We start from the raw sequence: 922746 nt of genomic DNA, 5'->3' as shown, positions 1-922746 counted from the left end.
CATGAGTACGCTCGCCGCCATCCGCCAGGGCCGCCAGGGGTATCTGCTGTCCGCACCCGCCCTGGCCTTGTACCTCGGTTTACTGCTCATTCCCCTGGCGCTGACGTTGGTCCTGTCGTTCAACGTCTTCGACTACAGCTCGGGGATCGACGGCGAAGCTTTCACGGTCGAGCACTACGGCAGCCTGCTGGGGGATCCCTACTTCTATGAAATCTTCCTGCGCACGTTGTGGATCAGCGCCCTGACCACCTTGCTCTGCGTACTGATCGGCGTGCCCGAGGCGTACATCCTCAGCCGCATGGGCACCCCATGGCGCTCGATTTTCCTGATCCTGATCCTCACCCCGCTGCTGATTTCAGTGGTGGTGCGCGCCTTCGGCTGGAGCCTGTTGCTCGGTGCCGACGGCCTGGTCAACCAGACCCTGCAAGCCTTCGGCGGCTCGCCGGTGAAGCTGCTCTACACGCCGTTCGCGGTGGTGATTGCGCTGGTCCACGTGATGCTGCCGTTCATGATCATTCCGGTCTGGACCTCGCTGCAAAAGCTCGACCCCGCCGCCGAACAGGCCGCGCTGTCCCTGGGCGCCAGCCAATTCACGGTGATTCGAAAAATAGTCCTGCCGCAAGTCATGCCCGGCGTGTTGTCCGGCACCCTGATCGTGTTCGGCCTTGCCGCCAGCTCCTTCGCGATTCCCGGCCTGCTCGGCGGGCGTCGCCTGAAGATGGTCGCCACGCTGATCTACGACCAGTACCTGTCGGAGCTCAACTGGCCCATGGGCGCGGCCATCGCCGTGGCCCTGCTGCTCATCAACCTGCTGATCATGCTGTCGTGGAACCGCATGATCGAAGGCCGCTACAAGAAATCATTGGGATAATTCGCCATGTCCAGGAACGGTCCTTTCGCCCTGCTGTTTCATACCCTGGTGGTGCTGTTCATGCTCGCGCCGCTGGTGGTGGTGTGCCTGGTGGCCTTCACCCCGGAGAACACCCTGAGCCTGCCCACCACCGAGTTTTCCCTGCGTTGGTTCCGCGCGGTGTTCGAGCGTGCCGATTTTGTCGATGCGTTCTACAACAGCCTGATCCTGGCGTTCAGCGCCGCGACCCTGGCGACCCTGGTTGCGGTGCCCGCGGCGTTGGCGATCACCCGCTTCGAATTTCCGGGGCGGGATTTTCTCAACGGCCTGTTCCTGTCGCCGATCATCATTCCGCACCTGGTGCTGGGTGTGGCGCTGTTGCGTCTGTTCGCCTTGCTGGGGGTCAACGGCAGCTTCGCCTGGCTGATCTTCGCCCATGTGCTGGTGATCACGCCGTACGTACTGCGCCTGGTGCTGGCCTCGGCCATCGGCCTGGACCGCAGCGCCGAGCACGCCGCGCAATCCCTCGGTGCCGGGCGCTTCACGCTGTTCCGCCAGATCACCTTGCCGATGATCCTGCCGGGGGTGGCCGGTGGCTGGCTGCTGGCGTTCATCAACAGTTTCGATGAGGTCACGCTGTCGATCTTTGTCACCTCGCCGGCCACGCAAACCCTGCCAGTGCGCATGTACGTGTACGCCACCGAATCGATCGATCCGATGATGGCGGCGGTGTCAGCGCTGGTCATTGCGCTGACCGCGGTCACCATGATTCTGCTTGACCGGGTTTATGGCCTGGATCGGGTTCTAGTGGGCAAACAATGAGGGCGCCATGGCTCTGCTGAAACGACTGGCCGAAGGCGACCGCCCGGCCCTGGACTTCACCCTCGACGGGCAACCGGCCAGCGGCCTGCTCGGCGACACCCTGTTGACAGCGGTGCTGAGCTGCGACGAGCACCTGCGCGGCAGTGACTTCAGCGCCGAACCCCGCGCCGGGTTTTGCCTGATGGGCGCGTGTCAGGATTGCTGGGTGCGCCTGGGCGATGGGCGTCGGGTGCGGGCCTGTTCGACGTTGCTTGAAGCCGGGCAGAACATCAGCCGCGAACCGGGACGATCCCTATGAACACCTATAAAACCTGTAGGAGCGAGCCTGCTCGCGATAGCTATTTTTCAGACACCGGTGATGTGGCCTGTGCCACCGTCATCGCGAGCAGGCTCACTCCTACAGGGGAATGGGTATGAAGCCTGTGGTCATCATCGGTGCCGGCCCCGCCGGTATTCGTGCCGCGCAAACCCTGGTCGCCCACGGTGTGCGTTCGGTCCTGGTGGACGAATCCGCACGGGGTGGCGGGCAGATCTATCGGCGCCAGCCGGCCAACTTCAAGCGTTCGCCGGTCAAGCTGTATGGCTTTGAGGCGCGCAAGGCCAGCGCCCTGCACCAGACCATCGACGAACTGCGCGAGCAGATCGATTACCGCCCCGACACCCTGGTGTGGAACGCCGAGGACGGCGCCCTCGACACCTTGCACGACGGGCGTGCCGCGCGGCTGGAGTTTTCCCGGGTGATCGTCGCCACCGGCGCCACCGACCGGATTCTGCCGGTGCCGGGCTGGACCCTGCCCGGCGTCTACAGCCTTGGCGCGGCGCAGATCGCGCTGAAGTTCCAGGGCTGTGCCATCGGCGAGCGCGTGGTGTTCGCCGGCAGTGGCCCGCTGCTGTACCTGGTCGCCTATCAATATGCCAAGGCTGGCGCCAACGTGGTCGCGGTGCTCGACAGCTCGCCCTTCAGCGCCCAGGCCCGTGCCCTGCCCGGCCTGCTGGCGCAACCGGGCACGTTGGCCAAAGGCATCTATTACCGAGGCTGGCTGACCGCACATGGCATCCCGGTGCATCAGGACGCGACCTTGAACCGCATCGATGGCCAGCGACGTGTGCAGTCGCTGACGTGGTCCAATGCCAAAGGCCAACACCGGTTGGACTGCGACGCCGTCGCCTTCGCCCACGGCCTGCGCAGTGAAACCCAACTCGCCGACCTGCTCGGCTGCGAATTCGCCTGGAACCCGCTCAACCGCGCCTGGCTACCCACCCGTGACCGCGCCGGCCGCAGCAGTGTCGCCGAGGTGTACCTGGCCGGTGACGGTGCCGGCATCATGGGCGCTGACGCCGCGGAAATGGCCGGTGAGCGCGCGGCCCTGGCATTGCTTGAAGACATCGGCTACCTGATCCCCTCGCAACGGCCCACACAGCTTGAGCAATCGATGGAACGCATCGGCGACTTTCGTCAGGGCCTGGAGCGTGCCTTTGCCTTTCCCGAACACTGGGCCGCGAATGTCGCCGATGACGTCATGGTCTGCCGCTGCGAAGAAGTCCGCGCCGGCGATATTCGCCAGGTGGTGCGCGAGGGCCACTGGGAAATCAATCGGGTCAAGGCCCATTGCCGGGTCGGCATGGGCCGCTGCCAGGGCCGGATGTGTGGCGCTGCGGCGGCGGAAATCATTGCCTGTGAAAGCCAGCGCGGTGTGTCCGACATCGGTCGGCTGCGGGCCCAGGCACCCATCAAGCCGCTGCCTTTTGGCCTGGAGATTGAAGCATGATCGAAGTCGATGCAGTGATCATCGGCGGCGGCATCGTCGGGGCTTCGGCGGCGCTGTTTCTCGGCAAGGCCGGGCGCCGGGTGGCGTTGCTGGAACGGGACTTTTGCGGGTCGCACTCCAGCGGTGTCAACTACGGCGGCGTGCGTCGCCAGGGTCGGCCGCTGTCGCAGTTGCCGCTGTCGCAACGTTCCCACGCCATTTGGGCGCAACTGCCACAGTTGATCGGCATCGACGGTGAGTACCAACGCAGCGGCCACCTCAAGCTCGCTCGCAGCCTCGACGATTTACGCGCCCTGCAAAACTATGAAGTCAGCAGCCAGGGCTTCGGCCTCGACTTGCAGGTACTCGACCGCAAGGCATTGCGCGCACGTTTCCCCTGGGTTGGCGATGTCGCGGTGGGCGCTTCTTATTGCCCCGATGACGGCCACGCCAACCCGAGGCTGGTATCTCCGGCGTTCGCCCGGGCCGCACGGCACCACGGCGCGCAGGTGCATGAGCAATGCGCGGTCACCGTCGTGGACCACGACGGTCAGCGCTTTCGTGTACGCACGCAAACCGGTCTGGAGCTGCACGCGCCCTGGCTGTTGAACTGCGCCGGAGCCTGGGCCGGCAGCCTGGCCGCGCAGTTCGGCGAGCCGGTGCCGATGCATTCCGGGCACCCGGCAATGCTGGTCACCGAGCCCTTGCCACTGGTGATGGATGCCAGCACCGGCGTCGAGGGCGGCGGCATCTATGCGCGTCAGGTGGCGCGCGGTAATTGCGTGCTGGGTGGCGGCCAGGGCTTTGCCCTTGACGATGCCCGCGCCCGCCCCGGTCAAGGCGCCGTACTGGAGATCCTGCGCCAGGCCGTCGAACTCTACCCGTTTCTTGAGGGCGCCCAGGCGATTCGCACCTGGAGCGGCACTGAAGGTTACCTGCCCGATCGCCAACCGGTGATCGGGCACAGCCGTACCCAGCCTGGTCTGTTGCATGCGTTCGGCTTTGCCGGCGCCGGTTTCCAGATCGGCCCGGCGGTGGGCCAGGCGCTCACCGAGATCATCTGTAGCGGCGCGTCAAAGACGCCGCTGGATGCGTTTTCCATCACCCGGTTTCACTCCATCTCAGTAGCTTGATAGAGGAAGGTCGCGCCAATGAATAACGTCAAACGCAGTGCACTGTTCTCCTGCCTGGGCGCCCTGCTCACGGTGAGCCAGGCCCACGCCGAGCCGACGCTTTACCTGGGCATGAACGGTGGCACCATGGAGCGGCTCTACGCCGACAAGGTGCTGCCGGCCTTCGAGAAGGCCAACAACGTCAAGGTCGTCATCGTGCCGGGCACCTCCGCCGATATCCTGGCCAAGGTCCAGGCCAGCAAGGGCAACCCGCAGATGCACGTGATGTTCCTCGACGACGGCATCATGTACCGTGCCATCGCCATGGGCCTGTGCGACAAGCTCGAGGACAGCCCAACCCTGGCGCAGATTCCGGCCAAGGGTCGGATCAAGGACCAGGCGGTGGCCGTCAGCCTCGGCGTGACCGGGCTGGCCTACAACACGCGCCTGTTCAAGGACAAGGGCTGGAGTGCGCCGACCTCGTGGATGGACATGGCCGATCCGCGCTTCAAGGACAAACTGGTGTTCCAGTCGATGGCCTCTTCCACCTTCGGCCTGCATGGCTTCCTGATGTTCAACCGGATTCAGGGCGGCAGCGAAACCGATGTCGACCCCGGCTTCAAGGCCTGGCCGAACACCGTCGGGCGTAACGTGCTGGAGTACATTCCGAGTTCGGCGAAGATCTCTGAAATGCTGCAGACCGACGAAGCGGCGCTGTTCCCGCTGACGCCGACCCAGGTCACCGCGCTGAAGCTCAAGGGCATGCCGGTGGAATATGCGCAGCCGAAAGAAGGCGCGGTGGTGCTCAACGTGGCCGAATGCGCCATCGCCGGCAACACCCAACCGGAACTGGCGCAGAAACTTGCCGCGTTCCTGCTGACACCGGACGCTCAGGCTACTGCACTTGAAGACGGCGACCAGATCCCTTCCAATCCGAACACCCCGACCACCGACCGCACCCGTGGCCAGGTAGACGCGATGAAGCAGTACCTGGAGACGGCGATCGCGGTGGACTGGGACCAGGTCAACGAACAGCGTCCGGCATGGAATGCCCGCTGGAACCGGAGCATCGAACGGTAGGCGTCCGAATTATCAAAGCAAAACCCTGTAGGAGCGAGCCTGCTCGCGATGGACTTGAGGACGCCACGGGGGAATCAGGCACCCAGCGTCATCGTTGACGTCCATCGCGAGCAGGCTCGCTCCTACAGAGGTACGCGCCCCTGCAGGAGTTGCCGCGGGGTTCAGAAATCCCGCTTATAAAAGATATCCAACGAACTGGCCACGCCACCAGCAGCTTCAAGGTAGACCTTTTTGCTCAGCTTGTAGCGCAAGGCAATGGTGTTGGCCGGTTCGAACACACCGACGCCATAACGCAGGCTGAGCTTCTCGGAAAGGTTGCCGCTGGCGACCACGCTGGTGGCGTTGCCACTGCCCTCGGTGTCGAGCTGGAAATCATCGATCCCCAGATTCTTCGCCAGGCTGCCGGTCACTCCGGAGCTGCCCATCAGGCCCAGGCCGAGCGCGGCCTGGGCGAGCATGTTGTTGTCTTCACCGTTGGTACTCAGCGGACGCCCCAGCACCAGGTAGGACAACGCCTGTTCCTGGGCCAGGGCCGGTTCCGAGAAAATCTGCGTGGTCGGTTGCTCGGCGCTGCCACTCAAGCGGATGCCGGCGATCACATCGTCGGTCTGGCGGATCGCCTCGATGTCCAGGTACGGCTGGTCGATGGGACCTGCGAACAGCAACCGCGCCCGGCGCACCGTAAGCCGCTGACCGTAGGCGCGGTACCGGCCATCGTTGAGCCATAACTCACCACGGGTGTCCATGTTGTCACCGATGTGCACATGCCCCTGCACTTTGGCGGTCAGGCCAAACCCGGCAAAGCTCAGCTTGTCTTCGCCGACCACCACATCGATGTCCATTTTCATCGCCAGGGGTGGTTTACCCTCCTCGGTCTGCTGCCCGACGATCACCGTGTCATCGGAGACCTTGACCGTCGATGGCGGCAACTCGCGAATGGTGATGTCCCCCTTGGGCACCCGTACTTTGCCAGCGATGGCCAGTTCATCACCCTTCATCGAGATTTTCAGGTCCGGCGCCACTTCGACCTTGGCGTAAGGTTCGACGCTGACCGGCAACTGCGAGCCCTTGAGCGCCAGATCCATCACCAGCGCCTGGCCCCAGGCGATATTGCCGTTAAGGCTGCCCTGCCCGGTCTTGCCGCTTTTCCAGCCGCCGTTGAGCTGCACGGATTCACCGGCGATCAGCGCCTGCAATTGCAACGCTTGAATCTCCATCGGCAACTCGGCGCCGGAAACCTCGCCGTCGCTGAGCAACAGATTGCCATTGACCTGGGGCGCCAGCAGGCCACCGGCAATCGTGCCGCTGCCATTCAAGCGACCGGACAGTTTCTCGACCATGGGTACAAACGGCCGCGCCACTGACAGATCCAGGCCATTCAAGCGAAAGGTACCGGTCAGTGGCTTGTTCTTCGGCAACGGGTTGATCTGCGCCTGCACGTTCAATTCGCCGAGCTTGCCGCCGACGAAATTCAGCTCGCTATCGATGCGCTTGGGCGTCAGCTGGCTGGTGAGTTTGAGGGTCTGGTAGGGGAAGTCCAGCCATTGATCTTTCTCGCGCATACGCAGCGTGCCGCCGCTGGCATCGATGCTGATCACGCCGTTCGGGCCGCTGGCCGGCAGGTCCAGTTGCACGTCGGCGTTGAGCCGGCCTTGCCAGGCGAAATCCTTGGGCAACCACTGGGCGAGGCTGTCGATGGGGAATTGCTTGAGGTGATAACGCAGCTTCGGCTCGGGCATCAGGCGCTGGTCCTCGCCGCACAAACTGGCCGGGCCAGACGCCCAGCAATGGGCGCCGAAATTGATTTTGCCGTCCGCCAGCCGTTCCAATTTCGCCGGCCCCTGCAGCTTCCAGTCCTGGCCACCGGCCTGGATATCGCCGCTGGCCAGGCGCCCGCGCCAGTTGCCTTTGTCCAGCGCACCGTCGAGACCGAGCGCGAGTTTGAGCTTGGGCCCTTGCAGGTCGAGGTTCAGTTTCTGGTTCCTGATGTCGCCCTGACCGCTGGCGGTCAGCGTGCCCAGCGAGGTATCGCCCGCCTGGATGCCGCTGCCCTTGAGGTCGATTTTCGCCCGTTGCGCGCTGTCGAGTGTCGCGTCCAGGTTCAGGCTTTGCAGGCGATTATCCTGGAAAGCCAATTGCGTGCCTTGCAGCCCGAGCTTGCCTTGCGGTGCCTTGAGCGTGCCGGCGACATCGACCCGGCCATTGACCTGGCCGCGCAATTGCGGCCAGAGCTGGGCCAGGCGCAGCAGCTTGATGTCGATCTGCCCGGTGAGTTTCTGTTGCAGGCTGCCCTTGCCGTTGATGCTGTTGTCGCCGAGGCGAATCTGCAGGGCGTTCAGATTCCATTGCTCGCCACTGCCATCGGCCTTGGCTTGCAGGACGGCCGGCTGGCCGCGCAACTTGCCCTTCAGATCCAGGTCGGCGCTCAGGCTGAGTTTCTCGTTCTTCATCTCGCCTTTGCTGCGCAACGGTCCGGCCAGGGTGCCCGGCAGTTCCGCGACCCAGTACGCCGGGTCGATCGCGGAAAGATCCAGCGAGGTGTCCCAGGCGATGCCGTCGGCGAATTGCAGGTTCAGATGCCCTTCGGCCTTGCCCTGCCCGGCGACCAGCTGGATCTGTTGCAGGTAGATTTTCGTCAGGTCGCCGGCGAACGGGCTGGTCAGGCTGAACGCCCCGGCCGGGCCATCCAGCGCGGCGTCGAAGTGCCCCAGGTATTTGCCGTCGGTGTAGGAAACGTCACCGTTGAAGCTGCGCAGGGCCACTTGCGGTTCGTCGATCAGCGGGTAGAGACGGTGCCACGGGAAGTCCAGCCAGGCGACTTTGGCATCAGCGCTCAGGCCCTTGCTCCAGTCCAGTTGCCCCGTGAGCTTGAGGCTTTGCTTGTCGTTGGCGGTCAGGTCCAGTGCGGCGATCTGCGCGCCGTTGGCGTCGACCTTGCCTTGCAGCGCCAGCGCGACCGGGCCTTGCTCGGCCGGCAGCGTGGCCTTGCCGAGTAACTGATAGCCGTTTTTCAGGTCACCGGCGCCAGTCAGTTCAAGCTTGTTGAGTGTCAGGGTGTCGGGCAAATCGACGCTGGGTTTGAAGCCGTCAGCGGTGATGCGCAGCGTGGCCGGCAGGTTTTCCACCAAGGGTTGCAGCTGGCCGGTCAGTTGCCCATTGAGGTAGCCACTGCTGTCGGCTTTCAGGTTCAGGGTCTTGAGCAGGTCGCCGTCGACCTTCAGCGCCAGCGCCCAAGGTTCGGTTCCGGGCGCTGGCAGGGTCAGCTTGCCTTCGGCCTTGAGCGGCCAGTTGCCGGTCGGTTGCAGCAGGCCGGACAGGTGCAGGCTCAGCTCATCGCGCTGCAATTGCACCGAGTCGATCTGCAAGCCGTTGGCGGTCCAATGCGCCGCCAGTTGCAAGCCCTTGAGCTGTTCGCTGCCGTTGAACAGCAGGCTGCCCACCTGGATATCCCCCAGTTCGAGCGCCAGGGGCAGTTTCAAGTCAGGAAGGTTGATTGGCCTACTGCTCTCTTCCTGCTCGCCGGGCGGCAATTGCAGGCTGACCCGATCGGCCTTCAATTGCTCGATGCACAAGGTCATTCGCGTCAGGCACAGCGGCGACCAGGCGAAGATGACTTTATCGAGTTCGACCCGACTGGTGTCTTGCTGCCACAGCACATGGTCGGCGCTCCACTGTCCGCCCAGGCGCCCCTGGAAATTGTCCAGGCTCAAGCCCGGCACGAACCCGAGCGCCCAGCGACTGCCCGTTGCCGTGCCCAGCACCGTGGCCAGGGTAAGGACCACCAACATCAACAGCGCCAGAACGGCAAGCAGCGTTACTTTCAAACCACGCTTCACAGCTCGGGCCCCATGGAAAAGTGCAATCGAATGCCGCCATCATCATCCAGTGCATGGGCCAGGTCGAGGCGGATCGGCCCCACCGGAGAGATCCAGCGCACGCCGATACCGACCCCGGTCTTGAGGTTCGGCAGCTCAAGTGTATTGAAGGAGTTGCCCTGGTCGACGAAGGTCGCCACACGCCATTTTTCCGCAACGGAATACTGGTATTCGGCGCTGGCCGTGACCATGTAGCGCCCACCGATGCGGTCACCCTGATTGTTTTCCGGGGACAGGCTCTGGTAGTCGTAGCCGCGCACACTCTGGTCGCCACCGGCGAAGAAGCGTAACGACGGAGGTATTGACTTGTAGCCGTTGGTGGCACTGCCGCCGACCTGCACCCGACCGAGCAAGCGGTGCTTGTCGAACACTGTGGTCAGGCCTTTGACCAGCGCGGTGCCGTACAGCAAGTTGTTATCGGAACCCAGCCCTTCCTTGGCGACCTTGCTTTCGAACTGCAGGCGATAACCGTTGTGCGGGTCGATGCGGTTGTCGCTTTTGAGGTACGAATAACTCACACCGGGCATCAGTAGCGTACTGAGGCCGGAGTCGTCTCCGAGGCGGTATTCCTCGCGCTGCCACTTCAGCGACACCACCCGCTGCCAGCCGCTGGGCAACTTGCTGTGCCATTCAGGGCCGACGGTCAGCAACTTGCTGAGGCTGTCCTTGTCGGCGATTTCTTCCTTCTGGTAACCACCGGCGAAGCGCAGTTTGTCGGTCAGCGGCGGGTCCAGGGGAATGTCGTAGAACAAGCCAACGTTTTGCCGTGGCGCCGAGATTTCGGTCTCCCAGCCGTAACTGTGACCCTGGGGGTTGACCCAGTGCCGGGTCCAGTTGGCCTTGACCCGCGGCCCGACGTCGGTGGAGTAGCCAAGGCCCAGGCCCATGGTGCGTGGCTTGCGGGTTTCGAGCTTGACGTCCACCGGGATCACATCGTCCTTGGACGCGGTCGGCGCCGCGTCGACCCGCACGCCTTCGAAATAGCCGCTCGATTGCAGCGCCTGGTTGAGCTCGGCGATCAGTTCGGAGTCATACGGCGTACCGGCCTTGAACGGCACCATGCGTTGCAGCAGGTCTTCGTCGAACGGTGTGTCGCCTTCGAAACTGACCTTGCCCAGCGAGTAGCGCGGACCACTGTCGTAGACCAGCTCGATATCGGCCACACCGGCCCGCGGATCGACCGATAACTTCTGTCGGGTAAAGCGGCCACTGAAAAAGCCATAGCGCGAGGCCTGGTTCTGGATCAGGCGCTTGGCGTCCTCGTACTGACCGTGGTTGAGGACCGCACCGGTTTGCAGTGCCTTGCTTTTGGGCACACGAAAGGCTTTGAGGCTGGCCGCCGGGCCGTCGACACGGATTGTGATGTTGCGCAAACGCACCGGCTCGCCGGGCTCGATGGTCAGTATCAGGCGCGGCGTCTTGCCGGCCTTTACCTCGCTGTCGATTTGCGGCTGGTAGTAACCCAAGGCCTGGGCGGCCTTGCGCGCCTGCTCCTCGGCGCCACGACTGAAGCGCAGCAAGGCTTCTTCGTCACGATCGCCGAGACTGCCGATATAGCCCTCTATATTGGCCTTCAGTGCATCGTTGGACGGTTTGATCCGCACATCCAATTCACTTTGCGCCAGTGCCGCGCAGCTGGTAATCAGCATCAGCATGCCACTGGTTATTCTTCCTGGAAAATTCATAGGCGCGGATGCTATCACGAGCGTGGAGCGTGATAGAGCCTGGCTTGCACAGAAAGTTCGACCTCAAGCTGTTGCTGTATGTAATACCTGTGGATTGGCGTGGAAAAACACGTGTTCGCGAATCGGCCCCACGGCCACCTCGCCGATTTCCTCATAGCCCTGGCGCTTATAGAAGTCGAGATAACGAGGGTTGCCGGTGTCGAGAATCACACCCTGGGAATTTTCATCCACCGCGCACCAGTTGTGCACCGCCTGCAACAGCTGCTCACCAAAATGCTTGCCCTGGAACTGTGGGTGAACCCCCAGCAGCGGCAGCACGTGCACCGAGTCGTTCGGCACGCAGGCAGCGACGGCGTCGTGATATTCAAGGTAGCGGCGGGTGCAGCGAAAACCGGTACTGAGCACCATGCGCAGGCGCCAGGCCCAACTTTCAGTCACACCCAGGCGCCGTTGCGGCGGCGCGATCAGGGCAATGCCGATCAGCCGGTCATTGACCAGCAGGCCGATGGCCGGCAACTCCTGGAAAAAGTGCTGCTTGACCAACTCGCGCACGGTCGCGCGCACCCGTTGCTCATAGCCGGGACGCTCGGCTTCGAACAGGTAGCTGAACGTCGGCTCGTGGCGGTAGGCCTGGTACAGCAGCGAGCGGGCTTCACGGGAGTAGCCACTGTCGAGCATGTGGATATCGGCAATGGCGGTGGAGGTTTCGGGCATGACGGTCGTTCTCCCTGGCACAGCTCACGCGGCTGCGCTCTTGTTGTTACGAGCTCATTTGGGCTGACACAGTTCCTTGCTGATCGGGAATCAGTGTAGGCAATGAAACCCTGTTCGTCCCACCGCGCACTGGCCCCCATTGCACATGTCAGCTAGCATCGCCCTTTTGCCAGGACTGCCGACCATGAAGATCGTCTCCTTCAACATCAACGGGCTGCGCGCTCGCCCGCATCAGCTGGCGGCGCTGATCGAAAAGCATCAGCCCGATGTGATCGGGTTGCAGGAAACCAAGGTCCATGACGACCAGTTTCCACTCGATGAAATCAAGGCCCTGGGCTACCACGTGTATTTCCATGGGCAGAAGGGTCACTACGGCGTCGCCCTGCTTTCGCGCCAGGAGCCGCTGGCCCTGTACAAAGGCTTTGCCACCGATGAAGAAGACGCGCAACGCCGCTTCATCTGGGGCACCTTCGCCGACGCCAATGGCGTGCCCGTGACCATCATGAACGGTTACTTCCCACAAGGTGAAAGCCGCGACCACCCGACCAAGTTCCCGGCCAAGCAGCGTTTCTACAGCGACTTGCAGGCGCTGCTGGAAACCCAGTTCAAGAACGACCAGCCGCTGGTGGTGATGGGCGACGTGAACATTTCCCCGGAAGACTGCGACATCGGCATCGGCCCGGACAATATGAAACGCTGGCTGAAGACCGGTAAGTGCAGCTTCCTGCCGGAAGAGCGCGAGTGGATGGGCCGGCTGAAGAACTGGGGCCTGGTGGACAGCTTCCGCCACCTCAACCCGGATGTCGCCGATCGCTTCAGCTGGTTCGACTACCGCAGCCGCGGATTCGAAGACGAGCCCAAGCGCGGTCTGCGGATCGACCTGATCCTGGCCTCCCACGCTCTGCTGCCACGGATCAAGGACGCGGGCGTGGATTACGAACTGCGCGGCATGGAAAAACCGTCGGATCATGCGCCGATCTGGTTGGAGTTGAGTTAAAAGGGTGGGCAACGCGTAGGAGCGAGCTTGCTCGCGAAAAACGTCTGGAAAGCGTAGTCACTCAGACAGCCAGCGTCATCGTTGACGTCCATCGCGAGCAGGCTCGCTCCTACAGTGGAAATGTGTACAACCATCCGACTAGGCCGCCTCGCTCCTGATCGTTCCCACGCAGAGCGTGGGAACGATCGAAAGCATGGGTGGCAGATAGGGCTGTCATCTTTCGGAAATCTTTCTGACTTATTCTCCCGGCACTTCCCTTGGTCTTGATAGGTGCCGGCATGTCGCTGCGCGGGTGGTTTCTGTTGATACTCTGCGCCGGGCTGCCACTGTCGGTAGCGGCCAGCGCCTTGCCGATTCCCGGGCAAGGTCCGGTGCTGCGTATCCAGGGTTCCAATACCATTGGCGCGGCTCTGGGGCCGGCGCTGGTCGAGGGCTTGATGCGCGAGCAGGGTTTGCTCAAGGTGCACCGCGAAGCGACGGAGCAGCCCAACGAATCACGTATCGTCGGTGAAACCGAACAAGGCCGTCGGGTCGAAGTGGAACTGGCGGCCCACGGCTCCAGTACCGGCTTCACCGCGCTGAAAACCGCCAGTGCCGATCTCGCCGCCTCCTCCAGGCCGATCAAGGACAGCGAGCTGGTCAGCCTGCACGCATTGGGCGACCTGAAAAGCGCCGCCGCCGAACAGGTCATCGCTATCGACGGGCTGGCAATCATCCTGCATCCACAAAACCCGTTGAACACACTCGACACCGCGCAACTGGCGCGTATTTTCAGCGGCGAGGTGAAAACCTGGGAGGAGCTCGGTGGCCACGGCGGGGCCATCCATCTTTATGCGCGCGATGATCAGTCCGGCACCTACGACACCTTCAGGGAACTGGTGCTCAGTGGTCATGGCAAAACCCTGAGCGGCAGCGCAAAACGTTTCGAGTCCAGCGAGCAATTGTCCGACGCGGTCAGCCAGGACCCACACGGCATCGGCTTTATCGGCCTGCCCTACGTGCGCTCAGCCAAGGCCGTGGCGATTGCCGACGGCCAGTCCATGGCCATGCTGCCGCTCAACAGCCTGATTGCCACGGAAGACTACCCACTGTCCCGGCGTTTGTTCTTTTACCTGCCACCCAAGCGCAACAACCCTTGGGCCGAAGCGCTGGTGGCCTTCGCGCAAAGTCGCCAGGGCCAGGCGATCGTCGCGGCCAACGGCTTCATCGCCCAGACGATCCAGGCCATGGCTGTTACACCGAATGCGTTGATGCCTGAGGGCTACCAGGCACTGAGCCGCCACGCCATGCGCCTGACGGTGAACTTTCGCTTCGAAGAAGGCAGCGCCAGCCTGGACAACAAGGCCCGCCAGGACCTGTCACGGGTGCTCGACTATATGAAGCAGCACGACAAGACCGATCGCCAGGTGACGCTGGTCGGGTTCGGCGATGCCAAGCTCGATCCGGCGCGCGCCGACCTGCTTTCAAAGCTGCGGGCCATGGCGGTGCGCCGCGAACTGGTGAAAAGTGGCGTGGTGCTGCGTGACATTCGCGGTTTCGGCGCCGAGATGCCGGTGGCGGCCAACAGCGAGGATGAGGGACGGATCCGCAATCGGCGGGTCGAGGTCTGGGTTTACTGAACCTGTCAGGCCAGGTCGTCCAGACCTGGCCCGAAACGACTTCAGCCGAGCAGTTTTTCCAGTTGCGCAACGGTATCGACGGCGCCCATGGTTTTGGCGGCGTCCAGCGCGGTAATGCCGTTGGCATCCTTGGCTTTCGGGTCTGCGCCCTTGCCGATCAGGTAGTCGACGACTTCGACGCGGTTGAACATCGCGGCCATCATCAACGCGGTACGGCCGTCAAATGACGAACCCTCGACCTGCGCGCCCCCTTCGACCAGGGCCTTGATCACGGCCAGGTCACCCTTGAATGCCGCGCCGGCAATCGGGCTCTGGCCGTTGTCGTTGCGGATTTCCGGGTCAGCCTTGTGTTCGAGCAGGACTTTTACCGTGTCCACGTGGCCGTGATAGGCGGCCAGCATCAGCAAGGTATCGCCCTTGTGATTGCGCAGGTTCGGCGGCAGGCCCTTGCTCAGCAGCGCAGCCATCATGGCCGCATCACCCTCGCGCGCCTTGTTGAAGACCTGTTCGGCAAACTCGGCGGCTTCTTCCGGGGTCATCTGGCGGCTTTTGTCTGACATTGAACGCTCCACTTTCAGTTTTTCGCAAAGCCGACAGTTTCCCGAGGGGGCGCGTCACTGTCACTTGTTTTTTCTGATGCGCAGCCATAGCCCTTTTCAATAACGGTACTTGCCACCCTGGATGTCCGCCAGCACCTGCCCGGTAACCTGCACGTAGGTGTCGGTGCCCGGCAACCAGGCGTAGATAGGGTCATCGCCGGTCCGGCCGGGGTCGAAGGCTTCGTCCTTGAGCCGGGTCTTCTGGTATTTGAACGTCCCGGTGATGTCCATTTTCACTTTCACCCGCAGGAACAGCGGCACCGCGTAGGCCGGCAGGTGTTGCCGGGCGAAGGCCAGCAACTCGCCGAAGTCCAGGGTTGCCAGGGATTCCGCGGGGGTGATCGCGGCCATCCCGGCACGGCCGTTGGTGTTGCGCACCTCCACGCCATAGGCCACGGCCTCGGAAATGTTCGGGTGCTGCAGCAGGATGTTCTCGACCTCGGTGGTCGACACGTTTTCCCCCTTCCAGCGGAAGGTATCGCCCAGGCGATCGACAAACTGCGCATGACCGAACCCGATGTTGCGCAACAGGTCACCGGTATTGAGGTAGCGATCGCCCTTGACGAACACGTCGTGAAGCACGACTTTTTCGGTGTTGTGCGGATCGGTGTAACCATCGAGCGGCGCCTTGTCGTCGATCCTGGCCAGCAGCAACCCCTGCTCGCCCTTGCCGACCTTGCGCATGAAACCATTGGTGCCACGCAGCGGCGCACCGCTGTCGTGGTCATACGCCGCCAACTCCCAGGCCATCAGGGAAAAGCCCACGGTGTTGTCGAAATTGAGGATGTTGGTGAAACCGATATTGCCGTCACTGGCGGCATACAGCTCGCAGATATGCCCGACCGCGAAGCGCGTCTTGAATTCGCCCCATGCCCCGGGACGCAAACCGTTGCCGATCATCTTGGTCACGCCGTGCTGGCTGTCGTCGGCACTGGGTGGCTGGTCGACCAGGTAGCGGCACAATTCACCGACGTAGCCGAGGGTGGTCGCCCGGTACTTGCGCACATCGCTCCAGAACTGGCTGGCGCTGAACTTGCGGCGGATGGCGAACCCCGACGCCCCGCTGATGGCCGAGCCCCAACACACGCACAGGCCGGTGGCGTGATACAGCGGCAACGTGCAATAGACGATGTCCTCGGGGCGCATATCCAACGCGATCATGCCGAAGCTTGCGTAACTGCGCATCCAGCGCCCGTGCTTGAACACCCCGGCCTTGGGCAAGCCGGTGGTGCCCGAGGTATAGATGTAGAAACAGGGATCGTCGAAAAAGACCTGCTGACTGCTGGCGGGATTGTCGCTACAGGCGTCGATGCTGGCCGTCATCAGGTTGACGAACCCGTCGGGCGCGATGCCCGGGTGGCTGTAGGTGTCCTGATCGGCGACGAACCAGGTGCGCTCCCTCTCGATCGATACCCGCTCACATACAGCCAGGTAGGCCGGTACCAGCTCCGCGCCGACGACAATGGCTGCGGGGGTCACCAGGTTCAGGCTATGGGCCAGGGCATCGCGGGTTAACGAGGTATTGAGCAAGGCACTGATGGCGCCAACCTTGGCCACCGCCAGAATGGTCACCAGCAATTCCGGGCGGTTCTCGATGAAGACCGCCACCACGTCGCCCTTGCCGATGCCTTGCGAAATCAGGTGATGGGCGATGCGATTGGCCCAACGGTTGACCTGGGCATACGTCAGCTGCACCTCGCCGTAGAGCAAGGCCGGGCCTTCGGGGTTACGCAGGGTCGCCTGTTCGAAACTCCAGCCCAGGCCACACGTTTGGGCCGGATCCTTGACGTTGGCGACCTTCATGCCCTTGACCACACGAGGAATGGCTTTGGCAATGGAAGGCAGCTTGCGGAGCATCATGCCCCAGGTGATCGTGTCGTGCTGCGTGCGGCGCATGGCTGTTCCCGTGGGCTCTTCTTATTGTCGGGCGGCGTTGATCGACCCCGAAAATACGTCAACGGTTCTGCAGCTGTACACGCGGTTTTTGCAATGTTTTGTATCCGCGACACCGACGTTTGAAATCGTGAGCGCGCACACGCGAAATGGTTCCATCGAAACGCCGACGACCACGCAAAATGCAGGATGCACGATAGCCATTCATGCAGATTGCACGAAAGCGAAAATCATCAGAATTTTTATGTCATTGTTTTATATGAAGTTTTTATAGAGAGAAATACTGGCACAATCACTGCAACAGTCTCCCCATGCTTGCCATTCAAGAGCTAACGGAGCTGACAGACATGAGCCTGATCCAAGAAAAATTTTCCTCCTTGTTCTCCAACTTCGACGTGACCACCCAGGATCGACCTGACGGCGGCATCCTGCTCACCTTGCGCTGCGAAGGTAAGGAATTCAAACGCTCGATCTCCTACCAGCAGCTGCACAATGGCGACCAACTGTCGTGGGTCATCAGCGCCATTCGCCGCGATCTGGCGGAACAGGCCAGCGAATTGCCGCAAATCTCCCTGCTGCAAAGCCAGCAGCGCTTTGCCCTGCCGACCTATCATTCGCTGTAAGTGTCGCGCCGCGGTAAACCATCAGGCCGTGCAAGCTTGCGCTTCACGGCCTGAGTGGTGGCTGTTCAGCAGTCATCCATTCCCGGGAATCGAGCAGCGCTGTCGTCGCCGGTGAAATGGGCCACCCAAGGCTGGGTACCACACAGACGAATCGCAACCACGAAAGGCTGCTCGCCGATGTCCAGCCACTGCCGGGTGCCCGCCGGCAGCACCATCAGGTCGCCTTTTTCGCACAACACGGCGTAGACGTAATCGTCGATGTGTACCGACAACAAGGCGCTGCCCGCGGCGAACAGCAAGACTTCGGCTTCGTCCTGGCGGTGCTCGGCGAAGAAGCTCGCGCGTATCGACTCTTTTTGCGGGTGATCGCGGTCGAGGCTGATCACATCCACCGCGCGCAATCCGTGCCCGGTCATCAGCGTGTCGATGGGCGCCTGGCAGGCGCCGATGACGTCTTCGTGGCTGGCACCGGGGCGGATCCTCGCTTCGGCCTGCCAGCGGTCAAAGCGTATGCCCTGCTCGGCGAGGGTCGAGGCAATGTCTTCGAAATGAGTCAGCACCTTGTTAGGTAGGTCGGGACTGGAAACGTGATAAACGGACAGGCTGCTCATCAGGACAACTCCTTAAGGGTTCAAGAGGGAGCGCGTGTCCTCTTGCATTCGTGTGGCAATGATAACGGCTGCCGCCAGCGCTGCGAGGCTGGCAATACTAAAGGTTAAGGGGGCGCCAAGGGCCGTCCAGCTGTAACCGGAATAGAGGGCGCCCATTGCGCCACCGGTGCCGGCCAGTGCGGCGTACAGCGCCTGGCCCTGCCCTTGCTGGCGGGGGCCGAAGCTGCGCTGCACGAACTGGATGGCCGCGGCGTGAAAGCTGCCGAATGTCGCCGCGTGCAACACCTGGGCAAACAACAACACCCAGAGGAATTCGGCCAGCGAACCGAGCAACAGCCAACGCAACGCCGCCAACAGAAAACTCGCCAGCAGCACGCGCCGTACCGAGAACCGCGCAAGGATCCGGCTCATGGCCATGAACATCAGCACTTCAGCAACCACGCCAACGGCCCAGAGCATGCCGATCACGCCCCGGCTGTAGCCCAGTCGCTCGAGGTGCAAGGTGAGAAAGGTGTAATAGGGACCGTGGCTCATCTGCATCAGCGCCACGCAGGCGTAGAACGCCAACACCCCGGGGCTGCGCAGTTGCGCGAGGAAGCCTTCGCCGGTCAATCGCTCGCCCTGCACCGGTTGGGCGTTGGGTACCCACAGGCTGCTGAGCACGATCGCGGCCATGATCAACACCAGCGCCGCGGGGTAAATGTCCAGGCTGAGCCATTCGAACAAGCGCCCGAGCGCGACCACGGTGATGATGAACCCGATCGAGCCCCACAGGCGAATCTGGCTGTAGCGCGAGGCCTGGCCTTGCAGGTGCGCCAGGGTGATGACTTCGAACTGCGGCAGCACCGCGTGCCAGAAGAAGGCGTGCAAGGCCATGACCATCGCCAGCCAGGCATAGGTCTGGCTGACGAAAATCAGCGAAAACGTCAGCAACGTGCACACCGCGCCCAAGCGCACGATGGCCAGCCGCCGGCCGGTGTAGTCGCCGAGCCAGCCCCAGAGGTTCGGCGCCACGCAGCGCATCAGCATCGGGATCGCCACCAGCTCGCCGATGCGCGCCGCGGAGAATCCCAAGTGATCGAAGTACAGCGCCAGGAAAGGCGCTGTCGAACCGAGCAAGGCGAAATAGAACAGGTAAAAGCTGGACAGCCGCCAGTACGGGAGCGCCGTCACCGCTGGGTCAGATCTGGCCCAACACCGGCGTGCTCACCCGCACATCGGCGTTCTGGCCACGGTGACGCAGCAGGTGGTCCATCAGCACGATGGCCATCATCGCTTCGGCGATCGGCGTGGCGCGGATGCCGACGCACGGGTCGTGACGGCCTTTGGTGATGACGTCCACCGGGTTGCCATGGATATCGATGGAACGACCCGGCGTGGTGATGCTCGACGTCGGCTTCAGCGCCAGGTGGGCCACGATCGGCTGACCGGACGAGATGCCGCCAAGAATGCCGCCCGCGTTGTTGCTGAGGAAACCTTCAGGGGTCATTTCATCGCGGTGCTCGGTGCCACGCTGGGCGACGCTGGCGAAACCGGCGCCGATTTCCACCCCCTTGACCGCGTTGATGCTCATCAGCGCATGAGCCAGCTCCGCGTCGAGACGGTCGAAAATCGGCTCGCCCAGGCCCGGCATCACGCCTTCGGCGACCACGGTGATCTTCGCGCCAACCGAATCCTGGTCACGGCGCAACTGGTCCATATAGGCTTCCAGCTCCGGCACTTTGTCCGGATCGGGGCTGAAAAACGCGTTCTGTTCCACCGAATCCCAGGTCTTGAACGGAATTTCGATCGGGCCGAGCTGGCTCATGTAGCCGCGAATGACAATGCCCTGGGTCGCCAGGTATTTCTTGGCAATTGCGCCAGCCGCCACGCGCATCGCGGTTTCCCGGGCCGAGCTGCGGCCGCCGCCGCGATAGTCGCGCTCGCCGTATTTGTGGTGGTAGGTGTAGTCGGCATGGGCCGGACGGAACAAGTCCTTGATCGCCGAGTAGTCCTTGGACTTCTGGTCGGTGTTGCGAATCAGCAGGCCGATGGCGCAGCCGGTGGTGCGACCTTCGAACACGCCCGAGAGGATTTCGACTTCGTCGGCTTCCTGGCGCTGAGTGGTGTGGCGGCTGGTGCCGGGCTTGCGGCGATCCAGGTCGCGCTGCAGATCCTCCAGGGAAATCTCCAGCCCCGGCGGGCAGCCATCGACAATGGCGACCAACGCCGGGCCATGGCTTTCGCCAGCGGTGGTGACAGTGAACAGCTTGCCGTAGGTATTGCCGGACATGCAGGACGCTCCGTGAAATGAACCTTAATACGTAATGCGCGCCAGTATACGCAGGCTATCCAACTAGTTCATCCTCGAACCTTATGGGTGTGTACGAGTCCAACCGGCACCTTGATGATGATGGCGTGACAATGCTGCGAGTTCTAGCCTTGAGCCTTACCCTGATTTCCGGCTTCGCCCAGGCCACTGTCCTGCAGCGGCCGATCACCCTGGACACCGGCAACGGCGAGCTATTCGGCTCGATGCTGCTGCCTAAATCCGCCACACCGGTGCCGGTGGTGCTGATCATTTCCGGCTCCGGCCCGACCGATCGTGACGGCAACAACCCCGAAGGCGGGCGCAATGACAGCCTCAAGCGCCTGGCCTGGGTGCTGGCCAAACACAACATCGCCAGCGTGCGCTACGACAAGCGCGGCGTGGCAGCGAGCCTGGCGGCCACCCCTGACGAACGCAACCTGTCGGTGGAGGCCTATGTGGCCGACACTGAAGCCTGGGGCCGAAAACTCAAGACCGATCCGCGCTTCAGCCAGCTGATCCTGCTGGGTCACAGCGAAGGGGCCTTAATCGCCAGCCTGGCGGCGCCGAGCGTCGATGCGGCGGCGGTGATTTCCATGTCCGGCAGCGCCCGGCCGATCGACCAGGTCCTGCGCCAGCAACTGGGCAATCGCCTGCCTCCCCCACTGATGCAGCGCAGCAATGAGCTGCTCGACAGCCTCAAGGCCGGGAAAACCGACGATAACGTGCCACCGCAATTGCAGGTGATTTTCCGCCCGAGTGTGCAGCCGTACCTGATTTCCCTGTTCCGCCAGGACCCCGCCGCCGCGTTCGCCAAGTTGAAAATGCCGGCGCTGATCATCCAGGGCAGCAATGACATCCAGGTCGGGGTCAATGACGCCCGGTTGCTCAAGGCGGCCAAACCAGACGCGGAACTGGCGCTGATCGAAGGCATGAACCACGTCATGCGCATCGTGCCCAACGACGTCAAGCGCCAGCTGGCCTCCTACAAGGATCCGAATTTGCCGCTGGCGGCGGAACTGGGCACGCGAATCCTCGGATTCATCGACGGACTTCGTTCCAGTTAATTTGCGCTCCAGTCTTGTCGAAAACGGCCGATAAGCCTTTGTCGCCAGCGTACTGGCTGGCGGCACGTTGAGCTTGGACAGGATCTCGCCGTTATGACCGATACCCAGACTTCACCCGACACCACCGCTGAAAAGGACGTACCGCCAGCGGTCGAGCTACCCTGGGCGGACGTTCACGTCGAGCACCACAAAATGCTCCGCCTGGCGCCGTTGCAGACTGATCGCAATACCGGTGGTCGGCCCCTGCGCTTTGTCGAATTCGGTTATGCCGAACGCAACGACAAGCTGCGCAGCCTGATGCGCATGAGCGTCTCCCTGCCCGGCCAGCGCGTGCGCAAGGAACAGAATCTTCTGGACGTGTGGGTCCACCACGCCGAAAAACGCGTGCATTTTGGACCCGACAGCGGCCTGCAGATCGAACCGCTGAACCGCGGCATCGGCCGCTTCATGGCCGCCCACGGCATCAACTGGGCGAAGAAAAGGTGGCCTGGCTACACCGTCGACGGCACCGACCTCAACAACAAGGACGCACTGAACGAAGACACGCGCCTGCGCCGCGATCACTTTTTGCGCGTGCACGGCTTCGATGTGGCCTACGCCGATGCCCAGCATTTGAAGGGTAGCGTCAAGGAAGTGCGGGTCGGCGACCTGCTGAGTGACTGGAACACGGAAAAACTGCAGGTCGTGGAAATTCTTGAAGCCGCACAGATGCTCCAGCAAGCCGAGCAGAACCTGGCCGAGCAGGAAGTCAAACTCAAGAAACACGAAGAGAAGGTCAGCAAATACAAGCGTGAAGACGCCGGTTTACGTTTCACCATTACCTGTTTGGTGGCGTTTGCGGTGTTTCAGGCGGGTTTGTTGATCTGGATTGCGACGCACCGGTAACGATCGTTCCCACGCTCTGCGTGGGAACGATCCACGCTTAAACGCGGGAGGCGAACAGCGCCTGATGGTCCCGGCACTGCTCGGCCGTCAACATGAACACCCCATGCCCGCCACGCTCGAATTCCAGCCAGGCGAAGTCGACTTCCGGGTACAACGCCTCGACGTGCACCTGGCTGTTGCCCACCTCGACAATCAACAAGCCCTTCTCGGTCAGGTGATCCGCCGCCTCGGCAAGCATGCGGCGCACCAGGTTCAGGCCGTCATCGCCGCAGGCCAGGCCCAGTTCCGGTTCGTGCTGGTATTCGTCCGGCATGTCGGCGAAGTCCTCGGCATCCACGTACGGCGGGTTCGACACGATCAGGTCGAAACGCTGCCCCGGCAAACCATCGAAACCATCGCCCTGCACGGTGTAGACGCGTTCGTCGACGCCGTGGCGCTCGATGTTCTGGTTCGCCACCTCCAGCGCTTCGAACGACAGGTCGGCCAGCACCACCTCAGCGTTCTGGAACTCGTAGGCGCAGGCGATACCGATGCAGCCGGAGCCGGTGCACAGGTCGAGAATCCGCGCAGGCTCGGTGCCCAGCCATGGCGTGAAACGGTTTTCGATCAGCTCGCCAATCGGTGAACGCGGGATCAGCACGCGCTCATCGACGATGAACGACATGCCACAGAACCAGGCTTCACCCAGCAGGTAGGCGGTCGGCACACGTTCTTCGATGCGGCGCTTGAGCAGCTGTTGCAGGTGGGCCAGCTCGTCTTCTTCCAGATTGCAGTCCAGGTAACTGTCGGAAATTTCCCACGGCAAGTGCAGTGCACCCAACACCAGTTGACGGGCTTCGTCCCAGGCGTTGTCGGTGCCATGGCCGAAAAACAGATCCTCCCCATGGAAGCGGCTGACGGCCCAACGGATATGGTCACGCAGGGTACGAAGGCGGGAAGTGATCACGACGGTAAACTCCAGAAAAATCGACGGGCGATTCTACCAGTCAAACGACGTCACGACGACGCAGGAAAAACACCGGGGTAAATGTAGGATTCTTCTGGATTTTTCACTGGCTATTGAACAAAACTCAATACTTGACAACGCTGCACGCCAGTAACGACGGTGCCTACGATGGTAGCGATTCACAGAAGCGCTCAGCCAGAGGACAATGTCGCAAAAGCCCCACTCGAAGGAGCCCCAGAATGTCCGTTCCACAAACGATGTTTCAACTCAGCGGCCGCGGTTATGCAGCAGCCAAACTGAGTCATGCGACCCTGATCATCATCGATGCCCAGAAAGAGTACCTCAGCGGTCCCCTGGCCCTGAGCGGCATGGATGCGGCGGTTGCGAACATCAAGAAATTGGTGACTGCAGCCCGCGCGGCCGGCCGGCCGATCGTGCATGTCAGTCATCTCGGCACCGTCGGTGGGCTGTTCGACCCCCGCGGCGAGCGCGGCCAGTTCATTCCCGGGCTGGAGCCGCTGGCCGGCGAAATCAAGATCGAGAAGATCCTGCCAAGCGCGTTCCATGGCACGGACCTGAAAAAACGCCTGGAAGACCTGGGCTCGGTGGACCTGGTGGTGTGTGGCTTCATGAGCCATTCCAGTGTCAGCACCACCGTGCGCGCGGCGAAGAACCTGGGGTTCCGCTGCACCCTGGTGGAAGACGCCTGCGCCACCCGTGATCTGCCGTACAAAGGCGGCGTCCTGAGCGCCGAGCATGTGCAGCAGACCGAAATGGCGATCATGGCGGACAACTTTGCCGCCCTCGCCCTGACCAACGACCTGGTCTGATCGGCGGTTCATGAGCGGTCTAGACCGCCGCTCATCCGCAAAAGCCTCTCATATGCCGTAAATGTCTTAGCCTCAGGAACATCCCGGTCAACTTCCGGTCGAAGGGCCGATACCCATTGAGGAAGGTCGGAATGAAGTTATCCGATGGTTTTGACGCTCGCCGTTTGCGGCCCAAAGGCCAGAGCAACTGGCGTTTTCGAATCGGCGCAGCCTTTGCTGCCTTGCTGGCGACCTGTGGCGTGCTGCTGGCGATGGCCGGTGCCGCCAGCCTGTTCGGCCACGTTCCGGCCCTGGGCGAGCTGAACACCAACCGGGCGGGCGCGGCCGTGATCCTGGTCTTGGGCCTGTTCGTGCTGTACCTGGGCATTTGGCTGTGGCGTCGCTGCCGCCGGCGCTCACGTCAATCGAATGCGCTGGCCATGTCCCCGCACCTGATGAAAAAACACGACTAAGCGCAAGTCGCAGCGCAACGCCGCACGTTTTCTCGCGCCCGATTCGCCTGGAGTTGGGTAAACTGGCCGCCCTTCGCGGAGGCTGACATGCAAGACGACGATTTTTCCCTGTTCAAAAGTGCGATCCAAGGCGTCAAGCCGATCAAGCACGATCGCGCCGAAACCGGCAAACCCAAGGCTGACCGCGCGCAGATCGCCAAGTTGCGCCAGGCCGCCACCGTGCGCACCGATGCCACCACTGTTGACGGGCTGTCCGATCAGTTCGTCATCGACGTCGGCCCGGAGGACGAACTGATGTGGGCGCGCGACGGTGTGCAGGAAAGCCAGATGCGCAAGCTCAAGATCGGGCAGATCCCGTTCGAAGGCAGCCTTGACCTGCACGGCATGAGCGTAGAAAAAGCCCGGGAAACCCTCTGGGCGTTCCTGGCTGAAGCGACCAAATTCGAAATCCGCTGCGTGCGCGTCACCCACGGCAAGGCCGTGCGCCTGGACGGCAAGCGGCCGATGATCAAAAGTCACGTCAACACCTGGCTGCGCCAGCATCCACAGGTACTTGGCTTCACTTCATGCCAAGCCAGGCATGGCGGTGCTGGAGCCGTTTATGTGATGCTCAAACGGACCATGATGGAAGGTCGCGACGAGTAAACCTGATGCGCCGTGCTTGCAGCGCCGTGTCCGCCACCGTACCCTTGCCCTTTGCGTAAAATCCCACAGGTAGTTTCATGTCCCTGGAACAGAATTACACCGCGATCCTAGGCCAACTGGGCGAGGATCCCTCCCGCGAGGGCCTGCTCGACACGCCAAAACGTGCCGCCAAAGCCATGCAGTACCTCTGCCGCGGTTATGAACAGTCACTGGAAGAGGTCACCAACGGTGCCTTGTTCAGCTCCGACAACAGCGAAATGGTGCTGGTAAAGGACATCGAGTTGTACTCGTTGTGCGAACACCACCTGCTGCCGTTCATCGGTAAGGCCCATGTGGCCTACATCCCGAGCGGCAAGGTACTGGGCTTGTCGAAAGTCGCGCGGATCGTCGATATGTACGCCCGCCGCCTGCAGATCCAGGAAAACCTCAGCCGCCAGATTGCCGATGCCGTCCAGCAGGTCACCGGCGCCCTGGGCGTTGCCGTGGTGATCGAGGCCAAGCACATGTGCATGATGATGCGCGGTGTGGAAAAGCAGAACTCGACGATGATCACCTCGGTGATGCTCGGCGAATTCCGTGAGAACGCCGCGACTCGCAGCGAGTTTCTCAGCTTGATCAAGTAATTCGCGGCACGAAGAGAACCGGCATTCATCGCCGGTTTTTTTTCGCCCTGGAAAAATCAGGTAAGCTGCGCCCCTTTCTTCATTCGCACCGTGAGGCTTTCAACGTGTTCGTAAAAGCGCTTCGTGTTGGCCTGGGCCAACTGATCATCTTCATCGACTTCATCACCCGTCCAGGCAAGAAGCAGCGCCCTGCCGCCGCCCAGGCCCAGGTCGAAACCGCCGCCAAGGGCCTGACCCTGTATCAGTTCCATGCCTGCCCGTTCTGCGTGAAAACCCGCCGCACCCTGCGCCGCCTGAACGTACCGGTGGCCCTGCGCGACGCGAAAAACAACGAACAGGATCGCCAGGCCCTGCTCGAGCACGGCGGCAAGATCAAGGTGCCGTGCCTGCGCATCGAAGAGAATGGCCAGACCACATGGATGTATGAGTCCAAGGTGATCATTGATTATCTGGACAAGCGTTTCGCGGCAGCCTGATTTGTTTGTGGTGTGATGGATGGCCCCATCGCCAGCAGGCTGGCTCCCACAGGTTTTGTGAACACCACAAATCCCCTGTGGGAGCCAGCCTGCTGGCGATGAGGCCCGCACAAACGCTAAAAAAAACCGGACCTTGAGCCGGTTTTTTTCTTCAAGCCGCTAGTGCCGCCTGCGCTTGTCGCACCACCGCCGCCAACCGCCTGATCCCCTCCTCCAGCCGCGCCGGGTCGATGTGGCTGAAATTCAGCCGCAAATGCCCGTGATGATTATCCGGCTCAGGGAAGAACGGCTCACCCGGCATGAACGCCACGTCATTGGCCAACGCGGCATTGAGTAGCGTACGGGTGTCCAGCGGCTGCTTGAGCGTCAGCCAGAAAAACAGCCCGCCCTGGGGCACATGCCAATCCGCCAGGTCGGCAAAATGCGTCTGCAGCGCGGCCTGGAAGGCGTCGCGACGCACCCGGTAAAAACCACGCAACTCACTCAGGTGCCGCTGGTAGGGCTCGCTGCCGATCCATTGCAGCGCTTGCCACTGGCCGACCCGATTGGTGTGCAAGTCCGCCGACTGCTTGAGCTTGAGCAGATGCGGGAACAGGTCCGGGCTGGCGATCAGATACCCGACGCGCAAACCCGGCAGCAGCGTTTTCGACACCGTGCCGGTGTAGATCCAGCTGGCTTTTTTCAGGCGTGCGGCAATCGGTTTGGCGCTGCCACCATCAAAAGTCAGTTCACGGTAAGGCTCGTCTTCGATCAAGGTCACGCCGAACTCATCCAGCAACGCCGCGACCGCTTCGCGCTTGGCTTCGCTGTAACGCACCGCCGAAGGATTCTGGAAGGTCGGGATCAGGTAGATGAACGCCGGGCGATGTTTTTCCAGGCGCGAACGCAGTTGCACCAGGTTCGGGCCGTCCGCTTCCAGCGGCACCGTGAGGCAATCGGCGCCGAACAGCTGGAAGATCTGCAGGGCCGCCAGGTAGGTCGGTGCTTCGAGCAAAACCTCGGTGCCTTTGTCGATATAGAGCTTGGCGGCCAGGTCGAGGGTTTGCTGGGACCCACTGACCACCAGCACCTGACTCGCCTCGCAGGCCACCCCCAGCGCTCGCGCCTGTGCGGCCAGGGCTTCACGCAAGGCCGGTTCGCCTTCACTCATGCCGTATTGGCCCATGGACACCGGCATCCGGTCCCACTCGACCTTCGGCAGCATGGCTTCGGCCGGCAAGCCCCCGGCGAACGACATCACTTGCGGACGCTGTGCAGCCGCGAGGATTTCACGGATCAAGGAACTTTTAAGGCGCGAAACACGTTCGGAAAAAGCCATGGGGGTCACCGGTAGCGAGGCCAGAGGAAAATGAGTCAAACTTGTTGACCGAAATTACGACAGCTCGAACGGATACGTCAACATGATTGACCTTAAAAACCCGATTTCCCAGCAGCAGGCCATGGAAGCGTTTTTCTTCGGCTACCAGGCCTTCACCGCCAAGGCCGATGAAATGCTCGAACGGCGTGGCCTGAGTCGGGTGCATCAGCGCATCGTGTTTTTCATCGCCCGCTACCCGAACCTCAGCGTCAAGGAGCTGCTGGCCTTGCTCGGCGTGAGTAAACAGGCGCTGAACATGCCGTTGCGGCAACTGCTGGAGATGCATCTGGTCGACAGCGTGGCGTCCGAGACCGACAAGCGTAAGCGGCTGCTGGAATTGACCGCCGAAGGCACGCGGTTTGAACAGTCCCTGCGCCGTGAGCAGGTGAAATTGCTCGAGCGGGTGTTTGCCGAGGCCGGGGAGACGGCGGTGAATGGGTGGCTGGCGGTGAATCTGGCGCTTGGTGAGAACCAGCAAAAAATCTGAGCACCACAAAAGCTTCGCGAGCAGGCTCGCTCCTACAGGGGAATGCGGTCCCTTGTGGGAGCGAGCCTGCTCGCGAAGGGGCCGAATCTGGCGATATATCCCGATTGCCAAACTTTTCGTCCACAAAACCAAAAACATTATTTGCTTTATTTGTATACAAAAGCATAATCCACTTCGTGCGAGTTCCTGACCTAACGGTCAACAAATTCGCAAGTGCCTCAAAGGGCCGCTGCCACCCTCATGGGTCCGGCCCTGGAAATAAAAATAAAACTCTTGAGGAGTACCTCGCTGTGGAAAGCCGCAAATCCGAAGCATCGACGCTGGATCTCTCGCCGCCTATACGCAATGGCTGGCTGGAGCGCATCTTTAAACTCAGCTTGCATGGCACCACGGTGAAGACCGAGTTGATTGCCGGTCTGACAACCTTCATCACCATGGCCTACATCATCTTCGTCAACCCCAACATCATGGCGGACGCCGGGATCGACCATGGCGCGGCTTTCGTCGCCACCTGCATTGCCGCAGCCTTGGGCTGCCTGTTGATGGGCCTGTACGCCAACTGGCCGGTCGGCCTGGCACCGGGCATGGGCCTGAACGCTTTCTTCACCTACACCGTTGTCGGCACCATGGGCTACAACTGGGAAACCGCGCTGGGTGCGGTGTTCGTGTCCGGCGTGCTGTTCATGATCCTGACCTTCTCGCGCATCCGCGAATGGCTGCTCAACAGCATTCCGGTCAGCCTGCGCTACGCCATGGGCGCTGGCGTAGGCCTGTTCCTCGGGCTGATCGGCTTGAAAACCGCAGGCATCGTCGTCGATAGCCCGGCCACCCTGATCAAGCTCGGCTCCCTGCGCGAGCCTGGCCCGCTGCTCGCCGCCGTGTGTTTCCTGATGATCGCCATCCTTAGCTACCACAAGGTGTTCGGCGCGATCCTCATCAGCATCATCACCGTGACCCTGGCCGGTTGGGGCCTGGGCCTGGTGCACTACGAGGGCATCATGTCCGCCCCACCGAGCCTGGCCCCGACCTGGATGGCCATGAACGTTGCCGGCGTGTTCAACGTCAGCATGATCAGCGTGGTGCTGGCCTTCCTCTTCGTGCACATGTTCGACACCGCCGGCACCTTGATGGGTGTGGCCCAGCGCGCCAACCTGGTGGGCGCTGACGGTCGCATCGAAAACCTCTCGCGTGCCATGAAAGCCGACAGTGCATCCAGTGTTTTCGGTGCAGTTGTCGGCGTTCCACCCGTCACCAGCTACGTGGAAAGTGCCGCGGGCGTGGCGGCAGGTGGTCGGACTGGTCTTACCGCAGTGACCGTAGGTGTGCTATTTATTGCAGCCATGTTCTTCGCGCCGCTGGCCGGGATGATCCCCGCCTATGCAACGGCCGGTGCGCTGATCTATGTGGCCATGCTGATGATGGGCGGCATGGCCCACATCGAATGGGACGAGGCGACCGACAGCATTCCGGCGATCGTCACGGCAATCATGATGCCGCTGACCTTCTCGGTCGCCGACGGTATCGCGCTGGGCTTCATCACCTACGTGGCGTTGAAGGCCGGCACCGGCAAGTACAAGGAAATCTCCGTCAGCCTGTGGGTGCTCTGCGCAATTTTCATTGCCAAGTTCATCTTTCTGTAAGCCTCGGCGGTTACGCGCGTCAAACCAGCCTCACCCCGTCGGGTGAGGCTTTTGTGCAAATGGAGGAAAGTGATGAGTCTGGAAACCTGGCTGCTGTTCAGCGGCGCTGCGCTGGTGGTGATCCTGATCCCGGGGCCACTGTCTTTGCTGATGATCAGCAACAGTTTGAATTACGGCCTGGTGCGTTCCTACCCGGCGTTTCTCGGTGGCGTGATTGCCTCGATCTGTCTGTTGAGTGCTTCGGCGCTGGGCCTGGGCGCCCTGCTGCTGGCATCGGAACAGTTGTTCAGCGCCCTGAAAATCGTCGGCGCGCTGTACCTGTTCTACCTCGCCTGGCAGAGCTGGCAGCAGTCTCGCCAACCGTCCCACGGAGCCGAAGTGCCTCAGGCCGTAGCGGTGCCACGCTTTCGCGCCCTGTTCGGGCGCGCCTTCATGTTGGGCGCGAGCAATCCCAAGGACATTCTGTTCTTCGCCGCGTTTCTGCCGCAATTCTTGAGCGCCGAGCAAGCGTTCCTGCCGCAACTGCTGGTGATGATCGCCACCTGGACCGTACTCGACCTGCTGTGCAAGCTGGCCTACGGCCTCGGCGCCCACGGCGCGGCGCGGTATCTGCGCAGTGGCAAGGGCCAGAGCTGGTTCAACCGGATCAGTGCCGGACTGTTCGGCGGTGCCGGGGCTGCGTCCTTGCTCAGTAGCCATTAAGGCCTGCTGAGGTAAACCGGCACACAAGTTGCTCGGTTCTGGCACCCCCACGCCGGAATCGAGCATGCTCCACTCCCACCTCACCACCCTCAACGCCGTTTCCCTGGTGCTCGACACCTTCAAGGCCCAAGGCCTGCCCAGCGACACCCTGCTCGCCGGCAGTGGCATCTGCGCCGCGGATCTGGCCCGGGCGGACACGCGCATCACCACCAATCAAGAGATGCAGGTCTGCGCCAACGCCGTCGCGCTCAAGCACGATATCGGCCTGGAACTGGGTCGACGCATGCACGTTTCGTCCTACGGCATGCTCGGCTACGCCTTGCTCACCAGTGCCACCTTCGGTGACGCATTGCGCCTGGCGATGCGTTATCCGGCGCTGTTGGGAACACTTTTCGAACTGAGCCTGGAAGAGGACGATGAACGCGTCTGGTTTGTCGCCGCCGATTATCGGGAGAATCCGGCGCTGGCGGCGTTCAACGCCGAATTTTGCCTGGTGTCGCTGAAGGTCACCTGCGACGACCTGCTCGGTCACCCATTGCCGCTGCTGGCTGCACGCTTGGAGCATGCAGCGCCCGACTATGAAGCGTCCTATTACGATCACTTCAACTGCCCCCTGCACTTCGGGGCGCAGGACAACGCCTTCGCGTTCGACAAGCGCTGGCTGGACCAGCCCTTGCCCCTGGCCGATGCCATCACCCACCAGGCCATGGCCGAGCGCTGCCGCAAGCAGAATACCGAGTTTACCGGGCGCCAGGCCTGGCTGGGGCGGATCCGCCAGTTGCTCAGCACACAATTGCATGCGGCACCGGGGCTCGAAGGGTTGGCCGAGCAGATGAATTGTTCAGCTCGTACGTTACGCCGGCATCTCAAGGAGCTGGGTTGCAGCTATCAGGAATTGCTCGATGAACTCAGGTTCGAGCAGGCAAAGCTGTTGCTCTGTGAAGACCAGATGCCGATCTATCGGATCGCCGAAGCATTGGGTTTCAGCGAGACCGCGAGTTTTCGCCATGCGTTTGTGCGGTGGAGTGGTGTGGCGCCGAGTCAGTTCCGGCCCTGAAGAGCAAAAGGCCGCATCATCTGGATTGGGGGCATATCCATTGCTGCGGTAACGGCGGCTTATGGTTTCGCCCTTACGGCGAGTCACTTTCGAAAAGCGCGAAAGTAACCAAAGCGCTCTTGCCCCACCACTCGGTGCCTCGCCTAGGCTCGGCATGCCCTCTCTCCGGCATTGCTCCGTGGGTCGCCGCGATGGACCATCCATGGCCCAGCGCGGCTAAACCGGCGTCCTGCCGGTTTACCCACTGCGCAATGCCTGCGTTCGGCCAGCGTGGTTAACGGGGCACCCAGATCAAAAACCAAAGCGAGGCGGCCTTAAAGCCGACCTGACTTTTGCAGATACCCCCAATCCCCAGCGGTGCGGCGATCCGACTTGCCGGCGAACCAGGCGCTGCGGTGTATCTGTTGTACCGCGTTATCGTTCTTCGCCGGCAAGCCTGGCTCCTACAGGGGAAACGCGTACGGCTCCCAATTAGCTCGGCTGTCAGGCCGCCTCGCTTTTGCGTTTGATCTTGATCTGGCTTTTGATTTTCTTGCCCCCTCGAGAGGCCGAGTGGAGGTTCTGTGCAGTGGGTAAACCGGCATGGATGCCGGTTTAGCCGCGCTGGGCCATGGATGGCCCATCGCGGCGACCCACGGAGCAGGACCGGAGCGAGGGCATGCCGAGCATTAGCGAGGCACCGAACGCCAGGGGCAAGAGCCCTTGGTTACTTGGGGCTTTTCCAAGTGACTCGCTGTAAGAGCGAAACCATAGGTGGCCGTTACCGCAGGAATGGATATGTACACCTGAAAGACAATCATCGAATGTCAGGACGCCTTCGCCGGCAAGTCGGATCGCCGCACCGCTGGCTCCTACAGTAAATGCGAAACCATGGGTGGTACCGCAGCAACGGATATACACCCAATCCAAATACACACCTGCAGGGGCGAATTTCGGTCAATTATTTTGGCCACATTAATCCCCTTTTGGCCTTTCCTGCCGTTCTCCGAAATCGTCCGCGCCCCAAGACTGTGTGCAACCGAACCCGCCTGTGGAGAACAATAAAATGCTGACGATCTACTCGGACGATCACCACCTGCACCATGGCCGATGCGAACTCATCGACGGGCAACTCAAGCCCTGCTTTGAAATGCCTTCGCGTGCCGACCATGTGCTGTCACGTGTGCAAAAGCAGAACCTGGGCCCGGTAGAAGCGCCGAAGGATTTTGGCCTGGGGCCAATCGAGCGCATCCACAGCCGCGACTATCTCGACTTTTTCAAAGGCGCCTGGGCACGCTGGACCGCGTTCAACACCGACGGTGACTTGCTGCCCTACACCTGGCCGGCCCGCACCTTGCGTCGCGTTAAGCCCACCAGCCTGCACGGCGAACTGGGCTACTACAGCTTCGACGGCGGCGCGCCAATCACCGCCGGCACCTGGCAAGCCGCGTACAGCGCGGCGCAAGTCGCCCTCACCGCGCAAGCAGAAATCCAGCGCGGCGCGCGCAGTGCCTTCGCCCTGTGCCGTCCACCAGGACACCACGCCGCCAGCGACTTGATGGGAGGTTATTGCTACCTCAACAACGCTGCCATCGCCGCCCAGGCCTTTCTCGACCAGGGCCACAAGAAAGTCGCGATCCTCGATGTCGACTACCACCACGGCAACGGCACCCAGTCGATTTTCTACGAGCGCAGCGACGTGCTGTTCACTTCGATCCATGGCCACCCGGAAGCCGAGTTCCCGTTCTTCCTCGGCTATGAGGACGAGCGCGGCGAAGGCGCCGGTGAAGGCTTCAACTTCAACTATCCTTTGCCCGCCGGCAGCGGCTGGGATAGCTGGAGCGCGGCGCTGGAGCAGGCCTGCAACGAGATCGAAACCTATGGCGCCGACATCGTCGTCGTGTCCCTGGGCGTGGATACGTTCAAGGACGACCCGATCTCCCAGTTCAAGCTCGACAGCCCCGATTACCTGGCCATGGGCAAACGCATCGCCAGGCTTGGCGTGCCGACGCTGTTCGTGATGGAAGGCGGTTACGCGGTAGAAGAGATCGGCATCAACGCCGTCAACGTTCTTGAAGGCTTTGAAAACGCTTAACAAGGAATCGCAAAATAATGAAAAATCTCAAGCGGTTTATCGTTCCGGCCCTGTGCGCCACGGTGCTCGGTGGCGGCGCTCATGCAGAAGAACGAACGTTGCGCGTCTACAACTGGTTCGACTACATCACCCCCAAGGCCCTGGAAGATTTCAAGACCCAGAATCCACAGACCAAACTGGTCTATGACATCTTCGACACCAACGAAGCGCTGGAAGCCAAGCTGCTGACCGGCAACTCCGGCTACGACGTGGTGGTGCCGTCCAACGTGTTCCTGGCCAAGCAGATTGAAGCCGGGGTGTTCCAGCCACTGGATCGCAGCAAACTACCAAACTGGAACCACCTCGATCCCAAGCTGATGAAGCTGATCGAGGCCAACGACCCGGGCAACAAGTTCGCCGTCCCGTACATGTACGGCACCATCCTGATCGGCTTCAACCCGGACAAGGTCAAGGCCGCACTCGGTGAAAACGCGCCGGTGGACAGCTGGGACCTGATCTTCAAGGAAGAGAACATCAGCAAGCTCAAGCAGTGCGGCGTCGCCCTGCTCGATTCGCCGTCGGAGATCCTGCCCCTGGCCCTGCAACACCTTGGCCTGGATCCCAACAGCAAAAAGCCTGCGGACTACGACAAGGCTGAAGCACTGCTGATGAAGATCCGTCCGCACGTCACCTACTTCCACTCGTCCAAGTACATGGCCGACATCGCCAATGGTGACATCTGCGTCGCCGTCGGCTACTCCGGCAGCTTCTCCCAGGCCGCCAACCGTGCCAAGGAAGCCAAGAACGGAGTGGTTGTCGACATGCGCCTGCCCAAGGAAGGTGCGCCGATCTGGTTCGACATGCTCTCCATCCCGAAAGGCGCGAAGAACCCGCAAGACGCCTACACCTTCATCAACTACCTGCTGCAGCCCCAGGTGATCGCGCCTGTCAGCGACTTCGTGGGTTATCCGAACCCGAACAAGGACGCCACGGAACTGGTCGACCCGGCGATCCGCAACAACCCGAACCTGTACCCGACCGAAGCGGCCATGGGCACCCTCTACACCCTGCAACCGCTGCCGCGCGATGCCGAACGCGCACGCACCCGGGCGTGGACCAAGATCAAGTCGGGGACTTGAAGCGATACACAGGGAACTGAGTAAACGGAGAATCCTGTAGGAGCCCGGCTTGCCGGCGAAAGCGGCCTCGAGTATTGCACTGACCTTTCGACCGCCTTCGCGGGCAAGTCGGATCGCCGCACGCTCCTACAGAATTCTATTTTGCCTGCAATAACTATCTACCACCTCCCGCCCCCACCTGCCCTCTACCGTGCCCGGACCCTGCGCTGTGCCCTCAGCGCTTCACCGGACACAGGAAACGGCCATGCCCGCCACGCCCTCCAGCAACCCCGACGACATTCTCACTCAACTGGTGACCGGCCCTTCGATCAGGGAAGTCGCGTCGACCTCGATCCGCACTGCCCTCGACACCGAATATCCGCAACTGCATATCGATCCAAACCTGACCATGGTGGCCACGCCCGTCTGGACCCTTACCGACAACCAGGTCTTGCCCGGTAACAGCCGCTTCGAATCCCTGACCGACGCCCTGGTACGGCTCATCCTGTCCGGCGCGACAGCCACCTACATCGAAGGGGAGCACTTTTTGACCCGGCAACCGGGCGTCGAGCCGGGTATCAAGCTGCCGGTAAAGATCGATGCCATCGGCTGCCTGCTCAATCGCCTGGCCCGGTTGTTTTTCGTGTCCTATCAGGAACAACAACTGGACTACTGGAATCAAACCATCGCCCCCGATAAACCGCGCTGGCATCAAATCAGCGAAGGCCTGCACAGCCTCTGGAACGACGGCAAACCCGATGACTGGGACGAAGACCAACGGGCGATGGCCCTGACCGTCTACAACTACCCGCAACAGGCCGAGCGCCAGGCCCACGACAAGTACCAGACACGCGCCTGCCTGATCGACATCGACGAGCTCGACCAACAGCGCAGCGAACACCGGCAGCTGATGGACACCGCCGTCATTGTCGGCACGCTGGGGGAACGCACGCTGGTCGTTACGCATTCGATCACCGACGGATTCAGTCAGTACGACTCGTTGGCAGCATTTGGCGAAGCCCTTCGCAAGCGCTTCACTTCATCGATAAATGCTCGACAACTGCAGTGGCGCCTTTACGAACCCACGGGCAATTTTTTCGAGCAGCAGGCCTGTGCGTTGATCGCCCTGGAAATCCAGGCCATCGGCTCGCTCAGTGAGACGGCGATATCGCTGCTGACGCCACGGATCGCAGCAGCGCCCGGTCATTTCGAAAAGCTCGTGCAACAGCACCCCACGCGTTTCAGCCAGGTCGAGCATCAGTTGCAGGACTGGCTGCTCGATGCCTCGACGGTAGACCTCACTCGCTACAGTCGGCACTTGATGGACTTGGCCTTGTTACGCGAGCAGCATGCCGGGAAGTCGTTCAACGATGGCATTGCTGCGTTGCGCGAATTTGCCCTGAAGGCCTTACGAGAGCAGATGACAAAGGATCATCCGCAAGCCACCCTGCCGCGCCTGGAGGACATTCAAATCAGCAGCACTCGCCCGGTGATCCTCGGGACATTCGCGGTGCCCGGCAAGACCGAAACCGTCACGCTGTCTCTCGTCGACCTGGCGTTGCAGAACCTGACGGCCCTGCCCTGGGGTAACAAAACCGTGCAATACCGTGACGGATCAGCGGTGGCGTCATGGTTGACGCCGGCCTATGTGGACAGCCTGGTGAGCGCCGTGAACATCGGCGAAACCTACCCCAAGCTGATCAAGCGCACGCTGCTCGACGACCCGACGGAAAAGTCCCGGCGCCAGCAACTCTACGCCGACGACCTGCGCATTCAGCTACCGCTGCAAACGCTGCAATCGAAGATCCGTGGCGAAGCCGGCATCGATGACCTGGGTTATCGCTATGTCGTCGCGGCCTTGCAGGAAAAGGCGGCGGATCGTTATGTCGAGGGCCTGGAAATCATCATTCGCCCACTGGCTTTCATTCCAGGCGGACGCAACGACGGCAAGGCTGACGAAGTCGCCAACATGTTCGTGATCGGGCCGCGACAAGCCGAAAAAGGCCCCTGCCTGCTGTATCGGCCACTGCTCGATCATCCACTGCTGCAATACCCTGGCGAAGCGGACCTGCTGTACGCCATCAAGCACAGCAAGGCGTTGCGCCAGTCGGTCCTGGCCTGGCTGGCCGACGACGTTCGCTTCAATTACTCGCAGTACGTGTTCCCTGGCGAGCTGCCTTCCGTCTGGACCTTGTCCCAATGGCTGGTCGATCCAGCCTCGCTGCTGGGGATGATGGGCGCCGTGACCCTGGGTTCGTCGCCTATGCCGCAACCTGCCTTGCCGGCCCTGTTCAGCGCCAACGCCAACGCCTTAATCACCCTGGCCGACCGGCAGTCGGTGTCCAATGCGCAAAGCCGTTGGGCCACCCTCAAACAAGCGGCCTGGATGCTGTTCAATGTGACGTTGCCCTTTCTCGGGCGTACGGCTGCGACGGCTGCCTGGATCTGGCAGATCATGGACGATCTGGAACAGGCGCGTGAAGCCCGGGAAGCGGATGATTCCGCGCATGCATGGACCGCGCTGACCGACCTGTTCCTGACCCTGGGCATGGTCCTGGCGCACCACGCCGCCACGCGCAACAAGCCGCGCGCCCCACGCCTTGAGACCGCCACGCCAGCGCTCGAAAAACCGGTCGCGGCCACCACCGTGACGCAGATGCCCGACATCGTCGCTCACCACCTGCCCGACAACCACCCGACACCCCTGCACGCCTTCGGCATTTTGTCGCCAGCGAGCCTGGCGTCCGTGCTGGACCGACTGGCCATCGCCAAGCCCGCCGGGCTCGAAAACCCGTCGAACCAACCCGGCCCCCACCGCTACCTGAGCCCGCTCGCGCAAAAGTGGTATGCCCAGGTCGGCCAGCGCTGGTTCGAGGTCTGGCTCAACGACGATGGCGATGTGCAAATCATCGACACGCGCATGACACCGTCACGCACAGGTCCCCTGCTGATTCATTCCGCGCAGGGACAATGGTTCGTCGATACGCGCTTGCGACTGCGCGGCGGAGGCCGCAGCCGAAAAGCACTCGCACTGCAAAACGAGCAACGCAAGGACAGGCTGAAACTGCAACTGACAGCGTTTGAAAGTCGCAAAACCCGGCTGACGGAGGAGCTCGATGCCGCGCAGAAGGCAGTAACGGCACCCGCCACAGACGTGGTCGACCCCCATCGGCAACGCCTGATCGAAACACTGGATGCGCATTTGGTCGAGTTCGGCACTTTCATCGAACAGCTCAAGGCTTACAACAGCATTGAATCGATCCCCAACTACCGCGCGGTCCTGGTCGACTGCCTGGATCATCAGTTGTTCCTGACGAAGACGTGGTTCACGCAGCAAGACAGGGTGTTTGGCGAACGCATGCGTCGATCCCTCGCGCTGCTGGACAACGAGCCGGGGGACGGCGCACAGACTCCACGCCAGACCCACCAGCTCACCAGTGACCTGACCCAGGGCTTTATCGACAAGATCGAGTTCGCCCAGGCACGCATTGAAGAGCTCAAACGGCTGGGCAAGGAAGCGGCCGAAGTGGCCCGAGAGGGAAAGGAGGCGCTGCCTCGATTCGCACTGAAGGATCTGAAACTGTTCCAGATCAGCCTTGCCCAGGAACTCTGCCTGAGTGACAGCGCCTCGGTGGACACGGCGCCGGCCCGACAAGCCATGACACAACTTGTCGAGGATACAGGCCTGACCATCCAGTCTGCGCTGGACCTCGCCGAACAGGACGATGCACTGCCCCTGCCTGAGCGGATCGACGGTTTCAGCGAGTTGGTAGAACAGTTCGCCATCCTCGACCTGCGGATACTCGACCTGCCTGGCGAATACCCGCGGCAGTTGCTGCAACCACCACTGGACCTGATGCGCCAGCGGATCGAAGCATTTAAGGAACACAGCGTGAAACAGCTCACCGAGCTGTTGCATGAGCGCAAATCTCTCGAACCGACACCCGGCCCTTCTCGCCCGGCCCCGGTCTCAAAACGCATCATCAAGACCCGTTACAAAGGCACCATAGTCGGTAAACCCCGTGTGCGCACGGCGGCAGACAACACCGAATGGGTCGATGTGATATCCCCTCTGACCAATGAGGTCACCGCGACCTTCCATGAGAAAACACCTGGCGTGTGGGTCAAGCATGAGTCTGCGCCAGAGCAGGCACCTGCCCAGGTACGTCCTGATTTGCCAACCAGCCTGCAGAAGGGCCAGATGCTGGTGGATCAATTGCCGTCGTTCATTCGCCGAACCGAGGGTCATTCGAAGGTGGCGGGACGCAATCCGACGGAAATCGAGGAAATGTTTCACCAGCACGCCAGTCGCCTGGAAGCAGCGGCCAATACGATCGAAGACGCCCTCACCGATAACAATGCGACGGACGACGGGCAGCCTTCAGCCGCCCTGCTGGCCAAACAGCTCACCGAGCGCGCGACCGAGCTCTTTGAAAAAGGTCGCCTGGCCCGGATCCGCATGACCAAGGAACAGCCCCCCACTGCGGCTCGTGTCGAATGGCTGATGAGCAAGAAGCTGATCACCATTGCCAAGACACCCGACCGACGTCGACTCAAGGGGCATAAAAACGACTACCTCGAAGAATATGAGATACGCGAACAGGGCACTGCAAAAGTGCTTTGGTACGCCCACTTCCACTATTCGGGCCCGGACACCGCCCCTAAAACCTACACCGCAGCCCACCTGAAAACCGAATCCCAACGTCTGCTCGGCGGTGCACTGGATCAGCGCAAACCTGTCTCCAACAACGAGTTGATCGCTGTTTACCGCAGCGAAATCAGCCCGAAGCTGGCGGATGAGTTGTTCTTGTCAATAAACAACCCACGCGCTTCGGGTTCCTGAAAAACAACCCGTGCCTGCCAGGACTCGCGCTTTCAGCGAGTCCTGCGCCAGGCCTTGCTCAATCGTCCAAGTGCCGCGCTGATCGCCTCCTCCGGCACCGCGGCAAACCCCAATACCAGCCCGGCGCGTTGATCGGGTGTGTTGTGCGAATCCGCCATCCAGTAGTTGCTCAGGCCATTGATCTCGACGTCGACGCTGGCCGCGGCTTCTATCAGTGCTTGTTCGCGGGCCAGCGTGTCGACCGTCACCGTCATGTGCAATCCGGCGGCCACGCCCGGCAGTTGGCCAACACCGGCAATGTCTGCGGGCCAGTTGGCCAATAGTGTGTTGCGGCGGCTCAATGCGGCACGCCGCATGCGCCGCACATGACGCTGAAAATGCCCGGCGGCCATGAATTCGGCCATCACCGCCTGGGTGCTCACCTCGGAATGCCGCACATCCACCGCCCGCCGCTGGGCAAACGCCTCGACCAATGCCGGCGGCAGCACCAGGTAGCCCAGGCGCAGGGCGGGAAAGGCCACTTTGCCGAACGTACCGACATAGAGCACCCGACCGTGACGATCGAGCGCGGCCAAGGGTGCCAGCGGTGCGCCGCTGTATCGGTACTCGCCGTCATAATCGTCCTCGACGATCCAGCCCTGGTTGCGCTCGGCCCAGGCCAGCAATTCCAGGCGTCGCGCCAGACTCATCACTACGCCCAAAGGGTATTGATGCGAGGGCGTCACGTACGCCAGGCGACAATCGTCCAGGCGCGCCAGTTCGCGGCAATCAATGCCCTCGCTGTCCACCGCGATGCCGTGCAATCGCCCACCGGCCACCGCAAACGCATGCCCGGCCGCCCGATACCCGGGGTTTTCAACCGCCACCCCGTCCCCCGGTTCCACCAGCAACTGCGCACACAGGCTGATCCCTTGCTGCGCGCCGCTGGTGACGACAATTTGCTCCGCCGTGCACTGCATGCCGCGAGAACTGCGCAAATACGCTGCGATCATCCCGCGCAATCGCGCATCGCCCTGGGGCGCGCCGTAACACAGCTGCTGCAGATCCGGTTTACGCCAGAACGCCGCATTCAGCTTGGCCCACACCTCGAACGGAAACAGATCGAAGGCCGGCACGCCGACCCGAAAGGCCCGCGGCGGGCCGCTCGGAGGCGTCGGCAGATGGTTGTTTTCCAACCGCGCCAAAGCGCCGCTGCGAGCGACTTTAGTGGCAGCCACCGCAGGCACCTCCAGATCCTTGGCAGAGGCGTCCGGCGAAGCTTTCGTCGCGGCTTTCCTGCCGGGCAACGGCGCCTGGGGCAATTGCGCGACATAGGTCCCGTCACCTACCCGCCCTTCAATAAAACCCTCGGCGTAGAGCTGGTCGTAGGCCCGCACCACGCTGTTGCGGGAAATCGCCAGGGCCGCCGCCAGGTCCCGGCTCGCCGGTAATCGCGTACCGCTGGCCAGGCGCCCGTCGAGCACCCGTACCCGCAAGGCCTGATAGAGCTGGCGACTCAAGCCCTGGCGGCGGTCGAGTTCGATACCCGCCGGGTTGAAGGACAGGGACAGCGGCGCGTCCGTCATGGCAATGGACCTATGAAATTTGTCGTTAATGGCTCTTACAACAGACCAATAGCCTGCCTAGGATGCAGGCATTCGCCAAGGAATATTTCCATGTATACGCCCCGCGCCTTTGCCCTCAACGATTTGCATGAGCTGCAGCAACAGATCCTCGGCACCCGCCTCGCCGTGCTGGTTACCCATGGTGAACACGGCCTGCAAGCCAGTCATCTGCCCTTGCTGCTCAATACCGACGAGGGTCCCAACGGTACCCTGTATGGCCATTTCGCCAAGGCCAACCCACAGTGGAAAGCACTGCAGGACGGCGCCGAATCACTGGTCATTTTTGCCGGCGCCGATGCCTATGTGAGCCCCGGGTTTTACCCGAGCAAAGCCGAGGACGGCAAAGTCGTGCCAACCTGGAACTACGTGGCCGTGCATGCCTATGGCAACGCTGAAGTGTTCAGCGATGCCGAGCGCCTGCACTCACTGGTCAGCGCCTTGACCGATCGCCACGAAGCCGGTCGCGCGCAACCGTGGAAAGTCGCCGATGCCCCCGCCGATTACATCGAGGGCATGCTCAAGGCCATCGTCGGTTTCGCCCTGCCGATCCAGCGCCTGGAAGGCAAACGCAAGCTCAGCCAGAACCGCAACGCCGCCGACATCGCTGGCGTGCGCGCAGGGCTGGCTGCCAGCCCCGACGCACACGACCAGGCCCTCGCCCATTTGATGCCCTAAGGAATGAACATGAGCCAGATCGACATCCGCCCGGTCAGCGCCGATGACCACGCCGCATGGCTGCCGCTGTGGCAGGCCTACCTGCGTTTCTACAACACCGAACTGCCAGAGACCGTCAGCCAAAGCACCTGGCAGCGTATGCTCGACCCGAACGAACCCACCCATGCCGCCCTCGCCTGGCTCGACGGCAAGGCGGTGGGCATGGTGCATTTCATCTACCATCGTTCCAACTGGAGCATTGAAAACGCCTGCTACCTGCAAGATCTGCTGGTGACACCCGAATCCCGTGGCACCGGCGTTGGCCGCCAGTTGATCGAATTTGTCTACGCCACGGCCAAGGCCGACGGCTGCAACAAGGTGCATTGGCTGACCCACGAAACCAACGCCACCGCGATCCAGCTCTACGAGCGCATCGCCGAGCGTCCGGGTTTCATCCAGTTTCGCAAAGCCATCTAAGGTTCAAGGAGAACAGCATGTCGACTTCACTCGCCGACTGGAAAGGCGTCCCGGCCCCGACGGTCCAACTGATCGAAGGGCGTTTCATCCGCCTGGAAAAACTCGACCCGGCGCGCCACGGCGACGACTTGTTCAACGCCCTGCAAGGTCCAGGCGCCGACCCGAAACTGTGGGATTACCTGCCTTACGGCCCTTTCCCGGAACGCAGCGCATTCAACGACTGGCTGGACAACCACGCCGCCAGCAGCGACCCCTACTTTTTCAGTGTGATCGACCGCGCCAGCGGCGAAGTGCAAGGCATCCTCAGCCTGATGTCGATCGTCCCGGCCCAGGGCCGCATCGAAATTGGCCACGTCACCTTCGGCGCACCGATGCAACGCTCACCCAGGAGCACCGAGGCCGTCTACCTGCTGGCCAAGGAATCGTTCGCCCTCGGCTACCGGCGCCTCGAGTGGAAATGCAACAACGGCAACGCCCGCTCCAAATACGCGGCCGAGCGCCTGGGCTTCAGTTTCGAAGGCGTCTTCCGCCAGCACATGGTGGTCAAGGGGCAGAACCGCGATACCGCCTGGTATTCGATCATCGATTCGGAATGGCCGGCGATTGGCGCGGGGTTCGAACGCTGGTTGAGTGATGAAAACCAGACGGATTCGGGGCAGGTGAAAGGGTTGGCGGAGTGTCGTAGTTGAGGATTGTGTAGGAGCGAGCATGCTCGCGATGGTCGTCAACGATAACGCTGGAAACCTGGCACCCCACGGCGCTCTTAGATTCTTCGCGAGCATGCTCGCTCCTACAGTGGCGGTTGGCATTCAACCGGCATCTACAGGCCTGCCGCAACGCCTGACCGGAAATGGGGACGGATCTATATTTTATTGTAATAAATAGATCCGAATCCTGAAAACCCATCACTTGGCAAGTTGCGTGGCTGGAGCCCCCCATATTTCCAGAACTTATTATTTGAGGTTTGGTTTTTCCTGATCATTCCTACAGATCATTCCTAAAATTGACTTCTCACCCAAACTTCTGGCCTCTTGCAACATCTTGCTACTACTTGTCATTTTATTTTCAATCTAAATAGTCAATCATAAACCCAACTACAACAGTCGCACATCGCCTAAAATTCAAATCCAAAAGACCCCAGTCTGTCGGGCCTGTTACTTGAAGTCTCTTTTCACGTGGTCACCGACCTTTGCATTTTGCAATTGGTATCGCGTATCGCAAGAGTGGCCGAGCAGCGCCCACCTAGCGGCGGCGCATGTTGGACAATGCGTTGCTAGTTGTAGTTGACCTGGTGATTGCCCAGAGTGAAAGTACCCAGCCCAATTCCACGGGCGCAAATATGGATCTTTACATGCTGTCCTTGTTCGATCGCCGAAGGCAAGGAGCGCAACGAAGTTGAATTCAGAACCCTCATTGAAAACAGCAGCTTTATCGTCAAACAGGTAAAGCGCCTGCCAAGCAGGAACGGCATTATCTTCGCCTTCCCAAAATAAATGATCACGATCGCCCCACGCCACTTTCCAGAGGGGCTCTTCATTTACGGGTCATTTCCCGGCTGCTTGATTAAAAGGAAAACACATGTCGACGCTGATCTATTACGTAGCCGCCACCCTGGATGGTTTTATTGCCACTCAACAACACAAACTGGATTGGCTGGAGAACTTTGCGCTGGGGGATGACGCAACGGCCTATGATGATTTTTACCAGACGGTCGGAGCGGTGGTCATGGGGTCGCAGACCTATGACTGGATCATGTCGAACGCTCCCGATGACTGGCCCTATCAGGATGTACCCGCCTTTGTCATGAGCAACCGGAATCTGTCAGTCCCCGCCAATCTGGATATCACCTTAGTACAGGGTGATGCCGGTGCTATCGCGGCCAGGGCCAGGCAAGCGGCGAAGGGCAAGAATGTCTGGCTCGTTGGCGGCGGCAAAACGGCTGCCTGTTTTGCCGATGCCGGGGAGTTGCAGCAACTGTTCATCACCACCATTCCGGTTTTTCTCGGCACCGGTGTTCCTGTGCTGCCCGTTGACCGCGCGCTTGAGGTCATCCTCAGAAAACAGCGCACGCTGCACAGCGGCGCTATCGAATGCATCCTGGACGTGAAAGCCGATGATGGAGTGAAAACTCCCTCACTACGGCTTCAAGATCACTTCAATCTCCCGAAAACCGATCCCGGCTGTTCGTCAGGTGCAGCACCATCGCCGCTCGAGCCGCATCGGGATCCTGACGCTTGATCGCGTTAAAAATCGCTTCATGCTCCAGGTTCGCCAGGTGCCCCAATTGCGAAAAGTCGGCGCCTCCGCGCTCGTCGACTTTCACCTGGGTACGGGGAATCATGGCATTGCCCAAGTGCTGCATGATTTCCGTGAAAAATGTATTGCCGGTCGCCTCGGCAATGATCTGGTGGAAGCGCTTGTCTTCCTCGACGCAACTGTCGTTGTTGGCCAGCGAGGCCTGGTAATCACTCAAGGCCTGGCGCAGGCGCGCGAGCTGATCGTCCGTTCGGCGAACGGCTGCCAGCGCAACAGCCTGCACCTCCAGGCCCAGTCTCAATTCCAGCATGCTCCTGACTTTTGCAACCGTATCCACATGCAGGCGCAGCCCTGGCTGGGAGGGTTGCTCCAGCACAAATGTGCCGATGCCGTGGCGTGTTTCCACCAAACCCGAAGCTTGCAGCTTGGAAATAGCCTCCCGGACAACGGTACGACTCACACCATGCTCGAGAACGATGGTCGATTCCGAGGGCAGCTTTTCGCCTGGCTTCAATTGTCCGAGCAAGATGCGCTGGGTCAGTGCTTCCACCACGCCCTGAGCCAGATTATTGGATCGTCTACGGACAGGCGTTCCGCTTTCAATTTGCATAGGTTCGAGTCCACAGGATTTTGCTCCGCAGAGCTTAACACCCACCAGAGATTCTCTGGCGAAATGCGGACGTACTCCGCTGGTTCGAATCATAGAACGGCACCATCTTGTATGACAACACATCTATTACTTTCATTCTGAGCTTTATAGCCACCACTTGTCTGACATGCAAGGCCACCCCAATCCCACCCATCAAAGCGCTACAACCTCAGTAAACACTGGACAAAACACCCAACAAAGCTATTTGAAGCCCTCATCTGAAGACAAAACGACCGCCGGTGCATTGCAGATCAGAAAAACCACTTGTATGATGTCTATCAACACAAGCGCACCAGACATCTCGACAAAAACCAGCGATGCAGGCGAATCACATGAATCCTCAAGAACTCAAGTCCATCCTTTCTGAAGGCCTCCTGTCTTTTCCGTTGACCGACTTCAACGCAGCCGGCGACTTCCGTGCAGACACCTATGCCAAGCGCCTTGAATGGCTGGCTCCCTACGGCGCCAGCGCGCTGTTCGCGGCGGGCGGCACGGGCGAATTCTTTTCGCTCGAAGCGAGCGAGTACTCACAGATCATCAAGGTTGCGGTGGACACCTGCCGTGGCGAGGTGCCGATTCTCGCCGGTACCGGTGGCCCTACCCGCCAAGCTATCGCTTACGCCCAGGAAGCAGAACGTCTCGGCGCGGCGGGTGTGCTGCTGCTGCCGCACTACCTGACCGAAGCCAGCCAGGAAGGTCTGGTCGCTCATGTCGAACAAGTCTGCAAATCAGTGGACTTCGGGGTCGTGGTCTACAACCGCAATGTTTGCCGATTGAATGCCGACAGCCTGGAAAAGCTGGCTGATCGCTGCCCTAACCTGATCGGATTCAAGGACGGCGTGGGCGACATTGAAAGCATGGTTTCGATCCGTCGCCGCCTGGGCGAACGCCTGACCTACCTCGGTGGCCTGCCAACCGCCGAAGTGTATGCCGCGGCTTATAAAGCGCTGGGCGTGCCGGTCTACTCTTCAGCGGTATTCAACTTCATTCCGAAAACGGCCATGGAGTTCTACCGGGCGATCGCTGCCCAAGACCACGAAACCGTGGGCAAGCTCATCGATGATTTCTTCCTCCCTTACCTGGATATCCGCAATCGCTGCGAAGGCTATGGCGTGAGTATCGTCAAGGCCGGTGCCAAACTGGTGGGCCACGATGCCGGCCCCGTGCGAGCACCACTGACCGACTTGCTGCCAAATGAAATGGAAGAACTGGATGCCCTGATCAGGAAGCTTGGCCCCCAGTAGTTCGACCCGCTACAACCGGCGGCCAAGCCGCCGGCGACACGCTCAAACCCGCATAAAAATAATCAGTGGGAGATTTGAATTGTGAACAATTCAAACAATGCATCTGTCGTTGCAGAAGATGATTCGGTACTCACGCGCGCCGTGAGCAAAGTGAAGAGACATGTACTCCCGCTTTTCGTGATCATGTTCATCCTCAACTACATCGACCGGGTCAATATCGGTTTCGTGCGCACGCACATGGAACATGACCTCGGTATCGGTGCTGCCGCCTACGGGCTGGGTGCCGGCCTGTTTTTCATCGGCTACGCGCTCTTCGAAGTACCTTCCAACATGCTGCTGCAAAAAGTCGGAGCCCGTATCTGGCTGACGCGCATCATGTTCACCTGGGGCATCGTCGCCACGATGATGGCGTTCATCCAGAACGAAACCCACTTCTACATTCTGCGGTTCTTGCTCGGCGTGGCCGAAGCAGGCTTCTTCCCTGGCGTGATCTACTACTTCACCCGCTGGCTGCCAGGCGTCGAGCGCGGTAAAGCCATCGCCATCTTCCTCAGTGGTTCAGCCGTTGCGTCGCTGATTTCCGGCCCGCTGTCGGGTGTCCTGTTGCAGATCGAAGGCTTTGGTTTCCACGGCTGGCAGTGGATGTTCGCCATCGAAGGCCTGGCCTCTGTCGTTATCGGCGGTTTTGTCTGGTTCTGGCTGGACTCCAAACCCCACGACGCCAAGTGGCTGACGCGAGAAGAGCAAGATGCACTGGTCGGCGCTATCGATCAGGAGCAACGTGAGCGTGAAGCCCTGACCACCATCAAGCCGACCATCGGCAAGCTCCTGAAAGATCGTCAGATCCTGCTGTTTTGCGCCTTGTACTTCTGCATTCAGCTGACGATCTACGCCGCGACCTTCTGGCTTCCCAGCATCATCAAGAAGATGGGTGACCTGAGCGACGTGCAGGTAGGGTTTTTCAACTCGATTCCCTGGCTGATCTCCATCATCGCCATGTACTCCTTTGCGGCGCTGTCGGGCAAGTTCAAATTCCAGCAAGCCTGGGTCGCCACCGCCCTGTTGATTGCCGCTGCCGGCATGTTCCTGTCCACCACCGGTGGGCCGATCTTCGCCTTCGTCGCCATCTGCTTCGCTGCCATCGGCTTCAAGTCCGCGTCCTCATTGTTCTGGCCCATTCCCCAGGGCTACCTGGATGCCCGTATCGCCGCCGCCGTCATCGCGCTGATCAACTCGATCGGCAACCTGGGTGGTTTCGTGGCACCGACGACCTTCGGCTTCCTGGAACAGACCACCGGCTCGATTCAAGGCGGCCTCTATGGCCTGGCCGGCACCTCGGTACTCGCCGCGATACTGGTGTTTTTTGCCAGGACTTCACCCAAGCCATCCTCCCTGCCGACATCGCCGAACGGCGCTCCAACGGGTGCGACAGTCAAAGCGCACTGACCCCATTGATCGCTGAACGACCTCTATTTATAGGAACTTGCCATGAACGCTGAACATACTGCCAACACCACCAAGTCGCCTGTCGTCACCAGTTTTCAAGTGATACCCGTTGCGGGACACGACAGCATGCTGCTGAACCTGAGCGGCGCCCACGGCCCGTTCTTCACTCGCAACATCGTCATTCTCAAGGACAGCGCCGGCAATACCGGCGTGGGCGAAGTACCGGGTGGTGAACGCATCCGTGAGACCCTCGAAGACGCGCGTAGCCTGGTGATCGGCCAACCCATCGGCCAGTACCAGCGCATCCTCAATCAGATGCGCACCACCTTCGCCTCCCGTGATGCGGCCGGCCGCGGCCTGCAAACCTTCGACCTGCGGATCACCATTCATGCCGTGACCGCCATGGAAGCCGCCCTGCTCGATTTGCTGGGCCAATTCCTCGAGGTTCCGGTGGCTGCATTGCTGGGCGAAGGGCAGCAACGCGATGCGGTGAAAATGCTCGGCTACCTGTTCTACGTCGGCGATCGCAATGCCACGAACCTGGCCTACCGAAACGAGTCCGACGCCGATGATGACTGGTTCCGGTTGCGTCACGAGAAAGCCATGACCGCCGAGTCGGTCGTACGCCTGGCCGAAGCGGCAAAGGCCAGGTACGGCTTCAACGACTTCAAGCTCAAGGGCGGTGTGCTCAGCGGCGATGAAGAAATCGAAGCGGTGACGGCACTGGCCGAGCGCTTTCCCGATGCACGAATCACCCTTGACCCCAATGGCGCCTGGTCGCTCAAGGAGGCCATCCGTTTGTGCCGCGATCAGCATCATGTCCTGGCCTACGCCGAAGACCCGTGCGGCGCGGAAAACGGTTACTCGGGCCGTGAAGTCATGGCCGAATTCCGCCGCGCCACGGGACTGAAGACCGCCACCAACATGATCGCGACCGACTGGCGCGAAATGGGCCACGCCATCCAATTGCAATCGGTCGACATCCCGCTTGCCGACCCGCACTTCTGGACGATGCAGGGCTCCGTCCGCGTGGCCCAGATGTGTCATGAATGGGGCCTGACCTGGGGCTCTCATTCCAACAATCACTTCGATATCTCCCTGGCCATGTTCACTCAAGTCGCAGCCGCCGCGCCGGGAGAGATCACCGCGATCGACACCCATTGGATCTGGCAGGACGGCCAGCGCCTGACCAAAGAGCCGCTGAAAATCGAAGGCGGCTACGTCAAGGTTCCGACCAAACATGGCCTGGGTGTAGACATCGACATGGACGCGGTGGCCAAGGCCCACGAAGTCTACAAGGGCATGGGGCTCGGCGCGCGGGATGACAGCGTCGCGATGCAGTTCCTGATTCCAGGCTGGAAATTCAACAACAAGCAACCTTGCCTGGTGCGCTGATCCACAGGCGGGGCACCCAAAGTGCCACCGACCTACGCCACCTCATCAACCGGCTTCAGACGAGCATCCACTGCTCAGCCTGAAGCCCACGGAGATCGATATGCTCACACTGCTTGGCCAGAATTTTATCGCGGGCGAACGCAGCGCCGACGGCGAACAACGGCTCAAGAGCCTGGACGCAAGCACCGGCCAGCCTCTGCCCTATGATTTTTTTCAAGCCACCGAGGCAGAAGTAGACCGCGCAGCCCTGGCCGCCGAAAACGCGTTCGTTGAGTTTCGGCAACTGAGCCCGGCACGCCGCGCCGAGTTTCTCGATGCCATCGCTGACGAAATTGACCAACTGGGTGAAGACTTCGTCGCCATCGTCTGCCAGGAAACCGCTTTGCCGGCAGGCCGCATTCAAGGCGAACGGGCACGCACCAGTGGCCAGATGCGCCTGTTCGCCAAAGTGCTGCGCCGTGGCGACTATCTCGGCGCGCGCATCGACCTGGCCCTGCCCGATCGCACGCCATTGCCGCGAGTCGACCTGCGTCAATACCGTATCGGTGTCGGCCCGGTCGCGGTGTTTGGCGCCAGCAACTTCCCCTTGGCGTTTTCCACTGCCGGTGGCGATACCGCTGCCGCGCTGGCGGCCGGCTGCCCTGTCGTCTTCAAGGCGCACAGCGGCCACATGGCAACAGCCGACCAGATGGGCTGCGCGATCATTCGCGCGGCTGAGCGCAGCGGTATGCCCAAGGGCGTATTCAACATGATTTTCGGTAGCGGCGTGGGTGAATGGCTGGTCAAGCATCCGGCCATTCAAGCTGTCGGATTTACCGGCTCGCTGGGTGGCGGCAACGCGTTGTGCAAGATGGCGGCAGAGCGCCCACAACCCATCCCGGTGTTTGCCGAGATGTCCAGCATCAACCCGGTGGTATTGCTGCCAGACGCGCTGTCCGCCCGCGGTGAAACAGTGGCCAGGGATCTGGCGGCCTCCGTGGTCATGGGCTGCGGCCAGTTCTGCACCAATCCTGGTTTGGTGATCGGGATCAAATCCCCGCAGTTCGCACAGTTCCTTGAGCATCTGCAAGGCCAAATGGCGGTTCAGGCACCGCAAACCATGCTCAATGCAGGCGGCCTGCGCAGCTACAGCAAAGGGCTGGAGCACTTGCACGCCCACCCCGGCATCACCCATCTGGCGGGTTCTGAGCAGACCGGCAATCAAGCCCGCCCACAACTGTTCAAGGCGGATGTGAGCCTGCTGCTTGAGGGTGACGAGCTGCTGCAGGAAGAAGTCTTTGGCCCGACCACGATCGTGATCGAAGTGGCAGACGACCACGAGCTCAAGCTCGCTCTTCACTCGCTACGGGGTCAGCTGACCGCCACGTTGATTGGCGAGCCGGCAGACCTGCAACAGTACCAATGGCTTGTTCCCGTGCTGGAGCAAAAAGTCGGACGCATTCTGGTTAACGGCTATCCCACCGGCGTCGAGGTGTGTGAAGCCATGGTGCATGGCGGGCCTTACCCGGCAACGTCGGATTCGCGCGGCACCTCCGTGGGTACACTGGCGATCGATCGCTTCCTGCGCCCGGTTTGCTTCCAGAACTATCCCGACGCGCTGTTACCTCCAGCGTTGCAAAACAGCAATCCACTCAGGCTCAAACGCCTGGTCAATAGCGAGTGGAGCGACGCCGCCATTGGCTAATTCGTCTGGCCGGGTACGCGGCGCATAAGGTTGCGCCGCCGTCCTTTGAACATAAATCACGCCAACGGCCATCGACGGGCTCAATACACATTGGGGCTGATAGGGACACCATCATGATCGCGCCTTGCTACGCCCTGCATCGCCGGCCAAAAGGCTTCAACCAATCCAGAAACCTGTCGTCCATACTCGCCCAGGTGCTGAGCGAGCGCATCACCAGCGGCGCACTGCAATCCGGGCAGAAACTGCCTGCAGAAGCGCAAGTCATGGCCGAGCATGGCGTCAGCCGAACCGTCGTGCGCGAAGCCATTTCGCAATTGCAAACCCGTGGGCTGGTCATTACCAGGCACGGTATCGGCTCATTCGTCAGCGACACGCCCGATGGCGACGTGCACCCCAACGCCAATGCCTCCCTTGAAGATGTACTCGCCGTCATCGAGCTGCGTATCAGTATCGAAGTGGAAGCCGCGGGTTTCGCCGCCCAAAGGCGAAATCCGCAGCATCTGGCATGCATGCACAAGGCCCTCGACATACTGAAAGACCCGGGCATCAGTCGTGACGTGGCGGCAGCGGCCGACCATGAATTTCACCGACAGATCGCCCTGGCGACGGATAACCGTTACTTCGTGGACATCACCGACCACCTCGGTATCGATCTCATCCCCCGCAAGCGCCTCAATAGCGCCGCCTTGAATGGCGGGGATCGAATCGAGTACGGCCTGCGCCTGCAACACGAACACCAGGCGATTTACCAGGGCATTGCCGATGGCGACCCTGTGGCTGCCAAGGCGGCCATGAATCTCCATCTGGGCAACATCCGCGAGCGTCTACGCCACGCCACCTTCCGATAAACCCGGTTGGCGCATCAACCGAGTGCGTGGAAGTACTCCTGCGCCATGCGCAGGAACGGCGGCAGTGCCGGGTTGTCGTTGTCGCGCCTGGAAACCATGTACACCTCTGCTCGCGGCTGAGCATCCTCAAGGGGACGGAACTGCAAATGCCCCAGGTAAAGCTCACGAGCGGCAGCTGGCACGATCGCCAGCCCCAGGCCCGCACGGACGAGCCCGAGTATGGAATGGGTCTGCCCCAGGTAGTGCAGGTAACGCGGCGAAACGCCCGCCATGGCGAACAAGCCGACGATGCAGTCGTAGAAATACCGCCCTTCATCCGGCGAATACATCACGAAGGGTTGCTGATCCAGATCGGCCACCGCAATCGTCGTTTGCTGCGCCAAAGGGTGCGCGTTGGGCATCACCACCAGCAACGGCTCGCTGCAAATCAACTGCGAGTCAAACCCCAGGTGTGGCGCCGCTCGCCGTACGAAACCGACGTCGATCATGCTTGCCGCCAAGGCTTCCGTCTGCGCACCCGACACCATTTCATGCAATTCAAAACCTACGTCCGGGAGCCGTTGCGCGGCATGCCCGAGCAGACCGGGAATCAGCTGGTATCCACTGACCGCTGTAAACCCCAGGAGCAATTGCCCCGCTTCCCCTCGCGCCAGGCGCCGGGCCGCCGTTCCCGCCTGCTCGGTGTAGGCCAGGACATGCCGGGCATCACGCAGGAAATGCTGCCCGGCAACCGTCAGTTGCACATTCCGGTTACTGCGCTCAAGCAAGGTGACACCCAGCGAACGTTCCAGCATCTGGATCTGGCGGCTCAGCGGGGGCTGGGTCATGAACAATCGTTTGGCTGCCCGACCGAAATGCAGCTCTTCGGCAACCATGACAAAACAGCGAAGTTGATGGAGCTCCATGATTCAATTCTTGTATTGATCGATACAGTATCAATGTTAGACCAGCATCGATCGTTTTCCTACTCTTGAACCACACGCAGGCAGCTGCTTGTCGCCCGCCACAATAAATCCAATTCAAGGAACGCGACGTGAAGATCAATATCCTCCTCACCCAACCTGTACCGGATCTGATCGATGCCCGGCTCCAGGCGTCATACACCGTTCACCGGCTCTACGAGGCCGCCGACCAGGACACATTTCTCAATCAGGTAGGCCACAGCATTCGCGGTGTGGTCACCGGCGGCGCCAAGGGCCTGCCGAATGCGATCATGAACCGCCTGCCAGCGCTGCAAGTGATCGCCATCAGCGGCATCGGCACGGATGCCGTGGATCTGGCGAACGCTGCGGATCGCGGAGTTCAGGTGACCACCACCCCCGGCGTGCTGACCGATGACGTCGCGGACATGGGCATGGGTTTGCTGATCATGACCCTGCGCGATCTCGCCACCGGCGAGCGCATCGTGCGTGAAGGCCAGTGGGGCACCGTCGCACAACCACTGGCACGCAAAGTGACCGGCATTCAACTCGGGATCGTCGGGCTGGGCCGGGTGGGTCATGCGATCGCCAAGCGCGCCCAGGCATTCGACATGACGGTCAATTACACCGACCTGCGTGAGCAGCCGCAAAGCGGCTACCACTTTGTTCCCGACCTGATCGAACTGGCGCGCCGCAGCGATGTGCTGATGCTGGCAGCCTCCGCCGACAAAGGCGAAGCGATCATCACCCCGGCTGTGCTCCAGGCCCTGGGCGCCAATGGCTATCTGATCAATGTCGCCCGCGGCAAGCTGGTCGACGAGCAAGCACTGATAGCAGCCTTGAGCGACGGCACCATCGCCGGTGCAGGCCTCGATGTGTTCGCCGATGAACCCCGCGTGCCTGAGGCCCTGCGTTCACTGGGCAACGTGGTGCTGCAACCGCACCGCGCCAGCGCAACCGAACAAACCCGACTGGCCATGGGCGAAATCGTGCTGGCCAACCTGCACGCCTGCTTTGCCGGTTCGCCGCTGCCGACCGCCGTCGCTTGCTGAACGACGCGCGCTACTCACTCCAACAATAAAACTTCCCCCGAAGGAAGCCGGAGAGCACCATGACCTCCAAGACCGCACCCCTGGCGACTGCGTTTGAAAAAGCCCATGTCGGACGCCGCCGGTTCGTCATCCTCGCGCTGATTTTCATTGTCACCGTTCTCAACTATGCCGACCGGGCAACCATGTCCATCGCCGGTACGGGCGTGATCAAGGAATTGGGGATAGACCCCATCATGCTCGGAATGATTTTTTCAGCGTTTGCCTGGGCTTATGCCCTGGGACAAATTCCAGGCGGCTGGCTGCTCGACAAATTCGGGGCAAGAAGGGTCTACGGTTGCAGCCTGTTCTTGTGGTCCCTGTTCACCATGATGCAAGGCACCGTGGGCTGGATCGGGCTTGTGGGCTCCACGGCGGCGCTCACCTTGTTCGGCATGCGCTTCATGCTCGGCCTGGTGGAGTCTCCAGCATTCCCGGCCAACAACCGCATCGTGTCCTGCTGGTTCCCAACCAGTGAGCGCGGCACTGCGTCCGCGCTGTTCAACTCCGCGCAATACATGGCCGTTGTAGTCTTCGCCCCGCTCATGGCCTGGCTGACCCATTCCTGGGGCTGGGAACATGTTTTCATCTGGATGGGCGGGCTCGGCCTGGTGGCGACGGTGTTCTGGTTCGCGCTTTATCACGAGCCTCACAGTGATCCGCGACTGACCGAGACCGAACTGCAATACATGCGCGACGGCGGTGCCCTGGTGGATCTGGAAGCCACGCGCAAGGTCACCAAGCCAAAACTGACCATGAAGGAAGTCGCCCAGCTCTTCAACAATCGGACACTGTGGGCGATCTACCTGGGCCAATACTGCATCACCGCCCTCACCTACTTCTTCATCACCTGGTTCCCCATCTACCTCATCCAGGGACGCGGCATGACGATCATGCAGGCAGGATGGGTGGCGGCGATGCCGGCGATATGCGGCTTTTCGGGAGGTGTGCTGGGCGGGGTGGTTTCCGACTACCTGATCCGTCGTGGCGTTCATCCCTCCCGGGCCCGCAAGACCCCTTTCGTGATTGGCATGGCGCTCGCCTCCAGCCTGGTATCGGCAAATTATGTCGACGCCAACTGGATGGTGATTGCCCTGATGGCCCTGGCATTTTTCGGCAAGGGACTGGCGGCGGTGGGCTGGGCAGTATTGTCCGACACAGCGCCCAAAAGCATGGTGGGCTTGAGTGGTGGGGTATTCAACGGCATCGGTAACGTCGCAGGGATCATAACGCCGGTGGTCATTGGCTATTTTGTTGCCAGGACCGGATCATTCGACTCGGCGCTATGGTTTGTGGCGGCCCACGGCCTGCTGGGGATCTTTGGTTATGTGGTACTTGCCGGGCGCTTCGAGCGTGTGGTTATCGAGGATGCCGAGCCTTCTCGCGAAAACGCCTGACGGATCAGGGCCCGGCATCCGGGCCCTGCTGCTCAGCCCTGCCGCAACGCCCCATCAAACGCTGGCGTCAACCCCGACGACGCCAGCTTGCTGACAAAGGCGCCGATGCGCTGTTGCTTATAGGCGTCCACGTCCAGCTCACGGTAATCGTAGAAACCCTGGCCATCGCGTAAGCCGTTGCGACCGTTCTGCATGTTATCGGCGATCACCTGTGGCGACTCGAAACGCGGTGCCAGCGCGCCACTGAGGTAACGCGAGGCGTAGTACAGAATGTCGCCGCCACCCCAGTCGATGAACTCGAGCAGGCCCAGCACCGAGAAGCGCAAACCGAAGCCCACGCGTACCGCGGTGTCGATATCTTCCGCGCTGGCCACGCCCTCTTCCACCATCCGTGCGGCTTCGTTCATCGCCAGTGCCTGGATGCGCGGCACGATATAGCCTGCTACCGGATTGCACACCACCGGCACCTTGCCGATGCGCTTGAGCAGTTGCAGCAGTCGTTCGACCACCTGCGGGCAGGTCGCTGCGCTGCGGCTGACTTCCACCAGCGGCATCAGGTGCGCGGGGTTGAGCCAGTGCGCGTTGACGAAGCGCGCAGGCGTGCTGACCATTTCGCTCAACTCGGTGACCAGGAAGGTCGAGGTGGTCGACGCGATGATCGCCGACGCCGGCACATGCTCGCTGACCCAGGCGAAGGTCTGCTGCTTGATCTCGATGACTTCCGGCACGGCTTCGAACACCAGCTCGCACTGTCTCAATGTCCCGGCGGCCCGGTCTCGGGATTGCAGGGTCAAGCGCGATAGCGCGATGTCTGCCTGTTCCGGCTGGAGCATGCCGAGGCGTACCAGCATCTGCAGTTCGCCGCGGATGTTGTTGCGCACGCGCTCGAAGTAGCCAAGGCGCTCTTCCTCGGCGCGATCCTTGATGTCGATGAGGGTGACCGGCAGGCCCGCATGGATGAACGCCAGGGCAATGCCCTCGCCCATCCGGCCGGCGCCCACCACGCTGACTTGAGGCAATTCGATGCTCATGATTGAACGCCCTTGGTCAGCAGTTCGCTCATCTGCACCCGGTCGAGATCGGCCAGGCCGAGGTTTTCCAGGGTGCGGCCTTCGGCGTAGAGATCACGCCCGGCGACGACCGAGGCGATGCTCAGCAGGCCCTGGGCAACCGGGGTCGGCACACCGGCCCAGCGACCGACGGACACCAGGAAGGACAGGCCCAGGCGGGTGTCTTCGAGCATGTAGCGATGTTTCTGCAGGTCGATGTCTTCACGCCAGTCGCCGCTGTCGGTCAGCTTGCCATGGGCACCGCGACCGTACATCCACTCCTCGCCCTCCGTGGTGTTGTAGTGATCGGCCAGCGGAAAGTGCGGTGCGCCGTAGGTCAGTGCTTCGCGCACGGCCATGCGCTCGGCATCCAGCTGGTTGGTCACGCGACGGATCGACGGCTGGGTGCCTTCGTTGTGAATGTCCCAGGCTTCGAAATGCTCCAAAGGGCCTGCGTTCATCATGATCAGCGGCGGGTGGATGATGGGACCTGCGTTCATCAACGCACCGCTGAGGGCGTCTTCGATCGGCTCGACGCTTGGGTAGGCCTCGCGCAACATCGCAAAAGCATGCTCGGACAGGTTGGCGGGGAATACGCCAGTCGGCAGGCGGGTGGCGTAGCAGCTGATCACCAGGTCGCTGGCGCCATGCTTGCGCACCAGGTATGGCAGCGTGCCGGTTTCGGCGAAGGCGACCTTGCTGTGGTTACCGGCATCGGCCATGGCCTTGGCGAACACGTAGCTGCCGAAGGTGCCCGGTGGCAGGAACATCACCTGACCGTCGCGCAGGTGCGACGCCACGTGCCGGGCCAGGTCTTCATGGGAAGTCGACGGCAGCGGGATGATCACCAGTTGCGCGTCGCCCAGGGCTTCGGCCAGATCGTCGGTCAGCGACAGCTTGTCGCCCGCTTTACCGACCGATAACTGACGAGTGCCCCGATAGTCCCTGATGGTCAGGCTGCCGATGGCCAGCAGCTCCTTGAGCGCTGCCGAATCGCGCCGCCACAGGCGGACCTGATGCCCCTTTTCAGCCATCTCGACAGCAGCGGCGTAGCAGCCATGTCCCCCACCCAGCACGGTAATCTTCATCGAGTTGCTCCTTCTTGTAAGAGACTCGATGCTATCGGGCGGCACCGCCCCGGACTCCTCCGATTGCGCAGCCGACTGACCGATTGCGCATAAGTCTCAATGCTGGCGTCGGCGCAGCGTGTCCGACGGCAGGCAGCCATAGCGTTGCCGATAGGCACTGGAAAAATGCCCGAAGCTGTTGATGCCGTGACGCAACAGGATATCGGTGACGCTATCGCCGGTATTGCCCTGCTGCAGAGAGGCGTGGATCACCGCCAGGCGACGGTCACGGATGTACTCGACCGGTGCTTGCTGGAGAAACTGCTTGAAGCCGTTCTGCAGGGTGCGGGCCGAGACGCCACAAAGCTCGCTGAGGGTCGCCAGGCTGATCGGCTCGCCCAGGTGCTCCTCGATGTAGTCACGGGCCTTCTTCACGTGGTGCGGCAGCGGCGCGTGCGAATCCATCAACAGCTCCGCCGAGTGGTTATGCGGCAGCTGGGTGAGCAGCAGTTGCATCAGGTAGTCGGACAGGCCGCTGGCGAGGCGCGAACCGTCCACGCCGCTGCCGTATAGACGGCAGATGTAGTCCAGGGTGTGATAGAGACTGACAACGCCGGCGCCCAGGGGATCGACGCTGACATCGAAGATCACCGACTGCCGTAGGCTGCGGCCAAGCAGGCGTTGCAGTTGCAACTGCAGGGCATCGCGGTCGACGCGCAGGATCAGGTTGCGGCACTGCCCATCGGTGACGATGCGACTTTGCGCGAACGGCGAGGAAACGCTCAGGCAGCCCGACTGCATCGCCGCGCTACGCCGCCCGTGGGCCACTTCGCAATGCCCCTGCAAGGTAATGCGAAACAGGTACTGGTCGGCTATGTCGCCGATGCTGATCTCCACCGGCGCGCCATAGCGCAGGTCGAGCAGCGCCGACGTGCCGAAGAAGACGCCGTTGAGCCGGGTATGGATCGGCTCGTCACGCAGCACGTTGAAGCTGTGCGGACACAGGTAATGGCTGACCTTGTCCTTGATCTCGCGGTAATCGGCCGAGCTGAGCAGACTATGCCGTTCCAGCAGGTGTACGTCATTCAACATCCGGAATTCTCCTGGCCTGGAAGTGCTTCAGCCCCGCAGCGTACAAACGCAGCGGGGCCGAGGCACCGATCATGGACTATGACCAATCAAGCGCGGCTCGGATACTCCCGCGCATAGCTTTCGCGGAAACGCCGGCAACCACGCCAGAGCAGAAGCACGGTCAACACCGATGCACCCGCGATCACCAACGACATCGACGAGCCCACCGCTGCCGGCGATCCGAAGTAGCGGTCGGTCAACAGCGCCACCAGCGTGGTGCCCAGGCCCAACCCCAGCAGGTTGCTGATCAGCAGGAACACCGCCGAGACCTGTGCGCGCACCTGGTTCGGCGCGAGGATCTGCATCGCCGCCGTGGATGCCGGCATCGGGAACGAGGCGAAGAACATCGCCGGCACCAACAGGGTCACCGACAGCCACAGTTGATCGACTTGCGGGAACAGCACGGCCGGCACCAGCATGCCCAGGGCACCGATCACGCCAGTGCGCATGGCCGCGTCCTGATGGCCTTTCTTGGCCAGGTAGTCGGTGAGCCAGCCACCAAACAGCACCCCGGCAGTGTTGGCCAGCAACAGCACGGTACCGAGCATGTAGCCCGCCTCCATCGGTGACAGGCCGAACTTGCGGATATACAGCGCCGGGCTCCAGCTCATCATGCAGAACAGCACCATGGCGTAGAACGAAAAGCCCAGGTAATGGCAGGTGAAGGTGGCACGGTGGCGACCCAGAAAGCGCAAGCCATCGCTCATCGCGACCTTCTTGGCCCGACCCTGGGCATCGACCTGCAGGCCTTTGCGCGCCGGGTCGCGCACGGTAAGCCAGATCAGCAGGCCGACAACGATACCGGGCAGGCCGACAATGAAAAACGCCAGTTGCCAGGCTTTCATCGCGCCGAGAAAGGCGACCTCGATGGTGTTCATGTCCTTGAGCATGGCGATCACATAACCGCCCACCAGGAAGGCCAGGCCGCCACCGACGAACGAGCCGATCGAGTAGATGCCCACGGCGCGGCCGAGTTTCTCCTTGGGGAACATGTCGCTGAACATCGAGTAGGCCGAGGGCGACAGGGCCGCTTCGCCGACGCCGACGCCAATGCGCGCGAGGAACATGTGCAGGAAGTTCTTGCTCAGGCCGCAGGCTGCCGTCGCCAGGCTCCAGAACACCACGCCGACTGCGATGATCTTCGGCCTGCTGAAGCGGTCGGCCAGGTAGGCGATGGGCATGCCCATGAAGGCGTAGAACAACGAAAAGGCCAGCCCGTGCAGCAGGCTGAACTGGGTATCGCTGATCTGCAGGTCGGCCTTGATCGGCTCGATCATCAGCGCCAGGATCTGCCGGTCCACGAATGAAAAGATGTAGGCGATCATGCACAGGGCCACCACGTACCACTCGTACACGTAGGTTTTCTTGCGCTGCAGGACCGCGTTATCGACCTGTATATTCACTAGTGTTTGCTCCTTTTTGTCTTGTTATGGAGTAAATGCGCTTACCAGAACTTCCAGGTGTAGGTCGTGGCGACACGGAACTCGTTGTAGTCGTAGCCGTACTTCTGTTTCACATCGATGTTGCGCACATCCAGCCCAAGGCCTTGCAGCGCCCCGCTCTGCACCACGTAGTTGAGTCCCAGGTAGCGTTCGCTTTCCTGGTTGTCGCTCAAGTTGCCGCCGCGGTCCCAGTTCGTACCCTTGATGTAGCGGGTAAAGAACTTCAGCCCAGGCACGCCCATCCCGGCGAAGTCATAGCTGTAGCGCGCCCCAGGACTTTTCATCCGGGCGCACGAAACCCAGGGACGACCAGTGCACCAGGTAGGGTTGCGGGATAAACCCGTTCAAAGTCGGGAATACGCTGTCACCGAGCATGCGCTGGTAACTGAGGCCAAACATGTGCGCGCCCTTGAGCAGGCTGAACAAGGCACCGTAGGAGCGGTTGTCGATTGCACCGTTCAAGGCACTGCCGTCTTCATTGTTATTGAAGTAGCGCAAGTCGGTTTTGAGTTTGTAGCCATTGCCCAGGTCAGCCATGTGCATCAGGCCGAAATAGTGTTGCTGATAAATATCGTGCACAACGCCGTAGAAGTAACTGGCTTGCAGCGTCTTGCTGATGTCGTAAGTCACGCCGCCAAAATCCAGGGCGTCGCTGTCGAGACTATCGGTGGAGCCGAATTTGTAGAATTTCTCGTGATTGGAAGATTCCCGTGTCACGGCAGACCAGAAACGCCCGCCAGTCACGGTCAATCCATCAACCTCCTTGGACTCGACCACGGCCCCCTGGTAGATGGTGTCCAGTTGCCGACTGGGGTCATCGAACGCCACCGGCAATTGCGGGCGCAGGTCACCCACCTTCAGCTCGGTCTTGCTGTAGCGCATCTTGAAGGTTGCACCGGCGCGACTGTAGTCGTCGGCCGTCTGTTGATTGCTCACGCTGTATGGCAGCGAACCGTCGTTGCCCGAGGAGTCCAGGCGCACGGCGTATTGCGCATCCACATCGAGGCCGATGGCCAGGGCCGTGTCGGTGTAGCCGGAGGTGAACTGCGCATCGAAACCCTGGGACCAACTGTGCACCTCAGACACCGGCGCATTCGTATTGGTGTAGTTGCGGTGCAAATAGAAGTTACGCGTATCCACTTTGAAGTGACTGTCATCAATCACATCGGCATGTGCTGCCAATGGCGAACAGATAACCCCGATCACACTGGCAATACCGAGCCCACGGCAAGATTGCTTCACCTGACATCTCCATTCTTATTTTTATGGGTAGGCGCAAGGTAAGCCAGTAGACGCCGCGCCGGTATCAAGATGAACAGCAGTCCGAAGGGGGGAAATCTCCAGTGCGGCTAAAGGTTTCCCTTAGGCAGGAACGGGAACCTGGATAAATGCCGGATTCCGACGGCCTCTGCCGGCAGCCGACAACCCCTCTGGTTTTATTTTCTTACTCTCCACTGGCCCGACGTTCATCGCTTCACGTCGGCCCAATCAGTCCTGTCACTGCACATCCCGCCATAGGCACTCGCCAAATGCACAAGGGTGGGGATTAAGGAGAACAACAATAATGAATCCAGGCTCTATTTCATCGTTCAACCAACTGCTCGATACCGTCACCGCTGGGCCGCAACGCGTCCCGGGCGTGGTCGCAGCAATAACCGGGCGCGACGGTTTGCTCTACGAGGGTGCTTCGGGGCAACGAACGCTCGGTGAGCCAGAGGCTATGACCACCGACAGTGTTTTCGCGATGTTTTCCACGACAAAAGCGATAACCGCCACGGCAGTGCTCCAGTTGGTCGAGGAAGGCCGACTTGATCTCGATGCGCCCGCCAGGGACTACCTGCCGATGATCGGTGAACTCAAGGTGCTCGACGGGTTTGATAGCGACGGCACCCCAAGGCTTCGCCCTGCCAAAAAACACATCACCACCCGAATGCTTCTACTTCATACGGCAGGCCTGGGGTACGAGTTCTTCAACGAACACTACAACAGACTGGTCCAGGAACAGCGCCAACCCAGCATCATCAGCGCGTCGTTGGCTGCCCTGCAAACACCGTTGCTGTTCGAGCCGGGTGAACAGTGGGAATACGGTTCCAACCTGGATTGGGCCGGCCTTGTGGTCGAGGCCATTACCGGCAAGCGTCTGGGTGAGGTCATGCAGCAGCGTATTTTCGAGCCTCTGGGCATGACGGACACGGCGTTTACCATGACCCCTTCGATGTTCCAGCGCCGGGCTGGCCTGCATCAGCGTGAGGAGGATGGATCGCTGAGCGCAATCGAAGGCTCCCTCCTCCCGCCTGAACCCGAAGTGCACATGGGAGGCCATGGCCTGTTCTCGACAGTCAAGGACTACTGCCTGTTCATCCGGGCCTGGCTTAACGATGGACAGGGTGATCACGGACGAATCCTGAAGCCTGAGACGATTCGTTTCGCCGAAAAAAACGGGCTCGACAACCTGAAAATAAAAGCCCTTCCCTGCGTCAATCCGAGTATTTCCCACACGGCGGAATTCTTCCCCGGCATGCCAAAGTCGTGGGCGTTGAGTTTCATGATCAACGAACAAGACGCCCCCACCGGTCGCCCTGCAGGTTCGTTGGCGTGGGCGGGATTGGCCAATCTTTTCTACTGGATCGATCGCAAGAATGGCATCGGTGGTTTTTGGGCCACTCAGATCTTGCCATTCGTAGACCCTGTATCAACCAACGCTTATCTGGATTTCGAAACGGCGGCTTACCGCAATTTGACCAGCTGATCCAGCTCCTGATTTCCCCTCTCTAAAACCAACAATAACAAAACAGGTGACTCATGGAGATCTCCACGCGTACCCCTGCGCGCGCTCGCTACACAGTATGCGCATTGGATGCTTCAACGATCGGTGCCGGTTTCCTCCTGGCCACCCTGGCGGGCAACGCCCAAGCCATCGATGTAGACGCTGGCGAATATTCCGCTGCGCTTCCAGCCGGCAGCAATATCGGCTTGCTCTACCTGCAGCATGCCGAACGGCGGTCGCTGTACAGTGACGGCCACAAGGTTGCGATCAAGGCGGGACTCGACTCGGACATCGGCATATTGCGCGTCGCCAACTACCAGCAGCTGGGTGACTACACGATCAATACGCAGTTCCTGTTACCCTTCGGCCGCCTGGAAGGAACACGCGATAACGACGCGTTGGGACAGACCAGTGGCACGGGTGATTTGATTCTGGCGTCGACCCTGTGGCTCGTGAATGATCCGGCGAAAAACCGTTACTGGGGCATTGCGCCCTACCTGTTCGTGCCGACCGGTAGCTACGACCACAACGATATACTCAACCTCGGTGAAAACCGTTGGAAGATGACGTTACAGACCGGCTATGTGACCGGCCTCACTGAAAAGTTGTCCCTGGACCTCACCGCTGATGTCACCGTGTTTGGCAAGAATGACGACTTCACCAGTCAAGGCCTGACATTGCGCCAGAAGCCGCTATGGCAAGCCCAGACCTACCTGAGGTACGCCGTGACACCCAAGCTGTCGGTGCACGTCGGTGCGTCTCAACTCTGGGGCGGCGAGTCGCGCATTGACGGTCAGGACCAGGGCGATGAACCCGGTACCAGCAAGTACCGTGTCGGAGGATCCTACTGGATGACCCCTACGTTCCAGGCCCTGCTCAATTACGGCCAGGACGTATCGGTCGACAATGGTTTCAAGGAAGAACAGCGGGTTAATTTACGGTTCTTGTGGGTGTTCTGACCCGCAACTAATGGCTGGGTTTCTGGGGGCACCGAGGGTGACTTGGACGTCACTCCCGGTGCCCTTTTTTTTTGCATCAACCCGCTAGCGCAGCCGACGCTGCAAGGTTTGCGACGGCAGTTCACTGAAACGCTTGCGATAGGTTCCCGCGAACTCACCCAGGTTCAGATAGCCCCACCGAAAGGCGATGGCGGAAACTGTCGTGCCCGACTCCGGATCCGCCACCAATAAATCACGGTGCACCCCCTGCAGCCGCTGCTCGCGCAAGAAGGCACCGGGCGTCATGCCGCGAAAGCGCGAGAAGGCCCCACTCAATGCCCGCACACTGGTTCCGACCGCACTGGCAACCTCTGCCATCGTCGGCAGGCTCGCTGCGTTGGCACTCATGTATGCTTCGGCGGCCCTGACATGACGGGGCGCAATCCGGTTCATGGGACTGTTGAAATCAAGCCCTGCTTGCGCGGCCCGATCAGCCCACTCTCGCAACAGATGAACGCACAGGGCTTGCTCAAGATGCGCCCCCATACGTCCTTCAGCCATGTGTTCGCCCGCCTCGGCAACACACCGAGCCGTGTACTCCAGCAGGCTTAGCCAACTCGAACCGACCCCGCCGATGACGCACTTGTGTCTCCAGAACCGGTCATCGGGCACGAACCCGAACCACTGCTGCGCCATCCGTTCCAAAAGTGCATGGGGGATGGTGAGGTTCAGCTGCAGGTGATCCGGATCGAGGTCGATCCGATAATCGACACGACTGCAATCGGCAATGAAGGATTCACCCACTGCCGTATCTTCAGTGGCTGACCGCTGCGTCCAGTGTCGGGCATTGCCGCGAATGGTCGTGAGCAGCAGCGCATTTCCCGCTTCGGGCGAGAAGTCATCGACGCTCACCGCCACGCCATAGCCAAAACGAGTCAGCGTCAACTCGCCAATCCTCGATGAATGCATGCTCGCATGAGGCTTGATGGCTTGCCCTTTGGGGGAGACACGATAGGGCATGTAGACGCGATCGGACCAGTTGCTGATTTCATCCCACTCGGTTGAAAAAACTTTATGGGGCTGGCGTATAGGCTTGCCGCTGACATCGGTCAGCAACGCATGGTCGAGATGCATGGAGACACCTGTTTTTATTTTTTTAGGGTCGGGTTAATGCTTTTGCTGGCCGAGATCATCCGGTGCCAGTGAACCTTCGTAAAGGGCTTTTTTACGGCAACTGTCCCGTTCTGAGACAGTTGTACGGGTTCGATACAGCCCGCTTTCGTCGTTGCGGTGCGGGTTGCCTACTGGTGAGGCCGGGCGCCCTGCGCCCACGGTGCTTTTGGGCAAGGCTGGCACAGGCGTTGCTCCGGGGTCCGGGACAAAAATCACAACAACGAGGCCTCGCCCATGGAACACCTGTCGCTGCATCCCAAGACCGTCGAATTCCTCTCCAGGCAACCGCGCATGCTGATCGGCGCGCAATGGATGGACGCCGCCAGCGGCGCGACCCTGCCCGTGCGCAATCCGGCCACCGGCAACGTTCTGCTGGAAGTACCGTCGGCCAACCATTTCGATGTGGACCGCGCCGTGCAGGCCGCGCGATGCGCCTTTGACGACTCGGCCTGGAGCCGCATGCGCCCACGCGAACGGCAGAACCTGCTGTGGCGGCTGGCCGACCTGATCGAGCGCGACGCCCAGGTGATCGCCGAACTGGAATGCCTGAACAACGGCAAGACCGTGCAGATGGCCCGCCTGGTGGACGTCCAACTGTCCATCGACTCCCTGCGCTACATGGCCGGCTGGGCCACCAAGCTCTCGGGCAGCACCGTGGATCCGTCCCTGCCACTGATGCCCGACAGCCAATTCCACGCCTTCATCCGTCGCGAGGCGGTGGGTGTGGTCGGCGCCATCGTGGCCTGGAACTTTCCGTTCATGCTGGCTTGCTGGAAACTCGGCCCGGCCTTGGCCACCGGTTGCAGCCTGGTACTCAAGCCGGCCGACGAGACACCGCTGAGTGCCCTCAAGCTGGCCGAACTCGTGCTGGAAGCCGGCTACCCCACCGGCGTGTTCAACGTGGTCACCGGCACCGGCCTCAACGCCGGCGCAGCGCTGACCAACCACCCGGGTGTAGACAAGCTGACCTTCACCGGCTCCACCGAAGTGGGCAAGCAGATCGGCAAGGCGGCCATGGACAACATGACCCGCGTCACCCTGGAGTTGGGCGGCAAGTCGCCAACCATCGTACTGGCCGACGCCGACCTGCAGGTGGCCGCCGCCGGTGCCGCCAGCGCCATCTTCTTCAACCAGGGCCAGGTGTGCTGCGCCGGCTCGCGCCTGTACGTGCACCGCAAGCACTTCGACCGGGTGGTGGGCGACATCGTCGACATCGCCAATGGCATGAAGCTCGGCAACGGCCTGGATCCCAGCGTGGCCATGGGGCCGCTGATCTCCGCCAAGCAACAGGATCGGGTACACAACTACATCGAGATGGGCCGCGAACTGGGCGCCACCATCGCCTGCGGCGGCGAGAAGTTCGGACCCGGCTACTTCGTCCAGCCCACGGTGATCGTCGACGTCGACCAGAAGCATCGCCTGGTGCAGGAGGAGATCTTCGGCCCGGTGCTGGTGGCCATGCCCTTCGACGACCTCGACCAGGCCGTGCACCTGGCCAACGACAACAGCTACGGCCTGGGCGCCAGCATCTGGTCCAACGACATGAGCGCGGTGCACCGCATGATCCCGCGCATCAAGTCCGGCTCGGTCTGGGTCAACTGCCACAGCGCCCTCGACCCGGTACTGCCCTTCGGCGGCTACAAGCTCTCCGGGGTCGGCCGCGAATTGGGTGCGGCGGCGATCGACCACTACACCGAACTGAAGACGGTGATGATCAAGCTGTAAAGCCCTTTCAGGCTCGGGCCGACCCGCGCGGTCTTTGCCATTTTTATCCCGGGTGATGCGTCATCGCTCACCCCTCATTTGAAGGAAACTGTCATGCCTCAATTTGTCATCGAACGGGAAATCCCGGGTGCTGGAAAACTCTCGGCCGAAGAACTCCGGGCCATCTCGCAGAAGTCTTGTGCCGTGCTCAACACCATGGGGCCACACATCCAATGGCTGCACAGCTATGTGACGGGCGACAAGGTCTACTGCCTGTATATCGCGGCGAACGAACAGCTGATCCGCGAACACGCCGCGCAAGGCGGCTTCCCGGCCAACAGCGTGGCCGAAGTAGTCAATATCATCGGCGCGAACACCGCCGGCTAGTTACCTCATGCGCAAAGCCGCCGCTCCTCACGGAGCGCGGCCTTGCCTGCGGCGTTAATCCTCCTGCATTCCCTTGAGCTTGCGGTACAGGGTCGCTCGTCCGATCCCCAGGCTGCGCGCGGCAGCCGAGAGGTTGCCGCCGCTCGCCTCCACCGCCGCCTTGATCGCGCGCTGCTTCGAGGCCTGCAAGGTATCCCCCGCCTGCGGCTGCAGCTGCGGCCTGGCTGCCGCTGACTCGACCTGGGTGTCACACACTTCCAATACGTCGTCCGGCAGGTGCTGCAGGCCGATTTCCCCTTCATTCTCGGCCAGGGCGGCGGCCAGGCGGATGGTCTGGTAAAGCTGGCGGACATTGCCCGGCCAGTGGTACGCCAACAGCGCCTGCAGCGCCACCTTGCTCAACCTGGGCACATGCTGCGCGGTGGCTTCGGCGCGCAACAGGTGCTGGATCAGCGCGGCGAGGTCGTGGCGTTCGCGCAACGCCGGCAGGACCACGCGCAGGCCGTTGATGCGGTAGTAGAGATCCTCGCGAAAACCCTGGTTGGCGCTGAGCTGCTTGAGGTCGCGATGAGTGGCACAGATCAGCGCGCAGTCCACCTTGATCACCTCGCTGCTGCCAAGGCGGGTCAGGCTGCGCTCCTGCAGCACGCGCAGCAGGCGACCTTGCAGTTCCTGGGGCATGTCGCCGATCTCGTCGAGGAACAGGGTGCCCTTGTGCGCCTGTTCGATCTTGCCGCTGGCGCCGCCCTTGCGACTGCCGGTAAAGGCGCCTTCGGCGTGGCCGAACAATTCCGACTCGATCAGGCTGGCCGGGATGGACGAGCAGTTGATCGCCACGAAGGCTTCGCCGGCGCGGCTGCTGGCGTCGTGCAACAGACGGGCGAAGACCTCCTTGCCCGTGCCGGTTTCACCGTTGATCAACACCGGGATGTCGCGGGCAAAGGCCTTGTGCGCGCGGGCCAGAGCCTCCTGCAGGGTTGGATCCTGCAGGCAGGGACCCGATTGTGACGCTGGCAGCGGCTCGGCGGTTTTCCCACGCAAGGGTACCGGACGCGGCCCCCGCACCGGCTTGTGCCCTGGGCCGAGGGTGATGCAGGCATGCAGCTCGCCGCGGTGGTGACTGCGCAGGCGCAACGGCGCGCTGAGGTCGTGGCGGCAGTAACAGGTGGCATGGACGAAGGGCATGTCGAACAGTTCGGCGAAATCCAGGCCGACCTGGATCTCGTCGAGCTTCAACAACTGAGCGGCGATGCGGTTGGCGCAGCGCAGCTTGCCGGCCGGGTCGAAGGCCAGCAGGCCTTCCAGTGGCGTGCCGAGGATGTCCAGGCGATGGTGCAGGTGCACCAGCAGCACGTCACCGAGCTGGGCGAACATGCGGTTTTCGATGGCACGCGCGGCGAACACCAGGGAGTCGAGGGTGTAGAGCGAGGGCACGCCGTGTTTGCTGCTGGCGTCCAGTACCCCGACGATGCCGCCGTCCAGGCCGAAGATCGGCGTGGCCAGGCAGGAGAACTGGCGAGCCTCCTCCAGGTAATGCTCCTCGCCGACGAAAAACACCGAGTCGCCCTCGGTCAGGACGCAACTCGGGGCGGTGGTGCCCACGTTCTGTTCGGAAATCTGCGCGCCGACGCGGAACACCTGATTCAACTCGCGGTTGTCCGGGCTGACTCGACCCAGGCTGCTGAGCACCACGCCTTCCAGATCGAGGCAGGCCAGCACCCAGTCCTTCGGCGACAGGGCGGCGTGCAGTTGCTCCATCTCCGGGGTGGCGCAGGTCAGCAACAGGCGATTGCTTTCGGCGATCTGCGCGCCACTGGCGACCACCGGCGCGTCAAACAGCAAATTGTCGCGCTGGCACAGGCCGTAATTCTGCGAGCGCTGCCAGGATCTCTCGATCACTTGTGAATCGACAAAACGCTTGCGCGAAGGGGGTGTCGCGGGGCTGTTGAATTTGGGCATGGCATGCGTCTCGCGGCCGAATGTCTCGAAGTGGGCCAGCTCGCCCCCAAGCCACTGTCTCAATTTGAGCCAGCGATACAGCGGGACAATTCCCGCGCTTGCCTCGACACTTCTTATTATTAATCAAGTCATTGATTTAAAAGTATTTTTTACAACAAAGGAAAAGCTGGCACAAGCTCTGCTCAATGACTTCACGTTAGTCCGGATAACCGCTCCGGCACTAAGTTGATCATAAACAAAAACAATAAAGGTAATGACATGAAAATGAGCACAGAGCCGGCTCGTCGTAGCCCGGGCTGGCCGCCACACGAGCGTCGTCTGGTCCATCTGTTGCACGCTTCGCTATTCGGCCTGCTGGCCGGTCTCTCCTGCAGCGCCATGGCGGTGGACGTCGATGCCGGCGATTACACCGCCCTTCCCGAAGGCACCAACCTGGGCCTGGTCTATTACCAGCATGCCGAGCGCAATGCCCTCTACGCCGACGGCCACAAGGTACCGATCGACGCCGGCCTGGATTCCGACATCGGTATCCTGCGCGGCGTGCACTTCACCAAGATCGGCGATTACATCGTCGACCCGCAGTTTCTCCTGCCATTCGGTAACTTGCGAGCCAAGGATGATCTGCAAGACCTGGGCAGCGACAGCGGCACTGGCGACCTGATCCTCGCCGCCACCGTCTGGCTGCTGAATGAACCGCAAAACCGTCGTTACTTCGGTATCACCCCGTTCCTCTATGTGCCCACCGGCAGCTACGACAAGGACCGCCAGATCAACCTCGGCGAGAACCGCTGGAAGTTGGCCCTGCAAGCCGGCTATATCACCGGCCTGACGGAAAAGGTGACCCTCGATCTGGTCGGCGACGTGACTTTCTTCGGCCACAACAATGACTTCGGTAGCGCCGGCGTCACCCAGAAGCAGGATCCGCTCTATCAGGGCCAGGCTTTTCTACGCTACAACTTCACCGAGCGTTTCGATGTACGCGCGGGCATTTCGAAGCTCTGGGGCGGCGAAAGCAACATCAGTGACGTGGATATGGATGACAGGCCGGGCACCAGCAAATTCACGGTCGGCACCTCGTACTTCGTCACCCCGGGCACCCAGTTGATGGTCAATTACGGTCAAGATATCGCGGTGGACAACGGCTTCGAGGAGGACAGGCGCATCAACTTGCGCATCCTGCAGATCTTCTAGCCACCGCCGCTCGCCAGGGTCTCATTCCAATTCAAACAACAGGAGTCCTGCGTCTATGAACACGCAGTCTGCATCCCGAATTCTCGCTGGCCTGGCCTTCGCCTTGCTCGCGCCGCTGGCCGTCGCCACACAGGTCGACCAGGCCGCCATCATTGCCAGCAAGCAAGACGGTAGCCAATGGCTCAGCCATGGCCGCACTTATGACGAACAGCGCTTCAGCCCACTGGACCAGATCACCGCGAAGAACGCCGGCAAGCTGGGCCTGGCCTGGTCCCTCGACCTGGATAACCACCGCGGCCTGGAAGCCACGCCGCTGTTCGCTGACGGCGTGCTCTACACCTCGCTGTCCTGGAGCCGCGCGATGGCGGTGGATGCGCGCACCGGCAAGACGCTCTGGACCTTCGATCCGCAAATCGCCCGCGAAAAAGCCCGCGACGCCTGCTGTGACGCAGTCAACCGCGGTGTCGCGCTGTGGAACGGCAAGGTCTTCATCGGCACCCTCGACGGCCGACTGATTGCCCTTGACGCAAAAACCGGCAAAGAGGTGTGGAGCCAGCAGACCACCGACAACAGCAAGCCCTACACCATCACCGGCGCACCGCGTGTGGTGAAGGGCAAGGTCATCATCGGCAACGGCGGTGCCGAATACGGCGTGCGTGGCTACTTCTCCGCCTATGACGCCGAGACCGGCAAGATGGCTTGGCGCTTCTACACGGTGCCCGGCGACCCGAACCAGCCCTACGAACACCCTGAGCTGGCCGAAGCGGCCAAGACCTGGAAAGGTGACGAGTACTGGAAGCTCGGCGGTGGCGGCACGGTGTGGGACGGCATGGCCTATGACCCTGAACTGGACTTGCTGTACGTCGGCACCGGCAACGGTTCGCCGTGGAACCGCGAGCTGCGCAGCCCCGGTGGCGGCGACAACCTCTACCTGTCCTCAATCCTCGCGCTCAACCCGGACACCGGTCGGCTGGCCTGGCACTATCAGGTGACCCCAGGCGACTCCTGGGACTTCACCGCCACCCAGCAGATTACCCTGGCAACCCTGGAGATCGGCGGCAAGCCGCGCAAGGTGCTGATGCAAGCGCCGAAAAACGGCTTCTTCTACGTCATCGACCGCCAGACCGGCGAGCTGCTCTCTGCCGAAAAATTCGGCAAGGTGACCTGGGCCGAGAAGATCGACCTGACTACCGGCAAGCCGGTGGAGGCGCCCGGTGTGCGCTACGAGAAAGCGCCCATCGTCATGTGGCCGAGCCCCTTCGGCGCGCACGGCTGGCACTCGATGTCGTTCAACCCGCAAACCGGCCTGGTTTATATTCCCTATCAGGAGATTCCAGGGGTCTACCGCAACGAAGGCAAGGACTTCATCAAGCGCAAGGGCTTCAACACCGGCGCAGGCTTCTCCGACGCCACCGAGATTCCCCGCGAGGCTGTTTCCGGCGCACTGCTGGCCTGGGACCCGGTCAAGCAAAAGGAATCCTGGCGCGTACCCTACGACCACTACTGGAACGGCGGCACCCTGAGCACCGCCGGCAACCTGGTGTTCCAGGGCACGGCCAACGGCAACTTCATCGCTTACTCTGCCGACAAGGGAGAAAAGCTCTGGTCGTTCGGCGCACAGACCGGCATCGTCGCCGCCCCCATCACCTACAGCCTGGAAGGTGAGCAGTACATCGCCGTGATGGCCGGCTGGGGCGGGGTCGCCCCGCTGATCGGAGGCGATGCCGCCTTGGCGCCGGGGGCCGGCAACATCAGCCGCCTGCTGGTGTTCAAACTCGATGGCAAGGCTTCCCTGCCGCCACTCCCGGAAAAAGCCGTGGTGGCCGTGAACCGCACGCCAAAACCGGTCGACGCTCCCGCCGCGGATATCGCCGCCGGCCAGCAGCTGTACGGCGCCTACTGCTCCGTCTGCCACGGTGTGGGCGCGCAGAGCGGTGGCTTGATCCCCGATCTGCGCAAGTCCGACGATGCCCGCCGCCACCTGTTCCAGCAGATTGTCCTGGATGGCGTACTGCGGCCCCTGGGCATGCCCTCCTTCAAGGACAGCCTGGAGCCGGCCGATGTCGAGAAGATCAAGCACTACGTCATGAGCCAGGAGTACGCCGCGTACCTCAAGGCACAGCAACCGGTTGCGACCAAGGCCGCGCCCTGAAGCTAATGCAAAGGTGGCGAGCCGGGTTGACCTGACTCGCCACCGAACCAGGCAAGAATGCCCAAGCACTTTTTGCAGTTAACCATCACGAGGAACTCGATCATGTGGACCAAACCTGCCTACACCGACCTGCGCATTGGTTTCGAAGTCACCATGTACTTCGCCAACCGTTAACCCTTTAGCGTGGTGCTGCGTTTGCGTGCGCTCCACCAACGTCGCGCCACGCCAACTTTGCCCCAGCTCGCTGGGGCCTTTTTTAGCGCAGTCGCGCCCTCGCGTGACTGCCTGTGGGAACCGGTCATGCATATCCAGATTCTTGGTTGCGCCGCAGGTGGCGGTTTTCCCCAGTGGAACTGCAACTGCCCCAATTGCCGTGGCGTGCGCGACGGCAGCTTGCGCGCGCGGCCGCGTACCCAGTCCTCCATCGCGATTTCCGGCGATGGCGTGCACTGGATATTGTGCAACGCTTCGCCGGACATACGCGCGCAGCTGGAGTCCTTCGCGCCGCTACAGCCGGGACGCAAACTGCGCGATACCGGGATCAGAGCGATCATCCTGATGGACAGCCAGATCGATCACACCACCGGCCTGCTCATGCTGCGCGAGGGTTGCCCGCATCAGGTGTGGTGCACCGACATGGTCCATGAGGATTTGAGCACCGGGTTCCCGCTGTTCAACATGCTGACCCACTGGAACGGTGGCCTGAACTGGAACCGCATCGAACTCGACCAGAGCTTCAGCATCCCGGCCTGCCCGAACCTGCGGTTTACCCCGCTGCCACTGCGCAGCGCTGCGCCGCCCTACTCGCCGCACCGCTTCGACCCGCATCCGGGCGACAACATTGGCCTGATCGTCGAAGACCTCAGTACCGGCGGCAAGTTGTTCTATGCACCAGGTCTGGGCAAGGTCGATGAGCCGCTGCTGGAGATCATGGCCGCCAGCGATTGCCTGTTGGTCGACGGCACGCTGTGGGACGACGACGAAATGCAGCGCCGTGGCGTTGGCACCCGCACCGGCCGGGAGATGGGCCACCTGGCGCAGAACGGCCCCGGCGGCATGCTCGAAGTGCTGGAACAACTGCCTCGGCAGCGCAAGGTGCTTATCCACATCAACAACACCAACCCGATTCTCGACGAAGATTCGCCGCAGCGGGCGGAGTTGGAGCGGCGCCAGGTTGAAGTGGCGTACGACGGCATGAGTATTGTGCTGTAGCGCAGGGCCCCTTCGCTGGCAAGCCAGCTCCCACAGGTTTTGTGTACACCACAGAACCCTGTGGGAGCTGCGGTGCGACGATTCGACTTGCCAGCGATGACGTCCGACCAGGCACCAAAAAATCCACCGGTTGTACTCCGGAGAACCGCAATGACCGACACCCCCATGTCCCCCGCCGAATTCGAAGCCGCCCTGCGCGCCAAGGGTGCCTACTACCACATCCATCACCCCTATCACGTGGCGATGTATGAAGGCCGGGCAACCCGCGAGCAGATCCAGGGCTGGGTCGCCAACCGCTTCTACTATCAGGTGAACATTCCCCTGAAGGACGCCGCCATCCTGGCCAACTGCCCGGACCGCGAAATCCGCCGCGAATGGATTCAACGCCTGCTCGACCATGACGGCGCCCCCGGCGAAGACGGCGGCATCGAAGCCTGGCTGCGCCTGGGCCAGGCGGTCGGCCTCGACCCGGACCAATTGCGCTCCCAGGAACTGGTGCTGCCCGGCGTGCGCTTCGCCGTCGACGCCTACGTCAACTTCGCCCGCCGCGCCTGTTGGCAGGAAGCCGCCAGCAGCTCGCTGACCGAACTGTTCGCCCCGCAGATCCACCAGTCGCGCCTGGACAGCTGGCCGCAGCACTACCCGTGGATCGACCCCGCCGGCTACGAATATTTCCGCACGCGCCTGGGCCAGGCGCGACGTGATGTCGAGCACGGCCTGGCCATCACCCTCGAGCACTACAAGACGCGGGAAGGCCAGGAGCGCATGCTGGAAATTCTCCAGTTCAAACTGGACATTCTTTGGAGCATGCTCGACGCCATGAGCATGGCCTATGAACTCAATCGCCCGCCGTATCACAGCGTGACCGAACAACGGGTCTGGCATAAAGGAATCACCCTATGAGTTTCGATCGCAGCAAGACCCCGACCTGGCGCCCTGGCTACCGTTTCCAGTACGAACCGGCGCAGAAAGGCCATGTGCTGCTGTATCCCGAAGGCATGATCAAACTCAATGAAAGCGCCGCGCTGATCGGCGGTTTGATCGATGGTCAACGCGATGTCGCCGCGATCATCGCCGAGCTCGACCGGCAGTTCCCCGGCGTGCCCGAGCTCGGTGACGACATCGAGCAATTCATGGAGGTTGCCCGTGCGCAGCACTGGATCGAACTTGCCTGACTCGTCGAGGCAAGTGCCGCCCACACCCGAGATCGGCCTACCGCTGTGGTTGCTGGCCGAGCTGACCTACCGCTGCCCGCTGCAATGCCCGTACTGCTCCAATCCGCTGGATTTTGCCGAGCAAGGCAAGGAATTGAGCACCGAACAGTGGATCAAGGTGTTCCGCGAGGCGCGCGAGATGGGCGCGGCGCAACTGGGCTTTTCCGGCGGTGAGCCGCTGGTGCGCCAGGACCTCGCCGAGCTGATTGCCGAGGCGCGCCAACTGGGTTTCTACACCAACCTGATCACCTCCGGCATCGGCCTGACCGAGCAGAAAATCAGCGACTTCAAGCAAGCCGGCCTCGATCACATCCAGATCAGTTTCCAGGCCAGCGACGAGCAGGTGAACAACCTGCTGGCGGGCTCGAAAAAGGCCTTCGCGCAAAAGCTGGAAATGGCCCGCGCGGTGAAAGCCCACGGCTACCCGATGGTGCTGAACTTCGTGACCCATCGGCACAACATCGACAAGATCGACCGCATCATCGAGCTGTGCATCGCCCTGGAAGCCGACTTCGTCGAGCTCGCCACCTGCCAGTTCTACGGTTGGGCGCAGCTCAATCGGGTGGGGCTGCTGCCGACCCGGGAACAGCTGGTTCGTGCAGAGCGCATCACCAACGAATACCGCGCCAAGCTGGAAGCCGAAGGGCATCCGTGCAAGCTGATTTTCGTCACGCCGGACTATTATGAAGAACGCCCGAAAGCCTGCATGAACGGCTGGGGCAGTATCTTCCTGACCGTGACGCCGGACGGCACCGCGCTGCCCTGCCACGGCGCCCGCCAGCTGCCGGTGCAGTTTCCCAACGTGCGTGACCACAGCATGCAGCACATCTGGTACGACTCGTTCGGCTTCAACCGCTTTCGCGGCTACGCCTGGATGCCCGAGCCGTGCCGCTCCTGCGACGAGAAGGAAAAGGACTTCGGCGGCTGCCGCTGCCAGGCGTTCATGCTCACCGGTGACGCGCGCAACGCCGACCCGGTGTGCAGCAAGTCGCCTCATCACGGCGTGATCCTCAAGGCCCGCGAAGAGGCGGAGCACGCGACCCAGACCATTGAACAACTGGCCTTTCGCAATGAACGAAACTCACGCCTGATCGTCAAGGTCGGTTGAAGCCGGGATTCAGGGCGACGGCAGGTACGCCATCGCCCGGGACTCGCCCATCAGCAGCGGCTGATTGAGTTCTGCGCAGGCGCGCAGGTAATCGGCGACCAGGGTGATGCGCTTGAGCTTGCGCAGATCCTCGCTGTAGTACATCCAGAATTGTCGGGTGACCTCTACCTGATCCGGCAGCACCTCACACAAGCGCGGATCGGGACCGGCGAGGAAGCAGGGCAGAATGGCCAGCGCACGCCCTTCCAAAGCCGCATGGTACTGGGAGACCACGCTGGTGCTGCGCAGACGGCTGTGCGCGCCCGGCAACAGGTCGTTCAGGTAAAGCAGCTTGAAGCTGAAGGCCAGGTCCTCGACATAGGTCACGAACGGGTGGCTCGCCAAGTCCTCGCTACGGGTAATCGGTGGATGGTTGGCCAGGTACTGCGGTGTCGCGTACAGACGCAAGCGGTAGTCGCACAGGCGCGAGCACACATAGGGACCGCGCTCGGGACGTTCCAGGGTGATGGCAATGTCCGCCTCGCGCCGTGACAGGTTGATGAAGTGCGGGACCGGCAGGATGTCCACCGAGATGTGGGGATAGTGAATGATGAAATGGCTCATCTGCGTGGTGATGAAGCAGGAGCCGAAGGCCTCGGTACAGCCGATGCGCAGGTGCCCGGCGAGGCCCCCGGTGGTTCCCGATACCTGCTCGCAGGCTGCCAGCAACGTACTTTCCAGCGCTTCAGCGTGACTGATCAGGCGCTGCCCCTCGACCGTCATGACAAAACCCGACGCTCGGGACTTCTCGAAAAGCAGTGCGCCAAGGCTTTGCTCAAGGGCGCGGATGCGCCTCGACACCGTGGTGTAGTCCACCCCCAGACGGCGTGCAGCGCCACTGGCGGTGCGCGCGCGGGCGACCTCGAGAAAGAAACGCATATCGTCCCAATTCACATGATTTTGCGTTGTGCGATTTTGCATATTCATCAGGCTTTTCTGCCGATTCTTATTGGAAATTAGCCAACATATACTCGCATCCAGCCTGGTTTTACCAGCAACGTTTCGCAACCGGAAAGGCCCTTTTTTCAATCAGGGCTGACGGCCTGAATGCAGGTTGAAAAGCCTGTTTTCAAGGCGAAAAAAGGCAGCTGCGCGACAGCGCAATCTGTCGCATTCGCGCCCGCCGTGGACCCATGCGGCGGGCACCCTGTCGGCACCCGATGAGTGCCACCAACCTCCCCTCGCATCCGGAAGATCGCCAGGGCAGCAAAGACTCCAGCATTCAGGTGACGCTCCGCTTCGGAACGTCGCCCGGGTACCCGTACGCCCCTCAAAAGGCCGACATACAACAACAATTAAAAAAGCGGAGCCTCACCATGACGACTGACCATCCGAACCATGTCCAGATCTGCGCCCTGGTCAGGGCCAATCCCAACTTCCAGCGCCTCACCCGCCAACGTTCGCTGCTGGCCTGGTCACTGAGCGCCGCGGTCCTGGCCGTCTACTACAGCTTCATCATGGTGGTGGCCTTCGCACCTGCCTGGCTGCACCTGCCACTGTACGACGGCAGTCACCTGAGCCTCGGCATCCCGATTGGCGTGGCAATCATCCTGCTGTCCTGGTTGCTGACCGCCTGGTATGTGCACACCGCCAATACCCGCTTCGACGCGCTCAGCGCGCAAATCCTGCAGGAGACCCGCGCATGAAACGCCTAGCCGCCCTGCTCGCCCTCAGCCCCCTGCTGGCCAACGCCGCCCCCCTCACCGCCGAGAAGCAACCGCTCAATGTGCATGCCATTGGCATGTTCTTCGTCTTCGTCCTCGCCACGTTGCTGATCACCTGGTGGGCGTCCCGCCGCACGCGCTCCGCTGCCGACTTCTACAGCGCCGGAGGCGGTATCACGGGCTTCCAGAATGGCCTGGCGATCGCCGGCGACTACATGTCTGCAGCCACGTTGCTGGGCCTCTCGAGCCTGGTGTTCACCAAGGGCTATGACGGTTTCATCTACATCATCGGCTTCTTCGTCGGCTGGCCCATCGTCACCTTCCTGATGGCCGAGCGCCTGCGCAACCTGGGCCGCTACACCTTCGCCGACATCGTCTCCCTGCGCCTGGATCAGACTCGCGTGCGCAGCTTCGCCGCCCTCGGTTCGCTGACGGTGGTGTGTTGCTACCTGGTGGTGCAGATGGTCGGCGCCGGCCAGCTGATCAAGCTGCTGTTCGGCCTCGACTATCGCACGGCGGTGGTAGTGGTCGGCCTGCTGATGCTGGTCTACGTGATCTTTGGCGGCATGCTGGCGACCACCTGGGTACAGATCACCAAGGCGGTCCTGCTGCTGGCGGGCGGCACGACCCTGATGCTGATGGCCCTGAGCCGCTTCGGCTTCAGCTTCGAGACGCTGTCGGCCCAGGCCGTGGCGGTGCATGCCAGCGGCGTGCAGATCATGGGCCCGGGCACCTTGCTGGCCGATCCGGTCAACGCGGTGTCACTGTCCCTGGGCCTCGTCTTCGGTATCGCCGGCCTGCCGCACATCCTGATGCGTTTCTTCACCGTGCCCAATGCCAAGGAGGCGCGCAAATCGGTGCTGTTCGCCACGGTGTTCATCGGCTTCTTCTTCCTCGTGGTCTGCATCCTGGGCTACACCGCCATCGTCATCGTCGGCACAGACCCGCAGTACTACGTCGACGGTAAGCTCGGCGGTGCGATGATCGGCGGCGGCAACATGGTGGCCATGCACCTGGCCAAGGCGGTGGGCGGCAACCTGTTTCTCGGCTTCCTTTCCGCCGTTGCCTTCGCCACCATTCTGGCAGTGGTAGCCGGCCTGGCCCTGGCCGGCGCCTCGGCCATCTCCCACGACCTGTATGCCTCGGTCTTCAAGAAGGGCAAGGCCGACGAGAAGCAGGAAATGCGCGTGTCGCGCATCGCCACCATCGGCCTGGGCATTGTCGCGATCGCCCTGGGCATTCTGTTCGAAGGCCAGAACATCGCCTTCCTGGTCGGCTTGACATTCGGCATAGCCGCCTCGGCAAACTTCCCGGTCTTGATCATGGCCATGTACTGGGGTGGCCTGACCACCCGCGGCGCTCTCTACGGCGGCTTGACCGGCCTGGTCAGCGCCCTGGCGCTGGTCATCGGTTCGCCGTCGGTGTGGGTCGGTGTACTGGGCCATGCCCAGGCGATCTTCCCCTACGACCAGCCGGCACTGTTCTCCATGCCTCTGGCCTTCCTGGTCATCGTAGTGGTGTCCAGGCTCGACCGCAGCGAGCGCGCAGATCGTGAACGCGCGGCCTATGCCGATCAGTTCGTCCGCGCCCAGACCGGCCTGGGCGCGGCCATGGCCAGCAGTCACTAACGCCGCAGCTTTGCGGGGTCGACGGCCCCGAGCGCGAATCCGCTCCTTTGCTTCGCGCTTTTTTACGCCCGTCCTGCGCCACCTGGCGCAGGGCAACTCCAACGAACCTTCCCTCCACCGGCCGCGGCCAGTGCGGGATCGGCTTGCTCATAACAACAAGAGACATGCAATGAAAACCACCCTTTTCAGTCTATTCCTCGCCGGCAGCAGCCTTGCCACCCAGGCCCATGCGGACTTCATCAAGGACAGCAAGGCCAGCCTGGAACTGCGCAACTTTTACTTCAACCGGGATTATCGTCAGGCCAACGCCGCCCAATCCAAACAAGAGGAATGGGCCCAGGGCTTCCTGCTGCGCTATGAATCAGGCTTCACCGAAGGTTTGATCGGTGTCGGTTTCGACACCATCGGGCTGCTCGGCGTCAAGCTCGACTCCAGCCCTGATCGCGCCGGCTCCGGCCTGCTCAAGCGCCACCGCGACACGAGCAAAGGTGCGCAGGACGAGTACGGCGAACTGGGCCTGACCGCCAAGGTGCGCGCCTCCAAAAGCACGCTGAAACTCGGCACGCTGCTGCCGAAAGTGCCGACGGTACTGGCCAACGATTCACGGTTGTTGCCACAAACCTTCAAGGGCGGTCAGTTGACGTCGCTGGAAATCGAAGGCCTGACCGTGGATGCCGGACGCCTGTCGCAGGTCAATCAGCGCGACTCCTCGGACTACGAGGACATGGGCATCACCCGGACCGGCGCCAAGGGCATCACCACGCGTCAGGTCGATAGCGACCGCCTGGATTTCGCCAGCCTGAACTACAAATGGACCAGCAACCTTGCCACCGGCTACAGCTACGGCCACCTCGACAATTTCTACAGCCAGCACCTGGTCAACCTGACCTACCTTTTGCCAGTCACAACTGGCCAGTCGTTGAAGACGGACCTGCGCTTCGCCCGCTCCACGGATGATGGTGGCAGTAATGTCGATAACAACGCCATCGGCGCGATGTTCACCTACAACCTCGGCGGGCATGCGTTGGGCCTGGGTTATCAAGGCATGAGCGGCGACACCGGCTACGCCTACGTCAACGGCACCGACGCCTTCCTGGTGAACTTCGTGCAGATCGGCGACTTCGCCAGCAAGGACGAAAAGTCCTGGCAGGCTCGCTACGACTACAACTTTGCGGCCATTGGCGTACCGGGCCTGACTTTCATGACCCGCTACCTCACCGGCGACAACATCGATCTGGGCGGCAATCGTCCGGAGGGCAAGGAGTGGGAACGGGATACCGACATTGGTTATGTCGTGCAGAGCGGGCCGCTGAAAAATGTCGGGGTGAAGTGGCGCAACGCGACGGTGCGCTCGAGCCATTTCGGCAGTGATCTGGATGAGAACCGACTGATCCTCAGCTATACCTTGGCACTCTGGTAAATCCCCCCTGCTGATCGCTTAGGCATGGGGTTGTATAGAGATTGGGGGGGCATATCCATTGCTGCGGTAATGGCCACCTATGGTTTCGCCCTTACGGCGACTCCCTTTTTCAAACGCCAAAAAGGAAGCAAAAGGCTTTGCCCCACCACTCGGTGCCTCGCTGTGGCTCGGCATGCCCTCACTCCGGCATTGCTCCGTGGGTCGCCGCGATGGGCCGTCCCTGGCCCAGCGCGGCTAAACCGGCGTCCTGCCGGTTTCCCCACTGCGCAATGCCTGCGTTCGGCCAGCGTGGTTAACGGGGCACCCAGATCAAAAGCCAAAGCGAGGCGGCCTTATAGCCGACCTGACTTTTACAGATACCCCAATCCCCTGTAGGAGCCAGGCTTGCCGGCGAAGAACGATAACGCGGTACAACAGAGACACCGCAGCGCCTGGTTCGCCGGCAAGCCTGGCTCCTACAAGGGAAATGCGTACGGCTCCCGATCAGGTCGGCTTAAGGCCGCCTCGCTTTGGCTTTTGCTCTGCTGTGGCTTTTGATTTTCTTGCCCCATCGAGAGGCCGAGTGGAGGTTCTGCGCAGTGGGTAAACCGGCATGGACGCCGGTTTAGCCGCGCTGGGCCATGGATGGCCCATCGCGGCGACCCACGGAGCAGGACCGGAGCGAGGGCATGCCGAGCATTAGCGAGGCACCGAACGCCAGGGGCAAGAGCCCTTGGTTACTTGGGGCTCTTCCAAGTGACTCGCCGTAAGGGCGAAACCATAGGTGGCCGCTACCGCTGCAATGGATATACACCCAATCCAAATATGCACCTGAGAGCCCTCCAACCCAAAGTGAACATCATTATCCGCCATACAGATCGCCCGCATTGCGTGACAGTGCGATTGGCCTCCCATCCAACGCGCCACAGCTATGACTTTTCTGCACAACGCACCGGCTTTTATGAGCATTTTTAATTCATTTTTGCATGCATATACTGAACTCAAGCACCGGTCATGTACCGGGCCAGACCCAACAAAAACAAACAAGGGCATACACCGTGAAGACATCCATGCTTGCCATCGTCTCCCCGCTCTCAGGTACCCGCACGCGTCACGTACGCATTGCCCCCCGCAGCGAAGCGCCCCTCGCCGCCTGACCATCCCGTACCCGTTACCGCGCCGATCGCCCCCGCGATCGATGGAGACTCCAATGAACAGCAACTGCCAACCCTTCATCAAAGCTCGCGATTTCCTGCTGGCCCACCGTACCGACTACGCCACTGCCACGCGGGACTTCCGCTGGCCGCAACTGAACGAATTCAACTGGGCACTGGATTACTTCGATGCCATGGCCGAGGGCAACCAGGCCAACGCCCTGTGGATCGTCGAAGAAGACGGCAGCGAACAGCGCTACAGCTTCCAGCAACTGGCCGCGCGCTCCAACCAGGTGGCCAACCACCTGCGTGCCCTTGGCGTGCGCCGTGGCGAGCGCATCCTGTTGATGCTCGGCAACGATGTCGCCCTGTGGGAAACCATGCTGGCCGCCTTCAAGCTCGGCGCCGTGGTCATCCCCGCCACCGCCCTGCTCACCCCTGAAGACTTGCGTGATCGCATCGAGCGTGGCCATGTGCGCCACCTGGTGGTCGGTGCCGCCCATGTCGACAAGTTCGACGGCCTGGGTGAAGGCTGCACGCGCATCTGCGTCGGCCCGGCCCCCGCCGGCTGGACGCCGCACAGCGCCGCCAGCGAGCATTCGGAACAGTTCGACAGCGAGGGCCAGACGCTGGCCACCGACCCGATGCTGCTGTACTTCACCTCCGGCACCACCTCCAAGCCGAAGATGGTGCTGCACAGCCACCAGAGCTACCCGGTCGGCCACCTCTCGACCATGTACTGGATCGGCCTGCAGCCAGGTGACCTGCACTTGAACATCTCGTCCCCGGGCTGGGCCAAGCACGCCTGGAGTTGCCTCTTCGCCCCCTGGAACGCCGGCGCCTGCATCTTCATCCACAATGTCGCGCGCTTCAGCGCCCCTGCCCTGCTGGGCGCCCTGGAGCGCTATGGCGTCACCAGCCTGTGCGCCCCGCCCACGGTCTGGCGCATGCTGATCCAGGAAGACCTGGCCAGTTACAAGCCGCGCCTGCGCCTGCGCGAACTGGTGGGCGCCGGTGAGCCGCTGAACCCGGAGATCATCGAGCAGATCCTGCATGCCTGGAACTTGCCGCTGCGAGACGGCTTCGGCCAGTCGGAAACCACCGCCCTGGTCGGCAACACACCCGGCCAACTGCTCAAACCCGGCTCCATGGGCCGTCCGTTGCCGGGCTACCGCGTGACCATGCTCGACCCCGACGGCGTACCCGGCAATGAGGGCGAAGTCGCCTTGCCGCTGGACGTGCGTCCACTCGGCCTGATGCTGTGCTACGAGGACAGCCCGGAAAAAACCGCCGAGGTGATGCGCGACGGTTACTACCGCACCGGCGACACCGCGCAGATCGACGATGAAGGCTATATCACCTTTGTCGGTCGCGCCGACGACGTGTTCAAGGCCTCGGACTACCGCATCAGCCCCTTCGAGCTGGAGAGCGCGCTGATCGAGCACCCATCGGTGATGGAATGCGCCGTGGTCCCCAGCCCCGACCCGCTGCGCCTCGCCGTGCCCAAGGCCTTCCTGATCCTGGCCCATGACGAACCCGGCAGCGCCGAACTCGCCGGCAATATCCTCGCCTTCGCCCGCGAGCACCTGGCGCCGTACAAGCGGGTGCGACGCATCGAGTTCGTCACCGAGTTGCCCAAGACCATCTCCGGGAAAATCCGCCGGGTGGAACTGCGCCAGATGGAAGTGCAGCGCCGGCAGAGTGACGCACGCGGCGCACAAGAGTACTTCGAAGAAGACTTCCCACAGCTCAAGGGCTGAACCCGGGCCGGTGCGCCGGCCCTCCTGAATTCACATCCGACCACTCGGCCAACTTGGCCGAGGGGCCTCACTCGACTCAAAGAAAGCAGACAGGACCCGAAAATGACCTCATCCAGCGTTCCAACCGTCAAGCTTCTCATCAACGGCGAATTCGTCGAATCGCGCAGCACCGAGTGGCGCAACGTGGTCAACCCGGCCACCCAGGAAGTCCTCGCTCGCGTGCCCTTCGCCACTGCAGAAGAAATGGATGCCGCCGTAGCCAGCGCCAAGGAAGCGTTCAAGACCTGGCGCAAGACGCCGATCGGCGCCCGCTCGCGAATCTTCTTCAAGTACCAGCAGCTGATCCGCGAGAACATCAAGGAACTGGCCGCCCTGCTCACCGCCGAACAGGGCAAGACCCTGCCGGACGCCGAAGGTGATGTGTTCCGCGGCCTGGAAGTGGTCGAGCACGCCACCTCCATCGGTAACCTGCAGATGGGCGAGTTGGCCAACAACGTCGCCAACGGCGTCGACACCTACACCTTGATGCAGCCGCTGGGCGTATGCGCCGGCATCACCCCGTTCAACTTCCCGGCAATGATCCCGTTGTGGATGTTCCCGATGGCCATCGCCACCGGCAACACCTTCGTCCTCAAGCCGTCCGAGCAAGACCCGCTGGTGACCATGCGCCTGGTCGAACTGGCGCTGGAGGCCGGTGTACCCAAGGGCGTGCTCAACGTCATCCACGGCGGCGTCGATGCGGTGAACCTGATCTGTGACCACCCGGACATCAAGGCCGTGTCCTTCGTGGGGTCGACCAAGGTCGGCACCCATGTCTACAACCGTGCCACCCAGAACGGCAAACGCGCACAGTGCATGATGGGCGCGAAGAACCACGCCATCGTCCTGCCCGATGCCAACAAGCAGCAGACCTTGAACAACCTGCTGGGCGCTTCCTTCGGCGCCGCTGGCCAGCGCTGCATGGCGCTGCCGGTGGTGATACTTGTGGGTGAAGCGCAGACCTGGTTGCCGGACCTGATCGAGCGCACCAAAACCCTCAAGATCAATGGCGGCACCGAACCTGGCACCGACATCGGCCCGGTGATTTCCTGCGCGGCCCTGGATCGCGTCAACAGCCTGATCGCCAGCGGAATCGAAGAAGGCGCCAGGCTCGAACTGGATGGCCGCAACCCGAGCGTGCCTGGCTACCAGGACGGCAATTTCGTCGGCCCGACCATCTTCTCCAACGTCACCGCGCAAATGTCCGTGTACCGCGAAGAAATCTTCGGCCCGGTGCTGTGCGTCATGCAGGCCGCCAGCCTGAGCGAGGCGATCGAGATCATCAACGCCAACCCCAATGGCAACGGTACCGCCCTGTTCACCCGCTCCGGCGCGGCGGCCCGTCACTTCCAGGAAGAAATCGACGTCGGCCAGGTGGGCATCAACGTGCCGATCCCGGTACCGGTCCCGCTGTTCTCCTTCTCCGGTTCGCGTGCCTCCAAGCTTGGTGACCTGGGCCCTTACGGCAAGCAAGTGGTGACCTTCTACACCCAGACCAAGACGATCACCCAGCGCTGGTTCGACGAGGACGAGGTGGTTGGCGCGGTGAACACCACGATCACCCTCAAATGATCTGTGCCGGCCGGCGCCCAGCGTCGGCCGGCCACAAGCACAACGATGCAATGCCCGACATTACCGGTCGCTGCGCAGCAGCGCGTCGCCACTCGCAAAAGGTAGCCATCATGCATATCGGATTTCTCGGCCTCGGCAACATGGGCGGCCCAATGGCCCGCAACCTGCTCAAGGCTGGCCACAGCCTGACCGTCTTCGATCCCTTCCCCCAGGCGGTCGCCGCCCTGGTCGAGGCTGGCGCCAGCGCCGCTGACTCGCCCGCCGGCGTGGCCAGGGCCGGGGTTGAAGTGATCGTCACCATGCTGCCCACCGCAGACCACGTGAAACAGGTCTATCGCGGCAAGGACGGCCTGCTGGCCAATATTGGCCAAGGCGTGCTGTTGATCGACAGCTCGACCATCGACCCGCTGAGTGCCCGCGAGGTGGCCAAGTTCGCTCTTGCCCAAGGCAACCCGATGCTCGACGCGCCGGTCTCCGGCGGCACAGGCGGCGCGACGGCGGGCACCCTTACGTTCATGGTCGGCGGCCCGGTCAGTGTGTACGACCAGGCCCTGCCGATCCTCTCGGCCATGGGCAGGAACATCGTGCACTGCGGCGCGGCCGGTAACGGCCAGGTGGCCAAGATCGCCAACAACATGCTGCTCGGCATCTCCATGGTCGGCGTCGCCGAGTCCATGGCCCTCGGCGTGGCCCTGGGCATGGACGCCAAGGTGCTGGCCGGTGTCATCGGCACCTCCACCGGTCGCTGCTGGAGCTCGGAGATCAACAACCCGTTCCCCGGAGTGCTGGAAAATGCCCCAGCCTCGCGTGGCTACACGGGCGGCTTCGGCACGGACCTGATGCTCAAGGACCTCGGCCTGGCTACCGAAGCCGCCAAACAGGCGCGCCAACCGGTGGTGCTCGGCGCTGCCGCCCAGCAGCTGTACCAGACCTTCAGCCTGCAAGGTCATGGCGGCCTGGACTTCTCCGCCATCATCAAACTGTTCCGTGGAGAAGCCCAGGCATGAGCGGGCAGCAAGCCCCGGTGCTGGCCTGCGTGCGCAACCGCATCGGCCACCTGACGCTGAACCGGCCCAGCGCGCTGAACACCCTGGACCTGCCGACGGTGAAGCTGCTGTGCCAGTACCTGTGGGTCTGGGAACAGGATCCGGACATCCTCGCCGTCACCCTGCGAGGCGCCGGGGAAAAAGCCTTCTGCGCCGGTGGCGACATCCGCATGCTGTACGACAGCCACAAGGCCGGGGACAACCTGCACGAGCTGTTCCTCGAGGAGGAATACGCCCTGGACGAGTACCTGCATGGCTACTCCAAACCGGTGCTGGCGCTGCTCGACGGTTTCGTCCTGGGGGGCGGCATGGGCCTGGCGCAGGCCGCCTCGCTACGGGTGATCACCGAGCGCACGCGAATGGGCATGCCGGAAGTCGGCATCGGCTTTTTCCCCGATGTCGGCGGCAGCTATTTCCTGCCGCGCCTTCCCGGTGAGCTGGGTATCTACCTGGGCGTCACCGGCTGCCAGGTACGGGCCGCCGATGCGCTCTATGCCAACCTGGCCGACTACTACCTGCCCAGCGAGCGACTGGTCGAACTGGACGCCGCCCTCGATCACTTGAACTGGACCCCTGCGCCCGAAGAAGACTTGCAAGAGCTGCTGGCCGGCCTGGCCACCGAGCGTCTTGCCGGATCGGAACTCAAGGCTTACCGCCAGGTGATCGATGAGTATTTTTCCCTGCCCGACGTGGCGGCGATTCGCAATGCGCTGCAGCGCGAGCAACGCCCCGAGCTGCGCGACTGGGCCGAACAGACGGTCGAGCTGCTCGACAGCCGTTCGCCGCTGGCCATGGCGGCGACCCTGGAACTGTTGCGTCGCGGTCGATACCTGAGCCTGGCCGACTGTTTTGCCCTGGAGCTGCACCTGGACTACCAGTGGTTCGACAAGGGCGACCTGATGGAGGGGGTGCGCGCCTTGATCATCGACAAGGACAAGACCCCACGCTGGAACCCGCCAACCCTGGCGGAACTGGTGCCTGCGCGGGTGCAGGCCTTCTTCAACGATTTCCGCCCGGCCTCTGGCAAACCCCTTCGCACCGCCTGAACGGCAGGAGACTCGCAATGCACGATATCGAATTGACCGAAGAACAACGCATGATCCGCGACATGGCACGCGACTTCGCCCGCAGCGAAGTCGGCCCGCAGGCCCAGGCCTGGGAAAAGGCCGGCTGGATCGATGACGCCGTGGTTGCCCAGATGGGGGATCTGGGCCTGCTGGGCATGGTGGTGCCGGACACCTGGGGTGGCAGCTACACCGACTATGTGGCCTACGCCCTGGCCGTGGAGGAAATCTCCGCCGGCGACGGCGCCCTCGGCGCCTTGATGAGCATCCACAATTCGGTGGGCTGCGGCCCTCTGCTGAAATACGGCAGCCCCTCCCAGCAAGACCGCTGGCTACCGCTTTTGGCCAGCGGCCAGGCCATTGGTTGCTTCTGCCTGACCGAGCCACAGGCGGGCACCGAAGCACACAACCTGCGCACTCGCGCCGAACTGCGCGACGGCCAGTGGGTACTCAACGGCGCCAAGCAATTCGTCAGCAACGGCAAGCGCGCGAGTCTGGCCATTGTGTTTGCCGTCACCGATCCGGAACTGGGCAAGAAGGGCCTCTCGGCGTTCCTGGTGCCGACCGACAACCCCGGATTCGTGGTCGACCGCAGCGAACACAAGATGGGCATCAAGGCCTCCGATACCTGCGCGGTGACCCTGGATAACTGCACGATTCCCCAGGACCATTTGCTCGGCGAGCGCGGCAAGGGCCTGGCCATTGCCCTGTCCAACCTTGAAGGCGGCCGCATCGGCATCGCCGCCCAGGCCCTGGGGATTGCTCGTGCCGCCTTCGAGGCCGCGCTGGGCTATGCCCGCGAACGCGTTCAGTTCGCCAAGCCGATCATCGAGCACCAGAGCGTGTCCAATTTGCTCGCCGATATGCACACCCGGCTCAATGCGACCCGCCTGCTGGTGCTGCATGCTGCGCGCCTGAAAAGCGCCGGGCAACCGTGCCTGTCCGAAGCGTCGCAGGCCAAGCTGTTCGCCTCGGAAATGGCCGAGCGCGTGTGTTCCAGCGCCGTGCAGATCCATGGCGGTTATGGCTACCTGGAGGATTACCCGGTGGAGCGCTACTACCGCGATGCGCGCATCACCCAGATCTACGAAGGCACCAGCGAGGTCCAGCGCCTGCTGATCGCCCGCGAGCTGGCCCACTACGCCCTCTGAGCCCTTGGCCGCGCGCGCCCTGCGTGCCGGCCGCCCCCTCGCCTGCCCCATCTGGAGTTGCCCATGCCCGGCCTGCGTAATATTCCCATCAGCCGCCGCCTGTGGCTGATCCTGCTGACGTCCATCCTGATGCTGCTGATTCTCGCGGGCCTGATGCTCAAGCAGAACCATGACGACCTCTATGCGGCCAAGGCCCTGAAAACCCGGCACGTGGTCGAGACCGTCAGCGGCATCCTGCGCCACTTCCAGAACCTGGAAAGCCAGGGTCTGGATCGTGAGCAAGCGCAACAACAGGCCCGCGCGGTCATACGCGACCTGCGCTACGACCGCGAGGACTACTTCTGGATCGAAGACCTCGACACCCGCATGGTCATGCACCCCAATGCCAAGCTCGAGGGCAAGCGCATGGCCGGTACCCGCGACCCTGACGGCAAGGCGCTGTTCGACGAGATGGTGACCGTGGCCAACCGCGACGGCTCCGGCCTTGTGCACTACCGTTGGCCAAAGCCGGGCTCCGATGCGCCGGTGGAGAAGGTGTCCTATGTCGAACTGTTCAAGCCCTGGGGCTGGATCGTCGGCTCGGGCATCTACATCGACGACGTGCAAGTCGAGTTTCGCCGCCAGTTGGTAAAGGCGTTCGTCATTGTGCTGACGATCGCCCTGCTGCTCAGCGCGCTGATCCTGCTGATCGCCCGCAGCATCGCCTCGCCCCTGGCGCAGGTGGTCAATGCCATGGAGAACATCGCCAGCGGCGAAGCCGACCTGACCCACAACCTGGACAGTCGCTGGCGCGATGAGCTGACCGCCCTGAGCAGCCACTTCAACGCGTTCACCCGCAAGCTGCGCACGGTGATCGGCCAGTCCATGCAGACCGCCGGCCACCTGGACCAGGCCTCGCAATCGCTCGGCGAGATTGCCAGCAACAGCCAGCGCCACAGCCAACAGCAATCACAGCAGATGGAACTGGTGGCCGCCGCTATCCACGAGGTCTCCTATGCCGTGCAGGAAGTGGCGAAGAACGCCGAGCACGCCGCCAACGAAGTACGCCAGGCCGATGAGCAGGCACGCCAGGGCCAGCACAACATCGACAGCAGCCTGCGCCAGATCGACCAGTTGTCCGAGACCATCGGCCAGGCTGTCGGAGTGATCCAGAGCCTGGCCCAGGAAAGCACCCAGATCGGCAGCGTGCTGGAAGTGATCCGCGCCATCGCCGAGCAGACCAACCTGCTGGCGCTGAACGCCGCCATCGAGGCCGCGCGCGCTGGCGAACAGGGTCGCGGCTTTGCCGTGGTGGCCGACGAAGTGCGCCTGCTGGCCCAACGCACCCAGCAGTCCACCGCGCAGATCCAGGGCATGATCGAACGCCTGCAGGGCAACTCCGAAGCGGCGGTGGCGGTCATCAATGCCAGCAGCCAGGCCGCACAACAAACCGTGGTGCAGGCCCGGGAAACCGGTGAAAGCCTGCACCTGGTCATCACCGCGCTGCGCAACCTCACTGAACTGAACGCCTCGATTGCCAGTGCCACCCTGGAGCAATCCCACGTGGTCGAGGACATCAACCAGAATGTCACCCACGCCGCCTCGCTGGCCCAGGAGAATGCCCTGGCAGCGGACCAGTCCAACGAGGCCAGCCGGCATCTGGGTGAACTGGCGAGCCAGCTCAATCGGCTGTTGGGGCAGTTCCGCCTATGAACGGGATGAGCCACTCTCTGTTGGCGGGGGCCATCGATCAGGTGCACCCCTCGCGCTACCTGCAAACCCGGCAAAAAGCCCTCGAGCTGTTTGCCCGATGCGGTTTCAGCCGGGTCAGCATGCGCGACCTGGCCGCTTACCTGGGGATCAAGGCCGGCTCCATCTACAACCATATCGATAGCAAGGAGGCCCTGCTGTTCGAATTGATCGAGGAACTCTACGAACAGTTGCTGCACGGCGCCAGCCAGGTGAACCGGCGCAAATCCGCGCCCGCTGTGCGACTGCACGCGCTGCTGGAGGCGCACCTGCTGCTGCATGAGCGCATGGGCGCGCATTTTCGCCTGGCCGAGCATGACCTCCATTGCCTGGACAGCGAACAGCAGGCCGCGATCCTGGCGTTGCGTCGGCGCTACGAGGAACACCTGGTGGTGACGATAGAGCAGCTCACCGGCGTACCGGTGAGCATCGCCCTGCGCTCGACCTTGAGCGGCATCGTGTCCCTGCTCAACCAACTGCCGGCCTGGATCGCAGAGTCGCCGGCCAGCAAGGGAGCACGTCGCAAGCTGCTGCATGACATGGTCATGGGCGCCCTGCAGGGTGCGTTGCAGGCGACGCCTTCTGGCGGTTCCAGGCTCCAGGCTACTGTACCTAGAGCGTCATGATTGGCCGCAGTAATGCCTGGCCTTCATACAAGGTCGACAGATAACGTTCGCGCATTTGCTCCACGGTCATTCGCGATGCGTGGGTGGTCAGCGCCAAGGTGGCCTGCAACTGCCCTTCGCGATCAATCAACGGCACGCTCAGCACCCGCATGCCCACCTCATATTCCTGATCCACCAGCACGTAGCCACGCTGAGCCGCCAAGGCGATTTGCGCGCTGATCTGTTTTTCATCGGTGAGCATGTAGGGCGTGATCGCCTGTGGCGGGTTGCGTTTGAAATACGCGTCGAGTGCCACGACAGGCAGGCTCGCCAGCCCACAATCGGCCAATAGCTGACGTTCGACCTACGACAGCTTCCGTCCCTGGCTGTGTGAAAACGCACTGAGTACGTCGAAAACTGAGAGCTGCGTGAGTTACCTACAAAACCTGGAGGCGAGAGAGCGAATTGCCCTAGTAAGCATAGATTCGATAATTCGGTCTCAAAGGTCACCATTAGATTGTTGATTCGATTCAGTGCGCAGTTCAAGAAAATTGGTGGATTTATAATGATTGGGGTCTAGACTACTAAACGCCAGAATATGAAAAACGCTGACCAAATTAGGTCGAATCATTGAAGTCATAGATCAAGCAATTTTGTATCACCATCATTACACTTAGACGCTAAAAAAGGCTAGGAGAATGAAAATGATTGAGTTATTTGCAGCAATAGCTCAAATACTGGGTTTCGCTCTTCAAGTGTCCGAACATTTAAAGCCAGCACAACGAAATACTCCAGTCGTATTTCAAGGACTCCTTGCTCTTTCCTCAGTTAGCAAGTCATGGAAAGGAATGCACAGTCAATATCATCCTCTCAACAAACAAGCCCAATCAATAGTGTATGAAATTTCGGAGTATCGTAACGGGTTATATATTCCAAAATCTGTTGAAGAGGTGGCGCCAAACGAACTCAGGAAGCGCTTTTTTGACAATATCATTAATGATGCTGTTGCTAACTTTGAACACAACACCCGAAAAGAGATTAAAGATATTAAGCGGTCTCTTTCTGCTGACCAAGAATGGTTTCAAGATGCTATGCAAAAAATTCGAGTGCACGATCCATCCCTAGCAAGCGATTTTGAAGAACTTGCAGAATTAAAGGATGATGCGCTACTAATCCATACAAGGTTTATAAGATTCTTGAGTGGCGTGCGCGGCCTTATGGCTAAACCCCGCTGGGGAGAGCTAGAAGTTAACTATATTCTTGATCACAGATCGGTATTAACAACTGACTTATCACAAATGATTTACGTAACAGATAAAGTTTTGATGGGATTCCTCGACGTTTACATAAAATTAGTCTCAGAGTATGGTCGCTCAGCAGGTATTCCTACTCCTCAACCAAGGGGTGTGGATAATTGAACACACATGACTCGGCACGTAAAATTAGAAACAGAAAAAACCGCCCCGCGCAGAAAAATACACTCCTCGAGAATCAGTTCCGAGCACTTGTTAGTGCTGATGAAGCTGCCCAAGAAAAGTGGATATATATTTCTAGACTGCCTCATGCGGTTTCAAATACAGACGAGCAGTTGACGCAGGTTCCCGCCCCTACTAAATCAACATCGGCCATGCGATTTTTAGAAATTAAAACAGAGGTCGAAGGCATTGTTAGAGAGGCGAAAAATGTTGCCGCCTCTGCTAATTGCATTGATCCACAAATTTTTGATCGTGCCATCGATATTGGTGAAAGATGGTGCGCGTTGGCTGCGTATGCTGGCTCCTATATTTCTTTTGCAAGCATGCCAACTGACAAAAGCCATTTTGGACGCGAGCCGAGCAAAGAGGCAAACATCAAATACATAAAAGGAGTCGTTGTCAAAGTCGCAATGCAGAAAACTGTAACAATATTAGTTGAAAGACATGTAGCACACCCTCTATATGGCAAGCTAATCAAGCGCACAAAAAAATATTTTGTTCATGACGAATATGGCGACTGCAAATTGGGAGATAGAATATTAGCCATTGAGGGGCGACCTCTCAGCAAACATAAAAGACACACCTATTTAGCGAAAATAAAAGACGGAAAAATTAGCGATAGCCTAGTAGATGACGCGGCGGAAAAGCCAGATCTTTAGAAATATAAAATATTGATGGTATTTCCCAAAAGAATAATTGCGCTCACCACCCAGATAGGAAATACTTCCATTCCGCCGCCGCACCCTTGTCGTTTGATTAATGCTTAATTGTTGATGTCGAAAAACCAATGCGCACTTTCTGATACCAAAAATTGGAAGGTGATGATCTTGCAATCTTCACCTTCTGGTAGTTATTGTAATTTGTCGCTCACAGGTGTTTTTCACACGGCCTCAGTTAATTGCAGCCCTTGACGACAGGCAGCTATCGGCCAGAAGCGGTCGCTCACGCGTGCCCGCTTTCGACTGTAGATTCTGCCAGTCGATGCAACAGATTGGCTGAATCATTCAGCCATCTTTGTGGAATCTAGCAGTGTTGCGACAGGTCTCTGGTTGCGTATTTTCTGCTACTAACCATGAAGGGAAAGCGCATCCCTTCCTGGTTCCCGTCTACACTCTGAGTAGTGCGACCAAGAGCGAAATTACGATCCGGAGAGTCAGGTGAACGATCACGATCACTATGCAGATCAAACCCCTTCAGAAAACTCAGCCTCCACTAATGTGGATAATAATCGACTGAAGGATTTAGAGAAATTTGAACTCCTAGAAGAAGTCAAAGCGGAGCTGATCAAGTGGGCAAAGAATCGCATCTGGTTTTTTTCCATTCTCGTTTTTTTTGGGCTCGTAACGTTTGTCGTGCAGCAATTTCAGAACTTCTTCGAACATCAGTATAAAGAGCAAATCGAGAGCACCAAAGATGTGACAACGAGGACAAGAATTGTCGCAGATGAAACGCAAAAAGTTCTAGGAGATGCCAGAAGAAAAACCGAAGAGCTCACATCAGCCCTCACCCTCACAGAGGAAAGAGCGGCCCGACTAGAACAGCTGCTAAAAGATACTCAGTCAAAACAGGTGGAAATTGGGTCATCCGTGGAAAAACTTGCGCGGGACATAAGATTTCAGCGGGCAAAATTTTTCGAGGGGCAAGACAATAACCAGATAAGTGATACTGCTTCGGAAACTGATTGCACAAGCATAGATCTATTGGAGTGGCTGACCTCCACAAAAATTGATCGTAAACAAATATCAGGCTGTGGCATAAAAATCAATGACGAGGACTTCTCCGAAATTGCAAAAAACTACGGATATCCCGTCGCAGTACTCAAAGCAATTGACAGCGTGGAGGGCAATAATAACGGCTTCTTAGAGGACGGTCGTCCAAAAATCTTATTCGAGCGCTCCCTATTTCACAAACTCACTGCAGGGAAATACGACGAGTCTAATCCGAAAATTTCTACAGTCAAATGGGGTGGTTACCTTGGCGGAATTGGCGAATACGACAGGCTCAGTGAAGCACTAGCATTGGACTCCAATGCTGCGCTTCAATCCACAAGCTGGGGTAGATACCAAGTTGTTGGTGCAAGTTATCAACGAATGGGATTCAACTCTGTCGCCGACTTCGTTAGAGCCATGACTACTTCAGAAAGAGAACAACTGGAAGCAATGGCAAAATATCTTGCAAGTCTCCATTTAGACATCTATGCAAAAAATCTAGACTGGAAAAAATTCGCCAGGCAATACAATGGAGCAGGCTACACAGTAAATAATCTCGATACTAGACTAGAAGAAGCTTATCTTGGCCACAAATTAGAAGGCCAAAACTAATCACGTACACGAAACATTCTTCGACTTCAAAATACTGCTCAGAGTGTATTTTATTAGCGTCTTCTTTGGGTTATGAGCTTCAACCGTTCTCGATAGGAAACCACCAGTTTGGACGGTCAGCAACTGTTTGAAAGGTTCTCTTGAACCAGAACTACACCGTGATTATCAAGGGGTAAAGGAAAAGCACTCAGGATCAATGAAATCGGGAACTTCATTACTTTGGGTATTCGGTTTAACCTGCTTCACCGTGGTTCAGCCGAGGTCGCCGACAACGTGCGAGGCTCCCTGGAAGCAATCGACCGGAATAAAAAGCTCATCACGATGACGCTGGCAGTGATGATGCCGCCAGAGTGATTGCTTTCGGCCAATAGCGGCCTGTCGCGCCCGGGAAAAACAATTCAAACTATCTGTCAGATGTGTCTGTGACACCAAGTTTTACCCGGTTATTCAATCCCAGTTCAGGTCATTATTTCGACTTTGTGCTCGGGCCAAAAAACCTCAGGTTAATACATGTTTAGCTATATATAAAAAGAAGAATACCAAGGTAGCTTAGCATATTTAATTCAATGATTCATGGCGCTCCTAAGCAATCGAGAGCCTCGGAGGCCAAATGGAAAAATTGGCCACGACGCTTGTAGTAATGTTACGCTTATCTAAAAAGCCAAGCTGACTTAAAAGGGAACACTAAAAATGAGCTACATTGAGTCGCTACATGTGACTAAAGTTAGAAAATTTGAAAAACTCGATATATTTTTCAATAAGGCTTTTAATTTTATAGCCGGGCCCAATGGCTGCGGTAAAACGTCAGTTCTTGCCTGTATCGCTCACTGCTTTAACGTTCACAGTGGCGATCAGTCTAGTATTGGTGAAGAGTCGTCATTTTGGTCTGACATAACGGTAAATGATCTTCGGCTGAGGGTCGGCGCAGGCAAGAACGTTTATACCGGGTCAGGCTATAGGGCCGCACGATTTCAAGGCGGCGGAATAGAAATCCCTCGAGAGGAAGGGCGTACCAACATACCTTCATGGGACAATGGGTCCAGAAAATATTGCCCGTTATTCATAGGTGCCAGTAGAAGTATTAAGTACAAAGTAGTTGGAGGCATGACAAGAGAAATTGCTCCCGAAAAGGCACTTGAAAAATACAGCGATAGAGCTGTTTCCTCCTTGTATGGGGATTCGGCTGCGGATATTAAACAGTGGCTGGTTAATCGATATTTCGTGATTGAAAAAGATTGGGCAGTACACGAGCGAGAAAATTTTAACAGGCTGGTTTCATCTTTGGGCCAGATTGGGCCAAAAGAGAGTGAGTTCTCGTTTGTTGAAATTGGGCGCGACTTAGAGCCTGTGTTTTCAATATATGGACGCAAATGTTATCTTGAAGAGCTGTCCTCTGGATTTCAAGCTGTATTCTTTATAATTGTTGCAATTTTTGAATGGATTGAATCAACGGGCACTGATAATAGACTTGTAGCTCTTGCCGCGGGTACGGTAGTAATTGATGAGCTTGACCTGCATTTACATCCGGAATGGCAGTTCACATTGAGGGATGGCCTAACATCCTTATTCCCTAACCTCCAATTTATTGTAACTACGCACTCGCCTCATTTACTAGCATCAGCGAAAGATGGCGAGGTCATAATAATGCCATCTGACGGTACAGGAGGCCATATCACGCCTTCGCCTTATCGATTCTCTGGATGGTCTACCGACCAAATACTTACCGATGTTATGGAAGTAAAGAGCATTGAGAATAAGGACTATGAGCGATTGATTTCGGAGGCTCTAACGCAATCGGAAGCGCGGTCTTTGGAGGGTTTGCTTCGTGCAATAACTGCACTAGAACAAATATGCCACCCAAGCGATACTATTGTGACGGTCTTGAAAGCAAAATATGCTTCATTGGTTGCGATGGCATAATGATTAAATTAACGAGGGGATTAGAGCCGGATTTTTTGATTCACAACAAAACTGAACTGTGGAATAGTCTCAAAGAAGCAATAATGATTTATGGCTCCTACAAATTAATACCGCCTGACGCGAAGGAAAAGTTAGTTTGCCATTACAGACACTCCGAAATAAAAGCAGCATTGATTGAAAGCTCATATGGGAAATGTGCATTTTGTGAATGTGTCCCGTCCGAAGGTGGAAACGTCGAGGTTGAGCATTTCAAGCCGAAATCAAAACATCCAAACTCAACATTTGAGTGGGAAAATCTTTTGCCCGCATGCAGACGTTGTAATGGCAGCAAAGATGATCACGACACTGAATCAGAACCGATTGTTAATCCATACATCCAAGACCCGTCTGATTTTTTCTTTTACGAATCACTAAATATAAAACCACTTACCGGGGCGAATTACAAAATTGCAAGCAGAACCATTGAGGTATGCGGATTAAACACGATTCGACTTTGGAAGCCGAGATCGCAAATTTTGGTTAGCTTGCATGACTTTGAACAATCTTTAGAAGCCGCATTAGAGGATTTTCGCGAGGCAGACACGATGCGGAAAAAAGCTAATCGTAAGCGGTCTATCAGAGAAGCCGTATCTAGGATTGAGGAGCTTTCAAAGACTGCTGAAAAGTACTCAGCATTCTGCGGTTTCTTTCTTAGAGACTCAGAAATATACAGGGAGGCTAGACTATTGATTGAGAGCGACGCTCTGAATTGACCCCGATTTTGTCGACAGTAAGTGACCACTTCTGGCTGTTAGTTGCCCTCCTCAAAGGGCAGCTATGGGTCGGCTGCGGTCCTCGCAATAGGCAGCAATCGGCCAAAAGCAGCCGTTGGTCAAGCTAATGGCAAATCAATATTGTCAGCCCGCAGCTACCTAAAACTATCACACCGCTTTAAAGTACGAACTAGTCGTGCAATCTGGTCAATTCAATCGTTAGGTTTCAAAAACGCGCCACTCAAAATGGATCTATTGGCTGCGTAGAAGCATGCAGACATGCCAGCGATTAGCCCTACGCCTACTTGCAAGAGGTAATGACCTCGAAGCCACATTCAATCAATCGCCGCACCTTAACATGGCCCAACAACCTCGCTACAATTACTTTATACGCTTGCGAAACGGTATGCGCACCGCTTTTTTCTCTATAGATTCTATAACGCCAGCGTTTACAGACATCGACCTAAGCTTAACCAACCCTCTTATTATGTCGATCGCTGGTACAAAAACTAAAAAACATAACCCCAAGGCAATTACATGGACATAACTTAACACCCTTTGATCCGTTATAACTGAAAATGTAGAGACCGAAAAAGGCAAGACAACTATAGACACAAATATCATAGCTCTTGGGACGAGTTGCTGAGAGAGTCCAAACCATGAAAAACTTGCAATCTCTCCCCAGGACTCTTCTTTTTTATAGGAAAGCAAGGCATACTTAACCGTTGTCGCCAATACAACCATCAATACAAAAATAAAAACTGGCCCCACTAAGAATAAATAGCCACCATCAATTTTAACCCCTAACAGGTCAAGGGGACGTTTGGCGGACTCCTCTTCACCTTTCAAATATGTCAATGCCTCTTCAGGACTTTTTTTAGAAATTTCGTCCCAGCACTTCACCAAAGCAGGAAACCTGCCTTCGAAATCTGTATCACCGTATGAACCTAAAATCCACTCAGGGGGGAAAGAGTGTGCCAGCCATACGTATGAGTCAATGAGTCGGTTTTTTATCACCTGCAATGGATACATCTTATATGGAGATCCGCCTTTCTCATTGTATTTTCCAACAAACCAAAGATTAAAACTCACGCCGCCATCACTAGAAATATCAACAGGTTCCGCCCCATCTAAAAGATAATTAATTTCCTCGCCTTGACCATTAAGCACTCGAAAATACAACTTCCAGTTATTGTCTGGCGACTCAGGATATTCAACAGGGATAATTCTCTTGCGTTCCTCCCCCTTAGCCACATCTACAACCCCTACACTCATCACATAATCACTTTGAACGTTAAATGGCGCACATTTAATTTCTTTGTACAAAGCGTCGCCCACGCCCGATTCAATGCACGTTCCGGAATCAGCGCCTTCTGGGTACCCTAAAGCGTAATCGAGAAACACATCTTCGCCTTCTACTTTTGCCAACGTAAAATAGTAGACCTGCTGACTACCATCAACATAGTCCCTTATGCCAGACAACGTTTTATAATTCAACTCACTCACAAAAAACACACCTCGATATTTAAGCCGATCATAAAGATGCATTGAATATGGAGCGCCCGATAGATTGCTTCGCAACAAGCCAAGATACCAGCTATTGACCTCTTTAAGCTTCGGCCTGAGATACCTAAAATACCCTCTAACATTAATATTCCGTAACACTTCCAAATCTTGTTGAGCGGCCCTATATTTCTGCGACTCTTGGGGGCTCATACAAAACGCACCAACAGATAGCACCACAACCATTAAAGTGTAATGAATGGTTTTTGTATTTCTTAGATGGTCGCTCATTTCAGTCGCACCTGATGCAAAGCTTAATTTCTGTAACGAAAACACAGATTTTGCTCTGATTAGGCTAGCTGATGATTCGCATCCTGCGCGACTTTGTTGATTTAAGCGCAGCGCGTTGTGGGATCCTACCTCAAAATGGCGTAACACCTCACTTTCTTCAATACAATAAAAAACCCATAAATCACTGATCTAGGTTTTGTAAGAGTGAAGGTCAAGGTCGTAAACGAACCGGCGTAGGTGGATTTAAAACCCACTCAATTGCGCATCCTTGACGCAATCAAGAGCAACAGTTTCTACCCACTTTATGCCAAGGTCGAGCGGCAGATATGGGTCGAAAGCCGTCCTTCGGGATTGACCGCTTATGGCCGATAGCTGCCCTCGGCAACCGTCCACTTAGGGTCGACTGCAACCTTCCCCCCCAGGCAACACCATCACCCTACAACGTCATGATCGGCCGCAACAACGCCTGACCTTCATACAATGCAGACAGATAACGCTCACGCATCTGCTCCACGGTCATTCGCGACGCATGGGTGGTCAGCGTCAAGGTGGCCTGCAACTGCCGTTCGCGATCGATCAACGGCACGCTCAACACCCGCATGCCCACTTCGTATTCCTGATCCACCAGCACGTAACCACGCTGCGCCGCCAAGGCGATTTCGGCGCGGATCAGCTTTTCATCGATAAGCGTGTAAGGCGTGATCGCCTGTGGCGGGTTGCGTTCGAAATACCCGTCGAGTGCCTCGGCATTCAGGCTCGCCAGCCAGAGCCGGCCACTGCCGGTGCAATACATGGGCACCCGTGAGCCAGGCCGAATCGACATCGAGGTGATGTGGCTGTAGCGGCTGCGCACCACATGCACGATGTCATCGCCGTCGCGAATGCCCACCGACACATGCTCCTGGGTGGTTCGCGCCACCTGTTCGACGATCGGCCGCAGCATGCGCGGCAGCACGGCCGAATCGACGTAGGCCTGGCCGATGCGCAACGTCTTGGCGGTCAGCCAGTAGTAGCGCCCATCGGTCTGCGCGAAGTCATCATGCACCAGCGTCAGCAGGAAACGCCGGGCGGCGCTCTGGGTCATGTCGGCCATGCGCGCCACCTCGGGCACGCTCAGGCGCGGATGCTCCTGGGAAAACAACTGCAACAGCGCCAGGCCCTTCTGCAGGCCGACGATCAGATCCCGTTGATGGATGGTGGGCTGCTTCATCGCGATGACTCTAATTCAGGCAAGTAGTGTGATTATCGCATTGGTGACGCGATTATCAACGTAAATGCCCGCCAGCTTGATTGTCTGCCTCCCTCCCCGCTCGCACTATCGGCCCCACAACACAGCCAATAAGCGGGTACATCAAATGATTCAGGGTTCGACTGAACTGGTCGCCATCGCCGGCTCGCCTGTGACGCAGGTCAAATCGCCGGAAAACTTCAACCGCTGGTTCGCTGAGCACCGGCAGAACGTTGCCATGCTGGCCATCGACCTGGCGCCGACCGCCCTGCAGAACTTCGTCGAGACCTTGCGTGGCTGGCAAAACCTGCGCGGCTGCGTGGTCACCGTCCCTTACAAACAGCTACTGGCCGGCCGCCTCGACAGCGTCAGTGCGCGCTCGGCGGCGCTGGGCTCGGTCAACGTGATCCGGCGCGAGGTCGACGGCCGGCTGGTGGGCGATATCGTCGACGGCGAAGGGTTTCTCGCTGCGGCGCGCCAGCAGGGTTTCAATCCGCGGGACAAACAGGCGCTGGTGATCGGCACCGGCGGTGTCGGCAGTGCGATTGCTTATTCACTGTGCCAGGCCGGGGTCAGTCAACTGGTCATCAGCGATTTGAACGCGGAGCGCGTCGAGATGCTCGGCGAACTGTTGCGCGGTGCTTTTCCCGAGATTGTGATCAGCGCCAACCCCACCTCGCTCGAACACTTCGACCTGGTGGTCAACGCCTCACCGGTCGGCATGGGCGCCACCAGCGATGAGGGCCCGCTGCCGTTGCCGCAAGACCTGATGCAAAGCCTGCAGGCGTCGACGCTGGTCGCCGATGTCGTGACGTCGCCGGCCATCACGCCGTTTCTCGCCTTCGCCCGACACCGTGGTTGCACGATCCAGACCGGCCCGCAAATGGCCCTGGCGCAACTGGGCAACCTCGGCCACTTCATGGGCGTGACACCGCTGCAGATTTGATCTGCGGCCGTGTCCTCGAGAGGCGATAGACAATGAACATGACGACTACCCAGCTCCCTGCCGGTGCCGACCTGACCTACGACGTGATTGTCCTGGGCAGCGGCGCCGCCGGTTTCGCTGCGGCGGTGACCGCCAGTTGCCGCGGCCTCAAGGTCTTGCTGGTGGAAAAGACCGAAGCCTTCGGCGGCACCTCGGCGATCTCCGGTGGCGCGGTCTGGCTGCACGACACCGATCAGGCCCGGGCCGCCGGGCATCACCTGAGCGCCGACCAGATGCGCCGCTACCTCAAGGAAGTGATCGGTGCTGGCTACAATCCGGCGCTGATCGACGCCTTCATCGACAATGGTCGTGAAGCCTTGAGCTTTTTGCAGGCCCACAGCGAGCTCAAATACAGCCTGCGGCCACTGTCGCCCGACTACTACCCGGACTTGCCCGGCGGCACGCAAACCGGTCGCGCCCTGGAAATCGACGAGTACGACGGACGCAAGCTCGGCGAGCACTTCAAGGACCTGAAGCGGCCACCGGACGGCATGCTGCTGTTCGGCGGCATGATGGTCAATCGTGTCGACATCCAGCATTTCCTCAGCTTCAAGCGCTCGCCTAAATCGCTCTGGCACTGCCTGAAACTGATGGGCCGATATGCCAAGGATCGCCTCAGCCATCCACGCGGCACGCGCCTGACCGTGGGCAATGCCTTGATCGCCCGGCTGGCGACCACCGCTTTCGTCAATGGCGTCGACTTGTGGCTCGAAGCGTCGCCCGAAACGCTGCTGATCGAACAGGCAAGCGTAAAGGGCGTGCAAATCACCTGGCGCGGACAAACCCGCAAGGTATGGGCCAGGGGCGGCGTGGTATTGGCCATGGGCGGTTTTGCCGCCGGCGCTCAAGCCGCGGGGCAGCGGCCCGCGACGGACTCGGAACACTGGAGCATGTCGCCACCGGCCAACGTGGGTGACGGACAACGACTGGCCGCTTCGGTCAACGCCGCCATTGGCGACAACCTGTCGGCGAATTTCTTCTGGGCGCCGGTCTCGGTGCTGCGCAAGGCCGACGGCAGCCTCGAGCGTTTTCCACACCTGGTGACCGACCGGGCCAAACCCGGTGTGATCGCGGTCAACCGCGCCGGGCGACGTTTCGTCAACGAGTCGGACTCCTACCACTGCTTCGTCGAAGGCATGTTCGCCAATGGCGGCGCCAATGCGCCCTGCTGGCTGATCTGCGACAGCGAAGCCTTGAACCGCTACGGCATGGGCCTGGCCCGTCCGCGACCGGTCGACAACAGCGCGTTGATCGAAGCCGGTTATCTGCTGCGCGCCGACAGCCTCGCCGAACTGGCGCTCATCGCCGGCATCGATGCCACGGCCCTGGAGCAGACCCTGGCGCAGTTCAACGCCGATGCGGCCCTTGGCGTCGACCCTCAGTTCGGCAAAGGCAGCAGCGCCTACAACCGCTACATGGGCGACCCGCTTCACGGCCCCAACCCGTGCCTGAAGCCGCTGCAAAAGGCGCCGTTCTACGCCATTCGCCTGTTCACCGGTGACCTCGGCTCCGCCCGCGGACTGGTCACCAACGGCCAGGCCAACGTGCTCGACCGCAGCGGCGCCCCCATCCCCGGCCTGTACGCCGCCGGCAACGAAATGAATTCGATCATGGACGGCACCTACCCCGGTCCCGGCATCACCCTCGGCCCGGGCATCACCTTCGGCTACCTCGCCGCCAGTGATATCGCAGCCCGTCTTGAACGCAACACAACCCAACAAGCCCACAGTGGAGAACAGCATGTACTACGAACTGCGCACCTACACGATTAAACCGACCCGCCTTGGCGACTGGCTGGCCCTGTACAAAACCGCGGCACTGGCCGTGCAGCAGGAGCACCTGGGCAACCTGGTCGGTTTCTTCACCACCGAAATCGGTGAGGTCAACCAGGTGGTGCACATCTGGGCTTATACCAGCCTCGATGATCGCATGGCCCGCCGCACCACCATGGCGGCCGATCCGCGCTGGCAGGACTTTGCCCGGCTGAACAAGGAACTCGACGCCGTGGTGACACTGGAGTCACGCCTGCTGCGCCCCACCGACTTCTCGCCGTTGCAATAACCGTCCCTGTAGGAGCGAGCCTGCTCGCGATGGACGTCCGGACAACGCGTTCATTCAGGCAGCACGCGTTATCGTTGGCGACCATCGCGAGCAGGCTCGCTCCTACAGGGGAAAGCCCAAAAAAGAGACACAATGGAGGTCGCCATGAGCGCCTTGCCGTCGATGAATGTCGACGACCTTATCTGTGATGTCCTGGTCATCGGTTCCGGCGCGTCGGGCCTGGCGACTGCCGTCACCTGCGCCGAGCTTGGCCTCGACGTCATCGTGGTAGAAAAAGAACCCGTACTCGGCGGCACCAGTGCCTGGTCGGGTGGCTGGCTGTGGATCCCCCGCAACCCGCTGGCAGTCGCCGAAGGCACGCTGGAAGAACTCGAACAAGCACGGACCTACCTGCGCCATGAACTGCACTGCAATGTGCTCGACCCGCGCCTGGAGATGTTCCTCGAGCAGGGGCCGAAGATGGTCGAATTTTTTCAGCGCCACACCGAAGTGCAATTTTTCTCCGGCAGCAAGATGCCGGACTTTCATGCCAGCGAAGGTCATGCCAGCGGCGGGCGCTCACTCTGCGCGTTGCCGTTCGATGGTCGCCGACTGGGTCCCTGGATCAACAAGCTGCGGCGTCCGCTGGACCTCATCAGCCTTGGCGGTATGGGCATTGCCGGTGGCGCCGATCTCAATCATTTCCTCAATGCGACCCGCTCGGCAAGATCAATGCTGTATGCCGGCAAACGCCTGCTGCGCCATGCCCGCGACCTGATGTGCCACGGCCGGGGCATGCACCTGGTGAACGGCAATGCCCTGGTCGCCCGGCTGTTGAAAAGCGCCCTCGACCGCAACGTCCGCCTGCTGACCGATACGCCGGTGCATGAGCTGCTGCGTGAAGATCAGCGCGTGGTCGGCGCCCGTATCGAGCGCAGCGCACGCCTGCTCGACATCCGCGCACGACGGGGTGTGGTGATGGCCTGTGGCGGATTCCCCCACGACCGGCAACGCATTGCCCGGCAGTTCGCCCATGCCCCTGATGGCTGCGCCCACTTGAGCGCTGCCCCCAAGGGCAATACCGGCGACGGCTTGCGCCTGGGTGAAAGCGTCGGCGCGCGCGTCGCCTGCGACCTGGCGCATGCCGCTGCGTGGGCACCGGTCTCTCGCGTACCGCGCGAAGACGGAGGCTTCAGTGGCTTTCCACATTTGATGGAACGGGCCAAACCGGGTTTTCTCGCGGTGCGCCAGGATGGTCGACGCTTCGTCAACGAAGCCGACTCCTACCATGACTTCATGTGCGCCCTGTTCGACGCCTGCAAACCTGGAGAAACCCCGGTGTCCTGGCTGATCTGCGACCACCGTGCCCAGCGGCGCTATGGCCTGGGCTGGTCCAGACCGTTTCCGTTCCCGACAGCGTCGTATGTGCGCAAGGGCTATCTGTTCAAGGACGCGACCCTGGCGGGACTGGCACACCAATGCGGAATCGATGCGCAGCAACTGCAGGCCACGGTCGATACCTTCAACCAGTTTGCCGAGAAAGGCTGCGATCCGCAGTTTCGGCGTGGTGAGTCGCTGTACAACAAAAACCAGGGGGAGATCCTGCAGGGTCCCAACCCGTCCCTGGGCAGCCTGCGCCAAGCCCCCTTCTACGCCGTGAAGCTGGTGCCCGGCAGCCTCGGCACCTTCGCCGGTCTGCACACCGATGCCTGTGCCCGGGTACTGGACAAAAACGAAGAGCCGATCCCAGGGTTGTTCGCCGTGGGCAATGACATGAACAGCGTCATGAACGGCTACTACCCCAGCGGTGGCATCACCCTCGGGCCGGGCATGACGTTCGGTTACGTTGCCGGAAGAACACTTGCAGGCTCGACGGCGTAATGCAGAGCGCAGAATCTGGAAGGTGCCGGACAGCGCGAGGGCTCAACGCAACTTCAGCGGATCGACCATCTGCGCCGCGATGGCCATGCCCACCAGGTCCGGCAACGTGTTGGCCTGCATGCGCTTCATGACGCGTGCGCGATACAGGTCAACGGTTTTTGCACTCACGCCCAGTTGCTCGGCGATTTCGCGGGTGGTGTAGCCCTGCACCAACGGCAACAGGATATCGCGCTCGCGCGGGGTCAAGGTCAGCAAGCGCGCCTGCAAGGCTTCGTGGCCCTGGTTACCCGAACGGTTGGCGGCACAGTTGCTGAGCGCCTGTTGCACGCTGTCCAGCAACAGCTGTTCGTTGTAAGGCTTTTCGATGAAATCATGGGCACCGGCCTTGAACGCGCGCACCACGATCGGCACATCCGCATGCCCGCTGACGAAGATGATCGGCAGGTTCAGTTGGCGCACGCGCATTTCTTCCTGCACGTTCAAGCCGCCCATACCGGGCATGCGAACGTCCAGCAGCACGCAGGCATCGAGGCTTGCGTCGCAAGCATCGAGGAACGCGATGCCACTGGTAAACGGCAAGGCCTTGAGCCCGACCGACTCCAGTAACCAGACCGTCGAATCGAGCATGCCCTGGTCATCATCGACCACATACACAACGTGCTCCGTCACACCTGCCATTACCTGATTCCTATTGTTGTTTTGTTTGGCCGGCAAGCGGCAAGCGGCAACACATCAGCAACCCGGCAGGCTGGCGCCGGGCATTCAATTCGCCACCGAAACCTTCGATGATGCTGCGGCTCATGGACAGACCGAGCCCCAGGCCATCGGCCTTGCTGGTGTAGAAAGGGGTAAAGATCTGCTCCAGTTGCGGTTCGCTGACGCCCGGCCCCTGGTCTCGCACATGGATTTCCACGCAGGCGCCACTACCCTGCTCCACAGCCATCACGATCACGGAAGGCTGCCCGGGATGTTGCTCACGGTTGGCGTCGATGGCATTGCGCAACAAGTTGAGCAGCACCTGTTCCAGCAACACGCGGTCGGCATAAACGGGTGGCAGATTATCCGGCAGTCGATCCTCGATTGTCACTTGGCAATTACTCGCCTCCCAGGCACACAAGCGCACGGCTTCGCGGGCGACGTCAGTCAGGTTCAGCGCCTGCATGCGACGCTGTCCCTTGCGCAAAAAGGAGCGTAGCCGCCGGATCACTTCCGAGGCGTGGGTGGCATGATGGGTAATGCGCTCCAGGCCCTGGGTGACTCTTGCCGCAGCCTGGGGATTGGAGTCCAGCGTCTGCAGGTAACGCTGGCTCGCGTTCGCGTAATTGACCACGGCAGCCAGCGGCTGGTTGATTTCGTGGGCGATCCCCGAAGCCAGTTCACCGAGAGTGACCAACCGTGCGGTGTGGGCCAGTTCATCCTGATGACGGCGCTGTTGCACTTCGCGCAACTCACGCTCGGTCATGTCGCGCGCGACCAATGAGTAATACCGCTCGCCGCTGGCGGAGCGGTGCGCCAACAGTACCAGCGACACCGGCACCGATGTATCGCCGCCCGGGGGTTGCAGCCGCGCATCGGTGCTCCAGACACCGTCGCGCTCGGCGCTCCTCCAGCCGTCGCATTGCAGGCGCGCAAGGTCGCCGCTTGCGAACAACGCGGCCAGGTCCGGCATGGGTTGTCGCTCATCAATCCCCAGAATGCGGCGTGCGGCGGGATTGAGGTAGGTGACCTGGCCCTCGGGAGCGATGAACAACACCGGATCGATGTTGGCCTCGACCACTTCGGCCAGGCGCCGCTTGTTCTCCTCGGCCTGCACTCGGGCCGTGATGTCCCGGGATACGCTGACGATTTCGACCACCGCCCCGGTGTAGGTTTCCCGGATCGCCCGGCTGGCCGTTTCGAACCACAGGTAATGCCCGTCGCGATGGCGGATGCGATAAGTCATGGTGTGATAGCCATCCTGCTCCAGTGCATCGCGCGCGCGCTGCACGAGGCCGGCCAGATCCTGGCCATGAAACAGGCCCTGGGCCATTTGCCCGCGCAACTCTTCGGGCCAGTAACCGAGCAAGGTCCAGGATGCCGGTGACGCATCGATGACGCGCCCTTCGGGGGTGTGGCGGGAAATCAGGTCGGTGGTGTTTTCGATGATCAGTCGGTACAGCCGTCGTGCGGTGGCCGCTTCACGCTCCGCCAGCACTTGCGCCGTAGCGTCGCGGCAACGGGCGAGCACTCGGTTGTCCTGGGGGTCGGGGATAAACGTCCAGATCAGTATCTGCGACTCGAACTGAGCCTCGACGCCCTCGACAGCGCGTTGCTGGTCCAGGCAGGCACGCACCAGCACCCGATGATTGACCGGTAAAAAGCCCAACACATCAGTCAGCGATTTCTCGGCGAGCAGCGCCATCAGTGCCGCATTGAACTCCAGCGGTCGACCTTGCGCATCGAGCAACAGGCTCGGTTGCGGATCGTGGCCCAGCAGGGGCGAACCGCGCAGCATGCCGTTGACGCTGCTCAGCAACGTCGTCAGCAAATCCTGCACCCAGCCCAGCCAATCGAGACTCACGCCCTCGCGCACTTGCACCAGCAACAAGCCCGGCTGTCCAGGCTGCAAGGCCAGGTCAAATGCCTGGCCATGGCTGATCCCGGCCCGGCGCAACCGACCCGACAACCAACAATCGAGTTGACGGACGTGAGCCAGGTCCAGGCGCCCGGCCGCCACCAGGTGCTCATGGAGCAACTGGTCGCTGGCCAGCGCAGGATCGCCAAGTCCCGGCGGAAAATGCTGGGCGGCACCCTCATGGCTGTAGATCCGCGCATTGGGCTGCCAACTCAGGTAAACCGCCCGCTGCACCTCAGGGCAATCCTGCAGCGCGCGACACAACGCATCGGCCCGGGCGGCCAGAGGCACACCCTCGCGCTGCAAGCGCAACCAACTGTGCAATCGAACGGGAGTCAGAGTCATTGCGGGCCCACTTTGTCAGGGAACACAGCATATACCAGCCATGGAGGGTTGGCGGCACTGGTTTGGAGTTAAAAAGAATCTGGTATGGTATATATACTATACGACATAGGTTCTACTTCCATATTCGAAGCAGATTGTTATATAAAGTCATCCGGACTTTGAAGGTGACCTTGGCGACTGCGCTGCCAGGTCAACCATAGAGCTAACAATCAGCCATCGAGTACCCGTACATGTCTATCTATGACCAAGGCCTAGGCCCTTCGGCTGTCAATCACATTGCCCTGTCTCCGCTCAGTTTCATCGAGCGCACCGCCAGTACTTACCCGAACCACCCCGCCGTTATCCACGGTTCGATTCGCCGCACCTGGGCGCAGACCTACACCCGTTGCCGACGCCTGGCCTCGGCGCTGGCCGGTCGCGGTATCGGCAAGGACGACACGGTGGCGGTGATGCTGCCCAACATTCCCGAGATGCTTGAAGTGCATTTCGGTGTGCCGATGATCGGCGCCGTGCTCAACCCGCTCAACGTTCGACTCGATGCCGAGGCGATCGCATTCATGCTGCAGCATGGCGAGGCCAAGGTGCTGATTACCGACCGCGAGTTCCATGACGTGATCAAGGCGGCGCTTGGCATGCTCGATCACCCGCCTCTGGTGATCGACGTCAATGACCCGGAATACGGTGAAGGCCAGGCCGCGAGCGACCTGGACTACGAAGCGCTGTTGGCCGAAGGCGACCCGGCGTTCGACTGGAAATGGCCGGCCGACGAGTGGCAAGCCATTTCGCTGAATTACACGTCAGGCACCACCGGCAATCCCAAGGGCGTGGTCTACCACCATCGCGGTGCTTACCTGAGCGCACTGGGCAACCAGATGACCTGGGCCATTGGCAACCATCCGGTGTACCTCTGGACTTTGCCGATGTTCCATTGCAATGGCTGGTGCTACCCATGGACCATCACCGCCCTGGCGGGTGTGCACGTTTTCCTGCGCCGGGTCGATCCGCAGAAAATCCTCACGCTGATCCGCGAACATCAGGTCACTCACCTGTGCGGGGCGCCGATCGTGCTCAATGCACTGGTGAACATGCCCGAATCGGCAAAAGCGGCCATCGACCACCCGGTCAATGCCTTGGTCGCGGGCGCTGCGCCCCCGGCCAAAGTGATCGGTGCCGTCGAAGAGATGGGCATCAAGGTCACGCACGTGTTTGGCCTGACCGAAACCTATGGCCCAGTGACGGTCTGTGCCTGGCACGCCGAATGGGATGAGTTTTCCCTGGAGCAGCGGGCGCAAATCAAGTCACGACAGGGCGTGCGTTACCCGACGCTGGAAGGCGTGATGGTCGGCGATTGCACAACGCTGGAGCCCACCCCGCGTGACGGCCAGACGATCGGTGAGATCTTCCTGCGCGGTAACACAGTGATGAAGGGCTACCTGAAGAACCCGACCGCCACTGCCGAAGCGTTCGAAGGCGGCTGGTTCCACACAGGTGACCTGGCCGTCTGGCACCCCGACGGTTATGTCGAGATCAAGGACCGGCTCAAGGACATCATCATCTCGGGCGGCGAGAACATTTCCACCATCGAACTCGAAGGTGTGCTCTATCGCCACCCGGCTGTGATGGAAGCCGCCGTGGTCGCCCGTCCCGATGAGAAATGGGGCGAAACACCCTGCGCCTTCGTCACCTTGAAGGCTGACCACCAGGACGTTCGCGAGGCAGACATCATCAGTTTCTGCCGTGAGCACCTGGCCGGATTCAAGGTACCGCGCACAGTGGTTTTCACGCTCTTGCCCAAGACGTCCACAGGCAAGATCCAGAAGTACGTCTTGCGCGACCGAGCCAAGGCGCTCTAACCCCCTCTGACATTGCATCCATCGAGCAGCAGGTGTTTGACCTGCTGCCAGGGGTTCGTGCAGGCCGAATTCGGCGGTGCCCTGCCCACTCACACTGAAAACAAAAACAATGTGGAGCTAGCGATGATCGACATCCATTCAACCGATACCCAACGTTGCGAACGCATTCGGCGCAACCCGAAATTCCTTCAACTGGTGAGCAGTCGTTCACGCCTGGCCTGGTCGTTGAGCGCCATCGTACTGGGCACCTACTACCTGTTCATGCTGGTGGTGGCTTTTGCCCCGCAGTGGCTGCATGCCCCCCTGGGCGAGCAGCGAATGTTGACCTTGGGCATGCCGGTTGGCGCGGCAATCATCGTGTTTTCCTGGTTACTGACCGGTTGGTATGTCTACAGCGCCAATACCCGCTTTGACGCCCTGGGCGCAGCCATTATCGAGGAGAGCAAGTGATGAGCCTGTTGCATAAACTGATCCTTGCCGCTACCAGCCTGCTGCCCACCTCCATTGCGCTCGCCGCGCCAGCGATGGGCGTGGTGGAAAAGCAACCACTGAACCTGAATGCGATCGGCATGTTCTTCGTGTTCGTCCTCGGCACGCTGGCCATCACCTGGTGGGCCGCGCGCCAAACCCGAACCACCTCGGACTTCTACACGGCGGGTGGTGGTATCACCGGGTTTCAGAATGGCCTGGCGATTGCCGGCGACTACATGTCCGCCGCCACCCTGCTGGGGCTTTCCAGCCTGGTGTTCGCCAAGGGTTACGATGGCTTCATCTACACCATCGGCTTCTTCGTCGGCTGGCCCATCATTACCTTCCTGATGGCCGAGCGTCTGCGCAACCTCGGACGCTATACCTTCGCCGACATCGTTTCCTATCGTTTGGACCAGAACAAGGTGAGGATCTTCGCGGCCTTTGGCTCGCTGACGGTGGTGTGCTGCTACCTGATCGTGCAGATGGTTGGTGCCGGCCAACTGATCAAATTGCTGTTCGGCCTCGACTACCCGGTTGCAGTGATGATCGTTGGTGCGTTGATGCTGATCTACGTGATCTTCGGCGGCATGATCGCCACCACCTGGGTCCAGATCATCAAGGCTGTGCTGCTGCTTGCCGGCGGCACCACCCTGGCGGTCATGGCCATGTCGCAGTTCGGTTTCAGCTACGAAACCCTGGCCGACAAAGCCGTCAAGGTGCACGCCAGTGGCTGGAACATCATGGGCCCGGGCTCAATGCTCGCCGACCCGATCAACACTCTGTCGATGTCGCTGGGCCTGGTGTTCGGGATTGCCGGACTGCCGCACATCCTGATGCGTTTCTTCACCGTGCCCAGCGCCAGGGAAGCCCGCAAGTCGGTGTTCTACGCCACCGGTTTCATCGGCTTCTTCTTTCTCGTGGTCTGCACCCTGGGTTTTGTCGCAATGGTGATCATAGGCACCGATGCGCAGTACTACGTCGATGGGCAAGTCGGCGGTGCCTTGATCGGCGGCGGCAACATGGTTGCCATGCACCTGGCCAGGGCGGTCGGCGGCGATCTGTTCTTCGGTTTCCTCGCTGCTGTAGCGTTCGCCACCATCCTGGCGGTGGTGTCCGGCCTGGCGCTGGCCGGTGCTTCGGCGATTTCCCATGACCTCTACGCCACCGTGTACAAGAAAGGAGGCGCGAACGAGAAACAGGAAATGCGCGTGACCCGCATGGCCACTGTCGGCCTGGGCATCATCGCGATTGTGCTGGGCATCGTGTTCGAGAAGATGAACGTCGCCATCCTGGTGGGCCTGACGTTCGGCATCGCCGCTTCGACCAACTTCCCGGTGCTGATCATGGCCATGTACTGGAAAGGCCTGACGACTAAAGGCGCGATCCTGGGCGGTTTTGCCGGCCTGATCTGCGCACTGGCACTGGTCATCCTGTCGCCACCTGTCTGGGTGACCGTACTCGGTCATGCCCAAGCGATCTTCCCGTACGACCATCCAGCGCTGTTCTCCATGCCGCTGGCCTTCCTGGTGATCATCGTGGTGTCCAGGCTCGACCGCAGTGCGCGCGCCGACAAGGAGCGTGACGCCTACGCCGACCAGTTCGTTCGAGCCCAGACCGGCCTCGGCGCCGCCAGCGCCAGCAGCCATTGACTGAAGGGGCACAGCCCGCCTGTGCGGCGCTGTGCCCCAGACACAACCGTCCCAACGAGGTTCACGTTATGCCCCAATTCAAAGCCCCCTTGCGCGACATGCGTTTTGTACTGCACGAAGTGTTCGATGCCCCGGCCATGTGGGCGCGCCTGCCGGCTCTGGCCGGCAGCATCGACGCCGATACGGCAGACGCCATTCTCGAGGAGGCGGCAAAAGTCACAGCGCACCTGATTGCGCCGCTCAATCGCAGCGGTAACGAAGAAGGCGCGCAGTGGCATGAGGGCCGAGTCACTACCCCCATCGGTTTCAAACAGGCTTACGCGACCTACATCGAAGGCGGTTGGGTGGGACTGTCCGGCAATGCCGAGTTCGGAGGCATGGGGATGCCGAAAATGCTGGCGGTGCAATTCGAAGAGATGCTCTACGGCGCCAACTCGAGTTTTGCCCTGTATTCGGCATTGAGTTCCGGTGCCTGCCTGGCACTGGATGCCCACGCCAGCGACGCCCTGAAAAACCTCTATCTGCCACCGATGTATGAAGGCCGCTGGGCCGGCTCCATGTGCCTGACCGAGGCCCATGCCGGCACCGACCTGGGGCTCATCCGCACCCGCGCCGAGCCCCAGGCTGACGGCAGCTACAAGATCACCGGCAGCAAGATTTTCATCACCGGGGGCGATCAGGACCTGACCGAAAACATCGTTCATCTGGTATTGGCCAAACTGCCGGACGCGCCTGCCGGTCCGAAAGGCATTTCGCTGTTTGTCGTGCCCAAGATCCTGGTCAATGCCGACGGTTCCCTCGGCGCTCCCAACGCGGTGAGTTGCGGTTCGATCGAACACAAGATGGGCATCAAGGCGTCCGCCACCTGCGTGATGAACTTCGACGGCGCCGGTGGCTGGCTGGTCGGTGAGGAGAACAAAGGCCTGGCGGCAATGTTCACCATGATGAATTACGAACGCCTGTCCATTGGTATCCAGGGCATCGGCTGCGCCGAGGCGTCCTACCAGAGTGCCGTCGCCTACGCCCGTGAACGCATCCAGAGTCGGGCACCCACCGGCACCGTGGCGCCGGACAAACTCGCCGACCCGATCATCGTTCACCCGGATGTGCGGCGGATGCTGCTCGGTATGAAAGCCATGACCGAAGGTGGCCGCGCGTTCGCCAGTTATGTCGGGCAACAACTGGACCTGGCAAAGTTTTCCCGTGATGCCAGCGAGCGCGATAGCGCGCAGGTGCTGGTTGCGCTGCTGACGCCAGTGGCCAAGGCTTTTTTTACCGACACAGGCCTGGAAAGCTGCATCAACGGCCAGCAGGTTTTCGGCGGTCATGGCTACATCCGCGAATGGGGCCAGGAACAATTGGTCCGTGATGTGCGCATTGCACAGATCTACGAAGGCACCAATGGCATCCAGGCACTGGACCTGCTCGGACGCAAGGTACTCGCCGATAAATGCGCCGCGCTTGGCCAGTTCACCGACCAGATTCGCCGCTTCGCCGCCCAGCCCGATGCCCCCTATGCCACACAGCTGCTCGACGCCGTGCAGCGGCTCGAAGACATCAGCGACTGGCTGCACGACAGGGCCGCAACCAACCGCAACGAAGTCGGTGCTGCCTCGGTGGAGTATTTGCACCTGTTCGGTTACGTCGCCTACGCCTGGCTCTGGTCGCGCATGGCTCAGGTTGCGCGGCAAAAACGCAGCGAAGACGAAACGTTCTACGACGCGAAAATCGCCACCGCCGAGTTTTATTTCCACCGCTTGCTTCCACGCACGTTGAGCCTTGATCAATCCATTCGGGCCGGCAGCGCCTCGTTGTATGGCCTGAGCGCTGAACAGTTCTGACGATAGAGCCGACACCACGTGAAAAAACGCCCGCCTTTGGGCATGGGCGTTTTCTCCGGTAATCCCTGGCGCTCTGGCAGGCGTTACGCAAATTACCGAGGCACCCTAGAACTTTTCCCTGTTTGTCGGTCTATTTGGATAGGCTCATCCGCTCGCAAGCGCGAACCCGCAGGTTTCGCGCAACCGGATGGCCACACGCCCAATTGTCAATCAGAGGTTGTCTTCGCTCATGAAATTCCATGATCCACGGATGGTGCTCTTCGGACTGTTCGCGCTCGCGGCAATGGGCTCGGCATCAGCCACACCGATGAAGACGCCAACCCCAGTTGTCGCAACGCCAGTCACAGCCATTGAGGCGCCTGCCCCGGCCGCCGCCAACCCTTGGCCGACCTTGGCCAGCATGACCGGCAAGCAGACGTTGCTCGCCCATGACGACCGCTACTGGCACGACGGCCGTTGGCACAGTCGCCGGGACGATTGGCGCCGAGACGAATGGCGCAGGGCCCAGTGGCGCAGAGAACAAGCCCGCCGAGAAGCTGAACGCCGTAATTGGGAGCGCCACCGCGACCGGGACCGCGCCATGCACCACCGCTACGACGACGATCGCCGCTACTATCGTCGCTAGTGCCACGCCAAGGGGGCGAAGGACATGAGCATCACGCGAATGGACAACGTCCTGATCGTTGTCGACGATCTCGAAGCGGTGAAGGCATTCTTCATCGCGTTGGGCCTCAAGCTCGAGGGCCAGACCACCGTTGAAGGGACTTCCGTCGGCAGCCTCATTGGGCTTGGAAACGTGCGAGCCACCCTCGCGATGCTGCGCACGCCCGATGGGCAAGGCATCGAACTGGACAAATTCCACACGCCAGACGCCATCAGGTTCGGCCCCGTGGACACGCCAATGAACGCCCTGGGTCTTCGTCGCATCATGTTTGCCGTCGATGACATCGATGGGCTCGTTGCACGGATGCAGGCCCATGGCACCGAACTGATTGGCCAGATGCAGTACGAACAAGCGTACCGGCTCGCCTATATGCGTGGGCCTGAGGGCATTATTGTCGGGTTTGCCGAGCAACTCGGTTAAGGCCGCATGTCAGCACGATGGCTTGCGCCACCGTAGAGCAAGCCCATTTGCAATCAGCTCAAGTGCTGCGGCAATCAGCCTTCGATGATTTCAGCGATGGCCTGGCCAACCGCCTGGGTGGACAACGAGCCTCCCATGTCGCGGGTCACGGTGCCGCTGGCGATCACCTGCTCGATGGCCTTGAGGATCTCGTCGTGGGCGGCGCGATAGCGCTCGTCGCCCTGGCCAAGGAACTCCAGCATCAGTGCGCCGGACCAGATCATGGCAATCGGGTTGGCGATGTTCTGGCCGAAGATATCCGGGGCCGAACCATGCACCGGCTCGAACAGCGACGGGAATTTGCGTTCCGGGTTGAGGTTGGCCGACGGCGCGATGCCGATGGTGCCGGCACATGCGGGGCCGAGGTCGGAGAGGATGTCACCGAACAGGTTGGACGCCACCACCACGTCAAAGCGCTCCGGCTGCAACACGAAGCGCGCGCACAGGATATCGATGTGCTGCTTGTCCCAGGTGATGTCCGGATAATTGGTTGCCATGGCGGCCGTGCGCTCGTCCCAATAAGGCATGCTCACGGCCATGCCATTGGACTTGGTGGCCGACGTCAGGCGCTTGCGCTCACGGGTCTGCGCCAGGTCGAAAGCGTACTTGAGGATGCGGTCGACGCCACGACGGGTGAACACCGATTCCTGCAGCACGAACTCGTTCTCGGTGCCTTCGAACATGCGCCCGCCGAGCGAGGAATACTCGCCTTCGGTGTTCTCGCGGATCACCACGAAGTCGATGTCGCCCGGCTTCTTGCCAGCCAGCGGGCACGGTACGCCGGGGAACAGGCGCACCGGGCGAATATTCACGTACTGGTCAAAATCGCGGCGGAACTTCAGCAGCGAGCCCCACAGCGAAATGTGGTCGGGCACCTTGTCTGGCCAGCCCACGGCACCGAAGTACAGGGCATCGAAGCCCTTGAGCTGGTCGAACCAGTCATCGGGCATCATCTTGCCGTGCTCGAGGTAGTAGTCGCAGCTGGCCCATTCGAAGTGTTCGAACTCCAGCGCCAGGCCAAATTTACGCGCCGCCACCTGGACCACCCGCAGGCCTTCCGGCAGTACTTCCAGGCCAATACCGTCACCGGCGATCGCGGCGATTCTGAATGTCTTTTTCATGCTGGCACCCTTGTTGGATCAGAGGTTGGATGTGATGCCGGCCATGCTATAAGTTGACGAAGCAAGTATAATCATCGCAACTGTTGATACTTATTATCCGAACTGTGAACAATCTACCAAACCTGGAAGACCTCAACGTCTTCGTCCATGTTGCCCGGCGCTCCAGCTTCTCCAGCGCCGCCGCCGAACTGGGCATGTCCACCGCCTTCATCAGCAAACGCATTCGCCTGCTCGAGAAGAACCTCGGCGTGCGCTTGCTGCATCGCACCACCCGCCGGGTGTCGGTGAGTGACGATGGCGAGCGGATCTACCAGTGGGCGTTGCGCATCCTCGACTCCGTGCAGCGCATGGGCGATGACGTCAGTGCGCAGCATCGCGAGCCCAGCGGGCAACTGCGTATCGCCAGCAGCCTCGGACTGGGCCGGCGCTTCGTCGCCCCTGCCCTTTCCGAACTGGCCGCGCGCTACCCTCAGCTGGACATCCGCCTCGATGTACAGGACCGCTTGATCGACCTGATCGACGAGGGCTTTGACCTCGACGTGCGGGTCGGCAACGAAATCGATCCGCACCTCATCGCCAAGCCGCTAGCGCGCAATCGCCGGGTACTCTGCGCCGCGCCGGCGTACCTGGAACGGCACGGTACGCCGCGCACGCTGGCGGAGCTGGCGACACACGATTGCCTGGTGATCAAGGAGCGCGATCACCCCTTCGGGGTCTGGCACCTGCAAGGGCCGGAAGGCGAGGAACAAGTGAAAGTGACGGGCTCGCTGTCGTCCAATCACGGTGAAGTGGTGCACCAGTGGTGCATCGATGGCCGAGGCATCCTGCTGCGCTCATGGTGGGACGTGTACGACAGCCTGGAGGACGGGCGCCTCGTGCAGGTATTGCCCGAGTACAGGCAGGCGGCGGACATTTGGGCCGTGTACACGGCGCCCCTCGCCACCTCGGCCAAGGTGCGGGTGGCGGTTGAATGCCTGCGGCAGTACTTTGCCGAGCGCTACAGCCTGCCGCAAACCTGAATCAGCAGGCTAAGCCCAGAGGCAACATTCAGTCAGTCCCCCGATCGCTGCGCACCCTCAGGCAGACTTCAGCGCAAACCGCGAAACCGGGCGACTCAGGCCGTAATGCTCGCGCAGGGTGGTACCCGCATAGTCCTCGCGAAACAGCCCACGCTTGCGCAGGATCGGCAGCACTTCATCGAGGAATACTTCAAAGCCCTCGGGGAACGCCGGCGGCATCACGTTGAAGCCATCGGCGGCGCCGCTGCGGAACCACTGTTCGATCAGGTCGGCAATTTGCACCGGCGTCCCCACCGGCACCCAATGCCCGCGAGCACCGGCCAGGCGGTTGATCAACTGGCGCAGGGTCGGTTGCTCGCGGTCGACGATGTCGATGATCAGCTTGAAGCGACTGGCTTGGCTCTCGCCGCCTTCAAAGTTGATCAGGTGACGTGGGAATGGTGCATCCAGGTCCTGACCGGACAGATCCACACCCAGCAGGCGGCGCAACTGGCCCAGCGCGACGTGCGGCAGTACCAGGTCGTTGAGTTCGTCGAACTTGCGCTGGGCTTCAGCCTCGGTGCTGCCGATGTAGGGGCTGATACCCGGGAGAATTTTCAGTTGGCGAGGGTCGCGCCCCACTGCCCTCGCCCGCGCGCGGATATCGTTGGCGAATTCGCTCGCGCTTTGCAGGGTCTGGTGGGCGGTGAAGATCGCTTCGGCATGCCTTGATGCGAAATCACGGCCATCCTCGGACGAGCCGGCCTGCACCTGCACCGGCCGTCCTTGCGGGGAGCGTGGTGAGTTGAACGGGCCCTTGACCCGGTAGTGCGTGCCCACGTGGTTGATCGAGTGCACTTTCGCACCGTTGGCGAACACCCCCGCCTCCTTGTCCAGCACCAGTGCATCGTCCTCCCAGCTGTCCCACAGGTCACCCACCACCTTCACGAATTCTTCGGCCTTGGCATAGCGGTCATGGGCAGGCGGATGTTGGTCCAGGCCGAAATTGGCAGCGGCGGCCGCCAGGGACGTGGTGACGATGTTCCAGCCGGCGCGGCCCTTGCTCAGGTGATCCAGCGCGCTGAACGAACGGGCCAGGTTGTAGGGTTCGCTGTAGGTGGTGCTGGCCGTGGCAATCAGGCCGATGCGTTGGGTCACCGCGGCAATCGCCGCCAGCCAGGTCACCGGTTCGAAACGAATGCGCAGGCCTTCGCGGTCGCTTTCGGCCAGGGATGGCGAATCGGCGAAGAAAATCGCATCGAGCTTTTCCCGTTCCGCTCTCAGTGCTAGCTGTTGGTAGTAGCCGATGTCCATGGACGTTTCCGGCACTGACTGCGGGTGACGCCACGCGGCTTCGTGATGACCATTGGGGTAGATGAAGAGGTTGAGGCTGAGCTGGCGTTCGGTCATATCCCTGTTCCTGAAATAGAGAGCTTGAGTCAGTGAATCTGAAAAAGGCAGGACAACACGCGACTCAATGCAACTCGGCAAAGTCGCTCAACACGTCATCGCGCAGGGCGATGAAACGGCTGTCACTGCGATTGCGCGGGCGCGGCAGATCGACGTCGACAATGCGCCGGATACGCCCCGGATTGGGCTGCATCACCACCACCCGGTCGCCGAGGAAGACCGCCTCGTCCACATCGTGAGTGACCAGGATCATGGTGATTTTTTCCTTGGCCCAGATGTTCTGCAGCTCGCCCTGCAGACGTGCGCGGGTCAAGGCGTCGAGGGCGCCCAGTGGCTCATCCAGCAACAACACGCTCGGACGATTGACCAGCCCGCGGGCGATGGCCACGCGTTGCGCCATGCCGCCGGAAATCTGGTGCGGGTAGGACTCGATGAAGTCCTGCAGGCCGACCAGTTCGATGTGCTCGCGCACGGTGTCGCGCTTCTGCCCGGCGCTCAGGGGCGAGTTCTTCAGGCCGACCGCGACGTTCTGCTCGACGTTGAGCCAGGGGAACAACCGGTGATCCTGAAACACGATGCCGCGCTCCAGGCCCGTGCCCTTGATGGGTTTGCCATCGAGCAGGATGCGTCCGTCGAACTCTTCGTCCAGGCCGAGGATCAATCGCAGCAGCGTGGATTTGCCACAGCCGCTGGCGCCGACGATGCTGATGAACTCGCCAGGGGCGATGTCGAGATAGATGTTCTCGAGTACCTGCAATTGCGTCGAACTGCCCGGTTGGGAGGTGAACCGCTTGCTGATGTGTTCCAGGGTCAGACCGTTGCTCATGTTGCGATCCTTTTCAATGTGGCAATCAGGGAATCAAAGTGGCAATCAGCGCGCAGCGATGCCGTACAGGCCCTGCATCCGCCGCTCGAGTGTCCGGGCCAGGGCGTTGAGGCCCCATCCCACCAGGCCGATCACCACCATTCCAAACAGCACCAGGTCCATCATGAAATGTTCGCTGCCATCGATCAGCGTGTTGCCGATCCCCTCCCCCGATACCAGCAGGTATTCGGCGCCGATGGTCGCCAGCCAGCTGTAGACCAGCGCGAGGTAGAGCCCGGTGAAAATCGATGGCAAGGCGGCGGGCAGCATCACCCCGATAATGGTTTGCCAGCGGCTGAAGCCGTACACCCGCGCCACTTCCAGCAGGTTGGGCGGGACGTTGCGCAAACCGTCGCAGGTGTTGACCACCACCGGCACCAGCGCGGCCAGCGACAAAAACACCACCTTGGCCACATCGCCCAGGCCGAACCACACCGAGATCAGCGGGATCCAGGCGAACAGGGAGATTTGCTTGAAGGTGTTGAAGCTCGGGCCGACCAGACGTTCGAAATGCCGCGAGAGACCCAGCAGGCAACCCAGTACCAGACCTAGCGCGGTACCGATAAAAAAGCCGCTGAGGTTGCGCGCAAGGCTCGCCGAAATGGCCCGCCAGAATTTGTCCGAAGTGATTTGATCCCAGGCTGTCGCCGCGACTTTTTCTGGCGAAACGAACAGTCCCGATTCGCTCCACCCCAGGTACGAAGCCAGCCACCACAGGGCAATCGCCGAGAGGGGCAAGACCCAACCGCGATAGCGATGGCTACTGTTAGCTGATGACAAAGCTGCACTCATGACTGGCGTCCCCCAACCGTTGGCCGACCGCGATTGAGGCGCTTCTCCGCGTAATCGAAACCGCGATCGATCAACAGACCCAGCGTCCCTACCACCACCACGGCCGCCATCACCAAATCCAGTTGAAACAGTTGGCGCCCATAGACGATCAGGTAACCCAACCCTTCACTCGAAGCCACCAACTCGACCACCACCAGCGACAGCCAGGCTTTGGTGAAGCCCAGGCGAAACCCGGTAAACAGCGTCGGGATCGCCGCCGGCAAGACAATGGAGGTGACGCTTTGTCGACGGCTGAAGCCGTAGATCCGGCCGACTTCCAGCAAGCCTTTGGGCGCCTGGCGGAACGCCTGCAAGGTACACAGGGTGATCGGCACCAGGGCGGCCTTGGCAATCAGCACGTACTTGAGCGTCTCGCCGATGCCGAACAGCAGCAAGGCAAACGGCAGCCAGCCCAGTACCGGAATTTGCACCAGTGCGTTGAAGGTCGGTAGCAGATAATCCTCCAGCGTCCGCGACAGTCCCATGGCCAGGCCCAGCGCCACGCCGAGCAAGGCGCCGAGACTGAATCCGACGACCACCCGCTGCAGGCTGGCCGACGCGTTCAGCCACAGATCGCCGTTGCCGACCAGGTCCGACAGCGCCTGGTAAACATAGGCTGGCGGTGGCAGCACCTGCTCTGAAAGCCAGCCACGTTCCACCCCCAGGTACCACAAACCCAGTAACAGCAACGGCAACAGCCAGGGCAAGGCCTTGTCACCCAGGCTCAAGGACCAGGGCGAGGTGCGTGGCACCTCGACCTTGCGGACCGGTCGCGCGGGTGCCGGTGGAAGACGTTTGACGTTGTCGCTCGGCAATGCCGGCGCCCCATACTTCTCGAATCTTGCGCTCTGTGCCCTGGCCATTTGCCTAGCTCCCTTGCTTGCTGGTCGTCGTGACCGCTACCGCGTTACCCGCCGGCTGCTTGCCATCCGGGCCGTAGGGCGTCCAGTAGTTTTCCAGTCCCTTGGCCTTGAGGGCTTTATGCAAATAGCTGGTCTCGAACCAGCCATCGATACTGACCGGGCGACGGATGAGTTTTTCTTCCTTGGCCTGGTCCGCCACGGCCTGGTAGCGACTGAGCAGGAAGTTGTCGACCAGAGGCGAGGCCCTGTCCCTGAGGGGGACCCCGGTGAAGTCGGCACGCAATGAATCGGCGGGGTCATTGCTCTTGGCCCATTCGGCGAAGACTTCGTCGCGATGGCTGTCGTCCGATGTCCACTTCGCCGCGTCCACCAGCGTGTCGACGACCTTTTGCACCTTGTCCGGATGCTCTTTCTCATAATCACCGCGAACCACGAGCGCCGTCTGCCGGGTGTAGCGCACGTCCTGTTCGGGGTTGTTGTAGACGATGTCGATCAGGCCTTTATCACGCAGCTTGAACAACTCACGCCCGCCGAATGCGGCGTCCACACCGTTGGAAATCAATGCCGCCTGAGAGCTGCCGGTATCGAGATTGATGGCCTTGATATCGCGCTCGGTCAGCCCGTGCTCCGCCAGCAGATTGATCATCACCAAATGGCCGTTGGTGCCCCGGAAGATCGCGACTTTTTTGCCTTTGAGGTCCTCGATGGTTTTCACAGACGAGCCCTTGGGCACCGCCAGATAAAGATTGGCGCGCACACCCAATGCTGCCAGCAACTTGGTGTCCAGTCCGTTGGAACGCCCGACGACCGCCGGCAGATCGCCCTGGTAGGCGAAGTCCAGTTGCTGGTTGGAAAAGGCTTCGTTGACCGCAGGCCCGGCCCCCTTGAAGAAGTACCACTGCACTTCGGTCCCGGTGCCGGCGAAGGCTTTCTCCAGCAATTGCTGATTGCGCACGATACCCAGCGTCGAACCGCTGAAGGTCACCGGGTCACCGCCGCCAGCTGTTGCTACACCGATGCGCAACACATCGGCTTCAGCTACGGGTATAGCGAGAACCGCAGCCAGTGCTGCCGCGATGCTGCCTTTTTTGAACAGGCGAATGCCATTGAGCTTCATGTCAGCCTTCCTTGTACCAATGAGAGTCGCTCGTCAGGCAGCGAGGTGTTTTTTGTCGGCTTCGGTTTTCGGCGAGCGCGCGTCCGGGCTCGGCTTGAGTGCCTGGCTCAGGCGACCATCCACCCCGACCGGAACATCACCGTCGATGGTGGTGCGGCGCACGATGCGCTGGGCATCCCCGTAATCGTTGATCGCGATGTGCTGGGTGGCGCGGTTGTCCCAGATCACCACATCGCCCTCCTGCCAGCGCCAGCGCACGGTGTTGTCGACATGGGTAATACGGTCGTGAAACAGGCGGATCAGTTGTTTGGAGTCGCTGGCACTTACCCCCTGGATCTGTTTGACAAAGTGCCCCAACAACAAACTTCTTTCACCCGACTCCGGATGTACTCGAACTAAGGGATGTTCGGTTTCGTAGATTTCCGCGGTGAACTGTTCACGATAACGCTTGAGTCCTGATTCATCGGTATTACGCGGCACTGCGTAGTCATACAAGTTGGTGTGCAACGCGCGAAGATTATCCGCCAGTTGTTTTAACGGGTCGGGCAGATCGGCGTAGGCCGCTGCCGTATTGGCCCATACCGTATCGCCGCCAAAGGCAGGAATGACCACACCGCGCAAGATGGAAATCTTCGGGTAATTGGCCACGAAGGTCACATCGGTGTGCCAGGAATTGGCGCGGGTTTCCTTGGCGTCCAGATGCAGGATCGCGGCGCCCTGCTCGGCGGAACGCACGGTCGGGTGCGGAACCTGATCCCCGAAGCGGCGGGAAAAAGCCTCGTGCCCGGCGTCATCCAGATGTTGGTCGCGAAAGAACAGCACTTTATATTTCAGCAGTGCCTGATTAATGAATTCGAAGTCTTCGGCGCTGATATCCCCTCCCAACTTCACGCCTTCCAGTTGTGCTCCAATTCGACCAGCGACCGGTTTGATTTGAATAGTCATCGAGCTACCTCCTGTCTCACGAGTTGTTGTGGGACAGATCATAAAGACATAAAAGCAGTGATGACTAATCACAAATTATTCTAAAGATAGATTAAGTGCTATATAACAAACGCGTTATTCAATTCAGATAAAAGCTATAAACCTCCTGTTATTAGCTAATAACTTTTTAAAAGCAATATGGAATGAAAGTACAAACCACCCCTATTTTGGGTCCCCGCCCTCAAATCAACAGCTCCAGCGTATCGAACAACTCGACATCTTCCGGCCGTGCCGAGCGGGCGCGGCGGCGGATGACCTGGAACAGGCAATCGACGAAGCATTGTGCGGCGACACCCAACTGGGCGTTGCGTGGATTGACGATACCGATGGTGTCGGTAGAGAAGCTTTCCGCCAGTGCCAGCCGCGCTACCCGTTCGCGATAGATCGGCACGGTCAGCATCGGCTCGGGAAAGTAGCTGAGCATGTCGGTCTGCTCGATCAACGATAAGGTCAGCTGCGGCGAATGCGCGCGGTGGATGTGCTGCATGTCGATCTGCGCGCCGTGCTGCCAGAACAACTCGGTCATCAGGCCATCGTGGCTGGCATCCGGATAATTGACCACCCAGTCCTGATCCAGCAAGTCGTGGATGGAACGGCTGTCGTGGCGCGGGTGACCATGGCGGGCGACCACGGCCATCCGGTAGGAACAGATCGGCTCACAGACAAACTCCGGGCGCGGCAGTAACGAAGACACCAGCCCCACCGCAAACTCCATCGTGCCATCGCGCAATCGCGGCAAGGTTACCGCCATCAGCCCTTCGAAGATTTCCAGGCGCACACGGGGCATTCGTTGGCGGAACAGCGTGACGACCTCGGGCAACAGGGTCATGCCCATCCACGGCGAGATACCCAGGCGCAAATGCCCCTCGGCCTGGTCGCTCAGGTGCGCCAACTCCAACTGCGCACGCTCGAGTTGACTGAGCATCTGCCGCGCATGCTGCAACAGCGATTGGCCATAGGGCGTCAGCACCACCCCACTGGCATTGCGCACCAGCAAAGGCAATTGCAGGTGTTCCTCCAGCTCACGCAGGGCCTTGGCCACGGCCGTCTGCGAGACGTCCAGTTGCCGCGCCGCCGCGCGAATACTGCCGCAGTCGGCAATCATCACCAGCGCGCGCAATTGATGCAGCTTCATCCTTTCCTCCTGGCTCCGCAGGTGTAAACCCTGGGTTTTCAGCCCCGCTTTTTTGCGACTGCCGCCGCTTTCGCCAACTCATTAGGATCGCAGGGTATCAGTCGGACATCCAAAAACGACCAATAAAAACGAGGAACCTGTGATGCTCAACCTGCCTGCGCTGCCCGGCATTCGCGCGCTCGAAGACGAGATGATCGCGCTGCGCCAACACATCCACGCCCACCCGGAACTGAGTTTCGAAGAGTTCGCCACCGCCGACCTGGTGGCCAGCAAACTCCAGGCATGGGGCTACCAGGTACACCGTGGCCTGGGCGGCACCGGCGTGGTCGGGCTACTTCGTCACGGCCAGGGCAACAGGATGATCGGCCTGCGCGCCGACATGGACGCCCTGCCGATCATCGAGCAGACAGGCTTGCCCTACGCCAGTCGCCACGAAGGCGTGATGCATGCCTGCGGTCACGACGGTCACACAGCGATGTTACTGGCGGCAGCCAGGTACCTGGCCGAGAGCCGCGAGTTCGATGGCTCGCTGGTGTTGATTTTCCAGCCCGCCGAAGAAGGCGACGGCGGCGCGCAGCGCATGCTCGATGACGGGCTGTTCGAGCGGTTCCCGTGCGATGCGGTGTTCGCGATGCACAACATGCCGGGGCTGCCGGTGGGCAAACTCGGTTTCCTGCCGGGACCATTCATGGCCTCGACCGACACGGTGACCATCCGCATCGATGGCGTCGGCGGTCACGGTGCCATGCCGCACAAGGCGGTTGATCCAGTGCTGGCCGGCTCCGCCATCGTCATGGCGTTGCAGAGCATCGTCGCGCGCAATGTCGATCCGCTCGACACCGCCGTGGTCACCGTCGGCGCGTTCCACGCCGGCATCGCCGCCAATGTTATTCCCGATCACGCTGAGTTGCAGTTGAGCGTGCGCGCCCTCAAGACCGAGGTACGCGATGCACTGATTGCACGCATTACCTGCGTGGCGCAAACCCAGGCGGCGAGCTTCGGCGCCCGCGCCACCATTGATGTCGACGAGGCACAACGTTTCCCGGCGCTGTTCAACCATCCCGAAATCACCGAATTCGCCCGTCAAGTGGCGCTGGACTGGGTCGGTGAAGACGGTCTGGTCCGGGACATGAAACCGCTGACCGGCAGCGAGGATTTCGCCGTGATGTTGCAGCGCCGCCCCGGTTGCTACCTGCTGATTGGCAACGGCGACGGTGAGGGCGGCTGCATGGTGCATAACCCCGGCTACGACTTCAACGACGACTGCCTGGCCACAGGTGCCAGCTATTGGGTTCGTCTGGTTGAAACCTTCCTGGCCTGATTCGCGCTCGACAACCGGGTATCGCCCTCGCCTTCTGGAGTTCGCACATGTCCACGCCCATTTCTACCATTGCGCCGGCTGCCACTACGGTGCGTCGACCGATCGGCGCACGCGCCATCGCCGCCATCACCATCGGCTCCGGCCTTGAGTTCTACGACTTCTCCGTCTACAGCTTTTTCGCCACCCTCATCGGCCGGCAGTTCTTCCCCGTCGAAAGCACGCTGGGGCAACTGCTGCTGTCGCTGGCAACCTTCGGCGTCGGCTTCGGCATGCGCCCCATCGGCGGCCTGGTGCTGGGCGCCTATGCCGACCGGGTCGGGCGCAAACCGGCGATGATGCTGACCCTGTGGCTGATGGCCCTGGGGTCGCTGCTGTTCGCCATCGCGCCCACCTATGCGCAGATTGGTATCGCCGCGCCAGTGATCATCGTGCTGGCGCGCTTGATACAGGGCTTCGCCATCGGGGGTGAGGTTGGCGCGTCGACCGCGATGTTGATGGAGCACGCCGACGACAAAAATCGCGGCTTTTATGGCAGTTGGCAGCTGTTCAGCCAGGGCCTGAGCTTCCTGCTCGGGGCGCTGGTGGCCCTGGCGCTGAGCTCAACCTTGTCTGACGAGGCACTGGAAAGCTGGGGTTGGCGCTTGCCGTTCGTGCTGGGCATCCTGGTGATTCCGGTCGGCGTCTACATTCGCCGCCATCTCAAGGAAACCGCTGCCGACATAGAGCAAGGCGCTGAAAACCGGTCTGGTATCCGGCTGATATTCACCCGCCATCGCCAGACCATCCTGACCGGTGTGCTGCTGGTCATCGGCAGCACGGCATCCAGTTACATCGTGCTCGATTACATGACCAATTACACCGTCACGGTGCTTCACCTGCCGATGAAGATGGGCACCGCCGCTGCCTGTCTGGGTGCGCTGGTGCAGATCAGCCTGTCGATCTGGGCTGGCCGATTGAGTGATCGCATCGGCCGGCGCCGCACCATTGCCCTGGGCGCGATTCCGATGTTGTTGCTGATCTATCCGGCGTTCATGTTGATGAATCACGTTCCCGCGTTGGGCACGCTGTTGCTCGTTTCGCTGGGCACCACCCTGCTGTTGGTGCTGATCACCGTGCCGACCTTGGTGCTGGTGACCGAGCTGTTTCCGCGGGCGATTCGTGCCACTGGGCTGTCGATCGTTTATTGCCTGGGGGTTTCGGTGTTTGGGGGTTTCGCGCAGTTCTTCGCGACCGGGTTGATTGGCCTGACGGGGAATAATAATGCGCCGGCGTTGTACGTGATGGTGTGTTTGGGTCTTACGTTGGTGGGGTTGGTGAGGGTCAGGGAAACGGCTGGCAGAGCGTTGGATTGATCCGGGGCTGGCAAGCCGGCAGCGCCGCCGCCCTGACGTGATATCACCTTCCCGACTGTTCAACTCACCAGGTACCTGTTCAACGCCTCCCCCAGGGCTTCGAACGTCCTGGCGATGCGCCCGACCTTGCGCAGGTCGTTGTGCATGGCGATCCACACGTCGACCTCGAAGCCGAAGTGTTCCGGCAGGACCTGGATCAGGCCATGGGTCGCCGCCACCGTGGCCGGGCACAAGCCGAAACCCAGGCCGGCCTTGAGCGCAGCGAGTTGGGCAAGGTGGTTGTCGGTGGCAATGGTGAATGACTGGTCTGCTGTACACAGCCCCACGTCGACCAGCCGGCGCAGGTCGGCAGAACGTCGGTCGGGCCCGATCAACGGGGCACGTCGTAGCGCTTCGATACTCGCGGGTTCGCCGTAGCGGTCAAGGCACTCGGCACTGGCGTATATGCCGATACGCAAGGCCCCGGTGCGTCGCGCGACGATCCCTGCTTCGCTTGGGCGCAACAGGCGCACGGCAATGTCCGACGCCTGGCGGGAGATGTCCTCCAGCGAGTCGCCGATACTCATCTCAAGCTTCAGACCAGGGTGTTGGTAGTGAAATTCGCGGATCAATCCGGGCAGCACCTCAACGCCCAGAAAGTCGCTGCTGGCCAGCCTGACGGTGCCGCGGGACACCTCCGTTTCGCCGCTCGCCATGCGATTGAACGCCTCGGCCGCGATCGCCATGGACTCGACATGATGGATCAGCCCCTTCGCTGACGCAGTGGGCGTAAGACCCGTGGGAGTGCGGGTGAACAGAGTAACGCCCAGTCCTGATTCGAGACTCTCCAGCCGTCGACGCGCAGTCGCCTGGGCAATGCCCAGCATCCGTGCCGCGCCGGACAGGCTGCCACTGCGTAACACGGCCAGAAACACCCGCTGGCTTTCCCATTCAAGGCCGCTCATACATTCCTTACCAACGGTTGCTCCATTTGTTGTCTTCTGCCGCGCGCGAGGAACAGCGATCATGTGCCTCTCATTTGTCACGCAGCAGTATAAGGAGCAGCACCATGGGTTTCACCGGTCAATGTCGATGCGGGCGCGTCCATCTTCAATTGCGCACCGAAACGCTTGCGCCGCTGTACGCCTGCCACTGCCTGGACTGCCAACGCTGGAGCGGCAGCGCGTTCGCTTTGCACATGCTGTGCAGCGCGCAGGCGGTGGACGTGTCCGGCGACACGCTCACCTACAGCCATGCCCATGACGGACAGATCTCCACCCAGTATGCCTGCGGTACCTGCTTCACCCGGCTGTTCAATGAAACGACGGCCGCCCCCGGCATGCGTGTGGTGCGTGCGGGGGTGCTCGATGGCGCCGAGCGGTTGACGCCCATGGCGCATATCTGGGTCGAGCGCAAACAACCCTGGGTCTCGCTGCCGGTGGGCGTCGCGCAATGGCCACAAAGCCCGACGCCTGAAGCGTTCGCAAGCGCCCTGAACGAACAGGCGTTGACTTCGACTCCGCCGTTACCGGCTTTGGATTAAACCGGGCGATCAAGCGCACAGATGGCATAATCGCAGCCTGTTTATAACAGGGGTGTATCAATGACCGTCGAAAGCTACGACCAACTCGCGATCTTCGCGGCCGTGGCCCAGGAGCGCAGTTTCACCCGCGCCGCCGCGCGGCTAGGCATGTCGCAACCGGCGTTGAGCCGGGCCATGCGTCAGTTGGAAGAGCGTCTGGGGGTCCGGTTGCTTGCCCGTACCACGCGCAGCGTCTCCCCCACCGAAGCCGGTGAGCATTTGCTGCGGGTGATCGCTCCGCGGTTCGAAGAAATCGACAGTGAGCTGGCGTTGCTCAGCGAGTTCCGCGACAAGCCGGCCGGCAAATTGCGCATCACCGCAGGTGAGCACTCGGCGATCACGCTGCTGCATCCGGTACTGGCGAAACTGCTGCCCGACAATCCCGACCTGAACATCGAAATCATCGTCGACTATGGCCTGACCGACATCGTCGCGGAGGGCTTCGACGCTGGCGTCCGGCTGGGCCAGCAAGTGGCCAAGGACATGATCGCGATGCGCATCGGCCCTGACATGCGCATGGCGGTGGTGGGCTCCCCGGCGTATTTCAGCCGATACCCCAGGCCGCTCATCCCGAGTGACCTCACGGTGCACAACTGCATCACCCTGCGCATGCCGACTTACGGCGGACTGTTCCTCTGGGAGTTCGAGAAAGACGGGCAGGAACTGAAGGTACGGGTCGAAGGCCAGCTGGTTTTCAACAATATCGCCATGCGCCTGGAGGCGGCCCTCCAGGGGTTGGGGCTGGCCTATATGCCGGAGGACCTGGTGCTGGAGCATGTCGCGCAGGGTCGGCTGATTCATGTACTCCAGGACTGGTGCGAACCCTTCTCTGGCTACCACCTCTATTATCCGAGCCGGCGCCAGAGTTCACCGGCCTTTACCTTGCTGCGCGAAGCCCTGCGTTATGAGGGCTGATTGGCCAGGACAGTATCGAGCGCTTCACCGGCGCGTGTGGCGGCGGCCGCATCGCCCTGGTCAGCCAGCAGCCGGATCAGCTGACGCAACTGCGCCGCCGTCAGGCCGACCCTGAGGCTGGCCGCCATGTGCGAACGCAGTTGCGGCTCGACCCCGGGCGTGACGGCTAACGCAGCGACGGTGGCCAGTTCTCGACTTTGCCAGTCCAGGTTGTCGCGCTCGAAGATGTCGCCGAACAGATGCGCCTGCAGGTATTGATTGATCACAGGGACAAAGTCGAACAACGGACCCTGCACCGGCGCACCGGCGATGCGCGTCTGGTTGGCTTTGCCCGCCGCCAGCAGTTCATCGCCGACGGGAATGAGCCGACCGGGCTCGCGCCCCGGGTCGTCCTGCACGCCGCGTTGCTTGCGCGCCTCCACCACTTTCATCAGCTCGCCGAGTGCATTGAGACTGCGCGGGAAGCCACTGTAGGCATAGAGTTGCACCAGGACTTCCTTCGCCTCGCTGACCGTCAGTCCCGCATCCAGCCCCTGGTTCAACGCGCGATTGAGCCCGGGCATGTTACTCGTGGCCATGGCGGCGGCGATCAACGGGATGGCCTGTTGCCTGGCGGACAGCGTCTCGGAAACGGCTTGGGTTGCCGGCTCGGTTTTCGATGCCTGCGAACCTTGGGCGTGGTATTGCTCGTCGCTGACCTTCTCCAGCCATTGCACACTCTTGCCATCCACCGAGCCCGTCACGGCCAGGTGGGTCATGGCGCTCGTCGCCGCAGCGCCATGCCAGTGCTTGACACCTGGAGGGCAGATAATCACATCGCCGGGACGAATTTCCTGCACTGGCTTGCCCCACTCCTGGACCCGCCCCACGCCGGAAGTCACCACCAATCGCTGTCCCGCAGGGTGGGTATGCCAGGCCGAGCGTGCGCCCGCCTCGAAGCTGACATAAGCGCCAGACGCATTGATCTCGTCCGTGGCGGGAAACAGGGGATCGACACGTACCCGACCGGTGAAATTTTCCGCAGCGCCCGTTACCGCAGCCTGAGTGCCCGCCCGGCTGATCTGCTGCTCGGGCCGGCGGGACTCGCTGATTTTGTCTGCAGCGGCGTCGGCAAAGGGGGCTGCCGCGCACACCGCAATGCCTATCAAGGTGTTTTTCATGAGCACGTATCCCTTCAAGTCAGAGCGTTCTTTGGTAAAACGCGGTCAGCTGGTCCATCGCAATGTCCACATACGCAGGCACCCAGTAGGTGTCGATATGGGTCGCGCCCTCGATGGTGAACAGTTTTTTGTCCTGGGTACCGGTGGCCTTGGCCAAGGCTTGTTGCGACATGTACAGGCTGTCGGCCTTGCTGCCGGCGATCATCAGCAACGGCTTGTCGATCAGCTCGATCTGGTCCGTGGCATCGAAGCTCATCAGGTCCATCAAACTGCTCTGGGTGTAACGGAACGTCGAGTTGGGGTGGGCGTGGGTCTTGCCGTAATACTCGAAGCCCTGTCGATACAGATCGAACGGCAACTTGGCGATCTGTTCATCGGTCAGCTTGGCATCACCGACGTAAAGCACTTCCCCACCCGCTGCTTCCTGGGCACGGGCCGCCGACGACTGCTGCAGGCGTTGCTGAATCGTCGACAGCTGCGAGTCCTGGTAGCCATTACGGCGGACCAGCCCCGAGTTGAACATGCTCAAGGTCGCAATCGACTGGAAGCGCTTGTCGGTTTGCGCCGCCGCCAATGAATAACCGCCACCGCCGCAGATACCCAGCAAGCCCAGGCGCTTGCTGTCGACGCCGGGATAGCGGGCAATGAAGTCCGCCATGCCATGAATGTCTTCGATGCGATGGGCCGGTTTGTCCACATTGCGTGGCTCGCCACCACTGGCGCCTTGATACGCCGCATCCGCCGTGATGGTGATGTAGCCCTGGTCCGCCAGGCGCTGGGCATACAGGCCCGCGACCTGCTCCTTCACCCCGCCATTGGGGTGCGCCACGACGATGACCGGGTATTTTTTCGCCGTATCATAGTTCGCCGGGGTGTAGACATTGGCGGCAATGTCCAGGCCATCGAGCTTGTAGCTGACCGGATGGATATTGACCTTGCCCGGTTCGTTCCTGGTCAGGGCGCCACCGTAGGTCAAGGTGAATGGATTCTGCTTGTAGTCCGCAGCTTCGGCTTCGACGCCCGACATCCCGATCATGGCCGCCATCAACGAGGCCTTCAACGTGGTTCGCAGCATGGGAGTACTCCTGACATTTCAAGTGAGTGAGAGAGATGGCCGACAGCGCCGCGCGCTGGTTCAGTCCAGATTTTTTTCAGCGAGAAACTGCGAAACCAGGTCAGCGATCTCGAGGTTGTTCATGTCCGAAAAAGGAAAGTGGCTATTGCCCTTGATACCGATCTGCGGCAAGTGGACGAGCCTGACGTCGCCGCCATGGCGATTCACCGCATCGCGCCACAGGCGCGCCATCTCGAGCCGCGCGCGCCAACTGTCCTGGGCCGGCAACCGGACCGGTTGCTCGGGGATGTTGTCGCCGTAGAAAATAACGATGGGAATGCGGGTCAGCGCCTTGAACTGCTGTACCGATACGGCCTGCCCCGCGAGTGTGTCGAACGCGCTGGCAATCGGTGCGGGCACCTCGCCCTCGGGAAACACGAAGCTGCTGCCCGGCTCGAACGCCACGATGGCTCGCACATTCGGGCTTTTGATCGCCGCCAGCCAACCGGGGCCGCCGCCCTGGGGGTGAACAGGATGGCCGGCCCGGTTTTTTCCAGCAGCGCGCTAACGCCATTGGATACGACGTCTATATCGTAAGGCCCGGTATTGGGTGTCATCGACCGAAAGAACTGCTCCAGTGCCGCCTGCCCACTGGGAAACTGACTGCCCGTGAAACTCTCGGGCCACAGGCCGATGCGGAACTGGTTGAACCACAACTGCTCGTCCGGCAGCGGCTTGATCGTCATTTCAACCAGGCTTCGCCCCGCATCGCCGCGCCGCGGCTGGTCGATCAGGTAGGTGGAGAATCCTCGCCGCAGGAAAATGTTCTGGAACCCTTCACGGCCGTCGGCCGTTGTCTCCCAGGACTTCGCGGACTGCCCCGCGCCATGCAGCATGAGAATCGGCAACGGACGCGCGTCGACGGGTACCTGATAGAACGCGTACACATGGTCGCCGTGATAGGTCTGGCCATCGGGCATCAAGGGTTTATAGGGGTCGAAGGTTCCCGGCTGGGTCATCGATCCGCCCCCGGCTACGAGGCTGCCCTGCTCCTTGATGACCAGTGGCCCCTGCCCCTCAGCGCTGACGAAGGCACCGGCGCCGAGGGCAAAACACAGACTGCCGGCCTTTGCCGCGGCGGGCACGCATTGACGGATGAAACGCTGGATCATGGCTTGCTCTCGGTTTGATATCGCCGAGAGCAAATTACCTTTCAGCGATTAATCGATAAACCGCCTTAATCACATAGCACTGATACCAGATTCACATAAGTTCGATCAGTCAAACGACAATCAAATCCCTCTTGGCAAAAGAGCTGATTATTTTCTGGGGAGCGATGCGATCATTTGATCAAAGGCCGTGACCAAATATCTTCCCTCAAGCTTTTCCACGGTGGGCATTTTTGAAGGAAACCCGAATCGCACTCTACCGGGAAGCACTTCATCCATAGTGCAATACCAGCTCAGTAGCGCCTGTTGAAGGCGCACATGCAGCTCGAATTTACTCCGTCGCCGGGTGGTGTCTGCTTTGGCTCGTTCGCGCGCGAGCTGAGGATCTATCCGGCCCGCCAGCGCTGCCCGGCGATTAAGGCGACTCCTGGTTATTAGCACATTATTTTGCATCATGCGCCTGCGTTCACCCTGTCGCCCTCCTCGCCAGGCAACCCTGTTACCGCGCGGTATTCGGCGCGGGCTCATCGCTGACTCGCAGCAGCCCCCAGATGCCGCCCAGATTGCCGAAGGCCGCATAGTCCCGATACAGGTAGTCGCCAGGTACCGCGTTGGCGCCGCCGGCGCTGGGGAACATGAAGCTGAAATGCGCGGCCGGCAGTACGCTTTCCTGGGCGCCGATGTACATGGCCATGGGGTTGTAGCCAAAGCGTACCGAACCAATACCCGCGTCTTTCATTGGGTAGCCCCAGAGGTCCACCCTTTCAGCCTGGAACGGGTTAAACGCCCAGACATGCCCGTCGAGCTGGAAGGTCGCGCCCCGGCTACCGCCCGAAGGCATCAGCACATGGGTGCGGAACGGCTGCCCGGGCTTGACCCGCAGTATCGGCGTTACCGGATCGCCGCCGACCAGGGCATTGCTGTAGGCCATGTGAGCGTTGGGCACAGCGCCCAGGCCATTGCCACCCGCCTGGCCGAATGGTGCGTTCGGTGCACGGGCGAAGCGGTACCACAGGGGCTCGCTCTTGTAGTTGATGGCCATGTCCGAGTTGTCTTTCGGGTCGTTGGGAATGCCCGGTCCTTCAGACGACATGTTCTCCACTGGCAAGCCGTTGGCCCAGCGCATGTTCAGGGACTTCTGCCAGACCATGACGAAGTCGCGATAACTGCTGACGCCCGGCGGCTGCACCGTGGCCGACGCTCTGGAAGCAGCATCCTCCTGCCAGGTGGCCCCAGCCGGCGCCACCGACATGGCCGCCACCAGGCCTTTTTGCGGTTGCTTGATCGGGTCGGCCGACATCAGGTTCAGGCCACCAAACTCGATGGGGGTCGCCTCGATCGTGTCGACGTTGCGCCCCAACTGTGACGCGACCGGCTGACCGGCGCGCTCCAGGTGCCCGGCGTAGTACTGATAGGTCCGGCTTGGCCACGCACCGGTGTTGCTTGCCCGTGGCGCCACCGTCTGCACCGGATTGCTGCCGACGTTGAAGCCGTCCGACTTGCTGACGTCGTAGGTCAGCAACTGGGCGTGCAGGCCAATATGGCTGGAGGGCCGCATCAGGTTGTTGTTGAAGGTGGTTGAGCCTTGCGCACCGGAACGGTCTCGCTTGACCGTGCCTTGCATCACCGCGTAGTTCGGCAGGTCCGGCATCATCAGAGGCAGGCGGTTCTCCAGGGTAATGTTGATGCAATCGCCGGCGGCGGCGCGCAGTACCAACGGCTCGACCGGCACCCCGGGCTTTAGCTTGCCACTGACCGGGTCCAGGTCGGCCTTGCGCACATACAGGATGGCGGTCGGATCGTGCAACGGGCCGGACTGCCCGCCAATGGTGAAGGTCTCGCCATCTTCAGGATCGAAGATCGTCACCAGCGGCACAGTAACCGGCCTTGGGTTGTAGACCAGGGTGCCACCGAGCGGATTGAGCGGGCCGCCAACATGCTGGCCGGTACCTGCCGGGTCGCCAATGGTCAGGCCCAACGGGTTGGCGAGGATATCGTTGGCCAGGGCCGCGACCACCTCGTAGTTACGCTGTACCGTCGGCCGGGTACCGATGCCATTGGGATTGGGGCTGATGCGCGGGCACACGCCATTGAAATTGACCGTGTTGCGCGCGGCCACCGGCCTGGGGTTGTTCGGAAGCGGGAACAGGTCACTGCGGCTCTGCGAATAGTTGCGCATGATGCCCCACAGGCCACTCCAGTAGCCCTCCAGGGAAGCATCCATGGAATACAGGTAATCGCCGGTATCGCTGGCCGCACTGGACATCATCGCCACAGGTGCCATGAAGCCGAACTGCTCGGAAATCGCCACCATTTGCGATGCCTTCCAGCCGGTGTTGGAGCTATTGCCGAAGCCGCTGCCCGAATGCAGCCATTTCACGCCGTGCACCGTGACGTTGTGCTCCTCTTCGTGGCCGCCGGCATTGACCCGCAGGCGCACGTTGTCGCCGGTGTAGGTTCGCAACGTCGGCGTGAACGGATCGCCCGGCAAGTCCCCCCGGTTGATATGTTTGGGCAATAGCGTGACCCCGCCGGTGGGGCCGGTCGCCGCGGTGATCGCACTGGGGGCCAGGTTGAGTGCAGGGATTGCCCGATCGGTACGGTTTTGCAGGGCATGGGCCAAGTCACCGGCCAGGCCATCGGCTTGCATGCCGCGCTTGCCGTCTGGCGCCATTTTGTTCGGGTCGTAGATGCGCAGTCCCAGGGGCTCGTGGCGGTAGTTGACGACGAAGATGCCAGGATCCGAAGCCGAGATCGCTTGCGGGCACGGCCGCGACGGGCACGTCAGCAGTTGGCCACTTGCAACTTCCACGACAGACTCCAGCAGGTTGGCGGCCGTCTTGCGCGCAGGCGGGTTGATGGCGTAGCGGAAGCTGTCCGCCGTGGCCGGGAAGGCGTCCGCATCGGGAATACCATCGGGGCCCGCGCCGACGTAGACACCGGCCTCATAGGCATGCTGGAAGTCGCTGAACTCGAGGAAGAACTCGCGAAAGCTATCGTTCTTGTTGTCGCCGTTGAGATCACCGGTCTCGATCACGGCTTGCCACGACGTCGGGCCGCCGTCCTGGCGGCCTCCACCGTTGTACAGGGTCTCGCCGGTTTCGGCGTGGTACCACCTGGAACCGGCAGGCTCGGCAAGCACGGTGGCATACATGCCAACTTGCTGGTGGGTCGAAGGGCCAAGGTGGTCATGGGTAAAGATATTGCCCAGGCCGCGATCGATGTTGTGCACGTTCAGCACAGGGTCGGCGAACCAGCGTTGCAGCGTGGTGCGCGCACCCAGCCAGTCAGCGCGGTTGAACCGTCCGAAATATGGGTGCTGTTTGGCCACGGGACAGTTCCCGGTGCCTTCACGTGGGTCGCCGTCCCGACAATTGTTGAACCGGCGAATGGCGTGGATACGCTCGACCACGGTGGACGGTGAGAGCACACCATCCTCGTAGTTCCATCCATTGGCCGAGCCGTCGGCGGCAGTCAGGTCCCACTTGGGCAAGTGAATGTGCTGGCCGATGACGTCGGTTGGCGTACGCACCTGGTAATCGTCGAGCTCGTAGACTGACGGCACCAGATTAGTGTGCTGGTACATGGTGCAGTCGAAGGTGTTCATGCGCATCACCAACGGTTCCGGTGGACGCTGCTTGTTGATCACCGGCCACGCATCCTCCCACAGGGTGAGGATGCGGGTTTGCGGGAAGTGATAGCCGATCTTGTTGAACACGGCGTCGAACTGGATATTGGCGCCTTTGTAGACGCGCGGGTGATCGGCACTGAACATCGAGGCGCCGCTGAACGTCTGGGCGTCGAGACGCTCACCACTGTTGAAATAGCCTGCTCCGGCGCTGCGGGTCAGGCGTTTTTGCCGGTCGTCCATACAGGGTTCGAAAAAAGGCGCACCCGCCACCGGAGGGGCCCCGTTGGTCAGGAAGTCGCGCGGCAGCAGTTGGCCATTGGGCAGCACGGCGAAGCTGGCATGTGATGGCTTGGCATGGAAGGCCATGGCCGACTGTTCGACCTCGGTACCCTCCTCCGGGAAATACACCGGTTTGGCGCGCTCCAGGGCCTTGCTCATGTCCAGCAAAGTGGTGGTCACCTGCGCATCGCCGCCAGCCGCCCAGCCATCCAGGCCATGACGAGGCAGGCCGCCATCCCAACCACCGGCCTGAGCCGGATCCAGCGCCGCCCACAATGCCTTGCCGCTGTCCTTCAAGGCCGTGGCGGTTTGCGCATCGAGCATGTCCAGAGGTGGCGTCGGCGGCCGTTGACCGACGGTGCTTTCGACGCCGCCGATCCAGAATGGGTAGCCTGGATTTTTCAGGCTGCCATCGGCGTTGCGGTTGGCTTCACTGCGATCGACCAGGGCCACCGAGCCGACGACTCTCGGTGCAGCCGGCGTTTCGCTGTCATCACCCGGCTCCTGGTCTGAGGTCAGCGTTTCACTACTCAGTTTCGGGATCACTGCCACCTTACCCGGCATCGGCGGCAAAGCCTTGCCCGGCAAGGGCACAATCGCCGGAATGGGTGTGCCGGCGACGATCTCGCCATCGGGCAAGGCCCGGGCACCCGAAGCAGGCAAGCCACTGCGCAGGGCAAACGGCTGCGCATGAAAGTCGTTGTTGCCTTCTTGGGTCACCGCCAGGCGCGTACCTTCCTCGAACACATCATGGATGCGCCACATGGCCCACATGCCTTGGGCGAAATGCGGGTAGAAATGGCAATGATAGATCGCATCGCCGACCACCCGATTGCGGTTGCCGGAGCCTCCATTGGCGATTTCGTAGGTGTAACCCGAGCCCGGGCCGACGCCTTGGGCATCCATGTAGTCGGAGTTGTCATCGTTGGGGTTGAACAACCACTGGTGGCCGTGCAAATGGAAAACGTGTTGCTCGTAACCCACGCTGATATTGCGAAACTTCACCGCATCGCCCAGGTAGCTATGGGCGACGTTGGAAGGCTCGGCCGGATACAGCGCCATGCTTGCCTTGATACCGACACTGTCGGCCGGCGCTACCTGGCCGGGCGCCAGCTGCTCGAGGCCGGCGTTGGCCGGCACGTCCACCTGCATCGCGATATCGCCGGTGGTGTGCGCGCTGAGGAAGAATTCTTCATAGGCGCAGGACAAGCAATCATGCATGGGGCCGACACCCACACGGTTGGCGATGACCTCGGCGCCCATGCCTCCGGAACCGTAGTTGACCATGAAGGCGTCGCGCGTCGGATCGAGCATCTGACCGAACGCCAGATCACCCCAGAACCCTGGAAACGCCTGGATGACAGCGGATTGGTCGTGGAACACCGCAGCGAAATCGCGGAACGGCTCCAGGCGATTGGGCAGGCTGGGGTTGCGCTTGCCTTGGCTTTCAAGTGGATAGGTGGTGGGTGGAAAACTGCCATCGGCATTCGGCCCCATGACCACTGCGTCTGCATTGCTGGCAATGATCTCGCTGCCGTCGACCATGCTCAGGATCGGCTTGCCTGCCTTGCCTTCCGCGATCCAGGGCTCAAGCATCGGGTAGCGAGCCTGGTAGTCGATGATCGGCTGGCCGGCCGGTGTCCGCCCGCGCGTCGCCAGGCGCATGTCTTCTTCGGTGACCGTGTTGTGATAGGCCTGCCCACCTTTGGGCAGCACCACAACCTGGGCGAACAGGCCGTTGCCGACGTTGCCGGAAGAACCCTCGCTGCCGAAGGTGGCGCCGTAGCTGGTCGCCGCGAAAGTGCCTTCGCGTTCTGCGTAGAGGGTGTAGCTACGACTTTGCCCGGGTGCCAGCAAGGTGTTGTCGTTACGCCCGCTGTTGGCGGAAATATCGTTGATCGAGCCAAATGCCTGTAGACCGTTGACCTGGAAACCCACATGGCGGTCGGCGACTTGAGCGTCGACGTGCAACTCGCCGTTGGCGGCGTTCTCGTGGTCGATGCCCTCGCCATTGGGGTTGGCCTGGAAAGCCAACAGGTTTTGCAGGTTGACCGTCAGACAATCTCCGGCAGCAACCCGCAGTACCAATGGCCGCGGCCGCTTGTCCGGGCGCAAGGTGACTTGACCTGGCATGGCGCTACCGCCCTGGGTGATCAATACCCCCTTGGTGTCAACCACATCCGTACGCAGGGCGAACATCATGCCGTTGGGGTTATGCGCACCGAGCCGGTTGAACATCAACGGCTGGTCCATGGCCACGACATTGGCCACCAAGGTGCGCTGGCACTGCACCGCTGCCTCGGCCAGCTCGCCACCGGCGAGCCATACGCCAGCGAGCAAGGCCAAGCCTTGCGGCTTCCTCAACCAGCGCCGGATGCCATCAAGGTCGATTTGAGAGTGCAGTTGCGAACAGATCATTTGGATAGTCCTCCAAGTCAGCACACACTTAGACGAACTTCGGCCTCGCAAATATCGCGCCAAAAACAAATCAAGTTTTAATTCAATTAGTTGGAAATTTACAACCCACAACCGGGGAAATATTTTTCCCCACTTAGTTCCACCACCCACCCCTAACTTATTTCAAATTATGTATGAAAAAACCACATATCTCGCGCGCGCGAATAACTGTCACGGATACTTCCCCAACAACAAAAACTCGGGATTTTATTGCCTGCAGCAAGTAGCAGTATCAATTATGAAACAGCGCACAAGCTGTAACGGCAGAACTTCCACCTCGAACAAAGTTCCCCACCAGTGGGTGCATTTCCCCACCAGCCTACGTTTCGACGAGGGTTAACTTCCCTTGAAACTGAACCCAGCTGAATCCACGAGCACCTGACATACTTTGACACACTTTCACCACAGCAACTACCGAGCCCGCTTTTTCGCTCAGTAAAATCGGAGAATCCAGGTACAAAGTTGCAGCATGAAATGCTATCGATCCTCAATATTTACTGAGTAACGCGCACCGATTTAATACGGCAGCACTCACTACCAAAGCGGACGCCAAACCCACCAACTTCGACTTGAGTATTTCGCTGAAGACATTGCTCATGCGCGTTTTTGATAATTAAACAGGCACGATCATTGCTGACGCCGATTCAGAACCCTTCGACCGGGCTGCCCCCCAGCCAGTGTCATTTCGAGAGGACTGAATCATGCACAACAGATTGGCCCTACTGACAAGTTCGATCCTGCTTGCGTCACTCTGTGGCGGCACGGCGCAGGCAGCACTCTACGCTGTAGACCCGGGTGTCCCTGGAGAGCGCCCCTACCCCCTCGATAGTGGGAACAAGACCGGCTACGCCGCCTGGTATCAGGACACCCATGGCCGGATCCTGGACCTGTGCCTGAGCAAGGCAGTCAGCTCTCGCACAGCACCCACACCCGGGGCGCCTGCGTACATGTGCGTCCTCAACCCGGCACCCGGGGAGTTTGATGACACCCAACCCGTCGTCTTTCCGACCAACTATCCCGATGAAACCTTCTGGTACGCCGCGGACGGCGCCATAACCGACGCTGCCAGTGGCATCGACCTGACCTACGTTGCGGCCATCGAAGCGGCGTTCAACGGCGAGATCGCGGACGGTCACCAACTGAGCTTCGCCCGTATCCGCATTCGCGTGGATGTTCCCGTAGCCGGCGTGTACACGGTGACCCACCCCTACGGCGTCGAAGTGTTCAACGTAACGCCCGAAGAGTTCGCCGACACCGGCGGCACCCGGGCAATCAACATGACCCGCGATATCGGCATCGGTCCATCCGGGGACTATACCGGCGCGCTGAAGGGTGACATCGGCCCCTTCCTGCGCAGTCTCAATGGCCCCTACACCGAGACCAACCCGGAAACCGGCCAGCAGGAGAAATTCATCGGCGACCCGAATCTGCAGGAGCAAGTGACTGGCAGCCCCTTCAATACCAACTACCTGCGTATCCAGGGTCCCAACGGCATCGATACTCGCAGCGACACATTCTCCGTTTCCGGCAAACTCAGCGCCGTGGATCTGCCTGCCCCAGCCTTGGTCAAGCGTGCCAGCTACTCACGGGGCAACTCCTCCGGTGGTGTGGTCGCGCATCAGGATGTCTTCACCATGGCTCCTCCGCCTCCCGGTACGGTCAACTTCCTGGACAGCACAGGCGCTACCGTGAGCATGACGGAAGCCAATTCGACCGGCAGCTGGTATGGCCAGTCGACAATCAATCCGTCGGTACCGGCGACTCTGCAAGTGACCGCCGACAACCACCTGGCGGTCCCTACCCTCCTGGCGCCAACCACCGTCCCCGTGCAACTGACCGATCTGGTCACCATCAGCCGCGCCGAATACAGCCGCAGTACCGGTCGACTGACCATCGAGGCCTCGACCAGCGACCGCATCACGCCGCCAAACCTGACCGCCTACGCCGGCAAGAGCGGTGCGCTGATCGGTGAACTTTCCGGCGGCGCCGACAAGTCGCTGTCGCCTAACGCCGGCACAGTCCCTCCGGCGACCATTCGGGTGACTTCGGCGAACGGCGGCAGCGATACAGAAGAAGTGGTCATCGTCCAGTGACCCATCCGAATTCGGATCAAGAGCCAGGAGGTAACATGAACAAGTGGCCACGTTTCATATTCAACACACTGAGCCTGTCCATCGCCATGGCAGGCGGTGCCAGCGCTGCCCTGCAGAGTTTCGATCCAGGACCCTACACCCTCGCCACCGGCCGGTTCCCGATGTGGTATCAGGACTTCAACAGCGTGAAGCTGGAGCTCTGCCTGTCCAAGACAGTCAGCTCCCGCGCACCGGGCACCCCTGACGCTCCCGGCTACATGTGTACCATTCCCGCCGAAGGCGGCTTCAATCCCGCCGAGCCCATCATCTTCCCCAATAACTGGCCAGGCGAAAGCTTCTGGTTCACCGCTGACGCCAGCGTCGGCGACAGAACCTACGGCATCGAGCAGTACGTCGCCGCACTGGAAGCGGTGGCCGGCGAAGGCGAGATCGTCGATGGGGAACAGCACAACTTCGCCCGCATCCGTATCCGCGCCGCCGTTCCCACCGCGGGTATGTACACCGTGCGCCATCCGTACGGGACCAAGGTGTACGTCGTCTCCACGACCGGGCGGCGGGCGATCAACGACACCAGTGATATCGGCATCGCCACGCTCAATTACTCGGGCGCCTTGCAAGGAGCACTCGGGCCGTTCCTGTACAGCGCGACCGCCCCCAATAGCCTGACCAATGAAGCCGGCACAGAGATCGCCCGCTACTTCACCGAAACCAACCCGGAAACCGGCCTGCAGGAAAAATTCGTCGGCGACCCAAACATCCCTGACCAGGTGCGCGGCAGCCCGATCCTTGATGAACAGGGCAACCCGCAGAACTATGTGGAGATCTCAGGTCCTGCGGGCACACTGCGCACCAATCTGCTCTCGATCTCAGGCAAGATCTACGACGACCGTACCCAGACGCCGGTGGAGGTGGAGCGCGTCACCTACCAGCGTGACAGCAACGGTTCGCAGGTCGAAATATTTGCCGACTCGTTCCGTACCAACAACAGTACCCAGGCAGTGGCGCCGGCTGCATCGACAGTGTGTTACCGCACCACTCTCATCCTCACCGGTACGCCACCGGGACCGTGCCTGCCTGGCGCGAATTTGTTGACGGATAACAACGGCTATTTCTACACCCACTTTACGACACCCGCCGCCCCGCCATCAGTGGTGGTGCTGACAGCAAGCGAATTGGGTGGAGCGAACAAACCCACCTCGGTATCACGCACGCCAGTCGATGTGGTGAAGGTCAGTACGGCTCGATACGACCCGGCCAATCACCGCCTGACCATCACCGCGAGTTCCAGCGACAAGGTCCTCAATCCCGGCCTCGTCGCCCAGGGATACGGTCCTCTGCCAGTAGATGGAACGCTGGTGGTCAATGATCTGACCCAGCCACCGGAAAGCGTTACAGTGAAATCGGCTGCTGGCGGAGCGGACAGTGAACCGGTGACCGTTACCGGCATCGTCGATGTCCCTTCCGACAACGAAAAACCCCTGGCCGTGGCGGATAACATCAGCACCAGTTCGGGCGTACCGATCACCATCAACGTGCTGGCCAATGACAGCGATCCCGACAACAACACTCCGCTGACCATCGGCAGCTTCGTACCGCCGGCGGCAGGCCAGGGTACGGTGACGCTCAATGGCACCACCAGCCTGACCTACACGCCACCGGCGACCAATGTCCCGCTGCAGGCGACCTTCAGCTACATCGCCCTCGACAACAAAGGCCTCGCATCGGAGCCAGCAACGGTCACGGTCAACGTGAGCCCGAACCAGGCACCTGTCGCCAATAACGACACCGCAGCCACCCAAGGTGGAACGCTGACGCTCAACGTATTGCTCAACGACGCCGACCCCGAAGGCAACGCCCCCTTGAGCGTCATCATCCTCACCCAGCCGGCGGCTGGCCAGGGCAGTGTCAGTACCGACGGCACGGTGGTGACCTACACCGCACCGCAGAACATCACGAGTGCCTTTTCCACCACCTTCACCTACCAGGTCCGGGATTCGCTCGGGGCACTCTCGGCACCGGCTACAGTCACCGTGCAGGTCACACCCTCGGTAACGCAGGAGAACTTGGTGCTGACCTCCGCCGTGGCCAGGGCGCGCGCTAACGACCGCTTCACCTGGGACCTGTCCGGGACAACCTCGGCCGTGGTCGGAAACACCATCACCGTTCAGGTCTCCACTGCCAGTGGCCTGGTTACGTTGGGCAGCACTGCAGTGCCGGTCACCGGCCGCTGGCGACTGTCGGCGACCACCACGACCGTAGTGCCGAGCGCCAACCCAACGGTCACGATCCGATCATCGCTTGGAACCGTGCGCACGGCACCGTTGGTGGTCCAGTAGCGACTCGCCCCACCTTCGTCACCGAAGGTGGGGCTTGAATCCACAGCCAGAACCGGACATACCCTCGGTATCTGGCCCCTACCCGCCACACTTAGTTGACCGATTCAAAATCCGCCAACTTGAAGGTCTTGTCGTTCATTTCTTCGGTCGGCCCATAGAACCGCATGGCCGGCAAAGGGCGTTTCCCAGCCGTTGGAATCCAGTTTGATTCCAGCCCTGCCGGAGCCTTGGGCCCCACGTAGATCGACACTCCGCCATCGGCGTTCTTTTTCATCTTGTCCAGGTCGTAGGAGGACAAGGTGGTGCGATTGCTATCGCTGTAGATGAACGACATCGTGGCTCGGTCATACACTGTCAATGCCCAAAACTGCTTGACCGGCATCTGAGCCGGAATATCCAGTTTGTACAGCTTGCCCGCCTCCAGCAGTTTTCCATCCTTGTCGGCCATGGCCATCATGTACTGCGTTGCAGGCGTATCGCTCAGGGTCTTGGGCATGTAGGTGCACCAGAAATACTCGGCGGCGCGGTTGATCAAGTCGACGCGTTTGTCATCGACGAACGAGAACGTCTTGTTGGCATCGGTCATCAGCAATGACGCGTAGTGCCGATCCGGCCAATACAGCCTGTCCTTGGGGAGGTTGTCGAACCACTGTTGCAGGTAGTACCAGGCATCGATGGCGGCCTGGCGCATGGCTCGTTTGGTGGTTGCGTCAGGCGTGAAGGGTTTGCCTTGCTCGATGCCAAGCGACGCCAGCATGCCCATCATGACCTTGTCCTGCGGTTTGACCGGTTCAACGCTGACGATGGCATGCAGGTCATCAAAAAAACGCTCGTCATAGAGCGGCAGGGTCGGATAACGCTGGTTGAGCGGGTCGAAAAAACGTTGCTTCGGCGGGCTTGCAGTCTCGGACAGGTAATACATGCGAAGCTTCTGGGCGTACTGATAGGCATCTGCCACGCTCTTGCCCGGGGCGGGAACAGAACGAAAGGCCAGGGCAATCCGATAGTTGGGCGAAGCGATGTGAATGTAGCCCTCGGGAATTTCACCTTGATAACCCGGTGGCGTGAAGAGCAGCTTGCCGCCTTTGCCCTTGTCCACGCCCGAGGGGCCGACATCGGCAATGGTCAGTTGCCAGGCATCGACGACCTGGCCGTAGACACTGCCCTCTGCCCCGGCAACCGGCACTTCCAGCACCACGGGGCCTTTGCGTAAATCGGTGAAGGCCGAGATATAGGGGGTAGTGCTGTTGGCGGTGATCGCTTCGAGTTTGGGCGTGGCCGTGGACGAATAGGCAATGATGTCATTGTCCTTGAGCCCAAGCTCATCGACAGCGGCGCGCCGAAAGCTGTAGATGGCGCTGGCGGGAATTCCCCATAACACCGCCTCGAAAGCACGCTGGTATTTGATCTGATAGTCGAAGTCGGATACCGATGCCTTGGCGTCCGCAGGCGGTTGCCCACCCTGCGGCAATGTTTCGGCCATTGCACCCGCCATGACCGTCAGCAGGCTTACGCCCGCGACGAACGCAGTACACGTCTTCATGCCCTATCCCCTGGCGTTCAATTGACCTTGTTCAGTTGCGGTAACTGCCACTTGCCCGACAGCACGTCCTCCGAAGGCTGGTACAGGCGCAACAGCACGTAGAACCCGCCTTCAGGTGCCGGCAACCAGTTGGCGGCATTCTCGCCATGCGGTTTTTCATGGGAAATGGGAATGGTGATCGAACCGTCAGCGGCGACTTTCAATCCTGGCGTATCGGTGCCGACCTTGTAGCGACCGATCTCGTTGTCGACCAGCATCTTGTCGCTGGCGTCGTACATGGTCAGCGACCAGAAGGCATTCACCGGCGGCGCTGAAGCCAGTTTGACCTCGTAATGATTGGCACCCGTCAGCGCTTGGTTCTTGCTGTCGGTGAAGCGGATCGGGTACATCGCCTCATGTTCACCCTGGCCGCCGAGATACGGCCCGGCCACCATGGCGCGCAGCGGGTAGTTGTAGCCGAAGCTGTCGAGGCCGGTCACCCAGTTCCAGCCGTTGCGAATCGACGATGTGCTGGCCAGCGACGCAATCGCCACGTACGGCGCATCTTTCAAACCGTCTTCCAGGCCCTTGCGTGTGGCCGGGTTCAGCTTGTCGGGTGAAAAGCCCTTGTCCGTCAGGCCGATTCGGGCGAACTGGGCAAACAGTGCGGCGTCAGCCGGTTTGACCGGATTGTCCTTGAGCGCCGCGGCCAGCTCCGTGAAGAAACCCAACGGATCATCACCTGTCTGCGGCAACGCGGCCAGCGTCTGATCGGTATGCGCCTTGCCACTCAATGGCTCGACGCTGAACTGCTTTTGCAGTGCCAGGATCGGCGCGACATCTTCGCCCTGCTTGACGTGAATTCGCCCCCACAGCCAGATTTTTTGGGTCGAGACGTCAAGGCGCTTGGCGTCCTTGGGCAGTTCACCCTTCCAGCCCGGCGGCACCAGCACGAACTTCCCGGCCTGGGTGCCGGTCGTGCGTCGGCCGACGTAGTGCTCAAGTTCCTGCCACATGTTGAATACATCGACCACGTAATAACGGTCGTGGGTATCGGGCACGGTCAACACGTAGGGCTCGGTGAGATCCAGCACCGCACTCATGTAGTAAGTGTCATTGTTGGCGGTGGGCATGTCCTTGGCGGACGGCGATGCCAACGAAGTCGCCCAGCCGATCCGGTTCAGCCCTGCGCGATAGCTGGTATCGGGCTTGGGTGATGGAACCTTGGTGTACTCACGCGCCACCCGCTCCATGCGAACCAAGGGATAGCCCCAGTTGTAAGCCGAGATCGCGAGGCTGTAGCCATCGGTGTGCATACCCTTCTCAACCACATCGGGTGTTGCGGGTGTGGTCAGCAGTAAATCCGGCGTGCTGGCCTGGGCGTGCATTGCGGTGCCGAGTGCGACACACAGCGGGAGGATACAAAATACGAGTTTGCGTGAGGCATTCATGGCGAGTGTCCTTTCACGAGGGGGTGCGACGGCCTGAAGCACCCGCCTGATGCTAAATGTCTGCAAGAACCCTAGGCACAGGGTTCGCTTCCGTCAAACCGCCTGCCTTGTGCCTTGGCTGCAACAACCACGCCGCCAGCGCCGGCAACAACAGGATCGCCCCGAACATGTTCACCAGGAACATGAACGCCAGCAGGATGCCCATGTCCGCCTGGAACTTCAGCGTCGAGAAAGCCCAGGTGGCCACCGACAAGGTCATGGTCACCGCCGTGAAGACCGACGCGGTGCCGCGCTGCTTGAGGGCCTCGACGAAGGCATCCTCCAGGCTCAGGTTGCGCTCATGCATCTCGTGCTTGATCCGCTCGAACAGGTAGATCCCATAGTCGACGCCGACGCCGACACCCAGCGCCACCACGGGCAAGGTGTTCACCTTGAGACCGATGCCCAGGGTCGCCATCAGCGCATTGCACAACACGGTGACCAGCGCCAGCGGCAGGATGATGCACAGGGTCACGCGCCAGGAACGGAACATCCACAGGCACAACAACGCCACCGAGGCAAACAGTGCGCTGTTGACGACCTTGTCGGCGGCATGCACCACTTCGTTGGTCGCCGCCATCACGCCGACGTTGCCCGAGGCCAGTTCAAAGGTGATGTCGTCGCTGTCGTAGGCGGCCTTGAAGGCCTTGATCCGGGTCATCAGCTCACTGATGGTGCCGGCCTGGTGATCCTTGGTGTAGATCGATACCGGAATGGCGTTGCAGGCGCTGTTCATGTACTCGGTGCCGCTGCGGGTGGCAAAGCCGATGCCCTGGGCGATCTGTGGAACCAGTTCCGGCAGCACATGCCACTTCAGATCAGTTTCGGCATAGGCCTGGGTGATGTTATTGACGAACGCCGTCAGGCTGCGCACCGAAGCGACGCCGTCGTCCTGGCGCAGGTAGAGTTCGAACTCTTCCAGGGGCGCCAGCACCTCGCGCTTCACGCAGGGGGTTTCATCACCCTTGGCCTTGGCGATGACCTGCAGCAGATCGACACCGGTTGCGAAGTGGCGGGTGATCATCGCCACGTCCTGGTTGTAGCGCGAATTTTCCCGAAGTTCCGGCACGCCGGCCCCGAGGTCGCCGACGTGCAGGTCCCGGGCGATGTACAGACCACCCACCATCAACAGCGCGCCCACCGACAAGGCGACCAGACTGCCGCGACGCGTCGCCAGCCGGCCCAGGCGCTCCCACAAGCCGCTGCCCAGGGTTTCCTTGCCGCGCAGTTTGTGCGCGTCCGCTGCTGACAGGCGCATGAAGGACAGCAGGATCGGCAACAGCATCTTGTTGGTGATGATCATTACCGAGACACCGAGCGTGGCCGTGATCGCCAGCTCGCGGACCATCTCGATGTCCACCAGCGCAATCACCATGAAGCCCAGGGCGTTGGCCAACAGCGCCACGGCGCCGGGGATGAACAGCTTCTGAAAGCAGTTGCGCGAGGCGGTGACGCCGTCGGCCCCGGCGAGGGTTTCCAGCTTCCAGGCGTTGGTCATCTGCACCGCATGGGACACGCCGATGGAGAAGATCAGGAACGGCACCAGAATCGACATCGGGTCCAGCCCCAGGCCGATCAGCGGCAAGATGCCCAGCAGCCACACCACCGGCACCACGGCACAAATCAGCGCCCAACCGGTCAGCATCAGCGAACCGCAGTACCAGTAAAGCAGTGCGGCCGTAATCACAAAGGCAACCACGAAAAACAGCAGCACGCCCGAAGCGCCTTCAGCGATATCGCCAATGGATTTGGCAAAGCCGATGATGTGGATGCTGACGTCGCCGCCCTGGTTGTCCTGGCGGATTTTTTCCAGCTGCGCCGCGACGTTTTGCAGGTCCAGCCGCTCACCGGTGACGGGGTCTTTTTCTTGCAACGTGGCGACCACCATGGCCGAGGACAGGTCATTGGACACGATGCGCCCGATCCAGTCCGACTTGAGCGTGCGCTCGCGCACCTGGGCCAACTGTTCGGGCCGCCCGGCATAGTCGGACGCCACCAGGTTGCCGCCGGTGAAGCCCTCCTCCACCACTTCCGTGTAGCGCACGTTGGAGGTGAACAGCGACGTCACCGAACTGCGCTCCACACCGTTGAGGAAGAACACCTCGTCCGAGACCTTGCGCAACACCGACATGGACCCCGGTGAGAAGATTTCACCCTTGTTGTTCTTCACTGCGATCAGGATCTTGTTGGCCCCGCCGAAGTCTTTTTGATACTTGAGGAAGGTGCCCATGTACTCATGGTGCAGCGGGATCATCTTGAAGAATCCGGCTTCCACCTTGAGGTTGGAGGCGCTGTAACCAAGGCCGAGGGTCAGCAGAATGAACAGGGCCAGCAGCGGCTTGCGCTGGTGGAAGATCCAGTACGAGACCTTGCCCACCAGGCCCCGGGAAAAGTCCTGGCGATCGAGCTGGTCGGCGTCGCGGATGAGTTCTTGCTGAGTCATGACTTCGCTCCCTTGGCGATGACGAGCTTGGCCAGTGAGGTGACGCCATGATCGCCCACGGCCAGGACCTGGCCATTGCCCAGTTGCACGCCTTGCGCGAGGCTGGCCTTGCTCGAACCGTTGATGGCGTGGAACGTCGCACCGTCATCGTCACTGGCCAGCACGATGCCGCCGTTACCCAAGGCGAGAATGCGCCCGTTGTCTTGTTGCAGGCTGCCATTGATGGCCAGGGTGGTTGCCGTTTCGATCTTGCTCCAGCTCTGCCCCTGGTCCACCGAGCGCCAGAGATTGCCGCGCATGCCATAGGCCAGCAGCGTGCCGGCGCGCGTTTGCAAGGCGCCGAAGAAACTGCCCTGGTAAGGGCTTTCCATGGCTTCCCAGGTCTGCCCCTGATCCAGCGAACGGGCCAGCGTGCCGCTTTCTCCCACCAGCAGCCACTGCCCTTGGGCCTTGAGGACCTGGGCGATGTGCCGATCGAAATCTTCACCCAATATCATCCGCCGCTGCCAACTCGCGCCGCCATCGTCGGATTCCAGATACACCCCGAATGCGCCCCAGGCCACCATGCGCCGGTCACCCATGGCTGCCACGCCCAGCAGCGACTCACCGCCGGTATCGGCCTCGACTGCCTGCCAGTGCAGCCCGCCATCGCCGGTGTGCAGCAGCGCACCGCCATGCCCCACTGCCGCGCCTTCTTGCGCGGAGGCAAACGCCACCGCCGTCAGGGTTCGCGTCACCGGGGTACGCAGGCTGTGCCAGCCCTGCCCGTGGTCATCGGAATACAACACCACGCCACGCTCGCCGACGGCGACCAGGCGCTCACCGGCCTTTTCCAGGTCGAGCAGCAGCACTTTGTCGGCGGCGATGGGATAGTCGAGTGCCGGCGCCTGGGCGAATGCCGCTGGCAAGGCAGCGAGCGCCCAGAGCGCCAGGGCCAGTGAAGGCAGGCGATGAGAGAACATAAGGGGTATCCACCAAGAGAGAAATCGAATGCCCCCGCGCGCGATTCACGCCACGCGCGGGGTCCTGGACTCAGCGACCGAGACGGCGCAGGGCGTCGGCCTGGAAGTCGACGAAGCGACCCTTCGCACCGAACTTCCAGGGGGATTTTTCCTGGTTGGACAAGCCGGCCATGTAGTAACTGCCATTGCTCAGGTCGTGCCAGATGTTGGCCGCGTACCAAGGCACCTGGGCGTCGTAGTACTGGATCAGCGGATGCACGCCGACACGCCACAACGAACCACGGGTGTCGTAGGCATCAGTGGCCAGTACCGACCAGGAGTCCTCGTCCAGGTAGAAGGAGCGCTTGCCGTAGACGTGCTTGGCGTCCGGGCGCAAGGTGGCCTCCACGACCCAGACGCGGTGCAGTTCATAGCGCATCAGGTCCGGATTGGGCGTGCCGGGGGTCAGGATGTCCTTGTACGGGATCTGTTTGTTGCCCAGCTTGTAGTCGTTGTAGGCAACGTACATTTCCTTCTTGCCCACCAGCTTCCAGTCAAAGCGATCCGGAGCCCCGTTGAAGGCGTCGAAATCGTCGGTCACGCGCAGGCCTTCGGTACCGTCGTTGACGTTGTCGTAGGCCAGGTCCGGGGCACGCCGCACACGGCGCTGGCCGACGTTGTAGATCCAGGCCGAACGCACTTCCGCGACCTGGTCGATGGGTTCCTGGACCAGTTGAATGGTGCCGGCCAGGGTGGCTGGCGACAGGAAGCGCGCGGTGTAGTTGAGCAGCCGGTTGGGCGACGACTTGTCCATGTTGGTGTCGAACACCCGGCTCTCGAGCACCTTCACGTCGTAGAAGTCACCGCTGGGGCGAACCGGGAACGAGCTGTAGGTGCGTTCCAGGCCACCACCGAGGTAGCGCACGGTGTGGTTCCAGATCGCTTCGAGGCCGTTCTTCGGGATCGGGAACGGCGTGGTCGTGCCATTGAGGTTGGCCAGGCCAAAACCATTGAGTTCGGCATTGACCGCTTCAGCCTTGACCTTGGCGGCGATGCCGGCCGGCACGGTCGCGGTGCGATGCGTCGGGTACACGGGCATCTGGAAGTTCGGGTATTTGGCGAACAACGCCTGCATGCCGGGGGTGACCTTGTCCTTGTATTGGCCAAGGTTCTGCGCGGTGATGGTGAACAGCGGTTTTTCCGCGGCGAACGGGTCGGTGTAGCCCTTGTCCGCCGACCAACCGGCCGGCGGTTGTGCAAGGCCACCGGTGTAGGCCGGGATAGTACCGTCGGCGTTGCCTTTCATTTCGCCACCCAGCGGCGTCAGGTCGGAACCCAGTTTCGCGGCTTCGTCGGCGCTGATCTTGGCGCTGGCCGGACCACTGAGGCTGAACATCACTGCACTGGCAAGGGCGGTCAGGAGAACGCCCCGGTTCGATATTTTCATCGTTGAGTACCTCTTATTCTTGTTAGAAGCTGTAGCTGTAACTGGCGGCGAAGAAATCGTGGTCGCGCAGCGGGTCGTATTCAGCGGCGTTGTCGAACGTGACGTAGCTCAGGTCGACCTTGTGCTGCTTGTTGTAGTCGAAGCTCACGCCGACACTTTCGGTGAGGCGGCCTTCGTTGAACTGCCCGTCCATGGACACCCCTTCCACGTCCTGACCGAGGAACACGAACGGCGACGCGGTCACCGAGGTGCCAAGGAAGTTGGAGTAGTCCAGTTGTCCACGCAGGCGATAACCCCACGAGAAATCGGTGATGTAGCCATCGTTCTTCGCGCCATCGGGTTGGGTGTTGCCCAGCGACCCCAGGGCACCGGTGCTCGGCGAGGCACCGAAGCCGAAGATGAAGGCGCGACCGTAACGCTCGTTGTCCTTGAAGTCGGGCACGTTGTTCCACTGGAAGCCCACTTCACCGACCACCGTCAGGTTCTCTGCACCCAGCACGTTGGGGATCAGGTTCACGGCGTTGAATTGCAGCTGGGTTTTCTCGAAGCGGTTCCAGCCTTCGGTGAAGGCCACGCGCTGACCGACCACCGACTGCTGCAGTTGCGCCAGCGGACCCACACCGCCCAGCGCGCCGTTGAGCAGGTCGGCACCGTTGAGTTGCACGGGCTGGTTGGGCGAGTGGCTCAGCTCACCGGCCAGCGACCAGCCTTTGACCGTGGTGGTGAAACTGATGCCGTACAGGCGGATGTCTTCCGGGTACTCCCAGCTCGGACCGATGCCGCGCAATGCACCGCCGGCCGGAGCGTTGGGGAACTCATCAGGCACTTTTGGCGCGCTGTTGCGAATGGCCAGGTACGGCGTGCGCGAGTGGTAGTTCATGTAGTAAATGCCCAGCTCGCCATCCAGCGCGTCCACCGGAATGCGGAAGGCCAGGCCCCATTGGCCGCTGTCCTTGGGGTCCTTGCCTTTGTTCAAGGGCAAGTAGGCGCCGGCGTTGATCGCCTGGGCCGAGGTCAACGTATTGGGATTGCCCAGGGTGATGCCGACATCACAACTGCCCCCATCCCGGGCAATCGCGGTTTCAGTCACCGACCAGTAATGGCCGCACCCTTCCACTGCCGTATTTTCGTACTTGAGCTGATAGAAACCTTCCATGGAAATGCCCGCCGGCAAGCCAAGGTTGAAGTAGCCCATCCACAGTGGAATCAGCGCTTCCTTGAGTTCGGTGCCCGGGCGACGCAAGGCCGGAACGTCCAGCGGGTTGATCTGGTTCAGGCCCTGGATGTAGAGGCTTTCACCCCAGTTCACCACCTGGCGACCCAGGCGCACCTGCAGCGGTGATTCATCGATGTAGAAGGTGTTGTAGACGTAGGCGTCGAGCAGGTAGATGCCCTTGTACTTTTGCAGGTCCTCATAACCGCGATCCGACAGCGGCGAGTCCTTCTTGTAGCCGTTGGAGATGCTGCCCAGGTTGACGTCTTCGTCTTCCAGCGCTTGGTCATACCAACCCTTGACCCGCACCAGCCCACCCATGTCGCCGTTGCGCAGCGAGACATCGGTGACGAACTTGCCAATGCTGGAAAAACGGTCGCCCTTGTCGTAGTTCAGGTTGCCCGGATCAATCCGCCCGGCAAGCCCGCCCTGCTTGCCGACCGAGCGCCCGTTGGCGCCGGAATACAATTTGTTGTCGGCGTCTTCGGCCCGCCATTGCGAACCGACCGACAGCGTGGTGTTCCACTCCCCTTGCCACGCTTCACCGACGTCGAAGGTGACGGCGTGTGCACTGGCGGCGGCAGACACAGACACTGCAATCGCCAACGGTTTCAAACGAGACACAAGCTTATTGTTGTTATGCGGCATCGCTGACCTCTATGGGAATCGCCCTTTTGCCGGCGTGTGTGGCGGTGTCCACGGCACGTCGGCAGAGCTTTATTGTTGAGATGATTATGGGAAGTCAGAGAAGCCATTCTTGACATTTGACGACAGGAATTTGGCTTTACACGCGTGCGGCGAAAAAGACTGCCGAGCGGGCAACGGAACGAAAAAGGCCCGCAGGCCAAAGGAAATGGACTGCGGGCCTGTACTGGATTGGATCAATCTGCAAACCCGGGTCGGCTGTCCGTCAACCTGTGACTACCTCCATCGTCGGGATGCTCGTGCGCGGTGTACATATCCATTGCTGCGATAACGGCCACTATTGGTTCCGCTTTTACAGCGGGTTACTTGGAAAAGCGCCAAGTAACCAAGCGCTCTTGCCCCACCACTCGGTGCCTCGCTAGGGCTCGGCATGCCGTAACGAAGGCATTGCTCCGTGGGTCGCCGCGATGGGCCATCCTTGGCCCAGCGCGGCTAAACCGGCGTCCTGCCGGTTTCCCCACTGCGCAATGCCTGCGTTTGGCCATCGTGGTTTAACGGGGCGCCCAGATCAAAAACAAAAGCGAGGCGGCCTTAAAGCCGACCTGACTTTTACGGGTGTACCTGATCCCCTGTAGGAGCCAGGCTTGCCGGCGAAGAACGATAACGCGGTACAACAGGTACACCGCAGCGCCTGGTTCGCCGGCAAGCCTGGCTCCTACAGGGAATTGCGTACGGCTCCCGATCAGGTCGGCTTTAAGGCCGCCTCGCTTTTGCGTTTGATATTGATCTGGCTTTTGATTTTCTTGCCCCATCGAGAGGCCGAGTGGAGGTTCTGCGCAGTGGGTAAACCGGCATGGATGCCGGTTTAGCCGCGCTGGGCCATGGATGGCCCATCGCGGCGACCCACGGAGCAGGACCGGAGCGAGGGCATGGCGAGCCATAGCGAGCCACCGAACGCCAGGGGCAAGAGCCCTTGGTTACTTGGGGCTCTTCCAAGTGACTCGCCGTAAGGGCGAAACCATAAGTGGCCGTTACCGCAGGAACGGATATGTACACCGTCCAAAAACAGGTCGCCTGACCTTCGCGACAGGCTCGCTCCTACAGGGTTTCGCCTGGTTCATTGCTTGGCGCGATTGAGGAAATCCTGCACCAGATTCGACATGTCGTAGCTTTTTCCGCCTTGCACCGGCGGGTACTCGGCGAGGGTCTTCAAGTGCGCGCCGATGATTTCGCCCACGGGCTGAATCAGCCACGAGACCTTTTGCAGCAGATGCCCGTAGGAATCCTTGTTGTCGTAGCTCTCGAACGGGTCCATGCGCAGGTTGAACACCAGCGGCACGGTGCGCGGCACCAGGTTGGCGTAATAGTCTTCCTTGGTCGACAGGTGGAATTTCCAGGGCCCCAGGCGGACGGCGGTCAACTTGCTTTCGTAATAGTAAAACAGGCTGTTGCGTGCCGAGTCCTTGGCTTCGCCCTTCCAGTAAGGCAGGTTGTTGACCCCGTCGATGTACTGCTTTTTCTCCTGCTTGAGGTCGGCAGCGACATCCTTGACGCCGGCCGCGGCCGCCAGGCTGGTGAACATGTCCATGTGCGCCTGGATACCGTTGAGCACCTGGCCAGGCTTGATCACACCAGGCCAACGCAGCATCGAGATGACCCGCACACCACCCTCGTAGGTGGACATTTTCTCGCTGCGAAACGGCGTCGTCCCACCGTGCGGCCAGGAGGAATGCTCGGGGCCGTTGTCGGTGGAGTACCAGACGATGGTGTTCTCATCCAGGCCGTTGTCCTTGAGGAAATCGAGAATCTGGCCGACGTCATGATCGTGCTGCAGCATGCCTGAGCCATACAGGTCGCCTTCGGAGCTGTACTTCTCCGCGGCATAGCGCCATTTGTCATTGAGGCGCGTGTAGAGGTGCATGCGCGAGGTGTTCATCCAGACGAAGAACGGTTTGTCCGCCGCCTTGGCTTGCTTCATGAAGCCCATGGCCTTGGTCGCGACCTCCTCTTCATCGAACATCTCCATGCGCTTCTGGGTCAGCGGACCGGTGTCCTCGATGGTCTGTTTGCCGACCCGGCCGAAGCGCGGATCTTGCGTGGCGTCATCGGTATTGCTGGCATGGGAATGCAGGACGCCCCGGGTACCGAACTTGCCCTCATAGGCTTCAAGGCTCCCGGAATAGGCCTTGGCGAAATTCTGGAAATCACGCTGCTCGGATTCTTCCTGGGTATTGAGGTGGTACAGGTTGCCGAAGAATTCATCGAAGCCATGGACCGTGGGCAAATGCTCGTTGCGATCGCCCAGGTGGTTCTTGCCAAACTGGCCGGTGGCATACCCGGCCTTCTTCAACACCTCGGCCAGGCTCGGTGAAGCCGCCTGCAAGCCCAGTTTGTCCCCCGGCTGGCCGACCGTGGTCATCCCGGAACGAATCGGATACTGGCCGGTGATGAACGCGGCGCGTCCCGCCGTGCAGGACGGTTGTCCGTAGTGATCGGTGAAACGGATGCCTTCGGCGCCGATGCTGTCGATGCTCGGCGTGGTGTAGCCCATGGTGCCCATGCCGTAGGCACTGACGTTCTGCCAGCCGATGTCGTCGCCCCAGATCACCAGGATGTTGGGTTTCTTGTCGGCCGCCGCCACCGAAGCGCTCGTCACGATGAGTGACACAGCCGCCATCAGGGGCCACAGCAGGCCTTTACAGATCTTGAATTTCATCATGTTTGCTTCCCGCAATTACCTGCAACGAACGACCCTGGCGGGTCATTCGAACGTGATCATCACCTTGGCTTGTTCATCGGGTTTGCTCAGCGCCGCGAACGCCTCGGCCACGCCATCGAGCCCGACGGTCGAGGTGATCAGCGGCGAGGCGTCGAACTTCTGCTCGGCCAGGTCGTACAAGGTCCGCGCGAACTCTTCGCCGTTGTAGCCATAGGCGAAGCTGATGTTCATTTCCTTGGCGATGCCGACCATCGGTTCAATCCGGTCCGACTCCATGCACACACCCACCACCATCAGGCGGCTGCGCGGCGGTGCGCTCTGCAACACTTGCTGGATCAGGCCCGGAATGCCGACGCATTCGAAGATCACGCAGGGCTTGGGCTGCGGCCCCAGGCCGTACATGGCCTGCGGGCCCTTGATGTCATAACCGGCCGGCGCCGCCACCTCGACCCAGGACTGGTACGGGGACTGCTCGGCGGGATTGACCACCAGGTCGGCGCCCATTTTTTCCGCCAGTGCACGACGTTTCGGCGAGAAGTCGGAAGCCACCACCGGCCCTATGCCACGGGACTTGAGCACGGCGATCATGGCCAGGCCAATCGGGCCGCAACCGATCACGATCGGCACTTCATCACCTTCCAGCCGGGCCCGGTTGACCGCGTGAACGGCAACCGACATCGGCTCTGTCAGCGCCGCCAGGTGCGCCGGTAAATCACCCGGCACCGGCACCAGCAAGCCTTCGGCAAGCAGCATCTGCTCGCCATAGCCGCCCGGATAACCATTGGAAAAACCGACATGCTCAAAGCCGTTGCGGTTGAAGATGAACGGCATCGAACACACACGCGTGCCGACCTTGAGCTGTTTGTCGCTGCCCGGTCCATGGTCGAGGATTTCGCCACAGAACTCGTGGCCGAACACCACGTCCTGGCCGGCGTCGAAGTCGACCGGAATACCGCTGCGCTTGAAGTTGCCGAGCACATGCTCGCAATGGTGGAACATGTGCAAGTCCGAGCCACAGATGCCGCAGGCCAGGGTCTTGACCAGCACTTCGCCGGCCGCAGGCGTTGGCGCCTTGAGCGTGTCGACCAGCAGTTGTTTGTCGCGCATCACTACCGCTTTCATGGGGCGTCTCTCTTGTCATTATCGGGGTGGGATTGACCTGGGCCTGGCCGTCAGCTGATCTGGCCGCTTTCACGCAACCAGGCTTCGGAGCGGCGCAAGCCTTCCTCCAGATCGACCTTGGGTTGGTAACCGAGCACCTGTTGAGCCTTGGCGATGGACACGCCACCTTTGCGGGCGAACATGTACATGGTGTCCGGCGCGACTTCGCCCTGCTTCTTGAGCAGGCGATTCACCGTCCAGAGCACATGGGTGATTGCCACTGCCACGCACAGTGGCAAGGTGTGTGGCGTGCCGTTGCGCCCGGCCCAGCGCCAGTGGCTGGAGAAAAACGTCTTGCAGCTGACGGCATGGCTGGCGCTGATATGGAAGATCTGGCCGATGGCTTGAGGCAAACCGGCGGCCAACATGACGCCATCGAGCAGGTCGTCGATGTACACCGGGGTGAAGATGCCCTTGCCGCCATTGGGCAGGATCAGCGCGCCGGCCTTGGCCATCTTCATCGGCTCACTGAGCCAGGCTCGCGAACCTGGGCCATAGACATCGCCCGGACGCACGATGGTGCAATCGATCTCCCCCGCCGCATGCGCCGCCAGCACCACGTGCTCGCTCGCGCCCTTGGCCACGCCATAGCGATAGTGATTGCCGATCACCACGTCGCTGCGCTCATCGGCCTCGCCCTGGTAGTCCCAGCCGAGGGCGGCGATCGAGGAAAACTGCACGAACCGCTTGGCGCCACCGGCAATGGCGACATCCAGGCAGTTGCGTACGCCTTGCACCGAGACGTCGCGGTACAGCTTCCAGGACGCGGCGAGCGACACCACCGCGGCGGTGTTGATGAACAGCTCGCAACCGGCGGCGTGCCCGGCCCAGCCTTTCGGCCGGGTCAGGTCACCGGCCACGATGTCGTTGGCCGGGTCGGCAATCAGGTCCATGCCGCGTACTTGCGCGCCGAGCGCCTTGTAGCGCGCCGCCAGGGCACGGCCGATGAAACCGCTGGCCCCGGTGATGAAAACGGAGCGTGGAACCTCGGGGGTTTGTCCCGCGCTACCGGTGGGCATCGTGACGTCAGTCATAAAATGTCCTTGGGCAATGACCCACGCGCACAGGCGCCAACCGCGCTGAATACCGTGCAGGTGGGAACGACCGGATAAGAAGTGTCACCCGCCCAAGGCAGGTGACCAGGGTGGTTATCGCGCGCGCGTGGTGTAGTCGGCGGCGCGTGGCGTGATGTACTTCGCAGGTTCCAGGCCGCGTTCGCGCACCAGGTGATCGAACAGATGCATGATGTCGCTGGCGTCCATCAGGCCGAGGTAGTTGCCTTCGCTGTCGAAATTCACATTGGCGCCGTGGACCACCATGACGGTATCGGTCGGCTCGGTGTTGGTGGTCGGGACCATGAACTGGTGGATCGAACCACCCGGCTCGAACAGGTAGCTGCCGGCCGTCTGCGGCTGGTCCGGATACTCGACGTAGTTCCATCGGCCGGTGAGGGTGAAAAAGTGCACGGTGCCGGTGTGATAGTGACGCGGCAGGACTACGCCCGGCTGGAACACCACGCGCAGCACCCAGATGCCGGCGCTTGGGTCGAGAAACAGTGGCTGCACGTCAACGCCCGGCACGCCCGGCAAGGCGTCTTTGTACATCGGCAGCTCGTTGGTGTTCAGGGTCAACAGGTCTTTGTGTTCGTGGACTTGATGGGGCATCGCCATTTTCTTGTTCTCCTGATGATTGGCTTCGGATCACGATCGGATCAGTCCACATGCTGCATCAGGCGCTTGGTGAAAATTTGACATTTGACGCCTGCAATCTTTCAATACGCGACAAAGCGAGGGGGAGCCGACAGCTGTTTTTCCAGGCCTTGCATGACCTACAAAAACAATAAATGGGCTCAAAATGATCGACTTCGTTCGCGCTGCGGGGCTGGCAAACTTCTCTGAATTCGCGGCAAAACAAGGGCTAAATCCGGAAAAAATGCTGAAACGCGCCGGCTTGCCGCCGGACCTGGAAGAGCTTCCCGACAGCCTGATTTCCTACAGCAAAATGCTCGACCTGCTGGTGCTGTGCGAAATGGAATCGCAGAACCGCCTGTTCGCCATGCAGTACGGCCTGGCCCAGGGCGTGAGCATTTTCGGCCCCCTGCTCTACCTGTTTCGCAATGCCAGGGATGTGCGCGAAGCACTGACCGGTCTGACCGCCTACTACCACATCCATTCCGGCGCCGCGAAAATCACCCTCGACGAACAGGGCAAGCACGCGATCCTGTCCTACACCATCTCCGACACGTCAATGCCCGGCTACCGCCAGGGATCGGAACTGGCCCTGGGCGTCGGCGTGCAGTTGCTGCGCACGTTGCTGGGCAAACGCTGGCAACCCCAGGCGATGTTGTTCCGGCACACGCCGGTTGCCGAACCCGGGCAATTCCGTCGCCTCATCGGCATGGTCCCCAGCTTCAATACGACCTACAACGGCCTGATGTTCGACGCAAGTTCGCTCGATACGCCGCTGGAGTCGGCAGACCCGGCCTTGCACCGGCTGATTCGCAAGCACCTCGACCACCTGACGCAGATGTCCGCCGAAGAATTGCCGGCGCTGGTCCAGCAACTGATTCGAAACTTCATGCCCGAAGGCCGCGCCAATATCGAGTACATCGCCGCGTTCATGCGCCTGAGCACGCGCAAGCTCCAGCGCCAACTGGAACTCGAAGGATTCACCTTCCAGGACTTGCTGTCCGATGCTCGCCAGGCCATGGCTTGCCACTACCTGCAAGACTCGACCATCAAGATTTCGCAATTGGCCGACCTGCTCGGCTACAGCGACCAAAGCGCTTTCACCCGGGCGTTCCACCGTTGGTACGGACAGAGCCCACGGGATTGGCGCAAGCAATTGGTCGGCAAGCCAGGAAATCCGCAACGGCGTCATCAACTATCAAATACCTGACGTGGATTGTCCGAAAGACTGCGGGGCATCGGTGAATAATCCACCTGCCTGCTGTAGCGCTTATCCCGGAAAACACTACCCAGGTGGCGAAACTCCTTTCAAGGTGCCAGCGTGAGCTGAGCACCTTTTTTTTCACGGCCGGCCTCACCTTCTGCGGTTGCTCAGTCGCCCATCGACCCCAAAAGCCACTGGCAAAAGATCTCGGCAGAAGCAGAGCGCTTGCGATGCTTTAGCGACACAAGGAATTCGCCATTGCCTGTCACGCATTCGAAAGGTGTCACCCGCTGCAATTCTCCCTTGGCCAGCGCCTCATCCGCCATGAACGTCCACGCCAGGCCGATGCCCATGCCTTGCTGAACGGCACGATAGGCCAGTGTCAGCTGGTTGAAGACCGGGGCTTTGTCCCGCGCGACAAAGTCGATGCCAAAGTGGCCGAACCATTGGCGCCAGTCCAGGCATTGCCAGGCGCAGGTGTCGATCTGCACCAGGTTGGCTTGCGACAACTGCTCCAGCGTCTTGATCGCCGAGACATCCAGTGAAGGATGCGCCACGGCATAGACGATTTCCGGCAGCAGGAAATCGCTGTCCAGCGAGGGCCATTCGCCAGAACCGTAGAGAATGCCCACGTCGAAATCATTCAGGCTGGCCTCGTCGAACTCGTTGATCGCATGCACGTGCACGGCGATGTCGGGGTACGCCTTGTTGAATTCGATCAACTTGGGGAACAACCAGAACTGGGCCAGGGCATGGGTCGCCAGCACCGAGACGGCGTTGGATTGATGGACATTGCGAATTCGCGTGACGCTTTGGTACATCGTGGTAAGTAGCATGTTGACCGTCATCAGCAGCTCCTCTGCCGCGCCGGTCAAGGTGACACCCCGTGGTTTGCGCTCGAACAGCGCAACGCCCATGCAATCCTCGAGCTGGCGCATCTGTTTGCTCACGGCGCTCTGGGTCAGGAACAGTTCGCCAGCGGCAGCCGTGAAGCTTTTGTGCCGGCCCACAGCCTCGAACGTGATCAGGGTTTCCAAGGGGGGCAAGGTACGCAGGTAACGGTTGATTAGGATTCTCCTGGCTCGGCGACTTCATCCCGACATTCCGCTGCGGAATGGGTGAGCGAATATTTATCGCAGGTGGCGCTTATATAGCATGGCTAGAATGCCGCTAAACAGCCTGTCAGAGCCGAGAAGATGAACAGTGGGATTGTATTTGCGATATTGGCAGGCGCCATCTGGGGTGGGGTGATTATCGGCCCTTCGTTGCTGCCCGAATTCAATGCCGTGCTGATCAGCAGTGTGCGGTTTGCCCTCTATGGGTTGATCTCGCTCCTCCTGGCTTTGCCCATTGCATCGCGCCTGCTCGCCCGATTGACGCGTAAAGACGTCTTTATCCTGCTGCGTTTGTCATTGACCGGTAATGTCCTGAACTACGCGCTGTTGGGCGCCTCCGTACAACTGAGCGGGGTGACGGCGGCCGCTCTTATCAACGGCATGATGCCGGTCGCCATTACCTTTCTGGGGCGTCGTGATGCAGGGTCCCTGCCCCTGACAAAGCTCAAGCTGCCCCTGTTACTGGTATTCCTGGGCATCGTATCGGTCAGTCTGGAACACTCAGGGGCGCGGGCGGCGGGTACGTCACTTTCGACCCAGTTGCTGGGCCTGGCCTGCGGCTTCAGCGGGGTTGTCTGCTGGTCGTGGTACGCCACCCACAATGCCCGTTATCTCAAGCAAAGCCATTTCAACAGCAGCGAATGGTCGACACTGCTGGGCATCGTGACGGGTATCGTGGCGGTCGTATTCGGCATCGCTGCCTTGATGTTGTTCCCCAACCTGGTACCGGCTCAGGTTGAAAGCAGCCGCTGGATGGCTTTGCTGTGGGTCTGCCTGTTCCTTGCGCTGTGTGGTTCGTGGTTGGCCAATGGGCTGTGGAATGCCTGCTCGCGTCGAATGGCCACGTCGTTGAGCGGGCAGATGATCGTGTTTGAAACGCTGTTTGCCTGTGTCTACGGTTTTCTGTTCAGCCAGCGGGTGCCTGGCTTGATGGAGGTCACCTCGATCGTGTTGCTGGTGGGTGGCGTGGTCTGGGCGGCGAAGCGTCACCGCGTGGTCCCGGTGAAACATGCAGAACCGTAGCCGCTGCAGGCAAATCCTACAGTCTAAATAGCTCCGCCCCCTTTTCAGCCCCTCCAACACCCTGATCCATCTCATCGATCATACCCAACAGGGAATGCGAAGAACCAATTCTCACCCGCCCACCTTGGAAATAGTTGTACAAAAAAATTGACTTGTACAGGCTGCATCCTATTCTTCAAATAGCTATACAAAACTCCTATACCTGTACAAGAAAAAGAGGTGGGGGAACTTCCATTCCTACCAGCAATGGAGACACGACGTGGCTGATTTCTTGCGATGTTTCGCCAGCGAATTTGCAGCGCTGGACGAGAGCAATCTGCACAGGCTCGAGCAACTGTACAGTCACGACGTACGCTTCAGTGATCCGCTCCATGAGATCCAGGGCCTGGCAGCGCTGCAGGAATATTTCACTGAGCTATACGCCAACGTCAGCGAGCTTGGCTTCACGTTCCACGGCCATGACCAGGTGCAGGACGGCGTCGGTTATCTACGCTGGACCCTGCATTACTGCCATCCCCGCTTGCGCCATGGCCAACCCATAGAGGTCGTTGGCTGTTCGTACCTGCTGTGGCACGAGAAGGTGTATCAGCATCGCGACTACTTTGATGCAGGCGCCCTGCTCTATGAGCACTTGCCCCTGATGGGAACGGCGATTGGCTGGCTGAAAGGGAGGCTGGCATGAAACGCATCTGGCTCACCGGAGCCAGCAGCGGCATAGGTGCGGCCCTGGCGGAGATCTTATTGACCCAAGGTCATTTCCTGGCCGTCAGCGCCCGCAATGTAGAGGCCCTGGAAAGACTACACAGGGGTTATCCGCAGCAGGTACTGCTTTTGCCCGGCGACCTGACCGAGCCAGGCGAAGTTCAAGCCATGGGTGAGCGAATCGGGCAAGCCTGGGGCCATCTGGACCAGGTCATCCTCAACGCTGGCACCTGCGAGTATGTGGACGCCGGCGTCTTTGAAGCCAACATGATCGAACGTGTGATGCGGGCCAATCTGTTTTCCGCCGCCTACTGCGTGGAAGCTGCCCTACCGCTGTTGCGCAAGGCTGCGCGGCCGCATCTGGTGGCCGTGTGCAGCTCGGTGACCTACCTGCCGTTACCGCGCGCCGAAGCGTACGGCGCCTCCAAGGCGGCAATGCGTTACCTGTTTCAATCGTTGCGCATCGACCTGGCACACGAGGGTATCGACGTCACGCTCGTCAGCCCGGGCTTCGTCGATACGCCACTCACGCGACAGAACGATTTTCCGATGCCGATGCGTTGGCCGGTCGGCAAAGCTGCCGTCTACATCACCACCCGCCTGGAAAAACGACCCCTGGAAATTGCCTTTCCCGGGCCATTCATTGCCGCCCTGCGCGCACTGGCGTTATTGCCTCAACGCCTGCAACTGACGCTGGGCAGACGCATGGTGCGTCCGGCCGCAGAAGAGCCGTCATGAAAATCGCCATCATCGGCAGCGGCATTTCCGGCCTGACCTGCGCCCACCTGCTCAACCGTCGGCACGATGTCACGGTATTCGAGGCCAGTGACTGGATCGGTGGCCATAGCCATACCGTTGACGTTGAGGTTCAGGGCGAACGCCATGCCATCGATACAGGTTTTATCGTCTTCAACGACTGGACCTATCCCAACTTCATCCGTCTGCTGGATCAACTCGGCGTGGCCTCGCAACCCACCGAGATGAGCTTCTCGGTTCAGGATCCGCAGACCGGCCTCGAATACAATGGCGGCAACCTCAACCAGGTGTTTGCCCAGCGACGCAATCTGCTTTCACCTGGATTCTGGGGCATGTTGTGCGAGATTGTGCGCTTCAACCGCCAGGCCCTGCGTGACCTCGACGAACAGCGCATGACTGCCGACACCACGTTGGGAGACTATCTGCGGCAAAACGGCTACGGCCAGCGTTTTATCGAACATTACATAGTGCCCATGGGGTCGGCTATCTGGTCGATGTCACTGGGCGACATGCAGCGTTTTCCGCTGCAATTCTTCGTGCGCTTTTGCAAAAATCACGGGCTCCTGTCAGTCACCCATCGGCCGCAATGGCGTGTGGTCAGCGGCGGTTCGCGTCGTTACGTAGCCGCGCTGAGCGAAGGCTTTGTCGAGCGTATCCACCTCAATTGCCCGGTGTATCGGGTGGAGCGTGACGTGGGTGGGGTCACCCTGCACTGTGCGACAGGCAGCACGCGTTTTGACAACGTCGTATTCGCCTGTCACAGCGACCAGGCGCTACGGCTGTTGGCCGCTCCCAGCCAGGCCGAGCGGGAGATACTCGGCGCACTGCATTACGCCGAGAACGATGTGGTGCTGCACAGCGATACCCGCCTGTTGCCGAACCGTCGCCGAGCGTGGGCGAGCTGGAATTACCGCCTCGGCGGCTCAGCCCGGCACCTGGCCGCTGTCACCTACAACATGAACATCCTCCAGGGGCTTTCGAGCAACACCACCTTCTGCGTCAGCCTGAACCAGACCGCGGCCATCGACCCGGGTAAAATCCTCGAGCGCTTTCGCTACGCCCATCCGCAATACAGCCAGGCCGGCCTGGTCGCACAGGCACGCTGGCAAGAATTGCAGGGCGCCCGGTTCAGCTACTACTGCGGCGCCTACTGGGCCAACGGGTTCCACGAGGATGGGGTGGTCAGCGCCTTGCGAGTGGCAGCCGCTTTCGGAGAACAGTTGTGAACAGCGCGTTGTACCGCGGCTGGGTCAGCCACCGACGGCTGCTGCCGCGCGCCCATGGGTTTCGCTACCGCATGGGCATGCTCTACCTCGATCTGGCGGAACAACCGCAGGTGCTGGGCTTATCCTGGTTCGCCGGGCATTCGCGCTGGGCCGCCTTCGCCTTCCGCGAAACTGACTACCTGCCGCTTGCAACGCGTCAGGGCATGACCCTGAGCGATGCAGTGCGCCAGCGCGTGGAACAGGCACTTGGTCACGCGCCGCAGGGGCGGATCTGCCTGCTCACCCAGCCGCGCAGCTGGGGGCTGTCCTTCAATCCGATCAGCCTGTTTTATTGCTTCGAGTCCGACGGCAGCCTGGCCGCCATTCTCTGCGAAATCAGCAATACCCCCTGGCGCGAGCGTTACCACTATGTACTGCCGACCCATGCAACCGGTGAGTCATGCCACCGGGTCGCCAAGGGCTTTCACGTCTCGCCCTTCCTGCCTCCTGACCTGGAGTACCGCATGCGCTTTTCCGCTCCCGGGCAAACGCTGCACGTGACCATGCAGGATTGGCACGGTGAGCAAAAAATATTTGAAGCCGGCCTGGGCCTGGAGCGTGTCGAACTGACGCGCCAAAGCCTGCATCGCCACCTTCTGGACTTTCCCTGGATGACCGGCAAGACCCTGCTCGGCATTTACTCGCAGGCCCTGCGACTCCTGCTCAAGCGTCTGCCGCTGTTCTCCCATAAAGCCGCCGCCGGTGAATATCGCACCGCGAACCTGGAGTCTCGCCATGACGAATCCTAGCCTGACCCCGATAACGTGTGGCGCTGCGGCCAACGGGATAAGCGCCCGTATGCTTAAGAAAGGCGTCTTGCGTCAACTCGCGCACCTGCGCCACGGGCATCTGGTCATCATCGTCGACGGGGAGCCACTGAGCTTCGGCCAGCCTGGCGCGGCACCCCATGGCGAAATCGAAGTGCACAATGCAGCGCTCTGGCCCATGGTGGCGGTGAATGGCTCAATTGGCGCTGGCGAGGCCTATATCCATGGGTACTGGAGCAGCCCCGACCTGACGGCCGTGGTCCGGGTATTCGTTGCCAACCTCGAGGTGCTGGATGGAATGGAGCGCGGCCTGGCACGTTTACGCCGTCCACTGGTAAAAGCACTGCACTGGCTCAACCGCAACACCCGCCAAGGCTCGCAACGCAACATTCGCGCGCATTACGACCTGGGCAACACGCTGTTTGAACACCTGCTGGACCCCAGCATGATGTACTCGGCAGCCATGTTCCGCTCTAACAGCGATAGCCTCGAACAAGCCCAGATGTACAAGCTGGAGCGCATCTGCCAAAAGCTCGATCTCAAACCCGGTGACCACCTGCTGGAGATCGGCACGGGCTGGGGCGCCATGGCCATTTATGCGGCCACCCGCTACGGCTGCAAGGTCACGACCACCACGCTGTCGCGTGAGCAGTTCGCCTACACCCGGCGCCTGATCGAAGAGCAGTCCCTGGAAGATCGCATCACCCTGCTGTTGCAGGACTATCGTGACCTGACGGGCAAATACGACAAGCTGGTGTCGATCGAGATGGTCGAGGCCGTCGGCCACCGCTTCCTGCCCACTTACTTCAAACAGTGCGCCCACCTGCTCAAGGACCACGGGCTCATGCTTTTGCAGGTCATCACCATTCGGGACCAACGCTACGAGCAGGCGAAAAAAACCGTCGACTTCATCCAGCGCTACATCTTCCCGGGTGGCGCCTTGCCTTCGGTGAGCGCCCTGCTGCACACCATCAGTCGCGACACCGACCTGAACCTTCATCACATGGAAGATTTCGGCCTGCATTACGCACGCACGCTTCGCCTGTGGCACGACAACCTGAGGCGCAGCCGGCACAACCTGGAAGCGTTAGGCTACGACCAGGCGTTTTTCCGCCTGTGGGAATTTTACCTGTGCTACTGCGAGGGCGGCTTTCTGGAACGAAGCATCGGCACCGCGCACCTTCTACTCGCCAAACCCGGGGCACGGCCGCAGCCGTTCGGCCTGGAGGCGTGAGCGTGCGAGGCCGGTTGTTGCTCAACGCAGGACTGTTCCAGATCGGCTGGTTCGCCTGCGTGCTGGGGGCGCAACGGCCGTGGCTGTTGCTGATTGCAATGACCTGCCTGGCCATACACCTGCTGTGGATTTCCAACACCCCTGAGGAGTGGCGTTGTCTGTTCAAGGTGTCCGCCTGCGGCTGGGTTCTGGACAGTGCGCTATTGCACTTCGGGGTATTGCAGTTTCCCGGTGCCACGCTCGTTCTGCCGCTCTGGTTGGCAATACTCTGGCCACTGTTCGCCAGCACGTTGCGTCACAGCCTGAGCTGGACAAGGCGTCCCTGGTGGCTGGGTAGCCTACTGGGGGCTGCTGGCGGGCCTCTCTCTTACTGGGGCGGGGCCAGTCTGGCAGACGTAGGCCTGCCGCTGGGTGTCTGGCCCAGCGTTCTGATACTCGCATTGATTTGGGCGATGTTGATGCCGGCATTGCACTGGATGGCCAGACAGCCTGCTCGTTGACTCACGGCTGCTTGCGAAAGAACAAGGTGATCTGGCCAACCTCCACGTTGAACTTGGTCATGAACGAGCGATTGATCAGGGTGTTCTTGTCCATCAAGTACATCCAGTCGTCCAGATGAACCTCATACTCCTTGCCATCCACCGGCAACCTCAGCACATAGCGCCAGCGCAATGTATTACCTGCCACCTCACCACGCGCCTCGCCCACCACGTCGCCAGCGGTTCCACGCCATTGGCCAGGTCCGGCCGGGGTTAACGTCCACACCCGTTTTTGCCGAGTACCGTCGCTGTACGTAAATGACTCGTCGAGGATCAGCCGGTTACCTTCGGAGTGGCCAATGACCTCTACGTGGAAGCGTTTGGTGACCTCGCCAGAGCGCTTTTGAAACATACCCCAGGCTTCAACCCGCCCCTCGAAAAATTCGCGCAAATCAAGCTTGGGCGATTCCTGGCTGTAGGTCTGCACATCCACCCGACTGCAACTTGCAAGGCCGATGCACAGCAACAGTAGCCATATCCTCAGCATGGGCATTTCCTCAACGGTTTCAGGGGTTCGGGGCGCCCAGCAATTGGGCGCGTAGCTGCGGGTCGCGGGTTCGGGGGTCAAGCCAGATGGCGAAAAAGGCTTCGGCGAACGCACTGTCCCTCACCACATGCTGCAGAGTCTCTGCGACGTAAAAACGTGCGCCCTCTCCGGGCAAATAGACGCCTGTGATGCGGTCACCGGCGCGCACATCGACAAACGCCTTGTGCATCTCCCGCTCCCAACGGGCCATCAATTGCGAATTCGGCGGGGTGGGCGACAGGCGCCGCATTTCCTTGATGCTGGCCTCGACCAGATCCTCGCGACTGATCGAGCGACGGTAGGTCAGCTCCAGCGCAAAAGGCACATCCGCGCCTGGCGGATTACCGGCAAGCAGGCGCGGGCTCCACAGTTGCGCGCTATAGATGGAGAAACCGAATACGCGCATCTCCCCGCCCCCCATCCGACGCGCATCGGGCAGGGCCTCGCGCCAATCAGCAAAGAGTCCTGGACTCTGGAGCATCAGAACAAGACAGACAACGTGGCGGATAAAGCGGTCTGTCTTCATAAAGGTGCAAAGGCCTCGACAAGACTCAAGGGACGCCTCTAAAAGCTATACCAAATTATTATTTTGTACAGCTAATACCCCAGGTGCGGTCAGTGCTGGAACGCGTCCACTGAAGAGTTCAAGTACTCATGAACATCACTCCCCTGCCACCTCCCTGACAATGTCAAAGAAGGTCGTCAGGATGCGCCGGGAACTCTGTGCCCGAAGGCAAACCAGGGTCTCGGTGAAGCGATGCTGGCAATCGACGATCGGCAATCCGCGAATGCGCGAATCCGAACCGAGCTCGGCCGCCGAGACGACGCCCACACCCATGCCGATGGCCACGGCCTCGCGCGCCGCTTCACGCCCTTCCACCTCGATGGCCTTGCGAATGCGCAAGCCCGCCGCCGCCATCGCCTCTTCCAGGGATAGCCGCGTCACAGAGCCCTGCTCGCGCAACACCAGGGGCGTGTTGTCCAGGTCGGCGAGACAGATGGATGTTCGTTGTGCCCAGGGATGGTCGTGGGCGACGAAGGCGAGCATCGGATCACTGCGCAACGGCAGCTTGAGCAGCCGCTCATCTTCGATATTGCGCCCCAGCAGGGCGATGTCGGCCTGGTGGCCGAACAACCGCTGCAGCACCTCATCGGTATTGGCCGTTTCAACTTTCACATCCACCCCCGGGTATCGCGCACAGAAGCGCGCGACATAGGGCAGTACATGCACCGGCGCGTCCACGGCCAGGTTGAGGGTACCCGTCGACAGGGTGCGGTAGTCCATCAGCATGTCGTGGGCATCGACACTGATATCGAACAGGCGCTGGGTCAGGCCGAACAAGCGCTCGCCCACTTCCGTCAGGCGCACCAGGCGTTTGTCACGGTAGAACACCATCACACCGTAGTAATCCTCGAGCTTGCGCACCTGGTCGGACACCGCCGGCTGCGACAGGCACAGCTGCTCGGCCGCGCGGGTGAAACTGCCATGGGTGGCCACGGCGTGGAAAGCCTTGAGCTGGGTATGGGAGATGGTCATGGGTGGCCTTCCTATAGTTTCAACTTATTCACGCATACGATAAATCGATTTTATTTATGAACAATGAACTGCAAGGATGGATTTCGCAAATGCTTTAGCCGCTGACCCGCAGCGCTGATCAATCAGGAATGCCTAATGGAAATCGAACGTTTCGCCACGGTAAAACGCCGTTCGGACATGGTCCGGCATGACAACGTCCTCTACATCGGGGGCCAGGTTGCCTCGGACCTCAGTGGCGGTATCGAGGCACAGACCCACGAGGTTCTTTGCGCCATCGAGCAGCTGTTGCTCAGTGCCGGCAGCCACCGCAGCCGGGTGCTGTCGGTGCGCATCCTGCTGGCCCATCGCGAGGACTACGAAGGGCTGAACAGGGTCTGGGACGAATTTTTCCCCGAAGGCCATGCCCCCGCACGCGCTTGTACCCTGGCCAACCTGATCGACCCCGGTTGGCGCGTGGAAATGATCGTGGTCGCCGCGTGCGGCTGATCGCTTCCTCAATCCCCCCGCCCTACCCCCGATCCCCTGACGGAGACACCCCATGCGCCCCTACTGGCTCGACCAGGCCCTGAAAAGCCAATCCGACACGCCCTGCCCGCCATTGCGCCAGGACACCCACGCCGACGTCTGCATCGTCGGCGGCGGCTACACCGGTTTGTGGACCGCCATCATGCTCAAGGAACAGAACCCCGAGCTGGACGTTGTCATCGTCGAAGCAGATATCTGCGGCGCCGGTGCCAGTGGGCGCAATGGCGGCTGTGCGCTGTCCTGGTCGGCCAAGTTCTTCACCCTGGAGCGCTTGTTCGGCGTCGAGGAGGCAGTGCGCCTGGTCAAGGAGTCGGAACAGAGCATTTACGCCATCGGCGACTTTTGCAAAAAATACGCGGTGGACGCCGATTACCGTCTCGATGGCACGCTCTACACCGCGACCAACCGCGCCCAGGTCGGCTCGACGGACGGGGTGATCGCGGCGCTGGAGCGCCATGGCATCAACTCCTTCAGCAAACACGCGCTCCCTGAGGTGCAACGGATGTCGGGTTCAACCCGGCACGTTGAAGGCTGGTTCTCCCCAGCGGCGGCCAGTGTGCAACCGGGCAAGCTGGTGCGCGGCCTGCGCCGGGTGGCGCTCGAACTGGGTGTGCGAATCCACGAAGGTTCGCCGATGACCGGCCTCGAACACGGGACGCCGGCTACCGTCAAGACGCCGGGCGGGCGCGTCGTCGCAAAGCGCGTGGTCCTGGCCATCAACGCCTGGATGGCCCGTGCTTTCCCGGAGTTTTCGCGCTCGGTGGCGATTGTCTCCAGCGACATGATCATCACCGAGCCACGTCCCGACCTGCTCGAAAAAATCGGCCTGACCAGCGGGGTCACCGTGCTCGATTCGCGCATCTTCGTGCACTACTACCACAACACCCCGGACGGCCGGATCATGCTCGGCAAAGGCGGCAATACCTTCGCGTATGGCGGGCGCATCCTGCCGGTGTTTGACCAGCCTTCGCCGTACAAAGGGTTGTTGCGCAATACCCTGAGCGAGTTCTTTCCGGACTTTGCCGATGTCGGCATTGCCGCCACCTGGAACGGCCCGTCAGATCGCTCCGTCACCGGGCTGCCGTTCTTCGGCCGCATGGGCGCCAGCGGCAACGTGTTTTATGGCTTCGGCTATTCCGGCAGCGGGGTCGGTCCCTGTCACATGGGCGGGCAAATCCTCTCGTCGTTGGTGCTGGGGGTGGACAACCCCTGGACACGCTCGCCACTGGTACAAGGCCCCCTCGGTCACTTCCCGCCAGAACCGATCCGCTACCTGGGTTCGCTGATGGTGCGCAACGCCATCCGGCGCAAGGAGCATGCCGAGGACCACAACCTGCGCCCCCGTCGACTGGATGTGCGCCTGGCGAAATTCGCCGCGGCGGCTGGCAAGTCGGACAAGGCTTAGCGAAACGCCAAGTCTTCGATACTGGCTTGATGATCAACCCCGCCTGGCGCTTGCCAGGCGGGGCTTCTGAGTTTCAACCGTCCAAATCGCGCCGATATCAATCAACGCGACCCGTTTCAACTTATAAGCTCAGCTTGTTTGTGACATGTGATAAATCGATTTCAGTTATTTTTGCGCAGATGTTTTGATCACTCCATGCATCACTCCCCCACAAAAACAACACCGCCGGAGAAGATCATGACCAAAGCTGAATTTCCGACCCCGCAGGCACTGGCTACCCCCGCCTTGGGTGAACCCTACCTGCTGACCCCAGGGCCATTGACCACTTCCAGGGCCACCAAGGAAGCCATGCTGCGCGACTGGGGGTCATGGGACGTTGCCTTCAATCAAGTCACCGCCGAGGTTCGCCAGAACCTGCTGGGCATGGCCGGCGTAACGGATGACAGCTTCGCCTGCGTGCCGTTGCAAGGCAGCGGCAGCTACTCGGTGGAAGCGGCCCTGGCCACGGCCATCCCGCGTGACGGTAAGGCACTGGTGCTGATGAATGGCGCCTACGGCCAACGCGCCACCAAGACCCTGGAATACCTCGGTCGCGCCTTCATCACCCTGGACAAAGGCGATTACCTGCCACCGCAGCCCGAGGAAGTCGACGCCCTGCTCAGGGACAATCCGGACGTCACCAACGTCTTCATCGTCCATTGCGAAACCAGCTCCGGCATTCTCAACCCGCTGCGCGAAATCGCCGATGTGGTGAAGGCGCATGGCAAGAGCCTGATCATCGATGCCATGAGCTCCTTCGGCGCCGTGCCTTTGACGGTCAATGACATAGCGTTCGACGTGGTGGTGTCCTCTGCCAACAAATGCATCGAGGGTATCCCGGGGTTCGGTTTCGTCATCATCCGCCGCTCCGTGCTGGAGGCCGCCAAAGGCCGCGCCAACTCACTGAGCCTGGACCTTTACGAGCAGTGGGTGTACATGGAGCGCACCGGCCAATGGCGCTTCACCCCGCCGACCCACAGTGTCGTGGCGTTCCATAAAGCCCTGGAGCAACACTCTGCCGAAGGTGGCGTGCATGGTCGTCTGGCGCGCTACACGCGCAATCGCGATGTGCTGGTCGCGGGCATGCGCAAGCTTGGCTTCAAGACGTTGCTCGAGGACCGTTGGCTGTCGCCGATCATCACCACGTTCTTCAGCCCGGAACATCCGAACTTCGAGTTCAAGCGTTTCTACGATGAACTCAAGGCCCGCCAATTCATCATCTACCCCGGCAAACTCACCGTTGCCGACAGTTTCCGTATCGGCTGCATCGGCCAGATCGACGAATACATCGTCCATCAATTGCTGCGCGCCATCGCCGACAGTCTTGTGGCGATGAACGTCGACATGCATCTGCCGGCAGGCTGATCGTCCTTTAAAGGTCTTTGTCATTCGAGCACAGGTGCAATGGGTAGCACCTTTGGACAGGGATCTTTTTTTCAACATGGACTCGCTGACCGAGCGCCAGGCACAGCCGGGCAAGTGTCAGCGACCGCGTCAAGTTAATGCTTAAAGCTGGATGCCACCTCACGGCCGCCTCATCGATGTCGTGTGCGTGGACTGACTTTCTGTACCGAAAACAAAAACAAAACCCATTACTTTGCGCTGTCTGGCACCACATACGGGATCAGAACACCATGAACAAGAACGCTACAAGTCCTCTCGCAACCGGCTGGAAATCGCTCCAGCGTTGGCGCGTGCAAGTTTTCCTGATTACCTGGGTGGCGTATGCCGCCTTCTACTTCACCCGCAAGGCGTTTTCCGTCGCGAAACTGGGCATTGGTGAAGACCCGGACTTCATGCTCGAAAAAGCCATGATGGCCAATCTCGACGCCCTCTACCTGACGGCGTATGCCGTGGGGCAGTTCCTGTGGGGTAACTTCTCCGATCGCTTCGGCCCCAGGGTCGTGGTCTTGAGCGGGCTGGTCATCTCGGCGTTGGCCGCGTTGCTCATGGGTACCTACGCCACCCTGCCGATTTTCGCCTCCTGCATGCTGGTCCAGGGCCTTGCCCAGTCCACCGGCTGGTCGGGGCTGTGCAAGAACGTCGGCAGTTTCTTCAGCACGGGCGAACGTGGCCGTGTACTGGGTTTGTGGAGCACCTCCTACGCCTTCGGTGGCCTGGTCGCCACCCCGTTTGCCGGGTGGTGGGCCTACAACCACTACCACGACTGGCGCCTCGCGTTCATCAGCAGTGCCGTGGTGGTACTGGTGGTGGCGGTGTTGTTCTTCTTCCTGCAACGCAACAAGCCAGAAGACGTCGGCCTGCCGCCTGTCGAGATCGAAATCGAACCCGTCAGCAATGTCGTGGTGCCGCGCGAAAGCATGTGGGCCGGCTTGCGCACGGTGATGAAAAATCGAACCGTACTGGTGCTGGGCCTCGCCTACTTCATGCTCAAGCCGGCGCGCTACGCCATCCTGCTGTGGGGGCCGGTGATCATCTACGAACGCATGCCCGAAATCGGCAAGGTAGCCTCCGCCATCGTCCCCACCTCGTTTGAGCTGGCTGGCCTGATCGGTCCGATCCTCATCGGTATCGCCTCGGACAAGTACTTCGGCGCCCGTCGCATTCCCGTCTGTGTCCTGAGCCTGGTGGTTCTCACCGTTTGCCTTGCGCTGTTCGTTCCGGCCATGCAAAGCGGCAGCCTCTACATCGTGGTCGGCCTGCTGTTCATGATGGGCCTGTCGCTCTACGGGCCGGACTCAATGCTCAGCGGCTCGGCGGCGATCGACTTCGGCAGCAAAGATGGCGCGGCCTCCGCTGCCGGTTTCGTCAATGGCTGCGGCTCGGTAGGTGCGGTGCTCGGCGGCCTGCTGCCGGGTTACTTCGACACCATCACCGTGTTCCTGGTGTTCACCGGCGCCGCACTGCTGGCCAGCCTGATGCTGGTGCCATTCTGGAACAGCCGCCCGAAAACGGTGGAAAACACGGTGTTGGCCTCGACGCCCGTACAGCCGGTCATCCTCGGCACCAATTCCTGAACCCGACCCCCTTAAACACTGATCACTGGAGCAATCATCATGAATTACAAACAACCTTCGCAATTGCAAGCCGTGGTTCTGGACTGGGCGGGCACCGTCGTGGATTTCGGTTCTTTCGCACCGACGCAGATTTTCGTCGAAGCCTTTGCCGAGTTCGGCGTCGCGGTGTCCCTGCAAGAAGCCCGCGGGCCGATGGGCATGGGCAAGTGGGACCACATCCGCACGCTGTGCAACGAGCCGCAGATTGCCGACCGCTACCATGCCGTCTTCGGCCGGTTGCCTACGGACGATGATGTCACCGCCCTCTACGAGCGCTTCATGCCGCTGCAGATCGAGAAGATCGCGCTGCACTCGGCGCTGATTCCCGGCGCGCTGGAGACCATCAACGGCTTGCGCGACAAGGGTCTGAAAATCGGCTCTTGCTCCGGCTACCCGGCCGTGGTCATGGAGAAAGTCGTGGAGCTGGCACGCAAGAACGGCTATGTCACCGACCACGTGGTGGCGACCGACGAAGTGCCTAACGGGCGCCCGCACCCGGCTCAAGCCTTGGCCAACGTCATCGCACTGGGCATCAGCGACGTCGCCGCCTGCGTGAAGGTCGATGACACCTGGCCGGGCATTCTCGAAGGACGCAGCGCGGGCATGTGGACCGTCGCGCTGACCTGCTCCGGCAACGCGCTGGGCCTGACCTATGAAGAGTTCAAGCGTTTATCCCTGGAGCAACTGGCCGAGGAACGTGCGCGCATCGTCAAGATGTTCGAAGGTTCGCGCCCGCACTACCTGATCGACACCATCGTCGATTTGCCGGCGGTCATCGAAGACATCAATGCGCGTCTGGCCCGTGGGGAAACCCCACAGGGCTGCTGAGCCTCTCGGGTTTGTGCAACGAACTGACAGTGGCCGTCCCCAGGACGGTCACCACCCAAAACAACAAGAGAACAGCATCATGATCTACGCCCATCCTGGCACTGAAGGCGCTATCGTTTCGTTCAAAGCCAAATACGGTAACTACATCGGCGGCGAGTTCGTCGCGCCGGTCAAAGGCCAATACTTCACCAATACCTCGCCCGTGAATGGCCAACCGATTGCCGAATTCCCGCGCTCCAGTGCCGAAGACATCGAGAAGGCTTTGGACGCTGCCCACGCCGCTGCCGATGCCTGGGGCGCCACGTCCGTCCAGGCACGCTCCCTGATCCTGCTGAAAATCGCCGACCGCATCGAACAAAACCTGGAACTGCTGGCAATCACCGAATCCTGGGACAACGGCAAAGCCGTGCGCGAAACCCTCAACGCCGACATCCCGCTGGCCGCCGACCACTTCCGCTACTTCGCCGGTTGCCTGCGCGCCCAGGAAGGCAGTGCCGCCGAAATTGACGGTAACACCGTGGCCTATCACATCCATGAACCCCTGGGCGTGGTCGGGCAGATCATCCCGTGGAACTTCCCGATCCTGATGGCCGCGTGGAAACTCGCCCCGGCACTGGCTGCCGGCAACTGCGTGGTGCTCAAGCCCGCCGAGCAAACCCCACTGGGCATCACCGTGCTGGTCGAGCTGATCGGCGACCTGCTGCCGCCCGGCGTGCTGAACATCGTGCAGGGTTTCGGTCGTGAAGCCGGCGAAGCCCTGGCCACCAGCAAGCGCATCGCCAAGATCGCCTTCACCGGCTCGACCCCGGTCGGCTCGCACATCATGAAATGCGCGGCCGAGAACATCATTCCGTCCACCGTAGAGCTGGGCGGCAAGTCGCCGAACATCTTCTTCGAAGACATCATGCAGGCCGAACCGTCCTTCATCGAGAAAGCCGCCGAAGGCCTGGTGCTGGCGTTCTTCAACCAGGGCGAAGTCTGCACCTGCCCTTCCCGCGCTTTGGTGCAGGAGTCGATCTACGACGAATTCATGCAAGTGGTGATGAAGAAGGTCCTGCAGATCAAACGCGGCGACCCGCTGGACACCGACACCATGGTCGGCGCCCAGGCCTCCGAGCAGCAGTTCGACAAGATCCTGTCCTACCTGGAAATCGCCAAGGGCGAAGGCGCCGAACTGCTGACCGGCGGCAAGGTGGAACAACTCGAAGGCAACCTGGCGAGCGGGTATTACATCCAGCCGACGCTGCTCAAGGGCACCAACAAAATGCGCGTGTTCCAGGAAGAAATCTTCGGGCCGGTGGTGAGCATCACCACCTTCAAGGACGAAGCCGAAGCCCTGGCCATCGCCAACGACACCGAGTTCGGCCTGGGCGCCGGTCTCTGGACCCGCGACATCAACCGCGCCTACCGCATGGGCCGGGCGATCAAGGCCGGTCGTGTGTGGACCAACTGCTACCACCTGTACCCGGCGCACGCCGCGTTCGGTGGCTACAAGAAGTCCGGCGTCGGCCGTGAAACCCACAAGATGATGCTTGACCACTATCAGCAGACCAAGAATTTGCTGGTGAGCTACGACATCAATCCGCTGGGCTTCTTTTAACGCTCAGTCACTTCCCAAGTAGCAAACCGGGTCAGGCACCTCAACGGCAAGCCTTGCGTCGAGAGGCCTGGAACCCGGATCGCCACCATCGCTGAATACATACACTTCAAACCAAAACGATCGTTGTCGAGGTAAGCAACATGAGTGCGGCTTCTCTGTATCCCGTTCGTCCCGAGGTTCTGGCCAACACCCTGACCGACGAGGCGACTTACAAGGCCATGTACCAGCAGTCAGTCGTCAACCCGGACGGCTTCTGGCGCGAGCAAGCCAAGCGCCTCGACTGGATCAAGCCTTTCACCACGGTGAAGCAGACCTCCTTCGACGATCACCATGTCGACATCAAGTGGTTCGCCGACGGCACCCTGAACGTTTCCTACAACTGCCTGGACCGGCATCTGGCCGAGCGTGGCGATCAAGTCGCAATCATCTGGGAAGGCGATGACCCTTCCGAAAGCCGCAACATCACCTACCGCGAGCTGCACGAACAAGTCTGCAAGTTCGCCAACGCCCTGCGTGGCCAGGACGTGCACCGCGGCGACGTGGTGACCATCTACATGCCGATGATCCCCGAAGCCGTGGTCGCCATGCTGGCCTGTACCCGTATCGGCGCGATTCACTCGGTGGTGTTCGGTGGGTTCTCGCCGGAAGCCCTGGCTGGTCGCATCATCGACTGCAAGTCCAAGGTGGTGATCACCGCCGACGAAGGCATTCGTGCCGGCAAGAAGATCCCGCTCAAGGCCAACGTCGATGACGCCCTGACCAACCCGGAAACCAGCAGCATCCAGAAAGTCATCGTGTGCCAGCGTACCGGCGGCGACATCAAGTGGAACCAGCATCGCGACATCTGGTTTGAGGACCTGATGAAAGTGGCGGGCACCGTGTGCGCGCCGAAAGAGATGGGCGCCGAGGAAGCGCTGTTCATCCTCTACACCTCCGGTTCCACCGGCAAGCCGAAGGGCGTGCAACACACCACCGGCGGCTATCTGTTGTACGCGGCCATGACCCACGAGCGCGTGTTCGACTACCGCCCGGGTGAAATCTACTGGTGCACCGCCGACGTCGGCTGGGTCACCGGCCACAGTTACATCGTCTACGGCCCGCTGGCCAACGGCGCGACCACGCTGCTGTTTGAAGGCGTGCCGAACTATCCGGACATCACCCGGGTGGCGAAGATCGTCGACAAGCACAAGGTCAACATCCTCTACACCGCGCCGACCGCGATCCGCGCGATGATGGCGGCGGGCACGGCGGCCGTCGAAGGCGCCGATGGCAGCAGCCTGCGCCTGCTGGGTTCGGTGGGTGAGCCGATCAACCCGGAAGCCTGGGACTGGTACTACAAGAACGTCGGCCAATCCCGTTGCCCGATCGTCGACACCTGGTGGCAGACCGAAACCGGCGGCAACATGATGAGCCCGCTGCCGGGTGCTCACGGCTTGAAGCCGGGTTCCGCGGCGCGTCCGTTCTTCGGCGTGGTGCCGGCCCTGGTGGACAACCTGGGCAACATCATCGAAGGCGAGGCCGAGGGCAACCTGGTGATTCTCGATTCGTGGCCGGGTCAGGCACGCACGCTGTATGGCGACCATGACCGCTTCGTCGACACCTACTTCAAGACCTTCCGCGGCATGTATTTCACCGGTGACGGCGCCCGCCGCGATGCCGATGGTTACTACTGGATCACCGGTCGCGTGGATGACGTGCTCAACGTCTCCGGGCACCGCATGGGCACCGCCGAGATCGAAAGCGCGATGGTCGCGCACCCGAAAGTCGCCGAGGCGGCGGTGGTCGGTGTGCCGCACGACATCAAGGGCCAGGGCATTTATGTCTATGTCACCCTGAACGCGGGCGAAGAAACCAGCGAGCAGCTGCGCCTGGAGCTGAAGAACTGGGTGCGCAAGGAGATTGGCCCGATTGCTTCGCCGGATGTGATCCAGTGGGCGCCTGGGCTGCCGAAGACGCGCTCGGGCAAGATCATGCGGCGGATTCTGCGCAAGATTGCGACCGCTGAGTACGATGGCTTGGGGGATATTTCGACCCTGGCTGATCCGGGTGTGGTGCAGCATTTGATTGATACGCATAAGACGATGAATGTTGCTTAAGTAGCGCTCGGCGTCATCGAAGCCCTGCCGGGTGTGAGCCTGGTGGGGCTTTTTGTTGCCTGACGGTTTTGTGTTGGCCATTCGGGCCTCTTCGCGGGCAAGCCTCACTCCTACGGATTTGAGTCGTCCACAAAACTGGCAATCAACCGAAACCCTGTGGGAGCGGGCTTGCTCGCGATTGCGATTTGTCAGGCGCCACTTAAACATCAGAAAAATAACTCCGTCCCCTTTACATCTCTTGTATAGGCATAGGGGGTATACCTATACTGCGTACACAAACGTAAGGGGTATCCCGTGGGCCATATTGCTTCCAACAAAGACGATCTTCTAAAACGCGTTAAACGCATCGCCGGACAAATCCAGGCCGTTGAGCGTGCGCTGGAATCGGAGCTCGACTGCGCGAAAACATTGCACCTTGTCGCTGCCACACGCGGAGCTATCAATGGCTTGATGGAAGAAATCATCGAGGATCATGCCCGGGAGCATGTAGCGAACCCTGCCCTCAGTGAAGCTGAGCGCAACAAGGGTGTTGAAGAGCTGCTTGAAGCCATTCGCCGCTACGCCAAGTGAACTCGACAGGTACCGGCTCATGAGCAGCACCGACACCAAGATCAAGCATGTACACGACCACCTGTTCCTTGGGTCTGCGCACGAACAAAATGCCAAACGCACGCTTTGGGTCGTGGCGCTTACACTGGTGATGATGGTGGGCGAAATCACCGTAGGCTATATCACGGGCTCCATGGCCTTACTTGCCGATGGCTTTCACATGGCGACCCATGTCGGCGCCTTGGGTATCGCGGCGGCGGCTTACGGGTACGCGAAGCGCCACGCCTCGAACAAGCGCTACAGCTTTGGTACCGGAAAGGTCGGGGACCTGGGCGGGTTCGCATCGGCGCTCATTCTCGCCCTGGTATCCCTGGCAATCGGCGTAGAGTCAGTGATGCGGCTGTTGCAACCAACAGCGGTTCAGTTCGGCACCGCCACGCTCATTGCGATTGTCGGCCTGATCGTCAACATCGTGAGTGCACTTCTGCTTGGCCATGGTCACAGTCATGGCCACGATCACGATCATCATGGCCACGGACATCACGGCAACGATAATAACCTGCGCTCAGCCTACGCTCACGTCATCGCGGACGCGCTGACGTCCGTCCTGGCCATTGTGGCGCTACTCGCTGGACGATACCTCGGATGGGTATGGCTGGATCCTGTAATGGGCATCGTGGGCGCCATTGTCATCGCACGTTGGGCGTGGAAATTGATGGGGGTCACCTCGGGTGTACTGCTGGATCAAACGGATGAGCACGTTGCAGAGGAAATTCGCGAGTTGGTCGAGAGGCCCGGCGATGTAACCATCACAGACCTGCATGTCTGGAGGGTTGGGCCGCAAGCGCATGCAGCGATCGTCAGCGTCATTGGCGAAGCCACTGCGAACACCGAAAGCATTCGTGAACGCCTGCAGCCTGTTCACGAAATCAGCCATCTGACTGTCGAGTTTCGATCTGCCTGATTTCCACGACAAGGTTCTGCCATGAACTCTCGTTACTGTCGCCCAATCCACCTGGTGCAGAGCGCCCCCCACTTTTATCTCCAAAGGAACCCGCCATGCCCTTGGGCAAACGTGAACTTGCACGGATCGAGCGCCGCTTGATAGCGACACTGACCGACGCCTGCGAAACGGCAAAATCTGAAATCAAGGGCTTTACCTGGCTCACCCATACGGCTGACTTGAACGCGCTTGCGCAAACACTGAAGGTGACCTGGGTATTCGAAACGCTGGCCGACAAACAGCTCGCCCAGGCTAACGCGAAAGCGCGGATTCTTGAGCTGACGGCCATAGCGCTGAACGAGGCAAACATCGATCTGGAGGCTTCGGATCACACCGTCCGATTCGACTCTGAGGAGGAGTGCCAACGCGCCCATGGCGGCGATTGGCAAAAACGCCTGGCATCAAGCGCGACCCGGGGCCATTGACGATGGCCAAGGAAATCGAAAACCCCTGCATTGCCGTTTGCCAGTTGAGCGGCGACCTGTGCGTGAGCTGCGGGCGCAGCAAGGAAGACATCAAGAAGTGGAAACGCATGAAGCGGCCGGAAAAAATGGCCGCCGTGCAACGGGCGAATATACGTTTGAAAGGCCTGAAGAAGACCCAGTGACCCGTTCACTCGCCCGCCCTGCAACGCGGCGGGCGAGTGAACGCGCTACATCCCATCGAGCTACAAGGTGTAGGAAATACCGACCTGAACCGTCCTCGGCGCACCCGGGTAGGCATAGACATTACCAAAGGCGCCTTCTTCATAATCCCGGTCGAACACGTTCTTCACATCGAGATTCAGCCTGACCTTGTCGTTGACCTGGTAGAAGCCGAGTAGATCGACAACGGTGTAGCTGCCCATCGAAAACGCCGTATTAGCCGTCTGCCCTGCACGCTCATCGACGTACTTGAGCCCGGTGCCAAGCCCCAGCCCCCTGAGCGCGCCATCCTGGAACTCGTAGACGTTGAGCAGGCTGAAGCTGTTCTTCGGAATGTTCATCAACCGGGTGCCCGACTCGATCACGTTGTCCTGGGTGACCTCGGCATCGACATAGGCATAGCCGCCAATCACCCGCCATTCGGGGGTTACATTGCCAGCCACGTTCAGGTCAAAGCCACGGCTGCGTACTTCGCCCGCCGCCACGCTGAAGGTCGAGTCCACGGGGTCGGTGGTCAGGACATTGCGTTTTTCGATCTGGTAGATCGCCGCGTCCACACTCAGCTGGCGATCCAGCGCTTCCCACTTGAGCCCCAGCTCATAGGACTTGCCCTTTTCCGGGTCAAAACCGCCACCCTCGCGGCTGGCCCCGCTATTGGGCTTGAAAGAGCGTGCGGTATTGGCATACACCGCCACGGTATCGGTCAGGTCATACAGCACGCCGAGACGCGGCGTCACCGCGTTGTCGCTCGCCTCCCAACTCCTGCCACCCGGCACGAAGGTTTCGTAGTCATGCTCGAAGCGCTCGAAACGGGCGCCCGCCAGGACTTTCAAGCGCTCGGTCAATGCCACCTGATCCTGGACGAAGGCGGCGTAGGTCTTGAGGTTTTCCTTGTCGTTGGTCGGCGTGCGGGTCAGGGCCGGACGAGGCTGGCCATACACCGGGTTGAAGATATCGATCGGGTAGGCACTCACCGCACCGCTGGAGCGCTGGATGATCGACTTGTAGTCGTAATCCTCGTACTCGATGCCGGTCAACAAGGTGTGATCGAAACCGCCCGCCGTGAAATGCCCGGTGAGATTGAGTTGGGTGTCCTTGTCCGTCCACTCCAGCTTGCGGTAGTTGAAGTTGCGCCCCAGGGTGCGCCCGTCGGCAGCGACACCATTGGCTTCAACGGCGTTGCCCTGCAAGGTGCCATCGAGCCACTGGAAACCACCGCCCAGTGTCCAGTCGTCATTGAGGAAGTGCTCGAAACGCAACTGGGCCATGTTGTTGTCGTTGTGCAACTTGCCCACGTCTTTCTCACCGAAGAACGTGTCGCGCGAGGCGGTGCCAATCTGGTTCGGATAGCGTGTCAGGCCGCGATCCAGCGGGTGATTGTTGCGCATGAAATCGCCTTCGAAGATCACCTTGGTGTCGTCGTTGGCCTGCCACGAAATAACCGGCGTCACGCCATAGCGTTCGGTTTCCACATGATCGCGGAAAGTATCTCCGCCCTCTCCCACCACATTCAGGCGATAGGCCAGGCGACCCTCTTCATCGAGCGGGCCAGAGGCGTCCAGCGTGCCACGCTTCATTCCCTGATCATCGAGCTGGCTGCCCAGTGTCACCGTGCGCTCGGCCAGCGGTTGCTTGGAGACCACGTTGAACGTGCCGCCAGGATCGCCTCGGCCGTAAAGCGTGGTCGCCGGGCCGCGCAACACTTCAAGGCGCTCGATGGTGTTCGCATCCGGCATGTTCGGATAACCACGGTTGATCGGGAATCCGTTGCGATAGAACTCGCCGGTGGTAAAGCCACGCACGGTGAAGGTGGTCAGCCCCTGGCCACCGAAATTATTGGCCCGTCCCACACCGCCGGCGTAATCGAGCGCGTCCTGCAGCCTTGTCGCACTGATGTCCTCGACGACATCCTTGGGCACCACGCTGATGGACTGTGGGGTTTCGTGGATAGCCGTGTCGGTACGCGTTGCACTGGCAGAACGGGTGGCGCGATAGCCGTCCACTGGCCCCGTGGCGGTTTCAAGGTCCGCGGTGCCAACGATGTCGGTCGCCTGCAACTCCAGACCGGTTTTAGCGGTTGTCGCTTGCTCCGCCCAGGAGGAAGTGGAAAACGCCTGAAGCACACAGATAGACAGCAGGGTACGACGCATCTAGGAAGCCTTGAGAGAATAGCCAAATGGGACGGCATACATGCCAATAAATTCGCCGCGCATGGTATACCGTATCACCAGCTTTTGATAGGCGTTCTCATTTGTATTTTCGCGGTCAATGGTCTGAAAAAACCGAGGTCCCAGGGAATCGAACGTCGTTACAGCGGTCGAACCCCTGGCAGGAAATCGGCGCGAGATACTCCTGCCAAATAGCCATTGCCTGCGGGAGCTCCCTTTGTCAGCCGTCTTTCTACGTCAAGTCTTGCGCTTGGCGATTCCACTTTTGTGCGTTGGCACTTCGTCTGCTGCCTTGGCCTGCCCGCAAGGTCAGTACCAGGTGTGTGTGGTCGCCTGTTTTTGTGCACCAGGCTCCAAAGAGGACACCGGGGAGCTCTTCGAAAACATGAACCAGATAGCGGCCGTTGGACTGCAGAACTGGATCGTTCAGTCGCGCAACACCGCGGCAGCCGGCGATGTTCAAACCATCCCGCTGAATATCCGCGCCCAGCTCGAACCCTACTATGACATCCAGGTGCTCGATTCCGCCCGCTACAAGGTCGGCGATGACGAAGAGCTGAACGCCGCGAACACCATGCTGCAGAACCCCGATGTGAATGCCGTCACCCTTGTCGACATCATCGTCTTTCGCAGTCAGGACGATGCGCTGAACAACGTCGCGCTATGGGCCCATGAGTTGAAGCACGTGCAGCAGTACCAGCAATGGGGCGTCGGCGAGTTTGCCACTCGCTACACCCGTGACTACTCCGCCGTCGAGGCGCCCGCCTACGAGATTCAAACCCAGGTCGCCAAGGCGCTGAGAGCCAGCGCGGACCCGCCGGGGCATCCTCGAGAGCAGTGAGTTCAATGGGCACCGGTTGAATCCTCAACCAAAGGCTGGCAGTGGATGGAGCGATGCAAAATGACAGCTAAGCTTCTTCTACTGTCGGGCGGTCTGTTCAGGCTCAGCCCTTCACTACAGCCTCGGAGAGGAGCCAATGAAACGCATCGTCATGCTCATCGCGATCTCTTTGCTTACCACTGCTTGCCAGAGCGATAACGGCGTCACCCGACTCGACAATTGTGTTTGCTATAAAACGGTCGAGGGGCAGAAAACCCAAGCATCACCCATGGACTGGCAAGACCCCGATACGGTGCGGGAACAATTCTCACATTGCGTTTGCCGGGCCTGGGTCGACCTGAAGAAGGCTGATGATCCCAGTCAGTTTTTCGGGCCTGAGACGCAAATAAGAACGGAAATGAAATCGCCGGTGAAATAGGCGTTGCGGCCGGACAGGCCCAGTGTCGGCCAAATTCAATTCCATCAACAATGGATCCTTTACTCAAACACAAAAAACACGGCCGATAATCGAACACTTTATAAACTATATTAACTTATTGATTTTTAACGAATTTATTAACAAACAAGAAATCCATCGATAAAACCCCGATCAAAAGCACTTTTCAATGGATCCATATATTGATTGACTGGCACTGCACGGTGTCAGGTACAGCGCCTGCCCGCTCATAAAAATAACAAGGGTGTCGGGATGAATGACTTCTCAATCGGGCTCAAGCTTCGGCTTGCACCCACCAACGCGTGCCTTTCTCGCTTTGCCTTTTCCCAGCCTCTTCTCGAGGGGCAGCCATGAGTGTCGATCTCAAGAGCGTGGTAGATGAACGCCCCATGGCGCACTTCCAATGGTTGGCCGTGGGCATCTGTATTGTCCTGAACATGATCGATGGCTTCGACGTGCTGGTGATGGCCTTCACGGCCTCCTCGGTGTCCGCCGAATGGGGCTTGAACGGCGCGCAGATCGGGCTGCTGTTGAGTGCCGGGCTGTTTGGCATGGCGGCGGGCTCTTTGTTCATCGCGCCATGGGCGGATCGCTTTGGTCGTCGCCCTCTGATCCTGTTTTGCTTGCTGCTCTCGGGGATCGGCATGCTGTTGTCGGCGCTGAGCCAGACGCCGCTGCAACTGGCGCTACTGCGCGGGCTGACCGGCTTGGGTATCGGCGGGATCCTGGCCAGCAGCAACGTGATTGCCAGTGAATACGCCAACAAGCGCTGGCGCGGGCTGGCGGTAAGCCTGCAATCGACCGGTTATGCCTTGGGTGCGACCTTGGGCGGGCTGTTGTCGGTGTGGTTGCTGACGCACTTTGGCTGGCGCTCGGTGTTCCTGTTCGGTGGCGCCGTGACCCTGGCGGTCATTCCCCTGGTGCTGCTGTATTTGCCGGAATCCCTGGATTTCCTGATCGCCCGCCGCCCGGCGAACGCCCTGGCGCGCATCAATCGACTGGCCGCTCGCCTCGGCCAGCCGGCACTGCGCGAACTGCCCGTCGCCCTCTCTGCGCCGACTTCAGGCCGTGGGCGCCTGGCGCAGTTGCTCTCGCCTGATTCGCGGCGCACCACGCTGCTGATCTGGCTGTTGTTCTTCCTGGTGATGTTCGGTTTTTACTTCGTGATGAGCTGGACGCCCAAGCTGCTGGTCTCGGCAGGGCTGTCGGCACAGCAAGGCATCAGCGGCGGTGTGCTGCTGAGCGTCGGTGGTATCTTCGGCGCCGCGCTGATTGGCGGCCTCGCCTCACGCTGGCGGCTGACCCGGGTGCTGTCGCTGTTCATGCTGATCACCGCGGGGCTGTTGGTACTGTTCGTCGGCTCCGCTTCATCGGTAGCAATGGCACTCGGCCTGGGCCTGTTGATCGGGCTGTTCTCCAACGGTTGCGTGGCGGGTTTGTACGCACTGTCGCCGATTGTCTACGACGCTTCGGTGCGCACGACGGGGGTCGGTTGGGGCATCGGTATCGGGCGCATCGGCGCGATTCTTTCGCCGACCGTCGCCGGTCTGTTGCTGGACAGTGGCTGGCAACCCCTGCACCTGTATGGGGTGTTTGCCGTGGTTTTCGTCATCGCCGCCGCTGTGCTTTTGGCACTGCGGCCTGGTGCCCAACCACAGCCTGGCGCCCAACTCAGCCAGGCCTGACACCTTTGCAAAGAGGTAGCGGGGGCCGCCCCCGCTACTGACTACATCCTCCCAGGAAAATAACAATAATGACCAGCTTCCCCCTCCCTCCCCGGGCCCTGCTCGGCGGTGCAATGGCGCTTGCCCTGTTACCTTCGGCGCAAGCCGAAAGCGGCGGCTTTTTCGAAGACTCCAAGACCAGCCTGCTGCTGCGCAATTACTACTTCAATCGTGACTTCAACGATCCTGGCGCCAGCAAGAGCAAGATCGAAGAATGGGCCCAGGGCGCGATTCTCAAATTCAGTTCCGGTTACACCCCCGGCTTGCTCGGTTTTGGCCTGGACGGCATAGCGATGCTTGGCGTCAAGCTCGACAGCGGCCCGCAACGCAGCGGTTCGGAGCTGCTACCGGTGCACGACGATGGTCACTCCGCCGACAACTACGGGCGCGCCGGGGTGGCGGCAAAAATGCGCTTGTCCGAGACGGAGCTGATGCTGGGTGAGCTGATGCCGGATATTCCGCTGTTGCGCTACGACGACGGGCGCCTGCTGCCACAGACCTTCCAGGGCACCATGCTGGTGTCCCGCGAGCTCCCTGGCCTGAACCTGCAGGCAGGTCGATACACCGACGTGAGCCTGCGCAACTCCTCGAACATGCAAGACCTCTCGGCCTGGGCGGCGCCTACCGTCATGTCGGACGGTTTCAACTATGCGGGCGCCGAGTACCGCTTCAACGAACAACAGACCCTGGTCGGCGCCTGGTATTCGCAGCTCGAAGACATCTATCAGCAAAGCTATCTGAACCTGCTGCATAAACAGAAATTCGGTGACTGGACCCTCGGCGCGAACCTGGGCTATTTCGTCGACAAGGATGACGGCAGCGCCCTTATCGGCAACGTGCAAAGCCATACCGCCTACGGGCTGTTCTCGGCCAACCTGGGGGGCCACACCCTGTACCTGGGGCTGCAAAAGGTCAGCGGCGACACCGGCTGGATGTCCGTGTATGGCAGCAGTGGCCGCACCCTGGGCAATGACATGTTCAACGGCAACTTCAGTAACGCCGATGAGCGTTCGTGGCAGGCTCGCTACGATTACAACTTCGTCGCCGTCGGCATCCCCGGCTTGCTGCTGATGACCCGCTACGGCCACGGCGACGACGCCACCACCAAGGCCGGCAGCAACGGCAAGGAATGGGAACGCGACACCGAGGTCAGCTACACCCTGCAAAGTGGCGCGCTGAAAAACCTCAGCGTGCGAATCAACAACGCCACCAACCGTCGCAGTTTCAACAGCGACTTCGATCAGACCCGCGTGATCGTCAGCTACCCACTGTCACTCTGACCCTCCCCACCAGGGGCGCTTGTCGCCCCTGCATCCGCCCCCTCCTTGCGTTACTATGGCGAACCACTCTCTGGAAGTCGCCTGCATGAGCAAACCGGGTCAAATGGTGCTGGTCGCACTGCGCAAAATGATCGCCTCGGGCGAGCTGGCGGCGGGCGAACGGCTGATGGAAATTCCGACGGCGGAACGTTTCGGCGTCTCGCGCATGCCGGTGCGCATGGCCTTCGTCACCCTGGAACAGGAAGGCTTGCTGGTGCGCCATGGCGGACGGGGCTATCAGGTACGCTCGGTGAGTGCCGACGATATCGCCGGAGCCGTCGAGGTGCGCGGGGTGCTGGAGGGATTGGCGGCGCGGCAGAGCGCCGAACGCGGCTTGAGTGAACAGGCGCAGGCGGCGTTGCGCGAATGCCTGGTGCAAGGCGATGCGCTGTTCGACAAAGGCTACGTGACCGAAGAAGACCTTGAGGCATTCCATGACCTCAACATGCGCTTTCATCAGGTGATCGTCGAAAGCAGCGCCAACCCGGCCATTGCCGAAGCCCTGGCGCGCAACGACCACCGCCCCTTCGCTTCAGTGTCGGCGCTGGCGATCGATCGTGAAGACATGGCGCGCGAATACCGGCGCTTCAACTTTGCCCACATGCAGCACCACTCGGTCTTCGACGCGCTGGTCAGCCGCCAGGGTGCACGCGCTGAAGCCATCATGCGCGAACACGCCAATGCGACACTGCGTTACGCCGAGGTCTTCGGCGCAATCAGCCATGGCGAGCGGGTGAAAGTGATCTCACGCGGCGAATGATCGGCTGGCTTAAAGATCCAGCACCAACAGCGCCGAGCGAGACCTCGAACAGCACGGCGTGAACTGATCATTGGCCGCCTGCTCTTCCTCGGTCAGGAACAGGTCACGGTGATCGGGCACCCCTTCGAGCACACGGGTCAGGCAGGTTCCGCAGATGCCCTGCTCACAGGAAAGCGCAATCTCGACACCGTGACTTTCCAGCACCTGGACCACCGTCTTGTCGGCCGGAATGTCGAACACCTGGCCGCTACTGCCTAGCTTGACCTGGAACGCGCCATCGGCAGCGGTGTCCACCGGTGCCGCGGCGAAGTACTCACGGTGCAACTGCCCCTCGCTCCAGCCCTGGGCCCTGGCGCTGTCGAGCACGTGCTGCATGAACCCTGATGGGCCGCAGACATACAAGTGCAAGTCCGGCTCAGGATTGGCCAGCACCCTGGCGGCGTCCAGGCGCGAATCAGCCTCTTCATCGAAATGCAGGTGCACGCGATCGGCAAAGGATGCGCCTTTGAGTCGCTCGACAAACGCCGCACGCTCACTGGAACGAGCGCAGTAATGCAGTTCGAAATCGGCACCGCTGTGGGCCAGTTGCTCGGCCATGCACAGAATCGGCGTGATGCCGATGCCACCGGCGAACAACAGGCTGCGCCGCCCCTCGGCCACCAGCGGAAAAAGGTTGCGCGGTTCACTGATGAACAGCCGATCGCCACTGCTGATGTGCTCATGCAGGCTCTGGGAACCACCGCGCGAGGCGGCATCCTTGAGCACGCCGATCAGGTAGCGATGGCGCTCTTGCGGGTGATTGCACAGCGAGTACTGGCGAATCAATCCGCCGGGCAGGTGCACGTCGATATGCGCCCCGGCACTGAAGCCGGGCAATGCCCCGCCTTGGGCACAGGTCAACTCGTAGCTGCAAATATCCAAGGCTTCGTTGTTGCGGGATGTCACGACGACTTCAATCATGGCGCACCTTCAAGACCGGCCACCGCAGTGGCCGCGAACAGGATCAATGGGGGTGGACTGGCGTAGCGCTCGAGGGCGCTGCCCTCGCTACTTGACCGCGGCAATCAGCTCGACTGCCGGTGCCCGCTCTCGGGCGATGAGGCGTTCCAGCACGCGCCGGGACTGCACGCCACCGGCATCGATATTGAGCTTGAGCAGGTTACGCTCGGGATTGGCCAGCAGGTTTTTCTGCTGCTGTTCGAGCATGTCGAGGTCTTCGCTGAAAATCTTGCCCTGGCCCTCGCGGATGGTGGCGGTCAGGGCTTCGTCGTGGGGATTGAAATTGCGTGCCATGCCCCAGAAGTACCAGATCGACGTCTCGGTTTCCGGGGTAATGAAGTCGACCACGATGCTCGCGGCCTTGTGTTGCGGCTCGGCGTTGTACCCGCCCTTGCCGGCGTGGGCCACCCCCACCTCGATCAGCACGTGACTGGGTGGACTGAAGCGGCAGATCTGCCAACGGTCCACCGGCACGTCGTCGGCCAGGTTGTTGCCACGCAGGGCCATGCGCCAGAACGGCGGTGCCATGATGTTTTCCATGTGCCGCGCGGTGACCACCTCGTCACCCTCGACGGTGGTGACCGGCGCCGCTTCATCGATCTCTTTCTGGCCGATGCTCGAGGCGTGCACGTAGGTTTCGTGGGTGAGGTCCATCAGGTTATCGATCATCAGTCGATAGTCGCAATTGATGTGGAACAGCCCACCGCCGTAGGCCCACTCATCGCTGACCGCCCATTCCAGATGATGGATCAGCGCAGGATCGGCCTTGTCCTGTTCCCCGGGCCAGACCCAGATGAATCCGTAACGCTCTTCAACGGCGTAAGTCTTGTTGCACGGAAAACCCCGTACGCGCTGACCTGGCATTTCGACGGTCTTGCCGTCACAGCCCATCACCAGGCCGTGGTAGCCACAGACCAGGTTGCCATTCTCCACATACCCCAGCGAAAGGGGGGCACCGCGATGCGGGCAAAAATCCTCGACGGCGGCAACGCGCCCTTCATGGCCGCGATAGAAGACGATTTTCTCACCGCATATTTGCCGCCCCAGGGGCTTGGAAGCAATCTCGTCGGGGGTGCAGGCGACATACCAGGTGTTTTTCGGATACATAGGAATCTCCGGGACAGGCTTGTTTTTATGGATCCATTGAATCGGAATAATCCAATATCAGTCAAGCTTTTTACCGATAAACGGATTTTAATGGATCCATTAAAGCCAAAAACAGTCTTATCCAACCTTTCGAATCCTTGTGCAGGCGAAGCCCTCTGGCTGACCTCGCCGATTGCTGCGCGGCGTCGGTACTGACTACGTGGATGACACTTTTGAAGTGAACCGCTGCAGCGCCTGCCTCGATAATCGATAGCTCACTGACGAACTGTCGAGGTCAAGCATGACGAGCACAACTACGGAACAAGTCAGCCCGAAAACACTGAGAAGAGTGATCGTGGCTGCCGGCATCGGCAATTTCGTCGAATGGTTCGACTTCGCCGTCTATGGCTTCTTGGCCACGACCATCGCCCAGCAGTTTTTCCCCAGCGGCGATGCCAGTGCCGCGCTGCTCAAGACCTTTGCGGTATTCGCCGTGGCCTTTGCGTTCCGGCCCCTTGGCGGGATTTTCTTCGGCATGCTGGGCGACAGGATCGGCCGCAAGCGCACCCTGGCGATGACGATCCTGTTGATGGCCGGTGCGACGACCTTGATCGGCCTGCTCCCAACCTATGCCGCGATCGGCGTCACGGCGCCGATCCTTCTGTCCCTGATCCGCTGCGCCCAGGGTTTTTTCCGCCGGGGGTGAATACGCAGGTGCCTGTGCCTATCTGATGGAGCATGCCCCGAGCGATAAACGCGCCTGGTACGGCAGTTTCATACCGGTATCGACCTTTTCCGCCTTCGCCGCCGCAGCCGTGGTGGCCTACGCACTCGAGGCGTCCTTATCGGCCGAAGCAATGGGCAGCTGGGGCTGGCGCCTGCCGTTCCTGATTGCCGCGCCGCTGGGCCTGGTGGGCCTTTACCTGCGCTGGAAGCTCGATGAGACACCGGCCTTCCAGGCGGTGACCGAGGAACATGCCGTGGCCCATTCCCCCCTCAAGGAAACCTTGCGCAACCATGGCGCGGCCATCTGTTGCCTGGGCGCCTTCGTGTCGCTCACGGCGCTGTCGTTCTACATGTTCACCACCTACTTCGCGACCTACCTGCAAGTCGCCGGTGGCCTGAGCCGCGCCACCGCGTTGCTGGTGTCGCTGATTGCCTTGCTGTTCGCCGCGGCGATCTGCCCGCTGGCCGGGCTGTATTCGGATCGGGTCGGGCGTCGAATGACGGTGATGAGCGCTTGCGCCCTGTTGATCGTGGCCGTGTATCCCTCGTTCCTGATGGCCAGCTCCGGCTCGTTCGCGGCGTCCGTCGCGGGTGTCATGCTCCTGGCGGTTGGCGCGGTGTTGTGTGGCGTGGTCACGGCGGCCTTGCTCTCGGAAACCTTCCCCACCCGCACGCGCTACACCGCCTCGGCGATCACCTACAACATGGCGTATACGATTTTCGGCGGCACGGCACCGCTGGTGGCGACGTGGCTGATCAGCACTACTGGCAGCAATTTGTCGCCGGCGTTCTACCTGATCGCGATTGCATTGCTGGCTCTGGCGGGTGGGCTGGCATTGCCGGAGACGTCGAGGATTTCCCTGCATGATGTGCAGGCGCAGGGGAAAGGTGCAGGTGTGCGGGCTGTGGCCTGATCGCAGATTGTCCCCGATCCCATGTAGGAGCGAGCCTGCTCGCGATGGACGTCAACGATAACGCGTCCTGTCTGGATGAACGCGTTGCCTGGAAGCCCATCGCCAGCAGGCTGGCTCCCACAGGGGAACAGGTACAGCCGTAAAGTTCAGGTCGGCTTTAAGGCCGCCTCGCTTTGGCTTTAGATTTTGGGTGCCCCGTTAACCACGATGGCCGAACGCAGGCATTGCGCAGTGGGGAAACCGGCAGGACGCCGGTTTAGCCGCGCTGGGCCAGGGACGGCCCATCGCGGCGACCCACGGAGCAATGCCGGAGAGAGGGCATGCCGAGCCTTAGCGAGGCACCGAGTGGTGGGGCAAAGCCTTTTGCTTACTTTTTGGCGTTTGAAAAAGTGAGTCGCCGTAAGGGCGAAACCATAAGCCGCCGTTACCCCAGCAATGGATATGTACCCCAAAAAATGGCCGGAGCAACCACACAACCACTGCAAATCCAACAATAATAGAGGCCAAACCCTAAAGGCAGCCCCCGATTGAACATCGATAACCGAATCAAATTCCGTCATCTGCTGTGTTTTCTCGAGGTGGCACGCCAGGGCAGCCTGGCGCGTGCCTGCGACAAATTGGCGATCAGCCAGCCGGCGCTGTCCAAGACCCTGAAGGAACTGGAAACCCTGCTCGATACCAAGCTGTTTGAACGGGGGAAAAAGGGCTCGACGCTGACCGAAGCCGGCGTGGCCTTCTTGCGATACGCAGGGCCGAGCGTGCAATCGCTGCGCGACGGGGTCAACAGTTTGCGCTCGGGTGTGCATGAGCCGATTACCGTGCAGCTCGGCGTGCTGTCCACCGTCGAAAGCCTGTTGGTACCTGAAGTGGTCTGCCGTCTGCACGACCGCCACCCTGCGCTGGTGGTCAGTATCGTGACCGGTCCGAGTGCCTATCTGCTGTCCCGACTGCGTGTGGGCGAGCTGGACCTGGTGGTCGGCCGCATGACCGATAGCCCACTGATCCTCGGGTTGGCGTTCGAACACCTGTACAGCGAATCCATGACCCTGGTGGTCCGCAGCGGCCATCCGGTGCTCGCCGATCCGTCGGGCAATAAAAACCTCGAAGACTATCCGCTGGTATTGCCATCGGCGGGGACCACGATCCGCAAATTCGCCGACAGCCTGTTCGTGCAGCACGGGATAACGCCGTCACGCCAACGCCTGGAAACCCTGTCGGTAGCCCTGAGTCGGCGCTACGTACTGTGCAGCCAGGCCATCTGGGTCGCCCCTTTCGATGCGGTCAGGCAGGACTTGCGCCAGGGTGAATTGGTCGAGCTGGACCTGGGCATGCGTGAGCCGGGTGGCTCCGTGGGGCTGTGCACCAATCCTGCGTTGCCGGTGACACCGGCGGCGCAGTGGTGCGTGGAGGCACTGCGCGAGGTCGGGCAGGAGTATCGCGAAGGCCAGTATCCATAACCATCTGGATATGCATAAGGTCGATTTTTTCAATTTTACGGTGGGACATACAAGAGGACACTGGGCTACCAGTCGCTGCCAACCCCAGTGACTGCCTCCGTCCCACCATAACAATAGGAAAAACGACATGTCTGATGCGCACGACAGCCGCTTCGTCATTCGTGACCGTAATTGGCATCCAAAAGCCCTGACGCCTGACTACAAGACCTCGATCCTGCGCTCTCCCCGCCAGGCACTGGTGAGCATCCCCCAGTCTGCATCCGAGACCAGCGGCCCGGATTTTTCCCATCTGCAGATGGGGCGCCATGACAACGACCTGCTGTTGAACTTCAATCACGGCGGCCTGCCCATCGGCGAACGCATCATCGTCGCGGGCCGGGTTTGCGATCAGTACGGCAAGCCGATTCCCCACACCCTGGTGGAAATGTGGCAAGCCAATGCCGGTGGTCGCTACCGGCACAAGAAGGACAGTTACCTGGCCCCCCTCGACCCGAACTTCGGCGGCGTTGGTCGTGCGTTGACCGACCGCGATGGCAACTACAGCTTCCGCACCGTCAAGCCCGGCCCCTACCCATGGCGCAACGGTCCCAACGATTGGCGCCCTGCGCATATCCACGTCTCCATCAGTGGCCCGTCGATTGCTACGCGCTTGATTACCCAGCTGTATTTCGAAGGTGATCCGCTCATCCCCATGTGCCCGATCGTCAAGTCGATCGCCAACCCGGACGCGGTGCAGAGCTTGATCGCGCGGCTGGACATGGGCATGGCCAATCCCATGGATTGCCTGGCTTATCGTTTTGATATCGTCCTGCGCGGCCAGCGCAAGACCCACTTCGAAAACTGCTGAGGAGGCCTGCGTATGCCCGTTCAACTTCTGCCTGAAACCCCGTCGCAAACCGCCGGCCCTTACGTGCACATCGGCCTGGCGCTGGAAGCTGCCGGCAATGCGCCGCGCGAGCAGGAAATCTGGAATGAGATGGCTAAACCTGGCGCGCCAGGCGAGCACATTCTAGTGTTGGGCCACGTCTATGACGGCAATGGCCACTTGATTCGCGACGCGTTCCTGGAGTGCTGGCAAGCCAATCACGACGGCGTCTACGACAGCGCGTTCGACCTGGAAAAACCCTTCAATTGCTTTGGCCGTACCGCGACCACCGATACCGGTGAATGGACGATCAAGACCGTCAAGCCCGGCCGGCTGAAAAACGCCTCGGGCGTGACCATGGCGGCGCATATCAACGTGGCGCTGTTTGCCCGGGGCATCAACATCCACCTGCACACCCGCCTGTACTTCGACGACGAACCCGAGGCGAATGCCGCAGATCCGGTGCTGAACCTGATCGAGCAGCCCCATCGCCGCGAATCCCTGGTCGCCCGGCGCTGCACGGTGGACGGCAAGCTGGCGTACCGCTTCGACATTCATCTTCAAGGTGAAGCGGAAACCGTGTTCTTCGACTTCTGAGGACGCGGTACGCAAAGCCGTTATTCAGCGGCTGACTGAACGACGCTACGCGCGCGGTGCAAGCCATTGGTCAGGTGCAGGCGCATGGCCGCGCGTGCGGCTTCGACGTCCTGGCGCGCCACCGCGGCGTAGATCTGTTCGCGCTCACGTACCTGCAAGCTGCGCAGTTGCTCCGTCACCGCCGGGGTGGGCTGCTGCGTGGCAGACAGCAGCATGCTGCCCAGGTGGGTCATGGCATCGATGAAGAAACCGTTCGCGGTGCACTGGGCAATCTGCAGGTGGAACTCGAAGTCCATGCGCGTACTTTGCTCATTGGCCGGATCCAGCGCGTGGGCCTCATCCAGTGCGTAACGCATGGCCAACAACTGGCTGGGGGTGGCGCATTGCGCAGCGATGGCGGCGGCCTCCACCTCCAGGCTCAAGCGCAGCTCGATGATCGCCACCGCGTCGTAGGCGCTGCCCTTTTCATGCTGGTTACCCTGGAAGTCGCCGGGCCGAATGGTGTCGACAACGAAGGTGCCGATGCCACGCCGGGTCTCTACCAGCCCCTCTGCCTGCAGTCGCGACAAGGCTTCGCGAACCACGGTCCGGCTGACGCCGCGCTCCTGGGTGATGACTTGTTCGGTAGGGAGCTTGGTCCCCGCTGGCAGCTCGCCGGCGAGAATTTTGCGCGACAGATCAAGCACCAGTTGCTGGGCCAGGTTCAGGCGTCGATCAGGGGCAGCGCTCACCATGTAACAAATCCTTTCATACCAGACGATGGCGTCATTATACCCGCAGCCTTGGCTCAAAACGCACTATAATGCCCGCCGATCAGCCAAGAGCAAGACGATGTCGGATTCCTCCTCTGCAGCCCAAAACAAACCGCGCCGAATGGCCGAATCACTGGTTGAACGCTTTGCCCGGCGCATGCGTGAAGGCGAGCTCAAGCGTGGCGAAAAGCTGCCTGCCGAAGCGCATATCATGGCGGCCGAAGGGGTCAGTCGCTCGGTGGTTCGCGAAGCGCTGTCGCGCATGCAGGCGGCGGGCCTGGTCGAAACCCGTCACGGGGTCGGTACCTTCGTGAAAGACATGCCGGCCCCCGAAGGATTCACCCTGGGCCCGTCGACGATCGTTGAACTGTCGGAAGTGCTCGACCTGTTGCAGTTTCGCCTGAGCCTGGAAGTGCAGGCCGCCGGCATGGCCGCCGAACGTGCCACGCCGCAGGCACTCGAGGAGCTGGAGCAGGCCTTGCACGCGTTGCTGCAAGGGCCGGAAAAATCCGGCAGCACCATCAACGCCGATTTCCAGTTCCATCTGAAAATCGCCAAGGCCAGCGGCAATCCCTACCTGATAGACATCATGAAGCACCTGGGCACCAAGCTGATCCCGCGCACCCGGATGAACTCCGCCTATACCGGCCAAAGCAATCGCAGCACCTACCTGCAAGGCATCAACAGCGAGCACCAGCAGATCTTCGACGCCATCGCCAGTCGCCAGGTGGATGCGGCGCGTGCGGCCATGTACCTGCACTTGAGCAACAGCCGCATGCGCCTGCGTGAAGCGCAACAACGCCAGGCGTTCTACAACGAATGATCGCTATCGGCTATTGAGCGGGCGGCGCGGGCACCACGCCATGGAAGGCCAGCCCCTGGCTACCGCTCACCTGCCATGGATTGGCATCCCCGGCTTCACTGAAGCGAACAGTGTCAAATCGCGAATCCTTCAAGCCATCGATCTTCACGCCGGCCGGACCACTGAAGCGTACCCGCTCGAAGGCCAGGCCTTGATGAAAGGCGCTGTGCTGGCTGTCGCCCTTGACTTCGATCGCCGCCATCCCGGCGTTCTCCACACTCACATCACTGACCCGGACATCGCGGAACTGCCCTGCCACGGTTGATTTCCTGTAGTCGAGCTTGGCATTCGGGTCGTTGTAATCAAGGGTGAAGATGAAGGCCTGCTTGAGCGTATTGCGAATCGCGGAATCACGGAAGGTGACGTTGCGCGCCCCGCCGCCCATGAAGTTGGTGCTCTTCATGCGCAGACCGGCATCGGTGCCGTCGGAAACGTTGTCCTCGGCCAGGATGTCCTGGATCCACGCCCCGGTATGGCTGCCGGCGACGACCATGCCGTGGCCTTTGCGAAAGAAGTTGTTGAAGATCCAGGCGTCTTCCTGAGGCTTTTGCTGCGTCGCTTCGGCGCCAGTGCCGGCTGCAAAGTTGACGCAGTCATCACCGGTGTCGAAGAAGTTGTTGAACACCATCGCGCCGCGGCTGTTGGCGAATTCGACACCGTCACCGTTATTGGCATCAAAGGTCTTGTGCGTGATGTTGGCCAGCACCACGTTGTGGTTTTCCAGGTTCATGATGCCGTGATAAGCGGGATTGAGCACCGTGAAGCCACCGTAGAAGACGTTCGTCACATCGCGCAGGGTGATCAGCGACGAGCGCATCTGTCCGTAGGCGTCCTTGACGTTCATGCCTTCGGCCACCGCACGTTCTACCTGGGCCTTGGCCAGCACACCATCGTGCATGTAGCGCGTGTTGTCGCTCGGCACATAGACCGGCAAAGGCTGGCCACGTTCGTCGATAGCATCGGCCTGGCGTTTCCAGCCATTGCCGTCGAGGGTGCCCTTGCCGACGATGCGGATGTTCTCGAAAGCCTGGTGCTTGCGCGGGTCACGGGGCAAGGCGTTGATCAGCGAGGCCGGGCGCACGGTGGTGGAATACGGGTACTGGACGTAGCCATCACGCGGGTAGTCCTCGGCACGCTCGGAGCCAAGCAAGGTCGCACCCTCGGCGATCTCGAGGGTCATGTTGCTCTTGAGGTACAGCGCGCCGCTCTTGTACGTACCGGCCGGCAAGAGCACCTTGCAGCCCGGGGTGCAGGCATCGATGGCGCGCTGGATCGCGGCGGTGTCCAGCGTGCTGCCATCGCCCTTGGCACCCTGCTCTCTTACATCAAATAGTGCTGGCACGGCGGTGGTGCGCTGGACCACCGCCGGGCTGTCGGCCGACTCCTTGCCGTCGCTTCCCACCGAACGCACCGTGAAACGGTATTCGGTGTCGGGTACAAGGCCAAGCGCGGTGAAACTGTGGATGGCGATGCGGTGATGGAAGTGCCGGGTGTCCTGATCGTAGAACCTGTCGATGTAAGGCCTGGCCGGCGACACCCGGGCATTGTTGGCGTTGGCACCACCCAGCAGCTTGCCATTGGCGTACACATGGTAATCGGCGATAGCGGCGTGCCCTGCCGGCTTTTCCCATACCAGAATAATCTGCTGGTCGTCATACGCCAGGGTCGGCACCTGGACCCTGGTGGGCGCCTCCAGTGCCCAGAGCGGCAGACTGCAGCCCACGGCCAGGACAGCCAGCACCGACTGCGCCAAAAGGTGTCGGGTTGAAGCAACGGCAGGACTCGCATACGGCATGTTCTGGTTTTCCTTGATTGTGCACCTGAACCAAACGACTCAGATCGCCAGCGCAGCCTGTTCGAGGTATTGGCTGCGATTGACGAAGGTTTCCCGCGGCATTTCCCGCACGTCCATGGACAACGCCTCGACCTCTGGCAGCAAGGCGACCAGCGCCGCCATGGTCGCTGACGCGAGGCTGCGCCGTTGTTCAGCGCTGCGCCCGGCAAACAGGTACAGCGCCACGTGGACAAAATCATCCTGGGTGGCACCACAGCGGTAATGCTCGAAGCTGTTCAGTCGCGCCTTGATATCGCCGGGCTTGAACAAGCCGCTGGCGTCGATGGCGTCATGCACGGCGGCCAGCAACTTCTGTTCTCCGACCCGATGAGCGAGGGCAGCCGGGCAATCAATGATGCAATGGGGCATGTTGAATTCCTTGAGTGAAAACGCAGGGTTCAGACCGTCGCGACCCGCGGCGACTCGGCACTGAAATCGCGGCTGGCCTGCACCAGCATGCGGGTGTATTCGTGACGGGCCAGGTCCTGACTCAACGCCTGGCTGTCCAGGCGCTCGACAATCCGTCCCTGCTGCATCACCGCGACCTTGTCGCACAGGTGGCTGACCACGCCGAGGTCGTGGGTCACCATCAGGTAGGTGAGCTTCTCGCGCTGACGCAGATCCGCCAGCAGGTTGAGAATTTCCGCCTGCACCGAAACGTCGAGGGCCGAGGTCGGCTCATCCAGCAGCAACACCCGCGGCTGCAGAATCAGCGCCCGGGCAATCGCCACGCGCTGACGCTGGCCGCCGGACAACTGGTGCGGATAGCGGTAGCGGAAGCTGTCGTTGAGGCCGACCTTGAGCAGGATGTCGTTGATGCGATCGTCACGCTCGTCCATCCCGTGGATGGTCAGCGGCTCGCGCAACGCGGTGTCGATGGTATGGCGCGGATGCAGCGAGCCGTACGGGTCCTGGAAGACCATCTGCACCTTGCGAAAGTGCTCCTTGGGGATCTTGTGCTGCAGCGGTACGCCGGCAATGCTCAGCGCTCCGCTCCAGTGCCGGTACTGGCCGGCCAGGCAGCGCAGCACGGTGGTCTTGCCGGAACCCGACTCGCCCACCAGGCCGAACGACTCGCCGTCCTCGACACTCAGGTTGACGTCGTGCAGCACCTGGTTGAGCGCAGGGCCGATGCCGAAGCTCAGGTTCAGCGATTGTGCCTGGATCATGGACATGTCAATTACCTCAGCAGGTGAGCCAGAGTGGGTCGCGTTGCAACACCGGCAAGCGCGGACGGCGGTTGTCCATGCTCGGCAAGGCTGCCAGCAGGCCACGGGTATAGGGATGTTCGGCGTACTGCAGGTCGCAGGCGGCAAGCGACTCGACCACTCTTCCTGCGTACATCACCAGCACGCGGTCACAGTAGTTGCGCACCAGGTTGAGGTCGTGGCTGACGAAGATCAGCCCCATCTGCTGCTCGACCACCAGCTCTTCGAGCACGTTCAGCACTTGCTGGCGCACCGACACGTCGAGCGCCGAAGTCGGCTCGTCGGCGATGATCACTTCCGGGTTGGTGATCACCATCATGGCGATCATGATGCGCTGGCCCATGCCGCCGCTGACTTCATGGGGATACAGGTTGTAGACCCGCTGCGGGTCGCGGATGTGGACCTTTTCCAGCATCAGCAGCACCCGATCGCGGGCTTCACTGCGACTGGCCTTGTGGTGCGCCAGGTAAGCCTCGGCGATCTGGTCGCCAACCTTGACCACCGGGTTGAGCGAGTACTTGGGGTCTTGCATGATCATCGAGATGCGCTGGCCACGGATCTTCTGCATGGCCTTTTCGCTGGCGCCGAGCAGGTCGACTTCGCCGAACTGCATGGCCTTGACGCTGATCTGCGTGCTCGCCGGGTGCAGCTTGAGCAAGCTGCGCCCGACGGTGGACTTGCCCGAGCCGGACTCACCGACGATGGCGAGCTTTTCGCGGCCCAGGGTGAACGACACATCGCGCACCGCGTGCATTTCTTTCTTGCCGTTGACGAAGCGCACATTGAGCGAATCGACATTGAGTTTGAGCGTCGACATAAAGCCTCCAGTTACTCGCTACGCGGATCGAGAATGTCCCGCAGGCCATCGCCCAACAGGTTGAACGCCAGGCTCACCAGCATGATTGCCGCACCCGGTACCGCGACCAGCCACCAGCACTCGAGCATGTAGCGCCGGCCGGTGGAGATCATCGCGCCCCACTCCGGCAGCGGCGCCTGCGCGCCCAGGCCGAGGAAGCCCAGGGCCGCGGCGGTGAGGATGATGCCGGCCATGTTCATGGTCAGGCGGATGATCACCGACGACAGGCACATGGGCACGATGTGGCGCAGGATGATGCGGCTCGAGGACGCCCCCTGCAGCTCCACCGCGACGACGAAGTCGGCCTTGCGCAGCGACAAAGTCTCGGCCCGGGCCAGGCGTGCGATCGGTGGCCATGAAGTCAGCGCGATGGCGACCACGGCATGCTCCAGGCCAGGGCCAAGGGCTGCGATGAACGCCAGGGCCAGCACCAGGCTCGGGAACGAGATGAAGATGTCGGTGATGCGCATGAACACCGTGTCGACGATGCCGCCGAAATAGCCGGAGACGGTGCCGATGAACAGCCCGATCGGGCCGACGATAATCGTCACCAGGGCAATGATGTACAGGGTGATGCGTGAACCGTAGACCAACCGGCTGAAGATGTCGCGGCCGTATTCGTCGGTGCCGAACCAGTGCGCAGAGCCGGGGGCCTGCAGGGCATTGGCGAGGTTCTGCACCACCGGGTCGTGGGTGGCGATCCAGGGCGCGAAGGCGGCAACCACCATGAGCAACAAGGCCACCAGCACCCCGGCCAGGGTCATCGGGTTGCGCAACAGGTGACGCAGCACCCGCAGGCTGCTTTTGTACAGCGCGTCGAGGCTGGAGGCTGGCGTCTTGTCGGCCGGCCGCCCGGCGGTTGAATCGGTAGAAGACAGGTTGGCAATCATCGGCATGCTCTCGATGTGAAATCATGGCCACCCGGGGCGCCCGCAGACGCTCCCAGGCGGTGTTCAGCGTTGCTTGTAGACACCCAGGTAACGGGTCGCCTCGGCGTCATCGTCGACGAAGCCCTTGACGTCCACCGCGCTCACGGCAGTGTCGGTCATCTGCGAAATCATCATGATCGGGCCGACCTGCTCGTCGTACAGCTTCTGCGCCTGGTGGTACAAACTCAGGCGCTTGCCTGCGTCGCGCTCGACACCGACCTGGTCGATCAGCTCATTGAGCTGGCGATTGAAGAACGACGCCCGCCAGCCCTGGAAGTTGGGCAAGCCGGCGGCGTCGCCGTTGTCCGGGTTGTAGATGAAAGTGCGCAGGCTGAAGTACGGGTGCGGGTAGCGCTCGGCACCGCGCGCCACGATCATCTCGAAGTTACGCGCGCGCATGGCGCCATACACCTGGTTGCCGGTGCCGGTGACGATGCTGGCCTTGATCCCGCCTTCGGCCAGGGTCGATTGCATGCGCGCGGCAATGTCGATGAAGGGCGGCTCGGACAGGGTGCGAATGGTGGTGCTGAAACCTTGGGGGTAGCCGGCCTCGGCCAGCAGCGCCTTGGCCTTGGCCACGTCCATTTTGTAGCCAGGGTCCGGCAGGCGCGCCTCCAGGCCCAGCTGCATCGGCTGCTGGTTGAGCTTGCCGTAATGCGGCATCACCTGTTCGTCCAGGCCCTGGTAGTCGATCAGGTTACGCACCGCTTCGCGGACTTTCTGGTTGGCGAATTCGGGCTGCTTCATGCTCATCGCCACGTAATACATGGTGCCGCGTTGCAGCGACTGCACCTGAAGCTTGTCGGAGTGCTCGATGGCCTTGATGTCGGGCGCGGCCATGCCGTAGACCAGGTCCAGGTCACCGCGTTCGAGCATCAGGCGCAGCGATTGCGACTCGGTCATGTGGCGCACCAGCACCCGCTTCATCTTGGCCGGCCCAGCCCAGTAAGCATCGAAACGGCTCATCACCAGCGAATCGTTGGCGCTCCATTTGCTCAGGGTGAACGGGCCGCTGCCGGCTTCATGGGTGACCAGCCAGGCAGCGCCCAGGTCGCCGTTCTTCTCGTGCTTCAAGGCTTCCTGTCGGTCGACCACCACGGCGCTGGGCGAAATCGCCAGCGAGTCGATCACCAGCAATGGGTCGGTCGGCTGTGGCAGGTCGACTACCAGGGTCTGCGCATCGGTGGCGCGGATCAGCCCCTGGATGTTGTCGACGCTGTAGCCGTAGGCCTTCCAGGTGGTGGCCAGGCCGAAGTTGAGTTTCATCACCCGGTACAGCGACCACGCCACGTCTTCGGCGGTGAGGGCGTTGCCAGAGTGGAACTTCACGTCGTTGCGCAGGTGGAAGGTGATCTGCTTGCCGTCTTCGCTGACCTCCCAGCGTTCAGCCAGCTGCGGCAGGTGTTTTTCCGGGTTGCCGTGGTCGCGCTTGACCAGCGTGTCGTAGAGGTTGGCATTGACCCCGGAGGCATCCAGGCCCGGCGCGTTGGCCGGGTCGATGGAGAACAGGTTGACCATGCTCATGCCGACGATCAACTGGTCGGCGGGGGTCTTGGCCTGCACTGCGGCGATCGGGCTCAGCGCCATGATCGCGCCCAGCAGGCTCATGCGCAGGGTCGGCAATACAGTGTTCATGTGGGCATCCTTCTTTTTATAGTTGTTTACTGTGCTCACGCAGGCCTGGGCGGCTCAGCGGGTCCTTGGGTCGAACACTTTGTACAGGGCGTCGCTGACCAGGTTGAGGGCGACGAAGATCAGGCCGATCACCAGCACGCACCCCATCACCGCATTCATGTCACCGAGCATCAGGCTGCTGGTCAGGTACTGGCCAAAGCCGGGCCAGGCGAACACCGTCTCGATCAGCACCGCACCTTCGAGCAGCGAGCCGTAGGCCAGGGCGACCACCGTGAGCAACTGCACGAGGATGTTGCGAAACGCATGACCCCAGACCACCTGGCGCCGCGACAGGCCCTTGACCCGTGCGGTGATGATGTATTCCTGGGACAGCTGTTCGAGCATGAAGCTGCGGGTCATGCGGCTGATGTAGGCGACGGAGTTCAGGCCGAGGATCAACGCGGGCAGGACGATGTGCCGCAGCGCGCTGGCAAAGGCTTCCCAGTCACGCGCCAGCGCCGTGTCGATCAACAGCAGGCCGGTGACGTCCGGCACCATGCCGTCGTAGGCCAGGTCGATGCGCCCTGCCCCACCCGCCCAGCCCAGCCAGGCGTAGAACACCAGCAGGCCCATCATGCCGACCCAGAAAATCGGCGTGGAGTAACCGAACAGGGTGATCACCCGTGCCACATGATCGCCCAGGCGGCCCTGGTTGCTGGCAGCGACCACACCCAGCGGCAAGCCGATGAGGATGCCGAACAGGATCGCCAGGGTCGCCAGTTCGATGGTCGCCGGGAACACCCGCCGGATGTCTTCGAGCACCGGGTGGCCGGTCAGTAGCGCGTTGCCGAAATCACCGTGCAGCAGGTCATCGAGGTACAGGCCGAACTGGGTCCAGATCGGTTTGTCCAGGCCCATGGCCCGGTACACCTGGTCGTAAGTGGTGCTGTCGGCGTCCGGACCGACCACGGCCAGTACCGGGTCCAGCGGCATCACCCGACCAATGAAAAAGGTCAGCGCCAGCAGACCCAGCAGGGTCACCAGGACGGTGCTGGCCCGGCGGGCCGTGCCGGACACGCGGGCGCCCAGCACAGAGGCAGTCGAAAGAAACATATCAGGCTCCTGAAAAAGCGTTCACCAAGCACCGAAGCGTGAGGGACGCGCACGCCCCTCACCCGCTCAACGCGACTTGTAGACGTCCTTGTAAGGGGTGGTGGCCGCGGTATGGCCCTGGTAATCCCGGACATCGTGGTACAGCACCACGGTGTCGGTCATTTGCGAGACGGGCAGGATCGCCCCCACCTGCGCATCCAGGGTGGTCTGGATCTGCTGGTACTGCGCCAGTTGCCGCGCCTTGTCCGGCTCGACTTCGGCCTGTTCGATCAGCCTGTTCAACTCGGGGCTGTAGAACGACGTGCGCCAGCCCTGGAAGTTGCTCAGCTTGGCTTCGTCGCGGTTGTCCGGGTTGTACACCAGGGTGCGCAGGCTCGAATGCGGATGCCGCTCGGCACCGCCACCCCCACGCCCGACCAGCATGTCGAAACTGCGCTCGCGCATGGCGCCGTAGATCTGGTTGCCGGTGCCGGTCACGATGGTGGCCTGGATGCCGGCCTGGGCCAGGGTCGCTTGCAGGCTGGAGGCAATGTTGATGAACGGCGGTTCGGTAAGCACGCGGATAGTGGTCTTGAAGCCTTCGGGGTAGCCGGCGTCGCTCAGCAGCTGTTTCGCCTCGGCCACGTTCAGGGTGTAGCCCGGATCGTCCAGGCGCGCCGGCAGCCCCAGCGGCAGTGGCCGCTGGTTGAGCTGGCCGTAGTGCGGCATCACGGTCTGGTTGATGCCCTGATAGTCGATCAGCGAACGCACCGCCCGGCGCACGCGGGCGTCGTCAAAGGGCTTTTGCTTGACGTTCAGGGCCACGTAATAAAGGGTGCCGCGCTGCACGGTCTGGGTACGCACCTTGTCGGACTTCTCCAGTGCTTCGATATCCGGCGCGGACATGCCCTTGGCCAGGTCCAGGTCACCGCGCTCGACCATCAGGCGCAGCGACTGCGATTCGGTCATGTTGCGCATGACGATGCGCTTGAGCCTGGCCGGGCCACCCCAGTACCCGTCGAAGCGGGTCATCAGGATCACGTCGTTGGCGCGCCAGTCGTTGAGGATGAACGGACCGCTGCCGGCAGCGTGGGTAACCAGCCAGGCGCCGCCCATGTCATTGCCCTTCTGATGCTGCTGCACCACTTTGCGGTCGAGGATGAATGCGCTGGGCGAGGTCGCCAGGGTATTGAGGATCAGCATCGGATCGGTCGGGCGCGGCAGCTCGACGACGAAGGTGTGCTCGTCGGTGGCGCGCAGGTACTGGTCGACGTTGCCGGCGGTAAACCCGTAGGCCTTCCAGGTCGAGGCCAGGGCCAGGTTGAGCTTGAGAACGCGTTGCAAGGACCAGGCGACGTCTTCGGCGCCGAGTGGATTGCCAGACTGGAACGTCACGCCCTTGCGCAAGTTGAAGGTCAGGGTCTTGCGATCAGCGCTGACCTGCCAGCTTTCGGCCAGGGCCGGTACCAGCCGGTCCGGTTGCCGCACATCCTGCACCAGCAGCATGTCGTACAGGTTGGCGTTGATCTCCGAGACATCCAGCCCGGTGGCAGCCGCCGGGTCGAGGGACAGCAGGTTGATCATGCTCATGCCGACGATCAACTGGTCGGCCGGGGTCTTGGCGAATGCAGCAGAGACCGAGGTCAGCGCCAGCGATGCGGCAAAGACCCCCGCCCAGAGTTTGGGGAGAACGCTCATGTGAGATAGCCTTTTTATAGTTATTGGACTCTCGGGCGGCACGCCATGACGCGTGCCGCCATGCACGAATCAGTAGTGGTGCAGCGTGTTGGTCTCGACGTAGTCGAAGTCGATCTCCTCGCCCAGGCCTGGCAGGTCCGACAGGTGCACGAAGCCGTCTTCATCCATTGGGTCGACCAGGCGCTTGAGGTATGCCGGCACCTCGTCGTAGTTGAGGAACGGGTGCAACAGGCCGCGCTCGTACCAGGTGCAGTTCTTGATCGCGCCGACCACCGCCAGGTTGGCCGCGCCGTTGCCGTGGATCTCGCAATTCATGCCGAACGACTCGGCCATGTGCGCGACTTTCAGGCACGGTGCAATCCCGCCGACCCCGGCGACACCGGCGCGCAAGATGTCACAGACATCATTCTTGACCCAGCTGGCCCGGCTCAGGTGCTTGCCGCCCAGGCTTTCCGGGCCCAGCACCGGGATGTCCAGCTGAGCGGACAACCAGGCATAGGATTCGGCAGAGTCTTCCATCATCGGCTCTTCGAACCAGGCGAAATCCAGCTTCTCCAGGGCGCGGCCGATGGTCAGTGCTTCGGTGCGGCTGTACCAGTGATAACCATCGATCATCAGCGCGATGTCCGGGCCGACCGCCTCGCGCACCGCCGCGCACGCCTTGATATCCATGCTCACGCTGGGTGCGAACGACACCGGCGGCATCCAGGTGTGCAGCTTGATTGCCTTGTAGCCGCGCTTGACCAGGGTCTCGGCGAAACGGCCGTACTCCTCCGGGGTCGACAAACCGCCCGCCAGCTCGTCACCGCACATGGTCGAACCGTACGCAGGCACCTTGTCGCGGTAACCGCCGATCAGCTTGTGCACCGGCACGTTCAGCTTGCGTCCGGCCCAGTCCCACAGGGCCTGCTCGACCAGCGCCAGGGCACGATCGGTCAACTGGCTGGCGCTGCCGCGCTGCCAGTGCGCCAGGTCGTGCCAGATCTTCTCGCGATCAAAGGCATTGGCGCCCACCAGCACTTTGCGCACGAAACCGTCCAGCACATAAGGGCGAATGAGCTCGGGCGCACCCAGTGCGAAGCCTTCGTTACCGCATTCGGTCCTGATGCGCAGCAAGGCCATCTGGGCCTGGGCAACGTCGCCCGGGTGGGCATGGCCGGCGCTGTCGACAGCGCGGCGTGTGGGGTAGGAAAAAACCTGGACGTTTACAGCAGTGATGATCATGGACGTCTGAGCCTTCTTGTTTGATTTGTGGCGGGTGAGTCACGCTTTGGAGGCGATCCTACGTCATCGTACAACATTTGAAAAGACCCTCTTGAAAACTTTAAAAAAGACGCTTTTCCAGGGTACTTATCATCACTTAGACATCATTGCATTGCCTATCAATCCTCTATAAAGCCCATTTTAGAGCGATCGTACCGAGTTGTCCGACAACATTTGAAGAAATCGTAGACGACCTGAAGGTTGTACGATAACTTATGCCGAAATTCACCAGGGAGCTCCTACCCCGCCGCACCGGATTTCACAGCCACGACCCGCCTCATAACGACCTCGACAAAAACAAAAAAGAAGATCGCATGAACAAATCACTCCGCAATCTCATTGCTGTCAGCACCCTCGCCTGGTCTTTTTATGCCTGCGCAGACTCGGCCAGTATCGATTACCGTCACGGTTACACCGAAGACGACAGCATCCACTCCGACCGGGTGAAACTTAATTACCGGATGGACAGCGGCCTGGGTTTTGCAGCCGAGATCAAATACAAGACGGCCGGCGATCGCGAAGACGTCGCCTACGACAACATGGTCAACAACGGCCATGAGCTCACCGTGGACTACAACTTCAAGTTGAGCCCCAAGTCGACGCTGACGCCGTCATTCCAGGTGGACAGTTCCAAGGACGCCACCACGTACAAGTTCGGCCTGAAATACAACTACAAGATCTCCGACACCTGGTACGTCGCCACGCGCCTGCGTCTCGATGCGAAGAGCCTGGACCGCGACCAGATCGACCACAGCTACAGCGACCGCGCCAAGGACAACCAGAACACTACCCGCTTCGAAGGCTGGCTCGGCTACACCCCCCAAGGCCCGTGGGCATACGAGTACCAGTACATCTACTTCGACACCGACTACATCCGCTACGACAACAAGAAGAGCGACTACGAGCAGAACCTGATCATCAAGTACAAGATCAACAAGCAGTGGGCCCCCTTCATGGAAGTGGGCGACATCAAGGTCAACGCCTACACCGACGACCGCCAGGGCCGCTGGCGCCTGGGGATCAAGTACACATTCATGTAATGCCCCACCGCCGGGCAGCCGCCAACGTTGCCTGGCAAGGTCCACGACAAAAATCCCATTAGAGACGCACCCGCCATGACGACATCTCCCTCCTCCACTGCGAACAAGCCCTTCAACCGCCTGCTGCTGACCGGCGCCGCCGGCGGGCTTGGGCAGATTTTGCGCGAAGCGTTGCAGGCGCACGCCAATGTCGTACGCGCCAGCGATATCAGCGAGATGGCGCCACCCGCTGGCGAGCATGAAGAGGTGATCAACTGCAACCTGGCGGACAAGGCCGGGGTCCTGGCGCTCGCCAACGAAGTGGATGCCATCGTGCACCTGGGCGGGATTTCCACCGAGCGTGCTTTCGAGGAGATTCTCGAGGCCAACATCCGCGGTACGTTTCATGTCTATGAGGCCGCGCGCAAACACGGGATCAAGCGCGTGGTTTTCGCCAGTTCCAACCACGTCACCGGCTTCTATCCGCAGGACCAGCAACTGGATGCGCATTCCCCGCGCCGCCCGGACTGCTACTACGGGCTGTCCAAGTCCTATGGCGAAGACCTTGCGACCTTCTATTTCCATCGCTACGGCATCGAGACCGTGAGCTTGCGCATCGGCTCCTCGTTCCCCGAGCCACGCAACCTGCGCATGCTGTCCACCTGGCTGAGCTACGCCGACCTGGCGCACCTGGTGGAACGTGCGCTGCTCGCCGAGAACGTTGGCCACACCGTGGTCTATGGCGTTTCGGCGAACCGCGACCTGTGGTGGAACAACCGTTTCGCGGCGCACCTGGGCTTCAACCCGCAGGACAGCTCCGAGCGTTTCCGCGCGCAGATGGAGCAACAGCCCAAGCCTGCGACGGACGATCCCAACGCCCGGCTGCACGGGGGCGCGTTCACGGCGGCCGGCCCTTTCGGCGACTGAACCCTGTCCCCACAGCCGGCAACGCCGGCCCCTGAATCCGGAACCGACCCATGACCGCAGAACTCATCATCGACGCCCGCAACGCCACCGGCGAAAGCCCGGTATGGCAGCCACAGGAAAACGCACTCTACTGGGTGGACATTCCCGCCGGCCGCCTGCACCGCTGGCAGCTCGACGGCCAGATCCACTCCTGGCAAGCCGAGGAAATGCTCGCGTGCATCGCCCGCAGCCCTCAAGGCCATTGGCTGGGCGCACAAGAAAGCGGGATCTTCCAGCTGACCCCCCAGGCGGATGGGCGCCTGCGCGCGACAAAATGCGCCAGCGTCGAACATGCCCGCGCCAACATGCGCTTCAATGACGGGCGCTGCGACCGCCAGGGCCGCTTCTGGGCCGGCACCATGCACCCCGGCATGGGCGCCGATACGGTTGGCGCACTCTACCGTTACGACCCGCAAGCCGGTGGTTCGATACAACCCTTGCACGCTCGCCTGGAAGGCCTGACCGTCCCCAACGGCATGGCTTTCAGCCCGGACGGCAAGACTATGTACCTCTCGGATTCGCATCCCGGCGTGCAATTGATCTGGGCCTTCGACTACGACATCGACAGCGGCACACCGCACAACCGCAGAGTGTTCGTCGACATGAACCAGCACCTGGGCCGCCCGGATGGTGCCGCCGTGGATGCCGAGGGCTGCTACTGGATCTGTGCGATCGATGCCGGACAGGTGCTGCGCTTCACCCCCGAAGGCAAACTGGATCGCGCACTGCACCTGCCGGTGAAAAAACCGACCATGTGCGCCTTTGGCGGCCCACAGCTGGATACGTTGTTCGTCACCTCGATCCGTCCCCAGGGCATCGACCTGACCGACCAGCCGCTGGCCGGAGGTGTATTCGCCTTGAATCCCGGGGTGAAGGGCCTGCCTGAACCGCTGGCACGGGCCTGAACCAGCCACTGCGCATCAAATCGACCACGAACACCACGACCGCCACCGGCGGGTCGTAAACGTTTTCGTGAGCTGAAAAAACCGAAAACCCAAAGACCCGCCAGCAATGGACCGGGTCTTTTTTTTGCCCCCTTGTTCAAGCCCGGGACTGGACGTTCTGATGATGCCTGCTGATCAACTCGAGCCTGGGTCGATCAGCCTGCGTGCTCTAGACAATTTCAATGAAGTTGCCGTTGCCTCTCCAGTTCCCTCTCCAACCAGGTGCTTGCCGGTTCTACACCTTCCGGACATCGCACCTCATAGGCGCGGCCACTCACACTGCTTTTAGTGGCAGCAAGATCGATAAAGTCTTCTGCGCTGTTCACCAGGTGCTTGCCTTCGAGATAATTCAGCTTCTTTTCCAGGTGCGCCCGAGCGCGCGGACCTGGGTATCCGCTGCCGTTGCGCACAAACTGACACTGACTGTGTTCGACAAAGTCCAGCAAGCCCTTTATCTCTTGAGTGGCTTGAGGTGTGGCTTGAGCCTGCACATGAGTGACAATTGCGATGAGGCTGATACACGCAGCCATCATCAATTGGCTGATAAGCCGCGCGGTGCCACCTGTCCACATCCGCATGATTGATCCTGGCCCTGAAAGTGAAATGAATGGAGATCTGGCCCTACAACATTTTCTCCAGCCCGATCGTGCTGCTGAGCCACGAATTGAAGTGTCGCCACCAACTCCCCGGCTCCTCGGTCAACGTATGCTGTTTGCCGTCATCCTCGGTGACCCAGACCAACTGATTCTTTTCCAGCAGGACATGGTAGCTGAGAGGCGGTGCCATCCCCTCCAGGGCCAGTTCGCGCACCCGTGCGGCGAGTTGCGGATTGTCCACCAGCACCCCGACTTCGGTGTTCCACAATAAGGAGCGCGAGTCGAAATTGAACGAGCCGATAAACGCTTTCTGCTGGTCGAAAATCATCGCCTTGCTGTGCAGGCTGGAGTCGGAACTGTTGGAGGATCCGCTGTGAAACAGACGCGGTCCGCTGTCGCTGTCGTCATTGTCGCCGGACTGGCGGCGTAACTCGTACAACTGCACGCCATGCTCCAGCAGGGTTTTGCGATAAGGGCCGTAACCACCGTGCGCGGCGGGCACATCGGTGGCTTCCAGTGAGTTGGTCAGCAGGCGGATCGACACGCCGGCGTCGGCACGATGGGTCAAGTACACCACCCCCGGTTGGCCGGGCACCATGTAGGCCGACACCATGATCAGCTCTTTGGTAACCCCGTCAAGCTCGGGGGCCAACTGGGTGGTCAACAGCAGGTACGCGGCGGGTTCACCCTTCGACAAGACCTTGCTTGGTGCATCCCACATCGCCGTGTTCCAGGCCCAGATCAGCTCCCGCCGCCAGACATGCAGGCGTGGGTGGGTGGTGTAGGTCATCAACTGTTGGTAGAGGGCATGATTCTGTTTACGCGTTTCCTCCAGGGATTCGTCCAGCCGTGTCCGGGTATTTTCCAGGTCCCTGGTGGTCGGCCTGAACGAGAGAAACTGCTCGATCGGCTTGCTCAGGGCGCTGTTCCAGTACTGGTCAAAACTATGCCCCAACTGCTCTGCAACCGGGCCGACACTGAGCATGTCGATGTCGGTGAAATTCTTGTTCGGCTCGGCATCGAAGTACTCGTCCCCCAGATTGCGCCCTCCGACGATGGCCACGCTGTTGTCCACCAGCCACAGTTTGTTGTGCATGCGCCGGTGTTGCCGCGACAAGTTGAACAGTCGGCCCATGGTTCGCGTCACGACGGTGCTGCGGCCCAGGTGCAGCGGGTTGAACACGCGGATCTGCATCCGCGGGTGCGCCGCCAGCGTCGCGATAATTTTGTCCAGGTCATCGCTGGTGGTGTCATCGAGCAGAATCCGCACGCGGACTCCGCGGTCGGCGGCGTCGAGCAACTCGCTCACCAGGATCCGCGTACTGATGCCGTCATGGACGATGTAATACTGCAAGTCGAGGCTGCTTTGGGCATTGCGAATCAGCTCGGCGCGGGCGGTGAAAGCCTCGGCACTGTCCGATAGCAAGCGAAAGCCTGATTGGCCCTGATGCGGGGCGGCCTGGGCCTGGATGGAACGACCGAACGCCGAATCGCTCGCGGGCAAGGCCTGACTGGGTTCGTGAGGGACATTGAGTGTCGTGCAGCCACCAAACAGCAAGGCGATCAACAGCAAAGCAAGCAGGGGCTGTTTGATTCTCACGGAGCGTGCTCCGGGTGGTGGCGATCAGGGATGCCGGATCCCGAAGAAGGGTCAGCTGGATTCCTTGCGCACTGTTTCTTCGATCTGCGGGGTTGTTTTTGCAGCGTAGTTCATCCGCTTGCAAGCCGGGGTATTTGCCCCAGGCACAAAAGATATTGCCGACAGCCATCGGTAAGAAAAAAACCAACTGCCAAAGCTTATGGAAATGACACCGCGACGCATTTTCGTAGCCACCACCTTTCCCCGCAAGCCACCCGCTCAACTCGTCGGCGCCCGATGCCCCTTGTCATGAAATGAAAAATCGATGTCGTGCAATGCGAGGTGGCCGCCCCCTGCTACCCCCTAGAGTCGGAACAAAATAACAACCGGGCCCAGCACCCGGAAACACGAGAACCGTCATGAGCAGATCCACCCGAACGACCGAGTCCGTAACCCCCACCCAGCGTCCCCCGGCAACCGGCCGCAAACGTCGCACCCGCAAGGATGACGATCTTCCAGGCGACATCCAGCAACAAGAGCTGATCGGCACGGCTGCCAACCAGACCCTGGCAGCCAACCCGCTGGTCAGCGTGCGTGCGGCGGACCTGGCGAGCTCCGCCGGTTACCTGGTCAAGGCCGTGGGCAAGTCGCCGCTCAAGGCTGGCGCTCATCTGGGTGGCTACCTGAAGTCGCTGCGCGGCATCGTCCGCGGCAACTCCAGCATCGCGCCGGACCCGAAGGACAAGCGCTTCGCCGATCCGGCCTGGCAATCCAACGCCTTCCTGCACGCGCTGCTGCAGAGCTACCTGGCCGGCCAGAGTGAGCTGACCCGCTTCATCGAATCCACCGACCTTGCGCCGCTGGAAAAGAGCCGGGCCCGGTTCGTCGCAACGCTGCTGGCCGATGCCGTGGCACCGAGCAACTCGCCGCTGACCAATCCGGCGGCGCTACGCAAGCTGGTGGACACCGGTGGCATGAGCCTGGCCAGGGGCATCCGCCAATTCGGCGAGGATATGCTGCACAACCGTGGGCTGCCGAGACAGGTCGACAGCACGCCGTTCACGGTGGGGGAAAACATCGCCACGGCCAAGGGCCAGGTGGTGTTTCGCAACGAGATGTTCGAGCTGCTGCAGTTCTCGCCCACCACCGAGAATGTCTATGCCCGGCCCCTGGTGATGTCGCCGCCGCAGATCAACAAGTACTACGCCATCGACCTGTCGCCGGAAAAAAGCCTGATCAAGTGGATCCAGGACAGCGGCGTGACCCTGTTCGTCATCAGCTGGCGCAACCCCACCCGAGAGCACCGCGACTGGGGCTTGTCCGATTACGCGCTGTGCCTCGACCAGGCCGTGGACGTGGCGCGCAAGATCACCGGTAGCCCGGATGTGAACATGTGGGGCTCCTGCTCGGGCGGCATCACCATGGCGGCCTACCTCGGCTGGCTGGCGGCCCGTGGCGAAGGCCACAAGGTGGCCAATACCAGTTGGGCCGTGTGCGTGCTCGACATGCCCTCGGCGCTGGACGACACCACCCTGGGGCTGTTCACCACCCCGTCCGCCCTGCGCGCGGCCAAGGCCAGCTCCCGGCGCAAGGGCGTGCTGAGCGGCCAGGGCATGGCCCGCATGTTCGCCTGGATGCGGCCCAACGACCTGATCTGGAACTACTGGGTCAACAACTACCTGCTGGGCAACAAGCCGCCGGCCTTCGACATCCTGGCCTGGAACGACGACACCACGCGGCTGCCCGCCCAGCTGCACGCCGACTACCTCGACCTGGTCCAGCAGAACCCCTACAGCAACCCGGGCACCCTGGAGATTGCCGGCGAGTCGATCGACATGACCCAGGTGAAAGTGGGCGCCTATGTGGTGGGCGGCACCACCGACCACATCACCCCCTGGCAGGGTTGCTACGGCACGGCCCGGCTGTTTGGCGAAGACGCAACCTACGTGCTGTCCAACGCCGGCCACCTGCAGAGCCTGGTGAACCCGCCGGGCAACCCCAAGTCGTTCTACTACGCCGCGCCTGCCTCTGAGGAAACCCCGCAAACCTGGCTGCAAAACGCCGGCGAGCGCCAGCAAGGCAGCTGGTGGCCGCATTGGCGCGAATGGATCGGGCAGCGCTCGGGCGAACAGCTGCCGGCGCCGAAGAAGCAAGGCTCGCGCAAATACCCACCCCTCTGCCCCGCCCCTGGCACCTATGTCATGGAGCGTTGAGAGCTGAGCCCACGGCGTTTTCCTGTAGGAGCGAAGCTTGCTCGCGATGGACGTCAACGATGACGCGGGTCATCTGAATGAACGCACTCCCCCTGTGGGAGCGAGCCTGCTCGCGATGGACGTCAACGATAACGCGGGCCGTCTGGATGAACCCGTTGCCTGGACGTTTTTCGCGAGCAGGCTCGCTCCTACAGGTCCTCGGTACGATCTTTCAACGCGGATCAATCCGATCCAGCACCCGGTTCGCGGTGATCTCCGCCAGCATGATGCTGTTGGAAATACCCAGCAGCGCATGGCGATCGCCACCGTTCAGATGATCAACCAACTGATGAACCATCACATCCACCGAGGCCAAGGTTTCGACGAGGTATACCACCAGCGTTTCGGTAGTGGTTTGCGGGTTCACGGCAAACAACGTACTGGGTGTTCGTGGGGTGGCCTTGATATCGGCCGTCGAGGGGAAGTGGTAGTCGAGGGCACGTTCGGCAGCCTCGTTGAGCTTTTTTGAATCGGGTTCGTAGGGGGATGCCGGATCGCTGTCCGGGGGATTGGGTGTGACCTTGAACATATTCGATTCTCCAACAATTGGAGCCGTCACCGAATCGCTGCTAAACGATGGGTGGCAGCCGTGCGCAGGTTAGCAGACCGGGGAGAACCGAAACCGGCGCGCCCGAGGGCGCCCTGCGCACAGCTACCATAAAGTGCAGGCATAAAATGACCTGACTGACTGGATGCAGATGCGCTTCGATTGACCACAGGCTGCTAAACCCGATCAATGATGGGCAGTGACGCGAATCAAGGTACCGATAGCCCCCAAGGCGCACAAGCCGACGGATTCTGGCGTAACCGTAGGCAACGGCGCAAGGTTTTGTGGCTTTCATCTGGTAACTGCAGGAGCCTTTAAACAAGCACTCTCGGGGGATGTTTAACGGATAAGCGCACACGTCCTACACACAATTTCCAGGCAGTAAAAAGGCCGTAAACCCGCAAGCCCTCATTCGACACCGCACCTGCACCCCGTTTAAATTGCCAGCCCTTCTTATCAGGCTACACACAATGACCGGCACGCTCCAAGGCAGCTGTCTCTGCCGCACCGTCAGATACGAACTCAAATCGCCACCCAAAGCACTCTCACATTGCCATTGCAGCCAATGTCGCAAAGGCCATGGGGCCGCGTTTGCCAGCTACGCAAGCGTGCCCCGCGCTGATTTGCATCTCATCGAAGGTGCAGGGCAGATCGCGGCTTACCGCTCTTCCGAGTCTGTGCTGCGTCAGTTTTGCAGCCAGTGCGGTTCGTCGTTGTTCTGGTCGAAAAGCCAAGGGCAATACGCCGACTGGATTTCCATTGCTCTGGGCACCCTGGACACGCCCTTCACGCCCGGAAAACAGCGGCATATCGAAGTGGCGTCCAAGGCGCCCTGGTATGAAATTCAGGATCGGTGGCCGCAGGCTAAATGACTGAGATAGGTCGTTTGCTGCCCTTCGTGACAGGCAGAAAACGGCCAATAGCGGTCACTCAGCCCCCGGTCCTGAGCGGCCGATCGAGCCGCTTAGCGGCCATCCAACTACAGCAGACGACAGACAGCGCCGCGCGAAAACTGAACCCGAAGTCGACAGCGGCAAGCGCGTCCCGAATCCGACCAGCGGGGTGGGCGGACCGACATCTACCGTTAGTTAAGAACCTGTTACCTTGCATGGCTTGGCTACCGCACGGAAGCCGAAGTAAAGCAATCTCCGCATTGCAGGCGATGCAAAGACCCATTTACGCTTTACACAGATTAGCGATCTGTCTTGAGGTGCAGCGTTGCGCTCGCCGCTTTCCCTCACTTTGAACACGCGTTACGCAGACCTTTGTCGCACAGAGCTTGCAGACGATTCATCGCGTCGGAATTGCCATTCTCGGTAGCCTTGCGCAACCAGAAAATTGCCTGCTCGTCGTCTCTCGCCACGCCCTCGCCTTTCTCGTAAATCTGTCCGACATTGATTTGTGCTGCGGCATGTCCCTTCTCAGCGGCAGTGCGAAACCACCGCAAGGCCAGTACATCGTCCTTCGGCAGTCCCCTTCCCTGGTGATACATCAACCCGAGGTTATTCTGAGCCTCCGCGTGACCGTGCTCCGCCGCCTTTCGAAGCCATTCCACGGCAGCGGCATCGTCCTGAGTGGTGCCACGCCCAACGGCAAGGAAGTACCCAACCAGGTTCTGCGCTTCGGCATTGCCCTTCTCGGCCGCCCGGCGCAACCATTGTAGTGCCAAGGAGTCGTCCCGAGGCACGCCAAGGCCGGAACCGTAAAGAGTTCCGAGTACGTATTCGGCCTCCACATGGCCCTGCTCAGCCGCCATGCGGATCCAGTGAAACGCCACGCTGTCATCTTGGGTAACCCCTTGCCCCAGATGAAACATAAGCGCCAGGTCGTATTGCGCATCGGCATGCCCGAGTTCAGCGGCTTTACGCAACCAAAGCAATGCCTGAGCGAAATCCTGGGAAACCGATTCTCCACGGAAATAGCTACGCCCAAGCATGAATTGAGCGTCGCGATCACCACGTTCGGCAGCCACGCGCAACGAATTTATTTTACCACTTTGTATTTGTGGCTGAAGGGCTTGCAACGTAGCTCCTGCCGCGACAAGAACGCACAAGATAATGATACCCGCGAGCTTTATTCGCGCATGAAACGAATGCCCGATTTGGCGTCCGGACGCCCGCGGTACCACCGTATTTAGAAAGTACCGTCGAGCCTTATTTGCTGTCCAAGCCACCAACAGTGCGGTCGGGAGAGCGACGACTGCACCCAGCCCCATTAGCTGCAAAGAGGCGAATATTTGACTTCCCCATTGGTTTTGAAGCTCGAAACCGAAAAGGATGTGGTTCCCAACGACGATGATGAGACCAGCAACCGATGCGGCAAACAGGCCGCAAATTGCGCTCAGCCGCCTCACGCGTGCTGCGGCGATCGCAGCAGCAAGGGCCTGGAAGATCACAGCCGAGCCTGGAATGAAAATGCCTTTATTGCCGAAGAGGCGCTCGGTCCATGTAAGAACTGCGTCGAATGCCGAGCCGATCCAGTTGCTGATTGGGGGTGGAAAGTAATCGCGAAAAAGCACGAGTTCCCACAGCAGGCAGCAAATCAGTCCGTTGACAATCCCGATCAGCAGGGCTTTCTGTGCACGCAATGGCAACTGCTCCGGGAGTTCCGGTAGTGCATTGTCGAGAAATACCCAACGTGCGATCTCCGTTTTCAAACCCTTTTTTTGCCACCACAGGGCGGCCAATGGAAAAGACCAGGCAGTCAACGATGCGACAAAAGTCCAGGCTCCCACAGTCATGCCATAGTCATAGATCCTGTTTGTTTGCCCCTGCGGCGAAGGTCCAGTCAAGAAAAAATACAAGACGAAGAATGTGGCTACAGTTAGCGTTCCAAGCACCAGGATCGTTGCCGTTGCTACTGTGATCAGAAGAATCGGTTGCGGTGAACGGGAACGCAATACCACTTCGAACCAGGCCGAAGCAGCCGCCGAAATCCATGAGAATATGAGCAGACAGCCCAGAAGCAAAATAACGTAGACGAGAACTTTCAGTTGCAGGCTCGTTAACACGACCGAGAATGGTATGGCCGTCTCCTGGAAAGACTGCAACGCCGCCTCCGCCAATAAGAGGATAATGCCCGGAAAAGAGCCTGCGACGAATGCGCCCCCCAGCCATGCTGTTTCTTTGGACCAGCGGTCTCCCTGCACCAAGGAGGCAAACGCGCTTCGCCACACTCCGACCCCGATCGCGCCGATGGCGAAAACAAAGATGGCAGCTGGCGCCACTATCTGGAGCGACCAATAAAAGAGAAGCGCCATCCTTGGGTCTGCCGGGACGAACGGCAACGCTAAACCACTGACAATTTCGACTACGGACCACGCCGCAATGCCGATTCCGAACGCGTCAGCTATTCCAAACTTAAAGAGTCTGGACGGATCTTCGACAATTTGACGGCGTCTGCCCGGACCTGGATGGAACTGGAGATAACGACGCCAGCCATTTCCGACAGGTTCAGTCAGCGTGGCCAGAACGCGATCGATCCCGGCGTCCGGATCCCAGGCCGAGGCTTGCACATCCGCATAGCATTCACGCGCGCGCAACACAGCCAAGCCCGACAGAACAATAACCGCCGTCCAGAGCATGCTATCCAGAAGTAGGGGAACAGAATCGAGCCAACGAGCGCTTGTCAGACGCCACAAAGACATTGCCAGGGCCGGTAGCAGACTGGTCACTACGAATGCCAGCCACAACGACAAGGTAAAGTACGCTTTGTGGACATCGCCGTTGTGAACATGCGCCAACTCGTGCTGCATAATCGCGCGAAATGCGTCCCTGTCCCCATAAAAGTATTGGGTGATGAACGCACCGCTCAGCGCCACGTAGCATTTACCGTGACGACCGAAAGCAACGGGAAGGCCAGCGCCGAGCGGATTCCAGACAAAGATCGGAGGTTCGGACAGGCGCGCTGATTCAGCGAGGATACGTAGTTCCTGCTGCATCTCCGGCAGCTCGGTTGAGCTAAAGCGCTCAAGGCGGCCGTTTCGGACTTTCCAGGCTGGGTATAAGTGATAAAGAATAACGGCGAGCAAGACGACCAGCGCCATGCCGCCCAACTTCCAGAACGCCCCCGGCCGCAACCGTGCTGCGCAACTGGCATGCAATGGTATCAATTCGTTCCAGACTGTTGTCGCGATTTGATCGGGGTCACCTCGCGATAATGCAGGCAACTCGGACACGCCCGTCGATACAGCCCTCACGCACTCGTCGATAGCAGGATCTGTCGCCTCACTGAGCCCACCCCAAATCCGGGCGCTACCGCAGACGATGAAGACCACCAGCAGAATGAAACGCAGCGTCGTATCAGACGGGAACGGGAAGGGATTAAGACGCTTGCGGTTAGCAGGCGGCGTCGCCGGCTCAAACATTTGATTGCCCGCCATTCGGCAAGACGAGCTGGGTGGTAATGGCATTAGCCAGGGATTTAGCCTTATCGGGCGGGAGACGGAGGTTCTCTGCAGCCAACAGGACATTGGCGTGGATCAGGCCGATTTGTTCCCTGGTGAGAACCGTTGGAACATCTGGTTGCGATCCTTGATACTTCTTGAACATCGCCTTCAAAAGCTGCGGGATTTCCTTGGCAAGTCCGTCTTCCGTGGCCTTTCGTGCGACACCAATCAGGAATGCGAATACTTCCGAGATGATGTGCAGGACCACGGGGGTGACGACGACACCTAGTGCTTCCATGCCGAAGCCAAGGGCGTCGTCCTTGGAACGAATTTCGTGTAGTGCTTTTTTCGGATCGTTGAAATAGGCGCGGCTTGCGGCCATAAAAATCGGCATTTCCTGCGGAGCAATCTCTGACACGACCTCGCGCGCAACGTCCGTGACGAGCGTATTATCGACAAAGTTTTCCATGCTTGGCTCCTTACAATGCGAACAAGTCAGCAGCAGGGGGAGCGGAAAATGCCAGAGGGCACGTTGCCCCTTGGCGAAGAAGAATAGCTGATCGGAACACTCCCATCGGAATGTCCTCCCTTTCGGAAGGTCCGGTAATAAGCCTCGTCGAGCCCGACTCAGGATGATGCGGGTGAATCTGAGGGACAATCAGACCGTCGATAGAAACAGTCCTGACCATCTCATCATTGCGAATCCCAGGCCGAAACAAGCGGTGTCCGTTTTTGGCTGCATTACTGTCGCTCCCTACGGTTGATCCACCGGTCGCAACGGGCCGGTCGCTGCCCTTTACGAGGGGCAGTTATTTGCGATTGCTGCCCTTCATGACGGGCAGCTGTCGATCGACAGTTACGTAGTTGCCCTACGCTTCTAACCAGCAGGTGGGGTTTTGCCAATCCTTTCAGTAACCTCCTTGAATTTCTTGAATCCAGGACCCGCTGCTTGTAGTTTTGGGCCAAAATCTTCCATGCAGACATTGAAGACTGAAACCGCAAGTTGCTCACTACCGTGAGAATGGGAAATGAGGCGCCGGTGTTCTTGATCGTAAGGGGCTTGAGCCGTAGAGCCGCCATATTCACCAATATTCGCGATCAGAATGGCTGATACATGTGATAACGCAGGGCCGCGACCATCCCGTCAAACGTATTCACGGCCTTGTTCATTGCAGATACCACATACATGTGGCTTTCATCCCTGAGGTCTGCCGTGAGGGCTAGGTTGTTCCTGGCGCCTACAGATGCTCACTCAGAAACGGCAGGGGTGCCTTGGCCGCACGAATGGTGGCGATCCGATGATCCGCTTCCGGCAGCAGGTAGGCAAAGAAAAAGCTCGCGGTTTGCAGCTTGCTGACGCGCAGAGGGTCGCTGTCGGTTAACGACAGGGAAACACGCGCCGCTCGGGTCCAGGCAAACGCCAGGAGGGCCACGCCACACAGGCGCAGAAAGTCGCCTGCAGCCCGATAGGGATATTCGCCGTCCTCGACTGCCTTATCACGTATCTCCAGGTGCAAATCCTCGAGTTTATTGCACAGCAACGCCAGCTCCGCGCCAAAACTGGCGCAGCCTGCTGTTTCGCCGGCCTGCCCGGCTTCTTCGCGCATCACTGCCAACAACTGAGCGAAGGCGCGGCCGTCATCGCCCAGCACTTTGCGCAGCAGCAGGTCATTGGCCTGGATTTCGTTACTGCCCTCATAAATCATCGCGATTCGGCTGTCGCGCAGGGTCTGCTCAATGGCGAACTCGGCGACATAACCGTAGCCACCGAAGACCTGCAAGGCATTGCTGGCCAGGCGAAAACCTTGTTCCGTGAAAAAAGCCTTGATCACAGGCGTCAAAAGCTCCGCCAGTTGCGAGGCACTCTGCCGAGTGACCAGGACCGGGGCATGCTCGGCCTGATCGAGCAAATGCGCAGCCCAATAACCGACGGCGCGCATGCCTTCGGTGCAAGCCTGCAGCTCCAGCAAAACCCGGCGCATGGCCGGATGATAATGAATCGGGTCAACCCCTTCGCCGGCAACGCCGACAGGGCGTTTGGGCGCACGCATTTGCCTGCGCTCCAACGCGTACGCATAGGCGTTCTGCCACGCAGCCTCGGCATGCCCGAGCCCTTGGAGGCCGACATGCAGTCGCGCCGAGTTCATCATCACGAACATCGCGGTCAAACCACGATTCGCCTCGCCTATCAGCCAACCCTGGGCGCCATCGAAGACCAGCGAGCACGTGGCACTGCCCTTGATGCCCATCTTGTCTTCGATACCGTCGCAACGCAGCGCATTGGCTCGGCCGTCATCCAGGCGCTTGGGCACCAGAAACAGCGAAATACCACGACTACCGGCGGGTGCCCCGGGCACGCGCGCCAGCACCAGATGGAGGATATTGTCGGTCAGGTCATGCTCGCCTCCGGAAATGAACAGCTTGCTGCCGCTCAGCGAATAACTGCCGTCGCCCAGCGCCTCAGCGCGGCAGCGCAGCAGGCCGACGTCGCTGCCGGCCTGGGGTTCGGTCAGGCACATGGTGGGCAGCGCCTCGCCACTGACGATCGGCGGCAGATAGCGCTCCTTGATCCACTGCGGCGCGTGGGTCTTGAGACACAGGTAGGCGCCATGGGCAATTCCGGTGTACATGGCCCAGGCGTGGTTGCTGGCGTAGAGCATTTCCTGCAAGGCGGCATCGAGCAGTTGCGGCAGTCCCTGGCCACCGAAGGTTTCTTCACAGGCCAATGCCGGCCAACCACCTCCGGCGAATGCCTGGTAAGCCTGGACAAAACCGTCCGGCGTCCTGACCCGGCCATTGTCGAAGCGGCACCCCTGGCGATCGCCACTGCTGTTGAGCGGCGCCAATACATCCGAGCTGAAACGCCCGGCCTCGCCCAGCACCTGGAGTGCCAACGGCAAGTCGAGGGCCTCGAATGCTGGCATTTGGCTCCATGCCTGGGGCGCCTGCAGCCAGTGTTCCAGAATGAAATGCATGTCGCGCAACGGCGCCTGGTAGTGCCACATGGCAAACCTCCAGTGGGCAAAAGGAAGAAAAACCGCTAGGGTTCAGCCGCGAAAATCCGGGTTTTCAATCAGCACGGCCATGCCCTGCCCGCCGCCGACACAGGCAGCGGCGATCCCGTATCGTAGATGCTGCTCGCGCAATTGCCGCGCCAGGGTCATCACCAAACGCAGGCCGGTGGCGGCCAATGGATGCCCCAATGCGATCGAACCACCCCGGCGGTTGAGCCGTTGGCTATCCAGCTCCAGCTCACGGGCCACCGCCAGCACCTGTGCGCCTTGAGCCTCGTTGACTTCAAACAGCGCGATATCGTCCTGGACCAGCCCACTGCGTTCCAGTAACAAGCGGATCGCCGGAACCGGGCCGATCCCCATGAACTCCGGCGCCACACCAACCACCGCTGTGGCCAACAGGTGCGCCAGGACCGGACGCGTACTCATCGAGGCTTGGCCGACCAGTGCGGCCGCTGCTCCGTCAACCACCGCACAGCTGTTGCCGGCGGTTTGTACACCCTCGGAGTGAATCGCCTGCAGCCTGGCCAGCGCGGGTAAGTCGGTTGCCCGAGGATGGCTGTCCTGGGTGACCTCGTTGCATCGACGCGGCAGGGTAATACCCCGGGACTGATAGCCTTGCAGTTCAAACACCTCATTACCCACCGGGACGATTTCATCGCTGAACCAGCCGCAGGTCTGCGCGTGCAGTGCTAGCTGGTGACTGTCGAGGGCATAGCGATCCACCGCCTCGCGGCTCAGGCCGTGACGCCTGGCGAGGTTTTCCGCCGTGGCGATCATGTCCAGGCCCGGCGCCGGGTCGTACAGCGCTTCCCAAAGGAAATCCTTGAAATCCACCGGCGCCCCGAGGCGAAATCCGCCCCGATGGGTGTAGGCGGCAATCGGGTTGCGCGACATGGATTCGGCGCCCACGCACAATGCCAGTTGCGCGCCCCCTTGAAGCTGCTCGCCGGCCTGGCGCAACAGCTCGAAGCCGGTCGCGCAAATACGCTGCACCGCCAAGGCCGGCACCTGTTGCGGCACACCACTGTAGAGACCGATATGGCGTGGCAGCATGTAGGCGTCGAAGCTGGCCTGGGCCATGGAGCCAGCCAGCACCGTATCCACTGCCCGCGGATCTAGCCCGGCACGGGCCACCACTTCGCGACCGACCTTGATGCCCAGGTCGATGGGCGATACCTGGGCCAGCGCGCCGCCGACGTCGACCCAAGGCGTGCGCACCGCTTCAAGAATCGCCACATCGCTGAAGGACGAATATTGCCCCGCGCCACTCACGACCGTGGCCCCGCGCGCAGGATCGACGGATCTTCTCCGCGATACAGCGCCTCGACCTGGGCCGCACGCCATTGCAGGACCGCGCGCTGGTTGATCGAACCTTTGTCGGTGATTTCACCGCGATCGATGGACGCGGGCTCGTCGAGCAACGCGATCCACTCCAGGCGACTGGCGTTGCCGCTGGCGTCGCGATTGAGCCGCTGCAACCAGTCGGCGAACCACTGGCGCACCGACGCGCTGGCCAGCACCTGGGCATCGCTGGCACTGGCATCGAGCCCCGCCAGGCGGCGGCATTCGTACAACCGCGGGAACACCAGCGCGCCCAGGCACTCACGATCCGGCGCGGTCACGACCAGGTCCTGGACGTAGGGCGAGCCCTCCAGGACCGCACGATTGCGCAGCGGGCCGACACTGACGAACACTCCGGAAGACAGCTTGAAGTCCTCGGCGATGCGCCCATCGAACATCAGCCCCAGTTGCGCGTCATCCGGGTCGGCAAGCTTGAGCGCATCACCGGAACAGTAATAGCCCTGCTCGTCGAATACCTCGGCGGTCTGCTGCGGTGAGCGCCAGTAACCGGGCATGATGTGCGGCCCACGAAAGCGCCCCTCCAGCTTGCCGTCCTTAGGTACCAACCTGACCTCGCAACCCGGTGCCGGCAGGCCGATGTAACCGGCCATGGACAAGGGCCCGGTGGTAAAGGTGCAGGATGGCGCAGCCTCGGTCATGCCCAGCCCAGCCATCATGCGGATACGTTCGCCACAGTGTTGTTCGGCGACCCGGTCCAGGCGATCCCAGACGCTTTGCGACAGCCCGGCAGCGGCGAAGAAGAACAGGCTGACGCGCTTGAAAAAGCACTCTCGCAGCTCTGCGTCCTGCTCCAGGGCCGAGACCAGCTCTTCCCAGCCCTTGGGCACGGTCAGGTAGGCGGTGGGAGATATCTCCTTGAGGTTGCGCAGGGTCTGGGCAAACCCCTGGGCGGTTGGTTTGCCGTCGTCCAGGTAAAAACTGCCGCCGTTGTACAGTACGATGCCCAGGTTGTGGCTGCCGCCGAACGTGTGGTTCCACGGCAACCAGTCCACCAGCACCGGAGGTTCCTGGCCGAACACCGGAAACGTCTGCAACAACATCTGCTGGTTGGCGCAGAGCATGCGCTGGGTGGTGATCACTGCCTTGGGCAGCCGGGTCGAGCCGGAGGTGAACAGAAACTTGGCGATGCTATCCGGGCCGGTCGCGGCAAAAGCGGCTTCGGCCTCGGCGCCGCCGGATTGCTCGAGCAGGCTGGTAAAGCTCGCCTGGCGACGACCCGCGACCTGGCCACGGACGCTGATCAATGGCGTATCGGCCGGTAGTACGGCGTCGATGGCGCGCTGGTACGCCGCGGCATCACTGACGAACACCAGGCCCGGTTGCAGCAGGTCGCACACGTGGCGCAGCTTGGAGAAATCCTGGGACAACAGCGAATAGGCCGGCGACACCGGGCAATAGGGAATGCCGGCGTACAGGGCGCCAAAGGCGACCTGCAAATGCTCGATGTCATTGCCCGAGAGCAGCACCAGGGGCTTGTCGGCCGACAGGCCATAACCCAGCAGGTTTTGCGCGATTGCGCGGACGCTGTCGAGCATTTGCGCGTAACTCACCCGACGCCATTGCCCGTCATCCTGGCGGGCGGCGATAAAGGTCTGTTCGGGACGCACCCGGGCCCAATGCACGAGGCGGTCGAGCAAGCGCACGGGCATCTCGGCCAAGGCTTCCAGGGAGCGCATGTGCAGTTCGCCCTGCTGCTCGGTCACCTCGACCGCCGCGTTACCGATGGACACGGGGCGATAGCGCGGTGCGCTGGCCTGGGCCTGGGCGTGGGCTTGTAGACTGAATTCGGAACTCAAGTGCTTGTACTCCGTTGAGGCACGCTGAACCCGAGCCACCCGCAGGTGAATCAGCGATAGCGTGGCAGCCGTTGGCTGCAGCCTTGTTATTGTTATTTGCGCCTTGCCCGCCTGTTCAGATCGGGTAGTGCCGCGGTCCGTTCTGCAAGGTGACCCAACGCAACTGAGTGAAATGTTCGATGGATGCCTTGCCACCGAAACTTCCGTAGCCGCTGGACTTGACCCCGCCAAAGGGCATCTGTGCCTCGTCGTGCACGGTCGGGCCGTTGATGTGGCAGATGCCTGACTCGACCCGTTGGGCCAGGGCCAGGGCACGCCCGGTATCGCGACTGAAAATCGCCGCCGACAAACCGAACTCGGAGTCGTTGGCCAGTTGCAGCAGCGCCTCATCCCCCTCCCCGCGCAGCAACACCGCCACCGGCCCGAAGGACTCCTCGCGGTACAGGCGCATGCTCGCGTCGACGCCGTCGAGCAGGGTCGGCTGCAAGATGCTGCCGTCCAGTTGTCCGCCGACCACCAACCGCGCGCCCTTGGCCAAGGCATCGTCGATCAGGCCCTTGATGCGCGTGCCGGCGCTGGCGTCCACCAGCGAACCGAGCACCGAGCCCTCAGCTGCGGGGTCACCGGCGCGCAGGGTGGCGACCTTGGCCGCCAACTTGTCGACAAAGGCATCGGCCACCTTGACATCGACGATCAGGCGCTCAGTGGACATGCAGATCTGCCCCTGATTGAAATAGGCGCCAAAGGCGGCCGCCTCTACCGCGGCATCCAGGTCGGCATCGTCGAGCACCAGCAAGGGCGCCTTGCCGCCCAGTTCCAGCAAGGCCGGCTTGAGGTGACGCGCCGAGAGCTCGCCGACGATGCGCCCGACATGGGTCGAGCCGGTGAAATTGACCCGGCGCACCGCCGGGTTGGCGATCAGCCGCTCGACAATCGCCGCGGCATCCGCTGGCGCATTGCTGATGACATTGACCACGCCATCGCCCAGGCCTGCATCCTGCAAGACCTGACCGATCAGGCGGTGCACCGCAGGACTGAGCTCGGAGGCCTTGAGCACCACGGTGTTGCCGCAGGCCAATGGCATGGCGATAGCGCGGGTGGCGAGAATCACCGGGGCGTTCCAGGGCGCGATGCCCAACACCACGCCACAGGGTTGGCGCAGGGCCATGGCGAAACTGCCAGGCACATCCGAGGGAATGACTTCGCCATTGATCTGCGTGGTCATCGACGCCGCTTCCCGCAGCATGTTGGAGGCCAGCCGCACGTTAAACCCATACCAGTTATCCATGGCGCCGGTCTCACCGGCCGTCGCGATGAACTCGGCACTGCGCGCCTGCAATTGCTCGGCCGCCTTGAACAACCGGGTGCGGCGTTCATTGGGGGCCAGGGCAGCCCAGGCGGGAAACGCCTTCTGCGCAGCGGCCACCGCGGCGTCGGCATCTTCCAGGGTGGCGGCGGCAACCCGCGACACCAACTCGCCGGTCACCGGGTTACGGCGTTCGAAGGTTCGACTGTCGCGGGCGGGGCACGACTGGCCGCCAATCAGCAAGGGCACGTCCAGCATGGTGATTCCTCTTTATAGTCTTTGTCGGGAATACATTAAGAACGATGTAACCGTAGTACCGGGGCGCAACTGCGCCCGGCTACTGACCGCAGCACCTCAGCGTTTGTACGCTTGCAGGCCCGGCTTGATGCTCTTGTCGTCGAGGAATTGTTTCATGCCCTGCTCACGGCCGCCTTCGGTGTCGAGCAGGCGCGACTGATCGAGCTTGGCGTAGAGGTAATCCTCGTTCTGCTCCCAGGTCAGTTCACGGCAACGTTTGAAACCATGCTTGGCCGCACGCAGCACCACCGGATTTTTCTCCAGCAGGTTACGCGCCAGCCCCACAGTGACTTCACGCAGTTGCGCCAGGGGTACGCTTTCATTTACCAGGCCCATCTCGGCGGCTTTCTGCCCGCCAAAGGTCTTGCCGGTCATGATGTAGTACAGCGACTGGCGATGACCCACGGTGTCGGCCATGGCCTTGCTCACCAGGTTGCCCGGCGGGATGCCCCAGTTGATCTCCGAAAGGCCGAAGGTCGCCTCGTCGGCGCAGATCGCCAGGTCGCAGGCCACCAGGGGGCTGAAGCCGCCGCCGAAGCACCAGCCGTTGACCATGGCAATGGTCGGCTTGGCGTACATGCGCAACAGTTTCCATTGCCATTGCGAGGCTTCGCGGCGGATTTTTTCCTGAAGGATCTCCGGGCCGGCGTCCACTTCGCGGAAATACTCCTTGAGATCCATGCCCGCCGTCCAGGCTTCGCCCGCACCGGTCAGCACCAGGACACCGGCGTCCGGGTCCTGCTCGAGGGTTTCCAGGACATCGATCATCTCGCGGTTCAGGGTCGGGCTCATGGCGTTGCGTTTTTCCGGGCGGTTGAGGATGACCCACGCGATGCCTTCCTCAATTTCCACTTTGACCGTTGTCCAGCGACCTTCGTAATTGCTCATGACGATGCTCTCTTGTTCTTGGTGTGAAGATGACTGGAAATTAAACCGGTAAATTAGTTATGTCAATTAACCATTAATAAAATTAACCATTTTCCCTTTGCGCAGAGCCCCATCGGCCGAACGCCAGCGATATTGGCCGTAGCAATCACCGGTCAACGTCGGCAAAATAGATAGCCTTGTTAACCCAAAATCCCCAGGACTCACCTGCAATGGCCAAGCCCTCCCCCCTCGCCGAGACGATCGAGGCAGCGTCGACCAGCGCCGAGATGCAGGCACCACTCGATTCGGCGTTGAACGACCTGATCGGCTACGCCATGCGCCGTGCACAACTCAAATTGTTCCAGAACCTGATCAGCCGCCTCTCGGCCCACGATCTGCGACCCGCGCAGTTCTCGGCCCTGGCGATCATCAACCAGAACCCCGGCCTGATGCAGGCCGATCTGGCCCGGGCACTGACCATCGAGCCGCCCCAGGTGGTGCCGCTGCTCAATAAACTGGAAAGCCGTGCGCTGGCGGTTCGCGTGCGCTGCAAACCGGACAAGCGCTCTTATGGGATCTTCCTCAGCAAGACCGGCGAGACCCTGCTCAAGGAGCTGAACCAGATCGCCGCGCAAAGCGACCTGGACGCCACCTCGGCACTGGACGATCAGGAACGCGAAGAGCTGCTGCGCCTGCTGAAGAAGATTTATCAGGAGTGACGGCACGCTCCGAATGAGCGTGCCGGTGAATAGCCTGTAGGCGGTTACCAGATCGGCAAGGTGTAGGTCACCAGGAAGCGGGTCTGGTTTTCATCGCGAAATGCCGCGCCGCTCGGGAAATCGTTGCGGTAGATCGCCTTGCGCGCCACCAGTGCGACGTTTTTCAGCGGACCGCTCTGCACCAGGTAACCCAGCTCCATCTGGAACTCGCGCTCCTTGCGGTCCTCGGCGTTGAAGGCTGCCAGTTCGATATTGTCACCACGCAGATAACGCAACCGGCCCCTCAGCCCGGGTACTCCGGACGCCACGAAGTCATAGTCATAGATGGCCTGCCACGTGCGCTCCTTGGCATTGAGGAAGTCCGACGCCATGGTCAGCTCACTCATGCCCATCAACTCTGTCCCGGAGATGTAGGGCGTCGCCGAGTCGCCACTGGAATGCATGTAACCGATACCCAGCTTGTGCCCGCCGTATCGGTAGCTGAACAGTCCCGAGATGTTGCGATTGTCCACTTCACCGCCCTTGGCGCTGCCATCCTCGCGACTGAAAAAACTGCGCAGGTCGCTGGTCAATGTCCCTCCGCCCAGGGGCAGGTCATGCAGCAAGGCAAAGGTGTCCTGTTGGTACAAGTCGGACACTTCTGCGTGGTAGGCCCGCAGGCTCAGCGTCTTGCTGACCTGATAATCGCCTCCCACATAGGCCATGTGCGAGGTCGTGGCAGTGGCGTTGAAACGCCGGTTGGGCGACGCGATGGTCATCGCCTCGTAGTTGGTGGAATTGCGCTTGTCGATACGATCGATATAGCCGGTGTTCAGCGTCAGGCCATCGAAGTCCCTGGAGCTCAGGGTGGTGCCGCGAAAGGTTTGTGGCAGCAGTCGCGAGGGGCTGGCAAAGGCAAACGGCAGGAAGATCGACACGTCCCCGGACTTCACCGTGGTCTGGGCAAACCGCAGCTTGGCGGTCGGGGCCAGGCGCGAGTACTCATCCGCCGCTCGATTGTCGCTGGCCGACACCGGCAACAACTCGGTACCGCTGCGATCCGGCGCGGAGTCGAGCTTGACCCCCATCAGCCCGCGAACGTCCAGCCCGAAACCCAGCGGCCCCGGGGTGAACCCCGACTCCATGTTCATGATGAAACCCTGGGCCCATTCCTGGGCGGCGGACTTGGCGCCATCGTCCTTGTACTGGCGGTCCAGGTAGTAATTACGCAGGGTCAAGGTGCCATGGCTGTCTTCGATGAAGCCCCCGGCGCGAAGCTGGGTGGGTAGAACGCTCAAGCCGAGCAGCGCCAGGACCAACCCTCGGTTGATACCGGGCACACAGGTGGCTGATGCCGTCGCAACGTCGTGCGTGGGGAGATTTGGCATATTCGATTTCCATTTTTTATTGTTGTTTGTGCCGCCGGCAGAGCCCAGTGCAGCCGGCTTCGCGGACAGAGAATGGAAACGGCCGATGACCGCTGTCAATGGCAAATGAGCGATAATCGAACATTAATATTGTTATCTATTTTTCAGATGGTTGCGTGATGTAGATCTTAGTACATGATTTATATGACTTATTTGTTGTTTTTTGCGATTTTCATTGGGCAGTTCATTTTTTAGTTATCTTTGTTATCTTATTCACCAGCAGTCATCTTCAGCGTACCCCGTGCGATGGGATGGCTCGACTCCACAACAAAAACAACAATGAGGTTCCACCCATGGACAGCCCATCGCGTCGTTCGACGCTGACAATCGCTTTGTGCTTTATCGTTGCGCTGATCGAGGGTTTCGATCTGCAGGCCACCGGCACCGCTGCCGCCGGGCTGCGCCAGAGTTTTGCCCTGGACCCGAAGATGATGGGCTGGGTGTTCAGCGCCGGGATCATCGGCTTACTGCCCGGAGCGTTTTTTGGCGGCTGGGTCGCCGATCGCATCGGCCGTAAGAAAATCCTCGTCGGTGCCGTGCTTCTGTTCGGCCTGTTTTCCCTGTGCACGGCCTACGTCGAGAGCTACTCCAGCTTGCTGCTGGTGCGCTTCATGACCGGCCTGGGCCTGGGCGCCGCCCTGCCCAACCTGATCGCCTTATGCGCCGAATCCGTGAGCGAACGCAAACGCGGCACCGCCATCAGTGTCATGTACTGCGGCGTCCCCCTAGGCGGTGCGCTCGCGGCGGTGGTGGCAATGTTTTCCAGTGAACACTGGCAAACCACCTTCATCATCGGCGGCCTGGTGCCCTTGCTGGTCGTACCACTGATGGCCCTGCTGCTGCCTGAATCCAGCGCCTTCCGCCAGCAACATTCAGCCACTGGCAACCAGCGGCCATCTAGCGCCCAGGCGCTGTTCGGCGAAGGCCGCACACGCAACACCCTAGCCTTGTGGCTGAGCTATTTCTTCACCTTGACCGTGATGTACATGCTGCTCAACTGGCTGCCTTCGTTACTGCTGGAACAGGGCTTCAGTAAACCCCAGGCGGGTCTGGTGCAGATGCTGTTCAACATCGGCGGCGCCCTGGGCTCGCTGCTCGGCGGTCTGCTCCTGGACCGTTGCAACGGTTTCAAGGTCGTGCTGTTCGTGTATGCCGGGTTGCTGACGGCGCTGGCTGGGGCCGGTTTGGCGGTGGGTATCCTGCCGATGGCGATCGCCGGGTTTGCCGCCGGGTTATTCGTCATGGCTGCGCAACTAGTGCTTTACGCCTTGGCGCCACCGTCCTACCCGACTGCAGTGCGAGCCACCGGTGTGGGTGCCGCCGTGGCAATCGGCCGACTGGGCTCGGTGGCTGGTCCCTTGGCCGCCGGGCAAATCCTTGCCGCCGGAGCGGGCACCACTGGCGTGCTGCTGGCAACCTCACCCGGGCTGGTGATCGCCGCCTTGTCGATCCTGACCGTAATCGCCCGCTCCGGAACAACCGCCGAAGTGCAACTTAAGACCGCCAACTAAGCGGTTGATCTCCACACTAATGAAATGGTTACCCCCGCTGCCCCTAGCGATAGCTCACGAAGCTTTCGCTAGGGGCCCATCGGAGACCATTGTCATGAGCAAAGTAGCTATCGCCGCCATCGACCTGGGTAAAAAATCCTTTCATCTGCACGCCCAAGATGACCGAGGGCATGAGCTTTACGCGGGGCCATGTGCATCAACAAGGCATCGAGCATGTCGCCGCCGACATTATCGAAGCAGGCATCAACGCCTTCCGGGCAACAGAATTGGCAGGTTGCAGCCCTTGGTAAGACAGCAATCGGCCCAGAAGAGGAGACGGGATTATTTTTTTGGATTGTCCCTGCAGCCCCGAAAAATAGATCCGTCCCCTTTGTTGAAAAATAGATCCGTCCCCTTTGTTGTTGAAAGTCTTGAGCGTGTTGGCGCCGAAGCGGATCAGCAACGGGTGCCAGATCCGATCCATACCCAGTTCCAGCAGAATCTCCTGGCCTCGCAACCGGGCCTCGGATTCACGCATGCCGGGCGTGATGACACGGGCGATCCGGTCGATGGCCTCCCAGGTCATCTGTTGTGCGTGACGCATCGTTTCCAGCTCGTAACGTTCACCTACCGCTTCTTTGCTGCTCAACACCGTACTCATCATTCACTCCCTTGGTAAGAAAGCACAGGCCAATCGCTATATAGTTTTGTATATTGCGATACTCGATATCAAAGATAAAGCCATGACCCAGGCTTCAACCCAACCTTATGACGATCTTTAGCCCCGTTACCTGTGATCACTGCAGCGCGCGGGATCACTCTTCCAAGCCCACGGCGACTCGCATCCGCCAGCGCAATCAGCAGCTGATCCTGATGGCGGCCAGTGAAGCGTTTTCAGCGACTGGCTTCGACGCAACCCAGACGCGTGACATCGCGGCGCGCGCCGGGGTGCCCAAGGCAAACCTCTATTACTACTTTCAAAGCAAAGAGCATCTATACGCTCAAGTCCTGTTGAGCTTTGTTGAGCCTCTGCTAAAAGCTTCAGCCGCGTTGAGAGAAAGCGACGACCCGGTGGTGGGTTTGCAGGCCTACATACACGCCCGGATTCGCATCATTCAAGAAAACCCCCTGAGCTCAAAAGCCTTCAGCCACGAATTGTTGTTTGGTGGAAAACATTTGCCTGAGGAGTGCAAGCACTTGCTGCAAGCCGAGGCCCGGCGCAACGTCGATTGCCTGCGCAGCTGGATTGATCGAGGCCTGCTCGCGCCAGCCGATCCCGAACACTTGATGCTCTTCATCTGGTCGGCAACCCGAACCTATACCAATCTGGGTTGGCAGATGTCGCTGATTACGGGCACAGCAAAACCGGACGACGCCGACTACAGGAGCGCGGCGGCGACCATTACCCGGATGGTGATCAGCGGGGTGAGTTTGGCTTCATCTTCCCGTGACACGTCCACGTCTTCAGCGCCGACCAGATCGACCGCTCCCCCCTGCGCAAGGGCTGATTCAACTCAGACGGAACGCTGAGCGACTGTCAGCAATATCCCGAAGCTCACGAGCAGGCCGCCAAAAATCCGGTCGATCCATTGCCGTGCAGCCACCAATTTCTCGCGCACCCTCCCGGCTGAGAAACACAGCGCGACGAGGCTGAACCACACCACGTGCGCCCCAGCGATGAACAGCCCGTATGCCATTTGCACGGGCAAGGTGGTGTCCGGTCGTACAACACCCATGAACAGACTGACGATGAAGATCGATGTTTTCGGATTCAACGCGTTCGTGAGAAATCCCGTACGCAGAGCGGCCAGATCTGACATGGCGGGAGGCGGTGCGTCCAGCTGTTCAATAGCCGCCCTGGAGCGAAGCATTTTGATGCCCAGGTAGACGAGATACGCAGCGCCAGCCAGCTTCAGCGTATTGAACAACCAGGGCGTTTGTTGAAGCACTAACCCTAGTCCGAGCAGCGTGTAGCACACGTGGACAAGCACCCCCATGCCAATTCCCACAGCGGTGAGGACGCCCGCCCGTCGAGACAGCAGCAATCCGTTGCGAGAAACCATGGCGAAATCCGGCCCGGGACTGATGCATGCGAGTATTGTAATGGTGATTACTGCTATCCATTCGCTCATGGGGCACTCTTCGATTTGTTGGTGGTATAAAGCTATTTTTGCAGATGCCGCTCTCTGGTAATAACGATGATTCCTGATGAACATGGTGACTACAGCTCACCAATCCCTGAAGCGCGCATGCCTTCTCTGCTCGCGTTGCGTTGCTTCGAATCAGCCGGTCGGTTCGAAAACTTCGCCCGCGCAGCGGACGAACTGCATCTGACACCAGGTGCCATAAGCCGAGCCGTGCGCTTGCTTGAAGAGGATCTGGGCGTTGACCTGTTCGAGCGGCGGAGCCGCAGGGTTTTTTTAACGGACGCCGGAAGACGCCTGGCGAAAGCGGTGAGTGAAGGGCTTGGATTGATGCACCAGGCCGTTCGCGAGATACGCACCGATGCCCGTCGTGCTCGTCAGCTTGTCCTGTCCTGCGAGCCAACGCTGTTAATGCGATGGTTGATTCCTCGCTGGAGCGACTTCCAAAAACATCATCGAGGGATGGACATTCATTTAGTGGCCGGCGGCGGCCTCTTTTCATTCGACCATGGAATAGACCTGGCCATTCGGCGGGACGATTTTCCTCGCCCCCCCGGCTATCATGCCGAGACCCTGTTCCCGGAGAAGGTCGGCCCTGTGTGCCGGCCAGAAAAGGCAGATCAGTGGTTCGACAAAAACAGCAAATGCCTGCGCTCTTCGGCCCCGCTGCTTCAGACCAATAGCCGGCCTGCGGCGTGGCAGGAATGGGCCAGTGCAAAAGGGCTGCCCACTCCTGCCGTGGAGATGCAATCTTTTGAGCACTTTTACTTCAGCATCCAGGCGGCTGTCGCTGGCCTCGGCGTGGCCATTGGTCCATGGCACCTGGTGCGCGACGAAATCCAGAGCGGTATGTTGGCCGCGCCATTAGGATTTGTTGAAGACGGCTCACGCTACTGCCTGTTATCTCCCTCCCCCCCTAAGCCAGGCAGCCTGGAAATGGATTTACTTGACTGGTTGCAGGCAGTGGGCTGACGCTTGTCGATCTTAAGTTGCATCCATTCCGGCAGCCCGTACGTCAACGCAAGTTCCAAGGCCGGTTACAAGGGGTATAACTAACAGAACAACAGGCGGGTCACCCGGAACAGGTCCTCCAAAGGCAGCGCCCGGGCCAGGCGCCCCAGCCTGATCGGCGCCTGCGGCGCGGAGCGATGTGATGAATTCCAGAGCATGGCGATGGGCTCGCAAGGGCCTTATTGGCGGCATCGAGCTGGCCTTGCTGGCCACCCCGCTGTGCGCCAGCGCCATGTTCAAGTGCCAAGCCAGGGACGGAGCCATCAGCTACACCAGCCAGGCCATCGCCAGCGCCCGCTGCACTCGCCTCAATGACATGGCGGGCACCGATGCCGGCGCCAAGGCAAAGGCCCTGCCACAGGTTGTGCGGGATGACACCCCGGGTGCGATGCGGATTCGGGTCTACACCTTCATCCACAAGGGTATTCGTCAATATGTGAGCCGGCGCCCGGTCGGGATCTCCGCACGGGTCGATGTCCTTGAGCTCTATTACATCAAGGGCTGCTACCTGTGCATCGTGCCGAAGGATTTCAAGGTCACCTCACTGCGCCTGGACACCCGATCCTATCGGCGGGAGATCGAAGCAGCTTCCGGACATTACGGTGTCGACCGGGCGCTGATCCGCGCGGTGATACACGCCGAATCGGCGTTTCGCCCCAACGCCATTTCCGATGCCGGCGCCCAGGGGCTGATGCAGTTGATGCCCGCCACCGCCGAGCGCTTCGCCGTGGACGATCCGTTCGACGCACGACAGAACATTCGTGGCGGCGTGCGCTACCTGGCCTGGCTGCTCAAGCGCTTCAACGGCAACCAGATGCTGGCGTTGGCAGGTTACAACGCCGGGGAAGCGTCCGTGGACGAATACAACGGGGTGCCGCCCTACGCCGAGACGCAATCCTACGTCACCCTCGTGCAGTCCTTGACCGAACGCTATCGCAAACAGCGCTAGTACCGTAGGGCGCATAACCCGAAACAGGTAATACGCCGTGCGGGGATTGGCTCGACCGCCCGCCCACACTCACCGGTTGAATCCACATGCCTCTATGCTCAAGTTCACTGGCCATGACTTGCAGGCTAAAAAGGGTGGTCCTGACATCATTCCAGAAATTTTTTCGACGAGACAAGGAATACGGACCACTCTTACGGGACCTCCGTCTCCATGGATCGCGTCGCATCGGCGCGAGGAAGACTTGAATGCTCAACTGGATGCTTGTCTTCGTTCCCATAGCCATTGCCTTGGAATATGTCGCAGCGGACCTCCACCTACTGGTTTTCCTGATGGCGGCATTGGCCATCGTACCGCTTGCAGGTTGGTTGGGACGGGCTACGGAGCATCTGGCGGAACGCTCCGGAGAGGGAGTAGGTGGCTTGCTCAATGCCACCTTCGGTAATGCCACCGAGCTGATCATTGCCCTGAGTGCCTTGCGCGCGGGTCTGTACGATGTGGTGAAGGCCTCCATTGTCGGCTCTATCGTCGGCAACATCCTGCTGGTGCTGGGCCTCGCCATGCTGGCGGGCGGGCTGCGTCACACCGAACAACGGTACAACATTTCGGGGGCCCGCTCCCAGGCTACCCTGCTGACCCTGGCCACCATCGCCCTCATTCTGCCGGCTGCCTACAACGCCGTCATCACACCCCGTAATCCCCAAGGCCTGCAGTCGCTGAGCCTGTACATCTCGCTGATTTTGCTCCTGGTATACGGTCTGTTCCTGGTGTATTCGCTGATTACCCACAAAAGCCTGTTTTCCGGTTCTTCCAGCATCGAGCAGGACACTGATCAGACACCGCCCTGGTCAACCGGCAAGGCTTTGTTGGTGCTTGGCGTCTCAACGGTGCTGGTCGCCTGGATCAGCGAGATCCTGGTGGGTGCCATCGAGCCCAGTGCGCGTCAGCTGGGTCTGAGCAACCTCTTTGTCGGTGTGTTTGTCGTGGCAATCCTTGGCAATGCAGCCGAGCATGTCTCGGCGGTCTCGGCCGCCATGAAGAACCGCATGGACCTTGCACTGTCGATCGCCATCGGTTCCAGCGTCCAGGTGGCCCTGCTGGTCGCGCCACTTCTGGTACTGGCCAGTCTTTTCATTGGGCCTGCGCCCATGGGGCTGGCCTTTTCCGGTGGTTTGGTACTGAGCGTCCTGTTAGCGGTGCTGATTACCGGCCAGGTAGCTGGCGACGGTCGCTCGGATTGGCTCAAAGGCGTGCAACTGCTCGCTGTCTACCTGATCCTTGGCCTGGCCTTCTTCTTCACTCCAGATGCGTCCACCCCATACAGTCCATGAGCAAAGCACTTTTTCACCTCAAGTAGCCTTGGAAAACCTGGCGCTGACACGGCGGCATTAACGTCGCGAAAAGGAGGAATCAACCGGTGCAGGCACTCTTCACGTTTCTCCATGCCAACCCCTACATGTTGCTGTTCCTGGTGGTCAGCCTGGCGGTGCTGATCGGCCGTTTCACCCTCAAGGGATATGGCTTGGGTACCGTTGGCGGCGCCATCGTGGTGGGCTGTGGCGTTGCCATTGCCGCATCCCTCCATGGGATCACGCTCAAGCTCGACACCTTCACCATGAACCTCTTCTACTACTTGTTCATGTACGGGGTAGGATTGCGGGTCGGTCCTTCCTTCCTCAATAGCCTGAAGGATGATGGGCTGAAGTTCACCCTCCTGGCGGTCATCTGCAGCTTGCTCAGCCTGGCCGTAGTGGTATTGGGGGCTCGTCTTTTGAACCTGCCGACGGGCGTGGCCGGCGGGACACTCGCCGGGGCCACGACCATGTCCTCTGCCATCGGTTCGGCCGAACAGGCGGTTGCCTCAGGAGCTGTCAAACTCGCAGCGGGTGAAACTGTCGAGGGGGTCTCGGCGATGATTACCCTGTCCTATGGCATTACCTACCTATGGGGCACCATCGGTATCGTGCTGATGTGCAAATACATGCCGCGCTGGTGGGGTGTCGATGCCAAGGCGGCAGCCCGCCGCTATGAAGAACAGCATGGCATGCATGATGTCGATGACGACGGCCTCACCGCAAACAAGGCCTTCGGATTGCGTGCTTATCGCCTGGAAAATCCTGCGACCATCGGCCTCAGCATCCGCGAATTCATCGCTCGATTCCCGGAGTATCGTATCGTCGATGTCCATCGCAGCGATGAGTCGATAGGGGCAGATCCTGAAACCCGGCTGCAGGCGGGAGATGTGATTTCCCTTGGCAGTACGCGTACCGGCCTGACGTCCAACATCGGCCTGATCGGCCCGGAAGTCGATGACGCCAAGGCGCTCGCCGTACCGCTGGACCACGCGGAAATCCTGGTGACCGAAAAAACCGTCATCGGTAAGCAGCTCAAGGAGTTCCGCGGGCTGGACCTGGCCGGGCAGCTTCAGTTGACGCGCCTCCAGCGCGGCGGCGTACCGCTACCCGTGGGGCCAGAGACCCGGTTGCAACGCCGCGACGTGCTTTTCGTCACCGGCCTGTCTGCAGCCGTGCAACGTGCCGGCGAGCTGTTTGGCGTCATCGCCCGGCCAAGCAGCATGACCGATTTATTAACGCTGTTTGTCGGCATGACCCTGGGACTGCTGATCGGTCTGATCCAGTTTCCCGCCTTTGGCGCCTCTGTCGGCCTGGGTAGCGCTGGCGGCCTGATGGTGTCGGGCATCATCATCTCTTCACTGTCTTCGCGCCTGCGCTTTTTCGGCAATACGCCGAATGCAGCGCGAAACATCCTTGAGGACGTGGGCCTGCTGGTGTTCGTTGCGATCGTCGGGATCAATGCCGGTGCCACCCTTCTGGCCCAATTGACGGGCTCGCTCGCCGTGCAGATATTCCTGCTGGGCTTCGTCGCCTGCATGCTGCCGCCTTTCGCCGTCTGGGTGGTTGGTTATCACTTGATGAAGATCAATCCAGCGGTGTTGATGGGCGGCATGGCCGGCGCCCGCAGTCATTCCGGCCCGTGCCAGGAGGCCGCGACAGAGATCGGCAGCAACGTGCCATGGGTCGGTTTTCCCGTAGCCTTTGCCGTCTCGGGAGTCCTGCTGACGGTCTTCGGCTACTTCGCGATGACCCTCGCAGATTGATGCTGACCGGACAAGGTTTACGGATTAATGAGGACCGTTCGCTTCTGGCCGTTTTCTGCCTCTCGCAATGGGCAGAAAACGGCCAAGAGCAGTCATTCGACGCGCCTCCTGAAGTGGAGGTTATTCTGCCTGAACAGCGACACCCGCGACCTCGTCAGTGCCGTGCTGGGCGGGCTTGATCGGATCTACCTGCCGGGCTACTGCGGTCAGAGACCTGCGTCACATTCATGAATCTGGTGGAGCCGGGGCGGATCTAGACCAACCTCTTCGTAATGATGTCACGCAACGGTAGCCAGGAACTGATGGATGGTTCCAACGGACCCCGCTCCTGAAACCTGGGCGCATACACCATACTTGTGATCTTCACTAAGTGTTGGGAGATGGCGAGATGCTGCGCGGAGCTGAGAACAGTGAGCTTTACCGGGAATACTACGAGATCCTTTGCACTCCAGAGGCTAAACACGCGTTCTTGTATATGGTTGGATGGGCATCAACGCTGAAAAGCTATGACTTCTTTCCAAGCTCGCACGGACACATCAAAGATCTTCGTTTCTTGCGTGGTAATGACTGGGATTTTGCATTCATTCCGAACCAGAGATGGATGTTGTTCTATTTCAGGAAGCCATGCCTCAAGCTCCCAAAATATTCGCGCGAGGAAATTCTTGGTCGAATTCCCGGTGCAAAAGAAACTAACGCCGGAGAGTTTACTGCCAGGCTTAAAAATGTGAACGACGTAATGCGTTTAGCTGGCTACATCGAATGCTGACTGACGCAACGGCCCGGAAGCGACACCAGGTTGCCACTTCAATCTCCCGATTCAAGCACTGCCCGCAACGACTGGGTCACGGTATTTCACCACCCAGCGAAACAGGTTGTGCAAGGTGTCCGTCGCTTCGAGCGATCTGCTGGTAGTGTGAGTACCGATGCCACCATCGCCTCAACACGAACCGCTTATAATCCGCAACGTCATACACCGCCTAACCAAAGGCCCCCCGATGACCACTGCACATGTTTTCATCGCCACCAGCCTGGATGGCTTCATCTCACGGCTCGATGGCGACATCGACTGGCTTTTTCAGCGCGATGATCAGACCGAGGATCATGGCTACTCGGCGTTCATTGACGACAAGGATGTGATCGTGATGGGGCGGGGGACCTGTGAGAAGGTGGCGACCTTCGACACCTGGTTCTACGAGTTGCCGGTGGTGGTGCTGTCTGGCTGATTCGCCGGTGCCCGAGGCGTTGAAGGGCAAGGTGCGTTTCTCCAGGCTTGCGCCCGGGGACTTGATGGTTGAATTGGCGAGGCAAGGTATTCATCGGGTCTATGTCGATGGCGGTCAGTTGGTGCAGTCCTTCTAGCGCGATGGATTGGTCGCCGACATGGTGATAAGCACCGTTCCCGTGTTGATCGGCTCGGGTCGGCCATTGTTCGGCAGCCTTGCGCAGGATGTTGACTTGCAACTGATATCCAGCCGCTGCTTTCCTTCGGGGTTGGTGCAGTCCACCTATCGACTGGCAGCATGAACCAATCGTGTTCGGGGGCAGTAATGAAACTGCCCTGACATGCTCATTCCAGCGGATTCAGCACCGCCCGCAACAGCGCCTGCGCCTCCCTGGTCACCCCCTTGCTGATTATCTTCTCCGGCAAGCTGGAGTGATTCAGGAAAAAATCTCGCAGTCGATTCAAAGGCGCCGGCACCCCCGTGATACAGACGGCTAAGCGCTATTACTCGACCTTCGGCATTGAGACGTTTGGCAAACACTATGGGAATCCGCGTAATTTCATAGTGTCGGTGAAGGCGAGTATTTAGTCGTGGGTCCGGGCGCTAACTGCCAGAAGACTCGCAAGGCAATTGGAATCTGGAATCCAGGGGTTGGTCGCGATGAGCAAGTCAGTACGTCGCGTCCGACTTATCCAGTGGCGAGTGATAAGAGGTTTGTCGTTCAGCAGCAAACTCAACCCTATTCATATTTCCCAGTACAGATGGCAGAGTAAATCGGCCAATACACCCAGCTCACGCGATGCTGGCAGTTTGCCAAGCCTGGTGGCATGCTCTCGACGATTTGTCGGTAGACAGTGTTGAGCCAGGGAGAGCGACTGTGGGTTTAGAGAGCAAGGCAAAGGCAGCTCAACTGAGTGTTCTGAGCAAATATGGTGTATTGGCAGACTTTACCGACGTGGAAGAGGTGGTGCTTGACCGTGCCCTGAAGGGCCGCTTGTCTGCGAACGCGTCGAAGGACCTGACCTTCGCTAACTGGTGTGACCAGTTGCTGGGGCCGGGCGAGCGGCTTCCGGTTGCGCGTTTTGATAATCCAGTTCCGGGGCAAATCCGACTGGGCAAGCTCGCTGTGGGGCAGGACCTCGCCGCCAGCCTCAAGTCTCGCGACCGGCAGTTGCAAGCTAGGCTCAAGGCGTCCGAGCAGGAAGTCATACGGTTGCAAGGCGAATTGCATGAACTGAGGCAAACCAAAGCTCCTGTGGCATTGATGGAGCCGGTTGGCGAGGACGCGCGGAGGTTGAAATGCTGGTATCACGAAACAACCGGTTATCTGCATAACATCCTGTGGGAGATCAAGGAAGTTGACGGTCACATCTTCGACCATCAAGGCCAACTCAACCGGGATTACCGTCAGCAACTGGTCGAGATCATTCTGCGGGCACTGAACGACTTGGCCGCACTCGGCTTTTTTATTGAGGCCGAGTTGTGTGACGCGTCATCCAAAGAGCCTGTTTTGCCATCGGTGATGTTGCATCACAACCCGGCAGATCCTGATGAAGCACATCTACTGGAGGGCTTTGCCTTTGTCGTCGAGGACGTACAGCCGGATGTGCTGGTGGCAGCCAGCGAGTGTCTTTTTCTGGGACGGGCTCTACCCGAAATCGACAAACAGCACCGCTTCAATTGTCACGTCAACGTCTCCTGGTGCCACGTGCTTGAGTTGGACGAAGACGAACTGTTTCACCTGTCTTGCTTCCTGCATAAGTTGTTTGAGGCATTGGCCAGATCGAATGACGGTCGGCCGAGGGGGGCATTGCGAGAGGCGGCGATCCTTTGCCTGGTACTTTCCAGCACCGCACCCTGCATGCCCACGCGATTACAGCAAGTGCAAGCGCTGAGCTTGCAGGATACGTTTTACCCGGGGTACAGGCCGTTCACGACCACCTCCTCGAAGCCTGACACAGATGTATCCGCTGGAAAAATTCTCGAGCACCTGTTCCATACCTTGCGTGCACTTGTCATGCGCTGACGTAAGCTTTGATTTGCAATGGAATATGCAGGACCTGTGACCGGTAGCTACGGAGCGAACAGCGGCAACGGCGCACTGAGACTGATCCACCCTTACCCTCCAGCAACATGGAGGACACCACCATGAACACGCACTCTTGGGTGCCTCTTTGTGCTCAGAACTTGGGAGTGACCTTTGGAAAGACTTGAAGCGGCTTTGAAGCAACTGGTAAGTGCTCATTCAAAACTGACTGAACATGCGGAAATTACTGCACTTGCCCAACACTTGCGAGAAACCCAAAAAACGCTTGATCTCGGTGAGGATGATGAGCTTCCTGTCCTGCCTCAAAAGCCTGGGATTTATTACTTCGAAGCGAAATTTAAGTTTTCCACAGCAGCGGAGCTTGGCGAATTTGGTGAGCGATGGGGAGCAATACGGGCCAAAGCGCATGACGGAAAAATCCCTCGTTATTACCCGAGTCGGGTGAAGCATCACTTAGCGGCATTGGCAGCAGGCAAACCGATCCCATTTTATTTAGGGAAGCGGGAGTCGATAGCTGATCGAATCAAAAATCACGTCGAATCGCTCCTGGAGTCCGGAACGTATGCACTTAAGCTTCGGGCAAGACCGCACTTAATTCGTGATGTGGAAATTACATATAGTTATCAGAGTTTCGAGGCGCCGCCGACAACTTACTTCGGGGTTGGGTTAATCGAGTCTGAACTACGAAAAATACTGAATCCGATTCTGGGGAAACAGTGAGCATGGAGAAAGTACAACTGTTGTTGAATCAGGCCGGCAGCCTGGTGAGGGAGACGAACGCCAAACTCGCAGCAAGCGGTGAGCTGTTCAACCTCTTCTCCATCACCCGAATCGAGCGGGCCGAGGTCAACACTCACTCGGCGATGATCGCAGAACTTTTAAGCCCCGAGGGCCGTCACGGTCAAGGTGTGTACTTCCTTGAACTGTTCCTGTCGACAATGGGTTTCGAACACGAATGCAGCCTCAGCGACGCCAGGGTGCAAAAGGAGCAGATTTTCGCGGGCTACGGTCGTGTGGATGTGGTGATTCACCTGAGGGATCACCTCATCCTGATCGAAAACAAGATCGACGCCCTCGACGGCAACCAACAACTCAAGCGTTATGACGATATTGGCAAGGCCTCAGGCAAGCAGTGGCAGTTGTGGTACCTGACAAAGAAAGGCACGGAGGCGCACGCAAGCAGTCATTGCGGCGTGAGCTACCGTCGACTGTCGTACCAGGAGCACATCCTCGACTGGCTTGAGCGGTGCGTCAGCACCTCAAGCGCGACGCCGGCACTTCAGCATGCATTGATCCAGTACAAGAATCTGGTCCAGAAAATCACCGGGCGAGCCATGACCCATACCACACGAAATGCACTGATCGAGCTTCTCATTGCCGACGACAATTTGCAGGCTGCCGAGGCCATCTCCCAGGCACTGCCCCATGCGAAGGGGACAGTATTGTTCGGCTTCTTTGATGCTGTGCGAAACGCATTGTCAGAACGTTGTACGCCCGTGTCATCGCCGATTGACTTTACCGGGCATGAAAGTAGCGAGGCGAATTGCCGCAAATGGTTCTTGCCCAAGGCATTGAGGTTGAAGCACGTGGGGCAGTTTTTCGACATTGGTGTCGAGGGAATGCTGCTACGAATCGAGGTTGCTACTGATGCGCTGCATTATGGCGTGGTGCCGGTAAGTAGCGGGAAACTGGCGAGCGATGGAGGATTGTTGGCGCAAACGCCTCAATTGCCTTTGTACCTGATGTGGCGGAATTGGAATGCGTTCAAATGGTACTCATGCCTTTACCAGGACAACGTTGCCAGCAAAATGGACTGTTTGTCTGATCCCGGGGCATTGGTCACGGAAGTGCTGCGCACTGTCGAGCTGATCAAATCTGAGCTGTCTGACCAGCCTGAGTTGCAGTGTGCAAGTGTCAGTACGACGCAACCACAAGCAATGCCAGTCAGTTGACTAGCCAATTTGTCGGTTGAAAGCTGGCAATGTACCGTGCCGTTTCATGTGGGCCGTCTGTAGATAGACCTCAATGAGGGATACCACCACCGGATCAGAGACCGTAATGACTGCAATCCGTGCTTCACCGTCTTGAACGTGAGGCACTGGATTTTTGTCGTTCGCAAATCCTGTGAACCGATGGTTGGGAAATGTTCGCCAACCGTCTTCTCGGATGCTGGGCGTCTTAACATGGTCCCAGACCCGATGGTGCAGGTTGTTCCGGGTTGCCTTGCCGATATAGAGGATTTGCCCTTCAGGGGTACCAAAAAAATACACGCCGCTCTTGCACCCAACACCATCGCCGGTGACCAGCATTCCCGAGTTGGTTGGGTCCGACCAGTCGCCGATGGCGGGGCTGGCGTCACCAAAGGCGAGTTCTATTGTGACCCTGTCGAATATCGCAGGCATGGCCTGGGCAAGATCATTTACCAAGGTGAATGCTTCTTTAAAGTCCACTTTTCCCCTCCGTTCGCTATCCGTTTAGGCCAGCATTGGCATAATTCTTTTGGGGGCAGACTTCTCCCCCCAGATACGTCCGCATCTGGCCGATATCAGCTCTTCACGAAGGGCTGCTTTGAGTAGTTTCTGCCTGTCACAGTCGACCGAAATCGGCCACTAGCAGTCGGTCGAAGGTGCCCACTAAGTCAAGGACGACTCAATCACTAATGCCCAAAGCTGACCTAAGCAAATCGAGAGTCACTGAGTCTGATTCGACGGATAAAGACCGGCAAGCCGCGCGATCACCACGCCAACGTAAAAAACCCCTGAAAACTCTTCAACCATCACCAGTGAGCGGGCGTGGTTGGTCAACGGGAGAACATCACCGAAACCTGTGGTCGTGAGCGTCGTGAGGCTGAAATAGATCAGTTTGAAAAAAGTGCCGGGCTGTCCGAAGTCGAGGTGGGCAGGGCCGAATGAGCCAGCGCTGGAGATCTCGACCAGGGCATAGACGAAGGACCAGACGAAGGCCAGCATGATGTAGCCCGCAAGCGCGCCATGCAGCTTGTCGGCGGTAATTGGCCCGCGTTTGAGAATATAGCGAAGCACTCCGGTGAACGAGACGGCAAGAGATGCCGCATAAACGATCCCGGCACAGAAAAGCATCGCGATACTTCCAGCCCACAACGCCGACCATTGAAGGCCAACCCCGAGCAACGCCAGGCCCAGTTTGAGGATGAACCCCCGCCGCGTCTGCCTGGTCGCGAAAGCGCCCACGAGCAGCACGATTGAAAACAGAATGCCGAGCAACGTACGAGCAGCTATACCTTCCTCGAGAAAGGGAAACAGGAGGATCAATCCCAGCAAGAGCAGCAATAGATGGGTGCAGGGCCCTCGCCCTATGACCATCTGACCTAGATCCTCGTCGGATTCGGCTTTATCTGGCGGATTTGTCATAGATGTTTCCCGTAGACCGGAACAACGCTCGGAGACCTGTCGCTGCACCGTTGAAATCTGAGTCGGCCCTGGAAGAGCCGGCAGTGAAATTCTAGTCGCGAATGCAGGTGAGAGGATTCAGCCTGATAGCTATGGGTTGTTTTCTCCGGGCAATCTTGTCATTTGCCAAGGCTTAGGGCACGGTCGATACCACGGACATCTCTGCCAAACATCTCTGCCAAACATCTCTGCCAAAGGAGTCACTCCATGTCAAAGTTGTATCCCAGCATCGATCCCGACGGGCTGGTCGAGTACTCGGTGGTCTACACCGACCGCTCGCTCAACCACATGTCGCAGTCGTTTCAAGGCGTGATGAAAAACATTTCCAGCACCCTGAAACAGGTCTACAACGCCCAGGCTGTTGCGGTGGTGCCGGGCAGCGGCACATTCGGCATGGAGGCGGTGGCGCGACAGTTTGCGACCAACCAGCAATGCCTGGTGATACGCAACGGCTGGTTCAGTTATCGCTGGAGCCAGATCCTCGAGATGGGCAACATCCCGGCGGCCACTACGGTGCTGAAAGCCCGACCGGTCGACACGGGTCGCCAGGCGGCCTACGCCCCTCCTCCACTGGACGAAGTGCTGGCAGCCATTGAGACTTCGAGGCCGCAGATTGTCTTCGCCCCCCACGTGGAAACCTCATCAGGGATTATCCTGCCCGACGAGTACCTGCGGGCCGTCGGCGATGCTGTGCATGCGGTGGGTGGCCTGTTCGTGCTGGACTGCATCGCCTCAGGCACGCTTTGGGTGGATATGCACAAATGCGCCGTCGACCTGCTGATCAGCGCTCCGCAGAAAGGCTGGAGCGCCTCCCCTTGCTGCGCCCTGGTGATGTTCAGTGCCCAGGCCCTCGAGCGCATCGATCAGACGCAAAGCAGCAGCTTCGCCTGCGACCTGAAAAAGTGGCTGCAGATCATGCAGGCCTACGAACAGGGTGGACATGCCTACCATGCGACCATGCCCTGCGATTCCCTCGCGCGGTTCAACGAAGTGATGAAAGAGACGCAAGCCTACGGTTTCGACAAGGTCCGCAACGAACAACAGGCGCTGGGCGATCGGGTGCGCGCCATGTTGACCGGCAAAGGCATCAAGAGCGTGGCCGCCGCCGGCTTTCAGGCCCCAGGCGTCGTGGTGAGCTACACCGATGATGCCGACATCAAGAGCGGCAAGAAATTTGTCGCCCACGGCCTGCAGATCGCCGCCGGAGTGCCGTTGCAATGCGACGAACCGGCCGACTTCCAGACCTTCCGCATCGGTCTGTTCGGACTCGAAAAGCTGCACAATATCGAGCGCACGGTCAGCACCCTTGAGCAGGCACTGGACGAGGTGATGGTTAACTAAGCCCTCACGCCGGCCCATGGCACTGATCTTCGACGGGCGCGTCCAACCCACAGACGCGCCCGACTATCTGTCCATTGCCAGGATCAGCCGCGCAATCGGAGTTACTGCTTCGTCCCCGGCAGCAGTTCAAAGTCCGGGGTGAACGGGGTCATGGCAGCCATCAGTTGGGCGAACGGTTTGCGATCGCCTTCAAAGGTCGCCTTGCCGTCCGCGACGAGCTGATCGAGGCTGACTGTCTTCGCCATCACGCCTTCAAGCGCCGAGCGATCGAGGGTGAGGGTCAGGTCGGGGTTTTTTGCCTGCTGGCCCTTGATGCTGGTCAGCGTTGAATTGCTCAGCTCCACCACGAACTGTTCACCATTATCCGGGGTCTTGAGGTTCAGGACGAAATGCAGGTCCGCCACCTTGCTGCCATCCAGGCAGATGCCGAGATATTCGAGCCACAACTCTGTGCTCATGGCGCGGATCATGTCCGGTCCGGTTTTTGGCGCCCGGCCCTTGGGCATGCCGTGGCGCAATTCATAGGCGGCTGCGAGGAAGCTGTTGCGTACGCCGGCACTTTCCTTCTGATAGCCCACCTGCTCATAGACGTCCGCCAGCAGGTCCTTGGCCTGGGTGTTTTGCGGCTCGGCGTACACCAGTTTATTGAGAATCTCATAGGCTTCGCGGTATTTGCCCTGGTCGAACAAGGTTTTGCCCTTGGCCATGATCTTGGCTGCGCCGCCCATCATTTCGACGTACAGCGGTGCCGAGTCTTTCGGTGACAGCGGCATCAGCGTGGCCGGGTTGGCATCCCAGTAACCCAGGTAGCGGTTGATCACCGCGCGGCTGTTGTGTTCTTCCGAGCCGTGATAGCTGTGTGTCGCCCAGTTGTTCTTCAGGCTCTCGGGCAACTTGTAGACATTGTGGATCTCGTTGATGGTGACGCCCTGGTTCGCCGCGTGCAGGACGGCGTTGTTCAAGTTGGCATAGGCATCGCGTTGCGCGCGCATCACTTCCTGGATCCGTTCATTGCCCCAGCGTGGCCAGTTGTGTGCGGCGAGCATCACATCCGCCTGCTGGCCGTAGAGGTACAGGGCGTTGTTGATGTTCTTCGACCACACCAGCGGATCACGTACCAGGGCACCGCGCAGGGTGTAGATGTTGTGGATGGTGCCAGTGATGTTCTCGGCAGCCCAGAACGCCTTGAATTGCGGGAACCAGGTGTTCATTTCCGACGGTGCTTCGGTGCCTGGGGTGTTCTGGAAGTCCATTTGTACGCCGTCGATGGTCAGGCTTTCGAAATCCTTTTCGATGTATCGATTAGGTTCGATCAGGCCCATGTTGCCGGCGGCGGCGTTTTTGCCGATGGCCATGTCGACATGACCGTAGGGACTGCGCGGCAACAGCAGGCCGTATTGAAAGAACGCGCGTCGGTTCATGGCATTGCCGGCGTAGACGTTTTCCGCGACCGCATGCTCCATGAAACCCACGGGGGCGATCAGCTCGACCTTGCCGCTGCGCACGTCCGCTTCCTCGACGATGCCACGCACACCGCCAAAGTGGTCGGCATGGGAGTGGGAAATCACCACGGCCACGACCGGGCGCTTGCCCAGTTTTTCGTTGATGAATGCCAGCGCCGCCCTGGCGGTTTCCTTTGAGGTCAGGGTGTCGAAAACGATCCAGCCGGTGTCGCCCTTGATGAACGTGATATTGGCCAGGTCAAAGCCGCGGATCTGATAGATCCGGTCCGGCACCACCTCGTACAGACCATAGGCCATGTTGAGCACGGCCTGGCGCTGCAGCGAAGGATTGATCGTGTCGAAGTCCTTGCCGTCGAGCAGGAAATCGTAGCTGCCCATGTTCCAGGCGACGTTCCCCGCATCGGCCATGATCTTGTTGTAGGCCGGGGCTGCGATGAAGCCTTTTTTGGCCTCTTCAAAATCGCGCTTGTCTGCAAAAGGCAGCGTCTCGCGCACGCCCTTCTGATATTCGATGGTGTAGGTCGATGGCGACTTGCCCTTGTTATCGAAATGCTCAATCGCGGCCGGCACGGCAGTTGTCTGAGCAGCAAAAATGCTGGGGTTGAAGCCCGTGGACAGTGCGACGGCCAGCGCGCAACTGAGGGTCTTGTTGTTCATGAAATGTTCCTTCGCCAGAGTATCGATGCCTTTGATGGCGCGGGCTTTTGCTTACTCGTCTTGACCCGCCCGGCAAGGAATAGCATATTCATTTGATTACGAAAAATTCCGTTTCGAGCCATATTGATAACACAAAGGTTATGACATGACCCCGCGCCGCCTACGCCAGTTTTTGGCGCTGATTGAACATGCACACTTCGGTCAGGCCGCCAAAGCGTTGGGCGTTTCGCAACCGGCGCTCAGTAAAAGTATCCAGCTGCTGGAGCAGGAGCTCGGCGTTACACTGTTCGATCGACGCACCGAGGGCGTGACCCTGACGGCGTTCGGTCAGGTGCTGCAGGGCAAAAGCCAGCGCTTGTTGATGGCCGAAGAGGACCTTCGGCGGGACATCGCCCTGCTGGCGGTTGGCGACATCGGCACACTCAAGGTGGCCCTGGGGCCGTACCCCAGTGTGATCAGCGGCTACCGCGCCATTGCCCGGTTGCATGCCCGCCATCCGAACCTCAAGGTGACGGCCCATGTCGCCGGTTGGCGAGAGGTTGCGCAGCAGGTCGCCAGCGGTGTGGTGGATCTGGGGATCGCTGAAATCAGCGCCTTGCAAGGCGAAAAGGAATTCAATTGCGAGCTGTTGGGTGAGCATCAGGGGCGCCTGTTTTGCCGGCCCGGCCATCCGTTGCTTGCGCAACGCTCCCTGAAGCGGGCGCAAGCACTCGATTACCCCTGGGTGGCGTCGCGCATTCCGTCCCGCCTGGCCGGCCTTCTGTCGCGCGCGACCTTAGGCTGCGCCGGCGCCTATGACACAGTGACCGGCGACTTCGTGCCGGCGATCGAAATTGACGTGCCCATGCAGATCGTTCAATTCGCGGCGAACAGTAATGCATTGGCCGTCGGCACGTTGACGACCTTCGAGCGGGAGTTGCTGGCGGGTGAAATCGTCCCGCTGCCCATCCACGATCAGGCGTCGCACACCCATTACGGTTTCATCTCGCTCAAGGAGCGCTCGCTGCCCCCCGCCGTGGAGGCCTACATGCGCGAAGTGCGGGCGGTGGAAGAGGAAGTCACCCGGCGCGAACGGGAGCTGGCCGAGTTGATGATGAAGTAGCGCAAAATCAGTAGCTGAAGTCATGCCCCAACTCTTTTTGCATCCACTCCAGAAAACGCCTTACGCGGGGAAAGTTCGAGTGAGCGCGGGGAAACACCAGGTGGTGCGCGGTGATCGGCGCGCTCAACGCAGGTCCCACCTCGACCAATGCACCACGTGCCAGATAGTCCTGCGCCAGCAAGGTACTTTCGAGGGCAAAACCAAGCCCGTGACTGGCGGCTTCCAGGGTCATGTAGGAACGGTCGAAGCTGAGGGTGTAGGGTTTTTCCGGGCGTGAGACGCCGTGCTGGGCGAACAACTGTGGCCACTTGATCAGCGTCGCCTCCGACAGGATCAACTGGCTGTCGAGCAAATCCGCAGCGCTGCGGATCGGGTGTTTTTCCAGCAACTTCGGGGAAGCCATGACCGCAATCCGTTCATTGCGAATCGTGCGTACTTCGTAGCTCGGCCAATTGGGCATGCCATGGCGGATGTCGACGTCGATCTTGTCGCGGCTGAAGTGCAGCGATTCGTATGAACACGAAAGGTTGAGCTGGATATCCGGGTGGCTCTCGCGAAACTGTTCAAGGCGCGGCATCAGCCACAGCAGGCCGAAACTGGGCGATGAGTGCAGCCGCAGGCAATCGAGGCTGACGTCGCTGGTGGCGCGTTCGGTAGCCACGGCGAGGCTGTGCAGGATGCCGGAAACCTCCGTCAGGTATTGCTCGCCGACCGGCGTCAGGGTCACGCCCCTGGCGGTCCGGAAAAACAACTGGCGCCCGATCAACGCCTCCAGCTTGGCCAGCTGGTGACTGACCGCCGAGGGTGTCAGGTCGAGCAATTCAGCGGCGCGAGCGACATTGCCGAAACGGGCTGTCTGCTCGAAGGCCTGAATGGCTTTCAGGGGTGGCAGTATCACAGGTGCATCGTCGGATGAGCGCATGATTGTGGTTATTCCGCTGCAAGTTACATAAACCGGGCGTTTCGTCATTCAATCATCCCGATACTTCGCTGGCGAGTGCTGAATTTTTTTCAGCACCCAGTGAAGTTCGCGTTATTGCTCAAGGTCACCCTGGAGAACAAGCTGAGTCATCGGTTCCTGGTGGATCGACTCATAAAAACAATCATCCGAGGTACTCTTCCATGCTTCTTCAAGGCAAAGTCGCGATCATCACCGGTGCAGCTTCCGCACGTGGCATCGGCCGCGCTACCGCGACCACTTTCGCGCAACAGGGCGCCAGCGTGGTGATTCTCGATCTGGACGAATCCGCCGCACGCGATGCCGCGGCCTCCCTGGGCGAAGGCCATCTGGGCCTGGCCGCCAACGTCGCGGACGAATCCCAGGTGCAGCAGGCGGTCGCGACAATCATCGAGCACTTCGGTCGCATCGACATCCTCATCAACAACGCCGGCATCACCCAACCCCTCAAGACCCTGGACATCCGCCCTGCGGATTACGACAAGGTGCTGGACGTCAGCCTGCGCGGTACGTTGCTGATGTCCCAGGCGGTGATCCCGGTCATGCGCCAGCAGTCGTCCGGCAGCATCGTGTGCATGTCGTCGGTGTCCGCTCAACGGGGCGGCGGCATTTTCGGTGGCCCGCACTACAGCGCCGCCAAAGCCGGTGTGCTGGGCCTGGCCAAAGCCATGGCGCGCGAGCTGGGCCCGGACAAGGTGCGCGTGAACTCCATTGCCCCCGGCCTGATCCATACCGATATCACCGGCGGCCTGATGCAGGACGAACGCCGCCACGCGATCATCGATGGCATCCCCCTCGGACGCCTGGGTGAGGCGCAGGATGTGGCCAACGCGGCGCTGTTCCTCGCCTGCGACCTATCCTCTTACCTGACCGGCATCACCCTGGATGTGAACGGCGGCATGCTGATTCACTGATGACAGCTGACGGGCCTCGCGGCCCGTGCGGTTCTGGATCGACGACGCAGCCGGGCCACAAGCCTGGCGGTCAATAAAAACAAGAGATCAGACCATCATGACTACCCTGTCGCTCGAAGCGGTTTCGACCGTGCGCTCCAACGCCTACCGCAAGACTGCGTGGCGCCTGATGCCGTTCCTGATGCTGTGCTACCTGTGCGCCTACCTGGATCGGGTCAACGTCGGCTTTGCCAAGCTGCAAATGATGAACGACCTGGCGCTCAGCGAAACCGTCTACGGACTCGGCGCCGGCATGTTCTTCATCGGCTACTTCCTCTGTGAAGTGCCCAGCAACATCATCCTGCACAAGGTCGGCGCGCGGGTCTGGATCGCCCGCATCATGATCACCTGGGGCATCGTCTCCGCCCTGTTCGCCTTCGTCGAAACCGCCTGGCAGTTCTACGCCCTGCGCTTCCTGCTCGGCGTTGCCGAAGCCGGCCTGGCACCGGGTCTGCTGCTGTACCTGACCTACTGGTTTCCCTCCTACCGGCGTGCGCGCATGACCGTGCTGTGGTTCATCGCCATCCCGCTGTCGGGCATGGTCGGCGGCCCGCTTTCGGGCTGGATCATGAACCACTTTGCCGGCATGCATGGCTGGGCCGGCTGGCAATGGATGTTCGTGCTGGAAGCGGTGCCGACGGTGCTTATCGGGCTGCTGGTGCTGAGCTATCTCAAGGACGGCGTGCATCAGGCCAGTTGGCTGGATGACGACGAAAAGGCACTGATCAGCCGCGAGCTGGCCGAGGACGACCAGCAGAAAGTCACCCATGCCTCGGTGGGTGAGTTCATCCGCGACCGTCGCCTGTGGTTGCTGGCCGGGATCTACTTCTGCGTGGTCATGGGCCAGTACGCCATCACCTTCTGGCTGCCGACCCTGGTGCGTAACGCGGGGGTTTCCGATCCGCTGCACATCGGTTTCCTGACCAGCCTGCCCTACCTCTGCGCAATCGTGGCCATGCTGTATGCCGGACGCAGCGGCGACAAACACCGTGAGCGTCGCTGGCACCTCATTGTGCCGATGATCGCGGGTGCCATCGGCTTGAGCCTGGCGGCGCTGATGGGCGGGAATGTACTGCTCTCCATTCTCAGTCTGTGCCTGGCCGCTTCCGGAATTCTCTCCGCGACGTCGATGTTCTGGATGCTGCCCACCACGCTGCTCGGTGGGGTCTCCGCCGCTGCTGGCATCGCGGCGGTCAACAGCTTCGCCAACCTCGCCGGCTTCTGCTCGCCCTATCTGATCGGCTGGGTCACCACACAGACCGGCTCCAGCGCCATCGGCATGTACCTGATCACCGGCGTCCTGCTGTTCGGGGCCACGTTGGTACTGCGCATCCCCGCCGCCTCGGTCAATCGTTGATTCGTTGATTCATTGGAGTTTCACCATGACTGCTCATCCTGCATTCACGTCGTCCACGACGCTGGCGCAACGCGCCCACAACATTCGCCGCCATGCCTTGCGCATGGGTCAGGTTCAAGGCCAAGGCTACGTCGGCCAGGCCCTCGGCGCCGCCGACCTGCTGGCCGTGTCCTACTTCCACGCCCTGAGCTACCGGCCCGAAGACCCGGAATGGGAAGCCCGCGACCGCTTCTACCTGTCGATCGGTCACTACGCCATTGCCCTGTATGCGGCCCTGATCGAAGCCGAGATCATCCCGCTGGACGAACTGGAAACCTACGGCGCCGATGACAGCCGCCTGCCGATGTCGGGCATGGCCGCCTACACCCCGGGCATGGAGATCACCGGCGGTTCGCTCGGCCAGGGCCTGGGCATCGCCGTCGGTGCCTGCCTGGGCCTCAAGCGCAAAGGCTCACCCTCCTTCGTCTACAACCTGTTGTCGGACGGCGAGCTGAATGAAGGCTCGACCTGGGAAGCGGTGATGTCGGCGTCGCACTGGAAGCTGGACAACCTGATCGCCATCGTCGACGTCAACAACCAGCAGGCCGATGGTCATTCAAGTGAGATCCTTTCGTTCGAACCCGTCGTCGATCGCTGGCAGGCCTTCGGCTGGTTCACCCAGCGCGTCGATGGCAATGATCTCGAGGCACTGGTCACCGCGTTCGATGCCGCGCGTAACCACCCTGGCGCGCAGCCTCGCGTGATCATCTGCGACACCAGAATGGGCAAGGGCGTGCCCTTCCTCGAGACCCGCGAAAAGACCCACTTCATCCGCGTCGAAGAACACGAATGGGACCTGGCACTGAGCAACCTTGAAGAAGGAAACAACCAATGAGCAACGCAGCCAACACTCCGACTTCCACGGTTACGCCGGCCAAAAAACGCCTGACCACTTCGGCGATGATCGCCTCGATTGCCTCCGAGGGCCAAGCCACCAAATCCGCGCCGTTCGGTCATGCGTTGGCCGCATTGGCAGATCAGCGCCCGGACATCGTCGGCCTGTCCGCCGACCTGTCCAAGTACACCGACCTGCACATCTTCGCCAAGGCCCATCCCGATCGCTTTTATCAAATGGGCATGGCCGAACAGCTGCTGATGAGTGCGGCCGCGGGGATGGCCCGTGAAGGCTTCGTACCCTTTGCCACCACCTACGCCGTGTTCGCCTCCCGCCGCGCCTACGACTTCATCTGCATGGCCATCGCCGAGGAGAACCTCAACGTCAAGATCGTCTGCGGCTTGCCCGGCCTCACCACCGGCTACGGCCCAAGCCACCAGGCCACGGACGACCTGGCGATCTTCCGCGCCATGCCCAACCTGATGATCGTCGACCCGTGCGACGCACTGGAAATCGAGCAGGCCGTGCCCGCCATCGCGGCGCACCAGGGACCGGTCTACATGCGCCTGTTGCGCGGCAATGTGCCGCTGGTGCTGGACGAGTACGGCTACCAATTCGAAATCGGTAAAGCCAAGACCCTGCGCACCGGCAACGATGTGCTGATCATCTCCACCGGCCTGATGACCATGCGCGCACTGGAGGCTGCCAAAGCGCTGCAAGCGGACGGCGTCGATGTCGCCGTGCTGCACGTGCCGACGATCAAGCCGCTGGATGAGCAAACCATTCTGGCCGAAGCCCGCAAACCGGGGCGCCTGGTGGTCACCGCAGAGAACAGCTCGATCATCGGTGGGCTGGGCGAAGCAGTGGCCGGCGTGTTGCTGCGCAATGGCGTCACGCCCACCTTCAGGCAGATCGCCCTGCCCGACGCGTTCCTCGATGCCGGAGCGCTGCCGACACTCCATGATCGTTACGGGGTTTCAACTCAGGCGGTTTGCACGCAAATCAAGGCCTGGCTTTAACTGCAGGGGCGAGGCACCTGGAAACGGGTGCCAGCCCGTTCGATGCGAAGATAAGCCGGATCATTGTTGTCGCTATAGCAGAACCCAGTTATCGCGAGAAATCATAAATAACAACTTGTAGAGATCAACAAACGCTAAACAACTGTCAGATATCACAGTAGTCGTATTTAACGGATCCGCGCAACATCGCAACACAACTTCATGCGCAAAGGAAAAAATTAAATGACTACGTACAGTTATGAGGTTTTTTACACAAACACTCCAGAAGAAAAACAGGGAGGGAGAATCGTAGCCAACACTCCGGAGGAAGCAAAAGAAATGCTTAGAGCCCAATACTATGCTTCTCCCATAGAGGTCAACGTATGGATCCGGGGTGATGACGACGCTGCTGTATTAATCGTCAATAATGCATCCGGATTTTGTAGGCGCGAACATGAAGACCCAGATGTGCCGCATGCAATTATTCCAACTCAAATAAGGTAAGAAAAGGGTTGACGCAACAACTAAGCCGGCATCAACCCCGGCTTGCACCAAACAGGACGGCTTGCTCTTGTGCCATCTCGAGCAAGGCATCGACGACCATTCTCACCTTCGGCTGGAGATAACGCGTGCGCGGCCAGATGACGTGTATGGGCATGGTTGCGCCTGCGTGGTCGTCCAGGACCGTAACCAATGCGCCACTGCGCAAGTGTTCGGAAACCAGCCAGGTGGGCAACTGGCAAAGTCCGCAGCCATCCAGGGTCGCACGTAGCATCATGTCACCATCGCCGAACTCATGGCGCACTCGCACTTCCTGCTCTTGCACCTCGCCTTTGGCATTGCTCAGCAACCACGTCATGCGCAGCCCCCTGCGCCAGGCAATGATGCAATCGCGCTCCAGCAAATCGGACGGGTGCCGGATCGGCGGGAATCGACTCAAATAGTCGGGCGCCGCACAGACCACCAGATGCTGCTCACCGAGCCGGCGCGCCACCAGCTCCGGATCATCCTTGAGATCGCCGATTCGTACCGCCAGATCAATGCCATCGTTGATCATGTCGACCGTCCGCTCACCGAAGGTCAAGGTCAGGTCGAGCTGCACGTATTGCCGCGCCAGGGCAATCAGCATCGGTGCGATATGCCGCCGTCCAAAGGCCGCCGGCAGATCAATCCGTAGACGTCCCTTCGGTTCGGCAACGCCGTTGAGGAAACTGCCTTCAACCCCCCGCAGCTCGTCCATCACCCGCAAGCAACTGGCGAGGTAAATCTCCCCCTCGCTGGTCAAGCTCAGTTTGCGCGTGGTGCGATGCAGCAGCTTGGTGCCGAGGCGTTTTTCCAGCCGGGTCACGCTCTTGCCCACCGCCGAACTGGTCACGCCCAGTTGCAACGCAGCCGCCGTGAAACTCCCGCATTGCGCAGCCAGGATGAACTCGGGGATGCCATCGAATTGAAGGGAATCCATCACTGGCTCCACTGACATGAAAAATTGATTCTATCCCGAGAGGATCAACTGAACGTATTTTTCACGGATTAATGGAATCAGCAGACTGGATTAAGGTAGCCGCACTTTTCAACGACCTTCCCCTGGAGGCCACCCTGAACACCGACTTGAACCGATTGCTCACGCTGGAAGCGATCAGGAACCTGCGACTGCGCTACTGCCATCACCTCGACGCCAACCGGATGGATGCGCTCGCGCAGTTGTTTACCGAAGACGCCATTTGCCAGGTTGATCGCGCCGGCTGGCGCGGGCGTGATGCCATCGCGCAGGGCTTGTCTGAAGCATTCTCGGCATTCGATCAGCAACAGCGTGGGGCGTATCCCTTCCTGCACGCGGTGTCGAATCACTGGATCGAGATCCTCGATGAAGACCGGGCCGAAGGCCGTTGCTACCTGATTGACTTCGCCACCCAGCGGGCGCCGGGCCAGAACCCTTTGCTGCTGCTTGGGCTGTACGCCGATGAGTATCGACGCGTGGACGGTCAATGGCTGATCAGCCGTACCCGCCTGGATGTGGTGTGGCCTGAACCCGATGTCGGCGGCGGCGATCCGGGCAACGGGCTGGTTCTGCCGTCCTGATTCATCCCCCCCTTCTCCCTCACTTGCAGAGTTTCTGATGCACCCATTATTCAAATCCTTTGATCTGGCCGGCACCCGGTTGGCCAACCGCGTGGTCATGGCCCCCATGACCCGGGCACGCGCCCTGAACGACATTCCGGATGAACACACGGTGCTCTACTACGCCCAGCGAGCCTCTGCCGGGTTGATCATCAGTGAAGGCATACCGATTTCCCGCGAGGGCTGTGGCTACCTGTTCAACCCCGGTCTCTATAGCGATGAACAGACCCAAGGCTGGCGCCGGGTCACTGATGCCGTACACGCCAAAGGCGGGCGAATCTTCGCGCAGCTGTGGCATGTGGGGCGCGTGTCCCATGTCTCACTGCAGCCGGAAGGCGCCGCGCCGGTGTCGTCGGTCGCTACCGTTGCCGCCCGCTCGAATGCCTATGCGTGGGTTGAAAAAGGCCAGCCAGGCCCCGTGCAAGCAAGCGTTCCGCGAGCATTGGGCACCTCTGAAGTCCAGCGCATCACTGCTGACTTCGTGAACGCCGCGCGCCGAGCGATAGAGGCAGGTTTTGACGGCATCGAATTGCACGGCGCCAACGGCTATCTCTTCGAACAATTCCTCAACGGTGCATTGAACAATCGCCAGGACAACTACGGCGGTTCCATCGCCAATCGCCAACGCTTGCTGCTCGAAACCCTCGATGCCTTGGCCACAGAAATCGGCAGTGCCCGGGTAGGCGTGCGACTGTCCCCGTTTGGCCGCCTTTTCGACATGCACCCCTACGCCGAAGAAGCCGAGACCTGGCTGAGCCTGGCTTCAGCACTCAACGACCGAGACCTGGCGTATGTGCATTTGAGTGATCAGCTGACGATTGGCGCAGAAGCGATTCCCGAGGGCTTCGCCAACCAGTTTCGCCAAGCGTACCAAGGCACGCTGATCGCTGCGGGAGGCTTCAACCGGGAGCTGGCGGAGGCTGCGCTGGAAACCGGCGACCTGGATTTGATCGCGTTTGGCCGCCCCTTCATTTCCAACCCCGACCTGGTCCAACGGATGCAAAACGGCTGGCCGATCGCTGAAGGGGATCGGAGTACTTTTTATGGCGTCAACGGCAGCCCAACCAAGGGCTATACCGATTACCCCGCCTACGGCGAGACGGTGGCGAATTAAGTAGCGTGAAAGCGCCTGGCACAGGGAGACCAGGCGCTACGCTGATAAGGATGCCTCGTTCCATAAAGCCTGAGAAAGCCCGAAGAAGTGTCGTCTATCTGGACGCAGTATCCATATAAGACCTTACCGCCGCGAGCCCAGGCTGACCTTCAACCGTTTGAACATCAAGCAACGTTCTATCCAGCCATTCGGGATGATCACCCAGCCATTTTTTTACCGCAGAGCGTGGGTCAAGGCCGCCATTGATCACGTAATCCATCATGGTGTTTTCGGCATCGATGGAAAACTCCAGGTTCTTCAGAAGCTGGCCAACGTTAGGGCATTCGTCCAGGTATCCCGTACGCACGTCGGTGCGCACCGACGATGCGCCGTAATTTGCTCCGTAGTACTTGTCGCCGCCGGACAAATATTCCAGTTCGATATTCTTGTTCATGGGGTGAGGTGCCCAACCCAGGAACACGATCCAGTCGTTCTTTCTGATCTGCCTGCCGACCTGGGTCAGCATGCCCTTCTCACTGGACTCAACCAGGCTCCAGCTTCCCAGGTTGTACGCGTTATCCGCGATAAGGTTCTGGATCGGTTTGTTTCCGCCCGGTTCTACGCCATAGATTTTCCCGCCAAATTTTGCCTTGTAAGTGTCCAGGTCTGCATAGCTTTTGACCCCTTGCTCATAGACGTATCGCGGAACCGCCAAGGTGAATTTTGCGCCCGTGAGGTTCACTCGCACGGTCTGGATCGACTTGTTGTCGTAGTAAGGCTGGGCCGCCTCGATCAACGCCGGGTCCCATGTTCCGAGGAACACGTCGATGCTCTTGCCTTCCATCGCCTTGTAGGCAATTCCCGTCGATAGCGTGATGACTTTCGGGGTGTAGCCCAGTCCTTCCAATACGGCGGTGGTCAAGGACGTCGTCAACGTGATGTCGGTCCATCCCACTTCTGCGAATTGAGGCGCGCGACACGCCGCCGGCTCCGCGGCGCCGGCAATCCCCTGGAATGTCATCAACAGCACGGCACAACCGATAGCACTGCTTTTCATACCGGATCCCCTTGCGATCTCTTGCTCTTGTTTTTAGGAGAACCAAGTGATAACTTTTTTTTCATTGAGTGTCCAATGAAAAAAAAGAGAAGCCCATGCCAAAGGTCGGAATGCAGGAAATCAGAAGAAAGCAGCTCGTCGAGGCAACGCTCGCCCTCATTGGCGAGCAAGGCATGGCGGGGACGAGCATGGCCCAGGTGAGCGCCCGCGCGGGGTTGGCCAACGGCATCGTCCACCACTATTTCTCGGACAAGAATGCGTTGCTCGAAGCCACCTTGAGAGAGCTGAACAAACGCATCAACGCCGAGATCTTTGCGCGCCTGCGACTGTCCACGACACCCGCTGAACGTGTTCTCGCGTTCGTGGACGGCAACGTCAGTGCCTTGAACCTGACGCGCGACAACGTCGCGGCCTGGCTCGCCTTCTGGGCCCAGGTACCGCAGTCCCCCAAATTGCAGCGGGTACAGAACATCGTGGCGCGCAGGAGCCACTCCTTACTGTTCCATGCCTTGGCAAAAAGCATGGACAAGGCCACAGCCCATTCCAGGGCGCAGATGATCGCGATCTTCATCGACGGTTTATGGTTGCGGGCTGCGGTCGATTGCAACCCGGACACGATCGATGATTCGCGTCGCCTGGCTTACGAGTTCCTCAACAACGCACTTGGTTATGATCTGGAGGCGTAAAAATGACACCTGAAGAGTTCAAGAGTCTTGATGCCGTGGGCCTCGTTCAACGGTTGAAGTCCGGTGAAGTCACTGCGCTGGAGCTGGTCAACCTGGCCGCCAGGGAAATTGAAATCCAGGACCCGGCCCTGGGCGCGGTCGTTGCAATCGATATCGAAGGCGCGCAGCGCGCGGCGCTGGATCCCAAGGCAGGACCCCTCTCAGGTGTACCGATCCTGATCAAGGACACCAATATCGATGTAAAAGGCTTTGCAACCCGGCACGGTTCGCGACTGTACGAAGATGCCGCACCCGCTCAGGTCGACAGTGAGTTTGTCAGCCGGTTGCGCAAGGCCGGGGCAATCATTCTCGGGAAAACCAAGACGCCCGAGTTCGCCGGAGACTTTGTCACAGAGCCTGAATGGCAAGGCCCTTGCCGAAATCCCAGGAACCCGCGGTACGCGTCTGGTGGATCAAGTGGAGGCTCGGCCTGTGCCGTGGGCGCAGGCATGGTGCCCGTTGCGCATGGCACCGACTGTGGCGGGTCGATCAGGGTTCCGGCTGCCGTTTGTGGTGTGGTCGGACTCAAGCCAAGCAGGGGACGCAACCCTGTGGGTCCGCATGTCGGCGAGTTTGTGGGTGGCCTTGATTGCGAGCATGTACTGACCAGGACCGTGCGCGATAGCGCATTGCTGCTGGATGTCCTGTCTGGCTATGAACCAGGCGCCCCTTATGCCGCTCCCCCCGCCCCGCCCTCCTGGCTCGAATGCCTGAAGACGAAGTCGCCACGCCTGAAAATCGCCTTTGCCTGTGCCCGTCCAGATGGCTCGAGTATCGATGAGGCCATCCACAAAGCGATGCTGAGTGCCGTGGATTTTTTAAGCAAAGACGGCCATGAATTACGCCCGTTCGATTGGCCGGACATGAGCCACGCCGGGGCAGCTGCCGCATTATTCTGGCAGATGGAAATCGAGGCTTTGATGGAGCACAAGGCCCAAACTCGCGGTTATCCGATCTCCGATAAAGATGTCGAATGGATTACCTATGAGTTTTACAAAAGCTCGACTCGAAGATCAGCATTGGATGTGCACCATGCACGTGCCACCCAGAACAAAGTGAGCCACGACATGGCCGATCGCTTCGCCAATATCGATGTCCTCATCACGCCAACAGTGGCGCTGGCTCCACCGTTGATTGGTGGTTTTGTCGCAACCGGGGAAAGGCATCTGGATGAGTGGTATAAAAACGCCTACGCATTTTCGCCCTTCACTGAAGTGTTCAACTTGACCGGCCAGCCCGCCATCAGCATCCCCGTTGGGATCATGGAGGGCGGCCTTCCCATCGGGATGCAGATCGTTGGCAAATTTGGTGATGAGGAAACCATTCTGAGGCTCGCAAGTGAAGTTGAAAGGAGCTTATTAGCGACGACCTCGTTTTAATGGGCAGGCACTTTTGCTTTTCCTCAATGGATGTTGTTGGCGTTAGCGGGACTGGCTGAATCGACCCACAGCTTTAGTGCCGGATTTGGTTGTTTGCCGCCCGTCGTGAAAGGCGGCATTCGGCCAGAGGCGGGCGGTCGTCGATGCTCTCGAACACCGCCACCAGGTTCTCGCCCTCTCGGTACAGCCGCCGCATGCACATTCATTCAGGCGCAGTCTCACCTCTAATGTCCATGGCCTGTTCATGCAGAGCGTCGATGAGGGTGCTGGCAACGGGGGTTCTCAGACCGTTACGCAGCAGGATGATGCCCACCGACGGTAACTCGATCGGCACTTCCAGCGCCAAGGTGTGACCCAGGCCTATGGACTCGAGGTAATGCGCGACCTCACTCGCGACGAAACAGACGCACCCTCTTTTCCTCATGAACGTCATCGTCACCAGAAAGGAAGAGGTTTCGATAATGTCAGCCGGGGGTTGCAGCTTATGTTTGTAGAACATCTGATTGAGCTTGACCCGCGAGGATGCCCACGCTGGGGGAACGACCCAGGGAAGCGCCGCCAGATCACGCCAGGTGGGTCGGGCCACTGTGGCAAGTGGATGATCGGCGGCGACGACAACCCTCATGGGGTCGGCGTATAACGCCTCTGTTTCAAGGTCCGGAGAGCTGTAGCCCGGCTCCAGTCGGCCCACGATGAAATCGAGCTCGCCTGTGCGCAGTCTCGGTAACAGGCGCGTGAGATCACCTTCCTCGATCGATACCGTCGTCTGCGGCGAGCTGACCTTGAGGCGGTCGACGGCGCCTACCAGCAATCCCGGTGTGGCGACCACCATTGCGCCGACGCGGATACGACCGGCTCCGCCACTGGCGACTGAAGCGATGTCGTCACAGGTACGATCAAAATCCACAAGCACCGAGCGCGCAAATCGGACAACCTGCTCGCCGTAGGCGGTCGGCCGAGTCCCTCGCGTAGAGCGGATGAACAGTTCAAGCCCGAACATCTTTTCAATTTCCGCCAGCGACTTGCTGACGGCCGGCTGGGTAAGCGACAGAAATTCCGCTGACCGCCCCAGATGGCGAAACTCATCCAGCGCGACGACGAGTTGCAAATGCTTGAGTTTGAGGTTGGAGCGCAAAACTCGATCGATATCACTCACCTGCTTTGTCTCCGGAAGAAGAAGCGTACATGTCGAAAAGGTTATGAAGTATGTCCACTTATTCATTGTTCAGCAATGTAGCGACGATTCAGTATCGAAGAACAAAAACAATGACCGGAGACAAGCAATGCGCACTCCAAGTACCACAAAACCACTAAGTGACGCCGTGGTGAATCAAGGCAAGAAATCCAACGCTCGTTGGGTTGTGGCAGGTCTGATGTGGTTTGCCATCGCCATCAACTATATCGATCGCACCGTTCTCTCAGTCGCAGCACCTGAGCTCATCAAAGAATTCAGCCTGACGCCCGAGATGATGGGTATCGTCTTATCTGCATTTTTCTGGTCCTACGCTCTGCTACAAATTCCTGCTGGCTGGGTGGCAGACAAATTCGGGCAAAAAATGGGCCTTGGCATCGCCGTAGGCTCATGGTCGCTCGCTACCGCCGCGACAGGGCTGGCGACTGGCTTTGCATCTTTGGTCGGATTACGAGTGGCACTCGGCGTCGGTGAAGCCGGCGCTTATCCGGCCAATGCCGGGATCGCGTCCAAGTGGTTCCCCGACAAGGAACGAGCAACCATTTCTGGGCTTTTTGACAGTGCCTCGAAATTCGGCGGTGCCGTGGCGATGCCGCTGATCGTGACATTGATGATGACTTTCGACTGGCGCATGACGTTTGCAATCGTGGGTCTGACCGGTCTCGTCTGGAGCCTGATCTGGTGGTGGTACTTCTCGGACACACCAGAGAAACACAGAAGCGCCAACGCAGCCGAGGTGGAATACATCCGGGGTGGTCAGACCCAGCAGCACGGCGTTGATACCACGATTGCGATGAAATGGTACGAACTGCTCAAGCACCGCAATATCTGGGCGATGTGCCTGGGCTTCTTCACCATCAACTACATCTCGTACTTCTTTATCACCTGGCTGCCCACGTACCTGGTGAAGGAACAGGGGATGGGCCTGCTTCAGATGGGTATGGTCGCCTCGCTCCCGCTGATCTGCGGCCTCTTCGCCGAGATCGCCGCCGGGTGGCTTTCCGACAGAGTGGTCCACAGTGGACGGCTGTCACTCACCGCGACACGCAAACTGTTTCTCATCGTGGGGCTGTCGATGGCGCTGTGCATTGGACTGGCTCCGTTGACCACGTCGGTTGGGCTCACTGTCCTCTTGCTGTGCATCGCTAAGGCCGGCACCACCGTCGCAGCTTCGCAGGTCTGGGCCCTGCCGGGTGACGTCGCGCCGAAGAACATGACCTCGACCGTGGCCGGACTGCAGAACATGGTTGCGAACTTCGGCGGCGTACTGGGGCCGGTGATCACCGGATTCATCGTGGCCTCGACAGGGTCGTTCAAAATGGCGCTGGTCTTCTCGTCCGTGCTTGGAATGCTGGGCATCCTGAACTACGCATTTCTGCTGAAGAAGGTCGAACCCATCGTCCCGTCCAAGCCGACCGAGCCTCAGCTCGCCACCGCATCCGCGCAGGTATTGAATGAACCCTATAGCCGCTGATGCCTGATGCGCCTACGCAGGGATGACATGACACCAGCGTTTCACCCTCTCCACAGCCGTAATCTGGACGCCAGGATTGTTTCATGACGACTACCACGACACACGCCACTCACAAACTGATACGTCTACACGCCAACGATAATGTCCTCGTCGCTCGCCAATTGATCGGCCTTGGAGACGAGCTGCCAGAACTGGGAGTACGCGTCCGGGCGCAAGTGCCGGGCGGACACAAGATCGCTGCGCAGGACATCATGGCCGGTGAACCCGTGCGTAAGTACGACACGATCATCGGTGTCGCTTCGCGCAATATCATCAAGGGCGAGCACGTTCATTCCCACAACATCGCACTCATCGATTTCGACCGAGACCCGGGCTTCTGTGAGGATGTGCGCCCGGTGGACTATGTAGCGCCCGATAAACGCGCGACCTTCATGGGCATCGTGCGAGCAGACGGCCGTGTTGCCACGCGCAACTTCATCGGAATCCTTTCGTCGGTCAACTGCTCGTCGACCGTGATCAAGAAGATCGCCGAACACTTCACGCCCGAGCGGCTCGCCGCCTACCCGAACGTCGATGGTGTCGTCGCGTTCGCCCAGACAAGCGGATGTGGCATGTCGTCCCCCAGTTATCATTTCGACGTGCTGCAGCGCACCATCGCCGGGTACGCCCGCCATCCCAATCTGGCGGCTGTACTGATCGTCGGACTGGGTTGTGAGCGAAACCAGGTGGCAAGCCTCGTCGACTCTCAGCACCTGGTGCCCGATCGCAATCTGCGCACGTTCGTGATGCAAGATACCGGCGGCACCCGTGCAACCATCGCTCAAGGCATTGCAGCGATCGAAGCGATGCTGCCCGAAGCCAACGCGGTCAAGCGCGTACCGGTCAGTGCAGCCCACCTGAAGATCGGCCTGGAATGCGGTGGCTCCGATGGCTTTTCAGGCATCACCGCCAACCCGGCATTGGGGGCTGCAATGGACATTCTGGTGCGTCATGGCGGCACGGCCATTCTGTCCGAGACACCCGAGATCCACGGTGTGGAGTTCATGCTGACGCGACGTGCGATCAGTCCCGAGGTGGGCCAGAAGCTACTGGACCGCCTGGCCTGGTGGGAAGAATACACGCGAGGCCAGAATGGCCAGTTCAATGGCGTCGTAGGCCCCGGTAACCAGGCAGGTGGCCTGGCCAATATCTTCGAAAAATCGCTGGGCTCTGCCATGAAAGGCGGCACGACACCGTTGCAGGCGGTGTACGAGTACGCCGAGCCCATCGACAAGGCCGGGTTCGTGTTCATGGATTCACCAGGCTATGACCCTGTGGCCGCAACCGGCCAGATCGCCAGCGGTGCCAACCTCATTTGCTTCACCACGGGACGGGGCTCGATGTTCGGGAGCAAGCCGGCGCCCACCCTCAAACTCGCCAGCAACACGCCGATGTTCACCCGCCTGGAAGAGGACATGGACATTAATTGCGGCCTCATTCTTGACGGTGAGCTGTCGGTTGAGCAGATGGGTGAACGCATCTTCGAGCACATCCTTGAGGCCGCTTCAGGCGCCTCGACCAAGAGCGAATTGTTGGGGCTTGGAGATCACGAGTTCGTGCCCTGGCACCTGGGCATCGTCAGCTGATCCAACCCGTTTTCACCTATTCAAGGAACCTCGGCATGAGCCTGAAACTGACCCGCACCGACCTGATTCGAACGCAGAATTTCATTGGTGGCCGTTGGTGCACCAGAGATCCGGAGGCGCTGCTGTCTGTCACCAACCCGGCCGACGACAGCTATATCGCCCAAGTACCCGACAGCAACGCCATTGACGCCCGTGAAGCCGTGGATGCCGCTCATTCGGCCTTCGCAACCTGGCGCGCCACCCCGGCCAAACAGCGCGCGCAACTGATCAAACGCTGGAACGATCTGATTCTTGAGCACCAGGAAGATCTGGGCAGGCTGATCTCACTGGAGCAGGGAAAACCCCTCGCAGAGGGGCGCGGCGAAGTGGTCTACGCCGCCAGCTATGTCGAGTGGTTTGCCGAGGAGGCGACGCGCTCATATGGCGATGTGATCCCGGCGCCGGTCGCAGGTCGCCGCATGACTGCAATCAAGGAACCTGTTGGCGTGGTCGCTGCGATCACGCCCTGGAATTTTCCGGCGGCGATGATTGCCCGCAAGATCGCTCCAGCACTGGCAGCAGGTTGCACCGTCGTCTGCAAGCCGGCCGAAGACACGCCACTCACGTCCCTTGCGCTTGTGCGCCTGGCTGAGGAAGCAGGCTTTCCGGCAGGAACGCTGAACATCGTCACCGCCTCTCGGGAACGTACACCTGAAGTGGTAGACGCCTGGCTGGCTGATTCACGGGTGCGCAAGATCACCTTTACCGGGTCGACGCCTGTGGGCAAGCACCTGGCCCGAATGTCGGCCGACACATTGAAAAAGTGCTCGCTTGAACTGGGTGGTAATGCCCCCTTCATTGTTTTTGACGATGCGGACCTCGACGCTGCGGTGGACGGCCTGATGGTGTCCAAGTTTCGCAATGGCGGTCAGACCTGTGTATGCCCCAACCGGATCTATGTACAGAGCGCTGTGCACGACCAATTCGTTGAAAAGCTGGTGGCGAGGGTCAGCGCGCTGAAAGTCGGGCCAGCCTCCCATGGCGATTCTCAGATCGGTCCGATGATCAATGCGCGAGCCGTCGACAAGATCGCTCGCCATGTGGATGACGCTGTTTCAAAAGGCGCAGAAATCGCCACGGGCGGTCGACGCATCCGCGAGGGTGTCGCAGACGGGCCGAACTACTACGCGCCCACTGTGTTGATCAATGCGACCGCGCAAATGGAGCTCTGCAATGAAGAGACGTTCGGCCCCGTCGCACCGATTTTCCGCTTCACGACTGAGGCACAAGTGATCGAACTGGCCAACGACACGCCATTCGGGTTGGCGGCGTACTTTTACACCCAGGACGTCAAACGCGTCTGGCGCGTGGCCGAGGCCCTGGAGTCGGGCATCGTGGGCATCAACGAAGGCGCCCTCGCCGCAGAGGCTGCACCGTTCGGGGGAGTCAAGGAGTCGGGTTATGGCCGGGAGGGTTCACGCTACGGCCTGGAGGACTACATGCATATCAAATACCTGTGTCAGGGCGGCCTGAACTAGTTCCGACAAACACAACAGAGGAGTACAGGCAATCATGGGAAATCCGTTCAAGACCGCGCTTTCGCGAGGCGACAAGGTCATCGGCCTCTGGCTTTCACTGGCCAATGCCTACAGCGCCGAAATTTGCGCCACCGCAGGCTTCCAGTGGTTGCTGATCGACGGTGAACATGCGCCAAATGACGTGCGCAGCACACTTGCACAGTTGCAGGCCGTTGCGCCTTATCCGGCCCATCCAGTGGCACGCACCGTCGATGGCAATCCGGCAATGATCAAACAGATGCTCGACATCGGCGTTCAAACGTTGCTCGTACCAATGGTCGATACCGCCGAACAGGCCATCGCTCTGGCAGCCGCTACCCGCTACCCGCCGCAAGGCACAAGAGGCGTGGGAGCAGCGGCGGCACGTGCCTCGCGCTGGGGAGGCTACACGGACTACCTGGAGACGGCCAACGACGATGTCTGCTTATTGGTGCAGGCTGAATCCAGGGTTGCACTCGAGAACCTTGAAGCCATCTGCGCCGTCGAAGGCGTGCACGGCATTTTCATTGGGCCGGCTGATCTGGCCGCCTCAATGGGGCATCGTGGGCATCCTGAGCACCCTGAAGTGCAGCAGGCGATCGATAAAGCCATACGCACCATCGTTGCCAGTGGCAAAGCCGCTGGCACTTTGACAGGCGATGCCAAACTCGCAAGGCACTACCTTGAACTGGGGGCCAGCTTCGTCGCAGTAGGGCTCGATCTGACGCTGCTGGCACGGGCGACCCGCGGATTGGCCAACGACTTCGGTCTCGGCGCTTTATCGGCCCCCCCTGCAAGTAGCGCCTCACCCTACTGACTGCTCAGGGAAAGCTGCTCCATCAAGCCGCGGCATGGGTGGGTTGCTACCACGCCGCGCCCTGGAGGCAATGTCACCCAGTCCGCCACAGTACTTCGCCTTTCACCAGAGAGGTGAATCGATCGATGAGCAGTGCTGGTTCACTTGAGTCAATACAGCCTCCCCCGCGAAATGCCTCGCCAGATTATCAAACGTCAGATCCAGCATCGCCTGAACTGTCGCATCAGTAGTACTGGCCATATGCGGTGTCAGCACCACATTGGGCAACTCCAGCAATGCCTGGGAAACGTTCGGTTCATCGCCAAACACATCGAGCCCCGCCGCGAGAATCCTGCGCTCGCGCAAGGCCTCGACAAGGGCCTTTTCGTCGACGATGGTGCCGCGCGCGACATTGATCAATACACCGCTGGGACCAAGCGCTGCCAGCACGGCCGCGTTGATCATGCCGTGAGTGTCGGCGCCTGCGCTCGCGCACACCACCAGATAGTCGACACTCGCTGCCAGTGCCTGCACATCGTTGCACCAGCGATAGGGCACGTCAGACTTTGGCGTGCGTCCCGTATAGGCAATGCTCATACCGAACGCCTGGGCCCGTAACGCCACGGCCCTGCCAATGCGGCCCAAACCGACGATGCCGATTCGCCCGCCGAACACCCGCGCCGTCATCGGATAGCGGCCGGCGGGCCATTCACCTCGTCGTACAAACTGGTCGGCGTTCAGCACCTGGCGGGCGGCACACAGCAACAGCGCGATGGCGAAATCTGCTATGTCGTCGGTGGACAGTCCAGGGGTATGGGTGACACAGACGTTGTGTTCGCGTGCGGCTTCAAGATCGATTCCGTCGTAACCGACACCCAGCACCGAGATGATTTCGAGCGCGGGCAGTCGAGCGATCAATGCACGGGGCACGCTGGATTCGGCCGTTGCCACAATGCCTCGCACAGTGGGCGCCAGTTCCCTGAGCCGCGTTTCGTCGAGAAGCGAACAGGCGTGGCAGTCGAAGTGCTCGCGCAGGCGGATGATGAAACTGTCGGGCAAGCGGGAAAGCAGTAACACAGTGGGCTTCATCGCGTGGTCATGTCTCGGCAAGGTTCGAAGTACCGGCGGCATGGACGTCTGCCATGCCGCCGCGCCTGGTGAGGGAGGCTTACTCGAGAACGCCTGGATCGCGCCGAATTTCCTCGCGAGCCATGGCTTCCCACAGGAAGGGGAATCCATTGGCATCGGTACGCGCTCCGGTGGCGAGCGCGACGCTGGCGGGCAAGGGGGCGCCGCCGCCGAGGGTTTCGACATGCCAGGCCAGGCGGCTGCGCCACTCCAGGGTGATGGCGCGCAAATGTGCCTGACGAATGCCGTTGGCCACCACCAACACGCCGTGGTTGGCGAGCAACGCCCATTTTTGTGCACCGAGAGCGTCCACGACGGCGCGGCCTCGTTCGGTGTCTTCAACGGTGCCCTGATACTCGTCGTAGAGCACCGGGTCCGTGTCGACAAGAGCGGACGTCTGGTCATAGATCGGTGGAACACGGCCGGCCGCCGACCACACCGATCCCCACTGCGGATGGTTGTGGATCACCACGCCAACATCATGCCGGGCAGTGTGAACATCAATGTGCAGGTTGATGGCCGGGGTGATGTTCCACTGCCCCTCGATTACCTTGCCTTGTTGGTCGAGGCGCACGATATCCGAGGCGGTCACTTCACCCCAGGTCAGTTCCCACGGGTTGGCCAGGTAGGTGCCGTCGTCCTGGCGAACGGTGATGTGGCCGGCGATGTGGTCGTTATAGCCTTCGCGATACAACACCCGACACAGCAACGCCACGCTCTGCTGGGGTGACAATGGGGGCAGCAGCGCATGGCGACCTGGCTTGGGCGCGAAGCGGGCCAGCAAATCCTTGTTCAGCGTATCCATCAACATGACTGTTTCCTCTTGAGCGACTGGCAATGAATTACCCGTGGAAAGACCCGCGAGCGAATACCGAGGTGCGCTGCATGCGCCGTTGGTGCGGTTGATAGTCCAGGATGGCGTTGTGGAGCACGCTGCGGTTGTCCCAGAGCACCATGTCGCCGACGCGCCAGCGATGGCGGAAACCGAATTGCACGTGTTGGCAATGCGCATGCAGGTAGGCAAGGATGGCGTCGCCCTCGGGGACCGCCAGGCCGTCGATGTGGGTGGTGTAGGTGGGGCTCAGGTACAGCGCCTTGCGACCTGTCAGCGGGTGTTGAATAACCAGCGGATGCAGGTGCCGTCGGTTCGCCTTGATGACCTCGACATAGCGCTCGTGCGTGACCACGTTTTGCCGCAGCGCGGTCGTCATGGGGCCGTTCATGTCATGCCAGGCGCTGAGGCCTTCGAGGTAGTGCTTCATGCGCTCGGACAGCGCGTCGTAGGCCGTGGTCATGCTGATCCAGCAGGTGTCGCCGCCACAGGGCGGCAGGATCTGCGCGTGAGTCATGGTGACAATCGGCGGGCTGGGCAGGAAGCTCTCGTCGTGGTGCCACATATCCGCTCGATCGCCCAACTTGGAATCGATCACGGTGATCTGCTCAAAGCCCTCACCCAGGTTGGGGTAGAAGGTGTGTACTTCCGGCTCACCGAAATACCGTGCAATCGCCAGATGTTGCTCAGGTCTCAGCCCTGGGACGTGCAGTACCAAGGCTTCATGCTTGATGAGTGCGGCCTCGAGCGCCGCCAGCGTTTCTGGCAAAACGACTGAAGCCGGATCCAGGTCAAGCACTTCGGCACCCAGGCTGGGGCCAAGGGGCCGGACGGTGAAAGATGACGACATGGGCAATCTCCCGGTAGGGTTTGAACAGGGCGCATCACTACGCGTTTGGACGATGTCTGATCGACGAAAACGATCATACTCAGGTCGAGACAGCCGGAATATTCGCATTCCACAAGCGCCGAAAGTCGCTATTAACTAATTGATTTAATTGATAAATATTGAATTTTCAGTGCCATGAGAAATGCCTCACTCGGATTCCCATGAACAAAAAAGGCGTTGAAACCAGCATGGCCCCACCGTCTTCGCCGGAGCAGCTTCCCGCGTTACGCAAGCGGCCGACCCAGTCACGCTCCCGCGCGCTGGTCGATGCCGTGGAGCAGGCGTGCCTGCGGATTCTGGACGAGGCCGGCGAGCAGGCGCTGACCGTCGCCCGCATCGCGGAAGTATCTGGAGTTGCCGTTGGCTCGATCTACCAGTATTTCCCCAACAAGGACGCGATCGTCGCCCTGCTCTACGAGCGTGTTCTCGACGAGGAATCGGAGGAGCTGCTGAGGGTGCGCGAACGGCTGGTGGGCGTGCCCTTGAAATCGGCACTGCGCGAGATCCTGGCCAACATCATTCGTGTCGAAACACGCCTGTTCAAATTGAACAAGGCCTTTCACTTGCGTTACCACTGCGCCCTTCACCTGGGAATGTGGCGCGGCCCGTACCGCACGACAGGTGAGTTCATCGAAGCGACCTGGCTGCCGCTCCTGCATCTGTACGAACATGAGATCACCACGCAGCACCCCGCCTTGGCGGCTTACTTGCTCGGGCAGGGGCTGCGCAGTGTCATCCGTTCGGTATTGGAGGATATGCCGGCACAGCTGGAGGATCCGGCCTTGCTCGACAGCCTGGTTGCCATGGCTATCGGTTGCCTGCGTCCATCCGCACTCGGCTGACGCAACCACGAACCCTACGAAGACCGGTAATCAACCTGATGCCGCGCAATACGTGAGTTCCCCAACTCCCCTTTCACCCGCAGATGCTCGGGATGGGAAGCGTAGGCGTCCAGGGCTTCCCGGGAATCGAATTCACTGTAGAGCACCACATCGCACGCATAGTCGATACGACTGAAATCCACACCCACCTCGATTTTCAGAAGCCCGGGAATCAGCCCGGCAAGTCCTTCGAAACGCTCCTTGAGGAACAGGCAGGCCTGCTTGTGTTCCTCGGCCGTCTTGCCCTCCACTTTCCACATTACGATGTGCTTGATCATCGCGCTCCCCTTGCAGTGTCGGTCATGCCTGCCATTTCAAACCTTGCTCTTCTGATAAACATCCACAAATACCGCCGCCAGCAACACGGCGCCCTTGATCATCTGCTGATAGTCGATACCGATGCCCATGATCGACATGCCGTTGTTGAGTACACCCATGATGAAGGCGCCGATCACCACGCCGACGACCTTGCCAACCCCGCCAGACGCCGAGGCGCCCCCGATGAACACCGCCGCGATCACATCCAGTTCGAAGCCGGAGCCCCCGCGTGGTGTGGCGCTGTTGAGCCGGGCGACGAAAATCAGACCCGCCACTGCTGCAAGCACGCCCATGTTGACGAAGGCAAAGAAGGTCACCCGCGACGTGTTGATCCCCGACAACTTGGCGGCTTTCAAATTGCCACCCACGGCGTAGATCCAGCGACCGATCACGGTACGGTTCATGATGAAGGTGTACACGCCGATCAACACGCTCATGATCACCAGCACCGTGGGGATGCCGCGATACGTCGAGAGCAGGTAGCAGAAGTACACGATGAGTGCCGTGATCACGCCATTCTTCAGCGCGAACAGGGCCATGGGGGCGACGTTGCCGCCGCTCTTGAGCGTACGCCTGCGACTACGGTATTCGACCACCCAGAACGCGGCGGCGACGGCAATGCCCACCAACAGCGAGGTAATACGCAGGTGTTCATTGGCGAAGATGTCCGGGATAAAACCCGAGCTGATCGCCGAGAAAGCCGGCGGGAACGGACCGATCGACTGCCCCTGGGAGATCGCGATGGTCGCGCCACGAAAGATCAGCATGCCGGCCAGGGTGACAATGAAAGACGGCATGCCCCAGACCGCGACCCAATAGCCCTGCGCCGCACCAATCAGCGCGCCGGTGGCCAGGCAGATGATCGTGACGGTGAAGAAGTCCATTCGATACTGGACCATCAGCACGGCGGCAATCGCTCCGATCACGCCGACCACCGAACCGACCGACAGATCGATGTGACCGCAGACGATCACCATTAACATGCCCAGCGCCATGACCACGATGTAGCTGTTCTGCAACAACAGGTTGGTCAGGTTGAGCGGCTGCATCAGCGCCCCGCCGGTGGCCACCTGGAAGAAAACCATGATGACGATCAACGAGGCCAGAAGACCGTATTCCCGAGCGCCACGCTTGATTGACGTGAGCGCCGTTGGTTTGGATGTGAGAGGTACGCTGACTTCGCTCACTGGATCACCTCATTTTTCATGATTGCGTGCATGATTTTTTCCTGCGATGCCTGTGCGATTGGAAACTCGCCGACAAAGCGCCCTTCGTTCATCACATAAATCCGGTCGCAGGTCCCCAGCAACTCGGGCATTTCCGAGGAGATCATCACGACCCCCCTGCCCTCGCTGACGACTTGATTGACCACGCCGTAAATCTCGTACTTGGCCCCCACATCGATGCCGCGGGTGGGCTCGTCGAGAATCAACACCTTGGGATCGGAAAACAGCCACTTGCCCAGCACGACCTTCTGCTGGTTGCCGCCCGACAGCTTGTCCACCGACTGCAATACATCCGGGGTGCGAATGCGCAGGCGCGCTTGGTAGTCGACGGCCACTTTGGTCTCGGCCAGTTCGTTCATCACCCAGCGTTTGGACACGGCAGCCAGATTGGCCATGCTGGTGTTGCGCGTGATGCTCTCGCCCAACACCAGGCCCGCGCCCTTGCGGTCTTCGGTGGCGTACGCCAGGCCTTGATCGATGGCCTTGCGCACCGTGCCGAGGTCGACTTCCCGTCCTTCCAGGCGAGCCTTGCCGCGAATGTTGGTGCCGTAGGTGCGGCCAAACACACTCATGGCGAATTCGGTACGGCCTGAGCCCATCAACCCTGCGATGCCGACCACCTCGCCACGCCGCACATGGAAATTGATATTGCGAATGCGGTCACGACCAGGACGCTCGGGGTCGCCCACCGACCAGCCTTCGACTTCGAACAGCGTGTCGCCGATCTCGCTGACGCGGGACGGGTAGCGATCCGACAACTCGCGACCGACCATGGAGCGGATGACCCGAGCTTCATCGATGGGCTCGGCGCGGCAGTCGATGACGTCGACGGTGCTGCCGTCGCGAATCACCGTGATCTCGTCGGCCACGCGGCCAATTTCGTTGAGCTTGTGCGAGATGATGATCGAGGTGATGCCCCGTGCCTTGAGTTCAAGCATCAGCTTGAGCAAGGTGTCGCTGTCTTTTTCGTTGAGGCTGGCGGTGGGCTCGTCAAGGATCAGCAGGCGCACGTCCTTGGCCAGCGCCTTGGCGATTTCCACCATCTGCTGCTGGCCGATGCCGAGTTTGCCCACCAGTGTCTGGGGGCTTGCATCAAGGCCAACACGAGCGAGCAAATCACGGGCCCGTCGGTGCGCCTGGTTCCAGTCGATTACGCCATGCCGGGCGATCTCATTGCCGAGAAACAGGTTCTCGGTGATCGACAGCATCGGCACCAGAGCCAGCTCCTGGTGAATGATGCAAATGCCCAGCGCCTCACTGTCGCGCAATCCCTGGAAGATTCTTGGCGAACCATCGAAGACAATTTCACCGGCGTAGCTGCCATGGGGATAGACGCCGCTGAGGATCTTCATCAGGGTCGATTTGCCGGCACCGTTTTCACCGCAGATCGCATGGATTTCGCCATCGCCGACCTTGAGGTTGACCCGGCTGAGCGCCTTCACAGGGCCGAAGCTCTTCTGGATATCACGCATATCGAGAATGGTTTTTGTCATTTTCTCTCTCCTGCCAGCACGCACCAAACAGCGGATCGCCTTAGCGCAACTGCTCCGAGGTGTAGAACTTGGTGTCGTCCACCAGGACTTTCTGCCAGTTGTTGCCATCGACCAGTTGTGGCGTGAGCAGTTGGGTCGGCACGATCATCACGCCGTTGTCGTAGGACGTGGAGTCATTGACCACCACCGTCTTGCCGCTCAAGCTGGCGTCCATCATCTGCGCAGCGGCCTCGGCGAGGGCGCGGGTGTCCTTGAAGATGGTCGAGGATTGATCGCCGCGAATGATCGACTTGATGCTGGCCACCTCGGCGTCCTGCCCGGTGACGATCGGCATCGCTGCCTTGCCCGTGCCGTAACCCACACCGCGCAATGAAGACACCACGCCGGTTGCGATCTGGTCGTTCATCGCCAGCACGGCGTCCAGGTGGGCGGTGCCGTAGAAGGCGCTGAGCAGGTTGTCCATGCGCGCCTGGGCCTGGGCGCCATCCCAGTTGGGTGTCGCAACCTTTTCCATGGCCTGCTGGCCGCTGCGAATCACCAGTTTGCCGCTGTCGATGTAGGGCTTGAGCTGCGACATCACCCCCGCGTACACCACATGGGCATTGTTGTCGTCGGTGGAGCCGGCGAAGATTTCCAGGTTGAATGGACCCTTGCCCTGCTGGAGTTGCAACTTGTCGACGATGGACTGGCCTTGCAGCACACCGGTGCGGTAGTTGTCGAAGGTGACGTAGTAGTCGAAGTCCTTGGTGTTGCGAATCAGCCGGTCATAGGATATGACCTTGATGCCTTTTTCCTTGGCCTGCTTGAGCACATCGGCCATGGTCGTGCCGTCGATCGGCGCGACGATCAGCCCCGTGATGCCCTTGACCATCATGTTTTCGATTTGCGACAGCTGGGTCGGTGCTTCGTATTGGGCGTACTGCAGGTCGGTGTCGTAGCCGAGCTTCTTCAACGAGTCGACGATGCTGCTGCCGTCCGACACCCAGCGCGCTTCGGTTTTCGAGGGCATGGCGACGCCAATGGTGCCCTTGGTGCTGGTCGCGCTTTTATCGCAGGCACTGACGGCCAGTCCCAACAGTATTGCGCCGGCAATCTTGATGATCGTGTGCATGGTGACCTCTTTTTCTTGTTGTGGGCATTTCTCGGGATGCAGGTCCCCTTCCGACCCTGAAAACAGAGTCGGCCGAGGTGTTCACTTACAGGACTGCGTGTGACCGTTTACTGGGCCAGGATGACTTCCTGGCCGTTCAATTCAGCGGACTCGAACAGCGCTTCGAGAATCACGTTGATGTTGTGCGCCTGGGTGGCAGGCACGGTCGAAGGGCTGCCGGTACGCAACGACTGGACGAAGGCGGCGGCTTCTCGGTCGAAATACACCGGGTTGCCGATCTCGGCGATCTCCGGGGAATAAACCGTTTTGCGCACCGCCCAGATCTCTGGAAAGCTGTTCTCGTTCCAGTGGGTCCAGCCTTGCTGATGGCCGTTCTTGCCATCGTGATACAGCTTGTACGACGCTGGCATCGGCGTGGAGTGCATCACCCCGTGAGTGCCGTAGGCCGTGATGTCCCAGCTCTCGGTCCAGGGCATCGGATCCCAGGACATGAAGTCGATGGTGATCAACTTGTCATCGTAGTTGAGGACCGCGCCCACTGCGTCTTCGCGCGCCGAATCGCTCATCTGCCCGGCGAATTTGGTGATCCGCGCATTGACCGACTTGGGCATGCCGAAGTGCAGCAGCAAACGGTCGATGGTGTGGCAGCCGATTACGTAGAAAGCACCACCGCGGTCGCCCGGTTGCTTCATGTGGTTGGTGTCGGCCTCATCGTGGGAACAGCCGGCATGGGCGCGCACTTGCAGGACCTTGCCGATCTCACCGCTCTGCAGCACTTGCTGCATCTTTTCCACCGACGGCGCGTAACGCCAGCAGTAGCCCACCTGGAACAACCCGCCGGTGCGCTCGACCGCTTCGACGATACGGGTGGTATCGATGGTGCCGCGACCCGCCGGCTTCTCGCAGAGTACGGCTTTGCCGGCCTCCAGGGCTTCTATGGCCCAGTCGGCCATCAGGTAGCTTTTAGGGTGCACCAGTACGACGTGCACGTTCGGGTCGGCGAGGATTTCTTCTTTGCTGCGCGCCTGCAAACCCAGTGCATCGCAGAAGGGTTCAAGCAACGGACTGTCGTCGTAGGCACCCAGGAACTGCGCGCCCGGTATGCGCTTGAACGCTTTGACGCGGCCCGACGTGTGTGGGTGGGTGATCCCCAGGCAGGCCACACCGATGGTGGCGCCACTCTCAAGCTGATAGGACATGTTGTTCTCCCGATGTTCTTGTCCGAAGTAGCGAGTAACGTTCGGCTCAGAGCCGGACCGCACGCCCGGTCTTGACCGACTCGACGGCGGCATCGGCCAGTTTCAGCGCCTTGAGGCCATCCTGTACGGTGGTCGGCATTGGGCTGCCTTTGACCAGCGCATCGATGTAGGCATCCAGTTCGGCCTTGTAGGCTTGCTGGTAGCGCTCGAGGAAGAAGTTCAGCAGCGGTTCGCGAGCGTCGGTGACGTCCTGGCTCCAGCGACGGATGGTGGTCGGGCGCAGGTTGTCCATTTGCAGCATGCCTTTGGAGCCGAACACCTCGATGCGCTGGTCGTAGCCGTAGACCGCCTGGCGGCAATTGTTGATGTGGCACTGTTTGCCCGATGCAGTCTGCATCTGCACCATCGCGGTGTCGTAGTCGTCGTACTTTTCCATCATCTGCGGGTCGATCAGGCGGCTGCCGATGGCGGTCAGCTCCACCGGTTCCTCGCCCAGCAGCCAACGGCCGATGTCCAGGTCATGGATGGTCATGTCGCGGAAGATGCCACCGGAATGTTCAATATAGTCTTCCGGCGCCAGGCCCGGGTCGCGACTGCTGATGATCACCTGGCGCACTTCACCGATATCGCCGGCTTCAATCGCCGCGCGCATTTCTGCGAAGGTGGTCTCGAAGCGGCGGTTGAACGCCAGCATCACTCGGCCGTTGAGGCGCTCCACTTCTTCGACGGCAGCCAGGCTCTTGGCCATGTCCAGATCGATCGGTTTCTCGCACAACACCGCCTTGCCCTGGCGCACGGCGCGCAGCATCAGGCTGATATGGGTGTGGGTCGGGGTGCCGATGACGATGGCCTGGACGTCGTCGCGATCGATCGCCGCTTCGCAGTCGGTCATGGCGTCTGCGCCGAGTGCAACTGCCAATTGCTCGGCGGCGTTGCCGAACGGGTCAGCTACCACCACCAGTTTTGCGAACGGGCTGGCCGCGACGTTGGCTGCGTGAATCTTGCCGATACGGCCGGCGCCGAGAACTGCGATACCTACCATTGTCTCTCTCCTGAAAACTCTATTGTTCGTTGTTGTGTACGAGCAAAATTTGCGTGTTTATCCGGTGCATCAGTTCGGGAACTTGATCCCTTCGAACTGCGCGATGGTTGTTTCAAAGGCTCGCTTGGCCGCGACTTCCAGCGGCAGCTTGCGCAACTCGGCGGAGATCAGCTCGACGCCCCAGGGCCCGTCGTAGCCGACGTTGACCACTTGCTGGATGAAGTCCGGCACGTCCAGCTGGCCTTCCCCGCACAATTTGCGGTGGTGCGTGGAGTCGTTGAACAGGGTTTCGACGATGGCGTGGTTGGCGTCATCCAGCTCGATGGACTTGATCAACTCCAGCGGGATCTTGGCGATTTCATCGAAGCTCATGCCGCCGCGGGCCACATGCCAGGTGTCGACCAGCAGGCCGCCGTTGGGACGCACGCCTTCGGCCACGGCAATCGCGAGGTCGATGGTGTTCACGCTGGAAAACGGCAGGAACTCGATCACCACGTTGACGCCAAAGGGTTGGGCGCGGTCGCACAACAGGCCAAAGGTGTCACGCATGCGTGGTACATCGGGCAGGCCGTCTTCGAACAGACCACCGGCAACCTTGAGGCTGCGCGCACCGAGTTCGCCAGCGACTTCCAGCAGTTCATCGCGGATCTTGTCCGATGCCGCGCGGCGCTCTCCGTCCAGGTGCCAGTCGGTCAGGAACTCCACTTCCAGGTGCTTGATGCCGTTGTCCTGGAAAATGTTACGCATGGTGGAGATGCCCAGTTTTTCAACGTTGTGCAGGATGTCGGCATGCACCAGGCCCATGCCGCGCCAGCCGGCTTTCGAAGCCGCTTCTGCACGTGCTTGCAGGGAAAACGGACTGATTTCGCTGGGGGCGCCGGGGTATGTGTCGCCAGCGAGGGTCCAGTAGGCGGCAAGCAGTTCAATACTTTTATTTGGCATGACGATCACTTTTGAGTGAGTGGTTTCAGGACGGTCGCTAACAGTTTTTTGTTCAGGCCGGGGTCAGGACAAAGTCCCAATTCACCGCCAGGAACGGCACCTGCAAGTCATAACGCTGCGCGACGTGCGGGTCGGTTTGGGTGGTGAACTCGGCGATCAGTTCTTTCTTCACGCCGAACACCGTGTCCTCGTGCAAGTACGGGCAGTCGGGGGTGAAAATGTGCGTGATGACCTGGTCGTAACCTTCGGCGGTCACGATGAAATGCAAATGCGCGGCGCGGTTCGGGTGCCGCCCCAGATCACCCAGCAACTTGCCCACCGGGCCATCGGCGGGAATCGGGTAATGGCGTGGCTTGACCGTGCGGAACGCGTAGTAGCCGTCGGCATCGGTGGTGAACAGGCCGCGCAGGTTGTAATCCGGTTGTACGCCTTTTTGCTGCACGTCGTAGAAGCCGTCGTCGTTGGTTTGCCAGATGTCCAGGGTTGCACCGGCAATCGGCCGACCGGCGGTGTCGAGCACCCGACCGCCGACCAGCGTCGGCTCACCCTTGCCATCCAGGCAGATGTTCGCGCCGTTCTCGTAGCGCGGCGCATCGGCCACGTAGAAAGGACCGAGGATCGTGTTAGGCGTGGCGCCCTTGGGCCGGCGATGGTTGATCGCATCCACCAGCATGGTTGCACCCAGCACGTCCGACAGCAGGATGTATTCCTGGCGCCAGTCGGTGCACATCTGCCCGGTCTGGGTCAGGAACTCGATGGCCTTGAACCACTCATCGTGCGTCGGCTCGATTTCCTTGATGGCCGCGTGCAGATGCCGGGTGAGTACCGCCATGACTTCAACCAGACGCGGATTGGCGTCGGCCGAGTTGCGGGCATTGACGATCTCGGCGGAGTGTTCCTCTTCGAAAAGGCCGCCGATGGCGATGTCGGTATCCAGATGAGCAGTCATGACTTGAGGTCCTTGTTTCATTGTTCTTGAAGGCCGGCAGGCTGTTGAGGTTTGACTGCCGGCAAGCACGGGGCGTTCTCAATAGGCCTGGGCGTCGGCTGCACGCCATTTACGTCCGTTGAAGCGTTGCTTCATCTGCTGCTCGATCTCTTCCAGGGTCAGCCCTTTGGTCTCCGGCAACCACAGCGTGCAGAAGACGATCGAGCCGATGTTCACTACGGCGAACAGGAAGAAGGTCATACCGCCCATCACGTTCAGCAGCACCGGGAAAACGAAGGCGACGATGGCGTTGAAAATCCAGAATACGCTCACTGAAATGCCATTCATCAAGCCACGGGCGTGGGTCGGGAACAGTTCCGACATCAGCAGCCAGTAGACCGGGCCGATGCACATCTGCATGAAGAACAGGAACACCAGCACACCGGACAGCGCGAGGTAGCTTTGCACCAGCGAGTGCGGCATGAAGTTGAGCACCACACCGAGGAAGATCTGCGCCAGCACCACCACGGTCAGCCCCAACAACAGCATCGAACGCCGGCCCATGCGGTTGATCACCCACATGCCGATCAAGGTGGCGATCACCGAGATCACGCCGTTGCCAATGGTGGCGATCAGCGCGGCATTGATGCCCATCCCCGTCTCCTTGAGGATCATCGGCGTGTAATACATGAACGCATTGACACCGGTGAACTGGATCACGAAGCCTAAGCCGATACCAATGGCGAGCAACTTGAGCAGCCAGGGTTCATTGAGCGTGGCGAACACACTTGAATGGCGCTGTTCGACCTTGCACTGGGAGATGATTTCCTTCAGTTCGCGGTCTGCCTCACGTTGCGTGTCACGAATACCGGCCAGGACTGTCTTGGCCTCGGCAACACGGCCTTTGCTGACCAGCCAGCGTGGTGAAGTGGGGACGAAATGCATGCCAACGTACAGCAGCGCCGCGGGTATCAAGGCGATTGCCAGCATGTAGCGCCAGATGGTCGGGCTATCGAACAGGTGCGCCAGCCCGGCACTGGCGATGTAGGCCAGACACTGACCGGAGACGATCATCAATTCGCTCTGGCACACCAGCCGTCCGCGATGCTTGGGCGCCGCCAGTTCGGCGATCAGCACCGGCACGGTGGACGATGCACCGCCGACGGCGATACCGAGGATGAAGCGCGTGACGACCATGGACCACATGTCCGGTGCCAGCGCGGTGCCCAGGGCACCCAATGCAAACAACAGGGCCAAGGCCTTGAGTACGCCGAGACGACCATAACGGTCGGACAACTGACCAGCGAACAGTGCACCCACTGCGCCGCCGAATATCAGGGAAGACGCCACCAGACCTTCCGAGACCGGGGTCAGGCCGAGGCCGCCCTGGCTGGCATCCAGCGACATGAAGGGCAATGCACCGGAGATGACACCGGTGTCGTAACCGAAACCCAATGACCCCATGGTGGTGATGGCTGCGATACGCCAGAGAATTTTCGACGACGCACTACCGGCAGTTCGACTGTTGGACATGAGGTCAACCTTTATTGAAGTTATGTGTGCACTCAGTGGGAATGAGACTACTGCCATTGAATCGGAAGAAAAACGTTCATATGGCAAATGTGTTTTCCGGCTGGTGGAAAACTGCGGCTAGCGCGTCCAGTAGCGCTCATATTCATGCTCGGCAAAATCGGCGAGCAGGAAGTCGATGAACACCCGCAGCTTGGTCGGCATGTAGCGCCGGCTCTGAAACGCCATGTTGATGGTCAAGCGAGGCAGGTCCCACTCATCCAGCACCGGGATCAAGCGCCCCGCCACCAGGTCGGCGTTGATGATGTACTTGGGCTGCACCAGGATGCCGCCATGCGCCAGCGCCGCGGCCCGAACGATCTGCCCGTCATTGGTTTCCAGGATGGGATCGACCTTGATCGCGACTTCTTCGTCGCCTTTGGTAAAACGCATGACCCGCGGCTGGTTGGCATGGCTGTAGATCAACAGGTCATGGTTGACCAGGTCTTCAATGGTCTTGGGCGTGCCCTTGCGCTGCAAGTAGCCGGGTGATGCGGCCAGGACCCTGCGGGTTTCGGCGAGCCGGCGGATGGTGATGTTGGAGTCTGGCTCATATTCCTTGGTCCGGATCGCCAGGTCGATTTCGCTATCGATGATGTCGTAATAGCGGTTTTCGCCCAGCACCTTGACGGTGATGTGCGGGTACTTCTTGCGAAACGCCGGGATCAGCGGCGCGATATGCAGCATGCAGAATGAGATCGACGAGGTGATGGTCAGGGTGCCAACCGGCTGGACAAGCGATTCGGTCAGCGAAGCCTCGGCTTCCTTGAGCTCGCCGAGCAAGCTTTTGCAACTCGTATAGAACTGATGGCCCGAATGGGTCAGCGCCAGCCGGCGAGTGTTTCGATCGATCAACCTCACGTTCAGGCGTTGCTCCAGCGCAACCAGGTGTCGACTCGCCGCCGCATTGGACAAGCCGAGGAATTCGGCGGCCTTGCTCAAGGTGCCCAACTCGGCCGTCGTTACAAAAAGCTCCAGTTCGGTTAGCCGATCCATCGCGTGCTCCGTCTTTTAGTTTTTCATATATGAAATAAAGAATTTCTTTATCGGACTTTTTTTGCGCTGTTTGGAACTATAACGTGCAGTGCCATAGCCTGAACAGATCGGTTGGCGGTGTAGCCGCGAGTGCCGGCAGGGCGTGAAAAAATCTGAAAAATTCAGGAGTCACGATGCGCAATCTGGACGAAGCCTCCATCACCCAAGCCGTATTGGCGCGTAACAGTGGTGCCACGGACGCGCGCTTGTGTGAAGTCATGACCAGCCTCGTGCAGCACCTGCATGCCTTTGCTCGTGACATCAAACTGACGGAAAAAGAGTGGCAACAGGGAATGGCGTTTCTTGCCCAGGCGGGCAAGGTCAGCTCTGCGGATCGGCAGGAATTCGTGCTGCTTTCCCACACCTTGGGGCTGTCGACCCTGGTGCTGGCGCAGAACGACAGGAAGCCCGCGGGCTGCACCGAAGCCACAACCCTCCCTGTGCTGGAGGCGCCGGCCGCGACGATCCACGATCTGGGCGCCGATATAAACACCGGACACGTCGGGCCCAGGCTGCATGTGCGCGGGGTGATTCGTGACGTCAAGGGCAATCCCGTTCCCGGTGCCACGCTGCGGATCGCTACTGCAGGCGGCGGCACCCGGGACGGTGGCCAGGCCTTGATTCAAGCCGACCAGACCGGGGGCTACCATTTCTGGACCGTCGTGCCCGATGGTCAGCCCATCCTTGACGACGGGCCTGTCGGTCACATGCTGACATCGCTCAATCGCCATGCATGGCGCCCCGCCCACTTGCAGTTCGACATCAGCGCCACAGGTTTCCAGCGTTTGAACACCCAGGTATTTCGCGAGGGCGATCCGTATCTGGATTCGGACGCGGTATTTGGCGTGCGCCCTTCATTGATTGCGCAATGGATCCGGCAAGAACCCGGCCAGGCCCCGGACGGCACATTGATCAGCGAAGCGTTCCATACCTTGGCGTTCGACTTTGTCCTGACCGAAGCTCGAGGAGCCCATGAATAACGACAGCACGGTCATCAAGGAACTTGAGGCGCAACGTTACCTGGCCATGCGCCAAGGTGACTTGCCAGCCTTTGAGAGGCTGTCCCACCCGCAGTTGACCTACGTCCACTCCAACGGCGTCCAGGACAGTTTGAGCAGCTACCTGGGCAAATGCCGAGACGGTCTCTACGTCTATCACCGCATCGACCACCGGGTTCATCACGTTCGGTGCTCAGGCGATACCGCCCTCGTCTTTGGAGAAATGTCAGCCGACATCACGTCCCATGGCGTCGCCAAAACCATTCACAACCGCACGCTGACGGTCTGGGTCAAAAACGGCCTGCAATGGCAATTTTTCGCTTATCAGCCCACGCCCATGGCCAAACCTTCAGCGCTTTAACTGCCCCCGGAGAACCGCCCCATGTCCACCCTACCCTTCATCTATAACGGCCAACCGTCGCGCGTCATTTTCGGCAAGGGCTCGCTGCAACAACTGGAAGCGGAAATCGATCGGTTGGGCGCCAAACGGGCACTGGTGCTGTGCACCCCGGAGCAGCGTTCCCAGGCTGAGCACATCGCGCAATTGCTCGGCAGTCGTGCCGCGGAAATTTTCGACAAGGCCGTCATGCATGTGCCCATCGAAACCGCCCGCGAGGCTCGCGAAGTCGCGCGCAAACTGGGTGCCGATTGTGCGGTAGCCATTGGCGGTGGCTCGACCACCGGTTTGGGCAAGGCCATCGCCATGGACTCGGGCCTGCCGATCCTGGCGATCCCGACCACCTACGCCGGCTCCGAAATGACACCGGTATTCGGCCTGACCGAAAACGGCCTCAAGCGCACCGGCAAAGACCCACGCGTACTGCCCAAAACCGTGATCTATGACCCTGAGCTCAGCGTCAGCCTGCCCCTGGACATGTCCATCACCAGCGGAATGAACGCCATCGCCCACGCCGCTGAAGGCTTGTATGCCCAGGATGGCAACCCGGTCATGTCGCTGATGGCCGAAGAAGGCATCCGCGCACTGGCCGAAGGCATGAAGAAAATCAGCCAAGCCCCGTCTGACCTGGATGCCCGCGGCGATTGCCTGTACGGCGCCTGGCTATGCGGCACGGTACTGGGCAACGTCGGCATGGCACTTCACCACAAACTGTGCCACACCCTGGGCGGCAGCTTCAATTTGCCCCATGCACAAACCCACACCATCGTGCTGCCCCACGCCATCGCCTACAACCAGCCCGCCGCGCCGGCACTGTCGCGCATCAGCCGGGCGCTGAACGTGGATGATTGCAGCCCCGCTGCTGCGCTGTTCGATCTTTCCAGTTCGCTGGGTGCACCGACCCGGCTCAAGGATCTTGGCTTGACCGAGGCGGATCTGGATCGCGCCACTGACATCGCACTGTCCAACCCTTACTGGAATCCGCGGCCTATCGAAGCAACGGCAATCCGTCAGTTGCTGCAAGACGCTTTTGACGGCGTCCGTCCGCAGTGACGCCTCGGCGCGGGCGAGTCCATCCAATTACAGCGAGTCATTTGGAAGCACGGAACGCCGTCCGGCCTGTAGGAGCGAGCCGGCTCCGGGCGGCGTTCCGACGATGGAGGTCAACGATGACGCGGGGATCCTGGCACCCCGCGGTGCTCTCTGGTTTTTCGCGAGCAGGCTCGCTCCTACAGAGAACCTCCACTCGGCCTCTCCAGGGGGCAAGAAAATCAAAAGCCAAAGCAACAGCAAAAGCGAGGCGGCCTGACAGCCGACCTGATCGGGAGCCGTACGCAATTCCCTGTAGGAGCCAGGCTTGCCGGCGAAGAACGATAACGCGGTACAACAGATACACCGCAGCGTCTGGTTCGCCGGCAAGTCGGATCGCCGCACCGCTGGCTCCTACAGGGGATTGGGGGGGTCTGGAAAAGATCAGGTCGGCTGTCAGGCCGCCTCGCTTTGGCTTTGGATTTGGGTGCCCCGTTAACCACGCTGGCCGAACGCAGGCATTGCGCAGTGGGGAAACCGGCAGGACGCCGGTTTAGCCGCGCTGGGCCAGGGACGGCCCATCGCGGCGACCCACGGAGCAATGCCGGAGTGAGGGCATGCCGAGCCCTAGCGAGGCACCGAGTGGTGGGGCAAGACCTTTTGGTTCCTTTTGGGGCGTTTGCCAAAAGGGACTCGCCGTAAGGGCGAAACCCTAAGTGGCCGTTACCGCAGCAATGGATATGCCCCCCCCCCAATCCCTATTACAACCCCATGCTTAAGTGAACAGCATTACGCAGAGGGGCAGGCTTTTCTACCCGCCCCTCCCGTTACCTAACCTCGAATGAAAGCAAGCAAGTCGGCGTTGATGGTATCGGCGTTCGTCGTGGGCATGCCATGGGGGAAGCCCGAGTAGGTTTTCAGCGTGCTGTTTTGCAACAGCTTGGCGGACAGGAGCCCGGAGTTTTCATAGGGCACGATCTGGTCATCATCCCCGTGCATCACCAGCACCGGGATCTTGATGCTTTTCAGGTCTTCGGTGAAGTCGGTCTGGGAAAAGGCCACGATCCCGTCGTAATGGGCCTTTGCACAGCCCATCATGCCCTGGCGCCACCAGTTGCGGATGATGCCCTCGGACGGTTTCGCGCCCGGGCGGTTATACCCGTAGAAAGGCCCGGCCGGGACGTCGTGGTAGAACTGGGCACGGTTAGCCTTGAGTTGTGCCTGCAAGTCATCGAACACCGATTTGGGCAGCCCGCCCGGATTGTTTTCAGTCTTGACCATCAGCGGCGGTACGGAGCTGATGATCGCGGCCTTCGACACGCGATCTTCGCCGTGGCGGGCAATGTAGTGGATGACTTCACCGCCGCCGGTGGAGTGCCCCACATGGACGGCGCCCTGTACGCCAAGGTGGTTGACGACGGCCGCGACGTCGTCGGCATAGTGATCCATGTCGTGCCCGTCCCAGACCTGGCTGGATCGCCCGTGGCCGCGCCGGTCGTGGGCAATGACCCGAAAGCCGTTGGCCAGGAAAAACAGCATCTGCGCGTCCCAGTCGTCTGCGCTGAGTGGCCATCCGTGATGGAAGAAGATCACTTGGGCATCCCGTGGGCCCCAGTCTTTGTAAAAGATCTCGACACCGTCCTGCGTAGTGACATGACTCATGCTCGCATCTCCTGTGTGGTAGGGAGGCCATGACCGAATGCATCAAACCTGCGCCGCTTGGCTGCCAAATGACTTTAGGGTTAAAGTCAACTTTAAGGTCAATGGTTTTTTTGGGTGGACTATGAGAATAGGCGAACTGGCGAAAATCAGCGGATTGGCGCCTTCACGCATCCGTTTCTACGAAGCGAGCGGCCTGATCAAGTCTGTCGCGCGCAAAGCCAACGGCTATCGGGACTATGCCCCTGACACCGAGTGGGTCCTGGAGATCATCACGGGCGCACAGGCGGCGGGGTTTTCACTGGAAGAAATCCGCCAATTGCTGCCGATGAATGCAAGCGGTTGGCGCCATGAGGAGTTGCTCAGCGGGCTCAAGCGCAAGGTTGAGGAAATCGAAATCCTGCAGCAACGGCTGGCGCAGAATAAAGCGCAATTGCTGCTGGTGATCGAGGGCGTCGAGAGCAAGCCCGAGGGCATGGGCTGCGCGGACAATACGCAGTTGTTATTGCATCGCCTGCGCGAAGAGGGTGTGGCTTCTGGCAGCCGTGGTGTTGCGCCTTCCAAGTAAGACGCAACCTGCCAGGCTTCCAAGGCCTGGCAGGCTTTGGCCGGATCGTTGAATCAGTGCGCATTAGCCAGCGCCGCTAACGGCTTCGGCGCATAGAGCGCACTTTGGAACGCTGGCACATATTCGTACTTCATCATTTTCCCCAGCTTCAGGGAGCGGATGTAATTCGACAGGCTGCCCTCGCCTAGCGTGAGCATTGCCGAATCCGCGCTCCGGCTGGCGCCGTGGCTGAGCTGGCGAGAGACAGCGTATCCATAGGCCAGTTGGCCCTGGTGATCGAGATTGGTGAAACTGCTGGTGACGATATCGACGTCACTGGACAGGTCGTCGAGTTTCTTCGCCTTGAAGGACACGTCCACTTTGCCGGTCTGGCTGTCGGTGATGTCGTAGATGACCGATTGGGCATCCTCTTTGCGCTCGATGCCCGTCAGCCATTTCGGCAGGTTGTAACCGACCACACCGCGAACCCTGGCAAGCTCGGTATTGACCGGCAGCTTGAGCACATAACCCCAGAAATCGCCCGACATCGACTGGCCAATCAGCGTGAGCGGACCCAAATTAGATTTGCCCGGTTTGTTGGTGATGATCGATACGGCCACTTCGTTATAGGCGTCGTTATCGCAGTGCTCGTAGGTGTAGGCGGTAAACGCGATCAAGCCTCGGCCTGGCCATATCTGCAGGGGCTGGACGCTTGCCAGTACTTCAGGCGGCATCAATGCCCGCAGCCTGTCCAGGTCTGCCGTATAGACCGCCGTGACGCGACTGTTCTGGTAGTAGAAGTTGGGCGAGTACGACTCAAAGCCAATGTCGACCTTGTTCTTTTCCAACCCTTTGAACCAGCTCAAATCAACGCCCGGGACTTCTGCTGCAATCACCGACAACGGCGGGTTGGAGCGAAAGCGATCGTACAAGCCGCCCTTGACGACTGGCACCTGGTGACCGGCTATGTCGATCAGGGTGGAGTCGTTGTGGCTGGGCATTTCAGGCACCTGCGCCAACGCTGGGTTGGCCAATGGGTTGAACAGCAGTCCTGTTAAAACGGCGCTTGCGAGTTTCAATCTGTCTCTCTCCAGGTGATTGCATCGGCTTGATGGCGTCGGCCAGGGCAGGCTTGCGGGGCCGGCTTGAAATCACCCTAACGTTAAACTGAACTTTAAGGTCAAGCGCCGCCTTGAGCATCGAACGAAGGTTTTCAAACGGCGCTGAAAAAGGAATTGACCTTAAAGCTCACTTCAATCTTAAGGTGGCCCCACGTCAAACGAGGACCACCCCATGAATGTGTTCGACACCCTGCTGCTTCCCAACGGTTCGACCATCAAGAACCGCATCGCCAAAGCCGCCATGGAGGAGAACATGGCGGACGCCGAACAAGCACCTTCCGAAGATCTGATGCGCCTGTACCAGGCGTGGGCCGACGGGGGGGCCGGCCTGATTATCACCGGCAACGTGATGGTCGACGGCCGTGCCATGACCGGCCCCGGCGGCGTGGTGCTGCAGGATGACCAGCAACTGGACAAGTTCAAGCGCTGGGCACGAATCGGTCGATCCGGAGGTGCGCAGGTCTGGCTGCAAATCAATCACCCGGGCCGCCAGATGCAGGCAAACCTTGGGCAAAAGACCTGGGCGCCGTCAGCTGTACCGCTGAACCTGGGCACAATGTCCAGGCATTTCGCCACACCTCACGCAATGACCCCCAGCGTGATTGAAGAGGTCATCCAGCGCTTTGCGCGCACCGCACAGCTTGGCGAACAGGCCGGTTTCACCGGCGTGGAAATCCACGCCGCCCATGGCTATCTGTTGAGTCAGTTCCTGTCCCCGCTGACCAATCAACGCACGGACCAATGGGGCGGCTCCCTGGAAAACCGCGCGCGCCTGTTACTCGAAATCGTCGATGCTGTAAGGGCAGCGGTTTCCCCGGACTTTGCGGTGGCGGTCAAACTGAATTCCGCCGATTTCCAACGGGGAGGATTCACCGCCGATGACGCCAGGCAGGTGGTTGAACTGCTCAACGATCGGGGGGTGGATCTGGTGGAGTTGTCCGGTGGCAGCTACGAGGCACCCGCCATGCAGGGCGAGGCGCGCGACGGTCGCACCCTGGCTCGCGAAGCCTATTTCGTTGAGTTCGCCCGTGACATCCAGACCGTCGCCAGGATGCCCGTGATGGTCACCGGCGGCGTGCGACGACGTCCCGTTGCCGACAGGGTCGTCCAGAGTGGCGTGGACATGGTGGGCATCGGGACGGCGCTGGCCATTGATCCGCAACTGCCTCGTGAATGGCTCTTGGGTAACGACAACGCGCCGCAATTACCGCCGATCACCTGGAAGAACAAAGCCATCGCCTCGTTGGCCAACATGGCGGTCGTCAAGTTTCAGTTGCGCAAACTTAGTCAGAATAAAAAACCCGATCCGAAAGTGTCACCGTTGCGCGCGCTGATCCTGCAACAGCTCGCCAATGCATGGCGCACTCGCCAATATCGGCGATGGATTGAAAAGCGTTCGACGTGGTACTACGTCAACTCAAAGCGCTCCAGCGCATAATCCTTGCCGGCCAGGGTCAGTTCAAAAATGGTGGCGCCGAACGTCCCCCTCGTCACTTTTTGCTTCACAAGACGTTTGGTCTGGAGTTGCTTCAGACCGACTTCGACTTCCAGCGTGCTGAGGGAGACCAACTTGCAAACCGAGTCCAGGTTGGCCACTTTCCTGAAGTTCGCATGATAGGCCAGGGCTTCCATCAACAGCGTCTGGTTTTCCGTCAGTCGTGGAAACTGCGGATTGTTCTTTTTGTAAACTTTTCGCTCTATCTCGTGTAACTCGCCGTCGATGCCATCCGTGATACGGGCGTAGAAAATCGCTACGGACAGCGTACCGATTAGAATCGCGATTATCAGCAGCAGCGACCAATTGGGCATTGGCGTTTCCAGCAAAAGCCAATCCCAGAAAAATAGCAGCCAGCCCGTGGTAGCCGCCAACAACGACAGTTCGAAGTAAGTGTCGAGCAGCTTCATGGCAGCTCCCGCGACAAGGAAAACACCAGCCGGGTAGGCCATGGCCTTGAAGATGAGCGGGGAATGCGTGCCTTGTGCTGCCATGCTACTCGTCTCGAGTATGGAAACAGATGTAATCAGCATAGCAGCGCAAAAGTGATCGTCTGGTTGCAAGATCAGTTATCGATCCAGCAAAGGTGCCAGCAGTGCACACATGCCGCGCCAGTGCGAACCCTCCCAATAAATCCGTTGGCAGCCGTCGCAGCGCAGGAAGTGCGAATAGAGCGTGCCAACCCGTGGCGGCACCTGCAAGCGGGCCAGTTCCGCGCTGATTTCGTGCAGCGGCAGGTTGCAATGCAGGCACAGGCTGAAGGGCCGCGCGCTACGCGCCAGGTCCAGGCGCTCGTATATTTCACGCAGCTGCAACGACGGCTTCAGGGTATGCACGTAACAGCCGTGGCTGATGATCCGCCGCTTGAGCAGTTCGCGATCGCGGGTCAGTACGATGCGCCCTTGGGTTGCGGCGATTTCGGCGATCTCGCCATCCTCGAAGGTATTGTCGTAGAGCGTGTCGAAGCCGCTCATGCGCAACAGGCTGGCCAGCCCGCCCAGGTGCGCATCCGCGACGAAGCGCAGCACCCGTAAAGGTTGCGCCCGCACCTTCAGCAGCGGGCTGATGTCCAGCGCTTCGAACTTGGGATACACCGCCAGCCGGTCACCGTCGAAGATCACCCGGTCCAGGCCCACCGACTCGCCGTTGAGCAGCACCAGCTCGACCTCCGTGTGCGGTATCCCGAGCGCCTCGATCATGTGCTTGACCGTCGCCCCTCGTGCGCACTCGCAAGTGAATGACTGCCGCCGCCGCTCGGCCGGCAGGAAATCGTTGAGCTCCTCGTAGAAGCGGAAGGTTGCGCTGGTCATGTTCAACAGTATGGCAGGCCTGCGGGATGAGTGAGTTCAGGGCGAACATCAGCTGCGGCAGGCCACGGCGCGTTTTCATCAGATCGAATAGGGTTTGTTCAGAGAGGGCTTAGGTGAAAATCAACTAAGTCAGTCGACCAGCTGACGGAACTTTTAGCAGAATGGCCTCATAATCACCAACCGAGTTGAGCGCGCAATAGTGCGCGCACTAAAACAACTCGATTGATTTCACCAAGTTTGGAGGTATCCACCTGCGCGGCGTATTGGCGCGGGCGGATAGGCGCAGGCAGGCATGGCATTGAATGCGGCAGACGTTCACGCGTTTCATTGCCAGCAACGCAATAAACAGGACGTAACGCAGTTCCTTCGGCACCCAGTGTACCGGCCGCGTTACAACTCAATATAGATGCCATGGAAGAACAGCGCCAGTGATGGAGTCAACTTGCGCAGTTGCATGAGCGATCAGCAGTCGTTCCAACAATGAATGCCAGCTCGATTCGAGCGTCAACAATCGGACCGGGCTGGCAGGATTGGATATTAGCTGTCGCGTGCATGAAGTCGGTAAGTGAGCTTCCGGTTGACGGGCGGACAAGGGTTGGCCCAACGCATACAACCCACCCGAAACGGCACAGGCCAAAAAACGCCCCTGCCGCCGCCCCACCTAAAAACTGTACTCACGCACAGGAAGACGCTCATGCACACCATTCGCAACACCTTGGTGGTGGTGGATTCACAGCAGCCCAACGACCTGACCCTTAACAGAGCCAAAATGATTGCCAGCGCCACCCAGTCGCACCTGCACCTGCTGGCCTGCGACAAGGGCAACCAGCATTCCTCCTGCTTGAACGACATGCAAAACACCCTGGTACAGGAGGGTTACAGCGTCAGCACCGAGCAGGCCTGGCATGGCAGTTCATACAAGACCATCATCGCCGCCCAACAAGCGCAAGACTGCGGCCTGGTGATCAAGCAGCACCTGCCCGACAACCCACTGACGAAGGCCCTGCTCACCCCCGAGGACTGGAAGCTGCTGCGCTACTGCCCCAGCCCGGTGCTTATCGTAAAAAGCGCAAGACCCTGGACGGGTGGCGCCATTCTCGCGGCAATCGACGCTGGCAGCAGTGACATGGAGCATCGCGTCCTGCATTCCGGCATCGTCAGCCACGGCTATGACATCGCCACACTGGCCGGCGGCACTTTGCACATGATGAGCGCCCACCCCTACCCCATGCTGTCGGCGGCTGATTCGGTATTCCAGCTCAAGGAAAGCATTCAGGCGCTCTATCGCGAACTGTGCAAGACATTCCAGGCCGAATTCAATGTCAGCGATGATCGCCTGCACATCGAGGAAGGTCCGGCCGATGTGCTGATCCCGTACATCGCGCACAAGCTCGAAGCCGTGCTCACGGTGATCGGCAGCGTGGCCCGCACCGGACTGGCCGGCGCATTGATCGGCAACACCGCCGAGATGATCCTGGACACCCTGGACAGCGATGTACTGGTGCTCAAGCCGGACGACATCATCACCCACCTGGAGGAACTGGCAGCCCCCTCACACGGCACATCGGCAGATGCCGTGGCATTCTCCTGGCCGTATCACCACCATAACCATCGGCCACATACTTAGGAGCCACAACAGGCCACCTAACCCGCCGAGGTCGCCCGCGCAGCCTGCCCCGGCTCACGGGATGTCACCAGGCCGATGAAGGAAATCGCCAGCGCCAGGCCGATGGTCGTGCTCACTTCGGTACGGTGTTCAGGCGTGATCATCATCACCGCCAGCGCCCCGCAGATGAACAGGATCACCAGCCAGGTGAGCCACGGGAACAACCACATGCGAAAGGTCAGCTCGACCTTCTGCCGGCGCAGCATGCCCCGCATGCGCAACTGCGACACGGCAATCGCCAGGTACACCAACAACGCGATGGCGCCGGAACTGGCAAGCAGGAACTCGAACAGGCCGGCGGGCATGAAGTAGCTCCATACGGTGATCGCGGCGCCCAGCACGGTGCTGGCGATGACGGCTGCCCGCGGCACGCCTTCGGAGGAGGTCGCCTTGAGCGCCTTCGGCGCATCGCCACGACGGCCCAGCGAGTACAGCATGCGCGAGGCAATGTAGATCGAGGAGTTCATGCAACTGGCCACGGCGATCAGCACCACCACGTCCACCATGAACTTGGCGTGGGGAATGTTCATGATTTCCAGGGCGCGCTGGTAGGAACCCACGGAAGCCAGCAGCGGATCATTCCAGGGCACCACGGAGATGACCACGAAAATCGACAACACGTAGAACACCCCGATGCGCCAGATCACCGAACGCGTTGCCTTGGCGATGTTCTGTGCCGGGTTGTTGGATTCTGCGGCGGCAATGGTCACAGCTTCAGTGCCGATAAAGCTGAACATGATGGTGATGAAGGCGCCGACTACCGCCGATAGGCCGTTGGGGGCGAAGCCACCGTGTTGCGCCATCAGTTGGCTGAGGCCGCTGGCTTCGCGCTCGGGAATCCAGCCCATCAACACCGCGAAACCCAGGGCGATAAAACCGATGATCGCCACCACCTTGGCCATGGCGAACCAGAATTCGAACTCCCCGTACTTGGACACGCTGAACAGGTTGGTCACCACCAGGGCAATGATCGAACCCAGGGCGAACAGCCAGGCATCGACCTGGGGAAACCACTGGTGCAGCACATGGCCGGCAGCCAGCGCTTCGATCGGAATCACCAGGACCCAGAACCACCAATAAAGCCAACCGATGGTAAAGCCGGCCCAGCGCCCGATGGCCTGGTCGGCATAGGTCGAGAACGATCCGGTATCGGGGTTGGCCACCGCCATTTCCCCGAGCATGCGCATGACCAGCACGACCAGCAGGCCGGAGAACAGATAGGCCAGCATGACGGCCGGGCCAGCGGCCGCGATGGCATGCCCCGACCCGACGAACAATCCGGCGCCGATGATGCCGGCGATGGAAAGCATGGTGACGTGACGAGGCTTGAAGCCCTGCGCCAGTTGGCCGTTCGAATCCTTGAAACTAGGGCTTGTCATTGTTGGCACCGCGACAAAAAGATGCGCCACCTTACCCGGCTTCTCCGCCAAATCAATTACCTGATCGCGCCGCCTCCGTACCTGATCTCGACACTGGCGAGGTGTTCGTTCGCAGCCAGAACTCATCGGTCACCCACCGGTAGTGGGTTAACACCTGGCGCGAATTATTCACAATCCGTGTGCAACGTCATCACTTTAGCGCTCTTGATGCAGAATTTGCGATGAATATGCTGTTCATACGTTGAACCCGTGATCTCGCACAAGACAGAGAAAGAGCCCACCCCATGAACAGCCCCAGAACGCTCTACCAGAAGCACATCGACAGTCACACCGTTTGTTCTCTCGACGACCAGGGCCATGTGCTTTTGTACATTGACCGCCAGGTCGCCAATGAATACACCAGCCCGCAAGCATTCAGCGGCATGCGTGAAGCCGGCCGCAAGGCCTGGCGCCCGAGTGCGACGCTGGCGGTCGTCGACCACGTCAACCCGACAGCGCCTGTGCGCATTGCCACGATGCCGGATGCCGGCGGCGCACGGCAGGTGTCGTACTTCGAAGAAAACTGCCGCGACTTCGGGATCGAACTGTTTGACGTCCTCGACAAACGCCAGGGCATCGAGCACGTCGTGGCTCCCGAGCAAGGATTTATCCTGCCGGGAATGGTCGTCGCCGCCGGCGATAGCCACACCACCACCTATGGCGCATTAGGTGCGTTCGGCTTCGGCATTGGCACTTCTGAAATAGAACACCTGCTGGCGTCGCAGACGCTGGTCTACAAGCGCCTGAAGACCATGCGGGTCACGGTCAACGGCACACTGGGGACAGGCGTGACGTCCAAGGACATCATCATGGCGCTGATCGAAAAAATCGGCGCATCGGGCGCCACCGGCTACGCGATCGAGTTTGCAGGGCCGGCGATCAACGACCTCAGCGTCGAAGCCAGGATGACCATCTGCAACATGGCCGTGGAGGCTGGCGCCAGGGGCGCATTCATGGCGCCGGACGATAAGGTCTTTGCCTATCTGCAACTCAAGCCCCGCGCCCCCCGAGGTGAAATGTGGCAGCAGGCAGTCGCCAAATGGAGAGGCCTGCGGAGTGACGAAGGCGCTGTGTTCGATTGCGAAGTCACGCTCGACGTCGACGCGTTGGAGCCCATGGTCACCTGGGGGACCAGCCCCGACCAGGCCGCGCCGGTGGGCGGGTATGTGCCGGATCCCGCCACGCAACCAGACCTCATCCTGCGCCAGGGCATGCAACGCGCGTTGGACTACATGGGCCTGGAACCCGGAATGCCCCTGAGCGACGTGGTGATCAGCCATGCATTCATCGGCTCCTGCACCAATGCCCGCATTGAAGACTTGCGTGATGTCGCCCGTGTCGTGCGCGGCAAGCATGTTGCTCCCCATGTCCGGGCAATGATCGTTCCCGGCTCAACCCTGGTGCGTAACCAGGCTGAAGAAGAAGGGCTGGCGCGAATTTTCCTGGACGCCGGTTTTGAGTGGCGCCAATCCGGTTGCTCAATGTGCCTGGCCATGAATGACGACGTGCTCGCAGCCGGTGACCGCTGCGCATCCAGCACCAATCGTAACTTCGAAGGACGTCAGGGCGCGGGTGCACGTACCCACTTGATGAGCCCCGCCATGGTTGCCGCTGCCGCGATAACCGGGCATTTGACCGACGTTCGTTCTTTCGCCCTGGAGGCTTGAAGCATGCAACCTTTCGACCTGGTGAGTGGCAGCGCCGCCCCGTTCCTGGCGTCCAACATCGACACCGACGTGATCATGCCCAAGCAGTTTCTCAAAGGCATCGATCGCAAGGGCCTGGACAGGGGACTGTTTTTCGACCTGCGGTTTCTTGAGTCCGGGGAGCCAAACCCGGCATTCATCCTCAACCAGCCAGCGTGGCGCGATGCGGCGTTCCTGGTGGTAGGGCCCAACTTCGGTTGCGGTTCAAGCCGCGAGCACGCCGTTTGGGGCTTGAAGCAGGTGGGTATCCGCGCCCTTATCGGCACAAGTTTCGCGGGCATTTTCTACGACAACTGCCAGCGCAATGGGGTCCTGGCGATTCAAGTGTCCGAGGCGCAGCTGCAACAGATTGCGGGTGTTATCAGCAATGCGGAAACTGCGAAGATCAGCGTGAATCTGCCGGCGCAACAAATCGATCTGGCTGACGGCGCGGTAATCGCTTTCGAGATCGATCAGTTGCGCAAGCAATCGTTACTGCTGGGTCTGGATGCCATCGGCACCACGCTTCAACGTGAAGAGCAAATTCGCAGCTTTGAAGCCCGGCACCTGGCGGAGAATCCCTGGTTGTAATGGCAAGGTGTGCGTTGGTGGTGTCCGATCACCAACGCATTACTCCACCGACAGACCGCGGAAATACGCTTCGAGAAACTCGACACACACCCGCAATTTCGCCGACTCACTGAGCCTGGTGGGGTACACGGCCCACACGTTCGCACTTTGGGTGTACTCGTGCAGTACCTGCACCAGCCGCCCTTGCTCCAGCATGGGCTTGACGTCCCACATCGATCGCAACAGGATCCCGCCGCCGCTCAACGCCCATTCCAGTACGATCTCGCCACTGTTGGAGGACAACGGGCCGCTGACACGCACCGACTCCTGCTGTCCATCCTTGGTCAGGTTCCAGACGCCGAACGCGTTATCGCGCTCCTTGAGCACCAGGCAATCATGGCTTTGCAAATCTTCCAGCGTGCGAGGCGTGCCCCTGCGTTCCAGGTACTGCGGTGTCGCGCACAGCACCCGTCGATTGCTCACCAGCTTGCGCCCCAGGTGCTGACCCGGCAGGTCATCTCCCACACGAATCTCCAGGTCGAACCCCTCGCCGACGATATCGACGACGCGGTCAAACACGTCCAGGCGGACGTCGAGTTTCGGGTAGGTCTGCGACAGTTTGCACAGGGCCGGTGCTACGTGGTTGCGTCCAAAACCGAAGCTGCTGCAGATGTGCAGCGAACCCGTTGGCTGGTGCCGCGCTTCGGAAATTTCGCCAACAAAATCGTCGAGGTCACCCAGCAGTTTCTCCGCCCATATCCGCGCTCGTTCGCCGTCGTCGGTCAACGCGATGCGCCTTGTGGTGCGGTGCAGCAGCTTCGTGGAAAGCGTCGACTCCAGTACGCCAATACGTTTGCTGATGTAGGCCGGTGAATATCCCAGCTCTTCGGCGGCACTCGCGAAGCCATTTTTTCGAATGACGGTCAGGAAGACTTTCAGGTCTTCCGGCAAGGGAAATTGATCACGATTCGTGTTCATACGCCGCATGGTTCCGCTATTTATCTCTCAATTTGCGAAGGATAGCATCGATTTACCGAGTGGTGACCAGACCCTGGTCAACCGTGAGTTCTTGAATCCTCGATAAAAACAACATGAGGAAATAGCGACATGAACAAGCCTTATGAGCAATCCCTGAAAGTTGATGAAGTGCGTGAGGGTGCGTTTCGTCAACGCCTGCGCAGCCTGTGCGCCTATGAAATCGGGGTGATCCCCCTACCGGTGTTTCTCGGCATCGCCGTGATCGTTTACCTGTCGGCGCACTTGGGCTTTTTGCCGAAAAACATGATCGGAGGACTCGCCGTCATCATGACGATGGGCATGTTCTTCGGCCAGCTGGGTTCGCGCCTGCCCGTTTTGAAAGAGATCGGCGGCGGCGCCATCCTGTGCTTGATGCTGCCATCGATCCTGGTGTTCTACGGCTTCTTCGGGCCGGCCACGATTGACGCCACGAAAATGCTGATGAAGGAAGCCAACTTCCTGTACTTCGTGATTGCCAGCCTGGTCGTCGGCAGCATCCTGGGCATGAGTCGCTTTATCCTGGTTCAAGGCATGGTGAGGATGTTCATACCCCTGCTCGTCGGAACCCTGGCGGCCGTGGGCAGTGGACTGATCGTAGGCAAACTCGTCGGCTACAGCTTCCACCACACCTTTTTCTTCATCATTGTGCCGATCATTGGCGGGGGTATCGGTGAAGGGATCCTGCCGCTGTCGCTGGCCTATTCGGCGATCCTCGGTGGCACCCCGGATATCTATGTGGCCCAACTTGCACCCGCCGCTGTGGTGGGCAACATCGCGGCGATTATCTGTGCGGGATATCTGGCGCGCCTGGCACTCAAACGCCCGCATCTCAATGGCGAGGGTTCACTGATTCGTGCCAAGGACGAAAATGACAAGTTCCAGGTCAAGGAAGAGAGCGGCAAGGTCATTGACTTCAGAGTGATGGGCGCAGGCGTGCTGGTCATCTGTGCCTTCTTCGTCCTGGGCGGCCTGCTTGAGAAAGTCGTGGGGATTCCCGGCCCCGTGATGATGATTCTGGCCGCAGTACTCTTCAAGTACGTACGCGTCCTGCCGGAAAAACTGGAAATAGGCGCAAACACTTTCTACAAACTGGTTTCCGCCGCCTTCATCTGGCCGGTCATGATCGGCCTGGGCATGCTGTATGTCCCGCTCGACAGCGTCGTGAAAGTCTTTTCCATCGGCTATGTACTGGTCTGCGTATCCGTCGTTGTCGCCATGACCGTCGCCGGTTTCTTCATCGGCAACTGGATGAAGATGTACCCCATTGAATCGGCCATCGTGACCTGCTGCCACAGCGGACTTGGCGGCACCGGGGATGTCGCGATCCTGTCAGCGTCCAATCGAATGTCGTTGATGCCCTTTGCACAGATCTCCACACGCATAGGCGGCGCTTCGACGGTGATCCTGGCGACTATTCTTTTGCGGATGTTTGTTTAATCGCCAGTTCATAGGCCCCCCTTCAATTAACATAGCGGTGTTCACTTTTCGGTGAACACCTTTTTTTGCCTATGACTCATCATGATCGAAGGGAGCGAAACCTGTGACGGACACCCTCAACCCACGCAGATTGAAGATTCTGGCTGTCTGCGCAGCGATGCTGACTGCAGGCCCGACGCTCGCGCAGGACAGCCTCGAATCGATCGTCAGCGACGCCGTGCGCCCAGTCATGCAATCGCAAGGCATCGCCGGCATGGCCGTGGCTGTCACCCTCAACGGCAAACAGCAGTACTTCAACTATGGCGTGGCCTCAAAAGAGACCGGCAGCCCGGTGACGCAAGACACCCTGTTCGAGATTGGCTCGGTCAGCAAAACCTACACCGCCACCCTCCTCGCCTACGCCCAGGCCACCGGCAAGCTGGCATTGACCGACAACGCCAGCACAGTGCTGCCGACCTTGCGCGGCAGCGCGTTCGACCACATCAGCGTGTTGCAGCTGGCCACCTACAGCGCCGGCGGCTTGCCCCTGCAATTCCCTGCCGAGGCGGATTCGGCCGAGAAAATGCTCGGCTACTTCCAACAGTGGAAACCCGTATACGCCATTGGCAGCCACCGCCTGTATTCGAATCCCAGCATCGGCTTATCCGGCTACCTCGCCGCCCACAGCATGGGCCAGCCCTTCGATGACGCCATGGCCAACACCCTGCTGCCCAAACTCGGCCTGAAACACACCTGGCTCAAGGTGCCGCAGGAGCAGATGACGCGGTATGCCCAGGGCTACGACAAGGCGGGCAAACCTGTGCGGGTTGGGCCGGGGGCGCTGGATGCCGAAGCCTACGGGGTGAAAACCAGCGCTGCGGATTTGATCGGTTTTGTTCAGGCCAACTTGCAACCGGCCAGCCTGGAGACGCCCCTGCGACAGGCGATCGCCTTGACCCATACTGGTTACTACAGCGTGGGCGACATGACTCAGGGGCTTGGTTGGGAGATGTATCGTTACCCGGTTAGCCTTGATCGCCTGCTGGCGGGGAACTCGACGCCGATGGCCATGCAGGCGCACCCAGTCCAGTGGCTGAATCCGCCACAACCACAGCCTGAGAATGTGCTGGTCAACAAGACCGGTTCAACCGGGGGGTTCGGGGCTTATGTTGCGTATGTGCCATCGAAGGATATGGGTGTTGTGATTCTAGCCAATAAGAACTACCCGAATGGGGAGCGGGTCAAAATTGCCCACAAGATTCTGAGCGCTTTGGCCCTGTAGGAGCGAGCATGCTCGCGATGGTCGTCAACGATGACGCGGGAAACCAGACACCCCACTGCGATCTCAGGTTTTTCGCGAGCATGCTCGCTCCTACAGAGGATTAGCGTTATTGCGGTGGGTCGATGTTGTCCAGCGCCCGATTCACCAGCAACTCCCCCACCACTGCCAATTGTTGAATCGACAGCGCCACATTGCGCTTGGAGCTTTCCAGCTCACAGGCCAGATCGGTGACAAGGACGTTCAGGGAGGCGAGGGTTTCGCAGGCGTGGCATAGCAGGGTTGCGGTGTCGACGCCGGGGACGATGGTGAATATATGGCTGACCGGATCGGATTGCCTGGGGTTACGCAGACGAGCGCTGACGACGGGTTCGGTGATGTCGGAGAGTGGGACGGGCTCGAGGGGGGCGGCTGAGGATTCGGGAGGGCCAGGAGTTACTTTTTTCATGGTGAAGCTCCAGTAGCATGTTATGGGGAGCTATCCACCTTCATTTCCACATTAGGGTGGCAGCTATGCGCGGTGTGGAAGACCGGGGCTACTGGAACCCGGCGCACTCGCGAGTGCTCCGCGCACAGCCGCCATAACACGACAATGTTGACATAAAAAACGCCAACAGGTGTTCACGAGCGATTGCGCGCCAGTAGCAAAAGATCAGACTTCCACGTCCGACCGCTGATTTTGCAGCGGCCGAAAAAGGGTATCGACGCCCACCCAAGTGCACCAGTTCACGCATATCGCCACGGTTTGCAGGAAATCTCCGAAGCAGTTGAAGGCTCTTGCCTACGCTCATCTTTACCGCACGCTGTTACAAATTCCTTTTTACTAATGGCCGTTGTTATATAGCTGCAACCATTGTATTTAATGGACCTCCCAAGCCTGCGAACGGCGTCGGATCAATCCGTAGCCGGGAATGACATAATGTGCGTTCAAGTATTCAAACCGACTGACCGCCAAAGGGCGTTGTAATGGAAATCACCAGACTCAAACTCACGGATGTCGGTCGGTTCACCGATCTGGAAGTCCCGTTAGCGCCCACACCAAACCACCCCTCAAACGTAACGGTTCTGGTAGGAAACAACGGTGCCGGAAAAACCACCCTTCTGAAATCACTGGCAATCTCTCTGAGCTGGCTCGTCGCAAGAATTCGTACTGAAAAGGGCAGTGGCAATCACCTTACTGAAGACGACGTTCGAAACGGCGCTGCCGCTGCATTGATTTTGATTGGTGTAGTAGACGAATCGCTAGCACGCTCGAACCAGCCCGATACTGAGTCTGAAAGTGTTTTATTTACGTGGGGTATTGCCCGAGGCAGGCAAGGACGGAAAGCTCATATCCATAGCTCGCTGGGAGGTGTCAGTCGCCTTGCGGATCACTACCGCAACCAGCTAACAGCAGATGATAAAGCCTCGCTCCCACTGATCGCCTACTACCCAGTAGAGCGCTCAGTTCTGGAAATCCCGCTAAAAATCCGCACCAAACACTCCTTCGATCAACTCGACGGCTACGACAACGCGCTAAACCGGGGTGTAGATTTCCGACGTTTCTTCGAATGGTTCCGCGAACGCGAAGACAGCGAAAACGAAACCGGCGTATCCGACTCAGCATTGGCTGAGATTTCCGATAAGTTCGGCAAGAACAGCGACATCTGGAAAACCCTTTCCCAGCTAAAGGCTTCATCCCGAGATCGCCAGTTGACCGCTGTACGTTCCGCTATCGCCACCTTCATGCCCGGTTTCAGCAACCTTAGAGTGCAACGCAAACCACGCCTGCATATGGCGATCGACAAGGACGGCGTAACCCTGAACGTCTCCCAGCTCTCGCAGGGTGAAAAATCCATGATGGCTTTGGTCGGCGACATCGCTCGCCGGTTGGCGATGATGAACCAGTCTCTGGACAACCCGCTGGAAGGTGACGGCATCGTCCTGATCGACGAAGTCGATTTGCACCTGCACCCAAAATGGCAGCGCAGCTTGATTCGGCAATTGAGCGAGACTTTTCCCAATTGCCAATTTGTCCTGACCACCCACTCGCCACTGGTCATCAGCGACGCGAAGGATGTGTTGTGTTACGTGCTCGACGACGGGGAGCTACGGGAACACAACGGCTTGTACGGACTGGATGCCAACCAGGTGCTTCTGGAGGTCATGGACACCGATGTACGCAACAGCGAAGTGCAAAAGCGCCTGAATCAGCTGCTCAAGCATCTGCAGGATGGTGATCTGGAAAACGCCAAAGGTCTATTCGCCGCACTTGCCAATGAGCTGCCAGAGGGGCATCTGGAGCTGGCGAAGGCGGCACTGTTGATCCGTAAGTTGGAGCTACGTCGTGCGTAAGATCGATAAGGGAATGGAACCGGCTTCGCTGACTAGCTTTAAGCGCTCAAACAGGACGTTGGGTTATCGGGATCTACCACCGCAAGAGCGCCAGTCGATTCGATCATCCTGTATCTCGGAGCAGTACGGTTTATGCGCGTATTGCTGTCAGTCAATCACGGTTGATAACGCCCATAACGAGCATCTTGAAGCCCAGGACAGTGCACCGAATCGAACGCTGGAGTTTTCCAACATCGTCGCCAGCTGCCAGCACGCTCAACAATGCGGGCATGGTCGAAAAACACGGCAATTGCCACTCACACCGCTGATGGCCGAATGTGAAACCGAGTTGAAGTTCTACCTGTCGGGTCTTGTCGAGGGAAAAACCGAACGGGCCAGAATTTCCATCGAGACATTGAATCTTGGCCACACCGAGTCAAGCAACAGAACGCTTGTCAGTAGGCGCAAAGCAATGGTCGATGCACTCATTTATAGCCAGAGCGTGCCTCCCGACGATTTACAGTTTGAAGACGAAGAGCTTTTGAATCTGCTGCTGGAAGACCTGAAAGTGCCGAATGCAGCGCAATGTCTTCAGCCTTTTTCACCCGTCCTCGTCAACGTAATCCATCACTTTCTGACACAAGCTTAAAATCGCTTTTGTTTCGTTACCCCAGCACATCGATACAGCGGACACTATCGCCCTCCCCCCAAACCGCTTAGGATCGCGCCTCATTTTTTTCCACCCCCGCCACGCATCAGCCCCCCGCGGCTCCATGTCGCCTGGGGACTATGCTGAAACAGGACATGAGGGCTGATCCATGAAAGTGCTGTTGGTCGATGACCACGCTGTCGTGCGCATGGCGATCGCGATGATTCTGGGCCGCGAAGGTCACGACATCGTCGGCGAGTGCGACAACGGCGTGGACGCGTTGAGCCTGGCGTTCGAGCTCAAGCCCGATGCGATCGTGCTCGACCTGGATATTCCGCAGCTCGACGGCATGGCGGTGCTCGACCGCTTGCGAATTGGTGGCAGCAGCGCCCATGTGCTGGTGCATACCGGGTTGAAAAGCCAGGCGTACGCCGCCCAATGCATGCGGGCCGGGGCGGCCGGTTTCCTGTCGAAAATCGACGATCCGGTGGAAATCGTCACGGCGCTCAAGGCCGTGGCCAGCGGCAAGTCCTGGTATCCGGTGGGCACCCTCAACTCGGTGCGCCACAGCGATTTCGCCCGTGACGACGCGCAATTGCTCAGCGGCATTACCCGGCGCGAGCTCAAGGTGCTGCACGGGCTGGCCCTGGGCCTGAGCAACAAGCAGATCGCCGACGACATGCTGCTGAGCAACAAGACCGTCAGCACCTACAAGACGCGGCTGATGCTGAAGCTCAACGTCAATACCTTGCTCGAGCTGATCGAGTTCGCCAAGCGCAATGACCTGGTCTGAACCATGAACCTCATGGGTCGGTTGCTGCTCGGGCTGTTCGCCTTTTCACTGGGGGTGGCGGCATCGGCCGAACCGCTGACGCTGCTCAGCCGCGCCAGCGAAAACACCGTGCACCTGTCGCTCGGCACGGCGCAGCGTCAGTGGCTCGACGAGATGGCCGTGCTGCGGGCCGGCGTTTACCTGCCTGACCGACCGCCACTGGACATCACCGCCAATCAAAAGGATTACGAAGGGCTTTCCGCGGATTATCTCGATGTGCTGACGCGGGCCTTGGGCGTGCGCGTCAAGGTCGAACGCTACGCCAGCCAGTCCGAAGCCCTGGCCGCCCTGCAACGGGGCGAGGTCGACCTGGTGCCGCGGATCAATCACCTGGAAAGCCAATACACCGATCTGCGCCTGAGTGCGGCCTATGCCTACGACCAGGCGGTCTTGATCAGCCGCTTCGGTACCCATTGGGCCAACAACGAATTGCCGGCGGGCACCACGGTGTTGTTCGATCCGGGCTGGATGCAGCAGGAACGGGTGAACGCGTTGTTCCGTGAGCACAAGGTGCAGGCCGTCGATTCCACGCAAGACGGTTTGGGCCTGGTGGCCTACGGCGAAGGCAAGGTGCTGCTGACCGATGCGATTTCCAACCAGTACCTGCTCGAGCGCAGCTATCAGCAGAGCCTCAGGCAACGCGTCCAGCGCGACTCCGAAGGGCTGGGCTTCAGTTTTGCCGTGCAGCGCCAGAACAGCCAGCTGCTGACCCTGCTCAACAGCGTGCTGGCCGGTATTTCGATTCAGGAACGGGTCGCGATCGCCCACCGCTGGGGCATCGGCGCCAACCCGAAACTGGCTTACAACCGCCTGCAACTGAGCGCTGCCGAGCAGCAATGGATCAAGGACCATCCTCGCATCGACGTGCTGGCCAACGACCTGTACTCACCCTTCAGCTTTTTTGATGGCCAGGACCAGTTTCGCGGCATGGCCGCCGACGTGCTGGAGCTGATCAACGACCGCACCGGGTTGGTGTTCAATCCGAGCAAGATGTCCTCGGTGGAGGCCATGACCCGGCGCACCGAGCGCGACCCGCCCAGCCTGATCGCTGCCCTGACCTACAGTGAGCGCCGCGAGGACCGCCTGGCATTCGCCCGGCCCTTCGCGATCAACGCGTTTGTGCTGGTCACCCGGGTGCAAGCGGAACGCAATGGCCTGGCCGGCATCCATTCCGTGGCGATCATCGACAATTCGCAGGCCGCCAACTGGCTGCAGCGCGAATGGCCGGCCATCAAGGTGATACAGGTCGATACCCCCATCGAAACCTACGAATTGCTGGCCGAAGGTCAGGTCGACGGCGTCATTCAGCCGCAAATGACGGCGTCCTACCTGATTGACCGGTTCTTTCGCGGCCGCCTGCAAATCGATTCGGTGCTCGGTTCGCAACCGGCCCTGATCGGCTTCGCCAGCGGCAAACAGAATGCCGAACTGATTTCGATCCTCGACAAGTCCTTGCTCGACATCTCACCCGACGATCTCAGCGCCCTGGCCAACCGCTGGCAGAACCCGCAGGAAAGCCACGGCGCCTGGAGCGCCTACAAGAACTGGTTCCTGCGCGCCGTGGCGGGGATGATCCTGCTGGTGCTGGTGGGGCTGGCGTGGAACCTCGCGCTGCGTCGGCAAATCGCCGAGCGCCTCAAGGCGCAGAAAGCCTTGAACGACCAACTGGTGTTCATGAAGGTGCTGGTCGATGGCACACCGCATCCGATCTACGTCCGCAACCGCGAAGGCCTGCTGCAGACGTGCAATCGCGCCTACCTGCAAGTGATGGAAGTCGAACTCGAGCAAGTGCTGAACAAGGGATTGATCGAAGCGAACATCCTGCCGCTGGCCGATGCCCACCGCTACAAGCGCATTCACCGCGCCACCCTCGAAAGCGCCGAGCCGTCGTTCGACAACTTCACCATGACGGTCAAGGGCAAGACCTACCACGTCTACCACTGGGCGCTGCCGTACCGCGATTCCGATGGCACCATGACCGGGGTCATTGGCGGCTGGATCGACCTGACCGAACAGCATCACCTGCAACACGCGCTGATCCAGGCGAAAAACCAGGCGCAGGCAGCCAATCGCGGCAAAAGCCATTTCCTGGCGGTGATGAGCCATGAGATTCGCACGCCGATGAGCGCCCTGGTCGGTGTCCTTGAACTGCTGCGCGGCCAGCCATCCGGACAGGGCAAGGACGCTGAGCTGATTGATATCGCGCAGAAGTCCGCCAGCGGCATGATGGAGCTGATCGGCGAGATCCTCGACCTGTCGAAGATCGAATCCGGGCACCTTGAATTACGCAGCGCCCGCGCCCATCCGCAACGCCTGGCGCGCACGGTGCTGCAAAGTTTTGCCAGCCTCGCGCAACAGAAAAACCTCGAACTCGAATTTATCAGCCATGGCCCGGACAGCGCTGTGCAGCTCGACTCCCTGCGCTTTCGGCAGATCCTGTCCAACCTGGTCAGCAACGCCATCAAGTTCACCGCCCAAGGCACGGTCACCGTAGAGCTGACCTTGGCCCCTGACATGCCCATGGCGCACTTGCAACTGGTGGTGCGCGACACCGGCATCGGCATGGACGAACAGCAGCGTCAAAGGCTGTTCCAGCCCTACACGCAGTTTTCCGGTCAGGACAGCGAACTGCAGAGCGGCACCGGTCTGGGGTTGGCCATCTGTCAGCAACTGACCCGGTTGATGGGCGGGCAACTGGACTGTGCCAGCACACCGGGACAGGGCTCGTGCTTCACCCTGAGGCTGGACGTTGCGCCCGTCACCGAAGCCGAAGCCGCGTTGCCGCTGGACAGCGCACCCCTGCCGCCGCTGCCGACGCGCAATGTGCTAATCGTCGAAGATCACGAGTTCAATCGCATGGTCCTGCAACGCCAGCTCGAATCCTTAGGGATGCGCGTCACCTGTGCCGAGAACGGCCTGGAGGGCCTGCGCCTGTGGGGCGAGGATGCCTTCGACTACCTGATCACCGATTGCAACATGCCGTTGCTCAATGGCGACAAGTTGACCCGTCAGCTACGTGCCATCGAGGCCGCCGAAGGGCGCACACCGACCCACGTGCTGGGGCTGACCGCCAACGCCCAGCCCGGGGAAGTCCAGCGCTGCCTCGAAGCCGGCATGAACGACTGCCTGTTCAAGCCGCTCACCCGCGGCGTACTGGAGCGCTACCTGCACGAGGCCGAACACACCCGCCAGGCCACCGCGCCGTGTTTCGACCTGTCCAAGGTCAACGACATCACTGCCGGTGACGCGGCGCTGACCCGGCAACTGTTGGCCACGGTATTGCGCACCAATCAGGAGGACTTCGACGCCCTGCAGGCACTGTTCTGCGCTGGGGATTTCAGCAGCATGGCCCGGTGTTGCCACAAGATCCTCGGCAGTGCCCGAATCATTCACGCCGCGCCTTTGATCAGTGCCTGCGAGCAACTGGAGTCAAGCTGCGGGACCACCGTCACGCAACAGGAACTGCATCGCCTGTTCGACGCCTTTGCCGGCCAGATGAGGCGTCTACAGAAGCACCTGCAAGGCGTGCTTGATCGACAAGCACTGTAGGACCTTTCCTACAAAAACTTCGGAATCACCCCCGATACCCCGTCCTCGCGCCTGCGCAGAATTCGCCGCCTCATCTCTCTGTTGGCGGCGGATCATTATGTTTGCGTTGAGTCTTTCTCGGGTTTCGGTGTCGGGCGCCTTGCTGTTGTTGGGGGCCGCTCCCGGTCTGGCACTTGCGGACAGTTGTGATGCCCTCACCTGCCTGCACTCACCACAGGCCAATGTACTGATCGACGATGGAACCTGGTTCAAAGTCGGCACAGGCGGTGAACTACGTGACAGCAGCGTGAGCAATGGTCGGATCAACCTTCTGGATACCGCGTCGGCCCTGGGCACTCTCGTCGTCGACGCAGGTTGGCTATCGATGCAGGACAACAGCACGGCGGTCGACAGCACGGTGGCGCGCGGTGGGAACATGCTGGTCGTCGGTTCGGCCACTGCGATGGGCACGCGCGTCGACCACGGCACCATTGAGGTGATGCAAAACGCAGTGGCCAGCGGCACGCAGCTCAACGCGAGTACGATGTATGTCGACGGCAGCGCCACGGCCAAAAACACCCGCGTCGGCGACAGCCTGATGACCGTCTACGGGAACGGTCATGCCCAGCAGACCAGCATCGACAACGGCGGGCTGATGTCCGTCGCTGAGTCGGCGTCGGCCCTCGACACCCTGGTCAATCAGGGCGGCGTGATGGAAAGCGTGGCGGGTACCCACGTGCACTTCACCACCGTGAAGCGGGGTGGGCTGATGGTCCTCGGTGACCGCGCCGACGCCAGTGACACCCGGCTCGATGCAGGGGCTGTGCTGCAACTCAAGGGTGATGCCATCCTGGGTGGCGCGAACCATGTCGACGGTCAGGTCAAGTTCGCCGACCCCGCGGTCAACGGCTTCCATACCCTGTTGATCAAGGGGCCGCTGAGCGGCAACGGCCAGTTCCTGATGAACACCGACCTGGCGGCACTGCGCGGCGACCGCCTCCAGTTGCTGGGCACGGTCAGCGGCAGTCACACGCTGGTCGTCGCCGACTCGGGCAACGCCCCCACCGGCGCATTGCAAAAACTGCTGCTGGTGGACGGCGACGGCAGCGGGGACTTCAAGCTGCACGGCCAGACAGTGGATGCGGGCGCTTACCGCTATCAGTTACAGCAACAGGGCGATGACTGGTATCTGGCCAATCTGGCGGCGGTCGATCCGGTCGTCCCGCCTGTGGAGCCGCCGACGGATACTGTTGATCCAGTTGATCCTGTTGATCCGGTCACCCCGGTCACGCCCGTAGATCCCGTTTCCCCCGTTACACCCATTGAACCGGTTTCTCCCGTAGCCCCTGTCGAGCCCGTCAGCCCTGCCCAGCCCCCTCGCCTGCCACAAGCCGAAACCCTGAGCAAAGGCGCCAACGCTGCCGTGGCCAGCCACGCCGCCAGTGCCGCCTTGATCAGCGCCCAGATGAACGCCACCACCGGGCATTTCGGCGAGCTGCGCTCAGGCAAGGACAAGGGTGGCATCTGGACCCGCGGCTATGGTGCCGAACAACATCTGGACAGCGGCACCAGTCGCGCCTTCCAGCAACAGGTCGACGGCATGGAAATCGGTGCCGACAAGGCCCTGCCCTTTGCCGATGGCAGCCTCTACGTGGGTGGCTTGATCGGCCAGGGCCAGGGTCGCCAGGATTTCGGCGAGGCCAGCAAGGGCAAGATCGACAGCCTGACGGTCGGCGGTTATGCCAGCTACCTGGATCGAAGCGGGCTGTACGTCGACGGCGCGCTGCAATACAGCCGACTGGACAACGAGGTCAAGATCACCAGCAACCTTGGCGACAAGATCAAGGCCGACTACCAGACCCACGCCGTGAGTGCGGACGTGCAAGTGGGCAAGCATATCGGGCTGGGCCGGGACTGGTTTGTCGAGCCGCAGGTGGGGCTGCAAATGGCGCGGGTCAGTGGCGGCCACTACACCGCGAGCAACGGCCTGGAGGTTGAGCAGGATGCGATGCTCTCGGTGCAGAGCCGGGTCGGCGGCATCGTTGGCCGTGACCTGAAACTGGACAGCGGCATGTCCGTCAAACCCTATGCCAAGGCCGCCTGGATCACCGAACATGCCGGCGACAGCCATGTGTACGTCAGCGGGGTGAAACTGGACAGCAGTCTGCCGGGCTCACGGGGTGAGCTCGGTGGCGGGGTGATGGTTGCAACGGTTCAGGGACACAATCTGTTCGTCGAGGGTGGCTACACCCAGGGCAACGACATCGAGCAGCCCTGGGCGGTGACGGCGGGTTATCGCTACCAGTGGTAAAGCTGTGCCGGCTCAATCATCCGGCATTTCCGGTGGCTTGGCCGGTTTTGCCGGTTTTGCCGGTTTGCCGTTTTTTGCAGCCTTGGACCCTTGGGGCGGTGGGGTTTCGGCAACCGGCGGTGGCGTGGGGGCTACGGCTTCCTTCTCGGTCGCCGGCAAGGCATCGACGGTGGCGAAGATTTTCTTCAGGTCGACCGACCTTGAATCTTCCCCTGAGCTTTCGAGTTTCTTCTCGCCGTCCTTGCCCACCAGGATCACCTTGGGCAACGCGCCGGCGCCCAGTTTCAGGGCACGGATCAACGCCATGGTGTCCTGTTGGCCGAGGTCCTTGCCATCCAGTTGGCCGGACATGTTCAGCACGCTGTAGACCCGGATGTTGCGCTCGGCGACACCCTGCTTGTTGGCGGGATCTTCCAGGGACTTTTTCAGGTTGACCCAGACGGGGTCGACGGTGCTCGGGGCAATCACGATCAGCGGCCGGGCCCTGCCCTTGTCGATATCCAGAGGTGAATCGCCATCGGAGGCGAACAAGGGGCCGGCAATCGCCAGCAAGGTAGCCAGGGTCAGTGACCTGATGAGCATGCGCATCTCCTTTTGATATCCACGCTCTAATGATTGCGCATCGCGGCGTTCGTTCCGGTGACGCTTGGCAAATGTGTTTCGCCATGCTCCAAGCTTAGGTCAGGGCGGTCATTGCGCAACAGGCTGGACTAATCTGAAAACATATCCTGACCCGTTGTGAGGGCCCGTCATGAGCGCCCGGTTGAACCACACCATTGTCTGGTGCCGCGACAAGCACAGGTCGGCACATTTCCTGGTTGAACTCCTCGGCCTGCCGCCCCCGGAGCCCTTCGGGCCGATGCTGATCGTCAGGCTCGACAACCAGGTGTCGCTGGACTTCTACGACAACGATCCGCCAATCGCCTCGCAGCATTACGCGTTCCTGCTCGGCGACGACGATTTCGACCGGGCCTTCATTCGCCTGCAGGTAAACGGGCAGCCGTGGTGGGCCGATCCGGGCAAGCAGCGGCCCAGGGAAATCAATGAGCATGGTGGAGGACGGCGGGTGTATTTCGATGACCCGGACGGGCATCTGCTGGAGATCTTCACCCGCGAATGACGCCCCTTTTGCCGTTACTGCCGCTCCTTCAGCAATTCGGCAATCAACTGCGTGGGCTGCATCTTGGCTGACTGGGCGACCTGGTTGAGGCTGTCGCTGGGCGATGCCACCGAATACCCGCGTTGGCGCAGTCGCTCAACCAGTTCATCAGGGGTGTTCTTGAACAGCGCTGCGCTGTCGGTCAAAGGCGCCTTGGTCACCAGTTGCACCGCGGCAAAGGCCGGATTACCGCCCTGCTTGCCACCCATGCCTGAAACGACAAAAGGCACTGCAACCAGGATCGACAACAGCAGCGGTATATAAAGTGACTTGCGCTTGATATACCCCATTAACGGCCCCCAGTTTTTCCACAAGTGCAGCGCAAATGGAACCAGAAGCACAATACTCAGCCATTCATGCATGCCATGAAACAACGCCGGCGCCCAATGGAAGAACAGTGCCACGCCAGAAATCACAGAGACGACAAACAAGCCTGTGGTCAGCGGGGTTGCGAAGCGATTGATCAGGTTTTTCAAGTGGCAACTTTCCATGGATCAGTGGTCTTGGTGACGGCGGACAAGCGCGGGCACTGGACTGACGAAGAGGTATTTTCATGCAAGGGTTCAAGCGCATGATGGTACCGCTGATCCGTGTAAGGAGTTTGTAAGCCAGAGTAAAGTTTGAAGTTACATTGAGCCCGACAAGTGCCCACACCCCTGTTTCTTAATGAACCCTTAGTTGACGAACAGTGGAAAAATCCCGCTCAGCAGCGACACCGCCAGCAAGATGAAACAGTTGATCACCGACCACTTCATGGTAAAGCGCTGGTTCTCGGCGTAATCGAGCTTGAGCATGCTGACCACCAGGTAAGTCGACGCGACCAGGGGACTCAGGATATGCACCGGCTGCCCCACCAATGACGCGCGGGCCATTTCCATCGCGCTGATACCGTGATGCTGGGCCGTCTCGGCAAGGATCGGCAAGATACCGAAATAGAACACGTCGTTGGACACCAGCCAAGTCACCGGAATACTCAGCAGTGCGGTGATCACTGCCAGGTAAGGGCCAAAGCTGTCGGGAATCACCTGCAGCAATCCGCTTGCAACGGCATTGGCCATACCGGTACCGGAGAGCACGCCGGTAAAGACGCCGGCCGCGAAGATCAGGCTGGAGACCGCGAGGATCGGCGGTGCATGCAGCGCCAATTGTTCCTGCTGGGCCTTGAGGTCGGGAAAGTTGACGACCACCGCCAGGCAGGCCGCGACCATGAACAGGTAGCTCAGGGGGAACAGCTGCAGGCACAGGCCCAGGATCAACAGCGCGGTCAACGCCCAGTTGAAATAGAAACGCCACCCCTCACCACGATGTTCCTTGTGCACGGCGAAGTCGCCGTTCAAGTCGATGGTGCCACCCAGTCGCGCACGTTCACGGCGCCCAAACAGGTAGGCCAGGACGAAGGTCGAGCCGACACAGGCGAGCATGGCGGGCAGCATGGGCACGAACATGTCGGCGACGTCGACATTCATCGAGGTCGCGGCTCGGGCTGTGGGCCCGCCCCATGGCACCATGTTGCCCAGCCCGGCCACTTGTAGCAAAAGGCAGCAGACCATCGGCAACGACAGGCCGAGGCGTTTGTAGATCGGCAAAAATGCCGAGAGAACGATCATGTAGATGGTCGCGCCATCGCCATCCAGCGCGACGATGAATGCGAGCAGAACGGTACCGATGAAGATCTTCACCGGGTCACCCCGCACAGCCTTGACGATCCGGGTCACCAGCGGGTCGAACATGCCGGCTTCCGTCATGGTCAGGAAATACAACATGGCGAAAATCATCAGCACCCCGTTGGGCGCCACCATTTTCAAGCCATCGATGACGTATTTTCCCAGGTCGGCATGGAAGCCGCCGATCAAGGCGAAGGCCGTGGGAATGAGGATCAACGCCGTCAGTGCGGACAGGCGTTTGCTCATCAGGAAATAGATGAAGCTGGCCAACATCAAGAAGCTGAGAAGCATGAGCATGGCGTTACCCTGTTTTTATAGTTGTACAGGCTGGCGGCGTCCGGCCGATGTCGGCTGGACGCGTTGCATCGTTCAGTCAGACCGGCAATCCCTTGGCCCGTAAAAGGGCATTGAAGCGTTCGGGGTCAGCGGTGCCCTTCTCGTTGGTTTCGCGAATCCCCGCTTCACGCTGCAGATGAGCCAGCGTCCTGGGCAACAGCGCCGCCGCGTCTGCAGCGGCAATGGCGATCACGCCGTCCGCATCGCCAAGCACCAGGTCGCCGGGTAATACGCACAAGCCCGCGCAGGCAATCGGCACGTTGATTTCCCCGGGGCCATCCTTGCTCGGACCGCGATGGGTGTGGCCGGCGGCGAATACCGGAACGATGCCCTCGGCGAGTTCTTCGAGGTCACGCACAGCGCCGTCGATAACGATGCCGCCCAGTTTCACCCGCAGCGCCGTGGTCCTTACCAGGCCACCGATTACCGCCTGGCTGACATCACCGCCGCCATCGATCACCAACACATCGCCGGGCTCGACCATCATCAGCGCCTTGTGCACCATCAGGTTGTCTCCCGGCCGAATGCGGATCGTGAAGGCCGGTCCGCAGAGTTTCAGCGACAGCTCGCCGTGATAAGCCTTCAAGCCCCGGGCGCCCACACTACGGCCCATGCAGTCGCCCGCGACCGCGACCGGGATGGCCCGGAACGCCTCGACCAGATCGGCCGGGAGACTGTCTACACGAGGGTTGATGCGATAGCCCGCAGGCCATTGTTCATTGGAATAACCAGTCATGGATAAACTCCTGATCAGTTGCAGAGCACAGTCGGATTGACGCAGGCAGACGCCGATACCGATGCGCCGTTGAGATAGCCGAGCACATTGCGTGCAGCACCTGCCGCCATGGCGGCCAGCGCAGCCGGGGTCGAGCCGCCGACGTGGGGCGTCAGCACGACGTTGTCCAGGCTGAGCAGCGGGCTGTCGGCGGGCAGCGGCTCGATGGCCATGGTGTCGAGCCCGGCGGCGTAAAGACGGCGCTCACGCAGCGCGTCGATCAGCGCCGACTCGTCGATCACTTCGCCGCGCGCGGTATTGATCAGTAGTGCGTCCCGGGGCAGCAACGCCAGCTGCTCGGCACCGATGAACCCACGGGTTTTTTCCGTGAGCGGTACATGCAGGCTCAACACCTGGCTGCGGGGCAGCAGTTGCTGCAGCGATTCGACGCGTTCGGCACCTTGCAGATCGCTGTCTGCGGGTAGCAGCGGATCAAAGACCAGCACACTCATGCCAATCGCCTGGCAGGCCAGCGATACGCGCCGCGCCACCTGGCCAAAGCCGACCAGCCCTAATGTCCGGCCGCTCAACTCCAGGCCATCTTGTGCACGGGACCAACGCCCGTCGCGCAGCTCCTGGTCCATCCAGCTCACCCGGCGCGCAGCGGCGAACATCAGCGCCAGGGTCAGTTCGGTGACCGATTGCGCATTGGCGCCGGGCGTCACGTACACCGGAATGCCGCGTGCGGTGGCTGCACCTACGTCGATGTTGCTGACACCCACGCCATGCTTGGAAATGACCTTGAGTGTCGGGCAAGCGGCGATCGCCGTGGCGGTCAGGTCCAGGGTGCGTGAAATCACTGCATCGACCGGCTCACGGGCGAGGATCTGTTCGATCTCCGTGGCGCCTTGACCTTGCGCGACAAACAGTACTCGGCAATGTTGCGCGTGCAGCAGATCAAGGCCGGCGGCCGAAAGTTTCGGCGCCGTGACCAGAATGGTATGGGGCATGAGTCAAGCCTTCAGCGAGGGAGGTGGGCAAATAGGTGGGGCGTGCGGATTCAGCGGAACCTGAAGCGCAAGGCACTGCAGAAATGAGGCGGACAACGTCATGGAGTGATCTCCGGCTTTTATTGTTATGCCCCCCACCGGGGAGTACGCCGTCAGTATCACTGTGCAGATTGTTGGAATCTATTATCGAATTTTCAACAAATCATTCCCCTGAAGAATGTATTGATTGGACGTTCAAGCATCGCCCTGCTGCTGGAGGATGTCGATAAAACGCCGCGTGGCGGGAGACAGGTAGGCATCGGTGCGATGGATCACACCGAAACGACGAGGCATGGTGGTTTTTTCGTTGGGGATTTCGATCAGCACATCGCCGGTGCTCGCCAGATTGCGCCGGGAAACGAAACTCAACAGGCCGGTTTCAGCGATCAGGTTGCGCATCGACGCCAGGGAGCTGGACACGATGGCGACGTCCGGTGCCGGCAGGCCGTTGGCGCTGAACGCAGCTTCCAGCCATTGGCGCGTCGCCACCGAGGTGGGCGACAGAATCCAGCGGTATTCGCACAACGCTTGCATCGGTACGTGCCGGCCCGCCAAGGGGTGATTAGCGCTTGCGACCACCACCACTTCGTCATTCAGGATCGCCAGTTCGCTCAGTTCTTCATCACGGGTTCCCAACGGCCCCACCACCAGGTCGAGCGCGCCCTTGCGCAGGGAGTCGTGCAGCACGTCGTTCATGCCGATCTGGATCTCAAGCAACACGGCAGGCGCTTGTTCCTGAAGCAGGCGGCATGCCTTGGGCAAGACGAATTCGGCCGTGGTAGCCGCCGCCCCGACGCGAATGACGCCCGCCAGGCCCTTGCCCATCGAGGCCGTCTGACGCCGGGTTTCGTCCAGCAATCTTTCAACCTTCTGCGAGCGCTCGCACAGCAACTGACCGGCGCTGGTCAACCTGATCCCGCGCCCTACCCGCTCAAACAGCTCGGCGCCGTAGGCGTCTTCCAGCCGATCAATGCATTTGGATAGCGCCGACTGCGAAACATGCAGCACCTCCGCCGCTCGTCCCAGGTGGCCCAACTCGGCGATTTTCATGAAGTACGCCAAATCACGTATCTGAAGATTGATGCTCATCGAGGCACTGTTCCCTCACGCGAACCCAGAGTGGCGGGCAGGGTAACCCATCAAACAGGAACATGGGGCAGCAGGTTCAGCCCTGCATCAGGAAGGCGCCTGCCGGAATCCGCTTTCGCAGCTTCTTGCAGCTGCCTGGAGGAGGCTGATGCCCAGGCGGGCGATCGGGGAACCAGATGCGGCATTGACCCGGCGGCGGCCAATGGCCGCGGGGAATCGCAATCTCATCGTTCGCGGATTCTGCCGCGGTGGAAGCCACCTGAAATTGTCCTTCGGGCTGCGTTCTGGTAGTCGCCGCAGAATCCGCCACGCGAGCGAAGTTGCCAGCGAGGGGCTGCGTCTGCGCAGTGGATTGTTCAGCCGCCGCCCGTTCTGCTTCGCGGAGCCTTTGCGCCTCCGCTTCGCGGGCCTTCTGTGCGGCGACCAGGTCCTCCTGGGCCTTGGGTGGGGTACCCGAAGCCTGGGCCTGCTGCGCCGCCTGGATCAACTGGAAGTTGCGGTTGCGCAATTCGACGTTGCTGCCAACCCGCAGGTTCGAGCGCGCCGCCAGGGTTTCCGCCTGCTGGTACTGCCCCTGCTGCAGGCGCAGTACACCGAGGTAATGCAGGGTCGCGGGATTGTTCGGCTGGATATGCAGGGCACGCTCGAGCGTGGCAGCGGCCTGGTCCAGCTGGCCATTTTCATACTGGCGCGAGGCGGTTTCGATCAGGGTGGTGGATGCGCTGTTGCTTTGCGCGGGCGCTCGTCGCTCGGCAGCCACCGAGGAAAACGACGCGACGGCGCAGCACGCCAGGATGAGGCTAGGCAGAAAACGCAGGGTTGGCATCGGGGGCAGACTCGGCTGATGTCGGACGGCACCGCCATGAAAGCAGGCCACCAGCACTGCTCGGAATCTCCGATGCAGGGCCCATACAGACCTGGCCAACAGCCTGAAGTTCCCGGCCAAAGGCCACTTCAGGCAATGTCCGACCGCTGCCCTTCGATCAGCCAAATCCTGCCTTTTTAAAAAGCATTAAATTTTCAACTTTAAAAAAATTGAACTATACCCAATGGGCAACTGTACCTCGCCCGGTCCCAAGCACCTGTGCAGGTGTTTGTACCCGGTAACTCATCGTCAAAACAGACCAGGAGCCACTGGTTATGAATGTTTTGAAAGTTGCTGCAAGCGATGCCGTTCTGGAGTGTTTCCAGACTTCCCGCCCGATTGTTGCCCTGGATCAAACTGACTTTACCGACGTCGCCGCTGCGGTGCTGACCGTAGACGATGTGATGGGCGGCGCGCTGGATGCCATTCAACGAACTGGCTTCGACATCCCGCTGTTTCTGGTGGTGCCTCGCGGCGGCGCGGGCAATCGTGCACTGGATGTCTACAAGCGTTTGCACGAGGTGATCCTGCTGGTCAACGGTGTGTTTGACCTCTCCAGCTACAACGCCGAGTACTACGGCAACCAGCTCGAAACCGCCGCCAAGGCCTATGAAGAAAATTTGCTGCCGCCCTTCTTCGACGCCCTCAAACACTACACCGAGGCCGCCAATGCGACCTTCGCCTGCCCCGGTCACCAGGGCGGCCAGTTCTTTCGCAAGCACCCCGCCGGCCGCCAGTTCTTCGATTTCTTCGGTGAAACCCTGTTCCGCGCCGACATGTGCAACGCCGATGTCAAGCTCGGCGACCTGCTGATCCACGAAGGCCCGGCCCTGCTGGCGCAGAAGCATGCCGCCACAGTGTTCAACGCGGACAAGACCTACTTCGTGCTCAACGGCACATCGGCGTCGAACAAGGTGGTGACCAACGCGCTGCTGACGCCTGGCGACCTGGTGCTGTTCGATCGCAACAACCATAAATCCAACCATCAGGGGGCGTTGATCCAGGCCGGTGCCACGCCGGTGTACCTGGAAACAGCGCGCAACCCCTACGGTTTCATCGGTGGCATCGACGCCCATTGCTTCGAGGAAAACTACCTGCGCGAACTGGTCAATGAAGTCGCCCCGGACAAGGCCCGGCTGCCACGGCCGTTTCGCCTGGCGATCATCCAGTTGGGCACCTATGACGGCACCATCTACAACGCGCGCCAGGTGGTCGACCGCATCGGCAAGCTGTGCGACTACATCCTGTTCGACTCGGCGTGGGTGGGCTATGAACAGTTCATCCCGATGATGAAGGATTGCTCGCCCATGCTGCTGGATCTGGGTGAAGACGACCCGGGCATTTTCGTCACCCAATCGGTGCACAAACAGCAGGCCGGCTTCTCCCAGGCCTCGCAGATCCACAAGAAGGACCGCCACATCAAGGGCCAGGCGCGCTACTGCAATCACGCGCGCTTGAACAACGCGTTCATGGCCCAGGCCTCCACCAGCCCGTTCTACCCGCTGTTCGCCTCGCTGGATGTGAATGCACGTATCCACGCCGGCCGCAGTGGCTTGCGCCTGTGGGAAGACTGCGTGAAATTTGGCATCAACGCGCGCAAGCTGATCCTCGAGGCCTGCACCCTGGTGCGTCCGTTCGTGCCGGAAACCATCGACGGCCGCCCATGGCAGGACCACCCCACCGACGCCATCGCCAACGACCTGCGCTTCTTCGAGTTCCACCCCAAGGATCGCTGGCACGCCTTCCCCGGATATGCTGACAAGCAGTACTTCATCGACCCCTGCAAGCTGCTGTTCACCACCCCCGGCATCGACCCGATCGACGGCAGTTACACCGATTTCGGCATCCATGCCGGCATCCTGGCCAACTTCCTGCGCCAGAACGGCATCGTCCCGGAGAAGTGCGACCTCAACTCGATCCTGTTCCTGCTCACGCCCGCCGAAGACTGGGCGAAGATGAGCCACCTCGCCGCGCAACTGGCCCGCTTCGAGCAATTTCTTGCCGATGACGCGCCCATGAGCCGGGTGCTGCCGGCCATCTACGCACGCCATGAAGACCGCTACCGCAACTACAGGATCCGCCAGCTCTGCCAGGAAATGCACGACCTCTACCGCAGCCATAACGTGCAGCAACTGCAGAAGGACATGTTCCGCAAGGAGCACTTCCCGAAAAAAGCCATGAACCCGCAACAGGCGCAGATCGAATTCATCCGCGGCAACGTCGAGCTGGTGGCGCTGAGCGATGCCGATGGCCGTGTCGCTGCCGAAGGCGCGCTGCCCTACCCACCGGGTGTCCTGTGCGTGGTGCCGGGGGAAATCTGGGGTGGTGCGGTACTGAAGTACTTCCTGGCGCTGGAAGAAGGCATCAACGCTTTGCCCGGGTTCACGCCGGAACTGCAGGGCGTGTACCTGAAAGAACAAGGCGGCCGTATTCGCGCCTATGGGTATGTGCTCAAGACCTGATCCTCGACACTTGAACAGGGCAAGGAGAGTGCGATGGCTGATTCAAGCAAGAAAATGGGCCTGATGGGGCTCACCACGCTGGTGACGGTCAACATGATGGGGTCAGGCATCATCATGCTGCCCACCAACATGGCCCAACTCGGGGCAGTCTCGCTGTTGTCGTGGATTTTCACGGCGATCGGCTCGATGGCCATCGCGTACTGCTTCGCCCAGTGCGGGGTGTTCTGCAATCGTTCTGGTGGCTTGTCCGCCTACACCGAAGAAGCTCACGCGAAGTCGGGCTTCTTCCTCTGTTCCTATCTATATTTCCTGTCACTGGCGATCGCCAATGTGGCCGTGGCGATCTCGGCGGTGGGCTACATGACCGCGTTCGTACCCTGGCTGGGTACTGGCGCCATCCCGCTGTGCATCGGCACGATCGGCCTGATCTGGTTGACCACCATCGCCAACTTCGGTGGCCCCGGCATTACCGGCAAGATCGGGGCGATCACGGTGTGGGGCGTGATCATACCGGTAGCGGGCCTGAGCATCATCGGCTGGTTCTGGTTCAAGCCAGATGTGCTGGCTGCCGCCTGGAACCCGAACAGCCTGCCAATTTCCGAAGCAATCTCCAAAGCCATACCCCTGACCCTCTGGGCCTTCCTGGGCATGGAGTCGGCGGCCCAAGCTACTGATGCCGTGGAAAACCCCAAGCGCAACGTGCCGCTGGCCTGCCTGTTCGGCACCCTGGGTGCCGCCGCGGTCTACGTGCTGTCGACCACTGTCATCCAGGGCATCGTTCCCAATGCCGAACTGGCCAACTCCTCGGCGCCCTTCGCGCTGGTCTACAGCAAGATATTCAGTCCGATGGTGGGCAACATCGTCATGGCACTGGCAGTCATGGCCTGTGTCGGCTCGCTGCTGGGCTGGCAGTTCACCCTGGCACAAACCGCCAAGATGACGGCCGACCAGAACCTGTTCCTCAAGCTGTTCAGCAAGGTCAACGCCAGCAATGCGCCCGTCGTCGGCATGATCGTGTGCGGCGTGCTGCAGACTCTCATGGCCCTGTCGACCATCTCACCCGATGCCGCTGCGCAATTCAGCAAGCTGGTCAGCCTGGCGGCAGTGACCAACCTGATTCCTTACATCACGGCGCTGACCGGCTTGCTGGTGATCATGCACAAGGCCAATGTCGCGCCCAGTGTGTACACGCGTAACCTGGTGGTGTTGCTGATTGCGGTGGCTTACTCCTTGTATGCCCTGTATGCCTGCGGCAAGGATGCGGTCATGGGCGGCACGCTGGTCCTTGCCGTCGGTTACTTGCTCTATGGCTTCCTCGCCAAGCGTTTCGTCGACGTGCCACCCGCCGCCCAAGCCAGGGCCGGCAATGTTTAGGCATCGCAACCAGGACTGCACAGACCTCCGTACACGGGGAAACCGGACATGAACGCACCCTTTGCTAAAACCACTCGCCTGCTGCTCGCCCTGGTGTTCACCACGTTGCCGCTGGTGGCGGGCGCCAACACCCTGGAGCGCATCCGCACCAGCAATGCCTTCACCCTGGGCTACGTGCCGGACCTGTCGCCCTTCAGCGTTGCACAAGGCGACAAGGCCAGCGGTTATGCCATCGACCTGTGCCTGAAGATCGCCGACAAGCTCAAGACCGAGCTCAACCTGCCCAACCTGCAGGTGCGCTACCAGCCCGTCACGGTTGCCGAAGAGACCAGCGCGGTGAAGCTAGGCAAGGTCGACATCCTCTGCACGCCTACCCCACCGACCCTCGAACGGCGCAAGACCATCAGCTACTCGATACCGGTGTACACCGCCGGCCTCTCGGTACTGGTGCGCAAGGATGCCGCCGAATCGCTGCTCAACGCGCTCAATGGTAAAGAGGCCAACCCCGGCCCGACCTGGCGGGCGACGATCAACCGCGGCCTGGCCAACCAGACCTACGCCACCATCGAGGGCGGTGTGACCGAAGACTGGATTCGCGAACGGATGCGCATGCTCGGCGTGATCGCTTCGCTGGTGACCGTGGCCAATACCGAAGAAGGGGCCGGGCTGGTGGCCGCACGCAAGGCCGATGCGTTCTTCGCCGAGCGCATGTTCCTGAAGAACCAGGTGGAAAAAGGCGGCGCCAACAATGACCTGATGGTCCTGGACCGCATCTTCGAGTACGCGCCGGTGGCGATGATCGTCGAACGCGGTGACGAGGACTTCCGCCTGCTGGTCGATACGGCGCTGAGCGAGGCTTATCGATCCGGTGCCATTGAGCAGGGGTACGACAAGTACCTGGGCGGGATCAACGGGACGATGAAAAAACTGTTCAGGGTGTATGCATTGCCTTGAACAGTTTTTAGAACGCCAACTTGTAGCCGATCAACACCAGCATCGTCGCCAGGCAAGGGCGCAGCCATTCATCGGAGATGCGCCCGGTCAGGTGGCTGCCCAGGTAGATACCCGGCAGCGAACCAACCAGCAAATAGCCGAGCACGTGCCAGTCCATGTTGCCCATGCTCGCATGGCCAAGGCCGGCGACCAGGGTCAGGGGTACGGCGTGGGCGATTTCCGTGCCGACCAGGCGACGGGTCGGCAGCAACGGATAAAGAATGAACAACGCCACGGTGCCCAGGGCGCCAGCGCCGATCGAGGTCAGTGCGACCATGGTGCCCAGGACCAGACCGGTGATCACGGTCAGGACATTCAGCCGCGCACCGCTGGGCTTGTAGTTGCCGCCCGCGCGCTTGTGGGCAAAATCGAGCAGGCGCTTCTTGAACAGGATCGCCAACGCGGTGGCGAACAGGACGAAGCCCAAGGCCTGTTTGATGATCGCGTTCATCGCGTCGGGCGCTTCGTTCAGGCTGCTCAGGAACCACAACGTCAACATTACCGCCGGCACGCTGCCGAGGGTCAACCAACCGGTAATCGACCAGTCGATGTTGTTGTTTTTCCTGTGCACCAGCACGCCACTGGACTTGGTGATGGCCGCGTACAGCAGATCAGTGCCGACCGCGGTGGCCGGGTTGATGCCGAACCACAGCAGAATGGGCGTCATCAACGACCCGCCACCGACGCCGGTCATGCCGACGATAAAGCCAACCACCAGCCCGGCCACGACCAACCCGATATTCAACAGATCCATTGATACGTCCAAAAACCACAGGGAATAACTGGCCCGCAGCATAGCGACATTTCTTATAACCAGTTATATCGATGCGATCTATCTTTATGCCCTGTTTGCATCTTGCCCTGCATCTGTCACACCGCGTCATCGTTCTTCGCCTGCAGGAGCGAGGCTTGCCCGCGAACCAAGCGCCGCCGTGTATCTGTTTCACCGCGTCATCGTTCTTCGCCGGCAAGCCTGGCTCCTACAAATAAAAGCAGGTCACTGCACCGGCAGGAAATTCAGGAACAGCAGGCTCTGCGCATAATTCAAGCCAATCCGCCGGTAGCGCTCGTCGAGCATCTGGGTCAGCAGGTCCAGCCGTGCGACGATCTTGCCGAACTCCACGGCAAAACTCAGGTTGCTGCCCTCCTCCGAGATTTCGTTGGAGAACAGCATGGGCTGGCCGTCCTTGTTCTGCCGCTGGCTGAGGATCCAGGTGGCGATCTCGATGTTGCGCGCAGCATTGCTGACGAATGTCGGGTTGATCGCGTCCGTCATGTAGAACTCCAGGCGATTGCCATGGGCGGTCACCAGCATGCTGCCGATGGCATAGATGAACGCACCGACCCGATCACCGAGAAACTCCGGGCTCATGGCAAACCGCAATGCCGCCAGATCCTTCTTGCCCCCCAGCGTGGGCAACGGCTCTTGCTGCTCAATGGCCATGCGCACCTGTCTGCCCGCGGTGCGGGCATCCAGGAAGCCGGATTTTTTCAACTCCTCGGGGTTGCGCAGGTACAGCTTGCCCATCAGCAGGTAAAGGCTGTCGAGGTTGTCACGCATGGTCAGCGTGGCCATGCGGTCGACGCTGGTCTGCAGGAACTCCTGGGGTTTGCCGTCGCGTATCTGGGTGAACAGGTCGTTGCCTGGCTGATGGCTGCAACCACTGGCCAAGAGCAACGACAGACCGACCAGCAGCAGGCGGATTGAGCGATTGATGTGGGGTGAAACTCGAGCCATGGGTATTGAACTTGGGCATGGGCCGACGGTGGGGATCGCCGTCGGCTGGCAAGGGATAGAGCCGTTGGTGGCGCAAAAGTGCAGTGGGGAGGGTTACGAATCGATCACCGGCAGTTGCAGGGGCTGGCTTGCCGGCGAAGGCGTCCTTGAACATTGCGTTGGTTTTTCGGACGCTTTCGCCGGCAAGCCTGGCTCCTACAGTAGATCGGGTGCAGCCGCGAGCGACTGGTCGGCCATCAGGCCGTCAGGGTGGAACCCGAGGGACTATCCTGATGCCAACCGCAATAATGACCACAAGGAGTAAAACATGCGCACCCAGCAACTGGCCGGCACCCAGGTCCCCGTCATCGGCCAGGGCACCTGGCAAATGGGCGAGGACCCCGCCCGCCATCAAGCGGAAGTTGCCGCGCTACGCCTGGGCATCGAACTGGGCATGACCTTGATCGACACCGCCGAAATGTACGGCGAAGGCGGTGCCGAGCTCGTGGTGGGTGACGCCATCGCCGGCCTGCGCGACCGGGTCTTCCTCGTCAGCAAGGTCTACCCGCACAACGCCAGCCGCCAGGGCATTCCCCAGGCGTGCGAGCGCAGCCTGCGCCGGTTGAAGACCGATACCATCGACCTGTACCTGTTGCACTGGCGTGGCCAGTATCCCCTGGAAGAAACGGTGGAGGCCTTCGAACGCCTGCGTGAAGCCGGCAAGATCGGCCGTTGGGGCGTGTCCAACCTGGATCTCGACGACCTGCACGAACTGAACGCAACGGCCTGCGCCACCAATCAAGTGCTCTACAACCTGGAGGAACGTGGCATAGAATTTGATCTATTACCCTGGTGCAAGGAGCAGCGCATGCCGGTCATGGCCTACTGCCCGATCGGCCAGGCAGGGAAAATGCTGGCCAATGCTACGCTCAAACAAGTAGCTGCCCGCCACGACGCCACGCCGGCCCAGGTTTCACTGGCATGGCTGCTGCGCCAGGACGGCGTGATCGCCATCCCCAAGGCCGTCCGCCCCGAACACGTGCGACTCAATGCGCAAGCGGCGCAACTGAAGTTGGAGGCTGGGGATCTGGAGGCGCTGGACCAAGCGTTTCAGGCGCCCAAACGCAAGCAGCGGTTGGCCATGGTCTAAGCCATCGCGGTGACAGAGGGCTTCCACATGAGAAGCACCGATCAACCGGACGTCTTCAACCTGCAACGCTTCGTCCAGGCGCAGAACCCGGTGTTCGAGCGGGTCCAGGCTGAACTGGACGCCGGCCACAAGCGCAGTCACTGGATGTGGTTCGTTTTTCCGCAGTTTGCCGGGCTGGGTGACAGCGAAATGTCACGACGCTTCGCGATCCGTTCCCGGGAAGAAGCACAGGCCTATCTTGCACATCCGCTGCTGGGTGTGCGGCTGAGGACCTGTACCCAGCAGGTGCTGAACATCCAGCAACGCTCGGTGGCGGCGATTTTCGGCCACCCCGACGACCTGAAATTTCGCTCCTCGATGACCTTGTTCGCCCAGGTCGCGGCTGACGACAGTCTCTTTCATCAAGCCTTGAACCAGTACTTTCACGGCATCGTGGATGACTGGACCTTGTCGCTGATGGACTCAAAACAGGCCCAACTGCCCCCCCACCAGGGTTGAGAAGTCGTCATCGACGAACGGCAGGATGGCATCCGCCACCGGTTGCAGTTGCCGGGTGATGTAGTGGTCGTAATCGATCGGCGCGCTGCGGATTTCCAGCGGCTCGGGGCCGGCAACGGTGATCACGTAGCTGATCCAGCCGCCATTCTGGTACTGCCGCGGGCGGCCCTGGCGATCGTTGTAGTCGTCGGCAATTCGCGCCGCCCGTACATGGGGCGGGACGTTGCGCTGGTAGTCGTCCAGTGTGCGGCGCAGGCGCTTGCGGTAGATCAGGCGGTCGTCGAACTCACCGGCCAGGGTCTTGCGCACATACTCGCGCACGTAGTCCTGGTAGGGCTTGCGGTGGAAGATCAGCGAATACAGCTCCTGCTGGAACTGCCGGGCCAGCAGCGACCAGTCGGTACGCACGGTTTCCAGGCCCTTGTAGACCATTTCGTCACTGCCATCGGCGCGCGTGACCAACCCCGCGTAACGCTTCTTGCTGCCCTCCTCCGCGCCGCGGATGGTCGGCATGAGGAAGCGCTTGTAGTGGGTTTCGAATTGCAGCTCCAGCACGCTCTCCAACCCATATTCTTCACGCACGTGCTCGCGCCACCACTGGTTGACGTGATCGACCAGCGCGCGGCCGATCTGCGCGGCTTCCTGCTGGCCGTGGGCGCGCCGCAGCCAGACGAAGGTCGAGTCGGTGTCGCCGTAGATCACCGTGTGACCCTGGGCTTCGATCAGCTTGCGAGTGCGCAGCATGATCTCGTGGCCACGCAAGGTAATCGATGACGCCAGGCGCGTGTCGAAGAAGCGGCACCCACTGGAACCGAGCACACCGTAGAAGGCGTTCATGATGATCTTCAGCGCCTGGGACAGTGGCGCGTTGTGCTCGCGCTTGGCGGTTTCCCGGCCCTCGGCGACCCGGGCGACGATCGCGGGCAGGCAATGCCGGGTGCGGGAAAACCGCGCCCCGCGAAAACCCGGCACCGAATCCAGGTCATCGGGGTGCTTGAGCCCTTCGATCAGGCCCACCGGGTCAATGAGGAAGGTGCGGATGATCGACGGGTAAAGGCTTTTGTAGTCGAACACCAGCACCGATTCGTACAGCCCCGGTTGCGAGTCCATGACAAAACCGCCGGGGCTGGCTTGCGCCGGCTTGCTGCCCAGGTTGGGCGCGACGAAGCCCTGGCGGTGCATCAGCGGCATGTAGAGGTGGGTGAACGCCGCCACCGAACCGCCCATGCGATCGGCCGGCAACCCGGTGACACTGGCCCGTTCCAGCAGGAACTTGAGCAGTTCGGTCTTGGCGAAGATCCGCGTGACCAGCTCGCAGTCCTTGAGGTTGTATTTGGCCAGCGCCGGCTTGTCCTCGGCGAACATGCGGTTGATTTCATCCATGCGCTGGTACGGGTTATCAATCGACTTGCCCTCGCCCAGCAGGGTTTGCGCGACGTTTTCCAGGCTGAACGAGGGGAAACTCCAGGTCGCCGAGCGCAGGGATTCGATGCCGTCGATGATCAGCCGGCCGGCGGCGGATGCGAAGTAATGGTTACCGCTACCATGTTCGCGCCATTGCATTTCCTCGCCGCCACGCCCCAGCTTCAGCGGCACGGCCAGGCGCCGGGCGTGTTCATGCAATACCCGCAGGTCGAACTGCACGACGTTCCAGCCGATGATGGCGTCGGGGTCGTGGCGGGCGAACCATTCATTGAGCTTTTTCAGCAGCTGGGTTCGCGACTCGCAGTATTCGAGCTGGAAATCCACCCCGCCGTGGTCGCCATTGGGCGGGCCGAGCATATAGACCTGACGCTCGCCGCAACCTTCCAGGGCAATGGAATACAGTTCGGCCTGGGCGGTGGTTTCGATGTCCAGGGACACCAGTTTCAGGCTGGGGCGGTAGTCCGGGTCGGGCTTCATCTGCGCATCGAGCAGTAGGCCCTCGGCCCCCGACGTGCCGCCAAAGCGCACGGGCGCGGTGATGAACCGCTCCATCATGTAGCGCTCCGGCGGGCGCACATCGGCCTCGTACACCTCAACGCCCGCCCTGCGCAGCGCGGTTTCCAGGCGCATCAGTTGCCCGTGCTGCCGGCAATACAGGCCGAGCACCGGACGATGGTCGAAGTCCTGCAGGGCCAAGGGCTTGAGCTCGACGTTTTTTTCGTCGCGCAACAGCGCCTCGGCTTGCTCGCGCTGGTCTGCCGGGATGAACGCCACCGACGGCTGATGAGGCAGGCGGATGCGCCGGGGACCGCTATCGGTCGCCAGCCAGAACTCGACTTCGGTGCCCGCCGGAGTGTCGCGCCAATGCCGGGTCAGGACGAAGCCCTGCGGTAAATCCACCACTGCAAACCTCAACGCTGATTCAGAGGGTGATTCTACCCCGTCATCGACGGCGATAGCGCGCAGGTTTCTGGCCAACATCAACCCTGTGGGAGCGAGCCTGCTCGCGATAGCGGACTGACATTCACCCTTTATGTCGACTGACACGACGAATTCGCGAGCAGGCTCGCTCCCACCGTTTTTTTGCCAACCTGGAATAGGAGGTTTACCAGGGAAAATCCGCCGAATGACGTTTTTTGCGTGCTATCTGCCGCTTTTGCCCTTGCCCTGAACGCCTGGGTCTACGATTCTTCAAGGACAACGACAACACCCGGACAACCGCCATGAAAACCGTCGCGCAACTGCTCAAGATGAAAGATCAGAAGAATCAGGAAGTGCACCAGATCAAACCTGATCACATGGTGCTCGAAGCGCTGATGAAGATGGCCGAAAAGAACGTCGGTGCCTTGCTGGTGGTGGAAAATGACGAGGTGCTGGGCATCATCAGTGAACGCGACTACGCGCGCAAACTGGTGCTGCATGGCCGCTCCTCCGTGGGCACGCCGGTACGCGACATCATGGTATCGCCCGTCATCACCGTGAACACTCATCAAACCGTCGACACCTGCCTGGGCATCATGTCCGACAGGCGCTTGCGCCACCTGCCGGTGGTGGAAGACGGCAAGTTGATCGGCCTGCTGTCGATCGGCGACCTGGTCAAGGAAGCCATCGCCGAGCAAGCCGAACTGATTCGCCAGCTGGAGCAGTACATCCGCGGCGAATGATGCACCCTCTGTACTTGTAGGAGCCAGGCTTGCCGGCGAAGAACGATGACGCGGTTTTACAGACACACCGCGTCATCGTTCTTCGCCGGCAAGCCTGGCTCCTACAAGGTTTTTGACGTACCTACGACGGCCAATGCCGGGCAAACACCGGCGCCAGCGTCGGATGCCGGTCAATCCTTTCCAGCCAGGCGGAAAAGCCCGGCCGGGTGCGGCGTAAATGTTCGCGGCTGCCCGCCCACCGCGTGATCACCGCCGCCAGCACATCCAGCGCGCCCGGTGTCTCGTCCCCCAGATACAACTCGGCGGAAAACTGATCGGCAAACACTTCCCAACTCCAGTGAAGACGCTGCCGGGCACCGGCCATGAGGTTTTGCCGCGACGACTCATCCGCACTGGCCAGCCAGCGCTCCGGGTAATCGATGATGCCGATGGCCGCATAACAATTGCTGACGATGAACGCCAGGCCGCGAATGGCCTGGTCACGGTCGGCAGGGTCAGCCGGCAACAGGTTCGACTGGGGAAACGTCAACCCAAGATGGATCAGGATCGCCGCGCTCTCGGTGAGGATGCCGCCGTTGGGCAGTTGCAGCGTGGGGATCTGCTTGAGCGGATTGAGTTTCTCCAGTGCCTGGGCGGCCTCCGGGGAAGTCTCGACATCGATGAAGCGATAGGCGATCTCACACAGCTCCAGTGCCGCCTCGATCGCGGCCGCGCCCGAGTTCTGATGCCCGTAGAGTTGATACATACACACCTCCTGTTGGCCGCGATCAGCACCAGCTAACCAGTGTAGAAGGCGCCATCGACCACGGCCCGAACGTCCGACGACTGCAACATCACGCCCACGAACGGTATCGCCGCGCCCCTATCAATAACGTCGATGTTCACCATCACGTCAATGAAGTTCTCTTAAAAACTGCACGGCGTAACATCAGCTCCATACCAACCAACAACACCCCGGAGCACACGATCATGAAACGCCAAACCCTCCTCAGCATCGCTTTCTCGGTTTTCGCAGTTAACGCTTTTGCCGCTACCTCTGTTCAGCCTGTCGTGGCTGAAGGTGGCTCGGATCGTCTGATTGAAAGCCGGGTGGCCGAGGGTGGTTCGGATCGCCTGATCGAGAATCGCGTCGCCGCAGATGGTTCGGATCGCTTGCAAGACAACACCGTCGCCGCCGACGGCTCTGACCGCCTGCAAGGCAACACCGTCGCCGCCGATGGCTCCGACCGTCTGCAAGGCAACACTGTCGCTGCCGATGGCTCCGACCGCCTGCAAGGCAACACCGTCGCCGCCGATGGCTCCGACCGCCTGCAAGGCAACACCGTCGCTGCCGATGGCTCGGATCGCCTGCAAGGCAACACCGTCGCTGCCGATGGCTCTGACCGCCTGCAAGGCAACACTGTTGCCGCCGATGGCTCCGACCGCCTGCAAGGCAACACCGTCGCCTGACCCTATCGCTTCACCGCACCCACAAAAAGCCCGGCCTGATCAGCCGGGCTTTTTCATGCATTTATTCCGGGTCTGCTCAACGCGCCATGCAGCGCTGATAACGCTCGTCGACCCGTTTGGCAAACCAGGCGGTGGTGAGCTTGCGGGTGATTTTCGGGCTTTGCAGCACGATCCCCGGCAATACCGCGCGCGGCAGGGAACGACCTTCGGCCTGTTCGGCCAAGGCGAAGACCCGCTGATAGAGTTCGCTGTCCTCGAACGCCAGGGTGTTGCCCTCCTCCAGTTGATCCCTGATCGTCGGATTGCGCATGCCCAGCTGTTTGCCCAGGGTGCGCACCGCACGTTCCGTGGTGCCGGGCATGATCGAACCGTAGCGAACCAGGTCGCCATCCAGCGCCAGCGGGATGCCCGAGGCCCGGCTCACGGCGTTCTGGAAAGCGGCGTTACGACTGGCGTACCAACCGGCGTTGAAATCGGCGAAGCGGTACAGCGGCTGCTTGTAGCTCACCGGATAACCGAGCAGGTGCGCGATGCCGAAGTACATGCCGCCGCGGCGGGTAAAGACTTCACGCCGTATCGAACCGTCCACCGGATACGGATAGCTTTTGGCCTGCTGTTCGGCAAAGTCGATGCTGACCTGCATCGGCCCGCCGGTGTGCACCGGGTTGAAGCCGGCGAACAGGGTCTTGCCCATGGGCACCATGCCGATGAAGTCATCGAAAATCGCGCTCAGCTCCTTTTCGCTGCGCGCCGCATTGAGCCGGTCGCTGTAGGTCTTGCCGTTGGGCGAATTCACCCGCAGTGCACCGCTGACCAACAGTTCCGGGATATGCGCCTTGGCCGCCCGGCGATCGATCTCGTCCCGGGCGATCTTGCCCAGCCCCGGCACGCCGGGGTCCACCTGGAAGGTCGACTCCTGCTCGGTGACCGCCAGCACCGAACAGAGGTTTTGCGTGGTCGGTGCAATGTTCTGCGCGGCGAACGCGGCATAGATGTCCGTGGCCCAGCCCTGGCGGTCGACGGTCTTGGCCGGTAGCAGGCGCACGATCTGCGCCTTGACCTCGGCGGGCTTGCGCGCCGCGGGTTCCTGGGGCCGCTGGCTGCTGCAACCGGCCAGCACCAGTAACGCGGCGATGCTCATGATCAATCGATGGGCTTGCATGTTGCTCCAGGGCGTTCGTTGAACCGGGTTAACCATACGACCAATGACATCGCGCAGGCTATGACCGGGCGCGAACCCGGCTGTTCCTCAGGCGCCCGTGAAAATCGCTGGCCGCTACGGTTTTTTCTCCCGGGGTTATTACCTGCACAGCGTAATACAAACTGATTGCGCAACATGACTGCGAACTCCTATCATTCGCACCTGGAGTCGCATTTGCGCAAGGAGTTCCGCGCCGTCATACCTTTTTATTTGCGGCGGCGCCGCCCAGGAACCCACCATGATGACTCCAGCCCGAACCGGCATACCCTATCGGCCGACGCTACTGGCCTTGCTGTGCTCATTGTCCGTCACGGCCCACGCCGCGACGCCCGCGCCCACCAACTCGACCCCACTGGTGCTGGACAACGTCAACGTCAATGCCCAGGCCCCCTCACCGTCGGACCTGCCCCCGGTGTACGCTGGCGGCCAGGTCGCGCGCGGTGGGCAACTGGGGGTGCTGGGCAACCAGGACATCATGGACGTGCCGTTCAGCGTCACCGCCTACACCGAAGAACTGATCCGCGACCAGCAAGCCGAAACCGTGGGTGATGTGCTGCTCAACGACTCATCGGTGCGCCAGGCCTCGGGGTTTTCCAACCAGGCCCAGACCTTCATGATCCGCGGGCTGCCGCTCAACGGGGACGACATCTCCTTCAATGGCCTGTACGGCATTTTGCCCAGGCAGATCATTTCCACCGATGCCCTGGAGCGGGTCGAAGTGTTCAAGGGCCCGAACGCCTTCATCAATGGCGTGACCCCGAGCGGTTCCGGCATCGGCGGTGGCGTCAATCTGCAACCCAAGCGCGCCGCTGATGCGCCGTTGCGCCGCTTCACCACCGACATCAGTGATGAGGGGCGTATCGGCGAACACCTGGACGTCGGCCAGCGCTTCGGCGAGGACAACCGCTTCGGCGCGCGGATCAACCTGTCCCAGCGCGAAGGCGACACCGCCATAGACGATGAAAACCAGCGTTCCAAGCTGTTCGCCATCGGCCTCGACTACCGCGGCGATGCCCTGCGCGTTTCCGGCGACTTCATCTATTCCAAGGAGCGCATCAACGGTGGGCGCAGTTCGGTAAACCTCGGCACTGCCACGCACATCCCGGACGCCCCATCGGCCGACACCAACTATGCGCAGAAATGGGGCTTCAGCCAGATCGAAGATACCTTCGGCATGCTCCGCGCCGAGTACGACCTCAACGACAGCTGGACCGCCTACGCCGCGGCCGGTGCCAAGCACACCCGTGAAGTCGGCAACTACGACGGCACGACCCTGGTCGGCAACGATGGCAGCTCCGTGACCACCGGCTCGTTCATTCCCCATGACGAGGACAACAGCAGCGCCATGGCCGGCCTCAACGGCAAATTCACCACCGGCCCGGTCAGTCACCAACTCAACTTCGGCCTGGCCGGGATCTGGACCCAGCAACGCAACGCCTTCGATTTCGACCTGACCCGATACCCGAACAACATCTACCACCCGGTCGACGTGCCGGCGCCCCAGGGCGGTTTCTCCGGCGGCGACCTGCACGACCCGGGCATCACCGGTAAAACCTTCGTGCGCAGCGGCGCGGTGTCCGACACCCTGGGCTTTTTCGATGATCGCCTGCTGGTCACCGTCGGCGTGCGTCGCCAGCAACTGGTGGTTCAGGGTTATGCCTATGGCACTGGAACCCGCACCTCCAACTACGACGAATCGATCACCACCCCGGTGTACGGCATCGTGTTCAAGCCGTGGGATCACGTATCGTTCTATGCCAACCGTATCGAAGGCCTGGCCGAAGGCCCGACGGCGCCCAACACCGCCGGCTCGCGCGTGGTGGTCAACGGCGGCGAAGTCTTTGCCCCGGCCCGCTCCAAACAGATCGAGGCCGGTGTGAAAGTCGACATGGGCACCTATGGCGCGACCCTGGGCGTGTATCGCATCGAACAACCGGCCGATGGCTACACCGAAGTCATCGACGCCAGCACCGCGCGCTTCGTGCACAAGGGTGAGCAGGTCAACAAAGGCGTGGAGCTCAACGTCTTCGGCGAACCCCTCGATGGCCTGCGCCTGCTCAGCGGGGTGACGGTGATGGACACCGAACTGAAGAAAACCCAGGGCGGTCTCAACGACGGTAACCGGGCCATCGGCGTGCCGACCTTCCAGTTCAATGCCAGCGTCGATTGGGACGTACCGGGCCTTCCGGGCGTAGCGTTGAACGGTCGGATGCTGCGCACCGGTGGACAATACGCCGATGCGGCGAACAACCTCAGCCTGCCGGCCTGGAACCGCTTCGATGCCGGTGCCCGCTACGCCTTCAAGGTGCAGGAAAAGGACGTGACCTTGCGTTTTGGCGTCGAAAACGTGGCCAACAAGAAGTACTGGGAATCGGCCCAGGGTGGCTTCCTGACCCAGGGCGAGCCACGGGTGGCCAAGCTGTCGGGGACCATCGACTTCTGATTTCGGCCTGCATCCATTCAGCGGCCAGCCAGGCCGCTGCGCAAGGCTGGACCATACTTGCTGCACACGGCAAGAGGACGGGTTCATGCAGCGCAGCGATGTGTTGATCATCGGCGCCGGCCCGACGGGGCTGGTCCTGGCGCTATGGCTGAGCAAACTGGGGGTGCGCGTGCGGATCGTCGACAAGACTTCTGCACCGGGTACCACTTCACGGGCACTGGCGGTGCAGGCGCGCACGCTGGAGCTGTATCGCCAGTTGGACCTGGCCGACGCCATCGTGCGCGACGGTCATCGGGTCGCGGCCGCCAATTTCTGGGTGAAAGGCCAGCCCGTGGCGCGCCTGCCGTTGAGCCGCGTCGGCGAGGGCCTGACGCCCTACGCCTTCCTCGAAATCTACCCGCAGGACGAACACGAACGGCTGCTGATCGACCGCCTGCAAACCTTCGGCATCACGGTGGAGCGCAACACCGAGCTCGAAGCTTTCGAGCAAACCGCTGACGGCATCAGCGCCACGCTGCGCCTGCCCGACGGCCAGCAGGAAAACTGTCAGGCCTGCTACCTGGCCGGTTGCGACGGCGCCCGTTCGATCGTGCGCAAGACCCTGGACACCGGCTTTCCAGGCGGCACGTACCAGCAGATTTTCTACGTCGCCGACGTGCAGGCCAGCGGCCCGGCGTTCAATGGCGAGCTGCATGTGGATCTTGATGAGGCGGATTTCCTCGCGGTTTTCCCGCTGGCCGGCAGCGGTCGCGCGCGGCTGATCGGCACCGTGCGCGACGAACGCGCCGAACAGGCGCAAACCCTGCAATTCGATGACGTGAGCAGTCGGGCCATCGAGCATATGCAGGTCAAGGTCGAACAACTGAACTGGTTCTCGACCTACCGCGTGCATCATCGGGTGGCGGATCACTTTCGCAGCGCCCGCGCCTTCCTGTTGGGCGACGCCGCCCATGTGCACAGCCCTGCCGGGGGCCAGGGCATGAACACCGGGATTGGCGATGCCATCAACCTGGCCTGGAAACTCGCGGCGGTCCTGAGCGGCGCCGCCGAGGCGAAACTGCTCGACACCTATGAAACCGAACGCATCGCCTTCGCCCGCAAACTGGTCGCCACCACCGACCGGGTGTTCACCTTCGTCACCGCCGACGGGCCCATGGCGGATGTGTTGCGCACGCGGCTGGCGCCCTTCCTGATTCCGAAAATGGCCTCGTTTGAGACCACCCGTGAGTTCCTGTTCCGCACGGTGTCGCAAATCACCCTCAACTACCGCTCGATGCCCTTGAGCGCAGGCGTTGCCGGACGCGTGCATGGCGGCGACCGCCTGCCCTGGGCGCACGACGGCGAAGGGGACAATTTCGAATCGCTCAAATGCCCGACCTGGCAGGTGCATGTGTATGGCGACACCAGCGACGAGATGATCGACTGGTGCCACGAACACCATCTGCCGTTGCATGTATTCGGCTGGCGCCCGGCATTCGAAGCGGCCGGTCTTGGGCGTAGCGGGTTCTACCTGCTACGGCCGGATACGTATGTGGCGATTGCCGAAACCTGCTCGGACCCGAAGGTCATCGAACGGTATTTTCGCGATCGCGGGATCCGGCCGTATTTTGGTGCGCCCTGATTTTAGTTTGGGAGGGGCTATTTGGATTGGGTGTATATCCGTTGCTGCGGTAACGGCCACCTAGGGTTTCGCCCTTACTGTAGGAGCGAGCATGCTCGCGATGGAGGTCAACGATGACACGGGGAGCCTGACACCCCGCGGTGCTCTCAGGTTTTTCGCGAGCAGGCTCGCTCCTACAGAGAACCTCCACTCGGCCTCTCGATGGGGCAAGAAAATCAAAAGCCAGATCAAGATCAAACGCAAAAGCGAGGCGGCCTGACAGCCGACCTGATCGGCAGCCGTACGCATTCCTCTTGTAGAAGCCAGGCTTGCCGGCGAACCAGGCGCTGCGGTGTGTCTGTTGTGCCGCGTTATCGTTCTTCGCCGGCAAGCCTGGCTCCTACAGGGGGTTGGGGTACTTGCAAAAGTCAGGTCGGCTGTCAGGCCGCCTCGCTTTTGTTTTTGATCTGGGTGCCCCGTTAACCACGATGGCCGAACGCAGGCATTGCGCAGTGGGGAAACCGGCAGGACGCCGGTTTAGCCGCGCTGGGCCAGGGATGGCCCATCGCGGCGACCCACGGAGCAATGCCGGAGAGAGGGCATGCCGAGCCTAAGCGAGGCACCAAGTGGTGGGGCAAAGCCTTTTGCTTACTTTTTGGCGTTTGAAAAAGTGAGTCGCTGTAAGAGCGAAACCATAAGTGGCCGTTACCGCAGCAATGGATATGTACCCTGTATTAGACCGCGTCATCGTTCTCTGCCGGCAGTTTTTTTCAGATCCCTGCCTGCGCCAGGTCCATCGCAAAATACGTGAAAATCAGGTCGGCCCCCGCCCGCTTGATAGCGCCGAGGCTTTCGCGCACCACGCGATCCTCATCGATGGCCCCGGCCTGGGCGGCGAACTTGATCATCGCGTACTCCCCGCTCACCTGATACGCCGACAAAGGCAGGCGCGACGCTTCGCGAATGTCGCGGATGATGTCCAGGTACGCACCGGCCGGCTTGACCATCAGCGCGTCGGCGCCTTCCTGTTCGTCCAGCAGCGACTCACGCACCGCTTCACGGCGATTCATCGGGTTCATCTGGTAGCTTTTGCGGTCGCCCTTGAGCGCGCTGCCGCCGGCTTCGCGGAACGGACCATAGAGTGCCGAGGCGAACTTGGTCGAATAGGCCATGATCGCCGTCTGGGTGAAGCCGGCGGCATCGAGCGCCCGGCGAATGGCCTGGACCTGCCCGTCCATCGCCGCCGATGGGGCAATCACGTCAGCACCGGCACGGGCAGCAGCCACCGCCTGTTTACCGAGGTTGAGCAGGGTCTGGTCGTTATCGACCTCGTGGTTGTGCATCACGCCGCAATGCCCGTGGTCGGTGTACTCACAAAAACAGGTGTCGGACATGACGATCATTTCCGGCACGGCATCCTTGGCGATGCGCGACATGCGCGAGACCAGGCCGTTGTCGTTCCAGGTGTCGCTGCCGTTGCTGTCCAGGTGATGGGACACGCCAAAGGTCATCACCGACTTGATCCCGGCGCGGGCATAACGCTCGATCTCCCCCGCCAGTTTCGATTCCGGAATGCGCATCACCCCGGGCATGCTCTTGATCGGTACGAAATCGTCGATTTCTTCTTCGACGAAAATCGGCAGTACCAGGTCATTCAAGCTGAATTCGGTTTCCTGGAACAGACTGCGCAGGCTTGCATTGCGGCGCAGACGGCGTGGGCGTGCTTCGGGGAACTGACTGGACATGGAGATGCCTCAAAAAACGGGAAACAAGATAAAAGTCGTAGAGGGAGCGAAGCTTATGCCCTGCAAGGCGCAGGGCACAAATCGCCCGGGAGGAATGACCCTTGCGGCGTCGGCAATAATCGCTGCCAAAAAGGTCTCAAAGGCTCAGCGTACCGTCGATACAGGTCACCACCGCCCCGCCGATCCAGATGTCATCCCCCACCTGTTCCACCTGGATGCGCCCGGCACGACCCATGGTCAGGCCCTGGCTGACCACATAGCGAGAAGGCGCCAGCCCTTCGCCGAGCAGCCATTGGGCAATCCCGGCGTTGAGGCTGCCCGTGGCCGGATCTTCAGGCATGCCGTCACCGGAAATGAAGGCCCGGACTTCGAACTGCGCGTCATCGCCATCGCGTTCCGGATGCCACGGCGCGATGACACCCACGGCGAGGCCGAGCATCTGCGAATGATCCGGTTGCAAATCCAGCACTTGCTGGCGATCCGCGAGCATCACCGCCAACCAGCCCGCACCGTTATCGACCCACTGCGCGCGGACAATCGCCTCAGGTTCCAGCCCCAGGCCCAACCGCACGCGCGCCATCAGACTGGCATCCACCGGCCCGGTCCTGAGCAGTGGCGGAGCGAGAAACGCCAGCTCCGCGCCCTGTCGACGGACCCGCACCAGGCCGACACCGCACTCCTGGATGATCTCTTCGCCCTTGGGCACACCGCCGGCTTCAAGCCAGGCATGGCAAGTGCCCAACGTTGGATGCCCGGCGAACGGCAATTCCTTGAGGGTCGTGAAGATTCGCACCCGATAGTCGGCACGGGGATCCTGCGGCTCGAGAATGAACGTGGTTTCGCTGAGATTGGTCCAGGTCGCGAACGCCGCCATGCGCTCATCGCTCAGCTTGTCGGCGCCAAACACTACCGCCAGCGGATTGCCTTTGAGCGCCGCGCGACTGAAGACATCGACTTGCTTGAAATTGAATGTATGCATGGCCGTCCCTGGTGCTGATCAGATCGAATCGTTTGGCTTGGGAATTTCCAGCCCACGCTTCACCGCCGGCCGCGCCAGGAATTTCTCCAGCACCCGCGTGACGTTGGGGAAATTCTGGATGCCAACCAGGTCGCCGGCTTCATAGAAACCGATCAGGTTGCGCACCCACGGGAAGGTCGCGATATCGGCGATGGTATAGCGCTCGCCCATGATCCATTCGCGCCCTTGCAGGCGTGCATCGAGGACGCTGAGCAGGCGTCGGCTTTCCTCGACGTAGCGGTCACGCGGACGCTTGTCTTCGTAGTCCTTGCCGGCGAATTTATTGAAGAAACCCAACTGGCCGAACATCGGGCCGATGCCACCCATCTGAAACATCAGCCACTGGATAGTCTCGTAGCGCGCTGCCGTTTCCTGGGCGAGCAATTGCCCGCTCTTGTCGGCGAGGTAGATCAGGATCGCCCCGGACTCGAACAGCGCCAGCGGCTGGCCGTCCGGTCCGTGGGGATCGAGAATGGCCGGGATCTTGTTGTTGGGGTTCAGCGACAGGAACTCGGGCGACATCTGGTCGTTGGTGTCGAAGCCGACGCGATGGGGCTCGTAGGGCAGGCCGATCTCTTCAAGCATGATCGAGACCTTGACGCCGTTGGGGGTTGGCAAGGAGTACAGCTGAATCCACTCCGGGTACCGGGCCGGCCATTTGCGGGTGATGGGGAACGCAGACAAATCGGTCATGGGAGCCTCCACGAGAAATTGAGACTGCCGATCATAATGGAGATGAGCCGGGCTGCGGTGTGTGGCGCCATGAATATCGCTGATGGTCATGATCAAGCGAGATCACTGTGCTTGCCTGCCGCCTGGTGTAGGGTGTCCATAATTTCGCAACATCCTGTCGATAACCTTTGCTCCAACCCGCTAAAGGTTACCGGTAAAGTGCGCGCTCTCGGCCGGAATCGAACCAAATGGGCTTCAGAGGACTCTGAGTTACGTCCTTTTGATACGGAACGGCTCCACGACATGGAAAACACCCGACGCAGGAAAGTCGCGGTGCAAAGGTTTGTCAGCCTTAACTTAATGCGCTGAAGAACCTTTTATTCAATGATCAATCCCTTGAAATTCACCCGACACTTCAAACACCGCGCGTATTTGTTCCTGCCCGCCCTGCTGGCGGCCAGCGCGTTGTTTTTGGCCCTGGAGTCCAGCGAAAGCCGCGCCCAGCCGGTGGATGGCACCCAGACCCTGGTGTTCCTGCGCCATGCGGAAAAACCCGAGGGCGGGCTCGGCCAGCTCAATTGCCAGGGCTTGAACCGCGCCATTGACCTCGCCACCCTGCTGCCGGAAAAATTCGGCAAGGCAGACTACGTGTTTGCCGCCAACCCGACGCGCAACGTCGAGGAAGGCGAACTCGACAACTCCTACAGCTACATCCGCCCCTTGATGACCATCAGCCCCAGCGCGATCAAGCTCGGCTTGCCAGTGAACATCAACTTCTCGGCCAACGACACCAGCGACCTGGCCGATGAACTGCTCCACGACAAGTACCATAACTCGGTCATCTACACCGCCTGGTCCCACGGCTATCTGCCGGAACTGATCAACAAGGTCGCCGGTGAAGCCGTCGGCAAGAAACAGAAGATCACCGAGGACTGGGAATCCAGCGACTATGACTCCCTGTACGTGCTGACCCTGACCTGGCACAACGGCAAGGCCAGCCTGCAGAGCCACAGCTACAAGCAGGGGCTGGATAACGGACGGGAGACTTGCCCGACCTGATTTTGGGGTGCCCCTGTAGGAGCCAGGCTTGCCGGCGAAGAACGATGACGCGGTACAAGAGACACACCGCGGCGCCTGGTTCGCTTGTAGGAGCGAGCGATGCGGCGACCCGACTTGCCCGCGAAGAACGATGACGCGGTATGACAGATACACCGCGGCGCCTGGTTCGCCGGCAAGCCTGGCTCCTACAGGCGAAGGCGCCGCTGCAGATACTCCAACACCGCCCCCCGCTCCCCCGCAAACTCGATCCGCGCTCCTTTCTTCTCCCGCTGAAACACATACATCGGATCGTAATACTCAACCAGCAACCCCTCGATCCAGCCCCGGTGCAAATCCACTGCACCACTACGCCCCTGCTCGGCCAACGCATCTTCCATCAGGATCAGCATTCGCCGGTGCCGTTCACCGCCCAGACGCTTTTGCACATTGTCCAGGCTCGCCAGCAAACGCTCGGAGAACAACACAAAACCTTCGTCGCCATGCACGGCGATGAACTCGGCACACAGGTCCACCACGTAATCGCGCAGGATCCGCTCGATCCGCCCTTGCAGGCTGTCTTCAAGCCAGACCATCGGGAACTGCTGCATGCCCTGATACAGGGGCAACGGCAGCGCGCAACTGCCGACCGCGCGGTTTTCGTCTTCCAGCACGAACTGTTCGATGCCGCGGGCGCGCTTTTTCAGCACGTCCACGCCCAGGCGGTTTTCGAAGTCGATGTTGGACGGCTGGCCCGTGACGCGCTTGCCGAAACTGGAACCGCGATGGTTGGCATGTCCCTCAAGGTCGATCCCGTTGGCCAGTTGCGTGAGCAACTCGGTTTTACCGGTGCCGGTCATGCCACCCAATAAAACGAAATCGCACTGGGCCACGGCCTGATCCATGGTTTCCAGCAGGAAGCTGCGCAGCGCCTTGTAACCGCCACCTACCCGCCGATAGTCGATGCCCGCCTCGTCCTTGAGCCATTGCTGGACGATCTGCGAGCGCAGGCCGCCGCGAAAGCAATACAACAGGCCATCAGGGTGGGCCCGGGCAAAATCCCCCCAGGCCTGAATGCGTTCGGCCTTGATGGCGCCGGACACCAACTGATGGCCCAGTTCAAGCGCCGCCTGCTGCCCGTGTTGCTTGTAGCAGGTGCCCACCCGTTGCCGTTCGTGATCATTCATCAGCGGCAGGTTGATCACGCCGGGGAACGCGCCCTTGAGAAACTCGACCGGCGCACGCACGTCCATCATTGGCCGGTCATTGAGAAAAATGTCGCGGTAATCGGTGCAGTCGGCAGGCATCAGGACACCTCGACCGCGTGGCCCTGTCGCTCGACCAGCTCGCCGATGGGCGCCAGGTTCAGCCCCAGTTCAAGGGCGACCGCGAGAAACCCGGCGTTGCCCTCGGGCGTCACGGCGACCAGCAGGCCGCCGCTGGTTTGTGGGTCGCACAGCACGCGCTTGTGCAGTTCCTGCAGACGCCCGAGCTTGCTGGCGTAGCTGTCGAAATTGCGCAAGGTGCCACCCGGCACACAGCCTTTTTCTAGGTAATATTCGACACCCGGCAAGCGCGGTACCCGGGCATAGTCGATGCGTGCGGTGAGGCCGCTGCCATCGGCCATTTCCACCAGGTGCCCGAGCAGGCCGAACCCGGTGACATCGGTCATCGCCGCCACGCCATCCAGCTTGCCGAAACGGCTGCCGGGTTTGTTCAGGGTGCACATCCAGTCGCGGGCAAGGCCCACATCGGCACCGCGCAACTTGCCCTGTTTTTCCGCCGTGGTGAGGATGCCGATGCCCAAGGGCTTGGTCAGGTACAGCAGGCAGCCGGCCGTGGCCGTGTCGTTACGCTTCATGTGGCGCTTTTGCACCAGCCCGGTGACAGCCAGGCCGAAGATCGGCTCCGGTGCGTCGATCGAATGCCCACCGGCCAGGGGAATCCCAGCTTCATCGCACACCGAACGTCCGCCGCGAATCACTTCCCGGGCAATCTCCGGCGCCAGCACATTGACCGGCCAGCCGAGGATCGCGATCGCCATCAATGGATCGCCACCCATGGCGTAGATGTCGCTGATGGCATTGGTGGCGGCAATACGGCCGAAATCGAAAGGATCGTCGACGATCGGCATGAAAAAGTCGGTGGTCGACACCACGCCTCGCTCGTCATCGATGGCGTACACCGCCGCGTCGTCGCGCGAGGCATTGCCGACCCACAGTTTCGGATCAAGATTCTGCGCCCCGCTGCCGGCCAGGATCACTTCCAGCACCTGGGGGGAAATCTTGCAGCCACACCCTGCGCCGTGGCTGTATTGGGTCAGGCGGATCGGCTCGCTCATCGGTGACACCTCACTGGGTCGATGGGGTCGATTCTAGCAGAGCGTTTACTGACCCTGCGGGCGTTCGCGAAACGCTCCTGACAGACACCGTCCGACAATCCGAATGAATTTTCCGAACGCCCAAGGATCCCTCTATGTACAACAGGGAGGAACAAAGGCTCTATGAACAACGCAAAACTGTTCGTCATTGAATACACTCTTCATGGCGTCCCCAAGTCGTTCATCATCCGCCTGGACAAGATGGACAACGCGGAGGCCTGGCATTGGGCGAGCTGCGACGCGGGGGTCGGAAGAATCCCTCGCTTTGGCCGTGAAAAAGTGCAAAAGACCAGCAAACCGATGGCGGAAAAATTCGGCGTGGAAAACGTCAAGTGGCGGCCGGCCGGTTAGCCCGCAAGCGAAGGATTGGGGGGAGTGAAATGACCATCGTCAGCAGCCCTGCACATCTGGACTACGGTCTGGATACGTTGTTCGGCCGCGTTACCAAGAGCACTGAATGCCGGGTCGGCCTGGAACAGGTCGAGAATGATCCGATGCGTTTCGCGGTGCGCGTACCCGCGCCATTGCCGGAAGATCTGGAGCAGGCCACGACCGTGGTGGTGAGGGTCGATGGACGACGCCTGGCGGGCACCGTGCGCCACAGCCAACGGCTCGACGACGACAGCCTGAAACTGGAAGTGGAGCCCGACTAGGCCCCACGTCCCGGTGTGCGGCCTATGTCAGTGGGCACACTTGCAGCCTTCGTGGGCGCACTCTTCGCCGTGCTCGTGGTGCTTGGCGCAGGCTTCACAGCAGTAATGCTTGCCGTGACGCACGATCGGATGTTCGCCGAGCTTGCAGTTGCATTTCGGACAGTCACACTTGCTTTTCTCATCGGTCATGGCGCTGACTCCTTTGGCAGTGGTCGTCGGCGGGCTGGGTGAGCAGCCCGTTGTACCAGTGTAGGAGTTGATGAGGGAGGCAGACCGGCAATTAGCCGTTCGCCCCGTCCGTCGAGACCGTGCTTAGCCGATTAGCATGGTTTGTCTTTTGGTGGATTTTTGTCTTCGGCGTCCTGGATAACCGTGGGGAGCTGAGTCAACAGCTCAGGCAATGCCGTTTTAACCGTCTCCCATACGAGATCAAGGTTGATGTCGAAGTAACCATGAGCAATTCGGTTACGCATCCCACGCATGCTGCGCCACGGCACTTGGGTGTGTGACTGGATGAACTCGGCGTAACCGTCCATTACCTTTGTCGCGGCCTCTCCTATGATGATGAGGCTCATAATGACGGCTTGCTGCGTACGCTTGTCTTCCTGGAACTCGACTTTATCCAGACCCTCTATGAAGCCACAGGCATCCATTGCGGCCTGTTGCATGTGTCCGAGGTAATCAGCCAGGCGATTTTCATTCATACCGGCTTGGCCTCTGCGAGGACCTGGCCTCGGAACTTCGACGGCAAATCGGTGGGGGTCAACAGGTCAACATGGATGCCAAGAAGTGACTCCAGTTCGACTTGCAAACCGCCCAGATCAAACAATGTTGTGCCGGGTAGCGTATCGACCAGCAGGTCGAGGTCACTGCCATCCAGGTCGGTACCGCGCAGCACGGAACCGAAGACACGTGGATTAGTCACGGGAAAGCGGCTCACCGTTTCACGAATGGCATTTCGCTTGAGTTCTAGAGCGAGTGAAGGGCGCATAGGGCTTTTCCTTATCGGAACTCATTGAGAGGCTAGGAGATCGAGAACAGCGTATCAAGCGCTATTTTCGAGAACCACCAGCCTCGATTTCCCGTGAGCCATTTGTGTCGAGTTTCTGAGATTGAATCGCCAGCCAATGCATAATCAGAGCACCATCGCCGCCATCCAGCCAAACACCAGCAACGGCAGGTTGTAGTGCAGGAAAGTCGGGACCACGGTGTCCCAGATGTGGTGATGCTGGCCGTCGATGTTCAGGCCGGAGGTCGGACCCAGGGTCGAATCTGAAGCCGGCGACCCGGCGTCGCCCAATGCACCCGCGGTGCCGACGATGCACACGATGGCGATCGGGCTGAAGCCCAGCTGCACGCACAAGGGTACGAAAATCACCGCCAGGATCGGCACGGTGGAAAACGACGAACCGATGCCCATGGTCACCAACAGCCCAACCAGCAACATCAGCAAAGCGCCGACAGCCTTGCTGTGGCCAATCCACGAGGCCGAGGTTTCGACCAGCGTCTGCACCTGCCCGGTGGCCTTGATCACTTCGCCAAAGCCGGACGCGGCGATCATGATGAAGCCGATCATCGCCATCATCTTCATGCCTTCGGTGAACAGGTCATCGGTATCGCGCCACTTGACGATGCCCGACACCGAGAAGATCAGGAAGCCCACCAACGCGCCGATGATCATCGAATCGAGCAGCAACTGAATGATGAACGCCGCGGCAATGGCCACGCCAGCGACCATCAGGCTCAGCGGGTTGTACTGCACCGCCACCTGCTCGACCTGTTCGATCTTTTCCAGGTCGTAGACGCGCTTCTTGCGGTAACTGACAAACGCGATCAGCAGGCCTACGAACATGCCCAGCGCCGGGATGCCCATGGCATGGGTCACGTTGATGCCGCTGATATCGACGCCGCTGCGGGCGACGTTGGCCAGCAGGATTTCATTGAGGAAGATGTTGCCAAAACCCACCGGCAGGAACATGTACGGGGTGATCAGGCCGAAGGTCATGACGCAGGCGATCAATCGGCGGTCGAGCTGCAGCCGGGTCAACACATACAGCAGCGGCGGCACCAGCAACGGAATGAACGCGATATGAATCGGCAGGATGTTCTGGGAAGCGATGGCCACCACCCATAACAGGCCGATCAGCAACCATTTGACCTGGCCACCGCCATTGGCATGCTGGCGGTCGACCATCGCCAGGGCCTTGTCGGCCAAGGCATGGGCCAGTCCGGACTTGGCAATCGCCACCGCAAACGCGCCGAGCAACGCATAGGACAACGCCACCGTCGCCCCACCGCCCAGGCCGCTGTTGAACGCCTTGAGGGTCGCGTCGATGCCAAGGCCACCGGTCAGGCCACCCACCAGCGCCCCGACGATCAGCGCGATCACCACATGCACGCGGGACAGGCTGAGTATCAGCATGATGCCGACCGCGGCAATTACTGCATTCATTGTCGTTACCTCTGGGCAAGCGAAAAGAGTCCGGCCGGCAGTCTGCGAGAGCCGCCAGCGGATAAGGGAATGGGTTTTATTAGAGGGCGCGCACTGTGAAGGAAGCAGCGGCAAGCTGCAAGCTTCAAGCGACAAGATTTGCCTCAAGAAAGCTGTTTGATGGCCGTTACAGAGCAAAGTCGCAGATATTTATCGAATAAGGACGCGTCCATGTCGCTCAGACAACTTTCCATCCAATGGAAAATCACCCTGTTGGCCGGGTTGTGCCTGGCGGGCATCGTGACCCTGCTGGTGGGTCTTTCGCTGTACCGCATGGAGCACAGCTCCGCGCTGGTGAAAGCCTCGAGCATGGAGATGCTGACCGAAGCCGCCCAGGCCCGGATCGAGTCGCAGGGTGAAAACCAGGCGCTGATGATCCGCCAGCAGTTCATGGACGCTTATCAATATGGCCACGGTTTTTCGCGCCAGGTGCTGTTTCTGCGCGACCAGGCCGAAAAACGCTTCCTCGATGCCTTCGACCTGCGCGAAGACCTGACGCGCCAGGTCAAGTCGGCCCTGCAAGCCAACCCCGAACTGCTCGGCCTGTCCCTGGTGTTCGAACCCAACGCACTGGACGGCAAGGACGATCTGTTCAGCGGCCAGGCAGAACTGGGGAGCAACGACAAGGGCCGCTTCGCCCTGTATTGGTCGCAGCCGACACCGGGCAACGTGACCTCCATGGCGCTACCCGAAAGCGACATGGCCGACACCCGCACCGGCCCCAGCGGCGAACCGGCCAACGCCTGGTTTACCTGCCCACGCACCCGCCTCACACCCTGCGTGATCGAGCCGTACTTCTATGTGATCGACGGCCAGAACGTGCTGATGACCAGCATCGTTTTCCCGTTGATGGTCAACGGCAAGGTCATCGCCTCGCTATCGGTGGACATCAACCTCAACAGCTTGCAAGCGATCAGCCAGAGCGCCAGCCAAAAGCTCTATGACGGCCAGACCAGCGTCAGCATCGTCAGCCCCGCCGGCCTGCTCGCCGGTTACAGCAAGGACGCCAGCAAGCTCAGCCAGCGCCTGGAAGCCGTGGACACCACCACCGGCGCCGAGCTGATGCGCATGCTCGCCACCGGCAGCAAGACCGCCAGCCTGCACAGCGATCAGCAATTGAAAGTGCTGGCGCCGTTCCAGCCGATTCCAGGCGGCAAAGCCTGGGGCGTGTTGCTCGACGTGCCGGAAAAAGTTCTGGTCGGCCCGGCCGAGGCCCTTAAAAAACAACTGGATGACAGCAACACCACCGGTACGCTGACCGAACTCGGCCTGGGCATTCTCGCGGCGCTGATCGGCTTGCTGCTGGTGTGGCTGATGGCGCGCAGCGTGACCCGGCCGATCCTCGGCGTGGCGCACATGCTTGAGGACATCGCCAGTGGCGAAGGCGACCTGACCCGACGCCTGGCGTATGACAAGCAGGATGAGCTGGGCCAACTGGCGGGCTGGTTCAACCGTTTCCTCGACAAGCTGCAACCGATCATTGCCGAGGTAAAACGCTCGGTACAGGACGCCCGCGGCACGGCAGACCAGTCGTCCGCCATCGCCACCCAGACCAGCGCCGGCATGGAGCAGCAATACCGTCAGGTGGACCAGGTCGCGACCGCCTCCCACGAGATGAGCGCCACCGCCCAGGACGTCGCCCGCAGTGCCGCCCAAGCGGCGCAGGCGGCGCGGGATGCCGATCAGGCCACCCGCCAGGGCCTGACCGTGATTGACCGCACCACCACCAGCATCGACAACCTCGCCGCCGACATGAGCGCGGCGATGGTCCAGGTCGAAGGCCTGGCGGCCAACAGCGAGAAAATCGGTTCGGTCCTGGAAGTGATTCGCGCCATTGCCGAACAGACCAACCTGCTGGCTCTCAACGCCGCCATTGAGGCCGCCCGTGCCGGTGAAGCCGGGCGCGGCTTTGCCGTGGTGGCCGACGAAGTGCGCAACCTGGCGCGCCGTACCCAGGAGTCGGTCGAAGAAACCCGCCTGGTGATCGAACAACTGCAAAGCGGCACCCAGGACGTAGTCGGCTCGATGGGCAACAGCCACCGCCAGGCCCAGGACAGTGTCGAACAGGTTGGCCAGGCCGTGACGGCGCTGCAGCAGATCGGCGACGCGGTCACTGTGATCAGCGACATGAACCTGCAAATCGCCAGCGCCGCCGAAGAGCAAAGCGCCGTGGCCGAGGAAATCAACCACAACGTGGCGACCATCCGCGACGTCACCGAATCGCTGTCGGGGCAAGCCAACGAATCGGCGCGGGTGAGCCAGTCGCTCAATCGCCTGGCGAACCAGCAGCAGAGCTTGATGGATCAGTTCCGCGTCTAACCAACGCACCGATCAACTGTGGGAGCGAGCCTGCTCGCGATGGCGTGGTGTCAGTCAATATTGATGTCGACTGACACGACGCCATCGCGAGCAAGCTCGCTCCCACAGGTTTATCTGTCGTACATGAGATTGCAGCACAACCGGTCAGTTGCCCGGAACCTGCGCGGTGTTTCGGCATCGAATCTACCGATACCGCGCCCCGCCATTCAAACAGCCGTTTTGCAGTTGTTGCCACCGGGGCCATCGATACACGTACATGCCCTTGAGTGGCTGTCAGCGCTCGGGTAATGTCATCAGACCCATAGGACAGAGCACGCCCATGACTTCCAAGCTGGAACAACTCAAACAGATGACCACGGTGGTTGCCGACACCGGCGACTTCGAAGCTATCGCTCGCGTCAAACCCGTGGACGCCACCACCAACCCTTCGCTGCTGCTCAAGGCGGCGGCCATTCCCGCTTATGCCGAGTTGCTGAACGCATGCGTCAGCGACTGCAAGGGCGATGTGGGCCTGGCCAGCGACCGTTTTGGCGTCGCGGTCGGGCAGGAAATCCTCAAGGTGATTCCTGGCCGTATTTCCACCGAAGTGGATGCACGCCTGTCGTTCGACACTGACGCCGTACTGAAGCGCGCGCACCGTCTGATCGAACTGTACGAAAACGCCGGCATCGGCCGCGATCGGGTGCTGATCAAGATCGCCTCTACCTGGGAAGGCATCCGCGCTGCCGAGATCCTGGAAAAAGAAGGCATCCAGACCAACCTGACCCTGCTGTTCTCGTTTGCCCAGGCCGCTGCCTGCGCCGACGCCGGGGTATTCCTGATTTCGCCGTTCGTGGGCCGCATCTACGACTGGTACAAGAAAGCCACCGGTAACGACTACGTCGGCGCGGACGATCCGGGCGTGCAGTCGGTGACGCGCATCTACAACTATTACAAGGCCAATGACTACAAGACCGTGGTCATGGGCGCAAGCTTCCGCAACCTCGGCCAGATCGAGCAACTGGCCGGCTGCGACCGCCTGACCATCAGCCCGGACTTGATCGACAAGCTGGCGGCAGACACCGGCAAGCTGGAACGCAAGCTGGCACCGGGCAGTGCCGGTGAAGCGCGCCTGAACCTCAATGAAGCGCAATTCCGCTGGCTGTCCAACGAAGACGCCATGGCGACCGAGAAACTGGCCGAGGGTATTCGCCAGTTCGCCCGTGACCAGGAGAAGCTGGAGGCGTTGCTGCAGGCCAAGCTGTGATCTGAATCGCGTCATGCAAAAAGGGCGAACCTTGGTGGGTTCGCCCTTTTTTTATGAGTTCTGATTTTATGTGGCGATCTCGCGGACGCCTTCGCGGGCAAGCCTCGCTCCTACAGGCGAAGGCGTCAGCCAGGCTCCCCTTAAGAGATCAATGCCGCTCCAGCGCATTCACCAGGTCATGAAACGCTTCACGATTGGAGTCGTTCAGGCCCATGAGGATCTTGTGCGCTTCAAGCACCTTGATCCGCACCACCTCTTCCGACTGATCCTGATCAGGCAGGTCGTCCAGGCATTCCGGGCATGGCACCGGCTGGTCGACGATGTTGAACACCTGCTCGAACCCCATCGACTGCAACAGACGGGTGATGTCTTCGTGGGTGGTGACCACGGTGGGCAGCAGCCCGACCTTCTGCCGCGACAGGATCGACAGTTTGGCCAGCAGGCCCAGGGTCGTGCTGTCGATGCTGCGGGTTTCGGTCAGGTCGATCACGATCGCGTTGAAGTTCAACGCGGTGAAGATCCGATCAATAGTCGCATCCAACGCCGAACACAGGGTCAGGCGAACTTCACCGACGAATTTCAGGACAAAGGTGCCGTCCTGCTCGGCGAACTGGATTCTACCGGTACTCATCAAAGATTCCTGCTCAACACCAACAGGGCGATATCATCCGGCATCTCCCCTAGCGTGGCCAATCCAAAAACCTGCCGCAGACCATCCAGGCTGCCGCCTGCCGCCTTGACCCGTTCGGGCAAGGCAGCCTCTTTTTCTTTGAGTGTGGGTTCCGGCAAAAGGTCCAGAATGCCATCGGACATCAGCGTCAGGCTGAACGTCGGCGGCAATTCCAGCACGTGATCTTCGTAGGTGGCTTCATTGAAGAGGCCTACCGGCAGACCACGCCCTTGCAGATAACTGACACTGTCGGGTGTGTACAACACAGGCAACGGCAAATGACCACCGATGCTATAAGTCAACAAACCTGTCTCCTCGTCGATGACTCCACCGACCATTGTGACGTGTTTGCCCAGCTTACAACTGATCAGGCCCCGGTTGATATGCCCAAGGACCTCAGACGGCTTGAATTCCGGCAAGGTGCCGCTGCGCTTGGACTCGAACAGCAGGCGCGTGGTCATGAATTTCAACAGCACGGTGACGAAGGCTGAAGAGGCACCATGCCCGGAAACATCCGCCAGGTAGAACGCCACCCGGCGCTCGTCGACCCGGAAATAGTCGACAAAATCACCCGACAGGTACAACGACGGGATGATCTGGTGGGCAAACTTGAAGTCGTTGATAGCCCAGGGGCTGACCGGCAGCATGTTCATCTGCACCTGGCGACCGGCGTTCTGGTCTTCCTGGAGCAGGTTCAGGCTGGCGGCGAGCTCGCGGTTGGCCTTTTCCAGCTTCTCGCGGTAACGCTGGTTTTCCACCAGCAGGCGCGCACGATCCAGGGCCCGACGCACCGAGTGCTCGAGCACGGCCAGATCTTCGAGAGGCTTGATCAGGTAATCCGCTGCGCCCAGGCGCAAGGCCTCGACCGCGTCGTTCATTACGCCGGCACCCGACACCACGATCACCGGTGTTTGCGGCGACAGTTCGGTGACCTGGCGGATGAGTTCGAGCCCACCCATCTGTGGCATGCGCAGATCGCAAATGACCAAGTCGGGCTTGTCTTGCTCGAATACCTGAAGACCCTGCTGACCATTGCTGGCCTGCAGGACGCTGAAACCACTGTCTTCCAAATAGGCCGCGAGGCTCGCGCGCACTACCTCGTCATCATCGATTATCAGCAGCGTGGCACTGGTTTTTGGCATGTGGGCAAACGGCGCCAGAATTAGGTTGGCGTAGCGGCTCGGATTTTCGCCCGGCTCTGACTACTGGATTCGCTTTCTAGCCTCTCTGCTGCACTGTTTTCGAGCATTGACCCGATCTACATGTACACCAGAGGTGCCCTTCTAAGGCGCAGACGGTACTCCCATCCGCGAGGCGTTTCAAGCTCACACCGATGGTCGCTTGGCGCCCGCACTTTTGAAATCACCGGGAGTTATAAGAACCACCGAAACCGAAACCCAATGAAAGGTCGATCCGGCAATAAAAATGCAGAAGGCGGCTCGATGGCCGCCTTCTTTTTTACCGGTCGAGATCAGAAATCGTCTTCGACCTGGCCGTCTTTCACCTTGAATTCACGGTTCTGCAGATAGGCGTTGCGGATGAAGGTGTACTTGTCGCCCGTGATCAACTTCTCGGAAGACAGCAGGTCCGCCCGGGTATCTACGATGTTCAGGCCGAAAATCGAGTTACGCACCGGTACGTCGTGGATGTACGGATAAGGGCCGGTGTAGCCATCGACGTATTTGGACGGCGCATCACGCAGGGTGCTTGGCCCCAGGAGCGGCAGCATCACGTAAGGCCCGCTGCCAACGCCCCAGTAACCGAGGGTCTGGCCGAAGTCTTCGTCGTTGCGATGCAGGCCCATCCGGGTGCCGACGTCGAAGAAGCCGAGCACGCCGAAGGTGGTGTTGAAGATAAGGCGCGCGGTGTCGACACCCGCCGCGGCGGGCTTGGCCTGCAGGATATCGTTGGCGAGGTTGGTCACATCGCCGACGTTGCGGAACATGTTGTGGATGCCATCTTCAAGAAACTGTGGCGTCACGAACTGGTAGCCCTGGGCCAGGGGCTTGAGGGCATAAGTGTCGACGACATCGTTGAACTTGAAGATCGGACGGTTGATGCTTTCCCAAGGGTCATCTTCCGAGGCTGCCTGGGCAGCAAACGGAACCAATAGCGCACTGGCGCACACACAAAGCCGGGCGAGATGATTGCTCCAGCGCATAGAAAACTCCTTGGCAATGTACAGTCGCAGGGCGCTTGGCCCGGCGCAAAGACCGCTAGTATAAGACGGATCGGCCATTTTAGGCAGTATTGGGCCCGCACCTGCACATGATCGCCGCTGAATGCCAGCGATTCACAGCAGTGTCACTCAACTGTCACCGTCGCCCTCTAGCCTTGAGGCTATTTCAGGGACGTTGACATGCCGCACGCCGAAATCACCCCGCAAACCGCGCCGAACCTGACTGCCGTGCTGTTCGGCCTGAGTGGCTGCCTGGTGGATTTCGGCGCCCGTACGCGCCTTCAAGGCAGCCCAGACGCCGATCACGCCCAGGCCACCCCCGGCGCTTTGGACAGTCTGCACAGCCTGCAACGCCAGCAGATCCCCTGCGCCTGGCTCGATGAGCTCTCCCCCGCCATCAGCCAGGGCCTGGCGATCGGTCTGCCGCAGTGGGTCAAACCCTCGCAACATGCCGCAACAATCAAACCCTGGCCGGCGCCTGACGCGTGCTGGCAAGCCTTGATGGCGTTGGGCATCGAACGGCTCGATGGCTGCGTGCTGGTCAGCGGCGAGCCGCGGCTGCTGCAATCGGGACTCAATGCCGGGTTGTGGACCATCGGCCTGGCCTCCTGCGGCTCGCTCTGCGGGCTGGCGCCTGCGCAATGGCAGGCATTGTCCGCGCAGGAACGCGACATCAAGCGCAGCAAGGCCACGGTGCAGCTGTTCGGCCTGGGCGTGCATTCGGTGATCGATCACCTGGGTGAACTGGACACCTGCCTGGCCGACATCAGCTTGCGTAGGCTCAAGGGCGAAAAGCCCTGATAGAGATCATGCAGGCTACGCGCGAGTGGATTAATCTAAAGGTAAGCCATAGACCTTTGGCGCGCCGTCGCGGTCTATGCCAGTGCCTATCGATAAAAGGAAGAACGCCATGTCTGCCCGCGAACTGCAAGAAAAGCTCACTGCCCTGCGCGAGCAATTGGACCAGAATCCGCCGCTGACCGAAACCGAGCGCGAAGACCTGCACAAGCTGATGCAGCAGATCGAACTTGAGCTTGAGCTCGAAACCAAGACCCAGGACGTCAACCTCGCCGATAACGTCAACCTGGCGGTCGATCGCTTCGAACTCGAACACCCGACCCTCGCCGCCACCCTGCGCCAGATTGGCACAGCCCTGCATAGCATGGGGATCTGAACCCCAAGATCGCAGCCTGCGGCAGCTCCTACATTGGAATGCGTTCCCCTGTAGGAGCTGCCGCAGGCTGCGATCTTTTGATTTTGATCTTACTGACGGACCAGGCGATAGTTCGGCAACTGCAGTTCTTCAGTACTGCGATACGGATTGATATCCAGCCCGCCCCGCCGCACATAACGCGCATACACCGTCAGCTTCTCCGGCTTCAGCAACCGCTGCAGATCAAGGAAAATCCGCTCCACGCACTGCTCATGGAAGTCCGAGTGCTGGCGGAAGCTGACGATGTATTCCAGCAAGCTAGCGTGATCCAACGCCGCGCCGCGGTACTCCACCGCCACGCTGCCCCAGTCCGGCTGGCTGGTCACCGGGCAGTTGGACTTGAGCAAATGGCTGTGCACGCTTTCTTCGACAATACGTGATTCATCGCAACGCAACAGTTCCGGGCGCGGGTGCTCGTAGTTGCTGACGCTGATGTCCAGATCGTCAATGCACACGCCGGGCAATGCCACCACGCCTTCGGCCTCGACCTCTTTCAGGCTGCGGATGCGCACGCCCACGGGCTTGCCGGCCGCGGCCGACAGGTCATTGGCCAGGGTCGCTTCAAGGCTCGCGGTGTCGGCGAACGGCGTCTGGTTCAAGGAATTGAGGTAGAGCTTGAATGACTTGGATTCGATGATGTTCGGCGAATCCGCCGGGATGCTGAATTCGCCGATCGCCACCACCGGTTTGCCCGACGGCAACAACCACGACAGTTCAAAGCAATTCCAGAAGTCCACGCCCTTGTACGGCAGTGTCTGGGCCGTCAGGCCGAGCTCGGCCCACTTGGCGGTACGCGGGATCGGGAACAGCAGGGACGGTGTGTACGTGGCGATGTATTCGCTGGACTTGCCCAGCGGCGAGTGTTCGGCTGCGGGATGCATGGCGGAAACCTGACTGAAGAATCAGCGGATTCTACCAGCCTTTGCCGCAGCCTTTGAGTGCTTACTGACTGACAGTCAACTTGCCTACCATGCCGGCCTGGTAATGACCGGGGATGTTGCAGGCAAATTCGAGACTGGTGGCCTTGTTGAAGGTCCAGGTCAGCTCGGCGGTCTTGCCCGGTTCTATCAGCACACTGTTGGGGTCGTTGTGCTGCATGGCATGCCCCATGCCGGCCATGGCACCGTGGTCCATTGGCTTCATGCCGGTAGGCGTGAGCATGCCGTTTTGCTGCATCTGCAACATTTCCTGCTGGTGCCGGGCATGCATCGCTGCATCGCCGAGGTTGAATTCGTGCAACAGCTGGCCTTTATTCACCAGCACGAAACGTACCGTCTCCCCCGCCTTGATCTCGATAGCCTTGGGGGTGAACGTCATGTCCGCCATGACCACCTCGACGCTACGGGTCGCTTTGGCAGCCGGTGCCGGTTGACCGAAATCATAGGTAGCCTTTGGAGCCGCCCACACCGGCGAACCCAACGCCAACAGACAGCTGGCCAGCAACACGGATTTACGCAAAAACATCGAAGTACTCCAACAAGATTAAGGTTCAGCCTGTGGAAAACTCTAAACTGACACCGCTGCCCGTTACCTGACAGCCAGATTACAACTTTGTCAGCAAGGCCCGCAGCGTCGTCGCCCACGGTATAACGCTGTCGTTCCATTTAGCCCGAGTCGCCCATGAAACTGCTGATCGTCGAAGACCAACCGAAAACCGGCCATTACCTGCGCCAGGGCCTGACCGAGGCCGGGTTCAATACGGAACTGGTGGCCGACGGTAGCACCGGCCAGCAACTGGCATTGAGTGGCGACTATGCCCTGCTGATTCTCGATGTGATGCTGCCCGGGCGCGATGGCTGGCAGATCCTGCAGGCGGTGCGCGGTGCCGGCCTCGACACGCCAGTGCTGTTCCTGACTGCCCGGGACGCTGTCGAGGACCGGGTACATGGCCTGGAACTGGGCGCCGACGATTACCTGGTCAAGCCGTTCGCCTTCTCCGAATTGCTCGCCCGGGTGCGCAGCCTGTTGCGCCGGGGCAGCAGCGCGCCCCAGGAAACCAGCCTGCAACTGGCCGACCTGCGCCTGGACCTGATCCGCCGCCGGGTCGAGCGCGGCGGCCAGCGCATCGACCTGACCGCCAAGGAGTTCGCCCTGCTGGAAATGCTCCTGCGCCGCCAGGGCGAAGTCCTGCCCAAATCGCTGATCGCCTCCCAGGTCTGGGACATGAACTTCGACAGCGACACCAACGTCATCGAAGTCGCGATCCGCCGCTTGCGCCTGAAAATCGACGACGAATTCCCGAACAAGCTGATCCATACCGTGCGCGGCATGGGCTATGTGCTGGAAGAGCGCCAGTGCTGATGCGCCAGCTATCCTTGAGCGCGCGCCTGGCCCTGCTGTTCGCCGCCTGCACCGCCGTGGTCTCGCTGTTCGCCGGCGTGCTGTTCAGCCGCGCCAGCGAGGCGCACTTCATCGAGCTCGACCAGCAATTGCTGGAGGGCAAGCTGACGGGCTTGCGACGGGCGCTGCCGGATATTCAGTCAAGCGAACGCGACGCCCGGCTGGCCGACGAGTTGAGCCGGCAGGCCGATCTGTCGCTGCGCATCAGTGGTAGCGATGGCCGCCGCTGGTATGACAGCTCCCCGCGCCTGCCGCAGACCTTGCCGCGCCAACCCGGTTTGTCCACGGTGAGCCACGACGGCACCGACTACCGCGTGCTGAACGCGCCGCTGTACCCCGACAACCCCGATTCGCCGCAACTGAGCCTGCTGCTGGACATCACCCATCACCAGCATTTCCTGCAGCGCATGCAACACCTGATCTGGCTGACCGTCGGCCTGTCCGCCCTGGCCACCGCCCTGCTCGGCGCCTGGGCCGCACGCAGCGGGCTACGACCGTTACGCCGCATGAGCGCAGTCGCCAGCGGCGTCTCGGCGCAATCGCTCAACGCCCGCCTGCCGGAAGAAGACATGCCGCCGGAACTGGCGGAAATGGCCCACCATTTCAACGCCATGCTCGGGCGCCTCGACGATTCCTTCCAGCGCCTGTCGGCGTTCTCCGCCGACATCGCCCATGAACTGCGCACCCCGCTGTCGAACCTGCTGACCCACACCCAGGTCACCCTCACCCGCGCTCGCCCCCTCGAGGATTACCGCGAAGCGCTGCACAGCAACCTCGAAGAGCTGCAATGGATGGCGCAACTGGTGAACGACATGCTTTACCTGGCCAAGGCCGACCACGGCCTGTTGATGCCCAAGCGCGAACCGCTCGCGCTGGCAGAGGAAGTCGACATGTTGCTGGAGTTTTTTGCGCCCCTGGCCGAAGACGCGCGGGTGACGCTGAGCCGTGCCGGCGATGCCTGCCTGAAAGGCGACCGCAGCATGCTGCGCCGGGCGCTGTCCAACCTGCTGGACAATGCGTTGCGCTTTACTCCGGCCGGGGGTGAGGTTCGGGTGCGGATTGTCGATCAGCCCAAGGGCTTGAAGCTGATGGTCGAAAACAGCGGTGACGGTATTTCAGAAGAGCTGCTGCCGCGTCTGTTCGATCGTTTCTACCGGGCCGATCCGGCGCGCCATGAAGGCAGTAGCGAGCATGCGGGGTTGGGATTGGCGATTACCCAGTCGATTGTCCGCGCCCATGGTGGGCAAATTCGATGTAAATCGGAAAAGGGATGGACCAGATTTTTGATCGAGTTACCAAGGGAAGAATGAGGCCGGCAGGTCCGGCCTCATCGCTGGCAAGCCAGCTCCCACAGTGCTTTGTGGTGTTCACATAGTTTGTGTACGACGCAGAACCCTGTGGGAGCTGGCTTGCCAGCGATAGCGGTATCAGCGCTTACGAATAGCGCAACGCGGTAGCCGGCTCGATCTTCGCCGCCCGCCACGCCGGGTAAACCGTGGCCAGGAAGCTCAAGACAAATGCCGCCGTGCAGATCAGCGCCACATCCCCACCCTGCAACTCCGATGGCAGGTTGCTGACGAAATACACATCGGAACTGAAGATGTGCTGCCCGCTGACCCGCTCTACCCAACCGACCATGGCGCTGACGTTCAACGCCGCGATCACGCCCAGCACACCGCCGATCAAGGTGCCGACGATACCGATCACCGTACCCTGCACGATGAAGATCGCCATGATCTGTCGCGGCGTGGCGCCGATGGTGCGTAGGATCGCGATGTCCGCGCCCTTGTCGTTCACCACCATGATCAGCGTGGCGATGATGTTGAACGCCGCCACCGCGACAATCATCAGCAGCAACAGGCCAATCATGGTTTTTTCCATCTTCATGGCGCTGAACAGGCTGCCCTGGGTGTGGGTCCAGTCGTCAGCCTTGTAGGCTGCGCCCAGGGCGCTTGCGACCTCGCCCGACACTTGCGGCGCGGCGTACAGGTCCTTCACCGCCAGGCGCACGCTTTGCACCTGGTTGGGTTCCCAGTGCTGCATTTGCGCAGCGTCGGCGACGTGGATCAGCGCCATCGAACCGTCCAGTTCGGCACCGACCTTGAACACCCCGACCACGTTCAGCCGTTGCATGCGCGGGGTAATGCCACCCGGCGCATTGCTGACTTCCGGCACGATCAGGGTGATCTTGTCGCCCACGTTCAAACGAAAGCGCCGTGCCGTGATCTCGCCGATCACCACACCGAACTCACCCGGCTTCAGGGCATCCAGCCGCCCCTGAACGATGTGCTTGGCCACGATCGACACCTGGCCTTCCAGCGCCGGGTCGACGCCACTGACCTGGATCGGCTGCATGGTGCCCTTGTAGGACAGCATGCCTTCCATCTCGGTGAACGGCACGGCGGCAGTGACTTCCGGGTTTTTCATCGCGGCCGCCGCAACGGGCTGCCAATCGTCGATCGGATTGACTCCGACGATGGTTGCATGCGGCACCATGCCGAGGATGCGTGAGCTCATTTCGCGCTGGAAGCCGTTCATCACCGACAGCACCACGATCATCGCCAGCACGCCCAGAGCGAGGCCGATCATCGAGGTCATCGAGATGAAGGAAACGAAGCGATTGCGGCGCTTGGCGCGGGTATAGCGCGTGCCGATAAAGATCGATAACGGTCTGAACATTGGCTGGGGCACCGTATAAAAATAAAAGACCCGACGGACTTTTCAGCGCCGTCGGGTTTCAACCCGTCAGATAGGCGTCAGGCAACCTTCCTGCAAGTGCAGGACGCGGTCCATCTGGCGGGCCAGGTTCATGTCGTGGGTCACCACCAGGAACGCCGTGCGCATCGAAGTGCTGAGTTCCAGCATCAAGTCCTGGATACCCTGGGCGGTGTGGGAATCGAGGTTGCCGGTCGGCTCGTCGAGCATCACCAGGCCGGGATTGTTCACCAGGGCGCGGGCAATGGCCACACGCTGGCGTTCGCCACCGGACAGCTCGGCCGGCTTGTGCTCCAGGCGATGGCCCAGCCCGACCCGCTCCAGCAACGCCGTGGCACGCTTGCGCGCCTCGGGGATCGCGGTCTTGCCGATCAGCAGCGGCATGCAGACGTTTTCCAGGGCGGTGAATTCCGGCAGCAGGTGGTGGAACTGGTAGACGAAGCCCAGGGCGCGGTTACGCAGCAGGCCGCGCTTCTTTTCGCTCAGCGCCGACAGTTCTTCGCCGTCGAGCCAGACGCTGCCCTTGGTCGGCGTATCGAGGCCGCCCAGCAGGTTGAGCAAGGTACTCTTGCCCGAGCCCGACTTGCCGACGATCGCCACACGCTCGCCCGGGTGCAACTCCAGTTGCAGGCCCGCCAACACTTCCACCGACTCCGGGCCTTCCTCGTAGGATTTGCCCAGGCTGCGGCAGCTCAAGATTGCTTTATCACTCATGCCCGACTCACTCATAACGTAACGCCTCCGCCGGCTGGGTGCGCGCGGCACGCCAGGCGGGATACAGGGTGGCGAGGAAACTCAGGACCAACGCCGCACAGCAGACCATGACCACGTCCTGGCTCTGCACCTGCGACGGCAGGTAATCGATGAAATACACGTCGGCGTTGAGGAACTTGTGGCCGATCAGGCCTTCAAGCGCCGAGATCGCGGCGCTGACGTTGAGCGCGGCGAAAATCCCGACCACCGCGCCGATGGCCGTGCCGACCACGCCGATGACCGTGCCCTGGACCATGAAGGTGCGCATGATCGTGCCTGGCGTGGCGCCGAGGGTGCGCAAGATCGCGATGTCGCCCTTCTTGTCGTTGACCACCATCACCAGAGTGGAAATGATGTTGAACGCGGCGACCGCGACGATCAGCAGCAACAACAGGCCGATCATGGCTTTCTCCATGCGGATCGCCTGGTACAGGTTGCCGTGGGTGCGGGTCCAGTCGCGGGCGTAGTAACGGTCTTCGCCCAGCTCGCGGGCGATGCTCCACGCCGTGCGCGGCGCCTGGAACAGGTCGTCGAACTTCAGCCGCAGGCCCTGGACCTGATCCGGTTTCCAGCGATGCAGGCGCGCCAGGTCCTGCAGGTTGGTGATGCCCAGGTAACCATCGAGCTCACCGGCGCCGACATGGAAGATGCCGACCACGGTGAAGCGCTTCATGCGCGGGAACATCCCGGCGGGGGTCACGGTGACCTCCGGCGCCACGAACGTCAGCTTGTCGCCAATGGCCGCACCGAGCTTGGCCGCCGCCTTGTCGCCGATGACGATGCCGAACTCGCCGGGTGCCAGGTCGTCGAGTTTGCCCTGCTGCATGAAGTTGTCGATGATCGACACCTGGCGTTCCTGTGCCGGGTCGATGGCGTTGAGCAGGATCTTGTTGACCTTGCCGTTGTTGGTCAGCAACCCCTGCATTTGCGTGAACGGCGCTACGGCCGACACCTGCGGGTTCTGCTTGACCTTGGCGGCCAGGCCCTGCCAATCGCTGATCGGCTCGCCGGATTCGATGGTCGCGTGGGGCACCATGCCCAGCACGCGGGTGCGCATCTCATGATCGAAGCCGTTCATGACCGACAGCACCACGATCATCACGACCACGCCAAGGGCGAGTCCGATCATCGAGGTCAGGGAAATGAATGACACAAAATGATTGCGACGCTTTGCACGGGTATAACGCGTGCCGATAAATACGAAGAGAGGTCTGAACATGTCGGGGCTTGTTCGGAGGGAAAAGGAACGTCCTTGTGGCGGGGGTCGATAACCAGCTTTACACTCAGACCACCGCCGCTACCATGGGTTCGCCATGTCGACATTAGATGAAGAAGATCGCCGCGAATACTACCGTATCGAGGACATGATCGCACTGGAAATTCGGCCCCTGTCAGCCCTCGAAGCCGCCGGGCAGGAAGTGTTGCAGGATGCTTCCCCGCTGTTCAACCTGCTCAGCGAACTGCACCTGAGCGAATTCGAGTCCCAGCACCTGCTGCGCCAGATCAGCGAGCGCGACCGCACCCTCGCGGCGTTCCTCAAATCCCAGAACAAGCGCATCGACCTGCTGAGCCAGGTGGTTGCCATCACCGTGCTCGGGCAGATCGGCGAACCACAGCCGGTGATCATTTCCGAAGGCGGCATCGACTTCCAGCACCCCTCACCCATCGCCACCAACGCGCGCCTATCGATCAAGCTGGTGCTGATGCCCCAGGCCCTGGGCCTGTTGCTGCGCGCACGCGTCACCCATTGCGACCGCAAGGGCCAGGGCTATGACGTCGGCACCGAGTTCGAACACCTGACCGATGCCCAGCGGCAACTGTTGGCACGCTACATTTTGCAAAGGCAGGCCCAGGAACGACGCCTGGCCCGCGAACTGAACGAATCAGGCATTTAAATTAAGGAACGATCGTGACCCTCATCTACGGCCACCGCGGCGCCAAGGGCGAAGCACCGGAAAACACCCTGACCAGCTTCCAGCAATGTCTCAAGCACGGCGTGCGCCGTTGTGAACTGGACCTGCACCTGTCCATGGACGGCGAGCTGATGGTCATCCACGATCCGACGCTCAAGCGCACCACCGACCGGCGCGGCAAGGTCGCCGAGCACACCGCGGCGGACCTGGTGACCTACGATGCGCGCAAGGGCGGGCCGGGCTGGATCAAGCCGTGCCCGATTCCAACCCTGGAAGAATTGTTCGAGCAATGCGATTTCGAGCACTGGCAGCTGGAGGTCAAGAGCGCTTCACGCACCCGCGCCGCCACGACGGTGCTGGCGATTCGCGAAATGGCCCAACGTCATGGCCTGCTGGACAGGATCACCATCACCTCAAGTTCGCGGGAAGTCTTGAGGGCGGCGCTGGACCTGGTGCCAGACGTGTCCCGCGGCCTGGTGGCCGAATATGCCTGGCTCGACCCGTTGAAGGTCGCGCAAGGTTACGGCTGCGAGATCCTGGCGCTGAACTGGACCCTGTGCACGCCGGAACGCCTGCAGAAGGCGCAGCGCCAGGGGCTGCATGTGTCGGTGTGGACAGTCAACGAACCCGCGCTGATGCGCAGGCTCGCTGATTTCGGCGTTGACAGCCTGATTACAGACTTTCCCGGTTTGGCCACTGCCACGCTCGAGAATTGCTGAAATCGGTCTCCCCGGCCGGCTCAGGCCACCGGCCGGAGCCGCTCAAAAAAGCCGGTTGAGGCCGTCGTACGCGGCGACCCGATAGGCTTCGGCCATGGTCGGGTAGTTGAACGTGGTGTTGACGAAGTACTTCAACGTGTTCAATTCGCCCGGCTGGTTCATGATCGCCTGGCCGATGTGCACGATCTCCGAGGCCTGGTAGCCGAAGCAGTGTACGCCCAGCACTTCCAGGGTTTCACGGTGGAACAGGATCTTGAGCATGCCTTGCGGCTCGCCGGCGATCTGCGCACGGGCCATGCTCTTGAAGAACGCCTTGCCCACTTCGTACGGCACCTTGGCCTGGGTCAGCTCCTGCTCGTTCTTGCCGATCGAGCTGATCTCGGGAATGGTGTAGATCCCGGTCGGCACGTCATTGACGAAGCGCCAGCTGCCGTTGTCGACAATGCTGCCAGCGGCCGAACGGCCCTGGTCGTGGGCGGCACTGGCCAGGCTCGGCCAGCCGATAACGTCGCCCGCGCCGTAGATGTTCTGGATGGCGGTGCGGTACGCCTCGTCGACTTCGATCTGGCCACGGCTGTTGACCTTCACGCCGATGTTTTCCAGGCCCAGCTGATCGGTGTTGCCCGTGCGGCCGTTGCACCAGAGCAAGGCGTCGGCCTTGATCTTCTTGCCGGACTTGAGGTGCAGGATCACGCCGTTGTCCACGCCTTCGACGCGGTCGTACTCTTCGTTGTGGCGAACGGTGATGTTGTTGTTGCTGAAGTGGTAGCTCAGGGCCTGGGAAATTTCCGAGTCGAGGAAGCTCAGCAACTGACCGCGGTTGTCCACCAGCTCAACCAGTACCCCCAGGCCACTGAAGATCGAGGCATATTCGCAACCGATCACGCCGGCGCCGTAAACGATGAGTTTGCGCGGGGTGTGGCCGAGGCTGAGGATGGTGTCGCTATCGTAGATACGCGGGTGATGGAAATCGATGTCCGCCGGGCGATAAGGGCGCGAACCGGTGGCGATGATGATGTGCTTGGCCACCAGTTTTTCCACCACGCCGTTGGCGCAGACCACTTCGATGGTTTGCTCGTCGGCGAAACTGCCGGTGCCGAAGAACACATCGACGCGGTTACGGGCGTAGTAGCCGGTGCGCGAGGCGACTTGCTTGGAGATCACTTTTTCAGCGCTTTTCAACACGTCCGGGAACGAGAACCAACGCGGTTCACCAATGGCCCGGAACATCGGGTTGGTGTTGAACTGCATGATCTGCCGGACCGAGTGACGCAGTGCCTTGGACGGGATGGTGCCCAAGTGAGTGCAGTTGCCGCCGACCTGGCGACGGCTATCGACCATCGCCACCTTGCGCCCTGCCTTGGCGGCATTCATTGCCGCGCCTTCCCCTGCCGGGCCGGAACCCAACACCACCACGTCGTAGTTGTAGACAGCCATGCGTACTCCTCAGAACAGGCCGTGGCGCCAGCGGCACCTGCGGCTAAATCACGCCAATCTGTGGCATGAAGGAACAATTTGGGGCCCATGCAGAACCCGGACACAGTCTATAGAAGCGTCAACGCCGCGCACATTAACCCTTGGTCGCGTCGTAGGCTAGTTTTGCCTGCACTACAACGCCAGGTTTCAATGCCCGGATCGCCGCATTCACTCGGTTTTATTGCCACTCAGACGCTCAAAAGCGTGACTGCTGCGTGTGACGAAACCTGTATCGGCACGCATCACAAAAAATGCGCCGATGTCGTGTTTTTCGGCGTAGTCCCACCCCTGCTCCGGGCCGAGAATCAGCAACAGCGTCGATAAGCCATCGGCCATCAACGCTGAAGGATGAATCACCGTGACGGACGCCAGGTTGTGTGAGACCGGTGCACCGGTGCGGGCATCTAGAGTGTGGGAAAAACGCTGGCCACCCTGCACGAAATAATTACGGTAGTCGCCCGACGTCGACACGCCATAACCGTCGACCGCAATGATGCGCTCGGCCACCTGTTGATCGTCGCGGGGCTCTTCCAGGGCGATGTGCCACGCCGTTCCGTCGGATTTCCTGCCGGCGGCCTTGAGTTCGCCGGTAGCTTCGGCGAGGTAGTCGTGGATGCCCATGGCCTCGAGCCTGGCAGCAATGGTGTCCACCGCATAACCGGCGGCGATGCTGTTGAAGTCGACTTCGACGGCGGCGTCCTTGCACAACCGATCGCCGTCGATGCGCAGATGGTCGTGACCGACACGCTGGCGCACCTCGGCCAGCGCTGGGGCCGTGGGGATTTTTTCTTCACGGGCCTGAGGGCCGAAACCCCAGAGATTGAGCAGCGGTTCGACGGTCAAGTCGAAGGCGCCTGCGCTTTGCACTGACAGCTGCTCACCCACGCGGACCAACTCCAGGACCGACGCGGGCATTGCCTGACAGTGATTGGCGGGCAAAGCGTTGAATCGCTCGATGTCCGAATCACTGCGATAGGTCGACAGTTGCCGGTCGATATCCGACAGGATCTTCTCGACCTCGACCTGCACGTCTGCCGGGGCGGGAAGACCGGCGTGACGTACGTACTTGATCGAATACGTGCTGCCCATGGTGGGGCCGCCGAAGCTTTCCATGGAGTCGCCATTGCCGCAGGCGGACAAGGTGCCGATCAGCACCAAAAGACCATACCGTCGCCAGGTCAACAAATCCCGCATCCTTCTGAATGACCCCTGACACAACGCCAGGGCCAATCATTATGCGATAGAACTGTAGGAGTGAGCCTGCTCGCGATAGCGGTGTGTCAGCCATATCCGCTTCGACTGACACACCGCTATCGCGAGCAGGCTCACTCCTACACTGGATGTGTGATGGCCTGACCAGACACCGCAGACTCAACGATCCGCCATCTTCAACGACTGGCTCCACCCTCCCCCCAGCGCCTTGTACAACGTCACCTGGTTGATCTCCCGCGCCAACTCCAGCTGCGCCCATTTCTGCTGCGCATCAAACAAGGAACGCTGCGCATCCATGGTGGAAAAATAGCTGTCCAGCCCCGACTCGAAACGCAGGCGTGACTGCCGGTAGGCTTCCTGATAATCCCCTACCAGCTTTTTCTGGTACTCGACCTGGGTGAGCATTTCCTGCCGGGCATTCAGGGCATCGGCCGCTTCGCGAAAAGCATTCTGCACCGTGGCTTCATAGGCCGCTGCCTGGCCGGCGAAGCGGGCGTGACTGGCATCCACTTGCGCGCGCCGCGCGCCACCGTCGATCAAGGGCAACGAACCGGCCAGCGCCACCGCCCAGAACTCCGCCGGGCCGGAAAGCAACTGGGAAAATTCCCCGGTCAGGCTGCCCAGTGCCGACGTCAGGGAAAAGGTCGGGAAGTACGCCGTGCGGGCCGCGCCGATATCCGCGTTGGCTGCACGCAGCTGCGCCTCGGCCGACATGATGTCGGGCCGTCGCTCAACCAGCGCCGACGGCAAACCCGCCGGCACGTCCAGCGTCGCCAGCTGCTCACCCAGCGGGCCGGTCGGCAGCAACCCCACCGGCACCGGTTGCCCCACCAGCACCCGCAACGCGTTCATGTCCTGCGCCACTTGCATGCGATAGGTATTGACCTGCACCGCCGCCGTGTTGGTTTGTGCATCCGCCTGGTGGACGTCGATCCGCGCACTGGAACCGAGGTTATAACTCTTGCGCAACAGCTGCCCGTACCGGTCCTGGGATTGCCAGGTGGTCTGCGCCAGGTCGAGCAAATGCTGGTTGGCCTTGAGGCTCAACCAGGTGCTGGCGACTTCGCCGATCAGCGCCAGCCGCGCCGTTTGGTAATCGGCCTCGGACGCTTCGAATCGCGCCCCGGCGGCATTGCGCTGACTGCGGATGCGACCGAACAGGTCCAGCTCATAGGAGGTAAAACCAGCCGTTGCCTGATAGGTGTTGGCGATGCTGCCAGCCGTATCGCCGCCTCCCGGCGTGCGCACCAACGGCGGCAACTTGCTGCGACCGGCGTAAGTGTCGATGCCGATCGTAGGAAACAGCCCTGAACGCGCACTGTCATACCCCGCCCGCGCCTCCTCGACGCTGGCCGCGAACTGTCGCAGGCTGCGATTGTTGGCCAGGGCCATGTCGATCAACTGGCGCAGGCGCTCGTCGACCACAAAACCGCGCCAATCCTTATCGAAGGCCTGTTTGCCGTTGCAACATTCACCGGCGGTGTTCGCCGGCCATTGCTGGTCGATCGGTGCCTCGGGTTTCTCGTAGGTCGGCTCCAGCGAACAACCGCCGAGCAAAAACAAGGTCATGAAACATGAAGTGGGCAAGCAACGGTTCATGGCGCGCACCTAAAGACGTTGGCCGAGCAAAGCTCGCAAGGGGGAAAGAAGCAACGACCACAGGCCCGACCGCTCGGCACTGATGTACGGCACAGCCTGTTTACGCGAACGAACACTGATCGGCCGCCACCGCGGTGGCGAAACGTAGGCCGGCGTCTTGACCGGCTTGGGGGCACGCGGCGCCAGACGTTTTTCACCGAGTAACGAGCGCTGCAGCAAGGTGCCGAAGGCCTGTGCCGGCTCGGCCTTGCTGACGACGTTGATGGTCGCGTCGCTGAACAACCGCGCGATCAGGCGCCGGCGCAGCTCTTCATCAAGGTCGGCGAAGCGCAGGCCCAACTGGTCCTCACCGTGATTGCGCATAACCTCGATATCGAGCCAACCGAGCTTGTCGATCCAGATCTGGCCGCACAGGCCCGGCTTGATCGAGGAGGCGAAGGCGCAATTGAGCGAGGCGCCGCTGAGGGAAATATCCACCAGGCGTCCCGCCAGGACCTTGCCGCCAAAACGAAACCCCGTGGGTTTGTCGAATGGAAAGCGCTCTTCGCCGTGCAAGCGTGGGCGGTCGACACAGGCCACCAGGGTCGCCAGGTTGTAGATCAGCGCCACCACCGTCCAGCAGAGATTGAACAGCATGTTGCCGTCGAACGAGGCCGCGGTGCTGATGGCGATGTAGGCGCCAAACTGTGAAAGCAGGGTCAGGGCCAGAAAGAACCCGAACAGCTTCCAGTGCACCATGGTTTTCGTACGGTCGAGGCCCTTGGCGGTGACTTTGAACGGTCTTCCGAACGGGCGGATCATGGCGCTGGCAATGGTGGCCGTGACCGCCAGCGAAGCAACGATCTGCGTGACCTCGGTAAAGATCGGCAAGGTTCGCCGGTCCGTCACCCACGTCCCGTAGCCCCAGAACGCAATCAGGGCCGGCATGCCGAACGCCAGGAAATCCACCGGATTGGCGTAGAACCCGGCGATGCCGAAGTACCAGTACAGCACCGGCGACACCAGCATCATCAAAATGAAGGGCTTGGAGAACCAGTGCATCAGCCCGTGGATGTAGTGCAACCGGTCATTAAGCGTGTAGCCGCTGCCGCGCAACGGACCCTCCTTGAGCAACGCCACCTGGATCGTGCCCAGGCACCAGCGCCCCCGCTGGTTGATGTACTCGGTCAACCCTTCGGCAGACAATCCAATGGACAGACGCTCATTCAGCCAGCGGGTGACATAGCCTTTTTGCAACAAGCGGTAGGTGGTGTAGATGTCTTCGCACACCGAGCCCGTAGGAAAACCGCCGACTTCGGTAATCAGATCGCGCCGCACCACGAAGGAAGTGCCGACACAAAACGCCGCATCCCAGCCATCCTTCGCCGGCTGGAACACATCGAAGAACACCCGCTGCTCATCCACCCAGCAGGCCGACGTGCCGAGATTGTGCTGGATCGGATCGGGGTTGTAGTAGAACTGCGGCGTCTGCACCAGGCCGACCCTGGGGTCGTCGAACAGCCCCAGGGTGCGCAGGAGGATCGGCTGCTGCGGCGCGAAGTCGGCATCGAGCACTAGAATGTACGGTGCGTTGCTCAGGGCCGCCGATTGGCGCAAACCGTTGTTGAGATTGCCGGCCTTGGCGTGGGAATTATCGGGGCGCCGCGCATATTGCACGCCCATTTCGGCGCAGTAGTCGCGCAACCAGTCGCGGCGGGTGTCGTCGAGCACCCAGATGGTGAAGTTCGGATAGTCGATCGCCTGGGCGGCAATAATGGTTTTTTCGAGGATTTCCAGGCCCTCGTTGTAGGTGGCGATGAAGATGTCCACCGCCGGCACCGCGCTGCCTTGCGCTCGCAAGCGTCGTTCTCCAGCATCGGCCTCCTTGCGGTGATCCGTGCGGCAGAGCATCACCACGATGGAAAACAGCGTGTAACCAATCGCCAGCATCTCGAAAAACAGGAAGGTGTAGGCCCAGACCGTGGCAAATCCGGAATGGCCGTCGGGCAAGGTGTCGCGAATCCGCCAGGCCGCATAGTTGACCAGCAGCAACGCGGTGACCGCGCCGAAACCGACCCGCGCAGCCCACTGATCGCGGTGGGTCAGGCAGGTGAACAGAATCACCGCTGCCAGCGTCCAGAAATTGATTTGCAGCAGTTGCAGCGAGTCCAGTGCCTGCATGTCAGTCAGCCTCTTGCGAACCGGTAAAGGGATTGACGCCGGTGGCGGCAATCGCCGCCCATGCCGTGGCGCCCAGGTGAGGCAGGTGGTAGTAGAAAAAATCGTTGGTGACCGAGTCCGGGCCTATGGCCAGCCCGGTACTGATGCGCGCGGCCGGGGTTGCGAACAGCCAGCCGTTACCGGCCTGCTGGGCCAACAGCACGCTCCACAGCGGTTGCGCCTTGTCACTCAGGCCACTCAAGCGCGCCACGGCGGCAGCCTGGGCGGTGCCCTCGGTCCACAGGCCATCGGGGTCGCGGTTGAAACCGTAACCTTCGCCGGCACGGTGAGCGCGGTCGATGAACGCGAAGACTCGCCGCCAGTCCTTGGGAGGCTCATGCAGGGCGATCAAGGGCCAGATCTGCGCATCCAGCCCCGAGCGCACGCGGTCCGAAGTCTGGCCATCCACGCCAGTGCCGATCAGGAAGCGCCCTTCCCCGGCGTCCCATTGGCTTGCGACAAACTGCCGGGCAATGTGCGCCTGTTTCGCCGAATCCTGATTCGGCGCCACCGCGTCGAGGGCCGACCACGCCGCGGCGAGGTCGACGTTATGCTCGGTGGATTTCCAGTTCTGCTGGACCTGTTGGGCAAAGTACCCGTAGTAGCCACCACTGAAACCGGCGGGCGCTTGCGCGTCGTAGGTGTTGTGCTGCGACCAGTGCAGGACCTTTCGCGCAGCCTCCAGGTACGATGCCTCGCCGCTCTGGCGAAACGCTTCGAGCAGCGCCAATGCCGCCCAGGCCTGATTGCCGGTGGCGCTGCTGACTTGATAGGCGTCCTGGTTCCAGGCATTGCGCTCGACACTCCAATAGCCCGGCAACTTCATCGACGGCGCTGCCACCGGGCCTGCGGCGTAGGCGTTGCGCAGGCGCCCATCCTGATACTCCGGATCATGGCCGGTGGCGAACGCCAACGCATCGGCAATCCGCCGTGCCGACCCGGCCTTGCCGCAGGCAAACAAGGCAATGCTCGCCAGCGCGTTGTCGTAGGTGAACGCCACGCCGCGCAACGCCAGGATCGGCGCAGGCTGGCCAGCGAGCGGCGGATAACTGGCCACCAGCACCGGCCCCACCGGCTGCGACGTCACGGCCTGATCCAGCGCCGCACAGGTCATTGCCGCCAGTTGCGGCCGGGCTTGCTCTGCCATGGCAGGCACTCCACTGGCGATCAGCATCACGCCCGATACTGCGCGAAAAATCCTGTTCATGGCCGTGACACCTCGGCGCTGGCCCACAAGCCCGGGTTGCAGGTCATGGCGCGCTGGCTGTCTGTCAGGTCCGCGGCAAAGGTGCCGACCACGTACACCGAATTTTGCTCGGCATAGGGAAACGGCACGCTGTAGGTATTGGCGCGCATGTCCGAAGCGCTGGACAACAACTGCACCACACTGGCCTTGAGGGGCTGGTCGAGGCCACGGATTTTCACAGTCAGCACGCTGTCGCGGTCGATCTTGCTGGCCATGCGCTCGGGGAACACCGCGATCACATAGCTCTGCGCGCAATCGGTGGCCCGCAGCAATGTCGAACCGGCCTGCACCAGCGTGCCCTGGGGCGCCAGCAGTTCCTGGACGGTACCGGGCGAATACGCCACGACGTCGTAGCCGGCCATCAACTTGATCCGGTTCTGCTCGGTCGCGATCAGTTGGTCGAGGTTGTCGAGCTCCTGTTGATAGGTCGCGCGGTTGCGCGCCTGATTCTCCAGGCTGAGCTTGAGCGTGGTCATTTGCGCGCTGAGATCGAACATGCGCAACTGATCGGGGTCGAGGTAGACCTGTTTGTTGGCGGCACTGACGTCACCATCGGTGATCCGCAATTGCGAACGCACAGACTCGGCCGCGCCTTGCAACGAAGCCAGCTGCGCTTTCGACGAAGCCACCACCGCCCCACTGACCGCCCCCTGGACGAACAACTCGAGATTGCGCTCGACCGTTTCCTGGGCATCGATCAAGCGCGCACTGGCGGCACTGTTCTCGGCTTTCAGGGCTCTTTGCGTGTACAACTGGCGGGTATGAAACGCGGCCTGGTAGCGCTGGCTGGTTTTCTCCAGCTCCTCGTAGTAACGCTGATCGTGCTCGGCCTGGCTGGCAGAAGACGACAGCTGTTGCTCCAGGGTCAAGCGCCGGGTTTGCAGGGTCAGCAAGGTTTCCTGGTTCGCCCGCGGGTTCTCCACCACGGCAATTTTCTGGCCCTGGGCAAACGTCACTCCGGGCTTGACCTCCAGGGAACTCACCACGCCATCGATCGGTGTGGTCAACAGAATCACCGGCGCATTCAGAATCGCCCGGGTAGCCGAGGCCGACACCAGCGGCATGAGCAAGGTCGAGAGCAACAGCCAGACGATAAACCCCAGCACCCCCAATCCCACCAGGCGCGGTAACAGCGATAACAACTTCGAGCGTTCTTGCGCCATGTTCGACTCTCCCGATAGACCAACCGCATATCAGCCAGGCAATAACAGGCCATGACCGCGAATTACTTTTGGCAGGGTGAGCAAACGCAATTGATCGCTGGACGGCAATTAAGCCGACGCTGATTCATATGATTTTTATTGTGATGTGAGCGGGAATGGGATTCCCGTCTTTTTGGAGAGTTGCTGTACAACGCATTAGCAGGACTTACCAAGCCCGTGGCAGAGCGGGCCTGTTAATGGCGACACTAGATTCAGAGAAATGGAGTGTCAAGCATCCGCTTCGAACAATTAAATGACGTCAAATATGTAACAGCTCTATAATTGGATCCATCAAAACCACCCAGACGCAACCGCTCGCCAACTACCTATTTTTATTGGGAGTTTTTATTTTTAATAATTAAATGAACTTTGTATCGAAATCTAAATAACGCTTAGCTGCTTACCAGAAAGATTAAATCGATATAAGTAATAGAAGTTTTGCGACGGGCTCAAGGGCCTCTTCGCGGGCAAGTCGGAACGCCGCCCGCTCGCTCCTACAGGGCTTTGTGTTTCCGCAATATTTGGGCAGGACACAATCTTGTAGGAGCAAGCGGGCGGCGTTCCGACTTGCCCGCTAAGAGGCCGGTTCAGACAACACATTTCACTCCGGCAAATCGCACAAACAAAAACGCCCCGACCTAAGTCGGGGCGTTTTCAAATGCAGCTAAATAAGCTTAGCGCGGGAATGCTGGCGGGTTTACACCGGCCATGTCTTCCATCACGCGAACCACCTGGCAGCTGTAACCGAATTCGTTGTCGTACCAGACGTACAGTACAACGCGGTTATCCTGGGTGATGGTCGCTTCAGCGTCCACGACGCCTGCGTGGCGCGAGCCAACGAAGTCGGTGGAAACCACTTCCTGCGAATTGACGTAGTCGATCTGCTTGTGCAGGTCCGAGTGCATGGCCATCTGGCGCAGGTACTCGTTGATCTCTTCGCGGGTGGTGGCCTTTTCCAGGTTCAGGTTCAGGATGGCCATCGACACGTTCGGCGTAGGTACGCGAATCGCGTTGCCGGTCAGCTTGCCCTTGAGCACTGGCAGTGCCTTGGCGGCTGCAGTGGCGGCACCGGTCTCGGTGATAACCATGTTCAGCGGCGCGGCGCGGCCACGACGGCTGCCCTTGTGGAAGTTGTCAATCAGGTTCTGGTCGTTGGTGAACGAGTGAACGGTTTCGACGTGGCCGTTGACGATGCCGAACTTGTCATTCACAGCTTTCAGCACCGGCACGATGGCGTTGGTGGTGCAGGAAGCCGCGGAGATGATCTTGTCGTCAGGGCTGATGTCGCCGTGGTTGATGCCGTGCACGATGTTCTTCAGCGCGCCCTTGCCAGGTGCGGTGAGGATCACGCGGGCAGCGCCCGGGCAGGCCAGGTGCTGGCCCAGGCCATCAGCGTCACGCCATACACCGGTGTTGTCGACGATCAGCGCGTTCTCGATGCCGTACTGGGTGTAGTCGACTTCGGTCGGGCTCTTGGCGTAGATAACCTGGATCAGGTTGCCGTTGGCGGTGATGGTGTTGTTGGCTTCATCAATGGTGATGGTGCCATCGAACGGGCCATGAACCGAGTCGCGACGCAGCAGGCTGGCACGCTTGACCAGGTCGTTCTCGGCGCCCTTGCGAACCACGATGGCACGCAGGCGCAGGCCGTCGCCGCCACCGGTTTTCTCGATCAGGATGCGCGCCAGCAGACGGCCGATACGACCGAAGCCATACAGGACAACGTCGGTGCCTTTGCGGGCGGAAGCGTTTTGCTGGCCAACCACGTCGGCCATTTCTTCACGGACGAACTGCTCGGCAGTACGGCCATTGCCTTCGGCCTTGAATTTGGCCGCCAGCTTGCCCAGGTCTACCGAAGCGGCGCCGAGCTTGAGCTCGCTCATCGCCTTGAGCAGCGGGAATGTTTCGTGGACGGACAGCTCGCTTTCGTCGGACTGACGGTGACGAGCAAAGCGGTGAGCTTTGAGAATCGCAATGACTGAACGATTGATCAGGCTGCGGCCATAGATCGAGCTCACCACGTTGTTATTGCGGTAGAGCTGACCGATAAGCGGAATCATCGCTTCTGCGAGTGCTTCACGGTCGATCCATTCACCAAGACACTGGTCGGGCTTCTGAGTCACGGGAACCTTCCACATGTAGGGGCAGAAAAAAGGGGCTACATTATGCCGCCGCACGCCTCGTGTAGCAATGCGCGCTTGTCGCACTGTTCGTAACAAATTCTCCTTCAAAAAAATCACGCCCCGCTGAAGCCCAATGAAACCGGGGCCTCCAGCATCGTCAATTTTTTGGGGACAGCGCAACCTTGTCCGTAACCATCCGTAACACTGGTTGGTTTTGCCACTACATAATTGCTAATTTCCAGTAAAAAACACCGCAATTTTGTCTTTACCACTACATTTCTCCTTACCCGCGTAATAGACACATCTGCGACTGACAGCCGGCACCCGAGGCCGCTACAATTACCGACTTTGTCGCAACGCTGGAGCTCAACCTTCCGTGCCCGTTCTGCGTCTACCGCTTCTCCCTGCCGCGGCAGGTAAACAGCACTGGGGCAACCTGCCCGGTGCCGCCCTGAGCCTGGCCATCGCCGAGGCCGCCAGCGCTGCCAAGCGCTTTACCCTGCTGCTCACAGCCGACAGCCAAAGTGCCGAACGACTGGAACAGGAGCTGGGTTTCTTCGCCCCGGATTTGCCCGTGCTGCATTTCCCCGACTGGGAAACCCTGCCCTACGACCTGTTCTCGCCGCACCAGGACATCATTTCCCAGCGCATCTCGGCTCTCTATAGATTGCCGGAGCTGAGTCATGGCGTGCTGGTGGTGCCGATCACCACCGCGTTGCACCGCCTGGCGCCGACCAAATTCCTGCTCGGCAGCAGCCTGGTACTGGATGTCGGCCAGAAGCTCGACGTCGAGCAAATGCGCACCCGCCTGGAAGCCACCGGCTATCGGTACGTCGATACCGTGTACGAGCACGGCGAATTCACCGTGCGCGGCTCCCTGATCGACCTGTTCCCGATGGGCAGCAAGCTGCCTTACCGGATCGACCTGTTCGACGACGAAATCGAAACCCTGCGCACCTTCGACCCGGAAAACCAGCGTTCCATCGACAAGGTCGATTCGGTCAAGCTGCTGCCGGCCAAGGAATTCCCGCTGGAGAAAGAAGCCGTCACTCGCTTCAAGGCACGCTTTCGCGAACGCTTCGATGTCGACTTCCGTCGCTGCCCGATCTTCCAGGACTTGAACAGCGGGATTACCCCCGCCGGCATCGAGTACTACCTGCCGCTGTTCTTCGAAGAAACCTCGACACTGTTCGATTACCTGCCCCAGGACACTCAAGTGTTTTCCCTGCCAGGCATCGAACAGGCCGCGGAAAACTTCTGGAACGACGTGCGCAACCGCTATGAAGAGCGGCGTGTCGATCCATCCCGTCCTTTATTGCCGCCGGCCGAGTTGTTCCTGCCGGTGGAAGACTGCTTCGCGCGCCTGAAAAACTGGCCGCGGGTGGTGGCGAGCCAGCAGGACGTGGAAACCGGTGCCGGCCGCGAACGCTTCCCCGCGCGGGAACTGCCGAACCTGGCCATCGAAGCCAAGGCCAACCAGCCGCTGGCGGCGCTCTCCAGTTTCCTCGACGAATTCCCCGGGCGCGTGCTGTTCACCGCCGAATCCGCGGGCCGTCGGGAAGTACTGCTGGAACTGCTGGAACGCTTGAAGCTGCGACCGAAGACCGTCGACAGCTGGCCTGACTTTGTCGCCGGCAAGGAGCGCCTGGCGATCACCATCGCGCCGCTGGACGAAGGCCTGGTGCTCGACGATCCGGCCCTGGCGCTGGTCGCCGAAAGCCCGCTGTTCGGCCAGCGCGTGATGCAGCGCCGGCGCCGCGAGAAACGCGCCGACGCCAACAACGACGCCGTCATCAAGAACCTCACCGAGCTGCGCGAAGGCGCGCCGGTGGTGCACATCGACCACGGTGTCGGTCGCTACCTCGGCCTCGCGACGCTGGAAATCGACAGCCAGACCGCCGAGTTCCTCGCCCTGGAATACGCCGAGGGCGCCAAGCTGTACGTGCCGGTGGCCAACCTGCACCTGATCGCCCGCTACACCGGCAGCGACGACGCCCTCGCCCCGCTGCATCGCCTGGGCTCCGAGACCTGGCAAAAAGCCAAGCGCAAGGCCGCCGAACAGGTGCGCGATGTCGCCGCTGAATTGCTCGACATCTATGCGCGCCGCGCCGCTCGTGAAGGTTATGCCTTCGCCGACCCGAAAGCCGATTACGCCACCTTCAGCGCCGGTTTCCCGTTCGAAGAAACGCCAGACCAGCAAACCACCATCGAAGCGGTACGCGAAGACATGCTCGCGCCCAAACCGATGGATCGCCTGGTGTGCGGCGACGTCGGCTTCGGCAAGACCGAAGTGGCCATGCGCGCGGCGTTCATTGCGGTGCACGGCGGTCGCCAGGTGGCGATCCTGGTACCGACCACCCTGCTCGCCCAGCAGCACTACAACAGCTTCCGCGACCGCTTCGCCGACTGGCCGGTGAGCGTGGAGGTGATGAGCCGCTTCAAGTCGGCCAAGGAAGTGAATGCCGCGGTCGCGGACCTGGCCGAAGGCAAGATCGACATCGTCATCGGCACGCACAAGTTGCTGTCCGACGACGTCAAAATCAAGAACCTGGGCCTGGTGATCATCGACGAAGAACACCGCTTCGGTGTCCGTCAGAAAGAACAGCTCAAGGCCCTGCGCAGTGAAGTCGACATCCTCACCCTGACCGCCACGCCGATTCCGCGCACGCTGAACATGGCGGTGTCGGGCATGCGCGACCTGTCGATCATCGCCACGCCGCCGGCCCGTCGCCTGTCGGTGCGCACCTTCGTCATGGAGCAGAACAAGAGCACGGTCAAAGAGGCCCTGCTGCGTGAGCTGCTGCGCGGCGGCCAGGTCTATTACCTGCACAACGACGTCAAGACCATCGAGAAATGCGCCGCCGACCTCGCCGAGCTGGTGCCGGAAGCGCGGATCGGCATCGGCCACGGGCAGATGCGCGAGCGCGAGCTCGAACAGGTGATGAGCGACTTCTACCACAAGCGCTTCAACGTGCTGATCGCCTCGACCATCATCGAGACCGGCATCGACGTGCCGAGCGCCAACACCATCATCATCGAACGCGCCGACAAGTTCGGCCTGGCACAATTGCATCAGCTGCGTGGTCGCGTCGGTCGCAGCCACCACCAGGCCTACGCATACCTGCTGACGCCGCCGCGCCAGCAAATTACCGCGGACGCGGAAAAGCGCCTGGAAGCGATCGCCAATACCCAGGACCTCGGCGCGGGCTTCGTGCTCGCCACCAACGACCTGGAAATCCGTGGCGCCGGCGAATTGCTTGGCGACGGCCAGAGCGGGCAGATCCAGGCAGTCGGCTTCACGCTGTACATGGAAATGCTCGAGCGCGCGGTGAAGTCGATCCGCAAGGGTGAACAACCCAACCTCGATCAACCGCTGGGTGGTGGCCCGGAAGTCAACTTGCGCGTACCGGCGCTGATTCCCGAAGACTACCTGCCGGACGTCCATGCCCGCCTGATTCTCTACAAGCGCATCGCCTCGGCCACAGACGAGGAAGGCCTCAAGGATCTGCAGGTAGAGATGATCGACCGTTTCGGCCTGTTGCCCGAGCCGACCAAGAACCTGATGCGCATCACCTCGCTGAAACTGCAGGCCGAGTTGCTGGGCATCAAGAAAGTCGACGGCGGCCCACAGGGTGGCCGAATCGAGTTTGCGACACAGACCCCGGTCGACCCGCTGACCCTGATCAAGCTGATTCAGAGCCAGCCCAAACGCTACAAATTCGAAGGGGCCACGATGTTTAAATTCCAGGTCCCGATGGAGCGCTCGGAAGAACGCTTTAATACTGTAGAGGCGCTGTTTGAGCGTCTCATCCCGAAAACTGCTTGAAGGACGCCGCATGCGCCTGTTTCGCTCACTGACCTTGTTGATAACCCTGGTCGCCCCTTCGGTGTTTGCCGATGATCTGTATCAGATTGAAATGATTCTGGTACGGCAGAATGCCGTGCCGGCGATTGTCAGCCGCGCCGCGCCGGAAGACTGGGCCGCCGGCGCGCAAGCCGTCAGCCCTGACAGCCTGCGCACGCCGAGCCTCAACAGCGAAGTGGAAAAACTCACCGCCAGCAATGAATACAGCGTGCTGTTGCACAAGGCGTGGCAGCAGACGCTCGGCGAGACAGCGGTCAAGGTGGCGGTCAGCGACGGCAAGGAACAGTTCGGCCAATACCCGATTGAAGGCACCCTGAACCTGACGCTGGGACGCTTCACCGATGTAGACGCCGATTTCTATGTCAACCAGTTCAACGACGAAGGCCTGGTCACCGCCAGCGAACGCCTGAAACAGGAAAGCCACACCAAGAACGGCCAGCTGAACTTTCTCGACAACGGCCACCTGGGCCTGCTGATCAAGATCACCTCACTGACGGCGCCCGCTCCCCGGGAAGCCCCTGAAGTCGTCCCGGACTGATCGAGCCCCCCATGTCCGCGACCCTGAGCAAACCCCTGGCACCTTCCTGGGTCAGCCGATTCAAGGAACAGAGCCTGGAGCGCGGTCGCCGGTATGCACTGGAGAACCGCGTCAGGATAGTCGAGGTCGGCGACGCGACGATCACCGCAGCGTGCGAAGGCTCTGGCGGTAACGTTTACCGTCAGACCATTCGCCTGCGCGAGTCGGCCAAAGGCACCTTGCTGATGGTCGATGCCCTCTGCTCCTGCCCGGTGCACAGCAACTGCAAACATTGCGCGGCGGTGCTCCTGCAAATCCAGGAAACCCTCGACTACCCCGCCGCCGCCAAAGACGCCGAACTCCTGGAAAAACTCCAGGCAGTCCTGGAAAATCGCAGCCCCAAGGCGCCACCCCAAGTCCTGGTGGACAACGTGCAACCGGTACCGCGCCTGTGGCTGGCGAGCATCGAGTTCAGCGCCTTCGAACCGCGCAACGGGCGGATGCAGCGTTACATCCAGCATCGCGCAGCACTGTCTTTCAGTTATCTGGATGAGTACGTTTCGGGCCAGAAGAATTCCGACATCCTGATTCGCCAGGAGACCCAGACCCTACGGATAAAACGCCACCCGGACGTCGAACAGTCCTACCGGGAACAGTTGCGAATCCTCGGCTTCAAGATCGCCACCCGGCAAAGCAAGGCCCTGCCGGAAAGCGCTGGCGAACTGTTCGAGATGGTCAACGACAGCGCCTGGCTGACCTTCACCCTCAATGAACTGCCTAAGTTGCGCACCCAGGGTTGGGAGCTGCAGATCAACGAGGACTTCGGCTTTGACCTGACCGCCGTGGACGACTGGTACGCCACGGTCGAACAGGTACCGGAGCGCGACTGGTTCGACCTGGAGTTGGGGATCATCGTCAATGGCGAGCGGCTGAGCCTGCTGCCGATCCTGTTGAACCTGATGCGCTCCCACACCGAACTGCTCAACCCGGAACGCCTCGCCCGCCGCCGCGACGACGAGCTGATCCTGGTCAACATTCCCAACCGGCCGAACGCCGAGCACGGCCCCCTGCAAGTCGCCCTGCCCTTCGGCCGCCTGAAACCGGTACTGGCGACCCTTGGCGAGTTCTATCTGCAAGAACCTGGCGAAACCACGCTACGCCTGAGCAAGGCCGACGCCACGCGCCTCAATTCGCTGGAAGACCTGCCGCTGCTTTGGGAAGGTGGCGAACAGATCCGCACCTTTGCCCAACGCCTGCGCGACATCAAGGACTACACCGCCACGGCACCGGAGGGCTTGAACGCGACACTGCGCCCTTATCAGCTCGAAGGCCTGAGCTGGATGCAGTCGTTGCGCCAACTGGAAGTCGGCGGCATCCTCGCAGACGACATGGGCCTGGGTAAAACCCTGCAGACCCTGGCGCATATCCTCAGCGAGAAAAACGCCGGCCGCCTCGATCGCCCATGCATGGTGGTGATGCCCACCAGCCTGATTCCCAACTGGCTCGACGAAGCGGCGCACTTCACCCCGCAACTCAAGGTGCTGGCTCTGTACGGTGCCAGTCGCAAAAAGCATTTCGACAACCTGGCCGATTACGACCTGATCCTCACCACCTATGCGTTGCTGCCCAAGGATGTCGAGCGCCTGGCGAAGCAGCCATTACATGTGCTGGTGCTGGACGAAGCGCAATACATCAAGAACCCCAACAGCAAGGCCGCCCAGGCCGCCCGCGAGCTCAATGCCCGCCAGCGCCTGTGCCTGAGCGGCACGCCGCTGGAAAACCACCTGGGCGAACTGTGGTCGCTGTTTCACTTCCTGCTGCCGGGCTGGCTCGGCGACGTCAAAAGCTTCAACAGCGATTACCGGGTGCCCATCGAAAAGCGCGCGAGCGAAGTCCGGCTGCAACACCTCAACAGCCGGATCAAACCCTTCCTGCTGCGTCGCACCAAGGAACAGGTGGCGACCGAGTTGCCGCCCAAGACCGAGATCATCCACTGGGTCGAGCTCAACGAAACCCAACGCGACCTGTACGAAACCATGCGCCTGGCCATGGACAAGAAAGTCCGCGACGAAATCACCCGCAAGGGCGTGGCCCGTAGCCAGATCATCATCCTTGAGGCGCTGCTCAAGCTGCGCCAGGTGTGCTGCGATCTGCGCCTGGTCAATGAAGCTCCCCTTCCGACACGGGGCAGCACCTCGGGCAAGCTCGACAGCTTGATGGAAATGCTCGAAGAACTGTTCGAGGAAGGCCGCAAGATCCTGTTGTTCTCGCAGTTCACCTCAATGCTGTCGTTGATCGAAGAGGAGCTGAACAAGCGCGGCGTGGCCTACGCGTTGCTGACCGGACAGACCCGCGACCGTCGCACACCGGTGAAGGAATTTCAGAGCGGCAAGCGTCAGATCTTTCTCATCAGCCTGAAGGCGGGCGGTGTCGGCCTGAACCTGACGGAAGCGGACACCGTGATTCATTACGACCCCTGGTGGAACCCGGCAACGGAAAACCAGGCCACCGACCGCGCCTATCGCATCGGCCAGGAAAAGCCGGTGTTCGTCTACAAGCTGATCGCACGCGGCACGGTGGAAGAGAAGATCCAGCACCTGCAGAAGGAGAAATCCGAGTTGGCGGCAGGCGTGCTGGATGGACGGCAGGCCGGGGACTGGAAGTTGCAGAGCGATGATATCGAGGCGTTGTTTGCGCCGTTGCCGGATAAGCTGGAGAAGCGTTGAGAACTGCGGCGCCTGACAGATCGCTATCGCGGGCAAGCCACGCTCCTACAGGTATTGAGCCGATCGCGACATTTGTGATCGACCTGAATCCTGTAGGAGCGAGGCTTGCCCGCGAACAGCCCAACCCGGTATCGGGTCAGTCTCAGCCCGCAAGCACCCGCGCCAACATCGACCTCACCTTGACCATCCCCTCCCCCAACGCCCGCTCGATCTCGGCCATGCTGACCACCGAGGCCGACTTGCCCGCCGCCGGGTTCACCACCAGCGCCAGACAGGCGTAATCCAGTTGCAGCTCGCGGGCCAGGGCCGCTTCCGGCATTCCGGTCATGCCGACGATGTCGCACCCATCGCGCTCCAGGCGCAGGATCTCGGCAGCGGTTTCCAGCCGCGGGCCCTGGGTGCAGGCATACACGCCCTGATCGCTGAAACCCACACCTTCGGCCACCAGCGCTGCAATCAGGCGCTGACGCAGCGATTCGCTGTAGGGGTAGCTGAAATCGATATGGGTGACCGGTTCCAGGTCATCGGCAAAGTAGCTGTGCTCGCGACCGCTGGTGTAGTCGATCAACTGATGCGGCACGCAGAAATGCCCGGTGCCCATCGCCCCGCTGATCGCGCCCACCGCGTTGACCGCCAGAATCGCCTCGGCACCGGCCTGCTTCAGCGCCCAGAGATTGGCGCGGTAATTCACCCGGTGCGGGGCAAAACGGTGTGGGTGGCCATGTCGCGCGAGAAACAGCACTTCCCTGCCAGCGTACTCGCCGACCTGCACATCGGCAGACGGCGTGCCGTAGGGCGTATCCAGCGCCAATGACTGACGAATCTTGAGGCCGTCCAGCCGGGTCAGGCCGCTGCCGCCGATAATCGCGTAAACCGTCATGGCGCCCATCCTCAATCAATAAGCTGTGCATCCCTCAGCGCGCCCACGGCCGCCAGCCAGCGTGGATCCTGGCGGTACTCGGTGTTCGCATGCGCCTGGCCGCGCATCCGCGCAATGCGCGCCGACGGCTTGACCTGCAAACGCTGGGCGGCGCTCAGGGCCAGCTCGGCGGCTGCACGGTCGTTGCACACCAGTCCCATGTCACAACCGGCGGTCAACGCCGCTTCGATACGGCTGGCGGCATCGCCCACCACGTGGGCACCGGCCATGGACAGGTCGTCGCTGAAAATCACCCCGTCGAATTGCAACTCGCCCCGCAGGATGTCCTGCAGCCAACGCCGGGAGAAGCCCGCTGGCTGGGCATCGACCTGTGGATAAATAACGTGGGCAGGCATGACGGCGGCCAACTGCTTGCTCAACTGGGCGAAGGGCACCAGGTCATGGGCACGGATCTGCTCAAGGCTGCGCTCGTCATTGGGGATCGCGACGTGGGAATCCGCCTCGGCCCAGCCGTGGCCGGGAAAATGCTTGCCGGTGGCGGCCATGCCCGCGCTGTTCATGCCGCGAATGAAAGCCCCGGCCAGCAGCGCGGCACGCTGCGGATCCGCTTCGAACGAACGGGTCCCGACCACCGCGCTACGCTGGTGATCGAGATCCAGCACCGGGGCGAAGCTCAGGTCCAGGCCAACGGCCAGTACCTCGGTGGCCATGATCCAGCCGCACTGCTCGGCCAGGTATTCGGCGTTCGGGTTGTCGGCAATGGCGCGCATCGCCGGCAGGCGCACGAAGCCCTGGCGCAGGCGCTGGACCCGCCCGCCTTCCTGGTCCACCGCCAGCAGCAGGTCGGGACGAATGGCGCGTATCGCCGCGCTCAGTTCGCGAACCTGGCGCGGATGTTCGATGTTGCGGGCGAAAATGATCAAGCCGCCCACTTCGGGCTGGCGCAACAATTGGCGATCTTCAGCCGTCAGCCAGGTACCGGCGACGTCCACCATCAACGAGCCTTGCAGGCCAGCAGTCATAGCAATTCCTTGATAACGATAAACCCGGTGCGCAACGATGCGCCGCCCTGGGCTGTACCCGGGAGGTCGGCGATCATCAGCGGGAACGGGTTCAGAACGAGAGTCGGCATGGGCGGCTAGCTTATCGGATGTCAGCTGCCGCGCCCACCCATGAGCGGTTAAACCTTGGCGGCAACCGGTGTCGATTTGCTACGAGGACGCAGTTGCGCGGTGGCCATGGCCGAGTCGGTGACACCGGATTCAGCACGCATGCCGGCCGCCAGGAACGGCACCATCAGGCGCATGACCTGCTCGATGGAGGTGTTGACCCCGAAGTCGGTTTCGGCGATCGCGCGCAAGGCCTTGATACCGGACATGCTGAACGCCGCCGCACCCAGCATGAAGTGCACGCGCCAGAACAGTTCGATCGGCGGGATGCGTGGGGCAGCCTCGTTGACCAGCATCATGTAGCGGCGAAACACCTTGCCGTACATGTCTTCCAGATAACGGCGCAAATGCCCCTGGCTCTGGCTGAAGGCCAGTCCCAGCAAACGCATGAAAATCGACAGGTCGTTGCCGCTGCGTGGCTGTACCACCAGGGCTTGCTCGACGAGGATTTCCAGCAATTCCTCGAGGGAAGGCTTGTTTTCAGGCCTCGCCTGGCGCCGCTCCAGCTCTTTATCGAGGCTGATGCAGAAAGGCCCCAGGAAACGCGAGAAGACGGCCTGGATCAGCGCCTTCTTGGAACCGAAGTGATAGTTCACCGCCGCCAGGTTCACACCCGCTTTGCTGGTGATCAGGCGCAACGAGGTTTCGGCGAAACCTTTTTCCGCGAACAACTGCTCGGCAGCATCGAGAATGCGTTCAACGGTTTCCGACTGGGCCATGGCTACTCCGCCTGACAAACACTTGTTTGAAACATACGTTTCAGCCCGTGCGTTGTCAAGTCTGGCAGTTCGTTTCGGGAATGGTCGGTCATGCATTTAACCACACAACCGCAAAGCTTCCATCAGGTGGTTGAGCGACCGTCTGGCGGCACACAAAAAAACGGGCATTGCCAAGACCGTTTCACTGTATATAATCCCAGTCACTGTATAAAAAGACAGAGCGATCAATATGCTAAAGCTGACGCCACGCCAAGCCGAGATTCTGGCCTTCATCAAACGTTGCCTCGAAGACAACGGCTACCCGCCGACCCGTGCGGAAATCGCTCAGGAACTGGGTTTCAAATCGCCCAACGCGGCAGAAGAACACCTCAAGGCGCTGGCCCGCAAGGGCGCGATCGAGATGACACCAGGCGCTTCGCGCGGCATTCGCATTCCCGGTTTCGAGGCCAAGGCCGACGACTCCAGCCTGCCGATCATTGGCCGCGTCGCAGCCGGCGCGCCGATCCTCGCCCAGCAACACGTTGAAGAGTCCTGCAACATCAACCCTGCGTTCTTCCACCCGCGCGCCGATTATCTGCTGCGGGTGCACGGCATGAGCATGAAGGATGTGGGCATCTTCGACGGCGACCTGCTGGCCGTCCACACCACCCGCGAAGCCCGCAACGGCCAGATCGTGGTGGCGCGGATCGGCGACGAAGTCACCGTCAAACGCTTCAAGCGCGACGGCAGCAAAGTCTGGCTGCTGGCCGAAAACCCTGAGTTTGCCCCTATCGAAGTGAACCTTAAAGATCAGGAACTGGTGATCGAAGGCTTGAGCGTCGGCGTCATTCGCCGCTAAAAGGAGGCTTTATGCAGTTCCCACACACATCACAGCAAGCCCAACTGCCACTTCAGTTCGAGGCCTTCATGGCACAGCCATTGGCACCGATCCTGAAGGAAGTGGTCGAGTCGCCCTGGAGCGCCGAACCCGAGGTCTTCAGTGAACTGTCTCTGCGTGGTGCTGCCGGGAACTGCCTGAACCTTCTGGCGCCGATCCTCCGGGAACTCAGCCAGGACCAGGATGCACGCTGGCTGACCCTGATCGCCCCGCCAGCCAGCCTGACCCAGACCTGGCTGCGGGACGCCGGCCTGAATCGCGAACGCATCCTGTTGCTGCAACCCCGCGGCACCCAAAGTGCCCAGCAACTGACTTGCGAGGCCCTTCGCCTTGGCCGCAGCCACACGGTGGTCAGCTGGCTCAACCCGATGAGCAAAATCTCACGGCAACAGCTGATCAGCGCCGCCCGGACCGGGGACGCTCAAAGTCTGAATATTCGACTGGGTTAACAGCGCACGCTAAACGCGCAAGGCTTCTGCAAGAATAGAGAAGCCTATTGGAGGCAGTGCCGGTAAAAACCGACAGGCGGGGATCAATGAAGGACCCGCGGCCCCTCTTCCTTCTCGAATTCGCCTTCAACCATGCGCCCGGCCATCTGCACGCCGACGCTCAACATCGCCTTGGCGACTTCTACGTGCTGGCCTTGCAGGAACGCTTTGGCGTCCTCGGAGAAATCCAAAGTAACCAGAGAACCCTCGTCCTCAGCCCTGCGCAGCTCGATTCGGCCGTCTGGTAACTCGACAATTTCTAGAAAGGACGTTGGCATAAAGGTCTGTTCTCCACGAAAGGCCAGCATTATATAGGCATCGGTCAGGCTTCGCTCGGGATCTTGACCAGTTACCCTCGCGAACAACGACTCAGCAGTCGAGCAAACAACCCCAAAGGTTGTTCGCTGCGCTGTTCAGTCCCTCAGCACTCGTTCAAGCCTTCGCGAAAACGGATGGCCAGGCTTTTCAGGTTTTGCCGCCAGCTCTCCAGTTCCTCGCGACCCAGCTCCTGAGGCGCCTCTTCTTCATCGAGGTTTACCGCCAGGATCAACGGCTGCGTCACATCGCCTTTAGGCTTGTGCGGCGCCCGTGGCGGCTGGAACAACGCCGCATGGGCAGCCAGCAACCTGGCCAGCCAGGTTTCCGGGTTGTTGGCCAGCTCGACCATCTCGGCCATTTCCGGGATAGCGATGCTTTCCAGCACTTCGCGAGTCAGCAACGATTCGGCCCGGGAGGCATTGGCCTGGGGCAAGCGATAGAAGCCGGCAATCTCGTGGCACAGGCCCAGCAAGGCGCCGTACAGGTGAAACAACGCCGATTCGCGCCCCGCCTGAATCAGCGCCAGGGAATTCATCGCCCGCCCCTCTTCGGCTTTGGCGAGCGCTTCCAGCGACAGGCCGGCGAAATAGATCTTCTGGTTGGTACGGGTATAGAGTTCGTGGGCCATGACGGCAGCCTCCACAACGAAATAATTGCTTCACGCAGGTCAGACAGTGTCGTGGATCAACTCCTCCTCCCGCAAGCATTGTCTGATCCTGAATTACACTCCCACTCAATAAATCGCCACCACCCTTGTGAGCGAAACCGCTCCCTGGAGAAAAAGCGCACGACTCCCGATCAGGCCGGCCGACCCCGCGTCAAAGCCTGTGGGAGATGGTTGTCTGAGTACATATCCATTGCTGCGGTAACGGCTACTTATGGTTTCGCCCTTACGGCGACTCCCTTTTTCAAACGCCAAAAAGGAAGCAAAAGGCTTTGCCCCACCACTTGGTGCCTCGCTAGGGCTCGGCATGCCCTCTCTCCGGCATTGCTCCGTGGGTCGCCGCGATGGGCCTTCCTTGGCCCAGCGCGGCTAAACCGGCGTCCTGCCGGTTTACCCACTGCGCAATGCCTGCGTTCGGCCAGCGTGGTTAACGGGGCACCCAGATCAAAAACCAAAGCGAGGCGGCCTTAAAGCCGACCTGATCTTTGCAGATACCCCCGATCCCCTGTAGGAGCCAGGCTTGCCGGCGAACCAGACGCTGCGGTGTATCTGTTGTACCGCGTTATCGTTCTTCGCCGGCAAGCCTGGCTCCTACAGGGGGGGAACGCGTACGGCTCGCGATCAGGTCGGCTTTAAGGCCGCCTCGCTCTGCTTTGGCTTTTGATTTTCTTGCCCCATCGAGAGGCCGAGTGGAGGTTCTGCGCAGTGGGTAAACCGGCATGGATGCCGGTTTAGCCGCGCTGGGCCAAGGATGGCCCATCGCGGCGGGCCCACGGAGCAGGACCGGAGCGAGGGCATGCCGAGCATTAGCGAGGCACCGAACGCCAGGGGCAAGAGCCCTTGGTTACTTGGGGCTCTTCCAAGTGACTCGCCGTAAGGGCGAAACCCTAAGTGGCCGTTACCGCAGGAATGGATATGTACGCAGTCAACAAAATACAGGTCGAAGCCAGGAACCCCGCAAACAACGCAAACAAAAAAGCCGCATGAAAACCCAAAGGTTCTCATGCGGCTTTTTCGGTTTGACGACTATTAAGCCTTGGCAGCCGGTCGCTTGTCCTCGACCTTCCACTTGCCACCGTCGTAGAACGCCTTCCAGCCAGTCGGCTTACCGTCGACTTCGGTCTGCACGTACTGCTCCTTGGTCTTGCGGCTGTAACGGATCACTGCCGGCAGGCCATCCGGATCTTTCTTCGGCGCTTCGCAGAGGAAGTGATACTTCGGATCGATCTCATCCTTGTGCGGGATGATCTCCATCACCAGCGGTGCGCGGGTCTCGCGGTTTTTCGGGAACTGGCTGGCGGCCAGGAACAGGCCCGAGGCACCGTCGCGCAGGATGTAGGTGTCGTTGACCTTTTCGCATTTCAGCTCAGGCATCTTCACCGGGTCCATCTTCGGCGGCGCCGCATCACCGCTTTTCAGCAGCTTGCGGGTGTTCTTGCAGGTGGCGTTGGTGCAACCGAAGAACTTGCCGAAACGGCCAGTCTTGAGTTGCATCTCGCTGCCGCACTTGTCGCATTCCAGGCTCGGACCTTCATAGCCCTTGATGCGATAGGTGCCCTCTTCGATTTCATAGCCATCGCAATCCGGGTTGTTACCGCAGATGTGCAGCTTGCGTTTCTCGTCCAGCAGGTAGGCGTCCATCGCCGTGCTGCAGATCGGGCAACGGTGCTTGCCGCGCAGCACCAGCGATTCCGATTCACCCTCGTCGTCCGCGGCGATTTCATCGCCCGGCACCAGGTTGACGGTCGCCTTGCAGCGCTCTTTCGGCGGCAGGCTGTAGCCCGAGCAACCGAGGAATACGCCGGTCGACGCAGTACGAATCTGCATCGGACGGCCACAGGTGGTGCACGGAATGTCCGTCATCACTGGCTGGTTGGCACGCATGCCACTTTCCGGGCTCTCGGCTACCTCGAGCTTCTTCTTGAAGTCGCCGTAGAACTCGTCCAGCACGTTTTTCCAGTCGCGCTCGCCCTGAGCCACGTCATCGAGGTGCTCTTCCATGCCGGCGGTGAAGCCGTAGTCCATCAGGTTGGAGAAACTTTCCGACAAGCGCTCGGTGACGATGTCACCCATCTTTTCCGAATAGAAACGACGGTTGTGCAGCGCCACGTAGCCGCGGTCCTGGATGGTCGAAATGATCGCCGCGTAGGTCGAAGGACGACCGATGCCGCGTTTTTCCATTTCTTTGACCAGGCTGGCTTCCGAGTAACGCGCCGGCGGCTTGGTGAAGTGCTGGGTCGGATCAAGCTTGATCAGCTTCATCGCGTCGCCCTGGGCCATGTCCGGCAGCACGTCGTCATCGCCCGGCTTGGCGATTTGCGGCATGACGCGGGTGTAACCGTCGAACTTGAGGATACGGCCCTTGGCACGCAGCTCGAAGTCACCGGCACCGACGGTGACGGTAGTCGACAGGTATTGCGCCGGCAGCATCTGGCAGGCGAGGAACTGGCGCCAGATCAGCTCGTACAGCCGTTCTGCATCACGCTCCATGCCCGACAGCTTGCTTGGCTCGGTGTTGGCGTCGGACGGACGAATCGCTTCGTGAGCCTCCTGGGCGCCTTCCTTGCTGCTGTAGACGTTCGGGTTTTCCGGCAGGTACTTCTTGCCGAACTCGCCTTCAATATAGGTACGCGCCATCGCCACGGCATCGGCCGAGAGGTTGGTGGAGTCGGTACGCATATAAGTGATGTAGCCGGCTTCATACAGACGCTGGGCCATCATCATGGTTTTCTTCACGCCGAAGCCCAGGCGGTTGCTCGCGGCCTGCTGCAGGGTGGACGTGATGAACGGTGCCGACGGCTTGCTGCTGGTCGGCTTGTCTTCGCGCTTGACGATGCTGTAGCTGGACGCCTTGAGCTTTTCCAGCGCGGCCATGGCCTGGGCTTCGTTCAGCGGCTTGAAGGCTTCGCCTTTCTCGCGAGCGACGTCGAAACGCACGGTCGCGCCCTTGGCGGTGCCGAGGTCGGCGTGGACTTCCCAGTACTCTTCCGGAATGAACGCACGGATTTCGCGCTCACGCTCCACCACCAGCTTCACGGCAACCGACTGTACCCGACCGGCGGACAGGCCACGGGCGATCTTGGCCCACAGCAGCGGCGACACCATGTAACCCACCACGCGGTCGAGGAAACGACGCGCCTGCTGAGCGTTGACACGATCGATGTCCAGCTCGCCTGGCTGGGAGAAGGCTTCCTGGATCGCCTTCTTGGTGATTTCGTTGAACACCACGCGCTTGTAGCGGGTGTCGTCACCCCCGATGGCTTCGCGCAGGTGCCAGGCAATGGCTTCCCCCTCGCGATCCAAGTCGGTTGCGAGATAGATGGTGTCAGCATCCTTGGCGAGCCGGCGCAGCTCTTCGATGACCTTTTCCTTGCCCGGGAGGATCTCGTACTTGGCTTTCCAGCCATGATCGGGATCGACACCCATGCGTGCGACCAGCTGCTTGCGCGCTTTTTCTTTCGGCGACAAGGCCGGCGCTTCGCCCGCAGCAGCCTTGCCGCGCTTGGCGGCTGGCTCTTTGCTGGCGCTAGCCGAACCGCTGGTGGGCAGGTCTCGGATATGGCCGATACTCGACTTCACCACGTATTCGTTGCCCAAATACTTGTTGATGGTCTTGGCCTTAGCCGGGGATTCCACAATGACCAGCGATTTGCCCATGGATCAGAAAATTCCTGAATTCTAGAAGTGAAAGGCGGTTGGCGCCTGACGCGGCACCGCTATATATAGTGGCTACAAGGTGAGGTCAAGCGCAGGGTCCTGCGCGCACTCAGCTTATGGCTTGTTAAAAAGGCTTGGCTCGGCCTGCACCAAAGCAAAGCGTGGCACCTGTTCGCCGTCAACTTCGACCGACTCCAGGAACATGCTCAAGGGGCGTACCCAAAAGCCGTAATCGCCATACAGGGCTTGGTAGAAGACCACTTCTTCCTCGGTTTCCGAATGCCGTGCGACACTGAACACACGGTACTGCGGACCTTTGTAATGTTGGTAGAGCCCAGGTTGTATCGGCATGCTTCGGCCCTCACTCAAATCAGTTTGAAATAAAAAATAAAAAAATCCGCAAAAACAAAAACCGGGGCACTTGGCCCCGGCTTCCGTCAACGCAACGCTTAAACGCGTTCGAAGACGGTGGAGATGCCTTGGCCGAGACCAATGCACATGGTGGCTACCCCAAGGTTGCCGCCATTCTGCTTCATCACGTTCAGCAAAGTGCCGGAAATCCGCGCACCGGAGCAACCGAACGGGTGACCCAGGGCGATCGCGCCGCCGTGCAGGTTAACCTTCTCGTTCATCTTGTCGAGCACTTTCAGATCTTTCAACACCGGCAAGGCCTGTGCAGCGAAAGCTTCGTTGAGCTCGAAGTAGTCGATGTCGGAGATACTCAGACCCGCACGCTTCAATGCTTTATGTGTAGCCGGTACTGGACCATAGCCCATGATCGCCGGGTCCACACCTGCCACCGCCATCGAGCGGATCACCGCCAGGGGCTGGATGCCGAGGTCCTGCGCACGCTGCGCCGACATCACGATCATGCACGAGGCACCATCGGTGATCTGCGACGAAGTGCCAGCTGTCACGGTGCCGCCCTTCGGGTTGAAAGCAGGCTTCAATGCCGCCAGGCTTTCCAGGGTGGTTTCCGGACGAATGGTTTCGTCGTAGTCGAAGGTTTTCAGGAAACCGTTCTCGTCATAGCCCTGCATCGGGATGATTTCGTCCTTGAACTTGCCTTCCACGGTCGCCTTGTGGGCGAGTTGGTGGGAGCGCACGCCAAAGGCGTCCTGCTGCTCACGGGTGATGCCGTGCATCTTGCCCAGCATTTCCGCGGTCAGGCCCATCATGCCCGACGCTTTTGCCGCGTACAGCGACATGTGCGGATTCGGATCGACGCCGTGCATCATGCTCACGTGACCCATATGCTCGACGCCGCCAACCACGAAAACGTCACCGTTGCCGGTCATGATCGCTTGCGCAGCGGTGTGCAGGGCGCTCATCGACGAGCCACACAGGCGGCTGACGGTCTGGCCGGCCGAGGTGTGCGGGATCTGGGTCATCAGCGACGCCATGCGCGCGATGTTCCAGCCCTGCTCCAGGGTCTGGTTCACACAGCCCCAGATCACGTCTTCGACTTCACTCGGGTCGACCTTGACGTTGCGTTCCAGCAGTTTGCTGATCAGGTGCGCCGACATGTCTTCGGCGCGGGTGTTGCGGTGCATGCCGCCCTTGGAGCGGCCCATCGGAGTACGACCGAAGTCGACAATCACGACGTCTCTTGGATTCAAGCTCATAAAATTTCACTCTCGCTCAAAAGTTGGGACGCTTAACCGAAGAACCGTTGGCCAGTCTTGGCCATTTCACGCAGTTTTGCGGTCGGGTGGTACAGCGCGCCCAAATCAGCGTACTGGTCAGCCAGGGCAACGAACTCTGCTACACCAAGCGAATCGATGTAGCGCAGCGCACCGCCACGGAATGGAGGGAAACCGATACCGTAGACCAGGCCCATGTCGGCTTCGGCGGCGGTTTCGACAATGCCGTCTTCCAGGCAACGCACGGTTTCCAGGCACAGCGGGATCATCATCCAGTTGATGATGTCTTCGTCGGTGACTTCGCGCTGTTCGAAGACGATTGGCTTGAGCACTTCCAGCACCGACGGGTCGGCGACTTTCTTCTGCTTGCCCTTCTTGTCGGTCTCGTAGGCGTAGAAGCCCTTGCCGTTCTTCTGGCCCAGGCGCTTGGCTTCGTAGAGCACGTCCACGGCCGAGCGAGTGTCGTCCTTCATGCGGTCCGGGAAGCCTTCAGCCATCACGTCGCGACCGTGGTGGCCGGTGTCGATGCCGACCACGTCCATCAGGTACGCCGGGCCCATTGGCCAGCCGAATTTCTCCATGACCTTGTCGATACGCACGAAGTCCACACCGGCGCTGACTAGCTTGGCGAAACCGCCGAAGTACGGGAACAGCACGCGGTTGACCAAAAAGCCCGGGCAGTCGTTGACCACGATCGGGTTCTTGCCCATTTTCTTGGCGTAGGCAACGGTAGTGGCCACTGCCAGCTCGCTGGATTTCTCACCACGGATCACTTCCACCAGCGGCATCATGTGCACCGGGTTGAAGAAGTGCATGCCGACGAAGTTTTCCGGACGCTTGAGGGCCTTGGCCAGCAGACTGATGGAAATGGTCGAGGTGTTCGAGGCGAGGATGGTGTCCTCTTTGACCTTGTCTTCGACTTCGGCCAGTACCGCTTGCTTGACCTTCGGGTTCTCGACGACCGCTTCGACCACCAGGTCCACGTGACCGAAATCACCGTAGGACAGGGTCGGACGAATGCCGTTGAGCACTTCAGCCATTTTCGCGGCGGTCATGCGGCCTTTGTCAACGCGGCCAACCAGCAGCTTGGCGGCTTCAGCCAGACCCTGCTCGATACCGTGCTCGTTGATGTCCTTCATCAGGATCGGCGTGCCTTTGGACGCCGACTGATAGGCGATACCGCCACCCATGATGCCGGCGCCCAGTACGGCGGCCTGCTTCACGTCCTTGGCGATTTCGTCGTAGGCCTTGGCTTTTTTCTTCAGTTCCTGATCGTTCAGGAACAGACCGATCAGGCTCTGTGCAGCGGCGGTCTTGGCCAGTTTGACGAAACCGGCAGCCTCGATTTCCAGGGCCTTGTCACGACCGAAGTTCGCGGCTTTCTGGATGGTCTTGATCGCTTCGACCGGGGCCGGGTAGTTCGGGCCCGCCTGGCCGGCCACGAAACCTTTGGCGGTTTCGAAAGCCATCATTTGCTCGATAGCGTTCAGCTTGAGTTTTTCAAGCTTCGGCTGGCGCTTGGCCTTGTAGTCGAACTCGCCGGAAATGGCGCGCTTGATCAGTTCCAGCGCAGCTTCCTGCAGTTTTTCAGGAGCAACCACGGCATCGACGGCACCAACTTTCAGCGCGTCTTCAGGACGGTTTTCCTTGCCGGCGGCAATCCACTCGATGGCGTTGTCGGTACCGATCAGGCGCGGCAGGCGCACGGTGCCGCCGAAGCCCGGGTAGATGCCCAGCTTGACTTCCGGCAGGCCGATCTTGGCCTTGGTCGACATGACGCGGTAGTCCGCTGCCAGGCACATTTCCAGACCGCCACCCAACGCGATGCCGTTGATTGCGGCGACAGTCGGGACGTTGAGGTCTTCGAAATCGCTGAAAATCTTGTTGGCTTCGAGGTTGCCAGCCACAAGCTCTGCATCCGGCAGCTTGAAGTTGTCGACGAATTCGGTGATGTCGGCACCGACGATGAACACGTCCTTGCCACTGCTGACGATCACACCCTTGATCGAAGCATCTGCCTTGATGGCGTCCACGGCCTGACGCAGTTCGTTCAGGGTTAGACGGTTGAACTTGTTGACGGACTCACCCTTGAGATCGAACTTCAGTTCGACGATGCCACTTTCAAGAGCCTTAACCGTGATGGCTTTACCTTCGTAAATCATCAACTGATCTCCACGATATGGAAGCTGAACAGTACACGCCGGACGCAGGCGGATGGCTGGCAGGGACGTCTCTCGTCGATGCTACGCCTATCCACCCGGCACACCCGCCAACGCGATAGTCGGGATTCTGTAGGAGCTGTTTGTCATACAAACGCTCATTTCATACGCCCGTTTGATTTGGGTACGCCACCTTCACGGAAATTCCGACAATTGTCAATCGCCCAAAGTATGGGTTGAGCGGCGACCTGGCGGTCATTTCTGTAAGACGAAGGCCTGCAACACGAAGCTGCATTGGCAAACATTCATAGAATCAATGATTAGAAAATTCGCCCTAATTCGCGGCAGCCTGTGTTTAACCGGCTACGCTGGCGGAACCTGGGGAAAAAATTGAACGCTTTTGGCGAATGCCCAGCGTAAGATCAGCCCAAACCGAATTACCGGCCTGCCTGGCCAACCCCGCCCGATGACGCTGTCGGGCTTTTTATTGCCTGCAAAATACTTGTGGTCGACGCTCGATGGCTCGCGAAGAACCTGTAGGAGCGAGCCTGCTCGCGATGAACCTGAGGGCACCGCGGGGTGTCAGGCATCCCCCGCCATCGTTGACGACCATCGCGAGCAGGCTCGCTCCTACAGGGGATCGAGATTAGGCCAGCGCCTTGAGGGTCGAGTCGATGTGCTGCAACACCTCAGCTTCGCCCTTCTCCCCCCAATACAGGGTAATCATCTGCTTGTCGGCCTCGACCTTGTAGACATTGTCTGGCAACTTTTCGAAATGATTGAGCAGCGCCGGATCGTCGCAGGGTTCCTGCCACTGATTGACCCATAGACCCGGTGATTTTTGCCAGTAACTCCAGCACGCCGGTTGATTGCCCCTGCGTGGTCGATGGTACTGCGCACAAGGGTTTGGCGGCTCCTGGCTGAGCCAGTGCGGCCACTCCTGAGGCGCCAGCTGCATAGCCAGGCCAATGCGTCGCGCCTCCATGCGTAGGGCCATGCGGCCGCTCTGATGGCGCGAGGGTCGCAGCCATGCCAGGGGGCTCAACACCACCAGCAGGATTGACACCACTATCCAGACCGTCATATCTGTACTCCCGATTCTTGATGAGCGCATTGAGTCACTTTGGAGCCAATGCGCTTGAAACCAGCCATACTTACCAATATTGCAATCCTCAGGAGGAGCACCTCATGCCCTACAACCATATTCTGGTCGCTGTAGACCTGACCGAAGAGTGCGACCCTGTAATCCACCGCGCTCGCGAGCTGGCGGTGAGCAATGGGGCGAAATTGTCCCTGGTGCATATCGTCGAGCCGATGGCCATGGCCTTTGGTGGCGATGTGCCAATGGACCTGTCACAACTGCAACAACAGCAGTTCGACCAGGCCAAGGAGCGACTCGATCGCCTGATCTTGAAATACCCTGAGCTCTCCAGGGAATACAGCCACCTGACCTACGGCCAGCCCCGCCAGGAAATTCACCACCTGGCCAAGGAGCAAGGGTGCGACATGATCGTGGTCGGCAGTCACGGCCGCCATGGCCTGGCACTGCTGCTGGGCTCCACCGCCAACGACGTCCTGCACGGCGCGCCTTGCGATGTGCTTGCAGTGCGCCTGCAAAGCAAAAGCTGACAACACCGCCCCATTGTAGGAGCGAGCCTGCTCGCGATGAACCTGAGAGCGCCACGGCTCCCCGTGTCATCGTTGACGACCATCGCGAGCAGGCTCGCTCCTACAGGTGGATTGCATTCCATATGAAAAGCCCGGCGTTCACGTGTGTGAAGCCGGGCTTTTTTTATTGCAGGATCATTCAGGCATCCAGCTCGGCCCAGCGCTCGACCATGATGTCGAGTTCAGCCTGCAACTGTGCCAGCTGCGCGATCACGGCGGCGGTTTCCGTTGCCGGACGCAGGTAGAAGCCGGCATCGGCCATCTGCCCCTCAACCGCGACGATCTGCTGTTCCATGGCTTCGATCTGGCCCGGCAACGCTTCCAGCTCACGCTGCAGCTTGTAGCTGAGCTTCTTCTTCGCCACCGGCGCCTCGACGGCGGCCGCAACGGGTGCAGGCTCGGCCTTGACCACGGCGGAGTTCAGGTCGGCCTTGCCGGACTTGCTCTCGGTCACGCCCAGCAGGCGCGGCGAACCGCCCTGGCGCAGCCAGTCCTGATAGCCACCGACGTACTCGCGAACCTTGCCTTCACCTTCGAAGACCAGGGTGCTGGTAACCACGTTGTCGAGGAATGCCCGGTCGTGGCTGACCATCAGCACGGTGCCGTTGAAGGTCAGCAAGACTTCTTCGAGCAGTTCGAGGGTTTCAACGTCGAGGTCGTTGGTCGGTTCGTCGAGCACCAGCAGGTTCGCCGGCTTGCTGAACAGCTTGGCCAGCAACAAACGGGCACGCTCGCCCCCGGACAGCGCCTTGACCGGCGTGCGGGCACGCTGCGGGCTGAACAGGAAGTCGCCGAGGTAGCTCAGCACGTGGCGGCTCTGGCCGTCGATATCGATGAAGTCGCGACCTTCGGCGACGTTGTCGATCACGGTCTTTTCCAGGTCCAGCTGGTGGCGCAACTGGTCGAAGTAGGCAACGTCGATCTTGGTACCCTCTTCCACCTTGCCGCTGGTGGGCTGCAGGCCACTGAGCATCAGCTTGAGCAACGTGGTCTTGCCGGTGCCGTTGGCGCCGAGCAGGCCGATGCGGTCGCCGCGCTGCAGCACCATGGAGAAGTCCTTGATCAGGAACGGGCCGCCCGGGTGAGCGAAACTCACGTTCTCGAGCACCATCACCTGCTTGCCGGACTTGTCGGCGGTTTCCAGCTGGATGTTGGCCTTGCCGGTGCGCTCACGACGCTCGCTGCGCTCGACGCGCAGGGCCTTCAGGGCGCGTACGCGGCCTTCGTTACGGGTACGACGGGCCTTGATGCCCTGGCGAATCCACACTTCTTCCTGGGCCAGGCGCTTGTCGAACAGCGCGTTGGCGGTGGCTTCGGCGGCCAGCTCGGCTTCTTTGTGCACCAGGAAACTGGCGTAGTCGCCGTTCCAGTCGATCAGGCCACCGCGATCCAGTTCCAGGATGCGGGTTGCCAGGTTCTGCAGGAAGGAACGGTCGTGCGTGATGAACAGCACGGCGCCCTGGAAATCCTTCAGGGCTTCTTCCAGCCAGGCGATCGCACCGATGTCCAGGTGGTTGGTCGGTTCGTCGAGCAGCAGCAGGTCCGGCTCGGACACCAGGGCCTGGGCCAGCAGCACGCGACGACGCCAGCCGCCGGACAACTCGGCGAGGGTCTTGTCGGCCGGCAACTGCAAGCGGCTCAAGGTGCTGTCGACCAGGGTCTGCAAACGCCAGCCGTCACGGGCTTCGAGGTCGTGCTGGACGTGCATCAGCTTGTCCAGGTCGGCATCGGTGACGATGTTCTGGCTCAGGTGGTGATATTCGGCGAGCAAGGCGCCAACGCCGTCCAGGCCTTCGGCCACCACGTCGAACACTGTCCGCTCGTCGGCTACCGGCAATTCTTGCGGCAATTCGCCAATCTTGAGCCCGGGTGCGCGCCAAACCGAGCCATCATCGGGCTTCTGGTCGCCCTTGACGAGCTTCATCATGCTGGACTTGCCAGTGCCGTTGCGGCCGATGATGCACACCCGCTCTCCACGGGCGATCTGCCAGGACACCTTGTCCAACAACGGCATAGCGCCGAAAGCAAGGGACACATCGCTGAATTTGAGCAGGGTCATGAGCTTCTCCAAAAACCGGGCGCGCATTCTACCTGAAACCGGGCCTCAGCAGGCCGGCATTTTCACCCTGGCAACACTCTGCACGACAAATGTTGCGAACTGATGCAGAGGGGGTCGCAAAGCTTTCACCGGTTGCTGGCAAAAGGCTAAGCTACGGAGAATTCAGTGTGGGCATCGCCAGCACTTGTCATGTTTTTTCTGTCCGGACGTCTCATGCGCAGTCGCCTTCTCAATCTTTTGTCCTGTTTTTTACTTTCTGCCGCTGCCGTTCAATCCGTCCAGGCGGTGGACCTGTCCACCCAACGCCAGTACTACGATGAAGCCAAGCGCGCCTTGGCCAAGGGCGACACCGGTCCGTATTTCCGTTACAACCAGGCCCTGGCCGACTATCCGCTGGAGCCGTACCTGGCCTACGACGAGCTGACCGCGCGCCTGAAAACCGCGAGCAATGCCGAGATCGAGAAGTTCCTCGCCGAACACGGCGACCTGCCCCAGGCCAACTGGATGAAGCTGCGCTGGTTGCGCTGGCTGGCCGAACGCGGCGACTGGGCGACGTTCGTCAAGTATTACGACCCGAAAATGAATTTCACCGAACTGGACTGCCTGAACGCGCAGTACCAGATCAGCCACAACCTCAAGACCGAAGGTTACGCCAACGCCAACAAGCTCTGGCTGACCGGCAAATCGCAACCGGCCGCCTGTGACGCCCTGTTCGGCATGTGGGCCGCCGAAGGCCAGTTGACCGAGCAGAAGCGCTGGGAACGCACCAAGCTCGCCGCCCAGGCGCGCAACTACCCACTGGCCACCAGCCTGGTCAATGGCTTGACCACCCTCGCCCCCCGTGGCCGCCTGCTGATCGATGTGGCACAGAACCCGGAGCTGCTCAATTCGCCGTCGCGCTTCGCTCCGGCCGACGAACCGATGTCCGACGTGGTCAGCCTCGGCCTGCGCCGCCTCGCCCGCCAGGACCCGGACCGGGCCATGGCCCTGCTCGACGGTTACGCCAGCAGCATGCACTTCTCGCGGGATGAAAAAGTGGCCATCGCCCGGGAAATCGGGCTGACCCTGGCGCGACGTTACGACAGCCGCGCGCTGGACATGATGACCAAATACGACCCGGAACTGCGCGACAACACAGTGTCTGAATGGCGCATGCGGTTGTTGCTGCGCCTGGCGCGCTGGGACGATGCCTACCAGCTGACCCGCCGCCTGCCCCAGGACCTGGCCACCACCAACCGCTGGCGCTACTGGCAGGCCCGCAGCCTGGAACTGGCGCAACCGCAAAACCCCGAGGCGCAAACCCTCTATAAAAACCTGGCCCGCGAGCGCGATTTCTATGGCTTCCTCGCCGCCGACCGGTCGCAGTCGCCGTATTCGCTGAACAACAAACCGCTGGTGCTGAGCCAGGCGACCATCAACAAGGTGCGCAATACCCCCGGCATACGCCGCGCCCTGGAATTCCATGCCCGCGGGCAGATCGTCGATGGTCGCCGCGAGTGGTACCACGTCAGCCGTCACTTCAGCCGTGACGAAATGGTCGCCCAGGCCAAACTGGCCTACGACCTGAAATGGTATTTCCCGGCGATTCGTACCATCAGCCAGGCGCAGTACTGGGACGACCTGGACATTCGCTTCCCGATGGCCCATCGCAATACGCTGGTGCGTGAAGCCAAAAACCGCGGCTTGCATTCGAGCTGGGTGTTCGCCATCACCCGCCAGGAAAGCGCCTTCATGGACGACGCCCGCTCCAGCGTCGGTGCCAGCGGCCTGATGCAACTGATGCCCGCCACCGCCAAGGAAACTTCGCGAAAATTCAGTATTCCTTATGCGTCGCCGCAGCAACTGTTCGAACCGGACAAGAACATCCAGCTCGGCGCGGCCTACCTGAGCCAGGTCCACAGCCAGTTCAACGGCAACCGCGTCCTCGCCTCCGCCGCCTACAACGCAGGCCCCGGCCGCGTGCGTCAGTGGCTGCGCGGTGCCGATCACCTGAGCTTCGACGTCTGGGTAGAAAGCATCCCGTTCGACGAAACCCGCCAGTACGTACAGAACGTGCTGTCGTATTCGGTGATCTACGGCCAGAAACTCAACTCACCGCAGCCGCTGGTGGATTGGCATGAGCGGTACTTCGACGACCAATAACAGGTCACCTGTAGGAGCGAGCATGCTCGCTCCTACACGCCACCCCGATAATTCATGCCGCTTCATGTCCATCACTGAACTGCAACGCCGCCAACCGCGCATACAACGCGTTGTTCGCAATCAACGATTGGTGCGTCCCCACCGCTACCAACTTCCCCTGATCCATCACCGCAATGCGATCGGCGTTTTTCACCGTGGCCAGGCGGTGGGCGATGACCAGGGTGGTGCGATTTTTCATCAGGCTCGGCAATGCCTGCTGGATCAGGTGTTCGCTTTGGGCGTCGAGGGCGCTGGTGGCTTCGTCCAGTAGCAGGATGGGCGCATCCACCAGCAGCGCGCGGGCGATGGCCAGGCGCTGACGCTGGCCGCCGGACAAGCCGAGGCCGCCGTCCCCCAGGTGCGTCTGGTAACCGTTGGGCATGGCTTCGATGAAGTCGTGGGCGTAGGCGATTTTCGCCGCCTCGCGGACCTCGGCCAGGGTCGCCGTCGGGTTGCCGTAGCGCAGGTTGTCCTCGATGCTGCCGAAGAACAGCGCCGGGGTTTGCGAGACCAGGGCGAAGCAACGCCGCAGGTCCAGCGGATCGAGCTGGGTCAGGGGCACGCCGTCGAGCAGAATCCGTCCTTCGGCGGGGTCGTAAAAACGCAGCAGCAGATCATACACCGTCGACTTGCCGGCCCCGGACGGTCCGACCAACGCCAGGGTCTCCCCGGCCTGGATATTCAGGCTCAGGCCGTCAACCGCGTAGCTTTCAGGGCGCGAGGGGTAGCAGAAGCGCACGTCCTGCAACACCAGGTCCCCCCGCACCCGCTCGGGCAAGGTCACCCGGCCAGTGGTCGGTGGCTGGATGATGTTCTGCGCGCGCAGCAACTCGGCGATCCGCTCGGCCGCGCCCGCCGCGCGCTGCAACTCGCCGATCACCTCACTCAGGGTGCCGAACGCACTGCCGACGATCAGGCTGTAGAAGACGAATGCCGCCAGCTCGCCCGCGGAAATCCTCCCGGCAATCACGTCCATGCCGCCGACCCAGAGCATCACGCCGACGGCGCCCAGCACCAGCACAATCACCAGGGTAATCAGCCAGGCCCGCTGGAAAATGCGCTTGCGCGCCGTGTCGAACGCCTCTTCCACAGTGACTGCGAAACGCTGTTCGTCCTGGGCCTGGTGGTTGTAGGCCTGCACGGTCTTGATCTGGCCCAGGGTCTCGGACACATAGCTGCCGATGTCGGCAATCCGGTCCTGGCTCAGGCGCGACAGGCTGCGCACCCGCCGGCCGAAAATCAGGATCGGGGCGATCACCAACGGCAAGGCAATCACCACGATGCTGGTGAGCTTGGGATTGGTGACAAATAGCAGGACAATCCCACCAATCACCATCAGCAAGTTGCGCAAGAACAATGACAGCGAGGAGCCGATCACCGATTGCAGCAGCGTGGTATCGGCGGTCAAGCGCGACTGGATCTCGGAGCTGCGGTTGTCCTCGTAGAATCCCGGGTGCAGGTAAACCAGATGATTGAACACCCGGCGGCGGATGTCGGCGACACAACGCTCGCCGATCCACGACACCAGGTAAAACCTTGCAAAAGTGCCGACCGCCAGGCCGATCACCAGCAGCATGAACAAACCGATGGACTGGTTGAGCAACTGCGGCGACTGGGTCATGAACCCCTGGTCTACCAACAGGCGAATCCCCTGCCCCATAGACAAGGTAATGCCCGCCGTGACAACCAGCGCGAACAGGGCACCCAGCGCTTGCCAGCGATAAGGAGCGATGAAGCGACTGGCCAGGCGAATCGCACGACGGTGACGAACAGTGAGCATTTGCATCATCCACAATGGAGCCATTGACAGGACCAGCGTACACCGAGCAACAAGGTGCCATGGCTGAATCAGAATGAGTCAGGTTAATTATGACCATGCAGTCTAGTGCCTAGACAGTATTGGTCTAAAGTTCGGGTAGCCAGGTTGGGCTATTTCTGGTCGACTGGCGGTGCCGTTCAGGAGCGATCGCAGGGAGCTGTCACAGCCTGGTCACCTGACGGTTCTAAACTAGGCACACAACCTGATGAGGAGACAGGCCATGTCCTTGCAAAACAGCAGCGATGACAAGATTCAAGTGATTCGCACAAAGCCAGACCAGTCTCTGGGGTGCTCGATAATCGATGAACAGGGCCGCGAAGAACCGATCACTGAAGAGATGATCCAGAAAGCCTGCAGCGAACTGGAGAAGCGATTGGTCAAGCCTGCCGAAGAGAAGTGATGTAACCACCGTCTTCATTGACCCGGCCCTTGAGGGCCGGGTTTTTTATTGCCTGCCTTGTAGGAGCCAGGCTTGCCGGCGAACGAGGCAATGCGGTGTATCTGCCACACCGCGTTATCGTTCTTCGCGGGCAAGCCTCGCTCCTACAGGCGAGTGTTCAGATAGCCGTTGCTCCCAACGCCGCCACGATCTGCCGCAACGCTGGCGCATCCCCATCGATACGCACTTGCAACCCGTCGATCTCCCGTCGCGACGGGTACTGCTTGCGCAACACGTCGAACGCCGCACGCTGCTCGCTCACACTGCCGACCAGGCTGCGGCGGAAATCCGCATCGTCACGGCGCGGGTCGTACACGCCACGGCACAGCATCGCCAGGGCCCAGGCCGGGTCGGAGTCTCCAGTCAAGGTGACATGCGACAGCCAGGGGGCTGGTAGCAAGTCGCTCAGGCTGACCTGGGGCGCTTGCCCGAGGAACTCGCAGTACGCCTGATAGATCTGCGCCGTTCCGCGCTGCTTGCCATCGAGGCTGTAGCCGGCAATGTGCGGCGTGGCCAGCACGCAGAGCTCGGCCAGGGCCACATCGACTTCAGGCTCGCCCTCCCAGACATCGAGTACCGCCTGCAGGTCTTCGCGCTCCAGCAGCACCTCTCGCAGGGCGTTGTTGTCCACCACCGGGCCACGGCTGGCGTTGATCAGCCAGGTGCCGGGATTGAGTTGGTTCAGGCGGCGTTGATCGAACAGGTGCCAGGTCGGCTGAGCGCCCTTGCGGGTCAGCGGAGTGTGCAGGCTGATGACGTCGCATTGCTCGATGATTTGCTCAAGGCTGACGTAATCGCCCCCTTCAGCAGCCTGGCGTGGCGGATCGCAGACCAGCACCCTCCAGCCCAGGCCCTGCAGGACCTTGACCAGCCGTCCACCGACCTCACCGGCACCGACCACGCCGTAGGTACGTTGGGTCAGGTCGGCGCCTTCGATTTCAGCCAGGGTCAGCAGGCTGCCGAGCACGTAGTCGACCACACCGCGGGCGTTGCAGCCCGGCGCACTGGACCAGGTGATGCCGGCCTGCTGGAAGTATTCCAGGTCCAGATGATCGGTGCCGATGGTGCAGGTGCCGACAAAACGTACCTTGCTGCCTTCAAGCAACGCACGGTCGACGCGGGTAACCGAACGCACCAGTAGTACATCGGCCTGTTCGACGGTGGCGCGGTCGATGGAACGCCCCGGCACCCGGCGGATTTCGCCGAACGTCTGGAAGAAGGCGTCGAGCAGGGGGATATTTTCGTCGGCAACGATCAGCATGTCAGGCTCCTTTGGCGGACCGGCAGTGTAGGCGTAGAGGGTACCTGCCGCCTAGCACACATCTCCTCCTTCTTGTAGGAGCGTGGCTTGCCCGCGAATGGAACGCCGCGCTACTCCTGAAACACCGCGTTATCGTTCTTCGCGGGCAAGCCACGCTCCTACAAGGGAAGGAGTGCTGAATTACAAATGCCCAACACAGTCTTTTCCTGACCGCTGCGTCAACGCGTAGAATGCGCACCCGCGCATGAAAAATCTTTGGACGTTTTGCCCTTGAATTCCGTGACTGACCACACCTCCAGCCCTTCCCTCTCCCGCCCCGCCCGGGTTCGCCTGGAGCTGAAAAATCTGCTCGGCCTGGCCTTGCCGATCATGATCGCGCAGCTGGCCACAACGGCGATGGGCTTCGTCGATGCGGTGATGGCCGGCCGGGTAGGGCCACGCGACCTGGCGGCGGTGGCACTGGGCAATTCGATCTGGGTGCCGGTGTTCCTGCTGATGACCGGCACTTTGCTGGCCACCACACCGAAAGTCGCCCAGCGCTTTGGTGCGGGCACCCACAGCGAGATCGGCCCGATCGTGCGTCAGGCACTGTGGCTGGCCCTGGTGGTCGGCCTGATGGCGACCGGCATGTTGCTGTGCGCCGAACCGATCTTGCGGGTGATGAAGGTCGATCCCGAACTGATCGGCCCCTGCATGCAGTACCTGCACGGCATCGCCAGCGGCCTGCCCGCGGTCGCGCTCTACCATGTGCTGCGTTGCTTCAGTGACGGCCTGGGTCGCACCCGCCCGGCGATGGTCCTGGGCCTGTGCGGCCTGGCGCTGAACATTCCACTGAACTACGTGTTCATCTATGGCCACTTCGGCGTACCGGCCATGGGTGGCGTCGGTTGCGGCTGGGCCACGGCGATCGTGATGTGGGTGATGGCCCTGGGCATGGCCGGCTGGGAGCGCTGGGCGCCGGCGTATCAATCGAGCCAGCTGTTCAGCCGTTTCGACTGGCCGCAATGGTCGGTGATCAAGCGCTTGCTGGGCATCGGCCTGCCCATCGGCATTGCCGTGTTCGCCGAATCGAGCATCTTCGCGGTGATCGCCCTGTTGATCGGCAGCCTCGGCGCCACCGTGGTCGCCGGGCACCAGATCGCCCTGAACTTCAGCTCGCTGGTGTTCATGATTCCCTACTCCCTGGGCATGGCCGTGACCGTTCGAGTCGGCCAGGCGCTTGGGCGCGAGCAACCCCGTGAAGCGCGCTTCGCCGCGGGCGTCGGCATGGGCACGGCACTGGCGTACGCCTGCCTGTCGGCGAGCATGATGCTGTTGCTGCGCGAGCACATCGCCACGATCTACACGGCGGACCCGACGGTGATCAAGGTGGCGGCGATGTTGATCGTGTATTCGGCGCTGTTCCAGTTTTCCGATGCGATCCAGGTCACGGCGGCCGGTGCGTTGCGCGGTTATCAGGACACCCGGGTGACCATGATCCTGACGCTGTTCGCCTACTGGGGCATCGGCCTGCCGGTCGGCTACGCCCTGGGACTGACGGACTGGTTCGGCACGCCTAGCGGCCCGAGCGGCCTGTGGCAGGGCCTGATCGTCGGCCTGAGCTGTGCGGCGCTGATGCTGTCGATCCGCCTGACGCGCAGTGCGCGCAAACGCATTCGCAACGGCCTGAATTGACCCTGTACCTGTAGGAGCGAGGCTTGCCCGCGAAGGCGTCGTATCAGGCACACCGCCTTCGCGGGCAAGTCGGATCGCCGCCCGCTCGCTCCTACAGGGCTTTGTGGGTCAGCTGGATTTTTTGCGGATCCAGTAGAGGTATGTGCCGGCGTCTTCATGTTGCCCCACCAGTTCATGGTCGAGAAACACGCAGAACTTGGGAATGTCGCGGCGGGTCGACGGATCGGTGGCGATCACCTTGAGCAGGCCGCCCGGCACCAGGTCACGGATGTGCTGGTGCAGCATCATCACCGGCTCCGGGCAGTTGAGGCCGGTGGCGTCGAGGGTGCCGTCTACCGGCTTATCAAGCATTTCACTCATGATTCACTCCTGAAACTTGCCGGCATTGTACACCGCTGATCGTTCCCACGCTCTGCGTGGGAATGCATCCCATGACGCTCTGCGTCACATCCAAAAGGCGGAACGCGGAGCGCCCCTGGCGGCATTCCTTTGCTGCGCGTGGGAACGATCGGGTTGCTAGCGGGACTTGGGTTTCTTCACATCCAACCGGCGCAAATGGCAGGTCACTTCCTCACGGTCGTGGTATAGCTGCTTGCAGCCGATCTCCACGCGAATGCCCCGCGCCTTGAAACCATCGGCGATCCGCTCGAGCAAGCGCTTCACTTCGGCGTAGCGCTGTTTCATCGGCAGCTTGAGGTTAACCACCGCCTCGCGGCAATGCCCCTCGCCGATCCACTCTTCCAGCATCGCCGCGTTGCGTGCCGGTTTCTCGACGATGTCGCAGACCATCCAGTCCACCGGCTGCTTGGGCTTGAAGGTGAAGCCGTCGGCCATCAAATGCTGCACCAGGCCGGTGTCCATCAGGCTTTCAGCCATCGGGCCATTGTCGATGGCGGTCACCAGCATGCCGCGGTTGACCAGCTGCCAGGTCCAGCCGCCGGGCGCAGCACCCAAGTCAACCCCGGTCATGTCGCTGTGCAGGCGCTCGTCCCACTGGTCCCGCGGGATGAAGTGGTGCCAGGCCTCCTCGAGCTTCAAGGTCGAACGGCTCGGCGCCTCGCGGGGGAATTTCAGGCGCGGGATGCCCATCGGCCACATCGCCGAGTTGTTCGACTCCGCCAGGCCGACGAACACTTCACGGCCGCTCTTGAACGTCAGCAACAAGCGCGGCTTGTTTGCATCGTCCACCAGCTTGCCGGCGCCGGTCAGCGCCTTGCGCAGCGGGCCTTCGAACTTCTTGCAGAAGTTCGACAGCTCCTTGCCATCATTGGTGTCGACCACTTCCAGCCACAGGCTGCCGCAGGTCGGAAAATCCGCCAGGTGCGCGAGGATCACACTGATGCGATCACTCTCCGGCAGGTCAATGAAAATCCCCCGGGCCCACTGGCGCGGGAAGATCAGATTGGCAAACCGCTGCCCGCGCATCAGGCGCTCGGCACCGTCTTCCTCGGTGCAGACAAACTCGGCGCAGGCACTGGCAGCCTTGGCCTTGGCATAACCGGCCACGTTCAGTTGTGCGGCGAGGTCGGAAATCTCGGAACAGACTTCACCTTCGAAGCCCGGCCGGCAATGCATAAAAAGGGTGTTCATTCTTACTCCTGGGCAGATGGCGAAACATTCACCACTGCGCGATGCCCAGACTTGCGCTGGCGCAAAGCCTGTCACGAAAACCGGCGCATGATAGCCGACTTCGGAACCCCGGACTTGCCCATAGAGTCCAGTTATTAGCCAGCTACTTAAAACAGGGCTAGGTTTAGTGCTCTGCCCGTTCCCTCAGTCCGTAGCCGTGCGGACTCAAAGGAGTGATCGTAATGCCGTCCCTCGATAGCCTGAAGACCCTCAAGACCCTACAAGTCGACGACAAGCTTTACCACTACTACAGCCTGCCGGAGGCCGCCAGAAGCCTCGGCGACCTGGACGCCCTGCCCATGTCCCTCAAAGTGCTGCTGGAAAACCTGCTGCGCTGGGAAGACGCCAAGACCGTCACCGGTGCCGACCTCAAGGCCATTGCCGCCTGGCTCAAGGAGCGCCGCTCCGACCGCGAGATCCAGTACCGCCCGGCGCGCGTGCTGATGCAAGACTTCACCGGCGTGCCCGCCGTGGTCGACCTGGCCGCCATGCGCGCGGCGATGGCCAAGGCCGGCGGCGACCCGCAGCGCATCAACCCATTGTCGCCGGTGGACCTGGTGATCGACCACTCGGTGATGGTCGACAAGTTCGCCAGCAGCAGCGCGTTCGAACAGAACGTCGACATCGAAATGCAGCGCAACGGCGAGCGATACGCCTTCCTGCGCTGGGGCCAGAGCGCCTTCGACAACTTCAGCGTGGTGCCACCGGGCACGGGCATCTGCCACCAGGTCAATCTCGAATACCTCGGCCGCACGGTCTGGACCAAGGACGAAGACGGCCGCACCTACGCCTTCCCCGACACCCTGGTCGGCACCGACTCCCACACCACCATGATCAACGGCCTCGGCGTACTCGGCTGGGGCGTCGGCGGCATCGAAGCGGAAGCGGCGATGCTCGGCCAACCGGTGTCGATGCTGATTCCCGAAGTGATCGGCTTCAAGCTCACCGGCAAACTCAAGGAAGGCATCACCGCCACTGACCTGGTGCTGACCGTCACCCAGATGCTGCGCAAGAAAGGCGTGGTCGGCAAATTCGTCGAGTTCTACGGCGACGGCCTGGCCGACCTGCCTTTGGCCGACCGCGCGACCATCGCCAACATGGCACCGGAATACGGCGCCACCTGCGGCTTTTTCCCGGTAGACGACGTAACCCTGAACTACCTGCGCCTGTCCGGGCGCCCCGAGGCCACGGTGAAACTGGTCGAGGCCTACAGCAAGGCGCAAGGCCTGTGGCGCCTGCCGGGCAAGGAACCGCAATTCACCGACAGCCTGGCCCTGGACCTGGCCAGCGTCGAAGCCAGCCTGGCCGGGCCCAAGCGCCCGCAGGACCGCGTATCGCTGCCGAACGTCGCCCAAGCCTTCAGCGACTTCGTCGGCCTGCAACTCAAACCCACCAGCAAGGAAGAAGGCCGCCTGGAAAGCGAAGGCGGTGGCGGCGTGGCCGTAGGTAACGCGGACATGGCCGGCGAAGTGGACTACGAGTTCGAAGGCCAGACCCTTCGCCTGAAAAACGGCGCGGTGGTGATCGCCGCCATCACCTCCTGCACCAACACCTCCAACCCGAGCGTGATGATGGCGGCCGGGCTGGTGGCGAAAAAAGCCGTGGAAAAAGGCCTGCGCCGCAAACCCTGGGTGAAAAGCTCACTGGCCCCAGGCTCCAAAGTGGTCACCGACTACTACAAGGCGGCCGGCCTGACGCAGTACCTCGACGCCCTGGGTTTTGCCCTGGTCGGTTATGGTTGCACCACCTGCATCGGCAACTCCGGGCCACTGCCGGAGCCCATCGAAAAAGCCATCCAGAAGGCCGACCTCACCGTGGCCTCGGTGCTGTCAGGCAACCGCAACTTCGAGGGCCGGGTACATCCGCTGGTGAAAACCAACTGGCTGGCCTCGCCGCCGCTGGTGGTCGCCTACGCCCTGGCCGGCACCGTACGCATCGACCTCAGCCAAGAGCCCCTGGGCGAAGACCAGGACGGCAAACTGGTGTACCTGCGCGACATCTGGCCCAGCAGCCAGGAAATCGCCGAGGCCGTCGAACGGGTCAACACCGCCATGTTCCACAAGGAATACGCCGAAGTGTTCGCCGGCGACGAACAATGGCAAGCCATCGAAGTGCCGCAAGCGGCTACCTACGTCTGGCAGGACGACTCGACCTACATCCAGCATCCGCCGTTCTTCGACGACATCGGCGGCCCGCCCCCGGTGGTCAAGGACATCAGCGGCGCACGCATCCTCGCCCTGCTCGGCGACTCGGTGACCACCGACCACATCTCCCCCGCCGGCAACATCAAGGCCGACAGCCCGGCAGGCCACTACCTGCGCGAAAAAGGCGTGGAACCACGCGACTTCAACTCCTACGGCTCACGCCGCGGCAACCACCAGGTGATGATGCGCGGCACCTTCGCCAATATCCGCATCCGCAACGAAATGCTCCACGGCGAGGAAGGCGGCAACACCTTATACATCCCCACCGGTGAGAAACTGGCGATCTACGACGCCGCGATGCGCTATCAAGCGGCGGGCACCCCGCTGGTGGTGATCGCCGGCCAGGAATACGGCACCGGTTCAAGCCGCGACTGGGCCGCCAAGGGCACCAACCTGCTGGGGATCAAGGCGGTCATCGCCGAAAGCTTCGAACGCATCCACCGCTCCAACCTGGTGGGCATGGGCGTGCTGCCCCTGCAGTTCAAGCTCGACCAGAACCGCAAGAGCCTGAACCTGACCGGCCGCGAAACCCTGGACATCCTCGGCCTCACCGGCGTCGAACTGACACCGAGGATGAACCTGACCCTGGTCATCACCCGGGAAAACGGCAACCGTGAAAAAATCGAAGTGCTGTGCCGGATCGACACGCTCAACGAGGTGGAATACTTCAAGTCGGGGGGGATCTTGCACTACGTGCTGCGGCAATTGATTGCGTCATAACCACGTGACGATAAGTGTTGATGCTTCAGGCGCTGCTTGTTCGGCAACGGCGCCTGACGCTCCCCTGCCTATGCATGAGTTCAAGAAATGAAAATACCTGCCGATAGTCAGGACAATACGCTGTGGTAGGGTGTTTCTAGAGTTTGTGGTTATGGGTTTAGCGTATGAAAGAGATCTATCTATTGATCGAGCATGGCATTGATCAAGGCGAAGTTTATGTTCTTGGTTGGTTCGATGACGAGAAAAGGGCGAAGGAAATCGCCGAGGAAAAAGAGTGGGAAGCGTATCGCGAAAGCTTGAAAACAGGACACGCCTGGTCAAATCACAAGCCGTTGCCGCCGGACCAAACTGAATATCGGCGATTCTGGATCAAAGAGGTCTCCAGGTTTGATCGCGTTCCAGTCCCAGGGTCATCGGCCGTTCATTGACCCTCGCTCTTGTGCTGACGCACTCAGAAGGATGTTCGACCTAACAAGGAACCCTTCATGCTCGTGTTGCCCTGGCCGTACCTGACACTCCTGTCTGCCGGGTACGTCCTGGCACTCACCTATGGTCAACTGACCATCCACGCAAGCACCGCTATCATCCTCTTGCTGCTAGCCGGCTTTGCCGCCCGGCAACAACGCTTTCACTACGGTCAATACCTCGGCCATGCACTGTTCATCCTCCTGACCCTCGCCCTTGCTCTCCATTGGTGGCCGGGGTTCTACAACGCCAGGATGATCGACCAGGTTCGCTTTACCGAGAACGCCGTCCCCTTCTCAATGAACCTCAATCTGGACAAACCGCTGATTGGCTTCTGGCTACTGCTCGTATGCCCATGGATCGTCGGGCGGCACTCGCTGGCACAGGTTGTAAAGGCAAGCGCCTTGGCGCTGAGCCTGACCGCATTCGTCACGCTAGCGGGAGCCTGGTTGCTGGGCATCGTGCAATGGTCACCAAAATGGCCGGCACAAGCATGGCTATGGCTCAATAACAACCTCCTGCTGGTGACGGTGGTAGAAGAAGCCTTGTTTCGTGGCTACCTGCAAGGCGGCCTGAGCCGGCGCTTCGAACACCTGCCCCATGGCGACCACATTGCCCTGCTGATCGCTTCGCTGCTGTTCGGGCTTGCACATTGGGGCGCTGGCTGGGAATGGACAGTGCTGGCCAGCCTGGCGGGCGTTGGCTACGGACTGGCATATCGCTTCGGCGGCCTGGCAGCCGCCATCGCCACACACTTTGGCTTGAACCTGCTGCACTTCGGATTGTTCACGTATCCGATGGCTGGCTGACGCAATGGTCATTTTGCGACGCGTCATTAATTATCGAAAAATAATCTCAACAAATCGCTAATGATGCCGATACAGCACTTGAGAGCCTTGTGGATTAAAAAATATGCGTAATAACCAGCCCATCACCCAACGCGAACGGACCTTTCCGGCTCAGCAACGGTTGATCTCCACCACCGATGCCAAGGGCATGATCACCTACTGCAACGACGCTTTCGTCGAGATCAGCGGGTTTTCGCGTGAGGAACTGATCCGGGCGCCGCATAACCTGGTGCGTCACCCAGATGTGCCCGCTGCGGTCTTCGCGCACATGTGGGACACACTCAAACAAGGCTTGCCATGGATGGGCATTGTCAAGAATCGCTGCAAGAACGGTGACCACTACTGGGTTAACGCCTATGTGACACCGGTCTTCGAGGGCAATCAGGTCATCGGTTACGAGTCGGTGCGGGTCAAGCCCACCGCCGAACAGATTCGCCGCGCCGAAGCGCTCTACCAACGCATCAACCAGGGCAAGCCCGCCATCCCCGCTACCGATAAATGGTTGCCGGTCCTGCAGGACTGGCTGCCTTTCATCCTGGTCAGCCAGTTGAGCTTCATGATCGGCGCGACACTGAACTCGCAGTGGGGCTTTGCCCTGGCGGCCGCTCTTTCGGTGCCGCTGGGCCTGTTGGGCCTGGGCTGGCAGCAACGCGGCATCAAGCGTTTGCTGCGCCTGGCCGAGCAGACCACGTCCGACCCGCTGATCGCGCAGATGTACACCGACAGCCGCGGCGCCCAGGCACGCCTGGAAATGTCGATCCTCAGCCAGGAAGCCCGCCTGAAAACCTGCCTGACCCGCCTGCAGGACACCGCCGAGCACCTGACCGACCAGGCGAAGCAATCCGACGCCCTGGCGCACAACAGCTCCAGCGGCCTTGAACGCCAACGCATCGAGACCGAACAGGTGGCCACCGCCGTCAACCAGATGGCCGCCACCACCCAGGAAGTCGCCAGCCACGTGCAACGCACCGCTGACGCTACCCAGGAAGCCAACCGCCTGACCGGGCGCGGCCGCGACATCGCCGGGGAAACACGCGAAGCTATTCAGCGCCTCTCGGTGGTGGTGGGCGAGACCGGCCTGACCGTGACGCAACTGGCCAAGGACAGCAACGAAATCGGCGGCGTGGTCGACGTGATCAAAGGCATCGCCGACCAGACCAACCTGCTGGCACTGAACGCGGCCATTGAAGCGGCGCGTGCCGGCGAGATGGGTCGTGGTTTTGCGGTAGTGGCCGACGAAGTTCGCCAGCTGGCCCAACGCACCAGCGAATCCACCGGGCAGATCCACGCCCTGATCGCCAAGCTCCAGCAAACCGCGGGCACCGCGGTGCAAACCATGGAAGCCGGGCATCGCCAGGCCGAAGAAGGCGTGGCGCGGGTACTGGAAGCGGATCAGGCCCTGGTGGGGATCAGTGAAGCGGTCGCCAACATCACCGACATGACCACCCAGATCGCCGCCGCGACCGAAGAGCAAAGTGCCGTGGCCGAAGAAATCAGCCGCAACATCAGCAACATCTCGGCACTGGCGGACCAGACCTCGGAACAGGCCCAGAACTCGGCGCTGTTGAGTGAAGAGCTGACCAAGACGGCGAATACCCAGTATTCGTTGGTGGAGCGGTTTAACCGCTGATTGATGCTGGCAGAACAAGACCCGGACTGCGAAGGCTTCCGGGTTTTTTATTGCCCATCTGAAATTGATGTCGCCAGCCAGGGCTACTGGCGACGATACCCAGACTACACACCTATAGGCACCTGCCTACAAATTTGCCAGAAGCCGCCGACTTGTGCGCCTCGGAGCCGAACTCTATCGTTTGCCGGTAAAAACTTAATCACATAAGCTGGTCAGTATGAATACACAACCTTCGGAGGCTCCGATGGCCACCACCAAAAAGGACAAACCCAACAAAAAGGCTGTCCGCGATGAGCTGACATTCCTTGATGTTCGGCAAGCCGCGCGTGATGGGCAGAAAGTGTTCGATAAATTTGTGATCACTGGCAGGCTACCTATTACAAAGTAGGCTTGGATGCCAACCGTCACAATCTCTGCGCTTTTCGAACAAATACGTAACTGGCAGAACTTCGCTGCACACTTTTACAACTACAAAGTGTGCGGAGAACTGCCGGCAATTTTCGGGCGGGACGAACGGCTCGATCTGAGCGACATGCATCACATCCACTTGGCGAGCACTCAAGCGATTCAAACGCGATGGGCGAAAATCAACCGCCAGTATTACCACACAGCATTGGTCAATGACCCTGACAATGACTTTTGGCTGATCTATGCCTATGACGCCTTTCGGGACGAGTACCCTACAGAAACGCAGCCACCCGACTCGCCGCAGTCGCCGCAGTCGCCGCAGTCGCCGCAGTCGCCAAATGCTGCTCATGGGTAAACCCCGAAGCCTTCAACGGCTTCAAATCATGATCCCCCGCCTCCAGCCATAACACCTCGATACTCGGTGACAGCGTGTAGCCCTCGACCGCCTCACGATTGCCCAACGCATCGCGCTCACCCTGCACGATCAGCGTACGGGTCTTCAGCGCCGCCAGATGTTCCACCCGCGGTTTCTCGGGCTTGCCCACCGCATAAAACGGATAGCCCAGGCACACCAACGCATCGGCTCCCAGTTCATCGGCGAGAAGGCTGGCCGCCCGCCCGCCCATGGACTTGCCGCCAATGGCCAAGGGCCCAGTGACATGGCGTCGCACCTGGGCATACACCTCGCGCCAGCATTCCAGCAACTTTGGCATTGGATTGGGCGGGCGTTTGCCGCCATCGACACGCCGCTGCACCATGTACGGAAATTCGAAGCGCAATACGTTGACGCCTTGATCGGCGAGGCGTGCAGCCATGTCGTTCATCCAGTCACTGTCCATCGGCGCACCGGCGCCGTGGGCCAGGATCAGGGTCGCCGAGGCCTTGCCCGAAGCCGCATCCCACAGCCATCCCTGTTCGCGTACGCACTGCGCCCATTGATCCCCGTCAATACCGGCCTTGTGCTGTTTGTCCATGCTTGCCTCGCTTTTAGTCTGCCTATAACTCCAGGCGAAGGGGACGTTGCCAAGCGCTGCGCGCCCACTTCGGCTGAACCGTGGATGGGGAACCATGAACACTTCTATCAGTACCGCCTACAACTATAAGGTGGTCCGCCAATTCGCCATTATGACGGTGGTGTGGGGCATCGTCGGCATGGGGCTCGGGGTTTTTCTCGCGGCCCAGTTGGTCTGGCCCGAACTCAACTTCAATTTGCCCTGGACCAGCTTCGGCCGCCTGCGCCCGCTGCACACCAACGCGGTGATCTTCGCTTTCGGTGGCTGCGCCCTGTTCGCCAGCTCGTTCTACTCGGTGCAACGCACCTGCCAGGCCCAGCTGTTTGCACCGAAAATCGCCGCGTTCTGTTTCTGGGGCTGGCAATTGGTGATTGTCCTGGCGGCGATCAGCCTGCCATTGGGCTACACCAGTTCCAAGGAATACGCCGAGCTGGAATGGCCGATCGACATCCTGATCACCATCGTCTGGGTCGCCTACGCCATCGTGTTCTTTGGCACGATCATGCAGCGCAAGACCAAGCACATCTATGTCGGTAACTGGTTCTTCGGTGGCTTCATCGTCACCGTGGCGATCCTGCACATCGTCAACAACATGGAATTGCCAGTCAGCTTCACCAAGTCCTACTCGCTGTACTCGGGTGCCACCGATGCGATGGTGCAATGGTGGTACGGCCACAACGCCGTAGGCTTTTTCCTCACCGCCGGTTTCCTCGGGATGATGTATTACTTCGTGCCGAAACAGGCCGAGCGCCCGGTGTATTCCTATCGCCTGTCGATCGTGCACTTCTGGGCACTGATCACCCTGTACATCTGGGCCGGCCCCCACCACTTGCACTACACCGCCTTGCCGGACTGGGCGCAGTCGCTGGGCATGGTGATGTCGCTGATTCTGCTGGCGCCGAGCTGGGGCGGGATGATCAACGGCATGATGACCCTGTCAGGCGCCTGGCATAAGCTGCGCAGCGACCCGATCCTGCGTTTCCTCGTCGTGTCGCTGGCGTTCTACGGCATGTCGACCTTCGAAGGGCCGATGATGGCGATCAAGACGGTCAACGCCCTCTCCCACTACACCGACTGGACCATCGGCCACGTACACGCCGGCGCACTCGGCTGGGTGGCGATGATCTCCATCGGCGCGCTGTACCACATGATCCCGAAAGTCTTCGGCCGCGAGCAGATGCACAGCATCGGTCTGATCAACGCGCACTTCTGGCTCGCCACCATCGGCACCGTGCTGTACATCGCCTCGATGTGGGTCAACGGCATTGCCCAGGGCCTGATGTGGCGTGCGGTGAACGAGGACGGCACGCTGACCTACTCCTTCGTCGAAACCCTGGTGGCCAGCCATCCGGGCTTCGTCGTGCGGCTGGTGGGCGGGGCGATCTTCCTCAGCGGCATGTTGCTGATGGCCTACAACACCTGGCGCACCGTGCGGGCCTCGCAGCCTGCCGACGTCGTCGCTGCCGCGCAGATGGCCTGAGGAGTCCGCCATGAAACACGAAACAATCGAGAAAAACGTCGGCCTGTTGCTGCTGCTGATGATCCTGGCCGTGAGCATCGGCGGCCTGACCCAGATCGTCCCGCTGTTCTTCCAGGACGTGACCAACAAACCGGTGGAAGGCATGAAGCCCTACACCGCACTGCAACTGGAAGGCCGCGACATCTATATCCGCGAAGGCTGTGTCGGTTGCCACTCACAGATGATCCGCCCGTTTCGCGCCGAGACCGAACGCTACGGGCACTACTCGGTGGCCGGTGAAAGCGTGTGGGATCACCCGTTCCTCTGGGGTTCGAAACGCACCGGTCCGGACCTGGCCCGGGTGGGCGCGCGCTACTCCGATGACTGGCACCGAGCGCACTTGTACAACCCGCGCAACGTGGTGCCGGAATCGAAGATGCCGGCCTACCCGTGGCTGGTGGCCAACCCGGTCGACAGCGGCCATACCGAAACCAAGCTCAAGACCATGCGCACGCTGGGCGTGCCGTACACCGACGAGGACATCAGCGGCGCCGTCGCTTCGCTCAAGGGCAAATCCGAAATGGACGCGCTGGTCGCCTACCTGCAAGTGCTCGGCACTGCGATCAAGAGCAAGAGGTGAACCATGGTCGTTGAAATGAGCACTGGAATGATCCGCGGCCTGGGCACCGTCGTGGTGTTCGTGGCCTTCGTCGGCCTGACGCTGTGGGTGTTCAACGCCAAGCGCAACCCGCAATTTGCCGAAGCGCGCCTGCTGCCCTTCGCCGATGAACCACAAGCCGAGACCCCCGAAGAATCCGCCACAAGGAGCACCCGGCCATGACCACTTTCTGGAGTACGTGGATCTGCGTATTGACCATCGGCAGCCTGATCGGCCTGACCTGGCTGCTGATCGGCACCCGCAAGGGCGAAACCAAGGGCAGCGTCGACCAGACCATGGGCCACAGCTTCGACGGCATCGAGGAGTACGACAACCCGTTGCCGCAATGGTGGTTCATGCTGTTCGCCGGCACCCTGGTATTTGCCGTCGGCTACCTGATTCTCTATCCCGGCCTGGGTAACTGGAAAGGCATCCTGCCCGGTTATGAGAACGGCTGGACCGGCGTGCACGAATGGGAAAAGGAGATGGACAGGGCCGACGCCCGATTCGGGCCGATCTTCGCCAAATTCGCCGCCATGCCGGTGGAAGAAGTGGCCAAGGACCCGCAGGCGCTGAAAATGGGTGGGCGCCTGTTCGCCTCCAACTGTTCGGTGTGCCATGGCTCGGATGCCAAGGGCGCGTTCGGCTTCCCCAACCTGGCGGACAGTGACTGGCGCTGGGGCGGCGACGCCGACACTATCAAGGCCACCATCCTGGGTGGACGCATGGCGGCGATGCCGGCCTGGGGCGAAGTGCTGGGCGAAGCCGGGGTGAAAAACGTGGCCGCCTATGTGCGCCACGAACTGGCCGGGCTGCCATTGCCGGCGGACAACAAGGCCGACCTGCAAGCCGGACAGCAAGCCTTCAGCACCACCTGCACAGCCTGTCACGGTGCCAGCGGCCAAGGCACCGCCGCCATGGGTGCACCGAATCTGACGCACCCGGCCGGCTTCATCTATGGCACCAGCCTGACCCAGCTCGAGCAGACCATCCGCCATGGTCGCCAAGGTCATATGCCGGCGCAAAATGAGTTGCTCGGCAACGATAAAGTACAATTACTGGCAGCTTATGTGTACAGCTTGTCTCAAGGACTGAATACAGAAAACCTGCAAGTCGAAAGCAAAAAGTAATGGTCCGCAACACCGGCACTGCCGCATTCTTTCGAATGCGGTAGTTCCCCTCCCCTTTGCGACCCATTGTCGCACCCTTGCAAACCTCACCTTTCGAATCCCCGGATTCGGGTCTACGCTTGGTCGATGCGAACTGGCCCGTGCCGGTTCCAGGTCATCCTTGCGCGATGTGCTCGCCCCATCGACTGACTGACAGGCCGCAAACGCCGGTAGATACCGGCTGTCGTGCCAAATGCCGTCGGTCGCCGATCAGGGCTTTTGAACACACCCCGTTACAAGTGACCTGAACCCCCTCGCTTTTTCCGTTCGCTGCGACATTTTGTCCGAGGCCATTTTTGTCCTTACGCGGCGCATGGAAAGGCCGCAGAATCAGCATTTGAACGCATTGACCCAGGTCATGGCGCGTTGCAATGACCCCCTGCTTTCTCCATACTTGCGGCCGATTTTTAATCCTAATAAAACACCCAAACCGTGGAACCTTAGAATGAGCACAGCAATCAGTCCGACTGCTTATAACTATAAGGTAGTCCGCCAGTTCGCCATCATGACGGTGGTCTGGGGGATCCTTGGCATGGGGCTCGGTGTCTTCATCGCCTCGCAACTGGTCTGGCCGGAGTTGAACTTCGGTCTGCCATGGACGAGCTTTGGACGCCTGCGCCCGTTGCACACCAACCTGGTGATTTTTGCCTTCGGTGGTTGTGCACTGTTTGCCACTTCCTATTACGTCGTGCAGCGAACCTGCCAAACGCGACTGATTTCCGACAGCCTCGCGGCCTTCACCTTCTGGGGTTGGCAAGCGGTGATCGTCGGCGCCATCGTTACCTTGCCGCTGGGTTACACCACCACCAAGGAATACGCTGAGCTGGAATGGCCGCTGGCTATTCTGCTGGCCATTGTCTGGGTCACCTACGGCCTGGTGTTCTTCGGCACCATCGTCAAGCGCAAGACCAAGCACATCTATGTGGGCAACTGGTTCTACGGTGCCTTCATCGTCGTGACCGCGATGCTGCACATCGTCAACCACATGTCGCTGCCGGTCAGCCTGTTCAAGTCCTACTCGGCCTACTCGGGCGCGACCGACGCGATGATCCAGTGGTGGTACGGCCACAACGCCGTAGGTTTCTTCCTGACCACGGGCTTCCTGGGGATGATGTACTACTTCGTGCCAAAACAGGCCGAGCGTCCGATCTACTCCTATCGCCTGTCCATCGTGCACTTCTGGGCGCTGATCACCCTGTACATCTGGGCCGGCCCGCACCACCTGCACTACACCGCACTGCCGGACTGGGCCCAATCGCTGGGCATGGCCATGTCGATCATCCTGCTGGCTCCGAGCTGGGGCGGCATGATCAACGGCATGATGACCCTGTCGGGCGCCTGGCATAAGCTGCGCACCGACCCGATCCTGCGATTCCTGGTCGTCTCCCTGGCGTTCTATGGCATGTCGACCTTCGAAGGTCCGATGATGGCGATCAAGACCGTCAACTCGCTGTCGCACTACACCGACTGGACCATCGGCCACGTACACGCCGGTGCACTCGGCTGGGTAGCGATGATCTCGATCGGCGCGATCTACCACATGATCCCGAAACTGTTCGGTCGCGCTCAGATGCACAGCATCGGCCTGATCAACACGCACTTCTGGCTCGCGACCATCGGTACCGTTCTGTACATCGCTTCGATGTGGGTCAACGGCATTACCCAGGGCCTGATGTGGCGTGCAATCAACGATGACGGCACCCTCACCTACTCGTTCGTCGAAGCGCTGCAAGCCAGCCACCCGGGCTTCATCGTCCGCGCCCTGGGCGGTGCGTTCTTCGCCGCCGGCATGCTGTTCATGACCTACAACGTATGGCGTACCGTACGCGCCTCGAACCCGGCTGAAGCCAAAGCCGCCGAACAGATTGCCGTAGTTGGAGCTCACTGATGAAGCATGAAGCAGTCGAGAAGAATATTGGCCTGCTGGCCTTCTTCATGGTTATCGCCGTCAGTGTCGGCGGCCTGACCCAGATCGTTCCGCTGTTTTTCCAGGATGTCACCAACAAGCCGGTCGAGGGCATGAAGCCCCGCCCTGCCCTTGAACTGGAAGGCCGCGACGTCTACATCGCCAACGGTTGTGTCAGCTGCCACTCGCAGATGATCCGCCCGTTCCGTGCTGAAACCGAACGTTACGGCCACTACTCGGTCGCCGGTGAAAGCGTGTGGGACCACCCGTTCCTGTGGGGTTCCAAGCGCACCGGCCCGGACCTGGCCCGTGTTGGCGGTCGTTACTCCGATGACTGGCAGCGTGCGCACTTGTACAACCCGCGCAACGTGGTGCCCGAGTCGAAAATGCCGGCCTACCCGTTCCTCGTGGAAAACAAGCTCGACGGCAAAGACACCGCCAAGAAAATGGAAGTGTTGCGCGCGCTCGGCGTCCCTTACACCGACGAAGACATCGCCGGTGCCAAGGATGCCGTGAAGGGCAAAACCGAAATGGACGCGCTGGTGGCCTATCTGCAAGGCCTGGGCACCATCATCAAAAGCAAACGGTGATCTAAATGGATATCGGGATGATTCGTGGCCTGGGCACCGTCGTTGTGATGGTGGCCTTTGTCGGTCTGGCCTTGTGGGTGTTCAGCCCCAAGCGCAAGTCGGAGTTTGAAGACGCCACCTTGCTGCCTTTCGCGGATGATCCCGAAGCCATCAAGCACGTCGAGCAAGCTTCTAGGAGTAACAAAGAATGACTACATTCTGGAGTCTGTATGTCACAGTCCTCAGTCTCGGTACGATCTTTTCCCTGACCTGGCTGCTGCTGTCGACCCGTAAGGGCCAGCGCACCGAGTCGACCGAAGAGACGGTTGGCCACTCCTTCGACGGGATCGAAGAGTACGACAACCCCCTGCCGAAATGGTGGTTCATGCTGTTCGTGGGCACCATCATCTTCGCCCTGGGCTACCTGGTGCTGTACCCGGGCCTGGGCAACTGGAAAGGCCTGCTGCCGGGCTACAACTACCTCGATAACGAGAAGCAGACCGCGTTCGCCAACGGCCAGACCGGCTGGACCGGCGTTCACGAATGGGAAAAGGAAATGGCCCGGTCGGACGCCAAGTTCGGTCCGATCTTCGCCAAGTTCGCTTCCATGCCGATCGAAGAAGTGGCCAAGGATCCACAAGCGCTGAAAATGGGCGGTCGCCTGTTCGCCTCCAACTGCTCGGTCTGCCACGGCTCCGACGCCAAGGGTGCCTACGGCTTCCCTAACCTCACCGACGCCGACTGGCGCTGGGGCGGTGAAGCGGAAACCATCAAGACCACCATCATGGGCGGTCGCCACGCGGTGATGCCGGCGTGGGCCGAAGTGATCGGCGAGCAAGGCGTTGCGGACGTTGCCGCCTTCGTCCTGACCAACCTCGATGGCCGTAAACTGCCGGAAGGCACCAAGGCCGACCCGGTTGCCGGTGGCAAGCTGTTCGCGGCCAACTGCGTGGCCTGCCACGGCCCGGAAGGCAAAGGTACCCCAGCGATGGGCGCACCCAACCTGACCCACCCGGCCGCATTCATCTACGGTTCGAGCTTCGCTCAACTGCAGCAGACCATCCGTTACGGCCGTCAGGGCCAGATGCCTGCGCAAGAGCAAATGCAGGGCAATGACAAGGTTCACCTGCTGGCCGCTTACGTCTACAGCCTGTCTCATGGCGAGAAGGCACCAGTGGCGGACGCCCAGTAAGGCATACGCCTGACGCGATAACGAACGGCCCCGCGCATGTAAATAGGCGGGGCCGTTTTGTTTTGGGCGCCTGTTTCATAATCTGAAACCTATATTCGATGGGACTGCGGGCCGGTCAGGGGTAATGTCGTCTGACCTGGCAACCTGCATGAGGCGGGCTGGCCAGGACAAGGAAGTTAATCGTCATTACACAAGGAATGCATACCATGTCTGATCAAGAACACATCGTCGACGACTGCAGGGGCCCGGTACTGCCTGAGCCTACCAAGGTAGAAATCGTACCAACCGTTGAGCTCGTCATCCCCGAGTGCGAAACACCCGAGGAACCTGCACCTGGGAAACCTGCGCAGCGTCGTGCCAACTTTGCCATCCCCCCCGAAGGCGAGGGTGGCGAGCACGATAGCTCGTGGCGGATTGACTAACCTTAAGCCGTGACCCGTGAGCGCAGCGGACATCCGCTGCGCTCCGAAGCCAGGCCGTGCAATACCGGTGAGCTATAGTCAATTGACCTGCATCATGTTTTGTTACATTCGCTACACCATTCGGGTTTTTTCCCCAACGCGACCAAAGGTCGCACCCTTGAGCTAGAGCGACAGGCGTATCATTGCGCCACTGCAACACCTCTTTTTGACCGCGGTCGGCACGTACTGACCGAGGCATTTTTCCACTGCCGTGGGATGCAATGATGAGCAACCAGATTCCGGTACACGACGTCACCCCACCCAACAAGAACGCGAACAACAGCGTCGACCTCTACGCCTCCAGGGAAAAAATCTACACCCGCGCCTTCACTGGCCTGTTTCGCAACTTGCGCATGGCGGGCGGCGCTTTCCTGTTCCTGTTGTATTTCGGCACGGTGTGGCTCAACTGGGGCGGGCACCAGGCCGTGTGGTGGAACTTGCCGGAGCGCAAGTTCTTCATCTTCGGCGCCACCTTCTGGCCACAGGATTTCATCCTGCTGTCCGGCATGCTGATCATCGCCGCCTTCGGCCTGTTCTTCATCACCGTGTACGCCGGCCGCGTCTGGTGCGGCTACACCTGCCCGCAGAGCGTCTGGACCTGGATCTTCATGTGGTGCGAAAAGATCACCGAGGGTGACCGCAACCAACGCATCAAACTCGACAAGGCGCCGATGAGCGCCAACAAGTTCCTGCGCAAGTTCAGCAAGCACAGCCTGTGGCTGCTGATCGGTTTCGTCACCGGCATGACCTTCGTCGGCTACTTCTCGCCGATTCGCGAACTGGTGATCGAGTTCTTCACAGGCCAGGCCGATGGCTGGTCGTATTTCTGGGTCGGTTTCTTCACCCTCGCCACCTACGGCAACGCCGGCTGGCTGCGTGAGCAGGTGTGCATCTACATGTGCCCGTACGCACGCTTCCAGAGCGTGATGTTCGACAAGGACACGCTGATCGTCTCCTACGACCCACGCCGTGGCGAAAGCCGTGGCCCGCGCAAGAAAGGCATCGACTACAAGGCCCAGGGCCTGGGTGACTGCATCGACTGCACCATGTGTGTCCAGGTCTGCCCGACCGGCATCGACATCCGTGACGGCCTGCAGATCGAGTGCATTGGCTGCGCGGCGTGCATTGATGCCTGCGACGCCATCATGGACAAGATGGAGTACCCGCGCGGCCTGATCAGCTACACCACCGAACACAACCTGTCCGGGCAGAAAACCCATAAACTGCGCCCGCGCCTGATCGGCTATGCCGTGGTGCTGATGGTGATGATCGGGGCGCTGGTGACCGCGTTCTTCATGCGTTCGCTGGTCGGTTTCGACGTCAGCAAGGATCGCGTGCTGTACCGTGAGAACGCCGAAGGCCGGATCGAAAACGTCTACAGCCTGAAAGTCATGAACAAAGACCAGCGCGACCACACCTATGTGCTCGAGGCCACCGGCCTGCCGGACCTCAAGCTGCAAGGGCGGCGCGAGATCAAGGTCGCGGCTGGCGATATCATAAGCCAGCCGGTCGAACTGTCCGTGGCCCCTGAACAACTGCCATCGAGCACCAACGAGGTGAAATTCATCCTCAAGGACGCCGATGACGCCAGCATCCACGTTGAAGCCAAGAGCCGATTCATCGGCCCACAAAATCGTTGAGAGAAGTGATCATGCCCGCAGCAACTGCCGCAAGTCCCTGGTACAAGCACCTTTGGCCGTGGATCATCATCGGGATCCTGGCCTGCTCGGTGACCTTGACCTTGTCCATGGTGACCATCGCGGTGAAGAACCCGGACAACCTGGTCAACGACAACTACTACGAGGCGGGCAAAGGCATCAACCGTTCCCTGGACCGTGAACTGCTGGCGCAGACCCTGCTGATGCGCGCCAGCATTCATCTGGATGACGTGACCGGTGAAGTCGACCTGCGCCTGAGCGGCAATAGCCAGCCTGCGACGCTTGAACTGAACCTGATCTCGCCGACGCAGCCGGAGAAGGATCGCAAGATCACCCTCACCCGCAGCGACGCTGAACAGGGCCGCTACATCGGCCAGTTGAGCGACAAGATCGAAGGCCGCCGCTTCATCGAATTGCTCGGCAGCCAGGACGACCACATCTGGCGCATGTTCGAGGAAGAACTGGTCAACCACGACAAGGAATTGCTGCTCGGTGATGAACCGTTGCAAGGCGCGGAAGACCTGAAAAAATAAAGCCATACCTTGATCGTTCCCACGCTCTGCGTGGGAACGCAGCCAGGGACGCTCCGCGTCCCAGCCGAAGCGGACGCAGAGCGTCCGGGGAGGCATTCCCACGCAGAGCGTGGGAACGATCATCGGACAACGCCTCATGACCACCCCAACCCCCTGCTACCATTGCGCCCTGCCCGTCCCCACCGGCAGCCGCTTCACCGCCGTCGTGCTCGGGGAGTCACGGGAATTCTGCTGCCCGGGATGCCAGGCCGTGGCCGAGGCCATTGTCGCAGGCGGTCTGCAAAGCTATTACCAGCATCGCAGCGAAGCTTCGGCCAACCCCGAAGCGCTGCCAGTGCAATTGGTCGATGAACTGGCGCTGTACGACCGCGCCGACGTGCAGCAACCCTTCGTTCGCCACGAAGGCGAACTGGCCGAAACCACACTGCTGATGGAAGGCATCAGTTGCGCCGCCTGCGGCTGGCTGATCGAGAAACACCTGCGCACCTTGCCCGCCGTTGCCGAGGCGCGCCTGAACCTGTCCAACCATCGCCTGCACGTGCGCTGGGCCGACGGGCAATTGCCGCTGAGCCGGGTGCTCGCCGAGCTGCGCCACATCGGCTACGCCGCCCACCCCTACCAGGCCGACCGCGCCAGCGAACAGCTGGCCAGCGAAAACCGCCTGGCCCTGCGCCAGCTCGGCGTGGCCGGGTTGCTGTGGTTCCAGGCGATGATGGCGACCATGGCCACCTGGCCGGAATTCAATATCGACCTCAGCCCCGAGCTCCACGCCATCCTGCGCTGGGTCGCGCTGTTCCTGACCACACCGATCGTGTTCTACAGCTGTGCACCGTTCTTCAAGGGCGCCATGCGCGATCTGCGCACACGACACCTGACCATGGACGTTTCGGTGTCGCTGGCCATCGGCAGTGCCTACATCGCCGGGATCTGGACCTCGATCACCGGCGTCGGCGAGCTGTATTTCGATGCCGTCGGCATGTTCGCCCTGTTCCTGCTGGCCGGGCGCTACCTGGAACGGCGCGCCCGGGAACGCACCGCCGCCGCGACCGCGCAACTGGTCAACCTGCTCCCCGCTTCCTGCCTGCGCCTGGGCGCCGATGGCCAGGGCGAGCGCATCCTGCTCCGTGAACTGCGGGTTGGCGATCAAGTGCTGGTACATCCGGGAGCGATCCTGCCGGCCGACGGCAAAATCCTCGACGGCCAGTCGAGCATCGACGAATCGCTGCTGACCGGTGAATACCTGCCGCAGCCACGCATGCCGGGCGACGCCGTCACCGCCGGCACCCTGAATGTGGAAGGCCCGTTGACCGTTGAAGTCCTGGCCCTCGGGCATGACACCCGTCTTTCGGCCATCGTGCGCCTGCTCGACCGCGCCCAGGCGGAAAAACCCCGGCTGGCGGAAATCGCCGACCGCGCCGCGCAATGGTTCCTGCTGCTGACACTGATCGCCTGCGCCTGCATTGGACTGTTGTGGTGGGAGCTGGACCCGTCACGCGCCTTTTGGATCGTGCTGGCGATGCTGGTGGCGACCTGCCCGTGCGCCCTGTCCCTGGCCACGCCAACCGCGTTGACTGCCGCCACCGGCACCCTGCACAAACTGGGTTTGTTGTTGACCCGCGGCCATGTGCTGGAAGGCCTGAACCAGATCGACACGGTGATCTTCGACAAGACCGGGACCCTCACCGAAGGCCGCCTGGCGCTGCGCTCGATCCGCCCCCTCGGCGCCCTCGGCAGCGATCAATGCCTGAGTCTCGCCGCCGCGCTGGAGAACCGTTCCGAACACCCGATTGCCCGCGCTTTTGGCCGCGCGCCGCTGGCCGCCGAGGAAGTGCACAGTACGCCGGGGCTTGGCCTTGAAGGAGTGGTTGGCGAACAGCGCCTGCGTATCGGCCAGCCCGGTTTTGTCTGCGCACTCAGCGGCGCCGCGGTACCGTCAATGCCGGACGAAGCCGGCCAATGGCTGCTGCTCGGCGATAGCCAGGGCCCGCTGGCGTGGCTGGTTCTCGACGACCGTTTGCGTGCCGACGCCCCGGCGCTGCTGGCAGCCTGTAAGGCACGCGGCTGGCGCACCCTGTTGCTGTCCGGCGACAGCTCGCCGATGGTCGCCAGTGTCGCGGCCGAACTGGGCATCGATGAGGCCCGTGGCGGCTTGCGTCCGGACGACAAGCTGCAAGTCCTGCAACAACTGCACAAGGAAGGTCGCAAGGTGTTGATGCTCGGTGACGGGGTCAACGATGTACCGGTACTCGCCGCCGCCGACATCAGCGTGGCCATGGGCTCCGCCACAGATCTTGCGAAAACCAGCGCCGACGCCGTGCTCCTGTCCAATCGCCTGGACGCCCTGGTGCAAGCCTTCAACCTGGCGCGACGCACCCGTCGGGTGATCATCGAGAACTTGCTGTGGGCCGCGCTGTACAATGGTCTCATGTTGCCATTCGCCGCCCTCGGCTGGATCACCCCGGTGTGGGCCGCGGTCGGCATGTCGCTCAGTTCGTTGACCGTGGTGCTCAATGCCCTGCGCCTGACTCGCCTGCCGAGCGCGCCGGCTGCACGCACCACGCCAGAAACCCGCCCGCTGCCGGCCTGAGCCGCGCGGGCATGGAGTCCAGATGCCAGCTCTCTACGTGATGATTCCCGCCGCGCTGTTGATCGTGGCCATCGCTGTCTACATCTTCTTCTGGGCAGTCGACAGCGGTCAGTACGACGACCTCGACGGCCCGGCCCACAGCATCCTGTTCGACGACCAGGACCCGAACCACACCGCGGCGGTCGACGAGGCCAGCGGTCATCCGCCCAAACCCGACGACAAGGCGCCACCCCATGCTTGAATTGGCGCCGCTGCTGGTGTCGGCGGTCATTCTCGGCCTACTCGGTGGCGGTCATTGCCTGGGCATGTGCGGCGGCTTGATGGGCGCCCTGACCATGGCCATCCCCAAGGATCAACGCAGCCGGCGCTTTCGCCTGCTGCTGGCCTACAACCTGGGGCGCATCCTCAGCTATGCCGCCGCCGGCCTGCTGATCGGCCTGGCCGGCTGGGCGGTGGCCAACAGCCCGGCGGCGATGTTCATGCGCGTGCTCGCCGGCCTGCTGCTGATCGCCATGGGTTTGTACCTGGCCGGCTGGTGGAGCGGGCTGACGCGCATCGAAAGCCTCGGCCGCGGCCTGTGGCGGCATATCCAGCCGGTCGCCAATCGATTGCTGCCGGTGTCGAGCCTACCCCGCGCGCTGTTGTTGGGCGGGCTCTGGGGCTGGTTGCCGTGCGGCCTGGTCTACAGCACCTTGCTGTGGTCGGCCAGCCAGGGCAATGCGCTGGACAGTGCGTTGCTGATGCTGGCGTTCGGGTTGGGCACCTGGCCAGTATTACTCGCCACTGGGTTGGCGGCTGAACGAGTCACGGCGTTGTTGCGTAAACGCAGCGTGCGCATGACGGGCGGGTTGCTGGTGATGTTGTTTGGCATCTGGACTTTACCGGGGCCGCATCAGCATTGGTTGATGGGGCATTAGATTGGCGGCGCGCCCTTCGCGGGCAAGCCTCGCTCCTACAGGAGATCGCGATTCCTTGTAGGAGCGAGGCTTGCCCGCGAAGAGGCCCGCACCAACAACACAACTCCTGAGCCTTGACGCAAATCAAGATCCCCAAACACCCCACCCCCTAGACTGGCCACACTGCCAGCCTATCCGGGGGAATGCCCGCATGATGCTCGACGCCATTCGTTGGGACACCGATCTGATCCGCCGTTATGACCTGGCGGGACCACGCTACACCTCCTACCCGACCGCGGTGCAATTCCACAGCCAGATCAGCCCGTTCGACCTGCTGCATGCCCTGCGCGACAGCCGCAAGGCCGTGCGCCCGCTGTCGCTGTATGTGCACGTGCCGTTTTGCGCGAACATTTGCTACTACTGCGCCTGCAACAAGGTGATCACCAAGGATCGCGGCCGGGCGCTGCCCTACCTGCAGCGCCTGGAGCAGGAAATCCAGCTGATCGCCTGCCACCTCGACCCCGCGCAGAAAGTCGAGCAACTGCATTTCGGCGGCGGCACGCCGACCTTTCTCAGCCACGACGAACTGCGTCAACTGATGGCGCACCTGCGCAAGCACTTCAATCTGCTCGATGACGATAGCGGTGACTACGGCATCGAAATCGACCCTCGCGAAGCCGACTGGTCGACCATGGGCCTGCTGCGCGAACTGGGTTTCAATCGGGTCAGCATCGGCCTGCAAGACCTTGATCCGGCCGTGCAGCGCGCGGTCAATCGCCTGCAGAGCCTGGAAGAAACCCGCGCGGTGATCGACGCCGCCCGCACCCTGCAGTTTCGCTCGATCAACATCGACCTGATCTACGGGCTGCCCAAGCAGACCCCGGAAAACTTTGCCCGCACCGTCGACGAAGTCATCAGCCTGCAACCGGACCGCCTCTCGGTGTTCAACTATGCGCACCTGCCGGATCGCTTCATGCCGCAACGGCGGATCAATATCAACGAGCTACCGACCCCGGCGCAAAAACTGCAGATGCTGCAGCACACCATCGAGCAACTGACCGCCGCCGGTTACCGCTACATCGGCATGGACCACTTCGCGCTACCCGACGATGAATTGGCAATCGCTCAGGAGGAATCGACCCTGCAACGCAACTTCCAGGGCTACACCACCCACGGCCATTGCGATTTGATCGGGCTGGGCGTATCGGCGATCAGCCATATCGGTGATTTGTACTGCCAGAACAGCAGCGACCTGAACCAATACCAGAACACCTTGGCTTCTGCGCAATTGGCCACCAGCCGCGGCCTGTCGTGCAACGCCGATGACCGTCTGCGCCGCGCCGTGATCCAGCAGCTGATATGCAATTTCAGCCTGGAGTTCGCCCAGATCGAGCAGGCCTTCAACATCGATTTTCAAGGCTATTTCGGCGAAATTTGGCCACAACTGCAGGGCATGGCCAAGGATGGCCTGATTGAGCTGACCAGCGAAAGCATCACTGTGCTGCCGGCAGGTCGCTTACTGGTGCGCTCGGTGTGCATGGTGTTTGACGCCTACCTTGAGCAACACAGTCGCCAACGGTTTTCCCGAGTGATCTAAACCCTGCGGCAAATCCGCCGCGTGCTGGCATCAACGTCCTGCAGTGGGTTACCCTTACGTCTTATGTGTGATTTCCCACAAGGATTGAAGAAATGTCTGAGCCAGTAAAACTGCGCGCTCACAATCAGGCCCATTGCAAGGATTGCAGTCTGGCCCCGCTGTGTTTGCCACTTTCTCTGAATCTGGAAGATATGGATGCGCTGGACGAAATCGTCAAACGAGGCCGCCCGCTGAAAAAGGGTGAGTTTCTGTTCCGCCAGGGCGACAAGTTCGACTCGGTCTATGCCGTGCGCTCCGGCGCCCTGAAGACCTTCAACCTGAGCGATGCCGGCGAAGAACAGCTCACCGGCTTCCACTTGCCGAGCGAGCTGGTCGGGCTGTCGGGCATGGACACCGAAAAACACCCGGTGTCGGCGCAAGCGCTGGAAACCACCTCGGTGTGTGAAATCCCCTTCGAACGCCTCGACGAACTGGCCCTGCAACTGCCGCAGTTGCGCCGTCAGCTGATGCGCGTGATGAGCCGCGAAATCCGTGACGATCAGCAGATGATGCTGCTGCTGTCGAAAAAGACTGCCGACGAGCGCATCGCCACCTTCCTCGTCAACCTGTCGGCGCGCTTCCGTGCCCGGGGCTTCTCGGCCAATCAGTTCCGCCTGAGCATGTCGCGCAATGAAATCGGCAACTACCTGGGCCTGGCGGTTGAAACCGTGTCGCGGGTGTTCACGCGCTTCCAGCAGAACGAACTGATCGCCGCCGAGGGCAAGGAAATCCGCATCCTCGACCCGATCCAGCTCTGCGCCCTGGCCGGTGGTTCCCTCGAAGGCTGATTCGGCCGATCGCGGCTGAGCGAAACGGTTCAGCCGCCGTTATACTGTGTCGTTTGCAGCCTGCCAGGACACCTTCGATGGTCTTCGACTCCTTCGACATCAAATCCCTCATCCGCCCCGTGATCGACTTTCCGAAGCCCGGCGTGATCTTTCGCGACATCACCCCGCTCTTCCAGTCGCCCACGGCCCTGCGCCTGGTGATGGACAGCTTCGCCCACCGCTATGTCGAGGCGGATTTCACCCACATTGGCGCCATGGATGCCAGGGGTTTCCTGATTGGCTCGGTGCTGGCTTATCAGCTGAACAAGCCGCTGGTGCTGTTTCGCAAGCAAGGCAAGTTGCCGGCCGACGTTCTGGCTGAAGGCTATGCAACCGAGTACGGCGAAGCGTTTCTTGAAGTGCACGCCGACAGCCTGTGCGAAGGCGACTCGGTGGTGATGTTCGATGACCTGATCGCCACCGGCGGCACCCTGATTGCGGCGGCGAACCTGATTCGACGCATGGGCGCGCGGGTGCATGAAGCGGCGGCGATCATTGACTTGCCGGAGCTGGGTGGTTCGCAGCGCCTGGAAGATATGGGAATTCCTACTTTTTGCCTGACGCAGTTTGCCCTGTCTGATAAGTAAGTAGCGCCTTCACCGACGCCATCGCGAGCAGGCTCGCTCCTACAGTGGATTGTGTTCTTCCAGACAGAACACGGTCGAATGTAGGAGTGAGCCTGCTCGCGATGGCGTAATCCACAACTCTACAAGTCTCAAAGCCCCATCTGCTTGCTGATGATCTCGTTCATCACTTCCCGCGTCCCCCCGCCAATCGACAGAATCCGGTTATCCCGGTACAGCCGCTCCACCAGGCTCTCACGCATGTAACCCAGGCCACCCAGTATCTGCACCGCATCGTGGGTGATCCGGTCCGCCGTGTCCGTGGCAAAATTCTTGGCCATGGAAATTTCCTTGATCACACTCTTGCCCGCCGCCATTTTCGCCGCCTGCCGGTAGGTGAATTCCCGTGAGACTTCGAGTGCCGTGGCCATGTCCGCCAAGCGATGCTTGATCACCTGGAACTTGCCGATCGGTTTACCAAAGGCTTCACGCTCGCGCGCCCACTTGAGGCTTTCCTCCAGGGCAAGTTGCGCAGTCATGTTGGCCATCAACGCCAGGGCCAGGCGTTCGTTCTGGAAATTGCCCATGATGCAGGCGAAACCCATGTTCTCGCTGCCGATCAGATTGCCTACAGGCACCGGGCAATCATCGAAGAACAATTCGGCCGTGTCCGACGCCCACCAGCCCATTTTCTTCAACTGCCGACCCACGGTGAAACCCGGGGTGCCTTTTTCGATCAACAACAGGCTGATGCCAGCGAAACCCGGCTCGCCGGTGCGGACCGCGACGGTGTAATAGTCCGCGCGCACGCCGCTGGTGATGAAGGTTTTACTGCCGTTGACCCGGTAGAAGTCGCCATCACGCACGGCGCGGGTTTGCAGGTTGGCGACGTCGGAACCGCCGCCGGGTTCGGTGACGGCCAGGGCGCTGATTTTCTCGCCGGACAACACCTGAGGCACCACCCGATCACGGACGCAAGGGCTGGCCCACTTGAGAATCGGCGGCAGGCCGATGTCCAGCGAGCCCAACCCCGCCACCAGGCCACCCGAGCCACAGCGCATCAATTCTTCGCTGGCGGCGATCTTGGCGAACACATCGCCCTCGTGGCTGCCGCCCAGGCTTTGGGGGTAACCGATGCCGAGGATGCCCGCCGCACCGGCCTTCAGATAGAGCTCGCGGGGAAAGCTTTCGGCCTCTTCCCACTGCTCGATACCCGGCAGGATCTCGCGTTCGACGAAACGCCTGACGCTGTCGCGGACCATTTGGTGGCTGGGGTCGAAGTATTCCTCGAAGGCAGGCATCGGCGAACTCCACTGAAGGGTCCAGCGAAGTTAACCGAGCGCTTGCTTGGTTTTCAACAGGATTGTGTGAATCAGGTGGACCGAGGCGCCCGCATCGCGAGCAGGCTCGCTCCTACACAGGATTTGCGGTGCTCATAAAAACCCTGTAGGAGCGAGCCTGCTCGCGATGGCGTCAATCAAAACAACACAAATTACAAACTGATCGGCTTACGCCCGGCAAACGAATGCGCCAGCGTGCCGCCATCCACCAACTCCAGCTCGCCGCCCAGCGGCACGCCATGGGCGATGCGCGAAGCGATCAGGCCTTTGCTGCTCAGCAACTGGGCGATGTAGTGCGCGGTGGCTTCGCCTTCCACGGTCGGGTTGGTGGCGAGGATGACTTCCGTGAACGTGCCCGCCTCCTCGATCCGCGCCATCAATTGCGGAATGCCGATCGCCTCCGGCCCCAGCCCGTCGAGCGGCGAAAGATGCCCCTTGAGCACGAAGTAGCGACCACGAAAACCGGTCTGCTCCACGGCATAGACATCCATCGGCCCTTCCACCACGCACAACAAGGTGTCGTCGCGGCGGGTATCGGCGCATTGCGGGCAGAGGTCGTCTTCGGTCAGCGTGCGGCACTGACGGCAGTGACCGACCCCATCCATGGCCTGGTTCAGGGCCAGTGCCAGGCGCGAGCCGCCACTGCGATCACGCTCGAGCAACTGCAACGCCATGCGCTGGGCGGTTTTCTGACCCACACCTGGCAAAACTCGCAGGGCGTCGATCAGTTGGCGAATCAAAGGGCTGAAGCTCATGGGGAAAAGTCCGACGATAACAACGAGACGCGGTTTATACCCGCGCCTCTGATGAGCGTCAATTCACAGCGTCAATTAGTCGTTGGGCGCGACCCGCACCACCAGTTTGCCAAAGTTGCGACCTTCCAGCAGCCCGATGAACGCCTCGGGCGCCTGTTCCAGGCCATCGACCACGTCTTCGCGAAACTTCACCTTGCCATCACGCACCCATGGCGCCATCGCGCTGATGAATTCCGGCTGGCGGTCACCGTAGTCGTCGAACACGATAAAGCCCTGGATTCGCACACGCTTGGTCAACAGCGTGCGCTGCAATTGCGGCAGGCGATCCGGGCCGCTCGGCGTTTCGGTGGCGTTGTAGGAAGCGATCAGTCCACAGAGCGGAATCCGCGCCTTGGGGTTGAGTAACGGCACCACCGCGTCGAACACCTTGCCGCCGACGTTCTCATAATAGATATCGATGCCCTTGGGGCACGCTTTCGCCAGTTCGTCGACGAAGTCCGGGCTCCTGTGGTCGATGCAGGCATCGAAACCCAGCTCCTCAGTGACATAACGACATTTTTCCGCCCCGCCGGCCACGCCGACAACGCGCAGGCCCTTGATCTTCGCCACCTGGCCCACCACCGAACCCACGGCACCCGAGGCCGCCGCCACCACCAGGGTCTCGCCTTCTTTTGGCTGGCCGATGTCCATCAAGCCCATGTAGGCGGTCATGCCCGGCATGCCCAGCACCCCCAGGGCCATGGAGGGGTTGGGCAGCCCCGACGGTAGCGCCATGATGCTGGTACCGTCGTTGATGCTGTGGCTCTGCCATCCCGTGGCGCCGACCACCAGGTCACCTTCATGAAACTTGGGATGGCGCGAACGCTCGACCCGGCTGACTGCACCACCGGTCATCACATCACCGATTTCCACCGGCGCGGCATAGGACGGCGCATCACTCATGCGCCCGCGCATGTAGGGGTCCAGCGACAGGTAAAGGGTCTTGAGCAGCACCTGACCCTCGGCCAGATCGGGTAGCGCGACCCGCTCCAGGCGAAAATTCTCCGGCGTCGGCGCGCCAACCGGGCGCGAGGCCAGGACGATGCGTTGGTTGAGGGTCATGGGGTCGGACATGTCAGCGTCTCCTTTGTTCGATGAATTTGGCGGTATAGGGAGCAGACCGTTGGGGCGGAATGGCGTTCGATGTTTCTACCTGGGGACCGAGTCGCCTTCTTCGCGGGCAAGCCTCGCTCCTACGCAAGCACCGCGCAACCCCGTAGGAGCGAGGCTTGCCCGCGAAGGCGCCCTCATGGATTACGCCTGCCCCAGAAACAAAAATGCCAGGCAAGATGCCTGGCATTTTTTGTAGCTCATCCGACGCCTGAAGGCGAATCAGAATGGCAGTTTCATGCCCGGTGGCAGTTGCATGCCAGCGGTCATGCTGCCCATTTTGTCCTGGCTGTTGGCTTCGATCTTGCGCACGGCGTCGTTGACGGCCGCGGCGAACACTGCCTCGAGCATTTCCTTGTCATCTTCGCTCAGGCCTTCGACCAGGCTTGGGTCGATGGTCACGCGCTTGACGTCGTGACGACCGGTCATCACCACGGTGACCATGTCGCCACCGGCTTTACCGGTGACTTCGGCGTTGGCCAGCTCTTCCTGCATCTTGGCCATTTTTTCCTGCATCTGCTGCGCCTGCTTCATCAGGCCGGCCATGCCACCTTTCATCATGGGAATCACCTCAAAAGTACTTGGATTAAACGGCGCCCGGCCCCTGCGGGCGAGCGCCTTCAGTTATTAGCCCTGACTGGCCAGGGCCTCGACAGGTTCAATAGTATCGTTACGGACCACCGCACCGAACTGCTGCATCATTTGCTGGATGAACGGATCACCGTGGATCGACTCCTCGGCCTCGCGCTGACGGTCGGCACGCCGACGGGACGCCGCCTGGGCCGGGGTTTCCTGCTCGGGCTTGATCAGCTCCATGGTCAGGGTCAGCGTACGCCCGTGATACTGGTTCAACGCTTCGTTGAGACGACGTTGTTGAGTGGCGTTGAACAAGGCGCTGTGGGCCGGGTCCAGGTGCAACAACCAGTTGTCGCCATCGACCGCGATCAGCGTGCAGTTGGCGGCGATGCTGCCGGTCATGCCGGAAATCGGCAGCTTCGGGAACAGCTCCAGCCATTGCAGGGCCAGGCCCGTGGCGGGTGCTGCAGCGGGCTCAGGCTCGGGTTCTGCGGCTGACTCGGCGGCGTGCTCGCTGGCCAAATCGTCGAGATAGCTATAGGCCGAATCCATGTCTGGCTCGATGTAATCCTCATCCAGCGGCGGCTCGTCATCCAGGTCCATGCCCGGTGTGGCAGCATCGACCTGGGCCACCGTCGGTTCCGGAATCGGCGCGGCGGCCCACTCCGGCGCGTCCGGCACAGCGCTATCCGGAGTCGGCATCGGCATTGGCGGCAACTCGGGCTGCTCGCTGACGGTTTCCAGCACCGGCTCGACGGCTGGTTGCTGAACGGCTGCTGGCTCGACCGGATCATTCCACGGCAGGTCGACCACTTCTTCGACCACGACTTCTTGGGCCACCGGCTCTGGTACAGGCTCAGGTATTACGACAGGCGCAACCGGCACAGGTGCCGGAACCACTACCGCAACAGGTGCAACGGGCGCAGCGACGACCTTTGCTACGACTGGCGTGGCAGCCACTGATTTGGCGGAATCAACCGTGGCCTGGCTGATCCCCACTGGCTTTAGCGGTTGCCTTGGCGTGTCCGTGGTGTCGGCGGGCCGGAACGCCAGCATGCGCAACAGCACCATTTCAAAACCGCCACGGGGATCGGGAGCCAGCGGCAAGTCGCGGCGGCCGATCAGGCCCATCTGGTAATAGAACTGCACGTCTTCGGCCGGCAGGGCCTGGGCCAGGGCCAGCACCCGGTCACGGTCGCCATGGCCGTTGTCGACGCCTTCCGGCAAGGCCTGGGCGATGGCGACGCGGTGCAGCACATTGAGGATTTCCGAGAGCACGCCGTTCCAGTCCGGGCCCTGTTCGGCCAGGTGGCGGACCGCCTCGAGCAGGGCCTTGGCGTCGCCTTCGATCAGCGCATGCAGGACGTCATAGACCTGGCCGTGATCGAGGGTACCGAGCATCGCCCGCACGTCAGCGGCCATGACCTTACCTTCACCGAAGGCGATCGCCTGGTCGGTGAGGCTCATGGCATCGCGCATCGAACCGTCGGCGGCGCGACCGAGCAACCACAGCGCATCGTCTTCGAACGGCACGTTCTCGACGCCAAGCACATGGGTCAAATGCTCGACGACCCGTTCCGGGGTCATGTTCTTCAGGGAGAACTGCAGGCAACGCGAAAGAATCGTTGCAGGAAGTTTCTGCGGATCAGTGGTGGCCAGGATGAACTTGACGTAGGGTGGCGGCTCTTCGAGGGTTTTCAACAGCGCATTGAAAGAATGGCTGGAGAGCATGTGCACTTCGTCGATCAGGTAGACCTTGAAACGCCCGCGGCTGGGGGCGTACTGCACGTTGTCGAGCAGCTCGCGGGTGTCTTCGACCTTGGTGCGGCTGGCGGCGTCGATCTCGATTAGGTCGACGAAGCGGCCTTCATCGATCTCGCGGCACACCGAACACTCGCCACAGGGCGTTGAAGTGATACCTGTTTCACAGTTCAAGCATTTGGCTATGATCCGCGCGATGGTGGTCTTGCCAACCCCGCGCGTACCGGTAAACAGGTACGCGTGGTGCAGCCGCTGGCTGTCCAAGGCATTGATCAGAGCCTTGAGCACATGGGTCTGGCCGACCATTTCGCGGAACGAGCGCGGACGCCATTTACGTGCAAGAACCTGATAACTCATCGAAAACCGTCGCAGCGAAGGAAGCAGAAGCGGCTAATGCTAGCGGAGCAAGGCACAAATTGCATCCGGTGCGCTCGTCTAATCTGGCTAAGCTGCATTTTGCGGGCCTTTTGCTTCAAGGATAGTGGAGCGTTTATGCGGCTGGGCTTGGGGGCACTGCTGTTGATCAGCCTGGACGGGGTGGCCGCTGACGCACCGTTGCGCTTCGTGGTACCTGACAGTTGGGCCATGCCGATGGTGCAGCTTGAACGCGGCCGGCCGACCCAGGGCATCCTTTATGACGTGATGCTCAGCCTCGCGACCCAGGTCGGTGTGCCGGCGCAGTTTCACGTATTGCCCCGCGGCCGGGTGCAGAACGCCATGGAACAGGGCGAGGTCGACATTCGCTGCTACGCCGCACAGTCCTGGACGCCGAACCAGTCCGGCGACTATATCTGGAGCATTCCGCTCTGGACTCAACCCGACCTGCTGGTCAGCCGGCCTGACGCGAAGGACTCCGTCAACCCGGCACACTTGCCGCATCAATCGATCGGCACGGTTCTGGGCTACAGCTACCCGACCCTGCAGCCGCTGTTCGACGCCAACCGGCTGTATCGCGACGATGCCCGTAACCAGGAACAGGTGCTGGAGAAGCTGCATGCCGGACGCAACCGCTATGCGGTCAGCAACCAATGGACCCTGGACTGGTTCAACCAGCGATTGTTGCCGCAGCAGCAACTGCAAGGCGTGGCGTTCCTGCAGGAGCAACGCGTCGGCTGTTACGTACGCAACGATCCCAAGGTGCCGGTGCAGCGCATTCTGCGCACCCTGCTGCGCATGAAGATGTCAGGGGAAATCGATGACATCATTCGCCTTTACGTTGGCGGCAAGGCTGAAGCCAGGCCGTGACCGAGGACGGCTGAATCCGCTACCCGCCATTGCGCCGGGGCGACAAAACTCCTGACCCAGCCCGGCACGTCGGCGGCGGCCATCGGCGGCGCAATGAAATCGCCCTGGGCCACGTCGCAGCCCAAGTGCAACAGCAACTCGCCATGCTCGATACTTTCCAGCCCCTCGGCGATCACCTGGCGGCCAAATGCCCGGGCCAGGCCGATCACCGCCGTGGTCAATGCCAGGTCATCGCCATCATGAAGAATGTCGCGCACAAAGGATTTGTCGATCTTGATGGTCTGGGTGCGCAGGCGCTTGAGGTAACTCAGGGATGAATAGCCGGTGCCGAAATCCCCCAGGGAAAACTGCACCCCCAGCGCCTGGCAAGCCTGCAGGCAGGTACTGACATGCTGGATGTTCTCGACCGCGACCGACTCGACGATCTCCAGGTCGAGCCGCTGCGGCGCCACACGCGCATGCCGCGCCAACAGGTTTTTTAGCCGCAAGACGAAGTCCGCCCGCTGAAAATGCCGCGCCGCGATATTGATGCTCACCGGCCAGTCATGTCCGGCCTGGCGCCATTGGTCCAGTTGCGCCAACACCTGGTCCATGACCCATTCACCGATATCGATGATCAGGTCGGTCGCTTCCACCAGGGGCAGGAATTCCCGGGCGGACACTAAGCCGTTTTGCGGGTGCTCCCAGCGCAGCACTGCCTCGAAGCCGACGACCTGGCCCCGACGCATGTCGACCTTGGGCTGGAACTGCAGGAGCAGTTCGCCAGCTACCAGCGCCTGCCGCACCCGTTCGACCGTCTCGTGAGTGGCCTTGACCTCGCGGTCGCGGGTCACGTCGAATAAATGAAAGCGCTTGCGACCACTCTGCTTGGCCACATACATGGCCTGATCGGCATGACGCAGCAGGGTCCCCGCATCTTCGTTATCGTGAGGGAAAAGCGTGACGCCGATGCTGGCAAACACATTGATATCCTTGCCTTGCAGCGAGTACGGGGCCGATATCGCCCCCAGCACCCGATTCAGAGCGGCCCGCAGCTGCGACAAGTCATGTACATAGCGCAACACCAGGACGAACTCGTCGCCGGCCAACCGCGCGACCACATCCTCGCCACGCACGATGTTGCGCAGGCGCTTGGCCACCTCCACCAGCAAAAGATCGCCAGTGGCATGCCCGTAGCCATCATTGATCGCCTTGAAGCCGTCGAGATCGAGCATGCACACCGCCAGCGCGATGCTCTCCTGCCGGGAGAACTCCAGCGCCTGATCGAGCAGATCCGAAAGAAATGCACGGTTGGGCAGCCCGGTGAGCACGTCATGACCGACCCGCCATTGCAGGGAATGCAGCAGTTGTCGTTTCTCGCTGATGTCGAAGCGAATCGACAGATACCGCTCAACCCGCCCGGTGGCAGTATCGATCACCGGCACCATGGTGCTTTCGACCCAGTACAGGCTGCCATCCTTGGCACGATTGCAGATCTCGCCCTTCCAGATATGACCCAAGGCGATGGTGCGCCACATGTCGACGAAGAAGTCAGTGGCGTGCATACCGGAATTGAGCATGCGATGGTTTTGCCCAAGCAGTTCTTCACGACTGTAGCCGGACACTGCGCAAAACTGGTCATTGACGTGGGTAATCCGGCCGCCCAGGTCGGTCTCGGAAAAAATCGCGGCGGCATCCACCGCCCTGCGGTACTTCTCATCCATGAGTCAGGCTCGCTACGGTGGAACCCGTTGAAGGCAGCAACACCGATACTGGTAATATTCTGCAAGGCTTCAGGTGGCTCTCGCCGCCTTGCGTGAACGCGCAATAGTGGCTTTTTCACATCGTTCCATAATCTGAAACAAGCTCACTCAATGCCGCTTTTGGGCGGCAATTCTACGAAATGCATCACATCTTGCAAAGCAAGGTGATGGATCATGCAGTTGTCTAATGCAAAAATCTATCGTTAAGTTCTTGATTCTAAATGGGAATTGAGCAATGCACATTTCAAGTTTGGGTCCAGCCATCCGCCGGCACCGCAAGGTCGCGGGGCTTACTCAGGCTGAACTTGGCGAAAGAACCGGTTTTGACCCCAAAACCATCAGCCGCTTCGAAACCGGCACCTATACCCCCAGCGTGGATGCACTGTTCCTGTTTGCCAATGTGCTGGGGGTGAAGCTGAAAGCCTTTTTCGCCGACCCGGGCGATGAGGATGAACAGCGGGCGTACCTGTTCGATGTCATACATAAAGCCCCCCCAAAGGACCTGGGAAAGCTGATTGCAGCGGTTGACCAGGCCTTGTCCAAGCCTTAAAGCCAGAAAAGAAAAAAGGAGGCCGACGTGTCGATCTCCTTATTCATGTCGCCGCCAAATCGTGGACGACAAAAAACCGCGATGAACAGATGCCATGGCAGTACAGGAAAAATGGTTTGGACAGATAACGCGAGAGAGGGTCTCGCGGCTCGTTAAGGTGGCGACCCCACCAGCCACACCCCGGCACACAATGTCACCGCTGCGGCTGCTCCCTTCCAGGCCTGACCGGGTTCACGGCTGATCGTTGCGGGGGGACCGATGGGGTCACCATAACGACGCTCACCTGACGGCGAGCCGCGCCATTGTACCTATCTGAGACGAAGTTACAACCGTTCGTGCGGATTAAAAAATATGAGCGGGTTCAAGGACATGCAATTGCCTAGAAAATCCAGTGACGGATTGACTGTAGGAGCGAGGCTTGCCCGCGAACCAGGCGCCACGGTGCAATTGACACACCGTGTCATCGCTCTTCGCAGGCAAGTCGGATCGCCGCACCGCTCGCCCCTACACTTCCCAATCGGCCTTCGCAATGTGCAAACCGTGCAACCCCTTGTACGCTGCACGCTCAGGCTGGCTCCAACCCTCGAGCAAGGATTCATCCAGCCGATATACCTCCACCCCCAACGGGCGGCACACGCTCAGGGGATCCTGCGCATCCGGCCCCCACATGGCCAGCGACAGGTCCCCTCCCGGGCAAGTCGACAATGCGCAAAGCAGATCGATCTCGGCGAAGAACTCCAGGTAATCGCCCTTCTGCGCCGGGCAGGCCTTCATGAAGTACATGTCGTCGTGATTCAGCCCCGTGCACTGGAAAATGTTCAGCACGTCATGCACGTCGAATTCGCTCAGGCCGTGAGGCAGTACTGCGCGGGTCAGGTTGGAATGACAGTGATGGTGGAAATCCTCGCCGGTGAGCATTTTGTTCACATACGGGTCGCAGCGGGTACCCAGCAAGTCGTGCAGGCGCCCGCCATGTTCATCGATACCGTACGCGGCGAGGCTGTCATCGGTGATGGTCACCAGCGGCCGCAGGAACGGCAGGTTCGACCAGAGCCGGTCGTGGGTGCTTACGTGAGCACCCTGCAATTGCCGGGTCCGCGCCGCCCACAAGCGTTCGCGCGGATCGTTGGCGTTCCACACGTTGAAATCCCCCACTTGCGGCCCGACCGGCGTGGTGACGCGAAACACGTGCCTGGCCGGCACTTTCCAGGCACGGCCGGTACGGATCGGCACTTCGAATGACTCGATCAACGTGCGCCCGTCCTTCGTGTCACGAACCCGCTCGTAGAAGGCCTTGTCCACCTGCAAGGCCGAGCCTTTGCTGACTTGATAGGCCGCTGGATAGTCTTTGTACATGGCACAGATCCTCGATCAGTGATGGGAGGCAGGGGCAAACATTTGCAACAGCATGTGTTCAGAATCGTCGAGATACAGGCTCATGGTGTCTTCGGCACCGCGCTTGTCGCCCTCGACGAGCAGCTCATGGATCTGCCGGTCGCGAGCCAGCCAGGGCGCCTGAAAACGTGATTCATCGGGGGCGCTGCAGAACACCAGGCGCAATTGCGCGACGACGTTGGTGAAGAACTCGTCAAACAACGGGCTGCGCAACAGCCCAACGATATGCTGGTGAAAGGCCAGACCATGGGTGCCGACTGCGCGCCAGTCCTCGCGCTCCCGGGCCAGCTCGGCGGCTTCCAGGGCTTCGAGCATGCGGTCGGATTCATACTCACGCAGGGGCCGGCTGGCACTGATGGCCTGCAACTCAAGCGTGCGGCGAACCCGGAACAGGTCCCGCACATCCTCGACCCCCAACCGGCGCACCATCACACCCTTGTTGCGCACATAGCGGGTCAGGCCCTCCTGCCCCAAGCGGTGCAGGGCCTCGCGAATGGTATTGCGCGAAGCGTTGTAGGCGACCACCAGATCACTTTCCACCAAGGCCATGCCGGGCAGTAATCGCCCACCAATAATGTCGCCGCGTAACTCCAGCGTGATGTGATCGGCCAATGACAGTCCGCTGTTCATACTCATTACCTTGGATTGTTCAACAATCGTTGATGAATGAGTAATCACTATTCGTGCCATATTTCATTGAGGTTTCGATCAAGTTCGACGCATCTGCATGCTTTTTAGAAATAGAAGTACAGTCACCATCCAATTTTCATTGGTTAATATGGCGCATTGATGTGGAGATATCAGATGCGTTACTCGCAGGACCATAAAGCCCAGACTCACCAACGCATCATCAAGGAAGCTTCCGTACGCTTTCGCCGAGACGGCATCGGCGCGACCGGCCTGCAACCGCTGATGAAAGCGCTGGGCTTGACCCACGGGGGCTTTTATTCACACTTCAAGTCCAAGGACGAATTGGTGGAAAAAGCGCTACAGGCAGCCGGGGATCAAGTGGACGTCACCTGCGCGGAGCTGTTTGCCCAGGAGCGCCCGCTGGAGGCATTCATCAACGCCTACCTGTCCGAATGGCACCAGACTTCGCCCCACGAAGGCTGCCCGCTGCCGACCATGTCATCGGAACTCGGCATGCGTGGCCAACCGAGCCCCACTTCCGACGTTGTACTCCATGCACGACTTCGCCAGATCCAGGGCACCCTCGAGGGCGAAAACATCGAGCATCGCAGCATCGTCATCATGTCCACACTGATCGGCGCGCTGCTGCTTTCGCGCAGCGTCGAGAACCCCGAGCTGGCCGCCGAGATCCTCGAAGTGGCACGCAACCACCTAATCCGGGACTAATCAACCCAGCGTTTGAACAGCACGCTGGCATTGACCCCGCCAAACCCGAAACCGTTGGACAGTGCGTACTCGATCGCCATGGGCCGCGCCTGGCCACGGACAATATCCACGCCGTCACTGGCCGGGTCCGGATTATCGAGATTGAGGGTCGCCGGCACGATCTGGTCCCGGATCGCCAGCAGCGTGAAAATGGCTTCGAGCCCGCCAGCGGCACCGAGCAAATGGCCGGTGGCCGACTTGGTCGAGGTCACAGCAATACCGTTTTGCGAACCGAACAATGCCTTGATGGCCGCCAACTCCCCCAGGTCGCCCACTGGCGTCGAGGTGGCGTGCGCATTCAGATGCTGCACTTGCTGCGGCGAAATTCCCGCCTGCGCCAATGCCAATGACATCGCCCGGCGAGCGCCGCTGCCATCCTCAGGCCCGGCGGTCAGGTGATAGGCGTCCGCACTGGTGCCGTAACCAACCACTTCTGCCAGGGGTTGAGCACCCCGGGCCAAGGCATGCTCCAGGGATTCAACCACCAGCAGGCCTGCCCCCTCGCCCATGACAAAGCCGTCGCGGTCGCGATCGAACGGTCGCGAGGCGCGCTCCGGAGTGTCGTTAAAAGCGCTGGACAAGGCACGTGCCGCCGCAAATCCGGCAAGACTGACCCGATCGATCGCTGCCTCCGCCCCCCCACACACCGCAACATCCGCCTCGCCACTACGAATCAACCGCACCGCATCGCCAATGGCCTGGACGCCGGCCGCACAGGCCGTGACCGGCGCTCCCAGCGGGCCCTTGAACCTATGCTGGATCGACACATGCCCCGCCGCCAGGTTGACCAGGAACGAAGGAATGGTGAACGGCGACAAGCGCCGCGGCCCACGGCTGTCCGTGGTACGCACCGCATCGGCAATCGCCCCGAAACCACCGACACCGGACCCGATGATGGTTGCCGTACGCTCCTGGGCATCCGCGGTTTGCGCCTGCCAACCCGCCTGCTCGATGGCTTGGCGCGCCGCCTCCATGGCAAACAGGATGAACCGGTCCATCTTCTTCTGTTCTTTGGGCGATGTTGCCCGATCCGGATCAAAACCCGCCTGCGGATCCTCCGCCAGGGTTGGCACCGCCCCGCCGACTTTGGCGGGCAGATCGGCCACCACCTCGTCCGGCAAGTTGCGCAACCCGGAACGCCCGGCCAACAAACGCGCCCAGACCGCTTCGACACCGCTACCCAGCGGAGACACCAGCCCCATGCCTGTCACTACCACTCGACGATCACTCATACCGCAACCACCTCATACCGGTTCGCGCGCGTCATTTGTAACGCGCAGCCGCATTGCTTTTGGAAAGGTTAGGCGCCATGACGAGTCGCGCCGCCACAAATGCATCCCAGTCACCAGCATCCGGCAATGAAGGAATGGTCACCAACTCACCCTGATCCAGCCCCGCCAGGGCCGCATCGACCATCTCCCCCGCCTCCATCACCATCTCCTCCGGAATCTGCGACGCATCGATACCCGAACGCTCCCAGATCTCGGTACGTGTTACCCCTGGCAACACAGCCTGGACCTTGACGCCGGTGCCGTCGAGTTCGGCGTTCAACGACTGGGTCAGGCTCAATACATAAGCCTTGCTCGCGCTGTACGTCGCATTGAAACGCTCGGGAAACAACGCCACCACCGATGCAATGTTGATGATCGTGCCTCGGCCCGCCTTGGCAAAACTCGCCGCCGCCGCCGACGCCAAACGCGTGACCGCCGTGATGTTCAACTGGATCATGCGCTCCATCTGGTCCAGATCGGCATTGGCCAACAACCCATCCGCCGCCACCCCCGCATTGTTCAGCAACAGGCTGATACTCGAATCGCTGCGCATACGCTGCTCAAGCTTCAGCACGTCATCCTTCTGCGTCAAATCCGCTTTCAACACCTCAACCTGAACACCATGGGCATCGCGCAACGCGCTCGCCGCCGCCTCAAGCCGTCCTTGATCACGGGCAACCAACAACAAATCAAAACCACGCGCGGCCAACCGCTGCGCGTAGACCGCGCCGATACCGGAAGACGCACCGGTGACGAGGGCCGTACCTTGGGACTGAATGGAAGTCATGACGTTGCTCCTGGGAGATGCCAGAGAAATGGATACGCGCCAGGTTTTCAGCGCGCCTTGATCGAAATCGAATTTATTATAGGCATAATTTAATTGGCATATGATAGTCGTAATTTTTTAATTGGCGACGAAAGGCAAAACCTCGCAGCATCCGCCAGAAAGAAAAAAGGCCGGTCAATGACCGGCCTCCAAGGCTGATTAACAAGCTTAGTTCACCTGAAGCTTCTCGCGATTCTTATCCAGCAGGGCCTTGCCGATACCTTTCACTTCGAGCAACTCGTCGACAGATACGAAAGGACCATTACTTTCACGATACGCAACAATCGCCAAAGCCTTGGCCTCCCCTACACCGGATAACTCACGCTGCAAGGTTGGCGCATCAGCCTTGTTGAGGTCGACTTTGCCTGATTGCGTACTCGCCGAAGCCTCCATCGCCACCGGAGCCTTGGAAGCCTCTGGCTTGACCGCAGGCGCAGCATTGGCAGTGATAGTGGCACTGGTGAGCAGGGCAAAAACCAGGGAATAGAAATAGCCTGTACGCATAAATGACGCTCCATGACATCGGTTGAGGAAGCAGCTTTTCCGCAGCTGCTTCCTCAAGTTAGGTGATGTGGGGAGGGTGTCAAAAATGTGTCTGTTGCGGGATGTGAGACAATCAGGGTTCGAGGCGACGTTGCTGGTAGATCCAGTCGACGATTTCGTCGTCGGGAGTGTAGCCACTGACGGTTTCGCGCAGGAGTTGGCGGACTCGTGCGTAGTCATCGCGCTCAACCGCGTTAAGCAGCTCAGTCAGCTTTGACTTGAGTACTTCCCAAGGTAGATGATCTTCATTGGCACTCATAATCATCGGATGCTGTGTCGCGCCTACGTTGTCGCCAATCAACAACTCCTCATAAAGCTTCTCGCCGGGGCGCAGTCCGGTAAATTCGATCGCGATGTCACCCTGGAGATTTTTCTCCGAGCGGATACTCAATCCAGACAGATGAATCATCTTCTCTGCCAACTCGACAATCTTCACCGGCTCGCCCATGTCGAGCACGAACACATCGCCGCCCTGCCCCATGGAGCCCGCCTGGATTACCAGTTGCGCGGCTTCGGGAATGGTCATGAAATAGCGAGTGATTTTCGGGTGAGTGACCGTTAATGGGCCACCGGATTTGATCTGGCTGTGGAACAGCGGGATCACTGAGCCGGAGGAACCCAGCACATTGCCAAAGCGCACCATGGTGAAACGGGTCTTGTTGACCCGGGAGACATTGGTCTTGTCGCCGAACAACACCGGGGCAATTTCACGACTGAGGGCTTGAAGGGTCAACTCGGCCAACCGCTTGGTACTGCCCATGACATTGGTCGGGCGCACGGCCTTATCGGTGGAGATCAACACAAAGTTGGACACACCCGATTGCAACGCAGCCTGAGCAGTGTTGAGCGTGCCAATGACGTTGTTAAGCACGCCTTCAGCAATGTTGTGCTCGACCATTGGGACGTGCTTATACGCGGCAGCGTGGTAGACGGTGTCCACACCCCAGGTTTTCATCACATCCAGAAGTTTGTCTTGGTGCCGGATCGAGCCGAGGATAGGAAGCAGACGGACAGGAACCGACTCCCTGCAGGCGCGCCGCTCCAATTCCGACAGAATGCTGTAGAGGTTGAATTCGCTGTGATCGAACAACAGAAGCGTTGTCGGCCCAAGCGAGAAAATCTGCCGGCTAAGCTCCGCGCCGATCGATCCGCCAGCGCCCGTGACCATTACTGTCTTGCCTTTGATACAACGTTCGAGCAGGTCAGGTTGCGCTGGTACCGAGTCACGACCCAGAAGGTCCGCGATATCCACTTCCTGGATATCTTCGACCTTTACCCGGCCGCTGGCCAGATCGGTGAAGCTGGGTACGCTTCGGATATGAAGCGGGTAACGCTCCAGGATAGTGAGAATTTCCCGACGTCGTGCGCGGGTAGACGACGGCAGGGCCAGGAGGATTTCCTGCGCGCCGGTTTCGTCAATCATCTGTTGGATGTGTTTGGGTTTGTAGACCTGTAGCCCTGCAATCGAACGATCCGCAATGCTTGGATCATCATCGATAAACGCCACGGGACGCATGACCCGGCCCATACGAAGCGCAGCGACAAGCTGATTGCCTGCTACGCCTGCACCATATATTGCAACCTTGGTGAGACCATCATTTCGATTGGTAAAAGGCACATGCTGAGCGCCGGCGAACCAATCACCCATGAAGTATTGGCGCATGCAAAGACGCAGACCACCAATGATGACAAGGCTGAGCCACCAGTAATTGAAAATGATGGACCGCGGCACTACGGCTTCATGGTTGCTGTACCAGTAGACCACGACCGCAAGGATCAACGAGGACAGGCTCACAGCCTTGATAATGGCGATCAACGCATCGTTGCCAAAATAGCGCATGACCGCACGGTACATGCCGAAGCGGATGAATAAGGGAATGGCTACAACCGGCGCGCAGGCGAAGAGCCAGAAGTGGGCCTTCAAAGGGTTGTACATGTCGTCGATGCCGAGGCGGACGATGAAAGCAAGCCAAAGAGCCATCCACACCAGCACAACGTCGGTGGCGACTTGAATCAGCCGTTTTTTCCGGCGAGGAAGGCTAACCAAAAAAACCCTGAGCCTATCCGTAACGTCATCGAACACTATTCCCGCTCCCTCTCTCGGACGTTGCTACAGTGTACCTGCGTGAGCGCTTCGATCACATGGCAATGCCCGCCTGCCCAACAACATGACCGATTTCAAGGCGAATGCCAAAATTTCATTCACGAACATGAGCGGGCATCCTGTTTTCGCATGACAGCGATCAACGCCCCTCGTAGCATGTGTATCACGACCCTCACCACCTAATCCGTAGAAGCACCGCTTTCACAATGTCGCGGACGCATGGATTTGATCATGCAAAAGGGGCGAAGTGCCGCTGACACAGACATTTTGAGCAATCCACCTTAAAATGCCCAACGCCTCACTTTTTCCACGGATAAAATCTCGATGAGCTAACGCCTTACCTCAAAGAATTCAGCATCCAAAATTGCGCATCCTCACCGAGTTCAACTGAATCAGAAGGCTAAACTCCTGTTGAGACTAGTACGAATCGGCAATGCTTGAGATTTAAAAATGAACACGCAGCCACATCGCTTGAGCTCAAGTCAGATGACTCATGGTTCTCTAGCGGTCGAGACATCCAAGGCGAAAGTCGCTATTTTGCTTTGTACATATAACGGGTCCAGATTTCTTGGTGAGCAACTCGAGTCGTTTATCAGGCAAACGCATAAAAACTGGATTATTTATGCTTCCGACGATGGTTCGATCGATGACACGCTAGTCGTGCTGAACAACTATCAACAGGTACTGGGTAAGGACCGCCTAATCCTATTGACCGGCCCACGTCAAGGCTTTGCCAGAAATTTTCTATCGCTGATTAAAAATCGGTCAATCATCGCCGACTACTACGCGTTCAGCGATCAAGACGATATCTGGTTCGAGGACAAGCTCGAACGAAGCATTGCCAAAGCTTCTATTCCCCAACGCATTCCTGCCCTTTATTGCTCAAGGACACGCCTGATTTCAGCTGACAAACAGGCACAAGGCTACTCTCCCCTTTTTTCCGCTGCGCCTGGGTTCGGCAATGCCTTGGTTCAAAGCATTGCCGGGGCAAATACCATGCTCATTAACACCCAAGCACGCGAACTGTTGGCTAAGACGCCGGACGATGCAGTGATCGTCGCCCATGACTGGCTGACCTATCTGCTCGTCACGGGTTGCGGCGGAAAAGTCTTCTATGATCCTCAGCCCACTCTTGATTATCGCCAGCACAACGAGAACCTCATCGGTGCAAACAACGGGTTGCGGGATCGATTGGTCCGCCTGGCAAAAATGTGCACGGGAAGATTCAGTGAATGGAGCACTCAAAACCTGCGAATCTTGAACAGCTTCCGGCCAAGGCTGACACCTCAAAGCCAACAGACGATGGAGCGATTTGAACAAGCTCGCCAAAGCTCGTTTTTTACGCGGCTTTACCTGATGAAAAAATCAGGAATCTATCGTCAAACGCTGCCAGGCAACATCAGCCTCTTCATCGCAGCATGCTTGAACAGAATCTGAGCTGCACATTCAAGGGTCAACCCGTATGGGGCATGGATGCCTCTGCGCCTCACATATGGTAAGGTGCCGCCCGCCATCGGCGAAGGGTCGTTGAGGGATCGCCGCGCCATGCGAAAATAAGGGCAATGCTCAGTCAGTATCAGCCCGACATCCAGCACAGAGGTTGCCCGATAATATCCCCCGAGGCTCCGCTCCTTCGGTAGGCGATGATGGACTCAAGACCTTTATGTAAAGCAGTCGTTACATTCAGTTTCGTCATTGGGCACATTTAACACAGGCTCTTCGAAAGAGCCGTGAAAAGCGTCGAAAAGACACGATATTGATGAGAATTGGTAACCGCTGAAGGAACGAAATGAAGCGAGATGGCGTAATTCCCACTGCACTGTCAGGTGGCAACAAAACTATGCGTGAGATCAGACCCTTCAACTTTCCATCAGCACGCCCAAAAGAGCCGGTGAGTGCCTACTCGCCAGAACCTGTCCTTGCCAGTCCAGGTTCGCCCCTCAAAGTTCTGTTGACACTGGCAATGCGCCTCTTGCAGATGGCCATCACAGTGACATCACCCTTTTTTTTGGTTGAGAATTCATGACGAAAAAAACAACATTGCTGGCCATCCCCGAGGTCATCCTTTTTGAGCCAAAAATCTATGGTGACGACCGCGGCTTTTTTTATGAAAGTTTCAACAAAAAAACCTTTGATGACGCAGTAGGCCGCGACGTCCAGTTCGTCCAGGATAATCACTCAAGCTCGGCAAAGGGTGTGTTGCGGGGACTCCACTATCAGATCAAGCATCCTCAGGGCAAGCTGGTTCGCGTAACGGTGGGCGAAGTCTTTGATGTTGCCGTTGACCTGCGCAAAAGCTCACCTACTTTCGGTAAATGGGTCGGCGCCTATCTCAGCGCTGAAAACAAACATCAGCTATGGGTACCTGAAGGGTTCGCCCATGGCTTCGTTGTTCTGTCGCCTACCGCCGAATTCTTGTACAAAACCACCGATTACTACGCACCTGCCCATGAACGCAGTCTGGCATGGAACGATCCTGCCATCGGTATCGAGTGGCCACTTGACGAAGCACCTACCCTGTCCGTCAAGGATCAGGCAGCAGCCCTGCTTAAAAATGCTGAGGTGTTTGCCTAGTGAATCCACATCTGTCTCCCGGAAGTGGACCTGCCAGCCTCGTCAAAAGCTTGTGGCATAACCGGCAACTTATCGCGCAAATGACCACCCGCGAAGTGGTCGGGCGCTACCGTGGCTCGGTAATGGGCTTGGCTTGGTCCTTTTTCAATCCGATATTGATGCTGGCCGTATACACCTTTGTTTTTTCCGAGATATTCAAGGCCCGCTGGGTCGGCATGGATCCGGGCAAAGGTGGTTTTGCCATCCTGTTGTTCGTCGGCATGATTGTTCATGGTTTGTTTGCCGAATGCGCAAACCGCGCGCCGTCGCTGATTCTGACCAACGGCAACTACGTAAAAAAGGTCGTTTTCCCCCTGGAAATTCTTCCGGTCATTACCTTGGGGTCGGCCTTGTTCCATAGCAGCATCAGCCTGCTGGTCCTGCTGATCGCCCAAGTGATCCTGACGCATACGATGCAATGGACGGCCCTGCTGTTCCCGTTGATTCTGGTGCCGCTGCTATTGGCAACCCTGGGCTTCAGCTGGTTTCTGGCATCCCTCGGGGTGTTTCTGCGCGATGTCGGGCATGTCATCGCGGTCCTGACCACCGTGCTGCTGTTTTTGTCCCCTGTGCTGTACCCCGTAGCTGCGTTACCCGAGGTGTATCAGCCTTGGCTGATGCTCAACCCGCTGACTTACATCATTGAAGAAAGCCGTAACGTTCTGCTTTTCGGACATTGGCCTCAGTGGGACAGCCTGGGCATAGCGATGATTATCGGCTCACTCATCGCCGCTGCCGGATTCTGGTTCTTCCAAAAAACACGAAAAGGGTTCGCTGATGTCCTCTGATAATGTCGCAATCAGCGTACAAAACATCTCAAAGTGTTTTTATACCTACGACAAACCCCGGGATCGCCTGAAGCAGGCAATCATGCCGCGCCTGCAACGCTGGGCGGGTGACGAGATCACCACCTACGGCAAGGAATTCTGGGCATTACGCGATATCAGCTTTGATGTAAAAAAAGGCGAAACCGTTGGGATCGTGGGCCGCAACGGCTCTGGTAAATCCACGCTTCTGCAAATCATTTGCGGCACCCTGACGCCCACTACCGGTTCGATCGAAACCCGAGGACGTATTGCCGCGTTGCTGGAACTTGGCTCCGGCTTCAACCCGGAGTTCACCGGACGCGAAAACATCTATCTCAACGCCGCAGTACTGGGCCTGACCCGGGATGAGGTTGCCGAACGATTCGACGCGATCGCAGGCTTTGCAGACATCGGCGAGTTCATTGACCAGCCCGTGAAAGCCTATTCAAGCGGCATGGCCGTGCGCTTGGCATTTGCTGTACAGGCCCAGGTAGATCCCGACATTCTGATCGTGGATGAAGCCCTTTCCGTTGGGGACGCCCGATTCCAGGCCAAGTGCTTTGAACGCCTGCGGCAACTCAAAGACAACGGGACCAGCATCTTGCTCGTCACCCACGCCAGTGAGCAGGTCGTTACTCACTGTTCTCGTGCGATTCTGATCAACGACAGCAGAATCGAACTCATCGGCGAGTCTCGGCCGGTGGTCAACCGCTACATGGACATTCTCTTCGGCCGCGAAAAGCGTCCGGAAAAAGAGGAAGCCCCTGCGCCACTGGCCGTGCCGCAATCCCGAGCTACTGAAGCTGTAAAGCTCAGCTTCGAGCCAAACGCCTATGCGGGGCGGCCAGGTTATAACCCCCATGAGTACCGCTGGGGCGACGGTGCTGCCTCTTTGCTGGATTTTCATTTGAGTGCTGCAGGACGCGAGTACCCGAACACGATTGAAACGGGTGAAGAAATCGAACTTAATCTCGCGGTACAATTCAATCATATGGTTGTCAGTCCGATACTTGGCTTTACCATCAAGACCAAGGAAGGGGTAACGGTTTACGGTACCAATTCATACCTGCTTGATTGTGAATCGATGCAAACGATCGGTTCCGAAGGCACCCAAGCTACCGCCTGCTTGAAGTTTGTTAACCGGCTTGCAACAGGTGATTACTTTATTTCCGTAGGGATCGCATCCAGGTCCGGTGAAGATATCTTGCCTCACGACCGACGCTACGACTCTATCCACTTTGTCGTAGCTCCCACGCCACAGGTGTTGGGCTTGATAGATCTAGGTGCCTCCATGGAAATCAAATTGGTAACTGAAAATGTTTGAACTCGATCGCTACGGGTATACCCGCGACGAACAGACCGGCGTATGGGTGCGTTCCGATTACCAAGGTATAGCTTACAGCGACGGTGACGTGACTGAAAACAAACTCGCCGCGATTATTCGCGATGCCGGGGATGTATCCGTCCTGTCCGAAGAGTTGCCTCAACACTGCACCGATTGGGCGACGCTTTACCATCTAAGCTCCATTCGCGGCAATATCCTGCGCCCGTTCGAACATCTGCTCAAAGGCAAGGTCCTGGAGATCGGTGCAGGCTGCGGTGCAATCAGCCGGTTCCTGGGCGAATGCGGCGCACAGTTGCTGAGCCTCGAAGGCAGCCCGCGACGCGCGTCCATTGCCGCCAGTCGCACCCGCGGACTGTCGAATGTGACGGTTTTGGCGGAGCGCTTCGACGACTTCAAGACTGACGAACAATTCGACGCCATCACGCTTATCGGTGTGCTGGAGTACGCCAGCATGTTCAGCTCCGATGCTGACCCTGCCTATGCCATGCTCAAACGTATTCGCGGCTTGCTCAAACCTGATGGGCATCTTTTTATTGCCATTGAAAATCAGCTTGGCTTGAAGTATTTCGCCGGTGCGCCGGAGGATCATGTCAGCGTCCCCATGTATGGCATCGAAGGCCGATACGCCGAAGGCCAACCCAAAACCTTTGGACGTAAAGAGCTAGCGCGACTGATCGAGCGAGCAGGCTTCAAATCCTCGACATTCCTGTCCCCAAGCCCGGACTACAAGCTGCCGAACTCGATCATCACCGAGGCGGGTTTCACCTCGAACGAGTTCGACGCCGCGGCACTGGCTTGGCAGAACGTAAAAAAAGACCCGCAACTGCCCGTGTTGACATACTTCAATCTGGAAAAAGCATGGCCGGTTGTCATCGATAATGATCTGGGCATGGATTTAGCCAATTCGTTCCTGGTGGCCGCTTCCTGTGCTGGCACCGCTGCGGTCCCGGAGACAACGCTCGCCTACCATTACAGCACCGGTCGAAAAGCGGCGTACTGTAAGGAGTCGCTGTTTGTTGAGTCGGACCAAGGTATTGAAGTCCAATATCGGCGCTTGGGAAAAGAAACAGCCCCCGAACAGGATGAGGCTTTCAAGTACATACTTCCTGCCACAGATGCCTATGCCACAGGAAAAATCCTTAGCCTGCCATTTTTGGAAACGGCCGCCACCATTGATTGGACTCCCCTCAGTTTCAATCCATTTCTCACGGTGTATCTCCAACATTTGAAAGTACTCCTTGCAAAAGAAGGAGTTGACCTTGGTCTTGAAAACATCACGGATCTGTTGCCTGGGCGGTACATTGATGCGGTTCCCCATAACATCGTTATTGATGACCACGGGAACCCGTCCCTGATCGATGTTGAATGGGAAATTTCTGACGGTGTAGAGCTGGGTCATCTTTTGATGCGCGCCCTGCTCCTGCTGCTGGCTTGTGCCAACCCTCTTTCAGCCAGCGCTTCAACCCTGAGCAGACAGGCGTTCATCATCCAACTGTTAGAAAGCGTGAACCTTCACATCACGCCTGAAGACCTTCAGCGTTACATTGTCAAAGAGGCTCGCTTCCAGGAAAAAGTGACAGGGCGCAGTATCTCCAATTTTCTTGACTGGTCTCCCGACAAGACAATTTATACCTTTGGCGCAGCCCAAATGAAGCGGCCGCATGCAACCCTATATTACAGTGCTACCTCAGACTCGTTTTCCGAGCGTAAGACAATCAGCCAGGAAGTACAAAATGGTGCACAAACACTGGCCTTTTCGTTGGCTGCGATTTCCACTGACAGCAACGTACTGAGATTTGACCCGATCGACGCTCGACAGTCATTTACCATCAGCCAAATGAAAATTGTCCGTGACAATCAAACCGTTTGGCTGTGGGAAGGTGAACTCAAGTCCGATTCTGGCGTAATAAAGTTCAGACGCGCCGACAAGAGCGCGCTATATCTGTCCCTCACCACTGACCCTTATCTGGTCTTGCCTGTCGAACTTCAAACACTGGGAAGTCTTGAACAGCTGACACTGGAAATAGACTTGACATTACTTATGGATGAGCAAATCGCTCAAGAGATTACCGTGCTTAGTGAATCAGCATCGAACGAAACTTTTGCCAACCTCACAAAACCGCTGGAGCGGGAACTGGAAGCGGCAAACATCAGATATTCAGAATTGCAACAGTCCACGCAGAAACAGTTAGAACTGCTAAGCCAAAGAAATTTGGAGTTGGAACAACTGCAACTCAATAACTTGCTGGCCGACGAGCTCAATGAAAAAGTTCTGCAGATTCAGAACCTGGAAGGCAAGCTCACGCTTCAACAGGTGCAAAAAGATACACACATCCATAATCTGAACTTACAGATTATTAGCATGCAAAGCTCTTCCAGCTGGAAGCTGACTGCCCCTCTGCGCCGATCTATTCTGATCATGCGCCGCCTGCGTAAAATGCTTCGGGTACTGCCTTCGGCCATCCGTCGGGGCGGCGGCATTCAAAGCACGGCTCAAAAAGCTTTGGCTGTCTGGAAAAGCCAGGGAACCGCAGGCCTTATCGCCCGTCTTCGGTGGATCAATGGTGCAAGCGAGTTTGCATTTATTGGACAGGAAACCCGCGAAGTACCGGACCGTCACGATTATGCAAGGTGGGTCGCGTACTACGACACCATAGATGACAATGGTCGCTGGCGCATGAAGGAAGAAATCAGAAAATGGGCAAGGAAGCCTTTGATTTCGATCATCATGCCCGTGTACAACCCGCCTATCGACCTGCTTCGTGAAGCCGTAGAAAGTGTACAGGCTCAGTTGTATCCAAACTGGCAGCTATGCCTTGCTGACGACGCGTCGACACAACCCGCAGTGCATGAATATCTTAAATCGCTGGCCAAGGAAGATAAGCGCATCAAAGTAGTTTTCCGCTCGGAAAACGGCCACATTTCCCGCGCCAGTAACTCTGCGCTTGAAGTAGCCACAGGGCAATACGTTGCTCTGATGGACAATGATGATCTGTTGCCCGAGCACGCACTCTACTGGGTCGCTCGCACCATCATTGAGAATCCAGATGTAGGGCTGATTTATTCCGATGAAGACAAGATCGATACCGACGGAAAAAGAAGCTCGCCTTATTTCAAATCGGACTGGAACGAGTTTCTGTTTCGCTCGCAGAATATGGTTTGCCACCTGGGTGTCTATCGCAGAGATCTGGTGGAAAAAGTCGGTCAATTTCGCCCAGGCTTTGAAGGTGCACAGGACTACGACCTGGCGCTACGTTGCAGCGAGCAGCTGGAACGCGAGCAGATCATCCACATCCCACGTGTGCTGTACCACTGGCGCATACACGCTGGTAGCACGGCGATGTCTGGTGGTGAAAAACCTTATGCGGCCATTGCCGGTGTAAAAGCGCTGGATGAACATTTGCAACGCAAAGGTGACATCGGCAAGACCGAGCTGTTGCCGATGGGGATGTACCGTGTTCACTATCAGCTACCTGCACAGTTGCCTTTGGTCACCCTGATCATTCCGACCAGAAATGCTCACGGACTGGTCAAACAGTGCATTGACAGTATCAAGGCGCTAACGACCTACCCTCATTATGAAATTATCTTGATCGATAATGGTTCAGACGACCCGGCATCGCTTGATTACTTTTCTGAAATCGACAAGGAAGACAACATTCGCGTATTGCGCGACGACGGTCCTTTCAATTACTCGGCATTGAACAACGGCGCAGTGCGCATAGCCAATGGCTCACTGATTGGCCTGGTCAACAACGACATTGAGATCATCACCCCCGAGTGGCTTGATGAGATGGTATCGATCGCCTTGCAACCAAATGTGGGGGCCGTAGGCGCCCGTCTTTGGTATCCAGATGACCGGTTACAGCACGGTGGCGTTATCGTCGGTGTCGGCGGTGTGGCTGGGCATTCGCATAAATATCTGCCCAAGGGTGATTATGGGTATTTCTGCAGAGCCGGGTTGATTCAAGAGTTTTCTGCCGTGACTGCAGCGTGTTTGATCATCAAAAAATCAACATTTGATCAAGTCGACGGGCTGGATGAAGAACACTTGAAGATCGCGTTCAATGATGTTGATTTCTGTCTGCGGGTCCAGGAAGCGGGCTATATCAACGTGTGGACGCCATTTGCTGAAATGTACCATCACGAGTCGGCTACTCGCGGACAAGAAGACACTCCAGAAAAAAAACAACGCTTCATGAAAGAGATTACTTATGTTCAGGCTCGCTGGCCCGACCTTCAAAAGGACTATGCTTACAATCCAAACCTGACACTTGATCATGAAGACTTTGGATTAGCTTGGCCACCTCGTATAAAACTCTAACCAAAGCCGAAATAAAATTTATCGCATTAAAATTTAATGCGATTTTGATTCAATCGAGAAAATATGATGTCGACTATCTTGGCACAAAACGACACGAAAACACAAAAAGTCACTTTTTTTAAATGGGCGCGATATTTATTAATTGCACTCCCAATCATCAGCTTGGCTTTTAATGCGATTTCATTACTTCGCTTTGGCACTGACATACCTTACTGGGATGATTGGCGCCAATATCAAGATGGCAACATGGGGCGAATTGATTTCAGCTACCTAATGACCTCTGCGAATGACACTTTATATCCCATCGGCCTTCTACTTGACTCGTTAGCATTCAGATTTCTGGATGGAAACACAATTACCTATCAATTTCTATCACTGATATTTATCCTTGGATCTTTATTAGCCCTTCAGTGGCGCCTTATAACTATTTGCACGACCAACAATATGGTTCGCGCATGCGCTTTTAGCCTAAGCTTATTAATGCTGCAGCCGGATACATATTGGGGTCTTCAAAATCTCGCGTATCATCAAGCTCTTCCTTTGGTGTGCATACTTAGCATTCTTAACATTGCACTCACAAGAAATCTCAAACTCAGATATGTTATCTTACCGGTAACTATTTTAGGATTTATTTCAGGCTTTTCTTACATTAGCGGTGCATTCGCAACGCTAAGCCTCTGCGCATCCCTTTTCATTTGTCATTATTTTATTGAAAAAAACGATAAAAAAATGCTCCTTGTCTGCGCATTATCTTTAGCGCCAGCAGCAATAATTTGTACCTTAATGCAAGTTTGGGTAATCGTTGGCATTCAACACGGAACACATATAGCAGGCGTAGGGATGGCTTATCCCTGGGAAAGTGATTTCTGGTTTTTCTTACTTGGAAAAATCGGACGATCATTAATGCTTCCTACCAGCACACCGGCTTTATCATTTCTCACCACAGCTTTAGTAATCGCTCTAACCAGCGCTTGCGTATTATCAATCATAATTAAATTCGTAAAAAACAAGTGCAACAACCCTCTCTCACACCATGCGTTTGTTTTTTTAAGCCTGTCCATAGTCACATTTGTTTACTTACTCCTGGTGGCAGCGGGAAGAACCAACATCCGCTCCGAACTTACTCAAGCACCGCTAGATATATTCCTCTTCGGCTTCCAAAGATTTCACTTTTTTTGGGTAACACTGCTATGGCCATGGCTGGCTATTTATCTACTCAGCAGGATGAGCGACGCCAATAATTCAAACTTGAAAGAAAAACTAATCACTGCGCTATTTTTATTCGGTGCCTTTTTTGCAGTTTTGAAAACCCCCATCATCAATCATGAGAGCTTCTATCAAACTCATATGCTGGACAGACTGGAAGGTATTAAATGCTTGCAAACTAAAATCCAAACCTACGACAACTTGGTTTGCCCAGAGTTATTCCCTACTGATTTGACGCAAGCGCTTAACAATGCAAAAAAAGCGGGAGCCTCGTTCACTCGCACTCTAACATATATACCGACCCCCTTCGGCTCTGATCGCCCCGCTGCGTTTTTCAAAACATCTAATCACGCCAATCAAACAAGGGCAGTAAACCTAACATACAACAACCAAGCTGGTGATTTATCAAGCATCACCACCAAAACTGATCCACAGTTATATTTTTCAACTGATAACCCTAAAGAAATGCAGAGCTGCCGAACACTTGAGATCACAGCCAATCTTAAGGCCATAGGGCCAGAGAGAAGTCAACTTTTTTACTTACCAATAAACAACCCGATACTCAGCGAAGCGAACTCAAAAAAATCCGAAATAGATAATTCTGAAGACTTCAAAACAATATCATTTATTTTAACTAGCGACTCAGGCTTTCAGGATAGCCTACGCTTCGACCCCGTGATGAACTCCCAGATCATCTCAATCAAAGGTATCGAAGTTCGATGCCGTGAGAAAACATTAAAATAACCCTGTATTTCCATCTGGAACTAAATTTATGGCAACTACATTCATACCATTATTTTCCGCTAAAATAGTCAATAGCTCGCTAGACTTCATGACACCATTGAAAAAAGTATTAGATAGTCATTGGTACATTTTAGGTGACGAGGTTAAAGCCTTTGAATATGAGTTTGCTCAATATGTAGGCGTAAATCACTGCATTAGTGTCGCAAATGGCTCAGAGGCACTAGAGTTGGCCCTAAGGGGCTTGGGCGTCCAGCCAGATGATCGCGTCGTAGCGGTCGCCAATGCCGGTTTTTACGGAAGCACCGCTATACATGCGGTTGGTGCTACCCCTCTATACGTCGAAATCGACCCTGTAACACTGACTCTTTGCCCTAAAGCGTTGATGGCGGTCATCGACACCAAACCCGCCGTTATAATCGTTACACACCTTTATGGCCAACTGGCTAATATAGAAGAAATCGTCCGTATCGCCGAAGCCGCCGGAATCCCTGTTCTGGAAGATTGTGCTCAGTCTCACGGAGCACGGCGCAATGGAAAGCAGGCAGGCAGTTTCGGAACAGTTGCCTGTTTTAGCTTTTATCCAACTAAAAACCTTGGCGCGCTGGGTGATGGCGGCGCAGTGGTAACCAATGATAGTGAATTAGCTAGCAAAATTAGCCAGTTGCGCCAATACGGCTGGTCCGAAAAGTATCAAGTCACCATTCCCGGCGGAAGAAATAGCCGCCTGGACGAGCTTCAAGCAGCTATCTTGCGCATCAAGCTTCCACTTTTGGATCAATGGAATGATTCTCGACGTTCAATTGCGAAACGCTACAATGAAGCATTCGCCAAACTGGACATGTTGCTGCCCTCTTCAATCGATGTTGACTATGTCGCGCACCTCTATGTCGTCAGAGTAAAAAACCGTGCGGCCTTTGCCGCTACACTGAAAGAACACTGTGTAAGCACCGATATTCATTACCCAATTGCGGACCATGATCAGCCAGGATACAAGGCCGAATCTGTATCACTTAAAGAAACCGAGCTTGCGTGCCAAACTGTTATTTCTCTGCCTTGCTTCCCAGGCCTAACTGATAATGAAGTCAGCCGAGTAATCGAAGCGGTTACGGCCTACTTCTCCAAGGGGGAATAATTTTGCTCACGCTAGTAATTCCGGTCTATCGCAATGAGAGCAATCTGCCCGATTTGCTAGCGGCCGTTTGTGCGTTGAACGTTAAGTTGGATAAGGCGCTTGAAGTGGTGTTCGTCATTGATGGCAGCCCCGACCGATGCTACGAGATACTACGTGAGTCGCTACCAAATCAGCCGTTCCGTTCGAAACTGATATTGCTGTCGAAGAATTTCGGCTCGTTCATGGCTATCCGGACTGGGTTGCAGCACGGCACGGGTGACCGCTTTGCGGTCATGGCCGCCGATCTGCAAGAGCCTCCTGAATTAGTGTTGAGGATGAACACTATTCTGTGCGAGATGAAAACTGATGTTGTGGTAGGTGTCCGGGAGTCGCGTCAAGACCCTTGGGCTTCAAGAACGGCTTCCAGGATATTCTGGGGGCTTTATCGCCGCTATGTCATACCTGAGATCCCGCCTGGCGGCGTCGATATGTTTGCCTGCAACAAAACATTTCGTGACTCATTGCTGACACTTGACGAACGCCACAGCTCGCTGATTGCTCAAATATTTTGGCTTGGTTATCGACGCGAAGTCGTGACCTACTCTCGCCTAGTCAGAGTACATGGAACATCGGCCTGGACGTTCCGTAAAAAAGTAAACTACTTGATGGACAGTGTGTTCTCGTTCACTGACCTGCCAATTCGACTGCTGATCAGGGTTGGTGCCATGGGCTCAGGGTTAGCGGCCTTTTTTGGGGTATTTACGCTGTTCGCCAAGATGCACGGAATGATTGAAGTACCCGGCTACGCGATGATTGTGTTGGCGATCACATTCCTGGGCTGCCTGAACCTTCTGGGTTTGGGCATCGTCGGCTCTTACGCATGGCGAACTTATGAAAATACAAAAAATCGACCTTTAGCCATTCCGATGCGCGTTGAGGGATTTGGAGAATAATATGACTATTACCAAAAATTACTTCGTTCACAGCCATGCACTGTGCGAATCGGAAAATATAGGTAAAGACTCAAGAGTTTGGGCATTTGCCCATATCTTGCCGGGTGCCCGCCTGGGCGCCGAATGTAACGTCTGTGATAACGTTTTTATCGAAAATGACGTCATCATCGGTGACCGTGTTACGCTAAAGTGTGGTGTTCAAGTGTGGGATGGCATCACGATTGAAGACGACGTTTTCATTGGACCCAATGCCACGTTTACCAACGATTTGTTCCCGCGAAGCAAGGTCTACCCGACTACTTTTGCCAGGACCATTATTAAAAAGGGCGCGTCATTAGGGGCTAACTGCACCGTTTTGCCCGGATTAACTATTGGTACTAATGCAATGATCGGCGCGGGTGCGGTTGTGACTCGCTCCATACCGCCAAACGCCATCGTAGTGGGTAACCCCGCCAAGATCATCGGATATGTTGATGCCAAGCCTGTCAACAGTGCCCATGAGAGCCAGGGGCAAGGGCTAGCGCCGAATGTTGTCAGTACTTCAGTCAAAGGTGTGACTATTCACACCATGAAGGAGGTTGCAGACATACGCGGGAGCCTTTCGGCAGGTGAGTTCGAGCGCTCCGTTCCATTCAAGACAGAACGCTACTTTCTGGTTTACAACGTGCCGACCGCAGAAACGCGCGGCGAGCACGCCCACAGAGAATGCCACCAGTTCCTCGTAGCGGTTAAGGGCTCGGTTCATGTAGTCGCGGATGACGGTTATAACCGGGAAGAAATCATATTGGACAGCCCAAACAAGGGCGTTCATTTGCCACCTATGACATGGGGCATACAATACCGTTATTCCCAAGATGCCGTGTTGTTGGTCTTTGCATCCCACTATTACGACGCAGACGATTACATTCGCAACCATGATGAGTTCACTCACCTGATTCGGTCACGCTGAGCATACAGATGATAAACCAGGCACTTTCAAGAATCCTCAGATTGGAGATTGCTAGGTTTTTATTGTCAGGGGGGCTGAACACCGCCCTGACATATGGAATCTACTTACTGGTTTTGTTGTTCTTACCCTACAAGACCAGTTATACCATCTCATATATTTCAGGGATCGGCATTGCGTATGCGTTAAATCGTTTTTTCGTATTTAAAGGCCACCAGGGAATTAAATCAATTGCATTCTTGCCATTCATTTATTTAATCCAGTACCTTTTCAGCCTGCTTATCGTTTGGGTGTGGGTGGAGAAGCTAGGCTATGACCAACGAGTCGCACCACTTATAGCGATCACGATCACTATCCCTCTGACATTCATACTGTCAAAGATGATTTTCTCTAAAAAGCCATTAAACTCCGACAATCCGCAGTAATCATAGAAATGCCGTAAGTGCTCCATAAACCCACCGACTTGAAGATGGGGCGGATGTTCGCCGAGGTAATACCCGCGCGCACTTCCACGGCAACAAGCCTTGGTAATCCTCAATCGAGGACGCCAGTGGAGAATTCCTGTGCGTGGCGCGGCCACGCCCAGAGTTCAGGGCCGTTGACTTTGGCAGTCCCGATCAGCCTGTAGGGTTGCGCGCAAGCCATCGCGCCCTAGGCTTGCGGCTGAACATTGCCAGCTTTCGCATCAGGGAAACGCGTTGCATCCAGCCATTGCTTGTGCTCTCGAAGGGATGCTCACCTGTTGCATGTGATGTCGCTGATATTTGAGTACCCTCGACAGACTCATGCGACATTGTAAAGCCCTTACTGCCTGGCCCGAATGGGTCGTCGAAAAACTCAGGAGTAGTGCTACACCTAGCCACTCAATTGGTAGCGGTAGGAATGGCAGTTACTTGCCACCCCCCGAACAGATCTGTGCGTGCGAAGTTACTACAACTCCCACTCGTTGAGTCGAGACAGCAATAACAACGCGTAACCACAGGTGAGCGCTTTAACGAAACGACCAGCGCTTATGCCCTAAGTAACTAGTAAATACCGGAACAGCCACGCCGACCGCGTGAGCAATCTCATCAACGAACGTCTGCACGCCTAGGGCCGGCAAAACGTAAAACGCCAACCCCATACTGATAATCCACGTTTGACATGCCGCTACGATGTTAACCAAAACGAAGAACATCGCAGATTGATGGACTGACTGTTCGCTCTCTTTGAAAACAAACAGTTTTGCGAGCACAAACGCCGTAATCATGCCGGTGAGATAGGCCAGGATTACTGCCGTCGAAAACCCAACCCAATGGCTGTAGAGAATTCGCGAACCAAAGTTGACTGCTGCAGCTGCTCCCCCAGTGAACAGAAACGTCAAAAACTGCCGGGACATGAATTGTTGAATCACTTCACTGCGTCCCTTGCCATTTTCCGACCGAAATCGATACTTTCAGAGATTCCGCGATCTTCCGGGTAGTAATACGAGGTGTCCGCGACCCACAGCCCTTTTACCGGCAAGGATACTGGAGGAAGCCTGTCCAGGTAGGCCGGGTCACAAATCGGCTGGGCGTAGCGATAACGACTGGCTCGCAGGTCGATAAAATCGTCGTCTGTCAGCGATGGATTAATCTTTTTGAAATAGCGCTGAACCTTGTCGAGGAAGACCTGATCCGGCTCGGCAAATTTCGGATGTTCAGCTGGCACGTAGAACGGCACATAGACGATATGCTGATCCAGTGGCCTCAGGTTGCTGTACTCCACCACACCAGGAATATCCATATCCGGGTCATTGGTATTTAGCCAGAAGTTTTCAGTCAACGGTTTCCGCAGTTTTGCTATCACGCATACCACTGCTACGTTCTTCAGTGCCTTGAAGCGCTGGAGAATTTCATCGGGCAAATCCGGCATCACCTTGGGAATATAAGGCAGTGGAATGGTGCTGATCACTTTATCGAAATGTTCAATCTGACCATTTACCACGACCCCCTGAACGTGTCCGCCCTCCATGAGTACTTTGGTCACGGGTGACTTCAGGCGTATTTCGCCGCCATTGGCTTCTATATCACGCTTGATCGCCTGCAACAGCGTTTCCGAGCCCCCTTCCAGATAACCCAGTTTCTCCCGAAATAAGCTGTATCGTGAGCGGCCAATACGGCGAATACGACTCCAGATCCAGGCCGCAGAAAGATTGTCAGAGTAATCGTAGAACTTGTAGTCGAACAAGCGACGCCACAACACCTCCCAAGCTTCATTCCCTACCCAGCGACGGATCCAACCTGTTGCTTCAACGTTATCCAGCGGCTTCCAGTCATTGCGCTTTGTGCAAAGAAAAGCGTGTAAGCCGTAGCGAAATTTTGCGACCAGGCTCAACCCCTTGAACTTCAGCAAGGCCATCGGGTTGCCCCAGGGTTGAAGACGGTTCTGAAACCAATAGCCCATTTTGGTTTCTACCCAATGCATCTGATCTGCCAGGTTCAACTCATCCAGCATGGTGAGGAAAGCATGGTCCGAAATGCAATGGAAATGGTAGTAGCGCTCTATGCTCAGCCCGGAAAAATCGAACGCTGCAGTCATACCTCCAACACGGTCGTCGGCCTCGAAAACGACAGGCGTGTGCCCGTCCAGAGCCAATTGATACGCAACGGAGAGCCCCATGGGACCAGCTCCTAGTACTGCAATTCGTTGTCCCATACTCAAAACTCCAAAACCACTTTGCCATAAGTTGGATCGTTAAATGTTTCATCCACCGCTTTGACAAATGGCGTGTATGGAACCCCAAAAATACCCGGCCAGTCGATCACTTCAAACTCGTCCTTGGTACTCAATGCCGCCAACTGCTGAGTGGTGAAGGGCGGGTTTTTGTCGAACAAGGCCCACGTCCAGATCAAACCGTAGAAGACTGTATACGGAATCCGCACGATAGGGGTTTTGGCTTTTATAGCTTTTTTGATCACGCGAATCATGTCGATGTAATCGATTTTCTCGTGCCCGGAAATATTGTAGATCCCGTCCCGAATATCGTTTTCTATACAACTGATAATCACATTACTGAAGTCCCCCACATACAACGGTTGACGCATATAGCGGCCATGACCCGGGATCGGGAAAACCGGGACTTTCTTCATGAAACGCGATAGCCAACCCAAATGTTTACGATCAAACCAGCCAAACATCAGCGTAGGACGCAGGATGGGGCAAGCAATGCCACTATCCAGTACCATTTTTTCCTGGTCCTTTTTGGTTTTTGTGTAAAAGTCATCAGCTAATGACTCCACCACGGAAGAGCTGATATGGACTAGGCAAGGAATATCATTCAACTTGATGGCATCAAGGATCAAAGCTGTAGCGTCAACGTTGTTACGTACAAAATCCTGATAGTCGAGGCCACCAATTTGCGCTTGCAGCATGACCACGACATCGGCACCTACAAAATGGCGCTGCCATTCACCCGGCTCAGCAAGGTCGGCATACTCCACGGTGATATCAGGTTGAACCTGCTTTAGCACCTTCATGTTTTCCCGATGCTTGTCCAATACCACGATGTTGGTGTATCCCTTGGCCTTAAAGCGAGCAACCAAATTTTGGCCCACGAGGCCGGCTCCACCAGGAAGGATTATTTTTTTGTTCAACGCTGCTTGCATGTAATTGGCCTCACTCGCGGGCGGAAATTTTAGTTGTGCTCAGTTTTCAGCGCGATGGCCGACCACTCACCCCAACCGTCTCCGTCATCTGAAACTTTAATCTTGAAATTATCAGGGTATTTGTTACCGGAAAAATCCAAAGCTATCCATTCAGTCGCGACAGGCAGGATAGAGCGGGTGCTTGGATCATCGTTGACCTGAAGCGTTTGGCGGCCACCTGTCGGACCAGATCGGTACAGCAATTTATCGCCACGCTTTACGCGCAGTACTACTGACCCAGTATCTGCATCGGATTGCCGCCAACTCCCAATTACCGTCAGGCCGTCAAGTTTTGAATGCCATGAATCACTACCAGTCCATTCAGACCCATTTATGACGTCCGCGACCATCAAAGAAGTCGAATTAATATTAGGATTGACGGCATTGAAACTGTACAACATCGGATGGGTTGGCGTATCAAAATAGCAGCGTGGATTATTAGAGGCGAACTTTAAATTGCTGCCCAGACTTTCTTTTAGGACGTACCCCTTAAACTGGGAGTAAAGTGCTTTGGAATCAATTAGCCGGGCGACGTCGTCTCGCTCGCCACCAGCCAGAGCGTATCCGACAACAACATTTTTCTGATCAACTATAAGTAAAGAGCTTGGACTGGATTCAGATTCTTTATCGAAGAACCAGCCGTTCACGGTGGCATAACGATCCTCACCTGCAATGGGCAATATTTGATCCAGGCTTCCTATGCACTGCTTCTCGGTAGAGAGCGTGTTGGTTGTGCCAATCTTTTCTTTAGCCCCAAGAATTGGGTCAATGCCGAAAATAGAAAGATGCTTTTCAGATGGAAACTTGGCGACATCAAGAACCCATGCAGCGGATGGAAACACATGTAAAATTTGGTTCCTGTCATTAACTTGAAGCTCGAGGCTCAATACCGCAACGAGCCGCTCAAAACTCTCATTAACTTTCGAGTCTAGTGCGTTAGCTTGCCCGACCAGCACCGCAATTGAGAGGGCAAGGAAAGCAGGCAAGACTATTTTTCGCTTCTCAGTCCAGCGTACTAGAACCGGCATCACAATAATCAGCAGTGCAACCCAAGCCATAAGCGCCGGCGTAGAGTATCGACTACTCAATGCTTGCTCGACGCCTCCCAGCATTAAACGCCCACCCGCAGTTCCAAGTGCAGTTCCGCCAAAGTAAATAATATAAAACAACAGACAGAGGTGAAGATAGTTTCTTTGTGTAGAGCGAATATTCAAATAAGCACAGAATGCAGTCACAGCAATAAAAAATAACCCAGCCAGAGCAGCAACACCTTCTCTCAATGGAATACTTAGCACAGAGAAAATAAATGAAAATGGGCCACCTATATATAGAAGCATGTACTGCACAAGCCCCAAGGGATTATTAGTTATCACATCAACTAGTGAGCCATGGCCTCCAGGCGCCTTGTAATCGTAAAAATAAAAAAATATACAAATCGTTGCAAGCACAAACAGAACAGAATTTCGGCGGACCCCGATTCTACAGAAGACGCCATAAACAAACATAAGGGGTAAGGCAAGAATACCATTCGCCATTGTGCCTATAGAAAGAACCCCGAAAATACAGGCCAACAGGAAGTACATTAACGATTTATCTGAAGCACTGGACATTTTATACAAAAAGTAAAATGCCAACAATGGCAAAAGCTGCGCCATGAAAAACTGGCTCTGAAATGCCCAGCTCAAGTTTTCGTGTTGCGACCACGAGAACAACCAGCCTACAAGTATAAATATAAAGAAACTTCGAAGTTCTTTGCTAGGTAATGATCTGAAAGCTTCGTTTAAAAGCGTGATGAATATTACGCACGCTGCAGATACGAGCAGATAGTTTATGGTAATGAGCGAATAACTCAGTCCACCAAACCATCGAATGTCGATCCAGAAAAACACCTTGGACAACACAATTCTATGCTCGTTGTGCTGAGCCCACCACTCGGAGTAATCACCCATTGAGACTTTTGAATAGAAATTCAAGTAGCCAGCCCACATATCATAGTAGGGTACTGGAGAGAATGAGTTTATCCCTCCCACTATTGTCGAAAGCACGATAAGGGCACACAAAAAAAGTGCTAGTACTGTAAAAATCCGGATGTTATTGGATGTCAAAATGCGGGCCCCGTGATAAAACACAACATAACGTTACAATAGTAAAACTAAAGGCTAAGTCTTTTAAAAATAGCACTTGGGATTAATTTTATAATTAATAAAATTAATCGCCAAAAGCCCGGCACATATAGAGTGTCGGCTCGTCTTGATATCCCTTTGATAATAAGAGCGGCCACCTGATCCGGTGTTGCTAATAGCGCTGCCGGTAATTCCAAGCCCTGGGTCATCGGCGTATCAACAAATCCAGGCTTGATGGTGACCACATGTACCCCGACCTTAAACATCCGTGCCCGCAAGCCTTCACAGAAGGTGGATACCGCGGCTTTCGCTGTGCCATAAAGATAGTTTGAGGGCCTGCCCCGATCACCCGCCACTGACGATATCACTGCCAAAGTTCCACAGCGCTGGGTTTCAAATTGGTTGGCAAGAAGCGAGAGTAAGCCGATAACCGATGTTCCGTTGTTGGTCAGCTCGGCTAGCGCGACAGAGACATCCTGCTCGCAGGCCTTTTGGTCTGGCAAAGTGCCATGGGCAATAAGTGCTATGTCAATTTGCTGCATCGCGGCGAGACAACCTTCAAGCATCGAACCATGGGCAGCGAAATCAGTGGCATCCATACAATGTACAGTTACCGCTTTTGCGCCCCGAGCGGTTAAGTCCGCCGCAACTTGCGCTAGTTTTCCGGAGCTGCGGGCCACGAGAAAGAACTCACTGTCTTGCTTGACCCATAGGCGAGCGCATGCAACGGCGATGGCCGAGGTGGCACCAATAATTAGAATTCGTTTCATGCGGTAACTCGTTTCCAGAAGTGGGAGTTCAGAGAGGGATCACGCAGTGCTTCCAGTCGTTCCCAGGCGGGGTAAGCTTGTCGGAAATCGTCGCCGCTCATGTGGGCATCCTTGGCCGGATACAGGCGGCCACCACCCTCGCGAACGATGGCATCCAACCTTGCAAATAGTCGCACCAGGTCAGCCTTCTGCGGGAAGTCCAAGGCCAGGGAGGTGCCGGGGAGAGGGAAGGACAGCAGACCTGGCGAGGCGATGTTGCCACAGCGTTTGAGCACGGCAAGAAACGAGCCTTGGCCAGAATCGGCAATGGCTCCCAGCAATTCGCGCATGACTGCCTCAGCCACTGCGTCGGGTATCACGCATTGATACTGCTGGAAACCTCGGCGACCATAGATACGGTTCCAATATAAGATGCGATCCAACGGATAAAAGAAGGGCTCATAGCTGCCACGTTTTCGTGTGCTCTGGACAGGATGTACCCGCCAGTAGATATCATTGAACGCTCGCAAGGACAGGTTGTTGATCAGAGAAACCGGCGGCGTCAGCGGTACGCTCAACTTCGCTCGCTCGTCCACTTCCAGTGAACCATAACGGGCGTGGTCACCCACGATGAATACGCCGCGCCCGGTTTGAGTGCCTTTTGCCAAGCAGTCGATCCAAGCGACACTGTATTCATGCTGGTGATCCAGCTCCGCGGACAGGCTAAAGAACTCAGCCAGGTTATCGAAACGCACCACAGTACTGTCGATCTGGCTGGCACGAATAGGGATCAGCTGAATTTCCGCCCAGGCAATAATACCGGTCAGGCCCAAGCCACCGATGGTAGCGGCGTATAGCTCTGTATGTTCTGTGGGGGAACAGGTCAGAGGTTCTTCGTTATGGCGCAACAAACCCAAGCGCCGCACATGGTTGCCAAAGGTGCCACGCAGGTGATGGTTCTTGCCATGGACATCGTTAGCGATGGCCCCGCCGAGGGTGGCGAACTGGGTGCCCGGTGTGACTGATAGGAACCAGCCCTGCGGGACGGCAATCGCCAGGATCTCGGCGAGAGTTACACCGGCCTCTGCTTGCACGGTACCCTGCTGCCAATCAACCTGGATGAAGCGATCCAGGCTTCGCATGTGCAACACTTGATCGCTCGCGGCAAGGCAGCTGTCTCCATAACTACGTCCGTTACCATAAGGCAGGGTGCTCCCATGCGCTGCGACCACACCATCGCGCAGAGCCGCGACTTCGCTACGCCAGCTACAAGCGTGTGCAGTCTGCGGGGTATGGGGATAGCATCCCCAAGAGTACAGCGGACTGCTCATGTTGCCACCCAGAACACCAGCCCAAACAATGCGCCAACGACTAGACTGCTGCGGTCGCGGATGGCGAACACTACCGGGTCGTCATGCATTTGCCCGCGATGGGTGAGCATCCACACTCGAGTAATCCAGTATAAAAGCAGCGGGCAGGCCAGCCAAATCACTTGCGGGTGGGCATAAAGCCCGGTTGTAGCTTGATCATGGATATACAGAGCCAATACCATTACTGCCAGATAACCGGAAGATGCGCCCAGAGAGGAAATCATTTCCAGGTCGGCTGGATAGTAGCCACGCCCACGAGTTTTACCGGTATCGCCCTTGCGCCTTGCTTCGCGCAGTTCTGCGTAGCGCTTAACCAGTGCAAGGCTAAGGAACATGAACATTGAGAACGCCAGGATCCAGAAGGTCAGTTCCAACCCGAATGCTGCCGCACCAGCGATGATGCGCAGGGTATAAAGCGCAGCCAGGGCGATCACGTCGATAGCCATCTGTCGTTTCAATGACAGCGAATAGGCGAGAGTTAATATGTAGTAGGCAATCAGTGCTCCAGAAAACTCCCAAGGTAGAAGCCATGCTGCACCGGAAAAAGCCCCAACCAATAGCACGGGAAAGAGCAGTAACCCGGACTTGATCGACAATCGTCCAGCAGCAAAAGGGCGATGCCGTTTGGAGCGATGATGCCGGTCATCGGCGAGATCCAACAAGTCATTGAGCAAATAGACGCTGGAGGCGCATAGCCCAAAAAACACAAAGGCCAACACTCCCTGCCATAGCAGCATGGGGTTGGTCAGCTGGTGTGCCGCCATTAGAGGTACGAAAATCAGCGCATTCTTCATCCACTGGTGCAGCCGCAATGCCTTCAACCAGTCCTTCAGCCCGGATGGGGTGGAACGAATTACTTGTTGGACATTGCCCTGCGCCCGAGCACGGCTTTCAACTCCACGCTCCGGGTTGACGACATAGGCTTGCCGGGCTGCCGCCCACACGAGAAGGTCATCACGGGAGTTTCCAACGTAGTCGAAGCCGCCCTCACCGTATAGCTCGACCAGCAAGTCCCGCTTGTGATGAGCGGACAGGTTGCGTTTAGCATCAGAAGCCAATACCTGGTCAAATAACTGGAGGTGCTCTGCAATGCGTTCGGCCAGGCTGTAATGACTGGCTGTCGCTAGCACTACGGGCCGACCATTACGTCGCTCGACTTCAATCAGTTCAATGACCGCAGGATCGAAAGGCAAGACGCTGACATCAATATGGTGGGCATGGGCGAGCCCTTCCTTTAAAGCCGCCTTGCCTTTGCTCAACCAACTAAAGACTTTAAACAGGCTCAATGGCTTATGCCGAACAAAAGCCATACCTGTCTCCAGCAACATATCGGAGCGCAGCAGGGTACCATCGAGATCGACAATTAGCGGAAGAACGGCAGGTGCAATATTAACAGTCACAAGAACTCTTCCCTGACATGAGGTACTCCACAACAAAAAAAACTCAGGAAAGCAACGGGACCCCCTAGCAAAGGCTACTAAAAGGCCTGCTGGCTTTCATTGGCGCGCAAAACTACCACGGATGGCACATTTCTTCACGGAAAAAAGCTAAGAGATTGACTCACAGGACATGCTTTGATCACCGAGTCATAGCGCAACCCATATCTCAGCTGATCAACCCGGTTTTTTAGGGCTCTGGGAGGAGCGGGACAAACAACCGCGCTGAAGGGTTACGACTAGGTGAATGGCTATCCTCTACTGGCAACCTGCTGTGAGGGATGCTAGTCACCGCGCCACGCCGATCCGTGCGCGCGGTCCACTGTAACATCCTGACCCCCCCCCCCCCCTGAAGGGTGCCTCCCGCGCAATCAAGCTGCTACACCTCATCGAAGCTTACCTCCTGCACATGACGCAACAACTGGCGATTGACCGAGCCTGCCTTGATATCCAGTTTAACCAGCGCAGCCAGGCCATCAATGGGTTCACGGAAGCCGAAAATCAGGGTCCCGACTGAGAAGTTCAAGAGGTGAACCCTCTGACAGTCAACGGCGAATAGGACGGGGCGACGCTGAAGGTAACCGATCATTCAGCAGCTTGAGCCAATCGAGTTGAGCACCGAACTGATGGGCGTCATCAAGGAGTTGCGAGCAGAGATTAATGCATTGAGAGCAACTGCCAAGCCAGTAACCAGGTGCCTTCACTGCGCGCCTGAAACACCGACTCCCGACACCGAGTAAGATCCCTCCAAAAGTCACCTCGAAGATTCGCTGCGACCTTTATAGGTAGCAACTGCGACTATGACCCGATCAATACTTGAATTCGACCGGCGTCTTTACAGCTCTTCACACTCTGCCTTTCCTGCACCGAACCTCCAAGCAACCCAGCATAGCGGTGCATACGCCACAATTACACCAATCAACCAAGAACCACCCGCTCCCACCCACATAGCCAGCGGTAGCAGCCATCCGACATTTATGGCGACGATGGATACGGTGATGATTCTATGGCCTTTAAAAAATCTCGAGGCCTGCTGATAAGCATGACTACGATGAGCCTGATATATTTTATCGCCCCTAATCAACCGCATAATTAGGGTCCACGTCGAATCGACGATAAATACGCCCAGTAGAATCAGCCAACTCCAAAGCAACTGCGGTGCCGTCCATGTCGCATGTATTGCGAGCGCGCCCAGTACGACCCCCAAGAAGCCGCTACCGGCGTCCCCCATAAAAATACGGGCGGGGGGGAAGTTCCAAAAAAGAAAGCCAGCTACCGCTGACGCTAATAACAGAGGCACCCATACAAGCTCCGGGAATCCTGCAAACCAATAAACCAGGCAAATACCGAGACACACGCTAATAGCTTCAGCGCTGGCCAACCCGTCAATCCCGTCCATGAAGTTATAGAGGTTGAGCATCCAGACCAGATACACCAACGCCAGGGCGTCACCGAACCATCCCAGGTCAACGGTGACGCCGAAGAGTTCGATCGGAGGAAGGCCGTTCAACCAGTACAGCACCCATGCCGCAGCAATGAAATGCCCGAGCAGACGCCATCTGGCGGCAATATGCCCATGGTCATCGGCGAACCCTATCACAGCGACGAGCAAGCCTGAGCCAAACAACCCACAAAGAGCTGCAGGGCTCAGTAGGTCCAACGCAACGAGGGCGGGCAGCGCCAGGAGAAATGACCCAACAATAGCCACCCCGCCTCCACGCGGCGTTGGTACCGAGTGGGAACTTCGCTCGTTGGGGATGTCTATTAAGCTTTTGGCCAAGGCATAACGCCGCAAGACGAGCGTCAGCCCCCAGGAAGCAACGATTACCGCGAGTAGCAGCCACCAAACAGTCATTTCGGTTGTCTTTCCTGATAATAACCAACGGTCTGAAGCATGGCTTTGTCCATGTTGATGGGTGGCGTCCACCCCAGTAACTCACGATTTTTGCTGATATCAACCTGCAGCGATCCGCACAGGCGCTGAGCGACGGCCTGCTTACCCAATATCGAGGCTGCAAGCATCAATAGCCACTCAGGAAGTGGCAGAAGTCGGGCAGGCTTTCCTAGCGCCCTGGACAGGCGACGCAACAGTTGAGTCGTGGATAAGTCTTCGCCATCGCTAACCAGAAAAGTCTGATTGGCCGCGGCGGGGTGATCAATACAGGTGACGATAAGGCTTACCAGGTTTTCGATCGCTACCAGGCTTCGCTGGTTGTGAATCGCTCCCAGCGGCAATGGAATGCCTTTTTTGAGCCAACTCAGCATACTCAGGAAGTTGGCTTTCACACCGGGCCCATAGACCAGCGGTGGGCGGATAATGACGACCTCCATGCCGGTGTCACGTCCCAGTTGCTTTAATGCTTCTTCTGCTTCGTGCTTGGACACGCCATACGGGCCCACCGGATTCGGGCAATCATCGGCTGTGAACGGCTTGCCCGGCAGGGTACATTCGCCATTCACCTTGATCGAACTGATGAAGATGAAGCGTTTGACCCCTGATTCAGCTGCACGCTGCGCCAGCCGGAGGGTGCCTTCCACGTTGACCTTACGAAACTCTGTCAGGGGATCTACAGCGCTGTCATTTATTACATGCACCCGGGCAGCGGAATGAACGACGACTTGCGCAGCGCCCAGGGAGGGCAAAAGCAGGGGTTGAGTCAAGTCAAAAGGCTCTACCGGGCAGAGGCCGTGCAATCGCGTGGCACCTCGAGCAGCGGCAATGACAGCAAAAGTCTTGTCTACCAGAAGCCGAAACACCAACGCCTCACCCACTAACCCACTTGCCCCTGTCACCAATACCTTTGGGGCTGTCATTTAGCTCTTTTCCCTATCAATGCGGTGGCCCAGCAAATACAAAAAAAGAACACTTTGTCACGCGCACGTCGTCGACACTTGCTGGCACTGAACGACAGTTTCATCAGTTGACGACGCCCCAACGGTAGCCAGGCTCGGACGAAAGGCTCGTTACCCTGCCCCACCAACCGCGCAATCAACTGAACCTGATTGAACCACCAGCCAGCATGAATGGTTTTATAACGGGATATCAGTGGGCTTAAGCCTGTATTGGCACCAACCTGATTGCGTTCGTGCTGGCGATACTCCATCGACGGTATCGGATCGATATACCATCGAAAACCATGGCATCGGGCAAAAGCATAGCAATACCAGTCGTGCAAGCTTACATTTTGTAATAGCTGCCAATTACCGAGCATCGAAGTCTTTAGCGACTCTGCGAGGCTTTTGCTCATTACATAAGTACAGCCAGGCCCCGCAGCTTCGAACAAGAAATCCCATTCAACCTGGGGCTGTGCCTTGTCTAGCAAATGGGTTTTACCATCTGGCCAAAAAGCCGTGACGTTACTGGAGTAGGCGTCGACCTGACGGGTTTGAATGACATGGGCAGCACGCTGAAGCTTATCCGTATGCCAGACGTCATCCTGATCGGCAAAGGCAACGAAGTCGTAACCTTCAAAGTCGACATCGCGGATGAGTCGAAAGAAGTTGCGAGATGCGCCACCAAAGCTGCCGGCAGCTGGTAAGACCAGAACTTCGGGGTGTTTGGCAGCATAAGCAGCACACCAAGCTTCGGTACCGTCAGTCGAGGGGTCGATACTGATGTAAACGGTTACGTCGACAGTTGACTGACCGAGGATCGAGGTCAACTGCTCCTCGATCCACTGCATGCCATTGTAGGCAGCCAGCAAAACCGCAACCTTGGGATGTTTTACTGGCATGCCATTCCTGCTTGCACCGGTTAGACGCTACTGTTCGAACGAATTGAGCGCTCGAATCAGTGGGAAGGCGAGTCCAGCAGCTTTTGCAGGTACTGACCGTAGCCGGTCTTCTTCAGGGCGTCGGCTTGAGCACCCAACTGCTCGGCAGTAATCCAACCGTTGTGATAGGCAATCTCTTCCAGGCAAGCCACTTTCAGGCCTTGGCGCTGTTCGATGGTGTGCACGAAGTGACTGGCTTCCAGCAACGAATCATGGGTACCGGTATCGAGCCAGGCAAAGCCACGGCCCAGCATTTCGACATTGAGTGTCTTACGCTCCAGGTACGCACGGTTAACATCGGTGATTTCCAGTTCGCCACGCTCGGACGGCTTGATGCTCTTGGCGATCTCGACAACATCGTTGTCATAGAAGTACAAGCCGGTCACCGCATAGTTGGATTTTGGCTTCAGCGGTTTCTCTTCAATGCTAAGAGCGCGACCGGTTTTGTCGAACTCGACAACACCGAAGCGCTCCGGATCGGAGACGTGGTAGCCGAATACGGTAGCGCCATGTTGTTGAGAGCTGGCGGAGCGCAGGTTATCCGAGAAGTGCTGACCGTAAAAGATGTTGTCGCCCAGGATCAGGCAGCAAGGATCTTCGCCGATGAACTCTTCTCCGATGATGAAGGCTTGTGCCAGACCATCCGGACTAGGTTGTTCGGCGTAGGTCAGCTTGATGCCGTACAGGCTTCCGTCACCCAACAACTTGCGGAAACACGGCAAGTCTTCAGGCGTGGAGATAATAAGGACTTCACGCATGCCCGCAAGCATCAATACCGACAGCGGATAGAAGATCATCGGCTTGTCGTAGATCGGCAGCATCTGTTTGGACACGCCGAGGGTCAACGGATGCAGACGCGTGCCCGAGCCGCCAGCGAGGATGATGCCTTTACGATTTGTCGTGCTCATTTATTCAGAACTTCCCTAAGCATTCGGGTTACACCACTTTGCCAATCCGGCAAGTGTAGAGAAAAGTTGTCACGTAGCTTCTGAGTATTCAAACGCGAATTCAGAGGGCGGCGCGCCGGCGTTGGATAAGCCGTCGTTTCAATCGGATTGATCGCCGTTACGGCGAGCTGCTCGCCGCTGTCTTGGGCGAAACCGATCACATGGCTAGCATAGCCGTGCCAGGACACTTCGCCACTGGCCGCCAAGTGATACAAGCCCGACAGCTCGGGACGCTGCAGAACTTGCTGAATGGCCAGCGCGGTGACGTCAGCAATCAGGTCTGCACCCGTCGGGGCTCCGATCTGGTCGGCGATAACGCTCAAGGTTTCGCGATCTTTGGCCAGACGCAGCATGATCTTGGCGAAGTTGTTGCCGCGAGCGCCATAGACCCAGCTGGTGCGGAAGATCAGATGCTTGCAGCCCGACGCGGTAATCGCCTGTTCACCGGCCAGTTTACTGGCGCCGTAATGATTCACCGGGGCGACTGCATCTGACTCTTGCCACGGCGTTGAGCCCAAGCCGTTGAAGACGTAGTCGGTCGAGTAGTGAATCAGCCAGGCACCCAGAGTCGTGGCCTCTTCGGCCATGACCTGGCTTGCCTGACCGTTCACACGGTCGGCCAACTCGGTCTCGGACTCGGCTTTATCGACGGCAGTGTAGGCCGCAGCGTTGACGATGATGTCGGGTTTGACCTGACGGATCGTTGCGCGCAAAGCGTCGAGATCGGACAGGTCGCCACACAAACCATCGACCGCATGGCGATCCAGGGCGATTAACTCACCCAGTGGTGCGAGGGAGCGCTGCAGCTCCCAGCCTACCTGGCCGTTTTTTCCTAGCAGAAGAATTTTCATGCTTTGTTCGAACGATCTGCGTAGTTCTGATCGATCCACTGCTGGTAGCTTCCACTCTTCACGTGAGCCACCCATTCAGTGTTGTTGAGGTACCACTCGACCGTTTTGCGGATGCCGGTTTCAAACGTTTCTTCCGGCGTCCAACCCAGTTCACGCTGAATTTTGCTGGCATCGATTGCGTAACGCTGATCGTGACCCGGGCGGTCCTGAACGTAAGTGATCAGGCTGGCATGTGGACGGTGAGCAGAATCGGGACGCAGTTCGTCGAGCAGTGCGCACAGGGTATGCACCACTTCGATGTTTTGCTTTTCGTTATGGCCACCGATGTTGTACGTCTCGCCAACAACTCCTTCGGTCACAACTTTGTACAGCGCGCGGGCGTGGTCTTCGACGTAGAGCCAATCGCGGACCTGATTGCCTTTGCCGTAGACCGGCAGCGGCTTGCCTTCCAGTGCATTGAGAATGATCAGTGGGATCAGTTTCTCAGGGAAGTGGCACGGACCGTAGTTGTTGGAGCAGTTGGTGACCAGGGTCGGCAAGCCGTAGGTGCGGCTCCAGGCGCGAACCAGGTGATCGGAACTGGCCTTGCTGGCGGAGTATGGCGAACTTGGCTGATACGGTGTGGTTTCGGTGAAGAGGTCTTCCGGACCTTCGAGGTCTCCGTAAACTTCGTCAGTCGAAATATGGTGAAAGCGGAAGTTGGCTTTACGCGCATCATCCAGCGCTGCCCAATAGTGGCGCGCAGCTTCCAAGAGGGTGTAAGTGCCGATGATGTTGGTCTGGATGAATTCAGACGGGCCAGAGATCGAGCGATCAACGTGGGACTCTGCGGCCAGGTGCATGATCGCATCCGGTTGGTGTTCACGCAGAACACGGTCGACCTGATCACGGTCGCAGATGTCGACGCGCTCGAACACGTAACGCGAGTTCTGGCTAACTTCAGCCAATGACTCAAGGTTACCCGCGTAAGTAAGCTTATCGACGTTAACGACAGAGTCGGTAGTGTTGGAGATGATATGACGGATGACTGCCGAGCCGATAAATCCGGCGCCGCCGGTTACTAGAATTTTCACGCGAAACCATACCCTTGAGTTACTGACAGGGCCGCCAACCGAGCACTGTCTAATCCATGAATGCAGAAGCCATCAAGCCAGCTGAGGCCCCTGACGAAATCAATCTGAACCGATGTGGGAATATGCCACTATCGGACAAGCGCAGCATTTTACAGCTTAATGACGGTTTTACTAATGGATATGGACAAGCTGTGGCTAAAGTTTAGTGCGCCTTCCGCGCCATGTCGCAATTAGACCAGGCGCTTGCGTGAAACTCTGGATGTCCGCCCCAAAAACCAGCCTAGAATCGGCCCGATGACCATCCCAATCAGCAGCGCAACAACCATGACCAGTGATACCGGCAGTTGCGGCCCCGCCCAACCCAGGAACAGCAGGGAAACCGATTGCTGGTTCTCGAGAACGAACGCCAGGATCGCCAAAATCAGCAACAGAACGAATACCGCGAGCAATATGCGCTTGAGGTTATGCATCAGGGCCTCCTTGAAGTGCAGTCGCCATCAAACCCCCTCCTCCTCATCCTCGTTCACACGATCGCGCAGCTCTTTACCCGGCTTGAAATGCGGAACAAATTTACCGTCGAGACTGACAGATTGGCCAGTTTTAGGATTGCGGCCTACGCGTGGCGCACGGTAGTGCAATGAAAAGCTGCCAAACCCACGGATCTCGATGCGATCACCGGTGGCCAGGCATTGGGACATTTGCTCAAGCATGGTCTTGATGGCCAGCTCCACATCCTTTGATGAGAGCAGCCCTTGATGGGTGACAATTCGTTCGATCAACTCCGACTTCGTCATAATTTTCCCTTCTTTTTCAAGCAGCTAGATCAGCGCTTCAAAGGTTTTAGCATGCCCTGACAAATTTGAACAGCCCCATTCCGAACCCTGTTTTTTCTCGCCCAGACGCCGCAACCTCCAACCCGCCCACTCACCTGCAGATAACCAACATCGTCCGCGTGCTAAAGCCCGCAGGATTGAAGCCGAAGAGAAACTCTTGCTCTTCCTTGGCGTCATCGGACCTTGCCACGACTTTGTAGCCTGCACCTTTGCATTCTTTGCCCGCGCGCTTTTGGCACCTCTCCCACCCCGATCCCAGCCCGGAGCAATCAACCTCGATACCACTGACCCCACGCATCGCATGCGTTCTTGCATTAGATGTACAACTCGCCAATGCCAGCATTGCCATCAAGACAACGAGCCTTTTCATTCGCATCCTTATGCCAGGCGGACTGACCGACCGTCGCTTGCTCCAGACTAAGACTAGCTGCAAATAAGCGATTGATCCTGCTAAGGAAAGAGACAGTTTTGGCGAGGAAATGTTTCGTGGCTAGCCACACAGAAGATCGCACCCACGGCGGATCGGCCAAATTCCAGGCACAAAAAAGGGCGACCGAAGTCGCCCTTTTTTACAGAAAGTCAGAACTTAGTTCTGCTTTTCCGCTTGTGCAGCACGCAGCAGGTCACCCAGAGTGGTGGCTACTGGAGCATCCGTAGCTACTGGCTTGTCGCGCAGGCTCTGGATAGCTTCTTTCTCGTCTTCAACGTCTTTCGACTTGATCGAGAGCTGGATTACGCGGCTCTTGCGATCAACGCTGATGATCTTGGCTTCTACTTCTTCGCCTTCTTTCAGAACGTTGCGCGCGTCTTCAACGCGATCACGGCTGATTTCGGAGGCTTTCAGAGTCGCTTCGATATCGTCGGCCAGGGTGATGATGGCGCCTTTGGCGTCAACTTCTTTCACGATGCCCTTAACGATTGCGCCTTTGTCGTTCTCTTGAACGTACTCGGAGAACGGATCGCTTTCCAGTTGCTTGATACCCAGGGAGATGCGCTCGCGCTCTGGGTCAACAGACAGGATAACGGTGTCCAGCTCGTCGCCCTTCTTGAAACGACGAACAGCTTCTTCGCCCACTTCGTTCCAGGAGATGTCGGACAGGTGAACCAGGCCGTCGATGCCGCCGTCCAGACCAATGAAGATACCGAAATCGGTGATCGACTTAATGGTGCCGGAGATTTTATCGCCCTTGTTGAACTGGCCAGAGAAATCTTCCCATGGGTTAGATTTGCACTGCTTGATGCCCAGGGAGATACGACGACGCTCTTCGTCGATGTCCAGAACCATAACTTCCACTTCGTCGCCGACTTGTACGACTTTCGAAGGGTGGATGTTCTTGTTGGTCCAGTCCATTTCGGAAACGTGTACCAGACCTTCAACGCCTTCTTCCAGCTCAGCGAAGCAGCCGTAGTCGGTCAGGTTGGTTACACGAGCGGTAACGCGAGTGCTTTCTGGGTAACGGGCTTTGATAGCAACCCATGGATCTTCGCCCAGTTGCTTCAGGCCCAGGGAAACACGATTGCGCTCGCGATCGTACTTCAGAACCTTGACATCGATCTCGTCGCCAACGTTGACGATTTCGGAAGGATGCTTGATACGCTTCCAAGCCATGTCGGTAATGTGCAGCAGGCCATCGACGCCACCCAGATCGACGAATGCGCCGTAATCGGTGAGGTTCTTGACGATACCTTTGACTTGTTGGCCTTCCTGCAGGGATTCCAGCAGAGCTTCGCGCTCGGCGGAGTTCTCTGCTTCCAGGACGCTGCGACGGGAAACGACAACGTTGTTGCGCTTCTGGTCCAGCTTGATGACCTTGAATTCCAGCTCTTTGCCTTCCAGGTGCGTGGTGTCGCGCACTGGACGGACGTCAACCAGAGAACCTGGCAGGAACGCACGGATGCCGTTAACGTCGACAGTGAAGCCGCCTTTAACCTTACCGTTGATAACGCCCTTGACCACTTCTTCAGCTGCGAAGGCTGCTTCGAGAACAATCCAGCATTCAGCGCGCTTGGCTTTTTCACGGGACAGCTTGGTTTCACCGAAACCGTCTTCAACCGAGTCCAGAGCAACGTGAACTTCGTCACCGACATTGATAGTCAGGTCGCCAGCATCGTTGTAGAACTGTTCCAGCGGGATCAGAGCTTCAGACTTCAGACCAGCGTGAACGGTTACCCAGCGAGCTTGGTAATCGATATCAACGATAACACCGGTGATGATGGAGCCTGCCTGAAGGTTCAGGGTTTTTAGGCTTTCTTCAAAGAGTTCCGCAAAGCTTTCGCTCATTTTAATTCCTGTTGATGAGGGCGAAGAATACGCCCATCTCCACACCCCAGACGGTGTGGGTTAGTTTCATTTAGAAGAAGCACCACAGGACTATGACTGGTCCCCTGCGGCCTTCTTGTTCACCCGGCGATATCGCGAATGGCGATCTCGCTCATGATGCGTTCCAGCACCTGCTCGATGGATAATTCCGTGGAATCCAGCTGTATGGCGTCAGCCGCCGGTTTGAGCGGGGCTACCGCTCGCTGGGTGTCACGCTCATCGCGTGCACGTATCTCATCTAGCAGACTCGACAGACTAACATCCTCGACCTTGTCCTTCAACTGCAAATATCGACGACGTGCCCGCTCCTCGGCGCTGGCGGTCAGGAAAATCTTCAGCGGCGCATCCGGAAACACCACCGTACCCATGTCGCGACCGTCGGCCACCAGGCCCGGCGCTTCCTGGAAGGCGCGCTGGCGCTGCAGCAGCGCCTCGCGCACCGCTGGCAATGCCGCCACCTGGGAGGCACCTGAGCCGATGCTTTCGGTACGGATCACATCGCTGACTTCATCCCCTTCCAGAATGATGCGCTGCAGCTGACCTTCGGTCGCCGCGATGAACTGAACATCCAGATGAGCGGCAAGTTTCTTCAGCAGCTCTTCGTTGGTCAGGTCGACGCCATGGTTGTGGGCAGCGAAGGCCAGCAGGCGATACAGCGCACCGGAGTCGAGCAGGTTCCAGCCCAGGCGATTGGCCAGGATCCCGGCGATCGTGCCTTTGCCCGAACCGCTTGGCCCATCGATGGTGATGACCGGTGCACTGTTCTTCACGACTGGGCCTCTTGGGCAACGCGGATACCGACCTGCGCGCACAGCGCGAGGAAGTTGGGGAACGAGGTGGCGACGTTGGCGCAGTCATGGATGCGGATCGGCGCAGTGGCGCGCAGCGAGGCAACGCTGAAGGCCATGGCAATCCGGTGGTCGCCGTGACCGTGCACTTCACCGCCGCCGATCTGGCCGCCATCGATGATGATGCCATCCGGGGTCGGCTCACACTTGACGCCAAGCGCCAGCAAGCCATCGGCCATGACCTGGATACGGTCCGACTCCTTGACCCGCAGCTCTTCGGCGCCGGTCAGCACGGTGCGCCCTTCAGCACAAGCGGCAGCAACGAACAGCACCGGGAATTCGTCGATCGCCAACGGAACCAGCGCCTCGGGGATCTCGATACCCTTGAGTTTAGCTGCCCGCACGCGCAGGTCAGCTACTGGCTCGCCACCCACTTCACGCTGGTTTTCCAGAGTGATGTCCGCGCCCATCAGGCGCAGGATGTCGATGACACCGGTACGGGTCGGGTTGATGCCGACATGCTCAAGCACCAGCTCCGAACCTTCAGCAATAGAAGCGGCCACCAGGAAGAACGCCGACGACGAGATGTCGCCCGGTACTTCGATGTGGGTCGCGGTCAGCTTGCCGCCGGACTCGACCGAAGCCGTTGCACCGTCAACGCTCACCGGGTAGCCGAAGCCACGTAGCATGCGCTCGGTGTGGTCACGGGTTGGCGCAGGCTCGGTAACGGTGGTCTTGCCTTCGGCATACAGGCCCGCCAGCAGCAGGCAGGATTTAACCTGGGCACTGGCCATTGGCATGGTGTAGGTCAGGCCCTTGAGCTTGTTGCCACCACGAATGGTCATCGGTGGACGGCCTTCGGCGGCGGTCTCGATCACTGCGCCCATCTCGCGCAGCGGGTTGGCCACGCGGTTCATCGGGCGCTTGGACAGCGAAGCGTCGCCGGTCAAGGTGCTGTCGAAGTCCTGCGCGGCCAGCAGGCCGGACAACAGGCGCATCGACGTGCCGGAGTTACCCAGGTAGATCGGGCCCGGTGCTGGCTTGAGGCCATGCAGGCCGACACCGTGAATGGTCACGCGACCATGGTGCGGACCTTCGATGACCACGCCCATGTCACGAAACGCCTGCAAGGTCGCCAGGGCGTCTTCGCCCTCGAGGAAGCCTTCGACTTCGGTGACGCCTTCGGCCAGGGAGCCCAGCATGATCGAACGGTGGGAAATCGACTTGTCACCTGGTACGCGAATCCGACCGGACAGGCGGCCACCAGGTTGAGCCAGGAAAATCAGATCGTTGGAGTTCATAGCGTCCACATAGGCCCGACGGGCCAGGATTTTACTGAAATGCTCGCGGGCAACCCGGGCGCGAGTGAAAACGCCCAACAATTGGTGCCCATCCCCTGCATCGACCGCGTCGCGCAAGGCGTCGAGGTCGCTGCGAAATGTATCGAGTGTGCGCAGGACAGCGTCGCGGTTAGCGAGGAAGATGTCATGCCACATGACCGGGTCGCTCCCGGCGATTCTTGTGAAATCGCGGAAACCGCCCGCAGCGTAACGGAAGATCTCGAGATTTTCATTGCGCTTGGCCAGCGAGTCGACCAGGCCGAATGCCAGCAAGTGCGGCAGATGACTGGTGGCCGCCAACACTTCGTCGTGCCGTTCGACCTGCATGTGCTCGACATCGGCGCCCAGTTCGCGCCACAAGCGGTCGACCACGGCCAAGGCTTGCGGATCGGTCTGCTCCAGCGGTGTCAGGATCACTTTGTGGCGACGGAACAGTTCGGCATTGGAGGCTTCCACCCCGCTCTGCTCGGAACCGGCGATCGGATGCCCTGGCACGAAACGCGCCGGCATGCCGCCAAAAGCTTCGCTTGCCGCACGCACGACATTGCCCTTGGCGCTGCCGACGTCTGTCAGGATCGCTTGCCCCAGATCCATGCCGGCCAATCGGCCAAGCATTTTTTCCATGGCGAGGATCGGCACGGCCAGCTGGATCACGTCGGCGCCCTGGCAAGCGACCGCCAGGTCGTCTTCGCAACGATCCACCACACCCAGCTCGACCGCCAGCTTGCGTGACTGCGGGTCGAGGTCGACCCCGACCACTTCGCGGCATACGCCACTTTCGCGCAAACCCTTGGCAAACGAACCGCCGATCAACCCCAGGCCGACCACCACCAGGCGCCCGATCATGGGTTCAGCAGATTGCGGCACAGTGACATCAACCACGGGCCATAACCTTGGTCAGCGCCTCGAGGAAGCGGCTGTTTTCCGCCGGCAGGCCGATGGTGACGCGCAAGTGGTTCGGCATGCCATAGTTGGCCACCGGACGCACGATCACGCCCTCGCGCAGCAAGCCCTGGAAGACCGGAGCCGCTTCACGACCCAGATCAACGCAGATGAAGTTGCCCTTGGAAGGAATCCAGCTCAGCCCCAGGTCACGGAAACCCGCTTCCAGTTGCTGCATGCCCGACTCGTTGAAGCGACGACTTTCTGCCAGGTACTCGGCGTCTTGCAGCGCAGCGCACGCAGCGGCCAAGGCCAGGCTGTTGACGTTGAACGGTTGGCGCACGCGGTTCAGCACATCGGCGACCACGGCGGTAGACAAGCCATAACCGACGCGCAATGCCGCCAGGCCGTAGGCCTTGGAGAAGGTGCGCGACACCAGCAGGTTCGGGTAGGCCGCCAGGAAGTCCAGGCCGTCCGGCAAGTCGCTGCCTTCGGCGTATTCGATGTAGGCCTCGTCCAGCACCACCAGCACGTGCTCCGGCACGTCCTGGAGGAATTCGTCCAGCGCCTCGGTATCGAACCAGGTCCCGGTCGGGTTGTTCGGGTTGGCGATGAAGACGACGCGGGTATTGGCGTCGATCGCCGCCAGCATGGCCGGCAGGTCATGCCCCCAATCCTTGGCCGGGATCACTTTGGCCTGGGCGCCGACGGCCTGGGTCACGATCGGGTAGACCGCGAACGCATGCTCGCTGAACACCGCATTCAGGCCCGGCGCCAGGTAGGCGCGCGCCACCAGCTCAAGGATGTCATTGGAGCCGTTGCCCAGTGTCACCTGGTTCAGCTCGACGCGGCACTGTTCGGCCAGCAGGGTCTTGAGCGCAAAACCGTTGCCGTCCGGATAACGGGTCAGCTCGACCAGAGCATCACGGATAGCGGCCAGGGCCTTGGGGCTCGCGCCCAGCGGGTTTTCGTTGCTGGCCAGCTTTACGATGCTGGCTGGATCCAGATCCAGCTCACGTGCCAGTTCGTCCACGGGCTTGCCCGGAACGTAAGGCGAAAGTTGTTGCACGCCCGGCTGTGCCAGAGCGAGGAAATTGCCACTCATTTGCTACCGCCCCTTAGAGAACTGCTTTCGGGTAGGAACCCAGCACTTTGAGTGCTACTGCTTCCTGACTGATCTTTTCCAGCACACCTTTTACCAGCGGATCGCGGTGGTGGCCGACGAAGTCGATGAAGAACACATAAGTCCATTTACCGCTGCGCGACGGACGGGTCTCGATGCGCGTCAGGTCGATGCCGTTGTCGTGGAACGGCACCAGCAATTCGTGCAGCGCGCCCGGCTTGTTGCTCATCGAGACGATGATCGAAGTCTTGTCGTCGCCGGTTGGCGGCACTTCCTGGTTACCGATCATGAGGAAACGCGTGGAGTTGTCCGGACGGTCCTCGATTTTCTCGGCCAGACGGGTCAGCCCGTAGAGGCCGGCCGCCATGTCGCCGGCAATCGCCGCCGAGTTCCACTCACCCTTGACCCGCTTGGCCGCTTCGGCGTTGCTGGACACTGCCACGCGCTCGACATTCGGGTAATGGGCGTCCAGCCACTTGCGGCACTGGGCCAGGGACTGGGCGTGGGAATAGATACGGCTGATGCTGTCGGTCTTGGTGTTTTCACCGACCAACAGGTGGTGGTGGATCCGCAGCTCGACTTCACCGCAGATCACCATGTCGTGCTCGAGGAAGCTGTCGAGGGTGTGGTTGACCGCGCCTTCGGTGGAGTTTTCCACCGGGACCACGCCAAAGTTCACCGCACCGGCCGCCACTTCGCGGAACACTTCGTCGATGGCCGCCATCGGTTTGCTGATCACGGCGTGACCGAAGTGTTTCATGGCCGCAGCCTGGGTGAAGGTACCTTCAGGGCCGAGGTACGCCACTTTCAGCGGCTGCTCGAGGGCCAGGCACGAGGACATGATTTCGCGGAACAACCGCGCCATCTCTTCGTTGCCCAGCGGCCCCTGGTTGCGCTCCATGACACGCTTGAGCACCTGAGCTTCGCGCTCAGGACGATAGAACACCGGCACTTCGCCTTCGGCCAGCGAGGCCATCTTTACTCGCGCAACTTCCTGGGCGCAGCGGGCGCGCTCACTGATCAGCTCCAGGACTTTTTCGTCCAGGGCATCAATGCGCAGGCGCAGTGCCTTGAGTTCTTGCTCAGACATTAGCCGTGTTCCTTCTCGAACTCTGCCATGTACGCCACCAGCGCGTTGATCGCGTTGATGTCCACGGCGTTATAGATGGAGGCGCGCATGCCGCCCACCGAACGGTGACCCTTGAGATTCAGCAAGCCACGCTCGTCGGCACCGGCCAGGAACGGCTTGTCCAGACGGTCGTCCGCCAGGCGGAACGGTACGTTCATCCACGAGCGGTCCGACTTGTTGATCGGGTTGCTGTAGAGGCCGCTGGCGTCGATGAAGTCGTACAGCGTGCGCTGCTTGACGTCGTTGAGCTTGCCGATGGCCTCGACACCGCCCTGCTCCTTGAGCCACTCGAACACCAGGCCGGACAGGTACCAGGCCAGGGTCGGCGGGGTGTTGTACATCGAGCCGTTATCGGCCGCGACCTTGTAATTGAGCATGGTCGGGCAAATGGAACGAGCGTTGCCCAGCAGGTCTTCGCGAACGATGTTCACGACGATGCCGCTCGGGCCGATGTTCTTCTGGGCGCCTGCGTAGATCATGCCGAAACGCGAAACATCGATCGGGCGCGAGAGGATGTCCGAAGACATGTCGGCGACCAGCGGAACATCACCGGTTTCCGGAACCCACTGGAATTCAAGGCCGCCGATGGTTTCGTTTGGCGCGTAGTGGACGTAGGCCGCGTCTTTCGACAGCTTCCATTCGTTCTGGCCGGGAATGGCGAAATAGTCGTAGGGCTTGGCGGTGGCAGCAACATTGACGCTGCCGAAGCGCGATGCTTCCTCGATGGCTTTCTGCGACCAGATACCGGTGTCGATATAGTCGGCGGTGCCGCTTTCAGGCAACAGGTTCAGGGGAATCTGAGCGAACTGCTGGCTGGCGCCACCTTGCAGGAACAGCACTTTATAGTTCGACGGGATATTCAGCAGATCACGCAGATCCTGCTCGGCCTTGGTGGCGATGGACACGAACTCATCGCTGCGATGGCTCATTTCCATGACCGACAGGCCTTTGCCGTGCCAGTCGAGAAGTTCACCCTGGGCGCGCTGCAGGACAGCTTCGGGAAGCGCCGCAGGACCGGCACAGAAGTTATAGGCTCTCTTGCTCACATCCAATCTCGCTCTGATTTGGTGGTATCACGCAATAAATCACAACATCAATCGACACAGAGTCCCTGCTGAAGCACAGCTTTTGTAGGAGTGAGCCTGCTCGCGATTGCATCACCGCGATGTGTCAGACATACCGCGCCGCCTGCATCGCGAGCAGGCTCACTCCTACAAGGGACTCCATGGGTGTCGAATTTTTCATTCAGGACAAACAACAAGGGGGCGAATTTTCATCCGCCCCCTGCTTACCCGCTTATTCCTGTGGTTCTTCGTCAGCGGCGGCGTCGAGTTGCTGGTCGTCGACGATGTCGTCGATCACGACATTGCTGTCGAACTCAGCACCTTCTTCACCTTCGAGCTCTTCACCCTCGACTTCCGACGGCTCCTGGACCCGCTCCAGGCCGACCAGCGTTTCATCGTTGGCCAGCTTGATCAGGGTCACGCCCTGGGTGTTACGACCCAGGCTCGAGACTTCGTCGACACGGGTGCGCACCAGGGTGCCCTGGTCGGAAATCAGCATGATTTCCTCGCCATCGAGCACCTGGACCGCACCGACCAGACGGCCGTTACGTTCGTTGCTGACCATGGCGATAACGCCCTGGCCGCCACGCTTGTACTCAGGGAACTCGGTGATCGCCGTGCGCTTGCCAAAACCACGTTCGGAAGCGGTGAGGATCTGACTGCCTTCTTCCGGGATCAGCATGGAAATCAGCTTCTGCCCTTCGGGCAGGCGCATGCCGCGCACACCGCGGGCGGTACGGCCCATGGCGCGAACGTCGGATTCCTTGAAGCGCGTCACCTTGCCGCCGTCGGAGAACAGCATGACTTCGCGCTCGCCATCGGTAATGGCCGCGGAAATCAGCACGTCGCCTTCGTCCAGCTCCAGCGCGATCAGGCCGACGCTGCGTTGACGGCTGAAGGATTCCAGCGGGGTCTTCTTCACGGTACCGTTGGCGGTGGCCATGAAGATGAAGTGACCTTCGGTGTATTCCTCGACCGGCAGCATGGTGGTGATGTATTCACCGTCATCCAGCGGCAGCAGGTTGACCAGCGGACGACCACGGGCGGCACGGGAGGCTTCCGGGATTTCGTAGGTTTTGAGCCAGTACACCTTGCCCTTGCTGGAGAACAGCAGCAGCGTGGTGTGGCTGTTGGCAACCAGCAGGTGAGCGATGTAGTCCTCATCCTTGACGCCGGTTGCCGACTTGCCTTTACCGCCACGACGCTGGGCCTGGTAGGCCGCCAGCGGTTGGGTCTTGGCGTAGCCACCGTGGGAAATGGTCACGACGCGATCTTCTTCCGGGATCATGTCGCCCAGGGTCAGGTCGAGGCGTGCATCGAGGATCTCGGTGCGACGCACGTCGCCGTATTCGGCACGGATCACTTCCAGCTCTTCGCGGATCACTTCCATCAGGCGCGTGGCGCTGTTGAGGATGCGGATCAGCTCGCCGATCTGGTTGAGGATCTCTTGATACTCGGCCAGCAGCTTTTCGTGTTCCAGGCCGGTCAGACGGTGCAGACGCAGTTCCAGGATGGCTTGCGCCTGCTCTGGCGACAGGAAGTACTTGCCGTCGCGCAGGCCGTATTGCGGATCGAGGTTTTCCGGACGGCACGAATCGGCACCGGCACGCTCCACCATCGCGACTACCGCCGAGGATTCCCAAGGGGTGCTGACCAGCGCTTCCTTGGCTTCCGACGGGGTCGGCGAGGCCTTGATCAGGGCGATGACCGGGTCGATGTTCGACAGGGCAACCGCTTGACCTTCGAGGATGTGGCCACGTTCGCGTGCCTTGCGCAGTTCGAACACGGTACGGCGGGTGACGACTTCGCGACGGTGACGCACGAAGGCTTCCAGCAGGTCCTTGAGGTTCAGGATGCGTGGACGGCCGTCGATCAGCGCGACGATGTTGATGCCGAATACCGCTTGCAGCTGGGTCTGGGCGTAGAGGTTGTTGAGGATCACCTCAGGCACTTCGCCGCGTCGCAGCTCGATCACGACGCGCATACCGTCCTTGTCGGACTCGTCGCGCAGCTCGGTGATACCTTCCAGTTTCTTTTCTTTTACCAGCTCGGCGATCTTCTCGATCAGGCGCGCCTTGTTCAGCTGGTAAGGCAGTTCGGTGATGACGATCTGCTGGCGGCCACCGACCTTGTCGATGTCTTCGATCATCGAGCGGGCGCGCATGTAGATACGTCCGCGACCGGTGCGGTAGGCCTCGATGATGCCAGCGCGACCGTTGATGATCGCGGCGGTCGGGAAGTCCGGACCGGGGATGTACTGCATCAGCTCGTCGACGGTCAGCTCGGGGTTGTCGATGAGCGCCAGGCAACCGTCGATGACTTCACCGAGGTTGTGCGGCGGAATGTTGGTCGCCATGCCCACGGCGATACCGCTGGAGCCGTTGACCAGCAGGTTGGGAATACGGGTCGGCATGACCGCCGGGATCATTTCGGTGCCGTCGTAGTTCGGCACCCAGTCCACGGTTTCCTTGTGCAGGTCAGCCAGTAGCTCGTGCGCCAGCTTGGTCATGCGCACTTCGGTGTATCGCATGGCCGCGGCGTTGTCGCCGTCCACCGAACCGAAGTTGCCCTGGCCGTCTACCAGCAGGTAGCGCAGGGAGAATGGTTGCGCCATCCGAACGATGGTGTCGTACACCGCGGTATCACCGTGCGGGTGATACTTACCTATCACGTCACCGACAACACGGGCAGATTTCTTGTACGGCTTGTTGAAGTCGTTGCCCAGCTCGCTCATCGCGAACAGCACGCGCCGGTGCACGGGCTTCAAGCCATCGCGCGCATCCGGCAGTGCCCGCCCGACAATTACGCTCATCGCGTAGTCGAGATAGGACTGCTTCAGCTCGTCTTCGATATTGACCGGGAGGATTTCTTTGGCCAGTTCGCCCATGAGAAGCCTGATTCCTTTTTCTGGTGAAACTTCGTCTCATCCATATGGGACGAACGAAGCTCGCCGCTGCAGGCTGAGTGCCATGCACCGACTTACGACAAATCAACGAGTTATGCCATGGATCTGCGCAGTAAAGGTCGCCCCGCGGAGCAACCTTGGAAACCGCCGGATGTTATCACAAGAGCCGCCACGCACCTATCCCCCTGATGCGCATGGAGCATAGTTAGTTGACCGATGACAGGCTTGAAGGGGACGAGAGAGGCTTAGAGCTGTTGCGAATGCAGAATTCGGGGCCAAATTATGGATGTTCATTGACTTTCAGGCCCTCATCGCCAGCAGGCTGGCTCCCACAGTTGAATTGTGCCGATCACGAACCCTGTGGGAGCCAGCCTGCTGGCGATGGCGCCCTTTCAAACGCCACAGATCATCAATGCAGGCGCTTGCGGCACATCAACTGCGTCATCTTGGCCGTATCCGGCCGTTCGACGATGCCTTTTTCGGTGACGATCGCGTCGATCAGGTCCGCCGGGGTCACGTCGAACACCGGATTGAACGCATCGACATCCGCCCCGAGCCGCTGGCCACCCACTTCCAGCAACTCACGCCCATCGCGCTCCTCGAGCACAATGTCGTCGCCACTGGCCAGGTCCATGTCGATGGTCGAACTCGGCGCCACCACCATGAAGCGCACGCCATGATGCATGGCATTGACCGCCAGTTGATAGGTGCCGATCTTGTTGGCCACGTCACCATTGGCGGTGATGCGGTCCGCGCCGACGATGACCCAGGTGACGCCCTTGATTTTCATGATGTGCGCAGCGGCGGAGTCGGCATGCAGGGTCACCGGAATGCCTTCGTTGGCCAGCTCCCAGGCGGTCAGGCGCGAGCCCTGCAGCCAGGGACGGGTTTCGCTGGCATACACGCGCTCGACCATGCCCTCGATGAAGGCGCCGCGTATCACCCCCAGCGCCGTGCCGAAGCCACCAGTGGCCAACGCGCCGGTGTTGCAGTGGGTCAGGATCGCCTGGGCGTTGCCCTGGTGCTTGCGGATCAGGTCGACGCCCAGTTGCGCCATCGTCAGGTTGGCTTCGCGGTCGCTTTCGTGAATGGCCAGGGCCTCGGCTTCCAGCACGAACAAGGGGTCCGCGTGCTTTTTCAGCCGCGCCAGGCGCTCGCGCATGCGGCCCAGCGCCCAGAACAGATTGACCGCGGTCGGACGAGCATCGGCGAGCAGCGTGAAATCCTCCTCCAGCGCTGCCTGCCAGTGGCCGCCCTCGGCGAACCGGGCGCGCGCCGCCAGCACAACGCCATAGGCGGCACTGATGCCAATGGCCGGTGCGCCGCGCACCACCATCGAGCGAATGGCCTCGGCCACGCCCGCCGCGCTGGTGCAGGCGATCCAGGTTTGCTCGAACGGCAAAACACGCTGATCCAGCAGGTACAGGGTGCCATCACGCCAATCGATGGCCTTTACCTTCTCAGCAGCCAACAGTCGATCGCGCATCCCACACCCCGCAGTCAGAAACAAAAGCCGCCGATTATAGCGATCCCCCGGCGAAGACGCTCGGGTATACTTCGCCATCCTTTACAAAAGCCCTGGAACCGATCCTCGATGCCGAACACTGCCGTTGCGCTCGATCTGTTGTTGCTGCCGACCTGGCTGGTACCCGTCGAACCCGCTGGTGTCGTGCTCAAGGATCATGGCCTGGGCATCCGTGACGGGCGCATCGCTTTCATCGGTCCACGTCGCGACGCCCTGCAGCTTAACGCAACCGAAGTGCGCGAACTGCCGGACATCCTGCTCAGCCCCGGCCTGATCAATGCCCACGGGCATGCGGCAATGACCCTGTTCCGCGGCCTGGCCGATGATCTGCCGCTGATGACCTGGCTGGAAAACCACATCTGGCCGGCCGAAGCCAAGTGGGTCGACGAGGAATTCGTGCGCGACGGCACGGACCTGGCCATCGCCGAACAGCTCAAGGGCGGCATCACCTGTTTCTCTGACATGTATTTCTTCCCGAAGGTTGCCAGCGAGTGCGTGCACAACAGCGGTATTCGCGCACAGATCGCGATTCCGATCCTGGATTTCCCGATCCCGGGCGCCAGCACGGCGGACGACGCGATTCGCCAGGGTGTCGAGTTGTTTGGCGACCTCAAGCATCACGAACGCATCAAAATCACCTTCGGCCCCCATGCACCCTACACCGTGGGCGATGAAAACCTGGAAAAAATCCGGGTGATCGCCGAAGAACTGGACGCGTCGATCCACATGCACGTGCATGAAACCGCCTTCGAAGTGCAGCAAGCGCTCGAACAGCGGGGTGAACGACCGCTGGCCCGCCTGGCTCGCCTGGGCCTGCTGGGGCCGCGCTTCCAGGCGGTGCACATGACCCAGATCAGCGAGGAAGACCTGGCGCTGCTGGTGGAAAGCAACACCCATGTCATTCACTGCCCGGAGTCGAACCTGAAGCTGGCCAGCGGTTTCTGCCCGGTGGAGCGCTTGTGGCAGGCCGGGGTGAACGTGGCCCTCGGCACCGACGGCGCCGCCAGCAACAATGACCTCGACCTGCTGGGCGAAACCCGTACCGCGGCCCTGTTGGCCAAGGCCGTCGCGGGCTCGGCCACCGCTCTCGACGCCCACAGCGCCTTGCGCATGGCCACCCTCAACGGTGCTCGCGCCCTGGGGATCGAAACCGAGGTGGGTTCGCTGGAACTCGGCAAGGCCGCCGACATCGTCGCATTTGACCTCTCGGGCCTGGCCCAGCAACCGGTCTACGACCCGGTTTCACAGCTTATATATGCCAGCGGTCGCGATTGCGTGAAACACCTTTGGGTCGCGGGCAAGCAACTGCTCGACGACCGCCGCCTGACGCGGCTGGATGAACAACAACTGGTGACCACCGCCAAGGCGTGGGGCCAGCGCATCAGCGGACGCAAAGAATCGTAAGCCCCCCCGGACTCAACACCGGGGCTACAGGATTTTTCAAGTTTTAGAGGACTTAAACCATGAGCAACGTCGACTACGCCGAAATCGCCAAATTCGAAGCCCTGGCCCATCGCTGGTGGGACCGCGAGAGCGAATTCAAACCGCTGCACGACATCAATCCGCTACGCGTCAACTGGATTGACGAACGCGTCAACCTGGCTGGCAAGAAAGTCCTCGACGTCGGTTGCGGCGGCGGCATCCTCAGTGAAGCCATGGCCCAGCGCGGCGCGACCGTGACCGGCATCGACATGGGCGAAGCGCCACTGGCGGTGGCCCAACTGCATCAGCTGGAATCGGGCGTGAACGTCGAATACCGGCAGATCACCGCCGAAGCCCTGGCCGAGGAGATGCCGGAACAGTTCGACGTGGTCACCTGCCTGGAAATGCTCGAACACGTACCGGACCCATCCTCGGTGATCCGCGCGTGCTTCCGCATGGTCAAGCCGGGCGGCCAGGTGTTCTTCTCCACCATCAACCGCAACCCGAAGGCTTACCTGTTCGCCATCGTCGGCGCCGAATACATCATGAAGCTGTTGCCGCGCGGCACCCACGACTTCAAGAAGTTCATCCGCCCTTCCGAGCTCGGTGCCTGGAGCCGCATGGCCGGCCTGACCGTCAAGGACATCATCGGCCTGACCTACAACCCGCTGACCAAGCATTACAAACTGGCGTCTGACGTGGACGTCAATTACATGATCCAGACCCTGCGCGAGGAGTAAGCCGATGCGTATCAGAGCAGTTCTTTTCGACATGGACGGCACCCTGCTCGACACCGCGCCGGACTTCATTGCGATTTGCCAGGCGATGCGTGCCGACCGCGGTTTGCCGCCGATCAACGACAAGCACATCCGCGACGAAATCTCCGGTGGCGCCAAGGCGATGGTCGCCGTGACCTTTTCCATGGACCCGGAGTCCCCAGGCTTCGAGGCGTTGCGTCTGGAGTTCCTCGAGCGCTACCTGGTGGGCTGCGCGGTTCACAGCAAGCTGTTCGACGGCATGGGTGAACTGCTGGTCGACATCGAGAAGGCCAACATGGTCTGGGGCGTGGTCACCAACAAGCCGCTGCGCTTCGCCGAGCCGATCATGCAGCAACTGGGGCTGGCCGAGCGCTCGGCCCTGCTGATCTGCCCGGACCACGTGAAGAACAGCAAACCGGACCCGGAGCCTTTGATCCTCGCCTGCAAGATGCTCGACCTCGACCCGGCCAGCGTGCTGTTCGTGGGCGACGACCTGCGCGATATCGAATCGGGGCGCGATGCCGGCACCCGGACGGCCGCCGTGACGTTCGGCTACATCCACCCGGACGATAATCCGCGGCATTGGGGGGCGGATGTGGTGGTCGATCATCCGCTGGAGTTGCGCAAGGTGCTTGATAGCGCGCTCTGTGGCTGCTGAGAGCCTGCACCCGTTTATTGGAATGCGGCGTGAATGCTGACGCCTTCGCGGGCAAGCCCGCGAATGGCCGCGCCGCGATCTGTCGTCTGTTTTCGTGAGGTTTCTATGTTTGATTATTCCGCCCGCCCCGACCTGCTCAAGGACCGGGTCATCCTGGTCACCGGTGCCGGTCGTGGCATTGGCGCTGCCACCGCCAAAACCTATGCCGCCCATGGCGCCACCGTCCTGTTGCTGGGCAAGACCGAAGCCAACCTGATCCAGGTCTACGACGAGATCGAAGCCGCCGGCCATCCGCAACCGGCCGTAATCCCGTTCAACCTCGAAACCGCCCTGCCCCATCAATACGATGAGCTGGCCGCGATGATCGAAAGCGAATTCGGCCATCTGGATGGCTTGCTGCACAACGCGTCGATCATCGGTCCGCGCACCCCGATCGAGCAGCTGTCCGGCGAAAACTTCATGCGCGTCATGCAGGTCAACGTCAACGCCATGTTCATGTTGACCAGCACCCTGCTGCCACTGCTCAAGCTGTCCCAGGATGCCTCGGTGGTGTTCACCTCCAGCAGCGTAGGGCGCAAGGGTCGCGCATACTGGGGCGCTTACGGGGTTTCGAAATTCGCCACCGAAGGCCTGATGCAAACCCTGGCCGACGAAGTCGACAGCGTGGCGCCGGTCCGTTCCAACAGCATCAATCCGGGAGCCACTCGCACCAGCATGCGCGCCCAGGCGTATCCGGGTGAAAATCCGCTGAACAACCCTACACCCGAGGAGATCATGCCGGTCTACCTCTACCTGATGGGCCCGGACAGCAGCGGTATCAACGGCCAGGCATTCAACGCCCAGTGATACCGTCCGTCGCTTTTGTGTCGCGTCGACTTCCAGACGCGGCACAACAACGACAACGTGCTTTCAGTCAAACAACCGTCGCAAAACTTTCCTCGCCAACTTTAACCCCTATCAAGCCATTGATAGATAAGGGTTTTTACTAAAAATCAGCTAAATGGCATGACTTTCGCTTTACATTTGTCCGAACCAGCTGTGGGAAAGCCGAGGCGGCGAGGCCAAATTGCCGATTACTAATCTGCGATAAAGCAGATTAAGCTTGTACGAAATGTCCTACGGGACTGAGGGACCAGTATGACGCGCGGCCTGGAGCCGCTCGCACCCAGCTTGTAAGACAGCCTTACTGCTCAAGGGCGCACGCCATATGAAACCACCTTCCCAGACCAACGCAATTGACTTTGACAGCGCCAAATTGCAACGCCTGGGCTTTGGTCAGCAGCCACCGATACTTGAGAGGCCCGTCAGCCTCGCGCAGCTGCGTCAGCAATTGAACCTGCAGCTGCAAACCAGCCTTGAGCCGCAACGCATACTCGGGCTGTTCTACCGCGAAATCCAGCGACTGGTCCCCCTTGATGCCTTGAGCTACCTGCACAAGAGCAGTGACTTGCGCTTGGAATTCGGCCTGCGGGGCCACCACTCGATCAGCTACAGCCTGAGCCACGAAGGCGAGCATCTGGGCGAACTGATCTTTCGCCGCAACCAGCGTTTCAGCGAACAGGAACAGGCCAGCCTCGAGTCTCTGCTCGCCACCCTGCTCTTCCCTATGCGCAATACCCTGCTGTACCGCGCCGCCACCCAAAGTGCATTGCGTGATCCGCTGACGGACACCGGCAATCGCATCGCCATGGACCAGACGTTGCAGCGGGAAATCGAGCTGGCGCGACGCCATATGCAGCCCCTGTCGTTGTTGATGCTGGACATCGATCATTTCAAGCAGATCAACGATACCCATGGGCACAGCGCCGGCGATGACGTGCTCAAGGCGGTGGCCGCCTCGATCAAGAACCAGCTGCGTAATGTCGACATGGTGTTTCGCTACGGTGGCGAAGAGTTCCTGATCCTGCTATCCAACACCAGCCGGGAGGCGGCGGCCCTGGTCGGCGAACGCCTGCGGTGCGCAGCGCAGATCGAAGACTATCCGGCCGATGGCCGCACGGTGGAGCTGACAGTCAGCCTCGGCTGCTCGACCCTGCTGCCCGGCGAATCCGCCGAGAGCCTGTTGCGCAGGGCTGACAGCGCACTGTACGTCGCCAAGCGCGAGGGGCGTAACCGGCTGACGATGGCGGGGTGAGATCCCGGAACAGTGGGTAATGCGTACGGCTTCAGATCAGGCCGGCCGGTAGGCCGCCTCGCGCAAGCTTTTGATTTGGCGTTTGATTTTTTGCCCTCCTCACGCCCTGAGCCTGTCCGTCAATCTGTGACTACCTCCAGCGGCGCCTCTACTGACGTTGATCCATTCCGCGTCAAAGCCTGTAGGGATTGTTGTCCGAGTACATATCCATTGCTGCGGTAACGGCCACTTATGGTTCCGCTTTTATGTATGGACTCGCCCCCACTGGCCACCTGTTTTTCAAACACTGCTACCCGGTTGCATCTATGTATAAGGCCTGTTCGAGGAAGCCCTGTCTGCGGCTTCTGGCCGACATTGGTTGAGCTCGCGGTATGCCGATTACATGCAGGCCTCGAAGGCCGGTAAGAGCGCAGGCATCGATCCGCGACGGTCTGACCTGGGGTCAATGTTTTCTAGCAGGGGCTGAAGCGCCGTGGCGCCCCGGTGGCAGAACGCTTATGTTCAGTGACTTGGCGCAGCTGGCCGGCCATGGGCCGGTTGGCTGCGGTAAGTCTGCTCATTTTGTAGCAGCACCCAAACGATTCGCAGGTTGCGGTTCGCCAAGCGTATCGCCGCTTCCTTGCGCCCCAGCCGGGCCTGCCACCGTTGCAAGCGACGATCGTCGGGCAGCTCCGAATCCGCGCGCAAATGCCTCAATACCGCGTGAGCGCCTTGAACCATCAGGCTGCGCACATAGCTGTCGCCGCGTTTGCTTATCCGGCCCAGGCGAATTTTCTGCCCACTGCTTTTCTGCTCAGGCACCATGCCGAAGTAGGCGGCGAACTGGCGTGCATTGGCGAAGCGCTCAGGGTCGGTCTGCTTGGCCAAAAGCGCAGTGGCGATGATCGGGCCGATCCCGCGCACGGTCATCAGCCGCCGGGCCGTTTTGTCCTCGTTCGCGGCCTTCTCCAGGCGACCGGTCAGGACGTTGACCCGTTCGCCCAGTTGGCGCCATTCGCCCAGCAGCTCGTCGATCAGTTCACGCAACATCTCCGGCAACGGTTGGGTGGCGTCTTCGAGCACCCGAGGCAGGGTCTGGTTGATCGCCGCATCACCCTGAGCCAGGACAACGCCATGCTCCATCAGCAAACCGCGCATCTGGTTACTCATGGCTGTGCGCCGACGGACATAACCCTGGCGGGCCCGGTGCAAGGCCTGCATGGCCAGCGCGGTGGCGCTTTTGATGGGGACCGCGGCAATTTTGCTGTCCCGTCCCGCACGCAATATGGCCAGTGCATCATTTCGATCATTTTTGGCGCCGCTGCGGTGCTGGGCCACCAGCTGTGCCGGAAGAATCCGCGCCAGATTGCCCTGAGCCTGTAGCTGGCGCGCCCATGCTTGAGCGCCTGGACCTGTTTCCACCAGCACTACTACGCTTGGCGGCAGTTGGCGCAGAAAGGCGTGAAAGGCTTCACGCGACTTGATACGTTCTTCGTAAAGCACCTGGCCAAGGGCGTCTTCGCCTGCCACCTGAAAGACCTGCTTGGCCAAATCGACCGCCACTGTCGTGCAGGCCGACAGATCGCTGGAAGACAAAGACTGTTTAACCGTCGTATGCTTTTTCATGGATTCGCCCTCGCTGTCGGTGGCTTCTTAGACTGCCCCCGTGGCGCATTGACGCCTCGGCGCGGGCGAGTCCATCCAATTACAGCGGGTCACTTTGAAAAGCGCAAAGTAACCAAACGCTCTTGCCCCACCACTCGGTGCCTCGCTAAGGCTCGGCATGCCCTCACTCCGGCATTGCTCCGTGGGTCGCCGCGATGGGCCATCCATGGCCCAGCGCGGCTAAACCGGCGTCCTGCCGGTTTCCCCACTGCGCAATGCCTGCGTTCGGCCATCGTGGTTTAACGGGGCGCCCAAAATCTAAAGCCAAAGCGAGGCGGCCTTAAAGCCGACCTGATTTTTGCAGATACCCCCCAATTCCCTGTGGGAGCCAGCCTGCTGGCGATGGACGTCAACGATAACGCGCCCTGTCTGGATGATCGCGTTGCTTGGAAGTCCATAGCCAGCAGGCTGGCTCCCACAGGGGAATGTGGACAGACCTGCAATCAGGTCGGCTGTCAGGCCGCCTCGCTTTGGCTGTTGCTTTGGCTTTTGATTTTCTTGCCCCATCGAGAGGCCGAGTGGAGGTTCTGCGCAGTGGCTAAACCGGCAGGACGCCGGTTTAGCCGCACTGGGCCAAGGATGGCCCATCGCGGCGGGCCCTGTAGGAGCGAGCATGCTCGCGATGGTCGTCAACGATGACGCTGGGCACCTGACACCCCTCGGCGCTCTCAGGTTCATCGCGAGCATGCTCGCTCCTACAGTAAAAGCGAAACCATAGGTGGCCGTTACCGCAGAAATGGATATGTACACCGAAAGAATAGGGTCGGCTGTCAGGCCGCCATCGCTGTGATGCGACGACCCGACAGCCAGCTCCCACGGGGTTTGTTATCAGGATTCAGCGCACCGCACCCCGCAACTCACCCACCATGGCCTGCAACCTGGCCGGCTGCGCCGCTTCAACAGCCACCATCGGCCCCGCCACCAGCGTCACCCGCGACCACAAGCGGCGAAACAGCCCCTTGCCCGGATCGCGGCTGAAGAAGCTGCCCCACAACCCCTGCAATGCCAGGGGAATGACCGGCACCGGGGTTTCTTCGAGAATGCGCGTGAGCCCGCCCTTGAACTCGTTGATCTCACCATCCGCGGTCAGCTTGCCCTCCGGAAAGATGCACACCAACTCTCCGTCCTTGAGATACTGCGCGATGCGCGTGAAGGCCTTTTCGTAGATCTGGATGTCTTCCTGGCGGCCCGCAATCGGAATCGTCCCCGCGGTGCGAAAGATGAAATTGAGCACCGGCAAGTTGTAGATCTTGTAGTACATCACGAAGCGGATCGGCCGACGCACCGCGCCGCCAATCAGCAAGGCATCGACGAACGACACGTGATTGCACACCAGCAGGGCCGCCCCCTCATCGGGAATCAGGTCCAGGTTGCGATGCTCCACGCGGTACATGGAATGGCTGAGCAGCCAGATCATGAAACGCATGGTGAACTCGGGAACGATCCTGAAGATGTAGGCGTTGACGCCGATGTTCAGCAACGATACCACCAGGAACAACTGCGGGATCGACAGCTTGACCAGGCTCAGCAGGATGATCGAGACGATCGCCGACACCACCATGAACAGCGCGTTGAGAATGTTGTTGGCGGCGATCACCCGGGCCCGCTCGTTCTCTGCGGTGCGTGACTGGATCAGGGCATACAGCGGCACGATGTAGAAGCCGCCGAACACCCCCAGGCCGAGGATGTCGAGCAACACCAGCCAGGCGTGGCCAAACCCGAGGATCTCGAGCCAGCCATGGCCCAGGGCATTTTCAGGAATCCCGCCGGAATGCCACCACAGCAACAGGCCAAACACGGTCAACCCGAAGGAACCGAACGGCACCAGGCCGATTTCGACTTTGCGCCCGGAGAGCTTCTCGCAGAGCATCGAACCCACGGCGATGCCGACCGAGAACACCGTCAGGATCAAGGTCACGACAGTTTCGTCGCCGTGCATCCATTCCTTGGCATAGGCCGGGATCTGCGTCAGGTAGATCGCCCCGACAAACCAGAACCAGGAGTTGCCGACGATCGAACGCGACACCGCCGGGGTCTGCCCAAGACCCAGTTTCAGCGTGGCCCAGGACTGGCTAAAGATGTTCCAGTTCAGGCGCAAATCCGGTGAAGCCGCCGCCGCCCGCGGAATACCGCGACTGGCCAGGTAACCGAGCACGGCGATAGCGATGATCGCGGTGGACACCACCGGCGCATAGTGACTGGACGACATCATGATGCCGGCGCCGATGGTCCCGGCCAGGATCGCCAGGAAGGTGCCCATTTCCACCAGGCCGTTGCCTCCCACCAGTTCGTCCTCACGCAGGGCCTGGGGCAGGATCGAATACTTCACCGGCCCGAACAGCGCCGAATGCGTACCCATGGCGAACAGCGCCAGCAGCATCAACGACAGGTGATCGAACAGGAAGCCCACCGCGCCCACCGCCATGATGGCGATCTCCCCGAGCTTGATCAGGCGGATCAACGCGTCCTTGGCGAATTTCTCGCCGAACTGCCCGGCCAGCGCCGAGAACAGGAAAAACGGCAGGATGAACAGCAGCGCGCACAGGTTGACCCAGATCGAACGGTCGCCTTCGATCGACAGCTTGTACAGGATGGCGAGGATCAGCGACTGCTTGAAGATGTTGTCGTTGAACGCCCCGAGGGACTGGGTCACGAAGAACGGCAGGAAACGCCGGGTGCGCAGCAAGGTGAACTGTGAAGGGTGACTCATCTTCCATGTGTCCCTGAAGCTGATGAATAGGTAGCGAGTGGCGTGGATACAGTCTTGGAATGTCGCACGTCGATCCAGGCCACACATTACCTAATCTTTGCCGGTTATTTCTTTAATCCTGCAATGCACGGCGAGACAAACAGCTCGCCGCGCCAGGCACCTTGCACCGTACGCTTGGCGACAATCAGCCACATCACGATCAGCAGGCTCACCAACACACACCCAAAGACACTGAAAAACGTCAGGTGCAGCGTGCTGGCCAGTTTCAACGTTGCCAAAGAATAGACGCCCAACGGAAAGGTGAAACCCCACCAGCCGAGATTGAAAGGAATGCCGGCGCGCAAATAACGCAGGGTGATCAGCACGGCCATCAGCATCCACCACAGGCCAAAGCCCCACAGGGTGATCCCGGCGACCAGGCCCAGCCCCGCGGCAATTTCACCGACACCCGGCAAACCGTTTGCGGCAAAGATGACCGGTGAATCGGCGCCCAGCAGCAACATGCCCAGTGCACCGGTACCAATAGGCCCGAGTGCCAGCCAGCTCGAAGCAGCCATGTTTTCGTGGGGCAGTTTATGCAGTGCCATGCGCAGCAGCAGAATCGTCAGGATGCTGAACGCCACCGGCAGGGAAAATGCCCAGAGCACGTAGCTGGTCACCAGCATCACCAGTTGCCCATGGGCATCGGCCAGGTGCGGCGCCAGCAAGCCACCGCTGGCGGCCGCCACTTCCGCCGCCACCACCGGCAGCAGCCAGACCGCGGTCATCTGATCGATGCTGTGCTCCTGGCGGGTGAACATCAGGAAGGGAATCAGCACCCCGCATGCCACCGACATAGCTACGTCCAGCCACCACAAGGCCTCGGCAAGGTGGATCACGCCATCGCCCCAGCGCGGCAAACCGAACAACACAAAGCCGTTGATAATGGTCGCCAGGCCCATGGGGATCGTGCCGAAAAACATCGAAACCGTGGAGTGGCCGAATATCCGCCGCGCCTCATCGAAAAACATCACCCAGCGCGCCGCGTACAGCGCCGTGAACAACAGGAACAGAACGATATTGAACAGCCAAAGGGCTTCGGCAATGGCGTGCAGCACTGGACTGGCAACGGGCAATTGCACCAGCGCCAAGGCCAGCACCCCGGTGCCCATGGTGGCTGCGAACCAGTTGGGGGTGAACTGGCGGATGACTTCACGCGGGTGCTGCAAATGGCTGAACGGTTTGATACCGGGCTTGAGGGTATTGGGGCATGTCATGGCGAACTCCTGTCCTCTCTTGAGGTGGAGTCCATCTTAGATCTGGATAGAATATCTATATAACGGGTAATATCTCTAACTGTTATCTATTTTGCAGATAAACAATCATTCACCTGCAACGCACACCCTGGCCCTGCGTTGACGCAACGCCATGAGCAAGGCGCCGACGGAGAGGATAATCAGCCCTGCGCCATAGCCATCAGCAGTCGCCACCAGGCCGAACGCATGCGTCAGGTTTCCGGCCAGGAACGACGGCAGGCAGAACGCCAGGTAACTGAGCACGTAATACGCCGACATCAATCCAGCCCGCTCATGGGGTAAGGCCAAGGGCACCAGACTGCGCACGGCACCGAGGAAACCGGCACCGAAACCACAGCCGGCCACCAGCGTGCCCAGGAAAAACAGGGATAGACTCGCGCTATGCACACCCAGCAGGATCAGCACGATACCCACCGGCAGCAAACCTGTGCCCAGCTGCAGCGCTTTGCCGGCGGGCTGATTGCGCAGGGTGAAAATCATCGCGGCGCCGGTCAACGTCAAGGCCGCGACCGTTGCTCCACCAATCAGGTTCGAGGTCGAACCGGTGGCCGTACGCACCAGCGACGGTGCCAGCGATGCGTAAAAACCGCCGAGCGCCCAGGTCGCCACGTTGAGCGGCAATACCCGCCACAGGGTCGAGCGCGCTTGAACAGGCACATGCAGTGTCGGGCGCAACGATGCCCAGGCCCCGGCCTGGGGCGATACGCTCTCTGGCAATCGCCAGACATACACGGCCTGCAACACAAACAGGGCAAGCAGCAGCCAGTACGTCAACTGCAGGGGTGCGGGTGCGAATTGCGCCAGCAGGCCGCAACCCAAGCCGCCCATGGCCATGCCGAGCAAGGGCGCAACGCTGTTGATCAGCGGCCCCTGCTGGCGATCCACATCCAGCAAGGTGGCACTGAGCACGGCTGTCGCCATGCCGGTGGCGAAACCTTGCAGCACCCGGGCGCCAATCAGCCAGCCGACGCTATCGGCGTAAATGAACAACAGCATCGCCACGCTGTTGAGCACGACAGCAATGAAAATCACCGGCTTGCGCCCCAGGTAGTCCGAGAGCGAACCCACCGTCAGCAGCGCGGCCAGCAGGCTGAGGGCATACACGCCGAAAATCAGGGTGAGCATGGCAGCGGAAAACTGCAGATGCTCCTGATACAACTGATACAAGGGCGTCGGCGCCGTCGAAGCCGCCAGAAAACTGAGCAAGGTGATGGCCAGGAACCACAGGCTTGCACGGTTTGAACGAGAACTGGACATGAGCACACTCCACAAAAGCTAATTTTTTGCTTTTGCGGAGTGTGCTACCGACCGATCCTTAAAGCAAATTCTTTGTGTTAAGGTCAGATGCATGGCCCTGCAGGGCCCCGCGAAACAGGACACACGCAATGACAGCGCCCACATTACGTCCCGGCGGCCGCAGCGCCCGGGTTCAGGAATCGATCCATACCGCTGTGCGCGAACTGCTCGAAGAGCAAGACCGCGCCAGCGTCACCGTGCCGCAAATTGCCGCGCGCGCGGGGGTCACGCCTTCGACCATTTATCGGCGCTGGGGGGACCTGTCGGCGTTGCTGGCGGACGTCGCTTTGGCCCGCATGCAACCGGAAACCGAGTCGCCCAACACCGGCAGCCTGCTGGGCGATGTGCGGGCCTGGGCGGATCAGTACCTGGACGAAATGAGTTCCGCCCCTGGACGCAACATGCTGCGCGACGTGCAATCGAGCCTCAAGCCAAGCTATTGCGCGACGATCATAGGCGGGCAATTGCAGGTCATCCTCGATCGCTACCCGGATCAGCCCACGCCTGGCGTCGATCGCCTGATCAACATGGTGGCTGCCCCTATCGTGTTTCGCATCCTGTTTTCCGAGGCGCCGCTGGAGGTTGAAGAGCTGCATCGGTTGATCGAGATTGCGTTGAATCAGTGAAGCCCATTCGCGAGCAGGCTCGCTCCCACAATTTGATCGCATTATCCTGTGGGAGCGAGCCTGCTCGCGATTAGGGCCGAACAGGCACCATCAATCTGCTGCGACACCCCGCCACGCCACGACCTTGGTCGACACTGACTAACCCCGGCCATCGTGCGAGACTGTCAGTCCGGGCGGGAGGCCCGGGTGTCTTTGGTTGCCTGGAGTTCCCATGTCGCTGTCCAGCGGGCTGATTGCCGTCGTCGCCCTGGCCTATATGGCCATCATGTTCGCCATCGCCTTCTACGGCGACCGTCGCAGCGCGCCCCTGCCGCCGCGGATGCGGGCCTGGGTGTACAGCCTTTCGCTGGCGGTCTACTGCACCAGCTGGACCTTCTTCGGCGCGGTGGGCCAGGCGGCCGAGCAGCTGTGGTCCTTCTTGCCAATCTACCTCGGGCCGATCCTGCTGTTGCTCGGCGCGCCGTGGGTCCTGCAGAAAATGGTGATGATCAGCAAGCAGGAGAACATCACTTCCATTGCCGACTTCATTGCCGCCCGCTATGGCAAATCGCAATCCCTGGCGGTGGTGGTGGCCCTGATCTGCCTGGTCGGCGTGTTGCCCTACATCGCGCTGCAGCTCAAGGGCATCGTGCTCGGGGTGAACCTGCTGATCGGTGCCGGCGCCGATGCCATGGGGGTTCGCGCGCAAGACACCGCGCTGGTGGTGTCCCTGGTCCTGGCGCTGTTCACCATCGTCTTCGGCACGCGCAACCTCGACGCCACGGAACACCACCGTGGCATGGTGTTGGCGATTGCGTTCGAGTCGCTGGTCAAGCTGTTCGCTTTCCTCGCCGTTGGCGCCTACGTGACCTTCGGCCTGTACGACGGCTTCGATGACCTGTTCGACCAGGCCATGCTCGCCCCGCGCCTCGAGGAATACTGGAAGGAGACCATCAACTGGCCATCAATGGTGGTGCAGACCGGCGTGGCGATGATGGCGATCATCTGCCTGCCGCGGCAGTTCCACGTGACCGTGGTCGAGAACATCGACCCGCAGGATCTGCGCCTGGCCAAATGGGTGTTCCCGGCCTACCTGGCCCTGGCGGCCCTGTTCGTCGTGCCGATCGCACTGGCGGGCCAGATGATGCTGCCCAGTTCCGTGTTGCCGGACTCCTTCGTCATCAGCCTGCCACTGGCCCAGGCTCACCCTGCCCTGGCGTTATTGGCCTTTATCGGCGGCGCATCGGCAGCCACCGGCATGGTGATCGTGGCCAGCGTGGCGCTGTCGACCATGGTCTCCAACGACATGCTGCTGCCCTGGCTGCTGCGGCGCAACAATGCCGAGCGCCCGTTCGAGGTGTTCCGCCAGTGGATGCTGTCGGTGCGCCGCGTGACCATCGTGGTCATCCTGCTGCTGGCCTACGTCAGTTATCGCCTACTGGGATCGACCGCCAGCCTGGCGACCATCGGCCAGATCGCCTTCGCCGCCGTGACGCAACTGGCACCGGCGATGCTAGGCGCGCTGTACTGGAAACAGGCCAACCGCCGCGGCGTATTCGCCGGCCTCGCCGCCGGTACATTCCTGTGGTTCTACACGCTGATCCTGCCGATTGCCGCCCACAGCCTTGGCTTGTCCCTGAGCAGTTTCCCGGGCCTGGCCTGGCTGCACAGCAACCCGCTGAACCTGCCGATCACCCCGCTGACCCAGGGCGTGGTGCTGTCACTGGCGGGCAACTTCACGCTGTTCGCCTGGGTCTCGGTGCTGTCGCGCACCCGCGTGTCGGAGCACTGGCAGGCCGGGCGCTTCATTGGCCAGGAAATCAGCGCCCGGCCCAGCGCCCGCTCGCTGCTCGCGGTACAGATCGATGACCTGCTGCAACTGGCCGCACGCTTCGTCGGTGAAGAACGCGCCCGGCAGAGTTTCATCCGTTTTGCCTACCGCCAGGGCAAGGGCTTCAATCCGAACCAGAACGCCGATGGTGAATGGATCGCCCACACCGAACGCTTGCTTGCGGGTGTGCTGGGCGCTTCATCGACTCGCGCCGTGGTGAAAGCCGCCATTGAAGGCCGGGAGATGCAGCTCGAAGACGTGGTGCGCATCGCCGACGAAGCCTCGGAAGTCCTGCAATTCAACCGCGCCCTGCTGCAAGGCGCGATCGAGAACATCACACAGGGCATCAGCGTGGTCGACCAGTCGCTGAAACTGGTGGCCTGGAATCGCCGCTACCTGGAGCTGTTCAACTACCCGGACGGCCTGATCAGCGTCGGCCGGCCAATTGCCGACATCATCCGCTACAACGCCGAACGCGGCCTGTGCGGCCCCGGTGAAGCCGAAGTGCACGTCGCACGGCGCCTGCACTGGATGCGCCAGGGCCGGGCACATACCTCCGAGCGGCTGTTCCCCAATGGCCGGGTGATCGAACTGATCGGCAACCCGATGCCCGGCGGTGGTTTCGTCATGAGTTTCACCGACATCACCGCGTTCCGCGAAGCCGAGCAGGCGTTGACCGAGGCCAACGAGGGCCTGGAGCAACGCGTCACCGAACGCACCCACGAGCTGTCACAACTCAACGTCGCACTGACCGAAGCCAAGGGCACCGCCGAGGCCGCGAACCAGTCGAAAACCAGGTTCCTGGCGGCCGTCAGCCATGACCTGATGCAACCGTTGAACGCCGCGCGCCTGTTCTCCGCCGCCCTGACTCACCAGGACGACGGCTTGTCTGCCGAGACGCAAAAACTGGTCCAGCACCTGGACAGTTCGCTGCGCTCGGCCGAAGACCTGATCAGCGATTTGCTGGATATTTCCCGTCTGGAAAACGGCAAGATCAACCCGGATGCCAAGCCGTTCGCGCTCGATGAGTTGTTCACCACCCTGGGTGCCGAGTTCAAGGCGCTGGCGCGGGACCAGGGCCTGGAGTTTCGCGTCAGGAGCAGCAAGTTGCGCATCGACAGCGACATCAAGCTGTTGCGCCGCATCCTGCAGAATTTCCTGACCAACGCGTTCCGCTATGCCAAAGGGCCGGTGCTGCTGGGCGTGCGCCGTCGCCACGGTGAGGTGTGCCTGGAAGTGTGGGACCGTGGGCCAGGCATACCGGAAGACAAGCAACAGGTGATCTTCGAAGAATTCAAACGCCTCGACAGCCATCAGACCCGCGCCGAAAAAGGGCTTGGGCTAGGGTTGGCGATCGCCGACGGATTATGTCGCGTGCTTGGGCACACGTTGCGCGTACGCTCTTGGCCGGGGCGCGGCAGCGTGTTCAGCGTCAGCGTGCCCCTGGCCCGCGCGCAAGCCGCGCTGCCGAACAAGGCAGTCGAACTCAATGGCAAACTGCCCAGCGGCGCCCATGTGCTGTGCATCGACAATGAAGACAGCATCCTGATCGGCATGAACAGCCTGCTCACCCGCTGGGGCTGCCAGGTCTGGACCGCGCGCAACCGCCAGGAGTGCATGGCCCTGCTCGGCGATGGCTTGCGCCCGCAACTGGCACTGGTGGATTACCACCTGGACGACGGCGAAACCGGGACCGAGCTGATGGCCTGGCTGCGCACCCGACTGGGTGAACCGGTACCCGGCGTGGTGATCAGCGCCGACGGTCGGCCCGAGACAATGGCCCAGGTGCATGCGGCGGGATTGGATTATTTAGCCAAGCCGGTGAAACCGGCGGCGTTGCGGGCGTTGTTGAGTCGGCATTTGCCTTTGTAATGTTATTGGCTTTAATCCCGTGCCATGGCCTCTGACGCCTTCGCGGGCAAGCCCGCTCCCACAGGTTTTGCGTTGGACGCATATTATGTGAGCAACCCTTAACCCTGTGGGAGCGGGCTCGCCCGCGATGCTTTTTGGCCTATTCCGGCAGTTCGACCAACCCATCCACATCCGTCATCGCCCGCTCCAGCAAGTCAGCTGGCAGGCTCTTGCTCGCCCGTGCCCCCAGCAACTTGAGCTGCTCGCTGCGGCTGACCAGGTTGCCGCGGCCTTCTGTCAGCTTGTTGCGCGCCGAGCTGTAGGCCTTATCCAGTTGCTGCAAGCGATTGCCGACCTCGTCCAGGTCCTGGATGAACAGCACGAACTTGTCGTACAGCCACCCGGCCCGCTCGGCGATTTCCCGGGCGTTCTGGCTTTGCCGCTCCTGCTTCCACAGGCTGTCGATGACTCGCAGGGTCGCCAGCAGCGTGGTCGGGCTGACGATCACGATGTTGCGGTCGAAGGCTTCCTGGAACAGCGTGGGCTCTGCCTGCAACGCGGCGGAAAACGCCGCCTCGATCGGCACGAACAACAGGACGAAGTCCAGGCTGTGCAAGCCGTCGAGACGTTTGTAGTCCTTGCCGGCCAGGCCCTTGACGTGATTGCGCAACGACAGCACGTGCTGCTTGATGGCGATCTGGCCGATGGCTTCGTCTTCGGCCGCCACGTACTGCTGATAGGCCGTCAGGCTGACCTTGGAGTCGACCACCACCTGCTTGTCGCCCGGCAGGTAAATGATCACGTCCGGCTGGAAACGCTCGCCGTCCGGGCCCTTGAGATTGACCTGGGTCTGGTACTCGCGCCCCTTCTCAAGCCCCGCGTGCTCAAGCACGCGCTCCAGAATCAATTCGCCCCAGTTGCCCTGGGTTTTCTGTCCTTTCAAGGCGCGGGTCAGGTTGGTGGCCTCGTCGCTCAGGCGCAGGTTGAGCTGTTGCAGGCGCTCCAACTCCTTGGCCAGGGAGAAGCGCTCCCGGGCTTCGGCCTGATAGCTTTCCTCGACGCGCTTTTCAAAAGACTGGATGCGCTCCTTCAATGGATCGAGCAACTGCCCCAGGCGCTGCTGGCTGGTTTCGGCAAAACGCTGCTCGCGCTCATCGAAGATTTTCCCCGCCAGCTCGGCGAACTGCGCACGCAGTTCGTCTCGCGAGCCCTGCAGGTCGTTGAGGCGCTGCTGATGGCTTTCCTGTTGCTCGCGCAACTCGGCCTTGAGGGACGCGGCCTGGGCGTCGAGGCGGCGCAGTTCGGCTTCTTTGCCGGCGCGTTCGATATTCCAGGCGTGGGCCGCATCGCGGGCATCGTCACGCTCGATCTGCAGCAGTTCGACCTCACGCCGCACGGCGGCGAGGTCCGCCTGTTTGGCGGCGTTGGCCTGACCCAGATCAGCGACTTCATCGCGACAGGCCTCGAGCTGCGCATTCAGGCCATCCTGCGCCAGATGTGCCGTGGCCAGGCGCTCTTCCAGCAGCGACGCCTGGGCCTGAGCGGCGCTCGCCCGACGTTGCAGTTGCCAGGCCAACACCAGCAGCGGCAAGGCCGCGCCCGCCAGCCCCAGCAATGCGCTGGTCAAGTCCATAGCCATAGCCACTCCTGCCATTGAAATAAAGCCTGAAGGTTAACCAAGGCGTCAGGTCTTGGACAGCTCAGTCTTCGAGCAAGCCCAGTTCCTGCTGCGCGCGCACGTCCCCTGCCCGCGCGGCCTGACGCAAGAGATCCTGGCCAATCCGGCGATCCCGGGCATTGCCGCATTCACGGCACATCAGTTGCCCCAGCCGGCTCTGCGCAGCGACGACGCCTTCACGGGCCGGTTGCTTGAGCAAACGTCCGGCGATGTGTTTGACGTTGGGGTTTTCGCCCAGGCGCGGGCTATCCAGCAGCCACTCGGCCACCCGCATCGAAATGCGCTTGGGTGAGGCAACCGTGGACGATTTGACGGAAGAGGAAGGAGGCGGTGTACGAAACTTCATAAAGCACTGTGGGCAGATCGGAAGGCGCGCCACTCTACTCTCTTTTTCTTACAGGTAAAGCCGAAAAAAACCCGGCACGCCCGTCCTAGAGCAAGCGCTCGGGACAATCCACAGAAGCTGTGGATAACTCAGTGGACAACCGCCATTGAACTCGCGCAAAGGCTTATGGAATGGGGCCTGCAGTCAAACTGACGATTTTTTCACCAGTTAAAAAAGACGATATTTTTCATTGACTTAAATTTTGGTTACAGGCACCCACTGCGTTTGAAGGCTGGATGACAGCGCGGTGACAGTCCGCGCAACTAATGTGCACAACTACCTTCGGGACAGTTATATGACTGCGTTTTTTCGGCGCATTTTTCTTGATTGCTGGGGATAACCCCCCGGCAAACCCGCGCTCCAGGCAGCTTTTAGCGATGACCGCCGGTCGGATTGCGCGCGATGACCGAACAGTTTCCAGGCCTCGACCAGCAAACGCCGAAGGATGAAGCCAAGCGACCATCCAGATTTTTTTGCCAGCGCGCTTCCCTTTGCCTGTTCAATCCGTTAGTATCCGCGGCGTTAGTACCAAGCTGAAAGTCAATTCTGGTCGAACAAATCCCCCCGGCGCAGCCTTCCCACAGGAAGCCGCTACCGAAAAAGCGGGATCGGCCACCTCGATGGTTTCCAGGTAAATCTTGCGCCAACACAGCCTTTGAATCGAAAGCAAAGGGTGTTGCCAGGCTCACTTACTCTGACCGAACCAGCCTGCAAATTGATCAGGATCTTCACCCCGGGCCCAGAACCTTTGCCCTTGATGTGCTGCCTGCCCTCCTAAGTACCTACCTGCCAGCCCAAGCGCGCCAATTATCAGCGCTTCAAACTGGCTGCTTTGTTCCAGTCGGGTTCTTCGTTCGACCAACGGTGGTCGTCGTTACTGGAACGTTTTAATTTTGCACGGCTCTTATCCGTGTCGCTTGTAGGAACACCCAATGACTATGTCTACTCAAATCCACACCCAGGATGCTATCCGCACCCTTACCAACGCTTTTGCACCGATGAACTGCCTGATCATGGCCGCTCGCAAAGGCTGTTTCAGCTTCACCCTGGTCAACGAACACGGCATCGCCCGTCACAGCGAACGCCTGTACCCCGACCAGTACTCCAGCGCCGAGCCGCTGCAGGCGGTGATCGAGCGTACGCGTCAGGCCCTGGTCGCCTGAAACGCCAGCACACCTGAAACACCAGAAGCCCCGCCCGAAAAGCGGGGCTTTTTGTTGCCCGAGGTTTCACGATGACTAAGCACGGATAGATATAAGGTTTATAACTCGCCGGCAGAAATATTTTAAAAACAGACCTTTACGCGGTGAATATGACACTAGACTTCAACTCAAGCGGGTTGATCCGCTTCCGACGAGCCTGAGTCGATTCACCGCTGCCAAAGCCTTTCAGGTTCGTCGCCAAATTGATGTATCGAGGGTTTTATGGGTATCGCTGCCAGCGAACTGTGCCGCTATGTGATCCGTCCGACCTTGATCTACCTTGGATGCCATAGCACAACCGCCGAATCCCTGCTGCTAGGCATCGCCGCCAGCCAGTCAGCCCTTGGTTCCGCCCTGCATGACCGCCGTGGACACGGCCTCTACCGAATCGCCGAACCCCGCCACCAGGCACTTTGGGACCATTACCTGGCGCTCGATCCGGAACGCGCAAGCCTGGTACGTGGCCTGGCCAGCCAACATGCATTCCTCAGTGGGCCGCACCTGGAATTGACCGTCAACCTGCGTTACGCCACTGCCATCGCCTGGCTGCTGGTCGAAGAACAGAACACCCCCCTCCCCGAAGCAGACGACCTGCTGGGCATGGCCCGCATCTGGCGCCAGACTTTCCAGCCCCAGGGACGCCTGAGAGACTTCACCTGCGCCTGGCAAACCTGTGTTGCACCGATGAATCTGGTCGCCTGCTGAAACCCCTGGATCCAAAGATCGCGCAACTGGCAGCGAATCTGGTCGGATTGTCCTACAAAACCGCTCTAAATCAAGCATTACAGCCTATGGCGCTGGGACGAAAATGTTGGTAATTTTCGCCCCGGTGATCACCAGGAGTTCTAATAATGAAAAAAGTAATGCTCAAAACCACCATTAGCCTCGCCGTTGCCTTGGCATCCACCCAACTCTTCGCAAGTGGTTTTGCCCTCAACGAACAAAGCATCAGCGGGATGGGGACAGGTTTTGCCGGGCGATCTTCTTCTGCCGACGACGCATCCACCGTTTTTGGCAACCCTGCCGGCATGTCTCGCCTCAAGCGCGAACAAGTGACCGGTGGCGTTGCATTCATTGACGCACACGCTGACATCAGTGATGCCAGCTCTTCGAATGGTGGCACCAACAAGGGCGACATGGTCCCTTTCATGGGCGTGCCCATGGGTTACTACGTCAAGCCACTCGATGACCAGTGGGCAGTCGGTTTCGGCGTCTACGCTCCTTTCGGCCTGGTGACCGACTACGAGAACGGCTTCGCCGGCCGTTACTTCGGCAGCAAGAGTGAAGTCACGATCGTGACCCTGCAGCCAACCGTCAGCTACGCCTTCAACGACAAGGTGTCGATCGGTTTTGGTCCAACCATCAACCGCATCGACGGCAAGCTGGAATCGAATCTGTCGCTGAGCCGCAACCCGGCCGCACCGGACGGTGAAGTCAAAATCAAGGGTGATGACACTGCGCTGGGCTACAACATTGGTATCCTGGTGCAAGCCACCGACTCCACTCGCGTCGGCCTGACCTATCACTCGAAAGTGAAGTACAAGCTCGAGGGTGACACCAAGGTCAACTACGTCGGCCTCGCCGCCCTGCGCCAGAGCCCGAACCAGAAGTACGACGCTTCGCTGGACATCACCACACCTGAGTCGGTGGACTTCTCGGTTACTCATCAACTGGACGACCAGTGGACCCTCTACGCAGGCAGCACCTGGACTCGCTGGAGCCGCCTGAAAGAAATCACCGTCGAGAACAGTGGCGTGCCCGCTGCCTTGAACCCAGCGTTCGGCACCATTACTGAAGAACAGAACTGGCACGACACCTGGGCTCACGCCATCGGTGCTTCCTACCAGCTGAACAAACAGTGGGTGCTGCGTACCGGCCTGTCGGTTGACCAGTCGCCAACCAACAACGAAAACCGCTCCCCGCGCATCCCGACGGGCGATCGCACGATTTTCAGCCTGGGCGCCGGCTGGAGCCCGACCGACGACCTGACCATCGACGTTGCGTACTCGTACCTGCGTGAAGAGTCGGTCAAGGTCAACGATGACAACGACCGCCAGACCTACAGCGCCAAGTACGAAAACTGGGCAAACGGTTTCGGCGTCGGTGCTACCTACCGCTTCTGATGAGAGTGGGCGAGCCTGAAAGACTCCCCGCCTGAATCAAAAAAGCCCCGCGATCTTCGGCAGAGCGCGGGGCTTTTTTGTAGGAGCGAGCCTGCTCGCGATGGACGTCAACGATAATGCGTGAAGCCTGGCACCCCGCGGCGCTCTCAAGTCCATCGCGAGCAGGCTCGCTCCTACAGAGAGCGCGGGGCTTTTTGGGTTTTTCGCGAGCGAGCCCGATCCCATAGGTCAGGGCGTGGAAGCCAATGGTGGCGAAGCCAGGGCCTTCTCCACCGCCTCAATGAACTCAGGATCATCGGGCTTGGTCAGGCTGGAGAAACTGGCAACCACCTTGCCTTGGCGATCGACCACGTACTTGTAGAAATTCCACTTCGGCGCGCTGCTCTGTGTGGCGAGCACCTTGAACAGGTGCGTTGCATCGTCGCCACGGACTTTCTGCGGCTCGGTCATGGTGAAGGTCACGCCGTAGTTCACGTAGCAGACTTTGGCTGTCTCGGCGCCGTCCTTGGACTCCTGCTTGAAGTCATTGGACGGCACACCGATCACTTCCAGCCCCTGCGCCTTGTAACGCTGATTGAGCGCCTCAAGGCTTTTGAACTGCGGGGCAAACCCACAGAAGCTGGCGGTATTGACCACCACCAGCGGCTTGCCGGCGAAACGCTGGCACAGATCGATGGACTCATTGGCACGCAACTTGGGCAACGAGCCTTGCAGCAGAGCCGGGCACTCTGCCGCCTGGGCCAATCCGGTAAACGCTACCAGTAACGCGGGAACCGCCAACCAGCGCATCAGCATATCGGTGCTTCCTTCAGAATTCGTGTGAGATTGAAGTTACTCGCCCTCACTTGCTGCTAGCAAGCATCCTTCTGCACGCCACCCTTTAACACGCCCCCATGCCCAACTGCATCAACGCCAAGCCTCCCTGATGCCAGCCCCACCAGGCAACGGCCAGCAGCAAGGCACAGGCAGCGAAGATCAAAACCCGCGGCCAGAGGCTGTTCATGTCGCACTCATCTGGCTTTGCAGGCGCGCCACCGGCCGCTCACGCACGGGCCAGTTCAGGGCCGCAGCCATCAGGCTCAAGAGAATCGCCACCTGCCAGATCAAGTTGTAGCTCCCGGTCCGGTCATACACCACCCCGCCCAGCCAGCCACCGAGAAACGACCCGAGCTGGTGAAACAGGAAAACAATCCCACCGAGCATGGACAGGTTTCGTACGCCGAACAAGGTGGCCACGGTGCCGTTGGTCAAGGGAACGGTCGACAACCACAGGAACCCCATAGCCATGCCGAACAGGTAGGCGCTGGTCGTCGTCACCGGCGCCCACAGGAACAGTGCGATCACCACGGCTCGCAACAAGTACAGGCCAGTCAACAAACGCGGCTTGGACATGCGTCCACCGAGCCAGCCGGCAGTGTAGGTGCCGAAGATGTTGAACAGGCCGATCAGCGCCAGCACCGTGGTGCCCACCGTCGCCGGCAGATGTTGATCCACCAGGTAGGCCGGCAGGTGCACGCCAATGAACACCACCTGGAAGCCACAGACAAAAAAGCCGAACGCCAGCAGCCAGAATCCCGAATGGGAGCAGGCCTCGTGCAGTGCTTCGGAGAGGGTCTGTTCGTGGCCCATGACCGGCAGCGGCTTGTCCTTGAGCATGCCCACCAGCGGCACTATCAGCGCCACCAGCAGTCCCAGCGCCAGCAACGCCGCTGACCAGCCGAGCCAGCCGATCAAACCGAGCGTGCCGGGCAGCATGGCGAACTGGCCGAACGAACCGGCCGCGCTGGCGATACCCATGCCCATGCTGCGTTTTTCCGGCGGCACCGCGCGGCCGACCACGCCGAGGATCACCGAGAAGGACGTGCCGGACAGGCCGATGCCGATCAGCAGGCCGGCGCTCAGGGACAAGGTCACCGCCGAGTCGGAAAGCCCCATGCACACCAAACCCGCCGCGTACAGGACACCGCCCACCAGCACCACTTTCGCCGCGCCAAAGCGGTCGGCCAGGGCACCGGTGAAGGGTTGCGCCAGGCCCCAGATCAGGTTCTGCAGGGCGATGGCGAAGGCGAAGACCTCACGCCCCCAGCCGAACTCGGCGCTCATCGGCGCCAGGAACAGCCCGAAGCCGTGTCGCACCCCCAGGGACAACGCCAGGATCAGCGCACTTCCCAGCAAAACCCAACCGCACGTACGCCACATCGAGGTCATTTTTGTTCTCCACATGCGGGTATATACCCGCTTAAAATCGAAAAAACCGGCCTCAGGCCAGTTCGTCCAGCAATTTCAATAAGGTCTCACGCTTTTCCGCGCCCAGGCGATCGACCAATCGCTGTTGCGCCGCTTCCCAGGCCGGCAAGGCGGCTTTCAGACGCTCGGCGCCCGCCTCGGTCAACACGACGATGCGATTGCGCATGTCTTCACCTTCGACCAGCGTCACCAGACCTTCACCTTCCAGCACCCGCAAATTGCGCCCCAGGGTGCTGCGATCCAGGCCCATGGCCTCGGCGAGGGTGGAAATACTCGGTTGATCCAGGCGCTGCAGGTTGCACAGCAAAGAATACTGCGCAACGTTGATCCCGAAGCCATCGAGGGCGCCGTCGTAATGCCTGCTGACGCCACGGGCCGCGCGACGCAGGTTGATGCATAAACATTGGGAGTCGAGCATGGTGCGTGTATATACCCGTGGTTGGATGAAAGCAAATTTTTTGATACATATTACCTGTAGGAGCGAGGCTTGCCCGCGAAGGGAGCGCCGCGATCCATCAGGCCGACCGCGTTGTCGTTCTTCGCGGGCAAGTCGGATCGCCGCCCGCTCGCTCCTACAAGGACTCAGAGCAACGTTACGCCCACCAACACTGCTACTTCCAATAGCTCCAGCAACGCCCCCGCCGTGTCGCCTGTCGTGCCGCCCAATCGGCGCAGCATCACCTGCCTCAACCAGGCAAACATCAGCGCCGCCAGCAGCAGCGCCCAAACACCGTTGAGGCCAGCGATCAGCACGCACAGCAAGGCACTGCCCGCCAACACCTGTTTGCCCGCCGATCGCGGAAGATGATCGGCCAGGGCTTGCCCCAAGCCGCCGGGACGCACATAAGGCGTGGTCAGGAACAGCCCCAGCAACGCACTGCGGCTGATCAAGGGAACAATGATCAGGGCCAGCGCCTGCTGCTGTTCGATCAGCGCGACCAGAGCAGCGAACTTCAGCAGCAACACCAACACCAGCGTGACCACGGCGATCGGCCCGCTGCGCGGATCCTTCATGATCGTTAGCGTACGCTCGCGGTCGCCGAATCCGCCCAGCCAGGCGTCGGCGCTGTCGGCCAGGCCGTCCAGGTGCAGCGCGCCGCTGAGCAGCACCCATACCGTCAGCAACAGCGCCGCATGCAGCAACAGTGGCGCCCCCAGCAACAGCCCGTTCAACCCCCACAAAATGCCGCCGAACAGCACGCCCACCAACGGATAAAACAGCAGCGAGCGCCCCAGCTCCTCGGGCGTCGGCATGCCCGGCAGACGAATCGGCAGGCTGCTGAGAAATTGCAGGGCGATCCAGAATGGCAACATGTTCAGCGTACTTCCTTCAAGACGCCGCCGGGCTCGACCGACAGCGAGAACAGCGCACCATGAGCCACTTCGACATTGAGCAACTGCTCGCGCGGCAAGCCCCGGGCGTGGGCCAGCAACAGGCGCATGACCCCGCCATGACTGACCAGCAGTACACGCTCTCCGGCGTACTGCGCATGCAAGCGCGCCACCGCCGCCAGCACCCGCGCGGAAAAGTCTGCGACCGGTTCGCCCTCAGGCGGGGTAAACGAGTAAGGATCAGCCCAGAACAAACCCAGGGCCTCGCCGTCGGTTTCCATCAGCGCCGCGGCACTCTGTCCTTCCCAGGCACCGAAATGCAGTTCCTGCAGGTTTTTGTCCAGCTCGATCGGCAGTCCTGATTGCGCCGCCAGTTCTTCGGCGAAGCGCGCACAGCGCTGCAATGGCGAACTGACCAGGCGATCCCAAGGCCCCTGCTCCACCACCGCCTGGCGCATCTGCGCCCAGCCCTTGTCAGTCAGCGCATCGTCGAGGCTGCCGCGCAAGCCGCCGCCGAGCTCGGTTTCACCGTGGCGCAACAGGTCCAGATGCAAGATCATGCCGGACGATCCGCCACCGCCGCTTCCGCGAACGTCGCCATCTGCCCGTGCAGGTCGCAGGCCAGGCGCAGCAATGGCACGGCCAACGCGGCGCCACTGCCCTCGCCCAGTCGCAGGCCAAGGTCCAGCAAGGGTTCGGCCTTCAGGGTTTCCAGCACATGACGATGCCCCGGCTCGGCACCGCGATGAGCGAACAACAGCCATGGCCGGCACGACGGATTCAAACGCACCGCCACCACCGCCGCGACGCTGCAGATGAACCCGTCCACCAACACCGCAACGCCTTGCTGGGCGCACGCCAGGTAGGCGCCGACCAGCGCCGCGACTTCAAACCCCCCGAGATTGAACAGGGTCTGCAGCGCATCGCCCCGCTGAGCGCCGTGCAGTACCAACGCGCGTTCAATCACCTGCGCTTTATGGCTGACACCCGTCGCATCCAGCCCCGTACCCGGCCCGGTCAGGTGCGCCACCGGGCAATCCAGCAAGGCACAGGCCAGGGCGCTGGCCGCCGTGGTGTTACCGATGCCCATTTCACCACCGATGAACAGTTGCGCCCCCGTCGCGATGGCACGCTGCACGCTGTCCCGACCGGCCTGCAACGCTTGTTCACCTTGCGCCACGGTCATCGCCGGCCCCTGGGCAAAATTCGCCGTGCCGGGCCCGATGTTCAGGTGTCGCACACCCGCCAGGTTCAACGACGGCGTAATGGTGCCCAGGTCGACCACTTCCAGGGAGGCGCCCAACTGCCGCGCCAACACGCTGATCGCGGCACCACCGCTGACGAAGTTGTGCAGCATCTGCCCGGTGACTTCCTGGGGATAGGCCGACACGCCCTCGGCCACCACACCATGGTCACCGGCAAAAATCGCGATCGACACCCGCGCAAGGCTCGGCTTGACCTGCCCCTGGAGTCCGGCCAGTTGCACCGCCACCGACTCAAGCTGGCCAAGGGAGCCAGTCGGCTTGGTCAGTTGCTGTTGACGGGCTTGCGCCTGCTCGACAGCCTGGGCGTTGATCGGTTGGCACGGGTTCAGCCACCAGGATGAGGTCATAACGCAGTTCCTTTCAAAGTCAGGGGCAGGCCGGCGACGGTCAGGACGACACGCTGACAACGCTCGGCCAGGGCTTGATGCAACCAACCGGCTTCATCGACATAGCGGCGAGTCAATTCGCCCAGCGGCACGACACCCATTCCGGTCTCGTTGCTGACAAAAATGATTTCACCCGGCAACGACGCCAGGCATTCGAGCAAGGCTTCGCGTTCGGCCGCGAGACGCTGGTTGTCCTCGAGCATCAGCAGATTGGTCATCCACAGCGTCAGGCAATCCACCAGCAGGCAGCGGTCGGCCCGGGCGTTTTCGCGCAGGACGCGGGCCAGTTCCACAGGCTCTTCGATCAACGCCCATTCGGCCGGACGGCGGGCGCGGTGATGGGCGACGCGCTCGTTCATTTCGCCGTCCAGGGGTTGGCTGGTGGCGATGTAGGTCACTTGAAGCTGGCTGTCTGTTGCGATTTTTTCAGCCAGGCGACTCTTGCCGGAGCGGGCGCCGCCGAGGATCAGTTGGAGCATGGTTCATTCCTTTAAATCTTCAGTGAGGCCACTTCAGTCATCGCGAGCAGGCTCACTCCTACAGTGACCGCGTTCCAATGTAGGAGCGAGCCTGCTCGCGATGAGGGCGGCACAGCCGCCTCAAAAACCACAGAGCTCACGCAACAGCCCGGTATCCAAATGCTTCTCCACCAAATCCGCCAGCCGTTCGATATCGCGCTCGCGCAACCCGTGGTAATCCACCTCCTGCACCGCCTGCAATCCCGCCCACCGCAACAGCGCACTGCACGCCGCCGGGGATTCGAACAAGCCATGCAAATAGGTACCGAAAATCTGCCCATCGACACACTGCGCGCCATCGCAGCGACCGTCGTCCAGCTGCACGGCGGCGTTCTCCAGGGCCGGGCCGGTGGTCACGCCAGCGTGGATCTCGTAGCCGCAGACTTCAGCGTTCTCCAGCGCCAGGCGCCCGCGCACATTGCGCAGTTGCTTGTGTTCTTCGAGCTGCGTGGTGAATGCCAGCAGGCCCAAGCCGTCACTAGACCCCGGCGCGCCTTCAAGGCCCAACGGATCATGCACCTGCTCACCGAGCATCTGCAGGCCGCCGCAAATACCCAGCACTTTGCCGCCATAGCGCAGGTGTCGCGAGATCGCGGTTTCCCAGCCATTGGCGCGCAGATAGGCCAGGTCGCTGCGCACGCTTTTCGAACCGGGAAGAATGATCAGGTCGGCCGCCGGAATCGCCTGGCCGGGGCCGATGAATTGCAGGTCCACTTGCGGGTGCAGGCGCAGCGGATCGAAATCGGTGTGGTTGCTGATGCGCGGCAACACCGGCACTACTACTTTGAGCACCTGCTCGGCCTTGTCGGCCTGGCGCTGATCGATACCGTCCTCAGCCTCCAGGTGCAAGTCCATCACATACGGCAGCACGCCGATCACCGGTTTGCCGGTGCGCGCCTCAAGCCAGTCGAGACCGGGTTGCAGCAGGGCGATATCACCGCGAAAACGGTTGATGATGAAGCCTTTGACCCGCCCCTGCTCGGTGGGCGACAGCAATTCCAGGGTACCCACCAGATGGGCGAACACCCCGCCCCGATTGATGTCAGCGATCAGCACCACCGGGCAATCCACCGCTTCGGCGAAGCCCATGTTGGCGATGTCGCCAGCGCGCAGGTTGATCTCGGCCGGTGAGCCCGCGCCTTCGACCATCACCACCGGATACGCCGCGCTCAAGCGTTCATGGGAGGCCAGCACCGCTTGCATCGCGATGGCCTTGTAGTCGTGATAGGCCACGGCGTTCATCGTGGTGACCGCACGCCCATGGATGATCACCTGGGCGCCGGTATCGCTGTTGGGCTTGAGCAGCACCGGATTCATGTCGGTGTGGGGTTCAAGAAAGGCGGCCTGGGCCTGCACGGCTTGCGCGCGACCGATCTCGCCACCGTCGGCAGTCACCGCGCTGTTGAGCGCCATGTTCTGCGGCTTGAACGGCACCACGCTGACACCCTGGCGCGTCACCCAGCGGCACAGTGCCGTCACCAGCGTGCTTTTACCGGCGTCGGACGTGGTGCCCTGCACCATCAAGGTAGTCATTGGCTTTCCCTGGCGAAGGCGTCGAATGCTGCATCCAGCCGTACCCAGTCGGCGGCATCGCCAGGCAGGCCGAAACGCAGGCTGCTGTTATGGGTGAACAGGCGCAACAGGATGCCGCGCCGGGCCATGAATTCGTGCAGTACTTCGGCGCGCTCGGTGATCAGCCATTGGAACAGGGCGCAACCGCCCCGGGGTTGGAAGCCGTGCCGCGTCAACAAGGTTGCCAGCCGCTCACTGGCCTCATCGGCGCGCACCCGCTGACGCACGTGCCCTTCGGTGTCGCGCAGGCACGCCTGGCCCAGCACTCGGGTCGGTCCGCTGACCGCCCACGGCCCCACCTGCTCGGCGAGCAATCTGAGCAACTTGCGCTCAGCCAGGACAAAACCCAGGCGCACGCCGGCCAGGCCGAAAAACTTGCCAAAGGAACGCAGCACGATCAAGCCGACCTGATGGGCAAACGGCGCCACACTCAGGTGCGGCGTGTTGTCCATGAAGGCCTCGTCCACCACCAGCCAGCCACCCCGCGGGGCCAAGCGCGAATGCCAGTCGAGCAGCCGGGCGGGCGTCAGGTTCAGCCCGGTCGGGTTGTTCGGGTTGACCACCACCAGCACGTCGAGGCTGTCGACGAAGAAGTCGACTTCCTGCTCCAGCACCTCGCGCACGATGTAGCCATTGCGGCGCCACGCCTCGGCATGTTCGGCATAACAAGGCGACAGCACGCCGACCTTGCCCGCCCGGCGCAAACGCGGCAGCAACTGGATGGCCATCTGCGAACCGGCGACCGGCAGTGCCTGCAGGGTCCCGTAGTAGTCGCAGGCCGCCTGCTCCAGGCCGTCATCGGTTTCCGGCAACCGCGCCCAGGCCCGTTGCGGGATCTCCGGCACGGGAAACGGCCAGGGCGCCAGGCCGCTGGACAGGTCAAGCCAATCGGCTTCGTCGATGCCATAATCGTGCGCCGCCTTGCGCAATCGTCCGCCGTGCTCAAGCATAAAATTCAGACCCCACGCACAGAATCAGCAGCCACAACCATACCCCTCGCTGCACCAGTTGCCAGCCGCGGTCGATGGCGTCGGCATCCGCCGGAACGCCCTCTCCCAGCGTCGGGCGCTGATGCAGTTCACCGTGATAAATCGCCGGCCCGCCCAGCTCGACGCCCAACGCACCGGCACCTGCCGCCATCACCGGGCCGGCATTCGGGCTGTCCCAGGTTGGCCCCTGGGTGCGCCAGCATTTCAACGCCAGGCGGGTTTTGCCCAGCAGCGCATAGGTCAGCGCCACCAGGCGCGCCGGAATGTAATTGAGCACGTCGTCGATCTTCGCCGCCGCCCAGCCGAATCGCTCGAAGCGTTCGTTGCGATAGCCCCACATCGCGTCCAGGGTGTTGCTCAAACGGTAGAGCACCACGCCCGGCGCACCGGCCACGGCAAACCAGAACAGCGCGGCAAACACCGCGTCGCTGCCGTTTTCCAGCACCGATTCGGTGGCGGCACGGGCGACGGCGGTTTCATCCAGATCACTGGTTTTGCGGCTGACCAGGTAACTCACACGCTGGCGCGCTTCCTCAAGATTATTGCTGCGCAAGGCCGTGGCCACCGGCGTGACATGCTCGCCGAGGCTGCGCATGCCCAGGGCGCAATAGAGCGCGAGAATCTCGACGATCCAGCCGACGTAAGGCGCCCATGAAAACGCCGTGGCCAACAGGGTCAGCGGCAACACGGCGATCACCCACGCGGTCACCCCATGGCTGCGCCAGCCGCGACCGCCGCCATTGAAACGTTGCTCGATGCGCTCGGCAAAACGGCCGAACGCCACCAGCGGATGCCAGCGCTTGGGTTCACCCAGCAGCGCATCCAGCGCTACCGCGGCGACACTCAACAACGCCACACTCATTGACTCACTCCCCAATAATTTTCATACAACAGCTCACTCAGCGGACGCGCCTGCGCCCAGCCTTCGAGTACCAGCATCGGCGCCGGATAGAAGGCCTTGACCGGCCCCAGGCAGAGAATGGCCAAGGGCTTGGCGCCAGGCGGCAGGCCCAGCAGGTCCGCCAGGGCCTGCGGTTCGAACAGCGAGACCCAGCCCATGCCCAGCCCTTCGGCGCGGGACGCCAGCCACAGGTTCTGGATCGCGCAGGACAGCGAGGCCAGGTCCATTTCCGGCAGGGTACGACGGCCGAAGATATGCCGTTCGCGATCGTCCATCAGCGCGGCGACCAGCACCTCGGCGCAATCGTTGATGCCTTCGACCTTGAGCTGCATGAATTCGTCGGTGCGCTCACCGAGGGCTTCAGCGGTGCGGATACGTTCCTGCTCCACCAGCCCTTGGATCTGGCCGCGCAAGTCGCGGTCGCTGATGCGGATGAAGCGCCAGGGCTGCATCAGGCCGACACTCGGCGCCTGATGCGCGGCCTCGAGCAGGCGCCGCAGCAATTCGGGTTCGACCGTGCCGCCGGCGAAGTGACGCATGTCGCGGCGTTCGCCAATGGCGCGGTAGACCGCTGCGCGTTCGGCGTCGGAGAAGGCGTTGTCAGTCATGGCCTCTTCGCGAGCAAGCCCGCTCCCACAGGGGTTAGGTGATCAACTGTAGGAGTGAGCCCGCTCGCGATGGCGTCCGCACAGTCAGGCACAAATAGAGCAGCTATCGCCGATGGATTGGACGGGAAATAAAAATGCACATAAGAGGCCGTCATCCGCCCCTCGCGATACACCGCCTCTGCCCCGCGCCCGCCGTTAGGGCTCAGACCACGCGCAATCGGCTCAAGCTCGGTAATGGTCAACGAATGATGATAGGTATGCCCACGCAGAGACCCTTCCGGCAGTTCAACCGCTTGCAAGGCCAACGCAGCAAGACGCTTCTGCATCACCGCATCACCCTTCAACAAACCCACCAGCTCTGCACGCGCCCCCTCGACATCGGTCAACGAATCGAGCAAATAAAGCATGCCGCCGCATTCGGCCAATAAGGGTTTGCCGGCGGCGTGGTGAGCGCGGATCGCGGCCAACATCGAGGTATTTTGCGACAGCGCCACATGGTGCAATTCCGGATAGCCGCCCGGCAGGTACAGGCTGTCTGCCTCCGGCAAGTCCACATCACGGATCGGCGAGAAAAACCGCAGTTCGGCGCCCATCGCCCGCAGCAAATCGAGGCTGGCGCCATAGGTAAAGGCAAACGCTTCGTCGCGGGCCACGGCAATGCGCACGCCAGCCATCAAGGGCTCGACCATCACTACATCTGGCGCGGCGAACTCCACGGCCGGCGGCAGCGCGACTTCACAACTGCTAGCCAGGGCGTCGGCCGCCGCATCGAGGCGTGCATCAAGATCGTTCAACTCACTGGCCTGCACCAGACCCAGGTGTCGACTCGGCAATTCGATGCCGGTCTCCCGGGACAAGGCGCCGTACCAGCGCAGGCCTTCGGTCAGGCTGCCTTCGAGCAGTTGCGCGTGGCGCAGGGTGCCCACGCGGTTGGCCAGCACGCCGGCAAACGGCAAGTCCGGCTGGTAGCGCGCCAGACCCAGGGCCAGTGCGCCAAAGGTCTGGGCCATGGCGGTGCCGTCGATCACAGCGAGCACCGGCACGCCGAAATGCCGCGCCAGGTCAGCGCTGGACGGCGTACCGTCGAACAACCCCATGACGCCTTCGATCAGGATCAGGTCGGCGTCGCGGGCGGCCTCCCACAACAGGCGACGACTGTCCTGCTCGCCGACCATCCACATGTCCAGCTGATACACCGGCGCTCCGCTGGCACGTTCGAGGATCATCGGATCGAGAAAGTCCGGGCCGCACTTGAACACGCGCACCTTGCGACCCTGGTTACGATGCAACCGGGCCAGCGCGGCGGTCACGGTGGTCTTGCCCTGACCGGACGCCGGCGCGGCAATCAGCACCGCCGGGCAATGTCGAGGCTGGTTCACAGCTCGACGCCTTTTTGCGCCTTGATACCGGCCTGGAAGGCGTGCTTGATCATGCCCATTTCGGTGACCGTATCGGCCAGCTCGACCATCTCCGGCTTGGCGCCGCGACCGGTGACCACCACGTGCTGCATGGGCGGGCGGGCCTGCAAGTCGCTGAGCACCTGATCGAGATCGAGGTAGCCGTGCTTGAGGGCGATGTTCAGTTCGTCCAGCACCACCAGGCCGATCGATGGGTCGCGCAGCAATTGCTGCGACACTGCCCAGGCCGCTTCGGCAGCGGCGATATCGCGCTGGCGGTCCTGGGTCTCCCAGGTGAAGCCTTCGCCCATCACATGAAAACGCACTTGCTCGGGGAAGCGTCGGAAGAACAACTCTTCGCCGGTGCTGTTGCGCCCCTTGATGAACTGCACCACGCCGCACTGCATGCCATGCCCCATGGCACGCGCAAGCATGCCGAACGCCGAGCTGCTCTTGCCCTTGCCATTGCCGGTCAGCACCAGCAGCAGGCCGCATTCGTTCGGGGAATTGGCGATGCGTTCGTCGATCACGGCCTTTTTGCGCAGCATGCGCGCTAGATGACGTTCGTCACGATCAGGGGTATCAGACATGGGGGAGCTCTCCGTTGAGGCAGGATTAACGGCGGGCAGGCACAAGAATAGACGGCAAGAAGCCTGGCATCGCCCACCGTGATGCCGCTTGGATGGATCAGGCCGGTCTCCGGGCTCATGAGCGGCGTGATGCCAGACTGCGCGCCTTCCCGCATCGATGTTCGACGCAGTGGCTTCAGACGCAGTTTTCACTCATTTACCGTTGCGGGGGCAGCGCCGGGATCGCAGGGCTTCATCGACTGAAGCGCTCACTCACCGGCTTCCCTGTTTCACTCTGTCGACCCAAGCCACAGAGCACCTGAAACAAGCGGCGAAGGTTAGAGGGTTGGGGATGGAGCGTCAATTGAAGACGCGGTGCCACAACGAATAACTGCCACCGATCAATAAAATGACGTCAATCTTGCGCCACACTGGCAGCAGTGATATCAAATAGCCACGACCTCAAAACACAATAACAAGGGTGAACCCCATGCAAGGCATGATCATCAGTAATCCGAAGCTGGAATTCCTGCGTCCGGTACTGGAACGCTGGTTCGACTGTATCGACCGCTACAACGCCGTGCGCGGCGACAGCGAGACACCCTACTGGCTCGACGAAAAAGCCAACCTGGGCCTGCTATCCGCCGCGGCATGGATGGCCGAAATGATCACGCTGCAACAATCGCCCACGCGCAAACAGACCGAAGAAGGCGAACGTAATGGCCGCGCCGATCTGTTTATCGCCACGACCGAAGCACGCGCCTGGCTGCAGACCACCCAACGCTGGCCGCGAGTCAACAGCCTGAACCTGACCCAGGCCCTGCAGGACATCACTGGCGACGCAAAGAAAATCAGCTACGCCAGCGACCTGAAAATCGGTTGCCTGTTCGTCGCACCGCACAAGAGCCAGCAAGGCGCCACCCCCGAAGAACTCCAGGACATGGTCGATGACCTGCAAAAGGAGCATTGCTGCGCCGTGGCCTGGTATTTCCCCTATGCCTATCGCAAATTGCGCAATGAAGCCGGCCACTATCACCCCGGTATTGCCGTGCTGCTCAAGGAAGCTCGCGGCTGAGGTTGAACCATCGGGCTGCCACGCTTCTCTATGATTTAAGCCACTTCATTCATAGGGAAGGTCAGCAATGCGCACGTCCCAGCTGGTTTTCGTTATCGCATTAGCGGGAGGGCTCGCCGCCTGTGGCGAAACCGCCCGCTTGCAAGTCATCGACGGCACCGGGCCGTCCCCGAAGCTCCCGGAACCGAACAAGACACTGTTCCCGACGATGAACATCGCCCCGGCCATCGGCTGGGCGGACGGCGCAAAACCCGTCGCGGCCAGCGGCACTCAGGTCGGCGCATTTGCCGAGGACCTTGATCATCCGCGCTGGCTGTACGTGCTGCCCAATGGCGACGTGCTCGTCGCCGAAACCAACGCCCCGCCCAAACCCGATGACAACAAAGGCATCAAGGGCTGGATCACCAAGAAAGTCATGGGCCGCGCCGGTGCCGCCGTGCCGAGCCCGAACCGCATCACGCTGCTGCGCGATACCGACCACGATGGGATTGCCGAAACCCGCACGGTATTCCTCGAAAACCTCAACTCGCCCTTTGGCATGACCCTGGTCGGCAATGACCTGTACGTGGCCGACACCGACCGCCTGCTGCGCTTCCACTATGAAAACGGCGACACGGCGATCAAGTCGAAACCGATCAAGGTCGTCGACCTGCCCGGGGGCACCCTGAATCACCACTGGACCAAGAACGTCATCGCCAGCAAGGACGGCAGCAAGCTGTACGTCACGGTGGGTTCCAACAGCAACGTCGGTGAAAACGGCATGGACCAGGAGCAAGGGCGCGCGGCGATCTGGGAAGTGGATCGCGCCACCGGCAACCACCGGATCTTTGCTTCAGGCCTGCGCAATCCCAACGGCATGGCCTGGGAGCCACGAAGCGGTGCGCTGTGGACGGCCGTCAACGAGCGGGACGAAATCGGCAGCGACCTGGTACCGGACTACATCACCTCGGTGAAAGATGGCGCTTTCTATGGCTGGCCGTTCAGTTACTACGGCCAGCACGTCGACGTGCGCGTCGAACTGCAAAACCCCGACCTGGTGGCCAGGGCGATTGCCCCGGACTACGCGGTGGGGGCCCACACCGCTTCACTGGGCCTGGCGTTTGCCGAAGGCAACAGGCTGCCCGCGCAGTTCAAGGAAGGCGCGTTCATCGGCCAGCATGGCTCATGGAACCGCAAGCCGCACAGCGGCTACAAAGTGATTTTCGTGCCTTTCAGCGGCGGCAAGCCGAATGGGCAACCGGTGGATGTGCTCACCGGGTTCCTCAACGACGAGGAAAAAGCCATGGGCCGGCCGGTGGGCGTGGTGATTGATCAGCAAGGGGATTTGCTGGTGGCCGATGATGTGGGGAACAAGGTGTGGCGGGTGTCGGCCGCGCAATAACCCGCACTTGAAAAACAGGCCGACCGGTCGGCTTTTGTTTTTTCTTTTTGCTTTTGCTTTGCTTTAGATCTTGATTTTCTTGCCCCCCCACGCCTTGAGCCTGTTCGTCAACGTCAACGCCTGTGGGAGATTGTTGTCTGAGTACATATCCATTGCTGCGGTAACGGCGGCTTATGGTTTCGCCCTTACGGCGACTCCCTTTTTCAAACGCCAAAAAGGAAGCAAAAGGCTTTGCCCCACCACTCGGTGCCTCGCTTAGGCTCGGCATGTCCTCACTCCGGCATTGCTCCGTGGGTCGCCGCGATGGGCCATCCATGGCCCAGCGCGGCTAAACCGGCGTCCTGCCGGTTTACCCACTGCGCAATGCCTGCGTTCGGCCATCGTGGTTAACGGGGCACCCAGATCAAAAACAAAAGCGAGGCGGCCTTAAAGCCGACCTGACTTTTGCAGATACCCCCAATCCCCCTGTAGGAGCCAGGCTTGCCGGCGAACAAGGCGCTGCGGCGTGTCTGTTGTACTGCGTTATCGTTCTTCGCCGGCAAGCCTGGCTCCTACAGGGGGGGTTGTGTACATCCATAAAGGTCAGGTCGATAAGGCCGCCTCGCTTTCGCGTTTGATCTTGATCTGGCTTTTGATTTTCTTGCCCCCTCGAGAGGCCGAGTGGAGGTTCTGCGCAGTGGGTAAACCGGCATGGATGCCGGTTTAGCCGCGCTGGGCCAGGGATGGCCCATCGCGGCGACCCACGGAGCAGGACCGGAGCGAGGGTATGCCGAGCATTAGCGAGGCACCGAACGCCAGGGGCAAGAGCCCTTGGTTACTTGGGGCTTTTCCAAGTGACTCGCCGTAAGGGCGAAACCCTAAGTGGCCGTTACCGCAGGAATGGATATGTACACCTGAAAGACAATCATCGAATGTCAGGACGCCTTCGCCGGCACGCCAGCTCCCACAGTAGATCGGGTACAGCCGCGGGAGATCAGCGTTTACGGCAAAGGGTCAGCCCATCCCCCAGCGGCAACAGCGACAGATCCACCCGCGCATCATCCTTCAAGGCACGATTAAGCGCCTGGATGGCCCGGGTATCGGCGCTCTCGGGATTGTCCTCAAGCACCCGACCACTCCACAGCGTGTTGTCGAACACCGCCAGGCCTCCGGTACGCAACAGGCGTAGCGCTTGCTCCAGGTAGGCTGGGTAATTGGCCTTGTCGGCATCGATGAACACCAGGTCGAACTGGCCTGGCTCATCCAGATTGCCGAGAGTTTCCAGCGCCGGTGCCAAACGCAGGTCGATTCGCCCGCACAGGCCCGCCTCCTGCCAATAGCGGCGCGCGATGGCGTTGTAATCCCCGGGAATGTCACAGCAGATCAGCGAGCCGTCATCCGGCAATGCCGCGGCCATGCACAGAGCGCTGTAACCGGTGAAAGTGCCGACTTCCAGCAAACGTCGGGCACCGGTGAGTTTTACCAGCAAGGCGAGAAACTGCCCCTGCTCCGGCGCCACCTGCCAGCGCGCCATGGGCAGCGCCTGGGTTTCGTCGCGCAAACGCTTGAGCACCGGCGTTTCGCGCAGGGAGACGTCGAGCAGGTACTGATAGAGCGAATCGTCGAGATTGAGCGTGCGGGCGGTCATGACAACACCCTCCGGCTGTTACGGATTGCGCGCCAGATGCTCGGGTTGCAGGACGCGCTTGGCACTTAGGTAGGCTCTCTGCCAATAAGCCTTGGACAAGCTGTCGAGCTTGACCGTGCCACCGGTAGCCGGCGCATGCACGAAGCGGCCTTCACCGACATAGATGCCGGCATGACTGACCTGGGAACCGCCATTGGTGGCGAAGAAGATCAGGTCACCGGTTTGCAGGCCTTCCTTGCCGACATCGGCCGCTTGCATGGTGATCATTTCGCGGGTGGTGCGGGGCAGGGAAATACCGGCCATATCACGGTAGACGTAGCCAATCAGGCCACTGCAATCAAATCCCGAATCCGGCGTGTTACCGCCCCAGCGATAAGGCGTGCCGACCAGCCCCAACGCGCGAAACAGCACGTCTTGCGCTTCAGGCGAAAAGTCCTGGGAGGTATTGAATACGATGGGCGTGCGAACCACCGGCGCAGGTGGCGGTGTACGGCTGGCACAAGCACTGAGCAGCGCTGCGAACAGCATGATTGCGAGGCGGGCCGACATCGTCATAAGCAGAGCATCCTGATCAGGCTGCGGCTAATTTCTGCGGGAGCGCAGAAAAGAAAACCGCCTGCGGATTACGCAGGCGGTTTGCCATCATTCATTGATCAGAATTTTAGCGCTTATCAGGCAAACTTCAAGTAAGACTTTAAGTTCGCCTTACGAAATGTGCGCTTACTTGCGAGCCGTGACGATTGGCGTCGCTGCGGGAGCCATGGCGAGTGCACGCTTGGCTTCGATGAAGGTCTTGCTCCAGTAGCTGTCACCGAGGTTATCGATGCGCACACCACCGCTTTTGCGGCTGCTGGAATGGATAAACTGGTTGTCACCCAGGTAGATCCCGGCGTGACTGACGCGACCGCGACGACCGTTGGTGGCGAAGAACAGCAGGTCGCCTGGCTCGAGCTTGCTGCGCGAAACCAGCGGTGCGTCCACGTTGATCATTTCGCGGGTGGAGCGCGGCAGGTTCATGCCGGCTTCTTCACGGAACAGGTAACCGATGAAACCGCTGCAATCGAAACCGGCTTCGGAGGTACCGCCGAAACGGTAACGGGTACCGATCAGGGACATGCCGCGTTCGAGGATGCTGTCGGCCAGAACCGGAAGCTGGTACGACTTGCCGTCGGCGAAGCTGGCCAGTTCTTTTTCGGTGGCCGCTTCTTCGAGCTCAAGCGCTTGCTTATAGAGAGCGGAAGACTGGGCAGTAACGGAATGTTGAGCCTGCTGTTGTTGCGCTTGCTCAGACACCGGGGTGTGGGCAGCGCAACCGAACAACAGGGTAACGAGTGCGAGGGGCACGAGGGGTGCAAAGCGATTTAGCATGGGCACGACCGTGGCTGAATAAGTTATCAAGAGCCGCGACTATGCCTTCTATCATTCTCATTTGCAAATTCAATCGAACTTTTTGTGACTTCTTGGTTTCTCGCTGACATCTAAGCGCTAAAGCCTGTTCTAGACACTCGCGCAGCCTGCACCCGGCAGGAAAGCGGATTTTCTGACGCCTTGAATATGTCAAAAATCGCTTCAGGCCCTGAATTTACAGGGCCTGGCTACCAGCCCAGGGTTTCTTTCAGGAACGGAATGGTCAGCTTGCGCTGTGCTTGAAGTGAGGCCTGGTCGAGTTGCTCGAGCAGTTCGAACAACGCGCTCATGCTGCGGGTGCCGCGGGTGAGGATGAAGTGCCCGACTTCGTCGGTCAGGTGCAGGCCACGACGTGAGGCACGCAGCTGCAGGGCGCGCAACTTGTCTTCGTCGGAGAGTGGGCGCATCTGGAATATCAGCGCCAGGGTCAGGCGCGACTTGAGGTCCGCCAGCTTTACTGGCAGTTCGCGCGGCGAGGTCGATGCGGCAATCAGCAGGCGCCGACCGCTGTCACGCAACCGGTTGAACAGGTGGAACAACGCTTCTTCCCAGTCAGCCTTGCCTGCCACCGCCTGCAAGTCGTCCAGGCAGACCAGCTCATATTGCTCGAGATTGTCGAGAATCTCGATGCCGCGATCCATCAACTCGGCCAGCGGCAGGTAAACCGCCGGTTCTCCCATCTGTTCGAAACGCAGGCACGCGGCCTGCAACAGATGCGTGCGCCCTACCCCGTGCTTGCCCCAGAGGTAAATCAGGCTTTCGGTCCAGCCGGCGTCGGCTTCGCACAGCCGCTCGACATAGCCGAGTGCAGCGGCATTGGCGCCTGGGTAGTAGTTGATGAAGGTGGCGTCGTCACGCAGACGCACACCTAGGGGCAGCTGAATCGGTTTCATGCTGACTGAACAGTTCCAAAGGAACCGTTAGTGGCCTCTGTGTAAAGTTTGCGAAGTTTATACCCGTGAAGCCGACCGCACAATGCGACAGACCACAAGCAAAATCAAAGGTTTGCGTTAGCGCACCGGTTTTATGACAGATTCTTTGGCGCAATGGGCAGCCACCGGGTGTCGATCCGGGCTGCCCGTGAACCCGTCTAGAGCTCTGATTCGTCAACACCACTGTACATACCGGAATCCTTATACAAATCATGCACATGGCGCAGCAGCACCATGATCACCGCCGCCACGGGCAGTGCCAGCAACACACCGGTAAAACCAAAGAGTTCGCCGCCTGCCAGAATCGCGAAGATCACCGCCACCGGGTGCAGGCCGATGCGGTCTCCCACCAGCAATGGCGTGAGCACCATGCCCTCCAGCGCCTGACCGACCATGAACACCGCGACAATACCCATCATGGGATACAAATCGCCGCCAAACTGGAACAGACCGGCAATCAGCGCCGCGCCAATGCCAATGATAAAGCCCATGTACGGCACAATCGCCGCCAGACCGGCAATCATCCCGATCAACAGGCCCAACTCCAGCCCCACCAGCATCAGGCCCGCGGCGTAGATCACGCCCAACGCGACCATTACCAGCAATTGCCCGCGGACGAAGGCGCCGAGCACTTCATGGCACTCCGCGGCCAATGACACGGCGCGCTCTTCACGATCGCGCGGCAGCAGGCTGCGGATCTTGGCCATCATCAGGTCCCAGTCCCGCAGCAAGTAGAAACTCACCACCGGAATCAACACCAGGTTCGCCAGCCAGCCAATCAACGCCAGGCCCGAGGCCGTCGCCTGGCTCAGCACCACGCCAACGATGTCGGTGGTCTGCCCCATGTGCTCACTGATCGCGGCCTTGAGCTTGTCGAACTTCCAGAAGCCCTCCGACAAGCCGAACTTCGATTGAGCCCATGGCAATGCGGTGTGCTGCAGCCAATCGAGCATCTGCGGCGCCAGCTCATACAAGCGAAACAACTGCTTGGCTAGCATCGGCACCAACACCAGCAGCAACGTGGTGAAGATCAGGGTGAACAGGGCGAACACCGCAATCACGCCCCAGGTCCGCGACAGGCCGGCCTTTTCCAGCCGATCCACCAGGGGGTCAAACAGATAGGCCAACAACAACGCCACCAGGAACGGTGTGAGGATCGGGTGCAACAGCCAGATAAACGCGCAGAGCAACAGCACTCCACCCAACCAGAACCAACGCCGCGTATCGGCCATGAACCACTCCATTGCTTCTATATAAAGAAAGAAAAATCTACCAGCGGAAACGCAATTGCGGCGTCGGTGCCGGCGAGGGCGCTACCACAGGAACCGAGCCAGCGACTACAGACTGGACCGGTGCTGCCGGCGCCGGCGCCGGTGCCGGCTCCACCGCGACCTCCTGCAACCTGGCTAGCGACAATTGCGCGCGCAGTTGCTCGCTACTGCCGTTGACCCGATAAAGAATCCGATCGCCGTTGACACTTTGCGGACGACCGCCGAAAGGCTCCAGCAAACGCCCAAGGGCCGCATACCGCTCCAGGTTCATGCCTTGGACTTCCAGCAACTGTGCGGCCGAGGCCCCAGGCTTGGTGACGAATCGCGGCGCCAGTCGCTGGTTGACCGCCAGCATCACCGCGTCCGCCAAAGCGGCTTGATCCGCCCCCTGCGCACTGCCGGCCTCTTTCTGATCGCCCAGCCACAACTGCCACTTGGCTTGCCATTGGCCACCCTCTTCTCGGGCATGGACCGCCAGCAACGCGTCGGCATTGTAACGCTGCGAGGCGCTGCGCAGGGCCGACGGATCAGCACTTTCCAGATTCGGCGCGGTGCCGACGATTTGTTCGTTCAAGTCCGCCAGCGGCAGACGCAGGGGCAAACCACGGTGCTGCGCGGCGCGACGCAGGGGTGTCGCACCGGCCTGACCATCACCTACCAGGCTTGAACCCTCGGTGTAGTCGTTCAACCACCAGCCCAGGATCGACGGCCGATTGGAGCCCCACATCGCCAACCCGGCCCGACGCAAGGCCTGTGCGGTGGTGCCCGGGTCGAAATCGACTTTCAACACTTCCGGCGGGCCGGCCTCGAAACCGTACTGGCTGATGATTTGCTGCGGGTCGTTGCGAAGCGCCGCCAGCCCCGGACTCTGTGGTGCCTTGGGATCACCGGTCAGGCGCAACACCAGCGTATCGAGCGCCCGCTGTGTGGCTTGCTCACGCTCCTCTGGCGACTGGCCGTTGACCGGCTCGCGCACCTGATAAAGGCCTTTGACGGTTTCAGCGTGGCTAATCAAGCTAACCAGCGACAAACAGCCCACAAGCAAAATTTTACAAAAACCCATGGAAGATTCCTGAAGACAAAGGCGGCTGGAACAGGCCGCATGAAACGATCGGGCAAGGCTGTGACCATCGCCCGATGTAAAACATTCACACGCCCTGGGTAAGTTTTTGCACTGTGCTAACGATAGACGGTTAATGACGACAACCCGTAGAGGCGAGCAGGATGTCATCCATATCGGGTAAAGGCGGTTTTTTTCGGCCGATATGCCCCCTGCCGTCGGCGTGAGGATGGCCGCTGCCCTTCAAGCCTGATAAAATCGCGCGCCTTCGCAGACCGGCAACAGCCGGGCACCCTCGAATATCGCGTGAGGCAATCACCTTCGTCGATTTCGACGGTCCCGATGGACTCGGTCGTTACCCAGAAATCCCCCCCTAAAGGCCTGGATCATGAGCAAGCAACCCTCCCTGAGCTACAAGGACGCCGGTGTAGACATCGACGCCGGTGAAGCATTGGTCGAACGCATCAAGAGCGTCGCCAAGCGCACTGCGCGCCCGGAAGTCATGGGCGGCCTGGGCGGTTTCGGCGCCCTCTGCGAAATCCCGGCCGGCTACAAGCAGCCCGTGCTGGTTTCCGGTACTGACGGCGTCGGCACCAAGCTGCGCCTGGCATTGAACCTGAACAAGCACGACAGCATCGGCATCGACCTGGTTGCCATGTGCGTCAACGACCTGGTGGTATGCGGCGCCGAGCCACTGTTCTTCCTCGACTACTACGCCACCGGCAAACTGAACGTCGACACCGCCGCCCAGGTCGTGACCGGCATCGGCGCTGGCTGCGAACTGTCGGGCTGCTCCCTGGTGGGCGGCGAAACCGCTGAAATGCCTGGCATGTACGAAGGCGAAGACTACGACCTGGCCGGCTTCTGCGTCGGCGTCGTGGAAAAAGCCGAGATCATCGACGGTTCCAAAGTTGCCGCCGGCGATGCCCTGCTCGCCCTGCCGTCCTCCGGCCCGCACTCCAACGGCTACTCGCTGATCCGCAAGATCATCGAAGTGTCCGGTGCCGACATCGAGAACATCCAGCTCGACGGCAAGCCGCTGACCGACCTGCTGATGGCCCCGACCCGTATCTACGTGAAGCCGCTGCTCAAGCTGATCAAGGACACCGGCGCGGTAAAAGCCATGGCCCACATCACCGGTGGCGGCCTGCTGGACAACATCCCACGCGTACTGCCAAAAGGCGCACAAGCCGTGGTTGACGTGGCAAGCTGGACCCGCCCTGCGGTGTTCGACTGGCTGCAAGAGAAAGGCAACGTCGACGAAAACGAAATGCACCGCGTTCTGAACTGCGGCGTGGGCATGGTCATCTGCGTCGCTCAAGAGCACGTGGAAACCGCGCTGAACGTGCTGCGTGAAGCGGGCGAGCAGCCTTGGGTCATCGGTCAGATCGCCACCGCTGCCGAAGGCGCAGCTCAGGTTGAACTGCAAAACCTCAAGGCTCATTGATGTCTCAGACCTGTGATGTTGTGGTGCTGTTGTCCGGCACCGGCAGTAACTTGCAGGCATTGATCGACAGCACGCGGACCGGCGACAGCCCGGTCCGCGTCGCTGCGGTGATTTCCAACCGCGCCGACGCTTATGGCCTGCAACGCGCCAGGGACGCGGGTATCGACACCCGCACCCTGGATCACAAGGCTTTCGAGGGCCGCGAGGCCTTCGACGCCGCGCTGATCGAACTGATCGACGCCTTCAATCCCAAACTCGTGGTGCTGGCCGGATTCATGCGCATTCTCAGCGCTGATTTCGTACGCCACTACGCGGGTCGCCTGCTCAATATCCACCCCTCGCTGCTACCCAAATACAAAGGGTTACACACTCATCAGCGCGCGCTGGAGGCCGGCGATGCCGAGCACGGCTGCTCCGTGCACTTCGTCACCGAGGAACTCGATGGCGGACCACTGGTCGTACAAGCAGTAATACCAGTAGAGTTGCACGACTCGCCGCAGAGCCTCGCGCAGCGGGTCCATGTGCAGGAACACCTGATCTACCCCATGGCCGTACGCTGGTTTGCCGAAGGCCGGCTATCGCTCAGTGAACAAGGTGCTTTACTGGATGGACAGTTGCTTGCGCCCAGCGGCCACTTGATTCGAACCTAGGAGATTTTATGCGTCGCGCCCTGCTCTTCGCTTGTGCTCTGCTCGCCTTGCCCTTCGCACAGGCTGCAGACCTTCAACCCTTCTCCGCCAGCTACACCGCCGACTGGAAGCAGTTGCCCATGAGCGGTACGGCTGAACGCAGCCTGACCAAGGAAGCCAACGGCGTCTGGAAGCTCAACTTCAAGGCGTCGATGATGATCGCCAGCCTGTCCGAAGAAAGCACCCTGACCGTCGACAAGGACACCTTGCTGCCACAGTCCTACCACTTCGAGCGTGGCGGCCTGGGCAAAGCCAAGAAAGCCGACCTGGACTTCGACTGGACCGCCAAGAAGGTCACCGGTACTGACCGTGGCGACGCGGTCAATATCCCGCTCAACCGCGGCATGCTCGACAAATCCACCTACCAGCTGGCGCTGCAGCATGACGTGGCTGCCGGCAAGAAAAGCATGAGCTATCAGGTGGTCGATGATGGCGAAGTCGACACCTATGACTTCCGCGTGCTGGGTTCGGAAAAAGTCGACACCAAGGCTGGCCAGATCGATGCGATCAAGGTCGAGCGCGTACGCGACCCGACACAAAGCAAGCGCATCACCGTGCTGTGGTTCGCCAAGGATTGGGATTACCTGCTGGTTCGTCTGCAACAGGTCGAGACCGACGGCAAGGAGTACAACATCATGCTCCTGGACGGCAAGGTCAACGGCAAGACTGTCAAAGGCAGCTGATCCGCCAGACATGAAAACGCCCCGCCCATGCGGGGCTTTTTTTCGCCTGTGAATACGCAAAAAAGTGGAACGCGCCCCAGGGTGAATGCTCTATAACTTCGAGGTCTTTTTTGCTCAAATGACTCTTCCCATTGCCAGCGAGGCTCCCATGACCGTTACCGTCAATACCGTTTCCGCCGAAGGTTTACGCCATACCGTGCAGATCGATGACCACGAACTCTTTGCCGATGCGCCTGTGTCCGCAGGCGGCGAAGGTTCAGCGCCGGAGCCACACGATTACTTCGACGCAGCCCTCGGCGCCTGCAAGGCCCTGACCTTGAAGATGTACGCGAAGAAAAAGGACATTCCGCTGACGGGCGTTGGCGTGGAGGTCAAGCGCGACAACAGCCAGGAGCAAAAAGGCAAATACGCATTGCACGTCAAGCTGACCCTCAAGGGCGTGCTCACCGACGCCCAGCGCGATGAGTTGCACCGCGTGGCCGACCGCTGCCCGGTTCACAAGCTGATGACCAGCAGCGAAGTCAGCGTCGAAACCCATCTCTCCGAAGGCGCGTTCAGCCAATAGCGGCAACGGCTGCGCAAGCGGGTTATGCTCGACCGCATCACCCGCCCAGCCTGGAACGCACCATGAACACTCCGCTCGTGATCCGCCCCCGCGCCGAAGATGTCGAAGGCCAGCCGATTCTTCGCCCGTTGCCGTCAGCCAAATGCCGCAATGTCGGGCCCTTCGTATTTTTCGACCATATGCTGCAAACCCGCTACGCCGCGGGAGAAGGCATGAACATCCGCCAGCATCCGCACATCGGCCTCTCCACCCTCACCTACCTCTTTGAAGGCCAGTTGCAGCACAAGGACAGCCTCGGTTCGGATCAGGTGGTCAATGCCGGTGATGTCAGCTGGATGACCGCCGGCAGTGCCATCGCCCATGTCGAGCGCACCCCCGAAGCGCTGAAAGAAAGCGGCTTTACGATGCACGGCTTGCAGATCTGGCTGGCGTCGCCAAAAGACCGGGAACAGGGCCCGGGACACTACAGTCACCACCCGGCGAGCACCTTGCCGGTCAGCGAAAACCTCGGGGTAAAGATCCGCATGATCGCGGGCTCGGGCTTTTGCCTGGAATCGCCGGTGCCGGTGCTTTCCCCTACGCTGTATGCCGAATTGACCTTGCAAACGGCGACGACCTTGCTGATTCCCACCGAGCATGAAGAGCGCGCGCTGTATCTGTTGAGCGGTGAGGTGCAGCTGGATGGAGAACCCATAGAGCCGCATTCACTGCTGGTGTTGCCACCCGGGGAAGAGATGACATTGTTCGCCGCGAGCGACAGTCATGCGGTGTTGTTCGGTGGCGCGCCGCTGGATGGGCCGCGTCGGATCAACTGGAATTTTGTGGCGAGCGATCCGGCTGCCATCGATGAAGCGCGTCGACGCTGGGCGGCCGGGGATTGGCCGACGGTGCCGGGGGAAGTTGAGCGGATTGAACTGCCTTAAACAGTCAAGTGTCTGTTAGACCGCCATCGCGAGCAGGCTCACTCCTACAGGAGAATGCATTCCAATGTAGGAGTGAACCTGCTCGCGATGAGGCAGGCACTTACACCGACCCAATCATGGTCAACCTTTGAACACTTCATCCAGCAGGTTGTGCATCGAAGTGAATGCCCGAGCGGCAACCTTCGCGTCGTACATCATCATGCCCGGCACGTTCGCATGCGGGTCAGTGAACGAGTGGAACGCGCCACCATAGCTCAGCAGCTGCCAATCCACACCCGCGGCATTCATTTCATCTTCAAACGCCGGCAGTTGCTCCTTGGGCACCAATGGATCAGACGCACCGTGCAGCACCAGCACCGAACCCTTGATGTTTTTCGCATCGTTGACGTCCGGAGTATCGAGGGTGCCGTGGAACGACACCGCCGCCTTCACCGGCGCACCGGTACGGGCGAATTCCAGGGCGCAGCAACCGCCGAAGCAGAAACCGAAGGTCGCCAGTTTCGACGTATCAACCGCCGCCTCACCCTGGGCCTGGAGCTGTTCGAAAGCCACTTGCATGCGCTTGCGCAGCAACGGACGGTCATTCTTCAGCGGCATCATTGCCGCGCCTGCCTCATCGTTGTTCTGCGGCCGAACCGATTGACCATAAAGGTCCGCGATCAGCACCACATAGCCCTTGGCCGCGACCGACTTGGCGATCTCCTCGGCACCGGCACCCACGCCCATCCAGTTCGGCGCCATCAACAACCCCGGACGCGGGCCCTTGTGGTCGGCATCGAAGGCCAGGCGGCTCTCGTAGGGCTGGCCGTCAATCTGATAGGCAACAGAACGTACAGTGATTTGGCTCATTTCTGACTCCTGATTTTTAAACACCAGAATGAAAAAACCCGCCGAAGCGGGTTTTTCTACAACGCGATTAAGCCGACAGCTCAACCAGCAGCTTGTTCAGGCGGCGCACATAAGCCGCCGGGTCTTTCAAGCTGTCGCCGGCCGCCAGGGCCGCCTGGTCGAAGAGGATGTGCGACAGGTCGCCGAAGCGCTCGTCGCTCTGCTCGCTGTCGAGCTTCTCGATCAACGGGTGAGCCGGGTTGAATTCGAAGATCGGCTTCGAATCCGGAACCTTCTGCCCGCTGGCTTCCAGGATCTGACGCATCTGCAGGCCCAGGTCCTGCTCGCCGATGGCCAGGATCGCCGGGGAATCGGTCAGGCGATGGGATACTCGCACTTCAGCCACGGATTCGCCCAGCGCTGTCTTCAGGCGCTCGACCAGACCCTCTTTGGACTTGGCGACTTCTTCCGCGGCTTTCTTGTCCTCTTCCGAGTCCAGGTTGCCCAGGTCCAGGTCACCACGTGCCACGTCGACGAAGCTCTTGCCGTCGAAATCGCTGAGGTAGCTCATCAGCCACTCGTCGATACGGTCGGTCAGCAGCAGCACTTCGATGCCTTTCTTGCGGAAGACTTCCAGGTGCGGGCTGTTCTTGACCTGCGCGTAGGTTTCGCCGGTCAGGTAGTAGATCTTGTCCTGACCTTCCTTGGCGCGGGCCAGGTACTCGGCCAGGCCGACCACCTGCTCGCCGTCATCACCGTTGGTCGAAGCGAAACGCAACAGACCGGCGATTTTCTCTTTGTTGGCGAAGTCTTCTGCCGGGCCTTCTTTCATGACCTGGCCGAAGTTTTTCCAGAAGCCCTTGTATTGCTCCGGATCGTTCTTCGCCAGTTTTTCCAGCATGTCCAGGACACGCTTGGTCAGCGCCGACTTCATGGAGTCGATGATCGGGTCTTTCTGCAGGATTTCCCGCGACACGTTCAGCGACAGGTCGTTGGAATCGACCACGCCCTTGATGAAGCGCAGGTACAGCGGCAGGAACGACTCGGCCTGGTCCATGACGAACACACGCTGCACGTACAGTTTCAGGCCTTTCGGCGCTTCACGCTGGTACAGGTCGAACGGAGCACGGGCCGGCACATACAGCAGCGAGCTGTATTCGAGCTTGCCTTCGACCTTGTTGTGGCTCCAGCTCAGCGGATTTTCGAAGTCGTGGGCGATGTGCTTGTAGAACTCCTGGTATTCCTCGTCCTTGATCTCGGTACGCGGACGGGTCCACAAAGCGCTGGCGCGGTTGACGGTTTCCCATTCAACGGCAGGCTTCTCTTCACCCTCGACAGCTGCCACTTCTTTCGGCAGTTCGATCGGCAAAGCGATGTGGTCGGAGTATTTCTTGATGATGTTGCGCAGGCGCCAGCCATCGGCGAACTCGTCTTCACCGGATTTCAGGTGCAGGACGATACGGGTGCCGCGGTCAGCCTTGTCGATGGTTGCGACTTCAAAATCGCCCTCGCCCTTGGAGGACCAGTGCACGCCTTCGCTGGCATCGCTGCCGGCACGACGGCTGAACACGTCGACTTTATCGGCAACGATGAAAGCCGAGTAGAAGCCCACACCGAACTGACCGATCAGGTGCGAGTCTTTCTTCTGGTCGCCCGTCAGGTGCTTCATGAAATCGGCGGTACCGGATTTGGCGATGGTGCCCAGGTGGGTGATCGCGTCTTCGCGGCTCATGCCGATGCCGTTGTCTTCGAGGGTGACGGTCTTGGCGTCCTTGTCGAAGCTCACACGGATTTTCAGTTCAGCGCCGCCTTCGAGCAATTGAGGCTTGGCCAGCGCTTCGAAACGTAATTTGTCTACAGCGTCAGAGGCGTTCGAGATCAGTTCGCGAAGGAAAATTTCCTTGTTGGAATACAGCGAATGGATCATGAGGTGCAGCAGCTGCTTCACCTCGGTCTGGAAGCCCAGGGTTTCCTTTTGAGTTTCCACACTCATGGTCATCAAACTCCAATCAGATGGCATAAGCCGCGACCATGAGGGTCGGCGGCGGGTTGTCATCAGAGTTGGGGGCTCCATTCAGGATTTCAAGGGCTCATCGAGTTTGAAATGCGCCCGGGCCGTGGCAATGGGTTCGGCTTCCGTGCTTTGCCAGGCGGTAATCGCCACGTTGGCGACCCGGCGACCCTGGCGACAGACCTGGCAGCGGGCCCAGGTATCACGAAACTGCCCGGCGCGCAGGTAATCGAGGGAGAAGTCGATAATCTTCGGCACGCCCGGCGAACCAGTCGCCACCAGCAGGTGCAGCGCAGCTGACAATTCCATGAACCCGGCGATCACGCCGCCATGGATGGCCGGCAATAAAGGGTTGCCGATGTTGTCCTTGTTGGCCGGCAGGCGAAACAGCAACTCATCCCCCACCCGCGAGCATTCGACTCCGATCAACCTGGCGTAGGGAATGAGGTTCAACAACGAGGCGTACTCGCCCCGCTCATGAGCCAGTTGCACTTGCTCCTTGAACGACTCACTCATGCCGCACCTCCAGCGATGGCGCCACCAAAACCCTTGGTGCCCTTGATGCCCTTGCCCATGCGCATGAAAGTGCCCACGACATGGGCGATGGGTTGTTCGGGATCATCCTGATAGGCAAAGCCACGGGCAAAGATCACATCGGTGGTCACCCGATAGCATTGGGCGAAACCGTAGACATCCTTATGCGGTTCGGCGGCGTGCATGTAGTCGATGCGCAGGTCGAGGGTCGGGCAGACTTCGAACTCCGGCAACACGCAGAGGGTAGACATGCCACACGCGGTGTCCATCAAGGTGGTCAACACGCCGCCGTGAATCACACCAGCCTGGGGATTACCGACGATCTGCGGGCTGTAGGGCAGCACCACGGTGAGCCCTTCGGCACTGGCGCTGTGAACGCGCAAACCCAGCACCTGGCAATGCCGCAGCGCTGACAGAAATCGTGTCGCACGCTCAAAAACGGGGTTTTCGGCCATTTGATAAAGACTCTTGTTTATAGTTATTCAATGAAGTTGAGGCCCGAGTAAAAGTTCCGCGTTAGAACAAACTTATATATCTGATGGATTTGAGGAACTTAACCCTGACCGCTGTGCTCTTAAGGCCAGATAGATAATTTTCATCAGGAGAAACACCCCATGCGTAAGACTTTAGCTATTGCCTTGATGTTGACCGCTTCCCTCGGTCTCGCTGCCTGCGATAAAAAATCCGAGGACAAAGCTCAAGATGCTACCCAACATGCCGAGCAAGCCCAGGAAAAAATGAGCGAAGCTCAGGATAAAGTGAACGAAGCAGCGAAAGAAAACGCCGAAGCCGCCAAAGATCAGGCTGAATCGAACGCTGCCGCACAAGAAGAAGCCGCCAAGAAGCAATAAGTCGCTTCTCGCTGCGTCAAAAGAAAACCCGCCAAGTGCGGGTTTTCTTTTATCTACGATTTACTCGTTAGAGCAAAATGGTTCGAAAAGTCGGACTAATCATCAGCAACAACGAGCAGATCAAACCCACCAGCCAGACCAGACTGCGCTGCCAGGCCAGATCCTTCCAATAGCACAGCAGGTAGATGACCCGCGTGACCACAAAGATGATCGCCAGCCAGTCGATGAGCCATCCCGCCGTTTGCGTGGTGTGGGCCATCAACACACCCACCGCAAACAAGATGAAGGCTTCGAAGCTGTTCTGATGGGCCGCCACCGCACGCGCGCCCAGGCCTGTAAGTTGCGCCTGCTGTTGGCGCGGCAGGTGATTGTTGTAACCACCCTGTTCTTTCATGGCCGTCGTCACGGGCATGCGCGCCACGTAAATCAGCACGGCACTGATAAACACGCACCAGAATGGAATACTCATCAAGCGGCCTCTTTATTCACCTCGGGCAACGGTGCCTCTGTAGGGGTATAGACCATCACATCGAGAACGTCGGAGTGAAACTCACGGCGGTATAAGACGAACACCACGCCGGCACTCATCAACATGAACAACCAGGGGCTGACGAACCAGGCGAGCATGGTCATGCCGAAATAGTAAGAACGCAGGCCGAAGTTGAACTGGTTGGCGGCCATGGAAATAACCCGTGCCGCACGATTGGCAAAGGCTTTGCGTTCCTGCTCCGACACATGACGCTCACCGACCATGGGTGCCGAGCCCACCAGAATGGCCGCGAAGTTGTACTGGCGCATGCACCAGCTGAAGGTAAAGAACGCATAGACGAACACCAGCGCCAGGCACAACAACTTGATCTCCGACATGCCCTGGGACGCCTGCTGCACCATCGGGATATCCGCCAGCAACGACACCGCCCTTTCCGACGCCCCGAGCACCGTGAGAATACCGGCCAGGATAATCAGGGTACTGGAAGCAAAGAACGAGGCATTGCGCTCCAGGTTGCCGATCACACTGGCATCGGCGATGCGGTTGTCACGCAGCAGCATGCGGCGCATCCAGTCTTCGCGATACAGATGCAGCACGCTGGCCAGACAGGCGGTGTCACGGCCTTTCCAGGTCGCATAGCGGGTGTATCCGCCCCAGCAGATGACGAACCAGATGGCAGCGAGGATGTGGATCAAGTTGGCTTGGATGAACGACATGCAGGTCCTTGTGATGTAGAGGGGAACACCGTTTTGCAGTGCTTCGACGTTAGCGCAGAAGAAAAGACACCGCATCCCTCACAAAAAAAATGCCCCGTATCGATTGATACGGGGCATTTCAGTTTTACTCACAGGTCCGCTTGTGACGGTCCGATTAAGCTTATGCCAGCGCTTCTTCGCGCTTACCCAGCATGCGGTCGCAAACCACGGCGACCACCAGGGTCATCACCGAAGGCACCAGCCATGCCAGGCCCTGCTCGCTCAACGGCAAGTGAGCCAACTGAGACGGCATCCAGTCCGCCAGACCCGCACCCTTGAGCGCATCGATCAGGCCGAAGATGAACGACACCAGCATCACCGGACCGACAATGCGCCCTTGTTCATGCCAGAAGTCCTTACAGAAGCTCAGGGCCACCAGGGCGATGCACGGCGGGTAGATCGCGGTCAGGACCGGGATCGAGAACGCGATCAGCTTGGTCAGGCCCAGGTTGGACACCAGCAGGGAGAATGCCGCGAGGATGATGACCAGCGTCTTGTAGGACAGTGGCAGCACACGGCTGAAGTACTCGGCGCAGGCACAGGTCAGGCCGACCGCCGTCACCAGGCACGCCAGGGAAATCAGCACCGCCAGGAATCCGCTGCCCAGGGAGCCGAAGGTGTGCTGTACGTAGGCGTGCAATACCGCCGCGCCGTTGGTAGCGCCAGCCGCCACTTCATGGCTGCCCGAACCCAGGCGGAACAGGCTGATGTAGACCAGTGCCAGGCCGACACCGGCGATCAAGCCGGCAATGATCGCATAGCGGGTGATCAGCGCTGGCGACTCGACGCCGCGCGAGCGAATGGCATTGACGATGACGATGCCAAACACCAGTGCGCCGAGGGTATCCATGGTCAGGTAACCATTGATGAACCCTTGGGAGAACGGTGCCGCTACATACTCAGGCGTCGCATGGCCAATGTCACCTGCTGGCAAAGCGAACGCGGCGATGCCCAGGGCAGCCAGTGCAATGATCTTCAGAGGCGCGAGGAAACGACCTACGGTATCCAGCAAACGGCCCGGATACAGCGAGATGAAGAACACAATCAGGAAGTACACCGAGCTGTAGAGGAACAACGCCAGCGGGCTTTCGCCGGTCAATGGCGCCAGGCCGACTTCGAACGACACGGTGGCGGTACGCGGCGTGGCGAACAGCGGGCCAACCGCGAGGTAGCACGCCGCAGCCAACAGGCCACCGGCGATTTTACCGATCGGGCTGCTCAAGGCATCCATGGCGCCACCGACCTTGGCCAGCGCCACGACGGTGACCACAGGCAGACCGACTGCAGTGATCAGGAAGCCCAGCGCCGCCATCCAGACGTGAGGCCCGGACTGCAAGCCGACGATAGGCGGGAAGATGATGTTGCCAGCCCCGACGAACAGGGCAAACGTCATAAAACCAAGTGCCAGGATGTCCTGGCCTTTCAACACTTTCATTAAGGAAATACCACACTACTGAATCGGAATTTAGAGAGGGATTTCCCTATGGGTGAGGGAAATGCTGTCGGTCCGTATGGGACCAACCCTTTAAGCGCGTTGCAGCCTTGTGGGCGCGGACGCAAAAATGGCGAGTAGCCTAACGAATTTGGCCGATAAACGCACTGTTAGAGGGCGAACTATCCGATATACGACATTTCCATGTCGCGTTTACATATCTAATTTTCCCACTCCGGCCCAGAGCGAGGGAACGATCACCTGCAAACGACAAAGGCCACCCGAAGGTGGCCTTTGTTTGGTGAAGCGTCAGCTAAGCGCGAGGCTTATTTGACAGCCCAACCAGTCAGCTCGGCCAGGGCCTTGCCGATGTCTGCCAGCGAACGCACGGTTTTAACGCCTGCGTCTTGCAGAGCAGCGAATTTCTCGTCTGCAGTGCCTTTGCCGCCAGAGATGATTGCGCCAGCATGGCCCATGCGCTTGCCCGGAGGAGCAGTCACACCAGCGATGTAGGAAACAACCGGCTTGGTCACGTGTGCCTTGATGTAGGCAGCCGCTTCTTCTTCAGCCGAACCGCCGATCTCGCCGATCATCACGATCGCTTCGGTCTTCGGGTCTTCCTGGAACAGCTTCAGGATGTCGATGAAGTTCGAACCCGGGATCGGGTCACCACCAATGCCGACGCAAGTCGACTGACCGAAACCGGCGTCAGTAGTCTGCTTAACAGCTTCGTAGGTCAGGGTGCCGGAACGGGAAACGATACCGACCTTGCCTGGCAAGTGAATGTGACCTGGCATGATGCCGATCTTGCATTCGCCTGGGGTGATCACGCCTGGGCAGTTAGGGCCGATCAGGACTACGCCCAGCTCGTCGCACTTAACTTTAGCGTCCAGCATGTCCAGGGTAGGAATGCCTTCGGTGATGCACACGATCAGCTTGATGCCGCCGAAGGCAGCTTCCAGGATCGAGTCTTTGCAGAAAGGAGCCGGAACGTAGATCACGCTGGCGGTGGCGCCAGTGGCAGCTACAGCGTCTTTCACGGTGTTGAACACTGGCAGGCCCAGGTGCTCGGTGCCGCCTTTGCCTGGAGTTACACCACCAACCATCTTGGTGCCGTACTCGATGGCTTGCTGGGTGTGGAAACTACCTTGCGAACCGGTAATACCCTGGCAGATAACTTTGGTGTCTTTATTGATCAGGACGCTCATTATTTGCCCTCCGCAGCTTTGACAACTTGTTGAGCAGCGTCGGTCAGGCTGGTAGCAGCGATGATGTTCAAACCGCTTTCTGCCAGTACTTTAGCGCCCAGCTCAGCGTTGTTGCCTTCAAGGCGAACAACAACCGGGATTTTCACGCCGACTTCTTTCACAGCGCCGATGATGCCTTCGGCAATCATGTCGCAACGAACGATGCCGCCGAAGATGTTAACCAGTACTGCAGCGACGTTGGTGTCGGACAGAATGATCTTGAACGCTTCGGTAACGCGTTCTTTGGTAGCACCGCCGCCCACGTCAAGGAAGTTGGCTGGCTTGCCGCCATGCAGGTTGACGATGTCCATGGTACCCATGGCCAGGCCAGCACCGTTGACCATGCAACCGATGTTGCCTTCCAGTGCTACGTAGTTCAGTTCGAACTTGGCAGCGTGCGCTTCGCGCGGATCGTCTTGCGACGGATCGTGGAAAGTCTTCAGCTTAGGCTGACGGTACATGGCGTTGGCGTCGATGTTGATCTTGGCGTCCAGGCAGTGCAGATCGCCGTCAGCCTTGATCACCAGCGGGTTCACTTCCAGCAGGGCCAGGTCGTGATCCTTGAACAGTTTGGCCAGACCTACGAAGATCTTGGCGAACTGGGCAACCTGCTTGCCTTCCAGACCCAGCTGGAATGCCAGCTCGCGACCCTGGAATGGCTGAGCGCCAACCAGTGGATCGATAGTGGCTTTCAGAATTTTTTCTGGAGTGTCGTGAGCGATTTTCTCGATGTCCACGCCACCTTCGGTGGAAGCCATGAACACGATGCGACGGCTCGAACGGTCAACGACAGCGCCCAGGTACAGCTCTTTAGCGATATCAGTGCACGATTCAACCAGGATCTTGGTGACTGGCTGGCCATTGGCGTCAGTCTGGTAAGTCACCAGACGCTTGCCCAGCCACTGCTGTGCGAAGGCCTTGGCGTCTTCTTTGCTGCGAACCAGCTTTACGCCGCCCGCTTTACCGCGACCACCGGCGTGGACCTGGGCTTTGACAACCCACTCGCTGCCGCCGATTTTGTCGCAAGCTTCTGCTGCTGCTTCCGGGGTGTCTACCGCGTAACCAGTAGAAACTGGCAGGCCGTATTCAGCGAACAGCTGCTTACCCTGATACTCGTGAAGATTCATGCTTTTTACCGTCTTCGTTAGGTACTGCGCATTCGGTGCTGCACTCATTCAAGTGCCGCACCACCTGTGACTGCTGCTTGCATGACCTTTCCGGATACCCGGTACGGCCATGCAAGACTGCGTCCAGCGGATATTCCGCGGTGAGTCTTGCATGCAAGGCTCACGACGGGCCATTCCGCCGTGGTTTCTTATTGTCTTAACGCTTCTTGCGGTTGGCGATGTGGATGGCGCCGCCATTCACTGCCAAAGCAGCTTCGTGCAAGGCTTCAGACAGGGTCGGATGGGAGAAAACCATCATGCCCAGGTCTTCAGCGCTGGTGCCGAATTCCATACCGATCGCGCCCTGCTGAACCAGTTCTGCAGCGCTTGGGCCAATCACGTGGACGCCCAGTACGCGGTCTGTCTTGGCATCTGCGATGACCTTGACGAAACCACCGGTGTCGTTGGCAGCCATGGCACGGCCGGAGGCTGCAAACGGGAAGGTGCCGACGTTAACTTCAACGCCTTCAGCTTTCAAGGCCTGCTCGGTTTTACCAACCCACGCGATTTCCGGGTGAGTATAAATAACCGAAGGGATCAAATCATAGTTCATCTGGGCCTTGTGGCCCTTGATGCGCTCGACGACCATGATGCCTTCTTCCGACGCCTTGTGCGCCAGCATCATGCCGCGAACCACGTCACCAATGGCGTAGACGCCCGGTACAGTGGTGGCGCAGTGATCGTCGACGTGCACGAAACCGCGCTCGTCCAGGGTCACGCCGCAGTCGGCAGCCAGCAGATCAGTGGTCACCGGACGGCGACCAACGGCTACGATCAGCTTGTCGAAAGTGATGTTCTGTTCGCCGTTGGCATCGGTGTAGTTCACCACGACTTCGTCGCCGTTCACTTTGGAACCGGTTACGCGAGCGCCCAGCTTGATGTCCAGGCCCTGTTTGGTCAGGGTTTTCAGCGCTTCCTTGGAAACGGCGGCGTCAGCGGCCATCAGGAAGGTGTCCAGGGCTTCCAGGACAGTCACTTCAGCACCCAGACGCGACCAGACCGAACCCAGTTCCAGACCGATCACGCCAGCGCCGATCACGCCCAGGCGTTTTGGTACCGATTGGAATTCCAGGGCGCCGGTGGAATCGACGATCACATTCTGGTCGACCGGAGCCGGTGGAATGTCGATCGGACGCGAGCCTGGAGCCAGGATTACGTTTTCGGCTTCGATGACTTCAACCGAACCGTCAGGCTTGGTGACTTCGACTTTCTTGCCGGCCAGCAGCTTGCCGTGACCCTGGATGGAGGTCACACCGTTGGCTTTGAACAGGGTCGCAACGCCAGAGGTCAGGCCTTTGACGATGGTGGCTTTACGGCCGACCATTGCTGGCACGTCCATGGTCACGCCAGCGTGGTTGATACCGTGGATCGCGAAACCTTCTTTGGCTTCCTTGTACTTCCAGGAGCTGTCCAGCAGCGCCTTGGACGGAATGCAGCCGACGTTCAGGCAAGTACCGCCCAGAGCCAGTTTGTCATCCTTGTCGGTGTACTTCTCGATGCAGGCGGTCGAAAGACCCAGCTGTGCGGCCTTGATGGCGGCAACGTAACCGCCAGGGCCCGCACCGATCACTACTACGTCAAATTTCTGCGACATTCAAAAAATCCTCTTTAGCGAAAAGCTTGAAGCCGCAAGCGACAAGCCAGGCTGCGGGTTTTCCGACAGCCTGGGCTTGCAGCTCGCGACTGCTTCTATCAGATATCCAGCAACAGACGAGCCGGATCTTCCAGCAGGTTCTTGATGGTCACCAGGAAAGTCACAGCTTCTTTGCCATCGATCAGACGGTGATCGTAGGACAGGGCCAGGTACATCATCGGACGGATAACGACCTGACCGTTGATGGCCATAGGACGCTGGATGATGTTGTGCATGCCCAGGATGGCTGCTTGTGGCGGGTTGACGATCGGGGTCGACATCATCGAACCGAAGGTACCGCCGTTGGTGATGGTGAAGGTACCACCGGTCATTTCGTCCATCGACAGTTTGCCGTCGCGGGCTTTCTTGCCGAAGGTGGCGATGCCGCCTTCGATTTCAGCCAGGCTCATCAGTTCGGCGTTACGCAGAACCGGTACAACCAGGCCGCGATCGCTGGAAACTGCAACGCCGACGTCAGCGTAGCCGTGGTAAACGATGTCGGCGCCGTCGATCGAGGCGTTGACAGCCGGGAAGCGTTTCAGCGCTTCGGTAGCAGCCTTGACGAAGAACGACATGAAGCCCAGGCGTACGCCGTTGTGGGACTTCTCGAACAGGTCCTTGTACTTCGAACGCAGGGCCATGACTTCGGTCATGTCGACTTCGTTGAAAGTGGTCAGCATCGCCATGTTCGACTGGGCTTCGACCAGACGCTTGGCAACGGTGGCCCGCACGCGGGTCATCGGTACGCGCTTCTCGATGCGATCGCCGGCAGCGAATACAGGAGCAGCAGCGGCAGGTGCAGCAGCCTTGGCAGGCGCGGCAGCCGGAGCGGCTTTCTTGGCAGCAACGGCTGCAACCACGTCTTCCTTGGTCACGCGACCGCCTTTGCCGGTGCCGGCAACGGAAGCGATGTTGATGCCGTTTTCTTCAGCCAGCTTGCGCGCAGCAGGAGCGGCGACTGGATCGTCTTCGCCTTCGGCGGCAGGGGCAGCAGCCTGGGCAGCGGCGGCAGGTGCCGCAGCCGCTGGAGCGGCAGCAGCGCCGCCCGCTTCGATGGAGCCCAGGACTTCGTCGGACAGAACGGTGTCGCCTTCGTTCTTGACGATAGCGCCCAGCACGCCATCAGCGGTAGCCAACACTTCGAGTACGACTTTATCGGTTTCGATGTCGACGATCAGTTCGTCGCGCTTGACCGCGTCGCCCGGTTGCTTGTGCCAGGTGGCAACGGTGCCATCGGCAACCGATTCCGGGAAAGTGGGGGCTTTGATTTCGATAGCCATTATCTGTGGGTCCTTAAATTCGGTTTCAGGTGCGCGAAGGCGTTAAACAGTAAAGGCGTCTTGCAGCAGTTTTTCCTGCTGTTCGGCGTGCATCGATGCGTAACCGCATGCCGGTGCAGCAGAAGCCTCACGGCCCGCGTACTCAAGTACGAGAGACTTGTTGAGGTTGCTGATGCTGCGACGCATGTGGTGTTGGCTGCAGTACCACGCACCCTGGTTCATCGGCTCTTCCTGGCACCAAACGGCAGCTTTGGCGTTGGTGTAAGGAGCCAGGACTTCCTTCAAGTCGTCCTCAGGGAATGGGTACAGCTGCTCGATACGCACGATGGCGATATCGTCACGGCCTTCGGCACGGCGTTTTTCCAGCAGGTCGTAGTAGACCTTGCCGCTACACAGGACAACGCGCTCGACCTTTTTCGGGTCCTGGGCGTCGATTTCCGGGATAACGGTCTGGAACGAACCTTCGGCCAGATCTTCCAGGGTCGAGATGGCCAGCTTGTGGCGCAACAGCGACTTCGGAGTCAGGACTACCAGTGGCTTGCGCAGCGGGCGGATCACCTGACGGCGCAGCAAGTGGTAGATCTGTGCCGGCGTCGTCGGCATGCACACCTGGATGTTGTGCTCGGCGCACAGCTGCAGGTAACGCTCCAGACGAGCCGAGGAGTGCTCCGGCCCCTGACCTTCATAACCGTGCGGCAGCAGCATGGTCAGACCGCACAGACGGCCCCACTTGTGCTCGCCACTGGTGATGAACTGGTCGATTACAACCTGGGCGCCGTTGGCGAAGTCGCCGAACTGGGCTTCCCAGATAACCAGTGCGTTCGGCGTGGTGGTCGAGTAACCGTACTCGAACGCCAGTACCGCTTCTTCGGACAGGAACGAGTCGTACAGGTCGAAGCGTGGCTGACCGTCGTACAGGTTCTGCAACGGGATGTAGGTGCCCGCGTCCTTCTGGTTGTGCAACACGGCATGACGGTGCGAGAACGTACCGCGGCCGATGTCCTGGCCGGTCATGCGGATCGGGTGACCTTCGAACGCCAGGGTCGCGTACGCCATGGTTTCGGCGTAACCCCAGTTGATCGGCAGGCCGCCGGCTTGCATCTTCTGACGGTCTTCGTAGATCTTCGCAACCTGGCGCTGAACCACGAAGCCTTCCGGGATTTCCAGCAGCTTGGCGGACAGTTCCTGCAAGGTCTTCAGGTCGAAGCGAGTGTCGTGACGCGCAGTCCAGGCATGGCCCAGATACGGACGCCAGTCCACGAACAACTCTTTGTTCGGCTCCTTGACCAGGCTTTTCACTACGTGCAGACCGTTGTCCAGCGCGTTGCGGTATTCGTCGACCTTGGCCTGAACACGCTCTGCGTCCAGCACACCGCCCTGGGTCAGGCGATCGGCATACAGCTCACGAGTGGTGCGCTGTTTGGTGATCTGCTGATACATGATTGGCTGGGTGCCGCTTGGCTCGTCGGCCTCGTTGTGGCCGCGACGACGGTAGCAGACCAGATCGATCACCACGTCACGCTTGAACTGCATGCGGTAGTCGATGGCCAGCTGGGTCACGAACAACACGGCTTCCGGATCATCACCATTCACATGGAGGATCGGCGCCTGGATCATCTTCGCGACGTCGGTGGCGTACTCGGTGGAACGCGAGTCCAGCGGGTTGCTGATGGTGAAACCGACCTGGTTGTTGATCACGATGTGCACGGTACCGCCGGTCTTGAAACCGCGGGTCTGCGACATCTGGAAGGTTTCCATCACCACGCCTTGCCCGGCGAATGCCGCGTCACCGTGGATGGAGATCGGCAGGACTTTCTCACCGGTCAGGTCGTTACGACGGTCCTGACGGGCGCGAACCGAACCCTCGACCACCGGGGAAACGATTTCCAGGTGGGACGGGTTGAACGCCATGGCCAGGTGAACTTCACCGCCGGTGGTCATCACGTTGGACGAGAAGCCCTGGTGGTATTTAACGTCACCGGAACCCAGCTCGACCTTCTTCTTGCCTTCGAACTCGTCGAACAGCTCGCGCGGGTTCTTGCCGAAGGTGTTGACCAGCACGTTCAGACGGCCACGGTGGGCCATGCCGATAACGATTTCCTTGGTGCCGTAGGAACCGGAACGCTGGATCAGCTCGTCGAGCATCGGAATCAGGCTCTCGCCGCCTTCCAGGCCGAAACGCTTGGTACCCGGGTATTTGGTGCCCAGGTATTTTTCCAGGCCCTCACCGGCGGTCACGCGCTCGAGCAGGTGGCTCTTGATGTCGGCGGAGTACGTCGGACGGCCACGCACGCTTTCCAGACGCTGCTGGAACCACTGGCGCTGCTCGGAATCGGTGATGTGCGTAAACTCAGCGCCGATGGTGCGGCAATATGTCTGCTGCAACGCTTCGTGAATTTCGCGTAGGCTCGCTTCCTCTTTGCCGATGAACAGGTCGCCGGCACGGAAGGTCGTATCAAGATCGGCATTGGTCAAGCCGTAATGATTGATCGACAGGTCTGCAGGTGCAGGACGCTGCCACAGCCCCAGCGGGTCAAGCTGGGCTGCCTGGTGGCCACGCATACGGTAGGCCTGGATCAATCGCAGCACTTCAACTTGCTTCTTCTCGTGCTCACTGCTCACGCTGCCGGCGGAAACCGGTTGAGCGCGGCGCTGGTTCTTTGCCAGCAAGACGAAATGATCGCGAATTGTGGAGTGCGAAACATCGGTGGCAGAGTTGCCGTCAGCAGGCAACTTCTGGAAGTAGGTGCGCCACTCTTCTGGCACAGCGTTAGGGTCGTGCAGGTAGAGCTCGTAGAGCTCTTCCACATAGGCAGCGTTACTACCGGATAGGTAGGCGCTGTTCCACATGCGCTGCATCACGCTTTCTTGCATGCTTGGTCACCCTCGGTTAGGGGAACACCACCGGTGTCGACACCGAGCAAACTTGCAGAAGTCCGAATGCAGCGACCAAAACAAGCCACTAGGATCACACTGATAGTCCGGGTACCAGCCCGGATGCCCCTGCTTGTCTCATTTCTTCAAAATAAGAGCCGCAGCCTTTTAAGCTGCTGCTCAGGTTAAAACTACGGCGCCGGTTGAAGCCTGCGCCGCAGCATCTACGGGTACAACGGGTACAGCAGCTGAATCACACGCCGCTGGAGAGCAGCATGTTACGGATGTGACCAATGGCCTTAGTCGGGTTCAGGCCTTTGGGACATACGTTGACGCAGTTCATGATCCCGCGGCAGCGGAATACGCTGAACGGGTCATCGAGCGAAGCCAGACGCTCGGACGTCTTGGTGTCACGGCTGTCTGCCAGGAAGCGGTACGCTTGCAGCAGGGCAGCTGGACCCAGGAACTTGTCCGGGTTCCACCAGAAGGACGGGCACGAGGTCGAGCAGCAGGCGCACAGGATGCACTCGTACAGACCGTCGAGCTTTTCACGCTCTTCAGGGGACTGCAGACGCTCGATGGCCGGAGCCGGCGTGTCGTTCTGCAGGTAAGGCTTAACCTTTTCGTATTGCTTGTAGAAGATGCTCATATCGACGACCAGGTCACGGATAACCGGCAAACCTGGCAGAGGACGAACGATCAACTTGTTACCTTTTACGACAGCAGACAGCGGCGTGACGCACGCCAGGCCGTTTTTGCCGTTGATGTTCATGCCGTCGGAACCGCAAACACCTTCACGGCAAGAGCGACGATAGGAGAAACCTTCGTCCTGCTCTTTGATCAGGGCCAGTACGTCCAGCACCATCAGGTCTTTACCACCGGTATCGACCTGGAATTCCTGCATGAACGGCGCAGCGTCCTGATCAGGGTTGTAACGATAAACACTGACTTGCAACATGGCGGCCACCCTTAATAAGTCCGAATCTTAGGTTCAAAAGTCGGAACAGTCTTCGGCGAGAAGTTCACGGCACGCTTGGCAACGCGCTTCTCACCCGGGAAGTACAGGGTGTGGCACAGCCAGTTTTCGTCGTCACGATCTTCGAAGTCTTCACGGGCGTGAGCACCGCGGGACTCTTTACGTACTTCGGCAGCGATGGCGGTGGCTTCGGCCACTTCCAGCAGGTTCTGCAGTTCCAGAGCTTCGATACGCGCAGTGTTGAACGCCTGCGACTTGTCGTTGATCTTCACGTTGGCGATGCGCTTGCGCAGATCGGCCAGCTGGGCAATACCCTTCTGCATGTATTCGCCGGTACGGAATACACCGAAGTAGTTCTGCATGCAGCTTTGCAGCTCGCGACGCAGGGTTGCCACGTCTTCGCCATCGGTACGCTCGTTCAGAGCGGCAAGGCGCGACAGGGCCGCGGTGATGTCGGCTTCGGTGGCGTCGTCGTATTCGATACCGTCGGTCAGCGCCTTTTCCAGGTGCAGGCCGGCAGCACGGCCGAAGACCACCAGGTCGAGCAGCGAGTTGCCGCCCAGACGGTTGGCGCCGTGAACCGATACGCAAGCCACTTCGCCTACAGCGAACAGGCCCGGGATGATGGTGTCCACGCCTTCGGCGTCCTGGGTGATCGCCTGGCCGTGGATGTTGGTGGCAACGCCGCCCATCATATAGTGGCAGGTCGGAACAACCGGAACCGGAGCAACAACCGGGTCAACGTGCGCGAAAGTCTTCGACAGTTCGCAGATGCCTGGCAGACGGCTGTGCAGCACTTCCTCGCCCAAGTGGTCGAGTTTGAGCATCACGTGGTCGCCATTCGGACCGCAACCGTTGCCAGCGATGATTTCCTTAACCATCGAACGGGCCACAACGTCACGACCGGCAAGGTCCTTGGCGTTCGGAGCATAACGCTCCATGAAACGCTCGCCGTGCTTGTTGATCAGGTAACCACCTTCACCACGGCAACCTTCAGTTACCAGTACACCGGCGCCGGCGATGCCGGTCGGGTGGAACTGCCACATTTCGATGTCTTGTACCGGTACGCCAGCACGCAGGGCCATGCCAACGCCGTCGCCGGTGTTGATCAGGGCGTTGGTGGTGGACGCGTAGATACGACCTGCACCGCCGGTGGCCAGAACGGTAGCCTTGGCACGGATGTAGGTGGTTTCGCCGGTTTCGATGCAGATGGCGATAACGCCGACGAATTCGCCAGCCTGGTTTTTCACCAGGTCAACGGCGTAGTACTCGTTCAGGAACGTGGTACCGGCTTTCAGGTTGCCCTGATAAAGGGTGTGCAGCAGCGCGTGACCGGTACGGTCGGAAGCGGCGCAAGTACGGGCAGCCTGCCCGCCTTTACCGTAATCCTTCGACTGACCGCCGAACGGACGCTGGTAGATACGGCCGGTTTCGGTACGCGAGAACGGCAGACCCATGTGGTCCAGCTCGAAAACGGCGGCCGGGCCTTCCTGACACATGTATTCGATAGCGTCCTGGTCACCGATATAGTCGGAACCCTTGACGGTATCGTACATGTGCCAGCGCCAGTCATCGTTCGGGTCAGCGGACGCGATGGCGCAGGTGATGCCGCCCTGGGCGGATACGGTGTGCGAACGGGTCGGGAAAACCTTGGTGATTACCGCAGTCTTGTGACCGCCTTGCGCCAGCTGCAGCGCAGCGCGCATGCCGGCACCGCCACCACCAATAATGATGGCGTCGAAAGAAATCGTTGGAATGTTAGCCATGAATCAGATACCCCAGAGAATCTGCACGCCCCAGACGAAGTAAGCGAACATCGCAACGCCGCATACTGCCTGGAAGAGGAAACGTATAGCCGTCGCGGACTTGCCGAACGCCATTGGCGTCAGGTAGTCGGTCGCGATGGTCCACATGCCGACCCAGGCGTGAGCGCCCAGAGCAACAAGGGCCAGCAGGCTGAAGATACGCATCCAGTTGTTGGCGAAGAGCGCGTGCCATTGGTCATAGCCAAGGCCCGGGTTCGCCACGAGGTATCCGATCAGGAAAATGAAGTAAGCCGCGAGAACGACCGCAGACACACGTTGCGCCATCCAGTCATAGAGGCCCGAACGCGAGAGGTTCGTGACGTTAGTTACCATATCCAAACTCCTGCCAGAACGATTACCACCACGGAAACGGCGATAACGATTTTCGAGCCCAGTTTGCCGCCTTCCAGCGTCTCACCGATGCCCATGTCCATGATCAAGTGGCGCACACCGGCTACCAAGTGATACAGCAAGGCGGACAGGATGCCCCAAATCACTAGCTTGGCTAGCGGACTGGTCAGACACGCTTTCACCTCACCGAAGCCTTCCTCGGAACTCAGCGACTTGTCCAATGCATAAAGCATGATGGCAAGGCACACGAAGAGGATGACACCGGAGATACGGTGAAGGATGGACGTGTAAGCAGTGACTGGGAGTTTGATGGTCCTTAGGTCTAGGTTTACAGGTCGTTGGCTTTTCACGGCTTTTTTTTCACACTGAAGAGCCCCTAACAATCAGGGCAAAGTTGTTGGGGAGTGCACTGGTCAGGTAACCACCACCCAGGGAGGCGACCCCCAATAACGCAAGCCCAAAAGCCCTTGGCGGTCGGTGGCCGAGTATAGACAGTTAGGCTACTAATGACAACGGACATACCTTCCCAAAACGGCGCATTGCGCAACACGTATAAAAGGCGTAAATGGCGGTCAATTTCGATAAAAAAGTAGGGTTAAAGCCTTCTGGAGCAAGACTTTAGGCAAATTGACATTCAAATTTATCTCACTATAGTGGTGCGGGCCCTGCGTGGGGGGTCTGTCTGATGATTTCAAGCATAAATAGGAGGCCACATGGCTGACAAAAAAGCGCAGTTGATCATCGAGGGCGCAGCCCCCGTCGAGCTGCCCATTTTAACCGGCACCGTTGGTCCCGATGTTATCGATGTTCGGGGCTTGACGGCCACGGGCCGCTTCACCTTTGACCCTGGTTTCATGTCGACCGCTTCGTGCGAATCGAAGATTACCTATATTGACGGTGACAACGGCATTTTGTTGCACCGCGGCTACCCGATCGAACAGCTGGCTGAAAAATCGGACTACCTGGAAACCTGCTACCTGCTGCTCAACGGCGAACTGCCGACTGCAGAACAGAAGGCCCAGTTCGTCGGCACCGTGAAGAACCACACCATGGTTCACGAGCAGTTGAAGACCTTCTTCAACGGTTTCCGTCGCGACGCCCACCCGATGGCCGTCATGTGCGGCGTAGTCGGCGCCCTCTCGGCCTTCTACCACGACTCCCTGGACATCAATAACCCGCAGCATCGCGAAATCTCCGCGATCCGCCTGGTTGCCAAGATGCCAACCCTGGCCGCGATGGTTTACAAGTACTCCATGGGTCAACCCATGATGTACCCGCGCAACGACCTGTCGTACGCGGAAAACTTCCTGCACATGATGTTCAACACCCCGTGCGAGATCAAACCGATCAGCCCGGTACTCGCCAAGGCCATGGACCGGATCTTCATCCTCCATGCCGACCACGAGCAGAACGCATCGACTTCCACCGTGCGCCTGGCGGGCTCCTCGGGTGCCAACCCGTTCGCCTGTATCGCTGCCGGTATCGCTGCACTGTGGGGCCCTGCCCACGGCGGCGCCAACGAAGCCGTACTGACCATGCTCGACGAAATTGGCGATGTCTCGAACATCGACAAGTTCATCGCCAAGGCCAAGGACAAGAACGATCCGTTCAAGCTGATGGGCTTCGGTCACCGCGTTTACAAAAACCGCGACCCTCGCGCCACTGTGATGAAGCAGACCTGCGACGAAGTGTTGAAGGAACTGGGCATCCAGAACGATCCGCAACTCGAACTGGCCATGCGCCTGGAAGAGATCGCCCTGACCGACCCGTACTTCATCGAACGCTCGCTGTACCCGAACGTCGACTTCTACTCGGGGATCATCCTCAAGGCGATCGGCATTCCAACCAGCATGTTCACGGTGATCTTCGCCCTGGCGCGGACCGTCGGCTGGATCTCCCACTGGAAAGAAATGCTCTCCAGCCCGTACAAGATTGGCCGTCCACGCCAGCTGTACACCGGCTACGAGTCGCGTGACATCACCAAGCTGGAAGACCGCAAGTAAGATTTGTCTTGCGATAGCGTGTTGAGTTGTACCGGGAACGGCCTCTATATATAGGGGCCGTTTTTGTTTGTGCGATGGTGGCTGTTTGGGATTGGGGTTGGATACATATCCATTCCTGCGGTAACGGCAACTTAGGGTTTCGCCCTTACGGCGAGTCACTTGGAAGAGCCTGTAGGAGCCAGCGGTGCGGCGATCCGACTTGCCGGCGAAGGCGTCCGAGCAGACGATAATTGTCTTTCAGGCGTACATATCCATTGCTACGGTAACGGCCACTTAGGGTTTCGCCCTTACGGCGAGTCACTTGGAAGAGCCCCAAGTAACCAAGGGCTCTTGCCCCTGGCGTTCGGTGCCTCGCTAATGCTCGGCATACCCTCGCTCCGGTCCTGCTCCGTGGGCCCGCCGCGATGGGCCATCCTTGGCCCAGCGCGGCTAAACCGGCATCCATGCCGGTTTACCCACTGCGCAGAACCTCCACTCGGCCTCTCGAGGGGGCAAGAAAATCAAAAGCCAGATCAAGATCAAACGCGAAAGCGAGGCGACCTGACAGCCGACCTGATTGCAGGTCTGTCCACATTCCCCTGTGGGAGCGAGCCTGCTCGCGATGGACCTCCAGGCAACGCGTTCATCCAGACAGGGCGCGTTATCGTTGACGTCCATCGCCAGCAGGCTGGCTCCCACAGGGAATTGGGGGTATCTGCAAAAATCACGACGGCCGCAGACCGCCTTCACGGGCAACCCTTACCCCTATAAAAACACTATGGCGCACACCCGCCCCTCACCACTCATCAGGCCGAGCGTTAGCTCGCCTCCAGCTTTTGATCTTGATCTACCCGCCCCTTCGGGAGGCTGAGTGGAGGTGTTCATCCGGGGATTGGCGCGCAGCGCCGTTCGACGCAGTCGAACACATCGCATGCAGGTGCCAGCGAAGCCAACCGGAGGGCGATGCCCCCGGATGAATGCCGGAGCGAAGGAACGCCGAGCCTTAGCGAGGGGCCGGACGCTGGGGCGAGCGTTTTTTTGCTTACTTTTTTTTGGCGCTTGTAAAAAAAGTGAGTCGCCGTAAGGGCGAAACCCTAAGTCGCCGTTACCGCAGGAATGGATATGTACTCGCCCAACAACACCCAGGTCGGCTGTAAGGCCGCCTAAACGTCCGATAACCGCCCAATAAAAAATGCCCCAATCTCTCGACCGGGGCATTTCTGTTTAACCCAACCTACACAGACAAACCTGAAACCTTAGTGCGAAACCGCCCCACTCGCCCCCAAACCAGTCTGCGAACGGACGAACTGCGGGAAAAACAGCGCCCGCTCGTTATCGGCCGCAGTCGACTTGTCGGTAATCGAGAAGAACCAGATCCCGACAAAGGCAATGATCATCGAGAACAGCGCCGGGTACTCATACGGGAAGATCGCCTTCTCGTGATGCAGGATCTGCACCCAGATGGTCGGACCAAGCACCATCAAGCCCACGGCGCTCACCAAGCCCATCCAGCCGCCGATCATCGCACCGCGGGTGGTCAGCTTCTTCCAGTACATGGAAAGCAGCAGGACCGGGAAGTTGCAGCTCGCCGCGATAGAGAACGCCAGGCCCACCATGAACGCGATGTTCTGGCTTTCGAAGAGGATGCCCAGGGCAATCGCCAGCACCGCCAAGGCGATGGTGGTGATTTTCGAGACGCGGATCTCATCCTTCTCGTTGGCCTTGCCCTTCTTGATCACACTGGCGTACAGGTCGTGGGACACCGCCGAGGCACCGGCCAGGGTCAGGCCGGCAACCACTGCCAGGATGGTCGCGAACGCTACCGCCGAAATAAAGCCCAGGAAGATACTGCCACCGACCGCATTGGCCAAGTGCACCGCTGCCATGTTATTGCCGCCCAGCAACGCGCCAGCCGCATCTTTGAAGGCCGGGTTGGTGCTCACCAGCAGGATCGCGCCGAAGCCGATGATGAAGGTCAGGATATAGAAGTAGCCAATGAAGCCGGTTGCGTACAGCACGCTCTTACGCGCTTCTTTCGCGTCACCCACGGTGAAGAAGCGCATCAGGATATGCGGCAGGCCCGCAGTACCGAACATCAGGGCCAGCCCTAAGGAGAACGCGGAGATCGGATCTTTCACCAGGCCGCCCGGACTCATGATCGCTTCACCTTTAGGGTGAACCTTGATCGCCTCGGAGAACAGCATGTTGAAGTCGAAGTTGACGTGTTTCATCACCATCAGCGCCATGAAGGAAGCGCCGGACAGCAGCAATACAGCCTTGATGATCTGTACCCAGGTGGTCGCCAGCATGCCGCCGAACAGCACGTAGGCACACATCAGGATACCGACCAGGATTACCGCAACGTGGTAGTCGAGGCCAAACAGCAGCTGGATCAGCTTGCCGGCACCGACCATTTGCGCGATCAGGTAGAACGCCACCACCACCAGCGAGCCACAAGCGGACAGCGAGCGGATCTGGGTTTGCCCAAGGCGATAGGACGCCACGTCGGCAAAGGTGTATTTACCCAGGTTACGCAGGCGCTCGGCGATCAGGAACAGAATGATCGGCCAGCCCACCAGGAAGCCGATCGAGTAGATCAGGCCATCGTAGCCAGAGGTGAATACCAGCGCGGAAATACCCAGGAAGGACGCCGCCGACATGTAGTCACCGGCAATCGCCAGGCCGTTCTGGAAACCGGTGATCTTGCCGCCTGCCGCGTAGTAGTCGGAGGCCGACTTGTTTTTCTTGGACGCCCAGTAGGTGATGCACAGAGTTGCACCGACGAATGCGACGAACATCAGAATCGCGGACACGTTAAGCGGTTGTTTCTGCACGGCGCCGGTCAGGGCGTCAGCCGCCCAGGCGCCCGGTGCGAAGGCTGCGATGCTCAAGAGAGCCATTAGACGCCGGATCATTGCTGAGCCTCCTTGAGAATCGCATTGTTCAGGTCGTCGAATTCGCCGTTGGCGCGTCGCACGTAGATACCGGTCAGGATGAAGGCCGAAACAATCAGCCCGACACCGATCGGTATGCCCCAGGTAATCGAGGACTCGGGGTTGATTTTCGCCCCCAGCACCTGCGGCCCGTAGGCAATCAGAAGGATGAATCCGGAGTAAAGCCCTAGCATGACCGCCGAAAGAATCCAGGCGAATCGTTCCCTCTTGCTAACCAGCTCCTTGAAACGCGGGCTGTTTTGAATCGAGAGGTAAATGCTGTCGTTCATTGTTTTTATCCTCGCAGCACAGATTTAGTTGGAACGGTATCCACTCTATGCGGCTGCGAGCCGGGTTCCAGACGACCTTAGTCTTAGAGCCATGTGACGTATTTGCCAATTTCCAGCACACCTGAAACAAGTGTAGGAGCGAGCTTGCTCGCGAAGGCGGCGTAACAGACAACAATGATGTTGAATGTCATGGCCCCTTCGCGAGCAAGCTCGCTCCTACAGGGTGCAGCGAGATGCCTGTTATTTGATCCAGTCAGCAACGCGCTCCGGGTGCTTGGCTACCCAATCCTTGGCCGCCGCTTCAGGCTTGGCGCCTTCCTGGATGGCCAGCATGACTTCGCCGATTTCGTCTTTCGAAGCCCACTGGAAGTTCTTCAGGAACTTGGCCACTTCCGGTGCCTTGGTCGCAAGCTCTTTGCTGCCGATGCTGTTCACGGTTTCAGCCGCGCCATACACGCCTTTCGGGTCTTCCAGGAAACGCAGTTTCCACTTGGCGAACATCCAGTGCGGCACCCAACCGGTGACGGCAATGGATTCGTTTTTCTTCTCGGCACGGGTCAGCTCGGCGATCATGCCAGCGCCGGAACTGGCCTTGAGTTGATAGCCGGTCAGGTCGTAGTCCTTGATTGCCTGCTCGGTCTTGAGCATCACGCCTGAACCGGCGTCGATGCCGACGATGCGTTTCTTGAAGCTGTCATCGGTTTTCAGGTCTTCAAGGGACTTGGCCTTGACGTACTCCGGCACGATCAGGCCGATTTTCGCGTCCTTGAAGTTCGGGCCGTAGTCGACGACCTGGTCCTTGTTCTTGGCCCAGTAATCGCCATGGGTCACCGGTAGCCAGGCCGACAGCATGGCGTCGAGTTTGCCGGTGGCCACGCCCTGCCACATGATCCCGGTGGCGACGGCTTGCAGCTTCACATCATAATTCAACTTCTGCTTGATCACTTCAGCGGCCACGTGGGTGGTCGCAACGCTGTCGGACCAGCCGTCAACGTAACCGATGCTCAGGGTCTTGTTCTCGGCATTGGCGAATGTGGAGCCCATCGCAAGCACCAGAGCGGCACCTGCGCCTAAAAGTCGTCGCATCTTCATCGTTACTTCCCCGAAAGTGCTGCGCTCGACGGATGCCGAGTCGCGTCAACGTATAGTTATAGTGCACAGCGCCCCCATCACGCCCCACCGCAAACTCGTTCGAACGTCAGTGGAGTACTGACACTAGCGATCATCAACCTGACGCTATCGGCGACCTGCTCTGCCAGCGACCTCAAGGCAGCGAGAAACGACATCAGAAAGCCATTAATGTCGAGCGCGTCAAACTCACCGGCCAATCCGCCCGAACTTTGCATGTCAAAATCATGCAGGCCACCAAGCGCGCAACAAATGCAGGTAACATGCGCCGCTTTGCTCCCAGACGGCCCGACCATGCCTGCGACATCGCGCTTTCCTTTTTTTGCTTATCTATTCGCTTGCCTGCTGGGGCTGTTTGCCCTGGGCGGCTTCTGGTACGGCCTCGGCAAACCGGTGATCCTGCCGGACGTTGCCAGCGCGACGCACAAGTTGCAATGCGCCTCCTACACCCCGTTCGACAAGGACCAATCGCCGTTCGACGTGCCATTCAACCTGCGTCCCGAGCGCATGGATGCCGACCTCGCGCTGCTGGCAACCCGCTTCGAATGCATTCGAACCTACTCGATGACCGGGCTCGAGGCCCTGCCGGATCTAGCACGCAAGCACGGGCTGAAAATGATGATCGGCGCCTGGATCAACAGCAACCCGGTGGACACCGAAAAGGAAGTCAACCTGCTGATCGCCTCGGCCAACGCCAACGCGGACGTGGTCAGCGCGGTGATCGTCGGCAACGAAACCCTGCTGCGCAAGGAAGTCACCGGCGCCCAGCTGGTGAAGCTGATCAACAAGGTCAAAAGCCAGGTCAAGCAACCCGTTACCTATGCCGATGTGTGGGAGTTCTGGCTCAAGCACCCGGAGATCGCACCGGCCGTGGACTTCCTGACCATCCACTTGCTGCCGTATTGGGAAGATGACCCGTCGAACATCGATGCTGCACTGCAACATGTGGCGCAAGTACGCCAGGTGTTCGGCAACAAGTTCGCGCCCAAGGACGTGTTGATTGGCGAGACCGGCTGGCCGAGCGAAGGCCGCCAGCGTGAAACCGCCTTGCCGAGCCGGGTCAACGAAGCCAGGTTCATTCGTGGTTTTGTCGCCATGGCCGAGCAGCATGATTGGCACTATAACCTCATCGAAGCATTCGACCAGCCGTGGAAACGAGCCAGCGAGGGGGCTGTCGGCGGTTATTGGGGGCTGTTCGATGCCGATCGCCAGGACAAGGGCGTACTCGCAGGGCCGGTAAGCAACGTGCCGTATTGGTCGCAGTGGCTGGTGGTGGGTGGGTTCATCTTCCTTGGCACGCTGATTCTCGGCGGACGAGTAAACAACACGCGCTCTGCGCTGATCCTGCCTCTGCTCGGCGCACTGGCGGCCTGTTCGATAGGCGCCTGGGGCGATCTGGCTCGGGTCACCACGCGCTTTGCCAGTGAATGGCTATGGGTTGCGGTGCTGACCGCGCTGAATGTGCTGGTGCTGGCCCATGCCGCGTTGACGCTGAGCCCTCGCACCGGCTGGCGTGGCTGGGCGTTCAATGCGCTGGAACGTCGGGCTGGCTGGATACTGGCGGTGGCCGGATTTGCCGCGGCGGTGACGATGCTGGAACTGGTGTTCGATCCGCGTTATCGCAGCTTCCCGAGCGTCGCCTTCATCCTGCCAGCGCTGGTTTATCTGTGCCGCCCGGTGAGCGTGCCGCGCCGGGAGATCGCCTTGCTGACCTTTATCATCGGTGCCGGCATCGCGCCGCAGCTGTATCGGGAAGGCTTGTACAACCAGCAGGCCTGGGGTTGGGCGCTGGTGAGTGTGCTGGTGGTGGCAGCGTTGTGGCGCAGCTTGCGGGTTCGCAAGGGCTGATTTGTGGCACGGCATCCGGCCTCTTCGCGAGCAGGCTCGCTCCCACAGGTTGATCTTCAGCGTAGATAAAATCTGTGCTCACCGAAGATCTACTGTGGGAGCGAGCCTGCTCGCGAAGGCTATCTATCAGGCGCTACGGGAGGCCCTGACCAACCGCAACCCCGCAATCACCACCGCAAACACCGCCATCGTCGTGTTGTAAAGCGCCAGCGCCGGAAACCCCAGCGCCAGCGCCAGTACCGCCAACCACCACCCTGCCCGCCCGGGCAATACAAAGCCGATCACCGCGGCAGCCAACGCACCCCAGCCCAATACCTGGAAATGAATCATCAGGCCCAGGTTCGAACGCACCTGGCATTCCCAGCGGCTTGCCTCATCCACGCAGATGCCAACCCACTGCGCGTCTTCCATGAAGCCATAACGCGCGCCATAACTGGCGGCCAGCCAGAGGGGCAGCAGGACAAGCAGCAGAATCACGGGCAGACGGCGAGACATGGAGCACTCCAATACACGAAAACGGCGGTCAGCTTAATCGCCCGGCAGCTCGACGCAAGCAATAACAACTGTTAACTGGTCATTCAATCACTGCAAAGTGTATCGTCGAGCTACTATTACTCGGAATTCAGGCCTGTTTGGTGCCGTTGCGTGGCACTTTGGCGCAGATCCAATGGTCATAGCCTGCGAACTTCATTCGGCACCTTCTCTAAGGGATCTAGTCATGCTCCGTTCCTTGCGCTTCGCCGCCCTGTTTGGCGGCCTTATCTTGAGTGCGTCCGCACTGGCGGTCGATATCGACGCCGCCAGTTATGGCTACCCCTTGACCAACCCGTTTGAGGCGACGATTGCCACGACGCCGCCGGACCTGCGTCCCGAGCTGCCGCTGGATGACGACATCGACCAGGCGGATCGCAGCGTCACCTTGCGCCCGGAACGTGCGTTCGAACTGCCGGACAACTTCTGGCCAGTGAAGAAACTCACCTATCGCATTGCCACCCAGGATAAAGCCGCGCCGCTGATTTTCCTGATCGCAGGCACCGGTGCGCGCTACGACAGCAGCCTCAACGAATACCTGAAAAAGCTCTATTACAAGGCCGGGTATCACGTGGTGCAATTGTCGTCGCCCACCAGCTTCGATTTCATGAGCGCCGCCTCACGCTTTGCCACGCCCGGCATCACCAAGGATGACGCCGAAGACATGTACCGGGTAATGCAGGCGGTGCGGGCGCAAAACCCGAAACTGCCGGTCACCGATTACTACCTGACGGGCTACAGCCTGGGCGCACTGGACGCGGCGTTCGTCGCGCACCTGGACGAAACCCGCCGCAGCTTCAACTTCAAGAAAGTCCTGCTGCTCAATCCCCCGGTCAATCTCTACACCTCGATCACCAACCTGGACAAGCTTGTACAAACGGAAGTAAAGGGCATCACCAACACCACCACCTTCTATGAGCTGGTGCTGAACAAACTCACCCGTTACTTCCAGCAGAAGGGCTACATCGATCTCAACGACGCCCTGCTCTACGACTTCCAGCAGTCCAAGCAGCACCTGAGCAACGAACAGATGGCCATGCTGATCGGCACCTCGTTCCGTTTTTCCGCCGCCGACATCGCCTTTACTTCGGACCTGATCAACCGTCGCGGCCTGATCACTCCACCGAAAACGCCCATTACAGAAGGCACCAGCCTCACGCCGTACCTCAAGCGTGCGCTGCAGTGCGACTTCGACTGCTACATCACCGAACAAGTGATCCCGATGTGGCGCGCCCGCACCGACGGCGGCAGCCTGCTGCAACTGATCGACCAGGTGAGCCTGTATGCCCTGAAGGACTACCTGCACGACAGCCCGAAAATTGCCGTGATGCACAACGCCGACGATGTGATCCTCGGTCCTGGAGACCTCGGTTTCCTGCGCAAGACCTTTGGCGATCGCCTGACCGTTTACCCGCTGGGCGGCCACTGCGGCAACCTTAACTACCGCGTCAACAGCGACGCCATGCTGGAGTTCTTCCGTGGCTAAATACCTCCTGCTCATCGCCGCGTTACTCAGTGCAGGCATTGCCAATGCAGACAACAGCAAAGCCAACGCCCCTGTCGTCATCGACAGCGACGGTTTCAAGGAACCCCTGAGCAAACTCAAGTTCAACCCGGGCCTGGACCAGCGCGAATTCGAACGCTCGACGCTCAGCGCACTGAACGTCTACGACCCGTTGGAGCAGTGGAACCGTCGCGTCTACCACTTCAACTACCGGTTCGACCAATGGGTGTTCCTGCCGGTGGTCGACGGCTATCGCTACATCACGCCGAGCTTCCTGCGCACCGGCGTCAGCAATTTCTTCAACAACCTCGGCGACGTACCGAACCTGCTCAACAGCCTGTTGCAGTTCAAGGGCCAGCGCTCGATGGAAATCACCGGCCGACTGCTGCTCAACACCACCATCGGCATAGCCGGCCTGTGGGACCCGGCCACCGCCATGGGCCTGCCGCGCCAGAACGAAGACTTCGGCCAGACCCTGGGCTTCTATGGTGTTCCAGGCGGCGCCTACTTCGTACTGCCGATCCTCGGTCCGTCCAACCTGCGTGACACGGGCGGGCTGGTGGTCGATTTCAGCGCCGAGAACGCCATCAACTTCCTCAACGTGGCCGAAGTCAGCTCCAACCATCCGGAAGTCTGGATCCTGCGCGGCATCGACAAGCGCAATCAGACCAGCTTCCGTTATGGCCAGCTGAACTCGCCGTTCGAGTACGAGAAGGTGCGCTACGTGTACACCGAGTCGCGCAAGTTGCAGATTGCCGAGTAATTGCGGCGAGCATAAAACACTGTAGGAGTGAGCCTGCTCGCGATAGCGGTATAACAGTCAACATACGCGTTGAATGTAATACCGCTATCGCGAGCAGGCTCACTCCTACATTTGTTATGCGTCGGTCTTAGCCTTTCAGCGCTTTCCAGACCTTGCTGACGGCCATCACTCCCACCAACACCACCGCCCCCGCCACGATCCCCGCCACGGCATTGAGCAACGTCGGCACGATAAACCCGGCACCACCCGCCCCTGCGCTGACACTTTCGATCCAGTGATGCACCACCGGCACGCCGTGGGTGAGGATGCCGCCACCGACCAGGAACATGGCCGCCGTCCCGATCACCGACAGGCTTTTCATCATGTATGGCGCTGCACGTAGAATGCCGCCGCCTATGCTTTTGGCTATTTGCCCCGGCTTTTGGGTCAGCCACAGGCCCAGGTCATCGAGTTTGACGATGCCCGCCACCAGCCCGTAGACGCCGACAGTCATGACAATGGCGATGCCCGAGAGCACGATGACTTGTTGGGTCAGCGCCGAATCGGCCACGACGCCGAGGGTGATGGCGATGATTTCCGCCGAGAGGATGAAGTCGGTACGGATCGCGCCCTTGATCTTGTCCTTTTCGAACGCCACCAGATCGACCGCCGGATCCGCCACGGCCTCTACCAGTTCGGCATGTTCGGCCAGGTCTTCAGCCTTGCTGTGCAGGAACTTGTGGGCGAGCTTCTCGAACCCTTCGAAGCACAGGTAAGCGCCCCCCACCATCAACAACGGCGTAACCAGCCACGGGATGAACGCGCTGATGGCCAATGCCGACGGCACCAGGATCAGTTTGTTGACGAAAGAGCCCTTGGCGACCGCCCAGACTACCGGGATTTCCCGCTCGGCACGCACGCCGCTGACCTGCTGGGCGTTGAGCGCCAGGTCATCGCCCAGTACCCCGGCGGTCTTCTTGGCGGCCATTTTGGTCATCAACGCCACATCGTCCAGCACGGCGGCGATGTCGTCGATCAGCACGAGCAAACTGCTTCCTGCCATGAATCGGCTTTCCTTCTTGAATGAATGCCGTGCAGCATAGCGCGGCCTGACGCCGCATGGAGCATTCTTGAGCGTCGCCGAAGGCCGGTGATACCATGCGCCACCGCCAGTACAGGCAAGGAACCCTCTGGTTTATGAGCACCATCCGCGAGCGCAACAAACAACTGATCCTGCGTGCCGCCAGTGAAGAATTTGCCGACAAGGGCTTCGCTGCGACCAAAACCAGTGACATCGCAGCCAAGGCGGGACTGCCCAAGCCCAACGTCTACTACTACTTCAAATCCAAGGAAAACCTCTACCGCGAGGTCCTGGAAAGCATCATCGAGCCGATCCTGCAGGCCTCGACGCCGTTCAATCCCGAGGGTGTGCCCAGTGAAGTGCTGAGCGGCTACATCCGCTCGAAAATCCGCATCTCCCGCGACCTGCCTTTCGCCTCCAAGGTGTTCGCCAGCGAAATCATGCACGGCGCCCCGCACCTGAGTTCCGACCTGGTCGAACAGCTCAACGGCCAGGCCAAGCACAACATCGACTGCATCCAGACCTGGATCGACCGTGGCCAGATTGCGCCCATCGACCCCAATCACCTGATGTTCAGCATCTGGGCCGCGACCCAGACCTACGCCGACTTCGACTGGCAAATCACCGCCATCACCGGCAAGGCCAAGCTGGATGAAGAGGATTATGAAGCGGCGGCGCAGACCATCATCCGGTTGGTGCTCAAGGGGTGTGAGCCGGACTGATGGACCGCGGTGCGGCTATCGCTGGCAAGCCAGCTCCCACAGGGAAGGGTTTTTCTGTAGGAGTGAGCCTGCTCGCGATGAAGGCAACTCGATTTCAGCTCAAACCCAAACAGCATCCCACAACGGATAATCGCCAAGCTTCTCGACCAGTCCAGCCCGTAACGGGTTGGCTACTACATATCGAGCCAGTTTCACCAAATCCTCTTCCCGTCGCAGTGCCCGATCATGAAATCCTCTCTGCCAGATACTGCTGCTTCGACCGGTAGACTGCTTTATGGCTTTGGTACTCATCGACTTGGTTTTTTGCATCAATTCACTCAGAGATCCCTTCTGCAACTCAATTAACCAGTGAAAATGATCTGGCATGACCACCCAGGCCAACGACTTCGTAAAACCTAGATTCTGTGCATTGCGAAATTGATCGACCACCAGTCGGCCCAAGGTGAAATCCTTGAAAACCGGGACTCTGTGAGCTGTGTTGGTGGTTAACAGATAAATTCGGCTGTTTTCTGCATAGCGACCGATTCGCAATCGACTTGCGGCAGGTAAATCCGGCATTCCATTGCCTCCCATGATCAGGTCATGAGAAGGCTAGCTCTGTGGATTCAAGTGTGTGGGGCAATCTGTTGTCTAGGTGTGTCTGGTAGATAGCTATCGCGAGCAGGCTCACTCCTACAGTGGATTTTTGGCGTTCGGACATTTTGTGTCCAATCCCGATCCTTGTAGGAGTGAGCCTGCTCGCGATGGCGATGGCATTGGATCAGGCGCTACAACTCAAGCAGCAACCCCCGCATCCGCCCTCAACCCCAACGCCTCAATCGCATTGATCGCACACTGCTCGTCAACATCCGACAAATCCCCGCTGATCCCCACCGCCCCCAGCACATTCCCGTCCTGATCCCGGACCAACACACCACCCGGTGCCGGCACGACGCTGCCCTGCCCCAGGCTGTTCAACGCCGCGATGAACGCCGGGCGCTGTTGGGCGTCCAGTGCCAGCAGGCGTGAGCCTTTGCCCAAGGCGATGGCGCCCCAGGCCTTGCCGATGGCGACGTGCGGGCGCAGCAGGCTGGCGCCATCCTCGCGCTGCAAGGCGATCAGGTGCCCGCCGGCGTCCAGCACTGCAATGGTCAGGGGTGCCGCGGAGATGGCGCGCCCTGCGTTGATGGCTTCGTTGACCAGGTTGACTGCGACTTTCAAGGTTAAAGCGCTCATGGTGCCGTCCTCATTTTGTTTTTCGGAAAGCCGGTGGCCTGCTTCGTTCTGCCGCAGGCCGATGCAACAAATAGAACACAATGAATTATTTTTTTGTATACAATAATTCTCGAAAAGCGCCGCATGCGACGAAAAGCCACAGTAGAACGGGCTTCCGACGAATGAAACGACCGCTTGAGAAAATGGATTGACCTGCGCCGTCCGCCGTGAATACACTCTGCGCAAAGCCACTTGTATACAATTACAAAACGTAAAGAGGCACAAAACCATGAGCAAAATGAGAGCAATCGAAGCCGCCGTTCTGGTGATGCGCCGTGAAGGGGTTGATACCGCTTTTGGCATCCCCGGTGCCGCCATCAACCCGCTGTACTCCGCCCTGCAAAAGGTCGGCGGCATCGATCACGTACTCGCTCGCCACGTTGAAGGCGCCTCGCACATGGCCGAGGGCTACACCCGCACCAAGGCCGGCAACATCGGCGTGTGCATCGGCACTTCCGGCCCTGCCGGTACCGACATGGTCACCGGGCTCTACAGCGCCTCGGCCGACTCGATTCCAATCCTCTGCATTACCGGCCAGGCACCCCGCGCCCGTATGCACAAGGAAGACTTCCAGGCTGTCGATATCACCAGCATCGTCAAGCCAGTGACCAAGTGGGCAACCACCGTTCTGGAACCGGGCCAGGTGCCTTACGCGTTCCAGAAAGCTTTTTTTGAAATGCGCTCCGGCCGTCCAGGCCCGGTGCTGATCGACCTGCCGTTCGACGTACAGATGGCGGAAATCGAATTCGACATCGACGCCTACCAGCCGTTGCCATTGGCCAAACCAACCGCTAGCCGCGTTCAAGTCGAGAAGGCCCTGGCCTTGCTGGACCAGGCCGAGCGCCCGTTGCTGGTGGCCGGTGGTGGCATCATCAATGCCGACGCCAGCGACCTGCTGGTGGAGTTTGCCGAACTGACCGGCATCCCGGTCATCCCGACCCTGATGGGCTGGGGCACCATCCCGGACGATCACCCATTGATGGTCGGTATGGTGGGTCTGCAAACCTCGCACCGTTATGGCAACGCCACGATGCTGAAGTCCGACGTAGTACTGGGCATCGGTAACCGTTGGGCCAACCGCCACACCGGTTCGGTCGACGTCTACACCGAAGGCCGCAAGTTCATTCACGTCGACATCGAAGGCACGCAGATCGGCCGCGTATTCACCCCGGACCTGGGCATCGTGTCCGACGCCGCTGCCGCGCTGACCGTGTTCATCGAAGTCGCTCGCGAGTGGCAAGCTGCCGGCAAGCTGAAAAACCGCAGTGCCTGGCTGCAAGATTGCCAGCAGCGCAAAGCCAGCCTGCAGCGCAAGACCCATTTCGACAACGTGCCGGTCAAGCCGCAGCGCGTCTACGAAGAGATGAACCAGGTGTTCGGCAAAGACACCTGCTACGTCAGCACCATCGGTCTGTCGCAGATTGCCGGCGCGCAGTTCCTCCACGTCTACAAGCCGCGCCACTGGATCAACTGTGGTCAGGCAGGCCCACTGGGCTGGACCATTCCTGCCGCGCTGGGCGTGGTCAAGGCTGACCCGAGCCGCAAAGTCGTGGCCCTGTCGGGGGACTATGACTTCCAGTTCATGATCGAAGAACTGGCGGTGGGTGCGCAGTTCAAGCTGCCGTACATTCATGTGGTGGTGAACAACTCGTACCTGGGCCTGATCCGTCAGGCGCAGCGCGGGTTCGAGATGGACTACTGCGTGCAGCTGTCCTTCGACAACCTGAACGCACCGGAACTCAACGGTTATGGCGTCGATCACGTCGCAGTGGCCGAAGGCCTGGGCTGCAAGGCACTGCGTGTATTCGAACCGTCTGAAATCGCCCCTGCCCTGCGCAAGGCCGAACAGATGATCGAAGAGTTCAAGGTTCCGGTGATCGTCGAGATCATCCTGGAGCGCGTGACCAACATTTCCATGGGCACCGAGATCAACGCCGTCAACGAATTCGAAGACCTGGCGCTGGTCGGCAACGATGCGCCAACGGCAATTTCGTTGCTGGACTGATTGATCGTCCCCCCTGTGGGAGCGAGCCTGCTCGCGATGAGGCCGGCACATTCAACATCAATGTTGACTGACATTACGCTATCGCGAGCAGGCTCACTCCTACAGGGGGCCTACACAAATTTACGGGAGACCACCATGCCGCGTTTCGCAGCCAACCTGTCCATGCTGTTCACCGAACAGGACTTTCTCGCCCGTTTCGAAGCGGCCGCCAAGGCCGGTTTCAGTGGTGTCGAGTACCTGTTCCCGTACGACTTCAGCTCTGCCGAAATCAAGGCCAAGCTCGACGCCAACGGTCTGACCCAAGTGCTGTTCAACCTGCCGGCCGGCGACTGGGCCAAGGGCGAGCGCGGTATCGCCTGCCTGCCGGATCGGGTTGAAGAGTTCCGCGCCGGTGTCGATCTGGCGATCGCTTACGCACAAGTGCTGGGCAACACCCAGGTCAACTGCCTGGCCGGCATCCGCCCACAAGGCGTTGACGATGCCACCGTGGAAAAAACCTTCGTCGCCAACCTCAAGTACGCAGCCGACAAGCTGCAGGCGGCGGGCATCAAACTGGTGATGGAAGCAATCAACACCCGTGACATCCCGGGCTTCTACCTGAACAACACGGCGCAAGCCCTGTCGATTCGCGAGCAGGTCGGCAGCGCCAACCTGTTCCTGCAATACGACATCTATCACATGCAAATCATGGAGGGTGACCTGGCCCGCACCCTGCAATCGCACCTGGGCGAAATCAACCATGTGCAGCTGGCAGATAACCCAGGACGCAACGAACCAGGTACCGGTGAAATCAACTACCGCTTCCTGTTCGAACACCTGGATCGCATCGGTTATCAGGGCTGGGTCGGTTGCGAATACAAGCCGCTGACCACCACGGAAGCGGGTTTGGGCTGGCTCAAAACCCATAACGCGATCTGACCCTAGACCGCGTCATCGTTCTTCGCGGGCAAGCCTCGCTCCTACGGGATCGGGGTTGTCTGTAGGAGCGAGGCTTGCCCGCGAAGGCGCCCTCGCTGACACCCCACGAATTTTGCGAACAAAGCAATAAAAAGAGGATTTTCTCATGGCTAAAATCGGATTTATCGGCACCGGCATCATGGGCCACCCAATGGCGTTGAACCTGCAGAAAGCCGGTCACAGCCTGTTCCTGTCGGCGCACCACGATGCCGCCCCTGCCGACCTGGTTGCCGGTGGCGCCGTCGCCCTGGCGAACCCGAAAGAAGTGGCCCAGGAAGCCGAGTTCATCATCGTCATGGTGCCGGATACCCCGCAGGTCGATGACGTACTGTTCCGTGCCGACGGCGTTGCCGCCGGTGTTGGCAAAGGCAAAGTAGTGATCGACATGAGCTCGATCTCGCCGACCGCCACCAAGGCTTTCGCTGCAAAGATCAACGAAAAAGGCGCGCAATACCTCGACGCTCCGGTCTCCGGTGGTGAAGTCGGTGCCAAGGCGGCGACCCTGAGCATCATGGTCGGCGGCGATGCCGATGCCTTCGAACGCGCGCTGCCGCTGTTCCAGGCCATGGGCAAGAACATCACCCTGGTCGGTGGCAACGGTGACGGTCAAACCGCCAAAGTGGCGAACCAGATCATCGTCGCGCTGAACATCCAGGCCGTGGCCGAAGCCCTGCTGTTCGCTTCCAAGAACGGTGCCGATCCAGCCAAGGTGCGTGAAGCGCTGATGGGCGGCTTCGCTTCGTCGAAGATCCTCGAAGTGCACGGCGAGCGCATGATCAAGGGAACCTTCGATCCAGGCTTCCGCATCAGCCTGCACCAGAAGGACCTGAACCTGGCCTTGCAAGGCGCCAAGGAGCTGAACATCAACCTGCCGAACACCGCCAACACCCAGCAGGTGTTCAGCACTTGCGCGGCCATCGGTGGCAGCAACTGGGACCACTCGGCGCTGATCAAGGGCCTGGAACACATGGCGAATTTCTCGATTCGCGATAAGAACTAAGCCCTGCCCCGTTTCCTGTGGGAGCGGGCTTGCCCGCGATGAAATTGCCTCGGTCTGCCTGCAAGACCGCAGCGTCTGTATCGCTGGCAAGCCAGCTCCCACAAGGTCCGAGTCGAGTCACCTGTTTTTTGCCCTACTCCAATAACAAGAATTCCGGGAGCCCGCCATGTCGGTCGATCCGCAACAATTGCTGCGTGAGCTGTTCGCCACAGCCATCGACGCGGCCCATCCGCAACAAGTCCTCGAAGCCCATCTGCCTGCCGACCGCAGCGGTCGGGTAATCGTCATCGGTGCCGGCAAAGCCGCGGCCGCCATGGCCCAGGTGGTCGAGCGTTGCTGGCAGGGTGAAGTGTCCGGCCTGGTGGTGACGCGTTACGGTCACGGCGCCCCCTGCGAAAAAATCGAAGTGGTCGAAGCCGCGCATCCGGTTCCGGATGCCGCCGGTCTGGCCGTGGCCAAACGCGTGCTGGAACTGGTCAGCGACCTCAACGAACAAGATCGCGTGATCTTCCTGCTGTCCGGCGGCGGCTCTGCGCTGCTCGCCCTGCCGGCCGAAGGCATCACCCTGGCCGACAAGCAATCGATCAACAAAGCCCTGCTCAAATCCGGCGCGACCATTGGCGAGATGAATTGCGTACGCAAACACCTTTCCGCGATCAAGGGCGGCCGCCTCGGCAAGGCTTGCTGGCCTGCCACCGTTTATACCTATGCGATTTCCGATGTGCCGGGCGACCTCGCCACGGTGATCGCCTCCGGCCCTACCGTGGCCGACCCGAGCACCTCGGCCGAAGCGTTGGCGATCCTCAAGCGCTACGCCATCGACGTGCCCGCCTCCGTGCGTAACTGGCTGCAAAGCCCGGAATCAGAGACGGTGAAACCCGGCGATCCGAGCCTGGCCCGCAGTCACTTCCAACTGATCGCCCGCCCGCAGCAATCCCTTGAAGCGGCGGCGGTGAAATGCCGTCAGGCCGGTTACAGCCCGTTGATCCTGGGCGACCTGGAAGGCGAGTCCCGGGAAGTGGCGAAAGTCCACGCCGGCATCGCCCGGCAGATCGTCCAGCATGGTCAGCCGCTGGCTGCGCCGTGCGTGATTCTGTCTGGCGGCGAAACCACGGTCACCGTTCGCGGCAACGGCCGTGGCGGGCGCAACGCCGAGTTCCTGCTCAGCCTGACCGACAGCCTCAAGGGCCTGCCCGGTGTCTATGCCCTGGCCGGTGATACCGATGGCATCGACGGTTCCGAAGACAACGCTGGGGCAATCATGACCCCGGACAGTTATGCCCGTGCCGCGGCCCTCGGCTTGAGCGCCAGCGACGAGTTGGACAACAACAATGGCTACGGCTATTTCGAGGCGCTGGATGCACTGATCGTCACCGAGCCGACCCGCACCAACGTCAACGACTTCCGCGCCATCCTGATTCTTGAGAGCCCTAAACCATGACGCCTGACAAAAAGGTCAAGATCCTCGCCACCCTCGGCCCCGCCACCAACGGGATCGATGACATTCGTCAACTGGTTCAGGCCGGAGTCAATATCTTTCGCCTGAACTTCAGCCACGGCGATCACGCCGACCACGCCAAACGCTATCAATGGATCCGTGAAGTCGAGCGCCAGCTGAATTATCCGCTGGGCATCCTGATGGACCTGCAAGGGCCGAAACTGCGGGTCGGCAAATTTGCCGCCGGCAAGGTGCAACTGCATCGCGGGCAAGCCCTGCGCCTGGACCTCGATGCCACGCCGGGTGATGAACGCCGGGTCAACCTGCCGCACCCGGAAATCATCGCTGCGCTGGAACCTGGCATGGACCTGCTGCTGGATGACGGCAAGCTGCGCCTGCGGGTCGTCACCAAGTACGCCGACGCAATCGACACCACCGTGCTCAACGGCGGCGAGCTGTCGGACCGCAAGGGCGTGAACGTGCCGCAAGCGGTGCTCGACCTGAGCCCGCTGACCGCCAAAGACCGCCGCGACCTGAGCTTTGGCCTCGAACTGGGGGTGGACTGGGTGGCCCTGTCGTTCGTGCAACGTCCTGAAGACATTCGCGAAGCCCGTGCGCTGATCGGCGACAAGGCGTTCCTGATGGCCAAGATCGAGAAGCCGTCAGCGGTCACGCAATTGCGCGAAATCGCTGAATTGAGCGACGCAATCATGGTCGCCCGCGGTGACCTGGGCGTAGAAGTGCCGGCCGAAAGCGTGCCGCAGATCCAGAAAAACATCATCGCTACCTGTCGCCAGCTGGGCAAGCCGGTGGTGGTGGCGACGCAGATGCTCGAATCGATGCGTTTCTCCCCGGCGCCCACCCGCGCCGAAGTCACCGATGTCGCCAATGCGGTGGCCGAAGGTGCAGACGCGGTGATGCTGTCGGCGGAAACCGCCTCCGGCGAATACCCGCTCGAAGCCGTGCAGATGATGAGCAAGATCATCCGCCAGGTGGAAAACGGCCCGGACTACCAGACCCAGCTGGACGTCAGCCGACCGAAAGCCGAAGCGACTGTTTCCGATGCGATCAGCTGCGCGATTCGCCGTATCAGTAATGTGCTGCCGGTGGCGGTGCTGGTGAACTACAGCGAGTCCGGCACCTCGAGTTTGCGTGCGGCGCGGGAACGGCCGACGGTGCCGATCCTCAACCTGACGCCAAATCGGCAAACCGCTCGTCGCCTGACTGTGGCTTGGGGTGTGCACTCGGTAGTCAACGATCGCCTGCGCCAGGTGGACGAAGTGTGCTCTACGGCGCTGGAAATTGCCCAGGCCCAGGGCATGGCGCAGCGCGGTGATACGTTATTGATCACCGCGGGTGTGCCGTTTGGGCAGCCGGGGTCGACTAACTCTTTGCGTATCGAGACGTTGATCTAACGTCTGCACTGGCCCCTTCGCGGGCAAGCCTCGCTCCTACGGGGACAGCGTATCCCAGTAGGAGCGAGGCTTGCCCGCGAAACAGGCGACTCGGCTCCCTTTGACACACTGAAAAAAATGCCTGCCAACCACTTCAACACCCACTGCCCCGACTGGGCCGAAGCCTTGCTCAACGGTTTCAGTCAAATCTTCCTCCAGCGCCATCCGCTGTTTGGTCTACTGTGCCTGCTCGCCATCCTGTTTACCGCGCCAGCCTTGCTTGGCGGTGCGCTGCTCGGTGGCGTCGCCGGATTGCTCACCGCGCAACGTCGCGGCTACGCCAAGGCCGACCGCCAGGCCGGACTCTACAGTTATAACGGCGTCCTGCTTGGGTTGTTGATCAGCCTGTATTTCCCATGGTCAGCGATGTCGCCGCTGCTGATCCTCGCCGCTGGCGGCCTGAGCGCCATGCTCACGCAACAGTGGCTCAAACGCGCCCGTGTCAGCCAGTACCTGCCCGCCTACACCGCGCCTTTCGTGGGGTTGAGCTGGGTGCTGCTATGCTTCGCCACGCCCTCGACCGAGGCGCATCTGATCGAGGTCAGCACGCTGAACATGCTCGCCGCCCCCCTCAAAGGCCTCGGCCAGGTGATGTTCCTCGGTCATCCGCTGGCCGGCTCGATGATTGCCGCCGGTTTGCTGATCGCTGATCGTCGCGCCTTTTGCTGGGCGATGTTGGCGTCTGTAGCGGGCATGGGTTGGAACCTGCTGCACCACGACTTCTACACCGCACTGCTGGGCCTGGGTGGCTATAACGCCGTGCTCGCCGCCCTCGCCTTCAGCGCGCAGCGCCAGCAACCGTGGCTGCCATTGGTCGGCATTGCCTGCGCGTTGCTGCTGACGCCGATGTTTGCCGCGATTGGACTGCCCACGCTGACCGCACCGTTCATCCTCGCCTGCTGGCTGATTCGTGCGCCTGCTCAAGTGCTCGCCAAGGCGACGGGGGCCACTGCGCCTTGCGCTCCCGGGGAGAATCAACCTAGGCTGCGCTGATCATTGAGTCAGGCGTTATCCATGGACAGCAGCAAAAACTGGCGTGAAGACCTCTACGTCATGATTTTCCAGAGCGACACCAAGGCGGGTCGGCGCTTCGACGGCATATTGCTGTTGATCATCCTCGCCAGCCTGGTGATCGTGATGCTCGACAGCATCGATACCGTTCACCGCAACTACGCCGACGTGCTGGCGTATATCGAGTGGGGCTTCACCGTCATCTTCGCCATCGAATATGGCCTGCGCCTGTACTGTTCGCCCAAGCCCCTGCGCTACGCCTTCAGCTTCTATGGACTGGTGGATTTGCTGGCGATCGTGCCCGGCATCCTGGCGCTGTATTACGCCGATGCGCAGTACCTGTTGATTATCCGGATCATCCGGATGCTGCGGATATTCCGCGTGCTCAAGCTCAGCCCTTACCTGAAGCAAGCCAATTACCTGATGTCGGCGTTGCGTGGCAGCAAGCAGAAAATCGTGGTGTTCCTGGTCAGCGTCTGCACCCTGGTGACGGTATTCGGCACGCTGATGTACGTGATCGAAGGCCCCGAGCACGGCTTTACCAGCATTCCCAAAGGCATCTACTGGGCCATCGTGACCCTTACCACCGTGGGTTTTGGCGACATCGTGCCGAAGACGCCATTGGGCCAGGTGATTTCCTCGCTGGTCATGATCACCGGTTACTCGATCATCGCCGTACCCACCGGAATTTTTACCGCCGAACTCGCCAACGCGATGCGTGGCGAACAGCTGCAACATGATTGCCCGGTGTGCAAGAAGAACAACCATGAACACGGCGCCGCGTTCTGCTCTCGCTGCGGCAATGCATTGTTCAAGAAAATAGAATAAGCACAGAGCTTTTTAATCTTTAAACGACTATGCGAGCCCGGCTATAGTCGCTGGCAAATTGCCTCGTTTTTTACAAAAACATCTTCTCGAACAAGGAATTCGCAGTGAAAAAACTCTTTGGCGCCTCACTTCTCGCCGCTGGCCTGGCACTGGCCAGCGTGGCCCAGGCCGCACCGACCCTGCTCAACGTTTCCTACGACGTGATGCGCGATTTCTACAAGGACTACAACACTGCGTTCCAGAAACACTGGCAAGCCGAACACAACGAAAACATCACCTTGCAGATGTCCTTCGGTGGCTCCAGCAAACAGGCGCGCTCGGTTATCGATGGCCTGCCCGCGGACGTGATCACCATGAACATGGCCACCGACATCAACGCCCTGGCCGATAACGGCAAACTGGTCCCGGACAACTGGGTCACCCGCCTGCCGAACAACAGCGCGCCGTTCACCTCGGCCACCGTGTTCATCGTGCGCAAAGGCAACCCGAAAGCCCTGAAAGACTGGCCAGACTTGCTCAAGGACGGTGTGCAAGTCATCGTGCCAAACCCGAAGACTTCAGGTAACGGCCGCTACACCTACCTCTCGGCCTGGGGTTACGTGCTGAAAAATGGCGGCGACGAAAACAAGGCCAAGGACTTCGTCGGCAAGCTGTTCAAGCAAGCTCCGGTCCTGGACACCGGTGGCCGCGCCGCGACGACAACCTTCATGACCAACCAGATCGGCGACGTGCTGGTGACTTTCGAAAACGAAGCGGAAATGATCGCCCGTGAGTTTGGCCGCGATCAGTTCGAAGTCATTTACCCAAGCGTCTCCGCCGAGGCTGAGCCACCGGTGTCGGTGGTCGACAAGACCGTCGACAAGAAAGGCACCCGCGCCGCTGCCGAGGAATACCTGAAGTACCTGTGGTCGCCGCAAGGCCAGGAAATCGCCGCCGCCAACTACCTGCGTCCGCGTGATCCGGCCGTGCTGGCCAAGTACACCGACCGCTTCCCGAAAGTGGACTTCCTGTCGGTAGAGAAAACCTTCGGCGACTGGCGCACCGTGCAGAAAACCCACTTCAATGATGGCGGGATTTTCGATCAGATTTACGCCCAGTAACCACCACCTGTAGGAGCGAGCCTGCTCGCGATGGACGCCGGGACAACGAGGGCATTCAGACAGCCCGCGTCATCGTTGAAGTTCATCGCGAGCAGGCTCGCTCCTACAGGGTGTTATGGGTGTTTCAGCTCAGATTGCCGCAGAAGATAGCCTGGTGACCATCGGCCGGGCTTTCACGCACCACCAACGCATAGCCCCCCGCTCGAAGTGTCTCGACCGGTACGGGTGCGCTTTTCCAGAAATATTGCATGGACGCTTGCGAATAGAACCGCGCATTCGGGCCGTCATTCATGTCATAGGTGGGTTTGGCACCCAGATTTCCACAGCTTCCCGGGTAGATATAGGCCTGCAAACGACCTGGTAACGCGCTACCCATGGATTCTCCACTGACAGCAAACCAGAACACTGTTGCTTGCCCGTCGGGCATCATGATTGGCCGGGCGATGTTCCCGGCATTGATGGAAGTAGCGCTCATGGGAACGTTGGTGACCTGACGATCAGGCACTGTCGAGCAACCATAGATCGACCCAACCGCTACCACCAACGCCAGCGAAGATACGATTTTCATCGTGATACTCCCGCTTTGTAAGGACACGTTGAAGTGATCCCCCAATAGATTTTAGCTGTCACGGGAAAACGGGCCGCTCTTCGGATGGCCGGTGGTGCTTGCTCACTCACACATCGCGCAATGAAATAATTACTATCACTCCAATTACCCTTCCGCTGCCTCAATCGGGCCTTTAGCCTGCGCGCATTCCCTTATTTCCATCGAGACACGTTATGAACCCAGCGACCCAGCTGCCCCATGGCACCGCGACAATGACCCGAGGCATGGTGCTGCTGTTCGCCTTCTGCTGTGGTGCGATCGTCGCGAACATCTACTATGCGCAGCCGATCATCGGCCTGATCGCACCGGACATCGGCCTGACCAGCACCATGGCCAGCCTGATCGTGTCGCTGACCCAGATCGGCTATGCCCTGGGCCTGTTTTTCCTCGTGCCCCTGGGTGATCTGCTGGAAAACCGCCGGCTGATGATCATCACCACCCTGGTGGCCATTGCCAGCCTGCTGGGCGCGGCGTTCACCGATCAACCGAACCTGTTCTTGCTGATTTCGCTACTGGTGGGCTTCAGCTCGGTGTCGGTGCAGATCCTGATTCCGCTGGCCGCGCACCTGGCGCCGGAAGAATCTCGCGGCCGCGTGGTCGGCGGGATCATGGGCGGTTTGTTGTTGGGAATCTTGCTGGCGCGACCGGTGTCCAGCGTGGTGGCGGATCATTTCGGCTGGCGGGCCATGTTTGTGATTGCCGCGCTATTGATGGCGGCGATCAGCATCGTGCTGGCGCTGACCATCCCCAAGCGCCAGCCTGACCACAGCGCGTCCTACGGCCAATTGCTGGGCTCGCTCTGGACGTTGCTGCGCCAACAGCCGGTATTGCGCCAGCGGGCGTTCTACCAAGGGTGCATGTTCGCCACGTTCAGCCTGTTCTGGACCGCCGTGCCGCTGGAACTGGCGCGCAATCATGGCCTGTCGCAAAGCCAGATCGCAATTTTCGCCCTGGTCGGCGCAATCGGCGCCATTGCCGCGCCTATCGCCGGACGCCTGGCCGACGCCGGGCACACCCGCATCGCTTCATTGCTGGCCCTGCTGTGCGCCAGCCTGAGCTTCCTGCCCGCCTTCATCCACCCCGCCTACAGCGTGATCGGCTTGGCCGTGACCGGCGTGGTCCTGGACTTCTGCGTGCAAATGAACATGGTCCTCGGCCAACGCGCGGTCTACGCCCTGGACGCCAAAAGCCGCAGCCGCCTCAATGCGTTGTACATGACCAGCATCTTCATCGGCGGCGCATTTGGCTCATCCGTGGCCAGTGCGGTGTATGAGCACGGCGGCTGGTTGTGGATCGTGGTGGTCGGCAGCGCGTTTCCATTGCTGGCGTTGTTGCGGTTCCTGAGTGTTTCGCAGAAGGCTTCGTTGGCGACGGCGTAAAGACTCAAGCACCTGGCGGGCGAGTCGGATCGCCCGCCAGGTTCACTTCAATTGCGCACCAGTTTCTCCATCGCCGCATCCGCCAGGAACGACGACCGGCTTTTGACATTGTGCTCGCGCACATAACGGTCAATGCGCTGGATCACATAGCCAGGCAACGTCACGTTGACCTTCTCGGTCTTGCCCAGGTACGGCGAGATGTCCAGCTCCAGCATGCCCCAGCCCATGTCGGCGAACTCGGGATTACTGCGATGCACCGAAGCCGAAGTCGGCATCGGAATCGGCTCGCCATCCGCCGCCAATTCCTGCAGCATGATGTGGGCAATCTCGACGGCTGCGTTGTAGGCCTCTTCAAAGCTATCCCCGGCGGTTACCGCACCTGGGATATCGGGGATCTGGATACCGATGGCGGTGTTCTCATCGCCCCATTCGATACAGATTGGATATTGCATTATGGATCTCCTGCGTAACTGGCTGGCGGGCAGTACAGCCCGGCTCGCCTCCTGATGCTCTTGACCGTCCCGACCGGCAAATCCTTTTTCGGATGGGGAACGGGAATGGTGTACGGGTTGTAACGGTGGGTGAAGATGTGATGACTGCCAGTGACCCGGTCCAGGGCCCAACCCGCCTCCATCAATTCCTTGATCAATAGCCTGCTTTGCACCACCAGCCTCCTTGCTTCGGCCTCAACAAAAATAACCCTAGAGTTATCTTTACTCAAGCACAAAAACTGCAAGTACGACGTTCGGTTGTATTGCGGGGTGTGATGAAGGAAGGTTTTCAGCGAAAGAATCGCCAACACCTCAAGCGCATGCCGCGGGCTCGTCGAGGCAGGCCAGGAGTCGTTCGACGGTGCGCTCCAGGGGCCCGGAGTTGTCGAGCACCTGCACGGTCGGATCATTGGCCAGCAGACGCTCGCTGAAGCGGGCATTGCGCGCCAGGCGCTGATCGACCTCTGCCACGGACTCACGCCCACGCGCCAGCAGGCGCTGGCGCAACACCGCCTGGTCCACGGTCAGCAACACCGCCAACACGTTCGGATAACGCTCGCGAGTATTCTGCAAATGCCCCCGCGAGCCATTCACCAGCACGTCCTGTCCAGCGGCCAGCCAATCGTCGATTTCTCGCGGGATGCCGTAGTACAGACCGTTGGCGTGCCAGCTCAGGGCAAACGCGCCCTGGGCCCGCATCTCGACGAACTGCTGCGGGCTGACGCCCAGCGCCGCCTCGCCCACGGCTTCGGCCGAACGCGTGATGACCCGCCGCACGATACGGCAGCCACGCTCGGCCAACCGCGCTCGCGCGGCATCGAGCAGGCTGTCCTTGCCCGAACCTGAAGGCCCGATGAGATAGATCAACCTGCCAGCCATCACTCCCCCCATTTCGCTCGTCGCCCTGCTTGCTGGACCAACGGAAAATCCTCCTGACTGCGCGTCGTCCAGTTCTGCGGCGGCCACGTTACCCGAGTGCGAACTGCCGCGCACGATGTTGTTGCCCCATGAAGTACTCACGGTACTTGGATTCCCGTACGAACTGGTGCTGACCCGGCGAGTGGTCCGTCACCGATATACACCGCGGCCCCACCTTTTCCCGCACGTACAAAAAAGGCGACCCCGAAGGTCGCCTTTTAGATCACTGCCCGAATTGCCGTCCCAACCCGCCCGGCACCCCTTGGATATCCGTCTCTTCCCACGGCCCTTTCGGGCTGATCGAGCGGCTCCAGCCGTTGTCCCAACGGTAGTAGGTGCGTTGGCGGTAGAAGGTGTTCGGTTGATCGTCGAGCACATACACACCCAGTTTCGGGTCCCAATGGCTATTGCCCCCCGGTGGCGGCGCAAAGCTGGCCGAGGTGCGCGGCAACGGCTTGGCCGGTTTGGCGGGAGTCGTCGGTTTGCTCGGCACCGTCGACGGCGCCGGTTTGGTGCTGGGCTGCGACGGCGGGATCCGTGGCGGGGCCGGCTCTTCAGGTGGCCGTTGGACCGCACAAGCGCTCAGCCCCAAAACAACGCTGAGCAGGGTGATACGAGCAATGGCGGTCATGGCGGCTTCCTGTTATTTATCCGGGCTGTCGATGGTCAGTTGTTGCGGCGCGGTGGTGCTGCTGGCCAGGGGCTGGCTGCGACCGATCCACTCGCCCGCCGTCGGTTGGCCAGCGCGGGAAATGCGTGCAACCAGTTGGACTTCAGGGAAGTTCGACAGTTTCAACTGCGGCATCATTGCATCGCCATCACCCAATTCGACGGTGGCCGGCAAATCGGCCACGGTCAGGCGTTTGGCCGCCAGCGGTGCCGGTGGGCCAGAAGTGGCGCGGGCGAAGATGAACACGCTGTCGCCCGGCTGGACCTTGGCCTTCAGGTCGGCCGCCAGGTCCACCCGGACCTTGAGCAGCGCTGCCGGCTTGGCCGCTGGCGCCTGGGCCACCTTGCCACCGCTGGCCACCAGTTTCTCACTGGCGCGGGTGATACCGCCCTGCAGCGCGATACGGGACTGGTCGTCCGGCGGCAGTTGCTCCAGCAGGCGATTCCAGTAATCGATCGCTTCCTGATAACGCTGGCCTTCGAAGGCGGCAATGCCCAGCAGGCCAAGGCTGGTCACTTCTTTCGGATCAGCCTTGAGCGCTTCGTCCGTCAGGGCCTGGACCTTGTCCGACCACTTCTTGCCATCGGCGAAATACTGGGCCTGGGCCCATTGCCCCAACAGTTCAGGTTGGCGCCCGGCGAGGTTCACGGTGCGCTCGAAGACCTTCGCCGCATCAGCCGGACGATCCTGGGTCATGTAGGTGCGACCGAGGAAGTACAGCGCTTCGGCAGAATCCGGTTGCGCCGCGACCGCGCGCTCCAGGCGCCGGGTCATTTCTTCCATCGACTGCGGCGCCTGGGCGAATTCCCGGGTCAGCTCGACTTTGTCGCTGGCACCGAAATGCAGGTACAGACCCAGGCCCAGCACCGGCACCAGGATGGCGGCCAGCAACGGTGCCGCCTTGCCCAGGCGGGTCACCCGCGGCGCGGCAACGCCTTCGGTGTCGGCGAGCAGTTCACGGGCGGCTTCGGCGCGGCCGGCGTCCATTTGCGCGGCATCGAGAACGCCCTCTTGCTGCTGAACCTGAAGCTCAGCCACGCGCTCCTGATACAGCGCCACGTTCAGTGCAGTACGATCCTCTTCGAGCTGGGCGCGACGGCTACGCAGAACGGGGATCAGCAGAAAACTCAGGGCTACCAGGAGCAGCAGGCCTGCAGCGAGCCAGAAATCAATCATTCTTGGTTTTTATCCAACAGTTGGTCGAGGCGCTTGCGCTCCTCGGCAGAAAGCGAACCCGGCGTTTCGGCGCGTTGCACGCGGCGACGGCGCACGATCACCGCGATGATCACCACACCGCCCAGCAGCAGGCCGGCGGGGCCGAACCAGAGCAGCGCGGTCTTGGCGTTCAGGGCCGGTTTATAGCGGACGAAATCACCGTAGCGATCGACCATGAAGTCGATGATCTGCTGATTGTCCTTGCCCTCGCCGAGCATGCGGAAAATCTCTTTGCGCAGGTCGGCGGCGATCGGTGCGTTGGAGTCAGCGATGTCCTGGTTCTGGCACTTGGGGCAACGCAGCTCCTTGGTCAACTCGCGAAAACGCTCGCGATCACCTTCCTTGGCGAACTCGTAGGTGTCGATGGCGGCGTGGGCCACGCCGGCCAGGCTCAAGCCCAGGACAACGGCGGCAATCCAGCGCTTCATGGCTTGGCCTCGTCGACCAGCGCCTGGTACTTGGCCGCCAGTTTTTCGCGCCAGACCTGCTCGTCGATCACGCCGACGAATTTGTCGCGGATGATGCCCTTGGCGTCGATGAAGAAGGTTTCCGGGGCGCCGTACACACCGAGGTTCAGGCCCAGGGTGCCGGCGTCGTCGCGGATGTCCAGTTGATAGGGGTTGTGGAAGTCCGCCAGCCACTTCAAGGCGTCGGCGTTGACGTCCTTGTAGTTGATGCCGTAGATCACCACGCCCTTTTCAGCCAGCTTGTTCAACACCGGGTGCTCGACCCGGCAGGAAATGCACCAAGTGCCCCAGACGTTGACCAGCGCCGGCTTACCGAGAATGTCGGCACGGGTCAGGGTCTTGTCGCCCTGCACCGCCGGCAGGGAAAACTCCGGGAAGGGTTTGCCGATCATCGCCGAGGGCAACTCGGCCGGGTCCAGGTACAGACCGCGATACAGGAAAACAGCCACCACCAGGAAAATCGCCAGTGGCAAGAGCATCAACCAACGCTTCATGCAGTCGCTCCAGACATGCCCAGTGCTTCACGCACACGGCTTTTCACCTTGACTCGATAACGTCCGTCCAGCGCTGCCAGCAAGCCGCCAAGACCGGTCAGCAAACCACCGAACCAGATCCAGCGCACGAACGGCTTGACGTGCACGCGTACCGCCCAGGCGCCGTCTCCCAGGGGTTCGCCCAGTGCGACATAGAGGTCACGGGTGAAACCGGCGTCGATCCCGGCTTCGGTCATCACCGAATTCTGTACCGTGTAGAGGCGTTTTTCCGGGTGCAGGACGCTGACCTCCTTGCCGCCCTTGATCACCCGGACGGTGCCCTTGTCGGAGGTGAAGTTCGGGCCTTCGAAGTGTTTGGCGCCTTCGAAGATGAACTGATAACCGCCCAGGGCCATGGATTCGCCGGGCGCCAGGCGCAGGTCGCGCTCGGCACTGTTCTGGCTCGACAACACCACGCCCAGGGCGCAAACGGCGATGCCCAGGTGTGCAACCTGCATGCCCCAGTAGCTGCGGGTCAGGGTCGGCAGGCCTTTGATCAGGCCTTTGTGGCGAGTCTTGTCGACAATGTCACGCGCGCCAGCCAGCAACACCCAGGCCGCGAGCATGAAGGTCGCCAGTACCGCCCAGTTGAAATCGCCGTAAGCCACGCCAGCCACCACCGCCAGCGCGGCGCTACCCAGCAGTACCGGGGTGAGCATGCTCAGTAGCCACTTCACCGGGGTGTCTTTCCAGCGCACGATCACGCCGACCGCCATCACCAGCATCAACAAGGCCATCAACGGAATGAACAGCGCGTTGAAGTACGGCGGGCCGACCGACAGCTTGGCGCCGGTCATGGCATCGAGAATCAACGGATACAAGGTGCCCAGCAGGATCATCGAAGCCGCTACCACCAGCACCAGGTTGTTGCCCAGCAACAGGGTTTCCCGGGACCAGAGGTTGAAGCCGACCTGGCTCTTGACCACCGGAGCGCGCAAGGCGAACAGCGTCAGCGAACCACCGACCACGAACAGCAGGAAGATCAGGATGAACACGCCGCGCTCGGGGTCCGAGGCAAAGGCATGCACCGAAGTCAGCACGCCGGAACGCACGAGGAAGGTGCCCAGCAGGCTCAACGAAAAGGCGGCGATGGCCAACAACACGGTCCAGCTCTTGAACACACCACGTTTTTCCGTGACCGCCAGCGAGTGAATCAGCGCGGTGCCCACCAGCCAGGGCATGAACGAGGCATTTTCCACCGGGTCCCAGAACCACCAGCCGCCCCAGCCGAGTTCGTAGTAGGCCCACCAGGAGCCGAGGGTGATACCGATACCGAGGAAGGCCCAGGCGACGATGGTCCACGGACGCGACCAGCGCGCCCACGCGGCATCCAGGCGACCGCCCATCAGCGCTGCGATCGCGAACGCGAACGCCACCGAGAACCCGACGTAACCCATGTACAGCATCGGCGGGTGAACGATCAGGCCGATATCCTGCAGCAATGGATTGAGGTCGGCGCCATCGCTGGGCATTTGCGGCAGGATGCGCTTGAACGGGTTGGAGGTGAGGATCAGGAACAGCAGGAAACCGGTGCTGATCATGCCCATCACTGCCAGCACACGCGCCAGCATCACTTGCGGCAACTGCCGGGAGAACACCGACACTGCGAACGTCCAGCCGCCGAGGATCAGCGCCCACAACAGCAACGAACCTTCGTGCGCGCCCCATACGGCGCTGAATTTGTAGTACCAGGGCAAGGCACTGTTGGAGTTGCTGGCAACATAGGCGACAGAAAAATCGTCAGCCATGAACGCATAGGTCAAGCATCCAAAAGCGAACAGCAGGAAGGTGAACTGCCCCCAGGCCGCTGGCTGGGCCAGGCTCATCCAGAAGCGGTCACCGCGCCAGGCGCCGACCAATGGCACGACGGCCTGAACCAGCGCAAAACACAGCGCCAGGATCATGGCCAGATGGCCCAGCTCGGGAATGAAGATGCCGGAAGTCATGGTTCAACCCTCCTTAGCGGGTGTTGGGGCGGATTGACCACTGTCTTTCAAGGCCTTGGTCACTTCCGGCGGCATGTACTTTTCATCGTGCTTGGCCAGCACTTCATCGGCCAGCACCACGCCTTCGGCATTGAGTTTGCCCAGGGCGACGATGCCCTGCCCTTCGCGGAACAGGTCAGGGAGGATGCCGCGATAAGCGATGGTCACGGATTTGTTGAAGTCGGTGACGACGAACTTCACGTCCAGCGAGTCGCTGGAGCGCTGCAGGGAGCCCGCCTCGACCATGCCGCCAGCGCGGATACGCGTGCCCTGCGGGGCTTCGCCATTGGCGATCTGGGTCGGCGTGTAAAACAGGTTGATGTTCTGCTGCAGGGCGCTCAGGGCCAGGCCCACGGCGGCGCCGACCCCGACCAGGATTGCGAGAATGATGATAAGACGCTTTTTACGCAGCGGATTCACTTGCCGTTCTCCCGGCGCAGACGACGCGCCTCTTGTTGCAGATACCGCTTGCGGGCCAGGATCGGCGCCGCCACGTTGAGGGCCAGCACTGCCAGGCAGATGCCGTAGGCCGACCAGACATACAGGCCGTGATGGCCCATGGCGAGGAAGTCGCCGAATGAAGCAAAACTCATCGAACGACCTCCAGGCTGTTTTCGACTTCGGCCTTGACCCAACTGGCCCGGGCTTCGCGCTTGAGCACTTCGAGGCGCATGCGCAGCAGCAACACCGCGCCGAAGAAACAGTAGAAACCCAGCGCCGTCAGCAGCAACGGCAGCCACATTTCGGCAGGCATCGCCGGTTTTTCCGTGAGGGTGAAGGTCGCGCCCTGGTGCAGGGTGTTCCACCACTCCACCGAGTACTTGATGATCGGGATGTTGATCACGCCGACAATCGCCAGCACCGCGCACGCCTTGGCCGCGCTGTCACGATTGCTGATGGCGTTGCCCAGCGCAATAAGACCGAAGTACAGGAACAGCAGGATCAGCATGGACGTAAGGCGTGCATCCCAGACCCACCACGAGCCCCAGGTCGGCTTGCCCCAGATCGCCCCGGTGACCAGCGCCACGGCGGTCATCCAGGCACCGATGGGCGCCGCGCACTGCAGGGCGACGTCGGCCAGCTTCATCTTCCACACCAAGCCTACGATGCCGCACACCGCCAGCATCACGTAGATGGACTGTGCCAGCATGGCGGCCGGAACGTGGATGTAAATGATGCGAAAGCTGTTGCCCTGCTGGTAGTCCGGCGGCGCGAAGACCAGGCCCCAGACCACGCCGACGCCGATCAGCAGCAACGCCGCGACGCTCAACCAGGGCAGCAGTTTGCCGCTGATGCCGTAAAACCATTTGGGCGAGCCGAGCTTATGAAACCACGTCCAGTTCATTACTGTTTCCATCACGGTTGCCGCTCGTTGTCACGAGACAGCCAAAGGGTCTTTACTGGTCAATTTTTGACCAGACCTCATTATTCGCCGACGCTGATCTTCAGGCCAGCAGCTATTGCAAAGGGTGTCAGGGTTATCGCCAGGGCGGTCAGGCTGCCAAGCCACAAGAGATAACCGGTCGCCGGCATGCCCTGCAAGGCTGCCTGCAAGGCGCCACTGCCAAGGATCAACACCGGGATGTACAACGGCAGAATCAGCAGGGCCAGCAACAGGCCGCCACGCTTCAAACCGACCGTCAACGCCGCGCCCACCGCACCGAGCAGGCTCAGTACCGGTGTACCCAGCAATAAAGAAAGCAGCAACACCGGCAGACAGGCGGCAGGCAAACCGAGCATCAACGCCAGCAAAGGTGCGAGCAAAACCAGTGCCAGGCCGGAAAACGCCCAGTGTGCCAGCACCTTGGCCAAAACCAGAAGAGCCAGGGGGTGCGGCGAAAGGACCCACTGTTCCAGCGATCCGTCCTCGAAATCACTGCGAAAAAGCCCGTCCAGCGAGAGTAAAACCGATAAAAGGGCCGCCACCCAGACCAGTCCCGGAGACAAGGTTTGCAACAATTGAGACTCGGGACCGACCGCCAGCGGGAACAGCGAAACGACGATGGCGAAGAACACCAGCGGATTAGCGAGTTCAGCCGGACGGCGGAACAGCAGACGGGCCTCACGGGCGACCAACAGGCCGAAAACACTCATACGGCCCAGTTCCCCAGATCAATGTCGCGATAAGCGGCCGGCATGCGGCTCAGCGTGTGGTGAGTGGTCAAGACCACCATGCCACCGCGCTCGCAGTGGCCGGCCAGGTGTTCTTCGAGCTGCGCCACGCCTTGCTTGTCGAGGGCGGTGAACGGCTCGTCGAGGATCCACAGCGGCGGGCTGTCCAGATACAGCCGCGCCAGTGCCACGCGGCGCTGTTGACCCGCGGACAGCGTGTGGCAGGGAACATCCTCGAAGCCACGCAAGCCGACAGCCGCCAGGGCCTGCCAGATCGCTTCATGGGACGCCGGTTGATGCAGGGCGCACAGCCAGCTCAGGTTCTCTTGTGGGGTCAGCAAGTCCTTGATGCCGGCGGCATGGCCGATCCACAAGAGATTGCGTGCAAGCTCCGCGCGTTGCTCGCTCAGCGGCTGACCGTTGAGCAGCACTTGACCGGCGGTCGGGTGCATCAGGCCGGACAACAGGCGCAACAGGCTGGTCTTGCCACTGCCGTTGGGACCACTGATCTGTACCATTTCGCCACTGGCCATTCTCAAATCGAGATTTTCGAAGAGCAGTCGAAGGTCTCGCTCACAGGCAAGGGCAACGGTTTGCAGGACTGGACTGGTCAAGGGTTCACGGGCCTTATACGGTTCAAGTCGGCGCTGGTGCGGCCGTTAAAGAGATGCAGGATAAAGGTATTGGCGGCCCGGACGAGAGAGCTGCGTCAATTAACTGTGAAATTTTCCGCATTCTGTATACAACGGGACGGCATTATACATGCCATTTCCTACTCTCAAGCGTGCAATTTCCCAAGGTTGTGACCGCGTATGACAGGCGAAATGAACATCCTCCCGCTGCCGCAGGCCACCGCGGCGACCCCGCGTACACCGGCGGTCAGTGGCGAGTTGCTCAAGCTACTGACGCCGATGGAGGGCCTGATCACCGCCGGCCAGACCGCCAAGGCGGAAGTGCTGTCGCTCAAGCAGGCGGATCAGGCCTTTCAATTGCTGCTCAAGCTGACCCTCGAAAACGGTCGGCAGACCATGCTCCAGGCCACCAGCAATCAGCCCTTGGCCCAAGGCACAAGCATCGCGGTCACCCAACCTTCGGCGGGCAACCTGGCGGTCACCGTGCAGCAAGCCATCGCTTCCAGCGTCGCCACCCTCACCCGCATCGACACTGCGCAAATGCCGGCGGGCACCCTGCTGCAGGGTAAAGTGCTGACCTCCCAGGCGTTGCCGCCTGTACCGGGGCAAGCCACGGTGTTCCGCTCGATGGTCAGCCTGCTCAACACCGCGCTGAGCGGCAGCACGCTTAGCATCGACAGTTCGCAGCCGTTGCGCATCGGCACCTTGCTCAGCGCCCAGGTGCAGGATGCTCAGACCTTGAAGTTCGTGCCCTTGAGCAGCCGCCAGGAACAATTGGCTGTGACCCAGCAACTTGTCAGCCAACAAAGTCGCCAGGGCTCACTGGACGGCTTGCTCAAACTGCTGCAAAACCTGCCGGCCTCGACTCAGACCTCAAGCGAGCTGCGCACGGCCGTGGACAGGTTGCTCGCCGGCCTGCCGGACATCCAGCAATTGAGCAGCGCCAAAGGCCTGGCCCAGGCGCTGGCCAGCAGCGGTGCATTCCTGGAATCGAAACTGCTGGGCGGCCAGAACCTGGCGCCTGACATGAAAGGCGACTTGCTCAAACTGGTCGGCCAGTTGTCATCCGCGCTGCCGGCCAGCACCCAGCTCAGTGCGATCATCGCCGCCAACACCTTGGCCCAGGCCATGCCGAGTTTCGTGCGCAATGCCCTGGGCATGCTCGGCCAGGTCAGCGCCAAGCCGTCGCCGACCAGTTTCCCGCTGCCTTCGCGGCTGTTGCAAAGCGCCGAAGGCGAAGATGATCTGGAACACCTGCTGCGCCTGGCCGCAGCCGCGGTTTCACGCCTGCAAAGCCACCAGCTGTCCAGCTTGGAGCAGACCGGTGTCACACCAGACGGGCGCCTGATGAGTACTTGGCAGCTGGAGATTCCGATGCGCAACCTGCAGGACATCGTGCCGTTGCAGGTCAAGTTCCAGCGCGAAGAGGCTCCCGAAAGAGAGCAACCCAAGGAACGCCAGGAGGAACGCCTGCCCAAGCAACAACTATGGCGCATCGAACTGGCGTTCGACATGGAACCGCTCGGGCCGTTGCAGGTTCAGGCGCAGCTGATCCAGGGCAGCCTCAGCAGCCAGCTGTGGGCCGAACGCGCCTACACCGCCAGCCTGATCGAAAACAACCTGGCGGCATTGCGCCAACGAATGCTGGCCGCAGGGTTGAACGTCGGCGATCTCGACTGCCACCTCGGCAAACCTCCCCAAGGTCCACAAACCCGCCTCGAACAACGCTGGGTCGACGAAAACGCATGAAAAACCCCAACGCCCCACGCCAGGCCATCGCCCTCAAGTACGACGGCACCCACGCCCCTACCCTCACGGCCAAGGGCGACGAGGAACTGGCGGAAGAAATCCTGCGCATCGCTCGCGACTGCGAAGTGCCGATCTACGAGAACGCCGAACTGGTGAGCCTGTTGGCGCGGATGGAGTTGGGGGACAGTATCCCGCAGGAACTCTATCTCACGATTGCCGAGATCATTGCGTTTGCGTGGAACTTGAAAGGTAAGTTTCCGGTGGGGCAGGATCCGGATGGGCTGATGGTCGAGAAGGACATCACCGAACGCGGGGATGACTACTGAAGGTTCCAGGACGCCTTCGCGAGCAGGCTCGGATCTCTTGATCGTTCCCACGCTCTGCGTGGGAATGCAGCCCGTGACGCTCCGCGTCACATCCTGGAAGCGGAACGCAGAGCGTCCCAAGAGGCATTCCCACGCAGAGCGTGGGAACGATCCGGGAGGCTCAGTTCTTGTGCACCTTGCTCATCAACTCCGCCTCGGCCTGGGTCAGGCCGCAGGACTGGGTCAGTTCGTCGACGCTGGCGCCCATGCCGACCAGTTTCGCCGCCTGGTCAAATGACAGGCTCTTGGGATCGCGTTGTTCCAGCCGGGTCAGCTTGTCCGGCAATGGCGCGACGAGCGTGCGCAATTCCTGCAGCTCTTCGCCCATGCGCACATTGCCATCCTGGTAATTGTCGACGCGCCTGCCCAAATCCTTGATGCGCTGGTCGCGCTGCGCATCGCCCTGGGCCTGTTGCGCGGCGATCAGCTTTTGCCCGCGGATGTAGGACAAAAACATTGCCAGCGTGCCTGCCCAGAACAGGAACAGGACAATGACCGCCACCTCGAGAATCAATCAGATGTTCTCCAGGTCCGACCATTCTTCTTCGCTCATCATCTTGTCCAGCTCGACAAGGATCAGCAGTTCGTTGTTCTTGTTGCACACGCCCTGGATGAACTTGGCGGACTCTTCGTTACCGACGTTCGGCGCGGTCTCGATTTCCGACTGACGCAGGTAAACCACTTCGGCCACGCTGTCGACCATGATCCCGACCACTTGCTTGTCGGCTTCGATGATGACGATGCGGGTGTTGTCGCTGATTTCGGCATTCATCAGGCCGAAGCGCTGGCGGGTGTCGATCACGGTGACCACGTTGCCGCGCAGGTTGATGATGCCCAGCACATAGCTCGGAGCGCCCGGTACCGGGGCGATTTCGGTGTAGCGCAGGACTTCCTGGACGCGCATCACGTTGATGCCGTAGGTCTCGTTGTCCAGCTTGAAGGTGACCCATTGCAGGATCGGATCTTCGGAACCCTTTGCCGCCGTCGCCTTGTCATTCATACCCTGATCCCCTCAAGAAACCGCCCAGGCGGTATTGTTCTGTTATGTAGTTTTATGGGGCGGCTTCGTGCCGCCCATGTGCCTGGCCCCACCGCTGGCGATCAACTCGGCCAGTTCGCAGACATCGAGCAATGCACACATGTGTTCAATCACCGTGCCCGCCAGCCACGGCCGTTGGCCACGGTGGCTGCGCCATTTGATTTCGTTCGGGTCCAGGCGCAACGAGCGACTGACCTGATGCACCGCCAGCCCCCAATCGTAGCCCTGGACGGAAATCACGTATTGCAGGCCCTGCTTGAAATCCTCGCGGTAACGATCGGGCATGACCCATCGTGCCGTGTCCAACACCTTCAGGTTGCCGGCCTGGCTCGGCAGGATGCCAAGGAACCACTCCGGCTGACCAAACAACGACGTCAGCTCGTGACCAGCCAGTGGATAGATCGAACCCAGGCACACCAGCGGCACCGCCAGGGTCAACCCGGCGACATCGAACAACAGGCATTCGAAAGGTTCGGCCGCCCAGGCTGGTCGACCGTCGGTTTCTGCCGGCGGTGGCATGTCAGCGGGTGGCAGATGCACTTCGACCAATGGCGGTACCAGTACCTGTTGCACTTCGACAGGGGCCGGAATCAAAACCTGTTGGTCTTCGACGGCGGGTGGCACCAAGGTTTGCAGCAAAGGTGCGATCGTCGAGACCGGTGCCAGAACAGGTGTTGGCGCATCGATCACGGCAACCGGTGTTTTCACTACCGGCGCTACCGCCGGGGCGGCTGCGACGACGATGTTCTGCGCGTCGCGAGCCTGCTCTTCGAGTACTGCCGCCTGGAATTCGTCCAGCACAGCGTCGGCCTCGATCACCTCGGGAAGCGTTTCGATTTCCGCTGCGAATTCTTCGGTGATGTCTTGCAGCAGGCTGTCCAGATAGGTCTGCAGCGCCAGTTGCGGACGCGAGGTGATTTTCAATGGCCGGTTCATTGGCATCTCATGCCACCTGCGCAACGAGTTGCGCCGCCAGCAGATGCTTGAGCAGCGCGCGGTAGGCAACGACGCCTCGGCTCTTGCCGTCAAACTGCGAAGGCGTCAGCCCCGCCCGGCTGGCATCGCGCAAGCGTGTGTCGACCGGGATGTAACCCTGCCAGATTTCGTTTGGAAACTTGTCGCGCAACACCCGCAGCGTACCGAGGGATGCCTGCGTGCGGCGATCGAACAGGGTCGGCACGATGGTGAACGGCAAGGCCTGCTTGCGCGAACGATTGATCATCGCCAGGGTGTTGACCATTCGCTCCAGGCCTTTGACCGCCAGGTGCTCGGTCTGCACCGGGATCACCAGTTGCTGGCTTGCCGCCAAGGCATTGACCATCAGCACCCCGAGCAACGGCGGGCTGTCGATCACCGCGTAATCGAAGTCCTGCCACAACTGCGCCAGGCTCTTGGCAATCACCAGGCCCAGGCCACTCTGGCCCGGCGACTGGCGCTCAAGGGTGGCCAGCGCGGTGCTCGAAGGCAACAGCGAAATGGATTCGTGACTGGTGGGCAGCAACAGCTGGCCGGGCAGGCCCTGGGGCACGCTGCCTTTATGCAGGAACAGGTCGTAGCTGCTGTGTTCCAGGCTGTCGGGGTCGTAACCGAAATAGCTGGTCATGGAGCCGTGGGGGTCGAGATCGACCACGACCACGCGCTTGCCCGCCTCGGCCAGTAACCCGGCTAAAGCGATGGAAGAAGTGGTTTTACCGACACCACCCTTTTGATTGGCAACTGCCCAGACTCTCATTCGATTGTTCCTCCCGGCCGGGTCGACCGGGAAATAGCTCAACGTGTTAATGCGGGCGACGGAGAATTGACGGCGTTCTCTCGAACCGGCGACTTGACCGTGGCTGGTGCAGTTTGTGTGCCAGCACGCTTCAAGGCGGCATCCGGTTGTGCATTGGCCGCCCCCGTCGCGGTGAGGCTGCGCCGCACGTCGAGGTTGCGCGACACCACCAGGACCACGCGACGGTTGCGCGCCCGGCCCTCGGCCGTGGCGTTATTGGCCACCGGCTGGAACTCGCCATAGCCCACCGAGGCCAGGCGACCGGGATTGACCCCCTGCATCGCCAGCATGCGCACGATGCTGGCCGAACGGGCCGAGGACAGCTCCCAGTTGGTGGGATACTGCGCGGTGCGGATCGGTTGGTCGTCGGTGAAACCCTCGACATGGATCGGGTTGTCGAACGGTTTGAGGATCGCCGCGACCTTGTCGATGATATTGAAGGCGATGTCGCTGGGCATGGCATCGCCGCTGCCGAACAACAGGCTGGAATTGAGCTCGATCTCGACCCACAACTCGTTGCCGCGCACGGTCATCTGTTTGGAGCTGATCAGGTCGCCGAAGGCCGCGCTGATGTCATCGGCGATGCTCTTGAGCGGATCGCTGGCACCCGAGACACCGGCATCGACCTGGTCACTGTCCTTGACCAACGGCTTGGCCGGGGTCACGGTCTTCGGCCGCTCGTCACCGATGGGGATTGGCTTGAGCGCGCGATCGCTATCGGTGAAGACGCCGATCAATGCCTCGGAAATGACTTTGTACTTGCCTTCGTTGATCGACGAAATCGAGTACATCACCACGAAAAACGCGAAGAGCAAGGTGATGAAGTCGGCGTAGGAAACCAGCCAGCGCTCATGGTTTACATGTTCATCATGTTGACGACGACGAGCCATAGTCCATTACCCCCATCAATCCATGAAGCCCTGGAGCTTCAACTCGATAGAGCGCGGGTTTTCACCTTCGGCGATCGACAGGATTCCTTCCAGCAACATTTCGCGATAACGCGACTGGCGCAACGCGATGGACTTGAGTTTGGCGGCAATCGGCAGCAACACCAGGTTGGCACTGGCCACACCGTAAATGGTGGCGACGAAGGCCACGGCGATGCCATTGCCCAGCTGCGACGGATCGCCCAGGTTGCCCATCACGTGAATCAGGCCCATTACCGCACCGATGATGCCGATGGTCGGCGCATAACCGCCCATGCTTTCGAAAACCTTGGCGGCTTCGATGTCGCGGCTTTCCTGGGTGTAGAAATCCACCTCGAGAATGCTGCGGATCGCTTCCGGCTCGACGCCATCGACCAGCAATTGCAGGCCTTTGCGCGAGTAGCTGTCGGGTTCGGTATCGGCCACCCCTTCCAGCCCCAGCAGGCCTTCCTTGCGGGCGGTCAGGCTCCAGTTGACGACGCGATCGATACCACCGGCCAGGTCGACCCGCGGAGGAAACAGGATCCACGCCAGAATCTGCATGGCACGCTTGAAGGCGCTCATGGGCGATTGCAGCAACGCCGCGCCGATGGTCCCCCCCAGCACGATCAACGCGGCCGGACCGTTGGCCAGCGCACCGATATGTCCGCCTTCGAGGTAGTTGCCGCCAATGATGGCGACGAACGCCATGATGATGCCGATGAGACTTAAAACGTCCATCAGACACACGCCTCGACGATGTGCCGGCCGATGTCGTCCAGTGCATACACCGCGTCGGCCAGTTCGGCCTTGACGATGGCCATGGGCATGCCATAGATCACGCAGCTGGCTTCATCCTGGGCCCAGATCGAACTGCCGCTCTGCTTGAGCAGGCGTGCGCCTTCGCGACCGTCGGCGCCCATGCCGGTCAGTACCACCGCCAGAACTTTGTCGCCATAGGACTTGGCTGCCGACCCGAAGGTGATGTCCACGCACGGCTTGTAGTTCAAGCGCTCGTCGCCCGGCAGGATTTTCACCGCACCCCGGCCGTCGATCATCATCTGCTTGCCGCCGGGTGCCAACAACGCCAGGCCCGGGCGCAGGATGTCGCCGTCCTCGGCTTCCTTGACGCTGATCCGGCAGAGCTTGTCCAGGCGCTCGGCGAACGCCTTGGTGAAGGCCGCCGGCATGTGCTGGACCAACACGATCGGGGCGGGGAAGTTGGCTGGCAGCTGGGTCAATACCCGCTGCAGGGCCACCGGGCCGCCGGTGGACGTACCGATGGCCAGCAATTTGTAGGCTTTGCGTTTGGGCGCAGGCGACGACGGTGCGTGCACAGGTGCACGGCTCGGGATCGGCGTGGGGGTCGGGCGCACCGGCGCGCTGCTGCCATAACCGAAAGTGCTCGAAGGCGTTGGCGTCGGAGCCGGTGCTACCACCGGCGCCGGTGCGCTGTAGCTGCTGATGCGACGATTGCTGCGCGAGATGCTGAGGATCTTCTCGCACAGCAGTTGCTTGACCTTCTCGGGGTTGCGCGAGATGTCTTCGAAGTTCTTCGGCAGGAAGTCCACCGCGCCGGCGTCCAGCGCGTCCAGGGTGACCCGGGCGCCTTCATGGGTCAGCGAGGAAAACATCAAGACCGGGGTCGGGCAGCGCTGCATGATGTGCCGTACCGCGGTGATGCCGTCCATCATCGGCATCTCGTAGTCCATGGTGATCACGTCCGGCTTGAGGGCCAGCGCCTGATCGATCGCCTCTTTGCCATTGGTCGCCGTGCCGACGACCTGGATATTGGAATCCGCTGAAAGAATTTCCGAGACGCGGCGACGGAAAAACCCTGAATCGTCCACCACCAGGACCTTGACTGCCATAAACACTCCATTAGACGCAGCGAGGCGTCAGTCGCCACCGCTGCGCCAGAATCAAATACGCCGTGTGGCGTAACGCTTGAGCATGCTCGGAACATCGAGAATCAGCGCGATGCGGCCGTCACCGGTAATGGTGGCGCCCGACATGCCCGGGGTTCCCTGGAGCATTTTGCCCAATGGCTTGATGACCACTTCTTCCTGGCCCACCAGCTGGTCGACGACAAAGCCGATCCGCTGGGTGCCCACCGAAAGGATCACCACGTGGCCTTCGCGCTGCTCTTCGTGAGCGGCGGAGCTGACCAGCCAGCGCTTGAGGTAGAACAACGGCAGTGCCTTGTCCCGCACGATCACCACTTCCTGGCCGTCGACCACGTTGGTGCGCGACAGGTCGAGGTGGAAGATCTCGTTGACGTTCACCAGCGGGAAGGCGAACGCCTGGTTGCCGAGCATGACCATCAGGGTCGGCATGATCGCCAGGGTCAGCGGCACCTTGATGACGATTTTCGAGCCCTGGCCCTTGGCCGAATAGATGTTGATCGAACCGTTGAGCTGGGAGATCTTGGTTTTCACCACGTCCATGCCCACGCCACGACCCGACACGTCGGAGATCTCGGTCTTGGTCGAGAAACCCGGGGCGAAGATCAGGTTGTAGCACTCGGTATCGCTCAGGCGGTCGGCCGCGTCCTTGTCCATCACCCCGCGTTTTACCGCGATGGCCCGCAGGACATTCGGGTCCATGCCCTTGCCGTCGTCGGAGATCGACAACAGGATGTGATCGCCTTCCTGCTCGGCCGCCAGGATCACCTTGCCGCCACGGGCCTTGCCCGAGGCTTCGCGTTCTTCCGGCGATTCGATGCCGTGGTCGACCGCGTTGCGCACCAGGTGGACCAGCGGGTCGGCCAGGGCCTCGACCAGGTTCTTGTCGAGGTCGGTGTCTTCGCCGACCAGCTCCAGGTTGATCTCTTTCTTGAGCTGGCGCGCCAGGTCGCGAACCAGGCGCGGGAAGCGCCCGAAGACTTTCTTGATCGGCTGCATCCGGGTCTTCATGACCGCGGTCTGCAGGTCGGCCGTGACCACGTCGAGGTTCGACACGGCCTTGGACATGGCTTCGTCGGCACTGTTGGCGCCCAGGCGCACCAGGCGGTTCCGCACCAGCACCAGTTCGCCGACCATGTTCATGATCTCGTCGAGCCGCGCGGTATCGACCCGCACGGTGGTCTCGGCTTCGCTGGCCGGCTTTTCCGCGGGCGGCGCAGCCGGGGCACGGGCCGCAGCCGGTACCGCGGCGGCAACCGGTGCCGGCGCTTCGGCTTTCGGTTCGGGCGCCTTGGCCACGGGCTTAGGTGCAACGACCTTGGCGGTCGATGCCGCCACCGAGGTATTCGAGCCGCTCGTTGCTGTCGCGGTGCCGACTTCGCTGAACTTGCCTTTGCCGTGCAATTCGTCGAGCAGTGCCTCGAATTCATGGTCGCTGATCAGGTCACTGCCGGCCGCCGCTGCGGTGGGCGCTGCCGGAGCAGGCACCGATGCGATGGCCGATTCCAGCGCCTCGACCGCAAAGTTGCCCTTGCCGTGCAACTGGTCGAGCAAGGCTTCGAATTCTTCGTCGGTGATGTCGGAGCTATCGCCAGCGGCTTTAGGCTCTGGTGGCGCGGCGGGCGCCGGGGCCACCGCATCGACGGCGAACTTGCCCTTGCCGTGCAGTTGATCGAGCAACGACTCGAACTCGGCATCGGTGATTTCGTCGCTGACAGCCGTATCGCTTGCAGCCACTTCGCTGGCAGGTGCAGGAACAACGGCTGGCGCTTCGGCCTGGGCCTTGACGGCGTTCAGCGAGTCCAGCAACTGTTCGAATTCGTTATCGGTAATATCGCCTGAATCGGCTTCGACCACTGCCGCTTCAACCACTGCAGCAGGCGCAGCAGCCACCTCGTCAGCCGCTTGCGGCTCGGCCAGACGGGCCAGTGCCGCCAGCAACTCGGGGGTTGCAGCCGTGATCGGGCAGCGTTCGCGCACTTCGCTGAACATGCCGTTCACCGCATCCAGCGCTTCGAGGACCACGTCCATCAATTCCGAGTCGACGCGACGTTCGCCCTTGCGCAGGATGTCGAATACGTTCTCGGCGATGTGGCAGCACTCCACCAGCTCGTTGAGCTGGAGGAAGCCAGCGCCCCCTTTTACAGTGTGAAAACCGCGAAAAATTGCATTGAGCAAGTCCGCATCATCCGGACGGCTTTCCAGCTCGACCAGTTGCTCGGACAGTTGCTCTAGAATCTCGCCGGCCTCAACCAGGAAATCCTGAAGGATCTCTTCATCGGCGCCGAAGCTCATTAAGGGGGTGCTCCTACAGGTCTAAAAACCCAAAAACCTAAAATTCTTAAATTCTAAAAACCTAGGCTGGATAACAAATCGTCCACATCGTCCTGACCGGACATAACGTCTTCTCTTTTATCGGCATGAATCTGCGGACCTTCACCCTTGGAGAGATGTTTTTGTGGATCTTTTTCTGCAAGCATCGCCGCACGGTCATGTTCGATGCCCGCAAAGCGGTCTACCTGACTGGCCATCAGCACGAGCTTGAGCAAGTTGCTTTCTACTTCGGTGACCAACTGGGTCACGCGCTTGATCACCTGGCCGGTGAGGTCCTGGTAATCCTGGGCAAGCAGAATGTCATTGAGATTGCTCGACACCGCACGGTTGTCCGCGCTGCTGCGCGCCAGGAAGCCGTCGACGCGCCGGGCCAACTCACGAAACTCTTCAGCCCCGACTTCGCGGCGCATGAAGCGGCCCCAGTCGGTGCTCAAGCCCTGGGCTTCGTCAGCCAGGCTGTTGACCAGCGGTGTGGCGTTTTCCACCAGGTCCATGGTGCGGTTGGCGGCGGCTTCGGTCAGCTTCACCACATACCCCAGGCGCTCGGTGGCGTCGGTGATCTGTGACACTTCCTCGGCTTGCGGCATGTGCGGGTCAATCTGGAAGTTGACGATCGCGCTATGCAGCTCGCGGGTGAGCTTGCCCACTTCCTGATACAGGCCGCGGTCACGGGTCTGGTTGAGCTCATGGATCAATTGCACAGCATCGCCGAACCTGCCCTTTTCAAGGCTCGCGACCAATTCGACGGCGTGTTTTTTCAGGGTCGATTCAAAATCGCCCTGGGATGATTCGTTATGCCCCATAGCTCCCCCGTGGCGCAGTTCAACCGATGCGTTCGAAAATCTTCTCGATTTTTTCTTTCAACGCCTGGGCCGTGAAGGGTTTGACGACATAGCCGTTTACGCCGGCCTGGGCCGCTTCGATGATCTGCTCGCGCTTGGCTTCGGCAGTCACCATCAGCACGGGCAGGTGCTTGAGCCTTTCATCGGCGCGCACGTGGCGCAGCAGATCGATACCGGTCATGCCAGGCATGTTCCAGTCCGTCACCAGAAAGTCGATGCTCCCGCTGTTGAGTACCGGAATGGCGGTAGTGCCATCGTCGGCCTCGACCGTGTTGGTGAACCCAAGGTCACGCAACAGGTTCTTGATGATCCGCCGCATCGTTGAGAAGTCATCAACGATGAGGATTTTCATGTTCTTGTCCAATTCGACCTCCAAGCAGACTAAAACGCGCCCAGCACCTGGACGCGCCATTTCAATCAATCTGGCGAAACACTTGATGACTGTTTGGGTTACAACGGATCGAGGCCGGCGCGGTTCATCACCCCACCAACCGCGTCGCAGTGCCCCCACACTGCCTTCAGCGCGCTCGCCACTCTCCCAGACGCCCCCGCAAACGGGCCGCGCACTGGCTGTGTAACTGGCTGACCCGGGATTCGCTGACCCCCAGGACCTCGCCGATTTCCTTGAGATTCAGTTCTTCGTCGTAGTACAGCGCCAACACCAATCGCTCACGCTCCGGCAAATTGGCGATCGCGTCCGCCAGCGCTGCCTGGAAGCGTTCATCTTCCAGATCGCGAGACGGTTCCAGATGAGCACTGGCGCCGTCCTCGTGCAGCCCTTCATGTTCGCCGTCCTGCAACAGGTCGTCGAAACTGAACAGGCGGCTGCCCAGGGTGTCGTTCAAAATCCCGTAGTAATCGTCAAGACTCAATTGGAGTTCGGCCGCAACTTCGTGATCTTTAGCGTCACGGCCGGTTTTCGCTTCAATCGAGCGAATGGCGTCGCTGACCATTCGCGTATTGCGGTGGACCGAACGAGGCGCCCAGTCACCCTTGCGCACTTCATCGAGCATGGCGCCGCGGATGCGGATGCCTGCGTAGGTCTCGAAACTGGCGCCTTTGCTGGCGTCGTATTTGGTCGATACTTCCAGCAGGCCGATCATCCCGGCCTGGATCAGGTCTTCGACCTGGACACTGGCCGGCAGACGCGCCAGCAAGTGATAGGCAATGCGTTTAACCAGCGGCGCGTAACGCTCGATCAGCTCGTACTGCGCGTTACGCGCCGATGCCTTGTAGAGGTTGTAACCGCTGGCGGTCATAGCACCGGTCCTGCCGTTTGTTGCACGAGGCGCTCGACGAAAAACTCCAGGTGCCCGCGCGGGTTGGCGGGCAACGGCCAGGTATCGACCTTCTGCGCGATCGCCTTGAATGCCAGCGAGCACTTGGAGCGCGGGAAGGCCTCGTAGACGGCGCGCTGCTTCTGCACGGCCTTGCGCACGCTTTCGTCGTAAGGCACCGCGCCGACGTATTGCAGGGCGACGTCGAGGAAGCGGTCGGTGACCTTGGTCAACTTGGCGAACAGGTTGCGCCCTTCCTGGGGGCTCTGCGCCATGTTGGCCAGCACGCGGAAACGGTTCATGCCGTAATCGCGGTTGAGCAACTTGATCAACGCATAGGCGTCAGTGATCGAGGTCGGCTCGTCGCACACCACCAGCAACACTTCCTGGGCCGCGCGCACGAAACTGACCACAGATTCACCAATGCCCGCCGCCGTGTCGATCACCAGCACGTCGAGATTGTCACCGATGTCGCTGAAGGCCTGGATCAGGCCGGCGTGCTGGGCCGGGCTCAAGTGGACCATGCTCTGGGTGCCGGACGCCGCGGGAACGATGCGGATGCCGCCGGGGCCCTGCAACAGTACGTCACGCAGTTCACAGCGGCCTTCGATCACATCGGCCAGGGTACGTTTGGGTGTCAGCCCCAACAGAACGTCGACGTTCGCCAGGCCCAGGTCGGCGTCCAGCAGCATGACGCGCCGGCCAAGCTCAGCCAAAGCCAGGGACAAGTTCACTGACACGTTAGTTTTGCCGACGCCACCTTTGCCGCCGGTCACCGCGATCACCTGTACAGGATGCATGCTGCCCATGTTATTTCTTTACCTTGTTCTGCATAGACGGGGCCACATAACTGGCTGCGCGTTCACAACCGGAACAATGCATGGCAGGCCATCGATGTAGGGTACAAAAACTATTCATTGTTACCTCAGCCAACCTGCTTGGTCGGACTGTGGTAGATATCAGCGAACATGTCAGCCATGGCCTCTTCGCTGGGTTCTTCCTGCATTTGCACGCTGACGGCCCGACTGACCAGTTGATGACGACGCGGCAGATGCAGATCATCCGGAATCCGCGGGCCATCGGTCAGGTAGGCCACCGGCAACTCATGGCTGATGGCCAGACTCAACACCTCGCCCAAGCTTGCCGTTTCATCCAGTTTAGTCAGGATGCAGCCAGCGAGCCCGCAACGCTTGTAACTGTGATAAGCGGCGGTTAGAACCTGTTTCTGGCTGGTGGTTGCCAGGACCAGATAATTTTTTGAGCGGATGCCTCGAGCGGCCAGGCTTTCGAGCTGCATGCGCAGGGCCGGGTCGCTGGCTTGCAGGCCGGCGGTATCGATCAGCACCACGCGCTTGCGCAACAAGGGATCCAGCGCCTGGACCAGCGACTGGTTCGGATCGACGTGGGTCACCGGCACATTGAGGATCCGCCCGAGGGTCTTGAGCTGTTCCTGGGCACCGATGCGGAAGCTGTCCATGCTCACCAGCGCAATGTTCTGCGCGCCGTACTTAAGCACGTAACGGGCCGCCAGCTTGGCCAATGTGGTGGTCTTGCCCATGCCGGCCGGGCCGACCATGGCGATTACACCGCCTTCTTCCAGCGGTTCCATTTCCGGCGTGACGATCATCCGCGCCAGGTGCGCCAGCAACATGCGCCAGGCCTGACGGGGTTCTTCAATTTCACTGACCAGCGCCAGCAGGTCCCGCGACAACGGGCCGGACACGCCAATGCGTTGCAGGCGACGCCACAGGGTCGCCTGGTCCGGGCGACTGCCCTGCAGCTGGTTCCAGGCCAGCGAACCCAGTTGCACTTCCATGAGTTCGCGCAGGCTGTTGAGCTCCGAACGCATCGAGTCGAAGACCCGCGTATCAATCGCGGCCGCCGGGGCAGGTGCTGGAGCGGGACGGCGCGCTTCGGCAAGGGTCGGTTCGATCAGCGGTTCGGCAGCGGTCAGCGGCAGGCCGGCAAACAACTGTTGATTGGTGCCCTTGTCGCTATCGCCCTCGCCGCGCAGGCTCAATTCGGCCTGGGCAGTGACGATCCGCGACTGAGTCTTGCGCAGCTCGTCCTCGAGTTCCATGTTCGGCACGCGCGGGGCCAGCGCCGACGGTTGGTAATCCAGGGCAGCCGTAATCTCGACACCACCGGCGATGCGGCGGTTGCCAATGATCGCGGCATCGGCGCCCAGCTCTTCACGAACCAGCTTCATGGCCTGACGCATATCGGCGGCGAAAAAACGCTTAACTTGCATGAATCACTACCTCAGCCGTTGGGCCCTACTGTCGCAACGATGGTCACTTGCTTGTTGTCAGGAATTTCCTGATAAGCCAACACATGCAAACCCGGGACCGCGAGCCGGCCAAATCGCGAGAGCATCGCGCGAACCGGACCAGCTACCAGCAGAATCACCGGTTGACCTTGCATCTCCTGCCGCTGCGCCGCATCGATCAACGAGCGCTGCAGCTTTTCAGCCATGCTTGGCTCCAGCAGAACGCCCTCTTCAGAGCCTTGTCCTGCCTTCTGCAGACTATTGAGCAATATTTGTTCCAACCTTGGCTCCAGCGTGATCACTGGCAGCTCGGAGTCAGTGCCTACAATGCTTTGCACGATTGCGCGGGATACGCCGACGCGCACCGCGGCGACCAGTGCGGCGGTATCTTGACTCTTGTTGGCGTTGTTCGCGATGGCTTCGGCAATGCTACGAATGTCGCGTACCGGCACCTGTTCGGCCAACAGCGCCTGCAGGACCTTGAGCAATTGCGAGAGCGACAGCACGCCCGGTACCAGCTCTTCGGCCAGCTTCGGCGAGTTTTTCGCCAGCAATTGCATGAGTTGCTGGACTTCCTCGTGGCCGATCAACTCGCTGGAGTGCTTGTACAGGATCTGGTTCAGGTGGGTGGCCACCACGGTACTGGCATCGACCACGGTGTAACCCAGCGATTGCGCCTGGGCGCGCTGGCTGATTTCTATCCACACCGCCTCCAGGCCGAAAGCCGGATCTTTGGCGGTTATACCGTTGAGCGTGCCGTAGACCTGACCCGGGTTGATCGCCAGCTCCCGGTCCGGGTAAATCTCCGCCTCGGCCAGGATCACCCCCATCAGGGTCAGGCGATAGGCGCTCGGCGCCAGGTCGAGGTTGTCGCGGATGTGCACCGTGGGCATGAGAAAGCCCAGGTCCTGGGACAGCTTCTTGCGCACGCCCTTGATCCGTGCCAGCAATTGACCACCCTGGTTGCGGTCCACCAGCGGAATCAGCCGGTAGCCCACTTCCAGGCCGATCATGTCGATCGGCGTCACATCATCCCAGCCCAGCTCCTTGGTTTCCTGGGCGCGGGCCGGGGATGGCAACAGTTCCTGCTGACGCTTGACCTCTTGCAGGGCCTGCACCTTGGCCGTGTTCTGTTTTTTCCAGAACAGATACGCACCACCCGCGGCCAGGGCGGCCATGGACAGGAAGGAAAAGTGCGGCATGCCGGGCACCAGCCCCATCACCGCCATCAAGCCCGCCGACACCGCCAACGCCTTGGGCGAAGCGAACATCTGCCGATTGATCTGCTTGCCCATGTCTTCGGAGCCCGAAGCACGGGTCACCATGATCGCCGCCGCTGTGGATAACAACAGTGATGGCAATTGCGCCACCAAACCGTCACCAATGGTCAGCAGGGCGTACACCTTGCCGGCATCGGCGAAGGTCATGTTGTGCTGGAAGATACCGACCGCCATGCCGCCGATCAGGTTGATGAACAGAATCAGCAAGCCAGCGATGGCATCACCGCGCACGAACTTGCTGGCACCGTCCATCGAGCCATAGAACTCGGCCTCCTGCGCCACTTCCGAACGCCGGGCCTTGGCCTGGGCCTGATCGATCAGGCCGGCATTGAGGTCGGCGTCGATGGCCATTTGCTTGCCGGGCATCGCATCGAGGGTGAACCGCGCGCTCACCTCGGAAATACGCCCGGCACCCTTGGTCACCACGACAAAGTTGATGATCATCAGGATCGCGAACACCACGATACCAACCACGTAGTTACCGCCGATCACCACCTCGCCGAAGGCCTGGATCACCTTGCCAGCCGCCGCATGACCGTCCTGGCCGTGGAGCATCACCACCCGCGTGGACGCAACGTTGAGCGCCAACCGCAGGAGCGTCGCCACCAGCAGAATGGTCGGGAACACCGCAAAATCCAGCGGCCGCAAGGCGTAGACGCACACCAGCAGCACGACGATCGACAGGGCAATGTTGAACGTGAAGAACACGTCCAGCAGGAACGGCGGCATCGGCAACATCATCATCGCCAACATGACCAGCAACAACAGCGGCACGCCCAGATTGCCTCGACTGAGGTCAGCAATGTTGCTGCGGGCACTGTTGATTAACTGAGAGCGATCCACCGGTATTCCCCGTTCCTTTGAAGCAAAACTTTTGACGCCAGAAGCTGGCGCAAAGCGGCTACTGCAAGAAGCCTTCCAACTTTTGCGGGAGGTTGAAATAGAGGTTTTATCGCAGGATTTGATTTGCCTGGCGTCATCGCGGGCAAGCCCGGCTCCCACCGTTTAATGTCTATTGCTGATTTCGCGATTACCCCCAATCACTGGAGGAGCGAGGCTTGCCCGCGAAGAGGACGGCACTGCCACCGAGCATCTCGCAAAGCACAAACGACCCGCAAATCGAAGATGCAACCCCAGCACACCTATCAGTTCTGCTAGTTCCCAACTTTTCTGAAGAGGCCAATACTGAGCTCCCTCACATCGGACCTTGGGGTAACCGCCCATGACATCATCACCGCGCGAAACCGAGCTCTGCCATTACCACTACGACCCCCTCGATCGCCTGATCAGTCATGCACTGGCAGACGCCCCCAGGCGCCAGCGCTTCTACTGCAAAAGCAGGCTGACCACCGAGATACAGGGTGCGATGCGCTACTCGATCGTCCAGCAAGATGACCAGTTGTTGGCGCAGCAACGAAGTGAGGGTGATGCATCTGATATCACGCTGCTGGCCACCGATCAGCAGCGTTCGGTGCTGCAGACGGTCAGGGCCAATCAGCTACCGCAGCCCATCGCCTATTCGCCCTATGGTCACCGCTCTGCTGAAAGCGGGTTACTCAGCCTGCTCGGTTTTAACGGCGAACGGCCGGATCCGGTGACTGGGCATTACTTGCTAGGAAATGGGTATCGGGCGTTTAATCCGGTGTTGATGAGGTTTACCAGCCCGGATAGTTTGAGTCCTTTTGAAGTAGGTGGCTTGAACCCCTACGCTTATTGCGCAGGAAATCCAATCAATCGATACGACCCGACCGGGCACGTTACCCTGATACCTAGTATATCAAGCTTTGTTCATGGCCGAGTTATACAAGCCAGCAACCTTTTACCTCCACCCACTAAGACAACCTCAAATATCATAATAAACTCTCGAGCGAACACTCCAATTACTGAAAAAGCGACTTACAATAAATTCCTTTTATCTAAAGACCCCAATCGCGTCCCCACCCCGATGAAAGAAGCAAATGAGGCTAGCCTAAAAGGCCGAGTTCCAGTTGAAGGAATGGTCAAAATGGGAACAACAATAAACCCTAAGGCGACACTTTATGAACTGACTTACTCGACAGTCCCGGGAAAGGACCTGAAAACAGCACACAAAATCGTAGCTCTCCCACCGATTGACGACACAATAAATGCGGGAAACTTTCAGAATGAAGTTTTCAGAGTAATGAGGAGACATCCATTTAATGCACAACAACGAACCAAAAAACTTAATGACTTAAAAATAGAGGCCCTGAACGGTAAAATCAGAGGAGTTCATCCCGACTCCCCATATGTTCGCAACTACGACCCATCAAAATAAGGAAAAAGAGGAAAAAGGGGACAGATTTATTTAATCGCCACGTACAATAAGGCAACGATAGATTTGCTTACAATAAACAGGGATGATTTTTTCGCTACGACTACGCTTTTCACGTAATCGCAAGGACGTAGGAAGACACATGCCAAGAATCGGACGCGTAGTATTGCCAAACTACCCCCACCATGTCGTACAGCGGGGCCACAATCAGCAGGTGGTATTCGCTGATACCCGTGATTTTGAGTACTACCTCGCAGACCTGCCCGAGCTAAAAGAGACCCTCGGCCTGAGGGTTTATGCCTATTGTTTGATGACCAATCATGTCCATCTTTTGCTCTCACCTGGCGACACGCCCGCAAGCTTAGGGCAACTGATGAAAGCTCTCGCCGCTCGCATGACTCGTTATCGAAATAAGCTGGAAGGCCGTTCAGGAACTCTATGGGAGAGTCGTTACAAGTCTAGCGTCGTTCAATCGGACACTTACCTACTAGCGTGTAGCCGATACATTGAGTTAAACCCCGTGAGAGCTCACATTGTGTCGAGAGCGGAAAACTATCCGTGGTCGAGCTATCGTCTTCGTGTAGTGGAGCCGGCAGAAAACAACTGGCTGGACATTGACCCATGCTTTGAAGCCCTTGGCTCAACAGAACTCGTTCGACGAGAACGATATACAAATTTTGTAGAGCAAGTTGCTCCGATTGGAGAACTGGACCTAATCAGAAGTGCACTACAGCGAGGACAACTGACAGGAGCCTCGCGCTTTGCGGAAGAAATAGAGCACATCACAGGGCTTCGAATAACAGGTCGAGGCCAAGGCAGACCCACGAAAAATATCAACAAAGATTAGCGAAATGGTCAAAATCCGCTACGTTCAATGCGCCCCCCCTTTTCTTGCCTCTTTTCTCTCTTAAATAAATCTGTCCCCTTTTCACTGTCCCCTTTTCACTTTTCAGTCCATTTTATTTTCCGACTTAAAGTGTGACCCCCACCTCTGCAGAAACCAGCAAAACTCACTCCCCGCCTAAATCATGCCCCCGCCGATAGTTGTTACGAATAACACTATCAATCAGCGAATCACCCGGAAAATCCGCCAACACGATACCCACCGTCCTCACCTGCGTCGACTGATTATTCAGCGACGTCAAATCGTCTCGCGTCAGTACATTGGTGCCCTCAAAGGAAATAAAACACGTACCTGCCGTACACCCCGTCCTTGGAAACCTTGGATAGAGGTCGCTATGCCCAAAATCAATCAGCCCTGTCCACAACCTTGCTGCATCCGTTCCCGGCGACACATGGCCACTGGCAACAAAATAGGGAAACGAACGATGACTGGCCGACAGGTAATTCAGATAAAACGTATCCCGACTGCCCGCTGCGGCATTGTGCAACTGCTGTTTGATCTTGATGTACTTGTCATGCAGATCCCAGTTCGAGCCCATGGAGTAATCGTCTTGAATGTTGAAAATGCTCCCATCCCTGTAACTGAGCCCGAATTTATTGAGCCTGGTATCGGCCGATAACACCACAAACTTGCCGCGCGCTTCGCCCAGCGTAAGCTGCGGGTTCTGGGTTTTCAGATAGATACCCGAATACAGCTGCATGTACTGGTCGAAGACATACTCCAGGCCCTGGCTGACGTTCGTGTCTGCCTCATGCTCATCACTCACCCGAATCAGTGCCGTTTCACTGGGATTGTCTCGAAGAAACCGCTTGATCGCCTCCAGCGCCGAGCCCAACATCCTGTCCAGGAACACTGCACCGTGGTGCAGCGCCAAGGCATCGCCTGTGCGACGAATCCGCAGGTCGAATACCCGTATTCCGTACTCCAACTGTTTATCGAAACCGAGGGTTTGAGTTTCCACGACATCCTTGAAAACCGGATACCAGGTGACCTGGAAAGTGGCCGAATCATGAGTACCCGGTAACGCCATCTCACTGAGTTGGACATCGTCCCGGATCGTTTTCATCCATTGCGATCTATCGGTGAACGGATCATCCGGATCATGGGAGTAGGCGTCGTCGAGATGGCCGTAAGCGGGCCATGCCAGACAGTAGAGTAGCCCCAGAAACAATCCTGTAGTCATTCCAAGCTTCATAGTCATGCCCTCCTTGGCTGCTAATGAACGCCTTTCGATGTTAACTGGATGGACTCGGAGAGTGCCCTACATAGATATTTTTTGCGCTGGCACTTAATCAGGAATCCCGGCGCAGATCTGGCGGGATGGGAAGATCGTCTTTAAGCGGATCCGGCCGCTTGCCCTTGCCCGCACGATATTGGCGAATCTGATAGACGTACGCCAACACCTGCGCCACCGCCAGATACAACCCGCCCGGAATTTCCTGCTCAAGCTCGGTGGAGTAATAAATCGACCGCGCCAACGCCGGGGATTCCAGCAGCAGAATCTCGTTGGCCGTTGCAATCTCGCGAATCTTCAACGCCAGGAAGTCACTGCCCTTGGCGATCAACATCGGCGCCCCGCCATTGTCCGGGTCGTACTTGAGCGCCACGGCGTAGTGCGTCGGGTTGGTGATGACTACGTCGGCCTCGGGAATGGCGGCCATCATCCGCCGCTGGGACATCTCGCGCTGCAGCTGTCGAACTCGTTGCTTGACCTCAGGTCGCCCCTCTTGATCCTTGTGCTCGTCACGCACTTCCTGCTTGGTCATCAGCAGTTTCTTGTGGCTTTCCCAGAGCTGCACCGGCACGTCCACCACAGCGATGAGGATCAGCCCGCAGGCCATCCACAAGGTACTCCAGCCCACGACTTGCAGGCTGTGAATGATGGCCATGTCCAAGGGCTCATGGGCGATACGCAGCAGGTCATCGATGTCCGCCGACAACACCGCCAGCGCCACGAACAGAATGATGATGAATTTGGCCAGGGCCTTGAGCAGTTCGACCAGCGACTTGGTCGAGAACATGCGCTTGAGCCCGGGGCCAGGATTCAAGCGGCTGAATTTGGGCGCCATGGAATTCGCCGCGAACAGCCAGCCCCCCAGGGAAATCGGACCGATGATGGCAGCCAGCACCAACGTGATCATCACTGGCTGGATCGACCAAAGGGCAATCTGCCCCGAGCGCATCAGGTAGGTGGCCATGGAGTTCTGGTCCAGGATCACTTCCCGTGGCAGCGAGAAGTTGATGCGCATCAGCTCCATCATGTCCTGCGCCATGGCGCCGCCAAAAATCAATAATGCCGAGGCACCGACCAGCATGATCGCCAGGGTGCTGAGCTCCTTTGACCGGGCTACCTCGCCCTTTTCACGGGAGTCCTGCTTGCGCTTCTCCGTGGGGTCTTCTGTTTTGTCCTGACCGCTTTCGCTCTCAGCCATGACTCAGCTCGCCCGTGCCATTTCGCGTAACAACTGCAAGGCCTCGGAGGCCAGCGGTTGATACTGATTGAGAATGTCCGCCAGCCCGACCCAGATGATAAACAACCCAAGCACCAGGATCAGCGGGAAGCCGACTGAGAAAATGTTCAGTTGCGGCGCTGCCCGGGTCATGACGCCAAACGCGATGTTAACCACCAGCAGCGCGGTAATCGCCGGCAGCACCAGCAGCAACGCCGAACCGAGTACCCAACCGAGTTTGCCGGCCAGCTCCCAGTAGTGATTGACCATCAGGCCGCCACCCACCGGCAACGTGGTGAAGCTCTCGGTGAGGATCTCGAACACCACCAGATGACCGTTCATGGACAGGAACAGCAGCGTCACCAGCATGGTGAAAAACTGCCCGATGACTGCCGTCGATACACCGTTGGTCGGGTCGATCATGGAGGCGAAGCCCATGCCCATTTGAATGGCGACGATCTGTCCGGCCACCACAAAGGCCTGAAAGAACAACTGCAAGGAAAAGCCCATCACCGCACCGATGAGGATCTGCTCGGCGATCAGCAAAAGCCCGCTAAGATCCAGGGGATTGACCGGGGGCATCGGTGGCAGGCCCGGCGCGATGACCACGGTAATGGCCACCGCGAAATACAGGCGGATGCGCCGAGGCAGCAGGGTCGTGCCGAACACCGGCATGACCATTAGCAAGGAGCCGACGCGAAACAGCGGCAGCATGAACGTCGCCACCCAGGTGCTGATCTGGGTATCGGTCAGTTGCAGCAGCGACGACATGGCTTAGCCGATGACCTGCGGAATACTGCCGTACAACTGCAGGATGTACTCCATGAAGGTCTGTACCAACCACGGACCGCCGACGATCAGCGTCACCAGCATCACCAGCAGGCGCGGCAAAAAGCTCAGGGTCTGTTCGTTGATCTGGGTGGCGGCCTGGAACATCGCCACCAGCAGGCCCACCAGCAGGCTCGGAATCACCAGCACGGCGACCATCATGGTGGTCAACCACAGGGCTTCGCGGAAAATGTCTACGGCGACTTCAGGCGTCATGGCGAAACACCACCGAAACTGCTGGCCAGGGTGCCGATGATCAATGCCCAGCCATCGACCAGCACGAACAGCATGATTTTGAATGGCAGGGAAATGATCAGCGGCGAGAGCATCATCATACCCATGGCCATCAGCACACTGGCCACGACCAGGTCGATGATCAGGAACGGGATGAAGATCATGAAACCGATCTGGAACGCTGTCTTGAGCTCGGAGGTCACGAAGGCCGGCACCAGGATGGTTAGCGGCGCCTGATCCGGCGTGGCAATGTCGGTACGCTTGGACAGGCGCATGAACAGCTCCAGGTCACTGGTGCGCGTCTGGGCCAGCATGAAGTCCTTGATCGGTACCTGGGCCTTGGCCACGGCATCCTGGGCGGTCATTTTTTCCGCCAGGTAGGGTTGCAAGGCATCCTGGTTCACCCGGTCGAACACCGGGGCCATGATGAACAGGGTCAGGAACAGCGCCATGCCGGTGAGGATCTGGTTCGACGGCGTCTGCTGCAAACCAAGGGCCTGGCGCAGGATCGAGAAGACGATGATGATCCGCGTGAAGCTGGTCATCAGCATGACGAACGCCGGGATGAAACTCAGCGCGGTCATGATCAGCAGGATCTGCAGGCTGACCGAATACTCCTGGGCGCCCTCGGCGTTGGTGCCCAGGGTGATGGCCGGGATCGACAACGGATCGGCGGCGAACGCCAGCGGCGCGGCCAGCACCAGGGCCAGCGTCAAGATGATGCGCAGCGCACCCATTACTTCTTATCCTTCTGATCCTTGCCCATCAGCTCCATCAGGCGCTGGGCAAACTCGGGGGTGGCTTTTTCAGTCCCGCTCGGCACTTGCACCGGCTCCTTGAGCACATGCAACGCGGTGATGGTGCCCGGGCTCAGGCCGAGCAGGATCTGCTCGTTGCCGACCTGCACGAGCATCAAGCGATCACGGGGCCCCAGCGCGCGGGAGCCAATCAACTCGATCACTTGCCCCTTGCCGGCCGGCCCGGCCTGTTGCACCCGGCGCAATAGCCAGGCGAGGAAGAAAATCAGCCCCAGCACCAGCAACAAACCGAACACCAATTGGGTCAACTGCCCGGCCACGCCGCTGTTGACCGCAGGCGCGGCGGCGGCATTGGCGACGGGCTCGGCGGCCAGCACAAGGCACGGCAACGCCAACGCCAATCCCGAGAACAACCCCAGAAGCCTTTTCACTCAGCGCAGCTTCTTGATGCGTTCACTTGGGCTGATCACGTCGGTCAGGCGGATGCCGAACTTCTCGTTGACCACCACCACTTCGCCATGGGCGATGAGGGTACCGTTGACCAGCACGTCCAGCGGCTCACCGGCCAGGCGATCGAGTTCGATGACCGAACCCTGGTTGAGCTGCAACAGGTTGCGGATGTTGATGTCGGTGCTGCCGACCTCCATGGAGATCGACACCGGGATATCGAGGATCACGTCCAGGTTCGGGCCTTCCAGGCTCACCGGGTCGTTGTTCTTCGGCACGCTGCCGAACTCTTCCATGGGCAGCCGGTTGGACGAAGAACGGCCAGCATCGGCGGCCAGCAAGGCATCGATATCGGCCTGCCCGGCGTCGCCGGTTTCTTCAAGGGCCGCAGCCCACTCATCAGCCAGCGCCTGGTCGTCCAGGGTATTCATATCGTCAGCCATCATTTGTCCTCGGCGGGCAACTCTTCAATGAAGAGTGAGTTAATAGGGGAAGTTGCGCCGCTTCAACGGCGCTCGATCGGCTCGATCACTTGCAGTGCAAGGTTGCCCTTGTGCGAGCCCATCTTGACCTTGAAGGCCGGCACGCCGTTGGCGCGCATGACCAGTTCTTCCTGCATGTCCACGGGAATCACATCCCCCGGCTGCATGTGCAGGATGTCGCGCAGCTTCAACTGGCGACGGGCAACCGTAGCGTTGATCGGTACATCGACGTCCAGCACGTCCTGGCGCAAGGCGTTGACCCAACGCTCGTCCTGGTCGTCGAGATCGGACTGGAAGCCGGCATCAAGCATTTCGCGCACCGGTTCGATCATCGAGTAAGGCATGGTCACGTGCAGGTCACCGCCACCGCCATCGAGTTCGATGTGGAAGGTCGACACCACAATGGCTTCGCTCGGGCCGACGATGTTGGCCATGGCCGGGTTCACTTCCGAGTTGATGTACTCGAAGTTCACTTCCATGATCGCCTGCCAGGCCTCTTTCAAGTCGACGAAGGCTTGCTCCAGCACCATGCGCACCACGCGCAACTCGGTCGGAGTGAATTCACGCCCCTCGATCTTGGCGTGGCGGCCATCGCCGCCGAAGAAGTTGTCCACCAGCTTGAACACCAGCTTGGCGTCGAGGATAAACAGCGCCGTACCGCGCAGCGGCTTGATCTTGACCAGGTTGAGACTGGTCGGCACGTACAGCGAGTGCACGTATTCGCCGAACTTCATCACCTGCACGCCACCGACCGCTACGTCTGCCGAGCGGCGCAGCATGTTGAACATGCTGATGCGTGTGTAGCGGGCAAAACGCTCGTTGATCATTTCCAGGGTCGGCATGCGTCCACGGACGATGCGATCCTGGCTGGTCAGGTCATAGCTCTTGACGGTGCCGGGTTCGGCAGCAATATCGGTCTGTACCAGACCATCGTCGACGCCATGCAGCAGCGCGTCGATCTCATCCTGGGACAGCAGGTCCTGCACGGCCATGTCGTGTTCCTACTGCAGTACGAAATTAGTGAAAAGCAACTGTTCGATCACCACTTTGCCGAGTTCTTTCTGCGCCACTTCCTGGACGCTGGCCGTGGCCTTCTGGCGCAACATTTCCTGGCCGACCGGCGAGGCGAGGGTCGCGAAATCCTGACCGGAGAACAGCATCACCAGGTTGTTGCGGATCACCGGCATGTGCACCTTGAGCGCGTCCAGATCCGCCTGGTTGCGCGCGAGCATGGTGATACTCACTTGCATGTAGCGCTGGCGACCGTTCTGGTTGTAGTTGGCCACGAACGCCGGAGCCATCGGCTCGAAAACGGCAGGCTGTTTGCCCACGGGGGTGGTTTCGGCCGCGACGTCAGGCTTGCTCTGGGCACTGTGCATGAAGTACCAGGTCGCCCCCACGGACAAGCCGATCGCCAGCAGCAGCGCCACCACGATCACGATGATCAGCTTGAGCTTGCCTTTGGTTGCGGGGTCTTTTACTGCTGCGTCGCTCTTCGCCATGCCAATAATCCGTCACTATTCGGTTTTTACAGTCGCGCGACAAGGCAGGAGCAAGTGTTATGCCAGAAGCGACCGCGCCTAAAAAGCAAAAGATCGCAGCCTTCGGCAGCTCCTACAGGATGTACACATTCCAATGTAGGAGCTGCCGAAGGCTGCGATCTTTCAGGGGGCGCCGCGAATTATCAGGCGTAGTAGTCGACGGCGCTGGAGCCGATCACATGGGTGGCCGTTGCAGCCACTTCGGCAATGCTCGGGGCGATCTCGTCATCCATCGAATCGAGCCGTCCGCCGCCGGCACTGGTACGTCCACTCTGCGCCTGCTGTTGCTGCGCCTGGTCCTGCGACCCCCGGGACTGGTCGGAAACATTGACGTCGACCTGGCCCATGCCCTGCTGCGTGAACATGTCGCGCAAACGCTGCATCTGGCCGTCCAACGCTTCACGCACGCCCGGGTGCGCGCTCATGAACGTCACCTGGGTCTGCTGATCGGGCACCATGTTCACCCGGATGTCGAGGCGGCCGAGCTCGGCCGGCTGCAACTGGATGTCGGCCGCCTTGAGATTGGCGCTGGACAGGTACATGACCCGGTTCACCACTTCTTCGGTCCAGCCGCTCTGATGCATCGCGATGGGCTGGTTGACCGGCATCGCGTTAGCGGTTTTTGGCGTGGCCGCCTGGGTCAGTGCCGCCAGACGGTTGGCGAAATCGTCGACCCGGGTATCGCTGCTGGCAGACTTGAGGTCCTTGAGCCCCTCATCGATCAGGCCACTGAAGGCATTGTCGCTACCCTGGCCGGTACTGGACTTGTCGGCTTGCACATCGAGCATGTTCGCCATGCCGGCGGCAAAGGCCTGCGCCCCGGTCGGCTCGCCGTCGGCCGGAGTCGGTGCCGCCTTGGGTTGCGCCTGGCTCGAGGCCGAGACATGGCCGCTCTGCTCCATGGCCATGCGCAAGGCTGGCAGGGCGTCGAGCGGGTCGGCTTCGGGATCGAAACCAGCGTCGGTGGCAGGGACGGCCGGGGGGATGATCGATGCCACGATCGCTTCAACGACTGGCGAATCAGCCACAACAGGCGTCGCGACTGCAGGCAACAAAGCTGGATCAACAGGCAAGGCATCGACGACCGTTACCTGCACGGCGTCCGGCGTATCGCTGGCCGGCTGGTCGTCGACTTGCGCCGGTTTATCGGCGGGCAAGCTTTTGCCGCTATCGGCAACGGCAGGCTTTTCGGCGGCAGCGTTATCCTTGTCGACGTCCTTTTTACCGGTGCTGTCCGCCACCTCGTCACGTGGTTGTTTCGAAGGTCCGTCAGCGGTCGCTACAGAGGGGTTTCGGCCTTGTGTGGCGTACACCCGAGAGAAGCTGGACGCCTTGTCCCCGGGCTCGGCGGCGACCTTCGGGGAAGGGGCGGCGGTAGCCTGACTCTTGGCCTGAGCGGTGGCCTGGAGGAGAGAATTGGGGGTAAAGGGCATTGAACGGTCTCCGCTGTACTGGGATCGTAGGTACAGTTGAAAGAGTTGATAGCAAGGGGCGGGCCAGTTTCACCCGATGACGACGAAATACGCCTTACGCTTCAACTTTCTGCCAGGGACCGCTGCCGCTCAGCTTCGTAAAGAGGACGAACGATCGCGAACTCGAGGTCGATTGCAGCAATCAGCTCCTGGATTTGGGAGGACGAAAGCTTTTCAGCGTTCTTCTCGAGCTCACCACATAGCGCGACAAGCTTGACGGCCCCCATATTGCTGCTGCTGCCCTTGAAGCTGTGCGCCACGTCTACCAGTTGCGCAACCTGCACTGCCTTGCGCAGCGACTGCAGGCGCTCTTCGGAATCGGCGAGAAAGGTATCCAGCAACTGCGGATACGCGTCCTCCATGACGTCGCGCAACGCGCTCAGCGCGTCCAGGTCCAGATGTTTGTCAGTCACTTGTTCGCTCCCTGATCAAGAATTTACGGATTATGCCAGAGCCTTCCAGAGAAACTCCACGCGGGCACTTCGACCATCGTCGGACCAGCTTGCATTATGACCCAGCTGACGGATCAGGCTGACGCCACGTCCGGACAGACGGACAGGATCGACGGGGCGCTCCAGTACCCGCCCGACATCGAACCCCTTGCCGCTGTCCTCGACGCGAATCGCCAGGCAACCGCCCTCGCCCTGCGGCGTGACCTGCAAATGCACACGGACATAACCGTCCTGCAGCTCATCCAGGCGTGCATTGCGTTGTTGATAATAGCGAGTAAACCCTGACACATCGCGCTTGAGACTGGAGTCCAGGCCCAGCACCCCGTGTTCCAGGGCGTTGGAGTACAGCTCCGCCAGAACACTGTAGAGCGCCCCGCTTTGAGCCCGCAAACCGTGCACTTCCTGCAGCAACTGCAAGAGGTAGGGCAACGGATTGAAACGTTTGAGCGTTGCGGCGCGAAATTCGAAACTGGCGGACCAGTCCAGGGGGCAGGACTGGCCACTGTCGGAATAGACCGGCACCGGCGCACTCGCCTGCGCGGGCACAGGCAGGCTGACTTCGACCATGCTGACGTCGTCGCGCGCCTCACCGCGAAAGTCTCGCAGCGCCTGCTCAATGTCCTCGAACAAGGTGTCGGGCTGACGATTGGCGGCAAATACCTGCTGCAACCGCTGCACGCCAAACAGCTGTTCATCGGCATCGCAGGTATCGATCACCCCGTCGGACAACAGGAACACCCGATCACCCACGGCCATCGGAAACACTTCGGTGCGATCATCGAAGGTTTGCGGGCTCAGCACACCCAGCGGCAAATGCCGCGCTGTCAGTGGCGTTCGCGTCCCGCTGGCGACGCTGTGCAGGTAGCCATCCGGCATGCCGCCGTTCCAGACCTCCACCGAGCGGCCCTGGAAACTCAGGCACAGCATCGTGGCGCAGCAGAACATGTCCACCGGCAAGATGCGCTTGAGCTTGGCATTCATCTCGCGCAGGGTTTCGGCCAGGCCGTAACCCTTGGCAGTCATGCCGTAGAAGACTTCGGCCAGGGGCATGGCGCCAACGGCGGCGGGCAGGCCATGGCCGGTGAAATCGCCGAGCAGTACATGCATGTCCCCCGCCGGGGTGAACGCGGCCAACAGCAAGTCGCCGTTGAACAATGCATAGGGCGATTGCAGGTAGCGGATGTTGGGCGCATTCAGGCAACCGGAATGGGCCACCTTGTCGAACACCGCCTTGGCCACCCGCTGCTCGTTGAGCAAATATTCGTGGTGCCTGGCGATCTGGTCGCGCTGCTGCAACACCGTGGCCTGCAAGCGCCGCAAGCGGTCCATCGCCTTGATTTTGGCGGCGAGGATCACCTGGTTGTAGGGTTTTGCCAGAAAGTCGTCACCCCCGACCTCCAGGCAGCGGGCCAGCGCCTGGCTTTCCGACAGCGAGGTCAGAAAGATGATCGGCACCAGCGTTTCCCCGGCCAATTCCTTTATCTGAGCGGCCGCCTCGAAGCCGTCCATCACCGGCATCATCGCGTCCATCAGCACCAGTTGCGGGCGTTGCTGGCGAAACATTTCGACCGCTTCGGCGCCATTGGCGGCCGTCAGCACTTGATGCCCCTGGCGGCGGACGATGCTCGACAGCAGCATGCGGTCGGCCGCGCTGTCTTCGGCGATCAGGATCGTCAGCGATTCGAGTGCCGTTTGCACGCTGATCAACTGATGTCGAACAGCTTGTCGAAGTTGGAAATGGCGAGGATTTTCCTCACGTCGCAACTGCTGTTGACCACGCGGATATCGGAATCGTCACCACCGGCGTGATCACGCAACAGCAGCAGCATGCCCAGGGCGGAGCTGTCGAGGTAGGTGGCCTCTTTCAGGTCGACGACGACTTCGGCGAGCGCCTTGTCTTCGTAGGATTGACGAAATTCCTGATGCTTGGCGAAATCGAATCGTCCCTTGACCGATATAGTCAGCTTTTGCCCATCCGGGGAGACTTCCGTAACGACTGACATGTCATGGCTTCCTTGTCTTTGGTAAACCTGCTTGTACAAGGTTTAGCATTTGGTAGAGGTTGGGGCAAGGCAGGAAATTCCGGTGCCTGTCGGATCGCAATCGGTTTGTAGGAGCGAGCGGGCGGCGATCCGACTTGCCCGCGAAGAACGATGACGCGGTGCGGCAGATACACCGCGGCGTCTTGTTCGCCGGCAAGCCTGGCTCCTACAAAGCGAAGAACGATAACGCGGTACGACAGACACACCGCGGCGTCTTGTTCGCCGGCAAGCCTGGCTCCTACAGAGCGGCGAACGATAACGCGGTCCATCTGGTTCAATACGCATCATGGCGCGGCAACCGCTGGGACAATTCATCCAGCAGCTTTTGCTCGCGCTTGTCCTCCAGCGCCCGTGCTTCGTCCTGGTAGCGTTGCACCAGCTTACGCAAGCCTTCGACCCGGGCGAACGCCTGTTGCCAGGTGTCCCGCGCCTTGTTCAGGTTGTTCTGGTGCCAGGCCAGGCTTTGCCGCTGCTGATCGATGGCCGTGCCCAACTGCGCGAGAAAGCCCTGGTAACCCAGCAGCCATTGACCGGACACGCCGCTGCTGCCGCGTACGATCCACTGCTCCTGATAGTCGAGCCGAAAGGCTTCGAGGTCGGCCAGTTTGCTTTCGGCCAGACGCACCTGCCCCTGGAAGTGCCCCAAGCGCTGGGCAGCGGTTTTCTCGGCCTTCTCGGCCATTTCCACCACGGGGGCCAGGCGCCCTGCCCGAGTCTGGGCCATGGCCGGTTAACCGCCCGCCGCGGGCGCGAAGATCGAGGCGAGATACGCTTCGCTTTCGCCCAGGCTAATACTGTCGTTGAGGCCCTGGCGCAGGTATTTGACCAGTTGCGGCTGCAGGGAAATTGCCAGGTCGGTCTCGCGGTCACCGCCGGCGACGTAGGCGCCGACGCTGATCAAGTCGCGACTTTGCTGATAGCGCGACCACAACTGCTTGAAGTACTGCGCCCGGGTCATGTGTTCCGGCGACACCACCGCCGGCATGACCCGGCTGATGGAAGCCTCGATATCGATGGCCGGGTAATGGCCTTCCTCGGCCAGGCGCCGCGACAACACGATGTGCCCGTCGAGCACGCCCCGCGCCGAGTCGGCGATCGGGTCCTGCAGGTCGTCGCCTTCGGACAGCACGGTATAGAACGCGGTGATCGAACCACCGCCCTTCTCGGCATTGCCCGCGCGCTCCACCAGTTTCGGCAACTTGGCGAACACCGAGGGCGGATAACCCTTGGTCGCCGGTGGCTCGCCGATGGCCAGGGCAATTTCCCGCTGGGCCTGGGCGAAACGCGTGAGCGAATCCATCAACAACAGCACGTTCTTGCCCTTGTCGCGGAAATACTCGGCGATGCGCGTGCAGTACATGGCGGCGCGCAGGCGCATCAGCGGCGCATCGTCGGCGGGCGATGCCACCACCACCGAGCGCTTGAGCCCTTCTTCACCGAGGATGTGCTCGATGAACTCCTTGACCTCACGACCCCGCTCGCCGATCAGGCCGACGACGATGATGTCTGCCTCGGTGAAGCGCGTCATCATGCCCAGGAGTACGGATTTACCGACGCCGGTACCGGCGAACAACCCGAGCCGCTGACCGCGCCCGACCGTCAACATACCGTTGATGCAACGAATGCCCACATCCAGCGGCTCGCTGATCGGCTCGCGCTTGAGCGGGTTGATGGTCGGGCCGTCCATGGGCACCCAGTCTTCGGCCTTCATCCCGCCCTTGCCGTCCAGGGCGCGGCCGGCACCGTCGAGTACGCGCCCGAGCATGCTCATGCCCATCGGCAAGCGACCGCTGTCAGACAGGGGAACCACCCGGGCACCGGGGGCGATGCCGGCCACGCTGCCAACCGGCATCAGGAACACCTTGCTGCCGGAAAAGCCCATGACTTCGGCTTCGACCTGCACCGGGTGGTAGCTGTCATCGTTGATAACCATGCAGCGGCTGCCCATGGCCGCGCGCAATCCCTCGGCTTCGAGGGTCAGGCCGACCATGCGCAACAGGCGGCCTTCGAGGATCGGTGCACCCGCTAATTGCGTGGCCTCGGCGTAACTGCCCAGGCGCTTGGCGAAACTGGTGCGTTCAAGGCGCATCGGGCGCCGCCACAGGTTTGCTCACGACGGGCAACTCAAGGCTCAGGTCCGGTGCGGCCGGGTGCAAGGCCTGCTCGTGAAGCTGGTCGAACAGCTTGTCCATCACCTGCGCGACACGGGTTTCGACCGTGGCATCGATGCGGCTGTGCTCGGTTTCGACCCGGCAACCACCGGGCAACAGCGCCTCGTCCTCGACGATGCGCCAGGTTTCCTCATGCCGCTCGCGCAGGGCTTTGACCTGGACGAAATCCTGCGGATTGATGTATAGCCGCACGTTGTCGACGCCCAACGGCAACAGCTTGAGGGCTTCGCGCATGACGTGTTCGATCTGCGTCGAGTCCATGGCCAGTTCGCGCTGAATCACCTGTTTGGTCATATGCCGCACGAGTTCGACCAGAGCCTTTTCAATCTGGGTATCTTGTTCGGCGATGGGCTCGAACAGTTGCGCCATCAACTGTTCAAGAGCGGCGATCTTGGCCGCCAACGCCACCTCGGCCTCCTGACGAACCCTGAGCGTGGTGCTATGGAACCCTTCCTTCTCGCCCACCGCGAAACCTTCGTTGTAGGCTTCCTGGCGAATGCTCTCGAGTTCTTCGAGGGTCAGTGGCTGGACTTCCTCCAGCGGCACTTCCTCCATTTCCGGCGGCTCGGGTTCGGGCTCGGGCTCAGGCTCGGGGGCCGGCGGATCGAAACTGGGCAGCGCCCAGGTATCGAAACCAGCGACATCCCTGGCCCGGATCAGGTCAGAGGGCAGCTCATCGTTCTTGGCCATGGCGTCAGATCATTTCCTCGCCGCCCTTGCCGCCGAGCACGATTTCGCCCGCTTCGGCCATGCGACGAGCAATGGTGAGGATTTCTTTCTGCGCGGTTTCCACATCGCTGACGCGCACCGGGCCCTTGGCTTCGAGATCGTCGCGCAACAGCTCGGCCGCACGCTTGGACATGTTCTTGAAGATCTTCTCCTTGACGTTTTCGTCCGAGCCCTTGAGGGCCAGCACCAGCACGTCGGAAGACACTTCACGCAGCAACGCCTGGATACCGCGATCGTCGACATCGGCCAGGTTGTTGAAGACGAACATGAGGTCTTCGATCTGACCGGACAGGTCTTCGTCGACTTCGCGGATCGAATCCATGAGCTGGCCTTCGATCGAGCTGTCGAGGAAGTTCATGATGTCTGCCGCGCGCTTGATGCCGCCCAGGTTGGTGCGCGACGCATTGGAGTTGCCGGAGAACTGCTTCTCGAGAATCTGGTTGAGTTCCTTTAGGGCCGCCGGCTGCACGGTGTTGAGCGAGGAGACGCGCAGGATGATGTCCAGGCGCACCTTGTGGTCGAAGTTGCCCAGCACTTCACCGGCCTGATCCGGATCGAGGTAGGCCACCACGATCGCCTGGATCTGCGGGTGCTCGTAGCGAATCACGTCGGCGACCGCGCGCGGCTCCATCCACTTCAGGCTGTCCAGGCCGCTGGTATTGCCGCCCAGCAGGATGCGGTCGATCAGGCCGTTGGCCTTGTCTTCGCCCAGGGCCTGGGTGAGCATCTTGCGCACGTAGTCATCGGAACCGACGCCCAGGCTGGTCTGGTCGCCGACGATGTCGACGAACTCGCTCATCACCTGCTCGACCTGCTCGCGGTGCACGTTACCCATCTGCGCCATGGCTACGCCGACACGCTGGACCTCTTTGGGCCCCATGTGGCGCAACACCTGGGCAGCATCGGTTGAGCCCAGCGACAGCAGCAGGATCGCGGCTTTGTCGACCTTGCTCAGTTTGGCGGCAACGGCTCGGTTATCACTCATCTGCGTTAATCCACTCTTTCACGACCTGGGCGACACGACCCGGGTCTTCTGCCACCAGACTCTTGATTGCGTTCAACTGTGCGTCATAGCCTTCGCTCGGGCTCGGCAGCAGGATGCTGGTTGGGCCACCGAGGCTGATACGGTCGTTGGCCAGCTCGCCGTCCAGGCCACCCATGCCACCGAGTTCGACGTCGCTGCCGATGCCCGCCAGTTGCTTGCCTTTGCCGCCACCGGTGATGTTGTTGAGCACGGGGCGCAACACCCCGAACACCAGCACCAGAATGAACAGGATGCCCAGCACCTGCTTGACGATGTCCCAGAACCACGGCTGGGAGTAGAACGGAATATCGGCAATCACTTCACCGCGCTCGGCGGAGAACGGCATGTTGATCACGCTGACGCTGTCGCCACGGCTGGCGTCGAAGCCGACCGCATCCTGGACCAGGCGGGTGAAGCGCGCCAATTCATCGGCAGTCCACGGCGCACGGGTGGTTTCACCGTTGGCCGGGTTGATCTTGACCTGGTCATCGACCACTACCGATACCGACAGGCGATTCAATCGGCCCTGCTGTTGCTTGGTGTGGCTGATGGAGCGGTCGAGCTCGAAGTTCTTGGTCGATTGCTGGCGTTTGTCCGCCGGGTACGGTGCGAGCATTGGCTGGCCGGTGGCCGGGTCCATGACTTGCTGGCCGTTGGCATCGAGCAATGGCTGGCCGGGCTGCACCATGCCGGCCGACGCCGTGGCGCCACCGGTGGTTTGCGGCGCCGAGGCTGGCGACGGTGGCTGGTTGCTCAGGGCACCTGGCACACCCTGGGGGCCGTTGCTGGCGGTACGTTGTTCGTTGACCGACTGCTCGCTACGCAACGCCGGCTGGTCCGGGTTGAATTGCTCGGAGGTGGACTCGACGGCGCTGAAGTCGACGTCGGCCGAGACTTCGGCCTTGTAGCGGTCGTTGCCCAGCACCGGTTGCAGAATGTTGTGCACGCGCTGGGTGAGCATGCTCTCCATGCGGCGGCTGTAATCGAACTGCTTGCCGGCCATGGTCAGTTCGGAGTTTTCCGCCTGATCGGACAGCAGGTTGCCTTTCTGGTCGACGACGGTGATCTGCGATTTGCTCAGTTCTGGAACACTGGTCGCCACCAGATTGACGATGGCCACGACCTGGCCCGGCTCCAGCGAACGCCCGGAATACAGTTCGACCAACACCGAGGCACTCGGCTTGCGCTCATCACGCACGAACACCGAACTTTTCGGGATCGCCAGGTGCACACGGGCACCCTTGACATTGTTCAGGCTGGAAATGGTGCGCGCCAGCTCGCCTTCAAGGCCGCGACGATAACGGGTCGCTTCCATGAACTGACTGGTACCCAGGCCCTGTTCCTTGTCGAGGATCTCAAAACCGATGTTGCCATCGCTGGGAGTGACACCAGCGCCCGCGAGCTTGAGGCGCGCACGGGACAGGTCTTCGGCCTTGACCAGCAAGGCGCCGGAATTGGGTTCGACGCTATAGGCGATATCGGCGGCCGCCAGGGTATCCATCACCTGCTTGGCGTCCATGCCGGCAAGGCTGCCGTACAACGGACGGTAGTCCGGTTGCTGGGACCACAACACCACGGCAAAGCCAATCGCCACGCTCGCGGCCAAGCCGACCAGCAGGCCCACCTGGCGAAGCATGGTCATCTCGGAGAGGTTTTCCAGGAAGGACAACCCGAACAGCGGCGGCTTACCGTCTACGGAGTTGGCCTTGGCCGGAACATTGTCAGCGATTGCATCTGCCATGACTCAATCTCGTCCTTAAACCGGCATCTGCATGATGTCCTGGTACGCCTGAACCAGCTTGTTGCGCACCTGGGTCAATGCCTGGAAAGACACGCTGGCCTTCTGCGAGGAAATCATCACATCGGTGAGGTCGACACCGCTCTTGCCGATCTCGAAGGCATTGGCCAACGCCGATGAAGCCTGCTGGGTGTCGTTGACCTTGTTGACGGCCTGACCGAGCATGTCGGCAAAGCTGCTGCCATTCACTTCCGGGGCGGCGGCAGTCGATTTCGGCGCAGACATGGCGTCCATTTGCATGGCGCGCATATCCAGCATCAATCGATTGAATTCAATACCTTGGCTCATGCTCTACTCTCTCTGGCGGCCCGCAATTTTTTGACGCTCACTCAGCGGGTAACGAGGTGTTAGCAACAAGGGTGCCAGCTCCGCGCCTGCCTCAAACAAAAGGCGTTGCAGCGCATTGCGCCCCCCCTGTAGGAGCCAGGCTTGCCGGCGAAGAACGAAGACGCGGTATTACAGATACACCGCGGCGGCTGGTTCGCCGGCAAGCCTGGCTCCTACAGGTGAGCAAGCCCCCCAGCGTGTCAGGTGGCAAACAAATACGCTTCCACATCCATCCCGGCATCGCGCATCTGCGCCAGCTTGTAGCGCAAGGTGCGTGGGCTGATGCCCAGGCGCTCGGCGGCCTCTTTGCGGCGACCGCGCTCGGTGCGCAAGGTGTCGATGATCATCTGGAACTCGCGGCGCCGCAGATCGTCGCCCAGCGCTCCGCCAGACTCAGCCTCGACCACCACTGGTGTCGCTACCGGCGGCAACGGCGCGCAGGCGATCGGCCCGCTCAGGCAGAAGTCCTGCGGCTCGATGGTGCCGCCCTGATGCAGGATCAGCGCGCGCTGCAGTGCGTTGTCCAGCTCACGCACATTGCCCGGCCACGGATAGGCGATCAGGCACGCCTGGGCCGCGGGCGACAGTCTCGCCGCGGCATGCTTCATTTTATTGACGTGCCTGGCCAACAGTCGCTCGGCCAACGGCAGGATATCGGCGGTACGCTCGCGCAAGGGTCGCCAGGCCAGGGGGAATACCGACAGGCGATAGTACAGGTCTTCACGGAAACGCCCCGCCGCCACCTCCCCCGCCAAGTCCCGGTTGGTGGTCGCGACCACGCGGATATCCAGGGCTATCGGCTTGCGCGCACCGACTCGCTCAACCTCGCGCTCTTGCAGCACCCGCAGCAATTTGGCCTGCAGGCCCAGGGGCATTTCGGAGATTTCATCGAGCAGGATCGTCCCGCCATCGGCCTGTTCGAACTTGCCGGCCTGCGCCGCGATAGCGCCGGTGAACGAGCCCTTTTCGTGACCGAAGAGCGTGGCCTCCAGCATGTTGTCCGGAATCGCCGCGCAGTTGATCGCAATGAACGGCTGACTGGCCCGATGAGAGTGCTGGTGAATGTAACGCGCCAGCACTTCCTTGCCGGTGCCGGATTCTCCGGAAATCAGCACCGTGGAATCACTGCGCGCCACCCGCGCGGCCAATTCCAGCAACTGCGCACTGGCCGGCTCGAACGCTACAGGCCCTTCATGATCAGTGATGCCGACACGGCCCAGCGCATGCCGTGCGACCAGATCGAGCAACGCCTTGGGCTCGAACGGCTTGACCAGGTAATCCGCAGCGCCCTGACGCATCGCATCCACCGCACGCTCGACGGCACCGTGCGCCGTCATCAGCAACACCGGCAGTTGCGGCTGTCGCGCCCGCAGCAACGCGAGCAATTGATGACCATCCATGCCTGGCATGTTGACGTCGCTGACCACCAGATTGAACGCTTCGTCCGCCGCAGCTTCCAGGGCTTCCTGCGCCGACGCCACGGCCTTGTAATCGTGGCCGGCGAGCAACAGCGTGTCTGCCAGCGCCTCGCGCAACGCGCGGTCATCCTCGACCAGTAAAACTTTGATAGCCATGAGCCTCACTCCACTCCCTGGGTGCCGGGTTTTTCACTGTCAAAAAGCGGCAGGAGCACCTGCGCACAGGTGCCGCGACCAATCCGCGAGCGCAACCGCAACTCGCCCTGATGCGCCCGCGCGACCGCCTTGACCACGGTCAGGCCCAGACCGGTGCCGGTGGCCTTGGTGGTAAAGAACGGCTCTCCCAGACGCGCCAGCACCACTTCGTCGATTCCGCTGCCGCTGTCGCTGACGCACAACCGCAAGTTGTTGCCCCGGGTGTACAGATGCACCTTCAAACGCACATCAGAGGCGCTGGCCTGAATGGCGTTCTCGATCAGGTTGAGGACCGCACCGATCAGGGTGTCGCGATTGCACAGCAGTTCGCCGGCATGGGCGTCACATTGCCAGCGAATCGGCAGGTCCTGCACGTGCGTCAGGGCCGCCGCTTGCAGTGATTGCATCAGCTGCGCGGGCGTCACGCGGTCGGTCAATGGCAGCTCGCCGCGGGCAAACACCAGCATGTCGCGCACCTGATGCTCCAACTCATGCAAGCGTTCCTTGAGCCGCCCGGCGAATCGTTGCTGGGTGTCCACCGGCAGCGCCTGCTCGGTCAAGTGACTGGCGTAGAGCAAGGCTGCGGATAACGGCGTGCGAATCTGATGCGCCAGCGACGCCACCATGCGCCCCAGGGAAGACAGGCGTTCGTGGCGCGCCAGTTGATCTTGCAGGTGACGAGTCTCGGTCAGGTCGTTGAGCAGCACCAGTTGCCCGGGCTCGGCATCCAGCGAACGCGTGGCAATCGACAGGCGCCGACCATCCTTGAGGGAGACTTCATGACCGTCGTCTTCACGGGGCGCAAAGCAACGGGCAATGACCTGTCGCCACAGTTCGCCTTCGAGAGGCAAGCCAAGGAGTTCACACGCCGCCGGGTTGGCTTCGCGCACGATACCCTGGGCGTCGATGACGATGATGCCACCGGGCAAAAGATCGAGCAGATGCTGCAGGCGATTGGCCAGGCGTTCTTTCTCCGCCAGTTCCTGCATGCGCTGGGCGCTGACCACCGCCAACTCCCCCTTGAGCTCGGTCACCCGGGCTTCAAGCATGCTGTAGGAAGTGGTCAATTGGCTCGACATCTGGTTGAACAGGGCAAACGCCTGCTCAAGGCCAAGCCGGCTCGCCTGCTCTACCGACGACGATTGCCCCAGGGCATCTGGAGCAGGAGACATCTTGGCGGATGGGGGCATGGCGTGCTCTCTCGCTTGGCTGACCGTCAGTGAAACGGAACGTTGCGAGGGTTGTAGCAATACCCGTGCCTAAAAAAAAACGCTTGAAAATGAACGACCTGAAAAACAGGCGTCAATCATCCGCCTGCTCATCTCCATCACGACGGCTCATGCCGTACTTGCGCATTTTCTCCACCAGCGTGGTGCGGCGGATGCGCAGGCGTTCGGCGGCGCGCGCGACGATGCCGTTGGCATCATCCAGCGCTTGCTGGATCAGGCCTTGCTCCAGGCCACCCAAGTAATCCTTCAGGTCGAGGCCTTCAGGTGGCAGCATGGCATGAGTGGTGAAGTCCGGGGTATGGCCGTTGATTGCCACCCGCTCTTCGAGATCGCTGCGCAGGGTGTCGACCAATTGCTCGTCTTCATCGTCCACGTAGCGGAATTTCTTCGGCAGTTCGACCACTCCGATCACCCCGTACGGATGCATGATCGCCATGCGCTCCACCAGGTTGGCCAGCTCGCGGACGTTGCCCGGCCAGCCATGACGGCACAGCGACATGATGGCCGCGGAGTTGAAACGGATCGAACCACGCTTCTCGTGCTCCATGCGCGAGATCAATTCATTCATCAGCAACGGGATGTCTTCGACACGCTCGCGCAGCGGCGCCATCTCGATCGGGAACACGTTCAGGCGGTAGTACAGGTCTTCGCGGAAGGTGCCGATCTCGATCATGCTTTCGAGATTCTTGTGGGTCGCCGCGATGATGCGCACATCGACGCTCTGGGTCTTGTTGCTGCCCACGCGCTCGAACGTACGCTCCTGCAACACGCGCAGCAGCTTGACCTGCATCGGCAGCGGCATGTCGCCGATTTCGTCGAGGAACAGCGTGCCGCCATTGGCCAGCTCGAAACGCCCGGCGCGGCTGGTGATCGCCCCGGTGAACGCGCCCTTCTCATGGCCGAACAATTCGCTTTCCAGCAGCTCGGCCGGAATCGCCCCGCAATTGACCGGCACGAACGGTGCCTCGCGGCGCTTGGAATGGTAATGCAGGTTGCGCGCGACCACTTCCTTGCCAGTTCCGGACTCACCGAGGATCAGTACGCTGGCATCGGTGTCGGCCACTTGCTGCATCATCTGGCGCACATGCTGGATCGCCCGGCTGGTGCCGACGAGGCTGCGGAACAGATTGGGTTCGCGATGCCTTCCCCGCTCGCGGGCCTGGTCGTACATCTCGCGATAGACCTGGGCACGGTGCAGCGAATCGAGCAACTTGCTGTAGCTGGGTGGCATTTCGAGGGTCGAAAGCACACGGCGACGCTGGTCTTCCGGCAGGTCGATGGAAGAATTATCGCCCATCAGCAAAATTGGAAGGAACTCATCCCATGTCGAGAGTGTCTTTAGCAAGCCCTGAAGCGAACCCGGAGCATTGACCGTCCCGATAAGGACACAGATCACTTCACGACTAGACGATAAAGAGACGACAGCCTGCTGCCAGTCGTGGCTACCGCAGGGTAAATTTTCTTCGCCAAGAAAATTTAAAATCACCGCCAGGTCGCGGCGGCGGACGCTATCGTCATCGATCAACAGAATTTTGGTTTCACGCCACATGCAATCGTAACTTCCCTAGTCGACCCGGTGCCCGAAATGAGTGGGCAAGCTAGACGCTTGCAGACCGTTAATGCCTGTAGACGCCTGAAATCTGGAAACAGCCACTAGTAAAGTCAAAAAACCGTTCACAGTCAAATTTATGGCGCACTGCTTTTTCTAACCGCTCAGGCTTTAGCTGAACAGATGGTAAACCTTTGCGGCATTTTTCGCTTGGCGGATCTGCGCCATCTCATCGACTATTGCTTGACGCTCCCCACTTGCAACATCAATTAGTTGGCGGTAAACGTCGAGCAATTCTTCCAGACTGCTGCGCACACCCTGCTCATTGGCCGCCGCTTCGGCAAGTACGTCCTCGACACAAACACGGCAGCGCAGGTCCAGCTCGGTGATGGTCTCCCAATCGCGGCCAGCCAGCGCCCCGAGCAAGGCCTCACGGGTTTGTTCGATACGTTCGAGCACGGCACTCATGGTGTTCTCCTAGGCGTCGACAGTTTGATCGCCGATCGCGTCCCAACCTTCCTTCAAAGTGATCAGCAGGCGTGCGACCTCGTTGAGGATCTCGGGATCGTTTTTCACGTTTGCTTCGACCAGGCGCTTGCTCATATAGGCATACAGCGAATCGATGTCAGCCAGCGCCTCGGCCTGATGCTCCAGGTCGAGCCCTTCGCGCAGGCCACCGATGATGCCGATGGCCTTGCCGATCAGCACACCTTTCTGGGCAACATCATTGCGCGCAATGGCGCCTTTGGCCTGCGCGATACGATCCAGGCCGCCCTGCATCAGCATTTGTACCAGGCGGTGCGGACTGGCCTCGGAGGTTTGGGCCACACCGTTGACTTTCTGGTACTGCCGAAGGGCCAACATAGGATTCATGTTCTACCTCGTAACAACGAAAAGATTCATATACCGCCTGTATCGCCTGCACGTCAAAAAACTTTAGCGCTCAAAGCGAAAAGCCCGGAGTCCCTCTAAGGGTACTGCCGGGCTTCAGGCGTATCGGCCGATCAGGAGTTCTTCTGTTGAGCCTCGATCGAGGTGAACATCGAAACGATGTTCTTGCGTTGCGCCTCGAGCTTGCCAACCAGGGTGTCCATAGCCACGTAACGCTTGGTCAGCACTTCGGTCAGCGAATCGATACGACGATCCAGCGCTAACTGCTGGTTGGCGAGATCGGTCTGCTGCTTGCCCAGACCGGACGTGCGCGAATCGAGGATGCCGCCCGTTTGCAGGTACGGTTCGACCGCCTTGTTCATGCGCTCGAACACACCATTGGTACCGGTGAAAAGCTCCTGCACATCGGGACCGAGCTTCTTCTCCTTCATGGCAGTATCAAATTTGACACTGTTGAATTCGAGGGTACCGTCCTTCTGGGTATTGATACCCAGCTGACTCAGGCTGGTGAGCCGATCGCCACTGCCTTCTGTGGCCAACTGCTTGCGCAGATCAGACAGCAGCGCTCGCGTGGTCGGATCATTTGTCAGCGGGCCGAGGACAGTGTTGCCATCCTCATCCTTGGAGGTGGCAGCCAGGCTGTTGACCTTCGTGACCAAGGCATTGTAGGCATCGACATACGCCTGGATCGACGTCTTCAGGCCGGTGGTATTCTCACCAACGGTTACCGTGATCGCCTTGGTCGGATCAGTGCCGGTCTCCTGAAGCAGCTCCAGGCTAATCCCGCTGACCGCGCCATCCACGGTGTTGGTCTTGCTGGTGACTTTGAGGCCGTCTACATAGATCAGCGCATCCTCGGCCTTCGCGTCGATATAGCCGGCACCGTTACCCACCATTTTCACGTTGGGAAGGATCTTGAGCTCATCTATTCCGTCAACCGTAATGTCCGTGCCATCCCCCGTCATCGTGGAACTGAACACCAGGCGCGAACCGTCCGCACCGTTGACAAGGTTCGCACTGATGCCTTTCTCGGCCAACGTCGAGTTGATGGTATCGCGCACCGTCTGCAAGGTCGCACCGGCACCGATCTTGACGGTATGAACCACACCGTCCTGCGTAATCAGCAGGTCACCTTCTGGAATCGGCGTGCTCGCACCCGTGTCGAAATTCTGGCTGGCGACCTTGGACGAGGTGGCCAGGTTTTCGACGCGAACCGAGTAGCTCCCCGGAACCGCAGTATTGTTCGAGGTAACCTTGATCGCAGAATCGCTACTGGAGGATGCCGTGTAGGCATTGAAGGACGGCGCAGCGGTGTCGTTGAGTTTCTTCATTGCTGCCTGATAGACAGACAGCGCACTCTTGAGCGCCGCGACCCCCGACAGCATGGCGGTATTGTTGGCAGTCTGACGCTTGATCTGATTGGACTTGGGGTCGGTCTCAGCCGCAACCAGTGTTTTCACGATAGCGTTGATATCGACGCCAGAACCCAGGCCAGTGCCCGGTAAAATTGTACTCGCCATTGCTATTCCCTCTTGGTTGCGCGCCGCACCTGGCCGATCAGACTAGCGAACTTGCCGATCGATCGCCAACATCAGACCTTGGCATCGAACAACAGGCTGTTTACATCACTCAGGCTGTGCGCGATTTTCAACGCCTCTTCCGAAGGAAGTTGGCGGATCAGCTCACCGGTTTCACTGGCGATGACTTTAACAATAATTCGTCCGGATTCTTCATCCGCGGAAAATTCAAGATTGCGACGCGACGAGGCGAGAAACTTCTCGATGTCCTTGAGCGCGCTTTTAACCTTCTCAGCTTCGGTCAGGCCGCTGTCGGCACTTTCCTTCGCTGGCGTGATGGATTCGACAGCCTCCACCGGCTTGACCGCAGGGCGTTCGTTGGCCTGCTCGACCGGCTTCGCGGCCTGGTAGGACAGGTTCAGCTTGACGCTCATATCCATGCCAACCACCTCTCAATGTAAAAAGCGGAGGAGCACCGCAAGTGCACTCCCCCGCCGACAATCATCAGGCGATTACTGAAGCAGTTTCAGTACGGCCGATGGCAGTTGGTTGGCCTGGGCCAGAACCGAAGTCGACGCTTGCTGCAGAGTCTGCTGCTTGGTCAGTTGAGCAGTTTCAGCAGCGAAGTCGGTGTCCTGTACACGGCTACGTGCAGCTTCGGCGTTTTCGTTGATGTTCTGCAGGTTGGCGATGGTGCTGGTCAGACGGTTCTGGACAGCACCGAGGTCAGCACGGGTGGTGTTGATGTTTTTCAGCGCGTCGTCGATGGCGGTCAGAGCACCACTGAAATTTGCTTCGATATCGGATGCAGCACCAGTGATGGCCTGGCCAGCCAATGCGCTCAGAGAGCCGGCGGCGGAGGTGTTCATCGCGTCAGTCAGCGTGATGCTGATCTGGTTGTCGGAACCGGTGTTGGAGCCAACCTGGAAGACCATCGCGGTAGTAGTGGTACCGTCCAGCAGGTTCTTGTTGTTGAGCTGGGTGCTGGCAGCAATACGGTCCAGCTCCTTGGTCATCGACTGGAATTCTTTGTCCAGTGCATCACGGTCATCTACAGTGTTGGAGTCGTTACGCGACTGGAGAGCCAGTTCACGCATACGCTGCAGGATGTTGGTCTGCTCTTGCATCGCGCCTTCAGCGGTCTGCGCGATGGAGATGGCATCGTTGGCGTTTTTGATTGCCATGGTCTGACCGCGGATCTGCGAAGTCATGCGGTTGGAGATCTGCAGGCCGGCAGCGTCGTCTTTGGCGCTGTTGATTTTCAGGCCGGAGGACAGACGGGTCATCGAAGTGCTGAGTGCGTCGGAAGCACGGTTCAGGTTTCTCTGAACGCCCAGGGAGGTGGTGTTGGTGTTAACAGTCAAAGCCATGACGAATTCCTCGTTGGATGGGTACTACGGCTTCCGGCCTTGGCAATTCGCCGGGTGTGGCACAGAGAACCTTCGTAATAGTTATCGTCGTCAAGGCACGTTGCTTTAGCTGATTTTTAAAAAATAGTTAGTGGCATCCTGCCAGCCCAACAAAAACGGGAGTTTGACGCCAGGAATCAGAGCACCATCGAGCGTGATTTAGAGTGTTTCAGTAGATTTACACCTCTAAAAGGCTCTTCAAATCCTGCGCAGGGAGTTCCATAGCTCGAAACGCTGCGCAGTCAGACGGACCAGCAAAGTACATAAACAAAAACGCCGCCAGGGAAAGGCGGCGTTCTTTATTGCAACCGGCAGTCAGTCAAGGCGCTCAATAATCGCCGAGCCCCACGATAGGCCCACACCAAAGCCGCTCAGGGCGACCCGCTTGTATTGCGAACCCATCACGTGCTTTTCAAGCAGAAGCGGAATACTGGACGATACGGTGTTGCCCGTTTCAGCCATATCCTTGACAAAACGCTTGGGATCACCGCCCTCGAAACGCTGGGATACGGCATCAACGATCGCCGCACTGCCCTGGTGCAGACAGTAGAGGTCGATGTCCTTCGCCTGCAACTGGCTGGCATCCAGCAGCTGCTGCAAGTGAGCCGGTACCTTGACCAACGCGAAATTGTAGACCTGACGACCATTCATGAAGAACTTGCCATCGGTGGTGCGCAAAAATTCGGCGCCCCCGCCATCAGTGCCGAAAAGCGACTTGCCCAACTGCCAGTCCGCACCTTCTGCCATCCAGGTCACCGTTGCGGCATCACCGAACAACATGGTGGTGTTGCGATCCTCAGGATCCACAATCTTCGAGTAAGGGTCGGCGGTGATCAGCAGGCCATTCTTCAGCCCCGCAGCCTCCATGAAACCTTTCATGGCATACAAGCCATACACATAGCCGGAGCATCCCAGAGAGATGTCGAAGGCGGCGATATGGGTCGGCAGGCCGAGTTTGTGCTGGACGATAGCAGCAGTGTGCGGCAAGCCTTCAGCATCGCCGTTCTGAGTTACGACGATCACAACGTCGATAGAAACTGGATCCAACGCTGGATTGCCGGCGAACAGGGCCTTGACGGCCTCGACACACAAATCGGAGGTTTCCTGACCAGCGCCCTTGCGCGGCAAGAAAGTAGAACCGATCTTGCCAAAGATGAAATCCTGGTCCTTACCGAATTTCGCGCCTTGCGCGTAGTTGTCCAGCCCTTCAGCCGGCACGTAACTGGCGATACTTTTAATGCCAATCATATGGCTTCCCAATTCAGAAAAAGCAAAATGCCCACCAAGCACCACGAGCGCTGCCAGGTAACCAGGTAATAAGCCTCCTGGCAACGCCGCTCGCCGGCTCAACTGATCCCGGTGCGGGAATGATAACAGTGAAGATGCGCGCAGTGACTTCCGAGTCACGCGCTTTTGTCGAATCGGTTGCCGACAAGATCAGAAACACCTCACGAATCTTCCCCAGCCCCGGCCCGGACAAGGCAAGGCGCTCAAGCAAGTGGTCACAACAGGACGCGGGGCATGAATCAGGAACGGGAGGCGTAATCACCCCGTCGACGTGGGGCGGTTGGGTATCAGCCTGCCAATGGCCAAGCCACCTGTGCACCCGCAATCGGCTGACCTTGCGGTCATCACCGATTGCCTGCCCTCTAGGAACGGACAGAACCGGCAGCTGGCGGCCGGGGCAGGTATTTGAAAACTCCAATCCGAGTTTGATAAGTTAACGCCGCACTTCAACCGGCCACGGCCCTGAACACGTACTGCAATGGCAGCGCATCCTGAACAGCCACCTCCGGATCTCTTCCCGCCGCGGCAGCCATCGCATGGATCATCGGGAGAAATTTTTCTCGCTGAGGCTCGTCAAAAACACGCGGCACCCCCGCCTCGACTGTCCAGCCTGCCTGAGTGAACAATTCGAGCATGGTGACCAGCGTGAACCAGCGAATATGCGTTCTGTCGAACAGCCCTGCATCCTCGTAGCGGAAATCACCCACACTGAGTCGGGCCTGAACACTCCAGTGCTGGGCGTTGGGAATGCACGCGACGACACAGCTTCCAGGTGCGCTGGCTTCACGGATCTTCTGCAAGAGTGCCCATGGATCGTAAAGATGCTCGAGTACATCCCCAAAGACCCAGCAGTCAGCCGCCAGATCGCCAGCAAGCAGATCGGCACAGGCCGTTTCGATGTTCATGTCAAGCACGCGATCACAGTGCTCGCGCGCGAGCTGCGCATAGCCCGGATCAATCTCGATCCCGGTGTAATGAACATGTGGATTGAGTTTCTTGTATTCGCGTGCAAGGGCACCCGAACTGCAACCGATCTCCACAACGCGCCTGGCATTGGCAGGCATAAGCTTGAGCAAATCCGGGTTATGGAACTGATGAACCGGGGTTTGTTTCTGCACAGTTGCCTCCTGAGGCTTTGGGGTGCCTGCCTTGGCGTACTTGTCTTGATAGCGGCGAAAGCTTTCGCGCCACGCGGGCGTACCGAACGCCCCGCCACTTTCATGGACGACGCTCAGCGGCCACGTGCCCATGCTTAACCCATTCAATTCAGCCGAACGGCAGAAGTCCATGTCATAGAAGTGAAATTCAAATTGCTCGTCAAAGCGTACCTGGGCCTGTTCGAGGCGCTCGCTGTCCACCGCAAGCAACAACCCATCGAGCAGTTTGCAGGGTTGAGGCACAGGCCCGAAATTCGAGACAGAGCAAGGGAAACTGTCACCGTGCCCGACTATACCGCTCAGGAAGCACGCCTGATCCCAAGTGAATTGATCATCAACGAAGGCCCAGGCGGGTTGACCTTCAACACGCCGAATATTGCCTGCAAGCCCGACAATATCGAAAGTTACCACCGCTTCGCGTATCCGCTCGCCCCACAAGAAGTCACACAGGTGCACATCGTCATGAACGAACACCAGAATGGCAGGGTTTTCCCTGGCCTCATCAATCGCGCGGTTATAGATGGTCGAAAGCCCCTGCTTGTTCTCTGCAAACAGCCTGATTTCCACAGGATTGGCCGCTTGGTGGATCAACAAGGATCGGCCCAGAGCAGTCTTCGTGGAAAACTCCTGCTCAGACACGCGCGTTCCACATACGATTCGAATAGGTTTCATGCGGGCACTTAGTTATTGAATTTTGACAAGGACACCCGACACACGGCGACGCAGTATCACGCGCCAGGGTACCCAGTGAACCACAACGTGGGGCTGCCCCCTGACTAGAGAGTGGCCTCACTTGAACCAATCAAATCACGCCAAGGCGATTACAACATCGCCATCCAGGCCAACTCGCCGCCAGGGCTCAGTCGTTCGGAAGACGCCCGACCACTAAAAGCCTGTGGCCAGCGTTCGGCCAACGCCTGGGCAACACTGGCATCAGGTACCGACAGGCCCGTGGTGCGAACCTGAGCCTGCGGAGTCCATACAACCGCAAGGCCCGCGTCCTGTACTTGCAGGCACAACTCAACATCTGCCCCAGGCAGCGCCTGCAAACCGCCGCACTGTTCGAACAGTGCCTTGTTCACCATCAGGCACTCCCCGGAAACGGCCGCGCAACCACGCACTGACAAGTGCCACTGACCAGCGGCGTCCAGCCAGGATGTATCAACCTGTGGACCACTCAGCAGGCCATAACCTGCATGCGCCAAGATTGAATCAGAGCTATACAACGCGCCACCCACAACGCCAACTTCCGGGCGCTGGGCCTCGTTGAGCAAGCCTTCGAGCCAGGCGGGACTGATGACCTCTCCAGCCGCCGAGAACAACACCAGATACTCGCCCTTGGCCTGACTCGCCGCCAGATTGAGCAAGTCATTACGCGATGCACCAGACGCTGCGTTCAACACCCGTACACGGTTACCCAACCCATGCTGCACGTCTGTTTCATCAGGACCATCATTAGAGCAAGCCACTATCACTTCATAACGCGGGTAGCGCGTGCGTTGCAGCACGCTAGCCAGGCACGCTTGCAAAGGCGCATCCCTCTGCTCACTCGCCACCAGGATGCTGACCAATGGCGTAGCGGCATGACGAAAATCGATCTGCAACCCGGATACGCCGCTGCCACTGACGTGACCACGATAACCCAGCTGCCTCAGGTGGCGCTCCAGCACCACCTGGGCTTGCGCGGTCAACGCCTCCGACGGTTGTTCGCCAAGTACCAGGTAATCATCCAGATGAGCGAGGCAGGCCACGCCTTGCGCTTCCACCAGACGCAGCAACAGGTCAAGCTCGGCGGCCTGAGGCTGGGCATCGCTGTAGCCTCCCAGATCAAGCACGGCCTGACGTCGTACCAGCCAATGGCGAGACATCAGGGCGGGCTGACCCCGCAGCAGATCAAGATCGGCACCTGGACGTACGACGCTGTACAAGCGCCCTTCCTTATCGCGCTGCACTTCGTTGGCACAAATAGCGTGGCAGGCCGCCGCGTTACTCAGCTCCAACGACAAGTGCAGCAGTCCGCCAGTGAGCAATTGCTCACCTGCCTGCATCAACAGCAACCATTCACTCGGCAATTGGCGCACTGCCTGGTTCAGGTGGGCGATCCAGTTGTCTTCTGTAACCTGAATGAAGTGCAAGGCATCACGTGGCGTGGTGATCACCGGCGACTTGCCAGCCTTGAGAACCAACAATTTGAAATTGCGCAAGCCACTGGCGAGCAGGCTGTCGAAGGTGGCCTGCAGCGCGATGTCATCGTTGGTCAGGTCCAGTACCAGAAAGGCCATTTGCTCAGTGGGCGAGGTCGTCAGATGCGCCAACACGCGCTCACGGGCGGCATCATCCGGCGTCGCTGCAGCCAGCGTCGCAAGTACCTGGCCAGAGGTGGTAGCGGCCAGGCTCTGCTGCGGATCATGCGACGGGATCTGCGCCAGACGCTGGAGCCAGTCATTCATCTCGCCGGCATTAACTTCGTCGCTCTCGCGGGTCAAGGAAGCGGCCAACCGCTGACAGACTTCGCGATTGAACAAGCCTAGCGCCAGCGCTTGCAAGTAACGATGCTGAAGACTCCCGGGGGTATCGTTGGGGTGAGTCAGCAGAAGTTCGCGCTGGCGGACCCAACTGCCCTCTAGAGCCTGGTACTGGCGCTCTCCCGTCGGCCAGCCATGACAGAGGAACTCCAGCGTGGTCAAGCAATCGAACAATGCCCCGTTGTAGTACGGCAGCTCGACGAACTGACGCGGCTCGAACACCCGCTCAGGCCCCTCTGTAACGCTCGCCCAGGACGAGGTGAACAGAAGCGGCTGTTCCTGTGAGCCATAAGTGTTGCGGACAAAACGATTGAGCAGCGTAAAACCTGACTCATCGGTGCACAGGCCGAACCCGGCCGCATCCCACTGCAGCAATGCGCGAACAACTTGGGTGAGTTGCTCTTCTCGGGCGGCAACTGGCAGCGTACAAGGCGCGTACTCACATACCACATCGGTCTGCTCGACGGATTCGATTCCACCTTGTGCCAGCAGTGCGTAAGACAACGCTACACGCCAGCCGGAAAAATCCAGGTGGTCTGGCAACAGCGCCAGTGCGCTCTGCAAAGCCCCGACTCGCAGTACCGCTCGCCAAGCGGGTTGAGCAGCGTCAGCGTACTGCCGTAAACGAGCAGTGGCGCTCTCTTCGGACAAGGGCGCCAGGACAGAGCCCTCTTTGTGATAGGCCACTTGCCCATTGCCTACCTCATGGGACAGTGCGTAACCCTGAGCACCAATTGACTGCAAGGCAGCCTGCAAACGAACGGCGGCGCTGTCCAAGGCGGTAGGCAAAATGAAGTCGGAATCCAGCGCCAGCATCACCAGGGGCGTTGTCACCTGTTGCAGCGCCTGAGCCAGCCGTTGACTGCACAACACACTGCTGCTGGCCTGCAATGACTCCAGCGCCAGACAAGGCACGCCTGCCTGTTGATAGAAGTGCTGTGCCCGCGCACGGTGATCGGGCTGCGCATGTCCAAGCAGAACGACCGTTACATCATTGCGCGACCCGGTTGCGATTACGTTCATAGCCTACCTGTTTCAAAATGATGGGTTCAGCGCCCGGCGCGGCCGAGCGTCAGGGATTCAGTCCGCCAGCCAGGCATTCGCCCAGTGCTGCAGATGTCGCGGTGTAAGCAGATAGTCTTGCAACACTACTTCACGCAGGGCATCGCCCTGGCGGTAGCTGGCTTGAGGGTCCGACAAATGCATGCGAATTGCCTCCAGCCACTGTTCAGTCGAGTTTTCACGTACCCGCGTGCATGGCAGATAACCTGCATAGGCTTTGGTGTCGGTACAGATCACCGGAAAGCCGCACACGCCATACTCCAGCAGCCGCAGGTTGCTCTTGCAGTCGTTGAACAGGTTCTGCTCAAGCGGGGCCAGGGCCAAATCAAGGTTGAGGCTGGCCAACTTCTGCGGGTACTGGGCAAGCGGTACTCCCTTATGGAACTCCTTCACGTAGGGCTGCAGCATCTGCGGGCACATGCCGAAGAATACCCAGTCGACCTCATCGGCCAGGCTCTGGACCACCTCCAGCATCAGCTCCAGATCACCTCGGTGGCTGGTACCGCCAGCCCACCCCACCCTTGGCTTGATGCTCGTCTGGCGCTCACTGGTCAGCCCAGCCCACAGCGATGCCGCCAGCATGTTGGGTACCACGCGAATATCGTGATGCATGTGTGACAGCGCATCGGCCAGTGGCTCGGTGGAAACGACCAGCCGATCACACAGGCCAATGGCCTGACTGAGCTTTTGCCCCACATTGCTGGGCCAGTTTCGGACATGGTCGTTCTTTTTCGGCGGATCAAGAATGTAGTCGTCGATTTCAAAGATTCGCCGGGCACTGGAGAACTGCTTGAGCTGCGCGATTTCCTTGATGCTCTCGTTCGCATACCGCAACTGCACGATAATCACATCCGGCTTTTCACGTTCCGCCTCGACCGGTTTCGGCATGTTGTAGCTGAGTCGCCCCTGAATCCAGCCGGCACGCTCCAACTCAGTGAATGGCTGGATGACGCGGTAATGACCGACACCCGAAGCATTGAATGGCAAGGCCAGTACTGATGGCATCGCTCGATCAATGAAAGGATCCCAACCACTACGCAACCCGGGTTCAAGGTTGAAGCTTCCCTGGATCAGGCTCAGGTTCCGATTGTAGTGGGGGTCACAAGCGACGCTGGGCAGCCACCGCTGGTAGAACGCCTGCTGATCGGCCTCCTGATCGACGCTCGGAGAATGGCTCGTCACGCCCAATCGAGCCACTTTCGAAAAAGGAGTCCAAACGATCAGGTAGCCAAGCTCGCGCGCCCGTAGGCACAGGTCGGCATCGAACCAACCTTGCTGCAGCGAATCAGTGTCCAGTCCTTGCAACTCACGGAACAATTCGCGCCGTACCAACAAGCAATCCAGACTCAAGGCGCTCCAATTCTGTACCAGGCGCAAGCGATCAAGATAACTGCTATCACCGACACGACCCAAAAATGGATTACCTGCCAGCCCTCGAAGACCCAATACCAAAGCACCCGACGCAACCGTGCCATCTCGGCCGATCAGCTTGGGCCCGACTACCCCGACTTCTGGACGCTGAGCCTGGAGCATGAGTTCGTCAAGCCACTGCCCGTCGAACAGTGCACATTCCGCATCCAGCATCAAAAGATAATCGCCGCGCGCATGCTCACTGGCTTGATTCAGGCTTTGCGCCCGGCATTGGGATTGAACGTGAACTACCCGCAACTGCTCATCGCCCAGCCCTTCCATTGCCCTCAACCAGCCCTGTACATCTGCTGACTCCTCACCGCTGGCGATCAGAAGTACCTCGTACGGACCATAACGGGTGTGCTCGAAAAGAGACTCGACACAACGGCGCAATGTGAGCAGGTCCACTGTGGCCGGAATCAGGATCGATACACTGGCCGACTGTTCATGCTGATAGCGCACCCGGGTTATCAGGCTATCCGGGGTACTGTCTACCTGGGCCAATATGCCCAGACGCTGGAGGTGCGCGCGCACCACGGGTGCGGCAAGCTCCTGAATGGATGACTCGCGCATCCAGTCGGCGTAACTGTACTGACTCTGTACGAGCACTTCAGGTACATGCTCGACCGCATGTACACCGTGGGTTTCGACCAAGCGCCAGAGCAAGTCGTGTGGGGCCAGACCCGCATACTGTTCGTCGAACCCACCTATCGCAGATAACGCCTCACACTTGAACGCCAACTGACGCCCAACATAGGGCAAGCTGCGCATCAGATCGAGATTGAAATCCGGCTTGAAAATCGGCATGGAGGACACTCGCCCATCATGCGTCCCTTCATCGCTGTACAGGCATAAGGTGTTTGCACGCAATGCCATGCGCTCGGCCATTATGACCAATGCATGGGGGTGTAGACGATCACCTGCCTGCAGCAGGAGTATCCAGTCCGCCTGACCGTCATTTGCCAGTAAGGTATTGACCTGCTTGAATCCGTCGCCCTGGCGAACCTGATATTGAACCCCGGCGACGGTCGGGGGGGTTGAATTGGCGGGACCCAGCAACAGAATACGGCTGGCAACATACGACTGTGCCGTCAGGCTGTCCAAAGTCGCGCGCAGGGCAAGCTCGTCGCCCTCATCACAAAACACCACCGGCATGATGCGCGGCTGGCAGGGCCACTGTTCGATGCGCTTGGGCAGCAGGCGTAACTGACCCTGCGACAAACTGCGACACTCCAGCCATTCGGCATACAACTCAGCGAAATCAAGGCTGTGCGTACCCACCTGTTGGTTGAAGGTCGCGATCTGTTTGGTCAGGAAGTTTCGAACATCCAGTTCTTCCCACGCCGGGTCACTGCCACCGCTATACGAAGCCAACGGCAGATAACGAACATAGCCGTCGGCCGGTGCCTTCTCACTGGTGCGCGCGGCCAGCATCTGCAGCAGCCACTCACTCTCAGCGGCAACCGCCTCAGTCATTGCCACCTGATGACTGAGCCTGCCCGCATGAATGCGCTCAAAGCTCAAGAGTTGGTCCAAACTGGCGAGATGTCCGCGACGCAGCAAACAAATGTACAGGGCCATGTCCAGGCGCGCGACAAAACCCTGCCCGTCCTGCACCAGTGTCTCAAGGTATTCCTCGACCTGGGCACGACGCAATAGGGCATGGCTGATACCGCCAAACAGGTTGACCGTATTATCGGCGACACACGCCAGCAAGTCGGCGCCATGGAGCACTGCACTCGCTGGCGAGATCAAGCAATTGAGAAAACGAGAAGGAAGCAGTATGTCGTCAGCATCGCAAAGCAATCGCTGGCCGATCACTATGCTGACCTCCTCATTTTCCTGCAGCACTTTGGCCTGCCGGCTGATGCACTGGTGAATCAGGGTGTCATCGTCGCAGAGGAACTTGATCATCTGGCCTGATGCGTGACTCAAACAGGCCAACAGGTTGCGGGCAAAACCCAAACGCCGGGGATTGCGCACATAACGCAGGGTTACCGATGATGTATTGCCCAGCTCTTCGCAGATCGCCTCAATCTGTGGACCGGAGCTGTCATCGCAGATGACGACTTCCAGATGTGGGTAATCCTGACTGAGTGCGCTGAGCAGGGTGCCGCGGAAAAACTCAGGATTGAAGGCAGGAATAGCGATGCTGACAAGTAGCGGTTCGTTCATTTGGGTAAACCTGGAAAGAACGCCAGGCGACGATGAGTCGTCACCTGGGTGGATGCAGCGAGGAGGTTCTATCAGAGCCGATTGAACAGTCCGAGCGAAGCGATTTTGCTGAACGCCAGTTGAGAGGCCTGCAACATGTTTTGCTGCAAGGTCAATCGCGTCATGACGTCGGCAGGATCCGAGTCACGGATGGCTGATTGAGTCTGGGTGTTTGCCATCACCAAGGCCTCGTTGGATTCAGTTTGGGTATCCAGTGCCGCACCGCGACCGCCGATCGAACTGATGCTGGTAGACACCTGATCGAGACCGCTGGCAAGGTTCCCCAGGCCTGCCGTCATCGCTGCTTGTTGTTTCTGGATCTCGACAGCATTGCCGTTGGTCGGTGTATTGAGGGCCGTTTTCAATTGACTTACGGTATCCAGAATGTTCTGGGTCTCGTGGGTGTTGACCGATACGTTGAACTGATCGCCGTTGACCAATGGGTCGGCCACGGTGTTGTTCAACGTGAACTCCACACCCGACGCGGTTGCAGTATTGCCCACCATCGTACCGCTGGAGACAGGCTGGCTGTCGGCGGTGATCGGTGCGGCGTACAAATCGAACGTGGTGTCGCTGGTGAATTTCAGCACCGCCGAACCACTCGGGAAGCTGGCATGGTAAGCGACCGGATCGGTAACCCGGGTACCTGTGGTCTGCACCGAGCTCGGGTTACCTGGGCCACGGGAAACGTTAAAGGTGTCCGGCTTGCCTTGTAGCGTGAACGTACGGCCTGCCAACGGGGCGGCAGGGTCGTTGAAGTTCAGGGTCATGTCGACACCGCGAAAGCTGACGGTCTGATTCTGACCGTTGGTGATCACGCCGCCCTGAGTGGCTTCATTGGTCACGTCGTTGCCGAGCCCGTCAATAATCCTCAATTGAGTCCCACTGACAAAATCCACCGTATAAGGCTCACCGCCGCGGAACTTGCTGTTGTACATCACGTTCGACGACACCTGCCCGTCCGACAGGGTCACAAGACCGTCATTCATCGACCCGGTGACCTGAGTGCGACTGGTATTGATCGCTTGCTGGAACACTTCCCAGCCGGTGCTGTTGGTGGCCATCGACATGCTGTCGCCGATTGGCAGGTTCAGCGTCACCTGGTCGCCGTTGTAGGTGTAAGTGCCGTCGGAGTTGCGGGTGAACGGAACGGTATCGCCCTTGGAGCCGGCAAAGATGTACTTGCCGTTTTCATCCCGGCTGTTCATCAGGCTCAGCAACTGTTCTTCGATCTGGCCCAGTTCCGCGGCATTGGCCTGACGGTCGGCATCGGTGTAACCGGCGTTATTGGCACCAATGGCCAGTTCCTTGGCACGTTGCAAAACGTTGGTGATGCCGGTCAACACTGACTCGGCCTGGCCCAGGGTGGCCTTGATGGTGTCGGTGTTGGCCTTGTACTGAGCAAGCATCGAAGCCTGCTGACCCAATTGCAGCAAGCGCGAGGCGCCGACCGGATCATCGGCAGCGGTGTTGACGCGAACCAGACTGCTGGCCTCTTCGCTGGTCTTGACCACGTTGGCGAAGTTCCTTTGATAATTCGCGGCCGAGGACTCGTAAAACTGGGCGGTAGAAATGCGCATGGGCTACGACTCCTTAAAGACTGTTGATCAGTGTGCTGAAGATTTCTTGCGCAGCCTTGATGATCTGCGAAGAGGCGGTGTAGTACTGCTGATACTTGACCAGGTTGCCAGTTTCCTCATCGAGGTCGACACCGGAGAGTGAGTCGCGCGCGCCCTTGGCGTTCGCCAGGATGGAGGAGGTCGCCGCGCTGTCAAGCTTGCCTTGAGCAGCTTTGGAGCCGACATTCTCGACCAGCTTGCCGTAGGCATCGCTCAGGGAAATACCTTTGCTGGCCGACCCCGTGTCGACGGTCTGGCGGGTCTGCAAATCCGCCAATGCCGTACCGTTACGGTTGTCCAGAGTACCTGGCTGGCTCAGCGAGACGTTTATCGCGGTGCCTTTGCCCGGGGAACCGGCCACGGTCATGTCGAAGCTTACGGTGTACTGAGTGGCAGGTGCAGGCGGGATCGGCGCACCCGTGGCATCCTTGAGCGGTACAGACAGGCTCAGGGTGTTGTTTTCACCTGGCTTGATGGTGCCACTGCTTATAACCCCGCCCTTGGCATCCAGGAACTGATAAGTCTGGCTGGTGCCATCGGCGGAAACGTCCCCGAACACGACCTTGGTCGGCGTGGAGTATTTCAGGCCGTTCTGCATTGCCGCAGCGGTGGTCGGGTCGTAGATATCGAATTTCGTGGTCAGCGTCGGTTGACCACTGGCCGGAATCGTCAGCGTGCCGCTACCACCCGGAGCAATGGCTGCACCCAGTGGCGCCGCGATGGCCAGACGCTTGGAGTCCGTCATCTCGGTCTTGATGTTGGTTGCAGCATTACGTGTCGGGGTGATCTTGAAGGTGTCGCCTATCGCGGCACCACCGCTGAACGACATCGAGAACCCGTCTATCACCGGCGCAGGCGTGGTCGTCGTGCTGAAGCTGCCCAGCGATGTGTTATCCGGCAGCCGCTGCACGGTGTAGTCGGTGGCGCTGGTGAACGTGACCTTGTAGTCGTTGATGGTCAGCTTGCCACTGTCCTTGATGCTCACATCGAAGTTGCCCGAGCTGGCACTGTTGGCGGTCGAGGCAATACTGCGCTGCGCCATCTGCGCGGTGCTATTGATGCTGTTGAACAGGTTCGAACCGAAATCACCGTTCTTGTCGATACCCTGCGCCTGCAGGCTGTTCATCTGATCGGCGACGACCAGTGCCACGCGACCCAATTCATTCATGGCCGGGTCCAGCACTTCGCTGCGATAACGCAGCAGGCCGCCAATTTCGCCACCGGTCATGATCGATGTGATATCGATGGTGCTGGAGCCGCGATTGAGCTGCAGCGACAAACGTCCCGGATCATCTTTACTCGGTACAGCCTCCAGTTTGTTGACCGTATCGCCAATCACCAACGGCTGACCGCTGCCCAGATAGATATCTACGTTGCCTTCACGCTCAACATACTGCGCACCGGTGAAGGTCGAAAGCTGGCGCATGGTCTCGTTGCGAGCATCAAGCAGTTCGTTCGGCGTGCCGCCGGAGCTGGTGACTTCGCTGATTTTCTTGTTCAGCTGCGCCACAGTCGTAGCCAGCTTGTTGACCTGATCAGCCATGTTCGTCAGGTTGCCGTTGATGTTCGCGTTCTGCGAGTTCAACTGGCTGGACACCGAATTGAAGCGGTTGCTCAGGGCTTGAGCATCGCTGAGCAGTAGCTGCCGGGAAGCGTCGTCACCCGGCTTGGCATTGACGTTCTGTACCGAGGCGAAAAACTTGGTCAGGGCGCCATTGAGGCCGGTGCCACTGTCTGACAACAAGGTGTCGAGTGGTGTGACCTGGCCCAGGTAGGCAGCCGAATCACTGTTGAGCGAAGTGGTGGTCTGCAACTGCGCATCGAGATAGCTGTTGTACACCCGACGCACATCAGCCAGCGTCGTGCCCGTTCCAATGAACACATTGCCGTACTGAATAGAACTTTTGCTGCTCTGCACAGTTTGCTGGCGCGAGTAGCCGGCGGTGTCAGCGTTGGCAATGTTATTGCCGGTTGTCGCCAAAGCGTTATGGCTGGCACTCAGCCCCGACATTCCGATGTTGAGCAAACTCATGATTCAGACCCTTAGTCTATAAAGGCGTGGTTGAAACGCCTGCCGCAGCGTAGTTCTGATAACTCGTCATCTGCCTGGCTATCTGCGAAATCTTGCTGGCGTAAGCCGGGTCGGTTGCGTAACCGGCCTTTTGCAGCTCGCGCACAAACTGTTCCGGGTTATCGGCCGACTTCACCACATCTTGATAGCGATTATTGGTTTGCAGCAGCGTGACAAGGTCATGGAAGCTGTCCTTGTAGGAGTCGTAGGAACGGAACTCGGCCGTCTCCTTGACCATCTCGCCATTCCTGAATTCGCTGGTGATCGCCCGCGCCGAATCACCCTTCCAACTGCTGCCGGCCTTGATGCCGAACAGGTTGTGGCTACTGCTGCCGTCCTGGGCGCGCATGACCGATTTGCCCCAACCGGTTTCCAGGGCGGCCTGGGCCACCAGGTAACGCGGATCGACGCCGATGCGATCGGCCGCTTCCTTGGCCATCGGCAGCATGGTATTGACGAATTCGTCGGCGCTGGTGAAGGCTTTTTTCGCCGGTGCCAAGGGGATCTGCGCGATGGCGCGACCGTGAATCTGCAGGGACCCACTCTGCGCTGCCTGGGCATTGGCCAGCCAGTCGCCGTTGTACAAAGGCCCGGAGCCACTGCTCGCGACACGCTCGGGCAATGGCGCCTTGTTGACCGCGCCCGCGCTGTTCGACGTAGCGGAAGGCACCAGGCCCGCGAGCAAGCGATCGGCCAGTTTAGGCGGCAAGGCCAGGCGCCGCTGATTGATCAGCGCCATGTCATTGCGATGCGCACCCTCGCCCGTCGGCGCACTGACCGATCGCGAAGCCCACAATGGACGTTCGCCATTGACCCGCGACAGCGGCCCGTTGAGCGCCGTCGTGCCGGCGGCCACCGGGGTTTGCGCAGCGGCTTTGGCGGCCTCCTGCTTGGCGGCCGACAGCGTTGCCGCCTCACCTGGCGCCAGCGGCTTGTTCTTCGACATCTGCCGCATCAACACGTCCGCCAGGCCGATACCGCCGCCCTCGCGGGACATGGAAACCGCCAGTTGCTGGTCGTACATTTCCTGGTACTGCTTGGCCTCCGCGGTGTTCATCGGATTGTCCTTGCCCAGGGACTCGGTGGCCGAGCGCATCGACTTGAGCATCTCGCCGAGGAACAGCGACTCGAATTCCTGCGCCACCTTGCGCATGTTGGCGTCGCTGTTCTTGTCGCCGACCTTGAGCTGGTTCAGCCGGTTCAGGTCGGAAAACGCACCGGAATCGCTGCTGCTGACCCGACCGCTCTTGAACATGTCCATGGTCGCCGTCCTCAGATCACGATCAGGTCGGCTTGCAACGCGCCAGCCTGTTTCAGTGCTTCAAGAATCGCCATCAGGTCGCCCGGTGCCGCGCCGACCTGGTTCACCGCACGCACGATTTCGTCGAGGGTGGTGCCCGGGCCGAACTTGAACATCGGCTTGGCTTCCTGCTCGGCGTTGACCCGCGAGCGCGGCACGACCGCCGTCTGGCCATTGGACAGAGGGCCTGGCTGGCTGACGATAGGGTCTTCGGTGATGGTCACGGTCAGGCTGCCGTGGGTGACGGCGGCCGGCGAAACCTTGACGTTCTGGCCGATCACGATGGTGCCGGTGCGCGAGTTGATGATGACCTTGGCCACCGCCTGCCCCGGATCGATCTCGAGGTTTTCCAGGATCGACAGGTAATCGACACGCTGGCTCGGATCCAGCGGCGCCGTGACGCGCACAGATCCGCCGTCGATGGCCTGGGCCACGCCTGGGCCGAGCATGTCGTTGATCTTGTCGACGATGCGCTTGGCCGTGGTGAAGTCGGAACGGTTGAGGTTCAGGGTCAGGCTGTTGCCCTGGTTGAAACCGCTCGGCACGGCTCGCTCGACCGAGGCACCGCCCGGGATACGCCCGGCCGACGGCACGTTGACCGTGATCTTCGAGCCGTCGCGCCCCTCGGCATCGAAACCGCCGACCACCAGGTTGCCCTGGGCCACGGCATAGACGTTGCCGTCGATACCCTTGAGCGGCGTCAGCAGCAAGGTGCCGCCGCGCAGGCTCTTGGAGTTGCCGATGGACGAAACAGTGATGTCGACCTGCTGCCCCGGCTTGGCGAACGCCGGCAAGTCAGCACTGATCGAGACCGCCGCGACGTTCTTCAACTGCACGTTGCCCGAACCCGGTGGCACCTTGATGCCGAACTGCGAGAGCATGTTGTTGAAGGTCTGCAGGGTGAACGGGGTTTGCGTCGTCTGGTCGCCGGTGCCGTTAAGCCCGACCACCAGGCCATAGCCGATCAACTGGTTGGAGCGCACGCCGGAAATGCTGGCGATGTCCTTCAGGCGCTCGGCTTGAGCGTTGAAAGCTGCTGACAGCATCAGGGCAGCAACGAAGATATTTCTGAAATTCAACGCGACCACCTAGAAAGGGAACAGCGGGCTGAGGAAGAAACGGTCGAACCAGCCCGGCTGACTCGCATCGGCAAAGGAACCGGTACCCGAGTAGGTGATGCGCGCATCGGCGACGCGGGTCGACGACACCGTGTTGTCAGTGGAAATATCGTCAGCCCGGACCAGACCGGCAATCCGCACCAGTTCGTCGCCGGTGTTGAGGGTCAGCCACTTCTCGCCGCGCACGGCGATGATGCCGTTGGGCAGGACGTCCGCCACCGTCACGGTGATCGAACCGGTCAGGCTGTTGCCCTGCCCGGCCTTGCTGTCACCCTTGGTTGCGCGGTCGCCTTCATAGCTGGCGCTCAGGCTCAGGTCGTTGCTGCCAAACGGGTTGTTGGTGGTGGCGCTGCTGCCGAACAGCGAGGTCAGGCCGATGCCGGTCTTGCTGGTCTTGTCGATTTGCGAGTTGGCGTTCTTGCTGGCCTGGGTCTTCTCGTTCAGGGTGATGGTGATGATGTCACCGACCCGGAACGCCTTGCGGTCGGTGTACAGGTTCTGCTCGAAACCGGCCTGGTAGATCGAGCCGTTGTTGGCGGCAGCCGGCAACGGCGTGCGCGGCAACACCGGGGCGTAGTAAGGGTCATTGGGCTTGGGCGTCACAGGCACGCAACCTGCGAGCGCAGCGAGCGCAGCAATCCCACTCAATGCCAGAACAGAGACGACGCGTTTCATGACCCTACCTCACGGTGTTGCAGGCGACCGCACGGCCGCCCCATAGACTTGATTACAGATTCTGCGTTACGAACGAGAGCATCTGGTCGGCGGTGGAGATCACCTTGGAGTTCATCTCGTAGGCGCGCTGAGTGGTGATCATGTTGACCATCTCTTCAACGGTGCTGACGTTGGAGGTTTCCAGGGTGTTCTGCAGCGTGGTGCCGAAACCGGCCAGGCCTGGCGTGCCGACTTGCGGCGCGCCGCTGGCGGCGGTTTCCAGGAACAGGTTGTTGCCCACGGCCTGCAAGCCGGCCGGGTTGATGAAGTCGGCAGTCTGCAGGTTGCCGATCACCTGGGAGGCCGGGTTGCCGGCGACGGTGATGGACACGGTGCCATCCTTGCCCACGGTGAAGGTCTGGGCGTCGTTCGGAATCACGATCGCCGGTTCCAGGGCGAAGCCGCTGGCGTTGACGATCTGGCCGTTGGAGTCCAGGTGGAAAGTACCGTCACGGGTGTAGGAAGTGGTGCCGTCCGGCTGCAGAATCTGGAAGAAGCCACGACCGTCGATGGCCATGTCCAGGGGTTGCTCGGTGGTTTGCAGGCTGCCGGCGTTGAAGTTTTTCTGGGTGCCGACAATGCGCACACCGGTACCCAGTTGCAGGCCCGACGGCAGTTCGCTGTCCTGGGTCGACTGGGCGCCTGGCTGACGCTTGATCTGGTAGAGCAAGTCCTGGAACTCGGCGCGGTCACGCTTGAAACCCGTGGTCGACACGTTGGCCAGGTTGTTGGAAATGGTGGTCAGGTTGGTGTCCTGGGCGGACAGACCGGTTTTGGCAACCCATAGAGCCGGAAGCATTCGATTCTCCTCGTGCGCCTGTTTTACGGCGCGACGTTCTGGTAATTAGCTGATCTGCAAGACCCGAGCCATGGCCTGGTCGTCTTCTTTGGCGGTATTCATCATCTTGATGTGCAGCTCGAACTGCTTGGCCAAGGCCAGTACCGAGGTCATCTCGTCCACCGCATTGACGTTGCTCGACTCGAGGAAACCGGACACCAGCTTGACGCCGGCATCGGCTTGCGCAGGCTGGCCGTCCCTGGTGTGGATCGAACCGTCCAGGCCCTTGGTCATGTTCTTGATGTCCGGGTTGACCAGCTTGATGCGGTCCACCTCGGCCATGACGCGCGGGCCTTCGCCCATTGCGCGGATGCTGATGGTGCCGTCCTCGCCCACTTCGATCTGCTGCTCGGGCGGCACGGCAATCGGTCCGCCATTGCCGATCACCGGCATGCCGTTGCCAGCGCGCAGCACGCCCAGGGCGTCCACCACCAGGCTGCCGGTGCGCACGTAGCTTTCACCGCCATCGGGGTTCTGCACCGCCAGCCAGCCGTTGCCTTGCACGGCGACGTCGAGGTCGCGGCCGGTTTCCACCAGCGAACCCGGGGAGAAGTCGGTGGCCGGGCGTTCGGACAGGGCAAACGCACGCGCCGGAAAGCTGTCGCCGAACACCGGCATCGAGCGCGCCTGCTCCAGGTCTTTCTGGAAACCGTTGGTAGAGATGTTCGCCAGGTTGTTGGCATGGGCCTTTTGCGCCAGTGCATTCTGGCTGGCACCGGTCATTGCCACATAAAGGTACTTGTCCACACGCTTTCCTCTGCCTGCCGGACGTTTGCCGCCCGATGCTGTACTGACGTGGCATAAGCAATTTGCAGACCAAGTTGTTTTTGGCGGCGCGAGGCCCGGCAAATAAAGGACTTGAAGAGATTTACCGGGGAATGGGGGATTGTGTCAGAGACGAAAAACCGGCGGTGTCATGCCGCTTCGCGGCAACAGATCAAAAGATCGCAGCCTGCGGCAGCTCCTACAGGGATCGGTGTAGGAGCTGCCGCAGGCTGCGATCTTTTGATCTTCAGGTGTTGTCCTTGCCCACCTCATAGTCACGCAACTTGTTGGCAATGGTGGTATGCGAAACCCCCAGCCTCTTGCCCAGTTGCCGACTGCTCGGATGCTCGGAATACAGCCGCTCCAGCACCGCTTTCTCAAAGCGCCCGACAATCTCGTCCAGCCCACCCTCCAGCGAAAAATCGCCAAGTGGCTGACGCACGCCATAATCCGGCAGGCGAATGTGCTCGGCCTTGACCGTCCCGCCATCGCACAGGGAAACCGCCTGGAACAGCACGTTTTCCAACTGCCGTACGTTGCCCGGCCAGTGGTAATGGTTGAGCCGGTCCATGGCCGCTGGTGCCAGCTTGGGCAGCGGGCAACCGATCTGCCGGCTGGCCTGATCGAGGAAGTGCTCCACCAGCGGCGTCAAGCCGTCGAGGCATTCGCGCAGCGGCGGGATGTGCAACGACAGCACGTTCAAACGGTGATACAGGTCCTGGCGAAACTCCCCGCGGGCGCAGAGTTCGGACAGGTCGACCTGGGTCGCGCAGATCACCCGCACATCGAGGTAAACCTCCTCGTCGCTGCCGACGCGGCGGAAGCAGCCATCCTGCAGGAACCGCAACAGTTTCACCTGCAGCCGCGGGCTCATTTCCCCGACACCATCAAGAAACAGCGTACCGCCCGCCGTCAACTCCAACAGCCCGAGCTTACCCTCGGCCCGGGCTCCCTCGAAGGCACCAGGGCCATAGCCGAACAGCTCGGTCTCGGCCATGGATTCCGGCAAACCGGCGCAGTTGAGCGCCATCAGCGGCGATTGCCCGCGCGGGCTGGCCAGATGGCAAGCGCGCGCCAGCAACTCCTTACCGGTACCGGTTTCGCCCTCTATCAATAGCGGCGCATCGAGCGGGGCCATGCGTCGGGCTTCGCGCACCACCGCTGCCATCACCTTCGAGCTTTGGAAGATGCTGTCGAAGCCGCGCAACTCCTGCTTGCGTACGTTATAGATGCGCTCGCCCACCCGGTCGGCGCGATGCAGGGTCAACACTGCCCCGGCCATGGCTTCGCTGTCGTCATGCTCCGACTGCAGTGGCGCGATGTCGGCCAGGAACACATCACCCTTGACCTTGACCCGCAGCCCGTTGATCCGCGATTTGTTGGCGCGCACCAGTTCCGGCAAGTCGAAATCCTCGGCATAACGCGACAAGGGAATCCCCGGCACTTCATCCACCCGCACACCCAGCAACTGCGCCGCCGCGCGATTGGCCGCGACGATCGAGCCGCCCATATCGATCGACAGCACTGGAAACTCCAGCGCGCCGAGCAGCGCATTGAGTTCCATGTGGCGCCGCTCGCTGGGCATCAGCCCTACACGCTTGACCCCGAACACCCCGGCAATCGCCTCGAATTTCGGACGCAACGCCTGGAACTGGATATTGATGAGATTCGGACAGTGCAGGTAAATGGCATTGCCATGTTCGCCACCCACTTCGCCGCGAGCGACGTTGATACCGTACTCGACCAGCAGGTTGAGAATGTCGCGCAGGATGCCGATGCGGTTCTGGCAGTGGACTTTGATACGCATATAAAAGACCTGATAAACGATGATTGACCTGTGGGAGCCAGCCTGCTGGTGATGGCGTCGCATCAGGCCCTGGGGATGCCGAATGACACACCGCTATCGCCAGCAGGCTGGCTCCCACAGGGTTAGCGCCCGACTTTTCTGATTAGGTGCTCAGTTAGTCGTCAAGATTATGTGACAGCTGAAGGGCTTTTCCCACCCGCCAATCTCAACATCTGCGCGATGACGCCCAATACGTAACGAAAACTTTACGATTTTACCGCGTTTTTCCCGCGCAGGCCGCGCTTCACCGGCTGCAACGATGCAATTGTTGGGGTATTCCTAGGTCCATAGCAGTACATAACAAGAACGAATCCCCTAGCAGGAGAGCAGCATGAAGCAGACGCAATACGTGGCTCGTGAGCCCGATGCGCAAGGTTTTATCGACTACACCGCCGAAGAACACGCGGTGTGGAACACGCTGATCACTCGCCAACTGAAAGTGATCGAAGGGCGTGCGTGCCAGGAATACCTGGACGGCATCGAAAAACTCGGTCTGCCCCACGACCGCATTCCGCAACTGGGCGAGATCAACAAGGTCCTCGGTGAAACCACCGGCTGGCAAGTCGCCCGCGTTCCGGCACTGATTCCCTTCCAGACCTTTTTTGAATTGCTCGCCAGCAAGCAGTTTCCAGTGGCTACTTTCATTCGTACCCGCGAAGAGCTGGATTACCTGCAAGAGCCGGACATTTTCCACGAGATCTTCGGCCACTGCCCATTGCTGACCAACCCCTGGTTCGCTGAATTCACCCACACCTACGGCAAACTCGGCCTGCAGGCTTCCAAGGAAGAACGCGTATACCTGGCGCGCCTGTATTGGATGACCATCGAATTCGGCCTGCTCGACACCCCGCAAGGTCAGCGCATCTACGGTGGCGGCATCCTGTCTTCACCGAAAGAAACCGTGTATTGCCTGTCGGATGAGCCTGAGCATCAGGCATTCAATCCGCTGGAGTGCATGCGCACGCCTTACCGCATCGACATTCTGCAACCGCTGTATTTCGTGCTGCCGAACCTCAAGCGCCTGTTCGACCTGGCCCACGAAGACATCATGGGCATGGTCAAGCAAGCGATGCAGATGGGTCTGCACGCGCCGAAATTTCCGCCTAAACCAAAAGCCGCGTGAACCGCAGCATTTAGCATCAAGTGAGCCTGTCCGGAACCGACGCTTTGCTTTAGCGTGGTGACATTGACGGCCGAATTCCAATAATACGATTTCAGGAACCCATCATGACCGCACTTACCCAAGCCCACTGCGAAGCCTGCCGCGCCGATGCTCCACAAGTCAGCGACGAAGAACTGCCGATCCTGATCAAGCAGATCCCCGACTGGAACATCGAAGTTCGCGACGGCATCATGCAGCTGGAGAAGGTTTTCCTGTTCAAGAACTTCAAGCACGCCCTGGCGTTCACCAACGCCGTCGGTGAAATCTCCGAGGCCGAAGGCCATCACCCAGGCCTGTTGACCGAGTGGGGCAAAGTCACCGTGACCTGGTGGAGCCACTCGATCAAGGGCCTGCACCGCAACGACTTCATCATGGCGGCGCGTACTGACATCGTTGCCAAGGACGCCGAGGGCCGCAAATAATGCATTTCGACGCCATCGGCCGGGTGCCCGGCGACCCGATCCTCGGCCTGATGGAGGCCTACGCGCAGGACCCCAACCCGCGCAAATTCGATCTCGGCGTGGGTGTCTATAAAGACGCCCAGGGCCTGACCTCGATTCCCCAGGCCGTTAAACTCGCCGAGGCGCGACTGGTGGATCGCCAGACCACCAAGACCTACATCGGCGGGCATGGCGACCCGGCCTTCGGCAAGGTCATCAACGAGTTGGTGCTCGGCGCCGACTCGAAGCTGATCAGCGCACAACGCGCCGGCGCCACCCAGACTCCGGGCGGCACCGGTGCGTTGCGCTTGAGCGCGGATTTCATCGCCCAGTGCCTGCCGGGCCGTGGCGTCTGGCTGAGCAACCCGACCTGGCCGATCCACGAAACCATTTTCGCCGCGGCCAAGGTGAAGGTTAATCATTACCCCTACGTGGGCAGCGATAACCGCCTGGACGTCGATGCGATGCTCGCCGTGCTCAACGAAGCCCCCAGGGGCGACGTGGTACTGCTGCACGCCTGCTGTCACAACCCGACCGGCTTCGATCTGTCCCATGACGACTGGCGCCGGGTACTGGACGTGGTGCGTCGGCGCGAGTTGCTGCCGCTGATCGATTTTGCCTATCAGGGTTTCGGCGACGGCCTGGAGCAGGACGCGTGGTCGACTCGACTGTTTGCCGCCGAGTTGCCGGAAGTCCTGATCACCAGCTCCTGCTCGAAGAACTTCGGCCTGTACCGCGACCGCACCGGCGCGCTGATTGTCTGCGCGAAATCCGCGGACAAGCTGACCGACATCCGCAGCCAACTGGCCAACATCGCCCGCAACCTGTGGTCGACGCCACCGGATCACGGCGCTGCCGTGGTGGCGACCATCCTCGGCGACCCGGAACTGAAAAACCTCTGGGCCGACGAAGTGGAAACCATGCGCTTGCGCATTGCGCAGCTGCGCAGCGGCTTGCTCGATGCGCTGCAGGATTACGGTTTGCGTGAGCGCTTTGCGCACATTGGCGTGCAACGCGGGATGTTTTCCTACACCGGGCTGTCGCCGGAGCAGGTCAAGCAACTGCGCGATCATCACAGTGTGTACATGGTCAGCTCGGGTCGGGCGAACGTGGCCGGGATAGATGCAACGCGTCTGGATTTACTGGCAGAAGGTATCGCTAAAGTCTGCAAATAACCCTGTAGGAGCGAGCCTGCTCGCGATAGCGGTCTATCAGTCAACATCACCGTTGAATGACACTCCGCTATCGCGAGCAGGCTCGCTCCCACATTTGTTTTGTGTCGCCCTCCAGATTTGTATAGACAACCCCATTCGTCGAAACAAATGGATATAAAAGTCTGTTTGTCATTTCTCGTGCTGTATCCTGCCCAGGCTTTTTTGAAAGCGCGGATCTACCAGATCTATCAACAGACTTAGCGAGGAGCGCGAACATGCACGAGATTCCTAATCTCCCCTTCCCAAGCCTGCACGTACCTGAGCAGACGACCACGCAGCAAGCCGGCGCCCAACAGCCCGAGCCGAAAGAAGCCACTGGCAGCCGCCAGGCTGACAGCGAAGACTGATACAACCGCCGTACAGACTGTGTGGAAAGCGCTAACATGCGCTTTCCACACCGCCTGAACTGTGAGCCCCTCGCCATGACCGACGAATTTTCCGAAGCCCAAGCCAGCGTCCTGATCGGCACCGCCGAGAAAATGATCGAGATCTGGAATCGCCTCTCCCCCGAAAAACAAGCCGCCCTGCTCGCCCGCTTCGGCAGCGAAGAAAATGCCCTGGCCGCCCTGGTCACCACGCAACTGGTCGCACCTGCCAAGCCCTGATCGATCCCGCCCGGCAAATAGTTTTACTTTTTCCACGACCGGCAGCCACTCGCGCCGCTATCATAAGCAGCCTATCTAATCCTGCTTTCCCGTGGACCTTTACCCATGTCTGAAAACCAGCGCCCCCTGGCGGTCACGCTGCAAGTTGTTTCCATCGTCCTGTTCACCTTCATCGGCTACCTCAATATCGGCATTCCACTGGCGGTACTGCCGGGCTATGTCCATAGCGACCTGGGCTTTGGCGCCGTGATCGCCGGGCTGGTGATCAGCGTGCAGTACCTCGCCACCCTGCTCAGCCGCCCCTACGCCGGGAAAATCATCGACAACAAGGGCAGCAAGCTGGCGGTCATGTATGGCCTGGCCGGTTGTGGCTTGAGCGGAGTGTTCATGTTGCTATCGGCCTGGACCCAAAGCCTGCCGATGCTCAGCCTGATCAGCCTGCTGATTGGTCGCCTGGTGCTCGGCAGCGCCGAAAGCCTGGTGGGTTCCGGCTCGATTGGCTGGGGCATCGGCCGGGTTGGCGCGGCGAACACCGCCAAGGTCATCTCCTGGAACGGCATCGCCAGCTACGGCGCATTGGCCGTGGGCGCACCCTTGGGCGTGCTGCTGGTAAAACAGTTGGGCTTGTGGAGCATGGGCGTGAGCATTGTGCTGCTGGCAGTGCTTGGCCTGCTGCTGGCCTGGCCGAAAACCGCCGCGCCGATTGTTGCCGGTGAACGCTTGCCGTTCATGCACGTGCTTGGTCGGGTGTTGCCCCACGGTTGCGGCCTCGCCCTGGGCTCGATCGGCTTTGGCACCATCGCCACCTTCATCACCCTGTATTACGCCACCCAACACTGGGACAACGCCGTGCTGTGCCTGAGCCTGTTCGGTGCGAGCTTCATCGGTGCGCGCCTGTTGTTCGGCAACCTGATCAATCGCCTCGGCGGTTTTCGCGTGGCGATTGCCTGCCTGTCGGTGGAAACCCTGGGCCTGTTGCTGTTGTGGCTGGCACCCGACGCGCATTGGGCGTTGGCGGGCGCTGCCTTGAGTGGTTTCGGTTTTTCGCTGGTGTTTCCGGCGCTGGGTGTCGAAGCGGTCAACCTGGTACCCGCCTCCAGCCGGGGCGCGGCAGTCGGGGCCTACTCGCTGTTCATCGACTTGTCGCTGGGGATCACCGGGCCAGTCGCCGGCGCGGTGGCGGCAGGATTCGGCTTTGCGTCGATCTTCCTGTTTGCTGCCATTGCTGCGCTTTGCAGCTTGATCCTCTGCCTCTACCTGTATCGGCAAGCCCCAAAGCATCGCCAGGCGCGGGAGTCGCGCTAGAAATCCACCTTGCCGCGCCCGGCCTTGATATTGCCGCGCTTGCTCTTGGACTCGAGCCGACGGGTTTTCGAACCGAGGGTCGGCTTGGTCGGCCGGCGTTTCTTCTCGACCTTGGTGGCGCTCTGGATCAACTCGACCAAACGCTCCAGCGCATCGGCGCGGTTCTGCTCCTGAGTCCGGTATTGCTGAGCCTTGATAATCAACACGCCTTCGCTGGTGATGCGACTGTCGCGCAGCGCCAGCAGGCGCTCCTTGTAGAACTCGGGCAAGGACGAGGCCGGAATGTCGAAGCGCAGGTGTACCGCGCTGGAAACCTTGTTGACGTTCTGCCCACCCGCCCCCTGGGCGCGAATGGCGGTCAACTCGATTTCGGCATCCGGTAGATGCACGTTGTTGGAAATTACCAGCATGGAAAGCGTCCGTATTCAGAGAGTGCAGGATACCGCGAATGATGAACGTCGCACCCCTGCAACAAAAAACCCGGCACTTGGCCGGGTTTGTTGTTTCTACGCGGAGTTACTCCACAGCTGGCTGCAAGGCGCGCTGCGCACTGCGCTTGTTCTTGATGCCGTAGCAGACCCACATGAACACCAGCCACACCGGAATCGCGTACACCGATGTCTGGATCCCCGGGATCAACAACATCACACCGAGGATGAACAACACGAACGCCAGGCAGATGTAGTTGCCGTATGGATACCAAAAAGCCTTGAACAGCGGCGTTTGTTTGGTCTTGTTCATGTGCTGGCGGAACTTGAAGTGCGAGTAGCTGATCATCGCCCAGTTGATCACCAGGGTGGCCACTACCAGCGACATCAGCAGTTCCAGCGCGTGTTGCGGGATCAGGTAGTTCAGCAGTACCGCGATCAGGGTCACGGCAGCCGAGGCCAGGATCGAACGCACCGGTACGCCGCGCTTGTCGATCTTCGCCAATGCTTTCGGCGCATCGCCCTGCTCGGCCATGCCCAGCAGCATGCGGCTGTTGCAGTAGGTGCCGCTGTTGTACACCGACAACGCCGCGGTCAGGACCACGAAGTTGAGGATGTGCGCGGCGGTGTTGCTGCCCAGCATCGAGAACACTTGCACGAACGGGCTGCCGCTGTAGGAATCACCGGAGGCGTTCAGGGTGGTCAGCAGGCTGTCCCACGGGGTCAACGACAGCAGGATCACCAATGCACCGATGTAGAAAATCAGGATCCGGTAGATCACCTGGTTGATCGCTTTCGGGATCACGGTTTTCGGCTTGTCGGCTTCGGCCGCGGTGAAACCGAGCATTTCCAGGCCGCCGAAGGAAAACATGATGAACGCCATGGCCATCACTAGGCCGCTAACCCCATTGGGGAAGAAGCCGCCGTGGGACCACAGGTTACTGACCGCCGCTTGCGGGCCGCCATTACCGCTGACCAGCAGGTAGCTGCCCAGAGCAATCATGCCGACGATTGCCACGACCTTGATGATCGCGAACCAGAACTCGGCCTCGCCAAACACTTTGACGTTGGCCAGGTTGATGGCGTTGATCAGCACGAAGAAAGCCGCTGCGGATGCCCAGGTCGGGATGTCCGGCGCCCAGTAGTGGATGTATTTGCCGACTGCCGTCAGCTCCGACATGCCGACCAGAATGTACAGGATCCAGCAGTTCCAGCCTGACAGGAAGCCGGCAAAGCCGCCCCAGTACTTGTGCGCGAAGTGGCTGAAGGAGCCGGCCACCGGATCTTCGACGATCATTTCGCCCAGCTGGCGCATGATCATGAAGGCGATGAAGCCGCAGATGGCATAGCCGAGGATCATCGACGGCCCGGCGGATTTCAGCACCCCGGCCGAGCCGAGGAACAAACCGGTACCGATCGCGCCACCGAGGGCAATCAGTTGAATATGGCGATTTTTCAGGCCGCGTTTCAGCTCGCCTGAATGCGAGTTTTGTCCACTCATGAAAAGGGTCTCACGCAAGGTTTGATGATGTTCAGTTGACGTTGCTACTCAGAAGGACGTTAAGCAGCGTCGATCAAACCCCAGCGCAGGCACCAGGAGTTCAGCGTATTTACAACGGTCATGCGTCACCTGTTTGTTTTTATCTGTGACGAAATCGAACCCGACACGCTTGTGGCGCGGCGGAGTGAACAAGGCGGATAGCCTTGAGGTTTGCGCAGATGCGCAGGAGGTCACAGGTAAAACGCGGCGCATTGTACACCTGTAACCCCCTGCTGCCAGACCCCGCTGGATCAGCGTGTCGGTAACCGGGATTGCATGTGTCCACCCCGAAGCGATCGGGCGGCGGCAAAAAGGTGGTCAGACCTTTGCAGGTCTCGGACGGGGACAGCGGAAAAACCGGCCCGCGATGGGAGCTGGAAACGGATTGCGGCGGTCATTGCGCCTCCTTTTTGTTATGCACCTGCACGACAGGCATGGGGCGCATGACACCTTGCATGGGGTGGGGAAACAAGCGGGATAGAGGGGCGGGAGGAGGACAGAAGACAATCAGGCGTAAAAATTTTCTTACGGGATCAAGGGGGCGGCGATTTCATGGGTTTAATCCGTGGATTTCGTCATGAATTCTTTACAGTGTGTAATTTTGGTTTTCCACTTTGGAGATCCCGGTACCGCGACTGACGCCTTCGCGGGCAAGCCCGCTCCTACAGGGTTAATGGGTGAACGCAAAATTTTGGCTTGCCACAAATCACTGTGGGAGCGGGCTTGCCCGCGAAGAGCCCCTTGAAAACAACCCATCGCTAAAGCCAGACCCCAAAAAAAACGCCAACCCGAAGGTTGGCGTTTTTCATAAAGCGCTTACCGATTACTCAGGCTTACGACGACCAAACCCCGGACGCTGGCCAGAACCCGCCGGCGCGCCACGGCGCTTGCCCGACGGTTTGTCACCGTCGACCAGGCTGATACCAGGACGCTTCGACGCCGGCTTGGCCGGGCGCTTGCTGTCGACCGGACGATCGGCTACCGGCGTACCACGACCTTCACCGCGCTCGGTACGGCCATTGGCCGGACGTGGCGTGCGTGGACCGCGCTCGCCGTCCTGACGGGCGGCTGGCTTGCGTGCTGGACGCTCGCCTTCGATCTGAGGCTCGCGGCTGGCACGAGGCGCAGCAGGTGCAGTGGCTGCGCCAGTGGCTGGACGCAGGGTACGTACGCGCTCGGTCTTGGCCATTGGACGCGACGATTTACGCTGCATCCGATCGAGCTTGTCTTTGCTCTTGGCGTTCATCTGCGGCATCGCCACCGGGGTCAGGCCAACTTCGGCACTGAGGATGTCGACTTCGTACTGGCTCATTTCGCGCCAGCGACCCATCGGCAGGTCCGAATTGAGGAACACCGGACCGAAACGCACGCGCTTCAGACGGCTAACCACCAGGCCCTGGGATTCCCACAGGCGACGTACTTCGCGGTTGCGACCTTCCATCACCACGCAGTGGTACCAGTGGTTGAAACCTTCACCGCCCGGCGCCTGCTTGATATCGGTGAACTTGGCCGGGCCGTCTTCGAGGACCACGCCGGCTTTCAGGCGCTCGATCATCTCGTCGTCGACTTCGCCACGCACACGTACCGCGTATTCACGGTCCATTTCGTAGGAAGGGTGCATCAGGCGGTTGGCCAGCTCACCGTCGGTGGTGAACATCAGCAGGCCAGTGGTGTTGATGTCCAGGCGGCCGATGTTGATCCAGCGACCTTCTTTCGGGCGCGGCATCTTGTCGAACACGGTCGGACGGCCTTCCGGGTCAACGCGGGTGCAGATTTCGCCATCGGGCTTGTTGTACATGATCACGCGGCGGACCGACTCGGCGGCCTCTTCACGCTTGATCACCTTGCCATCAATGGTGATGGCGTCGTGCATGTCGACGCGCTGGCCAAGGGTGGCGTCTTTGCCATTGACCTTGATCCGGCCGTGGCTGATCCAGGCTTCCACGTCACGGCGCGAGCCGACGCCGATACGGGCGAGGACTTTCTGCAGTTTTTCGCCTGCTGGGCCGATTTCCTGGTCGTCTTTCTGGTCTTTGATACTCATCTGGGCACCTCCCGGTGTGTTCTGAAAACTGGGTACTTTGGCGAAGGGATCGCCGAAGGGTCGCGAATCATACGCGCATGCGGGCGTTTGCGCATCAGAGAGTAGCTGATCAAGGCAAGGTTACTGGTTTTTCCGCCGACCGGTGATCTCGATGGTTTGTCACACAACCCTGTGGGAGCGGGCTTGCCCGCGATTGCGGTGGATCAGCTGGCAATGATGTCGACTGACACGCCCTCATGGGGGGCAAGCCCGCTCCCACAGGTTTTTTGGTCGGTACAGGGCTTGTTGTCAGTCTCCGAATTCGCGGCGTTCGGCTTCGATGGCTTCGGCAAGGGCCAGGGCTTCGGCTTCTTCGTCGGACAACTGCGGCTCGGGTTTCGGCTGTTCCAGCGCAGCAACGGCGGCCAGCAGTTTTTCACGGGCCTCGGCAACACCGAGGATGTCGTCTTCCTGCTCGGGTTCAATTTCCGGTTCAGGTGCGATCTGCAAAACTTCAGCTTCCGGTTCGATGTCGGGCTGCTGCGGATCAATCCCCGGTACCTCCCCGTCACGCAACAAATCATCGAAATCCGTCTTGATCCCCTCCTCCATGCTGTCCAGCTCCAGCAACAGCGTATGGAAACTGGTCTCTTCCTTGGGCTCTTCCGGCTCGGCGCTGGCGTCGGCCAGTTCCTGCAGCCCCGCGGGCACTGGCGCGTCGTCGAAATCGAGCACCGGATCCGGCTCCAGTTCGCGCACTTCGGCCAGTGGCGGCAGGTCATCGAGGTTCTTCAGGTTGAAGTGATCGAGAAACGCCTTGGTGGTGGCGAACATCGCCGGTTTGCCCGGCACGTCGCGGTAACCGACGATGCGGATCCACTCGCGCTCCATCAGGGTCTTGACGATCTGGCTGTTGACCGCCACGCCCCGCACATCCTCGATCTCGCCCCGGGTGATCGGTTGACGATAGGCGATCAGGGCAATGGTTTCGAGCATGGCGCGCGAGTAACGCTGCGGCCGCTCTTCCCATAGACGCCCGACCCACGGCGAAAATTTTTCACGGATTTGCAGGCGATAGCCCGAAGCCACCTCCTTCAACTCGTATGCACGGCCATCGCAGGACTTGCCCAGGATAGTCAGGGCTTTCTTGAAGACCGCCGGCTCCGGGCGCTCGGCCTCTTCGAAGAGCTCGAACAGGCGCTCCAGGGATTGCGGTTTTCCGGAGGCCAACAGAAAGGCTTCGAGCAATGGCGCCAGCTCGCGGGGTTCACTCAGGTTCATGATTGGACTCGTTATTCGGCTCGTGCTCGGACGTGGATCGCGGCGAACGGCTCATTCTGCACCAGCTCGACCAAGGATTCCTTGACCAGTTCGAGGATCGCCATGAAGGTCACGACAACCCCCAGGCGCCCTTCCTCGGCGGTGAACAGCTCGACAAAGGGCACGAAACCGCCGCCCTTGAGCCGTTCCAGCACGTCGCTCATGCGTTCGCGGGTAGACAGCGCCTCGCGGCTGACCTGATGGCTTTCGAACATGTCGCCGCGGCGCAGCACCTCGGCCATGGACAGCAACAGCTCGGACAAACGCACGTCCGGCAACAGTTTGCGCGCCCGCGCTTCCGGGGCATCGAGCTTGGGCACCACCACGTCGCGACCGACCCGGCTGAGGCCGTCGATGCCTTCGGCGGCGGCCTTGAAGCGCTCGTATTCCTGCAAGCGGCGGATCAGTTCGGCGCGCGGGTCTTCTTCCTCTTCGTCGACGGTTTCGGCCCGCGGCAGCAACATCCGCGACTTGATCTCGGCCAACATCGCGGCCATCACCAGGTATTCGGCGGCCAGCTCCAGGCGCACCGACTGCATCAATTCGACATAACCCATGTACTGGCGGGTGATTTCCGCCACCGGGATGTCGAGGATGTTGATGTTCTGTTTGCGGATCAGGTACAGCAGCAGGTCGAGCGGGCCTTCGAAGGCTTCGAGAAAGACTTCCAGCGCATCCGGCGGGATGTACAGGTCCAGCGGCATTTCCATGACCGCCTGGCCATAGACCATGGCGAAAGGCAGCTCTTGCTGGGCGCCAGCCTGACTGTCAACGGGTTCTACTGCAGACATCTAGGCCTCGACCATGAACGGCGCAGGATCGCCGCAACCGACACGGATCACTTCCGGCTCGCCATCGGCGAGGTTGATCACGGTGGACGCCTTGATCCCGCCGAAACCGCCATCGATGATCAGGTCCACCTGATGCTCGAGCAACTGGCGCATCTCGTACGGATCGGTCATCGGATCCTCATCGCCCGGCATGATCAGCGTCACGCTCATCAGCGGTTCGCCCAGCTCTTCCAGCAGCGCCAGGGCAATCGGATGGCTCGGCACCCGCAGGCCGATGGTGCGCTTCTTCGGATGCAACAGCAGGCGCGGGACTTCGCGCGTGGCATTGAGGATAAAGGTGTAGGGCCCCGGAAGATGGGCCTTGAGCAGGCGGAAGGTGCCCGTATCGATCTTGGCGAACAGCCCCAATTGTGACAGATCGCTGCAGATCAGCGCAAAGTTGTGCTTTTCGTCGAGCTGACGCAGACGCCGAACGCGTTCCACTGCGACCTTGTCGCCGATCTGGCAACCGATTGCGTAGGAGGAGTCCGTGGGATAAATCACCACCCCGCCCTTGCGGATGATCTCGACAGCCTGCTTGATCAGGCGCGCCTGCGGGTTTTCCGGATGAATCTGGAAAAATTGACTCACATTCTCTACCTGTTCAGACGGCGGCAATAATTGGGTCATGTTTGAATCGACACCACAGTGGTGGCAGATCCTCCGGGAGCGGGCGGTATTCACCGATCTCGGACCAGCCTCCAGGGCCATGAAAATCACTGCCGGCGCTGACCAGCAGACCGAACTCGCGGGCCAAAATCGCGAGACTGCCCACTTGCTCGGCAGGCTGATGGCCATTGACCACCTCAATCGCGTGGCCCCCTGCTTGAATATAGTCGGCAATCAGGCGGCGGCGCTTGCTGCGAGTGAATTCGTAGTGACAGGGATGGGCCAGGCTGACCCAGGCCTTGGCCGCGCGCAGGGTTTCGACGGTGTCTTCCAGGGTCGGCCAGTGCTGCTTGACGTCTCCCAGCTTGCCGGCACCCAGCCATTTGCGAAACGCTTCGGCGCGATCCTTGACGAAACCTTCGCGCACCATCCAGTCGGCAAAGTGCGGGCGGGCCGGTGCGTTGCCGCTGTCACCCAGGGTCTGCTGGATTTCCCGGGCGCCTTCGAGCGCACCTGGCATACCCTTGAGCGCCAGTTTACGGCTGATTTCCTCGGAACGTAGCCAGCGACCATCGCGCAACTTGGCAATAGCCTCGACCAACGGTGCGGCATTGACGTCGAAACCGTAGCCCAGCACGTGAATGGTCGCGCCACCCCAGGTGCAGGACAACTCGACGCCGTTGACCAGTTGCATCCCCAGCGCATTCGCGGCGTGGCGGGCCTCGTCGAGGCCTTCCAGGGTGTCGTGATCGGTCAAGGCCAGGACCTGCACGCCTTTCTCGAACGCACGCGCGACCAGGACAGCAGGCGCCAGGGCGCCATCGGAGGCCGTGCTATGGCAGTGCAGATCAACATTCACAGGGCTTTGTAACCTCAAATCAGCTGGCGCTATCGCGCGCCCATATGTTTGTTATTATGCCGCCACATCCTGCTTCTGGCTGCCACTGTGAAACAATTCATCGATTTCATCCCGCTCCTGCTGTTTTTCATCGTCTTCAAAATCGATCCACGGGTCGTCGACATTGCTGGCCACGAGGTCACTGTAGGCGGTATCTACAGCGCCACCGCGATGCTGATCATCAGCTCCCTGGTGGTCTACGGCACGCTGTTCATCAAACAGCGCAAGCTGGAGAAGAGCCAGTGGCTGACCCTCATCGCTTGCCTGGTCTTCGGCAGCCTGACCCTGGCTTTCCACAGCGAGACCTTCCTGAAATGGAAAGCCCCGGTGGTCAACTGGCTGTTCGCCCTGGCCTTTATCGGCAGCCACTTCATCGGTGACCAACTGCTGATCAAGCGCATCATGGGCCACGCACTGAGCCTGCCGGAGCCGGTCTGGACGCGCCTGAACATCGCCTGGATCGCGTTTTTCCTGTTTTGCGGCGCCGCCAACCTGTTCGTCGCGTTCACCTTCCAGAGCTACTGGGTCGACTTCAAGGTCTTCGGCAGCCTGGGCATGACTTTGCTGTTCCTGGTCGGCCAGGGTATCTACCTGTCCCGCCACCTGCACGACGCCGATACCACAACGCCGAAAACCGAGGACTGACATGCTTTACGCAATCATTGCCACAGACGTCGCCAACTCCCTGGAAGCCCGCCTGGCCGCACGGCCTGCACACCTGGAGCGCCTGCAAGTGCTCAAGGGCGAAGGCCGCATCGTATTGGCCGGCCCGCATCCGGCGGTCGACAGCAATGATCCGGGGGCAGCGGGTTTCACCGGCAGCCTGATCGTCGCCGAATTCGACTCCCTGAGCGCCGCACAGGCCTGGGCCGATGCCGATCCGTACATCGCCGCAGGCGTCTACGCCAACGTCTTGGTCAAGCCTTTCAAGCAAGTACTGCCGTAACCTCCCTCTGCGCGGTGAACCTTATCGGTTCATCGCGTTCTCAATCGCTCATTATTCTCGTTCGCCTGCCGACAAACTCCCCAATATCCGTATTGGAATCAGGAGTCGCGATGCGCAAAGGTCCGTTGTGTCTGATGTTGGTCACGTTGTCGATCGTGGCGCCCGCCCACGGTGAAGAAGCCGCCGAGGGCGCGAACTCCACGCCGCTGTCCTTGAGCGCCGGCAGCCAGATCAACGAACTGCAGCAACGCTTGAAGGAAAGCGAACGACAACGAGAAGAACTGAGCAAACAATTGAACGCTGCCGATGGCGAACGCGAGAGCGCCCAGCTGGTTCGCTTGCGCCAGGAGAATCAGCGACTCAAGCTGCAACTTCGCGAAGCGCAGGCTGGCAGTTCGATCCCGCGCTGGTTGACCGATCAGCAACAGTGGTTCGTCGTTGGCGCCGGGGTGGCGCTATTGGCCCTGCTCTGCGGTATCTTCGCCAGTGGGGCAAGTCGAAAACGTCGACAATGGCTAAATTGAGTGATCCATGAGCGAGTTGTTACTGATTGATGATGACCAGGAGCTGTGCGAGCTCCTGGGCAGCTGGCTGAGCCAGGAAGGGTTTCAGGTGCGTGCCTGTCACGATGGCCAGAGCGCCCGTCGCGCGCTGGCCGAAACTTCCCCGGCGGCCGTGGTGCTGGACGTGATGTTGCCGGATGGCAGTGGCCTGGAACTGCTCAAGCAGCTGCGCAGCGATCACCCGGACTTGCCGGTGCTGATGCTTTCAGCCCGCGGCGAACCCCTGGACCGCATCCTCGGCCTGGAGCTCGGCGCCGACGACTACCTGGCCAAACCCTGCGACCCACGGGAACTGACAGCCCGCCTGCGCGCGGTGTTGCGCCGCAGCCATCCGGCGGCGGTGTCCAGCCAGATGGAACTGGGCGATCTGTGCTTCAGCCCGGTGCGCGGCGTGGTCAGCATCGATGAACAGGAGTTCACCCTGACGGTATCCGAAAGCCGCCTGCTCGAAGCCCTGCTCAAACAGCCCGGCGAGCCGCTGGATAAACAGGAACTGGCGCAAATCGCCCTCGGCCGCAAGCTGACCCTGTACGACCGCAGCCTCGACATGCACGTCAGCAACCTGCGCAAAAAGATCGGCCCGCATCCCGATGGCCGCCCGCGCATCGTGGCGCTGCGTAGCCGTGGTTATTACTACAGCCTCTGAACGCGAACCTCACTCCTGTGATGTTTGTCAGGTTGTCGGCAATCCGTCTTTACCCAAGCTTTACGTAGCGCTGACCGCCGCTGACCTTGAACTCGGTAATCTGCACACATCCGGAACGTACCGGGAATGAGACAAGGAGATTCACCATGCGCAAGACTCTTATCGCTCTGATGTTCGCCGCCGCCCTGCCGACCGTTGCCATGGCCATGCCTGAAGGCGCAGGCCCGAGCGGCCCGATGGACGGTTCGCGCCACGGCGGTCAGATGCACGGCATGCACGGTAAAGGCCCGTACAGCCAGCTGGACCTGAGCCGCGAGCAGCGCGAGCAGATCCGCAAGATCATGGGCGAGCAGATGCATGAGCGTAAGCAAGTGGTCGACAAGTACCTGGAAAAACTCTCGCCAGCCGACCAGAAAGCCATGAAAGATGAAATGGCCGCCAACCACAAGAAAGCCGAGGCCGACGTACGTGCCTTGCTGAAACCGGATCAACAGAAGAAATTCGACGAGATCCAGAAAAAACAGGCTGAACGTCGCGCCGAGTGGGCCGAATTCAAGGCCTGGAAAGCGCAACAGGCGCAAAAAGCGCAATAATGCGCTAAACCCGAGACCCAACGGTTCAGGACCGTTGGGTCTGACGCTTTTGATCTACTGTAGGAGCGAGCCTGCTCGCGATGGACGTATGGACAACACGGGCTGCCTGATACCCCGCGTTATCGTTGACGTCCATCGCGAGCAGGCTCGCTCCTACAATGGGATTTTGTGTTTGTTTTGAGGATTTTCTGTGCGCTCATTGTTCTGGCGGATCCTGGCCAGCTTCTGGCTGGCCATCGCCCTGGTTGCCGGGCTCTCCATTCTACTGGGGCACATGCTCAACCAGGATGCGTGGATTCTCAGCCGCCACCCAGGCCTCAATACCCTGGCCGAGCAATGGACGCAGACTTACGAATCCCAGGGTGAGGACGCCGCGCAGGACCTTCTGCAGGAGCGTAAACACCAGTACCACATCGACGTCCAGGTGCTCAACGAAAGCGGCGACCCCGTGGTGCGCGGTACCTTCCCGCGCCGCGCGGCGGCCTTCGAGGCGCGGCAGAACAACGATGACCGGCGCCTGCCATGGCGGCGCCTGACCGATGAGTTCACCAGCGAAAAAAGCGGTGACACTTACCTGTTCATCTACCGCATTCCACACCCGGAACTCGACGCCTGGCACCGTGAAAGCCTGCTCTGGCCTTTGAGTGCGCTGGGCATCGCGTTGGTGGTGCTGACCCTGTTCAGCCTGCTGGTGACCTTTTCCATCACCCGCCCGCTTAGCCGTTTGCGCGGCGCGGTGCATGACCTGGGACAAACCACCTACCAACAGAACAGCCTGGTCAAACTGGCCAACCGCCGCGACGAATTCGGCGTGCTGGCCAACGACTTCAATCGCATGGGCGCGCGCCTGCAAAGCCTGATCGGCAGTCAGCGACAATTGCTGCGCGATGTGTCCCACGAACTACGCTCGCCCCTCGCTCGCCTGCGCATTGCGCTGGCACTGGCCGAGCGAGCCACGCCTCAGGAGCGGGAAAAGCTCTGGCCGCGCCTGACCCGCGAATGCGACCGTCTCGAAGCGTTGATCAGCGAAATCCTCGTGCTGGCACGGGTCGACGCCGATAACGCCAGTGCCGAAGACGTGGATCTCAACGCCCTGCTCAATACGTTGCAAAAGGATGCGCAACTGGGTTCACCCGATCAACTCGTGCACCTTGAAGCCGAGTCGCAGCTGACCCTCAAGGGTTGGCCAACCATGATCGAACGCGCCGTGGACAATCTGCTGCGCAACGCCCAGCGCTTCAACCCCGTGGGCGGCCTGCCGATTGAAATGCAGGCGTTGCGTCAAGGGGAACGGATAGTGGTGACCGTACGTGACCATGGGCCGGGGGCGGACGCTGAACATTTGAGCCAGCTGGGTGAGCCGTTCTATCGTGCGCCCGGGCAGACGGCGGCCGGGCATGGCCTGGGACTGGCAATTGCGCGGCGGGCGGCGGAACGGCATGGCGGGAGCCTGGTGCTGGCCAATCATCCTGAGGGTGGATTCATTGCCAGCCTGGAGTTTCCGCTGGTGCCGGGGGCCGTCGTCCAACCCTGAACCACTGTGGGAGCGAGCCTGCTCGCGAAGGCGGCAGCACATTCAACTTCGTAGTGAATGAACGACCGCTTTCGCGAGCAGGCTCGCTCCCACATTTGATCAGTGGTGTCAGGCTTTACCGGGCCAGGCGCTGACAAACTCGGCCAGGTCAACCTTCTCCGCAACGCGTGGTTCCTTCAGCGGTGTGCCGAGGTACAGGAAGGCAATCACCTCTTCGCCCTCTGCCAGGCCCAAGCCCTTGGCCACATGCGGCGAATAGGCCAGGTCACCGGTCCTCCAGACCGCGCCAATGCCTTGCGCATAGGCCGCCAGCAAAATCCCGTGGGCGGCACAACCCGCCGCCAGCAGCTGCTCGGACTTCGGATACTTGACGTGCTCTTGCACCCGCGCGATCACGACCACCACCAAGGGGGCCCGAAGCGGACCGTTACGCGCCTTGTCAATGGCTGCTTCGGTGACTTCAGCGTCCTGCAACTTCGCCGCTTCGGCCAGCAACTCGCCCATTTGCTCGCGCGCCACGCCTTCGACCGTCAGGAAACGCCAAGGCTGCAAATGGCCGTGATCCGGGGCGCGCATGGCCGCGCCAAACAGCACTTCGCGTTGTGCCTGGGTGGGTGCCGGTTCGACCAGGCGCGGGACGGAAACACGGTTGAGCAAAACGTCGAGAGCCTGCATCGGCCACCTCCAGAAAAAATTGTGCGGCTATTCTAGCTGTAACTACTGAGGCAGTGCGGTTTACATGCCCCGCCTCGCAGGTAGAATGGCGCCCTCCTTACTTCAGCCGAGCGGATTTCATGGCGTTGCCGACCTTACGTCTCATTGGATTCATCATCGGCATCTTCCTGATAACCCTGGCCATCGCCATGGTCGTGCCCATGGCCACGCTGGTGATCTTCGATCGCACCGGCGACCTGCCGTCGTTCCTCTGGGCCAGCATGATCACCTTTGTCGCCGGCCTCGCCATGGTCATTCCCGGGCGCCCCGAGCATGTGCACCTGCGGCCACGGGACATGTACCTGCTGACCGTCAGCAGTTGGCTGGTGGTGTGTATCTTCGCCGCGCTGCCCTTCCTGCTGACCCAGCACATCAGCTACACCGATTCGTTCTTCGAAAGCATGTCCGGGATCACCGCCACCGGTTCCACGGTGCTCAACCACCTGGACGACATGTCCCCCGGCATCCTGATGTGGCGCTCGCTGCTGCACTGGATCGGCGGTATCGGGTTTATCGGCATGGCGGTAGCGATCCTGCCGCTGCTGCGCATCGGTGGCATGCGGTTGTTCCAGACCGAGTCGTCGGACCGCTCCGAAAAAGTCATGCCCCGTTCACACATGGTGGCGCGCCTGATCGTGGCGGCCTATGTCGGCATCACCATTTTCGGCAGCCTGGCGTTCTGGTGGGCCGGGATGAGTCCGTTCGACGCGATCAACCATGCGATGTCGGCGATCTCCACCGGCGGTTTTTCCACCTCGGACCAGTCACTGGCCAAGTGGACGCAGCCGGCGGTGCATTGGGTGGCCATCGTCATCATGATTCTCGGCAGCCTGCCGTTCACCCTGTACGTGGCGACCCTGCGCGGTAATCGCAAGGCGTTGATCAAGGATCAGCAGGTTCAAGGCCTGCTCGGCATGTTGCTGGTGACCTGGCTGGTGCTCGGCACCTGGTACTGGTGGACCACCAAGCTGCATTGGCTCGAAGCGTTGCGGCATGTGGCGCTGAACGTGACGTCAGTGGTCACCACCACTGGTTTCGCGCTGGGGGACTACAGCCTGTGGGGAAATTTCTCGCTGATGCTGTTCTTCTATCTGGGCTTTGTCGGCGGCTGCTCCGGCTCGACCGCCGGCGGGATCAAGATTTTCCGCTTCCAGGTCGCCTACATCCTGCTCAAGGCCAACCTTAACCAGCTGATTCACCCGCGGGCGGTGATCAAGCAGAAGTACAACGGCCACCGCCTCGATGAAGAGATCGTGCGCTCGATCCTGACCTTTTCGTTCTTCTTCGCCATCACCATCTGCGTGATCGCGCTGTTGCTGTCGCTGCTCGGGGTGGACTGGATGACTGCCCTCACCGGCGCCGCCAGCACCGTGTCCGGCGTCGGCCCGGGGCTGGGCGAGACCATCGGCCCGGCCGGCAACTTCGCCTCGCTGCCGGACGCTGCCAAGTGGATTCTCTCGTTCGGCATGCTCCTGGGCCGACTGGAGATCATTACGGTGTTTGTGCTGTGTATTCCGGCGTTCTGGCGTCACTGACCGGCGCAGGCGTTCCCGTCAATCGCGCCCGGTACTCGCCGGGCGTGGTGTCGAACCAGCGGCGGAAGGCGCGGAAGAAATTGCTCGGATCAGCGAACCCCAGCAGGTAGGCAATTTCCAGCAGGGTCATGGTCGGTTGCGCCAGATACTGCTCGGCCAGCTCACGACGGGTGTCGTCGAGCAACGTCTGGAAGCTCGTACCCTCCTCCTGTAAACGCCGTTGCAAAGTGCGTTGCGACAGATGCAGCGTCTGCGCCACCGTATCGCGCTTGGGCTCGCCCTGTGGCAGCAATCGGCACAACACCTGCCGCGCCTTGTGCGTGACCCGGCTTTCGGAAAACCGCGCCAGGTATTCGCCGGCAAAGCGGTCATGCAACAACGCCATGGCCTCGTTGGCCGTCGGCAGCGGCGCTTCCATGTCTGCGCGTTCGAAAATCAGCGCATCGTAGGGCGCATTAAATACCAGCGGCGCATGGAAGGCTTGTTTGTAGGGCTCAAGATTGACCGGCTCATCGCCCTGCACCAGCACTTTGCGCGGGTGCAGCGTGCGCCCGGTCAGCCAGCCGCACAGCGCCAAGGCGCAAGCCAACGAGGCTTCGGCGCTTTGACGGGTGGGTGGCAAATGGTCGCCATGCACCGTCAGAATCAGCGCATAGCCCTCGTCCAGCAGGCGGAAGCTCAGGTCGGCGCTTTCGGCGATGATCCGCTGGTAACGCACCAGTCGCTTGAAACCCTCGGCCAGGGTCTGACTGGACATCAAGGCGTAGCCGGTCACATGAAATTGCGCCGGTCGCACCACCTTGCCCATGTTCAGGCCGATCGCCGGGTTGCCGGACAGGTCAACCGCCCGTTGCCACAGTCGTGTCATGGAATCTTGCGGGAAGCGCGCATCCGGATCATCCAGTGCCGCGTAGTCGAGCCCCAGCTGCTTGAACAGAACCCGGCAATCCAGGCCGTCCATTTCCAGTGCTTTGACAATCCCCATCGCCCAGCTTGCAGAAGTCGTTCGTTCGCTCATGGCGTTTACTGTCTTGGTGAGCCGTCTGTCGCGGCGAATTTTCCGAAGGATACTAAAGTGGCGCCCATTGTCACTGGCTGATGCCATTGATCACTCTAGACTCAAATAAGCTACCCGCCGAACAACTTGCAGCCAGAACAATAACCACAGAGATTGCAGTCGTGGAAAACATCAAGCGTTTCAACAGTTTCGCTGAGTTTTACCCGTACTACCTCAGCGAACACAGCAACAGTACCTGCCGACGATTGCACTTCATCGGCACGACGCTGGTCATTTTCATTCTGGCGTTGACCATCGGTCGGGGCGCCTGGATGTTGTTGTGGGTACTGCCGGTGGCGGGTTACAGCTTCGCCTGGGTCGGGCATTTTTTCTTTGAGAAGAACCGTCCTGCGACCTTTCAGCACCCTTTCTACAGCCTGCTCGGCGATTTCGTCATGTACCGCGACATGATCCTGGGACGCGTGCCGTTCTAGACCACCAGAGGATTGCCGATGAATGCCAGTGCCCGTTTTACCCACATGAAGGATGGTACGCAGGAGGACTGGGCGATCATTGCCGCGGACTTCAGCGCCTACGCGCGTCAATTGCCGATACGGATCGTCGCGCACCTGAAGCTGCTGGAAGGTGACTTCGGCGGTTTCCCCGTGGACCGCCTGACCCACTCGCTGCAAACCGCCACCCGCGCCTGGCGCGATGGCCGCGACGAAGAGTACGTGGTCTGCGCCCTGCTCCACGACATCGGCGACACCCTGGGCTCCTATAACCACCCGGACATCGCCGCCGCGATCCTCAAGCCTTTTGTCAGCGCCGAGAACCTGTGGATGGTGGAGAAACACGGGATTTTCCAGGGTTACTACTTCTTCCATCACCTGGGCATGGACCGGCACCTGCGCGAGCAGTTCAGCGACCATGCGCAGTATCAGGCAACCATCGAGTTCTGCGCGAAGTACGATGCGGCGGCCTTTGATCCGGCGTACGACACGCTTCCGCTGAGTTTTTTCGAACCGATGATGGAGCGCTTGTTTGCGCAGCCGAAGAACTCGATCTACAAGGCGGCGATGGAGGAGTATTCGCCAGCCTGAAGAATTAAGGGGACCGTTTCGCGGGCAAGCCTCGCTCCTACAGGTGCACAAACTCTGTAGGAGCGAGGCTTGCCCGCGAAGGCGTCGGACCTGCTTACGCTGGCTCTGCGACTTTGATGGCCCTCAACTGCGCCTCCCGCGCCTGGGCATCGGCCAACCGATACAACTCGATCGTGCCATCCCAATGCTCGATCAGCGCCGTGCACGACTCCACCCAGTCGCCGCAATTGAGGTAATCCACCTCGCCCACCTTGCGAATCTCGGCGTGGTGAATGTGCCCGCACACCACCCCATGCAACTCGCGCTTGACGCACTCATGGGCAATGGCCTCTTCAAAATCACTGATGAAACTGACCGCGGTCTTCACCTTGTGCTTGAGGTACGCCGACAGCGACCAATAGCCGTAGCCATAACGGGCGCGCCAGTGGTTGAGCCAGCGGTTGAGGGTCAGGGTGAATTCGTAGGCCGAGTCGCCGAGAAACGCCAGCCAGCGGTGATAGCGAGTGATCACGTCGAACTGGTCGCCGTGAATGACCAGCAAGTGCCGACCATCGGCAGTCACGTGCACCGCTTCGTCCACCAACTGGATGTTACCCAGGATCAGTTTCGAATAGCGGCGCAGGAACTCGTCATGGTTGCCGGTGACGTAGATCACCTCGGTGCCGCGCTTGCTCATGGTCAACAGGCGCCGGATCACATTGGTGTGCGCCTGAGGCCAGTACATGCCGCTGCGCAGTTTCCAGCCGTCGATGATATCGCCGACCAGGTAGATCTTGTCCGCGTGATAGCCCTTGAGAAACTGCGACAGGTGCTCGGCCTGGCAATCGCGCGTGCCCAGGTGCACGTCGGAAATCCACAAGGTGCGCACACGTTGCTTACGACTGGGTTTGGCGAGCTCGGCGCTGGTCATGGGCGACCCTCAGGACAAGTTTTGGCAAGCTTGACCCGGTCGGGTTAATGACCCGTGACAGCCGCAAGTCAGTCCTGTGACAGCGCGCACCAGCCGTGTCGGTGTAGACTGCGTCCTGACTCATCAACCCTGCAGTGAGAGCCAGTAAAGAGAGCCGTGATGAGACCGATCCTTACTCTGCGCCAGTACACCGAAGACCTGATCGTCCACAGTCACGAACACGCCCAACTGGTGTTCGGGCTGTCGGGTGCGCTGGATTTCGAAGTCGATGGGCGTGGCAGTCAGGTGGTCCAGCAAAGCTTCGTGGTGATTCCCTCCGGTTTTCACCATGCCTGCGGCAGCCCCAATGGCAGCCGTTGCCTTGTGCTGGACGTGCCCGGTGATCAATGGCTCGGCCAGTCCCTGGGCGATCATGCCGATGCCAGTCGACGCCTGCTCGACAATGCCGGGCGCTTGTCGCTGGATGCGGGACAGAGCCAATTGGTCGAGTGGCTGGCCAACAGCCAGGTCGATGACCCGGTGATTGCGCAACAGGGCGCGGTGCTGTTGCTGGCCAGTCTCAACAACGCCAGGCCCGACCCCGTCGGTGGCCGGCGCCTGCCCTACGCCGCCTTGAATGCGCACATTGACCAATACGCCGCCTACCCGTTGCAAGTCGCCGACCTGGCCCGCGTGGCCGGTCTTTCCAGCGCCCGGTTGCATGCACGGTTCGTGGCCGAATGCGGGCAGACACCGATGGATTACATCCGCAGCCGACGCCTGCACAAGGCGGTGGGGTTGCTGCGCAATTCAGCGCTGCCCATTGGCGAGATTGCCTGCCGGGTCGGCTACAGCTCCCAGAGCGCCTTTGCCGCCGCGGTGCTGCGCGAGTTCGGTGTATCGCCGGGTAAACTGCGACGCGAGGCTGGCGACAAATAACGCGAGGCTGGCGACAGACACGGTGACGGCCGGCGCGGTTAAATGACCGGACTCACGACCTTTACCAAGGATTACCATGACTCCCCGCACCGCCCTGGGCGCCCTGCATATCGGCGCATTGATGTTTGGCCTGACCGGCGTGTTCGGCAAACTCGCCGCCGCCTCTGCGCCCATCATCGTCTTCGGCCGGGCGGCGTTCGCGGTGCTGGCGCTGGCGTTCTTTGCCCGCTTTGCCAGCCAGACCCGCTGGCAGAAACTCGAAGCCGTGGATGTGCGCCGACTGCTGCTCAGCGGTTTGCTGCTGGCCGGGCACTGGGTGAGTTTCTTCATTTCGGTGAAGATCGCCGGCGTGGCCATCGCCACCCTGGGCTTTGCCAGTTTCCCGGCCTTTACCGTGATCCTTGAAGGGCTGATTTTCCGCGAGCGCATCCGCGCCAATGAAATCCTCCTGGTGGCGCTGGTCAGTATCGGACTGGTGCTGGTCACGCCTGAGTTCGATCTGGGCAGTGGCGCCACCACCGGCCTGCTCTGGTCGATCGCCTCGGGCCTGCTGTTTTCCCTGCTGTCGCTGACCAACCGCGCCAGCTCCGCGCGCATCCCGCCGGTGCAGGCGGCGCTGTGCCAGAACGTGGTGGTCGGCTTGTGCCTGCTGCCGGCGGCGGCCCCGCATCTGAGCGAAGTGCGTGCCATCGACTGGTTGTGGATCGGCCTGCTCGGGGTGTTCTGCACCGGCGTTGCCCACAGCCTGTTTGTCGCCAGCCTGGCGGTGATCAAGGCGCGGACCGCCGCGGTGGTCTTCGCCCTGGAGCCGGTTTACGGGATCACAATGGCCTGGCTGCTGTTCAATGAAGACCCGACCCTGCGCATGCTGCTCGGCGGCGCATTGATCATCGTCGCGATCGTGGTATCCAGCAGGCTTTCCAGCGGTTCAAGCAAGAAAACCGTTGCCGCGGAGGCGGTGTCTCACTGAGTGGTGCGATCGTTGTGCCCCAGGTCGCGGTCCGGATCGATCTGGTCGCGGACTCGCTGCTTGAGCACCTTGGCCTCGGGAAAACCGCCGTCAGCCTTGCGCTCCCAGAGCTGCACCTGGTCACAGAAAATGTGAAAGACCCCGCCCGTGCCGGGCACCAGCGACACCTTGCCCAGGTCATCGCCAAAGGTGCTGAGCAGTTCCTGGGCCAGCCAGGCCGCACGCAACAGCCACTGGCATTGGGTGCAATAGGTGATTACGATTTCCGGTTTGCTGGTGGTCATGATGGGCGGAGTTCCTGAGGCGGAGGGCGTGACCATGATAACGGCCTTTGTTGCCTGGGATGAACGATTACGCGGTGCGGCAGATTCACCGCGGCGCCTGGTTCGCCCGTAGGAGCCAGGCTTGCCGGCGAAGAACGATAACGCGGTGCAATAGACACACCGCAGCGCCTGGCTCCTACAGTTTATCGTCCAGGGAAGCGGGTTCGATGGTCCATTCGATCTCAGGCTCAGGCAGCGCTGGCACTACGGACGGCTGAGTGTTTTCCATCGGGCCCAAATCCCAATTCGTATCCATCGACAAGTCATCCAGATTCAACTGGAACTCATCGGTGGGTGACGGCTGCGATGGCATTTCTGGGGCCAACACCGCCGATGTAACAAGTGCAACCGGCGCAAGAACGCCCAATTGTTGAGGATGGACGGGCACTGTCTGAAGCATCTGCCCATCATGCACTGCGGGTCGATTGGCCTGGAGGTCATGTTGCGATGGCTCTGGCAAGGCTTGATCCTGCTGTCGTTGACGACGCCCCCATGCAAGCAGCAGCGCCAAGGCCAGCAGCGCCACAAACCCAAGCATCCATAGCCAATTCACCCCTGGCTCCTCAACCACGACCGGCGCCGGTGCCACGACAACCGGCTCCGTCGGTGCCTGCTGGACCTCCGCCAATCGGGTTTGCAACTCGCTCACCTGCCTTTTCTCAACAGCGATCTGCTCGTCCTGTGCCTGAACCTTCGCGTTGAGCTCATCAATGCTCGCCTGCAACTGCTGGCTGTGCAGGACACTGGCGGCCAGTTGTTCAGCCAGAGGATCCACAGGCGTTGCCAGCGCTTCCCTGTTTACAGGTGGTGGCGCGACTGTCGGCTGAACGCTCGGGAATGCAGAAGCAGGACGGTCCAGCGGCGGTTCATCGTCAATCGGTGCAATGTCCCCGGCACCCGGAGGATCGATGAGCACGGTGTACTCACGCAACAAACGACCATTGGGCTGGTCGAGTTGAACCAGAAAATCCAGGTAGGGCTCCTTCACCGGTTTTTTGGAGCTGACCCGGATCAGGCTGCGATCGCCCCGCAGGATGGGCGTGAACGTCAGGTCGTTGAGGAAAAACACGCGCTCGACCCCGGCGCGCCTGAATTCGTCCGCCGTTGCCAGGCGCACCGACAGCTCGCCCTCTGCAAGTCCGGCCGCATCCACCAGGGCGATGTCGGCGCGCAGCGGTTGATTCAACGCCGAGTGCAGGGTGATTTCACCCAGGCCCAACGCCGGCACCCAGGCCGAGTAAGTGACGGCGGCACCGGCCAGCAATAGCCTGGCACCAAACCGTACAACCAATAGTCGACTCTGGAGCATGAACATCCCTTAGGTAACCGAAAAACCAACTGCACGTGTTCGCACATCCGGTACGAACACGATATTGCCGAGTAGTTCTTATAGTCTGCCCAATGCGTTCACTCAAAAGTCTGGCGCGAAGCTTTGTCTCAGGATTTTTCGAGGTTGGCCAGGATGTGCCCGTGAACCCGCATGCACACCTTTACATCGGCCTCATCGACACCCTCGAAGAGTTCGTGACGCAGTTGGGTGGCAATGGTTTCGATTTGTTCGATCAGGGGACGCGCCGGGGCACACAGCACGATTTTTTTCGCCCGACGGTCTTCTACCACCGCCTGGCGTTGCACCAGGCCCTGGCTTTCCAGGCTGTCGAGCAGCCGGGCCAGGGTCGGCCCCTCGACACCGACGCTTTGCGCCAGCTCACGTTGGGTCGGGGCTTGTTCGAAGCGCGCCAGGTGCAGCAGCACCAGCCAGCGGGCCTGGGACAATCCGAGCCCGGCAAGGCGACGGTCGAGTTCAGCACGCCAGCCGCGCGACATCTGGGCCAGTTGCATGCCAAAACGGTGTTGATCGGTCAACGGCATAAAACACTCATGATTAGACTGAAAAAAGGGAAATACTAATAATTAGTCAGCTAAGCATGAGCCTTGGCTGGAGGCAAGGCTTGTTCTGTACTGAATCGTTACATCAGCGGGACCGGTCGCTCAAAGTTCGAATTCGGACTGCAGGGCGGCGCGAACACAGTACAAAACCCCTTCCGGCACGCGCCCCGCAAACAGCGCGGAAATTTCCGACACCGGCGGTAGCTCGCCCTCACCGTCGAGGAACGCATCCTGGACTTCGCCCATCAAGTCCTCCGGCAGATCCAGCGCCTGCTCCAGTGACAGCTGCTGCTTGCCGATCGCCTCGGCGAGCAGGGTGTAGACGTTCTTTTCCGAGCACTGCAACTGCCCGGCGATCTGCAACGGTGTCATGCCGGCACGCGCCAGGGTGATCAGCTCGTGACGCAGGTCCGCCACGACTTTCGGTGCTTCGGCCTGGCCCCCGAGGACCTCGAGGAAAGCCTCGCCATAACGCTCCAGCTTGCGTGCGCCGACGCCGCTGACCCGGGCCATTTGCGCCAGCGTAGTCGGTTGGCTGCGCAGCATTTCCAGCAAGGTCGAGTCGGGAAAAATGACGTACGGCGGTACGCCATGTTCTTCGGCCAGCTTGCGACGCAGGGCTCGCAAGGCTTCCCACTGTTCGCGCTCTTCGCCGCGCACCAGTTGGCTCGCCTGGCTCTTGCTGCTCTTGGCGGTGGTTTGCGCCTTCAGGTCGCGCCGCAGTTCCAGGGTCACCTCGCCCTTGAGCAGCGGCCGGCACGTGTCGCTCAGGCGCAGGCCGCCGTAGCCCTCCAGGTCGATATCGGCCAGGCCACGGGCCACCAGCTGGCGAAACAGCGAACGCCACTCGCCTTCGGCCATCGCCTTGCCGACCCCATACACCGAGAGTTTCTGATGCCCGAAGTTGCGCACCTTTTCGTTGTCCTTGCCCAGCAAGACATCCACCAGGTGCCCGACACCGTAGCGCTGGCCTGTGCGGTAGATCGCCGACAGCGCCTGGCGGGCGGGCTCGGTGGCATCCCAGGTTTGCACGCCGTCGACGCAGTTGTCGCAATGCCCGCAGGGCTCGGGCATGTCTTCGTCAAAGTAGGCCAGCAGTGTCTGGCGGCGGCAGCGGGTTTCCTCGCACAGCGAGAGCATGGCATCGAGCTTGTGTTGCTCCAGGCGCTTGTGACGCTCGTCGCCTTCGGAGTTTTGCAACATCTGCTTGAGCATCACCACGTCTTGCAGGCCATAGGCCATCCAGGCATCGGCCGGCAGACCGTCACGGCCGCCGCGACCGGTTTCCTGGTAATAGGCTTCAAGTGACTTCGGCAAGTCGAGGTGAGCGACAAAGCGCACGTTGGGCTTGTCGATGCCCATGCCGAAGGCCACGGTGGCGACCATGATCAGGCCTTCCTCGTTGAGGAAGCGTTTCTGGTGGTGCGCACGCAGGTCGTTGGGCAGGCCGGCGTGATACGGCAGCGCCGGGAAACCTTGTTCGGTGAGGAACGTGGCCACTTCCTCGACCTTCTTGCGCGACAGGCAATAGACGATGCCCGCATCGCTGCGACGCTCGGCGAGGAACGCCAGCAACTGCTTGCGCGGCTGTTCCTTGGGCACGATGCGATAAAAGATGTTGGGGCGGTCGAAGCTCGACAGGAAACGCTCGGCCTCCTGCAGGTGCAGGCGCGTGACGATCTCTTCGCGGGTGCGCTTGTCGGCGGTGGCGGTCAGGGCGATGCGCGGCACGTCGGGGAACAGTTCCGCCAACTGGCCCAATTGCAGGTATTCCGGGCGAAAGTCATGGCCCCACTGGGACACGCAATGGGCTTCGTCGATGGCGAACAGCGAAATGTTCAGCCCTTGCAGGAAGCTGAGCATGCGAGGCTGGACCAGACGCTCGGGCGCGAGGTAGAGCATTTTCACCTCGCCGCGCCGGATCCTGGCCGCCAGGTCACGCTGCTGCTCGGCACTGAGCGTGGAGTTCAACGCCGCGGCGGCCACGCCCAGTTCTTCCAGGGTCGCGACCTGATCGTCCATCAGCGCGATCAGCGGCGAAACCACCACCGCCAAGCCATCGCGCAGCAGCGCCGGCACCTGGAAGCACAGGGATTTACCACCCCCGGTAGGCATCAGGACCAAGGCATCGCCGCCACTGGCCACGCGCTCAATGATCGCACCCTGGCGGCCACGGAAACTGTCGTAGCCGAAGATGTCCTTGAGGACGCGCTGAGCCTGTTCGAGCATAAAAACTCCAAAAATCACCGAAACATCCCTGCAAGGCTGGTACAGGACCCGCAACTTTGCACCGACAAATCGTAAGTACGGATTGCATGACGCTGTGCATTTAAGCCGCGAAACCAGCAGGGCATCACAAAACGCGCGAGTATACCCGACCCCTGTCCGGCAAAGGGCGCCGCTGAGAAGACACACGAAGACCAATGAGGCTCGCTTCCACGGGGAATGCGCTGCAAATATGCCGTGCGGCTGGCCCAAGCGCTCAAGAAGGCCTAGAATTCCCGCATCGAATATTCCCCAAGGTAGCCCTTTAATGTCCTTCGCTGAGCAACTAACCCGCTTGCAAGTCTTCCTCGACGCCGATGAACTGCATGACGAGGCGCTGGACTACGTGGCCGCCCACGGCTACCTGACCGCGCTGTCGATCTGTTCGGAAGACGTTCCCGATCGTGAATGGATCGACGCACTTTTCGCTGAAGAGCCGCATTACAGCAGCGAAGCCCAGCGCGAAGAGATCGAAGCCACGCTGATCGGCCTCAAAGCGCACATCGCCCGTCAACTGGCCTCCGATGAAGAGTTCGAGCTGCCGTGCGACCTCGACCTGGGCGACGACCCGGACGATTCCGAGCTGCGCGGCTGGTGCATCGGTTTCATGGAAGGCGTATTCCTGCGCGAAGAAGCCTGGTTCGAAACCGCCGAAGACGAAGTCAGCGAAATGCTGCTGCCGATCATGGTCGGTTCCGGCCTGTTCGACGAGCAACCGGAGTTCTCCGACATCGCCGCCGACGCCAACCTGATGGACGACATGATCGTGCAGATCCCGGAAGCCCTGACTGCGCTGTACCTGCTGTGCAACGCACCGGACGAAAAACCGGCGATCCTCAAGCCACGTCACCACTAAGGTTTTGCCTATGGACAACCCCATAGGCAACCGCTCCCTGATGTTGCGCTACGTGCTGCTGGCCATCGGCTGGCTGAGCGTAGCGTTGGGGGTGCTCGGGATTTTCCTGCCGGTGTTGCCCACGACGCCCTTCCTGTTGCTGGCGGCTGCCTGTTTCGCCCGCAGTTCACCGCGTTTCTATCAATGGCTGGTCGAGCACCCGCGGCTCGGGCCATGGATTCGTGACTACCTCGAAGGTAATGGCATTCCGCTCAAGGGCAAGGTCTACGCCATCGGCCTGATGTGGGCGAGCATCCTGTTCTCCTGCTACCTGGTGCCGCTACCTTGGGCACGGGGGTTCATGCTGACCAGTGCAGTGCTGGTGACCCTGTACATCCTTCGGCAGAAAACCCTGCGTAAATCCTGACTGTCGTTGTAAACACCACCTAGACTTCAAATCTCTGCACTCGAGCAGCCAGACATGCCGCGCAGGCCGGGTAGTCCAGGATGGCCAACACTCCGACTTCGGTTTGGTGGATGGCTGCTGCTCGCCAGTTTTCCGCTGGCCGTTCCTGGCAGTGTCTGGCCCGTCTGGGATTTCGCGAAGATTGAGCAAACCGCCGAAAAACGCTATGCCAGCCTGGGGCCGACGCAGGGACGTATCCAGTCCTGGAGTGAAATGCTCCAAGGCGAACGCGACCTGCCCGAGCAGGCGCAATTGAGTGCGGTCAATCGCTACTTCAACCAGCAGCTGGAGTTCCAGGATGACACCCGCATCTGGCACCAGAGCGATTACTGGGCCACGCCGGTCGAGGCGCTGATCAAGGCCGCCGGCGATTGCGAAGACTATGCCCTGGCGAAATACTTCAGCCTGCGCCAGCTGGGCATTCCCAGCGACAAGCTGCGCATTACCTACGTGAAATCCCTGACCCGAAACCAGGCGCACATGGTGCTGACTTACTACAGCAGCCCCGGTGCCGAACCGCTGGTGCTCGATAATTTGATCGGCGACATCCGCCCCGCCTCGCAGCGCAAGGACCTGCTACCGGTGTACGCATTCAACGCCGAAGGCCTGTACCTGCCCGGCAAGCCTGGCAACCCGCGCAACGGCGACTCGAAAAAACTGTCGCGCTGGCAAGACGTCTTGAAAAAAATGCAAACCGAAGGGTTCGCCGTGGGCGACGGTTAGCCGCCACGCCAAGGAGCGCTCGATGAAACTGCGCAACCAGTTGTTTCTCGCCATTTGCCTGTTCTTGCTGGTGGCTTTCAGCGGCAGTTTCTATGCCAGCCTGGAAAGCTCCCGCGAACAGACGCTCGGGCAGTTGCGCGCCCATGCCCAGGACGCCGCGACCGCCCTGGGCCTGACCTTGACCACACAGGTCGACGACCCGGCCATGATGGAGTTGATGGTCAGCTCGATTTTCGACAGCGGCTATTTCAGCGACATCCGCGTGACCCACCTGGAAAATCGGCAGGTGCTGGTGCAGCGCAGCATCCCCGAGCAAATCGATGGCGTGCCCGGCTGGTTCGTCAATCTGGTGAATTTGCGTCCCGAAGGTGGCGATGCACTGATCACCCGCGGCTGGCAACAGGTGGCGCGGGTCGAAGTGTTGAGCAATCCACAATTCGCCCTGGCCAAACTCTGGGACAGCACGCTAGGCAGCCTCGTTTGGTTGCTGCTCTGTGGGCTGCTCAGTGCGGTGTTCGGTGGCTGGTTGCTGCGTCGACAGTTTCGTCCGCTCGACAGCATGGTCCGCCAGGCCGACGCCATCAGCAAACGCGAATTTCTCAGCGTGCCGACACTGCCGCGCACACCGGAATTGAAACGCGTGGTGCTGGCGATGAACCAGATGGTCGAGAAGCTCAAGACGTTGTTCGCCGAAGAGGCCGCGCGCAGTGAAAAACTGCTCCACGACTCCTATCAGGACAGCCTGACAGGGCTGGCCAACCGGCGATTGCTCAATGAACAATTGGCCGATCAATTGCTGGTCACCGAGCAAAATGGCGGCGGTCACCTGATGATGCTGCAGCTCAACGACCTGGCCGGCCTTAATCAGCGCCTTGGCGGGGAACGTACCGACGCGTTGATTGGTGCGGTCGGCGACTTGCTCAAGCGCCTGACTCAAGCTGCGGAACGTCGCACCTGGCTGGCAGCGCGCAATCGCGGCGGCGAATTCAGCCTGCTGGCACCGGATCTCGATACCGAGGATGCGACACGCCTGGCCGCCGAGATCAGCGCCACCCTGGAAAACCTGCGCCTGACCGGTGACAGTGATTGCATGCCCGTCGCCCATCTGGGCATCGTCGCCTTCCACCCTGGCGACCCGGCAAGCCATGTTCTGCATCAACTGGACCAGGCACTCAACGAAGCCCGGCAACATCCCGAGCGTCCCTGGGCCGTGTTGGGACGCAGCGACAGCGCGCCAAGGCAGGCCCAACACCACTGGCACACCTGGATCGACGATGCCCTGAACGAAGGCAAACTGCAGTTGTATTTCCAACCGGTGGTGCAATGCGCCGACACCCACCAGGTGCTGCATCACAAAGTCCTCGCACGCCTGCTCGATCCACAGGGCGAAGCGATTGCCGCCGGCCAGTTCTTGCCGTGGATCGAGCGTTTTGGCTGGTCGGCGCGCTTCGACCTGGCGATGCTCGAAGCTACCCTCGAGTACCTCGTCATCAACCGTTTACCCCTGGCATTGAGCCTGTCCGGCAGCACCTTGCGCGATCAGGCGCAGTTGCAACTGATCCTCGACACGCTGGAATCCCTCCCGGAACTGGCGCCCCTGCTGACCCTGGAAATCGACGAGCGCCAACTGCCACCCCCAGACCAACTGCAACGTTTGAGCCACAGCCTGCTCGCCACCGGTTACCGCATCGGGCTGCAACATTTTGGCGGTCACTTCAGCCAGATTGGCAACCTCACTCAGCTGGGGCTGGCTTACCTTAAAATCGACGGAGTCTACATCCGTGGCATCGATGTTGAGCGTGACAAACGGCTGTTCATCGAAGCAGTTTGCCGCACGACTCACAGCATCGACTTGCCCTTGATAGCGGAGCGAGTGGAAACCCAGGGCGAGCTGGAAACGATCAGGGCACTGGGGGTGTTTGGCGTGATGGGGCGTTTGGTCGGGCAGCCGCTGCCGATGTGATTTGCAAGGGTTCGCGCACAGAAAAAAACCGCCCCCTTGCTCAGGGAGGGCGGTTTTTTTGTTGCCGGTTCAGGTCACACGGTATCCACCTTCAACGAATGGTCATTGAGCATGCCGTTGATGATGGTGGCCGTGTCCGCGCCGCCAATGACCCCGTCCGCCCCCGGCGTAACCCCATAGTGACTGGCCAGGTTGACGCCCGCCAGGTCGATGGTCTGGTTCGGCTCCGCGCCGGCCATGGCGCTGACGTCGATGCTGGTCACCAGTGAAGCACCGCTGCCGCTGACGGTGAAGTGCAGGTAATCATCCAGCGAGGCGGCGGTGCTGCTCTCCCCTTGCAGCAGTTGCGACAGGTCGAGCTTGTCGGCCCCCGGCTTAAAGTCGGTGATGATGTCGTGGCCGCTGTTACCGTTGAGCCACTGGAAGGTGTCGGCGCCACTGCCGCCGGTCAGGGTGTTGTTGCCCAGTCCGCCGATCAGGAAGTCGTCGCCACCCTCGCCCTTGAGCACGTCGTTGCCCAGGCCACCGGTGATGATGTTGCTATGGTTGTCTCCCGTGAGTGAGTCATTGAAGTTGGAGCCGGTCAGGTTTTCGATGGCGGTCAGGGTGTCGGTGCCGGCACCGACGGTGTTCTGTGCGCCGGCCTCGCCGAGATTGACCGTGACGCCGGCAGTGGCGTGGGCATAGCTTGCAGTGTCGCTGCCCGTACCACCGTCGAGCAGGTCGTTGCCCGCTCCGCTGTAGAGCAAGTCATTGCCGGCTTCACCGTGCAGCTCGGTGTTGCCGGTGCCTGCGGTCAACACGTCGTTACCGTCACCGGCATTGATGATGTGCTCGCCGTTGACGGCTACCAGGGTGTCATCCCCCGCCGTTCCGGTGAGGGCGTGGCCATCCTGGGAGGTCAGGTGGGCGCTGGCGTTGCCACCATGGTTGTCGCTGGCGGTGTAGGTGTTGTCTGGAGCGGTGTCGTGGGCCCCGGCGTAATCGACGGTCATCTTCAACTGGTAGTTTTCAGCACCGTTGGCGCCTTGGCCCGGCCCATTGGGGATATTGGTGATGTGGATGCGGTAGGTGGCATCCGACGTCGCCGTGATGGTCTGGCCGTCAGCGATGGCGACATAGGCGCCATCGTTGATCGAGTACTCCATGCCGATGTGACCGGCTGCGAGGTTGTGATCCAGGTTGAGGGTTTCCCCCTGCTTGAGATTGACAGCGATCAGGTTGTCGTTGTGGTTGCCGTTGGCCGCACCCAGCGCCCCGCTGACCACCAACACGGCGGTCATGGCCGTCGTGTTGGCGACGAAGGCGCTGCGGGCAATGGCGGCATTGCTGCCGGAGACGCTGTAGTTCTGTTGGGTCCCGGTAAAGTCCGCGCCTTTTGCTATCAGGTCCTGGCCGCCGGCTTTTCCATGGGCGCTCACGTCGCTGTCACGGCCCGCCACCTTGCAACTGTTGTTGTACACATCGATGGTCACGGTGGTGGTGCTTTCATCACCGTCACCATCGCGCAGGGTGTAGGTGAACACGTCACTCGCACCCTGGCCGCCCACCGAGTTCGGGTAGCTGTGGTACAGCGCATTGCCCGCCGCATCCAGGGTCAGGTAGCCGTAGGTGCCGTTGATCTGGCTGTTCAGGCCGCCATGCACAGGGGTCGAGGTGTCGTCGCCTGCGCGCACGCCGACCACGCCACCACCGGCGAACTGGCCATCGGCCCCCACGTTGTCGTTCCACAACACATTGCCGCCGATGTAGCCGCCTTCTCCTACCGAGGTGTGGTCGGCGTTGGCGGTCGGCACGTCATCGACGATATTGACCACGATGGTGCTGGTGGCGATGTTGCCCAGGCTGTCGATGGCCTGGTAAGTAAAGCTTTCTTGTACGGTGTTGGCGCCGTCGTTGGCCGGCGGCGTGGTGCTGGCTGGTGAAGTCAGGGTGTAGGTGTAGCTACCGTCGGGGTGCAGCAGCAGTTGGCCGTAAGTGCCGATGGCGTTGCTGACCAGGCTGTAGGTGATGGCGCCGCTGCCGCCATGGACTGCGCCGACCAGGGTGCCGCTGGCGGTTTCGCCGGGGTTGCATGGCTGGGCCAAGGCATTTTCGTAGACGGTCACGTCGTGGTCGCTGGCTGCGATCAGGCAGCTGTTGTGCACGTCGATGGTGATTGTGGTGGTGCTTTCGTCACCGTCACCGTCGCGCAGGGTGTAGGTGAACACGTCGCTCGCGCCCGGGCCACTGACCGAGTTCGGATAACTGTGGTACACGGCGTTACCCGCCGCATCCAGGGTCAGGTAGCCGTAGGTGCCGTTGATCTGGCCGTTCAGGCCGCCATGTACCGGGCTCGAGGTATCAGAGCCGGCACGCACGCCGACCACGCCGCCGCCAGCGAACTGGCCATCGGCGCCCGCGTTGTCGTTCCACAACACATTACCGCCGATGTAGCCGCCTTCTCCTACCGAGGTGTGGTCGGCGTTGGCGGTCGGCACGTCATCGACGATATTGACCACGATGGTGCTGGTGGCGATGTTGCCCAGGCTGTCGATGGCCTGGTAAGTAAAGCTTTCGTGTACGGTGTTGGCGCCGTCGTTGGCCGGCGGCGTGGTGCTGGCCGGTGAAGTCAGGGTGTAGGTGTAGCTGCCGTCGGGATGCAGCAGCAGTTGGCCGTAGGTGCCGATGGCGTTGCTGACCAGGCTGTAGGTGATGGCGCCGCTGCCGCCATGGACAGCGCCGACCAGGGTGCCGCTGGCGGTTTCGCTGGGGTTGCACGGCTGGGCCAGGGCATTTTCGTAGACGGTCACGTCCTGGTCGCTGGCCGCGACTAAGCAGCTGTTGTGCACGTCGATGATGATGGTGGTGGTGCTTTCGTCACCGTCACCGTCGCGCAGGGTGTAGGTGAACACGTCGCTCGCACCCGGGCCGCTCACTGAGTTCGGGTAGCTGTGGTAGAGCGCGTTGCCCGCGGCATCCAGTGTCAGGTAGCCGTAGGTGCCGTTGATCTGGCTGTTCAGGCCGCCATGCACCGGGGTCGAGGTATCGGAGCCGGCACGCACGCCGACCACGCCGCCGCCGGCGAACTGGCCGTCGGCCCCCGCGTTGTCGTTCCACAGCACATTGCCGCCGATGGAGCCGCCCTCTCCCACCGAGGTGTGGTCGATGTTAGCGGTGGGCACGTCATCGACGATGTTGATCACGATGGTGCTGGTGGCGACATTGCCTTGGGCATCTGTGGCCTGGTAGGTGAAGCTTTCGTGCAGGGTGTTGCCGCCGTCGTTGGCCTGCGGCATGGTGCTGGCCGGTGAGGTCAGGGTGTAGGTGTAGCTGCCGTCGGGGTGCAGCAACAGCTGGCCGTAGGTACCGATGGCATTGCTCAGCAGGCTGTAGGTGATGGCGCCGCTGCCGCCATGGACCGCGCCGACCAGGGTGCCGCTGGCGGTTTCGACCGGGCTGTTTGGCTGGCTGCCATTCACGCTGCCGGGGGCCAGGTCCTGGCCGTCCTGCTGCAGATCCAGGGCTTTTTCGTAGACGGTCACGTCGTGGTCGCTAGTCGCCACAAAGCAATTGTTGTGCACGTCGATCGTGATGGTGGTGGTGCTTTCGTCACCGTCACCGTCGCGCAGGGTGTAGGTGAACACGTCGCTCGCACCCGGGCCGCTCACCGAGTTCGGGTAGCTGTGGTACAGCGCGTTGCCCGCGGCATCCAGGGTCAGGTAGCCGTAGGTGCCGTTGATCTGGCTGTTCAGGCCGCCATGCACCGGGGTCGAGGTGTCGGAGCCTGCACGCACGCCGACCACGCCACCACCAGCAAACTGGCCATCGGCCCCCGCGTTGTCATTCCACAGCACATTGCCGCCGATGTAGCCGCCCTCTCCCACCGTGGCTATGTCGGGGGTAGCGGTGGGCACGTCATCGACGATGTTGATCACGATGGTGCTGGTGGCGACATTGCCCTGGGCGTCGGTGGCCTGGTAAGTGAAGCTTTCGTGCAGGGTGTTTGCGCCGTCGTTGGCCTGCGGCATGGTGCTGGCCGGTGAGGTCAGGGTGTAGGTGTAGCTGCCGTCCGGGTGCAGCAACAGCTGGCCGTAGGTGCCGATGGCATTGCTGAGCAAGCTGTAGGTGATGGCGCCGCTGCCGCCATGGACCGCGCCGACCAGGGTACCGCTGGCGGTTTCGGCCGGGCTGCTCGGCTGGCTGCCATTCACGCTGCCGGGGGCCAGGTCCTGGCCGTCCTGGTGCAGGTCCAGGGCTTTTTCGTAGACGGTCACGTCGTGGTCGCTGGTCGCCACAAAGCAACTGTTATGTACGTCGATCGTGACGGTGGTGGTGCTTTCGTCACCGTCGGCGTCGCGTAGGGTATAGGTGAACACGTCGCTCGCGCCCGGGCCGCTCACCGAGTTCGGATAGCTGTGGTACACGGCGTTGCCCGCGGCATCCAAAGTCAGGTAGCCGTAGGTGCCGTTGATCTGGCTGTTCAGGCCGCCATGCACCGGCGTCGAGGTGTCGGAACCTGCGCGTACGCCAACCACGCCGCCGCCTGAACCATCGGCACCGCCGACGTCGTTCCGCAGCACGTTGCCGGTGACGGTGCCGCCCTCGACTACCGACGTCGCATCAGGGTTGGCGGTTGGCAGGTCGTCGACGATCTTGACGTTGATTTCCCCACGCGCCTCGCTGCCGTCGGCATCGATGGCGATGACTTCGAAGTTCTCGCTGACGCTGTTGGCGCCGTCGGCGTTGGGGTGGGTCTCAGTGTAGTTCAGGGTGTAGCTGTAGCTCACCACGCCAGTGGCCGGGTCATAGCCAGTGACGGTCAAAGTGCTGCCCAGCCAGGTACTGCCTGAGATCGGCAAGGGCTGCACCACGCCACCGCTGATGATCGCGACGCCGGAAATGCTCAGGCTCTGCAGGCCGTCCGGGGCGTTGACGGTGAAGGTCCCGTGCTGGGTCAGCGCCGGGGCGTCGGGGTCGCTGCCGTACATGAGGTTTTTCTCGTAGACGGTCAGTTCGCCGCCTGCGACGTCCAGGCCACCGAGGGTCACACCGTCATCGTTGTTGTGCACGTTCAGCACCAGTTGCGCAGTGCTGCTGTCGCCGTCGGCGTCGGTAAGGGCGTAGGTGAAGGTCTCAATGCCGTTGCCGCCAGCGTGCAAGGCCTTGAAGTCGGCATCGCCGGGATTGAGGGTGTAGGTGTAGGTGCCATTGGCGTTGAGCACCAGGGTGCCGTAGGTGCCGACGAAGGTGCCGGGGGTGATCGGGCCACTTGCAGGACCGGTCGCTATACGGTCGGCGCCTTGCACGTCATTGCCCAGGACGTTGCCTTCGAGGGTGAGCCGGGTTTCCGAAGCGGTGTCGGGGTTGTTGTCATCGTACGCCTTGGGCATGTCGTCGAGGATGGTGACGTCCAGGGAACCGGTGGCGGTGTCGCCGTTGCTGTCACCGGCAACCACGGTGAAGTGCTCGCTGAGATGGGTGCCGTCACCGCTCGAATGGTTTTCGTTGTCGTTGAGGGTGTAGCTGTAACTCACCACGCCCGTGGTCGGGTTGTACCCGGTGATGGTCAGGGTGCTGCCCAGCGGCGTGGTGATCGACTGCGGAAAACCGTTGGCCACACCAGCGCTGATCACGCTAATCCCGCCGATGTTCAGGCTGGTCAGCCCGTCCAGCGCCGTGACGGTGAAGGTGCCGTTCTGGGTCAGCGCGGCGGGATTGCTTGCCGAACCGTCAGGCAGGTTGGCTTCCTTGACGGTCAGCTCACCGCCCACCACCGACAGCCCATCGAGGGTGACCGGATTGTTCACGGGTGGCGTGACGACAGGTGGTAATACTTCAGGTGGCGTGACAACTGGTGGTGTGACATCCGGTGGTGGGACTTCGGGCAGGGTGACCACTGGTGGCGTAACAACAGGTGGTATGACTACCGGCGGCGTGACGCCCGATGGTGGGACTTCGGGCAAGGTGATCACCGGTGGCGTAATCAGCGGCTCAGACGCAGCGTCGTCGGGGTTGTGATCACCGTCGTGCCGTTCCAGCGGGAACTCCGGAATGCCGTTGAACCCGGCGGTGGGGAAGCCAATGGTCGGCTCGACCCGCCCCCCCACTTCCTCGAGCATGACGAAACTGTGGCCCCCACCCTGTGCTCCCTCGGCAGGGCCGGTCGAACCCGGGCCGGCCGCCGTGGCTTCAGCGGTCTGGGTCGGGTCGTCACCGGCGGCAATGGCTTTTTGCAGTTGCTCGACATCGGTCAACTGCGCCTGGCTCGGAGTCGTCGCTTCAACCGTCTCCACATGGGGCGACGTCTGCGCCAGCAACTGGGCGGTAATTTGCAGGCTACTGCTGCGACCCAGCGTCAGTTCATCGCCATTTTGCAGATGCACCGCCACCGCGCCTTCGGCCCCGGTCACCAGTTGATCGCCGGCAAACAACCGGTCCCCCTCGATCAGCACTCGACGGGTGCCGTCACCCGCCACCGCGAAGACCTGACCGATAACCTTGCTGACGATACCGATGAGCGTAGCCATGTGCATTCCCTCCGCTGCCAACGCTTTGTCGGCACCCTGTCTGAATGCGGAGAACATGCCCATGGGCTCAAGCGGATTAACTGGCCAATCGCCTACCGGTCAACACGGATTACCCCAAGTAAGCCGTTGCCCTGACGTCGATCTCGTCCAGCGTATTGCTCGCGGCCGGTGCCCGCGACCTGGATAAACCCTTTGCAATCAATGGCATTGGGCTACCAGTCGAAAACAACGTCATCCGCCAGCGTTGCGTAACAGTCCTGAATCACCATGGCGACAAAAAACCGTCACCTCAGTCTGCGCCGCATCCCTCCCCTCCAGCACTTCTCCGCTCTTTGTCGATAAGTGGACTTGACCTTTCCTCAAGCTCTGATGAGCGCCATAAGGCGCATAAATCAAGGGCTTTCGCAGTGAACAATGTGCTGGATTTTGCAGAGTACATAAGTTTTTTTTGGCATAAGCCTTATGAGAAAAACTTCTTAGGTTCGCCTCAAAATGTTCTTAGCTCTGATGTTACAAGCATGAAACGGTTTTACCTATAAATGTCGTCAAATAATTGGCGACTCATAAAGCACCATTAGGATTCAGGGAGATGAACCATGCGTCTTTTAAACCCCCTGTGCAGCGCGGTTTTGCTGGCAATTGCCTGCAGTACCCAGGCGTATGCCATGTCACTGACCGAAGCGATCCAGAGCACCATCGCCACCCACCCGGAGCTCGCATCGCGGGTGGACAGCCGTCTGTCGGCTGACGAAGACGTGAAGGTCGCCAAGGGGGGCTTTTATCCATCGGTGGACCTCAATGCCGCGTACGGGCGCGGGTACAGCGACAACACCAACACTCGGGCGCTGGGCAATCACCATACCGAAATCCTCAATTACACCCAGTCAGAACTGCGTCTGCGGCAGATGCTCTTCGACGGGTTCAACACCGCCAACGAGGTCGAGCGCACCAAGGGCGTCGTCAACTCCCGGGCGTATTACGCCCAGGGCACCGCCCAGGACCTGGCCCTGCGCACCATCGAGGTCTACCTCGAAGTGCTCAAGCGCCGCGAACTGGTGACGCTGGCCAAGAACAACCTGCAAGCGCACTTGCGGGTCAACGACCAGATCGGCCTGCGTACCCAGCGCGGGATCGGCAGCAACGCCGACGCCGACCAGTCCACTGCCCGTCGCGCGCTGGCGGAAAACAACCTCGACACCGCCGAAGTCGACCTGGCCGACGCCGAGTCGAACTTCGCCGCCGTGGTCGGGCGCTTGCCCGATGAGCTCGAAGCCCCGTCGTCGATCCGTGGCGAACTGCCGGCCTCCCTGACCGATGCCCAGCAAAGCATGGTGGACAACAACCCGTACCTGAAATCCGCCCAGGCCGACGTGCAATCGGCCGAGAGCCAGTACGAAGTCGCCAAGTCGCCGTTCTACCCGCGCTTTGACGCCGAAGCCGCGGTGGGCGCGAACAACAACATCGCCGGAGAAGAAGGCCATGACAACGAATGGCGGGTCGGCGTGGTGATGAACTACAACCTGTTCCGCGGCGGCAGTGACAAGGCGCGCCTGCAGTCCGATGCCCACAAGATCAATCAGGCGATGGACATCCGCAACAACGCCCTGCGCCAGCTCAACGAAAACATCCACCTGGCGTGGAACGCGATGGTCAACGCCAAGAAACAAACCCCGACCGCCCGCGAGTACGCCGAAACCAGCCGACGCGTACGCGTGGCGTATCAGGATCAGTTCGGCCTCGGTCAACGGACCCTGCTCGACCTGCTGGACAGCGAAAACGAGCTTTACAACGCGAACCGCCGCTACACCGAAGTACGCTACATCGAGGAGTTTTCGATGTACCGTGTGCTGGCGAACATGGGTCAGTTGCTGAGCAAACAACGCGTGGTGCTGCCCGCCGACGCCATCGCCCAGGCCGAAGTGAAAAGCGAAGCTCGCCTGCCTGAACTGAAGTAGTACCTGGAGCGATCAATGTGACCAGCATGGAAACCGCCAACACCGGTGTCGATCCACGCCTGAGCTTCGATGACCCGCTCCTGGACGGTCTGTTGATCCTCTGCAAACTCCACGGCGCGACGGTCAGCCGCGCCAGCCTCAGTGCCGGGCTGCCTATGGCACACCAACGCCTGAGCCTGGACCTGCTGCCCCGCGCAGCGGCCCGGGCGGGATTGCAGGCACGCCTGCTGCGCCGCGACCTCAAGGACATCTCTGCGCTGAACCTGCCGGTGCTGCTGTTGCTCAACAACGGCCGTACCACCGTGCTGCGCCGCTTTGGCGAGGATGGCCGGGTGCTGGTGCTGCCCAGCGAAGCCGATGGCGGCGAACAATGGACCACCGTCCAGGAGCTTGCCGGGCATTATAGTGGCCAGGCGCTGTTCGCCCGGCCACGGCATGAACTCGAAGACCTTCGCTCACCGCTGGTGCCACGGGTGCAGGCTTGGTTTCGCGACACCCTGAAGCTGTCGAAATGGTTGTACAGCGATGCGATCCTGGCGAGCTTCCTGATCAACCTGCTGGGGCTGATGGTGCCGCTGTTCGTGATGCAGACCTACGACCGCGTGGTGCCGAACCAGGCCACCTCGACCTTGTGGGTGCTGTCCATCGGCCTGCTGATCGGCACCGGGTTCGAGCTGGTGCTGCGGGTGGTGCGCGCGCATTTGCTGGACACCGCCGGCAAGAAGACCGACGTGATTCTCTCCGCGACCCTCTTTGAACGCATCACCGGCATGGCGATGAAAGCCAAGCCTGCCACCATCGGTGGTTTTGCCCAGAGCATTCACGATTTCCAGGGCTTGCGCGAGTTTCTCACCGCCGTGACCCTCACCAGCCTGATCGACCTGCCCTTTGCCCTGTTGATGCTGGTCGTGATCGGCCTGCTGGGCGGCTGGCTGGTGGTGATTCCAGTGCTGGCGTTTCCGATCACGATCATTTTCGCCATGATCATCCAGACGCGCCTGCGCGACACCGTGCAGAAAAGCCTGAGCCTGGGCGCCGAACGCCAGGCCCTGCTGATCGAAACCCTTGGTGGCCTGGAAACCCTCAAGGCCTGCAGCGCCGAAAGCGAGCGCCAGCACAAATGGGAAAGCACCCACGGCGCCCTCACCCGCCTCGACAGCCACGCACGCAACCTCTCGGCGCTGGCCACCAATGGCACGCTGTTCATCCAGCAGTTTTCCGGCATGGCGACCATCGTGGCCGGGGTCTACAGCATCATCGCCGGCAATCTCAGCGTCGGCGCGCTGGTGGCGACCTACATGCTCGGCAGCCGGGTATTGGCGCCGCTGGGGCAAATCGCCGGCCTGATCACGCGCTACCAGCAAGCGCAACTGACCATGAAAAGCACCGACGCGCTGATGTCGTTGCCCCAGGAGCGCGACGCCAATCAACGGCCGCTGGAGCGCACACAACTGCAAGGCGCCCTGGATGTGGTCGGCGTGACCTTCCACTACAACGGCCAGAACGCCCCGGCGCTGGCCAATATCAGCTTCAGCGTGAAACCCGGCGAACGGATCGGCATCATCGGTCGCAGCGGTTCGGGCAAAAGCACCCTGGCGCGCCTGGTGATGGGGTTCTACGAACCGGCGCAAGGCCAATTGCTGCTCGATGGCCTGGACCTGCGCCAACTGGACGTCGCCGACCTTCGACACCAGATCGGCTACGTCGCCCATGACCTGCCGCTGCTGGCCGGCAGCCTGCGTGACAACCTGACCCTGGGCGCGCGCTACATCAGCGATGCGCGCATGCTCGAAGTGGCCGAACTGACCGGCGTCACCGAACTGGCCCGGCAACACCCGCAAGGCTTCGACCGCCCGGTCGGCGAGCGTGGGCAGTTGCTGTCCGGTGGTCAACGCCAAGCGGTGCTGCTGGCCCGCGCCTTGTTGCTCGACCCGCCGATCATGCTGCTCGACGAACCCACCAGTGCCATGGACAACAGCAGCGAAGACGCCTTGCGGCAAAAGCTCCACACCTGGGTCCAGGGCAAGACCCTGCTGCTGGTAACCCACCGCACCTCGATGCTCAGCCTGGTCGATCGCCTGGTGGTGCTGGACAACGGGCGGATCGTCGCCGACGGCCCGAAAGAAGCGGTCATCGATGCACTGCGCAAGGGCCGTGTCGGCTCTGCGGCCGTCTAGGAGTTGCCTATGTCTGCTTCATCGGATGCTTCGAAAGCACGTGGGTACTTCGACAGCTTCGGCAAAAGTGCCGAAGCCGAGTTCATGCCGGAAACGGCCGGCGCCGCGTTGCAGGACTCCCCGCGCTGGTCGCGGATCACCGTGTGGCTGGCCGCGGCGTTGCTGATCAGCGCCCTGGTCTGGGCCAAGTTCGCGGTGCTGCAGGAAGTCACCATGGGCGAAGGCAAGGCGATTCCGTCGAGCAAGGTTCAGGTGATCCAGAACCTTGAGGGCGGCATCGTCACCGAGATCTTCGTGCGCGAAGGGCAAATGGTGAACAAGGGCGACACCTTGCTGCGCCTGGATGACACGCGCTACCTGTCGAACAAGGGCGAAAGCGAAGTCGATCGCTACGCGCTGACCGCGCAGGTCGAACGCCTGTCGGCCGAAGCCGAAGGCCGGCCGTTCAAGCTGTCGGAAGAAGTGATCGCCAAGGCGCCACAAGTCGCCGAAGACGAACGCTCGCTGTATGAACAGCGGCAACGTCGACTGGCCAGCGAACAACGCACGCTGACTGAACAACTGCGGCAAAAAACCCAGGAACTGGCAGAGTTTCGCTCGAAAGCCGGGCAATACGGCTCCAGCCTGGCGCTGGTCAACCAGGAGATGGCGATGTCCGAGCCACTGGTCAAGACCGGCGCCGTGTCGCCGGTGGAGATCCTGCGGCTCAAGCGCAGCGCGGTGGAAATCCGCGGTTCGCTGAACGCCACCACCCTGGCCATTCCCCGGGCGGAATCGGCGATTGCCGAGATCAGGAGCAAGATCGACGAGTCCGAACAGTCGTTCCGCTCGGACGCAGCGAAAGAGCTGAATGAGAAACGCACCGACCTGTCGAAAATCACCGCCTCGAGCATTGCCATCGACGACCGCGTGACCCGCACCACCGTGGCCTCGCCGGTCAAGGGCATCATCAAGCTGTTGAAGGTCAACACCATCGGCGGCGTGGTCCAGCCGGGCAGTGACATGGTGGAAATCGTGCCGCTGGAAGACAACCTGCTGATCGAGGCCAAGGTACGGCCACAGGACGTGGCGTTCCTGCATCCGGGCCAGAAAGCCATGGTCAAGTTCAGTGCCTACGACTACACAATCTACGGCGGCTTGAGCGCCAAGCTGGAGCTGATCGGCGCGGACACCATCACTGACGACAAGGGCAACAGCTTTTACCTGATCCAGGTGCGCACCGATAAAAACCACCTCGGCGGGGACGCAAAACCACTGCTGATCATTCCGGGGATGGTGGCGACGGTGGATATCATTACCGGTGAGAAGACGGTGCTGGATTATCTGCTTAAACCGGTGCTCAAGGCGCGGACGGAGGCGATGCGGGAAAGGTAGTTTGGCTGGAGTTTTTGGGTGGCTATTCTGCCGTCATCGCGAGCAGGCTCACTCCTACAATTGACCGAATTTCTCCTGAAGGAACTCGATCAATTGTAGGAGTGAGCCTGCTCGCGATGAGGCCGGCAAAATCGACCATTACCTGTCAGCATGATTACGCTGAAAAACCTCCTCCCCCATCGCCGCAATCTGCCCCTCGATCAACGCTTCGAACGGTTTGAGCAACGGCGCAAACGAGGTCGGTGCCTCAAGTGTTTCCAGCGCCTGCACGATCGCCTCCACCGTCGACAACGCGCCGGGCCCCGGCGCCTTGCGCAGCCGATAACGGGACACGCCACCCTCGGCCAGGGTCACCCGTGGCAGCGCCGCCAGCAGCGGATTGAGGTGCAGCATCTTACGCGCCTTGCGCCAGGTGCCGTCCGGGACCACCAGCAACAACGGATCATCGGATGCGCCATACGCCTGCATCGGCTGCGCGCCCTCACCTGGAAACAACAACCGCGCCCGATACCCCGGTTGATTCAACAGGCTCGGCAAATCCTCGAACACCTCACCGACGATCAACTCGGCATTACTCAACCCTAGCGCCGCCAAGCGTGCGGTGTTCAGTGCATGGTTCACTTCGCTGGGATGCTGCAACAGCAACACCCGGGTGCGGCTGTCGAGGCTGGGGATCAGCGGGCACAGGCAATGGCTCTGCGGACGCAGGCAGCGGGGACATTGAATTCTCGGCATCTTCTTCACGCCTGGTTGAGTTGTGCTTTGAGCAGATCGCGAAAGGTCTGGATCAACGGCTCACGGCTACGCCCACGGCGCACGATCATCGAGAACGGCGCCTGATAACCGAAGGTGGCCGGCAGCAACACGCGCAGGTCGCCCTTGTCGGCCCACGCCTGGGCGTAGTGTTCCGGCAAGTAACCGATGTAGGCACCGGACAGCACCAGGATCAGCTGCGCCTCCATGCTTTCCACGGTCGCGGCGCTGTGCTTGAAGCCGTGACGGGCCAGCTCGGCCTGGCTCCAGTAGCCACGACCGACCATGCGTTGCTGGGTGATGACCTGCTCGGGGATGCGCCGTTCGTTGAACAGCGGATGCCGCGTGCTGCAATACAACCAGTGCTGTTCGCGGTACAGCGGCATGTATACCAGACCGCTCATGCGCGTGGAAAACGCGCCGATGGCCAGGTCGAGGCGGTTGTCCTGCACGCCCAGTTGCAGTTCGTAGGGGCTCATCACCGACAGGTGCAAGTGTACCGCCGGGTGCTCCTGGCTGTAGGCGCCGATGGCTTCGGCGAACGGCAAGGCCTTGTCGCTGACCGTGGAATCGATCACCCCCAGGTTCAGCGTGCCGCGCAATTCGCCCTTGAGGGCGGCGGCATATTGTTCAAAACCTTCGAGCTCGCCCAATAGACGCAGGGTTTCCTGATGAAACAGTTCACCCTTGCTGGTCAGGCTGAACCCGCCACGGCCACGATGGCACAACACCAGCCCCAGGGCGGCTTCGAGCTGGCTCATGTAGGTGCTGATGGCCGACGTCGAGAGGTTGAGCTCTTGCTGGGCGTTGGCAAAGCCCTGATGCCGCACCACGCTGACGAAAATGCGCAAAAGTTTCAGGTCGGGTAAAGCGTTGGCCATGGGGTTCTCCAGAGATCGGTGAGAAGTCTATCTCCCTGACCAGCATTAGTTTAGAAAAATCTGAACTAAGTATTTGCCCGTAGCGATTCTTCCCGGCCACTACATTTCGCAGAATCGGCACCTACTCGTGGTACCCGTCCCTGCGTGAACGGTGTAACCCAATAAATAAAACAACGACGATGAGGCCCTACCCGTGGACAAGATTCTTCACCAACCACTGGGCGGCAACGAAATGCCGCGCTTCGGCGGCATCGCCACCATGATGCGACTCCCCCATGTACCGACCGCTGCAGGTCTGGACGCCGCTTTTGTCGGCGTGCCGCTGGACATCGGTACTTCCCTGCGCCCTGGCACCCGTTTCGGGCCTCGTGAAATCCGCGCTGAATCGGTCATGATCCGCCCGTACAACATGGCCACCGGCGCTGCGCCGTTCGACTCGCTGTCGGTTGCCGATATCGGCGACGTGGCGATCAACACCTTCAACCTGCTGGATGCCGTACGGATCATCGAAGAATCCTACGACAACATCCTCGAACACGATGTGATCCCCCTGACCCTGGGTGGCGACCACACCATCACCCTGCCGATCCTGCGTGCCATCCATAAAAAGCACGGCAAGGTCGGCCTGGTGCACATCGACGCCCACGCCGATGTGAACGATCACATGTTCGGCGAGAAAATCGCCCACGGCACCACCTTCCGTCGCGCCGTCGAAGAAGGCCTGATCGACCCGGACCGTGTGGTCCAGATCGGTCTGCGTGCCCAGGGCTACACCGCTGACGACTTCAACTGGAGCCGCAACCAGGGCTTCCGTGTGGTTCAGGCCGAAGAGTGCTGGCACAAGTCCCTGGCCCCCCTGATGGCCGAAGTGCGCGAGAAAGTCGGCGGCGGTCCGGTGTACCTGAGCTTCGACATCGACGGTATCGATCCGGCCTGGGCACCTGGCACCGGCACCCCGGAAATCGGCGGCCTGACGACCATCCAGGCGATCGAGATCGTCCGTGGCTGCCAAGGCCTGGACCTGGTCGGTTGCGATCTGGTAGAAGTCTCGCCCGCTTACGACACCACCGGCAACACCTCGCTGCTGGCCGCCAACCTGCTGTACGAAATGCTCTGCGTACTGCCTGGCGTAGTCCATCGCTGAGGATCGGTCATGATTGAACGCGATCAGGTCTTGAAAGCGGCCGCCGACCTGGTGTCCGCCTTCGCCCGCAACGATCGCGAAGCCTACTTCGGCGCGTTCAGCGCCGATGCCAGCTTCGTCTTCTACACCCTCGAACAGCCCCTGCTGTCGCGCGATGCCTACCAGGCGTTGTGGGACAGCTGGCGCGCCGAGGACTGCTTCGAAGTGCTCTCGTGCACGTCGAGCAACGCTTTCGTCAGCCTGCAGGGTGACGTGGCGATTTTCATCCATGACGTGGCCACCGAGCTGCGCATGCAAGGGGAGCAGCACTTTAGCCAGGAGCGCGAGACGATTGTTTTCAAGAAACAAGCGTCTGGCCAAGAACAACAAGGCCTATGGCTGGCCTGCCACGAACATTTGTCCGCGATGCCGGAAGGGCTGCCAACCCCTTAGCCAACACAGGTGACGCTCACACACGATGAGCGCGCCTTTATGATCGGAGCAGATCATGAATAACAAAAACAACGAAAACAGCCTTAGCATCGAAACAAACGGGGTCGAACAGATCCCGGACAATGAGCGCACCGCCCGGCCCAGCGACCTGTTTCGCTTGATCTTCGGTGGCGCCAACACCTTTGCAACCGCCGTGCTCGGCAGTTTTCCGGTACTGTTCGGCCTGTCTTTCCAGGCGGGCGTCTGGGCGATTGTGCTGGGTGTGGTGCTCGGTGCATTGATCCTCGCGCCGATGGGCCTGTTCGGGCCGATCAACGGCACCAACAACGCCGTGTCTTCCGGCGCGCACTTCGGTGTGCACGGGCGCATCGTCGGTTCCTTCCTGTCGCTGCTGACCGCCATCGCGTTCTTCTCGCTCTCCGTCTGGAGTTCGGGTGACGCACTGGTAGGCGGCGCCAAGCGCCTGATCGACCTGCCGGAAACCGACCTGACCCTGGGCCTGGCCTACGGTTTGTTCGCGCTGCTGGTGTTGACGGTGTGCATCTACGGTTTCCGCTTCATGCTGTGGGTCAACCGCATCGCGGTGTGGGCGGCCAGCCTGTTGTTCCTGCTGGGCATCTTCGCGTTTGCCCCGGCGTTCGACAGCCAGTACGCCGGCACTGTGGCCATGGGCCAGGCCGGTTTCTGGGCCGCGTTCATTGGCGCTGCGCTGGTCGCCATGAGCAACCCGATTTCCTTCGGCGCGTTCCTCGGCGACTGGTCGCGCTACATCCCGCGTGAAACGCCGAAAGGCCGGATCATGGTGTCGGTGATCGCTGCGCAACTGGCCACGCTGATTCCGTTCCTGTTCGGCCTCGTCACCGCCACCATCGTAGCGGTCAAGGCACCGGACTACATCGCGGCCAACAACTACGTCGGCGGCCTGCTAGCGGTTTCGCCGAGCTGGTTCTTCCTGCCGGTGTGCCTGATTGCGGTGATCGGCGGCATGTCCACCGGCACCACCTCGCTGTATGGCACCGGGCTGGACATGTCCAGCGTGTTCCCCCGGGCACTGTCGCGAGTCAAGGCCACGCTGCTGATCGGTGTGATGTCGATTGCCTTCATCTTCATCGGTCGCTTCGCAGCGAACCTGGTGCAGAGCGTGTCGACCTTCGCCGTACTGATCATCACCTGCACCACTCCGTGGATGGTGATCATGATCATCGGCCTGCTGGTGCGTCGCGGCTTCTACTGCCCGGATGACCTGCAGGTGTTCACCCGCGGCGAAAAAGGCGGCCGCTACTGGTTCACCCACGGCTGGAACTGGCGTGGCCTGGGCGCCTGGATCCCGAGCGCGGCCGTCGGCCTGTGCTTCGTGAACCTGCCAGGGCAGTTCGTCGGACCACTGGGCGAAATGGCCGGCGGTATCGACATCAGCCTGCCAGTCACCCTGGGCCTGGCCTCGGTGGTGTACCTGGTGCTGCTGAGCCTGTTCCCGGAATCGAGCGCGGTGTTCGGACCGAATGATTCACGTAGCAAGAGCACGGATTCGCTCGTTAAACCGGCGATGCGACAAGTCGCCTGACAAACGCATCACCTGTGGTTAATGCATTACCTGTGGGAGCGGGCTTGCCCGCGATGAACGATGACTCGGTCTGCCTGACAGACCGTGGCGCCCCCATCGCGGGCAAGCCCGCTCCCACAGGGGTTGATGTTTCCACAGGGTTTGATTTTCAGCCTCACATAAAAAAGACAATCGGAGACACGCCACAATGGCTTTGGATTTATTCGTCGTACTCATCTACGCCGCCGCGATGCTGATACTCGGCTATTACGGCATGCGCAAGGCCAAGACCAACGAAGACTTTTTGGTCGCCGGTCGCAACCTCGGCCCGAGCCTGTACATGGGCACCATGGCCGCCACCGTCCTCGGCGGCGCGTCCACCGTGGGCACCGTGCGCCTGGGCTACGTGCATGGCATCTCCGGTTTCTGGTTGTGTGCCGCACTGGGTTGCGGGATCGTCGCGCTGAACCTGTTCCTCGCCAAGCCGCTGCTGAAACTGAAGATCTACACCGTTACCCAGGTGCTGGAAAAACGCTACAACCCGATGGCCCGCTCCGCGAGCGCGGCGATCATGCTGGCGTACGCACTGATGATCGGCGTGACCTCGATCCTGGCCATCGGCACCGTGCTGCAAGTGCTGTTCGGCCTGCCATTCTGGGTCTCGGTACTGCTCGGCGGTGGCGTCGTGGTGGTTTATTCGGCCATTGGCGGCATGTGGTCGCTGACCCTGACCGACATCGTCCAGTTCGTCATCAAGACCGTAGGCCTGATGTTCATCCTGTTGCCAATCTGCCTGTACCGCGTCGGCGGTTGGGATGAACTGGTGTTGAAACTGCCGGCGGCAAGCTTCAGCTTCACCACCATCGGCTGGGACACCATCATCACCTACTTCATGATCTACTTCTTCGGCATCCTGATCGGTCAGGACATCTGGCAACGGGTGTTCACCGTCAAGACCGCCAAAGTGGCCCAGGTTGCCGGTACGTTCGCCGGTGTCTACTGCATCCTCTACGGTCTGGCCTGCGCCCTGATCGGCATGGCTGCCCACGTTCTGATCCCGGATCTGGACAACGTCAACAACGCTTTCGCCGCCATCGTCAAACTGTCCCTGCCGGACGGCATCCGTGGCCTGGTGATCGCTGCCGCACTGGCCGCCATGATGTCCACCGCCAGCGCCGGCCTGCTCGCCGCCGCCACCACCCTGACCGAAGACCTGCTGCCAAAACTGCGCGGCGGTAAACAGTCGAGCCTGGGCCTGAACCGCCTGGTGACCATGCTGACCGGTATCGTGGTGCTGGGCATCGCCCTGGTGGTGAACGACGTGATCAGCGCCCTGACCCTGGCCTACAACCTGTTGGTAGGCGGCATGCTGGTTCCGCTGATCGGCGCGATCTTCTGGAAACGCGCCACCACCGCCGGCGCCATCGCCAGCATGGGCCTGGGCTTCGCCACCGCGCTGCTGTTCATGTTCAAGGACGGCCTGGACGCCAACACGCCGATCTACTACAGCCTCGGCGTAGGCCTGGTGAGCTTCGTGGTGGTCAGCCTGCTGTCCCCACGCCCGGCGATGCAGGCCAGCGCCGCCTAAGCTGAATATAACGACTTGATGCTTTCTTCGACGAGTGTGGCGTCGGTTGCCACACTCGTTTTTTTTCGCCTGAAGGAAACTGCCCATGAAGATCGTCAGCCGCGATCAGTGGTTCGAAGTCAAACAGCTCAGCGATGGCATCCGACTGATTCACGAGCCTTACATTCGCCCCTTCTATCGCTGCAACCTTTGGCACATTCAAGGCCGCGACAAAGACTTGTTGCTCGACAGCGGCTCGGGGCTGGTCAGCCTGCGTGAGCAACTGCCGTGGATCACCGAGCGGCCCCTGGTGGCGGTGGCCAGCCACTGCCATTTCGACCATATTGCCGGGCACCACGAATTCGCCGAGCGCCTGGTGCACCCGGCCGAAGCGGATATCCTGGCCGCACCGGACGGCGAAAACGACTTGAGCAAAGCCTTCGTCGGCGACGACATGTTCGAAGCGCACCCTGATTGCCCATTGTGCTACGCCGAGTATCGGGTCAAGGCCGCACCGGCCACCAAAACGATCGACGAAGGCGATGTACTGGACCTGGGTAACCGGGTGCTGCAAGTGCTGCACACCCCGGGGCATTCCCCAGGTGGCATCAGCCTGTACGAAGCGGCCACCGAGACCCTGTTCAGCGGCGACATCATCTACGACGGGCCGTTGATCGAAGACGCCTACCACTCCAACCTCGATGATTACGCACGCAGCCTGCAGCGCTTGCGCGGCCTGCCGATCCGTACGGTGCATGGCGGACATTTCGGCAGTTTTTCCGGAGCCCATCTGCGTGACATGATTGACCAGTGGCAACGCTCGCACGCCTGAAGCCTGCTGTACTCAACCTGAGGAACAAACAGCAGGGATCACCACAACGCCGTGGAAGAGCTGCCATGAAAAGAGCTGCCGTGCGTGCCGCCGTCCATCAATTCATCAGCCGCCTGCTTGACGGTCGGGATGACTTCGACGACAACGCCAGCCTGGCGCAATTGGGATTGGATAAAGCGGATATCGAAGACCTGATCTTCCATCTGGAAGACGAACTCGGCTTGACGGCATTCACCGCAGAGGAGGACCAGATGCTCAAGACTGCCAGGACGGCGAACGACTTGAGCCGGTTCTTGATGGAGATCGCGCGGCATTGACCGGGCCGATCTCCCTGCAATCGTTATTACGCATAGAGCAGCGAGCAGCAGCCCTTGGCTGCTGCTGCAGGGACGACGTCGCGTTTACCGGCGACGCTGCTGGCGTCGGCGCTGTTCGTCGTCGGTGCGAATAGGCACAGGTTGCAGAGGCGGTTCAATCAAACCGAGTGCAACACCCAGGTCGTGCAGCCAGTTTTGAATTTTCTCTTTCATGATGCCCCCTTCAGGGTAGTGCCGGGCGACCGGAATTCTATAGTCGCTTCGCACTGATAATAGTCCGAAGTGCCGAGCAATGCTCGTCGAACATGACAACGATCTGTTACTGAATGGATCACAATCCAACGACATGGGTTCAGCCGGGCGCGTTGCCAACGGTGGACGGCATGCCTCACAGGCCATTCAAGACTGCCCAAGGGCGCTGCGCAAACGGCGACGCACCCACTGTTCAGCGCTGACAAAGGTAATCCCCAGCAACACCAGCACGGCACCGATGACGAAATTGAGGCTCAGCGCCTCCCCCAGCAGGACCACCCCGAACGTGACGCCAAACAAGGGCGTCATGAACGAAAACACCGCGAGGTTGGCCGCCAGATACCGGCGCAGCAACCAGAACCAGACCAGGTAGCTGAAGAACGACACCACGATGCCCTGGAACAGCACGCTGGCCACTGCCACACTGGTCAAGCTGACCTGGGTGATCTGGCCGCTGAGCAACGCAATCAGCAGCAGGCCGATGAAACCGACGATCAACTGGTAAAACAATGTAAGGGTCACCGGCGCCTCCGACAGACGCGACGCGCGCACCACCACGGTGGTCGCGCCCCAGCAAGCCCCCGCCAGGACGCCCAACGCATCGCCCAGCAACATGCGGCGATCGAGGTTATCCCAGGACACCCCCCCGGCAAACGCAATGCCGATGCCGACGAAGGCCAGGAAAATGCCCAGCCACTGCACAGGCCGCAAACGCTCACTCGGCAACAACCAGTGCACGCCCAACGCCGTGAAAATCGGCGCGGTGTAGAGGAACACCGACATGTGCGCCGCCGTGGTCAGTTGCAGGCCTTCGGAAATGAACAGGAACTCCAGGCCAAACAAGGCCCCGGCCAACAGGCCGCCGCGCCAGGTGGCGCCCACCTGGTCCCAACCGCCCTTCCAGCAGATCAACAAAGCCACCAGCAGCGCGGACATGCCCGAACGCCCGGCCGCCTGCATGACCGGCGCAATATCGGGCGCCGCCCACTTGATCATCACCTGCTGAATGCCCCAGACCAGGCACAACCCCACCATCACTTGCAGGGCGAATCCATCGGCGCTGCGCCGGGTGGCGCTCACCTTGATACCTCGACAACACAGGACATGGCAGTGGCTCGACAGTCAAAAACAAAAGCCCCGGTACGATGCCGGGGCGTCAATATCATGCTGTCGATTATTAACCAGATGGACAGAAATTGCCGTCTGTTAGAGACCTTTACTTCTCTGCGCACGTCATTGTGCGAGGGTGCGCTCAGCTCAATTCGATGCGGTCGGCATGAATCACGATCTGGCCGTTCTTGTACAACGCACCGATGGCCTTCTTGAAGTTGCCCTTGCTGACGCCGAACATGCTGCTGATCAAGGTCGGATCGCTTTTGTCGCTGACCGCCAGGCTGCCGTTGTTCTCGCGTAACTTGGCGAGGATCTTCGAGTTCAGGCTGCTGGCCGCTTCGACGCCAACCGGTTGCAGGCTCAGGCTGATCTTGCCGTCGCTGCGAACTTCCTTGATGAAGCCCTTCTCTTCCTTGCCGGCGCGCATGAACTTGAAGATTTCGTTCTTGTGAATCAGGCCCCAGTGCTTGTTGTTGATAATGGCCTTGAAACCCATGTCGGTGGCTTCAGCCACCAGCAGGTCAACTTCCTGCCCCGGGGTGTAGTTGGCGGGCGTCTTGTCCAGGTACCGGTCCAGGCGCGCGGTCGCGGTAATGCGGCGGGTATGCTTGTCGAGGTAGACATGCACCACAGCGTATTCACCGGCCTGCATCTGGCGCTTTTCTTCCGAATACGGCAACAACAGGTCTTTGGGCAGGCCCCAATCCAGGAACACGCCAATGCTGTTGACTTCAACAACTTTCAAACTGGCGAATTCGCCCACTTGAACTTTTGGCTTTTCAGTAGTTGCGATGAGTTTGTCATCGCTGTCCAGATAAACAAAAACATTGAGCCAGTCTTCATCTTCGCTGGGAATATCTTTGGGAATATAACGATTAGGCAACAGGATTTCGCCATCCGCGCCACCGTCCAGATATAAACCGAAGTTAGTGTGTTTAACCACTTGTAAACTGTTGTAACGCCCGACTAAAGCCATGTCCAATACCCTCATTACGTGGCGGCATTCTACCCGTTTTTAGCGGCCAGGTTCGCCAGTCAGCCCGGTGGCGCCAGAAATTCCCCGCAAAGCCCTGATTTTTCCCGGTTTTGCCATTTCTGGCCGCCGCTCGTCAGACCGGAGCCGAGGCTCATCCTGCCGCCTGCCCTGGGCGAAACGCAGTTTTCTCAACCAGGTTCTTAGTTAAAACAGCGGCTTAGGGCAACATTTCAATTATAACTTGCAATTTGTGCTGTCCCCACTCAATGTCCCCCAGCGGATATTTGCCAAGCAAATATGAACTCAATCCTGTACGATGCCTGGCCAAGTTAATTTTCTACAGGTTAATGGCCGCCATGCGCGTAAAAGCATCCAACAGCAAAGCAAAGCCAGCTCCAGCCGTCGAAACCAGCGAGTCGATCAACAGCCAGATCGCTGCGTTCCTCAAGTCCGGCGGTGAAATCCAGCAGATTGCCAAAGGTGTGAGCGGCCAGTCGTTCGGTCCATCCAAGCAGATCACCCTGGGCAAGAAGTAATACCCCGCGCTGCACCTGGTCCCTAAGCGCTTTGAACTTCGAAGCGCTTGGACTGGAACCTCGCAACACCCCTCCCATCTTGTAGAAAATCGACGAACGGCCCACCCGGCCTGTCATTCACCGGTATCCTTGCACGCGTCTAGATCAAGCGTTTCAGCAGGCTTAAAGCTGCCCGCGCGGTTCATGGAGTGACGCATGCGCACACCCTCTTGTTTATCCTTGCTGCTCAGCGGCCTGCTGGTCTGTTCGGGAGTGCAGGGGCAAATCTTTCAACGCGAGCTGGGGGATTTCGACCTCAAGCTCGGAACCAGCCCCAGTCGCAGCATGGCACAGGGCCTCGTCAAGCCATCGGCCGTCGGTTCGTTCCATGGCGGCCTGGACCTGACCCATGACAGCGGTTTCTACGTCGGCCAATGGTCGCCAAGCATGGGCATCAGCCCGGGAAAAAACCTCGAAATCGACTCCTACGCGGGTTTCAAGCAACCCTTCGACCAGGTCCTCGGCTACGAAGTAGGCATCATCCATTACAGCTACCCCGAGGTAGACACCCTCGACAGCCAGGAAGTGTTCGGTGGCCTGACGCTGCTGGGCAGCCGTTTCGGCGCAGCCTTGAGCAACGACCCAGACAAACGCAACAACACGCTGTTTGCCGACCTGCGCGGCAACCAGCCGTTCGGCATCGGGGTCAGCATGAAATACACCACCCACCAGTTGAACACGCCCGTCGCCGTGGACGGCGGTTACGTCGGCAGCTTCACCGATTGGTCGGTAAAACTGTCCCGACCGTTCATGGGCATCGACCTCGATCTGATCTACAGCGATTCGAGCCTCAACGGCAGCTATTGTTCAGCCTATACCGGGCAGAATAGCCAGTGCGACGCACTCCTCACCCTCAAGGCCGAACACACGTTCTACTGACGGGCTGAACTGCCGGGTTCATTGCGCGTTCAGATGAGCATCAGCTCCGCAAGCCAGGCTTTCGCAAGGATTCGCCCATGTCTCGCTGGATTAAACACATTGCCTTTGTGCTCATGTTCACCCTTGCCCTTGGCGCGTGCAGTCGCATGGGCCTGGCTTATCGCAACCTCGACGTGATCATTCCCTGGACGCTCAGCGATTACCTGGACATGAACGGCGAGCAGAAAAGCTGGCTCAACGAACGCCTGAAGGAACACCTGAGCTGGCATTGCACGACACAAATGCCGGGGTATCTCGACTGGCTGGACCGCTTGCAAACCATGATCGCGACCAATCAGGTCACCGATGCCGCACTGCAGGCGCGGACGGCGGAAGCCGAAGCCGCCATTGCCGAGACCGCCCGGGAAATCACGCCATCCGCTATCGAATTACTGCAGGGCCTGGATGACAACCAGGTCGCGGAAATGAACGAGGCTTTCGCCAAGGACCAGCGCAAGCGCCAGGAACGATATCTGAAACCGCCGCTGGAGCAGCAGATCAGGCAGCGTAGCGAGCGCATGCAGAAACGCCTGAATGAATGGCTCGGGCCACTCAGTGCCTCGCAACAACAGCGCGTCATGGCCTGGTCGAACGACTTGGGCGACCAGAATACGCAATGGATCGCCAACCGCATCCACTGGCAAAAACAATTCAGTGCCGCCGTGGCACAACGCCAGACGCCACAATTCCCACAGCGAATCGAGACGCTACTGGTCAACCGCGAGAGCCTATGGACACCGGCCTACCGCCAGGCCTTCGCCAGGACCGAAGCCCAGGCGCGGGGGCTGTTCGTGGACTTGATGGCGCAAAGTACGCCGGCTCAGCGTGAACGCTTGCTGAAAAAGATCGAGGGCGTAAGGAAGGATTTCAGTGATTTGAAATGTCTCAAATCAGCCAAACAGGATTAAAGATCAAAAGATCGCAGCCTTCGGCAGCTCCTACAGGTGTATGAGTTCCAATGTAGGAGCTGCCGAAGGCTGCGATCTTTTGATCTAGGCAATCTGCGCCTTTGAAGCCACTTCATCGAACGTCTGTTCGTCCAGCGCATCCTCCTGCTCATCCAGCACCTGCCGCGGATGCTCATCGCCCGGAATGCTGCTGTCGATCAGGCTCAACAACCTCGAACCACGCATCGTCAAAATATAATTGGAACCCGTGCCTCCCTGCTCCTCGGGCCGAGGCTCGATATAACCGCGCAGGAGCAGTAATTTTTCATACTCACCGGCCACCGCTTTCAAGTGATCCAGGTTTTCAATCTGCTCACCTTGCGCCGCTTTCTGCGCGGCGTACTGCTCGGCATAGGGCCGTGGTGTGAAGCTGCTCGCACCGTTCTGCACTTCATGCAGCAAGTGCTCAATCAAATCCCAGTTGTAAGTGGTCATCCTGATTCAACCTCCGGTGCCCGTGAGAGAGAGGGCCTTCATAGGTTGTGACACAGGCGCACGGCAGCCGTTCATCCCGCGTTCCTTTCACGCGACCGACCGGCGGTATGTCGATTTACCGGCAGGTCAAACGACTAGGCTGTGTAAGTCACCTCCCCCGCATCACGCAGGAGAAAGCCAAATGAACATTCAGAACCACCCCGTTGTGTCGCGGGAAGAATGGCTGGCCGCGCGCAAACAGCACCTGGCCCACGAAAAGGCCTTCACCAAGGAACGAGACAGGCTAAGCGCCGAGCGCCGCGCCCTGCCCTGGGTAAAAATCGACAAGGACTACCACTTCCAGGGACCCGACGGAGAACTGAAACTCGCCGACCTGTTTGGTGGCCGCAGCCAATTGGTCATTTACCATTTCATGTTCGCCGACGGCTGGGACGAAGGCTGCCCCGGTTGCTCGTTCCTGTCCGACCACATCGATGGAGCCAACCAGCATCTGGCACACCACGACGTCTCGGTGGTGGCGGTGTCCCACGCACCGTTCGCCCAATTCCAGGCGTTCAAGCGGCGCATGGGCTGGAAATTCGACTGGGTGTCGTCCGAAGGTTGCGATTTCAACTATGACTTCGGTGTAACGGCCCGCGCCGAAGACGTCGCCGCCGGAAAAGCCACCTACAACTACGAAAAAACCGACGGTTCGGAAGAAGAACTTCCCGGCCTCAGCGTGTTTTATCGCAACGAAGCCGGCGAGATTTTCCACACCTACTCCACCTTTGCCCGAGGGCTGGATCTGCTGGTGGGCACCTACAACTACCTCGACCTGATGCCCAAGGGGCGTAACGAAGACGAAATCATGGATTGGGTGCGGCATCATGACCGGTATGAGGAGAAGGCAACGACGAGTTGCTGCCATGGCGGCTAGACCCAAATCGAGGGGATGGCGGTGAACTTTTTCTGACCAAAAGCCCTCAACCGGTTAACCCGCCTTAACCGGAACTGAGGCCCGACAGATGAAAATCCTGCTGAAGCTTACCCTCGCCACCACCCTCGCCTGCGCCCTGCCCGTTTGGGCCTGCACCCCGGAGGAGGCCACCCTCAAGCGCGAGCAGCTGGCCAAGGAAGTCACCAAGCTCACCGAACAGAACCCGGCCAAGGCCAAGGAGATCAACGATGAGCTGCAGAAAATGGACCTGGGCACTGCCTCCAAAGATTTGCCGGACAAGTGCCAGTTGATTGATCAGCGGTTGAAAGAGTTGGGAACGGCAGAAAAGAAAGCCGAGAGCTGAAGATAAGATCAAAAGATCGGGCCGCGTTCGGACGATCTTTTGACGTAAAAAAACCCGGACACTGTCCGGGTTTTTATTGGGCTAGCCGAAGCGCTTATTCAGCGGCCGGCGCTTCCGGCTTGCGCCGTTTGAGCGGGGCCATGCCGTCCTTGCTGACCAGAGAGTCGCTCTTCGGGCGATTGACGCTCTTGCGCTTGGTCGGGGTCTTGGCGGCAACTTTTTTCTTGTCGCCCTTGGCGTCGGTCTTTTTCTTCTTCACGCCGACAGCCTTGCCGGAGGCCTTGACCTTTTTCGGTCCGCCGTAGGCGCCTTTGACTTCCTTGATGGTGCGGCGCTCGAAGCTCTGCTTGAGGTAGCGCTCGATGCTCGACATCAGGTTCCAGTCGCCGTGGCAGATCAGCGAGATGGCCAGGCCATCGTTGCCGGCACGACCGGTACGGCCAATGCGGTGCACGTATTCGTCGCCACTGCGCGGCATGTCGAAGTTGATCACCAGGTCCAGGCCGTCCACGTCCAGCCCGCGAGCGGCAACGTCGGTGGCCACGAGGATTTTCACCCCACCCTGCTTCAGACGGTCGATCGCCAGTTTGCGATCCTTCTGGTCCTTGTCGCCGTGCAGCACGAACGCCTTGTATTCCTGGGCCACCAGGCGGCCGTAGATACGGTCGGCCATGGCACGGGTGTTGGTGAAGACGATGGCCTTCTGGTAGGTCTCGTTGGCCAGCAACCAGTTGACGATCTGTTCTTTGTGCTGGTTGTGGTCAGCGGTGATGATTTGCTGACGGGTGGTCTCGTTCAGCTGGCTGACCGCGTTGAGCTGCAGGTGCTCAGGGTTGTTCAACACCTTGGCGACCATCTCGCGCAGGCCCGAACCACCGGTGGTGGCGGAGAACAGCATGGTCTGCTGACGGTTGGTGCACTCGTCCACCAGACGCTGAACGTCTTCGGCGAAACCCATGTCGAGCATGCGGTCGGCTTCGTCGAGCACCAGCACTTCGACTTCTTTCAAGTCGAGGTTGCCGGCGTTCAGTTGCTCGATCATCCGCCCCGGCGTACCGATCAGGATGTCCGGCACCTTGCGCAGCATGGCGGCCTGGACCTTGAAGTCTTCACCGCCGGTGATCAGGCCGGACTTGATGAAAGTGAACTGCGAGAAGCGTTCGACTTCTTTGATGGTCTGCTGGGCCAGCTCGCGGGTCGGCAACAGGATCAGGGTCTTGATGCTGACGCGGATCTTGGCCGGGCCGATCAGGCGGTTGAGGATCGGCAAAACGAATGCAGCGGTCTTGCCGCTACCGGTTTGCGCTGTCACCCGCAGGTCACGCCCTTGGAGCGCCAGCGGAATAGCCGCTGCTTGCACAGGCGTTGGCTCGACAAATTTCAGCTCGGCCACGGCTTTGAGCAGGCGTTCGTGCAAGGCGAATTCGGAAAACACGGGTGCTACCTCGAAGAAATACAAAAAAACAGCTGCATAGGGTACCGGTTTCGAGCGCGTAGGCCGAGTTTCTTTGTACAAATGGCGGTAAACAGTGGTTTTTTTATTGCCCGATTTGTCACCGACGGTAATACAAAGCGTCTTAAATGCTCTAATCGCCCCTCGTGTCCCCTAGAAGAATCTTTTTTGCCCATGGATATCAAACAGCTCTGGCTCAATGCCCAAGACCTCTGGGGTGCCCTTGACCAGCACCCGCTCGTGCATGCCAGCCTGGCATTGATGGTGTTGCTGGTCATTGCCCTGGCCCTCGGACGAGTGGCGCGCTACCTGATCCTGCACGCCAGCAAAATACTGGGCCGCCAGCCGGCGCTGCACTGGATCAACGACCTGCGTCACAACAAGGTGTTCCAACGCCTGGCACAGATCACACCGTCGCTGGTGATCCAGTTTGGCCTGCACCTGGTACCTGAGCTGAGTAAAACCGCGATGGTCTTCCTCGGTAACGTCGCGCTGGCGTTCACCATCCTGTTCCTGCTGTTGTCGATCACGGCCCTGCTCAATGCCCTCCTGGACATCTACGCCCGCACCGAACACGCCCGTACGCGCTCGATCAAGGGCTATGTGCAACTGGCGAAAATGGTGTTGTACGTGTTTGGCGCGATCGTCATCGTCGCCACCTTGATCGACCGTTCGCCGCTGTTGCTGCTGTCGGGCCTGGGCGCAATGTCGGCGGTGATCCTGTTGGTCTACAAGGACACCCTGCTGTCGTTCGTCGCCAGCGTGCAGCTGACCAGCAACGACATGCTGCGGGTCGGCGACTGGATCGAGATGCCGCAGGTCGGTGCCGATGGCGATGTAGTGGACATCACGCTGCATACGGTCAAGGTGCAGAATTTTGACAAGACCATCGTTTCGATCCCGACCTGGCGCCTGATGTCCGAGTCATTCAAGAACTGGCGCGGCATGCAGCAGTCCGGTGGCCGGCGGATCAAGCGCAGCCTGTTCATTGATGCCAGTGGCGTGCGGTTCATCCGCGATGATGAGGAGATGAAACTGGCCCAGGTGCATCTGCTGACTGACTACATCAGCCGTAAACAGGCCGAACTCAAGGCCTGGAACGAAGCCCAGGGCAATGTCGCGGCGATGTCGGCCAACCGCCGGCGCATGACCAATATCGGCACCTTTCGCGCCTATGCGCTGGCCTATCTCAAGAGCCATCCAGAGATTCAACCGAACATGACGTGCATGGTCCGGCAAATGCAAACAACCGCCCAAGGTATTCCGCTGGAAATCTACTGCTTCACCCGCACCACGGCGTGGGCCGATTACGAGCGGATCCAGGGGGATATTTTCGATTACTTGCTCGCGGTATTGCCGGAGTTTGGCTTGAGCTTGTATCAGCAGCCGAGCGGTGGGGATTTGCGGGCTGGCTTGTTGCCGGCGGTGCTGGGTGCGAGCCACATTCCGGAATCCGAAAAGCACATCATGTAACAGCGCAGACCCAATCCAGATTGTCTCATCCAGGTTGACAGTTAAACGCTTTTCACCCGCTTTTTCTGCCTCATCGCAAACTCTAATCTGTACTCATGTTGAACGACGCCACTCACCCACCTCGAAAGGATTTCATCATGAGCAACGCTACCTACAACCGCCTGAACAAAGACGACGCCGTAGTTTTGTTGATTGACCACCAGACTGGCCTGATTTCCCTGGTTCAAGACTTTTCGCCCAACGAATTCAAGAACAACGTACTGGCCCTGGCCGACGTGGCAACGTTCTTCGAGCTGCCAACCATCCTCACCACCAGCTTTGAACAAGGCCCCAACGGCCCACTGGTACCCGAACTCAAAGAGATGTTCCCGGACGCGCCTTACATCGCCCGACCTGGCCAGATCAACGCCTGGGACAACGAAGACTTCGTCAAGGCCATCAAGGCGACCGGTCGCAAGCAATTGATCATCGCCGGTGTGGTGACTGACGTCTGCGTGACCTTCCCGACATTGTCCGCCCTCGCCGAAGGCTTTGAAGTGTTCGTGGTTACGGATTCTTCCGGCACCTTCAACACCACCGTACAACAGGCTGCCTGGAACCGTATGACCCAGGCAGGGGCGCAAATGATGAACTGGTTCTCGGTCGCTTGCGAATTGCAGGGCGACTGGCGCAACGACATCGAAGGCCTGGGCAACCTGCTGTCCCAGCGCATCCCGAACTACCGCAACCTGATGAACAGCTACTCGGCAATGGCAGCGCGCCAGGCATGACCGGGCATTGAGTTCAGGAGACGCATACAACAAAAGGGCCCTCGAAGGGCCCTTTTGTATTTAAAGCTGCCAGGACTTCAATGCTTCAGCCTGCGCCCGCCGATGCTCGCGATCAGGTAAAGGAGCAAGATACCTCCCGCAATGCCCAAGGTCGCTGGCGCGCCATACGTGGCCGCGACCAACCCTGCCAGCATCCCGCCTACCGCTTCAAAGCCAAAGCGCATGGCGATGTAAAACGCAATGACACGACCGCGCATCGCGCCCGGAGCGCCGCTTTGCAACTGCATGTTTGTGCTCACGTTGCTCAGGGTGATGCCGAAGCCCAGCAGCACCAATGCAAACAATGCCAACGGCAAGTCCGCGGCGATGAACACGCCCAACAGCGCAAAGCCGCAGACAAGCGCACCGCCATCGGTGAAATAGCGCAAACGCGAGAGCGATCCACTGAAGGCCAAAATCAAGGTAGCCACGAATGCCCCGGCCCCGGCGGCGCCCCATAACCAGCCAAGGATCCTGGCATCACCGGCATACACCGTCTTGGCGAGAATCGGCAAAAGCGCTGCGTAGCAGGAAGCCAGCAAGTTCACCATGATCACGCTGATCATCAACTGCCGAACGCTCACCGTGTGCCAGAGGTACGCCAACCCTTCGCGAAAAACCTGTGAAGTCGAGCCGGTCGCTTTTGGCGATGCCGTCGCCTTGACCTTGAGCAACCCCGCCATAAGACCCAGGTAGGCAAATGCGGTAAGGAGGAAGCAGCCCGCTTCGTTGGTGACAGCGATCAGTGTGCCTGCCAGGGGTGGGCCGATGAACCGCGCGGCATTGATCAACATTGCGTTGAGCACCAAGGCATTGGGCAAGTCCGCGGGGTCGTCGACAAAGCTGCCGATAAGCGCCTGGCGCAACGGTGTCTCCAGGGCATTGAGCAGCCCCAGCAGGAGCGCCATCCCGGCAATGGACGCCCCATCGATCCAGCCGAACTGGGTGATGACCGCCAGTGTGAGCGACTGCAAGACCAGCACCACTTGCACACCGATCAGCAACCGGCGTTTGTCATGACGATCGATCCAGGCACCCGCGAGCGGGCCGATCAGAAGCTGTGGCGCCAGGGAGAGAAAGGTGATGAGACCCAGCAGAACGGCTGAGCCGGTCAAGTGATAGGCCAGCCAGGCCAACGCCACCTGTTGAACCCATTTGCCCAGGGTAGAGATGCCCTGGCCGACGAAATATATCTGGAAGTTTCTATTGGCGAGTGCCCGAACGGGTGCAGGCCAATGCGTAGTGCGTGGATTGGACAAGAATGAGGTTCCTTAAAAGGCTACGCCATTGCTGACCGATCCATTGTCTACCGCGCACCCTAAGCATTTGATGCGCGGTAGCCGGTGGATCAGAGCGGCAGCAGGCAGCCTTTCTTCTTCAAAGATTCCAACACCCAGGTACGATCGTTGTTGCCTTGGGCGATGAGTTCCATCTGTTTTTGCTCGGCCGCATATTTGGCCGTCGCACGATCATGGACTTCGGCGACATGGTCAAAGGGTACGCACAGCAAGCCATCCTCATCGCCAATGACCAGATCGCCCGGCTCAATAACCATACCATCAACGGCGATCGGCACGTTGATCTCACCAGGCCCGTCCTTGTAGGGGCCGCGGTGCGACACACCGGCGGCAAACAGCGGGAAATCACCGGCGCCGATGTTGGCGGCATCGCGTATGGCGCCATTGATGACGATCCCGGCCACACCGCGCTTCACGGCGTAGGCGACCATCATCTCGCCGATCAGCGCGTTGGTCAGGTCACCGCCCGCGTCCACGACAATGACGTCGCCAGGCTCGGCGATGTCGATCGCGTAGTGCAGCATCAGGTTGTCACCCGGACGAGCCTTGACCGTCACTGCCGGACCAACGAGCACACCTTCACGGTGCATGGGCCGCAGGCGAGCGCCCCCTGCCGTCATGCGGTTCATGGAGTCGCTGACGTTGGCTACCGGCAACTCTCGATAACGTGCAACCCACTCCGCGCTGACTTTGCGTGCGCGACCCAGCACCTGAAATCCAATGCTCATGTGACATACCTCTGTTTGGTTTTATTCGATCACATCGATCGTCCTCGATGTCTATTTTTAGAATTGCATTTCATTTATCGCGATGCAATGGCGATTTTTCGCAGGCTATTGCAATCCGACGAGCGTAAAAATCGATCTATTGCAACGCCGTTTCATTATGGTAGGGTTAGCCATCGCAACCGCTGCAGCGGCCAGCGCTTATCTCAACGATAAAAACAAGGTATCGAAGATGTCCCTTACCATTGTGCTAACCGGCCCTGAACTTGCCGCAGATGCCATGAAACTCGCCGCCGCAGAAGGCGTGAGAATCATCCCAACGACCCCCTACCTGCCCGCGGAGCAACTGGAAGCCATCATTCGTGCGGAACAACCCGACGCCATCATCGTTCGCCAGGGTCAGTTGACCGGGTCAATGATCAAGGCCTCGAAGAAACTCAAGGCAATCGCCAAGCATGGGGTTGGCTACAACACCATCGACATCGAGGCCGCCGCCGCGTGTGGCGTTCCGGTGAGCATTGCCGTGGGTGCAAATGCCCAGTCCGTCGCGGAGCACGCCTTTGCCTTGATGTTCAGTGTTGCGAGACAGACCGCACTGCTGGATGCGCGCATGCGCGACGGTCATTGGGACAAGTCCGAGGCGAACGGCATTGAATTGTTCGGCAAGACGCTTGGCCTGGTGGGCCTGGGTTCGATCGGCAGCATCCTGATGGACCTGGTCGCCCCACTGCGGATGAAAGTGAAGGTCTACGACCCCTATCTCCAGCAGTTACCGGAGCGCGAACATGTCGAGCGCGAAGTTGACTTCTCTCGTCTACTGAGCGAAAGCGATATCATTAGCCTGCATTGCCCGCTGACCGAGGCCAATCACAACCTCATCGGCGCTGCACAACTGGAATGCATGCGCCCGGGAAGCATCCTGATCAATACAGCGCGTGGCGAGCTTGTCGATACCCAGGCGCTGGTAGAGGCACTGAGCGAACGGAAAATTGCCGGCGCCGGACTGGATACATTCAATCCCGAGCCGCCACCCGCCGACAGCCCGCTTTGGGGCCTGCCGACGCTCGTGGCGACGCCTCATGTCGGCGCCAACACCTCTGAGGCACGTGATCGCGTAGGGGTCGTGGCGTTGCGCCAGATCCTCGATGTCTGGGCGAACAGGCCGCTGGACCCGCGTTGCGTGGTCAACCGACACCTGCTCGACAGCTGATTGAATGCGTCCGCGCGCTCCGTTACCCAAGGGAGCGCCCTCTAAACGCGACACTCCAGAAAAAAAACAATTGGAGAGCCTCATGACTTCACCCACTTCCACCGTAAGCGAACTTGAACGCGGCACGATGCACCGAGTCGCCTGGCGTTTACTGCCTTTCCTCATCCTGTGCTATCTGATCGCGATCATTGACCGGGGCAACATCGGCATGGCCTCGCTGCAGATGAACGCAGACCTGGGCCTGACCGCGAAGGTCTTCGGCTTTGCCAGCAGCCTGTTTTTCTTTGCCTACTTCCTTGTAGAAGTGCCCAGCAACCTGGCCATGCAAAAGTTTGGTGCGCGGATCTGGATCGCCAGGATCATGATCACCTGGGGCATCATTTCGGCGGGAACCGCCTTCGTCCAGGGGGCTAACTCCCTGTACGTGATGCGCTTCCTGCTGGGGGCTGCCGAGGCCGGTTTCTTCCCGGGCGTGCTCTTGTACCTCACCTACTGGCTACCTTCGGCCTATCGTGCCCGCATGGTCGCCATCTTCATGGTCGCCATCCCCGCCGCCAACTTCATTGGCTCGCCTTTGTCCGGGCTGCTGCTCAGCCTCGATGGCTGGATGGGCATGCGCGGCTGGCACTGGCTGTTCATCATCGAAGGTATTCCGGCAGTCCTCCTGGGCATTGCCTGCCTGTTTGTGCTCACCGATCGCCCAGAGCATGCCAAGTGGCTCAGCGATGAACAGCGCAACTGGTTGACCCAGCGCTTGGCCGAGGAAGCCTCGAAGAAAACCGCCATCGGCCATATCTCGTTGTGGAAACTGCTGCGGCACAAGGATATCTGGGTACTCGCCCTCATCTATTCGGGAGCATCCGCTGCCGGCAGCACCATGAGCGTCTGGGCCCCTCAGTTGCTCAAGACCTTTGGCCTGACCTCCATGGAGATTGGCCTGGTCAATGCCATTCCCTACGGCGTCGCTTCGGTGTTGATGATTCTGTGGGGCCGCAGTTCCGATCGCACCGGTGAACGTCGCTGGCATACGGCAATGACCTTGCTGCTCATTGCTGCCGGTCTGCTCATGACCCTGTTCACCTCATCGCTGCCTGCCACGATCGTGATGCTGACCATGGTCCTGGTCGGGGCGTATTCGATGAAGGGGCCGTTCTGGGCGCTGGTGTCTGGCTGGCTGTCTTCTTCCACTGCCGCAGCAGGATTGGCAGCGGTTGGCGCCATGGCCAACCTGATCGGTGGAGGCCTGATGGTGAATGCGTACGGCGCCATCCACGATGCAACCGGCAGCTATGCACTGGCATTGATGCCGCTGGCAGCACTCTGCACGGTTGCCGGGCTGATGGTTCTGGTCATCGGTCGTAAACGCCAGCTTGAACAAGCGGCTCTTGTCGAGACAGTCAGCGCCAAGTAGACACTGCCTCACTCAACGCTCGATGCCCATTTTCCCTTGGTGGAACATGGGCATCGTCGTTTTGACACTACAGAAAGAGAGGGATCTGTTGTGTGGTGACAACCCGGTATCACTTTACGGCTTCCAGCTCGCTGCTGGCGGGCGTACTGTCCGCGGGCTTGAAGCCCAGGCTTCGCATCAGGTCACGCGCGGTATCGAAAAAGATGGCCCTGATGCTGTCGGCGGCCTCTTCAGTCAATCGGCTTGCAGGCCCGGAAATGACCAGTGCCCCCATCAACTCTTGCTGTGCGCCATAGATAGGCAGGGCCATCGAGGCCGCGTGAGGATCCGTTGCACCGCGCGAGTAATAAGGTTTTGCCAGTGCGATGCCTACCTGGAAAGGTGCACGCAGCGCCTGGGCACCGGCCGCTTCGTCCATCGGACGCATATCGCCCGGCTGCAGGTTGAGCCGCAGGCTGTGGAAGGAATTCACCCGGTACTGGCACATCCGGTACGCGCCATGGCGAACGTAGAACGATGCGGTTTCGCCGGACTGTTCGCAAAGGTACTGCAGCCTGGGCATCACATGCCGCTCAAGATCCAGGGCCTCCTGGTAAACAGCATTGAGCCTCATGACCTCACTGGCCAATTGATAGCGGCCATCGGCCATCCGATTGATCAGGCCATGATTCTCCAGGGAGACCATCAAGCGCATGACCGTGCTTTTGATCAGCCCGGTTCGCTCAACCAATTCCACCAGGCTCAACGCCGTATCGCCGACTCGAAAAGCCGTGAGCACGGTCAAGACCCGGTCAGCCGAAGCCACACCATTAACCGCTGGACGCGGCCGCGCATTCGCCATCAGAAAAACCTCACCTGTTGAGCCCGTTAACAAATCATTGCAAGGGCCGGAACATCGATTATCCGACAAGGACGATATCCCCGCCATCCTCGTGGTCACTCAACTCGCTGCACGCAGCGCCTGAGAAGCAAAAAAAACCAGTGAGGTGCTGTATCGCACCACACTGGCAGGGGTAAAAAACCTGGCTCCAGATCAAATGGCAGCGCTACGCTGGCGCAACTCCATGTTCAGGATGCGGTCGTTTTCGCTGTAATCGACAGGACAGTCGATCACATGCACACCGGGTGTCTTCACGCAGTGCTCCAGCAGCGGCAGGAAACCCTCGGCGCTCTCCACGCGGTGGCCATTGGCGCCATAGGCCTCGGCGTACTTCACGAAGTCGGGGTTACCGTAATCCAGGCCGAAGTCGGTGAAGCCCATATTGGCCTGCTTCCAGCGAATCATGCCGTAACCGTCGTCCCGCAGGATCACCACGGTCAAATTCATGTTCAGGCGAACCGCTGTCTCCAACTCCTGGCTGTTCATCATGAAGCCGCCGTCCCCACACACGGAGATCACCGGACGATCCGGATACACCAGATGCGCAGCCATGGCAGAAGGCAGCCCCGCCCCCATGGTCGCCAGCGCGTTGTCCAGCAACACGGTGTTGGGCTTGTGCGCCTTGTAGTTGCGAGCAAACCAGATTTTGTAGATGCCATTGTCCAGGGCCACGATGCCCTCGGACGGCAACACGCGACGAATGTCGGCAACCAGACGCTGTGGGTAGACCGGGAACCTGTTGTCGTCTGCCCCTTCAATGATCTGGGCTTCGTTCGCATCACGAATCGCCATCAGCCGTGTGAAATCCCAATGGCTGGTATCGTTCAGTGCTTCGCCGATCTGCCAGACGGCGTTGGCGATATCACCGATCACTTCAATCTGCGGGAAATACACGGCATCGACTTCAGCGGAGCGGAAGTTGATGTGGATGACTTCGGTGCCGCCACGCACCATGAAGAACGGCGGCTTCTCGATCACATCGTGGCCGATGTTGACAATCAGGTCGGCAGCCTCGACGGCGCGGTGCACGAAATCTCCCGACGACAGCGCGGCATTGCCGAGGAAACGCGGGTGGCGCTCATCAACCACGCCCTTGCCCATCTGGGTGGTGATAAAGGGAATGCCGGTATCGTCGATCAGTTGCTTCAACACCTTGGCGGTCATCTTGCGGTTGGCACCCGCGCCAATCACCAGGATTGGACTGCGGGCGTTCTGCAACTTCTCGACTGCGGCCTCCACAGCCTTGTGCTCGGCCAATGGCCGGCGGTGCAGGCTCCGGGGCATCGGCATGCTATCGGTTTGCTCGGCGGCGATATCTTCCGGCAGTTCCAGGTGGACGGCTCCGGGCTTCTCTTCCTCAGCGAGACGAAACGCTTCACGCATGCGCGCCGGGATGTTGTCTGCCGAGGCGAACTGGTGGGTGTACTTGGTGATCGGTGCCATCATGCCGCAGACGTCAATGATCTGAAAACGGCCTTGCTTGGACTTCTTGATCGGCTTCTGGCCGGTAATCATCATCATGGGCATGCCGCCCAGATAGGCGTACGCGCTGGCCGTCACCAAGTTCGTTGCACCCGGGCCCAGGGTCGACAGGCTGACGCCGGTCTTGCCCGTGAGGCGGCCGTAGGTGGCGGCCATGAAACCGGCGGATTGCTCGTGACGCGTCAGTACCAGCTTGATTGTCGACTTGCGCAGGGATTCAAGCAGGTCGAGGTTTTCCTCGCCGGGGATGCCGAATACATACTCGACACCTTCACTTTCCAGGCATTGCACAACCACATCGGCAGCTTTGGCCATTTTCTTGTCTCACCTACGCTCGGCGGAAATCCGGTAATTTTTGAATGGGTATGCGCTCAACTCCATGGACCCCTTTGAATCGGTGTACCAGTTCATGAATCAAGACGGGGCGCGGCACATACAGTGCCTTTACAAAAAACAAAATGCAACGCCATTCTATTTTTAACAAACTAGAACAGCGGCAATGTGTAATTGACGATCAGACGGTTCTGATCACCGTTGCGCGTCGCCTCGCTGCGCGACATTCCATTGCGCCAAGTGAAGCCCATATTCTTGAAGGTGCCACTCTGGATAACGTAATCCAGAGACAGGTCGCGCTCCCACTCCGACTGCTCCATGCCACTCGATGTCTGGATGTGATCACCCTTGAGGTACATCACGGTAGCCTTGAGCCCAGGTACGCCAAGCGCGGTGAAGTCATAGGCGTATTGCGCAAACCCTGTCCGCTCACCCGCACGGGTAAAGTTAAGCAGCATTTTGTCGGTCAATAGATAAAGACTGCTACCACCGGCCCCCTTATCGATCGAGCCCTGGTTGATCTGCACAAAGTTGCTGTCATCGGATACGTCTTGATAACCCAGGGTCAGCGCATGCCCGCCCAAGCGATAGGTGAAGGCAGCGCTCCACAGGCTATTGTCGATTTCACCGTCACCACCCGAGGTGTATCCGCTGGCCACGTACCCCTGACTACGACCGGAGGCGGTGCCATTGGCGCCGTCGGAACGGGTTCTGAAATACCTGAGGTCGCTGGTTAAAGAGCCGTTATCGCCAAGATCCCAGTTGTGGTTGAGCCCGGCGAAATGTTGCGTGTAGTAATCCTCCAGCTGCCCCCCGTAGTACTGAAGCAACAAGGAGCGGCTGACGCGGTAGTCGATGCCACCAAAGTAAAAACGGTAACTTTCCTGGGTTCCGCCGTTTACCGCCAAGCCCGTGCGATCGGTCGATGCTCGCCCCTTCGCACGGTTCAGCGCCCCACCTGTGAACGTGAAATCATCCAGGTCCTTCGATTGCAGCTGCACGCCCTGGAACGTCTGCGGCAGCAATCGACCATCCGACGCTACCAGCACCGGAATCTTTGGCATTAATTGACCGTATCGCAGCTCGGTCTGGCTCAGCCTTGCCTTTGCCGTAGCGCCGAAGCTACTCCACTCACTGGCCGCACTGTCGCCATCGGAAGGGATCATCGTGCTACCGAGGTGCCGGCCTCTTCCGCTGTCCAGCGTGACACCAAGCATACCCATGGCATCGACACCGACGCCTATAGGCCCGGATGTGTACCCCGAGCGGTAATCGAGGATGAAACCCTGGGCCCACTCCTCGGTTTTTGAAGGGTTGGCCGCACCGTCACGGTTGTCGCTGTTGAAGTACAAGTTGCGCATCGACAGATCGGAATGGCTGTCCTTCAGGAAATCAGCCTGGGCAACGGTGCCTGCAAGCCCACAGCCAACGGCTGTGGCAATGCGATACACGGAAGACAGGCGGGGGGTGTGCCATGGAAAGTTGAACATGCAAAGGACTCCGATTTTATTATTTTTGAAACGCCGTTCTTTTTATAGATACTCAGAAAACACGACATCCCGTCAAGCCCCCGCCGCCACCCACGAAGATCGCGACTTACCGGCCGAAAATAGAGTCGCCTTTCGTCGCTCAATGATTTATTTTGAAATGGCATTGCATTAAAACAACAAAAACAATTTTCGGGCAAAAATGCCCGACTCCCAGCCAGGAGCAGACATGAGCTTTTTTGCCGCCCCGCCGACCATTGAGACGACCGTCTTTACCCGCCTGCCGGATCATTTCCGTAATGCTCGACCCACGGCCTGGGCGAATGCCAACCGCCAGGGGCGTGCAATCGACTCTTTTTTGGAAGGCCCCTCGTTTGATCGCCAAGGCCGTCTCTACGTGACGGACATCCCGAATGGACGGATTTTCAGGATCTCGCCTCAAGGCGAATGGGAACTGGTGTGTACCTATGACGGCTGGCCGAACGGCCTGAAGATTCACCAGGACGGGCGAATCTTCATCACGGACTACAAGCGGGGAATCATGGTGCTCGATCCGGAAAGTGGCGATATCCAGCCATTTCTGGAATCAGCAGGCTCCGAGGGGTTCAAGGGCGTGAACGACCTCGTCTTCGCGCCCAACGGCGACCTGTACTTCACCGACCAGGGCCAGACCGGCCTGCAGGATGCCAGTGGCCGTGTGTACAAGCTCGATACCAACGGCACCCTAACCTGCCTGCTCAGCACTGTTCCCAGCCCCAACGGGATCGTCTTCGACCCCAGGCTCAATCACCTCCTTGTCGCCGTCACCCGTGCCCAGCAGATCTGGCGAATCCCGCTGGGCAACGGCTCGATCACAAGCAAAGTCGGAGTGTTCGCGCAGCTGCACGGCGGCCTCGGTGGCCCCGATGGTCTAGCCATCGATGCAGATAGCAATCTCTACATTGCCCATACCGGTTTCGGCTCGGTCTGGAAGCTCTCGAAAGTCGCAGAACCCCTGCAGCGCATTGTCTCCTGCGCCGGCATCAGCAATACCAACCTGGCGTTCGGCGGCGAGGATGGCCGGACACTGTTCATCACCGAGTCCGAGACAGGAAGCATTCTTCAGGTACGCACCTCGACACCGGGATCAGCGATGTACTCCCACAGCTGAAACCAAAGTGCAGCTCACACAACAACTACAAAAGAAGTGACGACATGACCAACGAAAACACGACAGGCCTGGCGCCCATCAGCGAAGCCGAGGGCGAACGCTTGATGCGCCGCATACTGTGGCGAATCATTCCTTTCATCTTTCTTTGCTATGTAATCAGCTATCTCGATCGAACAAACGTCGGTTTTGCTGCCATCAGCATGAACCAGGATTTGGGGCTCACTGCGACGATGTTTGGTTGGGCCGCGGGTTTGTTCTTCTTTGGGTATTTCATGTTCGAAATTCCCAGCAATCTCCTGATGCAACGTTTTGGCGCTCGAGTCTGGATAGCCCGGATCATGATCACCTGGGGACTCATCTCCATGGCCACGGCTTTCGCCACCGGCCCGATCAGTTTCAGCATCGCGCGCTTCCTGCTCGGGCTAGCCGAAGCCGGATTCACGCCTGGCGTGTACTTGTACTTCACCTACTGGTTCCCGGGTAAATGGCGAGCCAAGGCGACCGCCGCTTTCCTGCTCGGAATACCGGTCGCCAACATTGTCGGTTCGCCTCTATCGGGCTGGCTGCTCGAATTGCATGGGGTGATGGGCCTGAAAAACTGGCAGCTGCTGCTGGTGACCGAAGCGATGCCCGCAGTGGTCCTCGGCATCGCTTGCCTGTTCCTGCTCGTCGACTCCCCGGCAAAGGCCAAGTGGCTGTCCGCTCGGGAAAAAGCATGGCTGAGCAATCGCTTGTCTCAAGAACAAAAGGACATCAGTGCTTCCCACGGCAATACCCTGCGCGCAGCATTGACGAATCCAAAGGTCTTCACGCTTGCAGCGGTCAATTTCTGCTGCATCGTAGGCTCAATTGGTATAGGCATCTGGCTCCCGCAAATCATCAAGAGCCTCGGCATCGCCAGCGGCATGGTGAGCCTGGTCGTGGCCCTCCCCTATCTGCTCGGTGCGATTGCCATGACCCTGTGGGCTCGCCTGGCCAATCGCAGCAGTCAACGCTTGCCTTATGTGGTGGGCGCTTTGGCAATGGCTGCCGCGGGGCTTGTCGCGGCGGCATTGATCGAGCATCCGGTCTTGAAGATTGCCTGCCTCTGCTTAACCGTCGCGAGCATCCTGTCCTTCCAGGCGACGTTCTGGGCAATCCCGTCAACCTTCCTCACGGGGCGCGCCGCTGCGGGTGGCCTTGCAATGATTGTCTCGATCGGCAACCTCGGCGGATTTACCGGCCCCTTCATGATTGGCCTGATCAAGGATGCCACCCATAGCTACTCGATGCCTTTCTTCGCAGTGGCGGCAATACTTTTGGTGGGGACATGCCTGATGGTTTGGCTGGGAGATCCCGCTCGACAAAAACCGGAGAATCATCGGGTGGCCGCCAGCACTGCCTGATGGTTGGCAGTAAGCCCATCAAATTCAATCTCGTGGCCACCCTTCAGGTGGCCTTTTTGATGTTCGAGAGTGAAGCGTCAAACATCGAGGCCTATCAAACTCCTTCGTGCATGTTGCGCCCCTCATCGAGGCTGTACAACTGCACTCAGTTAGCATGGCTGTCTGTGAGCAGATGCTGATACATGTCCAGGCTCAGTTTCTTCTGTGCCACCTCCACCCCAATGTTCCACCCTTGCTGGCCCCCGATTATTTCATCGGCAAGAAGGTAGGCGAGGACGACATCTCCCGAAGAATTTTGGGCCAGATTGTGAGGCGGTTGATTACGCTTTGGATGATGCTCTGCCTGAGAACTCCTTGCGGCGCGTTCGGCCACATGCCGTAAAGAGTCGAAATTGATATTGGCACCGGAGTCGATGGCGATCAGTGTCTGATCCCGTAGTCAGGTAGTGCTGGCTTTACGGGCTGCGCAGATTGCGCTTAATACCCTATGGACACCGCTGTTTTTCGGCGCGCAACGCATACTCGCCAGCATGCTGATCCTGACGCTGCTCTGGCTGGTGGTCGCGGTAATGGTGGTGATGGCTTTGCGGCTTGACGTGATCACCGGCTTGATCCTGTTTCCTTACCTTGCGTGGCTTTGTTTAGCAGGTGCGTTGAATTTTTCCATTTAGAGTAATAACCGCTGAATTGATCTCAGAAAGCAACGTTACCACGCGAAAAGCGCGTGACGGGCCAGGAAATTCCAGACCCAGCGCCATAAGTCAGTCGTGATTGCCATGCCAAGCATCAACCCCAGCCATGAGCTTCTTCGATGAAATGCAGCACTGCGCTGGAACGCTCATCAATGCGCGAAATCAGAGAAAGCTCACTGACCATTTCCGGCTGAGCCAACGGGATTATCCGCACGCCTGGCATCGTCAGTCGGGTCATCGTTTCCGGCACGATACTTAAACCAATACCCGCTGCGACCAGTCCCGGGATGCTCATCAACGAAGGCACATACATGATGTTCTCGGGATGCAGTTGATTCTGTCGGCACGCTTGAAGCGTATGTGAGGTCAGCCCGATACCAGCAGTATCCTGGAGGAAGACGAACTTCTCGTGCCGCAGGCTAGCCAATTCCCCGGTAAAGCGTTCTGCCAGTTCATGGTTGTCTGGCATGAGCAGGACGAGATTTGACTGACTGAAATGATGGGTGCGTAAACGGTCAGGAAGGTGATCCTTGAACACCCTTGCAAATGCCAGATCAAGCTTGTGATCGAGCAACATTTCAAACTGCGCACGGATACCCGCATCGACCAGCGATACTTTGACTTCGGGAAAAGTACTGAAGTAGTGCCGTAGCAATTGCGGCAAATTGGCCTCGAACAATGCCGAGTGGTAGCCGATGTTGATTTCACCGACTTCACCCCTCCTCGCACGCCGCGCAGCCGCAATCGCCAGGTCGCTAGACTCAATGGATTGCCTGGCATGGGGCAGAAACGCCAGGCCGGCAGCCGTCAATGCCACGCCACGGTTCTCGCGCCTGAACAGTGCAAGACCTAACTCTGATTCAAGGGTTCGCATCAATTGACTGAGGGCCGGTTGCGCAATGCCCAGCTGCTCGGCGGCCTTGCTGAAGTGCTGGAGGTCGGCCGCGACGACAAAGGCCTTCAGATGTCGCAGTTCCATAAGGCTTACTCATAAGGTTGGCTTATGTATTTGTGCAGATTTCGATAATTATTCTGCAAGCAAGATGCGTTAACGTCTACCCACTTCGACGATTCGTGCTCCCTGCATTGCCCGAGCGGAATCGTATGGGTATCCCGACACCATAAAAACAATGACGAGCACCTTATGATCACAACCAGTCACGAGACTCATGATTCGCGCATGCCTCGCAAAGCGGTGACAGCCGCGACCATTGGCACTGCCCTGGAGTGGTTTGACTTCACCCTGTACGGCGCGATATCGGCAACCATTTTGCCTAAGCTGTTTTTCCCGGCGATGGAGCCAACAGCCGGCCTGCTGGCCTCGCTGGCAACCTTCGGAGTTGGTCTGGCCGCTCGCCCATTGGGCGCGATTACCTGTGGCTACCTCGGCGACAAACTGGGCCGTCGTAACCTGATGCTGGCCACCGTGACCCTGATGGGTCTGGCGTCGGTACTGATGGGCCTGTTGCCGACTTATGGTCAGATCGGCATCTGGGCACCGATTCTTCTGGTGCTGCTGCGGATCGTTCAAGGCTTCGCGCTGGGCGGTGAGTCCACCGGCGCCCAACTGATGGCCTTGGAACACGCCTCACCTGATCGCCGTGGACGCTACTCGGGCATGTTGGGCCTGTGTTCACCGCTTAGCCAGATATTGGCCAACGGCGTGTTGATGGGCCTGGCAGCGACGCTTTCAAGTGAGCAATTCGAAAGCTTTGGCTGGCGAATTCCCTTTCTCATGAGTTTCATACTGGTGGTGGTCGGGATCTTCATCCGCCTGAAAGTCGATGAAACCCCAGCTTTCGTTGCCTTGAAAAAGACCCCGGTCAAGCAGGAAAAAAGCCCACTCAAGTCCGCCGTCGGCAGCCACTACAAGACCATCCTGCGCTTGATGCTGTTCTTCTGCTCGCCTGCTGCGCTGTTCTATCTGATCGTGATCTTTTCCCTCAGCTACCTGACCAAGCACCTGGGCTTTAGCCAGCAGACGGGTTTCATGTCGCTGATGGTGGCAAACGTCTGCGCGATTTTCGGTGCGTTGGCCGGTGGTTACCTCGCGGATCGCTGGGGCCGCAAAAAAGCGCTGGCTCTGGGTTCGTGCATGACCTTGCTGATCCTGTTCGTGTACTTCCCGATCCTCAACACGCTGAACGTTCCCGCCATCATGGCAATCATGGGGTTGTTCCTGGGTTTCACCCAATTCCAGAGCGGCATCCAGCCAGTGGCATTCGCCGAAGCGTTCCCGACTCAAGTTCGTTATTCGGGTTCCGCACTGGCCTACACCGGGGCCAACCTGGTGATCGGCGGCCCAATGCCAATGATCGCGGTCTATTTGATGGCCCAGTCGAACAACTCACCGTGGCCTCTGGTGACGCTGTGCGCCGTGATCAACCTGATCTCACTGGCCATGATCGTCATCGGCCCTGAAACCCGCGGCATCGACTTGAACGCCGTCGCGGCATCTGACGCGGCCGATTCTGCCGCTCCAGCCCTTCTTTCCAAATAACGCAGCAGGACGACCATGAACCGCACCGTCTTCATCCTTAACGGCCCTAATTTGAACCTGTTGGGTCGTCGTGAGCCGCACATCTACGGTCACACCACGCTCGATCAGATTCGTCAACGCAGTGAAAGGCTCGCTGAGGAACTTGACCTGGTATGCGACTTTCGCCAGACCAACCACGAAGGCGTGATGGTCGACTGGATTCAAGAGGCTTTTGAGCAAGGCGCAGCATTGATCATTAACCCGGCCGGTTTTTCGTTTCACTCGATCCCGGTGCTCGATGCCCTGAAGCTGCTCAGTACACCGCTGATTGAACTGCATCTGTCGAACATCCATGCGCGTGACGAGCTGCATCGTCACTCAATCATGTCTGGCGTGGTCAATGCCGTGATCTGCGGCATGGGGGCCGACGGTTATCCCCTCGCCATCCGGGCCATTGACGACCTGCTGCGTCGCCAGGTGTCCAACAGCTAATACCCCCCTTCGCTAAACGCTTACACGGCGGTCTCTCGGCAGATTGTTGCCAGAGCCGCCTGCGCCTGAAATTCAGTTGCCGGCTGTAAAAAACTGCCAAAAAAATAATAATTGAATGCGAGAAAACCAACATGCATCACACTGTTTTTCGCCGTAACGTTCCCGCACATTACTCATTAATCAGCCTGGCCCTGGCAATCAGTGCCGGCTCGGCGACAGTCGTTCATGCCGATGAAAACAGCGGTTTCATCGAGGGCGCGACCGCCACGCTCAATCTGCGCAACGCCTATATAAATCGTAACTTCGTCAATCCCGCCTACCCGACTGCCGCCGCACCACAGAACAAAGCTGAGGAGTGGACACAAAACTTTATCCTCGATACCCGCTCCGGTTATACCCAAGGCCCGATAGGTTTCGGGGTTGATGTGCTGGGGCTGTACTCGCAGAAGCTCGATGGGGGCAAAGGCACCGGAGGCACACAGCTTTTGCCGATCCATGATGACGGGCGCCCGGCCGACAACTTTGGACGGCTCGGGGTGGCGGCCAAGGCCAAGGTCTCAAAAACCGTCGTTAAAGTAGGCGAATGGGTCAGCACCCTTCCCATTCTGCGTTCGGATGACGGCCGCTCGTTGCCGCAGACCTTTCAAGGCGCGCAGATAACCTCCCAGGAGATCGGCGGGTTGTCGTTGTATGGCGGTCAAATCCGGCAGAACAGCCCGCGCAATGACGCCAGCATGGAAGACATGTCCATGAACGGTAAAGCCGCGTTCACCTCCGACCGATTCAACTTCGGCGGCGGTGAATACACCTTCAACGACAAACGAACGACGGTTGGTGCCTGGTACGACGAACTCAAGGACATCTATCAACAACAGTACTTCAGCCTCACCCACAGCCAGCCTGTGGGTGACTGGGTACTGGGCGCCAACATGGGCTTTTTCACGGGCAAGGAAAATGGTGCCAGCCTGGCCGGCGACTTGGACAACAAGACCGTCTTCGGCCTGTTTTCCGCCAAACTGGGTGGCAACACCTTTTACGTGGGTCTGCAAAAGCTCACTGGAGATAGCGCCTGGATGCGGGTCAACGGCTCCAGTGGCGGCACACTGGCGAACGACAGCTACAACTCCAGCTACGACAACGCGCAGGAGCATTCATGGCAGGTTCGCCATGACTTTAACTTCGTTGCAGTGGGTGTCCCGGGCCTAACGATGATGAACCGCTATATCAGCGGTGATAACGTGCACACCGGCACTATCACCGACGGCAAGGAATGGGGCCGCGAATCGGAGTTGGCCTATATCGTTCAGTCAGGTGCCTTGAAAAACCTCACCGTGAAGTGGCGAAACGCGAGTATTCGCAGAAACTTCAGCACCAACGAATTTGACGAAAACCGGCTTTTCATCAGCTACCCGATCTCGTTGTTGTAGTGTTGATATCGAAAGGCAAGCAGCAACCTTCAGCGGTATCGGCTTACATCGATACCGCTGAAGGCGCAACACAACCAATTATCGCGATGGCAAGACATCAGCTCATCCAGTTCCCCCCATCGACATTGTAAGTCTGAGCTACAACGTACTCACTCTCCGATGACGCGAGAAAAACAGCCATTCCCGTTAGATCATCTGCTGTGCCCATACGACCAAAAGGCACCTCCTGCCCCACAAGCCTTTTCTTTTCACCCAACGGTCGATTTTCATATTTGGCAAACATTGCGTCGACGCCATCCCAGTGCTCGCCATCGACAACCCCTGGAGCTATGGCATTCACATTGATCCCATGCTTGATCAGATTGAGACCTGCTGATTGCGTAAGACTGATCACAGCTGCTTTGCTCGCACAGTACACGGCGACAAGCGTCTCCCCTCTGCGACCCGCCTGACTGGCCATATTGATTATCTTCCCGCCATGTCCCTGACTGATCATCTGGCGTGCCGCTGCCTGCAAGGTGAATAGTGTTCCCGATACGTTGATCGAAAACAGGCGCTCATAACTCTCGCGGGTGATTTCGGTAATGGGAGCAAGATCGAATAACGCTGCATTGTTTACCAGGATATCCAACTTACCCGTCTGGGCAATCACGGCGCCAATTGCGCCATCGATAGAGGCCTGGTTGGTCACGTCCATTTCAACTGCATAAGCGTTAGGCCCTAACTCGTCAGCAGTAGCTTGAGCGCGCTCCAAATCAATATCAGCAATAGCGACCATTGCCCCTTCACGAATGTAAGCCTGCGCAAAAGTACGTCCAATGCCTCGGGCGGAGCCAGTCACCAGCGCGCTTTTACCTTCTAGTCGTTTCATTGATTCTTCATCCCTTTCTGAAAATTGGGTACGCCCAACCGAGGGCATTGGAGTGGCGTAAAAGTCAGGCAGCGAGACGTTTTAACGGCCCGACAGCTTTCCCGTGCTCATCGAACAAATGGCAATGCATAACATCCAGCGCAACCCACCGATGTTCTCCATAAGCAACATCACAGTCGCCATTTACTCGCACGGTGAGTGCTTCGCCGGACTTGGCGACGACGTGACAGAAGGTGTCGCTACCCAGGCGTTCAGTTACATCAGTGACGATGGGCAGTTGGCCTTGATCATTTATGCTTAGGTGCTCGGGACGTATGCCTACGGTCACTTCACTGCCCACGGACAGAGAGCTTGCGTCGCGAGGAATGAGCAGGCTCCGCCCAGATGCCAATTCGACCTCCACCCCTTGATGATTGTTGGAAACCACCTTGGCTTTGAGGAAGCCCATTTTTGGGGTGCCCAAAAATCCGGCTACAAACAGATTCGCGGGCTGGTGATAAAGCTCAAGGGGTGCGCCAATCTGCTCAATGCGCCCCCCATTAAGAACCACTACCTTCGTGGCGAGCGTCATGGCTTCGACCTGGTCATGAGTCACGTAGATCATGGTCGCCTGCAACTCCTTGTGCAGCCGGGATAGCTCCAAGCGCATCTGCACACGCAGGGCCGCGTCGAGGTTAGACAACGGCTCGTCGAACAAGAAAATCTTGGGATTGCGAACAATTGCGCGACCGATAGCGACGCGTTGGCGCTGACCTCCGGAAAGCTGCTTTGGCTTACGCTCAAGCAGGCGCTCCAGTTCCAGGATTCGTGCCGCCTCAGTGATCTTGCGTTCGACGTCCTGCTTGTTGTCACCCGCGAGATCCAGTGCGAAGGACATGTTCTTGCGCACCGTCATGTGCGGGTACAAGGCATAAGTTTGAAAAACCGTTGCCAGATCGCGTTTGGCCGGGCTGACCTCTGTGATGTCTCGACCATCCAGTTCAATAGTGCCGCTGGTGACCTCCTCCAAGCCGGCGATCAACCTTAGCAATGTAGATTTACCGCAGCCCGATGGGCCAACGAACACTACGAACTCTTTATCGCGAACAACGAGATCAATGCCCTTGATGATGGACAGACCTTCGAAGCCTTTCTTCAGGTTTTTTATTTTCAGAGTGGCCATGAAATGAATCCCCGCTGTGTTTGTATCAATGCGCACGAACCTTGAATTCGCGCTCGCAAAAAACCATTGGTTACTTGACGGCGCCGAACGACAGTCCACGCACCAGTTGTTTCTGGCTGATCCAGCCGAAGATAAGGATCGGCGCACAGGCCAGGGTCGACACCGCCGACAACTTGGCCCAGAACAACCCTTCGGGGCTTGAATACGAGGCGATCAACGCGGTCAGTGGCGCGGCTTTCGATGAGGTCAGGTTCAGCGACCAGAAGGCTTCGTTCCAGCACAGGATCAGCGACAGCAGTACAGTCGAGGCCAGGCCGCCCTTGGCAATCGGCAGCAGCACCCGAACCATTTCCTGCCACAGCGTCGCGCCGTCCAGGCGGGCGGCTTCGAGGATGTCTTTCGGAATGTCCTTGAAGTAGGTGTAAATCATCCAGACCACGATCGGCAGGTTGATCAACGTGTAGATCACGATCAGTGCGATGCGCGTATCCAGCAGGCCGAAACTCTTGGCCAGCAGGTAGATCGGCATCAGTACGCCCACCGGCGGCAGCATCTTGGTCGACAGCATCCACAGCAGCGTGCCTTTGGTGCGCTGGGTTTCGTAGAACGCCATGGAGTAGGCTGCCGGCACCGCGATCAGCAGGCACAGGGCCGTGGCACTGAACGAAATCACCACTGAGTTCCAGGCGAAACTTGCGTAGTCGCTGCGCTCGTTGATGTGCAGGTAGTTTTCCAGCGTCGGGGTGAAGATGAACTGCGGCGGCGTGGCGAACGCATCGATTTCGGTCTTGAAACTGGTCAGCACCATCCAGAAGATCGGGAAGAAGATCAGGATCGCGATGGCCCAGGCCAGGGTGCCCAGCAGCAGGCTTTGCAGACGACGGGATTGTTGAAGGGTCATGGCGCGGGCCTCAGGCTTTGTCAGTCAGGTTTTTGCCGATCATGCGCACCAGCACGATGGCCGCGACGTTGGCGATCACCACCGCGATCAAGCCGCCCGCCGACGCCATGCCGACGTCGAACTGCACCAGCGCCTGGTTGTAGATCAGGTAGGCGAGGTTGGTCGAGGCGTAGCCGGGGCCGCCGTTGGTGGTGGTGAAGATTTCGGCGAACACCGAGAGCAGGAAGATGGTTTCGATCATCACCACCACTGCAATCGGTCGCGCCAGGTGCGGCAACGTCAGGTGCCAGAAGATCGCAATGGGCCCGGCGCCATCGAGGCGTGCGGCTTCCTTCTGCTCCTGATCCAGCGACTGCATGGCGGTCATCAGGATCAGGATCGCGAAGGGCAGCCATTGCCACGAGACAATGATGATGATCGACAGCAGCGGGTAGTGCGCTAGCCAGTCCACCGGTTGCGCACCGAACAGTTTCCAGACGTAGGCGAGAATCCCCGACACCGGATGGAAAATCAGGTTCTTCCAGATCAACGCGCCAACGGTGGGCATGATGAAGAACGGCGAGATCAGCAGCACCCGCACGATGCCGCGCCCGAGAAACTCGCTGGCCTCCAGCAGGGCGCTGATCAGCACGCCGAGCACCACGCTAATCAGCAGCACGCTGCCCACCAGCAATAAGGTGTTGGTGGCGCCAGGCAGGAACCCGGAATCAGTCAGGAAGTAGGTGAAGTTTTCCAGCCCGACGAACTCGTTTTCACCCGGATTGAGCAGGTTGTAGCGAATCAGCGAAAAGTAGACGGTCATGCCCAGCGGCACGAGCATCCACAGCAACAACAGAGCGACCGAGGGGCTGACCAAAAACCAGCCAGGGTTGGCCACGCGGCTTTTGCGCTGGGGGTGGAGAACGTCCGTATGAGCTTTGGCGGTTGTAATATTCATAGCGTTCAGAACCGATTGGGTGCGGGTGTGCCCGAGGCCAATGCCCCCGAGCCATTAAGGCGTTCGATTACTTCGGGTAACCGGCGCGCTTCATCTCACGTTCGGTGGAGGTCTGTGCTGCTGCGAGTGCTTGATCGACTGACATCTGCCCCGTGAGAGCGGCCGAAAACAATTTCCCCACGGAAGTGCCTATCGCCTGGAACTCGGGAATGGTGACGTACTGGATTCCAACGTAAGGAACAGGCTTGATCGAAGGATGTGCAGGATCGGCGTTCTGCATCATCTGCAACGTCACCTGCGCGAAAGGCGCAGCCCTCAAGTAGGCCTCGTTGTAAGTAGATTGCCGAGTACCAGGCGGGACATGGGTGACACCATCTTTTTCAGCAACCAACTGAATGTATTCTTTCGACGTTGCCCAGGTGATAAAGGCTTTTGCGGTGTCTTTGTGTTTGGAGGTTGCCGGTATCGCCAGCGACCATGCATACAGCCACGACGAACCTTTGTCGGTCACCTCGATAGGTGCAGGAGCAAAGCCCACACTGTCGACAACCTTGCTCTGCTCTTTATCGGTAGTAAACGAGCCCGCGACACTGGCATCCACCCAGATCGCGCATTTACCACTGTTGAAGAGGGCTAGGGTTTCGTTGAAACCATTACTCGATACGCCTGGCGGCCCATACTTCTTGAGGGTATCAACATAGAATTGCCCGGCAGCTGTCCACTCTGGGCTGGTTAATTCGGGCTGCCATTTTTCATCGAACCAACGAGCCCCGAAAGCATTGGCCATAGTGCTGAGCAGAGCGATGTTTTCTCCCCACCCAGCTTTGCCACGCAGGCACATGCCGTACTGGCCTTTATCGGGCTGGTGCAGCTTGGAGGCAAACTCACCGAGCTGTGTCCAGGTCGGATGCTCCGGCATGCTCAAGCCTGCGTCCTTGAACAGATCTTTGCGGTAATACGTGATGGTGCTTTCGCCATAGAACGGCAATGCGTAAAGCGTATTGTTGACCGACACCCCCTGACGGACGGAAGGAAATATGTCCTCCAGGTCGTACTCCGGGGACAGTCCAGTGATAGGTTCCAGCCAGCTTTTGGATCCCCACAACGGTGTTTCGTAGGTGCCAATAGTCAGCACGTCGAACTGGCCACCTTGAGTGGCGATATCGGTAGTCAGGCGCTGACGCAGAACGTTTTCTTCCAGCACCACCCAATTGAGCTTCACATCGGGATGCTGCTGTTCAAAAATTTTGGAGAGCCGCTGCATGCGGATCATGTCGCCATTGTTCACAGTGGCAATGGTCACTGTTTCGGCGGCTTGACTAAGAAAGGCGAAGGACAGGCCAGCGGAAAGGAAAAGCGCTTTCGGGATTTTCATCGTAGTGCTCTCCGCTCCGCGCCTTGGACGACGGGAGCTATTATTTTTGTTGTTAACCACCACTGGTCAAATGCACCTGACCCACAATGATTGGACGACTTGATTACAGCAGCTAAAAAACCCCCAGACAAACGCATAACGGACGCTTGACTGATACTTTTTTAACCGATAAATCGGATCAAGCACGCGATCAAAAAAGTATCAGTCTTGCGCAATACGCGAGGTAGCACGTGCCCACCAAGAAGGCGTATGTTGGCCGTGTACGAAGAAAAATAACTATAAAAGGGGCATGACATGCCTGAGAACCGAACAGCCCTGTTTGAGCAGCGACCCGCCGAGTTGGAGGTAATTCTCCCCGAGCCTGATCATTTCTTTCGCTGGTATGAACACGACTACCCCTACTCCCTGGCTCGCTGGAACCATCATCCTGAATTTGAAGTTCATTTGATTCGCAAAGGAAGCGGCAAGCTGGTTGCAGGCGACTACATAGGTGCATTCGGTGCAGGTCATGTTGCGCTGATCGGCCCCGATCTTCCACACGACTGGATAGGTGATGTGGCACCCGGTGAGTTTCTCCCGGGACGCGATGTGGTACTGCAGTTTGATGGCGCGGCGATCCTTGCCTTACGGGGTACGCTGCCTGAGTTGGGCGAACTTCAACACCTTTTTGAAAATGCTCGTCGTGGCCTTGAGTTCACAGGCGCAACAGCTGTAGAGGCTGCGCGACTGTTAGAGGAGATCGGCCCGGCTCAAGGTCTCGAGCGTCTGATTCTGTTTTTACAATTGATCAACACGCTCATCAAAGCGCCTGGCCGAAACGTTCACATGCTCGCCAGCGCCTTTTACACGCCAAAGCTGGACGCCCGCAGCTCCGAAAGAATCAACAGGGCATTTGACTACCTGCTGACTGAATTAACAGGTGATGTCCGCCTTTCAGTTATCGCCCACCAGTTGGAGATGAGCGAACCAGGTTTTTCGCGCTTCTTTAAAAGGGTTACCGGCCACGGCTTCATAGATCTCATGCGCAAGCTCAGGGTTCAGCGCGCCTGCAGACTGTTGCTGCAAACAGAGAGGTCAGTGGCCGACATCTGCTTTGAGGTTGGCTATGAAAACCTGTCTAACTTCAACAGGCACTTTCGCATCGAAATGGGACAGACACCGAGCGAGTACCGTCGCGGAACTGCGATGACGTTGTTTAATCGAGACGGTGCCCATCAATCCCTTCCTTTCACCAAGGCGCATTAAGCCAGTGATCATTCATCGATGATGAATCGTCAGCCGCTATCCCTACAAAAACAAACTGAGGAAATGATGATGGCATTGCCGCGCGCAATTGTATTTGGTGAAGCGCTGACCGACCTTGTCCAAAGCTCGCCCGGAGAATGGCAGGGCTATCCAGGCGGAGCTCCCTGGAATGTTGCACGTACACTAAGTCGCCTGGGTATCAGCAGCGCCTTCGCAGGATCTATCAGCACCGACTCCCTGGGCGACGAGATTGTTCGGCAGTCTGAATTGGCAGGCCTGGACATGAGGTTTATACAACGCGTAAACCGAGATCCCCTGGTTGCCATCGTTCCTTCGAGTCATCCTCCAAGATACTTTTTTGCCGGTGAAGCCGACCTGTCCTTTGATCCAGCTCTGATGCCACAAGGATGGGAAGACCAGGTTGAAGTTTGCCATTTCAGCTGTATCAGCTTGGCTCGTCAGCCGTTGGGAGACCGACTGGTAAAACTCGCTCAGCATACAAAAGCTGCAGGTAAGCGGATCAGCTATGACCCCAACTGGCGTAACTTGATGGACAGTCATTACCGGGAGCAAACCTTCCCAACGATGACCGTCTTAGCCGATATGATTAAGCTTTCTGACGAAGACATCAGGCAAATCTACCCAGGGCTCACCGAAAATCAGGCGATAGACGAGATACGGGCCCTAAATCCTCTGGCACACATTCTTTTTACTCGCGGTGAGCACGGAATGATTCTGCACACGCCGGACAGCCAACATGAGCAGCCAGCGATTCCTGTGGACGTCGCTGACACTGTCGGGGCAGGAGACGCCTGCATGGGTGGTTGGCTGGCTGCCGATGTGCTGGGTATAACCGATTTGATGGATCGTTTACGTTTTTCGGCAGCCTGTGCATCCATATCTTGCCGTCATGCCGGAGCGCATGCCCCAGCGCTAGCTGAGGTGAAAGACTTGCTGGACGTATTAGCGTATTGATCGCTGGATGCTGCTCTACCGAACAATGCGTAATTCAGTGCGCAGAATCGACATGATTAGCCAGTAGGTAATGGATTTAGGGGACTAACCCATACAAAAGAGCCCAATAGGGCCCTTTTGTACTCAAACCAAGATCATTTGGTGTAGTGGTTCAATGAAACCGGACACCCTTTTATATCCAGGTAATTTGCGCGACCACTGATTTAGATTTGCGAGTGCCCGTCGCATGGCTTAAAGAAACAGAGCACCAACATGATCGTAGAAGCGGGATACAACGGTTGATCGCTCTCGATATTGATCAGCCCCTCTTTGGCGGCCTGACTGGCGATATCGACGGCATTCAGGCGACTGCTGGTTGGCGTACACCCAACCGACTGATCCACACCGCCATCAAGATCACCGAACCACCGAGCAACAACCGCCCCAGTTCCTCATGCTGATTCCAGATCAACAGATTGATCAACAACCCCACCGGCACATGCAGGTTGTTCATCACCGCCAGCGTCCCGCCATTCACCAGGCACGCACCTTTGTTCCACCAGTACAACCCCAGCGCGGTCGAGACCAGCCCGAGGAACAGCAGCACGCCCCATTGCAACGCTGCTTCAGGCAGGAAGTTCTGTTTGCCAAACAGCAGGAACGCCGGCAACGCCACCGCCAATGCGCCCAGGTAGAAATAGCCAAAACGCCGGTAATGCGGCAAGTCGCTCGGATGGCGCGCGACCAGATGTTTGTACAGCACTTGCCCGGCGGCGTAGGTGAAGTTGGCCAGTTGCAGCAGCAGGAAACCCATGAAGAAGTCCGGGTTGATCCGGTCGAAGCGAATCACCGCCGCCCCCGCCACCGCCACCAGTGCCGCGATCAGGGCCCAGGGATTGAAGCGACGGTTCAACGCGTCTTCGATCAGGGTCACGTGCAGTGGCGTGAGGATGGTGAACAGCAGCACTTCCGGGACCGTCAGCACGCGAAAGCTCAGGTACAGGCAGACGTAGGTCACACCGAACTGCAGTGCGCCGATCAGCAGCATGCCGCGCATGAACGCCGGTTCCACCGAACGCCAGCGGGTCAGCGGGATGAACACCAGCCCCGCCAGCAGCACGCGTATCAGCACCGCGAAGTAACTGTCGACGTGACCTGCCAGGTACTCGCCGATCAGACTGAAGGAAAACGCCTGGATCAGCGTGACAAAAAGTAGATAGCCCATGCTCGCCTCGTTATGAATGCCGGCGAAGATAACGGGTTTTGCCGGTTATCGCGAACAGTCAAACGATACAAAAACCCAGGCAAAAAAAAGCCCGATCTCGCTAAAGCGTTCAATCGGGCAAGAGCACTCAGGAGCAACAAGTGCAAAGGGAGGTTCGATGCGCGTGCAGGCTTGAAGGGTAACGCGCCAGGTCACTAGAACATCCGGTGATTATCTGGCGATTAACGGCTCAGGCCACCTGGGAAAGCTTGGCGTTCGCCTGGTTCAGGCCTTTCTCCTGGAAGTCGCCGCCCAGGTTCATGCCTTCGGCGTGAATGAACGTCACGTCGTGGATGCCGATGAAGCCCATGACCTGGCGCAGGTAGGGTTCCTGATGGTCAGCGGTGCTGCCGGCGTAGATCCCGCCGCGAGCGGTCAGTACATAGGCGCGCTTGCCACTGAGCAAACCCTGCGGGCCGGTTTCGGTGTACTTGAAGGTCACGCCGGCACGCAGCACATGGTCAAGCCAGGCCTTGAGGGTGCTCGGGATGGCGAAGTTGTACATGGGCGCTGCCATCACCAGCACGTCGGCGGCGAGCAACTCGTCGGTCAGCTGGTTGGAGCGCTCCAGGGAAAGCTGTTCGATGTCGCTGCGCTGATCGGCGGGTTTCATCCAGCCGCCCAACAAGTTGCTGTCCAGGTGTGGCACCGGGTTGACTGCCAGGTCACGCACGGTGATCTGATCGCCCGGGTGCGCGGCTTGCCATTGGCTGATGAAGGTCTGGGTCAGTTGACGGGAAACCGAGTCTTGCTGACGGGCACTGCTTTCGATGATCAGAACGCGGGACATGGCTTGTAGGCTCCATCTGAGAATGCTGTAAGTCGATGGAGTGAAGGTTATACAGAGTCATATCGATGAAAAAGCGCAAATAACTGCTACAACCGATCAAGAAATTCGTTTATAAGCGGAGCATCGGCGATTGGCATGCTCCGCTGGATGTCATTTCGGTTTGCAGGTCATGCTGATGTACAGCTTGATGATCTTGCGGTTGAACTTGGCTGAAAGATCCGCGCTTTTACCCGCGTCCAGATTGACCCGGCGGGTCTTGGGCGATTCAGGACCGTTGCGAAACACTACCGAGCATTCGGCAGCGGTGTCGCCGTAGTTGTTCACGGTGATCGAGCCCATGTCGTAATCGGAGGCGTAGGTGGTGTAGTCGATCTTCAGTCCATTGAGCTCTTTCTGGACGTCGATCGGGTAAGCAAACGCAGTCAACGGCAACATCGCCAGTAACAGGCTAAAAATTTTTTTCATTCAGCAGTCTCCAATAAGAACTGCGCAGCTTAGGACAACAGGAGCCCATCATGAAAGCGCCCCGCGTGACCCTTGATCAATGGCGAACGCTTCAAGCCGTGGTCGACCACGGCGGCTTCGCCCAGGCCGCCGAAGCGCTGCACCGCTCGCAATCGTCGGTCAGCTACACCGTGGCGCGCATGCAGGACCAGCTCGGCGTGCCGTTGCTGCGCATCGACGGGCGCAAAGCGGTACTCACCGAGGCTGGCGGCGTGTTGTTGCGCCGCTCCCGGCAACTGGTGAAACAGGCCAGCCAGCTCGAAGACCTGGCCCATCACATGGAGCAAGGCTGGGAAGCCGAAGTGCGCCTGGTGGTCGATGCCGCGTACCCGAGCGCCCGCCTGGTGCGCGCGCTGACCGCGTTCATGCCGCAAAGCCGCGGCTGCCGCGTGCGCCTGCGTGAAGAGGTGCTGTCCGGCGTGGAAGAGGTCCTGCTCGAAGGCGTGGCCGACCTGGCCATCAGCAGTTTCAGCATTCCAGGTTACCTGGGCGCGGAATTGAGCGACGTCGAGTTCGTCGCGGTCGCCCATCCGGAACACCCCCTGCACCGCCTCAATCGCGAACTGAATTTCCAGGACCTGGAAAGTCACTTGCAAGTGGTCATCCGCGACTCCGGGCGCCAGCAACCACGGGACGTCGGCTGGCTCGGCGCCGAACAACGCTGGACCGTCGGCAGCCTGGCCACCGCCGCCACCTTCGTCGGCAGCGGCCTGGGGTTTGCCTGGTTGCCCCGGCACATGATCGAACGGGAACTCAAGGAAGGTACGCTCAAGCTGCTACCGTTGGACCAGGGTGGCAGCCGCAACCCGAGTTTTTACCTGTATTCGAACAAGGACAAACCGCTCGGCCCGGCGACGCAGATTCTTGTCGAGCTGCTGCGCACGTTCGACACTGCACCACTGGACGCACCGTTCGCCGCCCCAGAACAAGCCTGACACGGAGGTAATGCATGGCCTATTTCGAACACGAAGGTTGCAACCTGCACTATGAGGAATATGGCCACGGCACGCCGTTGCTGCTGGTCCACGGCCTGGGTTCCAGTACCCTGGACTGGGAAGAACAGATCCCGACGCTGGCCGCCCTCTACCGGGTGATCGTCCCGGATGTGCGCGGCCACGGGCGCTCCGACAAACCCCGCGAGCGCTACAGCATCGCCGGGTTCAGCGCCGACCTGGTGGCGCTGATGGAGCACCTGAACCTGGGGCCCGCCCATTACGTAGGGTTGTCGATGGGCGGCATGATCGGCTTTCAACTGGGCGTGGACCAGCCGCAATTGCTCAAGAGCCTGTGCATCGTCAATAGCGCGCCCGAGGTCAAGTTGCGCAGCCGCGACGATTACTGGCAGTGGTTCAAGCGCTGGAGCCTGATGCGGGTATTGAGCCTTCACAGCATCGGCAAAGCCCTGGGCGCCAAGCTGTTCCCCAAACCCGGGCAGGCCGATTTGCGACAAAAGATGGCCGAACGCTGGGCAAAAAACGACAAACATGCTTATCTCGCAAGCTTCGATGCCATTGTTGGCTGGGGGGTTCAGGAACGACTTTCGAAGGTCACCTGTCCAACCCTGATCGTCAGCGCCGACCGCGACTACACGCCGGTCGCGCTGAAGGAAAACTACGTCAGGCTGCTGCCGAATGCGCGGCTGGCAGTGATCGAAGATTCACGTCACGCCACCCCGCTGGACCAGCCCGAACGCTTCAACCAGACGCTGCTCGAGTTTCTCGCCGCAGTCGACACCACCCATCAGGATCACTGACCCATGCTGAAAAAAATCGCCCTCGCCGCTGGCTCCGTTCTGTTTGCCGCCAACCTGATGGCGGCAACGCCTGCCAAGGCGCCGCACGTGCTACTGGAGACCACCAACGGCCAGATCGAAATCGAACTGGACCCGGTCAAGGCCCCGATCAGCACCAAGAACTTCCTTGAGTACGTTGACAGCGGCTTCTACAACAACACGATTTTTCACCGCGTGATTCCGGGCTTCATGGTCCAGGGCGGCGGTTTCACCCAACAAATGCAGCAAAAGGAAACCAAGGCGCCGATCAAGAACGAGCACAAGAACGGCCTGGTCAACGTTCGTGGCACCCTGTCCATGGCACGTACCTCGGTACCTGACTCGGCCACCAGCCAGTTCTTCATCAACGTCAAGGACAACGATTTCCTCGACCAAGGTGATGGCTACGCGGTATTCGGCAAGGTGGTCAAGGGCATGGACGTGGTGGACATCATCGTCAACTCGCCAACCACCGTACGTAGCGGCATGAAGGATGTGCCTGCGGACCCTGTGTTCATCAAGTCGGCCAAGCGCATCGACTGAGACTAAGCTGGACAAGGATGTCCGAGCTGTTGCCGGTGTTGCCGGCAACGCTCAAACCGTTGAAGGAGAGCCCGTTCGCGGGTGAATAACCAATGCTTTATCGCCGCTTCGAAAAACTGATCGACGTCTTCCGCGATGCCCCGACAGCTGCACCGCCAGATCGGGTCTTGCCTTTCTATACCTATTACCTCAAGCAGGTCTGGCCCAGTTTTGCCGCCCTGCTGATCGTCGGCCTGGTCGGCGCACTGATTGAAGTGGCGCTGTTCAGTTACCTGAGCCGCATCATCGACCTGGCCCAGGGCACCCCCAACGCCGACTTCTTCAAGGAACACGGCGTTGAATTGACCTGGATGGTGGTGGTAGCACTGGTCCTGCGCCCGGTTTTCGTCGGCCTGCATGACCTGTTGGTGCACCAGACCCTCAGTCCCAGCATGACCAGCCTGATCCGCTGGCAGAACCACAGCTACGTGCTCAAGCAGAGCCTGAATTTCTTCCAGAACGACTTCGCCGGGCGCATCGCCCAGCGCATCATGCAGACGGGCAACTCCCTGCGCGATTCGGCGGTGCAGGCGGTGGATGCGCTGTGGCACGTGCTGATCTACGCCATCAGCTCGCTGGTGCTGTTCGCCGAAGCCGACTGGCGCCTGATGATCCCGCTGCTGACCTGGATCATCGCCTTCATCAGCGCGCTCTACTACTTCGTGCCACGGGTCAAGGATCGCTCGGTGGTGGCCTCCGATGCGCGCTCCAAACTCATGGGGCGGATCGTCGACGGCTACACCAACATCACCACCCTGAAGCTGTTTGCCCACACCAACTTCGAGCAGCAGTACGCCCGCGAAGCGATCAAGGAACAAACCGAAAAAGCCCAACTGGCCGGCCGTGTCGTCACCAGCATGGACGTGGTCATCACCAGCATGAACGGCCTGCTGATCGTCAGCACCACCGGCCTGGCCCTGTGGCTGTGGACGCAGTCGCTGATCACCGTGGGCGCCATTGCACTCGCAACCGGGCTGGTGATCCGCATCGTCAACATGTCCGGCTGGATCATGTGGGTGGTCACCGGCATCTTCGAAAACATCGGCATGGTCCAGGATGGCCTGCAGAGCATCTCGCAACCGGTCAGCGTGACCGACCGCGACCAGGCCAAACCCCTGGCCGTGGCCCGTGGCGAGGTACGCTTCGAAGACGTCGACTTCCACTATGGCAAGCAGAGCGGGATCATCGGCGGCCTCGACCTGACCATCAAGCCTGGCGAAAAGATCGGCTTGATCGGTCCGTCCGGTGCGGGTAAATCGACCCTGGTGAACCTGCTGCTGCGCCTGTATGACGTGGAAGGCGGACGCATCCTCATCGATGGCCAGAACATCGCCGACGTCAGCCAGGAAAGCCTGCGCGAACGCATCGGCATGATTACCCAGGACACCTCCCTGCTGCATCGCTCGATCCGCGACAACCTGCTCTACGGCAAGCCCGACGCCACCGATGCCGAGCTCTGGGAAGCGGTGCACAAGGCCCGGGCGGACGGGTTCATCCCGCTGTTGTCGGACGCTGAAGGACGTAGCGGTTTCGATGCCCACGTCGGGGAGCGCGGGGTGAAGCTTTCCGGCGGCCAGCGCCAGCGCATCGCCATCGCCCGCGTGCTGCTCAAGGACGCGCCAATCCTGATCATGGACGAAGCGACGTCGGCCCTGGATTCGGAGGTCGAAGCCGCGATCCAGGAAAGCCTCGAGACCCTGATGCAGGGCAAGACCGTGATCGCCATCGCCCACCGGCTCTCGACCATCGCCCGGATGGACCGGCTGGTGGTGCTGGAAAATGGCAGGATCGCCGAAACCGGCACGCACGCCGAACTGCTGGCCCATGGCGGTTTGTATGCGCGGTTGTGGCAGCACCAGACGGGTGGGTTTGTCGGGATCGACTGAGCATCACCGGAACCTTTGTGGGAGCGAGCCTGCTCGCGAAGACGGAGTGTCAGACAACACATTTGTCGGCTGATAGACCGCCTTCGCGAGCAGGCTTGCTCCCACAGGAAACGGTGCGATGTTCAGGTTTGGCGATAGGGCAAGGCCGTCCTCGCGTCCTCGGCGTAGGCCAGTACGCCGAGGCGTTCCTGGCGCAGGAAATCCTTGACCGCAGCCTTTAACCCGGGATGGCGCAGGTAGTGCCAGGAATGGGTGATCACCGGTTCGAACCCGCGAATCAACTTGTGTTCGCCCTGGGCGCCGGCATCGAAACGCTGGTAACCGTTGGCAATCGCGTAGTCCATGCCCTGGTAGAAACAGGTCTCGAAATGCAGGCGGTCGAACTCCGCCAGGCAGCCCCAATAACGACCGTAGAAACTGTCGCCCCCGACCAGGCTGAAGGCCATCGCCACCGGGCGTGAGCCTTGTTTGGCCAACACCACTCGAATCGCCTGCGGCATACGTTCGGCCAGCAGGCTGAAAAATTCCCGCGTCAGATAAGGTCGCTGCCGGCGAACCGCGTAAGTGTTCGCGTAGCAGGCATAGACAAAATCCCACTGTGCCTCGGTCATTTGCCGGCCTTCGAGCCATTCGAATTCGATCCCCTGCCCGGCCACTTGCTCGCGTTCCTTGCGCATCTGCTTGCGTTTGCGCGAACTGAGTACGTCGAGAAAATCCTGGAAGTCCCGATAGCCGCGGTTCTGCCAGTGGTACTGGCAGCCGATGCGTTGCAGCCAGCCAGGTTGTTCGGCCAGTGCGGCGTCGGTGAACGGATCGCTGAAGTTGATATGGGCGCTGGAGAGTTGTTCGATCTCCAGGTAGCCCGGCAGGCTCTTGAGCAGTTCGAAACCGTCTTCGACCCTGGCCGCCAGCAAGCGCGGGCCGCTGACCGGGCTGAACGGCACGGCAGTCAGCAGTTTGGGGTAGTAGTCGATGCCTGCGCGCTCGCAGGCATCGGCCCAGGCGTGATCGAACACATACTCGCCGTAGGAATGCCACTTGCGGTAGCTGGGCATCGCAGCCAGCAGCCGATCGCCTTCGACGTGCAGCAAATGTTCGGGTTGCCAGCCGGAATGGGAACCGACACTGCCACTGTCTTCCATCGCGCCGAGAAACCCGTGACGCAGAAAGGGCTGATTCTCGGGTACCAGCGCGTCCCACGTTTGCGGGTCGATTTCCGACAGGTTTTGCAGGCGTTGCAACGGCATCACCATCCTCACTCTTCATGGTGTGAAAGCCCCGCGAGTATCGCCTATCGGTGTGCTTTGCACACGGGCATTTCGACGACAGCGCTCTAGATCAATAGTTCGCAACGACTGTGCATCGTCACAGACATGCCATCACATTGCCACCGCACTGTAATAAACCATCGCGATACTGGCGCCTGTTTTTAGAGCGCCGGGTTATATCCGGCCACTGTTTTCCGTCCACCCCATGGTCGGTTGTGCCCAGGATGGTTCAGCCATCCACTCTCATCTTCGGAGATTGATATGCGTCTTGCTTCCACGAAAACTGCGGCGGCCTTGTGTGGCGGCCTGTTGCTGGCCATGAGTGTTCCTGCCAGCGCTGCAGTCGACGCCAAACTGCTCGACATGCTCAAGGCTAACGGCTCGATTACCAACGCCCAGTACACCGAACTGCAAGCCGAGCTGGCACGGGATCAGAAAGACCAGCAAATCGCTCGTCAGGCCCAGCAAGAAACCAACGAGCAGATCGCGGCCACCGCGAAGAAAACCAATGAGCTGAGCACCTTCGACCAGAAACTGGCGTGGGCGGCCAAGACCCAATTCAAGGGCGACGTGCGTTTCCGTCAGGAGAACGTCCACAACGATGGCGTTTCCAACAACAAGGACCAGGATCGCCAGCGCATTCGTGCCCGCCTGGGTGCGTACAGCGAAATCAACCCGCAAGTGGACACCGGCATCCGTATTGCCACCGGCAGCAGCGACGACGCTCGCTCCACCAACCAGGACCTGAACAACTACTTCGACAAGAAGCAGATCTGGCTGGACCTGGGTTACGTCGATTACCACCCCGACGCCATCAAGAACCTGCACGTGATCGGCGGCAAGATGCTGCAGCCATGGGTGAGCATGGGCGACATCATCTGGGATAGCGACGTCAACCCGGAAGGCCTGGCCCTGACTTACAAATACCCGCTGGGCAACACCGAACTGTTCGGTAGTGCCGGTCACTACACCCTCAAGGACAACGTCGACGGCGATGGCGTGCAGTTCAAGCACGACCTGCGTCTGTACGCTGGCCAGTTGGGTGCGCGCTTTGCCATTACCGACAACCTGAAAATGACCGTGGGCGGCAGCCTCTACAACTACGACAACGACGAAGACAGCGTCTGCACCGCCACCACCACGCCATGCGCACTGGCCGTCAACGGTAACAGCCCGGGCGAAGAGTTCCGTCTGTGGGAAGGTTTCAGCCAGATCGACATCGGCGGCCTGCCGATGCCGCTGTCGCTGTACGGCCAGTACGTGCACAACGCCGAAGCCAGCAACGATCAGGACACTGGCTGGCTGGCCGGCGTCAAGACCAAGATCTACGGCTTCGGCCTGGACTACAACTACCGCGACGTGCAGCAGAACGCGGTGGTGGGTGCCTTCACCGACTCCGACTTCGCCAACGGCTTCACCGGTTCGCGCGGCAGCAAGCTGAAAGTCAGCTACGAGCTCGACAAGAACTTCACCCTGGGTGCGACGTACTTCATGGCGAACTCCGACTACACCAACGCCAGCGTCAACCTGAAAGACTCCGACATCAACACCCTGCAACTGGATGCCGAAGCGAAGTTCTGATGCCCCCGCTGCACGACTCCAGCATGGACGCCTGAGTCGCTTTTACACACTCGCGTTGCCGTATCGGTCCCCATCATCCGTCCGATACGGCAACGCGAGTTTTTTCTGCGCAAAAAAAAGATCGCAGCCTGCGGCAGCTCCTACAGGGTTAAGTAATCCCCTGTAGGAGCTGCCGCAGGCTGCGATCTTTCAGTTGCGAAATCAGCGTTTGCGCAACAGCACGCTACCGATCGAATAACCGGCGCCGAACGAGCTGAGCACCGCCAGCGAGCCGGCGGCCAGGTCGTCCTGGTGCTTGTGGAACGCAATCACCGAACCTGCCGAACTGGTGTTGGCATAGGTATCGAGAATCACCGGCGCTTCCTGCTCGGTGGCTTCACGGCCCAGCAGCTTCCTGACGATCAGGTGGTTCATGCTGAGGTTGGCCTGGTGCAGCCAGAAGCGCTTCACGTCGCCGACGTTGAGTTGATTCTCTTCAAGATGCGCAGCGATCAGCTCGGCGACCATCGGGCAGACTTCCTTGAACACCTTGCGGCCTTCCTGCACGAACAACTTGTCCTTGGCACCGACGCCCTCTTCCGCCGCGCGGTTGAGGAAGCCGAAGTTGTTGCGGATGTTGTTGGAGAACTTGGTCAGCAGCTTGGTGCTGACAATGTCGAACTGGTGACTGGAAGTGGCCAGGTCAGCGCGCTCGATGATCACCGCGGTCGCGGCATCGCCGAAGATGAAGTGGCTGTCGCGGTCGCGGAAGTTCAGGTGACCGGTGCAGACTTCCGGGTTGACCATCAGGATCGCCCGGGCCTGGCCCAGCTGGACGCTGTTGGCCGCGGCCTGGATGCCGAAGGTGGCCGAGGAGCACGCCACGTTCATGTCGAAACCGAAACCCTGGATGCCCAGCGCTTCCTGGACTTCGATGGCAATGGCCGGGTAGGCGCGTTGCAGGTTAGAGCAGGCGACGATCACGCCGTCGATGTCCGCGGCAGTCTTGCCCGCGCGTTGCAAGGCTTGTTCGGCGGCGCCGATGGCCATCTGGCAAAGCACCGACCATTCGTCGTTGGAACGCTCCGGCAAGCGTGGCGCCATGCGTTGCGGGTCGAGAATACCTTCCTTGTCCATGACAAAGCGGCTTTTGATACCGGAGGCTTTCTCGATGAACGCTGCGCTGGACTCGGTCAACGCCTCAACTTCACCGCGTGCGATGGCCTGGGCGTTGTCGGTGTTGAACTGAGCTACATAAGCATTGAAAGACTGCACCAGCTCTTCGTTGGAGATGCTGTTGGCCGGGGTGTACAGGCCGGTGCCGCTGATGACGACGTTATGCATGGTCGTGTCTCTAATCTGTTCAGGCAGAAAGTATTGGTACAGTCGTGCCAATACACAAAGGGTCTATTCCCATCCTGGGGACGCAAACCTGGCATCGCTTGATCCCGACCTGCCAGCAGCGGCGAAGGCTCAAAACCGCGGGGCCGGTGTTTATAGGCGCGAAGTTTGCCATAAACCTTGGGTTTTCGCCCCTTTTGCTGGAGCAAACACCCACTGACACAACACCTGACCTGTGGGAGCGGGCTTGCCCGCGAAAGCGGCGTGTCTTTCACATCAATGTTGGATGTGCTGACGCCTTCGCGGGCAAGCCCGCTCCCACAAGGTATTGCACCAGCCTCGGGCCTACGGCTCGACCTGGCTCCACTGCTTGCTCAGGCGCTTGTCGGAGATCGGCACCTTGGTCCCCAGTTGCTGGGCAAATAGCGAAACCCGGTACTCCTCCAGCAACCAGCGGTACAGCTCCAGCTGCGGATCGCGCTTGCCTTCCTGGGCGTGTTTGTTGGCGCGGGTCTGGTACTGCGTCCAGAGGCCGGACAACTCGCCGCTCCAGACCCGATCCCGTTGCACCTGGGCGCCGATTTTTTCGAAACGCTGTTCGATGGCCTTGAGGTAGCGCGGCAGTTCCTTGAGCCACTGCATCGGCGTTTCCCGGACAAACCCCGGATACACCAGATGGCTGAGCTGCTGCTTGATGTCGTTCAGGGCCACGGCTTGCGCCAGGTCGATCTTGCCCTTGAAGCGTTTTTGCAGGCCGTGCCAGTGCTTGAGGATTTCCAGGGTCAGCCGGGCCACGCGCTCGGCATGTTCGGTCCAGGCACCGCGCTTTCGTTCAGCCAGCGATGCCAGGCCGGCACCGTCGCGTGGCAAGGGGTCTTCACCCTCGAGGATGCAGCTGTCGAGGCTGGCCAACAGAATGTCTTCGACCAGCGCATCGACACGCCCCAGGTCGCGATACAGCAGGCCCATTTCGGTCAGGCCCGGCAACTTGCCGCGCAGGAACTTCGCCGGTTCCGCCAGTTGCTGCATCAGCAAGCGCTGCAAGGCGCGGCGATGCTGAAACTCGGCTTCGGCCGGCGTCGAGAAACGTCCTTCCTTGACCGTCCCCGCCTCTTCCACCAGTGCCGGATAGACCGTCATCGACAGGCCGGCGATCTTCTGCTGGGTTTTCTCGGCGACGGCGGCGAACACTTTCGGCTCGACCGGCTGCTGGCTTTTCGCGGTTTGCGGCACGGCCAGGGCGGCCTGGCTGGCCTCGGCGAAACGCGCCGTCAGCTCGGCCAGGTCGCGCCCTTCACCGAGGAACTTGCCCTGGGCGTCGACGATTTCCAGGTTCATCCGCAGATGGCTTTCGACCTGCTGGGCCGCCTCGCTCCAGGCTTCATCGCTGACACGGGCGCCGGTCATGCGCAACAACTCGCGACCCAGGGCCTGGGGCAACGAGCCTTCGGCAAAGGTCATGCGCTGCAACGCGGCCTTGACGAAATCCGGCACCGGCACGAAATTCTTGCGCAAGGCCTTGGGCAGGTTGCGCACCAGCGCGATGCACTTGGCTTCGATCACCCCTGGCACCAGCCACTCCAGGCGTTCCGGCGGCAGCATCGGCAACAGCGGTGCCGGCACACGCAGGGTCACGCCGTCACGCGGGTGGTTCGGTTCGAAGTGGTAGCTCAGGGCCAGTTCCAGATCGCCGATGTGCAGCGTGTCTGGATAATGCTGGGCGGTGACTTCACTGGCCTCGCGGGCCAGCACGTCTTCTTCGCGCATGATCAGCAGTTGCGGGTCTTTCTGGCTGTTGATCCGGTACCAGCTGTCGAAGGTCGCGGTCTGGTGGATCTCTGCCGGAAGGCGCGCATCGTAGAAGGCGTAGAGGGTTTCTTCGTCAGCCAGGATGTCCCGGCGACGGGCCTTGGCTTCCAGTTCGTCGAGTTGTTCAAGCAACTGCTTGTTGGCCGTCAGGCACTTGGCTTTCGACTGAATCTCGCCACGCACCAAGGCTTCACGGATGAACAGTTCACGGGACACCACCGGATCGACCGGACCGTAGTGCACCGGCCGGCGGCCGACCACGATCAGCCCGAACAGGGTGATCTGCTCGAAGGCCACGACCTGGCCACGCTTCTTCTCCCAATGGGGCTCGAAGTGGTTTTTCTTGATCAGGTGCCCGGCCAGCGGCTCGATCCAGTCGGCATCGATCTTGGCCACCATCCGTGCATACAGCTTGGTGGTTTCCACCAGTTCAGCGGTCATCAGCCATTGCGGGCGCTTCTTGCCGATACCCGACGAGGGGTGAATCCAGAAACGTCGCTGACGCGCTCCGAGGTAATCGCCTTCTTCGGTTTTCTGCCCGATCTGGCTCAACAACCCCACCAGCACCGCTTTATGCAGCTTCGGATAGTCCGCCGGCTCTTTGTTGAGGCTCAACTGCATGTCGCGGCAGATCAGGCTCAATTGGCGATGGGAATCACGCCACTCGCGCAGACGCAGGTAATTCAGGAAATTCTTGCGACACCAGTTGCGCAGCGGGCTGGCCGTCAGCGCCTGGCGCTGTTCTTCGAAACCGCGCCACAGGTTGACCAGCCCGGCGAAGTCCGAGTCGGCATCTTTCCATTGCGCATGGGCCTGATCCGCTGCTTGCTGGCGCTCTGGAGGACGTTCGCGCGGGTCCTGGATCGACATGGCGCTGGCGACGATCAGCACTTCCTGCAGGCTGCCGAGCTTCGCCGCTTCCAGCAGCATGCGGCCCATACGCGGGTCCACCGGCAGCCGCGCCAATTGGCGACCGAGGGGGGTCAATTGGCTGTTGCGGTCCACTGCCGAGAGTTCTTGCAGCAGATTGAAACCGTCGCTGATCGCCTTGCCGTCCGGCGGTTCGATAAACGGGAACGCGGTGATCTCGCCGAGGCGCAGGTGCAGCATCTGCAAGATAACGGCGGCCAGGTTGGTGCGCAGGATTTCCGGATCGGTGAATTCCGGGCGCCCGAGGAAATCCTCTTCGCTGTACAGGCGCACACAGATGCCCGGCTCGACCCGTCCGCATCGGCCTTTGCGCTGGTTGGCGCTGGCCTGGGAAATGGCTTCGATGGGCAGGCGCTGGACCTTGGCGCGGTAGCTGTAGCGACTGATGCGCGCAGTGCCGCTGTCGATCACGTAACGGATGCCCGGCACGGTCAGCGAGGTTTCCGCGACGTTGGTCGCCAGCACCACGCGACGGCCCGGGTGCGACTGGAAAATCCGCTGCTGCTCGGCCGGCGACAGGCGCGCGTACAACGGCAGAATCTCGGTGTGCTTGAGCTGGGCCTTGCGCAGCATGTCGGCGGCGTCGCGAATCTCGCGCTCGCCGGGCAAGAACACCAGCACGTCACCGGGGCTGCGGCGCTCGCTGCGCTCATAGGCGGCGATTTCGTCGAGGGTGGCGAGGATCGCCTGGTCCACCGTCAGGTCGTCTTCGACCCGGTTGCCCTCCTCGTCCTGTTCCAGGGTCAGCGGGCGGTACCAGGTGTCCACCGGGAAGGTGCGACCGGAGACTTCGACAATCGGCGCGTCATCGAAATGCTTGGAGAAGCGCTCCAGGTCGATGGTCGCCGACGTGATGATGACCTTCAGGTCCGGACGACGCGGCAACAGGGTTTTCAGGTAGCCGAGCAGGAAGTCGATGTTAAGGCTGCGTTCGTGGGCTTCGTCGACAATGATGGTGTCGTAGCGTTCCAGATAACGGTCGTTCTGGGTTTCCGCCAGCAGGATGCCGTCGGTCATCAACTTGATCAGGGTATTGGAATCGCTCTGATCCTCGAACCGCACCTGATAACCGACCAGGGCGCCCAACGGCGTGCCGAGCTCTTCGGCCACCCGGGCCGCTACGCTGCGCGCGGCGATTCGGCGCGGTTGGGTGTGGCCGATCAGGCCATGCTGGCCGCGGCCGATTTCCAGGCAGATCTTCGGCAGTTGGGTGGTTTTACCCGACCCGGTTTCGCCGGCAATGATCAGCACTTGATGCTGTTGCAGGGCCTTCTTGATTTCGTCGCGCTTGGCGGCGATCGGCAGGCTGTCGTCGTAACGAATCACCGGCAGGCTGGCCTTGCGGGCCAGCACCTGGTCACAGGACGCCTGCATCCGCGCCACCCACTGGGCCAGCTTGGCCTCGTCGGGTTTCTTGCGCAGCTCAAGCAACTGCCGCCGCAGCCGGTGGCGGTCGGCGAGCATGGCGTGATCGAGGTTTTTCAGCAGTTTGTCGATGGAGGGCGATTCGTCGGTCATCGGGTACGCAATTCAGTCGTCTAGTGGCGCAGGTCGGGGATTGTCGCAGATTTGCGCCGACATGTGATCGTTCCCACGCTCTGCGTGGGAATGCCTCAACGGACGCTCTGCGTCCGCTCTTGGGACGCGGAGCGTCCCGGGCTGCATTCCCACGCAGAGCGTGGGAACGATCAGCATCAGCAAGGAGGGTTACTCGCTATCGTGATCTTTGCGGCGATACGGGAACACATCGATCACCTTGCCGGCGCGAATAGCCTCTTGCAGGCTTTTCCAGTAATCGGCGTTATAAAGCTCGCCATGCAGTTGATCGAACAACTTGCGCTGCCCGGAATCGGCAAAGAGAAACGGCGGAAACTCCTCGGGAAACACATCCAGCGGCCCGATCGAATACCACGGCTCGGACGCCATTTCATCTTCCGGCGTACGCGGTTGCGGGATGTGTCGGAAGTTGGCTTCGGTCAGGAAGCAGATCTCGTCATAGTCATAAAACACCACCCGCCCATGTCGCGTGACGCCGAAGTTCTTCAGCAGCATGTCACCGGGAAAGATGTTCGCCGCCGCCAGTTGCTTGATCGCCAGGCCGTAATCCTCCAGGGCTTCGCGCACCTGCGCCGGGCTGGCGTTTTCCAGGTACAGGTTCAGCGGCGTCATCCGCCGCTCGGTCCAGCAGTGACGGATCAGCACCGTGTCGCCTTCCACCGACACCGTGGACGGCGCGACTTCCAGCAGTTCCTCCAGGCACGCCGGGTCGAACTTGCCCAGCGGGAAGCGGAAGTCGGCGAACTCCTGGGTGTCGGCCATGCGCCCGACACGATCGACGCTCTTCACCAGCCGGTACTTCTCGATCACCGTGGCGCGGTCGACGTTTTTCGACGGCGAGAAACGGTCCTTGATGATTTTGAACACGGTGTTGAAACCCGGCAGGGTGAACACGCTCATGACCATGCCGCGCACGCCGGGGGCCATGATGAACTGGTCGTCAGTGCTGGCCAGGTGGTTGATCAGCGCCCGGTAGAACTCGGACTTGCCATGCTTGTAGAAACCGATCGAGGTGTACAGCTCGGCGATGTGCTTACCAGGCAAAATACGCTTGAGGAAGCCGATGAACTCCGCCGGCACCGGCACATCCACCATGAAATACGAACGGGTGAAGGAGAAGATGATCGACACGTCGGCTTCGTCGGTGATCAGTGCATCGATCTGGATGCCCCGCCCCTCGAGGTGCAGCAGCGGGATCGCCAGCGGCCATTGTTCATCGGCGGTGTAGATGCGCCCCACCAGGTAGGCGCCCTTGTTGCGGTAGAGCACCGAGGAAAACAGTTCGACGCTGAGCTGCGGGTCCTTGCACACCCAGTCCGGCAGGTTCTCGCGCAGTTGCGCTTCAAGGCGGCGCAGGTCGCCTGGCAGGTCGGCGTACTCCTCGCTGAAGCGATAATCGGCAAAGATGCTCGCCAGCATGCCCGACAGCTGCCCCTGGGGTTTGTAGGTGCGGGTTTGCGCGGCGCGGGCCCGGCGCAGGCTTGGCCGCGTGGTGTGGATGAACATGCAGCCGTCGCTGATCAGGTCATGGCTGAACAGCCCGCAGAAAATCGAGTTGTACCAGGTCTCGGACAATTCATCGTCGAAGCGCAGGTCGATCAAGGTGATGTATGCGCTCTTGACCAGCGGCCAGCAACTGACGTCCAGCGTGTCGGTGTCAAAGGCGGTGTGCAGGCGCGCCACCGTTTCACTGACCTTTTCTTCGTAGAGATTGATCCGCGCCGCCGACGCCGACTGCGTCTCCTGCCACTTGGCCTGCTCGAAGCGGGCCCGGGCGCCGTCGGTGATCTGGCGGAAATGCTCGCGGTAATCGTCAAAGCCATCGAGGATCAGGCGGGCGATGTCGGCGGCTGGCCATTGCTGCGGCATGGTGAGACCTCTACGGGAATTCGTGAGCCCTGAGCTTAGCCAGTGAAGCGGGTGCAGGAGAAGAGTAATTTTGCGCGCGGGTTATTTGCCCGTTTTCCGGTTGCCATCGATCAGGCACTCGGCAACACTCTCGTCCCGATCAAGGAAGGAGAGCACCGTGAACCCCGTCGATATTGTCCGTTTACTGTCACTGGCGGCCATCTGGGGTGCGAGCTTTTTGTTCATGCGCATCATCGCCCCGGTGATTGGCACGATTCCCACGGCCTTTTTCCGCGTGTCGATTGCCGCTACCGGCCTGTTGCTGATCCTCGGGCTGATGCGCATCAGCTGGGATTTCAAAGGCAAACTCAAGACCGTGATGCTGCTCGGGGTGATCAACTCCGGGATTCCGGCAACCCTGTATTCCGTGGCCGCCCAGGTGCTGCCGGCCGGGTACTCGGCCATTTTCAACGCCACTACACCGCTGATGGGCGTGCTGATCGGGGGGTTGTTCTTCCATGAAAGACTCACCGCCGCCAAGCTCGGCGGGGTGTTCCTCGGATTGTTTGGCGTTGGTGTGCTGACCCGTGCGGGCCCGGTCGCATTCGACCTGCAATTGTTGATGGGCGCCCTCGCCTGCCTGCTCGCCACCACCTGTTATGGTTTCGCCGGATTCCTCGCTCGCCGCTGGCTGGATCAGGCCGGTGGCCTGGACAGCCGTTTGTCTGCGCTGGGCAGCATGCTCGGCGCCACGCTGTTTCTGCTGCCGTTGTTCGGCTACAGCGTGATCAGCCAGCCGCCGGCAAGCTGGGGCGGCTGGAATGTCTGGTTGTCATTGCTGGGATTGGGGTTGGTGTGTACCGCGCTTGCGTACATCATTTACTTCCGTTTGCTCAGCTCGGTCGGGCCGGTGAGGTCGATGACCACGACCTTCCTGATCCCGCCGTTCGGGGTGTTGTGGGGGGCTCTGCTTCTCGATGAACCGCTGTCGATGGCGCATGTGTATGGCGGGGTGTTGATTGCGGCGGCGTTGTGGTTGGTGTTGAAGCCTGGGGTGGTGAAGGTGGCTCACAAGTAAATTTGTGCTGCCGCTGATGACGCCATCGCTGGCAAGCCAGCTCCCACAGGGTTCGGCGTCGAATACAGAATATGTGTACAACACGACTCACTGTGGGAGCTGGCTTGCCAGCGATGGCGTCGGCCCGGACGCTACAAAGCTGAATCACTCACCTCCCCATCCACCAACCGCCGAATCCCCAGCGGATTGGCATCCTGCAAGGCCTCGGGCAACAACGCATCCGGATAATTCTGGAAGCACACCGGGCGCAGGAAGCGGTCGATGGCCAGGGTGCCGACCGACGTGCCCCGCGAGTCGGACGTCGCCGGATACGGCCCGCCATGCACCATCGCTTCGCACACCTCGACGCCGGTGGGATAACCATTGAGCAAAATCCGCCCAACCTTTTCCTGCAGCATCTCCGCCAGCCAGCGGTACTCCAGCAACTCATCAGCCTCGCCGATCAAGGTCGCCGTCAACTGCCCGCGCAGGCCCTGCAGCGCCGCCGCCAACTGCGCGCGGTCCTCGACTTCGATGACGATGGTGGTCGGCCCGAACACTTCTTCCTGAAGCAGTTCATCGCCCTTGAGCAACAGGCTGACATCGGCCTTGAACACTTGCGGCTGCGCCTGGTTACCCTGCTGCGGCTTGCCCGCCAAATGAGTCAGCCCCGGATGCTCGTGCAGTTCACCCAGGCCTCGGCTGTAGCTGGCCAGCGCCGGGGCATTGAGCATGGTTTGCGCAGGTTGCTGGTTCATGCTCGCGCAAAAGGTTTCGAGAAAACTGCTGAACTGCGCTGAGCGCAGGCCGATGACCAGGCCCGGGTTGGTGCAGAACTGCCCACACCCCAGGGTCACGGAACCGGCGAGTTGCGCAGCGATCTGTTCACCGCGCACCGCCAGCGCCTCGGGCAGCAGGAACACCGGGTTGATGCTCGACATCTCGGCGAACACCGGGATCGGCTGTGGCCGGCTCGCGGCCATGTGGCTCAGGGCATTGCCACCTTTGAGCGAGCCGGTGAAACCCACCGCCTGGATCGCCGGGTGCTTGACCAGCCATTCACCGACGCCAGCGCCATAAATCATGTTGAACACCCCGGCCGGCATTTCCGTGCGCTCGGCGGCGCGGATGATGGCATCCGCCACCCATTCGGCGGTTGCCATGTGCCCGCTGTGGGCCTTGAACACCACCGGGCACCCGGCGGCCAGGGCCGAGGCGGTATCGCCGCCGGCCGTGGAGAATGCCAACGGGAAGTTGCTCGCGCCGAACACCGCCACCGGCCCCAGGGCGATGCGGTACTGCCGCAGATCCGGGCGTGGCAATGGCTGGCGCTCCGGCAACGCGCGGTCGATGCGTGCGCCGTAGAAATCACCGCGACGCAGCACCTTGGCGAACAAGCGCAACTGGCCGCTGGTGCGACCGCGTTCCCCCTGGATTCGCCCGGCCGGCAACGCGGTTTCGCGGCACACGGTGGCGACGAAGTCATCGCCCAGCGCATCGATTTCATCGGCGATGGCATCGAGGAACGTCGCACGTTTTTCCGCGCTCAGGCTGCGGTAGATCGGGTACGCCGCCGCGGCAGCTTTGGCGGCCGCGTCCACTTCGGCTTCGGATGCCTGGAAGAAGGTGCCGGGCAATGGCTCGCCGGTGGTCGCATCGAGGCTTTGCAGTTGCAAGGTGCCGTTGGCGCTGCGGCGGCCGCCGATGTAGTTGTGTCCAAGTAGCAATGTCATGAGGGTTTCCTTTTGCTGGCTCACAGCGCCCGCACCTGACCGATGGGCAACGGCTGGGCACTTTCGCCGATGCCGTTCACCAGTGGCGCACCGAACTCTTCGAGGCTGATCTGGAAGCGATCCCCTGGCTGGGTTTTCACGCCATCGGCAAACGACAGCGTGGCCGTGCCGAAGTAGTGCACATGAACGTCACCGGGCCGCAAGAACTGCGCGTACTTGAAGTGGTGGAACTCGAGGTTGGCCAGGCTGTGGCACATGTTGTCCTCGCCGCTGAGAAACTCTTTTTCCCAGATCGTTTCTCCATTGCGCTTGATGCGGCTGGTGCCCACCAGGTGCCTGGGCAATTCACCGACTCGCAGCTCCGGCCCGTAGGCGCAGCAGCGCAGTTTCGAGTGGGCCAGGTACAGGTAGTTGCGCCGCTCCATGACATGGTCGGAGAACTCATTGCCCAAGGCATATCCGACACGATACGGCTGGCCGTCGTCGCCGATCACGTAGAGCCCGGTCAGCTCCGGTTCTTCACCGGCGTCTTCGGCAAACGGCGGCACCGGGAAGTCCGCGCCGGGCCGCACGACGATGCTGCCGTCGCCCTTGTAGAACCATTCCGGCTGAGCACCGAACTGCCCGGCCGCTGGCTTGCCGCCCTCCAGGCCCCATTTGAACATGCGCATGGTGTCGGTCATGCCGGCTTCGACAGCGCCCTCCTGCTGGTGCATTTTGTCCCGCGTCGAAGCGCTGCCCAGATGGGTCAGGCCGGTGCCGCTGATCAGGCAATGGGCCGGGTCTTCATGGTCCAGCGGGGGCAGGACCTGGCCCTGCTTCAACAGCTGTGCGTAGTCCGGGCCCGGCTCGGTGCCGCGCAGGGCGACTTCTTCTTGCAGGCTGCGCTCGGCGCGGATCGCCGCGAGTGCCAGTTCGCGGGTGTTGCGGGTGCCCTTGAGCACCTGGACCTGGGCCCCGTCGACGAGCCCGACCTGGCGTTCACCGGCAGTGTTTTCGAATTGAATCAGGCGCATGTCGCCCTCCGGAAAGTCGTGGATAAGTGGCTCACCACAGGGTCACTCGATGATGTTGAAGTCGCTCAGGTACTCATCGGAGATTTCCAGGCCCAGGCCCGGTTTGTTGTCGTCGAGCTGGATGTAGCCGTTGACCGGTTGCGGCTCGCCCTTGAACACGTAGTAGAAGAGTTCGTTGCCGACTTCGACGTCGAACACCGGGAAGAACTCGGCCATCGGCGAGGCGGTGGTGGACATGGTCAGGTGGTAGTTGTGCATCTGCCCGGCGTGCGGGATGACCGGCACTGACCAGGCCTCGGCCATGGCGTTGATCTTGCGCGCGGCGGTGATGCCGCCGACGCGGTTGGTGTCGTACTGGATCACGTCGACGGCACGACGTTCGAGCAGGTCCTTGAAGCCGTAGGAGGTGAACTCGTGCTCGCCGCCGGAGATCGGCATGATCCCCATTTTTTTCAGCTCGATGTAACCCTCGATGTCGTCGGCGATCACCGGCTCCTCCAGCCAGCGCGGCTCGAACTCGGCCAGCTTGGGCAACATGCGCCGGGCATATTCGAGGGTCCAGCCCATGTAGCATTCGAGCATGATGTCGACGTCGGGGCCGGCCAGGTTACGCAAGGCGCGCACTTGTTCGATGTTCTTGCGCATGCCTGCCGGGCCGTCTTTGGGACCGTAGCCGAAGCGCATTTTCAGCGCGGTGAAACCCTGGTTCAGATAGCCCTGGGCTTCTTCGAGGAACAGGTCGAGGTTGTCGTTGGCGTAGAGCTTGGAGGCGTAGGTCCAGATCTTTTCCTTGGTACGGCCACCGAGCAGCTTGAACACCGGCTTGTTGACCGCCTTTCCCATGATGTCCCAGATGGCGATGTCGATTGCCGAGATGGCCGCCATGCCGATGCCTTTGCGCCCCCAGGCGTGGCTCTGACGGTACATTTTCTGCCAGATGTATTCGTTGTCGAACGGGTCTTCGCCAATCGCGATGGGTGCGAGGTAAGTGTCGATGATTTCCTTGGCCACCCGCGGCGCCAGGGCGCAGTTGCCGATGCCGATGAGGCCGTTGTCGGTCTCGACTTCCACCACCAGCCAGCCGTGGAAACGGAACGAGCCCATGGCGTCGCCGCGCTCGAACAGGATGTCGCTGGCGTTGGTGCAAAAGTGCGCCTGAGGTGGGACGACTTTGCCTTTCCACTCGAAAACGCGGGTACGGATCGCTTTGATTTTCATGAATACAGTTTCCTTGCGCTGCCGGCTTCTTGTCATTGTTGTGTCGCTGCGTGGAGCCGCTCGGGTGACCGGTACCAGGCATTCGATGGAGCGACTTTAGCCAGCCCTCGGGAGCTGCGGATAATCACTTATGCGTATCCGGCGATAACCTGGGGTGATAGGAAAAAGCAGTTATCCGGTAGATCGAGTTATCAGGCTTCACGCAAAAAAAATGTGGGAGCGGGCTTGCTCGCGAAGGCGTCAGGCCAGGCACTTCTTCAGTGACTGACCCACCGCTTTCGCGAGCAAGCCCGCTCCCACAGGAGGTTGTGCGTTTTATCAGTAGCTGTTGCCACCCATCCGGCAAGCAATCTCGAACGCCTGGCGCGTCGCACCGACGTTGGCCTTGCCCTGCCCTGCGATGTCGAATGCGGTGCCATGGGCCGGGGTGGTGATCGGGATCGGCAAGCCGCCCTGCACCGTGACGCCACGGGAGAAGCCCATCAGCTTGATCGCGATCTGCCCCTGGTCGTGATACATCGTGACGACCGCGTCAAAGGCGCTGGCGTCGCCCTGGACCTTGAGGAAAATCGTGTCGCCCGGGTACGGTCCTTCCGCCGCGATGCCCAGTGCCTGGGCCTTGCGCACCGCCGGGCCGATGATGTCGAGCTCTTCGCGGCCAAACGAGCCGTTGTCGCCGTTGTGCGGGTTCAATCCGCAGACGCCAATCCTTGGTTTCTCCAGGCCATTGCGCTTCAACGCGGTGTCGATCAGTTGAATCGCTTCCACCACCCGTTCCTGGCTGAGCAGCCCCGAGACCTCGGCCAACGCCACGTGAGACGTCACCCGTGAAGTCCAGAGGTTGTCGAGCACGTTGAACTCGCAGAACGGTCCGTGGAAATCCAGCAGCTCGGCGAACCAGTGCAACTCATCGTTGTGGGCCATGCCGGCCATGTGCAGCGAGGTCTTGTTCAACGGCCCGAACAATATCGCGTCGGTGGTCCCGGACTCGGTCAGGCGCAGGGCGATTTCCAGGGTGTCGAGGCTGTAGCGACCGCCAATGACGCTGGCCTCGCTGCGGGGAAATTCACCGACGGTGTCGCCGCGAAAATCGTAGAACAACGGTGTGTCATCGACGAACGACAGCTGCTCCAGCGACTCCACCCGGCGATATGGAAACTCCACCCCGGCGATGCGCATGCCACGACGCATTTCCGCTTCGTCGGCAATCAGGATCACGTTGGCCTGGCCGCGCACATCGGGCTCGCCGAGCAAGCGCGCGATCAGTTCCGGGCCGATGCCCGCCGGGTCACCCAGGACCATCGCGATGGTTGTCTTGTTCATGCTTCACTCCTTAAGGATTCAGGCAGCGCCCGGTCAATGGCGCAAGGTTCGCAGCGATAGATTCGCTGCGCGTTGCTGTAGAACAGTCGCTCCTGATCGGCCATGGGCAGATCGGCGACGATGAATTTGAAACCGCTGTAGATGTCGTCGAACGAGCCACACAGGCTGTCCACCGGAAAGTTGCTGGCGAACATCGCTCGCTTGGTGCCGAACATCGCGATGATTTCGCGCACGATCCAGGCGTTGTCGATAGCGCGCCACGCCCGGCCCGCCTGGCCCAGGCCGGAGATCTTGACTTGCACGTTCGGCCACTGCGCCAACCGCGCCATCGCCGCTCGCCACCCCGCCAAACCTTCGGCACTGCGGTCGTTGGGCAACCCGGCGTGATTGAGAATCAGGGTGATGCCGGGGAAATCCCGGGCCAGCCGTTCGGCCTCGGGCAGGTTCCACCAGGGGGTCTGCAGATCAAAGTGCAGGCCCAGTCCCTCCAGCGCGGCGTAACTGCGCCGCCAGTGCTCGTCGCTCATCAGGCTGCGCACCCGTCCGAACTGTTCGGGTGACGTCGGCCCGCCGGGCTTGTGCCGCACGCTGCGCACGCACTTGTAGGTGGCCTGCTCGGCGAGCACAGCAATAGCGTCCGGGTGGTCGAGCCAGGCTTGGGCGACGATCGCATTGGGCACCCCGTAACGGGCAGCCAGTTGCTCGATGAACCGGGTTTCGCCAATCGGGTCCTGGGGGTTCCATTCGGTCTCGACGTATACCGTTTGCACCACCCGATGCTCACCGGCATCGGCGAAGTAATCCTCGGGAAAATAGCGGCGCTTGATCGCGGTGTAATCGCCGTAGCGAAACGCAATATTGGCGTCGGGTGCCAGCCACGGATGGTCATTGATCGAGGGGTCCCAGAAGTGATGATGGGCATCGATGATCGGTCCATTCCAACGCTCAGCCATAACGCACCTCGTCGAGACTGATAAACAAAGTCGCCAGTACAAACACTGCCGAGCACGCGGCAAAGAACCCGAGCACAGGGGCGAAGCCACCGCTCATTTGCAGGATCACCCCCACCAGGATCGGCACCGCGATACCGCCGGTGCTGCCGGCCATGTTCATCACACCGCCGATCAAACCGACCCGCGCCGGCGCCGCCAGCAACGCCGGGAAGCTCCAGTAGAGGCTGCCCCACATCAGGAAAAACGCGGTCATGGCCAACAGCGCCACGGCCGCAAAAGGATCGCTCAGGGTCGGCAGCAGCAGGAACGCGCCGAGGGCCACCAGGCCGGAAAACGCCAGCAGGCTCTTGACCGCCACCCCGCGACGCACGCCCTTGCGGATCAAGCCGTCGCAAAGGAAACCACCGGTCAACGAACCCAGTGCGCCGCAGACGAAAATCACGAAGGTCGCCGCACCAATGCCCTTGATATCAAACCCCCGGGCTTGCGCCAGATAGCTCGGCCCCCAGGTGAGCAGGCCGAAATACACCATCGCCCAACTGGCACGACCGATCAGCAACCCGCTCAGGGAACGGGCGGCGATGCCCAGGCCCTTGACCGGTGCCCGGGCGGCTTCGGCGGCCGGCGTGGCGCGCCCGGCGTTGATCTTTGCCAGCTCCAGGGCATTGACCTGCGGGTGACTGGTCGGGTCATCACGCAGATAACGCCGCGCCAGCCAGGCCAGCAACAGGGTCGCCACACCGGCGATCACGAAGGCCAGGCGCCAGGAGTCCAGCGAAGCAATCAGGTAGGCAATAATCAACCCACCGAGCGCCACGCCCAACGGGCTCCCGCTGTCCATCAACACCGCTCCGCGACTGCGTTCGCTGGGCGCCAGCCACGAAGAGATCAGCTTGCCGCCGGACGGAAACAGCGGCGCTTCCGAGGCCCCCAAGGCCACGCGGGCAAACAACAACGACAGGCCGCCGGTGGCGAACGCCGCCAGCACCTGGAACGTGCCCCACAACCCGGTGGACCAGCTGATGACCCGATGCGGTCCGAAGCGGTCGATCAACCAGCCGCCGGGAATCTGCAACAGCGCGTAGGCCCAGAAGAAGCTGCTGAGGATCAAGCCCTGCATGCTCGGAGTGAGGGAAAACTCATGGGCGATGGTCGGCATGGCGATGGACAGCGAGACCCGATCGATCAGGTTGACCATGGTCAGCGCAAAGATGATCGCGAAGATCCGCCAACGCACATTGCTGGCCTTGGCAGTACCCGCTTGTGGCATTGCCGCTTCGGCGGTCGCAGCACCTGCGCCAGGCAGATGCAGGGAAGCACTGGGACGAGCCATGGTGCGTACCTCGATTTTTTATTGTTGTGGTTGCAAGCGCGTCGCGTCGTGGCGACCTGTGTGGGCACTATCGAAGGCCCGGTGATAACCGTCTAATCAAAACTTGAAATCAGGTGATAGCTTCGGGTTATGGCATGCCGTGCTTTCAATGAGCTTTCAACGCAGGCATACATTTTTTTGTAGGAAATCCTGCTTCGTTTGCCGCGCTATAACCCCAGGCTATCGGTGTATGTATTGTTTTGACTAGACGCGGCGGCGGCGCCTTCCCACACTCTGGCCAGGCTTGCAGCTTTCGAACGCCAACAAGTCACTCATAACAACTACAAAAACGAGGCTCTTCCATCATGCGAAATGCATTCGTCCGTCGCACATCCCGTCTGTTTCTTGGCTGCACCCTGGTCGCCGCTGGCGCCCTTCCCGCCCTGGCCCACGCCTGGCAACCGGACAAGAACGTCGAAATCGTTGTCGCCGGTGGCCCCGGTGGCGGTACCGACCAGCTTGGTCGCCTGATCCAGTCGATCATCACCACGCACAAGTTGCTCGACGTCAATACCATCGTCCTCAACAAGGGCGGCGGCAATGGTGCCGAAGCCTTTCTCGACATGAAGATGAACAAGGGCGATGCCGAGAAACTGGTGATCGGCACCAACAACATCTACCTGTTGCCGCTGGTGTCCAAGCTCGGCTATCAATGGCAGGAGCTGACGCCGATTGCCGCCGTGGCCGAGGATGACTTCATTCTCTGGAGCTACAAAGGCGCACCGTGGAAGGATGCGAAAAGCTTCTACGAAGCGGTCAAGGCCGACCCGTCGAACCTGCGCATGGGGGGCAGCCAGTCCAAGGATGTCGACCAGACCCTGACCCTGCTGCTGAACCAGACCACCAACAGCAAACTGGTGTACATCCCGTTCAAGAGCGGCAGCGAAGCGGCCACCCAGCTGGCCGGCAAACACATCGCCGCCAACGTCAACAACCCCAGCGAAAGCATCAGCCAATGGCGTGGCGATCAGGTCGAACCGCTCTGCGTTTTCAGCAAGGAGCGCATGAGCTACACCGACAAAGTCGCCGGTGACAAATCCTGGGCCGACGTGCCGACCTGCCATGAACAAGGCCTGGGCATCGATCAATACCGCTTCCCACGCACCGTGTTCATGCCCGGCGACATTTCCGCCGAGCAACGCGCGTTCTATGTCGAGCTGATGCGCAAAGTCACTGAAACCCCTGAGTTCAAGGCCTACGTCAAGCAGAACGCCCTGGTGCCAACCTTCCTTGAAGGTGAGCCGCTGACCGCCTACATCGAAAAAGACACCGCCCGCGTCACCCCGGTCTTCAAGGAAGCCGGCTGGTTGAAGAACTGACGTTGTCGCGGCCGCCCCGCCTGCGGGCGGCCGTCATCTGCTGGAGGTGTCTGCATGTCCCATTCTTCGGATTCACCCGCGCTGGTCGGCACCCGTTGGGTCGAACTCGGCCTGACACTCTTCACCGCGCTGATTGGCGTGGTGGTGATGTTCGGCAGCGTCGAACAAGGTATCGGCTGGGGTGACGCCGGCCCCGAGCCGGGTTACTTCCCCTTCTACATCGGCCTGATGCTCTGCGCCGCGAGCCTGGCCAACGGCGTGTTGACCGTGGTGCGCTGGCAAGCGCTGAGCATTGCCTTTGTCAGTCGCGGTGCGTTCAGGCAAGTGCTGTCGGTGTTCATCCCGATTGCGCTGTTCGTCGCGGCCATGCCGTTGACCGGCATCTACGTCGCCTCGGCGTGCTTCATCGCCTGGTTCATGTGGCGTGACAAGGTCCGCGCCAGGCCTTACGGCAAATGGATGATCGCCACGGTATCCCTCGGCGCGGTCCTGGCCAGCTACCTGATTTTCGCGCTGTGGTTCAAGGTCCCGCTGGATGCCGGCCCGTTGGGCGACTGGATTACCCTGGTCGGGAGAAATTTCAAATGAGCGAATTCGATTCCCTGTTGCAAGGCATGAACCTGATCCTGACCCCGGGCCACATCGGCCTGATGGTGATCGGCGTGCTGCTGGGCATCCTGGTCGGCGTGTTGCCCGGCCTCGGCGCCCCCAATGGCGTGGCACTGTTGTTGCCGCTGACGTTCACCATGTCGCCCGTGTCGGCGATCATCCTGCTGTCGTGCATGTATTGGGGCGCGCTGTTTGGCGGCTCGATCACCTCGATCCTGTTCAACATCCCCGGTGAGCCCTCATCAGTGGCGACGACGTTCGATGGCTACCCGATGGCCCGCGAAGGTCGCGCCGCCGAAGCCCTGACTGCAGCGTTCAGTTCGGCGTTGCTGGGGGCACTGGCCGGGGTGTTGTTGCTGACCTTCCTGTCGACGAAAATCGCTGCATTCGCCATGTCATTCAGTTCACCGGAGTTCTTTGCGGTGTACCTGTTGGCGTTCTGCACCTTCATCGGCATGAGCAAGAACCCGCCGCTGAAAACCGTGGTGGCGATGATGATCGGTTTCGCCATGGCGGCGGTCGGCATGGACACCGTGTCCGGCAACCTGCGCCTGACCTTTGACCAGCCGATCCTGATGACCGGCATCAGCTTCGAAGTCGCGGTGATCGGCCTGTTCGGCATCGGCGAAATCCTCTGCACCGTGGAAGAAGGCCTGGTGTTCCGTGGCGAACATGCGCGCATCACACCGATGGTGATCCTGCGCACCTGGGCCAAACTGCCGCGCTACTGGTGGACCATCATGCGCAGCACCCTGGTCGGTTGTTGGATGGGCATTACGCCGGGCGGCCCGACCGCTGCATCGTTCATGAGCTACAGCCTGGCGCGGCGTTTTTCGAAGAACCGCGACAACTTTGGCAAGGGTGAACTCGAAGGCGTCATCGCCCCGGAAACCGCCGACCACGCGGCCGGCACCAGCGCCTTGCTACCGATGTTGACCCTCGGCATTCCCGGTTCGGCCACTGCAGCGGTGATGCTCGGCGGCTTGATGATCTGGGGCCTGCACCCGGGGCCAACGCTGTTCGTCGAGCAGCATGACTTCGTCTGGGGCCTGATCGCCAGCATGTACCTGGGCAACGTGGTGAGCCTGATCGTGGTGTTGGCCACCGTGCCGCTGTTCGCCTCGATCCTGCGCATTCCGTTCTCGATCATCGCGCCGATTATCATCATGGTCTGCGCCATCGGTGCCTACTCGGTGCACAACTCGTTCTTCGACGTGGTGCTGATGCTCGGTTTCGGCGCGTTGGGTTATTTGTTCAAGAAGCTGGGCTACCCAATTGCACCGCTGGTACTGGCGGCGGTACTGGGCGACAAGGCCGAAGATGCGTTTCGCCAGTCAATGCTGTTCTCTGACGGGCACCTGGGAATCTTCTGGTCCAACCCATTGGTGGGCGGCCTGACCACGGCGGCGCTGCTGATGCTGTTCTGGCCGTTGATTTCCAAGGCGCTGCAAACCCTGATCGGCCTGCGCAAAGCCCCGGTCGCCAAGCCTAAATCGGTGCTGTGACACAGCAATGCTGGCAACGCCTGGCATTTGTTGTCAGGCTTGCCGCAGTCTTGATTGCGAGTACGGCCCATGTCCCGAATTCCTGATGCCAATGTGATCCACAGTCGTTTGCGACTACGCCAGCTACGGCTGATGCTGGCGCTGGAGGAGTTCGGCTCGTTGCGCCGTGCCGCCGACCACATCGGCATGACTCAACCGGCAGCGACCAAGATGCTGCACGAGGCTGAGGATTTGCTCGGCGTCGAGCTTTTTGAACGCCTGCCGCGGGGCATGCGCTCGACCCCGTTCGGGGAAACCGTCATCTACTACGCCCGCATGGTCTTCGCCGAACTCAGCGGCATGCGCGAAGAACTGGTGGCCCTGCAATCGGGCAACCTGGGGCGGGTCGCCGTTGGCGCGATTCCGGCGCTGGCCTCGGGGTTGTTGACCCGCACCATCGCGACCTTGAAGCAAAGCCATCCACGCCTGTCCATGAGCATCCAGGTCGACACCAGCGACGTGCTGGTGCAGGCGCTGTTGCAGGATCAACTGGACATCGTGCTGGGGCGTATTCCACCCGGAGCACGGGCCGAAGAACTGCTGTTCGACAGCCTGGGTGAAGAAGAACTGTGTGTGATTGCCGGTGCACAAAATCCGCTGGCGCAAGAGAAGCAACTGGGTTGGGCAGAACTGCAGAACATGACCTGGGTGCTGCAACAACAGCCAAGCCCGATGCGCGCGATCATCAACCAGGTGTTCCACAATGCGCGGGTCGATATTCCGAGCAGCATCGTCGAAACCACCTCGATCATGACCTTGCTCTCGTTGATTCAGCAGACCGATATGCTCGGTGTCACGCCGGTGTCGGTGGTCGAGGATTATCCCGGTCGTGACCTGCTGGCGGTGCTGCCGATCAAGTTCGAAGCACGCTTGCCACCCTACGGGCTGATCACCCGCCGCCATCGCATCCAGTCGTCGGCGATGCAGGCGTTCATGAACTCGGTACGTGCCGAACATGCGAAGGCCTGAAATGAAGCCCGATTCCCTGTGGGAGCGAGCCCGCTCGCGATGGACGTGAACGATAACGCGTGCTGCCTGAATGATCGCGCTGTCTGGACGTCCATCGCGAGCAAGCTCGCTCCTATGGGGTTTACGCGGTTTTACGGAACACGAACACCAGGCCGACGATAATCAGCAACATGCCGAGGATGCTCAGCATCGCCAGCCGGTTGCCGAAAATCAGGTAATCCATCACGGCCGTCACGGCCGGTACCAGATAGAACAGGCTGGTGACATTCACCAGATTGCCCCGGGCGATCAAGCGGTACAGCAACAACGTCGCCAGCACCGACACCACCAGCCCCATCCACAACACGGGCACGATGAAACCGCTGCCGTGTTCGAAATGAAAGGGCTGGAACGGCACGAAGATCCCGCAGAGCAACAGCCCCGCCAGGTACTGCACCGGCAGCGTGCCGAGGGGATTGTCGGTGATGCGTTTCTGCATGATCGAACCCAAGGTCATGCTTGCCAGCGCCAGCAGGCCGAAGAGCATCCCGGCCAGCGACATGCCCGCCAGGCCGATGCCCTGGTAGACCACCATGATCAAACCGGTCAAGCCCAGCGACAGGCCGAACATTCGGCTGGCTGAGCGCTGACGCTCCATGAGCACCACCGTGAGAATCGGTTGCACGCCCATGATGGTCGCCATCACACCGGGCGTGACCTTGAGGTCGAGCGCCAGCAGATAAAAAATCTGATACGCCCCCAGCAACATCAAACCGGTGGCCATCGCATACCGCATCGCCTTGCCGCCCCTGGGCAACTTCAACTTGAGCGACGGCATCAACAACACCAGGCCGCACAACGCGATGACGAAGCGAATCAACAGAAAGGCAAAGGGTGACGCGTGGGCCAGCCCCCACTTGGAGAAGATCGCCCCGCTGCTCCACAGCAGGACGAACAGGCTCGTGGACGCCGCCGCGAGCGCGGATTTTTTCGAAAGGACAAACATGAATACCACCTGTAGTCAGGCAAGAAGCCAACTCAGCCGAAGCTGAAATTCAGTAGTTTTTTTGCGGGCGTATTTGCAGGCAGGATTGAAACAGCGGAAACGCTGATCAGCCCGAAATGCCAACACCCGGCGGTGCTGCGACTGCGCACACCGGTGTGCTACTGACAGGTGGGGGGTAATGACTGATCTGCACAGGCTGCTGGTTCCCGCACGGCACGACGCCAGCGTTGACCGCTGAATCGACTACCGCGTTGATGAGGGATGCAGGCATTGGGCTGATCTTTTTCGAGAAGTTGAGAAAGCAGGTCATGGGGACCTGCTTGTGCCGACTATAACCAGAGCTCGACAGCCTTGGCAATGGGTTGGAAGACGTGACTGGCATCAACCCGCTTGCAATAGACGGGTGAGGTGCTGGCCGTAACCATTTTTTGCCAAGGGACGCCCAACAGATGTTCAGCCCAGCAGCCAATGGACCAGCAAAGCCAGCACACCGATCGCCAATACTGGTCGCATTACCCGGTAGGCCTTGGGATAACGACGCTTCCACTGCTTGATCGCACCACTGGACCTGTCGCTGAATCGCTTGCTCCAGGCATAGGCCTGGTTGATCCCGCCCACGCGTTCATGCGCAAGGTTCTGCGGCGCGGTGGCGCGTCCCAGCAGGCTGCTGATCCGGCGGTTGATGCCGGTGATCAAGCGGTTACTGAGCGGTCGCTCGATGTCGCAGAACAGGATGACCCGGGTCTGGTCGGTTTCGTTCTTGACCCAATGCACATAGGTTTCGTCGAACATCACGTCTTCACCATCACGCCAGGCGTAGGCCTGACCGTCGACGTAGATGCGGCAAGCGTCGCTATTGGGCGTCGCCAGTCCCAGGTGGTAGCGCAGGGAGCCGGCGAAGGGATCGCGGTGCGGATTGAGATGACTGCCCCCCGGCAGCAAGGCGAACATGGCCCCCCTGACATTGGGAATCGCGCTGACCAGCGCCACGGTCTTCGGGCACAACAGCTCGGCCGAGGGCAAGGGTTTGTCGTACCATTTGAGGTAAAACCGTTTCCAGCCCTTCCTGAAAAACGAACCGAACCCGGCGTCGTTGTTTTTTTCCGCGGCGCGGATGTAACCCTCGTCAAACAGGTGCATCGCTTCGTCGCGGATAACTTCCCAGTGGTCCTTGAGCACATCCAGTTCGGGAAACTTGCTGCGGTCCAGGTAGGGTTTTGAAGGTACGCCGGAGAACAGATACATCAAGGCGTTATAGGGGGCGAACAGGGCCGAATGGTTGACGAATTGGCGCAAGACCGGCAAGCGCGCCTTGCCACGCAAATGCACATAGAGGGTACTGCCCAGGAACAGCAGCAAAAACGACGCTTTCGCGGCAACCGAAATGCTCATCAACAGCTCCTTGATCGATAGACATCTGCGCAACGCCATTCCCCGACGCGGCCGTTGGCATGATAACCACTACCAATCACGGGAAAAACCCGTGTAACCCGAGATACTGTGTCAAGCAATGCGTAACAAAGTATTTCTTATCACAAGGTGCCTGAACACTTGCTGATCCGGGTCACTCACACCTGATGAAGAAGGGAAGCCCCCTCTCCATCATTTGAGCCTTTGCCAGCGGTTACTGCTGATTCTCCTGTTCGGTAAACAGATCGCTGAACAGCATGCTCGACAAGTAACGTTCACCGGAATCCGGAAGGATCACCACAATGGTCTTGCCCTGCATTTCCGGGGTCTCCGCAAGGCGAACTGCCACGGCCATCGCGGCGCCGCAGGAGATGCCGCACAGGATGCCTTCTTCCTGCATCAAGCGCAGGGCCATGGCCTTGGACTCCTCGTCGGTGACCAGCTCTACCCGGTCAACGATCGACAGGTCGAGGTTATTCGGCACAAAACCGGCACCGATGCCCTGGATCTTGTGCGGACTCGGCTTGATTTCCTCACCGGCCAACTTTTGGGAAATCACCGGTGATACCGCAGGTTCCACTGCCACCGAGACGATAGGTTTGCCCTGGGTATTCTTGATATACCGCGAAACGCCGGTAATGGTTCCGCCTGTTCCGACCCCTGCCACCAATACGTCCACGGCACCGTCGGTATCGTTCCAGATCTCGGGCCCGGTGGTTTTTTCGTGGATGGCGGGGTTGGCCGGGTTGTCGAACTGCGCTGGCATGAAATAGCGCGCCGGATCACTGGCGACGATCTCCCCAGCCTTCTCGATCGCACCTTTCATGCCCTTGGCCGGCTCGGTCAGCACCAGTTCCGCCCCCAGTGCCTTGAGTACCTTGCGGCGCTCGATGCTCATGGATGCCGGCATGGTCAGCATCAATTTGTAGCCACGCGCGGCGGCAACGAAGGCCAGGCCGATGCCGGTGTTGCCGGAGGTCGGCTCGACGATGGTCATGCCCGGCTTGAGCCTGCCCGTGCTTTCGGCGTCCCAGATCATGTTGGCGCCAATCCGGCACTTGACCGAGTAACCGGGGTTGCGCCCCTCTATCTTGGCCAGGATGGTGACGCCGCGCGGCGCGATACGGTTGATCTGCACCAACGGCGTGTTGCCGATGGAATGGGCATTGTCAGCGTAGATACGGCTCATGGCTGGGTCCTTAACGACAGCATTGAAATAGGGCATCAAGGTAAGCCTCTTGCCCGTAGGCGTCCAGTCAGGTCGAACGTCCGGATGTGAGCGCAGTCAATGGCTATAGAACGCCAGAGAATTACCATCATGAAACGTCGATACCGCTGGCCGTTATGGAGCTTCGCCGGCCTCGTTGTGCTGCTGGTTACCCTGCACTTCGCCCTGCCCTACCTTGTGCGCGACTACCTCAATGACCGGCTGGCGAACATGGGCGATTACCGTGGCCAGATTGCCGACGTGGACCTGGCCCTGTGGCGCGGAGCGTACAAGATCAACGGCCTGAAAATCGTCAAGGTCGAGGGCAAGGTACCTGTTCCCTTCGTCAATGCGCCGCTGATCGACCTCTCGGTCAGCTGGCATTCCCTGTGGTACGACCACGCGGTGGTAGCCGAAGTGAAGTTCGTCAAGCCTGAGGTCAACTTCGTCGACGGTGGGGCCAACAAGAAAAACTCGCAAACCGGCGAAGGCACCGACTGGCGCGCCCAACTGGGTAAATTGCTGCCGATTACCCTCAACGAAGTGCAAATCGACGATGGCAAGGTCAGTTTTCGCAACTTCAACTCCAAGCCACCGGTGAACATGAATGCCACCAAAGTCGACCTGAACATTTACAACCTGACCAACGTGGTCGATTCCAAAGGCAAGCGCGACGCCCGCTTCGAAGGCAAGGCACTGCTGCTGGGACACGCCCCCCTGGAAACCACGGCCACGTTCGATCCACTGAGCAACTTCGAGGATTTCGAGTTCCGCATGCGGGCCCGGGACATTCAGCTCAAACGCATGAACGACTTCGCATCGGCCTACGGCAAGTTTGATTTCAATGCCGGCCACGGCGATGTGGTCATCGAAGCCGAGGCGAAAAAAGCCAAATTGACGGGTTACATCAAACCGCTGCTCAGGGATGTCGACGTGTTCAACTGGCAACAGGATGTGGAAAACAAGGACAAAGGCCTTTTTCGTTCCATCTGGGAGGCTCTGGTCGGCGGCACCGAGACCGTTCTGAAAAACCAGGGCAAGAACCAGTTTGCAACGCGGGTTGAGCTACGCGGCAACGTCCATCAAAAAGATATCAGCGCGTTCGAGGCGTTTTTGCAGATTTTACGCAATGGTTTCATTCAGGCATTCAATGCCCAATATGAACGACCCAAGCCGGATGCCGGTTAACGCTTGCGCGTGACGGTGTAGCGCCCGGTTACTTCGGCTGCCCGTGGCAGATTGGCTTGCTGTTGCAGGAAGTCCCATCCCAGGCAGGCCAGGGCCAGTGAGCGCGGTACCGCCTCTCTACCACTGCTGTAGCGGCTGATGCTGCGGGCGCTGACTCCCAACGCCGCGGCGGCCTGATTGAGCGGCAATCCGGTTCGAGCGCGCCAGTCGATGAAGATCCGGGTATTTTCGTCCGAAGCGTTTTGCGCAAGCGCATCCAGGTACAAAGTGTCGGCACCGATCTGGATGTCCTGCCCGGGCCACTCCACACACCAGCCATCATCCCCCAGCGTGGCCCCCTCGAAAGCCTCTCCCTGCAAGGGTTTCAAGCCCGCAAAAGCCTGCAGGTCGCGACTCAGGTCCAAGGTCAGTTGTTGACCATCGATGAACGTCAGCGCCAACCGATAGTCCGGCAATACACCCACTGCCGATAGTCGTGGTCGCTTCATGGGTAACATCGTTTCCAATCCTCCAGCAATTGCACCTGATGGGCCCTGACCCAATCCAGCGCTTCCTTGATAATCAGCGGCGGTGCCTTGCCCACCATCACGACGACGGTTTCCAGGCTCAGCATGACGTCCAGCCCGCCACCGGTCAGATGAACGTGGGGCGGCGGATGATCCTTCTCTCGCAGCTGAATGCGATAGGTATCTCGAAATCGATATTTGGTAGACATGCCTGGCAAGCTATCGCCATTATGGCGATATCTCAATACTGGCCAGCCGCCGAGACTGAGTCAAGATGTGACGCTCCATTCAGAGACTGAATAAGCCGTCTGCGTTCACAGTCGACCGGACACCGCGTTATAGTCTGGGCTGACCATTTTATTGCACCTTTTATTGCACCCTGCGCCCTGCCTCGCTCAGGCCGGCGTTACCGTTCGAGGATTAGCAGATGAAGTTCGAAGGCACCCAGGCCTACGTCGCCACCGATGACCTTAAGCTGGCGGTCAACGCCGCCATCACCCTGGAGCGGCCACTGCTGGTCAAGGGCGAACCAGGCACCGGCAAGACCATGCTCGCCGAGCAACTGGCCGACTCCTTTGGCGCCAAGCTGATCACCTGGCACATCAAATCCACCACCAAGGCTCACCAGGGCCTGTACGAGTACGACGCGGTCAGCCGCCTGCGCGACTCGCAGCTGGGCACGGAAAAGGTCCACGACGTTCGCAACTACCTGAAGAAGGGCAAGCTCTGGGAAGCGTTCGAGTCCGAAGAGCGCGTGATTCTGCTGATCGACGAAATCGACAAGGCCGACATCGAGTTCCCCAACGACCTGCTGCAAGAACTCGACAAGATGGAGTTCTACGTCTACGAGATCGACGAGACCATCAAGGCCAAGAAGCGCCCGATCATCATCATCACCTCCAACAACGAGAAAGAGCTGCCGGACGCCTTCCTGCGCCGCTGCTTCTTCCACTACATCGCGTTCCCGGATCGCACCACGATGCAGCGGATCGTCGACGTGCACTACCCGGACATCAAGAAAGACCTGGTTAGCGAGGCGCTGGACGTGTTCTTCGACGTGCGCAAGGTGCCGGGCCTGAAGAAGAAGCCTTCGACCTCCGAGCTGGTGGACTGGCTGAAGCTGCTGATGGCCGACAACATCGGCGAAGCGGTGCTGCGTGAACGCGATCCGACCAAGGCCATCCCGCCGCTGGCAGGCGCGCTGGTGAAGAACGAACAGGACGTGCAACTGCTTGAGCGCCTGGCGTTCATGAGCCGTCGCGGCAGTCGTTGATCATCTGGGGCAAATGCCATGCTGCTCAATCTGTTCAATGAAATGCGTGCAGCCAAGGTACCGGTCTCGGTGCGCGAGCTGCTGGACCTGATCAACGCGCTTAAACAGCGCGTGACCTTCGCCGACATGGACGAGTTCTATTACTTGTCCCGGGCGATCCTGGTGAAGGACGAAAAGCATTTCGACAAGTTCGACCGGGCCTTCGGGGCCTACTTCAATGGCCTGGAAAAGCTCGACGATCACCTCCAGGCGTTGATCCCGGAAGACTGGCTGCGCAAGGAATTCGAACGTTCCCTGACTGACGAAGAGCGGGCGGCGATCCAGTCCCTCGGTGGCCTGGACAAGCTGATCGAAGAATTCAAGAAACGCCTGGAAGAACAGAAGGAACGCCATGCCGGCGGCAACAAGTGGATCGGCACCGGTGGTACCAGCCCGTTCGGTTCCGGCGGTTTCAACCCGGAAGGCATTCGGGTTGGCGATGCCGGCAAGCGCCAGGGCAAGGCCGTAAAGGTCTGGGATCAGCGCGAGTACAAGAACCTCGACGACTCGGTCGAGCTGGGCACGCGCAACATCAAGGTCGCCCTGCGCCGCTTACGCAAATTCGCCCGCCAGGGTGCCGCCGAAGAACTCGATATCGATGGCACCATCGACCACACCGCCAAGGATGCCGGGCTGCTGAACATCCAGATGCGTCCGGAACGGCGCAACACGGTCAAGCTGTTGCTGCTGTTCGACATCGGCGGCTCGATGGACGCCCACGTAAAGATCTGCGAAGAGCTGTTCTCGGCGTGCAAGACCGAGTTCAAGCATCTGGAGTACTTCTACTTCCACAACTTCATTTATGAATCGGTGTGGAAGAACAACATGCGCCGCACCTCCGAGCGCACTTCGACCATGGATCTGCTGCACAAGTACGGCGCCGATTACAAGGTGATCTTCATCGGCGACGCCGCCATGGCGCCCTACGAAATCACCCAGCCGGGTGGCAGCGTCGAGCACTGGAACGAAGAAGCCGGCTATGTGTGGATGCAGCGGTTCAAGGAGAAGTACAAGAAGCTCATCTGGATCAACCCGTACCCGAAAGATACCTGGGGCTATACCTCCTCGACCAATATCGTTCGGGATTTGATTGAGGACCAGATGTATCCGTTGACATTGCGGGGGTTGGAGGAAGGGATGCGGTTTCTTTCCAAGTAGAAATGCATCGCCTGTGATGGCCTCTTCGCGAGCAGGCTCGCTCCCACATTGGATCTTTGTCGTACATAAGACCTTGTGGGAGCGAGCCGGCTCCGGGCGGCGTTCCGACGAAGCTGTTAGCGGTGTGAAAACCTGCGCAAGTACTCGACCTGCTCCCGATGAGCAACCTCCTGCACCACCGGCCGCAACCGCACCTGCGCGCCCGGCAAATACTGCGCCAGCCGCGCCAGCGCCAACGGCGTCAACGCCCCCAACCGTGGATAACCGCCAATGGTCTGCCGGTCATTGAGCAGCACGATCGGCTGCCCGTCCGGCGGTACCTGCACAGCGCCCAATGGAATGCCTTCGGAAATCATCGGCTTGCCCTGGTAGTGCAACGCCGTACCCAACAGGCGAATGCCCATGCGGTCGGCACGGCTGTCGAGGTTCCACACGCTGTTGAACGCATCGAACAGACTCTGCCCGCTGAACTCACCGATCTGCGCACCGAGCACCAGGTCCAACGGCGTATCAAGCCTCAGGTCCGGCCGCTGATCTGCGCTCAATTCGCGCAGCAACATCACCGAATTGCCCGAATAGCTCAAACTCGCGCCTTTATCCAGCGCACGCCCCATGCCATCCAGGCCGCCGAGTTCCTCACGGACCACCGTCGCGCTGCTGCCCAAGACTTTCGGCGCATCGAAGCCACCCGGTGCGGCCAGGTAGGCCCGGGCGCCGAGCAATGGCTGGGTGAATTGCAATTGCTGGCCCTTTTGCAGCCTGAAGCTACGCCACGGTGCCAGCGGCTCGCCGTCCACCTTTGCCCCCAGATCGGCCCCGGCCAACGCCAGTACGCAATCGTCTTGCGCCACGACATTGAACCCGCCGAGGGTGATTTCGATCACCGGTGCATCCAGCCCGTTACCCAGCAACCAGTTGGCCCAGGACATCGAACGCCAATCAGCCGCCCCGCCCTGGGTCACGCCCAGATGCCGCACACCGAAACGGCCGGCGTCCTGCAACAGGCACAGCGGTGTACTCGCTTCAATCGTCAGACGGCTCATACCTGGGCCTCCAATGGCGTGTCATCACCGCCCAGGTTGATGAATTCGGCATGGCCGACCGCTTCGAAGCGCACGGTGTCGCCCGGTTGCATCAGGCTGTAGCCGTCACGGTTGCGGTCGAACAATTTGGCCGGTGTGCGGCCGATCAGGTTCCAGCCGCCGGGGGAGACCACCGGATAGGCGGCCGTCTGCCGCTCGGCGATACCGACACTGCCGGCGGCGACTTTCTTGCGCGGTGTGCTCAGGCGCGGTGCGGCGAGCACTTCTTCCACCAGGCCCATGAACGCGAACCCCGGTGCGAAGCCCAGGGCGAACACCTGATACTCACGTTCGCTATGACGGCGGATGACGTCCTCAACCGACAATCCGCTGCGCTGTGACAACAGGCTCAGTTCAGGACCGACACTCAAGTCGTACCACACCGGCAGCACATGGCATTTGCCACGAGTACGTGCATTGGGCGACAGGTCGATCAGTGCTTCGGCAATCAATTCCCGAGCCTGGGTCGGGCTCAACGCGGTCAAATCGTAATGCACCATCAAGGTCGTGTAGGACGGCACTAGGTCGATCAGGTGCCCACCAAACGCCGCCCGCAGACTTTCGCTGGCCGCCAGCATCCATGGCATGTTGGCTTCGGCGATTTCATCGAACAGACGCACCATCAGGCAATCGAGCGCGACCACTTCTACCCGCAGTTTCATGACGCGCCCTGCTGATTCAGAGCGTCACGAATGCGCCGCACGGCGGCTACCGAACTGGCATTGTCGCCGTGCACGCACAGGGTGTTGGCCTGCAAGTGCAAGGCGCTGCCGTCATTGGCGGTGAGGTGATCGCCACGGGCAATGATCAACGCCTGCTCGATGATTTTCTCCGGCTCGTGATGCACCGCCCCCGGCAGTTGCCGCGAGACCAACATGCCGGCGTAGTCGTATGCGCGGTCGGCGAAAGCTTCGAACCACAGGGTCACGCCGTACTCCTCGCCCAACTGCTGTGCGGCGCTGTTGTCGCGGCTGGCCATCAGCATCAGCGGCAGGCTGCGGTCATAGGACGCCACCGCTTGCAGCACGGCGCGCAATTGCGCGGGGTTGGCCATCATGTCGTTGTACATCGCGCCGTGGGGTTTGACGTAGCTGACCCGCCCGCCCTGGGCCCGGCAGATGCCGTCGAGGGCGCCGATCTGGTAATGCAGGATGTCCTGCAGTTCCTGGGCGGTATAGGCCATGGAGCGGCGGCCAAAACCAACCAGGTCCTGATAGGCCGGATGCGCGCCGATCTGCACACCGTGGCTGAGGGCCAGGCTGACGGTCTTGCGCATGATGCTCGGGTCGCCGGCATGGAAACCGCAGGCGATGTTGGCGCAATCGATGAAGGGCATGACCTCTGCGTCCAGACCCATGGTCCAGTTACCGAAACTCTCGCCGATGTCGCAGTTCAATAGCAGGCGGCTCACGATGAACACTCCTGTAGGCTTTATTCTTTTTAGCTGCCGGACATATCCGTAGGACATGCCCGCAGGTTATCAGTTACTGGGCGTCGAGTTGCTTGCCACGGGTTTCCGGCAAACTCAGGGCCGCGAGGATCACCACGCCGTAGGACACCGCCGCAAAGGCACCGATACCCACGCTCAGCGGCACGGTCTGGCTGAGCAGGCCGATCAGCAGCGGGAACAACGCCGCCAGCGCCCGACCGATGTTGTAGCAAAAGCCTTGGCCCGAACCGCGAATCCGCGTTGGAAACAGCTCGGTCAGGAACGAACCCATGCCGCTGAAAATCCCCGAGGCGAAGAAGCCCAGTGGGAAGCCCAGCCACAGCATCACGCCGTTACTGACCGGCAATTGGGTGTACAGCAGCACTATGGTGAACGAGCCGACGGCGAACAGGATGAAGTTCTTTTTGCGACCGAGGATGTCGGTCAAATAGGCGCTGATGACATAACCGACGTAGGAACCGACGATCACCATCGCCAGATAACCGCCCGTGCCGAGTACGCTCAAACCGCGTTCGTTCTTCAGGAAGGTCGGCAGCCAGGACGTAATCGCGTAGTAACCGCCCAGCGCACCGGTGGTCAGCAGCGAAGCGCGAATCGTGGTGAAGAGCATGCCGGGGGCGAAGATCTCGTAGAACTTCGACGGATTGCTCGGGGCCTCCTTGGCTTTGGCTTCGCGGTAGATTTCCGGGTCCTTGACCAGGCGACGAACGAAGATCACGAAAACAGCCGGCACGATGCCGAGGATGAACAATGCGCGCCAGGCGTCTTCCGGCGGCATGATCGAGAACAGCAGCGCGTACAGGATCGCGGTCAGGCCCCAGCCCAGCGCCCAGCCCGATTGCACCATGCCCACGGCCTTGCCGCGGTCCTGGGCGCGGATCACTTCGCCGATCAGCACCGCGCCGGCGGTCCATTCGCCGCCAAAACCGAAGCCCATCAGGGTCCGCGCAATCAGCAGTTGTTCGTAGCTCTGGGCGAAACCGCAAAGGAAGGTGAAGAAGGCAAACCACAGCACGGTCAGTTGCAAGGTGCGCACACGGCCGATGCGGTCGGAGAGAATCCCCGCCACCCAGCCACCAATGGCCGACGCGATCAGCGTGCTGGTGTGAATCAGCCCGGCCTGGCCGGTAGTGATGCCCCACATGGCAATCAGGGTCGGCACCACGAAGCTGAGCATCTGGGTGTCCATGCCATCCAGGCCATAGCCGATCTTGCAGCTCCAGAAGGTGCGGCGTTCCTGCTGATTGATGTTGCGATACCAGTCGAAAGGTCCCGGGCGAGCCGTGGCTTTCGGAATGGCGGTGGTGTCGGGCGCACTCATGGCAAATCTCCGCGCTGGTTTTATTGGTATTGTTCTGAGCCCCGACGACGCCTATCGTGGGAACCGGATGTGTCGATTCTTGGACGCGCCAGCCCTCTGCGTCCAACTAATAAAAACCCGCCCTAGCCATAAGAAAAACTTGATCACATGAACCTGAAGTTTCTCGAGACATTTGTCTGGGTCGCCCGGCTCAAGAGTTTCCGCCTCACCGCCGACAAGCTTTTCACCACCCAGGCGTCGATTTCCAGCCGCATTGCCGTGCTCGAAGGCGAGCTTGGGGTGAAGCTGTTCCTGCGCGACTCGCGCGGTGTGAGCCTGACGCCCGAAGGCTTGAAAGTGCTCGAATACGCCGAGCAAATGATGGACACCATGCAGGCGCTCAAGCAGTCGATCGAGACCCGCTCGAGCAAGGCCGGTCGCGTGCGCATCGGTGTGATGGACACAGTAATCCACACCTGGCTGAGCCCGTTGGTGGCGCAGATGACCGATCACTACCCGCTGGTGGAAATCGAACTGGTGGCCGATACCTCGCTCAACCTCTGCGATCAGCTGCAAAAAGGCTTTCTCGATGTGATCCTGCAAACCGATCTGCTGCGCCAGGAAAGCGTGCGCAGCCTGGAACTGGCCAGCCACCCCATGGGCTGGATCGTCGCCAGCAATTCGCTCTACAACCGCGACTACTCAGGCATCGCCGACCTGGCGAATGAGCGGATCATCACCTACTCGAAAAACTCCCACCCCCATCAGGAAGTGCTCGCCCTGATGCAGGCCAACGGCGTCATGGCGCCACGGCTGAACTGCGTGAACTCGGTCTCGGCGATCACCCGGTTACTGCGCGACGGCTTTGGCATCGGTGCATTGCCGCCGGTGCTGGTGGCGGAGGAACTGGCTCGGGGTGAATTGACCTTGCTGGATATCGACCAGCGACCACCGGACCTGCAAGTGGTGGTGTCGTGGCGGGTGGGCGTGGAATGGGTCGAGGAGATCGTGACGTTGTGCCAGCAGGTGCTGGAGGGGTATGCGCGTCGGGTGGGTGAGAATTACATCATCCTTGCCCACTGATGATCGTTCCCACGCGCCGCAAAGGAATGCCTCAACGGACGCTCTGCGTTCGGCTCTGGAGGGACGCAGAGCGTCCCGGGCTGCATTCCCACGCAGAGCGTGGGAACGATCATCACAGCCCGCGCAAATCCCGTTCTTCGATCGGCCGGCTCTGGCGCAGGCGCTTGCCGCCCAGCACCACCCAATCGATCAGGCGGAACAGGCACTCGATCCCGAACGACAGCAGCAACGCACCGCTCATGCCCCAGATCATCGCCTCCGGATTCAACAGGATCTGGTAGCTGTAGCCGTTCCAGGTTTCCTTGCGAATGTCCGGGTCCGCGGCCAGCACCACTTGCAGGAAGCGGATGTACCACGGCCCTTGCATCGCCTGGAACTGCTTGTCCAACGCCACCTGGCGAGTCAGCAAGTTGCCCAGGCTGTCGGCGTCGCTGCGAAAGATCGGGTCTTCACTGGCGCGATAGTGGGCGACCAGGGCCTGCATGTCGCCCTTGAAGAATTGATTGGCGGTGTTCTGGAACCCGCTCAGCCCGGCCTGCGCTTCAATCAGGTGAGCTTCGACCCGCTTGGCATAATCATTGATGAACCCCGGCACCTGGACACCGATCAACAGGCCCGCCGCAAACAACACCAGCCGTAGATAACTGAGCAACATGGGGGAAGATCCTTATTCGGTCCGGCCCTGGCTGACGCATTCACCGCGTCGCCACAGGCTCCATTGGCCTGGCTCGTAGCGGGTCCAGGTTTCATTTTCGGTCAGGGGCTCGGTGGCGATCACCGTCACCACATCGTTGGGCGTGGTTTCGGCCTGGAAGTCGACGATCACATCGACGTCCTTCAGGCGCGCCGGGCCGAAGGGGGCGCGACGGGTGATCTGCGCCAGTTTGGTCGAGCAATAGCAGAACAGCCAGTCGCCATCGCTGAGCAGGCAGTTGAACACGCCCTTGCTGCGGTATTCGGCGCAGGCAGCGACCAGGTCCGGCAGCAGTTCTTCGACCTCCACGGGTTCAGGAAACGCGGCACGCACACGGTTGAGCAAGTCACAGAACGCCGCTTCGCTGTCGGTATCGCCAACAGGGCGGTAGAAGCTGGCCGTGGGCTGCATATCCGCCAACTGGCCATTATGGGCGAAGCACCAGTTACGCCCCCACAACTCGCGCACGAAGGGATGGGTGTTGGAAAGGCAGACCTTGCCGACGTTGGCCTGGCGGATATGCCCGATCACCACTTCGCTCTTGATCGGGTAGCGTTGCACCAGGTTCGCGACTTCCGACTCGCAGCTCGCCGCCGGGTCCTGGAACAGGCGCAAACCCCGGCCTTCGTAGAAAGCGATGCCCCAACCGTCCCGGTGCGGCCCGGTACGCCCACCGCGCTGCATCAGCCCGGTGAAGCTGAACACGATATCGGTCGGGACATTGGCGCTCATGCCCAATAACTCACACATGCTCAAACTCTCGCTTCTATGGCAGGGGCACGCTTACAGACGGGGTTCGACGCGCATCCGCTGGGGATTGCCCGGCACCGGCGGACGGCCGTAACGATCATCGCCGGCACCGCCGAAGGGGTGGTCCTCTTCCGGCTCGTCGGCACGGATCGCGGCCTGGGCGGCAGCCGCCTGCTCTTTGCGGGCCCTGGCGCCACGTTCGAGGACGAACCGAATCGCCACGAACACCAGGTAGATGCCGAAAGCGATCATGCCGTACATGAACAGGTCGGAAATCGCCCGCCACGCGTTGTTGCCGACCTTGAACAACAGGTCAAGGGCGGTGATGGCAATGGCCGGGGCCACTTTTTCCTTCACCGGGTCGATGATGGTCGGGCTGAACAGCAGCACCGCCATCAGCAGGCGCAGGGGTTCGCGCAACCAGCGCCACATCCAGCGGGTGATGCGCATCCACACCAGCAGGCAGCCCAAAGCGGCAAAGGCGTAGAGGCCCCAAGCGATCAGATAGTCGTTCTCGGTCATGGTGTCCATGGCAAGGCAGGCAAAGAGGCGCTTATGATAACGGCTTTTCGTCCATCAGGCTGCTTCAATGCCAGTCGGACCTGACACAGAACCTGTGGGAGCGAGCCTGCTCGCGATGAGGCCGGTACATTCAACATCCGTGTTGACGTTCAGTCCGCCATCGCGAGCAGGCTCACTCCCACAGGTTATCAACCCCGTTTCGTACATTGTTCGAGAGCCATTCATGTCCTTATCCGCGAACGCCATCACGCCACCGATTGCCCGCAAGGCCGAAGGATCAGACCCGTACGCCTGGCTGCAGGAGCGCGACAGCGCTGCGGTGCTCGACTACCTGAACGCTGAAAACCGTTACCAGGAGGCGCAAACCGCCGATCAGGCCGGGTTGCGTGAAACCCTGTTCGAGGAAATCAAGGGCCGGATTCTCGAAACCGACCTGTCCCTGCCCTCGCCCTGGGGACCCTACCTGTACTACACGCGCACCACGGCGGGTGACGAGTACGCCCGTCACTACCGCTGCCCGCGTCCGGCCGACGACAGCCTGGTGCTCGACGAAAGCCAGGAACAATTGCTGCTGGACCCCAACGAACTGGCCAAAGGCGGTTTCTTTTCCCTCGGCGCGTTCAGCATCAGCCCCGATCACCAGCGCCTGGCCTACAGCATCGATTCCACGGGCGACGAAATCTACACGCTGTTCGTCAAGGAGTTGTCCGACGGTCGCGTCAGTGAACTGGAGTTCCAGGATTGCGACGGCAGCATGACCTGGGCCAACGACAGCCTGACCCTGTTTTTCGGCGAGCTGGACGACACCCATCGCCCGCACAAGCTGTTGCGCTATCGCCTGGACGGCACGGCGGCCGAAGAAGTGTTCCATGAAACGGACGGCCGCTTCTTCATGCACTGCTACCGTTCGAGCTCCGAACAGCAATTGCTGCTGTCCGTGGGCAGCAAGACCACCAGCGAAGTCTGGGTGCTCGACGCCAACCTTCCACAACTGCCCTTTACCTGCGTAGCGCCACGGGCGGAAAACCATGAGTACGACGTTGACCACGGCGCGCTTGATGGCCAATGGACCTGGTTCATCCGCACCAATCGCGACGGCATCAATTTTGCCCTGTACACCGCCATCGATCGCGGCGTGGCGCCAGCCGAGGCCGACTGGCATAGCCTGATCCCCCACAGCGACACGGTGATGATCGATGGCATGAGCCTGAATGCCGGCGCCATGACCCTGAGCCTGCGGGTCGGCGGTTTGCCGGTGATCGAGGTTCACCCCCAGGACCTGCCGAGCTATCGGGTACAACTGCCGGACGCGGCCTACAGCCTGCACGTGCAGAACAGCCTGGAATTCGTCAGCGAGCGGATTCGCCTGCGCTACGAAGCATTGAACCGTCCGGCGCAAATCCGCCAGCTGGAACTGGTCAGCGGCGAGCAGAAAGTGCTCAAGCAAACCCCGGTACTTGGCCCGTTCGACGCCGACGCCTACGTCAGCCAGCGCCTGTGGGCCACGGCGCCCGATGGCACGCAAGTGCCGATCAGCCTGGTGGTCAAGCGCGAAGCACTTGGCAAGCCGGTTCCGCTCTACCTGTACGGCTATGGCGCCTATGGCGAAAGCCTCGACCCGTGGTTCTCCCACGCCCGCCTGAGCCTGCTCGATCGCGGCATGGCGTTCGCCATCGCTCACGTGCGCGGCGGCGGTGAACTGGGCGAAGCCTGGTATCGCGCCGGCAAGCAGGAGCATAAGCAGAACACCTTCAGCGACTTCATCGCCTGCGCCGAACACCTGATCGCCAATGGCTTTACCACCGCGCCACAGCTGGCAATCAGCGGCGGCAGTGCCGGTGGCCTGCTGATCGGGGCGGTGCTCAACCAGCGCCCGCAACTGTTTGGCGCGGCGATTGCCGAAGTGCCGTTCGTCGATGTGCTTAACACCATGCTCGACCCGGAGCTGCCATTGACCGTCACGGAATACGACGAGTGGGGCAATCCTCAAGAGCCGGACGTTCATGAGCGGATCAAGGCCTACGCGCCTTACGAAAACGTCACCGCGCAAGCCTATCCGCCGATGCTGGTGATCGCCGGCTACAACGACAGCCGCGTGCAGTACTGGGAAGCGGCCAAATGGGTGGCGAAATTGCGCACCATCAAGACCGACGGCAATCCGCTGCTGCTCAAGACCGAACTGGGCGCCGGGCATGGCGGGATGAGCGGTCGATACCAGGGATTGCGTGACGTGGCACTCGAATATGCATTTTTGTTCAAGGTATTGGGTGTTGCCTGAGGAACTTGGCTGGGTGTGCGGGTCTTAATTCCGGATACAGGAAGCCGATACAACACTGATCCCCTGTAGGAGCGAGCCTGCTCGCGATGAAGGCGGCACATTCAACAATTATGCTGGATATGCCACCGCCATCGCGAGCAGGCTCGCTCCTACAGGGGGATTGTGGTGATTTCAAAATCGAGCCCGAAACAGACACAACAATAAAGATTGCCCGACATGTCAGAACCCACTCTATTGAACAACGAAATTCGCAACTGGCTGATGGACTGCGGCCTGTTCAACCAACTGCTACCGGCGGAATTCGCCGCGGCCTCGGGCTATTTCAACCTCAGCACCATTGCCCAGGGCGAAGAAATTTTCCACGAGGGCGATGCCGGCAGCTTCATGTGCATCATCCACACCGGCCAGGTGGCGGTGCAGAAGACCGCCAGCGACGGCCAGCAGGTGACCATCGCGACACTGCGCAGCGGTCGCTCGTTCGGCGAAATGGCCGTACTCGACGGCGAGCGGCGTTCGGCCAGTTGTGTGGCGGCGAGCAACTGCCAATTGCTCAACCTGGGCAAGGATTCGCTGGAAAAGATGCTCAACGACGCCCCGAAAATCGCCGCCAAGATCATCCGCGCCCTCGCCGTCTCGCTCTCCAAACGCTTGCGCATGGTTGATGGGCAATTGCTGTCGCAGCAGGTTTAACCACCAGGCGACTTGACCTTCGGCGGGTTCTGCTCGATCCCTGGCACCGGCTGGTCCTTGATCGGCGGACTCGGCATCTCGATCGGTACCAACGGCGGGCCGCCACTGCCCGGGCCCACTTTCGGCAACGGTACCGGACTGATTTGCGGATACGGCGTGGGCGTTGCGGTGCCCGGCGAACCGGGCATTGGCGCGGGACTGGTCGGCGTGGTCTGTAGCGGCTGGGCCGACACTGCAGTTATCGAGAGCGCGGCCAGGGCAATGGCCGTTAGAATGGTGCGCTTCATCAATGGCTCCGTTGGCCTGGTAGTCATTTGCAGGCTACTCCCAACTGCGCCCGTTTGCCTTCCCCTGTGCTGCCATTTTTCCTCAAGTGAGCCCCATGAAACGTTTTGTCCTGCTCGATACCGCCCCTATTCCCGAGAACGGCGGTGCCCTGTGCCTGTTCGAGTATGGCGAGGATTTCGTCATCAAGATCCAGGGCGGTGACGGCGGGCAATTGATGAATACGCGCATGCACGGCTCCGAGGATGCCCTGGCCGAGATCCCCTGCCGCAAGGTCGCGGGCCGTGCGAACTCGCGGGTGTTGATCGGGGGCCTTGGCATGGGCTTCACCCTCGCCTCGGCGCTCAAGCACCTGGGCAAGTCCGCGCAAGTGGTAGTCGCCGAACTGGTGCCGGGTGTGGTCGAGTGGAACCGCGGACCGCTGGGCGAAAAAGCCGGCAACCCGCTGCAAGACCCGCGCACGGTGATCCGCCTGGAAGACGTGGCCAAGGTCCTGCAGGCAGAACCGCAAGGTTTCGATGCGATCATGCTCGACGTCGACAACGGCCCCGAAGGCCTGACCCAGCGGGCCAACAGCTGGCTCTACTCCGCCGGAGGCCTGAGCGCCTGCGCCAAGGCCCTGCGGCCCAAGGGCGTGCTGGCGGTCTGGTCGGCCAGCGCCGACCGACAGTTTTCCGACAAACTGAAGAAAGCCGGTTTCAAGGCCGAGGAAGTGCAGGTCTTCGCCCACGGCAACAAGGGCACCCGCCACACCATCTGGATTGCCGAGAAGCTCAAGGGCTGAGCTAAACTGCGTGTATACCGTCATTAGTCATTCAACAAAGGTGAACCCATGAGTTCGTCCACCCCGACCAACACCTCCAAGCTGGACCGCATCCTCGCCGACAACCAGCGCGATAAGGAAATGGGCTACCGTGACAAGGCCCTGAAGATGTACCCGCACGTGTGCGGCCGCTGCGCCCGTGAATTCTCCGGCAAACGCCTGAGCGAACTGACCGTGCACCACCGCGACCATAACCACGACAACAACCCACAGGACGGGTCGAACTGGGAGTTGTTGTGCCTGTACTGCCACGATAACGAACACTCGCGTTATACCGACCAGCAATATTTCGGCGAGGGCTCGCTGAGCACGCCGAAAATCGCCAAGGCGACGCATAATCCGTTTGCGGCGTTGGCAGGCCTGATGAAGAAAGACGAATAATTTTCCGCGACTGTCCCGGCCTCATCGCTGGCAAGCCAGCTCCCACAGTGATTGGGGGTGATCACGCATTTTGTGTACACCACAGACCCTGTGGGAGCGGGCTTGCCCGCGATTGCAATTGCCTGGGCACCATCAATCCGTGAACTGACCGCTGCCAGCGAATCCCCGTATAATCGCGCTTTTTTCCCAAAGGCACCCCGCTCGTGGCAGACAAACGGTACAGCTGCATTGGTTTGTATAACCCCAAATCACCGGAGAACGTCGGTTCGGTGATGCGCGCCGCAGGCTGTTATGGCGTGGCGTCGGTGTTCTACACCGGCAAACGCTATGAACGCGCCGCCGACTTCGTCACCGATACCAAGCGTGTCCATTACGACATCCCGCTGATCGGCATCGACGACCTGAAGAAAATCCTGCCCCTCAATTGCGTACCCGTTGCCGTGGAACTGGTCGAAGGCGCCCGCCCGTTGCCGGAATACACCCACCCGGACCGCGCGCTCTACATCTTCGGCCCGGAAGACGGCTCGCTGGACAAAGAGATCCGTGACTGGTGCGAAGACGTGGTCTACATCCCGACCACCGGCTGCATGAACCTCGCCGCCACGGTCAACGTTGTGCTCTACGACCGCATGGCCAAGGGCCTCAACACCCGTTCAGGGCCGAAATTCCGCTGAATCGCCGCATATCCGATGGAACAAGTGGCCTGCTGCGGCAGTCAGCTTATCTATCCAATACCCAAGCCTGGAGTCAGATCATGAGCGAACTCAAACGCGTAGAGCGCATCGAATCCACCCCGTTCCAGACCGCTTCCGAGCAGAACGTACATGGCTGGGAGCGCATCGGCTCACTGGCGGGCGGCGTAGTCATGGTCGGCAAGGGTTTACGTCGCGGCGGCCTGTTCGGCCTGATTCAGGTGGCCATCGGCGGTGTGGCCCTGGCCCGCGGCATCACCGGGCACAGCTCGGCGAAAAGCCTGCTGGAAAAAAGCCGTCAGGACATGAACAACGTGCGGGCGAAGATCGAGCGTGCGGGGGAAGAGTTGAGACAATTGAAGGCTAACGCTGAGGCGGCGACCAAAACTGCGACGGTGACGGGGAATGATTCGTTGAAATCGCCTAAGACCGGGGTTTGATCCTTCCAGATATGGAGTGAGGCTTATGGCCCCTTCGCGGTCAAGCCTCGCTCCTACAGCGAAGGCGGTATTATTGAAGCAACTCGGTATCGAGGACTTTAGAAGACTCGCCGATCACGCTCTCACTGAGCTGCACGAATTCCTTGGTATCAATGCTCCCCAGACGCATCGCCCCACGCATCACATCATCCAGCGAACGCTTGTTACGGGTCTTCAGGCGAATCTCGCGATCCAGCTCCTGCAGCAACAGCACTGCCTTGGCCACCTGCGCGGCATTGATCTGCTCGCCGCGCAAACTGGTGACTTTCTGGCTGTCCTTGACCAGCTTCCTGTGCAGGTCCTCATACCGCTCGTCACTCATCCCCCCGGCCCGGCGCACCAGTTCGATGGCGTAGTACTCGGCAAACCCTTCGCTGATCCAGTCGCTGCGCTGCTGGTCGTTGATGCGGCCGAATACCTGGGTCAACTCGCGCACCAACGCGCTCGTACCGCTTTCACTGACCAGCGGCAGGCGGGTATTCAGGTAAATCGATTCATGCGCCGACAGACTGCCGCGCCACATCGGATCGCTGGCGCCGACAATCAACAACTTGGTCGGGTGACGAGGAAACACGGCTTGCACCTGCGGCCAGACAAACGTCAGCAGCGTCAGCACGTCCATGCGCCGCATGCCCTGGCCTCGCGGCGAGGTGACAGTGACTTCGGTTTCGCCCAATCGGGTGCGCCGGCTACCGAGGTGACCCGCCAGCATCCAGCCCGTGGGCCGGTCGAACAATCGGGAAACGTTATCGATGCGAAACTTGTTCTTGCCGATGCGCGGCCAGGCGGTTTCCACGCTTTGCCAGCCATTGGGCAACTCGAATTCCAGGCGTGACACCAGCTCGATGCCGTCCTGCTGATCGAGTTTGGCGGCCGGCACCAGATCGTCGCCGCGCATCAGCGCCCAGGCCGGGGTCATGCGCGTGTCGAAGCTGCCGCTCTTGCGGCCATGGCTGATGCGCACTCGGTAGGTCAGGCTGGACTTGTCGGGGGCCGGGCGCCAGACACCACGGGCCTGCTTGCCTTCGGTCAGCTGCCATTGACCGTCGGCCTTGAAATCGCTGTAGTGGCTGCCGTCGCCGAGGTCGAAATCCAGGCTGCGCACCGCCGAGCCCTGGGCCAAGGTCAGGCGTACCTCAGCCTGATCGCTTTGTGGCAACAGGCGCACGTGGTAATCCAGGTCAACCTTCTTCGTCGCCGCCCACACGGGAGCACTCAGGGTCAATAACCCAACGGCCAGCGCCCGCCGCCATCCCACAGCCATATACACTCCTTTGTAAAACCTTAACCCGCGCGGAAGATCAGATGGTCTTCCCAATCCTCTTCAGCCACGCTGCCTTCGGCAAGCATGCGTCCGGACTGGGAAATACGTTCGTGGTGCACCGCGTCACGATCACCGCACACCAGGTGATGCCACAACGGCAGGTCCTTGCCCTCGCTGACCAGGCGATAGCCGCAGGTCGGTGGCAGCCATTTGAACTCGTCGGCCTTGCCCGGTGTGAGCTGGATGCAGTCCGGCACCGAGGCGCGACGGTTGGGGTAATCGCTGCACTGGCAGGTTTTCAAGTCCAGCAGTTTGCAGGCGATACGCGTGTAATAGACGCTGTTGTCGTCTTCGTCTTCGAGCTTTTGCAGGCAGCACAGGCCACAGCCGTCGCACAGCGATTCCCATTCCTCCTGATCAAGTTGATCGAGGGTTTTGCGTATCCAGAACGGTTCTACTTTGGCGGCCATGGTTCGAGCATCGACATCAGGTGGTGAAAAGGCCGCCAGTCTAGTGCCCGCAGCCCTGCGGGCCAAGCATTGGCGACTGTCGGTAGCACGGGACTTGTCAGCGAGGGCGGCGCCAAGTAGCTTTGCCAATCGCAAGGAGCCCTACCTGCATGCCATTAACGCTCGACCGCGTTGCATTGCGGTGACCGCCCAGGCTCTCGAATAACCTCACCGCCCAGCTCAACTGCGCCCGCAGGTTTCAGACGACCCTCACTTTCAAACGTAGCAAGGAATCTCTTGATGAGTGCAAATCCACGCATTGCCGATTACGCCATCCATCCGCAGTTTACCGATCGCTGGTCGCCCCGCGCCTTCACCGGCGAAACCATTCCTGAAGAAACCCTGCTGAGCTTCTTCGAAGCCGCGCGCTGGGCACCGTCGGCGTACAACTCGCAGCCTTGGCGGTTTCTCTATGCGCGTCGCGATACGCCGAACTGGGAGCGTTACCTGGGCCTGCTGAACGAATTCAACCGCAGCTGGGCGCAACACGCCTCGGCCTTGGTGATCGTGATCTCGAAAACCACCTTCACCGCGCCTGGCGCCGCCGAAGAAACCCCGGCGCTGTGGCACACCTTCGACACCGGCTCCGCCTGGGGTCACCTGGCGCTGCAAGCCAGCATCAGTGGCTGGCACACCCACGGCATGGCAGGTTTCGATCAGGAACTGACCCGCAAGGAGCTGAACATTCCTGAAGGCTACGCCCTGCACGCAGCCGTGGCAGTCGGGAAGTTGGGGGATAAAGCGACGCTGGCGGAATATCTGCAAGCGCGTGAAGAACCAAGCCCGCGGCGGCCGTTGAACGAACTCGCCGCTGAAGGCGACTTCACCCTCTAAGGCGTGCTGAACCTGATCGTTCCCACGCTCTGCGTGGGAACGATCAGAGCTAGCAGCTCAGTACCCGCGACTAAAATCCACTTCCCCACGCAACGCTTCACCGGCCTGATACGCCCGCAGGTTCTCGACAAACAGATTCACCATCAACGATGGCGAGGTCGGTGCCGAGCTATGACCCGTCAGCAGCAGGCCAAAAGCCGTCCAGAACGGATGACGTTGCGGCAGCGGCTCCTGGCGACAGACATCAATCACCGCGCCCACCAGATGCCCTTCCTTCAAGGCCTCCACCAGATCCGCATCCACCACCGCCACACCGCGCCCGACGTTGATGAACAATCCGCTCGGCTTGAACTGCTTGAACAGCGCCGCATCGTAGATATCGTGGGTGTTCGGTGTATTTGGCAGCAGATTGACCACGTAATCCACTTCACCAACCAATCGTGGCAGGTCCGCCAGCGAGCCGACTTCGATAAAGGGTGCCTGCTCACGGGCCTCACTGGCGATGCCGTACAGCTGCACACCAAAGGGTACGAGGAATTGCGCCACCGTCTGCCCGATATCACCGGTACCGACGATCAATACCTTGCGCCCCGCCAGGCTCTGGCCGTGACGGCTGTCCCATTTGCGCTCGACCTGGCTGACCAGCCGTGCCAGCACCTCGCGTTCGTGGCCGAGCATGTAGGTGAGTACATACTCGGCCATGACCTGGCCGAAAATCCCCACTGCGCGGGTCAGGCGATAGTGCCGAGGCAAGCCATCGGCCAACAGCGGCGTGATCCCTGCCCAGGTCGATTGCAGCCATTGTGGCTGATGCCCCTGACGCAACAGGGTCGCCAGCAAGTCGGGTTGACCGAGCCAGACCGGGCAATCGCTAGCCAGGCGCGCCAGCTCGGCGGAATCGCCGCTGGTCAGTACTTCCACGTCAGGCGCCGCCTCTTGCAACAGTCGGGCGTACACCGGGTGGTCGTGATCAGCAATCAGAACGCGCATGCTTCAAACCTTTCGAAAAACCGTGCAGACGACCGCCGACAGAGTCCTGCTCCGTCCTTGCGGCCCTCGCCAAAATCATTCCAGTGTCCTGCAAGGCCCTGAACAGAGCCTGCCTGTCGATCACATGGGGTCGTTGCGTCGCAGCAATTCTTCCGGCAAGTGCTCGATGTATTCCTCTTCCGCTGGCGGCATTTGCAGGTGATAGCCCTGCTTTTCGAGGTTATCCAGCACGACGGTGATGTCTTCGCGCGACAGTTTGCGCTCGGGGCTCAACACCAGGTCGAACGCGTGGATGGCTTTGCCGAAGGCGGCCATCAAGGGCTCCGGTACACGCTCCAGAGCATCGCTCTTGAGCACATAGAGGTACATCTCGTTTCTTTTCGAACTGCGGTAGATGGAGCAAATACGTTTCAAGGCTGTTCTCCGGCGGTGGCCAGGCTGTCGAGCAGCGCCTGGCCCATCAATTCGCGGCGCCAGCCACGCAGCGAATCAGGCAATTGGTAGGGACCATTGGGGAAGCCGCTCTTGAGCAGCGCTTCCAGGGTTTTCTTGCGCAGCATCAGCTCAGGCGCGATGTTCAGGCGCTCGGCCTCGGACTGGCCGATGGCCTTGAGCCGCTTGAGCAGCGCAGCGGCGTCCACCGGCAACGGCTCAGGCACAGCGGGCGGCCATTGCTCCGGCGACACACTGCCAGAGCGCTTGATCAGCTCAAGCAGGAATTCGCCGTCCTGACGCACGGTACGCGGGTGCATGTCTTCGATTTTCGCCAATGCGCCGAGGTTGTCCGGTTGCGTGCGCGCCAACGGCCACAGCGAATGCTCGCGGATGATGCGGTTACGTGGCAGGTCACGGGCACGCGCCTCTTGCTCGCGCCAGGCGCAGAGTTCACGCAACACGGCGAGCTGTGCGCGGGACAGTTTCCAGGCCAGCTTGGCGTCGCGGTAGACCTCGAACGGGTCGATTTCGCGACGCAGGTTGGCCACGAGCTCCGCACCGTCTTCCAGGACCCAGGCGTATTTGTCATCGGACAGTTGCGGGCGCAATTTCACGAACACTTCCGCCAGGTGCACGGCGTCTTCGGCGGCGTAGCTGATCTGGGTCTCGGAAAGCGGGCGTTGCAGCCAGTCGGAACGGGTTTCGCCCTTGGGCAGGTCGATCCCCAGCACTTCCTGCACCAGCCGCGAATAGCCCATGGAGAAACCCAGGTTCAGGTAAGCGGCGGCCAGTTGCGTATCGAACAGCGGTGCCGGCAGGCTACCGGTCAGGCGCAGCAGGACTTCGAGGTCTTCGCTGCACGCATGGACAACCTTGACCACCGCCGGATTTTCCAGCAAGGCGGCCAGGGGCTGCCAGTTGTCGATGGTCAGCGGATCGATCAGGTACGCACGCTCGCCATCGCCGACCTGCAGCAGGCCTGCAATCGGGTAGAAGGTGTCGACCCGCATGAATTCGGTGTCGAGGGCAACGAACGGCAGCTGCTGCCACTCGGTGCAAAACCTACCGAGGCTATCGTTGTCGCGAATCCAGTGAATATCGATGGCCACACGGCTCTCCCTTGAAGAATGGCGCGCAGTATATATCGCCCCCGACGATTTCCGCGCATCCACTGAACAAGAGCTTTAGCGAAAATGCCTGCCTGACTGTAAGAATAGTCGGACAAACACGGCCTAATCGACCTTACCCAGCACGTAAACCCGCCTCGGGGCGCGACCGGGCAGAAAATCCTGATGGCTGAGCACGCGCAATCCTGCCCTCTTGAACTCAGCCTCGACCTGGGTCTTGCTGACCAGCGGCCCTGCCGGAGCCCCCTGCCCGTCGGTGCGCCCTGCGCTGCAACGGCCAGCGACCCGCACCGCCACAATTACCGTATCGCGACTGACGCGGTAAAACTCGCCCAACATCGCTAAACGAAGCTCCGGACAGGTTATGTGCTGAAACAACTGCATGCAAAAAATGCAGTCAACCGCATTCACAGGCAAGCCAATGTTGAAGGCTGAGCTTTGAAAGGTCCTGACTCGCTGCATCAGGCTCTGCGGATGGTGGGTCCAGGCATGTTCGAGAATTGCTTGGGACGGGTCCATCGCGAGGATCACCCGGTTCGCCCGCTCGCCCAGCACCGACCAGAAGCGCCCGACCCCGCAAGCCACATCGAGAATCAAGCCCGGTTCGCCAGCGACCTTGAGTGCCCGGCGCACCATTTGCTCGTCTCGCCAGAACGCCAGGCGCTCGCCCATGCCTTGCGCTCGCGGCTGCTGGCAGACGCGGGCGTGCTCCTGGTCATAATGCCGGGCGAACTCGAGTTCGATGGCGCAGGGGGACTGGGCAGTCATGTGCAAGGGCTCTCGAACGTAGATGTGCCGGCCGCGGGCCGTCGTAGGTACAGAGGTCGCAGCACTCAATCTTTGGCCAGTACGCCATCGATCGCCGCCCTGCGGCAGCCGGAAAACATATCCAGGTCCTGGTTATAGACCTTGCTGTTGACCTCCAGCAGCCCCAGCATCGAATGGAACAGGTTGTCCTGGCTCAAGGGCTTTTCACGACTCATCTGCAGGCAATGGGTGTCCACCGAGAACGACTTCTGATAGCTGTCGGAGAACCAGGCCAGCATCGCCACATGTTTCTGTTGCTCCGGTGCCAGCATGTAAGGGGTGCCATGGAGGAACAGGTTGTATTCGCCCAGGGACTCGCCGTGGTCCGACAGATACAGCATCGCGGTATCGACTTTGTCCTGGTTGCTGCGCAACAGATCGATCAGGGTCGACAGCACATGGTCGGTGTACACCAGCGTATTGTCATAGCCATTGATGATGCTTTCGCGGCTGCAGTTGTTCAGCGCATTGCTTTGGCAGACCGGAGTAAAGCGCTCGAATTCCTTCGGATAACGTTTGTAGTACTCCGGACCGTGACTGCCCATCTGGTGCAGTACAAGTACCGTGTCTTTGTCCAGGTTATCGATGAAATGTTGCAAACCTTGCAGCAGGATTTCATCGCGGCATTCACTGTTGGCGCACAGCACCGGGTCTTTCAGATTGCTGACGTCATCGAGGGTGACGCGATCGCAGGTACCCTTGCAGCCAGATTGATTGTCACGCCAGATCACATCCAGGCCCGCACGCTTGAGCACATCGAGCAGCCCTTCTTCGTTCTTGGCCTTGCTGGCGTTGTAATCCTTGCGCCCCATGTTGGAGAACATGCAGGGCACGGACACCGCCGTTTCAGTGCCGCAAGATTTCACATCGGTAAATGCGATCAGCCCGGCTTCCTTTTCCAGTTTCGGCGTGGTGTCGCGGTTGTAGCCGAGCACGCCGAAGTTTTCGGCCCGGGCACTCTCACCGACCACCAGAACCGTCAGGGACTTGCGACCATGGGTTTGCCAGGCCAGATTGCGTTGCGCGTCTTCACCGATTTTGACGAAAGGCTGGCGTGCCGACGCGACCTGTTCGCGCAAGTAACCGGAAAAGGCACCAATGTAGTTGCTTGGAACCACCATCAGACGCAGCTCATGGTGATTGCGAAACAGCGAAGACAGGCCTTGATAGTTAATCAGTGCAACACCACCAATGACCGCCGCCGAGGCAAAAGTCACGAGCGCCTTGCTTAATAACTCACGATGCCAGCGGCGATAACTAACCGGGATTTGCCACAACAACCAGGACGGCAGCACACCGAGGAAAACAATATAAGCAAGCAACTTTAATGACAGTAAGTCACGCACTTCCGTTGCATTGGTTTGGGCAAAGTTGCGCAACATGCCGATGTCGATCAGGACGCCATATTGCCCCATGAAATAAGCCACGCCCGCACTGATCATGAAAAGCAGGGTCAGCACGGGCTTGAGCACCGGCCGGAACGCCAGCAAGGTCAGGATGATGTTGAAGGCCGCGAGGATCATCGCCCCGAACGCCACGCGCATGACGATACCCTTACCATCCGCGGCGGTGATCTCGAAGAGGTGCTGCCACAATACAAGATTGAAGGCAGTCAATAAAAAGGCGCTGGCAATCAGTGTCACCCATTCCGGGCGCACGGCTTTAATCTTGAACATGGTGAAAGGCTTATCCCTGAAAAGAAGTGCCTTCGATAAATGTGAAAATTTCATTTATCGCGACAACACTAACTCTAGGCAGCCGACCATCAATTTTTCGTGAAAAAGAAGCCAACGATTAGTTGCCAGTCTTACACTCGATGAAACTTTCTACCTATTTGAGAATGGTTCAGCTCTTGTTCAGCACGATTGAAGGCTGAAGGACACAAGAGCGTCTTATAGGGGCAACCTTGTCACTTGTGCGAGCAAGTGATCGAGGCCTGCATCGAAGCGAATACGGCCTGAAAGTCAGGTGCCGACGGTGACCTTGGCATAGGATTCCCGATCGATGTCGAGAATTTCCACGCACAACTGCACTTCCAGCCCCGCCGGCCACTGGCATAGATCCTTGACCACAGCCAGCAGGCTTTCCGACAGCTGCTTCTTTATTTCCGCGGAGCGACCGCTCAGCACCGCCAGTTTCACATGCACGAACGCCCGCTCGGCCAATGCCGTGCCGACCTTGAACGTCTCGATCTTCACCGCGCGACTCTTGATGTCCAATTCGGCACCGAACTGACCGGACCCCACCAGCGTATTGTTCAGGCGCATCAACGCCACATCGGCATTCAGGGCAGGCAGGTTGGCGGTGTATTCCAGGTGCAGGTGAGGCATGGCATAACTCCTGTAGGTCGACGTAAAGCTCTTACATATAGCACAGCGCTGCCTTGTTCACTGGGGCAGCGACAACAGATTGCGCTCCCCCATGAAGGCTTCAAGGCGTGAGCGCAACCAGCGCTCCGCAGGGTCACTGTCGACATGGCTGAGCCAGACCATGGACAACTCGAGGGTCGGTGTCCGAAACGGAAACGGCTCCTTGAACAACTGACCGGACGCCGCCATGGCCTCTGCGGCGTAATCCGGCAGGCTGGCAATCAGGTCGGTCCCGGCGATCAAGGCCGGCAACGAACTGTATTGCGGCACCGAGAGCACCACCTGGCGCGTGCGGCCGATCGCTGCCAGCCAGTCGTCAGCAAAACCACTGACGTTGGCAATATGGGACACCAACACATGGGGGCGCGAACAGTACTCATCGACCGTCAGCGGTGTATCGCTGGCATCGGCACGCAACACGCAAGGACGAATGTGCCGCAACAACTTGCGCTTGGCGTTGGCTGGCAGGCCACGGGTCTGGCTGACGCCGACCGTTATGTCGCCAGAGGCCAGCAAGTCGGGAATGCGCCAGTAATCGACATTCTGCACCACGAACACCACCTTCGGCGCTTCCTGGCGCAACGCCCGTAGCAACGGCGGAAGCAGGCCGAACTCGACATCGTCGGACATCCCGATGCGAAAGGTCATGGTGCTGCTGGCCGGGTCGAACTCATGGGTCAGGCTCAACGCCACCGACAACGAATCCAGCGCCGGCGACAAGTGCCGAAAGATCTCTTCAGCCCGCGCCGTCGGCTCCATGCGATGGCCGACACGTATGAACAACGGATCGTTGAACATGGTACGCAAGCGGTTGAGCGCCGAACTGATGGTCGGCTGACCGAGAAACAGCTTCTTCGCCACCTTGGTGACGTTGCGCTCCAGCATCAGCGCTTCAAACACCACCATCAGGTTGATGTCGGCCTTGCGTAGCTCGTTGCGATTCATCCACTGACCCCGCACTCAAAAACAAGCGACAGTTTAGGGAGTTGTAACAATCGGCGTCTACGCGACTGAACGAATGCCTCGAGGGATTTGTGGTTAATGCCAACAGGCGCAAGCGTTGGGCCCTACTTAGCCTCCCCTGTCGAAGGAGGAGGCAAACATCGCGACACAGTCCAACGGATGATAAAGCAGCGCAATTAATCCAGTATTTCCTGCGTCATCCAAGCCGGATGACGGGAGCACTTCCGCTCAATTCAAATATCGCAAGGAAGCAATACATGACTACCGATCTGAAACAACACCTGGAAACCGCCAATCAGTACATCGGCCGCCAATACAACGAGGAGCTACGCGCAGAACTCGCCAACAAGACCGGCCTGGCAGTACGCCCGAGGGGCAACGGATTCATCATGACCAAGGATTACAACCCTGCTCGAATCAACCTGCTGGTCGAAAACGAAATCATTACCCACGCCACCATGGGTAATTGATTGGCCCGACGTATCCCGCGCGATTAAAACCCTGAAAGTTTTTTGCACAAACAAAAAAGCCCCGTAACTTTTCAGCTACGGGGCTTTTTCTATGTAATGGCGGAGAGATAGGGATTCGAACCCTAGGTACCGGTGAAGGTACAACGGATTTCGAATCCGTCCCATTCGGCCACTCTGGCATCTCTCCAACGGCGCGCATCATAACAACACTTTTGCCGAAAGCAAACCCTCTTTCGCAAATTTTTTCTGTGCTATCAGATGCTTGCGTCGATTAAAGCGGTACACCCAGACGATTGGCGACTTCTTCGTAGGCTTCGATGACGTCACCGAGGCCCTGGCGGAAGCGGTCCTTGTCCATTTTCTTCTTGGTGGCCTTGTCCCACAGGCGGCAGCCGTCCGGGCTGAATTCGTCGCCCAGGACGATGGAGCCGTCGTGGAACACGCCGAATTCCAGTTTGAAGTCGACCAGCAGCAGGCCGGCGTCGTCGAACAGTTTGCTCAGGACTTCGTTGACCTTGAGCGACAGCTCTTTCATGCGCGCCAGTTGCTCGGCAGTGCCCCAACCGAACGCCACGACGTGGGATTCATTGATGAACGGGTCGCCCTTGGCGTCGTCCTTCAGGAACAGTTCGAAGGTGTAAGGGTTGAGCTTCAAGCCTTCTTCAACACCCAGGCGCTTGACCAGGCTGCCGGCGGCGTAGTTACGCACGACGCACTCGACCGGGATCATGTCGAGCTTCTTCACCAGGCATTCGTTGTCGCCCAGCAGTTTGTCGAACTGGGTCGGCACGCCGGCGGCTTCGAGTTTCTGCATGATGAAGGCATTGAACTTGTTGTTCACCATGCCTTTGCGGTCGAGCTGTTCGATGCGCTTGCCGTCGAACGCCGAAGTGTCGTTGCGAAACAGCAGGATCAAGCGGTTGGCGTCGTCGGTCTTGTAAACCGATTTGGCTTTGCCGCGGTACAGTTCTTCACGTTTTTCCATGATGGGCTCCGCTTGCTAAGTAGGTGGGCTAGGCGATGTGTCGCCAGTCGAGCCCTGAATCTTGATCGGCCAGTTGCAGCCAGTCCGGGTCGCACCCGAGGGTGTCGACAAAACATTGCCGGGCCAGCCGCGGCAGGTTGTTCTTGCTGCTCAGATGGGCCAGGACCAGGTGTTGCAGGTCTTTCCAGCCCAACTCGGACACCAGGAATGCCGCCTGATGGTTGTTCAAATGTCCCAGCTCACCGCCCACCCGCTGCTTGAGAAAGTACGGGTAATGACCGCGAGCCAGCATGTCCCGGCAATGGTTGGCCTCGATCATCAATGCATCGAGGTCGCGATAGCCGTCCAGCACCTTGTCGCAATACGAACCCAGGTCGGTCAGCAGGCCGAAGCGCCGCTCACCGTCACTGAAAACGTATTGCGTCGGCTCCTGCGCATCGTGGGCCACGGCAATGACACCAATGCTCAAGTCACCGATCTGCAGTTGTTCGCCACCGGCCAGGAAGCCCGCGGGCTCGACCGGTTTGCGCATCCCGCGCAGGGTCCCGCGACTGAGGTAGACGGGCAGATTGTAACGCCGAGACAGCAAACCCACGCCATGCACGTGGTCGGCATGTTCGTGGGTCACGAGTATCGCGCTCAGCTGCGCAGGGTCTACACCCAGGCGCAGCAAGCGTTTTTCGGTTTCCCGCAGGGAGAAACCACAATCCACCAGCACATACGTATCAGCGCTGGCTATCAGCGTGCCATTCCCTTGGCTACCGCTGCCGAGAACGGCAAAACGCATTTGATCAGCCCAGGTTGTCCTGAATCACGCTCAACACTTTGCGCGCCACGTCAGCCGGCGCCACGGTGTTGATGTTCTTCTCCACGGTGACCTGGACGTTGTCGCCCACCTTGCTCAGGCGAACCTGATAGCGCTCGGCGCGGGACTCGACTTCTTCCTTGCTCGGCGCACTGCCGAACAGGCTGCTGAAGAACCCTGGCTTGTCGTCCTTCTTCTCGGCTTTTTCAGCGAGGTTGATGTAGTACAGGCCCAGGCTGCGGTTGATGTCTTCAACGCGCCATTCGCCCTGCTCCAGCGCGCGACCGACGCTCGACCAGGCACGATCCAGGTCGGTACCGACGTTCAGCACCGGGTTGCCGCTGCCGTCTTCGCTGAGGCTGACGCGGCTTGGCGCGTCGAAATCGCGAGAAGCCAGCATGGACACCGAACCGCCCTTCTCGGAAATGCGGCTCATGCTCGCCAGCATGTCGTCGACCAGTGCCGCGTCCAGGCCGGTGTTGACCGAGCGATTGGTGAAGGCGACGTCGGCCGTGCTGCCGGCAGGACGCTCGGCGCTGACCACGTAGACTTCACTGGTGTTGCGCTGTACGCCCGGCTCGATGCGCACCCGCACGCGGGTTTCGCTGTCGGTGCTGACGCCGGCTGCGCTCAGGCGCTTGGCCATGGCAGCGGACAATTCGTCGGAACGCTGCCAGGTGGTGGTGAATTCACCGGTTTGCGGGCGCTGCTCGTCCAGGCGGAAACCGTTGTCCTGGAAGAACTGCACGGCCACGGGCCAGACTTCAGCCGCCGGGTTCTGCGCCAGGATCGAGCGCGAATCGCCGCTCTTCTGCAGGGAGTAGGCACTGGCATCGGCTGCGGCCGACAACGGCTGCGGACGAGGCACGATGTATTCGCCCTTGGCGGTGTCATCGGCGACGTTGCGCGGAATCGGCAAGAGCGGATCCAGGCGCTTGGCGGTGGTGACATCCGGCGGCAATTGCATGGGTGCAGTCTGTTGCGCTTCCAGGTAATCGCTACCACGGTCACGGAAATAACCTTCCGGGCCCCAGACCCATCCACAGCCACTGGTGCTGGAGATGATCAAGGCAAGTGCGGAAAGTCCGGCCATTCGCTTCATGCGTTGTACTTCCTCAATTAAACCAGGACGCCGGACTGGCGCATGGCCTGCCGCAGCGGTTCGTGACATTCAGCGCTGAGCCAGGTGAGCGGCAGACGGATACCGTCCGGCATCAGGCCCATCTCATGCAGCGCCCATTTCACGGGAATTGGATTGGACTCGATAAACAGGGTTTTATTGAGTGGCATCAGCTTCTGGTGAATGGCGCGCGCCTTCTCGGCTTCGCCGTTCAGCGCGGCAATGCACAGGTCGGCCATGTCACGCGGGGCAACGTTGGCGGTCACCGAAATGTTGCCCTTGCCACCCAGCAGGATCAGTTCGACAGCGGTGGCGTCGTCACCGGAGATCACCAGGAAGTTGCTGTCGACACCGTCGATGATTGCTTTGGCGCGCTGCAGGTCGCCGGTGGCTTCCTTGATACCGATGATGTTCTTGACGGTCGACAGGCGGATCACGGTCTCGGCCAGCATGTCGCAGGCGGTGCGGCCTGGCACGTTGTAGAGGATCTGCGGGATGTCGACGGCTTCGGCGATCGCCTTGAAGTGCTGGTACAGGCCTTCCTGGGTCGGCTTGTTGTAGTACGGCGTGACCAGCAGGCAAGCATCGGCGCCCGCGGTCTTCGCATTGGTGGTCAGCTCGATCGCCTCGCGGGTCGAGTTGGCGCCGGTGCCGGCGATGACCGGAATGCGACCGTTCACCTGCTTGACTACGCGACGTATCACTTCGATGTGTTCGCTCACATCAAGGGTGGCCGATTCACCTGTGGTGCCGACCGCCACGATGGCGTGGGTGCCGTTTTGCAGGTGAAAGTCCACCAGTTTGCTCAGGCTGTCCCAGTCGAGACGACCTTGTGCATCCATGGGTGTGACCAGTGCCACCATACTGCCCGCAATCATGCAACCGCTCCTGCCGGAAAAAGAGAGCCGTAATGGTACTGGCGCCAAGATGCTTGCACAAGCGAAGTACTGCGCTGCCGCCATTCCCCTTGGCGCCGCTTTTCGCTACCCTTCAGACTTTGATCGATACTGCTAAGCTCGTATTTCGGGTTCGCGCCTCCATTTTCGACATCTCAAGCCCCCGATCCAGGGTTGCCACCCCCGCTCCTGCCGCTCTGGAGCCACGTTGCGACCTTGCGCCCGGGGTTTTGTTGATTCGCATGCGCAGGTTCGTTCCCGGCAAAACCAGCCGATAGAAGTACCGACCGCTCATCGCTTTAGGAATGCTGCATGTCCACCCCCACAGTTCGCGAACAATTCCTTGTCATCAGTGCCCTCGGCGCCAACCCCATGGAGCTGACTAACGTGCTGTGCCGCGCCAGCCATGAAAATCGCTGCGCCGTGGTCACCTCCCGCCTGACGCGTCATGGCGAGTGCAGTGCGCTGGTCCTCGAAATCTCCGGCAGCTGGGACGCCCTGGCTCGCCTGGAGGGCAGCCTGCCCACCCTGGCGAAACGGCATGCCTTCACCGTCAACGTGGTGCGCAGCGCCGCCCTGGAGAACCGTCCCCAGGCCCTGCCCTACGTGGCGTATGTCAGCTCTGCCTACCGCTCGGACATCATCAACGAGCTGTGCCAGTTCTTCATGGACCACAATGTCGAACTGGAAAACCTGACTTGCGACACCTATCAGGCCCCGCAGACCGGCGGCACCATGCTCAATGCCACGTTTACCGTGACCTTGCCGGCCGGTGTGCAGATCAGCTGGTTGCGCGATCAGTTCCTGGACTTCGCCGACGCGCTGAACCTCGATGCCCTGATCGAACCGTGGCGCCCACAGAACCCAATGTAAGGAAGCATTTCATGGCCGTTGCACTCGACCAACCGGTTGCCGACTTCGAAGCACCCGCCACCAGTGGGCAAACCGTGCGCCTGGCGGACCTCAAGGGCAAGCAGGTAGTGATCTACTTCTACCCCAAGGACAGCACGCCGGGCTGCACCACCCAAGGCCAGGGCTTTCGCGACCAACTGGACGCCTTCAAGGCCGCCAACACCGAAGTGTTTGGCGTGTCCCGCGACAGCCTGAAGTCCCACGAGAACTTCAAGGCCAAGCAGGCCTTCACCTTCGAGCTGATCAGCGACAAGGAAGAAGCGCTCTGCCAGCTGTTTGATGTGATCAAGCTGAAAAAGCTCTATGGCAAGGAATACATGGGCGTGGATCGCAGCACCTTTCTCATCGACAAGGACGGGGTGTTGCGCCAGGAATGGCGTGGTGTGAAGGTGCCGGGGCATGTGGATGCGGTTTTGGCGGCGGCTCAGGCTTTGAACAAGGCCTGACTTTATTGGGTGTCTATTCGGACGCCATCGCGAGCAGGCTCACTCCTACAATAGACCGCGTCCGTTCGGACAACTCGGTCAACTGTAGGAGTGAGCCTGCTCGCGATGAGGCCTTGTAACTCACCGCACAACCCAGCAATGGCGATTAAAGCAACGGCGCCACGATCGGCTCCTTGCGCGGCCACGCATCCAGCACGGCCTTGAACAGCGTCGCCAGGGGAATCGCAAAGAACACCCCCCAGAAGCCCCACAGCCCGCCAAACAGCAACACCGCGCAGATGATCGCCACCGGATGCAGGTTCACGGCTTCCGAGAACAGCAGTGGCACCAGCACGTTGCCGTCCAGCGTCTGGATAATCCCGTAGACCGCCATCAGATAGATGAACTGATCGCTCCAGCCCCACTGGAACAGCGCAATCAGGAATACCGGCACGGTCACCACCACCGCCCCGACGTAGGGCACGACCACCGAGATACCCACCAGCAACGCCAGCAGTGCCGCATAGTTGAGCTCCAGGACGACAAAGGCGATGTAGGTCACCCCTCCGCAAATGAAAATCTCGATGACCTTGCCACGGATGTAGTTGGCTATCTGCCGGTTCATCTCATGAGCGACGCGGGTGATCAGCGCCCGCTCACGAGGCAGGTAGCCGCGCACCCACTCGCCGATCATTTGCCGGTCCTTGAGAAAGAAGAACACCAGGATCGGCACCAGCACCAGGTAGATCATGATGTTGACCAGCAGCGGCAGGCTCGACAGCGAAAACGTCAGCGCCCATTGGCCGAACTTGCCGATCTCGCCCCGCGCCACTTCAATGGCCCGCAGCACCTGCTCGTCGGACACCAGATGCGGATAGCGCTCCGGCAGCAGCAGCAACAGCGTCTGCCACTTGGCGAGCATGCCGGGCAATTCGTTGAACAAAGTGATCAGTTGATGCCAGAGCAACGGCACCACGACCACGATGAACACCAGCAGCAATCCCATGAACAGGGCGAAGACCAGCCCCACCGCGACCCCGCCCGGCACGCGCACTCGCTCCAGGCTCACCACCAGGCCTTGCATCAGATAGGCCAGTACCATCCCGGCCAGCACCGGCGCAAGCATGCCGCCCAGGGTCAGCACGGCGGTGAATGCCAGGAACAACAGGACCGCCAGAACCACGGCTTCTTCATCGGAGAAGTAGCGCTGAATCCAGTCGCGCAACACTTTGAACATCAATATTCCTTAGGAACGAACGCAGCAGGTTTCAGGCTTTTTTCAACCAGTAACGGTAAATGCCCGCCTCATCTTCTTCATGAAGCAGCGTATGACCGGCCAAACGGGCAAAGGTGCGGAAATCACGCTGCGAACCCGCATCGGTGGCTATGACCTTGAGCACCGCGCCACTGGCCATCCGGTTGAGTTCCATCTTGGCCTTGAGCAACGGCAGCGGGCAATTGAGGCCACTGGCGTCGAGCTCTACGTCATGGGCTACAGCGTCGATCATTGCATCACTCCGGTTCAGGGGGTTGAGGTGCCTAGAATATCTGGTCGCAAGGCTGGTGTCCGGCTACAGTAAGCTCTTTGTCGACTAAGGCTTTGTGCATGACTTTTTTGCGCCCCACCCTGCTGACGCTCGCTTGCCTGCTTGCCTCACCGGGCTTCGCCGACGACTTGCCGTCACTCGGTGACGCCAGTTCTGCCATCGTCTCGCCGCAACAGGAGTACCAGTTGGGTCGCGCCTGGCTTGCCCTGCTGCGCAGCCAGGTAGCACAGCTCAACGACCCGCAACTCAAGGATTACGTCGAATCCAGCGTCTACCGACTGGTGGAGACCAGCCAGGTCAATGACCGGCGCCTGGAATTCATCCTGATCAACAGCCCACAACTCAACGCGTTTGCGGCGCCCGGCGGGATTGTCGGGGTCAACGGCGGCCTGTTCCTCAATGCGCAGACCGAAGGCGAATATGCCTCGGTACTGGCCCACGAATTGGCTCACTTGTCGCAGCGCCACTTTGCCCGTGGTGTCGAGGCCCAACAGCGCATGCAAGTACCGATGATGGCCGCGCTGCTGGCTGGCATCGTGATTGCGGCGGCCGGTGGCGGCGATGCCGGTATTGCGGCGATTGCAGGCACGCAGGCGGCGGCCATCCAGGAACAGCGGCGGTTCTCTCGCCAGAACGAACAGGAAGCCGACCGTATCGGCCTCCTCAATCTGGAAAAGGCCGGCTACGACCCGCGCTCCATGCCAACCATGTTCGAACGCCTCGGGCGTCAGTACCGTTTCGACGCCAAGCCACCGGAATTCCTGCTGACTCACCCGGTGACCGAATCGCGGATCGCCGACACCCGCAACCGAGCCGAGCAGGCCCCTCAGGGTGGCATCGAAGACTCCCTGCGCTATCAGTTGATTCGGGCACGGGTTCAGCTGATCTATGAAGAAACCCCAGGGCTGGGCGCCAAGCGCTTTCGCGCCCAGCTGGAAGAAAACCCGAAAAACGATGTGGCGCGCTACGGCCTTGCGATTGCACAGATCAAGGGTGGCCAACTGAACGAAGCACGGGAAAACCTCAAGTTGCTGCTGGCCAAGGCGCCGAACGAGATCATCTACAACCTCGCCCAGGTCGATCTGGACATCACCAACAATCGCCTGCCGGATGCACAGTCCCGGGTTGACCGGATGCTGACGCAATACCCCGGCAATTACCCGCTGAACCAGGTGCGCGTCGACCTGCTGCTGAAACAGAACCGCGCCGCCGATGCCGAGAAAGCGCTCGAAGGCCTGCTCAAATCGCGCCCGGACGATCCGGACGTGTGGTATCAGGTTGCGGAAACCCGCGGGCTGTCAGGCAACATCATCGGCCTGCACCAGGCGCGTGCCGAGTATTTCGCGCTGGTGGGCGACTACCGCCAGGCCATCCAGCAACTGGACTTTGCCAAGCGCAAGGCCGGTACCAATTTCCCGCTGTCCTCGCGAATCGATGCCCGCCAGCGCGAGCTGATGGAGCAGGAACGCATGATCAAGGACATGATGGGCTGACAAGTTTTAGCCGCAAAAAAAAACCGCCTCTTTCGAGGCGGTTTTTCATTTAGCGGCCCAGCGGTTTATTCGGCCAACTTGAAGGTAATGAAGCTCGCACGGTTCTGGCGCAGGACGCGCATCGACACCGAGCGATTCTTCGGCAACGCCTTGGCGATGTCCGTGAACTCCTTGGCCGAACCGATCGCCTGATTGTTCAGGTGAGTGATGATATCGCCTGGCTGCAGGCCGATCATCGACGCCGGACCGTCCTGGACTTCCTTGATCACCACGCCGCCCTTGAGGTCGTAGGTTTTCTTCTGCTCGTCCGTCAGTTCCGCCACGGAGACGCCCAGGCGGTTGCTGCTGCGCTCGATGCTCGACAGCGGCAGGTCGTCCAGCTCCTTGCCTTCTTCCGGGATAGCGCCAACCGTCAGCTCGACATTCTTGCGCTTGCCTTCGCGGATCACTTCCAGATTAGCCTTGGAGCCCGCCTTCAACGCGCCCACCAGGTGTGGCAGATCGGCGGACATGACGATCGGCTGACCATTCATGGTCAGGATCACATCGCCTACCTGCAGCCCGCCCTTGGCAGCCGGGCCGTCATCCTGGATCTGGGCGACCAGCGCGCCGGCCGGCTTGTCCAGCCCGAACGATTCGGCCAGGTCCTTGTTCACTTCCTGGATCACCACGCCCAACCAGCCACGGCTGACCTTGCCACCGCTTTTCAGCTGATTGGAAACGTCCATCGCCACGTCGATAGGGATCGCGAACGATACGCCCATGAAGCCGCCGGAACGGGTGTAGATCTGCGAGTTGATCCCGACCACCTCACCATTGAGGTTGAACAGCGGCCCACCCGAGTTACCCGGGTTGATCGGCACGTCGGTCTGGATGAACGGCACATAGTTTTCATTCGGCAGGCTGCGACCGACGGCACTGACGATGCCCTGGGTCACGGTATGGTCAAAACCGAATGGCGAGCCGATTGCCACGACCCATTGCCCGGCCTTCAGATCCTGGGACTTGCCCAGCTTCAGGACCGGAAGATCCTTGGCGTCGACTTTCAGCAGCGCCACATCGGATCGTGGATCGGTGCCGATCAGCTTGGCCTTCATTTCACTGCGGTCGGACAGACGCACGAGGATTTCGTCGGCATCGGCGATCACGTGATTATTGGTCAGGATGTAGCCGTCAGGCGAAATGATGAACCCCGAACCCAACGATTGCGCTTCGCGCTGACGGTCGCCACGGGGCGATCGAGGCTGCGGCGGCATGCCGCGCTCGAAAAACTCGCGCAGCATCGGCGGCAAGCCTTCGAGGTCTGGCATCTGCTGGCTCACTTTGCGGTCAGGCAGCTTTTGCGTGGTACTGATGTTCACCACCGCAGGCGACGCCTGTTCGACCAGTTGCGTGAAGTCAGGCAATTCGACCGCTTGAACAGCGACCGCCTGACCGAGCACCAGCACGGTGGCAAAAATGGAGAGATAAGACTTCAAGCGTGGTATCGACATACGGCTCCCGTTACGACGAGCATGGTTAAGCGATATGGAGCAAGGAACACCGGGAACGATACGCCGGTATTTTTGTTCCGGGAACAACAAACAAGGCCAGAGCCGAGGGGCTCTGACCTATAAAAAATATTGGGGGGATTTGCAAATTGAAATGCTCACGAAACATTTCGATTTCACGTCACTGCTGGGTTGCAGCGGCGTCGGTGCGCATGGATAAGGCAATCCGTTCAGCGGTGCCGATCGGGATCTCGCCCACCACAGTTACCACCATCTCGCCTTGCGGGGTGCTCAGGCGCCGGGAGACGGCAGCGGTTGGACCCAGTTGAGTACGGGTGTCGGCGGCCCCGCCTCCACTCAAAGGCTCGAGGAACACTGAAAACCGCGCCAGGCCATCGTCATACATCAAGCTGTTGACCAGGGCCTTGGTCTCTGGATCCTTGCGGGCCGTACTGCTGGTCAGTTCGAAACCCGGTGGCAACCAGTCCGAATGCCAGACACGTGCTTCCTTGACCGTGGAAGCCTTGTCGCTGTCGAGCTTCACCGGCTTGCAGTCGGCGCCCGGCTGCAGGTCACTGTCGCTCGGGAGTGCAACGGGGTCGAGGCGAGTGAACTGGAAGCGCTCCAGCAGCCGCCCTTTGTCATCCAGCAGCAATGACTTGAGAGGCAGGCCGGTCTGTTGATCAAGATGCAGTTCAAAACCGTAGCGGTGCTGGTCACGCGGCGTCAGCGAGACGATCACGGCGGGGCGACCGGCCACGCGCGACTTGCCGATGACAGCAAGGTCATACCAATTCTTGAGCTTCTGGGGATCGAGTGCGCGAGCTGCGGAGTTGGAGGAATCCCCCAGCCCTGCCATCAGGTTGCCGCTGACGCACTGAGTCTGACCATCAATGCGTACGACTTCCTGAGCGGAGCCGTCGAGCTGGATCAAGCGCTCGCGGACCTGGCCATCCTGGACGCGGTGCCAGATGTTGTGGGTAGAAAAACTACCATTACGCTCGTAGACGAAAGTACCTTGAAAGCTTTGCTGCTGCTCGGCCTGGCCCAGACGGGTCAACCAGTCTTGAGCCTGATCGGCGTGGGCTGGAACAATGAACCAGCCACTGAGCAATAGCGTAAGTAGAGGTATGGCGCGCATGATCCTCCTTAACGGTTTTCCAGGCTTGCTGCACGAGCGTAAGGCAGAGCGCTCTCAGTACCTTTCAATGCAGCCTGTTGAGCATGTTGGCGCAAGTAGCCTGGCAAACGCTGATCGTTCCAGCCTGGCTGACCTTGCAATACGCCATTGGCCATTGGGCCCGTGGCTTCCGAACTCTCATTGTAGCCTGCCAGAACAGCCGGGCCCTTGACTTGTGGAACAGCCAAGCCTGGTTGAGTGGATTGCTGCGCCAGTTCGACGCCAGCGATCTCGTCCTGGTTGTACAGCCGAACACCTGCCAGTACCGCCAGGGTCACCGAAGCGGCAACCGCCAGACGACCCAGGCTGCGCCATGGACCACGGGTGGCTTTTGCCGGTACGGCTTCGTCAGCCAACGCAGCAGAAACAGCCGCGGCAATATCAAGGCGTGGCAGCAGGAGATCCTTGTGCATCACCGCCCGAGCGATCTGATAACGAGCCCAGGTTTCACGGGTTTCAACATCGTCGCAGGCATTCAATACCCGACGCAATTCCAATTCGTCCGCTTCGTTATCCATCACTGCGGACAGCGATTCCTGCAGGGCTTCACGACTCATGGCGTTCCTCTCTTGGCTGTCGCCGCTGTCTTTAGTTTTCCTGCAACAACGGCTGCAGGGCTTTATCGATGGCCTCCCGGGCGCGGAAAATCCGGGAGCGCACGGTACCCACCGGACATTGCATGACGCTCGCGATGTCCTCGTAACTCAGACCATCAAATTCACGTAAAGTTAAAGCCGTACGTAAATCTTCTGGCAGTTGCTGAATGGTTCGATGGACGGTGCCTTCGATCTCATCCCGCAGCAAAGCCCGTTCTGGCGACTCGAGATCCTTGAGGCCATGATCGCCATCGTAGAACTCTGCATCCTCGGAACTGACATCGCTATCCGGCGGCCGACGGCCGCGTGAAACCAGATAGTTCTTCGCCGTGTTGATGGCGATGCGGTAAAGCCACGTATAAAACGCGCTGTCTCCGCGAAAATTACCAAGTGCGCGATAGGCCTTGATAAAGGCTTCCTGCGCTACATCCTGGGCTTCATGGGTGTCGTGCACGAATCGCACGATCAACCCGAGAATTTTGTGCTGATATTTCAGCACTAGCAGATCGAATGCGCGCTTGTCGCCGCGCTGAACGCGTTCGACCAGCTGCTGATCCTCTTCCTGGGTTAGCATGAACACTCCTCGATAAGCTCGGAGGAGGCTTGCATTACTGAACGACCGGGCTTGTAAACATAGACTCGGGCTTTTCGCAAAAGTTCTCCCCCTCCAGGCAAGTTTCCTGCGGGCTCTGATTCGGCACGCACGAAAAACGCAGCGCGAGATTCCCCGGCTGCGCGAATAATCTTGTCATCGGTTTGATCGGCATGGATCCAACCGCGATCCTGCGACGAAACCGACACTGTCCCTTGAATCAGGCAACCGTCTATTGATCTTGGGCCTTTGGCAAAAGTTCAAATATTTATAGTTGCGCAGAACCGACATTGTGCAACCCTGAAGCGAAAAAGAGTGTTAAATCCACGATACAGTTCGCTTGTCGCCGAACCGGTGGTAAAAACATCCGACGAAGCGACAGCGGTTTTCCGTCACAGTAGTTTCACAATGCCATATCGGCTCGGCTATTGTGCCGCTCCCCCCCTCTATATACTAGTGGGCTGTGCGGCTGCCGGGCATGCCTGTCCAGATGTCTGGCGCCTACCCCGACCCGGGTCGCTTTGAGCGGAATCCTGAAATGAGCCAACAGTTTCAACACGATGTCCTGGTAATTGGCAGCGGTGCTGCCGGCTTGAGCCTTGCGCTGACCTTGCCCGGTCATTTGCGCATCGCCGTATTGAGCAAAGGCGACCTCGCCAATGGCTCGACGTTCTGGGCCCAGGGCGGGGTCGCCGCCGTTCTGGATGATACCGACACCGTCGAGTCCCACGTCGATGACACCCTCAACGCCGGCGGCGGGTTGTGCCATGAAGACGCCGTGCGCTTCACCGTCGAGCACAGCAAAGAGGCCATTCAATGGCTTATTGACCAAGGTGTACCCTTCACCCGCGACGAGCAGTCCGGCACCGAAGACGGCGGATTCGAGTTCCACCTGACCCGTGAAGGCGGTCACAGCCATCGCCGTATCATCCATGCAGCCGACGCCACCGGGGCGGCGATTTTCCGAACCTTGCTCACCCAGGCCCAACAACGGCCCAACATCGAGTTGCTGGAGCAGCGGGTCGCGGTCGACCTGATTACCGAAAAGCGCCTGGGCCTTGAAGGCGATCGTTGCCTGGGCGCCTACGTGCTCAATCGCGGCACCGGCGAAGTCGACACCTACGGCGCCCGCTTTGTGATCCTTGCCACCGGCGGCGCAGCCAAGGTCTACCTCTATACCAGCAACCCCGATGGCGCCTGCGGTGATGGCATTGCCATGGCCTGGCGCTCGGGCTGCCGGGTGGCGAACCTGGAATTCAACCAGTTCCACCCCACCTGCCTGTATCACCCGCAAGCCAAGAGCTTCCTGATCACCGAGGCCCTGCGGGGAGAAGGTGCGCACCTGAAGCTGCCCAATGGCGAGCGCTTCATGCAGCGCTTCGACCCACGGGCCGAACTGGCGCCACGGGACATCGTCGCCCGGGCCATCGACCATGAGATGAAGCGACTGGGCGTTGACTGCGTGTACCTGGACATCAGCCACAAGTCCGAAGCGTTCATCAAGTCGCACTTCCCGACGATGTACGAACGTTGCCTCGAGTTTTCCATCGACATCACCAAGCAGGCGATCCCGGTGGTTCCGGCGGCGCATTACACCTGTGGCGGCGTCATGGTCGATCAACGGGGCCGCACCGATGTGCCGGGGCTGTACGCGATCGGCGAAACCAGCTTCACCGGCCTGCACGGTGCCAACCGCATGGCCAGCAACTCATTGCTCGAATGCTTCGTCTACGCCCGATCTGCCGCGACTGACATCCTCGAACAGTTGCCACAGGTGCCGGCACCTGCTGCCCTTCCCGCCTGGGACGCAAGCCAGGTGACCGATTCCGATGAAGACGTGATCATTGCGCACAACTGGGATGAGCTGCGGCGATTCATGTGGGACTACGTCGGCATCGTGCGCACCAGCAAGCGCCTGCAACGGGCCCAGCACCGCGTGCGTTTGCTGCTCGACGAGATCGACGAGTTCTACAGCAACTACAAGGTCAGCCGGGACTTGATCGAACTGCGCAACCTGGCCCAGGTGGCCGAACTGATGATTCGCTCAGCGATGGAGCGCAAGGAAAGTCGCGGCCTGCATTACACCCTCGATTATCCGCAGATGCTGCCGGTTGCCCTGGACACTATCCTGGTGCCGTCCACCTACGCCGAGTGAACTTGAGCCGTACCCGCAGGCGTCGGTGCACATCCGACGCCTGCGAATCCCGGGGCACGCAAAGGGTCCTGACGTACCGCTCGCCCCGCAGGCGAAAACGTAGCACCACCGCCAGCGGCAGTGCGAGGCTGTCTGGACGCAGTTGCACCGGCTGCCATCCCCGCGCCTGACTCCACAGCTGCCAGCCATCGGCATCGCGACGCAAGCCGCAAAATGCTTGCGGGTGCGTCAACAGGATCTGCCGAGGCAATACCCATACGCCATGCAGCAGGCAGCATAAAGCGCCAGGCAGGCTGGCCCAGAGTGGCATGGAGAGAAGAAACAGCGAACCCAGCGCGACCAGCTGGGCCACAAGATACGCCGCCAGCAACTGCCGTGAGGCATGCCAGCGGCATTCGAACCCGTTACTTGGGCTGGACACGATCCAGGATCATGCGAACCATGCGCTGAAGCTCCGGATCTTCCGATTCGGCGCGTTCCATGAACCAGCCGAACATGTCCTGATCTTCGCATTCGAGCAGCCTGACGTAGCAGGCGCGATCAACTTCGTTGAGGTGCGGATAAACCTCTTTCACAAACGGCACCAGCAACACGTCAAGCTCAAGCATGCCGCGGCGGCTGTGCCAGTAGAGGCGATTCAGTTCAACATCTTCGACCATGGAGCGCTCCTCAAATAGGCCGCAAGTATACAGCCCCGCGCCTCATCGAACAGTCGGCTTTGGTCGGGCACCGACGATCCTTTGTGAACTACCCATTTCAAGGGCAGCCCCTTATCATGTCCGCCAGACTCTTTACCCTGCGATGACCCATGGCCGATTCTGCTTTTTTCTGCACGCTGTCTCATGAAGGTGTTTTGGCGGTCCGCGGTGCGGACGCCGGCAAATTCCTGCAAGGCCAACTGACCTGCAACCTCAATTACCTGAGCGACACCCGGGCCAGCCTTGGTGCGCGCTGCACGCAGAAAGGCCGGATGCAGTCGAGCTTCCGCATCCTGCTCGAAGGCGACGGCGTACTCCTGGCCATGGCCAGCGAGTTGCTCGAACCACAATTGGCGGACCTGAAAAAATACGCGGTGTTTTCCAAGTCAAAGTTGACCGATGAAAGCGCTGCCTGGGTTCGTTTCGGCATCGAGCAGGGCGATGGGGCCTTGAAAAGCCTCGGCCTTGAGCTGCAGGCAGACACCGACAGCGTCGTGCGTAATGACGGTTTGATCGCCATTCGCGTCTCGCCCGGCCGCGCCGAGCTGTGGGTGGCCGCCGACCAAGCCGATGACATCAAAAGCAAGCTGTCCGCCCTGCTGCGTGAAGGTGAGCTCAATCAATGGCTACTGGGTCAGGTGCGTGCCGGGATCGGCCAGGTGATGCCCAGCACCCGTGAGCTGTTCATCCCGCAGATGCTCAATCTGCAGGCCGTCGGTGGCGTGAGTTTCAAGAAAGGCTGCTATACCGGCCAGGAAATCGTCGCGCGCATGCAGTACCTGGGCAAACTCAAACGCCGCCTGTATCGCCTGCAACTGGATGGCGGCGAACTGCCGGAACCCGGCACCCAGCTGTTTGCCCCCAGTCACGGCAGCTCGATCGGTGAAGTGGTGCTGGCCGCCAATGCCGCCAGCCACATCGAACTGTTGGCGGTGTTGCAAGCCGAAGCAGCAGAAGCCGGCGACATCCATCTGGGCGCACTCGACGGCCCGGCCCTGCACCTGCTCGACCTGCCGTACCAACTGGACCGCGATCGCGAAATCCAGCGTTAACCGCATGGCAACACCTAGAGAAGCGTAATGAGTGAGCTGGCGGAAAGGGTCCAACAGGATTTGGTTGAGGCCATCGATAACGATGACCTAGTTCTGCCAACGTTACCGGAAGTGGCCTTGCAGATTCGCAAGGCCGCCGAAAATCCGGAAATAAGCATCGGTAGCTTGAGCAAAGTGATTGGCCGCGATGCCGCGCTGTCGGCGCGGCTGATCAAGGTGGTCAATAGCCCACTGCTGCGCGCGGCGCAGGAAGTCACCGATTTGCACACGGCGATCACGCGCCTGGGCATCAACTACAGCAGCAACCTGGCCATCGGCCTGGTCATGGAACAGATTTTCCATGCCCGTTCCACGGTGGTGGAACAGAAGATGCGAGAGGTCTGGCGCAAAAGCCTGGAAATCGCCGGTGTCAGCTATGCGCTGTGCCGCAACTATACCCAGCTCAAGCCGGATAAGGCGGCCCTTGGCGGACTGGTGCACCAGATCGGGGTATTGCCGATCCTGACGTACGCTGAAGATCACTATGAACTGTTGTCCGATCCGGTCAGCCTCAACCATGTGATCGAGCGCATTCACCCGTTGCTCGGCGACAAGCTGCTCAGGGTTTGGGAGTTTCCGGACATGCTGGTACAGGTGCCCAGGTTGTACCTGAATTTCAAGCGACAGTCCGCGCAGATCGATTACGTCGACCTGGTGCAGGTGGCCAGCCTGTATTGCTACAAGGACACCGATCATCCGATCTCGCGAATCGATCCTTTCAGCGTCCCGGCCTTCGTCAAGCTGGGGATTGATCCGGACAACAAGGCGATGTGTGCGGATCTGGAAGAAACGCGGTTGATGTTTTACTGATCCCATACCGCGTCGCCCCAATCGCCAGCAGGCTGGCTCCCACATGGGATCTCTGTAGCACCATAGATCCCTGTGGGAGCCAGCCTGCTGGCGATAGGGCCAGAACAGGCACCATCAATCCCCGGCTATAAAACTCACCCGCACCTTCAACCCCGCCCGCTCGCCATCATGCAGGCTGATCTGCGCCAGGTGCGCGCGGCAGATCTCGCCGACGATCGCCAACCCCAGCCCCGACCCGGCCACCTGCTGATTGCGCCGGTAAAAGCGCTCGAACACGCGATCACGCTCATCAAGGGGAATGCCCGGACCGTCGTCCTCGACCTCCAGCACCGCCGGGGCCGAAACCCGCAAGATCACGTTGCCACCGGCCGGCGTATGGGCCAGCGCGTTATCCACCAGATTGCTCAACAGTTCATTGAGCAGCGTCGGTTCGCCGCGCAACCAGACCGGCTCATCAGCCTCCAGCGCCAGGGCCACGCCGCGTTTATGGGCCAGCGGCGCCATGGCCATGCCCAGTTCACGCGCCAATTGACTGAGGTCGAGCAATTGCGCGCCCCCCTCGGCGATCGCCCTGGCGCCGTTTTCCACCCGGGCCAGCGAGAGCAATTGATTGGCCAGGTGGGTCAGGCGATCAGTGCCCTGGGCAGCGGTTTCCAGCGTACTGCGCCAGGTTTGCGGCTCGCTCGAGCGCAAGCCCAGCTCCAGCCGCGCCTTGAGAGCCGCCAACGGCGTGCGCAATTCATGGGCGGCATCGGCGATGAATTGCGCCTGCTTCTCGAACTGCCCGCGCAGGCGCTCGGTGAAATGATTGAGCGCACGCACAAGTGGCCACAACTCGCGCTGCACTTCCACCAGGGGCAACGGCCGCAGGTCATCCGGCTGGCGTTCCTCCACTGCCGTACGCAAACGCTCCAGCGGGCGCAGCGCGGCACTGACCGCAAACCAGACGATCATCAGTGCCCCGACCGCCAGCATGCCCAGGCGCAACAAGGTATCACCGGCCAGGCTGCGGGCCATGCTGACGCGGGCCTCATCGGTCTCCGCCACACGGATTTCCGCCATGCCATTCATGTTCGGCTCGCTGACCGCCTTGAGCAGGCTGACCACGCGCACGTTCTGCCCCTGGTAAGTCGCGTTGTAGAAACGCGCCAGCGCCGGGTAGTTGTCGGTGCGCGGTGTACCGGGCGGCGGCGCCGGCAGGTTTTCATAGCCGGAGATCAGCTTCTGGTTGATGTCGTTGACCAGGTAGAAAATACGCCCCGCGCTGTCGTAGGCGAACGTATCGAGGGCCACGTAAGGCACGTCCAGGCTGAGGCTGCCATCACGCTCGGACAGGCCGGCGGCAATGGTCCGCGCCGAGGCCAGCAACGTGCGGTCATAGGCCGTGTCGGCCGCTTCGCGACCGTTCCAGTAAGCGCTCAAGCCGCTGGCCAGCATCAACACCACCAGCAACAACGCCAGGTTCCACAGCAACCGCCAACGCAGGCTGCTGGCCTTATGCATCACGGCTTTCCAGCAAATAACCGAGACCGCGGAACGTCACGATGGCCACCGGATGGCCGTCGAGTTTCTTGCGCAAGCGGTGTACGTAGATTTCGATGGCATCGGGACTGGCCTCTTCGTCCAGGCCGAAGACCTGTGAAGCCAGTTGTTCCTTGCTCATCACCCGGCCGGGACGGGCGATCAAGGCTTCGAGTACCGCCTGCTCGCGGGAGGTAAGGGTCAGCAGTTCCTCGCCGAGGGTGAAGCGCCGGGTCTCCAGGTCGTAGGCCAGCACACCACAGCGCTGCAGGCGTTCGCCACCCAACACACTGCGGCGCAACAAGGCCTTGACCCGGGCTTCGAGCTCGGTGAGTTCAAAAGGCTTGGCCAGGTAGTCGTCGGCACCCAGGTTCAGGCCATGGACCCGGTCCTTGACGTCGCTGCGGGCGGTCAGCATCAACACCGGCAGGTTCTTGCCCCGGGCACGCAGGCGCGCCAGCACTTCGAAACCATCCATGCGCGGCAGGCCGACGTCGAGAATCGCCATGGCGTATTCCTCGCTACCCAGCGCCAGGTCGGCCGCGACGCCGTCGTGCAGCACATCCACGGTCAGGCCGGTGCTCTTGAGCGCCTGGGCGACACTTTCGGCGAGCTGCAGATGGTCTTCGACGAGCAGGACACGCATTGGATGATTACCTCGTTCAGGGATGGCCGACGCCATTGTTTGGCGCGGAGTTTACAGCGGCATCCGCCGCTGTGAAGTCCGAAAAACCGTGAAAGCCCGATGAAAGGTTAGCGAAAGGTTGAGTGGTTAGAGTCAGGTTACGGGATGTTTCGACCTGACATTCCAACCCTTGTCTGCACCTGCTGTGAAATGTAGCTCCCGAAAAACGCCATGAAGCGTTTTCGCCAATAAGAACAATAACCGAGGTACTGCACCATGCTGTCCATACAGCTCCAGGTTTGCCCACATCGCCCTTCCCTGCAATTCCCGTCGTTCATACTTGCCAGCGCCGAAGCCGGCTGCCCGTCGTTCAGTCCCTGCGGATTTGAATGCGCCAGCACCGCGCGAAATCGTCGCACCTGAATCATCCCGAAAAACAAAAACTCCTGTGGAGACAAAAATGAATCGTTCACTGCGCCGTTTCGCCCTCGCCGCCAGCTGCGTGCTGTTTGCCGGCCACCTGATGGCCGAGCCCAAACGCCCGGAATGCATCGCACCGGCCTCGCCCGGCGGCGGTTTCGACCTGACCTGCAAACTGGCGCAGAGCGCGCTGATCAATGAAAAGCTGCTGACCAAACCGATGCGTGTGACCTACATGCCCGGCGGTGTCGGTGCGGTGGCGTACAACGCCGTAGTCGCCCAGCGCCCGGCGGATGCCGGCACGCTGGTGGCCTGGTCCAGCGGTTCCCTGCTGAACCTGGCCCAGGGCAAGTTCGGCCGTTTCGATGAAAACAACGTGCGCTGGCTCGCCGCCGTTGGCACCAGCTACGGCGCCATCGCGGTGAAAAGCGATTCACCCTACAAGACCCTGGACGATCTGGTACAGGCACTGAAGAAAGATCCGAGCAAAGTGGTGATCGGCTCCGGCGGCACCGTCGGCAGCCAGGACTGGATGCAGACTGCCCTGATCGCCAAGGCCGCCGGGATCAACCCGCGCGACCTCCGCTACGTGGCCCTCGAAGGCGGCGGTGAAATCGCCACCGCCCTGCTCGGCGGTCACATCCAGGTCGGCAGCACCGACATCTCCGACTCCATGCCGCACATCCAGAGCGGTGACATGCGACTGCTGGCGGTGTTCTCCGACAAGCGCCTGGACGAGCCGGAAATGAAAGACATTCCGACCGCCAGGGAACAAGGCTATGACATCGTCTGGCCGGTGGTGCGCGGCTTCTACCTCGGGCCGAAAGTCAGCGATGAAGACTACGCCTGGTGGAAAGACTCCTTCGACAAACTGCTGGCCTCGCCTGAGTTCGCCAAGCTGCGCGATCAGCGTGAACTGTTCCCGTTCGCCATGACCGGCCCGGAGCTGGACACCTACGTGAAGAAGCAGGTGGCGGACTACAAAGTGCTGGCCAAAGAGTTCGGCCTGATCCAGTGATCGTCTCTGTCTAGCGGCCACGGCTGGCGATTGCTCAGCCGTGGCCCAGGAGTTCCCCATGCTCTTACAACGCATTTTTGCTTCGGTGCTGTTGCTGGCCTGCCTGAGCCTCGTGGCGATGGCCTGGCCCTACCAGGCACCTTTTTCCTACGAACCGATCGGCCCGCGCGCCTTCCCCCTGCTGATGCTGGGGCTGATGGGCCTGGCGCTGGTGTACATGGTGTATCGCCCCTCGGCCATCAAGCACACCGATGAAGACCCACCGATGGACCGCGAAACCCTGACCAAGATCGGTGTTTGCGTGCTGTTGCTGCTGGTCTTCGCCGGGCTGTTCGAACCCTTGGGCTTCATCCTCAGCAGCATGCTGGTGGGCATTCCCATGGCGCGCCTGTACGGCGGGCGCTGGTTGCCGGGCGCGGTGATCATCAGCCTGATGAGCGTCGGCCTGTACCTGCTGTTCGACAAAGTCATGGACGTGCCACTGCCGCTGGGCCTGCTCGACGTTCTGGAGAACTGATATGGATACGCTTGGTTACTTGAGTCACGGCTTCGGCGTCGCACTGACCCCTTACAACCTGGTGACCGCACTCAGCGGTACATTGATCGGTACCGTCGTCGGCTTGCTGCCGGGACTGGGTCCGATCAACGGCGTTGCGTTGCTGATCCCGATTGCCTTCGCCCTGGGCTTGCCGCCGGAATCGGCGCTGATCCTGCTGGCGGCGGTGTACCTGGGCTGCGAATACGGCGGCCGGATCAGCTCGATCCTGCTGAACATTCCGGGCGAAGCCTCCACCGTGATGACCACCCTCGATGGCTACCCGATGGCCCGTCAAGGCTTGGCCGGTGTGGCGTTGTCGCTGTCGGCGTGGAGTTCGTTCATCGGCGCCTTCATTGCCACCTGCGGGATGGTGGTGTTCGCCCCGATGCTGGCGAAATGGGCGATTGCCTTCGGCCCGGCGGAATACTTCGTGCTGATGGTGTTTGCGATCGTCTGCCTCGGCGGCATGGCCGGGGATCGACCGCTGAAGACATTCATCGCGGCACTGATCGGGTTGTTCCTGTCCACCGTCGGCATCGATGCCAACAGCGGCGTGTACCGCTTCACCGGCGACAACATCCACCTCACCGACGGCATTCAATTCGTGGTGCTGGTGCTGGGCCTGTTCTCCATCAGCGAAATCCTGTTGCTGCTGGAAAAAACCCACCGCGGCCAGGAAGCCTTCCAGGCCACCGGGCGCATGCTGTTCAACTTCAAGGAAGCCGCCTCGGTGTTCTGGGTGAACATGCGTTGTGGCGTGCTCGGCTTCATCATGGGCGTGTTGCCGGGGGCCGGCGCGACGCTGGCCAGTGCCGTGGCCTACATGACCGAAAAACGCATTGCCGGCCCGAACGGTAAATTTGGCCAGGGCGACAAGCGCGGCCTGGCGGCCCCGGAAACCGCTATCGGCGCCGAAGCCTGTGGCGCGCTGGTGCCGATGCTGACCCTCGGCGTTCCAGGCTCAGGCACCACGGCGGTGATGATCGGCGCCCTCTCGCTGTACAACATCACCCCGGGCCCGCTGCTGTTCCAACAGCAACCGGACATTGTCTGGGGCCTGATCGCGTCGTTGTTCATCGCCAACATCATGCTGGTGATCCTCAACATCCCGATGATCCGCATCTTCACCAAGATCCTCGCCGTGCCGAACTGGGCACTGGTGCCGATGATCGCGATCATCACCGCCATCGGCGTCTACGCTGTGCACGCCACCACGTTCGACCTGTTCCTGATGATCGGTATCGGCATCTTCGGCTATATCCTGCGCAAGCTGGACTTCCCCTTGTCGCCGGTGCTGCTGGGCTTCATCCTCGGTGGCTTGATGGAACAGAACCTGCGTCGGGCCCTTTCGATCTCCAACGGTTCGTTGGACATCCTCTGGTCGAGCGGGATCACCGTCGGTGTCTGGGGGTTGATCGTGGTCATGCTGCTGGTGCCGATCGTGCGGATCTGGCGAAAACGTTCGGTTGCACGGCGCGTTATCGCCGATGTGTGATCGAACACCTTTCAAAGCCTGGTGGGGTACCCCGCTGGTCGGCCTGCTGGGCGGTTTCCTCGCCAGCCAGGTCGGCTGGCCGCTGCCGTGGATGGTCGGCTCGTTGCTGGCGATCATCCTGGTGCGCTGCCTGACACCCTGGCAACTGGCGGAAATCCCTGGCGGACGCAAGTGCGGCCAGTGGATCGTCGGTATCGGCATCGGCCTGCACTTCACCCCGGTGGTGATGGAGCAGGTGCTGAGTCATTTCGGCTTGATCTTCTTCGGTGCGTTGGTCACCAGCCTCTCGGCGGTGGTCGGGGTCTGGCTGATGCGCCGCACCGGTGAAGATCGCGCCACTGCATTTTTTTCCAGCATGCCCGGCGGTTCCGGCGAAATGGTCAACCTCGGTGCACGTAATGGCGCGGTGCTCAGCCGGGTGGCCGCGGGACAGAGTTTGCGGGTACTGGTGGTGGTCCTTTGCGTTCCGGCAGCGTTCAAATACCTGCTGGGTGACGGCACACCGATTTCCCACGCCGGCAGCATCGATTGGCGCTGGCTGGCGGTGTTGTTTCCGGCAGGGGCGGCGGCGGCCTGGATCTGGGAACGCCTGCGTCAACCCAATCCCTGGCTGTTCGGGCCTTTGCTGGTCAGTGCCGCAGTGAGCATCGGTTGGGACTTGCATATCGGCTTGCCCAACGGCGGCAGCCAGATCGGCCAATGGCTGATCGGCAGCGGCCTGGGCTGTCACTTCAATCGGCAGTTTTTCCGTCGCGCGCCGTCGTTCATGGGGCGGACCTTGATCGGCACGGTGCTGACCATGCTGATCGCCACGGCGGCTGCGCTGGGGCTGAGTGCGCTGACCCACCTGGACTTGCGCTCGCTGACCCTGGGCATGATGCCCGGCGGGATCGCCGAAATGAGCCTGACGGCCGAAACCTTGCAGCTGTCGGTGCCGTTGGTGACGGCGATGCAGGTGATGCGATTGTTGTTCGTATTGTTTCTGGCGGAGCCGTTGTTCAAGTACTGGAACCGCAATCCGGAGTAAGACCGAGTCGACTTCATCGCGAGCAGGCTCACTCCTACAAGTGGAATGCATTTTCCTGTAGGAGTGAGCCTGCTCGCGATGGGGCCAGTCCGGCTACCCCATCAAACCGGTGGCAACCGCCACTCGATCGGCGTCTCGCCATTCTGCTCCAGGAACTTGTTGGTCCGGCTGAAGTGCCCGCACCCGAGGAAGCCACGATAGGCCGACAGCGGTGACGGGTGCACCGAGGTCAGCACCAGATGCTTGGTAGCATCGATCAGCTTCTGTTTGCTCTGGGCATGGGCGCCCCACAGCATGAACACCAGATGCGGCTGTCGCTGGCTGACCACTTCGATGACCCGGTCGGTGAAAAACTGCCAACCCTTGTCCTTGTGCGCGTTGGCGTTGGCACGCTCCACGGTCATGGTGGTATTGAGCATCAGCACGCCCTGCTCGGCCCAGCTTTGCAGGTAGCCGTGGCTGGGGATGTCGATGTTCAGGTCGCGCTTCAACTCCTTGTAGATATTGACCAACGACGGCGGCGCCGGCACACCCGGTTGCACCGAAAAGCACAGGCCGTGGGCCTGACCCGGGCCGTGATAGGGGTCCTGGCCGAGAATGACCACCTTGACCTTGTCCAGCGGCGTGGAATTGAGCGCGTTGAAGATCATCGGGCCCGGCGGATAGATTTCCTTGCCCGCCGCCCGCTCGTCCTGGAGAAACTTTCGCAACTCTGCCATGTAGGGCTGGTCGAATTCGGCACGCAGTGCCTCCTTCCAGCTCGGTTCGAGTTTGATACGGTCGTCAGCAGTCATGGTTACATCCGGCAAAAACAATGGGGCGAACCCTAGGAAAGCCCATCACGCTTGTCAATTGATCTGACGCCGATCCGGCACTTTCCCCCACAGCGATCATACTTAACCCTCAAATTCCCGAGCGAGGTCACGATGAATCTGCACTTCGAAGAACTCACCGGCACGGACGGCGCCCGCATCGGCATTGCCACCCTGGATGCGGAAAAATCGTTGAACGCCCTGTCCCTGCCGATGATCAACGCCCTGCGCGACCGGTTGGACGCCTGGGCCAAGGAACCGCAAATTGTTTGCGTCCTGCTGCGCGGCAAGGGCATCAAGGCTTTCTGCGCCGGCGGTGAGGTGCGCAGCCTGGTCGAGGCCTGTCGTGCCCACCCGGGTGAAGTGCCGACGCTGGCCGCGCACTTCTTCAACTCGGAATATCGCCTGGACTTCAGCCTGCACACCTATCCCAAACCGTTGATTTGCTGGGGCCACGGCTATGTGCTCGGCGGCGGCATGGGCCTGTTGCAGGGGGCAAGCATTCGCATCGTCACGCCGAGCAGTCGCCTGGCGATGCCGGAGATCAGTATCGGCCTGTATCCGGACGTGGGCGCAAGTTGGTTTCTGTCGCGCCTGCCGGGCAAGCTCGGCTTGTTTCTCGGCCTGACCGGTGCCCATATGAACGGTCGTGATGCGATCGATCTGGACCTGGCCGACCGCTTCCTGCTCGACGAACAACAGGAAGACCTGATCGAAGGCCTGCTGCAGTTGAATTGGCAGGAGCAGACGCCGATGCAGCTCAACAGCCTGCTCAAGGCCTTGCAGCAGAAAGCCGTTGCGCAAATGCCCCAGGCCCAGTGGCTGCCGCGCCGCGAGCAGATCGATGAACTGCTGGATGTCAGTGATGTGCGTTGCGCCTGGAAGGCCATTGGCACGCTGCGCGATCACACCGACCTGCTGCTCAACCGCGCTGCGCGGACCATGAGCGAGGGCTCGCCGCTGACCGCTCATCTTGTCTGGGAGCAGATCAAACGTGCCCGGCACCTGTCACTGGCGCAAGTCTTCCAGATGGAATACACACTGAGCCTCAACTGCTGTCGTCATCCGGAATTCAGCGAAGGGGTGCGTGCGCGGTTGATCGACAAGGATCAGAAGCCGCACTGGCACTGGCCGGACGTCAACACCGTGCCGGATGCGGTGGTGGAGGCGCATTTCCATAAAACCTGGGAAGGTCGGCATCCATTGGCGGACTTGTCGGAATACTGAACAACTGTGGGAGCCTGATGACTCCCACAGAAATGGCGTTCAAACCGGACTAACGGTGATTACCCCGGCCGTCGTGATCGCCGCGGCCATTGCGGCCACCTCTACGATCGTGATTGTCGTTTCGGCCACGACGATGGTCATTGTCCCAGCCGCCACGATTACGACCGTCCCAACCCTGGTTCTGATGCACCCTGTAGTCCGGCCGGGACTGATAGTAACGGGGAGCCGGCTGGTAGTAGCGCGGCGCCGGTTGATAAACCCGCGGCTGGTGGTAATAGCGCGGCGTCGGCTGATAATACCTGGCAGGCGGCGCGTAGTACCGGCGAGGTGGCGTGTAATAACCGCCGCCGTTGTAGTAGTAGGAGTTGCCGCCGGCGTAGTAAGGAGCTGGCGATGAATAGACCTCGGAACCGTAGTAACCGCCTCCATCGGAATAAGCTACGCATCCACCCAGTGACAAACCCAACACGGCTATCAGAAGAATTCGTCGATACATAGCGGCCTCCTGGACCGCGAGCGGGCCACACCAGCGACGCTGGCAGGCGACAGTCAAAAATTCTGCGACTGTCGATAAATCAGACATCGAATTCGAGATCTGGTGCGTTCTTGCAACACGCCGAAACATCTCGCCGATGAAAGGTTTTTCATCTATTCACACTCTGATTAGTGGTGCCCGTGGCGATATCCACCACCGTAATAACGTGGCGCGTGACCGCCCCAGTAGTAATAGCGATAACCGCCATAGAAGCGCGGGCCGCCGTAGTAGTAATAAGGCGAATAACCGGGATAGTAATAAGGTGCGGGATACGCGACGTCGTAGCCACCTGAATAGTAATAACAACCGGCCAGGCCCAAACCGAGTACACAGCCGAGCAACAATCGACGAAACATGGCGGCCTCCTGAAAGACCCACAACCGGTACACGCCGGCTGTCACCTGTTTTGACTCATTATCCCCGACCAAGTGCACCGCCCCGGCAACCTTCGGATCAGCGGCCGGCACGTCCCATTGCGGTGCAGTGGCGCACCATCACAAGGCAAGCGCAGGCTGCCCTCCTACATCTCCAGAACACCAATCCCGCGGGCCAGAGCGTTTCTGCCGACTTGGCACGTCTCTCGCTTTAACAACGGTGTGCAGGAGTCATCACAGGTTCGCGGCACCACAATTTGCAATGGCTGACTAGGGTTCCGGCTCGCAAGCGCGAGTGACTGGTCCGAGAGTTGGCGACCTCCAGTTGAGGTTACACGGCGGGACAAAAGCCCGGGAGACAAGCCACCGTTCGCGGTGCCGCTGCCTTCCTGTCCGCCCTTGATCAACTGGAGAACCACCATGTCCCAGCCTCGTTTACCCGCCCTGCTCGCCGCTGCCTTCGCCGCCCTCGTGAGCCTTTCGTCCCACGCCGCCCCAAAAGACCACTTCAGCGTCTGCTGGACGATCTACGCCGGCTGGATGCCCTGGGAATACGCCGGTAGCCAAGGCATCGTCGACAAGTGGGCGAAGAAGTACGGCATCAAGATCGATGTGGTGCAGCTCAACGACTACGTCGAATCGATCAACCAGTACACCGCCGGCCAGTTCGACGGCTGCACCATGACCAACATGGATGCGCTGACCATTCCGGCCGCTGGCGGCGTCGACAGCACCGCGCTGATCGTCAGCGACTTCTCCAACGGCAACGACGGCATCGTGCTCAAGGGCGAAGGCAGGAAAGTCGCCGACCTCAAGGGTGCGGACGTCAATCTGGTCGAGCTCTCGGTGTCGCATTACCTGTTGGCCAGGGCCCTGGATTCGGTGGACCTGACCGAGAAAGACCTGAAAGTGGTCAACACCTCCGACGCCGATATCTCAGCCGCCTTCAACACCGATCAGGTCAGCGCCGTCACCACCTGGAACCCGATGCTTTCGGACATCAAGGCCAAGCCCGGGGTGACCGAAGTGTTCAATTCCAGCCAGATCCCCGGCGAGATCATGGACATGATGGTGGTCAACTCCCAGACCCTGAAAGACAACCCCGCCCTGGGCAAGGCACTGACCGGCGCCTGGTTCGAAGTGGTCGAGTTGATGAACGCGAAAAACGCCGCGGGCAAGGCCGCACTGGAGCACATGGCCAAGGCCTCGGGCACCGATCTGGCCGGTTTCCAGGCGCAACTGGACACCACCAAATTGTTCGCCACCCCTCAGGAAGCCCTGGCGTTCAGCACCAGCAAGCAACTGCCGGAAACCATGCGCAAGGTCGCCGAGTTTTCCTTCCAGCACGGCTTGCTCGGTGAAGGGGCCAAAGACACCAGCGCGGTCGGCATGGCCTTCGCCAACGGGGTGACCAGCGGCGACAAGGGCAACCTCAAGCTGCGTTTCGACCCCAGCTACGTGCAGATGGCTGCCGACGCCAAGTTGTAACCAGAGGACTTGGCCATGCGCCTGATCAATCGCCACCCGGATCGCCCCAGTCGCCTGTTGCTGGTGATCCTGCCGTTCGCCCTGCTGCTGTTCGCCTACTTCATGGGCTCGGCCGAGCGCCTGGCGGACAACCCCAACGACAAACTGCTGCCCAGCGCCGTGCAAATGAGCGACGCGGTCAAGCGCCTGGCCTTCGTGGCCGACAGCCGCACCGGCGAATACCTGCTGTGGCAGGACAGCGCCGCCAGCCTGCGACGCTTGGCCATCGGCCTGGGCATCAGCGCGCTGGCCGGGCTGTGCCTGGGCATCGCCGCCGGCACCCTGCCGTTGTTCGGCGCGCCGTTGTCACCCTTGCTGACCGTGCTATCGATGGTGCCGCCGCTGGCGATCCTGCCGATCCTGTTCATCGTCTTCGGCCTGGGGGAATTGTCGAAAGTGATGCTGATCGTGATCGGCATCACCCCGGCCCTGGCCCGCGACCTGGAACAGCGCGCCCGGGAAATACCCGTGGAGTTGCTGATCAAGGCCCAGACCCTCGGTGCCTCGACCTGGACCCTGATGTTGCGGGTGGTCCTGCCGCAGTTGCTGCCGCGCCTGCTGATCTCGCTGCGCCTGATGCTGGGTTCGGCATGGCTGTTCCTGATTGCCGCCGAAGCCATCGCCTCCACCGACGGCCTCGGCTACCGGATTTTCCTGGTGCGCCGCTACCTGGCGATGGACGTGATCTTGCCGTACGTGGTGTGGATCACCTTGCTCGCCTGGCTGATGGATTGGGGGCTCAAGCGTCTCACTCAGCGTGCATTCCCTTGGTATGAAGGAGCACGGGCATGAGTTTCATCACGGTGAAAAATGTCTGGCAGCAGTACGCCGACCAGGTGGTGCTCGAAGGCCTGAACCTGAACGTCAACGAGGGTGAGTTCTGCACCTTGGTGGGCGCTTCCGGTTGCGGTAAATCGACCTTCCTGCGGTTGTTGCTCGGCCAGGAAAAATCCAGTCGCGGTGAGATTATCCTCGATGGCCAACCACTGGCCGCGGAACCGGACGCCAGCCGTGGCGTGGTGTTCCAGCGCTACTCGGTGTTCCCGCACCTGAGCGTGCTGGACAACGTCGCCCTCGGTCTTGAATTGCCGCGCTCAGCACTACTGGGCCGGTTATTCGGCAAAGCCAAAAAAGACGCCCGCGAACAGGCCTCGGTACTGCTGCACAAAGTCGGCCTCGGTCATTCGCTGGACAAGTACCCGGCGCAACTTTCCGGCGGCATGCAACAACGCCTCGCCATCGCCCAGGCGCTGATCATGAAGCCGCGGGTATTGCTGCTCGATGAACCCTTCGGCGCCCTCGATCCGGGCATCCGCAAAGACATGCACGCCTTGCTCCTGGAGCTGTGGCGCGAGACCCAATTGACGGTGTTCATGGTCACCCATGACCTGTCCGAAGGCTTCAGCCTCGGCACCCGTTTGCTGGTGTTCGACAAAGTCCGCGTCGACCCGCACGCCCCCGGCGCCTATGGCGCACGCATCACCTACGACATCCCTTTGAACAGCGACCGCCGCGCCCAGCGTGCCGCCGTCGACGCCCTGCCGGCGCCATTGGCAGGCACGCTTCGTATTGCTTAGAGGAATTTTGAAATGACTGATTCGACCCAACTGTTCCCGCCCTTCGCCGAAGAAATGCTGCCCGGCGGCGGCCACCGCTCCTTCGTGCTCAAACGCGGCCAACTGCTGCGCCTGACCGACCTGCGCGGCGGTGCCAACGTCAGCCTGACGCTGCTCAATGCCAACGAAAAAACCGAACGCCTGAACCTGCCCGACAGCCTCAAATGCCAACACACGGCCAAGCTCACCGCTGGCCATTGCCTGTACTCGGACATGGGTCGAGTGCTGGCCGCCATCACTGCCGACACCTGCGGCTGGAGCGACAGCCTCGGCGGCGTGCTCTGCGCTGAAGAAGTGGCGCAAAAGTACGGCGCCGGCCGTTATCAGGAACTGCGCAACGGCTTCTTTCGCAACGGCACCGACAACCTGCTGGTGGAGTTGGGCAAGTGGGGGCTGGGCCTGTCCGACCTGCTGATGACCCTCAACTTGTTCAGCCGGGTGAACGTCGACGACGCCGGGCGTTTTCATTTCGTCGAGGGCAACTCGAAGGCCGGCGACTACATCGAGTTGTACGCGCCGATGGACACCCTGGTGGTGCTCACCGCCCTGCAACATCCGATGGATCCGGCGCCGGAATATGCGCCCAAACCACTGAAGCTCAGCTGGATGAACGCCGACCCCAGCGTCGCCGAACACTGCCGCACCTCGCGCCCGGAAAACGAGCGCGGCTTCATCAACACCGACCGTCTGTTCGCCTGAGGATCGCTGCCATGTCACTTGCAATCGCCACATCTCCAAAGCAACCAGAAGCAGCGGTGTACCGCGCCACCATCCCCGCCGGCGAACCCTGGCTGATGGAGGTCAAGGCCGGCCAGACCCTGCGCATCCTCGACCTGGAAGGCAACCAGGCCGTCGACACCCTGTTCTACAGCGTCGCCAACCCCAAGGAACGCTACGACGTGCAGCGCACGTTGCGCCGCCAGAACAGCGTGTACCTGAGCACTGGTAGCGTGCTGTATTCCAACCTCGGCAAGCCGATGCTGACGATCGTCGCCGACACTTGCGGGCGTCACGACACCCTGGGTGGCGCCTGCGCGCAAGAGAGCAACACCGTGCGCTACGCCCTGGAAAAACGCTACATGCACAGTTGCCGCGACAACTACCTGCGCGCCTGCGTTCACGACGGGCGCCTGGGCAAAGGTGACATCGGGCCGAACATCAATTTCTTCATGAACGTACCGGTCACGGCAGACGGCGGGCTGACCTTCGAAGACGGGATTTCCGCACCGGGCAAATACGTCGACCTGCGCGCCGAGATGGACGTGATCGTGCTGATCTCCAACTGCCCGCAACTGAACAACCCGTGCAACGCCTACAACCCGACCCCTGCGGAGCTGCTGGTATGGAACTGAGTCGTTTACGCCGCTGGCTGTTCGCCCTGTGCCAGGCCCGCTCAGGGCAGTGCCTCAAACCTCAACAACACCACTAATCCCTGTGGGAGCGGGCTTGCCCGCGATAGCGAAGTGTCAGTCAACATCAATGTTGAATGTGAAGGCCCCATCGCGGGCAAGCCCGCTCCTACAGGTTCGGAGTTGTTCGCAAGAGAACTGATTTTTCCGTCGGGGACGACCCCGGCGCTCATCGAAAAACTGCGGGACGGCCCGCATCCCCTCCAGGGGTTATGCCATGTTCGAAAAAGTCCTGATTGCCAACCGTGGCGCCATTGCCTGTCGCATCCTGCGCACCTTGCGCGAACTGCAGGTCGCAGGCGTCGCCGTGTACTCCGAAGCCGATGCCGCGAGCCTGCACATCCTGCAAGCCGATGAAGCCCACAGCCTGGGTGAAGGCGCGGCGGCGGGCACTTATCTTGCCGTCGACAAAGTCCTCGCCATCGCCAAGGCCACCGGCGCTACCGCGATTCATCCCGGCTACGGTTTTCTCTCGGAAAACGCCGCGTTCGCCCAAGCCTGCGAAGCCGCCGACATCGCCTTCATCGGCCCGACCCCGGAGCAGCTGCGGGTGTTCGGCCTCAAGCACACCGCCCGCGCCCTGGCCCGGCAATACGGCGTGCCGATGCTCGAAGGCACCGAACTGCTCGACAGCCTCGAAGCGGCACTGATCGCCGGCGATCAAGTCGGCTATCCGGTGATGCTCAAAAGCACCGCCGGCGGTGGCGGCATCGGCATGCGGGTGTGCCGTAGCGCGGCCGAATTGAGCGAGTCCTTCGAAGCGGTCAAGCGCCTGGGGCAGAACAATTTCAGCGATGCCGGCGTGTTCATCGAGAAGTACATCCAGCGCGCCCGGCATCTGGAAGTGCAGGTATTTGGCGACGGCCGTGGCGAGGTGATTGCCCTCGGTGTGCGCGACTGCTCGGTGCAGCGACGCAACCAGAAAGTCCTCGAAGAAACCCCGGCGCCGAACCTGCCCGAGGGCATGGCCGATGAACTGTGCGAGGCAGCGATCAAACTGGCCAAGGCGGTGAATTACCGCAGCGCCGGCACCGTCGAGTTCGTGTTCGACAGCGATGCCCGGCGGTTCTACTTCCTTGAAGTGAACACCCGTTTGCAGGTGGAGCACGGCGTCACCGAGCAAGTCTGGGGCGTCGACCTGGTGCGCTGGATGGTGCAACTGGCAGCCGGTGACCTGCCGCCGTTGAGCGAGTTGGCTCAAGGCTTGAAAGCCGAGGGCCATGCGATTCAGGCGCGACTGTATGCCGAAGATCCGGGTCGGGATTTCCAACCGAGCCCCGGCTTACTCACCGCGGTGAATTTCCCCGTCGCCGATGGCAAACAACTGCGGATCGACACCTGGGTCGAGGCCGGCTGCGAGATCCCGCCCTACTTCGATCCGATGATCGCCAAGCTCATCAGTTGGGCACCGACCCGCGAACAAGCGGCTGCCGATCTGCACCAGGCCTTGGGCGAAAGCCTGCTCTACGGGGTGGAAACCAACCGTGATTACCTGCGGCAGATTCTGCTCGATGCGCCCTTCGCCAGCGGCCAGCCGTGGACCCGTTGCCTGGAAGGCCTGGTGTATCAGGCCAATACCTTCGAAGTGCTCAGCGCCGGCACCCAGACCAGCGTCCAGGACTATCCCGGCCGCCTCGGTTATTGGGCGGTAGGCGTGCCGCCATCGGGGCCGATGGACAGTCGTGCGTTACGCCTGGGTAACCTGTTGCTGGGCAATGACGAAGGCTTTGCGGCGCTGGAAATCACCATGAGCGGGCCGTTGCTGCGCTTCAACTGCGACGCGGTCGTTGCCGTCACGGGCGCGGTAATTGCGCTGGCGTTGAACGGCGAAAGCGTGGCGATGAACACGGCGATGTTGATTCCGGCCGGTGCCACCTTGAGCCTTGGCACGATTGCCGGTGCAGGCGCACGCAGCTATCTGTGCGTGCGTGGTGGCTTGCAGGTTCCGGATTACCTGGGCAGCAAAAGCACATTCACCCTCGGCCAGTTTGGCGGGCACGGCGGCCGTGCCTTGCGGGCGGGTGATGTGTTGCACCTGCCGACGCTGAACGACCGGAGCGTCGGTGCGCAACTGCCTGAAATTCCTGAGTTGCCTGCCGTACGCCAAATACGCGTGATCTACGGCCCCCATGGAGCACCGGAATACTTCACCGAAAACTACATCGGCACGTTCTTCGCGACCCAGTGGGAAGTGCATTTCAACTCCAGCCGAACCGGTGTGCGTCTTATTGGACCGAAACCGGAATGGGTGCGGGCTGACGGGGGTGAAGCAGGTTTGCATCCGTCGAACATTCACGACAATCCGTACGCCATCGGCGCAGTGGATTTCACCGGCGACATGCCGGTGATCCTGGGGCCGGATGGCCCGAGCCTGGGCGGATTCGTATGCCCGGTGACGGTGATCGAGGCGGATCTTTGGCAGCTGGGGCAGCTCAAGGCCGGGGACATGGTGCAGTTCCAACCGGTCGATCTCAAGACCGCCCGCAACCTCGCCTTGAAATGGAATTCCCTTTGTAGGAGTGAGCCTGCTCGCGATGACGGTAGCAGAGCCAACGTTTATGTGACTGACACACCGCTATCGCGAGCAGGCTCACTCCTACAGGGGGTTGTGTCGCCTGTTGTTTTGGAGTTGGGTCAGGGAGACACGCGGCTCGTTGCACGGCTGTCGGGGGATACACACCTGCTCCTGGAAATCGGCGCCCCCGAACTCGACCTCGTCCTGCGCTTTCGCGCCCACGCCCTCATGCAAGCCCTGGAAAGCAAACACCTGCACGGCGTGATCGACCTCACCCCAGGCATCCGCTCGCTGCAAGTGCACTACCAACCCGAGCAACTGCCACTGGCGGATCTGCTCGGCATCGTCGCCGGCGAATGGGACGCCGTGTGCGCCGCCAAAGACCTGCAGGTACCCTCGCGCATCGTCCACTTGCCACTGTCCTGGGACGACCCGGCCTGTCAGCTGGCCATCGAGAAATACATGACCACCGTGCGCAAGGACGCCCCCTGGTGCCCGAGCAACCTGGAGTTCATCCGCCGCATCAACGACCTGCCGAACCTCGATGAAGTGCAACGCACGGTGTTCGACGCCAGCTACCTGGTGATGGGCCTGGGCGATGTCTACCTCGGCGCACCGGTCGCCACCCCGCTCGATCCGCGCCATCGCCTGGTGACCACCAAATACAACCCGGCCCGCACCTGGACCGCGGAAAATTCGGTGGGCATCGGTGGGGCCTACATGTGCGTGTACGGCATGGAAGGCCCCGGCGGTTATCAGTTCGTCGGGCGTACCCTGCAGATGTGGAATCGCTACCGAGAAGTCGCCGCGTTCGATGGCAAACCCTGGCTGCTGCGCTTCTTCGACCAGATCCGTTTCTACCCGGTGAGTGCCGATGAACTGCTGCGCATTCGCCGGGATTTCCCCCTCGGGCGCTTCCCCCTGAACATCGAGCACAGTCAGTTGAACCTGGCCGATTACCAGGCATTCCTGGCGCAGGAAGCCCAGGGCATCAACGCGTTTCGCGATCAGCAAAAAGGCGCATTCAACGCCGAACGCGAACGCTGGATCGCCAGCGGCCAGGCGCATTTCGACAGCGAAGAACTGGCTCCGGAGGTGACCGAAGACGCGCCACTGGCCAGCGGTCAACAGAGCGTCGACAGCCACATCGCTGGCAACCTCTGGCAGGTTCAGGTGCAGGCCGGCAACCGGGTCGAGGCCGGTGATGTGCTGGTGATCCTGGAGTCGATGAAGATGGAAATCCCGCTGCTCGCGCCCATGGCCGGCGTGGTGCGGGAGATTCGCGTGCAGCCGGGTTCGGCGGTGCGTGCCGGACAACGCGTCGTGGTGCTGGAACTCGACTGAACCCATTTCGAAAGGACGAATACCATGAACATCAATCTGCAACTCGACGCCCTGCGCACTGCTTATCGCGACGGCGGCACCACGCCTCGTCAATTGCTGCTGAGCCTTCGGGACAAAGCAGCGGCACTGAACCCGGACTATCACCTGTTCATCCATTTGCTCAGCGCCGAAGAACTGGAACCCTACCTCGCCGCCCTCGACGGCCGCGACATCGACAGCCTGCCACTGTACGGCGTGCCGTTCGCGATCAAGGACAACATCGACCTGGCGGGCATACCGACCACCGCAGCCTGTCCAGCGTTTGCCTACATACCGCAACGCTCGGCGACCATCGTCGAGCAACTGCTGGCGCTGGGCGCAGTGCCCCTGGGCAAGACCAACCTTGACCAGTTCGCCACCGGCCTGAACGGCACCCGCTCGCCCTATGGCGCGTGCCCCAACAGCGTGCTGCCGGAGTATCCGTCGGGTGGTTCCAGCGCCGGTTCTTCACTGGCGGTGGCGCTCGGTATCGCGAGTTTTTCCCTGGGCACCGACACCGCGGGCTCCGGGCGCGTGCCGGCGGCGTTGAACAATCTGGTGGGGATGAAAGCCACCAAAGGCCTGGTTTCCACCGCTGGCGTGGTGCCGGCCTGTCGCACGCTCGATTGCGTGACGACCTTTACCGCGACCGCCCGGGAGGCCAGTCAGTTACTTGCATTGACCGCGAAACTCGACCCACGGGACGCGTACAGCCGCAGTAACCCGTTGTGGAATGACGGCTCGGCGTTCGGCGCGATGCGCGGGTTCCGTTTCGGTGTGCCCCGGGCGCAAGACCTGGAATTTTTCGGCTGTGCTCAAGGCCCGTTGCTGTTCGCCGATGCCGTCGAGCAACTCAAGGCCTTGGGCGGTGAAGCCGTGGAGCTGGACCTGTCGCCATTCCTTGAAGCCGCGCGTTTGCTGTACGAAGGCCCTTGGGTGGCCGAGCGCTACAGCGTGGCTGGCGAGCTGATGGAGGCAAACCCGCAAGCCGTGTTGCCGGTGATCCGCGCCGTACTTGCCAAGGCGCCAGCGGTCAGCGGCGTGCAAACCTTCCGCGCGCAATATCGGCTGCAAGCGCTGAAAGCCCTGTGCGACAAAGCGCTGGAGGGCCTCGATTGCGTGGTTACGCCGACCATTGGCCGCCCGGTCACACTGGCGGAACTCGACGCCGAACCGGTACTGCGCAACAGCGAACTGGGTTACTACACCAACTTCATGAACCTGCTCGACTACGCCGCCGTCGCCGTGCCCAGCGCATTCATGGACAACGGCCTGCCCTGGGGCGTGACCCTGTTCGGGCGGGCGTTCACCGATCAGTATCTGTTGAGCCTGGCCGATGGCTTGCAGCGCCAGCAAGGACTGGCGGCCCCGGCACCGACCGCTGCTGCGCGCAATGACCGGGCGCGGCTGGTGGTCTGTGGCGCGCACCTCGATGGCCTGGCGTTGAACTGGCAGCTGCAACAGCGCGGCGCGCGTCTGGTGGAAAGCACGTGCAGCTCAGCCGACTATCGACTGTATGCCCTGGCCGGTGGCCCACCGTTTCGTCCGGGCATGGTTCGGGTCAAGGACGGCGGTGTGGCGATTGCCGTGGAAGTCTGGGAATTGCCGAGCAGCGAACTGGGTTCGTTCCTGACCGGCATCCCGGCACCGTTGGGGCTGGGCAAGGTGCAACTGGCGGATGGTCGCTGGGAAAGCGGGTTTATCTGTGAGGCCTATGGGTTGGAGGGCGCGGTGGATATCAGCCATCTGGGCGGCTGGCGGGCGTACCTGCAGTCTCGGACCTGAGATCGTTCCCACGCTCTGCGTGGGAATGCAGCCAGGGACGCTCCGCGTCCCCTCCAGAGCCGAACGCAGAGCGTCCGTTGAGGCATTCCCACGCAGAGCGTGGGAACGATCTGCGCCTGAACACAGGAACGACCATTCGCGACGTACATGGAGCAGTTATTTCCCCCGATAGCCCTTAGAATGCCTGCCATCGGATTGCTGACAATGGAACTGCCATGCCACTTCGCTCGCCGCTGTATTCCCAACGGTCGTTGGTCCTCACACTGGTCGCGTTGCTGGGCGCAGGCTTCCTGGCCACCTCCTTTCTCAGTTACTACGCCTCGCGGGCGTCGATCCGCGACAACATCGTCAATACCGAGCTGCCGCTGACCTCGGACACCGTCTACTCGGAAATCCAGAAAGACCTGGTCAGGCCGATCCTGATTTCCTCGATGATGTCCCGCGACACCTTCATGCGCGACTGGGTGGTCAACGGCGAACGCGACACCGGGCAGATGACCCGCTACCTCGACGAGGTCATGACCCACTACGGTGCCTACACGGCGTTTTTCGTCTCCGAGGCCAGCCTGACCTACTACCACGCCAAGGGCGTGCTCAAGCAGGTCAAGATCACCGAGCCCCGGGATGCCTGGTACTTCCGTGTCCGTGACATGAAAGATCCCTACGAGATCAACGTCGATCCGGACCTCGCCAACAAGGACAACCTGACCGTCTTCATCAACTACAAGGTCTACGACTACCACAACCGCTTCATCGGCGCCGCGGGCGTCGGGCTGACGGTCGATGCGGTGATCAAGCTGATCGACAAATACCAGCAGCGCTACCAGCGCAGCGTGTATTTCGTCGACACCTTCGGCCGCCTGGTGCTCACCGGGGCCGAGGGCGGGCCGCAAGGTGCCCTGGCCGGGCAGACCCTGGCCGAACTCGACAGCATGAAAGACTTGCTCAGCCAACTGCCCAAGCCCCACAGCGGCAGCTACGAATACTCGGGCCAGGGCCAGGGACATTTCCTCAACGTGCGGTTCATCCCGGAATTGAACTGGTACCTGTTCGTCGACAAGCGCGAAGACGGCGACCTCAACGACATCCGTCGCTCGTTGTACCTCAACCTGCTGATTTGCCTGGTGGTCACACTGACCGTGCTGGCCCTGCTCCACCGCGTGATCAAACGCTACCAGGGCCAGATCCAGACCCAGGCGACGCTCGACAGCCTGACGGAACTGCCCAACCGTCGCGGCTTCGACCTGCTGGCCGCGCAAGCGATGCACGAAGCCCAGCGCGAACCCAGGCCGCTGACGGCCCTGCTGCTGGACCTGGACCACTTCAAGGCCTTGAACGACACCTACGGCCACCTGGCGGGCGATCAGGTGCTGATCGGCTTCGCCCGTGACCTGGAAAGCTGCCTGCGCCACTCCGACATCGTCTGTCGCTGGGGCGGCGAGGAATTCATCGTGCTGCTCAAGGACACCGACGGTGACGGCGGTCAGGTGATCGCCGAGAAAATCCGCCGGCATGTGGAACGACAGCCCTATGCGTACAATGGCAACCGCTTGCAACTGACCGTCAGCATCGGCCTGACCACCCTGCAAGCCGATGACACCTTGCACACCCTGCTGTCGCGGGCCGATCATGCGATGTATCGAGCCAAACAATCGGGCCGTAACCGAACCTGCGTGGAGCTCCCACACCCTGTCTATGACAAAGCCTGACCTCTGCCCCGCCTGCGGCGCACCCAACGACTGCACCCTGGCCGACCCACGAACCGCTGACCGGGCATGCTGGTGCTACGGCGTCAGCATCGACCCGGCGGTGCTCCAGGCGCTGCCCGCCGAATTGCGCAACGCTGCCTGCCTGTGCCCGAGTTGCGCCGAGGTCGAGGCGCAGTTGCAAGTAACGGCGCAGTCGATCAAGTAAGATGCGCGCCCCCGTTCTTCACTGATCCTCAAATCCATGCGCGTCGACAGATTCCTCAGCAACCTGCCCTGCTTCAACCGAAAGCAAGTGCGCCTGTTGCTGGTGGAAAAACGCGTCAGGATCGACGGCCAGACCGTCAGCGACCCCCACGCCGACGTTCGCGAATTCAGCCGCGTCGAAGTCGACGACGAGGTGCTGCAAGCCGGTAAGCCGCTGCGTCACTTCATGCTGCACAAACCCGCCGGATGCGTCAGCGCCACCCGCGACCCGCAGCACCGCACCGTAATGGACCTGATCGCGGAACCGGACAAGGATGACCTGCACATCGCCGGGCGCCTGGACTTCAACACCACCGGCCTGATGCTCATCACCAACGATGGCAGTTGGTCGCGACGCCTGACCCAGCCGCAGACCAAACTGGCGAAGGTCTACTATGTTGAAACCGAGCAGGACATCGGCCCCGAATACGCGATCACCTTCCGTGAGGGGCTGTACTTCGCCTTCGAAGACCTCACCACCCAACCCGCCGGGCTAGAGCTGCTGGGCCCGAAAAGCGCGCGCCTGAGCATCGTCGAAGGCCGCTACCACCAGGTCAAGCGCATGTTCGGTCACTTCAACAACAAGGTGACGCGCCTGCATCGCGAACGCATGGGCCCGCTGGTGCTCGACGACGCGTTGAAACCGGGCGAATACCGCCCTCTGAGCGACCAAGAGATCGAAATGATCTAAGCAGTCTACCGCTCAGCAGAAGTTGTCGAACAATTTGCCAAAGACACTTGCGCGATGACGTGACGCCTGCTTGAATCAGGACGTCGGCCGAAATGTGACCGATGAGTCACAAGAGACATCCAAGAAACTTTTTGCCGGTAGGGACCCTCGGGTTCCGGCCTCACCCGGCAGACTGCCCGCCAATAACAATACCCGTCGACCGGGCTGCATTGGATCGACATGGGCTAACAATTTCAAGGCGTATGCCTACCTGTCACAAAGCTCGTGCAATCTCATTTGCGCGCATACCCGCTTGCCAGGAGTCTTATGACATGAGGCCAGAAATCGCTGTGTTGGATATACAGGGTCAGTATCGGGTTTACACGGAGTTCTATCGCGCAGACGCCGCAGAGAAGACCATTATTCTGGTCAACGGCTCGATGGCCACGACTGCGTCGTTTGCACAGACCGTGAAAAACCTCCACCCGCAGTTCAATGTGGTCTGCTACGACCAGCCCTACGCGGGCAAGTCCAAAGCCCACAACCTGCATGAGAAATTGCTGACCAAGGAAGTCGAAGGGCAGATCCTCCTGGAGCTGATCGACCACTTCGCCGCCGAACACGTGCTGTCGTTTTCCTGGGGTGGCGCCGCGACCCTGGTCGCCTTGGCCCAACAGCCACGACGCATCGAAAAAGCCGTGATCAGCTCGTTCTCCCCGGAGATCAATTCGCACATGCTCGATTACCTCGAGCGCGGTGTCGACTACCTCGGTAGCCGCGATGGCGACCGGGTCGGCAACCTGGTCAACAGCACCATCGGCAAACACTTGCCGACGCTGTTCAAGCGCTTCAACTACCGCCACGTCAGCAGCCTGGCCGATCACGAATACGGTCAGATGCACTTCCACATCAGCGACCTGCTGCACAGCGACCGCCAGTGCTTCTACAAGGCGGCGCAGAAAATCAACGTACCGCTGCTGTTCCTGAACGGCGAATGGGACGAGTACACCGCCGCCGATGACGCCCGGTTGTTCGCCGGCCACGTGCAACACGCCACCTTCACAACCCTGGATGCAACCGGCCACTTTCTCGACATGGAACACAAAGCCGCCTGCCGAGACAGCCGCAACGCGATACTGGGGTTCCTGAAGCCGGCCAAGCACGAAAGCCGACCGCGTTTCCACTACGTTCAGGACCACCATGCATTGTCCCTCTGAAATAGCGTCATCGCGAGCAAGCCCCGCTGCCCTTGCGTAATCCCGTAGGAGCGAGGCTTGCCCGCGAACGACCGTCACAGGGTCCGTGGATGTGATTCACCCGAGCTAAAGTCATCAATCGCAAAGAAAAACTTCATTTCCACGCGCACATCTGGTACAAAGTCACCGCTCTGAGCGGGTGTCGTATAATGGCATTACTCCAGCTTCCCAAGCTGATAACGAGGGTTCTTATTGGACTGCCCGCTTTGGTGAGTAAAGAAGTATCGAAATGCGGGTATAGTTTAGTGGCAAAACGAAAGCTTCCCAAGCTTTAGTTGAGGGTTCGATTCCCTCTACCCGCTCCACCTCCTCCAGCCTCAACCCCTTGTATTCCGTGCCCTGCAGGGCAATTCCAACAATTATATCCCCTCCGACTTCGCCTTCTACGCCCCAGCCCTCTTCAAACCATGACAGCTGAACATCTCCATCCAGCCACCGACCACCATGGTGAGTAAAGGAGCGAGGACGGCAGCGTGAAGCAGCCCCCCATACAAACACCATGCTCCCCTCCTCGACAATCCAGTAAAGCCGCCCCAGCGAATAACCTGCATAAATTGCCCGCGACCAACGACCGTCATGGTTCGAGTCCTACCGTAAGACTTCCGCAGCACTTACCTTGCTCTGCCGACATGATCGCTAAACGATTCGGTACCGGGGCCATCGTCAGATTCCGGATCAGCTGACGCCCAGTAAGACTCCATCCAAGGTCTTCTTATTTAGTCATGGTGTTGCATCGAGCCCGCAATTTTCTGACTCTGGCTAAGTACTGCTCCTGCAGCGTATTCGGAGGCATTGAGATACATACGCCATCTGGGCCACACAACAACCTCATCCGTGTCCTTCGACTGATGGTGTTATGCGCTGCCCCGTTGGGCTATTGGCCGGTACGGAAGACTCCGGCAAAGAATAGTGCTGAAGAATCTCAACGCCGACATCGCGCAAATACTTCTCCACCTCATGATCACGAATGGTGACCAGAACGCCGCGACTCAAACCGATCTTGGCCGCCTGCGCGACGTCGATCGCATAAGCCGCTGATGTCCTGCAGTTGCGGACAAAGTCGTTGGTGAACTGCATAACCACTCCTTTGGCGCTCACCATCAAACCTTTGTCAGTCGTTGAAATAATGACTCCGATGAACGAGTCAAAACCTCGTGGGCCGGCAGGTTCGAAAAGAACTGGTTGATGTTTGTGGTAGGTACCATCCGGAGTGACCAGCTTTGGCGGGCCGGAAGCTTTTTGGCTTGAATTGATCTGCTCGATGATATCGAAATCGTCCGAGATGATCGTATGCCCTTGCCCGACCGCCTCCTGGATCTGAGCTCGGCTGGCCGCAGAGGGCATCTTAAAAGCTTCTCTCTCATGATTAAGGGCGACTGTGGGGAAGTAGTTTTGGAGCTGCCTCGTGTGGAATAGCCGACTATGAGCGTATGACGCCATTCCGTAGTGGTTCACGAGAATCAGTTGATCATCGGAAATAAGTCGCTCAAACAGGACGACTAGGTCGCTGGGGGTGAACAGTTCGAAGTCGACGACTATGAAGCAGCGTCCTGTTTTACCTTGGAGTGAAGACGCCCTGTAGAATGCAGTGATCTGTTCGTAGGGGAGCCTCTGGGTCAGAGCCGGGATCACGTGCTCTGAATAGGTAATGATCTCCGGAGGACTCCAGTGAAGAGTTTGAATCAAGCCGGAATACTGCTCCAGGAGCTCTGTCAGCTCCGACGTGGCGCTGTAGCTCACCATCACCACTCGCTGGTTTAGCAGTTGCCATAGCGAGTGGGAAAGGTCAGTCACGGCTCCGCTTGATTGGAGCCCGGCAAGACGTGAGTACGCGTACTCAACCTCCAATTCGCTGTAGGTCGGAAAGAAGTTTGCGGTGAGAGCTTCAAATGCTTCCCGAAGGTTGGTCTGTAGCAGTGCATGTGAAACAAGCTGAATTTTTTGCCCGTCAGACTTTATCCACTGGTTCTCCAGGCATGTGTTTAACGCCAGTTGAAACTCTGATGGGACATCGGTGCGATCACAGATGGTGCGACCTCGATCTGCTTGCTCTTGTAACCAAAGCAGCATCTCAAGCGGGCTGACGGGGGCCTCGGGGACGATGCTAACTGGATACTTCAATACTGGCGCCGATCGGCTTACGAAGGGCAGCGCTGACAGAGGGGTGGATTTCAGTTTCGTTGGAGCCTCGACACCGTAGCATTGGAGGTATTGCTCGGCCTGATGCTGATTTAAACCACCCTTTATGAGCTCGGTCAGAACTTGCTGGTCTTGTCGACGGCTGGCGGCCTCATGCCATAGCAGCGACGCGTAAGGCTCATTGATCGGAGCGGATTTGTCGGTGGCATTTGGGAGGTTGATCCAATCGGAGATGGTGCCCGCATGCTGATGGATCAGCTTTTTGATCGCAGCAGGTAGGTGTTGGCCTGACCCAATTAGGCCCCGATCAACCGCGAGTCGAATTGTCTGAGCATCGTAACCGACGGGATGCGAGCAAACGAGACGGGGGCGCCCCGTGCGGTAACTGATCCTCATCTCGTAGACACCGCCCGGCAGGACACAAGAGGTTATCTCATCTGTGTCGATGATGAGGCGCACTGTCCGGCCGCGAATAATCTCCACTGCAGAAAGGATAGTTCGTCGATCCAGGCGATGAAGGACGCAAAGAACCAGGTACAGTTTCATCAAAGTACCAAAGGCTTGCCGGAATGGATCAGATCATGCACGAGCTTTAATCGAGACACCTCGGCCCTGAGCTCATGCACTTTTTTATGTTGAACCGCCAAAGCAGTACGAAGCCCTGTTACATCGTTATTGACCTTTCTATTGGTGGTGGTCGATGAATGAACGATAGATTTGGCGTACTTCGAAAGTATTGGAATCAAGTCTTGAAGGTCGCCCGGGCCTCGGCCAGGATATAACTTCTGGCGGTCAATACCGATCTCACTCGCAACGCACGACAGCTGCAAGCTACCAGCTCGCATTACCATAAATCGACCTTCGGCGATCGCGGACAGCGCCCAGGTTTTCAGCCTGATTGCTTCGTCACTAAAAGCCGTCATTTTTGAGAAGTTTTCGAGAAAAACTTCCTTTGCCTGATTCCCAGTCGAGGAAAGGTTTACAGGGTGTTGATTCGCAGATAAGCACGTCTTTCCCAACAATTGGCGCTGTGTCATAGAGTTTCCCCTCAATGATTTCAAACCCGGTAAGTGGGTGATTTAAAATTTTTTGCAGTACTAGACAAGTTTGCTCGAACTCGTAAAAAAAGTTATGTTCCTGCGTGATTGGCTTGTCAGCCGAAAGCAGGGAAGGCTTTGCTTTCAAGCCTGCCCTATAGGCATCCTCAATCATTGCCAAGTTAGATTTTGCCTCCTGAAGCTGCCTTTCTAGGACTTCATATGGCACTTTGTTGGATCCGACACCTAGTTGAGTGGCAAACTTTTCAAGAATTTCTCGATGTTTTCCCTGGTTTCCAGATTTTCCGGGCTTGGGTTTCACCAGAAATAGAGACCTATCGTATCCCAGTGCTTCACCCAGTTTCGTGGCTAGCATGGAGATGTTTTTGAAAGTCTTCCGATCCTCTACCCACGACACCAGGGTGAGTTCCATACGCTGGAGGGTCATCTCAAGCTGCAATTCCTGCGAAGTGGTTAGGTTTGTCTTTGCTCCACTCATGCTGCGAGCCCGATGCCTTTGACTCCAGCTTCCTGCACTCGAGCTGAAAGCTCCTGGAAGGTAATGCCAGTATTAGTCAGCATGAAAATTATTTGGTTAGCTATGATGTCCCGCTCTTCAGGACTCGCTAGGGCAATAGACATTAAGTGCGGGGAAGATGCGAATTTTTTTAGGCGAATTAAATAGTTGTCGGCGCTAAAAGCGGGATACTCTCGGCCATCGATAATATTAGCGAGGAAGCGCTGAACCGGATGGTTGTTATCAAATTCGTGGCTACAATTACGAAAATCTCCAAAGCGGGAAATATACTTAGTCTTGTACTCCTCGCTCTCCATGTGTTGATTAAGAATTTGTCGAGCCTGCTCATAGCCAGCCAACTCCAGCTTTCGAATTGTCAATAGATGATGCAGGTCTTGTAAGTCTGGTGAGCCAGGTTGCGAAGTAGCCACCAGAGGAATTCTCTCTCGCAATGCTTCACATTCATCGATAAGCGAGCGCATCTTTGCGTTAATGGCTGGGAGGTGACTCACGCCATATACCGCATGCGGACAAAGTCCACATGTTTTTGGGGATTTAGTGAACGCCAACAAATTGTTCGAACATTTTCCGTTGAGCATGCATGCGCAGGTTTGGTACCAGCCAATCTCTGTCACATTCTTGACCTTGATGAGGTCGAGCCCCATTTGATCTGTTTCTACCACTGCAGAGGCTAGGCTAATTAACCCTTGGGCTTTTGCAGTTTCAGTGATATTAGACTGCCAAGAGGCTTGCAGGTCGCCCTGAGCCTTTATCGAAGGCTGCACGCCCCAAAGTACATCCCAACTTGCTTGTTGAGTTTTGGCTTCGGCTGCTCTTATATGCTCTTCAGTTTGCTGGAGAGTAGGGGCCGTATAATGAACGGTAGTCTTGGGATTGGCATGCCCCACCTGTTGCCCAGTGAGTGCGAAAGGTAGATGACCATAAATTGTCATGTACGTAATCCATGTTGCGCGTAGCGCATGTGGAGTGTGTACTGCCAATAACTTTCCCTGCGAGTTAGGCACTGTGAACTCATGCGCTCTTTCGCTTGGGACGATTGCATTGTAAATGGATTGTATGCCAATGAGTATTTCCACCCATTTATCGGCGTAAAATGTATCAGAAAATGGAAGTCCTGACTTGTTAAAAGGACTCCTGAACAAAGGATATATTTCTCCATAATGTTTATCTTTCTTGTTATTTTCGTAATAGACGGGGCCGACTGGCTTGTGTGACCAAGAGTTTTGAAAGCGACGTTCGTCGAGCAAGCAATTGAAGACTTCTGATGAAAGAGTGACAGGCCTAGAATTGCCATTTTTGTCTGTATTTACATATAAGACGTTATATCCAAGGACGCAACTTGATGCGTCGTAAAATTTGTCAAAGCTTCGTATATCCAACCATTGGCAATTCTGAAGCCGCAATCCTCCATACATCGCGACAGTCAACATCCGAATACTGGAGAGCCAAGGCACCCATAAAATATTACCGTTACTCGAATATTTACCTTGGTGCCAAGCATACGCATTTACAATTCGATCAAGCTTTATTTCTTTCGCAATATCTCCCGTATTGGGATTTATTAGCTTGATGGTATACACAATATCGACATCTTGGAGTTCGATCCAATCCAAGCTTTTGATTTTCTCTTGAACTATTCTTGGGATTTTTCCGCACAAGATTTTGTCTCGGATCTCTCGTCCGATCAGGTCAATAGCTAACATGTATTCTTTTGCGATGGGTACCGAAGCTAGCGGAAGCACAACTTTATCTGTTTTTGTTCTGGCTCCACTTCCAGGCGAGTCGAGCCTAGGGGAAACTGGGTTGACGAGCATGTCATCGATGAGGGGTTCGCCATCGATATAAATATCTCGCCCCGAAAACATTGCAACGTCGAAAAATAGGTGGATGCTGGATATAAATGCTGCGATCGTTTTTTGGCTGTAGCACGTAAGATAAAAATCCAGGGCCGTCAGGGGCATGTTTTTTATCTTGCTCAACTCATTCTGGGGCGTGTTGCTTTCGGAACTCGACAGGTCTACAACGAATTTATTGTTCCAATATATTGTTCGGTAAAAATCCGTCAGGAATCGAGGAATGTCAATCAGTGAGTTTTCATTAGCCTCTCGCCAAAGGGGGAGATAACAAAAAAGATAATCCATAAGGAGCGCCACATGGACGCCGTATTGCGCTCTTGTTCGCCCCCCAACTTCCTTTTTGTCGAGATAATTATCAAAAAGCAGGATGGCTGCTCGCCAGTGGCCCGAAAGGGTTTCGATGTCAATATGCTCTAGCCCTATGTACGCTCCGTTAGCTAACCAAGAGAAGTTTTTTGCGACCCGCACCACGGATTTCCGGGTAAGTATCGCTAGTGCTTCTGGGCTCAAATCATCTGCTTCGGCATGAAGAACTTTTCGGGCCTCTATCGCTTCCTCCTTTCGCAGTAGAGTTTGCCGAGCATGGTTTTCGTGGGTTCGCTTTTGAGCCCTGAGGCGCTCGCGCTCCTTGGGCGTCATTTCTAGCCAAGCCTCAGAGTTGGCGCCCCACATTTCCCTGAAAAATTCGAAATCTTGACGATTTTCAAGTGCTGTAAAGCTCCGAGACTTTTGCTGCAAGTGTTGATGGTACTTTTCAAGATGAAAGTATTGATCGGCTGATACAACTTGCGGGCAAGTTTCAGAAATGAGCTTTACGAAACTTAAATAGCTGAACTCTAGATTTCCTCCCGCCCCTGACTTTTTGATATCTGTTTGCGCGTCAATTACCTTTGGCGCTACCTCCCAGAGCTCTTGGAATAAAATATCTTTTAGGTCATGCCAGTTGGTTCGATACTGGAAAGAGCGAGCATATTTAGATAAAGATGGTACGTCCTTCGTGAGGCTGTACACAAATCCTTGGGTTTTTTCTTTGAGCTCAGGATATTTTTGCCAAGCTCCGTCAGTCCTAAAAGAGAATGGCAGTGTTAGAGCGCCTTCAGACCAAAGAATCGCAAACATCGCCCGAAGAGGCGCTTTAAGGCCTTCGATATCCGCGATGTAGTTCGGAGTGAGTCCAGTGACTTTCTTATATAGACCCTTCAGGTAATAAATAGACGTGCTGGGTGTGGTCGTGATGGTGTAAAGGACATCTAAGGTGTCAAAATTGAAGAGTTCAATGTTCGTTTTCTGTGTCAGAATGCAAAGGGCAATCCGCGAACGAAATTGGTTACTATGAATTTCGTCTACGGGCCCGCCGTTATATTGCGCGTTGATTGCCGTGGTAGATTCAAGCTTTCTTAATATATCAATCGCTCTGCTTACATTTCCCGTGTCTGTCCAGATGATTTTCTCTGAAGTATTGATCATCAAGCAGCCCTCGCCATGAGTTCGTCAGCGAGTCTAGCGTACGTTTGCCCTCTGACCAGATCTGCGCTATAGCTGGAACTCCAACAATGAACGAGTTGGTTGGCTGCGGCAATTTCAGCAGCTATATTCATTGCATCAAGACGCGCATAGCGCTCGGTCGACTTAATGTCCTTATGACCCATTAAAAGTTGAATCTCGGAGAGCTCAAGCCCAATACGGCTACGCCCAGGAATATGGACGCAGTTGCGGGCCCAGTTTCCATAGAAATGACGAAGACTATGAGAAGTAAAGAGCTTGATACCGTCCATCGTCATGCCAAACGATCTTTGGATGTTTTTAAGCGTCTCGTTGTAGGCCTTGGTCACGCTGTTAAACTTTTCCGAGAGTATGATTGGTTCTCCATAACTCCCAGGCTTTTCTGACACGAATAAAAAGTCGGATGAAGATGTTGGACGTTCCGCTCGATATTGGTCTAGGGCCTCAAAAAAAATGCTCTTGTAAGGCTCGAACATGATGACGGAGGTGGTCTGACGCCCCTTGAACGGAAGCGCTGATCCATCTCTCTTCTTGGATGGGTCACGCTGGTTATCCGGATCTTCAATTTGAATAGTCCTGTTCTTGCGGTGAATGTCGGTTAACTTGATGAGAAATGCTTCAGAAATCCTTAAGCCGCCGCCTGCCTGCAGTGCCCACAGGCAGCGGTATAGCGCACTTGGTGCATTGCGAAGTAGGCTCAGGATATGACGTGTAGGGAAGTCTCGTGTTGAGTCATCTCGTTCTAACTTAGGGCTTGGGATCCCCCCAGGAGCGAATGCAAAATCAGATCTGCGCGCGCCGTACTGAAGAGTGTTTTCGAGGATTTTGCCCCGTTCTGACTGGCTCCGTCTTCTTGGTTTTACAGCGGGGAGAGTGTGTAGCGGAACTGGTGCTCCTCCGAAAAGGATGCTCGTAAACGACGCCGTGTCATGGATCAGCGTGGTGCTGGCATGCAAAAAATGATTGACCGCTGCTATGTATCGGGCGGCGGCGACCTTGCTTACTGGTTTGCGATTGAGTGCTTTTGCAGCGCGTCTGACGATGAAGTCTTTGCTGCTTTCGGCCTCGGTCAGATAATTCTGATACTGACAGATGGTTGTGTTTGCTGCCTCAGGGGTTAGGCACCGATCCCCCAATACGCCGGTTTCGTAGCAGTAGTCTAGGAAATTGGCCACATCGGGACAGTACAGGTGGGGAGTACTGGCTCCGCTTGATTGGTACAGGCTGTTGAACAACAGATCCGAATAGGTGTTGAACACGTCTACAGGTCGACCCGTTTCAGCTTCATACAAGCGGGGGATGCCTCGGTCGATCAGGCGCACGTTTTTCACCGGCTAACCCCCCGCTTGACCTGGTGAGCAGTTGCTTCTTTAGACGTACCCGGCCTATCGCTAGACTTTCGTGGGAGACGATCCTCAGGGGCCAGCAGGGAGATCGGGCTGCCGAGGCATGAGGGAAGGTGAGGCGCATGCTGGGAGTGGCGAACAAACGAAACATTAAACATATATTGACAACCTATCGTGCATGGAGTACCATTGGAGTGTATTGATTGTACATCTATGCTGGGCTATGTTGAAGGCCTGATTTCCAGTTCCTGTCGATTGACTTTGTAGGCTTGCGTCGAGAGGTTTGCGCTCTCGGTGAAGCTGTTTGTGGAAGCGAACGGTATGCTCTGGAGAAAGTTGTGATCGACCACTCTGCTAACAATGTGACCGCTTTTCCTGTTCCAAAAAAGCCGGCCACGCCTTAGCGAAATACTCTCCACACTGTTGTGCATGACCTGACGCGCCACCACCCCAGCCCCATTTCGGGGAGTAAAAGGATGGCGGCGGAGCGAATAGCCATGCGTAATATCAACGAATGTCTGCGCCTCAAGTTCGAGGCCAACCCGTCCCACGAAGATCGCCCCACGCCCTGCAACTGTCCAAGGGCATCGTCAGCAAGAACATCAATGCGCCCCCCCGGTATCGAGTGGGTCATGCAGGCTCTACGGGATTAGGTGGCACTCGGGGCCGCGCTTGTGCCTGCGGGCAAGAGCATCCAGACACGCTGCGACCGAGTGTTGCCCGACGTGATCACCTTGCACCGCGAACCGCGTCGCAAAGGCGTAACGCTACAACTGCTGTGGGAGGCGGGCCCATTGGCCCGAACGAGCGACCTCTCCTTTGACTTAACTTCACGCCCCACTTAGCTATGGGCAGGCAATGACTCGAGCGCAGAATGCTTTGAACATAACCTCTCCTCTTACCGCCCACGAGGTCTGCCAGGTGTTGACGGACGTCGCGCTAGGAAAACGCATCATGATTCGGAGCTCGATCCAGTCATGGGGGGGAGATCTATCACGGGCTCATGAGCGTGGAGATTGATGGATGGCTACTCACACTCTTCAATGACTGTGACACCCTGGATTACTGCGAGTACTGCAGGTCGCGTGATGGCCGAGTCGGGACACTTGAGCTCTGGCAGCGCGATGGTGCGGATCCGGTCGAAATGTTAGAAGCCTCGGAGCGTGAACAGCTCGAACGACTGCTCGCTGCGCTCTGAGCCTGTACGCAAAAGCACGTTACCATTTGCCAGTGGCCATGGCCGCGATGAGGCGGTAGTAATCATCAGCAGGCATCTCCCCTGGTTTGCTGTTACCAAAATGGATCCGGGCTCCAAGCCTCGTCCAGCTCTGGCTCTCTTCGAAATTTTCAACCGTGTGTATCCCGAAATCTCGCAGATGCTTGTAAGCCACCGGATCCCGTCCCAGGCGTCTGGAAGCCACACTTCCCGTACTCAGAGATTTTGATGATTGCTGAATCTGCGCTGCCCTTGTCCTTCAAGGATGTCATATGGCTATCAGGCAGCCATCTTTTCTTATACCCTCTGCGTCAGTCTAATTTGAGCAGGCGTATGACCGCGTCAGCATCCAACACCAACAGCGTGTCTTAAAAATCAGCAGGAGCTGTGACTGAGTACCGGAAGGTTGCCAAGGAGACAAAACCCGCTCAGGCATCCTTGACCGAGGTCACAGGTCAGCAGTAGGGAAGCCAAAATGAAAGTCATCGTTCGGGGCAATGCGTTGCACAAGAGTGAGACCAACGCTCTTGATCAAATCCAAAAACAGCTTCGTGACAGCTGGTTTGGTTATGCTTCTGTACTGATCGCCGACAGACAAGGGTCAATGGAATTTGACCTGATCATGGTGACCCATGATCGCGTGCTGGTGGTTGAGCTCAAGGAATGGAACGGGACGCTCACCAATTACGACGGCAACTGGATCATTACCCACGCCAACGGCCATGAAGAGAACCGTGGCAAGAGTCCCTATCACACCAAGCGCGATCAGGCCCTGAGACTCGGCAAGATCCTTAGACTGGAGCTGGAGCGAAAACTCGGCTATTACCCATTCGTAGAAGCGCACGTTGTGCTGTGTGGCAGTGCCACACCCGAACACCTGCCTGCGAGCGAGCGCCAGTTCGTTCATACCCTCGAAGACTTCCTCAAGATCGGTGGTAACGACTACCTGAACTTTGTTCAGAGCGTTCCAATGATCAGGTATAACGACCAAAGCCGCCCGCGCCCGAATCAATGCCAGGCCATTTTCGACGGCTTTTTCAGAGGAAATCGAGTTCAGCTTGCTGAGTTCAAGTACCTGGAATACACCGCTGCTGTGGCCCCCGATCGCGTCCACGATCAGCACCTGTTCAGTGAATACCCTGCAACCAACCCTGGCCCACCTCAAAGCAACGCTATGATGCGCCGCTGGGATCTGGGAGCCCTGGGTCTGGCGTACCGTGATGACATCACTTGGCGCCTCGTGGTGACACGCGAGAGTTTCGTCTTTCGAACTGCCAATGCTACTAACAGCCCATTGGAAGACTTCCTGCTCAGACCGATTTCTCCGATGGTCAACGAAAACGTTACGGCTGACTGCGTCGAGCTGTTTGAGATTCGCAAAAACACGCTGAGATTGGAACAGCACCTCAACTTGCACGGCCATAAGTGGACGCCAGACGAGCGCCTGGATTTGGCTAAGGCGCTGTTTGCGCCTTTTGCAGAATTACACAACCTGGGCTTCGCCCACCGTGACATCAGTGCTCAGAACCTGTGGTATTCGCAAGACTCCAGGATCATTCTGATCTCCAGTTTCCAAGCCGCATTCCTGCCCGATAAAGGTACTGTCAAAGACCTTTTCGAAAAGCTGCGCAGCAACAACACCATGCTGCCGGAGGATGTGTATGCGTGTGAAGGCGATCCACTGAGTCCGTTCGCCAAAGACGTCTACTTGCTCGCGCTTGTCGCCCACAAGATTTGCTTTCATGGCGCAAAGTTTACGCTGGAGGACGGCGTTCCAGTATGGCGCTCGGTGGCCAACGATCCTTTCAATGGCAAGCTGGATACGTTCTTTGCCAAAGCAATGGATATTGAGCAGCAGAATCGCTTTACCAACGCCGCCGAGATGCTGGGTGAATTCAACACCCTGGTGATCGGTAAGCCGCTTCAGTACGACGATACCCAAGAGGTCATGCAGGAGATCGCCAAAGGCGACTTCGTCAGGACTGATTGGAACCCCTACATGCTGATGAGTTACTTCCCGCCAGCGCCAGGCGCGGTTCCTTCGCCCGTGGGCGACAAAATGGTATACCGCTGCACAGTCGATGGCGAAGAAGCGCTGCTGAAGTTCTTTCCCAAGGCTGTGATTGATGTCAAAAACCCAGGCACCAACCGACGCATTCTGCGCATGCGAAAGCGCATTGAGAAAAGTATCAAAGACGAGCTTCCACTTCCGGCTCTGCTTGCCCATGGCATGTTTGGCGGTGGCAACGGTCTCTTCATCGTCACCCGGTTCGAAGAGGGTATCGTGTGGCCTGAGTATGTGGCAGGTCTGACTTCGCTGCAGCAAAAGCTTGAAGCAGCTTCCGCGCTGTGCAATCTCCTTGAGGGCCTGCACGGGCGGGATTTTGCCCATGGGGATCTGCATCCAGGCAACATCCTCGTGCGTCCGAGCGAAGAAAGTGAGCCTTTGAACCTGATTCTGATCGACGCCCTGGACTATGGCGACACCAGCGATCCATACAACATTGATTACGGCCCGACCGACCCTTCCACGACCGATAGCTTTGGTCGAGACGGCTACGCGCTCTACAAAATCGTTCAGGAGCTTTTCGACGACGAAGCGCCTAAGGCGCTGTCCATCGAGTTTGCGTTGCGTACAGAGCAACCCAATGGCGTCCCTGTGTCGATCGAGCCATTGGGGGAAACCATCAGCGCAGAGCTTGAAGCGTGCAGAAAGCCGGCAACCGTGCAAGCGCCTGCATTCAGGTTCATTGCCGACTCGTTCAAGTTTCCGATTGAAGAAACGCTGCTCAAGTCCAGCGGAACAATGTACTACCTGAACGTTGAGGCCGCTGACCGCCATCCAAAGCACATGCACGTGCGGATCACAGGAGAGGATAAGCGCCTTTCCTTCACTTTCGATCCCGAATCGAACGCCATCCTTGCTCCATTTTTGACGGATGTTTCTTTCAGCGACTGCATTTCTGCGGGGCAGCGCGCCCAATCTACCTTCGACCAGCCCATCGTGGTGGGAAGAGGTGTGTCCACCAAACTGAACGAAGAGCAATTTGTAGCGTTTCTGATGGATCAGGAGCCCGTCCAGACATTCCTAGGCAAAGCCGATGTCGATCTGGATGACCTTGAGCTCGAGGACGAGCCCGAGGGGATTAACCAGACAATCAGGCCTTCGTCGATCTGGAAAACCATGGTGGAAACCGAAGGCGACCAGCTCATGCGAGTGGAGATTGCCAACACCTCTTTTGAAGAAAGTCCAAGCGGTGCTCTGCTGATCCCCTACGTATCTAGCAATGGGCAAGACGTCGATTTCAGCGACGATAGCGCAGAGTTGCGAATTTACTTTGAAGAGGGCGGCAAGCCTTTCGGGGAGGTTGTCGCAGAAGAATGTAGTGGTGTGCGCCTGGCGGTACGTATGTTCTCTGCTGGCATCCGAAGCGTTAAGCAAAAGCTCACTGCTGGTACAGAGCTGATCTTTGAATCCAAACTCAACGGCGCATCGCGTGCGCGTCGCAAACGAGCTATGGAGCGCGTGCTTAATGGGGTGGCGAGAATCTCGCATCTACCGACCTACTTTGACAAAGACAGCAACGTCAAGTCGAAGGTAATCGGCAAAATCCCCGATGAGGCCGCGATTCGTGCGCGATATGATTCAGAAGAACAGAAACTGAACCCAAGACAGATCATTGCCTTTCAGAGAGCCGTCTCCGAAGGCCCTATTGGAATCCTTCAGGGCCCACCCGGCACGGGGAAAACCGACTTTGTAACAAAGCTGATCCACTATCTCTTCGAGCACGAAATAGCCGGCAATATCTTGTTGGTAGGCCAGTCACATGCGTCGGTGGACACTGTGGCTATCAAAGCGCGCGAGCTTTTCTCGGAAATCGGCAGTGACATCAGTGTGGTTCGCTTGGGCCATGAATCGGCAATCGATGATCAGATGCTTCAATGTCACTCCAGCTCAATCCAGCGCCAGATTCGCTACAAATTTCAACGCGAATATGAGAAGCGTATCAATGCACTCTCTTCGCGCTTGATGCTTAATCAGGAGCTCGTCGAAGAGCTTGCCAAACTGCATCGCAGCGTAAGCCCCATTCTTGAGCGGATCTCGACCTACACCACTCAAAAGGATGAGGTTGCCAGGAAGCGCCACCTCGCCGAAGAAGTGCGGATCGAGCACATGGAGGGGCATCAAGCAAAAATCGACAGCTGTATCGAGTCCCTTGAAAGCAACCTCAGTACTCGCGGGTATGAGTTCACGCTGCCACCCCCTGAAGAGCCAGGTTACTGGTTTGACCTTTCGAGACAGGTTGCTCGGCAGCACGGTGTAACCGATCAGCTGGCCCTTCAGCGCCTTAACAACCTGATTGGGATCAGCAAGGACTGGATTGATGTCCTGGGATCGGGTGCCGCCAACTATGACAAATTCCTGGTCAAGACATCACAATTGGTATGCGGAACGCTCGTAGGCATTGGCGCTGAGAGCATCAACATCGAAGAAATCGAGTTCGACTGGGTGATTGTGGACGAAGCAGGTCGGGCACAAGCCTCCGAACTCATGATTGCCATGCAGTGTGGCCGACGGGTATTGCTGGTAGGGGATCATAAACAGCTACCACCAATGTACGACAAAAAGCACATCCGCGAAGTGACTCGAAAGCTCAAGATCGACGACCGTGAAGCTCGTAAAACGGACTTCGAACGGGCCTTTGAGGTCAACAATGGCATCGCTTTCGACACTCAGTACCGAATGATCGAACCCATCGGGAAGATCGTCAGCAACTGCTTCTACGACAATGACCTTCACAGCTTCCGCAAAACCGCAGGTGCCTGGTGCGACGATCTTCCTTACCCGTTGAATAAACCGGTCAGCTGGATTGATAGTGGCTCTGGTGATCGAGCTGTCAATGAAGATGAACCTGAGAAACACAAGTTTGTGAACAAGCATGAGCTCGCCGTTTGCTTGCACGTTCTTCGCCAGTTGGCGAAACCTGAGCAAATGGAAAAGCTCAATGCCAAGCGCACTGCGATGAGTCCGCAGCCCATTGGCATCATCACCATGTATCGAGGGCAGAAGCAGTTAATCGAGGAGGAGTTGAGTCGGGCTGAGTGGGCTGCGCCCCTTCGCGATGCGGTAAGGATAGACACGGTTGATAGTTTCCAAGGCCAACAAGCAAGGGTTCTGATTCTGAGTCTGGTTCGAAACAATGATAAAGGGCTACAGGGATTCCTTGTGGATCAGTCCCGAATCAACGTTGCGCTGTCCCGCGCTCAAGATCGGCTGATCATCATCGGCTCTCTTCGTATGTGGAATGGGGCAAATGCACCGTCCGCGCTAGGCAGCGTCGTCAAATACGTCACCGAGCAACAAAAACTCTTTCCGAACGATTATGAAATCGTAGATGGCACCACTGTTATTGAGGGCCCAAGCCATGACTGAAGAATATCAAGCTACCGATGCCTCTGGATTTCGCATCTGCAACACGATTTCTCTTCTGGTGCCGGCCTATCAGTACCAAATCAAGTGCGCCTGGACAAAGGAGGTTTCCCTTCCTGCGGTAGAGGAGTTCACCTGCCGCCTTCTGCTGGCGTTAGGCGAGGTGTTGCCGGGAGAGATACGACAGTACTTCGGGCTGTCCGCACGCGAGTGCGATGTATTGATCGAAACGCTCGTTCGTAACAAGCTTGCCATGCACACCAGCGACGGCCACCTGACACCCTCGTCGATGCTGATGGATCGTACCAGAGGCAGTTCGGTCGCAAGCCCAAGCCTTACCAAATATGAAGAGCGCATTGAGCAGCCAATCTTTGAGTTATTGACCAAGACGGTCATGCCGCCGAGTCAGTACAACCGTAGCCGCTGGGGCCTGCCTGAAATTCCCGTTCCACCACAGAATAAAGGCTGGTCTACACAGGAGGTGGCTGACGCTTTCGGCTCTCAATACCGTGCTTTTTTGGATTTCTCAAAGATCCCCGAAACCGAGAGCCGCCGGACGCGCCTGTATAAAGTTGGCACCTGTGATCAAGCATCTCCCCTCAACATTCCAGTGGATATCGAAATCGGCCTGCTGCCAACATCGGCTGGCAGTGTAGAGATTATCAAGAGGGCTGCAGAGAAAGTCGGTAATGCTCGGCAAAGGCCTCTAACCATGGAGCTTGAGGCGAGGATTTCGGATTATCTGAATAGTCTCAAAATGCCAATTGGCGGCATGAGTCTTCAAGATTACTGTGAAACGTTCAAAGATGATGTGCTGGTTCGTTATCTCGACGATCGCGGCCTGGACATCAACACCTGGATGCTGGATCACAAGAATCGTCGCACGGGTTATGGCAGTCAGGAAACCAGGGCCATAATCGGCCCAGTCTATGACAGTAATAACCGAATCACTATTGGTAGAATGCTAGAAGATCTCGCGAGAGACTGGCCCGAAGGAACGACCCATTCAGCGCTCTGGCTATCCAGCTCCGTACCTCTGTGGGCGGCAAACGGAACGCTCCTTAGCGACTTCTGTCGTAAGACGTCAGAAAAACTCAGCGAGGCCCCACACACCAAAGGTCGAATCACAGCCGTCCTGCCATTTCATACCCCTAAAGAATTGGGGCAGCTGCGCAGGACATATCACACCCGTATACCAAACGGAGTGGCGTTGGGTGGACGAGACCTTCAGGATCGTTTCGAGATTTTCCTTGTGCCAGGTCAATTAGCGGTCGTTCAGTATCATTTTCAGCCGAGTGATGAAAGCGCTGCAACTGTACCCATCGGTTATATCACTTGCGATCCTGACCGTATCGCCCATATCGACAGCTTCCTCAACACACGCTTGGCAGGGCGTGGTGAGATTAAAGTGGCCTGGAGTGAAGACACTGACATTGATGTTAATCAGTTGATCGATAAGGAGCGACTGGAGATCATCCAAGCGAGCGCCTTGGAGCTTCCGATGACACGCCAGATAAACCTCACTGTCAAGAAAACACCTCGCAGGTAAACTTTAAAACCCCTGATTTACAGGGGCTACCCGTCGTATGTTGGGTTGAATGGGATGAGGATTATGGATCAGTGCATAGGACGACTACCGCGCCGGCACGTACCATCACCGAGGCATTGACGATGCTCGAAATGTCGCGACCATCGTTATTGAGATGCTCGCCTGACTTTAAGCCGGGCGCTGTCCGAAGGAGCGCCATTAACAATCAGCCGAGGTGCTGCTTACGACATAGCTGACGTGCCCCGCATCGTAACTACCTAAGCGGTTGAGAAGGTCTGACTCCCGAGCGAATGCACGACTCCGATCGTGTGAATGGTGCCCTGGCTCATGCGCGGGCTGTTCCACCATCTCACGGATACGATGTTCAACGAGTGTATCGATCACAGAACCACGAAGGGCTGAATTGGTTCGGCCTAATCCGGTTTAAATACGCAAAAATATCGGAATTTTTTCGACGTTACCTTCCGTACATCCCAGGCACGACGGGGGATACAGGCCTCCATCAAATCCGCAAAACCAGTCGGTGAGCCGGGCCCATTGGCCCGAAGGAGCGACCTCTCCACTTACGTCGCACCACAGCTTAGCTATGAGCATGCGATGACTCAAAACCACGCTTCCGGAGCCGGACACGTCAGCCCGCTGTGAAGCTATATGTTGATTGCCTACGTGGTTGCTGAGCAGAAAAAACAAAGCCCCGGAGGTTCGCGGCTCCAGGGCTTCTATTTTAAAAGTAAGGCTGAATAGGTACAGCGGCAGCATCTGCTAACCCAAGACACAGTCCTGTACAGCAGCAAAAAAAATGACTGCACTTAGTAATTGCATTGGATTAAAAATGAAAAAAGCGCTGACAAAGCGTCAGCGCTGAGGAAAAATTTTAATTTAAACCTCGAAAAAAGCGCGCGATTAGGGTATTTCAGTTCGCTACAGCAGCGGAATACTGTAGCTCACGATCAGTCTATTTTGATCCTGGTTACGAGCCGCTTCACTATTAGATTTAGCATTCCGCCAGCCGAACCCAACGTTTTTTAGCGCCCCGGATTGAACAACGTAGTCAACGCTAATGTCTCTTTCCCATTCTTTCTGGTCAGTACCGGAGGTGGTCTTAATATTATCGCCTGATAGATATATGATCGACGCCTTCAGACCAGGGATGCCCAAAGCGGCGAAGTCGTAAGCGTACTGACCGAAAGCCGTCTTTTCGCCCGCACGGTTGAAGCTTTGCAGCAGGCGATCGGTATAAAGATACAGACTTGAGCCACCAGCGCCTTTGTCTACCAAGCTCCCCTGATTGAGTTGAGTAAAATTGCTGCCATCCGAAACGCTCTGATATCCCGCCGTAACAGCGTGTCCACCTATGGTGTAGATCAATGCAGCACTCCAAGTGCGGTTATCGATCTCCCCATCCCCGTTTTCAGTGAAGCCACTAATTCTGTAGCCGGAGGTGCCGGAGCTATTCTCACCAGACGAGTCTGTCTTGAAGTAGCGTAAGTCAGTCTTCAGCGATTGGCCGTCCGAAATCGCAAGCGTGTGAATCAGTCCGAAAAAATGTTGGGTGTAGTAGTCATTGAGATTGGCGAAGTAGTACTGAGCCATCAGATCTTTGGTAACCTTCCAATCGACCCCAGCAAAGTCGAACTTGTTGCTTTCTCGCGTGCCGCCGGCCACGGAAAGTCCCGTTTGATCGGTCGAACCACGGCCCGTCGCATGCTCGATCCGGCCACCAATCAAAGTCAAATCCTTGAACTCGCCAGAAGTGATCTGACCTCCTTCGAACGTTTGGGGTAGCACGCGCCCGTCGTTGGCGACCAAAATGGGAAGCTTCGGAATCAAGGTGCCGTAGCGAAGCTCGGTCTTTGACATTCTGACTTTCCCGGTAAGCCCCAGCCGGCTCCACTCGTCAACAGCTCGGCCGTCGCTATCAGAAGGAATCATTGTGCCGCCGACGTGCCGTCCTCTGCCGCTATCCAAGGTTATGCCCATCATGCCCAGAGCATCGATACCAAAACCCACAGTGCCATCGGTATAACCCGATTTGTAATCGAGCATTAAACCTTGGGCCCATTCTTCAGTTTTAGACGGGGCAGCAGTGCCATCGCGGTTGTCGCTGTTAAAGTAAAAATTTCTCATACCCAGCGTGGCCTTGCTATCACTTAAGAAGTCAGCTTGCACCTGGTTACTCAGCACCACACATGCCAACGCAAAAGTTGTGGGCAAATATTTTATATTCACTAAGACGCTCCGATATTTTTATTTTTAAAAGCAGAAGCAACACGAACTGCCAACTCATTTATTCGGGCTTGACCAAATTGACTAGCAACCTAAGTGCCGACACAGCACGCAGCAACGGCCTATTCAACCGTTATTGGAAAAGCCAGCAAAACAAATCGTCCAGCTCATCTATCATCTTTACCATTTGTACCATTCGATCTATCCGAATCCGTTCGGGGTCACTCTTCAAGCCTTGATTCAGGCAAGCCTCTAGCTCAATCAATAAGTCAATGACTCTCAACCATCGCAGTACCCGCAGAAAACTGCTGCAAAAACATTTAAGTCTTACAGCTGCATTAACGCGAGGTCGGCAAATCAAAGTACTTTAGCTAATATCCCTGCTAGAAACTGCAACACTCAAGCTGCGCTCAATCACTCTTCCAACGAGTCTTCCCTGACTCAAAAGCAAATAGATTTGGGGCGAGATTAACGGGACTGTAATACCCGGCGGGCGTCGGCAATTACGGGGGCATCAATCATTTTGCCGTCCAAACGAAATGCCCCTGGAGCACCCTCAGCCGCGTCTACGACCTTTCGAGCCCATTCAATTTCTTCAAGTGAGGGCTCAAACACTTTGTTGACGATACCTACTTGGCTTGGATGGATGCACAGCATTCCGCCGAATCCCATATCCTGGGCGTCTCTGGCGAATACCTCTAGACCATCTAGGTCAGAAAAATTGGCATAGACGGTGTCAAGGGGGCGGGCAAGTTTGGATCTCGTTGTGCAGACCAATATTTGATAGCGCACCTGGTCGAATATTCGTGCGGCAGCACGGCTATTAGCACGAAGCCCCAAATCCAGGCCTAAATCCAGCGCCCCGAAAGTTAGCCTTTCGACGCCTGATATTGAGGCGATGCTCGGAAGTAGCTCCAATCCCTCTGCAGTTTCAATCAGGGGCCAAATGGGTTTACCTGTAGACGCAGCGTGCGTTACCTGAACTGGACGTTCGGCCTTGGGAAGCAGGATGGCCGAAACTTGAGAAAATCGACTGCAGAAATCCAGATCGTCCTGATGCTCGGGATGGCCACTTGCATTGACGCGCACAACCACGCTGAGGTGTGGGTTCGCGGTCAAGTAGACCGCGAGGTTCTCTCGGGCCTGCTGCTTCATTGACTCTTCTACTGCGTCTTCAAAATCGATGATGATCTTGCCCGCACCGGTGCCGAAAGCCTTATCGAATCGATCAGGACGACTACCAGGAACGAATAAAGCGCTCTTAACGGACGGTTCCAAGTGCATGCTCATATTGCACCTACAACCTTCAGCTGGTTGATGTCACCCAGGGAGTAGCCAAGCTCCGCGAGGATAGATTCGCTGTGCTCACCCAATGCTGGTATCGCGTCCATACGTGGGGTAAATGCACTATTGGCACCAGGCGGCAGCAGTGCAGGCAGAGTACCTTGCGGGCTTCCGACATCTACCCAGCGGTTACGCGATTTCAACTGCGGATGTGACCATACCGCGTGCATGTCGTTGACCTTGGCGTTCGCGATTGGAGCTTCGTCCAAACGCTTGACCACTTCCTCGATACCGAGGTCAGCGAAAGCCTCTACAATAATCGCGCGCAATTCATTACGGTTTGTAGACCTCAGTGCGTTCGAGTTGAAGCGCTCGTCCGCCACCAAAGCGGGACGGCGCAGAACTCGTTCGCAGAACAACGCCCATTCGCGCTCGTTCTGCAGACCAAGCATGACAGTATCGCTTTTCCCTACCGGGAAAGGGCCATAGGGGTAGATGGTGGAGTGAGAAGCACCCGCCCGTGCAGGCGGCTCTGCCCCATCGTAGGCGTAATACATTGGGTAGCCCATCCATTCGACCAGGCTTTCGAGCATGCTGACATCTACACGGCTTCCCACCCCTGTCTTACCTCTTAACAAAAGTGCCGAGAGGATTCCCGTATAGGCATACATCCCTGCTGCAATGTCAGCAATAGAACAGCCTGCCTTGGCTAGCTCATCTTCTCTCGCACCGCCCGTGACAGACAGGAAGCCCCCCTCGCTCTGGATGAGCAGATCGTAGGCTTTCTTCTGCTCATATGGGCCACCCTCACCGTAACCAGAGATATCGCAGACGATCAACTTCGGAAAACGAGCATGAAGAGCATCGAAGGACAACCCCATTCGCGCAGCGGCCCCCGGGGCCAGGTTTTGCACGAGGACATCGGCCTTCGCAAGCAGCTCTTCGATAATCGAATCTGCGCCAGGCTTTTTCACGTCCAAGGTGAGGCTTTCCTTGGAGCGATTTGTCCAAACGAAATGCGATGCCAGCCCTTTTGTTCGGGTGTCATAGGCTCGTGCAAAATCACCTACTGCTGGCCGCTCGATCTTGATGACACGTGCGCCGAGATCTGCGAGCTGCCGTGTGCAAAATGGTGCAGCAATGGCATGTTCGAGGCTGACAACGGTTATGCCATCCAACGGGCGGGGTGAAGTTGTGGAATTAGTCATCATTAAGCTCCGTCAGCGTGACGAGATCAGTGTCGTTGTCGAGCGACCAGACGCGCTTGATCAACAGGTTTGTTTGAACTGGATTGAGCGCTGAAGAAAAAGCCACCAAGCGTGAGAATTTCTCTTCAAGCTCCGACCGGGAAAGGGTGTTCCCTGGATCTCCTTTGGGCTCGTCTATGGCGCCCTCAAGAACACGACCATCTTTGACCGTCACCCGTACTCGGCCTAACCAGCGCTGGGGATAGGCTTGATCAACTTCAGGATCGAGCTGCATGAATACTCGCTCTCGGAATGCGCTCACTTCGGGATCCGTCAGCGCCAATTCTTGAAACTCGGTAAGCCCTGCTTTTCCATGAACAGCGACCAATCCAAGGACAGTCCCCATTGAGAATTTGGCTTGGTGCACCGTCTGAGGTACCACCACGCGGCCTAACACATCGATTGCTCCCTGATGAACACGGGCGACTACTTTGGTAATGTCCTTGGCCTCAAGGTGTTCTCGCGCCATCAGGGCTAGGAGTGCATCCGCTGCAGGGTGCGTATGGCGGCAAGATGCATGAAATTTGAATGACGTCTCGGCCAATGCCCAGCGGCTACCAAGCCTATCTGCCAACCTGGAAGGATCGGCATCGCTAGACATACCAGCTGCCATGCCTTGGTCACCTTCAAAGATATTTTTGGCTCCAGTCAGCCCCTGCTCAGTCAAGTAAGCAGCCAACAACCCATCCGCCGCTGCCTTCGCGGTGTGCAGCTGTTTCGAGTCAGCGGCATCTCGCAGAAACTCCCAAAGGCCGGCAGCCTGTGTTCCCGCAGTCCCGAACACATTCAGGAAACGGGGAGCGTCAAAGTTCAAGAGCTTTGCAACCGCAATTGCGGCAGCCAACGTCCCAACAGTGGCAGTCGTATGGAAAATTCGGTAATGGGAGCGCCCAAGAAACTCTCCGATCCGTATCCCGGCTTCATACCCGGCAACAGCCGCTACCAGCAGGTCTCGCCCGGACGATTTTCGTTCTTGAGCTGCCGCGAGGACGGCTGGAAATACGACTGTGGCGGGATGCAATACAGAACTATTGTGTAGATCATCTTGCTCGACCAAATGCGATGACGCGCCATTCACCAACGCGGCAAAATAGGGTGAGGTCGACTTGCCATTCACAATGATTCTGGAGGGGCCAATGTCCGGGCCCATGATCGCAGCGTATTGCTCGAACAATGGGATGGGACGGGATCCCTTGCTTGCCAGAGCGGAACCAAGCCAGTCCAAAAAAAGGTCTTCCGTTCGGCGGATGACCGATGCTGGGATCTGCTCGTAGTTTAACTGCGCCAGGAAGTCCGCCAGAGCATGTGTGTAGCCCATAGTTAACTCCTAGAAGCTGCGAGGCAGCTCAAGCAAATGTTCGGCAACGTACGATAGGATGAGGTTTGTCGAGATTGGAGCGACCTGATAAAGCCTGGTCTCTCTAAATTTCCTTTCAACGTCGTATTCGCAGGCAAAGCCGAAACCACCATGCGTCTGGAGGCAGGCATTTGCCGCCTCCCAGGACGCCTTGGCGGCGAGATACTTGGCCATGTTCGCGCTAGCCCCAGCAGGCTCTCCGCTGTCATATTCTTCGCATGCTCTATAACGCATGAGGTCTGCGGCTTCGATCTCTATATGGGCTTCCGCAATTGGAAATTGCACTCCTTGGTTCTGGCCAATCGGACGGCCAAACACCACTCGTTCCTTGGCATAGGTACGAGCTTTTTCGATAAACCAACGACCATCGCCAATACACTCAGCCGCGATCAGTGTGCGCTCGGCGTTAAGCCCATCAAGGATGTAGCGGAACCCCTTTCCCTCTTCGCCGATGAGGCTGGATTCTGGAAGCTCCAGATTGTCAAAGAACAACTCGTTTGTTTCGTGATTGACCATGTTTGCGATCGGCTGGACTGTGAGGCCATTTCCAATCGCTTCCCGTAGATCGACCAGGAAAATTGACATACCGTCTGCTTTCTTTTTGACCTCGGATAGAGGGGTCGTGCGGGCCAGAAGGATCATCAAATCCGAATGTTGTACTCGCGAAATCCAGACTTTTTGCCCGTTGATGAAATACTTGTCGCCTTTCTTCGTAGCAGTAGTCTTTATTTTGGTGGTATCAGTGCCGGTCGTGGGCTCCGTAACACCCATTGATTGCAGACGCAGTTCGCCGCTAGCCAGCTTAGGAAGGTAGTACTGCTTCTGTTCTTCACTTCCGTGGCGCAGCAATGTGAACATGTTGTACATCTGGCCATGAACTGTCCCAGAGTTCCCCCCGCAAGCGTTGACCTCTTCGAGAATCACAGAAGCTTCAGTCAACCCCAGTCCTGATCCTCCGTACTCAACAGGGATCATCGCGGCCAGCCACCCAGCCTCGGTCAGAGCCTTCACAAAAGCTTCCGGGAACCCTTTCTCTTCATCGATCTTGCGCCAATAGGAAGAGTCGAAACCTGCGCACAAGCCTCTGACTCCCTCTCGTATCGAATTGAGTTCTTCGCTGTTTTTATTGGTCATTGCTGGCTTGCCCCATAAGTCCTGCTCGAAAACGGATACTCAATCAAATTCAACTTGTGCAAGCTGAGCGGCGCCTGCCCGGTTGCCAGCCCATAGCGAAGCTGTTCCCACTGCTGTGACCTGCCCGCCCACATCGAAGGCGTCTGGCAGGACGAGAGGGCGGACATTACGAAAGGAAAACTTACGTACTTTGGCGTCCGAGTTAGCGCGTATGAATGCGTTTAGGCTGAGGGTTGCGATCAATGGGCCATGCACTACTAAGCCGGCGTAACCTTCCACATCAGTGGCATAGGGAAGGTCGTAATGAATACGATGGCCATTGAATGTTGCCGCTGAGTAGCGGAACAGCAATGTGGGTGTAGGTGTGATTCGTTCATTCCATTGCCCATGCTGGATCACTTCGTCAGAGTGCAGCTTTGGGGGGGTAGGCTCTCGGTAAACAATGTCCTGTTGCTCACGAACCCGGACATAACCGTTCTGAGAGTATTCATGACTGACTGTGACAAAGAGAAGCTTTCCGGAACGACCGATCTTTTCCTCTATGTGCAATATTTTTGAGGAGCGCACTGCATGTTGCCCTGTCTGCAGAGGCTCAATAAATTCCACTCTGCTGCCAGCCCACATGCGATTTCGGCCGTCAGCCTCAGGGAGAAAATTCCCACGCTGTGGATGGCCGTCAACGCCGAGTGATGGCCCACCAACTGGATCCTGAAAAAAGCACCAATGCCACAGGGCTGGCAATGGCGCCCCCATGCCAGGCATCTCTTGATCGAATGTGGCAGCTACACGCTTCAGAAGGTTTTCGCTCAGTAGGTCTGATGACCGCTCTGCGCGTCCCAACCAATCGGTGAAATGGGCCATTGAATCGTCACTCAGCAGTTGTTGTTATGAGCAGATCATGAGAGCCTCATAGCGTTCTGAGAAGTAGCGTTTCTTAAACCCCGCGTTTTGAAATGGTTAACACCTAGCTAAGGCCACATTTCCCATGCACCTTGACCTGACTGACCTACGCCTTTTCATCCACATTGCGGAAGCGCCAAGCCTCACTCAAGGAGCGAAGCGCGCGTTTATATCTCCCGCAGCCGCCAGCGTGCGAATCAAGGCGCTAGAAGCTCAGCTCAACTGTCATCTGCTCTATCGGGGTAGCCAAGGAGTCGAGCTCACGGACGCGGGGCAACGCTTGCTCAAGCATGCTCGACTGATAATGCGGCAGATTGGTTACTTGAAAACCGAGTTTGCGGAATACGGTACCGACTCGTCAGGACATATCCGAATATTCGCTAATACAACGGCCGTGACGGAGTTTCTGCCTGAGGTGCTGGCAGGCTTTCTTGCCAAGAATCCTGGCGTCACAGTAGACCTGCAGGAGCGCTTGACACGCGACATCGTTCGGGGCGTTCAGGAAGGGTCGACCGACATGGGGATCATTGCGGGCCCTGTGGCAGCCAAGGATTTACAGGTGCTGCACTTCAGCACTGATCGACTCGTGCTGGTGGTTCCAAAGGGTCACGTACTAGATACCGGAGAGCCTCAAAAGCTTAAAGCTGCGCTGGCTTTTCATCATGTAGGACTGCAAGAAGGCAGCACGCTACAGGAGTTCATGCGTGAGCAGGCCGAGAAGCTCGGTGAGCAGCTGACTTGGCGAATACAGGTAGCCAGTTTTGAATCAGTCTGCCGGATGGTTGAGGCAGGGGTTGGCATCGGAGTGATACCAGAATCAGCCGCGATTCGACATAGTCGAACCATGCAACTCTCGATCATTCAACTGGATGAACCTTGGGCTGTTAGGGAAAGAAGCATCCTCGTAAGGCAATTGGAAGCCTTGCCAGGCTGTATCAGGGGGCTGATCTCGATCTTGCGCCCAGACTCAATCGACATCCACTCTATGCCCAACAGTGGTGGGTAATCTGGGCAGAAACCAAGCGCGTTAATCTGAGAAAAACGCGGGGTTAATCAAATACATATTAATACTTAGAATAATAACCATAGGTTAAAATAATATTAAGTAATAACAACTCATACGATTACGATCCCCCAAGATTTTTTACCGGCTCTCTGTATCGCCCTATTACCCAATCGATAAGTTCAGTCAGGAGCCATTTATCTAGGGGATAAACGTGAAATTAAGAAATCAACTGCTGATCGTTGCGTTGATGGTGGTTCATGGCGCGGCGCTGGCAGCATCAACGCTGCAGGTAGGTGATCAACGCGGCAATGCCAGGGCAGTGATGGAAGCCGCTGGGGTATTGAACGATCTTCCATATTCATGTAGTGGCATGAATTTGCGAACGCAGCGCCAGTGTTGGAATCACTGAACTCCGGCCATTTGGACGCAGGGTTGGTGGGCGACGCACCGCTGACCTTCGCTACCGCCGCCGGAGTACACCACGAGCCCTGGAGTTGGTGACGCTAATCGATCCATTCCTCCAGGATCTTCGCTTGGCACTACTGGAAGAGGAGAATTTCGACCCGCGCACCGTCAACCGCACCATGAGATTCGCGATCGCTGATGACCTTGAGGTGGCACTGCTTCCACGCCTCCTACGTGCACTGCAAGAAAAAGCACCCGGCGTACGGTTAGTCATGAGAGATGCGGACTATCACGCTATCGACAGGATCCTCCAGTTAGGCGACGCCGAGGTTGTACTTGCGGCGTTGATGCCAGAACTGCAACTAAGAGAGCCCAGCCACATCCTCTACGAAGAATCGTTCGTGGCGTTATTTGATCGCAAACAAATTGCACCATCCGCACCTATGAGACTGGACGAATACCTCGCTACCCCACAGCTATTGATCTCGCCTCGTGGAGAGATCACCGGCATGCTTGAACCTCAACTGCAAGAGTTGGGACGCACTCGTAATGTGATTGCCACGCTGGCAAGGTTTTCAACTCTGCCATTGGTGTTGAAGGAGACACCGATTCTGTGCAATGTGCCCTCCACAACGGCGCACTTCCTGGCCAACCACTTTGATTTAGCCATAAGCGCTCTACCGTTTGACTCACCTCGATTCAATATCGGGATAGCGTGGCAGCATGTATTGAATCAAGACCCCTTCACGCGATGGTTCACTTCGCTGGTGAGCGAGCTGATGATGCTGCTCAGGCACGAATCGCAAGGCCGTAAGGCCTCAGCTCAGGCACGCTGAGGCCACGTCAGGATTTACTTCTTGAACATGTAACTCTTGGTGTTGGTGAAACCGGCCAAACCCTCCTGGCCGTTCTCGACACCCATCCCGGACAGCTTATGGCCCCCGAACGGAATATCGATACCGTGAATGTGGATTTCATTGACCCACACCGTACCGGTCTCCATCCGTTTAGCGACTGCGATCGCAGCGGCACGATCCCCTCCCCATACGGAGCCTGCAAGCCCGTAAGGGCTAGCGTTGACCTTGGCGATGACATCTTCCACCTCGTCAAAGGCGATGATGGGCAGAATCGGGCCGAACGGTTCTTCCTGAACGATACGACTGTTCTCAGGGGGGTTATCGACAATGGTAACTGGGACGAAGTTGCCAGCGAGGCTTTGATCGATGACACCGCCGAGCGGCACTTTGTAGCCCTGTTTGCGGGTGTCTTCGAACAGGTCGATCAGCTTCTCATACTGCATACGGTTTTGGATCGGCCCAAGGTCAGTTGCCGGATCCATACCGTCGCCAACCTTGACCGTCTTGGCATAGTCCACAAACGCTGACGTGAAAGCCGTATGGATGCTGGAGTGAACATACAGCCGCTTGACCGCGATGCACCACTGCCCAGAGTTACCAAAGGCAGCCCAAAACAACGGTTTGACGATGGATTGCCAGTCGGCATCAGCCAGAACAACTGCCGCGTCGTTACCGCCCAGCTCCAACGTAATGCGTTTGAGGTTGCTTGCACCACTTGCCATCACTTTCTTGCCGGTTGCGGTACTGCCGGTGAAGCTGATCTTTGCGATAGCAGGATGTTCCGTGATGATTTGGCCAAGCTCATTGCCCCCAGACACGACACTCAGCACGCCCGGCGGAAGAACGGCCTGGGCGATCTCGCCAAAGAAAAGCGAGGTCAACGGGGTGTACGGTGATGGTTTCATCACCATGGTGTTACCAGTGATCAGGCATGGCGCCACTTTCCAAAGACCCAACAGAACCGGGAAGTTCCAAGGGGTGATGGCACCCACCACACCCAGCGGCGTGTGATGAACTTCGACGACGTGCTCAGCTGTGTCCTCAATGATCTCAACTGGGATATTGCGCTTTGCAACTTCCCGAACCCAGTAAATTGCCGCCTCTACTTCTGACTTCGCCTGGCTGTGCTTAGGCTTGCCCTGCTCAAGGGTTAGTAAGGTGATCAGTTCATCCTGACGAGCTTCGAGAGCATCAGCGTACTGATGGATGTAATCAGACCGAGTCTGCCAAGGCAGAACCGACCACACTTTGAATGCCTGAGCGGCGCCCTGGATGGCCTCTTCAAGCTGCTGAGCTGTAGCTTCCGGCGCCTGAGCGATTACCTGATTAGTCGCCGGGTTTAACACATCAAAGGAACGGTCGGCTTCAACCAGTTTCCCGTTGATGGACAAGCGGAACACAGATGGCGCTCCTACCGACTGCAGTAAGTTCAACGAATGAGCCGTATTCATGGTGCAATCCTTCTTAAATCTGGTGAGTAAGTAAAAGCGTTATCACTCAAGGCTTGAGGATAGGCTTAAGCACGACACCACTTTCTGAATCAGCGACAGCTTGGTTGATATCATCCAGAGCGTAATACTTGACCAATCGGTCGAACGGAAATCGGCCGCTGCGCCAGAGTTCGATCAACTGCGGGATGAAGACGTGAGGGACGCTGTCCCCCTCGATGATGCCTCGCACGCTGCGGCCAAAAAGAAGTGTGTTCATGTCCAGCGATACCTCTGCCCCCAGTGGAGCAGCTCCTACAAGACCACACACGCCTGGGATGGAAAGACAGTCCACAGCTTGGCGAAGAACTTTTGGGCTAGATGTGCATTCCAGGCTGTACTGAACGCCTCCGTTAGTGATTTCCCGGATGCAATCAAGCGCATTGGCTGTGCCAGCATTAATGATGTGGGTTGCACCTAATTCAAGTGCCAGTTCGAGGCGGCTGTCATTCATATCGACAGCGATAATTACGGTGCAGCCAATAGCTTTAGCTGCCATGACAGCCGCAAGCCCCACAGAGCCCGCTCCGAAAATGGCAATGCTACTACCGACCCCTGGCTTGAGCGCGTTCATCACAGCTCCTGCACCAGTCTGAATCCCGCAGCCTAGAGGGCCCATCAATTCCAAGGGGACGTCGCTTGGAATCTTGATTGCATTGCGCTCCGATACCAGAGCATGCGTGCCGAAGGAGGATTGATTGAAAAAGCATCCACACACAGTACTGCCGTCTTCGCCTTTATAGGGGCTGGTTCCATCTGGCCGATAACCACCGAAGTTCTGTTCGTAGAACTGGGCGCAGTATCCGGGAAGGCCTTTCAGGCAGTTCGCACAGTGGCCGCAGCTAGCGTAGCTCAGCACGACATGATCACCAGGCTTGAGGTGTTTAACCTCGGCGCCTACAGCTTCGACGACACCTGAACCTTCATGACCCAACACGAGAGGCAGGGGAACAGGGTATCCCTGGTCTCTCACTACCATGTCGGTGTGGCAGACACCAACACCGACAATTTTTACGAGTACTTCATCGTTGCGGGGCGTCTCAAGGGTGAGGTTTTCGATGGTGAAAGGAGCAGATTTCTGACGAACTACAGCCGCTCTGATTTGCATGATTATTGTTCTCCATACGGCCAAATCTCGTCGTTGGTATTATTGAAAATGACAAGGGGCACCTAGTGTCACAATGCATCAGAAATGGCGTACAGAGAATCTGCATTCTGAAAAGGGGGGGTTAACCTGGGCCGAACGATTATGCCTAGATTGGGATTAGGCAGACTCGAAACATTGCACTTCGAGTTGTCGTTGAATCCCGAGGCACACTGTCGTGGGCTGGTGCCTCGGGACTCAATAAAGTTACACCACTCGGCCACCGTCGACCGGCAGTTCAACACCATTCAAGAACGCTGCGTCATCTGTTGCCAGGAAGACGGCAACAGCTGCGATGTCTTCTGGTTTAGCCAGACGACCCAACGGGATAGTCGCAAGGAATTTCTGGCGATTGGCAGGTGTGTCTGGCATGCCCATGAAATCTTCCAGCAGCGCCGTCTCGCCCATTACGGGGCAGATGTTATTAACGCGGATGCCATCCGGGCCCAGTTCTACAGCCAGGGATTTGGAGAGCAGGTTCACGGCGCCTTTCGAGCCGTTGTACCAGGTCAGGCCTGGACGCGGGCGAATACCAGCAACAGAACCCACGTTGATGATCGAACCGTTCTTACGCTCGCGCATCAGCGGCACTACAGCCTTGGTCATGTGGAAGATCGATTTGACGTTAACCGCGAAAACGCGATCAAAGGTCTTTTCGTCAACATCCATCAGAGGCTGATTCCGATGCGTTGTACCGGCGTTATTGACCACTACATCAGGTACCCCGAAAGATTTGACGCAAAGATCCACGGCGGCCTGAACCTGATCGGCCTTAGTGACGTCGCAAGCAGCCGCGATAGCGTTGGGCCCCAGTTCATCAGCTAGTTTGCTGGCAGCTTCGAAATTGATGTCCGCGAGGATTACCTTGGCGCCTTCTTCGATATAGCGACGTGCAATGCAAGCGCCGAAGCCACTTGCTGCGCCCGTTACGATGGCGACTTTATTATTGAGCTGTGCCATTTTTCTCTCCGTTACCATTAAGAAGTGATTGCTGCGATTTAGGCTTAACCGTGGTGGCTGACCACGGTCTTGGTGATGCTGAACTCATCCAGAGCGAGGAGGCCTTTTTCACGTCCGTGCCCGCTTTTGCGAATACCACCGAACGGCAGCTCGACGCCGCCACCCGCGCCATAGCAATTGATGAAGACTTGTCCGCCTTCCAGGCGTTTGGCCATGCGTTGCTGACGAGCGCCGTTTTCGCTCCAGATCGAGGCCACAAGGCCATAGTCAGTACCGTTGGCCAGGGCCACGGCATCGTCCTCATCATCAAACGGCAGCGCTGCCAGCACTGGGCCGAACACTTCCTCGAGCGCAAGCTTATGGTCGCGCGGGACAGGGCCGAACAAGGTGGGACGCACGTAGTACCCGCCTTCTGGAAGATCGCTGTCCATGGTGCCTTCAGCAATCACCGGCAGATCGGAGTCCTTGCACTCCTTGATGAACTGATTTACCCGACCAAACTGGGCTTTGGTGATGATAGGGCCGCAGTCAGGAGAAGTCTCAGGCAGACCGACACGCACTTCACGGAACTTGGCAGCGACTCGCGAGATGACCTCGTCATACACCTCTTTCTGAATTAGGACGCGGCTACCAGCGGAGCAAGTCTGGCCAGCGTTCTGGATGATCGCGCCAACGATGACCGGCACTGCCTTATCAAGATCAGCATCGGCGAATACGACTTGCGGGCATTTACCGCCCAGCTCCAGGACGCATTTGACATGGTTGGCAGCTGCAGCGGTCTGAATGGCTACACCAACATCAGGGGATCCAGTAAAGGTGATCAGATTGATGCCCGGATGACCTGCCAATGCAGCACCTGCCTCTCGGCCATATCCAGTGACGATGTTAAGGACACCAGCTGGCAACCCTGCTTCTGCAGCAATCTCGGCGAAGCGAAGAGAAGTCATGCAGGCGTCTTCGGCTGGCTTCACGATCGATGCGTTACCCATTGCCAGGGCCGGCGCGATGGTGCGACCGAGCATTTGTGCTGGGTAGTTCCATGGAATGATGTGGCCAACCACACCGCAGGCTTCTCTGACCACACTGACGGTGTAACCAGAAAGGTACGGAATGACTTCGCCGTGAACTTTATCGGCAGCACCACCATAAAACTCGAAATATCGTGCCAGTGCTTCAATATCCTTGCGAGCCAAGCCAAGGGGCTTGCCGGTGTCCTTGGCTTCGATCTCAGCCAGCTCCTCGATGTTTTCCAGCACGCCGCTGCCGATACGCACCAGGATACGGCCACGTTCAGTAGCGCTCATCCGGCCCCAGTCACCATTGACCGCACTGCGTGCTGCTTTAACTGCTAGGTCTATGTCTTCAGGCATGCCACGGGCAATTTCCGCATAAGCCTCGCCAGTTACAGGAGAGTAGACAGGAATGCTTTGTCCGCCGGTGGCGGGGACTTTGCGGCCGTCGATGTAAAGCGTGCTCATGATTGTGCCTCCATTGGCAGTTGGTAAATTGAGTGGGGGCCAGTCTCACCACTGGTGTTCAGGACAGGTGACAACTCCCCCCGCTCGATGTGCAACACCTGGTCAGGGACATCCTTAAGCAGGCTGCCATTGGATTCCGTGACCACGATGCAGAGATCTGGAAGACGTTGCTGAAGCTGCTTGAGAGCATTGCTGTATTCAGTAGCGAGGGCCGGTGCCAAACCTTGAAAAGGCTCATCCAGCAAGATCAACTTGCTGCCAATCATCAAGGCTCGCCCAAGTGCCGCCATCTTTCCTTGGCCGCCTGACAATGCCGCGCCCGAGCGGTTGAGCATGGGTTTTAGCTGTGCAACGACCTCAAGTGTCATTGCCAGTCGTCCATCAACTTCCCGCTTGCTCATACCTGCTACCTGGCAGGGAAGGCGCAGATTCTCCTCAATCGAAAGGGTTGGAAACATGACGCGTTCTTGGGGCGCGTAGCCAATACCAAGACGTGCACGCCCATGGGCCGGCACATGGGCAAGGTCGACGCCCTCGAACAAAATCTGGCCCTCTTTAGGCTTAACCAGCCCCATAATCGTGCGCAGCAAAGTAGTTTTGCCAGCGCCATTTCGCCCCACCACGGCGATGATGTGTCCTTTATTCAGATCAGCGTGTACGCCTCTCAGGATAGGTACTCGGACGATGTCAGCGCTGACGTTGTCGAGGTGGATCAGGATGTCGTTTTTCATTCGCCTAGTACCTCACGCTGAATGAGCGGGTTGGTCAGTACACTGGCGGGATCACCGTCAGCAGCTATCGCTCCGCTGATCCATGCTGCAACCCGAGTCGCATAACGCTTGACGATATCGACATCGTGCTCCACGAAGATCGCAGTGACCTTCTGATCATCCAGAGCACGCATGAGGATTTCCATCACGCCATGCTTTTCTTCTGTCGACACGCCGCTGGTGGGCTCATCAAGGATCAGCAACTTGGGTTGAAGCATTAGCGACATGCCCACATCCAGCAGCTTGCGTTGCCCCTCAGGAAGGTTGATGCACAGTTCATCTTGTCTGTCGCGCAGGCTGATCAGATCAAGCATCCGATCAATTTCTTTGGCACTACTGCCTCCTGCTAACAGACTCCAGGATGAAAGATTTCCAGCACGCGCCACGGCGGACAACTGCAGGCATTCGCGCACGGTATGCTCAAGGAACAACTGGGGAAGCTGGAAGGATCTCGCCATGCCCTGCTTGACGATTTTCCGTGGCGACTGGCCAGTAATGTCGCGGCCGGAGAGGCTGACGCGCCCCTTGCTCGGTTTGAGCAACCCCGTACAAATATTGATGAAGGTCGTTTTACCCGCACCGTTCTGGCCGATCACTGCCAGGCGCTCACCCTCCTCCAGACTGAAGTTGATGCCATTGGCCACAACCAGACCGCCAAAAGCGAGGGTCAAATCGTGAGTCTGCAAAAGGGCTGTCATGCTGCATCTCCCGCGAGGCGTTTACGACGATTCAATAGCCCGGTGATCCCCTTGGGCAGGAAGTAGATGATCACGATCAGGATGGCACCCAGCACAAGCTGCCATGAACCACTGACCAACGCGGCGGCGTACATTTTTAGGAATTCGTAAAGCAGGGCTCCGACAAACGCGCCGACCGCGTGACCGGCACCACCCAGGATGGCGATGAAGACGAATTCACCAGAGCGAAGCCAGTAGCCCATCTCAGGTGTTACTAGCCCCTGAGAGAGACCAAACAACGCGCCGGACAAGCCGCACAATGAGGCAGACAGAACGTAGCCTTTCCAGAGTACTTTCTTAGCGGAGACACCAAGGTACTCAAGGCGAGTTTCATTTGTCTTGATCGCGGCTAGAGCCTGACCGCCACTGGAGACGAAATACCGCTGGACTCCCCAGATAGCCCCCAGCGAGATGAGGAGCACCAGTACCAGTAATGCTATTTCGAAAGGATCACGACTCAGCTCCGCCCCTAGCAATGTCGGTCTATTGATGCGTAAGCCATCGGTGCCGCCAGTGACAGCGTAGAACTTGCCGAGGATGGTAAACAGCACCATCGAGATGGCAAGGTTAAGCATGCCGAAGAAGATTTCTCGATAGCGAACAACGAAAGCACCGATGAGCATACCCGCGACCACACTTGCCAAGGTACCGAGGGCGATCAGCAAGATCCCATCGGTGCCCGGATACCTATTCCCGACAAAGGCCACTACGTATCCAGAGATGCAGGCATACATGGCATGCCCAAAGGATATTTGCCCGGCCTTCAGAAGAACGACGACCCCTAGAGCGGCCAAGCCGTAGCAGAGCGAGAGAATCAGCGGAATCTTGAGCCAAGGAAATGCCATTGCCAAACCAAGGATGGCAACAACTGCTGCAGTGTTGAGTAGTAGAGAGCGCATCAGATTTTCCTCGCCTGAACGACCGTGAACAAGCCTTGAGGCCTCGCTAGCAAAACCAAAACCATGATCAGATAAGGCATCACTACTTCAAACTCTGGGGCGAGGTATACGCAAAATGAGCGCGACAACCCGATCATCAATGCAGTGATCAAGGCACCAGTGATCTGACCCAGTCCGGCGCTTGCTACGACCGCGAACGACAGCACGATCATGTCGGCGCCGATGCCCGGAACCAGTGAGGTGGTTGGAGAAGCCAACGCGCCGCCTAAAGCCCCCAGAACGGCACCAACGACAAATGTTAGATAGGCTACACGCCGAGCATTGATACCAATTGCTGTCGCCACCTCACGGTCATGAGTAACCGCGATGATTTGCCGCCCCATCAGGGTGCTGTTCAGGAACCACTTAAGCAGGAAATAAACGGCCAAGGCCGCACCAGGGACGAACAGCAACTGGTAGTTCATGTACACCACGCCCAGCAGTTCTGAAGACCCCATCTGGTTGACTACATCAGCCACGAAGTAAGGCTGCGTCCCCCAGATCATCCGCTGCAGATCTTCAAAAATCATGAACGCGCCGAAAGTGACCAAAAGCTGAAGAATCGGATCGCGATCCTGGAATTGCTTAAGCAACAGCATCAGCACTGTCCCCAGCACAATCCCTACAGCAATAGCACCTCCCACCAGCAGGAGCACGGATGCCACTGCCGACTCTGATCCCTGTCCCAACCAAAGTCCTAACGAAGCAGCGCCATATCCGCCGAATGCGTAAAGGCTACCGTGGGCCACATTTAGGATACGCACCACGCCAAAGATAAAGGTCAGTCCTAAAGCCACGAGAAACAACAACCCGGCGTAGGAGACACCATCTAGCAACGCGAGGATGAAAATGTCTGAGCTCATTTTGCTGCACCCACAGGTTGAACCTGATCAAGTAGCGCAGGGGTAACGGTCTTGACCCAATCTGGGGATTTCTCGCCTGGTGGGGTAGTCACCTTGTCTGCCGGAACAATGACAATGTCCTTTAAAACCTTGAACTTGTAATCGGGGCTTGTGGCGGTCACACCGAACAGTTGTGATTCAAGGCCTTGACCATCCTCCGGGCGGATCCGGATCTCGCTAGTCAGGCCTCGGAATTCCAGCCCTTTGAAGGCGTCGGCCAATTGCTCCTCGTTGGGCCATTTTCCGCCATTAGCTTTGATCGCTTTCAAGTAGGCGGCCTTCATACCATCAAGCGCTTGCACCATGTGGTACACCGAGTAGATCGGATAGCTGCCGGTACGCTCATGGTATTTGGCGACAAACGCTTGATGGCGGGCATCTGTGGCGTATTGGGGATTCAGGAAGTAGTGATCACCGCGTGCACCGATAAGCACGCCATCCGGCAGCGTGTTACCGAGCCGCTCAAGCGAGGTTTCACCAAGAGCGAGAAAAAACTGTGATGATTTGAGTAGCCCACGCTGACTGGCTTGGCGGATGAAGGTGTCTAGATCCCCTCCCCAAGATGTGGTCAGCACGACATCAGGACGCAGAACTTGAAGCCTACTGACCTCGGCGGAAAAATCCGAAGCTCCAAATTTTGGGAACAGCTCGGCAACCACCTTTACATCTGGCTTGAGTTGCTTAAGTACAGCACTGAAAATTTCCCACGAGTCTCGGCCCCAAGCGTAATCCTGGTTTACGACTGCAATGGTTTTGAAGTCAGGTTTAACCTTGAGCAGGTAGAGAACGCTGGCAACCATCTCTGTGACCGCGTTCGCCTGGGTGCGAAAAACGTACTTATACGAATGCCCCTCCAGCGCTTTCTCCGTCCCACAGTCCCAGAGGATATTCACGACTTTAAGATCTTCAGCTACAGGCGCAAGCGTGTTGCAGTTGCCGCTGGAGATTGAGGCGATCATCACCTTCGCTCCCTGCTCTTGTACTACCCGTCGGTACTCGGATAACAGCCTATCGCCACCCACCCCCTCATCCACGTAGATAGGGTCAACCTTGACCCCATCAATGCCGCCAGCTGCATTGAGCTCTTCTATATAGAGCTCCGCAGCGGCCTTTGCCGGCATTCCAAACACCGAGGCCGAGCCTGACATGAATGTGGTGATACCAATTTTGACGGAGTCGGGCTTATCGCCCTCGGCGAACGCTGGCAGCGTAGAAAGACCCATCACAGCACTGGTGAGGATCCGCGCGCACATCAACTTGAGTTTTGATTGGGACATGGGGGGGGCATCTCTATCGGCTTTTGTTTTTTTTATGAAGCTATGTACCGAGGATGCGCCGGGTAGCCCGTTTAGGGAATTTGCAATTTGGTAAGAGGGCGTTAAGCAAAGCCAAACGCGCCCCGATACCCCGCATATGCAACGGCTCCCAGCGCCTACAGGGGTATCAGGCTGATTAACATGCCCAAGATTAGGAGTGGATTGAGTCAGAAGAAATCGCAATCAGTGAGATTTTCCCCACTGCATTCATGGGTAATTAATACCGGCTTACGTAAATGTTGATTCGCCGTGATCGGGCTGATGCGTACTGTGACGTCCTGCTTCTAGACAAAAATAAACCATAAGAGGCGAGTCGATCATGACCACCGATATTGCTGTGCCAATAGCCCCTGAACTGGGTGCGAACTTCAAAGCCGCCATGCGCCGATTGGCCGCCACAGTTACGATCATCACTGCCAAGGATGGTGAACCGTCCTGATCTAACTTGTTGCTCACGATGGCGGTCTCGCAGGCAATAAGGATGTGAATATGCGACCGTCATCGCGAGCAGGCTCGCTCCTACAGGGTTTTCGGTACCCCAACGAATGTGAACGATCTCAGCAGAGCACCCCAACCATGACCCAAAACATCTACGACAACCCCGATTTCTTCCAGGGCTACAGTCAAATGGCCCGCTCCATCAACGGCCTGGATGCCGCACCGGAATGGCCTGCGCTGAAGGCGATGTTGTCGCCGATGCAAGGCTTGAAGGTGGTGGACCTCGGTTGCGGTTACGGCTGGTTTTGCCGTTGGGCCAGTGAGCAAGGTGCCCACAGCGTGCTGGGCCTGGACGTTTCGCAGAAAATGCTTGATCGGGCTGGCAGCACAACGTCCGCCACCAATATCCGCTACGAACGCGCAGACCTCGAACAGCTCAATCTACCGGCAAGCAGTTTCGACCTGGCCTACAGCTCTCTTGCGCTGCATTACATCAAGGACTTGCCGGGGCTGTTCGCGACTATCCACGCAGCGCTCAAACCTGGCTCGCTGTTTGTGTTTTCCATCGAGCACCCGATTTTCATGGCGCCGCGCAATCCCGGCTGGACCACCGATGCCGAGGGCCGCAAGAGCTGGCCGGTGGATAGCTATCAACTGGAAGGTGAGCGCGTAACCAACTGGCTGGCGGACGGCGTGATCAAGCAGCACCGTACCGTTGGCACGTTATTCAACAGTCTGATTGGCGCCGGTTTCAGCATCCGGCATGTCAATGAATGGGGACCGACGGACGCCGAGGTCCAAGCGCAACCGGCATTGGCCGAAGAGCGGGAACGGCCGATGATGATGTTGGTCGGTGTTCAGCGCTGATTGATCAAGCCATGGGACAGATGACGCTCGGCGTGACCTGTCCCAGTTCGCATCAGCGCGTCGCCACAAGAAACAAACGCGGGAACGGTAGCAATACCGAGCCATCGGCCAATGCCGGATAGGCTTGTTCAATTGCAGCCTGATATTGCTTCAGAAACTGCACGCGTTCAGCCTCATCCAACGGTTCGAGGAACGGCCGCAACCCGCTGCCCTTGAACCACTCCACCACACCCGACGCGCCGCCCGCCAGCGGATGATAATAAGTGGTGCGCCATACATCGACGCGGGTGCAACAGGCTTTCAACATCGAGTAATAAACGCTGGCATCGGCCATTTCCGTCCTCTGTCCGGCGACTTCGGCAAGCTTGCCCGCCCAGGGACCGTCAGCCGCCACTTCGCGCATCAAGCGGTGCGAAGGTTGGTTGAGGTTGTCCGGCATCTGGATCGCCAGGCTGCCACCGGGCACGAGTTTGCTCACCAGCGCCGGCAGCAACGTTGCGTGATCGGGTACCCATTGCAGCACCGCGTTGGCAAAAATCACGTCGAACGGGCCACTGTCATTCCAGGTGTCTATGTCAGCGACATCGAAGCGCACCTGCGGCAGGCGCTTGCGCGCGGCCTCGATCATGTCGGTCGAACTGTCCAGCCCACGTACGGTTGCGTCGGCAAAACGTTCCACCAGCAACTCGGTCGAGTTACCCGGACCGCAACCGATGTCGATGGCCGAGCGCACTGTCCCGGCGGGTATGGCGGCCAGCAGGTCGCGGGCTGGGCGGGTGCGTTCATCTTCAAAAGCGACGTATTGTTTGGCGGACCAACTCATTGCGTTCTCCTGTCGGTGCATTGTTCAGCCGTAAGCCAACGACCGGATTGCTACGATACTACCGACGGCAGGTTTTGCTCTATTCCACCTTTGGCGCGAAAACTCCTGTGGGAGTGAGCCTGCTTGCGATGGCGATTGTACAGCCAACATCGCCGCTGGCTGACATGACGCTATCGCGAGCAGGCTCGCTCCCACAGGTTTTGCACCTTGACTGATCGATGTCAGGTTCTATTGGGCAGATTTTTGTAACCGGCCAATATTCTCAATCGTAGTAGCCGACAGTCTTCTTCAAATGATCTGAATATTCGTAAATGTCATCAACGGAACCTATCGCGTGCCGGGTTTCATTCTTCTCTTCGTCAAATATGCCGATATATTTCTGCGAACGATTGAAGTGCAGACGACAGATCGGTTTTCGGTTGTTGTCGTCAAGCAGGATACCGAAGTAACTCTGGGTGTCGCGTTGAACAATCCGCTTCGCATCGACAACAGACCGGACCACAGCACGGACGATGTGGTATCCCTCAAGCTCTTCCAACGTCGTCAGTACCTTGTCCCCTGATTCCTCTCGAGCATCGGGTTGTTCAGTGTCACCAGTGGCGACCGGTATAGAAGCCAACGCAGGCTGGATTGCGCCACTCATTGCTGACTTGAGCCTGTCATTGATTTGATCGTTGAGAAACTGCACTACGGCCTTTCTCGTCAGTTCATGGAATTGCTCGCGGACTTTCTGGGTGATTACCCCGTCGTAAACCCGCGAAGCAAACACCTTCACAAAATCGTCGTCCGGCTTGCTTACCTGAGAAGCGATCACTTTTTTAATTTGGCTGACGTATTTCAACTCACCTGCTGCGCTAATGATCGACTCCACATCGAACGCCGATTTGGTGAGCTTCACCAGTTCGGGGACCGAGTACTCGTCGATGTCCAACAGGTCGAGTTCGAGAAACGGCTTCTCATCCATCTTGTTCGGCGCGTCCAGGTCGGTGAAAAACTTGTAGACCTGTCCATTGGTGAGAATCGAGATTCGGGCGCTGGTGACATGGAAATAGCGAAACAGCTGGGAGGCATGATTGATGTGCAGCGGCTCACCAATTTTTTTGCACTCGATGAGGATCTGAACCTCGCCCGCCTTCATGATTGCGTAGTCAATTTTCTCCCCTTTCTTCGTTCCAATATCGCAAACAAATTCAGGTGTCACTTCGGTCGGATCGAAAACATCGTAGCCCAGTACCGTGCTGATAAACGGCATCACAAAAGCATTTTTGGTTGCCTCTTCCGTCTGGATGGCTGCGCCCTGTAAACGAACTTTGGCAGCGAGACTTGCTAATTTTTCGAAGAATTCCATGAGGAGCCTCTTATCCGGTTTCTATCCGTGTGAACACATGCTGGCAAATTGACTGCCACTGATACTAGTCACAAACCGGCACAAAGGAAGATTCCCACCCAGATTTAAGACATTGCCTACCTCCGTGCTTAATGAGCCGCAATGTGAGCCGAATTTTCATCGCGCCACCGATGTCTGAACTTCAGGTTCATCCCCAATAAGGAAAACGGCCATGAAATTCGCACAAATCGCCCAGAAACTCGCCCTCTGGACCGGCAGTCCCACGACTTTCCTGGGCGCGATCATCCTGATTTTAGTGTGGGGGTTGAGTGGGCCGGTTTTCGGTTTCAACGACACCTGGCAGCTGGTCATCAACACCTCGACCACCATCATCACCTTCCTGATGGTGTTCCTGATCCAGAACACGCAGAACCGTGACACGGACATTCTGCACCTGAAGGTCGATGAGTTGCTGCGAGTGACGAAGGAGGCGCAGAACGCGATGCTGGGGCTCGAGGCGCTGGACCTCAAGGAACTGGAAGCCTTGAGAAAGCACTACCGCAGCCTTGGCGAAGGCCAGACCATTTCCATTGATGGCACCGTGGTGCAGGAGAAAGGCAAGCAGGATCTGAATGAATGCTGATCGATATAGTACGCGGGTGACCGTCAGTCACCCGCGCAGGGTCAGCGACTGGCCTGCAGCGCCCTGGCCATTTGCAGGTGATTCTGCAATTTAGGCAGAGTCTCTTCAGCGAACGCCTTGATTTGCGGCACGTCGGTGGTCTGGGCCGTTTGCTCCAGCTGCTCGATGGCTTCCTCGGTGGTCTTGACCTGGCTGGCCGCGTAGGCCTGGTCGAAGGTCGCGCCGTCCATGACTTGCGGCATCAGGGCCTTGGCCTTTTCCATCACCTCTTCGCGCGGAGCCACCGGCAAGTCCAGTTGCTTGGCGATTTTTGCCAGGTGCTGGTTGGCGGTCGTGCGGTCGTTGATCACGACGATGGTGTAGTCCTTGACCTCTTTGGATTCGGACTTCTGGTGCGCCAGGCGACTGGCTTCGATGTCGGCGATGCCCTTGGCCGATGCATCGTTGATGAATTCGGTGGGTGTCTGGGCGAAGGCACTGTTGGCGCACAGGCCCAGTAACGCGGCCAGGCCGCAGTTGCGTAATCGGGTGGCCATAGGGTTCATGGTCGCGCCCTCCTCAGTAAAAATTCAAACGGGAGCTTTCGCTCCCGCTTCTCAATCAAAACCACCTACATCCATTACTTGGATTTCTGCCCGGGTTTGCGGCCCATCTCGGATTTCGAGGAGTCTTTGTCAACCGTCGTGGTCGTGGTTTTCCCACCTTTACGACCGGCTTCAGACGTCTTCGTTCGATCGTTGGCATGTCCCGAGTTCGAGTTTCTTGAGTTAGGCATGATTCTCTACCTCTTGATGATGAACGCGGCGAGCCGTCGCCCGCATAGATTCTGAATTTCCACGCGCCAAAAGGTTTAGAAAAGCTGAAATCGCCGCGACGAACGGTGACGATGTACTCAGACGAGCCGCAGGTGTTGCTCGCGCTTGGCGGTGTACATCGCCTCGTCGGCGTGCCTGAACAGCTGGCTTTCTTCGGTCCCGTGCTCAGGGTACTGGGCGACGCCGATGCTCGGCTGGATGTGCAGGCTATGCCCGTCCAGGCGCATGGGAGCCGACAGTACCTGGCGAATTTTCCCGGCCACGCAGTCGGCATCGCCCGAGGCGTGGATGCTGTGCAGCAACACCACGAACTCGTCACCGCCAATACGCGCCACCGTGTCGGTTTCGCGCACGCAGCCCTTGAGCCGGTTGGCCACGGTTTGCAGCAACATGTCGCCGACTGCATGACCGTGGGTGTCGTTGACTTCCTTGAATCGGTCAAGATCGACGTACAACAGGGCCATGCGTCCGTGGTCTTCCCGCGCCGAGTCCAGGGCCCGCTTCAGCCGGTCACGCAACAGTTCGCGGTTGGGCAGCTGGGTCAACTGGTCGTATTGGGCCATGTGCTGCAGGCGCGTGTGCAACTGCTTGCGCTCGATAGCCGTCGCGACTTGCGCGCAAACATATTGCAGCAACTCCTTGTCCCGCTCGGTGTAACGCTCGCCTCCCGGCACGCTTTTGACGATCAGGGCACCAATCGTGCCGTTTTGCGAGTTCAGCGGCACACCCAACCAGCACGGCGAATGCTGCCCGCTGACCAGCGCCTCGAACTCCGAGGGCAGGTCGCTCTGGTCCGGCGTCAGCAGGATCGGCAGGCCGTTGTGGATCACCTCCGCGCACAGGCGCGCGGTGATGGTCCCGGGCTGTTCGGGGTGCGGCTCGTGGTCGTCGACGTGATAGGGAAAATTCAGCTGCGCACACTGCTCGTCATACAGCGCCACGGAAAAATTCAACGCCGGTAACCATTCGCCGATGATCAGGTGGATACGTTTGAACAACGCCAGCAAGTCTTCCGCCGCATGGGCCGCTTCGGAAATCGCATACAACGCCGCTTGTCGGGATTCGGCCAGCTTGCGCTCGGTAATGTCGTGGGCCACAGCGATGCGCAGCTGATCGACCTCTGACCAACGCGCCGACCACAGGATATTGACCACCCGGCCGTCCTTGCGCAGGTAGCGGTTTTCGAAATTGAGCTTGGGCTCGCCGTCCATGATGTCCTTCGCGGCGTCGAGGGTGCGCTGGCGATCGGCCGGGTGCACCAGGTCGATCATTGGCCGGCCAATCAGCTCGTCGGGGGTGTAGCCGAAAATGCGCTCGCACGCCGCGCTGACAAAGACGAAGCGCCCTTGTTTGTCGACCGCGCAAACGGCGTCCAGCAGGAGGTCAATGTAGCTCGCCAACGGTGCGGAGTTTGTGCTGGTCATGGTGCCTGCAGCCATTAAGAACCCTCCCTGACCGAGTGCCGACGTGTCCTTCGATCCGCGTCAAGCCTTGTTCGTCACCAGCCCCGGCAGCGCATGCGCCAAGGCGTTGATGGCGAAGCCGATGAACATCAGCCCGCACAATCGGGTGATTGCCAGTTCATGGCGTTGATACAAGGTGCGTACCTGGCGCGCGCCGACGATGCCGATGAGGATAGCGTAGGCCAGCAGGCCACCGACGAAGCTCAAGACGATCAGCCACGGCAGCATCGACCAGGTCAGCAACTCTGCCCGGCTGGACAATAGCGCAGTGAAGGTGGCCACAGCCACCGGGTAGGCTTTCGGATTGGTCAGGCCGAACAGGATGCCGTGCCAGAATGGCTGTCGCGCAGGCCCCTGCGGCGCCTCGCCAACCCTCTGACGCGCCCGCACCGCACGCCAGCCGAGCCAGAACAGGTAGAGCCCGCTGAGCACGCCCAGCACATCGAAGGCCGTGCTGCCGATTTCCCGCGCACCGACGATGGCTATCAGCGCGGTACTGCACCAGACCACGTCCCCCAACAAATGCCCGCAGAGAAACCCCGCCCCCGCCCGTCGTCCGTGGGCGGCGCCGATGCCGAACACCGCCAATACCCCCGGCCCAGGCGTGATGCCATAGATGAAGCCCGAGGCGAGAACGGCCATTAACAGGGATGGGGTCATGGGAAGTCCTTTTGAGCTGTCTGGGTGAATGGGCGCCAGTCTATATCAGCTGAGGCTCGCTCGATTTGCGCATTCAGCCAATTCAACGCCTGGTCCCCTCCCCGGCGCTTGTGCCAGACCAAAACAAAGGTAAACGACGGAATCTCAAACGGCGGCGGCAGGACAATCAATGACTGCTCATCGATATCGCGCAAGGCCCGGGAAGCGACCGTGAGAATCAGGTCGGTGCCGCTGATGAATTCAGGGGCCACGCTCCAGTGCGGCAGGCTGATCGCGACGCGCCGGCGTTCACGCAAGGCTGTCAGGGCCCGCTCGATTTCCGGGGTACCGCTGCCGCGCATTTCCAGCAGCACGTGGGGGCGCGAAAGGTAGGTAGGCAGGTCGAGGACGCCGTCGTCGGGCAGGCTTTGGTGGTCTACCAGGCAGGCGTAATGCTCCTCGAATAGCGCCGTGCTGCGCAGTTCGTTGGGCATTTCCGGAAACACCCCGGCGGCGACATCGATATCACCGTTGAGCACCCCTTCGAGCATGCCTTCACGGCTGGCGTGGCTTATTTGCAGGTCGATGCCCGGCGCTTCGCGACGCAGTGTGCGGATCAATCCCGGCAGGACGATGGCGGCGCCGTAGTCAGACATCGCCAGGCGAAAGCTGCGTTTGGCCGTGGCCGGCTCGAAGGCGTTGGGCGCGAGCAGCGATTGCACCTGGGCCAGGACTTCGCCCAGCGGGGCCATCAGCTCCAGCGCTCGCGGGGTTGGCACAAGGCTGGCGCCGGCGCGCACCAGCAACGGATCACCGAGCAGATCGCGCAAGCGCGCCAGAGCATGGCTGACGGCAGGTTGGCTCAGGTGCAGGCGCTCTGCCGCGCGAGTGACGTGTTGTTCGTTGAGCAAGGCGTCGAGGATCACCAACAGGTTGAGATCGATGCGCCGTAGATCATTCATCTGATGCATGCTCTGGATAACAAAACGGAATTTAAATCTGCGCGATGAATACTCTAGAGTCCAGCAAAACCTGTTGGAGAATGAATATGAGTACGTTGCACGCAATCGGCCTGCTATTGCTGGCGGTGATTGCCGGGGCGGTGGTGCCCTTTCAGAGCGCGATCAACTTCAACCTCGGGCGCGGTTTGGGTCATCCGTTGTGGGCGACCCTCGCTTCATTGGTGGTGAGCATTGTGGTGTTGTTGCCGATCATGTTGGCGATGCGCTTGCCATTGCCGTCGCTGGCGTTCATCGGCAAGGCGCCGATGTGGATGTGGGCCGGTGGTGCTTTTGGAGTCGTTTTCATTTCGTTGGCGGTGATGCTGCTGCCCAGGCTTGGCGCTTCTGGATTCATGGCCCTGGCATTGGCGGGGCAAGTCGTGGCTTCGCTGGTGCTGGATCACTTTGGATGGTTTGGGTTGGAGGAACGGCAAATCACCTTGCCGCGATTGGCTGGAGCGGTGTTGCTGATTGGCGGGGTGGTGTTGATTCAGTTGGGTGATTCGGCAGGAAAAGCGATCACGGCAACGTCTTGATCGCAGCCTGCGGCAGCTCCTACAAGGGTTCGTGGTCCTTGAGGGAGCTGCCGTAGCCTGCGAACCCTTAGAACTTGTCCAGCGTGCGCAGCTTCTGCGGCAAGCCCCACAACAGCAACGCAACAGCGATCAGCGCGCAGACACCAATCACATACAGCGCCGGTGTGGTGCTGCCGGTCAGGTCCTTGATCCGTCCGACCATGACCGGGCTGACGATGCCCCCGAACTGCCCCAGGGTGTTGATCACCGCGATCCCGCCCGCGGCACCCGCGCCGGCACCGGCCAGCAGTTTAGGCGGCAGGGTCCAGAAGCTCGGGATGGAGGCGATGATGCCGGCGCCGAGCAAGCCCAGTGCGACGATCAGGAAGGTCGTGTGGTTAGCGAAGATCCCGGCACAGAAGAAACCAATCGCACCAACGGCGACAAGGCCGGCGACAAACTTGCGTCGCTCGCCAGAGGCATCGGACAAGCGCCCGATCACCACCATGCTGATGGCGCCGCAGATGTAAGGGATGGCCGTCAGCAGACCGATCATGACCGGGCTCTCGGTGCCTGCGCTACGGATCAGTTGTGGTGCCCAGAAATTCAGGCCGTAGGACGCCACCTGGATCAGGAAGTAGATCAGGCCCAGGGTCAGGAACCCGGGGATACGCAGCGCGGCGAGCAGCGAGCCGCCACTCTTGTGCGGTTCATGGTGAGCGATGCGGCTGGCCAGCAAGGTTTTCTCCGAGGCTGTCAGCCAATGGGCGTCTTCGATGCGGTCCTTGAGCAAGGTCAGCACCAGCAAGCCGAGGCCGATGCACGGCACGCCGCCGAGCAGGAACAGCCAGTGCCAGCCGCGCATGTCAAGGAAGCCGTCGAGGTGTTGCAGCACCAGCCCGGAGAACGGCGCGCCGACCAGCCCGGCGAAGGCCGATGAAAGGAACAGCATCGAGGTGATGCGCCCGCGGTAATGCTGCGGGAACCACAGCGTCAGGTAGTACAGCACGCCCGGCGCAAAACCCGCCTCCATCGCACCAATCACGAAGCGCAACACGTAGAACTGCCATTCGCTGTTGACGAACACCATCAACGCCGTGGCCAGGCCCCAGGACATCATGATCCGGGCGATCCAGCGTCGCGCGCCGACCTTGTACAGCATCATGTTGCTCGGCACTTCGAAAATCACATAACCGACCACGAACAACCCGGCGCCCAGGCCATAAGCGGTGTCGCTCAGGCTCAGGTCGGTCTGCAGCTGGAACTTGGCGAAGCTGATGTTGATGCGGTCGAAAAACGCGAACAGGTAGCAGACCATGATCAGCGGCATCAATCGCCAGGCGACTTTGCTGACCAGGGCTTTTTCTTCATCGTGGCTAACGGCCGGGCTCGCGCCGGCCTCCAGTGCATTCAGGCTCATTGCGGTTCTCCAGGCGGACTTCCCTTGGGGTGTCCGATTGTTTTTGTTGTCTGGTTAAGGTGCTCAGTGAAGGAGCTCTTTTGTGGGAGCGGGCTTGCTCGCGAAAGCGGAGTTTCAGTCGACATCATTGTTGAATGTCAGACCGTATTCGCGAGCAAGCCCGCTCCCACAGGGGTTTTGGGTGTGGTCAGGAGGGCACGGGGTGCAGGTCGCAATTGCGTCCGGCCTTGGCCAGTTGGCCCGGCACTTCGTGGCCCAGCAGCGCCGGCAATCCTCGGGAAAGTTTCAGCAGCAACGGCAGATCGATACCGGTTGTAATCCCGACCTCATCGCACAGGTTCACCAGGTCTTCCGTACAGATGTTGCCCGAGGCGCCGGGTGCGAACGGGCAACCGCCAAGGCCGCCGAGTGCCGCGTCGAAACGCCGGGCACCGGCCTCGTAAGCGGCCAGCACGTTGCACAAGCCAAGGCCACGGGTGTTGTGGAAATGCAGGGTCAGGTCCGCGGGCGATACCCGCTGCAACACCCGTCGCACCAACCGCTCGACCTGCCGCGGATTGGCCATGCCGGTGGTATCGGCCAGGGTGATGCCCTGGATGCCGAGCTCCTGATAGGCCTCGACGATGTGCAGTACCCGGTCCTCATCGATCTTGCCTTCGAATGGGCAACCAAAGGTGGTGGCAATGCTAGCGTTCAGACGCACCGGTGTGCCGTGCACGAACGCCACGATCTCGCCAAAGGCGGCCAACGAGTCTTCGCAGCGCATGCGCATGTTCGCCAGGTTGTGGGTCTGGCTGGCGGACATCACCAGGTTCAGCTCATCGGCGTTGCAGGCCAGCGCCCGTTGCGCACCTTTGAGGTTGGGGATCAGCGCCACATAGATCACACCCGGTTGGCGGGTGATGCCCTTGAACACCAGCTCACCGTCGCGCAACGCCGGAATGGCCTTGGGCGACACGAACGAGCCGGCCTCGATACGGCTGAACCCGGCCTGCGACAGTTGATTGATCAACGCGATCTTGTCGACGGTTTCAACCCAGGTCGGCTCGATCTGCAAACCGTCGCGCGGGGAGACTTCCTGAACGATCAGGCGCTCGGAATAATCAGTGATCATTGCACCACTCCTTCGACTTTCAGGCGTTCGATGTCTGCGACTGTGAGGCCAAGTTGCTCAAGGATGCTATCAGTGTGCTGGCCCAGTCCCGGACCCGACCAGTTGACGCCTCCGGGGGTCTGCGAGAGTTTCGGCACGATGCCCGGCATTTTCACCGTGGCGCCACCTGGCAGTTCGGCAGTGAGCAGCATGTCCCGCGCCTGATAATGCGGATCAGCCACGATGTCGGCGACCGAATAGATGCGCCCGGCCGGAACTTCGGCGGCTTCCAGCGCCGCCAGTACATCGTCGATCGGCAGGCTGCTGGTCCAGTGGGTGATCGCCGCATCGAGCAGGCCGCTCTTGGCCGCACGCCCGTCGTTATGGGCGAACTCGGGGGCGTCGGCCAGATCCTGGCGGCCAATGGTGTGCATCAGTCGCTTGTAGATCGGATCGCTGTTGCCGGCGATCACCACGTAGGCGCCATCGGCCGTGAGGTAGGTGTTGGAAGGTGCGATACCCGGCAAGGCACCGCCGCTGCGCTCACGCACATGGCCGAGCATGTCGTATTCCGGCACCAGGCTTTCCATGACGTTGAACACGCTTTCGGCCAGCGACACATCGACGATTTGCCCTTCGCCCTGCCCGGTCTTGACCCGCAGCAGCGACATCAGTGCGCCGATCACCGCGTGCAGCGATGCCAGGGAATCGCCGAGGCTGACGCCCACCCGCGCCGGTGGTGAACCGGTGGTGCCGGTGGTGTAGCGGATGCCACCCATGGCCTCGCCGATGGCGCCGAAACCCGGACGGTCGCGGTACGGGCCGGTCTGGCCGTAACCGGAAATCCGTACCAGGGTCAGGTTGGGGTTGAGGGCATGCAGCACGTCCCAACCGAGGCCGAGTTTTTCCAGGGCGCCGGGACGCAGGTTTTCAATCAGCACATCGGCGCTGGTCGCCAGTTGCTTGACCAGTTCGATGCCTTCGGCGGACTTGAGGTTCAGCGCCAGGGACTTCTTGTTGCGCGATTGCAGGTACCACCACAGCGAGGTGCCTTCGTGCAGCTTGCGCCATTTGCGCAGGGGATCGCCCTGGCCCATGGCTTCGATCTTGATCACTTCTGCGCCGAACTCGGCGAGCATGCGCGCAGCGAACGGCGCGGCGATCAGCGTGCCGATCTCGATCACTTTGATTGCACTCAAGGGGGCAGTCATCGCGGGGTACCTCTTGTTCTTGGAATATGTGCCAAGGCTAGAGGACAGCAGGCACGGGAATCCAACCTTCAGTTGGCAACGGGCGTTCGCGAAACGCGAACGCCTTAACCGCGCAAATGCTCAAACAACATTCGGCTCACCGGCGACAGCAACGCCTCATCGCGCACCACCAGGATCAACGCCCGATCCGACCAGGCATCGGTCAACGGCACAGCATGCAACCCCAACGCCCGGCCAAACAGTTCATAAGCCCGCTGCGGCAGGACGCCTATGCCCATGTTGGCCTGGATCATGCGACACATGGCGTCGAAGCCCGGCACATGGATACGCACCCGCAATACCCGGCCGGCTTCACGCGCGGCGGCATGGGTGCGCATATTGATCGAACTGGCGGCATGCAGCCCGACGTAATCGCTGTCCAGCGTCTCGGCGAAGGCCAGGCTCGAGCGACTGGCCAACGGATGATCCGGCAGCATCAACACCATCAGCTTGTCCTGACGGTAGAGCACGCTGTGCAAGCCCTTGATGTCGCTGTCGATGGAACAGATCCCGAGATCGGCCACGCCATCGAGCACCCCCTGGATCACCCCGGCGCTGGGCCGTTCTTCAAGGTCAGTCTTGACCTGCGGGTGGCGCTCGGAAAAATCCCGCAGGTCTTCGGGCAGGAACTGGATGATGGCCGACAGGTTGGCGAGCATCCGCACATAGCCCCGCACACCGTGGCTGTGCTCGCCCAGTTCCAGGCCCATTTTCTCGACGTTGAACAACATCTGCCGGGCGTGGTGCAGCAAGGTTTCACCCGCCGGCGTCAACGTCATGCCCTTGGCCTGGCGCACGAACAGACTGATCCCCAGCGCCTCCTCCAGCTCCATCAAGCGCTTGCTCGCCGCCGACACTGCAATCGCTTCACGCGCGGCGGCACGGGTGAGCGTGCCCTCTTCGTGGACAGCGACAAACAGTTGCAGGGTGATCAGGTCGAGACGGCGGATCAGGCTTTTTTGCAGCATCGGACTCTCGGCAATGGCAGTTCGGGCGAAAGCCGCAGCATAGCGCCCTTCGCCCGTGACGCGCCGTGGTTGAAGCGCCCGAGCATGATAAAGTCGCCGCCCATCAGACCTTTTGCTTCGAGACGACCACCGCAATGACCGATTTCCAGGATGTCGACGCCCAACTTGAAGACTGGAACGTCTTGCGCAGCAGCGCTGCGTTCGACGGTCTGCTGGTGGGTAATGGGGCCAGCCGCGCGGTGTGGGACGATTTTGGCTACGACTCGCTGTTCGAAAACGCCCGCACCGTCGAAGAAAAACCCCTCAGCCCGTCCGAGCTTAGTGTGTTCGATGCGCTGCAGACACGCAGTTTCGAGCAGGTGCTCAGCGCCTTGAAAACCACCAGCCGGGTCAACAAGGCCCTGGCCGTCAGCTCCGCTGCCCCGCGTAATCGTTACTACGCGATCAAGGAAGCGCTGATCAACACCGTGCACGCGGTACACATCCCGTGGCGGTTGGTCGAGGCATCGAGCCTGGCGACGATCGGTCAGGAACTGGGCCACTATCGCACGGTGTTCACCACCAACTACGACTTGCTCAATTACTGGGCGATCCAGCAGCAACCCGAGGCGATCACCGATCTGTTCGAGGGCTCAGAACCGGCCTTCGACCTGAGCGTGACCGCCACCGACAAGACCCGTTTGCTGTACCTGCACGGCGGTCTGCACCTGGTGCGCAACCAGGACGGCACGGCGCGCAAACTGATGTCGACCGAAGGCACGTTGCTGGGCAATTTCGCCATCAACAACACGATCAAGACCCTCGACGATGTGCCATTGTTCATCAACGAAGGGCCGAGCGCGGACAAGCTCAAGACCATCCGCAGTTCGGATTACCTGTCGTTCTGCTACGAGCAGTTGCTCGGCCATGGTGACGGGTTGTGTATTTTCGGGCATGCGTTGGGCGAGCAGGACAGCCATATCGTGCACGCCTTGCGCCTGGCGAAACCGAAGGTGGTGGCCATCTCGATCTACCCGCGCAGCAAGGCGTTCATCCAGCATCAGAAGCGGCATTACGCCAAGGTGTTCGAGGGGACCGGGGTTGAGTTGCGGTTTTTTGATTCGAAAACCCATGTGCTGGGTAGCCCGAAGCTCACAGTTCCAGTCGAAGTTTAGCGGTGATGCGGCTGGCGCCATCGCGAGCAAGCTCGCGATGGCTGCTTAACATTCGACGAAGATGCTGAATGTCAGACCGCTATCGCGAGCAAGCTCGCTCTCACAGAGGATGTGTATTGGATTCAGAGGACAGGCAAGGTCTTGTCCTTGATCACCTTGGTGGGGCCGTTCGCCTTTACACTGGCGATGCCTTTCTCCAGCGCGGATTCGGAGGAATAGGCTTCGCTGCTGCCGATAATCTCGTGGTTGCCCGCCTTGAGGTTGAAATAAGGATGGCCATCCTTGGTGGTTTTCTTCTCGTAGCGTTCATCCAGCGGGCTGTTGGCCTGGACTGACGCGATGCCTTTGTCGGCCGCCGCGCGGGTGGTGTACTGCTCACTGGTCAGAATGGTTTCGGCGTTCGCCGCCTTCAGCACGAACCTGAACTGACCGCTGCTGCTCTTGCTCACTTCATACCATCCGGACATGCTCTTTCTCCTTGGCGAATGAGGGGGTTGCGCGCTTCAGAGTAAAGACCAGCCCCGGTTTTTTGTCGCCTGAACCGACGCCATCGCGAGCAGGCTCGCTCCCACAGTGGATTTGCGTACACCGATCCGTGGGAGCGAGCCCGCTCGCGATAGGGCTATCAAGGTCCCCTACTTCACCACTGCCCGCACCACCGACAACTCCGGAGCAGCCACCCGCCGCTGACTCAGGTACCGCGTACAACTCACCCGCAAGAACGAGGCGAAATTGACCACTTCGCCGCGGTAGTCCATGACCTCCTCATACAACTTGGCGATCAACTGGTTGGTGGTCATGCCGTCTGTCTCGGCGATTTCGCCGAGAATGTCCCAGAACTGATTTTCCAGCCGCAGGGTGGTGACCACCCCACAAATGCGTAGCGAGCGGGAGCGCGACTCGTAGAGAATCGGATCAGCTTTGACATACAGCTCGCACATGGACGGTTCTCCCGTTACAGCGTGATCTTGGTGCCCAGCAAGCCGAGGAAACCGGCGAGCCAGCTCGGGTGGGCAGGCCAGGCCGGTGCCGTCGCCAGATTGCCTTGAACATGGCCGTCCGTCACCGGGATATCGATAAATGTACCGCCCGCCAGGCGCACTTCTGGTGCACAGGCCGGGTAAGCGCTGCATTCACGACCTTCGAGAATCCCGGCGGCGGCTAACAATTGTGCACCATGGCAAACGGCGGCGATCGGCTTGCCGGCCTTGTCGAAATCGCGCACCAGTTCCAACACTTTTTCATTGAGGCGCAAGTACTCCGGCGCACGACCACCCGGTATCAGCACGGCGTCGTAATCCGCCGCCTTGACCTTGGCAAAATCGAAGTTCAGGGCAAACAGATGACCGGGCTTTTCGCTATAGGTCTGGTCGCCTTCGAAGTCATGGATGGCGGTGCGCACGGTCTGGCCAGCGCTCTTGTCCGGGCAAACGGCATGCACCGTGTGACCGACCATCAGCAGGGCCTGGAACGGTACCATCACTTCATAATCTTCGACGTAATCGCCAACCAGCATCAGGATTTTTTTCGCCGCCATGGGGAGGACTCCTCTGGGAAATGCATGGGCATGCAGGAGTATTCAAGGTAGTCCTTATCCGTGGGGGTGGGTAATAACCAGCTACTACCTGAAGACCGCGTTATCGTTCTTCGCGGGCAAGTCGGATCGCCGCCCGCTCGCTCCTACAGGTATTGCATAGGTTTGGAGAGCGGCGCAGGACCTGTAGGAGCGAGCGGGCGGCGATCCGACTTGCCCGCGAAAGCGTCCTTGAACTGTACGGATAATTCTGTGCCCAGCTGTAAGCGCCAAAAACAACGGTTTATGGCTAGATGAGGGCACCTCCTATCTTCCAAGACTCTGGTTGCCATCATGTCCACCCGCGAAAACACCGGCATGGCCCTGGGCCTGCTCGGCGTTGTGATCTTCAGCCTCACCCTGCCCTTCACACGCATCGTCGTGCAGGAAATGCATCCACTGCTCAACGGCCTGGGCCGGGCGCTGTTCGCGGCGATTCCCGCGGCGTTGCTGTTGTTGTGGCGGCGTGAGAAATGGCCAACCTGGAAGCAGGTCAAAGGCCTGACGCTGGTCATTGCCGGGGTTATCCTCGGGTTCCCGGTCCTGTCGGCCTGGGCCATGCAAACCTTACCGGCATCCCATGGCGCCTTGGTCAATGGCTTGCAGCCATTGTGTGTGGCGCTGTACGCCGCATGGCTGTCCCACGAACGCCCGTCGAAAGCCTTCTGGGCCTGCGCCGCGCTGGGCAGTGCGCTGGTGCTTGGTTATGCGCTGATCAGCGGCGCCGGCAGCATCCAGGCAGGTGACCTGTTGATGCTCGGCGCGATTGCCGTGGGCGGCCTGGGGTACGCCGAGGGTGGCCGATTGGCCAAGGAAATGGGCGGCTGGCAAGTGATCTGCTGGGCACTGGTGCTGTCGACCCCGCTGCTGATCGGTCCGGTGCTGTACCTTGCGTTGCAACATCAGGGCGAGATTTCGGCCAAGACCTGGTGGGCCTTCGGCTACGTCTCGCTGTTTTCGCAATTCATCGGCTTCTTCGCCTGGTATGCCGGGCTGGCCATCGGTGGCATTGCCCGGGTCAGCCAGATCCAGCTCCTGCAGATTTTCTTCACTATCGGCTTTTCGGCGGTGTTCTTTGGCGAACACGTCGAGCCGATCACCTGGCTGTTTGCCGGCGGGGTGATCCTGACCGTCGTGCTGGGACGCAAGACGGCGGTCAAGCCCGCCCGTATTGCCACGGCCTGAATCAGACGCAGATCAGAGGTAACCGTCAGCCCGCAACAGGGTTTCCAGGCAATGCTCGGTGATGTGGTAGAACGCCTTGAGTTCCTCGATCTTCGCCAGCAGCTGGGCCGGATCACCCGGCTCGGCACGCTTGACCGCCAGGATCATCTTGTTCTTGTTGGTGTGGTCCAGAGAGATGAACTCGAACACCTTGGTCTCGTAGCCACAGGCCTCGAGGAACAGCGCACGCAAGCTGTCGGTCACCATTTCCGCCTGCTGTCCCAGGTGCAGCCCGTATTGCAGCATCGGTTTGAGCAATGCCGGGCTCTGGATTTGCAGGCGAATCTGTTTGTGGCAGCACGGCGAGCACATGATGATCGAGGCGCCGGAACGAATGCCGGTGTGAATCGCATAGTCCGTGGCGATGTCGCAGGCATGCAACGCGATCATCACGTCCAGCTCGCTCGGCGCCACGCTGCGCACATCACCGCACTTGAAGACCAGACCTGGATGCTCGAGCTTTGCCGCGGCGGCGTTGCACAGGGTGACCATGTCTTCACGCAACTCGACGCCGGTCACTTGCGCTTCGGCCTTCAGGGTATTGCGCAGGTAGTCATGAATCGCAAACGTCAGGTAACCCTTGCCGGAGCCGAAATCTGCCACGCGAACCGGGCTGTCCAGCGCCAGTGGCGACGAGGTCAGCGCATGGCTGAAGACTTCGATGAACTTGTTGATCTGCTTCCACTTGCGCGACATCGCCGGGATCAATTCATGCTGCTTGTTGGTGACGCCCAGGTCGGCGAGAAACGGCCGGTTCAGATCGAGAAAGCGGTTTTTCTCGCGGTTGTGCCCGGCGGACGGCACTTCGCGCAATTGCTGGGGTTTGCTCTTGAACAGTGAAGATTTGCCCTTTTTGCTGTATTCGAGCTGGGCTTCATCGGTCAATGACAACAAATGCGCATTCTTGAACGATGCTGGCAACAAGTCTTTGATCAGCGCCACACCGTCGGTTAATGGCAAGTTCTTGGTGATGTCGCGGGTCTTGTACCGATAGACGAAGGACAGGCAAGGCTGCGCCTTGACCGTCACCGGCTTGATGATGATCCGCTGCAGGTCCGCTTCATCGCCCGCGTACTTGGCCAGCACCAGCTTGATGAAGGCGTTCTGTTCCAGGCTCGATTGCAGCAGGTCGATGAACTGGGCGTGATGGTCCGGCGCGAGGCTGGCGGGAGTGGCGGTGACGGACATGGAAAAAACGGCCTCGGGCAGAGCGAATCGGAGAATGCCCGGTATTTTAGGGGGGATGCGGGTTTTGGGCACGGGGTTATTTTTCGCAGGCTCGGTAATGCTCCCCGAACCTGCTTTGCATTCGCCGATGCCTCAGGGCTCCACCAGCCGAAGTTTGCGATTGCTCGGTGAATTGATCACATGCCTTACGATCAATCCCACCGGTACGGCCCACGTCAGGCCATTGGCCGGGTCAGTGATGACCGCGACGGTTTCGGAGCTTGCGCCGATGTCCAGGCGTCGTCGATCGTTGCAGGACTTAAGCTCGCCATAGGCGTGGCTGACCAGTCGTTCCGCCAGGTGCATCGGCACATCAATCCCTTGCAAGTGCTTCACGGCACGACAGAACAGCACCTGGTCATCAACGACCGAATCGCTTTCATGACGGGCCAGAAAACCCTGGGCAATAGCCAGCAACTGCTCGTTCAATTCCTCGTTTTCAACACTTGCGCTCATATTCATGACTCCAGCGGCGCGGACGTCGTTGGTTCACTTGGCGCAACAGGTCGGGCATCGCGCCGCAAGTCGGGCCCGGCGAAAGGCAAGCGCACGGCGGGGTTGGGCATTCCACTGGGAGAGAGTTCGTGGGTCATTTCGAACTCGGCCCGAACCGACCAGCCGCAGGCTTCCGAGGTGCATTGCAAGTAGGCCACCCGCAGAAAAATATGTCGGCCCTCGCTGGTGCGGATTCGCATGCGGCTCAAGCAGTGCGGACACACCATTTTGTAAGTACTCATGCCTGGATCCTGCTGTTCATCAGGTGGTAATCAACATAATCAACCGCAATACTGCTGGAAGCGATGATTGCTGCAATCCGGCATTGCAAGTAACGCCCACCAAAAAAAAGAAAGTGCAATGAGCAACGGCGCATTGGGTAGGAACCAAACATGTAGGAAATCACCCTGCTACCATTAGGAAGTTTCGACATCAAATTCATCTGACTCATAGTTGAAGATTGATTACTCATTATAAAAATACTCATTGCGCATACATTAAGCACTCACTCAGCATGTGTCAAAAGGAAGAGGCTCAAATTGCGTAGCAAAAAATCACAGGCTGTTTTAGCCCGACTCAAGCAAATAACCGGCACAAAAAGCGATGCTTCCTTGTCTTCTGCGCTACAAGTCAGCCCGCAGACCCTCAGTAGCTGGAAAGGTCGCGACAGCACGCCATACTCAATATGCGTAGAAATTGCTCAATCGCGCGGTATTTCACTTGACTGGTTGTTGCTTGGAGAAGGGCCGGTCCTACGCCATAGCGCTGCTGCCAATGTTCTTGAACACAATCAGGAAACAGCCACTCGGGAAAATACAATTCTCGAGATGTGGCGATTGCTCAGTGAAGAAGATCGCTGCGCCATACAAAATGCCCTGGAGGAAAAACGCCGCCTGCGTGAAATGGAACTCAAACTTTCAGAGATGGCGTCTATTCTGTCGACACTTCAACAGCCAAACAAAACATGATTCACAGGCTGTTTAGTTGAAGGCGTGCCATACCCGCGATGTTTGCCACATGACACGTTAATCCCCATCAGCGTCGTCCTTTCAGGCGCTCGATGATTTCCCCCAAGCCAGCCCCGTCGACCCACTGCATGACCTTGATGCTGATGGGAATAATGATCAGCGCGCACAGAAAGGCCGTTACCCCCGCAGTCAGGAAAGGCGCCAGCGGCAGCGCCACGGGGGTAAACAGATAGCCGACGCCCGCCGACAACAACCAGGAACCGATACGCTGCCAGGCCTTGAAGTCAACGCGAGTGGTGGTGACCAGCCACGCTCCGAGCGATGCACCGAACAGCGCCTCGCCATCAATCGCCGGCAGCGTCGCTATTCCCAATCCCAGCAGCAGCCCGCTGATACTGTTGTAAACCGAATCAGTCCAGTTCATGCAGACCTCGCTCATCGAAGTCGTCGATGACAATGACTCCCGACTCTATGGCTTTGAGCAAGGCGGCATGACGGGACCTGACAGCAAACTTGCGGCGAATATTGAAGAAGTGAAAATTGACCGTGGTGGGCGAGCAATTCTGAATCCTGGCGATTTCCCAGGAAGTCTTGCCTTTGTAGCACCACATCAAGGCTTGTGTTTCTTTCGCTGTCAGATGGACCGGTGGCGCGGCACCGGTAAAAGAGTCGAGCGGTAGATGCGTTGACATAAATACTCCCTCTGCGTCAGAACACCCGTCACAGGGCGTTCGCTATTGGAGGGAGATGTTGAAGACTGAACAGAAGCCAAACAACTTGCCGCCGTTGTACCGTCAAGCGTTACAAAAGTGTTCGCAGAACAGCCCTAACCGAGCACGACCAGGCGGTTTGGCAACTCGTTGCGCACATGCGTCACCGGCACGTGCACCTTGAGCAATTCGCCGCACGCCTCGACGCAGGTGACAAAGCCCTGCAACGTCTGGCCCTGTCGCACCTGCCGGGTGAAATCCGCGACAATCGCATCCCAATTGCTGTTGTCCAGCCGACTGGAAATACCCTCATCCACCAGGATTTCCACATAGCGCTCGGCTTCAGAGACGAATATCAGGATTCCAGTGCTGCCCACCGTATGGTGCAGGTTCTGTTCCAGGAATTGCCGGCGCGCCAGGTTCGAGGCACGCCAGTGACGCACCGAACGGGGAATCAGGTGTGTCGTGATTTTCGGTATGCGCAATACCAGGCACAGCACAATGAAGGTGATCCATTGCACCAGCAGCAGGCTGTGCAAGGTCAGCCAGCCCGTCAGGTAATGCACGATCCCGGGCAGCACCAGTGCCAACAGGCTGGCCCAGAGCAGCGGGATGTACACATAGTCGTCGGCGCGGGCCGCGAGCACGGTGACCAGTTCCGCGTCGGTGTCGCGCTCGACCCGGGCAATCGCCTCGGCGACCTTGCGTTGTTCGTGTTCAGTCAGTAATGCCATGTTGTTGGATGCCTGCTCGCTATTGTTTTTTCTGCCATACCATCACCAGCCGCCCGACGAACCGCCGCCACCGAAACTGCCCCCGCCACCGCTGAAGCCCCCGCCACCAACGCCGCCGAAACCACCGCCACCAAATCCGCCACCGGAACCACCGGAACCGCCTCGACCCGCAGGAAGGATACCGAGCATCTGGCAAACAAATACTGTCAGGATGAACAACAACACCAGAAACACGAAAACCCCCGGATGCCGCGCGATGAAATCATCACTCGGGTCGCCGCCGGATTCATAGACTGTCGAAGGTTCGTCCAGGGGATTGCCACCCAATACCACCAGCATCGCCGCCACCCCGTCGCTGATGCCTTTGCTGTAGTTGCCAGCCTTGAACGCCGGGGTGATGACCTGGTGGATGATCACCGAACTCTGGGCGTCGGTCAGGCGATCTTCCAGGCCATAACCGACTTCGATGCGCAGTTTGCGCTCCTCGCGGGCAACAATCAGCAGCGCGCCGTTGTTCTTGTCTTTCTGGCCGATGCCCCAGTAGCGGCCCAGTTGGTAGCCGAAATCGGCGATGTCGGTGCCCTGCAAGTCCGGCAACGTCACGACCACAAGCTGCTCACCGGTGACCTTTTCATGGGCCTGAAGCTGTTGCGTCAACTGCTCGCGCACCGAAGGCTCGATCATCTGGGCGTTGTCCACCACCCGTCCGGTCAGCTCCGGGAACTTCAAATCAGCCAGGGCTGCCAGGGCAAATACCCACAGCACCAGCACCAGGCCAGCTTTCAACACGCGCATGGGCAACCTCGTCCGTGGTGACACTGCAATCAGAATTTAACCTCGGGCGGTTTCTCCGACCCCGGCGTGGCCTCGAAAGTCTCGCGTTCCGGCAGGTTGCTGTACATCACCGTGTGCCACAGGCGACCGGGGAAGGTGCGGATCTCGGTGTTGTATTTCTGCACCGCCAGGATGAAGTCGCGTCGGGCCACGCTGATCCGGTTCTCGGTGCCTTCAAGTTGCGATTGCAGGGCCAGGAAGTTCTGGTTGGCCTTCAGGTCCGGATAACGCTCGGACACCACCATCAGGCGGCTCAAGGCGCCACTGAGCTGATCCTGGGCCTGTTGGTACTGCTTGAGCTTTTCCGGGTTGTCGAGCGTGGAGGCGTCGACCTGGATCGAGGTGGCCTTGGCCCTGGCTTCGATCACGGCCGTCAGGGTTTCCTTTTCATGGGCGGCATAGCCTTTGACGGTTTCCACCAGGTTGGGGATCAGGTCGGCACGGCGCTGATACTGGTTCTGCACCTGCCCCCAGGCAGCCTTGGCCTGCTCATCGAGGGTCGGGATGTTGTTGATACCGCAGGCGGTCAGCAACGTGGCCAGCATGAGCAAGGTGGCGACTTGCAGCCTCGACCGGTAGGACTGTCGAACATTCATCAGGGTGATACTCCCTTCACATTTCATGGAAAAAACAACCGGCGACCCTCTCGGCCGGCTCTTCGGGCATAATCGGCGCGGCACTGGATTACGTCGGGGCAAATGGGCTAAAAGATGCCCTGCGCAAAAATCGCATCGGGCATTCTGCTGCCATTTTTTGAGTCAGCACCCGAACAACAATAGTCGCTCCCTAAATTTTGGCTGGCCGGCGTGTACATCGCCGCTTGGGCCCTTGAGAAAACTATTCATGAAGAAGCTGTGTTTGCTGGGCCTGTTCGTCAGCCTGGCCAGTCATAACGCACTGGCCGCCACGACGCCCGCACCTCTGGAGAACAAGGACGCTTTCGTCAGCAACCTGATGAAGCAGATGACCCTCGATGAAAAAATCGGCCAGTTGCGCCTGATCAGCATCGGCCCGGAAATGCCCCGGGAGCTGATCCGCAAGGAAATCGCGGCCGGCAACATCGGCGGTACGTTCAACTCGATCACCCGCCCGGAAAATCGTCCGATGCAGGACGCGGCCATGCGCAGCCGGTTGAAGATCCCGATGTTCTTCGCCTACGACGTGATCCACGGCCACCGCACCATTTTCCCGATCCCGCTGGCCCTGGCCTCAAGCTGGGACATGGACGCCATCGGCCTGTCCGGGCGCATCGCCGCCAAGGAAGCCGCGGCTGACAGCCTCGACATCACCTTCGCACCGATGGTCGACATCTCCCGCGACCCACGCTGGGGCCGCACGTCCGAAGGCTTCGGCGAAGACACCTACCTGGTGTCGCGCATTGCCGGGGTGATGGTCAAGGCGTTCCAGGGTGCCGGCGCCAACGCCGCCGACAGCATCATGGCCAGCGTCAAGCACTTCGCCCTGTATGGCGCGGTCGAAGGGGGTCGCGACTACAACGTGGTCGACATGAGCCCGGTCAAGATGTATCAGGATTACCTGCCACCCTACCGCGCTGCGATTGACGCCGGCGCTGGCGGGGTGATGGTCGCGCTGAACTCGATCAACGGCGTGCCGGCCACCGCCAACACCTGGCTGATGAACGACCTGTTGCGCAAGGAATGGGGCTTCAAGGGCCTGGCGGTCAGCGACCACGGTGCGATTTTCGAGCTGATAAAGCACGGCGTCGCTCGCGATGGCCGTGAGGCGGCGAAGCTGGCGATCAAGGCCGGCATCCACATGAGCATGAACGACACCCTGTACGGCAAGGAATTGCCAGGGCTGCTCAAGGCCGGCGAGATCCAGCAGAGCGACATCGACAATGCCGTGCGTGCGGTGCTGGACGCCAAGTACGACATGGGCCTGTTCAAGGACCCGTACCTGCGCATCGGCAAGGCCGAGGACGATCCGGCCGACACCTACGCCGACAGCCGCCTGCACCGGGCCGAGGCCCGCGATGTGGCGCGCCGCAGCCTGGTGTTGCTGAAGAACCAGGGCGAAACCCTGCCGCTGAAGAAAACCGCGAAAATCGCCCTGGTCGGCCCGCTGGCCAAGGCCCCGATCGACATGATGGGCAGCTGGGCCGCCGCCGGTCGTCCGGCGCAATCGGTGACCCTGTTCGATGGCATGAGTCATGTAATCGGTGACAAATCGACGCTGATCTACGCCCGTGGCGCCAACATCACCAGCGACAAGAAAGTCCTCGATTACCTGAACTTCCTCAACTTCGACGCCCCGGAAGTGGTGGATGATCCGCGTCCGGCCAACGTGCTGATCGACGAGGCGGTGAAGGCGGCCAAGGAGGCTGACGTGGTGGTTGCCGCTGTCGGTGAGTCCCGCGGCATGTCCCACGAATCGTCGAGCCGCACCGACCTGAACATCCCGGAAAACCAGCGCGAGCTGATCCGTGCCCTGAAAGCCACCGGCAAACCGCTGGTACTGGTGCTGATGAACGGTCGTCCGCTATCAATTCTGGAAGAGAAAGAACAGGCCGACGCGATCCTCGAAACCTGGTTCAGCGGCACCGAAGGCGGCAACGCCATCGCCGATGTGCTGTTCGGCGACTACAACCCGTCGGGCAAACTGCCGATCACCTTCCCGCGCTCGGTGGGGCAGATTCCGACCTACTACAACCACCTGAGCATTGGACGGCCGTTCACGCCGGGCAAGCCGGGCAACTACACCTCGCAGTACTTCGATGACACCACCGGTCCCCTGTTTCCGTTCGGCTATGGCCTGAGCTACACCGATTTCAGCCTGAGCGACATGGCGCTGTCGTCGACCACACTGAACAAGACCGGCAAGCTCGACGCCAGTGTCATGCTGAAAAACACCGGCAAGCGTGACGGCGAAACCGTGGTGCAGCTGTACATCCAGGACGAGACGGGCTCGATGATCCGCCCTCTCAAGGAGCTGAAGAACTTCCAGAAAGTCATGCTCAAGGCCGGCGAGCAGAAAGTCGTGCACTTCACCATCACCGAGGATGACCTGAAGTTCTACAACGCCCAGCTCAAGTACGCAGCAGAGCCGGGCAAGTTCAACGTGCAGATCGGCCTGGACTCCCAGGATGTGACGCAGCAGAGCTTCGAACTGCTGTAACCCCGCAAACACTGCAAAAACCTGTGGGAGCTGGCTTGCCAGCGATGAGGCCTTCACATTCAACATCTCTGTTGACTGCCTGGCCGCCATCGCTGGCAAGCCAGCTCCCACAGTGTTTTTTGGGTGTAGCGACTATCCCCGCCGATCCAGCAGATTCACCACCAACCGGTCCACCCATCCCCACACCCGCTGCTTGACCCGCTTCCACAGCGGCCGGCGCTGCCACGCCTCCAGGCTGACTTCCTGGCTCAGCGAGAAGTCCTTCTCGAAGCTCGCCACCACGTCACGGGTCAGTCCAGGGTCCAGCGCTTCAAGATTGGCCTCCAGGTTGAAACGCAGATTCCAGTGATCGAAATTGCACGAGCCGATGCTCACCCAATCATCGACCAGGACCATTTTCAGGTGCAGGAAACACGGCTGGTACTCGAAGATCTGCACCCCGGCCTTGAGCAATCGCGGGTAGTAGCGATGCCCGGCATATCGCACAGACGGGTGATCGGTGCGTGGCCCGGTCAGCAGCAGCCGCACATCGACACCGCGGGAGGCCGCGCGGCGCAGTGACCGGCGGACTTTCCAGGTCGGCAGAAAATACGGGGTGGCCAGCCAGATCCGCTTCTGCCCGCTGTTCAACGCGCGAATCAGCGATTGCAGGATGTCCCGGTGCTGGCGGGCGTCGGCATAGGCGACCCGGCCCATGCCCTCGCCCATGGCCGGCACGCGGGGCAAGCGCGGCAGACCGAAATGCGAGGCCGGTCGCCAGGCGCGACGATGGCGGTTGGCGATCCATTGGCGGTCGAACAGCAATTGCCAGTCGAGCACCAGCGGGCCGGTGATTTCCACCATCACTTCGTGCCACTCGCTGACGTCTTCGTTCGGCGTCCAGAATTCATCCGTTACACCGGTGCCGCCGACCACGGCCATGCTCTGGTCCACCAGCAGCAGCTTGCGGTGATCGCGGTAGAAGTTGCCGACCCAGCGCCGCCAGCTCAGGCGATTGTAGAAGCGCAGCTCGACACCGGCGGCCGTGAGCCGCTGGCGCAGGGTCAGGGTAAAGGCGAGGCTGCCATAATCATCGAACAGGCAGCGCACCCGCACACCGCGCTCGGCTGCCTGGACCAATGCCTGCACCATGGCTTCGGCACAGGCGCCCGCCTCCACCAGGTACAGCTCCAGCTCGACCTGTTCTTCGGCCCGGGCAATCGCCACCAGCATGCGCGGAAAAAATTGCGGGCCATCAACCAGCAACTCGAAGCGATTGCCTTCACGCCAGGGAAAGATCGGCCCGGCCATGTCAACGCGCCGTGAAGATCAGCACCGCACCCACCGGCACCGACAGACTGATGGCCGACAGGCCGGCGACCTTGCGCAGCGCTTCCAGGCCGGGCGCCAGATCGAAGTCCTGGGCATCGATCACCACCGGTTCCAGCGTCACCACCTGGAAACGCCGGTCATCGAGGCGCGTGGCCAGCAGTTCGGCGTTGTAGGTGTGTTGCTTGCCGTGCAGGTCGACGGTCAGCGGCAGGCGTAATTCCAGTTGCGCACCCGGCGCGAGGTCGTTGATCGGCCGCAGGTCGATTTGCGTGGTGATCAGCGCTTCGGCAAAGGTCTGGACCTCGAACAGGTCCTTGCGCATGCGCTCGTCGCGCAAGGGAATGCCGCTGTTGATTGATTCCAGCTCGACTTCGACCTCGGCCTTGCCGTTGGGATCGACTTTGCCATGCAACACCAGAAAGCGCTGCACTTCGGAAATATTGGCGTTTTTAGTGCTGACGAACGACAGCCGCGAGGATTCGCCGTCCAGGTACCAGTTGGCCTGGACCGACAGCGAAGCGCCCGCCAACAGCAGGCAGGTAAGGGTTTTGGTGACAGACCGCTTGAACATAGAAACTCGTGGGGCAGATAAACCTGTGCTGAACCTTAACTGCCCACGAGCCAATTGCAAACTTGTAGGAGCGAGCATGCTCGCGATGGTCGTTAACGATAACGCGGGGCTGCAGGATAAACGTGGTGCTCTTGAGTCCATCGCGAGCAGGCTCGCTCCTACAGGTCAGGAGTCAATCAGGCCATCGCCTGCTGCACATCGCCAATCGTGGCGGCCAGGCTGTTCAGGTGCAGGCTCAGCACCCGCTCCACCGGCGCCTGATCCATCGGCCAATGCAACGCCATGCTGCCGACCAGTCGACCATCGGTGTGAATCGGCAAGGCCACCGCGCGAATCAGGAAGGGTAAACGCACCGGGTACTCCCAGTAGCCTTCGGTACGCTGGCCGAAACCTTGATGCAATGCCTGTTGCGTGGAACTGAACAGCGACTCGTCGCTCAGCCGCTCACGCTCGGCCAAGCGCTGCACTTCATGACTTTCCAGCTCACCGAGGCAAGCCCGCCCCATGGCCGAATGAAACAGGCTGGCGTGCTGGCCAACGATCTGACAGTTGTTGGGGTAACGTTTGCGCAGGTTCGAAGGGATCGCACTTTCCATCACCTCCACCCGTTCGCCATCGAAGCACGACAGGTCGGCCACCAGCCCGGTGCGCTCGCTCAACTCCAGCAACAGCGGCGCGGCGTTTTCCACCAGGCGCCGCTTGAAGCGCTGTCGACTGTCACCGAACAGGCGCTTGGCACACAAGCGATAACGCCGGTCGCTCAAGCCGCGATAGATCCAGCCTTGTTCCTGCAAGGTCAGCAGCATGCGCGACACCGTGGCCTTGGGCAGGCGGGTCAGGTAGTGCAATTCCTCCAGGCCCAGCGCCTGATGCTCGCCCAGCAACTCGACGATCGCCAAAGCGCGCTCGACGGAACGTACGCTGCCGGTTTCTACCTTGCTGTCCATGTCTCCGATCTCCTTGGGCGCTGATGGATGATCGCTTTCTACAGCAAGATGCGGGCCTGCCCGCCGGTTTCACCCATTTTGCAGACACCCGGGCGGGCGGCGCGTGACCCATTGCGTCAGCTGCTCATGGGCATAAGCCAGCTGCAACACCGCAAGGTCAGCCTGGGCCGGGCCGATGATTTGCAGGCCCATCGGCAACCCCGCCGGGTTGAATCCCACCGGCACGTTCATGCTCGGCAAACCGGCCAGGGTGGGCCCGATCACCACCTCCATCCAGCGGTGATAGGTGTCCATGTCCTGCCCGCCGACGACCCGCGGCCAAGGGGTTTGTGCATCAAAAGGGAACACTTGCGCCGTGGGCAACAACAGGAAATCGTAACGTTTGAACAACTCGTTCAAGGCGCGATACCACTCGCTGCGACTGACCGAGGCCTGATAGACATCCGCCGCCGTCAGGCCCAGGCCACCCTCGATTTCCCATATGGCTTCGGGCTTGAGTTGTTCGCGCTTGCGCGGGTCGGCATACAACGCGCCGAGGCCGCCTTGCACCAGCCAGTGACGGTGCACCAGCCAGGTCTGCCACAGGCGTTCCATGGAAAAGTCCGGCTGACAGGCTTCGACCTTGCAACCCAGGGCCGTAAAGTCCTGCAGCGCCGACTCGCACAGGCTCATCACCCCAGGGTCCATCGGCAGATAGCCGTTGTAGTCGCCCAGCCAACCCACGCGGACCTCACTGAAGTCCTGCGCCAGCGACTGATGGAATATCTGCGGGTCCTGATTCAACGACAACGGCACGCGCAGGTCGCACCCGGCCTGGGTCCCGAGCAAGCGCGCGACATCGGTGACGGTGCGGCCCATCGGCCCTTCGGTGGCCAGTTGCTGGACAAACACCTCCGGCTGCGGGCCATGTGGCACGCGGCCCTGGGACGGACGCAAGCCAAACACGTTGTTGAACGCCGCCGGGTTACGCAGCGAGCCCATCATGTCACTGCCGTCGGCCACCGGCAGCATGCGCAGCGCCAGCGCCACCGCCGCCCCACCGCTGCTGCCACCGGCACTCAACGTCGGGTCGTAGGCATTGGTGGTAGTGCCGAACACGCTGTTGTAGGTGTGCGAGCCGAGGCCGAATTCCGGCACGTTGGTCTTGCCGATGATGATCGCGCCGCTATCACGCACCCGCGCCACGCTGATGGCGTCGTGTTGTGGAACTTGTTCAGCGAACAGCGGAGAACCCATGCTCGTGCGCAATCCGGCGGTGGCCGCCAGGTCCTTCACCGCTTGCGGCATGCCGTGCATCCAGCCGCGGGACTGGCCCTGGTCCAGTTCTCGGTCGCAAACATCGGCCTCGGCCAAAAGCTCCTTGGCAGGTCGCAGCGACACCAGCGCATTGACCTGTGGATTGAAGCGATCGATCTGTGCCAGATAGGCCTGCATCACTTCACGGCAGGACACCTCGCGCCCGTGGATGGCCTGGGACAACGCATCGGCGTCCATTTCAACAATCGGATTCATGCTCAAGGTTTCACCCCAAGGTTAAGTGCAACTGGTCTCTTTGCCCGTGGTGCTTCCTGCATGCAGTAAGTGCCCAACAGCGTCAGCAGGCAAGCGAACAATACGTAGAACGATGGCGCCACCGGTGTGGCCAGCACCTTGCTCAGCCAAGTGACGATCAGCGGGGCGAAACCGCCGAACACCATGACCGCAACGTTATAGGCCACCGACACCCCGGTGGAACGCACTTCAATCGGAAACTGCTCGGCCAGCGCCGTCGGTGCCGGGCCAAAGAAGCCGCCAATAGAACTGCACAACAGCAGTTGCATCACCAGCAAGCGTTCCACCGAGGGCGCCGCCGCAACCCACACGTACAGCGGATAGACCATCAGGAAAAACGCCAGGGTGAAGGCCATCAACACCGGACGGCGACCAAGACGGTCCGACAACGCGCCGGACAGCGGAATCACCACAGTCATCACCGCCACCGCGAGCATTTGCACCAGCAGCACCTGATCCAGCGGCAAGCCGAGGTTTTTGTGGGCGAAGGTCGGCATGTTCACCAACACCACGTAGAACGACACCGTCGCGCCGCACGCCAGGCCCATCGACACCAGAATGGCGCGGCGATGTTCGCGAATCACTTGCAGCAAACCCGGGCTTGCGCCTTTGGCCTGTTTGCGTGCCTCGAGAAACTCTTCCGGTTCCTCCATGTGCTTGCGAATCCACAGGCCGACCGGGCCAATCAACAGGCCGATCATGAATGGAATCCGCCAGCCCCAGCTGTCCAGGGCCTCGGGGGTCAGCAGATGGGTGAACAACGCCACCATGCCCGCCCCGGAAAACACCGCCAGGCATTGCCCGACCAATTGCCACGAACCGTACAAACCCTTGCGGTGCGCCGGCGCGCTTTCCACCAGGAACGCCGTGGCACTGGCGTATTCGCCGCCGGTGGCGAAACCCTGGAGCATCCGCGCCACCACGATCAGCAATGGCGCGCCCATGCCGATGGCGGCGTAGTTGGGTGCGAAGGCGATCAGCGCGATCGACACGGTCATCAGGCGGATGATCATCTGCATCGCCGCCTTGCGGCCTTTACGGTCCGAATACATGCCCAGCAGGATGCCGCCCACCGGGCGCATGAAAAAGCCGACGCCGAAGGTCGCCAGGGCCATCAGCAACGACGCGTATTCGTCCTCGGAAGGGAAAAACTGCCGGGCGATGATGCTCGCCAGAAAGCCGTAAACAATGAAGTCATACCATTCCAGCGCGTTGCCGATAACGGCAGCGACCACCTGCCGGGTGCGCGAAACACCTGTGCTCGAAGTGTGCATGGGGAACTCTCCAAAAACCTGTTGGGTGATGCCAGGCGCGACATGACGCGCCCGGTCCAGCGGCAGTAGAAAGTGAAAGGGTCAGGCCGGCTTGAGCCAGCTCTCGGTCAGCGCGCCCCAATACGCAGCCCCGGTCAGCAGGATGTCGTCGTTGAAGTCGTAGGCGGGGTTGTGAACCATCGGCCGCGACACGCCGTTGCCGATGAACAGGTAGGCGCCGGGGCAGCGTTGCAGCATCCAGGCGAAGTCTTCGCTGCCCATGAGTTTGGGGGTGTTGCCATCGACCGCATCGGCACCGACCAACTCGACGCCGACTTGCCGGGCGAACTCGGTTTCGGCGGCGTGGTTGACCAGTACCGGGTAGGCCGGACGGTGTTCGATTTTCGAACTGCAACCGAAGCTTTGGGCCTGGGATTCGATGATCGCGCGCACCCGCTCCAGGGTTTGCTCGCGGACTTCAGCATTAAGTGCACGCAAGCTCAAACGCAGGATCGCCTGCTGCGGAATGACGTTGGCCGCCTCCCCGGCCTGCAAGGCACCGACCGTCACCACCGCCGCCTGCTGCGCATCGATGTTGCGCGCGACCACGGTTTGCAGGGCCATGACCACGCTGGCCGCCGCCACCAAGGGGTCGACCGCCAGGTGCGGCATCGAACCGTGCCCGCCGACGCCTTCGAGGGTCACGCTGAGCAAATCCTGCGAAGCCATCATCGGCCCTTCGCGAAAACCCAGATGCCCCGCTGGCAAGCCTGGCATGTTGTGCATGCCGAACAGTGCGTCGCAGGGAAAACGTTCGAGCAGGCCATCGGCGAGCATCGCTTCGGCGCCGCCCTGGCCTTCTTCGGCGGGCTGGAAAATCAGGGTCAGGGTGCCATCGAACTGGCGAGTCGCCGCCAGGTAACGCGCCGCGCCCAGCAACATCGTGGTGTGGCCGTCGTGCCCGCAGGCGTGCATGCAGCCCTGATGCCGACTGCTGTAGGCCGCCCCGGTATTCTCGATGATCGGCAGCGCATCCATGTCCGCCCGTATCCCGAGTTTGCGCGGGCTGCTGCCGTTGCGCAGCACACCGACCACACCGGTCTTGCCGATGCCGGTGTGTACTTCGTAACCCCATTGTTCAAGCGACCTGGCGACCAGCGCCGAAGTGCGGTTTTCCTCGAAGCCAAGCTCCGGATGAGCGTGGATGTCCTGGCGGGTGGCATGCAGGTCGCTGGCGACGTCGTTGAGCCAGGCAAGAATGTGCTGATGTCGGGTCATGGGATTTCCTCGGGCCGGGTGTATTCCCGTTCTTTTTGTTCGCTGTGATGTCGCGACACATCAAAGGCAGGTCGCGTTCGTCACCAGATAACCGCGAGTCACGCGCGAGGACAATCGAATGTGGTTCCACTAGATGGAACCTGCAGGTCAGGGGTTCAGGCGACATCCCTGGTGTTCGCCAATCCACTCAGCGCTGTTGCTACGCCCCAAGCCGCTGACGGTGATGCGCTTGCTGGCGACATCATCGGCAAACCCGCTGGTGGGCAGCCACTGTTTGACATAGCCACGACAATATTTGGCGTCGTTGTTCATCACGTAGCGGCACGAGCAATATTCCTTCGCGGTGTAGGCGCTGATGATGTCGGGGAACGCCCACAGCGCCACCCGCTCATGCCAGATCCAGCCGAGCAAGGCGAGCAACAGCATCAGCAGCAGCGAGCTGAAAGGACGGCGACGAATGAAAGCGCTCATGGCTGCTCCTTCCCGGCAAACGTCTGGAGCGCAAGCCTGAGCAATTCGTTGTGCCGGTAACTGCCGTCGCGGTCATCGCCGTAGCGCACGATCACCAGGTTCGCGCCCGGAATCACGTACATCGCCTGGCCCCAATGGCCCAGCGCGGCAAAGGTGTCGGCGGGCGCATCGGGCCAGGGTCGAGCGCCCCCGCCTACTGCACGATTGAGCCACCAGTGGCCGCCGGGCACCGCATCCTCCTGGTTGGCGCGATAGCCCGCGAAGGGTTTGCGGTTGAATGCAACCCAGTCCTTGGGCAGCAGTTGTTTATCGCCCCAGCGACCGTCCCGCGCCATCAACAGACCGATGCGGGCCAGATCGCGGGCGGTGAGGTAGGCATAGGACGAAGCAACGAACGTTCCGGTGGCGTCGGTTTCCCAGATCGCCTGGCGAATTCCCAGAGGCTCGAACAGCGCGGTCCACGGATAGTCCGCGTAGCGATCCGGACCGACGATGGTTTTCAGTGCGGCGGACAACAGATTGCTGTCACCGCTGGAGTAGCGAAACGCCTGCCCCGGTGCGGCGTATGTGTCGTGATCGGCCGTGAACGCGGCCATGTCCGAGTGACCACGGGTGTAGAGCATGGCCACCACCGACGACTTCAACGGTGCGTATTCGTAGTCTTCCTGCCAGTCGATCCCGGAGGCCCAGTGCAGCAGGTCGGCCATGGTCATGTCCGGGTGTTTTTTCAGTGGCGGGTAAAATTCGGCCACCGGGTCCTGGAGCCTGAACCGGCCCTTTCCATACGCCACGCCGAGGACCGTGGCCATCAGGCTTTTGCTGATGGACCAGGTGAGGCGCGGCGTCTGGGCGGTGGTCGGGCCGGCGTAGCGTTCGTAGATCAACCGGCCGTCACGGATGACGAGCAAGGCGTCGGTGCGGATGCCCTGGCGGGTGGTGTCGTCGCGGGGTGGGAAGGCGTATGCCTCCAGTGCCTGAAGCGCCGGGCCGGTGATGGTTGGGCCCGTGGGCCATTGCTCAGTGGGCCAGTCTTCAGCGTGGACCGTGAGACTGAGCAATAGCATAAAAAACAGGGACAGGCCTTTGGGCATGGCGGGGGCTCGTGGCGATGAACCTGCTGAGCCTAGACGAGGTTGATGACAATTCCGGGATTGGTATTGCCAATAAGATTGCTATCGCGAGCAGGCTCACTCCTACATTTGAAATGCATTCCCCTGTAGGAGTGAGCCTGCTCGCGATGACGGCCGTCAATACACCGCAAGAGCCTTGGCCAATCGCTTCCCCCGCGCCCCCGCCGCCAGATCCATCACCGCCTGATCGCGCTGCCACATCGCCGCCCACTCCGGCGCTCCTTCGGCCAGCGCCTGATTCACTTCAGCCTTGAGCCCCTCGAACTGCGCAAACAACCCACCGAGCAACACATGCCCCGCCGGACTGGCGGGGGGGTGCCGACTGACCTCCGCACACCCCGCCAGTAGCGCCAGCAAGCGCAATTGCAAGGGCTGCGGCCAGTCACTGTCCTGGCCGACGCCGTACAGCCAGGCGGTCATGGCACTCAAGACATAGATGTCCTCCAGGGTTCGGAACGGCTTGACGTAGGCATCCCAGCCGTCCCCCGCAAGCAATTCGCACAGTGCGCCATCCAGAAACAAGCGGCCATGGCTGATGTCCGGCATCAACGGCATCGGCGGCAATTTTTCCACCCGCACGCCCGGCTCATCGGGGTAGACCACCGCCAGGCTCAGGCGCGGCGCGTCGCCTTGCTGTTCGCTGCGGGCGGCAATCAGCAGCCAGTCGGCGGCATCGCCTGCGGTGACGAAATCCTTGCGTCCACTCAAGCGCAAATCGTGCAGACGGGTCTGCATGTCAGCCACCCGCAGGCTGCGTTGCTCGGTCGCGCACAGCGCGCCAAGGCTCAACGGCGCGCTGGGCCACAGCATGCGCAACGCCGCCTGATAGCCCACCAGGAACGCCAGCCCCGGCGTCGCCATCAAGCGTGCACCGACCACGGCCAGTTCAAACGGCGTGACGTTGCCCAACTGCTGCAACAACGTTGCGAACCCCTCACCCAGATCCGGGTTGGCGGGCAAGCGAGCGTGGCGGTTCAACAGGGTTTGCCAGGGCATAAGAGGCTCCTTGTGGGCTGTCATACAAGCATCACCAAAGCTTCATGGCGATGACACCGGGGCTACATAGCCTGACTTTGCACAACACGGCTGGATAAAGAAAGTCGATTCGCTGTAACCCCCAAGACGGGTGAGCAGCCCGCACGGAGATTCGCCATGACTCAGATCGCCCGCATCAGCGACACCGGCAACGAACGCCGCCTGCAAGCCGAACGTCTGATAGGCGCCGAGGCTTTGCAAGAGGCACAGGCCTTGCGTTTCAACGTGTTCAGCGGCGAGTTCAACGCCAAGCTCAAAGGCGCGGAGCTGGGTCTGGACATGGACGACTACGATGTTCACTGCACCCACATCGGCGTGCGCGACCTGAACACCGGGCGCCTGGTGGCGACCACCCGCCTGCTCGACCACACCGCCGCCAGCAGCCTGGGCAAGTTCTACAGCGAAGAAGAGTTCAGCCTGCACGGCCTGGTTCACTTGAAGGGCCCGATCCTGGAAATCGGTCGCACCTGCGTCGACCCGGCCTACCGCAACGGCGGCACCATCGCCGTACTCTGGGGCGAACTGGCGGAAGTCCTGAACCAGGGCGGCTACAGCTACCTGATGGGCTGCGCGAGCATTCCGATGCAGGACGGCGGAATCCAGGCCCACGCCATCATGCAGCGCCTGCGCGAACGTTACCTGTGCACCGAACACCTGCGGGCCGAACCGAAAAAACCGCTGCCGACCCTGGATATTCCCTCGAACGTGATCGCCGAAATGCCGCCGCTGCTCAAGGCCTACATGCGCCTGGGCGCGAAGATCTGCGGCGAGCCGTGCTGGGACGAAGATTTCCAGGTGGCCGATGTGTTCATCCTGCTCAAGCGCGACGAGCTTTGCCCGCGCTACGCCAAACACTTCAAGGCGGCTGTGTGATGCGTCGGTTGCGCGTGTATGCGCGAATCGCACGGGTGTTGCTGGTGGTCGGGCTCGGCCTGAGCATGGCCACCGTGTTTGGTATCTTCGAGCGGCTGGGGCTGAGCCATTCGATGGAGCGCCGCCAGCGCTGGTCGCGGTTTTTCATGGCGCGCCTGAGCAACGCCCTGCCCTTCGATGTGACGGTGCACGGTGAGTTGCCGAAAACGCCGATGCTCTGGGTCAGCAACCACATATCCTGGACCGACATCCCACTGCTGGGCATGCTCACGCCATTGTCGTTCCTGTCCAAGGCCGAAGTGCGCACCTGGCCGGTGGCGGGCTGGCTGGCAGCCAAGGCCGGCAGCCTGTTTATCCGTCGCGGTTCCGGCGACAGCCAGTTGATCCGCAAACAGATGACCCGCCATCTGCAACAGGAACATCCGCTGCTGATGTTCCCGGAGGGCACCACCACCGATGGTCGCTCGCTGCGCACTTTCCATGGTCGCTTGCTGTCAGCCGCCATCGACTCCGAAGTGGCGCTGCAACCAGTGGCGATTCGATATGTGCGCAACGGCGAGCCCGACACACTGGCGCCGTTCATTGGCGATGATGATCTGTTGTCGCACCTGATGCGCCTGTTTGGCAATGACCGCGGCGCGGTGGAGATTCATCTGCTCAAGCCGATCGCTTGCGAAGGACGTGAGCGTGCAGCACTGGCGTTCGACGCGCAGCAGGCGGTGCAGAAGGCGTTGTTTGGGGCGATTCCGCAAACCCAGCAAGCCCCGATGCGACCCGCTATCGCAGCCTGACGCAATACCCCCTGAAGAAATGCAAAACCTTGTGGGAGTGAGCCTGCTCGCGATGGCGGGCTAACATTCAACGACGATGTTGAATGACATGCCGCTATCGCGAGCAGGCTCGCTCCCACAGGGGGTCTATGTTGGTGGATGGTTTCGGGCAAAATCCTGCAACTGCGGATAGAACAACCGAAAATCCTCGCTCAACGGCTCATACAACACTCGCAATTCCTGCATCGCCGCCGCCAGTTCCTCCGGCCGGGTCAAGCGCCGGGAAATCCCCCGCAACACCTGCTCCAGCACTTCGAATTCCCGATAAGACCCCAACCAGTCATTGGCCACCATGTGCGGCGCGATTTTCGCCAGGCGTTCCGGCAGCTGGGATTGGGTGGACAGCACCCGGTACACGTCCGAAGTGAACAGCTCCAACGGCCGGTCCGCGTACAGCGTCCAGTCCCGTGCCAGGCAATGATCGAAAAACACGTCGAGCACGATCCCGGCATAGCGCCGGCGCGTCAGGGAAAACCTCGACAACGCAACATCCACCAACGGATGGCGATCGGTGAACACGTCGATGCTGCGATGCAGCTGGATGGCCGTTTCGATTTCCGGATCGAACTGCCCTTGCAGCCGTCCCTTGACGAAATCGCCATAGAGACTGCCGAGCAATTGACCGGGACGCTGGCCACCGAGGTGAAGATGTGCGAGATAGTTCATGGGCGCAGCTTAGCACCGCGCCCTTGTCCCTATACAATCCTCGTATCGTTATAACCCGATATACCGATTTGTTCGGCCATCAGATCGAAATCATATTGGTATATCGCGAAATACCGATTTAAAGTTCGCTTCATCGCGATATAGCGTTTTACTAATCACGAGCCCCCGACCATGAACCTTGACCTCGACGAAATAATAAAAGCCCTGGCGCACCCGGTACGGCGAGACATCCTGCACTGGCTCAAAGACCCGACCGTCGAATTCCCCGATCAGTCCCATAGCAACGAGCACGGCGTTTGCGCCGGGCAGATCGATCAACGTTGCGGCCTGTCGCAATCCACGGTGTCCGCACACCTGGCCACCCTGCAACGCGCCGGCCTGATCAGCAGCCGAAAAGTCGGCCAGTGGCACTTCTTCAAACGTAACGAGGAAACCATCCAGGAGTTCCTCCGCATCTTCAGCAAAGAGCTCTGACCCTTTACGTCAGCCAGCCGACAAGGAATCCACCCATGCCCCTCTCGCTACTCATATTGGCGTTAAGCGCCTTCGCCATCGGCACCACCGAGTTCGTCATCATGGGCTTGCTGCCCGATGTGGCGGCCGACCTCGGTGTGTCGATCCCCGGCGCCGGCTGGCTGGTGACCGGTTACGCCCTGGGCGTGGCCATTGGTGCGCCGTTCATGGCACTGGCCACCGCCCGGCTGCCGCGCAAGGCCGCCCTGGTGGCGTTGATGGGCATCTTCATTGTCGGCAACCTGCTCTGCGCGGTGGCCAGTGACTACAACGTGCTGATGTTTGCCCGTGTGGTGACGGCGCTGTGCCACGGTGCGTTCTTCGGCATCGGTTCGGTGGTGGCCGCAGGCCTGGTGCCCGCCAACAAACGCGCCTCGGCCGTGGCCCTGATGTTCACCGGCCTGACCCTGGCCAACGTCCTCGGCGTACCGCTGGGCACCGCGCTCGGTCAACAGGCCGGCTGGCGCTCGACCTTCTGGGCGGTGACCGTGATCGGCGTGATCGCTTTGATCGGCCTGGTTCGCTTCCTGCCGGCCAAGCGCGATGAAGAAAAACTCGACATGCGCGCCGAACTGCGTGCGCTCAAGGGTGCCGGTATCTGGCTGTCCCTGAGCATGACCGCGCTGTTCGCCGCCTCGGTGTTCACCCTGTTCACTTATGTAGCGCCACTGTTGGGCGAAGTCACCGGCGTCTCGCCCCGCGGCGTCACCTGGACCCTGATGCTCATCGGCCTGGGCCTGACCGTCGGCAACATCATCGGCGGCAAGCTGGCGGACAAGGGCCTGGCGGCAACGCTAATCGGCGTCTTCATCGCCATGGCCGTGGTCTCCACCGTATTGACCTGGACCAGCGTCGCGCTGATCCCCACCGAAATCACCCTGTTCCTCTGGGCCACCGCGTGTTTCGCCGCCGTGCCTGCCCTGCAGGTGAACGTGGTGACCTACGGCAAGGCCGCACCGAACCTGGTCTCAACCCTGAACATCGGCGCCTTCAACGTCGGCAATGCCCTGGGCGCCTGGGTCGGCGGCAGCGTCATCGCCCACGGTTTCGGCCTGACCAGCGTGCCCCTGGCGGCAGCGGCCCTGGCGGTACTCGCCCTGCTGGCGACCCTGATCACCTTCCGTCAGAGCGGCGACCCCGAACTGGCCCCTGTTACCAACTGATCTTCACAAGAGAGCTATTTCATGACGACTATTTTCGATCCGATCAAACTGGGCGACCTCGAACTGGCCAACCGCATCATCATGGCCCCGCTGACCCGCTGCCGCGCCGACGAAGGCCGCGTACCCAACGCGCTGATGGCCGAGTACTACGTACAACGCGCTTCGGCCGGCCTGATCCTCAGCGAAGCCACTTCGGTCACCCCGATGGGCGTCGGCTACCCGGACACCCCGGGCATCTGGTCCAACGACCAGGTGCGCGGCTGGACCAACGTCACCAAGGCGATCCACGGCGCGGGCGGCAAGATCTTCCTGCAGCTGTGGCACGTCGGCCGGGTGTCCCACGAGTCGTACCTGAACGGTGAAAAACCGGTCGCCCCGAGCGCCATCCAGCCGAAAGGCCACGTCAGCCTGGTGCGTCCGCTGGCCGATTACCCGACGCCCCGCGCGCTGGAAACCGCTGAAATCGCCGACATCGTCGATGCTTACCGCGTGGGTGCCGAAAACGCCAAGGCCGCCGGTTTCGATGGCGTGGAAATCCACGGAGCCAACGGCTACCTGCTCGACCAGTTCCTGCAAAGCAGCACCAACCAGCGCACCGACCAATACGGCGGCTCCCTGGAAAACCGTGCCCGCCTGTTGCTGGAAGTGACCGACGCCGCGATCGAAGTCTGGGGCGCCGGCCGCGTTGGTGTGCACCTGGCACCACGCGCCGACTCCCATGACATGGGTGACGACAACCTCGCCGAAACCTTCACCTACGTCGCTCGCGAACTGGGCAAACGTGGCATCGCCTTCATCTGCTCGCGCGAAAAAGAAGCCGACGACAGCCTCGGCCCACAGATCAAGGAAGCCTTCGGCGGCCCGTACATCATCAACGAACGCTTCACCAGGGACACTGCCAACGCCTGGCTGGCGAGCGGCAAGGCTGATGCGGTCGCCTTCGGTGTGCCGTTCATTGCCAACCCGGATCTGCCTGCACGGTTGAAGGCTGATGCGCCGCTGAACGAGGCGCGTCCGGAATTGTTCTACGGTAAAGGCCCGGTCGGCTACATCGACTACCCGACGTTGTAATCGTCAGCCGTTGAAATGCAAACGCCCTGGACTCTTATGAGCCGGGGCTTTTTTTGGGTTTTCACGTAATCCCAGAAACCCCAGAAACAAAAACGTCGATTTGTTTATGCCAGATGTTTATGTGCGTTTACCTAAGGTGTCGAATTATCGGATGACGCCTTAGGACCTTGTAGGCAAACTCCGAATTTCGCTTTTGGCACTTTGATGCCTTGTTGCGCTTTTCTTTGACGGGATAGTCTCCGGTTGTCACTGCCGATGTAGTGATCGGGTGTGGTAACCCGGAGAAACCAGCGCGACTGTGCCTTCAGCATGAACTAGGACGTTTTGAACGTCTGTGTTTTTGAGTTATGGCGGCTGTGCGTGGGACGCCTTCGGGCGTGCCGGTTTCCTTGGTTCCCGGTTTACCACCCTGCGTACAGCTGCCACCCTTTCGTGTGGTAACGAAAGCGGCAGCTCCTTGAACCCTGGAGCAATCTCATGACCAAAACAAACCCGCCCTCACCATCAGAACTAAAAACCGTCGGTTTCACACCCTTCCTGTATCTCTCGAATCAACCTCTGTTCCACGTCTGTCGAGACGTCCCCGTCGCCGACGCCCTGGCTCAAGCCTCCGACCTGCTGTTCCTCGCCAAGTCCTTGACCGTGGATGCCGCTTACGCCCGAGATTCCGACCACCACGCCTGGGCCGCGCATTACCTGACTGCGATGAGCAAAGCGGTGATCGATGATGTGGCGAAGGTGTTGGAGCGAGGGGTTGATCGCAAGAGTAGGCAGGCAACGCAACAGCGATAACTCATGCACATAATAAAGTGGCGTATTGCGGCTTTTCAGAATTGGATATCGCTTTTTAGCCTTGTTGGAGCAGCCTTCGGCAGCTCCTACAGGGGGACTGCGCCAACAATGAGGTCGAGTGTCAGCTCGCCTCGGCTGTTTTTGATTTTGATCCACCCGCCCCTTCGGGAGGCTGAGTGGAGGTGTCCATCCGGGGATTGGCGCGCAGCGCCGTTCGACGCAGTCGAACACATCGCATGTAGGTGCCAGCGAAGCCAACCGGAGGGCGATGCCCCCGGATGGATGCCGGAGCGAAGGAACGCCGAGCCTTAGCGAGGGGCCGGACGCCGGGGCGAGACCTTTGCTTCCTTTGGGGCGTTTGCCAAAGGGAGTCGGCCGTCAGGGCGAAACCATAAGTGGCCGTTACCGCAGCAATGGATATGTACACAGTCAACAAAACATAGGTCGGCTATCAGGCCGCCATCGCGGGCAAGCCTCGCTCCTACGCGGCCGACACAAAATCCCTACAAAATACTGAGCCTGCTACCTGTCAACCTGCCAAACAGGCGTATATAAAAGCACCCTTGCGCCACAACGCCCGTGAAGAACTGTTCATCTAAGGCTTCAGCGGTTGACACATGGGAAGCCGATTACGCATTTTGTTTCACTTACGCAAGCTGGGATTGAAACGCAGCATGTCCAGCGCGATATCGACCCAACGCTCGGCCTCGGTGTGCAGTTCAAAGCTGTCCGGGGCCAGCAACCATTGGTACAGCAAGCCGTCTATATAGGCATGAATGCTCACAGCCGCACGGACGGTGTCGAGATCTTCCGGCAACTGCCCACGATTGACGGCATTACGCAAGGTCAGGCCGATGCGCATGTTGCAGTCCAGGCTAGCGGTCCGACGTTGCTGACGCAGATCGCACATTTCATCGGTGAACTCGCACTTATGAAACAGAATCTCGTTGATGCGTCGGGTCTTGGGATCCAGAGCAACTTCATGAAACAAATGAATCAACAACCGGCGCATGCAGCCCAGCGGATCGGGCTCGTCTTCGCTTTCAGCGGCTTTGGCCAGTTCATCAAGGGGCTCATGCAAGCTGTCGAGCATGGCCTGCACCAGGTCCGCCTTGTTGCTGAAATGCCAGTAAATCGCCCCGCGGGTGACGCCGGCCAGGGTCGCGATGTCCGCCAGGGTCGTGCGCGCCACACCCCGCTCGAAAAAGGCTTTTTCGGCCGCTTCGAGTATCTGGCTGCGGGTTTCTTGAGCTTCCTCTTTGGTACGACGGACCATGGCAGTACAACCTCAATCAGGATGCTTCAGCGATGTCTGGATATCAGCTGAATAAAAGCGGGGCGAGTGCTCTCGGGTATCGTCCCCGGACCTACGATTCGGACCTTTCAACGGCGGTTGTAAGGGCTCGGGTTACATGACCCGGCTATTTACAAACAGCCATGAATGTAAGTATATTCCTTAGCATGCTACTTATCCACTCGGCCCTCACTTTTTAACCTTCAATCTTTTCTTGTGCGTTTTTTTCGCGCCTGACCCGAGGATTTTCATGCAATTCAAGCCAGCTGTTACCGCTCTGGTCGCCGCCGTCGCCCTGGCATCGCTGCTCAGCGGATGTAAAAAGGAAGAGGCCCCTGCGGCCCCACCACCGCCTCAGGTCGGCGTCGTCACCCTGCAGACGCAAACGTTTACGTTGACGTCCGAGCTGCCGGGCCGTACCAGTGCGTTCCGCATTGCTGAAGTGCGCCCACAGGTCAACGGCATCATTCTCAAGCGTCTGTTCAAGGAAGGCGGCGACGTCAAGGCCGGCCAGCAGCTGTATCAGATCGATCCGTCGGTTTATGACGCTACGCTCAAAAGCGCCGAAGCCAACCTGCGTTCGACCAAGTCGGTCTCCGACCGCTACAAGCAACTGGTCGACGAACAGGCCGTAAGCCGCCAGGAATACGACACCGCCGTGGCCAACCGCCTGCAATCGGAAGCCGCACTGCAAACCGCCCAGATCAACGTGCGCTACACCAAGGTGTATGCGCCGTTGACCGGCCGTATCGGTCGTTCGTCGGTCACCGAAGGCGCGCTGGTCAGCAACGGCCAGACCGAAGCGATGGCGGTGATCCAGCAACTGGATCCGATCTACGTCGACGTCACCCAGTCCTCGGTCGAGCTGCTGGCGCTGCGCCGCGAACTGGAAAGCGGCCGCCTGCAAAAGGCCGGCGACAACGCCGCGAAAGTCAAACTGACCCTCGAGGATGGTAGCCAGTACAAACTGGACGGCAAGCTGGAGTTCTCCGAGGTCTCGGTTGACCAGACCACCGGCTCCGTCACCCTGCGCGCCGTGTTCCCGAACCCTGATCACACGCTTCTGCCGGGCATGTTCGTACACGCCCAGTTGCAGGCAGGCGTGAACAGCGCCGCGATCCTGGCGCCGCAGCAAGGTGTCACCCGCGACCTCAAAGGCACGCCGACCGCGCTGGTCGTGGGTCCCGACAACAAGGTCGAACTGCGTCAGCTCAAGGCCAACCGTACCGTCGGCAACCAATGGCTGATCGAGGACGGCCTGAAGGCCGGCGATCGCCTGATCACCGAAGGCCTGCAATTCGTCAAGCCTGGCATCGAAGTCAAGCCCACTGACGCGACCAACGTCGGCGCAAAAAACCCGGCCCCCGCCAAGCCCGCTGAGCAGGCTTCCAGCGGCCAAGGGGAGTAATTCATGTCCAGATTCTTCATCGACCGTCCGATTTTCGCCTGGGTAATCGCCCTGGTGATCATGCTGGTCGGGGCTCTATCGATCCTCAAACTGCCGATCAACCAGTACCCGAGCATTGCGCCGCCGGCCATCGCCATCTCCGTGACCTACCCGGGCGCTTCGGCGCAAACCGTGCAGGACACCGTGGTCCAGGTGATCGAGCAACAGCTCAACGGTATCGACAACTTGCGTTATGTGTCTTCGGAAAGTAACTCCGACGGCACCATGACCATTACCGCGACCTTCGAGCAAGGTACCAACTCCGATACCGCGCAGGTCCAGGTCCAGAACAAGCTGAACCTGGCCACCCCGCTGTTGCCGCAAGAAGTGCAGCAGCAGGGTATCCGCGTGACCAAGGCGGTGAAGAACTTCCTGCTGGTCATCGGCGTGGTTTCCCGTGACGGCAGCATGACCAAGGACGACCTGTCCAACTACATCGTGTCCAACATGCAGGACCCGATCTCGCGGACCGCCGGTGTCGGCGACTTCCAGGTGTTCGGTTCCCAGTACGCCATGCGCATCTGGCTCGATCCGGCCAAGTTGAACAACTTCAACCTGACCCCGATCGATGTCAAAACCGCCATTGCCGCACAGAACGTCCAGGTGTCGTCCGGCCAGCTCGGCGGCCTGCCCGCCCTGCCCGGCACGCAGCTGAACGCGACGATCATCGGCAAGACCCGCCTGCAGACCGCTGAGCAATTCGAAAAGATCCTGCTCAAGGTCAACAAGGACGGCTCCCAGGTTCGCCTGAAAGATGTCGCCAGCGTCGGCCTGGGCGGTGAAAACTACAGCATCAACGCCCAGTTCAACGGTGCCCCGGCGTCCGGCCTGGCCGTGAAACTGGCCACCGGCGCCAACGCCCTGGATACCGCCAAGGCCCTGCGCACGACCATCGACAACCTCAAGCCATTCTTCCCTGAAGGGATGGAAGTGGTGTTCCCGTACGACACCACGCCGGTGGTGACCGAATCGATCAAGGGCGTGGTTCACACCCTGGTCGAAGCGGTCGGGCTGGTGTTCCTGGTGATGTTCCTGTTCCTGCAAAACTTCCGCGCCACCATCATCACCACGATGACGGTGCCGGTGGTATTGCTCGGTACATTCGGCATCCTCGCGGCAGCCGGGTTCAGCATCAACACCCTGACCATGTTCGGTATGGTGCTGGCCATCGGCTTGCTGGTGGACGACGCCATCGTCGTGGTGGAAAACGTCGAACGGGTGATGAGCGAAGAAGGCCTGTCACCGAAAGAAGCCACCAAGAAGTCCATGGGCCAGATCCAGGGCGCACTGGTGGGTATCGCCCTGGTGCTGTCGGCGGTACTGCTGCCAATGGCGTTCTTCAGCGGCTCCACCGGTGTGATCTACAAACAGTTCTCGATCACCATCGTCTCGGCCATGGCCCTGTCGGTACTGGTTGCCCTGATCTTCACGCCGGCGCTCTGCGCCACCATGCTCAAGGCGATTCCGAAGGGCGAGCACCACACCCCGAAACGCGGCTTCTTCGGCTGGTTCAACCGCAACTTCGACCGCGGCGTGAAAAGCTACGAGCGTGGTGTGGGCAGCATGCTCACGCACAAGGCGCCGTACTTGCTGGCCTATATCATCATCGTCGTTGGCATGATCTGGCTGTTCACCCGCATTCCAACCGCGTTCCTGCCGGAAGAAGACCAGGGCGTACTGTTCGCCCAAGTACAGACCCCCGCCGGTTCGACGGCCCAGCGCACCCAGGTGGTCGTGGACGAAATGCGTGAATTCCTGCTGCGTCCGGGCAAGGATGGCGGTGAAGGCGATGCGGTGAACTCGGTGTTTACCGTGACCGGCTTCAACTTCGCCGGCCGCGGCCAGAGCTCGGGCATGGCGTTCATCATGCTGCGCCCGTGGGAAGATCGTAACGCCGACAACAGCGTGTTCAAGGTCGCCGCCCGCGCCCAGCAACACTTCTTCACCTTCCGCGACGCCATGGTGTTTGCCTTCGCGCCACCGGCGGTACTGGAATTGGGTAACGCCACCGGTTTCGACGTGTTCCTGCAGGACCGCGCCGGCATCGGTCACGACAAGCTGATGGAAGCCCGCAACCAGTTCCTCGGCATGGCGGCGCAAAGCAAGATCCTGACGCAAGTGCGTCCGAACGGCTTGAACGATGAGCCGCAATACCAGCTGGAAATCGATGACGAGAAGGCCAGTGCCCTGGGCATTACCATCGCCGACATCAACAACACCCTGTCGATCGCCCTGGGCAGTAGCTACGTCAACGACTTCATCGACCGCGGTCGGGTGAAGAAGGTTTACGTGCAAGGCCAGCCCGGTGCACGCATGAGTCCGGAAGACCTGCAGAAGTGGTACGTGCGCAACAGCGTCGGCACCATGGTGCCGTTCTCGGCGTTCGCCAAGGGTGAGTGGATTTACGGATCGCCGAAACTGGCCCGTTACAACGGCGTGGAAGCGGTGGAAGTCCTCGGCGCCCCGGCACCGGGTTACTCCACCGGTGAAGCGATGGCCGAAGTCGAAGCCATCGCCAAGAAACTGCCGGCCGGTGTCGGTATTTCCTGGACCGGCCTGTCCTACGAGGAACGTCTGTCGGGTTCGCAAGCACCCGCGCTGTACGCCCTGTCGTTGCTGATGGTGTTCCTGTGCCTGGCGGCGCTGTATGAGAGCTGGTCGATTCCGATCGCGGTGATGCTGGTGGTGCCGCTGGGGATCATCGGTGCGCTGATGGCCACCAGCCTGCGCGGCCTGTCCAACGACGTGTACTTCCAAGTGGGCTTGTTGACGACCATCGGCCTGGCGGCGAAAAACGCCATCCTGATTGTCGAATTTGCCAAGGAGCTGCACGAACAAGGGCGCAGCCTGCGCGACGCGGCCATCGAAGCCTGCCGCATGCGTCTGCGACCGATCATCATGACCTCGCTCGCGTTCGTGCTCGGCGTGGTACCCCTGGCGATCTCCACGGGCGCAGGTTCCGGTAGCCAGCATGCAATCGGTACCGGTGTGATTGGCGGTATGATCACGGCAACCGTGTTGGCGATCTTCTGGGTCCCACTGTTCTTCGTCACTGTGTCGGCCCTGGGTCAGCGTAAAAACGTCGACCAGCAAGACGCTATTGAACCTTCTAAAGAGGCTGGCTAATGAGCAAGTCGCTACTCTCCCTGGCAGTCGCCGCCTTCGTGCTCAGTGGCTGCTCGCTGATACCTGACTATCAGCGACCGGACGCTCCGGTGGCCGATCAATACCCGCAGGGCCTGGCGTACTCGCCGGCCCAGGCACCGGCGCAGGCCGCTGCCGAGCAGGGCTGGAAGCAGTTTTTCCATGACCCGGCACTGCAGCAGCTGATCCAGCTGTCCCTGGAAAACAACCGTGACCTGCGTGTCGCGGCCTTGAACATCGATGCCTTTGCGGCTCAATACCGCATCTCGCGCGCCGATCTGTTCCCGGCCGTGTCGGCCAACGGTACCGGCAGCCGTCAGCGCTTGCCGGCTGACGCTTCGCAATCCGGCGAGGCAGGCATCACCAGTTCCTATTCGGCCACGGTTGGCATCAGTGCCTATGAACTGGATATGTTCGGCCGGATTCGCAGCCTGAACGAAGAAGCCCTGCAGAAGTACTTCGCCACCGAAGAAGGTCGGCGCAGCACCCAGATCAGCCTGGTGGCCAGCGTGGCCAATGCCTACCTGACCTGGCAGGCCGACAAGGAACTGTACAAGCTGACCCAGGACACCCTGGCCGCGTTCGAGGAGAGCTACAAGCTCACCGCCCGCAGCAACGAAGTGGGGGTCGCTTCGGCCCTGGACCTGGCGCAGTCGCGCACCTCGGTGGAAAACGCCCGTGCGCAACTGGCCAAGTACACCCGTCAGGTCGCCCAGGATGAAAACAGCCT

The 922746-nt window shown here is 60.0% G+C and carries 813 protein-coding genes, 2 tRNA genes, 1 other RNA gene, 16 pseudogenes and 2 riboswitches (2 of these 834 only partly in view); of the genes and pseudogenes, 377 read left to right on the top strand and 455 right to left on the bottom strand.

What is annotated here, in order from left to right:
• The 7 genes from OH720_RS10645 to OH720_RS10615 form a co-directional block, all read left to right on the top strand.
• Window positions 1-5: the end of an ABC transporter ATP-binding protein gene (locus tag OH720_RS10645; protein ID WP_272605564.1), read on the top strand. Its footprint begins 1021 nt before the window's first position; only the last 5 of its 1026 coding nucleotides appear in the window; its start codon lies beyond the left edge, outside the window; the stop codon is at window positions 3-5.
• Window positions 2-871, top strand: a complete 870-nt coding sequence (locus OH720_RS10640) for an ABC transporter permease (RefSeq protein WP_272605563.1) — start codon at window positions 2-4, stop codon at window positions 869-871. Before OH720_RS10645 ends, OH720_RS10640 begins: the two co-directional genes overlap by 4 nt.
• A gap of 6 nt (window positions 872-877) precedes the next feature.
• Complete coding sequence (locus OH720_RS10635; protein ID WP_008057238.1) at window positions 878-1672, top strand: ABC transporter permease; 795 nt, start codon at window positions 878-880, stop codon at window positions 1670-1672.
• A gap of 7 nt (window positions 1673-1679) precedes the next feature.
• Entirely contained in the window at window positions 1680-1970 is a 291-nt protein-coding gene (locus tag OH720_RS10630; RefSeq protein WP_272605562.1) for a (2Fe-2S)-binding protein, read from the top strand.
• 115 nt (window positions 1971-2085) lie between these two features.
• Entirely contained in the window at window positions 2086-3441 is a 1356-nt protein-coding gene (locus tag OH720_RS10625; RefSeq protein ID WP_272605561.1) for an FAD/NAD(P)-dependent oxidoreductase, read from the top strand.
• Window positions 3438-4553 carry an NAD(P)/FAD-dependent oxidoreductase gene (locus OH720_RS10620; protein ID WP_272605560.1) on the top strand — a complete coding sequence of 372 codons (1116 nt, stop codon included), beginning with the start codon at window positions 3438-3440 and terminating at the stop codon, window positions 4551-4553. Before OH720_RS10625 ends, OH720_RS10620 begins: the two co-directional genes overlap by 4 nt.
• 18 nt (window positions 4554-4571) lie before the next feature.
• Complete coding sequence (locus OH720_RS10615; RefSeq protein ID WP_272605559.1) at window positions 4572-5612, top strand: ABC transporter substrate-binding protein; 1041 nt, start codon at window positions 4572-4574, stop codon at window positions 5610-5612.
• Between the two features lie 161 nt (window positions 5613-5773).
• Here the strand turns inward: OH720_RS10615 and OH720_RS10610 are convergent, their stop codons facing one another.
• From OH720_RS10610 to OH720_RS10600, 3 genes are all read right to left on the bottom strand, one after another.
• A complete protein-coding gene (locus tag OH720_RS10610; RefSeq protein WP_272605558.1) occupies window positions 5774-9448 on the bottom strand; it encodes a translocation/assembly module TamB domain-containing protein in 3675 nt (1224 codons plus the stop codon).
• On the bottom strand, window positions 9445-11172 hold the full coding sequence (locus tag OH720_RS10605) for an autotransporter assembly complex protein TamA (protein WP_272605557.1): 1728 nt from the start codon (window positions 11170-11172) through the stop codon (window positions 9445-9447). The genes OH720_RS10610 and OH720_RS10605 overlap by 4 nt, the downstream gene beginning before the upstream one ends.
• A gap of 63 nt (window positions 11173-11235) precedes the next feature.
• On the bottom strand, window positions 11236-11886 hold the full coding sequence (locus OH720_RS10600; RefSeq protein WP_008057251.1) for a GNAT family N-acetyltransferase: 651 nt from the start codon (window positions 11884-11886) through the stop codon (window positions 11236-11238).
• A 184-nt stretch (window positions 11887-12070) separates the two neighbouring features.
• On the opposite strand from OH720_RS10600, the gene xthA reads away from it, so the two are divergent.
• Both xthA and OH720_RS10590 read left to right on the top strand, forming a co-directional pair.
• A complete protein-coding gene (gene xthA, locus OH720_RS10595) occupies window positions 12071-12883 on the top strand; it encodes an exodeoxyribonuclease III (protein ID WP_272605556.1) in 813 nt (270 codons plus the stop codon).
• A gap of 278 nt (window positions 12884-13161) precedes the next feature.
• Entirely contained in the window at window positions 13162-14502 is a 1341-nt protein-coding gene (locus OH720_RS10590) for a phosphate ABC transporter substrate-binding/OmpA family protein (RefSeq protein WP_272605555.1), read from the top strand.
• A 41-nt stretch (window positions 14503-14543) separates the two neighbouring features.
• Here OH720_RS10590 and OH720_RS10585 read toward each other — a convergent pair whose 3' ends face one another.
• Complete coding sequence (locus tag OH720_RS10585) at window positions 14544-15062, bottom strand: ankyrin repeat domain-containing protein (protein WP_008057258.1); 519 nt, start codon at window positions 15060-15062, stop codon at window positions 14544-14546.
• A 96-nt stretch (window positions 15063-15158) separates the two neighbouring features.
• Window positions 15159-16997: a long-chain-acyl-CoA synthetase gene (locus OH720_RS10580; RefSeq protein WP_272605554.1), complete on the bottom strand. Its 1839-nt coding sequence runs from the start codon at window positions 16995-16997 to the stop codon at window positions 15159-15161.
• A gap of 344 nt (window positions 16998-17341) precedes the next feature.
• Here OH720_RS10580 and OH720_RS10575 point away from each other — a divergent pair, with 344 nt between their 5' ends.
• Window positions 17342-17617, top strand: a complete 276-nt coding sequence (locus OH720_RS10575) for a DUF3509 domain-containing protein (protein WP_008057261.1) — start codon at window positions 17342-17344, stop codon at window positions 17615-17617.
• 65 nt (window positions 17618-17682) lie between these two features.
• Here the strand turns inward: OH720_RS10575 and OH720_RS10570 are convergent, their stop codons facing one another.
• From OH720_RS10570 to aroC, 3 genes are read right to left on the bottom strand one after another with little or no spacing between them, the layout of a single operon-like run.
• Complete coding sequence (locus OH720_RS10570) at window positions 17683-18228, bottom strand: acireductone dioxygenase (protein WP_272605553.1); 546 nt, start codon at window positions 18226-18228, stop codon at window positions 17683-17685.
• A gap of 12 nt (window positions 18229-18240) precedes the next feature.
• A complete protein-coding gene (locus tag OH720_RS10565; protein WP_272605552.1) occupies window positions 18241-19401 on the bottom strand; it encodes an MFS transporter in 1161 nt (386 codons plus the stop codon).
• A gap of 7 nt (window positions 19402-19408) precedes the next feature.
• Complete coding sequence (aroC, locus tag OH720_RS10560; RefSeq protein WP_008057266.1) at window positions 19409-20500, bottom strand: chorismate synthase; 1092 nt, start codon at window positions 20498-20500, stop codon at window positions 19409-19411.
• 83 nt (window positions 20501-20583) lie between these two features.
• Here aroC and OH720_RS10555 point away from each other — a divergent pair, with 83 nt between their 5' ends.
• Together OH720_RS10555 and OH720_RS10550 are read left to right on the top strand one after the other, a co-directional pair.
• On the top strand, window positions 20584-21582 hold the full coding sequence (locus OH720_RS10555; RefSeq protein WP_272605551.1) for an alpha/beta hydrolase: 999 nt from the start codon (window positions 20584-20586) through the stop codon (window positions 21580-21582).
• Between the two features lie 93 nt (window positions 21583-21675).
• Window positions 21676-22467, top strand: a complete 792-nt coding sequence (locus tag OH720_RS10550; protein ID WP_272605550.1) for a hypothetical protein — start codon at window positions 21676-21678, stop codon at window positions 22465-22467.
• 37 nt (window positions 22468-22504) lie between these two features.
• On the opposite strand, the gene prmB is transcribed toward OH720_RS10550, so the two are convergent.
• Window positions 22505-23413 (bottom strand): 50S ribosomal protein L3 N(5)-glutamine methyltransferase, encoded by a 909-nt coding sequence (gene prmB, locus OH720_RS10545; protein WP_272605549.1) that lies wholly within the window; start codon window positions 23411-23413, stop codon window positions 22505-22507.
• A 239-nt stretch (window positions 23414-23652) separates the two neighbouring features.
• Here prmB and OH720_RS10540 point away from each other — a divergent pair, with 239 nt between their 5' ends.
• The 5 genes from OH720_RS10540 to OH720_RS10520 all read left to right on the top strand — a co-directional run bounded on the left by OH720_RS10540 (window position 23653) and on the right by OH720_RS10520 (window position 26439).
• A complete protein-coding gene (locus tag OH720_RS10540) occupies window positions 23653-24243 on the top strand; it encodes a cysteine hydrolase family protein (RefSeq protein WP_008057272.1) in 591 nt (196 codons plus the stop codon).
• A gap of 131 nt (window positions 24244-24374) precedes the next feature.
• On the top strand, window positions 24375-24695 hold the full coding sequence (locus OH720_RS10535; protein ID WP_180206026.1) for a hypothetical protein: 321 nt from the start codon (window positions 24375-24377) through the stop codon (window positions 24693-24695).
• Window positions 24696-24782: 87 nt separating this feature from the next.
• Window positions 24783-25340: a Smr/MutS family protein gene (locus OH720_RS10530; protein WP_008057274.1), complete on the top strand. Its 558-nt coding sequence runs from the start codon at window positions 24783-24785 to the stop codon at window positions 25338-25340.
• A gap of 77 nt (window positions 25341-25417) precedes the next feature.
• Window positions 25418-25963, top strand: a complete 546-nt coding sequence (gene folE / locus OH720_RS10525) for a GTP cyclohydrolase I FolE (RefSeq protein WP_008057275.1) — start codon at window positions 25418-25420, stop codon at window positions 25961-25963.
• 104 nt (window positions 25964-26067) lie between these two features.
• Window positions 26068-26439, top strand: a complete 372-nt coding sequence (locus tag OH720_RS10520) for a glutathione S-transferase N-terminal domain-containing protein (protein ID WP_180206028.1) — start codon at window positions 26068-26070, stop codon at window positions 26437-26439.
• A gap of 151 nt (window positions 26440-26590) precedes the next feature.
• Here the strand turns inward: OH720_RS10520 and OH720_RS10515 are convergent, their stop codons facing one another.
• Window positions 26591-27757, bottom strand: a complete 1167-nt coding sequence (locus OH720_RS10515; RefSeq protein ID WP_272605548.1) for an aminotransferase-like domain-containing protein — start codon at window positions 27755-27757, stop codon at window positions 26591-26593.
• A gap of 82 nt (window positions 27758-27839) precedes the next feature.
• Between OH720_RS10515 and OH720_RS10510 the strand changes: the two genes are divergently transcribed.
• From OH720_RS10510 to OH720_RS10480, 7 genes are all read left to right on the top strand, one after another.
• Entirely contained in the window at window positions 27840-28283 is a 444-nt protein-coding gene (locus OH720_RS10510; RefSeq protein WP_272605547.1) for a MarR family winged helix-turn-helix transcriptional regulator, read from the top strand.
• Window positions 28284-28573: 290 nt separating this feature from the next.
• Window positions 28574-29923 (top strand): NCS2 family permease, encoded by a 1350-nt coding sequence (locus OH720_RS10505; RefSeq protein WP_008057280.1) that lies wholly within the window; start codon window positions 28574-28576, stop codon window positions 29921-29923.
• A 72-nt stretch (window positions 29924-29995) separates the two neighbouring features.
• On the top strand, window positions 29996-30625 hold the full coding sequence (locus OH720_RS10500; RefSeq protein WP_272605546.1) for a LysE family translocator: 630 nt from the start codon (window positions 29996-29998) through the stop codon (window positions 30623-30625).
• Window positions 30626-30689: 64 nt separating this feature from the next.
• Window positions 30690-31682, top strand: a complete 993-nt coding sequence (locus tag OH720_RS10495; RefSeq protein ID WP_272605545.1) for an AraC family transcriptional regulator — start codon at window positions 30690-30692, stop codon at window positions 31680-31682.
• A gap of 1045 nt (window positions 31683-32727) precedes the next feature.
• Entirely contained in the window at window positions 32728-33756 is a 1029-nt protein-coding gene (locus tag OH720_RS10490) for a histone deacetylase family protein (protein ID WP_272605544.1), read from the top strand.
• A gap of 17 nt (window positions 33757-33773) precedes the next feature.
• The gene (locus tag OH720_RS10485; RefSeq protein WP_272605543.1) at window positions 33774-34874 is read left to right on the top strand and encodes a polyamine ABC transporter substrate-binding protein; all 1101 of its coding nucleotides are present in this window, start codon (window positions 33774-33776) and stop codon (window positions 34872-34874) included.
• Window positions 34875-35118: 244 nt separating this feature from the next.
• Window positions 35119-39696 carry a dermonecrotic toxin domain-containing protein gene (locus OH720_RS10480; protein WP_272605542.1) on the top strand — a complete coding sequence of 1526 codons (4578 nt, stop codon included), beginning with the start codon at window positions 35119-35121 and terminating at the stop codon, window positions 39694-39696.
• Window positions 39697-39728: 32 nt separating this feature from the next.
• On the opposite strand, the gene pdxR is transcribed toward OH720_RS10480, so the two are convergent.
• Window positions 39729-41261: a MocR-like pyridoxine biosynthesis transcription factor PdxR gene (pdxR, locus tag OH720_RS10475; protein ID WP_272605541.1), complete on the bottom strand. Its 1533-nt coding sequence runs from the start codon at window positions 41259-41261 to the stop codon at window positions 39729-39731.
• Between the two features lie 90 nt (window positions 41262-41351).
• Between pdxR and OH720_RS10470 the strand changes: the two genes are divergently transcribed.
• The 5 genes and pseudogenes from OH720_RS10470 (at window position 41352) to OH720_RS10450 (ending at window position 44669) form a co-directional block, all read left to right on the top strand.
• On the top strand, window positions 41352-41975 hold the full coding sequence (locus OH720_RS10470) for an FMN-binding negative transcriptional regulator (protein ID WP_272605540.1): 624 nt from the start codon (window positions 41352-41354) through the stop codon (window positions 41973-41975).
• A 9-nt stretch (window positions 41976-41984) separates the two neighbouring features.
• A complete protein-coding gene (locus OH720_RS10465) occupies window positions 41985-42431 on the top strand; it encodes a GNAT family N-acetyltransferase (RefSeq protein ID WP_272605539.1) in 447 nt (148 codons plus the stop codon).
• Between the two features lie 17 nt (window positions 42432-42448).
• On the top strand, window positions 42449-43120 hold the full coding sequence (locus OH720_RS10460; protein ID WP_272605538.1) for a GNAT family N-acetyltransferase: 672 nt from the start codon (window positions 42449-42451) through the stop codon (window positions 43118-43120).
• Window positions 43121-43139: 19 nt separating this feature from the next.
• Window positions 43140-43229, top strand: a pseudogene (locus OH720_RS10455) (outer membrane lipoprotein carrier protein LolA); the annotation flags it as partial.
• A 780-nt stretch (window positions 43230-44009) separates the two neighbouring features.
• Entirely contained in the window at window positions 44010-44669 is a 660-nt protein-coding gene (locus OH720_RS10450; RefSeq protein ID WP_272605537.1) for a dihydrofolate reductase family protein, read from the top strand.
• Here OH720_RS10450 and OH720_RS10445 read toward each other — a convergent pair.
• A complete protein-coding gene (locus OH720_RS10445; protein ID WP_272605536.1) occupies window positions 44587-45297 on the bottom strand; it encodes a FadR/GntR family transcriptional regulator in 711 nt (236 codons plus the stop codon). The two genes, OH720_RS10450 and OH720_RS10445, sit on opposite strands and share 83 nt — an antisense overlap.
• A gap of 371 nt (window positions 45298-45668) precedes the next feature.
• On the opposite strand from OH720_RS10445, the gene kdgD reads away from it, so the two are divergent.
• The 5 genes from kdgD (at window position 45669) to OH720_RS10420 (ending at window position 51953) form a co-directional block, all read left to right on the top strand.
• Window positions 45669-46580: a 5-dehydro-4-deoxyglucarate dehydratase gene (gene kdgD, locus OH720_RS10440; protein WP_008062190.1), complete on the top strand. Its 912-nt coding sequence runs from the start codon at window positions 45669-45671 to the stop codon at window positions 46578-46580.
• 81 nt (window positions 46581-46661) lie between these two features.
• Complete coding sequence (locus OH720_RS10435) at window positions 46662-48026, top strand: MFS transporter (RefSeq protein ID WP_272605535.1); 1365 nt, start codon at window positions 46662-46664, stop codon at window positions 48024-48026.
• Window positions 48027-48068: 42 nt separating this feature from the next.
• Window positions 48069-49421 (top strand): glucarate dehydratase, encoded by a 1353-nt coding sequence (gene gudD / locus OH720_RS10430; protein ID WP_272605534.1) that lies wholly within the window; start codon window positions 48069-48071, stop codon window positions 49419-49421.
• Window positions 49422-49521: 100 nt separating this feature from the next.
• Window positions 49522-51105 carry an aldehyde dehydrogenase (NADP(+)) gene (locus OH720_RS10425; RefSeq protein WP_272605533.1) on the top strand — a complete coding sequence of 528 codons (1584 nt, stop codon included), beginning with the start codon at window positions 49522-49524 and terminating at the stop codon, window positions 51103-51105.
• Window positions 51106-51218: 113 nt separating this feature from the next.
• Window positions 51219-51953, top strand: coding sequence for a FadR/GntR family transcriptional regulator (locus tag OH720_RS10420; protein ID WP_272605532.1), 735 nt, complete (start codon window positions 51219-51221; stop codon window positions 51951-51953).
• A 14-nt stretch (window positions 51954-51967) separates the two neighbouring features.
• Here the strand turns inward: OH720_RS10420 and OH720_RS10415 are convergent, their stop codons facing one another.
• On the bottom strand, window positions 51968-52861 hold the full coding sequence (locus OH720_RS10415; protein WP_032831806.1) for a LysR family transcriptional regulator: 894 nt from the start codon (window positions 52859-52861) through the stop codon (window positions 51968-51970).
• 125 nt (window positions 52862-52986) lie between these two features.
• On the opposite strand from OH720_RS10415, the gene OH720_RS10410 reads away from it, so the two are divergent.
• Both OH720_RS10410 and OH720_RS10405 read left to right on the top strand, forming a co-directional pair.
• Complete coding sequence (locus tag OH720_RS10410) at window positions 52987-53925, top strand: 2-hydroxyacid dehydrogenase (protein ID WP_272605531.1); 939 nt, start codon at window positions 52987-52989, stop codon at window positions 53923-53925.
• A 59-nt stretch (window positions 53926-53984) separates the two neighbouring features.
• The gene (locus tag OH720_RS10405; RefSeq protein ID WP_008062175.1) at window positions 53985-55358 is read left to right on the top strand and encodes an MFS transporter; all 1374 of its coding nucleotides are present in this window, start codon (window positions 53985-53987) and stop codon (window positions 55356-55358) included.
• A gap of 32 nt (window positions 55359-55390) precedes the next feature.
• Here OH720_RS10405 and OH720_RS10400 read toward each other — a convergent pair whose 3' ends face one another.
• The 5 genes and pseudogenes from OH720_RS10400 to OH720_RS10380 all read right to left on the bottom strand — a co-directional run bounded on the left by OH720_RS10400 (window position 55391) and on the right by OH720_RS10380 (window position 61289).
• Window positions 55391-56389, bottom strand: a complete 999-nt coding sequence (locus tag OH720_RS10400; protein ID WP_272605530.1) for a 3-hydroxybutyryl-CoA dehydrogenase — start codon at window positions 56387-56389, stop codon at window positions 55391-55393.
• The gene (locus OH720_RS10395; RefSeq protein WP_272605529.1) at window positions 56386-57495 is read right to left on the bottom strand and encodes an NAD/NADP-dependent octopine/nopaline dehydrogenase family protein; all 1110 of its coding nucleotides are present in this window, start codon (window positions 57493-57495) and stop codon (window positions 56386-56388) included. Before OH720_RS10395 ends, OH720_RS10400 begins: the two co-directional genes overlap by 4 nt.
• Before the next feature lie 96 nt (window positions 57496-57591).
• On the bottom strand, window positions 57592-58566 hold the full coding sequence (locus OH720_RS10390) for an AraC family transcriptional regulator (RefSeq protein ID WP_272605528.1): 975 nt from the start codon (window positions 58564-58566) through the stop codon (window positions 57592-57594).
• An 86-nt stretch (window positions 58567-58652) separates the two neighbouring features.
• The gene (locus OH720_RS10385; RefSeq protein ID WP_272605527.1) at window positions 58653-60008 is read right to left on the bottom strand and encodes a spinster family MFS transporter; all 1356 of its coding nucleotides are present in this window, start codon (window positions 60006-60008) and stop codon (window positions 58653-58655) included.
• A 41-nt stretch (window positions 60009-60049) separates the two neighbouring features.
• A pseudogene (locus OH720_RS10380) lies at window positions 60050-61289 on the bottom strand (OprD family outer membrane porin).
• Between the two features lie 322 nt (window positions 61290-61611).
• Between OH720_RS10380 and OH720_RS10375 the strand changes: the two are divergent.
• Together OH720_RS10375 and OH720_RS10370 are read left to right on the top strand one after the other, a co-directional pair.
• On the top strand, window positions 61612-62796 hold the full coding sequence (locus tag OH720_RS10375; RefSeq protein ID WP_272605526.1) for a serine hydrolase domain-containing protein: 1185 nt from the start codon (window positions 61612-61614) through the stop codon (window positions 62794-62796).
• 53 nt (window positions 62797-62849) lie between these two features.
• Window positions 62850-63773 carry a transporter gene (locus OH720_RS10370; protein ID WP_442967283.1) on the top strand — a complete coding sequence of 308 codons (924 nt, stop codon included), beginning with the start codon at window positions 62850-62852 and terminating at the stop codon, window positions 63771-63773.
• An 84-nt stretch (window positions 63774-63857) separates the two neighbouring features.
• On the opposite strand, the gene OH720_RS10365 is transcribed toward OH720_RS10370, so the two are convergent.
• The gene (locus OH720_RS10365) at window positions 63858-64886 is read right to left on the bottom strand and encodes an AraC family transcriptional regulator (RefSeq protein WP_272605524.1); all 1029 of its coding nucleotides are present in this window, start codon (window positions 64884-64886) and stop codon (window positions 63858-63860) included.
• A gap of 273 nt (window positions 64887-65159) precedes the next feature.
• Between OH720_RS10365 and OH720_RS10360 the strand changes: the two genes are divergently transcribed.
• Window positions 65160-66650, top strand: coding sequence for an aldehyde dehydrogenase family protein (locus tag OH720_RS10360; RefSeq protein WP_272605523.1), 1491 nt, complete (start codon window positions 65160-65162; stop codon window positions 66648-66650).
• A 93-nt stretch (window positions 66651-66743) separates the two neighbouring features.
• Complete coding sequence (locus OH720_RS10355; RefSeq protein ID WP_008062160.1) at window positions 66744-67016, top strand: DUF4242 domain-containing protein; 273 nt, start codon at window positions 66744-66746, stop codon at window positions 67014-67016.
• Between the two features lie 54 nt (window positions 67017-67070).
• On the opposite strand, the gene OH720_RS10350 is transcribed toward OH720_RS10355, so the two are convergent.
• The gene (locus OH720_RS10350) at window positions 67071-68975 is read right to left on the bottom strand and encodes a sigma-54-dependent Fis family transcriptional regulator (RefSeq protein ID WP_272605522.1); all 1905 of its coding nucleotides are present in this window, start codon (window positions 68973-68975) and stop codon (window positions 67071-67073) included.
• Window positions 68976-69233: 258 nt separating this feature from the next.
• Between OH720_RS10350 and OH720_RS10345 the strand changes: the two genes are divergently transcribed.
• The 7 genes from OH720_RS10345 to pqqE all read left to right on the top strand — a co-directional run bounded on the left by OH720_RS10345 (window position 69234) and on the right by pqqE (window position 75852).
• Window positions 69234-70166 (top strand): transporter, encoded by a 933-nt coding sequence (locus OH720_RS10345; RefSeq protein WP_272605521.1) that lies wholly within the window; start codon window positions 69234-69236, stop codon window positions 70164-70166.
• Between the two features lie 55 nt (window positions 70167-70221).
• On the top strand, window positions 70222-72318 hold the full coding sequence (locus OH720_RS10340) for a PQQ-dependent dehydrogenase, methanol/ethanol family (protein WP_272605520.1): 2097 nt from the start codon (window positions 70222-70224) through the stop codon (window positions 72316-72318).
• Window positions 72319-72420: 102 nt separating this feature from the next.
• The gene (pqqA, locus tag OH720_RS10335) at window positions 72421-72492 is read left to right on the top strand and encodes a pyrroloquinoline quinone precursor peptide PqqA (RefSeq protein WP_003243383.1); all 72 of its coding nucleotides are present in this window, start codon (window positions 72421-72423) and stop codon (window positions 72490-72492) included.
• A gap of 126 nt (window positions 72493-72618) precedes the next feature.
• The gene (pqqB, locus tag OH720_RS10330) at window positions 72619-73530 is read left to right on the top strand and encodes a pyrroloquinoline quinone biosynthesis protein PqqB (protein WP_272605519.1); all 912 of its coding nucleotides are present in this window, start codon (window positions 72619-72621) and stop codon (window positions 73528-73530) included.
• 150 nt (window positions 73531-73680) lie between these two features.
• Window positions 73681-74433, top strand: coding sequence for a pyrroloquinoline-quinone synthase PqqC (gene pqqC, locus OH720_RS10325; RefSeq protein WP_272605518.1), 753 nt, complete (start codon window positions 73681-73683; stop codon window positions 74431-74433).
• Window positions 74430-74705 carry a pyrroloquinoline quinone biosynthesis peptide chaperone PqqD gene (gene pqqD / locus OH720_RS10320; protein ID WP_272603783.1) on the top strand — a complete coding sequence of 92 codons (276 nt, stop codon included), beginning with the start codon at window positions 74430-74432 and terminating at the stop codon, window positions 74703-74705. The genes pqqC and pqqD overlap by 4 nt, the downstream gene beginning before the upstream one ends.
• A 13-nt stretch (window positions 74706-74718) precedes the next feature.
• Complete coding sequence (gene pqqE / locus OH720_RS10315; protein ID WP_442967310.1) at window positions 74719-75852, top strand: pyrroloquinoline quinone biosynthesis protein PqqE; 1134 nt, start codon at window positions 74719-74721, stop codon at window positions 75850-75852.
• Between the two features lie 9 nt (window positions 75853-75861).
• Here the strand turns inward: pqqE and OH720_RS10310 are convergent, their stop codons facing one another.
• Window positions 75862-76818: a LysR family transcriptional regulator gene (locus tag OH720_RS10310; protein WP_272605516.1), complete on the bottom strand. Its 957-nt coding sequence runs from the start codon at window positions 76816-76818 to the stop codon at window positions 75862-75864.
• A gap of 389 nt (window positions 76819-77207) precedes the next feature.
• On the opposite strand from OH720_RS10310, the gene OH720_RS10305 reads away from it, so the two are divergent.
• From OH720_RS10305 to OH720_RS10260, 11 genes and pseudogenes are all read left to right on the top strand, one after another.
• Window positions 77208-77537, top strand: coding sequence for a DUF485 domain-containing protein (locus tag OH720_RS10305; protein WP_008063274.1), 330 nt, complete (start codon window positions 77208-77210; stop codon window positions 77535-77537).
• Window positions 77534-79183: a cation acetate symporter gene (locus OH720_RS10300; RefSeq protein WP_180206051.1), complete on the top strand. Its 1650-nt coding sequence runs from the start codon at window positions 77534-77536 to the stop codon at window positions 79181-79183. Before OH720_RS10305 ends, OH720_RS10300 begins: the two co-directional genes overlap by 4 nt.
• A gap of 169 nt (window positions 79184-79352) precedes the next feature.
• A complete protein-coding gene (locus OH720_RS10295) occupies window positions 79353-80603 on the top strand; it encodes an OprD family porin (RefSeq protein WP_272605515.1) in 1251 nt (416 codons plus the stop codon).
• A gap of 1189 nt (window positions 80604-81792) precedes the next feature.
• Window positions 81793-83496, top strand: a complete 1704-nt coding sequence (locus tag OH720_RS10290; RefSeq protein WP_272605514.1) for an AMP-binding protein — start codon at window positions 81793-81795, stop codon at window positions 83494-83496.
• Between the two features lie 102 nt (window positions 83497-83598).
• Window positions 83599-85107 (top strand): CoA-acylating methylmalonate-semialdehyde dehydrogenase, encoded by a 1509-nt coding sequence (locus tag OH720_RS10285; RefSeq protein ID WP_272605513.1) that lies wholly within the window; start codon window positions 83599-83601, stop codon window positions 85105-85107.
• A 110-nt stretch (window positions 85108-85217) separates the two neighbouring features.
• The gene (mmsB, locus tag OH720_RS10280; RefSeq protein ID WP_272605512.1) at window positions 85218-86114 is read left to right on the top strand and encodes a 3-hydroxyisobutyrate dehydrogenase; all 897 of its coding nucleotides are present in this window, start codon (window positions 85218-85220) and stop codon (window positions 86112-86114) included.
• Window positions 86111-87199, top strand: a complete 1089-nt coding sequence (locus tag OH720_RS10275; protein WP_272605511.1) for an enoyl-CoA hydratase/isomerase family protein — start codon at window positions 86111-86113, stop codon at window positions 87197-87199. Before mmsB (OH720_RS10280) ends, OH720_RS10275 begins: the two co-directional genes overlap by 4 nt.
• 17 nt (window positions 87200-87216) lie before the next feature.
• A complete protein-coding gene (locus tag OH720_RS10270; RefSeq protein ID WP_272605510.1) occupies window positions 87217-88368 on the top strand; it encodes an acyl-CoA dehydrogenase family protein in 1152 nt (383 codons plus the stop codon).
• Between the two features lie 63 nt (window positions 88369-88431).
• A pseudogene (locus OH720_RS31830) lies at window positions 88432-89154 on the top strand (cache domain-containing protein); the annotation flags it as partial.
• A 78-nt stretch (window positions 89155-89232) separates the two neighbouring features.
• Window positions 89233-90060, top strand: coding sequence for a methyl-accepting chemotaxis protein (locus OH720_RS31825; protein ID WP_442967309.1), 828 nt, complete (start codon window positions 89233-89235; stop codon window positions 90058-90060).
• Window positions 90057-90722 carry a TetR/AcrR family transcriptional regulator gene (locus OH720_RS10260; RefSeq protein WP_272605508.1) on the top strand — a complete coding sequence of 222 codons (666 nt, stop codon included), beginning with the start codon at window positions 90057-90059 and terminating at the stop codon, window positions 90720-90722. Before OH720_RS31825 ends, OH720_RS10260 begins: the two co-directional genes overlap by 4 nt.
• Here the strand turns inward: OH720_RS10260 and OH720_RS10255 are convergent.
• Window positions 90709-91017 carry an IclR family transcriptional regulator domain-containing protein gene (locus tag OH720_RS10255; protein ID WP_272605507.1) on the bottom strand — a complete coding sequence of 103 codons (309 nt, stop codon included), beginning with the start codon at window positions 91015-91017 and terminating at the stop codon, window positions 90709-90711. The two genes, OH720_RS10260 and OH720_RS10255, sit on opposite strands and share 14 nt — an antisense overlap.
• A gap of 388 nt (window positions 91018-91405) precedes the next feature.
• On the opposite strand from OH720_RS10255, the gene OH720_RS10250 reads away from it, so the two are divergent.
• The 5 genes from OH720_RS10250 to OH720_RS10230 all read left to right on the top strand — a co-directional run bounded on the left by OH720_RS10250 (window position 91406) and on the right by OH720_RS10230 (window position 97169).
• Complete coding sequence (locus OH720_RS10250) at window positions 91406-92119, top strand: hypothetical protein (RefSeq protein WP_272605506.1); 714 nt, start codon at window positions 91406-91408, stop codon at window positions 92117-92119.
• Entirely contained in the window at window positions 92116-92835 is a 720-nt protein-coding gene (rpsQ, locus tag OH720_RS31820; protein ID WP_442967282.1) for a 30S ribosomal protein S17, read from the top strand. Before OH720_RS10250 ends, rpsQ begins: the two co-directional genes overlap by 4 nt.
• A 498-nt stretch (window positions 92836-93333) precedes the next feature.
• A complete protein-coding gene (locus OH720_RS10240) occupies window positions 93334-94497 on the top strand; it encodes an N-acetylmuramidase family protein (protein ID WP_272605505.1) in 1164 nt (387 codons plus the stop codon).
• Between the two features lie 690 nt (window positions 94498-95187).
• Window positions 95188-96417 (top strand): AAA family ATPase, encoded by a 1230-nt coding sequence (locus OH720_RS10235; RefSeq protein WP_272605504.1) that lies wholly within the window; start codon window positions 95188-95190, stop codon window positions 96415-96417.
• Window positions 96417-97169, top strand: a complete 753-nt coding sequence (locus OH720_RS10230) for an HNH endonuclease (protein WP_272605503.1) — start codon at window positions 96417-96419, stop codon at window positions 97167-97169. Before OH720_RS10235 ends, OH720_RS10230 begins: the two co-directional genes overlap by 1 nt.
• 381 nt (window positions 97170-97550) lie before the next feature.
• Here OH720_RS10230 and OH720_RS10225 read toward each other — a convergent pair whose 3' ends face one another.
• The gene (locus OH720_RS10225; protein WP_272605502.1) at window positions 97551-98963 is read right to left on the bottom strand and encodes a hypothetical protein; all 1413 of its coding nucleotides are present in this window, start codon (window positions 98961-98963) and stop codon (window positions 97551-97553) included.
• Window positions 98964-99399: 436 nt separating this feature from the next.
• Window positions 99400-100173 (bottom strand): IclR family transcriptional regulator domain-containing protein, encoded by a 774-nt coding sequence (locus OH720_RS10220; RefSeq protein WP_272605501.1) that lies wholly within the window; start codon window positions 100171-100173, stop codon window positions 99400-99402.
• A 145-nt stretch (window positions 100174-100318) separates the two neighbouring features.
• On the opposite strand from OH720_RS10220, the gene OH720_RS10215 reads away from it, so the two are divergent.
• From OH720_RS10215 to OH720_RS10200, 4 genes are all read left to right on the top strand, one after another.
• Window positions 100319-101137: a shikimate dehydrogenase family protein gene (locus OH720_RS10215; protein WP_272605500.1), complete on the top strand. Its 819-nt coding sequence runs from the start codon at window positions 100319-100321 to the stop codon at window positions 101135-101137.
• 32 nt (window positions 101138-101169) lie between these two features.
• The gene (locus OH720_RS10210; protein WP_272605499.1) at window positions 101170-102948 is read left to right on the top strand and encodes an FAD-dependent oxidoreductase; all 1779 of its coding nucleotides are present in this window, start codon (window positions 101170-101172) and stop codon (window positions 102946-102948) included.
• Window positions 102917-103237: an NIPSNAP family protein gene (locus OH720_RS10205; RefSeq protein WP_272605498.1), complete on the top strand. Its 321-nt coding sequence runs from the start codon at window positions 102917-102919 to the stop codon at window positions 103235-103237. The genes OH720_RS10210 and OH720_RS10205 overlap by 32 nt, the downstream gene beginning before the upstream one ends.
• A gap of 144 nt (window positions 103238-103381) precedes the next feature.
• A complete protein-coding gene (locus tag OH720_RS10200; protein ID WP_272605497.1) occupies window positions 103382-105097 on the top strand; it encodes an FAD-dependent oxidoreductase in 1716 nt (571 codons plus the stop codon).
• Window positions 105098-105139: 42 nt separating this feature from the next.
• Here OH720_RS10200 and OH720_RS10195 read toward each other — a convergent pair whose 3' ends face one another.
• Together OH720_RS10195 and OH720_RS10190 are read right to left on the bottom strand one after the other, a co-directional pair.
• Entirely contained in the window at window positions 105140-105775 is a 636-nt protein-coding gene (locus OH720_RS10195) for a response regulator transcription factor (protein ID WP_272605496.1), read from the bottom strand.
• Between the two features lie 10 nt (window positions 105776-105785).
• Window positions 105786-108056, bottom strand: coding sequence for a PAS domain-containing sensor histidine kinase (locus tag OH720_RS10190; RefSeq protein WP_272605495.1), 2271 nt, complete (start codon window positions 108054-108056; stop codon window positions 105786-105788).
• A gap of 230 nt (window positions 108057-108286) precedes the next feature.
• Between OH720_RS10190 and OH720_RS10185 the strand changes: the two genes are divergently transcribed.
• The 6 genes from OH720_RS10185 (at window position 108287) to OH720_RS10160 (ending at window position 114954) form a co-directional block, all read left to right on the top strand.
• Window positions 108287-109909, top strand: coding sequence for an acyl-CoA synthetase (locus tag OH720_RS10185; protein WP_272605494.1), 1623 nt, complete (start codon window positions 108287-108289; stop codon window positions 109907-109909).
• A gap of 123 nt (window positions 109910-110032) precedes the next feature.
• The gene (locus OH720_RS10180; RefSeq protein WP_272605493.1) at window positions 110033-110359 is read left to right on the top strand and encodes a DUF485 domain-containing protein; all 327 of its coding nucleotides are present in this window, start codon (window positions 110033-110035) and stop codon (window positions 110357-110359) included.
• A complete protein-coding gene (locus OH720_RS10175; protein ID WP_272605492.1) occupies window positions 110359-112029 on the top strand; it encodes a cation acetate symporter in 1671 nt (556 codons plus the stop codon). Before OH720_RS10180 ends, OH720_RS10175 begins: the two co-directional genes overlap by 1 nt.
• A 68-nt stretch (window positions 112030-112097) precedes the next feature.
• Entirely contained in the window at window positions 112098-113870 is a 1773-nt protein-coding gene (locus OH720_RS10170; protein WP_272605491.1) for an acyl-CoA dehydrogenase C-terminal domain-containing protein, read from the top strand.
• Between the two features lie 229 nt (window positions 113871-114099).
• Window positions 114100-114495 (top strand): hypothetical protein, encoded by a 396-nt coding sequence (locus OH720_RS10165; RefSeq protein ID WP_272605490.1) that lies wholly within the window; start codon window positions 114100-114102, stop codon window positions 114493-114495.
• A 39-nt stretch (window positions 114496-114534) separates the two neighbouring features.
• Window positions 114535-114954 carry a VOC family protein gene (locus tag OH720_RS10160; protein WP_272605489.1) on the top strand — a complete coding sequence of 140 codons (420 nt, stop codon included), beginning with the start codon at window positions 114535-114537 and terminating at the stop codon, window positions 114952-114954.
• Window positions 114955-115028: 74 nt separating this feature from the next.
• Here OH720_RS10160 and OH720_RS10155 read toward each other — a convergent pair whose 3' ends face one another.
• Window positions 115029-116114: a tartrate dehydrogenase gene (locus OH720_RS10155; protein ID WP_272605488.1), complete on the bottom strand. Its 1086-nt coding sequence runs from the start codon at window positions 116112-116114 to the stop codon at window positions 115029-115031.
• A gap of 104 nt (window positions 116115-116218) precedes the next feature.
• Between OH720_RS10155 and OH720_RS10150 the strand changes: the two genes are divergently transcribed.
• Window positions 116219-117133, top strand: a complete 915-nt coding sequence (locus OH720_RS10150; protein ID WP_272605487.1) for a LysR substrate-binding domain-containing protein — start codon at window positions 116219-116221, stop codon at window positions 117131-117133.
• A 57-nt stretch (window positions 117134-117190) separates the two neighbouring features.
• Here OH720_RS10150 and OH720_RS10145 read toward each other — a convergent pair whose 3' ends face one another.
• The 7 genes from OH720_RS10145 to OH720_RS10115 all read right to left on the bottom strand — a co-directional run bounded on the left by OH720_RS10145 (window position 117191) and on the right by OH720_RS10115 (window position 124317).
• Entirely contained in the window at window positions 117191-118522 is a 1332-nt protein-coding gene (locus OH720_RS10145; RefSeq protein ID WP_272605486.1) for an LLM class flavin-dependent oxidoreductase, read from the bottom strand.
• A gap of 64 nt (window positions 118523-118586) precedes the next feature.
• Complete coding sequence (locus OH720_RS10140; RefSeq protein WP_272605485.1) at window positions 118587-119348, bottom strand: ABC transporter ATP-binding protein; 762 nt, start codon at window positions 119346-119348, stop codon at window positions 118587-118589.
• A gap of 45 nt (window positions 119349-119393) precedes the next feature.
• A complete protein-coding gene (locus tag OH720_RS10135; protein WP_272605484.1) occupies window positions 119394-120179 on the bottom strand; it encodes an ABC transporter permease in 786 nt (261 codons plus the stop codon).
• The gene (locus OH720_RS10130) at window positions 120176-121081 is read right to left on the bottom strand and encodes an ABC transporter permease (protein ID WP_272605483.1); all 906 of its coding nucleotides are present in this window, start codon (window positions 121079-121081) and stop codon (window positions 120176-120178) included. The genes OH720_RS10135 and OH720_RS10130 overlap by 4 nt, the downstream gene beginning before the upstream one ends.
• A 4-nt stretch (window positions 121082-121085) precedes the next feature.
• On the bottom strand, window positions 121086-122198 hold the full coding sequence (locus OH720_RS10125; protein WP_272605482.1) for an ABC transporter substrate-binding protein: 1113 nt from the start codon (window positions 122196-122198) through the stop codon (window positions 121086-121088).
• Window positions 122199-122231: 33 nt separating this feature from the next.
• Window positions 122232-123143 (bottom strand): TauD/TfdA dioxygenase family protein, encoded by a 912-nt coding sequence (locus OH720_RS10120; protein WP_272605481.1) that lies wholly within the window; start codon window positions 123141-123143, stop codon window positions 122232-122234.
• A gap of 220 nt (window positions 123144-123363) precedes the next feature.
• The gene (locus tag OH720_RS10115; protein ID WP_272605480.1) at window positions 123364-124317 is read right to left on the bottom strand and encodes a LysR family transcriptional regulator; all 954 of its coding nucleotides are present in this window, start codon (window positions 124315-124317) and stop codon (window positions 123364-123366) included.
• A 142-nt stretch (window positions 124318-124459) separates the two neighbouring features.
• On the opposite strand from OH720_RS10115, the gene OH720_RS10110 reads away from it, so the two are divergent.
• A complete protein-coding gene (locus tag OH720_RS10110; protein WP_272605479.1) occupies window positions 124460-125638 on the top strand; it encodes a M20 aminoacylase family protein in 1179 nt (392 codons plus the stop codon).
• 47 nt (window positions 125639-125685) lie between these two features.
• On the top strand, window positions 125686-126990 hold the full coding sequence (locus OH720_RS10105) for an MFS transporter (RefSeq protein ID WP_272605478.1): 1305 nt from the start codon (window positions 125686-125688) through the stop codon (window positions 126988-126990).
• A gap of 59 nt (window positions 126991-127049) precedes the next feature.
• Here the strand turns inward: OH720_RS10105 and OH720_RS10100 are convergent, their stop codons facing one another.
• Window positions 127050-127934, bottom strand: a complete 885-nt coding sequence (locus OH720_RS10100) for a LysR family transcriptional regulator (RefSeq protein ID WP_272605477.1) — start codon at window positions 127932-127934, stop codon at window positions 127050-127052.
• A 104-nt stretch (window positions 127935-128038) separates the two neighbouring features.
• Here OH720_RS10100 and OH720_RS10095 point away from each other — a divergent pair, with 104 nt between their 5' ends.
• Both OH720_RS10095 and OH720_RS10090 read left to right on the top strand, forming a co-directional pair.
• Window positions 128039-128512 carry a GFA family protein gene (locus OH720_RS10095; protein WP_272605476.1) on the top strand — a complete coding sequence of 158 codons (474 nt, stop codon included), beginning with the start codon at window positions 128039-128041 and terminating at the stop codon, window positions 128510-128512.
• 60 nt (window positions 128513-128572) lie between these two features.
• Window positions 128573-129466, top strand: a complete 894-nt coding sequence (locus OH720_RS10090; RefSeq protein ID WP_272605475.1) for a LysR family transcriptional regulator — start codon at window positions 128573-128575, stop codon at window positions 129464-129466.
• Here the strand turns inward: OH720_RS10090 and OH720_RS10085 are convergent.
• The 5 genes and pseudogenes from OH720_RS10085 to mnxG form a co-directional block, all read right to left on the bottom strand.
• Window positions 129454-130626, bottom strand: a complete 1173-nt coding sequence (locus OH720_RS10085; RefSeq protein ID WP_272605474.1) for a (R)-mandelonitrile lyase — start codon at window positions 130624-130626, stop codon at window positions 129454-129456. The two genes, OH720_RS10090 and OH720_RS10085, sit on opposite strands and share 13 nt — an antisense overlap.
• A 19-nt stretch (window positions 130627-130645) precedes the next feature.
• Entirely contained in the window at window positions 130646-131701 is a 1056-nt protein-coding gene (locus OH720_RS10080) for an alpha/beta hydrolase (RefSeq protein WP_272605473.1), read from the bottom strand.
• Window positions 131702-131761: 60 nt separating this feature from the next.
• Window positions 131762-132852: pseudogene (locus OH720_RS10075) on the bottom strand (alpha/beta hydrolase).
• Between the two features lie 147 nt (window positions 132853-132999).
• Window positions 133000-133251 (bottom strand): annotated as a pseudogene (locus tag OH720_RS10070) (hypothetical protein); the annotation flags it as partial.
• 97 nt (window positions 133252-133348) lie between these two features.
• On the bottom strand, window positions 133349-139177 hold the full coding sequence (mnxG, locus tag OH720_RS10065) for a manganese-oxidizing multicopper oxidase MnxG (protein WP_272605472.1): 5829 nt from the start codon (window positions 139175-139177) through the stop codon (window positions 133349-133351).
• Window positions 139178-139917: 740 nt separating this feature from the next.
• Here mnxG and OH720_RS10060 point away from each other — a divergent pair.
• Both OH720_RS10060 and OH720_RS10055 read left to right on the top strand, forming a co-directional pair.
• The gene (locus OH720_RS10060; RefSeq protein WP_272605471.1) at window positions 139918-141309 is read left to right on the top strand and encodes a hypothetical protein; all 1392 of its coding nucleotides are present in this window, start codon (window positions 139918-139920) and stop codon (window positions 141307-141309) included.
• Between the two features lie 35 nt (window positions 141310-141344).
• On the top strand, window positions 141345-143645 hold the full coding sequence (locus OH720_RS10055) for an Ig-like domain-containing protein (RefSeq protein WP_272605470.1): 2301 nt from the start codon (window positions 141345-141347) through the stop codon (window positions 143643-143645).
• Between the two features lie 91 nt (window positions 143646-143736).
• On the opposite strand, the gene OH720_RS10050 is transcribed toward OH720_RS10055, so the two are convergent.
• The 10 genes from OH720_RS10050 to OH720_RS10005 form a co-directional block, all read right to left on the bottom strand.
• Window positions 143737-145188 (bottom strand): DUF1254 domain-containing protein, encoded by a 1452-nt coding sequence (locus OH720_RS10050; protein WP_272605469.1) that lies wholly within the window; start codon window positions 145186-145188, stop codon window positions 143737-143739.
• A 17-nt stretch (window positions 145189-145205) separates the two neighbouring features.
• A complete protein-coding gene (locus tag OH720_RS10045) occupies window positions 145206-146618 on the bottom strand; it encodes a DUF1254 domain-containing protein (protein ID WP_272605468.1) in 1413 nt (470 codons plus the stop codon).
• A 52-nt stretch (window positions 146619-146670) separates the two neighbouring features.
• Complete coding sequence (locus OH720_RS10040; protein WP_272605467.1) at window positions 146671-149100, bottom strand: efflux RND transporter permease subunit; 2430 nt, start codon at window positions 149098-149100, stop codon at window positions 146671-146673.
• Window positions 149097-150062: a WD40/YVTN/BNR-like repeat-containing protein gene (locus tag OH720_RS10035; RefSeq protein WP_272605466.1), complete on the bottom strand. Its 966-nt coding sequence runs from the start codon at window positions 150060-150062 to the stop codon at window positions 149097-149099. The genes OH720_RS10040 and OH720_RS10035 overlap by 4 nt, the downstream gene beginning before the upstream one ends.
• Before the next feature lie 70 nt (window positions 150063-150132).
• Complete coding sequence (locus OH720_RS10030) at window positions 150133-151488, bottom strand: DUF1329 domain-containing protein (protein ID WP_272605465.1); 1356 nt, start codon at window positions 151486-151488, stop codon at window positions 150133-150135.
• A gap of 22 nt (window positions 151489-151510) precedes the next feature.
• Entirely contained in the window at window positions 151511-153295 is a 1785-nt protein-coding gene (locus tag OH720_RS10025; RefSeq protein WP_272605464.1) for a DUF1302 domain-containing protein, read from the bottom strand.
• Between the two features lie 1168 nt (window positions 153296-154463).
• Window positions 154464-156065, bottom strand: coding sequence for an arylsulfatase (locus tag OH720_RS10020; RefSeq protein WP_272605463.1), 1602 nt, complete (start codon window positions 156063-156065; stop codon window positions 154464-154466).
• Window positions 156066-156107: 42 nt separating this feature from the next.
• The gene (locus OH720_RS10015; RefSeq protein WP_272605462.1) at window positions 156108-157187 is read right to left on the bottom strand and encodes a zinc-binding dehydrogenase; all 1080 of its coding nucleotides are present in this window, start codon (window positions 157185-157187) and stop codon (window positions 156108-156110) included.
• A gap of 50 nt (window positions 157188-157237) precedes the next feature.
• Window positions 157238-158260 carry an NAD-dependent epimerase/dehydratase family protein gene (locus tag OH720_RS10010; RefSeq protein ID WP_272605461.1) on the bottom strand — a complete coding sequence of 341 codons (1023 nt, stop codon included), beginning with the start codon at window positions 158258-158260 and terminating at the stop codon, window positions 157238-157240.
• A 114-nt stretch (window positions 158261-158374) separates the two neighbouring features.
• A complete protein-coding gene (locus OH720_RS10005; RefSeq protein ID WP_272605460.1) occupies window positions 158375-158896 on the bottom strand; it encodes a 2,4'-dihydroxyacetophenone dioxygenase family protein in 522 nt (173 codons plus the stop codon).
• A 184-nt stretch (window positions 158897-159080) separates the two neighbouring features.
• On the opposite strand from OH720_RS10005, the gene OH720_RS10000 reads away from it, so the two are divergent.
• Window positions 159081-160124, top strand: coding sequence for an AraC family transcriptional regulator (locus OH720_RS10000; RefSeq protein WP_272605459.1), 1044 nt, complete (start codon window positions 159081-159083; stop codon window positions 160122-160124).
• 161 nt (window positions 160125-160285) lie between these two features.
• Here the strand turns inward: OH720_RS10000 and OH720_RS09995 are convergent, their stop codons facing one another.
• Entirely contained in the window at window positions 160286-161155 is an 870-nt protein-coding gene (locus OH720_RS09995; RefSeq protein ID WP_272605458.1) for a LysR substrate-binding domain-containing protein, read from the bottom strand.
• Window positions 161156-161314: 159 nt separating this feature from the next.
• Between OH720_RS09995 and OH720_RS09990 the strand changes: the two genes are divergently transcribed.
• The 7 genes from OH720_RS09990 to OH720_RS09960 all read left to right on the top strand — a co-directional run bounded on the left by OH720_RS09990 (window position 161315) and on the right by OH720_RS09960 (window position 167480).
• On the top strand, window positions 161315-162256 hold the full coding sequence (locus OH720_RS09990; protein WP_272605457.1) for a DMT family transporter: 942 nt from the start codon (window positions 161315-161317) through the stop codon (window positions 162254-162256).
• A gap of 259 nt (window positions 162257-162515) precedes the next feature.
• Window positions 162516-162938: a nuclear transport factor 2 family protein gene (locus OH720_RS09985; RefSeq protein ID WP_272605456.1), complete on the top strand. Its 423-nt coding sequence runs from the start codon at window positions 162516-162518 to the stop codon at window positions 162936-162938.
• Window positions 162935-163696, top strand: coding sequence for an SDR family NAD(P)-dependent oxidoreductase (locus OH720_RS09980; protein WP_272605455.1), 762 nt, complete (start codon window positions 162935-162937; stop codon window positions 163694-163696). Before OH720_RS09985 ends, OH720_RS09980 begins: the two co-directional genes overlap by 4 nt.
• Window positions 163693-164940 (top strand): NAD(P)/FAD-dependent oxidoreductase, encoded by a 1248-nt coding sequence (locus tag OH720_RS09975; RefSeq protein WP_272605454.1) that lies wholly within the window; start codon window positions 163693-163695, stop codon window positions 164938-164940. The genes OH720_RS09980 and OH720_RS09975 overlap by 4 nt, the downstream gene beginning before the upstream one ends.
• Window positions 164937-165728, top strand: a complete 792-nt coding sequence (locus tag OH720_RS09970; protein WP_272605453.1) for a DUF1365 domain-containing protein — start codon at window positions 164937-164939, stop codon at window positions 165726-165728. The genes OH720_RS09975 and OH720_RS09970 overlap by 4 nt, the downstream gene beginning before the upstream one ends.
• 49 nt (window positions 165729-165777) lie before the next feature.
• The gene (locus tag OH720_RS09965) at window positions 165778-166980 is read left to right on the top strand and encodes a class I SAM-dependent methyltransferase (protein ID WP_442967278.1); all 1203 of its coding nucleotides are present in this window, start codon (window positions 165778-165780) and stop codon (window positions 166978-166980) included.
• A 2-nt stretch (window positions 166981-166982) separates the two neighbouring features.
• Entirely contained in the window at window positions 166983-167480 is a 498-nt protein-coding gene (locus OH720_RS09960; RefSeq protein WP_272605451.1) for a DUF2878 domain-containing protein, read from the top strand.
• A 1-nt stretch (window position 167481) separates the two neighbouring features.
• Here OH720_RS09960 and OH720_RS09955 read toward each other — a convergent pair whose 3' ends face one another.
• The 3 genes from OH720_RS09955 to OH720_RS09945 all read right to left on the bottom strand — a co-directional run bounded on the left by OH720_RS09955 (window position 167482) and on the right by OH720_RS09945 (window position 169582).
• On the bottom strand, window positions 167482-168006 hold the full coding sequence (locus OH720_RS09955; protein ID WP_272605450.1) for a DUF3833 domain-containing protein: 525 nt from the start codon (window positions 168004-168006) through the stop codon (window positions 167482-167484).
• Between the two features lie 19 nt (window positions 168007-168025).
• Window positions 168026-168571, bottom strand: a complete 546-nt coding sequence (locus OH720_RS09950; protein ID WP_442967277.1) for a chalcone isomerase family protein — start codon at window positions 168569-168571, stop codon at window positions 168026-168028.
• Window positions 168572-168706: 135 nt separating this feature from the next.
• Entirely contained in the window at window positions 168707-169582 is an 876-nt protein-coding gene (locus tag OH720_RS09945; protein WP_272605449.1) for a LysR substrate-binding domain-containing protein, read from the bottom strand.
• A gap of 135 nt (window positions 169583-169717) precedes the next feature.
• On the opposite strand from OH720_RS09945, the gene OH720_RS09940 reads away from it, so the two are divergent.
• The 11 genes from OH720_RS09940 (at window position 169718) to OH720_RS09890 (ending at window position 181251) form a co-directional block, all read left to right on the top strand.
• Window positions 169718-170068 carry a RidA family protein gene (locus tag OH720_RS09940; RefSeq protein WP_272605448.1) on the top strand — a complete coding sequence of 117 codons (351 nt, stop codon included), beginning with the start codon at window positions 169718-169720 and terminating at the stop codon, window positions 170066-170068.
• A gap of 52 nt (window positions 170069-170120) precedes the next feature.
• The gene (locus tag OH720_RS09935) at window positions 170121-171512 is read left to right on the top strand and encodes an FAD-dependent oxidoreductase (protein WP_272605447.1); all 1392 of its coding nucleotides are present in this window, start codon (window positions 170121-170123) and stop codon (window positions 171510-171512) included.
• A gap of 237 nt (window positions 171513-171749) precedes the next feature.
• On the top strand, window positions 171750-172916 hold the full coding sequence (locus tag OH720_RS09930; RefSeq protein WP_272605446.1) for a 2-aminoethylphosphonate--pyruvate transaminase: 1167 nt from the start codon (window positions 171750-171752) through the stop codon (window positions 172914-172916).
• Window positions 172917-173185: 269 nt separating this feature from the next.
• Window positions 173186-174529, top strand: coding sequence for an MFS transporter (locus OH720_RS09925; RefSeq protein ID WP_008055041.1), 1344 nt, complete (start codon window positions 173186-173188; stop codon window positions 174527-174529).
• 39 nt (window positions 174530-174568) lie between these two features.
• Window positions 174569-175396 carry a phosphonoacetaldehyde hydrolase gene (gene phnX, locus OH720_RS09920; protein WP_180205061.1) on the top strand — a complete coding sequence of 276 codons (828 nt, stop codon included), beginning with the start codon at window positions 174569-174571 and terminating at the stop codon, window positions 175394-175396.
• A gap of 79 nt (window positions 175397-175475) precedes the next feature.
• The gene (gene exaC / locus OH720_RS09915) at window positions 175476-176996 is read left to right on the top strand and encodes an acetaldehyde dehydrogenase ExaC (RefSeq protein WP_272605445.1); all 1521 of its coding nucleotides are present in this window, start codon (window positions 175476-175478) and stop codon (window positions 176994-176996) included.
• A 140-nt stretch (window positions 176997-177136) separates the two neighbouring features.
• Window positions 177137-179092 (top strand): acetate--CoA ligase, encoded by a 1956-nt coding sequence (gene acs, locus OH720_RS09910; protein ID WP_272605444.1) that lies wholly within the window; start codon window positions 177137-177139, stop codon window positions 179090-179092.
• A 294-nt stretch (window positions 179093-179386) separates the two neighbouring features.
• Window positions 179387-179662 carry a metal/formaldehyde-sensitive transcriptional repressor gene (locus tag OH720_RS09905; RefSeq protein WP_180205064.1) on the top strand — a complete coding sequence of 92 codons (276 nt, stop codon included), beginning with the start codon at window positions 179387-179389 and terminating at the stop codon, window positions 179660-179662.
• Window positions 179663-179681: 19 nt separating this feature from the next.
• A complete protein-coding gene (gene dmeF, locus OH720_RS09900; protein WP_272605443.1) occupies window positions 179682-180605 on the top strand; it encodes a CDF family Co(II)/Ni(II) efflux transporter DmeF in 924 nt (307 codons plus the stop codon).
• Between the two features lie 95 nt (window positions 180606-180700).
• The gene (locus OH720_RS09895; protein WP_272605442.1) at window positions 180701-181069 is read left to right on the top strand and encodes a hypothetical protein; all 369 of its coding nucleotides are present in this window, start codon (window positions 180701-180703) and stop codon (window positions 181067-181069) included.
• A gap of 2 nt (window positions 181070-181071) precedes the next feature.
• Window positions 181072-181251, top strand: coding sequence for a DUF1289 domain-containing protein (locus tag OH720_RS09890; protein WP_272605441.1), 180 nt, complete (start codon window positions 181072-181074; stop codon window positions 181249-181251).
• A gap of 60 nt (window positions 181252-181311) precedes the next feature.
• Here OH720_RS09890 and OH720_RS09885 read toward each other — a convergent pair whose 3' ends face one another.
• Complete coding sequence (locus OH720_RS09885; protein ID WP_272605440.1) at window positions 181312-183438, bottom strand: TonB-dependent siderophore receptor; 2127 nt, start codon at window positions 183436-183438, stop codon at window positions 181312-181314.
• Window positions 183439-183673: 235 nt separating this feature from the next.
• On the opposite strand from OH720_RS09885, the gene OH720_RS09880 reads away from it, so the two are divergent.
• The 5 genes from OH720_RS09880 to OH720_RS09860 all read left to right on the top strand — a co-directional run bounded on the left by OH720_RS09880 (window position 183674) and on the right by OH720_RS09860 (window position 188536).
• Complete coding sequence (locus tag OH720_RS09880; protein ID WP_442967276.1) at window positions 183674-184297, top strand: eCIS core domain-containing protein; 624 nt, start codon at window positions 183674-183676, stop codon at window positions 184295-184297.
• A gap of 136 nt (window positions 184298-184433) precedes the next feature.
• A complete protein-coding gene (locus tag OH720_RS09875; RefSeq protein ID WP_272605439.1) occupies window positions 184434-184715 on the top strand; it encodes a hypothetical protein in 282 nt (93 codons plus the stop codon).
• A gap of 368 nt (window positions 184716-185083) precedes the next feature.
• Window positions 185084-186418 carry an MFS transporter gene (locus OH720_RS09870; RefSeq protein WP_272605438.1) on the top strand — a complete coding sequence of 445 codons (1335 nt, stop codon included), beginning with the start codon at window positions 185084-185086 and terminating at the stop codon, window positions 186416-186418.
• A gap of 113 nt (window positions 186419-186531) precedes the next feature.
• Window positions 186532-187737, top strand: a complete 1206-nt coding sequence (locus OH720_RS09865; protein WP_272606428.1) for an OprD family porin — start codon at window positions 186532-186534, stop codon at window positions 187735-187737.
• An 85-nt stretch (window positions 187738-187822) separates the two neighbouring features.
• Entirely contained in the window at window positions 187823-188536 is a 714-nt protein-coding gene (locus OH720_RS09860; RefSeq protein ID WP_008063900.1) for a GntR family transcriptional regulator, read from the top strand.
• 9 nt (window positions 188537-188545) lie between these two features.
• On the opposite strand, the gene OH720_RS09855 is transcribed toward OH720_RS09860, so the two are convergent.
• On the bottom strand, window positions 188546-189496 hold the full coding sequence (locus OH720_RS09855; RefSeq protein WP_272605437.1) for a PDR/VanB family oxidoreductase: 951 nt from the start codon (window positions 189494-189496) through the stop codon (window positions 188546-188548).
• Between the two features lie 87 nt (window positions 189497-189583).
• Entirely contained in the window at window positions 189584-190642 is a 1059-nt protein-coding gene (locus tag OH720_RS09850; RefSeq protein WP_272605436.1) for an aromatic ring-hydroxylating oxygenase subunit alpha, read from the bottom strand.
• A gap of 280 nt (window positions 190643-190922) precedes the next feature.
• Between OH720_RS09850 and OH720_RS09845 the strand changes: the two are divergent.
• The 4 genes and pseudogenes from OH720_RS09845 to pcaG all read left to right on the top strand — a co-directional run bounded on the left by OH720_RS09845 (window position 190923) and on the right by pcaG (window position 195180).
• Window positions 190923-192261 (top strand): annotated as a pseudogene (locus OH720_RS09845) (MFS transporter).
• Between the two features lie 527 nt (window positions 192262-192788).
• Window positions 192789-193718, top strand: coding sequence for a pca operon transcription factor PcaQ (gene pcaQ / locus OH720_RS09840; RefSeq protein ID WP_272605435.1), 930 nt, complete (start codon window positions 192789-192791; stop codon window positions 193716-193718).
• Between the two features lie 127 nt (window positions 193719-193845).
• Window positions 193846-194565, top strand: coding sequence for a protocatechuate 3,4-dioxygenase subunit beta (pcaH, locus tag OH720_RS09835; RefSeq protein WP_008065619.1), 720 nt, complete (start codon window positions 193846-193848; stop codon window positions 194563-194565).
• Window positions 194566-194577: 12 nt separating this feature from the next.
• Window positions 194578-195180 (top strand): protocatechuate 3,4-dioxygenase subunit alpha, encoded by a 603-nt coding sequence (gene pcaG, locus OH720_RS09830; protein WP_272605434.1) that lies wholly within the window; start codon window positions 194578-194580, stop codon window positions 195178-195180.
• A 20-nt stretch (window positions 195181-195200) separates the two neighbouring features.
• Here pcaG and OH720_RS09825 read toward each other — a convergent pair whose 3' ends face one another.
• Window positions 195201-195914 (bottom strand): FadR/GntR family transcriptional regulator, encoded by a 714-nt coding sequence (locus tag OH720_RS09825; protein WP_272605433.1) that lies wholly within the window; start codon window positions 195912-195914, stop codon window positions 195201-195203.
• A gap of 97 nt (window positions 195915-196011) precedes the next feature.
• Between OH720_RS09825 and OH720_RS09820 the strand changes: the two genes are divergently transcribed.
• Entirely contained in the window at window positions 196012-196755 is a 744-nt protein-coding gene (locus tag OH720_RS09820; RefSeq protein WP_272605432.1) for a FadR/GntR family transcriptional regulator, read from the top strand.
• 10 nt (window positions 196756-196765) lie between these two features.
• Here the strand turns inward: OH720_RS09820 and OH720_RS09815 are convergent, their stop codons facing one another.
• From OH720_RS09815 to OH720_RS09775, 9 genes are all read right to left on the bottom strand, one after another.
• A complete protein-coding gene (locus tag OH720_RS09815) occupies window positions 196766-198589 on the bottom strand; it encodes a glycoside hydrolase family 28 protein (protein ID WP_272605431.1) in 1824 nt (607 codons plus the stop codon).
• A gap of 39 nt (window positions 198590-198628) precedes the next feature.
• Window positions 198629-198997 carry a 5-carboxymethyl-2-hydroxymuconate Delta-isomerase gene (locus tag OH720_RS09810; RefSeq protein ID WP_272605430.1) on the bottom strand — a complete coding sequence of 123 codons (369 nt, stop codon included), beginning with the start codon at window positions 198995-198997 and terminating at the stop codon, window positions 198629-198631.
• Between the two features lie 29 nt (window positions 198998-199026).
• Window positions 199027-199803: an ABC transporter ATP-binding protein gene (locus OH720_RS09805; RefSeq protein WP_008065612.1), complete on the bottom strand. Its 777-nt coding sequence runs from the start codon at window positions 199801-199803 to the stop codon at window positions 199027-199029.
• Window positions 199804-199813: 10 nt separating this feature from the next.
• Window positions 199814-200653 carry an ABC transporter ATP-binding protein gene (locus OH720_RS09800; RefSeq protein WP_272605429.1) on the bottom strand — a complete coding sequence of 280 codons (840 nt, stop codon included), beginning with the start codon at window positions 200651-200653 and terminating at the stop codon, window positions 199814-199816.
• An 11-nt stretch (window positions 200654-200664) separates the two neighbouring features.
• Window positions 200665-201582 carry an ABC transporter permease gene (locus OH720_RS09795; RefSeq protein WP_272605428.1) on the bottom strand — a complete coding sequence of 306 codons (918 nt, stop codon included), beginning with the start codon at window positions 201580-201582 and terminating at the stop codon, window positions 200665-200667.
• A gap of 63 nt (window positions 201583-201645) precedes the next feature.
• Window positions 201646-203256, bottom strand: coding sequence for an ABC transporter substrate-binding protein (locus tag OH720_RS09790; RefSeq protein WP_272605427.1), 1611 nt, complete (start codon window positions 203254-203256; stop codon window positions 201646-201648).
• Between the two features lie 54 nt (window positions 203257-203310).
• Window positions 203311-204348, bottom strand: coding sequence for an ABC transporter permease (locus OH720_RS09785; protein WP_180205089.1), 1038 nt, complete (start codon window positions 204346-204348; stop codon window positions 203311-203313).
• A 66-nt stretch (window positions 204349-204414) separates the two neighbouring features.
• Window positions 204415-206025, bottom strand: a complete 1611-nt coding sequence (locus OH720_RS09780) for an ABC transporter substrate-binding protein (protein ID WP_272605426.1) — start codon at window positions 206023-206025, stop codon at window positions 204415-204417.
• Between the two features lie 69 nt (window positions 206026-206094).
• Entirely contained in the window at window positions 206095-207249 is a 1155-nt protein-coding gene (locus OH720_RS09775) for a mandelate racemase family protein (RefSeq protein WP_272605425.1), read from the bottom strand.
• Window positions 207250-207602: 353 nt separating this feature from the next.
• Between OH720_RS09775 and OH720_RS09770 the strand changes: the two genes are divergently transcribed.
• The 3 genes from OH720_RS09770 (at window position 207603) to OH720_RS09760 (ending at window position 210178) form a co-directional block, all read left to right on the top strand.
• A complete protein-coding gene (locus OH720_RS09770; RefSeq protein ID WP_272605424.1) occupies window positions 207603-208328 on the top strand; it encodes an oligogalacturonate-specific porin KdgM family protein in 726 nt (241 codons plus the stop codon).
• A 75-nt stretch (window positions 208329-208403) separates the two neighbouring features.
• A complete protein-coding gene (locus OH720_RS09765; RefSeq protein WP_272605423.1) occupies window positions 208404-209234 on the top strand; it encodes an NAD-dependent epimerase/dehydratase family protein in 831 nt (276 codons plus the stop codon).
• Window positions 209235-209284: 50 nt separating this feature from the next.
• Window positions 209285-210178, top strand: a complete 894-nt coding sequence (locus OH720_RS09760; RefSeq protein ID WP_272605422.1) for an SMP-30/gluconolactonase/LRE family protein — start codon at window positions 209285-209287, stop codon at window positions 210176-210178.
• A 218-nt stretch (window positions 210179-210396) separates the two neighbouring features.
• Here the strand turns inward: OH720_RS09760 and OH720_RS09755 are convergent, their stop codons facing one another.
• Window positions 210397-210795 carry a DUF5329 domain-containing protein gene (locus tag OH720_RS09755; protein WP_272605421.1) on the bottom strand — a complete coding sequence of 133 codons (399 nt, stop codon included), beginning with the start codon at window positions 210793-210795 and terminating at the stop codon, window positions 210397-210399.
• Between the two features lie 43 nt (window positions 210796-210838).
• On the bottom strand, window positions 210839-212413 hold the full coding sequence (locus OH720_RS09750; RefSeq protein ID WP_272605420.1) for a phospholipase D family protein: 1575 nt from the start codon (window positions 212411-212413) through the stop codon (window positions 210839-210841).
• A gap of 398 nt (window positions 212414-212811) precedes the next feature.
• Here OH720_RS09750 and OH720_RS09745 point away from each other — a divergent pair, with 398 nt between their 5' ends.
• Entirely contained in the window at window positions 212812-214605 is a 1794-nt protein-coding gene (locus OH720_RS09745; RefSeq protein WP_272605419.1) for an alpha/beta fold hydrolase, read from the top strand.
• Between the two features lie 211 nt (window positions 214606-214816).
• On the opposite strand, the gene OH720_RS09740 is transcribed toward OH720_RS09745, so the two are convergent.
• Window positions 214817-215173 (bottom strand): DUF6124 family protein, encoded by a 357-nt coding sequence (locus OH720_RS09740; protein ID WP_272605418.1) that lies wholly within the window; start codon window positions 215171-215173, stop codon window positions 214817-214819.
• A gap of 488 nt (window positions 215174-215661) precedes the next feature.
• Here OH720_RS09740 and OH720_RS09735 point away from each other — a divergent pair, with 488 nt between their 5' ends.
• The gene (locus OH720_RS09735) at window positions 215662-216063 is read left to right on the top strand and encodes a GFA family protein (RefSeq protein WP_272605417.1); all 402 of its coding nucleotides are present in this window, start codon (window positions 215662-215664) and stop codon (window positions 216061-216063) included.
• Between the two features lie 365 nt (window positions 216064-216428).
• Here the strand turns inward: OH720_RS09735 and OH720_RS09730 are convergent, their stop codons facing one another.
• From OH720_RS09730 to OH720_RS09700, 7 genes are all read right to left on the bottom strand, one after another.
• A complete protein-coding gene (locus OH720_RS09730; protein ID WP_272605416.1) occupies window positions 216429-219572 on the bottom strand; it encodes a sel1 repeat family protein in 3144 nt (1047 codons plus the stop codon).
• Window positions 219550-220047, bottom strand: coding sequence for a hypothetical protein (locus OH720_RS09725; protein WP_272605415.1), 498 nt, complete (start codon window positions 220045-220047; stop codon window positions 219550-219552). The genes OH720_RS09730 and OH720_RS09725 overlap by 23 nt, the downstream gene beginning before the upstream one ends.
• Window positions 220048-220816: 769 nt before the next feature.
• Window positions 220817-222583, bottom strand: coding sequence for an acyl-CoA dehydrogenase (locus OH720_RS09720; RefSeq protein WP_272605414.1), 1767 nt, complete (start codon window positions 222581-222583; stop codon window positions 220817-220819).
• Window positions 222584-222625: 42 nt separating this feature from the next.
• Window positions 222626-223867 carry a thiolase family protein gene (locus OH720_RS09715; RefSeq protein WP_272605413.1) on the bottom strand — a complete coding sequence of 414 codons (1242 nt, stop codon included), beginning with the start codon at window positions 223865-223867 and terminating at the stop codon, window positions 222626-222628.
• On the bottom strand, window positions 223864-225753 hold the full coding sequence (locus tag OH720_RS09710; protein ID WP_272605412.1) for a feruloyl-CoA synthase: 1890 nt from the start codon (window positions 225751-225753) through the stop codon (window positions 223864-223866). Before OH720_RS09710 ends, OH720_RS09715 begins: the two co-directional genes overlap by 4 nt.
• Window positions 225754-225868: 115 nt before the next feature.
• Window positions 225869-227317 (bottom strand): aldehyde dehydrogenase, encoded by a 1449-nt coding sequence (locus tag OH720_RS09705; protein ID WP_272605411.1) that lies wholly within the window; start codon window positions 227315-227317, stop codon window positions 225869-225871.
• 96 nt (window positions 227318-227413) lie between these two features.
• Window positions 227414-228244 carry a p-hydroxycinnamoyl CoA hydratase/lyase gene (locus OH720_RS09700; RefSeq protein WP_180205107.1) on the bottom strand — a complete coding sequence of 277 codons (831 nt, stop codon included), beginning with the start codon at window positions 228242-228244 and terminating at the stop codon, window positions 227414-227416.
• 209 nt (window positions 228245-228453) lie between these two features.
• On the opposite strand from OH720_RS09700, the gene OH720_RS09695 reads away from it, so the two are divergent.
• Window positions 228454-228942: a MarR family winged helix-turn-helix transcriptional regulator gene (locus tag OH720_RS09695; protein WP_180205108.1), complete on the top strand. Its 489-nt coding sequence runs from the start codon at window positions 228454-228456 to the stop codon at window positions 228940-228942.
• Window positions 228943-228986: 44 nt separating this feature from the next.
• On the opposite strand, the gene OH720_RS09690 is transcribed toward OH720_RS09695, so the two are convergent.
• Window positions 228987-230309: an OprD family porin gene (locus tag OH720_RS09690; protein ID WP_272605410.1), complete on the bottom strand. Its 1323-nt coding sequence runs from the start codon at window positions 230307-230309 to the stop codon at window positions 228987-228989.
• Between the two features lie 332 nt (window positions 230310-230641).
• On the opposite strand from OH720_RS09690, the gene mhpT reads away from it, so the two are divergent.
• Entirely contained in the window at window positions 230642-231859 is a 1218-nt protein-coding gene (gene mhpT, locus OH720_RS09685; RefSeq protein WP_272605409.1) for a 3-(3-hydroxy-phenyl)propionate transporter MhpT, read from the top strand.
• A 385-nt stretch (window positions 231860-232244) separates the two neighbouring features.
• Here the strand turns inward: mhpT and OH720_RS09680 are convergent.
• Window positions 232245-232499 (bottom strand): annotated as a pseudogene (locus OH720_RS09680) (M24 family metallopeptidase); the annotation flags it as partial.
• 212 nt (window positions 232500-232711) lie between these two features.
• On the opposite strand from OH720_RS09680, the gene OH720_RS09675 reads away from it, so the two are divergent.
• Window positions 232712-233368: a TetR/AcrR family transcriptional regulator gene (locus OH720_RS09675; protein WP_272606427.1), complete on the top strand. Its 657-nt coding sequence runs from the start codon at window positions 232712-232714 to the stop codon at window positions 233366-233368.
• On the opposite strand, the gene OH720_RS09670 is transcribed toward OH720_RS09675, so the two are convergent.
• Complete coding sequence (locus OH720_RS09670) at window positions 233353-233970, bottom strand: LysE family translocator (RefSeq protein ID WP_272605408.1); 618 nt, start codon at window positions 233968-233970, stop codon at window positions 233353-233355. The genes OH720_RS09675 and OH720_RS09670 overlap by 16 nt on opposite strands.
• Window positions 233971-234036: 66 nt before the next feature.
• Between OH720_RS09670 and OH720_RS09665 the strand changes: the two genes are divergently transcribed.
• From OH720_RS09665 to OH720_RS09625, 9 genes and pseudogenes are all read left to right on the top strand, one after another.
• Window positions 234037-234954, top strand: a complete 918-nt coding sequence (locus OH720_RS09665; protein WP_272605407.1) for a LysR family transcriptional regulator — start codon at window positions 234037-234039, stop codon at window positions 234952-234954.
• A 181-nt stretch (window positions 234955-235135) separates the two neighbouring features.
• Window positions 235136-235942, top strand: a complete 807-nt coding sequence (locus OH720_RS09660) for a lytic transglycosylase domain-containing protein (RefSeq protein WP_272605406.1) — start codon at window positions 235136-235138, stop codon at window positions 235940-235942.
• 245 nt (window positions 235943-236187) lie between these two features.
• A complete protein-coding gene (gene cax / locus OH720_RS09655; RefSeq protein ID WP_272605405.1) occupies window positions 236188-237270 on the top strand; it encodes a calcium/proton exchanger in 1083 nt (360 codons plus the stop codon).
• Window positions 237271-237356: 86 nt separating this feature from the next.
• Window positions 237357-239057: an aspartate:alanine exchanger family transporter gene (locus OH720_RS09650; protein WP_272605404.1), complete on the top strand. Its 1701-nt coding sequence runs from the start codon at window positions 237357-237359 to the stop codon at window positions 239055-239057.
• 388 nt (window positions 239058-239445) lie between these two features.
• Window positions 239446-239823 (top strand): hypothetical protein, encoded by a 378-nt coding sequence (locus tag OH720_RS09645; RefSeq protein WP_272605403.1) that lies wholly within the window; start codon window positions 239446-239448, stop codon window positions 239821-239823.
• A 229-nt stretch (window positions 239824-240052) separates the two neighbouring features.
• Window positions 240053-240581, top strand: a pseudogene (locus tag OH720_RS09640) (dihydrofolate reductase family protein).
• Between the two features lie 576 nt (window positions 240582-241157).
• Entirely contained in the window at window positions 241158-242306 is a 1149-nt protein-coding gene (locus OH720_RS09635; RefSeq protein WP_272605402.1) for a hypothetical protein, read from the top strand.
• A 174-nt stretch (window positions 242307-242480) separates the two neighbouring features.
• On the top strand, window positions 242481-243047 hold the full coding sequence (locus OH720_RS09630) for a hypothetical protein (RefSeq protein WP_272605401.1): 567 nt from the start codon (window positions 242481-242483) through the stop codon (window positions 243045-243047).
• A gap of 2 nt (window positions 243048-243049) precedes the next feature.
• Window positions 243050-244279, top strand: a complete 1230-nt coding sequence (locus OH720_RS09625) for a PDDEXK-like family protein (protein WP_272605400.1) — start codon at window positions 243050-243052, stop codon at window positions 244277-244279.
• Here OH720_RS09625 and OH720_RS09620 read toward each other — a convergent pair whose 3' ends face one another.
• Both OH720_RS09620 and OH720_RS09615 read right to left on the bottom strand, forming a co-directional pair.
• Complete coding sequence (locus tag OH720_RS09620; protein WP_272605399.1) at window positions 244280-244777, bottom strand: hypothetical protein; 498 nt, start codon at window positions 244775-244777, stop codon at window positions 244280-244282. It abuts the gene before it with no gap.
• A gap of 240 nt (window positions 244778-245017) precedes the next feature.
• Window positions 245018-245716 (bottom strand): ion channel, encoded by a 699-nt coding sequence (locus OH720_RS09615; protein WP_272605398.1) that lies wholly within the window; start codon window positions 245714-245716, stop codon window positions 245018-245020.
• 246 nt (window positions 245717-245962) lie between these two features.
• On the opposite strand from OH720_RS09615, the gene OH720_RS09610 reads away from it, so the two are divergent.
• Window positions 245963-247096, top strand: a complete 1134-nt coding sequence (locus tag OH720_RS09610) for an aminotransferase class V-fold PLP-dependent enzyme (protein WP_272605397.1) — start codon at window positions 245963-245965, stop codon at window positions 247094-247096.
• 101 nt (window positions 247097-247197) lie between these two features.
• Here the strand turns inward: OH720_RS09610 and OH720_RS09605 are convergent, their stop codons facing one another.
• On the bottom strand, window positions 247198-249216 hold the full coding sequence (locus OH720_RS09605; RefSeq protein WP_272605396.1) for an alkyl/aryl-sulfatase: 2019 nt from the start codon (window positions 249214-249216) through the stop codon (window positions 247198-247200).
• 145 nt (window positions 249217-249361) lie between these two features.
• Between OH720_RS09605 and OH720_RS09600 the strand changes: the two genes are divergently transcribed.
• Entirely contained in the window at window positions 249362-250318 is a 957-nt protein-coding gene (locus OH720_RS09600) for a LysR family transcriptional regulator (protein WP_272605395.1), read from the top strand.
• Window positions 250319-250325: 7 nt separating this feature from the next.
• Here the strand turns inward: OH720_RS09600 and OH720_RS09595 are convergent, their stop codons facing one another.
• Window positions 250326-251240, bottom strand: a complete 915-nt coding sequence (locus OH720_RS09595) for a LysR substrate-binding domain-containing protein (protein WP_272605394.1) — start codon at window positions 251238-251240, stop codon at window positions 250326-250328.
• A gap of 200 nt (window positions 251241-251440) precedes the next feature.
• Between OH720_RS09595 and OH720_RS09590 the strand changes: the two genes are divergently transcribed.
• The 5 genes from OH720_RS09590 to OH720_RS09570 all read left to right on the top strand — a co-directional run bounded on the left by OH720_RS09590 (window position 251441) and on the right by OH720_RS09570 (window position 255962).
• Window positions 251441-252190: an SDR family NAD(P)-dependent oxidoreductase gene (locus tag OH720_RS09590; RefSeq protein WP_272605393.1), complete on the top strand. Its 750-nt coding sequence runs from the start codon at window positions 251441-251443 to the stop codon at window positions 252188-252190.
• A gap of 97 nt (window positions 252191-252287) precedes the next feature.
• On the top strand, window positions 252288-253586 hold the full coding sequence (locus OH720_RS09585; protein ID WP_180205126.1) for an MFS transporter: 1299 nt from the start codon (window positions 252288-252290) through the stop codon (window positions 253584-253586).
• Window positions 253587-253611: 25 nt separating this feature from the next.
• The gene (locus OH720_RS09580) at window positions 253612-254460 is read left to right on the top strand and encodes a transketolase (RefSeq protein WP_272605392.1); all 849 of its coding nucleotides are present in this window, start codon (window positions 253612-253614) and stop codon (window positions 254458-254460) included.
• Window positions 254457-255479 (top strand): transketolase family protein, encoded by a 1023-nt coding sequence (locus OH720_RS09575; RefSeq protein ID WP_272605391.1) that lies wholly within the window; start codon window positions 254457-254459, stop codon window positions 255477-255479. The genes OH720_RS09580 and OH720_RS09575 overlap by 4 nt, the downstream gene beginning before the upstream one ends.
• 222 nt (window positions 255480-255701) lie before the next feature.
• Window positions 255702-255962 carry a hypothetical protein gene (locus tag OH720_RS09570; protein WP_272605390.1) on the top strand — a complete coding sequence of 87 codons (261 nt, stop codon included), beginning with the start codon at window positions 255702-255704 and terminating at the stop codon, window positions 255960-255962.
• A gap of 31 nt (window positions 255963-255993) precedes the next feature.
• Here OH720_RS09570 and OH720_RS09565 read toward each other — a convergent pair whose 3' ends face one another.
• A complete protein-coding gene (locus tag OH720_RS09565; protein WP_272605389.1) occupies window positions 255994-256920 on the bottom strand; it encodes a LysR family transcriptional regulator in 927 nt (308 codons plus the stop codon).
• Between the two features lie 146 nt (window positions 256921-257066).
• On the opposite strand from OH720_RS09565, the gene OH720_RS09560 reads away from it, so the two are divergent.
• Window positions 257067-257537, top strand: coding sequence for a nuclear transport factor 2 family protein (locus tag OH720_RS09560; RefSeq protein WP_272605388.1), 471 nt, complete (start codon window positions 257067-257069; stop codon window positions 257535-257537).
• 37 nt (window positions 257538-257574) lie between these two features.
• The gene (locus OH720_RS09555) at window positions 257575-258690 is read left to right on the top strand and encodes an alkene reductase (protein ID WP_272605387.1); all 1116 of its coding nucleotides are present in this window, start codon (window positions 257575-257577) and stop codon (window positions 258688-258690) included.
• Window positions 258691-258784: 94 nt separating this feature from the next.
• Here the strand turns inward: OH720_RS09555 and choX are convergent, their stop codons facing one another.
• Window positions 258785-259726, bottom strand: coding sequence for a choline ABC transporter substrate-binding protein (gene choX, locus OH720_RS09550; protein WP_272605386.1), 942 nt, complete (start codon window positions 259724-259726; stop codon window positions 258785-258787).
• 95 nt (window positions 259727-259821) lie between these two features.
• Here choX and betI point away from each other — a divergent pair, with 95 nt between their 5' ends.
• Window positions 259822-260412 (top strand): transcriptional regulator BetI, encoded by a 591-nt coding sequence (gene betI / locus OH720_RS09545; protein WP_180205166.1) that lies wholly within the window; start codon window positions 259822-259824, stop codon window positions 260410-260412.
• Between the two features lie 2 nt (window positions 260413-260414).
• The gene (locus OH720_RS09540; RefSeq protein ID WP_272605385.1) at window positions 260415-261830 is read left to right on the top strand and encodes an amidase; all 1416 of its coding nucleotides are present in this window, start codon (window positions 260415-260417) and stop codon (window positions 261828-261830) included.
• Window positions 261831-262032: 202 nt separating this feature from the next.
• Here OH720_RS09540 and OH720_RS09535 read toward each other — a convergent pair whose 3' ends face one another.
• Window positions 262033-262986: a LysR substrate-binding domain-containing protein gene (locus tag OH720_RS09535; protein WP_272605384.1), complete on the bottom strand. Its 954-nt coding sequence runs from the start codon at window positions 262984-262986 to the stop codon at window positions 262033-262035.
• Window positions 262987-263113: 127 nt separating this feature from the next.
• Between OH720_RS09535 and OH720_RS09530 the strand changes: the two genes are divergently transcribed.
• The 4 genes from OH720_RS09530 to hpaI all read left to right on the top strand — a co-directional run bounded on the left by OH720_RS09530 (window position 263114) and on the right by hpaI (window position 268473).
• Window positions 263114-264496, top strand: a complete 1383-nt coding sequence (locus tag OH720_RS09530) for an MFS transporter (protein WP_272605383.1) — start codon at window positions 263114-263116, stop codon at window positions 264494-264496.
• Window positions 264497-264579: 83 nt separating this feature from the next.
• Window positions 264580-266121: a UxaA family hydrolase gene (locus tag OH720_RS09525; RefSeq protein WP_272605382.1), complete on the top strand. Its 1542-nt coding sequence runs from the start codon at window positions 264580-264582 to the stop codon at window positions 266119-266121.
• 35 nt (window positions 266122-266156) lie between these two features.
• Entirely contained in the window at window positions 266157-267638 is a 1482-nt protein-coding gene (locus OH720_RS09520; protein WP_272605381.1) for an NAD-dependent succinate-semialdehyde dehydrogenase, read from the top strand.
• 34 nt (window positions 267639-267672) lie between these two features.
• The gene (gene hpaI, locus OH720_RS09515; RefSeq protein ID WP_272605380.1) at window positions 267673-268473 is read left to right on the top strand and encodes a 4-hydroxy-2-oxoheptanedioate aldolase; all 801 of its coding nucleotides are present in this window, start codon (window positions 267673-267675) and stop codon (window positions 268471-268473) included.
• A 102-nt stretch (window positions 268474-268575) separates the two neighbouring features.
• Here the strand turns inward: hpaI and OH720_RS09510 are convergent, their stop codons facing one another.
• From OH720_RS09510 to OH720_RS09500, 3 genes are all read right to left on the bottom strand, one after another.
• Window positions 268576-269541 (bottom strand): 2-hydroxyacid dehydrogenase, encoded by a 966-nt coding sequence (locus OH720_RS09510; RefSeq protein WP_272605379.1) that lies wholly within the window; start codon window positions 269539-269541, stop codon window positions 268576-268578.
• A gap of 79 nt (window positions 269542-269620) precedes the next feature.
• Window positions 269621-270391: a class II aldolase/adducin family protein gene (locus OH720_RS09505; RefSeq protein ID WP_272605378.1), complete on the bottom strand. Its 771-nt coding sequence runs from the start codon at window positions 270389-270391 to the stop codon at window positions 269621-269623.
• A 31-nt stretch (window positions 270392-270422) separates the two neighbouring features.
• Window positions 270423-271262: a TauD/TfdA dioxygenase family protein gene (locus tag OH720_RS09500; protein ID WP_272605377.1), complete on the bottom strand. Its 840-nt coding sequence runs from the start codon at window positions 271260-271262 to the stop codon at window positions 270423-270425.
• Between the two features lie 200 nt (window positions 271263-271462).
• Between OH720_RS09500 and OH720_RS09495 the strand changes: the two genes are divergently transcribed.
• Entirely contained in the window at window positions 271463-272143 is a 681-nt protein-coding gene (locus OH720_RS09495) for a TetR/AcrR family transcriptional regulator (RefSeq protein WP_272605376.1), read from the top strand.
• 14 nt (window positions 272144-272157) lie between these two features.
• Here the strand turns inward: OH720_RS09495 and OH720_RS09490 are convergent, their stop codons facing one another.
• The 10 genes from OH720_RS09490 to OH720_RS09445 form a co-directional block, all read right to left on the bottom strand.
• A complete protein-coding gene (locus OH720_RS09490) occupies window positions 272158-272460 on the bottom strand; it encodes a Dabb family protein (protein WP_272605375.1) in 303 nt (100 codons plus the stop codon).
• Between the two features lie 36 nt (window positions 272461-272496).
• A complete protein-coding gene (mmsB, locus tag OH720_RS09485; RefSeq protein WP_272605374.1) occupies window positions 272497-273687 on the bottom strand; it encodes a multiple monosaccharide ABC transporter permease in 1191 nt (396 codons plus the stop codon).
• Complete coding sequence (gene mmsA, locus OH720_RS09480) at window positions 273684-275219, bottom strand: multiple monosaccharide ABC transporter ATP-binding protein (protein WP_272605373.1); 1536 nt, start codon at window positions 275217-275219, stop codon at window positions 273684-273686. Before mmsA ends, mmsB (OH720_RS09485) begins: the two co-directional genes overlap by 4 nt.
• A 40-nt stretch (window positions 275220-275259) precedes the next feature.
• Entirely contained in the window at window positions 275260-276330 is a 1071-nt protein-coding gene (gene chvE, locus OH720_RS09475; protein WP_272605372.1) for a multiple monosaccharide ABC transporter substrate-binding protein, read from the bottom strand.
• Between the two features lie 107 nt (window positions 276331-276437).
• Window positions 276438-277529, bottom strand: a complete 1092-nt coding sequence (locus OH720_RS09470; protein WP_272605371.1) for a Gfo/Idh/MocA family protein — start codon at window positions 277527-277529, stop codon at window positions 276438-276440.
• Window positions 277530-277575: 46 nt separating this feature from the next.
• Entirely contained in the window at window positions 277576-278571 is a 996-nt protein-coding gene (iolG, locus tag OH720_RS09465) for an inositol 2-dehydrogenase (RefSeq protein ID WP_272605370.1), read from the bottom strand.
• Window positions 278572-278640: 69 nt separating this feature from the next.
• Window positions 278641-279513 carry a sugar phosphate isomerase/epimerase family protein gene (locus OH720_RS09460; protein ID WP_272605369.1) on the bottom strand — a complete coding sequence of 291 codons (873 nt, stop codon included), beginning with the start codon at window positions 279511-279513 and terminating at the stop codon, window positions 278641-278643.
• 52 nt (window positions 279514-279565) lie between these two features.
• The gene (locus tag OH720_RS09455; protein ID WP_272605368.1) at window positions 279566-280462 is read right to left on the bottom strand and encodes an intradiol ring-cleavage dioxygenase; all 897 of its coding nucleotides are present in this window, start codon (window positions 280460-280462) and stop codon (window positions 279566-279568) included.
• Between the two features lie 78 nt (window positions 280463-280540).
• The gene (locus OH720_RS09450; RefSeq protein WP_272605367.1) at window positions 280541-281974 is read right to left on the bottom strand and encodes a sugar porter family MFS transporter; all 1434 of its coding nucleotides are present in this window, start codon (window positions 281972-281974) and stop codon (window positions 280541-280543) included.
• 117 nt (window positions 281975-282091) lie between these two features.
• Window positions 282092-283006: a LysR family transcriptional regulator gene (locus OH720_RS09445; RefSeq protein WP_180205158.1), complete on the bottom strand. Its 915-nt coding sequence runs from the start codon at window positions 283004-283006 to the stop codon at window positions 282092-282094.
• Between the two features lie 173 nt (window positions 283007-283179).
• Between OH720_RS09445 and OH720_RS09440 the strand changes: the two genes are divergently transcribed.
• Genes OH720_RS09440 through OH720_RS09430 form a run of 3 tightly spaced genes read left to right on the top strand, consistent with a single transcriptional unit; the run spans window position 283180 to window position 285493 of the window.
• On the top strand, window positions 283180-284025 hold the full coding sequence (locus OH720_RS09440; protein ID WP_272605366.1) for a dioxygenase family protein: 846 nt from the start codon (window positions 283180-283182) through the stop codon (window positions 284023-284025).
• The gene (locus tag OH720_RS09435; protein ID WP_272605365.1) at window positions 284018-284404 is read left to right on the top strand and encodes a nuclear transport factor 2 family protein; all 387 of its coding nucleotides are present in this window, start codon (window positions 284018-284020) and stop codon (window positions 284402-284404) included. The genes OH720_RS09440 and OH720_RS09435 overlap by 8 nt, the downstream gene beginning before the upstream one ends.
• A 21-nt stretch (window positions 284405-284425) precedes the next feature.
• The gene (locus OH720_RS09430) at window positions 284426-285493 is read left to right on the top strand and encodes a maleylacetate reductase (protein WP_272605364.1); all 1068 of its coding nucleotides are present in this window, start codon (window positions 284426-284428) and stop codon (window positions 285491-285493) included.
• Between the two features lie 807 nt (window positions 285494-286300).
• On the opposite strand, the gene OH720_RS09425 is transcribed toward OH720_RS09430, so the two are convergent.
• The gene (locus tag OH720_RS09425) at window positions 286301-287131 is read right to left on the bottom strand and encodes an alpha/beta fold hydrolase (protein WP_272605363.1); all 831 of its coding nucleotides are present in this window, start codon (window positions 287129-287131) and stop codon (window positions 286301-286303) included.
• A gap of 121 nt (window positions 287132-287252) precedes the next feature.
• Here OH720_RS09425 and OH720_RS09420 point away from each other — a divergent pair, with 121 nt between their 5' ends.
• Window positions 287253-287696 (top strand): MerR family transcriptional regulator, encoded by a 444-nt coding sequence (locus tag OH720_RS09420; protein ID WP_272605362.1) that lies wholly within the window; start codon window positions 287253-287255, stop codon window positions 287694-287696.
• A gap of 53 nt (window positions 287697-287749) precedes the next feature.
• Here the strand turns inward: OH720_RS09420 and OH720_RS09415 are convergent, their stop codons facing one another.
• The gene (locus OH720_RS09415) at window positions 287750-288754 is read right to left on the bottom strand and encodes an acetoacetate decarboxylase (ADC) (RefSeq protein ID WP_442967274.1); all 1005 of its coding nucleotides are present in this window, start codon (window positions 288752-288754) and stop codon (window positions 287750-287752) included.
• Window positions 288755-288968: 214 nt separating this feature from the next.
• Here OH720_RS09415 and OH720_RS09410 point away from each other — a divergent pair, with 214 nt between their 5' ends.
• Window positions 288969-290234 (top strand): NADH:flavin oxidoreductase/NADH oxidase family protein, encoded by a 1266-nt coding sequence (locus OH720_RS09410; RefSeq protein WP_272605360.1) that lies wholly within the window; start codon window positions 288969-288971, stop codon window positions 290232-290234.
• Here the strand turns inward: OH720_RS09410 and OH720_RS09405 are convergent.
• Both OH720_RS09405 and OH720_RS09400 read right to left on the bottom strand, forming a co-directional pair.
• Window positions 290204-290785, bottom strand: a complete 582-nt coding sequence (locus tag OH720_RS09405; RefSeq protein WP_272605359.1) for a hypothetical protein — start codon at window positions 290783-290785, stop codon at window positions 290204-290206. The genes OH720_RS09410 and OH720_RS09405 overlap by 31 nt on opposite strands.
• A gap of 75 nt (window positions 290786-290860) precedes the next feature.
• A complete protein-coding gene (locus tag OH720_RS09400; protein ID WP_272605358.1) occupies window positions 290861-291601 on the bottom strand; it encodes a Mut7-C RNAse domain-containing protein in 741 nt (246 codons plus the stop codon).
• A 694-nt stretch (window positions 291602-292295) separates the two neighbouring features.
• On the opposite strand from OH720_RS09400, the gene OH720_RS09395 reads away from it, so the two are divergent.
• Window positions 292296-293228: a universal stress protein gene (locus OH720_RS09395; RefSeq protein ID WP_272605357.1), complete on the top strand. Its 933-nt coding sequence runs from the start codon at window positions 292296-292298 to the stop codon at window positions 293226-293228.
• 17 nt (window positions 293229-293245) lie between these two features.
• Here OH720_RS09395 and gabP read toward each other — a convergent pair whose 3' ends face one another.
• A complete protein-coding gene (gene gabP / locus OH720_RS09390; protein WP_272605356.1) occupies window positions 293246-294646 on the bottom strand; it encodes a GABA permease in 1401 nt (466 codons plus the stop codon).
• Window positions 294647-294930: 284 nt separating this feature from the next.
• On the opposite strand from gabP, the gene leuC reads away from it, so the two are divergent.
• Window positions 294931-296352, top strand: coding sequence for a 3-isopropylmalate dehydratase large subunit (gene leuC, locus OH720_RS09385; protein ID WP_180204928.1), 1422 nt, complete (start codon window positions 294931-294933; stop codon window positions 296350-296352).
• Window positions 296353-296355: 3 nt separating this feature from the next.
• Window positions 296356-296961 carry a 3-isopropylmalate dehydratase small subunit gene (gene leuD, locus OH720_RS09380; protein WP_272605355.1) on the top strand — a complete coding sequence of 202 codons (606 nt, stop codon included), beginning with the start codon at window positions 296356-296358 and terminating at the stop codon, window positions 296959-296961.
• 39 nt (window positions 296962-297000) lie between these two features.
• Here the strand turns inward: leuD and OH720_RS09375 are convergent, their stop codons facing one another.
• On the bottom strand, window positions 297001-297918 hold the full coding sequence (locus tag OH720_RS09375) for a LysR substrate-binding domain-containing protein (protein ID WP_272605354.1): 918 nt from the start codon (window positions 297916-297918) through the stop codon (window positions 297001-297003).
• A gap of 129 nt (window positions 297919-298047) precedes the next feature.
• Between OH720_RS09375 and OH720_RS09370 the strand changes: the two genes are divergently transcribed.
• Complete coding sequence (locus OH720_RS09370; RefSeq protein WP_272605353.1) at window positions 298048-299394, top strand: 2-hydroxycarboxylate transporter family protein; 1347 nt, start codon at window positions 298048-298050, stop codon at window positions 299392-299394.
• 157 nt (window positions 299395-299551) lie between these two features.
• Window positions 299552-300655, top strand: a complete 1104-nt coding sequence (gene ampC, locus OH720_RS09365; RefSeq protein WP_442967308.1) for a class C beta-lactamase — start codon at window positions 299552-299554, stop codon at window positions 300653-300655.
• A 106-nt stretch (window positions 300656-300761) separates the two neighbouring features.
• Here the strand turns inward: ampC and OH720_RS09360 are convergent, their stop codons facing one another.
• The gene (locus OH720_RS09360) at window positions 300762-301100 is read right to left on the bottom strand and encodes a DUF6124 family protein (protein ID WP_272605351.1); all 339 of its coding nucleotides are present in this window, start codon (window positions 301098-301100) and stop codon (window positions 300762-300764) included.
• A 518-nt stretch (window positions 301101-301618) separates the two neighbouring features.
• On the opposite strand from OH720_RS09360, the gene OH720_RS09355 reads away from it, so the two are divergent.
• The 5 genes from OH720_RS09355 to OH720_RS09335 all read left to right on the top strand — a co-directional run bounded on the left by OH720_RS09355 (window position 301619) and on the right by OH720_RS09335 (window position 310285).
• On the top strand, window positions 301619-302986 hold the full coding sequence (locus tag OH720_RS09355) for an AAA family ATPase (protein ID WP_272605350.1): 1368 nt from the start codon (window positions 301619-301621) through the stop codon (window positions 302984-302986).
• Window positions 302979-303614 carry a retron system putative HNH endonuclease gene (locus tag OH720_RS09350; protein ID WP_272605349.1) on the top strand — a complete coding sequence of 212 codons (636 nt, stop codon included), beginning with the start codon at window positions 302979-302981 and terminating at the stop codon, window positions 303612-303614. The genes OH720_RS09355 and OH720_RS09350 overlap by 8 nt, the downstream gene beginning before the upstream one ends.
• A gap of 169 nt (window positions 303615-303783) precedes the next feature.
• Window positions 303784-304407, top strand: coding sequence for a response regulator transcription factor (locus OH720_RS09345; RefSeq protein ID WP_180204937.1), 624 nt, complete (start codon window positions 303784-303786; stop codon window positions 304405-304407).
• Between the two features lie 3 nt (window positions 304408-304410).
• A complete protein-coding gene (locus OH720_RS09340; protein ID WP_272605348.1) occupies window positions 304411-307995 on the top strand; it encodes an ATP-binding protein in 3585 nt (1194 codons plus the stop codon).
• Window positions 307996-308092: 97 nt separating this feature from the next.
• Entirely contained in the window at window positions 308093-310285 is a 2193-nt protein-coding gene (locus OH720_RS09335; protein WP_272605347.1) for an autotransporter outer membrane beta-barrel domain-containing protein, read from the top strand.
• 12 nt (window positions 310286-310297) lie between these two features.
• Here the strand turns inward: OH720_RS09335 and OH720_RS09330 are convergent, their stop codons facing one another.
• Complete coding sequence (locus OH720_RS09330) at window positions 310298-310867, bottom strand: DUF4174 domain-containing protein (RefSeq protein WP_272605346.1); 570 nt, start codon at window positions 310865-310867, stop codon at window positions 310298-310300.
• 169 nt (window positions 310868-311036) lie between these two features.
• On the opposite strand from OH720_RS09330, the gene OH720_RS09325 reads away from it, so the two are divergent.
• Window positions 311037-311405 (top strand): VOC family protein, encoded by a 369-nt coding sequence (locus OH720_RS09325; RefSeq protein ID WP_272605345.1) that lies wholly within the window; start codon window positions 311037-311039, stop codon window positions 311403-311405.
• Between the two features lie 14 nt (window positions 311406-311419).
• Here OH720_RS09325 and OH720_RS09320 read toward each other — a convergent pair whose 3' ends face one another.
• The 6 genes from OH720_RS09320 to OH720_RS09295 all read right to left on the bottom strand — a co-directional run bounded on the left by OH720_RS09320 (window position 311420) and on the right by OH720_RS09295 (window position 317123).
• The gene (locus tag OH720_RS09320; protein ID WP_272605344.1) at window positions 311420-311935 is read right to left on the bottom strand and encodes a DUF4405 domain-containing protein; all 516 of its coding nucleotides are present in this window, start codon (window positions 311933-311935) and stop codon (window positions 311420-311422) included.
• Between the two features lie 183 nt (window positions 311936-312118).
• A complete protein-coding gene (locus OH720_RS09315) occupies window positions 312119-313405 on the bottom strand; it encodes a CitMHS family transporter (RefSeq protein WP_272605343.1) in 1287 nt (428 codons plus the stop codon).
• A gap of 76 nt (window positions 313406-313481) precedes the next feature.
• Window positions 313482-314180, bottom strand: coding sequence for an RraA family protein (locus tag OH720_RS09310; RefSeq protein ID WP_272605342.1), 699 nt, complete (start codon window positions 314178-314180; stop codon window positions 313482-313484).
• A 14-nt stretch (window positions 314181-314194) separates the two neighbouring features.
• Window positions 314195-315169, bottom strand: a complete 975-nt coding sequence (locus tag OH720_RS09305; RefSeq protein WP_272605341.1) for a hydroxyacid dehydrogenase — start codon at window positions 315167-315169, stop codon at window positions 314195-314197.
• 234 nt (window positions 315170-315403) lie between these two features.
• Entirely contained in the window at window positions 315404-316297 is an 894-nt protein-coding gene (locus OH720_RS09300; protein WP_272605340.1) for a LysR family transcriptional regulator, read from the bottom strand.
• Window positions 316298-316373: 76 nt separating this feature from the next.
• Window positions 316374-317123 (bottom strand): tetratricopeptide repeat protein, encoded by a 750-nt coding sequence (locus OH720_RS09295; RefSeq protein WP_272605339.1) that lies wholly within the window; start codon window positions 317121-317123, stop codon window positions 316374-316376.
• Between the two features lie 314 nt (window positions 317124-317437).
• Here OH720_RS09295 and speF point away from each other — a divergent pair, with 314 nt between their 5' ends.
• Genes speF through OH720_RS09280 form a run of 3 tightly spaced genes read left to right on the top strand, consistent with a single transcriptional unit; the run spans window position 317438 to window position 321952 of the window.
• Window positions 317438-319624 carry an ornithine decarboxylase SpeF gene (gene speF, locus OH720_RS09290; protein WP_272605338.1) on the top strand — a complete coding sequence of 729 codons (2187 nt, stop codon included), beginning with the start codon at window positions 317438-317440 and terminating at the stop codon, window positions 319622-319624.
• Between the two features lie 33 nt (window positions 319625-319657).
• On the top strand, window positions 319658-320998 hold the full coding sequence (gene potE, locus OH720_RS09285; RefSeq protein WP_272605337.1) for a putrescine-ornithine antiporter: 1341 nt from the start codon (window positions 319658-319660) through the stop codon (window positions 320996-320998).
• A gap of 48 nt (window positions 320999-321046) precedes the next feature.
• Window positions 321047-321952 carry an amino acid ABC transporter substrate-binding protein gene (locus OH720_RS09280; RefSeq protein ID WP_272605336.1) on the top strand — a complete coding sequence of 302 codons (906 nt, stop codon included), beginning with the start codon at window positions 321047-321049 and terminating at the stop codon, window positions 321950-321952.
• A gap of 7 nt (window positions 321953-321959) precedes the next feature.
• Here the strand turns inward: OH720_RS09280 and OH720_RS09275 are convergent, their stop codons facing one another.
• Both OH720_RS09275 and OH720_RS09270 read right to left on the bottom strand, forming a co-directional pair.
• Window positions 321960-322745 (bottom strand): sulfite exporter TauE/SafE family protein, encoded by a 786-nt coding sequence (locus OH720_RS09275; protein ID WP_272605335.1) that lies wholly within the window; start codon window positions 322743-322745, stop codon window positions 321960-321962.
• Between the two features lie 243 nt (window positions 322746-322988).
• On the bottom strand, window positions 322989-323729 hold the full coding sequence (locus OH720_RS09270; protein WP_272605334.1) for a hypothetical protein: 741 nt from the start codon (window positions 323727-323729) through the stop codon (window positions 322989-322991).
• On the opposite strand from OH720_RS09270, the gene OH720_RS09265 reads away from it, so the two are divergent.
• From OH720_RS09265 to OH720_RS09255, 3 genes are read left to right on the top strand one after another with little or no spacing between them, the layout of a single operon-like run.
• On the top strand, window positions 323728-324033 hold the full coding sequence (locus OH720_RS09265) for a hypothetical protein (protein ID WP_272605333.1): 306 nt from the start codon (window positions 323728-323730) through the stop codon (window positions 324031-324033). The genes OH720_RS09270 and OH720_RS09265 overlap by 2 nt on opposite strands.
• Before the next feature lie 3 nt (window positions 324034-324036).
• Window positions 324037-324858 (top strand): aldo/keto reductase, encoded by an 822-nt coding sequence (locus OH720_RS09260; protein ID WP_272605332.1) that lies wholly within the window; start codon window positions 324037-324039, stop codon window positions 324856-324858.
• Between the two features lie 27 nt (window positions 324859-324885).
• A complete protein-coding gene (locus tag OH720_RS09255) occupies window positions 324886-325356 on the top strand; it encodes a DUF1810 domain-containing protein (protein WP_008054690.1) in 471 nt (156 codons plus the stop codon).
• On the opposite strand, the gene OH720_RS09250 is transcribed toward OH720_RS09255, so the two are convergent.
• On the bottom strand, window positions 325321-327681 hold the full coding sequence (locus tag OH720_RS09250; protein ID WP_272605331.1) for a DNA polymerase II: 2361 nt from the start codon (window positions 327679-327681) through the stop codon (window positions 325321-325323). The two genes, OH720_RS09255 and OH720_RS09250, sit on opposite strands and share 36 nt — an antisense overlap.
• 323 nt (window positions 327682-328004) lie before the next feature.
• Here OH720_RS09250 and OH720_RS09245 point away from each other — a divergent pair, with 323 nt between their 5' ends.
• Entirely contained in the window at window positions 328005-328445 is a 441-nt protein-coding gene (locus OH720_RS09245; RefSeq protein WP_272605330.1) for a CBS domain-containing protein, read from the top strand.
• A 121-nt stretch (window positions 328446-328566) separates the two neighbouring features.
• On the opposite strand, the gene OH720_RS09240 is transcribed toward OH720_RS09245, so the two are convergent.
• The gene (locus OH720_RS09240) at window positions 328567-329190 is read right to left on the bottom strand and encodes a glutathione S-transferase N-terminal domain-containing protein (RefSeq protein ID WP_180204956.1); all 624 of its coding nucleotides are present in this window, start codon (window positions 329188-329190) and stop codon (window positions 328567-328569) included.
• Between the two features lie 224 nt (window positions 329191-329414).
• Between OH720_RS09240 and OH720_RS09235 the strand changes: the two genes are divergently transcribed.
• A complete protein-coding gene (locus tag OH720_RS09235; RefSeq protein ID WP_272605329.1) occupies window positions 329415-329894 on the top strand; it encodes a hypothetical protein in 480 nt (159 codons plus the stop codon).
• A 76-nt stretch (window positions 329895-329970) separates the two neighbouring features.
• On the opposite strand, the gene OH720_RS09230 is transcribed toward OH720_RS09235, so the two are convergent.
• Window positions 329971-331056: a DUF1615 domain-containing protein gene (locus tag OH720_RS09230; protein ID WP_272605328.1), complete on the bottom strand. Its 1086-nt coding sequence runs from the start codon at window positions 331054-331056 to the stop codon at window positions 329971-329973.
• A gap of 277 nt (window positions 331057-331333) precedes the next feature.
• Here OH720_RS09230 and OH720_RS09225 point away from each other — a divergent pair, with 277 nt between their 5' ends.
• From OH720_RS09225 to OH720_RS31675, 3 genes and pseudogenes are all read left to right on the top strand, one after another.
• Window positions 331334-333538 (top strand): TonB-dependent receptor, encoded by a 2205-nt coding sequence (locus OH720_RS09225; RefSeq protein ID WP_272605327.1) that lies wholly within the window; start codon window positions 331334-331336, stop codon window positions 333536-333538.
• 85 nt (window positions 333539-333623) lie between these two features.
• On the top strand, window positions 333624-335159 hold the full coding sequence (locus OH720_RS09220; protein WP_272605326.1) for an FAD-dependent oxidoreductase: 1536 nt from the start codon (window positions 333624-333626) through the stop codon (window positions 335157-335159).
• A gap of 91 nt (window positions 335160-335250) precedes the next feature.
• Window positions 335251-335337 (top strand): annotated as a pseudogene (locus tag OH720_RS31675) (outer membrane lipoprotein carrier protein LolA); the annotation flags it as partial.
• A gap of 571 nt (window positions 335338-335908) precedes the next feature.
• On the opposite strand, the gene hemB reads toward OH720_RS31675, so the two are convergent.
• The 3 genes from hemB to OH720_RS09205 all read right to left on the bottom strand — a co-directional run bounded on the left by hemB (window position 335909) and on the right by OH720_RS09205 (window position 338594).
• Window positions 335909-336883, bottom strand: a complete 975-nt coding sequence (hemB, locus tag OH720_RS09215) for a porphobilinogen synthase (protein ID WP_180204961.1) — start codon at window positions 336881-336883, stop codon at window positions 335909-335911.
• A gap of 136 nt (window positions 336884-337019) precedes the next feature.
• On the bottom strand, window positions 337020-337862 hold the full coding sequence (locus OH720_RS09210; RefSeq protein ID WP_272605325.1) for a PhzF family phenazine biosynthesis protein: 843 nt from the start codon (window positions 337860-337862) through the stop codon (window positions 337020-337022).
• 18 nt (window positions 337863-337880) lie between these two features.
• Entirely contained in the window at window positions 337881-338594 is a 714-nt protein-coding gene (locus tag OH720_RS09205) for a glutathione binding-like protein (protein WP_272605324.1), read from the bottom strand.
• 363 nt (window positions 338595-338957) lie between these two features.
• Between OH720_RS09205 and OH720_RS09200 the strand changes: the two genes are divergently transcribed.
• Window positions 338958-339632: a histidine phosphatase family protein gene (locus OH720_RS09200; protein WP_272605323.1), complete on the top strand. Its 675-nt coding sequence runs from the start codon at window positions 338958-338960 to the stop codon at window positions 339630-339632.
• A gap of 185 nt (window positions 339633-339817) precedes the next feature.
• Here the strand turns inward: OH720_RS09200 and mnmH are convergent, their stop codons facing one another.
• Together mnmH and selD are read right to left on the bottom strand one after the other, a co-directional pair.
• Window positions 339818-340915 carry a tRNA 2-selenouridine(34) synthase MnmH gene (gene mnmH / locus OH720_RS09195; protein WP_272605322.1) on the bottom strand — a complete coding sequence of 366 codons (1098 nt, stop codon included), beginning with the start codon at window positions 340913-340915 and terminating at the stop codon, window positions 339818-339820.
• Window positions 340915-341949, bottom strand: a complete 1035-nt coding sequence (selD, locus tag OH720_RS09190) for a selenide, water dikinase SelD (RefSeq protein WP_272605321.1) — start codon at window positions 341947-341949, stop codon at window positions 340915-340917. Before selD ends, mnmH begins: the two co-directional genes overlap by 1 nt.
• Before the next feature lie 162 nt (window positions 341950-342111).
• Between selD and OH720_RS09185 the strand changes: the two genes are divergently transcribed.
• Complete coding sequence (locus OH720_RS09185) at window positions 342112-342339, top strand: DUF6555 family protein (protein ID WP_020799440.1); 228 nt, start codon at window positions 342112-342114, stop codon at window positions 342337-342339.
• 29 nt (window positions 342340-342368) lie between these two features.
• Window positions 342369-342641 (top strand): hypothetical protein, encoded by a 273-nt coding sequence (locus tag OH720_RS09180; protein ID WP_272605320.1) that lies wholly within the window; start codon window positions 342369-342371, stop codon window positions 342639-342641.
• Between the two features lie 27 nt (window positions 342642-342668).
• Here the strand turns inward: OH720_RS09180 and OH720_RS09175 are convergent, their stop codons facing one another.
• From OH720_RS09175 to OH720_RS09160, 4 genes are all read right to left on the bottom strand, one after another.
• Window positions 342669-342830 (bottom strand): metallothionein, encoded by a 162-nt coding sequence (locus OH720_RS09175; RefSeq protein ID WP_008064404.1) that lies wholly within the window; start codon window positions 342828-342830, stop codon window positions 342669-342671.
• Between the two features lie 131 nt (window positions 342831-342961).
• Complete coding sequence (locus OH720_RS09170) at window positions 342962-343345, bottom strand: HepT-like ribonuclease domain-containing protein (RefSeq protein ID WP_272605319.1); 384 nt, start codon at window positions 343343-343345, stop codon at window positions 342962-342964.
• Complete coding sequence (locus OH720_RS09165) at window positions 343342-343632, bottom strand: nucleotidyltransferase family protein (RefSeq protein ID WP_272605318.1); 291 nt, start codon at window positions 343630-343632, stop codon at window positions 343342-343344. Before OH720_RS09165 ends, OH720_RS09170 begins: the two co-directional genes overlap by 4 nt.
• A 144-nt stretch (window positions 343633-343776) precedes the next feature.
• Window positions 343777-345093, bottom strand: coding sequence for a Na+/H+ antiporter family protein (locus OH720_RS09160; protein WP_008064405.1), 1317 nt, complete (start codon window positions 345091-345093; stop codon window positions 343777-343779).
• A gap of 159 nt (window positions 345094-345252) precedes the next feature.
• Between OH720_RS09160 and OH720_RS31815 the strand changes: the two are divergent.
• The 3 genes and pseudogenes from OH720_RS31815 to tal form a co-directional block, all read left to right on the top strand.
• A pseudogene (locus OH720_RS31815) lies at window positions 345253-346545 on the top strand (cache domain-containing protein); the annotation flags it as partial.
• A gap of 150 nt (window positions 346546-346695) precedes the next feature.
• The gene (locus OH720_RS31810; RefSeq protein ID WP_404821803.1) at window positions 346696-347451 is read left to right on the top strand and encodes a methyl-accepting chemotaxis protein; all 756 of its coding nucleotides are present in this window, start codon (window positions 346696-346698) and stop codon (window positions 347449-347451) included.
• A 319-nt stretch (window positions 347452-347770) separates the two neighbouring features.
• Window positions 347771-348697: a transaldolase gene (gene tal / locus OH720_RS09150; protein ID WP_272605316.1), complete on the top strand. Its 927-nt coding sequence runs from the start codon at window positions 347771-347773 to the stop codon at window positions 348695-348697.
• A 148-nt stretch (window positions 348698-348845) separates the two neighbouring features.
• Here the strand turns inward: tal and rssC are convergent, their stop codons facing one another.
• From rssC to OH720_RS09135, 3 genes are all read right to left on the bottom strand, one after another.
• Window positions 348846-349328 carry an anti-sigma factor antagonist RssC gene (rssC, locus tag OH720_RS09145; RefSeq protein ID WP_020798473.1) on the bottom strand — a complete coding sequence of 161 codons (483 nt, stop codon included), beginning with the start codon at window positions 349326-349328 and terminating at the stop codon, window positions 348846-348848.
• Window positions 349328-350509 (bottom strand): two-component system response regulator RssB, encoded by a 1182-nt coding sequence (gene rssB / locus OH720_RS09140; protein WP_008064410.1) that lies wholly within the window; start codon window positions 350507-350509, stop codon window positions 349328-349330. Before rssB ends, rssC begins: the two co-directional genes overlap by 1 nt.
• 329 nt (window positions 350510-350838) lie before the next feature.
• Window positions 350839-351528 carry an MlaA family lipoprotein gene (locus OH720_RS09135; RefSeq protein ID WP_272605315.1) on the bottom strand — a complete coding sequence of 230 codons (690 nt, stop codon included), beginning with the start codon at window positions 351526-351528 and terminating at the stop codon, window positions 350839-350841.
• Between the two features lie 198 nt (window positions 351529-351726).
• On the opposite strand from OH720_RS09135, the gene OH720_RS09130 reads away from it, so the two are divergent.
• Complete coding sequence (locus OH720_RS09130) at window positions 351727-352347, top strand: HAD family phosphatase (protein ID WP_272605314.1); 621 nt, start codon at window positions 351727-351729, stop codon at window positions 352345-352347.
• A 109-nt stretch (window positions 352348-352456) separates the two neighbouring features.
• On the top strand, window positions 352457-352720 hold the full coding sequence (locus OH720_RS09125; RefSeq protein WP_272605313.1) for a DUF4404 family protein: 264 nt from the start codon (window positions 352457-352459) through the stop codon (window positions 352718-352720).
• Between the two features lie 89 nt (window positions 352721-352809).
• Here the strand turns inward: OH720_RS09125 and queF are convergent, their stop codons facing one another.
• Together queF and copI are read right to left on the bottom strand one after the other, a co-directional pair.
• Entirely contained in the window at window positions 352810-353640 is an 831-nt protein-coding gene (gene queF, locus OH720_RS09120; protein WP_272605312.1) for an NADPH-dependent 7-cyano-7-deazaguanine reductase QueF, read from the bottom strand.
• A 61-nt stretch (window positions 353641-353701) separates the two neighbouring features.
• A complete protein-coding gene (copI, locus tag OH720_RS09115; RefSeq protein ID WP_272605311.1) occupies window positions 353702-354223 on the bottom strand; it encodes a copper-resistant cuproprotein CopI in 522 nt (173 codons plus the stop codon).
• Between the two features lie 156 nt (window positions 354224-354379).
• On the opposite strand from copI, the gene OH720_RS09110 reads away from it, so the two are divergent.
• Both OH720_RS09110 and OH720_RS09105 read left to right on the top strand, forming a co-directional pair.
• Complete coding sequence (locus tag OH720_RS09110) at window positions 354380-355060, top strand: heavy metal response regulator transcription factor (RefSeq protein WP_272605310.1); 681 nt, start codon at window positions 354380-354382, stop codon at window positions 355058-355060.
• Window positions 355060-356409 (top strand): heavy metal sensor histidine kinase, encoded by a 1350-nt coding sequence (locus OH720_RS09105; RefSeq protein ID WP_272605309.1) that lies wholly within the window; start codon window positions 355060-355062, stop codon window positions 356407-356409. Before OH720_RS09110 ends, OH720_RS09105 begins: the two co-directional genes overlap by 1 nt.
• A 124-nt stretch (window positions 356410-356533) precedes the next feature.
• Here the strand turns inward: OH720_RS09105 and OH720_RS09100 are convergent, their stop codons facing one another.
• The 3 genes from OH720_RS09100 to OH720_RS09090 all read right to left on the bottom strand — a co-directional run bounded on the left by OH720_RS09100 (window position 356534) and on the right by OH720_RS09090 (window position 359786).
• Window positions 356534-357778: a lipoprotein-releasing ABC transporter permease subunit gene (locus OH720_RS09100; protein ID WP_272605308.1), complete on the bottom strand. Its 1245-nt coding sequence runs from the start codon at window positions 357776-357778 to the stop codon at window positions 356534-356536.
• Window positions 357779-357844: 66 nt separating this feature from the next.
• Window positions 357845-358528 carry a lipoprotein-releasing ABC transporter ATP-binding protein LolD gene (gene lolD, locus OH720_RS09095; RefSeq protein WP_162831855.1) on the bottom strand — a complete coding sequence of 228 codons (684 nt, stop codon included), beginning with the start codon at window positions 358526-358528 and terminating at the stop codon, window positions 357845-357847.
• 7 nt (window positions 358529-358535) lie between these two features.
• A complete protein-coding gene (locus OH720_RS09090) occupies window positions 358536-359786 on the bottom strand; it encodes a lipoprotein-releasing ABC transporter permease subunit (protein WP_272605307.1) in 1251 nt (416 codons plus the stop codon).
• Window positions 359787-359880: 94 nt separating this feature from the next.
• On the opposite strand from OH720_RS09090, the gene OH720_RS09085 reads away from it, so the two are divergent.
• A complete protein-coding gene (locus OH720_RS09085; protein WP_272605306.1) occupies window positions 359881-360462 on the top strand; it encodes a PilZ domain-containing protein in 582 nt (193 codons plus the stop codon).
• 14 nt (window positions 360463-360476) lie between these two features.
• A complete protein-coding gene (locus OH720_RS09080; protein ID WP_272605305.1) occupies window positions 360477-361199 on the top strand; it encodes a glycerophosphodiester phosphodiesterase in 723 nt (240 codons plus the stop codon).
• A gap of 42 nt (window positions 361200-361241) precedes the next feature.
• Here OH720_RS09080 and sthA read toward each other — a convergent pair whose 3' ends face one another.
• The 7 genes from sthA to OH720_RS09045 form a co-directional block, all read right to left on the bottom strand.
• On the bottom strand, window positions 361242-362636 hold the full coding sequence (sthA, locus tag OH720_RS09075) for a Si-specific NAD(P)(+) transhydrogenase (protein WP_008064424.1): 1395 nt from the start codon (window positions 362634-362636) through the stop codon (window positions 361242-361244).
• Between the two features lie 207 nt (window positions 362637-362843).
• Window positions 362844-363869, bottom strand: a complete 1026-nt coding sequence (locus tag OH720_RS09070) for an FAD:protein FMN transferase (RefSeq protein WP_272605304.1) — start codon at window positions 363867-363869, stop codon at window positions 362844-362846.
• Window positions 363870-364046: 177 nt separating this feature from the next.
• Window positions 364047-365486 (bottom strand): efflux transporter outer membrane subunit, encoded by a 1440-nt coding sequence (locus OH720_RS09065; protein WP_180204984.1) that lies wholly within the window; start codon window positions 365484-365486, stop codon window positions 364047-364049.
• A 9-nt stretch (window positions 365487-365495) separates the two neighbouring features.
• Window positions 365496-367646 (bottom strand): glycosyltransferase family 2 protein, encoded by a 2151-nt coding sequence (locus tag OH720_RS09060; RefSeq protein WP_272605303.1) that lies wholly within the window; start codon window positions 367644-367646, stop codon window positions 365496-365498.
• A 1-nt stretch (window position 367647) separates the two neighbouring features.
• Window positions 367648-368892, bottom strand: a complete 1245-nt coding sequence (locus tag OH720_RS09055; RefSeq protein WP_272605302.1) for a hypothetical protein — start codon at window positions 368890-368892, stop codon at window positions 367648-367650.
• Window positions 368889-370094: an HlyD family efflux transporter periplasmic adaptor subunit gene (locus OH720_RS09050; protein WP_272605301.1), complete on the bottom strand. Its 1206-nt coding sequence runs from the start codon at window positions 370092-370094 to the stop codon at window positions 368889-368891. The genes OH720_RS09055 and OH720_RS09050 overlap by 4 nt, the downstream gene beginning before the upstream one ends.
• Before the next feature lie 713 nt (window positions 370095-370807).
• On the bottom strand, window positions 370808-372271 hold the full coding sequence (locus OH720_RS09045) for a glyceraldehyde-3-phosphate dehydrogenase (protein WP_008064436.1): 1464 nt from the start codon (window positions 372269-372271) through the stop codon (window positions 370808-370810).
• A gap of 361 nt (window positions 372272-372632) precedes the next feature.
• Between OH720_RS09045 and mfd the strand changes: the two genes are divergently transcribed.
• From mfd to OH720_RS09030, 3 genes are read left to right on the top strand one after another with little or no spacing between them, the layout of a single operon-like run.
• Window positions 372633-376082 (top strand): transcription-repair coupling factor, encoded by a 3450-nt coding sequence (gene mfd, locus OH720_RS09040; RefSeq protein WP_272605300.1) that lies wholly within the window; start codon window positions 372633-372635, stop codon window positions 376080-376082.
• Between the two features lie 10 nt (window positions 376083-376092).
• The gene (locus OH720_RS09035) at window positions 376093-376659 is read left to right on the top strand and encodes a CsiV family protein (RefSeq protein ID WP_180204989.1); all 567 of its coding nucleotides are present in this window, start codon (window positions 376093-376095) and stop codon (window positions 376657-376659) included.
• A gap of 11 nt (window positions 376660-376670) precedes the next feature.
• Window positions 376671-379364 (top strand): DEAD/DEAH box helicase, encoded by a 2694-nt coding sequence (locus OH720_RS09030; RefSeq protein ID WP_272605299.1) that lies wholly within the window; start codon window positions 376671-376673, stop codon window positions 379362-379364.
• A gap of 142 nt (window positions 379365-379506) precedes the next feature.
• Here OH720_RS09030 and OH720_RS09025 read toward each other — a convergent pair whose 3' ends face one another.
• The 3 genes from OH720_RS09025 to OH720_RS09015 form a co-directional block, all read right to left on the bottom strand.
• On the bottom strand, window positions 379507-380244 hold the full coding sequence (locus OH720_RS09025; RefSeq protein ID WP_272605298.1) for an S-methyl-5'-thioinosine phosphorylase: 738 nt from the start codon (window positions 380242-380244) through the stop codon (window positions 379507-379509).
• An 11-nt stretch (window positions 380245-380255) separates the two neighbouring features.
• Window positions 380256-381266 carry a beta-N-acetylhexosaminidase gene (nagZ, locus tag OH720_RS09020; RefSeq protein WP_272605297.1) on the bottom strand — a complete coding sequence of 337 codons (1011 nt, stop codon included), beginning with the start codon at window positions 381264-381266 and terminating at the stop codon, window positions 380256-380258.
• A gap of 158 nt (window positions 381267-381424) precedes the next feature.
• The gene (locus OH720_RS09015) at window positions 381425-382132 is read right to left on the bottom strand and encodes a TetR/AcrR family transcriptional regulator (RefSeq protein ID WP_008064449.1); all 708 of its coding nucleotides are present in this window, start codon (window positions 382130-382132) and stop codon (window positions 381425-381427) included.
• A 229-nt stretch (window positions 382133-382361) separates the two neighbouring features.
• On the opposite strand from OH720_RS09015, the gene lexA reads away from it, so the two are divergent.
• Window positions 382362-382970: a transcriptional repressor LexA gene (lexA, locus tag OH720_RS09010; RefSeq protein ID WP_008064450.1), complete on the top strand. Its 609-nt coding sequence runs from the start codon at window positions 382362-382364 to the stop codon at window positions 382968-382970.
• Window positions 382971-382981: 11 nt separating this feature from the next.
• Window positions 382982-383458 carry an SOS-induced cell division inhibitor SulA gene (gene sulA / locus OH720_RS09005; RefSeq protein ID WP_272605296.1) on the top strand — a complete coding sequence of 159 codons (477 nt, stop codon included), beginning with the start codon at window positions 382982-382984 and terminating at the stop codon, window positions 383456-383458.
• Window positions 383459-383541: 83 nt separating this feature from the next.
• On the opposite strand, the gene OH720_RS09000 is transcribed toward sulA, so the two are convergent.
• From OH720_RS09000 to OH720_RS08970, 7 genes are all read right to left on the bottom strand, one after another.
• Complete coding sequence (locus OH720_RS09000) at window positions 383542-383775, bottom strand: hypothetical protein (protein ID WP_008064452.1); 234 nt, start codon at window positions 383773-383775, stop codon at window positions 383542-383544.
• A gap of 143 nt (window positions 383776-383918) precedes the next feature.
• On the bottom strand, window positions 383919-384443 hold the full coding sequence (locus OH720_RS08995; RefSeq protein WP_272605295.1) for a DUF6586 family protein: 525 nt from the start codon (window positions 384441-384443) through the stop codon (window positions 383919-383921).
• A 1065-nt stretch (window positions 384444-385508) separates the two neighbouring features.
• The gene (topA, locus tag OH720_RS08990) at window positions 385509-388136 is read right to left on the bottom strand and encodes a type I DNA topoisomerase (protein WP_180204995.1); all 2628 of its coding nucleotides are present in this window, start codon (window positions 388134-388136) and stop codon (window positions 385509-385511) included.
• Window positions 388137-388250: 114 nt separating this feature from the next.
• Window positions 388251-388487, bottom strand: coding sequence for a DUF1653 domain-containing protein (locus OH720_RS08985; protein WP_020800559.1), 237 nt, complete (start codon window positions 388485-388487; stop codon window positions 388251-388253).
• Between the two features lie 98 nt (window positions 388488-388585).
• A complete protein-coding gene (fadA, locus tag OH720_RS08980; protein ID WP_180204996.1) occupies window positions 388586-389761 on the bottom strand; it encodes an acetyl-CoA C-acyltransferase FadA in 1176 nt (391 codons plus the stop codon).
• Window positions 389762-389793: 32 nt separating this feature from the next.
• Window positions 389794-391941: a fatty acid oxidation complex subunit alpha FadB gene (gene fadB, locus OH720_RS08975; RefSeq protein WP_272605294.1), complete on the bottom strand. Its 2148-nt coding sequence runs from the start codon at window positions 391939-391941 to the stop codon at window positions 389794-389796.
• A 643-nt stretch (window positions 391942-392584) separates the two neighbouring features.
• Window positions 392585-393022, bottom strand: a complete 438-nt coding sequence (locus OH720_RS08970) for a hypothetical protein (RefSeq protein WP_272605293.1) — start codon at window positions 393020-393022, stop codon at window positions 392585-392587.
• Window positions 393023-393126: 104 nt separating this feature from the next.
• On the opposite strand from OH720_RS08970, the gene OH720_RS08965 reads away from it, so the two are divergent.
• The gene (locus tag OH720_RS08965) at window positions 393127-393567 is read left to right on the top strand and encodes a universal stress protein (protein WP_008057932.1); all 441 of its coding nucleotides are present in this window, start codon (window positions 393127-393129) and stop codon (window positions 393565-393567) included.
• A 178-nt stretch (window positions 393568-393745) separates the two neighbouring features.
• Here OH720_RS08965 and OH720_RS08960 read toward each other — a convergent pair whose 3' ends face one another.
• The gene (locus OH720_RS08960; protein ID WP_180204999.1) at window positions 393746-395665 is read right to left on the bottom strand and encodes an ATP-binding cassette domain-containing protein; all 1920 of its coding nucleotides are present in this window, start codon (window positions 395663-395665) and stop codon (window positions 393746-393748) included.
• Between the two features lie 213 nt (window positions 395666-395878).
• On the opposite strand from OH720_RS08960, the gene OH720_RS08955 reads away from it, so the two are divergent.
• Entirely contained in the window at window positions 395879-397807 is a 1929-nt protein-coding gene (locus OH720_RS08955; RefSeq protein WP_272605292.1) for a transglycosylase SLT domain-containing protein, read from the top strand.
• Window positions 397808-397859: 52 nt separating this feature from the next.
• Here OH720_RS08955 and OH720_RS08950 read toward each other — a convergent pair whose 3' ends face one another.
• Window positions 397860-399626, bottom strand: coding sequence for an ABC transporter transmembrane domain-containing protein (locus OH720_RS08950; protein WP_442967270.1), 1767 nt, complete (start codon window positions 399624-399626; stop codon window positions 397860-397862).
• Window positions 399627-399885: 259 nt separating this feature from the next.
• Here OH720_RS08950 and OH720_RS08945 point away from each other — a divergent pair, with 259 nt between their 5' ends.
• A complete protein-coding gene (locus OH720_RS08945) occupies window positions 399886-400065 on the top strand; it encodes a PA1571 family protein (RefSeq protein ID WP_272605291.1) in 180 nt (59 codons plus the stop codon).
• Between the two features lie 157 nt (window positions 400066-400222).
• Here the strand turns inward: OH720_RS08945 and pdxB are convergent, their stop codons facing one another.
• Complete coding sequence (pdxB, locus tag OH720_RS08940; RefSeq protein ID WP_272605290.1) at window positions 400223-401365, bottom strand: 4-phosphoerythronate dehydrogenase PdxB; 1143 nt, start codon at window positions 401363-401365, stop codon at window positions 400223-400225.
• 270 nt (window positions 401366-401635) lie between these two features.
• On the opposite strand from pdxB, the gene OH720_RS08935 reads away from it, so the two are divergent.
• A complete protein-coding gene (locus tag OH720_RS08935) occupies window positions 401636-403039 on the top strand; it encodes an MATE family efflux transporter (protein ID WP_272605289.1) in 1404 nt (467 codons plus the stop codon).
• Window positions 403040-403147: 108 nt separating this feature from the next.
• On the opposite strand, the gene tusA is transcribed toward OH720_RS08935, so the two are convergent.
• Entirely contained in the window at window positions 403148-403399 is a 252-nt protein-coding gene (tusA, locus tag OH720_RS08930) for a sulfurtransferase TusA (RefSeq protein ID WP_033042637.1), read from the bottom strand.
• A gap of 156 nt (window positions 403400-403555) precedes the next feature.
• On the bottom strand, window positions 403556-404629 hold the full coding sequence (gene rlmM / locus OH720_RS08925; RefSeq protein WP_272605288.1) for a 23S rRNA (cytidine(2498)-2'-O)-methyltransferase RlmM: 1074 nt from the start codon (window positions 404627-404629) through the stop codon (window positions 403556-403558).
• 221 nt (window positions 404630-404850) lie between these two features.
• Between rlmM and acnA the strand changes: the two genes are divergently transcribed.
• The 5 genes from acnA to OH720_RS08900 all read left to right on the top strand — a co-directional run bounded on the left by acnA (window position 404851) and on the right by OH720_RS08900 (window position 410923).
• Window positions 404851-407592, top strand: coding sequence for an aconitate hydratase AcnA (gene acnA, locus OH720_RS08920; RefSeq protein WP_272605287.1), 2742 nt, complete (start codon window positions 404851-404853; stop codon window positions 407590-407592).
• 164 nt (window positions 407593-407756) lie between these two features.
• A complete protein-coding gene (locus OH720_RS08915) occupies window positions 407757-408020 on the top strand; it encodes a hypothetical protein (protein WP_272605286.1) in 264 nt (87 codons plus the stop codon).
• A 57-nt stretch (window positions 408021-408077) separates the two neighbouring features.
• A complete protein-coding gene (locus OH720_RS08910) occupies window positions 408078-408866 on the top strand; it encodes a CPBP family intramembrane glutamic endopeptidase (protein ID WP_272605285.1) in 789 nt (262 codons plus the stop codon).
• Window positions 408867-408969: 103 nt separating this feature from the next.
• Complete coding sequence (locus OH720_RS08905) at window positions 408970-410535, top strand: methyl-accepting chemotaxis protein (protein ID WP_272605284.1); 1566 nt, start codon at window positions 408970-408972, stop codon at window positions 410533-410535.
• A 244-nt stretch (window positions 410536-410779) separates the two neighbouring features.
• Window positions 410780-410923: a hypothetical protein gene (locus OH720_RS08900; protein ID WP_272605283.1), complete on the top strand. Its 144-nt coding sequence runs from the start codon at window positions 410780-410782 to the stop codon at window positions 410921-410923.
• Window positions 410924-411215: 292 nt separating this feature from the next.
• Here the strand turns inward: OH720_RS08900 and OH720_RS08895 are convergent, their stop codons facing one another.
• On the bottom strand, window positions 411216-411917 hold the full coding sequence (locus OH720_RS08895; protein ID WP_272605282.1) for an alpha/beta family hydrolase: 702 nt from the start codon (window positions 411915-411917) through the stop codon (window positions 411216-411218).
• Window positions 411918-412011: 94 nt separating this feature from the next.
• Here OH720_RS08895 and ccoN (OH720_RS08890) point away from each other — a divergent pair, with 94 nt between their 5' ends.
• The 16 genes from ccoN (OH720_RS08890) (at window position 412012) to OH720_RS08815 (ending at window position 428094) form a co-directional block, all read left to right on the top strand.
• Window positions 412012-413436, top strand: a complete 1425-nt coding sequence (gene ccoN, locus OH720_RS08890; RefSeq protein WP_008057902.1) for a cytochrome-c oxidase, cbb3-type subunit I — start codon at window positions 412012-412014, stop codon at window positions 413434-413436.
• Between the two features lie 10 nt (window positions 413437-413446).
• Window positions 413447-414055, top strand: coding sequence for a cytochrome-c oxidase, cbb3-type subunit II (gene ccoO / locus OH720_RS08885; protein ID WP_272605281.1), 609 nt, complete (start codon window positions 413447-413449; stop codon window positions 414053-414055).
• Between the two features lie 3 nt (window positions 414056-414058).
• Complete coding sequence (locus OH720_RS08880; RefSeq protein WP_272605280.1) at window positions 414059-414256, top strand: cbb3-type cytochrome oxidase subunit 3; 198 nt, start codon at window positions 414059-414061, stop codon at window positions 414254-414256.
• Window positions 414253-415203 (top strand): cytochrome-c oxidase, cbb3-type subunit III, encoded by a 951-nt coding sequence (gene ccoP, locus OH720_RS08875; protein ID WP_272605279.1) that lies wholly within the window; start codon window positions 414253-414255, stop codon window positions 415201-415203. Before OH720_RS08880 ends, ccoP (OH720_RS08875) begins: the two co-directional genes overlap by 4 nt.
• A 484-nt stretch (window positions 415204-415687) precedes the next feature.
• Window positions 415688-417130, top strand: coding sequence for a cytochrome-c oxidase, cbb3-type subunit I (ccoN, locus tag OH720_RS08870; RefSeq protein ID WP_272605278.1), 1443 nt, complete (start codon window positions 415688-415690; stop codon window positions 417128-417130).
• Window positions 417130-417738, top strand: coding sequence for a cytochrome-c oxidase, cbb3-type subunit II (gene ccoO / locus OH720_RS08865; protein ID WP_008057891.1), 609 nt, complete (start codon window positions 417130-417132; stop codon window positions 417736-417738). The genes ccoN (OH720_RS08870) and ccoO (OH720_RS08865) overlap by 1 nt, the downstream gene beginning before the upstream one ends.
• A 5-nt stretch (window positions 417739-417743) precedes the next feature.
• Complete coding sequence (locus tag OH720_RS08860) at window positions 417744-417929, top strand: CcoQ/FixQ family Cbb3-type cytochrome c oxidase assembly chaperone (RefSeq protein ID WP_032831505.1); 186 nt, start codon at window positions 417744-417746, stop codon at window positions 417927-417929.
• Window positions 417926-418909: a cytochrome-c oxidase, cbb3-type subunit III gene (gene ccoP / locus OH720_RS08855; RefSeq protein WP_008057888.1), complete on the top strand. Its 984-nt coding sequence runs from the start codon at window positions 417926-417928 to the stop codon at window positions 418907-418909. The genes OH720_RS08860 and ccoP (OH720_RS08855) overlap by 4 nt, the downstream gene beginning before the upstream one ends.
• Window positions 418910-419594: 685 nt before the next feature.
• Window positions 419595-421010, top strand: coding sequence for a cytochrome c oxidase accessory protein CcoG (gene ccoG / locus OH720_RS08850; protein WP_008057884.1), 1416 nt, complete (start codon window positions 419595-419597; stop codon window positions 421008-421010).
• Between the two features lie 11 nt (window positions 421011-421021).
• Window positions 421022-421561 carry a FixH family protein gene (locus OH720_RS08845; RefSeq protein WP_272605277.1) on the top strand — a complete coding sequence of 180 codons (540 nt, stop codon included), beginning with the start codon at window positions 421022-421024 and terminating at the stop codon, window positions 421559-421561.
• Between the two features lie 136 nt (window positions 421562-421697).
• Window positions 421698-424148 (top strand): heavy metal translocating P-type ATPase, encoded by a 2451-nt coding sequence (locus OH720_RS08840; RefSeq protein ID WP_272605276.1) that lies wholly within the window; start codon window positions 421698-421700, stop codon window positions 424146-424148.
• 22 nt (window positions 424149-424170) lie between these two features.
• Window positions 424171-424389, top strand: a complete 219-nt coding sequence (gene ccoS, locus OH720_RS08835; protein WP_008057874.1) for a cbb3-type cytochrome oxidase assembly protein CcoS — start codon at window positions 424171-424173, stop codon at window positions 424387-424389.
• Window positions 424382-425065 (top strand): sulfite exporter TauE/SafE family protein, encoded by a 684-nt coding sequence (locus OH720_RS08830; protein WP_272605275.1) that lies wholly within the window; start codon window positions 424382-424384, stop codon window positions 425063-425065. Before ccoS ends, OH720_RS08830 begins: the two co-directional genes overlap by 8 nt.
• 193 nt (window positions 425066-425258) lie before the next feature.
• Entirely contained in the window at window positions 425259-426641 is a 1383-nt protein-coding gene (hemN, locus tag OH720_RS08825; protein ID WP_272606425.1) for an oxygen-independent coproporphyrinogen III oxidase, read from the top strand.
• Window positions 426642-426733: 92 nt separating this feature from the next.
• On the top strand, window positions 426734-427468 hold the full coding sequence (gene fnr, locus OH720_RS08820) for a fumarate/nitrate reduction transcriptional regulator Fnr (RefSeq protein ID WP_008057871.1): 735 nt from the start codon (window positions 426734-426736) through the stop codon (window positions 427466-427468).
• 77 nt (window positions 427469-427545) lie between these two features.
• Window positions 427546-428094 (top strand): adenine phosphoribosyltransferase, encoded by a 549-nt coding sequence (locus tag OH720_RS08815; RefSeq protein WP_008057870.1) that lies wholly within the window; start codon window positions 427546-427548, stop codon window positions 428092-428094.
• 128 nt (window positions 428095-428222) lie between these two features.
• Here OH720_RS08815 and OH720_RS08810 read toward each other — a convergent pair whose 3' ends face one another.
• The 5 genes from OH720_RS08810 to dnaX form a co-directional block, all read right to left on the bottom strand.
• A complete protein-coding gene (locus OH720_RS08810; RefSeq protein ID WP_272605274.1) occupies window positions 428223-429371 on the bottom strand; it encodes an acyl-CoA dehydrogenase family protein in 1149 nt (382 codons plus the stop codon).
• A 191-nt stretch (window positions 429372-429562) separates the two neighbouring features.
• The gene (recR, locus tag OH720_RS08805; protein ID WP_008057867.1) at window positions 429563-430165 is read right to left on the bottom strand and encodes a recombination mediator RecR; all 603 of its coding nucleotides are present in this window, start codon (window positions 430163-430165) and stop codon (window positions 429563-429565) included.
• Between the two features lie 75 nt (window positions 430166-430240).
• A complete protein-coding gene (locus OH720_RS08800) occupies window positions 430241-431278 on the bottom strand; it encodes an NADP-dependent oxidoreductase (RefSeq protein ID WP_272605273.1) in 1038 nt (345 codons plus the stop codon).
• Window positions 431279-431536: 258 nt separating this feature from the next.
• Window positions 431537-431875 (bottom strand): YbaB/EbfC family nucleoid-associated protein, encoded by a 339-nt coding sequence (locus OH720_RS08795; protein ID WP_007933349.1) that lies wholly within the window; start codon window positions 431873-431875, stop codon window positions 431537-431539.
• Window positions 431876-431941: 66 nt separating this feature from the next.
• A complete protein-coding gene (gene dnaX, locus OH720_RS08790) occupies window positions 431942-434008 on the bottom strand; it encodes a DNA polymerase III subunit gamma/tau (protein ID WP_272605272.1) in 2067 nt (688 codons plus the stop codon).
• A gap of 135 nt (window positions 434009-434143) precedes the next feature.
• Between dnaX and OH720_RS08785 the strand changes: the two genes are divergently transcribed.
• Window positions 434144-434896: a substrate-binding periplasmic protein gene (locus tag OH720_RS08785; protein WP_272605271.1), complete on the top strand. Its 753-nt coding sequence runs from the start codon at window positions 434144-434146 to the stop codon at window positions 434894-434896.
• Here the strand turns inward: OH720_RS08785 and OH720_RS08780 are convergent.
• Complete coding sequence (locus tag OH720_RS08780; RefSeq protein ID WP_272605270.1) at window positions 434863-436599, bottom strand: putative bifunctional diguanylate cyclase/phosphodiesterase; 1737 nt, start codon at window positions 436597-436599, stop codon at window positions 434863-434865. The two genes, OH720_RS08785 and OH720_RS08780, sit on opposite strands and share 34 nt — an antisense overlap.
• Window positions 436600-436873: 274 nt before the next feature.
• Here OH720_RS08780 and OH720_RS08775 point away from each other — a divergent pair, with 274 nt between their 5' ends.
• Window positions 436874-437188, top strand: a complete 315-nt coding sequence (locus OH720_RS08775; RefSeq protein ID WP_272605269.1) for a helix-turn-helix domain-containing protein — start codon at window positions 436874-436876, stop codon at window positions 437186-437188.
• A gap of 164 nt (window positions 437189-437352) precedes the next feature.
• Here OH720_RS08775 and ffs read toward each other — a convergent pair.
• From ffs to OH720_RS08760, 3 genes are all read right to left on the bottom strand, one after another.
• An RNA gene (gene ffs / locus OH720_RS08770) (signal recognition particle sRNA small type) lies at window positions 437353-437449 on the bottom strand.
• Window positions 437450-437692: 243 nt separating this feature from the next.
• The gene (locus tag OH720_RS08765) at window positions 437693-438544 is read right to left on the bottom strand and encodes an urea carboxylase-associated family protein (protein ID WP_272605268.1); all 852 of its coding nucleotides are present in this window, start codon (window positions 438542-438544) and stop codon (window positions 437693-437695) included.
• A 15-nt stretch (window positions 438545-438559) separates the two neighbouring features.
• Window positions 438560-439213, bottom strand: a complete 654-nt coding sequence (locus tag OH720_RS08760) for a GntR family transcriptional regulator (RefSeq protein WP_272605267.1) — start codon at window positions 439211-439213, stop codon at window positions 438560-438562.
• 174 nt (window positions 439214-439387) lie between these two features.
• Here OH720_RS08760 and OH720_RS08755 point away from each other — a divergent pair, with 174 nt between their 5' ends.
• Entirely contained in the window at window positions 439388-439939 is a 552-nt protein-coding gene (locus tag OH720_RS08755; protein WP_008065104.1) for a TetR/AcrR family transcriptional regulator, read from the top strand.
• Here OH720_RS08755 and fabF read toward each other — a convergent pair.
• The 4 genes from fabF to OH720_RS08735 all read right to left on the bottom strand — a co-directional run bounded on the left by fabF (window position 439936) and on the right by OH720_RS08735 (window position 444599).
• Entirely contained in the window at window positions 439936-441210 is a 1275-nt protein-coding gene (gene fabF / locus OH720_RS08750; RefSeq protein ID WP_272605266.1) for a beta-ketoacyl-ACP synthase II, read from the bottom strand. The genes OH720_RS08755 and fabF overlap by 4 nt on opposite strands.
• 31 nt (window positions 441211-441241) lie before the next feature.
• Window positions 441242-442036, bottom strand: a complete 795-nt coding sequence (locus OH720_RS08745) for an SDR family NAD(P)-dependent oxidoreductase (protein ID WP_272605265.1) — start codon at window positions 442034-442036, stop codon at window positions 441242-441244.
• A 207-nt stretch (window positions 442037-442243) separates the two neighbouring features.
• Window positions 442244-442579, bottom strand: coding sequence for a ComEA family DNA-binding protein (locus tag OH720_RS08740; protein WP_272605264.1), 336 nt, complete (start codon window positions 442577-442579; stop codon window positions 442244-442246).
• Between the two features lie 112 nt (window positions 442580-442691).
• Window positions 442692-444599, bottom strand: a complete 1908-nt coding sequence (locus OH720_RS08735) for a polysaccharide biosynthesis protein (protein WP_442967307.1) — start codon at window positions 444597-444599, stop codon at window positions 442692-442694.
• Window positions 444600-445172: 573 nt separating this feature from the next.
• Here OH720_RS08735 and OH720_RS08730 point away from each other — a divergent pair.
• The 10 genes from OH720_RS08730 (at window position 445173) to OH720_RS08685 (ending at window position 459195) form a co-directional block, all read left to right on the top strand.
• Window positions 445173-446159, top strand: coding sequence for a glycosyltransferase family 2 protein (locus OH720_RS08730; RefSeq protein ID WP_272605262.1), 987 nt, complete (start codon window positions 445173-445175; stop codon window positions 446157-446159).
• A 585-nt stretch (window positions 446160-446744) separates the two neighbouring features.
• On the top strand, window positions 446745-447296 hold the full coding sequence (gene rfbC / locus OH720_RS08725) for a dTDP-4-dehydrorhamnose 3,5-epimerase (RefSeq protein WP_272605261.1): 552 nt from the start codon (window positions 446745-446747) through the stop codon (window positions 447294-447296).
• Window positions 447296-448123, top strand: a complete 828-nt coding sequence (locus OH720_RS08720; RefSeq protein WP_272605260.1) for an ABC transporter permease — start codon at window positions 447296-447298, stop codon at window positions 448121-448123. Before rfbC ends, OH720_RS08720 begins: the two co-directional genes overlap by 1 nt.
• On the top strand, window positions 448113-449465 hold the full coding sequence (locus tag OH720_RS08715; RefSeq protein ID WP_272605259.1) for an ABC transporter ATP-binding protein: 1353 nt from the start codon (window positions 448113-448115) through the stop codon (window positions 449463-449465). The genes OH720_RS08720 and OH720_RS08715 overlap by 11 nt, the downstream gene beginning before the upstream one ends.
• Entirely contained in the window at window positions 449458-453810 is a 4353-nt protein-coding gene (locus OH720_RS08710; protein WP_272605258.1) for a glycosyltransferase, read from the top strand. Before OH720_RS08715 ends, OH720_RS08710 begins: the two co-directional genes overlap by 8 nt.
• A gap of 63 nt (window positions 453811-453873) precedes the next feature.
• A complete protein-coding gene (locus OH720_RS08705) occupies window positions 453874-455760 on the top strand; it encodes a hypothetical protein (protein ID WP_272605257.1) in 1887 nt (628 codons plus the stop codon).
• A gap of 28 nt (window positions 455761-455788) precedes the next feature.
• Entirely contained in the window at window positions 455789-456892 is a 1104-nt protein-coding gene (locus OH720_RS08700; protein WP_272605256.1) for a DegT/DnrJ/EryC1/StrS family aminotransferase, read from the top strand.
• Window positions 456889-457824, top strand: a complete 936-nt coding sequence (locus OH720_RS08695; RefSeq protein WP_272606424.1) for a glycosyltransferase family 2 protein — start codon at window positions 456889-456891, stop codon at window positions 457822-457824. The genes OH720_RS08700 and OH720_RS08695 overlap by 4 nt, the downstream gene beginning before the upstream one ends.
• Before the next feature lies 1 nt (window position 457825).
• A complete protein-coding gene (locus OH720_RS08690) occupies window positions 457826-458773 on the top strand; it encodes a WxcM-like domain-containing protein (RefSeq protein ID WP_272605255.1) in 948 nt (315 codons plus the stop codon).
• A gap of 8 nt (window positions 458774-458781) precedes the next feature.
• The gene (locus OH720_RS08685; protein WP_272605254.1) at window positions 458782-459195 is read left to right on the top strand and encodes a GtrA family protein; all 414 of its coding nucleotides are present in this window, start codon (window positions 458782-458784) and stop codon (window positions 459193-459195) included.
• Here the strand turns inward: OH720_RS08685 and OH720_RS31805 are convergent.
• From OH720_RS31805 to mtnA, 26 genes and pseudogenes are all read right to left on the bottom strand, one after another.
• Window positions 459196-459421 (bottom strand): annotated as a pseudogene (locus OH720_RS31805) (transposase domain-containing protein); the annotation flags it as partial. It abuts the gene before it with no gap.
• A gap of 340 nt (window positions 459422-459761) precedes the next feature.
• Window positions 459762-460163, bottom strand: a complete 402-nt coding sequence (locus OH720_RS08680) for a GtrA family protein (protein WP_272605253.1) — start codon at window positions 460161-460163, stop codon at window positions 459762-459764.
• Window positions 460160-461446, bottom strand: a complete 1287-nt coding sequence (locus tag OH720_RS08675) for an NAD(P)/FAD-dependent oxidoreductase (protein WP_272605252.1) — start codon at window positions 461444-461446, stop codon at window positions 460160-460162. The genes OH720_RS08680 and OH720_RS08675 overlap by 4 nt, the downstream gene beginning before the upstream one ends.
• A gap of 2 nt (window positions 461447-461448) precedes the next feature.
• Window positions 461449-462396, bottom strand: a complete 948-nt coding sequence (locus OH720_RS08670; RefSeq protein ID WP_272605251.1) for an NAD-dependent epimerase/dehydratase family protein — start codon at window positions 462394-462396, stop codon at window positions 461449-461451.
• 29 nt (window positions 462397-462425) lie between these two features.
• Window positions 462426-464384: a hypothetical protein gene (locus OH720_RS08665; RefSeq protein ID WP_272605250.1), complete on the bottom strand. Its 1959-nt coding sequence runs from the start codon at window positions 464382-464384 to the stop codon at window positions 462426-462428.
• A gap of 203 nt (window positions 464385-464587) precedes the next feature.
• The gene (locus tag OH720_RS08660) at window positions 464588-465328 is read right to left on the bottom strand and encodes an SDR family oxidoreductase (protein ID WP_272605249.1); all 741 of its coding nucleotides are present in this window, start codon (window positions 465326-465328) and stop codon (window positions 464588-464590) included.
• Window positions 465325-466638, bottom strand: coding sequence for an FAD-binding oxidoreductase (locus OH720_RS08655; RefSeq protein ID WP_272605248.1), 1314 nt, complete (start codon window positions 466636-466638; stop codon window positions 465325-465327). Before OH720_RS08655 ends, OH720_RS08660 begins: the two co-directional genes overlap by 4 nt.
• Complete coding sequence (locus OH720_RS08650) at window positions 466635-468005, bottom strand: UbiA family prenyltransferase (RefSeq protein ID WP_272606423.1); 1371 nt, start codon at window positions 468003-468005, stop codon at window positions 466635-466637. Before OH720_RS08650 ends, OH720_RS08655 begins: the two co-directional genes overlap by 4 nt.
• Window positions 468006-468492: 487 nt before the next feature.
• The gene (locus OH720_RS08645; protein ID WP_272605247.1) at window positions 468493-468639 is read right to left on the bottom strand and encodes a hypothetical protein; all 147 of its coding nucleotides are present in this window, start codon (window positions 468637-468639) and stop codon (window positions 468493-468495) included.
• Window positions 468640-468948: 309 nt separating this feature from the next.
• On the bottom strand, window positions 468949-469968 hold the full coding sequence (locus OH720_RS08640) for an MraY family glycosyltransferase (protein ID WP_272606422.1): 1020 nt from the start codon (window positions 469966-469968) through the stop codon (window positions 468949-468951).
• Window positions 469965-470927 (bottom strand): UDP-glucose 4-epimerase family protein, encoded by a 963-nt coding sequence (locus tag OH720_RS08635; RefSeq protein WP_272605246.1) that lies wholly within the window; start codon window positions 470925-470927, stop codon window positions 469965-469967. Before OH720_RS08635 ends, OH720_RS08640 begins: the two co-directional genes overlap by 4 nt.
• Entirely contained in the window at window positions 470924-471847 is a 924-nt protein-coding gene (locus OH720_RS08630) for a glycosyltransferase (RefSeq protein WP_272605245.1), read from the bottom strand. Before OH720_RS08630 ends, OH720_RS08635 begins: the two co-directional genes overlap by 4 nt.
• A 56-nt stretch (window positions 471848-471903) precedes the next feature.
• Entirely contained in the window at window positions 471904-472794 is an 891-nt protein-coding gene (rfbA, locus tag OH720_RS08625; protein WP_272605244.1) for a glucose-1-phosphate thymidylyltransferase RfbA, read from the bottom strand.
• Entirely contained in the window at window positions 472791-473684 is an 894-nt protein-coding gene (rfbD, locus tag OH720_RS08620; protein ID WP_272605243.1) for a dTDP-4-dehydrorhamnose reductase, read from the bottom strand. Before rfbD ends, rfbA begins: the two co-directional genes overlap by 4 nt.
• On the bottom strand, window positions 473681-474757 hold the full coding sequence (gene rfbB / locus OH720_RS08615) for a dTDP-glucose 4,6-dehydratase (RefSeq protein ID WP_272605242.1): 1077 nt from the start codon (window positions 474755-474757) through the stop codon (window positions 473681-473683). Before rfbB ends, rfbD begins: the two co-directional genes overlap by 4 nt.
• A gap of 230 nt (window positions 474758-474987) precedes the next feature.
• The gene (locus OH720_RS08610) at window positions 474988-475227 is read right to left on the bottom strand and encodes a LapA family protein (RefSeq protein ID WP_272605241.1); all 240 of its coding nucleotides are present in this window, start codon (window positions 475225-475227) and stop codon (window positions 474988-474990) included.
• 27 nt (window positions 475228-475254) lie between these two features.
• On the bottom strand, window positions 475255-475551 hold the full coding sequence (gene ihfB / locus OH720_RS08605; protein WP_003218804.1) for an integration host factor subunit beta: 297 nt from the start codon (window positions 475549-475551) through the stop codon (window positions 475255-475257).
• A 130-nt stretch (window positions 475552-475681) separates the two neighbouring features.
• Window positions 475682-475960: a hypothetical protein gene (locus tag OH720_RS08600; protein WP_272605240.1), complete on the bottom strand. Its 279-nt coding sequence runs from the start codon at window positions 475958-475960 to the stop codon at window positions 475682-475684.
• Window positions 475961-476176: 216 nt separating this feature from the next.
• Window positions 476177-477871: a 30S ribosomal protein S1 gene (gene rpsA, locus OH720_RS08595; RefSeq protein WP_218440140.1), complete on the bottom strand. Its 1695-nt coding sequence runs from the start codon at window positions 477869-477871 to the stop codon at window positions 476177-476179.
• Window positions 477872-477990: 119 nt separating this feature from the next.
• Complete coding sequence (gene cmk / locus OH720_RS08590) at window positions 477991-478680, bottom strand: (d)CMP kinase (protein ID WP_272605239.1); 690 nt, start codon at window positions 478678-478680, stop codon at window positions 477991-477993.
• Window positions 478677-480884: a bifunctional prephenate dehydrogenase/3-phosphoshikimate 1-carboxyvinyltransferase gene (locus OH720_RS08585; protein ID WP_272606421.1), complete on the bottom strand. Its 2208-nt coding sequence runs from the start codon at window positions 480882-480884 to the stop codon at window positions 478677-478679. The genes cmk and OH720_RS08585 overlap by 4 nt, the downstream gene beginning before the upstream one ends.
• 28 nt (window positions 480885-480912) lie before the next feature.
• A complete protein-coding gene (gene hisC / locus OH720_RS08580; RefSeq protein WP_272605238.1) occupies window positions 480913-482025 on the bottom strand; it encodes a histidinol-phosphate transaminase in 1113 nt (370 codons plus the stop codon).
• Between the two features lie 13 nt (window positions 482026-482038).
• Entirely contained in the window at window positions 482039-483133 is a 1095-nt protein-coding gene (gene pheA, locus OH720_RS08575) for a prephenate dehydratase (RefSeq protein WP_007939916.1), read from the bottom strand.
• Window positions 483133-484218, bottom strand: coding sequence for a 3-phosphoserine/phosphohydroxythreonine transaminase (gene serC, locus OH720_RS08570; RefSeq protein ID WP_272605237.1), 1086 nt, complete (start codon window positions 484216-484218; stop codon window positions 483133-483135). Before serC ends, pheA begins: the two co-directional genes overlap by 1 nt.
• A 250-nt stretch (window positions 484219-484468) precedes the next feature.
• Window positions 484469-487123: a DNA gyrase subunit A gene (gyrA, locus tag OH720_RS08565; RefSeq protein WP_008065222.1), complete on the bottom strand. Its 2655-nt coding sequence runs from the start codon at window positions 487121-487123 to the stop codon at window positions 484469-484471.
• A gap of 427 nt (window positions 487124-487550) precedes the next feature.
• Complete coding sequence (mtnA, locus tag OH720_RS08560; protein ID WP_272605236.1) at window positions 487551-488627, bottom strand: S-methyl-5-thioribose-1-phosphate isomerase; 1077 nt, start codon at window positions 488625-488627, stop codon at window positions 487551-487553.
• 108 nt (window positions 488628-488735) lie between these two features.
• Here mtnA and OH720_RS08555 point away from each other — a divergent pair, with 108 nt between their 5' ends.
• The 5 genes from OH720_RS08555 (at window position 488736) to OH720_RS08535 (ending at window position 493638) form a co-directional block, all read left to right on the top strand.
• Window positions 488736-490070, top strand: a complete 1335-nt coding sequence (locus tag OH720_RS08555; RefSeq protein WP_272605235.1) for a TRZ/ATZ family hydrolase — start codon at window positions 488736-488738, stop codon at window positions 490068-490070.
• Window positions 490071-490129: 59 nt separating this feature from the next.
• Window positions 490130-490828 (top strand): bifunctional 2-polyprenyl-6-hydroxyphenol methylase/3-demethylubiquinol 3-O-methyltransferase UbiG, encoded by a 699-nt coding sequence (gene ubiG / locus OH720_RS08550; protein ID WP_008065228.1) that lies wholly within the window; start codon window positions 490130-490132, stop codon window positions 490826-490828.
• Between the two features lie 4 nt (window positions 490829-490832).
• A complete protein-coding gene (mupP, locus tag OH720_RS08545; protein ID WP_272605234.1) occupies window positions 490833-491504 on the top strand; it encodes an N-acetylmuramic acid 6-phosphate phosphatase MupP in 672 nt (223 codons plus the stop codon).
• Window positions 491505-491609: 105 nt separating this feature from the next.
• Window positions 491610-492350 (top strand): YciK family oxidoreductase, encoded by a 741-nt coding sequence (locus OH720_RS08540; protein ID WP_272605233.1) that lies wholly within the window; start codon window positions 491610-491612, stop codon window positions 492348-492350.
• A gap of 361 nt (window positions 492351-492711) precedes the next feature.
• The gene (locus tag OH720_RS08535; RefSeq protein WP_272605232.1) at window positions 492712-493638 is read left to right on the top strand and encodes a GGDEF domain-containing protein; all 927 of its coding nucleotides are present in this window, start codon (window positions 492712-492714) and stop codon (window positions 493636-493638) included.
• Window positions 493639-494139: 501 nt separating this feature from the next.
• Here OH720_RS08535 and OH720_RS08530 read toward each other — a convergent pair.
• Window positions 494140-495198, bottom strand: a complete 1059-nt coding sequence (locus tag OH720_RS08530) for an IS110 family transposase (RefSeq protein ID WP_272606420.1) — start codon at window positions 495196-495198, stop codon at window positions 494140-494142.
• 697 nt (window positions 495199-495895) lie between these two features.
• On the opposite strand from OH720_RS08530, the pseudogene OH720_RS31670 reads away from it, so the two are divergent.
• Window positions 495896-495985, top strand: a pseudogene (locus tag OH720_RS31670) (outer membrane lipoprotein carrier protein LolA); the annotation flags it as partial.
• Window positions 495986-496117: 132 nt separating this feature from the next.
• On the opposite strand, the gene OH720_RS08525 reads toward OH720_RS31670, so the two are convergent.
• The 3 genes from OH720_RS08525 to OH720_RS08515 all read right to left on the bottom strand — a co-directional run bounded on the left by OH720_RS08525 (window position 496118) and on the right by OH720_RS08515 (window position 500544).
• Window positions 496118-497992, bottom strand: a complete 1875-nt coding sequence (locus OH720_RS08525) for an MFS transporter (protein WP_272605231.1) — start codon at window positions 497990-497992, stop codon at window positions 496118-496120.
• Between the two features lie 104 nt (window positions 497993-498096).
• Window positions 498097-499248: a TDT family transporter gene (locus OH720_RS08520; protein ID WP_272605230.1), complete on the bottom strand. Its 1152-nt coding sequence runs from the start codon at window positions 499246-499248 to the stop codon at window positions 498097-498099.
• 105 nt (window positions 499249-499353) lie between these two features.
• On the bottom strand, window positions 499354-500544 hold the full coding sequence (locus OH720_RS08515; RefSeq protein ID WP_272605229.1) for an MFS transporter: 1191 nt from the start codon (window positions 500542-500544) through the stop codon (window positions 499354-499356).
• Between the two features lie 128 nt (window positions 500545-500672).
• Between OH720_RS08515 and OH720_RS08510 the strand changes: the two genes are divergently transcribed.
• Window positions 500673-501209 (top strand): TetR/AcrR family transcriptional regulator, encoded by a 537-nt coding sequence (locus OH720_RS08510; protein WP_272605228.1) that lies wholly within the window; start codon window positions 500673-500675, stop codon window positions 501207-501209.
• A gap of 211 nt (window positions 501210-501420) precedes the next feature.
• Window positions 501421-504891, top strand: a complete 3471-nt coding sequence (locus tag OH720_RS08505; RefSeq protein WP_272605227.1) for a hybrid sensor histidine kinase/response regulator — start codon at window positions 501421-501423, stop codon at window positions 504889-504891.
• 139 nt (window positions 504892-505030) lie between these two features.
• Here the strand turns inward: OH720_RS08505 and rmuC are convergent, their stop codons facing one another.
• Both rmuC and OH720_RS08495 read right to left on the bottom strand, forming a co-directional pair.
• Entirely contained in the window at window positions 505031-506395 is a 1365-nt protein-coding gene (gene rmuC, locus OH720_RS08500) for a DNA recombination protein RmuC (protein ID WP_272606419.1), read from the bottom strand.
• Between the two features lie 175 nt (window positions 506396-506570).
• Window positions 506571-506894, bottom strand: a complete 324-nt coding sequence (locus tag OH720_RS08495; protein ID WP_336299064.1) for a sel1 repeat family protein — start codon at window positions 506892-506894, stop codon at window positions 506571-506573.
• Between the two features lie 977 nt (window positions 506895-507871).
• Here OH720_RS08495 and OH720_RS08490 point away from each other — a divergent pair.
• The 3 genes from OH720_RS08490 to OH720_RS08480 all read left to right on the top strand — a co-directional run bounded on the left by OH720_RS08490 (window position 507872) and on the right by OH720_RS08480 (window position 510258).
• Entirely contained in the window at window positions 507872-508096 is a 225-nt protein-coding gene (locus tag OH720_RS08490; RefSeq protein WP_007898912.1) for a hypothetical protein, read from the top strand.
• Between the two features lie 261 nt (window positions 508097-508357).
• Window positions 508358-508840 (top strand): hypothetical protein, encoded by a 483-nt coding sequence (locus tag OH720_RS08485; protein WP_272605226.1) that lies wholly within the window; start codon window positions 508358-508360, stop codon window positions 508838-508840.
• Between the two features lie 146 nt (window positions 508841-508986).
• Window positions 508987-510258 (top strand): OmpP1/FadL family transporter, encoded by a 1272-nt coding sequence (locus OH720_RS08480; protein WP_272605225.1) that lies wholly within the window; start codon window positions 508987-508989, stop codon window positions 510256-510258.
• A 228-nt stretch (window positions 510259-510486) separates the two neighbouring features.
• Here the strand turns inward: OH720_RS08480 and OH720_RS08475 are convergent, their stop codons facing one another.
• From OH720_RS08475 to cobO, 14 genes are all read right to left on the bottom strand, one after another.
• Complete coding sequence (locus OH720_RS08475; protein ID WP_272605224.1) at window positions 510487-511053, bottom strand: glutathione peroxidase; 567 nt, start codon at window positions 511051-511053, stop codon at window positions 510487-510489.
• Between the two features lie 85 nt (window positions 511054-511138).
• On the bottom strand, window positions 511139-511261 hold the full coding sequence (locus OH720_RS08470; protein ID WP_272605223.1) for a hypothetical protein: 123 nt from the start codon (window positions 511259-511261) through the stop codon (window positions 511139-511141).
• Window positions 511258-512466, bottom strand: coding sequence for an MFS transporter (locus OH720_RS08465; RefSeq protein WP_272605222.1), 1209 nt, complete (start codon window positions 512464-512466; stop codon window positions 511258-511260). The genes OH720_RS08470 and OH720_RS08465 overlap by 4 nt, the downstream gene beginning before the upstream one ends.
• Window positions 512467-512518: 52 nt before the next feature.
• Window positions 512519-512923 (bottom strand): MarR family winged helix-turn-helix transcriptional regulator, encoded by a 405-nt coding sequence (locus tag OH720_RS08460; protein ID WP_272605221.1) that lies wholly within the window; start codon window positions 512921-512923, stop codon window positions 512519-512521.
• Between the two features lie 164 nt (window positions 512924-513087).
• The gene (locus OH720_RS08455) at window positions 513088-513819 is read right to left on the bottom strand and encodes an adenosylcobinamide-GDP ribazoletransferase (RefSeq protein WP_272605220.1); all 732 of its coding nucleotides are present in this window, start codon (window positions 513817-513819) and stop codon (window positions 513088-513090) included.
• Between the two features lie 2 nt (window positions 513820-513821).
• Complete coding sequence (gene cobC / locus OH720_RS08450) at window positions 513822-514397, bottom strand: alpha-ribazole phosphatase family protein (protein ID WP_272605219.1); 576 nt, start codon at window positions 514395-514397, stop codon at window positions 513822-513824.
• A complete protein-coding gene (cobT, locus tag OH720_RS08445; protein ID WP_272605218.1) occupies window positions 514394-515449 on the bottom strand; it encodes a nicotinate-nucleotide--dimethylbenzimidazole phosphoribosyltransferase in 1056 nt (351 codons plus the stop codon). Before cobT ends, cobC begins: the two co-directional genes overlap by 4 nt.
• Window positions 515446-515967, bottom strand: coding sequence for a bifunctional adenosylcobinamide kinase/adenosylcobinamide-phosphate guanylyltransferase (cobU, locus tag OH720_RS08440; protein ID WP_272605217.1), 522 nt, complete (start codon window positions 515965-515967; stop codon window positions 515446-515448). Before cobU ends, cobT begins: the two co-directional genes overlap by 4 nt.
• Window positions 515968-516087: 120 nt before the next feature.
• Window positions 516088-517539 carry a cobyric acid synthase gene (locus OH720_RS08435; RefSeq protein WP_272605216.1) on the bottom strand — a complete coding sequence of 484 codons (1452 nt, stop codon included), beginning with the start codon at window positions 517537-517539 and terminating at the stop codon, window positions 516088-516090.
• Entirely contained in the window at window positions 517536-518528 is a 993-nt protein-coding gene (cobD, locus tag OH720_RS08430; RefSeq protein WP_272605215.1) for a threonine-phosphate decarboxylase CobD, read from the bottom strand. The genes OH720_RS08435 and cobD overlap by 4 nt, the downstream gene beginning before the upstream one ends.
• Window positions 518521-519429 carry an adenosylcobinamide-phosphate synthase CbiB gene (gene cbiB / locus OH720_RS08425; protein WP_272605214.1) on the bottom strand — a complete coding sequence of 303 codons (909 nt, stop codon included), beginning with the start codon at window positions 519427-519429 and terminating at the stop codon, window positions 518521-518523. Before cbiB ends, cobD begins: the two co-directional genes overlap by 8 nt.
• A complete protein-coding gene (gene bluB, locus OH720_RS08420; RefSeq protein WP_272605213.1) occupies window positions 519426-520076 on the bottom strand; it encodes a 5,6-dimethylbenzimidazole synthase in 651 nt (216 codons plus the stop codon). Before bluB ends, cbiB begins: the two co-directional genes overlap by 4 nt.
• Window positions 520073-521455, bottom strand: coding sequence for a cobyrinate a,c-diamide synthase (locus OH720_RS08415; RefSeq protein WP_272605212.1), 1383 nt, complete (start codon window positions 521453-521455; stop codon window positions 520073-520075). The genes bluB and OH720_RS08415 overlap by 4 nt, the downstream gene beginning before the upstream one ends.
• Window positions 521452-522063 carry a cob(I)yrinic acid a,c-diamide adenosyltransferase gene (gene cobO / locus OH720_RS08410; protein ID WP_008065287.1) on the bottom strand — a complete coding sequence of 204 codons (612 nt, stop codon included), beginning with the start codon at window positions 522061-522063 and terminating at the stop codon, window positions 521452-521454. Before cobO ends, OH720_RS08415 begins: the two co-directional genes overlap by 4 nt.
• Before the next feature lie 83 nt (window positions 522064-522146).
• A riboswitch (cobalamin riboswitch) is annotated at window positions 522147-522380 on the bottom strand.
• A 152-nt stretch (window positions 522381-522532) separates the two neighbouring features.
• Between cobO and OH720_RS08405 the strand changes: the two genes are divergently transcribed.
• Window positions 522533-523117, top strand: coding sequence for a hypothetical protein (locus tag OH720_RS08405; RefSeq protein WP_272605211.1), 585 nt, complete (start codon window positions 522533-522535; stop codon window positions 523115-523117).
• A 67-nt stretch (window positions 523118-523184) separates the two neighbouring features.
• Window positions 523185-524498 carry a PQQ-dependent sugar dehydrogenase gene (locus OH720_RS08400; protein ID WP_272605210.1) on the top strand — a complete coding sequence of 438 codons (1314 nt, stop codon included), beginning with the start codon at window positions 523185-523187 and terminating at the stop codon, window positions 524496-524498.
• A gap of 973 nt (window positions 524499-525471) precedes the next feature.
• On the opposite strand, the gene OH720_RS08395 is transcribed toward OH720_RS08400, so the two are convergent.
• The 6 genes from OH720_RS08395 to OH720_RS08370 all read right to left on the bottom strand — a co-directional run bounded on the left by OH720_RS08395 (window position 525472) and on the right by OH720_RS08370 (window position 530798).
• Window positions 525472-526125: an O-methyltransferase gene (locus tag OH720_RS08395; protein WP_272605209.1), complete on the bottom strand. Its 654-nt coding sequence runs from the start codon at window positions 526123-526125 to the stop codon at window positions 525472-525474.
• A gap of 18 nt (window positions 526126-526143) precedes the next feature.
• Window positions 526144-526680 (bottom strand): C40 family peptidase, encoded by a 537-nt coding sequence (locus tag OH720_RS08390; RefSeq protein ID WP_272605208.1) that lies wholly within the window; start codon window positions 526678-526680, stop codon window positions 526144-526146.
• A gap of 165 nt (window positions 526681-526845) precedes the next feature.
• On the bottom strand, window positions 526846-527493 hold the full coding sequence (locus OH720_RS08385; protein WP_272605207.1) for a C40 family peptidase: 648 nt from the start codon (window positions 527491-527493) through the stop codon (window positions 526846-526848).
• A 227-nt stretch (window positions 527494-527720) separates the two neighbouring features.
• Window positions 527721-528425, bottom strand: coding sequence for a DnaA regulatory inactivator Hda (hda, locus tag OH720_RS08380; RefSeq protein WP_008063324.1), 705 nt, complete (start codon window positions 528423-528425; stop codon window positions 527721-527723).
• 197 nt (window positions 528426-528622) lie between these two features.
• Window positions 528623-529696, bottom strand: a complete 1074-nt coding sequence (locus OH720_RS08375) for an AI-2E family transporter (RefSeq protein ID WP_008063322.1) — start codon at window positions 529694-529696, stop codon at window positions 528623-528625.
• Between the two features lie 37 nt (window positions 529697-529733).
• Window positions 529734-530798 carry a DUF2066 domain-containing protein gene (locus OH720_RS08370; RefSeq protein WP_272605206.1) on the bottom strand — a complete coding sequence of 355 codons (1065 nt, stop codon included), beginning with the start codon at window positions 530796-530798 and terminating at the stop codon, window positions 529734-529736.
• 385 nt (window positions 530799-531183) lie between these two features.
• Here OH720_RS08370 and purM point away from each other — a divergent pair, with 385 nt between their 5' ends.
• The 5 genes from purM to OH720_RS08345 all read left to right on the top strand — a co-directional run bounded on the left by purM (window position 531184) and on the right by OH720_RS08345 (window position 535102).
• Entirely contained in the window at window positions 531184-532242 is a 1059-nt protein-coding gene (gene purM / locus OH720_RS08365) for a phosphoribosylformylglycinamidine cyclo-ligase (protein ID WP_008063320.1), read from the top strand.
• The gene (gene purN / locus OH720_RS08360; protein ID WP_272605205.1) at window positions 532242-532892 is read left to right on the top strand and encodes a phosphoribosylglycinamide formyltransferase; all 651 of its coding nucleotides are present in this window, start codon (window positions 532242-532244) and stop codon (window positions 532890-532892) included. Before purM ends, purN begins: the two co-directional genes overlap by 1 nt.
• Window positions 532893-532900: 8 nt before the next feature.
• The gene (locus tag OH720_RS08355; RefSeq protein WP_008063318.1) at window positions 532901-533614 is read left to right on the top strand and encodes a DUF3108 domain-containing protein; all 714 of its coding nucleotides are present in this window, start codon (window positions 532901-532903) and stop codon (window positions 533612-533614) included.
• A gap of 148 nt (window positions 533615-533762) precedes the next feature.
• Entirely contained in the window at window positions 533763-534179 is a 417-nt protein-coding gene (locus OH720_RS08350; protein ID WP_272605204.1) for an OsmC family protein, read from the top strand.
• Window positions 534180-534241: 62 nt separating this feature from the next.
• Window positions 534242-535102 carry a pirin family protein gene (locus OH720_RS08345; protein ID WP_272605203.1) on the top strand — a complete coding sequence of 287 codons (861 nt, stop codon included), beginning with the start codon at window positions 534242-534244 and terminating at the stop codon, window positions 535100-535102.
• A 120-nt stretch (window positions 535103-535222) separates the two neighbouring features.
• On the opposite strand, the gene OH720_RS08340 is transcribed toward OH720_RS08345, so the two are convergent.
• The 4 genes from OH720_RS08340 to OH720_RS08325 all read right to left on the bottom strand — a co-directional run bounded on the left by OH720_RS08340 (window position 535223) and on the right by OH720_RS08325 (window position 538930).
• Complete coding sequence (locus OH720_RS08340; RefSeq protein ID WP_272605202.1) at window positions 535223-535951, bottom strand: dienelactone hydrolase family protein; 729 nt, start codon at window positions 535949-535951, stop codon at window positions 535223-535225.
• A gap of 67 nt (window positions 535952-536018) precedes the next feature.
• Window positions 536019-537923, bottom strand: a complete 1905-nt coding sequence (gene htpG, locus OH720_RS08335) for a molecular chaperone HtpG (RefSeq protein WP_272605201.1) — start codon at window positions 537921-537923, stop codon at window positions 536019-536021.
• Between the two features lie 81 nt (window positions 537924-538004).
• On the bottom strand, window positions 538005-538457 hold the full coding sequence (locus tag OH720_RS08330; protein WP_272605200.1) for a PaaI family thioesterase: 453 nt from the start codon (window positions 538455-538457) through the stop codon (window positions 538005-538007).
• Window positions 538454-538930 carry a PaaI family thioesterase gene (locus tag OH720_RS08325; RefSeq protein ID WP_272605199.1) on the bottom strand — a complete coding sequence of 159 codons (477 nt, stop codon included), beginning with the start codon at window positions 538928-538930 and terminating at the stop codon, window positions 538454-538456. The genes OH720_RS08330 and OH720_RS08325 overlap by 4 nt, the downstream gene beginning before the upstream one ends.
• A gap of 159 nt (window positions 538931-539089) precedes the next feature.
• Here OH720_RS08325 and OH720_RS08320 point away from each other — a divergent pair, with 159 nt between their 5' ends.
• Window positions 539090-539326: a hypothetical protein gene (locus OH720_RS08320; RefSeq protein WP_008063307.1), complete on the top strand. Its 237-nt coding sequence runs from the start codon at window positions 539090-539092 to the stop codon at window positions 539324-539326.
• Window positions 539327-539393: 67 nt separating this feature from the next.
• Here OH720_RS08320 and OH720_RS08315 read toward each other — a convergent pair whose 3' ends face one another.
• The 12 genes from OH720_RS08315 to sdhC form a co-directional block, all read right to left on the bottom strand.
• Window positions 539394-539795 carry an MAPEG family protein gene (locus OH720_RS08315; protein WP_272605198.1) on the bottom strand — a complete coding sequence of 134 codons (402 nt, stop codon included), beginning with the start codon at window positions 539793-539795 and terminating at the stop codon, window positions 539394-539396.
• Window positions 539795-540532: a DUF599 domain-containing protein gene (locus tag OH720_RS08310; protein ID WP_180202787.1), complete on the bottom strand. Its 738-nt coding sequence runs from the start codon at window positions 540530-540532 to the stop codon at window positions 539795-539797. The genes OH720_RS08315 and OH720_RS08310 overlap by 1 nt, the downstream gene beginning before the upstream one ends.
• A 160-nt stretch (window positions 540533-540692) precedes the next feature.
• Complete coding sequence (gene brnQ / locus OH720_RS08305) at window positions 540693-542006, bottom strand: branched-chain amino acid transport system II carrier protein (RefSeq protein ID WP_272605197.1); 1314 nt, start codon at window positions 542004-542006, stop codon at window positions 540693-540695.
• Between the two features lie 323 nt (window positions 542007-542329).
• A complete protein-coding gene (sucD, locus tag OH720_RS08300; protein WP_007919877.1) occupies window positions 542330-543211 on the bottom strand; it encodes a succinate--CoA ligase subunit alpha in 882 nt (293 codons plus the stop codon).
• Window positions 543211-544377: an ADP-forming succinate--CoA ligase subunit beta gene (gene sucC, locus OH720_RS08295; RefSeq protein ID WP_007919879.1), complete on the bottom strand. Its 1167-nt coding sequence runs from the start codon at window positions 544375-544377 to the stop codon at window positions 543211-543213. The genes sucD and sucC overlap by 1 nt, the downstream gene beginning before the upstream one ends.
• A gap of 196 nt (window positions 544378-544573) precedes the next feature.
• Window positions 544574-546010, bottom strand: a complete 1437-nt coding sequence (lpdA, locus tag OH720_RS08290) for a dihydrolipoyl dehydrogenase (protein WP_020799802.1) — start codon at window positions 546008-546010, stop codon at window positions 544574-544576.
• Window positions 546011-546108: 98 nt separating this feature from the next.
• Window positions 546109-547329 carry a 2-oxoglutarate dehydrogenase complex dihydrolipoyllysine-residue succinyltransferase gene (gene odhB / locus OH720_RS08285; RefSeq protein ID WP_008063300.1) on the bottom strand — a complete coding sequence of 407 codons (1221 nt, stop codon included), beginning with the start codon at window positions 547327-547329 and terminating at the stop codon, window positions 546109-546111.
• 42 nt (window positions 547330-547371) lie between these two features.
• A complete protein-coding gene (locus OH720_RS08280) occupies window positions 547372-550203 on the bottom strand; it encodes a 2-oxoglutarate dehydrogenase E1 component (RefSeq protein ID WP_008063299.1) in 2832 nt (943 codons plus the stop codon).
• A 253-nt stretch (window positions 550204-550456) separates the two neighbouring features.
• Window positions 550457-551161, bottom strand: a complete 705-nt coding sequence (locus tag OH720_RS08275) for a succinate dehydrogenase iron-sulfur subunit (RefSeq protein ID WP_008063297.1) — start codon at window positions 551159-551161, stop codon at window positions 550457-550459.
• Between the two features lie 11 nt (window positions 551162-551172).
• A complete protein-coding gene (sdhA, locus tag OH720_RS08270; protein WP_008063296.1) occupies window positions 551173-552945 on the bottom strand; it encodes a succinate dehydrogenase flavoprotein subunit in 1773 nt (590 codons plus the stop codon).
• Window positions 552946-552948: 3 nt separating this feature from the next.
• The gene (sdhD, locus tag OH720_RS08265; protein WP_008063295.1) at window positions 552949-553317 is read right to left on the bottom strand and encodes a succinate dehydrogenase, hydrophobic membrane anchor protein; all 369 of its coding nucleotides are present in this window, start codon (window positions 553315-553317) and stop codon (window positions 552949-552951) included.
• Window positions 553311-553685 carry a succinate dehydrogenase, cytochrome b556 subunit gene (gene sdhC, locus OH720_RS08260; protein ID WP_042955706.1) on the bottom strand — a complete coding sequence of 125 codons (375 nt, stop codon included), beginning with the start codon at window positions 553683-553685 and terminating at the stop codon, window positions 553311-553313. Before sdhC ends, sdhD begins: the two co-directional genes overlap by 7 nt.
• 363 nt (window positions 553686-554048) lie before the next feature.
• Here sdhC and gltA point away from each other — a divergent pair, with 363 nt between their 5' ends.
• On the top strand, window positions 554049-555338 hold the full coding sequence (gene gltA, locus OH720_RS08255) for a citrate synthase (protein ID WP_007959044.1): 1290 nt from the start codon (window positions 554049-554051) through the stop codon (window positions 555336-555338).
• Window positions 555339-556573: 1235 nt separating this feature from the next.
• On the opposite strand, the gene OH720_RS08250 is transcribed toward gltA, so the two are convergent.
• From OH720_RS08250 to OH720_RS08240, 3 genes are all read right to left on the bottom strand, one after another.
• A complete protein-coding gene (locus OH720_RS08250; RefSeq protein WP_008061163.1) occupies window positions 556574-558232 on the bottom strand; it encodes a cation acetate symporter in 1659 nt (552 codons plus the stop codon).
• Window positions 558229-558540 carry a DUF485 domain-containing protein gene (locus OH720_RS08245; RefSeq protein ID WP_272605196.1) on the bottom strand — a complete coding sequence of 104 codons (312 nt, stop codon included), beginning with the start codon at window positions 558538-558540 and terminating at the stop codon, window positions 558229-558231. Before OH720_RS08245 ends, OH720_RS08250 begins: the two co-directional genes overlap by 4 nt.
• A 240-nt stretch (window positions 558541-558780) precedes the next feature.
• A complete protein-coding gene (locus tag OH720_RS08240) occupies window positions 558781-559632 on the bottom strand; it encodes a glycine betaine ABC transporter substrate-binding protein (protein ID WP_008061176.1) in 852 nt (283 codons plus the stop codon).
• 288 nt (window positions 559633-559920) lie between these two features.
• Between OH720_RS08240 and OH720_RS08235 the strand changes: the two genes are divergently transcribed.
• The gene (locus tag OH720_RS08235) at window positions 559921-561516 is read left to right on the top strand and encodes a glycoside hydrolase family 17 protein (protein WP_272605195.1); all 1596 of its coding nucleotides are present in this window, start codon (window positions 559921-559923) and stop codon (window positions 561514-561516) included.
• Window positions 561517-561642: 126 nt separating this feature from the next.
• Here the strand turns inward: OH720_RS08235 and OH720_RS08230 are convergent, their stop codons facing one another.
• Window positions 561643-562011, bottom strand: coding sequence for a hypothetical protein (locus tag OH720_RS08230; RefSeq protein WP_272605194.1), 369 nt, complete (start codon window positions 562009-562011; stop codon window positions 561643-561645).
• A 223-nt stretch (window positions 562012-562234) separates the two neighbouring features.
• Here OH720_RS08230 and OH720_RS08225 point away from each other — a divergent pair, with 223 nt between their 5' ends.
• Window positions 562235-563533, top strand: a complete 1299-nt coding sequence (locus tag OH720_RS08225; protein ID WP_180202793.1) for a serine/threonine protein kinase — start codon at window positions 562235-562237, stop codon at window positions 563531-563533.
• The gene (locus OH720_RS08220) at window positions 563526-564314 is read left to right on the top strand and encodes an MlaA family lipoprotein (RefSeq protein ID WP_272605193.1); all 789 of its coding nucleotides are present in this window, start codon (window positions 563526-563528) and stop codon (window positions 564312-564314) included. Before OH720_RS08225 ends, OH720_RS08220 begins: the two co-directional genes overlap by 8 nt.
• Before the next feature lie 127 nt (window positions 564315-564441).
• Here the strand turns inward: OH720_RS08220 and OH720_RS08215 are convergent, their stop codons facing one another.
• On the bottom strand, window positions 564442-565356 hold the full coding sequence (locus OH720_RS08215) for a DUF808 domain-containing protein (RefSeq protein ID WP_272605192.1): 915 nt from the start codon (window positions 565354-565356) through the stop codon (window positions 564442-564444).
• A 134-nt stretch (window positions 565357-565490) separates the two neighbouring features.
• Between OH720_RS08215 and OH720_RS08210 the strand changes: the two genes are divergently transcribed.
• The gene (locus OH720_RS08210; RefSeq protein WP_180202796.1) at window positions 565491-566096 is read left to right on the top strand and encodes a TetR/AcrR family transcriptional regulator; all 606 of its coding nucleotides are present in this window, start codon (window positions 565491-565493) and stop codon (window positions 566094-566096) included.
• Window positions 566097-566195: 99 nt separating this feature from the next.
• On the opposite strand, the gene OH720_RS08205 is transcribed toward OH720_RS08210, so the two are convergent.
• A complete protein-coding gene (locus tag OH720_RS08205) occupies window positions 566196-566654 on the bottom strand; it encodes an REP-associated tyrosine transposase (RefSeq protein ID WP_272605191.1) in 459 nt (152 codons plus the stop codon).
• Window positions 566655-566870: 216 nt separating this feature from the next.
• Window positions 566871-567311 (bottom strand): GlcG/HbpS family heme-binding protein, encoded by a 441-nt coding sequence (locus OH720_RS08200; RefSeq protein ID WP_272605190.1) that lies wholly within the window; start codon window positions 567309-567311, stop codon window positions 566871-566873.
• 268 nt (window positions 567312-567579) lie between these two features.
• On the opposite strand from OH720_RS08200, the gene gcl reads away from it, so the two are divergent.
• The 8 genes from gcl (at window position 567580) to OH720_RS08160 (ending at window position 577143) form a co-directional block, all read left to right on the top strand.
• Window positions 567580-569355 (top strand): glyoxylate carboligase, encoded by a 1776-nt coding sequence (gcl, locus tag OH720_RS08195; protein ID WP_272605189.1) that lies wholly within the window; start codon window positions 567580-567582, stop codon window positions 569353-569355.
• Window positions 569356-569490: 135 nt separating this feature from the next.
• Window positions 569491-570273: a hydroxypyruvate isomerase gene (gene hyi / locus OH720_RS08190; RefSeq protein ID WP_008026777.1), complete on the top strand. Its 783-nt coding sequence runs from the start codon at window positions 569491-569493 to the stop codon at window positions 570271-570273.
• 145 nt (window positions 570274-570418) lie between these two features.
• Window positions 570419-571312 (top strand): 2-hydroxy-3-oxopropionate reductase, encoded by an 894-nt coding sequence (locus tag OH720_RS08185; protein ID WP_180202800.1) that lies wholly within the window; start codon window positions 570419-570421, stop codon window positions 571310-571312.
• Between the two features lie 166 nt (window positions 571313-571478).
• Window positions 571479-572753, top strand: a complete 1275-nt coding sequence (locus tag OH720_RS08180) for a glycerate kinase type-2 family protein (RefSeq protein WP_272605188.1) — start codon at window positions 571479-571481, stop codon at window positions 572751-572753.
• Window positions 572750-574165, top strand: a complete 1416-nt coding sequence (gene pyk, locus OH720_RS08175) for a pyruvate kinase (protein ID WP_272605187.1) — start codon at window positions 572750-572752, stop codon at window positions 574163-574165. The genes OH720_RS08180 and pyk overlap by 4 nt, the downstream gene beginning before the upstream one ends.
• Window positions 574166-574282: 117 nt before the next feature.
• Complete coding sequence (locus tag OH720_RS08170; protein WP_272605186.1) at window positions 574283-575197, top strand: urea transporter; 915 nt, start codon at window positions 574283-574285, stop codon at window positions 575195-575197.
• 21 nt (window positions 575198-575218) lie between these two features.
• The gene (locus OH720_RS08165; RefSeq protein ID WP_272605185.1) at window positions 575219-576043 is read left to right on the top strand and encodes an ion transporter; all 825 of its coding nucleotides are present in this window, start codon (window positions 575219-575221) and stop codon (window positions 576041-576043) included.
• A gap of 104 nt (window positions 576044-576147) precedes the next feature.
• The gene (locus OH720_RS08160; protein ID WP_272605184.1) at window positions 576148-577143 is read left to right on the top strand and encodes a sulfate ABC transporter substrate-binding protein; all 996 of its coding nucleotides are present in this window, start codon (window positions 576148-576150) and stop codon (window positions 577141-577143) included.
• Window positions 577144-577267: 124 nt separating this feature from the next.
• Here OH720_RS08160 and OH720_RS08155 read toward each other — a convergent pair whose 3' ends face one another.
• On the bottom strand, window positions 577268-577711 hold the full coding sequence (locus OH720_RS08155) for a hypothetical protein (RefSeq protein WP_272605183.1): 444 nt from the start codon (window positions 577709-577711) through the stop codon (window positions 577268-577270).
• A gap of 212 nt (window positions 577712-577923) precedes the next feature.
• Between OH720_RS08155 and OH720_RS08150 the strand changes: the two genes are divergently transcribed.
• Entirely contained in the window at window positions 577924-579129 is a 1206-nt protein-coding gene (locus OH720_RS08150) for an MFS transporter (protein ID WP_272605182.1), read from the top strand.
• A 47-nt stretch (window positions 579130-579176) separates the two neighbouring features.
• On the opposite strand, the gene OH720_RS08145 is transcribed toward OH720_RS08150, so the two are convergent.
• The 13 genes from OH720_RS08145 to ccmA all read right to left on the bottom strand — a co-directional run bounded on the left by OH720_RS08145 (window position 579177) and on the right by ccmA (window position 588134).
• A complete protein-coding gene (locus OH720_RS08145; RefSeq protein ID WP_008061213.1) occupies window positions 579177-579581 on the bottom strand; it encodes a type II toxin-antitoxin system HicB family antitoxin in 405 nt (134 codons plus the stop codon).
• Window positions 579581-579793 carry a type II toxin-antitoxin system HicA family toxin gene (locus OH720_RS08140; protein WP_180202808.1) on the bottom strand — a complete coding sequence of 71 codons (213 nt, stop codon included), beginning with the start codon at window positions 579791-579793 and terminating at the stop codon, window positions 579581-579583. Before OH720_RS08140 ends, OH720_RS08145 begins: the two co-directional genes overlap by 1 nt.
• A 139-nt stretch (window positions 579794-579932) precedes the next feature.
• On the bottom strand, window positions 579933-580499 hold the full coding sequence (gene phnN, locus OH720_RS08135) for a phosphonate metabolism protein/1,5-bisphosphokinase (PRPP-forming) PhnN (RefSeq protein ID WP_272606417.1): 567 nt from the start codon (window positions 580497-580499) through the stop codon (window positions 579933-579935).
• A 262-nt stretch (window positions 580500-580761) separates the two neighbouring features.
• The gene (locus OH720_RS08130; RefSeq protein ID WP_272605181.1) at window positions 580762-581169 is read right to left on the bottom strand and encodes a hypothetical protein; all 408 of its coding nucleotides are present in this window, start codon (window positions 581167-581169) and stop codon (window positions 580762-580764) included.
• A 12-nt stretch (window positions 581170-581181) separates the two neighbouring features.
• On the bottom strand, window positions 581182-582384 hold the full coding sequence (gene ccmI, locus OH720_RS08125; RefSeq protein ID WP_272605180.1) for a c-type cytochrome biogenesis protein CcmI: 1203 nt from the start codon (window positions 582382-582384) through the stop codon (window positions 581182-581184).
• A complete protein-coding gene (locus OH720_RS08120; protein WP_008055374.1) occupies window positions 582381-582851 on the bottom strand; it encodes a cytochrome c-type biogenesis protein in 471 nt (156 codons plus the stop codon). The genes ccmI and OH720_RS08120 overlap by 4 nt, the downstream gene beginning before the upstream one ends.
• Entirely contained in the window at window positions 582848-583384 is a 537-nt protein-coding gene (locus OH720_RS08115) for a DsbE family thiol:disulfide interchange protein (RefSeq protein ID WP_008055373.1), read from the bottom strand. Before OH720_RS08115 ends, OH720_RS08120 begins: the two co-directional genes overlap by 4 nt.
• On the bottom strand, window positions 583381-585369 hold the full coding sequence (locus OH720_RS08110; protein WP_272605179.1) for a heme lyase CcmF/NrfE family subunit: 1989 nt from the start codon (window positions 585367-585369) through the stop codon (window positions 583381-583383). The genes OH720_RS08115 and OH720_RS08110 overlap by 4 nt, the downstream gene beginning before the upstream one ends.
• A gap of 3 nt (window positions 585370-585372) precedes the next feature.
• Entirely contained in the window at window positions 585373-585828 is a 456-nt protein-coding gene (ccmE, locus tag OH720_RS08105) for a cytochrome c maturation protein CcmE (RefSeq protein ID WP_272605178.1), read from the bottom strand.
• Window positions 585825-586001 carry a heme exporter protein CcmD gene (gene ccmD / locus OH720_RS08100; RefSeq protein WP_008055370.1) on the bottom strand — a complete coding sequence of 59 codons (177 nt, stop codon included), beginning with the start codon at window positions 585999-586001 and terminating at the stop codon, window positions 585825-585827. Before ccmD ends, ccmE begins: the two co-directional genes overlap by 4 nt.
• Window positions 585998-586753, bottom strand: coding sequence for a heme ABC transporter permease (locus OH720_RS08095; RefSeq protein ID WP_272605177.1), 756 nt, complete (start codon window positions 586751-586753; stop codon window positions 585998-586000). The genes ccmD and OH720_RS08095 overlap by 4 nt, the downstream gene beginning before the upstream one ends.
• 80 nt (window positions 586754-586833) lie before the next feature.
• Complete coding sequence (gene ccmB / locus OH720_RS08090) at window positions 586834-587502, bottom strand: heme exporter protein CcmB (RefSeq protein ID WP_007980754.1); 669 nt, start codon at window positions 587500-587502, stop codon at window positions 586834-586836.
• Window positions 587499-588134 (bottom strand): cytochrome c biogenesis heme-transporting ATPase CcmA, encoded by a 636-nt coding sequence (gene ccmA, locus OH720_RS08085; protein ID WP_272605176.1) that lies wholly within the window; start codon window positions 588132-588134, stop codon window positions 587499-587501. Before ccmA ends, ccmB begins: the two co-directional genes overlap by 4 nt.
• A 198-nt stretch (window positions 588135-588332) precedes the next feature.
• Between ccmA and fliK the strand changes: the two genes are divergently transcribed.
• Window positions 588333-589901: a flagellar hook-length control protein FliK gene (gene fliK, locus OH720_RS08080; RefSeq protein ID WP_272605175.1), complete on the top strand. Its 1569-nt coding sequence runs from the start codon at window positions 588333-588335 to the stop codon at window positions 589899-589901.
• Window positions 589898-590227: an EscU/YscU/HrcU family type III secretion system export apparatus switch protein gene (locus OH720_RS08075; RefSeq protein WP_272605174.1), complete on the top strand. Its 330-nt coding sequence runs from the start codon at window positions 589898-589900 to the stop codon at window positions 590225-590227. The genes fliK and OH720_RS08075 overlap by 4 nt, the downstream gene beginning before the upstream one ends.
• Window positions 590228-590387: 160 nt before the next feature.
• On the opposite strand, the gene OH720_RS08070 is transcribed toward OH720_RS08075, so the two are convergent.
• The 14 genes from OH720_RS08070 to flhA all read right to left on the bottom strand — a co-directional run bounded on the left by OH720_RS08070 (window position 590388) and on the right by flhA (window position 604730).
• Window positions 590388-590780: a DUF2802 domain-containing protein gene (locus OH720_RS08070; RefSeq protein ID WP_272605173.1), complete on the bottom strand. Its 393-nt coding sequence runs from the start codon at window positions 590778-590780 to the stop codon at window positions 590388-590390.
• Window positions 590781-591266, bottom strand: coding sequence for a chemotaxis protein CheW (locus OH720_RS08065; protein WP_007946765.1), 486 nt, complete (start codon window positions 591264-591266; stop codon window positions 590781-590783).
• A gap of 42 nt (window positions 591267-591308) precedes the next feature.
• A complete protein-coding gene (locus OH720_RS08060) occupies window positions 591309-592241 on the bottom strand; it encodes a chemotaxis protein CheW (RefSeq protein WP_272605172.1) in 933 nt (310 codons plus the stop codon).
• Between the two features lie 7 nt (window positions 592242-592248).
• Complete coding sequence (locus tag OH720_RS08055) at window positions 592249-593037, bottom strand: ParA family protein (RefSeq protein WP_272605171.1); 789 nt, start codon at window positions 593035-593037, stop codon at window positions 592249-592251.
• 38 nt (window positions 593038-593075) lie between these two features.
• Window positions 593076-593966, bottom strand: a complete 891-nt coding sequence (gene motD / locus OH720_RS08050; RefSeq protein ID WP_272605170.1) for a flagellar motor protein MotD — start codon at window positions 593964-593966, stop codon at window positions 593076-593078.
• A gap of 15 nt (window positions 593967-593981) precedes the next feature.
• On the bottom strand, window positions 593982-594722 hold the full coding sequence (locus OH720_RS08045; RefSeq protein ID WP_008055354.1) for a flagellar motor protein: 741 nt from the start codon (window positions 594720-594722) through the stop codon (window positions 593982-593984).
• Window positions 594722-595852 (bottom strand): protein-glutamate methylesterase/protein-glutamine glutaminase, encoded by a 1131-nt coding sequence (locus tag OH720_RS08040; protein WP_272605169.1) that lies wholly within the window; start codon window positions 595850-595852, stop codon window positions 594722-594724. Before OH720_RS08040 ends, OH720_RS08045 begins: the two co-directional genes overlap by 1 nt.
• A 51-nt stretch (window positions 595853-595903) precedes the next feature.
• On the bottom strand, window positions 595904-598180 hold the full coding sequence (locus tag OH720_RS08035) for a chemotaxis protein CheA (protein WP_272605168.1): 2277 nt from the start codon (window positions 598178-598180) through the stop codon (window positions 595904-595906).
• A 53-nt stretch (window positions 598181-598233) separates the two neighbouring features.
• Entirely contained in the window at window positions 598234-599022 is a 789-nt protein-coding gene (locus OH720_RS08030; RefSeq protein ID WP_180202837.1) for a protein phosphatase CheZ, read from the bottom strand.
• A gap of 19 nt (window positions 599023-599041) precedes the next feature.
• Window positions 599042-599413: a chemotaxis response regulator CheY gene (locus OH720_RS08025; RefSeq protein WP_007975363.1), complete on the bottom strand. Its 372-nt coding sequence runs from the start codon at window positions 599411-599413 to the stop codon at window positions 599042-599044.
• 166 nt (window positions 599414-599579) lie between these two features.
• Complete coding sequence (fliA, locus tag OH720_RS08020; protein ID WP_272605167.1) at window positions 599580-600320, bottom strand: RNA polymerase sigma factor FliA; 741 nt, start codon at window positions 600318-600320, stop codon at window positions 599580-599582.
• Complete coding sequence (gene fleN / locus OH720_RS08015; protein WP_007975361.1) at window positions 600317-601147, bottom strand: flagellar synthesis regulator FleN; 831 nt, start codon at window positions 601145-601147, stop codon at window positions 600317-600319. Before fleN ends, fliA begins: the two co-directional genes overlap by 4 nt.
• A 116-nt stretch (window positions 601148-601263) precedes the next feature.
• Entirely contained in the window at window positions 601264-602589 is a 1326-nt protein-coding gene (gene flhF / locus OH720_RS08010) for a flagellar biosynthesis protein FlhF (protein ID WP_272605166.1), read from the bottom strand.
• Between the two features lie 11 nt (window positions 602590-602600).
• Window positions 602601-604730: a flagellar biosynthesis protein FlhA gene (gene flhA / locus OH720_RS08005; RefSeq protein ID WP_272605165.1), complete on the bottom strand. Its 2130-nt coding sequence runs from the start codon at window positions 604728-604730 to the stop codon at window positions 602601-602603.
• A gap of 379 nt (window positions 604731-605109) precedes the next feature.
• Here flhA and OH720_RS08000 point away from each other — a divergent pair, with 379 nt between their 5' ends.
• Both OH720_RS08000 and OH720_RS07995 read left to right on the top strand, forming a co-directional pair.
• Window positions 605110-606183, top strand: coding sequence for an RHS repeat-associated core domain-containing protein (locus OH720_RS08000; RefSeq protein WP_272605164.1), 1074 nt, complete (start codon window positions 605110-605112; stop codon window positions 606181-606183).
• A gap of 139 nt (window positions 606184-606322) precedes the next feature.
• A complete protein-coding gene (locus OH720_RS07995; protein WP_272605163.1) occupies window positions 606323-607027 on the top strand; it encodes a transposase in 705 nt (234 codons plus the stop codon).
• Window positions 607028-607190: 163 nt separating this feature from the next.
• Here the strand turns inward: OH720_RS07995 and OH720_RS07990 are convergent, their stop codons facing one another.
• From OH720_RS07990 to OH720_RS07800, 39 genes are all read right to left on the bottom strand, one after another.
• On the bottom strand, window positions 607191-608285 hold the full coding sequence (locus tag OH720_RS07990; protein WP_272605162.1) for a phosphatidylinositol-specific phospholipase C: 1095 nt from the start codon (window positions 608283-608285) through the stop codon (window positions 607191-607193).
• A gap of 91 nt (window positions 608286-608376) precedes the next feature.
• Complete coding sequence (flhB, locus tag OH720_RS07985) at window positions 608377-609516, bottom strand: flagellar biosynthesis protein FlhB (protein WP_272605161.1); 1140 nt, start codon at window positions 609514-609516, stop codon at window positions 608377-608379.
• A 3-nt stretch (window positions 609517-609519) separates the two neighbouring features.
• Entirely contained in the window at window positions 609520-610305 is a 786-nt protein-coding gene (gene fliR, locus OH720_RS07980; RefSeq protein ID WP_272605160.1) for a flagellar biosynthetic protein FliR, read from the bottom strand.
• Between the two features lie 3 nt (window positions 610306-610308).
• Complete coding sequence (gene fliQ / locus OH720_RS07975; protein ID WP_015096238.1) at window positions 610309-610578, bottom strand: flagellar biosynthesis protein FliQ; 270 nt, start codon at window positions 610576-610578, stop codon at window positions 610309-610311.
• Window positions 610575-611333, bottom strand: coding sequence for a flagellar type III secretion system pore protein FliP (gene fliP / locus OH720_RS07970; RefSeq protein ID WP_272605159.1), 759 nt, complete (start codon window positions 611331-611333; stop codon window positions 610575-610577). Before fliP ends, fliQ begins: the two co-directional genes overlap by 4 nt.
• Window positions 611333-611785, bottom strand: coding sequence for a flagellar biosynthetic protein FliO (gene fliO / locus OH720_RS07965; protein ID WP_272605158.1), 453 nt, complete (start codon window positions 611783-611785; stop codon window positions 611333-611335). The genes fliP and fliO overlap by 1 nt, the downstream gene beginning before the upstream one ends.
• Complete coding sequence (fliN, locus tag OH720_RS07960; RefSeq protein ID WP_272606416.1) at window positions 611786-612244, bottom strand: flagellar motor switch protein FliN; 459 nt, start codon at window positions 612242-612244, stop codon at window positions 611786-611788.
• Window positions 612245-612306: 62 nt separating this feature from the next.
• A complete protein-coding gene (gene fliM, locus OH720_RS07955) occupies window positions 612307-613275 on the bottom strand; it encodes a flagellar motor switch protein FliM (RefSeq protein WP_272605157.1) in 969 nt (322 codons plus the stop codon).
• A 9-nt stretch (window positions 613276-613284) separates the two neighbouring features.
• The gene (gene fliL / locus OH720_RS07950; RefSeq protein ID WP_272605156.1) at window positions 613285-613785 is read right to left on the bottom strand and encodes a flagellar basal body-associated protein FliL; all 501 of its coding nucleotides are present in this window, start codon (window positions 613783-613785) and stop codon (window positions 613285-613287) included.
• A 182-nt stretch (window positions 613786-613967) separates the two neighbouring features.
• The gene (locus OH720_RS07945) at window positions 613968-615257 is read right to left on the bottom strand and encodes a flagellar hook-length control protein FliK (RefSeq protein WP_272605155.1); all 1290 of its coding nucleotides are present in this window, start codon (window positions 615255-615257) and stop codon (window positions 613968-613970) included.
• 101 nt (window positions 615258-615358) lie between these two features.
• Entirely contained in the window at window positions 615359-615709 is a 351-nt protein-coding gene (locus tag OH720_RS07940) for an Hpt domain-containing protein (protein WP_272605154.1), read from the bottom strand.
• A 30-nt stretch (window positions 615710-615739) separates the two neighbouring features.
• Window positions 615740-617446, bottom strand: a complete 1707-nt coding sequence (locus tag OH720_RS07935; RefSeq protein ID WP_442967268.1) for an ATP-binding SpoIIE family protein phosphatase — start codon at window positions 617444-617446, stop codon at window positions 615740-615742.
• Window positions 617447-617451: 5 nt separating this feature from the next.
• Window positions 617452-617751, bottom strand: coding sequence for an STAS domain-containing protein (locus OH720_RS07930; protein WP_180202849.1), 300 nt, complete (start codon window positions 617749-617751; stop codon window positions 617452-617454).
• A 313-nt stretch (window positions 617752-618064) separates the two neighbouring features.
• The gene (fliJ, locus tag OH720_RS07925; protein ID WP_272605152.1) at window positions 618065-618514 is read right to left on the bottom strand and encodes a flagellar export protein FliJ; all 450 of its coding nucleotides are present in this window, start codon (window positions 618512-618514) and stop codon (window positions 618065-618067) included.
• 6 nt (window positions 618515-618520) lie between these two features.
• Window positions 618521-619879 carry a flagellar protein export ATPase FliI gene (gene fliI, locus OH720_RS07920; RefSeq protein WP_272605151.1) on the bottom strand — a complete coding sequence of 453 codons (1359 nt, stop codon included), beginning with the start codon at window positions 619877-619879 and terminating at the stop codon, window positions 618521-618523.
• On the bottom strand, window positions 619869-620651 hold the full coding sequence (fliH, locus tag OH720_RS07915) for a flagellar assembly protein FliH (RefSeq protein ID WP_272605150.1): 783 nt from the start codon (window positions 620649-620651) through the stop codon (window positions 619869-619871). The genes fliI and fliH overlap by 11 nt, the downstream gene beginning before the upstream one ends.
• Before the next feature lie 4 nt (window positions 620652-620655).
• Window positions 620656-621675, bottom strand: coding sequence for a flagellar motor switch protein FliG (gene fliG, locus OH720_RS07910; protein ID WP_008021334.1), 1020 nt, complete (start codon window positions 621673-621675; stop codon window positions 620656-620658).
• Window positions 621668-623455: a flagellar basal-body MS-ring/collar protein FliF gene (fliF, locus tag OH720_RS07905; protein ID WP_272605149.1), complete on the bottom strand. Its 1788-nt coding sequence runs from the start codon at window positions 623453-623455 to the stop codon at window positions 621668-621670. The genes fliG and fliF overlap by 8 nt, the downstream gene beginning before the upstream one ends.
• 15 nt (window positions 623456-623470) lie before the next feature.
• The gene (gene fliE, locus OH720_RS07900; protein WP_272605148.1) at window positions 623471-623800 is read right to left on the bottom strand and encodes a flagellar hook-basal body complex protein FliE; all 330 of its coding nucleotides are present in this window, start codon (window positions 623798-623800) and stop codon (window positions 623471-623473) included.
• Between the two features lie 239 nt (window positions 623801-624039).
• Entirely contained in the window at window positions 624040-625413 is a 1374-nt protein-coding gene (locus OH720_RS07895; RefSeq protein WP_272605147.1) for a sigma-54-dependent transcriptional regulator, read from the bottom strand.
• 5 nt (window positions 625414-625418) lie between these two features.
• Window positions 625419-626624, bottom strand: coding sequence for a sensor histidine kinase (locus OH720_RS07890; protein WP_272606415.1), 1206 nt, complete (start codon window positions 626622-626624; stop codon window positions 625419-625421).
• A 130-nt stretch (window positions 626625-626754) separates the two neighbouring features.
• Window positions 626755-628230 (bottom strand): sigma-54 dependent transcriptional regulator, encoded by a 1476-nt coding sequence (locus tag OH720_RS07885; protein ID WP_110746134.1) that lies wholly within the window; start codon window positions 628228-628230, stop codon window positions 626755-626757.
• A gap of 171 nt (window positions 628231-628401) precedes the next feature.
• Window positions 628402-628698, bottom strand: coding sequence for a flagellar protein FliT (gene fliT, locus OH720_RS07880; RefSeq protein WP_272605146.1), 297 nt, complete (start codon window positions 628696-628698; stop codon window positions 628402-628404).
• Between the two features lie 9 nt (window positions 628699-628707).
• Entirely contained in the window at window positions 628708-629103 is a 396-nt protein-coding gene (gene fliS / locus OH720_RS07875) for a flagellar export chaperone FliS (RefSeq protein ID WP_272605145.1), read from the bottom strand.
• Between the two features lie 131 nt (window positions 629104-629234).
• Window positions 629235-630641, bottom strand: coding sequence for a flagellar filament capping protein FliD (gene fliD / locus OH720_RS07870; RefSeq protein WP_272605144.1), 1407 nt, complete (start codon window positions 630639-630641; stop codon window positions 629235-629237).
• Window positions 630642-630712: 71 nt separating this feature from the next.
• The gene (locus OH720_RS07865; protein WP_272605143.1) at window positions 630713-631078 is read right to left on the bottom strand and encodes a flagellar protein FlaG; all 366 of its coding nucleotides are present in this window, start codon (window positions 631076-631078) and stop codon (window positions 630713-630715) included.
• 72 nt (window positions 631079-631150) lie between these two features.
• Window positions 631151-632008, bottom strand: coding sequence for a flagellin domain-containing protein (locus OH720_RS07860; protein WP_272605142.1), 858 nt, complete (start codon window positions 632006-632008; stop codon window positions 631151-631153).
• A 354-nt stretch (window positions 632009-632362) separates the two neighbouring features.
• A complete protein-coding gene (locus OH720_RS07855; RefSeq protein WP_272605141.1) occupies window positions 632363-633295 on the bottom strand; it encodes a ketoacyl-ACP synthase III in 933 nt (310 codons plus the stop codon).
• A gap of 485 nt (window positions 633296-633780) precedes the next feature.
• Window positions 633781-635163, bottom strand: a complete 1383-nt coding sequence (locus OH720_RS07850; protein ID WP_272605140.1) for a class I SAM-dependent methyltransferase — start codon at window positions 635161-635163, stop codon at window positions 633781-633783.
• Window positions 635164-635312: 149 nt separating this feature from the next.
• Window positions 635313-638039: a glycosyltransferase gene (locus OH720_RS07845; protein ID WP_272605139.1), complete on the bottom strand. Its 2727-nt coding sequence runs from the start codon at window positions 638037-638039 to the stop codon at window positions 635313-635315.
• A 57-nt stretch (window positions 638040-638096) separates the two neighbouring features.
• Complete coding sequence (locus OH720_RS07840; RefSeq protein ID WP_272605138.1) at window positions 638097-641663, bottom strand: glycosyltransferase; 3567 nt, start codon at window positions 641661-641663, stop codon at window positions 638097-638099.
• 71 nt (window positions 641664-641734) lie between these two features.
• Complete coding sequence (locus OH720_RS07835; protein WP_272605137.1) at window positions 641735-643282, bottom strand: flagellar hook-associated protein 3; 1548 nt, start codon at window positions 643280-643282, stop codon at window positions 641735-641737.
• Between the two features lie 13 nt (window positions 643283-643295).
• Window positions 643296-645353, bottom strand: coding sequence for a flagellar hook-associated protein FlgK (gene flgK / locus OH720_RS07830; protein WP_272605136.1), 2058 nt, complete (start codon window positions 645351-645353; stop codon window positions 643296-643298).
• A gap of 16 nt (window positions 645354-645369) precedes the next feature.
• A complete protein-coding gene (gene flgJ / locus OH720_RS07825; RefSeq protein ID WP_272605135.1) occupies window positions 645370-646653 on the bottom strand; it encodes a flagellar assembly peptidoglycan hydrolase FlgJ in 1284 nt (427 codons plus the stop codon).
• A gap of 11 nt (window positions 646654-646664) precedes the next feature.
• Complete coding sequence (locus tag OH720_RS07820) at window positions 646665-647738, bottom strand: flagellar basal body P-ring protein FlgI (protein WP_180203302.1); 1074 nt, start codon at window positions 647736-647738, stop codon at window positions 646665-646667.
• Window positions 647739-647780: 42 nt separating this feature from the next.
• Window positions 647781-648485 (bottom strand): flagellar basal body L-ring protein FlgH, encoded by a 705-nt coding sequence (gene flgH, locus OH720_RS07815; protein WP_272605134.1) that lies wholly within the window; start codon window positions 648483-648485, stop codon window positions 647781-647783.
• 52 nt (window positions 648486-648537) lie between these two features.
• The gene (gene flgG / locus OH720_RS07810) at window positions 648538-649323 is read right to left on the bottom strand and encodes a flagellar basal-body rod protein FlgG (protein WP_008055493.1); all 786 of its coding nucleotides are present in this window, start codon (window positions 649321-649323) and stop codon (window positions 648538-648540) included.
• A gap of 45 nt (window positions 649324-649368) precedes the next feature.
• Window positions 649369-650109 (bottom strand): flagellar basal body rod protein FlgF, encoded by a 741-nt coding sequence (locus tag OH720_RS07805; RefSeq protein ID WP_272605133.1) that lies wholly within the window; start codon window positions 650107-650109, stop codon window positions 649369-649371.
• 265 nt (window positions 650110-650374) lie between these two features.
• Window positions 650375-651934 (bottom strand): sigma-54-dependent transcriptional regulator, encoded by a 1560-nt coding sequence (locus OH720_RS07800; RefSeq protein ID WP_272605132.1) that lies wholly within the window; start codon window positions 651932-651934, stop codon window positions 650375-650377.
• Window positions 651935-652304: 370 nt separating this feature from the next.
• Here OH720_RS07800 and phhA point away from each other — a divergent pair, with 370 nt between their 5' ends.
• From phhA to OH720_RS07770, 6 genes are all read left to right on the top strand, one after another.
• Entirely contained in the window at window positions 652305-653096 is a 792-nt protein-coding gene (gene phhA / locus OH720_RS07795) for a phenylalanine 4-monooxygenase (protein ID WP_180202866.1), read from the top strand.
• 104 nt (window positions 653097-653200) lie between these two features.
• Window positions 653201-653557 carry a 4a-hydroxytetrahydrobiopterin dehydratase gene (locus tag OH720_RS07790; protein ID WP_095058993.1) on the top strand — a complete coding sequence of 119 codons (357 nt, stop codon included), beginning with the start codon at window positions 653201-653203 and terminating at the stop codon, window positions 653555-653557.
• The gene (locus tag OH720_RS07785) at window positions 653557-654750 is read left to right on the top strand and encodes an amino acid aminotransferase (RefSeq protein WP_442967266.1); all 1194 of its coding nucleotides are present in this window, start codon (window positions 653557-653559) and stop codon (window positions 654748-654750) included. The genes OH720_RS07790 and OH720_RS07785 overlap by 1 nt, the downstream gene beginning before the upstream one ends.
• Window positions 654751-655004: 254 nt before the next feature.
• Window positions 655005-655136, top strand: a complete 132-nt coding sequence (locus tag OH720_RS07780; RefSeq protein ID WP_007984112.1) for a hypothetical protein — start codon at window positions 655005-655007, stop codon at window positions 655134-655136.
• Window positions 655137-655211: 75 nt separating this feature from the next.
• Entirely contained in the window at window positions 655212-655394 is a 183-nt protein-coding gene (locus OH720_RS07775) for a hypothetical protein (protein WP_020796929.1), read from the top strand.
• 105 nt (window positions 655395-655499) lie between these two features.
• Window positions 655500-656699 (top strand): MFS transporter, encoded by a 1200-nt coding sequence (locus OH720_RS07770; RefSeq protein ID WP_272605131.1) that lies wholly within the window; start codon window positions 655500-655502, stop codon window positions 656697-656699.
• Here the strand turns inward: OH720_RS07770 and arfB are convergent.
• From arfB to OH720_RS07735, 7 genes are all read right to left on the bottom strand, one after another.
• The gene (gene arfB, locus OH720_RS07765; protein ID WP_008055510.1) at window positions 656696-657109 is read right to left on the bottom strand and encodes an alternative ribosome rescue aminoacyl-tRNA hydrolase ArfB; all 414 of its coding nucleotides are present in this window, start codon (window positions 657107-657109) and stop codon (window positions 656696-656698) included. The two genes, OH720_RS07770 and arfB, sit on opposite strands and share 4 nt — an antisense overlap.
• 106 nt (window positions 657110-657215) lie before the next feature.
• Window positions 657216-658628, bottom strand: coding sequence for an amino acid permease (locus OH720_RS07760; RefSeq protein WP_180202869.1), 1413 nt, complete (start codon window positions 658626-658628; stop codon window positions 657216-657218).
• 862 nt (window positions 658629-659490) lie between these two features.
• Complete coding sequence (gene rluB, locus OH720_RS07755; protein WP_272605130.1) at window positions 659491-660711, bottom strand: 23S rRNA pseudouridine(2605) synthase RluB; 1221 nt, start codon at window positions 660709-660711, stop codon at window positions 659491-659493.
• Window positions 660712-660999: 288 nt separating this feature from the next.
• Window positions 661000-661971, bottom strand: a complete 972-nt coding sequence (gene scpB / locus OH720_RS07750) for an SMC-Scp complex subunit ScpB (protein ID WP_272605129.1) — start codon at window positions 661969-661971, stop codon at window positions 661000-661002.
• An 11-nt stretch (window positions 661972-661982) separates the two neighbouring features.
• Window positions 661983-662681: a segregation and condensation protein A gene (locus OH720_RS07745; protein WP_272606413.1), complete on the bottom strand. Its 699-nt coding sequence runs from the start codon at window positions 662679-662681 to the stop codon at window positions 661983-661985.
• Window positions 662682-662801: 120 nt separating this feature from the next.
• On the bottom strand, window positions 662802-663431 hold the full coding sequence (locus OH720_RS07740) for an L-threonylcarbamoyladenylate synthase (RefSeq protein WP_272605128.1): 630 nt from the start codon (window positions 663429-663431) through the stop codon (window positions 662802-662804).
• A 13-nt stretch (window positions 663432-663444) separates the two neighbouring features.
• Window positions 663445-664308 (bottom strand): PHP domain-containing protein, encoded by an 864-nt coding sequence (locus tag OH720_RS07735; RefSeq protein WP_008055520.1) that lies wholly within the window; start codon window positions 664306-664308, stop codon window positions 663445-663447.
• An 87-nt stretch (window positions 664309-664395) separates the two neighbouring features.
• Between OH720_RS07735 and OH720_RS07730 the strand changes: the two genes are divergently transcribed.
• The 6 genes from OH720_RS07730 (at window position 664396) to OH720_RS07705 (ending at window position 668629) form a co-directional block, all read left to right on the top strand.
• The gene (locus OH720_RS07730; protein ID WP_008055521.1) at window positions 664396-664992 is read left to right on the top strand and encodes a septation protein A; all 597 of its coding nucleotides are present in this window, start codon (window positions 664396-664398) and stop codon (window positions 664990-664992) included.
• A 1-nt stretch (window position 664993) separates the two neighbouring features.
• The gene (locus OH720_RS07725; protein WP_007984134.1) at window positions 664994-665293 is read left to right on the top strand and encodes a YciI family protein; all 300 of its coding nucleotides are present in this window, start codon (window positions 664994-664996) and stop codon (window positions 665291-665293) included.
• Window positions 665294-665403: 110 nt separating this feature from the next.
• Complete coding sequence (locus OH720_RS07720) at window positions 665404-665817, top strand: hypothetical protein (RefSeq protein WP_008055525.1); 414 nt, start codon at window positions 665404-665406, stop codon at window positions 665815-665817.
• Window positions 665818-665824: 7 nt separating this feature from the next.
• On the top strand, window positions 665825-666502 hold the full coding sequence (locus OH720_RS07715; protein WP_008055526.1) for a response regulator transcription factor: 678 nt from the start codon (window positions 665825-665827) through the stop codon (window positions 666500-666502).
• Between the two features lie 146 nt (window positions 666503-666648).
• The gene (locus tag OH720_RS07710; protein WP_180202874.1) at window positions 666649-667095 is read left to right on the top strand and encodes a Spy/CpxP family protein refolding chaperone; all 447 of its coding nucleotides are present in this window, start codon (window positions 666649-666651) and stop codon (window positions 667093-667095) included.
• 190 nt (window positions 667096-667285) lie between these two features.
• Entirely contained in the window at window positions 667286-668629 is a 1344-nt protein-coding gene (locus OH720_RS07705) for a sensor histidine kinase (protein ID WP_272605127.1), read from the top strand.
• Window positions 668630-668737: 108 nt separating this feature from the next.
• On the opposite strand, the gene OH720_RS07700 is transcribed toward OH720_RS07705, so the two are convergent.
• On the bottom strand, window positions 668738-669304 hold the full coding sequence (locus OH720_RS07700; protein ID WP_272605126.1) for an NAD(P)H nitroreductase: 567 nt from the start codon (window positions 669302-669304) through the stop codon (window positions 668738-668740).
• 119 nt (window positions 669305-669423) lie between these two features.
• On the opposite strand from OH720_RS07700, the gene OH720_RS07695 reads away from it, so the two are divergent.
• Window positions 669424-670878 (top strand): TrkH family potassium uptake protein, encoded by a 1455-nt coding sequence (locus OH720_RS07695; protein ID WP_272605125.1) that lies wholly within the window; start codon window positions 669424-669426, stop codon window positions 670876-670878.
• Here OH720_RS07695 and OH720_RS07690 read toward each other — a convergent pair.
• A complete protein-coding gene (locus tag OH720_RS07690) occupies window positions 670835-671896 on the bottom strand; it encodes an AraC family transcriptional regulator (protein WP_202949496.1) in 1062 nt (353 codons plus the stop codon). The genes OH720_RS07695 and OH720_RS07690 overlap by 44 nt on opposite strands.
• A 161-nt stretch (window positions 671897-672057) precedes the next feature.
• Here OH720_RS07690 and OH720_RS07685 point away from each other — a divergent pair, with 161 nt between their 5' ends.
• Together OH720_RS07685 and OH720_RS07680 are read left to right on the top strand one after the other, a co-directional pair.
• Window positions 672058-672369, top strand: a complete 312-nt coding sequence (locus tag OH720_RS07685) for a DUF962 domain-containing protein (protein WP_034146218.1) — start codon at window positions 672058-672060, stop codon at window positions 672367-672369.
• An 18-nt stretch (window positions 672370-672387) separates the two neighbouring features.
• Window positions 672388-672978: an HD domain-containing protein gene (locus OH720_RS07680; protein WP_272605124.1), complete on the top strand. Its 591-nt coding sequence runs from the start codon at window positions 672388-672390 to the stop codon at window positions 672976-672978.
• 94 nt (window positions 672979-673072) lie between these two features.
• Here the strand turns inward: OH720_RS07680 and OH720_RS07675 are convergent, their stop codons facing one another.
• Window positions 673073-673888, bottom strand: a complete 816-nt coding sequence (locus OH720_RS07675; protein WP_272605123.1) for a UDP-2,3-diacylglucosamine diphosphatase — start codon at window positions 673886-673888, stop codon at window positions 673073-673075.
• 159 nt (window positions 673889-674047) lie between these two features.
• Between OH720_RS07675 and OH720_RS07670 the strand changes: the two genes are divergently transcribed.
• Both OH720_RS07670 and OH720_RS07665 read left to right on the top strand, forming a co-directional pair.
• Window positions 674048-674806: a helix-turn-helix transcriptional regulator gene (locus OH720_RS07670; RefSeq protein WP_272605122.1), complete on the top strand. Its 759-nt coding sequence runs from the start codon at window positions 674048-674050 to the stop codon at window positions 674804-674806.
• A 76-nt stretch (window positions 674807-674882) separates the two neighbouring features.
• Window positions 674883-675776, top strand: coding sequence for a DMT family transporter (locus OH720_RS07665; RefSeq protein ID WP_272605121.1), 894 nt, complete (start codon window positions 674883-674885; stop codon window positions 675774-675776).
• Here OH720_RS07665 and OH720_RS07660 read toward each other — a convergent pair.
• From OH720_RS07660 to recQ, 4 genes are all read right to left on the bottom strand, one after another.
• Window positions 675770-676060, bottom strand: coding sequence for a SelT/SelW/SelH family protein (locus OH720_RS07660; protein WP_020795384.1), 291 nt, complete (start codon window positions 676058-676060; stop codon window positions 675770-675772). The two genes, OH720_RS07665 and OH720_RS07660, sit on opposite strands and share 7 nt — an antisense overlap.
• A 175-nt stretch (window positions 676061-676235) precedes the next feature.
• Window positions 676236-677408, bottom strand: coding sequence for a type IV pilus assembly protein FimV (locus OH720_RS07655; RefSeq protein ID WP_272605120.1), 1173 nt, complete (start codon window positions 677406-677408; stop codon window positions 676236-676238).
• A 128-nt stretch (window positions 677409-677536) separates the two neighbouring features.
• Window positions 677537-677971, bottom strand: a complete 435-nt coding sequence (locus tag OH720_RS07650; protein WP_008055544.1) for a MarR family transcriptional regulator — start codon at window positions 677969-677971, stop codon at window positions 677537-677539.
• A 120-nt stretch (window positions 677972-678091) separates the two neighbouring features.
• Complete coding sequence (gene recQ / locus OH720_RS07645; RefSeq protein ID WP_272605119.1) at window positions 678092-680218, bottom strand: DNA helicase RecQ; 2127 nt, start codon at window positions 680216-680218, stop codon at window positions 678092-678094.
• Between the two features lie 304 nt (window positions 680219-680522).
• Here recQ and OH720_RS07640 point away from each other — a divergent pair, with 304 nt between their 5' ends.
• From OH720_RS07640 to lapD, 4 genes are read left to right on the top strand one after another with little or no spacing between them, the layout of a single operon-like run.
• A complete protein-coding gene (locus OH720_RS07640) occupies window positions 680523-681110 on the top strand; it encodes a UPF0149 family protein (RefSeq protein ID WP_008055546.1) in 588 nt (195 codons plus the stop codon).
• A 10-nt stretch (window positions 681111-681120) separates the two neighbouring features.
• Window positions 681121-681516, top strand: a complete 396-nt coding sequence (locus tag OH720_RS07635; RefSeq protein ID WP_180202884.1) for a YbaN family protein — start codon at window positions 681121-681123, stop codon at window positions 681514-681516.
• Window positions 681517-681570: 54 nt separating this feature from the next.
• A complete protein-coding gene (lapG, locus tag OH720_RS07630; RefSeq protein WP_272605118.1) occupies window positions 681571-682278 on the top strand; it encodes a cysteine protease LapG in 708 nt (235 codons plus the stop codon).
• 22 nt (window positions 682279-682300) lie between these two features.
• On the top strand, window positions 682301-684241 hold the full coding sequence (lapD, locus tag OH720_RS07625) for a cyclic di-GMP receptor LapD (RefSeq protein ID WP_272605117.1): 1941 nt from the start codon (window positions 682301-682303) through the stop codon (window positions 684239-684241).
• 74 nt (window positions 684242-684315) lie between these two features.
• Here lapD and OH720_RS07620 read toward each other — a convergent pair whose 3' ends face one another.
• On the bottom strand, window positions 684316-690750 hold the full coding sequence (locus tag OH720_RS07620; RefSeq protein ID WP_272605116.1) for a retention module-containing protein: 6435 nt from the start codon (window positions 690748-690750) through the stop codon (window positions 684316-684318).
• A 596-nt stretch (window positions 690751-691346) separates the two neighbouring features.
• Between OH720_RS07620 and OH720_RS07615 the strand changes: the two genes are divergently transcribed.
• From OH720_RS07615 to OH720_RS07605, 3 genes are read left to right on the top strand one after another with little or no spacing between them, the layout of a single operon-like run.
• Entirely contained in the window at window positions 691347-692705 is a 1359-nt protein-coding gene (locus OH720_RS07615; protein ID WP_272605115.1) for a TolC family outer membrane protein, read from the top strand.
• A 17-nt stretch (window positions 692706-692722) separates the two neighbouring features.
• Window positions 692723-694882 carry a type I secretion system permease/ATPase gene (locus tag OH720_RS07610; protein WP_272605114.1) on the top strand — a complete coding sequence of 720 codons (2160 nt, stop codon included), beginning with the start codon at window positions 692723-692725 and terminating at the stop codon, window positions 694880-694882.
• A gap of 9 nt (window positions 694883-694891) precedes the next feature.
• Window positions 694892-696256 (top strand): HlyD family type I secretion periplasmic adaptor subunit, encoded by a 1365-nt coding sequence (locus tag OH720_RS07605; protein ID WP_180202890.1) that lies wholly within the window; start codon window positions 694892-694894, stop codon window positions 696254-696256.
• 138 nt (window positions 696257-696394) lie between these two features.
• Here OH720_RS07605 and OH720_RS07600 read toward each other — a convergent pair whose 3' ends face one another.
• Both OH720_RS07600 and OH720_RS07595 read right to left on the bottom strand, forming a co-directional pair.
• Window positions 696395-696991, bottom strand: a complete 597-nt coding sequence (locus tag OH720_RS07600; RefSeq protein WP_272605113.1) for a tRNA-uridine aminocarboxypropyltransferase — start codon at window positions 696989-696991, stop codon at window positions 696395-696397.
• Between the two features lie 5 nt (window positions 696992-696996).
• Window positions 696997-697890, bottom strand: a complete 894-nt coding sequence (locus OH720_RS07595) for a LysR family transcriptional regulator (RefSeq protein WP_007972518.1) — start codon at window positions 697888-697890, stop codon at window positions 696997-696999.
• 193 nt (window positions 697891-698083) lie between these two features.
• Between OH720_RS07595 and speB the strand changes: the two genes are divergently transcribed.
• From speB to OH720_RS07565, 6 genes are all read left to right on the top strand, one after another.
• Window positions 698084-699034: an agmatinase gene (gene speB / locus OH720_RS07590; protein WP_008060136.1), complete on the top strand. Its 951-nt coding sequence runs from the start codon at window positions 698084-698086 to the stop codon at window positions 699032-699034.
• Window positions 699035-699043: 9 nt separating this feature from the next.
• The gene (locus OH720_RS07585) at window positions 699044-699466 is read left to right on the top strand and encodes a YybH family protein (RefSeq protein ID WP_272605112.1); all 423 of its coding nucleotides are present in this window, start codon (window positions 699044-699046) and stop codon (window positions 699464-699466) included.
• A gap of 55 nt (window positions 699467-699521) precedes the next feature.
• A complete protein-coding gene (locus tag OH720_RS07580; protein ID WP_272605111.1) occupies window positions 699522-701030 on the top strand; it encodes a purine-cytosine permease family protein in 1509 nt (502 codons plus the stop codon).
• A 187-nt stretch (window positions 701031-701217) separates the two neighbouring features.
• Window positions 701218-702597 carry a sodium:solute symporter gene (locus tag OH720_RS07575; RefSeq protein ID WP_008060130.1) on the top strand — a complete coding sequence of 460 codons (1380 nt, stop codon included), beginning with the start codon at window positions 701218-701220 and terminating at the stop codon, window positions 702595-702597.
• 85 nt (window positions 702598-702682) lie between these two features.
• Window positions 702683-703408, top strand: coding sequence for an MBL fold metallo-hydrolase (locus tag OH720_RS07570; protein WP_272605110.1), 726 nt, complete (start codon window positions 702683-702685; stop codon window positions 703406-703408).
• 65 nt (window positions 703409-703473) lie between these two features.
• A complete protein-coding gene (locus OH720_RS07565) occupies window positions 703474-703725 on the top strand; it encodes an acyl carrier protein (RefSeq protein WP_272605109.1) in 252 nt (83 codons plus the stop codon).
• A gap of 84 nt (window positions 703726-703809) precedes the next feature.
• Here the strand turns inward: OH720_RS07565 and OH720_RS07560 are convergent, their stop codons facing one another.
• The 3 genes from OH720_RS07560 to OH720_RS07550 all read right to left on the bottom strand — a co-directional run bounded on the left by OH720_RS07560 (window position 703810) and on the right by OH720_RS07550 (window position 706066).
• Entirely contained in the window at window positions 703810-703938 is a 129-nt protein-coding gene (locus tag OH720_RS07560) for a PA1414 family protein (protein ID WP_007914492.1), read from the bottom strand.
• Between the two features lie 186 nt (window positions 703939-704124).
• On the bottom strand, window positions 704125-705057 hold the full coding sequence (locus OH720_RS07555) for a DMT family transporter (protein ID WP_272605108.1): 933 nt from the start codon (window positions 705055-705057) through the stop codon (window positions 704125-704127).
• A gap of 172 nt (window positions 705058-705229) precedes the next feature.
• Window positions 705230-706066 carry a CvfB family protein gene (locus tag OH720_RS07550; RefSeq protein ID WP_008060121.1) on the bottom strand — a complete coding sequence of 279 codons (837 nt, stop codon included), beginning with the start codon at window positions 706064-706066 and terminating at the stop codon, window positions 705230-705232.
• A 347-nt stretch (window positions 706067-706413) separates the two neighbouring features.
• Between OH720_RS07550 and OH720_RS07545 the strand changes: the two genes are divergently transcribed.
• From OH720_RS07545 to OH720_RS07535, 3 genes are all read left to right on the top strand, one after another.
• Window positions 706414-706602, top strand: a complete 189-nt coding sequence (locus OH720_RS07545) for a hypothetical protein (protein ID WP_177325074.1) — start codon at window positions 706414-706416, stop codon at window positions 706600-706602.
• A 195-nt stretch (window positions 706603-706797) separates the two neighbouring features.
• Window positions 706798-707520, top strand: coding sequence for a TorF family putative porin (locus OH720_RS07540; protein ID WP_272605107.1), 723 nt, complete (start codon window positions 706798-706800; stop codon window positions 707518-707520).
• Between the two features lie 77 nt (window positions 707521-707597).
• Window positions 707598-708467 carry a DUF6279 family lipoprotein gene (locus OH720_RS07535; RefSeq protein WP_272605106.1) on the top strand — a complete coding sequence of 290 codons (870 nt, stop codon included), beginning with the start codon at window positions 707598-707600 and terminating at the stop codon, window positions 708465-708467.
• An 84-nt stretch (window positions 708468-708551) separates the two neighbouring features.
• Here the strand turns inward: OH720_RS07535 and OH720_RS07530 are convergent, their stop codons facing one another.
• Window positions 708552-708941, bottom strand: coding sequence for a transcriptional regulator (locus OH720_RS07530; protein WP_272605105.1), 390 nt, complete (start codon window positions 708939-708941; stop codon window positions 708552-708554).
• 181 nt (window positions 708942-709122) lie between these two features.
• Between OH720_RS07530 and OH720_RS07525 the strand changes: the two genes are divergently transcribed.
• Both OH720_RS07525 and OH720_RS07520 read left to right on the top strand, forming a co-directional pair.
• On the top strand, window positions 709123-709857 hold the full coding sequence (locus OH720_RS07525) for a DUF899 domain-containing protein (protein ID WP_272605104.1): 735 nt from the start codon (window positions 709123-709125) through the stop codon (window positions 709855-709857).
• A gap of 88 nt (window positions 709858-709945) precedes the next feature.
• Window positions 709946-710221: a hypothetical protein gene (locus tag OH720_RS07520; RefSeq protein ID WP_033043015.1), complete on the top strand. Its 276-nt coding sequence runs from the start codon at window positions 709946-709948 to the stop codon at window positions 710219-710221.
• Between the two features lie 94 nt (window positions 710222-710315).
• Here the strand turns inward: OH720_RS07520 and OH720_RS07515 are convergent, their stop codons facing one another.
• Window positions 710316-711656 (bottom strand): DEAD/DEAH box helicase, encoded by a 1341-nt coding sequence (locus OH720_RS07515; protein WP_272605103.1) that lies wholly within the window; start codon window positions 711654-711656, stop codon window positions 710316-710318.
• 192 nt (window positions 711657-711848) lie between these two features.
• Here OH720_RS07515 and OH720_RS07510 point away from each other — a divergent pair, with 192 nt between their 5' ends.
• Together OH720_RS07510 and ycaC are read left to right on the top strand one after the other, a co-directional pair.
• Window positions 711849-713147 (top strand): mechanosensitive ion channel family protein, encoded by a 1299-nt coding sequence (locus tag OH720_RS07510; protein WP_272605102.1) that lies wholly within the window; start codon window positions 711849-711851, stop codon window positions 713145-713147.
• 137 nt (window positions 713148-713284) lie between these two features.
• Window positions 713285-713917 carry an isochorismate family cysteine hydrolase YcaC gene (gene ycaC / locus OH720_RS07505; RefSeq protein WP_008060104.1) on the top strand — a complete coding sequence of 211 codons (633 nt, stop codon included), beginning with the start codon at window positions 713285-713287 and terminating at the stop codon, window positions 713915-713917.
• A gap of 77 nt (window positions 713918-713994) precedes the next feature.
• On the opposite strand, the gene OH720_RS07500 is transcribed toward ycaC, so the two are convergent.
• Entirely contained in the window at window positions 713995-715215 is a 1221-nt protein-coding gene (locus tag OH720_RS07500) for an MFS transporter (protein ID WP_272605101.1), read from the bottom strand.
• 89 nt (window positions 715216-715304) lie between these two features.
• Window positions 715305-715982 carry an RraA family protein gene (locus OH720_RS07495; RefSeq protein WP_272605100.1) on the bottom strand — a complete coding sequence of 226 codons (678 nt, stop codon included), beginning with the start codon at window positions 715980-715982 and terminating at the stop codon, window positions 715305-715307.
• A 229-nt stretch (window positions 715983-716211) separates the two neighbouring features.
• Between OH720_RS07495 and OH720_RS07490 the strand changes: the two genes are divergently transcribed.
• Together OH720_RS07490 and OH720_RS07485 are read left to right on the top strand one after the other, a co-directional pair.
• The gene (locus OH720_RS07490; protein WP_272606412.1) at window positions 716212-717189 is read left to right on the top strand and encodes a hydroxyacid dehydrogenase; all 978 of its coding nucleotides are present in this window, start codon (window positions 716212-716214) and stop codon (window positions 717187-717189) included.
• An 82-nt stretch (window positions 717190-717271) separates the two neighbouring features.
• Entirely contained in the window at window positions 717272-718600 is a 1329-nt protein-coding gene (locus OH720_RS07485; RefSeq protein WP_272605099.1) for an MFS transporter, read from the top strand.
• A 109-nt stretch (window positions 718601-718709) separates the two neighbouring features.
• On the opposite strand, the gene OH720_RS07480 is transcribed toward OH720_RS07485, so the two are convergent.
• From OH720_RS07480 to OH720_RS07470, 3 genes are all read right to left on the bottom strand, one after another.
• The gene (locus tag OH720_RS07480; RefSeq protein WP_272606411.1) at window positions 718710-719441 is read right to left on the bottom strand and encodes an IclR family transcriptional regulator; all 732 of its coding nucleotides are present in this window, start codon (window positions 719439-719441) and stop codon (window positions 718710-718712) included.
• Between the two features lie 192 nt (window positions 719442-719633).
• Window positions 719634-721277 (bottom strand): acetolactate synthase large subunit, encoded by a 1644-nt coding sequence (locus OH720_RS07475; RefSeq protein WP_020795415.1) that lies wholly within the window; start codon window positions 721275-721277, stop codon window positions 719634-719636.
• A gap of 170 nt (window positions 721278-721447) precedes the next feature.
• Window positions 721448-722785, bottom strand: a complete 1338-nt coding sequence (locus OH720_RS07470) for an OprD family porin (RefSeq protein WP_272605098.1) — start codon at window positions 722783-722785, stop codon at window positions 721448-721450.
• A gap of 226 nt (window positions 722786-723011) precedes the next feature.
• Here OH720_RS07470 and OH720_RS07465 point away from each other — a divergent pair, with 226 nt between their 5' ends.
• The 3 genes and pseudogenes from OH720_RS07465 to OH720_RS07455 all read left to right on the top strand — a co-directional run.
• Window positions 723012-723932 carry an SMP-30/gluconolactonase/LRE family protein gene (locus tag OH720_RS07465; RefSeq protein ID WP_272605097.1) on the top strand — a complete coding sequence of 307 codons (921 nt, stop codon included), beginning with the start codon at window positions 723012-723014 and terminating at the stop codon, window positions 723930-723932.
• Between the two features lie 44 nt (window positions 723933-723976).
• Complete coding sequence (locus OH720_RS07460) at window positions 723977-725317, top strand: MFS transporter (RefSeq protein ID WP_272605096.1); 1341 nt, start codon at window positions 723977-723979, stop codon at window positions 725315-725317.
• Between the two features lie 124 nt (window positions 725318-725441).
• A pseudogene (locus tag OH720_RS07455) lies at window positions 725442-725594 on the top strand (LysR family transcriptional regulator); the annotation flags it as partial.
• Window positions 725595-725654: 60 nt separating this feature from the next.
• Here OH720_RS07455 and OH720_RS07450 read toward each other — a convergent pair.
• A pseudogene (locus tag OH720_RS07450) lies at window positions 725655-725747 on the bottom strand (hypothetical protein); the annotation flags it as partial.
• Between the two features lie 7 nt (window positions 725748-725754).
• Between OH720_RS07450 and OH720_RS07445 the strand changes: the two are divergent.
• Window positions 725755-725988: pseudogene (locus OH720_RS07445) on the top strand (TspO/MBR family protein); the annotation flags it as partial.
• Window positions 725989-726103: 115 nt separating this feature from the next.
• Here the strand turns inward: OH720_RS07445 and OH720_RS07440 are convergent.
• A complete protein-coding gene (locus OH720_RS07440) occupies window positions 726104-726988 on the bottom strand; it encodes a LysR family transcriptional regulator (RefSeq protein WP_272605095.1) in 885 nt (294 codons plus the stop codon).
• A gap of 165 nt (window positions 726989-727153) precedes the next feature.
• Here OH720_RS07440 and OH720_RS07435 point away from each other — a divergent pair, with 165 nt between their 5' ends.
• The 3 genes from OH720_RS07435 (at window position 727154) to OH720_RS07425 (ending at window position 730407) form a co-directional block, all read left to right on the top strand.
• Window positions 727154-728509 (top strand): MFS transporter, encoded by a 1356-nt coding sequence (locus OH720_RS07435; protein ID WP_272605094.1) that lies wholly within the window; start codon window positions 727154-727156, stop codon window positions 728507-728509.
• 15 nt (window positions 728510-728524) lie between these two features.
• The gene (locus tag OH720_RS07430) at window positions 728525-728980 is read left to right on the top strand and encodes a type II 3-dehydroquinate dehydratase (RefSeq protein ID WP_272605093.1); all 456 of its coding nucleotides are present in this window, start codon (window positions 728525-728527) and stop codon (window positions 728978-728980) included.
• A 131-nt stretch (window positions 728981-729111) separates the two neighbouring features.
• A complete protein-coding gene (locus OH720_RS07425; protein WP_272605092.1) occupies window positions 729112-730407 on the top strand; it encodes an OprD family porin in 1296 nt (431 codons plus the stop codon).
• A gap of 97 nt (window positions 730408-730504) precedes the next feature.
• Here OH720_RS07425 and OH720_RS07420 read toward each other — a convergent pair whose 3' ends face one another.
• The 5 genes from OH720_RS07420 to OH720_RS07400 form a co-directional block, all read right to left on the bottom strand.
• Complete coding sequence (locus OH720_RS07420) at window positions 730505-731278, bottom strand: L-iditol 2-dehydrogenase (RefSeq protein WP_272605091.1); 774 nt, start codon at window positions 731276-731278, stop codon at window positions 730505-730507.
• A gap of 64 nt (window positions 731279-731342) precedes the next feature.
• Window positions 731343-732440, bottom strand: coding sequence for an ABC transporter ATP-binding protein (locus tag OH720_RS07415; protein WP_272605090.1), 1098 nt, complete (start codon window positions 732438-732440; stop codon window positions 731343-731345).
• A gap of 70 nt (window positions 732441-732510) precedes the next feature.
• Window positions 732511-733341: a carbohydrate ABC transporter permease gene (locus tag OH720_RS07410; protein ID WP_272605089.1), complete on the bottom strand. Its 831-nt coding sequence runs from the start codon at window positions 733339-733341 to the stop codon at window positions 732511-732513.
• A gap of 10 nt (window positions 733342-733351) precedes the next feature.
• Window positions 733352-734278 (bottom strand): carbohydrate ABC transporter permease, encoded by a 927-nt coding sequence (locus tag OH720_RS07405; RefSeq protein ID WP_272605088.1) that lies wholly within the window; start codon window positions 734276-734278, stop codon window positions 733352-733354.
• Window positions 734279-734345: 67 nt separating this feature from the next.
• Window positions 734346-735653, bottom strand: coding sequence for an ABC transporter substrate-binding protein (locus tag OH720_RS07400; protein ID WP_272605087.1), 1308 nt, complete (start codon window positions 735651-735653; stop codon window positions 734346-734348).
• Window positions 735654-735947: 294 nt separating this feature from the next.
• On the opposite strand from OH720_RS07400, the gene OH720_RS07395 reads away from it, so the two are divergent.
• The gene (locus OH720_RS07395) at window positions 735948-736898 is read left to right on the top strand and encodes an AraC family transcriptional regulator (RefSeq protein ID WP_272605086.1); all 951 of its coding nucleotides are present in this window, start codon (window positions 735948-735950) and stop codon (window positions 736896-736898) included.
• Window positions 736899-736967: 69 nt separating this feature from the next.
• Window positions 736968-737873, top strand: coding sequence for a carbohydrate kinase family protein (locus OH720_RS07390; RefSeq protein ID WP_272606410.1), 906 nt, complete (start codon window positions 736968-736970; stop codon window positions 737871-737873).
• Window positions 737874-738213: 340 nt separating this feature from the next.
• Here the strand turns inward: OH720_RS07390 and OH720_RS07385 are convergent, their stop codons facing one another.
• From OH720_RS07385 to OH720_RS07375, 3 genes are all read right to left on the bottom strand, one after another.
• Complete coding sequence (locus OH720_RS07385; protein WP_272605085.1) at window positions 738214-739077, bottom strand: carboxylate/amino acid/amine transporter; 864 nt, start codon at window positions 739075-739077, stop codon at window positions 738214-738216.
• A 229-nt stretch (window positions 739078-739306) separates the two neighbouring features.
• Window positions 739307-739906: an FMN-dependent NADH-azoreductase gene (locus OH720_RS07380; RefSeq protein ID WP_272605084.1), complete on the bottom strand. Its 600-nt coding sequence runs from the start codon at window positions 739904-739906 to the stop codon at window positions 739307-739309.
• Window positions 739907-740056: 150 nt separating this feature from the next.
• Window positions 740057-740371, bottom strand: coding sequence for a 3-phosphoglycerate kinase (locus tag OH720_RS07375; RefSeq protein ID WP_272605083.1), 315 nt, complete (start codon window positions 740369-740371; stop codon window positions 740057-740059).
• A gap of 50 nt (window positions 740372-740421) precedes the next feature.
• On the opposite strand from OH720_RS07375, the gene OH720_RS07370 reads away from it, so the two are divergent.
• From OH720_RS07370 to OH720_RS07355, 4 genes are all read left to right on the top strand, one after another.
• The gene (locus OH720_RS07370) at window positions 740422-741345 is read left to right on the top strand and encodes a LysR family transcriptional regulator (RefSeq protein WP_008060097.1); all 924 of its coding nucleotides are present in this window, start codon (window positions 740422-740424) and stop codon (window positions 741343-741345) included.
• Between the two features lie 14 nt (window positions 741346-741359).
• Complete coding sequence (locus OH720_RS07365) at window positions 741360-742163, top strand: alpha/beta fold hydrolase (RefSeq protein ID WP_272605082.1); 804 nt, start codon at window positions 741360-741362, stop codon at window positions 742161-742163.
• A gap of 3 nt (window positions 742164-742166) precedes the next feature.
• Window positions 742167-742724: a peptidylprolyl isomerase gene (locus OH720_RS07360; protein WP_046816816.1), complete on the top strand. Its 558-nt coding sequence runs from the start codon at window positions 742167-742169 to the stop codon at window positions 742722-742724.
• Window positions 742725-742816: 92 nt separating this feature from the next.
• Entirely contained in the window at window positions 742817-744649 is a 1833-nt protein-coding gene (locus OH720_RS07355; protein WP_008060090.1) for an ABC transporter ATP-binding protein, read from the top strand.
• A gap of 122 nt (window positions 744650-744771) precedes the next feature.
• Here the strand turns inward: OH720_RS07355 and OH720_RS07350 are convergent, their stop codons facing one another.
• Complete coding sequence (locus tag OH720_RS07350; protein WP_272605081.1) at window positions 744772-745896, bottom strand: GNAT family N-acetyltransferase; 1125 nt, start codon at window positions 745894-745896, stop codon at window positions 744772-744774.
• Window positions 745897-746178: 282 nt separating this feature from the next.
• On the opposite strand from OH720_RS07350, the gene OH720_RS07345 reads away from it, so the two are divergent.
• Window positions 746179-747498, top strand: coding sequence for a putative porin (locus OH720_RS07345; protein WP_180202909.1), 1320 nt, complete (start codon window positions 746179-746181; stop codon window positions 747496-747498).
• A 201-nt stretch (window positions 747499-747699) separates the two neighbouring features.
• On the opposite strand, the gene OH720_RS07340 is transcribed toward OH720_RS07345, so the two are convergent.
• The 3 genes from OH720_RS07340 to aceK form a co-directional block, all read right to left on the bottom strand.
• Window positions 747700-748821, bottom strand: coding sequence for a beta-ketoacyl-ACP synthase III (locus OH720_RS07340; protein ID WP_272605080.1), 1122 nt, complete (start codon window positions 748819-748821; stop codon window positions 747700-747702).
• A 342-nt stretch (window positions 748822-749163) separates the two neighbouring features.
• Window positions 749164-753075: an ATP-dependent RNA helicase HrpA gene (gene hrpA, locus OH720_RS07335; protein WP_272605079.1), complete on the bottom strand. Its 3912-nt coding sequence runs from the start codon at window positions 753073-753075 to the stop codon at window positions 749164-749166.
• A gap of 189 nt (window positions 753076-753264) precedes the next feature.
• Window positions 753265-754983, bottom strand: a complete 1719-nt coding sequence (aceK, locus tag OH720_RS07330) for a bifunctional isocitrate dehydrogenase kinase/phosphatase (RefSeq protein WP_272605078.1) — start codon at window positions 754981-754983, stop codon at window positions 753265-753267.
• Window positions 754984-755140: 157 nt separating this feature from the next.
• Between aceK and OH720_RS07325 the strand changes: the two genes are divergently transcribed.
• The gene (locus tag OH720_RS07325) at window positions 755141-756040 is read left to right on the top strand and encodes a DMT family transporter (RefSeq protein ID WP_272605077.1); all 900 of its coding nucleotides are present in this window, start codon (window positions 755141-755143) and stop codon (window positions 756038-756040) included.
• Window positions 756041-756171: 131 nt separating this feature from the next.
• Here OH720_RS07325 and OH720_RS07320 read toward each other — a convergent pair whose 3' ends face one another.
• The 6 genes from OH720_RS07320 to OH720_RS07295 form a co-directional block, all read right to left on the bottom strand.
• Complete coding sequence (locus OH720_RS07320; RefSeq protein ID WP_272605076.1) at window positions 756172-757752, bottom strand: aldehyde dehydrogenase (NADP(+)); 1581 nt, start codon at window positions 757750-757752, stop codon at window positions 756172-756174.
• A 20-nt stretch (window positions 757753-757772) separates the two neighbouring features.
• Entirely contained in the window at window positions 757773-758768 is a 996-nt protein-coding gene (gene araD1 / locus OH720_RS07315) for an AraD1 family protein (RefSeq protein WP_272605075.1), read from the bottom strand.
• 42 nt (window positions 758769-758810) lie between these two features.
• Window positions 758811-759986: an L-rhamnonate dehydratase gene (locus OH720_RS07310; RefSeq protein ID WP_180202916.1), complete on the bottom strand. Its 1176-nt coding sequence runs from the start codon at window positions 759984-759986 to the stop codon at window positions 758811-758813.
• 318 nt (window positions 759987-760304) lie between these two features.
• The gene (locus OH720_RS07305; RefSeq protein WP_272605074.1) at window positions 760305-761309 is read right to left on the bottom strand and encodes a 4-hydroxythreonine-4-phosphate dehydrogenase PdxA; all 1005 of its coding nucleotides are present in this window, start codon (window positions 761307-761309) and stop codon (window positions 760305-760307) included.
• The gene (locus OH720_RS07300; protein WP_272605073.1) at window positions 761306-762262 is read right to left on the bottom strand and encodes an amidohydrolase family protein; all 957 of its coding nucleotides are present in this window, start codon (window positions 762260-762262) and stop codon (window positions 761306-761308) included. Before OH720_RS07300 ends, OH720_RS07305 begins: the two co-directional genes overlap by 4 nt.
• Entirely contained in the window at window positions 762255-763532 is a 1278-nt protein-coding gene (locus tag OH720_RS07295) for an MFS transporter (RefSeq protein WP_272606409.1), read from the bottom strand. Before OH720_RS07295 ends, OH720_RS07300 begins: the two co-directional genes overlap by 8 nt.
• Before the next feature lie 407 nt (window positions 763533-763939).
• Here OH720_RS07295 and OH720_RS07290 point away from each other — a divergent pair, with 407 nt between their 5' ends.
• From OH720_RS07290 to OH720_RS07275, 4 genes are all read left to right on the top strand, one after another.
• Complete coding sequence (locus OH720_RS07290; protein WP_180202919.1) at window positions 763940-764953, top strand: Bug family tripartite tricarboxylate transporter substrate binding protein; 1014 nt, start codon at window positions 763940-763942, stop codon at window positions 764951-764953.
• A gap of 54 nt (window positions 764954-765007) precedes the next feature.
• Window positions 765008-765541, top strand: a complete 534-nt coding sequence (locus tag OH720_RS07285; protein WP_272605072.1) for a tripartite tricarboxylate transporter TctB family protein — start codon at window positions 765008-765010, stop codon at window positions 765539-765541.
• Entirely contained in the window at window positions 765538-767067 is a 1530-nt protein-coding gene (locus tag OH720_RS07280) for a tripartite tricarboxylate transporter permease (protein WP_272605071.1), read from the top strand. Before OH720_RS07285 ends, OH720_RS07280 begins: the two co-directional genes overlap by 4 nt.
• Before the next feature lie 69 nt (window positions 767068-767136).
• A complete protein-coding gene (locus OH720_RS07275; protein ID WP_272605070.1) occupies window positions 767137-768075 on the top strand; it encodes a LysR family transcriptional regulator in 939 nt (312 codons plus the stop codon).
• A 121-nt stretch (window positions 768076-768196) separates the two neighbouring features.
• Here the strand turns inward: OH720_RS07275 and OH720_RS07270 are convergent, their stop codons facing one another.
• From OH720_RS07270 to cysK, 3 genes are all read right to left on the bottom strand, one after another.
• On the bottom strand, window positions 768197-769060 hold the full coding sequence (locus tag OH720_RS07270; RefSeq protein ID WP_272605069.1) for a DMT family transporter: 864 nt from the start codon (window positions 769058-769060) through the stop codon (window positions 768197-768199).
• Window positions 769061-769513: 453 nt separating this feature from the next.
• The gene (locus tag OH720_RS07265; protein ID WP_272605068.1) at window positions 769514-770452 is read right to left on the bottom strand and encodes an aspartyl/asparaginyl beta-hydroxylase domain-containing protein; all 939 of its coding nucleotides are present in this window, start codon (window positions 770450-770452) and stop codon (window positions 769514-769516) included.
• A gap of 232 nt (window positions 770453-770684) precedes the next feature.
• Window positions 770685-771659, bottom strand: a complete 975-nt coding sequence (gene cysK, locus OH720_RS07260; protein ID WP_272605067.1) for a cysteine synthase A — start codon at window positions 771657-771659, stop codon at window positions 770685-770687.
• Window positions 771660-771788: 129 nt separating this feature from the next.
• Here cysK and OH720_RS07255 point away from each other — a divergent pair, with 129 nt between their 5' ends.
• Complete coding sequence (locus tag OH720_RS07255; protein WP_272605066.1) at window positions 771789-772865, top strand: DUF748 domain-containing protein; 1077 nt, start codon at window positions 771789-771791, stop codon at window positions 772863-772865.
• On the opposite strand, the gene OH720_RS07250 is transcribed toward OH720_RS07255, so the two are convergent.
• Window positions 772862-773362, bottom strand: a complete 501-nt coding sequence (locus tag OH720_RS07250; protein WP_272605065.1) for a DUF2442 domain-containing protein — start codon at window positions 773360-773362, stop codon at window positions 772862-772864. The genes OH720_RS07255 and OH720_RS07250 overlap by 4 nt on opposite strands.
• Complete coding sequence (locus tag OH720_RS07245; RefSeq protein WP_272605064.1) at window positions 773350-773580, bottom strand: DUF4160 domain-containing protein; 231 nt, start codon at window positions 773578-773580, stop codon at window positions 773350-773352. Before OH720_RS07245 ends, OH720_RS07250 begins: the two co-directional genes overlap by 13 nt.
• Window positions 773581-773798: 218 nt before the next feature.
• Between OH720_RS07245 and OH720_RS07240 the strand changes: the two genes are divergently transcribed.
• Both OH720_RS07240 and OH720_RS07235 read left to right on the top strand, forming a co-directional pair.
• Window positions 773799-774644, top strand: a complete 846-nt coding sequence (locus OH720_RS07240; RefSeq protein ID WP_008055443.1) for an AAA family ATPase — start codon at window positions 773799-773801, stop codon at window positions 774642-774644.
• Window positions 774645-774662: 18 nt separating this feature from the next.
• Window positions 774663-775841 (top strand): vWA domain-containing protein, encoded by a 1179-nt coding sequence (locus tag OH720_RS07235; protein ID WP_046816791.1) that lies wholly within the window; start codon window positions 774663-774665, stop codon window positions 775839-775841.
• Window positions 775842-775957: 116 nt separating this feature from the next.
• Here OH720_RS07235 and OH720_RS07230 read toward each other — a convergent pair whose 3' ends face one another.
• From OH720_RS07230 to OH720_RS07215, 4 genes are all read right to left on the bottom strand, one after another.
• Complete coding sequence (locus OH720_RS07230; protein WP_272605063.1) at window positions 775958-776884, bottom strand: biotin-dependent carboxyltransferase family protein; 927 nt, start codon at window positions 776882-776884, stop codon at window positions 775958-775960.
• Complete coding sequence (pxpB, locus tag OH720_RS07225) at window positions 776881-777585, bottom strand: 5-oxoprolinase subunit PxpB (protein WP_272605062.1); 705 nt, start codon at window positions 777583-777585, stop codon at window positions 776881-776883. Before pxpB ends, OH720_RS07230 begins: the two co-directional genes overlap by 4 nt.
• Window positions 777582-778334 (bottom strand): 5-oxoprolinase subunit PxpA, encoded by a 753-nt coding sequence (locus OH720_RS07220; protein WP_272605061.1) that lies wholly within the window; start codon window positions 778332-778334, stop codon window positions 777582-777584. The genes pxpB and OH720_RS07220 overlap by 4 nt, the downstream gene beginning before the upstream one ends.
• 73 nt (window positions 778335-778407) lie before the next feature.
• On the bottom strand, window positions 778408-779694 hold the full coding sequence (locus OH720_RS07215; RefSeq protein WP_272605060.1) for an MFS transporter: 1287 nt from the start codon (window positions 779692-779694) through the stop codon (window positions 778408-778410).
• 147 nt (window positions 779695-779841) lie between these two features.
• On the opposite strand from OH720_RS07215, the gene OH720_RS07210 reads away from it, so the two are divergent.
• Window positions 779842-780756: a LysR family transcriptional regulator gene (locus OH720_RS07210; protein ID WP_272605059.1), complete on the top strand. Its 915-nt coding sequence runs from the start codon at window positions 779842-779844 to the stop codon at window positions 780754-780756.
• Between the two features lie 112 nt (window positions 780757-780868).
• Here the strand turns inward: OH720_RS07210 and OH720_RS07205 are convergent, their stop codons facing one another.
• From OH720_RS07205 to OH720_RS07195, 3 genes are read right to left on the bottom strand one after another with little or no spacing between them, the layout of a single operon-like run.
• Complete coding sequence (locus OH720_RS07205) at window positions 780869-781411, bottom strand: DUF2937 family protein (protein WP_272605058.1); 543 nt, start codon at window positions 781409-781411, stop codon at window positions 780869-780871.
• Between the two features lie 12 nt (window positions 781412-781423).
• Window positions 781424-782200 carry a class II glutamine amidotransferase gene (locus OH720_RS07200; RefSeq protein ID WP_272605057.1) on the bottom strand — a complete coding sequence of 259 codons (777 nt, stop codon included), beginning with the start codon at window positions 782198-782200 and terminating at the stop codon, window positions 781424-781426.
• A 33-nt stretch (window positions 782201-782233) separates the two neighbouring features.
• Window positions 782234-782731: an MFS transporter gene (locus tag OH720_RS07195; protein ID WP_272605056.1), complete on the bottom strand. Its 498-nt coding sequence runs from the start codon at window positions 782729-782731 to the stop codon at window positions 782234-782236.
• 214 nt (window positions 782732-782945) lie between these two features.
• On the opposite strand from OH720_RS07195, the gene OH720_RS07190 reads away from it, so the two are divergent.
• Entirely contained in the window at window positions 782946-785000 is a 2055-nt protein-coding gene (locus OH720_RS07190) for a S9 family peptidase (RefSeq protein WP_272605055.1), read from the top strand.
• Window positions 785001-785216: 216 nt separating this feature from the next.
• The gene (locus OH720_RS07185; protein WP_272605054.1) at window positions 785217-785690 is read left to right on the top strand and encodes a cyclic nucleotide-binding domain-containing protein; all 474 of its coding nucleotides are present in this window, start codon (window positions 785217-785219) and stop codon (window positions 785688-785690) included.
• Here OH720_RS07185 and OH720_RS07180 read toward each other — a convergent pair.
• Complete coding sequence (locus tag OH720_RS07180; protein WP_272605053.1) at window positions 785687-785977, bottom strand: hypothetical protein; 291 nt, start codon at window positions 785975-785977, stop codon at window positions 785687-785689. The genes OH720_RS07185 and OH720_RS07180 overlap by 4 nt on opposite strands.
• 95 nt (window positions 785978-786072) lie before the next feature.
• On the opposite strand from OH720_RS07180, the gene OH720_RS07175 reads away from it, so the two are divergent.
• From OH720_RS07175 to OH720_RS07160, 4 genes are all read left to right on the top strand, one after another.
• Complete coding sequence (locus OH720_RS07175) at window positions 786073-786759, top strand: spermidine synthase (RefSeq protein ID WP_272605052.1); 687 nt, start codon at window positions 786073-786075, stop codon at window positions 786757-786759.
• A 48-nt stretch (window positions 786760-786807) separates the two neighbouring features.
• A complete protein-coding gene (locus OH720_RS07170) occupies window positions 786808-787179 on the top strand; it encodes a YajD family HNH nuclease (protein ID WP_110966870.1) in 372 nt (123 codons plus the stop codon).
• 203 nt (window positions 787180-787382) lie between these two features.
• Complete coding sequence (locus OH720_RS07165) at window positions 787383-787853, top strand: RNA methyltransferase (RefSeq protein ID WP_007911337.1); 471 nt, start codon at window positions 787383-787385, stop codon at window positions 787851-787853.
• An 80-nt stretch (window positions 787854-787933) separates the two neighbouring features.
• Window positions 787934-788311 (top strand): YgaP family membrane protein, encoded by a 378-nt coding sequence (locus OH720_RS07160; RefSeq protein ID WP_272605051.1) that lies wholly within the window; start codon window positions 787934-787936, stop codon window positions 788309-788311.
• A gap of 70 nt (window positions 788312-788381) precedes the next feature.
• Here the strand turns inward: OH720_RS07160 and OH720_RS07155 are convergent, their stop codons facing one another.
• Both OH720_RS07155 and OH720_RS07150 read right to left on the bottom strand, forming a co-directional pair.
• Complete coding sequence (locus tag OH720_RS07155) at window positions 788382-789614, bottom strand: hypothetical protein (RefSeq protein ID WP_272605050.1); 1233 nt, start codon at window positions 789612-789614, stop codon at window positions 788382-788384.
• A gap of 20 nt (window positions 789615-789634) precedes the next feature.
• Window positions 789635-790084, bottom strand: a complete 450-nt coding sequence (locus OH720_RS07150) for a YcgN family cysteine cluster protein (RefSeq protein ID WP_008056118.1) — start codon at window positions 790082-790084, stop codon at window positions 789635-789637.
• A 279-nt stretch (window positions 790085-790363) separates the two neighbouring features.
• Between OH720_RS07150 and OH720_RS07145 the strand changes: the two genes are divergently transcribed.
• A complete protein-coding gene (locus tag OH720_RS07145) occupies window positions 790364-790957 on the top strand; it encodes a nitroreductase family protein (RefSeq protein WP_272605049.1) in 594 nt (197 codons plus the stop codon).
• Window positions 790958-791014: 57 nt separating this feature from the next.
• Here the strand turns inward: OH720_RS07145 and OH720_RS07140 are convergent, their stop codons facing one another.
• The 7 genes from OH720_RS07140 to OH720_RS07110 form a co-directional block, all read right to left on the bottom strand.
• Window positions 791015-791947: a D-2-hydroxyacid dehydrogenase gene (locus OH720_RS07140; protein ID WP_272605048.1), complete on the bottom strand. Its 933-nt coding sequence runs from the start codon at window positions 791945-791947 to the stop codon at window positions 791015-791017.
• Window positions 791948-792067: 120 nt separating this feature from the next.
• A complete protein-coding gene (locus tag OH720_RS07135; RefSeq protein WP_272605047.1) occupies window positions 792068-792361 on the bottom strand; it encodes a YcgL domain-containing protein in 294 nt (97 codons plus the stop codon).
• Window positions 792358-793491, bottom strand: coding sequence for a ribonuclease D (rnd, locus tag OH720_RS07130; protein ID WP_272605046.1), 1134 nt, complete (start codon window positions 793489-793491; stop codon window positions 792358-792360). The genes OH720_RS07135 and rnd overlap by 4 nt, the downstream gene beginning before the upstream one ends.
• A 123-nt stretch (window positions 793492-793614) precedes the next feature.
• Entirely contained in the window at window positions 793615-794277 is a 663-nt protein-coding gene (locus OH720_RS07125; protein WP_272605045.1) for a class I SAM-dependent methyltransferase, read from the bottom strand.
• 65 nt (window positions 794278-794342) lie between these two features.
• Window positions 794343-795992 carry a phosphoethanolamine transferase gene (locus OH720_RS07120; RefSeq protein ID WP_272605044.1) on the bottom strand — a complete coding sequence of 550 codons (1650 nt, stop codon included), beginning with the start codon at window positions 795990-795992 and terminating at the stop codon, window positions 794343-794345.
• A 288-nt stretch (window positions 795993-796280) separates the two neighbouring features.
• Complete coding sequence (locus tag OH720_RS07115; protein ID WP_272605043.1) at window positions 796281-796646, bottom strand: 5-carboxymethyl-2-hydroxymuconate Delta-isomerase; 366 nt, start codon at window positions 796644-796646, stop codon at window positions 796281-796283.
• A gap of 57 nt (window positions 796647-796703) precedes the next feature.
• Window positions 796704-797630 (bottom strand): LysR substrate-binding domain-containing protein, encoded by a 927-nt coding sequence (locus OH720_RS07110; protein WP_272605042.1) that lies wholly within the window; start codon window positions 797628-797630, stop codon window positions 796704-796706.
• A 275-nt stretch (window positions 797631-797905) separates the two neighbouring features.
• Here OH720_RS07110 and OH720_RS07105 point away from each other — a divergent pair, with 275 nt between their 5' ends.
• Window positions 797906-798118, top strand: a complete 213-nt coding sequence (locus tag OH720_RS07105) for a hypothetical protein (protein WP_008056101.1) — start codon at window positions 797906-797908, stop codon at window positions 798116-798118.
• A 97-nt stretch (window positions 798119-798215) separates the two neighbouring features.
• Here OH720_RS07105 and OH720_RS07100 read toward each other — a convergent pair.
• From OH720_RS07100 to dapA, 5 genes are all read right to left on the bottom strand, one after another.
• A tRNA-Ser gene (locus OH720_RS07100) sits at window positions 798216-798305 on the bottom strand.
• Window positions 798306-798389: 84 nt separating this feature from the next.
• Window positions 798390-799103, bottom strand: a complete 714-nt coding sequence (gene purC, locus OH720_RS07095; RefSeq protein WP_008055992.1) for a phosphoribosylaminoimidazolesuccinocarboxamide synthase — start codon at window positions 799101-799103, stop codon at window positions 798390-798392.
• Between the two features lie 28 nt (window positions 799104-799131).
• Window positions 799132-799890, bottom strand: a complete 759-nt coding sequence (locus OH720_RS07090; RefSeq protein ID WP_180203036.1) for an MBL fold metallo-hydrolase — start codon at window positions 799888-799890, stop codon at window positions 799132-799134.
• Window positions 799891-799894: 4 nt separating this feature from the next.
• Window positions 799895-801010 (bottom strand): outer membrane protein assembly factor BamC, encoded by a 1116-nt coding sequence (bamC, locus tag OH720_RS07085; protein ID WP_272605041.1) that lies wholly within the window; start codon window positions 801008-801010, stop codon window positions 799895-799897.
• 17 nt (window positions 801011-801027) lie between these two features.
• Complete coding sequence (gene dapA / locus OH720_RS07080) at window positions 801028-801906, bottom strand: 4-hydroxy-tetrahydrodipicolinate synthase (protein WP_008055982.1); 879 nt, start codon at window positions 801904-801906, stop codon at window positions 801028-801030.
• Window positions 801907-802236: 330 nt separating this feature from the next.
• On the opposite strand from dapA, the gene OH720_RS07075 reads away from it, so the two are divergent.
• Window positions 802237-802797, top strand: a complete 561-nt coding sequence (locus tag OH720_RS07075; protein ID WP_008055980.1) for a glycine cleavage system protein R — start codon at window positions 802237-802239, stop codon at window positions 802795-802797.
• A gap of 11 nt (window positions 802798-802808) precedes the next feature.
• Entirely contained in the window at window positions 802809-803282 is a 474-nt protein-coding gene (locus tag OH720_RS07070; RefSeq protein WP_008055978.1) for a peroxiredoxin, read from the top strand.
• Window positions 803283-803427: 145 nt separating this feature from the next.
• Here the strand turns inward: OH720_RS07070 and OH720_RS07065 are convergent, their stop codons facing one another.
• Window positions 803428-804498, bottom strand: a complete 1071-nt coding sequence (locus OH720_RS07065) for an AI-2E family transporter (protein ID WP_008055976.1) — start codon at window positions 804496-804498, stop codon at window positions 803428-803430.
• Between the two features lie 31 nt (window positions 804499-804529).
• Window positions 804530-804769 (bottom strand): sulfurtransferase TusA family protein, encoded by a 240-nt coding sequence (locus tag OH720_RS07060; protein ID WP_180203039.1) that lies wholly within the window; start codon window positions 804767-804769, stop codon window positions 804530-804532.
• 98 nt (window positions 804770-804867) lie between these two features.
• On the opposite strand from OH720_RS07060, the gene OH720_RS07055 reads away from it, so the two are divergent.
• A complete protein-coding gene (locus tag OH720_RS07055) occupies window positions 804868-806301 on the top strand; it encodes a M48 family metallopeptidase (RefSeq protein ID WP_272605040.1) in 1434 nt (477 codons plus the stop codon).
• A 65-nt stretch (window positions 806302-806366) separates the two neighbouring features.
• Here the strand turns inward: OH720_RS07055 and OH720_RS07050 are convergent, their stop codons facing one another.
• From OH720_RS07050 to rpoE, 4 genes are all read right to left on the bottom strand, one after another.
• Window positions 806367-807794, bottom strand: a complete 1428-nt coding sequence (locus OH720_RS07050; RefSeq protein WP_272605039.1) for a DegQ family serine endoprotease — start codon at window positions 807792-807794, stop codon at window positions 806367-806369.
• A 178-nt stretch (window positions 807795-807972) separates the two neighbouring features.
• On the bottom strand, window positions 807973-808932 hold the full coding sequence (locus OH720_RS07045; RefSeq protein ID WP_272605038.1) for a MucB/RseB C-terminal domain-containing protein: 960 nt from the start codon (window positions 808930-808932) through the stop codon (window positions 807973-807975).
• An 8-nt stretch (window positions 808933-808940) separates the two neighbouring features.
• Window positions 808941-809528 (bottom strand): sigma-E factor negative regulatory protein, encoded by a 588-nt coding sequence (locus OH720_RS07040; protein WP_008055970.1) that lies wholly within the window; start codon window positions 809526-809528, stop codon window positions 808941-808943.
• Window positions 809529-809559: 31 nt separating this feature from the next.
• Window positions 809560-810141, bottom strand: coding sequence for an RNA polymerase sigma factor RpoE (rpoE, locus tag OH720_RS07035; protein WP_003172477.1), 582 nt, complete (start codon window positions 810139-810141; stop codon window positions 809560-809562).
• A 556-nt stretch (window positions 810142-810697) separates the two neighbouring features.
• Here rpoE and nadB point away from each other — a divergent pair.
• A complete protein-coding gene (gene nadB, locus OH720_RS07030; RefSeq protein ID WP_272605037.1) occupies window positions 810698-812314 on the top strand; it encodes an L-aspartate oxidase in 1617 nt (538 codons plus the stop codon).
• On the opposite strand, the gene OH720_RS07025 is transcribed toward nadB, so the two are convergent.
• Window positions 812283-812735, bottom strand: a complete 453-nt coding sequence (locus tag OH720_RS07025) for a protein YgfX (protein WP_272605036.1) — start codon at window positions 812733-812735, stop codon at window positions 812283-812285. The two genes, nadB and OH720_RS07025, sit on opposite strands and share 32 nt — an antisense overlap.
• Window positions 812719-812973 (bottom strand): FAD assembly factor SdhE, encoded by a 255-nt coding sequence (locus OH720_RS07020; protein WP_007898624.1) that lies wholly within the window; start codon window positions 812971-812973, stop codon window positions 812719-812721. The genes OH720_RS07025 and OH720_RS07020 overlap by 17 nt, the downstream gene beginning before the upstream one ends.
• Before the next feature lie 149 nt (window positions 812974-813122).
• Here OH720_RS07020 and ygfZ point away from each other — a divergent pair, with 149 nt between their 5' ends.
• Entirely contained in the window at window positions 813123-814064 is a 942-nt protein-coding gene (gene ygfZ / locus OH720_RS07015; RefSeq protein WP_272605035.1) for a CAF17-like 4Fe-4S cluster assembly/insertion protein YgfZ, read from the top strand.
• A gap of 27 nt (window positions 814065-814091) precedes the next feature.
• Window positions 814092-814913, top strand: coding sequence for an HDOD domain-containing protein (locus OH720_RS07010; RefSeq protein WP_272605034.1), 822 nt, complete (start codon window positions 814092-814094; stop codon window positions 814911-814913).
• Window positions 814914-815027: 114 nt separating this feature from the next.
• Here OH720_RS07010 and OH720_RS07005 read toward each other — a convergent pair whose 3' ends face one another.
• Both OH720_RS07005 and OH720_RS07000 read right to left on the bottom strand, forming a co-directional pair.
• Window positions 815028-816416: a sensor histidine kinase gene (locus tag OH720_RS07005; RefSeq protein WP_008055966.1), complete on the bottom strand. Its 1389-nt coding sequence runs from the start codon at window positions 816414-816416 to the stop codon at window positions 815028-815030.
• Complete coding sequence (locus OH720_RS07000; RefSeq protein WP_008055965.1) at window positions 816409-817080, bottom strand: response regulator; 672 nt, start codon at window positions 817078-817080, stop codon at window positions 816409-816411. Before OH720_RS07000 ends, OH720_RS07005 begins: the two co-directional genes overlap by 8 nt.
• A 439-nt stretch (window positions 817081-817519) precedes the next feature.
• Here OH720_RS07000 and OH720_RS06995 point away from each other — a divergent pair, with 439 nt between their 5' ends.
• The 4 genes from OH720_RS06995 to OH720_RS06980 are packed head-to-tail and all read left to right on the top strand — an operon-like array spanning window position 817520 to window position 821557.
• The gene (locus OH720_RS06995) at window positions 817520-818497 is read left to right on the top strand and encodes a Bug family tripartite tricarboxylate transporter substrate binding protein (protein ID WP_272605033.1); all 978 of its coding nucleotides are present in this window, start codon (window positions 817520-817522) and stop codon (window positions 818495-818497) included.
• 58 nt (window positions 818498-818555) lie between these two features.
• Window positions 818556-819014 (top strand): tripartite tricarboxylate transporter TctB family protein, encoded by a 459-nt coding sequence (locus OH720_RS06990; protein WP_008059452.1) that lies wholly within the window; start codon window positions 818556-818558, stop codon window positions 819012-819014.
• Between the two features lies 1 nt (window position 819015).
• Entirely contained in the window at window positions 819016-820530 is a 1515-nt protein-coding gene (locus OH720_RS06985) for a tripartite tricarboxylate transporter permease (protein WP_008059450.1), read from the top strand.
• A complete protein-coding gene (locus tag OH720_RS06980) occupies window positions 820523-821557 on the top strand; it encodes an AbrB family transcriptional regulator (protein ID WP_272605032.1) in 1035 nt (344 codons plus the stop codon). The genes OH720_RS06985 and OH720_RS06980 overlap by 8 nt, the downstream gene beginning before the upstream one ends.
• A 101-nt stretch (window positions 821558-821658) precedes the next feature.
• Here the strand turns inward: OH720_RS06980 and ung are convergent, their stop codons facing one another.
• Window positions 821659-822351 carry a uracil-DNA glycosylase gene (gene ung, locus OH720_RS06975; protein ID WP_008059446.1) on the bottom strand — a complete coding sequence of 231 codons (693 nt, stop codon included), beginning with the start codon at window positions 822349-822351 and terminating at the stop codon, window positions 821659-821661.
• 132 nt (window positions 822352-822483) lie between these two features.
• Here ung and OH720_RS06970 point away from each other — a divergent pair, with 132 nt between their 5' ends.
• Window positions 822484-823596 carry an enoyl-CoA hydratase/isomerase family protein gene (locus tag OH720_RS06970; protein WP_272605031.1) on the top strand — a complete coding sequence of 371 codons (1113 nt, stop codon included), beginning with the start codon at window positions 822484-822486 and terminating at the stop codon, window positions 823594-823596.
• Between the two features lie 49 nt (window positions 823597-823645).
• Here the strand turns inward: OH720_RS06970 and OH720_RS06965 are convergent, their stop codons facing one another.
• The gene (locus tag OH720_RS06965) at window positions 823646-824092 is read right to left on the bottom strand and encodes a hypothetical protein (protein WP_272605030.1); all 447 of its coding nucleotides are present in this window, start codon (window positions 824090-824092) and stop codon (window positions 823646-823648) included.
• A 167-nt stretch (window positions 824093-824259) separates the two neighbouring features.
• A complete protein-coding gene (locus OH720_RS06960; RefSeq protein WP_008059434.1) occupies window positions 824260-824487 on the bottom strand; it encodes a hypothetical protein in 228 nt (75 codons plus the stop codon).
• A 277-nt stretch (window positions 824488-824764) separates the two neighbouring features.
• Window positions 824765-824865: riboswitch (guanidine-I (ykkC/yxkD leader) on the top strand.
• Between the two features lie 60 nt (window positions 824866-824925).
• Between OH720_RS06960 and OH720_RS06955 the strand changes: the two genes are divergently transcribed.
• The 12 genes from OH720_RS06955 to OH720_RS06900 all read left to right on the top strand — a co-directional run bounded on the left by OH720_RS06955 (window position 824926) and on the right by OH720_RS06900 (window position 838902).
• Window positions 824926-825993, top strand: coding sequence for a putative urea ABC transporter substrate-binding protein (locus OH720_RS06955; protein WP_272605029.1), 1068 nt, complete (start codon window positions 824926-824928; stop codon window positions 825991-825993).
• Between the two features lie 15 nt (window positions 825994-826008).
• On the top strand, window positions 826009-826824 hold the full coding sequence (locus tag OH720_RS06950; protein WP_272605028.1) for an ABC transporter permease: 816 nt from the start codon (window positions 826009-826011) through the stop codon (window positions 826822-826824).
• Window positions 826821-827609 (top strand): ABC transporter ATP-binding protein, encoded by a 789-nt coding sequence (locus OH720_RS06945; protein WP_272605027.1) that lies wholly within the window; start codon window positions 826821-826823, stop codon window positions 827607-827609. The genes OH720_RS06950 and OH720_RS06945 overlap by 4 nt, the downstream gene beginning before the upstream one ends.
• A 12-nt stretch (window positions 827610-827621) precedes the next feature.
• Window positions 827622-828347, top strand: a complete 726-nt coding sequence (locus tag OH720_RS06940; RefSeq protein ID WP_272605026.1) for an urea amidolyase associated protein UAAP1 — start codon at window positions 827622-827624, stop codon at window positions 828345-828347.
• Window positions 828348-828358: 11 nt separating this feature from the next.
• Entirely contained in the window at window positions 828359-829000 is a 642-nt protein-coding gene (locus OH720_RS06935; RefSeq protein WP_272605025.1) for an urea amidolyase associated protein UAAP2, read from the top strand.
• Window positions 829001-829274: 274 nt separating this feature from the next.
• On the top strand, window positions 829275-832916 hold the full coding sequence (gene uca, locus OH720_RS06930; protein WP_272605024.1) for an urea carboxylase: 3642 nt from the start codon (window positions 829275-829277) through the stop codon (window positions 832914-832916).
• A 24-nt stretch (window positions 832917-832940) separates the two neighbouring features.
• The gene (gene atzF / locus OH720_RS06925) at window positions 832941-834719 is read left to right on the top strand and encodes an allophanate hydrolase (protein ID WP_272605023.1); all 1779 of its coding nucleotides are present in this window, start codon (window positions 832941-832943) and stop codon (window positions 834717-834719) included.
• 215 nt (window positions 834720-834934) lie between these two features.
• Window positions 834935-836428 (top strand): sensor domain-containing diguanylate cyclase, encoded by a 1494-nt coding sequence (locus tag OH720_RS06920; protein WP_272605022.1) that lies wholly within the window; start codon window positions 834935-834937, stop codon window positions 836426-836428.
• On the top strand, window positions 836415-836633 hold the full coding sequence (locus tag OH720_RS06915; RefSeq protein WP_272605021.1) for a cysteine-rich CWC family protein: 219 nt from the start codon (window positions 836415-836417) through the stop codon (window positions 836631-836633). Before OH720_RS06920 ends, OH720_RS06915 begins: the two co-directional genes overlap by 14 nt.
• Window positions 836634-836669: 36 nt before the next feature.
• On the top strand, window positions 836670-837362 hold the full coding sequence (locus tag OH720_RS06910) for a pseudouridine synthase (RefSeq protein WP_272605020.1): 693 nt from the start codon (window positions 836670-836672) through the stop codon (window positions 837360-837362).
• Between the two features lie 311 nt (window positions 837363-837673).
• Window positions 837674-838558 (top strand): alpha/beta fold hydrolase, encoded by an 885-nt coding sequence (locus tag OH720_RS06905; RefSeq protein WP_272605019.1) that lies wholly within the window; start codon window positions 837674-837676, stop codon window positions 838556-838558.
• 270 nt (window positions 838559-838828) lie between these two features.
• Window positions 838829-838902: transfer RNA gene (locus tag OH720_RS06900), tRNA-Gly, on the top strand.
• A gap of 523 nt (window positions 838903-839425) precedes the next feature.
• On the opposite strand, the gene OH720_RS06895 is transcribed toward OH720_RS06900, so the two are convergent.
• The 5 genes from OH720_RS06895 to OH720_RS06875 are packed head-to-tail and all read right to left on the bottom strand — an operon-like array spanning window position 839426 to window position 846992.
• Window positions 839426-841282: a hypothetical protein gene (locus tag OH720_RS06895; protein ID WP_272605018.1), complete on the bottom strand. Its 1857-nt coding sequence runs from the start codon at window positions 841280-841282 to the stop codon at window positions 839426-839428.
• Window positions 841282-841659 carry a hypothetical protein gene (locus tag OH720_RS06890; protein WP_272605017.1) on the bottom strand — a complete coding sequence of 126 codons (378 nt, stop codon included), beginning with the start codon at window positions 841657-841659 and terminating at the stop codon, window positions 841282-841284. The genes OH720_RS06895 and OH720_RS06890 overlap by 1 nt, the downstream gene beginning before the upstream one ends.
• Window positions 841646-842272, bottom strand: coding sequence for a hypothetical protein (locus OH720_RS06885; RefSeq protein WP_272605016.1), 627 nt, complete (start codon window positions 842270-842272; stop codon window positions 841646-841648). The genes OH720_RS06890 and OH720_RS06885 overlap by 14 nt, the downstream gene beginning before the upstream one ends.
• Entirely contained in the window at window positions 842269-845634 is a 3366-nt protein-coding gene (locus OH720_RS06880; RefSeq protein ID WP_272605015.1) for a hypothetical protein, read from the bottom strand. Before OH720_RS06880 ends, OH720_RS06885 begins: the two co-directional genes overlap by 4 nt.
• Window positions 845634-846992 carry a tyrosine-type recombinase/integrase gene (locus tag OH720_RS06875; RefSeq protein ID WP_272605014.1) on the bottom strand — a complete coding sequence of 453 codons (1359 nt, stop codon included), beginning with the start codon at window positions 846990-846992 and terminating at the stop codon, window positions 845634-845636. The genes OH720_RS06880 and OH720_RS06875 overlap by 1 nt, the downstream gene beginning before the upstream one ends.
• Before the next feature lie 500 nt (window positions 846993-847492).
• Between OH720_RS06875 and OH720_RS06870 the strand changes: the two are divergent.
• The 4 genes and pseudogenes from OH720_RS06870 to OH720_RS06860 form a co-directional block, all read left to right on the top strand.
• Window positions 847493-847801: pseudogene (locus tag OH720_RS06870) on the top strand (IS21 family transposase); the annotation flags it as partial.
• A 218-nt stretch (window positions 847802-848019) separates the two neighbouring features.
• Window positions 848020-848214, top strand: coding sequence for a DUF7693 family protein (locus OH720_RS31800; RefSeq protein WP_442967265.1), 195 nt, complete (start codon window positions 848020-848022; stop codon window positions 848212-848214).
• A gap of 493 nt (window positions 848215-848707) precedes the next feature.
• Window positions 848708-853666, top strand: a complete 4959-nt coding sequence (locus OH720_RS06865) for an AAA domain-containing protein (RefSeq protein WP_272605013.1) — start codon at window positions 848708-848710, stop codon at window positions 853664-853666.
• On the top strand, window positions 853659-855212 hold the full coding sequence (locus OH720_RS06860; protein WP_272605012.1) for a hypothetical protein: 1554 nt from the start codon (window positions 853659-853661) through the stop codon (window positions 855210-855212). Before OH720_RS06865 ends, OH720_RS06860 begins: the two co-directional genes overlap by 8 nt.
• Window positions 855213-856133: 921 nt before the next feature.
• Here the strand turns inward: OH720_RS06860 and OH720_RS06855 are convergent.
• The 6 genes from OH720_RS06855 to OH720_RS06830 all read right to left on the bottom strand — a co-directional run bounded on the left by OH720_RS06855 (window position 856134) and on the right by OH720_RS06830 (window position 863321).
• Entirely contained in the window at window positions 856134-857441 is a 1308-nt protein-coding gene (locus OH720_RS06855) for an OprD family porin (protein ID WP_442967264.1), read from the bottom strand.
• A gap of 465 nt (window positions 857442-857906) precedes the next feature.
• Window positions 857907-858728, bottom strand: a complete 822-nt coding sequence (locus tag OH720_RS06850; protein ID WP_272605011.1) for an HpcH/HpaI aldolase/citrate lyase family protein — start codon at window positions 858726-858728, stop codon at window positions 857907-857909.
• The gene (locus OH720_RS06845) at window positions 858725-859930 is read right to left on the bottom strand and encodes a CaiB/BaiF CoA transferase family protein (RefSeq protein ID WP_272606407.1); all 1206 of its coding nucleotides are present in this window, start codon (window positions 859928-859930) and stop codon (window positions 858725-858727) included. Before OH720_RS06845 ends, OH720_RS06850 begins: the two co-directional genes overlap by 4 nt.
• Window positions 859923-861287: an MmgE/PrpD family protein gene (locus tag OH720_RS06840; RefSeq protein WP_272605010.1), complete on the bottom strand. Its 1365-nt coding sequence runs from the start codon at window positions 861285-861287 to the stop codon at window positions 859923-859925. The genes OH720_RS06845 and OH720_RS06840 overlap by 8 nt, the downstream gene beginning before the upstream one ends.
• A 9-nt stretch (window positions 861288-861296) precedes the next feature.
• Window positions 861297-862460 carry an acyl-CoA dehydrogenase family protein gene (locus tag OH720_RS06835; RefSeq protein ID WP_272605009.1) on the bottom strand — a complete coding sequence of 388 codons (1164 nt, stop codon included), beginning with the start codon at window positions 862458-862460 and terminating at the stop codon, window positions 861297-861299.
• A 39-nt stretch (window positions 862461-862499) separates the two neighbouring features.
• Window positions 862500-863321 (bottom strand): FAS1-like dehydratase domain-containing protein, encoded by an 822-nt coding sequence (locus OH720_RS06830; RefSeq protein ID WP_272605008.1) that lies wholly within the window; start codon window positions 863319-863321, stop codon window positions 862500-862502.
• Window positions 863322-863445: 124 nt separating this feature from the next.
• Between OH720_RS06830 and OH720_RS06825 the strand changes: the two genes are divergently transcribed.
• The 3 genes from OH720_RS06825 (at window position 863446) to OH720_RS06815 (ending at window position 865607) form a co-directional block, all read left to right on the top strand.
• Window positions 863446-864366: a LysR substrate-binding domain-containing protein gene (locus tag OH720_RS06825; protein ID WP_272605007.1), complete on the top strand. Its 921-nt coding sequence runs from the start codon at window positions 863446-863448 to the stop codon at window positions 864364-864366.
• Window positions 864367-864577: 211 nt separating this feature from the next.
• Window positions 864578-864775 carry a hypothetical protein gene (locus tag OH720_RS06820; protein ID WP_442967263.1) on the top strand — a complete coding sequence of 66 codons (198 nt, stop codon included), beginning with the start codon at window positions 864578-864580 and terminating at the stop codon, window positions 864773-864775.
• A gap of 124 nt (window positions 864776-864899) precedes the next feature.
• Window positions 864900-865607, top strand: coding sequence for a LysR substrate-binding domain-containing protein (locus OH720_RS06815; RefSeq protein ID WP_272605006.1), 708 nt, complete (start codon window positions 864900-864902; stop codon window positions 865605-865607).
• A 14-nt stretch (window positions 865608-865621) separates the two neighbouring features.
• Here OH720_RS06815 and OH720_RS06810 read toward each other — a convergent pair whose 3' ends face one another.
• The 9 genes from OH720_RS06810 to OH720_RS06770 all read right to left on the bottom strand — a co-directional run bounded on the left by OH720_RS06810 (window position 865622) and on the right by OH720_RS06770 (window position 875321).
• On the bottom strand, window positions 865622-867079 hold the full coding sequence (locus OH720_RS06810; protein WP_272605005.1) for an aldehyde dehydrogenase family protein: 1458 nt from the start codon (window positions 867077-867079) through the stop codon (window positions 865622-865624).
• A 46-nt stretch (window positions 867080-867125) separates the two neighbouring features.
• Complete coding sequence (locus OH720_RS06805; protein ID WP_272605004.1) at window positions 867126-868223, bottom strand: NAD(P)-dependent alcohol dehydrogenase; 1098 nt, start codon at window positions 868221-868223, stop codon at window positions 867126-867128.
• 243 nt (window positions 868224-868466) lie between these two features.
• Window positions 868467-869219, bottom strand: coding sequence for an SDR family oxidoreductase (locus tag OH720_RS06800; RefSeq protein WP_272605003.1), 753 nt, complete (start codon window positions 869217-869219; stop codon window positions 868467-868469).
• Window positions 869220-869263: 44 nt separating this feature from the next.
• Complete coding sequence (locus tag OH720_RS06795) at window positions 869264-870697, bottom strand: aldehyde dehydrogenase family protein (RefSeq protein WP_272605002.1); 1434 nt, start codon at window positions 870695-870697, stop codon at window positions 869264-869266.
• On the bottom strand, window positions 870694-871428 hold the full coding sequence (locus OH720_RS06790) for an ABC transporter ATP-binding protein (protein ID WP_272605001.1): 735 nt from the start codon (window positions 871426-871428) through the stop codon (window positions 870694-870696). The genes OH720_RS06795 and OH720_RS06790 overlap by 4 nt, the downstream gene beginning before the upstream one ends.
• On the bottom strand, window positions 871425-872165 hold the full coding sequence (locus tag OH720_RS06785; RefSeq protein WP_272605000.1) for an ABC transporter ATP-binding protein: 741 nt from the start codon (window positions 872163-872165) through the stop codon (window positions 871425-871427). The genes OH720_RS06790 and OH720_RS06785 overlap by 4 nt, the downstream gene beginning before the upstream one ends.
• Window positions 872162-873103, bottom strand: coding sequence for a branched-chain amino acid ABC transporter permease (locus OH720_RS06780; protein WP_272604999.1), 942 nt, complete (start codon window positions 873101-873103; stop codon window positions 872162-872164). The genes OH720_RS06785 and OH720_RS06780 overlap by 4 nt, the downstream gene beginning before the upstream one ends.
• Window positions 873103-874005, bottom strand: a complete 903-nt coding sequence (locus OH720_RS06775; protein WP_272604998.1) for a branched-chain amino acid ABC transporter permease — start codon at window positions 874003-874005, stop codon at window positions 873103-873105. Before OH720_RS06775 ends, OH720_RS06780 begins: the two co-directional genes overlap by 1 nt.
• Window positions 874002-875321: an ABC transporter substrate-binding protein gene (locus tag OH720_RS06770; protein WP_272604997.1), complete on the bottom strand. Its 1320-nt coding sequence runs from the start codon at window positions 875319-875321 to the stop codon at window positions 874002-874004. The genes OH720_RS06775 and OH720_RS06770 overlap by 4 nt, the downstream gene beginning before the upstream one ends.
• Before the next feature lie 615 nt (window positions 875322-875936).
• Here OH720_RS06770 and OH720_RS06765 point away from each other — a divergent pair.
• The gene (locus OH720_RS06765) at window positions 875937-876665 is read left to right on the top strand and encodes a class I SAM-dependent methyltransferase (RefSeq protein ID WP_272604996.1); all 729 of its coding nucleotides are present in this window, start codon (window positions 875937-875939) and stop codon (window positions 876663-876665) included.
• Between the two features lie 52 nt (window positions 876666-876717).
• Here OH720_RS06765 and tam read toward each other — a convergent pair whose 3' ends face one another.
• The gene (gene tam / locus OH720_RS06760) at window positions 876718-877488 is read right to left on the bottom strand and encodes a trans-aconitate 2-methyltransferase (RefSeq protein WP_272604995.1); all 771 of its coding nucleotides are present in this window, start codon (window positions 877486-877488) and stop codon (window positions 876718-876720) included.
• A gap of 262 nt (window positions 877489-877750) precedes the next feature.
• A complete protein-coding gene (locus tag OH720_RS06755) occupies window positions 877751-878836 on the bottom strand; it encodes a type I restriction endonuclease (RefSeq protein WP_272604994.1) in 1086 nt (361 codons plus the stop codon).
• A 211-nt stretch (window positions 878837-879047) separates the two neighbouring features.
• Between OH720_RS06755 and OH720_RS06750 the strand changes: the two genes are divergently transcribed.
• The gene (locus OH720_RS06750) at window positions 879048-879458 is read left to right on the top strand and encodes a low affinity iron permease family protein (RefSeq protein ID WP_272604993.1); all 411 of its coding nucleotides are present in this window, start codon (window positions 879048-879050) and stop codon (window positions 879456-879458) included.
• 41 nt (window positions 879459-879499) lie between these two features.
• On the opposite strand, the gene OH720_RS06745 is transcribed toward OH720_RS06750, so the two are convergent.
• The 5 genes from OH720_RS06745 to OH720_RS06725 all read right to left on the bottom strand — a co-directional run bounded on the left by OH720_RS06745 (window position 879500) and on the right by OH720_RS06725 (window position 883346).
• The gene (locus OH720_RS06745) at window positions 879500-880003 is read right to left on the bottom strand and encodes a DUF4142 domain-containing protein (RefSeq protein WP_272604992.1); all 504 of its coding nucleotides are present in this window, start codon (window positions 880001-880003) and stop codon (window positions 879500-879502) included.
• Between the two features lie 74 nt (window positions 880004-880077).
• Window positions 880078-880233 (bottom strand): stress protein, encoded by a 156-nt coding sequence (locus OH720_RS06740; RefSeq protein ID WP_081504815.1) that lies wholly within the window; start codon window positions 880231-880233, stop codon window positions 880078-880080.
• 117 nt (window positions 880234-880350) lie between these two features.
• Window positions 880351-881697 carry a sensor domain-containing protein gene (locus OH720_RS06735; protein ID WP_272604991.1) on the bottom strand — a complete coding sequence of 449 codons (1347 nt, stop codon included), beginning with the start codon at window positions 881695-881697 and terminating at the stop codon, window positions 880351-880353.
• Between the two features lie 60 nt (window positions 881698-881757).
• Window positions 881758-882396: a LysE family translocator gene (locus OH720_RS06730; protein WP_008059408.1), complete on the bottom strand. Its 639-nt coding sequence runs from the start codon at window positions 882394-882396 to the stop codon at window positions 881758-881760.
• On the bottom strand, window positions 882393-883346 hold the full coding sequence (locus tag OH720_RS06725) for a LysR family transcriptional regulator (protein ID WP_272604990.1): 954 nt from the start codon (window positions 883344-883346) through the stop codon (window positions 882393-882395). Before OH720_RS06725 ends, OH720_RS06730 begins: the two co-directional genes overlap by 4 nt.
• Before the next feature lie 77 nt (window positions 883347-883423).
• Here OH720_RS06725 and OH720_RS06720 point away from each other — a divergent pair, with 77 nt between their 5' ends.
• Window positions 883424-883912, top strand: coding sequence for a DMT family transporter (locus OH720_RS06720; protein WP_272604989.1), 489 nt, complete (start codon window positions 883424-883426; stop codon window positions 883910-883912).
• A 67-nt stretch (window positions 883913-883979) separates the two neighbouring features.
• Here the strand turns inward: OH720_RS06720 and OH720_RS06715 are convergent, their stop codons facing one another.
• The 4 genes from OH720_RS06715 to OH720_RS06700 form a co-directional block, all read right to left on the bottom strand.
• Window positions 883980-885311 (bottom strand): MFS transporter, encoded by a 1332-nt coding sequence (locus OH720_RS06715; protein ID WP_180203077.1) that lies wholly within the window; start codon window positions 885309-885311, stop codon window positions 883980-883982.
• Between the two features lie 187 nt (window positions 885312-885498).
• A complete protein-coding gene (locus tag OH720_RS06710; RefSeq protein WP_272604988.1) occupies window positions 885499-886425 on the bottom strand; it encodes a hydroxymethylglutaryl-CoA lyase in 927 nt (308 codons plus the stop codon).
• Window positions 886422-887615: a CaiB/BaiF CoA transferase family protein gene (locus tag OH720_RS06705; RefSeq protein WP_272604987.1), complete on the bottom strand. Its 1194-nt coding sequence runs from the start codon at window positions 887613-887615 to the stop codon at window positions 886422-886424. The genes OH720_RS06710 and OH720_RS06705 overlap by 4 nt, the downstream gene beginning before the upstream one ends.
• A gap of 104 nt (window positions 887616-887719) precedes the next feature.
• Complete coding sequence (locus OH720_RS06700) at window positions 887720-888622, bottom strand: LysR family transcriptional regulator (protein ID WP_272604986.1); 903 nt, start codon at window positions 888620-888622, stop codon at window positions 887720-887722.
• Between the two features lie 134 nt (window positions 888623-888756).
• Between OH720_RS06700 and OH720_RS06695 the strand changes: the two genes are divergently transcribed.
• Entirely contained in the window at window positions 888757-889776 is a 1020-nt protein-coding gene (locus OH720_RS06695) for a DUF4917 family protein (protein WP_272604985.1), read from the top strand.
• Between the two features lie 122 nt (window positions 889777-889898).
• Here the strand turns inward: OH720_RS06695 and OH720_RS06690 are convergent, their stop codons facing one another.
• From OH720_RS06690 to OH720_RS06680, 3 genes are all read right to left on the bottom strand, one after another.
• Window positions 889899-890243, bottom strand: coding sequence for a YegP family protein (locus tag OH720_RS06690; protein WP_272604984.1), 345 nt, complete (start codon window positions 890241-890243; stop codon window positions 889899-889901).
• A 168-nt stretch (window positions 890244-890411) separates the two neighbouring features.
• A complete protein-coding gene (locus OH720_RS06685; protein ID WP_272604983.1) occupies window positions 890412-890717 on the bottom strand; it encodes a ribbon-helix-helix domain-containing protein in 306 nt (101 codons plus the stop codon).
• A gap of 14 nt (window positions 890718-890731) precedes the next feature.
• Window positions 890732-891313, bottom strand: coding sequence for a DJ-1/PfpI family protein (locus OH720_RS06680; RefSeq protein WP_008055591.1), 582 nt, complete (start codon window positions 891311-891313; stop codon window positions 890732-890734).
• A gap of 330 nt (window positions 891314-891643) precedes the next feature.
• Here OH720_RS06680 and OH720_RS06675 point away from each other — a divergent pair, with 330 nt between their 5' ends.
• Complete coding sequence (locus OH720_RS06675) at window positions 891644-892534, top strand: DMT family transporter (RefSeq protein ID WP_272604982.1); 891 nt, start codon at window positions 891644-891646, stop codon at window positions 892532-892534.
• 12 nt (window positions 892535-892546) lie between these two features.
• Here the strand turns inward: OH720_RS06675 and OH720_RS06670 are convergent, their stop codons facing one another.
• The 4 genes from OH720_RS06670 to OH720_RS06655 all read right to left on the bottom strand — a co-directional run bounded on the left by OH720_RS06670 (window position 892547) and on the right by OH720_RS06655 (window position 894767).
• A complete protein-coding gene (locus OH720_RS06670) occupies window positions 892547-893761 on the bottom strand; it encodes a class I SAM-dependent methyltransferase (RefSeq protein ID WP_272604981.1) in 1215 nt (404 codons plus the stop codon).
• Window positions 893762-893893: 132 nt separating this feature from the next.
• On the bottom strand, window positions 893894-894256 hold the full coding sequence (locus OH720_RS06665; protein WP_272604980.1) for a hypothetical protein: 363 nt from the start codon (window positions 894254-894256) through the stop codon (window positions 893894-893896).
• Window positions 894257-894258: 2 nt separating this feature from the next.
• A complete protein-coding gene (locus OH720_RS06660; RefSeq protein ID WP_008055587.1) occupies window positions 894259-894537 on the bottom strand; it encodes an ogr/Delta-like zinc finger family protein in 279 nt (92 codons plus the stop codon).
• Entirely contained in the window at window positions 894534-894767 is a 234-nt protein-coding gene (locus OH720_RS06655; protein ID WP_272604979.1) for a hypothetical protein, read from the bottom strand. Before OH720_RS06655 ends, OH720_RS06660 begins: the two co-directional genes overlap by 4 nt.
• 67 nt (window positions 894768-894834) lie before the next feature.
• Between OH720_RS06655 and OH720_RS06650 the strand changes: the two genes are divergently transcribed.
• A complete protein-coding gene (locus tag OH720_RS06650; protein ID WP_272604978.1) occupies window positions 894835-895263 on the top strand; it encodes a helix-turn-helix domain-containing protein in 429 nt (142 codons plus the stop codon).
• Between the two features lie 67 nt (window positions 895264-895330).
• Here OH720_RS06650 and OH720_RS06645 read toward each other — a convergent pair whose 3' ends face one another.
• The 5 genes from OH720_RS06645 to OH720_RS06625 all read right to left on the bottom strand — a co-directional run bounded on the left by OH720_RS06645 (window position 895331) and on the right by OH720_RS06625 (window position 898137).
• Window positions 895331-895687 (bottom strand): putative holin, encoded by a 357-nt coding sequence (locus OH720_RS06645; RefSeq protein WP_272604977.1) that lies wholly within the window; start codon window positions 895685-895687, stop codon window positions 895331-895333.
• A complete protein-coding gene (locus OH720_RS06640; protein ID WP_272604976.1) occupies window positions 895674-895955 on the bottom strand; it encodes a helix-turn-helix domain-containing protein in 282 nt (93 codons plus the stop codon). The genes OH720_RS06645 and OH720_RS06640 overlap by 14 nt, the downstream gene beginning before the upstream one ends.
• A gap of 134 nt (window positions 895956-896089) precedes the next feature.
• The gene (locus OH720_RS06635; protein WP_272604975.1) at window positions 896090-896707 is read right to left on the bottom strand and encodes a TPM domain-containing protein; all 618 of its coding nucleotides are present in this window, start codon (window positions 896705-896707) and stop codon (window positions 896090-896092) included.
• Between the two features lie 42 nt (window positions 896708-896749).
• Window positions 896750-897502 carry a TPM domain-containing protein gene (locus OH720_RS06630; RefSeq protein ID WP_272604974.1) on the bottom strand — a complete coding sequence of 251 codons (753 nt, stop codon included), beginning with the start codon at window positions 897500-897502 and terminating at the stop codon, window positions 896750-896752.
• Window positions 897503-897531: 29 nt separating this feature from the next.
• On the bottom strand, window positions 897532-898137 hold the full coding sequence (locus OH720_RS06625) for a LemA family protein (protein WP_008055581.1): 606 nt from the start codon (window positions 898135-898137) through the stop codon (window positions 897532-897534).
• Between the two features lie 247 nt (window positions 898138-898384).
• Between OH720_RS06625 and bglX the strand changes: the two genes are divergently transcribed.
• The gene (gene bglX / locus OH720_RS06620; protein WP_008055580.1) at window positions 898385-900676 is read left to right on the top strand and encodes a beta-glucosidase BglX; all 2292 of its coding nucleotides are present in this window, start codon (window positions 898385-898387) and stop codon (window positions 900674-900676) included.
• Between the two features lie 132 nt (window positions 900677-900808).
• Here the strand turns inward: bglX and OH720_RS06615 are convergent, their stop codons facing one another.
• From OH720_RS06615 to OH720_RS06575, 9 genes are all read right to left on the bottom strand, one after another.
• Complete coding sequence (locus OH720_RS06615; RefSeq protein WP_008055579.1) at window positions 900809-901966, bottom strand: phospholipase D-like domain-containing protein; 1158 nt, start codon at window positions 901964-901966, stop codon at window positions 900809-900811.
• A gap of 1 nt (window position 901967) precedes the next feature.
• Window positions 901968-902558 carry a YceI family protein gene (locus OH720_RS06610; protein WP_272604973.1) on the bottom strand — a complete coding sequence of 197 codons (591 nt, stop codon included), beginning with the start codon at window positions 902556-902558 and terminating at the stop codon, window positions 901968-901970.
• Between the two features lie 176 nt (window positions 902559-902734).
• Entirely contained in the window at window positions 902735-903505 is a 771-nt protein-coding gene (locus OH720_RS06605; protein WP_272604972.1) for an IclR family transcriptional regulator, read from the bottom strand.
• A gap of 69 nt (window positions 903506-903574) precedes the next feature.
• Window positions 903575-905017, bottom strand: coding sequence for an amidase (locus OH720_RS06600; protein ID WP_272604971.1), 1443 nt, complete (start codon window positions 905015-905017; stop codon window positions 903575-903577).
• Window positions 905018-905019: 2 nt separating this feature from the next.
• Window positions 905020-906330 carry a citrate-proton symporter gene (locus OH720_RS06595; RefSeq protein WP_272604970.1) on the bottom strand — a complete coding sequence of 437 codons (1311 nt, stop codon included), beginning with the start codon at window positions 906328-906330 and terminating at the stop codon, window positions 905020-905022.
• An 81-nt stretch (window positions 906331-906411) separates the two neighbouring features.
• Complete coding sequence (locus OH720_RS06590; RefSeq protein ID WP_272604969.1) at window positions 906412-907587, bottom strand: M20 aminoacylase family protein; 1176 nt, start codon at window positions 907585-907587, stop codon at window positions 906412-906414.
• A gap of 147 nt (window positions 907588-907734) precedes the next feature.
• A complete protein-coding gene (locus OH720_RS06585) occupies window positions 907735-908058 on the bottom strand; it encodes an amidase (protein WP_272604968.1) in 324 nt (107 codons plus the stop codon).
• On the bottom strand, window positions 908055-909149 hold the full coding sequence (locus tag OH720_RS06580) for a serine hydrolase domain-containing protein (RefSeq protein ID WP_272604967.1): 1095 nt from the start codon (window positions 909147-909149) through the stop codon (window positions 908055-908057). Before OH720_RS06580 ends, OH720_RS06585 begins: the two co-directional genes overlap by 4 nt.
• A gap of 156 nt (window positions 909150-909305) precedes the next feature.
• A complete protein-coding gene (locus OH720_RS06575; RefSeq protein WP_272604966.1) occupies window positions 909306-910184 on the bottom strand; it encodes an acyl-CoA dehydrogenase family protein in 879 nt (292 codons plus the stop codon).
• A gap of 156 nt (window positions 910185-910340) precedes the next feature.
• On the opposite strand from OH720_RS06575, the gene olsB reads away from it, so the two are divergent.
• Window positions 910341-911096: an L-ornithine N(alpha)-acyltransferase gene (gene olsB, locus OH720_RS06570; RefSeq protein ID WP_272604965.1), complete on the top strand. Its 756-nt coding sequence runs from the start codon at window positions 910341-910343 to the stop codon at window positions 911094-911096.
• Complete coding sequence (locus tag OH720_RS06565; protein WP_272604964.1) at window positions 911096-911887, top strand: lysophospholipid acyltransferase family protein; 792 nt, start codon at window positions 911096-911098, stop codon at window positions 911885-911887. The genes olsB and OH720_RS06565 overlap by 1 nt, the downstream gene beginning before the upstream one ends.
• Before the next feature lie 126 nt (window positions 911888-912013).
• Here OH720_RS06565 and OH720_RS06560 read toward each other — a convergent pair whose 3' ends face one another.
• On the bottom strand, window positions 912014-912592 hold the full coding sequence (locus OH720_RS06560; RefSeq protein WP_272604963.1) for an acyl carrier protein phosphodiesterase: 579 nt from the start codon (window positions 912590-912592) through the stop codon (window positions 912014-912016).
• Between the two features lie 171 nt (window positions 912593-912763).
• Between OH720_RS06560 and OH720_RS06555 the strand changes: the two genes are divergently transcribed.
• From OH720_RS06555 to OH720_RS06540, 4 genes are all read left to right on the top strand, one after another.
• The gene (locus OH720_RS06555; protein WP_175392598.1) at window positions 912764-913066 is read left to right on the top strand and encodes an ArsR/SmtB family transcription factor; all 303 of its coding nucleotides are present in this window, start codon (window positions 912764-912766) and stop codon (window positions 913064-913066) included.
• Between the two features lie 35 nt (window positions 913067-913101).
• Window positions 913102-914268 carry an MFS transporter gene (locus OH720_RS06550; protein WP_272604962.1) on the top strand — a complete coding sequence of 389 codons (1167 nt, stop codon included), beginning with the start codon at window positions 913102-913104 and terminating at the stop codon, window positions 914266-914268.
• 21 nt (window positions 914269-914289) lie between these two features.
• Window positions 914290-915339: an alkene reductase gene (locus OH720_RS06545; RefSeq protein WP_272604961.1), complete on the top strand. Its 1050-nt coding sequence runs from the start codon at window positions 914290-914292 to the stop codon at window positions 915337-915339.
• Window positions 915340-915816: 477 nt separating this feature from the next.
• Window positions 915817-916131 carry a DUF3077 domain-containing protein gene (locus OH720_RS06540; RefSeq protein WP_272604960.1) on the top strand — a complete coding sequence of 105 codons (315 nt, stop codon included), beginning with the start codon at window positions 915817-915819 and terminating at the stop codon, window positions 916129-916131.
• A gap of 643 nt (window positions 916132-916774) precedes the next feature.
• Here OH720_RS06540 and emhR read toward each other — a convergent pair.
• On the bottom strand, window positions 916775-917407 hold the full coding sequence (emhR, locus tag OH720_RS06535) for an efflux system transcriptional repressor EmhR (RefSeq protein ID WP_272604959.1): 633 nt from the start codon (window positions 917405-917407) through the stop codon (window positions 916775-916777).
• A gap of 268 nt (window positions 917408-917675) precedes the next feature.
• On the opposite strand from emhR, the gene OH720_RS06530 reads away from it, so the two are divergent.
• The 3 genes in view from OH720_RS06530 to emhC are tightly spaced (at most 3 nt apart) and all read left to right on the top strand, a layout consistent with a single transcriptional unit that may run on beyond the window.
• Window positions 917676-918833, top strand: coding sequence for an efflux RND transporter periplasmic adaptor subunit (locus OH720_RS06530; RefSeq protein ID WP_272604958.1), 1158 nt, complete (start codon window positions 917676-917678; stop codon window positions 918831-918833).
• Window positions 918834-918836: 3 nt separating this feature from the next.
• Window positions 918837-921998 (top strand): efflux RND transporter permease subunit EmhB, encoded by a 3162-nt coding sequence (gene emhB, locus OH720_RS06525; protein ID WP_272604957.1) that lies wholly within the window; start codon window positions 918837-918839, stop codon window positions 921996-921998.
• A protein-coding gene (gene emhC / locus OH720_RS06520) for an efflux RND transporter outer membrane subunit EmhC (protein WP_272604956.1) crosses the window boundary here: on the top strand, window positions 921998-922746 show its 5' portion. 712 nt of this gene lie beyond the right edge of the window; only the first 749 of its 1461 coding nucleotides appear in the window; it begins with the start codon at window positions 921998-922000; the stop codon falls past the right edge of the window. The genes emhB and emhC overlap by 1 nt, the downstream gene beginning before the upstream one ends.

Source organism: Pseudomonas sp. WJP1, from assembly GCF_028471945.1.
Lineage (GTDB): Bacteria > Pseudomonadota > Gammaproteobacteria > Pseudomonadales > Pseudomonadaceae > Aquipseudomonas.
The sequence above is the reverse complement of the archived record's forward strand: the minus strand, read 5'-3'. Positions and strand labels throughout refer to the sequence as shown.

What these genes read in the sequence shown, in the direction of transcription:
- OH720_RS10640 (WP_272605563.1), top strand. Translation starts at nt 2, where the DNA reads ATGAGTACGCTCGCCGCCATCCGCCAGGGCCGCCAGGGGTATCTGCTG.
- OH720_RS10635 (WP_008057238.1), top strand. Translation starts at nt 878, where the DNA reads ATGTCCAGGAACGGTCCTTTCGCCCTGCTGTTTCATACCCTGGTGGTG.
- OH720_RS10630 (WP_272605562.1), top strand. Translation starts at nt 1,680, where the DNA reads ATGGCTCTGCTGAAACGACTGGCCGAAGGCGACCGCCCGGCCCTGGAC.
- OH720_RS10625 (WP_272605561.1), top strand. Translation starts at nt 2,086, where the DNA reads ATGAAGCCTGTGGTCATCATCGGTGCCGGCCCCGCCGGTATTCGTGCC.
- OH720_RS10620 (WP_272605560.1), top strand. Translation starts at nt 3,438, where the DNA reads ATGATCGAAGTCGATGCAGTGATCATCGGCGGCGGCATCGTCGGGGCT.
- OH720_RS10615 (WP_272605559.1), top strand. Translation starts at nt 4,572, where the DNA reads ATGAATAACGTCAAACGCAGTGCACTGTTCTCCTGCCTGGGCGCCCTG.
- OH720_RS10605 (WP_272605557.1), bottom strand. Translation starts at nt 11,172, where the DNA reads ATGAATTTTCCAGGAAGAATAACCAGTGGCATGCTGATGCTGATTACC.
- OH720_RS10600 (WP_008057251.1), bottom strand. Translation starts at nt 11,886, where the DNA reads ATGCCCGAAACCTCCACCGCCATTGCCGATATCCACATGCTCGACAGT.
- xthA (WP_272605556.1), top strand. Translation starts at nt 12,071, where the DNA reads ATGAAGATCGTCTCCTTCAACATCAACGGGCTGCGCGCTCGCCCGCAT.
- OH720_RS10590 (WP_272605555.1), top strand. Translation starts at nt 13,162, where the DNA reads ATGTCGCTGCGCGGGTGGTTTCTGTTGATACTCTGCGCCGGGCTGCCA.
- OH720_RS10585 (WP_008057258.1), bottom strand. Translation starts at nt 15,062, where the DNA reads ATGTCAGACAAAAGCCGCCAGATGACCCCGGAAGAAGCCGCCGAGTTT.
- OH720_RS10580 (WP_272605554.1), bottom strand. Translation starts at nt 16,997, where the DNA reads ATGCGCCGCACGCAGCACGACACGATCACCTGGGGCATGATGCTCCGC.
- OH720_RS10575 (WP_008057261.1), top strand. Translation starts at nt 17,342, where the DNA reads ATGAGCCTGATCCAAGAAAAATTTTCCTCCTTGTTCTCCAACTTCGAC.
- OH720_RS10570 (WP_272605553.1), bottom strand. Translation starts at nt 18,228, where the DNA reads ATGAGCAGCCTGTCCGTTTATCACGTTTCCAGTCCCGACCTACCTAAC.
- aroC (WP_008057266.1), bottom strand. Translation starts at nt 20,500, where the DNA reads ATGTCCGGCAATACCTACGGCAAGCTGTTCACTGTCACCACCGCTGGC.
- OH720_RS10555 (WP_272605551.1), top strand. Translation starts at nt 20,584, where the DNA reads ATGGGTGTGTACGAGTCCAACCGGCACCTTGATGATGATGGCGTGACA.
- OH720_RS10550 (WP_272605550.1), top strand. Translation starts at nt 21,676, where the DNA reads ATGACCGATACCCAGACTTCACCCGACACCACCGCTGAAAAGGACGTA.
- OH720_RS10540 (WP_008057272.1), top strand. Translation starts at nt 23,653, where the DNA reads ATGTCCGTTCCACAAACGATGTTTCAACTCAGCGGCCGCGGTTATGCA.
- OH720_RS10535 (WP_180206026.1), top strand. Translation starts at nt 24,375, where the DNA reads ATGAAGTTATCCGATGGTTTTGACGCTCGCCGTTTGCGGCCCAAAGGC.
- OH720_RS10530 (WP_008057274.1), top strand. Translation starts at nt 24,783, where the DNA reads ATGCAAGACGACGATTTTTCCCTGTTCAAAAGTGCGATCCAAGGCGTC.
- folE (WP_008057275.1), top strand. Translation starts at nt 25,418, where the DNA reads ATGTCCCTGGAACAGAATTACACCGCGATCCTAGGCCAACTGGGCGAG.
- OH720_RS10515 (WP_272605548.1), bottom strand. Translation starts at nt 27,757, where the DNA reads ATGGCTTTTTCCGAACGTGTTTCGCGCCTTAAAAGTTCCTTGATCCGT.
- OH720_RS10510 (WP_272605547.1), top strand. Translation starts at nt 27,840, where the DNA reads ATGATTGACCTTAAAAACCCGATTTCCCAGCAGCAGGCCATGGAAGCG.
- OH720_RS10500 (WP_272605546.1), top strand. Translation starts at nt 29,996, where the DNA reads ATGAGTCTGGAAACCTGGCTGCTGTTCAGCGGCGCTGCGCTGGTGGTG.
- OH720_RS10495 (WP_272605545.1), top strand. Translation starts at nt 30,690, where the DNA reads ATGCTCCACTCCCACCTCACCACCCTCAACGCCGTTTCCCTGGTGCTC.
- OH720_RS10490 (WP_272605544.1), top strand. Translation starts at nt 32,728, where the DNA reads ATGCTGACGATCTACTCGGACGATCACCACCTGCACCATGGCCGATGC.
- OH720_RS10485 (WP_272605543.1), top strand. Translation starts at nt 33,774, where the DNA reads ATGAAAAATCTCAAGCGGTTTATCGTTCCGGCCCTGTGCGCCACGGTG.
- OH720_RS10480 (WP_272605542.1), top strand. Translation starts at nt 35,119, where the DNA reads ATGCCCGCCACGCCCTCCAGCAACCCCGACGACATTCTCACTCAACTG.
- pdxR (WP_272605541.1), bottom strand. Translation starts at nt 41,261, where the DNA reads ATGACGGACGCGCCGCTGTCCCTGTCCTTCAACCCGGCGGGTATCGAA.
- OH720_RS10470 (WP_272605540.1), top strand. Translation starts at nt 41,352, where the DNA reads ATGTATACGCCCCGCGCCTTTGCCCTCAACGATTTGCATGAGCTGCAG.
- OH720_RS10465 (WP_272605539.1), top strand. Translation starts at nt 41,985, where the DNA reads ATGAGCCAGATCGACATCCGCCCGGTCAGCGCCGATGACCACGCCGCA.
- OH720_RS10460 (WP_272605538.1), top strand. Translation starts at nt 42,449, where the DNA reads ATGTCGACTTCACTCGCCGACTGGAAAGGCGTCCCGGCCCCGACGGTC.
- OH720_RS10450 (WP_272605537.1), top strand. Translation starts at nt 44,010, where the DNA reads ATGTCGACGCTGATCTATTACGTAGCCGCCACCCTGGATGGTTTTATT.
- OH720_RS10445 (WP_272605536.1), bottom strand. Translation starts at nt 45,297, where the DNA reads ATGCAAATTGAAAGCGGAACGCCTGTCCGTAGACGATCCAATAATCTG.
- kdgD (WP_008062190.1), top strand. Translation starts at nt 45,669, where the DNA reads ATGAATCCTCAAGAACTCAAGTCCATCCTTTCTGAAGGCCTCCTGTCT.
- gudD (WP_272605534.1), top strand. Translation starts at nt 48,069, where the DNA reads ATGAACGCTGAACATACTGCCAACACCACCAAGTCGCCTGTCGTCACC.
- OH720_RS10425 (WP_272605533.1), top strand. Translation starts at nt 49,522, where the DNA reads ATGCTCACACTGCTTGGCCAGAATTTTATCGCGGGCGAACGCAGCGCC.
- OH720_RS10420 (WP_272605532.1), top strand. Translation starts at nt 51,219, where the DNA reads ATGATCGCGCCTTGCTACGCCCTGCATCGCCGGCCAAAAGGCTTCAAC.
- OH720_RS10405 (WP_008062175.1), top strand. Translation starts at nt 53,985, where the DNA reads ATGACCTCCAAGACCGCACCCCTGGCGACTGCGTTTGAAAAAGCCCAT.
- OH720_RS10400 (WP_272605530.1), bottom strand. Translation starts at nt 56,389, where the DNA reads ATGAGCATCGAATTGCCTCAAGTCAGCGTGGTGGGCGCCGGCCGGATG.
- OH720_RS10395 (WP_272605529.1), bottom strand. Translation starts at nt 57,495, where the DNA reads ATGAAGATTACCGTGCTGGGTGGGGGACATGGCTGCTACGCCGCTGCT.
- OH720_RS10390 (WP_272605528.1), bottom strand. Translation starts at nt 58,566, where the DNA reads ATGTTGAATGACGTACACCTGCTGGAACGGCATAGTCTGCTCAGCTCG.
- OH720_RS10375 (WP_272605526.1), top strand. Translation starts at nt 61,612, where the DNA reads ATGAATCCAGGCTCTATTTCATCGTTCAACCAACTGCTCGATACCGTC.
- OH720_RS10370 (WP_442967283.1), top strand. Translation starts at nt 62,850, where the DNA reads ATGGAGATCTCCACGCGTACCCCTGCGCGCGCTCGCTACACAGTATGC.
- OH720_RS10365 (WP_272605524.1), bottom strand. Translation starts at nt 64,886, where the DNA reads ATGCATCTCGACCATGCGTTGCTGACCGATGTCAGCGGCAAGCCTATA.
- OH720_RS10360 (WP_272605523.1), top strand. Translation starts at nt 65,160, where the DNA reads ATGGAACACCTGTCGCTGCATCCCAAGACCGTCGAATTCCTCTCCAGG.
- OH720_RS10355 (WP_008062160.1), top strand. Translation starts at nt 66,744, where the DNA reads ATGCCTCAATTTGTCATCGAACGGGAAATCCCGGGTGCTGGAAAACTC.
- OH720_RS10350 (WP_272605522.1), bottom strand. Translation starts at nt 68,975, where the DNA reads ATGCCCAAATTCAACAGCCCCGCGACACCCCCTTCGCGCAAGCGTTTT.
- OH720_RS10345 (WP_272605521.1), top strand. Translation starts at nt 69,234, where the DNA reads ATGAAAATGAGCACAGAGCCGGCTCGTCGTAGCCCGGGCTGGCCGCCA.
- OH720_RS10340 (WP_272605520.1), top strand. Translation starts at nt 70,222, where the DNA reads ATGAACACGCAGTCTGCATCCCGAATTCTCGCTGGCCTGGCCTTCGCC.
- pqqB (WP_272605519.1), top strand. Translation starts at nt 72,619, where the DNA reads ATGCATATCCAGATTCTTGGTTGCGCCGCAGGTGGCGGTTTTCCCCAG.
- pqqC (WP_272605518.1), top strand. Translation starts at nt 73,681, where the DNA reads ATGACCGACACCCCCATGTCCCCCGCCGAATTCGAAGCCGCCCTGCGC.
- pqqD (WP_272603783.1), top strand. Translation starts at nt 74,430, where the DNA reads ATGAGTTTCGATCGCAGCAAGACCCCGACCTGGCGCCCTGGCTACCGT.
- OH720_RS10310 (WP_272605516.1), bottom strand. Translation starts at nt 76,818, where the DNA reads ATGAATATGCAAAATCGCACAACGCAAAATCATGTGAATTGGGACGAT.
- OH720_RS10305 (WP_008063274.1), top strand. Translation starts at nt 77,208, where the DNA reads ATGACGACTGACCATCCGAACCATGTCCAGATCTGCGCCCTGGTCAGG.
- OH720_RS10300 (WP_180206051.1), top strand. Translation starts at nt 77,534, where the DNA reads ATGAAACGCCTAGCCGCCCTGCTCGCCCTCAGCCCCCTGCTGGCCAAC.
- OH720_RS10295 (WP_272605515.1), top strand. Translation starts at nt 79,353, where the DNA reads ATGAAAACCACCCTTTTCAGTCTATTCCTCGCCGGCAGCAGCCTTGCC.
- OH720_RS10290 (WP_272605514.1), top strand. Translation starts at nt 81,793, where the DNA reads ATGAACAGCAACTGCCAACCCTTCATCAAAGCTCGCGATTTCCTGCTG.
- OH720_RS10285 (WP_272605513.1), top strand. Translation starts at nt 83,599, where the DNA reads ATGACCTCATCCAGCGTTCCAACCGTCAAGCTTCTCATCAACGGCGAA.
- mmsB (WP_272605512.1), top strand. Translation starts at nt 85,218, where the DNA reads ATGCATATCGGATTTCTCGGCCTCGGCAACATGGGCGGCCCAATGGCC.
- OH720_RS10275 (WP_272605511.1), top strand. Translation starts at nt 86,111, where the DNA reads ATGAGCGGGCAGCAAGCCCCGGTGCTGGCCTGCGTGCGCAACCGCATC.
- OH720_RS10270 (WP_272605510.1), top strand. Translation starts at nt 87,217, where the DNA reads ATGCACGATATCGAATTGACCGAAGAACAACGCATGATCCGCGACATG.
- OH720_RS31825 (WP_442967309.1), top strand. Translation starts at nt 89,233, where the DNA reads ATGCAGACCGCCGGCCACCTGGACCAGGCCTCGCAATCGCTCGGCGAG.
- OH720_RS10260 (WP_272605508.1), top strand. Translation starts at nt 90,057, where the DNA reads ATGAACGGGATGAGCCACTCTCTGTTGGCGGGGGCCATCGATCAGGTG.
- OH720_RS10250 (WP_272605506.1), top strand. Translation starts at nt 91,406, where the DNA reads ATGATTGAGTTATTTGCAGCAATAGCTCAAATACTGGGTTTCGCTCTT.
- OH720_RS10235 (WP_272605504.1), top strand. Translation starts at nt 95,188, where the DNA reads ATGAGCTACATTGAGTCGCTACATGTGACTAAAGTTAGAAAATTTGAA.
- OH720_RS10230 (WP_272605503.1), top strand. Translation starts at nt 96,417, where the DNA reads ATGATTAAATTAACGAGGGGATTAGAGCCGGATTTTTTGATTCACAAC.
- OH720_RS10225 (WP_272605502.1), bottom strand. Translation starts at nt 98,963, where the DNA reads ATGAGCGACCATCTAAGAAATACAAAAACCATTCATTACACTTTAATG.
- OH720_RS10220 (WP_272605501.1), bottom strand. Translation starts at nt 100,173, where the DNA reads ATGAAGCAGCCCACCATCCATCAACGGGATCTGATCGTCGGCCTGCAG.
- OH720_RS10215 (WP_272605500.1), top strand. Translation starts at nt 100,319, where the DNA reads ATGATTCAGGGTTCGACTGAACTGGTCGCCATCGCCGGCTCGCCTGTG.
- OH720_RS10210 (WP_272605499.1), top strand. Translation starts at nt 101,170, where the DNA reads ATGAACATGACGACTACCCAGCTCCCTGCCGGTGCCGACCTGACCTAC.
- OH720_RS10205 (WP_272605498.1), top strand. Translation starts at nt 102,917, where the DNA reads ATGTACTACGAACTGCGCACCTACACGATTAAACCGACCCGCCTTGGC.
- OH720_RS10200 (WP_272605497.1), top strand. Translation starts at nt 103,382, where the DNA reads ATGAGCGCCTTGCCGTCGATGAATGTCGACGACCTTATCTGTGATGTC.
- OH720_RS10195 (WP_272605496.1), bottom strand. Translation starts at nt 105,775, where the DNA reads ATGGCAGGTGTGACGGAGCACGTTGTGTATGTGGTCGATGATGACCAG.
- OH720_RS10190 (WP_272605495.1), bottom strand. Translation starts at nt 108,056, where the DNA reads ATGACTCTGACTCCCGTTCGATTGCACAGTTGGTTGCGCTTGCAGCGC.
- OH720_RS10185 (WP_272605494.1), top strand. Translation starts at nt 108,287, where the DNA reads ATGTCTATCTATGACCAAGGCCTAGGCCCTTCGGCTGTCAATCACATT.
- OH720_RS10180 (WP_272605493.1), top strand. Translation starts at nt 110,033, where the DNA reads ATGATCGACATCCATTCAACCGATACCCAACGTTGCGAACGCATTCGG.
- OH720_RS10175 (WP_272605492.1), top strand. Translation starts at nt 110,359, where the DNA reads ATGAGCCTGTTGCATAAACTGATCCTTGCCGCTACCAGCCTGCTGCCC.
- OH720_RS10170 (WP_272605491.1), top strand. Translation starts at nt 112,098, where the DNA reads ATGCCCCAATTCAAAGCCCCCTTGCGCGACATGCGTTTTGTACTGCAC.
- OH720_RS10165 (WP_272605490.1), top strand. Translation starts at nt 114,100, where the DNA reads ATGAAATTCCATGATCCACGGATGGTGCTCTTCGGACTGTTCGCGCTC.
- OH720_RS10160 (WP_272605489.1), top strand. Translation starts at nt 114,535, where the DNA reads ATGGACAACGTCCTGATCGTTGTCGACGATCTCGAAGCGGTGAAGGCA.
- OH720_RS10155 (WP_272605488.1), bottom strand. Translation starts at nt 116,114, where the DNA reads ATGAAAAAGACATTCAGAATCGCCGCGATCGCCGGTGACGGTATTGGC.
- OH720_RS10145 (WP_272605486.1), bottom strand. Translation starts at nt 118,522, where the DNA reads ATGACCGAACGCCAGCTCAGCCTCAACCTCTTCATCTACCCCAATGGT.
- OH720_RS10140 (WP_272605485.1), bottom strand. Translation starts at nt 119,348, where the DNA reads ATGAGCAACGGTCTGACCCTGGAACACATCAGCAAGCGGTTCACCTCC.
- OH720_RS10135 (WP_272605484.1), bottom strand. Translation starts at nt 120,179, where the DNA reads ATGAGTGCAGCTTTGTCATCAGCTAACAGTAGCCATCGCTATCGCGGT.
- OH720_RS10130 (WP_272605483.1), bottom strand. Translation starts at nt 121,081, where the DNA reads ATGGCCAGGGCACAGAGCGCAAGATTCGAGAAGTATGGGGCGCCGGCA.
- OH720_RS10125 (WP_272605482.1), bottom strand. Translation starts at nt 122,198, where the DNA reads ATGAAGCTCAATGGCATTCGCCTGTTCAAAAAAGGCAGCATCGCGGCA.
- OH720_RS10120 (WP_272605481.1), bottom strand. Translation starts at nt 123,143, where the DNA reads ATGACTATTCAAATCAAACCGGTCGCTGGTCGAATTGGAGCACAACTG.
- OH720_RS10115 (WP_272605480.1), bottom strand. Translation starts at nt 124,317, where the DNA reads ATGAAGCTGCATCAATTGCGCGCGCTGGTGATGATTGCCGACTGCGGC.
- OH720_RS10110 (WP_272605479.1), top strand. Translation starts at nt 124,460, where the DNA reads ATGCTCAACCTGCCTGCGCTGCCCGGCATTCGCGCGCTCGAAGACGAG.
- OH720_RS10105 (WP_272605478.1), top strand. Translation starts at nt 125,686, where the DNA reads ATGTCCACGCCCATTTCTACCATTGCGCCGGCTGCCACTACGGTGCGT.
- OH720_RS10100 (WP_272605477.1), bottom strand. Translation starts at nt 127,934, where the DNA reads ATGAGCGGCCTTGAATGGGAAAGCCAGCGGGTGTTTCTGGCCGTGTTA.
- OH720_RS10095 (WP_272605476.1), top strand. Translation starts at nt 128,039, where the DNA reads ATGGGTTTCACCGGTCAATGTCGATGCGGGCGCGTCCATCTTCAATTG.
- OH720_RS10090 (WP_272605475.1), top strand. Translation starts at nt 128,573, where the DNA reads ATGACCGTCGAAAGCTACGACCAACTCGCGATCTTCGCGGCCGTGGCC.
- OH720_RS10085 (WP_272605474.1), bottom strand. Translation starts at nt 130,626, where the DNA reads ATGAAAAACACCTTGATAGGCATTGCGGTGTGCGCGGCAGCCCCCTTT.
- OH720_RS10080 (WP_272605473.1), bottom strand. Translation starts at nt 131,701, where the DNA reads ATGCTGCGAACCACGTTGAAGGCCTCGTTGATGGCGGCCATGATCGGG.
- mnxG (WP_272605472.1), bottom strand. Translation starts at nt 139,177, where the DNA reads ATGATCTGTTCGCAACTGCACTCTCAAATCGACCTTGATGGCATCCGG.
- OH720_RS10060 (WP_272605471.1), top strand. Translation starts at nt 139,918, where the DNA reads ATGCACAACAGATTGGCCCTACTGACAAGTTCGATCCTGCTTGCGTCA.
- OH720_RS10055 (WP_272605470.1), top strand. Translation starts at nt 141,345, where the DNA reads ATGAACAAGTGGCCACGTTTCATATTCAACACACTGAGCCTGTCCATC.
- OH720_RS10050 (WP_272605469.1), bottom strand. Translation starts at nt 145,188, where the DNA reads ATGAAGACGTGTACTGCGTTCGTCGCGGGCGTAAGCCTGCTGACGGTC.
- OH720_RS10045 (WP_272605468.1), bottom strand. Translation starts at nt 146,618, where the DNA reads ATGAATGCCTCACGCAAACTCGTATTTTGTATCCTCCCGCTGTGTGTC.
- OH720_RS10040 (WP_272605467.1), bottom strand. Translation starts at nt 149,100, where the DNA reads ATGACTCAGCAAGAACTCATCCGCGACGCCGACCAGCTCGATCGCCAG.
- OH720_RS10035 (WP_272605466.1), bottom strand. Translation starts at nt 150,062, where the DNA reads ATGTTCTCTCATCGCCTGCCTTCACTGGCCCTGGCGCTCTGGGCGCTC.
- OH720_RS10030 (WP_272605465.1), bottom strand. Translation starts at nt 151,488, where the DNA reads ATGAAAATATCGAACCGGGGCGTTCTCCTGACCGCCCTTGCCAGTGCA.
- OH720_RS10020 (WP_272605463.1), bottom strand. Translation starts at nt 156,065, where the DNA reads ATGATGAAATTCAAGATCTGTAAAGGCCTGCTGTGGCCCCTGATGGCG.
- OH720_RS10015 (WP_272605462.1), bottom strand. Translation starts at nt 157,187, where the DNA reads ATGAAAGCGGTAGTGATGCGCGACAAACAACTGCTGGTCGACACGCTC.
- OH720_RS10010 (WP_272605461.1), bottom strand. Translation starts at nt 158,260, where the DNA reads ATGACTGACGTCACGATGCCCACCGGTAGCGCGGGACAAACCCCCGAG.
- OH720_RS10005 (WP_272605460.1), bottom strand. Translation starts at nt 158,896, where the DNA reads ATGGCGATGCCCCATCAAGTCCACGAACACAAAGACCTGTTGACCCTG.
- OH720_RS10000 (WP_272605459.1), top strand. Translation starts at nt 159,081, where the DNA reads ATGATCGACTTCGTTCGCGCTGCGGGGCTGGCAAACTTCTCTGAATTC.
- OH720_RS09990 (WP_272605457.1), top strand. Translation starts at nt 161,315, where the DNA reads ATGAACAGTGGGATTGTATTTGCGATATTGGCAGGCGCCATCTGGGGT.
- OH720_RS09980 (WP_272605455.1), top strand. Translation starts at nt 162,935, where the DNA reads ATGAAACGCATCTGGCTCACCGGAGCCAGCAGCGGCATAGGTGCGGCC.
- OH720_RS09975 (WP_272605454.1), top strand. Translation starts at nt 163,693, where the DNA reads ATGAAAATCGCCATCATCGGCAGCGGCATTTCCGGCCTGACCTGCGCC.
- OH720_RS09965 (WP_442967278.1), top strand. Translation starts at nt 165,778, where the DNA reads ATGCTTAAGAAAGGCGTCTTGCGTCAACTCGCGCACCTGCGCCACGGG.
- OH720_RS09955 (WP_272605450.1), bottom strand. Translation starts at nt 168,006, where the DNA reads ATGCTGAGGATATGGCTACTGTTGCTGTGCATCGGCCTTGCAAGTTGC.
- OH720_RS09950 (WP_442967277.1), bottom strand. Translation starts at nt 168,571, where the DNA reads ATGAAGACAGACCGCTTTATCCGCCACGTTGTCTGTCTTGTTCTGATG.
- OH720_RS09945 (WP_272605449.1), bottom strand. Translation starts at nt 169,582, where the DNA reads ATGACCATCTCCCATACCCAGCTCAAGGCTTTCCACGCCGTGGCCACC.
- OH720_RS09940 (WP_272605448.1), top strand. Translation starts at nt 169,718, where the DNA reads ATGGAAATCGAACGTTTCGCCACGGTAAAACGCCGTTCGGACATGGTC.
- OH720_RS09935 (WP_272605447.1), top strand. Translation starts at nt 170,121, where the DNA reads ATGCGCCCCTACTGGCTCGACCAGGCCCTGAAAAGCCAATCCGACACG.
- OH720_RS09930 (WP_272605446.1), top strand. Translation starts at nt 171,750, where the DNA reads ATGACCAAAGCTGAATTTCCGACCCCGCAGGCACTGGCTACCCCCGCC.
- OH720_RS09925 (WP_008055041.1), top strand. Translation starts at nt 173,186, where the DNA reads ATGAACAAGAACGCTACAAGTCCTCTCGCAACCGGCTGGAAATCGCTC.
- phnX (WP_180205061.1), top strand. Translation starts at nt 174,569, where the DNA reads ATGAATTACAAACAACCTTCGCAATTGCAAGCCGTGGTTCTGGACTGG.
- exaC (WP_272605445.1), top strand. Translation starts at nt 175,476, where the DNA reads ATGATCTACGCCCATCCTGGCACTGAAGGCGCTATCGTTTCGTTCAAA.
- acs (WP_272605444.1), top strand. Translation starts at nt 177,137, where the DNA reads ATGAGTGCGGCTTCTCTGTATCCCGTTCGTCCCGAGGTTCTGGCCAAC.
- dmeF (WP_272605443.1), top strand. Translation starts at nt 179,682, where the DNA reads ATGAGCAGCACCGACACCAAGATCAAGCATGTACACGACCACCTGTTC.
- OH720_RS09895 (WP_272605442.1), top strand. Translation starts at nt 180,701, where the DNA reads ATGCCCTTGGGCAAACGTGAACTTGCACGGATCGAGCGCCGCTTGATA.
- OH720_RS09890 (WP_272605441.1), top strand. Translation starts at nt 181,072, where the DNA reads ATGGCCAAGGAAATCGAAAACCCCTGCATTGCCGTTTGCCAGTTGAGC.
- OH720_RS09885 (WP_272605440.1), bottom strand. Translation starts at nt 183,438, where the DNA reads ATGCGTCGTACCCTGCTGTCTATCTGTGTGCTTCAGGCGTTTTCCACT.
- OH720_RS09875 (WP_272605439.1), top strand. Translation starts at nt 184,434, where the DNA reads ATGAAACGCATCGTCATGCTCATCGCGATCTCTTTGCTTACCACTGCT.
- OH720_RS09870 (WP_272605438.1), top strand. Translation starts at nt 185,084, where the DNA reads ATGAGTGTCGATCTCAAGAGCGTGGTAGATGAACGCCCCATGGCGCAC.
- OH720_RS09865 (WP_272606428.1), top strand. Translation starts at nt 186,532, where the DNA reads ATGGCGCTTGCCCTGTTACCTTCGGCGCAAGCCGAAAGCGGCGGCTTT.
- OH720_RS09860 (WP_008063900.1), top strand. Translation starts at nt 187,823, where the DNA reads ATGAGCAAACCGGGTCAAATGGTGCTGGTCGCACTGCGCAAAATGATC.
- OH720_RS09855 (WP_272605437.1), bottom strand. Translation starts at nt 189,496, where the DNA reads ATGATTGAAGTCGTCGTGACATCCCGCAACAACGAAGCCTTGGATATT.
- OH720_RS09850 (WP_272605436.1), bottom strand. Translation starts at nt 190,642, where the DNA reads ATGTATCCGAAAAACACCTGGTATGTCGCCTGCACCCCCGACGAGATT.
- pcaH (WP_008065619.1), top strand. Translation starts at nt 193,846, where the DNA reads ATGTCTGATGCGCACGACAGCCGCTTCGTCATTCGTGACCGTAATTGG.
- pcaG (WP_272605434.1), top strand. Translation starts at nt 194,578, where the DNA reads ATGCCCGTTCAACTTCTGCCTGAAACCCCGTCGCAAACCGCCGGCCCT.
- OH720_RS09825 (WP_272605433.1), bottom strand. Translation starts at nt 195,914, where the DNA reads ATGGTGAGCGCTGCCCCTGATCGACGCCTGAACCTGGCCCAGCAACTG.
- OH720_RS09820 (WP_272605432.1), top strand. Translation starts at nt 196,012, where the DNA reads ATGTCGGATTCCTCCTCTGCAGCCCAAAACAAACCGCGCCGAATGGCC.
- OH720_RS09815 (WP_272605431.1), bottom strand. Translation starts at nt 198,589, where the DNA reads ATGCCGTATGCGAGTCCTGCCGTTGCTTCAACCCGACACCTTTTGGCG.
- OH720_RS09810 (WP_272605430.1), bottom strand. Translation starts at nt 198,997, where the DNA reads ATGCCCCATTGCATCATTGATTGCCCGGCTGCCCTCGCTCATCGGGTC.
- OH720_RS09805 (WP_008065612.1), bottom strand. Translation starts at nt 199,803, where the DNA reads ATGTCCATGATCCAGGCACAATCGCTGAACCTGAGCTTCGGCATCGGC.
- OH720_RS09800 (WP_272605429.1), bottom strand. Translation starts at nt 200,653, where the DNA reads ATGTCGACGCTCAAACTCAATGTCGATTCGCTCAATGTGCGCTTCGTC.
- OH720_RS09795 (WP_272605428.1), bottom strand. Translation starts at nt 201,582, where the DNA reads ATGATTGCCAACCTGTCTTCTACCGATTCAACCGCCGGGCGGCCGGCC.
- OH720_RS09790 (WP_272605427.1), bottom strand. Translation starts at nt 203,256, where the DNA reads ATGAACACTGTATTGCCGACCCTGCGCATGAGCCTGCTGGGCGCGATC.
- OH720_RS09785 (WP_180205089.1), bottom strand. Translation starts at nt 204,348, where the DNA reads ATGTTTCTTTCGACTGCCTCTGTGCTGGGCGCCCGCGTGTCCGGCACG.
- OH720_RS09780 (WP_272605426.1), bottom strand. Translation starts at nt 206,025, where the DNA reads ATGAGCGTTCTCCCCAAACTCTGGGCGGGGGTCTTTGCCGCATCGCTG.
- OH720_RS09775 (WP_272605425.1), bottom strand. Translation starts at nt 207,249, where the DNA reads ATGATCATCACTGCTGTAAACGTCCAGGTTTTTTCCTACCCCACACGC.
- OH720_RS09770 (WP_272605424.1), top strand. Translation starts at nt 207,603, where the DNA reads ATGAACAAATCACTCCGCAATCTCATTGCTGTCAGCACCCTCGCCTGG.
- OH720_RS09765 (WP_272605423.1), top strand. Translation starts at nt 208,404, where the DNA reads ATGACGACATCTCCCTCCTCCACTGCGAACAAGCCCTTCAACCGCCTG.
- OH720_RS09760 (WP_272605422.1), top strand. Translation starts at nt 209,285, where the DNA reads ATGACCGCAGAACTCATCATCGACGCCCGCAACGCCACCGGCGAAAGC.
- OH720_RS09755 (WP_272605421.1), bottom strand. Translation starts at nt 210,795, where the DNA reads ATGCGGATGTGGACAGGTGGCACCGCGCGGCTTATCAGCCAATTGATG.
- OH720_RS09745 (WP_272605419.1), top strand. Translation starts at nt 212,812, where the DNA reads ATGAGCAGATCCACCCGAACGACCGAGTCCGTAACCCCCACCCAGCGT.
- OH720_RS09740 (WP_272605418.1), bottom strand. Translation starts at nt 215,173, where the DNA reads ATGTTCAAGGTCACACCCAATCCCCCGGACAGCGATCCGGCATCCCCC.
- OH720_RS09735 (WP_272605417.1), top strand. Translation starts at nt 215,662, where the DNA reads ATGACCGGCACGCTCCAAGGCAGCTGTCTCTGCCGCACCGTCAGATAC.
- OH720_RS09730 (WP_272605416.1), bottom strand. Translation starts at nt 219,572, where the DNA reads ATGGCGGGCAATCAAATGTTTGAGCCGGCGACGCCGCCTGCTAACCGC.
- OH720_RS09725 (WP_272605415.1), bottom strand. Translation starts at nt 220,047, where the DNA reads ATGGAAAACTTTGTCGATAATACGCTCGTCACGGACGTTGCGCGCGAG.
- OH720_RS09720 (WP_272605414.1), bottom strand. Translation starts at nt 222,583, where the DNA reads ATGTGGCACTACCAGGCGCCGTTGCGCGACATGCATTTCATTCTGGAA.
- OH720_RS09705 (WP_272605411.1), bottom strand. Translation starts at nt 227,317, where the DNA reads ATGCTGGACGTGCCCTTGCTGATTGGCGGCCAGTCGTGCCCCGCCCGC.
- OH720_RS09700 (WP_180205107.1), bottom strand. Translation starts at nt 228,244, where the DNA reads ATGAGCAATTACGAAGGTCGCTGGACAACGGTCAAAGTGGAAATTGAG.
- OH720_RS09695 (WP_180205108.1), top strand. Translation starts at nt 228,454, where the DNA reads ATGGCCAAGCCCTCCCCCCTCGCCGAGACGATCGAGGCAGCGTCGACC.
- OH720_RS09690 (WP_272605410.1), bottom strand. Translation starts at nt 230,309, where the DNA reads ATGCCAAATCTCCCCACGCACGACGTTGCGACGGCATCAGCCACCTGT.
- mhpT (WP_272605409.1), top strand. Translation starts at nt 230,642, where the DNA reads ATGGACAGCCCATCGCGTCGTTCGACGCTGACAATCGCTTTGTGCTTT.
- OH720_RS09675 (WP_272606427.1), top strand. Translation starts at nt 232,712, where the DNA reads ATGGCGGCCAGTGAAGCGTTTTCAGCGACTGGCTTCGACGCAACCCAG.
- OH720_RS09670 (WP_272605408.1), bottom strand. Translation starts at nt 233,970, where the DNA reads ATGAGCGAATGGATAGCAGTAATCACCATTACAATACTCGCATGCATC.
- OH720_RS09665 (WP_272605407.1), top strand. Translation starts at nt 234,037, where the DNA reads ATGATTCCTGATGAACATGGTGACTACAGCTCACCAATCCCTGAAGCG.
- OH720_RS09660 (WP_272605406.1), top strand. Translation starts at nt 235,136, where the DNA reads ATGAATTCCAGAGCATGGCGATGGGCTCGCAAGGGCCTTATTGGCGGC.
- cax (WP_272605405.1), top strand. Translation starts at nt 236,188, where the DNA reads ATGCTCAACTGGATGCTTGTCTTCGTTCCCATAGCCATTGCCTTGGAA.
- OH720_RS09645 (WP_272605403.1), top strand. Translation starts at nt 239,446, where the DNA reads ATGCTGCGCGGAGCTGAGAACAGTGAGCTTTACCGGGAATACTACGAG.
- OH720_RS09625 (WP_272605400.1), top strand. Translation starts at nt 243,050, where the DNA reads ATGGAGAAAGTACAACTGTTGTTGAATCAGGCCGGCAGCCTGGTGAGG.
- OH720_RS09615 (WP_272605398.1), bottom strand. Translation starts at nt 245,716, where the DNA reads ATGACAAATCCGCCAGATAAAGCCGAATCCGACGAGGATCTAGGTCAG.
- OH720_RS09610 (WP_272605397.1), top strand. Translation starts at nt 245,963, where the DNA reads ATGTCAAAGTTGTATCCCAGCATCGATCCCGACGGGCTGGTCGAGTAC.
- OH720_RS09605 (WP_272605396.1), bottom strand. Translation starts at nt 249,216, where the DNA reads ATGAACAACAAGACCCTCAGTTGCGCGCTGGCCGTCGCACTGTCCACG.
- OH720_RS09600 (WP_272605395.1), top strand. Translation starts at nt 249,362, where the DNA reads ATGACCCCGCGCCGCCTACGCCAGTTTTTGGCGCTGATTGAACATGCA.
- OH720_RS09595 (WP_272605394.1), bottom strand. Translation starts at nt 251,240, where the DNA reads ATGCGCTCATCCGACGATGCACCTGTGATACTGCCACCCCTGAAAGCC.
- OH720_RS09590 (WP_272605393.1), top strand. Translation starts at nt 251,441, where the DNA reads ATGCTTCTTCAAGGCAAAGTCGCGATCATCACCGGTGCAGCTTCCGCA.
- OH720_RS09585 (WP_180205126.1), top strand. Translation starts at nt 252,288, where the DNA reads ATGACTACCCTGTCGCTCGAAGCGGTTTCGACCGTGCGCTCCAACGCC.
- OH720_RS09580 (WP_272605392.1), top strand. Translation starts at nt 253,612, where the DNA reads ATGACTGCTCATCCTGCATTCACGTCGTCCACGACGCTGGCGCAACGC.
- OH720_RS09575 (WP_272605391.1), top strand. Translation starts at nt 254,457, where the DNA reads ATGAGCAACGCAGCCAACACTCCGACTTCCACGGTTACGCCGGCCAAA.
- OH720_RS09570 (WP_272605390.1), top strand. Translation starts at nt 255,702, where the DNA reads ATGACTACGTACAGTTATGAGGTTTTTTACACAAACACTCCAGAAGAA.
- OH720_RS09565 (WP_272605389.1), bottom strand. Translation starts at nt 256,920, where the DNA reads ATGGATTCCCTTCAATTCGATGGCATCCCCGAGTTCATCCTGGCTGCG.
- OH720_RS09555 (WP_272605387.1), top strand. Translation starts at nt 257,575, where the DNA reads ATGCACCCATTATTCAAATCCTTTGATCTGGCCGGCACCCGGTTGGCC.
- choX (WP_272605386.1), bottom strand. Translation starts at nt 259,726, where the DNA reads ATGAAAAGCAGTGCTATCGGTTGTGCCGTGCTGTTGATGACATTCCAG.
- betI (WP_180205166.1), top strand. Translation starts at nt 259,822, where the DNA reads ATGCCAAAGGTCGGAATGCAGGAAATCAGAAGAAAGCAGCTCGTCGAG.
- OH720_RS09540 (WP_272605385.1), top strand. Translation starts at nt 260,415, where the DNA reads ATGACACCTGAAGAGTTCAAGAGTCTTGATGCCGTGGGCCTCGTTCAA.
- OH720_RS09530 (WP_272605383.1), top strand. Translation starts at nt 263,114, where the DNA reads ATGCGCACTCCAAGTACCACAAAACCACTAAGTGACGCCGTGGTGAAT.
- OH720_RS09525 (WP_272605382.1), top strand. Translation starts at nt 264,580, where the DNA reads ATGACGACTACCACGACACACGCCACTCACAAACTGATACGTCTACAC.
- OH720_RS09520 (WP_272605381.1), top strand. Translation starts at nt 266,157, where the DNA reads ATGAGCCTGAAACTGACCCGCACCGACCTGATTCGAACGCAGAATTTC.
- hpaI (WP_272605380.1), top strand. Translation starts at nt 267,673, where the DNA reads ATGGGAAATCCGTTCAAGACCGCGCTTTCGCGAGGCGACAAGGTCATC.
- OH720_RS09510 (WP_272605379.1), bottom strand. Translation starts at nt 269,541, where the DNA reads ATGAAGCCCACTGTGTTACTGCTTTCCCGCTTGCCCGACAGTTTCATC.
- OH720_RS09505 (WP_272605378.1), bottom strand. Translation starts at nt 270,391, where the DNA reads ATGTTGATGGATACGCTGAACAAGGATTTGCTGGCCCGCTTCGCGCCC.
- OH720_RS09500 (WP_272605377.1), bottom strand. Translation starts at nt 271,262, where the DNA reads ATGTCGTCATCTTTCACCGTCCGGCCCCTTGGCCCCAGCCTGGGTGCC.
- OH720_RS09495 (WP_272605376.1), top strand. Translation starts at nt 271,463, where the DNA reads ATGAACAAAAAAGGCGTTGAAACCAGCATGGCCCCACCGTCTTCGCCG.
- OH720_RS09490 (WP_272605375.1), bottom strand. Translation starts at nt 272,460, where the DNA reads ATGATCAAGCACATCGTAATGTGGAAAGTGGAGGGCAAGACGGCCGAG.
- mmsA (WP_272605373.1), bottom strand. Translation starts at nt 275,219, where the DNA reads ATGACAAAAACCATTCTCGATATGCGTGATATCCAGAAGAGCTTCGGC.
- chvE (WP_272605372.1), bottom strand. Translation starts at nt 276,330, where the DNA reads ATGCACACGATCATCAAGATTGCCGGCGCAATACTGTTGGGACTGGCC.
- OH720_RS09470 (WP_272605371.1), bottom strand. Translation starts at nt 277,529, where the DNA reads ATGTCCTATCAGCTTGAGAGTGGCGCCACCATCGGTGTGGCCTGCCTG.
- iolG (WP_272605370.1), bottom strand. Translation starts at nt 278,571, where the DNA reads ATGGTAGGTATCGCAGTTCTCGGCGCCGGCCGTATCGGCAAGATTCAC.
- OH720_RS09460 (WP_272605369.1), bottom strand. Translation starts at nt 279,513, where the DNA reads ATGCCAAATAAAAGTATTGAACTGCTTGCCGCCTACTGGACCCTCGCT.
- OH720_RS09455 (WP_272605368.1), bottom strand. Translation starts at nt 280,462, where the DNA reads ATGACTGCTCATCTGGATACCGACATCGCCATCGGCGGCCTTTTCGAA.
- OH720_RS09450 (WP_272605367.1), bottom strand. Translation starts at nt 281,974, where the DNA reads ATGTCCAACAGTCGAACTGCCGGTAGTGCGTCGTCGAAAATTCTCTGG.
- OH720_RS09445 (WP_180205158.1), bottom strand. Translation starts at nt 283,006, where the DNA reads ATGGATCGGCTAACCGAACTGGAGCTTTTTGTAACGACGGCCGAGTTG.
- OH720_RS09440 (WP_272605366.1), top strand. Translation starts at nt 283,180, where the DNA reads ATGCGCAATCTGGACGAAGCCTCCATCACCCAAGCCGTATTGGCGCGT.
- OH720_RS09435 (WP_272605365.1), top strand. Translation starts at nt 284,018, where the DNA reads ATGAATAACGACAGCACGGTCATCAAGGAACTTGAGGCGCAACGTTAC.
- OH720_RS09430 (WP_272605364.1), top strand. Translation starts at nt 284,426, where the DNA reads ATGTCCACCCTACCCTTCATCTATAACGGCCAACCGTCGCGCGTCATT.
- OH720_RS09425 (WP_272605363.1), bottom strand. Translation starts at nt 287,131, where the DNA reads ATGAGTCATGTCACTACGCAGGACGGTGTCGAGATCTTTTACAAAGAC.
- OH720_RS09420 (WP_272605362.1), top strand. Translation starts at nt 287,253, where the DNA reads ATGAGAATAGGCGAACTGGCGAAAATCAGCGGATTGGCGCCTTCACGC.
- OH720_RS09410 (WP_272605360.1), top strand. Translation starts at nt 288,969, where the DNA reads ATGAATGTGTTCGACACCCTGCTGCTTCCCAACGGTTCGACCATCAAG.
- OH720_RS09405 (WP_272605359.1), bottom strand. Translation starts at nt 290,785, where the DNA reads ATGGCAGCACAAGGCACGCATTCCCCGCTCATCTTCAAGGCCATGGCC.
- OH720_RS09400 (WP_272605358.1), bottom strand. Translation starts at nt 291,601, where the DNA reads ATGACCAGCGCAACCTTCCGCTTCTACGAGGAGCTCAACGATTTCCTG.
- OH720_RS09395 (WP_272605357.1), top strand. Translation starts at nt 292,296, where the DNA reads ATGCACACCATTCGCAACACCTTGGTGGTGGTGGATTCACAGCAGCCC.
- gabP (WP_272605356.1), bottom strand. Translation starts at nt 294,646, where the DNA reads ATGACAAGCCCTAGTTTCAAGGATTCGAACGGCCAACTGGCGCAGGGC.
- leuC (WP_180204928.1), top strand. Translation starts at nt 294,931, where the DNA reads ATGAACAGCCCCAGAACGCTCTACCAGAAGCACATCGACAGTCACACC.
- leuD (WP_272605355.1), top strand. Translation starts at nt 296,356, where the DNA reads ATGCAACCTTTCGACCTGGTGAGTGGCAGCGCCGCCCCGTTCCTGGCG.
- OH720_RS09375 (WP_272605354.1), bottom strand. Translation starts at nt 297,918, where the DNA reads ATGAACACGAATCGTGATCAATTTCCCTTGCCGGAAGACCTGAAAGTC.
- OH720_RS09370 (WP_272605353.1), top strand. Translation starts at nt 298,048, where the DNA reads ATGAACAAGCCTTATGAGCAATCCCTGAAAGTTGATGAAGTGCGTGAG.
- ampC (WP_442967308.1), top strand. Translation starts at nt 299,552, where the DNA reads ATGCTGACTGCAGGCCCGACGCTCGCGCAGGACAGCCTCGAATCGATC.
- OH720_RS09360 (WP_272605351.1), bottom strand. Translation starts at nt 301,100, where the DNA reads ATGAAAAAAGTAACTCCTGGCCCTCCCGAATCCTCAGCCGCCCCCCTC.
- OH720_RS09355 (WP_272605350.1), top strand. Translation starts at nt 301,619, where the DNA reads ATGGAAATCACCAGACTCAAACTCACGGATGTCGGTCGGTTCACCGAT.
- OH720_RS09345 (WP_180204937.1), top strand. Translation starts at nt 303,784, where the DNA reads ATGAAAGTGCTGTTGGTCGATGACCACGCTGTCGTGCGCATGGCGATC.
- OH720_RS09340 (WP_272605348.1), top strand. Translation starts at nt 304,411, where the DNA reads ATGAACCTCATGGGTCGGTTGCTGCTCGGGCTGTTCGCCTTTTCACTG.
- OH720_RS09335 (WP_272605347.1), top strand. Translation starts at nt 308,093, where the DNA reads ATGTTTGCGTTGAGTCTTTCTCGGGTTTCGGTGTCGGGCGCCTTGCTG.
- OH720_RS09330 (WP_272605346.1), bottom strand. Translation starts at nt 310,867, where the DNA reads ATGCTCATCAGGTCACTGACCCTGGCTACCTTGCTGGCGATTGCCGGC.
- OH720_RS09325 (WP_272605345.1), top strand. Translation starts at nt 311,037, where the DNA reads ATGAGCGCCCGGTTGAACCACACCATTGTCTGGTGCCGCGACAAGCAC.
- OH720_RS09320 (WP_272605344.1), bottom strand. Translation starts at nt 311,935, where the DNA reads ATGGAAAGTTGCCACTTGAAAAACCTGATCAATCGCTTCGCAACCCCG.
- OH720_RS09315 (WP_272605343.1), bottom strand. Translation starts at nt 313,405, where the DNA reads ATGCTCATGCTTCTCAGCTTCTTGATGTTGGCCAGCTTCATCTATTTC.
- OH720_RS09310 (WP_272605342.1), bottom strand. Translation starts at nt 314,180, where the DNA reads ATGACTGGTTATTCCAATGAACAATGGCCTGCGGGCTATCGCATCAAC.
- OH720_RS09305 (WP_272605341.1), bottom strand. Translation starts at nt 315,169, where the DNA reads ATGCCCCATACCATTCTGGTCACGGCGCCGAAACTTTCGGCCGCCGGC.
- OH720_RS09300 (WP_272605340.1), bottom strand. Translation starts at nt 316,297, where the DNA reads ATGAGCATCAATCTTCAGATACGTGATTTGGCGTACTTCATGAAAATC.
- OH720_RS09295 (WP_272605339.1), bottom strand. Translation starts at nt 317,123, where the DNA reads ATGCCAACCCTGCGTTTTCTGCCTAGCCTCATCCTGGCGTGCTGCGCC.
- speF (WP_272605338.1), top strand. Translation starts at nt 317,438, where the DNA reads ATGAATGTTTTGAAAGTTGCTGCAAGCGATGCCGTTCTGGAGTGTTTC.
- potE (WP_272605337.1), top strand. Translation starts at nt 319,658, where the DNA reads ATGGCTGATTCAAGCAAGAAAATGGGCCTGATGGGGCTCACCACGCTG.
- OH720_RS09280 (WP_272605336.1), top strand. Translation starts at nt 321,047, where the DNA reads ATGAACGCACCCTTTGCTAAAACCACTCGCCTGCTGCTCGCCCTGGTG.
- OH720_RS09275 (WP_272605335.1), bottom strand. Translation starts at nt 322,745, where the DNA reads ATGGATCTGTTGAATATCGGGTTGGTCGTGGCCGGGCTGGTGGTTGGC.
- OH720_RS09265 (WP_272605333.1), top strand. Translation starts at nt 323,728, where the DNA reads ATGGGTATTGAACTTGGGCATGGGCCGACGGTGGGGATCGCCGTCGGC.
- OH720_RS09270 (WP_272605334.1), bottom strand. Translation starts at nt 323,729, where the DNA reads ATGGCTCGAGTTTCACCCCACATCAATCGCTCAATCCGCCTGCTGCTG.
- OH720_RS09260 (WP_272605332.1), top strand. Translation starts at nt 324,037, where the DNA reads ATGCGCACCCAGCAACTGGCCGGCACCCAGGTCCCCGTCATCGGCCAG.
- OH720_RS09255 (WP_008054690.1), top strand. Translation starts at nt 324,886, where the DNA reads ATGAGAAGCACCGATCAACCGGACGTCTTCAACCTGCAACGCTTCGTC.
- OH720_RS09245 (WP_272605330.1), top strand. Translation starts at nt 328,005, where the DNA reads ATGAAAACCGTCGCGCAACTGCTCAAGATGAAAGATCAGAAGAATCAG.
- OH720_RS09240 (WP_180204956.1), bottom strand. Translation starts at nt 329,190, where the DNA reads ATGTATCAACTCTACGGGCATCAGAACTCGGGCGCGGCCGCGATCGAG.
- OH720_RS09235 (WP_272605329.1), top strand. Translation starts at nt 329,415, where the DNA reads ATGAAACGCCAAACCCTCCTCAGCATCGCTTTCTCGGTTTTCGCAGTT.
- OH720_RS09230 (WP_272605328.1), bottom strand. Translation starts at nt 331,056, where the DNA reads ATGCAAGCCCATCGATTGATCATGAGCATCGCCGCGTTACTGGTGCTG.
- OH720_RS09225 (WP_272605327.1), top strand. Translation starts at nt 331,334, where the DNA reads ATGATGACTCCAGCCCGAACCGGCATACCCTATCGGCCGACGCTACTG.
- OH720_RS09220 (WP_272605326.1), top strand. Translation starts at nt 333,624, where the DNA reads ATGCAGCGCAGCGATGTGTTGATCATCGGCGCCGGCCCGACGGGGCTG.
- hemB (WP_180204961.1), bottom strand. Translation starts at nt 336,883, where the DNA reads ATGTCCAGTCAGTTCCCCGAAGCACGCCCACGCCGTCTGCGCCGCAAT.
- OH720_RS09210 (WP_272605325.1), bottom strand. Translation starts at nt 337,862, where the DNA reads ATGCATACATTCAATTTCAAGCAAGTCGATGTCTTCAGTCGCGCGGCG.
- OH720_RS09205 (WP_272605324.1), bottom strand. Translation starts at nt 338,594, where the DNA reads ATGACCGATTTGTCTGCGTTCCCCATCACCCGCAAATGGCCGGCCCGG.
- OH720_RS09200 (WP_272605323.1), top strand. Translation starts at nt 338,958, where the DNA reads ATGATCAATCCCTTGAAATTCACCCGACACTTCAAACACCGCGCGTAT.
- mnmH (WP_272605322.1), bottom strand. Translation starts at nt 340,915, where the DNA reads ATGCCTGCCGACTGCACCGATTACCGCGACATTTTTCTCAATGACCGG.
- selD (WP_272605321.1), bottom strand. Translation starts at nt 341,949, where the DNA reads ATGAGCGAGCCGATCCGCCTGACCCAATACAGCCACGGCGCAGGGTGT.
- OH720_RS09185 (WP_020799440.1), top strand. Translation starts at nt 342,112, where the DNA reads ATGAACAACGCAAAACTGTTCGTCATTGAATACACTCTTCATGGCGTC.
- OH720_RS09180 (WP_272605320.1), top strand. Translation starts at nt 342,369, where the DNA reads ATGACCATCGTCAGCAGCCCTGCACATCTGGACTACGGTCTGGATACG.
- OH720_RS09175 (WP_008064404.1), bottom strand. Translation starts at nt 342,830, where the DNA reads ATGACCGATGAGAAAAGCAAGTGTGACTGTCCGAAATGCAACTGCAAG.
- OH720_RS09170 (WP_272605319.1), bottom strand. Translation starts at nt 343,345, where the DNA reads ATGAATGAAAATCGCCTGGCTGATTACCTCGGACACATGCAACAGGCC.
- OH720_RS09165 (WP_272605318.1), bottom strand. Translation starts at nt 343,632, where the DNA reads ATGCGCCCTTCACTCGCTCTAGAACTCAAGCGAAATGCCATTCGTGAA.
- OH720_RS09160 (WP_008064405.1), bottom strand. Translation starts at nt 345,093, where the DNA reads ATGAATGCAGTAATTGCCGCGGTCGGCATCATGCTGATACTCAGCCTG.
- OH720_RS31810 (WP_404821803.1), top strand. Translation starts at nt 346,696, where the DNA reads ATGGAGCAGCAATACCGTCAGGTGGACCAGGTCGCGACCGCCTCCCAC.
- tal (WP_272605316.1), top strand. Translation starts at nt 347,771, where the DNA reads ATGACTTCCAAGCTGGAACAACTCAAACAGATGACCACGGTGGTTGCC.
- rssC (WP_020798473.1), bottom strand. Translation starts at nt 349,328, where the DNA reads ATGAGTACCGGTAGAATCCAGTTCGCCGAGCAGGACGGCACCTTTGTC.
- rssB (WP_008064410.1), bottom strand. Translation starts at nt 350,509, where the DNA reads ATGCCAAAAACCAGTGCCACGCTGCTGATAATCGATGATGACGAGGTA.
- OH720_RS09135 (WP_272605315.1), bottom strand. Translation starts at nt 351,528, where the DNA reads ATGCGCTGGAGCAATCATCTCGCCCGGCTTTGTGTGTGCGCCAGTGCG.
- OH720_RS09130 (WP_272605314.1), top strand. Translation starts at nt 351,727, where the DNA reads ATGCCGCACGCCGAAATCACCCCGCAAACCGCGCCGAACCTGACTGCC.
- OH720_RS09125 (WP_272605313.1), top strand. Translation starts at nt 352,457, where the DNA reads ATGTCTGCCCGCGAACTGCAAGAAAAGCTCACTGCCCTGCGCGAGCAA.
- queF (WP_272605312.1), bottom strand. Translation starts at nt 353,640, where the DNA reads ATGCATCCCGCAGCCGAACACTCGCCGCTGGGCAAGTCCAGCGAATAC.
- copI (WP_272605311.1), bottom strand. Translation starts at nt 354,223, where the DNA reads ATGTTTTTGCGTAAATCCGTGTTGCTGGCCAGCTGTCTGTTGGCGTTG.
- OH720_RS09110 (WP_272605310.1), top strand. Translation starts at nt 354,380, where the DNA reads ATGAAACTGCTGATCGTCGAAGACCAACCGAAAACCGGCCATTACCTG.
- OH720_RS09105 (WP_272605309.1), top strand. Translation starts at nt 355,060, where the DNA reads ATGCGCCAGCTATCCTTGAGCGCGCGCCTGGCCCTGCTGTTCGCCGCC.
- OH720_RS09100 (WP_272605308.1), bottom strand. Translation starts at nt 357,778, where the DNA reads ATGTTCAGACCGTTATCGATCTTTATCGGCACGCGCTATACCCGCGCC.
- lolD (WP_162831855.1), bottom strand. Translation starts at nt 358,528, where the DNA reads ATGAGTGATAAAGCAATCTTGAGCTGCCGCAGCCTGGGCAAATCCTAC.
- OH720_RS09090 (WP_272605307.1), bottom strand. Translation starts at nt 359,786, where the DNA reads ATGTTCAGACCTCTCTTCGTATTTATCGGCACGCGTTATACCCGTGCA.
- OH720_RS09085 (WP_272605306.1), top strand. Translation starts at nt 359,881, where the DNA reads ATGTCGACATTAGATGAAGAAGATCGCCGCGAATACTACCGTATCGAG.
- sthA (WP_008064424.1), bottom strand. Translation starts at nt 362,636, where the DNA reads ATGGCTGTCTACAACTACGACGTGGTGGTGTTGGGTTCCGGCCCGGCA.
- OH720_RS09070 (WP_272605304.1), bottom strand. Translation starts at nt 363,869, where the DNA reads ATGCGGGATTTGTTGACCTGGCGACGGTATGGTCTTTTGGTGCTGATC.
- OH720_RS09065 (WP_180204984.1), bottom strand. Translation starts at nt 365,486, where the DNA reads ATGAACCGTTGCTTGCCCACTTCATGTTTCATGACCTTGTTTTTGCTC.
- OH720_RS09060 (WP_272605303.1), bottom strand. Translation starts at nt 367,646, where the DNA reads ATGCAGGCACTGGACTCGCTGCAACTGCTGCAAATCAATTTCTGGACG.
- OH720_RS09055 (WP_272605302.1), bottom strand. Translation starts at nt 368,892, where the DNA reads ATGAACAGGATTTTTCGCGCAGTATCGGGCGTGATGCTGATCGCCAGT.
- OH720_RS09050 (WP_272605301.1), bottom strand. Translation starts at nt 370,094, where the DNA reads ATGGCGCAAGAACGCTCGAAGTTGTTATCGCTGTTACCGCGCCTGGTG.
- OH720_RS09045 (WP_008064436.1), bottom strand. Translation starts at nt 372,271, where the DNA reads ATGTGGAAGGTTCCCGTGACTCAGAAGCCCGACCAGTGTCTTGGTGAA.
- OH720_RS09035 (WP_180204989.1), top strand. Translation starts at nt 376,093, where the DNA reads ATGCGCCTGTTTCGCTCACTGACCTTGTTGATAACCCTGGTCGCCCCT.
- OH720_RS09030 (WP_272605299.1), top strand. Translation starts at nt 376,671, where the DNA reads ATGTCCGCGACCCTGAGCAAACCCCTGGCACCTTCCTGGGTCAGCCGA.
- OH720_RS09025 (WP_272605298.1), bottom strand. Translation starts at nt 380,244, where the DNA reads ATGACGGTTTACGCGATTATCGGCGGCAGCGGCCTGACCCGGCTGGAC.
- nagZ (WP_272605297.1), bottom strand. Translation starts at nt 381,266, where the DNA reads ATGACTGCTGGCCTGCAAGGCTCGTTGATGGTGGACGTCGCCGGTACC.
- OH720_RS09015 (WP_008064449.1), bottom strand. Translation starts at nt 382,132, where the DNA reads ATGGCCCAGTCGGAAACCGTTGAACGCATTCTCGATGCTGCCGAGCAG.
- lexA (WP_008064450.1), top strand. Translation starts at nt 382,362, where the DNA reads ATGCTAAAGCTGACGCCACGCCAAGCCGAGATTCTGGCCTTCATCAAA.
- sulA (WP_272605296.1), top strand. Translation starts at nt 382,982, where the DNA reads ATGCAGTTCCCACACACATCACAGCAAGCCCAACTGCCACTTCAGTTC.
- OH720_RS09000 (WP_008064452.1), bottom strand. Translation starts at nt 383,775, where the DNA reads ATGCCAACGTCCTTTCTAGAAATTGTCGAGTTACCAGACGGCCGAATC.
- OH720_RS08995 (WP_272605295.1), bottom strand. Translation starts at nt 384,443, where the DNA reads ATGGCCCACGAACTCTATACCCGTACCAACCAGAAGATCTATTTCGCC.
- topA (WP_180204995.1), bottom strand. Translation starts at nt 388,136, where the DNA reads ATGGGCAAATCGCTGGTCATTGTGGAATCCCCGGCTAAGGCCAAGACC.
- OH720_RS08985 (WP_020800559.1), bottom strand. Translation starts at nt 388,487, where the DNA reads ATGCCGATACAACCTGGGCTCTACCAACATTACAAAGGTCCGCAGTAC.
- fadA (WP_180204996.1), bottom strand. Translation starts at nt 389,761, where the DNA reads ATGAGCTTGAATCCAAGAGACGTCGTGATTGTCGACTTCGGTCGTACT.
- fadB (WP_272605294.1), bottom strand. Translation starts at nt 391,941, where the DNA reads ATGATTTACGAAGGTAAAGCCATCACGGTTAAGGCTCTTGAAAGTGGC.
- OH720_RS08970 (WP_272605293.1), bottom strand. Translation starts at nt 393,022, where the DNA reads ATGACGGTCTGGATAGTGGTGTCAATCCTGCTGGTGGTGTTGAGCCCC.
- OH720_RS08965 (WP_008057932.1), top strand. Translation starts at nt 393,127, where the DNA reads ATGCCCTACAACCATATTCTGGTCGCTGTAGACCTGACCGAAGAGTGC.
- OH720_RS08960 (WP_180204999.1), bottom strand. Translation starts at nt 395,665, where the DNA reads ATGACCCTGCTCAAATTCAGCGATGTGTCCCTTGCTTTCGGCGCTATG.
- OH720_RS08955 (WP_272605292.1), top strand. Translation starts at nt 395,879, where the DNA reads ATGCGCAGTCGCCTTCTCAATCTTTTGTCCTGTTTTTTACTTTCTGCC.
- OH720_RS08950 (WP_442967270.1), bottom strand. Translation starts at nt 399,626, where the DNA reads ATGCTCACTGTTCGTCACCGTCGTGCGATTCGCCTGGCCAGTCGCTTC.
- OH720_RS08945 (WP_272605291.1), top strand. Translation starts at nt 399,886, where the DNA reads ATGTCCTTGCAAAACAGCAGCGATGACAAGATTCAAGTGATTCGCACA.
- pdxB (WP_272605290.1), bottom strand. Translation starts at nt 401,365, where the DNA reads ATGCTGATCGTTGCCGACGAAAATATCCCCCTGCTCGACGCCTTCTTC.
- tusA (WP_033042637.1), bottom strand. Translation starts at nt 403,399, where the DNA reads ATGAGTGAAATGCTTGATAAGCCGGTAGACGGCACCCTCGACGCCACC.
- rlmM (WP_272605288.1), bottom strand. Translation starts at nt 404,629, where the DNA reads ATGAACACCCTTTTTATGCATTGCCGGCCGGGCTTCGAAGGTGAAGTC.
- acnA (WP_272605287.1), top strand. Translation starts at nt 404,851, where the DNA reads ATGCCGTCCCTCGATAGCCTGAAGACCCTCAAGACCCTACAAGTCGAC.
- OH720_RS08915 (WP_272605286.1), top strand. Translation starts at nt 407,757, where the DNA reads ATGAAAGAGATCTATCTATTGATCGAGCATGGCATTGATCAAGGCGAA.
- OH720_RS08910 (WP_272605285.1), top strand. Translation starts at nt 408,078, where the DNA reads ATGCTCGTGTTGCCCTGGCCGTACCTGACACTCCTGTCTGCCGGGTAC.
- OH720_RS08905 (WP_272605284.1), top strand. Translation starts at nt 408,970, where the DNA reads ATGCGTAATAACCAGCCCATCACCCAACGCGAACGGACCTTTCCGGCT.
- OH720_RS08900 (WP_272605283.1), top strand. Translation starts at nt 410,780, where the DNA reads ATGGCCACCACCAAAAAGGACAAACCCAACAAAAAGGCTGTCCGCGAT.
- OH720_RS08895 (WP_272605282.1), bottom strand. Translation starts at nt 411,917, where the DNA reads ATGGACAAACAGCACAAGGCCGGTATTGACGGGGATCAATGGGCGCAG.
- ccoN (WP_008057902.1), top strand. Translation starts at nt 412,012, where the DNA reads ATGAACACTTCTATCAGTACCGCCTACAACTATAAGGTGGTCCGCCAA.
- ccoO (WP_272605281.1), top strand. Translation starts at nt 413,447, where the DNA reads ATGAAACACGAAACAATCGAGAAAAACGTCGGCCTGTTGCTGCTGCTG.
- OH720_RS08880 (WP_272605280.1), top strand. Translation starts at nt 414,059, where the DNA reads ATGGTCGTTGAAATGAGCACTGGAATGATCCGCGGCCTGGGCACCGTC.
- ccoP (WP_272605279.1), top strand. Translation starts at nt 414,253, where the DNA reads ATGACCACTTTCTGGAGTACGTGGATCTGCGTATTGACCATCGGCAGC.
- ccoN (WP_272605278.1), top strand. Translation starts at nt 415,688, where the DNA reads ATGAGCACAGCAATCAGTCCGACTGCTTATAACTATAAGGTAGTCCGC.
- ccoO (WP_008057891.1), top strand. Translation starts at nt 417,130, where the DNA reads ATGAAGCATGAAGCAGTCGAGAAGAATATTGGCCTGCTGGCCTTCTTC.
- OH720_RS08860 (WP_032831505.1), top strand. Translation starts at nt 417,744, where the DNA reads ATGGATATCGGGATGATTCGTGGCCTGGGCACCGTCGTTGTGATGGTG.
- ccoP (WP_008057888.1), top strand. Translation starts at nt 417,926, where the DNA reads ATGACTACATTCTGGAGTCTGTATGTCACAGTCCTCAGTCTCGGTACG.
- ccoG (WP_008057884.1), top strand. Translation starts at nt 419,595, where the DNA reads ATGAGCAACCAGATTCCGGTACACGACGTCACCCCACCCAACAAGAAC.
- OH720_RS08845 (WP_272605277.1), top strand. Translation starts at nt 421,022, where the DNA reads ATGCCCGCAGCAACTGCCGCAAGTCCCTGGTACAAGCACCTTTGGCCG.
- OH720_RS08840 (WP_272605276.1), top strand. Translation starts at nt 421,698, where the DNA reads ATGACCACCCCAACCCCCTGCTACCATTGCGCCCTGCCCGTCCCCACC.
- ccoS (WP_008057874.1), top strand. Translation starts at nt 424,171, where the DNA reads ATGCCAGCTCTCTACGTGATGATTCCCGCCGCGCTGTTGATCGTGGCC.
- OH720_RS08830 (WP_272605275.1), top strand. Translation starts at nt 424,382, where the DNA reads ATGCTTGAATTGGCGCCGCTGCTGGTGTCGGCGGTCATTCTCGGCCTA.
- hemN (WP_272606425.1), top strand. Translation starts at nt 425,259, where the DNA reads ATGCTCGACGCCATTCGTTGGGACACCGATCTGATCCGCCGTTATGAC.
- fnr (WP_008057871.1), top strand. Translation starts at nt 426,734, where the DNA reads ATGTCTGAGCCAGTAAAACTGCGCGCTCACAATCAGGCCCATTGCAAG.
- OH720_RS08815 (WP_008057870.1), top strand. Translation starts at nt 427,546, where the DNA reads ATGGTCTTCGACTCCTTCGACATCAAATCCCTCATCCGCCCCGTGATC.
- OH720_RS08810 (WP_272605274.1), bottom strand. Translation starts at nt 429,371, where the DNA reads ATGCCTGCCTTCGAGGAATACTTCGACCCCAGCCACCAAATGGTCCGC.
- recR (WP_008057867.1), bottom strand. Translation starts at nt 430,165, where the DNA reads ATGAGCTTCAGCCCTTTGATTCGCCAACTGATCGACGCCCTGCGAGTT.
- OH720_RS08800 (WP_272605273.1), bottom strand. Translation starts at nt 431,278, where the DNA reads ATGTCCGACCCCATGACCCTCAACCAACGCATCGTCCTGGCCTCGCGC.
- OH720_RS08795 (WP_007933349.1), bottom strand. Translation starts at nt 431,875, where the DNA reads ATGATGAAAGGTGGCATGGCCGGCCTGATGAAGCAGGCGCAGCAGATG.
- dnaX (WP_272605272.1), bottom strand. Translation starts at nt 434,008, where the DNA reads ATGAGTTATCAGGTTCTTGCACGTAAATGGCGTCCGCGCTCGTTCCGC.
- OH720_RS08785 (WP_272605271.1), top strand. Translation starts at nt 434,144, where the DNA reads ATGCGGCTGGGCTTGGGGGCACTGCTGTTGATCAGCCTGGACGGGGTG.
- OH720_RS08780 (WP_272605270.1), bottom strand. Translation starts at nt 436,599, where the DNA reads ATGGATGAGAAGTACCGCAGGGCGGTGGATGCCGCCGCGATTTTTTCC.
- OH720_RS08775 (WP_272605269.1), top strand. Translation starts at nt 436,874, where the DNA reads ATGCACATTTCAAGTTTGGGTCCAGCCATCCGCCGGCACCGCAAGGTC.
- OH720_RS08765 (WP_272605268.1), bottom strand. Translation starts at nt 438,544, where the DNA reads ATGTACAAAGACTATCCAGCGGCCTATCAAGTCAGCAAAGGCTCGGCC.
- OH720_RS08760 (WP_272605267.1), bottom strand. Translation starts at nt 439,213, where the DNA reads ATGAACAGCGGACTGTCATTGGCCGATCACATCACGCTGGAGTTACGC.
- OH720_RS08755 (WP_008065104.1), top strand. Translation starts at nt 439,388, where the DNA reads ATGCGTTACTCGCAGGACCATAAAGCCCAGACTCACCAACGCATCATC.
- fabF (WP_272605266.1), bottom strand. Translation starts at nt 441,210, where the DNA reads ATGAGTGATCGTCGAGTGGTAGTGACAGGCATGGGGCTGGTGTCTCCG.
- OH720_RS08745 (WP_272605265.1), bottom strand. Translation starts at nt 442,036, where the DNA reads ATGACTTCCATTCAGTCCCAAGGTACGGCCCTCGTCACCGGTGCGTCT.
- OH720_RS08740 (WP_272605264.1), bottom strand. Translation starts at nt 442,579, where the DNA reads ATGCGTACAGGCTATTTCTATTCCCTGGTTTTTGCCCTGCTCACCAGT.
- OH720_RS08735 (WP_442967307.1), bottom strand. Translation starts at nt 444,599, where the DNA reads ATGGCTCTTTGGCTTGCTTTCATCGTCCGCCTCGGCATCGACGACATG.
- OH720_RS08730 (WP_272605262.1), top strand. Translation starts at nt 445,173, where the DNA reads ATGAACACGCAGCCACATCGCTTGAGCTCAAGTCAGATGACTCATGGT.
- rfbC (WP_272605261.1), top strand. Translation starts at nt 446,745, where the DNA reads ATGACGAAAAAAACAACATTGCTGGCCATCCCCGAGGTCATCCTTTTT.
- OH720_RS08715 (WP_272605259.1), top strand. Translation starts at nt 448,113, where the DNA reads ATGTCCTCTGATAATGTCGCAATCAGCGTACAAAACATCTCAAAGTGT.
- OH720_RS08710 (WP_272605258.1), top strand. Translation starts at nt 449,458, where the DNA reads ATGTTTGAACTCGATCGCTACGGGTATACCCGCGACGAACAGACCGGC.
- OH720_RS08705 (WP_272605257.1), top strand. Translation starts at nt 453,874, where the DNA reads ATGATGTCGACTATCTTGGCACAAAACGACACGAAAACACAAAAAGTC.
- OH720_RS08700 (WP_272605256.1), top strand. Translation starts at nt 455,789, where the DNA reads ATGGCAACTACATTCATACCATTATTTTCCGCTAAAATAGTCAATAGC.
- OH720_RS08690 (WP_272605255.1), top strand. Translation starts at nt 457,826, where the DNA reads ATGACTATTACCAAAAATTACTTCGTTCACAGCCATGCACTGTGCGAA.
- OH720_RS08685 (WP_272605254.1), top strand. Translation starts at nt 458,782, where the DNA reads ATGATAAACCAGGCACTTTCAAGAATCCTCAGATTGGAGATTGCTAGG.
- OH720_RS08675 (WP_272605252.1), bottom strand. Translation starts at nt 461,446, where the DNA reads ATGGGACAACGAATTGCAGTACTAGGAGCTGGTCCCATGGGGCTCTCC.
- OH720_RS08670 (WP_272605251.1), bottom strand. Translation starts at nt 462,396, where the DNA reads ATGCAAGCAGCGTTGAACAAAAAAATAATCCTTCCTGGTGGAGCCGGC.
- OH720_RS08665 (WP_272605250.1), bottom strand. Translation starts at nt 464,384, where the DNA reads ATGGGTGATTACTCCGAGTGGTGGGCTCAGCACAACGAGCATAGAATT.
- OH720_RS08660 (WP_272605249.1), bottom strand. Translation starts at nt 465,328, where the DNA reads ATGAAACGAATTCTAATTATTGGTGCCACCTCGGCCATCGCCGTTGCA.
- OH720_RS08655 (WP_272605248.1), bottom strand. Translation starts at nt 466,638, where the DNA reads ATGAGCAGTCCGCTGTACTCTTGGGGATGCTATCCCCATACCCCGCAG.
- OH720_RS08650 (WP_272606423.1), bottom strand. Translation starts at nt 468,005, where the DNA reads ATGTTGCTGGAGACAGGTATGGCTTTTGTTCGGCATAAGCCATTGAGC.
- OH720_RS08640 (WP_272606422.1), bottom strand. Translation starts at nt 469,968, where the DNA reads ATGACTGTTTGGTGGCTGCTACTCGCGGTAATCGTTGCTTCCTGGGGG.
- OH720_RS08635 (WP_272605246.1), bottom strand. Translation starts at nt 470,927, where the DNA reads ATGACAGCCCCAAAGGTATTGGTGACAGGGGCAAGTGGGTTAGTGGGT.
- OH720_RS08630 (WP_272605245.1), bottom strand. Translation starts at nt 471,847, where the DNA reads ATGCCAGTAAAACATCCCAAGGTTGCGGTTTTGCTGGCTGCCTACAAT.
- rfbA (WP_272605244.1), bottom strand. Translation starts at nt 472,794, where the DNA reads ATGAGCACGACAAATCGTAAAGGCATCATCCTCGCTGGCGGCTCGGGC.
- rfbD (WP_272605243.1), bottom strand. Translation starts at nt 473,684, where the DNA reads ATGAAAATTCTTCTGCTAGGAAAAAACGGCCAGGTAGGCTGGGAGCTG.
- OH720_RS08610 (WP_272605241.1), bottom strand. Translation starts at nt 475,227, where the DNA reads ATGCATAACCTCAAGCGCATATTGCTCGCGGTATTCGTTCTGTTGCTG.
- ihfB (WP_003218804.1), bottom strand. Translation starts at nt 475,551, where the DNA reads ATGACGAAGTCGGAGTTGATCGAACGAATTGTCACCCATCAAGGGCTG.
- OH720_RS08600 (WP_272605240.1), bottom strand. Translation starts at nt 475,960, where the DNA reads ATGAAAAGGCTCGTTGTCTTGATGGCAATGCTGGCATTGGCGAGTTGT.
- rpsA (WP_218440140.1), bottom strand. Translation starts at nt 477,871, where the DNA reads ATGAGCGAAAGCTTTGCGGAACTCTTTGAAGAAAGCCTAAAAACCCTG.
- OH720_RS08585 (WP_272606421.1), bottom strand. Translation starts at nt 480,884, where the DNA reads ATGATCGGGCGCCTGGTGGTGGTCGGCCTGGGGTTGATCGGCGGTTCG.
- hisC (WP_272605238.1), bottom strand. Translation starts at nt 482,025, where the DNA reads ATGAGTGGCAATTTCCTCGCTCTGGCACAGCCGGGCGTGCAACAACTT.
- pheA (WP_007939916.1), bottom strand. Translation starts at nt 483,133, where the DNA reads ATGTCTGAGCAAGAACTCAAGGCACTGCGCCTGCGCATTGATGCCCTG.
- gyrA (WP_008065222.1), bottom strand. Translation starts at nt 487,123, where the DNA reads ATGGGCGAACTGGCCAAAGAAATCCTCCCGGTCAATATCGAAGACGAG.
- mtnA (WP_272605236.1), bottom strand. Translation starts at nt 488,627, where the DNA reads ATGCGCGATCGACTGTTGGCTGCTGAGAAGGTAAAGGCCATCGATTGG.
- OH720_RS08555 (WP_272605235.1), top strand. Translation starts at nt 488,736, where the DNA reads ATGCCGAACACTGCCGTTGCGCTCGATCTGTTGTTGCTGCCGACCTGG.
- ubiG (WP_008065228.1), top strand. Translation starts at nt 490,130, where the DNA reads ATGAGCAACGTCGACTACGCCGAAATCGCCAAATTCGAAGCCCTGGCC.
- mupP (WP_272605234.1), top strand. Translation starts at nt 490,833, where the DNA reads ATGCGTATCAGAGCAGTTCTTTTCGACATGGACGGCACCCTGCTCGAC.
- OH720_RS08540 (WP_272605233.1), top strand. Translation starts at nt 491,610, where the DNA reads ATGTTTGATTATTCCGCCCGCCCCGACCTGCTCAAGGACCGGGTCATC.
- OH720_RS08535 (WP_272605232.1), top strand. Translation starts at nt 492,712, where the DNA reads ATGAAACCACCTTCCCAGACCAACGCAATTGACTTTGACAGCGCCAAA.
- OH720_RS08525 (WP_272605231.1), bottom strand. Translation starts at nt 497,992, where the DNA reads ATGAGTCACCCTTCACAGTTCACCTTGCTGCGCACCCGGCGTTTCCTG.
- OH720_RS08520 (WP_272605230.1), bottom strand. Translation starts at nt 499,248, where the DNA reads ATGACATGCCCCAATACCCTCAAGCCCGGTATCAAACCGTTCAGCCAT.
- OH720_RS08515 (WP_272605229.1), bottom strand. Translation starts at nt 500,544, where the DNA reads ATGTCCAGTTCTCGTTCAAACCGTGCAAGCCTGTGGTTCCTGGCCATC.
- OH720_RS08510 (WP_272605228.1), top strand. Translation starts at nt 500,673, where the DNA reads ATGACAGCGCCCACATTACGTCCCGGCGGCCGCAGCGCCCGGGTTCAG.
- OH720_RS08505 (WP_272605227.1), top strand. Translation starts at nt 501,421, where the DNA reads ATGTCGCTGTCCAGCGGGCTGATTGCCGTCGTCGCCCTGGCCTATATG.
- OH720_RS08495 (WP_336299064.1), bottom strand. Translation starts at nt 506,894, where the DNA reads ATGAAGTTTCGTACACCGCCTCCTTCCTCTTCCGTCAAATCGTCCACG.
- OH720_RS08490 (WP_007898912.1), top strand. Translation starts at nt 507,872, where the DNA reads ATGTCTACTCAAATCCACACCCAGGATGCTATCCGCACCCTTACCAAC.
- OH720_RS08485 (WP_272605226.1), top strand. Translation starts at nt 508,358, where the DNA reads ATGGGTATCGCTGCCAGCGAACTGTGCCGCTATGTGATCCGTCCGACC.
- OH720_RS08480 (WP_272605225.1), top strand. Translation starts at nt 508,987, where the DNA reads ATGAAAAAAGTAATGCTCAAAACCACCATTAGCCTCGCCGTTGCCTTG.
- OH720_RS08475 (WP_272605224.1), bottom strand. Translation starts at nt 511,053, where the DNA reads ATGCTGATGCGCTGGTTGGCGGTTCCCGCGTTACTGGTAGCGTTTACC.
- OH720_RS08470 (WP_272605223.1), bottom strand. Translation starts at nt 511,261, where the DNA reads ATGAACAGCCTCTGGCCGCGGGTTTTGATCTTCGCTGCCTGTGCCTTG.
- OH720_RS08465 (WP_272605222.1), bottom strand. Translation starts at nt 512,466, where the DNA reads ATGACCTCGATGTGGCGTACGTGCGGTTGGGTTTTGCTGGGAAGTGCG.
- OH720_RS08460 (WP_272605221.1), bottom strand. Translation starts at nt 512,923, where the DNA reads ATGCTCGACTCCCAATGTTTATGCATCAACCTGCGTCGCGCGGCCCGT.
- OH720_RS08455 (WP_272605220.1), bottom strand. Translation starts at nt 513,819, where the DNA reads ATGTTGCCATTCTGGATCGCCCTGCAATTTCTCAGCAGCCTGCCGATT.
- cobC (WP_272605219.1), bottom strand. Translation starts at nt 514,397, where the DNA reads ATGATCTTGCATCTGGACCTGTTGCGCCACGGTGAAACCGAGCTCGGC.
- cobT (WP_272605218.1), bottom strand. Translation starts at nt 515,449, where the DNA reads ATGACCTCATCCTGGTGGCTGAACCCGTGCCAACCGATCAACGCCCAG.
- cobU (WP_272605217.1), bottom strand. Translation starts at nt 515,967, where the DNA reads ATGCTCCAACTGATCCTCGGCGGCGCCCGCTCCGGCAAGAGTCGCCTG.
- OH720_RS08435 (WP_272605216.1), bottom strand. Translation starts at nt 517,539, where the DNA reads ATGACTACCTTGATGGTGCAGGGCACCACGTCCGACGCCGGTAAAAGC.
- cobD (WP_272605215.1), bottom strand. Translation starts at nt 518,528, where the DNA reads ATGCTTGAGCACGGCGGACGATTGCGCAAGGCGGCGCACGATTATGGC.
- cbiB (WP_272605214.1), bottom strand. Translation starts at nt 519,429, where the DNA reads ATGAGTGTGGCGTTGTTGAGTGTCGCCGCGGTAGCGCTGGATGCGCTG.
- bluB (WP_272605213.1), bottom strand. Translation starts at nt 520,076, where the DNA reads ATGACTGACAACGCCTTCTCCGACGCCGAACGCGCAGCGGTCTACCGC.
- cobO (WP_008065287.1), bottom strand. Translation starts at nt 522,063, where the DNA reads ATGTCTGATACCCCTGATCGTGACGAACGTCATCTAGCGCGCATGCTG.
- OH720_RS08405 (WP_272605211.1), top strand. Translation starts at nt 522,533, where the DNA reads ATGCAAGGCATGATCATCAGTAATCCGAAGCTGGAATTCCTGCGTCCG.
- OH720_RS08400 (WP_272605210.1), top strand. Translation starts at nt 523,185, where the DNA reads ATGCGCACGTCCCAGCTGGTTTTCGTTATCGCATTAGCGGGAGGGCTC.
- OH720_RS08395 (WP_272605209.1), bottom strand. Translation starts at nt 526,125, where the DNA reads ATGACCGCCCGCACGCTCAATCTCGACGATTCGCTCTATCAGTACCTG.
- OH720_RS08390 (WP_272605208.1), bottom strand. Translation starts at nt 526,680, where the DNA reads ATGACGATGTCGGCCCGCCTCGCAATCATGCTGTTCGCAGCGCTGCTC.
- OH720_RS08385 (WP_272605207.1), bottom strand. Translation starts at nt 527,493, where the DNA reads ATGCTAAATCGCTTTGCACCCCTCGTGCCCCTCGCACTCGTTACCCTG.
- hda (WP_008063324.1), bottom strand. Translation starts at nt 528,425, where the DNA reads ATGAAACCGATTCAGCTGCCCCTAGGTGTGCGTCTGCGTGACGACGCC.
- OH720_RS08375 (WP_008063322.1), bottom strand. Translation starts at nt 529,696, where the DNA reads ATGGCCGATACGCGGCGTTGGTTCTGGTTGGGTGGAGTGCTGTTGCTC.
- OH720_RS08370 (WP_272605206.1), bottom strand. Translation starts at nt 530,798, where the DNA reads ATGGGTTTTTGTAAAATTTTGCTTGTGGGCTGTTTGTCGCTGGTTAGC.
- purM (WP_008063320.1), top strand. Translation starts at nt 531,184, where the DNA reads ATGAGCAAGCAACCCTCCCTGAGCTACAAGGACGCCGGTGTAGACATC.
- purN (WP_272605205.1), top strand. Translation starts at nt 532,242, where the DNA reads ATGTCTCAGACCTGTGATGTTGTGGTGCTGTTGTCCGGCACCGGCAGT.
- OH720_RS08355 (WP_008063318.1), top strand. Translation starts at nt 532,901, where the DNA reads ATGCGTCGCGCCCTGCTCTTCGCTTGTGCTCTGCTCGCCTTGCCCTTC.
- OH720_RS08350 (WP_272605204.1), top strand. Translation starts at nt 533,763, where the DNA reads ATGACCGTTACCGTCAATACCGTTTCCGCCGAAGGTTTACGCCATACC.
- OH720_RS08345 (WP_272605203.1), top strand. Translation starts at nt 534,242, where the DNA reads ATGAACACTCCGCTCGTGATCCGCCCCCGCGCCGAAGATGTCGAAGGC.
- OH720_RS08340 (WP_272605202.1), bottom strand. Translation starts at nt 535,951, where the DNA reads ATGAGCCAAATCACTGTACGTTCTGTTGCCTATCAGATTGACGGCCAG.
- htpG (WP_272605201.1), bottom strand. Translation starts at nt 537,923, where the DNA reads ATGAGTGTGGAAACTCAAAAGGAAACCCTGGGCTTCCAGACCGAGGTG.
- OH720_RS08330 (WP_272605200.1), bottom strand. Translation starts at nt 538,457, where the DNA reads ATGAGTGAGTCGTTCAAGGAGCAAGTGCAACTGGCTCATGAGCGGGGC.
- OH720_RS08325 (WP_272605199.1), bottom strand. Translation starts at nt 538,930, where the DNA reads ATGGCCGAAAACCCCGTTTTTGAGCGTGCGACACGATTTCTGTCAGCG.
- OH720_RS08320 (WP_008063307.1), top strand. Translation starts at nt 539,090, where the DNA reads ATGCGTAAGACTTTAGCTATTGCCTTGATGTTGACCGCTTCCCTCGGT.
- OH720_RS08315 (WP_272605198.1), bottom strand. Translation starts at nt 539,795, where the DNA reads ATGAGTATTCCATTCTGGTGCGTGTTTATCAGTGCCGTGCTGATTTAC.
- OH720_RS08310 (WP_180202787.1), bottom strand. Translation starts at nt 540,532, where the DNA reads ATGTCGTTCATCCAAGCCAACTTGATCCACATCCTCGCTGCCATCTGG.
- brnQ (WP_272605197.1), bottom strand. Translation starts at nt 542,006, where the DNA reads ATGAAAGTGTTGAAAGGCCAGGACATCCTGGCACTTGGTTTTATGACG.
- sucD (WP_007919877.1), bottom strand. Translation starts at nt 543,211, where the DNA reads ATGAGCGTCCTGATCAATAAAGACACCAAAGTTATCTGCCAGGGTATT.
- sucC (WP_007919879.1), bottom strand. Translation starts at nt 544,377, where the DNA reads ATGAATCTTCACGAGTATCAGGGTAAGCAGCTGTTCGCTGAATACGGC.
- lpdA (WP_020799802.1), bottom strand. Translation starts at nt 546,010, where the DNA reads ATGTCGCAGAAATTTGACGTAGTAGTGATCGGTGCGGGCCCTGGCGGT.
- odhB (WP_008063300.1), bottom strand. Translation starts at nt 547,329, where the DNA reads ATGGCTATCGAAATCAAAGCCCCCACTTTCCCGGAATCGGTTGCCGAT.
- OH720_RS08280 (WP_008063299.1), bottom strand. Translation starts at nt 550,203, where the DNA reads ATGCAAGAAAGCGTGATGCAGCGCATGTGGAACAGCGCCTACCTATCC.
- OH720_RS08275 (WP_008063297.1), bottom strand. Translation starts at nt 551,161, where the DNA reads ATGTTGCAAGTCAGTGTTTATCGTTACAACCCTGATCAGGACGCTGCG.
- sdhA (WP_008063296.1), bottom strand. Translation starts at nt 552,945, where the DNA reads ATGGCTAACATTCCAACGATTTCTTTCGACGCCATCATTATTGGTGGT.
- sdhD (WP_008063295.1), bottom strand. Translation starts at nt 553,317, where the DNA reads ATGGTAACTAACGTCACGAACCTCTCGCGTTCGGGCCTCTATGACTGG.
- gltA (WP_007959044.1), top strand. Translation starts at nt 554,049, where the DNA reads ATGGCTGACAAAAAAGCGCAGTTGATCATCGAGGGCGCAGCCCCCGTC.
- OH720_RS08250 (WP_008061163.1), bottom strand. Translation starts at nt 558,232, where the DNA reads ATGATCCGGCGTCTAATGGCTCTCTTGAGCATCGCAGCCTTCGCACCG.
- OH720_RS08245 (WP_272605196.1), bottom strand. Translation starts at nt 558,540, where the DNA reads ATGAACGACAGCATTTACCTCTCGATTCAAAACAGCCCGCGTTTCAAG.
- OH720_RS08240 (WP_008061176.1), bottom strand. Translation starts at nt 559,632, where the DNA reads ATGAAGATGCGACGACTTTTAGGCGCAGGTGCCGCTCTGGTGCTTGCG.
- OH720_RS08235 (WP_272605195.1), top strand. Translation starts at nt 559,921, where the DNA reads ATGCAGGTAACATGCGCCGCTTTGCTCCCAGACGGCCCGACCATGCCT.
- OH720_RS08230 (WP_272605194.1), bottom strand. Translation starts at nt 562,011, where the DNA reads ATGTCTCGCCGTCTGCCCGTGATTCTGCTGCTTGTCCTGCTGCCCCTC.
- OH720_RS08225 (WP_180202793.1), top strand. Translation starts at nt 562,235, where the DNA reads ATGCTCCGTTCCTTGCGCTTCGCCGCCCTGTTTGGCGGCCTTATCTTG.
- OH720_RS08215 (WP_272605192.1), bottom strand. Translation starts at nt 565,356, where the DNA reads ATGGCAGGAAGCAGTTTGCTCGTGCTGATCGACGACATCGCCGCCGTG.
- OH720_RS08210 (WP_180202796.1), top strand. Translation starts at nt 565,491, where the DNA reads ATGAGCACCATCCGCGAGCGCAACAAACAACTGATCCTGCGTGCCGCC.
- OH720_RS08205 (WP_272605191.1), bottom strand. Translation starts at nt 566,654, where the DNA reads ATGCCGGATTTACCTGCCGCAAGTCGATTGCGAATCGGTCGCTATGCA.
- OH720_RS08200 (WP_272605190.1), bottom strand. Translation starts at nt 567,311, where the DNA reads ATGAGCGCTTTAACCTTGAAAGTCGCAGTCAACCTGGTCAACGAAGCC.
- gcl (WP_272605189.1), top strand. Translation starts at nt 567,580, where the DNA reads ATGAGCAAAATGAGAGCAATCGAAGCCGCCGTTCTGGTGATGCGCCGT.
- hyi (WP_008026777.1), top strand. Translation starts at nt 569,491, where the DNA reads ATGCCGCGTTTCGCAGCCAACCTGTCCATGCTGTTCACCGAACAGGAC.
- OH720_RS08185 (WP_180202800.1), top strand. Translation starts at nt 570,419, where the DNA reads ATGGCTAAAATCGGATTTATCGGCACCGGCATCATGGGCCACCCAATG.
- OH720_RS08180 (WP_272605188.1), top strand. Translation starts at nt 571,479, where the DNA reads ATGTCGGTCGATCCGCAACAATTGCTGCGTGAGCTGTTCGCCACAGCC.
- pyk (WP_272605187.1), top strand. Translation starts at nt 572,750, where the DNA reads ATGACGCCTGACAAAAAGGTCAAGATCCTCGCCACCCTCGGCCCCGCC.
- OH720_RS08170 (WP_272605186.1), top strand. Translation starts at nt 574,283, where the DNA reads ATGCCTGCCAACCACTTCAACACCCACTGCCCCGACTGGGCCGAAGCC.
- OH720_RS08165 (WP_272605185.1), top strand. Translation starts at nt 575,219, where the DNA reads ATGGACAGCAGCAAAAACTGGCGTGAAGACCTCTACGTCATGATTTTC.
- OH720_RS08155 (WP_272605183.1), bottom strand. Translation starts at nt 577,711, where the DNA reads ATGAAAATCGTATCTTCGCTGGCGTTGGTGGTAGCGGTTGGGTCGATC.
- OH720_RS08150 (WP_272605182.1), top strand. Translation starts at nt 577,924, where the DNA reads ATGAACCCAGCGACCCAGCTGCCCCATGGCACCGCGACAATGACCCGA.
- OH720_RS08145 (WP_008061213.1), bottom strand. Translation starts at nt 579,581, where the DNA reads ATGCAATATCCAATCTGTATCGAATGGGGCGATGAGAACACCGCCATC.
- phnN (WP_272606417.1), bottom strand. Translation starts at nt 580,499, where the DNA reads ATGGCTGGCAGGTTGATCTATCTCATCGGGCCTTCAGGTTCGGGCAAG.
- OH720_RS08130 (WP_272605181.1), bottom strand. Translation starts at nt 581,169, where the DNA reads ATGACCGCCATTGCTCGTATCACCCTGCTCAGCGTTGTTTTGGGGCTG.
- ccmI (WP_272605180.1), bottom strand. Translation starts at nt 582,384, where the DNA reads ATGATTGATTTCTGGCTCGCTGCAGGCCTGCTGCTCCTGGTAGCCCTG.
- OH720_RS08120 (WP_008055374.1), bottom strand. Translation starts at nt 582,851, where the DNA reads ATGAAGCGCTGGATTGCCGCCGTTGTCCTGGGCTTGAGCCTGGCCGGC.
- OH720_RS08115 (WP_008055373.1), bottom strand. Translation starts at nt 583,384, where the DNA reads ATGAAGCGTTGGTTGATGCTCTTGCCACTGGCGATTTTCCTGGTGGTG.
- OH720_RS08110 (WP_272605179.1), bottom strand. Translation starts at nt 585,369, where the DNA reads ATGACTTCCGGCATCTTCATTCCCGAGCTGGGCCATCTGGCCATGATC.
- ccmD (WP_008055370.1), bottom strand. Translation starts at nt 586,001, where the DNA reads ATGAGTTTTGCTTCATTCGGCGACTTCCTCGCCATGGGCCATCACGGC.
- OH720_RS08095 (WP_272605177.1), bottom strand. Translation starts at nt 586,753, where the DNA reads ATGAACTGGACGTGGTTTCATAAGCTCGGCTCGCCCAAATGGTTTTAC.
- ccmB (WP_007980754.1), bottom strand. Translation starts at nt 587,502, where the DNA reads ATGAGTGTTTTCGGCCTGTTGGTCGCCCGTGAGGCCCGTCTGCTGTTC.
- fliK (WP_272605175.1), top strand. Translation starts at nt 588,333, where the DNA reads ATGACAGGCGAAATGAACATCCTCCCGCTGCCGCAGGCCACCGCGGCG.
- OH720_RS08075 (WP_272605174.1), top strand. Translation starts at nt 589,898, where the DNA reads ATGAAAAACCCCAACGCCCCACGCCAGGCCATCGCCCTCAAGTACGAC.
- OH720_RS08065 (WP_007946765.1), bottom strand. Translation starts at nt 591,266, where the DNA reads ATGAATGACAAGGCGACGGCGGCAAAGGGTTCCGAAGATCCGATCCTG.
- OH720_RS08060 (WP_272605172.1), bottom strand. Translation starts at nt 592,241, where the DNA reads ATGAACCGGCCATTGAAAATCACCTCGCGTCCGCAACTGGCGCTGCAG.
- OH720_RS08055 (WP_272605171.1), bottom strand. Translation starts at nt 593,037, where the DNA reads ATGAGAGTCTGGGCAGTTGCCAATCAAAAGGGTGGTGTCGGTAAAACC.
- motD (WP_272605170.1), bottom strand. Translation starts at nt 593,966, where the DNA reads ATGGCTCGTCGTCGTCAACATGATGAACATGTAAACCATGAGCGCTGG.
- OH720_RS08045 (WP_008055354.1), bottom strand. Translation starts at nt 594,722, where the DNA reads ATGGACGTTTTAAGTCTCATCGGCATCATCATGGCGTTCGTCGCCATC.
- OH720_RS08040 (WP_272605169.1), bottom strand. Translation starts at nt 595,852, where the DNA reads ATGGCAGTCAAGGTCCTGGTGGTGGACGATTCAGGGTTTTTCCGTCGC.
- OH720_RS08035 (WP_272605168.1), bottom strand. Translation starts at nt 598,180, where the DNA reads ATGAGCTTCGGCGCCGATGAAGAGATCCTTCAGGATTTCCTGGTTGAG.
- OH720_RS08030 (WP_180202837.1), bottom strand. Translation starts at nt 599,022, where the DNA reads ATGGGGCATAACGAATCATCCCAGGGCGATTTTGAATCGACCCTGAAA.
- OH720_RS08025 (WP_007975363.1), bottom strand. Translation starts at nt 599,413, where the DNA reads ATGAAAATCCTCATCGTTGATGACTTCTCAACGATGCGGCGGATCATC.
- fliA (WP_272605167.1), bottom strand. Translation starts at nt 600,320, where the DNA reads ATGACCGCCAGCGGTTACAACCTCTACAAGGCATCGGCGCGTAACGCG.
- fleN (WP_007975361.1), bottom strand. Translation starts at nt 601,147, where the DNA reads ATGGGCAGCATGCATCCTGTACAGGTGATCGCGGTGACCGGCGGCAAA.
- flhF (WP_272605166.1), bottom strand. Translation starts at nt 602,589, where the DNA reads ATGCAAGTTAAGCGTTTTTTCGCCGCCGATATGCGTCAGGCCATGAAG.
- OH720_RS08000 (WP_272605164.1), top strand. Translation starts at nt 605,110, where the DNA reads ATGACATCATCACCGCGCGAAACCGAGCTCTGCCATTACCACTACGAC.
- OH720_RS07995 (WP_272605163.1), top strand. Translation starts at nt 606,323, where the DNA reads ATGCCAAGAATCGGACGCGTAGTATTGCCAAACTACCCCCACCATGTC.
- OH720_RS07990 (WP_272605162.1), bottom strand. Translation starts at nt 608,285, where the DNA reads ATGACTATGAAGCTTGGAATGACTACAGGATTGTTTCTGGGGCTACTC.
- flhB (WP_272605161.1), bottom strand. Translation starts at nt 609,516, where the DNA reads ATGGCTGAGAGCGAAAGCGGTCAGGACAAAACAGAAGACCCCACGGAG.
- fliR (WP_272605160.1), bottom strand. Translation starts at nt 610,305, where the DNA reads ATGTCGTCGCTGCTGCAACTGACCGATACCCAGATCAGCACCTGGGTG.
- fliQ (WP_015096238.1), bottom strand. Translation starts at nt 610,578, where the DNA reads ATGACGCCTGAAGTCGCCGTAGACATTTTCCGCGAAGCCCTGTGGTTG.
- fliP (WP_272605159.1), bottom strand. Translation starts at nt 611,333, where the DNA reads ATGGGTGCGCTGCGCATCATCTTGACGCTGGCCCTGGTGCTGGCCGCG.
- fliN (WP_272606416.1), bottom strand. Translation starts at nt 612,244, where the DNA reads ATGGCTGACGATATGAATACCCTGGACGACCAGGCGCTGGCTGATGAG.
- fliM (WP_272605157.1), bottom strand. Translation starts at nt 613,275, where the DNA reads ATGGCCGTGCAGGACCTGCTGTCCCAGGATGAGATCGACGCGCTGCTG.
- fliL (WP_272605156.1), bottom strand. Translation starts at nt 613,785, where the DNA reads ATGGCGAAGAGCGACGCAGCAGTAAAAGACCCCGCAACCAAAGGCAAG.
- OH720_RS07945 (WP_272605155.1), bottom strand. Translation starts at nt 615,257, where the DNA reads ATGCCCTTTACCCCCAATTCTCTCCTCCAGGCCACCGCTCAGGCCAAG.
- OH720_RS07930 (WP_180202849.1), bottom strand. Translation starts at nt 617,751, where the DNA reads ATGTCAGTCGTTACGGAAGTCTCCCCGGATGGGCAAAAGCTGACTATA.
- fliJ (WP_272605152.1), bottom strand. Translation starts at nt 618,514, where the DNA reads ATGGCCCAGACTCGGGCAGGGCGCCTGGCCCCCGTGGTGGAAATGGCC.
- fliI (WP_272605151.1), bottom strand. Translation starts at nt 619,879, where the DNA reads ATGCGCCTTGAACGCACCAGTTTCGCCAAGCGCCTGGGCAGTTACGCC.
- fliH (WP_272605150.1), bottom strand. Translation starts at nt 620,651, where the DNA reads ATGGCCAAGAACGATGAGCTGCCCTCTGACCTGATCCGGGCCAGGGAT.
- fliG (WP_008021334.1), bottom strand. Translation starts at nt 621,675, where the DNA reads ATGAGTGATAACCGAGCCGTTGCCGCCAAACTGAGCAAGGTCGACAAA.
- fliF (WP_272605149.1), bottom strand. Translation starts at nt 623,455, where the DNA reads ATGGCAGATGCAATCGCTGACAATGTTCCGGCCAAGGCCAACTCCGTA.
- fliE (WP_272605148.1), bottom strand. Translation starts at nt 623,800, where the DNA reads ATGAGCCAAGGTATTGAATTCAATCGATTGATGCTGGATATGCGCGCC.
- OH720_RS07895 (WP_272605147.1), bottom strand. Translation starts at nt 625,413, where the DNA reads ATGGCTATCAAAGTTTTACTGGTCGAGGATGACCGCGCGTTGCGCGAG.
- OH720_RS07890 (WP_272606415.1), bottom strand. Translation starts at nt 626,624, where the DNA reads ATGTCTCCTGCTCCAGATGCCCTGGGGCAATCGTCGTCGGTAGAGCAG.
- OH720_RS07885 (WP_110746134.1), bottom strand. Translation starts at nt 628,230, where the DNA reads ATGTGGCGTGAAACCAAAATTCTGTTGATCGATGACGATAGCGTCCGC.
- fliT (WP_272605146.1), bottom strand. Translation starts at nt 628,698, where the DNA reads ATGAGTGCCGTGCTCGAACGTATCGAACAAACCCGTGAGGCCTTGCTC.
- fliS (WP_272605145.1), bottom strand. Translation starts at nt 629,103, where the DNA reads ATGAATCCTATGTTGGCCCTTCGGCAGTACCAGAAAGTCAACGGTGTG.
- fliD (WP_272605144.1), bottom strand. Translation starts at nt 630,641, where the DNA reads ATGGCGAGTACAATTTTACCGGGCACTGGCCTGGGTTCTGGCGTCGAT.
- OH720_RS07865 (WP_272605143.1), bottom strand. Translation starts at nt 631,078, where the DNA reads ATGGATATGAGCGTCAAGCTGAACCTGTCCTACCAGGCCGCGAAGCCG.
- OH720_RS07860 (WP_272605142.1), bottom strand. Translation starts at nt 632,008, where the DNA reads ATGGCTTTGACTGTTAACACCAACACCACCTCCCTGGGCGTTCAGAGA.
- OH720_RS07855 (WP_272605141.1), bottom strand. Translation starts at nt 633,295, where the DNA reads ATGATTGGCATTAAAAGTATCGCCAGTTACGTGCCGGCTGAAGGGCTG.
- OH720_RS07850 (WP_272605140.1), bottom strand. Translation starts at nt 635,163, where the DNA reads ATGAAACCTATTCGAATCGTATGTGGAACGCGCGTGTCTGAGCAGGAG.
- OH720_RS07845 (WP_272605139.1), bottom strand. Translation starts at nt 638,039, where the DNA reads ATGAACGTAATCGCAACCGGGTCGCGCAATGATGTAACGGTCGTTCTG.
- OH720_RS07840 (WP_272605138.1), bottom strand. Translation starts at nt 641,663, where the DNA reads ATGAACGAACCGCTACTTGTCAGCATCGCTATTCCTGCCTTCAATCCT.
- OH720_RS07835 (WP_272605137.1), bottom strand. Translation starts at nt 643,282, where the DNA reads ATGCGCATTTCTACCGCCCAGTTTTACGAGTCCTCGGCCGCGAATTAT.
- flgK (WP_272605136.1), bottom strand. Translation starts at nt 645,353, where the DNA reads ATGAGTTTGCTCAACATCGGAATGTCGGGGCTGAGTGCCAGCCATAAC.
- flgJ (WP_272605135.1), bottom strand. Translation starts at nt 646,653, where the DNA reads ATGGACATGTTCAAGAGCGGTCGGGTCAGCAGCAGCGATTCCGGTGCG.
- OH720_RS07820 (WP_180203302.1), bottom strand. Translation starts at nt 647,738, where the DNA reads ATGCTGTCAGCAGCTTTCAACGCTCAAGCCGAGCGCCTGAAGGACATC.
- flgH (WP_272605134.1), bottom strand. Translation starts at nt 648,485, where the DNA reads ATGAAACGCGTCGTCTCTGTTCTGGCATTGAGTGGGATTGCTGCGCTC.
- flgG (WP_008055493.1), bottom strand. Translation starts at nt 649,323, where the DNA reads ATGCTTCCGGCTCTATGGGTTGCCAAAACCGGTCTGTCCGCCCAGGAC.
- OH720_RS07800 (WP_272605132.1), bottom strand. Translation starts at nt 651,934, where the DNA reads ATGCGTATCAAAGTCCACTGCCAGAACCGCATCGGCATCCTGCGCGAC.
- phhA (WP_180202866.1), top strand. Translation starts at nt 652,305, where the DNA reads ATGAAGCAGACGCAATACGTGGCTCGTGAGCCCGATGCGCAAGGTTTT.
- OH720_RS07790 (WP_095058993.1), top strand. Translation starts at nt 653,201, where the DNA reads ATGACCGCACTTACCCAAGCCCACTGCGAAGCCTGCCGCGCCGATGCT.
- OH720_RS07785 (WP_442967266.1), top strand. Translation starts at nt 653,557, where the DNA reads ATGCATTTCGACGCCATCGGCCGGGTGCCCGGCGACCCGATCCTCGGC.
- OH720_RS07780 (WP_007984112.1), top strand. Translation starts at nt 655,005, where the DNA reads ATGCACGAGATTCCTAATCTCCCCTTCCCAAGCCTGCACGTACCTGAG.
- OH720_RS07775 (WP_020796929.1), top strand. Translation starts at nt 655,212, where the DNA reads ATGACCGACGAATTTTCCGAAGCCCAAGCCAGCGTCCTGATCGGCACC.
- OH720_RS07770 (WP_272605131.1), top strand. Translation starts at nt 655,500, where the DNA reads ATGTCTGAAAACCAGCGCCCCCTGGCGGTCACGCTGCAAGTTGTTTCC.
- arfB (WP_008055510.1), bottom strand. Translation starts at nt 657,109, where the DNA reads ATGCTGGTAATTTCCAACAACGTGCATCTACCGGATGCCGAAATCGAG.
- OH720_RS07760 (WP_180202869.1), bottom strand. Translation starts at nt 658,628, where the DNA reads ATGAGTGGACAAAACTCGCATTCAGGCGAGCTGAAACGCGGCCTGAAA.
- rluB (WP_272605130.1), bottom strand. Translation starts at nt 660,711, where the DNA reads ATGAGTATCAAAGACCAGAAAGACGACCAGGAAATCGGCCCAGCAGGC.
- scpB (WP_272605129.1), bottom strand. Translation starts at nt 661,971, where the DNA reads ATGAACCTGAGTGAACCCCGCGAGCTGGCGCCATTGCTCGAAGCCTTT.
- OH720_RS07725 (WP_007984134.1), top strand. Translation starts at nt 664,994, where the DNA reads ATGCTTTACGCAATCATTGCCACAGACGTCGCCAACTCCCTGGAAGCC.
- OH720_RS07720 (WP_008055525.1), top strand. Translation starts at nt 665,404, where the DNA reads ATGCGCAAAGGTCCGTTGTGTCTGATGTTGGTCACGTTGTCGATCGTG.
- OH720_RS07715 (WP_008055526.1), top strand. Translation starts at nt 665,825, where the DNA reads ATGAGCGAGTTGTTACTGATTGATGATGACCAGGAGCTGTGCGAGCTC.
- OH720_RS07710 (WP_180202874.1), top strand. Translation starts at nt 666,649, where the DNA reads ATGCGCAAGACTCTTATCGCTCTGATGTTCGCCGCCGCCCTGCCGACC.
- OH720_RS07700 (WP_272605126.1), bottom strand. Translation starts at nt 669,304, where the DNA reads ATGCAGGCTCTCGACGTTTTGCTCAACCGTGTTTCCGTCCCGCGCCTG.
- OH720_RS07695 (WP_272605125.1), top strand. Translation starts at nt 669,424, where the DNA reads ATGGCGTTGCCGACCTTACGTCTCATTGGATTCATCATCGGCATCTTC.
- OH720_RS07690 (WP_202949496.1), bottom strand. Translation starts at nt 671,896, where the DNA reads ATGAGCGAACGAACGACTTCTGCAAGCTGGGCGATGGGGATTGTCAAA.
- OH720_RS07680 (WP_272605124.1), top strand. Translation starts at nt 672,388, where the DNA reads ATGAATGCCAGTGCCCGTTTTACCCACATGAAGGATGGTACGCAGGAG.
- OH720_RS07675 (WP_272605123.1), bottom strand. Translation starts at nt 673,888, where the DNA reads ATGACCAGCGCCGAGCTCGCCAAACCCAGTCGTAAGCAACGTGTGCGC.
- OH720_RS07670 (WP_272605122.1), top strand. Translation starts at nt 674,048, where the DNA reads ATGAGACCGATCCTTACTCTGCGCCAGTACACCGAAGACCTGATCGTC.
- OH720_RS07665 (WP_272605121.1), top strand. Translation starts at nt 674,883, where the DNA reads ATGACTCCCCGCACCGCCCTGGGCGCCCTGCATATCGGCGCATTGATG.
- OH720_RS07660 (WP_020795384.1), bottom strand. Translation starts at nt 676,060, where the DNA reads ATGACCACCAGCAAACCGGAAATCGTAATCACCTATTGCACCCAATGC.
- OH720_RS07655 (WP_272605120.1), bottom strand. Translation starts at nt 677,408, where the DNA reads ATGCTCCAGAGTCGACTATTGGTTGTACGGTTTGGTGCCAGGCTATTG.
- OH720_RS07650 (WP_008055544.1), bottom strand. Translation starts at nt 677,971, where the DNA reads ATGCCGTTGACCGATCAACACCGTTTTGGCATGCAACTGGCCCAGATG.
- recQ (WP_272605119.1), bottom strand. Translation starts at nt 680,218, where the DNA reads ATGCTCGAACAGGCTCAGCGCGTCCTCAAGGACATCTTCGGCTACGAC.
- OH720_RS07640 (WP_008055546.1), top strand. Translation starts at nt 680,523, where the DNA reads ATGTCCTTCGCTGAGCAACTAACCCGCTTGCAAGTCTTCCTCGACGCC.
- OH720_RS07635 (WP_180202884.1), top strand. Translation starts at nt 681,121, where the DNA reads ATGGACAACCCCATAGGCAACCGCTCCCTGATGTTGCGCTACGTGCTG.
- lapG (WP_272605118.1), top strand. Translation starts at nt 681,571, where the DNA reads ATGCCGCGCAGGCCGGGTAGTCCAGGATGGCCAACACTCCGACTTCGG.
- lapD (WP_272605117.1), top strand. Translation starts at nt 682,301, where the DNA reads ATGAAACTGCGCAACCAGTTGTTTCTCGCCATTTGCCTGTTCTTGCTG.
- OH720_RS07620 (WP_272605116.1), bottom strand. Translation starts at nt 690,750, where the DNA reads ATGGCTACGCTCATCGGTATCGTCAGCAAGGTTATCGGTCAGGTCTTC.
- OH720_RS07615 (WP_272605115.1), top strand. Translation starts at nt 691,347, where the DNA reads ATGCGTCTTTTAAACCCCCTGTGCAGCGCGGTTTTGCTGGCAATTGCC.
- OH720_RS07605 (WP_180202890.1), top strand. Translation starts at nt 694,892, where the DNA reads ATGTCTGCTTCATCGGATGCTTCGAAAGCACGTGGGTACTTCGACAGC.
- OH720_RS07600 (WP_272605113.1), bottom strand. Translation starts at nt 696,991, where the DNA reads ATGCCGAGAATTCAATGTCCCCGCTGCCTGCGTCCGCAGAGCCATTGC.
- OH720_RS07595 (WP_007972518.1), bottom strand. Translation starts at nt 697,890, where the DNA reads ATGGCCAACGCTTTACCCGACCTGAAACTTTTGCGCATTTTCGTCAGC.
- OH720_RS07585 (WP_272605112.1), top strand. Translation starts at nt 699,044, where the DNA reads ATGATTGAACGCGATCAGGTCTTGAAAGCGGCCGCCGACCTGGTGTCC.
- OH720_RS07580 (WP_272605111.1), top strand. Translation starts at nt 699,522, where the DNA reads ATGAATAACAAAAACAACGAAAACAGCCTTAGCATCGAAACAAACGGG.
- OH720_RS07575 (WP_008060130.1), top strand. Translation starts at nt 701,218, where the DNA reads ATGGCTTTGGATTTATTCGTCGTACTCATCTACGCCGCCGCGATGCTG.
- OH720_RS07570 (WP_272605110.1), top strand. Translation starts at nt 702,683, where the DNA reads ATGAAGATCGTCAGCCGCGATCAGTGGTTCGAAGTCAAACAGCTCAGC.
- OH720_RS07565 (WP_272605109.1), top strand. Translation starts at nt 703,474, where the DNA reads ATGAAAAGAGCTGCCGTGCGTGCCGCCGTCCATCAATTCATCAGCCGC.
- OH720_RS07560 (WP_007914492.1), bottom strand. Translation starts at nt 703,938, where the DNA reads ATGAAAGAGAAAATTCAAAACTGGCTGCACGACCTGGGTGTTGCACTC.
- OH720_RS07550 (WP_008060121.1), bottom strand. Translation starts at nt 706,066, where the DNA reads ATGGCTTTAGTCGGGCGTTACAACAGTTTACAAGTGGTTAAACACACT.
- OH720_RS07545 (WP_177325074.1), top strand. Translation starts at nt 706,414, where the DNA reads ATGGCCGCCATGCGCGTAAAAGCATCCAACAGCAAAGCAAAGCCAGCT.
- OH720_RS07540 (WP_272605107.1), top strand. Translation starts at nt 706,798, where the DNA reads ATGCGCACACCCTCTTGTTTATCCTTGCTGCTCAGCGGCCTGCTGGTC.
- OH720_RS07535 (WP_272605106.1), top strand. Translation starts at nt 707,598, where the DNA reads ATGTCTCGCTGGATTAAACACATTGCCTTTGTGCTCATGTTCACCCTT.
- OH720_RS07530 (WP_272605105.1), bottom strand. Translation starts at nt 708,941, where the DNA reads ATGACCACTTACAACTGGGATTTGATTGAGCACTTGCTGCATGAAGTG.
- OH720_RS07525 (WP_272605104.1), top strand. Translation starts at nt 709,123, where the DNA reads ATGAACATTCAGAACCACCCCGTTGTGTCGCGGGAAGAATGGCTGGCC.
- OH720_RS07520 (WP_033043015.1), top strand. Translation starts at nt 709,946, where the DNA reads ATGAAAATCCTGCTGAAGCTTACCCTCGCCACCACCCTCGCCTGCGCC.
- OH720_RS07510 (WP_272605102.1), top strand. Translation starts at nt 711,849, where the DNA reads ATGGATATCAAACAGCTCTGGCTCAATGCCCAAGACCTCTGGGGTGCC.
- ycaC (WP_008060104.1), top strand. Translation starts at nt 713,285, where the DNA reads ATGAGCAACGCTACCTACAACCGCCTGAACAAAGACGACGCCGTAGTT.
- OH720_RS07495 (WP_272605100.1), bottom strand. Translation starts at nt 715,982, where the DNA reads ATGAGCATTGGATTTCAGGTGCTGGGTCGCGCACGCAAAGTCAGCGCG.
- OH720_RS07490 (WP_272606412.1), top strand. Translation starts at nt 716,212, where the DNA reads ATGTCCCTTACCATTGTGCTAACCGGCCCTGAACTTGCCGCAGATGCC.
- OH720_RS07485 (WP_272605099.1), top strand. Translation starts at nt 717,272, where the DNA reads ATGACTTCACCCACTTCCACCGTAAGCGAACTTGAACGCGGCACGATG.
- OH720_RS07480 (WP_272606411.1), bottom strand. Translation starts at nt 719,441, where the DNA reads ATGGCGAATGCGCGGCCGCGTCCAGCGGTTAATGGTGTGGCTTCGGCT.
- OH720_RS07475 (WP_020795415.1), bottom strand. Translation starts at nt 721,277, where the DNA reads ATGGCCAAAGCTGCCGATGTGGTTGTGCAATGCCTGGAAAGTGAAGGT.
- OH720_RS07470 (WP_272605098.1), bottom strand. Translation starts at nt 722,785, where the DNA reads ATGTTCAACTTTCCATGGCACACCCCCCGCCTGTCTTCCGTGTATCGC.
- OH720_RS07465 (WP_272605097.1), top strand. Translation starts at nt 723,012, where the DNA reads ATGAGCTTTTTTGCCGCCCCGCCGACCATTGAGACGACCGTCTTTACC.
- OH720_RS07460 (WP_272605096.1), top strand. Translation starts at nt 723,977, where the DNA reads ATGACCAACGAAAACACGACAGGCCTGGCGCCCATCAGCGAAGCCGAG.
- OH720_RS07440 (WP_272605095.1), bottom strand. Translation starts at nt 726,988, where the DNA reads ATGGAACTGCGACATCTGAAGGCCTTTGTCGTCGCGGCCGACCTCCAG.
- OH720_RS07435 (WP_272605094.1), top strand. Translation starts at nt 727,154, where the DNA reads ATGATCACAACCAGTCACGAGACTCATGATTCGCGCATGCCTCGCAAA.
- OH720_RS07430 (WP_272605093.1), top strand. Translation starts at nt 728,525, where the DNA reads ATGAACCGCACCGTCTTCATCCTTAACGGCCCTAATTTGAACCTGTTG.
- OH720_RS07425 (WP_272605092.1), top strand. Translation starts at nt 729,112, where the DNA reads ATGCATCACACTGTTTTTCGCCGTAACGTTCCCGCACATTACTCATTA.
- OH720_RS07420 (WP_272605091.1), bottom strand. Translation starts at nt 731,278, where the DNA reads ATGAAACGACTAGAAGGTAAAAGCGCGCTGGTGACTGGCTCCGCCCGA.
- OH720_RS07415 (WP_272605090.1), bottom strand. Translation starts at nt 732,440, where the DNA reads ATGGCCACTCTGAAAATAAAAAACCTGAAGAAAGGCTTCGAAGGTCTG.
- OH720_RS07410 (WP_272605089.1), bottom strand. Translation starts at nt 733,341, where the DNA reads ATGACCCTTCAACAATCCCGTCGTCTGCAAAGCCTGCTGCTGGGCACC.
- OH720_RS07405 (WP_272605088.1), bottom strand. Translation starts at nt 734,278, where the DNA reads ATGAATATTACAACCGCCAAAGCTCATACGGACGTTCTCCACCCCCAG.
- OH720_RS07400 (WP_272605087.1), bottom strand. Translation starts at nt 735,653, where the DNA reads ATGAAAATCCCGAAAGCGCTTTTCCTTTCCGCTGGCCTGTCCTTCGCC.
- OH720_RS07395 (WP_272605086.1), top strand. Translation starts at nt 735,948, where the DNA reads ATGCCTGAGAACCGAACAGCCCTGTTTGAGCAGCGACCCGCCGAGTTG.
- OH720_RS07390 (WP_272606410.1), top strand. Translation starts at nt 736,968, where the DNA reads ATGGCATTGCCGCGCGCAATTGTATTTGGTGAAGCGCTGACCGACCTT.
- OH720_RS07385 (WP_272605085.1), bottom strand. Translation starts at nt 739,077, where the DNA reads ATGGGCTATCTACTTTTTGTCACGCTGATCCAGGCGTTTTCCTTCAGT.
- OH720_RS07380 (WP_272605084.1), bottom strand. Translation starts at nt 739,906, where the DNA reads ATGTCCCGCGTTCTGATCATCGAAAGCAGTGCCCGTCAGCAAGACTCG.
- OH720_RS07375 (WP_272605083.1), bottom strand. Translation starts at nt 740,371, where the DNA reads ATGAAAAAAATTTTTAGCCTGTTACTGGCGATGTTGCCGTTGACTGCG.
- OH720_RS07370 (WP_008060097.1), top strand. Translation starts at nt 740,422, where the DNA reads ATGAAAGCGCCCCGCGTGACCCTTGATCAATGGCGAACGCTTCAAGCC.
- OH720_RS07365 (WP_272605082.1), top strand. Translation starts at nt 741,360, where the DNA reads ATGGCCTATTTCGAACACGAAGGTTGCAACCTGCACTATGAGGAATAT.
- OH720_RS07360 (WP_046816816.1), top strand. Translation starts at nt 742,167, where the DNA reads ATGCTGAAAAAAATCGCCCTCGCCGCTGGCTCCGTTCTGTTTGCCGCC.
- OH720_RS07355 (WP_008060090.1), top strand. Translation starts at nt 742,817, where the DNA reads ATGCTTTATCGCCGCTTCGAAAAACTGATCGACGTCTTCCGCGATGCC.
- OH720_RS07350 (WP_272605081.1), bottom strand. Translation starts at nt 745,896, where the DNA reads ATGCCGTTGCAACGCCTGCAAAACCTGTCGGAAATCGACCCGCAAACG.
- OH720_RS07345 (WP_180202909.1), top strand. Translation starts at nt 746,179, where the DNA reads ATGCGTCTTGCTTCCACGAAAACTGCGGCGGCCTTGTGTGGCGGCCTG.
- OH720_RS07340 (WP_272605080.1), bottom strand. Translation starts at nt 748,821, where the DNA reads ATGCATAACGTCGTCATCAGCGGCACCGGCCTGTACACCCCGGCCAAC.
- hrpA (WP_272605079.1), bottom strand. Translation starts at nt 753,075, where the DNA reads ATGACCGACGAATCGCCCTCCATCGACAAACTGCTGAAAAACCTCGAT.
- aceK (WP_272605078.1), bottom strand. Translation starts at nt 754,983, where the DNA reads ATGCCGCAGCAATGGCCAGCCGCCGACATCGCCCGCCTGATCCTCGAT.
- OH720_RS07320 (WP_272605076.1), bottom strand. Translation starts at nt 757,752, where the DNA reads ATGACATTGCTACTTGGACACAACTACATCGGCGGCCGCCGCAGCGCC.
- araD1 (WP_272605075.1), bottom strand. Translation starts at nt 758,768, where the DNA reads ATGCGCCTGATTCAATTCGAAAACACTGCCGGTGAACGCCAGGTCGGG.
- OH720_RS07310 (WP_180202916.1), bottom strand. Translation starts at nt 759,986, where the DNA reads ATGAAAATCAAAGCGATCCGTACCCGCGTTTTCGAGTGGAAAGGCAAA.
- OH720_RS07305 (WP_272605074.1), bottom strand. Translation starts at nt 761,309, where the DNA reads ATGAACAAGACAACCATCGCGATGGTCCTGGGTGACCCGGCGGGCATC.
- OH720_RS07300 (WP_272605073.1), bottom strand. Translation starts at nt 762,262, where the DNA reads ATGGCTGAGCGTTGGAATGGACCGATCATCGATGCCCATCATCACTTC.
- OH720_RS07295 (WP_272606409.1), bottom strand. Translation starts at nt 763,532, where the DNA reads ATGCCACAAGCGGGTACTGCCAAGGCCAGCAATGTGCGTTGGCGGATC.
- OH720_RS07290 (WP_180202919.1), top strand. Translation starts at nt 763,940, where the DNA reads ATGCGAAATGCATTCGTCCGTCGCACATCCCGTCTGTTTCTTGGCTGC.
- OH720_RS07285 (WP_272605072.1), top strand. Translation starts at nt 765,008, where the DNA reads ATGTCCCATTCTTCGGATTCACCCGCGCTGGTCGGCACCCGTTGGGTC.
- OH720_RS07280 (WP_272605071.1), top strand. Translation starts at nt 765,538, where the DNA reads ATGAGCGAATTCGATTCCCTGTTGCAAGGCATGAACCTGATCCTGACC.
- OH720_RS07275 (WP_272605070.1), top strand. Translation starts at nt 767,137, where the DNA reads ATGTCCCGAATTCCTGATGCCAATGTGATCCACAGTCGTTTGCGACTA.
- OH720_RS07270 (WP_272605069.1), bottom strand. Translation starts at nt 769,060, where the DNA reads ATGTTTGTCCTTTCGAAAAAATCCGCGCTCGCGGCGGCGTCCACGAGC.
- OH720_RS07265 (WP_272605068.1), bottom strand. Translation starts at nt 770,452, where the DNA reads ATGAGCATTTCGGTTGCCGCGAAAGCGTCGTTTTTGCTGCTGTTCCTG.
- cysK (WP_272605067.1), bottom strand. Translation starts at nt 771,659, where the DNA reads ATGAGCCGTATCTACGCTGACAATGCCCATTCCATCGGCAACACGCCG.
- OH720_RS07255 (WP_272605066.1), top strand. Translation starts at nt 771,789, where the DNA reads ATGAAACGTCGATACCGCTGGCCGTTATGGAGCTTCGCCGGCCTCGTT.
- OH720_RS07250 (WP_272605065.1), bottom strand. Translation starts at nt 773,362, where the DNA reads ATGTTACCCATGAAGCGACCACGACTATCGGCAGTGGGTGTATTGCCG.
- OH720_RS07245 (WP_272605064.1), bottom strand. Translation starts at nt 773,580, where the DNA reads ATGTCTACCAAATATCGATTTCGAGATACCTATCGCATTCAGCTGCGA.
- OH720_RS07240 (WP_008055443.1), top strand. Translation starts at nt 773,799, where the DNA reads ATGAAGTTCGAAGGCACCCAGGCCTACGTCGCCACCGATGACCTTAAG.
- OH720_RS07235 (WP_046816791.1), top strand. Translation starts at nt 774,663, where the DNA reads ATGCTGCTCAATCTGTTCAATGAAATGCGTGCAGCCAAGGTACCGGTC.
- OH720_RS07230 (WP_272605063.1), bottom strand. Translation starts at nt 776,884, where the DNA reads ATGAGCCGTCTGACGATTGAAGCGAGTACACCGCTGTGCCTGTTGCAG.
- pxpB (WP_272605062.1), bottom strand. Translation starts at nt 777,585, where the DNA reads ATGAAACTGCGGGTAGAAGTGGTCGCGCTCGATTGCCTGATGGTGCGT.
- OH720_RS07215 (WP_272605060.1), bottom strand. Translation starts at nt 779,694, where the DNA reads ATGAGTGCGCCCGACACCACCGCCATTCCGAAAGCCACGGCTCGCCCG.
- OH720_RS07210 (WP_272605059.1), top strand. Translation starts at nt 779,842, where the DNA reads ATGAACCTGAAGTTTCTCGAGACATTTGTCTGGGTCGCCCGGCTCAAG.
- OH720_RS07205 (WP_272605058.1), bottom strand. Translation starts at nt 781,411, where the DNA reads ATGTTGCTCAGTTATCTACGGCTGGTGTTGTTTGCGGCGGGCCTGTTG.
- OH720_RS07200 (WP_272605057.1), bottom strand. Translation starts at nt 782,200, where the DNA reads ATGTGTGAGTTATTGGGCATGAGCGCCAATGTCCCGACCGATATCGTG.
- OH720_RS07195 (WP_272605056.1), bottom strand. Translation starts at nt 782,731, where the DNA reads ATGGACACCATGACCGAGAACGACTATCTGATCGCTTGGGGCCTCTAC.
- OH720_RS07190 (WP_272605055.1), top strand. Translation starts at nt 782,946, where the DNA reads ATGTCCTTATCCGCGAACGCCATCACGCCACCGATTGCCCGCAAGGCC.
- OH720_RS07185 (WP_272605054.1), top strand. Translation starts at nt 785,217, where the DNA reads ATGTCAGAACCCACTCTATTGAACAACGAAATTCGCAACTGGCTGATG.
- OH720_RS07180 (WP_272605053.1), bottom strand. Translation starts at nt 785,977, where the DNA reads ATGAAGCGCACCATTCTAACGGCCATTGCCCTGGCCGCGCTCTCGATA.
- OH720_RS07175 (WP_272605052.1), top strand. Translation starts at nt 786,073, where the DNA reads ATGAAACGTTTTGTCCTGCTCGATACCGCCCCTATTCCCGAGAACGGC.
- OH720_RS07170 (WP_110966870.1), top strand. Translation starts at nt 786,808, where the DNA reads ATGAGTTCGTCCACCCCGACCAACACCTCCAAGCTGGACCGCATCCTC.
- OH720_RS07160 (WP_272605051.1), top strand. Translation starts at nt 787,934, where the DNA reads ATGAGCGAACTCAAACGCGTAGAGCGCATCGAATCCACCCCGTTCCAG.
- OH720_RS07155 (WP_272605050.1), bottom strand. Translation starts at nt 789,614, where the DNA reads ATGGCTGTGGGATGGCGGCGGGCGCTGGCCGTTGGGTTATTGACCCTG.
- OH720_RS07150 (WP_008056118.1), bottom strand. Translation starts at nt 790,084, where the DNA reads ATGGCCGCCAAAGTAGAACCGTTCTGGATACGCAAAACCCTCGATCAA.
- OH720_RS07145 (WP_272605049.1), top strand. Translation starts at nt 790,364, where the DNA reads ATGAGTGCAAATCCACGCATTGCCGATTACGCCATCCATCCGCAGTTT.
- OH720_RS07140 (WP_272605048.1), bottom strand. Translation starts at nt 791,947, where the DNA reads ATGCGCGTTCTGATTGCTGATCACGACCACCCGGTGTACGCCCGACTG.
- OH720_RS07125 (WP_272605045.1), bottom strand. Translation starts at nt 794,277, where the DNA reads ATGACTGCCCAGTCCCCCTGCGCCATCGAACTCGAGTTCGCCCGGCAT.
- OH720_RS07120 (WP_272605044.1), bottom strand. Translation starts at nt 795,992, where the DNA reads ATGTTCAAGATTAAAGCCGTGCGCCCGGAATGGGTGACACTGATTGCC.
- OH720_RS07115 (WP_272605043.1), bottom strand. Translation starts at nt 796,646, where the DNA reads ATGCCTCACCTGCACCTGGAATACACCGCCAACCTGCCTGCCCTGAAT.
- OH720_RS07110 (WP_272605042.1), bottom strand. Translation starts at nt 797,630, where the DNA reads ATGAATCGCAACGAGCTACGCAAGGCCGACATCAACCTGATGGTGGTG.
- OH720_RS07105 (WP_008056101.1), top strand. Translation starts at nt 797,906, where the DNA reads ATGACTACCGATCTGAAACAACACCTGGAAACCGCCAATCAGTACATC.
- purC (WP_008055992.1), bottom strand. Translation starts at nt 799,103, where the DNA reads ATGGAAAAACGTGAAGAACTGTACCGCGGCAAAGCCAAATCGGTTTAC.
- OH720_RS07090 (WP_180203036.1), bottom strand. Translation starts at nt 799,890, where the DNA reads ATGCGTTTTGCCGTTCTCGGCAGCGGTAGCCAAGGGAATGGCACGCTG.
- bamC (WP_272605041.1), bottom strand. Translation starts at nt 801,010, where the DNA reads ATGAAGCGAATGGCCGGACTTTCCGCACTTGCCTTGATCATCTCCAGC.
- dapA (WP_008055982.1), bottom strand. Translation starts at nt 801,906, where the DNA reads ATGATTGCGGGCAGTATGGTGGCACTGGTCACACCCATGGATGCACAA.
- OH720_RS07075 (WP_008055980.1), top strand. Translation starts at nt 802,237, where the DNA reads ATGTCCACCCCCACAGTTCGCGAACAATTCCTTGTCATCAGTGCCCTC.
- OH720_RS07070 (WP_008055978.1), top strand. Translation starts at nt 802,809, where the DNA reads ATGGCCGTTGCACTCGACCAACCGGTTGCCGACTTCGAAGCACCCGCC.
- OH720_RS07065 (WP_008055976.1), bottom strand. Translation starts at nt 804,498, where the DNA reads ATGTTCAAAGTGTTGCGCGACTGGATTCAGCGCTACTTCTCCGATGAA.
- OH720_RS07060 (WP_180203039.1), bottom strand. Translation starts at nt 804,769, where the DNA reads ATGATCGACGCTGTAGCCCATGACGTAGAGCTCGACGCCAGTGGCCTC.
- OH720_RS07055 (WP_272605040.1), top strand. Translation starts at nt 804,868, where the DNA reads ATGACTTTTTTGCGCCCCACCCTGCTGACGCTCGCTTGCCTGCTTGCC.
- OH720_RS07050 (WP_272605039.1), bottom strand. Translation starts at nt 807,794, where the DNA reads ATGTCGATACCACGCTTGAAGTCTTATCTCTCCATTTTTGCCACCGTG.
- OH720_RS07045 (WP_272605038.1), bottom strand. Translation starts at nt 808,932, where the DNA reads ATGCGCGCCATACCTCTACTTACGCTATTGCTCAGTGGCTGGTTCATT.
- OH720_RS07040 (WP_008055970.1), bottom strand. Translation starts at nt 809,528, where the DNA reads ATGAGTCGTGAAGCCCTGCAGGAATCGCTGTCCGCAGTGATGGATAAC.
- rpoE (WP_003172477.1), bottom strand. Translation starts at nt 810,141, where the DNA reads ATGCTAACCCAGGAAGAGGATCAGCAGCTGGTCGAACGCGTTCAGCGC.
- nadB (WP_272605037.1), top strand. Translation starts at nt 810,698, where the DNA reads ATGAGCCAACAGTTTCAACACGATGTCCTGGTAATTGGCAGCGGTGCT.
- OH720_RS07020 (WP_007898624.1), bottom strand. Translation starts at nt 812,973, where the DNA reads ATGGTCGAAGATGTTGAACTGAATCGCCTCTACTGGCACAGCCGCCGC.
- ygfZ (WP_272605035.1), top strand. Translation starts at nt 813,123, where the DNA reads ATGGCCGATTCTGCTTTTTTCTGCACGCTGTCTCATGAAGGTGTTTTG.
- OH720_RS07010 (WP_272605034.1), top strand. Translation starts at nt 814,092, where the DNA reads ATGAGTGAGCTGGCGGAAAGGGTCCAACAGGATTTGGTTGAGGCCATC.
- OH720_RS07005 (WP_008055966.1), bottom strand. Translation starts at nt 816,416, where the DNA reads ATGCATAAGGCCAGCAGCCTGCGTTGGCGGTTGCTGTGGAACCTGGCG.
- OH720_RS07000 (WP_008055965.1), bottom strand. Translation starts at nt 817,080, where the DNA reads ATGCGTGTCCTGCTCGTCGAAGACCATCTGCAGCTCGCCGAAAGTGTC.
- OH720_RS06995 (WP_272605033.1), top strand. Translation starts at nt 817,520, where the DNA reads ATGAATCGTTCACTGCGCCGTTTCGCCCTCGCCGCCAGCTGCGTGCTG.
- OH720_RS06990 (WP_008059452.1), top strand. Translation starts at nt 818,556, where the DNA reads ATGCTCTTACAACGCATTTTTGCTTCGGTGCTGTTGCTGGCCTGCCTG.
- OH720_RS06985 (WP_008059450.1), top strand. Translation starts at nt 819,016, where the DNA reads ATGGATACGCTTGGTTACTTGAGTCACGGCTTCGGCGTCGCACTGACC.
- OH720_RS06980 (WP_272605032.1), top strand. Translation starts at nt 820,523, where the DNA reads ATGTGTGATCGAACACCTTTCAAAGCCTGGTGGGGTACCCCGCTGGTC.
- ung (WP_008059446.1), bottom strand. Translation starts at nt 822,351, where the DNA reads ATGACTGCTGACGACCGTATCAAACTCGAACCGAGCTGGAAGGAGGCA.
- OH720_RS06970 (WP_272605031.1), top strand. Translation starts at nt 822,484, where the DNA reads ATGAATCTGCACTTCGAAGAACTCACCGGCACGGACGGCGCCCGCATC.
- OH720_RS06965 (WP_272605030.1), bottom strand. Translation starts at nt 824,092, where the DNA reads ATGTATCGACGAATTCTTCTGATAGCCGTGTTGGGTTTGTCACTGGGT.
- OH720_RS06960 (WP_008059434.1), bottom strand. Translation starts at nt 824,487, where the DNA reads ATGTTTCGTCGATTGTTGCTCGGCTGTGTACTCGGTTTGGGCCTGGCC.
- OH720_RS06955 (WP_272605029.1), top strand. Translation starts at nt 824,926, where the DNA reads ATGTCCCAGCCTCGTTTACCCGCCCTGCTCGCCGCTGCCTTCGCCGCC.
- OH720_RS06950 (WP_272605028.1), top strand. Translation starts at nt 826,009, where the DNA reads ATGCGCCTGATCAATCGCCACCCGGATCGCCCCAGTCGCCTGTTGCTG.
- OH720_RS06945 (WP_272605027.1), top strand. Translation starts at nt 826,821, where the DNA reads ATGAGTTTCATCACGGTGAAAAATGTCTGGCAGCAGTACGCCGACCAG.
- OH720_RS06940 (WP_272605026.1), top strand. Translation starts at nt 827,622, where the DNA reads ATGACTGATTCGACCCAACTGTTCCCGCCCTTCGCCGAAGAAATGCTG.
- OH720_RS06935 (WP_272605025.1), top strand. Translation starts at nt 828,359, where the DNA reads ATGTCACTTGCAATCGCCACATCTCCAAAGCAACCAGAAGCAGCGGTG.
- uca (WP_272605024.1), top strand. Translation starts at nt 829,275, where the DNA reads ATGTTCGAAAAAGTCCTGATTGCCAACCGTGGCGCCATTGCCTGTCGC.
- atzF (WP_272605023.1), top strand. Translation starts at nt 832,941, where the DNA reads ATGAACATCAATCTGCAACTCGACGCCCTGCGCACTGCTTATCGCGAC.
- OH720_RS06920 (WP_272605022.1), top strand. Translation starts at nt 834,935, where the DNA reads ATGCCACTTCGCTCGCCGCTGTATTCCCAACGGTCGTTGGTCCTCACA.
- OH720_RS06915 (WP_272605021.1), top strand. Translation starts at nt 836,415, where the DNA reads ATGACAAAGCCTGACCTCTGCCCCGCCTGCGGCGCACCCAACGACTGC.
- OH720_RS06910 (WP_272605020.1), top strand. Translation starts at nt 836,670, where the DNA reads ATGCGCGTCGACAGATTCCTCAGCAACCTGCCCTGCTTCAACCGAAAG.
- OH720_RS06905 (WP_272605019.1), top strand. Translation starts at nt 837,674, where the DNA reads ATGAGGCCAGAAATCGCTGTGTTGGATATACAGGGTCAGTATCGGGTT.
- OH720_RS06895 (WP_272605018.1), bottom strand. Translation starts at nt 841,282, where the DNA reads ATGAAACTGTACCTGGTTCTTTGCGTCCTTCATCGCCTGGATCGACGA.
- OH720_RS06890 (WP_272605017.1), bottom strand. Translation starts at nt 841,659, where the DNA reads ATGACGGCTTTTAGTGACGAAGCAATCAGGCTGAAAACCTGGGCGCTG.
- OH720_RS06885 (WP_272605016.1), bottom strand. Translation starts at nt 842,272, where the DNA reads ATGAGTGGAGCAAAGACAAACCTAACCACTTCGCAGGAATTGCAGCTT.
- OH720_RS06880 (WP_272605015.1), bottom strand. Translation starts at nt 845,634, where the DNA reads ATGATCAATACTTCAGAGAAAATCATCTGGACAGACACGGGAAATGTA.
- OH720_RS31800 (WP_442967265.1), top strand. Translation starts at nt 848,020, where the DNA reads ATGAGCGTGGAGATTGATGGATGGCTACTCACACTCTTCAATGACTGT.
- OH720_RS06865 (WP_272605013.1), top strand. Translation starts at nt 848,708, where the DNA reads ATGAAAGTCATCGTTCGGGGCAATGCGTTGCACAAGAGTGAGACCAAC.
- OH720_RS06860 (WP_272605012.1), top strand. Translation starts at nt 853,659, where the DNA reads ATGACTGAAGAATATCAAGCTACCGATGCCTCTGGATTTCGCATCTGC.
- OH720_RS06850 (WP_272605011.1), bottom strand. Translation starts at nt 858,728, where the DNA reads ATGAGCATGCACTTGGAACCGTCCGTTAAGAGCGCTTTATTCGTTCCT.
- OH720_RS06845 (WP_272606407.1), bottom strand. Translation starts at nt 859,930, where the DNA reads ATGACTAATTCCACAACTTCACCCCGCCCGTTGGATGGCATAACCGTT.
- OH720_RS06840 (WP_272605010.1), bottom strand. Translation starts at nt 861,287, where the DNA reads ATGGGCTACACACATGCTCTGGCGGACTTCCTGGCGCAGTTAAACTAC.
- OH720_RS06835 (WP_272605009.1), bottom strand. Translation starts at nt 862,460, where the DNA reads ATGACCAATAAAAACAGCGAAGAACTCAATTCGATACGAGAGGGAGTC.
- OH720_RS06830 (WP_272605008.1), bottom strand. Translation starts at nt 863,321, where the DNA reads ATGGCCCATTTCACCGATTGGTTGGGACGCGCAGAGCGGTCATCAGAC.
- OH720_RS06825 (WP_272605007.1), top strand. Translation starts at nt 863,446, where the DNA reads ATGCACCTTGACCTGACTGACCTACGCCTTTTCATCCACATTGCGGAA.
- OH720_RS06810 (WP_272605005.1), bottom strand. Translation starts at nt 867,079, where the DNA reads ATGAATACGGCTCATTCGTTGAACTTACTGCAGTCGGTAGGAGCGCCA.
- OH720_RS06805 (WP_272605004.1), bottom strand. Translation starts at nt 868,223, where the DNA reads ATGCAAATCAGAGCGGCTGTAGTTCGTCAGAAATCTGCTCCTTTCACC.
- OH720_RS06800 (WP_272605003.1), bottom strand. Translation starts at nt 869,219, where the DNA reads ATGGCACAGCTCAATAATAAAGTCGCCATCGTAACGGGCGCAGCAAGT.
- OH720_RS06795 (WP_272605002.1), bottom strand. Translation starts at nt 870,697, where the DNA reads ATGAGCACGCTTTACATCGACGGCCGCAAAGTCCCCGCCACCGGCGGA.
- OH720_RS06790 (WP_272605001.1), bottom strand. Translation starts at nt 871,428, where the DNA reads ATGAAAAACGACATCCTGATCCACCTCGACAACGTCAGCGCTGACATC.
- OH720_RS06785 (WP_272605000.1), bottom strand. Translation starts at nt 872,165, where the DNA reads ATGACAGCCCTTTTGCAGACTCACGATTTGACCCTCGCTTTTGGCGGT.
- OH720_RS06780 (WP_272604999.1), bottom strand. Translation starts at nt 873,103, where the DNA reads ATGCGCTCTCTACTACTCAACACTGCAGCAGTTGTTGCCATCCTTGGT.
- OH720_RS06775 (WP_272604998.1), bottom strand. Translation starts at nt 874,005, where the DNA reads ATGAGCTCAGACATTTTCATCCTCGCGTTGCTAGATGGTGTCTCCTAC.
- OH720_RS06770 (WP_272604997.1), bottom strand. Translation starts at nt 875,321, where the DNA reads ATGTCCCAATCAAAACTCAAGTTGATGTGCGCGCGGATCCTCACCAGT.
- OH720_RS06765 (WP_272604996.1), top strand. Translation starts at nt 875,937, where the DNA reads ATGACCCAAAACATCTACGACAACCCCGATTTCTTCCAGGGCTACAGT.
- tam (WP_272604995.1), bottom strand. Translation starts at nt 877,488, where the DNA reads ATGAGTTGGTCCGCCAAACAATACGTCGCTTTTGAAGATGAACGCACC.
- OH720_RS06755 (WP_272604994.1), bottom strand. Translation starts at nt 878,836, where the DNA reads ATGGAATTCTTCGAAAAATTAGCAAGTCTCGCTGCCAAAGTTCGTTTA.
- OH720_RS06750 (WP_272604993.1), top strand. Translation starts at nt 879,048, where the DNA reads ATGAAATTCGCACAAATCGCCCAGAAACTCGCCCTCTGGACCGGCAGT.
- OH720_RS06745 (WP_272604992.1), bottom strand. Translation starts at nt 880,003, where the DNA reads ATGAACCCTATGGCCACCCGATTACGCAACTGCGGCCTGGCCGCGTTA.
- OH720_RS06740 (WP_081504815.1), bottom strand. Translation starts at nt 880,233, where the DNA reads ATGCCTAACTCAAGAAACTCGAACTCGGGACATGCCAACGATCGAACG.
- OH720_RS06735 (WP_272604991.1), bottom strand. Translation starts at nt 881,697, where the DNA reads ATGACCAGCACAAACTCCGCACCGTTGGCGAGCTACATTGACCTCCTG.
- OH720_RS06730 (WP_008059408.1), bottom strand. Translation starts at nt 882,396, where the DNA reads ATGACCCCATCCCTGTTAATGGCCGTTCTCGCCTCGGGCTTCATCTAT.
- OH720_RS06725 (WP_272604990.1), bottom strand. Translation starts at nt 883,346, where the DNA reads ATGCATCAGATGAATGATCTACGGCGCATCGATCTCAACCTGTTGGTG.
- OH720_RS06720 (WP_272604989.1), top strand. Translation starts at nt 883,424, where the DNA reads ATGAGTACGTTGCACGCAATCGGCCTGCTATTGCTGGCGGTGATTGCC.
- OH720_RS06715 (WP_180203077.1), bottom strand. Translation starts at nt 885,311, where the DNA reads ATGAGCCTGAATGCACTGGAGGCCGGCGCGAGCCCGGCCGTTAGCCAC.
- OH720_RS06710 (WP_272604988.1), bottom strand. Translation starts at nt 886,425, where the DNA reads ATGATCACTGATTATTCCGAGCGCCTGATCGTTCAGGAAGTCTCCCCG.
- OH720_RS06705 (WP_272604987.1), bottom strand. Translation starts at nt 887,615, where the DNA reads ATGACTGCCCCCTTGAGTGCAATCAAAGTGATCGAGATCGGCACGCTG.
- OH720_RS06700 (WP_272604986.1), bottom strand. Translation starts at nt 888,622, where the DNA reads ATGCTGCAAAAAAGCCTGATCCGCCGTCTCGACCTGATCACCCTGCAA.
- OH720_RS06695 (WP_272604985.1), top strand. Translation starts at nt 888,757, where the DNA reads ATGACCGATTTCCAGGATGTCGACGCCCAACTTGAAGACTGGAACGTC.
- OH720_RS06690 (WP_272604984.1), bottom strand. Translation starts at nt 890,243, where the DNA reads ATGTCCGGATGGTATGAAGTGAGCAAGAGCAGCAGCGGTCAGTTCAGG.
- OH720_RS06685 (WP_272604983.1), bottom strand. Translation starts at nt 890,717, where the DNA reads ATGTGCGAGCTGTATGTCAAAGCTGATCCGATTCTCTACGAGTCGCGC.
- OH720_RS06680 (WP_008055591.1), bottom strand. Translation starts at nt 891,313, where the DNA reads ATGGCGGCGAAAAAAATCCTGATGCTGGTTGGCGATTACGTCGAAGAT.
- OH720_RS06675 (WP_272604982.1), top strand. Translation starts at nt 891,644, where the DNA reads ATGTCCACCCGCGAAAACACCGGCATGGCCCTGGGCCTGCTCGGCGTT.
- OH720_RS06670 (WP_272604981.1), bottom strand. Translation starts at nt 893,761, where the DNA reads ATGTCCGTCACCGCCACTCCCGCCAGCCTCGCGCCGGACCATCACGCC.
- OH720_RS06665 (WP_272604980.1), bottom strand. Translation starts at nt 894,256, where the DNA reads ATGAGCGCAAGTGTTGAAAACGAGGAATTGAACGAGCAGTTGCTGGCT.
- OH720_RS06660 (WP_008055587.1), bottom strand. Translation starts at nt 894,537, where the DNA reads ATGAGTACTTACAAAATGGTGTGTCCGCACTGCTTGAGCCGCATGCGA.
- OH720_RS06655 (WP_272604979.1), bottom strand. Translation starts at nt 894,767, where the DNA reads ATGAGTAATCAATCTTCAACTATGAGTCAGATGAATTTGATGTCGAAA.
- OH720_RS06645 (WP_272604977.1), bottom strand. Translation starts at nt 895,687, where the DNA reads ATGAACTGGACTGATTCGGTTTACAACAGTATCAGCGGGCTGCTGCTG.
- OH720_RS06640 (WP_272604976.1), bottom strand. Translation starts at nt 895,955, where the DNA reads ATGTCAACGCATCTACCGCTCGACTCTTTTACCGGTGCCGCGCCACCG.
- OH720_RS06635 (WP_272604975.1), bottom strand. Translation starts at nt 896,707, where the DNA reads ATGGCATTACTGACTGAACACGAACAACGCAAGGTCGCCGAGGCGATT.
- OH720_RS06630 (WP_272604974.1), bottom strand. Translation starts at nt 897,502, where the DNA reads ATGCGCGTGTTGAAAGCTGGCCTGGTGCTGGTGCTGTGGGTATTTGCC.
- OH720_RS06625 (WP_008055581.1), bottom strand. Translation starts at nt 898,137, where the DNA reads ATGAATGTTCGACAGTCCTACCGGTCGAGGCTGCAAGTCGCCACCTTG.
- bglX (WP_008055580.1), top strand. Translation starts at nt 898,385, where the DNA reads ATGAAGAAGCTGTGTTTGCTGGGCCTGTTCGTCAGCCTGGCCAGTCAT.
- OH720_RS06615 (WP_008055579.1), bottom strand. Translation starts at nt 901,966, where the DNA reads ATGGCCGGGCCGATCTTTCCCTGGCGTGAAGGCAATCGCTTCGAGTTG.
- OH720_RS06610 (WP_272604973.1), bottom strand. Translation starts at nt 902,558, where the DNA reads ATGTTCAAGCGGTCTGTCACCAAAACCCTTACCTGCCTGCTGTTGGCG.
- OH720_RS06605 (WP_272604972.1), bottom strand. Translation starts at nt 903,505, where the DNA reads ATGGACAGCAAGGTAGAAACCGGCAGCGTACGTTCCGTCGAGCGCGCT.
- OH720_RS06600 (WP_272604971.1), bottom strand. Translation starts at nt 905,017, where the DNA reads ATGAATCCGATTGTTGAAATGGACGCCGATGCGTTGTCCCAGGCCATC.
- OH720_RS06595 (WP_272604970.1), bottom strand. Translation starts at nt 906,330, where the DNA reads ATGCACACTTCGAGCACAGGTGTTTCGCGCACCCGGCAGGTGGTCGCT.
- OH720_RS06590 (WP_272604969.1), bottom strand. Translation starts at nt 907,587, where the DNA reads ATGACCCGACATCAGCACATTCTTGCCTGGCTCAACGACGTCGCCAGC.
- OH720_RS06585 (WP_272604968.1), bottom strand. Translation starts at nt 908,058, where the DNA reads ATGAGCGCTTTCATTCGTCGCCGTCCTTTCAGCTCGCTGCTGCTGATG.
- OH720_RS06580 (WP_272604967.1), bottom strand. Translation starts at nt 909,149, where the DNA reads ATGCCCAAAGGCCTGTCCCTGTTTTTTATGCTATTGCTCAGTCTCACG.
- OH720_RS06575 (WP_272604966.1), bottom strand. Translation starts at nt 910,184, where the DNA reads ATGCCCTGGCAAACCCTGTTGAACCGCCACGCTCGCTTGCCCGCCAAC.
- olsB (WP_272604965.1), top strand. Translation starts at nt 910,341, where the DNA reads ATGACTCAGATCGCCCGCATCAGCGACACCGGCAACGAACGCCGCCTG.
- OH720_RS06565 (WP_272604964.1), top strand. Translation starts at nt 911,096, where the DNA reads ATGCGTCGGTTGCGCGTGTATGCGCGAATCGCACGGGTGTTGCTGGTG.
- OH720_RS06560 (WP_272604963.1), bottom strand. Translation starts at nt 912,592, where the DNA reads ATGAACTATCTCGCACATCTTCACCTCGGTGGCCAGCGTCCCGGTCAA.
- OH720_RS06555 (WP_175392598.1), top strand. Translation starts at nt 912,764, where the DNA reads ATGAACCTTGACCTCGACGAAATAATAAAAGCCCTGGCGCACCCGGTA.
- OH720_RS06550 (WP_272604962.1), top strand. Translation starts at nt 913,102, where the DNA reads ATGCCCCTCTCGCTACTCATATTGGCGTTAAGCGCCTTCGCCATCGGC.
- OH720_RS06545 (WP_272604961.1), top strand. Translation starts at nt 914,290, where the DNA reads ATGACGACTATTTTCGATCCGATCAAACTGGGCGACCTCGAACTGGCC.
- OH720_RS06540 (WP_272604960.1), top strand. Translation starts at nt 915,817, where the DNA reads ATGACCAAAACAAACCCGCCCTCACCATCAGAACTAAAAACCGTCGGT.
- emhR (WP_272604959.1), bottom strand. Translation starts at nt 917,407, where the DNA reads ATGGTCCGTCGTACCAAAGAGGAAGCTCAAGAAACCCGCAGCCAGATA.
- OH720_RS06530 (WP_272604958.1), top strand. Translation starts at nt 917,676, where the DNA reads ATGCAATTCAAGCCAGCTGTTACCGCTCTGGTCGCCGCCGTCGCCCTG.
- emhB (WP_272604957.1), top strand. Translation starts at nt 918,837, where the DNA reads ATGTCCAGATTCTTCATCGACCGTCCGATTTTCGCCTGGGTAATCGCC.